This is a genomic window from Microbacterium sp. VKM Ac-2870, assembly GCF_015350795.1.
Taxonomy (GTDB): Bacteria; Actinomycetota; Actinomycetes; order Actinomycetales; family Microbacteriaceae; genus Microbacterium.
In genome coordinates, this window is record NZ_JADKSH010000001.1 from 461 (window position 1) to 815,630 (window position 815,170).

An 815,170-nucleotide genomic window follows, 5' to 3' on the forward strand; every position below is an offset into this window, starting at 1 on the left:
GGTGAGCGGAAGTCGTATCCGCCTCGTGATGGTGAGCGGAAGTCGTATCCGCCTCGTGATGGTGAGCGGAAGTCGTATCCGCCTCGTGATGGTGAGCGGAAGTCGTACCCGCCGCGCGATGGTGAACGTCGTTCGTACAGTTCGCGGGACGGAGATCGACGGTCCTCTTCCTCGCGCGATGGTGAACGTCGCCCGTATGCCGCGCGCGACACGCACGCGTCACGTCCGCCTCAGAGCTCCGAGCGCCGTACCGGTCCGGCTGCTCCTCCGCTGCCCGACGACGTCACGCCTCAGGATCTTCCCGCGGGCGCGCGCAACGAGCTCAAGACGCTGTCCAAGGAGAACGCCGAACAGGTTGCACGTCACCTTGCGATGGCAGCGCGCCTGATCGATGACGACGTCGAGCGCGCGCACGAACACGCTCTGGCGGCTTCGCGCAGCGCAGGTCGCATCGCTATCGTCCGTGAGACAGTCGCCATCACGGCGTATGCACTCGGTGACTTCGCATTGGCAGTGCGCGAGCTGCGCACGTATCGCCGTATCTCCGGTCGTGACGACCAGATCGCCCTGCTCGTCGACAGCGAGCGTGGCGTCGGACGCCCCGACCGGGCGCTCGAGGTCGGGCGGGCAGTCGATCGCGCAGCGCTGCCCACCGAGGTGCGGGTGCAGCTGGCGATCGCCATGTCCGGTGCTCGTCTCGACCTCGGCGAAACCGATCGGGCCCTGCAAGAACTCGACATCCCGGAGCTCGACCCCGACCGCGCCTTCAGTTGGAGCCCAGGGCTCTTCGCGGCGCGCGCGGCCGTGCTGGAGGAACTCGGGCGGATTGACGAGGCCGCCCAGTGGCAGCGTCGCGCCGACATCGCGGCGGAGGCCGTCGGAGCGGCAGACGCCGATTTCGAGGTGATCGAGATCGACGAGGTCGAGGAGGTTCCGCTCCCCGCGGACGACAACGACGCTCCCGAAGGCTCGACCGCCGACGTCGCGCTCGACGAATCCGATGCGCCGACGGGTGACCAGGTTGCCTCGGAGGACGCTGGCGACGATGTCGCAGCAGAAGACGACCACTGATGGCGCTGTTCTCCCGTCGTGCGCGCACGACGCCCCTGGACGGCGTGGATGCCGTGCTCGCCGATCTCGACGGCGTGGTCTACGCCGGCGCAGGTGCGTTGCCCTACGCGATCGAGAGCCTGAATGCCGCCGGCGCGTCGCGCCGTCTGGGTTACATCACGAACAACGCGTCGCGTCGCGACGCCACCGTGGCCGATCACCTGCGCGAGCTCGGGCTCTCCTCGACGCAGCCCGACGATGTCGTCACCAGCCCTCAGGCCGCGGTGCGACTTCTTCGTGAGCGTGTGGCCCCGGGCGCGACGATTCTCGTCGTCGGGGGAGACGGCCTCGTCTTCGAGCTCGAGAAGGCCGGGTATGTCGTCACGCGCAGCGCCGATGATGCCCCCGCTGCCGTCGTCCAGGGTTTCGCTCCGCATGTGGGATGGGAACACCTGGCAGAGGCATCCTTCGCGTTGGCGGCACCGGAGGATGCTGGCGGCATCCCATGGATCGCCACGAACACCGACTGGACGATCCCGCAGGCGCGGGGGATCGCGCCGGGTAACGGCACGCTCGTGTCCGCGGTGCACACCGCGGTGGGGCGTCTCGCCGTCGTCGCGGGCAAGCCGGAACGCGCGATCTTCGACGAAGCGGTGGCGCGTTTCGGAGCGCAACGCCCACTGTTCATCGGAGATCGACTCGATACGGATATCGCCGGCGCTCAGGCTGCGGGCCTGGACTCCGTGCTCGTTCTCACCGGCATCGACCGTCCCAAGCACGTGTTGGCCGCGCCTCCGACATCACGCCCCACCTATATCCTCGGCGACCTCCGCGAACTGCACGAGGAATATCCCGACACCGAGGTCCGCGGCGACGTCACGAGTGTGCGCGACGCTGCGGTGCGCATCGACGGACCCGACATCCACATCGTCGCGGAAGGATCGCGTCCTATCGACCTCGTTCGCGCCGGGGCGGCCGCCATCTGGGCGACCGGGCGCGCGATCTACGGCTTCCGCGTGCCGGAACGGCTCTACGCCGATCCGTTCCACCGTCCCTGATACAACGCACACCGACGGTCTCACGTCGAGATGTCAACCCCTGGGCCGACCGCGAAACCTCGACATAGCCTGATCGGACACGTCGATCGAGGAGGAACCATGTCGGGACTGAAGTTCTGGATCACCGTCGCCCTTGCGGCCGGAGCGGGCTACGTCCTCGGCGCTCGCGCTGGGCGCTCGCGCTATCGCGACATCAGCGCCGCAGCAAAGCACCTCTGGGACGACCCTTCGCTGAAGAAGGCACGCGTACAGTCCCGGAAGGTCATCGACAAGGCGGCCAAGAAGGCAGCCAAGAAGCTGGGCGCCTGATCCTGTGATGCGCGGGTGTCCCGATCCACGGGTCGTAGGGCGCCGAATCGCGACGCCTATGATGGAAGATCGTGACCGACAACCAGCGACAGATCTTCGATGCCGGCGTTCGTGATATCAGCTATCTCGACGAGGGATCCGGGCCCGCCATCGTGCTCCTCCCTGAAGCGGGGCTGGATTACGCGTACTTCGGTGCGCTCGTCAGCATTCTCGTCGAAGAGGACTTTCGTGTCGTTCGCATCGGCTCTCGTGTCGGGCCGGGCGAGGTCACTCTCAGCGAGCTCGCTCAGGATGTCGTGGACGCGCTCGACCACCTCGGTATCGACGAGGCGTGGATCGGTGGGCACGGCTTCGGAGGTGCGATCGCTCGTACGGTCGCCCTCGAACACCACGATCACGTCAACGGTGTGCTTCTGCTCGGGGTCGCTGAGGGGGAGCCCGCGGACGAGGCACTGGATGCCGAGGTGCGCGCTGTCTTCGGCGACGGTTTCTCGGCGCAGAGCGAACTCCTCCGAGCGCAGGCGGACGCGCTGACGGCGACGGCCACCGACCGGTGGCGGCCGATCGCCGACGCGACTCCGGTGCTCGTGATCCAGGCAGCCGAAGACACGGTGACGCCTGCCGCGGGCGGTGCGGCCCTTCAGGAATCCGCACCGGGACTCGTCAGTGTCAAGACCGTCGACGGTGCTGGACACTTCTTCCCGCTGACTCACCCCGGTGAAACATCCTGGTTCATCGAGGACTACCTCGACTGGGATTGATCGCCTCGGGGCAGGCAGGCCTCATCGCGTGGAGGGCGCGTCACGGCCACGGGGGTCGACAGCGTCGTATCATCGAAGGATGGCAACCTCGAACCTTCCCACGCCGCAGCTGCAGACTCCGGGGGCCGCGGCATCCCCGCAGCCCGTCACTCTGCTGCCGCTGGCCGATCGCGGCGCCGATGCCGGCTCGTGCTGCGGTGGCGGTTCCTGCAGTCTCAGCTGATCTCGCCTTCGCCCGCAGCCTCAGTGTGAGGGGGGACCAGCGACGGCGTCAGCAGGCTTGCGGATCAGGAAGGCGCTGATCAGCAGGGGTGTGCCGATGATCGCCGCCAGGAGGAACGCGGAGCGCGCCCCCGCCGCCCCGGCAGCAGCCTCCGCGGCGCCCGTTGCTGCTGCGGAGGCGGATGCCGAGGCCATCACCGAGATGAGCAGCGCGACGCCAGCGGCGCCGGCGACCTGTTGCACGGTCGACACCGTCGCGCTCCCGTAGGAGTAGAAGCGGGGCTCCAAGGAACCTAGCGACGCCGTGAACAACGGCGTGAACGAGAGGGCGAGTCCGATGGACAGCACCGTCTGCGTGACCACGAGGATCCAGACGGGAGTCGATTCGGTGAGCATCGTGAAACCCCACAGCACGGCGAGCACGATGATGGTGCCGGGCACCAGCAGGATCCGTGTGCCTCGGCGGTCGTAGACCCGCCCGATGACCGGGCCGAGCACGCCCATCGCGAGCGCCCCGGGCAGCACGACCAGACCGGACGCGCTCGCCGACAGCCCCAGCGTGTTCTGCAGGTAGAGCGGCAACGCGGTGAGCGTGCCGAAGAACGCCAGCGACATCACGGCGAAGTGGGCCACCGAGAGCGAGAAGTTGCCTGACCGAAAAATCCGCAGGTCCAGGAGCGCATCGTCCTTCTTCTGCAGCGACACCTGACGCCAGAGGAATGCGCCCAGCGCCACCACGCCGATCGTGAGGGCCACCACGAGGGTGGTCACGGCCGTGGTCTCGGCAGCAGCGTCGGTGCCGTGTCCGCCGACCTGGCTGATCCCGAAGACCAGTCCGCCGAATCCCAACGCCGACAGCAGGACTGACGGGATGTCGATCGGCGCGTGTGTCTGCTCGCCGAGGTTATGGATCCACCGGACGCCGACGACGAGGGCGACGACGGCGATCGGAAGCACGATCGCGAAGATCCAGCGCCAGGTGAGGTTGTCGAGTACGACGCCCGCCATGGTGGGGCCGATGGCGGGAGCGATGGAGATGACCAGGCTGACGCGGCCCATCATGCGTCCGCGCAGGTGCGGCGGCACGACTGTCATCAGCGTGGTCATGAGCAACGGCATCATGATCGCCGTGCCGGATGCCTGGACGACGCGACCGACGAGGAGCACTTCGAACCCCGGCGCGATCAGCGCGATCAGCGTCCCGGCAGAGAACAGTCCCATCGCGGTCGCGAACATCGCCCGCGTCGTGAAGCGTCGCAAGAGAAAACCCGTGGTCGGGATCACCACGGCCATCGTCAGCATGAAGGCGGTTGTGAGCCACTGCGCCGCGACGGCGGTGATGCCGAGGTCGCCGATCAGGTGCGGGATCGCCACGCCCATCGTCGTCTCGTTGAGGATCGCCACGAACGCGGCGGCCAGCAGCAGCCAGATCACACGGTTCTCCTTGGCACCCACCTGGGCTGACGCCTGCGAAACGGCGGTGTTGTCGGCGGCGGTCATGGGACTCCTCGAGTCTTCGGGGTAGGGCGCATGAGATGCGATGCAGCAAGCTCCTCACCCTAACCGCCGGGTCGGACATCGCATTCCCGCAGGGTGGTGAGACGATCTGAGCATGACCACCACGCGCCATCCGTCGAGGGTCGCGGTGCGCGGCCCCCTGTCCCTGGCGCTGGGCGCCGTCGTCGCCGTCGCCGTCGGGGTGGCATCCGGCGCCGCGGTCGGGCTGCTGGCCGGCTGGGCGATCGTTGCGGCGATCAACGTGGTGTGGCTGTTGTCGGTGGTGTGGCCGATGGACGCCGCTGCCACCCGATCGCACACGACCGCGGTGGACCCGGGGCGCCCGGTGGCGCGGCTGATCGCCCTCGCCGGCAGCGTCGCGAGCCTGGGGGGAGTGATCGCGGTACTCGTCGGCGGCGGGCACGGCGGCAGAACGCACGCCTTCGTCACCGCCGGCGTCGCCATCGCGGCAGTGGTCAGTTCATGGGCGTTGATCCAGGTCGACTACATGCTCCGCTATGCCCACGTCTACTACGCGCGACGGGCGGCGGGAAACACCGGCGGCATCGACTTCAATCAGGACGACGATCCGATGTACTCCGACTTCGGCTATTTCTCGGTGGGGCTCGGCATGACCTACCAGGTGTCGGACACCGACGTCTCCGCGAATGAGATCCGCCGTATCGTCGTGGCGCAGACGCTCCTCGCCTATCTGTTCGGCGCGGTGATCTTGGGGACCGTGATCAACCTCGTCGCCGGCCTCAGCTGAGCCGGCTCCGGTGGGCGGCCGGCCCCTGTGTCGCGGGGTTAGAGTGACCCGATGAGTATGGGGATGGGCGGCATGGGGCCGTCAGGTCGCGCGGCGGCCTTCCGCGGGGTCGACGAGGGAAGGCAACGCCAACTCAACGCGCAGGCTCCGGAGGTCGTCGACCTGCGCGCGCGGGTCGTCGGTCTGTTCCGTCCCTACCGTGGCCGCATCCTCCTGACCACGATCCTCGTCGTCGTGGGCGCAGCGATCGGTGTGGTGCCGCCGCTTCTCGTGCAGAGCATTTTCGATCAGGCCTTGTTCCCGACAACCGGCGGTGCCCCCGACCTTTCGCTGTTGCTCCGGCTCGTGCTCACGATGATCGGATTGTTCCTCTTCTCCGCCGTGCTCGGTGTGACGCAGACCTGGCTCACCTCGACGGTGGGAAACCGCGTGACGGGCGACCTGCGCGTGCGCCTGTTCGATCACCTCCAGGCGATGGAGCTGGGATTCTTCACCCGCACCAAGACCGGCGTCATCCAATCACGACTGCAGAACGACGTCGGCGGCGTCTCAGACGTGCTGACCAACACGATCACCAGCATCCTGGGCAACACCGTGACGGTGATCTCGGCTCTCGTCGCCATGGTTCTCATCGACTGGCGGTTGACGATCATCGCCGTCATCTTGATGCCCGCGCTCGTGCTCGTCCAACGCCGGGTCGGGCAGGTGCGCGCGCGCATCGCCGGCCAGACGCAGGAGTCGCTGAGCGAGCTCACCAGCATCACGCAGGAGACGCTGTCGGTGAGCGGCATCCTGCTGTCGAAGTCGTTCAACCGCCAGCGCGCGGAGTCGGAGCGCTACCGCGTCGAGAACACCAATCAGGTGCGCTTGCAGGTGCGGCGGGCGATGAGCGGTCAGGGCTTCTTCGGTGTCGTCCAGGTCATCATGGCGTCGGTGCCCGCCGTCATCTATCTCGTCGCCGGGTACCTGATCGTCGGCGGGACCGGCGTGATCACCGCGGGCACCGTGGTCGCCTTCACCACCGTTCAGGCGCGCCTCCTGCAGCCGCTGATGGGTCTCATGCGTGTCGCTCTCGATCTGCAGACGTCGCGGGCCCTGTTCGCCCGCATCTTCGAGTATCTCGACCTGACGCCGGCGATCGTCGATGCCCCCGACGCGATCGAGGTGTCTGCCGCGCCCGGACCGCTGGGACGTGTCGAGTTCCGGGAGGTGGTCTTCCGCTACCCGGATGCCGCGCCGACTTCTCGTCCGACGCTCGACGGCGTTTCGTTCGTCGCGGAGCCCGGGCAGCACATCGCCTTCGTCGGTCCGTCCGGCGCGGGAAAGACGACCGTGGTCTATCTCGCACCGCGCCTGTATGAGGCATCGGAGGGGGAGGTCCTGTTCAGCGGGGCCGATGTGCGGACGCTGACGCAGGAATCGATCGTGCAGAACATCGGCATCGTCTCGCAGGAGACGTATCTGTTCCACGCCTCGATCGCCGACAACCTCCGCTATGCCAAGCCCGACGCCACCGACGCCGAGCTCCTCGCGGCGTGCCGGGCCGCGAACATCCATGGCGCGATCATGCGCTTCGAGCGCGGATACGACACCATCGTCGGTGAACGAGGATACCGCCTCTCCGGCGGGGAGAAACAGCGCATCGCCATCGCTCGTGTGCTGTTGAAGGACCCGCCGGTGCTGCTGCTGGACGAGGCGACGTCGGCACTGGACACGGTGTCCGAGCGCGTCGTGCAGGAGGCGCTGGACAACGTCGCCCGCGGCCGCACGACGATCTCGATCGCCCATCGCCTGTCGACGGTCGTGACCGCCGACACGATCCACGTCGTCGACGCCGGACGCATCGTCGAATCGGGCACGCACACCGAGCTGCTGGCGCAGGGCGGACTCTACGCGGAGTTGGCGGTCGAGCAGATCGCCGCAGCGACGATCATGGGCATGGAGACTCCCGCGCGGCCTATCGAGGGCAGCTGAGGTCGATACGCTCAGCCGTGGCCGTCGTGAAGGTCACCAGAGTTCTGCGGCGCTGCGCAGGTCCGCCGCCCGCGGGTTGAGCGCGATCGCGTCGGCGAGCGCCCGGTCGTGGAGGTACCTCACGAAATCGCCCATCGCGCGGCGGTACGCGTCGTCGGGGTGGGACTGCGCGATGCGCACGAGCGGGGGCACATCCATCTCCAGGATCAGACGGATGCGAGCGCCGGCCGCGGCGCGCTGGCCGGCGGCATCCAGAACGGCGATGCCACCGCGGAGCGCCTCGAGGTAGTCGACCAGCACGGGCAGCAGGTCTTTGTTCTGCGTGATCGATGTGCCGTCTGCACGCTCTCGCCAGTGCACCACGACGTCGGGGATGACATCGACGGCGCGCGCCGCGGTGTAGAGCCGTTGCGCGACGATCTGGTCCTCGTAGAGCTTGCCCTCGGGAAAGCGCAGTCCGCTCCGCCGCCACAGCTCGACCCTGCTGAGTTTCGACCAGGCGACGATATTGCCCGACAGCTCGGGGTGGGCGGCGAGAGAAGTGCGGAGCCTCTCCGGCGACGTCGCTGCAGTCACCCAGGGCTGCACGGGTCCCGGGTGGTACTCGCCGTGTTCGTCCGCCCGCAGGCGCACGTACGCGCCGACGACCATGTCGCTGCCGGTGCGGTTCAGCGTTTCGACGAAGCGTTCCAGCGCCCGCGGGGTGAGGATATCGTCGGCGTCGAGGAACGCGACGAACGGGGTGTCGACGAGATCGAGGCCAGCATTTCGCGCCGCGGCGAGCCCGCGCGGGCTCGCGTGAGTGACCACGTGGAACCGGGCGTCGGCGGCTGCTGCGGCGGCGAACACGTCGCCGGTGCCATCGATCGATCCGTCGTCGATGAGGATGGCTCGCCAGTCGGTGAAACTCTGCGCGCGCAGCGACGTCAGCGCCTCTGCGGCGTACGCAGCGACGTCTCGGCCAGGGACGATGACGGTGACGACGGGGGTACTCACGCGCCCGATCGTACCGCCGCCACCGATGAGGCGACCGCGTCGGCCACGGCGTCGAGTTGCGTCCTCGCGTGCGAGGCGTCGTCGCGTGCGCGGTCATGCCCGAAGCTGAACCGCACGGCCGTCTGCGCGAGCGCGGCGGGCACGCCGAGAGCGAGGAGTACGTGCGAGGGCTCGTCGCTGCCCGCCGCGCAGGCAGATCCGCTGGACGACACGATGCCTCGGCGTTCGAGCTCGAGTAGCACTGCTTCTCCGCTCGTGCCGGCGAAGGTGAAACTCGCCGTGCCCGGCAGCCGGTGCACAGGGTGTCCGGTCAGTCGGGCCGTCGGCACATGGTGGAGGACGCGGTCGATGAAGCGGTCTCGCAGCGCCGTGACGCGGGCAGCGGCGGCGACGCGCTCGGCCTCAGCGAGCTCGAGGGCGGCCGCGAGGGCCACGGCGCCGGCGAGGTTCTCGGTACCGCTGCGCCGATCGCGCTCCTGGCCGCCGCCATGCAGGAGAGGCTCGAGCGGCAGGCGGTTGCGCACGGCGAGCAGGCCGATGCCGGACGGGGCACCGATCTTGTGTCCGGCGATCGAGAGCGCGTCGGCACCGGTGCCTGCCAGCGGCAGCCAGCCCGCGGCCTGGACAGCATCCACGTGCAGAGGCACTCCGGCGGCACGGGTCGCCTCGGCGAGCGCGGCGACATCCTGAATGGTCCCGATCTCGTTGTTGGCATAGCCGATGGAGACGAGGGCGGTAGCCGGGCGGACAGCCGCGGCGAGGTCAGCGGGGTCTATCCGGCCGGTGGTGTCCACCGGAAGTTCGGTGATAGCGGCTCCGTGCACGCGCCGCAGGTAGTCGCACGAGGCGAGGATCGCTTCGTGCTCGATGGGCGTCGTCACAATGTGGGGCGGTGCGCCGCGACGCAGCGCGGCGCCGAGGGCGAGCCCCTTGACCGCGAGGTTGTCGGCTTCCGTGCCGCCGGATGTGAAGACGATGTCGGCCGGGCGCATGCCCACGACCGCAGCGACCCGCTGGCGGGCGTCGGCGAGGGCGGATGCCGCGGCCTCGCCGACGGTGTGGTGGCTCGACGGGTTGCCGAAACGATCACGAAGGTACGGCAGCATCGCCTCGAGCACCTCCGGGCGGACCGGGGCCGTTGCGGCATGGTCGAGGTAGAGCATCGCCGTTCAGTCCGCGATCGGTCGGCCGGTCGTGGCTGCCGCGTCGAGACGGACGTCCAGGCCGAGGTCGAGTGCACGTGCGGAGTGGGTGAGCGCGCCGACGGAGATGACATCGACACCGGTCGCGGCGATCTCGGCGACGGTGTCGAGCGTCACGCCTCCCGACGCCTCGACGGTCACCCGGTGCGAGATCAGGGCGACGCCGGAACGCAGGTCGTCGATCGAGAAATTGTCGAGCATGATCGTGCCGATCCGCACCGTTGCGTCGCCGGCCGCCAGCACGGGCTCGATCTGATCGAGGCGATCGACCTCGACCTCCACGTGCGCCGTGTGGGGGAGAGCGCTCAGCGCGTCGCGCAGCGCCGACGTGACGTCGCCGCCACCGGCCGTCAGCACGGCGAGATGGTTGTCCTTCGCCATCACCGCGTCGGAGAGGGAGTAGCGATGGTTGTGCCCGCCGCCGCTGCGTACCGCGTGACGCTCGAGGGCGCGCAGTCCCGGCGTCGTCTTGCGGGTGTCGGCGATGCGGGCGCCGGTACCCGCGACCGCGGTGACGTAGCGGGCGGTGAGGGTCGCGATGCCGCACATGCGCTGCACCAGGTTGAGCGCCACGCGTTCTGCGGTGAGCACTCCGCGCGCCGGACCGCTCACCGTGGCCAGCACCTGTCCGGCGGCGAACGGTGCGCTGTCGGCGACGGCGAGAGCCACCGTGATTGTGGGATCGGTGCGGGTGAACGCGGCGGCGAACACATCACCGCCGCTGAAGACCCCGGCCTCCCGCGCCACGAGATCGGCGGTGGCGACGGCATCCGCCGGGATGAGGTACGCACTCGTCAGATCTCCCCACGGCGCGTCCTCGTCGAGAGCCGCCTCGACCACGCGGTCGATGTGACGGGCGGTCAGCACGTCGCCTCCTGCAGGGTGCGGGCTGCCGTCGCGGCAGCCTCATCTCGCCGCGTGTGGGCGCCGATCGACGCGGTGCGGGCGATCGCTGCATCCACGAGGGCCTGCGCGACGAGAAGGAGGTTCTCGTCCTCGAGTCTGGCCTCATCCGCAGCGTGACGAGGCGCCCGGCGCCAGGCCGCCAGCACACCGGCCGCATGCGCGAGTCCGCTCGCGTCACGCACCAGCCCGGCATCGTCCCACATCAGGCGCTGCAGCGCGCCTCGCGAGAACGGCTCTTCTGCGCGGGGGGCGACCGTCACCGGGGCCGGCTCGGGCTCTGTCGTGGGCGAGAACACCGATTGCGGCGGCCAGGCGCCGGACACCGCGTCGGTGGCGATCGCGTCGCCGGCCCGCGCACCGAAGACAGCTCCTTCGAGCAGAGAATTGGAAGCGAGCCGGTTGGCCCCATGCACACCGGTGCGGGCGACCTCGCCGACGGCGTAGAGGCCGCGGATGCTGGTGCGACCCGCGAGGTCGGTAGCGACACCACCCATCAGGTAGTGCGCCGCCGGTGTCACCGGAAGGGGCTCCTGCGACCAGTCCAGTCCGCGCTCGCGCACCGCCGCGTCGATCGTGGGGAAGCGCCGGGCGAGGAAGGCCGCCGTCTGCTTGCGAGCGGGACCCGAACCGGTCTGGCCGAGCCCGGTCGCATCCAGGAGCACGGGCCGTCCCTCCTGCTCTTCCATCACCGCGGCGATCGTGCGCGCGACCACATCGCGGGGGGCGAGCTCGGCGTCGACATGGGCGTCGAGCATGAAGCGGCGACCCTGCTCGTCGCGCAACACGCCGCCTTCGCCGCGGACGGCCTCGGAGATGAGAAACGCGTCACCGGAACCGGTGAGCACCGTGGGGTGGAACTGGAAGAACTCGAGATCTCGCACCACGGCTCCGGCGCGAAGGGCGGCGGCGATACCGTCGCCGGTCGCGACCGGAGGATTCGTGGTGTGGGCATACAGCTGGCCGGCGCCGCCGGTGGCGAGCACGACCGCGTCGGCCACGATGACTTCGCGACGGCTGTCGTCGACGAGCAAGGAGACTCCGCGCACCGATCCATCGTCGGCGAGCACGAGGTCGACGAGGAACGCGTGCTCGATCACGTCGACTCCGCTCGCCCGCAGCCGCGCTACCAGCGCCTTCTCGATGACGCTGCCCGTCGCGTCACCTCCGGCGTGCAGAACGCGCGGATATGAATGTGCCGCTTCGAGGCCCTTCACGAGTTCGCCGTCGACGCCGCGATCGAACGCGACGCCGAGGGCGATCAGCTCGCGAATGCGGTCGGGACCTTCGGTGACGAGCACGCGCACAGCCTCGGGGTCGCTGAGCCCGGCACCGGCGATCAGCGTGTCGTGCTCGTGCGCGGCGGCGCTGTCGTCATCGAACATCACTCCCGCGATGCCGCCCTGGGCATAGCGCGTGTTCGCATGTTCGAGGACGTCTTTGGTGACGAGGGTCACCCGGCAATCGGACGCCGAGGCGTGCAGCGCCGCGGTCAGACCGGCGATGCCGGAGCCGACGACGATCACACGCGGTGCGGTTGTGGCGGTCACGGCTTGGCCGCCAGCATCCGCTCGAGGGCCAGACGTGCCGGCTCGGCGACATCGCCCGGCACCGTGATCCGGTTGAGGACAACGCCCGCCACAAGGCTCTCCAGTACCCACGCGAGATATCCCGGGTGGATGCGGTACATCGTCGAGCACGGGCAGACGACAGGGTCGAGGCAGAAGATCTCGTGTTGAGGGAACTGCGCCGCGAGGCGTTGCACGAGATTGATCTCGGTACCGATGGCGAAGGTGGTCGGCTCAGTGGTGGCGGCGATCGCCTTGCGGATGTAGTCGGTGGAGCCCGCCTCGTCGGCGGCGTCGACGACGGCCATCGGGCACTCCGGATGCACGATCACACGGACGCCCGGGTGGGTGTTGCGCGCCGCGGCGATCTGGTCGACGGTGAAGCGACGGTGCACCGAGCAGAACCCGTGCCAGAGGATGACGCGCGCGTCTTCGAGCTGGGTGTCCGTCGAGCCGCCGAGCGGCTTGCGCGGGTTCCACATGGGCATCTGCTCGAGCGGAACGCCCATGGCCTTGGCCGTGTTGCGGCCGAGGTGCTGGTCGGGGAAGAACAACACGCGGCGTCCGCGCTCGAATGCCCACTCCAGCACGGTGCGCGCGTTCGAGGAGGTACAGACGATGCCGCCGTGCCGGCCGACGAAGCCCTTGATGGCAGCCGACGAGTTCATGTAGGTGACGGGGATCACCGGCACCCGTCCGTCGTCGTCGGGTGCGGTGAGATCGCCGTACAGCTCTTCGAGCTGCTCCCAGCACTCCTCTACCTCGTCGATCGAAGCCATATCCGCCATCGAACATCCCGCGGCGAGGTTTGGGAGGATCACGGCTTGCTCGGGACGTGAGAGCAAATCGGCGGTCTCGGCCATGAAGTGCACACCGCAGAAGACGATGGCCTCGGCATCCGGGTGTTCGAGTGCCGCGTTCGCCAGCTGAAAGGAGTCGCCCACGTAGTCGGCGTGCGTGACGACCTCTTCGCGCTGGTAGAAGTGTCCGAGGATGACCACCCGGTCACCGAGCGTGGCCTTGGCCGCGCGGATACGCGCATGCAGCTCATTCTCGGTGGCGGCGCGATACACGGCGGGCAGTTCGCCCTGGCGGGGTGCGCCGGTGGGGATCACGTCGCCCATCGACGACCCGGGGCCATAGCCGGGCCGGCCGTCGAAGTCCCACGGACCCGCGGCGAGGTCGGTGTTGCACGTCTCCGCGGTGGAAGCGCCCGAGACGATGGCCTGGATGCCGTGGTCGACGCTCGGGTCGACCACGTCCGGCCGGGGTTGCAGGGTGAGAACAGTGGCGCTCATGTCGTGACCTTTTCGGGAAGGACCGGTGGTGCGGTTGCGGGTGTGATGTCGGATCGGAGCGGGCCGCGTTCAGCGAGCTCCACGTCGTGGTTGTAGCGGTAGAGCCGCGCCGGGCGGTGGCTGCCCGTGCGGAACTGCTCGGTGGGGATGAGGGTGCCCGAGTTCTCCACCTGGCGGCGGAAGTTGGCCGGGTCGAGGTCGCGTTCGAGGATCGCCTCGTAGACCTCGCGCAGATCCGACAGGCTGAACAGGTCGGGCAGAAGACCGTGGGCAATGCGGCTGTAGCCGACTTTGTTGCGCAGACGCCAGAGGGCGTAGTCGACGATGTGGTTGTGGTCGAAGGCGAGCGTCGGCAGATCGGAGGCGTCGAACCACGCGACATTATGGGCGTCGATCGGCAGCTGGGCGCCCTCGCGCAGCAACGCCCAGTACACGATCGAGACGACCCGACCGGGGGAGCGTCCGATATCACCGAAGGCGTAGAGCTGCTCGAGGTAGCTCGGGGCGAGTCCCGTGGTCTCGGCGAGGGTGCGCGATGCCGCGACGTCGAGTTCTTCGGCGCCGTCGAGCCAGCCACCCGGGAGAGCCCATCGTCCTTCGTGAGGATCTCGCGTGCGGCGTACCAGCGGGAGGACGACGGCAAGGCGTCCCGTGGTCGGGTCTCGGCGCAGGCTGAAGATCACCGTCGATACGGCGACGCGGATGCCGTCCGATGGGGGATCTGTTCTTGTCATCATGACCATAACCTCGGCTCGATCTTAGAGTCGTCACGACACGAAGGTCAAATGGGCGCAGGCGTGAATTAAGGCTGCGTGCAGCCGCCGTGAAGCGTGGCCCGCTACGGTGTCGGCGGAGGTCACCCGTGCTCATCGTGGACATCATCGCTGTCGTTGCGCTGCTCATCGCTTTCGCGTCGGGAATCGCGCGCGGTTTCTTCGCGAGCCTCGGCAGCGTCATCGGCATGGTGGTCGGAGCGGCGGCCGCGCTCTGGTTGCTGCCCCTGGCGACACCGTGGTTCGCGACGATCGTGCCGGACGGCGGCTGGCGCACGGTCGCGCTCGCCGCCGCCGTGCTCGCACTGGTGGCGATCGGCACAGCCGGCGGCGCCGCGGTGGGCGGCGCGGTGCGTCGGGGCGTGGATCGCAGCCGGCTGCGCGGACTCGAGCGTGCCCTCGGCGGCGTCCTCACCACGGTGGCCACGGCACTGGCGTTGCTGCTGGTGTCGTCGGGTATCGCCACCGCTGGCATCCCCTATGTCTCGTCGGCCGTGGCATCGTCCCGCGTCATCGGCGTGCTCGATGCGCTGACGCCCCCGCAGCTGGACGAAGCGCTCGCCGCCGCCCGCGGCGCTTTGCTCTCCGACGGCCTGCCGCGTCTGGAAGCGGCGATCGGCGCGGTGGTGACTCCCACCGCGCCGCCCATCACGCTGGATGATCCGGAGCTCCAGGCCGCCGCCGCCTCGGTCGCACGGGTGAGCGGCACCGCCTACGCGTGCGGGGTGTCGATGACGGGTTCAGGGTTCGTTGCGGCGAGCGGGCTCGTCGTCACCAACGCCCATGTCGTGGCCGGCGTCGACACCCCCATCGTGGAGCTGCCCGGTGGCCGAGCCACCGAGGGGCGCATCGTGCTCTTCGACCCCGTGGACGACTTCGCGATCATCTCGATCGCCGGGCTCGACGCGGCGCCCCTCACGATCGCCGCTCCCGCAGCGGCCGGAACGCAGGCCGCGGTGCAGGGGTACCCGCACGGCGGTCCGTTCACGAGCATCTCCGCCGGGGTCCTGTCGGTCGCCTCCGTGCCGGTTCCCGACATCTACGACACCTCGGCGTCGCCGCGGGAGATCTATGCACTGGATGCCGATGTGCAACCCGGAAACTCGGGCGGACCCCTCTTGAGCGGTGACGGCGATGTCATCGGCGTTGTCTTCGCCCGTGGGGCCGACGGCGAGGGCCGTGGGTATGCCACGACAACGTCGGTGCTCCGACCGGATCTCGCCTCCGTCACGGCCGACTCGCCGACCGTCGCATCCGGGCGCTGTACGCGCTGAGCGCGTGCACGGTCACGCGCTATGCTGACAGGGCAATTGAAGACAGGCCGCATGACGTGTGCGGGAGAGCCTCGGCATCCACCGTTTCGGAGGACGTCGGGCACCGAAGGAGCAAGCCTCCCCGCCAATCTCTCAGGTCCGCGTACCGCTCGCGTCCGGCCGCTCTGAAAAGCGATTCCCACAGTGCGGGGAATCCGCCGACGGTGAAAGCCGGTGCCGCTGATGCGGGACCGGTGAAACTCTCAGGCCCATGACAGAGGGGGAGTTCACGGATACCGGTCCCGGTGTCCGTCCACCCGATCTCGGGGAGAACTCATGCCAGACCTTCGCACCACCGCCCTCGCCGATCGCCATGCCGCGCTCGGTGCTTCGTTCACCGACTTCGGTGGCTGGAACATGCCGGTGCGGTATACCTCCGACTTGGCCGAACATCACGCCGTGCGACGGGCGGCGGGCCTGTTCGACATCTCGCACATGGCGGAGTTCCTCGTGACCGGTTCGGGCGCCGCCGCCTTCCTCGACTATGCGCTCGCCGGGCGGATCTCGACCATGAAGATCGGCAAGGCGAAGTACTCGCTGTTGCTCGACGAGAACGGCGGCGTGATCGACGACGTCATCGTGTACCGGACCGGGGACGACGACTTCCTTGTCATCTCCAACGCCGGCAACCGCGCACGGGTGGCCGACGCGTTCGCGGCGCGGGTCGACCGGGCGGCGGAGATCGTACGTGCTGCCCGCGAGCCGGCCGCGGACGGCAGCTTCGCGTTCGTGGTTGGCGCGGAGAAGGCGCGCGTCGAGGACATCTCCGACCAGACGTCGCTGATCGCGGTGCAGGGCCCGCGCGCACGAGAGATCGTGGAAGCTACCGTGGGCATTGCTGACGTCGCTCCGGCGCTGGCCGACCTGGGGTACTACGCGTGGTCGCAGGGGACCTTCGAGGACGGGCAGCTGTTCGTCGCGCGGACCGGCTACACGGGCGAAGACGGCTTCGAACTGATGGTGTCCAATGCGCTCGCGCCGGCATTGTGGGACGCGCTGCTCGAGGCGGGGGAGCCGCTCGGGCTCGTCCCCGCGGGCCTCGCCGCGCGCGACACGCTGCGTCTCGAAGCCGGCATGCCGCTGCACGGACACGAGCTGTCCACCGAGATCCTTCCCGCACAAGCAGGGCTCGGCCGCGTCGTCGCGGGCGACAAGGACCAGTTCGTCGGGCGGGAAGCGCTCGCCGCGGCATCCGTGAGTCTGCCCGTGCTGGTCGGAATCGTCGCCGAGGGTCGCCGTGCCGGCCGCGCCGGGTACGCCGTGCTGGATGCTGCGGGCGAGCCCGTGGGGGAGATCACCAGCGGGGCGCTGAGCCCCACCCTCGGCTATCCCATCGCGATGGCCTTCGTCCCGCCGACGCTCGCCGAGACCGATACCCCTCTTTTCATCGATGTGCGGGGAACCCGCATTCCCGCGACCGTGACCGCCCTGCCTTTCTATCGGAGGACCGCATGACCGACCTGACCAGCCTCAAGTACACCGAAGAGCACGAGTGGGTCGCCCTCGAGGGCGACATCGCCACGGTCGGGGTGACCGACTATGCCGCCGAGAAGCTGGGTGACGTCGTCTTCGTCGACCTCCCCGCGGTGGGGTCCACCGTGACGGCGAACACCGTGTGCGGTGAGATCGAGTCGACGAAGTCGGTCGGAGAGCTCTATGCGCCCCTGTCCGGTGAGGTCATCGAGATCAACTCCGCCGTCGTCGACGACCCCTCGATCGTCAACAGCGGCGCATTCGACGCAGGCTGGCTCGTGAAGATCCGGGTCGACCCCGCCGAGGTCGACGCTCTGCTCGACCGGGCCGCCTATGTCGCGCTCACGGGCGGCGAGGAGTGAACACCGCGCCCTTCCGCGATCGGCACATCGGCACCGACGCCGCCGCCCAGGCGGAGATGCTCCGCGCCCTCGGCTACGACAGCGTGGATGCGCTCGTCGAACGAGCGGTCCCGGCGTCCATCCACGCCACCCCCGTCGAAGACAGCGCCATTCCGCTCGCGGCAACCGAGGCGCAGGCGCTCGCGGGGCTGCGCGAGCTCGCGTCGCAGAACCGGCCGGCAAGGTCGATGATCGGCCTGGGCTACTACGACACGCTGACCCCGTCGGTGATCGCGCGCAACGTCTTCGAGAACCCGTCCTGGTACACCGCGTACACGCCCTACCAGCCGGAGATCTCGCAGGGCCGACTCGAAGCCCTCATCAACTTCCAGACGATGGTCACCGATCTGACGGGCCTGGCGACCGCCAACGCATCGATGCTGGACGAGTCGACCGCCGTCGTGGAGGGCATGCTGGTCGCCCGCCGCGCGTCGAGGTCGAAGAGCACCGTCTTCCTGGTCGACGCCGACGCGCTCCCGCAGACGAAGGCGCTGCTCGCGCACCGCGCGGCCGCGCTCGGCATCGAGGTGCAGGAGACCTCCTACGGCGAGAGCCCCGTGCCCGCCGACCTCGACGTCTTCGGGGCGTTCGTCCAGTACCCCGGGGCGACGGGACGCATCTGGGATCCCAGCGACGTCATCGCGGCGGTGCAGGCGCAGGGCGGTCTCGTCGTCGTCGCGGCCGACCTGCTCGCGCTCACCCTGCTGCGATCGCCGGGTTCGCTCGGCGCGGACATCGCGGTCGGCACCACGCAGCGTTTCGGCGTGCCGATGGGCTTCGGCGGTCCGCACGCCGGCTACATGGCGGTCCGTTCCGGCCTCGAGCGGCAGCTGCCCGGGCGCCTCGTGGGCGTCTCGGTGGATGCCGCGGGCCGCCCCGCCTACCGGCTGTCGCTGCAGACCCGTGAGCAGCACATCCGCCGCGAGAAGGCGACCTCGAACATCTGCACCGCGCAGGTTCTCCTGGCCGTGATGGCCTCGATGTACGCCGTCTACCACGGCCCCGACGGACTGCGTCGCATCGCCGCCGAGGTCGCCGCGACCGCGGCTCTGCTTCGCGACTGGCTCGTCGACGCGGGAAACGAGGTGCTCCACGAGAGCTTCTTCGACACCGTGGTCGTCAAGGTCCCCGGGCGCGCGGACGCCGTCGTCGACGCGGCGCGCGAGCGCGGCTTCCAGCTGTGGTTCCGCGACACCGATTCGGTCGGCATCTCGGTCGACGAGACCACGACGCCCGCGGACATCCACGCCCTCGTGCAGGTCTTCGGTGGACCCGAGCAGCGCGCGTTCGGATTCGTCAGCGGGCCGCTGCCCGCGTCGGTGCCGTCTTCGCTGTGGCGGGTCGACGAGTTCCTGACGCACCCCGTGTTCCATGCGCACCACTCCGAGACGGCGATGATGCGCTACCTCAAGCAGCTCGCCGACCGCGACTACGCGCTCGATCGCGGGATGATCCCGCTGGGCTCGTGCACGATGAAGCTCAACGCCGCCACCGAGATGGCGGCGGTGTCGTGGCCCGAGTTCGCGCGCGTGCACCCGTTCGCGCCGGCCGACGACGTCGCGGGCTACCTCGTACTCATCGAGCAGCTCGAGTCGTGGCTGGCCGAGATCACCGGGTACGACGCGGTCTCCCTCCAGCCGAACGCCGGTTCGCAGGGGGAGCTGGCGGGCCTGCTGGCGATCCGCGGCTACCACCACTCCCGGGGCGACGTGCAGCGCGACGTGTGTCTCATCCCGTCGTCGGCCCACGGCACCAACGCGGCATCCGCCGTGCTCGCCGGGATGCGGGTCGTCGTCGTCGCCTGCGACGAGGCCGGCAACGTCGACCTCGCCGACCTCCGAGCGAAGATCGCGACGCACGCCGACGCCCTGGCGGCACTCATGATCACCTACCCGTCGACCCACGGCGTCTACGAGCAGGACGTCGTGGACATCACCGGCGCGGTGCACGAGGCCGGAGGACAGGTGTACGTCGACGGCGCGAACATGAACGCGCTCGTCGGCTTCGCCCGCTTCGGCGACCTCGGCGGCGACGTGTCGCACCTGAATCTGCACAAGACGTTCGCGATCCCGCACGGCGGCGGCGGGCCCGGTGTCGGCCCGGTCGCGGCGAAGGCGCACCTCGCACCGTTCCTGCCGTCGCACCCGCTGGCCCAGCGGGCCGAGCACGCCGGAGGGTTTGTCTTCGACGGGGGTCCGATCTCGGCCGCGCCGTACGGTTCGGCATCCATCCTGCCGATCTCGTGGGCGTACATCCGCATGATGGGGGCGCCCGGCCTGCGCGACGCGACAGGTGCCGCGGTGCTCGCCGCGAACTACATCGCCGTGCGTCTGCGCGATCACTATCCCGTGCTGTACGCGGGCGAGGACGGGCTCGTCGCTCACGAGTGCATCCTCGATCTGCGGCCGCTCAAGGAAGCGACCGGCGTCACCGTCGATGATGTCGCCAAGCGTCTCATCGACTACGGTTTCCATGCGCCGACGATGTCGTTCCCGGTGGCGGGGACGCTCATGGTCGAGCCCACCGAGTCGGAGGATCTTGGCGAGATCGAGCGGTTCATCGAAGCCATGATCGCGATCAAGGCCGAGGCGGATGCCGTGGCATCCGGCGTCTGGCCCGCCGACGACAATCCTCTCGCGAACGCGCCGCACACCGCGGAGTCGGTCATCGCGGGGGACTGGGAGCACCCGTACTCGCGCGAGCTCGCGGTCTATCCGGTGCACAGCCTGGTGCGCACGAAGTACTGGCCACCGGTGCGGCGCATCGACAACGCCTACGGCGACCGCAACCTCGTATGCGCCTGCCCGCCCCCGGAGGCCTTCGCCTGACGCGCTGTCCCTTCCCTAACGCTCTGCCTCTTCGCCGAGACACGGCCTGACGCCCGAGACGGCTCTACGTTTCGGCCGCCAGGTCGTGTTTCGGCGGTGGCGGCGCGCGCCCCGGGTCGGGTGAGGCGCGGCAGGGGGCGAGCGGCTGCGCAGGGGGTGTCTCAGCGGCTGCGCGGATTGTGGCGCAGCGTCTGCAGCTGAGCGTGTTGGCGCGTTCGCAGGCGCGGCACGCCCGACGCTTCCAGATTCCGGTCGAGCGGATGCACCTGCATCACATCTGCCCATTCCCAGCGCGCGACGGTCAGTCCGTGGCGGCGTAGTCGGTCTTCGCGCCGCTTCTCGGCGACGAGCGCATCGCGGGCAGATGCGGAGGTGTCGAGCCCGTACTTTCCCCACCCATCGGATTCACCCACGACGCGCACGCCCGGCCAACAGAAGTCGACGCGGTCGATCCGTCCTTCGAAGCGGAACTCGCGTTGAAGCTCCGGGTCGGCAAACCCGAGCCAGGAGATCACGGCGCGGCTGACCGACTCACCCGTCGACTCTGCGGCGGGGTCTGCGGCAGTTATGGCCCACCGCAGGCGTCGGATGCCGCGCGGGTCGACGGTCCGCTCGCGCACGGCGTCGAGCTCGGCCAGCGTGGTGAGCTGCCCCGACCGCGCCGATATGGCGGCGTCGACTACAGCGAGTCCGAACGCCGGAGGCAGGAACCGGGCGAGCGCGCACGTCGTCTCGGCGGGCGACACGACGTGCACCGCGCCGAGACAGTCGATCGTGGGCGGCACGAGGCTGGTGTGGTGCAGGATGTCGCCGACGCGGTGCGTGCGCTCGGACTGCGTGTCGAAGAGGTGAACATCCTTGGGTTCACCGAAGATCGGCAGCCCGAGAAGCGCCGCCGCCGATTCGAGACAGAAGATCGCGTCCGGTGACCGCAGTGCGACAGCGTGCACGCGAGCGAGATATCGCTCCCACGGACGAAGTCGCTCCCAGTCCTCGGATGCGGCGTATACGCCGTGGCGGACCCGACGCAGCGTGGCATCGCGGCGGGGGCGCGACGCGAGGCCATCGTCATCAGCGAGGGTCAACGCGACGGGCGAGCCGAGGGGATGCCGGATGGCGGGTGTCAGCAGGCTGGTCACCTCTCAACGATCGCCTCGCAGCGGCATCCGCCGCGTTCATCACGTCGCACCTGTGGGCGAATCGCCCGGTTCGCCCGCTGGGGAGGAGTCGACGCCGCGCTGAGACACGACCTGGCGCCCGAAACGCGCGTGTGTCTCGGGCGCCAGGTCGTGTTTCGGCGGTGGGATGTCGGGTCAGGCGAAGACCCCGGGCCACCAGGCGGCGGCGAGGGGGTAGCCGATGAAAGCGATCACGTCGATGGCGGTGTGCGCGACGACGAGGGGCATCACTCGTCCCCACCGGTGGTAGACCCAGCCGAACACGATTCCCATCGCGATGTTGCCCGCGATGGGCCCCCAGCCCTGGTAGGCGTGGTACGCGCCGCGCAGCGCGGCGGTCGACAGGATGATCGTCCACGTACCCCAGCCGAGCCGGCGAAGCCGATCGAACAGGTAGCCGATGAAGATCACTTCCTCGGTGAGCCCCGCCCGTACCGCCGCGAGCAGCAGCAGCGGGATCGTCCACCAGGATCCATCGAGGGGGGCGGCGTCAACCTGCACCGTGATGCCGAGGGCTCGACCCACGACATACAGCCCCAGACCCGGGATTCCGATGACGGCGACGAGCAGCAGGCCCGAACCCAGGTCGCGCCCGAACACCCGGAAGTCCAGACCGATCCGCCGGAAGGCGGAGCGGCCCGGCTCCCAGAGCAGGTAGATCGCGAGGACGATGGGCGCGAAGGCGAAGAATTGGCTCAGGAACTGGTCGAGCACGTCCCAGAACTGAGCGGCGTTGGCGCCCGGGTTCAGCGACGTGGACTGGTCGCCGAGCGACTGCTCACGGGTCAGTGCCTGCACGAGCGAGAGCACGGAGTACACGGCCGACCGTCCCACCGACAGAGCGAGCACAATGCCGACCTCCCACCAGAGTCGGGTGTGCATCCTCCTCATTCTTGGCAGTTCGTCGGTCAGAGAATCGCTCATCTTGTCAGATTGCCATATGTGCTATGAACTGAGTTAAGGGTCTGTAACGTTTTCCCTAACGGTTTTGATCAACGCTGATCAGAACTTATGGTTTCGGTATCCGCGCCATGGGGGTTTTCTGCCCGCCCGCGCATCCATCCCTTACACAGGAGGAAAATTGAAGAAGTCACGCTGGGGAGCTCTTGCTGCGGTCACCGCGGCCGGCGCCCTCGCCCTGACGGGCTGCACGGCCAGCGGCGGCGGCAACGCCACCAACGCTGCGCCGACCGGCGGCACCGTCACCATGGCCATCGTGAACGACCTGACGTCGCTGAACAGCAACACGCCGCAGGGCAACCTCGACACGAACGGGCAGTACGCCTACCTGACCACGGGCGGTTTCCTCTACCCCGACAACAGCTTCAACGTCGTCAAGGACGACTCGTTCGGCACGTACGAGAAGACCTCGGACGACCCGCTGACCGTCAAGTACACGCTCAAGAAGGACCTCAAGTGGTCCGACGGTGAGCCGATCACCGCCGACGACATGGTGCTCGCGTGGGCGATCGCCTCGGGTCACTACGACGACGCGACCACCGACGCTGACGGCAACGTCACGACCGGCACGCAGTACTTCCAGATCGCCGGTTCGACCGCAGGCATCAACTCGACCGACTTCCCGGTCGTCGGTGATGACAACACCTCGATCACCCTCAAGTACGCCGAGCCTTACGTGGACTGGGACATCATCAGCCCGCTCGCACAGCCCGCGCACGTCGTCGCGAAGAAGGCCGGCCTGTCCAGCGCCGCCGACCTCACCAAGCTGCTCCAGGGTCTGCCGAAGGGCGACCCGAAGGCTCCCGTTGCCGTCAACGAGACGCTGAAGAAGGCTGCGGACTTCGTCAACACGGGCTACGACATCACGTCGTTCCCGACGGACAAGGACCTGCTGGTCACGTCCGGCCCGTGGATGCTGTCCGCGTGGACGCCCGGCCAGTCGCTCACCTTCGAGCACAACCCGAACTACAAGGGCAACCTCGCCCCGAAGATCGACAAGCTCGTCATGCGTGTGATCGGCGACGCCGCCGCGCAGGTGACCGCGCTGCAGAACGGTGAGGTCGACCTGGTCTACCCGCAGGCATCTGCCGACACCAAGAAGTCCCTCGAGGCCGTTTCCGGCGCCCAGGTCATCACCGGTGACCAGGTTTCCTACGACCACCTCGACCTGAACTTCGGTTCGGACGTCTTCAAGGACGCGAACGTTCGCGAAGCGTTCCTGCTGACCATTCCTCGCCAGCAGATCCTCGATGCGATCGTCACGCCGGTCAACCCCGACGCCAAGGTCCTCGACTCGCAGCTGTGGCTGCCGAGCCAGTCGGACTACGCGAACACGATCAAGCAGAACGGTTCGGACAAGTACGACCCGTCGAAGCTGGATGACAACATCGCCAAGGCCAAGGAACTCCTCGCAGGCAAGACGCCGACCGTGAAGATCCTCTACAACACCAAGAACCCGAACCGCGTGGACGAGTTCCAGGCGATCCAGTCCTCGGCGGCAAAGGCCGGTTTCCAGGTCGTGGACGGCGGTGACCCCAAGTGGTCCACGCTCCTGTCCGCGGGCAACTACGACGCGTCGCTGTTCGGCTGGATCTCGGCCGGCATCGGCACCGCGCAGATCCCGCAGCTGTTCGCGTCGGACGGCGGTGGCAACTACAACAAGTTCACCGCGGCCAACGACGATGCTGTGGCGACGCAGACCACCGTCGACAAGAGCAAGCTGACCGACCTCATGCTGTCGATCGACAAGACCGCCTTCACCGAGGGCTACGGTCTGCCGCTCTTCCAGGCTCCTGGCATCTACGGCGTCTCCAGCAAGCTGGACGGCGTGAAGTACATGGGCAACCAGACCGGTCCGGTCTGGAACAACTGGGAGTGGTCCGTCAAGCAGAGCACCAACACCAAGTAACACCCACGCCAGGGTGGCGTCTACGGTAGATCCCGAAGGCGCCACCCTGGCCCCTGTCTGTCAACCGATGGGACGGGCGATCGCAACCCGATGCCGCCGTCCCTTCGCCCGTCGAAGTGAGTGACCTTTGGTCGGTTTCATCCTCCGCAGGGTCGGGGTATCGATCCTCATCCTGCTTGCGGCATCCTTCGTGATGTTCAACCTCGTAGCACTGTCCACAGACCCGCTCGAGGATCTGCGTAGCTCCAACAACCCGAACAAGCAGCAGCTGATCGAGGCACGCATCCAGCTCGCCAACCTCGATGTCGCTCCGCCGCTGCGTTGGGCGATGTGGGTGGGCGGTGCGGCGAAGTGCCTCATCCCGTTCGCCAACGCCTGCAACCTGGGCACCACATTCCAGGGCGCGCCCGTGACCGAGGTGCTGCCCATCGCCATGGTCTCCACTGTTCAGATGGTCACGGCGGCGTTGCTGCTGGCCATCCTGTTCGGCATCTCGACCGGCATCCTCTCGGCTCTTCGTGAGAACAGCGGCTTCGACGTGTCGTTCACTGTCCTCAGCCTGTTCCTCTACTCGCTGCCGTCCTTCCTCGCGGCAGCTCTGCTGAAGAACTTCGTCGCGATCGGCTTCAACGACTTCCTCCAAGATCCCCTGATCCCGATCGTCGTGGCGATCATCGTCGGGATCGTGGTGGCACTCATCGTCCAGGCCGTCGTCGGCGGCGATGCTCGGCGCCGGTTGACCTCCGGAGGTACCAGCTTCGTCCTCACCGCCGGCCTTCTGATCTACATGAGCGCGACCGGCTGGTTCCTCACTCCCGGCTTCGGCCCGGTCGGCGTCATCCTGCTCTCTGCGGGGGCCGCCCTCGGTGTCACGGTGCTCATCGCCGGTCTGCAGCAGCGTCGGGCCCTCCTGACAGCCGGCATCGTCGCCGTCATCGGCATCGTGTGCTATTTCGCCCTCCAGGGTCTGTTGGACGTCTCGACGTTCTGGACGATCGCCATCCTGTTCCTCATCGCTCTGGCTGTGGGGCTGGCGGCCGGCTACCTCGTCGGTGGCGACGACCGGTCCCAGAACATGCGCATCGGCATCCTCGTCGCGGTGATCGTCAGCATCATCATTCTGATCGACCGCTTCATGCAGTCGTTCCCCGGCTACATGGATGACATGAACGGCCGACCGATCGCGACGGTCGGATCCTCGACGCCCGGATACGACCCCGGCAACATGTGGCGGGTCGGCCTGGACGTCTTCTTCCACCTGCTGCTGCCGACGATCTCGCTGCTGACGATCTCGTTCGCGGGCTACACCCGCTACGCTCGCGCCGGCATGATCGAGGTGCTCAGCCAGGATTACGTCCGCACGGCGCGTGCCAAGGGCATGCCTGAGCGTGTCGTCGTGGTCCGCCACGCCTTCCGCAACGTGCTCATCCCGATCACCACGCTGGTGGCGACCGACCTGGGCGGCCTTCTGGGTGGAGCGATCATCACGGAGTTCATCTTCGCCATCCCCGGTATGGGCGCCCTGTTCCAACGCTCGCTCGGACCAGGTGACCTCTATCCGGTGATGGGGTACTTCATCGTCATCGCCTTCATGGCCATCCTGTTCAACTTCCTTGCCGATCTCGCATACGCGGCACTCGACCCGAGAGTGAGGGTCCGCTGATGTCCAGCACCATCTCCGAAACCCCCGGCGACGTCGAGGAGCGCTCGGTCAGCCAGAGCCGCATCATCTGGCGACGGTTCCTCTCGCAGAAGGTCGGCTTCATCGCCGCCATCGTCCTGCTCGCCATCGTGGCCTTCGCGACCAGTGCCGTCGGCCTCGGTCCGATTCCCGGCTGGTGGAAGTACAACTGGTACGACCTGTCGAACAGCGTCAATGGCGGCGAGCCGACTTTCAGCCTGTTCCCGTTCTCGCTCGGCGACCACCCGTTCGGGCAGGACCGTATCGGCCGCGACTACTTCGCCATGACCATGCGGGGTATTCAGAACTCGTTCGTGGCCATGGTGCTCATCACCGGCATCGCTCTCGTGGTCGGCGTGACCGTCGGTGCCATCGCCGGCTACTTCCGAGGCTGGGTGGACGCCGTCCTCATGCGCCTCACCGACGTGTTCATCGTCATCCCCGCAATCGTCATCGCCGCGGTCGTCGGTAACTGGGCCGGCGCGGTCGGCGTCTGGGTGCTGGGTTCGATGCTCGGCTTCTTCAGCTGGATGGTCATCGCCCGTCTCGTGCGTGGCGAGTTCCTGTCGCTTCGCGAGCGTGAGTTCGTCGAGGCGGCACGCGTCGCAGGTGCATCGGACGCGCGCATCATCTTCCGTCACATCCTGCCGAACGCGACCGGCGTCATCATCGTGTCGGGCTCGCTGCTGGCGGCCGGTGCGATCCTCCTCGAAGCGGCCATCTCCCTGCTCGGCTACGGCATCCGCTCGCCTGATGTCTCGCTGGGTCTGCTCATCGGCGTCAACCAGTCGGCGTTCACGGTGCGTCCGTGGCTGTTCTGGTGGCCGGCGCTGTTCATCGTCATGCTCGCCCTCTCGGCGAACATCTTCGGCGACGCGCTGCGCGAGGCGTTCGACCCGCGCAGCCGCCGGTTCTCCCGCCGTCGCACGAAGGACCGGGCGGCGGGCATCGAGCCCGACGTCGCACCTCCGACATCGTTGATGGATGCCGCGGCTCAGAACCCTCGCACCGGTACGCCGACCCTGCAGGATCCGGAGTAAACCGGATGCTGTCAGAGGTTCAGCAGCGCCGGGAACGTCGCGGCGGCCAGCAGCAGGGTCAGCGCGATCGCGCCGACGTGAACGCGGATGCGGGCACGGTCAGCGGCGGCGCGGCCGAGCGGAATCAGTTCGCGCTCGACGAGGTCGCGCCACACACCGCGAACGATGTACGCCGCGTCACCCGAATCGGTGCCGAGCGCGTCGGATTTGCGGAGCGCACCGCCCTCCTGGCTCGGGCCGAGGCTGTCACGACCACCGTGCGGCAGGGTCATCGCGCCGGCGGCCGGGGCGGCCGAGGAACGGAAGCGGCGGCGAGGTGTGACGACGGTCAGCGCGAATCGCGTATCGATGTCGACGACCATCGTCCACGGCACCACGACGGTCGCGTAGGGGTTGACGAGCGTGATGGCGGCGTCATCCCAGTGGATGCGCGGGCGCCAGAACAGTTCGCCGACCAGTGCCGCCAACAAGGCCAACGGCACCAGACCCCACAGCTGCTGAGGCGCGCGCGCCGCGCTCAGAGCCACGACCAGAGCCGCGCCCCCCGCTACGCACACCCACGCACCGATGGAGATCACGGTGTTGGTGGTCGAACGATAGTGGCGAACGTCATCCGTCATTACCCCATCGTCGCACTCCGGACCACGAGTCCGATCGCACGCACAACAGAAGGAACCCGCCGATGAGAACGTCCCGCGGCATGTTGCCCACCACCGAGGCACACCAGCCGGAGCGCGGCCCCGTGCTCGAGGTCACCGACCTCAATGTCGATTTCGGCGTCGACGGCTACTGGGTGCCTGCGGCGCGCCACGTCTCGTACACGATCGCATCCGGAGAGGTGCTCGCCATCGTCGGCGAGTCGGGCTCGGGCAAGAGCGTGTCGTCGATGTCGCTGCTCGGCTTGCTTCCCAAGAACTCCCGCGTCAGCGGCAGCGCGAAACTCGCCGGGCGCGAACTGATCGGCATGAAGCCGCGCGAGATGCAGGAGATCCGCGGCAACCAGATCTCGATGATCTTCCAGGAGCCGATGACCGCGCTCAACCCGGTGCTGACTGTCGGCTTCCAGATCGTCGAGACGCTGCGTCAGCACTTCGGCACCTCACCGGCAGAGGCCAAGGCGCGGGCGATCGAGCTGCTCACCTTGGTGGAACTGCCCGACCCGGTGAAGGCGTTCGATTCGTATCCCCACCAGCTCTCCGGTGGTCAGCGCCAGCGCGCGATGATCGCGCAGTCGCTGTCGTGCGACCCTCTGCTGCTGGTCGCCGACGAGCCGACGACGGCGCTCGACGTCACCGTACAGGCCGAGATCCTCGAGCTCATGCGCAAGCTCCAGGACCGCCTCGGATCGGCCATCTTGCTCATCACGCACGACATGGGCGTGGTCGCAGACATGGCGGACCGCATCGTCGTGATGCGTCAGGGTGACATCGTTGAGACGGGCGTCGTCGCCGATGTGTTCGCCGACCCGCAGCATCCCTACACTCAGGCCCTGCTCGCCGCCGTTCCGCGGATCACGACCGAAGACCTGCAGGCGCCCGAAGCGGCCAATCCGACGTCGCCCGTCGTCGTCTCCTTCGAGGACGTGGCGATCGAGTACCCCAAGCGCGGGCGCGTTCCCGCCTTCCGGGCTGCCGACCACATCGACCTGAAGATCTACCAGGGCGAGGTTCTCGGCCTGGTGGGGGAGTCCGGGTCGGGCAAGACCACGATCGGGCGCGCGACCATCGGTCTGCTTCCCATCCACTCCGGCCGGCTGCAGGTGGCGGGGATGGACATCTCCAAGGCATCGCGCGACGAACTGCACGCGTTGCACCACGAAGTCGGCATCGTCTTCCAGGACCCGTCGAGCTCGCTGAACCCGCGCATGACGATCGGCGACTCGATCGCCGAGCCGATCCTGCTCTCGGAGAAGATCAAGGGCGCGGCACTCGACAAGCGCGTTCGCGCGTTGCTCGACTCGGTGCGCCTGCCGCGGGAGTACGCGTCGCGCTATCCCCATGAGCTCTCGGGCGGCCAGAAGCAGCGTGTCGGCATCGCGCGTGCGCTCGCTCTCAACCCGAAGGTGCTCGTCGCCGATGAGCCCACCAGCGCCCTCGACGTCTCGGTCCAGGCGACGGTGCTCGAGCTGCTGAAAGACCTGCAGCGCGAACGTGGTTTCGCGTGCCTGTTCATCAGCCACGACTTGGCCGTGATCGATGAACTCGCCGATCGGATCGCGGTCATGCGCCACGGTGCGCTGGTCGAGGTGGGAAGTCGTGACCAGATCATGCGCCGCCCGCAGCAGGCCTACACGAAGCGCCTGCTCGCCGCCGTGCCGGTGCCCGATCCGACGGTGCAGCGAGAGCGTCGCGACAAGCGCCTCGCCGACCTTGCAGCCGGTGTCGATGCCGACGAGGTGCCCGGCGGCACGACCGCGTAGGCGGGATTGTAGGGCCTGGAGGCGGGGGCGGAGAACGCCACGGCATCCGGCTTGTAGAATGGGAGGCGCTCTGCTCGGAGCGTCTCCCTTTCTCGTTAGGTCATTTCATGGCGCACGCCCTCCGTCCGGATCTCCGCAACGTCGCGATCGTCGCGCACGTCGACCACGGCAAGACCACGCTCGTGGACGCGATGCTGCGCCAGACCGGCTCGTTCGGCTCTCACGAGCACATGGAGGAGCGGGCGATGGACTCGAACGACCTGGAGCGTGAGAAGGGCATCACGATCCTCGCCAAGAACACGGCGATCACCTACAACGGCATCCACACGGAGGTGCCCGTGACGATCAACGTCATCGACACTCCGGGGCACGCCGACTTCGGTGGCGAGGTCGAGCGCGGTCTGTCGATGGTCGACGGCGTGGTGCTGCTGGTGGATGCCTCGGAGGGCCCTCTGCCGCAGACCCGCTTCGTGCTGCGTAAGGCTCTCGAGGCCAAGCTGCCCGTGATCCTCCTGGTCAACAAGACCGACCGCCCCGACGCGCGTATCGCCGAGGTCGAGGAAGAGGCGCACGACCTGCTGCTGGGCCTCGCCGGCGACCTGGTCGACGATGTTCCCGATCTCGACGTCGACGCCCTGCTGGACGTTCCTGTCGTCTACGCGTCCGGTCGCGCCGGCGCGGCGTCGCGCAATCGCCCGGCGAACGGCGAGCTGCCCGACAACGACGACCTCGAGCCGCTGTTCGAGGCGATCCTCGAGCACGTTCCGGCTCCGGCCTACGACGACGAGGCGCCCCTGCAGGCGTGGGTCACCAACCTCGACTCCTCGCCGTTCCTCGGTCGCCTGGCGCTGCTGCGCGTCTTCAACGGCACGCTGAAGAAGGGGCAGACAGTCGCCTGGGTGCGCCACGACGGTTCGCACTCCAACGCACGCATCACCGAGCTGCTGAAGACCCGTGCGCTCGAGCGTTACCCCGCCGAATCAGCGGGCCCCGGTGACATCGTCGCCATCGCGGGCTTCGAGGACATCACGATCGGTGAGACCATCGCCGATCCTGAAGACGTGCGGCCGCTGCCGGCGATCACCGTCGACGACCCCGCGATCTCCATGACGATCGGCACGAACACCTCGCCGCTCATGGGCAAGGTCAAGGGCCACAAGCTCACGGCCCGCATGGTGAAGGACCGCCTCGACCGCGAGCTCATCGGAAACGTGTCGCTCAAGGTCGTCGACATCGGTCGTCCCGACGCCTGGGAGGTGCAGGGTCGTGGCGAGCTTGCTCTCGCGATCCTCGTGGAGAACATGCGCCGTGAAGGCTTCGAGCTCACCGTCGGCAAGCCCCAGGTTGTGACGAAGAAGGGCGAGGACGGAAAGGTCAAGGAGCCGTTCGAGCACCTGACGATCGATGCACCGGAAGAGTATCTCGGCGCGATCACGCAGCTGATGGCCGCCCGCAAGGGCCGCATGGACACGATGACCAACCACGGCACCGGCTGGGTGCGCATGGAGTTCGTCGTCCCTTCACGCGGACTCATCGGCTTCCGCAGCGAGTTCCTCACCATCACCCGCGGCACCGGAATCGCGAACGCGATCTCGCACGGCTATGACGACTGGGCGGGCCAGATCACGACGCGCCAGAACGGCTCTATCGTCGCCGACCGTCAGGGCGTCGTCACTCCGTTCGCCATGATCGCTCTGCAGGAGCGGATGAGCTTCTTCGTGCAGCCCACCGAAGAGGTCTACGAAGGCATGGTCATCGGCGAGAACTCGCGCGCTGACGACATGGACGTCAACATCACGAAGGAGAAGAAGCTCACGAACATGCGTTCGTCGACGTCCGACTCCTTCGAGTCGATGACGCCGCCGCGCATTCTCACCCTGGAGGAATCTCTGGAGTTCGCCCGCGACGACGAATGCGTCGAGGTCACCCCCGAGAAGGTCCGCATCCGCAAGGTCGTCCTCGATGCGACCGAGCGCGGTCGTTCCGCATCACGCGCCAAGCGCCAGGACGCCGGGGCCTGACCCCTCTTCTGTCTCGCGAGCCGCCACGTTTCGCTCGAGCCGCCACGTGGCGGCTCGTCGAATCGTGGCGGTTCGTGCTTTTCGGAGCGGCTCGCGGGAGGCTTGCGGGCGCGGGGGATCAGCGCACCTCGGAGATGAGGACGGCGGAGGTGTGGGGCTCGAGGGCTTCGAAGACGTGCGGCGCGTCGCCGCGATAGCGGAGGTAGTCGCCGGGGCCGAGTTCCACCGGCGCGTCCGTAGGCCCGACGAGGGCGGCTCCCGCGACGAGCACCACGTGCTCGACCGTTCCGGCGGCATGGGGCAGCGACGACCGCGGCGCCCCGGGTTCGGCGCGGAGCAGATAGAGATCGCTCCGCGATTGCGGCGCTCCGGCGGCGAGCAGCAGCGCTTCATACGGTGCGCCGCTGGCGCGGATGCCGCCGCCGTCGCGGGCGCGAATGAGCGTCGGTGGGTCGTCGAGTTCCTCGACGAAGACGGCGAACGGCACGCCGAGTGCCGTCGCGATGGCCCACAGTGTTTCGACGCTCGGGTTCGCGGTGCCCGATTCGAGCTGTGAGACGGTGGCTTTGCCGACGCCGGCCCGTCGCGCCAGCTCAGACACGCTCAGTCCGGCGCGTGCGCGTTCGCGACGCAGGGCGTGGGAGATCCGGGGGCCGAGGGGGTCCATGTCGTTCAGTATTGCAAACGATTGTTCGGTTTGACGAACGCTTGCCGCGTCGTGATGATGGTGATCATGGATGCCGGTACCGAGCACAGGGCGGCTGAGCGGCGTGCCTGGCGTGACGGCGTCGGTGTTGCACTCGCGACGAGCGCCTACGGAGTCTCGTTCGGTGCGCTGGCCGTGGCATCCGGGCTCGACGTTTGGCAGACCTGCGTACTGAGCCTGCTGATGTTCACGGGAGGGTCGCAGTTCGCGTTCGTGGGTGTGATCGGGGCGGGCGGGCTCGCAGCGGCTCCCGCGGCCATCGCGTCGGCCGCGCTGCTCGGTACCCGCAACGTCGCGTACGGGCTCCGCATGGCGCCCGTGGTCGGAACAGGTTGGCGTCGCGTCTTCGCACCCCACGTGACGATCGACGAATCGACCGCGGTGGCGCTCGCCCACGACGAGCCGAAAGCCCGACGGATCGGGTTCTGGGTCACCGGCATCGGGATCTATCTGGGCTGGAATCTCTCCACCCTCGCCGGAGCCCTCCTCGGAGACGTCCTCGGCGACCCGCGGACGTACGGATTGGATGCCGCGGCCGCGGCCGCCTTTCTCGCGCTTCTGTGGCCGCGCCTGCGGCGTCGCCAGGCGATCGCGGTCGGCGTCGCTGCGGCGGTGGTTGCCACCGTGCTCACGCCTGCGTTGATGCCGGGCATTCCGGTGCTCGCCGCCGCTGTCGTCGCGCTCGTTGTGGGATGGACGAACCTGCTCGGCCCGAAGCGGGCCGCGAGGAGGAACGCGTGACACTCTGGACAGCGGTGCTGGCCTCGTCGCTGCTCTGCTTGGCGCTGAAGGCTCTGGGGTACCTGATCCCGCCGCGCTGGATCGAGGCGCCGCGCGCGCAGAGGTCGGTCGATCTCCTCACGGTTGCCCTCCTCGCCGCTCTCGTCGCGGTGCAGACCCTCGGTGTGGGACAGCAGATCGTGGCCGATGCGCGCGTGCCCGCCGTGATCGTCGCGGCCGGACTGCTGGTGCTGCGCGCACCTTTCCTCGTCGTGGTGATCGCGGCGGCGGTCGTCGCCGCTCTTCTGCGGGCGTGGGGGCTGGCGACGTAGACTCGCGGGGTGAGAATCGCGCGCATCGGCACGTGGGTCGTGTCCGTCGTCATCGGCCTCGTCTACGGCGCCGCGGGCACGATCGGGCAGGCGGCGATGTGGGGGCCGATTCCCGTCGGCCTTCTGGTCGCGGTCATCGGGACGGCGGCGCTTCTCATCGCCGTCCGCCTGCTCACTGAGGATCGCTGGGCGGGCCTCGCCGCAGGCCTCGGGGTCATGCTCACGATGCTGGTGCTGTCGGGACGCGGACCCGGGGGATCGGTCGTCGTGCCGGCTCCGGCCGACGGCGCGCTGTCGACCGGAGTGGTGTGGACGTTTGCGGTTCCGGTGCTCGTGGCGATCGTGGTGGCGTGGCCGCGGCTCTCGGCGACGGTACGGAACCCTGAGGCAGGCACGGCGCCGCTTCGCGACGGGAACACAACCACGAACTAGACTCAGGGGGTGACATATGTGATCGCCCTGCCTTGCGTGGATGTGAAAGACCGTGCGTGCATCGACGAGTGTCCCGTCGACTGCATCTACGAGGGGGAGCGCTCGCTCTACATCCACCCCGACGAGTGTGTGGACTGCGGAGCGTGCGAACCCGTGTGCCCGGTGGAAGCGATCTACTACGAGGATGACCTGCCGGCCGAGTGGCAGGACTACTACACGGCGAACGTCGAGTTCTTCGAAGACATCGGTTCGCCGGGCGGCGCCGCCAAGGTCGGCGTCATCGCGAAAGATCACCCCGTGATCTCGGCGTTGCCCCCACAGGCACACTGATGGCCGTTCGGGATCTCGACGACTACCCCTGGGATGCCGTCGCGCCCTACGCCGCGCGGGCCAAGGCGCACGTCGACGGGATCGTCGATCTCTCGATCGGCTCTCCCGTCGACCCCACGCCAGGCGTCGTCGCCGCGGCGTTGCGAGACGCGACGGACGCCCACGCCTACCCGTTGACCATCGGATCGCCCAAGCTGCGTGAAGCGATCGCCGGCTGGTACGCCCGCCGCCGCGGAGTGCCGGGGCTCACGTCCGCCGATGTGCTGCCTACGATCGGCTCGAAGGAGCTCGTCGCGCTGCTGCCCCTTCTGCTCGACCTCGGTGTCGGCGACGTCGTCGTGCACCCGCGCGCGGCGTACCCGACCTACGAAGTGGGAGCGAAACTGGTCGGCGCCACGCCGCTCGCGTCGGACGATCCGGCCGAGTGGCCCGCGCAGACGCGACTGATCTGGCTCAACACACCCGGCAATCCCGACGGACGGGTGCTCGACACCGAACAACTGCGCGCCGCGGTCGAGCGCGGTCGCGAGCTGGGTGCGGTCGTCGTCAGCGACGAGTGCTACGCCGAGCTGGGCTGGGACGGTCGCTGGGCCACCGAAGCGGTGCCGAGCGTGCTCGATCCTCGCGTGGTCGGCGACGACCGCGCGAGCGTGCTGTCGGTGTACTCCCTCAGCAAGCAGTCGAACCTCGCCGGCTATCGTGCGGCATTCCTCGCCGGTGACCCCGCGCTCGTCGCCCGGCTCCTCACCGCCCGCAAGCACCTCGGACTCATGCTCCCCGCTCCCGTTCAAGCAGCGATGGCGGTCGCGTTGAACGATGACGAGCACGTCGCCGCACAGAAGGAGCGCTACCGCTCACGTCGTGATGTGCTGCGCCCCGCGCTCGAAACCGCCGGGTTCCACATCGATCACTCCGAGGGTGGACTCTACCTGTGGGCCACCGAGGGAGTGGATGCCTGGGAGAGCATGGATCGTCTCGCCGACCTCGGCATCCTGGCTGGGCCTGGACACTTCTACGGATCTCACTTTCCGCAGCACGTGCGGTTCTCCCTGACTGCCAGCGACGAGCGCATCGCCGCCGCCGCGCGCCGTCTGCGCGCGCGAAACTCGTAGCTTTCCTCCTACGGATTCCCGGTTCCTTTGCAGGGGATCGGAGTAGGCCCGCCCGCCCAGTAGGCTGTATGGCATCCCCAACGACCGCAAGGAGGCTTCGTGAGCGACGCGGGAACAACCCAGAAAGCCACGGTCATCGTCGGTGACCGCACCGCAGAACTGCCGATCCTCACCGGCACCGAGGGCGTACCGAGCGTCGACTTCTCGACCTTCACCAAGCAGACCGGTCACACCAGCCTCGACTACGGGTTCGTGAACACGGCGGCGACCAAGTCGGCGATCACCTTCATCGACGGCGACCAGGGCATCCTGCGCTACCGCGGCTATCCGATCGAGCAACTCGCGAAGAACAGCACCTACCTCGAGGTCGCGTGGCTGCTCCTCTACGGAGAGTTGCCGACGGCCGATGAGCTGGCGGGATGGGATGACAAGATCCGTCACCACACGCTGCTGCACGAAGACCTCAAGCGCTTCTTCTCCTCGCTGCCGCACACCGCCCACCCGATGTCGGTGCTGTCCGCGGCGACGGCCGCTCTGTCGACGTACTACGAAGGCCAGACCGAGCCCGACAACCCGGAACACGTCGAGCTCAACACGATCCGTCTGCTGGCCAAGCTTCCGGTCATCGCGGCCTACGCCCACAAGAAGAGCATCGGACAGGCGTTCCTCTACCCCGACAACTCGCTGAGCTTCGTCGACAACTTCCTGAGGCTGAACTTCGGCAACCTCGCCGAGTCGTACGAGGTCAATCCGATCACCTCGCGCGCGCTCGAGCGTCTGCTCATCCTGCACGAAGACCACGAGCAGAACGCGTCGACATCGACCGTCCGCCTGGTCGGTTCGACGGGCGCGAACCAGTTCTCCTCCATCTCCGCCGGTATCAACGCCCTCTACGGGCCCCTGCACGGTGGTGCCAATGAAGCTGTGCTCGACATGCTGGCGCGCATCCAGACCTCGGGGGAGAGTGTGCAGCGCTTCGTCGAGCGGGTGAAGAACAAGGAAGACGGGGTGAAGCTCATGGGCTTCGGACACCGCGTCTACAAGAACTACGATCCGCGAGCGAAGCTGGTCAAGGAATCAGCCGACGAGATCCTCGCCGAGCTGGGAGTCCATGACCCGCTGCTCGATCTCGCCCAGGAGCTGGAGCAGGTCGCCCTCGAAGACGACTACTTCAAGGAGCGTCGCCTCTACCCGAATGTCGACTTCTACACCGGCGTGATCTACAAGGCGATGGGCTTTCCCACGCGCATGTTCACACCGCTGTTCGCGATCGGCCGCCTGCCGGGATGGCTCGCGCACTGGCGCGAGATGCAGTACGACCCGCAGACCAAGATCGGTCGACCGCAACAGCTTTACGTGGGGGCGGGCGAGCGCACCTACCCCGGCCTCGGCTGACGCAGCACGCAGCAGCGAGGCGTCACGCGTCGATCCAGTAGGGTCGAGCCATGTCGCGTCTGCTCGTTCGCCGTCCGTCTCCCCTGCTCGCCGACGGAGAGGTCACCCACATCGGGCGCACGTCCGTCGATGCCGATCTGGCCGTGCGCCAGTGGGAGGCGTACGTCGACGTCTTCCGCTCGCGCGGGTGGGAGATCATCGAGATCGATCCCGCCGACGCGCAGCCCGATGGTGTCTTCGTCGAAGATGCCGTGGTCGTTTTCGGCGATCTGGCCGTCCTGTGCCGCGCGGGCGCGCTGTCGCGCCGGGGTGAAGCGTCGTCGGTGCGGGATGCCGTGGAGAGGACCGGCCTGGAGATCGAGGAGATCGCGGCTCCCGGCACGCTCGACGGCGGTGATGTGCTCAAGGTCGGTTCGACCGTCTACGTCGGGGCATCCTCGCGGACCAACGCCGACGGCATCGCACAGCTGACCGCGATGCTCTCGCCGCGGGGCTGGAACGTGGTCGCCGTGCCCGTCGAGCGAGTGTTGCATCTCAAGAGCGGCGTCACGGCGCTGCCCGACGGCACCGTCGTCGGGTTCGAGCCTCTCGTCGACGACCCGTCTCTCTTCCCGGTCTTCGAGGCGGTGCCCGAGGAACACGGCACGGCGGTGGTCGTCCTCGGCCCGCGGGAGGTCCTCCTGTCATCGGACGCGCCCGAGACTGCTGAACGCTACGTCGAACGCGGGCTGAGCGTCGTCACCACCCCCATCAGCGAGTTCGAGAAGCTCGAAGGCTGCGTCACATGCCTGTCGGTGCGCATCCGGGAGTGAGCCCCGGCGCGCGGCTGCTCGCCGGCCCGCGCGGGCGGCGCCCGTGCCTCGAGCTCGTCGCCGCGGGATCATCGGATGTCCGGGGCATGCTGTTCCACCTCGGATACGCAGCGGACGTGCATGCAGGCGCGACAAGGCTCGTCGCCTTCGTCGGCGAGCGCGTCGACGGCTCCGCCCTCGATGACCAGATGAGCGCAGCGAGCATCGATCGACTGGTGCAGCTGATCGGCGCGACGCGGGTCGCGATCACGCCCGCCGCGATCGAGGAGGCCCTGGTCCTCAGCGTCGGGGCCGCGCGCTACTGGCAGCCTCCCGACGGGTGGGACGTGCTCGCCGCGGATGCGCGGGTCACGGCCGCGCTGACCGCGGTGGCGGACCGGGTGGTCCGCCACCCGGCATCCCGCTGGTGGCGACGCGACATCGCCGACACGCAATGGGCGCTCGCCTTCGACGGCGAGCCCGCGATGTTCGATCCCGCTCCGGATGCCGCGGGGCGCTGGGCGGCCGCGACGCGCGCGGAGGAGGATCGCGCCCGCGAGCGGCGGCTCACCCCGGCGGGGCAGGGATTCAGCGGCCACTGGTGGTCGCACCCCTGGGGTGCGCCGCACACCACCGGCGAGCTTCCGGGCGGGCTCCCCGCGGGGCTGGCGTACGTCGAGGACGCCCTCGGGTGGACGCAGGCCGAGGCGATCCCGGTCGCCGGTACCGGCCGCATCCACGAGGTGCGCACCGCCGCCGACTGGGCGCACCTCTGCCGTCGGTACCCGCTGGAGGTCACCGCGGCGCGTCGCCACGACTGGTTCCGCACGACCGGACGCGACGGGCGGTGGCTGCTGCCGGAGTGGAGTCGCGTCGCACAGGAGTGGGACGGCGTACACCTCACTGGATGGGCCTACCTCACCGCCGCCACGCGCGCCATCGAGGTCGACGACGAGTATGCGAGCCTGATCGGAGGGTGGGGTCCCGACGAGACGTACTGGCTGACGGGGCGCGTGCGCGAGCTCGACGTTCCGCGCGTGCCGTGGCGTGCCAGCGACGGCCCGGCCGTGTCGTCCTGGACCCGCGCCTGAACGGATTCGGATACGGGCGTCGGATGCGGACGGCGCGGGCCGCGGCATCCGATTCTGTTGCGAAAGACCGATTCCGGACGCGGGTCAGCCGGCGGCCATCGGCCTCAGGCGTGCAGTGCCTCGTTCAAGGTCACGCCCACGCCTTCGCGACGGACGGCTTCGACCGCACCGGTGAGCGAGTTCCGGCGGAACAGAAGACTGTTCTGACCCGAGAGCTGCGCGCCCTTGACGATGGGACGCGAGCCGTCGTGCAGCGGGGGCTCGTGGGAGAGGACGATCTTCGTCCCCGCCGTCACGTAGAGACCGGCCTCGACGATGCAGTCGTCACCGAGGGAGATGCCGATGCCGGCGTTGGCGCCGAGGAGCGTACGCGAACCGATCGACACCCGGTGCGACCCGCCCCCGGAGAGGGTGCCCATGATCGACGCACCTCCGCCGATGTCGGAGCCGTCTCCGACCACGACGCCCTGCGAGACCCGGCCTTCGACCATGGACGAACCGAGGGTGCCGGCGTTGAAGTTGACGAAACCCTCGTGCATCACCGTGGTTCCCGGCGACAGGTACGCTCCGAGCCGCACGCGCGAGGCATCCGCGATGCGCACTCCCGGCGGTGTCACGTAGTCGAGCAGACGCGGGAACTTGTCGAGGCTGTGCACCTGGATGCCCTCGCGCTGCAGCAGCGGACGCAGTCGCGCCGCATCGTCGGGGTGCATCGGGCCGGCGGTCGTCCACGCGACGATCGGAAGGTGGGCGAAGATGCCGTCGAGGTTCAGGTCGTTGGGCGCGACGATGCGGTGTGAGAGAGCGTGGAGGCGCAGGTAGGCATCGGGCGTCGAGACGGGCGCGTCATCGAGGTCGATCGACAGGGAGATCAACTCGACCTCCACGGCGCGACGCTCGTCGGATTCGGCGAACTCGCTCCAGGTCATGACCGCTGCCGCGGCATCGCCGTCGGTCGGGATGCCGAGTCTGACTTCGGCGAACCAGGTGTCGAGGATCGTGCCGTCTTCGCTCTTCGTCGCCAGGCCGATGCCCCACACGGTGCGCTGTTCAGTCATGACTCTTAGGCTATCGAAGCGAGGACCCTCGGTAGACTCACCCCATGCCTGAGCTGGATCTGTCCGCCTCGTCCGTCGATCTCACTCGGGTGATCTGCGACATCCCCAGCGTCTCCGGCGACGAGAAGACCCTCGCCGACGCGATCTTCGCGGCCATATCGCCGCTGCCGCACCTCGACGTGTACCGCGACGGGGATACGATCGTGGCCCGCACGCAGCGGGAGCGATCGCAGCGCGTCGCGATCGCCGGGCACCTCGACACGGTGCCGATCAACGCGAACCTGCCCACACGTGACATCGAGGTCGACGGCGCCCCCTACCTGTGGGGTCGCGGAACCGTGGACATGAAGGCCGGCACCGCCGTGCAGCTGAAGCTGGCGGCAGAGCTGACCGATCCCCGTGTCGACATCACGTGGCTCTGGTACGACAACGAGGAGGTGGATTCCGAACGCAACGGGTTGACGCGCCTCGCGCGCACCCGCCCGGATCTCTTTGCGGCGGACTTCGCGATCTTGGGGGAGCCGTCCAATGGACAGGTCGAAGGCGGCTGCAATGGCACGATGCGCGCCGTCGTGCGGACCCACGGTGTTCGCGCGCACGCGGCGCGGGCCTGGATGGGCGAGAACGCCATCCATCGCGCGGCCCCTGTCCTGGCGCGCCTCGCGGAGTATCGCCCGCGCGAGATCGCGGTCGATGGGCTCGTGTACCGCGAAGGACTCAATGCTGTGCGCATCTCGGGGGGAGTCGCCGGCAACGTGATTCCGGACCTGTGCGAGGTGGAGGTGAACTTCCGCTTCGCTCCGAGCCGCAGCATCGCCGATGCCGAGGCGCACATGCGCCGGGTCTTCGAGGGGTTCGAGGTCGACATCGTCGACGCGGCCGCCGGCGCCCGGCCGGGGCTGGACGCCCCGATCGCCCGGGAGTTCCTCGCCGCCGTCGGAGCCGAGGCGCGGCCGAAGTACGGCTGGACAGACGTCGCTCGCTTCGCGGCGCTCGGCGTTCCGGCCGTGAACTACGGACCGGGTGACCCCCTGCTCGCGCACCACGACGAAGAACGCGTGTCCTACGCCCAGATCGAAGACGTCGAGCGGAGCCTTCGCGCGTGGTTGAGCATTCCCTGACGACTCCTGTTCCCGTGCGCGACCGGATCGTCCAGTGGCGGCCTGCGCTCGTCGTCGCCGCCATCTACGTTGCGGCGCGCCTCGTGACGACCGTGTTCTTCCTGATCGCTGCGGAGCTGTCCGGGCCAACGTCACGATTCGGTGCCGACGCCACGATCGGTACGCTCTCGATGGGGTGGGACGCCCAGTGGTACTGGGTCGTCGGGACGGCCGGGTATCCCGATCACCTGCCCCTCGACACCAGCGGGCACGTGACGCAGAACGCGTGGGCGTTCATGCCTCTCTACCCGGCCGTCTCGCGGGCGCTGTCGGCGGTCTTCGGCGGCAACTACCCGCTCGCCGCCGTCGTGCTCGCGATCGTGGCCGGCTACCTCGGCTGCCTCGTGCTCTTCCATCTCCTACGCGAGCGGATTGATGTCGGATCGGCATTCTGGGCCGTCGCTCTGTTCGCCGCTTGCCCACTCGCCGCGCTCTTCCAGATGGGGTATGCCGAGTCGCTGTTCCTGCTGTGGCTGTTCCTGGCGTTGTGGTCCCTGATGAGGCGGCGGTTCGTCTGGCTCTGCGTGCTGATCCCGTTGATGGGCTACACGCGCCCAGGCGTCCTCGCGTTCGCGTTGCTTCTTGCCGGGTATGCGATCGTTCGGTGGTTCCGGCGCCGGAGCGATGCCCTGCCCGCCGTTCAGATCGTCCACATCGTGGCGCTCGGCCTGCTCGCCGCGGCGGTGGGACTGTCATGGCAGTTCATTGCGGGTTTCGTCACCGGCGACCCGAGCGCCTACATGCAGACCGAGCTGTCCTGGCGACGCGGCTGGATCGGCGACGGCGGCTTCGCCCCGTTCGACGGCTTCATCCAGGCCACGGCGCTGTGGTTCCACCTGTGGGGGTTGCCGGAGATTCTCGGGTACGTGGCGCTCGCTGCGGCGGCGATCGGGCTCGCTGCGCCGCTGATGTTCGAGCCGCACGTGCGTCGGGTCGGCATCGAAGTGCGGCTGTGGTCGGCGAGTTACCTGCTCTACCTGCTCCTCGTCTTCTTCCCTCAGTCCAGCATCTTCCGGCTTTTGCTTCCGCTCGCGCCGCTCTACGGAGCCTTGGCATTGCCGCGGCATCCCCTCTGGCGGTGGACTCTGCTGGGGCTCGGCCTGACCGGCCAATGGTGGTGGATCTATCAGATGCTCGCGATCGGCAACACGTACACCCAGATCCCCTGAACCTGAAGCCCCCTGTCCCTGGTTCGGCCAGTGTCTCGGCATACCGATAAACTTGTCAGGGTAGTCCGACGACAAAAGGAGCCCGCAATGGCAGCCATGAAGCCGCGAACCGGTGACGGACCGATGGAGGCCGTGAAGGAGGGGCGCCTCATCATCGTGCGCGTTCCCCTCGAAGGCGGCGGCCGACTCGTCGTCTCTGTCAATGATGAAGAGGCAAAGGAACTGCACGGCGTTCTCGGCGGTGTGGTCGGCGCCGCCTGAGTTCCTCATCTCCACGAAAAGGGTCGGTCTTCGGAGCGACCCTTTTCGTCACCCGTGGGCCCGCTTTGTGAGGGTGGCGGCCGTCAGCGCGCGTCGGAAGCGACGGTGGTGAGCTGCAGCAGTCCCTCGCCGACGATCGACAGCGCGCCGAGGACGGCGGGGGAGGATTGGGTCTCCTGAATGAGCGTGCGGTAGGCGGTGGTCACCGCGTCGCGTCGCACCGGGTCGGCGACCGCACCGCCCGCGAGCACACGCGGTATCAGTACGGTGCCGCCTGCGCGGACGAGTCGAAGTCCGTGTTCGACGTGGTCGATCACGCCGTCGGGGTCGGCATCGACGAGCACGATGTCATAGGACGCCTCGTTCATGCGCGGCAGGACGTCGGCGGCTCGGCCGGCGATGAACCGCGCCCGTGCCGGCGGGATCTTCGCATCAGCGAAGGCGGTGCGCGCGGCAGCGAGGTGTTCGGGCTCCTTGTCGATCGTGGTGAGGGTCGCCCGCGGCGCACCGTGCATCAACCACAGTCCGGAAACCCCTGCTCCCGTGCCGATCTCGACGATGTTGAGCGCTGCCGTGGTGGCGACGATGACGGCGATCTGCGCGCCGACGGCCGGGCTGATCGGGTCGGCGCCCAGTTCGAGTGCGTGCGCACGAGCGCGCTCGATCTGCTCAGGTTCGACAGTCACTTCGTCGACGTACCTGCGGATCGCGTCTTGGTCGGCCATATCGTCTTCCTCCGTCCCCCACAGTACGGTGCGCGCCGCATCGCGGTCGTCAGGCGCACGGGTAACCTGGAGGCATGTTCTTCGGCCTCGACTGGGACAAGCTCGTCCTGATCTTGATCGTGGCCGCCCTGCTGGTCGGACCCGAGCGGCTTCCCACGTACGCGGAAACGCTCGCGCGGCTGACGGTGCGTGCTCGCGAGTGGTTGAGCGGTGCCAAGACGCGGGTGAAGGACGAGCTGGGCGAGGACTTCGACGATGTCGAGTGGCGAAAGCTCGATCCCCGCCAGTACGACCCCCGTCGCATCATCCGCGACGCGCTCCTCGATGACGCCCCGGTGCCGCTGGTGAAGGCCGCTGCCGTGGGTACCGCCGTGGCCGCGACATCGCCCATGACCCTGGTCTCCGCCTTCGACCCCGACCGCGACGTCCCGTACGACGACGAGGCCACCTGAGCCTCGTCGGCCCGGAATCTCAACGCGGTGCGAGCGGCAGCGAGCGTCCCGCGAGTCCGCGCGGGGTACCGGCGATGGCCGCGGCGACCGCAGACAGCGCGCGCGCTGCGGGGTCATCGGGGTCGGATACGACGATCGGTATGCCGGCATCTCCTCCCGCGCGCAGCCCCACGCTGAGGGGCACGGATGCCAACAGGGGCACCTCGGTGCTCTCTGACGAGAGCGCGGCGGCGACCGCGGCCCCGCCTCCAGAGCCGAACAGGTCGAGTGTGCTGCCGTCGGGCAGGGTCATCGCGGCCATGTTCTCCACCACGCCGATCACCCGCTGGCCGGTCTGAGCGGCGACGAGGCCGCTGCGGACAGCGATGTCGGACGCCGCCGACTGAGGTGTCGTCACGACGAGCACATCGGCGTGCGGCAGCAGCTGTCCGACCGAGATCGCCACGTCGCCGGTGCCCGGCGGCATGTCGATGAGAAGCACGTCGAGGTCACCGAAGTACACATCGGTGAGGAACTGCTGGACGGTGCGGTGCAGCATCGGACCGCGCCACGCCACGGCCGCCGACACGGGCTGGTCGCGCGGCAGGAACATGCCGATCGAGATCGCCTTCACCTCGTATGCGACCGGGGGCAGCATCAGATCGTCGATCCGGGTCGGTGCGGGCGGTCTGCCCTCGGCATCCACGAGTCCGAGCAGGGCCGGAATGGAGAAGCCATGGACGTCCGCGTCGATGAGTCCGACCGCGAGGCCGCGTCCGGCCAGCGCGACAGCGAGATTCGCGGTGACGCTGGACTTGCCGACCCCGCCTTTGCCGCTCGTGACAGCGATGACACGGGTGAGCGAATCCGGGCCGAAGGGCATGGTTCGTGCGGCTCGGCCGCCGCGAAGCCGTTCGGTGAGCGCCTGACGCTCGGCCGCTGTCATCACACCGACGATCACATCGACAGCCGAGATTCCGGCGACGCCGGCCGCCGCGGCACGGACGTCCCGTTCGATGCGGTTGGCGGCGGGGCAGCCCACGATCGTCAGCGCGATCTCGACGGCGGCGCGGTCTGCCGTCACTTGTACGTCGCGGATCATGTCGAGCTCGGTGAGGGGGCGCCGCAGCTCCGGGTCGATCACGGCGCCGACGGCGCGTCGAACCGCGTCGCGGCGCGCGTCGGTCGGCCCCTCGGATGCCGCCATCACGAGGGGTCGGCGGGCGCGCGCGTGCCCGACGCCGCGTCACGGGAGTCTTCGAGCGACTCAAGCAACGCCTTCAGCTCCTGTCGCAGAACCTCACGGGTCACCACGTGCTCGGAGACATCGGTCATCGCCATGCGCAGGGCCACGACCTCCCGTGCCAGGTATTCGGTATCGGCGAGGTTGCGCTCGGCGCGCTGGCGGTCCTGTTCGATCTGCACGCGGTCGCGGTCATCCTGTCGGTTCTGCGCGAGCAGGATCAGCGGCGCGGCGTACGAGGCCTGCAGCGAGAGGATGAGCGTCAGCAGTGTGTAGTTGTTCTCGGCGGCGTCGAACTGCATATCGCGGGGCATCGCCGTGTTCCACCACAGCCAGAGAACGACGAACACGGTCATGCCGATAAGAAACCCAGACGTTCCCATCGCCCGGGCGAACGACTCCGAGAAACGCCCGAAGCGGTCCTGCGACGGTTGCGGGGTGCGGTTGAGCATCCCGGCGCGTCCGCGGGGCGCGTCGAGGGAGAATCGGCCGCGATCCTTGGCCATCAGAACCTCCTCCGGACGGGGGCGGCCTGCGGCGTGGTCAGGACGGGCTCATGATCTCCGTCGTGAGAGCGCCAGTCGTCGGGCAGCAGATAGTCGAGCACGTCGTCGACGCTGACCGCGCCGACCAAGCGGCGGGCCTGGTCGACCACAGGCAACGAGACGAGGTTGTAACTGGCCAACAGGCGTGCGACCTCGGCGGCGGACGCCGTCGCCGTCACCGGGTCGAGCGTGTCGTCGATGATCGCGCCGAGTCGCTCGTGCGGGGGATAGCGCAGCATCCGCTGGAAGTGCACGGTGCCGAGCAGCCGGCCGGTGGGTGTCTCGTAGGGGGGCAGAGTCACGAAGACGGCGGCGGCCAGCGCCGGGTGCAGCTCGTGACGGCGAATGAGCGCGAGCGCCTCGGCGACGGTCGCGTCGGCTGAGAGCACGATCGGTTCGCTGGTCATCAGGCCGCCGGCGGTGTCGGGTCCGTACTTCAGAAGGGCGCGGACGTCTTCGGCTTCCTCGGGCTCCATGAGCTCCAGGAGCTCTTCGCGCTGATCTTCGGGCAGCTGCGCGAGCACGTCCGCCGCGTCGTCGGGCTCCATCTGGTCGAGGATGTCCGCCGCGCGCTCATCGCCGAGGGCCTCGAGGATGTGCACCTGATCGTCTTCGGGCATCTCTTCGAGGGCGTCCGCGAGGCGGTCGTCCGAGAGCTCTTCGGCGACTTCGAGCAGGCGCTCGTCCGGGAGGTCGAGGAGGGTGTTGGCGAGGTCGGCGGCTTTCAACTCGGAGAATGTCGCGACGAGCTGTTCCGCGGACTGTGACTCACCGGGCACCGCCTGCTCCCGCACATCGCTCCAGGTGGCGAAGGTCGTCGGACCCTTGGCAAAGGGGGAGGCGCTCGTCTTGGGCTTGCGCAGGAAGAGCTGTCCGATGTCCCACTCGCCGAGGCGATTGCGTTCGATGGCCGCGTCTTCGATGACGGCGTGCCCCGATCCGTCGGTGAAGTAGACCTTGCGACCGAGCAGTTCGCTCATGACGCGCACCTCACCGCCGCGCTGCTGGAAGCGGCGCACGTTGATGAGACCGGTCGTGATGACCTGTCCAGACTGGATCGAGGTCACCCTTCCGATGGAGAGGAACACGTGGCGACGGCCGGGGATCTCGACGACCAGACCGACAACGCGGGGCGGGTCGTCTTTTCGATAGATGACGACGACGTCCCGGACTTTGCCGAGCCGGTCGCCCGCGGGGTCGAAGACGGTGCAGCCCACCAGGCGCGCCACGAAAACCCTCTGCGTACTCACCCGACCAGCGTAGTCCGCAGACATGGATGCTCCGGGCGACGCACAGGCGGATGCACAGGGTCTGCGTGTCAAAATGGATTCGTGAGCATGTTGGGCGGAATTCCCCAGGAACAGGGCGAGAAGATCGCCGACTACGCGACGTATCCGGCGGCACAGAAAGCGGTCTCGCAGCTTGTCGAAGCGGACGTACCGGCTCGCGACATCGCCATCGTCGGCCACGGACTGCGGTCGGTCGAGACCGTCACGGGACGCCTGGGCTACGCCGCCGCGGCGCGCTCGGGCGCGATCAACGGCATCCTGCTGGGACTGCTCTTCTCCGCGATCTTCGTGCTCGGCACGCCGAACGCAGCCATTCAGCTGTTCGTCGGAGTGATGCTGGTCGGCATCGCGCTGGGCATGCTGATGAGCATCATCACGTACTCCATCGTCCGCCGTCGCCGTGACTACACGTCGGTCACTCAGGTGCTCGCCGATCGTTACGAGGTCACCGTTCTTCCGCGCAGCATCCACCGCGCGCGCGAAGTCGTCGGCCGCACGGTCGCGCCGGCGGCGCCCCGCCATGCGACGGTCGAGCACCAGCCGGCTCCGGCATCCGCACCCGTGACCCCACCGCAGTACGGCGAGCGCATCGACGACGTGCCGCCGCGCTACGGCGAGCGCATTCCGGCGGAAGAGCCCGCCACCGAGCCGGGCGCTCCGCAAGAGGCGGCGGGTCGCGATGGCGCCGATTCCGAAGCATCCGCCGAGAATCCCGGTGGAGCCGCTCCCGTCGAGAAATGATCGATGTCGTCCTGCCCGCAGGCACTGTCGCCGTATCGACCGGTCTGTGTGCGGCGGAGGATCCCTGGGCAGGGCTCGCCCTCGCCCATGGCGCGGGAGCGGGGATGGATCATCCGTTCCTCGTCGGGTTCGCCGAGGCCCTGGCTGCCAGAGGAGTCAGCGTGCTGCGCTTCGCATTCCCCTACGCGCAGGCGGGTCGACGGATGCCGGGACCTGCGCCTCATGCCGTGTCGACCTGGCGCGCCGCGCTGGGGGCTCTCGCCGACACCGTTCCGGACGTCCCTCACTTCGCCGCCGGCAAATCGTACGGAGGGCGGATGGCTTCGATGGCAGCTGCGGAGGGGGTCATCTCGCCGCGGGGCCTGATCTATCTGGGGTATCCGCTGCATCCGCCGGGCGCTCCCGAGAAGCTGCGCGCTGCACACCTACCGGCGATCACCGCACCCCAGCTGTTCGTGGAGGGAACGAACGATCCGTTCATTCTCCCGCGTGAACAGTTCGACGAGGTGCTGGCCACATGCCGCGACGCGACCCCCGTCTGGATCGACGGCGCCAGGCACTCGTTCGAGGTGAAGGGACGGCGGCAGCCGCCCGACGAGATCGGAGCCGAGCTCGCGGCATCCGTCCTGCCGTGGCTGCGGAGTCACGTCTCGCGCGACGCGGTCGACCGGAAGGCGTTCGTCAGCTCGTGACGATGCGCCCCGCGACCCACGCCTCGACCTCGTCGGCGGTGCGGGGGATCTCGGCGGAGAGGTTGACGGGGCCGTCGGCGGTCATGAGGATGTCGTCTTCGATCCGGACACCGATCCCGCGGTACTCCTCGGGCACGGTGAGGTCGTCGATCTGGAAGTAGAGGCCCGGCTCGATCGTGAAGACCATGCCCGGCTCGAGGATGCCGTCGTAGTACATCTCGCGGCGCGCCTGAGCACAATCGTGGACATCGAGTCCCAGATGGTGGCTGGTGCCGTGCACCATGTAGCGGCGGTGCTGCCCACCGTTGTCGGCGTCGAGCGCGTCCTCGGCGGTGACAGGCAGCAGTCCCCACTCGGCGACCCGCTCAGCGATGACCCGCATGGCCGCCTCGTGGATGGTGCGGAACTTCACGCCGGGGCGCGCGGCGGCGAATGCGGCGTCGGCCGCTTCGCGCACCGTCTCGTAGATCTTCCGCTGGATGGGGGAGAAGGTGCCGTTGACCGGGATCGTGCGTGTGATGTCGGCGGTGTAGAGGCTGTCGACCTCCACGCCGGCGTCGATCAGGATCAGATCTCCCGGCACGACCGCGCCGTCGTTGCGCGTCCAGTGCAAGTAGCAGGCGTGCGGACCGGAGGCCGCGATCGTGTCGTAGCCTTCGCCGTTGCCTTCTACGCGGGCGCGATGGTGAAAGAGGCCCTCGACGGCCCGCTCCCCGCGGGGAGTCTGAACGATGCGCGGAAGATCGGCGATGATGTCGTCGAAGCCGCGCGCCGTGATCTCGACGGCCAGACGGATCTGCTCGATCTCATAGTCGTCCTTGATCAGTCGCAACTCTGAGACGAAGCGTGTGAGTTCGTCGTCGTCGTCGAGGAGCACGTCGGAGTCACCGGCGACGAAGTGGTCGAGGTGCGCCGTCGCGATGGCCAGGTCGCTCGCCACCCCGGCGAGCGCCGGGCGCGGGCCGATCCAGAACTCACCGATCGTCGCGTCGCCGTAGAACTCGGCGCTCGTGCGATCGGCGCGCTCCCGCAGGTACAGGGTGACGTCGTGCCCGCTGCCGTCTGCGCGGGGGTCGAACACCAGCACAGAATCCGGAACGCTGTCGCTGGCCCACCCGGTGAGATGCGTGAAGGCGGAGTGCGCACGGAACGGGTAGTCCGTGTCATTGGAGCGCTGCTTGTACCCTCCGGCAGGAAGAACCAGCCGACGACCGGGGAACGCTGCCGACACCGCAGCACGGCGGGCAGCCGTGTAGGCGGCCTGGGCTCGTGGATCAGGCGTGAGCTCGGGACGTTCGGCCCAGCCCGACGTGATCGTCTCCAGGAAACCACGCGGGAACGGCTGCTTGCGGTTCGTGTTCTCGACGGGGGTGACGGTGCTGTCGGTCGTGGCGATCGTGTCGCTGTCGCTCGTGCTCATGCGTCCAGTCTCGCACCTCGGCTCAACCGTCGGAGGGCACCCGCTCGTACTGCACGACGAACGGTCGGTGGTCGCTGCCGCTCGCATCCAGTGAGCCGAGCACGGCGGATCCGGTGGGCTTCCAGCGGTCGGTGGCCATGATGTGGTCGATCGGCGTGCCGATGAGAGCTGGCCAACTCGTCGACCAGGTGCCGACGCCGCCCGACCCGGTGCGCGTCGCGGCGTCGCGGCACCGACCGAGATCGCCGCCGTCGACACCCAGGCGCGCCATGTTGTCGACGGTGGCGTTGAAGTCTCCGGCCATGATGACGTCGTCACTCGCGCACTGGTTCGCGATCCACTCGAGGTCACTGCGCCAGTCCGCCATGCGGTCCTGCCGCGGGGCGACGGCGTGCACCGCGACGATCGTCGGGCCGTTGCCGTTGACGGGCATAGCAACGACACTCGGGACAGCGGAGGTATTGGTGGCTCCGTCCGAGGTCGACGCGACGACGGCGTAGTCGCCGAGCTCGGGGGAGATGAGCAGCGTCGTGGAGTTGGCGGCCCAGTCGGGATAGCCGGGTCGGTCGCCGTAGTTCTCGTGGTGCGCCCACATCGGCGAGCCCATGTCGCGCATGGCGACGGCAACCGCCTCACCGGTCTCGATGGTCGTCTCAGGGAGCGCGACGACGTCGGCGCGCATGGCGACCGCGGTCTGGGCGATGACCTGCGGGTCCGTCGCGGTACCGGCCGTGTTCCAGGTCATGACTCGGATGGTCGTCGAGGTGGCCGTCGGCAGCGTACCGGTGCTGATTCCGCGGGAGAGCAGGATGGCGCCGTTCGCGAGTGCGCCGATCAGAGCAATCACCGCGATCGCCCCCGCGAATGCCCGCAGCGGACGCGCGAGGCTGACCAGCAGACCGACGATGAAGACGACCGCGAACACCAGAACGACGACGCCGCGCAGCGACACGATCTGCGCGAGGGGGAAAGTCTGCTCGAGACGGAAGAACTGCGGCCACGTGACGATCGCGGTCGCGATCGCCGCGGTCACCGTCATCAGGATCCCGAACAGGCGCAGCACGTCAGGGACTCTACGGCAGGTCTCCTGGGAGTTCCCGGACCGCGTGGGGCCTCGCGCGGCACCGGTACGCTCATGGCATGGTGGTGTCGGAGGGCGGGCGTCGGATGCCGCGGTTTCGCGGGCCGACGGATCTCCATCTGCACTCGGATCACTCCGACGGCACCGAACCGCCGGCGCGCGTCATGGCCGCAGCCCATGCGGTGGGGCTCGGCACGGTCGCCCTGACCGACCACGACACGACGTCGGGGTGGACCGAGGCGGCGGAGGCCGCCGGTTCGCTCGGGATGACGTTGATACCGGGGATGGAGTTGTCGGCGCGCCACGAATGGCGCAGCATCCACGTTCTGGCCTACCTCTTCGATCCGGAGCACCCGAATCTACGTGCGCTGACCGACCGCATCCGCCGGTCGCGTCTGACGCGCGCGCAGACCATGGCCGAGCGCATCGGGCGTGACTACGACCTGACGTGGGACGACATTCTCGCCCAGACCGCGGTGGGCGCGACGGTCGGGCGGCCGCATCTCGCCGACGCGCTCGTGGCTCGCGGCTACGTGCAGGATCGCGGCGAGGCGTTCGCCGGCATCCTGCATCCCGGAAGCGACTACTACGTCGATCTGTACGCGCCCGACCCGGTGACCGCGGTGGCGGCCGTGGTGGATGCCGGGGGAGTGCCGATCATCGCCCATCCTGCCGGACGCGGCGGGCTGCTGCCCGACGGGCTGATACGGCGGATGCTCTCCGCGGGTCTGGCGGGGTTCGAGCTCGGTCATCGGGAGAACCGTGAGCCGGCGCTGGGCGCGCTGCGCGCGCTGGTCTCCGAGCGCGACCTCATCGTGACCGGGTCGAGCGACTATCACGGACTCGGCAAGCCCAACCAGCCGGGGGAGTTCACGACCGCCGACGCGATGGTCAGCCGCATCATCGAAAGAGCCACGGGCAGCGCGCCCGTCTTCCCCTGACGGGTGCGCCGCGACGTATGCAGCAGCCCACCTCCCTCGAGCGTCGGATCGACGCCGCCGCTCACCGCGTGCTGCGCGGCGCGCCCGAGCGCGGCGTGCGCGCTGCTCTCGTCGAGACGGCGGTGTTTCTCATCAAGCAGGCGTGGGCATGCGTGTTCGGCTTCGCGCTGCTCGCGGTGATCGTCGCCGCACGTCTGTGGTGGCCGGAGGATGCCGCGCTGGCACGCAACGACGCACTCACGATCGCCGCGGTGCTCATCCAGATCGGCTTGCTGATCGGACGGCTGGAGAATGGACGCGAGGTGTGGGTCATCGTGCTCTTCCACATCACGGGCACGGTGATGGAACTCTTCAAGACCGACGTCGGATCGTGGGCCTACGCGGCGGAGGGCGTGCTGCGTATCGGCGGGGTTCCGCTGTTCAGCGGCTTCATGTACGCGGCTGTGGGTTCGTACATGGTGCGCGTGTACCGGCTCTTCGATCTCACGTTCGCCCGTTATCCGCGGCGCTGGCTCACGGCGGTGGTCGCTGCGCTCATCTACGTCAACTTCTTCGCGCATCACTTCGTGTGGGACCTGCGCTGGGTGCTGCTGGTCGCCGTGGTCGCGCTGTGGCTGCCGACGGTGATGCACGCGCGGATCTGGCGACGGACACTGCGCCTGCCGTTGCTCGCCGCCTATGCCGGCGTTGCCGTGTTCATCTACCTCGCGGAGAACATCGGGACATGGGCAGGCGCGTGGCTCTACCCGGATCAGCTCGATGGCTGGCAGCCCGTGTCGATCACGAAGCTGGTGTCATGGTTCCTGTTGATGATCGTGTCGGTCGTCATGGTGACGTGGGTGTACCCGCCGCGGCCTCCGGCGAGCGCCGAACTCAGCCTGCGGCCGTCGTGAAGACCGGGATCGTGCGTTCGGGCGCGACCGTGTAGCGGCGTCCGTAGGGCGAGACCCATTCGAGTGCCCCCGAATGGGCGGGGTCGGTGAGTTGATGCACCCGCCAGCCGCCGTGGTGTTTGACGGTGTGGTGTCCGCGGCAGAGGGGCGCGAGGTTGGTGAGTGCGGTGTGGCCGCCGTGTTCCCAGGCAAGGGTGTGGTCGAGATCGCACCGGTCGGCCGGGGTGCCGCACCCGGGCGCCATGCACCGGGCGGCTCTCCAACGGGCGAGTTTCTGGAGGGCGGGTGGGGGTCGGTAGCGTTCGCGTCCGACGGAGACGACGGCGCCGGTGTCGGGGTGGGTGAGCACCCGCATCCACCCGTCCGCTCCACCGCACAACTCGCGTGCCCGTTCGATCGGGATCGGCCCGACACCGTCGACGACGGCGAACCCGCCGTTCAGAGCGTCGGTGGGGGTATCGAGCAGCGCGAGGGCGGGGACGGTGACGACGACGGTGGCGCGGATACCGCGGGCAGCCTCGGGATGGTCGGTGCAGGTGCCGTCGATCAGCAGGTCGCCGAACACGTCGGCGCGGGCTTGATCCAGGGTGCGCTCATCGCCGTCCGGAGCGGTCACTGTCTTCGCAATCGCGGTGATCCTCCCGTGGATGGCGTGGGCTTCCACCGCGGGCAGATATGCGGTCAGCCACGCCATCCCCTCATCGGCGGGTTCCACGAAAACGCGCCGCTCCCGCAACGCCCATTCGTGACGTTCCGGAAGGGTTTCCACCCGGGTCTGGTCGATCAGTGCGCGCAGTCGTCGACGGAACGTGCCGACCGGCTCCGTCTCCGCGAGCACCATCGCCTGCGCGAACACCGCGTCGCACTCACCAGGGGTGAGCGGGTCGAGCAGCTCGATCAACACCTGCACGTGCCGTTCCGTCACCCGCGCGGAGCCCAGGGCATCCAGGGCGGCGGGGTAGCGGATCTCCAGGGCCTGCGCCTGCGTGATCAGCAGCCCCGCGGCATGCTCCGTGACCCGCAGTGCCGCGGCCAACTCCAGACGGATCGCCCGCTCCACCACGTCGATGAGCCCCCGCCCACGTCCGGCCGCCTCGGCGAGAGCCTCCCGCCGGTAGGCAGCGACCCGGCGGTAGCGTTCCGCGGTGAACACCGCGACCATCGCACCCGCGTCACAGATCAGGTCCAGCGCATCCGGCGGAACCCACCCCGGATCGCACGGAAACACATCATCCTCGACCGCATCCGCGCCACCCGGGATGCCCGGGGAGCCGATGCCATCGATGACCTTCATAACCCCGACGCTACCGACAACCTCCGACATCGAAACCGGTGGTGTGAATGTCCCGGTTCACCCACCGAGCGACGCCGCGGCGCTGAGTCAGGCGCCGGCAGCCGGCGTCTGCGAGGGGGCCCCGCCGCCTGAACCACGACGACGACGGCGGCGACGTGCGGGCGCGGCGTTGCCGTCACGGTGCTCCTTGCCGGCCCCATCATGGGTGCCCGCGCCCTCAGCGTCGCGCGGAGCTTCGCCCGTGCCGGCTGCCGCGCCATCCGCGCTCTGCGGCGCGTCATCGGCGAATGTCGAGCCGACCGACGGTGAGCCGGTGCGACGGCGACGGCGCCGGCGCGTGCCGGCCTCGGTTGAGCCCTCTTCGGCGACCTCTTCCGCACGCGCCGGCGCGGGGCGCTGGGTGCGCACGGCCTCGGTCTTGGGGGCCTTGGTGATGCGGCCCTTCGTCCCCGCAGGGATGTCGAGGTCGGCGAACAAGTGCGGGCTCGACGAGTAGGTCTCGACGGGCTCGGGCTGGCCGAACTCGAGAGCGCGGTTGATCAGTGCCCACTTGTGCAGGTCGTCCCAGTCGACGAACGTGACGGCGATGCCGGTCTTGCCCGCGCGACCGGTGCGTCCGGCGCGGTGCAGGTAGGTCTTCTCGTCGTCGGGGATCGTGTGGTTGATCACGTGCGTGACGTCGTCGACATCGATACCGCGCGCGGCGACATCCGTGGCGATGAGCACGTCGCGCTTACCCGCCTTGAACGCGGCCATCGAGCGCTCGCGCGCCTCCTGGCTCATGTCGCCGTGAACGGCGCCCGCGTTGAAGCCGCGGTCGGTGAGTTCGTCGACGAGCTTCTGGGCAGCGCGCTTCGTGCGCGTGAACACGACCGTCTTCCCGCGGCCCTCGGCCTGCAGGATGCGCGCGATGACCTCGTCCTTGTCGAGCGAGTGCGCGCGGTAGACGAGGTGCTTGATGTTCGCCTGGGTCAGGCCCTCGTCGGGGTCGGTGGCGCGGATGTGGATGGGGTTCGTCATGAAGCGGCGCGCGAGCGCGACGATCGGCCCCGGCATCGTGGCGGAGAAGAGCTGGGTGTGGCGCACCGGAGCGACCTTCTGGAAGATCTTCTCGATGTCGGAGAGGAACCCGAGGTCGAGCATCTTGTCGGCTTCGTCGAGGACGACCTCGACGGCACCGGAGAGGTCGAGCAGCCTCTGGTTGTTGAGGTCGATGAGTCGACCGGGCGTGCCGACGACGATCTGCGCACCCGCCTTCAGCTGGTCGATCTGGCCCTCGTACGCCTTGCCGCCGTAAATGGCGACGACGCTCGTGGACCGGTTCTGCGTCAGCATGTCCATGTCTTCGTAGACCTGGACGGCGAGCTCGCGCGTGGGCACCACGATCAGGGCCTTCACACCCGGAGCCGGGTCGAGCCCCAACCGCTGGACCACCGGGATGCCGAAGCCGAAGGTCTTTCCCGTTCCGGTCTTGGCCTGTCCGATGATGTCCTGCCCGGGAAGACCGAGGGGGATCGTCTGCTCCTGGATGGGGAATGCGTCGACGATTCCCTTCGCGGTGAGTGTCTGGACGATGTCGGGGTCGATTCCGAGCTCAGCAAATGTCGTCACGATCGTGCCTGTCTGGCGGTGAGAAGCCGCCGGTGAGGAGGTCCACGCCTTCTACTCATCCGCAGGCGCGGGGGCCCCGATCCGTCGCCGGGACCGTCCCAGCCTACCGGAGCAGGGATGGACCTCCTCGGAACCGGCACGCCGCCCTCTAGGCTGAGCAGGTGGTGACCTGGCCCTGGCAGCGCGATCGCACGGTCGCGCGGACGTTGCGCGTTCGTTCGCGCGGCGACTTCGGTGACGTGCGAAGGGTGGACTTCGAAGAACTCGCCCCCGACATCGATACCTTCCTCGGACAGGCGGCGTACCTGCAGTTGGGCTACTTCGAAACGCTGAGCGAGTTGATCGCGCCGACGCCCGAGCTCACGCAGAAGGAGTCGATTTCGGTCGCCGCCGGCGCGGCACTGCAGAAGCACCGTGAGATCCTCGCCGTGATCCGTGGGCGCGGAGATGACGCGCTCGGGCTCATGCTGCCGTTCCGTGAGCCGCTCGACGCCTTCCGCCGTGCCACGCACGGCGCGCGTCACCTGGAGACGATGCTCTCGGTGCACATCACCGCGGGCATGCTCGACGACTTCTACCTCGCTCTGTCGAACAGTTACGGCGCGACCGGTCGTCGCGTCGCCGACATCCTGGACGCCGACAACGATCGGCGGGCCCTCGCCGATATCGTCGCCGAGGCGATCGCCGCCGACGAGCAGTGGAAGTCGCTGCTCGCGCTGTGGGGACGCCGACTGGTGGGCGACACGCTGCTGATCGCGCGCGGCGCGCTGCGACCTCAGACTCTGGATGCCGCGGAAGAACGCAAAGTCGAGCCGGTGTTCACCGACCTGCTTGGCGCGCACTCGCGGCGGATGGCTGCGATTGGCCTCGACGCCTGACGGCGGTGCGCCCTCAGCGCAGCGACCGTTCGAGATATCAGTTCAGGAGATCTTCAGCCGGAGGCGCTCACGGGCGTCATGGGTCGCACGTGTTCGGGTCAGCACCGCCAACACGGACGGCACGACGACGACCGGGACGGCGAGCGAAATGATCCAGAGCCACGGTGTGAGAGTGGTCATCCCGAGCCAGGTGAGCACCATCCACGTGAAGCCGCCCAGGAGGGCGCCGAGCACCGGCGCGAGGGCGGTGCCGCGCGACGAGCGACCGGGCATGAGGTAGTGCAGGACGCCGCCGAATGCACCGCCGAAGATGAAGGCGAGGAGGATGTCCACGTCGAGCGCCCGTCGTGTCAGGCGACGAAGCCGACGCGGCGCGACTCTTCGGTGCCCACCTCGATGAAGGTGATGCCCGCGGTCGGCACGATGTAGGTGTTGCCCTTCACATCGGTGAAGGTGACGAAGGGCTCGTCGGACTCGAGGGCGCGCTGGATCGTCGTGGTCACGGCATCCGCGGACTGCGCCGACTCGAAGCTGAGCTCTCGGGGGGTGTTCGCGATGCCGATGCGGATCTCCACGGTGACTGCCTCACTTCTTTTCGTGACCCTCCCTGTGTCGCAGGAGCGGGGCGATCCGGTGCGCCGGTCGCATGTCGACTCTACGACACGCGCTGCGGGCCGGGATCGCTGCGGAGCGGGTCACCTGCTCGCTGTGCGCGAACGTCGGTGTCGGCCCTTCCGGCTAGCGTGAGATGCATGGATGCGGTGACGTGGGATGCGGCGCAGCGCGTGGTCATCGAGCTTCCGGCATCCGCCTCCGGCGTCGTCGTCGGCGCTCCCGGCTCGGGCAAGACGGTGACGGCGATCGCTCGCGTGGCACACCTGGTGCGTCCGCCGGCGGGCGCGGGTTCGGGCGAGGTCGCTGGCGCGCGTCTGTCCGCAGAAGAACTGCTCGTGCTCACGCCGTCGCGCACCGCGGCGACCCTGTTGCGCGACCGCTTGGCGCTGGCAGTCGGGGTTGCAACCCGCGGCGCGCTCGCGCGCTCGGTGGTGGCCTTCGCCTTCCAGATCGTGCGCGCGAACGCGGTACACAACGGAGCCGAACCACCGCAGCTGCTGACGGGCCCCGACGAAGACCAGTTGATCGCCGATCTGCTGGAGGGCGACGCCACGGACGAACGGGAAGGGGTGCGGCGCTGGCCGGAGTCGCTACCGGTTCCCGTCCGCGAGACGCGTGCCTTCCGCGCCGAGCTGAGGGCCCTCCTGGCCGAGTGTGCACAGCTCGGCATCGAACCGGATCGGCTCGCCGAACTCGGCGAGCGGGACGGGGTCGCGGAGTGGACAGCGGCGGCCTCGTTCGCTCGTGAGTATCTGTATGCCCGTGACGGCATGCGCGGGGCGCACCGCGATGCAGCGGGCCTGGTGCGGGAGGCGCTCGGTCTCGTGCGCACCCTGCCGGCCGGCGCACCCGGTTTGGATCCGATCGAGCGGCTGCGGACCATCGTCGTCGACGACGCGCAGGAGCTCACGCTCGGCGGAGTCGAGCTGCTCGAAGCATGCCGCGCCCGCGGCATCGCCGTGCTCGCGTTCGGGGATCCCGACGTCGGGTCGGGCAGCTTCCGCGGCGCGAGTCCGGAGAACTTCGCGCGCCTCGCCGCGCGCTCAGACTTGTACGTCCTGCCGAACTCCCACCGTGGCACGTCGGCGCAGCGCCGCCTGGTCGCCGATGTCACGAGCCGCATCGGCGCGGTCGGTGTCGTCTCTCACCGGCGGGCGGCGGCCGCGGCCGTCGACGGAGATCACGAGGACGACAGCGTCCGTGCGCTGGTGGCGAGATCCGCCGCGGAGGAGCATGACGTCATCGCACGACTGCTGCGCGAGCGCCATGTGCACGACGGCGTGTCGTGGGCGGACTGTGCGGTCATCGCACACGACAGCCGGCAAGTCGCGGCGTTGGAGTCCGAGCTGGCGGCCCGGGAGGTTCCGACGCGCACGAGCGCCCGGCGCCCGTTGGCGCAGGCTCGTGCGGTGGCCGACCTGCTGAGGGTGGTCCTGCTGGCCGACACCGACCCGGCATCCTGGACGCTCGACGACACGCTCGAGGCGCTGCACGCCGGCGGGATGGACCCCGTCGAGGTGAGGCGCCTGCGCACGGCCTTGCGGCAGGCATCGCTGGCCAGCGACGCCGCGGCGGACGGCGATACGCCAGAGCCGACGGGCGGCGAACTGCTCGTCTCCGCCCTCGCGCACCCCGTCGCCTTCGGCATGCTCGACACTCGCGAAGGTCGTCGCGCCGAACGCATCGCCCAGACCCTCCAGGCGCTTGGCGCGCAGTGGCATCTCGTGCATACGCACGGGGCAGACGGTCCGACCGCCCACGAGCTTCTCTGGGCGGGGTGGCAGGGTCTGGGCGCGGAACGGACGTGGGCGAGCGCTGCCGCGGGATCCGGCCCTCTCGCGGCGCAAGCGCGCCGAGAGCTCGATGCCGTCGTCGCGCTCTTCCAAGCCGCGAAACGGCACGGAGAGCGAGCCGACGGGACATCACCGGGTGCGTTCCTACGTGGCGTGCTCGAATCGGATGTCGCCGAAGACCGGCTCTCCGACGGAACGACGACGGATGCCGTCGCCATCCTCACGCCGGCCGGTTCTCTCGGCGCCGAATACGACACGGTGATCGTCGCGGGTGTGCAGGACGGCGTCTGGCCGAACCTGCGTGCCCGCGGAAGCTTGCTGCAGAGCTGGCGATTGGCGGGATCGGATGTCGCGGAATCGGCCGATCGTGACCGGTCGGCGCTCGACCGCCGACGCGCTGTCCTGCACGACGAACTGCGACTGTTCGCCCGCGCCTGCTCCCGAGCCCGGACGCTCCTGGTCGTGACGGCGGTCGACGACGACGACACGGGCCCGAGCGCCCTGTTCGAGCTGCTCCCGGACCGTGAGCAGGCGGCCCGCTCGACGGAGCATCCGCTGACGCTTCGAGGCCTCGTCGCCCGCCATCGCCGTCTGCTCACCGACAGTGATGCGCGGATGGGCGGACCAGGGGAGCGGGCGGCCGCGGCAGCCCAGCTGTCTGTGCTGGCCGCCGCGGGGGTCGCGGGTGCATCGCCCGACGAGTGGTACGGGATCGCGGCACGGACCTCGACCGCGCCGCTGCGTGATCTGAGCCGCGAGGATGTGCGCGTCTCACCGTCTCGGTTGCAGACGTTGGAGGAATGCCAACTCAACTGGCTCTTGTCCGACCTCGGCGCCGACGACGGCGGGTCCGTCGCCGGGCTGGGAACGCTCGTGCATGCCGCGCTCGAACACGCCGAGGCCCCGGATGAGGGCGCGCTCTGGGCCGTGGTCGAAGCGCGCTGGGGGGAGCTCGAGTTCGAGTCGGCCTGGCGGGAACGGGCAGAACGCGTGCGTGCACGTGACCTCGTACGCCGGCTCGCGGTCTACCTCCGTCGGTTCGAGGCCGCGGGCGGAACCCTCGTCGGCGCGGAGCCGCACTTCGAAGTGCCCATCGCCCTCGACCCACCTCAGGAGCACGGGGCGATCGTCAGCGGCTACATCGATCGCGTCGAACGCACCGCGGGAGGAGAGATCGTGATCGTCGACCTGAAGACAGGCAAGCGCGAACCGCAGACCGACGCCAAAGTCGTCGACAACCCGCAGCTGGCCGCGTATCAGCTTGCGTTGGAGACGGGGGCCATCGCCGAGGCGGTCGATGCGAAGCCCGGGGGAGCGAAGCTGCTCGTCCTGCGGCCGACCGCCGCCACGAAGGACTACGTCGAACCTCGCCAGCCTCCCCTCGATGACGACGCGCGAGCGGCGTTCGTGGGCCGCGTGCGCCAGGCGGTTGCGGTGATGAGCGGGGCGGTCTTCTCTGCACCGTTCGAAGAGCACTGCCGCGACGACTACGCGCACGGGCTCTGCCGCGTGCACACGATCGGCGCGGTGAGCGCGTCGTGACGGTCGTCCAGCCCGCCGCGCTCGCGGCCGCCCTCGGGCAGTTTCCGCCGACCGCCGAGCAGGCTCGGGTCATCAGCGCGCCGCTGGCCCCCGCGCTCGTCGTCGCGGGCGCCGGCAGCGGCAAGACCGAGACGATGTCGGCTCGGGTGGTGTGGCTGGTGGCCAACGGATTGGCGTCGCGCGACGCGATTCTCGGCCTCACCTTCACCCGCAAGGCCGCGGGGGAGCTCGCGGAGCGGGTGCACCGGCGCCTGCACCGCCTCGGCGAGTTCGAGCGGCGCGGTCTCGTCGCCCATCTCGACGAGCTCTCCGCACGCGGGCGACTCGACGTCCTCGGCGAGCTCGAGCGCAGCGGCGCCCCCGAGCGCGTGCGCGCGGAGGCGCTCGACGCTCTCGCGCGAGAGTGTGGGGCCCTCGCGCCTGACGGCGACGGGGGAGCCGACGCGCTGCTCGAGCGTCCCGCGATCGCGACGTACAACAGCTTCGCCGACGGCATCGTGCGCGAGCACGCCGTGCGCGTCGGTCGCGACGCCGAAGCCGCCGTGCTCAGCGAGTCCGCTGCGTGGTTGCTCATGCGCCGTGTGGTCCTCGAGTCGGACGATCCGCGTCTGGAGGTGCGCGACGAGGCCCTCCGGTCGATCATCGACGCGGCTCTGCGGATCGCGCGCGACGGCGTCGACAACCGGGTGGATTTCGACGAGCTGGCTCGTTTTCCGCAGCGCTTCGCCGGGGTGCTCGAGCGGCCGTCGACATCGGCGCGCGTCACGGTGTACGCCGATATCGCGAAGGCCGCGACGGCCGTCGGCGCGCTCGACGTGCTCGTCGATCTGGCCCGCGAGTACGCGAGGCGAAAGCGGCGCCTGGGCGTGATCGACTTCTCCGACCAGGTGGCCGGCGCCTGTGACATCGTCGAAGGTCATCCGCCGGTGGGCGTCGAACTTCGGGAGCGGTATCGCGTCGTCCTCCTCGATGAGTACCAGGACACCTCCGTGGTGCAGACTGATCTGCTCGCGGCCGTGTTCCGGGATTCCGCGGTCATGGCCGTGGGCGACCCGCACCAGTCGATCTACGGCTGGCGCGGTGCCAGTGCCGGCAACCTCGGCGGTTTCGCGGGGGCGTTCAGCTCCACGGGCACCGCGGGCGCGTATGCGCTCATGACGAGTTGGCGCAACAGCGTCGATGTGCTCCGTGCGGCGGGCGCGGTACTGGCGCCGCTGGCCGCGTCCGTTCCGGTGCCGGTGGAAACGTTGCGGCCTCGCCCCGGCGCGGTTCGCGGCGAAGTCGACCTCCATGTCGACATCGACATCGATGTCGAAGCCGACCGCGTGGCGGACTGGTTCGCGCGTGTCCGGGGCGAGCGCGCACGTGCGGGCGCCGCGACGACGGGCGCCGTGCTGTTTCGAAGCAAGAAGCACATGGTGCACTTCGCCGATGCGCTGGGTCGTCGCGGCATCCCGCATCGTATCCTCGGCCTCGGCGGGCTGCTCTCCACCCCGGAAGTGGTCGACGTGGTCGCCGCACTCCGTGTGATCAGCGACCCGCGGGCGGGGTCATCGCTGATCCGGTTGCTCGCCGGTCCGCGATGGCAGGTCGGCGTCGCCGATCTGCGTGCGCTCACCGAGTTGTCGCGTCGCATCGCGCGGCATGACGCCGCCCTGCAGCCGCTCGCCCCCGAGGTCGTTGAGCGGATGAGGGTTTCAGCGGGCGATGAACAGGGCTCTCTCGTCGACGCGCTCGACTTCTTCCTGCGGCACGGTGCCGATCACGGATGGCTGTCGGGCTTTACGCCGGCGGCGCGTGAGCGCCTGAGAGATGCAGCCGCAGTGTTCGCCGGACTGCGTCGTCACGCCGCGCTGCCCGTCCCGGAGCTGGTGCGGATGATTGAGCTCGAACTGCGTCTCGACATCGAATTGGCCGCGAACGAAGCACGCGGGCCCGCCCGCGTGGCCGGGGATCAGCTGCGGGCGTTCGTCGACGAGCTGCACGGGTTTCTCGCCACGGACGAACGCGGATCGCTCACGAGCCTGCTGGCGTGGCTCGATCACGCCGAGCGGTTGGACGAGTTCACGCCGCGCACGGAGCCACCCGAAGACGACGTCGTCCAGCTGCTGACGATCCATGGTTCGAAAGGGCTCGAATGGGACGCGGTGGCGGTCGTGCGGCTCGTGGAGGACGAGCTTCCGACCCGCCCGAAAGATACGCGCGGCTGGTTGGCCTTCGGGGTGCTGCCCTACGGTTTCCGAGGAGACGCTGCCTGGCTTCCGTCGTTCCGCTGGCGTGCGGAAGACTCACCCACTCAGCAGGACCTCTCCGCCGCCCTGGCCGACTTCGTCGAGGCCGGGCGTGCTCGCCAACTCGAAGAGGAGCGCCGCCTTGCCTATGTCGCCGTCACCCGCGCGCGCTCCCATTTGCTGCTGACGGGCTCGCTGTGGTCGGGCACGAAATCGGCTCGGCGTCCGAGCCCGTTCCTTCGCGAGATCGCCGACGCGCTCGAGGCTCCGCTCGAGGTTCCCGACGATGCGGGCGAGAATCCCTTCGAAGGACGTCGTCGTCTGTTGCAGTGGCCGCTCGATCCGCTCGGTGCGCGGCGGCGGGTGGTCGAGTCTGCAGCGGAAGCCGTGCGTGCCGCCGCGGCGTCGCCGCCTCCGGCGCCGACGCGCGAACTCGCCCTGCTCCTGGCCGAGCGCGAGGCGCGTGAGCGACCGCCACGGCCCACGGCGCCGGTGCGGATCCCAGCCTCTCGCTTCAAGGACTTTCTCGGCGATGCCCCCGCCCTGGCGCGCGCCATGCCGGAGCGTCCGTATCGCCAGTCCCGACTCGGCACGCGGTTCCACGCCTGGGTCGAGCAGCGCTCGGGGCTCGTCGGGGTCGGCGTCTCACCCGATGACGTGCTCTGGGACGACGACGAGGGCGATCAGGTCTCTGCCGGCGAACCCGATGCCGAGTTGGCGGCGCTGCAGGAGAAGTTCCTGGCGTCGGAGTGGGCGCAGCTGCAGCCGCTCGAGGTCGAGACCGAGATCGACGTGACGATTGCCGACGCGCTCGGCGACGGGCGCGACCATGTGGTCATCTGCAAACTCGACGCGGTCTACCGTCGAGGCGAGCGTATCGAGATCGTCGACTGGAAGACCGGGCGCGCCCCGCGGACAGCGGCCGAGCGCGACGAGCGTATGGTTCAGCTTCGGCTGTATCGCACTGCGTACCACGCACGCCACGGCGTGCCGCTGGACCAGATCGACGTGGTGCTCTTCTACGTCGACGAGGGTCTCATCCTGCGCGATTGATCGACGACGCCGATCAGGCGGTGCCGGTCCAGCGCCGCAGAGCGTTTCGAGCGGCGGTGTCCCGATCGATGTCGTCGGCGCTCGAGGATGCCGAGGCCTCACGATCGTCCGCGGGCGCATTGCTTTCCTCGGCGGGTGACGGGGCGACGGGCACGTCGGAGGTGTGCACTGGCACGCGACCGGAGACCTGCGGCGCCGGGCCCGACGGCGACCAATCCGACAGCTCGATCGGGACCGTCTCGAGGTGTCCGGTCTGCCCATACGCGGTGTCGTTCTCGTCCGCGAGGAAAGCAGCCAGAGTCTCGGGATCGAAGCTGTCGGTCTGCATCGAGGTGTCGGCGACCTCTCCCGCACCGGCCGGTACGCGCTGCGTCGCGGCGAGTGCCTGGTCGAGGGTGACGTCGTCGCGCGCGCGCACCGGCTCGTCCCGCACGCTGGCATCCAGCGATTCGAGCAACGCGACCGCGTCGCCGACGACGGTCTGCTCGCCGGCCTCATGACCGTGTACGAGCCACTTGGCGAACTCGAGTTCGGCGTGCAGGCGCGCGCGCTCGGCGAGCAGGGCGTCGGGGGCGCGGTGCGAGCGGCGGGCGTACTCGTCGAGCACATCGGCCTGGGCAGCCGGCGCCGACGCCGTCCACCGCACGTCGATCGCGGGATCGCCGACCCCGAGGCTTCCCCAGGACAGCAGACCGGTCACGACGGGAGCACCCTCCTCGTCGTCCTCGAACACGAAGGATGCCGGGTCGACCCCGCCGAGAACGACCGTCGTCTCGAAGCGCCAGAGCGGATCGGAGCCGAGCGAGGTGCTCCACCGACGGAGAAGGCCGAAGGGAAGCAATCCCGTGGCTTCCGCCCGGTCGAGGAGGCGTTCAGCCTCGTCACGCACCTGCGCAGCGGTGAGCATCGGCAGTCCGGCATCGCGGATGACGGTGACCGGCAGGTCGTGAACCGCGGCGATCGCTGCGGCGAGCGCGGTTGCTACTCCTCGCCCCGCCGGGACGTGCGCCGCGTCGACGCGGTAGCCGGGCAGCAGCGTCTGCACGAGGGTGGCGCGCCCATCGACGGTCGTCTGTCCGAGCACGTCCGGGGCGCCGAAGGGAAGCACACCGCGAACGCCGGCGGTGAGCGAGGTGAGCGCGCGTGCTTCGGCGAGAAGGTCGGCCTCGGCCTGGTCGTTCACGGGCACGCGCACAACCACGCGGCGAGCGTCGTCGAGAGTCGCGATCGCGCTGTCGTAGCGACCGGAGACACCCTCGGTCAGCGGGGCCACACCGACCACCGCGACGCGGGGCAGGGCCGACGTGACCGACGCGGCTAGAGTGAGTGGTGAGCGTGCCATGCCCCCAGGGTAGGTGTGCCGCGCCCCGTCCCCGTGTGCGCCACGCCCGTCGAGGAAGGTCCCGCATGTCGTCATCGGCTGAGTCACCCATTGCGGTTCGTCCGCCCGCGCTTGCGCGCGGCGGCATCGATCGTGCTGCCGAGGAGCGCACCGACACCGGTCTCATCGAGCGGTTGCGTGCCGATGCCGGTGCACGGGTGGTCGCCGTGCACGGCGACCGCGTGCCGGTGGACGCCTCCGGGGCGCTGCGCACCGTCGCCGTCGGCGAAGTGCGCGAAGACAGCGCGTGGGCTTTCCTGGGGCGCGACGCGACCGGTGCCGCAATGCTGCTCGCGGCGACCGCATCCAACGCGGCATCCCCCGTTCGCGAACCCGCCGCGTTCGAGAGTGACGCCGGATGGGCGTCTCTGCGGGCGGTGGGGGGAACGCTGTCGGCGACCGACGCGGGTGTGGTCGTCGAAGCGGTCGCGCTCGGGCGCTGGCTTGTCGACGCCCCGTTCTGCTCGCACTGTGGCGCCCGTACGGTGGAGCGGTCGGCCGGATGGGCACGTCACTGCCCCGTGTGCGGGCGGGAGCACTTCCCGCGCACCGACCCGGCCGTCATCGTCGGGGTGATCTCGCCCGATGGGTCGCGGCTGCTGCTCGGCAAGAACGCCGTCTGGGCGGAGCGAAACGTCTACTCGACCTTCGCCGGATTCGTCGAGGCGGGGGAGTCGCTGGAGTCCGCGATCATCCGCGAGGTGCACGAGGAAGCGGGAGTCGAGGTCGGGTCTCTCGACTACCGCGGTTCGCAGTCGTGGCCTTACCCGCGCTCGCTCATGCTGGGCTTCCACGCCGTCGCTGCCGATCCCGACGTCGCCCGCGCTGACGGCGAGGAGATCGTCGACGTGCGATGGTTCACCCGCGACGAGGTTCTTGCGGCGCTCCGCGGGGAGGGCGATGTCGTGTTGCCGGGCACGTCATCCATCGCGCACCGCCTCATCGCCGACTGGGCCGGGGCGCCGGAGTGAGCTCATCGCCTCTGGCCGACCTCGACGAACAGCAGCGGGAGGCGGCCTCGTCGCTGCGCGGTCCGCTGTGCGTGCTGGCTGGGGCAGGCACGGGCAAGACGCGGGTGATCACGCACCGCATCGCGCACGGTGTCGATACCGGTGCGTACTCGCCGTCGCGGGTGATGGCGGTGACGTTCACCGCCAAGGCCGCTGGCGAAATGCGCGGGCGCCTGCGTGCTCTCGGCGTGCAGGGCGTCGCCGCACGTACTTTCCACGCCACGGCGCTCGCGCAGCTCAACTTCTTCTGGCCGCAGCTGGCGCGCGACACCGCCCCCTCGATCATCGACAACAAGGTCCGGGTCCTCGGCCAGGCAGCAGACAGCCTCAGTTTGCGGCTGGACGGGACGACGCTGCGTGACGTCGCCAGTCGCATCGAGTGGCGCAAGGTCGCGATGCGCACGATAGATCAGGATGCCGCCGCCCACCCCGACGGACTGGGGCCGAAGCTCAGTGCGGACAGGCTGGCCGAGCTGCAGCGCCGCTACGAGAAGCTGAAGGACGAGCGCCGCCAACTCGACTTCGAGGACGTCCTGCTCGCATGCGCCGGCATGCTGGAGTCGGAGCCGCGGGTCGCGGCGGCGGTGCACGAGCAGTACCGCCACCTCACGGTCGACGAGTTCCAAGACGTGTCGCCTGTGCAGTACCGGCTGTTGGAGCTCTGGCTCGGCGATCGCCGAGATGTCTGCGTCGTCGGAGATGCGAGCCAGACCATCTATTCGTTTGCCGGCGCCGATCCTCGCTACCTCCTCGAATTCGTCGATCGTTACGAGGACGCGCGGCTGGTCCGGCTGGAGCGGAACTACCGGTCCGACCCGTCGGTGCTCGCGGTCGCGAATGCCCTCATGCGCGGGCGTCCGGGTGCGCTCGCCCTCCGCTCCGATCGCACGGCGGGACCGACGCCGACACTCACCGGCTACCCCGACGACGCCGCCGAGGCGGACGGGGTGGCGTCCGCGATCGCGGGTCAGATCGCCGCCGGCGTCGAGCCCCACGACATCGCCGTGCTCTACCGCGCGAACGCGCAGTCCGCGTCGCTGTTGGCTGCGCTGGCATCGCGCGGCATCCCCGCCACCGTCCTCGGCGGCAAGCGCTTCTTCGACCTGCCCGAAGTGCGCCAGGCCGTGCTGGCCCTGCGCGGCGCGTCGGTGGCGCCCCTGGAGACGACGTTTCTGGCCGCAGTGCGCGATGTGCTCCGTTCGCTCGGCCTCACCGAAGATCCGCCCCCGGCCGGAGGCGCGCTGCGTGACGCCTGGGAGGCGCGGGCAGCGGTGCTGCGCCTGGCGGAGCAGGCTGAGGAAGGAACGACGCTGCGTGCATTCACCGATGAGCTCATGGCGCGCGGTCGTGACCAGCACGAGCCGACGATGCGCACGGTGACGCTGGCCACGCTGCATGCGGCCAAGGGGCTCGAGTGGAATCACGTGCACCTGGTGGGCCTGTCGGAGGGGTTGCTGCCCATCTCCTACGCCACGGGGTTCGAGGAGATCGATGAGGAGCGCCGCCTGGCCTACGTCGGCATCACGCGCGCCGCGCACTCGCTCTCGTTGAGCTGGTCTGAGCGCTCCGGAACGCGTCAGCGACAGCCGTCACGGTTCCTCCAGGAGATCGGCACAGGCACGCTGCGTGCGGGCGATGCGCGTGCCACGTCCGCCGGACGTGCGCGGCGCTGAGTCCCACCGACAGGCTCGAGCGTGCCTCGGGATGTTCGGCACCGTCGCCCGGATCGAGCATCCCCTCGGCGTGCACGCGCAGAAGTCGTGCGGTCAGAAGCGCCGCCTCCACGAGCAGCGCCGGGTCGGTGCGGACGGGGTCACGGCCGAGTAACTGAGCGGCCACGAGCGGCCACTCGGGATCGTCCGCCGTGCGCTGCGCATGCAGACAGGCGGCGCAGGCGGTGACACCGGGGATGATGACCGGCCCGACCTGCACGCGATCGCCGGCGAGCTCCACGGGAAGATGCGTGACATCCGCTGCCATGAGCCGCGCCGCGCGTCGTGGATCGAGCATGCGATGCGCGACGACGATCAGGGCGATGCCGCGTTGCGGCGCGTCGGACGCCCATCGCGTCAGCCCGACGCGGGTAAGCCCCGCCGCGTCCCACCCCGCCGTCAGCGCGTCGAGTTCGGCGTGGGTGAGCCCGTCGGGGATTTCCACCTGCACAGGGATCGGTGCTGGCGTCTCCGGCGCCAGCGCGCCCTCGATTCGCGCCGCGAACTGCGTGGCCTCCGCATCGGTGGCACCGAAGCTGCGCGCCAGGGGGATCAACATCGCGTCGGGGATGCCGTCGCCGAGCGCATCGATCAGACGCTCTTGCCACGGATGGATGCCGTCGACTCGCACCGGCGCGTCGGTGCCCAGTTGGAGATTCGACGGCGTCCGCCACAGCGGAGGGTGCGAAGGCGCGAGTCGGAGCATGCCCCGATTGTGGGGCACCCGCTTAGCCGACGACGCGACTGTCCACAGGTGCGGGTCGGCTCACGGTGCGGCTCGCACCTGTGGAGGAAGCGGCGCCTGGTCAGACGGGGCGGGGGTCCTCCGGGCCGTCGTCGCCGGCTCCGGCGTCATCCGACGCCCGCTCTTCGGCGGCCTGCGCGAGCAGGGCGTCGATGGCGTCGTCGAGCGCGTCGCGTTCAGGCTCCTCGCCGCGCGCACGAGCCTGCAGCCGGGCGATGAGTGCCTGCGGATCGTCGATGTCCTCCGCGGTCGGCATGAGGTCGGGGTAGTCCCACAGGCCGTCGCGGGCTTCGATACCCACGGCATCCGTCACGGCACGCCACATCGCCGCGGCCTCGCGAAGGCGCCGCGGGCGCAGCTCCAGGCCGACCAGCGAGGCCATCGCCTGCTCCGCCGGACCGCCGACCGCACGCCGCCGACGCACCGCCTCGGCGATCTTCGGACCCTCGGGCAGTCGTCCGGTGGCGTCGCTGGTGACGACGTCCACCCAGCCCTCGATCGTCGCCAGAAGGTTCTCGAGACGGGCCAGCGCAGCATCCTGCGCCGGTGTGCGCTGCGGGAGGAGCGCGCCGGACTCGATCGCGGAACGCAGTTCGTCGGGGGAGGAAGGGTCGAACCGGGAGGCGAGGTCTTCCAGCGCACCGGTGTCGACGTGAATGCCGCGGGCGAACTCGGTCACCTGCGAGATGACGTGCAGCCGCAGCCAGCGGGCGTGGCGGAACAGGCGCGCGTGGGCGAGCTCCCGCGTGCCGAGATACAGCGCGAGCTGATCGTCGGTGACGTCGAGGTCGCGGGCGAAATCGGCGAAGTTCTGGGGCAGGATTGCGGCCACACCGTCAGGCATCACGGGGATGCCGACGTCGCCGCCGGAGAGCACCTCCTGCGAGAGCCGACCGATCACCCCACCGAGCTGGGCGGCGAACAGCGAACCGCCCACGCGGCGCATGAAGGTTCCGGCGCCCGCGATGAGCTGCTTCATCTCCTCCGGCGTCTGTTCGTCGATCGCGGAGGTCAGCGCGCCGGCGATGGAGTCGGCGACCGGCTCGGCCAGGTCCTGCCACACGGGCAGCGTGACCTCCACCCACTGCCCACGCGTCATCGCCTGCGGCGGCGCGGCGAGGTCGGAGATCGTTGTGGCTTCACCCAGCCACAGCGTGGCGAGCGCGAACGCCTGATCGAAGTCCTGCTTGTCACCGGAGGTGATGCCCAGGCCGTCCCTGTTGGCCAGGTGCAGCGCCTGCGTCTTGGCCGCGCTCCAGTCGATGCCGTCGTCGCTGCCGGTGGCGAAAGCGTGCTGCAGCTGCGCCATCATCTGCTGCAGCATCGCCGGGTCGACGCCCATGCGAGAGAGACCCTCGAGCTGTGCGGGGTCGAGGCCCGCGCCGCCGCCGAGCAGGTTGCGCAGCATCTCCTGGAAGTCGTCGTCGTCGGGGCGGTCCGGGTTATCGTCGTCAGCCATTTCAGGCGCCTTTCAGCAGGCGGTTCACGTTGCGTTCTACGCTAATGGCTGGACTTCCCCGCACGGCCGCCTCGGCCCGCCATGGAGGATGTCGCGTGTACGCCGATCGCGAACGATCGGCCGGGAAGGTCTGCTGTGGCACTGTTCGACGAGGGCACGACGATCGTGCCCGCGCGCCGCCGCCCGTTGTCTCGTTCGCTGCGTGTCGGCGTGTGGGCGCTCGCCGTGGCGCTCGTGGCTCTGCTCGCGCTGACGCTCATCCCCACCAACTACGTGATCCAGCGCCCGGGGCCGGTGTTCAACACGCTCGGCACCACGGAGGACTCCAAGGGAGCAGAGGTGCCGCTGATCACTGTCGCAGGCGCACCCACCTACCCCACCTCCGGCGCGCTCGACCTGCTCACCGTGCAGGTCGTCGGCAATCGCGAGCGCACACCGTCGTGGTTCGAGCTCGCCCTGGCCTGGCTCGATCCGTCCAAGGCGGTGCTGCCGATCGACGAGGTCTTCCCCGAGGGGCAGACGACCGACCAGCGCAACCAGGAGAGCGCCGTCATGATGGTCGACTCGCAGAAGGAGGCGACGGCCGCCGCCCTCACCGAGCTGGGCTATGACGTGAAGCCGATGGTGCGCGTCTACGCGCTGACCGACGATTCGGCGGCGCAGGGGATCCTGCAAAAAGACGACATCATTCGTGCGGCCAACGGCCAGCCGATCACCGAGACCGACCAGTTGCGCAGCATCATCAACGCCGGCGCCGGTGCCCCGGTGAAGCTCACGATCGAGCGCGCGGGTGCGAGCCTCAACGTCGACGTCACCCCGAAGCAGGCGACGGTGAACGGCACCACGAGCTGGGTCGTCGGAATCTCGTCGATGCACGACTACGACTTCCCGATCGACGTGACGATCCAGCTCAACAACGTGGGCGGTCCGAGCGCCGGCATGATGTTCGCGCTCGGCATCATCGACACGCTCACCGACGGCACGCTCAACGGCGGCGAGAACGTCGCCGGCACCGGCACCATCGATTCGACGGGCACCGTCGGCCCGATCGGCGGCATCCGACAGAAGATGTACGGCGCCGTCGGAGCCGGAGCGACCTATTTCCTCGCCCCGAAGGACAACTGCGACGAGGTCGTCGGGCACGTGCCCGACGGGCTGAGGGTGTTCTCGGTCGCAACCCTGAAGGACTCGCTCACCGCGCTGTCGACGATCCGCGACAAGGGCGACCTCGACGCGTTGCCGACCTGCCGCTGAGGCTCTCGGCATCCTGGGAGGTTCCTCAGCATCCCTGAAGAACAGCCCCGCTTAGGATGGTGGGGTGACCACGACCTCAGCGCCGAACCAGGCCACGCCGAATCCCTTCCGTCGCGCCATCGCCATCACGCTCGCCGTGATCGCCGTCATCGTCGTGGGTTTCTTCGTGTTCGCCAGCCTCTACGCGGACTGGTTGTGGTACGACCAGCTCGGCTTCTCGAGCGTGCTGTGGACCCAATGGACGGCGCGGGCGATCATGTTCGTCGTCGGCTTTGTCGCGATGGCGCTGCCGGTGTTCGCGGCCATCCAGTTGGCCTATCGTCTGCGACCGGTCTACGCGCGTCTGACGTCGCAGCTCGACCACTACCAAGAGGTGGTGGAGCCGCTGCGGCGGCTCGCGATGTGGGGGATCCCGGTGTTCTTCGGGTTCTTCGCCGGATTCGCCGCTTCGTCGCAGTGGGAGACCGTGTGGTTGTGGGCCAACGGCGTCAACACGGGCGATCTGGACCCGCAGTTCCAGATGGACACCGGCTTCTACCTGTTCTCGCTGCCCTTCTTCAGCTCGGCGCTCGGCTTCGCGTCAGCCGTCCTGCTCGTGTCGCTGATCGTCACCGCCCTCGTCGCCTACCTCTACGGATCTGTGCGGATCGGTCAGCGTGAACTGCGCATCTCGAAGGCGGCACGCATCCAGCTCGCGGTGATCGCCGCGCTATATCTGCTTGTGCAGGCGACGAGCCTGTGGCTCGACCGCTACAAGACCTTGACCCAGCAGAGCGACCGCATCACGGGCGCCAGCTATGTCGACGACCATGCGATCATCCCGGGCCTCACGATCCTCGCCATCGCCGCCGCGATCGTCGCGGTGCTGTTCATCGTCACCGCCGTCATCGGCCGCTGGCGTTTCCCCCTCATCGGCACCGGGCTGCTCGTCGTGTCGGCGCTGGTCGTCGGCATCGGCTATCCGTGGGTGGTCACGAACATCCAGGTTCGTCCGAACCAGGAGACGCTCGAGAGCCCGTATTACCAGCGCAACATCGATGCCACCAAGAAGGCCTACGGCATCGACGGTCTCACCAAGAGCGACTTCCAGGCCGTGACCAACGCGGCTCCCGGGCAGTTGCGATCGGATGCCGACACGACGGCATCCATCCGCATCATGGACCCCGCGATCATCTCTCCGACCGTCCGCCAGCTCGAGCAGTACCGCTCCTACTACCAGTTCACGAACCCGCTCGACGTCGACCGCTACCAGATCGACGGCAAGTCACAGGACACCGTCGTCTCCGTGCGCGAGCTGAACATGGCCCAGTTGGGCCAGGCAGCGTCGTGGTACAACTCGACTCTCGTCTACACACACGGCTATGGCATGGTCGCCGCGAAGGGCAACGAGCGCACGGCCGACGGCAACCCCGTGTTCGTAGAACGCGGCATCCCCACCACGGGCGCCCTGACGACAGCGGAGAAGTACGAGCCGCGCATCTATTTCGGCGAGAACTCGCCGACGTACTCGATCGTGGGCGCGCCGGAGGGCACCGCCGACATCGAGCTGGACTACCCGCGCGGCACCGGCGACGCGGCACAGACCAAGACGACATTCACCGGCAACGGCGGCCCCAAGATCGGCGATCCGTTCAACCGGCTCATCTACTCGCTCAAGTTCCAGTCGACCGACATTCTCTTCTCGGACGGGATCAACGCCGACTCGCAGATCCTCTACGACCGCGACCCCGTGACGCGGGTCAACAAGGTGGCGCCCTACCTCGAGCTCGACAATGACCCGTACCCGTCGGTGGTCGATGGGCGTGTCGTCTGGATCGTCGACGGCTATACCCTGAGCGCCAACTACCCCTACTCGTCGATCGTGAGCCTGCGCGACGCCATCAGCGACACCACCAACACCACACCGCGGGTTGCCCTCGACGACGTCAACTACATCCGCAACTCGGTGAAGGCCACCGTCGACGCTTACGACGGCAAGGTGACCCTTTACGCGTGGGACGACAACGATCCGCTGCTGAAGACCTGGCAGAAGATCTACCCGTCGACGATCAAGCCGCTGTCTGACATGAGCGCCGATCTGATGAGTCACGTGCGCTACCCGACCGACCTCTTCAAGGTGCAGCGCGCCATGCTCGGCACCTACCACGTCGACGACGCCGGATCGTTCTACCAGCGCGACAACGCCTGGAAGACTCCGAACGACCCGGTGTCCAAGCAGGAGGTGCTGCAGCCGCCGTACTACCTGACGATGAAGATGCCGGGTCAGGATGCGCCCAGCTACTCGATGTTCACGACGTTCATCCCGGGCGGTGACGATACGCGCAACGTGCTGATGGGCTATCTGTCCGTCGATTCGGATGCCGGCGCGAAAGCCGGCGTGAAGGATCCGAATTACGGCAAGTTGCGCATGCTGGAGATCAACGCGGAGACCCCGGTCCCCGGCCCTGGTCAGGTGCAGAACAAGTTCAACTCCGAGCCGAGCGTGTCGTCGTTCTCGAACCTGTTGAACCAGAACCAGTCGCAGGTGCTCAACGGAAACCTGCTGACACTACCGGTCGGTGGCGGCCTGCTCTACGTGCAGCCCGTGTTCGTGCAGTCCTCGGGCTCGACCAAGTTGCCTACCCTACAGAAGATCCTCGTCGGCTTCGGCAACCAGGTCGCGTTCGAGAACACCTTGCAGGACGCGCTCGACAAGCTGTTCGGCGGCGATTCGGGAGCGAACGCCGGTGACGGCGGCGTGGCTGCATCGCCCGCGCCGACCGCCACGCCCTCGCCGAGTGCCACACCGGGGACGGGGGGCTCGGGCTCGACCGGAGGTGCGGGCACCAGCGTCGACTTCCAGGCGACGCTCAAAGACGCCCAGCAGGCGATGATGGACCGCCAGGCGGCACTCACCCAGGGTGATTGGACCAAGTACGGTGAGGCCGACGCGCGACTGACGGCGGCCATCCAGAAGCTCCTCCAGCTCGAGGGCCAGGGCTGAGCAACGAGCCGTCGGGTGCCTACGGGTGTCCGACGGCTCGTGCCTGCGAGTTCGGCGGACGGTTCGAGTGTCAGCGGACCAACGCGAACCAGATGAGCAGCAAGGTGACCGCGAAACCCGTGAACTGATTGAGCCACAGGAACCGGTCCCACCCGCGGGTGGCGGTCGCGGCATCCGCGTCGGACACGGAGCGATACGGCCACACCGTCACGATGTAGGGCGCAGCGAGTACGACGGCCAGCGGCCCCGGCCATGTCGCACCGAGCATGGCGATGCCCGACAGTGCGTAGCAGATGATCGCGAGGCGGACGGTGATGCGGGCGCCGAACGCCGTCGCGATCGAGCCGATGCCGGCTTCACGGTCGGCCACGACATCCTGGACGGCGCCGAACGCATGCGAGGCGATGCCCCACAGCGCGAAGGCGACGATCACTGCGGCGAGCTGCCATGTCCAGACGGCGCCGCCCAGAATGAGGGCGTAGACGGCGGGGGAGAAGAAATGGATGCTGCTGGTCACCGAATCGGCGACCGGACGCTCCTTCAACCGCAGCGGCGGCGCGGAGTAGAACACGACGAAGAAGAGGCTCGCGGCAAGGGTGAGCCATGACAGCGGTGACCCGACCGCGATCAGATAGATGACGAAGGGTACGCACGACAGCCCTGCGGCCCACAGCGTGACGCGGTGGAAGCGGCGATCGAGCACAGCGCCGTGCGCGCCGCCCTTTCGCGGGTTTCGCATGTCGGATTCGTAGTCGAAGACGTCGTTGATCCCGTACATGGCGAGGTTGTAGGGGATGAGGAAGAAGATCGTTCCGATGATGAGCGTCGCATCGACCCGCCCGGTCGTCAGCAGCAGAGCGGCGGCGAACGGATAGGCGGTGTTGATCCAGCTCACTGGCCGTGAGGCGATGAGCAACTGGCGCAGTGTGGCTCCTGCGGTCATCGCGAACTCCCCGTCTCGGTCTGCGCACCTCGTGAGACGTTGCGGTCTGGCCGGCGCAGCAGCTCGGCGACGGCCGGCAGTGCGAACGACGCCACGATCGGGTACGAGAGGTCTTCGATCGGAGCGAGCCCGAGGCGGATGCCGCTGATCAGGTGTTCCGGGTACGTGAACAACCCCGCGGCGATCATGACGTTGTCGAACACGATCGTGAGCACGACGAGGACGACCGCGGTCACGCCGCTCGCCCGCAGTCGCGCACCGAACTGCGGGCGACGCACGGTGGCCAGCACGGCGCACAGCCCGAGCAGCGCGAAGGGAAGGACGATCACCGGATACGTCACGACGCCTCCCGTGTCGGGGCGGGCCGCCGGCGTGCGCGACCGCCGAGACGGCGGACGGCGGTGTGGACGACGAGAGTGAGGTAGCTCAGAAACGCGAGGAAGACGGGCTCTTCGAGCGGCAGGTGCGGGGCGAGATCGATGCCCAGCAGGTAGGGGCTGTCGCCCTTGACGAAGACCCCGGTCACGATGCCGACGGCATCCCACGCCAGGAAGAAGACGGTCCCGATGACGATCGCCGCGAGCGTGCGTGCGCGCACGCGTTCGACTGCTGCGTCGTGACGGGCCCAGAGCGCGAGGCGGAAGCGGGCATCGAGCGCCATTACCCCGCCGATCGATACCAGCAGGACGAGGAGATACGCGCCCGGCATGTCAGGAGTCGTCCGCGGCGAGGCGGCGACTCGCGCCGACACCGGAGGGCTCGGGCAATCGCGCAGCTCCCCGGTCGCCGCGGAGCCGTTTGACCACGAGCTCCGCGGAGATGAGGCACATCGGCAATCCGATGCCCGGAAGTACCGACGTTCCGGCGTAGAAGAGCCCCTTGACCTTGCGTGACGCATTGCGAGGCCGGAAGACGGCACTCTGGCCCAGCGTGTGTGCGAGCCCGAGGGCACCGCCGCGCCAGGCTCCGAGGTCGGCTTCGAAGTCGGCGGGCGCGATCGTCCGCCGCACGCGGATGCGGTCGGCAAGATCCGGGATACCGGCCCACGCGGAGATCTGCGCAATGACGCGGTCGGCGGCCTGCTCGATGGCGGCGGCGCCGGCGCCCTCTATGCCGCCGCGGCCGAGCGAAGGATCGGCGGGCATGGGGACGAGGACGAAGAGGTTCTCGCTGCCGGCGGGAGCAACCGATGCGTCGGTCGCGGACGGGCGGCAGATATACAGCGACGCAGGATCGGGGATTTTCGTCCGCGGCCCGAAGACGTCGCCGAAGTTCTGCTCCCAGTCGCGCGCGAACAGCAGCGTGTGGTGGGCCAGCTGCGGGAGTTCGCCGTCGACGCCGAGCAGAATCAGCAGCGCGCCGGGACCGGGGTTGCGCTTGCGCCACCACCGCTCGGGGTAGGTCTGCAGCGACGACGGCAGCATCGTCGTTTCGGTCTCGTGCAGGTCGGCGGACGACACCACGATGTCGGCTTCTCGGATCGTGCCGTCGGCGAGGCGGATGCCGATGGCACGTGCATCGTGCGTCAGGATCTCCGCCACGGGTGACGAGGTGTGGATCGTGGCTCCCTGTGCCCGCGCGACGCGGGCGACGGCGGCGATGACTTCGGTGAACCCGCCCTGCGGATACAGCACGCCTTCATCGAGGTCGAGGTGACTCATGAGGTGATACAGGCTCGGTGCGTCGAACGGGGACGATCCGAGGAACACCGCGGGATAGCCCAGAATCTGCCGGAGCACCGGATCGCGGAACCGGCGCGCCACGTGGGCGTGCAGCGAGCGCGTCAGTAGCGGTGCGAGTCGCGGCAACTGCCCGGCGACGGCGGGGTCGCGGAGGCCCTGCGTCGAGGCATAGGTGTCGTAGAGAAAACGCGACACCGCCAGGTCGTAGGCGTCTTTGGCGGAGTCGAGGTACTCATCGAGGCGGGCGCCCGCACCCGTTTCGCGGCTCTCGAAGAGGGCTCGTGCCTGCTCCCGGCCTGACACGACGTCGACCGCTTCGGCCGTCTCGCCCGGCTCGGGCTCCGGATATACGCGATAGGCAGGGGTGAGGGGAGCGAGGTCCAGCTCGGCGGTCGCCGAGGTGCCGCACAGGCGGAAGAAGTGATCGAACACCTCGGGCATGAGGTACCAGCTGGGGCCGGTATCGAAGCGGAATCCGTCGCTCTCCCACGAGCCGGCGCGCCCGCCGACCTCGTCGGCGGCTTCGTGCAGCTCGACGCTCCAGCCGTCACGGGCCAGCAGCGCCGCGGTGGCCAGACCCGAGATTCCGCCGCCGATGACGAGGGCCGTGCGGGTCATACGTTGCTCCGTTTCGGGGGACGTCCCGCGAGGGCGCGGGCCGCGATGGTGGCTTTGACCGGGGCGGGCACCGACACGCGGGCCGTCTCATCGTCGTCGCGCAGCCGCCGGGCGAGCTCCGCGAAGAGGCCATGGGCGGTGGTGACCGCGCGTCGGCAGTCGGTGGGGAGATCGGCGATGGCGACGGCGGCAGCGTCGAGGTCGGCGTCGATGCGGTCGAGGATGGCTGTGCGATCGTGGCGGCCGTCCTGCAGGCCGAGGTAGTCGCGCCCGAGCCGGCTCTCATCGTCGTTGCGGTCGCGGAGGAAGTTCACATCCTGGAATGCCGCTCCCAGACGCCGCGCTCCCTCGACGAGGGTGGGATCGGGCTCGATCGGGCTCGAGCGCCCGGCGTTGACGAAGACCTGCAGACACATCAGGCCGACGACTTCGGCCGAGCCGTAGACGTACTCGTCGTGTGACGCGTCGTCGTGCTGGGTGCGCGTGAGATCGGTGCGCATCGAGGCGAAGAAGGGGCGCACCAGGTCGTGCCCGATGCCGCACTCGCGGGCCGCGAGAGCGAACGCGTGCACGATGAGGTTGGTGCTGAAACCCCGCGCGACGGCGGACAGCGTCTCGGCTTCGAGTTCGTCGAGGAGCAGTCGCTGTGTGGCAGCGGGTAGTCCGGTTTGATCGGCGGCACCATCGACGACCTCATCGGCGATGCGCACGAGCGCGTAGATGCTCCGCACATGCGTGCGCACACGCGGGCCGAGCAGTCTGCAGGCCAGGGCGAACGAGGTCGAGTACGCCGAGATGACGGTCGCCGCCGCCTCTTGCGCGCACCGGTCGTAGAGCGAGCCTCCGTCGAGGGAATCGCTCACGGGATGCGTCTTTCGATCGTGCCTGCGACTTCGGCGAGCAGCGCGACGGCAGCTGCCGGAAGCAGGGGTGACGCCGCACGGGTGCGGGCTCGTCGCAGTCGGTCATCGATGAGGGCGACGAGGTCGTCACGCGCTCCGCTGGCCTCGAGTTCCTTCTGCGCGCGGCGCACGGCGATCGGCCCGGTGTGCGCGACGGCGAGGGCGGAACTGACGCGCGGCCACGCAGCGGTGTCGCGCGCGAGCGCGATGAGGGGAGTGCGCTTGGCTTCACGCAGATCCGCACCAGGAGCGCGTCCCGCCTGACTGCGGGAACCGAAGGTACCGATCAAGTCGTCGACGAGCTGGAACGCGAGGCCGAGGTCAGCGGCGGCCAGCGACAGCTGCGTGCGCGCCGCGTCGCTCGCGCCGGCCATGACAGCGCCGGCGAGCAGCGGCGCCTCGAACGAGTATGCGGCGGTCTTGTCGTGCGCGGCGTCGAGCAGGGCATCGGTGTCGGGATAGTCGGCGCGCGCCGCGTGCTCGACATCCGCCAGTTCGCCGACCGCGGAGACCAGGATGGCGTCGTCGATGATCTCGAACAATGCACGTCGTGTGGCGTGGTCGACGTCGGCGTCGGCGACCAGTCGACTCGCCTCGAAGAGCAGCAGATCGCCGGCGAGCACCGCAGCGGCGTCGCCCACGGTCGCCGATTGCTCGGGTGTTGCCCCGAACGCCTGGGCTCGCGTGCGGAAGCGCCCGCTCACATTCGGGATGCCGCGGCGCTCGAGGTCGCGATCGATGAGGTCGTCGTGCACGACGAAGGCGCTGTGGAGCAGCTCGAGGGCGGCGGCGATGTCCCAGATCGCGTCATGGTCGACCTCGGACGAGGCATCGGCATGGCCGACGAAGGCGCGGTAGGACGCCACCACGAGCGCTGGCCGCAGGCGCTTACCGTCGGAGGTTGCTGCCGTGGCGGCGGCCGCCAGGGCAATCGCTGCCTCGCCCAACCGCGCCGCGCGCTGTTCGAGACGCTGCAGCGACCTGTCGATCGCGGCATCCATTCGCGCGCGCGCTGCGTCGTCGAGCAATCCGATCATGAGGCCCTCCGCACGGTCGACTCTGCGAACACGCCCAGCTGTTCTGCCTGCAACACCAGCCACGGGCTGAAAGCCCAGGGGGTCGCCGCCAGCGAGACAGCGAGGTCGGCGGGGTCTACCCAGCGCGCCTCCGCAACCTCCGACGGGTTCAGCCGCGGTTCGTCGTCGACGATCGCCGTGTACACGGGGCAGATCTCGTGTTCGACGATGCCGCTGGCGTCGACCGCGCGGTACCGGAAAAGGGGCAGCGCCAGCTGGACGTCGCGCAGCACGAGCCCGAGCTCTTGCTCGGCGCGACGGTGGACGGCGTCGAGCACCGGCTCAGCGGGGCGGGGATGCCCGCAGAACGAGTTGCTCCACACACCCGGCCAGGTGCGCTTGTCGAGCGCGCGCCGGGTGACCAGCGTTTCTCCGCGGGCGTTGTACACGTGGCATGAGAATGCGAGATGGAGGGCAGTATCGGTGCCGTGCACACTGGCTTTCGGTGCGGTGCCGATCTCATCCCCGTTGTCGTCGAGCAAGACCACATATTCTGTCGGGGACACAATCTTCTCCTTATTGCTAGTTTAGCTAGCGATTTTAAGGGATACTACCTTTCGAGTGAGGGGGTGTCCAGCGTGACAGACCGATGGATCCCGACGACGGACCGTGACCAACTTGTGCGTGATGCCCTGGTCGCGGTGCGTTCCTTCAGCGATTCTATGGACCGTATGCACGGCGTGCTGCGTTCTGACATGGATATGAACGGTTCCGACCTGGCAGCGTTGCGGATGCTCATCGTCCGCGAGCAACGGGGGGAGTGGGTGTCGCCCCACGAGATCGCGAAGCACCTGGCGATCTCGACGGCATCGACGACGAAGCTGCTCGACCGTCTCACCGAACGAGGGCATATCGAGCGTCGCCCGCACCCCGCCGACCGGCGCGCCCGCATCGTCGTGCTCACTGACCGTGCGCGCAGCGAGTTCTACCGCCATCTCGGACACCGCATGACGAAGATGCGCGATGTGATGGACGGATACAGCGACGAGGAGCTGCGGTCGATCGCTCGGTTCCTCGATGACATGGAGGACGCGCTCATCGAGTAATCGTGCGAGGCAAAGTGAAAGGCTCCTGATCTGGGATAATCCCTGATCAGGAGCCTTTCTTCTGTTGCGGGGACAGGATTTGAACCTGCGACCTCTGGGTTATGAGCCCAGCGAGCTACCGAGCTGCTCCACCCCGCGGCACAAGGAATAGCCTAACACGGCTTCGGAGCACCGGCGAACAGCGCCGAACTCCCCGGGGCCTCGTGCGCGGCCGTCGACGACGCGCCGGGGCTCGCACCGTTGCCGCCGGACGGGCCGACGGGGGAGGATGGTGCGATGACCTCGGCATCCACTCACGCCCCGATGGTGCGGTGGTTCGTTGGGCCGCTCATCGTTCGGACGCCACGACGCTCGGCCTTCTTCGGTGCGCACGCGTACGGAGCACACGGATGACCGCGGATGCCGTGGGTATCGCGGTGGCGCAGTTCGCTCCCACCGCCGATGCCGCACACAACATCCGTGAGATCGAAGAGCTGACCGTACGGGCTGCGGCCCGAGGCGCGCGCGTGGTGCTCTTCCCGGAGTACGCGAGCTACTTCGTCGACCCGTTCGACGCGAGTCTGGCCGCACACGCGCAGGATCTGGACGGTCCCTTCGTCGAAGCGCTCACGGCGATCGCGGCGCGCAGCGGCGTCGTGGTCGTGGGCGGCCTCGTCGAGCGGGGCGCGGGCGACCGCGTACGCAACGCCGTGGTGGCGGTCGACGAGCGCGGCGTGGTAGCGGTGTACCGCAAACTCCACCTGTATGACGCGTTCGGCCAGCGCGAATCCGACTGGGTCGAACCGGGCGAGCTGAGCGCCCCCGAGACGTTCGAGGTGGACGGTCTGACCATCGCGTTGATGACGTGCTACGACCTGCGCTTCCCCGAGGTCGCGCGATTGTTGGCGGATGCCGGTGCGCACGTCGTGCTCGTTGCGGCGCAATGGGTGCGTGGTCCGCTCAAGGAGCACCACTGGCGGACGCTCCTGCACGCGCGCGCGATCGAGAACACGCTCTATGTGGCCGGCGCCGATCATCCGCCTCCGCTGGGGGTGGGAGCGTCCATCGTCGTCGACCCGCAGGGGGTCGAGGTCGCCGGTGTCGGAACGGCAACGGACGTCGCGGTGGCCTTTGCGGATGCCGGCACCGTCGAGCGGGTGCGTCGTGTCAATCCGGCGCTGTCGTTGCGGCGCTTCCGCGTCGTTCCGCGCTGATCGCCCAGGGGCCGGAAGACTCAGCGGGCGAGGCCAGCCAGTCCCGCCAGGCGGCCGGCCGCGTCGGCGATGACATCTTCCCGTTTGCACGCCGCGAAGCGCACGAGGGTGGCGTAGTCCGCGCGATGCGGCCTGCTCACGAAGGCGGTCAGCGGGATCGCCACGACACCCACGCGCTCCGGGAGCGCGCGACAGAAGTCGGCGGCATCCGTCCCCGGAGCCATCAGCGCTCGGGCATCCGCCACCGTGAAGTATGAACCTGCGGGTCGTGACACGGTGAAGCCGGCGGCTTCCAATCCGACGCCGAGCAGATCGCGCTTAGCGCGCAGCGCCGCCGCAACACCGCTGAAGAAGTCGTCGGGCAGCGCGAGGCCGGCCGCGATCGCGTGCTGGAACGGCGTGCCGTTCACATACGTCAAGAACTGCTTCACCGCGAGTACAGCGTCGACGAGGTCGGCCGGTCCCGATACCCATCCGATCTTCCAACCGGTTGTCGAGAAGGTCTTGCCGGCCGAGGAGATCGACAGCGTGCGTTCGTGCGCGCCGGCCAGTGTTGCGAGTGGTACGTGCGGTTCGCCGAAGACGAGGTGCTCGTACACCTCGTCGGTGACGACGATCGCGTCGTGGCGTTCGGCCAATCGAACGATCTCTTGACGCGTCGCGGCTGAGAAGACCGCGCCGGTCGGATTGTGCGGATCGTTGACCAGGATGATGCGGGTGTGATCGGTGACAGCGCGCGAGAGATCGTCGAGGTCGGGCTGGAAGTCGGGCCAGCGCAGCGGCACGGTGACCAGTCGCGCGCCCGCCAGTGCGACGCACGCCGCATACGAGTCGTAGTACGGCTCGAAGACGACGACTTCGTCGTCGGGGGAGTCGATCAGTGCGAGAAGAGTGGCGGCGAGCGCTTCGGTGGCACCGGCCGTGATCAGGATCTCGGTGTCCGGGTCGGGTGTCAGACCGTAGAACCGCTGCTGATGATCGGCGACCGCGTCACGCAGCGCCGCGACCCCGCGTCCGGGAGCGTACTGATTCGCTCCGGAGGAGATCGCGTCGCGAGCGGCGTCGAGCACAGCGGCCGGTCCGTCTTCGTCGGGAAAGCCCTGGCCGAGGTTGACCGCACCCGTGTGCGCGGCGAGCGCGCTCATCTCGGCGAAGATCGTCGGCGCGGCGGCGCCGGTGTCGGATAGCAGTCCCGCGCCCTGCGCGGTGCGGCGCCAGGCGCCCGGAATCTCTCGCATCGCGCTCAGGTTACATGCATAGGGTGGGTCGAGTGCGGCCATAAGCAACACACAGGATTGCGCGACATTCTGGTCAGGACCTGGGAAGAAGGAAGCACACATGAGCGAGAACATCCCCTCCAACACCGACCCGCAGGATGCTGCCGCGAAGGGCGACGACGCCACGCAGAGCCACGTCGCCCCGCAGGACGATGCCTCCGGCGCGACCGCCTCGTACGAGCGTCCGCCCATGCCGGCGCAGTCGGCGACCTACGCGGCTCAGGCCCCTGCGGCGCCGTCTGGCTACGCAGCCCACGCTCCGTACACGGCTCCGACGGCGCCTGTGCACGGAACGCACGCCCCGGCGTACGGTGCACCGGCGTACGGCTCCGCACCCTACGGCGCGCATCCCACCGCGCCTTACGCCACAGCAGCGGCGGCATCGGCGGAGCCGGCGGCACCGTCCGCCAAGGTCGGCGCCGGAAAGATCGTGGGCATCATGGTCGCGGCTGCTCTCGTCGGCGGCGCCGCGGGCATCGGCGGCGCCGCGGCTGGGGCGTCGCTGTTTCCGCAGTCGCAGACCGTCGTCAATGGCGCACCGTCGACGGTCACGGTCAACAACACCGCATCGGTGAACCAGACCACGGCGATCGCCGCAAAGGTGCTGCCGAGCGTCGTGACGATCTCGGCGACGGCGGGCTCCTCGGGCGGCACCGGATCCGGTGTCGTGCTGAGCGCCGACGGGTACGTCGTCACGAACACCCACGTGGTCACCCTCGACGGCCAGACCGGCGATGCGAAGCTCTCGGTGACGACCTCCGATGGCAAGGTCTACGCGGCGACCATCGTGGGCACCGACCCGACCTATGACCTCGCCGTGATCAAGCTCACGGATGCGTCCGGGCTCACCCCGATCGAGTTCGGCGACTCGTCGAAGCTGAACGTCGGCGACCAGACGGTCGCGATCGGAGCGCCGCTCGGCCTTTCGAACACCGTCACCACCGGCATCGTCAGCGCGCTGAACCGCTCCATCCAGATCGCCTCGTCGGCGGCGCCCGAAGGTGACTCTGCGGAGCAGACTCCGCAGCAGGGCGACAACGGCTCGCCGTTCCAGTTCGACTTCGGGCAGGGTCAGCAGCAGCAGTCGACGCCGAAGAGTTCGATCTCCATCGCCGTCATCCAGACGGATGCTGCCATCAACCCGGGCAACTCGGGTGGCGCGCTCGTGGACGGACAGGGCAAGCTCATCGGCATCAACGTCGCCATCGCTTCGGCGGGCGGCTCGAGCTCGAGCGGTCAGTCCGGCTCGATCGGCGTCGGCTTCTCGATCGAGTCGAACATCGTGCAGCGCGTGACCGATGAGCTCATCAAGAACGGCAAGGCCACGCACGGTCTGCTCGGCGCGGGTGTCCGCGACGCCGCCAGCCAGGACGGCGCGACGGTCGCTGGCGCCTACATCGCCGACGTCACTTCGGGCGGTGCGGCTGCCGGAGCCGGGCTGAAGAAGGGCGACGTCGTGACGTCGTTCAATGGATTCCCCGTCACCAACGCGACCGACCTCACCGCTCAGGTGCGGGCTCTCGCGGCCGGCTCGAAGGCGACTATCGTCTACCAGCGCGGCGGCAAGTCGGCCAGCGCCGAGGTCACACTGGGTCAGCTTCAGTAATACGCAGACGGCATCCGTCTCACGAACGCCACTTCGCCTTTCGGTGGGGTGGCGTTCGTCGCGTCTGCGGGCGGAGCCTCAGCGCGGCGTGCCGTCCGTCGTGTCGTTGTCGCCGGACTGCTCGTCGAGGAAGACCTCGACGGGCACCGAGATCGCGACACCTGCAGCGCCCAGGATGCCGAGATCGTCGACCGGAGGCGGCAGGACCTCCGCAGGCCCGCGCGCGTCGAGGGGTTCGGACGGCAGCCCGCCCCACTCGGACGGTTCTTCAGGACGGCTCTGGAAGATACCCATGTCCCCATTGTGCGGGGCAGGGCGAACGCTGGGGTGGATCAGTCCGGCTCGGCGGTGGCTTCGATGTCGCGTTGCTGCTCTCGCTTGCGCGGGGCCCGCGAGCCGATGGCGCCGGCGACCGACCCGAGCGCGCCCGCTGCCTTCCGCCCACCGGCGCCCACGGCACCGCCTGCACGTCGCACGACAGCCAATGCCGAGCTCTCCACGCGTTCGGCGCCCGGACGCGGCTCGAGCTCGGTCGGGTAGACCGAGGGGGGCACCCCGAAAGCGCGCCGTGAGCCGATGATGACGCGGCGGCCGAGCAGGTGGTTGCCGGTTCCGCCGATGGCCGCCCCGATCCCGAACGGCAGCGCTTTGCCGATCACCGAGGCGCTGCCCTTCGTGGCGAATTGGCGGATGAACGAGCTTTTGAGCCGGTCCACGAGCGGGCCGACTGCGGCGCGCGGCAATGACCGGGTGATGAGTTCACCCCAGTAGCCCGACCTGTCGGTTCCCGTGCCGGCAACCTGACGACCGAGTTGGGCGACCAGGTCGACTCCCTCTTGTCCGAGCATCAATGTCAGCACGAGCGCTCGCGCGCGATCGGGGTTCTCCACGCGAATGCCGTGCAGCTCTGCGAGTGACTGGGCGAACAGCGCCGTGGCTTCGAGGAACCCGACCGTTTCCACTCCCGACAGCGCGAGGGTCACGCCGGTGCCGATGCCCGGAACGACCGCCGTCGCCCCCACGGCCGCGCCGCCCGTCGTCACCGCGGCCAGATAGCGTCGCTCGAGCATCCGCACGATCTCTGCAGTGGTGGCGTGAGGGTGGCGCAACCGGATGCTCCGCAGATGGGCGATGACGGCGGGGCGCTGCACCTGCAGAACGCGGTCGAGCGCGCGCACGGTGCGCGGGTGCTCGGGCGACCCCTCCGGGGGGAGCCCGCCGTCCCAGGGCGCGTCATCGGAGAGCGAATGGATGCGGTGGATCTTGGCCATGTCGGCACGATCCTATGGACGACCCCTGGGCGGGGGCTGAACGGCGCGGTATGACATCCGCGCCGGAAGATCGGCTCGAAAGAGGCGTGCTCTCTGTGGACGACTCGCGGCAATCGTCGGACCGGCTTGCTAGGTTTGACGGGTGAGCGCCCCCCAGCCGATCCCCCAGGACGACGACGGCGTGCACGCCCTCCCGCCGCTTCCACCGGTCGCGGCTGCAGAAGCTGCTGCGCAGCTGGATCGCCAGCCCGCGGACGCCGATGAACCTGCGGCGGAAGGCGCTGCGCCGCCTTCGAAGCCGCCGCGCCCCCGTCGGCCGCCGGCCAAGCGTCCGGCACAGCCGCGCAAGCCGAAATCGACGGTTCCGCCCCGCCCGAAGATCGCGCCGGAGCTGGCTGCTGCCCGGTTCGAGGCTGCCGCCGTAGATTCCGGGCAGGTCCCGCCGGACGCCGGCATCGACGCGGACGCGGCGACCGTGGGATCGGAACCGGTCGCCGCTGCGCCGGAGCCCGAGCCGGTCGTATCCGCGAAGCAGGTTGTCGAGCCCGAGCTGGAGCCGGAACCGGAGGTCGTCGAGCCGGAGCCGGAGATTGTCGAGCCCGAACCCGTCAATGTCGGATCCGAGGTCGCGCAGACCGAACCGGAGCCCGACGTCATTGACGCCGAGCACGAGTCCGACCTCGCACTCCTGATGGTCGATGATGCCGACGACGAACGAGAATCCCGCCCCGCGGAGGCTATCGGTGAGTCCGATATCTCGTCGAGCCCGCCCGCGGTGCGCCTGCGGGCCGTGACGAAGACATTCGGGTCGACGGTGGCGGTCGACGCCATCGACCTGCGGATCGAGGCGGGGACGTTCTACGGAATCGTGGGTCCGAACGGCGCGGGCAAGACGACGACGCTGTCCATGATCGCGGGGCTCCTGCGCCCCGACCGCGGCGATATCGAGATCGCGGGCGTCGACCTCGCCGCCGATCCACGACGTGCCAAGCAGCAGATGGGGATCCTGCCCGATCGACTTCGCACCTTCGACCGGCTGACCGGCCGGCAGCTGCTGCACTATTACGGTGTGCTGCGGGGGTTGCGCTCCTCGGTCGTCGAAAGCCGAAGCGCGGAGTTGGCCCGTGCGTTCGATCTCACCGATGCGCTGTCGCGTCCGGTCTCCGACTACTCCGCCGGCATGACGAAGAAGATCATGCTCGCCGGCGCGATGATCCACTCTCCCCGTGTGCTCGTGCTCGATGAACCCTTCGAATCGGTCGACCCCGTTTCCTCCGCCGTGGTGCTCGACATCCTGTCGGCGTATGTGTCCCACGGCGGCACGGTCGTGCTCTCCAGCCACGGCATGGAGCTCGTCGAAAGGGTGTGCTCGGGGCTTGCTGTCATCGTCGGCGGCCGAGTGCTCGCCGAGGGCACCGTCGACGAGGTGCGCGGTGGTCTCACGCTCGAAGAGCGTTTCATCCAACTGTCCGGCGGCATCAGCGATGCGGAGGGCCTGGAGTGGTTGCACACGTTCTCCGACTGAGGCTCGACCTGCTCGTCGGGGCGCTGCGCGGCGAACGCCGTCAACGTGTGCGCACCATCTTCGGGTTCGTTCTCGTCGCTCTCGCCGTGGGCGCTGTGTGCGCTGCGACCGCCCGGTTGGGCTCTTCGTCGGAAGGGGCCGCTTTCGCGGTGACGATCGTGGCCACGTCCGCCCTCACACTGGGGTTCTTCGTCACGGCCCTCGTGGGTGGCATCGACGATCAGCTCGATCCGCGGCGATTCGCTGTGCTCGGAGCATCTCCTCGTGAAACGGCGTGGGTGACCTTGTTGGCCAGCACCATCAGCGTCCCGGTGCTGGCACTCGTGGTGGTCGCCGTCGCGCTCGGTGCCTTGTGGGCGCGACACGGCACGCCCGTCGGACTGATCGTGCTGTCCTCGATCGTCGGCGTCCTCACCTGCATGCTGCTGGCGAAGATCGCGCTGGCCATCGGCGGCATCCTGCACGACCGTCGGTCTCGGGAGCTCACCGGCATCTTCCTCATCGCCGTGATCGTCGTGGTGGTGCCGGTGGTGGTCTTCCTCGCGTCGCTCGAGTGGACCGACGGTGTGCCGTCGGCGCTCGCCGAAGCAGTGGACGTCCTCGCCCTGACGCCTCTGGGAGCGGCGTGGGCGATCCCCGGTCGGGCGGTGGAAGGGAACCTCGCCGGCTCCCTCGCCGTCGCGCTGGCCTCGGTGGCGGTGCTCGCCGCGGCGTGGGTGTGGCTTGTCCGCCGCCTGATGACGACGACCGATCGCCCGGGCTCCGCGCGCGAGCGTCGAGGGCTGGGGTGGTTCGATCTCACGGGTGGCACACCCGCCGGAGGAGTGGCCGCGCGCAGCCTCGTCTACTGGCTCCGCGACCCGCGATACCTGGTCAACATGATCATCGTGCCCATCGCCGCGGCGGTCACCGTCGCCCCGCTCGTGCTCGTCGGCGTGCCGTTGTCTTTCGCGATTCTGATCCCCGCGCCGCTCATTGCGCTCTTCCTCGGGTGGATGCCGCACAACGATCTCGCCTACGACTCGACGGCGCTGTGGATGCATATCGCGGCGGCCGTGCGCGGTGCCGCCGATCGGGCGGGACGCCTCGTACCGATCGCGCTGGTCGGCGTGGTCGTGCTTGCCGTGGCCATACCCGTGACGATCTCGGTCCACGGCCGGTGGGCGATTCTGCCGGCCATGATCGGCGTGTGCGCCAGCCTGTTCCTGAGCGCACTGGGCCTGTCATCGCTCGCCTCCGTGGTGGCGCCCTACGCGGTATCCCGCCCGGGAGACAGCCCCTTCCAGCAGCCGCAACGCACCGGAGGCGGGCTCTCGCAGGGAGTCGTCATGGTCGGCGCCCTGGTCCTCAGCATCCCTGCGTTGTGGTGGGCATGGCTCGCCCTCACGGTCGATGATCAGTGGGCCTGGACTGCGCTGTGGGGCGGGGTCGGCATCGGCGTGGTGGTTCTGCTGGGCGGGATCTTCGGCGGGGGAGCGGTGTTCGATCGCACCGGCGCGCGGCTGATGGAGTTCGCCGAGTCGACCTGATCGGCTGTGCATGAACGCGGCCCCGGTGGGCGCGGCGCCGATAGAATCGGTCACCATGAGCCCCCTCGATAGCCCCGACGCACCCGGCGACGGCGGAGTCGCCACTCTCGACCGCGAGCTCGAGGAGCTCCTGCGCGAAGAGAACGTCGAGCCCGGTGATCACGAGCGCTTCTCCCACTACGTGAAGAAGGAGAAGATCCTCGAATCGGCGCTCACAGGAAAGCCCGTGCGGGCGCTCTGCGGCAAGAAGTGGACGCCCGGACGCGACCCGGAGAAGTTCCCGGTCTGCCCGACGTGCAAAGAGATCTACGAATCGTTGATGACCTGACCGCGGAACTCAGGCGTCGATGTAGACGGTCGGCAGCGCGGGATCAGATCGGCTGAGGGCAAGAGCTGCCACAGGTAGCTCTTCGCGCGCGACCGCGTGGTGAGCCCGCGCCAGCGCGACGCCGGTCGGGCCTTCGAAGTTCGTGTCGGTGTCACCGTGGTCGACGAAGGTCACCTGCAGTGCCCGCGCATCCGGGTGGTCGAGCTCGGTCTGCACGGCCTCGAAGCCGTCAGAGACGGCGATGAGCTCGCTCGTGGCCGTACCCCGGTCGAGGGTGCGGAACGCCGCCTTCCGGCCACCCTTTGAGGCCTTGTCGAGCGATGCCTTCGCGACCGAGACCCAGCCGCCCTCGGCATCCTGTCTCGCGACGAGCTTGTAGACCATTCCTGCCGTGGGGGCTCCCGATCCGGTGACGACCGACGTTCCCACGCCGTAGGCGTCGACGGGCGAGGCCGCGAGAGCCGCGATCGCGAACTCGTCGAGATCGCTCGTCACGGTGATCCGGGTCGCCGTGGCGCCGAGCGCGTCGAGCTGGGCGCGTACCTCGGCGGCGACCGTCGGCAGGTCTCCGGAGTCGATGCGCACGCCGCCGAGGCCCGTGCCGGCCACCCGGATGGCTGTTTCGACGCCGCGGCGGATGTCGTAAGTGTCGATGAGAAGTGTCGTGTCGACGCCCAGGGCGGCGACCTGGCTGCGGAAGGCCTGCTCCTCGGTGTCGTGCAGCAGGGTCCACGCATGAGCGGCCGTTCCCATCGTCGGGATGCCCCACTCACGCCCGGCCTCGAGGTTGCTGGTGGCGCCGAAGCCGGTGATGTAGGCGGCGCGGGCGGCGGCGACGGCAGACTGCTCGGCGGCGCGGCGCGATCCCATCTCGGCGAGCGGGCGATCGCCGGCAGCGATGCTCATGCGTGCGGCGGCGTTGGCGATGGCGGAGTCGTGGTTGAGGATGCTGAGCGCAAGGGTCTCCAGCACGACGGCCTCGGCGAACGAGCCCTCGACGGTGAGGATGGGGGATCCCGGAAAGTAGATCTCGCCCTCGAGGTAGCCACGGATCGTCCCGCCGAAGCGGTAGTTTTCCAGGAATCGCAGCGTCTCGTCCGCGACGACACGATTGTCGCGGAGGTAACGCAGCTCGTCGTCGCCGAACCGGAATGCGCGCAGCTGTTGCAGCAGGCGGCCCGTGCCCGCCACGACACCGAAGCGGCGGGCGCCGGGAAGGCGGCGACCGAACAGCTCGAAAACGCAGCGGCGGGCCGCCGTGCCGTCGCGGAGGGCGGCGTCGATCATCGTGAGCTCGTACCGGTCGGTCAGCAGGGCGGACGACGGGGCCTCGGCGCGGGTCATGCCGTCACTCTAGCGACGGTGCCTGATGAGCGACGCGCGCTCGAAGCGGCGGGTAGGGTGGGGGATCGTGAATGACGCGCCGATCGGGATCTTCGACTCGGGGGTCGGCGGGCTCACGGTGGCTCGCGCCGTGTCGCAGCTGCTGCCCCGAGAATCCGTGCTCTACATCGGCGACACGGCCCACTCGCCGTACGGTCCGAAGCCCATCGCCGACGTCCGCCGCTACAGCCTCGAGGTTCTGGACACGCTCGTCGACCAGGGCGTGAAGATGCTCGTGATCGCCTGCAACACGGCATCCGCCGCCATGCTCCGCGATGCGCGTGAGCGCTACGACGTGCCCGTCGTCGAGGTGATCGGACCGGCCGTGCGTACGGCGATCTCGACGACCCGCAACCGCCGCATCGGCGTGATCGGTACCCTCGGCACCATCGGCTCGGGGGTCTACCAGGACATGCTCGGCGTCAACGAAGACCTCTCCGTCTTCGCGCAGGCATGTCCCCGTTTCGTGGAGTTCGTCGAAGCGGGCATCACCGGCTCGGCGGACGTGCTGCGTGTGGCCGAGGAGTACCTGGCTCCGCTGCGTCATGCCGGCGTCGACACTCTCGTGCTCGGATGCACGCACTATCCGTTCCTCGAGGGCGCGATCAGCTACGTCATGGGCCCCGAGGTCTCGCTCGTCTCCAGTGACTCGGAGACCGCGAAGGACGTCTACCGCCAGCTCGTGTCGCGCGATCTGCTCGCCGGCCCGGATGCCGTCGCCACCCATGTCTACGAAGCCACCGGCGACTCCGCCGAAGACTTCCTCCGTCTCGCCGACCGCCTGATGGGGCGCGGTGTCTCCAGCGTGCGCCTCGTTCAGACCGGCGTCATCGATCTCCCGCAGCCCGGAAAGGCCCCCGCATGACCGAGAACACCACCCGCGCCGACGGGCGCACCGTCGACCAGCTTCGCCCCGTGACGATCGAACGCGGGTGGAGCGCGCACGCCGAGGGGTCGGCGCTGATTTCCTTCGGCGGTACGAAGGTGCTCTGCACCGCATCGTTCACCGGCGGCGTGCCGCGGTGGCTCACCGGCAAGGGCAAGGGCTGGGTCACGGCGGAGTACGCGATGCTGCCGCGGGCCACGAACTCCCGCAACGATCGTGAAGCGGTCAGGGGCAAGATCGGCGGCCGCACGCACGAGATCTCGCGCCTCATCGGCCGGGCGTTGCGTGCCGTGGTCGACACCAAGGCGCTCGGCGAGAACACGATCGTCATCGACTGCGACGTGCTGCAGGCCGACGGCGGCACCCGTACCGCCGCGATCACGGGAGCCTACGTCGCACTGGCCGACGCGATCGAGTGGGGTCGGGCCAAGGGTCTCGTCGCCAAGAATGCGAAGGTGCTGCTCGATTCGGTCTCAGCCGTGTCGGTCGGCATCATCGACGGCGAGCCGATGCTCGACCTTGCCTACGTCGAGGACGTGCGCGCCGAGACCGACATGAATGTCGTCGTCACCGGGCGCGGACTATTCGTCGAGGTGCAGGGCACCGCCGAGGGTGCACCGTTCGACAAGCGTGAACTCGATGCGTTGCTCGAGCTCGGTGTCGCCGGGTGCGCCGACCTGCGCGATGCGCAGACCGAGGTACTCGCGTCGTGAGCGCGGTCCCGAACTCCTCCATGGCGGTCGGCGGCGCACGTCGCGTCGTTCTCGCGACCCACAATCCGCACAAGGTGGAGGAGTTCGGCGCGATCGTCGCGAGGGTGCGACCCGATCTCGAAGTCGTCGGCTACGACGGTCCCGAACCCGTCGAGGACGGGGTGACCTTCGCGGCCAACGCGCTGATCAAGGCTCGCGCGGCTGCTGCCCACACGGGCTTGCCCGCGCTGGCCGACGATTCGGGCGTGTGCGTGGATGTGCTCGGCGGTTCACCGGGGGTGTTCTCCGCGTATTGGGCCGGACACCGCAAAGACGCGCGCGCCAACCTCGAGCTGCTGCTCGACCAGCTCTCCGACGTCTCCGATCCGCACCGCACCGCGCAGTTCGTCTCAACGATCGCCCTGGTGGTGCCCGGTCCCGACGGTTCGGTACTTCGCGAGGAGACCGTCGAAGGGGTGTGGCCGGGTCGGCTTGCCACCGCGCCGTCGGGCGAGGGTGGTTTCGGCTACGACCCGATCTTCTTGCCCGACGACCAGGGTGGACGTTCGGCAGCCGACCTGTCGGCCGAGGAGAAGAACGCGGCGTCGCATCGGGCGCGTGCCTTCGTCGCGCTCGCGCCGTTGCTGAGCGCCCTGGAGCGATAACCGCTTTCATTCCCGACTAGGCGCAAACCGCCGTGCGGGGTGGGTCGGCGTCATAGCCTCGTCATATGCACGATCACGCACCGACAGGCATCCGGGAGTCGAGCAACCGCCGTCTGCTGACGATCTCACTCTGCCTGACCGCCACCGTCATGCTCGTGCAAATCGTCGGGGCGGCGCTCACCGGGTCGCTTGCGCTGCTCGCCGATGCGGCGCACATGTTCACCGACTCGTCGGCGCTCGTGATCGCCCTGATCGCCTCGACGGTCGCGGGACGCCCCGCGGACGACCGCAATACGTACGGATACCAGCGCGCCGAGGTGTTCGGCGCGCTGATCAACGCGGTCATCCTCATCGCCCTCATGGTGTGGATCGCGATCGAGGCCGTGCAGCGCCTCATGAACCCTGCCGAAGCGGAGGTCGCGGGCGGGCTCATGCTGGTGGTCGCGGCGGTCGGCCTCATCGCCAACGCGGTGTCCATGTATCTGTTGAGCGCCGCGCAGAAGCGCAGCATCAACGTGCGCGGCGCGTACATCGAGGTGCTGGGCGATCTGATCGGCTCCGCCTTGGTCATCGTCGCCGCCGTCATCATCTGGACGACCGGATGGATGCCGGCGGACGCCCTTGCCTCGCTGCTCATCGCCGTCATGATCCTGCCCCGCGCGATCGGGTTGTTCCGCGAGGTCTTCTCCGTTCTGGGCGAGCGGGCGCCGAGGGGAACCGCGGTCGCGGAGATCCGCGACCACATCCTCGGCGAGACGGGTGTCGTCGATGTGCACGACGTGCACGTGTGGCAGCTCACCCGCGGCGCGCCGGTGTTCACGGCCCACGTCGTCGTCGCCGATGACGTCCTCGCCGGCCGTGAGGGCGGTTCGGCGTCGCTGCTGTCTCGCCTGCAGACGTGCCTCTCGCGTCACTTCGACGTCGAACACTCCACCTTCCAGTTCGAACCGGCCGGCCACCGCGAGCACGACGCCCACGTGTAGGTCCGCAGCGGTCGACTCGGCTATGCGACGATGCTGAGCATGGACGACAGATCCGGTGACGAGCTCAGCGCGCTGCGGCGCCGCGCATACGGACCGCATGCCGACATCGCCGGCGATGCCACGGCGCTGGATCGGCTGCGTGACCTCGAGAACCAGGCGCGGGCCTCTAGGAGCGCAACGACATCCACCGTCGAGGACGCGCCGTCACAGTCGGCCGGGGATCCTCGACCGCCGGAGCAGCAGGTGACCGCCGTCGCTGGCGTCGACTCTCCGACGGCTCTCGCACAGGAGCCGGAGAACGAGCCGTCATCTCGTTCGCTGACACCTCCCCGGATCGGCCGCGCTCTGCTGATCGGGTGGGCGGCATCCATCGTCGTCGTGGCCGTCGTCGTGGGTGCCCTGGTGTTCGGGCTCGCCTCGATGCGTCCGGTCGTCACGGATGCGGGCGCGAGGCAGGTCGCCGCGTTGCAGACGCCGGCCACGGGGGTGAAGACGGGTGAATCGATGGCGTTCTTCGCGCAGGCGATCGGTCTGTATCGTTACGCCGGCCTCATCGTCGCGGTGTTCGACAGGGGTGTGATGGATCCCGATCAGACATGTCTCGTCGTGGGCCCAGAAGCGAGCGTGGCCGGTGACGGGGAAATTCGATTCGCCAGCGGCTGCACTGCGGGTACGTTTCGCGCCACAGCGACGGTAACGGTCTCGCACAAGAGTCCCGCCGAGTTGCGCGACGCGTTTGCCGACGGCACGGCGCTGCAGTTCATCTGGGACGGCACCGCTGTCGCGGTCTTCGCCGCCGATCCTCCGGCGCCCACGAACGCCCCGGCCTGACCCTCAGTCCTCTCGACGTACGTCCGCGGGCTCGACGTCGGGTCGCAGCCCGCGCCAGCGAGCATGCCGGAGCGTGCCTCCCGGCGTGAACTCCGCGTACTCGACCTCGCCGACCAGCTCGGGTCGCAGCCAGAGGGCGTCGGCGGCGTCGGCGGCAGGCACGCCGATGAACGGGTTCGTCTCCGTGCGCAGCGGATCGAGAAGGGCAGCGAGTCGGGCACGTTCACGCTCGCTGAACCCGGAACCCACTCGACCGACGTAGCGAAGACCGTCTTCATTCGGGATGCCGAGCAGCAGGGAGCCGATACCGCCGCGCCGCTCGCCCCTGCCCGGTCGGATGCCGCCGATCACGACGGCCTGCATCGCGGTGAGCTTCACTTTGAGCCACTGCTCGGAGCGTGCGCCCCGGCGATAGGGCGAACCCGGATCCTTCACGACCACGCCTTCGAGACGGAGGTCGGCGGCGGCCGCGAGGGCGTCGAGGATGTCGTCGGCCACCGGCGGGACGGCGAGCACCGGCGCGGCGTCTGCGGCCAGCGCCTCCAGCGCTTCGCGTCGCTCGCGGAGCGGCCGGGTCGTGAGGTCGTCGTCGCCCCGACGCAGGACGTCGAACATGAAGTAGCTGATCGGCGTGCGCTCGGCCTCTCGGGCGATCTCGTGCGGTGACGTCAGGTGCATGCGCGATTGCAGCCGGCTGAAGCTGGGGCGACCCGCGGCATCCAAGGCCACGATCTCACCATCGAGCACCGCCGGTGTCGGTCCGAGACCGATGTCACCGGTCGTGAGCTCGGGGTAGCGGTCGGTGATATCGGTGCCGCTGCGGGCGCGCAGCCGCAGGCGCGTTCCGTCCCACACGCCGATGGCACGGATGCCGTCCCACTTGAACTCGACCCACGGCACATCACCCCAGCGTCGCCCGGCTGCCTGGGCGAGGGCCGGGGTTGTGGAGACGGCGAGCATCGGCGCGTCCGCCCCGGACGGCGCGCGCGACGGGGCGCGGTGGCCGGCGCGCGCGGCGCGCACCGGCGGGGTCGCGGCATCCTTCGTGCGGTGCAGTAGCCACTGCGATTTCTCGCCCGCGCCCGAGGTGCGGATGAGCGCGATCCGCACCTGTCCGAGCGGGCCGTCGGGGCGGCCGGTGAGCGTCGCGATCACCTCGTCGTCGCGCCACTTCTCGACGGCGAGCGTGCCGGTGTCCCAGACCGTCATCGTGCCCGCACCGTACTCGCCGGCCGGAATCGTGCCCGAAAAGGCGAGGTACTCGAGCGGATGCGGTTCGGTCATGACAGCGAGATGGTTGCGATCGGGCGATGACGGGATGCCGCGCGGCACCGCCCAGCTGACGAGCACCCCCTCCCGCTCCAACCGCAGGTCGTAGTGCAGCCGCGACGCGTGGTGCTCCTGAATCACGAACCGCCGTGGCTCGGTCGATTCGCTCCGGCTCGCGGACGCGAGGGGGAGCGCGGGAGGGAAAGGCTCGGGGGTGGCACTGGGGGTGCGTTTGGAGATGTAGAGGGCGAGCGGGTCGGCCGTCAGCGGGGCGAGCGGCGCGAGGAGGTCGCCGTCGGCGGCGACACGGTGCAGCACCTCGTCGAGGAGGAGGTGGCGCAGGTCGGGATCGTCGAGTTCCGCCCACGTGCGCGGGGCCGCGACGGTCGGACGCGATCGCCCCCGCAGCGAGTACGGGGCGATCGTGGTCTTGGCGGCGTTGTTCTGACTCCAGTCGACGAAAACCTTGCCGGGACGGGCCGCCTTGCTCATGGCGCTGACCACGAGATCGGGGTCGTCCGCCTCGAGTGCCCGCGCAAGCTCGCGCGCGAAGGCGGAGATGTCGTCGCTCGTGCGCGTGGCGTCGAGCGGCGCGTACAGGTGGATGCCCTTCGACCCGCTGGTCACCGGCAACGGGTCTATGCCCATGCCCGACAGGATGCCGCGGGCCCGCCGGGCCACCTCCGCGCACTCGGCCAACCCCACCCCCGGCCCGGGATCGAGGTCGAGGACGAGCCGGTCGGGGACGCCGCGGCCTCCGCCGTCGAAACACCACTGGGGAGTGTGCAGTTCGAGGCTTGCGACCTGCGCGAGGTACACGAGCCCGGCAACACTGTCGATGAGGGGGTAGTCCTTGGCGCCGCCCGAGTGGTCGATCGCGTGCCGCGGCATCCACTCGGGTGCGCCGGCTTCGAGATCCTTCGCGAAGAAGGGCGGCTCTCCCGTGCCCTCGGGCCAGCGCAGGCGCGTCACCGGGCGGCCGGCCAGATGCGGCAGCATCACGGGGGCGATGCGCGAGTAGTAGTCGATGACCTCGGCCTTGGTGGTGCCGGTGTCGGGGTAGAGCACCTTGTCGAGGTTGCTCAGTCGCAGGCGGCGACCGTCGACCTCGACCACCTGCGCTGCCTGTGCCATGGCGCCAGGCTAGCGTCCAGCCCCTGGCGCCGCCGCGCAGGAGCCGGTTGGATGGGCCCATGAGAGCGATCTGGAAGGGTGCGTTGACCTTCGGTCTCGTGAACGTGCCGGTGAAGGTGTATTCGGCGATCGATGATCACGACGTCCCGCTGCACCAGGTGCACGCCGCCGACGGCGGACGCATCCGATATCAGCGCATCTGCGAGCTCGACGGGGAGGTCGTGCCGTACGCGGAGATCGATAAGGCGTACGACGACGGAGATCGCACCGTCGTGCTCACCGCTGACGACATCGCGTCGCTGCCGTCCGAGCGCAGTCGCGAGATCGAGGTGGTCGAGTTCGTGCCGAGCGATCAGATCGACCTGCTCACCCTTGACCGTCCCTATTACCTCGAGCCTGACTCGACCTCGCCGAAGGCGTACGTGCTGCTGCGAAAGACGCTGGAGCAGACCGAGCGCACCGCGGTGGTGCGGTTCTCGCTGCGCCAGAAGACCCGGCTCGCAGCGCTGCGGGTGCGCGGTGACGTGCTGGTGCTGCAAACCCTGCTCTGGGCCGACGAGGTGCGCGAGGCGTCGTTTCCGGCGCTCGACGAGCCCGTCAAGATCTCGGCGAAGGAGCTCGAGCTGTCGGCGTCGCTGGTGGAGAGCTTTTCGGCCGACTTCGACCCCGATCAGTTCGTCGACGAGTACCAGCAGGAGCTGCGCACCCTCATCGACGCGAAGCTCGAGAAGGGCGACGCGCTCGACACGTCCGTGACGTTCGGCGACAGGGCGGAGAAGGATGCCGGAGGTGAGGTGATCGACCTGATGGCGGCGCTGAAAGCCAGCGTCGAACGCAGCCGTGCAGCACGCACAGAGCACGAAAAGGTGGCCCCGCCCAAGAAGGGCAAGGCCACCAAAGCGTCGTGAGCGAAGGGTGACTCAGACGGCGGGTGCGTCGTCTTCGAGCGGCTCGACCGTCTCGGGGGCAAGGCCGGCGGCATTCTCCTTCTTCACCTTGCGGCGCTCAGAGAAGTAGTGCCAGATCGTGACCAGCGCGGTCCCGCCGACGGCGGCGAGCAGGATGAGGTCGATGTAGTTCTCGACGAACGTCGCCACCGGCGGGATGAAGCCGATGACGTAGCCGAACATCGTCAGGCCGAAGCCCCAGAGGATGGCGCCGATGAGGTTGTAGAGCGAGTACTTGCGCCACGGCATGTGGCCGACGCCAGCGGCAACCGGTGCGAAGGTGCGCACGATCGGCACGAAGCGGGCGAGGATGACCGTCAGCCCGCCGTACTTCTCGAAGAACGCGTTGGTGCGCTCGACGTTCTTGCGGCTGAAGAGTCCGGACTCTTTGCGCTCGAAGACCGCGGGGCCGCCCTTATGCCCGATGAGGTAGCCCACCTCGCCGCCGACGAAGGCCGCGAGACCGATCAGCAGAGCCACCCACCAGACGTCCACGCCGAAGATCCCGTGGGGCGTGGTGGCCGTCGAGTGCGACAGCAGGCCCGAGATCACGAGCAGGGTGTCACCCGGCAGAAGGAAGCCGACGAGCAGACCCGTCTCGGCGAAGACGATGAAGCAGACCACCAGCAGAGCCCACGGACCCGCGTTCTGAATGATCGCGGCGGGGTCGAGCCAGGGGATGAGGGCGAGAGCGTGCACAGAGTTCCCGTCGGTAGATCGGCGGTGGAGATTCGCTCGACAGAGCGGTCGCGGTCAGTCTATCGGGGCGCTTCCCGTGTGATTCCGGTGAATCGGCTGATCAATCCAAGGATCGACGGACGACCGATTTCCGTGCGGAAGGTGGGACTTGAACCCACACGCCCGAAGGCACAGGAACCTAAATCCTGCGTGTCTGCCAATTTCACCACTCCCGCGGAGTGACCAGTCTATCCGGCGGTGGTGACGGCCTTCGGGGTCTCGGCGCCCGCGTGCGCGGCGGCGCGGGGGCGTCCGCCGATGACCCAGTACCCGAGTCCGACGACGATGGCGCGTGGTGGCCGACATCCGAACTCCGTGGGCAACGGATGCCACCGGTGCGAAAGTCGCTACGCGCTATGAGGCTACGGGTAGTGTCCTTACGCAGGTCGTGGAGCATGTGGGCGCCAACTACCCCGTTGTCGCTGATCCGACTTTTGATCACCCGAATTTCTTCCAATATCGAGTTCGATTCGACCGAGCCGAGACCTCCACAATTGCATCCGGGGGCGCGGGTATGATCGCCTCTATCGGTTGCGGTTCCATGCTTCCGGTATGCGTGCTCGCGGGCGCTACGATCTGGTGGAACGCGAGTGTCGCAAACAACTCCGGTCAGTGCGTTCAGGTTACTGCGACGCAGCCTTACGTCGTTCCGACTTTGATTTGGTGGGTCGATCAATATAGCGAGGGGCCCTGCCGATGACGATGCAAGACAAGCGAGTGGCTCGCTCCGGCTGGTTCGCCACCATTACGCGGCCCGGCCTGCACCTCTTCGCCTCAGCAATGATGTTCGGGATGATCGTCATGGGTGTTGGTTTGAGCATCGCAGTGCCCGCTGCTGCCGCCGCAATCACGGTCGGCATTGCTCTGCCAGCTGCAGCCTGGTGGTACTGGATGATGCGCGTTTCCCGATCGAACTAGGTTCGCGGGTCAGATAGAGCCCCGACCACACATTGGTCGTGCCTCTCGCCGACTAGTCCAGCGTCTGCGCAAGCAGTGACGCACTCTATGATTTGCCGCGCCTCAGCGAAGATCGGGGTTGCCCCCGTGATCCTCGCATTTTGCTGCGCCTCCGTCGCGATCGTGCTGGTTCTCGTTCGCAACGACGAAACGGGCGTCGGGCTGATGTAGAAACGGCTGTCGGCTGACGAAGATACGCAGCCGTTGCCGCCGCCGAGGGATTCACGCCGAGGCCCGTCACCAACGGCCCGAGCGCAAGATCCTGCGTGTCTGCCGATTTCACCACTCCCGCGGAGCGACAAGCCTATCCGGCGGTGGTGACGGCCTTCGGAGCGTCGGCCTCCGTGTGGGCGGCGGCGCGGGGGCGTCCGCCGATGATCCAGTACCCGAGTCCGACGACGATGGCGCCGCCGACGAGGTTGCCGAGTCCGACCCAGAGCATGTTGTTGGCGAAGAGGCCCCACGTGAAGTGCGGGTCGCCGCTGAACAGGCCGATGCCGTAGGTGGTCATGTTCGCCACGACGTGCTCGAAGCCCGAGCTGATGAAGGCGAGGATCGCGGCGAAGATGAGGAGGATCTTGGCGACGTCGGAGCGCACGCGGGCGCACATCCAGATCGCGAGGCAGACGAGCACGTTGCAGAGGATGCCGCGGACGAATAGCTGCAGGGGGCCTTCTTCGGCCTTGGCGGCGAGCATGTCGGCGAGCATTTTGCCCGCAGGGGCGTTGGCGTGAAGGACGCCGGATGCGACGATGAGCCCCGCGAAGACAAGGGCGCCGACGAGGTTGGCGACGAACGTCGCGGCCATCGTGCCGATCGCGCGCCACCACCCCACCGCACCCATCAAGGCGCCCTGGGGGAGGATCATCATCGCGCTCGTCAACAGGTCGGCGCCCGCGAAGACCACGAGGGTGAGCGCGACGCCGAAGACGAGGCCCGCCACGAGCTTGGCGAGGCCGTCGCCGGCGGCGATGAGCGGTCCGGCGGTCGCGACCATGAGCACGACGCCGATCCCGATGTACGCGCCGGCCAGCATTCCGGAGACGGCGAAGCGCCCGGGGGAACCCAGTCCCTCGGCCTTGTGGATGGCGGCATCCGCCTGCGCCTGCAGAGTTTCCGGGATCGTAAGCACGAACCGAGTCTACTCTGTGGTCCGACCACAACGGGAGAACGGGCTGTGGAAAACTGCGGCCGCCGTAGAGCGCGGATGTCAGGATGCCGGGGTGAGCCCCTCCACCTACGCCAGTGACGCGCCGCCGTTCGAGCGCGCCGGTGGGTCCGGCGGTCAAGCGGCTGTCGTTCAGGCGATCGCGGAGCGGGTGCGCAATCGCTTGCGTGAAGAGCAGGCCGACCCCTTGCGGCATCCGGAGCGTGCTCAGCAGGTGGCCGCCGCCGAGGTTCGCCGCCACAACGATTTCGCCCTCGCACGCGGGTTGGAGTTCATCGAGGACGAGGGCGCAGCGGTGCGCGAGATGCTCGCACGGGTCACGGGCTACGGACCGCTCCAAGCGTTGCTCGATGATCCCGAAGTGGAGGAGATCTGGATCAATGGGCCGGGAGCGGTCTTCGTCGCTCGCTCCGGGCGCAGCGAGCGAGTGCCCTTGCGGCTGAGCGACGACGCGGTCCGTGACCTCGTCGAGAAGATGCTCCACGCGACCGGGCGCCGCGTCGATCTCAGCCAACCGTTCGTCGACGCCTCACTTCCGGACGGCAGTCGCTTGCACGTCGTCATTCCCGACATCACTCGGGCCCATCTCGCCGTCAACATCCGCAAGTTCCTGCCCGCGCGGCGCACCCTGGACGATCTGGTCGCGGCGGGGTCGATCCCGACGAACGCAGCCGACCTGCTGCGTGAGGCGATGGTCGAGGGACGCAATGTTCTGGTCTCGGGTGCGACGCACGCAGGAAAGACGACGCTGCTCGCAGCACTCATCGGCGCGTGTCTGCCGGATCAGCGGATCATCACGGTCGAGGAGACCTTCGAGCTCGCAGTGACGGCGCCGGACATCGTCGCACTCCAAGGGCGTCAGCCGAGCCTCGAGGGCACCGGGGCTGTGAGCCTTCGGCGCCTCGTCAAGGAAGCACTGCGCATGCGCCCCGATCGCCTCGTCGTGGGTGAGGTTCGCGACGCCGAAGCTCTCGATCTGCTGCTGGCGCTGCACACGGGTGTTCCGGGTGCAGCGACGATCCACGCCAACTCGGCCGATGATGCGCTGTCGCGACTTGCGACGCTTCCTCTGCTGGCCGGCCGCAACATCGACGCGGCGTTCGTGCAACCCGCCATCGCCACGGGAGTTCACCTGGTCGTCCACTGTCGGCGCGCGCGCACCGGCGAGCGGTTCGTCGAGGAGATCGTCGAGACGACCGGCTCGATCGATGACGGCGTCGCCACCACCCGATCGCTGTACCGCCGGGGGCGGCGATGACGATCGTCTGGGGTGCGCTGCTCGCTGCCGGCATCCTCCTCGTGCTCTCGCCATGGCTGTGGCCGGCATCCGACCGCGCTGAGCGCGCGCGCTCCGACGGGCGCATCGCGCGGCTGTTGCAGGAGGCTGGGTTCGCGCATTCCTCAGCGTTCAGGCCGGTGCTCATTGCAGCGGTCGTCTCGGTCGTCTGCGCGGCGGTTGCTTGGTTGGCTACGGGTCTGGGCGCGGTTGCGCTCGTGGCTGCTGGCGCCGGTGCTGTTGCGCCCTTCTCCTGGTTGCGCGCACGCGGTCGCCGCTTGCGTCGCTCGCGCCGGGCGCTCTGGTCCGATGTCTGCGATCTGCTCATTTCTTCGGCGCGAGCGGGAATGTCCCTGCCGGATGCCGTGTCCGCCCTCGCCGTCAACGGGCCTCCGCCGCTGCGTCCTGCCTTCGCGCGGTTCGGCGCGGATATGTCGGCCTCGGGACACTTCGATTCCAGCGCCCTGCGGCTGAAGGCGACGCTTGCCGATCCTGTCGCCGACCGCATCATCGAGACCCTCCGCATGGCACGCCAGGTGGGTGGCACAGAACTCACCGGTGTTCTGCGTGCGTTGTCGGCATCCGTGCGGGCCGACGCGACGCTGCGGGCCGAAGTGGAGGCGCGCCAGTCGTGGGTGCGGGGTGCCGCGATCGTCGGGGTCGTGGCGCCATGGATCGTGCTCGGACTTCTTGCGCTGCGTCCCGAGGGTGCGACGGCGTACTCCAGCCCGGCGGGGGTTCTTGTCGTGATCGTCGGGGCCATTGTCTCGGTGGGGGCCTACCGACTCACGATCCGGATCGGCCGGCTGCCCGAACCGCGGCGGTGGTTCGCGTGAATCTCGTGAGCCTCACGGCGTCCGCGGTCATCCTGGGCGTCGCGTTCGCATCGGGCCTCCTTCTGGTCGCGGGAAGGATGCCGAGGTGGGCCGCACCATCGCTTTCACGGCGTATCGCGCCCTATCTGCGCGACATCGCCGACCCGCGGGGTATGACTCCGCTCACGCCGACGCCGCTGGCTTCGTCGTGGCGACTCACCCGCGATCGGCTGGCCGCTGGCTGGGTGGGCATGAGCGGCGGGGCGACCGTGACACGTCGTCTGCGCCAGGCGGCGTGGACGCAGGATGTGCTCGGCTTCCGTGCCATGCAGCTGGGATGGGCTGTCGGCGGGCTTGCGACGGGCGGAGCCTTCGCGGTCGCTCTTACCCTCGCGGGGCGGGGCGGCCCCACGGCCGCGTTCATAACGCCGTTGCTCACCGCCGCGGGAATCCTACTGTGCGACTACCGACTTTCGCGCGCCGCTCGGCATCGGGTATCGCGGGCGGAGGAGGAACTGCCCACGGTGCTCGAGTTCCTTTCCCTGTGTCTGGCCGCGGGTGAGGGCCTCCGTGACGCACTGCGGCGGGTTGGAGACGTCGGATCGGGTGTGCTTACGGGAGAGTTGAGGGGAGCCGTGCTCGCCAGTGGCACGGGTTCGAGCCTGCCGGACGCATTGCTGTCGGTGGCAAAAGGCCTGGACGTGCCGGCGCTCTCGCGTGCGGTGGAGCATCTGGTCGCGGCGATGGACCGCGGTGCGCCGCTCGCGCACGTTCTGCAGGAGCAGGCCGTCGACGCGCGCGAAGACGCGAAGCGCGGCCTGCTCGAATCAGCAGGGCGCAAGGAGATCCTCATGCTCCTGCCGCTGGTGTTTCTGATTCTCCCGCTGTCGGTGCTGTTCGCGATCTTCCCGGGCATCGTGATGCTGCGACTCGGCGTCGGCTGACTCCCGCTCTGTGGATAACTCCGGCGCCGACCCGTGGACTCGAACACACTCGACTCATGGAAACGTCACAGCGATCTGCGCTCCGGGATCTCGCCGAGGACGAGACCGGAGACGTCCCCGGCTGGGTGCTCGTCACACTGATGACCGCAGGTTTGGTGGTGGCAATCTGGACTCTCGCGGGCCCCGCGCTCGCTGACCTGTTCCAGCAAGCGCTCAGCCGCGTCTCGGGCTTCTGATCGAAACCGTCGTGAGCGGCATCCAGAGCGACGAGCGTGGCTCGAGCACCGTCGAGTTCGTGCTCGTCGGAACGCTGCTCACGGTCCTGACTCTGGGCGTCTTGCAGCTCGCGCTCGCCGTCTACGTGCGCAATGTGGTGCACGATGCCGCCGTCGAAGGAGCCTACTTCGGGGCGCTCGCCGACACCGACACGGCAGCGGGAGCGGCGCGCACCGCACAGTTGATCACGACGGCGGTCGGCGACGGTATCGGCGCCCAGGTGACAGCGGTCGAGACCGACTCGGTGCGCGGTCCTGAGGTCCAGGTCACTGTGGTCGCCACCCTGCCGCTCGTGGGTCTGCTCGGTGTGCCCGCGGGGATGGAGGTGACCGCCCGTGCGCCCAGCGAGAGCTTCGACTGAACCGAACCTCCTCGATGACGAGGGATCGGCGTCGCTGGAATTCATCACCGTCGGCCTCATCATGCTCGTGCCGCTCGTCTACCTCATCATCGCGCTCGGCACGATCCAATCGCAGGCGTTGGGCGTCGAGACCGGTGCCCGTCAGATCGCCCGCACCATCGCCTCGGCGCCCGACACCGCGACCGCCGACCTCCGCGCGAATCGCGTTCTCGACGCCATCGTCACCGAGTACGGCATCGACCCTTCTCGCGTGGCCGTCGACGTGCGGTGCACGAGCGTAGGTCCATGTCCTGCGGCCGGGGCAACGGTCTCGGTGACGGTCACGACGGAGGTCGCCCTGCCGCTCGTTCCGCCGGTGTTCGGGCTCGATCGAGCGGCGCGCGTGCCCGTCACCGCAACCGGTGTGCAGAAGGTGTCACGCTACTGGGTCGAGCCATGACCCGCCGGTGCTTCGCACGAATCCGTGAGGACGAGGACGGCAGCGTGCTGATCCTCGCGCTCGGATACGCCGTGATCGCGATCGTCCTGGTGCTCGTCTGCGTCGATGCGACAAGCCTCTACCTCACGCAGAAGCGTCTGGACGCCGCTGCGGACGCCGCCGCCCTCGCGGGCGCCGACGGCTTCACGCTGGTCGTCGCGGATGGAGCCCCCAGCGCGCGACTCACGGATGCGGGCGTCTACGACCAAGCGCGCGAACTTCTCGACGCGATGCAGACCGCCGAGCTGGTCGCGGCATCCGCCCCGGACGGGCTCTCGGCGCGTGTCACCGTGGCGACCGTGTGGCATCCGCCGGTGCTGACGCTCTTCGTGCCGGAGGGATGGCCGCTGCAGTCGACCGCGACGAGCCGCACGGCTTTGCGTTAGTCGCTGGCCGGGGCGGACCGCCCCCGCGGAACGAACCGCGGCACCCAGCGGATGAAGCCCGCCGCCCCTGCCAGCCCGATCACACCGATCACCCCGGTCGCGACCGACAGCGACACCACGGCCGCGATGGCCGAGACGAGCAGGGGAGCGATGGCGCCCCCGGCATCCGTCAAGGTGCGCCACGACCCGAGGAACGCCGCCGGATCCTCCTGCGGTGCCACATCGGCGCCGAGGGTGAGCAGGATGCCGCTCGACAACCCGTTGCCCACGCCCAGCACCGCGGCGAACAGCGCGAACCACATCGCCGCCTGCGTGAGGTCGTGAGTAAACGCGAGCGCGACGAAGCCCGACCCCATCAGCACCATCGCCGGCAGTGCCGCCCAGAGACGGCCGAAGCGGTCCATCACCTGGCCGCTCGCGTAGAAGAGGGCGAAGTCGATCGCCCCCGAGATGCCGACCACGAGCGCGATCGTCTGCGCGTCGAGCCCGATCGACAGCCCCCACAGCGGCAGCACCACTTGCCGCGCCGAGCGCACGGCAGACAGGGATGCCGCCGCGAGTCCGAGCCGCGACAGCACCGGGCGAAACTGCCACATGGTGCGGAACACCCCGACGCGCTCGGGCACCGGAATCGACCCCGTCACCGGCTCGCCGGTGTCTTCCGCGAGCCGCGGGTCGCCGGAGGTGCGCGTGATGCGGGGGACCGGCACGGCGTCCTCCGGGTCGGGTCCGAACACCAGCAGCGCGATCGTGGCGATAAGGCACCCGCCGAAGAACCAGACCGTCGAGTGCTCGTCCTGGAAGATCGCAATGAGCGCCGCCGCAAGGAACGGACCCACGAACATGCCGAGGCGGAACGTGCCGCCCAGCAGCGACAGCGCCCGCGCCCGGTAGGCGAGCGGCACCCTCGTCGTCATGAACGAGTGACGGGCCAGGCCGAAGGCTGCCGCGCAGAAGCCGATGAGGAACACCGCCGCCGCCAGCACGAGCAGGCTGGGCGCGAACAGCATCCCGGCCACCCCGCCGACGGCGAGCACACCGCCGATGATCATCGTCATCCGCTCACCGATGCGGCTCACCGCCCAGCCGGCCGGGATATTGCCGCACAGCTGCCCCACGACGAGGGCGGATGCCACGAGTGCCGCGGTCGGGACGTCGGCGCCGAGCTGAGCCGCGATGACCGGGAACAGCGGCACGACGGCGCCCTCGCCGAGGGCGAAGAGCACCGTCGGACCGTAGATCATGGGGGCGAGGCGCCACAGCATCGGGCCCATTCCCGGCTCGGGCGCGGACTCTGAAGCGCGGCTGGTCATCGTCTTCACGTTACTCTGGAGTGCCATGCTTGATTTCGATCCTTCCGCCGACATTCAGGCGCTGCGTTCCACCTTCTCCGACATCCAGGCGGTGGTCGACGTCGAGGGACTGCGTGCCGAGATCGCGCGCCTGTCCGAAGAGGCAGGCGCCCCCGACCTCTGGGACGACGTCGAGAAGGCGCAGAAAGTCACCAGCGCCCTCAGCCACCGCCAGTCCGAGCTCAAGCGGGTGACCGATGTCGAGCGTCGTCTCGACGATCTCGACGTTCTCGTCGAGATGGCTCACGAGATGGACGACGAAGAGACGGCCGGCGAGGCGCGTCGCGAGATCACCGCTCTGCAGGATGTCATCGGTCAGCTCGAGGTGCAGACGCTCCTCGACGGCGAGTACGACGACCGTCCCGCGGTCGTCACCATCCGCTCCGGCGCGGGCGGCGACGACGCCACCGATTTCGCCGAGATGCTGCTGCGCATGTACCTGCGCTGGGCTGAGCGTCACAAGTACTCCGTCAAGGTCATGGACACCTCCTACGCCGAGGGCGCCGGCATCAAGTCGGCCACGTTCGAGATCGACGCGCCCTACGCGTACGGCACCCTCTCGGTCGAAGCCGGAACGCATCGCCTGGCCCGCATCAGCCCCTTCGGCGGTGCCGACAAGCGTCAGACCTCGTTCGCCGCGGTCGAAGTGATCCCCGCGCTCGAAGAGGCCGTCGAGGTCGAGGTTCCCGAAGGCGACATCCGCGTCGACGTTTTCCGTTCGTCGGGGCCGGGCGGCCAGTCGGTCAACACGACCGACTCCGCCGTGCGCATCACGCACCTGCCCACGGGCCTGGTCGTCTCGATGCAGAACGAGAAGAGCCAGATCCAGAACCGCGCCGCCGCCATGCGTGTTCTCCAGACGCGACTGCTGCTGCTCAAGCGCGAAGAAGAGGCCGCCAAGAAGAAGGAGCTCGCCGGAACGATCACGGCCAGCTGGGGCGACCAGATGCGCTCCTACTTCCTCTACGGCCAGCAACTCGTGAAAGACCTGCGCACCGGCTACGAGGTCGGAAACCCCGCGGTGGTCTTCGACGGCGATCTCGACGGACTCATCGCCGCCGGCATCCGTTGGCGCAAGCGCAAGGGCGACGACGACTGATCAGTCGCGCCTCAGCCATCCGGTGACCGCCTCGCGGAACGCCTCGGGCTGTTCGACCCACGGATAGTGTCCGCAGTCGCTCAGCCAGACGATCTCGGCGCCGAGCGCCTCGGCGTAGTCGGCGACCGGCTGCACGCCGGTGAGTAGATCGCCGTCCCCCGCGACGACCAGCGTCGGCGGGAGCGCGGCGTGGCGGATACGCTCGGCCCCGTCGGTCGGGATGTCGCTGAACCACGCGGATGCCGCGGCCAGACTCACCGCTCCCACGCGGGCGTGGGCCTGCTCCATCGCTGTCCAGCGCGCGTACCCGGCGGCTGACTGTCGCCGGAACTGGTCGACGAACGCCTCATCGTCGGAGGCCGTGGGCTCGGTGAGCGCCGCCAGCGCGGCGGCGACCTCGGGTTCGGCGCGGCCGGCCCCGACGCTCTCCGCATCCCACGGCGTGCCGGTCAGCCAGGTCGCGGGGGGCGTGACCAGCGCGAGCCGGGCGACGCGATCGGGGAAGCGCACCGCGGTCGCGAGGGCCAGCCGTGTTCCGGCGGAGTGTCCGAGTACGCGCGCCGAGGGGAGTCCGAGGGCATCGAGCAGGGCGACGACGTCATCGGCATCCGTCCACCATCCGCGGGAGAGGCCGCGACTCTGCGATGTTCCGCGCGGATGCAGAACCACGATGCGCGCGTACGCGCCGATGCCGGCCAGATCCTCGAGGTACTCGGGATCGCGGCACGGGCCGCCGGGCAGCACGATCAGCGGGGGAGCGGCGGCGTCTCCCATGGTCGACACGGCGAACGGAAGATCGAGATCGAGGCGCTCCACATTCCCACGCTAGCGCTGCGTGTGCGGCGATCATCGCTGCCACCGAGCCCCGTCGACACGCGGCGAGTGTCGCACCCGGCATCCGACGATCACCGACGTAGGCTCGTCGAGTCATGATCCGGTTCGAGCACGTCACCAAGAAGTACCGAGGGACCAGTAAGCCGGCGCTGAGCGACGTCGACTTCGAGGTGCAGCGCGGGGAGTTCGTCTTCCTCGTCGGCGCGTCCGGCTCGGGAAAATCGTCCTGCCTGCGTCTCATCCTGCGCGAAGACAGCCCGAGCGAGGGGCGCGTCGTCGTGCTCGGTCGCGATCTGCGGTCGCTGTCGACACGCAAAGTGCCTTACTTCCGCCGGCACATCGGCTCGGTGTTCCAGGACTTCCGTCTACTGCCGAACAAGACCGTGTTCCAGAACGTCGCGTTCACGCTGCAGGTCATCGGGGCTTCGCGCGGATTCATCCAGCAGGCCGTGCCCGAGGCGCTGGCGCTGGTCGGCCTCGACGGCAAAGAGAAGCGCCTGCCCCACGAGCTCTCCGGCGGTGAGCAGCAGCGTGTGGCCATCGCCCGTGCGATCGTCAACCGCCCTCAGATCCTCCTCGCCGACGAGCCCACCGGAAACCTCGACCCGGCGACCTCGATCGACATCATGCAGCTGCTGTCGCGCATCAACGCGGGCGGCACCACCGTGGTCATGGCGACACACGAGGCCGGCTTCGTCGACCAGATGAAGCGTCGCGTCATCGAGCTGCGCGGCGGCGTCATGATGCGCGACGACCGCCACGGCGGCTACGGCGACACCTCTTCACTGCCCTCGCTCACTCCGCAGGTCGAGAAGGGGGCTGCTGCGACCGCAGCGCTCACCGCCGTGCTCGAACTGCAGCGCGAGATCGCGCAGTCGCCGGTCGAGCCCGTGCCGCCGCGCACGCGTACGGCTCCGGATGCCGCGGCATCCGCCACTGCACAGTCCCGCCCGAATGCGCAGCCGCCGATGCAGAGACCTGCGCCGCTTCCGCCGGAGCCGGCGCCGCAGACCCGGCCCATCTCCATCGATGCTCCGGAGGTCGATCTGGGCGAGCTCGGCCTCGGCGACATCGACCTGGGCAAGCTGGGCGTCGCCGACCGCGTGCGCCGAGACACCGACGAGAACGACGAAGTGGGACCCACCTCATGAGGATGCAACTGATTCTCGGCGAGGCACTCACGGGGCTTCGCCGCAACGCATCGATGGTGATCTCCGTCGTGCTGGTGACCTTCGTGTCGCTGACCTTCGTCGGTGCGGCCATGCTCATGCAGATGCAGATCGGGAAGATGCGCGACTACTGGTCCGACCGCGCGCAGGTGTCGATCCTCATGTGTCGTGCCGACTCGACGGCGACGACGTGCGCCGACGGTGCGGCCACGCAGGAGCAGATCGATGCCGTTTCGCAGCGGCTGTCGAGTCCCGCGCTCGGCGGTGTCGTGCGCGATGTGCGCTTCGAGTCGTCGGACGAGGCGTACCAGAACCTCCTCAAGCTCTACGGCGACGAGTACAAGGACTACGTCACTCCCGCGCAGCTGGGTGACACGTACTTCGTGGGCCTCGTCGACCCGGAGAAGGCCGACGTCATCACCGAGGCGTTCAACGGGGCAAAGGGTGTCGAAGGCGTCAAGAACCAGCTGCAATACCTCGAGCCCCTGTTCTCGGCGCTGACCATCGCGACCTACATCGCCGTCGGCATCGCCGGGCTGATGCTGATAGCGGCCGTGTTGTTGATCGCCACGACCATCCGCCTGTCTGCGTACGCGCGAAGACGGGAGGTGGGCATCATGAGACTCGTGGGCGCCTCGAACCGTTTCATCCAGACGCCGTTCATCCTCGAGGGCGTGTTCGCGGCGTTCATCGGGTCGGTGATGTCGGGAGCCGCGATTCTCGTCGGCGTGCACTTCGGTGTCGATCAGTACCTCAAGGGTCGCGTGACCTTCATCACCGACTGGGTGGACCTCGGCGACGCAGCCATCGTCATCCCGATCATCATCATCATCGGTCTGGTTCTCGCCGCGCTGTCGGCAGGCTTCGCGATCCGGCGGTGGCTGCGGGCGTGAGATACACTGATGGGCTGCCGTGTCTGCGGCATCCCGTCGATCGTCGGCGGACCACTCAGCAGGACCAGTCAACGAAGGATCAGCCATGCCCAGGGAACGCGGGGAGAAGGTCGTCGCGACCAACCGTCGCGCGCGCCACGATTACGCCATCGAGAAGACGTACGAGGCGGGCCTGGTGCTCACGGGCACCGAGGTCAAGTCACTGCGTCAGGGCCGGGCGAACCTGAGCGACGGTTACGCGTACATCGACGGTGGTCAGGCCTACCTCGACGCCGTGCACATTCCGGAGTATTCGCAGGGGCACTGGACCAACCACGCCTCAAAGCGCACCCGCAAACTGTTGCTACACAAGGAAGAGATCGTCAAGCTCTCGCACGCGGTGAGCGCCGGCGGATACACGCTCGTTCCGCTCAAGCTCTACTTCTCCGATGGCCGCGCCAAGGTCGAGATCGCGGTGGCCAAGGGCAAGCGCGAGTTCGAGAAGCGCCAGACGCTGCGCGAACGCGAAGACAAGCGCGAGGCCGAACGCGCCATGCGCAGCCGCAACCGCCTCGGCGAGTAGTCCGGGACTCCGGCCGTCACCGCGCGACGAATCGCGCTTCCACTCCCGCCGACACGACGATCTCATCGGGGCGGAACTGCACCGCAGAGCCGGCCGCGTCGAACGCGGCGGCTTTCGCCATCGATCGGGCCGGGGGAGCGGATGCCGACCCCAGCAGCCCCAGGTCGGCGATCTCGATCGGCCGCACATCGTGACGGCCGATCGCCGCGGCGTACGCGCTCGCGCGCGCGACGGCGACAGCCACGGCATCCGTCGCGACCGCGCGTTCGATCCGCGTCCGCGTTTCGGGTGTGAGCTGCCACTCAACAGGGCCGACCTGCAGGCCGTCCGTCGCGGCGATGGTGTTGAGCCACTCCGAGAGGACGAGGGGATCGGCGAAGGTTGCCGAGAAGTCCACCGACGCGTGATGCACCAGCTCGAGTTGCTTTCCCTCGCTGTTCCACGGCCGGTCCGCCCAGACCGACATGCGCGCGCTCGTCCAGTCGATGAGCGTCCCCGTCCCCGCCAGAGCGGTGAGGTCGGCCCGCAGCGGCTCGCTCAGTGCGGTGACGCGCTCGACGACGGCGCTGCGCGTCGGCCCGTCGGCGGATGCCGTCACGTGCGCGACGGCACGCTCGGGGAGCACGCTCGTCTGACTCTCGCCACGGACGGTGATCGTGACATCGCTCATGGGGTAAACTGTAATGCTCGGGTGCCGACGGCATCCGATGACAACTCCACAGTGTGACAGTGGCTCATTCGCCGCAAGGCACTTCACTGCAAGGCACAAGGGGCTGATCGGTTTCGACAGCGTCTGTGAATCTGCGAGAAGCGGGCCGAGGATGCAGAGTTATCTCGTTAACGATCTCTGCGAAACTACAAGTGCCGAATCCAAGCGCACTGACTTCGCCCTCGCTGCCTAAGCGAGCCCGATAGTCCGTCAGACCGTGTGTGACCCCGCCACGGATCCTGGCGTCATCTAGGGGTCTTGCTGTGTGACGGCGTCTGGACGTCACACGGGACTCTTTCCAGGCTGGGCTTGTCGACTTAGGTGTCTGTGACAAAGGTCGGAGCCGAGCAGAACGTCTTCACAGACTGCGCCCGGAGAAAACGCAGTATCCCAGCGTTGGACGGGGGTTCGATTCCCCCCAGCTCCACGACGTCACTGTCACAGGCGTAGGCCCCGGCATCCGATTCATGGATGCCGGGGCCTTCGTCGTCTGTCAGCTGGCCGTGCGCTTCGTGCGACGGCGCATCAGCAGGATGCCGCCGGCGATGAGCAGTGCGCCGCCGATACCGCCCACGACCACCACGCCCGTGTCGTCGCCACCGGTGGCGGGCAGCGTGGCCTTGGTGCTGGCGTCGGCCGCTGGCGTCGCCGTGGAGGCCCCGCTCGGCGCCGGCAGTGCCGCGTTCACCACGTAGCGGGCGACGGTGGTGCCGTCCTGCGCCGTGATCGTGATGGTCACTGTGCGCCCCGCTACCGTCGTGGAAGCTGTGGCATTCGGATTCGTCGTCGTGACCTTCACAGCGCTGGCGGCCAGCGTGGTCTGCGGGTCGGTGATCGTCGAGCCGGCCGTAGTGGCTGCGGCATCCAGGGGCACGGAAACTCCGTCGACGGTGATCGCCGCGGCGGTCGCGTCGTTGGAGACCAGGAGGTTGGTGCGCAGCGCCGTGACGTCCTGGTCGGTGAGGCCGATCGTCGTGCGCAGGTACGCGTCGATGCCGCCGTACTTCGAGGCGACGTCGGATTCGAATGTGCCCTGCAGCAGCTGGGGAGTCGCCCACCCGACCTTCAGCTGGGTGTTCGACAGCAGGTAGTCGTGCAGGATGTCGGACTCGCTGACGCCGAGAATGTTGTAGAGGAGGTCCATCACGGTGCCGGTGCGGTCCATGCCGTGCGAGCAGTGGATGAGCACGGTCCCCGTGGTGTCCTGAGCGATGAGGCGGAGAATCTGCGCGTACGCCGTGATCATGGGTCCACGATCGGTCGGACCGTTGTAGCCCTTGTCGACGAGGTCGTGGTACATCACGGTGTCGTCGGGATAGTTGCCGTCGGCGCCGAACATGGAGATGTTGACTGCCTTCGCGCCGGGGATCGGCACATCGGGCTTCGCGGCGATCTGGGTGGGCGTGCGAAGGTCGATGACGAGGTTCACGTGGTACGTGGTCGCCAGGGTGGCGGCGCCGTCGCTGGTGATCTTGTCGAGCGACTCGGTGCGCAGCAGACGCGGCGCGTTCACGAGCTGGCCGTTGAGGCCGGTGAACGATCCGAGCTCACGGCCGTTGACGAGGCCAGAGACGTCGGTGATGGCGTGGTCCTTCGCGGTCAGCGGGGGCTGGTTGGAGGAGTCGTCGGCGCTGGCGCTCGTGGCGCTCAGACCGACAGAGCAGACGACGGCGGCGGCGACGAGGGTAGTCGCGCCGAGTCGGCCAAGGATTCCGCGTCGGGTGCGGTGCGTGATCACTGTTTTCCTTACAGTCGAGGGACGGTCGTCCGGCCTCGCGCACGCCGTTCGGGTGCGGCGAGGGGGCGGACGATCGTCCAGACTGCGGTGTGCGGACGGCGAGAACTGCAACGTCTGATGAACCCGCGCTGACCAGGGTCGATGCGTATCGCCAGCGTCGACTATGTGGTCACTGGGAATCCGACCGCGACCGTGTGTCGCAGGTGGGCGGCGCTACGTCAGCTGCCGTCAGCGGGTCGCCGTGACGGGCATGAGCAGCAGGCTCTGCTTGGTGTCGGAGACGGCAACCCAGCCGTCGCCGAACTGATACGTCATGCCGTGGCCGGTGTCGTCGGTGTTGATCGCCTGCGCGGGGTCTTGGGTGATGTAGAAGCCGGATTCGGCAGGCTCGCGGCGCCAGCCTTCTTTCTCGAGCTGGGCGGCGGCCGTCGCGGCTTTGTCGGAGGTGATCGGGGCCCATCCGAAGTCGATGAGGTTGCCCGACGAGACGGAGTAGTTCGCCCAGGTGCAGATGATGCCGTTGTCCAGTGGTGCGCTGGGCGGCTGCGTCTCGAAAGTGAAGGGCTTCTGCTTGTACGTCCACCCCTTGGCCTTGAACTCCGCGAGGGTATCGGGCTCGATCATCTGCTCGCAGTTGCCCACGGCGCTGCTGGTCTCTGTGGGCAACGGGGTGGGCTCGCCTGCCGCGTCGGTCGGCGTGGGCGAGACGGCGTTGCCCGTGGTGGTGGGGGCAGGCGACGGCGTGGACGTCGCGCACGCGCTGAGCAGCAGCACCGAAGCGAGAGCGATCGCGGAAAGGGCGAGGGGCGCGAAGCGAGAACGTGTCATCGGTGCTGTCCGGTCGGTCAGAGGGTGGCGGCGTCGGGAGCGCCGAGGAGAGTGAGGAAGTCGGAGTGGAGGACGCCGTTGGTGGCGAGAGAGGAACGCGATGAAATCGAGTCGGCGCCGTCGATGTCGGTGAACCGGCCGCCGGCCTCGTGCACGATCGGCACGAGCGCGGCGATGTCGTACTCCTTGACGCCGAACTCGGCCACGAACTCGAGGCGGCCCTCGGCGAGCAGCATGTACGGCCAGGTGTCGCCGTAGCCGCGGTCGCGCCAGACGGCACGGCTGAGGCGCAGGAGGTCGTCCGTACGTCCGACGTCGTCCCATTGGGCGATCGACTGGAAGCTGACGCTGGCGTCTGCCATCGTCGCGACCGACGAGACGCCGAGGCGGCGCGCGCCGCCCTCGGGGGTGTTCGTCCATGCGCCCTGTCCGGATGCCGCCCACCAGCGCCGTCCGAGAGCGGGTTGACTGGCGACGCCGACCCGTGGAACGCCGTCGATCGCCAGCGCGATGAGGGTTGTCCACATCGGGATGCCCTTGAGGTAGTTGGCCGTGCCGTCGATCGGATCGATGATCCACTGGCGGTGGGCGTCACCCGACGTTCCGTACTCCTCGCCCAGGATGCCGTCGTTCGGGCGCTCGGTGGCCAGGATGCCTCTCAGCGCTCGCTCCGTAGCGAGGTCGGCCTCGGTGACATGCGACGCGTCGGCCTTGAGCTGCACGTCGAGATCGGCGGCGTCGAAGCGCGCCATCGCTACGGCATCCGCCGCCTCAGCGAGGCGCAGCGCAAGCTGAAGATCATCGGTGAGGTCACCGTCGAAGGGCGTGCTCCAGGCAGACGCGGTGGCGGGGGAGGTCACATTCCCAAGGATACGCTGAGGGGCGGCCTCGATTCGCGACGGGGCGTTCGGGATGGTAACGTTGTCCCTCGGTTCGACAGTGATCTTCTCGAGAGATTCGGCGGACAACGGAACGCACCTCTAGCTCAATCGGCAGAGCAACTGACTCTTAATCAGTGGGTTCTGGGTTCAAGTCCCAGGGGGTGCACCACCGAGCGAAGGCCCGGACTCTGAGTGGATCAGAGTCCGGGCCTTCTGCGTTCCTGGCCGTCGCTTCCCGAGCTCCCCCGGGGTCCGGCTACGCCGCGTCTCCGACGAGCACGGCGGCGGCTTCCTCCCCGGCATCCGCTTCATGTCCGTCGATGCGAGCCAGCGCACGACGTCCGATGAGAATCGTCGCGGCCGAGACGAGCACCGAGATCGCGGCGAAGACGAACGGCACCGAGGGTGTGAAGGCAGCTGCCAGCGCGGCGGCGATCGGGGGAGCAGCAGCCCCACCGAGGAAGCGCACGGCGGAGTAGGCCGACGATGCCACCGAACGCGGCAGGTCGGTCGCCTCCATCACCGACTCGGTGAGGATGGTGTTCATCAATCCCAACAGCAGGCCACCCACGATGATGCAGACCACGAGGCCCGCGGGGGTGCCGACGACCACCGCGGCCACCAGGAGGTCGATCGCCAGCAGCGGCAAGATCAGCAGCATCGCGGTGCTGCGCGACAGGCGCCGCAGCAGAATCGGAGCGATCCAGACGCTCGTGATCGCGAGCGCCACACCCCAGCCGAAGAACGTCAGGCCGATACCCATCGCCCCGAAGCCCAGGGGGAACGGCGAGTAGGCGAGCAGCACGAAGAATCCGATGTTGTAGAACAGGGCTGCGATCGCCAGCACCGCCAGCGCGGGCTGCGTCAGCGCCGTGAACGGTGCCGACAGCTTCACCGGTGTGCGCTTCTCGTCACCGCCGCGCAGCAGCGTGAGCACGGCGACGAACCCGACCGCCATCAGCACGACCACGCCGAAGAACGGTCCGCGCCAGCTGATCTCTCCCAGGATGCCGCCCAGCAGCGGTCCGATCGCGATGCCCAGGCCGAGGGCCGCCTCGTACAGGATGATCGCGGCTGAGCTGCCGCCCGACGCCGCACCGACGATCGTCGCCAGCGCGGTCGAGATGAACAGAGCGTTGCCGAGACCCCACCCCGCGCGGAAGCCGATCACGGCATCGACGCTGCCCGACAGAGCGCAGAGCAGGCCGAACACGACGATCAGGCCGAGTCCGATGAGCAGCGTCGCCTTCGTGCCGATGCGCGACGAGATCCAGCTCGTGATCAGCATCGCCAGCCCGGTGACGACCAGATAGCTGGTGAAGAGCAGCTCGGTCTCGACCGGGCTCGCCTTCAGCGACTTGGCGATGGCGGGAAGGATCGGATCGACCAAGCCGATGCCCATGAACGCGATCACACACGCGAAGGCGACAGCCCACACCTGGGGCGGCTGGCGCCAAATACTGACCGTGGCGGAGCCGCTCATCGAACCGCCTCCGTCACGCGTGTGCGGGCATTGACGATGTCGGCCGCGCGTCGCATCGTCGCCCACTCCTCATCGTCGAGATCGGCGAAGCGCGGCGCGAGCGCGTCGCTCAGCACCCGCAGCCACTCATCGAGCGCCCGCTGCCCGGCATCCGTCGACGACACCACGGTCGCCCGCGAATCGTCGGGATCGGGCGTGCGCTCTACGAGGCCCGCCTCCGCCATCTGCGCGACGAGACGTGTGAGGCCGGGCTGGGTGACCCGGCTCAGTGCCGCGAGGTCGCCGATGCGCTGCGGCCCGTTGTCGCGCAGCAGAACGAGCGTGCGCCACTGCGCCGCGGGTGCCTCGGCGTGTGTTTCGAGTGCCGCCATCCGGGTGAGGGCGTGCGCTCCGAGGAGCAATCGCAGAATGTCGTCGGAATGTTGCATATCAACAGTATATACCGAAGGTATGGAAACGCTTCGGGTCGCTGACGCAAGGATCACGGCAGCGTTGACACTTCGGTCTCTGGCGAACAGAATCGCCTCGCGCGGTCACCACGTGAGTGTGTGCGAACGAAGGAGTCGAGCATGACGGAGCAGAACCTCGCCGGACGTCGGGCGGTGGTCACCGGGGGAGCAAGCGGCATCGGCCTCGCGTGTGCTCAGGAGTTCGCCGCCCGCGGCGCGCACGTCGTCATCGCCGACCTGAACGCCGACGCCGCTCACGCGGCATCCGATGCGATCGGCGGCGAGGCGTGGACCGTCGACCTCTCCGACACGGCCGCGCTCGAAGGCCTCGCCCTCGACACCGACATCCTCGTGAACAACGCCGGCGTGCAGACGATCGCCCCGATACCGGAGTTCTCGCCCGACCGTTTCCGCTTCATGCAGCGCCTCATGGTCGAGTCGCCCTTCCTTCTCATCCGCGCCGTGCTGCCCGGCATGTATGACCGTGGCTGGGGACGCATCATCAACATCTCCAGTGCTCACGGCCTGCGCGCCAGCGCGTACAAGTCGGCCTACGTCACCGCCAAGCACGCCCTGGAAGGGCTCTCGAAGGTCACCGCGCTCGAGGGTGGGCCGCATGGCGTGACGAGCAACTGCATCAACCCGGCGTACGTGCGCACGCCTCTGGTCGAGCGCCAGATCGCCGATCAGGCGCGGGTGCATGGCATCGCCGAAGACGAGGTCGTCGAAACGATCATGCTCACGGAATCGGTGATCAAGCGGCTCATCGAGCCTTCGGAGGTCGCCTCGCTCGCCGGATGGCTGGCCAGCGACCACGCGGGAATGGTGACCGGCGCGAGCTACACGATGGACGGCGGATGGACCGCGCGATGAGCCACCATCCCTCCGCCGAGACACGACCGGGCGCCCGAAACGCGGGTACGTCCGAGGCGCCCGGTCGTGTCTCGGCGAGGGATGCGCGAGCAGCGGCGGTGCCTGTCGCGGGCGGCGAGTTGCAGGTGGGCGTGTGGGATGCCGCGTCGGGCGCGCCCACGATCGTCGCCGTGCACGGGGTCACGTCGTCACACCTGGCGTGGCAGTGGCTGGCCGACGCATTGCCGGGCGTGCGGATCGTCGCGCCCGACCTCCGCGGCCGCGGTCGCAGCAACACGCTGACCGGCCCCGCGGGTCTGGCAGCCCACGCCGATGACCTCGCCGCCGCCTGTGCGCATCTCCACGTCGCGCCCGACCTCGTCGTCGCGCACTCGATGGGCGCGTTCGTGGCCGTCGTGTTCGCGCACCGGCATCCGTCGCTGGCGCGCCGTCTCGTGCTCGTCGACGGCGGCCTTCCCTTGCCGCCGCACCCGGAGCTGTCGCCGGACGAGCTCGTCGCCGCGATTCTCGGGCCCACAGCGGCCCGCCTGTCGATGAGCTTCGACACGGTCGATGACTACCTCGCCTTCTGGCGCGGGCACCCCGCATTCGCGGCGGACTGGTCGCCGAGGCTCGAGCGGTACCTCGCCTACGACCTCGACGAGCACGGCGACGGTGTGTACCGGCCCGCTACCAGCTACGCGGTGACGGTCGAAGACACTGTCGATATGAACACGCGCTCCACGCTGCGCGACGCCCTCGACGTGCTCAGCGTGCCGACGACGCTCGTGACGGTGCCGCGCGGTCTGCAGGACGAGACCCCCGGGCTCTATCCGCCCGCCCATCTCGCCGCACAGTTGCAGGCGTGCCCGTCGGTCGCGCACATCGCGTGGCCCGAGTTCAACCACTACACGGTCGTGCTGTCCGCAGCCGGTGCCGACCGGCTCGCCGCGCTGGTCGAGGAGCAGCTCGGGGTGTAGCTCGCGGCTGCGGTCAACGGGCGCCCGCGGCCACGCGCGTCGACAGTTGATGTGCGTGCGCGAGCAGGGTACGGCCGAGTTCGGGGACGCGCTCCGGGGAGAAGCGGAACTCGACACCGGTCAGGCTCAACGCCCACTGCGGATGTCCCGACCGGGTGAACACCGCCGCGCCCAGCCCGTAGCTGCCCTCGACGATCAGTCCGGGGTTCAGCGCGTACCCGCGTGCATGCGTGTCGCGCAGCCGTGCGCGCAGCCGCGGTTCGGCGTGGGCTGCTCCATGCTTCTCAGCCAGTTCGGGATGCCGCTCGAAATACGCGTCCACATCGTGGGAAGGGAGGAACGCGAGAATCGCGAGCCCGGCCGATGCAACACCCAGCGGAAAGCGGACGCCTTCCGACAGCACGAACGACCGGATCGGAAACGCGCCGTCCTCGCGAATGAGACACACCGTCTCGTCGCCGCGACGCACCGACAGGAACGCGCTCTCTTCGGTGCGCACCGCCAACGACCGCACGATGTCGCGCGCGATGGCCGTGATGTCGTAACGGGATGCCGCGACCGTGCCCATGAGATAGAGCTCCGGTCCGGGGATCCAGGCGCCGGTGTTCTCATCCTGGTCGACGAGGCCCTCGCGACGGAGCGCACTGAGCAGACGGTGGGTCGTGGGTCGCGTGAGATCGGCGCGGCGCGCGAGATCGGCGACGGAGAAGCCATCCTCGCCCGCGGTCGTCACCAGCCGCAACAGCGCCGCCGCCCGCGCCACCGACTGGGCTCCGGGTACGGTTCGCCGCGATGGGTCCATGATGTGGACGGTACGCCACGCGACATCCACATGGCAAACAGTGACGTGCGCGCCCGCCACCAGCGACGCAGGATGGAAGCGCACGCGCGATGACAAGGGAGTGATTCGTGATCGACAAGACCTACCGCTCGGCCGCCGATGCCGTCGCCGACATCCCCGACGGTGCGACGCTGGCCGTCGGAGGTTTCGGCCTTTCCGGCAACCCCATCTCCCTGATCGAGGCGCTGCTTGCGCAGGGCACCGGCGACCTTTCTGTCGTGTCGAACAACTGCGGCGTCGACGACTGGGGTCTCGGGGTGCTGCTGAACGCGAAGCGCATCCGCAAGATGACATCCTCGTACGTCGGCGAGAACAAGGAGTTCGAGAGGCAGTTCCTCTCCGGTGAACTCGAACTCGAGCTCACTCCCCAGGGCACTCTTGCGGAGAAGCTGCGCGCCGGTGGGGCGGGTATCGCGGCCTTCTACACGCAGACCGGCGTCGGCACCCAGGTGGCCGAGGGTGGGCTGCCCCGGAGGTACGACGGGGCGGGAGGCGTTGCCGTCGCTTCGCCGCGCAAGGACGTGCGGGCGTTCGCGGTCTCCGGCGAGGAGCGCGAGTATGTGCTCGAAGAGGCGATCGTCACCGACTTCGCCCTCGTTCACGCCGCCAGAGGCGATACCCACGGCAACCTCGTCTTCCACAAGGCGGCCCGCAACTTCAACCCGCTCGCCGCGATGGCGGGACGCATCTGTATCGCGCAGGTCGAAGAACTCGTCGCCCCCGGTGAACTCGACGCCGACAGCATCCACCTGCCCGGCATCTACGTGCACCGCATCGTCGAGGTCGGCCTCGACATCGAAAAGCGCATCGAACGCCGCACCGTCACTGCGGGCGACGATGACGCGCGCCGAACCCCGGACGGAGCCTGACATGGCGCTCACCCGCACCGAGATGGCTGCCCGCGCGGCCGCCGAACTTGCGGACGGCTCTTACGTCAACCTCGGCATCGGTCTGCCGACGCTGGTGCCGAACGTCGTCCCAGCGGGCGTGACCGTGGTGCTGCAGTCCGAGAACGGCATCCTCGGAGTCGGGCCCTATCCGACCGAGGCGAACGTCGATCCAGATCTCATCAACGCCGGGAAGGAGACGGTGACGGTGCTGCCGGGCGCCGCATTCTTCGACTCCGCGCTGAGTTTCGGAATGATCCGCGGTGGAAAGATCGATGCCGCCATTCTCGGCGCCATGCAGGTGTCGGCGACCGGCGACCTCGCCAACTGGATGATCCCTGGGAAGATGGTCAAGGGCCCGGGCGGCGCGATGGATCTCGTGCACGGCGCGGCGCGGGTCATCGTGCTGATGGAGCACGTTGCCCGCGACGGTTCGGCCAAGATCGTCGACACGTGTTCGCTGCCGCTCACCGGGCGCGGCGTGGTCGACCGCATCATCACCGATCTGGCGGTCATCGACGTGACCGCCGATGGGCTCGTGCTCATCGAGACCGCACCGGGGGTCAGCGTCGACGAGGTCGTCGCCGCGACGGAACCGAACCTCATCATCGCCGACACACTGAAGGAGATCGCATGACCGCCGATGACGTCGTGATCGTGGCCGCTGCCCGCACCCCGCAGGGCCGGCTGAAGGGACAGCTCGCCTCGTTCACGGCTCCGCAGCTGGGCGGTTTCGCCATCGCCGGGGCTCTCGCGAAAGGCCGGATCCCTGCGGATGCCGTCGACGCCGTGATCATGGGGCAGGTGCTGCCGGCCGGATCGGGCCAGAACCCCGCTCGGCAGGCGGCTCTCGCCGGGGGTCTCGGGTGGGACGTCCCGGCATCCGCGGTGAACAAGGTATGCCTCTCCGGACTCACGGCCATCATCGACGCGAAGCGCATGATCGCCTCGGGAGACGCGACCGTCGTCGTCGCGGGTGGCATGGAATCGATGACCCGCGCGCCGCACCTGCTGATGGGATCGCGTGACGGCTGGACCTACGGCTCGGTCGAGGTGCTCGATCACATGGCCTACGACGGACTCACCGATGCGTATGACCGAGAGAGCATGGGCGCGTCGACCGAACGGCTCAATCCTCGTTTCGAGGTCACGCGCGAGCAGCAGGACCACGTCGCAGCGCTTTCCCATCGGCGTGCCGCCGCCGCGCGCGACGGTGGCATCTTCGAGGCAGAGATCGTGCCGGTCGAGGTGGTGCCGCGCCGTGGCCCCGCCGCGATCGTCTCGAGCGACGAGGGCATCCGCGCCGACACCACCGAGGAAACGCTCGCGGGTCTGCGTCCCGCCTTCGCCGCCGACGGATCGATCACCGCGGGCAACGCGTCACAGATCTCCGACGGGGCCGCGGCGGTCGTGCTGACCACCCGCGCGCACGCCGACGTCAACGGATGGCCCGTGCTGGCTGTCGTCGGCGCCGCAGGCCAGGTCGCCGGTCCGGACAACTCGCTGCACGCCCAGCCGGCGCGCGCCATCGAACAGGCGCTGCAACGGCAGCATCTCTCGGCATCCGATCTCGACCTCGTCGAGATCAATGAGGCGTTCGGCGCCGTGGTCGCTCACTCTCAGCGCGAATTGGGCGTCGGGGAGGACATCGTCAACGTGCACGGCGGCGGGATCGCGCTCGGGCATCCGATCGGTGCCTCCGGCGCGCGTCTGGTCGTGCACGCGGTGCACGAGCTCGTGCGCCGCGGCGCCGGCACGGCGGCCGTCGGGCTGTGCGGCGGCGGGGGCCAGGGCGAAGCGCTCATCCTGACCCGCTGACGGCGTGCGACTATTCGATAGACGAATGTCTGGCGAACTGATGACTTCGATAAGAGAGCCGTGAGATCGCTTCAGCCGGGCCGTGCCACTGGTTAGCGTCGCCACGTGACATCACTACACAGAACGTCTCACCGCCGACGCCGCCGCGCGGCGACCCTCCTCGCCGTGATCGTCGCGGCCGGCACGGTCGGAGCGGTGGCGCCGGCGTCAGCGACCACGACCACGACCACGACCGACGTCGTATCCGCGTCCACGACCGTCTCGAGCCTGCACGGGCTGCACTATGTCGCGCTGGGTGATTCCTACGCGAGTGGTTACGGCCTGAAACCCTTCGGCAACAAGCCCGCGTTGGGGTGCTACCAGGCCGAGCACGACTACCCGCACCAGGTCGCTGCGACGCTGGGGCTCACCCTTGACGACCGCACTTGCGCCGGCGCCTCGACGGCCAATGTCACCGACACGCCTCAGTCCACCGACACCGGCGCGGGCACCGCGCCCGTGCAGGCCGATGCGCTGAGGCCCGACACCGATATCGTGACGATATCCATCGGCGGCAACGATCTCGGCTTCACGGACGTGATCCAGAACTGCATCGCTTCCGCGGACGATGGCCCGCTGTTCTTCGACATCAACGGCGCCAGCTACACCCACTGCCGTGACTACTACGCTCCCGTCGTAAATGGCGTAGAGCAGGACAAACTGGGCGCGATCATTCGTGACACCCTGGCGCCCCGCCTCAGTCACATGTTCGACGTGATCTCTCAGCGCGCGCCGAAGGCCAAGGTGTTCGTCGTCGGGTATCCGACGATCGCGCCCGACACCTCCCACGCACCGCACGGCTGCTTCTCCAGCATCTTCGGTGATTCGGGTTTCGAGCCGCCCTTTCCGACCAACACGTTCCCTTTCACCAGCGCCGACACGGCATACATCCACCGCGAGGAGGTCACGCTGGACGACACGCTCGCTTCCGCCACTCGCGCTCACGGCTTCACCTACGTGCCTACCCTGGATGCGTCGGCCGCACACAGCGCCTGCGCGCCCGCGGCCGATGCGTGGATCGCAGGGCTGACCCTCACCGACCACGCGACCCTCGCCAACAGCAAGCCGATCGACGGAACGAACTACGGCGTGCTGCTGGGAGCGATGCACCCGAACGCCGCCGGCGTCGCCTTTCTCCGCGACCAGGCGGCCACCGCGATCGCCCGCGCGTTCTGTCACCACCACGGGGGAGCCGATAGCTGAACCCTCGGGTGCCTTCCCGTCTACTCGATAGGCTCGACCGGACGGGGAGGCTGGCCGAGTGAACGCAGCTCGTGAGACACCGCCGCCCGCGGTCTTCGTGCGGTATTGGGCTGCGGCGGCGATCAGCTCGTTCGGAACCGCGGTGACGACGGTCGCCATGCCCGTGTTGGTCGTTCAACTTCTCGGCGCGAGTGCTTTCGAGGTCGGCATGGTGAACGCGGCGCAGTTCATCCCCTATGCGCTGCTGGGAGTGATCGCCGGTGTGTACACCGACCGCTGGCGGCGCCGCCCGATCCTGGTGTGGGCCAGCGTCGGGCGCGCGTTGTCACTCGGCGCGATCCCGGTGCTGTGGCTCTGCGGCATCCTCGAGGTCTGGATGCTGGTGGCCGCACTGCTGCTGTTCGGATCGTTCTCGGTCTTCGGCTTCGCCGCCGCGCAGTCGCTGCTTCCGCGCCTCGTGGCGAGGGGCGACCTCTTGCGTGCCAACGTGCGTCTCGATCAAACGGATGCCGCGGCACAGACCATGGGCCCGTCGATCGGCGGCGGCCTCGTCGGGCTCCTCGGCGCACCGATCGCACTCATCGTCGACGCGGTGAGCTACCTCGTCGATGCCGCACTCAACGCGACCCTGCGCGTCGATGAGGAGCGTCAGGGCGAGCGACCCCGCGGAGTGGGCGCCGAGATCCGCGAGGGCTTGGCATGGACCTACCGGCACCCCACGCTGGGTCCGCTGACCCTCTCGACACACGTCTGGTTCATCGCGAACGGCGCGGCGATGACGGTGTTGTCTCTTCTCGCGCTGAGGGAGCTGGGATTCTCCCCATTCACCTTCGGGCTTCTGCTGACGGTCTTCGGCGTGGCGAGCTTGATCGGCGCCTCCTGTGCGGCCGTGATCACGACGCGAGTGGGCGCGGGGCGCGCCATCATCGGCGCCCGTGCGATGTACCCGGTGGCGTGGCTCCTCGTTGCGGTCGCCCCGGCGGCGCCCGGCGGCACCGTCGCTCTGTTCGTGGCGCTCATGCTGCAGGGGCTCGCGATGGGGACGGAGAACTCGCCCGAGCAGATGCTGTGGCAGACGCTCACCCCCGACCGATTGCTGGGGAGGACGAACGCGACGCGCCGCGCCGGCAACCGCACACTCGCGGCGTGCGGGGCGCTTGTCGCCGGCGGCGCCGCTGGACTGGTGGGGGAGCGCCCCGCGCTGGTCGGCATCGCGGTCATCTTCGCCGTTGCCGCGGCGATAGCGGCATTCTCGCCGCTGCGGGTCAGTGAGAACCGATCCCCAGGGCCGGAAGAAGAACGTCGTCCACCAGGGTGATGACGTAGTCGCGGTCGACGGTGTGACCGAGCATGAGCGACTTGTAGGCCGTCATCGAAGGGATGACCTGCGCGAGCAGGTGGACGTCGACATCGGTAGATACCTCGCCCCGCTCGATCGCCCGCTGGATGAGAGTGCGGATGGCAGCGGCACGCGGCTCGACGATCACGGCGCGCGCCGCATCAGCGAACTCGGGAGAGGCCGACATCAGGGAGACCATGCCGGCCATGATGCGGAGCTTCCGCTCGCCGTCCTTCACGGCCGGCGTCTTGATGTTCGCGACCAGATCGCCACGAAGGGATCCGGTGTCGGGCAGGTCTGTCGGGTGGCTGCTCTTCATGCAGGCGACCGCGTCGATGACCAACTCGGCCTTCGACGGCCAGCGTCGATACACGGTCGCTTTGCCCGCCCGCGCGCGGGTGGCGACCATGTCGACCGTCATCCCCTCGTAGCCCTTCTCCGCGAGCACATCGAGCGTCGCCGAGAGGATCTCCGGATCGCGGGAATGGTCGCGCTTGCGGCCGAGCTTGGGGGTGGAGTCGACGTCCTCCGCGCTGAGGGTTGTGTCTGCCATGGGAACAGTATAGTTCAGGAACTCGCACGTTCAGGAACCAGTTGGTTTCGGAACTGGCTGGTGTCGTATATAGTCTCCCGCATGACCTCACCTTCACCCGCTGCCGCCGCCTCGGCGCACTCGTCACGGCGATGGCTGACGCTCGCCGTCGTCGGCCTGGCTCAACTCATGGTCGTGCTCGACGCGACCGTCGTGAACATCGCCCTCCCGGCCGCGCAGGCCGACCTGCAGTTCTCCAACGGAGACCGCCAGTGGATCATCACGGCGTACTCCCTGGCGTTCGGTTCGTTGTTGCTGCTGGGCGGACGCCTGTCGGACCTCATCGGACGCAAGCGCGCCTTCATCATCGGGCTCATCGGCTTCGCGCTCGCCTCCGCCTTGGGCGGAATGGCGGGCTCCTTCGGCATGCTCGTGTTCGCCCGTGCCCTGCAAGGCGCGTTCGGCGCCCTCCTCGCCCCGACCGCGCTGGCCGTGCTGACGACGACCTTCACCGACCCGAAGGAGCGCGGCCGCGCGTTCGGTGTCTTCGGTGCGATCGCGGGTGCCGGCGGAGCCATCGGCCTCTTGCTCGGCGGCATCCTCACCGAAGACCTGAGCTGGCGCTGGAACCTCTACATCAACGACGTCATCGCGGTCGTCGCGATCGTCGGTGCGATCTTCTTCGTCCACACCGTCGCTCGCACCGGCCCCCGGCCCAAGCTCGACGTTCCTGGAACGCTGCTGGTCTCGGGCGCGCTCTTCGCGCTCGTCTACGGCTTCTCGCACGCAGAGACCGACGGCTGGGGTGCGCCTCTCACCTGGGGGATGCTCGCGGCATCGGGCGTGCTGCTCGTTGCGTTCGTCCTCTGGCAGCGTCGCGCCTCGCATCCGCTGCTGCCGTTGCGAATCGTCCTCGACCGCAACCGGGCGGCGGCCTACAGCTCGATCCTGATCGCGGGCGCGGGCATGTTCGGCATCTTCCTCTTCGTCACCTATTACCTGGAGACGACGCTGGGCTACTCGCCCATCCAGACGGGGCTGTCCTTCCTGCCGATGATCATCATGCTCGTGCTGAGCGCGCAGCTGTCGACCAACATCTTCCTGCCGCGGTTCGGGCCCAAGGTGATGGTGCCGATCGGCATGCTGCTGGCGATGTCGGGCATGGTGCTGCTGACGCAGCTCGACGCCGCGAGCCGATACGCGGTCAGCGTGCTGCCTCCGCTCATGCTGCTCGGTCTGGGGATGGGTTCGATCATGCCGCCCTCCATCCAGACCGCGACGCTCGGGGTCGATCGAGAGTTCGCCGGCGTCGCGTCCGCGATGGTCAACACCTCTCAGCAGGTCGGGGGCTCGATCGGCACGGCACTTCTGAACACCCTGGCAGCCACCGCCGCGACGGACTTCGTGACGGCGCACGCGCCGGCCACGCCACAGGTGCTCGCGGACGCCGCCATCCACAGCTATGCCACGGCCTACGCCTGGGGTGCGGGAGCGTTCGCGCTCGGCGCTGTCGTCGCTGCGGTGACGTTCCGTCGAAAGGGACGGCCGTCGACGAACCGGACGGGGGTCGATGGCGCGGTCGAAGCCGCGGGGGAGCCGGTACTCGCTCACTGATCCTCGGCCAGAGGCCGTCGTTCGTCCTTTGGATGGCGGACGACGGCCTCGCCGCGTGCGGCTAGTGTCGGCCTATGGTGACCATCACAGCCCTCACCGCCGCCGACCGAGATGACTGGACGCCCCTCTGGCAGGGCTATCTGACCTTCTACGAGAGCGCGGTGTCAGACGAGGTCACCGACGACGTCTATCGACGCCTGGTCGACGCCGACGTGTTGCACGGCGCCCTGGCGCGCGACGACGAGGGCCGCGCCGTCGGCATCGTGCATTGGCTCTATCACCCCGCGACATGGGCGATCGGTCCCTCCTGCTACCTGGAGGACCTCTTCGTCTCGCCCGACGTGCGCGGCGGCGGGGTCGGAGGGGCGTTGATCGCGCATGTCCGCGCGCACGCGGTCGAGGCGGGCGCGACGAAGGTGTACTGGCTCACCCAGCGGGACAACACCACGGCCCGGGCGCTCTACGACCGCGTCGCCACAGAGTCGGGCTTCGTGCACTACCAGATCGGACTCTGACCGACCGCTGCCGAACTCGTCTCAGCGCTTGAGGCGCTTGGCGAGCAGCTTCTCTTCATCGCCGCGGAGGGGCGAGTCGGTGGCGATGAGTCGTCCGCGCGAAGCGCGGTAGGTGTCGACGATGGTGCCGATCGACAAGGCCAGCGTGATGCCCCAGCTCAACCACGCCAGTGCTTGGCGCCACGTGAAGGGCACGTCGCCGCGGAGCCCTCGCAACAATGCGACACCGCTGGTCACGGCGGAGATGATCCCGGTCCCGAACAGGTACTTGCGCATGCGACCACGTTAGCCTGGAAGAAGACCTGCCGAGAGGAGCCGCGTGAGCGACCCGAAAACCGAGGCCGATGTCATCGTCGTGTCGAACCGTCTGCCCGTCGATCACGACGAGAACGCGGAAGGGGGCTGGCGGCGCTCGCCCGGAGGCCTCGTGTCGGCACTCGAACCGGTGCTGCAGAAGACCGGCGGCGCCTGGGTGGGCTGGCCGGGAACGGCGGGCCTCGAGCTCGACCCCTTCGAGTTCGATGGCATGGCGCTCGTTCCCGTCACGCTGAGCGCCGACGACGTCGAGCTGTACTACGAGGGCTTCTCGAACGACACGATCTGGCCGCTGTACCACGACGTCATCTCGCCACCCGCCTACCACCGGGAATGGTGGGAGGCCTACGTCCGCGTCAACGAGCGGTTCGCGCGGGCCGCGGCATCCGTTGCGGCGCCCGGCGCCCTCGTCTGGGTGCAGGACTATCAGCTGCAGCTCGTTCCGCGGATGCTGCGCGAGTTGCGTCCTGACGTGGTCATCGGGTACTTCCACCACATTCCCTTCCCGGCATACGGCTTGTACGCTCAGCTGCCGTGGCGCAAGCAAGTGCTGGCCGGACTTCTCGGAGCGGATGTGATCGGCTTCCAGCGGGTTCAGGATGCCGGCAACTTCACCAACGCGGTGCGACGTCAGTTGGGGCTCGAGACGAAGGCCGGCGCGATCCGGGTCACCGCAGAGGATGGCTCGGTGCGGACGGCGGTAGCGAGGGCCTACCCGATCTCTATCGACACCGAGGCCTACGACGAACTCGCCCGTCGCCCAGAGGTGCAGGCGCGGGCGAAGGAGATCAGAGAGAGCTTGGGCGATCCGCAGACCGTGCTGTTCGGTGTGGACCGCCTCGACTACACCAAAGGGATCGGTCACCGTCTGAAGGCCTACGGCGAGCTCTTGGAAGAGAACCGCCTCGAGGTCGAGGACGTGACTCTCGTGCAGGTCGCCAGCCCCAGCCGCGAGCGCGTGGCCGCGTACATGCAACTGCGCGACGAGATCGAGTTGACGGTGGGTCGTATCAACGGCGACTACGACACCGTGGGACACACCGCCATCCGCTACCTCCATCATTCGTATCCGCGGGAGGAGATGGTGGCTCTCTATTTGGCGGCGGACGTCATGCTCGTCACGGCGTTACGCGACGGCATGAACCTCGTCGCCAAAGAGTATGTCGCGAGCCGCGTCGATAGCCGTGGCGTGCTCGTGCTCAGCGAGTTCACCGGCGCGGCCGACGAGCTCTCGCAGGCCGTCAAGGTCAACCCGCACGACATCGATGGCCTGAAGGACGCGATCATGACCGCGATCGACATGCAGCCCGCTGAGCAGGCGCGCCGCATGCGTGCGCTCCGTCGTCGGGTTCGCGAGCGCGACGTGGCCGACTGGTCGCGCCGCTTCCTCGCTGACCTCCATGCCGTTCGCGGTGACGACGCATGAGCGCGCCCGACCCGATCACCGCGCTGGCGCGCACCGACCGGCTGCTGATCGCCCTCGATTTCGACGGCACGCTCGCGCCCCTCGTCGACGAACCGATGCAGGCGCGCATGAGCCCCGCCGCGCGCGCCGCCGTCGACGCGTTGGCCACGGCGCCCGCCACCACCGTGGCGCTCGTGTCGGGACGCACGCTGCGCGACCTGCGGGTGATCGCCGAGCACGATGACGCATCACCGATCCTCCTCGCCGCTTCGCACGGGGCCGAGCAGTGGCCGCCGCGCGATGGCCAGGAAGCGGACGTGGATGCCGACGACGTCGCTCTTCGCGACCGCTTGCGTTCTCAGGCGGAGGACATCGCCGGAGCCATCGAGGGTGCGTGGATCGAACCGAAGGAGTTCGGGTTTGCGCTCCACACGCGCCTCGTCCACGACGACGCGCGCAAGAGCCAGGTGCACGACGATGTCGCGACGATGATGACTGTCGCGGCGCCGCACTGGCGCCGCCGCGACGGCCACGACATCCTCGAATACGCGTTCCGCTCCGAAGGCAAGGACGGCGCGATCGAGCGTCTACGCGTCCAGACCGGAGCGACCGCCGTGCTGTTCGCCGGGGACGACGTCACCGACGAGGATGCGCTGCGGAGCCTCGGTCCTGATGACCTTGGTGTGAAAGTGGGCCCGGGAAAGACGGCCGCAACGGTGCGCGTTGACGGAATCGCCGAGCTCGCGGAGCTCCTGGTGCGGGTGGCGCGCGAGCGCGTCACCACGCGGGAATACAATGCGAGGATGCCTGGCAGCGACCCCACCATCGATATCAAGCCCCGCAGTCGTGTCGTCACCGACGGTATCGAGGCAACCACCTCCCGCGGCATGCTGCGCGCCGTCGGGATGGGCGACGAGGATTGGGACAAGCCCCAGATCGGCATCGCCTCGAGCTGGAACGAGATCACGCCCTGCAACCTGAGCCTGGACCGGCTTGCGCAGGGCGCGAAGGAGGGCGTGCACGCCGGCGGGGGCTACCCGCTGCAGTTCGGCACGATCTCCGTTTCGGACGGCATCTCGATGGGCCACGAGGGCATGCACTTCTCGCTCGTCTCCCGTGAGGTCATCGCCGATTCCGTCGAGACCGTCGTCATGGCCGAGCGTCTCGACGGCACGGTGTTGCTCGCCGGTTGCGACAAGTCGATCCCGGGCATGCTGATGGCCTCCGCGCGTCTCGATCTGTCGAGCGTCTTCCTCTACGCCGGTTCGATCGCGCCGGGATGGGTCAAGCTGTCGGACGGCACCGAGAAGGACGTGACGATCATCGACTCGTTCGAGGCCGTCGGTGCCTGCCTGGCCGGAAAGATGAGCGAAGCCGACCTCAAGCGCATCGAGTGCGCCATCGCGCCGGGCGAGGGCGCCTGCGGCGGCATGTACACCGCCAACACCATGGCGTCCGTCGCCGAGGCGCTCGGACTCAGCCTGCCCGGCTCGGCCGCCCCGCCGTCGGCAGACCGCCGGCGCGACTACTTCGCACACCGCTCGGGGGAAGCCGTCGTCAACCTGCTGCGCCTGGGCATCACGACGCGTGACATCCTCACGAAGGAGGCGTTCGAGAACGCCATCGCGCTCGCGATGGCCCTCGGCGGCTCGACGAACGTGGTGCTGCACCTGCTGGCGATCGCGCGCGAAGCCGAGGTCGAGCTCAGCCTGCACGACTTCAACCGCATCGGCGACAAGGTGCCGCACGTCGCGGACATGAAGCCCTTCGGCGCGTACGTGATGAACGACGTCGACCGGCACGGCGGCATCCCCGTGATCATGAAGGCCATGCTCGATGAGGGCCTGCTGCACGGCGATGCGCTCACGGTCACGGGCAAGACGCTCGCCGAGAACCTCGCCGACCTCGACCCCGACCCCGTTGATGGCACCGTCATCCACACGTTCGACAACCCCATCCACGCCACCGGCGGAATCACGATCCTGCATGGCTCGCTCGCCCCGGAGGGCGCGGTCGTCAAGACCGCCGGCTTCGATGCCTCGGTGTTCGAGGGGCCTGCACGCGTGTTCGAGCGCGAGCGCGCCGCGATGGACGCGCTGGAGGCGGGGGAGATCGCTGCGGGCAGCGTGATCGTCATCCGCTACGAGGGTCCGAAGGGCGGCCCGGGCATGCGCGAGATGCTCGCCATCACCGCGGCCATCAAGGGCGCCGGGCTCGGAAAAGATGTACTACTCTTGACAGACGGCAGATTCTCAGGCGGCACAACCGGCCTGTGCATCGGCCACATAGCACCCGAAGCGGTGGACGCAGGTCCCATCGCCTTCGTGCGCGATGGTGATCTGATACGGGTCGATATCGCGGCTCGCACTCTCGACCTACTCGTCGACGACGCAGAGCTGAACTCCCGCCGTGACGGCTGGGAGCCGCTTCCCCCTCGCTACACCCGTGGCGTTCTGGCCAAGTACTCGAAACTCGTGCGCTCCGCAGCGGAGGGCGCGACGACAGGCTGAGGCCCCCGACTCCGACGGCGGGAAGCCGCCCTCACACGCATCCGAACACCCGAGGTATCACCATGTCTCTCGACACCGCGGCCGTGCCGCGACCACCCGCCCGAGGAACTTCCACCGCTCCCATGATGACGGGCGCCCAAGCCGTCGTCCGCTCCCTCGACATGCTCGGGGTGACCGACGTGTTCGGTCTTCCGGGTGGCGCGATCATGCCGGTCTACGACCCGCTCATGGACGACGACGCGGTGCGCCATATCCTCGTGCGTCACGAGCAGGGCGCGGGTCACGCCGCGGAGGGGTACGCCGCGGCATCCGGTCGTACCGGCGTCGCGATCGCGACCTCGGGCCCCGGAGCGACGAACCTGGTGACGGCCATCGCCGACGCCTATATGGACTCGGTGCCGATCGTCTGCATCACCGGCCAGGTGTTCAGCCACCTCATGGGAACCGACGCGTTCCAGGAGGCCGACATCGTCGGCATCACGATGCCGATCACCAAGCACTCGTTCCTCGTCAAGAGCGCCGAGGAGATCCCCGGCGCGATCGCCGCCGCGTTCGAGGTCGCCTCGACCGGCCGTCCCGGACCCGTGCTCGTCGACATCACAAAGGATGCGCAGCAGGCATCCGCTCCCTTCGTGTGGCCGCCGAAGATCGACCTGCCCGGATACCGGCCGGTGACGAAGGCGCACGGCAAGCAGATCCAGGCGGCGGCGCAGTTGATCGCGCAGGCCAAGAAGCCCGTGCTCTACGTAGGCGGCGGCGTGGTGCGCGCGCGTGCGGCGGCCGAGCTGCGCGTGTTCGCAGAGGCGACCGGTGCGCCCGTCGTGACGACGCTGATGGCGCGCGGGGCCTTCCCCGATTCGCACGCGCAGAATCTCGGCATGCCCGGTATGCACGGCACCGTTCCCGCGGTGCTCGCGTTGCAGGAGTCCGACCTCATCGTGGCCCTCGGTGCGCGATTCGACGACCGGGTCACCGGCAAGGCCGACGAGTTCGCTCCGAACGCGCAGGTCGTGCACGTCGACATCGACCCCGCGGAGATCTCGAAGATTCGGACCGCCGACGTTCCGATCGTGGGCGACCTCAAGGAGGTGCTCGTCGACCTGGATGCGGCCTTCCAGAGCGCCCGCGCCGACCACGCCCCGGATATCGCCGAGTGGTGGTCGTACCTCGACGGGCTGCGCGCCGAGTTCCCCCTGGGGTACTCCGAGCCCGAGGACGGACTTCTCGCGCCGCAGTACGTGATCAAGCGCATCGGCGAGCTCACCGGACCCGAGGCCGTCTACGCCGCGGGCGTGGGTCAGCACCAGATGTGGGCTGCTCAGTTCATCCAATACGAGCGTCCCAACGCGTGGCTGAACTCCGGTGGCGCCGGCACGATGGGCTACTCGGTGCCTGCCGCCATGGGCGCGAAGGTCGCCGAGCCCGACCGCGTCGTGTGGGCCATCGACGGCGACGGCTGCTTCCAGATGACGAACCAGGAACTCGCCACGTGCGTCCTGAACGACATCCCGATCAAAGTCGCGATCATCAACAACTCGAGCCTCGGCATGGTGCGCCAGTGGCAGACGCTCTTCTTCTCCGGACGGCACTCCCACACCGACCTGAACACCGGTCACGGCACGGTGCGGGTTCCCGATTTCGTGAAGCTCGCCGAAGCGTATGGCTGCCTCGGCATCCGCGTCGAGAAGGCGGAAGAGGTGGATGCCGCCATCACGCTGGCCCTCGAGACGAACGATCGTCCGGTCGTCATCGACTTCGTCGTGTCGGCCGACGCGATGGTGTGGCCGATGGTGCCGCAGGGCGTGAGCAACAGCTTCGTGCAGTACGCACGACAGCATGCGCCCACCTTCGACGGGGAGGACTGAGATGAGCCGTCATGTGCTGAGCCTGCTGGTCGAGAACAAGCCGGGCCTGCTCACCCGGGTCGCCGGGCTTTTCGCCCGCCGCGGCTTCAACATCGAGTCGCTCGCCGTGGGCGTCACCGAGGTTCCGGGACTGTCGCGCATCACGGTCGTCGTCGATGTCGAGGAGCTGCCCCTGGAGCAGGTGACCAAGCAGCTCAACAAGCTGATCAACGTCATCAAGATCGTGGAGCTGGAGCCCGCGGCATCCGTGCAGCGCGAGCACATGCTGATCAAGGTTCGCGCCGACAATCAGACCCGATCGAACGTGATCGAAGTCGTGAACCTCTTCCGCGCCTCGGTCGTCGACTACGCCACCGATGCGCTCGTCGTGGAAGTCACCGGCGATCGCGGCAAGATCGAGGCGATCCTCCGCGCCCTCGAGCCCTTCGGGATCAAGGAGCTCGCCCAGTCGGGGCTTCTGGCCATCGGCCGAGGCGGCAAATCCATCACCGAGCGCGTCCTGCGCGGCTGACCTTCGAACCACTAGCAAGGAGAAACACACACCATGGCTGAGATCTTCTACGACTCCGACGCCGACCTGTCCGTCATTCAGGACAAGAAGGTCGCAATCGTCGGCTACGGCTCGCAGGGTCACGCGCACGCGCAGAACCTCCGTGACTCGGGCATCGAGGTCGTCATCGCGCTCAAGGACGGCTCGAAGTCCATCGCGAAGGCGCAGGAGGACGGCTTCGAGGTCAAGAACGTCGCCGACGCCACCGCGTGGGCCGATCTGATCATGATCCTCGCGCCCGACCAGCACCAGCGCGGCATCTACAACGACAGCATCAAGCCGAACCTCAGCGCCGGCAAGACGCTCGCGTTCGCACACGGCTTCAACATCCGCTTCGGCTACATCGACGCACCCGAAGGGGTCGACGTCATCCTGGTCGCTCCGAAGGCTCCGGGCCACACCGTTCGTCGTGAGTTCGTCGCCGGTCGCGGCATCCCCGACATCATCGCCGTCGAGCGCGACGCGTCGGGTCACGCGTGGGACACCGCGCTGGCGTACGCGAAGGCGATCGGTGGTACCCGTGCGGGCGTCATCAAGACCACCTTCACCGAAGAGACCGAGACCGACCTGTTCGGTGAGCAGGCCGTGCTCTGCGGCGGTGTGTCGCAGCTCGTCCAGTACGGATTCGAGACCCTGACCGAGGCCGGTTACCAGCCCCAGATCGCCTACTTCGAGGTGCTCCACGAGCTGAAGCTCATCGTCGACCTCATGTGGGAGGGCGGCATCGCCAAGCAGCGCTGGTCGGTCTCCGACACCGCCGAGTACGGCGACTACGTCTCGGGCCCCCGCGTCATCGACCCGCACGTCAAGGAGAACATGCAGAGCGTTCTCGCCGACATCCAGTCGGGTGCCTTCGCGGAGCGCTTCATCGGCGACCAGGATGCTGGTGCACCCGAGTTCCTCGCGCTGCGCGAGAAGGCGGCCGCTCACCCGATCGAAGCCGTCGGCAAGGAACTGCGCGCTCTGTTCGCGTGGAAGCAGCAGGACGCCGACTACGTCGAGGGCTCCGCGGCACGCTGACCCACAGACTCTCGGCAGACCCGCCGAGCCGGCTTGCGAAAGCCATACGGGCCCGGCCTCCTCACAAGGGGGCCGGGCCTTCGGCTTTTGCTAGCGTGACGGGATGAGCGTGTCCCTCGAAATCGCCGTCCAGGATGCCGCCGGAGCCCGCGCCGCGATCGCGGCGGGCGCCGACCGGCTGGAGCTGTGTCAGGCGCTCGGGGTGGGAGGACTCACGCCGTCGGTCGGACTGATCGAAGCCGTCGTCGACGCCGTCGGCGGCGACCGGGTCAACGTTCTCGTGCGACCGCGCGGCGGCGGATTCGTCTACGACGCCGACGAGGTCGCCCTCGTCGCGGCCGATATCGCCGCGGCGGCACGGGCGGGAGCCGGCGGGGTCGTCATCGGCGCGCTGACCGCCGATCGCCGTGTCGACGTCGAGGCGGTGCGTCGGTGGCGCGAGGCAGCCGGCGGGCTCACGGTCGTCTTCCACCGGGCCGTGGATGCCGCGGCAGACCCTCTCGCGATCGTCACCGAGCTCGCCGGGCTCGGCGTCGACCGCGTGCTCACCTCCGGCGCTGCCCGACGCTCCATCGACGGCCTGCCCGTGCTCCGTCAACTGGTCGACGCCCGGCTCGGTGTGCAGATCATGGCGGGCGGCGGCATCCGCGTGGAGGACATCTCGGCGATCGTGGCGACGGGCGTCGACGCGGTGCATCTGTCGGCACGGGCCGTCGCAGGCCTCGATGCCCCCGCGGGCCCGGGCGGAGGTGCAAGCGGGTACGACGTGACCGACGCCGCGCAGGTCGCGGCGGCCGCGGCCGCGGTCGGCAGTACGCTGGCGGAGTGAGCACCCCACGCGATGACGACGCCCTCAGTTGGGGCGGCGACGACGACCCGACGCTCGACGTCGGACGGCCCCGCAACACTGCCGTGCGGCCGGGTGACGAGGATGTCTCCGTCGACGCGCCCGCGGCACCTCCTGCTCTTCCCGATGGCTACACGGCCGTCGGCAAGGGCAGCGCTGAGGTCGGGCATATCGACGCCGACGGCACGGTCGCCCTTCCTGAGGAACCGGTGCAGATGTCGAACACGGTGCTGGTCACTCTCGGCATCCTGGCCGGCGCCTACCTGCTGTTCACGATCGGCTGGGTCATCGGTGGGCTGCGACTGCAGGGCACCGCGGAGTTCCTGGTCAGCCCGGTCGGCTACACGGTCGCCTTCTGGCTCGCTGTCGCCGCGCCCGCCGTATGGTTCTTGACGGTGTTCGTGCTCACTCGGACGTCGAGAGCATGGATCCGGGTGTTGCTCTTGATCGGCGGGCTGGCGTTGCTCGTGCCGTGGCCCTTCATCCTCATCGGGGCGGTGGGACGATGACCGAATCGACGAGCGGCGTGAGGAAGACCCGCGCGCTACCGACGTGGCTGATCGTCACGATCTCGGTGATCTTCGGGTTGTTCTACGCCTACTTCGTGTGGAACGCGGTCGGCTTCCTTGCGCAGGCGGCCGGCGGTGCCCAGCAGCTCAACGGTTACGGGTGGTTCGTGCTCCTGCTGGCGGTGGTGTTCCCGCTCATCGCTTTCGGTGTCGCTTTCGCCGCCGGATGGCGACGGACCTGGTGGCAGTTCGCCCTGGTGCTGCTGACCGGATTGTGCGTCTCGGCGCTGTTCTGGCTCAACATCCTGACGTATGCCGTGGGACCGTCAGGTGTCGCGCTCTTGAGCTGACGAGCGGGATTTCTCCGGCCGTCACACGGTCCAGAGCGGGGGAGTGTGACCGGTAGGCTGGCATCCTTCCACCCGATCCCGCTCCTTCGCAAAGGTCCTGCCGCTGTGTCCAAGCCTGTCGTCCTCATCGCCGAAGAACTCTCCCCCGCAACGATCGACGCCCTCGGGCCGGACTTCGAAGTCCGCTACGTCGACGGCGCCGATCGCGCCGCTCTCCTGCCCGCGATCGCCGATGCGCACGCCATCCTCATCCGATCGGCCACCAAGGTGGATGCCGAGGCCATCGCCGCAGCACCCGTGCTGAAGGTCGTGGCGCGCGCCGGAGTCGGACTCGACAACGTCGACATCAAGGCGGCTACCGCCGCCGGCGTGATGGTCGTGAACGCGCCCACGTCGAACATCATCTCGGCGGCGGAGCTGACGGTCGGTCACATCCTCAGCCTCGCTCGTCACATCCCGGCCGCGCACGCCTCGCTGGCCGCCGGCGCCTGGAAGCGCAGCTCTTTCACCGGAACCGAACTCTTCGAGAAGACGGTGGGCATCATCGGTCTCGGCCGCATCGGCGCGCTCATCGCCGCCCGCCTGCAGGCCTTCGGTGTCACCGTCGTCGCGTACGACCCGTACGTCACGCCCGCCCGCGCTCAGCAGTTGGGCGTCACCCTGCTGAGCCTGGACGACCTGCTCGTGCAGAGCGACTTCATCACGATCCACATGCCCAAGACGCCCGAGACGACCGGCATGATCGGCGCCGAGCAGTTCGCCCGCATGAAGCCGACCGCCTATGTGGTCAATGTCGCGCGCGGCGGCCTCATCGACGAAGCGGCGCTTCACACGGCACTGACCACCGGGGAGATCGCCGGGGCCGGTCTCGACGTCTTCACGAGCGAGCCGCCCAAGCCCGAGGGCACCGCCTTCCCGCTGCTGTCGCTGCCGAACGTCGTCGTGACCCCTCACCTCGGCGCATCGACCGACGAGGCGCAGGAGAAGGCGGGCATCTCGGTGGCGCGTTCGGTCAAGCTCGCTCTCGAGGGTGACCTCGTTCCCGATGCGGTCAACGTCGCCGGCGGTGTCATCGACCCGTTCGTGCGTCCCGGCATCGCTCTCGTCGAGAAGCTCGGCCAGGTGTTCTCCGGCCTCGCGACGAGCGCCCTCACGAGTCTCGACATCGAGGTGCGCGGGGAGCTGGCCGCCTACGACGTCAGCGTGTACCGCCTCGCGGCGCTCAAGGGCATCTTCACCAAGATCGTCAGCGAGAACGTCTCTTACGTCAACGCGCCGTTGTTCGCGGAGCAGCGCGGCATCGAAACGCGCCTGATCGTGGAGGCTGACAGCCCGCTGTACCGCAACATCACGATCCTGCGCGGCACCCTGTCGGACGGATCGGTGCTGACCGTCGCCGGAACGCTCGCCGGAACGCGGATGGTGCCGAAGATCGTCGCCATCAACGGCTACGAGATCGAGGTGCCCATCGAGCAGCACCACCTCGTCATGCGCTACGCCGATCGTCCGGGCATCGTCGCGATCTACGGCAAGAAGCTCGGCGACGCCGGCATCAACATCGCGGGCCTCTTCGTCGCACAACCCGACGCATCGGGCCGGGCGCTGTCGGTGCTGACCGTCGACCAGCCGGTGGCCGACGACATCCTCGACGACACACGTGACGCGATCGGCGCCGACCTGTTCCGCCAGCTCGAGGTCACCGAGGCCTGACACGCGGCTCGGGGGACCGCTTCCGGTCGTTGAGCGGGGACCGCAGCGACGATTCGAAACGCCCTCGGCGGTCAGCGGACGGCGCGCTCGACCAGGTCGACCAGCGCGTCGAGCGCGGCTCCGCGGGGCACGGGACCGGGGATCGAACCGCCCGACAGTGCGTTGTTGAAGTACAGGCCGTCGCCGACCAGCATGACCAGGTCGAGCGCGGCACCGTCGGGCGCGTAGGGGCGCAGAGCGTCGGCCCACTTGACGCGTACCTCACGCAGAGCCTCGGATGCATGGACATTGCCGCCCTGGGCGAGACGCGAGGTCGCGAGGATGACACGATCGATCGGCTCATTTTCCATCACGGACGAGCGCAGGTAGTAGGAGATCGGCCCGTCGGCGGCACTCGACATCGCCACGACGTCCGCGTCGACCAGCGTTTGCAGACGCTCGATGAGGCCCGCCTCCAAGATCTCCTTGGAGGCGAAGTGGTACAGCAGGCCGCCCTTGGAGACTCCGGCGGCGCGCGCCGTGGCATCCATCGTCGCCGCACGCTCGCCCTCGTCGACGAGGATCGCCTCGAACGCGTCGAGCACCTTCTCGCGGGCCAGGGGAGGGCGACTCATGATCTCGATGCTATCCAGCGCGTCTCAGCCATGCCTGTTACTATACCGGCTGGACGGTGTACTAAAAATGACTCTGACGGAAGAAATCAATCTCGCCGAGGCGAACGGCACGCGCGTCGGCTGGCGCGGCTGGCTCGCACTCATCGCCCTGATGCTGCCGGTGCTGCTGGTGTCGGTAGACAACACGGTGCTGAGTTTTGCGCTGCCCGACATCGCGCTCAGCCTGAACCCCTCCAGCGCCCAGCAGCTCTGGATCATCGACGCCTACCCCCTGGTGCTCGCCGGCCTGCTCGTGACGATGGGCACCCTCGGTGACCGCTTCGGCCGCCGCCGGATGCTGCTGATCGGCGCGACCGGGTTTGCGGCCGTGTCGGTGCTGGCCGCCTTCGCCCCCAGCGCCGCCTGGCTCATCGCCGCCCGCGCGGGGATGGGCGTGTTCGGTGCCATGCTCATGCCCTCGACCCTCTCGCTGCTGCGCAGCATCTTCACCGACCGCGATCAGCGCCGCCTGGCCATCGCCGTCTGGGCCTCGATGTTCTCGGCCGGTGCGGCACTCGGGCCGATCGTGGGCGGCATCCTGCTCGAGCACTTCGCCTGGGGTTCGGTCTTCCTGATGTCGGTGCCGGTGCTCATCCCGCTGCTCGTGCTCGCCCCCGTTCTCGTGCCCGAGAGCCGCGATCCGCACCCCGGTCGCATCGACCCGGCGAGCATCGCCTTGTCGATGCTGACGATGGTGCCGATCGTCTACGCCATCAAGGAGGTCGCCGTCCACGGATTCGGGGTGCTTCCGGTCGTGCTGACGGTGGCGGGGGTCGGCTTCGGCATCGCGTTCGTCCGTCGTCAACTCGCGGCGGAGCGCCCCATGCTCGACATGCGGCTGTTCTCTCGCGGCAGTTTCAGTGGCGCGCTGCTGGTGAACCTGCTGAGCGTGGTCTCCCTCGTCGGCTTCCTCTACTTCGTCGCCCAGCACCTGCAGCTGATCGTGGGTCTCACGCCCATGGAAGCCGGATTCGCACTGGTGCCGGGCATGCTGGGAATGATCGTGGCCGGTCTGCTCGTCGTTCCCGTCGCCCGGCGGGTGTCTGCGCGGGTCGTGGTGCCGGTCGCGTTGAGTTTCTCGGTCGTCGCGTACTTGATCGTTCCCGGGGCCGTTGGCGACGGCGCCCTGCCTCTGCTCATCGCGGCCTTCGTGCTGCTCGGCGTCGGAATCGGAGCGGCCGAAACCGTGTCGAACGAGCTGATCCTGGCCAGCGCCCCGCCTGCCAAAGCCGGGGCCGCGAGCGCGGTGTCGGAGACGGCGTACGAGCTCGGGGCGGTGCTCGGCACGGCGGTGCTCGGCGGCATCCTCACTGCCGCGTACCGCACCGGCATCGTGTTGCCGACGGGTGTCGAGGGCGCTGCCGCGGATGCTGCGCGGGAGACGCTCGCGGGAGCGATGTCCGTTGCCGGCTCGCTCGATGCCGCGACAGCCGATGCTCTGCGCGCGGCCGCGGCACACGCTTTCGACGCGGGAGTGGGAACGACGGCGGTCATCGGTGCGGTGCTTGTCGCCATCGCGGCGGTCATCGCGGCCACTACGCTGAAGGGGTCCCGTAGCGCGCCCGCCGAGCACTGAGATCGTCCGACCCGGATGACGACGCCGACGGTGCGGGCTGTCCGTGAGTCGGAGGAGATCCATGTCGCGTGTCATCAAGCTGGCCGTCATCCCGGGTGACGGCATCGGCCCGGAGGTCGTCGGCGAGGCGGTGAAGGTGCTCGACGCCGTGACCGCGGCATCCGACGTCACCTTCGAGAAGACACCCTTCTCGCTCGGCGCCGCTCGTTATCTCGAGACCGGCGACACGCTCACCGACGCCGATCTCGCGGCGATCGCCGCGCACGACGTCGTCTTGCTGGGTGCCGTGGGCGGGGTACCGGGCGACCCGCGCCTCAAGGACGCGAACATCGAGCGCGGCCTGCTCCTGAAGCTGCGGTTCTCGCTCGATCACTACGTGAACCTCCGACCCTCCAAGCTCTACCCTGGCGCGCCGGGGCCGCTCGCTGAGCCCGGGGAGATCGACTTCGTCGTCGTGCGCGAAGGCACCGAGGGCCCGTACGTCGGCAACGGCGGGTCGATCCGCACCGGGACGCCGCACGAGGTCGCCAATGAGACGTCGGTGAACACCGCCTTCGGTATCGAACGGGTCGTGCGGTATGCGTTCGCTCAGGCCGAGCGCCGTCGCAAGAAGGTCACGCTCGTGCACAAGACCAACGTGCTCGTGCACGCCGGTGGAATGTGGAAGCGGATCGTGGATGCCGTGGCATCCGAGCACCCGGGCGTCGCCGTAGACTACGTGCACATCGACGCGGCCACCATCTATCTGGTCACGAACCCGGGCCGCTTCGACGTGATCGTCACCGACAACCTCTTCGGCGACATCCTCACCGACTTGGCCGGCGCCGTCACCGGAGGCATCGGTCTCGCCGCTTCGGGAAACATCAATCCCGACGGCGCGTTCCCCTCGATGTTCGAGCCCGTGCACGGCTCGGCGCCGGACATCGCGGGCCAGCAGAAGGCCGATCCCACGGCCGCGATCCTCTCCGTCGCGCTCATGCTCGATCACCTCGGGCTCGCCGACGAAGCCGCGCGCGTCACCCGCGCCGTCGAGGCGGACATCGCACAGCGTGGCGCGGAGCCCCGCACCACCACTCAGGTCGGCGACGCGATCGCCGCAGCAGTCCGGGCGTAGCCTGGAACCGCCGCACCGCCCACCGCACCGCACACACCCTCAGGACACGACATGAGCCTCACCTACGAACCCGACGCCGGACTCGCCCCCCTGGAGTTCGCCGTCACCCGAAACCTCGCCGCCAAGTCGGCGGCGGAGCGCGAGCAGCTGCTGGTCGACCCCGCTTTCGGTACCACCTTCACCGACCACATGGTCGATGTCTGCTGGTCGGTGCGCGGTGGCTGGCACCGCCCGCGCGTGCAGCCCTACGGCCCCCTCTCGCTCGACCCCGCGGCATCGGTGCTGCACTACGGTCAGGAGATCTTCGAGGGGATCAAGGCATACCGCCACGCCGACGGCTCAGTGTGGACCTTCCGGCCCGACCAGAACGGCCGTCGCCTGCAGCGCAGCGCACGACGCCTGGCCTTGCCCGAACTGCCCGTCGAGTACTTCATCGAGTCGCTGAAGGCATTGGTCGCCGTCGACGGCGCGTGGGTGCCGTCGGGCGCCGACCAGAGCCTGTACCTGCGGCCGTTCATGTTCGCGAAGGAGGCGTTCCTGGGGGTGCGACCGGCGAACAAGGTCGGCTACTACGTGATCGCCTCGCCGGTCGGTGCCTACTTCAAGGGCGGTGCGAAGCCCGTGTCGATCTGGTTGAGCGAGGACTACTCGCGCGCCGGCAAGGGCGGCACGGGTGCGGCGAAGACCGGCGGCAACTACGCGGCCAGCCTGCTGCCCCAGGCGGAGGCATACGAGCAGGGCTGCGACCAGGTCGTCTTCCTCGATCAAGACCGCAACGTCGAGGAGCTCGGCGGCATGAACATCGTCTTCGTCTACAAGGACGGCACGATCGTCACCCCGCAGTCCGACTCGATCCTCGAGGGCATCACGCGCGACTCGATCCTCCAGCTCGCCGCCGACCGCGGCCACAAGATCGAGGGTCGCGCGGTGTCTATCGACGAATGGCGTTCGGGGGTCGCCTCGGGCGACATCGTCGAGGTATTCGCGTGCGGCACGGCCGCCGTCGTCGCACCCATCGGTGTGCTGAAGGGGCGCGACTTCGTCGACGAACAGCCTCTCGGGCCACTCGCGCAGTCGCTGCGCGAAGAGCTGACCGACATCCAGTACGGTCGCCGCGAAGACACCCACGGCTGGCTGCTGCGCCTCGACGAGCCTTCGAGCGGTGGGGAGTCCGCCTCGTGAGGATCGTCCGCTTCAGTCATCACGAGTCGATCCGCTTCGGCATCGTCGACGGCACCGACCTCGTCGTGCTGGCGGGAGATCCGCTGTTCGCCGGCTTCGACACGACGGGGGAGCGTGTGCCGCTCGCCGAGGTCGCCCTGCTCGCGCCGGTCATCCCGCGTTCGAAGGTCGTCTGCGTCGGCAAGAACTACCGCGACCACGCCGCCGAGATGGGCGGCGAGGCGCCGGCCGCGCCGCTGCTCTTCCTCAAGCCGAACACCGCCGTGATCGGTCCCGGCGACGCGATCGTGCGCCCGCCGCAGTCGCAGCGCACAGACTTCGAGGGCGAACTCGCCGTCGTGATCGGACGCGTCGCGAAGAACATCGCCGCATCCGACGCCCTCGACTACGTGTTCGGGTACACGATCGGCAACGACGTCACCGCGCGCGATCTGCAGCAGGCCGACGGCCAGTGGGCCCGCGCCAAGGGCTTCGACACGTTCTGCCCCCTCGGGCCCGCCATCGAGACGGAGTTCTCGCTCGACGGCGGCGCGCGCATCGTCACGCGCGTCGACGGCCAGGTGCGCCAGGACGGCCCCATCTCCGACATGGTGCACTCGGTTCCCGACATCATCGCGTATGCCTCGGCGGCCTTCACGCTGCTGCCCGGAGACGTGATCCTCACCGGAACCCCGGCCGGCATCGGTCCCTTCGAGGCCGGGCAGAGCGTCGAGGTCGAGATCACCGGACTGGGAACGCTGCGTAACACCGCCCGCATCGCGTGAGCGCTGAGGCAGGACTGGATGCCGCGGCCATCGGCCGTGTGCGGAAGCGCACGGTCGGGGTTCTCGCTGCGGGCCAGGTACTCGGCGGCATCGCCTTCGGCGCGACGGTCTCGCTCGGTGCGCTGCTCGCGGCCGACCTGTCCGGTCAGGAGGCGCTGTCGGGGCTCGCGACGGCATCCGTCACTCTCGGCGCCTCGTTCTGCGCGATCCCGCTGGCGCGTCTGGCGGCGCGCCGAGGACGTCGTATCGCGCTGACGCTCGGCAACCTGTTCGCCCTGGTCGGTATCGCCATCGTGATCACGGCGGCCGCGGCGCGGAGCTTCCCCCTGCTGATCGTGGGAGTCATCTTCATCGGCGCGGGCAACGCCGGCAACCTGCAGTCGCGTTTCGCCGCGACGGACCTCGCTCCCGCTGCGCGGCGGGGACGTGACCTGGGCACGGTGGTGTGGGCCACGACCGTGGGAGGCGTGATCGGTCCGCTCCTGCTGACACCCGGCGAGGCGATCGGCGCGGTCATCGGCATGCCCCCGCTGACCGGGTCATACGCGTTCTCGATCGTCGCCCAGCTGGCGGCCTTCGCGCTGTATGTCGTCGCTCTGCGCCCCGATCCTCTCGTGCTCGCGCAGCGCCTGGCCCGCAGCGGCGAGGCCCGTCGAGAGCACATCGTCGAGGAGGACCGTCCGGTCGCTGCCCGCTACGCGATTTTCGCGGTCGCCGGATCGCACGTCGTCATGGCGTCTGTGATGGCGATGACGCCGATCCACCTCGCGCACCTGGCGCCCGATCAAGTGACGATTGTGGTCGGCACCACGATCGCCCTGCATGTGTTCGGTATGTACGGTCTCTCACCGCTGTTCGGAATGCTCGCAGATCGGTGGGGTCGCATCTCAACGGTTCTGCTGGGGCAGGTGCTGCTCGCCGCGTCCCTCGTGATCGCAGCGGTAGCGCCGGATTCGCAGTGGGCCGTGCTGGTCGCGCTGTTCCTGCTGGGAGCGGGGTGGAGCGCCGCGACGGTGTCGGGGGCGGCGCTGTTGACCGAGAGCTCCCTGACGGCCCTGCGGCCGCGGCGGCAGGGCCTCAGCGACACGATCATGACCTTCAGTGCAGCGGTCGGCGCCGTCCTCGCGGGTGTGGTGCTGAGCCAGATCGGGTATGGCGGGTTGGCGCTCGTCGCGCTGATCGTCGTCGCCGCCGTCACCGTGTTGTCTCCTTACGCGCGTCCGCGCTGACGCGCGTACGTCGGGGCGGCGGCTGCCTCAGCGTCGGAGAACAGCGACCGCGCGGTCGACGTCGGCGTCGTCGTTGAACACATGGAAGGCGAGCCGCGCGCGACCGTTGCGACCGGAAGCGATGAGGCTGGCCGCGGTGAGCCGTGCGAGGTCAGCGCCGTCGGGGTCGAGCCACGTCACGATGGCGCTCGCGATGTCGGGCTGATCGATTCCGAGCGCGCGGCGGAATCGCGCGGCGAGCCCGGTCGCGTGGGCGTGGAGCTCTGCCATGTCAGCCTCGGCGAAGGCGCGCAGTGCGGGTTCGGCGCCGACGAATGCCTGCCACGCGGGCGAGACGTCGAAACGGCGTGCACTGGTAGCGAGCTCCGCTCCGCCGCCGTAGCAGGATGACCACGGATCGTCGCCGGCGTACCAACCGGCCTGGACGGGCGTGAGCGTTCGGGCGTAGTCCTCGCTCAGGGCGAGGAACGAGACGCCGCGCGGGCAGCACAGCCACTTGTAGGTGTGGCAGAGCAGGGCATCGAAGCGGACAGCGTCGACCGGCATCCATCCCACGGCCTGCGTCGCGTCACACACCGTACGTGCTCCGACAACGGCAGCGGCCGCGCAGATCGCGTCGATGTCGGCCACATGTCCGCAGGCGGACTGAACCGCGGAGAAGGCCACCAGAGCGGTTGTCGGCGTGATCGCCGCCGCGAGCTGGGACAGCGGTGCGGTGCGCACCCGGATGCCTCGGCCCGCGTGCACGAACGGCATCACGAGCGACGAGAACTCGTGCTCGGGAACGAGCACCTCGGCGCCATCGGGGAGGGATGCCGCCAGGAGCGAGACCTGCACGGACGTCTGCGACCCGATGGCGATGCGGTCAGACGCGACGCTGACCAGCCTCGCGAAGTGAGCACGCGAGGCCTCGACGGCGCGGTTGTACCGTGCGACATCCGGTGCGGTGGCGAGATCGCTGAGGATCGCGTCACGGGTCGAGGCCATGGGCAGCCCGACGGTGCAGGCGGCGAAGTACCCGGTCGAGCTCGGGAACTGTGCCCGAAGCGCGGAAAGGGCGTCGACCTCCACGATGTTCATGTGACCAGCCTCGCCTCGGCAGTCGCATGCGTCTATGGCAGGTATTGCATGAAAAACATGCCATGAGATTATGGATGCATGGCCGAGGATATCCCCGAGTTCGACGTGCAGAGCCTCCGCACCGTGCGCGCCATCGCCGACACGGGCTCCATCACGGGAGCGGCCGCGGCGCTCGGCTACAGCCAGCCGGCGATCAGTCAGCACCTCAGACGGCTGGAGCGTCGACTGGGCGTGGCGCTCGTGGAGCGGGTCGGCCGCGGGGTGCGTCTGACCGAAGCCGGCCGCGTTCTCGCGCGGCACGCGCCCGCCGTCGCCCACGCCTTCGATGCCGCCGCCGAGGAACTGGCCCAATTGCGGGGCCTTCGCACCGGCATCGTCCGGCTCGTAGCGTTTCCGTCGGCGTCTCCCGTGTTGGTTCCGCGGCTCATCGCCGCGCTCGCGGCATCCCATCCCGGTCTGACCCTGACCTACGTCGAGGCGGAGCCGCCGGAGGCCGTCGAGGCGATCCGCGAGGACCGCGCCGACATCGCGCTGACCTTCAGCTATCCCGGCGATCGTGATGATCCGCACGGCACGAGTGCGCGCGGACTGTCGGTGCGCAGCGCCGGGCGCGATGACCTGCTGCTCGTGCTGCCTGCGGGACACCCCGCCGACCCGGCGGAACGCTCCGGTGAGCCCGCCGATGTCGCAGCACTGTCGGGCGAGACATGGATCGGCGGCTGTCCTCGGTGTCGCGGGCATCTTCTCGAGCTGTGCGGGCGGGCGGGATTCGAACCCCGCATCGGGTTCGAGACCGACAACGCTGTCGCGGTCGAGGGACTGGTAGCGCAGGGCATCGGTGTCGCAGCGCTGCCCCGGATGGCCGTCGAGTCCTTCCCGCTGCTGCCCGGCGTCGTCACGGCGCCGTTGGCCGCCTCCGAGGCTCGAGGCCTGCACATCGTCACCGCGCGCGACGCTGCCCGCGTGCCATCGGTGAGCGCCGTGCTCGGCGTGCTGGAGCGCGAACTCAGCACGATCGGACGCTCACGGGCGACGCTGAGCCCAGCGCGGCCGTGAAGCGTGGCAGACCCGACACCTAGACTGGAGGGGATGTCTGCCGCGATCCATCCCCGAACCACTGCCGCCACCGGAACCGACGTTCGCGTGCGGTTCTGCCCCTCGCCGACGGGTCTGCCGCACGTCGGCATGATCCGCACCGCGCTCTACAACTGGGCCTATGCGCGGCACACCGGCGGCAAGCTGATCTTCCGCGTCGAAGACACCGACGCCGCCCGTGACAGCGAGGAGAGCTACCGGCAGCTCGTCGATGCGCTGACGTGGTTGCGCATCGACTGGGACGAGGGTGTGGAGAAGGGCGGACCGCACGCTCCATACCGTCAGTCGCAGCGCCGCGAGATCTACGCCGAGGTACTCGATACGCTCATCGCCGCAGGGGCGGTGTACGAGTCGTACTCGACGGCCGAAGAGATCGATGCGCGCAACGACGCGGCGGGCCGGGCGCGCCAGCTCGGCTACGACAACTACGACCGCACGCTGACCGACGAGCAGAAGGCCGTTTTCCGGGCAGAGGGGCGCGAGCCCGCGTGGCGGCTGCGCGTGCCCGACGTCGACCTCACCTACGTCGACCTCATCCGCGGCGAGGTCACCTTCCCGGCCGGCTCGTTCCCCGACTTCGTCGTGGTGCGCGCGGGCGGTCAGGCGCTCTACACCTTCACCAACCCGGTGGACGACGCCCTCATGGGCATCACCCACGTGATCCGCGGCGAAGACCTCATGCCCTCGACGGCCCGTCAGCTCGCTCTCTACGGTGCGCTCATGGACGCCGGCGTCACCGACTTCATGCCGCGCTTCGGGCACATGCCGCTCGTGCTCGGTGAGACCGGCAACAAGAAGCTGTCCAAGCGCGACCCGCAGGCCGATCTGTTCCTGCATCGCGAGCGTGGGTTCATCCACGAGGGCTTGCTCAACTACCTCGCTCTTCTGGGATGGTCGATCGCCGCTGACCGCGACGTGTTCTCGCTCGAGGAGTTCACCGCCGCGTTCGACATCGCCGATGTCAACCCCAACCCGGCGCGCTTCGACCAGAAGAAGGCCGAGTCGATCAACGGCGACCACATCCGCATGCTCGATGCGGCCGATTTCGCCGGGCGTCTGGTTCCCTACCTCCACGCCGCGGGCCTTGTCGAGAACCCCCCGACGGCCGCACAGCAGGAGATCCTGGATGCTGCGGCGCCCCTCGTGCAGGAGCGCATGCAGCTCCTGGGCGAAGCGCCCGGACTGCTGGGCTTCCTCTTCCGCGAAGACGTCGTCTACGACGACGACGCGCTGGGTGGGCTGCCCGCGAACGCGGGGGAAGTGCTGGTGGCATCCGTCGGGGCTCTGGAGCTCGTCCCGGAGTCGTCGTTCACGGCCGCGGCCATCCAGGAGGCGCTGTCTGCGGCGTTGATCGATGGCCTCGGATTGAAGCCTCGCATCGCGTACGGTCCTCTCCGCGTGGCGGTGAGCGGACGACGCGTGTCGCCGCCGCTCTTCGAGTCGATGGAGCTGCTCGGCAAGCCCGAGTCGGTTCGCCGGCTCGATGCCCTGGTGCAGCGCATCGGCTGATCACCTGCCGCGGCGATCAACGACGCGACGTGGTCAGCCGCCGCACGAATACAGTCCCGAAACGGGCGAACCCGTGACCTCGGTGCAGGTGGCCAGCACCCAGGTACGGATCTGACCGGCGGCGGTGGTCACGGCATCCGTGCCGGTGAGTCCCCCTCCGGAGGCGCCGAACCCGCCGGCGCCGTTTCCGGCGAGCACGTAGCGGAGGTCGCCATCGGCCACCAGCTGCTGGAAGGCGGCCAGAGTCGGCGCGGGGTCGCGTTCGTCGAAGCCACCGATCGGCAGGAACGAGCCCCCGTCGGACGCGAGGATCAGCGTGGCTGCGCTCTGGGCGCCGAAGGTCGCCGCGAGATAGGTGGTGCCCTGTTGATGCTCCGTGAGCCAGGCCACTGTCGAGGCGGATGCCGCACTGTCGCCGCGCCCGGGGCCACCCGCGCCGCCCATGCCGCCCGCGCCGAAGGGCCCGGGCCCACCGGCGTCGCCGCGCGAAGGTGCCGCGTCAGCGGATCCCGACCTGCTGAGGCCGCCGTCGCCGCGGTGAGCAAACGCGCCGCTGCCGCCCGTGCCGTTGGTCGCGCCGCCGGGTGTGGAGGAGCCGGGCGTGGACCAGCCTGGTGCGCCACCTCGCGCCAGTCCGCCGAAGCCGGACATGCTGGCGACCCCGGCCGCCGTCGGATTGATGGAGTTCGGCGACCACACGGTGACCACCGACCAGGCCGCGGGCGTGAGGAGCATCGCCACCACGCTCACCGCGGCAGTGAGCCTCCGTGGCGCACCGCGGCGGTGCTCGAGAAGCAAGAGCACGACCGCCACGCCTGCGACCACCAGCTGGGCGATCGACACGGGTAGTGAGAACCCGGCATCGCGCTCGGATGCCACCGAGAGGCTGATCGCGAGCGCCGTGACAGCTGCGGTGAGGGGCAGCGCAAGCTGTGGCCAGAGCATCCGTCGGCGTCGGGCGCGGGCGAACGCGGCTCCGATCAGGAGCGCCATGGGGATGGCCAGCGACGCCGTGTAGAACTGATGCATGCCGGCGACGAGCGAGAACATCGCGGCGAAGGTGAGGAACCACACGGCTCCGAAGACCAGCAGAGGTCTGCGCAGACGCAGCACGATCAACAGCACGATCGCGACGATGGCTACGGGAATCGGCCATCCGATCTGGTCGGCCAGCGACGCGTTCAGCAGGCGCACGAGCGACGGATCGCCGGAGAACATCGGCGTGAACGAGCGGTATGCCCCGGTGTCGGCGGTGCTCGACCCGAAACGACCGAGCCCGTTGTAGCCGAAGACCATCTCCCACGGGTTGTTCGACAGGGTGCTGCCGACGTAGGGGCGGGAGGATGCCGGAACCAGCGAGACCGCGATGACCCACGCGAGCGAGGCGCCGAGGCTCACCACTCCTGCGACACCGAGGTGCCACACGCGGCGTGCCCAGGGCAGGCGGGTGCAGAGGTACGCGGCGGCAAGGGCCGGCCAGACGGCCCACGCCTCGAGCATGTAGGTCTGGAACCCGGCGGCGATGAACAAGCCCGCCAGAATCAGCCACCCCAGGCTCGCGCGGCGCAGTGCATGGGTCGCCGCCCACGCGGTGAGCGAGAGTGCGAGAACGAAGAACGTCTCGGGCTGGTTCGACCGGGCGACGGCGACGAGGATCGGCGTCGTGGCGACGACGATGCCAGCCACGATGCCGGCTGCCTTTCCCGCCCAGCGGCGTGCAGTGACGGCGGTCACGACGGCCGCCGCGGCCGCGGCCAGCGCGTTCGGGATGATCACGGTGGCGGGGGAGTACCCGAAGATGCGCACAGCCAGCGCCGGGATCCAGAACGAGCCGGGAATCTTGTCGAGGGTGACCGTTCCGGCCGGATCGAATGACCCGAAGAAGAAGTTGGGCCAGCTGCGGCTCATCGACAGGGCGATGGACGCGTAGTACTCCGACATCGAGCCGCCCACGCCCCACGCGGTGAGCAGCAGAGCAACGACAGCGATCGTGAACAACGACCAATGCCACCGGGGGTCACGTCGGCGTCGTGTCGCGGCGCGTACCCGCGTGGACGAGAAGGATGCGGGCGAAGCCGAGGCGGAAAGTGCGGTCACGATCGTCACGCTAGGACCGCCGCTCGAAGACTGACGAGGTGCGAGCTATGAAATGGCTACGACGGGAGCGATCAGTCCGATGCCCACCTCGCCCAGACGACCGTCTGCCCGTCGACCTCTTGAGGACCGGCGCCGCTGTCGGACGCCGCCGGGGTCGCCCCGTCTGTGGTGGTCGGTGCGGCAGCCGCGCATCCGCTGAGCAGCAGCAGTGTCGCCACAAAGACGCGGGAGTATCGGGGGGCTTTCACGGCTTCAGTCTCGGCTGGCGCGCCGTGGGGACACAATGCGTGTTCCGGCTGGTTTGGACACGGTGTCGGTGTGGGCTAAGCTAGACCCTCGGTACGACTTCGGTCGTCACCCCCTGGGGTATGGTGTAATTGGCAACACGGCGGTTTCTGGTTCCGTTGTTCTTGGTTCGAGTCCAGGTACCCCAGCAACACAGATAGCCTCGGAATTCCGCTGAAAAGCGGATGACCGGGGCTCTTTCTTTTCTCCGATCGGTCGGTTCCCGCTCGCGGGAGGCGTCTCCGGCGTGACGTGGTTTGGCGTGCGCCCTTGACGCGGGAATAGTATGTGCGCATACTAATTAACATGATTCAGTTGGCATCCGCGTCCCGATACTCCACCGCCGCACCGAGAGCGTTTTTCGCGAAGTGGGTCGATCACAGCTCGTGGGCGCAGTGGTCGCCGGATACGGAGTGGGTGAAGCTCGACGGGGAGGTGCGTGAGGGTGCGAAGGGCGTGCTCAAACCGGTGGCTGGCCCGAAGGTGAAGTTCACGATCGCGGAGTGCATCCCCGACCGCGTGTACACCGATGTGAGCTCGTTCCCAGGCGCGCGGCTCAGCTTTCGGCACACGGTAGAGCCGGTCGACGCGGGTTCGGCTCTGACGGCATCCGTGTGGATGGAAGGCCCGCTCTCCGCGTTCTGGGCGAAGGTCATGGGCACCGGCTTCGCGACATCGGTTCCCGCCGATCTGGACCGACTCATCCGGGTCGTGGAGGCACAGTGACCGCCTGGCTCGGAGTCGTGTCTGCCGAACACGTCGCGCGGGGCGTCAGTCTCGGCATCGCACAGTTGCGACAGTTCACGGCAGTCGGACGCGTCAGTGGTGACGACATCTGGCAGGGGGACGAAGGCTCCTTTCATCCGTTTCGTCGCGCCGTCGACTACCTGGCCTCTCGGCCGATGATGGCCTCATGACATCTCGCCTCCAGACGCGATACGAGTCTTCTGATGCAAGTCCGGGATTTTTGCTGTGGCGGGTCACTAACCAGTGGCAGGCGCTTATGCGCCGCACGCTCGCGCCGTTCGACCTCACCCATGTGCAGTTTGTCCTCCTCGCCGTCCTCACCTATGCCGGCGACCCGAAGGGCCTCACCCAGGCGCAGCTCGCCCACCGGGCGCGCGCCGACCCGATGATGGTCTCGCAGGTTCTTCGCGCTCTGGAGCAGAAGGGCTTTGCCGAGCGTCATCCCGACCCCGATGACGGGCGAGCGCGACGCGTCACCGTAACGGACGACGGGATTGCCGCCGCCCGAGCAGCAAATCGGGCCGTCGAGTCCGCGGACGAAACCTTCTTCGGCGGGAGCGCCAACCGGTCGCTCCCGCTCATCGCGCACCTTCAGCACCTGGACCAGAGCGACGAGTGAGCCCTCACCGGCGGTGTTATCGTTTGATAACCACCTGCTCGAAAGGACTCGCGGATGCCGTCTGCTCGTCGCCCCCCGGCGCGCAACGACGAACTCCTCGCTGCTTCTGAGCGTGCCTTCGCCGCTCGCGGCTATTTCGGCACTTCGACAGCGCAGGTCGCGGCGGCGATGGGGGTATCGCAGCCCTACGTTATCCGCACCTTCGGCTCGAAGCGAGAGCTCTTCCTACGCACCCACGCACATGCGGGAGCGGCGATCGTCTCGGCGTTCCGCGCAGCGGCGAGCTCTTCTGAGGGCGCCTTCGACCCGAAACATGTCGGCGCCGCGTATCGCGCCCTGGTGCTCTCACAGCCGGCATCCGTTCTCGTCTGGGCGCACGCCTTCTCCGCCGCCACAGCCGAGCCGGCGATCGGGCTGGAATCGCGGCGGATGTTCGACGAGGTCTACCGGGCACTCCGCGACGCCGGCGCATCTGCTCTCGAAATGTGGGACTTCATGGGCCGCGGGATGCTCATGAACACCCTCCTGCTCATGGAAGCCCCCCGGTACGCCGACGAGTACGACTTCGCGCCGATCGTCGATCTCGTCTTCGGTCCTCCTTTTTCATCCGCACGCACTGCCGTCGCCGACGGCCACCGTCCCGAGTAAGGAATGACGTATGAGTGACCTCGTCCCCTTCACCGACAACGTCAGCGACCTGTCGAACGCCGACGGGTACCAGTTCGAGTTCCGCTGCGAACGGTGCGGCAACGGGTACCGCTCCGCCTTCCGTCGCGATCCGCGCGCGGCGGGTCAGAAACTCGCGCGCGGGCTCGGCAACCTCTTCGGCGGATCGCTGTCGGAGATCACGTCCATGGCCGACCGGCTGCTCGATCGCGGAACCAACTCGCCGGCGAAGGACGAGGCGCTGCGTGCTGCGACCGCGGAGATCGGCCCGATGTTCCACCAGTGCCGCGGGTGCAGTGACTGGGTCTGCGACGACGTGTGCTGGAACGACACGATCGGCCAGTGCGTGCGGTGCTCGCCGATCGCCACCGAAGAACTCGCCCAACTGCAGGCCGAGGCGCGTCGTCGACAGGTGCAGGAGCGGCTGGAGACGGTCGACCTCGTGGGCGGCGTAGACCTCAAGACTCAGGCCCGACCACGCTGCGGATCGTGCGGCGCCCAGTCGAGCGGCGGCAGGTTCTGCGGGGAGTGCGGATCGCCGCTCGCCGTCGTCATCGCCTGCTCCGGATGCGGCGCAGACAACCCCGCCGGCGCCCGATTCTGCTCGAGCTGCGGAACAGGTCTGGCGGCCTGACTCCTGCCCGATGGGGCGGTGGCTGCCTCGATAGGCTTGTGAGCATGCCGGAAGAGACCTTCGTACTGCCCGCACGTCCGCTCGGTCGAACGGGTCGCACGGTGTCGGCCATCGGTCTCGGCACGTGGCAGCTGGGAGCTGACTGGGGCGACGTGAGCGAAGCCGACGCGGCGGCGGTGCTGTCGGCATCCGTCGACGCGGGGGTCACGCTGTTCGATACCGCTGACGTCTACGGCGACGGCCGCTCAGAGCAGCTCATCGGTCGCTTCCTGGCGTCTCGGCCGGGCCATGGCGTCACCGTGGCGACCAAGATGGGCCGCCGCGTGGACCAGGATGCGGCGAACTACACGCTCGACAACTTCCGGGCGTGGGCCGACCGGTCACGCAGCAACCTCGGTGTCGAGAGCCTCGACCTCGTTCAGCTGCACTGCCCGCCCACGGCGGTGCTCGAGGATGACCGTACGTTCGATGCCCTGGACACGCTGGTCGACGACGGCGTCATCGCCGCCTACGGCGCTTCCGTCGAGACGGTGGCGCAAGCATTGGCGGTCGTCGGCCGTCCCGGCCTGACGAACGTGCAGATCATCGTCAACCCCTTCCGCCTCAAACCGCTCGACGAGTTCTTGCCGGCCGCTGCGGACGCTGGAGTCGCCGTCTTCGCGCGTGTACCGCTCGCGAGCGGACTCCTCTCCGGTCGCTACACGGCCGAGACGACCTTCCCGGCGGACGACCACCGCGCCTACAACCGCGAGGGCGCCGCGTTCGATCGCGGTGAGACCTTCTCGGGCGTCGATTTGGAGATCGGACTCGCCGCCGCTCATGAGCTGGCTGCCGCGCTGCCGCCGCACATCAGTCTTCCCGCCGCCACCCTCGCATGGATCGCCTCACGCCCCGGCATCACGAGCGTCATCCCCGGCGCGCGCACGCCGAGCCAGGCGGCCGCGAACGCTGGCGCCGCGGCACTGATCGACCGCGAGTTCGACCTCGAACGATTCGACCAGGCGGTGACAGACGTCTACGACCGGCGACTCCGAGCGGCGATCCACCCACAGTGGTGAGCCTGACGCATCCCGCATTCATACCGCGCCCATAGCGGCCGGCGAGCTTCGGTCGAGCCGACGGGGTTAGCGTCACGATCGTGCTGGACACGCCCGCCCTTTCCCGATGGTGGCGAGAGCCCTGGGGGGCGCGCATCACCCTTGCTCTCATCCTCGTCGCCTCTGCGGTTCTCACTGTGTGGAATCTCGCGCGCGGCGGTGACTTCGCGTTCTACGAGGCGTCGGCGCGATCGATGTCACAGTCGTGGCGGGCGCTCCTGTTCGGCGCGTTCGACCCTGCGGCCACCGTCACCCTCGACAAGTTGAGCGGCTTCGCCGTTCCGCAGGCGCTCAGCGTGCGGCTGTTCGGTATGTCGACCTCCGCTCTCGCGTTGCCGCAGGTGGTCGAAGGCCTCGTCACCGTCTGGGCGTGTGCGCTCATCGGGCTGCGTTGGCTGGGGAGAACCGGTGGGCTCGTGGCGGCGGCGGCCGCGGCATCCACGCCGATCTTCGTGTCGATGTTCGCCCACCCGATGGAAGACGGCCTGCTCACCATGGCCCTCGCGGTCGCGGTGCTCTGGTGGCAGCGAGCGATGCTCACGGCCAGGTGGTGGCCGCTGCTGGTGGCCGGAGCGTTCGTCGGCGTCGGATTCCAAGCCAAGATGCTGCAGGCGTGGTTCGTCCTTCCCGCACTCTTGGTCGGCACGTTCGTTGCGGCAGGCGGATCGTGGGCGCGACGCGCCGGGAGGGCAGCGATCCTGCTGGCGAGCTCCGTCGCGGCATCGCTGTCGTGGATGCTGGCGATGCAACTCGTTCCCGCGGCGTCCCGCCCCTTCGTCGACGGATCGACCGACAACGACGTGTTCGCCATGGTGTTCGGCTACAACGGTATCGACCGGCTGTTCCCGAACGCGGTCGCCGGTGCGGTGCACAGCGGCGGGGGAGGAACGTCCTCCGGCGGGTCCTCGGATGCCGCCCTCAAACTTCTCGATCCGATGTACCTGACCCAGATCGGTTGGCTCTATCCCGCGGCTCTCTTCGCGATCGGGCTCGGCCTCTGGCGCTGGTGGCGGCCGGCGGCTCAGCGGGATACCGATGCCCAGGGCGCCGCGTCAACGGGCGCACACCGTGCCATGTTCTCCGTGGCAGTCATCTGGTTGATCACCGGGGCCGGGGTGCTCTCTGCGGCCCGCATGCCCCACACGGCATATCTATCGGCGATCGGGGTGCAGCTCGCGCTGCTCTCGGCTCTGGCGGCCAGTGAGGCTGTCCGCCTGCGGGCGTCCGAGCGGGCTGTCGAGCGAGCAGTGCTTCCGGTGCTCGTGATCGCGCAGGGCGGGTGGGCACTGGCGCTGGCGTGGTGGGGTCATTTGCCGCTGCCGCTCGCACTTCCTCTCGCGGTCGTAATTCTCATCGGTGTGGTGGCCGCGCTGTGGGGCTCCCGCGCTCGGACCATGCGGGGCGGTCGCACCGGCGTGCGCGCCGCACTCGTGGCGGCCGGCGTCGTGGCGATCGTCGCCGGCCCGGCGCTGTTCAGCGCTCAGGTACTGGACTCTTCGAGAGACGGCAGCGGCGGCGACGCGTATGTGGGTATCAAGCCGGTGGCGGGCGCACCCTCCGCCACCCGTGCGCTTTCGGTGTCGGCGCCGCAGGTGTGGGGCGGATCGCCCGGAATCACGCCCCCACTGATCGAACTCCTCGGCGCGGTGCGCGCCGCCGGAGGCGGAGCCGACGGCCGTCCCCTGTTCTTGACGGACGCCTGGAGCGTCGCGGCGCCCATCATCAACTCGACCGGTCAAGAAGTGCTGACCGACGGGGGCTATTCCGGGCAAGCGGCGGTCTTCACCGCAGACCAGGCTCGGACCGAGATCGCCGACGGAGTGCATCTCGTGGTCGTGAAGGATCATGCCCCCAAGACCGACCCCGTATGGATCGCGGTGCGCGCGAGCACCTGCTCGACTCTACGATCGTGGCCCTCGACCACCGGCGGTGCGTCATCGAGCTCGTCGTCCCATACGCATGACGCGGCATCCGGATCGGCGGTCGGCTTCACGCTGTATTCCTGCTCCTGAGTGGCGCCCTCACTCCAACGCGGCCAGCCGCTTCTTCCGGCGGTTCTCCCGCACGACCCAGGCGATGTCCGGGTCGTCCGTGTCGAGGGCGCGAAACGCTGTCAGGCCTGGCGCTGGGTCGGCAGCGACCGCCACACTCCACGCGTAACCGAGCGCCTGGCGCAGTGTGCGGGCATCCGGTTGAGATCGACGCGCCGGTGCGAGGCCTACGAGGTGCGCGCTGGCGCGCTGGCACACCGTGATCGCCGTCGCTGCGGCGTCGGCGGTGCGCAACAGACGCGGCTCGCACACGGCGGCCACCGCCGCGCGCTGCACCAGCGGATCGGCGTCGTCCACCCATGTGGTGACGATCATGCGGAAGGTCGAAGGGAAACCGTCCGCGCACAGCTGTAACCCGATGGCGACACCCTCGCGCACCCGCCATCGTTCATCGGCGGCGAGAACGCGGGCGCGATCAGCGTGTTCGGGGTCGTCAGCGCCCCGGCCAAGTGCGGCCGCGGCGCACATCACTGGGTATTCGCCACCGTCGGTGAGGAGCGCGTCGATAGCCTCGCCCGTTGCCGACCGTGCGACCGCCTCCACGAGGGCCAGGTTCGCGCGGGGTCCGGGCAGGCCGGAGTGCTCCGTGACGAAGTTCGGCCAGAGCTCAGGTCGGAGTGTCGCGAGTTGGGCGCTCCACGCGGATGTCGTCGACATTCGTCGACGGTATCGCTGGAGCTCTCACTCCAGAGGACGCGTCGCCCGTGTCAATTCGCTGCGGTCGCCGACGGTGCGGCATCCGCGATCGCGGCGAGCAGGCTGACGGAGGGAGCGAAGAACGTCGCGCCGGTCTGCACCGCCGAGAAGTCGAGCAGGCGGTCGTGCAGACCGGGTGGGTCTCCGACGAACATGCGCTCCAGCATCCGCTCGATCACCCAGAGATGGCGCGTGTAGCCGATGAAGTAGGTGCCGTAGATGCCCTGGCCGGGGCTGGCGAAGGGCATGTTGTCTCGCAGGATGTCGTGCTCGCCGAGGTCATCGACGATGGTGCTGAGCGTCTTGTGCGATTTCTGACCGCTCACCGCGTCGTCGAGTTCGATGTTGTCGAGCTTGCGGCGTCCGATCACGGCTTCTTGCTGTTCGGTCGTCAGTTGCTGCCACATCGCCAGCGGGTGCGTGTACTTCTGCACCACCACGTAGCTGCCGCCTGCGTAGTTGGGGTCTTCGTCGCCGACCAGCGTCGCTTCGGGCAAGTCTGGACCGACCGGGTTGGCGGTCCCGTCGACGAATCCGAGGAGGTCGCGGGTGTCGAAGTAGCGGAAGCCCTGGGTTTCGTCTGCGACGGTGACGCTCTCGCCGAAGGCCTGCAGGATCTGCTTCTCCAACTCGATGCAGAGGTCGGCGCGTTCGGAGCGGATGTGGAAGAGGACGTCGCCCGGGGTCGCGACGGCGGTGTGCCGCGCGCCGACGACCTCGCGGAAGGGGTGCAGTTCTGCGGGCAGCGCGCGTCCGGTCAGTTGCTGCCACACGCGCGCGCCGATGCCGACCGTGCACGACAGGTGCCCGGTCAGGTCACGGATCGCAACGTTCTTCACGAGATCGTCGATGCCGGACACCACGTCGCGGACCGTGTCCATCGCTCCGTCTGCGTCGGAGACGACGAGCACCAGAAAGATCGCCATGCGCGTCAGCGGGGCGTCCACCTGCTGCGGTGCAATCGGTACGCGAAGGTTCGTCTCGTCGCTCATGATGCCACCTCGTTCTCGCCCGGCGTATTGAGGTCAGTGTTGCGCATCAGGCGTGGGTGCTGCGTGTCCTCCTCGGGGTCACCGTCGGCGCGAGCCCGCAGGGACGATCACCGTGAGCGCGCGCGGCAGGACGCGAGCCGTCAGATGGTCGACCTCCTCACCGAGCTCGCCGTCACGGGCGATGCGATATGGGCCCTCAGGCAGTTCGAGCTGGAACTCGGCATCCGAGTACTGCTGATAGCGGCGATTGCGCGAGATGCGCCCGGTAAACAGATCGACCACCACGCGGGCGCGCGAACCGCGGCGCGATACCCCCAGCACTCGCAGGTCGAGTCGGGCATCATCCAGAGTGGCCCGGTGCACCGGCGCGAAGCCACGCGGCTCGTAGCGCCCGTTGCCGAGGAAGAGCAGGCTGAAACGGGCATCGATCGTCTCGCCGTCGAGGTCCTTGACGCGCACGTGCACCGCACGGGCCTGTCGGAGCGTACGGGCCGCGGCGACCACAGCGGCCAGCGGCTTGCCGATGCGATGCTCGTAGTGCTCACGGATCGCGACGAAGTCCGTGTACGCACCGACGCTGGCGGTGTTCACGAAGATCTTGCCGTTGATCTCGCCGAGGTCGACCGTGGCCACCGTCCCCGCACGGATCGCATCGATCGCGGTCGCCAGCGGGAACATCCCCAGATCCTTTGCGAAGTGGTTGAACGTTCCCGCAGGCAGGACCGCCAGCGGGATGCCGTTCTCGCGTGCGGCGCTGGCGGCCTGCTGAACAGTGCCGTCGCCGCCGGCGACGGCGAGCACCTCGCAGGACGAGGCCGCGTCTCGGATTGTGCCGGCGTGGTCATCATCGTCGCCGAGGGCAACGATGCGCATCCGCGGGAGCGCGCGACGCACGTCGGGGAGGATGCGGCCGGCGCGACCCGACCCGGAGCGAGGATTGATGATGAGGGTGATGCCCTCACCGTGCGGCCTCGGCGTTCCCGCGTGCACGGCGAGAGCATCCTGCAGCGGGTTGACGCGCTCCACAGGAACCAGCCGCGTCGTCAACCACGCGATCATCTCGCCGAGGGCGAACCCGGCTGCCACGTCGGTGGGGTAGTGCGCACCGGTGGCGACACGGGAGAACCCCACGAGGCCCGCAAGCGCGCGAAGCGGCACAGTCAGGGCCGGCAGCTCCGCAGATGCCGCGGCTGCGAAGGCCACGGCGCTGGCCGAGTGTCCGCTGGGAAAGGACGTCGACGTCGGAATGCGGTGGGCCAGGCGCTGAACGGGGACCTGGGTCAGCGACGGCCGGGGGCGGCGATGAACGCGCTTGGACACCTGGTTGGCGATGAGGCTCGTCACCGCGATCGCGGCCAGTCCTCGTCCGGCCGCGCGGCGCGCGCGTGGCCGTCCTGACAAGGCCAGCAGACCCGCGATCGAGATCCACAGCACCGAACGGTCGGCGGCCCGCGTCAACGGCGGCATGGTCGCATCGAGGAGCGGGCTGCGCGTGCGGGCGATGGCCGTGAAGGTCGCCACGTCGAGGTCGTCGAGCTGGCGCCGCGCTCCGCGCCGCTGGCGCTGGCGCTGCGATGAGGTTTCGGCGGGCTCGGCGGAGCGGCGAGAGGGACGCGGTCGGCGACGTGACACGGGGGATCCGATCATTTCATCGCATTGCCGATGTACGAGTACTTGACGAACACCTCGGAGGCCCAACCGGCCTCGTCGAGCACGCCTTGCACCGCTGTCAGCATGTACTTGGAGTCCCAGCCCATGTAGAGGTACTGGCCGTCGCCGAGCTCGTCCCAGTGTCCGTTCCACGCCGTGGCGGGATAGACCGGTCCGCCGCGTCGCGCACTGAAGTCGATCACACTCTGACGCGAGTCGGCCCACAGACGGTGGAAGATGCGATTGAACAGGTAGCGGATGTCCGGTACCTCCCAGTGCTCGCCGCGGAACTCGACGTAGTCGAACTCGCGCTGCCAGCCGCGCGGCCATCCGCGCCGCGCGATGGCGTCGAGGATCGGGGTGAGGTTGTCGTCGTCGATGCTGACCACGGCGGGACGCTTCCACACGGAGAGGAAGAGCGTGCTCAGATGCTGCGTCCGGGCGGTGATCGCCGCCGTGCTCCACCCGTCCAGGTCGGCAAGCGTCTGGGTGAGCTCGATATCGCTCGAGCGGTAGACCGCCTTCTTTTGCGCGAAGGACGCGTCGAAGGCGCGATCGAAGAGAGTCTGCTCCAGGAGCGTGAGATTGCCGAGCGTGGGGGCGAGGGCGCGGAAGCTGTTCTGCTCGTCCTCCGACAGTTCGCTCCAGCGCCGTACGCCGTCAGGAGACCATTCGTCGGATGGCGCCATCGGCACGATGTGCTCCACATCGAACGTCGCGGCGTCGACGTCGCCCGCCAGACGCGCGAGAACATACGGCGCGTGGGGGAGCGGGCTGTATTTGAGTCCGACGCGCGTCCGCTCGTCCGACGGCGTGATCCGGGCGATGGCACGCACGAGCGCATCGCGCGAGATCGCGGCGGCGCGGCACAGGCGCGCGACGAGCCGGTCGGTGCTGACTCCCACGACGGTGCGGCGCAGCAACAGCGACTGCAGCTTCTCGAGCGCGTCGATCAGCTCCGGCGTCGACAGTGCCGCGTCGCGATGCTCGCGCACCAGTCGCATGGTCAGGGGGTACATGCCGCGACCGAATGTGTTCAGGTAGCCGAGTTGCCGGCCGACCGCATCCTCGGTCGCGCGCGAAGGATCCAGCAATGTGCGGTAGATCTCGGAGTGCGACCGCCACTGCGCGGCGCGTTGCCTGAGCGTGGCCAGGTCGAGGCGCGGAAACTCCGTGCGGAACGTGTCGTAGACGCCGCGTTCGCCGACGACGGTGACCTCGCGGCCGGTCAGCATCACGAGGTAGTGCCGCCAGAAGTCGCCGATCTGCTCACCGGTGTTCTGTTCGATCGGTACCCAGTACTCGTCCTCGATCTCGATCTGCTCGGAGTGCGACAGACCCATCAAGACGTAGTTGTGGATCAGTTCGTGGTCGCGCAGTGGCTCGCCCGTGGAGTTGAGGCTCTCAAACGTCTGCTGCGCGTTCGCGTCAGGTCCCAGAGTGATCGCGACGTGTTCGAGGCGCTCCAGTCCACGCCAGATGTGGGCCGCCTCGGCCGGGCGGATCTGGCTGCGAAAGAACGCATAGTTGTCGTCGAAGCGCGACTCGCGTGTCTCGTCGCCGGGAGCGCGACGGTCGAGGACGACGCTCTCGAACACGTCTGCCCACGCGCGGTGCGGGCGCAGTTTGGTGCGCGCCGGATCGTTGGTGCGCACCAGCACACGCTCGAGCTCGGTCGCCAGCGCCGGGTCGTCCTCCCGCAGTGTGTGGTGCAGCGCGGCAACCAGAAGCATGAGCGTGGTGATGCGCTGCTGGCCATCGATCAGCACGAGATGCGCGTCGGAGTCCTCTGCCGATGCCGTGGAGAGGATCGAACCGATGAAGTGCGTCTGCCCGTCTGGGGCATCCGCGACCGCGCGTACGTCGCTGAGGAGTTGTTCGCATCCACCGATGTCCCAGCGGTATTGGCGCTGATAGACCGGCACGACGATGGGGGTGTCGGATGCCGAGAGCCACGCGATCGTCGCCACGGCGGTGGCTGACACATGCGTCGCGGAGACGGACGAGGCGAAATTCGTGCCGCTGCTCATAGTGTCCGTGTCGCCTCCGGGCTCGCTGTCGATGACCGCCGTCGAGTCTAATCGCGTTCTCATCGGGCCTCTGTAGGCTGACCTAAGTCGGGCCTGTAAAAACTTCGCTTGTCCGGCAGAAAGGTTGATCCGTCATGGGTTACATCAAGAGCGCGGCTCTCGAGGAGACCGGTTACGTCGTCCTCGACCGCTACAACAAGGTGATCGATCCGAAGGAGTGGCTCGACGTCGAATACGTCGACTGGAAGTCCTCGGGCGACACCCGCTTCGCCCCTCTTGCCTCGGCGAAGGGTGAAGTCGAGTGCAACGGCTTCTGGAACCACAAGCCGCCGCGCACCGACAAGGACGGTGTCTGGATCGACTCCCAGACCGCCATCGCCCCGACCCTCACCGCGCGCGCCATGGAGCCGGGCGCGAACGTCGGCCGCTGCCGCATCATCGAGCTGCAGCCCAACACCTACGCCGACTGTCTGTACAACCTGCACCAGGATGACAACAACCGTCTGAACCCTGACGGCACCGGCTGGGTTGTGCGCGGCTTCTTCAACCTCACCGACGACGCCACGAGCTACTTCGTCCTGCGCGAAAACCGCACCGACCCCAGCGAGGAAACGCGCATCGCCCTTCCCGCCGGCGCGCAGCTCATCGTCGACACGCAGCGCCTCTGGCACGCGGCCACTCACCCCGGCGACGAGCCGCGGTACTGCCTCATCACGTCGTGGGAGTCCGGGCCTGAGCTCGACGCCTACATCGCAAAGTACAACGGCGTGAACAAGGTGGACAGCTACCCGGTCGATCAGGAGATCCTCGACGCTGGTCAGATCGAGCAGGAGCGTCGCATCGCCGCGCGTGCCGCCGCCCTCGCCGCTCGCGGCCAGCAGGAGGTCACGGTGATGAGCGAGGCCTAAGCCTCGGCATCCCCGGCGGGTGCTCACGCCCGCCCACGGAACGGCCCCGATCTTCGGATCGGGGCCGTTCCGTTCGTCGTGTTGTTTTTCACGGTTTTGGGTGTTGTTACATCTGTGTTTGTGTTGTAACTTGTGGGTATTCAAGGAGGAACCGTGTACGCGACGGAGCGCCAGCAACTCATCGAGCAGCTGATCACCACAGACGGACGGGTCGTCGTCGTCGACCTGGCCCGCCGCTTCGGTGTCACCACCGAGACGGTGCGCCGCGACCTGGATCACCTCGAAGCCGCAGGTCTGGTGCGACGCGTGCACGGGGGAGCGGTGGCCCGCACTCGCGTGAGCACGATCGAAACCTCTCTCGCCGAGCGCGCCCAGCGCCGCAGCGACGCGAAACTCGCGATCGCCGCGCGCGCCCTGGAAGCGATCGGCGCCGACGGTGACGGCTCCGTCTACATCGATGCCGGAACCACGACCGCAGCTCTCGCCACACTCCTGGCTCAGCGGCCCGCCGCCGGTCGCCCGCTCGAGGTGGTCACGCACTCGATGACGGTCGCACACGTGCTCGCCGGCGCTCCCGGACTCAATCTCACGGCGATCGGCGGGCGGGTCCGCGGTCTCACTGCCGCCGCCGTCGGCGCGCAGACGGTCGACGCGATCTCGCGCCTGCGCCCCGACCTCGCCTTCATCGGCACCAACGGACTTTCCGCCGCCTTCGGCCTCAGCACCCCCGATCCCGACGAGGCCGCCGTCAAGCGCGCCATCATCTCTTCCGCACGGCGCATCGTGGTCGTGGCCGACGCGGAGAAGTTCGATGGCGAGCTCCTTGTCTCGTTCGGCCGCCTCGCCGACCTCGACATCCTCGTCACCGACTGCGAGCCTCCCACCGACCTCGTCGCCGCGCTGGCGGATGCCGATGTGGAGGTGTGGCTCGCATGATCGTGACACTCACGGCCAACCCTTCGCTGGACCGCACGGTCACGCTGTCTGAGGCGCTGCGCATCGGCGAGGTGCAGGCCGCCACCGCTGTCCGCGAAGACGCCGGCGGAAAGGGCATCAACGTCACACGGGTGCTCGCCGGCTCCGACGTGCCCAGCCGTGCGGTGCTCCCGCTCGACGCGGACGACCCATTCGCCGCTGTCTTGCGTGCCGCTCGCGTGCCGGTTCTCGCGGTTCCGCTTTCCGGCGCGGCTCGAGCGAACCTCACTCTCACCGACCACGACGGCATCACCACGAAGATCAACCTTCCCGGTGTGACCCGTAGCGCGTCCGATGCCGCTGCCCTCATCGAGGCCGCGGTGCAGGCGTCGCGCGGAGCCCAGTGGCTCGTGCTGGCGGGCTCGCTCCCTCCAGGGCTGGCGGACGACTTCTACGTGCAGGTCATCACTGCGGTCCGATCCGCCGGGGGCGACGTGCCCCGGATCGCCGTCGACACGTCGGGGGCAGCTCTTCGTGCCGTTGTCGAGCGCGGCGCTCCCGATCTGATCAAGCCCAACGACGAAGAGCTCGTCGAGCTCGCCGGCATCGCCCTCGATCCCGCGCACCCTCTCGAAGAGGCCGTGGTCACCGTCGCGGCCCGCCTCGTTCCTGCACGCGTGGGCTCTGCCTTCGTCACGCTCGGCGGCGACGGCGCCGTGCTGGTGACACCGGACGGCGCGTGGTTCGGTACCCCCCCGCCCACGCGCGTGCGCAGCACCGTGGGTGCCGGCGACAGCTCGCTCGCCGGATACCTGCTCGCGGATGTGGCCGGCGCCGCACCGGCAGATCGGGTGCGCAGCGGCATCCGGTACGGATCGGCCGCAGCCGCGCTACCCGGCACTCAGGCACCCACGCCCGCAGATCTCCTCCCCGGCGACGTGCCGGTGAGGTCGCTCACCCTCTGAAATCCCATCCTGAACCCACCCGACCACTGGAGGTCACCGTGTCAGAGATCATCACGTCGGCGCTCGTCAGTCTTGACGAGTCGCTCGGCACCGACAAGCGCGCCGTCATCGACGCCCTGGCCGCGCGTGTCGCGGCGACCGGGCGCGCGAGCGACGCCGCGGCCCTGGCCGCCGACGCGTGGAAGCGCGAACAGACCGACGAAACCGGGCTTCCCGGCGGCATCGCGATTCCGCACGCCAAGAGCGCAGCGGTGCGCGAGGCGACGCTGGCCTTTGCGCGCCTGAAGCCGGGAATCGACTTCGGCGCCGACGACGGCCCCGCCGACCTCGTGTTCCTCATCGCCGCGCCCGACACGGCCGCCGAAGAGCACCTCGCGGTGCTGTCGCAGTTGGCGCGTAGCTTCATGCGCGATGACTTCACCGCGGGTCTGCGCTCCGCCGCGACCCCCGAGGACGTCGTCGCCCTGGTCACGGCCGCGGTGTCGGGCACCGGTGCTCCCGCTGCGGCCGCTCCGGCGGCCACCGCCGCCGCCGACAGCGCGCACCTGATCGATGGTCGTCCGGCCCGCATCGTGGCCGTCACCGCCTGCGCCACCGGCATCGCGCACACCTTCATGGCCGCCGATGCCCTCACCGCTCAGGGCACCAAAGACGGCGTCGACCTGATCGTCGAACCGCAGGGATCGAGCGGATACAAGGCTCTCGACCCGAAGATCATCGAGAATGCGGATGCTGTGATTTTCGCCGTGGACGTCGACGTTCGCGAGCCGCAGCGCTTCGCGGGCAAGCCCGTCGTGCGTGCCAGTGTCAAGCGGGGCATCGAGGCGCCGGCGCAGTTGGTCGCCGAGGCGATCGCGGCCGCAAAGAACCCGAACGCGACGCGTGTCAGCGGTTCGGCAGCTGCGGCATCCACCGCCACGTCGGGCGCAGGGGAGTCGTACGGCGCCAGCATCAAGCGTGCGCTGCTCACCGGCGTCAGCTACATGATCCCCTTCGTCGCCGGTGGCGGTCTGCTCATCGCCCTCGGCTTCCTGCTCGGCGGGTACGAGATCGCGTTCAACGCCGACAAGATCCTCGGCGCCTCCACGCTGTGGAACCTCGGCGACACGTCCCTCATCGTCTATCTGGGCGCCGTGCTGTTCAAGATCGGTGCACTCTCGTTCGGCTTCCTGGTCCCGGCTCTGGCGGGCTACATCGCCTACGGCATGGCGGATCGCCCCGGCATCGCGCCGGGCTTCGTCGCCGGTGCCGTGGCGGGCTTCATGGGCGCGGGCTTCCTCGGCGGCATCGTCGGTGGTCTGCTCGCCGGTGTCGCGGCGCGTTGGCTGAACGGCCTCGACGTTCCGCGGTGGTTGCGCGGCCTCATGCCCGTCGTGATCATCCCGCTGCTCGGCTCCATCTTCGCCTCCGGCCTCATGCTCCTGGTGCTCGGCGGCCCGATCGCCTGGCTCACCAAGTCCCTCAACGACTGGCTGTCGGGCCTCACCGGTGCCGGCGTCATTCTTCTTGGCGTCATTCTCGGTCTCATGATGTGCTTCGACCTCGGCGGCCCGATCAACAAGGTCGCCTACGCCTTCGCCACGGGTAACCTCGCCGCCGGCATCGCCGGTGACGAGCGCTACCTTCAGATCATGGCTGCGGTCATGGCCGCGGGCATGGTTCCGCCGCTCGCGATGGCCCTGGCATCCACGGTCATCGACCGCAAGCTCTTCACCGAGCCCGAGCGTGAGAACGGCAAGGCCGCCTGGCTGCTCGGTCTCGCGTTCATCTCCGAAGGTGCGATCCCGTTCGCTGCGGCCGATGTCTTCCGGGTGATTCCGGCGATGATGCTCGGTGGCGCGGTCACCGGTGCGCTGTCGATGGCCTTCGCCGTCACCAGCAAGGCGCCCCACGGCGGCATCTTCGTCTTCTTCGCCATCGACAACTTCTGGCTGTGGCTGCTGTCCATCGCCGTCGGCACCGTCGTGTCTGCGTTCACGGTGGTCGCGCTCAAGCGGTTCGTTCGCCGCGGGCCGTCCGTCGACGAGGGTATTTCCGGCGCATCCTCGGTTTCTCGCGAGACCGCAAACGCCTAGTCTCGATAGGCAACGATCCCTACACGATCCAAGGAGGATCTCATGGCAGAACGCCAGGCCACCGTCGCCAGCAGCTCGGGTCTGCACGCGCGCCCCGCGAAGCTCTTCGTGCAGGCTGTGCAGCAGACCGGCATCCCCGTGACCATCGCGGTCGAGGGCGGCCCGGACCTCAACGCCGGCAGCATCCTCACCCTCATGGGACTCGGCGCCACGCAGGGCACGGTCGTGACGCTCAAGGCGGATGGCGAGGGTGCCGATGCGGCGCTGGACTCGCTCGTCACCTTCCTGGAGACGGACCACGACGCCGAGGCGTGATCGTCGGATGACAGACGGATGCCGCGGCCCCCTCCACCGGGGACCGCGGCATCCGTCGTTTTCGGCCGAGGCTCAGAGATCGATGGACTCGCCCGGCTCGAGGGCGGTGAATTGACCCCCGTGCTGCTGCGTCGCCCACTGCAGACGCGAGCGGTGCATGTCGAGGCCGATGCGGGAGAGCGTCATGTCGTGGGTCGCGAACGCGTGGGCGGGCTTGACGGCGAGGACGAAGTCCATGGCGTCGCCGATCTTGAGCCAGGGAGCTCCCACCGGGGCGGCGAGAAGCCGCACGTCGACCCCATCCGGCAGGCTGTATGCGTCACCGGGGTAGTACACCGCGTCGTCGACGAGGACACCGACATTGTCGATGGTCGGGATCGATTCGTGGATGACCGCATGGCGACCGCCGAAGAAGCGGAGAGCGAACGGACCCGCGGTCGCCGTGTCACCGTGGGCGACAGTGATGACGTCGAACTCAGCCGCCGCAGCGGCGACGCCCGCGGGACCGTAGATGGGGATGCCGGGCGCGTGCTCCCGAATACGTCGCAGGTGTTCGGGGGTCCAGTGGTCGGGATGCTCATGAGTAAGCACCACGCCCACCGTGCCCGCGAGGTTCTGCAGCGGCAGTGTGAACGTGCCGGGATCGATGATCAGCTGCTCGCCCTCGCGCTCGAGGCGGAGGCAGGCATGTTCGTGTTTCGTAACGCGCATGTCGTTCAGTCAACGCCTCCCGGGGCGCCCGAGCAAGCAGCGGACGCGTGCGTGCCTCGATTTGGTGGGGAGTGCGCAGGCATGGCATAATCGAACGGTTGCTTACGCAGCAGAAAGTACGGCCCCATCGTATAGCGGCCTAGTACGCCGCCCTCTCACGGCGGTAACGCGGGTTCGAATCCCGCTGGGGTCACTCACAACGACAGAAGCCCGGTCCACACGGACCGGGCTTCTGTCGTTTGTGCGCGTCTAGTCGTCGACGGGCGCCTTTGCGCGCTGTGTCCGACGCCGCAGCATCCGTCGCACGAGCCACACCACGACTGTCGCGACCAGCACGACCGCGACCCACGGCAAGAGGAACCCGATCGCTACGACGAGACCGTTCAGCGTGGCGACGAGGCCGTTCCACCCGGCGCCGATGCCGTCGCCGAAGCCCGCCGGGTTCGCGGCGACGGTGGGGGCCGGCTCGACGAGCGAGACGCTCAGCGTCGACATCTGCACCTGCGACTGCGTCCACGACAGCTGCTGACGAAGTGATTCGAGCTCCGACTGCCGCTGCGACAAGGCCGACTCCGCGGAGATGAGATCGGCCGTCGACGTGGACTGGCCCATCAGCTCGGTCAGTCGGGCGACGGATGCCTCCAGCGCCGACACGCGCGCTTGCAGGTCGAGGGTCTCGGTCGTCACGTCGTGGCGGTCGACCTGCGAGGAGGTGACAGTTCCGTACTGGGAGAGGCCGGCGATCGCGTCGGCGAGGCGGTCTGCGGGCACGCGCACGGTCACCCAGGCGCCCGGCGTCTGCGCAACGACCACGCGGCTGTCGGTCATCGGTTCGACGGGCGTCCCGGAAGCACCGCCGGTGCTCTGCGACTCGACGTACCCGCCGGCAGCGACAGCCGCGGCGCCCACCGCCTGTGCCGCAGCCGCGGTGTCGTCCACCTGGACGGTCGCCGATGCTGTCGTCGCGACCTGGCGCTGGGCGCCGGAGCCCGCCGCACTGTCCGCTGCGCCGCTGCCCGACATGCTGGCGCTCTTGCCGTCGGTCATTCCGAGATCCGCGGCGGGCCCGCCCTCGGCCCGCATCGCGGGCAGCTCAACGGATGCCGTGGTGGAGGCGCTGCGTGAACCCCCGGTCAGCTGCGGGGCGATCACCGCGGCCACGGCGATCAGCGCGGCGGCCGCGGCGCCACCCATCCAGAAGCGCCCCCGTCGCACCGCGCGCACCCGCGCGCGCTCGGCGGATTGCCAGTGGGCGGATTGGCGCTGCGCGGAGCGCTCCTCGGCGATACGGGCGAACAGGTTCTGTTCGATCTCGTCGATACGGTCCTGCCCCAGTTCGGGAAAGGTGGTGCGTTCGGTGTTCATGACCCCTCCGGTGCAATGGTGGTGCGCAGCGCGCTGCGGATGCGGGAGAGACGATTGCGAACGACGCCGTGCGATACGCCGAGGTGTTCCGCGGCTTCCTGGTAGCCGTAGCCCTCGGTGGCGCACAGCCGGAAGATGCTCTGGTCGAGTTCGCTGAACGACGACAGCTCTGCCGCGATGCGCTCGGCCAGCTGCCCGTCGATCACCTGCCTCTCGACGTCCACCGCAGCCGGAACCGACTCGGCGACCGGTCCGCCGAGGTGGGCGCGATCGCGTTGCTGGCGGCGGATCCGATTCGCCGCCTGGAACCGGCAGATGGTCACGAGCCAAGGCAGCAGCGACGGGCTCTGCAGCTCCAGCTCCGGCAGCTTGCGCCAGGCCGCGAGGAAGGTCTCCTGAGTGACATCCTCCGCGTCGTGCGTCGTGGCGACGAGGTCGTGTGCGATCCAGTAGACGGGTCGCACATACGCGCGGTAGAGCGCGCGGAACGCGGTGTCGCTGCCCGCGGCGGCCGCCGCGACCATCTCCGCGTCCGTGCCGGTACCGGTGTGCTCGATCATGGTCTCCTCATCGTCTCTCACCCGGTAAGTGTCCGCATCGGCCGGATCGTCTCGCCTGCGCCGAGACCCGGTATGGTTGAGCCCGCGAGAGGGAGTATCCCAGTCTCGCGCGTCCGTCATCACGGGCCCCGTCGTCGAGGCCCCGGGCGCGCGCCGCAGCAACGCTGTCGGGGGAGAGACTTTCGACGTTTCGTCATCCCTCGAAAGGCCTCCATGGACCTGCCCCTCTGGTTCGAGATCGGCTCGCTCGTCGTTCTGGTGCTCATCCTCGTCGCCGATCTGGCGTTGATCGTGAAGCGCCCGCACATCCCCTCGCCGCGGGAGTCGAGCCTCTGGGTCGGGTTCTACGTACTGCTGGCGCTGATCTTCGCGGGTCTGATGTGGTTCTTCGCGGGCGGGGAGTACGCCGGACAGTTCGTCGCCGGCTGGCTGACCGAGTACAGCCTCTCGATCGACAACCTCTTCGTCTTCGTGCTGATCATGGGTCAGTTCGCGGTACCACGTCGGTATCAGCAGAAGGTGCTGATGGTCGGCATCATCATCGCGTTGGTGCTTCGCGGTCTGTTCATCCTCGCCGGGGCGGCGATCATCGAGCAGTACAGCTGGGTCTTCTACCTCTTCGGCGCCTTCTTGGTCTATACCGCCTGGAAGCAGGCGTTCCCCGCCGCCGATCACGAAGACGACGTCAAGAAGGAATCGTTCGTCGTGCGGCTGCTCCGGCGCACGGTCGACATCAGCGACGACTACGACGGACCGAAGGTGCGCACGGTGGTGGGTGGCAAGCGGATGTTCACGCCCATGATCATCGTGTTCGTGGCGATCGGAATGACCGACCTGCTGTTCGCCCTCGACTCGATTCCGGCGATCTTCGGAATCACCCAGAGCGCGTTCATCGTCTTCACCGCGAACATCTTCGCGCTGATGGGGCTCCGCCAGCTCTACTTCCTGCTCGGCGACCTGCTCGACCGCCTAAAGTACCTGCACTACGGGATCGCCTTCATCCTCGCGTTCATCGGTGTGAAGCTGATCGCCCACGCGATGCACGAGAACGAACTGCCGTTCATCAACGGCGGACAGCACATCGAGTGGGCGCCCGACATCTCGACGTTGATGTCGCTCGCGGTGATCGTCGTTTCGATGGTCGTCGCCACGGGCGCCAGCCTGATCTCGGCGCGCAGGGAGCGGCGAGTGGGCTCCGGGACCGGGCTCTGACGATCCGTCGGCGATCCGCGCGGTGCTATTCTGAGGCCGTGCGGATCGCTCGCCTTCTCCTTAGCGGCCGCGACGAGACCTCGTTCTGAGCCCTCTCTCGTCGCGGAGTCCGTTGCGGGCTTGATCCTCTTATCTGGAGAACGAGACAGCATGAGCACCACGATTTCCGACCGTCCGCGAACGCTGGCCGAGAAGGTCTGGGACGACCATCTCGTCGTCAAGGGCGAGAACGGCGAGCCCGACCTGATCTACATCGATCTGCACCTCGTCCACGAGGTGACCAGCCCGCAGGCCTTCGACGGTCTCCGCGCCGAGGGCCGGCCCGTCCGGCGGCTCGATCTCACGATCGCCACGGAAGACCACAACACGCCGACGCTCGACATCGACAAGCCGATCGCCGATCTGACCAGCCGCACGCAGATCGAAACCCTCCGCCGCAACGCCGCCGAGTTCGACGTGCGACTGCACTCGCTCGGCGACAAAGAGCAGGGCATCGTGCACGTCGTCGGACCGCAGCTGGGGTTGACCATGCCGGGAATCACCGTGGTGTGCGGCGACAGCCACACCTCCACTCACGGTGCGTTCGGGGCGATGGCTTTCGGCATCGGCACCAGCGAGGTCGAGCATGTGCTCGCGACGCAGACGTTGCCTCTGAAGCCGTTCAAGACCATGGCCATCACGGTCGAGGGCGAGCTGAAGCCCGGCGTGACCGCGAAGGACATCATCCTCGCGATCATCGCCAAGATCGGCGCCAACGGGGGCCAGGGCTACGTTCTGGAGTTCCGTGGCAGCGCGATCCGCTCGCTCTCCATGGAGGGCCGGATGACCATGTGCAACATGTCGATCGAGGCCGGCGCGCGCGCGGGCATGATCGCCCCGGACGAGACCACGTTCGCCTATGTCAAGGACAAGCCGCACGCGCCGCAGGGTCAAGACTGGGACGACGCGGTGGCCTACTGGCGCACGCTGCCGAGCGACGAAGGCGCCGTCTACGACGCCGAAGTCTTCCTCGACGCCGCCGAGCTCGAGCCGTTCGTGACCTGGGGCACGAACCCCGGTCAGGGCGTCTCGCTGTCGGATGTCGTCCCCGACCCGGCATCCTTCGCCGACCCGAACGAGCGCGCCGCCGCTGAGCGTGCACTCCAATACATGGACCTGCGCGCCGGCACCCCGCTCAAAGAGGTGCCGGTCGACGCCGTCTTCATGGGGTCGTGCACCAACAGCCGTATCGAGGACCTGCGCGCCTTCGCGTCCGTCATCGAGGGCCGCCAGAAGGCGGACAACATCCGGGTCATGGTCGTCCCGGGCTCGGCTCGCGTGCGCCTGGAGGCGGAGGCGGAAGGGCTCGACAAGGTGTTCACCGCGTTCGGCGCCGAGTGGCGCTTCGCGGGCTGCTCGATGTGCCTGGGGATGAACCCCGATCAGCTCGCTCCGGGGGAGCGGTGCGCTTCAACGAGCAATCGCAACTTCGAGGGGCGCCAGGGCAAGGGCGGCCGCACCCACCTCGTGTCGCCGCTGGTGGCTGCGGCGACCGCTGTGCTCGGGCGTCTCGCCAGCCCGTCCGATCTGCCCGCTGTCGAGAAGGTCGGAGCCTGACATGGAGAAGTTCGCCACCCACACCGGCGTCGCCGCGGCGCTGAAGCGCTCAGCCGTCGACACCGACCAGATCATCCCCGCTGTCTACCTGAAGCGTGTCACCAAGACCGGTTTCGAAGACGCGCTGTTCGCGAACTGGCGTCAGGACCCGGACTTCGTTCTCAACCAGCCCGCCTTCGCGGGGGCGTCGATCCTCGTCGCCGGGGCTGACTTCGGCACGGGCTCCAGTCGCGAGCATGCCGTCTGGGCCCTGCGTGACTTTGGTTTCCAGGTGGTTCTCAGCCCGAAGTTCGCCGACATCTTCCGGGGCAATGCGGGCAAGCAAGGGCTCGTGACCGGTGTGATCGGCGAAGACGACCTCGAGGCGATCTGGGCGGCCATCGACGCGCAACCGGGCATCGAGATGACTGTCGATCTGCATGAGCGCACCGCCGTCCTCGGCGAACTCCGGGTCGCGTTCGACATCGACGATTACACTAGGTGGAGGCTCCTCGAAGGTCTCGATGACATCGGGCTGACGCTGCGCAACGAGGACAAGATCGCGCAGTTCGAGGCGCGCCGCGAGGCGTGGCGCCCGCGGACGCTCCCCGTTCGCTAGGACGGACCGCCCCACACGGGCGGTTCCCGTCTTCGATTTCCCGTCCTCGACACACACTGTGAGGTCCGATCCATGAACACCCTCTTGAGCGCTTCGGCGTCGACACCGGCAGAAGGCGAGGGCTCGGTCCTCGAGATCCGCGGCGGACGACCGCTGAGCGGACGGGTCGAGGTGAAGGGTGCCAAGAACCTCGCGACGAAGGCGATGGTCGCGGCCCTCCTCGGTGAGACGGAGAGCGTTCTGCGGGATGTGCCCGATATCAGCGACGTGAAGGTCGTCCGTTCGCTCCTCGAAGTGCACGGCGTGACCGTGACAGACGACGGCGAAGGCGCTCTGCGGCTGGATCCTCGCGGTGCGGTCTCCGCTCACATGGAGGAGATCGACGCGCATGCCGGTGCGTCTCGCATCCCGATCCTCTTCTGCGGGCCTCTCCTGCATCTGCTCGGGCAGGCCTTCATCCCCGACCTCGGTGGATGCCGCATCGGCGACCGTCCGATCGACTTCCACCTCGACGCCCTCCGCGCCTTCGGTGCGACCGTCGACAAGCTCCCCAGCGGAATCCGTCTCTCGGCCCCTGACGGGTTGCGCGGAGCGAACATCGCTCTGCCGTACCCCAGCGTGGGTGCGACCGAGCAGGTCTTGCTGACGGCCGTTCGCGCCAAGGGCACCACGGAGCTGCGCAACGCCGCGATCGAGCCCGAGATCATGGATCTGATCGCTGTGCTGCAGAAGATGGGCGCGATCATCTCCTACGAGCCGAACCGCGTCATCTTCATCGAGGGCGTCGACTCGCTGCGCGGGTACGACCATCGCAGCATCTTCGACCGCAACGAGGCCGCGTCGTGGGCATGCGCCGCGCTCGCGACCGACGGTGACATCTACGTCGGCGGCGCGAAGCAGCAGGAGATGCTGACCTTCCTCAACGTGTTCCGCAAGGCCGGCGGCGACTTCGACATCTACGAGGACGGCATCCGGTTCCGCCGCGGCGGGGCGCTGCGTCCGGTCATGGTCGAAACCGATGTCCACCCCGGCTTCATGACCGACTGGCAGCAGCCGCTCATCGTCGCACTCACGCAGGCCGAAGGCGTGTCTACGGTGCACGAGACGGTGTACGAGAACCGACTGGGCTTCACGCAGGCTCTCAACAAGATGGGCGCGAACATCGTCGTGCACGCCGAGGGACTTGCCAGCCCCGACCGCCGTGTACCCCGGCGTGCTCTCGAGCAGGCCGCCGTCATCACCGGTCCGACGCCGCTGCATGGCGCCGAGGTGGTCGTGCCCGACCTTCGCGGCGGTTACAGCTACGTCATCGCCGCGCTTGCCGCGGAGGGAACCTCGCGGGTCTCGGGCGTCGACATCATCCGGCGCGGATACGAGAAGTTCTTCGAGAAGCTCACCGCGCTCGGCGCCGACTTCGACGTCGTCGGATGACCGACGTGGTCCCTCCTGCTCGCCGTCGCGCCTCGCCGGAGAAGACCCGGCCGACGGTGTTCTGGCCGCTCGCGGCGATCATCGTCCCCGCCGTGGGCTGGTTTGCGAAGATCGAGGTCAGCGGGGCCGAGAACGTGCCCATCGAGGGTCCCTACGTCATCGCACCGAACCACTACAGCGAGTTCGACCCGCTGATCGTGGCGGTGGCGACGTGGCGCGTCGGTCGCGCCCCCCGCTTCATGGCCAAAGAGAGCCTGTTCCGGGTGCCGGTGCTGGGGGCTGCGCTGCGGGCGACGGGCATGGTTCCCGTGGCCCGCGCATCATCGTCCGCCTCGGCCAAACAGACGCTCCAGCAGTCCGAAGACCTGGTCACCCACGGTCGGGGCGTGATCGTCTATCCCGAAGGATCGCTCACGCGTGATCCGGAGATGTGGCCGATGCGCGGCAAAACGGGCGCTGTACGTCTCGCGCTGGCGTCCGGTGAGGCGATCCCGGTGATTCCGGCCGCCACGTGGGGCGTGCAGCAGATTCTGCCCCGCTACGGAAAGCTGCGCTTCTGGCCGCCGCGTCGTCGAGTGCGCGTGGTTTTCGGTCCGGCCACCGATCTGTCGGCCTATGCCGGCGCTGGCGCGAAGGGGTCGGCGAACCTCATCGCCGCCACGGACGCCGTGATGGCGGATGTGGCGGCGCTGCTCGGAGACTTGCGCGGTGAACAGGCTCCCGCTGAGCGGTGGAATCCGGCAGCTCACGGGCAGAACGAGACGGGTCGCCTTGAGTCGTAGAGGCGAGACCGCGATGCCTCGTGTCGCCGTGATCGGCGCGGGCAGCTGGGGAACGACGTTCGGCAAAGTGCTCGCCGACGGTGGGGCCCACGTGGTCATGTGGGCGCGCCGCGCGGAGCTGGCTCAGGAGATTCAGGAGGGGCACCGCAACAGCGAGTACCTCCCCGGAATCAACCTGCCCCGCACCATGTCGGCCACTTCCCACCTGTCCGAGGCCCTCGACGGCGCCTCCCAGGTGTATCTGGCGATCTCGAGCCAGGCGCTGAGACAGAACCTCAAGGCCGTGCGCCCACTGATCGCCGACAGCGATGCCGCCGTCGTGTCGCTGATGAAGGGCGTCGAAAAGCGCACCGGTCTGCGGATGAGTCAGGTGATCGAGCAGGAGTTGCGTTGCGATCCTTCGCGCATCGCCGTCGCCTCCGGACCGAACCTCGCGCTCGAGATCGCACGTGAACAGCCGACGGCGGCCGTGATCTCGTCGACGAGCCGGGAGACGGCGGAGGCGGTCGCGCGGCGGGCGCGCAACGACTACTTCCGCACCTTCGTGAACACCGACGTCATCGGCACGGAGTTCGGCGGGGTGCTCAAGAACCTGATTGCGGTAGCGATCGGGATCGTCGACGGTGTCGGGTACGGCGAGAACACGAAAGCGTCGATCATCACTCGCGGTCTCGTCGAGATGACGGATTTCGCCGTCGCGCAGGGTGCCCAGCCCGAGACGCTCCAGGGACTCGCAGGCCTCGGCGACCTCATCGCGACGTGTCAGTCGCCTCTCAGCCGCAACAACACCGCCGGACGCTTGCTCGGCCAGGGATACAGCTTCCAAGACGTCGTGAAGCAGATGAATCAGACGGCCGAAGGCCTGGCATCCGTCGCCCCTGTCCTGCAGCTCGCGCGCGCATCAGGCGTGCAGATGCCCATCGTGGAGCAGGTCAAGATGGTGCTGGACGGAACGATGAACCCGCGCGACATCGCGCCCCACCTGACCACCGATGACGACAAGCCCACCGGCGAGAGGACCCAGCATGGACAAAGCGGTAGTGGCGGTGCTCTTCGGCGGGCGTTCCAGCGAGCATTCGATCAGTTCCGCAACGGCGGGGGGAGTGCTGCGGGCGATCGACCGTGAGCGCTTCGACGTCGTGCCCATCGGCATCACGCGCGATGGCGCTTTCGTGCTCGAGGACGACGACCCCGACAAGTTCGCGCTGAACCCGGAGCGACTGCCCGAGGTCGTCGACAACGGCACGCGCATCATCTGGCCCGACTCGGTGCGTTCCCGTGAGCTCATGGTGAGGGATGCCGACGGCATCCGGTCGCTGGGCGATGTCGACGTCGTCTTCCCGATCCTGCACGGCCGTTTCGGCGAGGATGGCACGATCCAGGGGTTTCTCGAGCTGTTGGACCTGCCCTATGTCGGCGCCGGTCTGCTCATGTCGGCGATCGGCATGGACAAGCACACCACCAAGAGCGTCCTGAAGGCGGCGGGCGTTCCGGTGGTGCCCTGGGTCAGCGTGACCGAGCGTGCTCTCGACCGCGACAACGACCTGTGGCTGCGCCGTATCCGTTCGCTCGGTCTTCCCGCCTTCGTCAAGCCCGCGCGCGCGGGTTCGAGCGTCGGTGTGTCGAAGGTGTCGGACTGGGCGGAGCTGGACGCCGCGCTGACGACGGCGTTCGCCGAAGACGACACGGTGCTCGTCGAACAAGCGGTCGTCGGCCGTGAGGTTGAGTGCGGAGTGCTCGCCGGACGCGGCAACGATCCGGCGCGCGTCAGCGTCGCCGGCGAGATCGTGATCAGCGGACGCGAGTTCTACGACTTCGATGCGAAGTACCTCGACGCCCCCGGGATCGATCTGGTCTGCCCGGCCGACCTCCGGGAAGGCGAGCTGGCGGAAATGCAGCGCATCGCCTTGCGCGCCTTCGAAGCGGTCGGTGGCGAGGGGCTCGCTCGCGTGGACTTCTTCTTCACCGGCACGGAGTTCTTCGTGAACGAGGTGAACACGATGCCCGGCTTCACACCGATCTCGATGTTCCCCACCTGCTGGATCGCGTCTGGCATGACCTACCAGGAACTGATCAGCGAGCTGATCGACCTCGCCCGCGTACACTGACGCGGGTGCGCAGATCAGCGCATCACGAGGAGGGGCGATCGGTGCAGGAGCGTCCGTCGGTGGGGAGCTGCTGCACCGCCGACGAGAGCGCGCTGAGCACATCCCGGCCGCCGACCACATCGTAGTCGAGGTAGACCTGCACGGCGGGGGTGCGGCCGAAGCTCGTGAACCGGTACTTCGGCGCCTGCGTGTCATCCATGAGCCAGTCGATGCCGTCCACGGTCTGGCAGACGAGCGTCGACGGTCCCGGCGCGTCGAGTCCGCACGTCAGCAGCACGCTCGCCGGCGAGCCCCAGGCGCCCGTCGCCTGTGCATCGGTCCAGCGGCGCTGCTGGCCGTCGACGGTCGCGGGCAGCCGAGAGATGACCGCGGCACAGGCCGGATCGTTGGCGCCTTTCGCCGGCGTCATCGAGACCGTCGAGCTGCACCCTGCGGTGCCGAGGGCGATGCCCACCGCCATCGCCAGGGTCACGGGGACGGCGAACAGACGTGAGCGGAACACCACTCCAGGCTACCGTGGAGCCATGACCACCCCGCCCGCCCCGACTGTCCGCGACCTCGGCGAGCGAGAGCTTCTCGGTCGGATTCTGCGCGCACTCGACGGATCATCGCGCGCGCTTGTGGGGCCGGGTGACGACGCGGCCGTGCTGGCGGTGCCGGACGGCCGCGTCGTGGTGTCGACCGACACTCTCGTGCACGGGCCGGACTTCCGGTTGGCCTGGTCCAGCGGCAGCGATCTGGGATGGAAGGCGGCCGCGGTCAATCTGGCCGATATCGCGGCGATGGGCGCCCGTCCCACGGCGTTGTTCGTCGCGCTGACGCTGCCGGATGAGACGCCTGTCTCTTTCGTGGAGCAGCTCGCGGGCGGACTCCGGGCGGCGTGCGACGAGCTCGCTCCGGGGTGCGCCGTGGAAGGCGGCGACCTCACGGCATCCGATACCTTGACGATCGCCGTGACGGTGCTGGGATCGCTGGACGGGATGGAACCGGTGCTGCGATCCGGGGCGCGCGCCGGCGACGTGATCGCCGTTGCGGGTGAACTCGGCGCGGCGGCGCGCGGACTCGCACTGTTGTTCGACCGTTTCCGCGACGCGGATGGTGCGCCGATTGCGGTGGATGCCGCCGCTCTCACGCCCGCGGAGCGCGACGATCTCGCCGCGCAGCTGCGCCCGAGCCCACCGATATTTCGAGGGGCCCAGGCCGCCCGTGCCGGCGCTACCGCGATGATGGACGTGTCGGACGGGCTGCTTCTCGACGGGGCCCGCATGGCCGAAGCGTCGGGGGTACGCCTCGACCTGGATCCGGGGCTCGACGACCTCGCGTTGCGCGGGGGCGAGGATCACGCGCTGCTCGCGTGCTTTCCGCCGACGACGGCGATCCCCGACGGGTTCCGCCGCGTCGGCACGGTCGAGGCCGATGCCATCGCCCGCGTCACCGTCGGAGGAGTGTCGCCGTCGGGACGAGGGGGATGGGATCCCCATCGGGATTGGGACGCGGGCCGCGGCTGACGCTCACGCGGCCACCGCGGGCTCACGCCGGTCTCCGTTCCGGCTCACTCCGGTCGAACCCACCAGAGCGTCGTATCGCCGTAGGTGCGGCTGCGGTCGATGACCAGACCCGCCGGCAGCGTGGGCCGGGCCGACCGTGACGCCCGCTCGACGATGACCACGGCATCCGGTGACAAGCAGAGGGCGAGGGCGGCCAGCGTCGTGTGCAGTGCGTCGTCGTCGAGGTCGTACGGCGGGTCGACGAAGACGAGGTCGAACGGGCCGGAGGCTGATCGGAGGTAGGCATCCGCCGCGGCACGATGGACGCGCACCGGACGTCCGGGTACGGCCTTGGCGACGGCGCGGGCGTTGCGTTCGGCCACCGACGCGGCGCGCGGCGCCTTCTCGACGAGATCCGCGGACGCGGCTCCCCGGCTGATCGCCTCCAGTCCCAGCGCACCCGAGCCGGCGAACACGTCGAGGACGGCCGCGCCGTCGACGAGGCCGGCGGCGTCCAGAGCACCGAAGAGCGATTCGCGGACACGATCGCTCGTCGGGCGCGTCCCGGCATCCGGCACCGCGAGGGTGAGAGAGCCGGCCCGCCCGGAGATGATGCGCGTCACGGGAACACCCTACTGGGGCTCAGGCGGAGCCGTCGTCTTCGCTGCGCAGACGTGGTTCGGTGCGCCGCTGCGGACGAAATCCCGCCTTGTCGGCGTAGAAGGCGCGGATGCGCGTCATGTCGTGTCCGACATCGCCGGTGAGCTCGAGGGTCGGGCCGAGGCCCGTCGTCATCGTGGTGCGGTCGACGTAGCCGAGCGTGAGCGGCATGCCGGTCTCGCGCGCGATGCGATAGAAGCCGCTCTTCCAGTACTCGTTGCCACCGCGCGTGCCATCGGGGGTCACGACGAGTCCGAACACCTCACCGCCCCGGATGCGCGCGACGATCTCGTCCACCACCGAGCCCGCATCCGACCGGTCGACAGGGATGCCGCCGAGCGCGCGCATCACGCGACCTCGCCACCCGGCGAACAGCGTGTCCTTGCCCAGCCAGTGGATGCGCATGCCCAGACGCCACGAGATGGCGAGCATGAAGACGAAGTCCCAGTTCGAGGTGTGCGGCGCACCCACGAGTACGGTGGGGCGCGCCGGCGCGGGGGTGGAGTGCAGACGCCAACGGCTGCACAGCCAGAACACGCGGGAGAGAACGCCTCGGATCACCCGGAGACTCTACGGTCTGCTGCCTGGACATCCCATGCGCGCCGCTCGATCGCGGTGCGAGTGGTGTCTCCGGGCCTGAATAGACTCGATACATGCCCGCGTTCACGCTCGACACGACGTTGGTCGACGCGCTCGGGGCGGCAACGGCGAAGCTGTTCGAGCGGGCCTTCGGCATGTCGACCGTGGCCGATCTGCTGACCCACTACCCCCGTCGTTACGCGCGTCGCGGCGAGCTGACGCCGATCGACTCGCTGCCGCTGGGGGAGCAGGTGACGATCGTCGCGGAGGTGCGCTCGGTATCGTCCCGGCAGATGAGGCAACGCCGGGGCTCTCTTCTCGAAGTGGTGATCAGCGACGGCGCCGGAGCGCTGACGTTGACCTTCTTCAACCAGGCCTGGCGCGCGAACGACCTCCAGGTGGGCCGGCAGGGCATGTTCTCTGGCAAGGTCGGCCAGTTCCAGGGACACCAGCAGCTCGCCCATCCCGACTACACGCTGTTCGAAGACGTCGATGCGGCGCGTCTGAATGCCGAAGCGCAGCAGCACACGCCCATTCCGATCTACCCGGCGACCAGCACTGTGGCGACCTGGCAGGTGCAGAAGGCCGTCGGCACGGTGCTCGCGGGCCTGGACGTCGTGGCGGATCCTCTGCCGGCCTCGTTGCGCGTGGAGCAGGGACTCCTCGACGCACGCACGGCGATCGCGCGCATCCACGCCCCGGAGAGCTTCGACGAGATCGACGCGGCGCGACACACCCTGCGGATGCACGAAGCCTTCGTGCTCCAGACGGCGCTCCTGCAACAGCGGCAGGCGGTACGCGCGATGGCGGCGACCGCCCGGCGTCCGGGTGCGCTGCTGGAGAGCTTCGATGCGGCGCTGCCGTTCGCGCGTACCTCAGACCAGATCGAGGTCGGCGACCGCATCACCGCGGACATCCAGGGCGCGTGGCCGATGAACCGCCTCGTCCAGGGCGAGGTCGGCTCCGGAAAGACCCTCGTGGCGCTGCGCGCGATGCTGCAGGTCGCCGAGTCCGGCGGCCAGTCCGCGCTCATCGCACCGACCGAGGTCCTGGCGGCGCAGCATGTGCGCTCGATCGCGCGTATGCTCGGCCCGCGGCTCGCGCCGGAGCTCATGCCCACTCTGCTCACCGGTCAGCTCCCGGCTGCGGAGCGCCGCAAGGCGGCGCTGCGGGTGGCGTCGGGGCAGGCGCGGATCGTCGTCGGCACGCACGCGCTGCTGAGCGCGTCGACGACGTTCGCCGATCTAGGTCTGGTGGTCGTCGACGAACAACACCGCTTCGGCGTGGAGCAGCGCGAGACGCTCCGAGCCAAGGGCACGGCCCCGCACGTGCTCGTGCTCACCGCGACGCCGATTCCTCGCACAGTCGCGATGACGGTCTTCGGAGACCTCGACGTCTCCACCATCCGCACCATGCCGGCCGGGCGCGCCGGCATCACGACGCACGTGGCTCCGCTCGCCGAGAAGCCCGGGTGGTTCAGGCGGATCTGGGAACGGGCGGCCGAAGAGGTCGCCGCGGGGCATCAGGTCTTCGTGGTGTGCGCGGCGATCGACGCTGAGGCGACGGGGAAGGACGGGAAGGATGACACGCCTCCCGAGCCCGTGGAGGTGGAGGGTGAACAGCCGCGCACTCGTTGGGGCGTGGTCCAGGTGGGGGAGCTCCTCCGCGGCATCCCCGCCTTCGATGACCTGCGTGTCGAGATCTTGCACGGCCGCATGCCGGGCGAGCAGAAGGATGCCGTCATGCAGGCGTTCGCCCGCGGCGAGATCGATGTTCTGGTCGCGACGACCGTCGTCGAGGTGGGTGTCGATGTGCCGAACGCGTCGGCGATGATCATCCTCGAAGCCGACCGGTTCGGAGTGTCGCAGCTGCATCAGCTGCGCGGACGCGTCGGACGCGGCACCGTGCCCGGTCTGTGCCTGCTGGTCACCGAAGCCCCCGAAGGAACACCGGCCCGGTCGCGTGTGGACGCCGTGGCATCCACCATCGACGGGTTCGCCCTTGCGGAGGTCGACCTCGAGCTGCGCGGCGAGGGCGATGTGCTCGGCGACGCCCAATCGGGCGCGCGCAGCTCCTTGCGTCTGCTGCGGGTGGTCGCGGACGCCGACCTGATCGCGCTGGCTCGTGCGCGCGCCGAGGCGGTGCTGGAAGCCGACCCGCGGCTGACGGATCACGCGGGGCTGGTCGCCGCGATCGAACGTCGGGTAGGGCAGCAGGAGCGCGCGGCGCTGTCGAAGAGCTGAGGCACACGCGACTCGGCATCCGCGTCATCCCACGTCCGAGACCGGAATGTGCGCCGCTAGGCTGGGCCGCATGAACAACCGCATCGCGGTCGTCCCCGGCTCTTTCGATCCGCCGACCCTCGGGCATCTCGACGTCATCCGCCGAGCGGCCGCGCTCTACGATGAACTCCATGTGCTCGTCGTGCACAACCCCGGCAAAAAGGCGATGCTGCCGATCGCCCAGCGTCTGACCCTTCTCGAGCAGTCGATCGCAGAGGCAGACATCGCCGGTAGGGTGATCGTCGCGTCATGGAGCGTCGGGCTGCTCGTGGACTACGCACAGGATGTCGACGCCGGAGTGCTCGTCAAGGGCATCCGTTCGCAGATCGACGTGGCGTACGAGACGCCGATGGCGATCGTGAACCGGCACCTCGCGGACATCGAGACCGTCTTCCTGCTGCCCGATCCGTCCCACGCGCTGGTGTCGAGCTCGCTGGTGCGTCAGGTCGCCGGCCTCGGGGGCGACGTCTCGCCCTTCGTCCCCGCACCCGTGGCACGCTTCCTCGACACGGGCGTACGCGGCAACTGACGCCCTGGGCCTCCGAGCCCGTTACCATGGCGTAGTGGTCAGAAAGCATGTGAACGGTCCGTTCGTCTTTCCTGTTCGTGACATCGCTCACCGTGCGGGAGAGATGCGCGAGTTCGACGTCGACGTACCCGCTCCGGCGAAGTGGGGCGAAGGGTTGGTGGCCGTCGCTCAGGGCGAGCCCATCGACCTGCACGTGCGACTGGAGTCGGTGCACGAGGGGATTCTCGCCACCGCGGAGATCGACACGGAGTATTCCGGCGTCTGCGGCCGTTGCCTGATCGACATCGTCGAGCCTGTCGAAGTCGAGTTTCAGGAGCTCTTCGGGTATCCTGGAGCAGAAGCGGTTGACTTCGAGGTTCAAGACGACCACGTGGATCTTGAAACTCTCGTCAGGGATGCGATCGTCCTCTCGCTTCCGTTCCAGCCGGTGTGCCAGCCGGATTGCCCGGGGCTCGACCCCGAAACGGGCGAGAGGTTGGCCGCAGGAACCGTGCCGGAGATTCCGATCGACGAGCGTTGGGCCGCGCTGAAGGCCCTCACCCCAGACCATGACGACACGGCACCACGCCGCGTCGCCACCGATACAGAGAAGAGCTAGCCATGGCAGGTAACCCCCCGAAGCGGAAGGTCTCCCGCTCCAACACTCGTTCGCGTCGCGCGCAGTGGAAGGCGGAAGCTCCCACCCTCGTCAAGACCGTCGAGAACGGCAAGGTCGTCTACAGCCGCCCGCACCAGGCGAAGGTCGTCACCGACTCGCAGGGCACCGAGCTGTTCCTCGAATACAAGGGCCGCAAGGTCGCAGACATCTGATCGCGGCGGCCATCTGATGGCGGATGCCGTGATCGAGCACCGTGTGCTCACCGACAAGCTCGGGGTCGACATCGACCCCGAGCTTCTGTCGGTTGCTCTGACGCATCGTTCCTACGCGTACGAGAACGGTGGACTACCCCACAACGAGCGACTGGAATTCCTCGGCGACTCGATACTCGGCCAGGCGGTGACGGTGCATCTGTTCCGCACCCACCCCGACCTCGAAGAGGGGGCGCTCGCGAAGCGGCGTGCCAGTGTCGTCTCCACCGTCGCTCTGGCGGAGGTCGCACGGGGCATCGGTCTCGGCGGACACCTGAGACTCGGGCGCGGCGAGGACCAGACGGGCGGACGGGACAAGGATTCGATCCTGGCCGACACGATGGAGGCGGTCATCGGTGCGACCTACCTCTCGACCGGTCCCGATGCGGCAACGGCATTGGTGTTGCGGCTCGTGCGCCCGCTGATGGCGGATCCCGCCCGCTACGGCGCGGCGATGGACCCCAAGACGAGCCTGCAGGAGCTTGCCGCGCGCCTCGATCTGGCCCCGCCCGTGTACACGATCACCGCCGAAGGCCCCGACCACAGCCGCGTCTTCACGGCGACGGTCACCGTCGGTGAGCACCCGGGAACCGGCGTCGGAACGAGCAAGAAGCAGGCTGAGATGGCCGCGGCACTCGCGCTGTGGCAGCGGCTCAGCGACCGTGCCTGAACTGCCCGAGGTCGAGGTGGTCCGTGCGGGACTCGCGCCTGCCGTCATCGGGGCGCGTGTCGTGGCCGTCGATGCTCGCGACCCGAGAGCGCTGACGCGCCACAGGGGAGACCGCGAGGCCTTCGAGAGCGCGCTGACCGGGCATGTCCTCACTGGCGCGGCCCGTCGGGGCAAGTTTCTGTGGCTGCCGCTGGCTGCGGCATCCACGATCGACTCATCCCGCGCCGTCATCGCGCACCTCGGCATGAGCGGACAGATGCTGCTGCGGGCGTCGGGAGCTCCCGTGGAGCGCCACGAGCGTGTCCGACTCGACATCCGCCACCCCGATCATGGCGACCTCGCGGTGGTGTTCGCCGATCAGCGCACCTTCGGTTCGCTGGCGATCGACGAACTCGTCCCCACCGGCGATGGGCTGCCGGGCGGATGGGGCACCGACGCGGCCTCGGTTCCCTCGCAGGTGCGGCACATCGCGCGCGACCCGCTGGACGACGGCTTCGACGAGAGGGCCGTCATCTCACGCGTGCGTGGCAAGCGCTCCGCCATCAAGCGCGTGCTGCTCGACCAGACGGTGGTCAGCGGTATCGGCAACATCTATGCCGACGAAGCACTGTGGGCTGCGCGCGTGCATCCCGAGCACCCCGCTGACGCACTGACCCTCCCGGCCGCGCGTCGCGTCTTCGACGAGGCACGGGCGGTTCTGCTCAAGGCCCTCGCTGAGGGCGGAACGAGCTTCGACGCCCAGTACGTCAACGTGAACGGGCAAGCCGGCTACTTTGCGCACTCACTCAACGCGTACGCTCGCGCCGGCCAGCCCTGTCCGCGCTGCGGACGGCCCATCGTCCGGGCGTCGTTCATGAATCGCTCGAGCCACTACTGCCCGCACTGCCAGCGGCTGCGCTGACCTCGCTCACGTCAGCACCTTCTTCCACGCGCCGTTGTACGCGACCGGTACGAAGCCGATCGCCTCGTTGATATCCAGCATCGGGCGGTTCTCCTCCGCGTTGTACGTGATGACCTTGGGGGAGTCCGGCGCGATGTCTCGCCGCCAGGTGCGCAGTCCCGCGCACTTGACGAGCTGGCCCAGTTTGTGACCGCGGTGCTCTCGCAGCACCAGAGTGTCTTCCTGGTGGCTGGGTGCGCTGGGATCGGTGCCGAGAACGAGCTCGTTGAAGGCGACGAGGTCACCGGAGGCGATGTGCTGCGCCGCTGTGACGAGCTTGATGCGGCCCGACTCGACGTACTTCGCATCGTGGCGGGCGAGACGCTCGGCATCCCACGCCTCCTCGTCGAATTCCAGCTCGGCGCTGGGTGCATCGGTCGACATACGCGACTTCATCCATGCGAAGCCCTCCGCGTACTCGGCCGGCGTCGGTGCCTGCCACTGCACGATGCGATAGCCGGCTGATGCGGCGACAGCCTCGTCCCAGAGGCGAGCGACGGTGTCATCGCACGTGGTCAGGTCGAGGGCGCTCTGCCGTTCGATCTGCTCGAGCGAGTACCCGTGCCGAAGGTAGAAGCGCGCGGCATGGTCTTTCGGGATCGATCCGAATCCGGTGGGAGCGTGCAGGCGCTCACCGTCGGCATCCGGATGCTGCGCCCACGACTGGAGGACGCTGCGGTCATGTTCGCGAGCCGCTTGTTCGATCAGGGCGTGGCCGGCCGAGCCGATGCCGCGTCCGTGGTGGGCAGCCATGAGCTCGATCAGACAGAACGCGTTGCGCGAGCCGTCCTCGAGAGGGAGGTCGATGCCGACACGCCCGATGAACGCGCCGTCGAGGACCACCGCCCACGCGAGTCGGATCTCGTCGGGATCGGGCTGGTAGTGGGGGAGCAGCTCTTCAGGCAGCATCGCGTCGTCGTCGTTGCCGGCGATCTCGCGATAGACGAGGTTACGAACCCGCGTGAACTCTCGGAAGTCAGCGGCGTCCTCGTCGGCCATCGACGAGGGAACGGTGAGACGCCGGAACTCGAGGCCGGGAAGGTGAGTGGTCATGAGGTCTCCAAGGAGGTAGGCCGGGGGCGTCATACGTCGACGCCCCCGGAGTGGAATCAGAGGAACGGGAGGATCTGCCTGCGGCGCTGCCATTCGAGCTCGCGCTGCTCGCGCTCGCGCTGGGCGAGACGGATGCGGCGGCGTTCGGGATCGCTGGCATGGACGGCAGACGCGATGAAGGGATGCATCGTGCGCTTTCGTGAGTGGTCGAGCGCGAACGCGCTCAGGGCGAGGTGTGTGGCCGGGCTGCGGCGGAGTGCATGCTCATCACAGGGGACGAGTGCGGGTAGAGCGGACGCGAGCATTCGTGCCTGAACTCAGGCCGAACTCTGATCTCGCCGGTCAGCAGGTGCCGGTGAAGGCGTCGAAGGAGACGGTCCCCACGTGCTCACGGAACGAGATGGCGCGCATCGCGAATGCCGTGCTGCCGATGTTGTTCAAACGAATCATGTCAGGGACCTCCTTTCTCAACTTCTGACGCGATCTGTGACGATAGCGGCTGTTCTCGGCGCGCGTCAAGCCGGGGTTGGCGTGTCGGTCCGATAGCGTGGTTCGCACACCCACCCCGGAGGACGAGCGAATGCACCTGAAGAGCCTGACGCTCAAGGGCTTCAAGTCGTTCGCACAGCCGACCACTTTCGCGCTCGAACCCGGCGTCACGTGCATCGTCGGGCCGAACGGATCGGGCAAGTCGAATGTTGTCGACGCCCTGGCCTGGGTCATGGGCGAACAGGGCGCGAAGACCCTCCGCGGCGGCAAGATGGAAGACGTCATCTTCGCGGGAACGTCCACTCGCGGCCCGCTCGGTCGCGCGGAAGTCCAGCTCACGATCGACAACGCCGACGGCGCGTTGCCGATCGACTACAGCGAAGTCACGATCAGTCGAACGCTGTTTCGCAACGGCACGAGCGAATACGCGATCAACGGTTCGAGCTGCCGCCTGCTCGACGTCCAGGAACTGCTCAGCGACTCCGGTCTCGGTCGAGAGATGCACGTCATCGTGGGCCAAGGGCGCCTCGACAGCGTGCTGCAGGCAAGCCCCGAGGACCGCCGAGGCTTCATCGAAGAAGCTGCGGGAATTTTGAAGCACCGCCGCCGCAAGGAGAAGACGCTTCGCAAGCTCGAAGCGATGGAAGCGAACCTCACGCGCCTGAGCGATCTCGCGGGAGAACTCCGACGTCAACTGAAGCCGCTGGGCAAGCAGGCGGAGATCGCCCGCGAGGCGGCCACGATCGCGGCCGTCGTGCGCGACGCGAAGGCTCGCCTGTTCGCCGATGAACTCGTCACGCTCCGCACGCAGCTGGCCGACCATGCGCGCAACGAGCAGGAACGCAGTGCCGAGCGCCTCGTACTCCAAGACCAGTCTGAGCAACTGAAGCTGCGCATCGACAGCCTCGAGGCGCAGCAGCGATCCGAGGCTGTCGACGCGGCACGCGCGGTCGCCTTCGGCCTCGAACGTGTGCAGGAACGCCTGCGGGGACTGTTCTCGCTGGCCGGCCAACGCCTGGCGCTTCTGGAGGACGACGGAACGCTCGGCCTCGAGGTCGCCACGGTGAGTCAGTCGTCGATAGATGAGGCGCGAGCCGAAATCGACGAGATCTCCGCCGGTTTGGGTGACGCCCAGGATGCCGCGGAAGCCGCCGCTCGCGACGTCATGCGTGCGCGCGCCGAACTCGACGCGCTCGATGCCGACATCGCGGCGCAGAGCGCGCTCGTGTCTGCCCACGACATGCGGATCACGAAGCTCCGGGGCGCCGCGGATGCCGCGGCATCCCGCCTCGAGGCGGTGCGCGCGGCCGTCGAGCGTCAGCAGCGAGCCCTCGACGCCGCGCTGGCGCGACGGACCGAAGCGGAAGAGGTGCTCGCTGGCGTCGACCCGGATCTGGCTTCGGAAGGGTCGTCCGCCGAGCACGCCGCTGCTTACGAACGTGCGCAGCGCGACGCGACGACGGCGGAGAACGAGGTGAGCGCCTTGCGTGAGCGCCTGCACGCCGCCGAGCGGGAGCGCGAGTCTCTGACCGCCCAGACGGCGGCACTCGGCCGTGCGCTCGATGTGCGCAACGCCGCCGCAGAACTGATCGCTCGTGGGGGCGTCGGCATCCGGGGTCTCGTGGGCGACGAGGTGAAGGTCACGCCGGGCTATGAGGCAGCGATCGCGGCCGCTCTGGGCGCTCTCGCAGAGGGTGTGCTCGTCGACGACGGCGAGGCGGCGATCGCGGTAGCGCGCGACGCCCGCGAAGCCGATCTCGGACGTGTCGACATCGCCATCGCCGCCGCCCAATCGTTGCCCTCGCCCGCGTTGTCGGCGCCCGGGGTCATACCCGCAGCCGACGTGGTCACCGCTCCCGACGGCGTTCTCCGCGTGCTCAGCCGCACGGTGATCGCGGACGATCTGGATGCCGCGCACAGCGCGACCCGCGCGTTCACCGCCGCATCGGACAGCGGCCCCGTTACCGTTGTCACTCGCACCGGCGAGGTGCTGACCGCACAGACGGTCCGGGCGGGATCCGGGGCCGGACGGTCACGGTTGGAGCTCGCAGCAGAACGCGACGCCGCAGCCGAACGGCTTGCGGAGATCACGGTGGTGGCCGATTCTCTGCGGGAGGCTCTCGCCGACGCGCAGACCAGTTGGAATGACGCGCGCACGCGTACTCGCGACGCGCTGCAGAGCCTGCGCGAGCACGACGCCGCGCTCGCGGCGCACACCGAACAGGTCAACCGTGCGACGGTGCGGCATGAAGCCGCTGTCGCGGAGTGCGAACGACTCGAGGCCGGGCTCGCGCAGGCGTCATCCGCGGTCGCCGACGCCGAGCGAGCAGCACGCACCGCTGATGAGGCGCTGGAGAGTGCGCAGCAGGCGCCCCGCCCCATGCTCGACGCGTCGGCGCGCGACGGTGTGCTCGATGCGCTGGAAGTCTCGCGCGATCGTGAGATGCGTGCGCGCTTGGATGTCGAAACGCTCAAGGAGCGTGTGCGGGCGGGAGAGGCCCGCGTCGATCAGCTCGTCCGCCAGCGCGAACGCGAGCGCGCGGCCGCCGCAGAGGCGGCGCGGCGCGCGGTCATCCGCCGGGCGCAGCGCGAGCTCGCCGGGCAGGTCGCCGACGCATTGCCTCCTGTGCTCGATTCCGTCGACCGCTCCGTGACGCAGGCCCGCGTCGAGTTGCAGCTCGCGGAACAGGCGCGGACGGCGCTGACGGCGGAGCTCACCGCGCTTCGTGCGCATGAAGCGACCGTCCGGGAGCGCTTAGGACGTCTCACGGACAACGTGCACAGCATCGAGCTGCAGATGCACGAGAAGCGTCTGCATGTCACGAGCCTGCTGGAGCGAGTCGGCTCCGAACTGAGCCTCGACGAGAATATTCTCGTGGCGGAATATGGCCCCGACGTCCCGATTCCTGCCGACAGCGAGGGAAGCGATCCTTCGCCGTTCGACCGCGCGGTTCAACGTCGCCGCCTGCAGGATGCGGAGCGGAAACTCTCGCAACTCGGGCGCGTCAACCCGCTCGCCCTCGAGGAGTACGCCGCCCTCGAGCAGCGACACGCCTTCCTGACCGAGCAACTCGCCGACCTGGTTCAGACGCGCACAGACCTGCAGACGATCATCGCCGAGCTCGACGAGCGCATGCAGACGATCTTCCTCGCCGCGTTCGACGACACCCGCGCCGCATTCGGTGAGGTCTTCCCCATCCTGTTCCCCGGCGGATCGGGCAGCATCTCTCTCACCGATCCCGACAACCCGCTGACGACGGGCATCGAGGTATCGGTGCGACCCGTCGGCAAGAAGATCGAGCGGCTGTCTCTGCTCTCCGGCGGTGAGCGTTCGCTGGCGGCGGTGGCTCTGTTGACCGCGATCTTCATGGCGCGCCCGAGCCCGTTCTACATCCTCGATGAGGTGGAGGCCGCACTCGATGACGCCAACCTCGGGCGTCTGCTCGGTGTGTTCGAACGCCTTCGTGCATCGAGTCAGCTCATCGTTATCACGCACCAGAAGCGCACGATGGAGATCGCCGACGCGCTGTACGGAGTGTCGATGCGTCAAGACGGCGTCTCCGCCGTTGTCGGTCAGCGGGTGCGGGAACGCGAGACCGCCTGACTCGCGGTCACGGTGTACCCCGCATCCGTGGCGCCGAACCCGAAGCCCCGCAGGGAAGATCCCTCTCCTCGAGTCCCCGTAGGCTGAGAGCATGGCGGAGAACTCCTGGTCGCTCGGTCGCGCACTGCGCGGCATGTTCGTCAAACCCACGATCGACGAGAACACGTGGGATGACTTGGAGACGGCGCTGCTCACCGCCGATTTTGGCCCGGACATCACCGAACGTGTCGTCGACGAGCTCCGCGAGAAGGTCGAGCGCTTCCGCACGACCGACCCACGCGATCTGCAGCGCATGCTCAAAGAAACGCTCGAGGAGCACTTCGCGAAGTTCGACACGACTCTGCGCCTGACGGAGCGGCCGGCCGTGGTTCTGGTGGTCGGCGTCAACGGCGTCGGCAAGACGACGACGATCGGCAAGTTCGCCAAGTTCCTGCAGCGATACGACCGCTCCGTGGTCGTCGGAGCCGCGGACACCTTCCGCGCTGCCGCCGTCGATCAGCTGGCAACTTGGGCCGAACGCGGCGGGGCGGCAATCGTGCGGCCGCAGCACGAAGGGCAGGACCCGGCATCCGTCGCCTATCAGACCATCGACTACGCCAAAGCGCACGGGACCGAGATCGTTCTCGTGGACACCGCCGGGCGACTGCACACGAAGGGTGGGCTCATGGACGAGCTCACCAAGATCCGACGCGTCATCGAGAAACAGGCGCCGATCAGCGAAGTGCTCCTCGTGCTCGATGCCACAACCGGCCAGAACGGCGTGATGCAGGCCGAGGCCTTCCTCGAACACGCCGGCGTCACCGGACTGGTCCTCACGAAGCTCGACGGCTCGGCCAAGGGCGGCTTCGTCCTCGCGGTTCAGGAGCGCACCGGCATCCCCGTGAAGCTGCTCGGACAGGGCGAGGGCATCGGCGATCTCACCGGATTCACACCGCACGTGTTCGTCTCCGCTCTGGTTGACTGATGCGTGAGCGGGCGCGGGGTCGCGCGCAGGCGCGCGGGGTGGTTGCATAGGGTCATGGCGATCGAGCACGACTATTTCGGACTGCTGGAGTCCGGGCCCGACGGATCGATCTTCTGGTCCGAGGTGGTCGACTTCGCAGACCAGCGGGTCACGGTGGATCTGACCGCGCCCGACCAGGACGATGTCTCCGCCGCAGCCCTCGATGTCGCGGCGGCGATGATCACCTCCCTCGAACAGATCGACCTGCAGTCCCGCAACGCGATGGTCGCCGAACTCGATGACCGCACGAGCGAGGTAACGGAGTATCTGCTGCAGCAGCAGGAGACGCTCGGCGACGAGCTCGACGACGTTCTCGTGGACATCTCGGGCGACGTGCACATGGACATCATCCGGTCGCTGCAGCTGGTGAGCATGACGATTCTGGCCGATGAGCACGGCGGATCGGACCCGTTCGCCGTTCTCGAATACGCCCTCGATCCCGACGCCACCGACGAGGTGCTGCTGGTCAATCTGACCAGTGACGGCGACGTGCAATCCGTGACCAGCGCGGACTGATCCCGCCCCCGGCGTGCCCGTTTCTGGGCGGGGTATCGGCGCGCCTCAGACGGCTTGGGCGAAGCCCAGTTCGGCGGATGCCGCGAGGTGCGACAGGTGTTCGGGGATCTCCCGCCCCTTCGCCGTCATCGACTGCGCCCACAGTCGGCCGGCACGGTACGACGAACGCACGAGAGGCCCGGCGAGCACTCCGAGGAACCCGATCCGCTCCGCCTCTTCCTTGAACTCGACGAACTCCTGCGGACGCACCCAGCGAGCCACCGGCAGGTGACGCGGCGTCGGGCGGAGGTACTGGGTGATGGTGATGATGTCGGTGCCGGCGTCGTGCAGATCCTGCAGAGCCTGGACGACTTCTTCGGGCTCTTCCCCCATACCGAGGATCAGGTTCGACTTGGTGATCAGTCCGGCGGCCCGCGCCTGCGTCAGCACGTCGAGCGAGCGTTCGTAGCGGAATGCCGGCCGGATGCGCTTGAAGATGCGCGGAACGGTCTCGACGTTGTGGGCGAATACCTCGGGACGCGCGGCGAACACCTCATCGAGCAGGTGCGGCTCACCGTTGAAGTCGGTGGCGAGCAGTTCGACGCCGGTTCCGGGGTTGACCGCGTGGATCTGGCGGATCGTCTCGGCGTTCAGCCACGCGCCGCCATCGGGAAGGTCGTCGCGCGCGACACACGTGACAGTGGCGTACCGCAGCTGCATCCGCCGAACGCTGTCGGCGACGCGGCGCGGCTCGTCGGTGTCGTAGTCGGCGGGCTTGCCGGTGTCGATCTGGCAGAAGTCGCAACGACGCGTGCACTGAGAGCCGCCGATGAGGAAGGTCGCCTCGCGGTCTTCCCAGCACTCGTAGATGTTGGGGCACCCCGCTTCCTGGCACACCGTGTGCAGCTGCTCGCCCTTCACCAGAGAGTGCAGGGCCTGGTACTCGGGGCCCATCTTCGCCGTGGTCTTGATCCATTCGGGCTTTCGCTCGATGGGGGTCTGCGCGTTGCGCACCTCGAGGCGCAGCAGCTTGCGTCCCTCGGGCGCATTCGCCGTCCCGGTTTCCGCGCTCGCAGTCGCTCCGCAGGCGCTCATGCCGCCACCTCCGCGGGCGAGAAGGCCGCCCGGAAAGCCGTCGCCACCGCGTCTCGGATATCGGCTGGGGTCACATCGCGTCCGAGTACTTCGCTCACGGTCGTGACGCCGGCATCCGAGATGCCGCAGGGCACGATCTGTGAGAACGGCCGCAGTGAGTTGTCACAGTTGAGGGCGAAGCCGTGCATGGTGACGCCGCGCTGGACGCGTACGCCGATCGCGGCGATCTTGTCCTCGGAGAGGGGCCGACGCACCCAGACTCCGCTGCGGCCCTCGACGCGGTACCCGTCCACGCCGACGGTTGCGAGCACATCGATGAGAATCTGCTCGAGCCGACGAACGTGAGCGACGACGTCGACAGGTTCGGTGAGGCGCACGATCGGATATCCGACGAGCTGCCCCGGCCCGTGCCACGTGATCTTGCCGCCGCGGTCCACATCCACGACCGGTGTTCCGTCGGTGGGACGCTCGTGGCGCGCTGTGCGTGCCCCGGCGGTGAACACGGGTTCGTGCTCGAGGAGCAGCAGCGTGTCGGGGCGCTCGCCCGCGACGACACCCGCATGGATCTCACGCTGGAGCGACCACGCGTCGGTGTAGGGCACGAAGTCGGGCGCGAGGCCCACGGTCTGCACATCGAGCATGGTGTGCTCCTTCGGGAGAGATGTCGTGATGAGGAGGGATGTCGGAGTGGCCTATTGCTGCACTCAATCCAACAATACGCCTCGCTACAGTGAAGGAATGAGTTCAGGTCGCCCCCGGGCCACGTCGCAGGCGACGATCGCCGAAGCCGCGACGGAGCTGTTCCTCGAGCAGGGGTATGCCGAGACGACCGTCGCCGACATCACGCGTCGCGCCGGTGTGAGCAGGTCGAGCTTCTTCAACTACTTCGGCTCGAAGTCGGCGATCCTCTGGGCCGGTCTCGACGAGGGCATCGCCGCGGGGGTCACCGCCCTGCAGCAGGGAGCGCCGGTCGGGTCCGCCTTGCGCCGGGTCGTGGATGAGCTGCAACCGGATGCTCTCGCGCTGGGGATCCTCCACGGCGCAGCGATGGGGATCGCCGACGACCTCGCGGAGGAGCGGGCCATCCGCACCGGCATGCTCGCCCGGGCGCTCGCCGACCATTACCTCGCCGCGGGTGAAACGCAACTGGCCTCCGACGTGCGCGGTGCTCGCGAGGCCGGCGCAGTGCTCGCGGCCGTCTGGGCGTGGGCGGTTTCCGGACCGCCGCGGTCGCCGCTCGGCGATCTCGTGGATGAGGCTTTCACCCTCGCCGACCTCGACCGCTGACCCGACCGACGGCCCTCGGTGGGCGGTCCCGTAGAATCGGGGGATCATGGCGACTTTCGGTACCCTCAGCGATCGGCTGACAGAGACCTTCCGCAATCTCCGCACCAAGGGCAAGCTCACGCCCGCAGATGTGGACGGCACCGTCCGCGAGATCCGGCGCGCCCTGCTCGACGCCGACGTCGCCCTGGTCGTCGTCAAGGACTTCACGGCGAAGGTGCGCGAGCGTGCGCTCAGCGACGAGGTGAGCCGTGCGCTCAACCCCGCGCAGCAGGTCGTGCAGATCGTCAACGAAGAGCTCGTGGCCATCCTCGGTGGCCAGCAGCGTCGACTCCAGTTCGCCAAGACGGCCCCGACGGTCATCATGCTCGCCGGTCTCCAGGGTTCGGGGAAGACGACCTTCGCGGGAAAGCTCGCGAAGCAGCTGGAGAAGGATGGCCATACCCCCCTTCTTGTCGCGGCCGACCTCCAGCGACCCAACGCCGTCAACCAGCTGCAGGTCGTCGCGCAGCAGGCCGGCGCAGCCGTGTACGCCCCGGAGCCGGGCAACGGCGTCGGCGACCCGGTGCGCGTCGCCCGCGACGGCGTCGAGACGGCGCGGCGTCAGCAGCATGACGTCGTCATCATCGACACCGCGGGTCGCCTGGGTGTGGATGCCGAACTCATGAAGCAAGCCGCGGACATCCGCAAGGCGACCGATCCCGACGAAGTGCTGTTCGTGATCGACGCGCTCACCGGTCAGGACGCGGTGAACACCGCGAAGGCGTTCCAGGAGGGCGTCGACTTCACCGGTGTCGTGCTGAGCAAGCTCGACGGCGACTCCCGCGGTGGCGCGGCGCTGTCGGTGGCATCGGTCACCGGGCGGCCCATCATCTTCGCCTCGACGGGAGAGGGACTGGACGACCTCGAGGCGTTCCACCCCGACCGTATGGCGAGCCGTATCCTCGACCTCGGCGACATCCTCACCCTCATCGAGCAGGCGCAGCAGGCCTTCGACGAGGACGAGGCGCGCAAGGTCGCCGAGAAGCTCGCCACCGAGCAGTTCACCCTCGAAGACTTCCTCGATCAGCTTCAGCAGATGAAGAAGATGGGGTCGATGAAGAAGATGCTGGGGATGCTGCCCGGCATGGGCCAGATGAAGCAGCAGCTCGAGAACTTCGACGATCGCGAGATCGATCGCACCGAAGCGATCATCCGGTCGATGACTCCCGGAGAGCGTCGCAACCCCAAGCTGCTCAACGGTTCGCGGCGCCTGCGCATCGCCCGCGGGTCGGGGATGACGGTCACGGATGTCAATCAGCTCGTGCAGCGCTTCGATCAGGCCGCCAAGATGATGAAGACCGTCGCGCGCGGCGGGGTACCCAACATCCCCGGCATGGGCCCCATGGGAGGCAAGCCGGGAGCTTCGAGCAAGCGGGGTGGAAAGCAGAAGCCACGCAGCGGCTCGCGTTCGGGAAACCCTGCCAAGCGCGCGGCTGAGAATGCCGGAATCGCAACGGTGCCGACCGCGCCCACGGGCTCGGGTTTCGGTCTCGGTGGGGGAGCGCCGCAGCCGAGCGAAGCCGATCTCGCAGAGATCCAGAAGCTCTTCGGCAAGGGCTGACCCTCTCGTCGGAAACTGACGGGATCCTCGGTCAGAGCACGATGCCGAGGTCGTCGAAGGCCGCTTCGACGGCGTCGCTCAAGACGATCTGCCCCTGTGCATTGGGATGCTCGCCATCCCACTGCAGCAGCTCGGGTCGGCCCCGAAGGGGTTGACCGAGCGACACGAACACGCCGCCATCGTCGTCGACGGCGCTCTGGAGTGCATCGCTCGCCCAGCCGATCGCGTCGGGCTCGTCCCAATCGAGATGCCAGAGAGTTCCGATGCCGACAAGCCGCGCATCGGGCAGAGCCGCGTGCAGCGTATCTATCGCGGAGTGCGTGGCCTGCTCGATGTCGTCTTGCGCACCGTCGGAATCGTTGTCGGAGGATTGGATGACGACGACGCTGGGATTGAGTGCTATCGCCTTCTCGACGAGACCCGCATAGTCGTCTCCGCAGTCGCCGGCGATGATGAAGCCCGCCCCGCTGCACCCGAGATTGACGATCTCTGCACCGGTGTCGCGGGCCACCAGTGCCGGCCATGCCTGGTCGGAGTCGAGACCGAGACCCGCCATGATCGAGTCACCGATCGTCACGACGAGGCCGCCGGCGGCGGTCGGGGATGCGGCGGCCATACGCTGATCGGCGCTCGAGGTCGCTTCCGTGACAGGTGTCGAGCCGGGCCCCGGCGGGGCCGTCGGTGCAGCCACGACAGGCAGGCGCGGATCAGTGCCGTTCGCACTCGTGGCTGCGCACCCGCTCAGCCCGAGCGCAGCCACCGAGAGGACCGCGCTGCAGACGGCGGTCACCGGATCGATCCTGCGGGGAGGCACCACGTCACTCTATGTCGGGGTGCTTGTGAAGATGCCCAGCCGTCCGCCAGCGTGCGCCGTGAGGCGGAGTGACTCAATCGGTGAGGCCGGCGAGGTGCTCGTGCAGCGTCGGGCCCGCCCGGAATTCGCGAATCAGGTGATGCACGACCTCTCGTAGGTCGCCACCCGCCGCATCCGCGACGAGAAGTTGGCGGGCGGAACTACCGCCCTCATCGAGGATGCGACCGATGCCCGCGAACTCACGCGCGCAGTGCAGGTCCTGGGCGACGTCCGCGAGCGACTCCAGAGTCTCGCGCAGGTGCTCGGCGACGTGGCGTTGAGTGCCGTCCCGATCGACGATGACGCGAGCGCCGGTGCCGTATCGCGCCGCGCGCCACTTGTTCTCGCGGACGAACCAGGGCTGCAGGGTGGGCAGCTCGCGCCCGGCGTCGAGCTCGCGGGAGAAGTGTTCGACGAGCACTTGGACGAGAGCCGCGACGGCGGCGAGTTCCGGAAGGGTGGACATGCCGTCGCAGGCCCGCACTTCGATGGTGCCCCAGCGTGGCGCGGGGCGGATGTCCCACCTCACTTCGGTGGCATCTTCCATGACGCCGGTGCGGACCATGTCGTCGAGGTAGGACTCGTACTGGGTCCACTCCGTCAACGGCCAGGGAAGTCCCGCCGTGGGAAGCTGCTGGAACACCAACGCACGGTTGGACGCGTATCCCGTGCGTTCACCCGCCCAGTACGGGCTCGACGCCGATAGCGCTTGCAGGTGCGGGAGGTAGGTGGTCAGAGCGCCGATGATCGGGAACACCTTGTTGACGTCTTCCACGCCGACGTGGACATGGATACCCCAGATCATCATGTTGCGCCCCCACCACTGGGTACGCTCGATCAGCTTGTGGTAGCGCGTCTTGTCGGTGACCTCTTGATCGAACCACTGCGCGAACGGATGGCTGCCCGCGCACAGCAGGGCGATTCCGCGTGGGTCGGTGGCCGTGCGAATCTGCACGATGGCATCGGCGATGTCATCGACGACGGCCGCCACGGTGTCGCCGACACCGCTCGTCACCTCGATGGTGTTGGTCAGCAGCTCACCGGTGATCGTGTGACGCTCGAGCGAGGTGTCATCACCGAGAGCTGCGAGCACCTCCGGCGCCCGGGGCACCAGATCGCCGGTCCGTTCGTCGGCGAGCATGAGCTCCCATTCGATGCCCACAGAGGAGCGGCGGGATGTCGCGAAGGGCACCGTCATTGCCACAGTCTGACACGCGGTAGGCGGCTGGTTCGCGGCATCCGTCACGATCTGGCAAAATGGATAGCTGGACCGTGCGCTCGACCCTCTATCCGGCGTGCGATCCACCCCAGAGCCTCCGCCGGGTGTGCACCCCACAGCCCGTGCGTCGTTCATCATTTCCGAACACCATTCAGGAGAATTGTGTCTGTCAAGATCCGTCTCAAGCGCCTCGGCAAGATCCGCGCGCCCTACTACCGCATCGTCGTCGCCGACTCGCGCACCAAGCGCGATGGTCGTGTCATCGAGGAGATCGGCAAGTACCACCCCACTGAGGAGCCCTCGTTCATCGAGGTCGACTCCGAGCGCGCCCAGTACTGGCTCTCCGTTGGCGCCCAGCCGACCGAGCAGGTCGCGGCGCTGCTCAAGCTCACCGGCGACTGGGGTCGCTTCAAGGGTGACAAGAACGCCGTGTCGACCGTGAAGACGGCGGCGACCAAGGAAGAGTTCCAGGTCGACGCCGCCAAGAAGTCCGTCGTCAAGCCGAAGGCGGAGAAGAAGGCTGAAGAGCCCGCCGCCGAGGCTGCCGAGGTCGAGGCTCCGGCCGAGACCGAGCAGACCGACGCCGAGTAAGACCGTTGCTCTCCGCCGCGCTCGAGCACATCGTCAAGGGGATCGTCGATCACCCCGACGATGTCACCATCCGTTCCTCCTCTTCGCCTCGCGGCGACATCCTCGAGGTGCGTGTGCACCCCGATGATCGAGGTCGGGTGATCGGGCGCGGCGGGCGCACGGCAAAGGCTCTGCGGACCCTCGTGTCGGCTCTGGCCGACGGTGCGCGTGTCCGCGTCGACGTCGCGGACGACTGACATGGCCACTGCAGGACCCGCGCGCACCCAGTTGCGCGTCGGGCGTCTCGTGAAGGCCCATGGCCTTAAAGGCGCTCTGAAGTTGGAGCTGTACACCGACGATCCAGACGGGCGCTTCGTTCCCGGCGCCGTCTTCACGCTCCAGGTTCCCGAGTCGTCGCCGTGGCACGGCAAGACGCTCACCGTTCGCGAGTTCCGGTGGATGAACTCGCACCCCGTCGCCTTCTTCGAAGAAGTCGACGACCGCGACGCCGCTGAGAGCATCGTGCGGGCGATTCTCTGGATCGACCAAGAAGACAGCGCGTCGACCGAAGACGACGCGTGGTACGACCACCAACTCGTCGGACTGACGGTTCTTCGCGACGGCGCGGACATCGGCCGGGTCATCCGTGTGGAGCACCTTCCCGCGCAGGACCTTCTGGTGGTACGCCCCACGGATGCCGAGGGCGAGATTCTCGTACCGTTCGTCGCTGCGATCGTCCCCGACGTCGACATCGCCGCAGGAACCGTCACGGTGACGCCTCCCGCCGGCCTCTTCGAAGAGCTGCCGAGCGACGATTCCGACGAAGCCGAAGCCTCCGATGCTTCGGATGCCGAGGCCGTCGCCTCCGAGGACTGACGTGCGCATCGACGTCGTCACGATCTTCCCGGCGTTCTTCGACGTCCTGGAGGTGTCGTTGATGGGTCGCGCCCGCGGGGCGGGGATCCTCGATGTGCGTGTGCACGACTTGCGCGACTTCACCCACGACCGTCACCGCACCGTGGACGACACCCCCTACGGCGGGGGCGCCGGCATGGTGATGAAGCCGGAGCCGTGGGGTGAAGTGCTCGATGCCATCGCTTCGGACGCCACGAGTCCGCTCCACTTCGTGTTCCCGTCGCCCGCGGGCCGGGTATTCTCGCAGTCCACGGCTCGAGCGTGGGCCGACTCCGGAGAGCATTTCGTCTTCGGCTGCGGACGCTACGAAGGCATCGACGAACGCGTCTTCGCATATGCCGCGACGTTGGGCACCGTGAGTCTCACGAGCCTGGGTGATTACGTTCTCAACGGCGGGGAGGTCGCCGCGATGGCGATGATCGAGGCCGTCGGGCGGCTCGTGCCGGGCGTCGTCGGCAACCCGGAGAGCCTCGTTGAGGAGTCTCACGAAGACGGCTTGCTGGAGTATCCGTCGTACACGAAGCCGGCTGCATGGCGGGGCTACGATGTGCCCGAGGTGCTGCTGAGCGGACATCACGGACGCGTCGCCGAGTGGCGCCACGACCAGCAGGTCGAGCGCACGCGCACGCGACGGCCCGACCTGCTCTCCGACTGAGCCGGCGCCCCCGTCAGTCGACGCCGAGGAAGTTGCGGTCCGTGAGGATGATCGGCCCGTCATCGGTGATCGCGACGGTGTGCTCGGCGTGAGCGCCCCGTGAGCCATCGGCACTGCGCAGTGTCCACCCGTCGGGGTCGGTGATCAGTTCGTCGGTGGTGCGCAGGAACCACGGCTCCAGCGCCACCACGAGACCGGGACGGAGCGGGTAGCCGCGGCCGGGTTTGCCGTCGTTGGGAACGTGCGGATCGCCGTGCATCTCTCGCCCGACTCCGTGGCCGCCGAAATCCGTGTTGATGTCGTATCCGTCGGCGTGGGCGACCTCGGCGATAGCGTGCGAGATGTCGCCGATGCGATTGCCCACGGTCGCGGCGGCGATCGCTGCATCCAGAGCGCGCTCGGTCGTATCGATCAGGGCCAGGTCTTCGTCGCGGGGCGTGCCGACGACGAAGGAGACCGCGGAATCGGCGACCCACCCGTCGACCGCGACCGCGAAGTCGAGCGTGACCAGATCGCCGTCCCTAAGGGCGTAGTCGTGGGGGAGTCCATGCAGGACGGCGTCGTTCACCGATGTGCAGATCACCTTGCCGAACGGGCTGGCGCCGAAAGAGGGGTGGTAGTCGATGTAGCACGACTGCGCTCCCGTTCGCCGGATGAGCTCGTGCGCACGGCGATCGATCGCCAGCAGGTTCGTCCCCACCTTCGTCTCATCACGGAGCGTCGCCAGGGTCTCGGCGACGAATCGCCCCGCGGGACGCATCGCCTCGATCTCGACGGGGGTGCGCAGCTCGATCATCGTGATCCTTTCGTCAGGATCCATTGTGGCTGACCGGCGTAGCATCGAAGGTATGTGGCTGCGACAGACGTTCTTCCGGTGGCTGATTCCGGCGGCGTTCGCGCTGCCCCTGTGGCTGTTCGTCGGCTGGATCGTCTTCGGAGCGAGCCCCTGGGCCCTGCTGTGGGTTCTGCTGTCGGCGCCGATCGTCTTCGTGTGGCAGCTGATCGTGTCTCTGCTCGTGCGCGCGCGGGGCACGGTGCGTGCCGAGCGGGCGGTCTCGTGGCTGGACATCGGTGTCATCGGCGCCTGGCACGTGCTCGTGATCGCACTGGGCGCGTTCGACGGGCGGTGGTGGTGGCCGCTGTTCACACTGACCGTCGTGGTCGGCGTCGCGGCGATGTGGGTCTCGCTGTCGCAGCTCGGGCGTGAAGCGGGTTCCCGCGTCTCGCTGCTGCGGACATCGAGCGGCATCGGCTATGTCCCAGTGCCTCGCGCCGAGGCGCCGCGCGCTGCCACCGAGGAAGACATCATCGTGATCCACGAGAAGACGCCACCGCCGGCATCCTGAACGCCCGTCCGCGGTTTGGCGGGACCCGGTATCCGTGGCAGAATGGATGTTTGTGCCCTGAACAGGCTCTGCCTCAGGGGAGCACGGCGCCGGCAACGGACGCCTCGGGCACACGACTCCTTTCCAATACCCATCTCGCGATCGACCTGTGGCGGTCGCAGGAAGTGACGATCATGCAGATTCTCGACGCCGTCGACGCGGCTTCGCTGCGCAGCGACATCCCCGCTTTCGCCCCCGGTGACAACGTGAAGGTTCACGTCAACATCACCGAAGGCAACCGTTCCCGCATCCAGGTCTTCCAGGGCGTCGTCATCGGTCGCTCCGGCGACGGCGTGCGCGAGACCTTCACGGTGCGCAAGATCAGCTTCCAGGTTGGCGTGGAGCGCACCTTCCCGGTCCACAGCCCCGTGATCGACCACATCGAGGTTGTCACGCGCGGTGACGTGCGTCGCGCGAAGCTCTACTACCTGCGCGACCTCCGTGGCAAGAAGGCCAAGATCAAGGAGAAGCGCGACCGCTGACGCACGCGTTCTTCTCGGATGCCCCGGACCGCTCTGGTCCGGGGCATCCGTCGTCGCGGCGAGGCGAGCGACGAGCAAGCCGCACGCATGTGCGACCCTTGAGGGGCGGTACCGACGGGCGGCTCCGAGATCGAGAAAGACAGACATGGCTTCGGACAATCTGACAGCTCCGGACACGGCGCTCCCTCCCCGTTCACGGCGTCGCCGAGGCATCTGGATGCTGCTGCGTGACGTGCTGGTGATCGTGCTGATCGCTGTCGTCGTCTCGTTCGTCATCAAGACGTTCCTGGTGCGATCGTTCTACATCCCCTCCGGCTCGATGGAGCAGACCCTCCTCATCAAGGACCGCATCCTGGTCGATGAGCTGACACCGCGATTCGGCGGCTATCAGCGCGGCGACGTGGTCGTGTTCCGCGACCCGGGCGGCTGGCTCCCGCCGACGCCCGCGTCGCCGCCCCAGCCGCCGCTCGCCGAGGCCGCCGACTGGTTGCTGTCTCTCGTGGGCATCACCGCCTCCGACAGCGACGAGCATCTGATCAAGCGCATCATCGGCGTGGGCGGCGACCATGTCGTCTGCTGCAACGCGATCGGTCAGGTCACGGTGAACGGCACCCCGATCGACGAGACGCCCTACCTCAACCTTTCGCCCGGGCAGACGGCGCCGTCGCCGGTGCCCTTCGACGTCGTGGTCCCGAAGAACTCGCTGTGGGTCATGGGCGACAACCGCGACCATTCGCGCGATTCGCGCTACAACATGGACCAGCCGAACAAGGGCTTCGTGCCGCTGGACAACGTCGTCGGACGTGCGTTTCTCATCACCTGGCCGTTCGACCGGTTCGGCACGATCGACGGCCACCACGCGGTGTTCGCAGGGGTGCCCGCACCGGGTGCGGGATGAGCGTCGTCGCTCCCACGTTGACGACCGAGCGGCGGCTGCTGCGCGAACACGCGCTCGTCATCGCCTGCGATGAAGTGGGCCGCGGCGCTCTGGCCGGTCCGGTCGCCGTGGGTGCGGTGACGATGGATGCCGCGGGGGCTCGCCGACGCATCCCGGAGGGACTGCGCGACTCGAAGCTCGTTGCTGAGCGCCGACGGCACGATGTGGCCACTCGCGCCGCAGCCTGGGTGGGGGCGTCGGCGGTCGGGTGGGCAAGTTCCGCCGAGATCGACGAGGTCGGCATCATCCGAGCTCTGGGTCTCGCCGCCCTTCGCGCCATCGCCGAACTTCGCGCCGCCGGCGTCGTGCCGGAGCAGGCGATCGTGATCCTGGATGGCAACCACGACTACATCACTCCCGCCGGGGGAGCGGGATTGCGCGTGCAGCCGATCATCAAGGCCGACCGTGACTGTGCCTCGGCGGCTGCCGCTTCGGTGCTCGCCAAGGTCGCCCGCGACGATCTCATGACGCAGTTGCACGACGAGCACCCGGCCTACCGGTGGGAACGCAACAAGGGGTACGCGAGCATCGAGCATCGCTCCGCGATCCGTGAGCACGGTCTGAGTGCGCATCATCGCGCCTCGTGGGCGATCGCCGCCGCTCCCACGCTGTTCTGATCGCGTCCGCTCGGCATCCGCGGCGTCACGCGCGCCGCATAGGATGGGAACACCATGGACGACGAGGGCTTTGACGACTACGACCGCGAACTCGAGCTGGCGCTGTACAAGGAGTACCGCGATGTCGTCTCGCAGTTCGCCTACGTCATCGAGACGGAGCGGCGCTTCTATCTCGCCAACGACGTCAACGTCGTGCGCCGTGACACCGAGCACGACTTCTACTTCGAGATCTCGATGACGGACGTGTGGGTCTGGGACATCTATCGCGCCGATCGTTTCGTCAAGTCGGTGCGCGTGCTCACGTTCAAAGACGTCAACGTCGAAGAGCTGCAGCGTCGTGACTTCCAGCTGCCCGACGAACTCTCGCTCGACTCCTGACGGTTCGTTCGCGCCTCCTCCCCAGAGCACGCTCTTGCGGGTCTGTCCACTGAATCGGAGTGGGTCTGCCGATGGGACGGACGACGACGGCAGTCTGCTGGCATGGCAGACAAGGACGACTTCGGCCGGGCCGGCGAGGCGCAGGCGGCGAGATATCTGGCGCACGCCGGCTACGAGATCATCGATCGCAACTGGCGCTGTCCTGGCGGTGAGATCGACATCGTCGCCGTCGACGGCATCGAGCTCGTGGTGGTGGAAGTCAAGACCCGCCGGTCCGAGTCGTTCGGCCACCCCTTCGAAGCTGTCGATGCGCGAAAGCGCGCGCGGCTGTGGCGTCTCGCGCACCGGTGGGTCGCTGCGCACCCCGACGCCTCCGCCCGCCACCGAGTGCGCATCGACCTCGTCGGCATCACCGGCGCAGATCCCGCGACGGCGAGACTCGAACACCTGAGAGACCTGCGATGACGGTCGGGCGCACCTGGGGCATCGTGTTGACAGGACTGCAGGGCGATCTCGTCGAGGTCGAGGCGGACCTCTCCAACCAGACCCCGGGGTTTTCCATCATCGGACTGGCCGACAAGGCGATCGGCGAGGCTCATCAGCGGGTGCACAATGCATGCGCGAACAGCGACCTTTCCTTGCCGCGCCGAAAGCTCACCGTGAATCTCTCCCCGGCGAACCTGCCGAAACAGGGCTCGGGGCTGGACGTCGCCATTGCGATCGCGTCGCTGGCCACCGAAAGGGCGATGGATGCCGCCTCCCTCGCCGCCACGGTTCACATCGGAGAACTGGGGCTCGACGGCAGGCTGCGGCCGGTCGCCGGAGTGTTGCCCGCGGTGGCCGCCGCGGCTCGCGCCGGCGTGCGGAAGGTCGTCGTTCCGTATGCGAACCGTGACGAAGCGGCGCTCGTCACCGACGTCACCGTGTTCGGCGCCATCAGCCTTCGCGATGTGGCCCGCTGGCACGGGCTCGACGTCGACGAGGGTGCCTGTGAGCCCGTGCCACACGCAGCCGCATCCGCGGTCCGCACGCCCGCGGAGAGTCTCGATCTCGCGGATGTCATCGGGCAGAGCGACGCCGTCGACGCGCTCACTGTCGCCGCCGCAGGTGCGCATCACCTGCTCATGAGCGGGCCGCCTGGGGCGGGCAAGACGATGCTGGCGCGCCGACTTCCCGGCATCCTCCCTGACCTCGATGACGACGCCGCCGTGCAGGCCGCGTCCCTGCGCTCGCTCGCGGGGGAGCCGATCGCAGAGCTGTCGCGCGTTCCCCCGTTCGAGGCGCCGCATCACAGCGCCAGCGCGACCGCGCTCGTGGGCGGGGGGAGCCGTACGGTGCGTCCAGGATCGATCGCGCGGGCAAGCGGCGGGGTGTTGTTCCTCGATGAGGCCGGCGAGTTCGGGGCACAGGCACTGGACGCGCTGCGCCAGCCGCTCGAGTCGGGCGCGATCGAAATCCACCGCGCCGGCTTTCGCGCCAGTTTCCCGGCGCGGTTTCAACTCGTGCTGGCCACGAACCCCTGCCCCTGCGGCAACTACGGCGTGCCGGGAGCGGATTGCAGGTGCCCGTCGCTGGCGATCCGTCGGTACCTGGGCAAGCTCTCCGGCCCGCTGCGCGATCGCATCGACATCGAGCTGTCTCTGCAACGTGTCTCCACGACTCGAAGCGAGGCGGCCATGGCCTCGGTCACGAGCCGCGATGTCCGCGAACGTGTGATGGCCGCCCGCGAGCGTGCGGCACGCCGGCTTCGAGCGACTCCCTGGCGCACAAACGCGCGGGTGGCCGGCTCTTGGCTGCGCAACGGGCCCCTCGCGCCCGATGCCGCGATCCGTCGCCCGCTCGACGCCGCGCTGCACCGCGGTGCCCTCACGTTGCGCGGCTACGACCGCGTGCTCCGCGTCGCTTGGTCGGTGGCCGATCTCGCGGGCAACGACCGTCTGGAGCCCTCTGACATCGGTCGTGCGCTCTATCTGAAGAAGGGGCTCGGCGGATGAGCGCCCTCGTCGATGTCGCGACCGCGCGACGTGGGATGGCCGCCCTCGTGGACGAGGGACTCGGGGATGAGGAGATCCAGCGCGCCTACGCTCATGCCGTGTGGTCGACGTTGGTCGAGCCGGGAGACGGTGTCGCGGGGGCGCTCATCGAGGCACTCGGCGTCGTTCGCGCGCTCGAACTCGCCCTGTCCCAAACGAGTGAACGGGCCGCGACGTCCGAGATCGGCCTCGACGACCGCGAGCTGCGCGCCGGCTATGCGCGCTGGCAGCCTCGCCGCGGGGATGCCGTGTCAGCCTTCGATGCTGCCCGTCGCGCCGGCGCGCGGCTGCTGACGCCGGACGACGCGGCCTGGCCGGTCGCCGTGAGAGACCTGGGCGTACACGCGCCGCTGTGTCTCTGGGTGCGTGGCGATACGGGCATCCTCCGCACGCCGGCCGCCGTCGCACTCGTCGGCGCCCGCGCCGCGACCGCCTACGGCACACACGTCGCCAGCCAAATCGCGGCCGAATGCGCCGCCGACGGCATACTGGTCGTCTCAGGGGCGGCCTACGGAATCGACGGAGCCGCCCACCGCGGTGCCCTCCACGCGGCGGGCCCGACCATCGCGGTGCTCGCTGGAGGTGTCGACCGTCCCTACCCCGCGGGCCACGGCGACCTGATCTCGCAGATCGCTCGCAGCGGCACCGTCATCGCGGAGGTTCCGTGTGGTTCCGCGCCGACGAAGTGGCGGTTCTTGGCTCGCAACCGTGTCATCGCGGCGTTGTCGGGCGCGACCGTCGTCGTGGAGGCGGCCCAGCGCAGCGGCGCTCTGAACACCGCCTACCATGCGGCATCTCTGGGGCGGCCGCTCGGGGCGGTTCCCGGCCCGGTCACGAGCGCGGCCTCGGCGGGGTGTCACCGGTTGATGCGGGAAGCGGATGCGGTGTGCGTCACCGGGAGTGCGGATGTGCGCGAACTGTTGGGCTACGGGCCAGAGAGTGACCCCATCCCCGGCGCGGAGGACGCGGCTCGCACCGACGGAACCACGCGGATCATGGATGCGCTGAGCGCGCGCACGCCGCGGACAACGGACGAGGTGGCACGGCGTTCGGGATTCTCGCCGGCCGACGCGGGCGGCGTGCTCGGACTGCTGGAACTCGACGGACGCGTCGAACGTGCGCCGACGGGATGGACACGCCGTTCGACGGCCTCCCCGCCGCGGCTGTGGTGAGGGCACATCGTCGGGCACGGCGCCACCGGAGCGTCGCGAGAGGGAAACTCGCGCCGCGCGTCATGCTGGAGGGATGCACCTGTCGCAGGCGGTCGACGCGTACGCGAGACACCTCGCCGACGTGCGTCGGTTGTCGCCGGCAACCGTGCGTGCGTACACGGGCGATCTGCGCGACCTTGTGGCGGCGATCGGCGATCGAGAACTTGCCGAGATCGACCTCGAAGCGCTCCGAGACTGGCTGTGGCGCGCAACGACCCGCGGCGATGCGCGCTCCACTCTCGCTCGCCGGACGGCCGCTGCCCGTGGGTTCTTCTCCTGGGTGACGGAGAAGGGGTGCATACCGCTCGACCCCGCGCTGCGACTCGTCGCTCCGAGGCGCGGGCGCCCCCTGCCGAAAGTCGCGACGGCGGCGGCGATGGAAGCCGTTCTCACCAATGCCGACGCGACCAGTGACGGGTCCGACCCGATTGCGCTGCGCGACGCCGCCATCCTGGAGTTGCTCTACGCCTCTGCGCTGCGGGTCTCCGAACTGTGCGGCATCGACCTGGAGGATCTGGATTCGGCCAGACGTACCGTGCGCGTCTGGGGCAAAGGCGGCAAAGAGCGGGTGGTGCCCTACGGTGCTCCCGCTGCCCGGGCCCTCGAGGCCTACATTTCCCGGTCGAGACCGACGCTCATGCGGCGCGGCGGCGGCACGCCCGCACTGCTGCTCGGCGCGCGTGGCGCGAGGCTCGGCCCCCGCTCCGCCTACGACATCGTCTCGCGCGCGATTGCGCCGGCGGTCGGTGAGGCCGCTGGTCCGCACACCCTCCGGCACTCGGCGGCGACCCATCTCCTGGATGGCGGCGCCGACCTCCGGACGGTCCAGGAGATGCTCGGCCACGCAAGCCTGGGAACGACTCAGATCTACACGCACGTCTCGTCCGAGCGACTCGCCGCCGCCTACCGGCTCGCACACCCCCGGGCATGACCGCAGATGTGCGGCGCTAGCCTGCTCTCATGAGGACTCGTCCCATCGGGGTTGTCGTATCCGTGGTGATCGCCATGGCGCTGACAGCGTGCGCCGCAGAACCGGACGCGCGTCGCACGGTGCTCCCGACACCCAACGAGGCGACGGCGATCGCCTCGCCGTTGTCGTCGCCTTCGAAGACGGTGCTCGTGCCGTCGCCGACGATCAGTGCGGCGCCCACGCCTTGTGCCGGCGGCACCGTGACGATCTCGGGTGGGTCGGGCACGTCGGCACGCGTCGGTGACTGCTACCGGGTTTCCGTCACGGGCAGCGGCATCACGCTCGACACCTCCGCCGCCGCCATCGGCACGCTCCTCATCCAGGGCGACAACAACCGGGTCATCGGGGCGGCGACGCTGACCACGGTGACCATCGAGGGCCAGGACAACAGCGTGGACGCGGCGCGAGCGGCCAGTGTGACGGTCCGCGGTCAGCGCAACGCGGTGACGAGCTCCGAGGAGATCGGTGCGCTCGAGATCTCCGGCAACGACAACGCCGTTTCGGCACCGCGCGTCGTGACGACATCGGTCAGCGGCGACGGCAACACCTACCCTGCTCCCTGATCATTCGCAGCACGGCAGAAGCACGGCACGCGGCATCGCCGACAACAGCAGCAGCGGATTGACGTACTCACCGGCGAGGCGGGCTCCCAGGTGCACTTCGCCGATGCGGGTGTGTCCGCCACCGGCGAGCACGCCCACAGGCTCGCCGGCTCGCACGACGTCACCGACCGCGACGTGCGGGTCGATCGGCTCCAGCGTGCTGACGACGCCATCGCCGTGATCGATCGTCACGACCCCCCGATCGACGACGACACCCGCGAACGCCACTACTCCGTCGGCGACCGCCGACACGTTGGTTCCGACCGGAGCCAAGAGATCGATACCGCGATGACCCGCCCCGTAGGCATGTGCCGGGGCGCGGTACGGCTCGGTGACGCGCGGTGGCGTGACCGGCCATCGCCACCGCTCGTCGCGGTCTGGAGCTGCCCACGCCACGACGCGCGCGGGAGCTATCGCCAGGGGTGCGATCGTGGCCGCCCGCGCCTCCGATGCGGGGCACGCACTCCAGACGAGCAGGACAGCGACCATCGTGACAGCCCGGACGGTGCGAGGTGGCCACCGATACTCAGTCATCCCTCCACCCTGCGCACCCCCCCGCGGGCACCGCGGGACAGGGAGCGGAATCTGTGGAGAACGCGGACCCGCTCGTCGCGGGGGAGGAGGGAGTCCGGCTGATACACTGATCGATGCACCCCGCGAGTCGGGGTGACTCCGCGTGCCCACAGCGGCGCCGTCCCACGGACGGATGCCGCGGCATTCACACCCCGAGGTCTCACCGCGATAGCGGCGAGCGGGTGTGCGCCGGGCACCAGGCGCACGGGACCGACCGGTCCCCGCGATCAACCCAACGAAAAGGAGAACGGCCATGGCCGTCGTCACCATTCGCCAGCTGCTCGACAGCGGCGTTCACTTCGGACACCAGACCCGCCGGTGGAACCCGAAGGTCAAGCGCTTCATCCTGACGGAGCGCTCCGGCATCCACATCATCGACCTGCAGCAGTCGCTGGGCTACATCGACAAGGCCTACGAGTATGTGCGCGAGACGGTCGCCCACGGCGGCACCGTGCTTTTCGTCGGCACCAAGAAGCAAGCGCAGGAAGTCATCGCCGAGCAGGCGACGCGCGTCGGCCAGCCCTACGTCAACCAGCGCTGGCTCGGTGGCCTCCTCACCAACTTCTCGACCGTCTCCAAGCGTCTTGCGCGCATGAAGGAGCTTGAGGAGCTCAACTTCGAGAACCCCGCCGAGAGCGGCTTCACGAAGAAGGAGCTGCTGCTCAAGAAGCGCGAGCTCGACAAGCTGCACAAGTCGCTCGGGGGTATCCGCAACCTCACGAAGACGCCCTCCGCCATCTGGATCGTCGACGCCAAGCGCGAGCACCTCGCGGTCAGCGAAGCCCAGAAGCTCGGCATCCCCGTGATCGGCATCCTCGACACCAACGCGGACCCCGACGAGTTCCAGTTCCCGATTCCGGGTAACGACGACGCGATCCGCTCGGTGGGCCTGCTCACCCGCATCATCGCCGACGCTGCTGCCGAGGGCCTCATCCAGCGCCACCAGCCCACCGACGAGTCGGCCGACGCTGAGCCCCTCGCCGACTGGGAGCGCGAGCTGCTCGAGACGCCCGTCGTGGAGGCCGCTGAGGCCGAGACGGCCATCGTGACCGACGTCGCAGAGGTCGAGACGATCGCGACCGAGTCGGCCGCCGACGAGGCCGGCGCCGAGGCCAAGGCCGAGGGCGACGACGCGGCCCTCGCCGCCGCTGCCGAGTAAGACCACCCTTCGCACGGGTGCGGACATGCCTCTGAGTGTGTCTGCACCCGGCATCCCACGAGAACTCACGACACGCAAGGAGCCACCACCCATGGCAAACTTCACCATCGCCGACATCAAGGCCCTGCGCGAGCAGCTCGGCACGGGCATGGTCGACACCAAGAAGGCACTGGAGGAAGCTGACGGCGACCTCGAGAAGGCCGTGGAGATCCTGCGCCTCAAGGGCGCGAAGGGCAACGCGAAGCGTGCCGACCGCTCCACGAGCGAAGGCCTGGTCGCGGCCTCCGAGAACGACGGCAAGGTGACCATCATCGAGCTCAACACCGAGACGGACTTCGTCGCCAAGAACGAGCGTTTCATCGCGCTGGCCGACAAGGTGCTCGCCGCGGCCGCCGCCGTGAGTGCGGACTCGGTCGAGGCCGCACTGGCTGCGGATGCCGACGGCAAGCCGGTCGCGGACCTGATCTCCGACGAGGCAGCGATCATCGGCGAGAAGGTCGAGCTTCGTCGCGTGCGCACGATCGCGGGCGACAAGTTCGAGGTCTACCTGCACAAGACCAGCAAGGACCTTCCCCCGCAGGTCGGCGTCGTGCTGGCCTACGCGGGTGACGACGCAGAGACTGCGCGCTCGATCGCACAGCACATCTCGTTCGCCAACCCGACCTACCTCTCGCGTGACGACGTTCCCGCGGCTGAGGTCGAGAAGGAGCGCGAGATCGTCACGGAGATCTCGCGCAACGAGGGAAAGCCCGAGGCGGCTCTGCCCAAGATCGTCGAGGGACGCGTGAACGCCTTCTTCAAGCAGGTCGCCCTGCTCGATCAGGACTACGCGAAGGACAACAAGCTGTCCGTCGCCAAGGTCGCCGGTGACGCCGGAATCACGATCACCGACTTCGCCCGCTTCAAGGTCGGCGCCTAAGTCGCCTCAGGGGGTCCGCATTCACCCGAATGCGGGCCCCTTTTCCATGCCCGCCCTTCGATAGTCTGCATTCGACGAGAGGATCCCCCCGTGATCGATGAGAACACCGGACGCCGTCGCGTCCTCCTGAAGTTGTCCGGAGAGGCATTCGGCGGGGGGCAGCTGGGCGTCAATCCGGACGTCGTCGGTCAGATCGCTCGGGAGATCGCGGAAGCGGTTGACCGCGTCGAGATCTCGATCGTGGTCGGTGGCGGCAACTTCTTCCGCGGCGCGGAGCTCAGCCAGCGGGGTATGGACCGTGGGCGGGCGGACTACATGGGCATGCTGGGCACCGTGATGAATGCTCTCGCCCTGCAGGACTTCCTCGAACAGGCCGGTGCGGCGACGCGGGTGCAGTCCGCGATCTCGATGACTCAGGTGGCCGAGCCCTACATCCCACGGCGCGCAGAGCGCCACATGGAGAAGGGCCGCGTCGTCATCTTCGGCGCCGGTGCCGGACTGCCCTACTTCTCGACGGACACGGTCGCCGCTCAGCGCGCGCTCGAAATCGGCGCGACCGAGGTACTGGTCGCCAAGAACGGTGTCGACGGCGTGTACACGGCCGACCCGAAGACGAACCCCGACGCTGAGCGCATCGACACCATCACCTACCGAGACGCGCTGCAGCGCGGGCTGAAGGTCGTGGACTCGACGGCGTTCAGCCTGTGCATGGACAACGGTATGGACATGCGTGTCTTCGGCATGGAGCCTGCGGGCAACGTCACCCGCGCGCTGCTGGGGGAGCCGATCGGGACGCTCGTCAGCGTCTGAGCCCCGCGGCCCCCCGCACTAGACTTTCCCTGACGTACCGAATGAATGGAGTGACCGTGATCGCCGAGATCCTGGCCGACACGTCCGCCCGTATGGACCGCGCCGTTGAGGCCGCGAAGGACGACTTCGCGACCGTCCGCACGGGTCGCGCGAACCCGCAGCTCTTCCAGAAGATCCTGGTCGACTACTACGGCTCTCCGACGCCGCTCTCGCAGCTGGCGTCGCTGAACACCCCCGAGGCGCGCACGTTGGTCGTGACGCCCTACGACAAGTCGGCTCTCAAGGCGATCGAGCAGGCGATCCGCGACATGCCGAACCTCGGGGCGAACCCGACCAACGACGGCAACATCGTCCGCGTGACCATGCCGGAGCTGACCGCCGAGCGTCGCAAGGAGTACGTCAAGCTCGTGCGCACCAAGGGCGAAGATGCGAAGGTGCACCTGCGCGGCATTCGCCGTAAGGCCAAGGACGAACTGGACGCTCTCAAGAGCGAGGTCGGCGAAGACGACCTCGTGCGCGCTGAGAAGGAACTCGACGCCGTCACGCGCAGCCATGTCGATGACATCGACGAGGCACTCAAGCGCAAAGAGGCCGAGCTTCTCGAGGTCTGAGGACGTGCCGACGATCGACTCTCCGGACGATTCGGTATCCGGGCACCTCCCCGGGTCCGGAGACGACCGCGCCCGCGCGGAGAGCACGTCCAACTTCCAAGCCCACGTGCGCGCGGCGCGGAGCGAGTTCGAGCATCAGATCGATCGCGCCCGAGCCGATTTCGACCAGGTCAACGACCGCATCAACGCCCGCACGGGCCGCAACCTGCTGATGGCGATCGTCATCGGCGTGGCCATCGGGCTCGTGGTGCTGGGCTCGCTCTTGTTCATCAAGTGGCTGTTCTTGATCTTCGCCATCCCGGTCTGTCTTCTCGGTGTGTTCGAGTTCAGCCGTGCCCTGCAGACCGCGGGGCGTCGCGTCGACGTCTGGCCTCAGTTGGTCGCCGGCACGATCATCATGCTGTCGGCGTTCTTCGCAGGCCACCTCACACATTGGGCACTCACGTTCGGCGCGGTGGCGGCGGTCATCGTCTGGCGTCTGATGGCCCAGATGGTCGCGCGCGACGGACGTCGCTACGGGGATGTGCTCGGCGACGTGCTCATCGCTGGCTTCGTCCCGCTCTATGTCCCCTTCCTCGCCAGTCTCGCTTTCGTTCTGCTCCGCCAGGAACAGGGCGAGTACTGGGTGCTCGGCATGTTGATCGCCGTCGTGGCGACCGACACCGGTGCGTACGCCTCGGGTCTCGCGTTCGGCTCGCACCCCATGGCGCCGCGCATCAGCCCGAAAAAGACGTGGGAGGGCTTTGCCGGCGGAGCGCTGGCGACGATCGCTGCCTCGATCCTCTGGGCGCTGTTCATGCTTCATGTGCCCTGGTGGGCCGGCGCGATCTTCGGTCTGCTCATTCTCGGTTGCGCCACTCTGGGTGATCTCGGCGAGTCGATGATCAAGCGTGACCTCGGGATCAAGGACATGAGCTCGTGGCTGCCCGGCCACGGCGGTGTTCTGGACCGCCTCGACTCCATCCTGCCGTCGGCCGCTGCGGCACTGGCCCTCTACTTCTTGTTCTTCCCCCTGGTGACGTCATGAGCGATTCTTCCGAGGCCGTGACCTCGCCGTTCCCGCTGACCACGGGCCGCACGCGCGGCTACCGTCCCGAAGCTGTGGACGCCTTCCTCGATCGCGCTCGTGCGGCGTTCGAGTCGGGGGAGCGGACTGATCTCGACTCGACGGTCGTGCGGACGGCGGCCTTCCCGTTGGTGCGTCGCGGATATCAGGTCGCCGCGGTGGATGCCGCCCTCAGCCGTATCGAGGACGCCTTCGCCGCTCGCGAGCGTGAGCAGGCGCTGTCGCGCCGCGGCGCGCGCGCATGGGTGGGGCAGTCCCGCCAGCTCGCACAGGAGGTCCTCGACCGTCTCACACGTGCGAAGGGGCATCGTTTCCGTCGGGTCGGCCTGTTGCGATTCGGCTATCGGGTCGACGAGGTCGATCTGGTGGCCGACAAGATCGCGCGCTTCCTCGAGGACGGCGAGCCGGTGACGGTCGACCAGGTCCGGTCGGTCGCATTCCGCATGCAGCGCCGAGGTTACAGCGAAGCCCAGGTGGATGCTGTGCTCGACGCCGTCGTCGAGGTCATGCTTGCGGTCGTGTGACCGGCGCCATGACACGGGTTCCGGCGCACGGGTACAATCGGTGGCACTGTGACTCCTGAGGCCGATCTGACACCCGCGGATGCTGTGGAGCGTGCGACTCGCGCGTCCTCTCGTCACGCCGAGGCTTCTCGTCGGTCCACGCGGAGGGCGACACCGCCACCGCCGGCGCAGTGGTCGCGTCGGCGCGGCGCGTTGAGCGTCTTCGCCGTGCTCGCGGTCCTCGGCTTCGCAGTGGCGTACATCGGTCCGCTGACGGCGTCCACCCCGCAAGCGCAAGCGGCCGAAGTGGCACCGATTTCGCTCTACGCGTCGACCATCGCCGACGCGCAGGCCTACCTGGCCGCGTCTGATCAGACCACCGGGCTCGGCCGCGACGGGGTGGTGTACAGCGTCTACGTGACCCCGAAACCGACTCCCACGCCGAGCGCGACACCCAAGGGCTCGTCGGCGTCGACCTCCACCTGGTCTCCGCCGTTCGTCGCGCCCGATCCGGGCACGGCCCAGGCCATCGCCTACGGCATGGTTCAGCAGCGAGGCTGGGGCGACGATCAGTTCGCCTGCTTGGTCGCACTGTGGAACAAGGAGTCGGGTTGGCGAGTCGGCGCATACAACGCCGGCAGTGGTGCCTACGGCATCCCGCAGGCCCTCCCCGGGAGCAAGATGGGGTCGGCGGGCGCCGACTGGGAGACCAACCCGGCCACGCAGATCGCCTGGGGCCTCGGCTACATCGGAGGCCGCTACGACAGCCCCTGCGGTGCATGGTCGCATTCCCAGTCCACGGGGTGGTACTGACCTCATGCCTCGCGCGAACCGACGGCAGCCCTCACCCGCCGACGATTCGTTCGATCGGTTGCTGAATGGCTGGAAGCGTTCTGAGATCAAGCGCGGGTCCGAGTGGACGGTGCAGCCGGTGGCGGCTGCACAGGCTCAGAAGAGTTATACCTGCCCCGGGTGCAACCGAGAGGTCGGCCCGGGAACCGCACACCTCGTCGTCTGGCGCGCCGATGGCGTGCTCGGCGACGCGGCCGACCTCGCCGCGCGCCGACACTGGCACACGGCGTGCTGGAAGGTTTCCTGACATGGAGATTCGTGGCCCCGTACTCCTGCCCGCGCACCGCGAGGAGGTCGAGTTGCACACGGTGGACGGTCTCACCCTGGTCGGTGAACTGGCGCTTCCCGAACACCGGGCACCCGTCGCGACCCTCGTGACGCTGCACCCCCTGCCCACCGCGGGGGGATTCATGGACTCGCACATTCTCCGCAAGGCCGCCGGACGGCTTCCCGCCCTGGCAGATCTCGCCGTGGTGCGGTTCAACACCCGGGGCACCACCTCACCACGCGGAACCAGCGAGGGCGCGTTTGATGGGGGGCGCGCAGAGGCGTTCGATGTGGCGGCAGCGATGGATCTCGTCACCGCCCGCGGCCTGCCGCATCCCTGGTTGCTCGGCTGGTCTTTCGGAACCGAGCTCGCCCTCAAATACGGCCGCGATCATGCGGTCGACGGCGTGATCCTGCTTTCACCTCCGTTGCACCGTGCCGGAGCGGACGATGTCGCGGCGTGGAGCGGCGACCCCCGCCAGGTGGTGGTGCTCGTTCCCGAATTCGACGACTACCTGCGCCCCGACGAAGCCCGCGAACGCTTCTCGCCGATCACCCACGCCGAGCTCATCGCGGTCGAGGGGGGCAAACACCTGTGGGTGGGGGAGACGCAGACGCGGCGTGTCCTGACGGAGATCGTCGCTGCCGTAAACCCCGATGCCCTTCCCCTTGCCACCGAATGGGACGAGGACTGATCAGGCAGCGCCGCGTGCTGACTCAGCGTTCGTTCTGTCGGGGGATGATCACCTGGCGGTAGATGATGAGGATGCTCGCGGCGACGGGGATCGCGATGAGGGCGCCGAGCAGTCCGAGCAGTGAACCGCCGGCCAACGCCGCGATGACGACGACCGCTCCGGGCACCGACACCGCACGGTTCATGATGCGCGGCGATAGGACGTACGCCTCCACCTGCATGTAGACGGCGTACCAGATCAGCGCGACGATCGCCGTCAACGGAGAACCGAGACCGGGGATCAGGCACGTCAGGACGATGATCGCCGAACCGGTCAGTGTTCCGACGAGCGGAATGAGGGAGAAGAAGAACGCGACGACGGCGAGCACGGCCGGGAAGGGCGCGCCGATGATCGACAGGAAGACGGCGCTCAGAACACCGTTGATCGCGCCGAGCGTGACCTGGCCCATGACGTAGTGGCCGACCGACGCCGTGATCTGCTCCGAGAGGTCGACGAAGCGTGCCCGCTTGGATGCCGGCACCAACTGGGCGACGGCGGCCTTCAACGACGGCGTGGACGCGGTGAAGTAGATCGTCAGGATCAGGATGATGATCGCGCCGGTGAAGCCGGAGATGATGGATGCGCCGATGCCGAGGATGACGTTCCCGGCGGAGCTTCCGATCTTGCCGAAGTCCAGGGTGTTGAACCAGTCCGACACGTACTTGAAGGCCATGTCGACGTCGAGGGCAGGGAAGGTGCTGTGCAGCCACTTGGAAAGATCGTCGACGGGGTTCCACGCGCCGTCCACAGCGCTCTGGATCAGGTTCTGGATCTGGGTGACGAGCTGCGCGATCTGACCCACCAGCACCGGGATCACGATCAGCACGATGCCCGTGAAAATCGCCAGCACCGCGGCGAATGTGATCAGCAGCGCCGCCCAGCGTGGGAGCTTCCGGCGCTCGAGCCAACTCACCAGTGGGTCGAGACCCAGCGCCAGGAACAGCGCCGTCCCGACGTACAGCAAGATCGTCGACAGGGTCTGCACGCTCGTGATGAGCAGGATGCCGACGCCCACGCCGAGCGTGGCGATCAGGGCAGTGCGAAACGGATGCTGGAGCTTCATGGTGATGTCAGAATACGCATCGCTACAGCATTCCGGGGACGACACGAGGAGGGGTTGACTTCTGACTCCCGGGCGACGCACAGGACGTTTTCGCTAGTCTGGAATGTCGATTGTGCGCCGCGATCCCGTCTGCGGTGCGCAGGGAGGTGTCTTTCGTGCGTTTCGTCTGGGCTGTAACGGCCTTCGTGCTGGCTGCCCTCATGATCGGAGCGGGCATCGCTCAGCGCACGGTGCTGCAAGGCCCGCGGACCGAGAGCCAGACGATTTCGGTCACCGGTGACGCTCCCTACGTGCTCATCGATGGCAGCGTGCTGAACAGTCACACGGGCTCACAGACGCTGCGAGTGCAGGAATCGGGCACGATCTTCGCGTCGTATGGGCGCACGGCCGACCTCGAGGCATGGCTGACGCCGTCGTCGTACACGCATGTGACATTGAAGGGTGACACCACCGAGTCGGCCGCCGTCGCCGCCAAGACGCCGCCGGCGGCGGGAAGCGCAGCGATCACACCGGTCGGATCCGACCTGTGGCTCGACGAGTTCCAACAAGACGACGTCCTCGTCACGCCCCTCCAACTGCCGGCCGATATGAGCCTTCTCGTTGCGAGCGATGGCGTGAAGCCCGCCCCGACGAGCATCACCCTGACCTGGCCCAATGGCGCGAACACCCCGTGGGCCGGCCCGCTGATCGTCGGTGGCAGCATCCTGTTGCTGATCGGCCTCGTGGTGTACGTGCTGGGGGTGCGCCACGCCCGTCGCTCGCGCGGGCCCCGCCGCAAAGGCCTACCGATGCCGGTTACCGAACCGATCGATCTCGCCGTCGAGGGAGGGGCGAAGGGCGTGATCAGCGCCACCCCCACGCGCCGGCAACTCACTCGGGGCAAGAAGGCGCTCATCGCGGTGCCGGCCGTCGGACTCACCGCGCTCTTGTTCACGGGATGCACCGCGGATGCCTGGCCCCAGTTCGCGGCAACGCCGACTCCTTCCGCCTCGGAGAGCATCGTCGTTCCCCAAGATCAGGGCAGTCCCGCGGTGACCCAGGCACAGGCGGAGCGCATTCTCACGCGTGTGTCGGAGCAGGTCGCCAAAGCAGACGCCGCGAAAGACCCCGCGGCTGCCGCCGTCCGACTCACGGACTCGGCGCTAGCGGCCCGCGAAACGGACTACAAACTGCGCGATGTCGCCGGTCACACGGCGCTCGGACCGCTTCCCGACAAGCCGGTCAAGGTGATCCTGCCCGAGGCCTATGACGGGTGGCCGCGGACGTTCTTCGCTGTCATCGAAACCGGCGATGTCATCCTCAGCGTCACTCAGGAGGACCCCTGGTCGCCCTACAAGGTGACGAACGAGGCCGAGCTCGTCTCGCAGGCCAGCCTGAACCTCGCGCCCACCTATGTCGGTGCGATCGCCATCGATCCCGACTCGCCGTTCCTCGCCATGGCGCCGAACAAGGTCGCGGCCGCGTACGCCGACATCCTCACCAACGGCGACAGCAGTCCGTTCGCAGCGCAGTTCGACTCCACCAACGACTCGTTCCGCAAGCTCGTGGCCGACAACCGAGCGGCGCGACTGCAGAGCTTCAACCAGACGGGCGCCCAGACCGGCACGCTGAGCTTCGCGGCATCCGCCGGCCCCGACACACCCATCTCGCTCGCGACACTGGATTCCGGCGCGATCGTGGCCCTGACCGTGCACGAGAGCGACACGGTCAAACCGACCAACAGCGATGCCGTGATCAAACTCGACAAAAACCCCATCGTGCAGACCCTCACGGGAGTCGGGCAGTCGTCGACCGGATTCACGACGACGTTCGTCGATCAGCTGTTCTTCTTCGTTCCCTCTCAGAGCTCGAACAAGCGCATTCAATTGCTCGGGTACTCCACATCCATCCTCGACGCGAAAGTGGTCTCCTAAAGTGAGTGATCCCACCTCGGGCGCCGTGCTGCGCGGTGCCGTCGATCTATCCAGCCTCCGCTCCCGCGGCGCCGCATCGGACGCCGCCTCCACAGGCGCCAACGGACCGGCCTCGGCGTCGGCATCGCTGGTCTTCGACGCGACAGATGAGACATTCGGGCAGGTCCTCGAGCTCTCCAAGACGGTCCCCGTGGTCGTCGATCTGTGGGCGGAGTGGTGCGGCCCCTGCACGCAGCTCAGCCCCATCCTCGAGAAGGTCGTCACCGAACTCGCCGGGCGCCTCGTGCTCGCGAAGGTCGATGTCGATGCCAACCCACAGCTCGCACAGGGCTTCCGTGCGCAGTCGATCCCCATGGTCGTCGCCTTGGTCGCCGGGCAGCCCGTGCCGCTGTTTACCGGAGCGGTGCCCGAGCAGCAGGTGCGCGAGGTGTTCGCTCAGCTGCTGCAGCTCGCGGCGCAGAACGGGGTCACGGGCACGGTGCCTGTCGGCAACGGGGAACCCGTTGAGGCAGAAGCCGGCGAACCTGCCCTTCCGCCCCTGCACCAGGAAGCCTTCGATGCGATCGAAGCCGGCGACTACGCCCGCGCCGTCTCGGCTTATGAGTCCGCGCTGTCGGAGAACCCGCGCGACGAGCAGGCGCGCGCCGGTCTCGGACAGGTGCGACTGCTGCAGCGGGTGCAGGGGCTCGACCTTCAGCAGGCTCGCGACGGCGCGGCATCCGCCCCCCTCGACATCCAGGCGCAGTTCGCCGTCGCCGATCTCGACATCGCTGGCGGCCACGTCGAGGACGCGTTCGACCGACTCCTCGACCTCTTCGCTGCGCTTGCTGCCGATGAGCGCGTCGGCGTGCGGGAGCGTCTCGTCGAGCTGTTCGGGCTCATCGGCGATACCGACCCGCGGGTCATCCGCGCGCGCGGCCGACTGACGTCGTTGCTGTTCTGAACCGCGCTTCGGCGTGCTAGGACGCGGAGCGTCCGAGCCAGAGCACGCCGAGCGGCGGCAGCACGAGAGTCGCGCGACCGTTGTCGTCGGCGTTGACGGTGCCCATGTTGCCGACGCCGGAGCCCCCGTAGGCCTCGGCATCCGAGTTGAGCAGCTCCGTCCACGCTCCGCCACCCGGCAGGTCCAGTACATAGTCGTGCAGCGGCACGCCGGAGAAGTTGCAGACGACGACCACCGCGTTGCCCGCCTGGTCATAGCGAGTGAAGGCGAAGACGTTGGGGTTCCAGATCGGTGCTCCGATACGGGCGAACGCCGTACCGTCGCTGTCTCGCTCCCACAGCGGCGCGTTGTCGCGGTAGACGCGATTGAGTGCGCTCACGAAGTCGAGAAGCTGGCGGTGGGGCGGCTGATCGAGCATCCACCAGTCGAGACCTCGTCCCTCCGACCATTCGGAGAGCTGACCGAAGTCCTGCCCCATGAACAGCAGTTGCTTGCCCGGATGGCCCCACATGAAGGCGAGGAATGCCCGCGTGTTGGCGAGCTTCTGCCAGTGATCGCCCGGCATCCGGGTGAACAGCGTCCCTTTGCCGTGGACGACCTCGTCATGGCTGATCGGCAGGACGAAATGCTCGCTGAAGGCGTAGACGAACGAGAACGACAGCTCACCCTCGTGGTGGGCACGGTACATCGGGTCGCGCTTGATGTACTCGAGCGAGTCGTTCATCCAGCCCATGTTCCACTTCAAACCGAACCCGAGCCCTCCCGCACTGGTGGGTGCGGTGACACCGGGGTAGCTGGTGGACTCCTCCGCGATCATCGCGATGCCCGGATACCGCTTGTAGGCCGTCGCGTTGACCTCCTGGAGGAAGCGGATGGCTTCGAGGTTCTCCCGACCTCCGTAGATGTTGGGCTCCCACTGGCCCTCTTCACGGGAGTAGTCCAGGTAGAGCATCGACGCCACGGCATCCACGCGGAGGCCGTCGACGTGAAACTCTTCGAACCAGTACAACGCGTTGGCAACGAGGAAGTTGCGCACCTCACTGCGGCCGTAGTCGAAGATGAGCGTGCCCCAGTCCTTGTGCTCGCCGCGACGAGGATCGGGGTGCTCGTAGAGCGCGTCGCCGTCGAAGCGGGCGAGCGCGAACGCGTCCTTCGGGAAATGGCCCGGGACCCAATCCATGATGACGCCGAACCCGGCCTGGTGCAGGCGGTCGATGAGGTAGCGGAGATCGTCAGGACTGCCGAAGCGGCTGGTCGGGGCGTAGTAGCCGCTGACCTGGTATCCCCATGAACCGCCGAAGGGGTGCTCCGCCAGGGGCAGGAACTCGACGTGCGTGTACCCGACGTCGCGGAGGTACTCGATCAGCGGTTCCGCGGCGTCGCGGTATCCGAGCCCCGGCCGCCACGAGCCGAGGTGCAGTTCGTAGGTCGACATAGGCTCGGCGAGCACGTCACGCTCAGCGCGCCCAGACAACCACGCGTCGTCGCCCCACGTGTAGGCGCTTTCGGTGACGACAGATCCCGTCGCGGGCGGGACTTCGGCGCGCTGCGCCATCGGGTCGGCTTTGAGGATCCATCCGCCATGACGCGTCAGGATCTCGTACTTGTAGACGATGCCGGCAGCCAATCCCGGCACGAACAGCTCCCAGACGCCGGTAGAGCCGAGGCTGCGCATCGAGTGCCCCTGGCCGTCCCAGGAGTTGAAATCGCCGACAACGCGCACGGCGCGCGCGTGGGGTGCCCAGACCGCGAACGATACGCCCGACACGGCGTCGTAGTGGCGTACATGGGCGCCCAGCGCCTGCCAGAGCTGCTCGTGGCGACCTTCGGCGATGAGATGGCGATCGACATCGCCGAGAGTGGGGAGATGGCGGTAGGGGTCGTCGGCACGATAGTCGGCTCCGCCGTCGTATGACGCGACGAGTTCGTAGGCGCGGGGTTGTTCAGCGCTGCGCCCCTCCCAGATGCCGGCTCGCACGTGCTCCAAGGTGATGTTCGTGCCGTCGTCGAGGGCGGCGGTCACCGATGTCGCCATCGGACGCCGTGCGCGGATGACCCAGCTTCCGTCGGCGCTGCGGTGTGGGCCGAGCACATCGTGCGGCGCGTGGTACGAGCCGGTGGCGACCGTGTCGAGGATCTCGTCGGATACGTCGCTCATCATGACTCCTTCACGTGCAGGATGTGGACGGGTTCGTCGAACGCGTCGAGGCGGACGAAGTTGTCCTGATTCCAGGTCCACGTCGCTCCCGTGATGAGGTCTTCGACCACATAGTCGGAGCCGCGCGGCACCCCGAACACGGCGCTGTCGATGTGCACGCTGGTTTGACGCGTTGAGTGTGGGTCGACGTTGGCGACGACGATCACGGTGTCGGCCCGTCCGGTCTCGCTCAGGGCGGCCGAAAGGTGCTTCACGTAGACGAGGATCGCGTCGTCGTCGCTCCAGTGGATGCTCAGATTCCTCAACTGGCGAAGCGCCGGGTGCGCGCGACGAATGTCGTTGAGTCGCGTCAGGTACGGCGCGATCGACGTGGCCTCGGATGCCGCAGCATCCCAGTCGCGCATCTTGTACTCGTATTTCTCGTTGTCGATGTTCTCTTCGGAACCGGGCCGCGCGATGTTCTCGACCAACTCATATCCTGCATACACGCCATACGACGCCCCGGCGGTCGCCGCGAGGGCCGCGCGGATCTTGAACGCGGGCCGTCCGCCGTATTGCAGGTACTCGGTGAGGATGTCGGGGGTGTTCACGAAGAGATTGGGACGCATGAAATCAGCGGTGTCGTGCGCGATCCACCGGAAGAACTCTTCGAGCTCGGCCTTCGTGTTGCGCCAGGCGAAGTAGGAGTAGCTCTGCTGGAAACCTGCCTGGGCGAGCGCTTGCAGGGGCGCCGGCCTCGTGAACGCCTCGGCGAGGAAGACGACGTCGGGGTGTTCCGCGTTCACGGTGGCGATGAGCCACTCCCAGAACTGAAGGGGCTTCGTGTGAGGGTTGTCGACACGGAAGATCTTCACGCCCTGCGCGATCCAATGCCGGACGATGCGGAGCACTTCCGCGCGGATGCCCTCGGGATCGTTGTCGAAGTTGACGGGGTAGATGTCCTGGTACTTCTTCGGCGGGTTCTCCGCGTAGGCGATCGAACCGTCGGGAAGCGTCGTGAACCATTCCGGGTGCGCGGTGACCCACGGGTGATCGGGGGCGGCCTGCAGGGCGAGGTCGAGCGCGATCTCCAGGCCTTCGGCGCGCGCCGCCCGCACGAACGCGCGGAAGTCGGCGAGGGTACCGAGGTCGGGGTGGACGGTGTCATGGCCTCCCGCGGCGGACCCGATGGCCCACGGAGAGCCAGGATCGGTCGGCCTCGCATCGAGCGTGTTGTTCGGTCCCTTGCGGTTGACCTCGCCGATCGGGTGGATGGGCGGTAGGTACAGCACGTCGAAACCCATGGCAGCCACGGCCGGCAGCCGTTTGGCCGCGGTGCGGAAGGTGCCGCTCTTGATCGAACCGTCCTTCAGCCGCCTCGCCCCCTCGGAGCGGGGGAAGAACTCGTACCAGGCACCGACACCGGCGCGCTCACGCTCCACGAGCAGCTCCCGGTCGCGACCGATCGTGAGCAGCGACTGCAGAGGACGTGCGCCGAAGAAGCCCGCGATCGCGGGGTCGCGGACGACGCGCAACGCCGCATCGTCATCGATCTCGGCGTCGCGGAGCGTCGCGGCCGCGGCCATGAGGGCGCGGCGTTCGGACGCGGCACGATCTTTCTGCGGCGCAGCGGCGGTGAACAGTCGGGCACCCATCTCGCGCATGAGGGCGGAGTCGACGCCTGCGGCGATCTTGAGGTCGGCAGCGTGCTCCCACGTCGCGAAGTCGTCGCCGAACGCCTCAAAACGGAAACGCCATACCCCCTCTTCCAGGGGGGCGACCTGCACGCTCCAGCGGTCGAAGCCGTCGCCAAGCGGGGACAGGCGGTGCAATGACTCGTGGCCCGAGGGTGAGAACAGACGCAGATGCACGCCGATGAGGTCGTGACCCTCGCGGAATGCCGTGACGACGAAGGGGACGACCTCGCCGGAGAAGGCCGAGGGGCGATACTCCTCGCCGGGCACCGAAGGGTGCGGGTGGGCCATGGGGATGCGCCCCGCGCGCGTGTCGGACGCTGTCAGCCACGGATCGGCGACGCGAAGCGGAAGCGGCGCGGAACTGCGGAAAGGGGGCGTCGTGGGGGAGGAAACGGGAGGAGCAGAGCGCGTCATCGAAGCCACGTTTCGAACCTACCGTCGAAGCCGACGGATGCGCACCACTCGCCTGGGGCCTTGTTTTTCAGGGGCGAACCTGTCACTGCATACGGAAAAGGTGCAGCGCGGTTCCCGGAAGCGTCAGCTTCTCACCGGGAGCGAACACACGCTCGTGTTCGTCGGGCCGCTCCGGAACACTCGACCAGAGCGACACGAATGCTGCGACGCCGTCGATGCGAGGCAGGGTGACCTCCACAGGCCGTTCGGTGCCGTGGACGATCAAGAGGATGCGGTTGGGCGCCTCTTCCTCGGGGGTCGATGCTGCGTCGTATTGCAAGGTTCGGTGCGCCGGATCGGTCCAGCGTTCGATCGACATGGTGTCGCCGTGCTCGTCGTACCAGTCGATCACCGAGGCGCTGGGCACGACGAGCGCATCCCGAGCGAATCGGCGAGGCCGCAGGGCCGGGTTGTCGCGTCGCAGCTCGACGAGGCGACGGACGTGGGCCAGCAGGTCCTCTTGCCAGGCGGCGTGATCCCAGTCGACCCACGTCAACGGTGAGTCGTGACAGTACGGGTTGTTATTGCCGCGCTGAGTGCGCCCGAACTCGTCACCTGCTGTGATCATCGGGACCCCGGCCGACAGCAGGAGCGTTCCCACCAGATTGCGCATCGCCTTCCGACGCGTGGCGAGCACGCCCGGGTCGTCGGTGGCTCCCTCCGCACCGTGGTTGAAGGAGCGATTGGTGTCGGCGCCGTCACGGTTCTGTTCGCCGTTGCCGAGGTTGTGCTTGACGTCGTACGAGACGAGATCGCGGAGCGTGAAGCCGTCGTGTGCGGTGACGAAGTTGATGCTCGCGAGCGGACCGCGCTCGGCGCTGAACGTGTTCGACGAGCCCGCGAGCCGCGTCGCGAACCCGCCGATCCCCACCGGCGAGACGGCCGCCCGGCGGGCGTAGTCGATGTCGCTGAGCCAGAAGTTGCGCACGCGGTCGCGGTAGCGGTCATTCCACTCAGACCAGCCCGCGCCGAAGTTGCCCGTCTGCCACCCGCCCATTCCGACGTCCCACGGCTCCGCGATCATCTTCAGTCCGGCCAGCGCCGGGTCGTCGATGATCGCGCGGAGCAGGGGATGCTGCGGATCGAAGGAGTTCGCAGCATCTCGGCCCAGCGTCGCGGCCAGATCGAAACGGAAGCCGTCGACCTGCACCTCCTGCGCCCAGTACCGCAGCGAGTCGAGCACCAGGCGTGCAGTGGCATCCGTCGCCGTGTTCACCGAGTTGCCGCATCCGGTGACGTCGACGTATGCCCCGTCATCCTGCTGGCGGTAGTACCCGCGGTTGTCGATACCGCGCAGGCTCGATCGCGGACCGCCGAGGCCGAGCTCGGACGTGTGGTTGTAGACGACGTCGAGAATGACCTCGATGCCGGCCGCGTGCAGGTCGCGCACCATCGTCTTGACTTCGCGCAGGACGGCGCCCGGCCCCGCGGCGACGGCGTCGGCGGTGGCGTACGGGGCATGCGGGGTGAAGAAGTTGAGGGAGTTGTAGCCCCAATAGTTGGTAAGGCCCTGATTCAGCAGACGCGGCTCGGTCTCGAACGCGTGGATGGGCAGCAACTCGACAGCTGTCACCCCCAGTTCCCTGAGATGCGCGATCATCGCGGGATGGCCGAGGCCCGCGTAGGTGCCGTGCAGTGCCGGGGGGATACCCGGATGCCGCTTTGTCAGCCCCTTGACGTGGGCTTCGTAGATGACCGTCCGATCCATCGGCACGCTCGGCCGTGAGACGCCGCGCCAGTCGAATGCGTCGTCGACGACGGCGGAACGCCACTGCCCGAGGCGCACCGGGACCAGACCGCGCGCGTAGGGGTCGATGAGAAGAGTCTCGGGGTTGAAGGTGCGCCCCGGCCCGGAGGGTCCGTCGACCCGCAGTGCGTAGCGCGCACCGACGCGCAGATCGGGCGTGGTCACCTCCCAGACGTCGTCACCGGCGGGAATGAGCGGCAGAGTCCCGGTGATCCAGTCGAGGTCCTCGCCATCGAAGAGCACCAGCTCGACCGCCGTGGCTTCTTCCGACCAGACGCGCAGCGTGCCGCCGTCGGCACCGATCGTCACGCCCATCCGGTCGTACGCTGATCCGACGAGCGCCGGAGGAGTGCTGTCGGCGTCGTCGACCACGGCGACGGCGGATGTGGGATCGGACGGCTTCGGGCTTGGCATGCGCTCTAGAGTAGTGAGGCGGTGAAGCCGCGTCGTCACGAGTGCGGGAGCGTCATGTCGATCTACTTCGACCATGCAGCGTCGTCGCCATTGCGAAGCACGGCGCGCGACGCGTGGATCGCGGCATCCGCACTCGTGGGCAACGCCTCGTCGGTGCACGGGGCCGGTCAGGCCGCGCGCCGACTCTTGGAGGAGTCGCGCGAGAAGATCGCGGCGGTGTTGGTCTGCGATCCCATCGAGGTTGTGCTGACCTCGGGCGGTACCGAAGCGATCAACCTCGCTCTGAAGGGGTTGTGGTGGGCGCGCCCCGAAAGTTCTTCGGCGATCGTGCTGCCGGACGGTGAGCATCACGCGACGCTGGACACGGTCGGTTGGCTCCAGACTCAGGGCGCTAGCGTCCGACGCGTCGCACTCGATGCCGCGGGGACGATTGCGCCCGCGGCCTTTGCCGATGCGCTCAGCACCGACGACCCCGCAGCGGTGGCGACCGCGCTCGTCGCCAACAACGAGGTGGGAACCGTGCAGGACGTCGCGGCGCTGGGCGCGGCGGCAGCCCACGCCGCCGTTCCGCTGCACCTGGACGCCGTCGGAGCGATGGGCCACCTTCCCGTCTCGTTCTCGGCGTGGAGGGGGGATGCCGCGGGCCCCGCCGGCTTGGTGGCGATGAGCATCTCAGGGCACAAGGTCGGCGCGCCCGTCGGCACCGGCGCGCTCGTCGTGTCGAGACACGCCCGCATCGCCCCGCTGGTCCACGGCGGCGGACAGCAGCGCGGCCTGCGGTCGGGAACTCAGGACGTCGCCGGCGCCGCAGCCCTGGCCGTGGCCCTCGAAGAGGCAGAAGCCGAACGCGTGAACGAAACGGTACGCCTGCGCGAACTCGCCGACCGACTCGTCGCCGGCCTCCGTCGGGCGGTACCCGCCGCGGAAATGCTCGGAGATGTCGAGCACCGCCTGGCCGGCAACGTCCACGTGCACTTTCCGGGGGCCGCCGGGGAGACCATGTTGTTCCTGCTCGATCAGGCGGGAATCTCCGTCTCGACGGGTTCCGCCTGTCAGGCCGGCGTCGCCGAGCCGTCACACGTCGTGCTCGCGCTCGGGCGTGACGAGCGGGTGGCGCGCTCGGTGCTGCGGATCACCCTGGGCCGCACGAGCACCGACGACGATGTGGACGCGTTGCTGGCCGCTCTGCCGGTGACGTACGCGCGAGCGGTGGCAGCGGGCGGCGCGCGCTGATCCAGCGCCTTCTCATCGAGGAGCTCGTAAACTGGAAGGATGCGGATTCTTGCGGCGATGAGTGGTGGCGTCGACTCCGCTGTGGCCGCGGCCCGGGCGGTCGATGAGGGACACGACGTCGTCGGTGTGCATCTCGCGCTGTCTCGCGCCGGTGGCACCCTGCGCACGGGAAGCCGCGGCTGCTGCACGATCGAAGACGCGATGGATGCTCGTCGGGCCGCCGATCGTCTCGGCATCCCCTTCTACGTATGGGACTTCTCCGAGCGCTTCCGTGAGGACGTGATCGACGACTTCGTCGCCGAGTATCAGGCGGGGCGCACCCCCAACCCGTGCATGCGATGCAACGAGAAGATCAAGTTCGCCGCTCTGCTCGAGCGCGCGCTGGAGCTGGGGTTCGACGCCGTGTGTACGGGCCACTACGCCACGCTCATCGACGGCCCGGGTGGTCGAGAGCTGCACCGCGCGAGCGACGAGGCGAAGGACCAGTCATATGTGCTGGGCGTGCTCACCGCCGAACAGCTGGCGCACACGTACTTCCCGCTCGGCTCCACGCCGTCGAAGGCCGTGGTCCGGGCGGAGGCCGCGGCCCGCGGGCTGACCGTGGCGCAGAAGCCCGACAGCCACGACATCTGCTTCATCCCCGACGGCGACACGCGCGGATGGCTCGCCGAAAAGGTCGGCGCCGAGCAGGGCCAGATCGTCGATCGCGACGGGAGCGTCGTCGGTACGCACGCCGGGGCGCACGCATACACGGTCGGACAGCGTCGTGGTCTGCAGCTGGGTGTGCCGGCAGCCGACGGTAAGCCGCGTTTCGTGCTGGAAGTGCGTCCCATCTCCAACACGGTCGTCGTCGGACCGAAGGAGGCGCTGGCGACCGCCGAGATCTCCGGCGCGCGGAGCACATGGGCAGGCCGCGTTCCTGCCGAGCCCGTGTTCGCGTGCCACGTACAGATCCGCGCCCACGCCGAACCGGTGCCCGCACGCGCGGTGGTCGCGGATGGCACCGTCACCGTCACCCCCGAAGCCCCCTTCGACGGCGTCGCTCCCGGGCAGACCGCGGTTCTCTACGACGGCACGCGCGTGATCGGTCAGTTCACGATCGATCACACCGTCTCGGCCGTGCCGGTCTCCGCATAGCCTCTGGTATCTTCGGGCCCGCATCCGTACGGGCCGCGTCTCTGTCCGAGGTGCCGCCTACACTGGCCGGGTGACGGACCACGCCATTCCCCTTCCGACGAGCCTCGACGACGCGCGCCAGGAGGTGCAGCGTCTGAGCGATCTGATCGTCGGCGCGCGTGACGCCTACTACGGTCGAGACGCTGAGATCGTCGACGATGCCACCTACGACGGGTGGATGCGTCGGCTGGAGGCGATCGAGCGCCAGTTCCCCGAGGTGCAGGGTCAAGATTCGCCTAGTCTCTCGGTCGGCGCTGCCGAGACTACGATGTTCGCCCCCGTGGAGCACGCCGAGCGCATGCTGAGTCTCGACAACGTCTTCAGCGCCGATGAGTTGCGCGAGTGGTGCGCCAAGACCCAGGCATCCGCCGGCCGCCCGGTGCGGTGGCTGCTCGAACTCAAGATCGACGGGCTCGCGATCAACCTCCGCTACGAACACGGGGTCCTCGTGTCGGCAGCGACCCGCGGCGACGGCCGCGTCGGCGAGGACGTCACCGTCAACGCGCTGCAGGTAGCGGGGATCCCGGCGCGATTGGCGGGGTCAGGGCATCCTGCTCTGGTCGAAGTGCGAGGCGAGGTCTACATCCCGGTCGCCGCCTTCGACGGGCTCAACGCACTGCAGGCACGGCTGCGCGAGCGCGTGATCGCGGACGGCGCGGAGCGAGGTGCCGATCAGGAGAAGCTCGTCCGCAGCGCCGCGCGGCGTTTTCCGGCTTTCGCGAATCCGCGCAATGCCGCCAGCGGCGGGCTCCGTCAGCAGCTCGACAAGAAGAGCGGGGGCGAGCTGGAAGCGGGCCAGGCGCGGCTCGCGTCGTTGCGCCTCTACGTCCACGGCATCGGTGCGTGGCCCGCGCCGCCGGTGTTCGCACAGAGCGAGGTCTACGAACTGCTGGCAAAATGGGGCCTGCCGACGAGCCCGTACTTCCGCACGGTGGCCGACGTCGATGGCGTCATCGACTTCGTGGCCCATTACGCGGAGCATCGCCACGATGTGGAGCACGAGATCGACGGCATCGTGGTGAAGGTCGACGAGCTCGCTCTGCACGACGAGCTGGGTGCGACGAGCAGGGCCCCGAGATGGGCGATCGCGTACAAGTACCCGCCCGAGCAGGTCAACACGAAGCTCCTCGACATCGTGGTCTCCGTGGGGCGCACCGGGCGGGCGACACCGTTCGCCGTGATGGAGCCCGCCCGCGTTGCCGGTTCGGTGGTGCGGCAGGCGACGTTGCACAATCAGGAGGTCGTCGTCGCCAAGGGCGTCCTCATCGGCGACACCGTGGTGTTGCGCAAAGCCGGCGACGTCATCCCCGAGGTGCTCGGCCCGGTGGTGGAGTTGCGTGACGGCACCGAGCGCGCCTTCGTGATGCCGACGCACTGTCCGGAATGCGGCTCGCCGCTCGCGCCGGCCAAGGAAGGCGACATCGATCTGCGTTGTCCGAACACCCGTACGTGCCCCGCTCAGGTGCGCGGGCGCGTCGAGCACATCGGGTCGCGGGGGGCCCTCGACATCGAGGCGCTGGGCGAGGTGACCGCCGCCGCACTGACGCAGCCGTCGGTGCCCGCCCAGCCTCCCCTCGCCACAGAAGCGGCACTTTTCGACCTCACCCTCGCGCAATTGGTGCCGATCGAGGTCGTGGTGCGCGACAGCGAGACCGGAGAGCCCAAGCTCGACGAAGAGACGGGCATTCCGGTGACCCGCTCGCCCTTTCGACGCAACGCGTCGCCCGCCGAGAAGAAGCAGGGGCTCACCGGACCACAGCCGTCCGCACAAGCGCTCACGCTGCTCGATGAGCTCGAGAAGGCCAAGACGAAGGATCTGTGGCGGTTCCTCGTGGCGCTCAGCATTCGCCATGTCGGACCCGTCGCGGCCCGCGCGCTCGCACAGTGGTTCGGTTCACTCGCGGCGATTCGCACCGCAGATCGCGAGGAGCTCGCTGCCGTCGACGGGGTCGGGGGCATCATCGCCGACTCGCTCATCGAATGGTTCGCGGTCGACTGGCACCGGGAGATCATCGACCGCTGGGTCGCAGCTGGAGCGCGGTTGGAGATTCCCGGCCACCCGGGGCCCGGGGCGGCGGCCTCGGCGGACGGCGTGCTGCAGGGCATCACGGTCGTCGCCACCGGCTCGCTCGACGGCTACACCCGCGAAGGCGCCCAGGAAGCCATCCTCGCCGCCGGCGGCAAGGCCGCATCGTCGGTCTCGAAGAAGACGGACTTCGTCGCCGCAGGACCGGGGGCAGGGTCGAAGCTCGTTAAAGCCGAAGAGCTGGGCGTGCGCATCATCGATGCCGCACAGTTCCGAATACTCGTGGAACAGGGCCCCGCAGCTCTCGATGCGCTCACGCCCGACGCCGGCTGATCCGCCTCAGGCGTGCGGCGGCTGCGTGAGGTTCAGCAGCGAGTCGCGCACCTGACGGCGCAGCACCTTGCCGATGAGCGACTTCGGGAGTTCGTCCACAACGAAGATCCGTCGCGGCACCTTGTACGGCGTCAAGATGGCGCGCACGTAGTCGCGGATGGCGTCGGTGTCGGTGTCGGCTGACGGGTCGAGCACCACGGCGGCGACCACTTCTTCGCCCGAATGCCCGCTGGGCAGTCCCACCACCGCGGCATCCACGACGTGCGGATGCTGACGGAGCGCGTTTTCGACCTCCGTCGGGGCGACGTTGAACCCGCCCGTGATGATGAGTTCCTTGATGCGGTCGACGATGCGGACGAATCCGTCCTCGTCTATCTGCACGATGTCTCCGGTGCGGAACCAGCCGTCGACGAAGACCGCCTGGGTGGCCTCCGGCTTGCCGTAGTAACCCTGGAACACCTGTGGCCCGCGTACGAGAAGCTCCCCGCGTTCGCCCGCCGGCACGTCGGTGGACGGATGATCGGGATCGACGACGCGGCATTCGGTGCCGGGAAGCGGGAGGCCGATCGTGCCGGCGCGACGGTTGTCGGCAACCGGGTTCGCCATCAGAACGGGCGAACACTCCGACAGCCCGTAGCCCTCGACGAGGTAGCCTCCGGTCGCCTCCTCGAAGGGCACGACCAGCTCGTGGGGGAGCGCCATCGCTCCCGAGATCGCCACCTCGGTACCCGCGAGCGAGACTCCGGCCGCGCGGGCCGCTTTCAGCAGCCGGTCGGCGATCGGTGGCACGAGGGGGAGGAAGGTCGCCGGGTGCTTCTTCGTCACCGCGAGCACCAGGTCGGGCTCGAAGCGGGGGAACAGCACGAGGCGCGCCCCCATCGACATCGCGAAGGTCAGGCACAGGGTCAGTCCGTACGCGTGGAACATCGGCAGCACGGCGTAGACCACGCATCCCTTGCCTCGCTGGATCTGCGGCACCCACGCCTGCGCCTGGCGGGCGTTCGCGAGCAGGTTGCGGTGAGTGAGGACCGCGCCTTTCGGGGTTCCCGTCGTGCCGCTCGTGTACTGGATGATCGCCACGTCGTCGGTCACCGGGCGGGGAAAGGATGCCGGCAGCGCGGGCGATTGCACCACGCGCTCCCACGGGATCGCGCTCATGGTGCGTTCGGTCAGCGCCGCGCGCGACTCGCGCGCCTTGGCAACCGGCAGGTGCAGCGCCCAGCGGAGGGAGACCGGCATCGCGCGCGTGATGTCGACGCTGATCAGCGTGGTCACGGCGAGGTCGGACGGGAACTCCTGGACGGTGCGCACCACCTTGCTCCAGACGATCGCCGCCTTCGCGCCGTGGTCCTCGAACTGCTTGCGCAGCTCGCGCGGCGTGTAGAGCGGGTTGTGCTCGACGGCGATCGCGCCGATCCGCAGAATCGCGTAGAAGGCGATGATGTGCTGAGGGCAGTTGGGGAGGACGATCGCGACTCTGTCGCCCGTGCTCACCCCCAGCTCGCGCAGGCCCGCTGCAGCGCGGTCGATCGCCTGCACGAGTTCGCGATAGGACGTCGTCCGCCCGAAGAACTGCAACGCGGGAGCGTCCGGGTAGTCGCGGGCGGAGGCGTCGACGATGTCGAGCAGCGAACCTGTGACGGGCTCGAGGTCGGCAGGCACGCCCGCGGCGTAGCTGGCGATCCAGGGGCGGGGAGGGTCGTAGGAGGGCGCGCTGCTCACGCCGGTCAGCCTAGCCGCCGTGAGAAGTCTGCCGAAGGCGGCCGACTAGAATCGAGGGGTGTCTGAAATCACCCCTGAACTCGTTCGCCATCTCGGCGTTCTGGCCCGGATTCAGCTCGACGATGACGAAGTGGAGCGCCTGACCGGCCAGCTCTCGGTCATCGTCGACAACATCGCCAAGGTCTCCGAAGTGGCGACCCCCGACGTACCCGCGACCAGCCACCCCATCCCGCTCGAGAATGTCTTCCGTCCAGATGTGGTGGGTCAGATGCTGACGGTTGAGCAGGTGCTCCAGAACGCTCCGGATGCCGCGGACAACCGTTTCCGCGTGACCGCGATCCTGGGAGAAGAGCAGTGACCGATCTGACCCGCCTGAGCGCGGCCGACCTCGCGTCGCAGCTGTCCACCGGCGAGATTTCCAGCGTCGAGGCCACGCGCGCGCATCTCGAGCGCATCGCGGACGTCGATGGCGACGTGCATGCCTTCCTTCACGTCAGCGATCATGCGCTCGACGTCGCCGCGGACATCGATCGCCGACGCGCGGCAGGAGAGCACCTCGGTGAGCTCGCCGGAGTGCCGTTGGCGATCAAGGACGTGCTTGTCACGACGGATATGCCGTCGACGAGCGGCTCCAAGATCCTCGAGGGTTTCCTCTCGCCCTACGACGCCACCGTCGTCGCCCGCGCCCGCGCGGCGGGTCTCGTGCCACTCGGCAAGACCAACATGGACGAGTTCGCGATGGGATCCTCCACCGAGCATTCCGCGTACGGTCCCACGCACAACCCGTGGGATCTCGACCGCATCCCGGGTGGCTCGGGCGGCGGTTCGGCCGCGGCCGTCGCGGCCTTCGAAGCACCGATCGCGCTCGGCTCCGACACCGGCGGCTCCATCCGCCAGCCCGCGCACGTGACGGGTACCGTCGGCATGAAGCCGACCTATGGCGGCGTGAGCCGGTTCGGGGCGATCGCCCTGGCATCCTCGCTCGACCAGGTCGGTCCTGTGTCGCGAACCGTGCTCGACTCCGCGCTGCTGCACGACGTCATCGGCGGCCACGACCCCCACGACGCCACGTCGCTCACCGACGCCTGGCCGTCCTTCGCCGCAGCCGCCCGGGAGGGCGCGTCCGGAGAGGTGCTGAAGGGTCTCAGGGTCGGCGTCATCAAGGAACTGCCCGACAGCGGGTTCCAGGCCGGCGTGTCGGCGTCGTTCCGTGGCGCGCTCGCGCTGCTCGAGGCGCAGGGCGCCGAGATCGTCGAGATCAGCGCGCCGCACTTCGAGTACGGGGTCGCCGCGTACTACCTGATCCTCCCCGCCGAGGCCTCGAGCAACCTGGCTAAATTCGACTCCGTGCGCTTCGGCCTCCGTGTCGACGTCCCCGGTGGCACCGTCGAGGACGTCATGGCCGCAACCCGCGATGCCGGATTCGGCGACGAGGTGAAGCGTCGCATCATCCTCGGCACCTACGCGCTGTCGGCCGGCTACTACGACGCGTACTACGGCAGCGCGCAGAAGGTTCGCACGCTCATCCAGCGTGACTTCGATGCCGCGTTCGCGCAGGTCGATGTCATCGCGACACCGTCGGCTCCGACCACCGCGTTCAAGCTCGGCGAGAAGATCGACGATCCGCTGCAGATGTACCTCAACGATGTGACGACGATCCCGGTCAATCTCGCCGGGGTACCGGGCATCTCGATCCCGTCGGGGCTGGCCGAGGAGGACGGGTTGCCCGTCGGCATCCAGTTCATCGCTCCGGCGCGTGAAGACGCGCGCCTCTACCGCGTGGGCGCAGCCGCCGAAGCACTGCTCGTCGATTCGTGGGGTGGTCCCTTGCTGGACCGCGCGCCGCTGCTGGGAGGAAACCGCTGATGGCCAAGGCCGCACTCATGGACTTCGATGAGGCACTGAAGCTGTACGAGCCCGTGCTCGGCTTCGAGGTGCACGTCGAGCTCAACACCGAGACCAAGATGTTCTCGCCGGCCGGCAACCCGGCACACGCGTCCAACCACGACGCCGCGCCGAACACACTCGTCGCCCCGGTCGACATGGGCCTGCCGGGGTCGCTTCCGGTTGTCAACGAGACCGCGGTGCGCTTCTCGATCAGTCTGGGGCTTGCCCTGGGTTGCCAGATCGCTCCGTCGAGCCGATTCGCGCGGAAGAACTACTTCTACCCCGACCTGGGCAAGAACTACCAGATCTCGCAGTACGACGAACCGATCGCCTTCGAGGGCCAGGTCCAGGTCGAGCTCACGGACGGCACCGTCTTCGATGTGCCGATCGAGCGTGCACACATGGAAGAGGATGCCGGCAAACTCACCCATGTCGGCGGCGCGACCGGACGTATCCAGGGCGCGGAGTATTCGCTGGTCGACTACAACCGTGCCGGTGTGCCGCTCGTCGAGATCGTCACCAAGCCGATCTTCGGCGCGGAAGACCGCGCCCCCGAGCTCGCAGCGGCCTACGTGCGCGCCATCCGCGACATCGTCTTGTCCCTGGGTATCTCCGAGGCGCGGATGGAGCGCGGCAACCTCCGCTGCGACGCGAATGTCTCGTTGCGTCCACGTGGACAGGAGAAGCTCGGCACACGCACGGAGACGAAGAACGTCAACTCGATGCGCTCCGTCGAACGTGCCGTGCGCCACGAGATCCAGCGCCAGGCGGCCATCCTCGCCGCAGGCGGCACGATCACGCAGGAGACCCGCCACTGGCACGAGGACACCGGCACGACCTCGCCCGGTCGCCCGAAGTCGGATGCCGATGACTACCGTTACTTCCCGGAGCCCGATCTGCTGCCGGTTGCACCGTCGCGGGAGCTGATCGAGGGCCTGCGTGCGGAACTTCCCGAGCCGCCGACGGCCCGCCGCCGTCGGCTGAAGGCCGAGTGGGGATTCGCGGACATCGACTTCCAGGGCATCGTGAACGCGGGTCTGCTCACGGAGGTGGACGCGACGGTCGCGGCCGGCGCCTCACCGACGGCCGCCCGCAAGTGGTGGATGAGCGAGATCTCACGTCTCGCGAACGCGGAGGGCGTCGAGCCGTCCTCGCTCGTCGAGCCGGCGTCCATCGCGGCTCTCCAAAAGCTGGTGGACGACGGGACCCTGACCGACAAACTGGCCCGTCAAGTGCTCGAAGGCGTGATCGCGGGGGAGGGCACGCCGCAGGAAGTCGTCGATGCGCGTGGTCTCGCGGTCGTCTCCGACGACGGTGCCCTCATCGCTGCAATCGATGAGGCACTGGTGGCTCAGTCGGACGTGCTCGCGAAGATCCGCGATGGCAAGGTGCAGGCCGCCGGCGCTGTGATCGGCGCGGTCATGAAGGCGATGAAGGGCCAGGCAGACGCCGCCCGCGTGCGCGAGCTCGTGCTCGAACGCGCTGCAGCTCTCTGACCGCCTGACTGACAGAGCGACACGACCTGAGTCGGTGACGCCACCCGTGTCGGTGGCGTCACCGACAATGGATGCATGGGACGCGGCGACGGATCGGGACGGATCGTCTCTCCCGACGACGCCGATGACACCGGAACACGCATCCTCCACGTCGACATGGACGCGTTCTACGCATCGGTCGAGGTGCTGGACGACCCTACACTGGCCGGAAAGCCGCTGATCGTCGGCGGCATGGAGGGGCGCGGCGTTGTTGCCAGTGCGTCGTACGAGGCGCGCCGCTTCGGAGTCAGATCCGCGATGGGCGTTGCGCAGGCGCTGAGGCTGTGTCCGCAGGCGATCGTCGTGACACCGCATTTCGAGCGGTACGCCGCGCTCTCGCGACAGATCATGGCGATCTTCCACGGCATCACGCCGCTCGTTGAGCCGTTGTCGATCGACGAGGCGTTTCTCGACGTCGCCGGCGCGCGACGGCTCTGGGGATCGCCCGGAGAGATCGCCCGCATGCTGCGTGCTCGGGTGCGCGCCGAGACCGGCCTCGTGTGCAGCGTGGGCGTGGCCGCGACGAAGCACGTCGCCAAGATCGCCTCGACGCGCTCGAAACCCGATGGTCTGCTGATCGTCAGCGAGCCCGACACGGCGGCGTTCCTGGCCGCACTTCCCGTCTCGGCTTTATGGGGCGTCGGCCCCAAGGCCGCCGAGGCTCTCGAAGGGCGCGGCATCCGGTTGGTATCGGACATCCTCGCGTCACCGCGCGGGGTACTCGACCGGGCCCTCGGCGCCGCGGGCGGAGAGCGCATCTGGCAGCTCGCGCACGGCAACGACCCTCGCGCCGTCGAAACCGAGCGGGTCGAGAAGAGCATCGGGCACGAGGAGACCTTCCTGCAGGACGTCAGCGACACTGCGGTGCTGCGCAGCGAACTGAGACGGCTCGCCGACCGCGTCGCCTCACGATTGCGTGCGGGCGGCTGGCGGTCGGGCACGATCGCCGTGAAGCTCCGCTACGCCGACTTCACGACCCTGTCGCGATCGAGCTCGCTGGGCGAGGCCACCGACGTCGGACAGCGCATCGGGGATGTCGCCATCGGCCTCTTCGAGAGCATCGAACTGACCCAGCCGGTGCGCCTGATCGGTGTGCGCGCCGAGAAGCTGCGTGGCGGCACGAACGGCGCGATCGCGCTCTGGGACGACGACGAGGATTGGCGGCGCGTGGATGCCGCCCTCGACGATGCGCGCGACAGGTTCGGCGGGGGAGCGGTGACGCGGGCGAGCGTGCTGGGTCCGCGCCGCGATGTCAATGCCCTCCCGACGAATCCCCGGATGCCTCGCACGGACTGATCTTCCGGGCTACGGTGGTGCCATGCCCAATCTCGAACTCGAACTCGGCAAGCAGTCCGCATCCCTCGGCGTGAACAGCGTCTACGGCGAGCAGCAGGATGTCGACGGCATCCGCCTGATCCCGGTGGCGATCTCGTGGTCGGGGTTCGGCGCAGGCGAGGACGAGAGCGGCAACAACGGCGGGGGAGGCGGCGGGTTCGCGGCGCCCGTCGGAGCTTACATCCGCAAGGGGGATGACCTGCGGTTCGAGCCGAACCTCGTGTCGCTGATCGCCGTCGCGATCCCGTTCGTCTGGGTCGCCGGACGCACGCTCAGTCGCGTCATCCGTGCCCTCAAGCGCTGATCCGGTCGACGCCGCGCTGGAACGCGCGGTGACGGAGGTTCAGCAGGCTGTGGCAGCGCTCTCGCCCGAGATCGTGCCCGTGGTGCTGATCGATGGGCGTTCTGGTGCGGGTAAATCTACTGTTGCCGCCCGGCTGCGAAAGCGGTGGACCGGTGCCGTGAATGTGATCGGCCTCGATGAGCTGTATCCCGGCTGGGATGGGCTCTCGGAGGGCGCCGAGATCGTGCGCACGCGAATCCTCGAACCGATCGCACGCGGGACAGATGCGTTCTGGAACCGCTGGGACTGGGAGAACGGGCGTCCCGCCGAGGAAGTGATGACCCCGGCGTCTCTTCCCCTCATCATCGAAGGTGCAGGGGTTCTCACCGCCGCGTCCGCTCCGCTCGCGCATGTGCGCCTGTGGTTGGAGTCGCCCGAACCCGCGCGACGTGATCGGGCGCTCGCTCGCGATGGTGACACCTATCGACCGCATTGGTCTCGATGGGCCCAGCAGGAAGAAGCACACCTCCGCACCCATTCGCCGCACGCGCACGCGACGATCCGCATCGACATACCCTGACGAACGGGTCGGTTCCGTCAGTCGCCGAGCGTCTGAAGGAGCCCTTCGAGCCGGTATCCGAGCCAGTTGTAGACGCCGAAGCGAGGATCGTCGTCCTGATCGTCGTCGGCGGTGACCCCGAGACGGGTCGCCACCACAAGACGCAGCGCGGTGAGAGTGCGCAGCCATGCAGCGACGGGTTCATCATCGAGCTCGATCACGAGCGCCTCTTCGGCATCGACGCGGTCGATGTCGGCGGGGCGCAGAGTCACGCCATCGCGTTGGAGCGAGGCGAGCACGACATCGGCATCCGCTCGCCGTCGGCTCAGCAGATCTGCCTCTGTCAGCCGACGGAACTCCCCGGCAGCCTCCACGTCGTCTGCGTAGGCATCGGGGACGAGCCGAGCAACCGCCGGGTCGTCTGCAACCGTGTTCGTCTCGTCGAGCAACTCGGTGAACTGCTCGACGAGGTCGGTCAGATGAGCCGCTTCCCACGCGGAGAGCTCCATCACCACCGTGGTCATTCCTCGCCCTTCCTCACGGTCGCCCAGAGGCCGTAGTCGTGCATCGCCTGCACGTGCAGCTCCATCTGCTCGCGCGCTCCCTCTGCCACCACAGCATGCCCCTCGTGATGCACGAGCAGCATGAGGTGCTCCGCGCGCTCGCGCGAGTAGCCGAAGTAGGTGCGGAACACGTGCACCACGTAACTCATCAGGTTGACCGGGTCGTTCCACACCACCGCTTGCCAGGGCTGCGAGACGACCGCGCTCTCCACGAGACGCATGTCTTCGAGCGGGATCGTCATGCCCACCCCAGTTCGTGCAGCCGTTCGTCGTCGATGCCGTAGAAGTGCGCGATCTCGTGGACGAGCGTGGTGTGCACCTCATCGCGCAGCTCGCCGAGAGTGTCGCAGCTGAGCAGGTGTGGCTCGCGGTAGACGATGATCCGGTCGGGCAGCTCTCCCGAACCATAGCGATCTCGCTCGGTCAAGGCGAGTCCGTCGTAGAGGCCGAGCAGATCGAGTGAACCGTCTTCGGGGCGATCTTCCACGATGAAAATCACGTTGTCGAGCCCGACGACCATCTCCGCCGGCAGCAGGTCGATCTCCTGGGCGACGAGATCGTCGAAGTCGTCGGCATCCAACTCGATCACGCAGACCTCCCTGCAGGGGAGTAAGTGGGGTGGCTAACGGGGCTTGAACCCGCGACCCCCGCGACCACAACGCGGTGCTCTACCAACTGAGCTATAGCCACCATGTTCCTGTTTCCAGGCAACCAGTCGATTGTATTACACACCTGGAGCGAACGACGACACGGCCGACGCCGCGGCCTCGCGCGCTTGATCGCTGGTGGGACCCGGTGCCGGAACGAAGACCGCTTCGCGGTAATAGGCCAGCTCGCGGATCGACTCCTGGATGTCGGCGAGGGCACGGTGTCCGCCGTCCTTCGTCGGCGCGTTGAAGTACGCACGCGGATACCAGCGGCGTGACAGCTCCTTGATGCTGGAGACGTCGACGCTGCGGTAGTGCAGCCAGCGATCGACCCGCGGCATGTACTTCGCCAGGAACATCCGGTCGGTACCGATCGTGTTCCCCGCCAGTGGAGCCTTGCCCTCGGGGGCGAAACGCTGGATGTACTCGAGCGCCTCGAACTCGGCCTCTGCGAGGCTCACCCCGTCGACGATCTCGTCGAGTAGACCGGAGGAGGCGTGCATCTTGGTCACGAAGTCATTCATGTTGGCGAGCGCCGAGGCATCGGGTTTGATGACGATCTGAAAACCCGGATCGAGCACGTTGAGTTCGAAGTCGGTGACGATGATCGCGATCTCCACCAGTTCGTCCACCTCGAGATCGAGGCCTGTCATCTCGCAGTCGATCCAGACGAGGCGGTCGTTCTCCGCGGCATTCACCATGCGTTCATCCTAACGAGAGCCCCCGACCTCGGCGCTGTCGCCGACGGGGTGAGGCGACCCGACGTCGTGAGCGCAGTCACAGTACGCTGGGTGTCGCGCCTCCGTAGCTCAGTGGAAGAGCGACGGCCTTCTAATCCGTTGGTCGCAGGTTCGAATCCTGCCGGGGGCACTCCGATCCCGTCCGCGCATCCCCTCGCGCGATCGCGCCGTGCGGCGTAGCGTCGTCGACGACGAGAGGAATCAATGATGACCACCACATCGTCCACGATCTGGGTCGCGTACGGCGCCGAAGGCAACGTCGTCGGCACGGTTCGAAAGACCGAGGAAGGCTATACGTCGACCGTCGCGGGTGCCGACGCGAGTATCGGAACGTATCCGAATATGGATATCGCCAAGAACGCACTGCACGCACATCTCGCGCCCGGGTCGGAGTGGCCACGGTTCCGCGAGCACTGAGCGCGGGTGCGGCGCGGCGGCTATGCCGTGGCGCCGGTGAGCGACGACACCGGTCGAGACGCTGAACGACGCGCGGAACGATCGAGCAGCGGCAGCGCGAGGTGCACGAGCGGTCCGATCCCCGCGGCGAAGATCACCGTACCGATGCCGACGGTGCCGCCGAGAAGCCAGCCCGCCAACAGGACAGAGGCCTCGACGCCGAGTCGACATGCCCAGATGGGCCATCCGAACCGCGCATTCATGCCCGTCATCAGTCCGTCTCGCGGCCCGGCCCCGAGATGTGCGCCGATGTAGATCCCGGATGCCAGTGCCACCAACACCATGCCCGCGATGAAGACCGCGAGCTGAAGGCCGAACCCGGACACAGCCGGCACGACGCCGATGGTGACCTGCATGCTCGTTCCGACGAGCAGGATGTTGGCGATCGTGCCGATGCCCGGGCGCTGTCGAAGCGGAAGCCAGAGCAGGAGAACGAGGAGGCCCACCACGTTCGTGACCCACCCGATTCCGACGCCGGTCTGAACGGACAATCCCTGCGCGAACACCGTCCACGGGTCCGCGCCGATGTCGGCGCGAACCATGATTCCGCAGCCAGCTCCATACAGAACGAGCCCGATCAACAGCCGGATGACGCGAATACTCATGCAGACATTTCATCGCACAATTGGCTATTGCCACCCAGACCAATCTCGATAAGGTGGCTGGTGTGGACTCACGCATCACGGCTCGAACCCTCGTCGGTGCGCTCGGCGGCTGGCGCACCCGGGATCCTGCCTACGAGGCCCTGGCCGACGGCATCCGAATCCTCTGTCTAGACAACCGGATCGCGGCCCACACCGCGCTTCCCGCTGAGAGAGAGCTTGCCTCGGCGTTGCGGGTGAGCCGCACGACTGTCGGTGCGGCGTATCAGAGCCTGCGTGACAGTGGTCACATCGCGAGCCTGCGTGGGTCGGGCAGCGTCACCCTTCCGCGGCCACGTCGTGATCTCGGCCGCGTCGCAGCCCACGATGGCGCCATCGATCTGCAGCAGGCGAGCCCCGCGGCGTGGCCAGGCCTCGCGGGCATCATCAGTGAGGTCGCGACCGACGCGGCGAGCATTGTGGCCCGTGCGGGCTACGACGTGCGGGGGGCGCCGGCACTGCGGGAGGCGATCGCCCAGCGCTATCGAGACCTCGGCATCTCCACCACCGCAGAGCAGATCGTCGTCACGACCGGTGCGCAGTCCGCGATCCATCTTCTGGCGACGATTCTCGTCAAGCGGGGAGATCGCGCCCTCATCGAAACACCGACATACCCCCACGCTGCGCAAGCTCTGCGTGCCGCCGGGGCACGACTGGTCGCGGTGCCCGTCACCACGCACGCCGGTTGGGATCTCGACCGAGCGACGCAGGCGTTTGCCCGCGCCCGCCCCGGGCTCGCGTATGTGATGCCACGATTTCAGAATCCCACGGGTCGGTCGATGACCGGTGCGGATGAGGTCGTCATCGCCCGTGCCGCGCACGATGCGGGAACGGTGCTCGTCGTCGACGAGACCACGGCGGATCTCGCCATCGACGCTTCGCCCGGCCCGCCCGCCTTCGCACACGACGATGTCATTCGTGTCGGCTCACTCGGCAAGACAGTATGGGGTGGACTGCGCGTGGGGTGGATCCGCGCTGACGAGGACATCATCCAGCAGATCGTCGCCGCCCGCCCGCCCCGGGAACTGGGCACGCCGGAGTTCGAGCAGGCCGTCGCGACACGTCTCGTGCCGCTGCTGCCCGAAATTCTTCTCCAGCGCGCCGATCTGCTCCGCGCGGGACGGGATGCCGTGAAGGACGCGATCGCCGCGGCGCTTCCCGATTGGCGTGTGCCCGACGTCGAGGGCGGCGTTGCCCTCTGGGTCGAACTGGACGCCCCGTTGAGTACGGGGCTGGTTCTCGCCGCACGCGCGCGGGGCGTGTACCTGTCGTCCGGATCACGTTTCGGCGTGGACACTCCCCATGATCGACACCTCCGCATCCCGTTCACTGCTCCTTCCGAGGAGTTGCATCGCGCGGTCACCGTCTTGGCGGGGACGTGGCCCACCGTCCGGTCGGCGGCTCCGGTACACGGTGGTGACCTGCTGGACGCCATCGTCTGAGGCTTCAGCGCAGATAGACGAGGCAGTCCACCGCTTCACGCGCTGTCCAGAAGCTGCCGAGTGGACGCAGCTGAGCCCGCACGAGATCGAAGCGCTCGGCATGGAAGCGAAGCCCTTCGCTGCAGTGTTCCCAGCGTAGATGGCCGATCACCCGCCCGCGGCGATCGATCACGCGCCATCGCTGCCGCGAGATCGGACGGAAGACGAAGCCCCGCACGACGGGAGCAACGGGAGCAACCGGAGTCGTCATGCTCACCATCACCACCTCCTCAGTACTCGATTGACTCGAACATAGCTTCGACCTCCGACAGGCGTCGCTTCGACCACATCGTGCGGGCCGCGCGTCGTCTCCTCCCCAGAGCCCATCGGGCCGCGGCTGTCCACCGAAGCGGAACCGGTTGATCCGCCGACCACGCCCAGGCGTCAGGCTCGGGGTGCTGCGGCGCTCGTGGGGCACTCGAGCGCCGCAGCGGGCTCGGACGGTCCGGGCGACATCACAGAGGAGACGATCATGAGCGATCGCATCACCGTCATCGGCAACGTGGCCTCGGCACCGGAACGGCGCGAGCTTCCCGGCGGCATCCCCGCCATCAGCTTCCGCCTTGCCAGCAGCGAACGACGCTTGGAGAACGGGCAGTGGGTCGATTCACACACCAACTGGTACTGGGTTTCCGCCTACCGCAAGCTCGCGGAGCACGCACTCGACTCGATCGAGAAAGGACAACGGGTCGTCGTGACCGGGCGCTTCCGGGTGAAGCAATGGGAGTCGGGAGGAAAAAGCGGATCTTCGGCTGAGATCGACGCCGAAGGCCTCGGGCATGATCTGATGTTCGGGACGACGACCTTCCACAAGGTCGGCGCATCGAATGGCCAGGGCGCCGCACCCGAGGCGGCGACGGATTCGAGCGGGTGGGCGACTCCCGGCATACGCGACAAGGGGCCGGACCTCGCGCGCGCGGGTGGCACCGGAACCTCCCCAGATGCGTCGAGTGCGGAGCCAGCGCTGGTGGGCGCCGGCGGGTGGACGGCGGACACCGACGATCCGACACCCTTCTGACGAGACGGCACGGTGGGGGAGTCCGCGCCAAGGTCGTGCGACCGCGGCACGATACCCCGCCTAGACTCGGATCGTGCGCCGAGACGATCACCGCCTGCTTCCCGGCCTGGCCGCCGTGGGTATCGGTCTTACTCTGGCACTGGCCGGATGTGCGCCGAGCACGCCCTCGCCGTCTCCAACGGTGTCGGTATCGAGCTCGCCGACTGCAACTGCCACGCCGACTCCCACCGGTCCCGCACTGGTCGTCGCCGGCTCCGCGACGCAGAACCTTCCGTTCTTCACCCAGGTCGTGTCGCAAGTCGCGGCGGGTCCCGCGGCTGCCCAGGGGCGCGCCTACATCGACGCGCTCACGGCGGCAGGCTTCGACAAGTCGGCCATGCAGGTCACCAACGACCAGACCACCGTCGGCAACCAGGCCGATTCGATCCAGTTCTCCGTGGAGTGGAAGGGCGAGTGCCTGGTTGGACAGGTCGGACCTTCGGTGCCGGGACCGCAGACGCGTGTTCTGCCCTTGACGCCCGAAGGTACCTGCCTCGTGGGCCAGACGCGGCAGATCGACTGGTAGCGCTGCACGCGTCCGCGGAGATCGTCTACCGACGCAGAAGCGACCTCGAGCACCTCGTCCGGACCGACGCCGACGGTCGGTCCGCGTAGACTTGGTACGTTATGGCCGAATATATCTACTCCATGGTCCGTGCCCGCAAAGCGGTGGGCGAGAAGCTGATCCTCGACGACGTCACGATGGCATTTTTGCCGGGCGCGAAGATCGGCATGGTCGGCCCAAATGGCGCCGGTAAGTCGACGATCCTGAAGATCATGGCCGGCCTGGACGTCCCGTCCAACGGTGAGGCGAAGCTGAGCCCCGGTTTCAGCGTCGGCATCCTGATGCAGGAGCCCGAGCTCGACGAGACGAAGACCGTTCTCGAGAACATCCAGGACGGCGTCGCGATCAAGGCCAAGGTCGACCGCTTCAACGAAATCTCGGCTCTCATGGCCGACCCCGATGCGGACTTCGACACCCTCCTCGCCGAGATGGGAGTCCTCCAGGAGGAGATCGACGCGGCCGACGGATGGGACCTCGATTCGCAGCTCGAGCAGGCGATGGACGCCCTACGCACCCCGCCCGGCGATGAGCCGGTCACCAAGCTGTCCGGTGGTGAGCGCCGCCGCGTGGCCCTTGCGAAGCTTCTTCTGCAAAAGCCTGACCTGCTTCTGCTCGACGAACCGACCAACCACCTCGACGCCGAGAGCGTTCTGTGGCTCGAGCAGCACCTGCAGGCTTACAAGGGCGCTGTCATCGCCATTACCCACGACCGGTACTTCCTCGACAATGTCGCGGAGTGGATCGCCGAAGTGGACCGCGGCCGTCTCATCGGGTACGAAGGCAACTACTCCACCTATCTCGAGAAGAAGGCGGAGCGACTCGACGTCCAGGGCAAGAAGGACGCGAAGCTCGCGAAGCGCCTCAAGGAGGAGCTCGACTGGGTTCGCTCGTCCGCCAAGGGCCGTCAGACGAAGTCGAAGGCTCGTCTGGCTCGCTACGAGGAGATGGCTGCCGAGGCCGAGCGCACGCGCAAGCTCGACTTCGAGGAGATCCAGATTCCCGCGGGTCCGCGACTGGGTAGCGTCGTCATCGAAGCGAAGAAGCTGCAGAAGGGTTTCGGCGACCGTTCTCTGATCAACGGTCTGAGTTTCAGCCTGCCGCCGAACGGCATCGTCGGCGTCATCGGTCCCAACGGCGTCGGAAAGACGACGCTGTTCAAGACGATCGTCGGCCTCGAGCCCCTCGACGGTGGCGATCTGAAGGTCGGCGAGACGGTGAAGATCAGCTACGTCGATCAGAGTCGCGCCAACATCGACGCCAACAAGACGCTGTGGGAGGTCGTGTCTGACGGACTCGACATCATCACGGTCGGCAAGACCGAGATCCCGTCCCGCGCCTACGTGTCGAAGTTCGGTTTCAAGGGCCCCGACCAACAGAAGAAGGCGGGCGTGCTCTCCGGTGGTGAGCGCAACCGCCTCAACCTCGCGCTCACGCTCAAGGAGGGTGGCAACCTGCTGCTGCTCGACGAGCCGACGAACGACCTCGACGTCGAGACGCTGAGCTCGCTCGAGAACGCACTACTCGAGTTCCCCGGCTGCGCCGTCGTGATCACACACGACCGGTGGTTCCTCGACCGCATCGCGACCCACATCCTCGCGTACGAAGGCACCGACGATCAGCCCGACCAGTGGTACTGGTTCGAGGGCAACTTCGAGGCGTACGAGGCGAACAAGATCGAGCGTCTCGGCCCGGATGCGGCCAATCCGCACCGCTCGACGCACCGCAAGCTCACCCGTGACTGAGCGCATCCACGTCCCCATCCACCTGCGGTGGGGTGACCTCGACGCCTTCAACCACGTCAACAACGCGACGATGCTGAAGCTGCTGGAGGAGGCGCGTGTGCGCGTCTTCTGGACGCCGGTCGTCGGCGAAGAGGCGCCCGACACCGCGGTGATCGATGCGGGCGTGGATGCCGGCGTGCTCACACTCATCGCGCGTCAGGAGATCGAGTACCTCGCCCCGGTTCCCTACCGTCGCGAACCGCTGGATGTGCAGATGTGGTTCGGCAAACTCGGGGGATCAAGTATCGAAGTCTGCTACGAGGTCTACAGCCCGCGCACCGACACCGACACCACGCTGTACGCCCGTGCATCGTCGTCGGTCGTGCTCGTCGACGCGCAGAGCTTCCGGCCCGTGCGCCTCACCGAAGCCATGCGCGATGCCTGGACTCCCTACCTCGGCGAGCCGGTGGCGTTCCGGCGTCACTGAGCCGCCGGGGGTCACCGCTCCGCGGCGTCGCCGGGCAATCTCACTGCTCGGGAACCCGCACCATGATCTCTTGCCCGACGGAGGCGACGAGCTCGCCGCCGCGGGTGAAGATGCGCCCCGACGACAGTCCCCGCCCGGCGCGAGCGCTGGGGGAGTTCTGCACGTACAGCAGCCACTCGTCCACCCGAGCCGGCCGGTGCCACCACATGGCGTGATCGAGGCTGGCGACCTTCAGGCCCGGGTAGGACCACGCGATTCCGTGCGCGCGCAGCACGGATTCCTGGATAGTGAGATCGCTCATGTACGCGAGCGCCGCGCGGTGCAGCGCCGGGTCGTCCCCCAGCGAGCCTTTCGTCCGCATCCACACATTCTGCTGCGCGACATGAGCACCGGGGACGTGATCGTAGATGGCGCCCTCCGCGTGCACGACCTCGATCGGGCTGCTCGAGAGCACGCGTTGGGACAGCGGATGCAAGCTCACGGACTCGGCACGATGCAGTGCGTCCTCGGGGCTCAGGATGCCCTCCGGGATCCCGCTCTGATGATCGAGCCCCGGATCCTCCCGCTCGAACGACGCGATCATCGAGAAGATCGGAACGCCGTCCTGGAACGCCTGGGTGCGCCGCGTCGAGAACGATCGCCCGTCGTGGATGCGATCCACCGAGAGCGTCACGGGACGATTCGCATCGCCCGCGCGCAGGAAGTAGCCGTGCATCGAATGCGGCACGCGGTCGTCGTCGGTCGTACGGTCGGCGGCGATGATCGCCTGAGCGAGAACCTGTCCGCCGAAGATGCGGCCGGTCGGCATGGGGTGCGATCGCCCGGTGAAGATGTCCTCTGTCGTCCGGGCGCCACTCGACGTGAGATCGAGCACCGCGCGCAGCGGAGTGAGCGGATCGTCGCCGCTCATCGTGGTCGACACATGCACTCCATCCGTCCCCGCGTTGGTCCTTGATAGTTTAGGTCGGATGTCCGCGCAGCTTCTCTTCCCCGATCCTCTCGCCGCCGCCGATGTGCTCGTTTTCGCTCAACGCGCCGCGCGCCTCGGAGATGGCGAGGTCCGGCTGCGTGCGCACGGTGGCACGCTGGCGCTGACCGCCGCCACGCTCGCCCCGCAGACCCTGATGGAGGCGACACCTACCGTGCTGGGAATGCGGTTCGTGAAAGTCGACCCCGAGCTGGAGTGCGACCTCGTCGTCGACGCTTCCTCGCTCGTGGCGTCCGCCGACCCGCGCGCGATCACCCTTCCCGAGACCGCCGTCACCGCCGCGTGGGCGGGCATCTCGCCGCCGCGTGGCGCGTGGGAACCCGTCGGTGTCATCGACGCTTCCACACTCGCGGCTCGCGCGCAGCGGGGAATCTCCGCCGTCGCGGAAGCGGTGCCGGATGCGGCGGGCGAGGATGTGGTCCGTCTGGTGCGCTCCCAGGTATGGGGGCGCACCGACGACGAACTCTCCGATCTGCCGCGCGGGGTGGCGTTCGCCGCCTTCGCGCTGGGCTTCATCGCCGGAGAGGAGACCGCGACGGTGCATCGCAGTGGCGCCTGGACGCGGGTGAGCCTGCGGCGCGGCCACGTCCTGACCCGCACGAGCGTCCGTTCCGGCCTGACCGAGGTGCGCGCGACCGGCGCCGCCTGAACCTCAGCGCACCGGCACCTGAGTGGATATCACACGGCCTCGGCGGCCGCTCGTCCCGCAAGGCGACCCGAGAACAGGCATCCACCGACGAACGTGCCTTCCAGTGCGCGGTAGCCGTGCACACCGCCCCCGCCGAACCCGGCCGCCTCTCCCGCGGCATACAGGCCGGCGACAGGTTCTCCGTCGTCACCGAGGGCGCGTCCCGACAGATCCGTCTCGATGCCGCCGAGCGACTTGCGCGTGAGCACGTGCAGCTTGACCGCGATGAGCGGGCCGTTGGCCGGGTCCAGGATGCGGTGGGGCCGCGCCGTGCGGATGAGCTTGTCGCCCCGATAGGAACGTGCCGCGCGGAGCATGGCGATCTGCGCATCTTTCGTGAAGTCGTTGTCGATCTCGCGGTCGCGCGCCTCGATCTCGCGGCGAACGGTGTCTGCATCGAGCGACTCGCCGCCCGGAAGCGCGCGCATGCCCGCTATCAACTCGTCGATGGTGCGCCGCACGACGAAATCGGCGCCCTGATCCATGAAGGCTTGCACGGGACCGGCGGCGCCCTTGCCCAGACGTGAGCGGACGAGCAGCGGCACGTTCTGATCGGTGAGGTCGGGGTTCTGCTCGCTGCCCGAGAGCGTGAACTCCTTCTCGATGATCTTCTGCGACAGCACGAACCACGAATGGTCGTGTCCGGTGCGACGCAGGTGAGCGAGTGTGCCGAGTGTGTCGTAGCCGGGGTACAGCGGTACCGGCAGGCGCGCGCCCGTGGCGTCGAGCCACACCGAGGAGGGGCCGGGCAGAATCCGGATGCCGTGGTTCGGCCAGATCGGCGACCAGTTCTGGATGCCCTCCACGTAGTGCCACATCCGGTCGCCGTTGATGAGTCGTGCCCCTGCGGCGGACGCGACGGGCTGCATCGAGCCGTCGACGTACGCAGGCACTCCGGTGATCATCTGGGCCGGTGCGGTGCCGAGCCGCGCCGGCCACTGCGCCCGCACGAGCTCGTGGTTGCCGCCGATGCCGCCGGAAGCCACGATCGTCGCACCCGCCGCCACCTCGAACGAGCCGACGACCTCACGAGAACTCTCCGCTCCCTGAGGCGCGTCGGAGGGGGCGAGGATGTCGCCCCGGGCACCGGTGACAGCGGCTCCTGCGGTTGTCAGCGCCGTCACCCGGTGACGATCGAGCACGGTCAGCCGACCTGCGGCTTCGGCCTGCTCGACGGCGAGCCGGAAGGGCGCGACCAGTCCCGGACCCGTACCCCACGTGATGTGGAAGCGCGGCACGGAGTTGCCCGGGCCCGTGGCGTTGTAGCCGCCACGCTCCGCCCAGCCGACGACGGGAAAGAAGCCGACCCCCTTCTGCCGCAGCCACGACCGCTTCTCGCCGCTGGCGAACTGCAGGTAGGCCTCCGCCCAGCGTCGAGGCCAGTAGTCCTCGTCGCGGTCGAACTGGGCTGTGGCGAACCAGTCCTGGCGGGCGAGGTCGAAGGAGTCCCGGATGCCCATGCGTCGCTGCTCGGGGGAGTCGACGAAGAAGAGGCCACCGAACGACCAGAACGCCTGTCCGCCCAGGTTGACTCGCGGCTCCTGATCGATGATCGCAACGCGTTTACCCGCGGCCGCCGCCTCCGCGGCCGCGACCAGGCCGGACAGTCCCCAGCCGATGACGAGCACATCCACCGAGTGCGTCTTCGTGGTGGTCATCGTCGACTCCTTCGTCGAGGGCGCATGCGAAAGGTGCGCGGGTCAGCCGCCGGAGGATGCCGAGGCATCCGTGGCGGGCAGGGGATGGATCGGGAGGGTTCCGGCATCGTGCGGCCGGTCCGGACCGATGCCGGTCGGTTCGAATGTGTTCACCATCGCATGAGCGGCGCGCTGGAGGTAGTCCCACAGCGTCGCTTCATGCAGCGGCGAGAGGTCGAGCTCGTCGACGGCGGTGCGCATGTGCGCCAACCAGCGGTCACGCGCGTCGGGGTTGACGTGGAACGGAATGTGCCGCTGGCGCAGCCGCGGGTGGCCGCGGCGTTCGCTGTACGTGGCCGGCCCACCCCAGTACTGCTCGAGGAACAGGGTGAGCCGCTCGGCGGCCGGACCGAGGTCGGCCTCGGGGTACATGGGACGGAGCACATCGTCCTCGGCGACGCCCCGGTAGAAGGCATCGACGAGCCGCACGAAGGTCGCGTGTCCGCCGATCTGGTCGTAGAAGCTGAGCATCTCGTCGCTCACGCGCCGTCATCCTCCTTCGCCGCTCCCGGGCCTGCGGTGTCGGCGTTGGGTGAGGTCTTCTCCGCGCTCGGCGTCGGGGCTGCGGGGGCCTTCGTGCCCCCGCGCTTCGGCTTCCACACACCTTTCCCGTCGGCCGAGGCGATGGGCGTGGGCCGGGTGCGCGGAGGGTTCGCTCCCCGCACGCGCTGCGCGCCCTCCAGTCCGGCGAGCATCACGGTGTTCATCGACGGCAACGTGACGCCGAGCTCATCCATCGCCCGCTTCAGACGCATGCGCAGCTCACGGGCGACGTCATCCTTCGCGTTGGCGCGCGTCTTGATCACGAGCCGGATCACCAGCGCATCACCCGTGATCGACTCCAGCCCCCACACTTCGGGCTGCTCGATGATGCGGGTGCGCCACTTCGGGTCTTTCACGAGCGACTTGGCCGTGGCGAGCATCGCCTTCTCGACCTGATCGATATCCACGTCGACCGGAAGGGCGAGGTCGATGATGACACGCGACCACCCCTGCGACATGTTGCCGATACGGGTGATCTCGCCGTTGCGGACGTACCAGAGCGTGCCGTTCACATCACGTACGTGCGTGATGCGCACGCTCACGTACTCCACGATGCCGGTCGCCAGGCCGAGGTCGACGACGTCTCCGATACCGACCTGGTCTTCGGCCACGATGAAGATGCCGTTGAGCACGTCTTTGACGATGTTCTGAGCGCCGAAACCGAGGCCGGCACCGATCGCGGCCGACAGAAGCGCGAAGGATCCGAGGGCACTCGGGGCCAGGATGTTGAAGACGAGCAGGATCGCGATGGTCACGATCGCGACGTTCACGATGTTCTGCAGAATCGACCCCAGCGTGCGCGTGCGCTGGACGAGCCGCATAGCGGCCAGGGGGGATCTCTCGAGCGCCTGCGTGTCGTCCACGTTGGCCTTGCTCTTGGCGCCCGAGACGATGCGATTGACGACGCGCCGGATCACGAGGCGCAGCACCCACGACGCGAAGAACGCACCGATCACGATGCCCGCCACCGTCAGCAGGTTGACTCCGGTTTCGCCGAGCCAGCGCACGACGTTATCCCAGATCGTGGGGTCGATGACCGGCGCGGTGGTGTCGCCGCCGGAGTCAGAGAAGTACCGCATCGGTTCGATCCTAACGAGCCGGACTCTGTCCGTTCTGTGAGCGCGGCTCGCCGTCGACGGCAAGGCCTCCGCGATGGGCGAGGATGACGGCGTGAATGCGGTCGCGCGCCGCCAGCTTCGAGAGCACACGGCCCACGTGCGTCTTCACCGTGGTCTCGCCGAGGTAGAGCTCCGTCGCGATCTCCGCGTTGCTGAGGCCGCGGGCGATCGCCTGAAACACCTCGCGCTCACGCTGTGTCAGGGCCGCCACCCGTTCTGCGATGTCCACCCCGTCAGCTCCGGCAGCGTTGCCTGCCGACGTCAGACGTCGGCGGAGGACCTCCCGCGTCACGCGCGGCGACAACACGGCATCGCCGCCCGCGACCGCACGGATGGCGGCGACGAGTCCGGCCCGGTCGATGTCTTTGAGCAGGAAGCCGCTGGCGCCGGCATCCAACGCGCCGAAGGCGTACTCGTCGAGGTCGAAGGTCGTGAGCACCAGCACCCGCGTCTGCGGGCACTCCGCCACGACGCGCGCGGTCGCCGCGACGCCGTTCATGCGCGGCATCCGGATGTCCATCAGCACCACGTCGGGTCGTTCCGCAGCGCACACGGTAATCGTCTCCTCGCCGTCGGCGGCTTCGCCCACGACACGGATGTCGGGCTCCGCTTCGAGCACGAGAGTGAAGCCCAGGCGGATCAGAGGCTGGTCATCGGCGATGACCACGCGGATGGGAGCAGTCATGACGTTGTCCGATCGGTCATCGAAGAGCTCGGAACACGCAGTCGCACCCGCCAGCTACCGTCGCCGACGGGGCCCGCCTCGGCGACGCCGCCCACTCTCGCGGCGCGCTCATGGAGCCCGCGGATGCCGTAACCGGTACCGGAGGCAGGCCGCGTCACGCCGTCGTTGACAATCTGCACCGTGACACCATCGACCGTCGTCGCGACCGAGACCACGACCTCATGAGCGGTGGGCGCGTGACGGATGACGTTGGTCAACCCCTCCTGCACGACACGGGCGACGGCGAGGCGGACGTGGAGGTCGTCGATCTCACCGCCGGTCGTTCGGAGTACCACGGGGATGCCCGCGCTGCGCGCGGTCGCGACGGCGGCGCGCACGGTATCGCCGTCGAGCGGAGCGAGGGGTGCGTCGCCGTCAGCCTGTTCGTCGCGGAGCACACCCAGCATGGCTCGCATCTCGTCGAGTGCGGCGCGGGCGGTGGTCGAGATCTGCTGGGTCGCCGCTCGACCACGGGCGACGTCCGACGTGGCGGTGGCTCCCTCCGACAGGGCGACGATGACGGTGAGGGAGTGCGAAACCACGTCGTGCATCTCGCGCGCGATCCGCGCGCGTTCTGTGGTGGCCGCGAGGCGCGCGTGCTGTTCCCGCTCGGCCCACAACTGCCGAGAGGTGTCCATCAGCGCCGAAAGGTAGCGGGCGCGGTTTCCGACGTTCACGCCGACGAGCGTGCCGATCAGCACAGACACGACGAGCGCCGCGCAGCCGTTGAGCGCCGGTGACCACGACAGGAGGCCGCCGAGGACGGCCACCGCAGATCCCAGCAGGGCGACGCCGGTAACTCCGGCGGCGGCGAGCCACGCGTCCGACGAGCCGGCGTAGACCGCCACCGCGTACACGGCGACCGCGACCGTCGCACTGCCCACGCCCGATCCTGACGGAAGCGCGAGCACCGCGCCTGTCCCGGCCAGGGCGAAGACGAGCAACGGCAGCCGTCGACGCCAGACGAGTGCGATGCAGGCCAGCGCCAGCGCGACGACCGCGCTGGGCCGCGTCAGGTCCCACAGCGCACCGGTGGCAGCGTCGCTGCGGCTCGGTGCAGGGAAGGTGACGAGAGCGGTCAGCAGTGCGACGAGGACGTCCGCGACGCGAGGATGCCGAGCCCAGAACCGCCGGATCACGCCCGGCGGACGCGGGAGCCGCAGCTCGCTCGATGAGACATCGAGCGAGCTGCGGCTCCCGTCGGTCACGCTGTCCCGACTCAGGCGTCGCGGCTGCGCAGCGACACCCACGCACCGATCAGCAGAGCAGCGGGCCATGCGGCGAGCGTCACGAGCCCGCGAACGATGTGGTCACCGTCCACCGCCGTTGCGGCCTGCGCGCCGGACATCGGAAGGTACTGCGTCGAATCCACCAGCCAGCGCCACCCCTCACCGGCGAAGGAGAACATCGACAGGACGATCGGCAAGACGAACAGCACACCGACCGTGGCGGCGATCGCACCGGCGCCGTTGCGGATGATGAATCCGAAGCCCAGTCCGATGAGCGCGAAGGTCGCCATGGCGAACACACCGGCGAGCAGCGGTGTCCACGACTGCGCCGCGTCGGACCAGTCGATGCCGGTCTTGAGGATCGGCGCCGTGACGAGCACCGCGATCGCGTACGTCACCGCCGTCGCGAGTGCGAGCAGCACGGTGACGACGATCGACTTTGCGGCCAGCACGGCGCCTCGGCGCGGCTCCGCCGTCAAGGTCGAACGAATCATCCCGGTCGAGTACTCACCGGTGATCGCGATGGCGCCCAGGATCCCGGCGACCAGCATGGTGAACTGCATCGGCATCACGATGACCATGACGGGCGTGATCCCCGACTCGAAATCGCGCATCGCGGCCGCCATCAGCAACGAGATGCCGACGGACAGTGCCACCGTGATGGCCAGCGACCACCACGTCGAGCGCAGCGAAAGCAGCTTGAGCCATTCGCTGCGGACCACCCGCACGAAGCTCAGACGGTAAGGCGAGGCAGCCAGCCCGCTCACGGCATCGGTGGATGGAACGGACACGGTTGCGGTGCTCATGCGATCTCCTTGGTCTTGTACTCGACGGAACCCTCGGTGAGCGCCATGTAGGCCTCCTCGAGCGATCCCGTGCGCGGAGTGAGTTCATGCAACGGAATGCCACGGTCGGCGGCGATGTCACCGATCGCGCTGGCCGGTATGCCGCCGACGAGCAAGCTGCCGTCGCCGGCATCGGCGACGGTGACGTCGGGGGAGCCCAGAGCCGACGCCAAGTCGGCGGCGCGGGGGGTGCGAACGAGCACCTCGTTGCGCGTCCAGGCCCGTACCAGCTGATCGAGCGGGGCATCGGCGAGGATGCGGCCGCGACCGAGCACGATGACGTGATCGGCGGTCTGCGACATCTCGCTCATGAGATGGCTCGACAGCAGCACGGTGCGCCCCTCGCCCGCGAGGTGGCGGACGAGCTGGCGCACCCAACGCACGCCTTCGGGGTCGAGGCCGTTGACCGGCTCGTCCAGGATCAGTGTGCGGGGGTCGCCGAGCAGGGCGGCGGCGATGCCGAGCCTCTGTCCCATCCCGAGCGAGAACTTTCCGGCGCGCTTTCGCGCGACGGCCTCCAGGCCGGTGAGGGAAATCACCTCATCAACGCGCGAATCGGGGATGCCGTGGGTCGCTGCCATCGCGCGCAGGTGCCCGCGGGCGGACCGACCGGTGTGGACGGCCTTCGCGTCGAGCAGCACTCCCACCTCGGTCAGCGGCGACCGACTCTGTGCGTATCGGTGTCCGGCAACGCTCACGCGCCCCGCCGAGGGAGCGTCGAGGCCGACGATCATCCGCATCGTGGTCGACTTGCCCGCCCCGTTCGGGCCGAGGAAGCCGGTGACCTGACCCGGTTGCACAGTGAACGAGACGTCATCGACGGCGGTGGTGCTTCCGTATTTCTTCGTGAGGTTTTCAGCGACGATCATCCTTCGACGCTACGGCGCCGAAGGTCGATGGCACATCCTGCGGGAGGATGAGATCGGCCGCGCATCCCTCGATCGTCGGAAGGACGCGCGGCCGATCGGGCAACGTCGACTCAGTTCGCGGCGTCGCGCTCCTGCACTGCGAGCGCGCGCTCGACACCGGCCAGGTTCTCGTTCACCAGACGCCGCAGGGCGGCGGGCGCCTCGATGTTCGCCGCGAGCCACGCGCGGGTGGCATCGCGCAGTTCCGTCGACGCGAGCGGTGCGGGGTAGAGCCCGGTGATCAGGTAGTTCGCGATCTGATACGTGCGCGACTCCCAGATCGGCAGCAGCATGTCGAAGTACGGAGCGACGAATGCCTCCAGCGCCTCGGTGCCTGCGGGGTGCACGAATCCGAGGGCAGCCGAACGCACCACGGTGTTGGGCAGGTCGGCGCTGTCGATCAGCGAGGCCCACGCGATCCGCTTCGCGTCGACGGTCGGCAAGGCCGCCTTCGCTTGGGCGGCGAACTCGCCGCCCTTGGCCGTGTTGTCGGCCGCGAGAGCCGCATCGATGTCGGCGGCGGTGACGATGCCGCCCGCGGCCAGAGACACGAGGAGCGCCCACGACAGGTCGGCGTCGATGTCCAACCCTGCAAGCGCCACGGTTCCGTCCCGGAGCGCGCGCACCTGTGCCCAGTGGGCGCCGGTGGAAGCCGCACTCGCGAATGCCGTCACGAACTGCAGCTGGCTGTCGCTGCCGGGCTCGGCGGCCGCAGCGAGTTCCCAGAGCGCGTCGGCGACGCGCGTGCGCGCCGCGTCCCGGGTCTCCGACGCAACGTAGGCGTTCGCCGCGAGCTGAAGTTGGGCGAGCGTGGTGCGCACCGTCGTCGATTCGGTCTCCGCGCCGATGTTTCGCAAGACGAGATCGATGTAGTCGGATGCCGAGGCCTCGGCATCGCGCGTCTGGTCCCACGCCGCACCCCACACGAGCGACCTCGCGAGTGGGTCGCTGATCCGCGCCAGGTGGTCGATCGCCGTCTTCAGCGAGCGCGCGTCGAGACGGATCTTCGCGTAGGCCAGATCATCGTCGTTGAGCAGGATGAGATCGGGCTGACGCTGACCGACGAGCTCGGGTACCTCGGTGAGGTCGCCGTCGACATCGAGCTCCACGTGGTGCGTGCGCACCAGCGCGTCGCCGTTGAGCGAGTAGAAGCCGACGCCCAGACGGTGCGGGCGGATCGTGGGGTAGTCGGCCGGTGCCGTCTGCACGATGGCGAAACGCGCGATGATGCCATCGTCGGCAACCCGCAGCTCAGGCGACAGCGTGTTGACGCCCGCGGTCTCGAGCCACTTCTTCGACCACCCCGACAGGTCACGACCACTTGTGGCTTCGAGCTCGACCAACAGGTCGGACAGTTCGGTGTTGCCGAAGGCGTGCTTCTGGAAGTACTGGCCGACTCCCGCGAAGAAGGCGTCGATCCCGACCCACGCGGCCAACTGCTTGAGCACCGAGCCGCCCTTGGCGTACGTGATGCCATCGAAGTTGACCTGCACGTCGTCGAGGTCGTTGATGGTGGCGACAACCGGGTGCGTGGAAGGCAGCTGGTCCTGTCGATACGCCCACGTCTTCTCCATCGCGTTGAAGGTCGTCCACGCTTCGGTCCACTCGGTGGCCTCGGCGGTCGCGATCGTGGACGCCCACTCGGCGAACGACTCGTTCAGCCAGAGGTCGTTCCACCACTTCATGGTCACGAGGTCGCCGAACCACATGTGTGCGAGCTCGTGCAGGATCGTGACGACGCGGCGCTCCTTGACGGCGTCCGTCACCTTGCTGCGGAACACATAGGTCTCCGTGAAGGTGACCGCACCGGCGTTCTCCATGGCACCGGCGTTGAACTCCGGCACGAAGAGCTGGTCGTACTTGGCGAAGGGGTAAGGAACTCCGAACTTCTCCTCGTAGTACGCGAAGCCCTCGCGGGTCTTGTCGAAGATGTAGTCCGCATCGAGATGCTGCCACAGGCTCTTTCGGCCGTAGACACCGAGCGGGATGATCGCACCGGAGGCGCTCGTCAGCTCGCTGAACGTCGCCTCGTACGGGCCCGCAATGATGGCGGTGATGTACGACGAAATCCGCGGAGTGGGCTCGAACGCCCAGATCGCCGAACCCTCGTCGCCCGCGACGGGCTCGGGGGTCGGGGAGTTCGACACGACCTTCCACGCCGACGGGGCGGTCACCGTGAAGCGGAAGGTCGCCTTGAGGTCGGGCTGCTCGAACACCGCGAAGACCCGGCGGGAGTCAGGCACCTCGAACTGCGAGTACAGGTACACCTCGCCGTCGACGGGATCGACGAAGCGGTGAAGCCCCTCTCCCGTGTTGGTGTACAGGCAGTCAGCGTCGACGATCAGCTCGTTCTCAGCGCGAAGGTCGTGCAGCGAGATGCGCGCGTCGGCAAAAGACGCGGGCTCGACGGCCACGCCGTTGAGCGTGATCTCGCGGATGTCGCGGGCGATCAGGTCGATGAAGGTCGATGCGCCTTCGATGGCCGTGAAGCGCACCACGGTGCGCGAGCCGAACACCTCCGAACCGCGGGTCAGATCGAGCGCGACGTCATACGACTGCGTGTCCACGATCGCGCGGCGCTCCTGCGCCTCGATGCGGGTGAGGTTCTCTCCAGGCACTGCGGTACTCCCATGGGTGAGGGGTGTGGTCTGAACCATCCGGCACTGCTGGCGCCGACGGCAACCCACATAGCCTACGCGGTCGCCGATTCGCGACGCACGTGACTGCGGGCGTGCGCGATCGCGGCGGGCAGCTCGACGAACAGGTGATTGTGATGACGAAGGGCATCGAGCACCCCGACGGTGCGGAACAGTCCTGCGTGCCGTGGCTGCACGCCCTTGATCAGTACGGTGATTCCGCGTCGTTCGAGCGACTGCACCACCTCGCCCAGCATGTGTGCACCCGTCGCGTCGACCAGCTCGAGCTGGCTCATCCGCATGATCACCACCGATACGTCGCGGATGGCGTCGACCTCGGCGAAGATGCGGTCGGCCGAGGTGAAAGACAGAGGTCCGTCGAAGCGGAGGATCGCGATGCGCTCATCGCCTGGTTGAGAGTGTCCCCGTAGTTCCTCACGGCGCACGCGCGACGCACGTGACATGCCGCGCAACGCGAAGAAGCCGGCGAAGGCCACGCCGATGATGACCGCCACGATGAGATCGAACGACACGGTGATGACGGCCGTCGCGATGAACGCCGCAGCATCCGCCCGCGTCGATCGGACGATGGCGCGCACCGTGTCGGCATGCACCATGCGGACGGCGGTCACCATCAGCACGCCGGCGAGCGCGGCGAGCGGAATCTGTCCGACGGGTCCGGCGACCACCAGCACGACGCCCAGCAGCACGAGGGAATGCGTGACTGCGGCGAGTCGGCTGCGGCCGCCCGCGCGGACGTTGACTGCGGTGCGCGCGATGGCGCCGGTGGCGGGCATTCCGCCGAAGAGCGACGAGCCGATCGACGCCAAACCCTGCCCGACCAGCTCTCGGTCGGGGTCATACGGGCCCGTGTCGCCGAGGCTCGCCGCAACCCGCGCCGAGAGCAGCGACTCGATCGCCGCCAGGGCTGCGACGGTCGCGGCGGGCGCGGCGAGTTGGCCGAGCGTGGCGAGATCGATCGCAGGAAGTGCGGGCGCCGGCAGGGAGGCGGGAAGAGCGCCGATGCGCGCGAGGGGTGCAGCGACGGCCAGTGAAACGGCGGCCACCACGACGATACCGACGAGCGAGCCGGGGATCGCACGGTGCAGACGCGGGGCGCCGAGCATGCAGATCGCCACCACCGCAACGGCGCCGAGGGCCCAGACGGCGTATCCCGCATCGAGCCGAGTGAATGACTGCACGGCGGCGACGACGGCATTCGAGCTGTGCTCGTTCGCCGCGGCGGTATACGGCGACACCAGTGACGGCACCTGCTGGGCGAAGATGATGACCGCGATGCCGAGGGTGAAGCCCTCGATGACGGGCCACGGAATGAACGACACCGCGCGACCGAGGCGCAAGGCCCCCGCCGCGAGCACGAAGACCCCCGCGAGCAGGCTCACCACGGCCACGGCCGCCGGGCCGTGTACGGCGACGATGGGAACGAGAACGACCACCATGGCTCCGGTCGGACCGGACACCTGCACATTCGATCCGCCGAAGACGGCGGCGACGATCCCGGCGATCACTGCGGTGACCAGCCCGGCTTCGGCGCTGAGCCCCGAACTCACCCCGAAACCGAGCGCCAGCGGCAGCGCGACGATGCCCACGGTGACACCGGCGATCAGATCTCCGCGCCATGTCCGCCGCATCAGCGCATAGTCGCTACCCGTCGGCAGCAGCCCGCGAAACCCCCTGCTCACGGCCGCACCGTTGAGACGGTGATCGCCGGCAGTGCCTGGGCATCCATCAGAAGATCGCCATCGGCGCTCAGGATGCCGAGCAGAAGCTCCCGCGCGGCGGTGAGGAGGTTCGCAACGAGGGGATCGGAGAGGCGATAGAACACGTGGCTGGCGCGGCGCTCGGACTCGACCAGCCGGTGCCGTCGCAGTACCGACAAATGCTGCGAAAGGTGCGACGCCTCCAATCCCGTCTCACGCTGGAGGTCAGCGACGCTCAGCTCGGAATCAGCCGCGAGCAGCTCGAGGATTCGGATCCGCAGGGGATGGGCAAGCCCCTTGAACAGGTTTGCTTTGACTTCGTACAAGGGCTTCTGCGTGGCTGTCAATGGCATGATGAAGTCATCATATCAACCTCGCCCGCGCTGCCGACGGCATCCCTAGGATGGTCAGCATGCGCATCCACATCGCGACCGATCACGCCGGACTCGAGTTCTCTACGCAGTTGCAGCATCACCTGGCGGAGCAGGGACACGACGTCGTGGACCACGGGCCCGTCGAGTACGACGCCCTGGATGACTACCCTGCGTTCTGCATCCGCGCAGCCCAGGCCGTGGTGCGCGACCAATCCGCGGGTATCGAGACGCTCGGCGTCGTGTTCGGCGGCTCCGGCAACGGCGAGCAGATTGCCGCGAACAAGGTTCGCGGTGTGCGCGCCGCCCTCGTGTGGAGCATCGCCACCGCCGAACTCGCGCGCGAGCACAACGACGCGAACGTCATCTCGATCGGTGCGCGCCAGCACACCGTCGATGAGGCGATCGCCTTCATCGATCGCTTCATCGCCACGCCCTTCTCCGGCGAGGAGCGCCACGCCCGCCGCATCGCTCAGCTGGCGGCGTTTGAGAACGACGGCTCGCTGCTGCCCGACCCCCGCACGGTCGCATCGCCCGCCGTGGGCGGCGAGTCCGCCGACGCGATGGATCCCGAAGCCGGCTGATGCCTGAGGGTCATTCCGTCCATCGCATCGCACGACAGTTCGTGCGCAACATCGTCGGACGCGAGGTCGCGGCATCCAGTCCGCAAGGCCGATTCGCCGAGGGCGCTGCCGTCATCGACGGACGTGAGGCGCTGGAGGTGCGCGCCGTCGGCAAGCAGATGTTCCTCGGGTTCGACGGCGATGTGTGGCTGCGCGTGCATCTGGGCATGTATGGCGCCTGGGACTTCGCGGGAGAGATCGACGTCGACCCCACGATCGCCTCGGCGAACGGGCGGATGGGGCAGACCAACCAGCGCGGCACGGATGTCGACGCGGTCTTCGACGCCGCCGGCGAGAACTCGCTGAGCTCGATCGGGGCGCCCCGGCGCGCGCGGGTGCACGTCCGCATGAGCGAGCAGACCCGCGGGCTGGAGTCCGCCGACGACGATCAGTGGCCGCCGCCCGTCGTCGGACAGGTACGGCTCCGATTGCTCACCTCCGTCACGGCAGCCGACTTGCGCGGGCCGACGGCGTGCGAGTTGCAGAGCCCCGACGACGTTCAGGCCACCATCGCGAAGCTCGGCCCGGATCCCCTCGTCGACGACCTCGCCGAGGGCGAAGAGCGGTTCGTGGCCTCGGTGCGCCGCAAGCCGACGCCCATCGGGCTTCTGCTGATGGATCAGTCCGTCGTCAGCGGCATAGGAAACGTGTACCGCGCCGAGTTGCTGTACCGGGCGCTTCTCGATCCGCACACCCCGGGCAAGCTGGTCCCGGAAGACCTCGTGCGCGAAATCTGGCGTGACTGGGCGCGACTGCTCGTCATCGGCGTCGAGACCGGCCAGATGATGACGATGGATGACCTGGATGCCGACGCCTACCGACGGGCGATGGCCAGCCGCGACGATCGGCACTGGGTGTACCACCGCGCGGGTCTTCCGTGCCGGGTCTGCGGCACGGCGATCGTGCTGGAAGAGATGGGTGCCCGCAAGCTCTACTGGTGCCCCAACTGCCAGAAGTGAAAGACAGATGAGACAGAACCCGAGCTTCGCCATGACCGATGTGGGAGAGCTGCGCCGCATCATCGACGAGAACCCGTGGATGACCCTCGTCAGCCACGGCGACGACGGCCTGGTGGCATCGCACTACGCGGTTCTCCTCGAGGAGGACCGCGACGATCTCACGATCGTCGGTCACGTCGGCAAGCCCGACGACGCCATCCACGGCTTGGGAGAGCGGGAGCTGCTGGTCATCGCCCAGGGTCCGCACGGGTACGTGTCGCCGGGGTGGTACGCGCCGGGGCCGAACGTGCCGACCTGGAACTACGTCGCGGTGCATCTATCCGGCATCCCCGAGGTTCTGTCCGCCGAGGAGAACCTCAGGGTTCTCGACCGCCTCGTCGCACGATTCGAGAGCGCCTTGCCGCACCCCCGGTTGATGTGGCAGGCGCCCAACGACGAAGAGTTCGTCCGTCGACTGGAGCGCGGCACGGTGGGCTTCCGCCTCACGCCGACGAAGGTGATGGCCAAGCGCAAGCTGAGCCAGAACAAGCCCGACGAGACCGTCGACGAGGTGATTCGCCAGTTGGCCGCCGGGCAGAGCCCCTACGCCGATCCGCGGTTGCCCGGCGAAATGCAACGCGCGCACGACGCCGTGCGCGCCGCCCGTGGTTCCCAACTCCGCCTGAACGAGCAATCCGACCCGGCCGAACCGCGTGCGGCGGCGGTGGAGGAGCAGTTGTGAACGCCGGGCTGCAGCGCGGCGACGCGGTAGAGGTGATCGCGAACACACGTCTCACCGGGATGGACCGGCTCGACCCGTTCGGCGAGGAGCCCGTCGACGTACACCTGGCGGCCGGCCGGATCATCGACATCGCTCCGGCGGGCGGGCTGCCCAGGCGCGGCGCCGTGTTCGACGCCGATGGAGGCTGGCTGATTCCGGGCCTCTGGGACCACCACGTGCACACGGTGCAGTGGGCCCTCGTCGCACAGCGCGAGCCGTTGGGAGACGTCACATCGGCAGCCGAGGCCGCGGCGCGCATGGGAGCGGCCCCTGTGCTCGCCGACGGTCGGCGCGTCGGCACCGGCTTCCGCGACGCGCTGTGGCCCGACGCGATGACGCTCGCCGTCCTGGATGCCACGACGGGCGACACGCCCACGTACCTGATCAACGCCGACGTGCACAGCGTCTGGCTCAACTCGGCAGCGCTGCATCGCGAGGGTCACCCCCTCGACGAGACCGGTGTTCTGCGCGAGGAACCGGCATTCGAGATCTCCCGCCGACTCAACGCCGCCGATCCGCTCGTCGGCGATGAGCTCGTCGGCGTGGCCCTGCAGACCGCGGCTTCCCGGGGCATCGTCGGCGTCGTCGACCTCGACATGGCCTGGAATGCTGAGGCGTGGGCGAGGCGGCTGGACGCCGGGTTCGATACGACGCGCATCCGCTTCGGCATCTATCCGCCTCAGCTCGAACGCGCGCTGGCGGAGGGGCTCGCGTCCGGCGGTGCGCTCGACGCCCGCGGCCTCGTTCGGGTCGGACCGCTGAAGGTCATCACCGACGGCTCGCTCGGCACGCGCACGGCGGCGTGTTCGCACGCGTATCCGGGAGACCCGCACAACCACGGCCTGCTGACGGTCGCGCCCGACGTGCTCGTGGAGCTCATGGTGCGGGCCACGGGCGGGGGGCTGCAGTGCGCCGTGCACGCCATCGGCGACGTCGCGAACTCGCACGCGCTGGACGCTTTCGCGAGCACGGGGGCGACGGGGACGATCGAGCATGCGCAGCTCGTCGCGCATGCCGATATCCCGCGCTTCGGGCGTCTCGGCGTGGGCGCGAGCGTCCAGCCCGAGCACGCGATCGATGACCGCGACCTGACCGACACGATCTGGGCGACCCAGACCGGCATCCCCTACGCGCTTCGCTCCCTCGCGACGGCGGGCGCCAACCTGCTCTTCGGCTCCGACGCCCCGGTCGCGCCGCTGGATCCCTGGGCGGCGATGGCGGCAGCCGTCTTCCGCACGCGGGACGGACGTCCGCCGTGGCGTCCGTCGGAGGGCGTGGATGCCGCGACCGCACTGGCGGCCTCTACGGAGGGCGGATCGCTGTCGGGGTCGGCGTTGTCGCCGGGTGTCGTCGCCGATCTGGTGGTCATCGATCGCGACCCGCTCTCCGTGTCAGAGAAAGAACTGCGGGCGACGGCGGCACGCGCAACCATGATCGAAGGCCGCCTCACGCACCTCAGCTGAGTGCGCGGGAACGAAGGAAGCCCCGGGCCTCTCGCCCGGGGCTTCCTTGTATCTGTGCTGACGCTTACGCGGCGAGGTGAGCCGAGAGGAACCAGCGGTCCTTCTCGAGGCCGGCCTTGATCGAGATCGCGACGTCCTGGCTGGTCAGGTCGGTCTCGTCGAGGCCGTCGATGGCTGCCTGGACGTCGGAGATGACGGCATCCATGTCGGAGATGATCGCGACGATCTCGTCCTGCCACTGCGCGAAGCCGGCGGGAACGGAGGTGGCACCCGTCTTCTCGGCGACGGTCGACACGCGGGCGTCGAGGGGAAGACCGAGGGCGACGATGCGCTCGGCGGCGAGGTCGGCGAATCCCTGAGCGTTGCTGACGACCTGGTCGAGCAGCTCGTGAATGGCGATGAAGTTGGCGCCACGCACGTTCCAGTGCGCCTGCTTGCCGTTGACAGCGAGGGCCTGCAGTCCGAGCACGACGGGCGTCAGGAACTGGGCGGTGCCGGCAGCCGCCTCGGGGCCGGCAGCGGTCATGGAAATGTTCTGCGTCTTGGTCATGATCTGGTCTCCGTTCGTCGGGGGTCTCCCACGTTGATAACAACGCTATCCAGCCCGCTGCATTCCGCAAGCAAGAGAAGGCTGGGCTTACGGACGGGCCGTGAATTTGGTAGGCCGACTATCGTCGGCGTCATGACGATCGCCCACGATGCCTCCGTCCTGTCGATTCCAGCGGGCAGCCCGTCGATTGACGCCAGCGCCTTCGTCGCGGCCGGCGCGCGACTGATCGGCGATGTCACCCTCGAGGAGGGCGCAAGCGTCTGGTACAACGCCGTCGTGCGCGGCGACAGCGCTGCGATCACTGTGGGGGCCGGGAGCAACCTGCAGGACAACGTGTCGGTGCATGTGGATGCCGGCCACCCGGTCGTCATCGGATGCGACGTGTCGGTCGGCCACAATGCGGTGGTCCACGGCTGCACCATCGGCGACGGCTCGCTCATCGGGATGGGCAGCGTCGTCCTGTCTGGCGCCGTGATCGGTTCGGGGTGCCTCGTCGCCGGGGGAGCGGTCGTGCTGGAAGGGTCCGTCATCCCCGACGGTTCGCTCGTGGCGGGCGTACCGGCCAAGGTGCGCCGGGAGCTGTCCGAGGAAGAGAAGGCCGGCATCATCCGCAACGCGCAGATCTATCGCGCGCATTCCGCGTCGCACGCGACGGCATCCGACGCGCGGTGACCGGGGGCCGCATCAGCCGGTGAACGGCCGATCGTCGTGGCGGCGGAGCGGCGTGGCGGCGGAGCGGCACCGCAACGATCTGGATGCCGTCCGCACGTACGACGCGCGGAACCACGACACAGCGGCGGGAGACCAGCCCAGACGATGTCGGAGCTGCACTCTGGAATCGCACACGATCGGGCACCCAGCGACCACAGTGAGCGAATGTGGAGGGGATGACGGGAATCGAACCCGCACCATCAGTTTGGAAGACTGAGGCTCTACCATTGAGCTACATCCCCGAGACCGCTTCGCAGCGGCATCCAGAAGAGTCTACAAGGTCTTGTCGGCTAGACTGACCAACGGCCGTTACACGGCGCATGCCACCTGAGACGGTAAGTGCGCGCCCGGGGCGTAGCTCAGCTTGGTAGAGCGCCCGCTTTGGGAGCGGGAGGCCGCAGGTTCAAATCCTGTCGCCCCGACGAACGGCCCCCCAGACCTAAGAAACCACGGACACGCACGTGCGCGTCCGGACACGAGGAGAACAACAGGCATGGTCACCAGCACCGTCGAGACGCTCAGCCCGACCCGGGTCAAGCTGCACATCACGGTCACGCCCGATGAGCTCAAGCCGAGCATCTCGCACGCATACGAGCACATCGCGCAGGACATCCAGATCCCGGGTTTCCGCAAGGGCAAGGTGCCCGCGCCGATCATCGACCAGCGCGTCGGTCGCGGCGCCGTCATCGAGCACGCGGTCAGCGAAGGCCTCGACACCTTCTACCGTGAGGCCGTCACGGCCAACGATGTGCGCATCGTCGGCCGCCCGTCCGCCGAGGTCGTCGAGTGGCCCAGCGACAAGGACTTCTCCGGCGACCTCAAGGTCGAGGTCGAGGTCGACGTGCGCCCCGAGTTCGACCTGCCCTCCCTCGCGGACGTGACCGTCGAAATCGACGCGGTCGAGACCGACGACGCCGCCATCGACGCCGAGCTCGACCGCCTGCGCGGCCGCTTCGGCACGTTGGTGACCGTTGATCGTCCCGCTGCCAAGGGTGACTTCGTCGAGCTCAACCTCGTCGCCACGATCGACGGTGCCGAGATCGACCGCGCCGAGGGCGTGTCGTACGAGGTCGGCTCGGGCGAGCTGCTCGAGGGCATCGATGAGGCCGTCGAGTCGCTCACCGCGGGAGAAGACACCACGTTCCGCAGCAAGCTCGTCGGCGGCGACCACGCCGGCGACGAGGCCGAGGTCTCGGTCAGCGTCACCGCTGTCAAGGAGCGCGAGCTGCCTGACGCCGATGACGACTTCGCTCAGATGGCCAGCGAGTTCGACACCATCGCCGAGCTCCGCGAGAGCCTCGCCACGCGGGTCTCCGAGCAGTCGGTGTACGTGCAGGGTGCCGCCGCTCGAGACAAGCTCATCGAGGCGCTGCTCGCCAAGGTCGAGATCCCCGTCCCCGCACAGCTGGTCGAAGACGAGGTGCACACGCACCTCGAAGGCGAAGGCCGTCTCGAAGACGACGAGCACCGTGCCGAGGTCACCGAGGCCAGCGAGAAGCAGTTCCGCACGCAGATGATCCTCGACAAGCTCGCCGAGGCCCACGACGTGCAGGTCTCGCAGGAGGAACTGACGCAGTACCTCATCCAGTCGGCCGCGCAGTACGGCATGGCTCCGCAGGAGTTCGTCGACGCGCTGCAGCAGGGCAACCAGCTGCCCGCGATGGTCGGCGAGGTCGCCCGTAACAAGGCGCTCGCGATCGCGCTTGGCAAGGTGACGGTCGTCGACACGAACGGCAAGGCTGTCGACCTGACCGGCTTCATCGTCTCCGACGAGGACAGCGCAGAGGAAGAGGTCGTCGAGGAGGCTCAGGAGATCGCCGACGCCGCTGCCGACGCAGAGGCTGAGAAGCCCGCCAAGAAGGCTCCGGCGCGCAAGACTCCCGCTAAGAAGGCCGACGCGGATGCCGCCGACAAGCCGGCCGCGAAGAAGCCCGCCGCCAAGAAGGCTCCGGCCAAGAAGGCCGACGCGGAGTGATCCCGTAGCGGGCGAGTGCCCGTGTGAAGGGTCGGATGCTTCGGCATCCGGCCCTTCGTCGTTCGCGTGCAGCGGGCCGTCCGACACGGCACTCCGCCGACGGCGAACACGGCCGGGGGCGCGAGCGCACGCCGATAGATTCAATGCGTACGGAAACCCGGAATCAGGAGTATCCATGGCTGAACCACTTGTCGCCACGAGCGTCTTCGACAGACTGCTGAGAGATCGCATCATCTGGCTCGGATCGGAGGTGCGCGACGAGAACGCGAACGAGATCTGCGCGAAGATCCTGCTCCTCGCGGCCGAGGACACCGAGAAGGACATCTACCTCTACATCAACTCGCCCGGTGGCTCGATCACCGCAGGCATGGCGATCTACGACACGATGCAGTTCGTGCCGAACGACATCGTCACCGTCGGCATCGGTATGGCCGCATCGATGGGTCAGCTGCTGTTGACCGCAGGCACCAAGGGAAAGCGCTACATCACGCCTAACGCCCGCGTGCTGCTCCACCAGCCGCACGGTGGCTTCGGTGGAACCGCCAGCGACATCCAGACGCAGGCGCAGCTCATCCTCGACATGAAGAAGCGTCTCGCAGAGATCACCGCGGCGCAGACCGGCAAAACGGTCGAGCAGGTCAACGCCGACGGTGACCGCGACCGCTGGTTCACCGCCGAAGAGGCCCTGGCGTACGGCTTCGTCGACCACATCCGCGAATCGGCCACCGATGTCATCGGCGGCGGCGGCACAAAGAACTGACCGGAGGATCCCGAATGAACATGCCCACTGCCGGCATCCCGCAGGGCTTCCAGATGCCCTCCAGCCGCTACATCCTGCCGCAGTTCGAAGAGCGCACGGCCTACGGCTACAAGCGCCAGGACCCTTACAACAAGCTGTTCGAAGACCGTGTGATCTTCCTCGGCGTGCAGGTCGACGACGCGTCGGCCGATGATGTCATGGCCCAGCTCCTCGTGCTCGAGTCGCAAGACCCCGACCGTGACATCGTCATGTACATCAACTCGCCGGGTGGATCCTTCACCGCCATGACCGCGATCTACGACACCATGCAATACGTGTCGCCGCAGATCCAGACCGTCGTGCTCGGTCAGGCGGCCTCTGCCGCGTCGGTGCTGCTTGCCGCCGGCGCCCCGGGCAAGCGTCTGGCCCTGCCGAACGCTCGCATCCTCATGCACCAGCCCGCCGTCGGCGAATCCGGCCACGGTCAGGCCTCGGACATCGAGATCCAGGCAGCCGAGATCATGCGCATGCGCACGTGGCTGGAAGAGACAATGGCGCGGCACACCAACCGCGCTCAGGAGCAGGTCCACAAGGACATCGACCGCGACAAGATCCTCTCTGCGGCCGAGGCCCTGGAGTACGGCATCGTCGACCAGGTGCTGACGTCGCGCAAGCGCGTACCCGCAGCACTGACGTCCTGACACACGTGCCACCACGAGGTCCCGCCGTCGCATCGACAGCGGGACCTCGTCACATGTCGAGAGTTCCACAACCGTGTCGCAATCCGCCGAGATGTCCGACTCAGCGGTTAGGCTCGAATCGCATCCCTGAGAGTTTTCTGGAGGAGGAGCATCATGGCTCGCATCGGTGAAAGTGCCGACCTGTTCAAGTGCTCCTTCTGCGGCAAAAGCCAAAAGCAGGTGCAGCAGTTGATCGCTGGACCCGGGGTCTACATCTGCGACGAGTGCGTCGAGCTGTGCAACGAGATCATCGAAGAGCGCATGGCGGAGTCGTCCGACGGCGTCGTCAGCGATTTCGATCTGCCCAAACCGCGTGAGATCTTCTCCTTCCTGGCGGAATACGTGGTCGGCCAGGATGCCGCGAAGAAGGCGCTCTCGGTAGCCGTGTACAACCACTACAAGCGCGTGCGCGCGCACGGAACGCTCCAGTCGGCCGAGCAGCGCGCCGACGAGGTCGAGATCGCGAAGAGCAACATCCTGCTGCTCGGCCCGACCGGTTGCGGCAAGACGTACCTCGCCCAGACGCTCGCGAAGCGACTGAACGTTCCGTTCGCCGTCGCCGATGCGACCGCGCTCACCGAAGCGGGATACGTCGGCGAAGACGTCGAGAACATCCTGCTCAAGCTGCTGCAGGCCGCGGACTTCGACGTCAAGCGCGCAGAGACCGGCATCATCTACATCGACGAGGTCGACAAGATCGCCCGCAAAGCCGAGAACCCCTCGATCACCCGAGATGTGTCCGGCGAGGGCGTTCAGCAGGCGCTCCTGAAGATTCTCGAGGGCACGGTTGCGTCGGTGCCGCCGCAGGGCGGACGCAAGCACCCGCACCAGGAGTTCATCCAGATCGACACGACCAACGTCCTGTTCATCGTGGCGGGCGCCTTCGCGGGTCTCGAGGACATCATCTCGTCGCGCGTCGGCAAGCACGGCGTCGGCTTCGGCGCCCCCCTGCAGGAAAAGGGCAAGGAGCTCGACCTCTTCAGCGAGGTCGAGCCGGAAGACCTTCACAAGTTCGGCCTGATCCCCGAGTTCATCGGACGCCTGCCGGTCGTGACGTCCGTGGCCCCGCTCGACCAAGCCGCGCTCATCGAGATCCTGACGGGACCGAAGAACGCGTTCGTCAAGCAGTATCAGCGCATGTTCGAGCTCGACGGCGCCGAATTGGAGTTCGAGGACGACGCGCTGCTCGCCATCGCCGACCTCGCCGTAGCCCGCAAGACGGGTGCGCGTGGTCTGCGCGCGATCCTCGAAGACGTGCTCGGTCCGATCATGTTCGAAATCCCCTCGACAGAGGATGTCGCGAAGGTGATCGTCACGCGCGCCGCCGTCACCGAAGGAGCTCCGCCGACCCTCGTGCTGGAGCACAAGCGCAAGAGCGCCTGACCTCGGTGACAGCACCGGCCTCCTCGCGTGAGCGCCCCCCACGGGCAGTTCGCATCCTTCGCATCGTTGTCGGCACGGTGATGGCCATCCTCATCCTCACCGGCGTTGCGACCGTGACCTTCATGCATGCGTTCGGGCCGCGCGACGGGGAATCGATCGCGCACGCGCAGGTGGATGCCGCGGCCCGCACCATCCAGCACCGCGTGTCACGCCCGGGGCCGGGAGTGGATGCCGCAACCCTCGCTGCTACCCAGTTCGGCGATGTGGCGGGGGCGACGGTGGAGCCTTACGCGTGGCGCGGTTCGACGTCGGACCCCGACGGGGCACGCCTGGACGTACGGATCAAGGTGAGCGTGCAGCCAGAGCCCTCCACGCGACTCTTCCAACCCGGCGTGGCTGCCGGCAGCGCACAGGGATGCTTCCGCTTCCACGTGCGCGAGGGCCGATCGTCGTACCGGCCGATCGACTGCCCGGCGACGATGTCGCACAGCACACCGACCCCGTCGGAGTCGCCCTCACCGTAGCCGCGCAGACGTCGGCGATCAGCCCTCGAGTCCGCGGCGCGCCAGCAGCGGGGCGATGTCGGCGTCGCGCCCGCGGAAGTCGCGATACGCCTCGAGCGGGTCCTTGGAGCCGCCGACGCCCAGTAGGCGCTCACGAAAGCGGTCGCCACCCTCTCGGGTCAGGCCGCCATTCTCGCTGAACCACTCGACGGTGTCGGCGTCGAGCACTTCGCTCCAGATGTAGGAGTAATACCCGGCGCTGTAACCGCCTGAGAATACATGTGCGAAGTACGTCGACGCGTACCGCGTCGGCACCACAGGGTTGTCCAGGCCGATGTCCGCCAGAGCAGCGGCCTCGAACGCAGCGACGTCGGCCACGGCATCCGCACCTCTGACGTCCAGCGAGTGCCACGCCTGGTCGAGCCATGCCGCCGCGAGGTACTCGCTGGTGGCGAACCCCTGGTTGAACGCCTCCGAGGCGTGGAGCTTCTCGACGACGTCGTGGGGGAGCGGCTCGCCCGTCTCGACGTGGCGCGCGTAGGAGGCGAGGATCTCGGGCCAGAGGATCCACATCTCGTTCACCTGGCTCGGGAACTCCACGAAATCGCGGAAGACCGCAGTACCGGCGAAGTGCGGGAACGTGACGGTGGCGAACAGTCCGTGCAGTGCGTGACCGAACTCATGGAACATCGTGGTGACCTCGTCGAGGGTCAGCAGAGTGGGCTGTCCGTCCGCCGGCTTCGGCACATTCAGGTTGTTCACGACGATCGGGCGGGTGCCGCGAAGGGCCGACTGGGCGACGATCGAGTTCATCCACGCACCGCCGCGCTTGGTGTCACGCGTGTAGAGGTCGAGGAGGAACAACCCCAGCTCGGTCCCGTCTGCGTTGTGGATCTCGAAGACCCGAACGTCGGGGTGGTATCCAGGGAGGTCGGTGCGCTCGGTGAAGGTGATGCCGTAGAGCGACGTCGCTGCGCGGAAGACGCCGTCGACGAGAACACGCTCCGCATCGAACCAGGGTCGAAGAGCGGTGCGGTCGAGATCGTACTGTGCGGCACGCACGCGTTCGGTGTAGAACGCCCAGTCGTGCGCTTCGAGGGCGAACGGATGCGATTCCGTGTCGACGATGGCCTGCAGTGCCGCCTGTTCGGCGCGCGCATTCGCCGCCGCCGGGGCGGCAAGGCGTCGCAGCAGAGCGTGGACGGCTTCGGGAGACCCTGCCGTCTCGTCGCTGGTGACATACGCGGCGTGGCTGCCGTACCCCAGGAGCGCCGCCCGCTCGGCCCGCAGGCGCACGATCTCCCGCAGCACCTCCCGGTTATCGAAGGAGTTGCCGCGCGAACCCCGCGAGCGGGACGCGTCCAGAAGACGCCGACGGCTGTCGCGGCTTGTCAGGCTCGACAGGTACGGGTGGCCGGTGAAGAGCGTGAGAGTGACCACATAACGCCCCTCCATGCCCCGGTCTGAGGCGTTCTGCGCCGCGGCCGAAATTTCGCCGTCGGTGAGGCCGTCGAGTTCGGCGGCATCGTCGAAGACGACGGCGAGGTCGTTGGTGTCGGCCAGGAGGTTCTTCTCGAACGTCGTCGTCAGCACTGACAGACGCTGATTGAGGTCGGTGAGGCGGCTCTTCTCCGCATCGTCGAGGCTGGCGCCGGCGTGCGTCATCTCCCGGTAGTGGCGTTCGAGCAGATAGCGCTCTTCCGCCGTCAGATCGAGGTCGTCACGCTGGGCGTGCAGCAGTTGTACGCGCTCATAGAGCGCTTTGTTGAGCTGAACGGCATCCTGATGCGCCGACATGAGCGGAGCGAGGGACTGCTCGATCTCTTGGATCTCCGGCGTGCCATCGGCGGAAGCCACCGTGTAGAACGTGCGCGCCACCTGGCCGAGGAGATCTCCGGAGCGCTCCAGCGCGACCATCGTGTTCTCGAACGTGGGGGATGCCGAGGTGCCGGTGATCTCGTCGATCTCACGGCGGTGACGCGCGAACGCCTCCTCGAATGCCGGAAGGTAGTACGCCGGTCTGATCGTCCGATAGTCGGGCAGACCATAGGGGAGCGAGGACGGAGCCAGGAGGGGATTGAACACGACATCGGTCATCGTCCCAGCGTAGGCCGAAGCGGTGCAAAGATCATCTTGCAAACGTTTCTTTGCAACGCTATCTTTGCAGCATGAGCACAGATGACGCCCCGACCGGCTCGCCCGACAGCCCGTCCGTGTCCGGGGAAGAGCGCAAGCTCGATGCCAGCGCTCTCCGCGCTCTGGCCCACCCGCTCCGGGTCGAGATCTACGACATCCTGACCCAGTACGGTCCGCAGACCGCGAGTTCTCTGGCAGCGATGACGGGGGAGTCCTCCGGCGCCACCAGCTATCACTTACGCGCGCTCGCCAAGCACGATCTCATCCGCGAGATCAGTGACCGCGGCACGGGACGCGAGCGGTGGTGGGAGCGGACCAAGGGCGGTGTCTCGTTCACGAACCCGGAGGCGATGAAGACGCCGGCGGGTAAAGCGGCGACCCAGCTCGTGATGAACGAGTTCCTGACCCGCCGCCACCTGCAATTGATGCGTTACGTGAACGAGACGCTGAGTTCTGCCGAAACCCTCGACTCCGCCGAAGCCATGGTCGCGACCTCCACACTGCGGCTGTCCTCCGCCCAGATGGAGGCCTTGGCCACCGAACTCCACGAGGTGGTCCTCCGCTACGGCGACCTCTACCGCGATCAGACAGGCGAAGGCCTGCGCCCGGTCAGCATCCGCACCGACCTGTTTCCCCTCCCCGAAGAAGGACTTTCCTGATGACCGCTCCCACCGCCGCCCTCGAGCCGAACGCGGACACGTCTTCCCGCCGCGCTCCTTCATTGGGCCGCGGGTTTCGCACCCTCTGGTCAGCTGCGGTCTTCAGCAACCTCGCCGACGGCATCGGCCGCACGGCGGTACCGCTGGTCGCCATCACGCTCAGCTCCGACCCGTTCGTCATCTCGATCCTCACCGCACTGGCCTTCGTGCCCTGGCTGATCTTCGGCCTCCCCGCCGGCATGATCGTCGACCGCTTCGATCGTCGCTACGTCATGGCACTGGCCAACATCATCCGGGGCGGCGTCGCGCTCTGGCTGGCCGTCCTCGGCGCCTCGGGACACCTCACGCTCGGCGCGCTGTTCGCCGGCACCTTGATCTTCGGCCTCGGCGAGACCCTGTTCGACAACGCGACCAACGCGGTCATTCCCGGCGTGGTCCCGCGCGGCCAGCTCGATCGGGCGAACGGCTGGATCCAGGCCGCGCAGGTGACCGTCGACAGCTTCATCGCCACACCGATCTCGGGACTGCTGTTCGCCGTCTCGCTGGCCCTCCCGCTCTGGGTCGGCTCCATCGGCTACCTCGTCCCGGTCGTGCTCGCCCTCTTCCTGCCCCTGTCGGCGGCACGCTCGCTCAGAACCGCGGCCCCGTCGGCTACCGCCCCCGACGCAACGGCAGAAGCGACCACGGACGCACCCCGCGCGACAGCACCCACCACTCGCGAAGCCCTCTCGTTCCTGTGGCACCACCGCTACCTGCGGTCCATGGTGCTCTTCACCGCCTTCACCGGCAGTGCGCTCTCTTTCGCACAAGCGGTGCTCGTCCTCTTCTTCGTCGACGCCATGGCCGTCCCCGCGGCCGCAATCGGCTTCGTGACTGCGGGCATCGGCATCGGCGCGCTCTGCGGGTCGATCGTGTCGCCCCGCCTGGTCGCGCGGTGGGGTCGAGGGCCTGTGATGTTCGGCGGCATCCTCACCGGCGGCATCGCCATGCTGGTGACCGGTCTCGCGCCGTCGATCTGGACCGCGATCATCGCCTTCGCGCTGGCGGCATGCGCGGTGTCGGTCTGGAATGTGCCGTGGGGCAGCCTTCGCCAGCAGATCCTGCCACCGGAGATCTTCGGCCGCACCCTGGGCGTCACGCGGACGCTCACCTGGGGGCTGTTTCCCATCGCGACACTTCTCGGCGGACTGGTCGCACGCATCGATCTGCGACTGCCCTTCCTCATCGGCGGAGCGGCAACGGCGATCGTCGCTCTGATCGGCATGCGGCTCCTGATCGTCGGCACTCGCGAAGCCGGGGCGGAAGTCGACGCATGACGAACGGCGCCGCGGTGTCGGAGGTAGGCGATACCGTCGGCGTCGTGAGCAGAATCGTCTACGACACGGCCGCGTCACTCGACGGCTTCATCGCCGACGGCGAGAACTCACTCGCCTGGCTCTTCGCGGCGGCGGGGGGCGAGGCGGCCGACCCGGAGTTGCTCCCGAAGAACGCGAGAGTGCTCGTGGAGGGATCGACCACCTACGAGTGGGTGCTCGCCGCCGAAGATCTCCTCGCACATCCCGAGCGGTGGCGGGAGCTCTACGGCGACAAGCCGACGTTCGTGTTCACCACGCGCGCCCTCCCGCGGCCTGCCGGCGCCGATGTCACCTTCGTGTCCGGCCCGGTCGTCGACGCGCTGGCGCAGATTCGCGCCGCCGCCGACGACGGCGACATCTGGGTCGTCGGCGGGGGAGATCTGGCCGGACAGTTCTTCGACGCCGACGCTCTCGACGAGATCGCGGTCTCTCTCGCGCCCGTCACACTGGGAGCCGGTGCCCCGATCCTGCCGCGCCGCATCGAGGCGAGCCGCTTGTCACTGCAGTCGGCTCGCGCGGCCGGGCCGTTCGCGCGGCTCGTCTATCGAATCGACCGCCCCGGGCAGAGCTCCGACGCTCCGTCCTGACGCCGAAACGATCAGGCGAAGTCGTCCTCGTCATCGTGACGAACGATGGCCTCGCCGGATGCCGTGGCTTCGACGATGACGCCGGTGTCGAGCTCGGCGATCGGCCGGCCCTCCAGGAACGTCAGGGTCCATCGCGGCCGTGGCTGACCGAGGTCGTCGGCGGGCAGAGCACGGTCGACGGCGTGAATCTGTGCCCGCAATACCGCCGGCACCGCCGCGGGCGGCTCGTCGCCGCTGGTCCAGCGCGTTCCCAGCTGCATGTCAGACCTCCGGAGCGAGTTCGACGGCTTCGACCGTGAGGGCGTCGCCGTCACCGAGCAACTCCAGCTCGGCGATGCGACCGACGGCCTTCAGATCGCCCTCGGCGAGGCGCAGGGCTGCGATCGTCACGTCATCCGCGCGCAGCACCAGGCGGCTCACGGGCGTCTTCTGCGAAGCCTTCGCCTCGGTCTTCGCGCGACGGATGCCGATGAGTGCGGCACTGGCCGCGACGAGCACGGCGGGGTCACCGCCAGCAGACCCCGAGCCGTCGCCATCACCGAGCGGTTCGGGCCACGGAGCAGTGTGGATCGAACCGTCCTCGAACCATGACCACGCCTCCTCAGTGGCGAACGCCAGCACCGGGGCGAGCAGACGCAGCACAGTCGACAGGGCCAGGCGCAGCGCGAGCGCGGCCGACGCCTGGCCGACGTCGGTCTGGTTGTACGCCCGCTCTTTGACGAGCTCGAGATAGTCGTCGCAGAACGTCCAGAAGAAGGCTTCGGTGACCTCCAGCGCTCGCGCGTGGTCGTACGCGTCGAAGGCTCTCGTGGCGTCGCGGACGACCTGATCGAGCGTGGCGAGCATCGCGGCATCCAGATCGTGCGTCACCCGCGCTCCATCGGGGACCGGGAACGAGAGCACGAACTTGGCCGCGTTGAGCACCTTGATCGCCAGGCGACGTCCGATCTTGACCTGCGTCGGGTTCTGCGGGTCGAACGCAGCGTCGGCACCCAGGCGGCTCGACGCGGCCCAGTAGCGCACCGCGTCGGTGCCGTGCTGTTCGAGGATGTCGGCGGGCGTGACGACGTTGCCCTTCGACTTCGACATCTTCTTGCGGTCGGGGTCGACGATGAAACCGCTGATCGCGGCGTCCGACCATGGTGCGCGGTCGTCTTCCAGGGCCGAGCGCACCATGGTGGAGAACAGCCAGGTGCGGATGATGTCCTGCCCCTGCGGGCGCAGGTCGAAAGGTGCGACGAGGTTCCACAGCTCGTCGTCGCGCTGCCAACCGCCGGCGAGCTGCGGGGTGAGCGACGACGTGGCCCACGTGTCGAAGATGTCCTTCTCGCCGTCGAAGCCACCAGCGACGCCGCGCTGTGCCTCCGTGTAGCCCGGGGGCACGTCGATCGTCGGGTCGACCGGCAGCGTCGCGATGTCGGCGGTGATCACGCCACCTTCGATTCTCTCCCCGTTCTCATCGAGCGGGTACCAGACGGGAATCGGCACTCCGAAGAAGCGCTGACGGCTGATGAGCCAGTCGCCGGTGAGACCGTTGGTCCAGTTCTCGAAGCGCACGCGCATGAAGTCCGGATGCCAGGCCATGCTCTTGCCGAGGGCGATGAGCTTCTCGCGGAATGCCTCATCGCGAGCGCCGTTGCGCAGATACCACTGGCGCGTCGAGACGATCTCGAGGGCACGGTCGCCCTTCTCGTAGAACTTGACCGGGTGGTTGAACGGCTTCGACACCTCGAGCAACTCGCCCGAGGCATCGAGGAGCTCGACCATCTTCTTCTTCGCGCTGAATACCGTCAGCCCGGCGATCTCGGCATAGGCAGCACGCGCGGCATCGGTCACCAGAGCCTCCGGCGCCTCGGCGACGATGCGGCCGTCCTTGCCGAGGATCGTGCGGTTGGGAAGATCAAGCTCTCGCCACCAGATGATGTCGGTCACATCGCCGAAGGTGCAGACCATCGCGATGCCCGAACCCTTGTCCTGCTGGGCGAGCGGGTGCGAGAGCACCGGGACCTCCACGCCGAACACCGGCGTGGACACGGTCTTCCCGAAGTACGGCTGGTACCGCTCATCGGCCGGATTGGCGACCAACGCGACACACGCCGCGAGCAGTTCGGGCCGGGTGGTCTCGATGTGGATGTCACCGGATCCGTCGGTCTTGTGGAACGCGAGGCGGTGGTAAGAGGCCTGCTGCTCGCGGTCTTCGAGCTCGGCCTGCGCGATCGCCGAACGGAAGTCGATGTCCCAGAGCGTCGGCGCCATCGCCTGATAGGCCTCACCGCGCTCGAGATTGCGCAGGAACGCGAGCTGACTCGTGCGGATCGTCTCGTCGGAGATCGTCCGGTAGGTCTGCGTCCAGTCCACCGACAGACCGAGCTGACGGAAGACGTCCTCGAAGGCCTTTTCGTCTTCGAGCGTCAACTCCTCGCACAGGTCGATGAAGTTGCGGCGGCTGATCGGCACCTGATCGGCCGGCTTGAGGCTCTTGGCGTCGCCTCGGAACGGGGGAGTGAAGTCGGGGTCGAACGGCAGTGACGTATCGCACCGCACTCCGTAGAAGTTCTGCACGCGACGTTCGGTGGGCAGGCCGTTGTCATCCCAGCCCATCGGGTAGAACACCGTCTTGCCCCGCATGCGCTCGAAGCGCGCCTTGACGTCGGTGTGCGTGTAGCTGAACACGTGACCGATGTGCAGCGAACCCGATGCGGTCGGCGGAGGAGTATCGACGGAGAAGACGCCGCCACGGCCCGAGTCCTTGGCGGCCTCGCGATCGAAGAGATACGTGCCCCGGGCCGCCCAGATCTGGTCCCACTTGGCTTCGAGCCCCTCGAGTGCGGGCTTGTCGGGAATGGCCATGGGTATCTCCTCGATATGTGCGGCACTGTGTGAGCGTGCCTGAGTGTGTGTGTCGCAAGTCTACCGGGACGCCGACGTGCCGCACCGCGGGGCGGCGCCGACCAGCGCCCGCCGCGAGCGGACACGCTCTGACTCTGCCCGGCTGATCGCGAAGCCGAGATGCGGCATGTCGACGCCGCGGTAGTGCGTCGTGAAAGCACGACGCACCCGCATTCCGAGGCCGATGGCGACGTTCATCGACGCGATGTTGGTGCTGCGCACCTTCGCCCAGACGGCGTCGGTCCCGGTTTCTTCGAAGGCCCAGTCGCGACAGGCGGTGGCGGCTTCGAGCGCGTAGCCGCGATGCCAGTGCGCGCGCTGGAAGAGGTAGCCCACCTCGGTCACCTCATCGTCCTCGATGCGCTGCCGGGTGATGCCGCACTGTCCGATCATCTCGTCGCCGTCCCGCTTCACGACCGCCCACAGACCGAATCCGTGTTCGCGGTAGCGCTCCTGCTGACGACGCAGCCAGGCCAGCGACTCCTCGTCCGAAAAGGAGCCTTCGTAGGCGACCATGACCTGAGGGTCGTGCAGAATTCGACGTAGCGCCGGAAGGTCGTCGTCGGTCATCTCCCGCAGCCGCAGGCGCGCGGTCTGCGCGATCACGCGGTCACCCGGATGCCGAGAGCCTGCGCGAATGCCGTCGCGTGCAGCTCGGTCTGGCGCGCGTCGAGCCACGTCCCGGACAGAGCGCGGGGGTCGGTAAAGGAGAGCGCCTCCAGCCCGCGCAGATCGAGGTCGCGAGCACGCAAGCCACGGGTGTCGACCTCGTCGGCGCGGCACCCCTCGAATGCCAGTCGTGTCAAGCGCGCCTCAGGCAGATCGATCGTGCCGAAACGACAGTCGACGAACAACACGTCGGAAAGCTCGGCCGACGGCAGCGACAGATAGTCGACGTGCACGCCTCGCAGCACGACACTGTCCCACCGACCACGCAACCCGTCGATCGTCGCGATGCGCCCGCCCGAGATCTCGACGTTTCGCCACGCGCCGTCACGGGCGACCACCTCGACGGCCCGCATCTCGTCGATGGCGACATCGACGAGATGGGTTCCGGTCAGATCGAGGTGACCGACGGATGCCGCAGACACCCGGGCTTCCGCGATGCGGGCGTGAACGGCATCCACATCGCCCGCCAGCGCGTTCACCGACACTGCGAGGACGTCGGTGCGGGCGCGCAGGCCGGTCACATCCTCGAGCGCGTCCGGCAGGTCGGGAGCGGTGATGCGCGGAGACACAGGAGCGGAGGGACGCGAGACCATGCCCCGAGACTACGCGGACGGTATGATGGCCTCACCAGCACTGATCCGGCCATCACCGGGGAGCTCGCGGAAGAAAGCCCCTCGGGGTCGGTAGAACCGCGCGGGGCAGGCCCGTCACAGCCGTCGCACGAGTGGCCGTTTCTTCATCGGAACGGCAAGCGGGGTGGTACCGCGGTCTGATGATCGTCCTCGCAGGAAGACTGCACGATTCATACGATGCACGAGCACCTGCTGGAGTGACATGACGTACCCTCAAACCTTCACGAGCGCGCCCACGGCTCCTGCGACGAGCGCCTTCGGCCCGGCCGCTGACGTCTCCCCGAGCCCGCGGTTTCCCGAGATCGAAGGCGAGGTTCTCGACTTCTGGGCGCAGGATGACACCTTCCGCGCATCGATCACACGTCGCGACGGCGCGGACGAATGGGTCTTCTACGACGGGCCTCCGTTCGCGAACGGGCTTCCGCACTACGGCCACCTGCTCACCGGGTACGCCAAGGACCTCTTCCCGCGCTTTCAGACGATGCGGGGCAAGAAGGTCGACCGCGTCTTCGGCTGGGACACGCACGGCCTGCCTGCCGAGCTGGAGGCGATGAAGCAGCTCGGCATCACCGAGAAGAGCGAGATCGAGCAGATGGGCATCGCTGCCTTCAACATGAAGGCACGCGAGTCGGTGCTCGAGTACACCCAGCAGTGGGAGGACTATGTCACCCGCCAGGCGCGCTGGGTCGACTTCGAGCGCGGGTACAAGACGCTCGACACCGGCTACATGGAGTCGGTGCTGTGGGCATTCAAGGAGCTGTGGGACAAGGGCCTCGCCTACGAGGGCCATCGCGTGCTGCCCTACTGCTGGCGTGATGAGACGCCGCTTTCGAACCACGAGCTGCGAATGGATGACGACGTCTACAAGATGCGTCAGGATCCCTCCGTCACCGTGACCTTCCCGCTCGTCGGCGTCAAGGCCGAGAGCCTGGGCCTGACCGGCGTGCGCGCGCTCGCCTGGACCACCACGCCATGGACGCTGCCGACCAACCTCGCCCTCGCCGTCGGGCCCGCGATCGAATACGTCGTTGTGCCCGGCGGGCCGAACGGGGCCGCTGACGTCCCGGCATCCGGCGACGACGAGGGCGCCACGGCGCACCGCTATCTGCTCGCCTCCGACCTTCTTGGCGGCTACGCGAAGGACCTCGGCTACGAGAGCGCCGCGGAGGCCGCGGAGGCGGTGGAGCGCACGGTCATCGGTGCTGATCTCGCGGACGTGCACTACGACCGTCTCTTCGACTATTACGCGGATGCCGACACGTGGGGCACGCAGTCGGCGTGGCGCATCCTCGTCGACGACTACGTCAGCACGACCGATGGCACCGGCATCGTGCACCAGGCCCCCGCCTACGGTGAGGACGACCAGCGGATCACCGAGGCCGCCGGCATCCCGCTCATCATGAGCCTCGACGATGGCGGACGCTTCCTGCCGCAGGTGCCCGACGTGGCCGGCGAGCTCTGGATGGATGCGAACCGTCCCCTCATCCGGCTCCTTCGCGCGGAGGGGCGCCTGGTGCGCGAGGCGTCCTACGAGCACTCGTACCCGCACTGCTGGCGCTGCCGCAACCCTCTGATCTACAAGGCCGTTTCGAGCTGGTTCGTGCGCGTCACGGCGATCAAGGACCGCCTCATCGAGCTCAACGAGCAGATCACCTGGGCGCCCGAGAACGTCAAGCACGGCCAGTTCGGCAAGTGGCTGGAAGGTGCGCGCGACTGGTCGATCAGCCGCAACCGCTTCTGGGGATCTCCCATCCCGGTGTGGCGCAGCGACAACCCCGAGTACCCGCGCATCGACGTGTACGGCTCGCTCGCCGACCTCGAGCGCGACTTCGGGCGCCTGCCGCGCAACGCGGCCGGCGAGGTGGATCTGCACCGCCCCTACATCGATGAGCTGTCGCGCCCGAACCCCGACGACCCGACCGGGCAGAGCATGATGCGCCGCATCGAGGACGTCTTCGACGTGTGGTTCGACTCCGGCTCGATGCCGTACGCGCAGGTGCACTATCCGTTCGACAACCGCGACTGGTTCGACGAACACGCCCCCGCCGATTTCATCGTCGAGTACATCGGGCAGACGCGCGGCTGGTTCTACGTCATGCACGTGCTCTCCGGAGCCCTCTTCGACCGGCCGGCGTTCACCGGCGTGGCCTGCCACGGCATCGTGCTCGGCAGCGACGGCCAGAAGATGAGCAAGTCGCTGCGCAACTACCCGGACGTGAGCGAGGTCTTCGACCGCGACGGCTCGGACGCGATGCGCTGGTTCCTGATGGCGTCGTCGGTGCTACGCGGCGGCAACCTCGTCGTGACCGAGGAGGGCATCCGGGCCGGCGTCCGCGAGTTCCTGCTGCCGTTGTGGAACACGTGGTACTTCTTCGCGACGTACGCCAATGCCGCTGCACCCGGCGGGTACACCGCCACGTGGCGCACCGACTCGACGAATGTGCTCGACCGCTACATCCTCGCCCTCACGGGGGATCTCGTGCGCGGGGTCGCCTCCGACCTCGAGCAGCTCGATTCGACCACCGCGGCCGCGAAGCTGCGCGACTTCACCGAAGCGCTGACGAACTGGTACGTGCGCCGCTCGCGCGACCGTTTCTGGGTCGGCGTGAGCGACGACGCGCGCTCGACCGAAGCGTTCGACACGCTGTACACCGTGCTCGAAACGCTCACGCGGGTGGCGGCGCCGCTGATCCCGTTGATCTCCGAGCGCGTGTGGCAAGGGCTCACCGGCGGGCGCAGTGTGCACCTGACCGACTGGCCGGATGCCGATGCCTTCCCCGCCGCGACCGACATTCGTACCGCGATGGATGCGGTCCGCGAGGTGTCGAGCGTCGCGAACGCGCTCCGCAAGAAGCAGGGCAAGCGCGTGCGTCTGCCGCTTCCGCGCCTGACCGTCGTGCTGCCCGCGGCTGCGAGCCTTGCGCAATTCGAGGACATCGTGCGCGAGGAACTGAATGTCAAGACCGTCGAGCTCGTCGAGCTCGAGGAGGCGACGGCGCGGGAGTACGGCATCACTCACCGGCTCTCCGTCAACGCGCGAGCGGCAGGTCCGCGCCTGGGCACGCAGGTGCAGCAGGTCATCGGCGCCGCCCGCGCCGGTGACTGGAGCGAACACGACGGCGTCGTCACTGTCGGCGGCGTCGCTTTGGAGACGGGGGAGTACGACCTGGTTCTCGAGACCGCCGGCCGCCCCGACGGCGAAGCGCTCGCCGTGCTTCCCGGCGCCGGTGACGGCGAGGGGGGCTTCGTCCTCCTTGATACGACCACCACCGCGGAACTCGAGGCCGAGGGGTTGGGGCGCGATATCGTCCGGGCAGTGCAGGAGACACGCAAAGCCGCCGGGTTCGACGTGAGTGACCGCATCCGACTGCAGCTGCTCTTCGGTTCGACCGAGGATGCCGATGCTGTGGCCTCGGCGTTCGCCGCGGCCGATGTCGCCGGCGAGACGCTCGCCCTGGACTACGCGGTCGTCGGTCCCGACGGGGCCGCCCTGTTGGGCGAAGGCTCAGTCCTCGCCGCGGCCGAAACCCTCGACGCCGACTACACGGCGGAGATCGCGGCGGCGACCTACGCCAACCGCGGTCCGTTCACCGTCGCCGTCACCCGCATCGGAGCGTCCTCGTGAACGATCGCAACCGCGCCGACGCGGTCTACCGCAACCTGTTGACCCGCCAAGGTGAGCAGTGGGTACAGCCTCGCGTGGAGCGCACCCGGCGGGTGCTCGAGCTGCTCGACGACCCCCAGCGCACCTACCGGGTGGTCCATGTCACGGGCACGAACGGCAAGACGTCGACCAGCCGCATGATCGAGTCGATCGTTCGTGCGCATGGGCTCCGCACCGGCCTGTTCACGAGCCCGCACCTGGAGCGCTTCACCGAGCGCATCATGATCGACGGAGAACCCATCGACGACGGGCTCATCGCAGATGCGTGGGACGAAATCGGCCCGATCGTCGACCTCGTCGATGCAGAACTCGCGGCATCCGGCGATGCAGCTCTGACATTCTTCGAGCTGCTGACGGTGCTCGCGTTCGTCGCGTTCGCGGATGCTCCTGTCGATGTCGCCGTCGTCGAGGTGGGCATGGGCGGCACGTGGGACTCGACCAACACCGCCGATGGCGATGTGGCCGTCATCGCCCCGATCGACCTCGACCACGCCGACAAGCTCGGAAACACCATCGCCGAGATTGCGACGGTGAAGGCGGGCATCATCAAAGACGGTGCCGCCACGGTCTCGGCTACACAGAACGCTGCAGCGATCGAGGTCCTCACTGCGGCAGCAGCAGCGCGAGGCGCCACCCTGGCCGTCGAGGGAACCGCGTTCGGCCTCACGACGCAGCGCCTCGCGGTAGGCGGACAGCAGCTCGGTGTGCAGGGACTGGCCGCGACGTACGACGACCTCTACCTCCCGCTGTACGGAGCGCATCAGGGACACAACGCGGCGCTCGCGATCGCCGCCGTGGAGTCGCTCATCGGCGCCGGAACGCAGCCGATCGCGCCGGATGTGCTCGCCGATGGACTGGCGCAGGTCACCTCGCCGGGCCGGCTGCAGTTGATCGGCGTGGCTCCCACCGTGCTCGTCGACAGCGCCCACAACCCGCACGGGGCACGGGCGCTGGTCGCCGCCCTGTCCGACTCGTTCGACTTCGACGAGTGGGGCATCGTTCTCGGCGCCTTCCGCGACAAGGACACGGCGGGCATCGTCGCCACCCTCGCACCGGCGGCGAGCCATGTCTTCGTCACCGCCCCCCCGTCCGAGCGCGCGGCAGACCCGGACACGCTCGCCGATCATGTCCAGGCGGCGGGCATCCCCGTCAGCGTGCACCCTGACCTGGCCGATGCCGCTGAAGCCGCACGCGAGTGGGCGTCCGCCTCAGACCGACGAGCGGTGGTCATCGCCGGAAGTGTCGTGCTCGCCGGCGAGGCGCTGCAGCTGGCGGCGGCGGAGGATTGGAAGGAAGGGTGGCACGCGTGAGTGCAGCCCGTGCGCGCCGTCAGCGCGGCGCCGAGGAGTCGCTGGCACAGGTCGTGCTGGGCTTCGAGTCCATCATCGTGTTCCTCGGCGGTCTCGCCGTCTACGGGCTGAGCGCGCTTCCCGCGGGCATTGCATCGTGGTGGGGAATCGTGGCGGGGTCTGTCCTGGCGTTGCTCATGATCTTGACGACCGCTCGCCTCAACTCGCGCAGTGGCATCATGCTCGGTTGGGTCTGGCAGGGGGTGGTCGTCCTCGGAGGAATCGTCGTTCCCGCGCTGGTTGTCGTGGGGGTCATTTTCGGTGCGATGTATGCGTATGCGACGATCAAGGGCAGGGCGCTCGATCGTCGAAACGCGGCCCGCGTACTTCCTCCCCGCCCGTAACCGAACGGAGACCGACATGCCCACCGAAGAGACCCTCGTCCTCGTCAAGCCCGACGGCGTCGCCCGCGGCCTCACTGGCGCGATCCTGGCCCGCATCGAGGCGAAGGGATACGCACTCGTCGACATCAAGCTCGTCGAGCCCGACCGTGATCTGCTCGAGCAGCACTACGCCGAGCACGCGGGAAAGCCCTTCTACGAGCCGCTCGTGGAGTTCATGCTCTCTGGCCCTTCTGTGGCCATCCGGCTGGCGGGCAACCGCGTCATCGAGGGTTTTCGTTCGCTGGCAGGCACGACCGATCCCACCACGGCGGCGCCCGGCACGATCCGGGGCGACTTCGGTCGCGACTGGGGACTCAAGGTGCAGCAGAACCTGGTGCACGGCAGCGACAGCCCCGAGTCGGCGGCACGCGAACTCGCGATCTGGTTCTGATCGTCCGCATATCGACGCGCCCGATCGCAGGTCTGCGGCCGGGCGCGTCGGTGTGTGCCGGGGCTGTCTAGAAGATGACGTCGATGAGCTGCGGAATCGCGTCGAGGCGGAACTGCGCGAGCAGCAGAACGATCGCGTACGTGACGAGTGCCATCAGCGGCACCCACGCACCGAGTGCGGTTCCGACGGCACGCACACGGGGGGCGTCGGAGACGACGCCCGACCGCAGCAGATGAACAGCGACCGCGTAGAAGGTCGGAATGGTCACCAGCCACGTCACCATGCACCAGGGGCAGAGCGTACCGAGCACGTAGATGCTCTGGCTGATGAGCCACACGACGAAGCCGAAGGCGAAAGTCACACCCGCGAAGAACGCCCACCAGAACCAGCGGGCGAAACGCGCGCCGGCCAGAATCGCCATCCCGACCACGATCGGAGCCATCCACCCACCGAGTCCGATGATCGGGTTGGGAAAGCCGAAGACGCTGCCTTGGGGTGATTCCAGGTTGGCGCTGCACTGCACGATGATGCTGAAGTCGCAGGATGCCGCGGCCGTCGAACCGGCGACTTTGGAGAGCTTTTCCACCGTCAGCGCGAAGGCGGCGATCCAACCGATGACGCCGGCGATCACCAGCCAGATCGCGAGGACTCGGGGCCGGCTGTCGATCGTGCGTGGGTGCATGACGGTGATTATCGCATTCGAGCGGATGGTGTCCGCTGGGGAAGCGTAAGCGACGCGCGGAGAGCCCGAAGACCGGTTCTGCTCGATCCACGCAAGAAGATGCGATACTGGTGGCTGATGCATTGCGGCCGCGCCGCACAGCGCATCACCGAAGACTTCGGGCGATGAACGCCCGGCAGTACGAGCCCCGCCACCGAGCGGGTGAGGCTGCAGACCGAATGAGCACGCGGTTGCCCGGCACCCGGGAGGTACCGCCAGATGTCACCCGACGGCACGCGGAGCCGGCGGCGAGGAGTAAGCCAGAGATGGCCGATCAGATCAACGACCAGTCCACACCCGCCACGGACGAGGCTCTGAGCGCCTCGTCGCCCGACGATCAGGCCGCCCCCGTCCTCGTTCCCGAGAGCGCGGATGCCGCACCGGAGCCGACCGCTGCGGAAGAGGCCCCTGCCTCCATCGACGGCCTCGACATTGCGGAGGGCACGGAGTCCGCAACATCCGACGAGGAGGCCGCCGGCGACCAGACTGCGAGTGCGGAGCCCGCCGACGACAACGCGGCTGCGGCAGCCGATGTCGCCGAGGCGTCGGAGCCCGCAAAGGACGACCAGCCGCTCACCGCCGTGAGCCTCGGGCTGCTTCCCGCCGACTTCGTTTCGGCCGTCTCGACGCAGCTCGTCTTCTACGCACCCGCTGTGGCTCCGCTGCCGCCGCGCCCGGGCTCGCGGCCCGACGGTCGCGACGACCGCGACGAGGCCGGTCCGGAGACCGCGTCGAGCGCCCGCCGCCGCAACCGCCGCCGCAGCGGAGGAGCCTCGGCATCCGAGGCGGACGACGCCCCACAGGGTCAGACCCCTCCGCGTCGCCGTGCCGTCGAACTCATCACCGAGCCGCAGCGGATCAAGGGGTCCACCCGTCTCGAGGCGAAGAAGCAGCGCCGCCGCGATGGCCGCGAGGCCGGACGTCGACGCACCGTCGTGACGGAGGCCGAGTTCCTCGCGCGCCGTGAGGCCGTCGACCGCGACATGATCGTGCGTTCCAAGAACGGTCGCATCCAGATCGCCGTTCTCGAGGACAACGTCCTCGTCGAGCACTACGTCGCGCGCAGCCAGGAGTCGTCGCTGATCGGCAACGTCTACCTCGGTCGCGTGCAGAACGTGCTGCCCAGTATGGAGGCCGCTTTCGTCGACATCGGCCGCGGACGCAACGCGGTGCTGTACTCCGGCGAGGTCGACTGGGATGCCGTCGAGACGGGCAACCAGCCGCGTCGCATCGAGCTTGCGCTCAAGAGCGGCGACCGCGTGCTCGTGCAGGTCACCAAAGATCCGGTGGGACACAAGGGCGCTCGCCTGACCAGCCAGATATCGCTGCCGGGCCGCTACCTCGTCTACGTTCCCGGCGGCGCGATGAACGGCATCTCGCGCAAGCTCCCCGACACGGAGCGCGCGCGCCTGAAGCGCATCCTCAAGGAGGTGCTGCCCGAGTCGAGCGGCGTCATCGTCCGCACGGCCGCCGAGGGCGCGACCGAAGACCAGTTGACGCGCGACGTGCAGCGTCTCACCTCGCAGTGGGAGCACATCTCGTCGCAGGTGGACACCATCGGTGCACCGGCCCTGCTGCATTCCGAGCCCGACCTGCTGGTCAAGATCGTCCGCGACGTCTTCAACGAGGACTTCTCCAAGATGCTGATCCAGGGCGATGACGCCTACCAGACCATCACGGCCTACCTCGCCGGCGTCGCGCCGGACCTTCTCGAGCGCATCGAGAAGTACGAGGACGAGCAGGATCCCTTCGACCGCTTCCGCGTGACCGAGCAGATCGAGAAGGCTCTCGACCGCAAGGTGTGGCTGCCGTCGGGCGGATCTCTCGTCATCGACCGCACCGAGGCGATGACGGTGGTCGACGTCAACACCGGCAAGTTCGTCGGATCGGGCGGCAACCTCGAGGAGACCGTCACCAAGAACAACCTCGAAGCGGCCGAGGAGATCGTCCGTCAGCTGCGCCTGCGCGACATCGGCGGCATCATCGTCGTCGACTTCATCGACATGGTTCTCGAATCGAACCGCGACCTGGTGCTGCGCCGTCTTGTTGAGTGCCTCAGCCGTGACCGCACCAAGCACCAGGTGGCCGAGGTCACTTCGCTCGGTCTCGTCCAGATGACGCGCAAGAAGCTCGGCCTCGGGCTGCTGGAGACCTTCAGCGAACCGTGCGAGGTCTGCGCCGGCCGCGGCGTGATCGTTCACCACGACCCGGTCGTCAAGCACCGCGGCTCGCAGGCGCCGTCGCAGAGCAACGGCGGTCGCCGTTCGCGCCAGGGCGCTCCCACCGGCGCGCCGAGCGCGGGCAACGGCGTGACGCACGTCATCACGGAGAGCGCGAAGTCGGCGCTGGCACAGATCGCGGCGTCCACGATCCACACCGCGGCCGAGGAGGCCGGTCTGTCCGCCGAGCCTGTGCTCTCACTTCCGGTCGAGACAGAGGTCGCCAGCGAGCGGCCCAAGCGTCCCCGCAAGAAGCGGGAGTCGCCGGCGCGGGCGTCGAGCGAGAAGACGGAGAAGGACATGCTCCTGGACTCCGTGCTCAGTGCTCTTCCCGAGCCGAAGGCTCCGGGTCAGGGACGCGGGCGTCGTCGTGTGACCACTGCCGCGCTCACCGGAACGCCCGTCGCTGCGACACCGACGGGTGATCAGTCCCCGGCATCTGCGGACTGATTCAGAGTGAACGCCGCTCGCGAGCGGTGACCCGCAAACCCGAAGCGATCAACCGCTTCACCAACTCGTGGCCGCTCACGTGCTCTGCACCGGCGGCCACGAGCCTGTTCAGGGCGTCTTCAGGCACGTCGTAGTGGTCGCGGTCGAATCCTCGACGGGGGATGCCGTTGGCTTCCGCGAACGCGTGGAGCTCCTCGAGGTCGCTGTCGCTGACCAGGTGCGCCCACAACCGCCCATGTGCGGGCCAGCGCGCGTCGTCGATGAGGATCGCCATGGCTGGAGTCTAAGTCGGGCGCGACACGCCCCGGGCCGCTTTTGCCGATGGGCAGCGCATCGGGTAAAGTAGACCCTTGGTGCGTCGAGTTTCGCCTCCGCACTGGATATTTGGGCACAACCTTTACGGGCGTGCTCGTCCCATGAAGACAGCCGGGGCCGCAGGCTCCGCAGAAGAAAAACAGGTGTGAAGTGGTTTACGCAGTTGTGCGCGCCGGCGGCCGTCAGGAGAAGGTCGAGGTCGGCACGATCGTCGTTCTCGACCGTCAGCAGGTCAAGGTCGGCGAGAAGCTCGAGCTGCCCGCCGTGCTGCTCGTCGATGGCGACGCCGTGACGACCGACGCCGACAAGCTGGCGAAGGTGACCGTCACCGCCGAGGTTCTCGGCGAAGAGCGCGGTCCCAAGATCGTCATCCAGAAGTTCAAGAACAAGACCGGTTACAAGAAGCGCCAGGGACACCGTCAGGACCTCACGCGCGTCAAGATCACCGGCATCAAGTAAGCGGAAGAGGCATCCGAGATGGCACACAAAAAGGGCGCGAGCTCTACCCGCAACGGCCGTGACTCCAACGCCCAGCGACTGGGCGTGAAGCGCTTCGGCGGTCAGGCTGTCCTCGCCGGCGAGATCATCGTTCGTCAGCGCGGCACACACTTCCACCCGGGCGCCAACGTCGGCCGCGGTGGCGACGACACGCTGTTCGCTCTCGCCGCCGGTGCAGTCGAATTCGGCAAGAAGGGCGGCCGCAAGGTCGTCAACATCGTCGCTGCGGCGGAGTGACCCGCGTTCGACCATAGACATGAGGTGAGGGGCGAGCTTCGGCTCGCCCCTCCTTCTTTAGCTCGGACCTTCATCCTTATCCCGATCCATCCCGTCAGGAGACCGACATGGTGACCTTCGTCGATCGAGTGACGCTGCATTTGCGCGCCGGAAAGGGCGGCAACGGCTGTGTCTCGGTGCGTCGCGAGAAATTCAAGCCTCTCGCCGGCCCCGATGGCGGGAACGGCGGACACGGGGGCGACATCGTCCTCGTCGCCGATCCGCAGGTGACGACACTGCTGTCCTACCATCACTCGCCGCACCGCACCGCGGGCAACGGCGGGTTCGGAATGGGCGACCACCGTTCCGGAGCCGCGGGCGAGACTCTCGAGCTCGCCGTACCGGTGGGCACGGTGGTGAAGGATGCCGAGGGCGAGACCCTCATCGACCTCATCGAGCCGGGCACCCGGTTCGTGGTGGCGCCGGGCGGGCAGGGCGGCCTCGGCAACGCGGCGCTGGCCAACCCGAAGCGCAAGGCCCCCGGGTTCGCGCTGCTCGGCACTCCCGGTTGGGAGGGCGATGTCAATCTCGAACTCAAGACGGTGGCCGACGTCGCTCTCGTGGGCTTCCCGTCCGCCGGCAAGTCGAGTCTGATCGCCGCGATCTCAGCAGCTCGACCGAAGATCGCCGACTACCCGTTCACGACGCTGCACCCCAACCTGGGTGTCGTCCAGGCGGGCGAGACCCGCTTCACCGTCGCCGACGTTCCCGGTCTGATCGAGGGTGCAAGCGAAGGCAAGGGCTTGGGCCTCGAGTTCCTGCGCCACGTCGAGCGGTGCACGGCGCTCGTGCACGTTCTCGACTGCGCGACACTGGAGCCGGGTCGCGACCCTCTCTCCGACCTCGATGTGATCCGCGAAGAGCTGGCGAACTACCCGGTACCCGAGGGTCAGACCCCGCTGCTCGAGCGCCCCCAGCTGGTGGCGCTGAACAAGGTGGACGTGCCCGAGGCGAAAGATCTGGCCGACATGGTGCGCGCCGACCTCGAGGAGCGCGGCTACCGCGTCTTCGAGATCTCGACGGTCAGTCACGAAGGGCTGCGCCAGCTGACCTTTGCGCTCGGCGACGTCATCGCCGCGCACCGCAAGCACCTGGCCGAGACCCCGGTCGCCGAGCGGATCGTCATCCGCCCCAAAGGCGCGGTCAAAGAGTTCGAGATCCGCGTCGAAGGCGGCACCTACGGCAACATCTACCGGATTCTCGGTGAGAAGCCGTTGCGTTGGGTGCAGCAGACCGACTTCCAGAACGAAGAGGCCGTCGGCTTCCTGGCCGACCGCCTCGAGAAGCTCGGCATCGAGAACGAGCTCTTCCGCGTCGGTGCGGTGGCGGGCTCGACCGTCGTCATCGGTCCCGGCGACGGCATCGTCTTCGACTGGCATCCCTCGCTCTCGTCGGCGGCGGAGTTGATGACGGCGCCGCGCGGGACCGACCCGCGCCTGGATCTCAACCCGCGCCGCACGACCTCGCAGCGCCGCGAGCGCTATCACGAGCGCATGGATGCGAAGGCGGAAGCCCGGGCCGAGCTCGAGTCCGAGCGCCTCGGTACACCCGCGGACGGCTACGTCTGGGAGGACGACGAGGAGTCGTGAGCGTGCAGGATCGATCGCAGATCTCGGGAGCCGGCCGCGTCGTCGTCAAGGTCGGATCGTCATCGATCAGTGGCGAGAGCCACCACCGCATCGAAACGATCGTCGACGCCATCGCGGCTGCACGCGGACGCGGCACCGATGTCGTGCTCGTCTCGTCGGGTGCGATCGCGACTGCGCTGCCGTTCCTGCACCTCGATGGCCGACCCGCCGATCTTGCCACCCAGCAGGCGGCGGCGGCCGTGGGCCAGAACCTGCTCATGTGGCGCTACCAGACCTCGCTCGATCGTCACGCGATGCTGGGCGGTCAGGTGCTTCTCACCGCCGGCGACCTCGAGAACGCCGCACACCGCGCCAACGCGCGTCGCGCCGTCGATCGGCTGCTCGGTCTCGGTGTGCTGCCGATCGTGAACGAGAACGACACGGTCGCAACCCACGAGATCCGTTTCGGAGACAATGACCGCCTCGCGGCTCTCGTCGCCGATCTCATCGGGGCTGATGCGCTGATTCTGCTCAGCGACATCGAGTCGCTCTACACACGCCCGCCGTCCGATCCGGGTGCGGAGGCCATTCGCACCGTCGGCTACGGCGACGACCTGGCGCAGTTCGAGTTCGGGTCCGTCGTGGTCAACAGCGTGGGAACCGGGGGTGCGGCCACCAAGGCCTCGGCTGCGCGGCTGGCCGCGGCATCCGGAATAGGCGTTCTTGTCACGAGTGCCGACCTCGTCGAGCAGGCGCTGTCGGGCGCCGACATCGGTACGTGGTTCGCACCCAACCCCGATGCTCCGGTGCGCAGCGGCACGATGCCGTTGCCGACGGTGTCTCCCGTCTGAGAGAGCCTGCGGTGGACGCTCGATACACTGAGCGGATGACCACTCCCACCGCGACCGTCGCTGTCGCCGACTCCGTCGCCACTGGTGCTCGCGAACGCATCGAGCGTGCGCACGATGCCGCGCGGGGAATCGGGCTGCTGTCTGACATCGACAAGACGGACGCCCTCAACGCCGTCGCCGCCGCGATAGAGGCGGCGACGGAGGAGATCGTCTCCGCGAACGCCGTCGACCTCGAGCGCGCAGCGCGCGACGAGCTGTCGACGGGGCTGCTCGACCGCCTCCGCCTGGATGCCGATCGCGTCGGAGCCCTGGCGTCTGCCGTGCGCGACGTCGCGGCGTTGCCCGACCCGGTGGGGCGCATCCTCGACGAGCGGGTGCTCGCCAACGGTGTGCGGCTGCAGAAGGTATCCGTCCCGTTCGGGGTCGTCGGGTCGATCTACGAGGCGCGCCCGAACGTCACGGTCGACATCGCCGCGCTCGCGCTCCGCTCCGGAAACGCCGTCGTGCTGCGCGGGGGTACCGCCGCACAGTCGACGAACGCCGCGCTCGTGCGCGTCATGCGCTCCGCGCTGGCCGAGCGCGGGATAGACCCCGAGGCCGTCCAGACCGTCGACGACTTCGGTCGCGCGGGCGCTCAGGCCCTCATGCAGGCGCGCGGCCTCGTCGACGTGCTGGTTCCGCGCGGCAGTGCTCAGCTCATCGAGACAGTGGTGACGCAGTCCGCGGTGCCGGTGATCGAGACCGGCGCCGGGGTCGTGCACATCGTGCTGGATTCCTCCGCGCCGAAGGAGTGGGCCGAGCGCATCGTCGTGAACGCGAAGGCCCAGCGCCCGAGTGTGTGCAACGCCGTCGAAACCGTGCTGGTCGTTCGGGATGCCGCTGAGCGGCTCATTCCGCCCGTTGCCGCCGCCCTGATCGACGCGGGTGTCACCATACACGGCGACGAGACGGTCCGCAGCCTCGTCGCGGGGGCCGTCGAAGCGACCGAGGCGGACTGGTCGACCGAGCACATGAGCCTGGACCTGTCTATGCGGGTGGTCGATGACCTCGACGCGGCGCTCGCGCACATCCGCCGCTACTCCACACACCACACGGAGTCGATCGTGACCTCCGACGACGCGCACGCCGAGCGTTTCCTCGCGGAGGTCGATTCCGCCGTCGTCATGGCCAACGCCTCCACCCGGTTCACCGACGGCGGCGAGTTCGGCTTCGGCGCGGAAGTCGGCATCTCCACCCAGAAGCTGCACGCACGCGGCCCGATGGGCCTGCCCGAGCTCACGAGCACCAAGTGGCTCGCGCGTGGGTCCGGGCAGATCCGCAGCTGACCACCTAAACTGGGAAGACCCGACTTTCGAAGGAGTCCGAATGACCCTCGCCACGATCCTCGCCCTCGCCTCGGCGGAGGCGGAGCACCACGGCAACGTCCAGGCCGAGACGTTCATCTTCGGCCTGATCGCGTTCATCGTGTTCATGGCGCTGGGCCTGGTGACGCTGTCGTACCGCAACGTCGCCAACCGCCACTCGCACAAAGCCGAGGCCTACGCGAAGGCGCACCCCGTCGACCAGGCTCAGGTGGGACACGGCCACCACTAGGACGGCAGGATGACTTCGACGCGCGCCCCACGCATCGGGGTCATGGGTGGGACCTTCGACCCGATCCACCACGGTCACCTCGTCGCAGCGAGCGAAGTCGCACAGTCGTTCGACCTCGACGAGGTCGTGTTCGTTCCCACGGGCATGCCATGGCAGAAAGAGAAGGTAACGGCGGGGGAGCACCGCTACCTAATGACCGTCATTGCGACGGCATCCAATCCACAATTCACGGTCAGCCGCGTCGACATCGACCGCGGAGGACCTACGTACACCATCGATACGCTTCGTGATCTGAAAGCTGCCCGGCCCGATGCCGAGCTGTTCTTCATCACCGGCGCCGACGCGATCGCGCAGATCGTCGGATGGCGCGACCACGACGGCCTGTGGGACCTCGCCCACTTCGTCGCAGTTTCCCGTCCCGGTCACGTCCTCTCCACCGAGGGCCTGCCCGAAGAGGTCGTGAGCCGGCTGGAGATTCCCGCTCTATCCATCTCATCGACCGACTGCCGCGCACGCGTGAAGAAGGGACACCCCGTGTGGTACCTCGTCCCGGACGGCGTCGTCCAATACATTGCGAAGCACCACCTCTACCGGAGCGAGGCATGAGCACACCCGACCAGCCCGATACTCCCCAGCTGACCCGCCGGCAGTTGCGCGAAATGCGCAACACCGCCTCGACGCCGGTGATCACCCCCGAAGAAGCCCAGAAATCTGCCGAAGCTGCAGAGTCGGCGGTACCCGTCGCGGCGCCGCTGCCGCGCGCCGCAGAGCCCGTCGACGTCGCTGAGGCGCCGCCCGCGGCATCCGATGTCGACCTCGAAGCCCACGCGGTGACCCGCCGCGCCGCGCGTCGCCAGGAGCGTCTGCGCACCGCATCCGTTCCGGTCAGCGACGGCACCGTGTCCGCCGCCGGCGCTCCGGCCGAGGTTGCCTCGGAGGTTCCCGCAGAGACGCCCGTCGAGGCTCCTGCGCAACAGGTGGCGGAGGACATCGCCGCAGAGCCGGCCCCGGCGACGGAAACCGAGGCCGACGAATCGGACGCCGCTCCCGCGTTGACGCACGAACCGCTCGCGGAAGTCGATGAACCGCACGACGAACGACCCGTCGTCGCCCCGACCTTCGGCTCGGGTCTGCTCGCCGGCGACGGCGTGGAGTTGGAGCTGCCCGCGTCGTTCGACCAATTGCTCGGGCGGGGGAGCACCGCCACCGGCGCACTCTCCGCGCCGAACGCGCTCATTCTCTCGCAGACGCCGGAGACGGGTTCGTTCGTCTCTCCGGTGACCGCGACCGGTGAAGTGCTCATCACGGGGACGTTCTCGCTTCCCGATTCGTTCGGGTCGACGGGAACGCTGCCCGGCAGCGCGGACAACAAAGAGACGGATGCCGTGCTCGTCGACGGTGAGCTTCCGGCCGCATCGTCGCCGACTCCGATCGCGGCCAGCTCCGCGATCAGCACCATCAAGAGCGCCGAAGACATCATCAAACCACCGGCACCGGAGAAGGGCAGCCGACTCATGCTGGCGCTGGTGATCACCGCCGGCGCGCTCGCCCTCGCCCTCACGGGTGTCCTGATTGTCGCCCTCGTGACGGGAGCCTTCCGATGACCGCTGCTGACAGCACCCGATATCTCGTCGCGATCGCCGCGGCGGCGGCCGAAAGCAAAGGCGCCGAAGACCTCCTCGCTTTCGACGTGTCCGAGCCGCTTCCGTTGGTCGACGTCTTCCTCCTCGCGACCGGCTCGAGCGAGCGCAACGTCGCCGCCATCGCGGATGCCGTCGAAGAAGCCATGCATGAGAACGGTGTCAAGCGCCTTCGTCGCGAAGGACGACACGAGTCGCGATGGGTTCTGCTCGACTTCGGCGACCTCGTGGTGCACGTTTTCCACGAGCAGGAGCGTGTGTTCTACGGGCTGGAACGACTGTGGAAGGACTGCCCGATCGTTGCGATCGAGGCCGTGGCACCCGCGTCGGCAGAGTGAGCCGTGTTCGTCGGCCCCCTCGAGATGTAGTAAGCTTGAGGGGTTGCCGCGAGCGGGAACACAACGAAAACGGGCCTGTGGCGCAGCTGGTAGCGCACCTGCATGGCATGCAGGGGGTCAGGGGTTCGAGTCCCCTCAGGTCCACCGTATGAAGAGCCCGGCCTTTCGGCCGGGCTCTTTTTTCGTGCGGTGTCGCGCCATTCCTGAATGAATGCTGTGTGTTCGCGGGGATCAGCGGTAGCGTCCTTTCGTGGCCCGGCGACAGCTCGAGGCTTTTCGCTCACGGATGGAGTTGCACCGATGAAGTTCTTCCAACGACTCGGCAGGTCGATCATGCTGCCGGTCGCTGTGCTGCCGGTCGCCGCGATTCTCTCCGGCATCTCGTACTGGATCAGTTCAGCAGCGGGCGGCGCGAACATCGTGTCGGCCTTCCTCGGAGCAGCCGGTGGTGCCCTGCTCGACAACATGCCCCTGCTGTTCGCGGTCGGCGTGTCGATCGGCATGGCGAACAAGAGCGATGGCACGTCGGCGCTCGCGGGTCTGGTGTCGTGGCTGACCATCACCACGCTGCTCGCTCCAGCGACCATGCAAAAGCTGCTCGGAATAGGCGAACTCACCGACGTGAATCCCGCGTTCGGCAAGGTGCAGAACGTCTTCGTCGGCATCGTCGCCGGTCTCATCGGGGCGTGGTGCTACAACCGCTTCAAAGACACCAAGCTGCCCGATGCGCTGTCCTTCTTCTCGGGCAAGCGCTCGGTCGCCATCGTCACCGCGGGCCTGTCGCTCGTCGTCGCGGTCGTCCTGATGTTCGTCTGGCCGGTCGTCTACGGCGCTCTGGTCACCTTCGGCGAGTGGATCGCGACGCTGGGTCCGGTCGGTGCCGGTCTCTACGGCTTCATGAACCGGTTGCTCATCCCGACCGGCCTGCACCACGCTCTCAACTCGGTGTTCTGGTTCGACGTCGCCGGCATCAACGATCTGGTCAACTTCCTCAACGGCACCGGCACCTACGGCGTCACCGGCCAGTACATGGCCGGGTTCTTCCCGATCATGATGTTCGGTCTGCCCGGTGCCGCGTTGGCCATGTACCTGACGGCCGACTCGCGGCGCAAGAAGATCACCTACGGCATCATGCTCTCGGGCGCGATCGCCTCGTTCTTCGTAGGTGTCACCGAGCCGCTCGAGTTCTCCTTCATGTTCGTCGCTCCGTGGCTGTACCTGATTCACGCGGTCTTCACCGGCATCTCGGTGATGATCGCGGCAATGCTGCCCACACGACTCGGTTTCGGGTTCTCGGCGGGCTTCATCGACATGGTGCTGCAGTGGACCAACCCGATGGCCGAGAATCCCTGGATCCTTCTGCTGCTCGGTATCGCCTGGTTCTTCATCTACTTCTTCACGTTCTACTTCGTGATCAAACGGTTCAACCTGAAGACTCCGGGTCGTGGTGATGAGCTCGACGAGCAGGATGCCGACAACATCGGCACCAGCCTCTCGGGGTACCACGGCACGGCCGAGAAGTTCATCGCGGCGCTCGGCGGCAAGCAGAACATCATCGACGTCGACAACTGCGCCACCCGCCTGCGGATGGAGATCGCCGACACCAGCAAGGTCGACGAGCACGCGCTCAAGCGTGCCGGCGCTGCCGGCACCATCAAGCCGGGCGGCAACGCCGTGCAGGTCGTCTACGGTCTGAACGTGCAGTTCGTGAAGGACGCGATGGAGGACATCCTGAACGATCGCTTCGTCGGGGCAGAACCCGCAGGCGCGGACACCGCACCGGAACACCGCACCGCCACGCGCGTGGCGCCCGCCGTTCTCCAACTGCGCCAGCCGGTGGCGGGAACGATCGTTGCGTTGTCGCAGGTGCCCGATCCGATGTTCGCTCAGGGAACGATGGGACCGGGGCTCGCCATCGACCCCACCGGCGACACGATCATCGCGCCCGCCGGCGGCACCGTCGCGTCGGTGTTCCCCACCGGCCATGCGATCGGGCTCGCCCTCGCCGACGGCACGGAGCTGTTGATCCACGTCGGTATCGACACGGTGGAGATGAAGGGTGACGGATTCGAGACGCTCGTGAAGGCGGGCGACACCGTCAGCGCGGGCACGCCGTTGATCCGCTTCGACGCCGACAAGATCCGCGCGGCGGGCCACTCCGCGATCACTCCCGTGATCGTGCTCAACAACGAAAGCGCAACCGTCGAGTTCGTCTGATCGAGCGGCGCGCGCGGAGGGGTGGGTGGCAGACAGCCGCCCACCCCTCCCGCGTGTCAGGAAACAGGCGCGATGAGTTCGGGGCCGTTGTTGCGGACGTTTCCGACCGCGCTGCCGACTTCGCGCAGCAGCAGCCCATCGACGAGGGCCGGCGCTGCGTCGACGGTGGCGTCGAGCAGATCACCGACGTTCTCGGTCGTGGGGTCGAGCCAGACATCGGCGTAGTCGGCATCGATGAAAAGTGGCATCCGGGCATGGATCGAGCCCAACTGCCCCACCGCCTCCCGCGTCATGATGGTGAAGCTGAGCACCCAACGGGCGGGGTCGTCCGGTGCCTTTGCGGGGTCTTTCCACCACTCGTAGAGCCCGGCGAAGAACAGGGGAGCGTCGTCGGCAGGGTGCACGTAGTAAGGCGTCTTGGCTCCGTCTTCGGTCTTCCACTCGAAATAGCCGGATGCCGGGATGATCGCTCGACGGGCGATGAGCGCCTGCCGGAACATCGGTTTGTCTTCGACCTCTTCGGAGCGGGCGTTGATTGCCTTCGCACCGATGCCGACATCTTTCGCCCAACTGGGCACCAGACCCCATCGCGCCGCCTCCAGGCGGCGGGTGGGCGGCTCCGTCTTCGCCGAGTCGAGCACGATGGCCACCCGGTCGGTGGGCGCGACGTTGTAGGAGGGTTCGGGAAGGGCGTCACCGACGACGTCGACTCTGAGCACTCCGACGAGTTCGGATCCGGAGCTGCCTACGACGAAACGTCCGCACATGCGGCCAGCCTACGCGGGGCCTCCGACACCGTCTGCGCCGACCTCGACGACGCCGATCTCGGCGAGACGGTCCAGCAGCGCGGCACCATCGTCGCCGGTCACCCAGGGCACTCCTGCCGCCGAATGGTCATCGACCGCGGTACGTCCGCCGGCAAGCACGGCCTCGGCCGACGACAGCCGCCGAATCGCGACAGCAGTGACGTGCTCGGGATGGGCGCTGGTGAACTCCGTGTAGAGCGCATCGTCGTGCTGACCGTCGTCGCCGATCAGCATCCACGTGACCTGGGGGAACTCCCGCGCCAGGCGGCGGAGGTTCTCTTCTTTGTGCGCGCGACCGCTGCGGAACCAACGATCGTGCGTGGGGCCCCAGTCGGTGAGCAGGAGCGCCCCCGGCGGAAAGAGGTGGCGACGCAGGAAGCGCTGCAGCGTGGGGGCGACGTTCCAGGCGCCGGTCGACAGATACACGACGGGTGCTCCGGGGTGATCGCGCACGAGACGCTCCAGGAGAACCGCCATCCCGGGCACCGGTTGACGTGCGTGCTCATCCAGCACGAAGGAGTTCCATGCCGCCACGAGCGGACGCGGAAGAGCAGTCACCATCACGGTGTCATCGACATCGGAGATCACGCCGAATCGCACATCGGATCCGACGATGAACACGCGGGTTTCGAACGGCTCGGATCCCTCGACGCTCATCGTCAACGGCTGCCAGCCGGGCTGCAGACGGGCGGGGAGCACGGTGTCGATCACGCCGCCGCGGTCAGCCACGACGTCGTGACTGACACCGTCGACAGTGACTGTCACGTGGGCATACCCGACCGGAACCGCGGCGAAACTCCGCCATCCGCGCACGCTGGCGTCGTCACCGCGGTGGCGCGCGCGACGACGAGGTCGCACGGTCGGCACGATCAGCACACGGCCGAGGACGCGCACCCAGTCCTCGCCGCCATAGCCGGGGTAAGCCGACACGCTGGGTCGCAGACCGCGCGCGCGGGCGCGGCGCTCGCGCCAGGCGTGAAAGCGGTACTCCAGACGTGCGATCCAGAGCACCTTGACACGCGGTGCGGGTGTGGCGTGCATCGCTTCAGTCTCCCATGCTGCGGGCGGAGTCGCCGTCGGCATCCTCGTCACCGAGGCGCATGTGGCGGGCCTCGCGGGCAACGATGATCCGCTTGGCGAGGTACGCGAGAACGAGGAAGACGACGATCACGCCCACGAAGAGGTAGCCCGCGAAATGCAACCGATCGGCGAGTTCCCGGTACGTGCCGGCGGCGGCGGCCGCCACGCTGACGTACGCGCTCGCCCACACCGCGCACGCGGGCGCGGTCCAGGCCAGGAATCGTCGGTAGGAGAACCCGCTCATGCCCACCGTCAGCGGAACGAGCGAGTGCAGCACCGGCAAGAATCTCGAAAGGAAGATCGCGGGGCCCCCACGGCGGCGGAGGTAGAGCTCGGCGCGCGTCCAGTTGTCCTCGCCGATGCGGCGCCCGAGACGGGAGAAGCGGATGCGCGGGCCCAGCCATCGCCCGAGCCAGAAGCCGATACTCTCGCCGATCAGTGCGCCCAGCACGACGACGAGAACGAGGATCACGCCCTCGGTCACCGACCCGACGGCCGTGGAGACGACGATCACGACGGTGTCACCGGGCACGATCAGCCCTACGAGCACGCTCGTCTCCAAGACGATCGCGATGCCCGCGAGAACCGTGCGAAGGACGGGGTCCACACTCTGCACGGAATCGAGCAGCCAGGTGAGGAACTCGTTCACGTCCTCAGCCTAGGCGTGAGCCGGTTGTGCGCACGCTGTGCACGGCCCGTGGGATGCGCCGCCCGGCGCGGTCTAGCCTGAGAGGATGCCGCCGAGCGTCGCCTGCTACCCCGTGCCGTGGACGGATCCGGCGGTGATCTTCGCCGGCGGGTGGGGCGACCAGGACAACGTGTTCTGGCTCGATGCCGGGCCGGGGGCGACGGAGGGCTTCAGCTGGATGGGCACCGGCACGCCACACGATCGGGCGCCGCGAGACGTCGTGCTGACGGCATCCGCCGACGAGCAGTCGGTACCCGGCGGCTTTGTCGGCGGATGGGTGGGATGGGCGGGGTACGACGACGCCGCCGCGGCGGCGGGAGCGCCCGCAGCATATGCGGCCGGGGACGGACCTGCCCAGCTCTGGTTGCAGGTCGAACGTGTCATCGCGTTCGACCACGATGCGGGTGCCTGCTGGGTGATTGCCGAGCCGGCGGACCTTCCGGCGGCGGTCGCCGACCTCGAGCGCTGGCGTCACTCCGCTGCCCGCGTCGATGTGCTCCTCGCGCCGAACCCGGTCCTCCCGACCGCCACGGTGCTCGCACGTCACACGCCGCATCAGTACCGCGCACTCATCGAGCGCTGCCGCGAGGCGATCCGCGCGGGTGATGCCTACCAGTTGTGCCTCACCACCCGATTCGACGTCGCGGCATCCGCGCCGTTCGATCCCGTCACGACCTACCTGGCCCTGCGTACACGCCTCCCCGCCCACCACGGCGGGTTCATCCGCAGCAGAGCGTTCGCGCTCCTCAGCGCGAGCCCGGAGCGTTTTCTCGACGTGGACGGTGGCGTGGTGCGCACGCGGCCCATCAAGGGGACGCGGCGGCGCGGCGGGAGCGACGCCGAAGACGCCGCCCTCGCGCAAGAGCTCGTCGACAGCGTCAAAGAGCGCGCGGAGAACGTGATGATCGTCGACCTGATGCGCAACGACCTGCAACGCGTATGCCTGCCGGGTTCGGTGAGCGCGGAACGGCTGCTGGAGGTGGAATCGTTCTCGGCCGTGCATCAGCTGGTCAGCACGGTCAGCGGTCGCCTGGCGCCCCGAACGACGGTGGGCGACCTGCTCGACGCGGCTTTCCCGGCGGGCAGCATGACGGGCGCGCCGAAACTGTCCGCGATGACGATCCTCCACGGCCTCGAAGCCGCGCCGCGGGGGATCTACGCGGGATGCTTCGGCTGGGTCGGCCGCGACGGTCGTGCCGACCTGGCGATGACGATCCGCTCGATCGTGCTGCACCCGGGCGGCGCCTACGTCGGCGCAGGCGGCGGCATCACGTGGCTGTCGGAGCCCGACGCAGAAGTGGCGGAGGTCGGCATCAAAGCCCGCGCTCCGCTGGCGGCACTGGGTGCCGCCCTGCCGCCGGGATGGTGAGACGGGTCCGCTAACCTGGAAGCACGCCTCACGGGCGTTCCCGAGTTTCCAGATTGGTCTTTCCCTTCTCATGAGCAGCCCCACAGATATCGCCAGCGCCGCCGAGAACGGCCCGTACGACGTGCACGCCGTGCAGGAGAAGTGGCAGCGACTCTGGGCGGAGAAGGACCCGTTCCGCGCCGGCGGCGCCGAAGACACGCGCCCCCGCAAGTACGTTCTGGCGATGTTCCCGTACCCCTCCGGCGATCTGCACATGGGCCACGCAGAGAACTATCTCTACTCCGACATCGTGGCGCGCTTCTGGCGTCACCGCGGCTACAACGTGCTCAACCCCATCGGGTGGGACAGCTTCGGATTGCCGGCGGAGAACGCTGCCATCAAGCGCGGAATCGAGCCCCGCGGGTGGACCTACGGCAACATCGCCCAGCAGCGCTCCAGCATGCAGCAGTACGGCGTCTCGTTCGATTGGTCGCGAGTGCTGCACACCTCCGATCCCGAGTACTACCGCTGGAACCAGTGGCTGTTCCAGCGCTTGTACGAGAAGGGACTCGCATACCGCAAGGACGCGCTCGTCAACTGGGACCCGGTGGACCAGACCGTGCTCGCCAACGAGCAGGTACTGCCCGACGGCACGTCCGAACGCAGCGGTGCCGTGGTCGTGAAGAAGAAGCTGACGCAGTGGTTCTTCCGCATCACCGAGTACGCCGACCGTCTGCTCGACGACCTCAACCAGCTGGAAGGCTTCTGGCCGCACAAGGTGCTGCAGATGCAGCGCAACTGGATCGGCCGGTCGGTGGGCGCCGACATCGACTTCGAGATCGAAGGCCGCGTCGAGAAGATCACCGTCTTCTCGACGCGCCCCGACACTCTGCACGGAGCAACCTTCATGGTCGTCGCTCCCGACTCCGACCTGGCGGCGGAGCTGGTGTCCTCGGCATCCCCGGAGGCGCGCATGCGCTTCCAGGATTACCTCGACACCGTGCAGAAGACGAGCGAAATCGACCGGCAGACGGCCGACCGGCCCAAGACCGGTGTGTTCTTGGAGCGGTACGCGATCAACCCGGTCACGGGGGAGCGGCTGCCGATCTGGGCGGCCGACTACGTGCTGGCCGGCTACGGTCACGGTGCGGTCATGGCCGTACCTGCACACGATCAGCGCGACCTGGACTTCGCTCGCGCGTTCGACCTGCCGATCAAGGTCGTCGTCGACACGACGGCGCCCGTGACCGGCGCGATCCCGGTGATCGAACTGGATGCCGAGGGAGTGCCGATCGATCCGGGCCCCGTCGGGCTTGAGGAGATCGACCCCGCTGTCACCGGTGTCGCGCTCACCGGCGACGGGCGGATGACCAACTCGGGCCCGCTCGACGGTCTGAGTAAGCGCAATGCCATCGCGCGCGCCATCGAGCAGCTCGAAGCGGCCGGCACCGGCCGTGCCGCGAAGACGTATCGTCTGCGCGACTGGCTCATCTCGCGCCAGCGCTACTGGGGCACGCCTATTCCGATGGTGCACACCGCGGACGGGCGCATCGTTCCCGTTCCGGACGAGCAGCTGCCCGTGGAACTGCCCGCGATGGAGGGGCTCGACCTCACCCCTAAGGGCTCTTCGCCCCTGGGCGCAGCAACCGGCTGGGTCGAAACGGTCGATCCAGAGACGGGCGAGCCGGCCCTGCGCGACCCCGACACGATGGACACGTTCGTCGACAGCTCGTGGTACTTCCTGCGGTTCCTCTCGCCCGGCGATGCGTCGCAGGCGTTCTCGTCGAAGGAAGCAGACCGGTGGGGTCCGGTGGACTTCTACATCGGCGGCGTGGAGCACGCGATCCTGCACTTGCTCTACGCACGCTTCGTCACCAAGGCCCTCTTCGACATGGGTCTGGTGGAGTTCACCGAGCCGTTCTCGAACCTCATCAACCAGGGCATGGTCATCCTCGACGGCGCCAAGATGAGCAAGAGCAAGGGCAACCTCGTGCTCTTCCAAGACGAGCTGAACGCGCACGGCGCCGATGCTCTGCGCGTCGCCCTGGCGTTCGCCGGACCGGTGGAAGACGACAAGGACTGGAGCGATGTCTCGACCACGGGCGCCGCGAAGTTCCTTGCCCGCGCCTGGCGGATCGCACACGACGTGTCAAGCGCTCCCGACGTCGTGTGGGCCGAGGGCGACCCGGCGCTGCGTCGCGTGACCCATCGCCTGTGGGCCGACGCTCCGGCGCTGGTCGAGCAGACGAAGTTCAATGTCGTGGTCGCGCGTCTGATGGAACTGGTCAACGCGACCCGTAAGACGATCGATGGACCCGCGGGCGCGAGCGACCCGGCCGTCCGGGAGGCGGCGGAGGCGATCGCGATGATCCTGGACCTCTTCGCGCCCCACACCGCGGAGGAGATGTGGGAACAGCTCGGTTACGAGCCGTTCGTCGGTCTCGTCGCATGGCGCCAGCCCGACCCCACGCTCCTGGTGGAGGAATCTGTCACCGCCGTCGTGCAGATCGACGGCAAGGTGCGCGGCACCCTCACGGTTGCGGCGCGCATCTCCGCCGACGAACTGGAGGCCCTCGCCCGCGCGGATGAGAAGGTCGTCCGATCGCTCGGTGCTCGCGAGATCACCCGTGTCGTCGTGCGCGCACCGAAGGTCGTCAGCTTCACCACCGCGTGAGTCGGGCGCGACTCCTCCCCACCGGTGGAGTCGCGTCGGCTGTCCACCGATGCTCGTGCAGCGCCGCTGAGGCGACGAGCCGCGTGGCACCGTGTGCGAGTGAGTTCGTCTCCGCCCGTCGATGTCACGCGGTCAGCCGCTGACGTCCACCGCGCCCGGCAAAGGCGCATCGGCACGGGCGCGGCGATCGTCCTGGTGTTGGCCGTCGCCGCGATCGCCGTGGGCATCGGGGTGGTGCGCACCACGGCCTCTCCCGCCGCATCGGTCAGTATTGCCGTCGACGACAGCGCTGTCCCACCGCTCTACGTGCATGTGTCCGGTGCGGTCGCCCATCCGGGACTGTATCGGCTCGACGACGGCGCACGCGTCGTGGACGTGATCGCAGCGGCGGGTGGTCTCAACGACGACGCCGACGACGCGGCGGTCAACCTCGCGCGGCCTCTGAGCGATGGCGAGCAGCTGCGCATTCCGGTTCGCGGCGAGACGGGTCCGTCCGGCGTCCCGACAGGGCAGAGCGACGGGCGGATCAATCTCAATACCGCGGATGCCGCGGCGCTCGATACCCTGCCGCGTATCGGTCCCGCTCTGGCCGCGCGGATCATCGCCTGGCGTGAGGAGAACGGGCGCTTCACAAGCGTCGACGATCTCCTGTCTGTGCCAGGCATCGGCGACAAGATGATCGCCGGGTTGCGTGAGCTGGTGACGCTGTGACAGCGCCTGCGGTCGCGACCATCGCGGTGGGAGCCAGGACGAGTGGCCGTCGCCTGCGTCGTCGAGACGCGCGCCTCGTCCCGGTCGCCGCCGTGGCATGGATCGCCGCCGGTGCATTCACCGTTCATGCGGGGATGTCCGGCACCGTCGCCGCCCCGTTGTGGATCTCGGCGGCGGCCTCCATCGTGACGGCGATCGTCTTTCGACGCCCGAGCTCAGGGGCGGCGCGCACGCGCGCCGTCGCTGTTGTCGCCGGCGTCAGTCTCGCCGTCGCCGCGGCCGTCGCCACGAACATTGCCGCCGCCGAACCGGATCGGGCGCGCGTCGCGAGCGCCGAGATCGCCGGAGGACGGGCGCTGAGCGTCGAGGCGACAGTTGTCGGCAAGATCGAACGAGGTGCCGCCGGCTGGCGGTTCGACGCCGTCATCGAGCGCCTCACGTACGGCGACACCGTGATCGTCGCGCCGGTGCCGGTGCTGATCCGCACCACCGACGTGCCCGACGGGCTCGATCTGGGTGCCCGCGTGCGGTTGCCAGCGACCGCATGGCGAGCGGAGGCGGGCCAGCGCGCCGTGTTGATCGTGGATGCCGCGAGCACGCCCGAGCTCATTTCCCCGCCCGGCGGCGTTCTCGCGGGCGCGTCTGCACTGCGCCGAGGTCTCACCGATGTCACGGAGGGGCTACCCGATCCCGGCGGGGGTCTGATCGGCGGGCTCGCCGTGGGGGACACCTCCGCCGTCGCGGCCGACCTGGACGACGCGATGAAGGCCTCGTCGCTGTCGCACCTGACCGCGGTGAGCGGCGCGAACTGCGCACTCGTGGTCGGCATCGCGTTCGGCATCGCCGCGCTATGCGGCGCTCGACGCGGCATCCGGGTCATCATCGGCCTGTCCGCGCTGGCGGCCTTCGTCGTGTTGGTCTCGCCCGAACCGAGTGTGGTGCGGGCGGCGGCGATGGCGGCGATCGCCATGCTGGGCGTGTTGTTGGGACGCGCCGGAGCGGGGCTCTCCCTGCTGGGCGCGGCGGTCATCCTGCTGCTCATCCTCGATCCGTGGCTGGCGTGGTCGCTGGGGTTCGCCCTCTCCGTCGCGGCGACCGCGGCGCTGCTCGTCGGCGCTGGACCGATCGCAGACGGCCTCGCGCGCTGGATGCCGCGACCCCTCGCGCTGGGCTTGTCAGTGCCTCTGGCTGCGCAGCTCGCCTGCGGCCCGCTCATCGTCCTCATCGCCCCGCAGGTGTCGCTCTACGGCGTGATCGCCAACGTGCTCGCCGCTCCGGCCGCACCGGTCGGCACCGTGCTCGGGCTTGCGGCGTGTGTGACAGCCGGCATCCCTCTGGTGGGCGCAGGACTCGCGGCGCTCGCATGGCTTCCCTCCGCCTGGATCGCCGGGACCGCGCTCACGATCTCCGCGATCCCCGGCAACGCGGTCTGGTGGCCGGAGGGCCTCGGCGGACTCATCGCCCTCGTCGTCGTGAGTCTCGCCCTCACGGTGCTCATCCTCCGCACGCGGCGGCGATGGCGGATCGCGGCCGGCCTCGTGCTGGTGTGCACCGTTGCCGTCGGACTGGGCCTCGGGCCGGTGAGTGATATCGCCGAGCGCGCCCGTCTGCCCGCCGCATGGAGCATCGCCGCCTGCGATATCGGCCAGGGCGATGCGGTGGTGATCCGTTCCGCGGACCAGACCGCGGTCATCGACACCGGACCGGATCCGGCAGCGCTGGGCGCCTGCCTCGACACGCTCGGCGTCCGTCGACTCGACCTCCTCGTGCTGACGCACTTCGACCATGACCACGATGGCGGGTCATCGGCTCTGGCGGGGAGGGTGGCAACCGTGCTGCACGGCCCGACGGGCGCACCCGACGACGAACCAACGCTGCGGCGGCTCGCCGACGGCGGGGCACGGCTCGTGCCGACGACTGCCGGGATGACCGGACGGCTCGGCAACGCCAGCTGGCGGGTGCTGTGGCCGCGCAAAGACACCGCTGCCGGCAACGACGGCAGTGTCGTCGTCGACATCACCGGACCCGACGTGCCCACCGCACTGTTTCTCGGTGATCTGTCGGCCAGCGGTCAGCAGCGAATGGCCGCGCAGGCGAACCTTCGTGCGTCCTATGCCGTCGTGAAGGTCTCGCATCACGGCAGCGCCGATCAGGATCCGAACCTGTACGCGCGACTGCACGCCACCGTTGCACTCGTGTCGGTCGGGCAGAACACGTACGGCCACCCGCGCGCCGAGACTTTGACGATGCTGTCCGCCCTGGGCGCGCGCATCGATCGCACCGATCAGGAGGGGCTTGTCGTGTTATGGCGGGAAGGTGACGCGTTGCGGGTGTGGCGCGAGAAGCAGCCGCCGTGAGCGCAGTCTCGGGCGCGGGCGCGAAGGTCCGAGCCCGTCGGTAGGCTGAACTCATGCCTCCTGCCGCGCGCCGCCCCGCTGCTCGCGGAGGCACGCGCGCCGCCTCGGCAATTCCGCAGATCTCGTGGCGCAACCCCCAGCCCGCGCCGATCGTGCTCGTCTCGGGTCCGGAGGACGTGTGCGCAGAGCGCGCCACCGCTGGCATCCGTGAGTTCCTCCGCGCCGAAGACGCGAGCCTCGAGGTGTCCGATCTGCGCGCCGACGACTACACGTCAGGCAGTCTGCTGACGCTCACCTCGCCGTCGCTGTTCGGCGAACCACGGCTCGTCCGTGTCGGCGGCGTCGAGAAATGCTCCGACGCGTTCCTCGCCGAAGCCCTCGCCTACCTCGCGGCGCCACAGGAGGGCGCCACGGTGGTGTTGCGCCACACCGGTTCGAGCGTGCGCGGCAAGAAACTCCTTGACGCGATCCGGGCCGGCACCGGCGGGGGAGTGGAGATCGCGTGCCCGGCGGTCAAGCGCGATTCCGACCGTTTCGATTTCGCCGCCGGTGAGTTCCAGACCGCGCGCAAGAAAATCGCTCCGATCGCGCTCCGGGCTCTTGTGGGGGCGTTTTCCGACGACCTGACCGAGTTGGCGGCCGCGTGCCAGCAACTCATCGCCGACGTGCCCGGCGACATCACAGAGCAGATCGTGGAGCGCTACTACGGTGGGCGCGTCGAGACCTCGGCATTCACCGTTGCCGACACCGCCATCGCTGGGCGGTACGGCGATGCACTCGTCGCCCTCCGCCATGCGCTCGCCAGCGGTGCCGATCCGGTACCGCTGGTGGCTGCCATCGCCTCCAAGCTGCGGACGATGGCGCGCGTCGCCGGCGTCCGCGAATCGTCCGCTTCGCTCGCCGCACGCCTCGGCATGAAGGACTGGCAAGTCGACCGGGCTCGACGCGACCTGACGGGCTGGAATGAGGCGAGTCTCGGTCTCGCGATCCAGGCGGCCGCGCGGGCGGATGCCGAGGTCAAGGGCGCTTCGCGCGATCCTGTCTTCGCCGTCGAACGGTTGATCACGATCATCGCCACGCGCGCCCCCTACGGCGCCTGAGGCCCCGCGACCCGCGCAACGACGAAGGCCCGCCACCGCGCGGTGCGGGACGGGCCTTCGTCTGGAGGACGCGACTCAGAGAGCGGCGACCTGCTTGGCGATCGACGACTTGCGGTTCGCCGCCTGGTTCTCGTGGATGACGCCCTTGCTCACGGCCTTGTCGAGCTTCTTGGTGGCCTTCGCGAGCGCCTTCTCGGCGGCAGCCTTGTCGCCAGCGGCGATGGCCTCGCGGGTGCGGCGCACCTCGGTCTTCAGCTCGCTCTTGACGGCCTTGTTGCGCTCGCGCGCCTTCTCGTTGGTCTTGTTGCGCTTGATCTGCGACTTGATATTCGCCACGTTCGACGGCTCTTTCGTTCGGTTTTCGATGGATGTGCCGGGGTAGCGGTAGAGGGACGCCTCCGGCGGCGTGCAGGGTGGGACCCACACGCAAGCCAATCACCGAGTCTATCAGGTTGCCGCGCGCCGCCCGGGCAATCGCGTGTTGCAGCCTCTCGGTGCGGCATGATCGGAGCCACCGGTTCCGACCCGGTCGCCACGACGGAGCATCGACGAAGGAGTCGCCCCGTGACTGCAGCATCCCGAGACCGCCCCGCATCCGATGACGCCCACCGCGCGGGTGGCGGCTGGTTCTTCCTGTTCACTCTCGCGTGGCTGGCGATCTGGACGGCGCAGCTGACGCCGCTCCAGCTGCTGATCCCGCTTCAACTCGACACGCCGAATGATGCCGGTGGGTGGATCTCCGGGGTGGTGTCATCGGGCCTCGTGCTCGCCACCGGCGGCCTCGCCGGCGTCATCGCCGGCCCCCTCGCGGGGGGAATGAGCGACCGCACCCGCGGCGCATTCGGCCGCCGACGCCCGTGGGCCCTCGCCGGCGTGCTCCTCGGCGCCGCTTCTCTCCTGGGGATCGCCTTTGCCTCGGGGCCGCTCGGCGTCGGGATCGCCTGGGTGGGCGTCTCCGTCGGCGTCGCCGTGGCATCCGCCGCCTTCACAGCGATGATCGCCGACCAGCTCTCCGATCAGCGCGGCACGGCGTCCGCGGCGATCTCGTCCTCGCAGGCTCTCGGAATCGTCGTCGGCGTCGGCGTGATCGTGCTGCTCGGTCTCGGCGTCGTCGCCGGCTACGTGCTGCTGGCCGGCATCCTGCTCGTTGCCGGCGGCGCCGGAGCGGTGCTGCTGCCCGACCCGCCCGCTCCGGCCGCCTCCGCGACGGCGCGTGGCCGTCGCGCGCTCGCTGAGAGATTTGCCGCCTTTCGCGATCGCGATTTCGCATGGATGCTGTGGGGCCGGCTCGTGGTCAACATCGGCAACGCGCTGGGTACCGGGCTTTTGCTGTTCTTCCTGCTCTACGGACTGCATCGCGACCCGGCCGGAGCCCAAGACGATCTGCTGCTGCTGATCGTCGTCTACACCGTGTTCGTCGTGATCGCCTCGATCGTCGGCGGAGCGATCTCCGACCGCACCGGCAACCGCCGAAGCCTGACCGTATGGGCGGCGCTGGTGCAGGGCGGGGCGGCGTTGCTGCTGGCGGCCTTCGGCTCATTCGAACTGACGATGGTTGCCGCGGCGCTTCTCGGCACCGGCTATGGCGCGTACATGTCGGTCGGCCTCGCCCTCGGCACGGATCTGCTGCCCTTCCCCGAGGACAGCGCCCGCGACCTTGGATTCGTCAACGTGGCGGCGAGCCTCGGCCAGCTGCTCGGTCCGCTCATCGGCGCCGGCCTGGTCGCTCTGGTCGGTGGGTTCTGGCTGCTGTTCGCGGCCGGCGGGATCCTGTCAGTAGTGGGCGGCCTCATGACCCTGATGGTGCGCGCGCCACTGCGGCATCCGTTGTCGCCAGCGCCAGATCCAGAACAGCGTTGAAGACGCGGGGGCGCATGGCCGTGACCAAGTGCGAGGTGCGCGGCACGACGATCAGCTCGGAGCCGGACACCAATGACGAGAACAGGCGCTCGTTGACCCGCAACTGATCGAACTGCCCGTTGACGAACCACGTCGGCACCGCGATGCGGCGCAGCGCGGCGAGGAGGTCGAGCACGGAGAGGCTCCGCAGCGCCACATCCTGTGCGTCATAGGCGTACCCGCCCGCACCGAAGTCGGCACGGGTCTCGGTCGGCAGGGTACGGTCGAGAACCCACTCGGCGATCGGGGCGCCACGGCCCGGCAGACGGTCGAAGCCGCGGGCGAGAGTGCGATAGGTCTGCAGCGCCACCCCACGGGGGATCGCGGTGCACGAGGCGGCGATGAACGCGTCAACGGGTGGTCGCTTCTCAGCGCCGACATAGGCGATGGACAAGAGCCCGCCCATGGAATGACCGGCGAGCAGCACAGGGCCGTATCTCGCGGCATCCTGTACGGCCGCATCGATCGTCGCGAACGCGCCGTCCAGCGTGAAGTCCTCGGCCATGCGGGTGCCATGGCCGGGCAGATCCACCGCTACTGCGGCGATGCCGCGGCCGTACAGATGCTCGACCTGCGCGCGCCACATGGACGCCGACGTGCGGATGCCGTGCACCATCACCACGGTCGTCGTCGTCACACTCTCAGCCTAGACACGGCTGAACGCCGTCGGCCCCGACACCCGCGAAGGGGAGCCGGGGCCGACGGTCTGGGCTCAGCCGATGCGGCGACGACGTGTCATCGCCAGCAGCAGCCCCGCGGCGAGCAGGAACGCGCCCCCGAACGCCAGAGCCCATGGGGTCTCGGCGCCGGTCATCGCGAGGGTGCCCTCACCGACGACCTCCAGAGGCAGGTTCACCACCACGCGTCCGTCGGCACCCAACACGATGAGGTGGTGGGTTCCGACTGCGAGCGTGCGTGGCACGGCGACCGTGAAGCTCACCCGTCCGTTCGCATCGGCGGCGGGGATCCCGGTGATCACGATCGGCTGGCTGTTCAACGTCGCAGCGACCTGCTCGAACGCGCCCAGGCCGGTCAGCGTCACCGTGAACGACGAGCCGCGCTCGATCCGACCGCCCGCCCCGAGACCGGTCGTTGACACCCCTGCCATCGGTGCGCCGGTCGCGGACGGGGTCGTCGTGGGCGACGGCGAACCGCTCGGCGCCGGGCTCGACGACGGGTCAGGGGACGGAACGGTGCCGGTGACGAGCTTCGCGCGGCCGAGAGCAGCCGGCGCGATCGGTCGGATCGCTTTCGCGTAGGCGATCGTCGCGTCGAGGTCGACCAGGCCGGTGTCGGCGCGATCGGTGCCCTGGGCGAACGGCGTGAAGCCGTCTCCGCCGTTGGCGAGGAACGAGTTCGTCACCACCGTGATCGTGTCGGTGTCGGCGACCTTTCTTCCGTTGAGCGACATCGACAGGATGTGCCCCGAGCGCGACGCCGTCTGACCCGCGGGCGGCGCCTCCTCGGTGTACTCGTAGCTGAAGCCCGCCGACACACCCAGGTGGAGCTTCGGACGGTCCCCCGTCGTCTGCCACTGGCGCGTGAGAGTGTCTTTCAGCTGTGCCCCTGTCAGCGTCACGGTGACCAGCGTGTTGGCGAACGGCTGCACATCGGCGAGCTGCTTGTAGGTGACGGTGCCGTCACCGGTGTACAGCAGGTCCGCGCGCAGGCCCCCCGGATTCATGAGCGCGAGCTGCGCCTTCTTTCCTGCGTACGCCGGGTTCGCCGAGGTCGCCCAGAGGTAGACATCGGCGACGGTATTGCCCATCGTCGACTCGACCCCGCGGTCGGAACCGCTCTTGCCGCCGCGCAGAATGTCCTTCGTGATCTGGCCCAGCGGCTGGGCACCGATGACGTTCGCCGCATCGCTGTACGTCTTCACCATCGCCGCCACCGCGGCATCGGCCGGATACGCCTTCGCCAAGAGCGTTGTCGTACCCTCCGCTGACACGAGCTTTCCCGCACCCTTGTCGTAGCGCAGGGTGAGCTGACCGAGTGCCTTGCCATACTCGGACGCCTGGATGACCGGACGGAGCCCACCCGTGGCCGCCACCTGCACATGGCATGCATACGTCTGGTGCGTGTGGGCGGAGACGATGGCATCGATGTTCGCCGACGCTCCTCGAATCAGCGTGCCGAAGTCCGACGGGTCGGTGGCGACGGCGTCGCACATGTTCGACTCCGAGGTTCCAGAGTGCGTGAGAAGCACCGTGACGTCAGCGAGGTGTCCGTCATGGATCTTCGCCGCCACACGGTTGGCCGCCTCCAGCTGGTCGCCGAACTCGATGTCACGGATGCCGCCCGGGTCGACCAGCGTCGCCGTATCGGAGGTGACCGTGCCGATGAACGCGACCCGCACACCGTCGATGGTCTTCACGGTGTACTCGGGGAGGGCCGGAGTCTCCGTTCCCTTCTGATAGACGTTCGCGCCGAGGGCAAAGGCTCCACCGGCGGCGATCTGCTCGGGCGTTGCCGACGCCGGGTCGGTGTTGCCGCCGAATCGGGGGATGACACGCTCCTTCAGGTCGGTGAACCCCCGGTCGAACTCATGGTTGCCCACCGCGGAGACCTCGAGGCCCGCGGCCTTGAGGGCGTCGATCGTCGGCGTGTCCTGCTGGCTGCTCGAGGTGAAGGTCGAGGCTCCGATGTTGTCGCCGGCCGAGACCAGCAGCGTGTTCGGGTTCTGTGTCTTCTTGGCCGTGACGGCGGCGGCGAGCACGGCTGCGCCGGCTTCGCCCTGCGTACCGGCTTCGATACGACCGTGGAAGTCGTTGATCGTCAGGATGTCGATCGTGGTCGGCGCGGCCGTGCCGGAGGAGAGGCCTACCTTGAGCGGGTCATGGTCGCTCGATCGGTATGGGCCGTCCTGCCAGAACAGGGTGCCGTGGTTGTTGTACCGGCTGTACTCGAGGGCGACCGATTCTCCGGAATTGATGTTCCAGACGTCGCCGCCGGTGACGCGCTTGTTGGCTGCAGCGTTGAGCAGGACGTGGTCGAGCGAGCCCGACAGCCCGTCGAACGAGTACGTGGATCGCCCGACCTCCAGCGACGACTCCGCGTCGACGTAGCCGGCGTCGTAGAGCACCTGCAGCGGGTCTTCGCGCGTGTACGAGTTGAAGTCACCGACGAGAACCGCCGCCTGCCCGCCCGTGCTGAGCGACGAAACCCAGTCACGAAGTGCCGTGGCCTGCGCGACGCGCGCCGGGTTCCACGCGCCCTGACCGTCCTTCTGGTCGGCCTGGGCACCGGAGGCACCGGTGGAGCCCTTGGACTTGAAGTGGTTCACGACGAACAGCAGCGACTCACCGCCGCCGGCGGGCACGAACCGCTGAGCGATAGGCTCACGGGCGTTGTCGAACGCCTGCCCTGAGCCTGACTGGGTGCCCAGCGCGAGGGCCTCGCCGTCGCGCTGCACGCGCGCCGGCTGGTAGATGATCGCGTTGCGGATGACGTCCTGCTGCGACGCGTCGGGCAGCTGCGCGGATGCCGGCACATACGCCCATTTGGCGGTTCCGGCGGCCGCGTTCAGCGCGTCGACCAGCGTCGAGACCGCCGTATCGGGCGTGCTCGGGGTGGTCTTGAGCGAGTTCTCGATCTCCATCAGACCGACCACCGAGGCGTCGAGTGTGTTGATGGCCGAGACGATCTTCGACTGCTGGCGCGCCAGGTCATCGGCGCCCCATGCTCCCCGCAGGTCGCATCCGGTGCGGACGTTGCGTCCGATGCCCTCGCGATCGGTGTAGGCGAGGCAGGCGGGATCCGAGGAGCCGAGCGTCGTGAAGTAGTTCAGCACGTTGAACGATCCGACGCTGATGTCACCGCCCACATCTTTCGGCGCCGACGTCCTCGGGTTGGTGAACGTCGCCTGTCCCTGCGTGTGCCCGTCGCCGGTGAGGAAGGATGCCGGGTTCAGCTTCCAGGTGTTGTTGCGATAGTCCAGGACGAACGATCCGCTGAGTGTGGCCGTGCCTCCCACGACCACGGGGTGATCGAGCGAGACGTACGCGGGCGTGAGGTCGCCGTTCAGCAGCGCGCCCGTGCCGTTGTTCGCACGGGCTGCGTAGTCGAGGGATCCGCCGTCGTCGAGCACCACACCGCGCGCCGCGTTGTCTGCAGCAACGGCAGCGGCCTCCGGGGTCCCGGGCCGCGCGACATCGGTCGGCTGGCGCAGCACACGATCACCGGCAGCGAGACCCACCTCGCCGTAGCGGTTGGTGTTGTTGGTGTTCGTCACGGTGAAGGTGCTCGACACCGTGACGAGCATCGACTCGAGCGTCTCGCGCTGCGACGCCGAGGACGGCCACGTCGTGAGGACGACCGGAGCGGGTGCGGCGACCGCGGCGATCTTGGTCGCCGCCCCCGCCTCGACGCTGAGCTGAGTCAGACCGTTGAACTCGCCGGCCTTGCCGGTGACGCGCACCGTGTCGCCCAGCGCGACCTCGGAGGTGACAGCCGACGTCTTCGCGTAGACGAAGATCGCCTCCGACGCGGTGTGTGTGGCGAGGTCTATCGCGCCGCCCGTGCCCGGCGTCTGGATAACGTAGCCGTTGTAGCCGCCGTCGGGGTAGAAAGCGGTGACGACGCCCTCGGTGGTCACCGTCTGACCGTTCAGCGGGGTGGCGTCGCCGGTTCCCTGAATCGCGGCGATCGGTGTGATGTCCTGGTCTACAGGCGGAGCAGAGCCGCTCGGAACCGGGTTCGGCCCGCCCGTCTGGGTGGGTTCGGGAACGGGAACGCTCGCTCCGGAGTTCTGCGGCGTCGGCTCCGCGGCTGTGAAGTCGGCGCTGTTGTCCGCCGTGTTGGTGTGCTTCGCATCGCGGCTGATGCTCGTCGCGTTGGTGGTCTCCGGAGCGGGGGAGCCCGCGGCCGGGCTCGCCGTGCTGCCCCAGGCGACGTAGTCGACGACGTCGCCATCGCTCGGGCCGGTGATCGCGGCAGCGCTGGACACGAGCGCGACCTTGCCGGTCTTGCCGCTCATGTCGATCTCGCCGGTGGCGTCGGGGGCCGGCAGAGATGTCGTGCCGCTCTTGCCGGCCTTCTCCTGAACCAGGAAGGTCCCGCCCGCCGCGATCGTGCCGGAGAGCGCGGTGCGCGACCAGTTCGTGCCGGCGGCCGAGGCGTACTGGATGCTCCACCCGTCGATGCTCACGGGCGAAGAGGAGACGTTGACGAGTTCGACGAAGTCATGGGTAAACGTCGCGCCGGTGTTTCCGCCGCCGCCGTACACCTCGTTGATCAGCACCGCAGCGTCCGCGCTGACGGCGGCCTGTGCGGGGATGGTGGCCAGGCCCACGCCACTGAGGGCGAGGGCTCCGGCGGTGATGGCCGCGACGATCGCGCGTCGCTTCCGCCTGTCGGCGGTGGGACGCAGTGCGTCCGGTGTCTGGTCTGACACGTGTGTTCTCCCTGGTTTCGCATGCAACAAAGGACGGCCGGGTGCACGGTCGTCCGATTCGGTGGATTCGGAACTCATGATGGGGATGCCGGGGGGCGGGGCAGTTGCGTGCAGGTGAACACGCGACGGCATCCCGTATCACCAGTCCTGAGATCGAGCATCATCGGGCCGAGGGCGGCGCGCCAAGGGCGAAAGCCGTTAACTCTTTCTCATCCGGCCGCACGCTGGCGTGCCGCCGTCGGGCTCGGCTAGAGTGCCGCCGCATCGCCGTCCCGGCCGGCCGTCGCCTGCGACGCCGGTAGACTGCTCCAGACATGTCACCGCGCGCCCTGAAGCCTCTCGAGCCGTCTGCGACCCCTCCAGAGCTGATCCGCAATTTCTGCATCATCGCCCACATCGACCACGGCAAGTCCACGCTGGCCGACCGCATGCTGCAGATCACCGGCGTGGTCTCCGACCGCGATATGCGGGCGCAGTACCTCGACCGCATGGATATCGAGCGCGAGCGCGGCATCACCATCAAGTCGCAGGCCGTCCGGATGCCGTGGGCGAACGCTCACGGCACCTTCGCGCTGAACATGATCGACACGCCCGGTCACGTCGACTTCACCTACGAGGTCTCGCGCTCGCTCGCCGCCTGCGAGGGCGCGATCCTGCTGGTCGACGCCGCGCAGGGCATCGAAGCCCAGACGCTGGCCAACCTGTACCTCGCGCTCGAGAACGATCTGCAAATCATCCCGGTGCTGAACAAGATCGACCTCCCCGCGGCCGACCCGGAGAAGTACGCCGCCGAGCTGGCAAACCTCATCGGCGGCTCGCCGGAGGACGTGCTGCGGGTGTCGGGGAAGACCGGCATGGGCGTCGAGGAACTGCTCGATCGAATCGTGGAGCGCATTCCCGCACCCGTCGGCGATGCGAACGCGCCCGCGCGCGCGATGATCTTCGATTCGGTGTACGACGCGTACCGCGGCGTGGTCACCTACGTCCGCATGGTCGACGGAAAGCTCGAGCCGCGTGAGCGCATCCAGATGATGTCGACGCGTGCGACCCACGACCTCTTGGAGATCGGTGTCTCCAGCCCTGAGCCGGTGCCCACCAAGGGACTCGGCGTCGGCGAGGTGGGCTACCTGATCACGGGCGTGAAGGACGTACGCCAGTCGAAGGTCGGCGACACCATCACCAACCAGCGCAAGCCCGCGACCGAGTCGCTCCCCGGCTACACCGACCCGAAGCCGATGGTGTTCTCAGGGGTGTACCCCATCGACGGCAGCGACTACGCGGTCCTGCGTGAGGCCCTCGACAAGCTGAAGCTGTCGGATGCGTCGCTGCAGTACGAGCCGGAGACCTCCGTCGCTCTCGGCTTCGGCTTCCGCTGCGGCTTCCTCGGACTTCTCCACCTCGAGATCATCACCGAACGCCTCACCCGCGAGTTCGACCTCGACCTCATCACCACGGCTCCGTCGGTGACGTACGAGGTCGTCACCGACACCGGCGAGACGGTCGTCGTGACCAACCCGAGCGAGTACCCCGACGGCCGCGTGGCGGAAGTGTCCGAGCCGGTCGTCAAGGTCGGCATCCTGTTGCCGAAGGACTACGTCGGCACCGTGATGGAACTGTGCCAGCAGCGTCGTGGTGCGCTCCTGGGCATGGAGTACCTCAGCGAGGACCGCGTCGAGCTGCGCTACAACATGCCCCTGGGCGAGATCGTCTTCGACTTCTTCGACCATTTGAAGTCCAAGACGCAGGGCTATGCCAGCCTCGACTACGAACCGGCCGGATCGCAGACCGCCGATCTGGTGAAGGTCGACATCCTGCTGCAGGGCGAGAAGGTCGACGCCTTCAGCTCCATCGTCCACCGCGACAAGGCCTACGCCTACGGCACGTTGATGACCGAGCGCCTGCGCAAACTCATCCCGCGCCAGCAGTTCGAAGTTCCCATCCAGGCCGCCATCGGCGCGCGCATCATCGCGCGCGAGAACATCCGCGCCATCCGCAAGGATGTGCTCGCCAAGTGCTACGGCGGTGACATCACCCGCAAGCGCAAGCTCCTCGAAAAGCAGAAAGAGGGCAAGAAGCGCATGAAGATGGTCGGCCGCGTCGAGGTGCCCCAGGAGGCGTTCATCGCTGCCCTGTCGGGCGACGTCGAGGCCAAGGACAAGAAGTAAGACGTCCCGGTTAGGGTGGATGCCATGCGTCGCGGAAGCTTTCAGGACGACACGGTCGACTATGCCGCCGTCGGCGCGACGCAAGCTCACGACCTCATGAGCTATCCGCCGGAGAACAGCGTTCCGGCGGAGGACTCGTGGCTGCTCGGCAGCGGGCAGGCGCGATTCGAGTCGTCGGCCGAGGCCCTGCTGTCGTGGACGGCGCTGCGCGGAGCAGGACTGGACATCAGCGATGTGCGCCCGGCTGCCGGCCCGATGTACTCGGGGGTCGGCTACGACGTCGACGGCACGCCGACGGTCGCCAGCCGCCTCGACGCCGACCAGCGCTTCGACGCCGACGGCACTCCGTACGTCGCCGCCGGCACGACCATCCGCGTCCACGGTCGTATCAAGGGAATGAACGCCGACGGCGAGTTGCGCGTGATCTATGCGATCGAAGAACCCCGGCGCGTGGGCTTCGCCCTCGGCACCGTCGGCGGCTCCGTCGTCAGCGGCGAGGAGTCATTCGTCGTCACCTGGGCGGACGACGACGAGGTGCGTTTCACCGTTCGCGCGTTCGATCGTCCGGTCGCAACGCTGTACCGCATGTACGGGCCGCTCCTGAAGCGCCGTCGGCGTGAGCTCTTCCAGGGCTACCTCCGCGCGATCTCGCCGCTGTACACGACGCCCGCCTGATGGGCTCGGCGCTCCCTCTGGGCGATCCCGCACCCGTCGACGGCGCGCTGCCCGCCGATATCGCGATCGACCCCGATCGCGACTTCGGCGTCTACATCCACGTGCCGTTCTGCCGCGTGCGGTGCGGCTACTGCGACTTCAACACCTACACCTCCGACGAACTGCGCGGCGCCCGCCAAGACGCCTACGCGGACGAGGTACGGCGCGAGATCGATCTGTCACGCGAGGTGCTCGCCGCGCGCGGTGCACTGCGGGCGGCATCCACCGTCTTCTTCGGCGGCGGCACACCAACCCTTCTGCCTCCGGGCGACCTGACCCGCATGCTCGAGAGCATTCGGGACACGTTCGGATTGGCCGACGGTGCCGAGATCACCGTCGAAGCGAATCCTGACACCGTCACGCCCGCGCTGACCAGCACGCTGGCGGAAGCCGGGGTTACGAGGCTCTCGATCGGCATGCAGTCGTCCGTTCCGCACGTACTCGCTGCCCTCGATCGCACCCACGAGCCCGCCGCCGTCGCCACGGCCGTCCACGCCGCACGCGCCGCCGGTCTCGACGTCAGCGTGGATCTCATCTACGGGGCGCCCGGCGAGTCGATCGACGACTGGCGCGACTCGGTGGAGTCTGCGATCGCGCTGCAGCCCGACCACATCTCCGCATATGCGCTCATCATCGAAGAGGGCACGAAACTCGCCCGCCAGATCCGTCGCGGGGAGCTGACTGCACCCGACGACGACCTCCAGGCCGACATGTACGAGTTCGTCGACGAGTCCCTCGCCGGCGCCGGCTTCGACTGGTACGAGGTCTCCAATTGGGCGCGCGGCGATGCGCATCGCTCCCGGCACAATCTCGCGTACTGGCGCGGAACCGACTGGTGGGGCTACGGACCCGGCGCGCACAGCCATATCGACGGGCTGCGCTGGTGGAACGTCAAGCACCCCGCCGCGTACGCACAGCGACTCGCTGGCGGCGAGTCACCCGCAGCTGCCCGCGAAAGACCCGATGTCGCGGCCCGGCGGCTGGAGGACGTACTGCTGCGCTCGCGCATCGTCGAGGGCATAGCCGTGTCGGAACTCACCGGGGAGGGTCGCCACGCGATCGCCGCCCTGATCGCCGATGGCCTGATCGACGGCGCCCGCGCTGTTCGCGGCCGCGTCGTGTTGACCCGCCGCGGTCGGCTGCTCGCGGATGCGGTCGTGCGCGCGCTCACGGCGTGAGCCGTCGCCCCGTTCCCTGCGCCACGCGAGACCCACGCTCGACGCCGCCGCGCCCGCACACGGTAAGATTGGCACTCGACATCCGTGAGTGCCAATAAGGAGGGGTGATGGTCTCGGAACGTGGCCTGCAGGTCCTCCGCGCAATCGTCCAGGACTACGTCGACACGCATGAGCCCGTCGGCAGCAAGGCGATCGTCGACCGCCATCAGTTCGGTGTGTCCGCGGCGACGATCCGCAACGACATGGCCCTGCTCGAAGACGAAGAGCTGATCGCCGCTCCGCACACCTCCTCGGGCCGCGTGCCCACCGACAAGGGTTACCGGGTCTTCGTCGATCACCTCGCCGAGCTGCGTCCGCTCTCCGGCGCGCAGCGCTCCGCCATCTCCTCGTTCCTGAGCGACCCGGGCGACCTTGACGAACTGCTCATGCGCACCGTGCGGGCGCTCACGCAGTTGACCGGCCAGGTCGCGATCGTGCAGTACCCGTCCTTCGCGCGGGCGAACGTCACGCACGTGGAGTTCGTGCATCTGGGCGGCGCGCGTGTCGTCGTGATCGTCGTGACCGACACCGGGCGCGTGTCGCAGCGCGTGGCGTTCCTCGGCGAGGAACTCACGCCCGAGGCAGCCCTGCGGGTGAAGACGGCGATCGCCCGTCTCGTGACCGGCAAACCCGTCGCCGAAGCGGCCGCCGCGATCGCCGAGCTGGCGTCCACCGAGCCCCATATCGACGACGCCCTGCAGACGGTGGCCCGAATCGTGGGCGAAGAACTCGACGACTTCCGTCAAGACCGGCTCGTCATGGCCGGAAGCGCCACCCTCGCGCGCCGCGAGAACGACTTCCGCGGGAGCATCTATCCGCTGCTCGAGGCTATCGAGGAGCAGGTCACGCTGCTGCGATTGATGGGCGAGATGGTCGCCGACGAGCACGGTCTTGCGGCGAGCATCGGCCGGGAGAACGCATCGTTCGGTCTCACCGAGGCCTCCGTGCTCACCAGCGAGTACGACGCGACCGGCACCCGCGCCCGCGTCGGCCTGCTCGGACCGATGCGCATGGACTATCCCACGAACCTCGCGGCGGTTCGCGCCGTCGCGCACTATCTGAGCCGGCTCCTCGACGAGGACGACACGTCCCGCTGAGCGACACGCTCCCGTATACCGACCCGCGCCCGGCAGGGCAGGAAAGGCGATTGTGGCCGACCACTACGAAGTTCTGGGCGTCTCCCGCGAGGCGACCCCCGACGAGATCAAGAAGGCGTACCGACGCCTCGCCCGCGAGCTGCACCCCGATGTGAACCCGGGGGCGGATGCCTCGGAGCGTTTCAAGCTCGTCACGCACGCGTACGACGTGCTGAGCGATCCCGAGCAGCGCCAGCGCTACGACATGGGCGGCGACGGCTCCGCGTTCGGCGGAGGCGGGGCCGGGTTCGGCGGATTCGGCGACATCTTCGAGACCTTCTTCGGCGGTGGGGGAGCCCGCACCGGTCGCCCCCGCTCACGTCGCGAACGCGGTCAGGATGCGCTCGTGCGCGTGACGCTCGACCTCGCCGATGTCGTCTTCGGCACCCACCGCGACATCGACGTGGACACCGCGGTCATCTGCGACACCTGTCAGGGCTCGTGCTGCCAGCCCGGCACCCAGCCGACCACCTGCGACATCTGCCATGGCTCGGGTCAGGTGCAGCGCACCGTGCGGAGCCTGCTGGGTAACGTCGTGACCTCGCAGCCGTGCACCACGTGTCAGGGTTATGGCACGACGATCCCGTACCCGTGCGCCACCTGCCAGGGACAGGGACGGGTCCGCGCACGCCGCACCGTGTCGGTCGACATCCCCGGCGGCGTCGAGACGGGTCTCCGGCTGCAGCTGCCGGGATCGGGTGAGGTCGGCCCCGCCGGCGGCCCGAACGGCGACCTGTACCTCGAAGTGACCGTGGCACCCGACGAGGTATTCAGTCGGGAGGGCGACGATCTGTTGGCGACGCTCGAGGTCTCCATGCCCGACGCCATCCTCGGTGCCCAGACGACGATCACCTCACTCGACGGCGACGTCGACCTGGAGGTCCGGGCCGGCGTGCAGTCCGGCGACGTGCTCACGATCAAGGGCCGCGGCATCACGCCCCTGCGCGGCGGAACGCGTGGCGACCTCCGCGTCGGCGTGCACGTCGTGACGCCGACGAAGCTGGATGCCAAGGAGCGCGCCCTCATCGAGGACTTCGCCAAGAAGACGAAAGCGCCGGCGCCACGCCTGTCGCAGTTCCATCAGGGCATGTTCTCGAAGCTGCGCGACCGGTTCCGAGGCTGAGGTGGCGCTGCACTTCCTCGCGGACGAGGCCTCCGGCGACGGTACGCCCGTCGCGGCGGCGCATCCCGGCGACGAGGTCGTGATCACAGGCCCCGAAGCCCACCATGCGGCGACCGTCCGGCGCGTGCGACTCGGCGAAGAGGTCACCGTCGGCGACGGCGTCGGCACGTGGTTGACGGGCGTCGTCGCCGAGGCGACACCCAAACGCGTCGCCGTAACTGTCACCGCGCGCGCCACGTACGCGGTCTCACGTCCACGGTTGGTTCTCGCCCAGGCGCTGGCCAAGGGCGACCGCGACGAACTCGCCGTTCAGGCAGCCACCGAACTCGGAGTCGACGAGATCGTGCCATGGCAGGCGGCGCGCAGCGTCTCGCGGTGGACGGGCGACAAGATCGCCAAGGGCGTCGCGCGCTGGGCGAGCATCGTCCGCGAGGCCGCCAAGCAGGCGCACCGCCCGTGGGTTCCCACCGTCGCGGCACCCGCTCAACTGTCTACGCTCGTCGCGCGCACGGCGCACACGCGGGTACTGCTGCTCGAGCCGACGGCATCCGTCGCCCTGAGCGTCACACCAGTGGATGATGCCGATGAGATCGTCCTCGTCGTCGGCCCCGAAGGCGGCATCGCCCCCGAGGAGCTGACCGCGCTGCAAGGTGCCGGTGCCATCGCCGTTCGCCTCGGGGACACGGTGCTGCGCACCTCTACCGCGGGCCCGGCCGCCCTCGCCGTCATCAACGCCCGCCTCGGCCGCTGGTGACGGCCGCTGACTACACTCGGAGTATGAGCGAACCGTCTATCTTCACGCGCATCCTGCAGGGTGAGATCCCCGCCGAGATCCTCGCCGAGACCGAGAACGTGTTCGCCATCCGCGACATCGCCCCACAGGCGCCGGTGCATCTTCTCGTCATCCCGAAAAGCGCCGCCCACCGCAATGTGGTCGAGCTGGCGGCAGCCGATCCCGCGCTGCTCAGCGAGATGGTCGGTCTGGCGAACAGCCTCGCCGCTGAGCATGCCGACGGCGATTTCCGCCTGATCTTCAACACCGGCCCGGCAGCGGGCCAGACCGTCTTCCACGTGCACGCGCACGTGCTGGCCGGCGGTCTCGACGAGGGGAGCCTCGGTGGCTGATCCCGCCGACAACGACGAGCCGACCGTCCAGCGCATTCTCGCGGACGGCGTCGCGATGGTGCAGCTCCTAGGCCCCCAAGACCGGCTGCTGCGCGTCGTCGAGCGCGAGCACCCCGACGTCCACGTGCACGTGCGCGGCAACGAGATCACCCTGACCGGTGAGGCGCTGGTCGTCGCCCGCGCACGCGCCCTCGTCGACGAGTTGATCGCGATGGCCCGCACCGGTCAGGGCCTCGAGCCCTCCGACGTCCAGACCTCCGAACGCATCCTCCGCGCCGACACCGGGGAGCGCCCGTCCGAGGTGCTGGGAGAAGCGATTCTCAGCTCGCGCGGTCGCACGATCCGCCCTAAGACGCTCGGTCAGAAGAAGTACGTCGACGCGATCGACGAGAACACGATCGTCTTCGGAATCGGCCCCGCAGGAACCGGCAAGACCTACCTCGCGATGGCCAAGGCGGTGCAGGCGCTGCAACGCAAAGAAGTCGACCGCATCATCCTCACGCGTCCCGCCGTCGAAGCGGGCGAGCGGCTCGGCTTCCTTCCCGGCACCCTCACCGACAAGATCGATCCGTACCTGCGACCGCTCTACGACGCGCTCAACGAGATGATGGATCCCGAGATCGTCCCCAAGCTCATGGCATCGGGCACGATCGAGGTCGCGCCGCTCGCCTACATGCGCGGACGCACCCTGAACAACTCGTTCGTGGTCCTCGATGAGGCGCAGAACACGACCCCCGAGCAGATGAAGATGTTCCTCACGCGTCTCGGTTTCGGCACGCGCATGGTTGTGACGGGCGACATCACCCAGATCGACCTGCCGCAAGGCGCGTCCGGCCTGCGGCTCGTGACCCGCGTGCTCTCGAACATCGACGACATCCATTTCTCGATGCTGACGAGCGAAGACGTCGTCCGCCACAGCCTCGTCGGCCGCATCGTCGACGCCTACAGCGTCTACGACGAGCAGCGACTGGCATCACGCCGCGAGCGCGACGAGGCGGCCGAGTTCGCCAATCGCGCCGAACACCGCGGACGCCCGCGCCCGAACGGGCCACGAGACCATATGCCCCCACGAGGAGACCAGCGAGGACGCGCATGACCATCGAGATCACCAACGAGTCGGGGGTCGATGTCGACGAGACCGTCCTGCTGAGGCTGATGGCCAACAACCTCACCGAACTCCACGTGAGTCCGGATGCCGAGGTGGCGATCCTGCTCGTCGACGAAGGCGCCATGGAGGCCCTGCACGTGCAGTGGATGGACGAGCCCGGTCCCACCGACGTGCTCAGCTTCCCGATGGACGAGCTGCGCCCCGGCACGGAAGAGCAGCCGACTCCGCCGGGTCTGCTGGGCGACATCGTGCTGTGCCCGCAGGTCGCGGAGACCCAGGCGCACGCCGCCGGCCACTCCACGGTCGACGAGCTCATCCTGTTGACCACGCATGGGCTGCTGCACCTGCTCGGCTTCGATCACGCGGAGCCGGAGGAGGAGCGCGAGATGTTCGGACTCCAACGTGAGCTCATCGCCGCCTTCCACGTGGCCGAGCGCCGACGCCGCGCATGACCGAACTCCTCCTGCTGGTCGCTGCGGCACTGCTGGTCGCCTTGGGCGGCCTGATGGCAGCGCTCGACGCGGCCCTCGGAGTCACCTCGCGCGCGGACCTCGCCGAAATGGCGGTCACGGGTAGGAACGGTGCGGCGCTCGCACGCGTCGGCGCCGACCCCGAGGCACACGGCAACGCCGTGGTGTTCATCAGGATCCTCGCTGAGACGACGGCGGCCGTGGTCGTCACGGTCGCCTTCACGCTGGCCTTCGACAGCATCTGGTGGGCGATGCTCGCCGCCGCGGTGCTCATGACGGTCGTGTCATTCGTGCTCGTCGGGGCAAGTCCGCGCGCCGTCGGACGCCAGCACGCGCGGGGGCTGCTGCGGGCCTGCGCGCCGCTGGTGCGCAGCGCGCGCATCGTGCTCGGCCCACTCGCGCACCTGCTCGTCATCGTCGGCAACCGGGTGACGCCCGGCATCCACCGCAGCGCCTCGTTCGCGAGCGAGGAACAGCTGCTGAGCATGGTCGACGAAGCCGCCTCGCAAGACCTCATCGAAGAGGACGACCGCGAGCTGATCCACTCGGTGTTCGAGTTCACCGACACCTTCGTGCGCGAAGTCATGGTTCCACGCACAGACATGGTGACGATGGATGCCGCGGCCACCACGCAGCAGGCGATGCAGTTGTTCCTCGACAAGGGCGTCTCCCGCGTGCCGGTCGCCGATGGCGAGGCCGATGACATCACCGGCGTCGTCTACTTGAAAGACCTCGTGCAGTTCGCCTACCGCGACGAGACCGCGTGGCGCGATGCGCCCGTTGTGCAGATCGCCCGGCCGGCCGTGTTCGTGCCCGAATCGATGAAGGCCGAGACGCTGCTGCAGCAGATGAAGCGCGATGCTGTGCACGTCTGCCTCGTCGTCGACGAGTACGGCGGAGTCTCGGGTCTGGTCACGCTGGAGGACCTCATCGAAGAGCTCGTGGGGGAGATCTCCGACGAATACGATCTGCGCTCCACCGAGGTCGTCGACCTCGGTGACGGGCGTTTCCGTGTGAGCGCTCGACTCGGCCTCGACGAGGTGGGAGAGCTGTTCGGCCTGGAGCTGGAGGACGATGATGTCGACTCCATCGGCGGCCTCCTCGGCAAGCTGCTCGGGCGGGTTCCGCTTCCCGGCGCGACGGCCGAGTACTCCGGCTTGAAGCTGACCGGCGGAACATCGCGGGGCCGGGGCCGCGGGCTCGCCACCGTCTTCGTCGAGCCCACTGCGACATTCCTCGCCGTGGATGCCGCCTTCGGCGATGACCGCCGCCGCACCGACCGAGAAGAGGCCAGCCGATGACCGAGACCAGATCAGGATTCGTCACGTTCGTGGGGCGCCCCAATGTGGGCAAATCGACTCTCACGAACGCCCTCGTCGGGGAGAAGGTCGCGATCACCTCCGACAAGCCGCAGACGACGCGTCGCGCGATCCGCGGGATCGTCAACCGTCCCGCGGGCCAGTTGGTGATCGTCGACACCCCCGGCATCCACAAGCCCCGTACTCTGCTGGGACAGCGGCTGAACGACCTCGTGGAGCAGGTGCTCGGCGATGTCGATGCGATCGGCTTCCTCGTGCCCGCGACCGAGAAGGTCGGCCCGGGAGATCGTCGCATCGCCGCATCTCTCGACGGCTACCCGCGCTCGAAGAAGGTCGCGATCGTCACCAAGACCGACATCGCCTCCCGCGACGAGATCACCGAGCGCTTGATGGAGGTCGACAGTCTGCGCGAAGACTGGGATGCCGTCATTCCGCTGTCGGCGGTTGCCGGCGAACAGCTGGACGTCCTTGCTGACGAGTTGCTGACTCTCATGCCGCTGGGACACCCTCTCTACGAGGAGGGTGTCGTCACCGACGAGTCGCTAGAAGACCGCATCGCGGAGATCATCCGCGAAGCCGCTCTCGAGGGCGTGCGCGACGAACTTCCGCACTCCATCGCAGTGACCATCGACGACATCGCCGCCCGCGAAGAAAGCGACCTCACCGACATCTTCGCCAACGTGGTCGTCGAACGAGACAGCCAGAAGGCGATCATCATCGGCCATAAGGGCTCACGCCTTGCGGCGGTCGGCGCGCGTGCGCGCGCACAGATCGAGCCCCTCGTCGGCGGCCGGGTGTTCCTCAAGCTCCACGTGCGGGTCGCCAAAGAATGGCAACGCGATCCGAAGCAGCTCGGACGACTGGGGTTCTGACGTGGCGCGCCAGTGGATCGCCCGCGCAGCAGGCGCCCCGGACACGTGGGATTTCGCCGAGATCGAGGCGCCCACCCCGAGGCCGGGACAGGTCACGATCCGCGTCCGCGCGGCCGGCGTGAACCCGGCGGATGCGAAGCACGTCGCTCGCGAGAACGGCCAAGACTGGCCCGTGGCCATCGGGTACGAAGTCTCGGGAGAAATCGTCGCGCTCGGCCCCGACACCCAGATCGGCTCAGGTCCGGCGACCGTCGGTGATGACGTCGTCGCCTTCCGGGTACACGGTGGGTACGCCACCGAACTGACCGTGGATGCCGGTAAAGCGTTCCACAAACCGGAACCGCTCACCCATGCCGAGGCGGCGAACCTGTTCCTGACCGGTACGACGGCGGCGGAGATGCTGCACGTGGTCGCCGCGAAGCCGGGGGAGACGATCCTCCTGCACGGCGCATCCGGCGCCGTCGGCGTCGCCGTGCTGCAGTTGGCGGCGCTGCGCGGCATCCGGGTCATCGGCACTGCCGCGGAGAGCTCGTTCGACCGGGTTCGCCGTTTCGGCGGTACGCCTGTCGTCTACGGGCCGGGTCTCTACGAGCGCGTGCGTGCGATCGCCGGAGCCGAGCCGATCGCCGCGGCGCTCGACGCGGTAGGCACCGACGAAGCCATCGATGTGTCACTCGCCGTCGTCGCCGAACGCAGCCGCATCGTGACGATCGTCGTGCCGCACCGTGCACAGAGCGATGGTTTCGTGTGGATCGCGGGGTCGCTGCCCGACAGCGCCCGGTTCCGCGACGAGGCGCGCGCCGGCCTGGTCGACGCGGCGAACGCCGGGACGTTGGTTGTCCCCGTGGCCGACGTCCTGCCGCTGGCTGACGCGCCGCGCGCCCTGGCTCGCGTGCTCGAGGGCCATCCCGGTGGGGCGATCGCCCTCGTTCCGTGATGTTCCCACCCGGCACCGACGGCGTGTACGCTGTCCCCATGCGCGCGTTCGGCCTCCTTCTTAGCCGCCGCGACGAGACCTCGTTCTAGGGCCCTCCTCGTCGCGGAGCTTGTCATCGTCTGACACTCGGCCCGCACCATCCGACGAAGAGAAGCGACACCCCATGAAGAACACGCAGCAGTCCTCCGGTATGCCGATCCACAAGTACCGCCCGTTCCACGAGCAGATCCGCGTGGACCTGCCCGACCGCACCTGGCCCGATGCCCGCATCACCACCGCACCGCGCTGGTGCGCCGTCGACCTGCGCGACGGCAACCAAGCCCTCATCGACCCGATGAGCCCTGAGCGCAAGCGCGTCATGTTCGAACTGCTCGTCGGCATGGGCTACAAGGAGATCGAGGTCGGATTCCCCTCGGCGAGCCAGACCGACTTCGACTTCGTACGTCAGCTGATCGAAGAGAACCTGATTCCGGACGACGTCACCATCCAGGTGCTGACGCAGGCCCGCGAGCACCTCATCGAGCGCACGTACGAGTCGATCGCCGGCGCCAAGCAGGCCATCGTGCACCTCTACAACTCCACGAGCGTGCTGCAGCGCGAGGTCGTGTTCCGCAGCGACAAGCAGGGCATCATCGATATCGCGCTCAACGGAGCTCGCCTGTGCCGACAGTTTGAGAAGCGCATTCCCGAGACGACCGTCTACTACGAGTACTCCCCGGAGTCGTACACCGGCACCGAGCTGGAGTTCGCCGTGGACATCTGCAACCAGGTGATCGAGGTCTTCGAGCCGACCCCCGAGCGCAAGGTCATCATCAACCTGCCCGCCACCGTCGAGATGGCCACCCCCAACGTCTACGCCGACTCGATCGAGTGGATGAGCCGTCGCCTGGCCCACCGCGAGAACGTGATCCTCTCGCTGCACCCGCACAACGACCGGGGCACGGCGATCGCCGCCGCGGAACTCGGCTACATGGCCGGCGCCGATCGCATCGAGGGATGCCTGTTCGGCAATGGGGAGCGCACCGGAAACGTCGACCTCGTCGCACTGGGCATCAACATGCTGACCCAGGGCGTCGACCCGCAGATCGACTTCAGCGACATCGACCAGGTCAAGCGCACCGCCGAATACTGCAACCAGCTGCCGGTCCACGAGCGCAGTCCCTGGGCGGGCGACCTCGTCTTCACCGCCTTCAGCGGATCGCACCAAGACGCCATCAAGAAGGGCTTCGAGGCGATGGAGGCCCGCGCCGCGGCATCCGGCGTGACAGTCGACGAGATCGACTGGGCGGTGCCCTACCTGCCGATCGACCCCAAGGATCTCGGGCGCTCGTACGAGGCGGTCATCCGGGTCAATTCGCAGTCGGGCAAGGGCGGCGTCGCCTATCTGCTCAAGAGCGACCACGCGCTGGATCTGCCGCGCAAGCTCCAGATCGAGTTCTCCGGGGTCGTCCAGGCGAAGACGGATGCCGAGGGCGGCGAGGTCTCCAGCGACCAGATCTGGGAGATCTTCACCGACGAGTACCTGCCGGCCCATCACGCGGACGACAAGTGGGGACGCTTCGAACTGCTCTCGACCCGCACACAGAGCGACATGTCGGGTGAGGTCTCGCTCGATGTGACACTCCGCGACGGCGACGCCCAGATCGCCACCCGCGGTGTCGGCAACGGCCCGGTCTCGGCGTTCATTGAGGTCGTGCGCGAGCAGGGCTTCGAGGTCACCCTCTACGACTACGTCGAGCACACTCTCAGTGCGGGCGGTGACGCGCAGGCCGCAGCCTACGTCGAGCTGCAGGTCGACGGTGAACGGCTGTGGGGCGTCGGCATCGACGGTGACATCTCGACGGCGTCACTGAAGGCGATCGTGTCGTGCGTCAACCGCGCCATCCGCACGCGAGAGCGTTCCGCGACGCTCGCCACCGTCTGACCTCCCGTTCCGCCGAAACACGACCTGGCGCCCCGGACGCACCCGCGTCTCGGGCGCCAGGTCGTGTTTCGGCGATCGGGGGTCAGGGACGAATGATCGGGATCGCGCTCGTCTCGACCGCGACCTTGCGACGGTACAGCGCGCGCTGCTCCGGCAGCGAGATGTCGAAGATCACCGCCAACAGACGGATGACCGTCGTGACGACCACGCACGCGATCGCCGCCGCGACGAGCGGCGCACCGAGCTGATGGGCGAACGCGAGGATCGCGCAGCCGACCGCAGCGGCGACCGCATAGAGCGATCCCACGTGCATGATCGCGACCGGCAAGCCCATGATGACGTCACGCAGGATGCCGCCGCCGACGGCGGCACAGACACCGACGAAGATCGCGGGAACGACAGGCAGCCCCGAGGCGAGCGCCTTAGAAGTGCCGAACGCCCCGAACAGGCCGATGACCACCGCGTCGAGGGCGACGATCACCCCGTTGAGGCGCTCGAAGATGTTGGCGAGCAGCATGCCGACGAGAGCGGCGGCTACCGCGGTGATCAGGTACCAGTTGTTCTGCAGCGTTGCCGGCTCCACATTCAGCAGCAGGTCGCGGATGATGCCGCCGCCCATCCCCATCACGGTGCCGACGATGACAACGCCGAGAAGGTCGAGGCGCCGCTGGCCGACGAAGCCGGACGAGAAGAGGGCGCCCTGGACACCGCCGAGTCCCACGGCGAGCAGATCCGCCCAGAGGGGGATCACGAACAGCTGTTCCGTCACCTGACCATTGTCTCCAATGCCGCCCGATGTCCGCACCGGCGGCGATAATCAAGAGGTGCCCACCTACCGCGACGAGGTCGTGGTCCTGCGAACCCACAAGCTGGGCGAAGCGGACCGCATCGTGACGATGCTCAGCCGTCGCCACGGCAAGGTGCGCGCCGTCGCAAAGGGGGTGCGGCGCACCTCCTCGAAGTTCGGTGCACGCCTCGAGCCGTTCATGGTCGCCGACGTGCAGCTCTATCAGGGCCGGACGCTCGACATCGTGCAGCAGGCCGAGTCGCTCGGCTCGTACGGCGCCGCGATCGTCACCGACTACGACCGCTACACCGCCGCGCACGCCATGGTCGAGACAGCCGACCGCCTGAACGAGGCGGAGGCCACCCCACAGCAGTACCTCCTGCTCGTCGGCGGTCTGCGCACGCTGTCGCAGGGCGGACGCGACGCCCGACCGGTGCTCGATTCCTACCTCCTTCGTGCGATGTCACTGTCGGGGTGGGCGCCCGCGCTCACCGACTGCGGACGCTGCGGCGCACCCGGCCCGCACGACTGGTTCGTCGCCCAACTGGGCGGCGTAGTCTGCGACGACTGCGCCCCCGTGGGCTCCGCTCGACTGCGTCCTGAGACCGGAGTGCTGCTGAGGGCGCTGATCGCGGGAGAATGGGACGTCGTGGATGCCGCGACACACGCCGCCACCGCGTCGGCCTCTGGCCTTGTCGCCGCCTACACGCAGTGGCATCTCGAACGCGGCATCCGATCCTTGTCCCACATGGAGTCGTCCCGGTGAGCCCCAAGCCCTACACGCATCGCGATGCGGTCCCCTTCCGTCCGCTCGATTGGACCGGCATCCACCCGCCGCGCTTCCCGAAGGGCGGCGTGCCGAATCATGTCGCGATCGTCATGGACGGAAATGGGCGCTGGGCCAACCGCCGCGGTCTCACGCGCATCGAAGGACACCGCGCGGGGGAGGAGGTGCTGCTCGACGTGGTCGCGGGTGCCATCCAGGCCGGCGTCAAGCACCTCAGCGTCTACGCGTTCTCGACGGAGAACTGGGCGCGGTCGCCCGAAGAAGTGCGCTTCCTCATGGGCTACAACCGCGACGTGCTGCACCGTCGCCGCGATCAGCTGAACGAGTGGGGGGTGCGCATCCGGTGGGCGGGCCGCAAGCCGCGCCTGTGGGGTTCGGTCATCAAGGAACTGCAGTTCGCCGAACAGCTGACCGTCGGCAACGACACCCTCACGCTCACGATGTGCATCAACTACGGCGGCCGTCACGAGATCGTCGATGCGATGCGGGCGATGGGCGAGCAGATCGCGGCAGGGCGCCTCAAGCCGTCGGCGATCACCGAGAAGACGCTGCGCAAGCACCTCTACATACCCGACATGCCCGACGTCGACCTCTTCCTCCGCTCCAGCGGCGAGCAGCGCACGTCGAACTTCCTCCTGTGGGAGGCCGCCTACGCGGAGATGGTGTTCCTCGACACGCTGTGGCCCGACTTCTCGCGCCGCGATCTCTGGGGAGCCATCGAGTTGTACCTCGGGCGCAGTCGCCGCTTCGGCGGCGCCGTCGATGCCCCGACCGCCGAGACCGCGGAATAGTCCCCTACGCCAACGAGGTTGCACCAGACATGACGGACAAGATCACCATCGACGTGTGGAGCGACATCGCCTGCCCGTGGTGCTACATCGGCAAGCGCAACCTCGAGACCGGGCTCGCCCAGACGACCGACGACGCCGACGCACCGCAGGTGGAAGTGACTTTCCACTCCTTCGAGCTCTCGCCCGACACTCCCGTGGACTTCGAGGGTGACGAGATCGACTTCCTCGCCGGACACAAGGGGATGCCGCGCGAGCGCGTGAGCGAGATGCTCGAGCAGGTCACCGGCGTCGCCGCAGGTTCCGGACTCGCGTACCGCTTCGACCTGCTGCAACACACCAACACCGTCAAGGCGCACGAACTCCTCCACTTCGCAAAGGGGCATGGCCGCCAGAACGAGATGGCCGAGCGTCTGATGTCCGCCTATTTCACCGAGGGCAAGCACGTCGGGCGCGTCGACGACCTCGTTGAGCTGGCCTCCGAGGTCGGACTGGATGCCGACGCCACGCGTGAGGCGCTGGAATCCAGCCGTCACCTCGCCGATGTCCGCGCCGACCAGGCGCAGGCGCAGGCCTACGGCATCCAGGGTGTGCCGTTCTTCGTCATCGACGGGAAGTACGGCGTCAGCGGCGCTCAGCCGGCCGACGCCTTCGCGCAGATCACCCGTCAGGTGTGGGCGGAGAAGCAGGAAGCCTGAGCATCCGCGTTCGACTCGTCGGTGCTCGCCGCTACGTTTCGACTCGTCGCTGAGCGAGCCGGCGAGTCGAAACGGTCGCGCCGCGATCAGGCCGGCAGGCTCGCTTCGATCGCGGCGATGACCTCGGGGGCGTCGGGCTTGGTCTGCGGACGGAATCGGTGCACATCGCCGGAAGGGGTCACGAGGAACTTCTCGAAGTTCCACATGACGGGTCCCTTGGCCCCTTCGACATTCTTCGACTTCTTCAGCGCCTTGTAGAGCGGCGCGGCGTGCGAGCCGTTCACACGGACCTTGTCCATGATCGGGAAGCTCACGCCCCACGTCACGGAGCAGTACTCGAGGATCTCCTCCATCGAGCCGGGCTCCTGTCCCATGAACTGGTTGCAGGGGAACCCGACGACCTGCAGGCCGCGTTCGCCATACGTGCGCTGCAGTTCTTCGAGCTGCTCGTACTGGGGCGCCAGCCCGCACTTGGAGGCGACATTCACCACCAGGACGGCTTTGTCGCCGAACTCGGCGAGGGTGCGCTCTGCGCCCGTCGCGTCGACGTAGGGGATGTCTCGGATGTCCACAGTCTGTGTCTCGGCCATGTTCTCCACGATAGAGCCGCGATCCGCCTACACGGCGCCGCGAGTCTGGGAGAATGAACAGGATGTCCCTCCTCGCTTCTTCCGCCCCCGACCGCGCGATCTCTGCGCCGTCGACCGACCCGTCGACGCCCGCTCGTGGCTCGGAACTGCGCATCGGACCGATCACGCTCGCCGCTCCCGTCGTGCTCGCTCCGATGGCCGGCATCACCAATACCGCCTTCCGACGGCTGTGCCGCGAATATGGCGCGGGACTCTACGTCTCCGAGATGATCACGACGCGCGCCCTCGTCGAGCGCAATGCGACGACCATGCGCCTCATCACCCACCACGAGTCGGAGACGCCGCGTTCGATCCAGCTCTACGGCGTCGACCCCGCCACCACCGAGGCGGCCGTCCGGCTGCTCGTGGAGGAAGACCGTGCCGATCACATCGACCTCAACTTCGGGTGCCCGGTGCCCAAGGTCACCCGCAAGGGCGGGGGAGCGGCGCTGCCGTGGAAACTCGAACTGTTCCGCGAGATCGTCAGCCGCGCCGCCCGTGCAGCCGGTGACGTGCCGCTGACGATCAAGATGCGCAAGGGCATCGATGCCGACCACCTCACGTTCCTCGACGCGGGGCGGATCGCGGAGGATGCCGGGGTTGCGGCCGTCGCTCTGCACGCCCGCACCGCCTCCGAGTTCTACTCGGGTCACGCCGACTGGTCAGCCATCACGGCGCTCAAGAACGCGGTGACGAGTATCCCGGTGCTCGGCAACGGCGACATCTGGTCGGCTGACGACGCCGCACAGATGATGGCCGAGACCGGCTGCGACGGTGTGGTCGTGGGTCGCGGCTGCCTCGGTCGCCCCTGGCTGTTCGGCGACCTCGCGCGTAGCCTCGGTGGACCCGATGCCGCCCACGGCGCACCGGTGGATGCGACGCTGGGTTTCGTCGCTGACGCGTTCCGCCGTCACGCCGAGTTGCTCGTGGAGTTTTTCGACGACGAGGCCCGCGGATGCCGCGACATCCGCAAGCATGTCGCATGGTATTTCAAGGGGTATCCGGTGGGCGGTGAGACCCGCGCACAACTGGCGACGGCGTCGAGCCTCACCGAGATCGACGACCTGATCGCGACACTCGATCTCGACGCTCCGTACCCCGGCTCGGCGGCGGAGGGCCAGCGGGGGCGCGCGGGAACGCCCAAACGTCCGGCGCTGCCCGACGGGTGGCTGCTGACCCGCGAGATGAGCGGGGATGCTGCGCGCGCGCTCGCCGATGCAGAGGTCGACACCAGTGGCGGCTGATGGCGGCGGCATCGCCATCGCCTCGGGCCGACCCGCGGGCTACGACGAACACGACGCCGAACGTTTCATCCCCGAACAGCACCGTTCGCAACGCGATGGTTTCGCCCGCGACAGGGCGCGTGTGCTGCATTCGGCCGCGCTTCGCCGGCTCGCCTCCAAGACGCAGGTGCTGAGCCCGGCGAGCCCGGAGGATTTCGCCCGCAACCGTCTGACCCATTCGCTCGAGGTCGCACAGGTGGGTCGGGAGCTCGCGATCGCGCTGGAGCTCTCGCCCGACGTGGTCGACACCGCTTGCCTCAGCCACGACATCGGGCACCCGCCCTTCGGACACAACGGCGAGCGTGCGCTCAACGACTGGGCGGAAGACATCGGAGGGTTCGAAGGCAACGCGCAGACACTCCGCATCCTTTCGCGACTCGAGCCGAAGGTGCTCGATGCCGACGGTCGCAGTGCGGGCCTCAATCTCACCCGGTCGAGCCTCGATGCGACGTGCAAGTACCCGTGGACGGTCGAACACGCCATCGCTGACCCCGGCGGACGTGACAAGTTCGGCGTCTACCCCGAAGACGAGGCGGTCTTTCGCTGGATGCGCCAGGCCGCCCCGGGCCGGGTGCGCTGCATCGAAGCCGAAGTGATGGATCTGTCCGATGACATCGCGTACTCCGTGCACGACTTCGAAGACGCCGTACTCAACGGCTACCTCGACCCGGCACGGCTCGCCGACACCCGCGAGCACGAGGCGCTGCTGACCGCGATCCAGACATGGGTAGGTTTCGGGTTCACGCGCGATGAGCTCGCCGATGCGTTGTACCGGCTCACCCGCATGCCCGAGTGGCTGGGCGGTTTCGACGGCTCACGCGCAGCGCTTGCCGGGCTCAAGAACCTCACCTCCGATCTCATCGGCCGCTTCGCCCGCGCGGCGACGACCGCCACGCGCGAGCACTACTCGGTGCCGGTGTTGACGCGCTATCGCGGCCGCGTCATCGTGCCGCGCGTGATCGAGGCGGAGATGGCAGTGCTCAAGGGCATGATCGGAGCATTTGTCGTCACCATCGACGGCCGCCGTGGCCTCTACAAGGAACAGCGTCGCGTGCTCAAGCGTCTGGCGAGTGCTCTGTGGGAACGTCCTGAAAACCTCGACCGCATCCACGCCGAGGACTTTGCCGCGGCATCCACCGATGCCGCGCGCAAGCGCGTGGTGGTCGACCAGGTCGCCAGCCTCACCGACCGATTCGCCATCGAATGGCATGCGCGGCTGATCGGCCCGGTAGACCTCCGCGAACTCGGCCTGCGCTCGGGCGACGGACGCTCCATCGCGCCCAGCGGCTTCGCCCTTCCTGAGCCGATCGCTGGGCTCTGGCCGGCCGAGGGACACTGATGGCGCGCATCCGGCAGTCCGACGTCGACGAGGTGAAGGCCCGCACCAACATCGGCGACATCATCGGCGAGCGCGTCGCGCTGAAGTCAGCGGGCGTCGGTTCGCTCAAGGGACTCTGCCCGTTCCACGATGAGCGCAGCCCGAGCTTCCACGTTCGCCCTCACGTGGGCTACTACCACTGCTTCGGATGCGGCGAGTCGGGCGATGTCCTCTCGTTCCTCCGCGCCATGGATCATCTCTCGTTCACCGAGGCGGTGGAGCGCCTCGCGGCCCGCATCGGATACTCCCTGCATTACGAAGACGGCGGTGCCGCCCCCGAAACGAGCGGCCGCACCCGCCTCTACCAGGCGAACTCCGCCGCCGCCGAGTGGTTCCGTGGCCAGCTGTCGTCTGCGGAAGCGGACGCCGGCCGACGGTTCCTGGGCGAGCGCGGGTTCGACGCCGGTGCGGCGGCGCACTTCGGCGTCGGCTACGCGCCGAAGGGGTGGAACAACCTGCGCGACGCGATGCGCAGCCAGGGGTTCAGCGACGAGGAGCTGTCGGCGGCGGGTCTCGTGTCGCAGGGGCAGCGCGGTGTCTACGATCGCTTCCGCGGCCGCGTCGTCTGGCCCATCCGCGACGTCACCGGCCAGACGATCGGTTTCGGCGCGCGCCGCCTCTATGAGGACGACCAGGGCCCGAAGTACCTCAACACCCCCGAGACGACGATCTACAAGAAGGCCCAGGTTCTCTACGGCCTCGACCTCGCCAAGAAGGACGTTTCGCGCTCTCATCGCGTCGTCGTCGTCGAGGGCTACACCGATGTGATGGCCTGTCACCTCGCCGGCGTGACGACGGCCGTCGCCACGTGCGGCACCGCGTTCGGCTCCGACCACATCACGATGCTGCGGCGCGTGATGGGCGACGACACGGCCGCCGGCGAGGTGGTGTTCACCTTCGACCCCGATGCCGCCGGTCAGAAAGCGGCGCTGCGCGCCTTCGCCGACGCCAAGCGGTTCAACGCGCAGACCTATGTCGCCACAGGCCCACAGGGCCTGGACCCCTGCGATCTGCGCCTCGAACGCGGCGACGCCGCCGTACGCTCGATGCTCGACACCAAGGTGCCGATGTTCGAGTTCGTCATCGACCAGCGCCTGGCCGGGTTCGATCTGGCCAGTGTCGAAGGCCGCGTGGGCGCCCTGCGGGCCGCCGCTCCGGTAGTCGGCGAGCTGCGCGACCCCCTGCTGCAGCCGGAGTACACCCGCGTGCTCGCCCGCCGCCTCGGCATGGATACCGAAGCGGTGCGCCGCGAGGTCGAGCGGGCCGGCCGCGAGTCGGCACGCCATGCCGAGGGCCCGCGCAACGGCGACGCTTCGGCTGCCGGACGGGCGGGTTCGGCAGATGCCACCGGTTCCGATCGCTCCGTCGGCGGCGAGGGCGCCGAGCCCTCATTGCGGATGACGTTGCGCACCCTGCCGCGGTCGGCCGATGCCTCCCTGGAGCGCGATGCACTCATGGGCATGCTGCAATACGGACATCTCGTCGACGGCGCCGAACTCGACGCCGCACTGGCCCTGCCGATGCAGGTGCCGGCGTTGGATGCCGTGCGTCAGGCACTCGTCGCTCATACCGATCGCGCGCGCATCGGTTGGGCGTCCAGCGCAGTCGAGTCGGTGCGCGAGCCGTACCGCTCGCTCGCCGTCGAACTGCTGACGGCGGATTTCCCGGCCCTCACCGAAGCGGAGGCGGCGGCATCCACGTACTCACTCGCGCGCCGGCTGCGGGTGCGGGCGGTCGACCGCGAGAAGAATGAGCTGCTGGGTGCCATCCAGCGGTTGCCCGCCGATTCGGAGCAGGGCCGTTCGGTGCGCCTGGCACTGCGTGAACTCGATGCCCAGCGGCGCGCACTCACCGAGGCCTCCGCCTAGACTTCGGTCGTGACCGCGGTGGCGCGGGCGCCGACGACACGGCAGGATGATGTCCATGCCTCCCCGCTCCGCTCCCGACGCGTCGCCCGTGGCGGTGCGCTGCGACGACCTCTCCGTCTCGCGCGGCGGCGCGCGCGTCGTCGACGGCGTGAGCTTCCGCCTCGAGTCCGGCGCTGCACTCGCGGTGATGGGCGCGACCGGGTCGGGCAAGTCGACGCTCGCCGCGCTGCTCGCCGGAGCCGACGACGACTCGCTCTGCGTCGTCGGAGGCGACGCGTGGGTCGATGGCACTCCGATCCGCAAGAGGGGCCGGGCCGCACGCGTGCGCGCGTACTACACCGGCTACGTCCCACAGCGTGCGGGATCCGACCTCCCGGCGCGCCTCACCGTCGGCGACGTGATCGGCGAGCCTGTCACGAGCCGTGACCGGCGCGTCAACCAGCACGCGCTCGCGGTGCGCATCGCGGGACTGCTCGACGAACTCGAGCTGCCCCTCGGCGCCGCCGCCCGATATCCGTACGAACTGAGTTCAGGCATGCGTCAACGCGTGGCGATCGCCCGTGCCCTGATCTTGCAGCCGCGCATCTTCATCGGCGACGATCCCTATGCCAACCTCGACCTCGAGGTGCGTCGGGCAGCCCGTGACGCGTTGCTTCGCCGGCGCGATGCGAACGGCATGGCGATTCTGATGGTAACCAACGACGCCGAGACCGTGCAGGAGATCGACGCCGACGTGCTTGTGCTCCGCGCCGGACGTCCGGTGGCCTACGGTCACGGCACGGCCGACCTCTTGTGGACACCCGACGGGGGCGTGCGGCTGGTCTCGTGAACGTGTCCGATGTCGCGAGCACTCCCCGAGGTTTGCTAAGATAGACGGGTTGCCCGCTCACGGGTGATTGATCCTCGGTAGCTCAATTGGCAGAGCAGCCGGCTGTTAACCGGCAGGTTCTTGGTTCGAGTCCAAGCCGGGGAGCGAACGGCCCCAGACTCCACTCTGGGGCCGTTTTCGTCTCTTCCGGACGGTTCTTCGGGACCGTTGTTCGAGACGTCGGCGTCACGCCTCGAGATCGTCGATACCGGGCGTCCAGGCCACGCCGCCGCGGCCCCAGCCGCGCTTGCGGGCGATCTTCTGCACCGTTTTCCAGTCGGCGTCGTCGAGGCGGTCGATGTACAGGATGCCGTCGAGATGGTCGAACTCGTGCTGCATGATGCGAGCCCGCCAGCCATCCACCTGGATGTGTACCGGCGCACCGTCAAGGTCGGTTCCGGTCACGATCACCTCGTCGGAGCGGCGCAGAGGGAAACGCTCGCCGGGGAAGGACAGGCATCCCTCCGACTCCTCATCGGGGTCGGGCGCACCGGGAACGGTGGGCCGCATCCAGAGGTCGGGATTGATGATGACGCCCCGCCACGGCGCACCCTCGTCGTCCTGATAGCTGTACGTGTAGATTCGTAGGCCCACGCCCACCTGTGGAGCGGCGAGCCCGACTCCGGGCGCCGCATCCATCGTCTCGAACATGTCGGCGACGAGCGTGCGGATCTCGTCAGTGATCTCGGCGACGGGTTCGGCGGGGGAGTGGAGGACAGGGTCCCCCATGATGCGAATCGGAAGAACGGCCACGTCCTGAGCCTATCGAGCGCACCGGCCCGTTAGTGTCGAGGAGTGGATGCCGCGATGACCGGTCTGGGGGACGTCACCGACAAGCTCGTCGGTGTGTTCGCCGACCCCGGCATCCTGATCGGCATCCCGCTCGCGCTGCTCGGCGCGGTATTCATGTCGTTCGGTGCGCAGTATCAGCACCGCGGCGTGCAGAAGGTCGAGCGCCTCACCGCCACCGACGGCGGCTCGGGCTTGACCGGCGGCCAGATGTGGAACCTGTTGCGCCGACCGTCGTGGGTGGCGGGCACCATGATGCTCGGCCTGGCGATCGTCTGCCAGCTCACCGCGCTCTCGTTCGCGCCGCTGATCCTCGTGCAGCCTCTGGGCGCCGTATCGCTCGTCATCACCACGCTGCTGAACGCGCGCATCAGCGGCCTCAAGCCGACCGGGCGTTCTCTGACCGCCATAGGATTGTGCGTCGCGGGCATCCTCGTGTTCGTCACGGTCGCCGCGCTCTACGCCACCGAGACACCGATCACCGACGGCCAGCTGATCACGGTCCTGATCGTTCTCGGCGTCGTCGCCGTGATCGTCTCCGGGCTGTGGGCCTGGCTGCGCACGCGCATGGGTGCGCTGTTCTACATCGTCGCCGCCGGCGTGATGTACGGCTTCGTGGCGACTCTCGCGAAGGTCGTGCTCAGCCGCATCCGCACCGGTGACTTCGAGTGGCTGACGATCGTCTGCATCGTCGCTCTGGTCGCCGGAACGGCGATCGGCGCGTACTTCGTGCAGACCGCGTACGCGTCCGGCCCTCCGGACCTCGTCATCGCCGGGCTGACGGTGATCGATCCGATCGTGGCGATCGTCATCGGACTTGCCGTGCTCCGCGAAGCGGAGGGAGCCCCGTGGGGTGCCTACGTGGGCTTCGTCGTGGCGGGCGCACTGGCCGTCACCGGCGTTTTCCAGCTCGCGCGACACCATCCCCAGGTCATCAGCGACAGCCAGGAGATCCCTATCACCCGCGGTCGCGGTGAGTCACCCTCACCCGGCTCGCAGCGGCTCACGGATGCCGTCGCGAAGGTCTGGCCCGAGCCGCCGGTGCGCGACAAGGACGACCCACGCCCCCGATAGACTTCCGGGAGTAGGGGGCGGTGGCCAAGCTGGTCAAGGCAGCGGGCTCATAACCCGACGATCGTGGGTTCAAGTCCCACCCGCCCTACCAATGACACGGTTGTGATTCCGCGTCGTCATCGGTCATAATGGGCCCACAACCACATAACAGCCACGCATCCGGCACTCAGGTCGTAGGGGAAGACGTACCTGAAGAAACGGAGATTCGCGATGGCGACCACGTCGACCCCACAGGCGCGCGGAGTGATCTACATCCACTCCGCGCCACGAGCGCTGTGCCCCCACCTCGAGTGGGCTGTCGGACGCGCCCTCGGGCGTGCGGTGAACTTCGAGTGGGCCGATCAGCCCGTACTCAACGGAAGTCGCCGCGCGGAGTTCTACTGGGAGGGGCCCGCCGGCACCGGCGCCGCCCTGGCCACAGCGATCCGCGGCTGGGAGCACCTGCGTTTCGAGGTGAGCGAGGATCCCAGCCCGCGCTCCGACGGCGGCCGGTGGATGCACACGCCGGATCTCGGCATCCACTTCGCGCAGACGGACACGGTCGGCAACGTGGTGATCGGCGAGGACCGCATCCGCTATGCCCTCGAGATCGCCGCCGGCGACCCGTACGACCTGCAGCGAGAACTGCAGGTCGCGCTGGGCTCTGCGTGGGATGACGAGCTGGAGCCCTTCCGGCACGCGAGCGACGACGCGCCGGTCGTCTGGCTGCACAAGGTCGGCTGACCCCCCGGACCTCAGATGAGCCCAGGCACCTGTACCGGCTTCGGAGGGCTTCCCGGAGACCGAGAACGCGCATCCTCGTCTGACACGAAAGACGCCCCCGTCATCCCATCGGATGCGGGGGCGTCTTCGCGTGCGAGAGGCGGGTGTCCGCCGATCAGACGGAGGCGAAGGCAACGACGGCGTTGTGCCCGCCGAAGCCGAAGGAGTTGCTGATCGCGAGCTGCGGCCCGTCGCCCAGCGGCATCGGCTGGCCGGACAGGCGGAAGGGCACGGCCGGGTCCTGCTCGGTGAGGTTGATCGTCGGGGGCGCGACACGGTCACGGATGGCCAGGACCGTGAAGATCGCTTCGAGCGCGCCGGTACCACCCAGAAGGTGGCCTGTCGACGCCTTGGTCGCCGACACGGGGATCTCGCGGATGCGGTCACCGAAGACGCTGTGCAGGGCCACGTACTCGTTCGGGTCGCCGACGGGAGTCGAGGTGGCGTGGGCGTTGATGTGTGTCACGTCGTCGGGCGAGGCATCGGCCATGGTCAAGGCGAGGCCGACCGCGCGGGCGGCGCCCGTACCCTCGGGGTCGTTCGCGGTGATGTGGTACGAATCGGCGGTGACGCCGCCACCGACGACCACCGCGTAGATCTTGGCCCCACGCGCCTTGGCGTGCTCCTCGGTCTCGAGGATGAGCACACCTGCACCCTCGCCCATCACAAAGCCGTCACGGTCGATGCTGGCGGGACGGGATGCCGTCTCGGGGGAGTCATTGCGTCGCGACAGCGCCTGCATCGAGGAGAACGACGCAATCGTCACCGGGTGGATGACCGACTCGGTTCCACCGGCGATCACGACATCGGCGAGACCGTCGCGGAGGTGCTCGATCGCGTTGACGATCGACTCCGTGCTCGAAGCACAGGCGCTCGCGACGGTGCGGGCGTAGGCGCGTGCACCGAAGTGTAGGGAGAGGTTACCTGCGGCGGCGTTGGGCATGAGCATCGGGACCGTCATCGGCAGAACTCGACGCGGTCCCTTCTCACGCAGCGTGTCCCAGGCGTCGAGCAGCGTCCACAGTCCACCGATGCCGGTAGCGAAGTCGACACCAAGGCGTTCCGGGTCGACCTCCGGGCTGCCGGCATCCGCCCAAGCCTCCATAGCCGCCACGAGCGCGAACTGCGACGACGGGTCGAGGCGCTTCGCGATGGGACGCTCCAGCACGGTGTCGGGGCGGACGGCGGCTTGCGCGGCGAACGTCACAGGCAGGTTGTACTGCTCGACCCAGTCGTACTCGAGTGTGCGGGTGCCGGAGGCGCCACCCAGCAGCGCTGACCAGCTCTCCGGCGCGGTGCCACCGATGGGGCTGGACGCGCCGATGCCGGTGACGACGATTCGGGGAATGCTCATGGTCTCCTCGGATGCTCCGGTGGGGGCGCAGACGCCCCCACCGGGGTGCAGGTGGCGAGGCCTGAGGTCAGGCCTGGTGGGTGGTGATGAAGGTGACGGCGTCGCCGACGGTCTTCAGGTTCTTGACCTCTTCGTCAGGGATCGTGACGCCGAACTTCTCCTCGGCGTTGACGACGATCGTCATCATCGAGATCGAGTCGATGTCGAGGTCGTCGGTGAACGACTTCTCCAGCGCGACCTCGTCCGCCGAGATGCCGGTCTCGTCCGTGATGAGCTCGGCAAGCCCTGCGAGGACCTCGTCGTTGCTGAATGCCATGGGATTCTCCTTGTTTATCGGGGTTTCACGGCCCTGGAGGGCCGACGTTCAGTCTAGGTGCGACCGCTGGCGCGGCCAGGTATCTCAGGCCGTCAGGGAAGAACGACGACCTGCGCGCCGAACACGAGGCCCGCGCCGAAGCCGATCTGAAGGGCCAGCCCGCCCGATACCTCGGGGTGCTCGGCGAGCAGTCGGTGCGTGGCGAGCGGGATCGAAGCCGCGGAGGTGTTGCCGGTCGTCTCGATATCGCGGCCGATGACCACCGATTCGGGAAGGCCCAACTGCTTGGCGAACTCGTCGATGATGCGCATGTTGGCCTGGTGCGGGACGAAGGCGGCGAGATCCGACGCCTGAATGCCGGCCTCTTCGAGAGCCTGCCGGGCGACCTTCACCATCTCCCACACCGCCCACCGGAACACGGTCGGCCCTTCCTGACGAAGCGTGGGCCACGGGGCCTTGCCGTCGCGGAACTCGACCAGCGTGTGGTTCATGCCGACGGCGTCGGCCTTCGAGCCGTCCGAGCCCCACACGGTGGGCCCGATGCCGGGGAAGTCGCTCGGACCGACGACGACCGCGCCGGCGCCGTCGCCCAGAAGGAAGGAGATCGACCGATCGGTGGGATCGACGATGTCGCTGAGCTTCTCCGCACCCACGACCACCGCGTAGTGCGCGGAGCCCGCCCGGATGAGCGCGTCCGCCTGAGCGACGCCATAGGCGAAGCCTGCGCACGCGGCGTTGACGTCATAGGCGGCCGCAGGGTTGGCGCCGATGCGATCGGCGACGATCGCCGAGACCGACGGGGTCTGCTTGGGATTGGAGACCGTCGCGACGATGACGGCGTCGATGAGTGCCGGGTCGACGCCGGACGTCGCGACAGCCTCCGCCGCGGCATCGGCGGCGAGGTCGATCGCGGTGGTCCCGGCATCCGCGCGCACACGCGTGACGATGCCGGTGCGCTGGCGGATCCACTCATCGCTCGAGTCGATCGGGCCGACCAGATCGTCGTTGGGCACGGCGTTCTCGCCGCGCGCCGCGCCGTAGGCGTAGATGCGGGTGTGGGCGGGTCCCGTCGCCTGGACGAGGGTGGGCCGGGTGGGCGCGTGGGTCACGCGTCGCCTCCTGTCAGCAAGGCGGCCGCGGCCGCGAGATCGTCGGGTGTCTTCACGGCCACGGTCGGCACCCCGCGCAGGGCGCGCTTGGCGAGCCCCGTCAGGGTTCCGGCGGGTGCGAGCTCGATGATGCCGGTGACGCCCGCATCGGCGAACGACTCCATGCAGAGGTCCCACCGCACCGGCGAGGACACCTGGTCGACGAGCAGATCGAGCGCGACCCGACCATCGGTCACGCGCGAGCCGTCACGGTTCGTCCACAGGGCAACGGTCGGGGCGGATGCCGAGACGTCCGCAGCCGCCGCGCGGAGCGCATCGACGGCAGGCGCCATGTAGGAGGTGTGGAAGGCTCCGGCCACCTGCAGGGGAATGACGCGGCTGCCCGCGACGGGGTGCGCGCTCAGTTCGCTCAGCGCGTCGAGCGCACCGGCGGCGACGATCTGCCCGGCACCGTTGTGGTTGGCGGGAGTGAGAGCCAGCTCATCCAGCAGCGCGAGAACCGCGTCGCGGTCGCCGCCGAGCACGGCACTCATACCGGTCTGCTGGAGTGCGGCGGCCTGGGCCATCGCACGGCCGCGGAGACCGACGAGGCGCATTCCGATCTCGGCCGGGATCACCTCTGCGGCGACGAGCGCGGCGATCTCGCCGACGGAGTGGCCCGCGACGCCATCCGGTGCATCACCGGCAGCAGCGCGCAGCGCACCGTAGGAGAGGAGGCTTGCCGCAACGATGAGCGGCTGAGCGATATCGGTGTCGCGGATGCGATCCGCATCCCATCGGGTGCCCGCGGCGACGAGGTCGACCTCGGCGTCGGACGCGTAGGCGTCCAACAGGTCACGAGCGCCGTCGAGTTCGAGCCAGGGCTCGAGAAAGCCCGGGGTCTGCGAACCCTGTCCAGGGAAGACGGTGATGATCACTTGCCTATCCTTCCAAGTAATGGGCCGCCGTGGTGGCGGGCACGTCACAACAAAAGCCGAAAGCTTTGTGTCGAGGCGACAAAGCCGAGCGAGTGGGCGCCGGCGGGTGGGCTCCTACTCGGACCGAACGGCCCGACGGGCCGCGCTTCCGCGCCGGCGTGTCGCCTCCGTGCCGATCGACCCGATGATCAGCGCGGTCTGCAGGATGAGGGCCTCACGAGGTCCGGTGGCGTCCCACCCGATCACGTCGGAGACGCGCTTCAACCGATAGCGGACGGTGTTGGGATGCACGAAGAGCTCGCGCGCTGTGGCTTCGAGGGAGCGCCCGTTGTCGAGATAGCTCCACAGCGTCGCCACGAGGTCGGCAGAATGCGCCTGCAGCGGGCGATAGATCCGCTCGACGAGCGTCGCCTTCGCCATGGCGTCACCAGCGAGCGCGCGCTCGGGCAACAGGTCGTCGGCCTCGACGGGGCGCGGGGCGTTCCGCCACGCGCCGGCGACCGCGAAGCCGGCAAGCGCGGCACGGGCGCTGAGCCCGGCATCCACAAGAGCGGGAACGGTGGGCCCGAGCACGAGGTGGCCCGCACCGAACCCGGGCTCGAGACGGCGAGCGATCTCCGGGAAGGGGAGCTCTTCGGCGACCGGCTCACGTCCCGGCAGCACAGCGCGACCGATCACCAGCACCAGGCGCGACCCCTGAACGCCGATCAGCACGTCGACGCCGAGCTTGCGGGCCAGGCGACGCAGATGGTCGACGTCGAGCTGTGGGGGAGTCGTGCCGACCAACACCGCGACTTCGCCGTGTCCGTGCCAGCCGAGGGCGGCGATGCGGCTCGGAAGCTCCTCGTCGGCTTCTCCGGTGAGGATCGAATCGACGACCAGCGCTTCCAGACGCGCATCCCACAGGCCACGCGCCTCGGCCGCCCGCGCGTACACATCGGCGGAGGCGAACGCGACTTCTCGGGAGAACAGCAGGATGCTCTCGCGGAGGTCCTCCGCGCGGCCGGCCACACGTTCCTCGGTAACGGCGACCGTGACCCGGATGAGCTGCAACGTCTGCGTCAAGCTGACACTGCGCAGCAGCTCACGGGGCGCGGCGGCGAAGATGTCCGCCGCGATCCACGGCGTCGCGCCCGGATCTTCGTACCACTGGATGAACGAAGCGATGCCCGCCTGCGCCACGAGGCCTACCGCCGAGCGGCGTGCCGGCGGCATGTCGGCGTACCACGACAGCGACTCTTCGAGACGCTGGATGGTCGCCGTGGCCAGATCCCCGGAGATCCGGCGGAGCCACGCGAGTGTCTCCGCCTTCTCCTGAGGCGTGGGGCGGGCGGGCATCGAACCGGTCAGCTCTCGCCGCCGGCGTTTCCGCTCGTTCCTGCCGTCACATCGTGCAGACGGTACTTCTCGATCGCCTGAGCCGACAGCGACCGGTCGACATGTCCTTCCTCGGACAGCGCCTGCAGCGCGCGCACGACGATGGACGGGCCGTCGATCTTGAAGAAGCGACGTGCGGCCGCGCGGGTGTCGGAGAATCCGAATCCGTCGGCGCCCAGCGTGACGTAGCGGCGGGGGACCCACTCGCGGATCTGATCCTGCACCGCGTGCATGTAGTCGCTGACGCCGAGGACGGGGCCCGCGGTGTCACGGAGCTTGTCGGTGAGGTACGCGGTGCGCGGCTCGGCGAGCGGGTTGAGGAAGTTGTGCTCGTCGGCGGCGAGTCCGTCCCGGCGCAGCTCCGTCCAGCTCGTGACCGACCAGACGTCGGCTGCCACGCCCCAGTCGTCACGCAGCAGCTGCTGCGCTTCGAGCACCCACGGCACGCCGACACCCGAAGCCAGCAGCTGCACGCGGTGACCGTCGCCGGATCCCTCCGAAATGCGGTGGATGCCTCGGATGATGCCCTCGACGTCGACGCCCTCGGGCTCCGCCGGCTGCACCAGCGGCTCGTTGTAGAGCGTGATGTAGTACATGACGTTGGGGTCGGGGTGGTTGCCGCCGTACATCCGCTCCAGGCCCGAGCGCACGATGTGCGCGATCTCGTAGCCGTAGGCGGGGTCGTACGACACCGTCGCCGGGTTGGTCGAGGCGAGCAGGTGGGAGTGGCCGTCGGCGTGCTGCAGACCTTCACCGGTCAGCGTCGTGCGTCCGGCCGTCGCGCCCATGATGAATCCGCGGGCCATCTGGTCGGCCGCCGCCCATTGGGCGTCGCCGGTGCGCTGGAAGCCGAACATCGAGTAGAAGATGTAGACCGGGATCAGCGGTTCGCCGTGCGTCGCATACGACGTTCCCGTGCCGGTGAATGCCGCCACCGCGCCCGCCTCGTTGATGCCGACGTGCATGATCTGACCCTGCGGACTCTCCTTGTAGGCCAGGAGCAGCTCGCGGTCGACCGACGTGTAGTTCTGTCCGTTGGGGTTGTAGATCTTCGCCGTCGGGAAGAACGCGTCCAAGCCGAACGTGCGCGCCTCGTCGGGGATGATCGGCACGATGCGGTTGCCGAAGTCCTTCGAGCGCAGCAGGTCCTTGAGGAGCCGGACGAACGCCATCGTGGTGGCGACCTCCTGCGTACCGGAACCCTTCTTCGGCAGCGCGTAGGCGTTGTCGTCGGGGAGCGTGATCGGCACATGGTGCGTGCGACGCTCGGGGAGGAAGCCGCCTAGGGCGCGACGCTTCTCGACCATGTACTGGATGGTCTCGTCTTCCATACCGGGGTGGAAGTACGGCGGCGCGTAGGGGTTCTCTTCGAGCTGAGCGTCGCTGACCGGAATGCGCATCGAGTCGCGGAAGTGCTTCAGGTCGTCGAGCGTCATCTTCTTCATCTGGTGGGTCGCGTTGCGGCCCTCGAAGTGATGACCGAGCCCGTAGCCCTTGATCGTCTTGGCGAGGATGACGGTGGGCTGACCCTTGTGCTCGGTCGCCGCCTTGTACGCGGCGTAGAGCTTCTGGTAATCCAGGCCTCCGCGGCGGAGCTTTCCCCAGATGTCCTCGTCGGACCAGTCGCCGACCATGGCGGCGGTGCGCTCGTCACGGCCGAAGAAGTGATCGCGGATGAACTTGCCATCCTCGGCGCGATACGTCTGGAAGTCACCGTCGGGGGTCGTGTTCATGAGGCGCACGAGCGCTCCGTCGGTGTCGAGCTGCAGCAGCTCGTCCCAGCCACGGCCCCAGACGACCTTGATGACGTTCCAGCCGGCGCCGCGGAAGTACGCCTCGAGCTCCTGGATGATCTTGCCGTTTCCACGGACCGGTCCGTCCAGACGCTGCAGGTTGCAGTTGACGACGAACGTGAGGTTGTCGAGGCCCTCGTTCGCGGCGACCTGGAGCTGGCCGCGGCTTTCAACCTCGTCCATCTCGCCGTCGCCGAGGAAGGCCCACACGCGCGAGTTGGAGAGATCCTTGACGCCACGGTTCGTCAGGTACTTGTTGGTCATCGCCTGGTAGATCGCGTTGATCGGCCCCAGGCCCATCGACACCGTCGGGAACTGCCAGTACTCCGGCATGAGGCGCGGGTGCGGGTACGAGGGGATGCCGACGGGAGCCTTGGACTTCTCCTGCCGGAAGCCGTCGAGCTGGTCTGCCGACAGGCGACCCTCCAGGAACGAGCGGGCGTAGATGCCGGGGGAGGCGTGGCCCTGGATGAAGATCTGGTCGCCGCCGCTGGGGTCATCGAGACCGTGGAAGAAGTGGTTGAAGCCGACTTCGTACAGTGACGCCGACGAGGCGTACGTGGAGATGTGGCCGCCGACGCCGATGCCGGGCCGCTGAGCGCGGTGCACGGTGAGCGCGGCGTTCCAGCGGATCCAGCGCCGGTAGCGACGCTCGAGTTCCTCGTCGCCGGGGAACTCGGGCTCATTCTCCGGGGCGATCGTGTTGATGTAGTCCGTCGTGGGCACCTGGGGAACGTTCAGCTGCAGTTCGTGCGACTTATTCAGCAGGCTGAGCATGATCTCCCGACCGCGCCCCGCCCCCTTGCTGTCGACGAGCTGCTGCAGCGATTCCTGCCACTCGTGCGTCTCTTCGGGGTCGCTGTCCTGCGGTCCCTGGGAGTACGGATCCTGATCGTTGACCGTCACGAGACACCTTTCGTCGTCTGGCAGATCGTGCCAGGGATGGGGCTTCAGATGCGCGCGGCTTTGTGCAGCGTCGACAACGCACCCTGGATCAGCCTAGTCATACTGGCGCACCCCCGGACGCGTGCGGAGCGAGGCCCCGACGTGCGGTGTCAGCCCAGCGGAATCGCCAGGGAACGGGCGGCACGCCGGCTCTGCGCCGCGCACGAGCGACGTTCGAGGGCGACGTCCTCCGTGGGCCCTGCCGGGATCGAACCGACGACATCCACGGTGTAAACGTGGCGCTCTACCAGCTGAGCTAAAGGCCCTGACCTCCTCAGTCTACGAGGAAGCGGAGGCGACTCAATCCCGACCGACGACGCGCGGATCCGCAGGGTTGATGTAGATATCGGCATCCTTTCCGAGCCGGGAGTGCCCGCGCGAGTAGGCGAAGTACACGACGAACCCGATGACGAGCCAGATGAGGAAGCGCAACCATGTCTCGACGGTGAGGTTGAGCATCAGGTACACGCAGATCGTCGCCGCCAGCAAGGGAAGCACCGGACTCCACGGCACCCTGAAGCCGCGCTTCAGATCCGGGCGGGTACGCCGGAGGACGACCACGCCGACCGACACGAGAACGAAGGCCGAGAGCGTTCCGATGTTGACCATCTCCTCGAGCACGCCGATCGGCGTGAGACCGGCGACGAGGGCGACGATGACGGTCACGATGATCGAGATCACCCAGGGCGTCCGCCGGGTCGCATGCACCTTGGCGAGCTTCTGCGGCAGCAGACCGTCGCGCGACATCGCGAAGATGATGCGCGTCGCCCCGATGAGAAGAGTGAGCACCACGGTGGTCAGACCTGCCACCGCGCCGGCGGAGATGACGGTCGCCATCCACCCTTGGCCGTGGTGGGTGAAGGCATTGGCGAGCGCGGCCGCGGGGTCCAGCTCGTCGTAGCGCACCATGCCGGTCACGACCAGCGCGACGGCGCAGTACAGAACCGTACAGATCACGAGGGACGCGATGATGCCGATCGGAAGATCGCGCTGCGGGTTCTTGGTCTCCTCAGCCGTCGTCGCGACGACATCGAAGCCGATGTAGGCGAAGAAGACGAGCGCCGCTCCGGCGAAGACGCCGCCGACACCGAAGGCCATCGGCGCCGACCCGGAGAGGAACTGCAACAGAGGCTGCATGAGTCCGGTCGCGACCTCGCGCGGCGCGGCATCCGGAACGAAGGGCGTGTAGTTGGCGGGGTTCACGAACAGGATGCCCGCGACGATCACGAACAGGACGATGAACAGCTTCACTCCGACCAAGACCAGGTTGACCCGCATCGACTCGCGGATGCCGAAGGTCATGAGTGCGCCGAGAACGATGACCAGCACGATCGCCATCACGTCGACCACGCCGCCGTATCCGATCGCGGGTGGCAGCGGAATGCCGATCTGGCCGAGCAGCACGCCGAGGTAGGCACTCCACCCCTGGGCGACCACACTCGCCCCGAGGAACATCTCCAGGATCAGATCCCACCCGATGATCCAGGCGAACAGTTCGCCGAGAGATGCGTAAGAGAAGGTGTAGGCCGATCCCGAGACGGGCACCGTCGACGCGAACTCCGCGTAGCACATCGCCGCCAGCGCACAGGCGATCGCAGCCACGATGAAACTCAGCACGACGGCGGGGCCGGCCACCTCGTGCGCAGCCCGGCCGGTGAGGGTGAAGATGCCCGCACCGATCACCACTCCCACGCCGAAGACCGTGAGATCGAGGGCCGACAGCGATTTGCGCAGTCGGAACTCCGGCTCTTCGGTGTCGGCGATCGATCGTTCGACCGACTTCGTTCGCATCACGCTCATGTGCGCCTCCTCTGCGGACTCCGCGGATCATGGTCGCTTCCCCGCGGTCAGGCTGATCATCGTAGTGCGGAGGCGGGGGACACCGGAACCTCGGTGCGCAGGTCGCGGCAGGTTGGGTCGCGGTAGGTTGGGACAGTGAAGTCCCGACCCGCTGACCAGCAGCTCCTGCTCGAGATCGCGAGCCTCGACGCCGTGATTCGCCAATCCGAACACGCCCGCCGCAACCCGGAGCAGGCTTCGCGCGTGCACGAACTGCTCGCTCAGCGCCAGTCGCAGTCGGCAGAGTTGACCACGCTTCTGGGCGCCCGCGATGACGTGAAGGCCGAGCTCACCCGGCTCGAATCCGACGTCGCGCTCGTCGATGCGCGTATCGCCCGCGACACCGAACGCCTTGCCGCCACGTCCAACGTGAAGGAGGCTCAGGGCCTCGAGCACGAGCTCGCCTCGCTGACGAAGCGCAAGAGCGACCTCGAGGATGCCGAGCTGGACCTCATGGAACGGATCGAGGCCGCGGAGTCTGCGATCGCCACGCACGAAGCCGCGATCGCGGAGACCAATGACGAGGGCACCCGACTGAGCCTTGCCGCGAAGGAGTCCGTCGCTGCGGCCGTCGCGCGCAGCGAGGCTGCATCACGCGACCGCTCGGCCATCGCGGCGCGCGTACCCACCGATCTTCTGGCGATGTACGAGCGCTTGGCTTCACGGGGTGTCGGCGCCGGCCTCCTGCGCCGACGGACGTGCGAGGGCTGCAACATGGTGCTCTCCGGCACCGACCTGCAGACCGTGCGACAGGCCGCCGACGACGATGTGCTCACCTGTCCCGAGTGCGGCGGCATCCTGGTGCGCACCGACGAATCCGGGCTGTGACCGCTTCCAGCGCGGAGGCCCCGAGCCCACCGCGCTGGCGCCTGGTCGCGAAGGTCGAGTCGCACGCGATCGTCACGACGCTGAATGCCGACCTCGAAGTCGAGCACGTGGAGAGCCGCCCCCTCGACAGCTGGTGGCACGGGGGCATCGACGGTGACGACGCACGATGGGTGTGGTCGGATACGAACCGCTGGTACCCGCGTGCACTCGGCGCCGAGGTGGCGATCTCCCGCTGCTACGACCTGCGCCTGGGTCACGCGATCCTGCGCGACAGCGCGTTGGTGCGCGACGCGACGCCCGTGCGCGCGGCCACCCAGTGGGAGACCGTCGCCGACGAGCCCGCCGTGGCCGCTGCGCCGGCTCTGTTTGAGTGGGACGCTCCCGTCGCCACGGGCATCCCTGACGATCCCGACGAGGTTCTCGCCGAATTCGTGCGGCAGAAGCAGGCCGTGCGCGCGTCGACGGACCCGGCCCGCCTGCGCTTGCTGTTGGCGGCCGAGTCGGCCGGAGCTCTGCTGGCCACAGAGATGAATGCAGCCGGCCTTCCCTGGGACCGCGCGGCGCACGAGTCCCTCCTGGAAGATCTGCTCGGCCCGCGGCCGACACCCGGAGAGCTGCCCGCCAAAGTGAGCGCGCTCGCGGCGACCGTGCGTGAGGCGCTCGGCGATGCCTCCGCGAGTCTGGACTCGCAGCCCAAGCTCCTTCGCAGTCTCCATCGCGTCGGCATCCCGGCGGAGTCGACGAACCGTTGGGAGCTGGGGGAGTATGACCACCCGGTCATCGCGCCACTGATCGCCTACAAGAAACTGACGCGACTGATGAGCGCGAACGGATGGGCGTGGCTGGACGAGTGGGCCGCCAACGGCCGCTTCCGCCCGGTGTACGTACCCGGGGGAGTCGTGACCGGACGCTGGGCGTCGTCGGGAGGCGGCGCGCTGCAGATTCCTCGTCATCTTCGCCGTGCCGTCCGTGCCGATCCGGGATGGCGGCTCGTGGTGGCCGACGTCGCCCAGCTGGAACCGCGCATCCTCGCCGCGATGGCGTCAGACGAGGCCCTCGCTGCCGCGGCGCGGGATCGCGATCTTTATGAGGGCATCGTCGCGAGCGGCGTCGTGAACAGTCGTCAAGAAGCGAAGATCGCCGTCCTGGGCGCCATGTACGGCGCAACGACGGGAGACAGCGGTCGCCTGGTGCCCGCGCTGCGTCGCGCCTACCCTCGCGCGATGGGGCTCGTGGATGCCGCGGCAGCCACAGGGGAGCAGGGCGGTGTCGTGTCCACGTGGCTCGGCAGATCGAGCCCAGGAGCATCGACGGGTTGGCGGGATGTCCAGGCCGCCGCAGCTCTGCCCGACGCGACGGAGGCCGACCGCACGAGGGCTCGCCGCAGTGCGCGCGATCGCGGACGGTTCACCCGCAACTTCGTGGTGCAGGGGACCGCGGCCGAGTGGGCTCTCGCCTGGCTCGCCGATCTGCGCCGGCGCCTGGCCTCGCTACCGCCGGTCGACGAGGCGGCATCCGCACCTCGTTCCGGCCCCGTATTCGCACGCCGCGCACACCTCGCGTTCTTCCTGCACGACGAGATCATCGTGCATACACCGGCGGCCCACGCGGATGCCGTCGCGAACCACGTGCGCCAGGCGGCGGACGCGGCCGCTCGCCTGCTCTTCGGTGACTTCGCGATCGACTTTCCGCTCGATCTGCGTATCGCCGACGACGCGGCGAAGGACTGACGGTCGCTCAGCCGCAGGACGGCAACGCGGTCGCGGTGACGGCGACGTCGTTCATCATCGGCGTATGCACGATCGTCGGTCGCACCTCGGATCCGCCCTTCACGAGGAAACGGAAGGTCACGGTCTGAGACGCCCCCGGTTCGAGAGTGACCCGCGCCAGGGAGGCGGGAAACTCGCCCCCGTCGACATCAGTGGACAAGACCGCGGTGCCGTCCACGGTGACGCCTGCGAAGAACCACCCCGAGGGGACCACCGTCGTCACATCCGTCGTGATGTCGCCGGGGCGTGCGGGGTTGGCGGCACCGATCATCGACGCGGAGAAGCTGCCCGCATTGGCGGGAGCGTCACTGCGCAACGTCACCGCGATCGACACTTCGGCAGCCCCGTCGGCGCGGCACGACGTGACCATCGGCGCGATACGTGTGTGCAGGTAGGTGTCCATCTTGCCCGTGGTCGCATCGTTGAAGTAGACACCGACAGCATCCGCACCGGCAGCGCGGAAACGCGCAAGAGTACCGCCCATCGGCCCGCCCTCCAGCACCGATTGTTCGTCGGCGTGTGCGCTCCACACGGAGATCCGCCCTTGCGCTGCCGGTGTTCCCAGCGCCTTCACCCACCGGAGCGGGTCGATCGGCGCCGACGTCAGCTGCGAGAACAGCGTGTCTGTCAGATCGGTCTGAAGGGCGGTCTGTTCCGAAGGGGTCTTGTCGAGGTACGGCAGCACGAGGATGTCGTTGACCACGTCCGCCCGATCGACGACGGTGCCGTCACTGAGCGCCAACGGACCGGTGACATCGAGCAGCGCGGCGAGCACCGAGGGGTCGACGGCCACCACGGCGTCCGGAGCGGAGTTGCCCAGCGATTGCCACCACGCCGTCGCCAGGCGCGCGCTCAGGTCGAAGTCCGGAGTCATCGTCGCGTTCATGACAAATCGACCCGGTGCATCGCCGTACAGCGAGGTCAGGTCGGTCGGCAGCGCAGCGATCGGGGTGGACAGACGCGGGAACGAGTTCGAGTCGACGTGATTGACGACCTGCAGCCGACCGCCCTCGGCGTGTACGGCGATGAACGATCCCGTGATCCCGCCTCCGGTTCGCACCTCCGCCGAGTTCTGCACCATGACCAGAAGCGTCCGATCACCGTCGGCGCCCAGCATGCCGGGAAGGACACGAGCAGCGCCGGCGGCATCGGTCAACACCGGTGAGCCGGCCGTCAACGCGGCACGGATGCGTTCTGTCGCACTCCGCAGCGGCCCGATCAGACTGTCCGTGGGGAGCAACCGCACATCGCCCTCAGCACGCGCCACGGTGTCGGCGAGATCGCCGAGGGGACCAGCCACGCCCCGGATTCGCGACAGATCGGCCGCCGAATCGCTCTCGGCGGGTCGCGTCGCCGCCGCCAGCGCGGGCTCCGCCGCGGCTGAGATGTCGCGCACGCTCGTGGCGAGGACCCGCACCGCCGCCGTGTTCGCCCCCACCGCCGGAATGGCCTCGGTGGCTCTCCAGATCGGGTCGGACGTGAGATCGGCGGCGCGAGCCGCGTGGTCATGGAGCTGCGTGGTGACGGACGACAACGCGGCGAGGTCGCCGGACGCCACCGCTGACGAGAGTTCCGGCTCCAGTCGCGCCGCCGCCTGGAGCTGGCTGGCGGCCATCCCTCCACGGATGGCCAGCCAGCCCGCGACCACGAGAACGGCGATGACGACCGCGATTGCCACGATCGCGACGCGACGCCGCCGCGCGCGTGCCGGCGCCGGTGCGACGGACAGTGCGGCGACCTCGGTTTGATTAGTCACGAACGCGACGCACGCGGCGCACGTACAGCAGAGCTCCGCCGGCGACGAGGAGCGTGGCCGCGAGCCCTGCGAGAGGCAGCACCGCAGCCAGGTTGCCGCCGGTCGCGGGCAGCGACATGCCGGCCGCGGCGATCGCTGCGGACGTGGCAACCCCTGCCGGGTCCGTCAGGCACGCAGCCGTCGACGGCGGGTACGACAACGCGACACGCAACGACGGGTTCACCTCGACCACTGCGGAGATGTCGCCGCGGGTCCAGGCGAAGTTGCCGCTCGACGCGACCCACTGACCGTTCTCGAACGCCCAGCCTGGCCACCCGTTGCCGACACCGTTGGCGTCCACCGACGCGCCCGGCCACAGCACGCGGCCCGAGAGTGTGCCGTTGACGATCTCGCCGAGCGGAATCGTCGTCGACTGCGCACCGTCGCTCAGGATGAGCTTGGCCTCGTGGCTCGTGGTCGTGTTGTCCGGGTCGGTCAGGACGACCGAGTAGTCGATCCACGGCACATTGGCGTCGCACTCCGGTGCGACCATGGAACCGCTCAACGACGGTGCGGACGGCGTGTCGGAGCCGTAGTTGCCCGGCGGCTCCGCAGCGGCCGCAGCCGTCGCACCCCCCGACAGCAAAACGACAGCAAGAACAGCGGACAGCGCATAGCTACGCATGATGATTGCCTCCCCCAGGCGATGCGAGCCCAACCCCCCAGCCGGGCCTCGTGCCCACACCGTATCACGTCGACACGGACGGCAGCGACTAGACTGGCGAGAGCGAATGGGTCGGCTGGACGGTCGCGTGGCGGGGTATCCCGCACCGAGGAACGTCCGGGCTCCACAGGGCAGGGCGGTGGGTAACACCCACCCGGAGCAATCCGCGAGACAGTGCCACAGAGAGCAGACCGCCCCGGACTCCGCTCGTCGGAGCGTCGGGGTAAGGGTGAAAGGGTGGTGTAAGAGACCACCGGGGTCGTGGTGACACGACCCGCACGGTAAACCTCGCCCGGAGCAAGGCCAGACAGGGGATGCCGACGCGGCTCGCTGAGTCCCCGGGTAGGCCGCTGGAGCGGCACGGCAACGTGTCGCCGAGAGAGATGACCGTCCACGGAGCGCAAGCTCCCGGACAGAACCCGGCGTACAGGCCGGCCCATTCGCCCTTCTTACGACACGGCCAGCGCCGCAGCGCCGATGATCCCCGCGTTGTTGCGGTGCGTCGCCGGGACGATCGGCGTCGTGAGCTTCAGCATCGGCAGGAACTCATCGGCGTGCTTGGAGACGCCTCCGCCGACGATGAACAGATCGGGGCTGAGGAGGAACTCGAGGTAGCTGTAGTACCACTGCAGGCGCTGGGCCCACTTCTTCCACGTGAGTTCGTCGCGCTCCATCGCGGAGTAGGCGGCCCACGCCTCGGCATCCTTCCCGTGGTGTGCGCGCTGCAGGTGACCGAGCTCGGCGTTCGGAATGAGCGTGCCGTTGTAGAGCAGCGCCGTGCCGATTCCCGTGCCGAGGGTGGTCAGCATCACGAGGCCGGGCACGTTGCGCGCGGCGCCGTAGCGGACCTCGGCGATCCCCGCGACGTCGGCGTCGTTCGCGAAGTGGATCTCGCGTCCCAACCCGTCTTCGAAGAACTTCTCCGCCTCGAATCCGACCCACGTCTCCGCGACGTTGGCCGCCGAGAGTGTCTTGCCGTTCTTCACGATCGCGGGAAACGCGACCCCCAGCGGGATGTCCGCGTCGGTCACGCCGAGCGTGTCGAGAACGCTCTGCACGGCGGCGAGTACATCGTCGGGCTCGGCTCCCGCGGGAGTCGCCACCTTCACGCGATCACTCAGCAACTCGCCCTTTTCGAGATCGACGAGAGCGCCTTTGATGCCGGTGCCGCCGATGTCCACTCCGACCGCACGGGTCGTCTTCGTCGTCATGGCGTCCAGCCTATCCAGGTCGTCGGTCTCGATCGTTAGGATCGAGCCAGAGCTCCCACTGGAAGGACGTGCCATGACATCAGGCGACGAGAAGTACTGGTACAACTTGACCACCGGTGCCGTCGAGCGAGGCTTCGAGTCGCCCGCGATCGACCGTGCGGGCCCCTTCGACACCGCAGAAGAAGCGGCGAAGGCGCCTCAGCTGCTCGCGGAGCGATCGCGGGCCTGGGCCGAAGACGACGCGCGCGAGAACGACTGACGCACGTCCGGCGGCGCGTCGATCACCGACGCGGACCGATAGTCTGGCCTTCGGCCCGGCTTCCCTTCGAAGCGGCATGTGAGAGGACGCGATGGACAAGCAGCGGGACTTCGTACTGCGCACGATCGAAGAGCGGGGCGTGAAGTTCGTCCGCCTCTGGTTCACCGACGTGATCGGCACCCTGAAGTCGGTCGCGATCGCCCCCGCCGAGGTGGAGGGCGCGTTCACCGAAGGCCTCGGCTTCGACGGCTCGGCGATCGAAGGTCTGACCCGGTCGTACGAGTCGGATCTGCTCGCTCACCCCGACCCCACCACGTTCCAGATCTTGCCGTGGCGAGGCGAGATCGACCCGACGGCGCGCATGTTCTGCGACATCACCACGCCCGACGGGCAGCCCGCGGTCGCCGACCCGCGCCACGTGCTCAAGCGCACCCTCGCCAAGGCGGCGGATGCCGGGTTCACGTTCTACACGCACCCGGAGATCGAGTTCTACCTGCTGAAGTCGTCGTCGTTCGGCGCCGACGGCCCCGAACCCGTCGACTCCGCCGGCTACTTCGACAACGTTCCCGGAGGCACGGCGCACGACTTCCGTCGCCGGAGCGTCCGCATGCTGGAAGACCTCGGCATCTCGGTGGAGTACAGCCACCACGAGGGCGGCCCGGGCCAGAACGAGATCGACCTGCGTTACGCGGATGCTCTGGCCACCGCCGACAACATCATGACCTTCCGCACGGTGGTCAAGGAGGTGGCGATCGAGCAGGGCGTCTACGCGACGTTCATGCCGAAACCCCTCTCCGGCAAGCCGGGCAGCGGCATGCACACGCACATGTCGCTGTTCGAGGGCGATCAGAACGCGTTCTATGAAGAGGGCGCGCAGTATCAACTCTCCAAGACGGGCCGTCAGTTCATCGCGGGCCTGCTCACGCACGCGAACGAGATCGCCGCGGTGACGAACCAGTTCGTCAACTCCTACAAGCGCCTGTGGGGCGGCGACGAGGCCCCGAGCTTCATCTGCTGGGGCCACAACAACCGCTCCGCGCTGGTGCGTGTGCCGATGTACAAGCCCAACAAGGGCCAGTCCACCCGCGTGGAATACCGCGCGCTCGACTCTGCCGCGAACCCCTACCTGTCCTTCGCGCTCATGCTCGCGGCGGGCCTGAAGGGTATCGAGGAGGGGTACGAGCTGCCTCCCGAGGCCGAAGACAATGTGTGGTCGCTGACCGACGCCGAACGCCGCGCCCTCGGATACGCGCAGCTGCCCGCCAGCCTCGACCACGCGCTCGAGTACATGGAGGAGTCCGAGCTCGTCGCCGAAACGCTCGGCGAACAGGTCTTCAACTACGTGCTGCTGAACAAGCGCCGCGAGTGGCAGGAATACCGCGCGCAGGTGACGCCGTTCGAGCTGAAGAGCAACCTGGAGATGCTCTGATCCCATGACGTCGAGCGAGCGCACGTCGGTGCTGACCCAGCTCGCGCGTGACGGGTTCGGTGAGCTCGGCGACGCCGACGCGCTCCTGACGGAACTCTCATCCGCGGTCGGCATGACGCGCGAGGACATTCTTCGCGGGGCCTCTCACGCCGCCGACCCCGACAGTGCGCTGACCGCCCTCGCGCGTATCGCGCGGCGAAACGCGGATGCCGTAGCGAACGCCGTGCAGCGGGTGGGTCCGCAACTGTGGCGACTGCTGGGCGCCTCGACGGGCTTCGCCGACTTCTACCTACGGCATCCGGAGGAGCTCGCCCACCTCGATGGCCCCGACGTGGCGCCGCCGACGGCGGAGGAGCTGCGAAGTGAACTCACCGATGCGGTGGGGGCGGACGCGGAGGGCTTCGCGCAGAGCGGTGACGAAAGCGCCTGGGTGGCACTGCGCGTGCGCTATCGCCGCATGCTGGCCCGCATCGCCGTCTACGACCTGGGCTCGACCGACCCGGTCGCCGCCCTCGCGACCGTGGCGGCGAGCCTCGCCGACGCTGCGGGGGCGGCGTTGGAAGCGTCGCTCTGCGTCGCGCGCACTCGCGTCGCCGGCGGCGCGCCCGGTTCAGGCCTGTTTCCGCGCGCACAGGTCGCGGCGACCCGGCTCGCGATCATCGGAATGGGAAAGACCGGTGCGCGAGAGCTCAACTACGTGAGCGATGTCGACGTGATCTTCGTCGGCGGCGGTGGCGATGAGCTGATCGATGAGGTGGGGGAGAGCCGCGTCATAGACATCGCCACACGCCTCGCGGTGCAGACGATGCGCGGCATCTCCGGCATGGAGATCGAACCGCCGCTCTGGGAGGTCGACGCCAACCTGCGCCCGGAGGGCAAGCAGGGCGCGTTGGTGCGTACCCTCGACTCCCATCTGTCCTATTACGAGCGGTGGGCGAAGAGCTGGGAGTTCCAAGCGCTGTTGAAGGCGCGACCGCTGGCCGGCGATCGGATGCTCGGAGAGGCATACGTCGCCGCCGTTCAGCCGAAGATCTGGACCAGTGCCGCGCGAGAGAACTTCGTCGACAGTGTGCAGCGCATGCGCGAGCGTGTCACCGATCACATCCCTGCCGCGGAGGTGCCGTACCAACTGAAGTTGGGCCCCGGCGGCATCCGCGATATCGAATTCACGGTGCAGCTCCTGCAGCTGGTGCACGGGCTCACCGACGACACCATTCGCCAGCGGGGAACCCTCGACGCGCTCGAGGCGCTCGTCAGCGCGGGATACATCGGCCGCGACGATGCCGCGACGTTCTCGCACGACTACCGCGTACTCCGGGTGCTCGAGCATCGCGCGCAGCTGCGCGATCTCCGCCGCACACACCTCATGCCACAACAGCCAGATGGGCTCCGTGTGCTCGCGCGCGCCTCGCGGCTGGCCGAGTCGGGACCCGCCGTGTGGGCGCTCTGGGAAGCGATCAAGCGCGAGGTCCGCGAGATCCATGTGCGCCTCTTCTACCGCCCGCTGCTGTCCGCCGTCGCGGCGCTGAGCACCGATGAGCATCAGCTGTCGGCCGGCCAGGCCCACGACCGGCTGGCCGCCATCGGCTTCCGCGATCCGGCCGGCGCCCTGCGCCACATCGGCGCGATCACCGGCGGACTCAGCCGCAAGGCGACGATTCAGCGGCATCTCATGCCCGTGATGATCCGCTGGTTCGCCGACGGCGTCGATCCGGACTACGGTCTCCTGTCCTTCCGACGCATCAGCGAGCGCCTCGGCGACACTCCGTGGTTCCTGCGGGTGCTGCGTGACTCGTCGGGCGCCGCCGAACGATTGACCCGCGTGCTGTCGGGGTCGCGCTACATCGGCGAGTTGATGGAGTGGATTCCCGAGTCCGTTGCCTGGCTCGACGCGGAGGACCAACTCCGTCCGCGTCCGGGTGTCGCGCTTCAGGAAGAGGCGCGCGCCATCCAGGCCCGCCACGACACCGTCGCCGACGCGATGCGCGCGGTGCGCGCGTTGCGTCGACGCGAGTTGTTGCGCCTCGCCTTCGGCGCGGTACTCGGGACGCTCACCATCGACGAATTGGCCAGTGGCCTGACGACCGTCAGCGAAGTCACCATCCAGGCGACGTTGCGCGCCGTCCGTCGCGATGTCGTCACAGAGGACGACGAGTCGCTCGACTTCTCGGTGATCGCCATGGGCCGATTCGGGGGCGGAGAGCTGGGCTTCGGCTCGGATGCCGACGTGCTCTACGTCTACGATCCCAACGGCGTCGACCCTCAACGCGCGCATGAGCTGGCACTGCGCATCGTCGCCGGCATCCGCACGTACTCGGAAGACCACCGCGTGCCTTTCGATCTCGACGCCGATCTGCGCCCAGAAGGCCGCAACGGCCCGCTCGTACGCTCCCTCGACTCCTACACGGAGTACTACCGACGTTGGTCGCTGTCGTGGGAAGCGCAGGCGCTGTTGCGCGCTCGGGGTGTCGCCGGGAGCGTGAAGCTCATCGCCGGATTCATGTCGCTCGCCGACGAGGTTCGCTATCCGGCGCATCCGGCGCCGCAAGACCTGCGCGAGATCAAGCGGATCAAAGCGCGGGTAGAGAACGAGCGTCTCCCGCAGGGCGCAGACCGCTCGCGTCACCTCAAGCTCGGCCCGGGCGGCTTGAGCGATGTCGAATGGCTCGTGCAAGTGCTCCAGCACGAGTATGCACACGACGTTCCGGCGTTGCGCACCACCTCGACGCTCCATGCTCTCGACGCAGCCCGCGAATCCGGTCTCGTGCCGGATGTCGCGGCCCAGCGCCTGCACGATGCGTGGCGCCTCGCGAGTCGTCTCCGCTCGGCCAATACGCTGCTGTCGGGCCAGACGAGTGATGTCCTGCCCACCGACCGCACCAAGCTGGACGGCATCGGCCGTCTCCTCGAGTATCCGCCGCGCTCGGCGACCCTTGTCGAGGAGGAGTGGCTCCGCACCGCGCGCCGCGCACGACGCGATTTCGAGAAGCTGTTCTACGGCTGAGTCATCGCGGCGGCGACGCCCCGAACCCACGAGTCTCGCCGCTCCCACCGCGCCCACGATCCTGTCAGTGCGGCAGCTCCGGAACCGATGACCACCCACGTGGCAGCCGAGCCGACGGCGCCCGTGACGAACAGACCGAACAGGAGCGCCACAACCGTGGCCAGAACGACACCCACGATCGTGACGAGGAGAAGCCCGGCTGTGTGCCAGGGGCGTCGTCTCATCGCGTCCCACGCCCGCACGGGCCCCGCGGCCGCGATGATCGGACAAGTAACGGCGGCTACGAGCGGAACGGCGACCGGCGCCACGAGCATCGTTGCCGCGATCGCGAGAGCGGATGCCACGACCAGCGCCGACGGACGCCATGATGTGTCGGCCCGTGCGAGCATCCAAAGGCCCACCGCGGCTAAGACGAGCGACACGCCGGATACGAGAGCGAGACCGAACGCAGCGGCATCCAGGGGCAACGGGGGAGCGGCGGCGACGAGCGCCGCCTGAATCGCCGCGTTGACAACGACGATGAGCGTCGCGAGAAGCCTCCGTCGAGAAGCCGAGCGGGTACCGGCCATCAGCGGGCCGCCTGGTCGAGCACGTCCGAGAGCCTGCCACGGAAGAGCGTCTTGCCGTCGATCACGACCTCGAGTTCCGCCCCGGCGATGGTGCTGGAGGTGACGGCGATGTTCCGTCCGTCGATCGTGGTTCCCGTGCAGGTGACGGCGGGCCCGGCATCCACCGAGACGCACACCGGAGCGCTCAACACATCGATGCCCTTCTCCTGCAGAACATCGATCGCGCCGAAGCGCACCTCGGCGAGACCGTTGCCGCCGACGGGCGCCAGCGCGGCGAACTGCGAGCAGCCGGTGAGAAGTCCGGCCGCCAAGATCAGGACACCTGCGCGCGCCACGCGACCGGACCTCATGCCAGCGCCGCCTCGTGAGCGAGAATTCGGGTCCGCGCCGCGAGATGCTGGGCTTCGAGCGCCGCGTCACTGATCGCCGAGAGATCGAACGGAACCGGAAGCAGCAGTTCGGTGTTGCGATCGAGCGGCGAGCCGCGACGCATGAGCGGCGTCTCCGCCCAGTCGTTCGAGGCGAGTTCGCGGCTACGCGACGCGAGCGCGAGATAGTCGCCACCGCTGCCGGGCGTCGGATCCGCCGCGTGATCGACGACGGTGGTGAACAGCGAGAGCGTGCCGTCACGGTTGTCTACCACCTCGACCGTCTGCTGCTGCTGGGGGAAATCGATGCACGACGCGGTCGTGATCTCCCAGAAGCCGCCACCGGACGGGGCGCGGTGCGCGAGGATCTGATTCAAATGTGTGTGTCCGTTGAGCCACGCGACGACCACCGGATACCGCGTCAACATCGCGACGAACTCCTCCGCGCCGATCAGTTTCTCGTCCTGACCGGGGCGCTGAGCCCGATTTTCGAGCGTGTCGCTGTTGTGATGGCTGAGGATGATCGCCAGCCGGTTCTCGCTCGTAGCGAGCACGAGTTCCTTCTCGAGCCAGTCGAACTGGTTCTGCGGCACGGCGCCATCGGGCCCTGCGACCTGATTGCACGTGTCGAGTCCGAAGACGCGCACCGACGGCGAGAAATCGGCCTTCCACCAGGTTTCACCCGAACGGAGGTTGTGCTCTGTGAAGCCGTGGCCGACGGGCCCCGGGCGGTCCGCCGTGCGAAAGTGCTCCCGCATGAAGTCCTGCTGGCTGAACAACGCACGTTCCGGGTCCGCCGGCACTGCTTTGACGCCCGGGCGCAGGCCGAGCTGGAGCCCCCACGCGTCGAGTGTCTGCGCGACGACACTCGTTTGCGAGGCGTAGCCGCCGAGCGCCAGACTGGCCGTCGCCTCGAGGGTGTAGGACTTGCGTCCGCCCACAGCGAGAGCGCGTAACGGCGCGTCGAGGTCGAAGGTGCCGAGCAGAAGCGTCTCGTGGTTCCCGTAGACGGTGTACCACGGTGCGGGAAGGCCCACGGAAGGGACAGGACGGGCGATCGCTTCATCGAGCAAAGTGGGCAGAGTCGGGAAGCCGTAGGCGCCGAAGGCTCCACCCGAGGGAGCGCTCGGACGATACGCCCACACCGCCTCTGCCCACGCCTGGACGCCTTGGAAGGTATCGCTGGTGCGGGATCGACCGGGAGTCCGTCGAGCAGGTCGATGTACCAGCGCAATTCGCGGTGCGAGTGCATGTCGGCGCTGTCCCCCGTGACGACCGCGGCATCCATCGGGGCGCCGGTGACGGGGCTGTAACGCAGGTCGGAGATCGACGTCGTCATCGCCGCGATCACGTGCGGGCTCAGCGGGTCTTGCGGGTGGAAGGCGGAGCCCCACGCGGCGTGATCCTGCACGATCATGGGTTCGATGCGCCCGGGGGACATGCGCGTCGATGACGTGCATGTCGGAGAGGTGGGCGAGATACAGGAGAGACCGGCGCGATGCGGCACGGCCGGCTGCAGCTGCCCGCCCCAGCACATCGAAGCGCGGGATGTGGGGTTCACCGGGGCCCGCGACGAGGGAACGATAGGACCCCTGTTGCACCGCCCCCTGAAGGATCGTCTGCGTCAGGGTGCTCGGCGCGTCCGCCGCGAGACCAGCAGGCGGCGGCGTGGTGAGCGCGAGAGCCAGCTGGTCGCGCGGAACGGCGCCCGCGGCGGCGAGGCCGCCGACGACGACGAGGAACTGACGGCGGGAAAGCGCGCCCACACGCACCTCCGGGTTGGTGCACCAAGCGATCGGGTCGGCTCAATCTATCGGGTCGGCTTCCCGCCTGCCAGCCGCAACATTCCGCCGCGCGCTCCGCGCGCGACTCACGCCTATGCGGGCTCGATCGGCTCGACGACGACGGCCGTACCGTAGGCGCAGAACTCGGTGAAACTGCCGATGGATCCGGAGTCGAAGCGCATGGCCACGACAGCGTTGCCACCGCGCTGCTGCGCTTCCGCCCACATGCGCTGCATGACCTCGAACCGGGATTCGTAGATGACCTTGGTGTACTCGGGCATCTCGCCACCGGCGAGCGATCGGAAGCCGGCGGTGAAGTTCTGACCGAAGTTCGCCGAGCGCACCGTCAATCCCATCACCTCGCCGAGGACCTTCGTGATCCGGTACCCCGGGACATCGTTGGTGGTGACAGCGAACATGAAGACCCTCGTCTCTCGTGGCATGACCCGTGTCGCGGTGACAGCGTGCCGCCACGATCCTATGGAGCGCGCGGCATCCACCGCGATGGGAACTCGGTATGAAAGGCAAGTGCTGCGGGGGATCGTCACGCCCGGCCGCGCGATGGGACCGACGGATCTTCACCGCGACGGGCGCAGAACCTGCGCGAACGACAAAGCCCCCCGGCTCCGTGGAACCGAGGGGCTTGAGGTCGAACGTCAGACGCCGAAGTACAACTCGTACTCGAACGGGTGGGGACGCGCGGCGAGCGGCTTGATCTCGTTCTCGATCTTGTACTCGATCCAGGTCTCGATCAGCTCGGGCGTGAAGACCCCACCGGCCAGCAGGAACTCGTGGTCGGCGCGGAGCGCCTCGAGCGAGTCGAGCAGCGAGTTCGGAACCTGCGGGATGTTCTTGGCCTCCTCGGGCGGCAGCTCGTAGAGGTCCTTGTCGACGGGCTCATGCGGCTCGATACGGTTCTTGATGCCGTCCAGGCCCGCCATCATCTGCGCCGCGAAAGCGAGGTAGGGGTTACCCGAAGCATCCGGAGCACGGAACTCGATGCGCTTCGCCTTGGGGTTGCTGCCCGTGATCGGGATGCGGATCGCAGCCGAGCGGTTGCCGGCCGAGTAGACCAGGTTGACGGGGGCTTCGTAGCCCTTCACGAGACGCTTGTACGAGTTGAGCGTCGGGTTGGTGAAGGCGAGCACAGCCGGGGCGTGCGCCAGCAGACCGCCGATGTACCAACGGGCGATGTCCGACAGCCCGCCATAACCCTTCTCGTCATAGAAGAGGGGCTTGCCCTCGAGCCACAGCGACTGGTGGGTGTGCATTCCCGAACCGTTATCGCCGAAGAGCGGCTTGGGCATGAAGGTCGCGACCTTGCCCCACTGTTCGGCGACGTTCTTGACGATGTACTTGAACTTCAGGATGTCATCGGCCGAGTGCACCATGGTGTCGAAGCGGTAGTTGATCTCCTGCTGACCGCCGGTACCCACCTCGTGGTGCGCACGCTCGAGGATCAGGCCGGACTCGATGAGGTGCAGGCTGATGTCGTCGCGGAGGTCTGCCGTCTTGTCGACGGGGGAGACCGGGAAGTAGCCGCCCTTGTAGGCGGTCTTGTTGGCGAGGTTACCGCCCTCTTCGACGCGACCCGTGTTCCACGCGCCCTCTTCGGAGTCAACGCTGTAGAAGCTGGCGTTCTGCTTCACTTCGTAGCGGACGTCGTCGAAGATGTAGAACTCCGCCTCCGGGGCGAAGAAGGCGGTGTCGGCGATGCCGGTGGAGGCCAGGTACTTCTCGGCCTTCTTGGCGACCTGACGCGGGTCCTTGCTGTAGATCTCACCGTTACGCGGGTTGTAGATGTCGAAGATCATGATGAGTGTCTTCGCCTCGCGGAACGGGTCGAGGTAGGCGGTCGAGACATCGGGGATGAGCTGCATGTCCGACTCGTGGATGTTGGCGAACCCACGGATCGACGAGCCATCGAAGAGCTGACCGACCGTGAAGAACTCCTCGTCGACAGTCGAGGCAGGAATGTTGAAGTGCTGCTGCACACCAGGCAGATCCGTGAAACGGATGTCGAGGAACTTGACGTCCTCGTCCTTGATGAACTTCAGAACCTCGGATGAATCTTTGAACATGGAGTCTCCAAGATCGGGTGTGGAACAGGCCTGAACGGGATCAGGCTCACCTCGACGCTATCGAGAGCCGGTTGCCCGGCAGTATCCCCTGTGTTTCGGGGATGTTACGACGGCGCGGATAAGCTGAGCCGGTGACGGCGGGTACGACTGACAATACGGGAAACATCGACAGCGGCTATCCCGGGCAGCGCCTTGGACTGCCTGCGGCGGGCGTCGGCAGCATTGCGCGCGTGGGGCGACGCTTCGGAGCACTGGCGATCGATCTCGCGACCGCGACCATCATCGCCTACGCGTTCTTCCCGATGATCGACGACGTCACCGGGTTCCGCAACGCCAACCCGCTGGCATCGAACATCATCTTCCTCGCCGTGCAGGTGATCTTCATACCCACGGTCGGAGGGAGCCCGGGGCACCGGCTGCTCGGCATGCGCCTCGTCCGTCTGGATGGCGGCTGGACCGGGCTGTGGCGCCCGACCGTGCGCACCCTGCTGCTCGCGCTGATCATTCCGGCCGTCGTGTGGGACGCCGACCAGCGCGGACTGCACGACAAGCTCGCCGGAACGGTATTGATCCGCGCCTGACGTCAGCGCGGGCGCTGCGCCCGGGCACGCATCGGGTCGATCCCCTTCGGGATCGGCAGCGAGGTCACCGACTGCGACACCGAATCGACGCGCTTGACGACGGCGGCCATCGTCGCACGGTCGACCTTCTTCGGGAACGACTTCACCGTGGCGGAGAGCTTCGAGATGGGAACATCGCCTTCGCCGTGTCCGATGTAGACGACGTTGATCGGCACACCCGAGGCGACGCGCTGCACCTTCATCTTCTCGTCGTTGACAAGGCGCGTGAGGCGACCGCGTGCACCCTCGGCGACGATGACGACGCCGCCGCGACCGATGACGCGGTACACGGCGTCCTGCGACTTAGGGTTCACACCGACGGGCATGTCTGACGCTACCCAGTTGCGGCCGAGCGACGTCGACAGCACGTGGCCGGCAGCTCCGGGCATCCCATCGAGCTTGAGGTACATGGCTCGCGTGGACAGGCGCGTCAGCAGGATCATCGCGCCGAGAAGGCCGAACAGAAGACCGGTGACACCCCAGAGGATCACGCTCCACACCGCCGTCGGCGGGATCAGGAAGCCGACGAGTACGCCGATGCCGATACCCACGACCACCACCGCGACCAGCACCCACGGCAACCAAGAGAACTCGGCCTTCGTGAAGGAGTACAAGGAACGGAGCTGGGAGAAGAAGCCGGGGCCCTTCTCGGTTGCGGTACTGCGGGATGCCATGGCACACAGCCTACCGTCGCGCGGCGCACCTCACGCGCGACAGGGCTACCGTCGCTGCCCGGTTCCTCCCCACGACGACGACCCCGACATTTGTACCCAGATCGGTGGATTCAGCCCCGGAGATGAGGCGTGCGCGGTGAGACTCACCCCATGACGGCTTCCCGTTCTTTGCTCGCGGCACCACCGCTCCTGCGCCAGCTTCGGGCAGACGAAGCGCCCTACCCGGGTGCTCTGCGCGCCGGCGATCCGCCGGCGGTGTGGGTGCCGATCGAGGAACTCCCGCCCGTGATCTGGTCGGCTCACCCCGACGAGCACGTACTCGTCCCGTGCGACATCGCGCGCACCCCGTCCGGCCACGATGCGCTCCTCCCGCACTGCCCGGAGCGGCTCGTCACCGCGCTCGATCACGAGAGCCTCCCGCCGGGAGCCACGGTGACGGTGGCCATCAGCATCCTTCGCGGTGCGTCCGAAGCCCGACGCTGCGGCATCACTCTCGGAGATTGGTGGCTGGATGCTGCGGGGCGCCCCGTGCTCGCCGCGGCTCCGCCGGCCACCGGCGGAGCGGATTGGGTGGGCGAAGCCGCGCGTGTGCTGACCTACCTCGCCGACGGAGCTGGGCCCACGATGGGGCCGATGCTGGTGGAGTTGCGCGACCTTCTCGCGAACGCCGAGCCCTCACCGCGTCGAGTGGGTCGCCTCGAAGAGGCGCTCTTCAGCGCCGCCGAGCCTGAGCCGTTGTTCGCCGCGAGGACTTCTCTCCCACCCCGTGAACGCACACCCGAGCCGCGGCGCGCAGCGAGCCTCCGCCGCGAGGTCGGCGAGCTCGTCTCAGAGCCGATGGAACCGACGTGGGCGACGCCGTTCGTCGATCGGGAGATCGTCGCGCGCGGCCACGAGGCGTTCGGCGTGGTCGCGGCGTCGGTCCAAGGGTTCGCGGATGCCGTACGCAGCATCGCGCGCAGACGCTCCACAGATCGCGGTCGGCAGGCCGGAACACCGCGCGCGCGAAGGCCTTCTCGACCGCCGCGGTCACGGCCGGATCGGCGACGCCGCGCGCCCGTGCTCGTCGCCGTGGCCGTAGCGGCCGCCATCCTCGTCATCGGTCTCGCGTGGCCGGACGACGACTCCGCCGTCAATCGGGCGACCGCTGTCTCCCAGGCCTCGAGTACGCCGACATCACGGGTTGATGACGCGGCCGCCCTGGCCGCCCCCGCAGCCGCCGAGTCCGTCGAGGCACTTCTGACACGCCTATCGACGTGCCCAGGGACGCCGGAGGGGTGTGCCGACGTTCTCGAAGATTCGTCGATGCCACCACCGACAGGCGCCGTGGCCGCGCCCGCGGGCACCCGGCGTGTCGAGCTGGTCGACGAGTACGGCGGTGTCTCGGTGTATCGCGTCACGGCGAGCGGTCAGACGACGCAGATCCTCGTCCTCGTCAGCACGAACGGAAAACGGCTGATCCGCGACGTGTATGACGTCGCGGATCAGCCTTGAGCTCTCCGGAGGAGGGCGATCAGATGCCGAGGCTGCCCTCGAAGTTCGCCTCCTCGAGACGCGTCTTCACTGCACCGAGGAAGCGGGCGGCGTCGGCGCCGTCGACGATGCGGTGATCGTACGACAGCGCGAGGTAGACGTACGACCGCACGGCGATCGCCTCCACTCCGTCCACCTTCACGATGCCGGGCTCCTTGACGACCGCACCGGTGCCGAGAATCGCCGACTGCGGCAGGAAGACGACGGGAGTGTCGAACAGCGCACCGCGTGAACCCGTGTTCGTCACTGTGAACGTGCCGCCGGCCAGCTCATCGGGCTTGAGCTTGTTGTCACGCGTACGTGCGGCCAGGTCGGCGATCTCCGACGAAATACCCGCGAGCGTCTTGCTCCCCGCGTCACGCAGGACAGGCGTGAGCAGGCCACGCTCCGTGTCGACCGCGATCGAGATGTTCTCGGTCGGCGGGTAGACGATGTCGGTCCCGTCGACGGTCGCGTTGATGACCGGGAACGCCTGTAGCGCCTCGGCTGCAGCGAGCACGAAGAACGGCAGGAACGAGAGCTTTCCGCCGGTCTTGGCGACGAAGTCCTTCTGCACGGCGGTCCGGTATGCAGCGACCCTGGTCACATCCACCTTGACCACGGTGGTCAGCTGAGCCGTCTGCTGCATCGATGCCACGGCACGCTCGGCGAGCACCTTGCGCAGTCGCGACATCGGCTGCGTGGTGCCGCGAAGCGCCGAAACTTCGAGCGGCGCGGGGGCCGCAGCAGCAGGGGCCGCTGCGGCGACGGGAGCGCTCTTCGCCGCCTCGGCGGCCGAAAGCACGTCCTCCTTGCGGATGCGACCGCCGACGCCGGTGCCCTTCACGGATGCCAGGTCGACGCCCTGCTGCTGAGCGAGGCGACGGACGAGCGGAGTGACATACGTAGCTACGTCGTCGTCGCTCGCTGGCGCAGCCGGAGCGGCAGGTGCAGAAGCCGGAGCAGCAGATGCAGCAGCCGGAGCAGCAGGTGCAGCAGCCGGAGCGGCAGGCGCAGGGGTCGCCGCCTGCGGAGCGGGAGCAGCCGGCGCTGCCTGCGCGGGAGCGGGTGCAGCGGGCGCCGCGGCCGGAGCGGCAGCGCCGGAACCGATGCGCGCGAGGGTGGCGCCGACGGCGACGGTCTCATCCTCGGCGACCAGGATCTCCTGCAGCGTGCCTGCGACAGGGGAGGGGATCTCGGTGTCGACCTTGTCGGTCGAGATCTCCAGAAGCGGCTCATCGACAGCGACATCATCGCCGATCTGCTTCAGCCAGCGGGTGACGGTTCCCTCGGTGACGCTCTCACCGAGTTCGGGCAGCACGACGTCCTTGGCATCGGAAGACGCGGCGGGGGACGCGGCAACCGCGGGCGCCTCAGCCTCCGGCGCGGCGGCGGGCTCAGCCGGTGCGGGCTCAGCCGGAGCAGGCTCGGCCGAGGGCTGCTCAGCGGCCGGCGCGTCCTCTGCGGTCGGAGCGCCCGAGCCGTCACCGATCTTCGCCAGAACGGCGCCGACCTCGACGGTCTCGTCTTCGGCGACCAGGATCTCTTCGATCACGCCGCTGACAGGGGAAGGGATCTCGGTGTCGACCTTGTCGGTCGAGATCTCCAGAAGCCCCTCATCGGCCTGGATCGTGTCACCGACCTTCTTGAGCCAACGGGTGACCGTTCCCTCAGTGACGCTCTCTCCGAGCGCGGGGAGGACCACGGATGTGCTCATGACTGTGTCTCCTTCAGAAGTTCGATGTCCGACGTCTAGCTTAGTGACCCGTGCGACCGCAGGGAGCGGAGGGCCGTCGAACGGAGGTGTATGTGTATGAATGATTTTCAGATCGCGTGCAGCGGCTTGCCGGCGAGCGCCAGAAAAGCCTCGCCCAACGCTTCGCTTTGCGTGGGGTGCGCATGTAGGTAGGGAGCGATGTCCTCGGGGTGTGCTTCCCAGCCGACGGCCAGCTGGCCCTCGGTGATCAGCTCGCCGACGCGATCACCGACCAAGTGCACGCCCAGGACAGGGCCGTCGGCGATGCGGACGACCTTGACGATGCCTCCCGTGCCGATGATCTCACTCTTGCCATTGCCCGCGAGGTTGTACTCGTAGGCGACCACCTGGTCGCCGTGAGCGGCGCGGGCGGCATCCTCGGTGAGGCCGACAGACGCGACCTCGGGGTGGGAGTAGGTCACGCGGGGGATGGTGTGTTCGGGGACCACGATCGGAGCGTGCCCGGCGATCTCCTCCGCGACGAAGATCCCTTGCTGGAACCCGCGGTGCGCCAGCTGAAGGCCGGGCACGATGTCTCCGGCCGCCCAGACGTGGGGCACGCTGGTGCGCAGGCGCTCGTCGACGACGACGAACCCACGTTCGAGGGTCACGCCCACTTCTTCGAAGCCCATCTCGCCGGTCATCGGACCCCGACCGACCGCGACCAGCAGATAGTCGGCAGACAGCTCCGCCCCGTCGTCGAGGACGAGAGTGACCGCGTCATCCGTCTGCGAGACCGACGCGAAACGAGACCCGAGGCGAGAGGCGATGCCGCGCTTGCGGAAGGCGCGTTCGAGCGCCTTGCTCGAGGACGCCTCCTCGGCGGGCAGGAGATGATCCAACGCCTCGACGATGGTCACCTCCGAGCCCAGTGAACGCCAGGCGCTGGCGAACTCCACACCGATCACTCCACCGCCGAGCACGATGACGGATGCCGGGACCTCGTCCAGGGCGAGCGCTTCCTCGCTGGAGAGGATGCGTCCCCCCAGATCGATGCCCGGCAGGGTGCGGGTGTACGAACCGGTGGCGAGCACCACATCGGTGCCGCGATACAGGTCGTCGCCGACGGCGACCGCTGGGCCCTCCGCATCGACCACGAGACGACCGGTTCCGCTGATGACCGTGATGCCGCGCGCCTTCACCAGCCCTTCGAGACCCTTGAACTTCTTGGCGACGATGCCTTCGCGAAAAGCTGTGACCGCTGCGGAGTCGATGCCGTCGAACGAGGCGCGCACGCCGACCGCCGCGGCCTCGCGCACGCTGTCGGCGACTTCCGCCGCATGCAACAGCGCCTTGGTCGGGATGCAGCCGCGATGCAGACACGTACCGCCGAGCTTGTCCTTCTCCACCAGCAGCACTGAACGCCCGAGTTCGGCAGCGCGCAGGGCGGCGGCGTATCCGGCAGATCCTCCGCCCAGAATGACGACGTCGGCGCGGTTTGAGGTCATCGTGCGTCTCCTTCGACGAATGCCAGCAGCGAGCGGATCGTCGCTGCGGTGGGACCCTTGTCCGTGGCGCCGGACGCCGACTTCGTGGAGCCGCTTCCGGCGATATCGAGGTGCACCCACGGGATGCGAGGAGCGTCGGGGGCGTCGGAGACGCGCCCGACGAAACGCTGGAGGAACAGTCCCGCGAACAGGGATCCTCCGGCGGGGTCGCCGATCTTGGCGTTGACGAGGTCGGCGATGGGGGAGTCGAGCTCCTCCTCCATGTGCGCCGGAAGCGGCAGCGGCCACGCGAGCTCGTCGGCGGCCCCTGCCGCCTCGAGGTATTCGGCCACAGCCTCGTCAGAGCCCATGACGCCCGTATGCCGCGAGCCGAGGGCAACCGAGATCGCGCCCGTGAGAGTGGCGACATCGATGAGGACGTCGGGATGCGTGCGGCTTGCGGCGACCAGCCCGTCCGCGAGGACGAGGCGCCCCTCGGCATCGGTGTTCAAGACCTCTACGGTCGTGCCGTCGAGGATCCTCAGGACATCGCCGGGGCGAATCGCGCGGCCTGAGGGCATGTTGTCGGCGACGCAGAGCCACCCTGAGACACGCACCGGCACCCGCAATTGTGCAGCCGCGCGGACCACGGCGAGAACGGTCGCCGCGCCGCACATGTCGTACTTCATCCCGACCATGCCTGCGGCCGGCTTCAGCGAAAGGCCACCCGTGTCGAAGGTGATGCCTTTGCCGACCAGCGCAATGTGGCGCACGGCATCGGCGGGCGCATAGTCGACGCGGACGAGTCGCGGCGGACGGTCCGAGCCCTGACCCACACCGAGGATGCCGCCGTACCCGCCGTCGGCGAGCCTCACCTCGTCGAGCACTTCGACTTCGACGGGCAGATCGGCGAGCGCGGCGACTGCGGCATCGGCGACGTCCTGGGGTCCGAGCCACTCCGCGGGGGTGTGGACGAGGTCCTTGACGAGCGCGGCCGCCGAACCGATCGCACGCACCCGCTCGAGCGATCGATCGTCGACCTCCGCGTCCGCACGGACGATCACCCGGCCGGCGCGCGCCGGGGCTGCCGTCGACTTGTAACCATCGAAGCGGTAGCCCCCGAGAACAGCACCCTCCGCGGCTGCGCGCCATCCCGCGGCATCCGCAGCCGGAACGTCAACGGCGACGGTGGCGAAGCCGGTCGTGGTGCGCACCGCGGCACCGACCGCGTCACGGAGGTCGGCCGTGTCCGGGCGAGAGCCCGTGCCGACGACGATCAGGGGGAGGCGCGTCGCCTCCGGAGCGTAGACCCGCACGGTGGCGCCCACGGCGCCGGTGAAGCCCACGGCCTCCAGCGCGTCCGCAACGCCCGGCCACGCAGCCAGGGCGTCGGACGCCTCGTCGAGAGGGGGCAGCACGAGGATCAGGGCATCGGCCTCGATCTCGCGCAGGGGTTCGGTCGTGGACGACAGCTCGGGAAACGCCATGACCTCCATCCTAGGTTTGCCTCCTCGCTGAACGTCGACCCCGACGGCCGCGCGTCGGAGCCCGGGCCCGCGGGTGTTCGCTGTCAGCGGCACACGGCGCCGCCACGGGTGAGGGCTCGTACAGTGGAGGCATGCCCCTGAGCGGTCCCCTTTACGAGCGTGTCGCGTCGGCCCCTCCCGTTCCGGCGGGTCTGCCGATGGTGATCGTGCTGACCGGCTTCACGGATGCCGGGGGAGCCGTCTCGCAGATGGTGCAGATCTTCCGCGACGACCTCGATCCCGCACCCGTCGTCGCGTTCTCGGCGGACGTGCTGCTCGACTACCGCGCGCGCCGCCCGACGATCACGTTCGACGCCGATCATCTGGCCGACTACCGGCCGCCGCGCCTAGAGCTCTCACTGGCGCACGACGCCATCGGACAGCCGTTCGTCCTCCTCGCCGGCTACGAGCCCGATTTCGCGTGGGAGTCGTTCTCAGAAACGGTCGTGGGCCTCGCCGAGGGGCTTCAGGTCTCGACGGTGACGTGGGTGCACGCGATCCCCATGCCGGTGCCGCACACGCGCCCGATCGGAACGACGGTCAGCGGCACCCGCACCGATCTGACCCAGGCGCATTCGGTGTGGCAGCCCCACACCCAGGTTCCGGCGACGGTCGGTCACCTCCTCGAGCATCGGTTCGCGCAGAGCGGCGCCTCGGTGTCGGGGTTCGTGCTGCTCGTCCCGCATTACCTCGCCGACACCGACTACCCGGCGGCGGCCCTCGCCGGCCTCGACAGTCTGTCGGTCGCGACGGGGCTCGTGTTCAACGCGGATGCTGTCCGCGAGGAGAACCGTGAGTATGTGTCGAAGGTCGATGACCAGGTCGAGGGAAATCCGGAGCTGACGACGATGCTGCGCACTCTCGAGGAGCGGTACGACGCGTACATGGCTGGGTCCAACCTCGGTCAGCCGATCATCCACACCGGCGACCTGCCGAGTGCAGACGAGCTCGCTGCTGAGCTCGAGCGCTTCCTCGCCGACCGCCGCGGCGACGACTGGCGCGGCGACGACCGTCGCGGACGCCGCTGAGCGGAATGCTGCGGCATCCCGTGGCGTTGTCTGTGGTGTAGACGCGCGGATCCACTATTGCGAACGGTGGATCCAATGATGTATGCGACAATGGAGCCCTGACCCGTTGTCGACCGAGGGCCGTTTCGCCACGAAACGGCCGCGGACTTGACAAGGGTCTTACTCCTGTCCGAAAACCCGGCGCACCCGTCGGTGAAAGGCAAGACGTGACCTCAGGCACGAAGACCACCCGCTCCCGCAAGGTCGAGGAGGAGGAAGCCACGGAGTCCACCACGGAACAGGCAACGACGAAGCCCGCGGCGAAGAAGGCTCCCGCCAAAGCGCCGGCGAAGGCGAAGGCCGCGCCGAAGACGGCGGCCAAGAAGGCCAAGGCCAATGACGACGAGGAAATCGACGAGGACGTCGAGATCGACGAGGCCGACATCGACGACACCACCGAGGATGCTGCGGAGGTCGACTCCGACGAGGCTGCTGCGGGCACCCCGGCGAAGAAGTCGGATGCCGACGACGAAGACGATGAGGAAGAAGAGGGCGCGACCAAGCCTGCCTTCTCCGAACCACTGCCCACGGGCGCGATCGTCATCTCCTCCAGCGATGAGGACGATGTTCCCGTCTACTCGACGCAGATCACCGGTGCCACCGCCGACCCGGTCAAGGACTACCTCAAGCAGATCGGTAAGGTTCCGCTGCTGAACGCGGCCGAAGAGGTCGAGCTCGCGATGCGCATCGAAGCCGGACTTTTCGCCGAAGAGAAGCTCTCGCACATGTCCGCCGCAGAGAAGTCGAGCCAGCTCGGCCTCGACCTGCAGTGGGTCGCCCGTGATGGTCAGCGCGCGAAGAGCCACCTGCTCGGCGCGAACCTGCGTCTTGTCGTGTCTCTGGCCAAGCGGTACACCGGTCGCGGCATGCAGTTCCTCGACCTGATTCAGGAGGGAAACCTCGGCCTGATCCGTGCCGTCGAGAAGTTCGACTACACCAAGGGCTTCAAGTTCTCGACCTACGCCACCTGGTGGATCCGCCAGGCGATCACCCGTGCCATGGCCGATCAGGCGCGCACGATCCGCATCCCCGTGCACATGGTCGAGGTCATCAACAAGCTCGCCCGGGTGCAGCGGCAGATGCTGCAGGACCTCGGTCGTGAACCGACTCCGGAAGAGCTGTCCCGCGAACTCGACATGACCCCCGAGAAGGTCATCGAGGTGCAGAAGTACGGTCGCGAGCCCATTTCGCTGCACACGCCGCTGGGCGAAGACGGCGACAGCGAGTTCGGTGACCTCATCGAAGACACCGAGGCCGTGGTCCCGGCAGATGCCGTCGGCTTCACGATGCTGCAGCGTCAGCTCGAGTCCCTGCTCGACTCGCTCAGCGAGCGCGAGGCGGGAGTCATCCGCATGCGCTTCGGACTCGGCGACGGCCAGCCCAAGACTCTCGACCAGATCGGTGACACGTTCGGCGTGACGCGCGAGCGCATCCGTCAGATCGAGTCGAAGACGATGGCGAAGCTGCGTCATCCTTCGCGTTCACAGTCGCTGCGGGACTATCTCGAATGAGTGCGGACGTTCCCAACGACGGCAAGGCGCTCACTGTCACCGTCGAGGGGACGACGTTCGCGCGAATTCCGATTCGCACGCGCGTCGTGATGCCCGGCGACGACCTCGAGGCCGTCATCTCGGAGTACGCCGGCGGCGAGCTCACCCCGGGTGACCTGCTGTTCGTGACGGAGAAGATCGTCGCGATCACGCAGGGCCGCTCGTACACGCTCGATGAGATCGAGCCGCGGCGTCTTGCACGCTTTCTGTCGAAGTATGTGACGAAGACCTCCTACGGGATCGGTCTGGGCATGCCGGAGACCATGGAGATGGCGCTGCGCGAATGCGGGACACCCCGCATCCTGTTCGCGGCCGCCGTGAGCGCGGTGACCAAGCTCTTCGGCCGCCGCGGCGACTTCTACCGCATCGCGGGGGACAAGGCGCGGGCGATCGATGGGCCGACAAACGGCACGATTCCGCCCTACGACCGTGCCGTCGTCCTCGGCCCGACGAGGCCGGCCGATGTGGCCGCACGCTTGAAGGCGCTTCTCGGCGGGCAGGTTCAGGTCGCTGTCGTCGACATCAACGACATCGGCGGCAACATCCTCGGCTCCACCCTCGATCGCGCCGGTGAGCGTCAACTCGTGCGTATCCTGGCGGACAATCCGCTGGGCCAGGGTCGCGAGTCGACTCCGCTCGGCATCATTCGCGCCGTCTGACGGTCAAAAGCCCATCGCTGCCCGGTAGCGGGGCAGGTGTCCGTGACGAATGCCGGTTGCCGACGGCTTGTTCTCGAACACGCCGGCGCCCCAGTTGCCTTCGACGAGGACCGGACCGGCGGGCGTCACCACGATGTCCCACCCGACATAGCGCACCTCGGGGATCACAAGGGCGACGTCGGTGATGAGAGCGCGCACCTCGTCCATCATCGGGAGACGGAAATCGGCGATCCGGAAGCCCGTGTCGGGGTGCGTCTCGAAGAGGTGGCCGGAGGTGGAGTAGCCCATGCCCATCGCCCGGCCGTCTTCGTGCAGGGCGGTGTAGAAGCCGCCGAACGATGCCTGGTCGCTGACCTGTCCGCGACCGAACTTCTGCGCCATGTTGATGATCTCGACCGTGCCATCCTCTTTGACGAAGGTGGTCACGCGGGTCGTGTTAGCGGTTCCCGGGGCGATCGCTTCGAGGTCCGGGTGCTGAACGATGCGCTCCTCGATGAGCACCTCGCCCTTGTCCATCAGCTCAGCGTGGAAACGATCCCAGTCGGTCACGTCCGCGGAATCGTAACGACGGACGCCAAGCCCGGACTTACTGACAGGGACTTTGGCGATGAACACCGGATGCCGTTTCGCAAAGTGGTGCAACGCCGCGGCGTTGCCGGGCACGAGCTCCAGCCACTCGCGACCGAGGAATCGGTCGAAGTCGCGGTTGAAGTCGACCTTGTGATGGAAGCGGTGGACCTGGTCCGGGTCGTCGTAGCGGTTCGACAATTCGAGCGCCAGCGGGCTGGTCACCCATGTCGCGCGCTCGGCTCGGGTGAGGATCGCGAAGTCGAACTCCATGAAATCGTTGAAGCCCACACGGTGACGCGCGGCCGACCACAGCATGTCGATCAGCACCAGCGGATAGTGCTTGTGATGGACCTTTGCCGTAAAGCGGGCGCGTTCCGTCAGAGAGCCGACGTCGAGTCCGCGGGCACGCTCGAAGAGCACCTCGAAGCGATGAACGAGTGGAAGTCCTCGAGATGCCACGGCAGAGTCCTCCCAGGGACGAACGGGAACGGGGTTCCCGTCAGTCTACGTGGGCGCGATCAGCGTGCGTCGGCCAGACGAGCCGTCTCGTCGTGCCATGACGTGGCGATCGAGCGCAACTTCTCTTCGTACTTGCGGCCGTGGTGGGCGCAGAACAGCAATTCGCTCCCGTTGACCTCGGCAGCGATGTATGCCTGCGCGCCGCAGGAGTCGCAGCGGTCGGCAGCGCTCAGGCGGTACTGGAGGACGTCGGGCTCTGCGGTGGTTGACATGCTCATTTCGGTTCCTCCTCGGTGCACAAGACGCGGTGCGGTGTCATGACATACAACCACGGCGGAGAGCCGGCAATGCCGCGATCCGGTCACATTTCGCTGTGCGCGTAGCCCGTGCGGTGGCGGGAACATCCAGGTCGCCAGACACGTGTGTGTCGTCGCCGTGGTGTCGATGAGGCTGGATACTGTTGATGATTGTGACCTCCGAGTATTCCGCCCATCACCTTCAGGTGCTCGAGGGCCTCGAGGCCGTCCGTAAACGCCCCGGCATGTACATCGGCTCGACGGACTCCCGCGGCCTGATGCACTGCGTCTGGGAGATCATCGACAACTCCGTCGACGAAGCACTCGCTGGCTACGGAGGGCGGATCGACGTCGTGCTCCACAGCGACGGCAGCGTCGAAGTGCGCGACCGCGCCCGCGGCATCCCTGTCGATGTCGAGCCGCGCACCGGGCTCACCGGAGTCGAAGTCGTCTTCACCAAGCTCCACGCCGGCGGGAAGTTCGGAGGCGGCTCTTACGCGGCGTCGGGCGGCCTGCACGGCGTGGGCGCGTCGGTGGTGAACGCACTGTCGGAGCGTCTGGACGTCGAAGTCGACCGTTCCGGCAAGACGTATGCGATGTCCTTCCGCCGCGGAGAGCCCGGACAGTTCGCCGGACCGAGTCCCGACTCTCCGTTCACGCCGTTCGAGCGTGCATCCGAATTGCGCGTCATCGGCAAGGCCGCGAAGGGCGTCACCGGAACGCGTATCCGCTACTGGGCGGATCGGCAGATCTTCACGAAGGACGCGACGTTCCACGCCGAGGAACTGGAGCAGCGCGCACGCCAGACGGCGTTCCTCATTCCGGGACTCGAAATCACCATCGCCGATCAGCGCGGTGAAGAGCCGATCGAGACGACGCACCGCTATGACGGTGGAATCTCGGAGTTCGCCGACTTCCTGGCACCGGATGCCGCGATCACCGACACGTGGCGGCTGAGCGGCTCCGGCACGTTCACCGAGACCGTGCCTGTGCTGCAGCCCGGTGGGGCGATGGTGCCCACCGAGGTCGAGCGCACGTGCGAGGTCGACATCGCACTGCGATGGGGGACCGGATACGAGACCGTCACCCGCTCTTTCGTCAACATCATCGCGACCCCGAAAGGCGGAACCCATCAGACCGGGTTCGAGCAGGGTCTGATGAAGATCGTCCGCACGCAAGTCGAGCAGAACGCCCGCCGACTCAAAGTCGGCGCGGGAGAGAAGCTCGACAAGGACGACATCATGGCCGGGCTCACCACCGTGCTCACGGTGCGTCTGCCCGAACCCCAGTTCGAAGGACAGACGAAGGAGATCCTCGGCACGCCCGCAGTGCGGAACATCGTCGCCAACGTCGTCGCCAAGGAACTCGGCGAGAGGTTCAGCTCCAGCAAGCGCGACGACAAGGCGCAGACCGCGCTGCTGCTGGACAAGGTCGTTTCGGAGATGAAGGCGCGGATCTCCGCGCGGACGCACAAAGAGACGCAGCGCCGCAAGAACGCGTTGGAGTCATCGTCTCTGCCAGCGAAGCTCGCTGACTGTCGCACGACCGACGTCGCGCAGTCGGAGTTGTTCATCGTCGAGGGCGACTCCGCGCTCGGAACGGCCAAGCTGGCGCGCAACAGCGAGTACCAGGCGCTCCTGCCGATTCGCGGCAAGATCCTCAACGTGCAGAAGGCGTCGATCAGCGACATGCTCTCCAACGCCGAGTGCGCCGCGATCATCCAGACCATCGGTGCCGGCTCGGGCCGCAGCTTCGATCTCGATGCGGCGCGCTACGGCAAGATCATCCTCATGAGCGACGCCGACGTCGACGGCGCGCACATCCGAACGCTGTTGCTGACACTCTTCTTCCGGTATATGCGACCGCTGATCGAAGCCGGGCGCGTCTACGCCGCGGTCCCTCCGCTGCACCGCGTGATCGTCGTCAACCCGGGCTCCAAGCCCAACGAGACGATCTACACGTACTCCGAGCAGGAGCTGCACACGCTTCTGGCGAAGGTGCAGAAGTCGGGGCGCCGTTGGCAGGAGCCCGTGCAGCGGTACAAGGGTCTCGGTGAGATGGATGCCGACCAGCTGGCGGAGACGACCATGGATCGCTCTGGCAGGTTGCTCCGCCGGGTGCGGGTGCAAGACGCCGAGGCGGTTGCAGGCGTCTTCGAGCTCCTCATGGGTAGCGACGTCGCGCCACGACGTGACTTCATCGTCACCTCGAGCGACAAACTCGACCGCGAAGCGATCGACGCGTAAAGAGGCCCCAGAAACGCGCGGGGCCCGAAACCGATCTGGGGGGATTCGGTCTCGGGCCATCGCCGCGGCAACGGGGGACATCCGGATGACGACGAAACCAGAAAGGTCTCCTCGTCCCCGAAATCACGGACGTCTCGCGCCGTGCCCTGTGAAGAACCGACTGGGGATCAGCTCTTCGGCAAGATAAGAGTATGTGGGGTCGCGAAGCAGCAGACCTGGACGATCGGTGGAATCGCCTGCGACTTTCGTCTAGATCTCTGTCTCTCGAGTTCTGCGACTGGCTAGCCGCTGAGCGGCAACGACGCACTCACCACCCAGCCAGTAGATTTCCGTTCCGACTCGAACGCTCCGCCGAAGAGACGGAAACGCTCGCGCAGGCGCATGATGCCGTATCCGGATGCCGGCAGCCCGGCGGTCCGAGCGGGAGGCGAGTCGTCAGTGAAGGTGAGATGCACCCAGCCACGCTCGACGCGGAGTGCGATCTTCACCGTCCGAGCTCCCGTCGCGTGTTTGAGGACATTTGTCGCACTCTCGCGGATGACCCGGGTGAGGGCGACGAGGGAGGCGCTGGGCAGGCGCAGGTCAGCCGGAACGTCGGCCACGACCTGAATACCTGCCTGGCCGAGTTCCTTCGTCACGGCCGCGATCGTGCCGGCCATGCCGTCGGGTGAAGAGACCCGCTCGGGAGAGAGGTTCTCTTCGCCGCGCACCATTCCGAGTACACGGCGTATGTCGGTGAGGGCCTGTACGGCCGCTTCTCTAATCGCCGTCTGCGATTGCGTCCGCGTCGTGGCGTCCTCCGTGCGGTCGAGAACCGCGGCGTGGAGGGCGACGATGGTGATTTCGTGGGCGACGATGTCGTGCAGTTCGTCTGCGATGAGGTCGCGTTCGTGCTTGAGTTGCTCCGCGACCTCGCGCTCGCTGACCTCAAGCTGTAGTGCCAAAAGTCTCGCCCTCTCATATTGCTGCCTGATGGCCAGACCGATCATCATGCTGACCACGCTGAGGAACGCGATGATCACCGCGCCGAGCGGCTGAAAACCAGAGCCCGGCCTGCTGACGATCGCCACCAGCCATGCAAGCCACGCGACCAAGTACGTAGCTGTAACCAGCGGACTGCACGTGAATGCCACGAGACCGAGAATGACCGCCGACGTGAGGAGGCTGTCAGCGACCCCCGTGATGCTCGCCGCTACTGCGGCGAGGATGAGAACGGCTGTCGCAATCGGGGGACGCCAAACGAACAGCGCAACCGAGAGGGTAATGCTTGTGGTGATCACCGCCGAAACGACACTGGTGCTTCCACCGTTCGTCGCTCGGAAGAGCGAATCAAGAATAAGGGTCACCGCGACCAGGGTGATCAAGACCCGCTTCGCCAAAGGGCTCAGGGCAAGATAGTCCCAGAAGGGTGTGCGCACGTAGCGCTTGATGTCCGTACGGAAGGAGGTCACAACGCGATTATCTCGCGCCACCGCTTACTTCCAGATGCCGATGAGCTGTCCGAGCCAGTACCACATATGTTTCACCTCCTGCAATGTCTCGAATCGATTCTTCAAACAGACGTCTCCTCGCACGACCAACGAATGGCTACATCGATAGCGACTTTTGTCGACACTCGGGCGAAATGTGCACATGCCGGCTGTTCGTAAGATGAAGACGTGACGGAACCGATTCGGGTGATCATCGTCGACGACGAGTCCTTGGTGCGTGCCGCACTGCGGGTCTTCCTCGACTCGGCAGACGGCTTCGACCTGGTCGGTGAGGCGGAAAACGGGATCGATGCGATCTCGTTGGTCCGCAGCACTCACCCGGACGTCGTACTCATGGACGTCCAGATGCCGAAGATGGACGGCATCGAGGCTACTCAGCGCCTGACCCGCGAGTTTCCGGGCATCAAGATCGTCGCGCTCACCACGTTCTCGTCCGAACGCGTCATCGTCCCCATGCTGAGCGCGGGGGCGTCGGGGTTCTTGGTCAAGGACACGTCGCCCGACCGCATCCTCGACGCCGCGCGTCTCGCTCACGAGGGCGGATACGTGTTGTCGCCGCGGGTGGCGAAGGAGCTCGTGAGTTCTGTGCAGCACAACGAGCCTCCGGCTCCGCGCCAGCTCGGTCGTGATGAGGAGTTGACCGAGCGGGAGCTCGAAGTCGTCACGCTGCTCGCGCAGGGGATGTCGAACTCCGAGATCGCCGCCGCGATGTTCGTCTCGGAGGCGACGGTGAAGTCACACCTCGGCCGGATCACTGCGAAGTGGGGCGTTCGTGACCGCATCCAGGTACTCATCCGAGCCACCCAGCATGGCCTCGTCTCGCTCAGCTGACGCGATCAGGCGATCGCGGTGCCGATGGCGCTGACGACGGCATCCAATGCCTGACCCGATGCGTCTCGCTTGGCACCCGCATCGGGCAGCATGCGCACGGCACCGTCCATGGCAAGCGCACGCGGCTCGGAGCCCACCCACGCGAGAGTGAGAGCGTCCTCGCCCCTCAAGAAACGCTGAGCACGCACGCCGCCGGTGGCGCGCCCCTTGGACGGGAATTCCGAGAACGACGACACCTTGGCGCTTCCGGCGTCCGTGCCGGCGATCGCCTCCAGCGAGCCGGCGATGGTCACCACCACGGCCGCATCGGCGTCGGTCACCGCTGTGAAAGCGATGGCGTTCGCGCCCGGGGACAAGCGGATGCCCGCCATGCCGCCCGCCGCGCGTCCCTGGGGCCGCACGGACGCCGCGTCGAAACGCAGCAGTTGTGCGTCGGATGCGACGAAGACCAGTTCGGCGTCGTCGGGAGCGACGGCCGCGCCGACGATGCGATCGCCGCCTTTCAGTCCGATGATCTCCACATCGTGCTTGCCGCCGGGCAGCTCCGCTGTCGATACGCGCTTGACCGTGCCTTGGGCGGTGCCGAGGGCGATGACGACATCGCCGAGCGGCACGATGCTGACGACATGCTCGGATCCCGACAATCCGAGGTACTGGTCTGCGCGGGTCCCCGCGGCCACCTGCACGGCGTTGGCCGGCACCGATGGCAGGTCGACGGGGGAGAAGCGCACAAGGCGCCCCAGCGAGGTCACAGCGCCGACGTCTCCGCGGGTGGTCGTGTCGACAGCGGCCCGGATGCCGTCGTGCTTGGCACGGCGAGTCGGTGCGACGATCTCGCCCGACTCGGCGAGTTCCGCGCGCACCATGCGACCGGTAGCCGAGAGGAAGACACGGCAGGGAGCATCGGCGATCTGCAGATCGGCCGCCGCCGCGCTGCGTGAACGGGCAGTCACCGGTCCGCCGTTGAGCAACATGGTGCGTCGCGGCGTACCGAACGTCTGCGCCGCGGCATCCAGTTCGCGCGCCACCTGCTGGCGAAGGAGCACGTTGCTCGCGAGCAGCGCTTCGAGATCGGCGATCTCCTTCTTGAGGGTGTCCTGCTCGGTCTCCAGCTCTATGCGGGAGAAGCGCGTGAGCCGGCGCAACCGCAGCTCGAGGATGTACTCCGCTTGCACCTGCGACAGATCGAAGACGCTGATGAGCTTCGCGCGCGCCTGCTCGGTGTCATCAGAGGCACGGATCACCTGAATGACCTCGTCGATGTCGAGGATGGCGATGAGAAGTCCCTCGACGAGGTGCAGGCGCTCCTGCTTGCGCGCCAGACGGAAGCGGCTGCGTCGAGTGACGACCTGGATGCGGTGGTCAAGATAGACACGCAGCAGCGGCTTGAGGCCGAGTGTCTGCGGCTGGCCGTCGACAAGCGCGACGTTGTTGATGCCGAAGGAGTCTTCGAGAGGGGTGAGCCGGTAGAGCTGTTCGAGCACCGCGGCGGGGTCGAACCCCGTCTTGATCCCGATAACCAGGCGCAACCCGTGGTTGCGGTCGGTCAAGTCGTTGACATCGGCGATGCCCGCGAGCTTTTTCGAGCCGACGGCATCCTTGATCTTCTCGATCACGCGCTCGGCACCCACCATGTACGGCAGCTCGGTGACCACGATGCCGGTGCGCCGCGGACCGAGCGACTCGATCGAGGTCTTCGCGCGCGTGCGGAAGGTTCCGCGACCGGTCTCGTAAGCCTCGGTGATGCCGTCGAGGCCGACGATGATGCCGCCGCCGGGCAGATCGGGGCCGGGGACGAACTCCATGAGTTCAGCGGTCGTGGCGTCGGGGTTGTCGAGCAGGTGGATCGCCGCCGAGATGACCTCGATGAGGTTGTGCGGCGCCATGTTCGTCGCCATACCGACCGCAATGCCGGATGCACCGTTGACGAGGAGGTTCGGGAAGGCGGCAGGAAGGACGGCCGGCTGCTGGAACTGTCCGTCGTAGTTCGGCACGAAATCGACGACGTCTTCGTCGAGGTTCTCGGTCAGCGCGAGCGCGGCCGGGGCGAGACGCGCCTCGGTGTAGCGGGCGGCAGCCGGGCCGTCATCGAGCGAACCGAAGTTGCCGTGTCCGTCGACCAGCGGCACGCGGAGAGCGAACGGCTGGGCGAGGCGCACGAGCGCGTCGTAGATGGCCGAGTCGCCGTGGGGATGCAGCTTTCCCATCACCTCACCGACGACGCGCGCACTCTTCACGTGACCGCGATCGGGTCGAAGACCCATGTCGGCCATCTGGAAGAGGATGCGCCGCTGGACGGGCTTGAGTCCGTCGCGCGCGTCAGGGAGAGCGCGCGAGTAGATGACGGAGTAGGCGTACTCCAGGAACGAGTCCTGCATCTCCGCAGAGACGTCGACGTCCTCGATACGGCCGTGGTCCTCGGGGATGGACGCGGTGCGCGAAGCTGCCATGGATGTGCGGTTCCCTCGGTGCTCGGGTGGGCCGGGAAGAGGGGCCGCTGCGCCGTGTGCGAGACTGGCCCCGATGTCCCTCAGCCTACCCGCGGACCCCGCGTCAGCCCGGAGCCTCACCGGTGTCGTCCCGCAACTGCTGCAGTCGCTGTCGGGTGCACCTGACTGGTTCGCACCCGCCGAATCAGCCGTGCTCGTGCTCGTCGACGGGCTCGGCCGAGGAAACCTCACGGCCCGTTCAGGCCACGCCCGATTCCTCACGGCACGGATGACGAAGAGGGATGCCGCACGCAGCACCTTTCCGTCGACCACCGCAACCGCACTCACCAGCCTGCTCACGGGTGTGGACGCCGGCGTCCACGGAATCGTCGGCTACCGCGGGCTGATCCCCGGAACCCTGACCGCGCCGAACCAGCTCAAAGGTTGGGAGACCGACGGGCTGGACCCGCTCACGTGGCAGCGTGCCCGGCCGCTGCTCGAACGAGAGGCAGCAGCGGGCCGGCCCTGCTTCGTCATCAGCAAAGGCCTCTACCGCGACAGCGGTTTCACACGAGCCATCCAACGCGGCGCGACCTTCGTCGCGGCCACCACGCCGGCAGAACGCCTCGCCGTGGCTGCTGATCTCTCCGCCACATATCCGGGCGCGCTCATCTATGTCTACGTACCCGAACTCGATACGATCGGCCACGCACAAGGGTGGGAGTCCACTGCGTGGTTGCGCGCGCTGGAAGAGCTGGATGCCGACCTGCGACGATTCGAGGCCTCGTTGAGCGACGGGGTCGGAGCGCTTGTCACCGCAGACCACGGAATGGTCGATGTCCCCCGCCACCGACAGGTGCTTTTCCGCGAGGGAGATGCTCTTCTGGAAGACGTCGACCTGGTGGCGGGAGAGCCACGGGTGCTGCAGCTCTACACGGCTCCGGGCGCCGCCGCTGACGTCGCCGCACGATGGCGGGAGGCAGAGGGCACCCGCGCGTGGGTGCTCTCCCGCGCGGACGCGGTCGCCGCGGGACTCTACGGCTCCCCGATCGACGACAGCGTGCTCCCGCGTATCGGTGACGTGCTCATCGCCGCGCGCGGCATCGTCGCCTATTACGACGACCGCCTCGCCGACAAGAAGCCACAACGGATGATCGGGCAGCACGGTTCACTGACCGACATGGAACGCGTCGTTCCTCTGATCCGGCTGGGTGCTTTCGCGCCCATCGGCTGAGTCGGCTCAGCCGTCTTCGGTGCGCGCGCCGAAGACGATCTCGTCCCAGGAGGGCATCGAGGTGCGTCCCTTGCGACGTGAGGCGTCGCTGATGACGGTGTCTTCGATATTGGCGGCACTGTCGTCCGGCTCCGCGGCGGAGTCTTCATAGCCGGGCTCGAGCGCGTCGAACAACGCCACGGGGGAGTGCGGTCGTTCCGCCGCGTCATCGGAGGGCATGGGCTCTCGCTGGCCGCGACGACGACGCAGGGCCTCGAGCAAGTCGGCCGTCTCGGCTGACGTCACGGCGTGGTCGGGGGCGCGCTTGATCGCGGCATCCTGAACGGCGGCCGTCGCGGGGCCGCGAACGTCCGGACGGACGATATCGGCCTCGGGAACCGCGGCCGCCTCATCGAGATCGAGGCGCCGCGGGCCGAAAGCGCCGGAATCGAAGCGTGTCGCATCTTTCAAAGGCGAGGCATCCAAAGCACGCAGGCGCGGGATCAGGCCGTCGGGCAGCGAGCCCTGGCGCGAGAGCTGGGTGGCGTCGGAGTTGAGGGGCGCGAGGCTGCTGCGGCGCGGGTCAAAGCTCCACCGCGCGTCGTGGTCGACATCGTTGGCGGTGAACTCGAGCTTGACGATCCAGCCGTCGTCTTCCTTCCAGCTGGTCCACCGCTCACCGACTGCGCCGGCTTCCGCCAGCTTGGCGCGCACCGCGACGCCGAAAGTCGGCTGGGCGTTGGCGTCGAGTTCGCCGGCGATCAGCACCGGCACGGCCAGCGCCTGGCCGACGATGTGCTCACGCTCGGCGAGAACGGGTCGCTCGAACCGCTGAACATCTTCGAGGCGCGCCCCGAGCATCTCCGCGACCTCTTGGGCCGAGAGTCCGGAACGGATACGCGCCTGGATGTCGCGCGGGCTCGGGCGTGCGCTTCGCGGCTCGCTCTCGCGCTGGAAACGGCGCAGCTGACTGCGGAGCGTCTCATCGACCGGCAGGGCGAAGCGTTCGCCCGACTCCGTAGCGAGGACGAGGATGCCCTCTTCGGTTCCGATGACTTTGAGCTGTTCCATGCGAAACACCCCTCCCGTTCCCTGCTCGGGCACGATTCGATTGCCGCGCCCATGCTGTCACAGCAGATCGCCGCCCTCGGGAATATCGCGGGCGTGCCGCGAGTTCCATGCGACGCACCCGCCGGAAGCGGGCAGACAGGTGACGATTATTTGCGAAATCCGACCCCGTCGTGCAAACTATCGCCGCCCCACGTCGGTACCCCCGCCGATGGCCGGCATTCGGCAACAACCTGGAAGTTGAGAGCATGGCGACCGATTACGACGCCCCCCGCAAGACCGACGACGACAGCGAGTCGATCGAGGCTCTGAAGGAGCGCGTTCCCGACAAGATGTCCGGGGCCGTCGATGCCGAGGACGCCGACAACCCCTCCGGTTTCGAACTGCCCGGAGCCGACCTCTCCGACCTGGAGCTCGACGTCGTCGTGCTGCCCCCGCAGGAGGATGAGTTCACCTGCATCGAGTGCTTCCTGGTGAAGCACCGCACCCAGATCGACCACGAAAGCGCCGCGGGCGCTGTGTGCGTCGAGTGCGCTTGATCTGAGTCGTCTCAGCGCGACTGCGCACGCCTGATCGCGGCGATGACCCGATCGGGCGTGCGCGTCGCGAAAACCCAGTCGGTCACCGGATCGCCGGGATCGGTGATGGCGACGCGGACGACCGGGTCGATCCCCCCGCGCAGCATGTGCCACGACGTTCGCGACAGGCCCGGCCCGCGAGCCGCTCGAGCGTCTTCAGCCCAGAGCGGCTCGGCGTCGCCCAACTCGTCGACCGGGATATGGGCCCGGCCCACCCGCAACTCACCGTCTCGCACCTCGACCACCGGAGACGAGAACACCAGCAACGCAATCAGAGCGGCGGCGACCGCCACACCTGTTGCGAGGGCGATCGTGGGATCGAGTGGCACGAACACCAGTGCGACCATCGGCGCGAGAACGGCGGCGCTCAAGAGCGTCCACAGCGACGGGCTGAGCCGCTCGCGGTAGACGACGTCGGATGCTGGGGCGGTGGTGGCGGCGATGTGCATTACCCTCGTGGAGTGATCGAATCCGTGGACGTTCCCATTATCGCGTCGCACGTGCCCGTTTATGCCCACCCGGGTGATGCAGGGGCCGATCTCGTCTCCGTCGAGGATGTCCATCTGGCCCCCGGCGAGCGAGCGCTCGTGAACACCGGAGTGCGCATCGCCCTCCCCGAGGGCTACGCCGCCTTCGTCGTGCCGCGCAGCGGCCTGGCCGCCACACACGGCATCACGATCGTCAACTCGCCCGGAACGATCGATGCCGGCTATCGCGGCGAGATCAAGGTAGCTCTCCTCAACACCGACGCCCGCGAAGCCTTCGACATCGCCGTCGGCGACCGCATCGCACAGATCATCGTCATGCCCGTTCCCCATGCTCGGTTCATCCCCGTCGACGCACTGCCCGAATCGGTGCGCGGCGAAGGCGGCTTCGGCTCGACGGGCTACCAGACAGGAGCCACTTCATGAGTGACGAACTTCAGAGCCTCGGCGCCGGCGACCGCGCCTCCACCGGCCCCTTCGACGAGTCCGAAGCCAACCCCGTGCGCCCCTACATCGATCTCGGCGGCATCAAGGTGCTGCCACGGGAGGGCCTGAACCTCCGACTCGAGGTGGAAGAGCAGACCAAGCGCATCGTCGCCGTGGGGCTCGACTACGCCGAATCCACGCTTCAGGTACAGCCCTTCGCGGCGCCGCGATCGAGCGGCCTGTGGGAAGAGACCCGCGAGCAGATCCGCCAGCAGGTCCGCCAGCAGGGCGGACGTGTCGAGGAGCGCGAAGGACCCCTGGGGCCCGAGCTGCTCGCCGAGGTACCGGTGGTGAGTGGCCCCGACGCCGTGGCAGGAAAGCGCTTGGCGCGTTTCATCGGCGTGGACGGGCCGCGCTGGTTCCTCCGGGGAGTCATCGGGGGAGCGGCGACCACCGATGTCGACGCCGCTGCGCGCGTGGAAGACCTCTTCCGGTCGATCGTCGTCGTCCGCGGTGGCAGCCCCATGCCCCCGCGTGACCTGATCCCGCTGAAGATGCCCGCCGCACCCGGCACCGCATGAGCACGCCCGACGAGGAGGCGCGCGGCGCGGCATCCGATCCGCTCACGCCGCCTGCGCCGAGCGCCTCCGAGATCCTGGGCCAGGCGCTGGGCGGCGCGGCGCGGCGCGCGGGCCTCGACCCCGCCCGCCAATCCCACACCGGGCATGTCGTGTGGGCGGCAATGGGAGGTTGGCGTGGGGTGCTGGAGAGCGTGCTCCCCGGGCTCGCCTTCGTCGTCCTCTTCACCGTGACGCAGAACCTCGTCCTGTCGCTCGTGATCTCGGTGGGCACCGCGGCGATCTTCACCGTCGTGCGCCTGCTGCAGCGCTCGCCCGTGAGCGCGGCCCTCGGCGGCCTCATCGCTACGGCCGTCGCCGCCGCGCTCGCGTTGTGGACAGGCCGCGGTCAGGACAACTTCGTCCCCGGGCTGATCACGAACGCCGCGTACGGCACCGCCTTCCTCGTGTCGGCCGTGATCGGGTGGTCGCTGATCGGACTCGCGGTCGGCTTCCTCATGAACGAAGGCACCGTCTGGCGCATCGATGCACGAAAGCGCCGCGTGTTCTTCTGGCTCGCGATCGCGTGGGCCGCGCTGTTCTATCTGCGCCTTGCCGTGCAGCTGCCCTTCTACTTCGCCGATGATGTGACCACTCTCGGCACCCTCAAGCTGGTGATGGGTCTGCCGCTGTTCGCGCCGCTCGTGGCCGTCACCTGGCTGGCCGTGCGCGCGGTCTATCCGCGCCAGCCGGAGGCGGACGCAGAATCCGAAGCATGATAGATTTATCTTGATATCAAGATAAATTCTTCCGCTCGCGGTTCGCTTCTGGTGTTCTCCGCGAGTAAGGCCAACCTCACTAGCCCGACATCGCGGCGGCGGGGAAGATGGAGAATCAGGCAACGGCCGTGTATGCCGAACCCTGAGCCCGCCGACGATTGAGCCCGCGGCCTAAGGAACTCCCAACGAAGGAGAGCAGACGTGTCCACTGTTGACAGCTTCGGAGCCAAGAGCACCCTCACCGTCGGTGGCACCGACTACGAGATCTATCGGATCGACACGGTCGCCGGCTACGAGAAGCTCCCGTTCAGCCTCAAGGTGCTGCTGGAGAACCTCCTGCGCACCGAAGACGGCGCGAACGTCACGAAGTCGCAGATCGAAGCCCTGGGAAGCTGGGATGCCGACGCGGAGCCCGACACCGAGATCCAGTTCACCCCGGCCCGTGTGGTGATGCAGGACTTCACCGGCGTGCCCTGCATCGTCGACCTCGCCACGATGCGCGAGGCTGTCACGGCCCTGGGCGGCGACCCGGCGAAGATCAACCCGCTGTCGCCGGCAGAGATGGTCATCGATCACTCGGTCATCGCCGATCTGTTCGGCACCGAGAACGCCCTTGAGCGCAACGTCGAGATCGAGTACGAGCGCAACGGCGAGCGGTACCAGTTCTTGCGCTGGGGCCAGACGGCCTTTGACGACTTCAAGGTCGTCCCGCCCGGCACCGGCATCGTGCACCAGGTCAACATCGAGCACCTCGCGAAGGTCATCTACGACCGCACCGGCCGCGACGGCGTGCTGCGGGCCTACCCCGACACGTGTGTGGGCACCGATTCGCACACCACGATGGTCAACGGCCTCGGCGTGCTCGGATGGGGCGTCGGCGGCATCGAGGCCGAGGCTGCGATGCTCGGCCAGCCCGTGTCGATGCTGATCCCGCGCGTCGTGGGCTTCAAGCTGACCGGCGAGATCCCCGCCGGCGTGACCGCTACCGACGTGGTGCTCACGATCACCGACATGCTGCGCAAGCACGGCGTCGTCGGCAAGTTCGTCGAGTTCTACGGGGCGGGCGTCGCGTCGGTGCCGCTGGCGAACCGCGCCACGATCGGCAACATGAGCCCCGAGTTCGGATCGACCGCCGCGATCTTCCCGATCGACGACGTGACGATCGACTATCTCCGCCTGACCGGTCGCGACGAACAGACCGTCGCGCTCGTCGAGGCGTACGCCAAGGAGCAGAAGCTCTGGCACGATGCCGACGTCGAGCCCGTCTTCAGCGAGTACATGGAACTCGACCTCTCGACCGTCGTCCCGTCGATCGCCGGCCCGAAGCGCCCCCAGGACCGCATCCTCCTCAGCGAGGCGAAGAGCCAGTTCGAGAAGGACATCGTCAACTACACGACGCCCTCGGTCTCCAACTCGATCGTCGATCTCGACTCCATCCACTCGTTCCCCGCATCCGACCCCGGCTCCACCCCGGGCGAGGAGGAGCCCGAGACGCGCGACGTGCGCATCTCCAGCGGCGCTCCGGCCGCGGCATCCAACCCGGTTCCGGTGACCTCGCCCGCGGGGGAGTCGTACCTCCTCGACAACGGTGCGGTGACGCTGGCGGCGATCACGTCATGCACCAACACGTCGAACCCGTCTGTGATGATCGCGGCGGGCCTGCTCGCCCGGAAGGCCCGCAACAAGGGCCTGAAGCAGAAGCCGTGGGTGAAGACCACGCTCGGCCCCGGCTCGAAGGTCGTCACCGACTACTACGAGAAGTCCGGCCTGGACAAGGATCTCGAGGGTCTCGGCTTCTACACCGTCGGCTACGGCTGCACCATCTGCATCGGCAACTCGGGACCGCTCATCGAAGAGGTCTCGACGGCGATCAACGAGAACGACCTGGCTGTCACCGCGGTGCTCTCGGGCAACCGCAACTTCGAGGGTCGTATCAGCCCCGACGTGAAGATGAACTACCTCGCATCGCCGCCACTCGTGGTCGCGTACGCCCTGGCCGGTTCGATGCACTTCGACTTCGAGACCGACGCCCTCGGCACGGACTCCGACGGCAACGAGGTGTTCCTTAAGGACATCTGGCCCTCGCCCGATGAGGTGCAGGAAGTCATCGACTCGTCGATCTCTCGCGACCAGTTCATCACCCAGTACGCCACCGTGTTCGACGGCGACGAGCGCTGGAAGAACCTGCCGACGCCCACCGGCCCGGTGTTCGACTGGGATGCCGATTCGACCTATGTCCGCAAGGCACCCTACTTCGAGGGCATGTCGATGGACCTCACGCCGGTCAGCGACATCCACGGCGCGCGCGTGATGGCCGCGCTCGGCGACTCGGTCACCACCGACCACATCTCGCCGGCCGGGAACATCAAGGCGGGCACTCCCGCCGCGCAGTACCTGACCGAGCACGGCGTCGCGCAGAAGGACTTCAACTCCTACGGCTCGCGCCGCGGCAACCACGAGATCATGATCCGCGGCACGTTCGCGAACATCCGTCTCAAGAACGAGCTCGTGGCCGCCGTCAACGACGGCCAGATCGTCGAGGGCGGCTACACGCGCGACTTCACCCAGGAGGGTGGCCCGCAGTCGTACATCTTCGATGCCTGCGAGAACTACCGCACCCAGGGCACGCCCCTCGTCGTGTTCGGGGGCAAGGAGTACGGCTCGGGCTCGTCGCGCGACTGGGCCGCCAAGGGAACGTCGCTGCTGGGCGTGAAGGCCGTCATCACCGAGAGCTTCGAACGTATCCACCGCTCGAACCTGATCGGCATGGGCGTCGTCCCCCTGCAGTTCCCCGAGGGTCAGAGCTGGAAGTCGCTTGGGCTCGACGGCACCGAGATCGTCTCGATCGAGGGCCTCGAGCAGCTCAACGAGGGCGTCACCCCCAAGACCGTGAAGGTCACCGCCGCACCCAGCGAGTTCTCGCCGGAGGGCAAGGAGACGGTCGTGTTCGACGCCAAGGTGCGCATCGACACACCCGGTGAAGCCGACTACTACCGCAACGGCGGCATCCTGCAGTACGTGTTGCGTTCGCTCGTCTGAGCGCGCATATAACGCCCCGGCATCGGTCCTCGCAAGGGGACGCGGATGCCGGGGCGTTCGCCTGTGCGCGACGTAGACTCGGGGGATGAGTCTGCTCGCATCGATCACCGGTCCGCGGGACCTGGACTCCCTTTCCGCCGACCAGTTGACGCAGCTCGCCCAGGAGATCCGCGACTTCCTCGTCGAGAACGTCGCTCGCACCGGCGGCCACCTCGGACCCAACCTCGGCGTCGTCGAGCTCACGATCGCGCTCCACCGTATCTTCGATTCGCCGAACGATCCGTTTGTCTTCGACACCGGGCACCAGTCGTACGTCCACAAGCTTCTGACAGGGCGCCAGGACTTCCGCGGGCTGCGCTCGCGCGGCGGGCTCGCCGGGTACCCCCAGCGTTCGGAGAGCGTGCACGACGTTGTCGAGTCGTCGCACGCGTCGAGTTCGCTCAGCTGGGCCGACGGTATCTCGCGCGCTCTCACCCGCACCGGCCGCAAAGACCACCACGTCGTAGCCGTCGTCGGTGACGGTGCACTCACGGGCGGGATGACGTGGGAGGCCCTCAACAACATCTCCGACGACAACGACCGCAACCTCGTCATCGTCGTCAACGACAACGGTCGCTCGTACGCTCCAACGATCGGCGGAATGGCGCGCTACCTCAACCGGGTGCGCACGACCGAGGGCTACGAGAGCCTCCGCAAGACGTCGGCATCCTTCTTCCGTCGTCTCGGACCGATGGGCCGCGCGCTGTACCGCGGCGTTCGCGGGGGAACGCACGGATTCCTCTCGCGTTTCTCGAACAACGAGGCGTTGTACTCGAACCTCGACATCAAGTATCTCGGCCCCATCGACGGCCACGACCTCACCGCGCTGCAGGAGACACTGCAGCTCGCGAAGGACTACAGCGCACCGGTCATCGTGCACGTCATCACGGAGAAGGGACGCGGCTACGAGCCGGCGCGCAACGACGAGGCCGACCAGTTCCACGCCGTCGGGAAGATCGATCCGGTCACCGGCGAGCCCCTCGGGGCATCGAGTGCTGTGGCCTGGACGGACGCCTTCTCCTCGGCGCTGGTCGACGCCGGCGAACGCCGCGACGATGTCATCGCGGTCACCGCCGCGATGCTGCGACCCACGGGATTGCAGCCGTTCGCGCAGCGTTTCCCCGACCGGGTCTACGACGTGGGAATCGCCGAGCAGCACGCTGTCGCTTCGGCTGCCGGCCTCGCCTTCGGTGGCCTGCATCCCGTCGTCGCGATCTACGCAACGTTCATGAACCGAGCGTTCGACCAGGTGCTGATGGACGTGGCCCTGCATCGCGCCGGTGTCACGTTCGTCCTCGACCGGGCGGGAGTCACCGGACCCGACGGTCCCAGTCATCACGGTGTCTGGGACCTCGCGATGCTGCAGCTGGTTCCCGGCATCCGCATCGCCGTGCCGCGCGACGAAGCACGCCTTCGCGAAGAGTTCGACGAGGCGATCGCGGTGAGTGACGCCCCGACCGTCATCCGGTTCCCGAAGGGCGCCGTCGCGGCAGATCAGCCGGCGATCCGACGGCTCTCCGACGGCGTCGACGTGCTGTGGCGCGACGGCGCGGAGGACGTACTCCTCGTCGGAATCGGCCCCATGACGCAGCTCGCCGTCGACGTCGCCGAGCGACTTCGCGCGCAAGGCATCGGCGCGACCGTCGTCGACCCGCGGTGGGTCGTGCCGGTGCAGCCGTCGATCGTGAAGCTCGCGGCCGCGCATCGGCTCGTGATCACGATCGAAGACGGCATCCGTGTCGGCGGCGTCGGAACCCGCGTACGCCAAGTGCTGCGCGAAGCCGGGGTGGACACGGCAGTGGATGAGCTCGGCCTGCCGGATGCCTTCATCGACCACGCCACGCGGGAACAGATCCTGGAGGATGCCGGCCTCAGCGCTGCCAAGATCGCGCAGGACGTGGTGGCACAGGTGCTCGGCACGCGCATCCCGGTGGCCCGCCCCTCGACCGACACCGGCACCATCTGGTCGGTCGACAACGGCGCCCATCGCTCGGCGCACGTCGACCGCGGCGACGGCCACAGCTGACGATCGGCGGCGTCCATCACCGTCCGGCCTCGGCGATGAGGTCGAGGATCTCGCGGACGACACCACGCACGAGCGGCACTCGCGCGAGCGGGAGCATCGTGCGCAGGAGCCGAAGCCCGCGCTCCAGCAGCCGGCGCGTGCGCTCCTGACCCTCGGAACGGTCGTAGACCCAGAACAGCGCGACCAGGAGGTATCCGAGGAACAGAACCGTCGGCAGCGACGCGGCAAGATCGTCCGGCACGCTGCCCGACTGTGCTCCCCGCACCGCGTCGGCGAAGAGCCCTTCGGTGATCTCACGCGCCGCACTCGACGCGTCGGCGAGGGGGTTGATCTCCGACCGCGGCGACATCGCCGCGGACAGGAACTCGGCCGCATGAGCGTGGTACGGCGTCAGCTGGTCGAGGCCTGTGCGATAGACGACGGCCACGCGGTCGACGAGATCGCTGAGACCCGCCAGGTCAGGCTCCGCTGTATCCCGATGCGACCGCTGCACATCGAGATACAGCTCCTGCACGAGATCGTTCTTGGTCGCGAAGTGGTAGTACGCGTTACCGACAGACACGCCCGCTTCCTGCGCGATCAGGCGCATCGTCGTGGCGTCGTAGCCTCGCTCACGGAATGACGCGAGTGCGATGTCACGCAGTCGCGCACGGGTGCGATCGCTCTTGGTCTCGGCAGACGACTCGGAAGTGAACATGTTCGGAACATAGCACGGAGGTCGCCGTGACAGCATGGACGGATGAGCTCCGCCAACCTCACCCGCGAAGAGACGGCGGCCCGCGCCGCCGGCATCCATCTGCAGACCGTCGAGGTCGACCTGGACCTCCGATCGGCCCCGGATGCCGCAACCCGCACGTTCCCGACGCGCTCCACTTTGGTGTTCACGTCGGACCACGACGAGACCTGGGTCGACTTCATCGGTGAGTCCGTCGAGGAGGTCACCGTCAACGGTCACGCTCACCCGGTGCAATGGGACGGCGCCCGGGTGCACCTCGCCGGGCTGAACACCGCACCCGACGCGACCAACCTCGTCATGATCAGCGCATCTGGACGCTACAGCACCTCCGGTGAAGGCCTGCACCGCTTCCGCGACCCCGTCGACGACGAGACCTATCTGTACACACAGTACGAGCCGGCCGACTGCCGCCGAGTGTATCCCTGCTTCGAGCAACCCGATATGAAGGCGCGCTGGTCCTTCACCGTCACGGCCCCCGCACGCTGGCAGGTGCTCTCCAACGGCGCAGAGGTGCAGCGGGAGGACGTCCACGGGGGAGTGCGCGTCGCCTTCTCTGAGACGCTTCCGCTCTCCAGCTACATCACCGCTGTGGCGGCGGGGCCCTATCACCGTGTCGACGGCGTGTACGAGCGCGAGGACGGAATGGTCCCCCTCGGCGTGCTCTGCCGGGCTTCTCTGGCAGAGCACCTCGACGCCGAAGAGATCCTCGGCATCACCGCGCGGGGACTGGCTTTCTTCGAGGATTCCTTCGACTTCGCCTACCCGTGGGGCACGTACGACCAGATCTTCGTGCCGGAGTACAACCTCGGCGCCATGGAGAATCCGGGCCTCGTCACCTTCACCGAGGCGTACATCTTCCGCGGCGCGTCGACGGGCGCTCAGCACGAAGCGCGCGCCAACACGATCCTGCACGAGATGGCCCACATGTGGTTCGGCGACCTCGTGACGATGCGCTGGTGGGACGATCTCTGGCTCAAGGAGTCGTTCGCCGACTACATGGGCACCCACGCGGCCGCCGCCGTCGGCGGCTATCCCGACGCGTGGGTGAGCTTCGCCACCCGCCGCAAGGGCTGGGCCTACACGCAGGATCAGCTGCCGACGACGCATCCGATCGTGGCCGATATCCCCGACATCGAGGCGGCCAAGCTCAACTTCGACGGCATCACCTACGCGAAGGGCGCCTCGGTGCTCAAGCAGCTCGTCGGTTTCGTGGGCGAAGAGGTGTTCTTCCGCGGTGCGCAGCGGTACTTCGCCGACCACGCGTACGGCAACACGACGCTGCCCGACCTGCTCGACGCCCTCGAGATCGCCTCGGGCCGCGACCTGCGCGCCTGGAGCACAGCGTGGCTGCAAACGACCGGCGTCGCGGAGCTGAGCGCGCACCGAGCCTCCGGCGCCGACGGGATCGACCTCGTCGTGTCGGACGTTCGACCCGACCGCGTGACTGTCGGGCTGTACGTCGACGCGACAGGCACTCTGGTCCGGAGCGGCGAGGTCGCGTCCGACATCACCGGACCCTGCACCACGATCGCCAACGTCCCCCTGGACGACGTCGCGCTGGTGCTCCCCAACGATGACGACCGCACCTACGCGAAGGTGCGCCTCGACCAGCAGTCGACGGATGCCGTCGCACGCGCGCTCTCCACGATCGGCGACGCGTTGGCGCGCGCGGTGATCTGGGCAGCCCTGTGGAACGCGGTGCGCGACGGCATCCTGCCCACGGCGCGCTACGTTGCGATCGTGTCGCAGCATGCACCGGCGGAGTCGGATCCCGCCCTGCTGACCGATGCCACGGCGCGTGCGGCGTTCTCGATCGCGCACTTCGCGGCCGACAGCGACCGCGACACGCTGGCCGCACAGTGGCTGGAGACCGCGTGGAACGCGCTGCAGACCGCGGACGGCGGATCGGATGCCCAACTCGTGTGGGCGCGCTCCGTCGGCGCTGCCGCCGCCGTGTGCGACGATCGAGCGACGGAACTGAAGGCTCTCTTGGCGGGGGAAGCGTCCGCACCGGTGGGACTCCCGCTCGACCCCGACCTGCGGTGGTCGTGGCTGCTCGCGCTGTCGGCGACGGGGCACGCAGACCTGGCCGACATCGAGCGAGAGCTCGCCTCCGATCCGACCTCCACGGGGCAGGTCGCGGCCCGGGCGGCGCGAGCCGCCCGGCCCGATGCCGCTGTGCGAGCCGACGCCTGGGCGGCCGCGTGGACCGACGAATCGCTCACGAATGAGCACGTGGATGCCACCATCGCCGGCGTCCGCGCCGGTGGTCGTCGCGACCTCATCGAGAGCTTCGACGACGACTACTTCGCCCGGATTCGTCCGGCGTGGTCGGCGCACTCGATCGAGATCGCTCGTCGGCTCGTGATCGGCCTGTTCCCGGCATCGCCGACCCTCGCCCCCGTCGACGACTGGCTGACGGCCAACGCCGACGCGCCCGGTGCGCTGCGCCGGCTCGTCATCGAGCAGCGCGACGGGTTGGCGCGCGATCTACGGGTTCGCGCGGCGCAGACGTCGAACTGACCGCTACGCCGTCACCTCGGTTGTCGTCTCCACGTCGGAGACGGAGAACGGAATCGGATGCCGCACCGCGCGGCATCCGATTCCGTTGAGATCATCCGAATCCGGGCCGGCGCTCAGGCGTCGACGCCGCGGATGACGGGGTGGTGGAACGTGTCGCCGAACGCGCGCTCGGACGCGCCCTCACGGTCGAGGTAGGGTGACGCGCCGCCGTCGATGAAGGGCCAGCCGGCGCCCAGAATCAGGCACAGATCGATGTCTTCGACCTCGGGCACCACACCCGCATCGAGCATCAGCTTGATCTCGGTGGCGAGCCCGTCCTGCACGCGGCGGAGGATCGTGTCCGCAGACGCGGGGCTCGTGCCGACATTGCCCTTGAGCGCCTTCTCAGCCGCCTTCGTGAAGCCGGTCACGCGCCCGCCTTTGTCCTTCTCGACGACCTCCGACAGCTCGGCGAGCTGGTGGAAGTTCTCGTTCGCGTAGAACCGGTCGGGGAAGGCGTGCACCATCGTGTCCTGCACGTGCGCGGCGACCTTCCATCCGACGAGGTCGATGAGCTGGAAGGGACCCATCGGTAGACCGAGGGGCGCGAATGCCCTTTCCACCTCGGCGACCGGCGTGCCGTCGTAGACGGCGCGAGCTGCCTCGCCCATGACCTTGGCCAGCAGACGGTTGACGACGAACCCCGGCGCGTCCGCCGTGAGGACCGCGTTCTTGCCGAGGCCCTTCGCGACGACGAAGGCCGTCGACAGCGCGGCATCCGTGGTGTGGTGCGTCTTCACGATCTCGATCAGCGGCATGACGGCAACCGGGTTGAAGAAGTGGAAGCCGACCAGACGCTCGGGGTGCTCAAGCTTCGAGCCGATCTCCTCGACCGACAGCGACGAGGTGTTCGTCGCCAGGATCGCGTCATCCGCGACGATCTTCTCGATCTCGCCGAACACCGCCTGCTTCACGCCGACCTCTTCGAAGACGGCCTCGATCACGAAGTCGCAGTCCGCGTAGAGGCTCTTGTCGGTCGTGCCGGTGACCAGAGCTCGCAACCGGTTGGCGGCGTCGGTGTCGAGCCGGCCCTTCGCTTCGAGCTTGCCGATCTCCTCGTGGATGTAGGCGACGCCCTTGTCGACGCGCGCCTGATCGAGATCGGTGATGAGAACCGGGACCTGGAGCTTGCGCACGAACAACAGCGCGAACTGGCTCGCCATCAGTCCTGCGCCGATGATGCCGACCTTGGTGACCTTCTTCGCAAGCGTCTTGTCGGGTGCTCCCACCGGCCGCTTGGCGCGCTTCTGCACGAGGTCGAAGGCGTACATGGATGCCGCGAACTGATCGCCCGTGACGAGATCCGCCAAGGCCTCGTCTTCGCGGGCGAATCCTTCCGCCTTCGTCCCGCTCTTCGCCTTGTCGAGCAGTTCGAGCGCCGCGTAGGGCGAGCGGGGAATGGTGCCGATCTTCGACTCGAGCATCCCGCGCGCCATCTTGACGGCGATAGGCCACTTGGTCAGTCGCTCGAGTTTGCCCGGCTCGTTCTTGCGCTCGACCTTGACCGCACCGGTGAGCACGCCATCGGCCCACGCGAGCGAGCTCTCCAGGTAGGTGGCGGCGGGGAAGATCGCGTCGAAGATGCCGTAGTCGAAGGCCTGCTGCGGCTTGAGCATCCGGTTCTGCTTCAGCGGGTTGCTGATGACGACCTCGAGTGCGTTCTCGATGCCGATGAGGTTGGGCAAGAGGTACGCGCCGCCCCAGCCCGGGATGATTCCGAGGAACACCTCGGGGAGCGCGATCGCCGCGGCCGAGGCGTCGACGGTGCGGTACGTCGAATTCAGAGCGATCTCGAGGCCGCCGCCGAGGGCGAGCCCGTTGACGAAAGCGAACGACGGCACCCCGAGGTCGCCGAGCATGCCGAGCACCTTGTGGCCGAGCTGCGCGATCAGACGCGCGTTGTCTTTGGATCCGACTCGGCTGATGTCGGACAGGTCGGCACCGGCGGCGAGGATGTACTGCTTGCCGGTGATGCCGATGGCGTGGATCTCGCCGGATGCCGCGCGCGTGGCAAGCGTGGTGAGCGTCGCCGCCAGCTCCGTCAGCGTGGCGGGGCCCAGAGTGTTCGGACGGGTGTGATCTCGCCCGTTGTCGAGCGTGATCAGCGCCAGCACCTTCCCCGAGGGCAGGGTGATGTCGCGAACACGCGAGTGTGTGATCACCTCGCCGTCGGTGAGGGCCGTGAGCGGGGAGAAGTCGATCTCGTCGTAATTCACCACAGTGTTCGTCATGTGCAGACCTCTCACTTCTTGCCGTTGTAGTGGGGGTTCTCCCAGATGACCGAGCCGCCCTGCCCGAGACCCACGCACATGGCGGTGAGGCCGTAACGCACGTCGGGACGCTCAGCGAACTGTGCGGCCAGCTGGATCATCAGGCGCACGCCCGACGCAGCCAGCGGGTGACCGAGCGCGATCGCGCCGCCCCACTGGTTGACGCGAGGGTCGTCATCGGCGATGCCGAAGTGATCGAGAAGCGAGATGACCTGCACGGCGAACGCCTCGTTGAGCTCGAAAAGCCCGATGTCGGCGATGGTGAGCCCCGCCTTCTTGAGGGCCTTCTCCGTGGAGGGGATCGGGCCGATGCCCATGATCTCCGGTTGCACTCCAGCGAAGGCGAACGAGACCATGCGCATCTTCGGGGCGAGACCGAGTTCCTTGACGGCGCTGCCCCCGGCGAGCAGTGACATGGTCGCCCCGTCGGTGAGCGGCGAAGACGTGCCGGCAGTAACGCGCCCGTGAGGACGGAACGGGGTCTTCAGCGCGGCAAGGTCGTCCATCGTGGTCTGCGGCCGACGACCCTCGTCTTCCGTGGCAAGACCCCAGGTGCCCTCGGCATCCTTGATGGCGACCGGCACCAGATCGGGCTGGAACTTGCCGGCCTCGTACGCCGCCTGCGCCTTGTGCTGGCTGAGCATGCCGAAACGGTCGGAGCGCTCCTTCGTCAGCTGGGGGAAGCGATCGAAGATGCGCTCCGCCGTGACACCCATGTTCAGCGCGCCCGGGTCGACCATCTTCTCCGAGACGAAGCGGGGATTGGGGTCGGCGTTGCCGCCGATCGGGTAGTGGCCCATGTGCTCGACGCCGCCCGCGAGGGCGATGTCGTACATGCCGGCGCTGATCGAAGCGCCCATCATGGCGGCGCTCGTCATGGCACCGGCGCACATGCGGTCGATGGCGAAGCCCGGCACGGTCTGCGGCAGCCCCGCCAGGATCGCGACGGAGCGGCCGAGCGTGAGGCCCTGTTCGCCCGTCTGACTCGTCGCGGCGATCGCGACGTCGTCGACCCGGTCGGCGGGAACCGCGGTGTTCCGCGCCATCAGTCCGATCGTCGCCTTGACCGCGAGGTCATCCGCGCGGGTGTTCCAGTACATGCCCTTCTCGCCGGCGCGACCGAACGGGGTGCGCATTCCATCGACGAAGTAGACGTCCGAGAGCTCGGCCACACTGCCTCCAAGGGTTGAGATTCAGTCCAGCGTACGGTGAAACTCAGTCTCACAAAAACGCTTGGAACGATTCTACGACGCCAGGTCGGACGCAGCCTCGGACGTCTGGACGGAATCGACAAACGCACCGGCGATGACAGGCGACGTCAGCGCGATCTGCCAAGGACGCGCGCCATGGGCCTCGAGAGCCTCACCGATGGATGCCGCGTCGATCTCGGCAGGGGGAGCCCAAGCCAGCCGACGAAGCGTGTCGGGGGTGAGGAGGTTCTCGGTGGGCATGTTCAACTCCACCGCGAGCTGCTCGACGAGGGAACGAGCGGCTTTCAGCCGCAGGTCGGCCGCGGGGTTGCGATCGGCCCACGCCCGCGGCGGCGGCATGCCATCGCCGCTTGCGCGCTCCGCCGGGAGGGCAGGATCGGCGCGCCCCGCCTCGATGGCAGCCCACCACCGGTCGAGCTGCGTGCGGCTCGCGCGGCCGGTGAAGTCCTTCACCCGCGCGAGATCCTGCTTGGACGCGGGGTCGGCGAGGACAGCGGCGACGAGGGAACGGTCCGGCACGAGACGGCCGGGGGAGGTGTCCTGCTCGCGGGCATAGTCCTCACGCGCCATCCACAGCGAGCGGGCGACGGCGAGGCTGCGCCGTCCACGCACCGTGTGCAGACCACTCAGACGCCGCCAGGGCTCTTCGCGCGGGGGCTTGACGGGGCGCGTGCGCACCGTCTCGAACTCCTGATGAGCGATCTCCGTCTTGCCCTGCTCGTCAAGCTCCGCGACCAGAGCGTCGTACACGTCGACGAGATACAGCACATCCAGCGCGGCGTACTCGAGCCAGGGCTGCGGCAGCGGACGCGTCGACCAGTCGGCGGCCGAATGCGCCTTGGCGAGGGTGATACCGAGGGTGTCTTCGACGACGGCACCGAGGCCGACGCGCTCATGTCCGAGCAGGCGCGCCGCGAGTTCGGTGTCGAAGATGGACGGCGGCTCGAGGTGCTCCTCGCGCAGCGACGGGAGGTCCTGGCTGGCGGCATGCAGAATCCACGGCAACGCGCCGATGGCATCCTGCAACGGTGAGAGATCGCCGACGGCCGGGGGATCGATGAGGAACACGCCGGCATCACGGCGGAAGACTTGAATCAGGTAGGCGCGCTGCGAATACCGGAAGCCCGATGCCCGTTCGACATCGACGGCGACCGGCCCCGTCCCGGCAGCGAGCGCGGCGACGGCGGTGGCGAGACCGGCGGCATCCTCGATGACGTCGTACTCAACCACGCGTTCCCCTTCCCGATGCACCCCGCTGTGAGCCGAACACGGCGATGCCCTCTGACCCTGGCGGTAGGCCCGCCAGCATGCACACCAACTCCGCCCACGCTTCGATGTGAGCGACCAGATCTCCCGCGGGCGTCCAGGACGACCGTAGTTCGATCTGCGCTCCGTCGCCCTCGTCAGCGAGCGATCCGAAGCCCTTCGAGAGGGTCTTCGTCGCCGTTCCGGACTCCGAGTGGAACGCGGCGCCGCGCGTATCGAGCGCGTCGACGAGCCACGACCAGGCGACGTCCGCGAGCAGCGGATCGATGCCGATTTCAGGTTCGAGCGGAGCTTGCGCAAAACACACGATACGCCACGCACCACCCCAGGCATCCGGCTCGGAGGCATCGTGCATGAGCACGAAGCGTCCCGTGCCGTACTCAGAATCGATCCCTTCGGCATCCGGACGCACATCGCCTGCGAAGGCGATCGCTTCGGGCGCGAGACTGGTGGGCGCGGCGATCTCGCGCACTGAGAAGTCGGATCGGAAAGTGAGGGCGCGCAGCTGCTCTGCGGCACGCACGAAGGCGGGCGTCTCAGCGGCGGGACGAGTGTCATCCACGCTCTCAGACTAGGATGGGCCCACGATGAAGGCACCCAGGCGCGCCGCCTTCGGCGCCTCACGAATCGGCGCTGCGGCGACCCTGCGGCTGCTCGCTCTCAGCCTCGCCGCGGCTCTCTTCGCCGTCGCGGCGATGGCGTCTGCGGTAGCACTGCGCATGGCGCGCCGGGTCGTCACCCCCTCTCGGCGAGTTCCCGACACCCGCATCGTCGACATCGATGTGCCTGCGCAGACGATCACGCTCGCACGCACCGCCGACACGGTGCTGCCCGGTCGCTACGGACTGTTCACGACCGGCTCCGCCGACTACCTCAAGGTGGGCTCGGTGCTGTCCAGCAGCGAGGCCACCGTCACCCGCAAGCTCTTGACGCAAGTGAGCGGACAGTCGACCCTCGAGCCGGATGCCGCCTTCAGCGGGTGGTACTACCAGCGCCCCGAAGAACTTCATCTGCCCTTCACCGTCGAGCACATCCATGCGGCGATCGGCCCATGCCCTGCCTGGCTGTTCCCCGCAGAGCCGACGACAGATTTGACCGATGAAACCTGGGTCATTCAGATCCACGGCCGCGGGACCACCCGCGCGGAATGCCTGCGCGCGGTGCCCGTCTTCCACGGGCTCGGCATCACCTCGCTGATCGTGTCGTACCGCAACGACGGCGACGCGCCTCGCAGCCGCGCCGGTGCCTACGGACTCGGCGCGACCGAGTGGCGCGACGTGGATGCCGCGGTCAGCTGGGCCCGCAGACACGGTGCCCGCCGCATTCTGCTCATGGGGTGGTCGATGGGCGGCGCGATCGCACTGCAGACGGCACTCGGTTCGGCGCATCGCGAGCAGATCGCCGGAATCATCCTCGATTCGCCCGTGGTCGATTGGCGGACGGTGCTCTCCTACCAGGCCAAGGCGATGCACGTGCCGAGCCCCGTCACCGAACTCGCGATCGGCGCGCTCCGCGCCGAATGGGCGGTGCCCGCGACCGGAGCTGACGGAGCAATCCCGTTCGACCGACTCGACATGGTCGCCCGCGCGAGCGAGCTCCGGCATCCCGTGCTCATCCTGCACAGCGACGACGACGGCTTCGTCCCGTCGAGCGCATCGCACCGGCTCGCGCACGCGCGCCCCGACCTGGTCGAACTCCAGGTCTTCCGCACGGCGCGTCACACCAAGCTCTGGAACTACGACCAGCAGCGCTGGACCGACGCGATCGAAGCCTGGCTGCGTGCGCACGACCTGCTTCCTGCGACCGCGGCCGACGCGAGCGACGGGGGAGAGCGATGACCGCGACCGCCGGGGGGATCGTCCACCTCGCCGAACGTCAGCCGGCCGTCTCGGGTGCAGAGATGGTGGCCGCCCTCGTGCCGCCGCCGCAGTTCGATCACGCGACCTTCGACACGTACCGTGCTGACCCCGAGTATCCCTCGCAGCAGGAAGCGAAGGACCGACTCGTCCTCTTCAGCCAGGGCGGCGTCGCCGAGCGCGGCGGCCTCTTCCGACGGGCGAAGAAGGCGCCCGAGATGAAGCCGGGCGTCTATCTGGACGGCGGGTTCGGCGTCGGCAAGACCCACCTTCTGGCTGCGATCTACCACGCTATGCCGGCGCGCAGGAAGTACTTCGGGTCGTTCATCGAGTACACGGCTCTCGTCGGCGCACTCGGCTATCAGAAGACGGTGGAGCTGTTTCGGGGCGCCGATCTGCTGTGCATCGACGAGTTCGAGCTGGACGATCCGGGCGACACGATGGTGATGACGCGTCTGTTGGGCGAACTCGTGCCCACCGGCACGCGACTCGCCGCGACCTCGAACACTCCGCCGAACGCACTGGGGGAGGGACGCTTCGCCGCCCAGGACTTCCTCCGCGAGATCCACGCGATGGCCGCGAGCTTCGAGACGATCCGCATCGACGGTACCGACTACCGTCAGCGCGCCCTCGACGGTCACGCCCAGGTCTGGGACGATGCGGGCTACCGCGCCGCGATCGACGGCGCCGCGGCATCCGGGCTCGTCTCGGACGACTCGTTCAGCGATCTGATCCGCCATCTCGCAACGGTGCACCCCTCACGGTACGTGCGCCTCATCGACGATGTCGCCGCGATCGGCCTCCGCGACGTCGTCACCCTTCAAGACCAATCGGCCGCGCTCCGCTTCGTCGCCTTCGTCGATCGGGCCTACGACGCGCAGATTCCGGTGCGTGCCACCGGACGGCCGCTGGACGAGGTGTTCGGCGACGAGATGCTCGGCGGCGGCTACCGCAAGAAGTACCTCCGCGCGGTCTCACGTCTCAACGCGCTCACTCACTCCTGAGCAGATTCACCGGCGACCATCGCCCGCACGAAACCTGATGTTTACCTGGCGGGCATGCGTGTAACCGACCCGAAACACGAGACGGATGCCACTGGAAACGGCACACCGCGACACTGATTGCGCTGGGACGTCCCGACCCCGAATCCGCGACGACCCGGTCCGAGTTACACAACACATCAGTGAGGACCTTCATGGACAGCGGAAATCTCGCTTGGTATATCGCCGCTACGGCTCTCGTGCTCTTTATGACGCCGGGCGTGGCTTTCTTCTACGGCGGCCTCGTCAAGGCGAAGAGCGTCATCAGCATGATGATGATGAGCTTCGGTGCGATGGGTCTCGTCGCGGTGCTCTGGATCCTCTACGGATACAACATGCAGACCGCCGACTGGTGGGGCGGCATCCTGGGCAACCCCTTCTCCGACTTCGGCCTCGGCGCGATGGCGACCGGTGAGAACGCGACCGTGAACCTCACGGCCGTCGCCTACGGCGCCACCTTCGCCATCATCACCGTGGCCCTCATCTCCGGCGCCATCGCCGACCGCGCCCGCTTCGGCTCGTGGATGATCTTCGCGTTCTTCTTCGCGACCATCGACTACTTCGCCGTCGCCGGCTGGGTGTGGAACACCAACGGCTGGATCTTCAACCTCGGCACGACGCTGGGCTTCTCCACCGAAGTGATCGACTACGCCGGTGGCACCGCTGTCCACATCAACGCCGGTGCCGCAGCTCTTGCTCTCGCGCTCGTCCTCGGTAAGCGCGTCGGCTTCCAGAAGGGCATCCACAAGCCGCACAACGTGCCGCTGGTGATGCTCGGCGCCGCGATCCTGTGGTTCGGCTGGTTCGGCTTCAACGCCGGTGCGGCCGCGTTCTACGCCGCCCCGGAGGGCACCACCGGTGACATCCTCAGCGGAATCGCCGGTGTCGGCTCTCCTGCGGGCCTGATCGTGCTGAACACGCTCGGCGCTACCGCCGCCGCGATCCTCGGTTGGGCGATCGTCGAGAAGCTCAAGGACGGCAAGCCGACCGCGGTGGGGGCCGCATCGGGCGCCGTCGCGGGTCTTGTCGCCATCACCCCGTCGTGCGCCAACCTCGCTCCGGGCTGGGCTCTGCTGCTCGGTGTCATCGCGGGTGCGGTCTGCGCCCTTGCGGTGGAGCTCAAGTGGCGCCTCGGCTTCGACGACTCGCTCGACGTGGTCGGCGTGCACCTCGTCGGTGGTCTCATCGGAACCCTGTACCTCGGCTTCTTCGCCACCGGAACGGGCCTGTTCCTCGGCGGCAACGCCGAGCAGCTGATCCTGCAGTCCATCGCGGCCGTCACGGTCCTGGTGTTCTCCTTCGTGGTCGCCTACGTGCTCGGTTTCGCCATCGAGAAGACGATCGGCTTCCGCGTGAAGAACGAGGACGAAGTCGCCGGTATCGACACCGTCGTGCACGGCGAAGAGGGATACGCCCTCATCGACTGACATCTGCTGTCATCAGCCCGAAGGGGCGTCGGATTCCGGTCCGGCGCCCCTTCGGCGTGTCCGAGCCTGATTGGTAGCGTGAGTGCATGGCTGCACGCGACCGGCACGGTGCTCTTCCCGCTCTGTTGCGAGGTCTGGGCCGCCTGTTCGGCCGTGTCAGTCCGACACGTCCCGCCCCGTCACCGACGCACCCTGCGCGATCGATATCACCCTCCGCGCAGGACGATCCGGGACGCCACGGCGACACCGCGACGCGCGAAGTGACCCCGCCTCCGCGCACCGGTCTGCGGATCGGCTACGCTCCGCAAGACGACGGAGCTCCGGACGCCGGGGAGATCGTGTGGACGTGGGTGCCGTACGAAGAGAACGACGGCCGTGGCAAGGACCGGCCGGTGCTCGTGATCGGGCGGCAGAGCGCAGATCGCCTCTACGCCGTGCGCCTGACCAGCAAGGCCCACGACGGAGACCGCGACTTCCTGCCGATCGGCACCGGCGCCTGGGATTCCCAGGGCCGCCCGTCCTGGGTCGACATCGAGCAGCTCTACAGCGTTCACGAGCGCGGTCTGCGCCGAGAGGCGGCGGCCCTCGATCGCACGCGTTTCACGGCGGTCTCCGCCGCGCTGCGCCAGCGCTACGGCTGGGCGAGCGACGTCTGACGTCGCCGCATCAATCGGTTACGGCAGCCTGGAGCACCGGAGCGAAGATGATGATCGCAGCGCCGAGCAGCGCCACGCCGGAGCCGAGGTAGTCCCACAACGTCGGCGTGAAGCCGTCCATCACGATTCCCCACGCGAGCGAACCGGCGACGAAGACGCCGCCGTAGGCGGCGAGCACCGCTCAGTCTGCCACCGGGGCGTGTCCGGATTGTTGTGCGCGACCTACCGTGCCAGAACGCCACGGGGCACAGGCGAAAAGGGGGCGCGGCCACGCGCCGAGGGCGAGGACAGCGAGCACGGTCTGGATCAGGCCGGCGGCGAAGTAGATGGCGTGCAGCGGAGACCACACCAGCAGCATGGCGAGCTCGATGAAGATCCAGATCATCATGACGAGTCCGGATGCCGCGTGCAGCCCCCAGGTGAGCTTCAGCCGCCGATGCTGCGCGATCAGTGCGAGCACCTGTGCGCCGCCGACCACGAGTCCGAGGATGAGTCCGGGCCACGCCCAGGTCGAGAAGGGCGTCCGGGCCAGCCACTCGGGCGGCATCCCGACGCTGTCGCCGCCCACGAACACGAGCAGCACCATCCCGGCACACGCAGACAGGAGGTTGAACCCGGCGACGAGCTGAAGCAGAACACGGATCGACCGATGAACCCCCATGGGGCGAGGCTACGAGTCTGCGGCCGTCAGGGTCTCAGGCGCGCGCCGTGAATAGCGGTGCAGGGGAGTGGGCGGGTGGTGGTGGCGCTGAGGGGAGCGAGGTCTAGCATGTTCGTCGTGCATACGAGCCGACGGGCGTTGCTTTTTCGCGGAGCGCTCGGCCTCACCGCGACGGCGATCGTTGTGACCGTCATCCTGGCTGTCGATCCCGAGCCCGCCTCGGTGGTGCTGGGCATCGCGCTCACCTCTTCGCTCAGCCGGAGCCAGTGGGAACGGGATCGTCGAGGCCGCCTCGAAGCCCTCCTGTTGCTACCACCGCTCGGACTCGCGACCATGGGTGTCGGAGCACTGCTGAACCAGGTGTTCTGGCTCGGCGCCGTCGTGTACGTCGTCGCTCTGGTCGGCGTCACTTTGCTCCGGCGGTTCGGCGAGACCGGGCGCCGCGTGGCAGCTGTGGCCAGCACCCCTCTCCTGGCTGTGTTGTTCCTTCCCTCGGGCGCCGGCGCCGATCGGGGGCCTGCCGTTGCGGTCATCGAGCCGCTCCTCATCTCGGTGCTGGCGTGGGCCGTCGTCACCGCTGTCCACCTGGCAGCGCGCAGGCTCGGACCCGTCGCCCGCGGTACTCGCGCGGCGGCGTCGGCGGCAGGCGGAAATCTCACCGCGGCGACTCCAGCGCCACGCGGGAGGCTGCGACCGACAGCCACGACCAGAATGGCCATCCAGGTCGGTGTGGCTGCGACGGTGGCTTTTGTCGTGGGAGCGCTCGGTTTCGGTTCGCACTGGGCGTGGGTGGTCTTGAGTACCGTGATCGTCGCCTATCTGCCTCGCGGACGCGCCGAGGCCGTGAGCAAAGGCGTCCACCGCTTCGCGGGCGCCGCCGCCGGCTCGCTCGTCGCCCTCGTACCTCTCGCCGTCACGCCCGACCGCGCCCCCCTCCTCGCCGGAGCGGCATTGGCCGCGATAGGCGTGGGCATTCTTCTGCGCGAAGTCAGCTACGCCGTCTGGGCCTTCTGCGTGACGATCGCCTTGACGCTGCTCGAACGTCTCGGAGGACAGTCGTCGCCCCTGATCGGCGTGCGCCTCGTCGAGATCGGCATCGGAGTAGCGATCGGGATCATGGCGGTGTGCATCGTGTTTCCCGTACGCACCTCGGATGTGGTCCGCGCGCGCTTGGCGATGGTCCTTGCGGCGGTGTCCGGCCGGCTATCGGCCGAGACGGAGCGCGCACGCTCCGATGCCGACCTGCGCATCGCCGCGGCCGCGCGCGAACTCGACCGGGCGTGCGCACCGCTGCATGAGGCCGCTCGCGTGTTGTCGGTGTTCCGGCGCCCGCCACCTGACGCAGTGACGTGGGTTCACCATGCGCATCTGATTGTGGATGCCACGGTCCGCGGTCCCGTACCCGGTTCTGGGTCTCTGCGGAGAGCTGTCGGCGAGGCTCGTCATGCGCTCAAGACACCGTCGACACTGGGAGAGACGCTCAAACGTGCTGCTGAGGCGGCATGAGATGTGGTGGGCGATACCAGACTCGAACTGATGACCTCTTCCGTGTGAAGGAAGCGCGCTACCAACTGCGCCAATCGCCCTTGGCCCCTGCGGGCCGAGATCCGATGCTACCGGATGCCGGGCGTCGATACGAATCCTGCAGCTGTCTCTCTGGCCAGACACGCGCGGGCTGGACTCAGTTTTGCGAAGTCCGATTAGTCGGCTAAAGTCGATCAAGTTCCCGGGGCAACCAGGGAGCATGCGGATGTAGCGCAGTTGGTAGCGCATCACCTTGCCAAGGTGAGGGTCGCGAGTTCGAGTCTCGTCATCCGCTCAAGTGCAGAGATCGTTTTTCGGAGCGATCACGGCACGTGGGGTCAAACCACACGGTTAATCCACACGGTGGCGTGGCCGAGCGGCTAGGCACCGGCCTGCAAAGCCGTTTACACGGGTTCGAATCCCGTCGCCACCTCGCTTCACAACTTAATAGCCTGTATAGGCGCGATTGGCGCAGCGGTAGCGCGCTTCCCTGACACGGAAGAGGTCACTGGTTCGATCCCAGTATCGCGCACAGATAAAACCCCGGTCAGCTGGGGTTTTTTTGTGCCCTCTGAGTCGTCGTGCAACATGCGTGCAACATCGCTCCGCGACCTCGTGCCACTGGGCTTTGCCGCCGCGCTGCTGCTCTTGGTGCGGGGGATGCGGGCGGGCGCTCCCGCTGGGCACCATACTGCGCGTTAGGCTCGCCGCATGGCCCATCTCGTGCTCACCGTCGTCGGCGACGATCGCGCCGGACTCGTCAGCGCCCTCGCTCACACCATCGCCGACCACGGCGGAAACTGGGAGCAGAGCGAACTCGCCGAGCTCGCCGGCGCTTTCGCCGGCATCGTCCTCGTCTCGGTTCCCGACGAGCAGCAGCAGTCTCTCACGACGGCCCTGAGCGAGCTCGACGGGCTGCTCCGCGTCACGACCCACGGCGCCCCTGCCGCGGCATCCGTCGAGGCAGCGCACGCCGTCTCGTTCACCGTGCTCGGCAACGACCGGCCCGGCATCGTCCGCGACGTGACCGCTTCCATCGCCGCTCACGCGCTGAGCATCGACACCTTCCGCAGCCGCACGCTCGAGGCGCCGATGGCCGGCGGCACCCTCTTCGAAGCGACGGTCACGGTCAGCCTGCCAGCCGACGAGGATCCCGCCGCGCTCACCACCGCGCTCGAAGCGCTGGCCGGCGAGATCCAAGTCGACCTCACCGTCGGCTGAGCGTCCCTCCTAGATCGGCACAACGGCCAGGCCAGCGCGAACTTCAGCGCAGCGCGAGCGGCACGACGGCGAGCGCGACCGTCACGGGAGCGACGACGAGACCCCAGAGGATGTAACGCTTCCACGGCACATCGACACCGACGGCGTGCAGTCGCTCGTGCCACAGCAGAGTCGCCAGTGATGCCCACGGCGTGATCAACGGTCCTGCGTTGACGCCGATGAGCAGCGCCGCCAGACGAACGGGCGAGCCCGCTGCACTCTCGAGGGCGAGGTACGCCGGTAGGTTGTTCACCACGTTCGCGCCGAGCAGGCCGACGCCGGCGACCTGCCACAGCGACACGAGATCGTCGCCGGTTCCCGTCGCAGCAGCCAGCAGTGCGCCCGAGCCGAGGGCCTCCGCGGCCCCGACCGCCAGGAACAGGCCCGACGCGAACACGACGAGCTGCCACGGCACGAGCGCCCACCGCAACGAGCTCGGCGAGCGCCACGCGAAGACGGTCGTCAGCACGACGGCAGCGCCGAGAGCCGGCATCCACGGCGCGATGCCGACGATCAGCAGCGGCATCATCACGACCAGCACGACGGCGGAGATCCGCAACAACACGGGATCGGCCACGCGGGGCGGCCGCGCGGGCGTGAAGCGGCCGCGAAGATCACGGCGGTGGGTGAGCCAGAGAAACACCACCGTCACAAGGGTCGCGATGACCGCCGACGGACCCAGGAGGGCCAGAAAGCCCAGCGCATCCAGGTCGCCCAGGCGGTGAGCGGCAAGCAGGTTGGTGAGGTTCGACACCGGCAGGAACAGCGACGCGGTGTTGGCCAGCCAGACCGTGGCGAAGGCGAACGGCAGGGGAGCGAGGCCATTGGCGCGCGCGACAGCTACGACCACCGGCGTCAGCAAAACGGCTGTGGTGTCGAGCGAGAGGAACGCGGTGACGATCGCGGCGAAGGCGACCACCATCAGCCACAGCACGATCACCCGCCCGCGCGACCACCGTGCCAGTCGCGCCGCAGCGGCGTCGAAGACTCCCGCCTGTGCGGCCAACTCCGCCACCACCGTGACGGCGACGACGAACAGGAGAATCGGCCACACCCGATCACCGATCTCGAGTGCACCCTGCAGCGGAAGCACTCCGAAGACGACGGCAGCGCCGCCCAGGAGCAGGAGCACCGCTCCGATCACGGCTAGCATCACGGCATCCATCATGGACCCTGCCGCGACGATAGACTGCATCTATGGAAATGAGCCGGATCGCCGCCCTCGCGACCGGCACGCGCGCGCCCGGCGTACGAACGATCTGGGCCTGAGCGGGCAGGGCGCGGCGCGTCCGAAGCTGAGCATCCCATCCGATCCCTCTTCTGGAGACACTCCCTTGACTGACGTCTCACCTGCGGCGGACGTGGCCTACCCCGCCGACGGCTTCGCCCTGTTCCCCGATCGTTCTGTCGTCGCTCTGCGCGTCAACGGCGACCTGAAAGACCTCTCGACCCTCGTGACGGCCGACGACGCCGTCGAGCCGGTCACCATCGACAGCGCCGAGGGCCTGTCGATCCTGCGTCACTCGACCGCACACGTCATGGCCCAGGCCGTGCAGCGCATCAAACCGCAGTCGAACCTCGGCATCGGCCCGCCCATCACCGACGGCTTCTATTTCGACTTCGGCAATGTGGACCCCTTCACCCCGGAGGACCTCAAGGCCATCAAGAAGGAGATGGAGCGCATCGTCCGCGAGAATCAGCGCTTCGTCCGTCGCGTGGTCGACGAGACCGAGGCGCGCGAGCTCATGGCCGACGAGCCCTTCAAACTCGAGCTCATCTCCCTCGCCGACGGCCCCGGCTCGGGCGCGAACGCTGCGGAAGGCGCCTCAGCCGAGATCGGTGCCGGCGAGCTCACGGTCTATGAGAACGTGAACCGCGAGGGCGACGTCGTCTGGCGCGACCTCTGCCGCGGACCCCACGTTCCCGGCACCCGCTACGTCGCGAACGGCTGGGACCTCACCCGCGTCGCCGGCGCCTACTGGCGCGGCAGCGAGAAGAACCCGCAGCTGCAGCGCATCTACGGAACCGCCTGGCCCACCAAGGATGAGCTGCGCGCCTACCAGCAGCGTCTGGAGGAGGCCGCTAAGCGCGACCACCGCAAGCTGGGCAAGGAGCTGGATCTCTTCTCGTTCCCCGACGAGATCGGCCCTGGGCTCTCGGTGTTCCATCCCAAAGGCGGCATCATCCGCTACGAGATCGAGCGCTACATGCGCGAGCGCCTGCTCGCCAGCGGCTACGAAGTGGTGAACACTCCGCACATCACCAAGGGCGACCTGTTCATGACCAGCGGTCACCTGCAGTGGTACGCCGACGGCATGTACCCACCCATGGTGCTGGACGAGGTGGTGGATGCCGACGGTCACGTCAGCCGCGAGGGCCAGGAGTACTACCTGAAGCCCATGAACTGCCCGTTCCACAACCTGATCTTCCGCTCGCGCGGTCGCTCCTACCGCGAGCTTCCGCTGCGCCTCAGCGAGTTCGGTTCGGTGTACCGCTACGAGAAGAGCGGCACCCTTTCCGGCCTCACTCGCGTCCGTGGCATGACGCAGGACGACACCCACATCTACGTGACCGCCGACCAGGTGAAGGGCGAACTGACCCACAGCCTCGACTTCGTGCTGCAGACTCTGCGCGACTACGGCCTGAACGACTTCTACCTGGAGCTGTCGACCAAGGAAGACGGCAACCCCAAGTTCATCGGCGCTGATGAGCTGTGGACCGAGGCGACCGAAACCCTGCGCGAGGTGGCCGAGGCATCCGGGCTCGAGCTCGTGCCCGACCCGGGCGGCGCCGCCTTCTACGGCCCGAAGATCTCCGTGCAGGCGCGCGACGCGATCGGTCGCACCTGGCAGATGTCGACCATTCAGCTCGACTTCAACCAGCCGGAGCGCTTCGAGCTGGAGTACACCGGACCCGACGGCGAGAAGCACCGTCCCGTCATGATCCACCGTGCTCTGTTCGGCTCGGTGGAGCGGTTCTTCGCGATCCTGCTCGAGCACTATGCCGGTGCGTTCCCGGTGTGGCTGGCTCCCGTGCAGGTGGTGGGCATCCCCGTGGCCGACGACTTCGCGCCCTATCTCGACGAGATCGTCGCACGCTTGCGCGCGAAGGGCGTGCGCGCCGACGTGGACCACTCCGACGACCGCATGCCGAAGAAGATCCGCACCCACACCACCCAGAAGGTGCCGCTGCAGCTGATCGCCGGGGAGCAGGACCGTTCTGCGGGCACCGTGTCGTTCCGTTTCCGCGACGGCTCGCAGACCAACGGCATCCCCGTCGACGAGGCGATCGACAAGATCATCGCCTCGATCTCGGGCAAGCTCCTCGTGAACACCGCGGAGGACCTCGCGTGACCGAAGGGATCGCCGGCATCGACGCACGCCTTGAAGAGGCGAGCACCTTCGCCGGCGTTCCCGACGCGTTCCAGCGTCTTTGGACCCCGCACCGCATGGCGTACATCAATACCGGTGCCGAGGCGCTTCGCGGATCGGGATGCCCCTTCTGCGCCGCCCCGCAGAAGTCGGATGCCGACGGCTTGATCGTCCATCGCGGCGTGACGTCCTACGTGCTGCTGAACCTGTTCCCGTACAACTCCGGGCATATGCTCGTCTGCCCGTACCGCCATATCGCCACGTACGACCAGGCGACCGCGGAAGAGGTCGCCGAGATCGGCGCACTCACCCAGACCGGCATGCGGGTGCTGCGCGAGGTATCGCGCTGCGACGGATTCAACATCGGTATGAACCAGGGTGCGGTCGCGGGAGCGGGCGTCGACGAGCACCTTCACCAGCACATCGTGCCCAGGTGGGCGTCCGACGCGAACTTCTTCCCGATCATCGCTCGGACGAAGGCGCTTCCGCAGCTGCTCGGCGAGGTGCGCGAAGCCATCGCCGCGGCGTGGCCCACCGCGTGAGCGGATGCCGGTCGTGACGCGGGCGGGCGGGCCCGATGACGGCGGTGAGCCGTTCGTCGTCGACGAGCGTCGTCTCGCTGCCCTGCCGGTGCGGACGATCGAGCTGTCGGGGGACATCACCGCGTTCGATGCGCGCCGTGCCGTGGGGGAGACGCAGGAGCGTCAGGATCCGTTGTACTGGGTCGACCTCGAGGTACCCCGGGGATGGGTGCTGATCGGCGACAACGGTCAGGGCGACGAATGGTGGCTCGGCCCCCGTGGCGACGTGTGGTTCTTCGATCACACCGAGGGGGAGCGGTCGGTCTCGCGATTCACGGCGATGCACCTCTCGATCACCGAATGGCTCATGGTGGGCCATCTGGTCGCCCACTACGAGGCGATCGACGATCCCACGGACGACGCCGACGTGCGCGTGCGCATGGGACTCGACGCGATCTCCCCCGAGCTCAGCGATCGCTGGCCGTACGCCCTGTCCTGAGCCGGGGCCGGGCGTTCCCGGCATTCCCGCGGCGAGACTCGACCTGACGCCCGAGACGCACGCGCGTTTCGGGCGTCAGGTCGTGTCTCGGCGGGGTGGCCGCGATCGTCAGCGCACGCGGGTGACGGCGAACTGCATCCGCGGATGGGCGTAGAACTCCTGCGCCTCGACCAGCTGCAGTTCCCGCTGGCCGGAGTCGAACGTCGTCTGCAGCAGGTCGTAGACGCTCGAAACGGTCTTCGTCAACGCATCCGCGGCGTCGCCGCTCGCACGGAAGTGAGCGGTGAAAAGCGCCGCTGTGACGTCGCCCGACCCGTTCGCCTTCATCGCAATGCGCGGCGTCTGCACGATCCAGGCGCCCTCATCGGTCACGGCGAGCATCTCGATCGTGCCCTCGGGGGCATCCGGGCGCTCGACGGACGTCACGAGCACGGTGCTCGGACCCATCGCCCGCGCCGCATCGGCGGACGCGAGCGTCGAGTCGAGGTCGCTCGGCTCGGTCTCGGTGAGAAAGCCCAGCTCGAACTGGTTCGGCGTGATGATGTCGGCCGCGGGCACGACGCGCTCGCGCAGCAGGATCGGGATGGCGGGGGCCACGAAGCAACCGCTCTTCGCGTTGCCCATGACCGGGTCGCAGGCATAGATCGCCCGCGGGTTGGCGGCCTTCACACGCGCGACGGCGTCGAGGATCACGTCGGCGATGCCCTCACCGCCCTGGTATCCGCTGAGGATGACGTCGATCTCACCGAACACCCCGCGCTCCTCGATGCCGGTGATGACGTCTCGGACGTCGTCGGGGGAGATGAGCGGTCCGCGCCACGCCCCGTACCCGGTGTGGTTGGAGAAGTTCACCGTGTACACGGGCAGGACTTCGACACCGATGCGCTGCAGCGGGAAAACGGCAGCGGAGTTGCCGACGTGTCCGTACGCGACGGCGGACTGAATGGAGAGGATCTTCATCGAGCGATCATCCTGCTTTCGAGGTCGCGGCTGCAGCGGGGATCGCGGCAGCCAGGTCGGTGGCCAGACGCACGAGGTCGGCGTCGGACAGATCGTGCACCGTCACGCGCAGGTGACGTGTGGCGTGCTCATCCTCGAGCACGAATTCGTCTCCGGGGCGCGCCAGCCAGCCTCGGCGCATGAGCTGCTCAGATACCGCGCGCGCCGGGACTGGCAGCGGCACCCAGAGGCTCAGTCCGTCACCGGCCGACACGGGCACCCCGTGAGACGTCAACGTCGCGGCCGCGACGCGGTTGCGGGTGGCGTAGTGGGATGCTGCCGCGGTCACAGCGGCGACGGCATCCGCATCGGTCAGCTGTTCCAAGGCGAGTCGCTGAAGGAGGTGGCTGACCCACGTCGCACCCGGATTGAGCCGCTCGGCGAGACGTCCTGCGGTGTCGGGATCGGAGGCGACGACGGCGAGGCACATGTCGGGGCCGAGGAACTTCGACACCGACCGCACGAGCGCCCAGCGGCGATGATCCGGCCCGATGACGGAATGGAACGGCTGCGAGGAGAGCAGGGAGAAGTGGTCGTCTTCGATCACCAGCACGTAGGGGTGCTCGGCGAGGAGCGCCCGGAGCGCAGCGGCGCGCTCGGCGGTGAGGCTCGCGCCCGTCGGGTTCTGCGCGCGGGGAGTGAGCAGCACGGCGCGAACGCCGGCGTCGAGCGCAGCGGCCAGGCCCTCGACCGTCATCCCCTCGGCATCGACCGGCACGGCGACCGGCCGGTAGCCGCCCAGACGCACCGTATTGAGGCTCGCCAGGAAACAGGGGTCTTCAAGGGCGACCGCGTCGTCGCGGGTCAGCGTCTGCGCGAGCAACCGTTCGATGGCGTCGGATGCGCCACCCGTGATGGTGAGCCGCAGGGCACGGCCATCGCCGAGTGCCTCGCGCATCCACGACTCGCCCCACGCCGCCAGTTCGCGATCGATGATCGGCTCGCCGTACAACACGGGACGCCCGGCGATACGGCCGAGCGCGGGGCGCAGCTCGGGGATCAGGCGGGGGTCGGGGTTTCCCGCCGCGAGGTCTCGCAACACCGTATTCTGCGCGAATCCGTCTTGCGCGAACGGCGTGCGGTCGACGACTCGGGTTCCCGCGCGACCGCGCGCTTCGACGAGTCCCGCCTGGGTGAGCAGGCGATAGGCCGCGACCACGGTATTGCGGTTGACACCCAACTCGTCGGCCAGAGCCCGCACCGGCGGCAACGCGACAGCGGACGCGAGTTCGCCCCGCTCGATGCGCTGGCGAACGCTCTCGGCGATCTCGGTCGCGGTCGCGCCGCTGAAACCGACGTCACCGGTCGTTTCGCTCGCGATGCCCATCGGTGAAGTCTATGTGACAGGCCATGCTAGCTTTTGGCCTAGGCCAATAATCCGCATCCGAAACTGCCCCGAAGGAGCTACCCGTGTCCACTCCCGTCACCGGATCATCCCGCGTCAAGCGCGGACTCGCCGAGATGCTCAAGGGCGGCGTCATCATGGACGTCGTCACCGCCGATCAGGCGAAGATCGCCGAAGACGCCGGCGCCGTCGCCGTCATGGCTCTGGAGCGGGTGCCCGCCGACATCCGAGCGCAGGGGGGCGTGTCACGCATGAGCGACCCCGACATGATCGACAGCATCATCGAGGCCGTCTCGATCCCCGTGATGGCCAAGGCCCGCATCGGCCACTTCGTCGAGGCACAGGTGCTTCAGGAGCTCGGCGTGGACTATATCGACGAATCGGAAGTGCTCTCGCCGGCCGATTACGTCAACCACATCGACAAGTGGAACTTCACCGTGCCGTTCGTCTGCGGCGCCACCAACCTGGGTGAGGCCCTGCGCCGCATCACCGAGGGCGCCGCGATGATCCGTTCCAAGGGGGAGGCCGGCACCGGCGACGTCTCGGAGGCGATGAAGCACATCCGCACCATCCGTGGCCAGATCGCCGCACTCGGCGCTCTCGCGCCCGATGAGCTGTACGTCGCCGCGAAGGAGCTGCAGGCTCCGTACGAGCTCGTCGCCGAGGTCGCATCGTCCGGCACGTTGCCGGTCGTGATGTTCGTCGCGGGCGGCGTCGCTACTCCGGCGGATGCCGCGATGATGATGCAGTTGGGCGCCGACGGCGTGTTCGTCGGCTCGGGCATCTTCAAGAGCGGCAACCCCGCCGCACGCGCAGCGGCCATCGTCAAGGCCACGACGTTCTTCGACGACGCCACCATCATCGCCGACGTCTCGCGCGGCCTTGGGGAGGCGATGGTCGGCATCAACGTGACCGACGTGCCGGCACCGCACCGTCTCGCCGAGCGCGGCTGGTGACCGACGGGATGCCGCGGGTCGGCGTCCTCGCGCTGCAGGGCGACGTCCGCGAGCACATCCGCATGCTCACGCGGCTCGGCGCCGATGCCGTGCCCGTGCGGCGCCCGGAGGAACTCGCCGCCGTATCGGGACTCGCGATCCCGGGTGGCGAGTCGAGTGTGATCGACAAGCTCTCCCGGATCTTCGGGATGCAAGAACCGATCCGCAGGGCGATCGCCGACGGGCTGCCCGTCTACGGCACGTGCGCGGGACTCATCCTGCTCGCCGACCGCGTCGCCGACGGCATCGCGGGCCAGCAGAGTTTCGGCGGCCTCGACATCACCGTGCAGCGCAACGCCTTCGGGTCTCAGGTGGATTCGTTCGAGACGGAGCTCGCTGTCGCGGGTTTCGACGAGCCGGTCTCCGCGAGCTTCATCCGCGCCCCCCGCGTGATCGAGGTCGGTGCCTCCGTCGACGTTCTCGCGACCCTCCCCGACGGCGATATCGTCGCTGTGCGCCAAGGGACGCTGCTCGGCACGGCGTTTCACCCCGAAGTGTCGGGGGAGACCCGCTTTCACGAGCTGCTTCTCGAGATGGTGCGCATGCGGCGCGTGACGCGGGTTACCGTACAGGCATGACGACCTGGGTGGCGCTCCTGCGCGGAGTCAATGTGAACGGCATCACCATCCGCAGCGCCGACCTCGCGGCACTGCTGCGCGATCTCGGCCTGGGCGACGTGAAGACCTTCCTCGCCAGCGGCAACGCCCGGTTCACCGCAGACGTCGACGTCGCCGGCCGCGCCGAGCTCAAAGCACGCATCGAGGCGGCCCTGCGCGAACGCTTCGGTTACGACGCGTGGATCGTCCTGGTCACCATCAACGAGTTGGAGGCGGCCGCCACGGCCTACCCCTTCGACGCAAACGACGCGACGCGCCAGCCCTATGTGGTCTTCTGCAGCGAGATCGCCGTCCGCGATGCCCTGGTGGATGCCGCGGCATCCCTCGACAGCGAGGAAGACCCGACCCACCCCGGATTCGGCGTCGTCTACTGGAGTCCGGAGAAGGGCCGCACGCTCGACACGCCGTTCGGCACGCTCCTCGGCCGCGCCGAATACAAGCCGACGACGACCACCCGCAACCTGCGGACACTGATCAGAATCCTGGGCTGAAAACCACCGGTGACGCCTGAGTAAACTGGAGATCATGTCCGGACACTCCAAATGGGCCACGACCAAGCACAAGAAGGCGGTCATCGACTCCCGCCGCGCGAAGTCGTGGGCGAAGCTCATCAAGAACATCGAAGTCGCCTCCAAGCTGGGCGGACCGGATCTGCAGGGGAACCCGACCCTCTTCGACGCCGTTCTGAAGGCGAAGAAGACCTCCGTCCCCAAAGACAACATCGATCGCGCCATCAAGCGCGGCGCGGGCATCGGCGGCGACGCTGTCGAGTACTCGTCGATCATGTATGAGGGGTACGGACCCAACGGTGTGGCCCTCATGATCGAGTGTCTGACCGACAACAAGAACCGCGCCGCCGCTGAGGTCCGCACGGCCCTCAGCCGCAACGGCGGAACGCTGGCCGACCCGGGCTCGGTCGCCTACAACTTCACCCGCAAGGGCGTGATCGTCGTGTCCGACGAGGGTACGACCGAAGACGACGTCATGCTCGCGGCGCTCGAGGCGGGCGCCGAAGAGATCGAACCGCACGCGCAGGGCTTCGAGGTCATCACCGAGGCATCCGATCTCGTCTCGGTGCGCTCGGCACTCGCCGACGCGGGCATCGAGTACGAATCCGCCGACGTGGAGTTCGTGCCGAACCTCAAGGTCGAGATCGATGCAGAGACCGCCCGCAAAGTGTTCCGACTCATCGACGCCCTCGAAGAGAGCGAAGACGTGCAGAACGTCTTCAGCAACTTCGACCTGAGCGCCGACGTTCAAGCCGAGCTCGAGGAAGACGAGTAAGCGGCGTTTCGACTCGCGAGGCGGAACGCCGATGCCCGCACACTGCGCTTAGCGTGGGGGAGTGACACCCGCTCTTCGCGTTCTCGGCATCGACCCCGGCTTGACCCGCTGCGGCGTCGGGGTGGTCGACGTGCGCGCCGACCGGTCGGCGACGCTCGTCCATGTGAGCGTCGTACGCTCCGGCGCGGATCTGCCCATCTCCGAGCGGCTGGCGCTGATCGCAGCGGGACTGCGAGAGGTCATCGCTGCGCACCGCCCGCACGTCGTCGCGGTCGAGCGGGTGTTCGCGCAGCAGAACCGCAGCACGGTAATGGGCACAGCCCAGGCGAGCGGAATCGCGCTGCTGCTCGCCGCCGAGAACGGCCTGCCTGCGGCGACCCACACGCCCTCGGAGGTGAAGGCCGCCATCACCGGATATGGGTCAGCCGATAAACGTCAGGTGCAGACGATGGTCGCGCGCGTTCTTCGGCTCGATGCCCTTCCGCAGCCCGCCGATGCGGCGGATGCCCTCGCGATAGCGCTCTGCCACGGCTGGCGCCGTGACGCGCCGACAGCAGGAGGAACCGGAGCGCTCACTCCGGCTCAGCGCGCCTGGGCCGATGCCGAACGGGCCGCACGGCGCTGAGCGCGCGGGCGAGACGCGTGTCGCTCGAACAAAGCTGCGAACGACTGTCTAGGGTGGTGGCATGATCTCTTCGCTGCGTGGCCGCATCCTGCACCTGGACGCAGAATCGGCCATCATCGAGGTCGGCGGCGTCGGCTTCAGCGTCGCCATCTCGGCCGCGCTGGCACGGTCGCTGCATCTCGGCGACGACATATTGCTCCACACGGCACTCATCGTGCGCGAAGACGCGCTGTCACTGTTCGGCTTCGCCGACCGCGAAGAGTTGAGCGTCTTCCATCACCTGCTGAGCGTTTCGGGGGTGGGGCCGAAGTCTGCTCTCGGGGTTCTGTCTGCTTTGAGCGTTCCGCAGATCGCCGACGCCGTCATCGCCGAAGACGACGCCCCCTTCCGTCGCGTCTCGGGCATCGGACCGAAGACCGCGAAGCTCATCGTCGTCCAACTCGCCGGCAAGCTGCAGGCATCGGTGGGCTCGGCATCCCTGCCCGCCTCCGCCGCCGCACGTGGCGACGTCGCCGGCCAGGTCGTGGCGGCGCTGACCGCACTCGGCTGGAACGAACGGACCAGCGTCGAGGCCGTGTCGATGGTCGTGGATGCCGCGACCGATGCTGAACGCCACTCGGTGCCCGTGCTGCTGAAGCTCGCGCTCGCCCAACTCGGCCCCGCCCGACCGGAGCGTGCCGGTGTCTGAGGCGCTCGATCCGGCCGTCGCCGAAGACGAGAGAGAACTGGCGGTCGAAGGCGCGCTGCGACCCACCTCGCTCGCCGAGTTCGTCGGGCAGCAGAAGGTTCGCGGACAGCTGCAGCTCTTGCTGGATGCGGCACGCATCCAGCAGCGCTCGCCCGACCACATCCTGCTGTCCGGCCCCCCGGGTCTCGGCAAGACCACGCTCGCCATGATCGTCGCGCACGAGAGCAGCCGACCGCTGCGCCTCTCGAGCGGCCCGGCGATCCAGCACGCCGGAGATCTGGCCGCGCTGTTGTCGAGCCTGGTGCCGGGTGAGGTGCTCTTCATTGACGAGATCCACCGCATGGCGCGATCCGCCGAAGAGATGCTCTACCTCGCAATGGAGGATTTCCGGATCGACATCATGGTCGGCAAGGGCGCCGGCGCCACGAGCATCCCACTCGATCTGGCGCCCTTCACCCTGGTCGGGGCGACGACCCGCTCCGGCATGCTGCCCAACCCGCTGCGCGATCGCTTCGGATTCACGGCGCACCTGGAGTACTACGAGCCCGAAGAACTCGAACAGGTCGTCTCCCGCTCGGCCCACGTGCTCGGCGTCGACCTGCCGCCGTCTGCCCGCTCGGAGATCGCGCGTCGTTCCCGGGGCACGCCCCGCATCGCGAACCGCCTGCTGCGCCGCGTGCGCGACTACATCATCGTCTACGGCACGGGCACACCGACGGCATCCGACGCTCACGTCTCCGCCGCCCTCGAGCTGTATGACGTCGACGCGATCGGCCTCGACCGTCTCGACCGGGCGGTACTGGATGCCGTGGTCCGACGCTTCCGCGGCGGTCCGGTGGGGCTCAGCACGCTCGCTGTGACCGTCGGCGAGGAGGCCGAGACCATCGAGTCGGTCGTCGAGCCCTACCTCGTTCGCATCGGCTTTCTCGGCCGCACCCCGCGTGGACGCGTGGCAACTCCGGAGGCCTACGCCCACCTGCGCGTCGCGCAGCCCGGTGAGGCGCTGAGATTCGATGACCTATAATCACTGAAGGCTTTCTGCCGCCTTCTTCGCGCCGATCGCGCGAGCTCCCGAAAGGTGTTGTCCGTATGGATTGGATTCTGCTCGTCGCCCTGGTGGCGCTGCTTGGCTTCATGTTCTGGAGCTCGCGCAAGCGCGCCGCCAAGATGAAGGCCGAGCAGGAGGCCAAGGCTCGCGCGATGGTCCCCGGCGTCAAGGTTCTGCTTCAGGGCGGCCTCTACGGAACCCTCGTGACGTACGACGGCGAAGACCTCTCGAAAGCAGCCTTCGTCGAGCTCGCGCCCGGCGTCGAGGTCGAGGTCCACAGCCAGGCCATCCTGCGTGTCGTGGACGAAGAAGAGGGAACGGTCACCGAGGACGAGTTCATCGAGGCGGAGGCCGACCAGGCCGAGTACGCCGCCGATGTCGCCGGTGGCGTGATCCCCTCGGTCAGCGACGATCACGCCGCGGCGAAGAAGACCGACGCGCCCGAAGCCGGCGACGCCAAGCCCCAGGTCTGATCGCTCCGCGCAACGCTCCCGAAGAAAGCTGACCCTCCGTGGCCACACCCACCCCTGTGCGCCGTGCCTGGCGCGCGCTGACCGGTCTCCTCGTCATCACCGCACTGCTGTTCGGCGTGAACGCGCTCGGCGTGTTCGTCTTCGGTAAGAGCTCGTGGGCGCCTGAGCTGGCGCTCGATCTGCAGGGCGGTACGCAGATCATCCTCGAGGCGAAGACGCCTGACGGGGCGAGCCCGACCACCGACCAGATGAACCAGGCCGCGGCGATCATCCGTCAGCGCGTCGACGCGTCCGGTGTGGGGGAGTCGGATATCACGACACAGGCCGGCAACCAGATCGTCGTGCAGATTCCGGGTCCGGCCGACGAAGAAACGCGCAAGCGGATCGAGTCATCGGCTCAGATGCAGCTGCGCGCGGTGCTGGCGACCACGGCTGCCAGCACATCGTTCGTGGGCCAGGACGGCAACTCGACGCCGTACCCGACGCCCGACCCGGGCCTGCCGTCCACGCCGACCGCGGCGCCCACCAACGGCAGCGACCTCAGCTGGATCACGCCGGCGCTGCAGGCGAAGTTCCTCGCGTACGACTGCACCGCCAAGGACAACGACCCGGCGAACAGCCCCGCGGGAGAGCCGCTGATCGCGTGCGACCCGTCGGGCACGGCCAAATACCTCCTCGGTCCGGTGGAGCTCGACGGCTCCGCCATCAGCGACGCGACGAGCGGCATGAACACCCAGAACGGCCAGTGGGTCGTCAACATCGTCTTCAACGATCAGGGCACGAAGACCTTCGGTGAGGTCAGCCAGCGCCTGTACGCCTTCACCCAGGCCGGCAAGTCGCCGCAGAACCAGTTCGCGTTCGTCCTCGACGGGGCGGTCATCTCGGCTCCCTCGATGAACGGCGTGATCCTCGACGGCAAGCCGCAGATCAGCGGGTCGTTCAACCAGGAGAGCGCCAAGACGCTGTCGGACCAGCTCAAGTACGGGGCGCTCCCGCTGAGCTTCGGCATCGTCAGCGACAACGCCATCTCCGCCACGCTGGGATCGCAGCAGCTGCAGATCGGCCTGATCGCCGGCCTCATCGGCCTCGCTCTGGTCGCCCTCTACTCACTGATCGTCTATCGGGCGCTCGGCTTCGTGATCATCGCCTCGCTCGGGGTGATGGGCGTGCTCACCTACATCACGCTCTGCATCCTCGCGTGGCGCATGGGCTTCCGCCTTTCGCTGGCGGGCGTCGCGGGTCTGATCGTCACGATCGGCTTCACCGCCGACTCCTTCATCGTGTACTTCGAACGCATCCGAGACGAGCTGCGCGACGGAAAGTCGATCACCGGCGCAGTCGAAGACGGCTGGGGTCGCGCGAAGCGCACGATCTACATCTCGAAGTCGATCAACATCCTGGCGGCTGTGGTCCTGTACATCCTCGCGGATGCCACGGTGAAGGGCTTCGCGTTCACGCTCGGGCTCACCACGCTCATCGACATCCTGATCTTCATCCTGTTCACGCACCCGGTGCTCCAGTTGCTCGCGCGAACTCGCTTCTTCGGCGGTGGGCACCCGCTGTCGGGTCTGGACCCCGACGCACTCGGCGCGGTCTACCGAGGGCGTGCGCAGTTCCGTAGCCCCGTCGAGGCGGGAACCGCTAAGGGCGCCGCGGCGCGACGCACCGCGCGCTCGCGCGGCGAGGCGGAGCGTCGCCAGACGATCGCCGAACGCAAGCAAGCCGAACTGGCCGCCAAGAACAGTACGAAACCGAGCTCGACCACGGAGGGAGACGACTGATGCGCTCCATGAACGAGTTCGGAAACGATCTCTACACCGGCAAGACGTCCTTCCCGTTCGTCGGCCGCCGCCGCCTGTGGTTCATGATCGCCGCTGTGCTGGTGATCGGCGCCGCGCTGGTGCCTCTGTTGCGCCCGATCGAGTTCTCGATCGAGTTCACCGGCGGATCGCAGTTCACGGTCAACCAGGTCGCCAACCCCGACCAGGCTGCTGCCACGGCCGCCGTGCACTCTGTGGTCCCGGATACGGCGACCAAAGTGACCACCATCGGTTCGGATGCCCTGCGCATCCAGACCAACCAGATGACCAACGCTGACACGCAGTCGGTCACGACCGCCCTGGCGCAGAAGTTCGGCGTCACGGAGTCCGATGTCAGCTCGTCGTTCATCGGGCCGAGTTGGGGCCAGGACGTCACCCGGCAGTCACTGTGGGGTCTCGGCATCTTCCTGGCTCTGACGTTCGTCATCCTGGCGATCTACTTCCGCACCTGGAAGATGTCGGTTGCCGCCATCATCGGTCTGGTCGATGTTCTCGTCATCACCGTCGGCGTCTACGCGCTCTTCGGTTTCGAGATCTCGCCGGCGGCGGTGATCGGCTTCCTCACGATCCTCTCTTACTCGCTGTACGACACCACCGTCGTCTTCGACAAGATCCGAGAGAACACGCGCGACGATGGCGAGAAATCGGGTCGCACCTTCGGCGAATCGGTGAACCTCGCGGTGAACCAGACGCTGATCCGATCGATCAACACCACCGTGGTGGCGGCGATTCCGACCGGTGCGATCCTCTTCATCGGCGCTCTCTGGCTCGGTGCGCAGACGCTGACCGACATCTCGCTGTCGATCTTCGTCGGCACGATCGTGGCGGCGTACTCGACCCTGTTCGTCGCGGCGCCGCTGTACTCGCTGCTGCGCGAGAACGAATCCGACCTCAAGTCCCGAGATGCCCGCGTGCTGTCCGCACGCGCGCGTGCACAGGTCTCCGCGTGAGCGTTGCCCGGTCGCGCCGGGCGTAGGATTGACGGATCATTCAACGCGGAGGTGAGCGGATGGCCGAGACGGTTCCCACGTCTGCCAGTGCCGGAAACGTCGCGCCCCCGCCCAGTTCGCTGCGCCGCCTCGTGCCGCGCATCTTCTCACGTGCCCCGTCCCGCGACGGCGTTGAACCGCTGATCCGCACAGTGCGCACGCACCACCCCAAAGGCGACGTCGCGATCATCGAGCGCGCCTACCAGGTTGCTGCCCGCGCGCACGCGAGCCAGAAGCGGCAGAGTGGCGAGCCGTACATCACGCATCCGCTTGCGGTGGCTCAGATCCTCGCCGATCTGGGGCTCGGCCCCCGCGCGATCGCGGCGGCCCTGCTGCACGACACGGTGGAGGACACCGACTATCGCCTCGACCAGCTGACCGCCGATTTCGGTGACGAGGTCGCAATGCTCGTCGATGGCGTCACGAAGCTCGACAAGGTCAAGTACGGGGATGCTGCGCAGGCCGAGACGGTCCGCAAGATGATCGTGGCGATGTCCAAGGACATCCGCGTGCTCATCATCAAACTCGCCGACCGCCTGCACAACGCGCGCACGTGGGGGTTCGTCCCACCCGAGAAGGCCGCCAAGAAGGCGACCGAGACCCTGGAGATCTACGCGCCGCTCGCGAACCGCCTCGGCATCCAGGCGGTCAAGAGCGAACTCGAAGACCTCTCCTTCGCGGTGCTCCACCCCAAGCTCTACGCCGAGATCGACAGCCTGGTCAAGCAGCGCACACCGCAGCGCGAGGAATACGTCCACAAGGTGATCGACGCCGTCGAAGCGGATCTTCGCGACCTGCGGATTCGTGGACGCGTGATGGGGCGCCCCAAGCAGTTGTACTCGGTGTACCAGAAGATGGTCGTGCGCGGCCGCGAGTTCGACGACATCTACGACCTCATCGGCATCCGCGTGCTGGTCAACACCGTGCGCGACTGCTACGCCGTGCTGGGCTCGATCCACGCACGCTGGACGCCGATTCCCGGGCGGTTCAAGGACTACGTCGCCACGCCGAAGTTCAACCTCTACCAGTCGCTGCACACGACGGTCATCGGCCCGGGCGGCCGCACCGTCGAGATCCAGATCCGCACCAACGAGATGCACCAGCAGGCCGAGTACGGCGTCGCGGCGCACTGGAAGTACAAGGAGCGGATGGCGGGCGGCAAGGGCGATGCCAAGGCCGTCGACACCGACATGGCGTGGATCGCGCATATCTCCGATTGGCAGGCTGAGACCGCCGACCCGGGGGAGTTCCTCGACTCGCTGCGCTTCGAGATCGGCGCCAAAGAGGTCTACGTCTTCACGCCGAAGGGTCGGGTCATCGGCTTGCCGGCGGGCGGAACACCGGTCGACTTCGCGTATGCGGTGCACACCGAGGTCGGTCATCGCACGATGGGGGCGAAGGTCAACGGTCGTCTCGTGCCACTCGAGTCCGAGCTGCACTCGGGTGACGTGGTCGAGGTCTTCACCTCGAAGAACCCGGATGCCGGTCCCAGCCAAGACTGGCTGGGGTTCGTCAAGAGCACGCGCGCGCGCAACAAGATCCGCGGGTGGTTCACGAAGGAACGCCGCGAGGAAGCGGTCGAGCAGGGCAAGGATGCGATCGCGCGCGCCATGCGCCGACAGAACCTGCCGCTGCAGCGACTGATGAACCAGGATTCGTTTGCCGAGGTCGCCCACCAGCTGAAGTACGAGGACGTCACCGCGCTGTACGCCGCCGTCGGCGAAGGCCACGTGTCGACCCAGTCGGTGATCGAGAAGGTCACGGCACTGGTGAGTTCCGAAGAGGATACCTCGACCGGACCGATCGAGATCCCGCACATCGGACGCTCCAAGGCGCCGCGTGGGGGAGACTCCGGCGTGCTCGTGCGCGGTGCCCCCGACATCCTCGTCAAGCTCGCGAAGTGCTGCACACCGGTTCCCGGCGACGACGTCGTCGGTTTCGTGACGCGCGGCAGTGGTGTTTCGGTACACCGCGCCGACTGCACGAACGTGAAGTCGCTGAAAGACGAGCCCGACCGGATGATCGATGTCGCCTGGGCGCCGACGACCAAGAGCGTGTTCCTGGTGCACATCCAGGTGGAGGCTCTCGACCGCTCGGGCCTGCTCAGCGACATCACGCGTGTGCTCAGCGAGCACCACGTGAACATCCTCTCCGCCTCGGTGCAGACGACGAATGACCGCCTGGCGCTCAGCCGCTACGTCTTCGAGATGGGCGACATCGTGCATCTGGATCGTGTGCTGAACGCGGTGCGACGGATCGACGCGGTCTACGACGTGTACCGTGTCACCTCCTCCTGAGCGCGAGCGCGCAGGTACGCGACGCCCGCACGTTTGAAGTGCACCGGGGGTCCGGAATCGAGAGCATCGGCTGCCCTGATCGCGAGCGCGGGTCGCCACGTCAGCAAGGCGTCGATGACGCTCGCAGTGTCGCTTCCCGCGCACAGATCGCGCACCAGATCGCCCAGCGTCTTCTCCGGGGTCGTCACCGCGACGCCGGAGACGATTTCGGCGTCGCCGGGTTTCAGGGCGTGGTCGCGGTAGACCAGCCCGATGTCGATCACCTGATGGATGCGGTGCGCCGAGCACCTCTGCACGCGGTGGCGGGCGGGCGGTTCCGCGATGGCCCCATGCACCCACGCGGCGGACTCTCGCGTGACAGCCAGCTCGGGGGAGATCCGCTCCCGCAGCGAGCCAGCCCGCAGTTCTCGGGTCTCCACCGCATCGGCGGGCATGTATGCCTCCCCGATCTCGACCAGGTCGCCATCCAGGCGGGCCGCGGACAGCTCGGCCCGCGAGAGTCGATCGTCGGGGAAGTACAAGAACGGCCAACTCATCACCGCAGTCTCCCGTGCGACAGGGTCACACGGGAGACTGCGGGATAGTTCTGTGGACAGATCCGCAATAGACGCCGCCGGGGAGGAGGCGGGATGCGTTCAGCCGCCGAGGGCCTTGAGCCAGCTCTTGCGGGCCTCGAGCGCTTCGGTCGCCTTCGCGATCGCGGACGCGTTCTTCGATGCCTTCGCCTTGTCGAGGTCGGCCTCAAGGCCTGCGATGGCATCGCGCAACTGCTGCGTCATATCGTTCTGACGCGCCTTGGTCTCAGGGTTGTTACTCTTCCAATCGGCATCCTCGCGCGCCTTGACGCCGTGCTCGATCTTGCGCAGCTCGTCGTCGAGACCGCGTTCTGCTTCGCGAGGGAAGATACGCCCGATCTCGTCCCAACGGCGCTGGATGCCGGTGAGGAGCGCGCGCGCCTTGACGATGTCCTTCTCCTGCGGCACGGCCGCGGCTTCCGTCAGGAGCGCACGCTTGGCGTCGATCTTCTCGCGGGATTCCTCGGCGTCGGCGTGCTCACGGTCGCTGCGAGCCGCGTACAACGCGTCGCCGGCGGCCTTGAAGCGGGCCCACAGGGCGTCGTCGGCCTTCTTGCCCGCGCGGCCTGCGGACTTCCACTCATCGAGAAGCGTGCGATACGCGCCGATGCCGTCCTCGCCCTTGCTCCCCAGCGCTTCGGCGCGCTCGACGAGCCGCGCCTTGGCGTCGCGCGCGGCGCGGTGCTGCTCGTCCATTCCCGCGTAGAACTCGCGGCGGTGCTTGTCGAGCGTCGAGCGAGCATCGCGGAAACGCTTCCAGAGCTGCTGGCCAGTGCTCTTAGGAAGGCGCGGTCCGGTCGACTGGTGTGCTTGCCACTGGTCGAACAGCTCGCTCACCTCGGCCGTCGTCTGCTTCCACTGGATCGACTTCGGTTCGCGGGCGGCGATCGCCTCGATCTTCTCTACCAGTGCGGTGCGCTCGGCGATCGCGGCATCCACAGCTTCGCGCTGAGCCTGTGCCTCTTCGGCAGAGGCCTCACTGAGCGCGGCGTCGAGAACGGCGAGACGGGCTTCCAGGGCGGCGAGATCGCCCACGGCCGCGGCGCCGGTCACCCGCTCGCGCACCGTCTTGAGCGTCGAACGCAGATCCGATGCCGAGGCACCACCGTTGCGATGACGCACCTCGAGCAGCGTCACCTCGCCGGCAAGATCGACGTACTTACGCTCGAAGTAGGCGAGGGCCTCTGCGGGGGTTCCGTCAGGGTACTGACCCACGACACGCCAGTCATCGCCCTCGCGCACCGACACGGTGCCGTCGTCGTCCACGCGCCCGAAGCTGTCTGCGGCGGCCTGCGGAAGCGCCGCGACGGCCGCGCGGCGCGCGGGCGGGCGCGGCACAGGCATAGCGCGCGGAACCGCCGACGAGGTCGGCACGCCCGAGGCGCTGTCGTTTGCGGGCGGGGCGTCCTCCACAGGCGCGGCTTCCTCGACGGAGGCGGCTTCCACCTCGGCGGCGGTCGGCTCATCGACGGAGGCCGTGTCAACGGCGTCCACGACGACGGATTCCTCGACAGGAGCCTGCTCGGCGGGCTCGTGCTCGGGCTGGGAAGTGGGGACGTCAGTCACGGAATAGCACCTCGTCGCGGCGCACGCCGCATGGGGGTTCGGTCGGTTTACAGCCTATACGGGCATGCCCGCCGTCCGTGGTGCACGCAGAGTCCACGTCCGGCGGCAGCATCAGGGCGTCGGAGTCGGGGCGGGGATCTCTGACGAGCCCGGCAGTTCGATAGGCGTCGGGGCGGGAGTGCTCGAATCGGTCGGCATGGGAAGAGGCGCGCCTGGACCCATCGTGTAGTAGGCGATCTGACCGCCCACGACCGCCAGGATGAGCAATCCCCCCGCCGCACCGGCGATGAGGTTGTCGCGGCGACGACGGGCGATGAGCCCATCATGGAACTCCTGACGCGCGAGATACGTGCGCGTGCGTTCCTTCTCGACACGCGTTTGCTTCTTTCCTGCAGCCGCAGCCACCCGGACCTCCCTCATTCCCCGCGATCCGGGGCCGCACGAACACTATCGGGAAGACTACGTGGCGCCGCCCCGGCGCGACAAACACGGTGCGCAGCGAGACCGAACCGCGCCGCCGAGCCCCACGTCGGAGGGCGCGGCTAGCCTGGAGCGGTGGCATCGGCATCCGCTCTCTTCCAAGGTCAGACCCCGTTGGCCGTCCGGATGCGCCCGACATCGCTCGAGGAGGTCGCCGGTCAGGCACATCTGCTACGCCCAGGATCGCCACTGGTCGCCCTCGCCGATCCCTCGGGGGCTGCCAGGACCGCCGTCTCCGTGATTCTGTGGGGCCCTCCGGGCACCGGCAAGACGACGCTGGCGCAGGCCATCGCCCGCACGTCCGGGCGCCGCTTCGTCGAGCTTTCGGCCGTGACCGCCGGTGTCAAGGACGTGCGCGAGGTGATGCAGGAGGCGATGACCCAGCGCGATCTCTACGGGAGCTCGACAATCCTCTTCCTCGACGAGATTCATCGCTTCACCAAGGCGCAGCAGGACGCGCTGCTGCCCGGCGTCGAGAACGGATGGGTCATCCTCATCGCCGCGACCACCGAGAATCCCTCGTTCTCGGTGATCGCGCCGCTGCTGTCGCGCTCGCTGCTGCTGACCCTGCGCACCCTGACGGACGACGACCTCGGCCTGCTGCTGGACCGTGCGGTGTCCGATGCGCGCGGGCTCTCGGGCCGCGTGCAGCTCGATGCCGAGGCGCGCACCGCGTTGATCCAGCTCGCCTCCGGCGATGCTCGGCGAGCCCTCACATCGCTCGAAGCCGCGGCATCTATCGTGGTCGATGCTGCGGCGGACGCGCCCGGGGAAGCGCCCGCCACGGTGACAGCGGCCCATGTGGCGCAGGCCGTCGACCGGGCACTTCTGCGCTACGACCGTCAGGGCGACGAGCACTATGACGTCATCAGCGCCTTCATCAAGTCGATCCGCGGCTCCGACGTGGACGCGGCCGTGCACTACCTGGCCCGCATGATCGAGGCGGGCGAAGACCCGCGGTTCATCGCTCGACGCCTCGTCATCTCTGCATCCGAAGACATCGGACTCGCTGACCCGCAAGCGCTCGTGATCGCCGTGGCCGCGGCCGACGCGGTCGCCTTCATCGGCATGCCCGAAGGACGCATCCCACTGGCTGAGGCCACGGTGTACCTGGCGACGACGGCGAAGTCGAACGCGGCGTACGTCGCCATCGACGCCGCCATCGCGGATGTGCGGGCGGGGGGCTTCGGGCGGGTGCCGACGCACCTGCGTGACGCCCACTATCCGGGCGCGAAGCGGCTCGGCCATGGCAAGGGCTACGTCTATCCGCATGACCTCGAGGTCGGCATTGCGGCGCAGCAATACCTGCCCGACGAGCTTTCGAGCCGGCGCTACTACGAACCGACGGGGCGCGGGCTGGAGCGCGACATCCGAGCGCGCGTCGAGAAGATCCGCAAGATCCTCGACGAGTAAGCGGTCCAGGGGCAGACGAAGCGGCTCCTCGACGAACCGACCGACGGTGCGAGGATCGAAGGATGAGCGCTGATCTCACGCCCCGCTGGCATCGTCTCGCGACGTCGGACGTCTACGACGGTTTCACGACCGTGCGACGCGATACCTATCGCCTGCCGGACGGTTCAGTGTCGGACTGGGATGTCCTGGTCCAGGACGACACCGTGGCCGTCGTCGCCGTGACGACCACCGGCACCGCTCTGTTGTTCGAGCAGTATCGGGTCGGCCCGCAGGAACTCGTCCGTGAACTCCCGGGCGGGCTCATCGAGGCGGGCGAGACCGCGCTTGAGGCCGCCGCTCGCGAATTGCTCGAAGAGACGGGGTACGTCGCCGAGGCCATGTTCGCGTCGGGTTCGGAGCTCTCGGGTGCCAACTCGACCCGGCGCACCCACATGGTCGTCGCCGCCGAGTGCCGTCAGGTCGCCCACCCTGCATGGGAGACGGGGGAGACCGGCACCGTGCTCGCCGTCGAGATCGACGATCTGATCACGCATCTGCTCTCCGGGGAGCTCAGCGACGCGGGGGAGGCCATGCGCGGTCTCCACGTTTTCGTGCGCAGCGACGTCGACGATCCGGCGCTGCGGCGGCTCCAAGAACGACTGCGATCGGCGCTGGCGGCTGACGCCTCCATGCCCTCCGAGGACGACGTGATCGACCGATTTTGGGTCGAGGTCGACCTCGACCACCCTCACGACGCGCACGACGCGTTGGAAGCTCTGCTGGCGGTGGAGGACGCCGACGATGCGCGTGCCGCCTACGAGCGGGCCTCTCTGCACGACGCGCTCGGCGAGGAGGAGGCCGCGATCCCGCTCTACCGCCGAGCGTTGGAGGCCGGGCTGGACGCCGCGCACCGCACACAGGCGACGATCCAGCTGGCGAGTTCGCTGCGCAACGTCGGTCAGCCGTCCGCCGCGATCGCGGCACTTCGCGGCATCACCGATGATGATCCGCTGGCCGAGTCCGCACATGCCTTCCTCGCGCTGGCGTTGTACGCGGACGAGAAGCCGACCGCGGCCCTGAGACGGGCACTGCAGACCCTCGCTCCGAAACTGCCGCGCTACCAGCGGGCCGTCAACGCTTACGCGGACGAGCTCACCAGCCTCGACCGGGTTCGCGCCATCGCCGTCGGTCTGCTGGTGCAGGAGGGCATGGTGCTCCTTGAGTCGTACCCCGCGAACGAGCGACACGGCGAGTTCCTCCGCGTCCCCGGTGGCGGAATCGAGTTCGGTGAGACGGCTGCGGCCGCCATCGCCCGTGAGTACGCCGAGGAGCTCGACGCCGAGCTCACGGGTGCCGAACTGCTCGCGGTCACCGAGAACATCTTCGACAGCCCGACCGGCCGTGGCCACGAAATCGTCCACGTGTTCCGGGTCTCGTCTGAGGGCCTGGCATCGCTCGGCGTCGACCAGCGACTACCTGTTCGCGACAGCCACACGACGGTCGGCTGGTACGACATCGCCGCGCTGAGCGCGGACGAGTCGCAACGGCCCGTCTACCCTGTCGGAGTACTCGACCTCCTGCGCTGAGCAGCCCCGCACCGCGGGTATGTCAGGCTTGCCGAATGTCGGCCCTGTTCCTCGGTGTGCTCGCGATCGTGCTCCTCAATGCGTACGCCGGCGTGCTGGTGGTGCTGCGGGCACGGGTGTACGGCGTGACGCTGTACCGGCCGATGCTGCTGAACATCGGCCTCTCCTTCCTGCCGTTGCTGCTCGCCGTCGTCTTCGGAAGCGGTTTCCTCCTGTTGGTCCCTGTCTTCGACCGTGCGGCCGACGTGATCGGCGGCGGCGGAAGCGTCGCCATCTGGGTGTATCTCGTCGTCGCGACGGCGGTGTGGCTGCTGTTCTTTCCGAACTCCGTGTACCTCATCACGGAGCTGAACTTCAGCCATCGCGCCGAGACAACGCCGGTGCCGCTTTGGTACGACATCGTCCAAACGCTGGCGTTGACTCTGTCCGGCATCGCCAATGCCATCCTCAGCCTGGCGGTGGTGCAGAGCATGGTCGTGCTGCTCCTGGATCCACCCGACCGGCATATCCCCGGGGCGAGCTGGGCATTCGCCGCGGCGGTGATCGGGCTGGGTGCGGTCGGGGTCTACCTCGGCCGGTATCTGCGCGTGAACAGCTGGGACGTGCGGCATCCGAGCTCGATGATGCGCAAGCTATCGACCCATCTGCGCCAGCGTGGCAAGGCCCTGGAAGCCCTCGGATTCGTGCTCACGCATGCGCTCCTGATCGGTCTGCTCTACGCTCCGCTCTTCGCGCTGGGCTGGTCCGCGTTGCTCGCAGGGGCGCTCTGATAGGATCGAGTGGCTCGAAACCGGTTTTCGGGCATCCCCTCTCTTCTTGACCGACCTTCCGGCATGCCCCGGCGTGCAGTCCGGACAGGGCGAGGAGAGGCGATACGTCCGCGAGTCGCGATAGTCGCGTCCGCGTAAGGAAAGGAACACTTCGTGGCTACGAAGTCCCAGGACCGCCGCAAGGTGCGTCTGTCGCGTGCCCTCGGCATCGCGCTGACCCCCAAGGCAGCCAAGTACCTCGAGAAGCGCCCGTATGCTCCCGGCGAGCATGGTCGCACCAAGCGCAAGCAGGACAGCGACTTCGCCGTCCGTCTGCGCGAGAAGCAGCGTCTTCGCGAGCAGTACGGCATCCGCGAGAAGCAGATGCGCAACACCTTCAACGAGGCTCGTCGCAAGGACGGCCTGACCGGTGAGAACCTGGTCGAGCTGCTCGAGATGCGTCTCGACGCCCTCGTGCTGCGCGCCGGCTTTGCCCGCACCACCGCGCAGGCCCGCCAGCTCGTCGTGCACCGCCACATCCTTGTGGACGGCCAGCTCGTCGACCGCCCGTCCTTCCGCGTGAAGCCGGGCCAGCTCATCCACGTCAAGGCGAAGAGCGAGTCGCTCGAGCCGTTCCAGGTCGCTGCTCTCGGCGGTCACGCCGAGGTGCTGCCCCCAGTTCCGGGCTACCTCGAGGTCGAGCTCGACAAGCTGCAGGCGCGCCTCGTGCGTCGCCCGAAGCGCGCGGAGGTCCCCGTCACCGGTGACGTCCAGCTCGTCGTCGAGTACTACGCCGCGCGCTAAGCGGGGCGCAGTACCGCCGCGCAGCGGCCGAGTACACAGCTACGCCGCGCGCTACGCGCCGAGTGCGATCCGAAGGGCGTCGGGGGTTCTCCCCGGCGCCCTTCGGCGTACCCGCGGGCCCATCGACGGGGGCCATGCACCTAACATGGAGTCCATGAAGAAGGTGCTGTGGTTCGTCGTGGGTCTCGCGGGAGGCTTCGTCGCCGCCCACTTCGTGAACAAGGACCCCCGCGGCCACGAAGTGCTCGCCGAGGTCGACGCCCGCATCACGGAGTTCACCGATCGCATCGGCGATGCCTACCGTGCGCAGGAGGCGAAGATCGATGGTCTCGCCGAAAACGTGAAGGGCGCCGCATCGCACGCCGTCGAGTCGGCGAAGGATGCCGTAGCCGATGTCGTCGACGCGGCCGCTGACGCCGTCTCGCACAACGACTGACCCGCACCCGTTCTCGACGGGAATCACCCCGTCGCCGCACGCCCACGCCCTGCCGAGGAAGCCACAGATGAAGACCGCCGAAATCGCCCAGCGTTACCTGGACTACTTCGAGAAGAACGGGCACACCATCGTGCCCTCGGCATCCCTGGTCACGGACGACCCCGCACTGTTGTTCACCGTCGCCGGCATGGTGCCGTTCATCCCGTACCTGTCGGGCGACGTGCCGGCCCCCTACAAGCGCGCCGCCGACAACCAGAAGTGCATCCGCACAAACGACATCGAGGAAGTCGGCAAGACCCCCCGGCACGGAACCTTCTTCCAGATGCTCGGAAACTGGTCGTTCGGCGACTACTTCAAGGAAGGTGCGATCCGTTTCGCCTGGGAGCTGCTGACCGGCGCCGAGGTCGACGGCGGACTCGGGTTCGACCCGAAGGACCTCTGGGTCACCGTCTACGAAGAGGACGACGAGGCGCACGATCTCTGGCGACGCCTGACCGACCTGCCCGAAGAGCGCATCCAGCGCCTGGGCAAGGACACCAACTACTGGTCGACGGGGCTTCCCGGACCCGCAGGCCCCTGCTCGGAGATCTTCTTCGACCGCGGTCCCGCGTATGGGATCGACGGCGGACCGGCGACCGACGACGACCGCTACGTCGAGATCTGGAACCTCGTGTTCATGCAGTACGAGATCACCGACGTGCGCAGCAAGTACGACTTCACGATCGTGGGGGAGCTGCCTAACAAGAACATCGACACCGGCATGGGCTTGGAGCGCATCGCGTTCATCAAGCAGGGCGTCGACAACATGTACGAGACCGATCAGGTGCGTCCGGTGCTGGATGCCGCCGTGGCACTGTCGGGCAAGAGGTACGGCGCGAACCACGACGACGACGTGCGCTTCCGCGTGGTCGCCGATCACGTCCGCTCCTCACTCATGCTCCTCAGCGACGGCGTGACCCCGGCCAACGAGGGCCGCGGGTACATCCTGCGCCGCCTGATGCGTCGAGTGATCCGGTCGATGCGCCTGCTCGGCGTCGACCAGCCGACCTTCGCGACCCTGTTCGCGGCTTCTCGCGACGCGATGAAAGAGGCCTACCCGGTCGTCGGAGCCGACTACGAGCGCCTGGTCGCCTACGCTCTGGCCGAGGAGGCGACGTTCCTGCGCACCCTCGCCGCCGGTTCGGAGAATCTCGACGCCTCGATCGCGGCAGCGAAGGACTCCGGAGCCAGCTCCATCGGAGGCGCCGAAGCATTCCTGCTGCACGACACCTACGGGTTCCCCATCGATCTGACGATGGAGATCGTCGAAGAGGCCGGCCTGCGGGTCGACCGCGACGCCTTCGACACGCTCATGCACGAGCAGCGCGCTCGCGCGAAGGCGGATGCCCGCTCCCGCAAGCGCCAGCTCGCCGACACCAGCATCTATCGCGACTTCCGCGCCCAGGGCGAGACCGTGTTCACCGGATACAGCGATTGGGAGACCCCGTCGACGGTGCTGGGCCTGCTGGTCGACGGCGCCCCGGTGCAGCGCGCGACGCAGGGGCAGATCGCCGAGGTCATCCTCGCCGAGACGTCGCTCTACGCCGAAAGCGGCGGTCAGGTGGCCGACAAGGGCGTCATCGTGGGTCCGGGCTACGAGCTCGATGTCCTCGACGTGCAGCGCCCCGTACCGGGACTGATCAGCCACACCGTCGAGGTCACCTCCGGCGAGGTGGGCCTCGGCCAGCCCGCGACCAGCGTCGTGGATGCCGTGAACCGCCGCGCCGCACAGCAGGCGCATTCGGCCACGCACCTGGTGCACGCGGCCCTCCGCGACACTCTCGGCTCGTCGGCCACGCAGGCCGGTTCGCTCAACCGCGCCGGCTACATGCGATTCGATTTCTCGTGGGGCCAGACGCTGTCGGATGCTACCAAGACGGAGATCGAAGAGATCGCCAACAACGCGGTGCGCGACAACCTCCAGGTGACGACGCGCGTCCTCCCGCTGGACGAGGCAAAGGCTGCGGGAGCCATGGCGCTGTTCGGCGAGAAGTACGGCGAGACCGTGCGAATGGTCGACATCGGCGGTCCGTGGTCACGCGAACTCTGCGGCGGAACGCACGTCGGCTCGAGCGCCGAGATCGGTCTCATCAACCTCGTCGGCGAATCGTCGGTGGGCGCGTCCACACGACGCGTGGAGGCGCTGGTCGGCCTCGACGCGTTCCGTGAGCTCGCCGCCGAGCGGGCCATCGTGTCGCAGTTGACGGCGTCGCTGAAGACCCCGAAAGACCAGCTCGCGTCGCGCATCGCGGAACTCGCCGCGAGCCTGAAAGCCGCCGAGAAGCGGATCGCGCAGTTCGAGTCCAAAGCGCTCGAGAGTCGTCTTCCCGCCCTCGTCGCCACCGCGACCCAGGCCGGCGCCTACCGTGTGGTCGCCCAGTCGCTCGGCACCGCGGCATCCGCCGACGATGTGCGCACGCTGGCGCTTCAGATCCGCGAGCGCGTGGGGGCGGGCGCTGTGGTCGCGCTCGGCGCCGACGTCGGCGGTCGGCCGGTCATCATCGTCGCGACGGATGACGTTGCTCGCGGCGCGGGGGCGAAGGCAGGCGTGCTCGCCAAGACGGCGGCCGGCGTCCTCGGTGGCGGTGGCGGCGGACGTGACGACGTCGCGCAGGGCGGTGGTACCGACGTGAGCGCGCTGCCCGCCGCGCTCGCGGTATTGGCGCGCGCCCTGGAGGCGCCGAGCGCGTGAGTGGTTTTCGCCCCGGCGTGCGGCTCGGCATCGACGTGGGCAAAGCCCGCGTCGGGGTGGCCCGCTGCGACCGTGACGGACTGCTGGCCGTTCCTGTCGAGACCGTGCCACGCAACGACGATGCCGTGCGTCGCATCACCGAGCTCGCCGAAGAGTATGCGGCGATCGAACTGCTGGTCGGACTTCCGGTCAGCCTCTCGGGCAGCGACACGGCTTCGACCGCCGACGCACGCGCGTTCGCGAGCGAGTTGAGCACGGCATCCGGGGTACCCGTCCGGCTCGTGGACGAGAGACTCAGCACGGTCTCCGCCCACGCGGCCTTACGGGATGCCGGTCGCTCCCAGCGATCGTCTCGTAGGATTATCGACCAAGTCGCCGCGGTCGTCTTGCTTCAGCAGGCGATCGACGTCGAAAAGAGCACCGGCGCCCCGGCCGGCGCCGCCGTGCACGACCCTCAGGAGCCCGCCTGATGCCCGAATCCCCGCCGAACGACGACGAGTTCGCGGACCTGTTCCGCAAACTGCCGACGCCGCGCGCTACCGGTGCATCCGCCGGCGAAGCGGAGCCCGCGACGCCGCCATCACGCCGCGCGGCGCGGGAAGCCGCGGCCGCGGCGGCGGGATCGTCAGAGCCAGCGCCGACGCCGGCCGCAGAGTCCGTTCCGGCGACCACCGCCGCGGCGGAGCCCGCCGAACGCCCTGTGCCGGCCACCGCTGAGCCCGTGCCGGCCGTGCCTGCACCGATGGCTGCGCCACCGGCGGCACCGGCCGAGGAGCCGGCCGCACCCGCAGAGCCGGCCGTGCACCACCAGATCGACGCGCTGTTCGCCGCCGAGGAGCGGCCAGAGCGCGCGCGCAGCAAGAAGCACGACCCCGACCGTCGCAAGAGCCGTATCGCTGGCTGGGTGGTTTTCGGGGTGATCCTCGCGATCATCGGCGGCCTCGTCGGGGGCGGCTTCTACGCGTGGAACACCTACGGAGACAAGATCCGCTCCGTGATGGGGTGGGAAGAACCCAAGGACTACGAAGACGGCATCGCCGAGGGCGACGCCTCGGTGACGATCGTCACCGGCGACACCGGGGCGACGATCTCGACCACGCTGTTCCAGGCCGGCGTCACCAAGACCGACAGCGCCTTCTACGACTACCTCGTCAAGACCGGTCAGAATCCCACCTTCCAGCCGGGTGTCTACACGCTGAAGCAGAAGATGTCGTCCGCGGCCGCCGTGAAGGCGTTGGAAGACCCCGCCAACCGTCGGGAGAACACCGCACAGCTGCCCGAGGGCCTCACGATGGCGTCGACGTTGACACGTATCGCCGACGGCACCGGCATCCCGCTCGCCGATCTGCAGGCCGCCGCGGCCGATCCATCGCAATACGGCGTCTCTGCCACCTCGCTCGAGGGTTGGCTGTTCCCCGCGACGTACACGTTCGACCCCGGCACGACGGCGACGCAGGTCATCAAGACGCTCGTCGACCGCACGATCACGTCGCTCGACAAGGCCGGCGTGCCCGCCGATCAGCGCGAGCGCATCCTGACGGTCGCGTCGATCATTCAGCGCGAGGCGCGCTTCACGGCCGACTTCTACAAGGTGTCGCGGGTGATCGAGAACCGCCTGGACCCCGACAACGAAGAGACGCACGGGCTCCTGCAGATGGACTCGACGGCCCAGTACGGCTACAACGAGATGAACAAAGGCACGGCCAGTTCCTCGGCGGAAGCACTCGCCAACGACAACCCCTGGAACACCTACATCCATCCCGGCCTTCCCGTCGGCCCGATCGCCAACCCCGGCGATGTGGCCATCGACGCCGCGATGCATCCCGCCGACGGCCCCTGGCTGTACTTCGTGACCGTCAACCTCGACACTGGCGAGACGGTGTTCAGCACGACCTACGCCGAGCACGAGAAGGCCGTCGCCCAGTGGCAGCAGTGGTGCTCTGCGAACGCCAGTGACGACTGCTGATCTGGAGGTGTGGGGCGACCCCATCGAGCACAGCCTGTCACCGCGGCTCCACGGCGCCGCCTATGCGCGGCTGGGATGGAACTGGAGCTACGGACGACGGCGCGTCGCCGCCGTCGATTTCCACGCCCAGCTGAAGAGCGTCACTGCGACGATGCGCGGGTTGTCGTTGACGTTCCCCTTGAAGACGCAAGCGTTCGCTGCGGCCTCCCTCCGCGATCGTCCCGCCGAGCTGACCGGAGTCGTCAACACCCTCGTCTTCCGACAGGGAAGGCGCCTGGGGTTCAACACCGACGTCGGCGGCATCGTGGCCGACGTCCGAGCTCAGGGCGTGCCGCAGATCGAGGCTGCGCGCATCGTCGGAGCCGGTGCGACAGCGACGTCGGCTCTCGTCGCCTTGGCGGAGCTGGGTGCACGCCGCGTCGAGGTCGTCGCGCGTCGCCCCGATGCGGCTGCGCCCTTGCTCGAACTCGGTGAGCGTCTGTCGATTCTCGTCACGGTGACGACTCCGGATGCGGTGGCGACGGCATCCCTTCCGCTCACGGTGTCGACCCTGCCGGGCGGCAGCGCCCTCGCCGATGACACCAACCGGCGGCTCGCCGCGGGCGGCGGCCTCCTGTACGACGTGGTCTACGGACATTGGCCGACGGCGCTGGCCGCGGCATGGGCGTCGGCGGGAGCACCCAGCGTCGACGGCCGTGGCATGCTGCTGCGCCAAGCGGTGCTGCAGATCCGCGCGTTCGCGACCGGAGATGTGACCCAGTCGCTGCCCGAGGAGAATGCCGTCGTGGACGTCATGGCCCGCGCGCTCATGGAAGACTAGGCGAATGCTCCGCGTGCTCACCGCCGGCGAATCGCACGGTCCCGAACTGGTCGCCTTCATGGAGGGACTGCCCGCCGGCGTCCCCATTTCCCGCGCCGCCATCCAGGCGGATCTCGCTCGGCGCAAGCTCGGCTACGGACGCGGCTCGCGCATGAAGTTCGAGGAAGACGAGCTCACGATCTCGGCCGGGGTTCTCCAGGGCTTGAGCATGGGCAGCCCGATCGCTCTGCGCATCGGCAACAGCGAGTGGCCGAAGTGGACCGAGGTCATGAGCGCCGAGCCGACCGCGCTCACCGAGATGTCGCGCGGTCGCGGTGCGGCCCTGACGCGCCCCCGCCCCGGCCACGCCGACCTCGTCGGCATGCAGAAGTACGGCTTCGACGAGGCACGGCCGATCCTCGAACGTGCGAGCGCGCGTGAAACGGCTGCACGCGTCGCACTCGGCGCCATCGCCCGTTCTTTCCTCGGTGAACTCGGCATCCGCTTGGTCAGCCACACCCTGTCGATCGGCCCCGTGCAGGTGCCGGAGGGCCGCGCCCTTCCCCTGCCTGACGACGTCGACGCTCTCGACGCCGATCCACTGCGATGCTTCGATGCCGAGACTTCCGCGCGCATGGTGGCGGAAGTGGATGCCGCGAAGAAGGATGGCGACACCCTCGGCGGCATCGTCGAGGTGCTCGCCTACGGGCTGCCGCCGGGTCTCGGTTCGCACGTGCATTGGGATCGCCGCCTCGATGGCAAGCTCGCCCAAGCGATCATGAGCATTCAAGCGATCAAGGGCGTCGAGGTCGGCGACGGGTTCGAGACCACACGGCGCCGCGGTTCCGCTGCGCACGACGAACTGTTCACGGCGGCCGACGGCATCACACGCTCTTCCGACAAGGCAGGCGGCACCGAGGGCGGCATGTCCACGGGAACGGTGCTGCGGGTGCGTGCCGGAATGAAACCGATCGCGACGATCCCGCACGCGTTGCGCACCATCGATGTCGCCACCGGTGAGGCCGCCACCGCGCATCACCAGCGCTCGGACGTGTGCGCAGTCCCGGCCGCCGGTGTCGTCGCCGAAGCCATGGTCGCGATCGTGCTGGCTGGGTCCGTGCTCGAGAAGTTCGGCGGTGACAACGTCGCCGAGACGCGACGCAACCTCGACGGCTACCTCGCCGCGATCCCTGAGACCCTTCGCACGGCTGCAGACAGCGACGACGCGCTCGGATGACCGACCCGGCGATCGTTCTCATCGGTCCGATGGGGGCCGGCAAGACGAGCGTGGGCAAACGCGTCGCCAAGCGCCTCGCGCTGCCGTTCACCGACAGCGACGCTGTCATCACGCGCGAGCACGGACCGATCACGGAGATCTTCGCCCGTCAGGGGGAGGAGTCGTTCCGCGAGTTGGAGCGACGCGCCGTGTCGGCCGCGCTCGCGACCGGCGGAGTCGTCGCCCTCGGCGGGGGCGCCGTGCTGCACCCCGAGACCCAGACGGATCTTGCCGCGCACCGGGTCGTTCTTCTGACCGTCGCACCGCAGAACGTCGCCGCGCGCATTCGCGGCGGCGCCCGACCGCTGCTGCAGGAGGGCGACGCGGTCGCACGCTGGCACGAGATCTTCGCACAGCGCCGGCCCGTGTACGAACGCCTCGCTGACATCACCTTCGACACCTCGGCGGGACCGCTGCAGGACGTCGTCGAAGCACTCGCCACATGGATCACCACAGACGGCACCGGCGGCGACGACCGCCGTGCTCCGGGAGAGCGACAATGACAGACACCACCGTCATCAGTGTGAGCGGCGACCAGCCGTACGACATCACGATCGGCCGGGGAACTCTCCCCCTGGTTGAGCACGCGCTGCCGCCTGCCGCGCGGAAGGTTCTGGTCGTGCACCCGCCCACCCTCGCGGAACAGGCGGCGCAGCTGCGTACGATGCTGCTCGCCTCGGGTGAGCGGCAGGTGCTGCTGGCAGAGATTCCCGACGCCGAGCAGGGCAAACGCGTCGAAGTCGCCGCCTTCTGCTGGCAGGTGATGGGTCAGGCCGATTTCACCCGCACCGACGCGGTGGTCGGCTTCGGAGGCGGAGCGGTCACAGATCTGGCGGGTTTCGTCGCCGCGACATGGCTCCGGGGCGTCGCCATCGTGCAGGTCCCGACTACTGTGCTCGGGATGGTCGATGCCGCCGTCGGCGGCAAGACCGGGATCAACACGGCCGAGGGGAAGAACCTCGTGGGAGCGTTCTGGCCGCCCCGGGCCGTCATCTGCGACCTCGCCTTGCTCGACAGCCTCACCCGCAACGAGCGGGTCGCAGGCTTCGCCGAGGTCGTCAAGGCGGGCTTCATCTGGTATCCCGAGATCCTCGACCTCATCGAAGCCGACCCCGACGCTGCGGTCGATCCGCGCTCGGACGCCTTCCGCCGGTGCATCGAACTCGCCATCGCGATGAAGGCGAAGGTCGTCGGAGAAGATCTGCGCGAGGCGGGACTGCGCGAGGTCCTCAACTACGGTCACACCCTCGGACACGCCATCGAACATGCCGAGCGCTACCAGTGGCGCCACGGCGCCGCGATCTCCGTGGGCATGCTGTTCGCCGCCGAGTTGTCGCGTTTGGCTGGGCGTCTGTCCGATGATGCGGCGGCGCGACACCGGCGCATCCTCGAGCTTCTTGGTCTACCGACGTCTTACCGCCAGGGCGCCTGGAAGCAGCTGCTGGCCACGATGCAGCGCGACAAGAAGACCCGCGGATCGATGCTCCGGTTCATCGTGCTCGACGACCTCGCGAAGCCGACCGTGCTGCAGGCGCCGGACGAGTCTCTGCTGTTCGCCGCCTACCAGGAAGTCGCCGAGTGAGCGCACGTCCGCAGGTGCGGCGGGTGCGCCTGGAGGAGTGGCGGCAGATCCGCGACCTCCGCATCGAGGCCGTCGGCGATCCGGCCGCCGGCATCGCTTTCCTGTCGACGCCCGAGCAGGAACGCACCCACGATGACGCGTTCTGGCGTGACCGCGCTGCCGGTGCGGCGATGGGCGCGGATGCCGCGCAGTTCATCGCCGACGACGGCGCGCGGTGGGTGGGCACGGTCACGGTGCTCCTGCGGGAGTCCGGCGCGCTCGATCACGTCGGACGCGCGGTCGCGCACGACCGTGCCGATATCGTGGGCGTGTACCTCGCACCGTCGTACCGCGGCTCGGGTCTGCTGGGCGAGCTGGTGGATGCCGCGGCCCACTGGGCAGCCGAACGCGGCGCCGACGACCTCACGTTGGACGTCCACGTCGACAACGTCCGCGCACAGAAGGCCTACCGCGCAATCGGGTTCGTGCCCACCGGCGAGACGTTCACGAGCGTCATCGGACCCGAGCTCGTGATGCGCCGCGCCGGTAGTGTGGGCGCGTGATGACGCCGCGTCGCCTTCTCCTGGTCAACGGACCGAACCTCAACCTCCTCGGCATCCGAGAGCCCGCCGTGTACGGCCATGACACGCTCGCCGACGTCGAGCGGATCGTGGCGGATGCCGCCGCGGAGCACGGTTTCGAGGTGCGGTCGGTGCAGAGCAACCACGAGGGTGTTCTGATCGATGCGATCCACGCGGCGCGCACCGATTGCCTGGGCATCGTAATCAACCCGGGGGGACTCACCCACACCTCCGTGGTGCTGCGCGATGCGCTGTCGGGGGTCGCGCTACCCGTCGCGGAGGTGCACATCTCCAACGTCTACGAACGCGAGACTTTCCGCCATCATTCGTATGTCGCGGACGTGGCCGCGGTCCACGTCATCGGCGAGGGCGTCACCGGGTACGCGCATGCAACGCGGTTGCTGATCGACATCATCGCCGGAGCCGCCGAAGGCTGACACCCGGGCCGGCGGAACACCGTGGGCTAAGATCGACTGTCGGCCGCCCCGCGCGAGTGCGGCACCTCGAACCTCACGAACGGAAACTCCACACTCATGGCATCGACCGCAGACATCAAGAACGGCGTCGTCCTCAACATCGATGGACAGCTCTGGAGCGTCGTGGAGTTCCAGCACGTGAAGCCCGGAAAAGGCGGCGCGTTCGTCCGTACGAAGCTGAAGAACGTCATGACCGGCAAGGTCGTCGACAAGACGTTCAACGCTGGAGCGAAGATCGAGACCGAGAACGTCGACCGTCGCGACTTCACTTACCTGTACAACGATGGCGACGGGTTCGTCTTCATGGACGTGGCCGACTACGACCAGATCACGGTCGGTGCCGCCACCGTCGGCGACGCGGCCAACTTCCTGTTGGAGAACCAGCAGGTGCAGATCGCGCTGAACAACGGCAACCCGCTGTACATCGAACTTCCCGCATCCGTCGTGCTCGAGATCACCTACACCGAGCCGGGCCTGCAGGGCGACCGCTCGTCGGCCGGCACCAAGAACGCGACCGTCGAGACCGGCTACGAGATCCAGGTGCCGCTGTTCCTCGAGACCGGCACCAAGGTCAAGGTCGACACCCGCACGGGCGACTACCTCGGCCGCGTCAACTGACGCACGGGCTGCTGAGCAGATGAGCGCACGCTCCAAGGCGCGAAAGCGCGCCCTCGATATCCTCTACCAGTCCGACGTCCGCGGCGATGACTTGGCCGTCACCCTTGCGTCCGAAGCCAAGCGGGCCGCGAACGAGCCTGCCCGCGAGGCATCGTGGTTGTACGCCCGAGAGATCGTGGACGGCGTCGTCGACAACCGAGACGAGATCGACGAGCAGATCATCACCCACGCCCGCGATTGGAAACTCGAGCGGATGCCGGCGGTCGATCGCGCCATCCTCCGTCTCGCCGTCTGGGAAGTGATGTTCAACGACGAGGTGCCGACCGCGGTCGCGATCGACGAGGCCGTCGAGCTCGCCAAGGAGTTCTCCACGGACGACTCCGGTTCGTTCGTGCACGGTGTGCTCGCGCGCATCGCTCGGACCGCATAGCCCATCGACGATGCGCAGGCCGAAGGCCGCCCGGCCTGACGAGCGCGGAGAACGCCGATGACGACCATCCTCCAGTTTCGCGTGGTCGAGCTGTGGTTCGTCGGCACCCTCTGCCTGCTGAGCGTCGTCGCCGTCGTCTTTCTCGCGCTTCGGCGTCGACCTGCACCGTGGCCTCTCTGGGCGACGGTCTCTGTCGCCGCCGGTGCACTTGCGGCGGTGCTGTTCGCCCTCGTCGCCACGTGGACCGGTGTGTTCGGAATGTCACTTCCGTGGCAGGCAGTCGCGTGGGGAGCGGGCGGCCTTGCGGCCATAGGGTTGGGCATCGCGAACTTCTGGCGCGCGCGATGGGGTCGTCGCGTCGTCGCGGCAGTATCGATCGTCCTCTTCCTTCTGACGACGACGTTCGGCATCAACGCGTACTACGGCTTGAACACGACGCTCGCGAGCGTCCTCGGCATCCAGATCCACCGGCCGATCACGATTCCTACGGGAGCGCACAGCGGCGAGCCCGAATCGCATGCGCCTCTCTATCAGCGCTGGCAGGCACCCCCGGACATGCCCGCGAAGGGCGAACAGGGCACGATCGAGATCCCCGCGACCCAGTCCGGGTTCTCGGCGCGCCTCGCCGGCTTCTACAAGCCGCCGGCCGCGCTCACCGCCCATCCGCCGCGTCTGCCCCTGGTCATCATGATGATGGGGCAACCAGGCGATCCCGATCCGCAGTACATCGCCAAGATCCTGGACGCGCAGGCAGAGAAGAACAACGGGCTCGCGCCCTACGTGCTCGTCGTGGACCAGCTGGGCGACGCGAGCAGGGATCCCGCATGCGGAGACTCGACGATGTACGGCAACGTCGAGACGTACGTCACGAAGGATGTCGTCGATTTCGCACGGACCCTGCCGGTGCAACAGCGTCCCCGTCAGTGGATCATCGCGGGTTACTCCAACGGGGGAGGATGCGCGTTCAAGTACGCGGCAGAGCACCCCGAGATCTGGGGCAACCTGCTGTCGGTGAGCGGCGAGATCGCCCCCGGGTCCGAACACCCCGACGAGACGATCGCCCATGTGTTCGACGGCTCTGCTGCGGCTTACGATGCGGCGAAGCCGGCACGCATCCTCGCGTCGGCCGGTGCGGGCGCCTACCCCGACCAGTGGGCGCTGTTCACCGCCGGCGAGCACGATCCCGACTACATCGATCAGGCGCGCCAAGGGGCGGCAGCCGCGACCGCTGCCGGATGGCAGGCCGACAGCTATGTCGTGCCGGGCGCCGGCCACGTCGTGGATGCTCTCGAGGGGGGAATGGCCGAAGGCTTCGCGCGTCTGTATCCGCGGCTGGGCCTTTCTGCGCCCTGAACCGCGGCGCCTGACGGAGGGCACAGGGTGCCGCGCGTAGACTCGGGAGCTGTTCGACCAGGAGGACCCATGCGCATCACAGGCCTCGGCCACGCCGGAATGTTCATCGAGACGACGGGCGGCAGCATCCTCTGCGACCCGGTGATGGGTCCGAGCTTCTTCGGGTCGTGGTTCCCGTTTCCCGACAACCGTGGCCTCGACTGGGAACGCTTCGGCGCCGCCGACTTCCTGTACATCTCGCATCGTCACCGCGACCACTTCGACCCGACGCTCCTGGAACGGTACGTGCCGAAGGACATCCGCGTGCTGCTGCCGGAGTATCCGACCGACGACCTCGAGGTCGACCTTCGCCGCCTCGGCTACGACAACATCATCTACACCCAGGCCGGCGTGCCGATGGAGTATCCCGGGGGGCTGAAGATCATGGTGACGCCGCTGCGGGCGCCGAGCGACGGCCCGATCGGCGACTCGTCGCTGAGCGTCGACGATGGCACCGCGAGCATTCTGAACCAGAACGACTCTCATCCGCTCGACCTCGAGCGTCTGCTGTCGTTCTCGAAGCCGGACGCGTACTTCACCCAGGTGTCGGGCGCGATCTGGTGGCCGATGGTCTACGACCTGCCGCAGGACTCGAAGCAGCACTTCGCGAAGCTCAAGCGCGATGCGCAGAACAAGCGCGCGATGTACTACATCGAGAAGGTGGATGCCGAGCACGTCTTCCCGATGGCGGGCCCGCCCATGTTCCTGCGGGAGGATCTTTTCCGGTTCAACGGGTGGGGTCTGGAAGACGACTCGATCTTCACCGATCAGCGCCAGTTCCTCGCGCACATGCGTGCCGAGCGCCCGGAGCAGAAGGGGCACGAGTTCGTCCCCGGTACCCAGGTCGATGTCCACGCCAGCCAGGTCGAGATCACTCAGACGCTGTACAGCGCCGAAGAGATCGACCGCGTCTTCGACGACAAGTGGGAGTATCTGGCCGAGCAGCGCGACAGCCGCCAGGACGAGGTCATCGCGGAGGTCGCCACGCGCGCCGAACCGATGGCACCCGACGCGATGCTCGCGGCGCTGCAGGAGTGGTGGGAGCCGCTGCTGCGGCGCGCTCGCACGATCCGCATGGGAGTGGGCGGCAACGTGCGCTTCCGCATCGGCGAGCTCGACATGGTCGTGGACTTTCCGAAGGCGAAAGTCCGCGAATATGCGGGGGAGGAGTGCATCTACTGGTACACGATTCCCGCCGACCTCGTCTCGACGAACATCCGCGATCACGAGATCGACTGGTCGAACTCGATCTTCCTGTCGATGCAGTTCGACGTGGGCCGCAGCGGCAAGTTCAACGAGTTCCTCACCACCTTCCTGAAGTGCCTGTCGCGCGACCGCATCGAGTACGTCGAGAACTGGTACGCGGAGCAGTCGGATCAGACCGAGGATGCCGAGATCGGTGAGTGGACCGTGCAGCGCCGCTGCCCCCACCTGCGCGCCGACCTCACCAAGACCGGCAAGATCGAGGACGGCGTGCTCACGTGCGCCCTCCACGACTGGAAGTGGGACCTGAACAGCGGGCAGTGCCTGACCGCTCCGGGACACCCGATCCGCGCGTCGCACATCATCGAGACCGCATCCGCGCAGACGACGTAACCCGCCCGCGCCGGCGGCTCACGTCGTCAGGATTCGTTTCGCGCGCTTCTTGAGTCGCACCGGTGAGGTCGTGGCCGCCCGCCACCGATGATCGGTGCCGTGCCACGGCGGCCCCTTCAGCTCGGGAACACCGTTGTTCATGCGCAGCTGCCAGCCGATGCGGTCGAGGAAGCGGTGGTGGTACCAGCACAGCAGGACGGCGTTGTCGGTGTGCGTCGGGCCGCCTCGGACGTGCTCGGTGACGTGGTGGATCTCGGACCAGCCGGCGGGCACGCCGCAGCCGGGGATGACGCAGCCGCCGTCGCGAAGGGCGATGGCGCGACGCTGGTACCGGTTGAACACGCGCTCCTCGGTGCCGATCGCGACGATGCGCCCGTCTGAGCCGGTGGCGACGCGCTGGATCGCGCCCGCGCAGGCGACGTGGCGGGCGGCCATGGTGCTGACGCTGATCGCAGCCCTGCGCGTGGGCGAAGCCCGTGCCGGCGACGAAATCGTCGGCGTCGACGGAGATCACCAGGGTGGGCGCGTGTCCGCCGATCGTGGGCAGGAGCCCGCTGGATGCCGCGACACCGAGTGCGGCAGCCAGCGCATCGTGCTGCTTCTGCGGGCGGGTGCGCTCGTCCCGGACGACGAGCGGGTCGTCGTCGGCGGTGAACGGGTCGTCGAAGGCGACGGTAGGGGACAGCTGCGCATCGAAAATCGTCTGCAGCTGTGCCGCCACCTCCGGCAGCAGGGTTCCCCGCAGGGGTACCCCGGCCGCGCTCGCGACACCGAGCACGAGCGAGCGCTTCCGCTCGGCCACACGCTCGCGCGGTTCGGCGCCGTCCTGGTCGAGCGCGAGAGCCCACGTCTGCGCGTGGATGCGCAGCAGCTCCGCGCAGGCTGGCGGCGCGGCATCCGGCCCCTCGCCCCGCGCCTCGGCGACGACGATGTCTGCGGCCTCCCGGCGTGCGGCCGAAGAGACGCGCGGCGCGGTCTGCTGGAGAGGTCCGGTGATCGCGAGGATGCCGTCGGTACCGACCACCCCGTCGACCATCGCGGCCCGCACCGATGGGAACGGCGCGTCGAGCGCCTCACCGGTCGTGGGCGACACGGCGCGGCGTACAGCCGTGGCCGCCCGTTGCAGCCGCGCCGCCGACCGCGGTTCGAGCCGGGTGAGCGTCTGCAGCAGTTCGGTGACATCGCGGCATCCGAGGTGCGAGGTCATCCGCTCGTCGCGCACGGGGTTCTCCGACCGGCGTACGGCCTCGCCGGTCGCGTCGATCAGGAGCGCCTCGACGAACCGGCCGATCTCGGCGATGGCGGCGACCTGCCGGGCGAGCTCGCGTTCGGTGGCCCGCTCGAAGACGCGGTCCGCCGCCGCTTCGCGCAGCGCACTCGCGGCCTGCGAACGCAGGTCGTCGAGTTGCTGTGCGAGGAGGTCCATACCCTCAATTCTGCCGAGGGGCCCCGACACTCCAGGCTCTAAAAGCCCAGATTGAGATGGGAAAAAGCGCGCGCCGAGTGAGAGTTTTCTCATGCGCTCAACGGGCTCCTTAGAGTGAGCGTGAACACCACACCGCGGGTCATCGAGGGAGCGCCTTGGCATGAGAATCGCTCCGCTGCACTTCGCGGACGTGCTCAGGTACCTGGTGATGCTCAACCCGACGGCGCAGTTCATCCCGCGCGTCGTCTCGGATGAGCTTTGAAGTGTCGCTGGCGACCGCGATCATGCTGAAGCTCGTGACCGAGCTCGTGCTACGCGTGACGAAAGCCGTCGTCGCGCGCCTGCGCGCGGCCTCGACGACTGAAGCGCCGCCCAGGTCGAGTAGAGTGAGATACAACCACAGCAACCTTTAACACCGTCCCGTGAGGCGGAGAAGGGAGCGGCGGATGAGCACCGGTAACTCGCGTACCGTCATGCACACGGCCGACATCGCCCGAGCATTGACTCGGATCTCCCACGAGATCCTCGAGTCCAACAAGGGGGCGGAGGATCTCGTCCTCCTCGGCATCCCGACCCGCGGCGTGACGCTCGCCGAACGGATCGCTGCGCTCCTGGCGGACATCTCCGCCACGACGGTCGCCGTCGGGGCGCTCGACGTCACCATGTACCGCGACGATCTGCATCGCAACCCCACGCGCACGCCGCGCCCGACCCAGATCCCGCCGGGCGGCATCGACGGCAAGACCGTGGTCCTGGTGGACGACGTGCTCTTCTCCGGACGGAGCATCCGAGCCGCGCTGGACGCGCTCAACGACATCGGTCGTCCCGCCGCCGTCCGACTCGCGATCCTCGTCGACCGCGGCCACCGCGAGCTGCCCATCCGACCCGACTTCGTCGGCAAGAACCTCCCGAGCGCGCGCAGCGAACGCGTCAACGTCCACCTCGCCGAGATCGACGACGTCGAAGAGGTGACGATCGAGTCATGAGGCACCTCCTCGATACCCGCACGCTTTCGCGCGACGATGCGCTGCGCATCCTCGACGTCGCTGAAGACATGCGCGACACGCAGTCGCGCGAGGTCAAGAAGCTGCCGACCCTCCGCGGCAAGACAATCGTCAATCTGTTCTTCGAAGACTCCACGCGCACGCGCATCTCCTTCGAAGCCGCCGCCAAGCGGCTGTCGGCCGACGTGATCAACTTCTCCGCGAAGGGCTCGAGCGTCAGCAAGGGCGAGTCGCTGCAAGACACCGCTCAGACGCTGCAGGCCATGGGCGCGGATGCCGTCGTCATCCGCCATGGCGCGTCCGGCGCCCCGCACACCCTTGCTACCAGCGGCTGGATCACGGCGGGCGTGGTCAACGCCGGCGACGGGACGCACGAGCACCCCACGCAGGCGCTCCTCGACGCCTTCACGATCCGCAAACGCCGTTTCGGCGACGACAGCCGTGGACGTGACCTCGCCGGCATCCGCGTCGCGATCGTGGGGGACATCCTGCATTCGCGGGTCGCGCGATCGAACGTGTGGCTGCTGCACACCCTGGGCGCTGAGGTGACCCTCGTCGCCCCACCCACCCTCATCCCGCAGGACGTCTCGGCATGGCCGGCAAAAATCGTCTACGACCTCGACGAGGCGATCGCCGCAGCCCCCGACGCCGTCATGATGCTGCGGATACAGCTGGAACGCATGAGTGCGGCATATTTCCCGACTGAACGGGAGTATTCGCGCCGATGGGGGCTGGACTCCGCGCGCCTTGCCGCCCTGTCGGCGGGTAGCATTGTGATGCACCCGGGCCCCATGAACCGTGGCCTGGAGATCTCCGCCGACGCCGCCGATTCCCCGCACTCGACCGTCCTGGAGCAGGTCGCGAACGGCGTCTCGGTGCGGATGGCGGTGCTGTACCTGGTACTGGCCGGCGAACGCCCCGGCGAGCGCGACACGAACGCAGAGGAGCACGCCCGATGACGGTTCGACAGACGCGCACGACGGTCATCCGCGGCGCACGCATCCACGGTGGCGCAGCGGCCGACCTCGTCCTTCGCGACGGGCGCATCGCGGAGATCGGCGCCGGCCTCAGCGCAGCAGGAGCCGACGTGGTGGATGCCGACGGCTTGATCGCTCTGCCCGGACTGGTGGACCTGCACGTGCACCTGCGCGAACCCGGCTACGAAGCGTCCGAGACGATCCTCACCGGTTCACGCGCCGCCGCCGCGGGCGGCTTCACGACGGTGTTCGCGATGCCCAACACCTCGCCCGTCGCCGACACGGCCGGAGTCGTCGAGCAGGAGCTCGCGCTCGGAGAAGCTGCCGGCTATGTGCACGTTCAGCCGATCGGCGCCGTCACCGTCGGGCAGAAGGGCGAGCGCCTCGCCGAACTCGGCGCGATGGCCTCGTCGCGGGCGCGGGTGCGCGTCTTCAGCGACGACGGTTTCTGCGTCTTCGACCCACTGATCATGCGCCGCGCCCTGGAGTACGTGAAGGCGTTCGACGGCGTCGTCGCTCAGCACGCGCAGGACCCCCGCCTGACCGAGGGCGCCCAGATGAACGAGGGCACCGTCTCCGCGGAGCTCGGCCTGGCGGGATGGCCCGCCGTCGCGGAAGAGTCGATCATCGCTCGAGACGTGCTGCTCGCCGAGCACGTCGGCTCTCGCTTGCACGTCTGCCATCTGTCGACGGCGGGTTCGGTCGACATCATCCGGTGGGCGAAGAAGCGCGGCATCAACGTGACCGCCGAAGTCACCCCGCATCATCTGCTCCTCGATGAGGAGCTCGTGCGCGGCTACGACGCGCGGTTCAAGGTCAACCCGCCGCTGCGGCGCGCCGAGGACGTGCGGGCGGTACGCGAGGGACTCGCGGACGGGACGATCGACATCGTCGCCACCGACCACGCGCCTCACCCGGCCGAGGCGAAGTCGTGCGAATGGCAGGCCGCGGCCAACGGAATGGTCGGTGTGGAGTCGGCCCTGCGGGTCGTGCACCAGGCCATGGTCCAGACCGGGCTCATGTCGTGGGACGACGTCGTGCGCGTGATGTCGGCGACACCGGCGCGGATCGGCCGCCTCGACGAGGCCGGCACCCCACTGGAGGTGGGAGCTCCGGCATCCCTCACGCTCTACGACGACGCCCCGACGCGTCCTTTCGGGCGCGACGACCTGCACGGCCGCAGCATCAACTCGCCGTACCTGGGTCGCGAGCTGCCCGGTGACGTGCGCGGAACCTTCTTCCGCGGTGCCGCCACGGTATCGGACGGCGTCGTCGCGGAATCGATGGAAGAGGTGTCGGCATGAACCGTGAAGGTGCTCTGCTCGTCATGATCGCCGCGGCGCTCGCGCTTCTCGCCCTGGGTTACGTCGCGTGGCGACGACGATCGCGACGCGACGCCGGTGTCTCCGCCCCCTTCGGCGAGGCCCCGGACGGCGCGGCGACTCGCGCCACGGCGTCCGGCTTCTACGTCGCCACGACTCGTCATGGCGATGCGCTCGAGCGCCTGGCGATCCGCGGACTGGGGTTCCGTTCGCGCGTCGACGTGACCGTCACCGACCGGGGCGTAGCCCTCGACCTCGTTGGTCAGCCCCGGATGTTCCTGGCGGTCGACCGCATCGAGAGTGTGGCGCTGGCGACCACCGCCATCGACCGTGTCGTCGAGCCCGGCGGGCTCGTCCGGATCGCCTGGACCGCCCACCGCGGCGACGGTTCCACCGAGACCGTCGACAGCTATCTCCGCCCGCAGGACGAGTCGGCATCCACTCTCGCCGCTGCGATCATCGCCATCCTGCCGCCGTCGACTCCGACCGCAGCAGATCAGTCCTCCACCACTTCGACGGGAAACGCCGCATGACCTTCTTGCTCGACCCCGCTGTCCTCGTCCTCGAAGACGGCTCCCGCCATCCCGGCCGTGCCTACGGCGCCCGCGGCACCACCCTCGGTGAAGTCGTCTTCTCCACCGGCATGACCGGCTACCAGGAGACCCTCACCGACCCGTCCTACGCGGGACAGATCGTGCTACAGACCGCGCCGCACATCGGCAACACCGGTATGAACGGCGAAGACCCCGAGTCGCGCCGTATCTGGGTGGCCGGCTACATCGTGCGCGATCCGTCGCGCGTCGTGTCGAACTGGCGCGCCGACGAGTCGCTCGACGACGCACTCATCCGCGACGGCATCGTGGGCATCGCCGGCGTCGACACCCGCGCCATCACCCGCGTGCTGCGCTCGTCGGGCTCGATGCGCGGCGGCGTGTTCTCCGGCGCGGCCGCAGACCTCGACCCCGAGGAACAGCTGCGCATCGTGCGCGAAGCTCCTCCGATGGCCGGTCAGAACCTGTCGGCAGCGGTCTCGGTGAGCGAAGTCGAGGTCACGCCGGCCGCCGAGGGTGTCGAGCGGATCGGAAACCTGGCCGTCCTCGACCTCGGCGTCAAGCGCGCCACCGTGCTCAACCTCGCCGCGCGTGGCTTCGACGTGTACGTGCTGCCGCAGTCCGTCACCATCGACGAGGTGCGCGCTCTCGACCCCGTCGCGGTCTTCTACTCGAACGGGCCGGGCGACCCCGCGGCATCCGACGAGCATGTCGCCCTGCTGCGGGCGGTGCTCGATGACCGGCTGCCGTTCTTCGGAATCTGCTTCGGCAACCAGCTCCTGGGCCGCGCACTCGGCTTCGGCACCTACAAGCTGCCCTTCGGCCATCGCGGCATCAACCAGCCCGTGCGCGACAAGCAGACCGGACGCGTCGAGATCACGGCGCAGAACCATGGTTTCGCCGTCGACGCGCCGCTGGAGGGCATCACCGACAGCCCGAACGGCTACGGCCGCGTCGAGGTCAGCCACATCGGCCTCAACGACAACGTCGTCGAGGGCCTGCGCGCCCTCGACATCCCGGCGTTCAGCGTGCAGTACCACCCCGAGGCCGCCGCAGGACCCCACGACGCCAACTACCTTTTCGACCGCTTCGCCGACATGGTGCGCACCTCCCTGGAGAACAAGAACTGATGCCCAAGCGCGACGACATCAAAAGCGTCCTCGTCATCGGCTCCGGCCCGATCGTGATCGGCCAGGCCTGTGAGTTCGACTACTCGGGAACCCAGGCGTGCCGCGTCCTGCGCGAGGAGGGCGTGCGCGTCATCCTCGTGAACTCGAACCCGGCGACGATCATGACCGACCCCGACTTCGCCGACGCCACGTACATCGAGCCCATCACGCCGGCCGTGATCGAGACGATCATCGCCAAGGAGAAGCCCGACGCGATCCTCCCGACGCTCGGCGGCCAGACCGCGTTGAACGCCGCCATGGCCCTGCACGAGCAGGGGATCCTCGAGAAGTACGACGTCGAACTCATCGGCGCCAAGGTCGACGCCATCCGCAAGGGTGAGGACCGTCAGATCTTCAAGCAGCTCGTGCTGGATGCCGGGGCCGACGTCGCCCGCAGCGTCATCTGCCACACGATCGAGGACCTGATCGCCGGTGCGGACGAGCTCGGCTACCCACTGGTGGTCCGCCCGTCGTTCACCATGGGCGGGCTGGGATCGGGCTTCGCGTACGACGAGCAGGACCTCCGCCGCATCGGCGGCGCGGGCCTGCGCGACTCGCCGACCACCGAGGTGCTCCTGGAGGAGTCGATCCTGGGGTGGAAGGAATACGAGCTCGAGCTGATGCGCGACACGGCCGACAACACGGTCGTCGTCTGCTCCATCGAGAACGTCGACCCGGTGGGCGTGCACACCGGCGACTCGATCACGGTCGCTCCGGCGCTGACCCTCACCGACCGCGAGTACCAGAAGCTCCGCGACATCGGCATCGACATCATCCGCGCCGTGGGCGTGGACACGGGCGGTTGCAACATCCAGTTCGCGGTCGACCCGGCATCCGGGCGCATCATCGTCATCGAGATGAACCCGCGTGTCTCGCGTTCGTCCGCCCTCGCGTCGAAGGCGACCGGCTTCCCGATTGCCAAGCTCGCCGCGAAGCTCGCCATCGGCTACCGCCTCGACGAGGTACCCAACGACATCACCAAGGCCACGCCGGCGAGCTTCGAGCCGACGCTCGACTATGTCGTGGTGAAGGTGCCGCGGTTCAACTTCGAGAAGTTCCCGAACGCCGATGCGACCCTCACGACCACCATGAAGTCGGTGGGCGAGGCGATGGCCATCGGGCGCAACTACACGACCGCACTGCAGAAGGCGCTGCGCTCGCTGGAGAAGCGCGGCTCGAGCTTCCATTGGGGTGAGGAGGCCCGCTCGGTGGAGCAGTTGCTGGAGATCGCGAAGACGCCCACCGACGGCCGCATCGTCACGCTGCAGCAGGCGATGCGCAAGGGCGCCACGGTGGAGCAGGCCTTCGAGGCCACCAAGATCGACCCCTGGTTCCTCGACCAGATGGCCCTCATCAACGAGGTCGCCGCGTTCGTTCAGGCCGCCCCCGAGCTGGATGCCGCGACCCTGCGTCTCGCGAAGGAGCACGGCTTCAGCGATGCCCAGCTCGCGCAGTTGCGCGGCGTCACCGAGGCGGAGATCCGCGGGGTGCGGTACGGGCTCGGCCTCCGCCCCGTCTACAAGACGGTCGACACCTGTGCGGGGGAGTTTCCCGCACTCACGCCCTACCACTACTCCAGCTACGACCACGAGACCGAGGTCACGCCGAGCGAGCGGACGAAGGTCGTCATCATCGGGTCGGGTCCGAACCGCATCGGCCAGGGCGTCGAGTTCGACTACTCGTGCGTGCACGCGTCGTTCGCGCTGTCCGATGCCGGCTACGAGACGATCATGGTCAACTGCAACCCCGAGACCGTCTCGACCGACTACGACACGAGCGACCGCCTGTACTTCGAACCGCTGACCCTCGAGGACGTCCTCGAGGTGTTGCACGCGGAGAGCGCTTCGGGCACGATCCTGGGCGTCGTCTGCCAGCTCGGCGGTCAGACACCGCTGGGGCTGGCCAAGGGCATCGAGGATGCCGGCTACACGATCCTCGGTACCTCGCCGGCGGCGATCGACATCGCAGAGGAGCGCGAGCTGTTCTCGCAGCTGCTCGACCGCGCGGGTCTCATCGCCCCCCGACACGGCACGGCCACCGATGAGGCGGGCGCCGTCGCCATCGCGGAGGAGATCGGCTATCCCGTGCTCGTGCGCCCGAGCTTCGTGCTCGGCGGGCGCGGCATGGAGATCGTCTACGACACGGCGAGCCTGCGCGACTACTTCGTGCGCACCGCGGGCGAAGTCATCATCGAGGAGGGCAAGCCGCTGCTGGTCGACCGCTTCCTCGACGACGCGATCGAGCTCGACGTCGACGCGCTGTACGACGGCCACGAGCTTTACATCGGTGGCGTGATGGAGCACCTCGAGGAGGCCGGCATCCACTCCGGCGACTCGTCGTGCACCCTGCCTCCGGTCTCACTCGGCCGCACCGAGATCGACCGCGTGCGCACCGCCACCCACGCGATCGCCGACGGCGTCGGCGTGCGCGGGCTGCTGAACGTGCAGTTCGCGGTCTCTGCGGGCGTGCTCTACGTCATCGAGGCGAACCCGCGGGCTTCGCGCACCGTGCCGTTCGTCTCTAAGGCACTGGGCATTCCTCTCGCGAAGGCCGCGTCTCGCATCATGGCCGGATCGACCATCGCGGACCTCAGGGCCGAGGGGCTGCTTCCCGCCGAAGACGGCTCCCGCGTACCGCTGGACGCACCGGTCGCCGTCAAGGAAGCTGTGCTGCCCTTCAAGCGCTTCCGCACCGCCGACGGCCACACCGTCGACTCCGTGCTCGGCCCAGAGATGCGCTCGACCGGTGAAGTCATGGGCATCGACCGCGACTTCCCGACCGCGTTCGCCAAGAGCCAGGCGGCGGCCTACGGCGGCATGCCGACGTCGGGCACCGTTTTCCTGTCGGTGGCCGACGACGACAAGCGCGCCGTCATCCTGCCCGCCCACCGCCTGCAGGAGCTCGGCTTCCGCCTGATCGCCACCGCCGGCACCGCCGAGATCCTCGCGCGCAACGGCATCCGCGTCGACGTCGTAAACAAGTACTCGGACACGCAGGACTCCGGTGAGCCCAACGTCGTCGACCTCATCAATGCGGGGGAGATCGACATCGTCGTGAACACGCCGTCGGGCGGCATTGCCCGCGCCGACGGCTACGAGATCCGCGCCGCGGCCGTCGCCGCCGACAAGGCGCTGTTCACCACGATGGCCGTACTTGGAGCCGCCGTCAGCGCCCTCCCGGTGCTGCGCGAAGGCTTCGCGGTGCGGAGCCTGCAGGAGTACGCGATCGATCGCGCCGAGAAGCTGGCGGCGATGTGATCACGTTCGGTGCGCGCCTGCGCGCTGCGGTCGCTGCGCGCGGGCGGCTGTGCGTGGGCATCGATCCGCATGAGTCGCTGCTGCGAGAATGGGGCCTGGGCGTCGATGCCGGGGGCGTCCGCGAGTTCGGGTTGCGCACGGTGGATGCCGCAGCTTCCACCGTCGCCATCGTGAAGCCGCAGGTGTCGTTCTTCGAGCGGTTCGGCTCAGCCGGCTTTGCGGCGTTGGAAGACGTCCTGGCCGCCGCTCGCGCCGCCGGGCTGATCGTGATCGCCGATGCGAAGCGCGGCGACATCGATACCACCATGGACGCGTATGCCGCCGCGTGGCTCACTCCCGGTTCACCGTTGGAGGCGGATGCGCTCACCCTCAGCCCGTACCTCGGAGTCGGCGCGCTGTCGTCGACCCTCGACGACGCACTGGCGCACGGGAAGGGAGCCTTCGTCCTTTCGGCGACGAGCAACCCCGAGGCGGTGTCGCTCCAGTCCGCGGACGCCCAGGGTCGCACGGTCGCCGCAGAGGTGGCCGCCGAGGTCGTGGCCGCCGACTCGGGAGCACCGGACGAATGGTCATCGCTCGGTCTGGTCATCGGGGCCACCGTCGACCTCTCCGCCCGCGGACTGGGTGCGTTCGCGCGCACCGTGCCGATCCTCGCACCGGGGTTCGGCGCGCAGGGAGCGCAGCCGAGTGACCTCGTGCGCATCTTCGGGCCGCTCTCCGATGGAGTGATCGCGAGCGAAAGCCGCAGCATCCTGAGCGCCGGTCCCGCGCACCTCGCGGCGCGCATCGCGGAGCGCGCGGACCTGTACCGTGGAGAATCCCATGGCTGACTCCCGCACCCCTCCCGAGGTCGACCGTGTCGCGGCATCCCGTCGTGCCGTCGCCGCTCGCCGCGAACGCGCCGCGCTCAAGCACGACGTCGCCATGCGCGTCATCACGCCGCAGCAGCTCCTCCAACGCGCCTTCGACGCTCCCGACGAGCCCGCCGGCGCGATGCGCATCACCGAGTTCCTGACCGCGTTGCCCGCGATCGGCGAAGGCAAGCGCGACCGCGTCCTCGCTGAGCTCGAGATCGCGCCCGTGAAGCGCCTGGGCGGCCTCGGCGCTCGCCAGCGGGCGGTGCTGCGGGAGTGGCTGGACACCCGCTTCCCGCCGTTGACACCGCGCAGCGGGCGCAGCCGACTCATCGTGCTCGCCGGCCCCACCGCCGTCGGCAAGGGGACGGTGGCCGCGCACATCAAGGAGCACCACCCCGAGATTCTGCTGTCGGTGTCGGCCACCACGCGCGCCCCGCGGCCTGGAGAAGTCGACGGAGAGCACTACTTCTTCGTCGACGATGCGGGCTTCGACAGGCTCGTCGCCGAGGGCGCTCTCCTCGAGCACGCCACGGTGCACAATGCGTTCCGCTACGGGACTCCGCGCGCGCCGATCGAGAAGGCGCTGGCCGACGGCCGCACGGTGCTGCTGGAGATCGACCTGCAAGGCGCGCGCCAAGTACGCGCCGCGGCTCCGGATGCCACCTTGGTCTTCCTGACGCCGCCCAGCTGGGACGAGCTCGTCAACCGCCTTGTCGGTCGGGGCACCGAAGGCGACGAGGAGCGTGCCCGACGGCTGAAAACCGCGAAGGTGGAGCTCGCCGCACAGGGCGAGTTCGACTACCGCGTCGTGAACGACGACGTCGCCAGAGCTGCCGCCGAGATCGCCGCGCTCGCGCGCTGATAGAATGAACGGATGCCGCGGCTTCCTGCGGCTCCGACGCTTTCACTGCAAGCTTTCCCACTGCCATTCGATCCTGGAGGTTCACCATGGCTGGACGTGACAAGGGCATTATCGACCCGCCCATCGACGCACTGCTCGACAAGGTCGACTCGAAGTACCAGCTCGTGATCTACGCGTCCAAGCGCGCGCGCCAGATCAACGACTACTACTCGGACCTGCACGAGGGAAACCTCTTCGACAACGTCGGCCCGCTCGTCGACTCGAGCGTGGAGGACAAGCCCCTCACGATCGCGCTTCACGAGATCCACGAGGACAAGCTGCGCCTGCGCGCCGCGGAGTGATCCGCGCCTGACTTCATGACGCTGTATGGCGTCCTCATGCCCGCGATCCCCGGTGCGACAGCGTCGTGTCGGAGATCGCGGGCATGATTGTCGAGTACCCGTTTTTCGTCTGGAGCCCCGATGAGTCCGCTGCGACTGTTCACGTCCGAGTCCGTCACCGAAGGGCATCCGGACAAGATCTGCGACCAGATCTCCGACTCGATCCTGGACGCCCTGCTCGCCGTGGATCCGGGAAGCCGCGTCGCCGTAGAGACCCTTGTGACCACGGGTCTCGTGCACGTCGCGGGTGAAGTGCGCACCGACGGCTACGTCGACATCCCGGGCATCGTCCGCCGCGTCGTCAACCGCATCGGCTACACCTCCAGCGAGACCGGCTTCGACGGCGACTCGTGCGGTGTGACGGTGTCGATCGGCGAACAGTCCGGCGACATCGCGGCCGGCGTCGACAACGCGATCGAACACCGCGAGGGCGGTTCGATCGACCCGATCGACGCCCTCGGCGCGGGTGACCAGGGAATCATGTTCGGCTACGCGACGAACGAGACGCCCCAGCTCATGCCCATGGCCATCTGGACGGCGCACCGGCTCGCCGAGCGTCTCACCGATGCCCGCCGCTCGGGTGCGCTGGGCTTTCTCCGCCCCGACGGCAAGACGCAGGTGACCCTCGGCTACGACGGCCATCAGCCCCGCACCGTCGACACCGTCGTGCTCTCCACGCAGCACAACACCGACATCTCGCTGCCTGCGCTGCGCGCGGCCGTGCAGGCCGAGGTCATCGACCCCGTGCTGGCGACGACCGGACTGGACGTGTCGAACGTGCGCTACGTCATCAATCCGGCGGGACCGTTCGTCACCGGCGGGCCCAAGGGCGATGCCGGCTTGACGGGCCGCAAGATCATCATCGACACCTACGGCGGCGCTTCCCGCCACGGCGGTGGCGCGTTCAGCGGCAAGGACCCGTCGAAGGTCGACCGTTCGGCCGCCTACGCCATGCGCTGGGTCGCGAAGAACGCCGTGGCCGCCGGCCTCGCCGACCGCCTGGAGGTCCAGGTCGCCTACGCGATCGGCCGCGCCGAGCCCGTCGGACTGTACGTCGAGACTTTCGGCACCGGTCACGCGTCCGACGAGAAGATCACCGCCGCGATCCGCGACGTGTTCGACCTGCGTCCAAAAGCGATCATCGACGACCTCGACTTGCTGCGCCCGATCTACGCGCAGACCGCCGCGTACGGTCACTTCGGTCGCGAGTTGCCCGACTTCACTTGGGAGCGCACCGACCGCGTCGAGGAGCTGCGCGCCGCCGCAGGTCTCTGACCGGTGCCGTGATCGTCGTCGCCCGGGTCCTCATCGACTCGCCTCTGCCGCAGCTGGATCGACTCTTCGACTACGAGGTCCCGACCGCTCTCGTCGGCGATGCGGTGCCCGGTGTGCGCGTGCGCGTGCCGTTGCGCACCGTGGGTCGCATGGTCGACGGCTACCTCATCGAGGTGATCACCGTCGAGGCCCCGGAACGTCCCCTGTCGGAGCTGGATGCGGTGGTCTCTCCGGTTCCCGTGCTGACGCCGGGGCTCTACGCGCTCGCTCGCCGCGCCGCCGATCGTGCTGCCGGTTCGGCCAGTGACATCCTGCGGCTGGTGATTCCCAAGCGGATGGTCCGCGCCGAGAAGGCGTGGCTCGCCGCAGCCGGAGACGGCGACCCGGCCGCCCCGCAGGTGTCACCGGATGCCGTGGCGTGGGCAGACGGCATCCTGGCGCCGTACCCTGATCTCGCCGATGCAGTCGCGGCGGGGGAGCGAGTCGCGCTGGACGCCCCGCCGCGGCCGAGCACACAGTGGCCGGTCGGCGCCTGGGCCGAGCTTCTCGCGGCGATCGCGCTGCGAACGCTCGCCGCAGGCAAGAGCGCGGTTCTCGTGGTGCCCGACCATCGGGATCAGGAGCAACTGCTGACCGTCCTCGACGCGCGCGCTCCCGACGACGCCGTCGTGCGCGACGACGCCCGCCGTTCGGGGCCGGAACGTTACGGCACCTACCTGAGACTGCTGTCCCCGTGTCCCTCGATCGTCGTCGGCAATCGCTCGACGGTGTACGCGCCGGCACGCGACACGGCGTGCGTCATCGTGTGGGACGACGGCGACCCGCTCCTGGCCGAGCCGCTGAGTCCGGGCGTGCACGCACGCGACGCGGCGCTGATCCGACAGGAACTCGAAGGATCGGCGCTCGTCTTCGCCGGCCACACCCGCACCACCGACGTCGAGCGCCTCGTGCAGCTCGGCTGGGTGCGTGAGGTCCCGGCGACGCGGCGCGTGAGCCCTGCGGTCGTCTTGTCCGCCACCCGCGAGGGCGAATCGCGCGGCGCGCGAGTGCCGTCCAGCGCATTCGCTGCGGCGCGCGAGGCCCTCCGTCACGGCCCCGTCCTCGTGCAGGTGGCCCGGCCCGGGTATTCGCCCGTGCTCGTGTGCGCGGAGTGCCGCACCCCGGCGCGGTGCCGACACTGCACCGGTCCGCTGCGCGCCCGCCGTCCGGGAGCGACGCCCGATTGTGGTTGGTGCGGGCGCTCCGCGCCCTCGTGGACGTGCGTGAACTGCAGCGCCACAAAGCTCCGGATGGCGTCGTCCGGCAGCGAGCGTACCGCCGACGAGCTCGGCCGCGCTTTCCCGAACACGAGGGTCATCGTCGCCGACGGCGCACACCCGGTCACCCAGGTCGATGACCGCCCGGCGCTGGTCATCGCGACGCGCGGCGCAGAACCCCACGCGAGCGGCGGATATCGGGCCGTGATACTTCTCGACGGCGACCGGATGCTGCTGGCCGAGCAGCTGCGCATCGGCGAGTCGGCGTTGCGCTGGTGGTCCAACGCGGCGGCTCTCGCCGCGCCGCAGGCGCCGGTGCATCTCGTGGGGGTCGCTGGGCCTGTTGCCCGCGCTCTCGCGACCTGGACGGCCCCCGCGTATGCCCGGGCCGAGCTGGCCGACCGCGCCCCTCTCGCCATGCCTCCGACGGTGCGCGTCGCGGCGGTGGAGGGAACCGTCGCCGCCGTCGACGGCGCGCTGACCGCAGTGCGTGAGGCCGTCCCCGCTCTCGCCGCGCCCGCCGGCGCCATCCTGGGTCCGGTTCCCGTCGAAGACGGTCTCGTCCGCGCGCTGGTGCGCTTCGACTACGCCCACGGCAAAGCCGTCGCCGATACCCTCCGCGCGGCGGTCGTCGCCGAGGCGCTGCGCGGCCGGCGCGCCGCGCGCCGGGGAGCGGCGCGGGCCGGCAGCGGGAGCGCCCGCACTACACTGCGGGTGCGGCTCGACGTCCCCGAACTGGACCTGTGATCTCCGCCGCCGCGGAGGAACCCCACGTCGCTACCCCCGACCGCCATCATTCAAGGACCCCCATGCGCATCGTTTTCGCCGGCACTCCGGCGCCCGCCGTCCCCTCCCTCCGGGCGGTGGCGGCATCCGCCCATGATCTCGTCGGCGTGGTGACCCGCGGCGATGCGCCGATCGGCCGCAAGCGCGTGCTCACGCCATCGCCGGTTGCCGTCGCGGCGTCGGAGCTGGCGGTACCTGTTGTCAAAGCCGACCGCCTCGACGAGCAGGCAACGGCGGCCGTCGCCGACCTCGCGCCCGAGCTCGGCGTCATCGTCGCTTACGGCGGACTGGTGCGCGAACCGCTGCTGTCCACGCCGCAGCATGGCTGGATCAACCTGCATTTCTCGCTGCTGCCGCGCTGGCGCGGGGCTGCGCCGGTGCAACACGCTCTCATCGCGGGAGATCGCACGACGGGGGCGAGCGTCTTCCAGCTCGTCGCCGCCCTCGACGCTGGCGACGTGTTCGGCGAGGTCAGCTACGACGTGCCGCGCGGCGCGACAGCGGGGGAGGTGCTGGCCGATCTGGCTGAGGCCGGTGCCCACCTGCTCGTGCGCGTCATCGATCAGATCGCCGACGGCACCGCGCGCGCGCAGCCGCAGGTCGGCACACCGACGCTCGCTCCGAAGCTGTCGATCGCCGACGGCGCACTCGACCTCACGGCATCCGCCGACACCGTGCTCGACCGTTTCCGGGGGACGACGCCCGAACCCGGCGCGCACGTCACGTTCGGTGGCGCACGACTGAAGGTCCTCGCCGCACATCGTGGGCCCGACACCAGCCTCGAACCCGGCACCCTGACGGCCGCCGGCCGCGACGTCCTGCTGGTGGCAGGGGAGGGGACCACCCTCGTCCTGAAGACCGTGCAGCCGGCGGGCAAGGGTGCGATGGCCGCCGGAGACTGGTGGCGCGGGGTGCGCGTCGACAACCCTCGCATCGACCTGCCCGATCCCGCGGAGGTGGCCTCGTGAGCGGCTCGCCCCGCTGGGTCGCGTATGACGTGTTGCGCGCCGTGCACGAATCAGACGCGTACGCCAATCTGCTGCTGCCGCGCGCGATCGCGCGCGCAGGGCTCTCGGGACCGGATGCGGCCCTCGCCACCGAGCTGACCTACGGGACGCTGCGTCGGGAGGGTACCTACGACGCGGTCGTCGCGGATGCCGCAGGTCGCCCGATCGGCGACATCGATCCGGCGGTGCTGGACGCGCTGCGTCTGGGGGTGCATCAGCTGCTCGCGATGCGAACGCCCTCGCACGCCGCCGTGAACGAGACGGTCCGTCAGGTGCGCCAGGCAGCGGGCAAGAGCGCAGCCGGGTTCGCCAACGCGGTGCTGCGACGGGTGAGCGAACGCACGCCCGACGAATGGGACGAGCGGCTCGCGCTCTCCGCGCGCTCCGACGATGAACGTCTCGCCGTCCGCTTCTCGCACCCCGTCTGGGTGATCCGTGCGTTTCGCCGCGCGTTGGCCGCGGAAGGACGCGCCGATGAGCTCGACGCACTGCTGGCCGCCGACAACGCGGCTCCGACCGTCACTCTGGCGGCGCTTCCGGGGCTCATCGAGCGTCCGGTGGATGCCGTCCCCACACCCTTCTCGCCTTTCGGCTTCCGCTCGCCGGGCGGCGACCCGGGGGCGCTGGTCGCGGCATCCGAGGGACGGGTACGCGTTCAGGACGAGGGGTCGCAGCTCGCCGCGCTCGCCCTGACCCGCGCGCAACCGGTGCAACCCGGCGAGCGGTGGCTGGATCTGTGCGCGGCGCCGGGAGGCAAGACGGCGGTGCTGGCTGCCGAGGCTCTTGCCCACGGCGCGATCGTCGAGGCCAACGAGCTGTCGCCCGCCCGGGCGGGACTTGTCCGCGACTCGGTCGCGGCGGTGCCGCTGGACGTTCCGGTATCGGAGGAGGACGGGCGCACCCGCGCCGGCCGGGGCCGGTACGACCGCATCCTGGTCGACGCGCCCTGCACCGGACTCGGTGCCCTGCGCCGTCGCCCGGAGGCGCGCTGGCGCAAGCGACCGGCGGATGTGCCCGAGCTGGCTGCCCTTCAATCCGAGCTGCTGGCGGCGGCGATCGAGGCCCTCCGACCGGGCGGCATCGTCGCCTACGTCACCTGTTCACCGCACTTGGCCGAGACGGCCGCGATCGTCGCCGATGCGCGACGCACGTTCGGTGACGTGATCGAAGAACTCGATACCCGCGCCGTGGTCGCTGCAATCTCCGACAGCCCCATCGACCTCGCGGTGCCCGCCGACGGATCCGGCCGAGCGCAGCTGTGGCCGCACCGTCACGGCACCGACGCGATGTCGATCTCACTTCTGCGCAAGCGCTGAGCCCCGTCGGCGGCGCACGACCGGACGCCGACTAGGGTGGTGGCGTGACAGGCGACATCCGCATCAACCCGAGCATTCTGGCCGCCGACTTCGTCAACATGCAGGCCGAACTGGCGCGCATCGCGTCGGCCGACTTCGTGCACGTCGACGTGATGGACAACCACTTCGTCCCGAACCTGACGTTCGGCCCGCAGATGGTCGAGCGCATCCAGGCCACGAGTCCGGTGCCGCTGGACGTGCATCTGATGATCTCGGATCCCGACAGATGGGCTCCCGGCTACGCCGAGGTGGGTGCGGCATCCGTCACCTTCCACCTCGAAGCGGCGACAGACCCGGTCGCCCTCGCACGCAGGCTCCGGGCGATCGGATCGCGCGCCGGCGTCGCGGTGAAGCCCGCGACCCCCGTGGAGGGGCTCTTCGAGGTCCTCGACGAGTTCGACCAGATTCTCGTGATGACGGTCGAGCCCGGTTTCGGTGGCCAGTCCTTCATGGCCGACCAGATGCCCAAGCTGGCGCGCCTTCACGACGAAGCGCGTCGCCGAGGATCGCAGGTGTGGCTGCAGGTCGACGGCGGCATCTCCGAGTCGACGATCGCCCAAGCCGCCGAGGCCGGCGCCGACACATTCGTCGCCGGTTCCGCGGTGTTCGGCGCCGCCGAACCCGACCGCGCCATCACGGCGCTGCGCCGTCTCGGCGCCGATCACCACCGTCACTGACGTCACGGCGCCGCTCGGCCTCGCGCGAGACCGGTAACCTGTGAGGGTGAAGACGTTCGACGCCCTGTTCGCGGAGCTGACGGCGACAGCCCAGACCCGTCCCGAGGGTTCCGGCACCGTCGCCCAGCTCGATCGCGGCGTGCACGCCATCGGCAAGAAGATCGTCGAAGAGGCGGCCGAAGTGTGGATGGCCGCGGAGTACCAGTCCGACGATGAGACGGCTGAAGAGATCTCGCAGCTGCTGTACCACCTGCAGGTGCTCATGCTCGCCAAGGGACTGACCCTCGACGACGTGTACCGACATCTCTGAGCGCGCTTCCTCCTCCGCTCGCTCCGACACCGAAAGCCCTTCACCCATGCTGCGCATCGCCGTGCCGAACAAGGGGTCGCTCGCCGACACCGCCGCCGAGATGCTCGCGGAGGCCGGATACACCGGCCGTCGCGATCCGAAAGACCTCCACGTCATCGACCCCCTCAACGAGGTCGAGTTCTTCTACCTGCGCCCGAAGGACATCGCGACCTACGTCGGTTCCGGAGCGCTCGACGTCGGCATCACCGGCCGCGACCTGCTGCTGGATGCGCGCATGCCGGGGGCACGTGAGATCGAACAGCTCGGCTTCGGCGCCTCGACATTCCGCTTCGCCGGTCCTCCCGGTCGCTTCGAGAACGTCACCGATCTCGAAGGTCTGCGCGTCGCGACCGCCTACCCGGGCCTGGTCGACGGATACCTCGACCAGCAGGGCGTCGCCGTCGACCTCGTGCCGCTGGACGGCGCGGTGGAATCGGCCGTGCAACTCGGCGTGGCCGACGCGGTCGCCGATGTCGTGTCGACCGGGACGACGCTCAAGCAAGCCGGACTCGAGATCTTCGGCCCGGTGCTGTTGCAGTCCGAGGCCGTCCTGATCGGCGCCCCGACCGAGGCCGACGGCACACAGACGCTGCTGCGGCGTCTGCGCGGCGTCATGGTCGCCCGCCAGTACGTGCTCATCGACTACGACCTGCCTGCGTCGCTCGTCGACGACGCGGTGGCGATCGCCCCCGGCATCGAGTCGCCCACGATCTCACCGCTGCGCGACCCCGAGTGGGTCGCGGTGCGGGTGATGAGCCCGCGAAAGACCGTGAACCAGGTGATGGACGCCCTCTACGCGATCGGCGCGCGCGCGATTCTGGTCACGCCGATCCACAACGCGAGGCTCTGACATGTCGCTCGCGCGACGCGTCATCCCGTGCCTCGACGTGGCCGCCGGTCGCGTCGTGAAGGGCGTCAACTTCGAGAATCTGCGCGACATGGGCGACCCTGTCGAACTCGCCGCGCTGTACTTCGCCCAGGGCGCCGACGAGCTCACCTTCCTCGATGTGACGGCGACGGTCGATGACAGATCCACCACCTACGACGTCGTGCGGCGCACCGCCGAGCAGGTGTTCATTCCGCTCACCGTGGGTGGGGGAGTGCGCACGACCGACGACGTCGCTCGGCTGCTGGCGGTCGGAGCCGACAAGGTGGGGGTGAACTCCGCGGCGATCGCGCGTCCCGAGCTCGTGGGCGAGATCGCCGACCGCTTCGGCGCGCAGGTGCTCGTGCTCTCCCTCGATGTCAAGCGCGCCCCCGGCACCCGATCGGGATTCGTCGTGACCACCCACGGCGGGCGCACCGCGACCCAGCTCGACGCACTCGACTGGGCACGCGAAGCGATCGACCGCGGCGCCGGTGAACTGCTCGTGAACTCGATCGACGCCGACGGCACCAAGGACGGTTTCGACCTCGAACTCGTCGCCCTGATGCGTGAACTGTCCTCGGTCCCCGTGATCGCTTCGGGCGGCGCGGGCAGCGTCGACCACTTCGCCCCGGCCGTGCACGCCGGCGCCGATGCGGTGCTCGCGGCATCCGTCTTCCACTCGGGCCAACTGACGATCGGCGACGTCAAGGATGCGCTCAGCGCGGACGGGATCGAGGTGCGCCGATGAAGGCCGACGACACCGACGCCCGCATCGCGCGCGTCGCCTTCAACGCCGACGGCCTCGCGCCGGCGATCATCCAGCAGTACGACACCGGCGAGGTGCTGATGCTCGGGTGGATGGATGCCGAGGCCCTCCGCCGCACGCTCACCGAGGGGCGGGTGACGTTCTGGTCGCGATCGCGTCAGGAGTACTGGCGCAAGGGCGACACCTCGGGCCACGCGCAGTACGTGCGCGGCGCACGCCTGGACTGCGACGGGGATGCCGTACTGATCGCCGTCGAGCAGATCGGCGCCGCGTGTCACACCGGCGACCGCACCTGCTTCGATGCCGACGATCTCGCCCCGACGACCGCCTCCGCCGAAACGGGCACCTCGTGAGCGCACGCGCGCGCACCTTCGCCGTGCTGGGGATCATCTTCGGCGGAGCCCTCGCGATCATCTCTTCCACGCAGACCTGGCTGAGTGTGAACCTCGACGCCGGAGCCACCGCCTCGCTGGAGGTCGCGGGAGCGAAGGCGTTCACCGTGCTCGCCCCGTTGAGCCTGGCGGCACTCGCCCTCGGGCTCGCGCTGACCGTGGTCGGACGGGTGCTGCGCTACGTCTTCGGCGCCGTCGCACTCGCGATCGGCGGGGCTCTGGCGATCGGCGCGGCACGCATCGCGCTCGATCACCCGCTGGATGCGGTCGCCGCGTCCGTCACGACCGCCACCGGGCTGTCGGGTGCCGACGCGATCGCCGGGCTGGTGGTATCGGTCACCGCGACCCCCTGGCCGTGGCTGACCGCGGTGGCGGGAGTGCTCATCGTCGGCGGCGGTGCCCTCACGATCGCGACCTCGCATCGGTGGCGGCGGTCGGGGCGACGCTTCCAGACCGAGGGCTCTGGGGCGACTCCGAACCAGACCATAGGTTCAGAGCCCGATCTCAGAGAGTCGCGACCGTACGATGCCATCGACTCGTGGGACGAGCTGTCGCACGGCGACGATCCCACCGCCCGCTAGACTGAGAACAACCCCGAATCAGACCGAGGAGCATCATGAGCAACAGCATCGACGACCCCGGCCACGGACACTCGCCCGCCGCCTGGACGGCCGTGGTGATCATGCTCCTCGCCGTCACTCTCGGCACGGTCTTCTACTGGTTCGACATGCCGGTCCTCGTCTGGGCCTCCGCAGGACTGCTCGTCATCGGCGCGGTCGTGGGCTGGGTGCTGGCGAAGGCCGGCTACGGCGCGAACGGTCCGAAGTACGCACCGAAGCAGCACTGACATGCTGGATGGCCTCACCGCCGGCGCCGTCGAAGACGCGCAGGCTCGAGAACACGCACGTCCCCTTCACGACGTCGAGCGCGATGCGCTTGCCCAGACTCCCGCGATCGACGCGCTGGCCGCCCTGTCGCCGGCAGATCGCGTGAAGATCATCGCCGAAGTCAAACGCGCGAGCCCCTCGCGCGGCGACCTGGCGGAAATCCCCGATCCCGCTCTGCAGGCCGCACGCTACGAGGAGGGCGGTGCATCCGCGATCTCGGTGCTCACCGAGGGCCGGAAGTTCAAGGGCTCGCTGGCCGACCTCGAAGCCGTCAAGCAGCGCGTGTCGCTTCCGGTGCTCCGCAAGGACTTCATCGCCACGGCCTATCAGGTGTTCGAAGCCCGAGCGTCCGGCGCCGACCTCGTGCTGCTGATCGTGGCCGCCCTCGAGCAGCCTCTGCTGCAGCAGTTGCACGATCTCGTCGTGCAACTGGGGATGACGCCACTCGTGGAGACGCATTCGGGCGAAGAACTCGAGCGTGCGGCCGACCTGGGCGCGAAGCTCATCGGCGTCAACGCCCGCAACCTGTCGACGTTCGAGCTCGACCGTGACCTGTTCGGCTCGCTCGCCGATCGTTTCCCATCGGATGCGGTGAAGATCGCCGAGTCGGCGGTGCGCACTCCCGACGACGTCGCGCACTATCGCGCCGCCGGCGCCGACGTCGTTCTCATCGGCGAAGCCCTCGTCACCAACGATCCGGTCACCACCCTGCACGCCTTCCTGGAGGCGGGACGATGACGAGCCTGCGCGATCAGCACGGTCCCTTCTTCGGTGACTTCGGCGGACGTTTCATGCCCGAATCGCTGATAGCGGCGATCGACGAGCTGACCGCCGTGTACGAGTCGGCCAAGGCCGATCCCGCGTTCCAGGCCGAATTCACGTCTCTGCTGCACTCCTACGCCGGCCGCCCGTCCGCACTCACCGAGGTGCCGCGATTCGCCGCCCACGCCGGGGGAGCGCGGATCTTCCTCAAGCGCGAAGACCTCAACCACACGGGCTCGCACAAGATCAACAACGTCATCGGCCAGGCACTGCTGACCCAGCGCCTCGGCAAGAAGCGCGTCATCGCCGAGACCGGAGCCGGCCAGCACGGCGTGGCGACGGCGACCGCGGCGGCGCTTTTCGGCTTCGAGTGCACCGTGTACATGGGCGAGGTCGACACCGAGCGCCAGGCACTGAACGTGGCTCGGATGCGGCTTCTCGGTGCCGAGGTCGTCCCGGTCACGACCGGCTCCCGCACCCTGAAAGACGCGATCAACGAGGCCTACCGCGACTGGGTGGCATCGGTGGAGACCACCAACTACATCTTCGGCACCGCCGCCGGGCCGCACCCGTTCCCCGCGATGGTCCGCGACTTTCAGAAGATCATCTCGGAGGAGGCGCGCGCTCAGCTGCTGGAAGAGACGGGCCGCCTTCCCGATGTCGTCGTCGCGTGCGTCGGCGGCGGATCGAACGCGATCGGGATGTTCGATGCGTTCCTCGACGACGCCGACGTCAAGCTCTACGGGGTGGAGGCGGCCGGAGACGGCGTCGACACACCCCGGCACGCGGCATCCATCGAGCGCGGACGCCCCGGCGTGCTGCACGGTGCGAAGACGTTCGTGCTGCAGGACGAGGATGGACAGACGATCGAGTCGCACTCGATCTCCGCCGGGCTGGACTACCCCGGCGTCGGTCCGGAGCACGCGTGGCTTGCCGACATCGGCCGCGCGGAGTACATCCCCGCCACGGATGCCGAGGCCATGGACGCCCTGCGTCTGCTGTCGCAGACCGAGGGGATCATCCCCGCGATCGAATCCGCTCACGCCCTTGCCGGCGCTCTGCGCCTCGGACGCGAACTCGGGCCCGACGCGATCATCGCCGTCAACCTGTCGGGACGCGGCGACAAAGACATGGACACCGCGGCACGGTGGTTCGGCCTCTACGACGACGGAGCGACAGCGTGAGTTCACGTGTCGCCGCGGCGATCGACGCGGCCAAGGCCGACGGACGCGGCGCCTTCGTCGGGTATCTTCCGCTGGGCTTTCCCGACCTGCAGACGAGCATCGATGCCGCCGTCGCCCTCGCCGAGAACGGTGCCGACATCCTCGAGCTCGGTCCGCCCTACTCCGACCCGGTGATGGACGGGCTCATCATCCAGGAAGCGACCCAGACGGCCCTGGCGGCCGGCTTCCGTCTGCGTGACACCTTCACGGCGGTGCGGGAGATCGCGGCCCGCGTCGACGTCCCCATCCTGGTGATGACCTACTGGAACCCGGTGATGCAGTACGGCGTCGACCGCTTCGCGGACGAGCTGCTCGCCGCCGGGGGAGCGGGCCTGATCACGCCCGATATCACCCCCGATGCGGCAGCCGACTGGGTCGCCGCATCCGAGCGGACGGGGCTGGATCGCGTCTTCCTCGCGGCCCCCACCTCGACCGACGAACGGCTTCGCATGATCGCGGACGCCTCCACCGGCTTCGTCTACACGGTGTCGACGATGGGAATCACGGGCGAGCGTGCCGAGTTGGATGCCGCCGCGCGCACCCTGGTGGCGCGCCTTCGCACCTTCGGCGTCGAGCACGCCTGCGTCGGCATCGGCATCTCGACGCCCGACCAGGTTTCCGGCGTGCTCGAGTACGCCGACGGGGCAATCGTCGGCACGGCGCTCGTGCGTGCGCTCCGCGACGGGGGCGTCGAAGCTCTGGCGGCCGAGACGCGGGCCCTCACTGCGGGCACCGGCCGCTGACGGCACCCCCTCCGACGGCAAAGTAGACTGCCCTCGTGCTTTCCTCCGCCTCCGTCGTCGCCAGCATCCCGAGCCCGCCGATCAGCTCCTTCCAGCTCGGCCCGCTGACGATCCACTTCTACGCGCTGTGCATTCTCGCCGGCATCGTCGTCGCCGCGTTCATCACAAACCACCGTCTGACCAAGCGCGGGGCAGAGTCCTGGGTCGTCATCGACATCTGCCTGCTGGCCGTGCCACTGGCGATCATCGGCGCTCGCGCCTTCCACGTGCTGACCCACTGGGGCTTCTACTTCGAACAGGGCCGCGACTGGTGGAATCCGTTCGTCCGCGACGCGATCTGGAACGTCTGGGATGGCGGCATCGCGATCTTCGGCGCGCTGATCGGCGGCGCCATCGGCGCGTGGCTCGGCTGCAAGTGGACCGGCATCCGCTTCTGGACCTTCGCCGACGCGCTGGCGCCGGGACTGCTCCTTGCCCAGGCGCTCGGACGGTTCGGCAACTGGTTCAACCAGGAGCTCTACGGACTTCCCACCGACCTGCCCTGGGGTCTGCAGATCGACTACCCGAACCCGGCGTGGCCGGTCGGCCTTCCCGCAGGCACTCTCTTCCACCCCACCTTCCTCTACGAGGTCATCTGGAACACGCTCGGCGTGGTCGTGCTGCTGTGGGTGGGCTCGCGATTCCGGCTGCAGTGGGGACGCCTGTTCGCGATTTACCTCATCTGGTACAGCGCCGGCCGCATCGTCTGGGAGAGCATCCGCATCGACCCGAGCGAGGTCTTCTTCGGGCTCCGCACCAACGTGTGGGCCGCGATCGCCGGCGTCGTCGTGGGCCTCGTCATCTACGTGGTGCAGACGCGACGCCACCCGGGCTTCGAGCCGTCGCCGTACATGCGCGGTCGGGAGCGGGGCGGAGCTGTACAATCGCAGAACACCGATGAATTCGTGGACGTCAGCGCACCCCCGACGACCGAGTACATCGCGGACGCAGCCACAAGCACAGTCGCATCGAAGTAGCACCTGAGTCACATACCGGTGCACCGCACGCTTCGATTTCACCTCCGCTGAATACACCTCCGCTGAATGCCCAGGGCCGACGTCGTCCCCGATCAGTTTGACCATGAGGACGGTTGCCATGGCTTCGAGCCCCCGTCGTGAAGAGACCCACGAAACACTCGCGCGCCACACGGCGTCGGGTTTCCCCGCCAAGCAGGGAATGTACAACCCCGCGTTCGAGAAGGACGCGTGCGGCCTCGCGATGGTGGCCACCCTGCGCGGTGAGGCCGGGCACGACATCGTCGAACTCGCGCTGACGGCGCTGCGCAACCTCGAGCACCGCGGCGCCATCGGCTCCGACGCGGGCACCGGCGACGGCGCCGGCATTCTCACGCAGATGCCCGACGAGTTCCTGCGCGCCGTCGTCGATTTCGATCTGCCGCCGGTCGGGGAGTACGCGGCCGGAATGGCCTTCCTCCCGCTCGATGAGGCGGTGCGCGCCGAGATCAAGGCCGGCGTCGAACGGATCGCACACTCCGAGGGCCTGACGGTTCTGGGTTGGCGCGACGTGCCGACCGAGCAGCAGCATCTGGGCAAGCTCGCCTACGACGCGCGCCCGCACTTCGAGCAGCTTTTCGTGTCGCGCCCCGCGGTCGGTGATGCGCCCGCCCTCAGCGGCATCGCGCTGGATCGCCGCGTGTATCGGCTGCGCAAGCGGGCCCGCCGCGAGCACGACGCGTACTTCGTATCGCTCAGCGCCCGCACCCTCGGCTACAAGGGCATGGTCACCACGCTGCAGCTCGAGCCGTTCTACCCCGACCTGCAGGATGAGCGTTTCCAGAGCGAACTCGCCGTCGTGCACTCGCGGTACTCCACGAACACCTTCCCCTCGTGGCCGCTCGCGCAGCCGCTGCGCATGCTCGCCCACAACGGCGAGATCAACACGGTCGGCGCCAACCGCAACTGGATGCGTGCGCGTCAGTCGCAGCTCGAGTCCGAGCTGATCGGCGACATCCGTCCGCTGCTCCCCATCTGCACCGAGGGTGCGAGCGACTCGGCATCCTTCGACGAGGTGCTCGAGCTGCTCACCCTCACCGGGCGGAGCCTCCCGCACGCAGTCATGATGATGGTGCCGGAGGCGTACGAGAAGCAGGCCGACATCACGCCGGACCTGCGCGCGTTCTACGAGTACCACTCCATGCAGATGGAGCCGTGGGACGGCCCCGCCGCCCTCATCTTCACCGACGGGACGCTGGTCGGCGCTACCCTCGACCGCAACGGACTGCGTCCGGGCCGGTGGACCGAGACCACCGACGGTCTGGTCGTCATCGGGAGCGAGACGGGCGTCCTCGACTTCGCGCCCGAGCGCATCAAGCGCCGCGGCCGTCTGCGTCCGGGTCGTATGTTCGTCGTCGACACGGCTCAGGGCCGCATCATCGAAGACGACGAGGTCAAGGCGGAGCTGGCCGCCCTGCAGCCGTGGCAGCAATGGCTGGATGCCGGACGCGTGCGCTTGAAGGAGCTTCCGGATCGGGAGCACATCGTGCACCCCATCGCCTCCATCACCCGCCGTCAGCGCACCTTCGGATACACCGAGGAGGAAGTGCGCATCCTGCTCACACCGATGGGTCAGACCGGCGCCGAGCCCCTCGGTGCCATGGGATCCGACACGCCGATCGCGGTGCTCAGTGAGCGCCCGCGACTGCTGTTCGACTACTTCGTCCAGCAGTTCGCCCAGGTGACCAACCCGCCGCTCGACTCCATCCGCGAAGAGGTCGTCACCTCGCTCGCCCTCGGCCTCGGTCCCGAGCGCAACCTGCTGGAGTGGGGGCCCGAGCACACGCGGACGATCACGCTCGACTTCCCGGTGATCGACAACGACGAACTGGCGAAGCTTCAGAACATCGACAAGGCTCTGCCGGGACGTCGGTCGGTGACCATCCGCGGTCTGTACCACCTGGAGCACGGCGAGGATGCCCTCGAGCGCCGCTTGGAAGAGATCTCCGACGAGGTCGACGCGGCCATCGCCGACGGCGCCGAGTTCCTCATCCTGAGCGACCGCGACAGCAACAAGGACCTCGTCCCCATCCCGTCGCTGTTGATGCTCTCGGCCGTGCACCACCACCTGATCCGTCGAGAGAACCGGATGAAGGTCGGCCTCGTCGTCGAGGCCGGCGACGTGCGCGAAGTGCATCACGTCGCCACCCTCATCGGCTACGGCGCCTCGGCGGTCAATCCGTATCTGGCGATGGAGACCGTGGAGTACCTCGTGCGGGCCGGGTTCATCACCGGCGTCACGCCCGAGAAGGCCGTCAAGAACCTGATCTACGCGCTCGGCAAGGGCGTGCTGAAGATCATGTCCAAGATGGGCATCTCCACCGTGTCGTCCTACGCCGGTTCGCAGGTCTTCGAGGCGGTCGGGCTGTCGGAGGAGTTCATCCAGAAGTACTTCACCGGCACCGAGACCAAGCTCGGCGGGGTGGGTATTCGCCAGATCGCGCGGGAGAATCAGGCACGCCACGACTACGCCTATCCCGAGGACGGCGCCGTCCGCGCCCACGAGCGCCTGTGGACGGGCGGCGAGTACCAGTGGCGCCGCGACGGTGCTCCGCACCTGTTCACGCCCGACACGGTGTTCCGTCTGCAGCACGCGACGCGCACGCGCCGATACGACATCTTCCGCGAGTACACCAAGCTCGTCGACGACCAGGCCGCCGAGCTGAAGACGCTGCGCGGCATGTTCCGGCTCAAGACCGGCGAGCGTCCGCCCGTGCCGATCGACGAGGTCGAGCCGATCTCATCGATCGTGAAGCGCTTTTCGACCGGCGCGATGAGCTACGGGTCGATCTCGCGCGAGGCGCACGAGACCCTCGCGATCGCAATGAACTCGATCGGCGCCAAGTCCAACACGGGCGAAGGCGGCGAAGACGTCGAGCGCCTGCTCGACCCCGAGCGCCGCAGCGCGATCAAGCAGGTCGCCTCGGGGCGCTTCGGCGTCACGAGCATGTACCTCACCCACGCGGACGACATCCAGATCAAGCTCGCTCAGGGCGCCAAGCCCGGCGAAGGCGGCCAGCTGCCCCCGGGCAAGGTGTATCCCTGGATCGCCCGCACCCGCGGTGGCACGCCCGGCGTCGGACTGATCTCGCCGCCCCCGCACCACGACATCTACTCGATCGAGGATCTCAAGCAGTTGATCTTCGACGTCAAGCGTGCCAACCCCAAGGCTCGCGTGCACGTCAAGCTCGTCAGCCAGTCGGGAATCGGCGCGGTCGCGGCGGGAACGGCCAAAGCCCTCGCCGACGTCATCCTGGTCTCCGGCCACGACGGCGGCACCGGCGCGAGCCCCCTCAACTCGCTCAAGCACGCCGGCACGCCGTGGGAGCTCGGCCTCGCCGAGACGCAGCAGACCCTCATGCTCAACGACATGCGCGACCGCGTGGTCGTGCAGGCCGACGGCCAGCTGAAGACGGGACGCGACGTGGTGATCGCGGCGCTGCTGGGCGCCGAGGAGTTCGGTTTCGCCACGACGGCGCTCGTCGTCGAGGGCTGCATCATGATGCGGGTCTGCCATCTCGACACCTGTCCTGTGGGCGTCGCGACGCAGAACCCGGTGCTGCGCAGCCGTTTCACCGGCAAGCCCGAGTTCGTCGTGAACTTCATGCAGTTCCTCGCCCAAGAGGTACGCGAGTACCTCGCGGAGCTCGGCTTTCGCTCCATCGAGGAAGCCGTCGGCCACACCGAGATGCTCGACATGAACGGTGCTGTCGATCACTGGAAGGCGAGCGGGCTGGACCTCAGCCCGATCCTGGAGGGACCGGCCTTCGGCCCGGACGTTCCGCGCCGTCATCTGCGCGACCAGGACCACGAGCTGGACCACCACTTCGACGTACCGCTCATCGAACAGGCACAGGACGTGATCGCCCATGGCGGCCATTTCGCGATCGACCTGCCGATCCGCAACACCGAGCGCGCGGTCGGCACGATGCTGGGCAACCGTGTCACGCTCGCCCACGGTGAGCACGGGCTGCCGGCCGGAACGATCGAGATCAACCTCACCGGTTCGGCCGGCCAGTCCTTCGGCGCTTTCCTGCCTTCCGGCATCACGCTGCGCCTGGAGGGCGACTCGAACGACTACGTCGGCAAGGGACTGTCGGGCGGCGAGATTGTCGTGCGACCCCCGCGCGCGGCGACGTTCGATGCCGCACGGAACGTCATCGCCGGCAACGTCATCGGCTACGGAGCCACGCAAGGAACGCTGTTCCTGCGCGGTGTCGTGGGCGAGCGCTTCCTGGTGCGCAACTCGGGCGCGACCGCGGTCGTCGAGGGCGTGGGCGACCACGCGCTGGAGTACATGACCGGCGGGCTGGCCGTGATCCTCGGCCCGACGGGACGCAACCTCGGCGCTGGAATGTCCGGCGGCAGCGCATACATCTACAAGCTCGACCGTGATCTCGTCAACCGCGAGGCGATCGCCACCGGCGAGCTCGAACTGCTCGAGATGGGTTCTGGGGACGTCGAGATCCTGCGCGACCTGCTCGAGCGCCACGTGGCCGAAACCGACTCGACGTTGGGTGCCGCGCTTCTGGACGATCTCGAGGCTGAGGCCGCGAACTTCGTCCGTGTCCTGCCGCGCGATTACGCCGCGGTGCTGCAGACCCGCCAGGAGGCGGCCGCCGAGGGCCTCGACCCCGACAGCGACGTCGTCTGGACCCGCATCTTGGAGGTGACCGGTGGCTGACCCAAAGGGCTTCTTGAAGACCACCGAGCGCGAGCTCCCGGCGCGCCGGCCGGTTCCCGTGCGCATCATGGACTGGAAAGAGGTCTACGAGCCGGGCGACTCCGCCGTCCTGCGCCGTCAGGCCGGCCGCTGCATGGACTGCGGCATCCCGTTCTGCCACAAAGGATGCCCGCTGGGCAACCTCATCCCGGAGTGGAACGATCTGATGTGGCGCGGCGAGGGCCGCGCCGCCATCGAGCGCCTGCACGCGACCAACAACTTCCCCGAGTTCACGGGCCGGCTGTGCCCGGCGCCGTGCGAGAGCTCGTGCGTGCTGGGCATCAACCAGCCCGCGGTCACGATCAAGCAGATCGAGGTCTCGACGATCGATGATGCCTTCGCCAACGGATGGGTCGAGCCGGAACCGCCGGCGCGCCTGACCGGCAAGACCGTCGCCGTCGTCGGCTCGGGCCCGGCGGGTCTTGCCGCCGCCCAGCAGCTGACCCGGGCCGGCCACACCGTAGCGGTCTACGAACGCGACGACCGCATCGGCGGCCTGCTGCGCTATGGCATCCCGGACTTCAAGATGGAAAAGCGCCACCTCGAGTCGCGGCTGCGTCAGATGCAGGACGAGGGAACGCGCTTCCGCGCCGGGGTGGAGATCGGCGCCGACATCTCGTGGAGCGACCTGCGTGCCCGCTACGACGCGGTCGTCATCGCCACGGGCTCGACGCTGCCGCGCGAGCTCGCCATCCCCGGTCGCGACCTTGCGGGCGTGCACTTCGCGATGGAGTACCTCGTCGAGTCCAACAAGGCCGTCGCCGGCGATCAGGTTCCGAACCAGATCCACGCCGAGGGTAAGCACGTCATCGTGATCGGCGGCGGCGACACCGGCGCCGACTGCATCGGCACCGCGCACCGTCAGGGTGCTCTCAGCGTCACCAACCTCGCGATCGGCAAGGAGCCGCCGACGGGGCGTCCCGACCACCAGCCGTGGCCGATGACTCCCACGGTGTTCGAGATCTCCTCGGCCCATGAAGAGGGCGGCGAGCGGACCTTCCTCGCGTCGACGGTGGAGTTCCTCGGCAACGAGGCGGGAGAGGTGCGCGCCCTGCGCGTCGCCGAGACGGAATACCTGCCCGACGGCCGCCGGGTGCCCCGCAGCGGCAGCGAGCGCGAGATCCCCGCCGACCTGATCCTGATCGCGATGGGTTTTACCGGCCCCGAAAGCACGGAGCTCGAATCGCAGCTCGGTACCGTGTTCACGGGCCGCGGCAACGTCGAACGCGGCGATGACTACCAGACGACCGCCCCCGGGGTGTTCGTCGCCGGTGACGCCGGTCGAGGCCAGTCGCTGATCGTCTGGGCGATCGCGGAGGGACGCGCCGCGGCGGCCGCCGTCGACGAGTATCTGATGGGCCGCACGAGCCTGCCGTCACCGGTGCGGCCGACGGACGTCGCGATCGGCCTTCAGCCCGCGTAGGCTGAAATCAACCCCCGAATAACCCATACAGACCGGAGAGTCTTTCAGTGAGACGCGCGAAGATCGTCGCAACCCTGGGACCGGCCACCGAATCGTACGAGATGATCCGAGCGATCATCGAGGCGGGCGTGGACGTCACCCGAATGAACCTGAGCCACGGCTCGTACGCCGAGCACGAAGTCCGCTTCGCGAACGTACGCAAAGCCGCTGACGACGCCGGCAAGGCCGTCGCCATCCTCGTCGACCTGCAGGGCCCCAAGATCCGCCTCGGAAAGTTCAGCGACGGACCTCACGACCTGGCCGTGGGTGAGACCTTCCGCATCACCACCGACGATGTGGTGGGCACCCGTGACCTCGTCGGCACCACGTTCAAGGGCCTGGCCGGCGACGTGAAGCCCGGCGACTCGCTCCTGATCGACGACGGCAAGGTCCGCGTCGAGGTCGAGAGCGTCGACGGACCCGTCGTGACGACGAAGGTCGTCGTGGCCGGAACCGTGTCGAACAACAAGGGCATCAACCTGCCCGGTGTCGCCGTGAGCGTTCCCGCGCTGTCCGAGAAGGACGAAGCCGACCTCCGCTGGGGTCTGCAGGCAGGTGCCGATCTGATCGCGCTCTCCTTCGTCCGTGACGCGGCCGACATCAGTCGCGTGCACGAGATCATGGCGGAGGAGGGCCGCAAGGTGCCCGTCATCGCCAAGATCGAGAAGCCGCAGGCGGTCGACAACCTCGAGGAGATCATCGACGCGTTCGACGGCATCATGGTCGCCCGCGGCGACCTCGCGGTCGAGCTTCCGCTGGAGGCCGTCCCGGTCGTGCAGAAGCGCGCCGTCGAAATGTGCCGCCGCATGGCCAAGCCCGTGATCGTCGCGACGCAGATGCTCGAGTCGATGACGCACGCTCCCGTTCCCACGCGCGCCGAGGCCTCCGACGTCGCCAACGCGGTGCTCGACGGCGCCGACGCGGTGATGCTCTCGGGCGAGACGAGCGTCGGCGACTACCCGGTCGTCACGGTGCAGACCATGGCCCGCATCGTCGATTCGACAGAGGAGCACGGTCTCGAGCGCATCCGTCCGTTCAGCGCCAAGCCGCGCACCCAGGGCGGCATCCTCACGCTGGCCGCGAACGAGGTCGCGGAGTTCATCGAGGCGAAGTACATCGCCATCTTCACCGAGTCGGGTGACACGGCGCGCCGCATGTCGCGGCTGCGCCCCGGCATCCCGATGATGGCCTTCGCCGTCGACCCCGCGATCCGCCGCCGCATGGCGCTGACCTGGGGCGTGCAGTCCACGCTCGTCGAGCACGTGGCGCACACCGACATGATGTTCCACCAGGTGGATGACTTCTTCCTCGGTCAGGGCCTGGCGAAGGAAGGGGACAAGGTCGTCGTGATCTCCGGTTCCCCTCCCGGAATCATCGGCTCGACCAATGACATCCGGGTGCACCGGATCGGCGACGCCGTGCACGGCAAGGCGCCGATCTACCAGGCGGAGAAGTAGGTCGCAGCACGAACGATGAGGGGCGGATGCCGGGACTCCCGGCATCCGCCCCTCATTTCGTTTCCGTGCCGGTGGTGGGAGTCGAACCCACACGTCCGAAGACAACCGAGTTTGAGTCGGTCGCGTCTGCCATTCCGCCACACCGGCGCACGTGGACGTCCATCCGCGCACGCCCGGGATTGACGATACCGTAGGATTCAAAGGTGACTGAGCAGGAACCGAGCACGACTCCCACGGCATCCGCCCCCCGACGCGTCGTCGTCGCCGAGGACGAATCGCTGATCCGCCTCGACATCGTCGAGATCCTCCGGGACAACGGCTTCGATGTCGTCGGCGAGGCCGGCGACGGCGAGACCGCCGTCCAGCTCGCCACCGAGCTGCGCCCCGACCTGGTCATCATGGACGTCAAGATGCCCGTCCTCGACGGCATCAGCGCCGCCGAGAAGCTCAGCAAGAACCACGTCGCACCCGTCGTGCTGCTGACGGCGTTCAGCCAGAAGGAGCTCGTCGAGCGCGCGAGCGAAGCCGGCGCGCTGGCCTACGTCGTCAAGCCCTTCACCCCGAACGACCTGCTGCCCGCGATCGAGATCGCCCTCGCCCGCTATGAGCAGATCATCACGCTCGAGGCCGAGGTCGCCGACATGGTCGAGCGCTTCGAGACCCGCAAGCTCGTCGACCGGGCCAAGGGTCTGCTCAACGAGAAGATGGGCCTCAGCGAGCCCGAGGCCTTCCGCTGGATCCAGAAGGCATCGATGGATCGCCGCCTCACCATGCAGGACGTCGCCAAGGCCATCATCGAGCAGCTCTCGCCGAAGAAGTCCTGAGCGCCGCGCCGAGCGCGGCGCGTCACCCGACGGGGCGGCCCTCGATCATGTTCGTGATCCGGATCGTCGAGCAGCGACGTCCCTGATCATCGGTCACGACGATCTCGTGCACCGTCATGCTCCGTCCCAGGTGCACCGGCGTGCAGACACCGGTGACGATGCCGCTGGTCGCGGAGCGCGTGTGGGTCGCGTTGATGTCGACGCCCACCGCGAGTCGATCGGGCCCGGCGTACAGGTTCGCGGCCATCGACCCGAGGGATTCCCCCAGAACGACATAAGCACCGCCGTGCAGCAGCCCGACCGGTTGCGTGTTGCCCTCGACCGGCATGGTCGCGACGGAGCGTTCGATCGAGAACTCGGTGAACTCGATGCCCATCTTCTCGGCCAGCGCGCCCATTCCGCGCTCGCGCGCCCAGTGCATGCCATCGCGGTCGGCGGGGGAGTGCTCAGCGGTCATCGTCCACCTTCGGAAGTGATCGTTACAGGAGTTCCGGTGTCCGCACCCGCGTCTAGAGTTGCAGGGTGACGGACTCCGCAAAGCCTACCCTCCTCGTCGTGGACGGCCATTCGCTGGCATATCGGGCATTCTTCGCCCTTCCCGTCGACAACTTCACGACCCGCGACGGCCAGCACACGAACGGCATCTACGGGTTCCTCTCGATGTTCGTCAACCTCGTCAAGGCAGAGCAACCCACCCACCTGGCCGTGGCCTTCGACACGTCGCGGCACTCGTTCCGCACCGACGTGTATCCCGAGTACAAGGCGACCCGTTCCGAGTCGCCGGCGGAGTTCAAGGGCCAGATCCCGCTGCTGCAGGAGTGCCTGGAGGCGATGAACGTCACCGTTCTCACGAAGGAGGGCATCGAGGCCGACGACATCCTCGCCACCCTTGCCACGCAGGGCGCCGCCGAAGGCTACGACGTGCTCGTCTGCTCCGGCGATCGCGACACCATCCAGCTCGTGACCGACGATGTCACGCTCCTCTACCCGAGCGTGCAGGGCGTCTCGCAGCTCAAGCGCTACACGCCCGACGCCGTCGTCGAGAAGTACGGCCTGCCGCCCGCGAACTACCCCGACATCGCCGCCCTCGTCGGTGAGACCAGCGACAACCTCCCGGGCGTTCCGAAGGTGGGGGAGAAGACCGCGGTCAAGTGGCTGACGCAGTGGGGCACGCTCGACGCACTGCTCGACAACGCGGACAAGATCACGGGCGTGGTCGGGGGCAACCTGCGCGAGCACCTCGACGACGTACGACGAAACCGCTCGCTGAACGCGCTGCTGCGTGACGTCGAGTTGCCCGTCCAGCCTGTCGATCTCGCCATGCGTCCGATCGACGCCCAGGCGGTCCGTGACATCTTCGCCCGCCTCGAGTTCCGCACCCTGCTGCCCCGTGTCTTCGAAGCGGTGGGCGCCGACCCCGACGAGGGCGCTGCCGATGCCGCACCCGTTGCGGTCGCCCCCGCGCCGACCGAGCTCGACGCCGCCGCGCTCGGCGCGTGGCTTCCGGCGGTCATCGAGTCCGCCGAGGCGACGGAGGTCGCGCTGACCCTGGTGACCGAGGGAGGTCTTCCGGTGCGCGTGGGGCTGGCGATCGCCGACGCCGCGGTCGAGGCCGCGTGGACGGCAGAGACCGCGGCGGCCCTGACGCCGTGGCTCGAGAGCCCCGCGCCGAAAGTCCTGTCCGACGCGAAAGCGCAGGTGAAGGCGCTGCGACGTGCGGGAGTGCGGCTGCGCGGGCTCGTGTTCGACCCGATCCTGGCCGGGTGGCTGCTGCGTCCGAGCTTCCCCGACAAGGGGCTGGGCGACCTCGTCGACCGTTACCTCGATGAGAAGCTCCCCGAGGCCGATCCCACCCAGCTCGTCCCCGAGACCGAAGGCGCGACCCCGGGCCAGCTCTCCTGGTACACCCTGCGCGTCGCCGATGCGATGCGCGACGACATCCCGGCATCCGTCGGCCGCGTGCTGAGCGAGATCGAGCTGCCGACCCTCGACACCCTCGCCGACATGGAGCTGGCCGGCGTCGCCGTCTCGCACGAGAAGCTCTCCGGCTTCTCCGCCGAGCTCGGTGTGCGCGCGGAGAGCGTCGCACAGCTCGCCTACGCGGAGATCGGCCGGGAAGTGAACCTCGGCTCGCCCAAGCAGCTGCAGGAGGTGCTGTTCGAGCATCTCGAACTGCCCAAGACCCGCAAGACCAAGACCGGGTACTCCACGGATGCCGCCGTGCTCGCCGACCTGCAGGAGTCGCATCCGCACCCGTTCCTCGACCTCCTGCTGCAGCACCGCGAGGCGACCAAGCTCCGCCAGATCATCGAGTCGCTGGACGCCGCAATCGGCAACGACCGCACCACCGGTGACGACGGACGCATCCACACGACATACGTGCAAACCGGTAGCCAGACGGGACGCCTGTCGAGCACCGACCCCAACCTGCAGAACATCCCCATCCGCACGGAGGAGTCACGCCGCATCCGCGCTGCCTTCGAAGTCGGCGCCGGATACGAGACTCTGCTGACGGCGGACTACTCGCAGATCGAGATGCGCATCATGGCGCACCTGTCCGGCGATGCGGGCCTCATCGAGGCCTTCAACTCAGGCGAAGACCTGCACCGCTTCGTCGGAGCACGCGTGTTCGGCGTCGATCCGGCCGAGGTGACACCCGCCATGCGCACCAAGGTCAAGGCCATGAGCTACGGCCTGGTCTATGGGCTCAGCGCCTTCGGGCTGTCCAAGCAGCTGCGCATCGAGCAGTCCGAGGCGAAGCAGCTGATGACCGAGTACTTCGCGCGGTTCGGCGCCGTGCGCGACTACCTGCGCTCCTCCGTCGAGCAGGCACGGATCGACGGCTACACCGAAACCATCTTCGGCCGTCGTCGACCGTTCCCCGACCTCGCGAGCCCCAACCGCGTGCTGCGGGAGAACGCCGAACGCGCGGCGTTGAACGCCCCCATCCAGGGCAGCGCGGCCGACATCATGAAGATCGCGCTCTTCCGCATCCACGATGAGTTCCGCGCCCAGGGCGTGGCCTCACGGGTTCTGTTGCAGATCCACGACGAACTCGTGGTCGAGGTCGCGCCCGGGGAATGGGACACCGTTGAGCGGATCGTGCACGACCGCATGGGGGATGCCGCTGAGTTGTCGGTTCCCCTCGATGTGCAGATCGGCCGCGGGGAGAACTGGGACATCGCCGGGCACTGATCGTCGGCCCACGCGCGCCCCGCGTCGGGATTAGGCTCGAAGAATGACTGACTCCCCGCGCACCCCCACGTCGATCGACGCGATCGCCGAGGCATGGGTCGACACCTCTGCTGAGCTCTCCCCAGGCCTGGCCACCTACATCGGTCGCTTCGAGCACAACGGCCGGATCGACGATCTTTCCCCCGCCGGCACCGCCGCCCGCGTGGAGGCCACGCGGGCGACGCTCGCGGCGCTGGAAGCCGCCGAGCCCGTCGACGACGTCGACCTCGTCACCAAGGCCGACCTCGTCGGCGACCTGCAGCTCTCGCTCGCCCTCCACGAGGCGGGCGCCCACCTTCGCGATGTGAACGTCATCGCGTCGCCGGCGCAGGAACTGCGCAACGTGTTCGACCTCATGCCCACCGACACGGTCGAGGACTGGACCGTGATCGCCACCCGCCTGTCGGCGATTCCAGAGGCGATCGGCGGCTACATCGAGACCCTGCGCGAGGGCATCGCGACCGGCGTCGTCCCCGCGCGCCGTCAGGTCACCGAGGTCGCCGCCCAGATCCGCCGATACACCGCCGACAACGGTTTCTTCGCGACGTTCGCGGCCGATGCCGCGCCCGTCGAGGGCCAACTGCCGGCATCGCTGGCGAAGACGCTATCCGACAACGCCGGAGCCGCCCGCGTCGCCTACGACCACCTGGCGAACTTCCTGCGCACTGACCTCGCCCCCGTGGCATCCGAGGACGACGCCGTGGGGCGCGAGCTCTACGCCTTGCACTCGCGGAGCTTCCTCGGCGCCGAGATCGACCTCGACGAGACCTACGAATGGGGCCTCCAGGAGCTCGCACGGATGGTCGCAGAGCAGGAGTCGATCGCGAACGAGATCCTCCCGGGCGCAAGCGTGGAGGAGGCGGTCGCCTTCCTGGAGAACGACGAATCGCGAAAGCTCCGCGGCACGGCAGCACTGCAGGAGTGGATGCAAGCCACCAGCGACCGTGCGGTCGCAGAACTCGGCAAGACCCACTTCGACATCCCCGAGCCGATCCGTCGGCTCGAGTGCATGATCGCCCCCACCAATGAGGGCGGCATCTACTACACCGGTCCCACCGACGACTTCTCCCGCCCGGGACGCATGTGGTGGTCGGTGCCGGAGGGCGTCGATTCCTTCGACACGTGGCGCGAACTCACGACGGTCTATCACGAGGGCGTTCCCGGTCACCACCTGCAGATCGCGCAGGCCGTGTACAACCGCGCCGAGCTGAACTCGTGGCGACGTCTGCTGGCGGGCTCGAGCGGTCACGCCGAGGGCTGGGCACTGTATGCGGAACGTCTCATGGAGCAGCTCGGCTACCTCGACGACCCCGCCGACCGGCTGGGCATGCTCGACGGCCAGCGCATGCGCGCCGCGCGCGTAGTGCTCGACATCGGCGTGCACCTGGGCAAGCCGCGGCCCGACGGCGAGGGCATCTGGGACGCGGACTTCGCGCTCGAGTTCATGCGCCGCAACGTGAACATGTCGGACGAGTTCATCCAGTTCGAGGTGAACCGCTACCTCGGGTGGCCGGGACAGGCGCCGTCGTACAAGGTCGGCCAGCGCATCTGGGAGCAGATCCGCGACGAAACCGCCCAGCGCGAGGGCGACGAATTCGACATCAAGCGTTTCCACATGCGTGCGCTGCGCCTGGGCGGGGTCGGACTCGACACGCTGCGGATGGCCCTCGCACAGGGCTGATCGGAATGCGCGGGACCGCTCGATGGTTCTCATTCACATGAATGCACAACTGGGTCTGGACACTTTCGGCGATGTGACCGTCGGCGACGACGGCGAACGCCTCAGCGACGCACAGACGATCCGCGACATCGTCGATCAGGCGGTTCTTGCAGATCAGGTCGGGCTGTCGTTCTTCGGGGTGGGGGAGCACCACCGCCACGAGTTCGCCGTCTCCAGTCCTGAGCTTGTGCTGGCGGCGGCGGCGGCCCGTACCGAGAACATCCATCTCGGTACGGCCGTCACGGTTCTCTCCAGCGACGACCCGGTGCGTGTGTATGAGCGCTTCGCGACGCTCGACGCCCTGTCGTCCGGCCGCGCCGAGGTGATCCTCGGCCGCGGCTCGTTCATCGAATCGTTCCCTCTGTTCGGCTACGACCTGAGTGACTACGAGGTTCTCTTCGAAGAGAAGCTCGACCTCTTCTCGCAGCTTCTCACCGAGAAGCCGGTCACCTGGCAGGGCGCCACCCGGTCGGCGCTGAACGCGGCCGACGTCTATCCGAAGACCGAGAACGGCATTCGCGCCTGGGTGGGCGTGGGTGGCTCGCCCGAGTCGGTGGTGCGGACGGCGAAGTACGGCTACGGGCTCATGCTGGCCATCATCGGTGGCTCCGCGGAGCGCTTCCGCCCCTACGTCGACCTCTACCACCGTTCTCTGGCGTCGTTCGGCCACACCGATCCGATGCCGGTCGGTGTGCACTCGCCCGGACACATCGCCGACACGGATGCCGACGCGTGGGAGGAGCTGTATCCCGCGATGGCGGCCAATCGCGATGCGATCGGCGCCGAGCGGGGATGGCCACCCTACAACCGCCTCCAGTTCCAGCACGACATCGGCCCGGAAGGCGCCGTATACGCCGGATCGCCGGAGACCGTCGCGCGGAAGATCGCCGCGACCGTCAAGACGCTGGGCGCGACACGCTTCGATCTCAAGTACGCAAACGGAACCATGTCGCACGGCAAGCTGATGCACTCCATCGAGCTGTACGGCACAAAGGTCGCACCCTTGGTGTCGGAGATGCTCGCGGCATCCTGAGTAGCATTCAGCCATGACGGATGCCGCGTCGCGCTCATATGCCGACAGCTCTCCTGCAGTGCCGGACGCCACGGGTGTCGGGGAGCGGCTGGACGCCACCGCATTCAGCCGTGCGCACCTGAGGGTGCTGACGGGCTCGGGCCTCGGCTGGGCCCTGGATGCGATGGACGTCGGACTGGTGTCGTTCGTGCTCACGGCGTTGATCGCGCAGTGGTCGCTGACGGGGGAGCAGGCCTCGTGGATCGCGTCGGCGGGCTTTGTGGGCATGGCGATCGGCGCGAGTCTCGGCGGCTTGCTCGCCGATCGCTTCGGGCGACGCTCGGTGTTCGCGCTGACGCTTCTCGTGTACGGAATCGCGACCGGAGCGAGCGCCCTCGCGGGTGGCCTGGCTGTGCTCATCGCGCTGCGCGTGGTCGTGGGGCTTGGGCTCGGTGCGGAGCTGCCGGTGGCGAGCACCTACGTCAGCGAGATCGCCCCCGCGCGCATGCGGGGCCGACTGATCGTGATCCTCGAGGCGTTCTGGGCCGTCGGCTGGACCGCAGCGGCTCTGATCGGCTTCTTCGTCATCCCGGCGTCCGCGGACGGGTGGCGATGGGCGTTCGCCCTCGGCGCTGTGCCTGCGGCGTATGCGCTCCTCGTCCGTTGGGGTCTTCCCGAGTCTCCACGCTGGCTTCTGCGCCGAGGGCGCGCCACCGAGGCTGATGCCGTCACGGCCACGTTTGAGTCGTCGCAGGCGATCGGTGGAAGCTCGCTCCGACACGCCCCGACCCGGACGGCCGCGGGTGTGACCCTCGTGAGCGGGGGAGTGCGCGCCCTGTGGTCGCCGGAGTTCCGCCTGCGTACCGGAGCGCTGTGGATCGTCTGGTTCTGCGTGAACTTCGCGTACTACGGGGCGTTCATCTGGATGCCGACCATCCTCTTCTCGCAGGGATACGACCTGGTGAAGTCGTTCAGGTTCACCCTGATCATCACTCTGGCCCAACTGCCCGGGTATGCGGTGGCGGCGTGGCTGATCGAAGTATGGGGGCGTCGCCTCACGCTCTCGATCTTCCTCGCCGGGTCGGCGGCCGCGGCGATCGCGTTCGGCACTGCCTCGGGCGAGGGCATGATCATCGGCGCGGGAATGGCGCTGTCATTCTTCAACCTCGGCGCCTGGGGCGCACTGTACGCCGTGACGCCGGAGTCCTATCCGACTTCCCTGCGCGCCACAGGCGCGGGGTGGGCGGCGGGCATCGGTCGGATCGCGTCGATCGTCGCCCCGCTGAGCGTACCGCCGCTGCTGCACTCCGGCGGCGCCCCGTTGCTCTTCGTCGTCTTCGCGGCGTTCTTCGTCATCGCCGCGGCAGGCGCGTGGGGACTGGCCGACCACCGCGGCACCGCGCTCGACGACCGCTGACGGCGGCATCCGCTGGGCGAGCTTTGACGTCGAATGGTCGGCGTAGGCTGGGCGGATGGCAGCGGTGCGTTTCGTGACGATCGGCGACTCGTTCACGGAAGGTGTCGGTGACGAACTGCCCGACGGTCGCGTGCGCGGATGGGCGGACCTCACCGCCCAAGGGTGGGCCGACTCGCGAGGCGAGGCCATTCAGTACGCGAACCTCGCGATCCGCGGCAAGCTCGTGTGGCCTATCGTCGCGCAGCAACTGGAACCCGCGCTCGCGCTGAAGCCCACTCACCTGTCGTTCAACGGCGGCGGAAACGACATGCTGCGTCCGCGCACCTCCATCGCCCATATCGCCGACGCCTTCAGCCAGGTGCTCCGCCGCTGTGATGAGGAAGGCGTGACGCTCATACTGCTCTCGGGCGCGAATCCGTCGGCACAGTTGCCGATGGGACGGTTGATCCAGCGTCGGGGCGACGAGATGTCGGCCGCCGTCGTGTCGCGCGTCGCCGAGCGCGACGACGTCATCCGTGCCCTCAACTGGCCCGATGCCGAGCTCTCCGACCCGTCGTTCTGGTCACAAGATCGCCTGCACATGAACAGCCGCGGCCATCACCGTGTCGCCGCGCGGGTGCTGGAGGCGCTCGGCGAGCGAGTACCCGACGGATGGTGGTCGATGCCGATGCTCCCCGACGCAGTGCGACTCGCGCAGCGCGAGTATATGCGCGCGCACCTCGGACCGTGGGTGCGACGCCGACTGACCGGCACCTCGTCGGGCGACGGTCGGAGCCCGAAGTTCGGCGGCGGCTGGACCGAGATCTCACCGCGCTAGCGCGACGTCGACGGCGCTGTCAAGGGCTTGGACCCACGCACCGCGGCGAGCACGATGGGGTCGTCCCATTTCCTCTGCAAGGAGACGCACTCATGAGTATCGGAGCAGGCATCGCGCTTTTCGTGATCGGGGCGATTCTGGTTTTCGCCGTCGACGTCGACGTGCCGTACGTCGACCTCGACACCGTCGGCTACATCCTCATGGGTGCAGGCGTGCTGATCTTCGTCATCGGGCTCGTCCTCATGCTGCGCCGCCGCTCGACGCAGCAGATCACGCGCACCCTCGAGCCGGGTGTGGGGGAGCGGGTCACCCAGACCGAGTCGCGCACATCCGGTGACGGCACCGTCTGAGCCGTTCGTTCACTCCGCTGTACGCGGTCGCCGGGGGGCGTCCATCCCCAGCAGCACGCGCGTCTTCCGACGCTCGATCACGATGAACGTCCAGCCGAGGGCCCACAGCGGCACTTGCGCGAGGAACGCCAGCCGGAAGGCGTCCAGGCGATAGGTGTCGGGAGTGCCGGCGCCCTGGAGGTCCAGGGCGATGCCGATCGCGAAGATCGCGATCAGGGCCGCCAGGAACCCGCCGACGTTCGTGATCCCGGTCGCCGTGCTCAAGCGATGAGCGGGGTTGTGGGTGCGCGCATGGTCGAAGGCGATCATCGACGCGGGGCCGCCCATCGCGAGCGCGACGGCGAGGCCGTAGAGCATCCACAGGGGAGCGGGCCCCGGCCACGCTATGACGGCCGTCCAGGCGACGAGCTGCGTCGCGACGGCCGGCAGCACGAGCGCGCGCGAGCGACGATGGGGAATGCGCCGCGAGATGTCGCCCATGATCGGCCCCAGAGCCATGCCCACGAGCACGTACGTCGAGAGCACTCCCGCGGACTGCGCGGGGCTGAGGCCCTCGCCAGCGGTCAAGAACGGCGTTCCCCACAGCAGGACGAACGCCGTTCCCGCGAACGGCGCGGTGAAGTGCGACCAGAACGCGAGTCGCGTGCCCGGGTGCGCCCAGGCAGCTCGGATGCCGACGCCGGTGTCGATCGATGAGCGCACCACTCTGATCGCACCGGTGTTCGTATCGACCGAGACGTCGGCGTGCACCTGCGGCGGGTGGTTGCGGATGACGGCCCAGACGAGGATGCCGAAGAGGACGCAGAGACCGGCGATGCCGCCGAACACGATCTCCCAGCTGGTGAGGTGCAGCAGCGCGGCCAGGGGAGCCAGAGCGAGCAGCTGACCCGCCTGGCCGACCAGGCCCGTGAGCTGACTCATGAGTGGGCCGCGCTGTGCGGGGAACCAGGTCGCGACCAGGCGCAACACGCCGGGGAAGATGGCGGCGTCACCGGCGCCCAGCAACATCCGCGCGAAGATCGCGACGCCGACGCTGGGGGAGAAGGCGAGGGTGAGCTGTCCGGCAGCCATGAGCAGCATGCCGATGGTCATGATCGGACGGGCGCCGTAGCGATCGAGGAGCAGGCCGATCGGGATCTGCATGCCGCCGTACACCGCGAGCTGGACGACCGCGAACATCGAGAGGGTCGCGGCATCCGCACCGAAACGCTGGGCGGTATCGACGCCCACCGCCGAGAGCGAACTGCGGTTGATCACCGCCAGCATGTAGGCCGCGACCGCGACACCCCAGATGAGCCACGCGCGGTAGTCCGGTCCCGTTGACGCAGGGGAGGGGCGCGCGGCGGTCACCGTTCCACGCTACTCGCGCGTGAGCATGTACTCGGACCCGGATGCCGTGCGCCGCAGCGGGCCCTGGTCGACGAGGTAGCGCCGCAGGACCGCCACGTCCCCGTCGGGCGCAAATGACGCGAGTCGCGCATTCACGTCGCTCTCTGTCATCGTTTCGCCGGGGGAGAAGGCTCGCTCGGCGATCAGGGCGAGAAGGGCGGTGCGTTCGTCGCGATGCGACGGGTAGCGATCGATGCGGCCGTCTCGATCGAGGAAGCGTTCGGGCCCGCGCGGACGCGGCGGCGCGGCCAGCAGCGCGGTCAGCGGCGCATCGTCAAAGCGGACCCGGTCGCCATCCACGTCTAGCAGACCCAGCGCCTGCAATCGCTGCTGAGCGCGCGCACGTCGCCGCGGAGTGAGGGGAGCGGATGCCGTTTCGCCCAACACTGCGCGCACGTCGCCGTCGCGCAGCGCGGCTATGATTGCCCGCCACGCATCGGGGGATTCGCTCACACCCTCAGGCTAGCGGCGGCTCGAGCGGGAAAGACCCATCCGATCTCCACGCGCCGTCAACGCCCTCAGCGAGAAGCGTCACGCGCGCAACCTCACCGCATATCGGTAACACGGTAGATATCCGCTCCTCCGCACCTCGCAGCTCCGCGAGAGACCTACTGTCACCCACGGTCGCATGGGGGATGACACCGTCATACGCACCCTTATAGGGCAGACAAGTCGGGAATGCCTCGGTAATCGCGCGCGTGAGCAGCAGGAAAGGGACCGGGTCCGTCGGCGCGAGCCAAAGGACGTTATCGCTGAACCATCGCGTCTCGGTCAGTCTGTAGTGAAACACGGGGGACGCCCGAACCGCGGCCGACAGTTGAGCGCGAACGAGCGGCGTGATGGCATCGACCGCGATGAAGGGGAAGAGGACGGTGATGTGCGGGGGAACACCCGAGCGCGCGTCGCGCGCATACTCATCCCGAAGGTCAGCCAGCATCGTGACTGGCGGGAGTTCGATCACGAGTGCCGAACGCCTCATATGCTCATGCTCCCACGAGCCGCGCCGGGCATCCGCCGGGCGGCCGGATCAGCGCGTCGACTTCTGGGTCGTCTCCGGCGCACGAGGATGGTGTCACCTGCTTCTCTGCTCCTGCACGAGAGTAGGCAACCGCCAGAAGCACTTTTTCTGACATAATGTGCATTATCGGCAATTCCAACGAATACCGGCGAACTCACTGCGGTCCACCGTTACACGGCCCCGGAAGCCCCCTCAATAAGACGCGGCGTCCCCGCCGACAGGCACGCCCTCGGCAGCGTCATCGGCGAGCAATGCACGCGTCGAGGAGACGCCGAGACGCGAGGCGCCGGCGTTTACGAGCGCGATCGCCTGTGCGCGCGTGCGAATGCCACCCGAAGCCTTCACGCCCACGTGAGGCCCCACGACGCGTGCGATGAGAGCGACGGCCGATACCGAGGCACCTCCGGCTGGGTGGTAGCCCGTCGACGTCTTGATGTAGTCAGCGCCCGCCTCGGCGCCAATCTCGCTAGAACGGATGATTTCATCATCCGAGAGGGCCGCGGACTCGATGATCACCTTCAGCGTTTTCTCTCGCGGCACGACGGCGCGGACGACGTCGAGGTCACGGCGCACGGCGATCCAGTCGTGCGATTTCACCGCGCCGAGGTCCACGACCATGTCGATCTCGTCCGCACCCCGAGACGGGGCCAGCTCGGCCTCGAGTGCCTTGACGCGCGAATCGTGGGCTCCCGACGGAAACCCGCAGACGGTCACCACACGAAGCCCGTAAGCATCTGCGGGAATGAGCGTCGGGCGTACGCACACGGCGCGAAGTCCGAGATCGATCGCCTCGCGCACATGGGCACCCACCTCAACGGCGGTGACTTCCGGCGTCAACAGGGTGTGGTCGATCATCACCCTCAGGTCGACGCCGGCGGAGGTCGGGAGTGCGTGGTCGCTCATTGCTCGTCTCTGCCTGGGGTTGGCGGACTCGTGGGTGATGATTCAGAAACAGGGAACTAATTAGTACACTAATAGTATGCACACGAATCACCATCGTGTGATCGCTTTCTTCAGAAGGAGACCCCATCGTGTTCGTCGTCTACCTCGTCTTGTTCCTCGGCGGCATCTACGTCATGGGGTTCGCGTTCAATGTCGCCGAGTTCGAGGGGCTCGTCTTCATCGGCGGCCTTCTGCTGACCTCGCTCGCCGTCGGACTGCCCTTCCTTCTCGGGGCGATCGAGCACCGAGGCGAGGACGAGAAGGGCGCCGGCTCCATAAGGTCCTGACGCCGATCTCTGCGATCCGCGCAACGTGACGCACACACCGCGCGTCACGTTCCGCACGGTCTACACAACAGCGCTACCCTGAGATCATCTCCACTCACAGGAGATTTTCAGAAAGGGCTTCGCCATGACTGCTGAACCGCCCCTCGAGAAGACGGCAACGAACGGCATCCGGACCGCACTGGGTCTCGGCGGCGTGTTGTCGGTCATCCTCGGCATCATCATCCTCGTCTGGCCCGGCAAGACCGCGATGGCGGTCACCGCTATCATCGCGATCTACACGATCGTCGCGGGCCTCGTCTACGCGGGTATGGGCATCTTCGCCACGGGTAAGGGCGGCTGGTCGCGCATCGGCCACGTCCTACTGGGCGTGCTCTACGTCGTCGCCGGCATCGTCGCATTCTCGAACCTCGGCCTGGCCGCGCTGTCGCTGGCGGTGTTCATCGGCGTACTGGTGGGCATCATGTGGATCATCGAGGGCGTGGTGGCACTGTCCACCCTCGACCTTGCCCCTGCACGCGGTTGGACGATCTTCTACGCGATCATCTCGATCGTCGCCGGCGTCACCCTGCTGTTCTCGCCGCTCTGGGGAGCTGTCGTCCTCTGGTGGCTGCTCGGCATCTCCGCCATCGTGATGGGCGTGATCCAGATCGGCCGCGCCTTCTCGTTCGGTAAGTGACACGAAGACGAAGCGCCCCGCCGGCTGACTGTCCGCGGGGCGCTTCGTCGTTGACGACCAGGTCGTCAGCGTATCGGCAGGTATCGCGCCCACCACTCCAACACGGCCTCGAACCGCTCGACACGATGACGGGGACGACCTGACCGGGTCAGTTCGTGGTTCTCCCCCGGGAAAATCAGCATCTCCGCCTCGGTGCCCTGGCGTTTCAGCGCCGAGTAGTACCGCGTCGCCTGCTCCAGCGGGCAGCGGTAATCGAGCTCGGAGTGGAGCACGAGGGTTGGCGTCCGCACCGCGTCTACCACGGCCATCGGACTCTGCCGCGCCATGTCCTCCGCCGCGGTTCCGACGTACTCGTCACCGAAGAACGAACCGATATCGCTGGTCCCCTGGAAACTCACCGGGTCGAGGAACCCACGCTCGACGATCGCTGCGGCGAAGCGGTGATCGTGCGCAATCGTCCACGCCGTGAGGTATCCCCCGTATGACCCACCCTGGATGCCGACGCGAGCACCATCGAGCCGGGGGTCCGATTCGATCGCCGCGTCGAGAAAGTCGATGACATCAACGAGGTCCAGGGTGCCCATCGCCCCCCGGATACTGCGGCCGTGTTCCCGGCCGTACCCGGCGCTGCCCCGAGGGTTGCAGTACACCACCGCATAGCCGGCATCCACGAGCACCTGTGTCTCATCGAACAGGTGTATGCCGTAAGACGCATAGGGGCCGCCGTGGATCTGCAAAATGACCGGAAAAGGGCCTTCACCGGGCGGGACGGCAATCCACCCGTGCACCGGATAACCATCGCGAGCGGTGATCTCGCGCTCTTCCGGCAGCACGAGAACACTCTTGTCTGCCACTGCGGCGCTGAACGACGTCAGCCTGCCCTCCCCGACGAGGGCGAGCTCGCCGAGGCTCGTGGGCGTCGCGAGCGAGTAGACGATGCGCTCGGCCGCCGCCGCGTGGCCGCCGACCTCGACGTCACCGTCGACGAGCGTCGCCACCTCGCCGGCCCGGGTGACGCGGAGCAGCTCGACCCGCCCGCGGCAGCGGTTCTGAACGAGGAAGTCGTCGCCGATCGGCGTGATGTGCGAGCCCACCTCGCCGAGATCGAGGCGTTCCGGATCAGTCAGGCGGCGCGGCGTGCCAGCGGTCAATGCGCCGTCCAGGACGTACAGCGCCACGTCGGGGGCGATGAAATCCATGCCGCTCGGCCCGGGATTCGACGCCAGCACCGCCACGGTGCCGTCCCCAGCGACGGCGACATCATCTACCGACAACCCGGCCTCGCGACCCAACACCTCGAAACTGCCCGAGCCATCGACGGCGATCGCTCGCAACGGCGTCCGAAGGTCGCGACGGTCTCTCTCGATCTCGTCGACGACGGTGATCAGGTGGGCGCCGTCAGCGGTGAAGACGACACCGTGGTGCGATGCCGCTCCCGATGTCAAAGCAACCGCGTCGGCGGCGACGCGCGTCATCTTCGGCGTCGGCGACGTCCCGTCTGCGGCCGCGGACGGCGCCGGCGTGTAGAAGGGTTCCGCGTCCATATCCGGTGCATCGATGATGAACAGGTGCGCGGGTCGGTCACCGATGTAGCCGAGTCCGTTGGCATGCCAGCGGATGCCGGTGATGCGCCGCGGCGACTCGGCCTCCGCACCCCGCCCTTCGACGGTCCCGTAGCGACCCTGCTCCGGCACGCGCGCGGTGAAGGCCAGGCGTGTGCCATCGGGCGACCACGCGTAGTCCCCCACTCCCCCGCGCGACGCCGTCGCCTGAACGGGTTCGCCGCCGGATGCCGGAATCACGAAGATCTGCGCCACGCCGTCGTCGTCACTGCGCACGAACGCGACTCGACCGCCGTCGGGCGACACCGTCGCGTGAGCGTCGGATACGCCACGGGTGAGGCGACGGGGCTGCCCGTCCGGGAGGTCGACGCGCCAGATCTGGCCGACATTGCGGTCGGCGGCGAGGTCGGGGCGCGATGTCGCGAAGACGGCGAACGACCCGTCGGGTGCGATGTGGGGGCGACCGACCGAGACGAGCGCGGTGATGTCCTCGGGGCGCATGCTCACTCCGCCCCGAAGGCGCTGACGTCGCCGACGAGTCGCGTGTTGTCGTGCGCAATGGGCTCGACCGCGGCGAGGGCGACCTCGGCGGCGAACTCCGACACGTTGTAGAGCTTGCCGGCCGACTCGCGGCGGCTCGCGATCGCACCGGGGTTGGCGCGCTCGAGCAGCGTCGCGGTGATCGTGCCTTCGATCATGTCGCCCGAGACGACGACGAAGCCGATGCCCTCAGCGGCGAGCTCTGGAATCCGCGCGCGTAGGGCGTCTTCGCCCGCACGCTTCGAGACCGCCACGACCTCGTACTCGGGCATCGTCGGCGTCGTCCGGATGAAGTGCGCCTGGTGGCTGGTGACGAACACCACGCGCGAACCGTCGCTCAACAGCGGTCGCGCGGCCTCGAGCACACCGACCTGCGCGTCACGGTTGAGGACGAGGGCGTAGTCCTCCCCCATACCGCTCTCCATTCCGCCCGACGCATTGAGCACGAGCAGATCGAGTCGACCGAAGGTCTCCTGCACGGCTGACATCATCGCCGCGACGGAGCCCGGGTCGGTCAGGTCGGCGCCGACCACCAGTACCTGGACGCCCAGCTCGCGCAGCTGCGCGGCCAGCTTCTCGGCGCGCGGAGCCTTGTTGCGGAAGTTGATGACGACGTTCGCGCCGGCTTCGGCGAGATAGCGCACCGTGTCGGCACCGATGCCTCGCGAGGAGCCGGTGACGAGGGCCGTCCGTCCGGCGAGCGAACCGGCGGGGATGAGCTGGGACATGAGTGCTCCTGCGAAATGACGGATGCCGGGCGGCGATCGCCCGACATTCGACACTATCAATCGGGGGCGCGCGGCAATCGACCGCGGCCGCCGCGTCGTCGCCGGCGGGTGTTAGGGTTCGAACAAGAACCCCGGAGGGAGCTCGAATGCTGCCTGATCTGACGCAGTATCTGTGGATCGCCTGGCTCGTGCTGGCTCTGGTGTTCGTGATCATCGAGCTGCTGACCCTCGAGTTCACCTTCCTCATGCTCGCAGCCGGCTCACTCATCGGCGGCCTGGGCGTGAACCTTCTCGGGGGCGCCTGGTGGTTGCAGGTGCTCGCAGCCGCCGCCGTCGCCGCGTTGCTGCTGTTCACGATCCGCCCCCTGCTCTTGCGCGCTCTGCATCGGTCCAGCGGACTGCATCCGACCAATGTGGATGCGCTCTACGGCATGGGTGCCCGCGTGATCTCCGAGTTCGTGGACGGCCGCGGATTCGTCCGACTCGACAACGGCGAGCAGTGGACGGCGGAACTCGCTCCCTCCACTGCCGCACTCGCCGTTGGACAGCGCGCCGTCGTGACCACCGTCCGCGGCGCGACCGTCGAAGTCGCCCCCGCTCACCCCCGCCCCGCCGCCGGATCTTCCGCGGCATCCGACTCCCCCGAAAGGAGCGCCGGCTGATGGTCAATGTCGGAGCATTCGTCGGACAGATCTTCGTGATCGTCCTTCTGGTCGTTGTCGCGATCTTCGTGATCGTGGTGCTTTTCCGATCTATCCGGATCATCCCCCAGGCCTATACCGGAGTCGTGGAGCGCCTCGGCCGCTACCAGCGCACCCTCTCACCCGGCCTGAGCCTGCTCATTCCCTTCGTCGACCGGCTGCGCCCGCTCGTCGACATGCGCGAGCAGGTCGTGTCCTTCCCCCCGCAGCCGGTGATCACCGAGGACAACCTCGTGGTCTCCATCGACACCGTGGTCTACTTCCAGGTCACCGATGCGCGCGCGGCGACCTACGAGATCGCCAACTATCTGTCGGCCGTCGAGCAGCTCGCCACCACGACGCTTCGAAACGTGGTCGGCGGACTGAACCTCGAGGAGGCGTTGACGAGTCGCGACAACATCAACGGACAGTTGCGGGTCGTGCTCGACGAGGCAACCGGCAAGTGGGGCTTGCGGGTATCGCGAGTCGAGTTGAAGGCGATCGACCCGCCGCACTCCATCCAGGACTCGATGGAGAAGCAGATGCGCGCCGAGCGCGAGCGTCGGGCGACGATCCTCACGGCGGAAGGCTCCAAGCAGTCGCAGATCCTCGAGGCCGAGGGGCGTCGACAGGCCGCGATCCTGGGGGCGGAAGGCGACAAGCTGGCCGCCATCTTGCGCGCCGAGGGCGAGGCGGCCGCGATCCAGAACGTCTTCTCCGCCATCCACGCCGGGCGCCCCGACGACAAGCTGTTGGCTTACCAGTATCTGCAGACGCTGCCGAAGATCAGCGCGGGGGCGTCGAACAAGCTCTGGATCATCCCGAGCGAGTTCACCGAGGCCATGAAGGGTCTCGGCGGAGCTTTCGCGGCTCGGGCGGATGCCACGGGCACCGCGAGCGTGCCTGCAGATTCTGAGCGGGCGCCGACCACGCCGCCGGCGCCGCACACGCCTCCCGTCGCCCCCTCGTGACGCACCCGTGGTTCGCGGCGACCCGGGCTCCCCGGGTCCTCGCGCATCGTGGATTCGTCCCGCGCGACTCGGACGGAATCGTCGAGAACAGCGTCGCCGCGTTCGCGGCAGCGCACGGCGCGGGAGCGGCGTACGTCGAATCGGACTGCCATGTGACCGCTGACGGCGTCGTCGTCTTCTTCCACGACGACGACCTGTCGCGCGTCACCGGTGACGCGCGAGCCATCGCGACGGTGAGGCACGCGGAACTCGATCAGATCATGGCAGATCGCGGCGGACTGGCGACCGCGGCCGACACTCTTGACGCGTTTCCCACGCTCCGATTCAATCTCGATGTGAAGGCGGCGGCGGCGGCCCAACCGCTCGGCCAGCTCATCGCTGCGCACGCCGATCGCGTGCTGGTGACGAGCTTCTCCGATGCCCGCCGCCTCCGCGCCCTCGCCGCTGCCCGACATCTCGGCGGCCAACCCGCCACCTCGGCGGGGCGCGCCACCATGGGGCGCGTTCTCGCCGCGCTCGCAACCGGCTCCTCCTCGCTCGTCGCACGCGCCCTGCGGGGCGTGGATGCGCTCCAACTCCCCGAACGTCAAGGGCCCCTTCGCGTCGTCACACCGCGCCTGCTGCGGGCCGCTCATGCGGCGGGGGTGGAGGTGCACGTCTGGACCGTCAACGATCTCGCAGACATGGAGAGATTGCTCGATCTCGGCGTGGATGGGCTCGTCACCGACCGCACAGATGTGGCACTTCGAGCGGTCGACGCACGGCTTTGATCCGGCCTGAGCATCCCCTGTGAAAGGGGTATGCACAGCATCCGTTCGGATGAGCCACACAGGTGCGCACGTTATACCTGAGACGACGAGAGGACCACACAATGGCAGATCGCAGCCTGCGCGGTATCCGACTCGGCGCCTCGAGCCTACAGAGCGAAGAAGGCGTCGTTTTCCACGAACGCGCGAACCACACGTACGTCTGCACCCAGTGCGGACGTGAGACCGTCATGACCTTTGCGGCGGACGCCGAGCTTCCCGAGGCCTGGGAGTGCCGCACCTGCGGCGCCGAGGCCGTGCTCCGCCTCGGCGACACGGTCGTCGAGGTCGACCACTCCGGTGACAAGGCTCCCCGCACGCACTGGGACATGCTCCTGGAGCGCCGCACGGTGCCCGAACTCGAAGAGCTGCTTGAAGAGCGTCTCGCCCTCCTGCGCGCCCGCCGCGGCGCCTCGGGCGACGCACGACTCAGCGCCTGACGCTCACTCCCCCGATTCGACGCCGGCCCCTGCGGGGGTCGGCGTCTTCGGCGTGCGCGCGCGACGACGCAGGAGCAGACCGATCACGGCGAGGGCGAGGACGCTCCCCCATCCCAGCACGGTCTGCACCGCGTCGCCGATCAGGATGCCGGGCGTCAGACCGGTGCGCAGCGGCACGTCCGTGACCATCGCTCCCGGCTCGTCCGCGGGCAGCGCGTCGATGGTGGCACCGTCGGGACCGATGACCTGACTGGTGCCGACCGTCGACAGGTTCACGACGGCACGTCCGGACTCGACCGCCCGGATGCGGGCGAACGCGAGCTGCTGGAGGTTCTCGTCGGTGCCGCGGAAGTCGGCGTTGTTCGTCTGGAACATGAACACCTGGGCACCCGCCAGCGCACCGTCACGGATCACGTCGTCGTAGATGACGTCGAAGCAGATGGCGAGCCCGACGCCGACGCCATTCACCTCGAACAGCGGGGTGGCCGTACCGGGGGTGAACTGGCGCTGGATGAGCCCGATGAGATCGGGCGCCAGCATGTTGTAGAACCACCGATCGGGCACGTACTCACCGAACGGCACGGGGTGTCGCTTGTCGTAGAGTGCCGCGGGGTTGTCCGCGCCCGACTTCCACAAGAGCGACGAGTTGAAGTACTCGTCGCCGCGTTGGGTGATGCCGCTCACGAGCAACGGCACCTGTAGGCGGGCGGCAAGAGTGTCCAGGGCGCTGCGCACCGAGGCGTTCGAGACGGGATCGGCGTCGATGCCGCCCTCCGGCCACAGCAGCACATCGATGTCCCGGGTCTCGATCGGCTTCGTCGCGGCGAGCTGAGCGCGGAACACGTCGTAGGCGGCCCGTTCGTCGAAGTACCCGGCGGGGCCGTTGCCCTGCACGGCGCCGACGCGGATGCTGCCGGCATCCGACGTGGGAAACGCCGGCGTGAGGAACAGCACGAGCACGGTGAGCGCGGCCGGCAGCGCCGTCCGCAGATCGCGTAACTGGCCGAGGCGTGCCGCTTCGATCGCCGCGGCACACGCGAACACGATGAGGAACGACAAACCGCTCATGCCGGTCCACGAGGTGAGATGCACCAGCGGTGAATCGGCCTGGGTCACCGCGACACGGGTCCAGGGGAAGCCCCCGTAAGGGAAGGTGCCCTGCAACTCCTCCCGCGACACCCACAGTCCCGCTACCAGTGCGGGAACCGCGATCAGTCGCCCCCACCGGCCCGGAGCCCAGCGCGGCATCCAGCGGTAGGCCAGCGCGATCGGCACGGCCATGGCCGCCGTGAGCACCGACTCCAGGCCCGAAAGGGCGATCCAAGGCACCGGGCCGAGGTAGCGGGCAGTGAAGGAGAAGTTCACGAAGAACAGACCCGCACCGAACAGGAGGCCGACGAGGAACGCTCCCCCGACCCGGCGCCCGACGAGGCTGATCAGCGCCAACGGCACCGAGACGAAAACGACCGGCCACCACGACAGCGCGGGGAAGGCGAGGGTGAGAATCAGCCCGGCGACGGCCGACAGCGGGGCGGCGGCCCACAACGGAAGCAGCGGTTTCGGACGCTCAGCGAGCGGTCGCGGACGAACGGGCACAGATCGAGCCTAAGCGAGCGGGCTCAGTACGAGCCGTATGCGACGATACCCCGACGCACGGCATCGAGCGCAACGCGCGCGGTCGTGGCGACCGGGGGTTCGGCGACCATCGAAAGCTGGTCGAGGAGGTCGATCGTCTGCTTCGTCCACCGCACGAAGTCGCCGGCCGCAAGGTCGGCCTCCTGGAGCACCCGGTCCAGGCTCGCGCCCCGCGCCCACGAGTGCATGGCCTGCGCGAGACCCGTCGCGACCGGCGACGAGCCGGGCAGACGATGGTCCTGCTCGAGATCGTCCAGTCGTGCCCACAGCTCCTGAGTGGTCGTCAGGGCGGCGCGGAACGCTCCTCGCGGCAGACCGTGCTCACCCGGGCCGCTCTCGTCGCGACGCGGCTCGTAGACGAGGCTGCAGGCGAGGGCAGCGAGTCCCGCGGCATCGAGGTCGTTCCAGATTCCGGTGCGCAGCGACTCGGCGACCAGGAGGTCGCGCTCGCCGTAGATGCGCTTCATCGTGGCACCGGCCGTCGTCAGCGTCGTCACACCCTTGGCATCCACCGACACGTAGTCGAGGGCGGCGAGCACGTCGACGACGCGGTCGAAGATGCGCGCCACCGTGCCGGTGCGGGCATCGATCTGCTGGCGGAGCTTGTCGGTGTGCCGCTTCAGTTTGCTGTACCGCTCTGCCCAGCGCGCGTGCTTCTCACGATCGGGACACAGCTGGCACGGATGCCGCTTGAGGCTCCGCCGCAACGCCTCGATCCGCTCCTGCCGCTGCTGTCGTGCCGGCGGCGGGCCGGACCGGTCGCCCTTTCGCTCCAGGTCGGTCAGCTCACGGCGCATGCGGGCGAACTCGGCGTAGTCGCCGCGGTCGCACGTCATCGCCGACAGGTAGCCGGCCAGAGACTCCTCGGCCTCTTTCACCTCGCGCGCGAGGCCCACGACCGCGCGGTCGGCCTGGAACTGGGCGAACGATGACTCGAGGATCTCGCGCGCTCGGGCTCGCCCGAACTGGTCGATGAGGTTGACCGCCATGTTGTAGGTGGGCCGGAAGCTGGAGTTGAGCGGATAGGTGCGTCGGGATGCCAGGGCAGCGACGGCCTGCGGATCGAGACTCTCGGTCCATTGGATGACGGCGTGACCTTCGACATCGATGCCCCGGCGTCCGGCACGCCCGGTGAGCTGCGTGTACTCCCCCGAGGTGATCGCGACGCGTGCCTCGCCGTTGAACTTCTCCAGCTTTTCGAGCACGACCGTGCGGGCAGGCATGTTGATGCCCAGCGCGAGCGTCTCGGTCGCGAAGACGACTTTGACCAGCTTGCGCTGGAACAGCTCTTCGACGATCTCCTTGAATGCGGGCAGCAGACCCGCATGGTGGGCCGCGACCCCGCGTTCGAGATTCTCGCGCCACTCCCAGAATCCCAGCACGGCCAGATCCTCGTCCGGAAGCGAGAGCGTCCGCTGATCGACGATGCGGCGGATCTCGTCGCGCTCGTCCCGACCGGTCAGACGGAGCCCGGAGCGTCGGACCTGCTGCACCGCACCCTCGCACCCGGCGCGACTGAAAATGAAGAAGATGGCGGGCAGCAGGTTGGCGCGCGCCAGCAGTTCGACCACCTGGGGCCGGTCGATGCGCTCGATGCGCTGCGCATTCGCCGAACGCACGGGACGGGTGCCACCCTTCAGCGGCCGCTGACCGCCGGAGCGATCGCCCTGCGAACGGTGGTGCCCCGAGCGGTACTCCTGCGCGCGCCGGTTGCTCTCGTAGGTCGAGCCGCGTACCGATCGCAGCCGGGTGAGCTCCTGATTGACCTGCGCAGTCGCAATGCCGGCGCGGTCATCGAACAGCGGTAAGAGGTCGCCACGCACGAGCACGTGCTGCTCGAGCGGAACCGGGCGGGTTTCGGACACGATGACCGCCGTGTCGCCGCGCACCGTGTCGAGCCAGTCGCCGAACTCTTCGGCGTTGGACACCGTGGCCGACAGTGACACCAGCCGCACACGCGACGGCAGGTGGATGATCACCTCTTCCCACACCGCGCCGCGGAACCGATCGGCGAGATAGTGCACCTCGTCCATCACGACGTAGCGCAAACCGCGCAGGGCCGGAGAGTCCGCGTAGAGCATGTTGCGCAGCACTTCGGTGGTCATCACGACCACTCGGGCGTTGCCGTTGATGTTGGTGTCGCCGGTGAGCAGGCCGACCTCGTCCTCGCCGTAGATCTGTTGCAGCTCACGGAACTTCTGGTTCGACAGCGCCTTCATGGGCGTCGTGTAGAAGGCCTTGTCGCCGGGCTCGCCCATCGCCAGATGCACGGCGAACTCGCCCACGATGGTCTTGCCGGCGCCGGTGGGCGCGGCCACGAGCACGCTTCGACCGTCTTCGAGGGCGTGGCATCCCGCGATCTGGAACGGGTCGAGCTCGAACCGCTGCTGATCGGCGAACGCGACGGTCAGGGGATGTGCCTGGCGAGCTTGTGCCAGCGCGTAGCGCTCCGCGGGGTCGGTCACAGGTCGAGACCGAGTGCCTTCTCGCGCTTCGCGCGTCGACGATCGAAGATCACCGAAAGTCCGGCGGCGGCGAAGAAGAGGACGGTGAGGATGCCGGCCAGCAAGAGCATGCTGACGATGTCGGCCGCCGGCGTCGCCAGCGCGGCGAACACGGCGGCGATGAGCACCGCCACCCGCCATCCCTTCAGGATGGCCATGCCGCTCATGACCCCGGCGAGGTTGAGCGCGACGAGGAAGACCGGTAGCACGAACGAGACGCCGACGACGATGAGCAGCTTGAAGACGAAGTCGTAGTAGTACTTCGAGTCGTAGATGTTCGACGCGCCCTGCGGAGTGAACGACGCCATCAGCTCCACGATGTGCGGCATGATCAACCAGCCCACGAAGGCGCCCGCGAAGAACAGCGGGACCGCCGCCGAGACGAAGCCGATCGTGTAGCGGATCTCCTTGCGGGTGAGCCCTGGCACGAGGAATGCCCAGATCTGCCAGAGCCAGACGGGCGCGGAGATCAGGATCCCGACGGCCAGCGAAACGCGCAGGCGCATATCGAACGGGCCGGTGATGCTCTGGTACATCAGGGTGACCAGATCGGCGTCGCCGCGCTGTGCAGCGACGACACGGATGGGCTCGGTCATCGCGACGATGATCGCATCGCTGAAGATGAACGCGACGACCATCGCGGCGACCAACGCGATCACACCGATGATGAACCGTCGACGCAGTTCCTTGAGGTGCTCTCCCAACGACATCCGCCGGTCACGGCGGGCGTCTTTGGCCTCACCGATGCGCGCGGAGTCGACCGAGGCCACGACTGTCAGGGCTTGGGGTCGGCGGTGCCGGGGTCGGCCGTCGAGGCGGTCGCGCCGGGGACGACGGGCGGAGCGGATGCTGCCGGGGCATCATCTTCCTTCATCGCCTTCATCTCGCCCTTGAAGACACGCGCGGACTGGCCGACGCTCTTCGCGAGCGCGGGCAGTTTAGCCGCTCCGAACAGGAGCAGGATGATGATGACAAGGGCCAGCAGGTGCCAGCCGGTCAAGCCTCCGAGCATGAGGGTCTCCTCGGGTGTGGGGATATCGGTCAGTCTACCTGCCACCCTCGCGGATGGGCTCAGCGGTACTGGGCGAGCCCTGCTTCGGCCCAGGCCGTCGTCGCGCGCCGCGCGGCATCCGGAGCGATGACCTCCAAGTCGCCGCCCAGACGTGCGGCGACCCGCTTGAGACTGCGAGCATCGCCGACGCGCACGCGAGCCGACCGCACCGGCGCGTTCACGCTGTCGGGATCGTCGACGACGACGTAGTCGGCCAGCAGCGCAGCCGCGGAGGCGCGGTAGCGAACCTCGACCTCGACGTCGCCGCTTCCGCCCTCGAACAGGCCGGGCACCGTGTCTTCGCCGTGGGTGCTCGCGATGTCGGTCAGGCGCACGTTCGAGACCCGGTCGAGGTGGAAGGTGCGCATGGCCTGCCGCAGATGACACCAGCCCTGCAGGTACCACTGCCCGCCGGCGATGTGCACCTTGACGGGATCGACGGTGCGGGTGGTGGGCTCGGCATCCGGTGCCTGATAGGTGAAATCGACGGCGACCCCTTCGCGAAGAGCCTGCGCCACAGCCACGCGGACGTCGTCGACGGCGCCGGGGGCGACGATCACATCCGCGGGAACTCCCGAGGCGCCGCGGGCGAGCTTGGCGAGCAGTCCTTGCACGATGCCGCTGTCGCCGACACCGGGCAGAGTCGCGGCGACCCGGAGACCAGCGAGGAGTGCGGCAGCCTCGGGCGCCGTGAGCCGCGGTGTGCGCTCCAGGCCCACGGTGTTCGTGATGACGATGAGATCCTGCTCGTCGAGCAGGTCCCAGTCGATGTCGAACAGGTCGTTCGCCATCTGCCAGAACCCGCCGTCTCCCGGAAGACCGATGACGGTGAGTTTCTCGACCATCGCGCGCATCTGCTCCGCTGTGACGTCGAACTCGTCGGCGGCTTCGGCGAGCGACACTTCGCCCTTGCCGATCAGGTACGGCACGAGCTGAAGGATAAGGGCAGCCCGATCGGTGGCCAGCAGGGGCTTGCGGCGGCTCACGGGATCGTCTCCGTCTCGGCGGCGGCGCCCGCGTCGGCGCTGTCCTGGTGCAGTCGAAGCGTGCGCCCGAGTCGGGCGATGACCTGTTCCCGCAACGCGCACGGTTCGACCACGCGCACCTCCGGGCCGTACGACGCGAGCTCGTCGGCCAAGATGTGGATGTCGACGTACGGCACCCGGATGCCCTGGTCCGCCGGAGTTGCACGGCGGGTCAGCCGCAACGCCGCTTCCGTTCCGGGAGCGATCTCCAGCAGCGCCTGCTGGCGGCTCGCGAGAGCGGCGAGGCCCTCGAGCGCGCGCTCCCCTGCACCCTCGCGCCGCGCAAGGTCGAACTCGACCCGCGTGATCGCGACATCCGAGACGATGCGCGACAGCAAGAAGGTGCGCACGTCGTTCTGCGCCAAATCGAAGCCGTAGACATGCCATCGCGCCTCGTACTCGACGAGGGCATAGGGCTGCACGCGACGCACCCCCGCGGCCTCCTCCCCCGCTTTGAGGTAGGCGAACTCGACGACGCGTCCCTGCTCGATCGCCCGCTGCAACGGCGCGAACGAGGGCTCACGCAGGTTGACACGGGGCGAGTAGCCGATGATCGGAGCATCCACCTCGATGCCGAGGGCGCGGATCTTGCGCAGACCGCTGCGTGCATCGTCCGACATCGAGCTCTCGCTCCAGACGCCGCCCGCGAGGTTCAGCACAGCCAGCTCGGCGGGCGTGAAGTCGATGTCGGCGGGGAGCTCGTACTCGGCCGTCGGAATCCGGTAGCGGGCTTCGCGCAGGTCATCGGGATCGGCGTAGTCGCCGATCGTTTCGACGGGGATGCCGAGGGAGCGGAGATTCTCCTTATCACGCTCGAACATCTTCTCGAGTGCGTCCTTCGACGCGCCCGCGCTGCTCTGCTCGCGGTATCCGGCAACAGAGGTGAGGATCGTGTCTTTGGTCAGCCCCTGCTCGGTGGCCATGAGTGCGACCACGAGATTGACGAGGCGCTCTTCGGGCGCGCTGCGGGTCTCTGTAGGCACCCGTCAATCTTAGGCGCCGCCTGTGGACGCCGGGTGGTGCCGCGCGGCGCGGAGGCTACTGCGTGGCGGGCGTGTCGATGCCGAGGACATCGATCACGAACACGAGCGTCGATCCGGCGGGGATCGATGCGCTGGCCTTGTCGCCGTAGCCGAGTGCGGGAGGAATGACCACCAGGATCTGCGATCCGACGGTCTGCCCTTTGAGGGCCTGAGCGAAGCCGGGGACCACGCTGTCGAGGGTCACCGCCGCAGAGGCTCCCTTCTCCCACGTCGAGTCGAATGCTTCGTGAGAGCCCCAGGTGAGCCCCGTGTAGTTGATCCGGATGTTGTCGGTGTCACCGACGACCGGACCGTCACCCTTCTTGAGGACCTCGACGGCGAGATCGGCGGGCGGGGCCGTGTCGGGGACGATGATTCCCGGCCGGCCGTCGGGCGCGAGCACCACCGATGGCATGCCCCTGCGGTCGTTGTACTGCGGGACGCCGTCGGCGGCGGCCGGATACACCTTCTGCAGGTCGAGAGCAACGACGATCGAGTCGGTGCCGCTGAGACCCCACCCCTGTGCGGCCTGGGGGGCCAGGTCGCTGGCGGGGATAGCGCCGACGATGCGCGAGCCCTCGGTCGCACACGTCATCAGTTGCGCGAACCCGGCGTACGCCTCACGCCATTTCGACACCGACATGACCTGGGTGCCGGAGGTGAGGATCTTCTGTCCGGTCGATCCGCTCGTGATCGTGATGGTGAACTGCACGTCCTGGGCGTCGGAGGTGACCCGCAGACCCGTGCCGACGGTCTCATCCTTGCCCACCGTGTGGTCGACGTACACCGGCGCGCTCAGCACCAGGTCGGGAGTTCCGACCGCGCCCGAGACCGTCACCGTGTCGAGCACGCCCGACGTGTCGACCGCGTGGTCGCACGACGCCTCCGACGGAGTGGCTGACGCGCACCCCACGAGAGTCAGGGCAGACAGGCCGATAACGGCGAGGGCAGCAGAGATCCGGCGCACCGGATCAGTCTACGTCGTCCGTCGTGCCCGCCCCGGCGGCGAGACGGGCGCCGTCGGCGGCCCGCTCCGCCTCGCGAACGCGTTTGCGGAGGTTCTTGTCGGTGATCTGGCGGTCGCCGACAGCGCCCGGGGTCCACAGCTCCACGTCCTCGTCGGCGTAGCTCGGCTTCTTGAGCGCACGCTTGCGGACATCGGGCGGCACGGCACCCGGCGCGAGGCGGCGAGCCGTGATGAGGAAACCGGTGTGCGCGATCATGCGGTGGTCGGGGCGCACGGCGAGTCCTTCGACGTGCCATCCGCGCACCATTGTCTCGGTGGCCTCCGGCTCGGTGAACAGGCCCGTGCCGCGGATGTACTCCGCGACCCGGCTCAGCTGGGTCGCTGTGGCGATGTAGCAGAGCACCACGCCGCCGGGCGTGAGGGCGTCGGCGACGGCGTCGATGCACTCCCAGGGCGCGAGCATGTCGAGCACGACGCGGTCAACGGATGCCGGCTGCACTGCACCCGGCAGCTCCTCGACGAGGTCGCCGACCACCACGTCCCAACTCTCGGGGTCATGACCGAAGAAGGTCTCGACGTTGGCGCGGGCGACCTGAGCGAACTCATCACGCCGTTCGAACGACAAGAGCCGGCCCGAGGGGCCGATGCTCCGCAGAAGCCACATCGATAGCGCCCCCGAACCGACGCCGGCTTCGACGACCGTCGCGCCGGGGAAGATATCGGCCGAGGCGAGGATCTGCGCGGCATCCTTCGGGTAGACGATCGCCGCACCTCGGGGCATGGACATCACGAAGTCGCGCAGCAGCGGACGCAGCGCGAGATAGTCGTGGCCGCCGGAGTTGGTGACCACCGATCCGTCGGGCTGATCCAGCAGCTGCTCGTGCCGGAGCACACCGTGGTGAGTATGCAGCTCCCCGCCCTCTCGAAGCGTGACGGTGTGCAGGCGACCCTTCGGGCCGGTGAGCTGCACGCGGTCGCCGAGACGGAACGGACCGCTGGGTCGGAGGTCGTTGAGAGGTGTCGGGCTGGTCACGCGTGATCTCCTGTGCGGTGGGCCGTGTACACGGCGGCGATGTCGTCGGCGGTGCGCTCGGCGAGCGTCGGCCAGAGAGTGTCGGCGCCGGCGCCGATCAGCGAGACCATCAGCGGGACGCCGATTGTCGTCACGCCGGCCGCGACGGCCGCGCGCACCCCGGTGGGTGAGTCTTCGATCGCGAGGGCCTGATCGGGGGCGATCCCGAGGCGCTCGCAGGCCTGCAGGTAGGCGTCCGGAAACGGCTTGGGGCGCGCCACGTCGTCGCCCGCGACGATGAGTTCGAAGGTGTCGCCGAACGGGGCGGTGACCTCCTCGGCCATCCGTCGCATCGACATCGTCACGAGCGCGCAGCGCACGCCCACCGAGCGAAGGTCGGCCAGCAGCTCTGCCGCACCAGGCCGAAGGGGGCTCCCTCGCTCGGCCAGCAGGAGCGTCACGGCGCTGGTGAGGTGGTCGATGATGTCGTGGACCGACATCCGCACGCCGGCCGCCTGCAGGATGGCACCAGAGGTCTCGAGGCCCTGCCCCACGAGCTGGAGCGCCTGTTCATGGGTCCAGACACCCCCGAAGCTCTCGACGAGGGCGGTCTCCGCTTCCATCCAATAGGGCTCGGTATCGACGAGAGTGCCGTCCATATCCCACAGGACGGCGGCGGGATAGGCGGAACTCACCGGTCCATGCTACCGACGCCGCCCGAAGCACCTGTCCGCGTCGGCGCGGAGTCGACGCCCCTCGACCAGCGCCGACGCGTATCGTTGAGGGATCGATTCACCGTGCGAGAGGGGCGGAGTGGAAGAACTGGGAGATCGCGTACTGGTCGTCGCTTTCGACGGCTGGAACGACGCGGGAGAAGCCGCCTCGGCAGCCGCCGCGCACATCCGTGAGTCGGGCGCCTACCGCGAGGTCTTCTCGGTCGATCCCGAGCTCTACTTCGACTACCAGTACACCAGGCCGCAGATCAAGATGGATGCCGACGGCTCGCGCACCCTGACCTGGCCCGACGCCACCGTGTGGCGGCCGCTGCATCCCGCGGAAGGCGCACGCCTGTGGGTGCTCTCGGGGGTAGAGCCCGCGCGCGCGTGGCAATCGTTCGTCGCCGAACTGATCGACGCCGCGCTCAGCGAAGACATCACCGGCATCATCGCGCTCGGCTCGATGATGTCCGACGTCCCGCACACCCGGCCGATCTCGGTGTTCGCCGGCAGCGACAACGACAAGCTCCGCGCCGCGCTCGGGTTGGAGAAGCCGACCTACGAAGGGCCGGCCGGCATCCTGACCGTCCTCACCGCCGCCGCCGAAGAAGCGGGCATTCCGACGGCCGCCCTCTGGGCGAGCGTGCCGCACTACGTCGCCGGTCACACGCCGTCGCCGAAGGCGACGCTGGCGCTGCTCGATCGCGTCACCGCGCTCACCGGCGCGGTGGTCGCCCGCGGCGAACTGCCCGCCGAAGCGCTCGCGTGGGAGGCGTCGATCGACGCGGCCGCCGCCGACGACGAAGAGATGACCGAGTACATCCGTCAGCTCGAGCAGACGCGCGACACGTGGGATTCGCCCGAGGCGTCGGGCGACGCCATCGCTCAGGAGTTCGAACGCTACCTGCGTCGCGGTGGCGGCGAGGGCCCGGGCAAACCCAGCCGCGACGACCCTCGCCGCTCTTGATCAGCGCGCCTGCAGGATGCCGAAGCTCAGCAGGATGATCAGCACGGTGCCGAGCCCCAGGCGGTAGAGCACGAACGGCAGGAAGCTGCCGCGCTTGAGGTAGCGCATGAGGAAAGCGATCACAGCGAGACCCACGCCGAAGGCGACGACGGTGGCCACGCCCGTCTCGAACAGGTTGTACACCTGCTCGCCCGGGTCCTTGACGGCCTTCACGAGCTCGTACAGGCCGCTGCCGAACACTGCCGGCACCGCGAGCAGGAATGCCACCTCGGCGGCCGCCGGCCGCGTGTAGCCCAGCGCGAGTCCCATCGTGGTGGTGGCGCCGGAACGCGAGACGCCGGGCACGAGCGCGAGCATCTGCGCGAGGCCGAGCGCGAGGCCGTGGCCGTAAGTGAGGTCCTTCTCGGTGCGCGTACGGCGTCCGAGTGCATCGGCGGCGCCGAGCAGCAGACCGAAGACGATGAGGACGATCGCGACCAGCCAGAGGTTTCGGAACGTGTCGCGGATCACGTCCTGGAAGAGGTATCCGGCGATGCCGATGGGGATGGTGCCGATGATGACGATCCAGCCCATGCGTGCGTCGGGGTCGTTGCGCGGGACGGCGCCGGTCAGCGACTTCGCCCACTGTGTGATGATGCGCACGATCGTGCCCCAGAAGTACACGAGCACCGCGATCTCAGTGCCGATCTGGGTGATCGCGGTGAAGGTCGCGCCGGGGTCTTCCGCCGACGGGAGGAACTCGCCCATGATGCGCAGGTGCGCGCTGGAGGAAACCGGAAGGAACTCTGTCAAACCCTGGACAAGTCCCAGGATGATCGCCTCGAAGAGGTGCATGCGGGCCTTTCAGTACGTGCGGAGCAGATCGGTGAGCACGCGCTGGCCGAAGACCAACGCGTCGATGGGGACGCGTTCGTCCACACCGTGGAACATACCGGTGAAATCGAGATCGGTGGGAAGACGCAGCGGCGCGAATCCGTATCCGGAGATGCCGAGCTCCGCGAGAGCCTTGTTGTCCGTGCCGCCGCCCATCAGATAGGGCAGCACGGGAACACCCGGATCATGACGCTCGAGAGCGCCGACCATCGCCTCCACGAGAGCGCCCCGGAAAGGCACTTCCAGGCCGATGTCGCGGTGCGAGATCTGCACCTCGATGTCGTCGCCGACGATCGCCTGAATCTCCGCGAGCACGCGCTCTTCCTGGCCGGGGAGCGTGCGCACGTCGATCGTGGCGATCGCGGCGTCGGGGATGACGTTGTGCTTGTAGCCGGCGACGAGTCCCGTCGGGTTGGTCGTCGTGCGAAACGTTGAACGGAGAAAACCGGATGCCGGCCCGGTCGCGTCGGCCACGGCATCCGGATCCGCAGCGTCCACGCCGCAGAGCGCGGCGAGCCCGTCGACGGTCTGGCGTGTGGTGGCGGTGAGCTCCAGCGGCCAGCTCGACCGACCGAGTGCGGCGACCGCTTCGGCGAGGCGCGTCACGGCGTTGTCGGGATGGAAGCGGCTGCCGTGCCCTGCGGTGCCGTGAGCCTGCAGACGCAGCCAGACGAGCGCCTTCTCCCCCACCTGCAACAGGTACGCACGCCGATCGCCGACCGGGATCGAGTAACCGCCCACCTCGCTGATGGCCTCGGTCGCTCCCGCGAACCACTCGGGCCGATCACGAACGACCCGTTGAGATCCCTCGACGCCGCCGTTCTCCTCGTCGGCGAAGAAAGTGACGACGATATCGCGCGCGGGCTGCTCCCCCGCCCGCAACAGCTCCGCCACGGAGGTCAAGATCATGGCATCCATGTCCTTCATGTCCACGGCGCCGCGCCCCCACAGCATCCCGTCCTTGACGACACCGCCGAACGGATCGACGCTCCAGTCCTCCGCCACCGCGGGCACGACGTCGAGGTGACCGTGCAACACGAGGGCGGGCAGCGACCGATCGCGACCGGGTACGCGGACGCTGAGGTTGGTGCGGCGTGGGATCGGCTCGTAGTACTCCGGCGTCAGACCGAGGGCCTCGAGGTAGGCGCCGACATACTCGGCGGCCTCCCGCTCGCCGTGCGCACGCCCCTCACCGAAGTTCGTGGTGTCGAAGCGGATGAGATCCCGCGCGACGCGCGCGACCTCGGGCAGTTCGGGCAGTTCGGATGACGACATGGCTCCACGCTAGCGGGCGCGACGGGCGTCATCGCGGGGAGCCGGCGTCGGCGCGAAGATAGCGCGCCGGGGAAAAGAAAAAGGCCCCTGACGGGGCCTTTTTCAACTGTGCGCGAGGGGGGACTTGAACCCCCACGCCCTATACGGGCACTAGCACCTCAAGCTAGCGCGTCTACCTATTCCGCCACCCGCGCAGGTGGTTTTCGGTTTCGCAACCGAAGATCGACAGTACCAGATTCCGCGCCTGGCGCGGAATCGAGCGCCAGGTCAGCCTGCCGAGACGCCGAAGAGCATGCCGAGCAGGTACGTCACCGCCGCCGCACCGAACCCGATGGCGAGTTGACGCAACCCCCGCCGCAGCGGCGGCGCACCCGAGAGCAGACCGACCATGGCACCGGTCGCGGTGAGCGCGGTGCCGACGAGCACGAGCGCGACGGCGACCGCGGGCAGTCCGCTCAGGCCGAAGATCCAGGGAAGCACCGGGATGATCGCCCCCGAGGCGAAGAAGAGGAAACTGGATGCCGCGGCACCGAGCGCACTGCCGACGACCTCATGGTCGACTGCGGGCGCCCGCGGCAGACGGTAGGGCAGAACCCGGTCGGCGGCCTGCGCCGTCTTGACGACGTGGCGGGCGCGCTCGAACGCCTCGCGCTCGTCCATCCCGCGGGTGCGGTAGAGCAGAGCGAGCTCGTTGGCGTCCACGTCGAGGTCGGGCAGCACATGATCGGCGTACTCGCTCGGCTCGGTGGCATCCAGCAGCTCTCGCTGCGAGCGCACCGAGACGTACTCCCCGGCTCCCATCGACAGGGCGCCGGCCAGAAGCCCCGCAACGCCGCTGAAGAGCACGAACTGGGCACCGACACCGGTCGCTCCGATACCCATGACCAGCGCGAGATTCGAGACGAGTCCGTCGTTGGCACCGAACACCGCCGCACGGAACGTGCCCGACAGTCGACGTCGACCTCGCGCCGCGAGTCCGCGCACCACCTCGCGGTGGATCTTCTCGTCAGCGACCATGCGCGCCGTTGCAAACGGCTCGCTGTCGTAGGGCGAGCGCCCCTCCTCGTTCTGCGCGAGCGCCAGAACGAAGATCGATCCGAACCGCCGCGCCATCCATCCGAGCAGGCGCGAGCTGACGCTGGGGGCAGGCAAGCGGCCGGGCTCGCCACCGAGCAACTCGAGCCAGTGCGCTTCGTGGCGCCCCTCTGCGTCAGCCAGCGCGCGCAGGATCTCTCGTTCCTCCCCGCCCCGGCGCTCGGCGAGATCGCGGTACACCTGCGCCTCGGCGCGCTCGTCGACGAGGTAACGCGCCCAGCGACGGCGGTCTCGGGAAGTGGGTTCGACGGGCTCGGTCACGGGATCCCACGGTAGCGCCGTGACCGCGGCCGCCTGCGCCGGACAGCGGGATTGTCAGCATTTCGGAGCTCCGAACGCTCAGCGATCACCTCTCTCAGTCCGCGCTCGCCACGGCGCATCACCAGGGCGTGGGCGGCCACGAATGCCGGGCGCAGGAGCGGACTGGCGATCCGCATCCAGGGCCGGGTGAGAGCGACCTCCCATGTCCAGGTGAGCGCGCTCGCTGCCGCGCCGCGCTCCTCCAGCGCCAGGCGTCCGCGACCGACCAGGTCACCGCTGCTCTCAGCGGCGATGAGGTGAGGGACCGTGAGCGCGGTCAGCGCGAGCGCGAGGTGCAGCCGGTACCCCCACGGACTACGAACCTCCACACGCACGACCTGCCCGACGGTCGGAGCGACGGGAAGCGGAACGACGCGCACCGCCGGCCACCAGGGCACCTCGCCCGTCCGCAGGCTCTCCTCCAGAAGCGCCCAGCAGTGCGCCACCGGCGCCGGGACGACCCAGCGCGATGTGAAGGCGTACTCGCGGCGCATGCGGGCGAGTGTACGCGGCGAGCGAAGACGGACCTCAGGAACGCACGCGAGTGCGCAGCACCTCGATGCGCGCCTGGAGCTGGGCGACGGTGGCACGGGCGACCTCGGGGCCCCCGCAGATGCGGCGAAGCTCGGCGTGTACCGCTCCATGCGGCTCGCCGCTCTGGCGCGCGTACAGACCGACCAGGCTGTTCAGCAACTGGCGCTGCTCGCGCAGCGTGCGGTGCAGAGCCGGGGGCAGGCCCGTGTCGGCGGCATCCGGAGCGTCGGTGGCGACGGCGCCTTCGCTGGCCTCGCGGGCGCGGCGATGGCGACTCTGGCGCGACTGGCGCTGCATGAGCAGCTCGTGCACATGCTCGGGTTCGAGCAGCCCCGGCAAGCCCAGGAACTCCTCTTCCTCGGGCGTGCCGGGAACAGCGAGCTGACCGAACTCCTTGCCGTCGTAGAGCACCCGATCGAAGTGCGCAACGGAACCCAGTGCCTGGTACGAGAACTCCTGCTCGAGCTCGTCGGAGGCCTTGTCCTCTCGCTCAGCCTCGGCGAGCAGCGTGTCTTCGAGGCCGTCGTCGTCGCCGCTCTCCCGGTCGAGCGCGTGGTCGCGCTCGCGCTCCATCTCGCCGGCGAGCGTCAAGAGCACGGGGACATTCGGCAGGAACACGGACGCCGATTCGCCCCGCCGCCGGGCGCGGACGAAGCGTCCGATCGCCTGTGCGAAGAACAACGGGGTCGACGCGCTCGTCGCGTACACACCCACGGACAGCCGCGGTACGTCCACACCTTCCGACACCATCCGCACCGCCACCATCCACCGCGTCGTCGCGTTGGCGAAGGTCTCGATGCGTCCCGAGGCCGCCTTGTCGTCGGAGAGGACGACGGTGGGCGCCTCGCCGGTGATCGAGTGCAGGATGGCCGCATACGCCCGCGCGGCCGTCTGATCGGTGGCGATCACGAGACCACCGGCATCCGGCACATCCTGGCGCACTTCGGTAAGCCGCCGGTCGGCGCTGCGGAGCACGGCGGGTATCCAGTCGCCCTCCGGGTCGAGCGCGGTCCGCCAGGCCTGTGAGGTGACGTCCTTCGTGTTGTCCTGCCCGAGGTGCGCCTCGAGCTCATCGCCGGCTTTCGTGCGCCAGCGCATCTTTCCGGCGTAGACGAGGAAGAGCACCGGCCGAACCACGCCGTCGGCGAGCGCTCGCCCGTACCCGTAGTTGTAGTCGGTGCGAGAGAGACGGATGCCTTTGTCGTTCGGGTGGTATTCGACGAACGGGATCGGGGCGGTGTCACTGCGAAACGGCGTGCCCGACAGGAGCAACCGCCGCGTCGCTCGGCCGTACGCATCGCGCAGGGCATCGCCCCAGCTCAGCGCATCGCCGCCGTGGTGGACCTCATCGAGGATCACGAGCGTTCGCGCATCCATGGTCAACCGCTGGTGCACCGACGATTTCACCGCCACCTGTGCGTAGGTCACCGCGACCCCATGGAAGTGCCGAGCGGGCGCGACGTGACGGTTGCTGAAGCGGGGGTCGAGGCGGATGCCCACGCGTGCCGCGGCATCCGCCCACTGGGTCTTCAGATGCTCGGTCGGCGCGACCACGACCAGCCGGTTCACGATGCCGCGCCGCAGCAACTCACTGGCAAGACGCAGCGCGAACGTGGTCTTTCCGGCGCCGGGAGTGGCGGCCGCGAGGAAATCGCGCGGGCCGCCGCCGGGCCCGTCCGGGCCGTCGGAGTCGAAGTAGGTCTCCAGCGCTTCGGCCTGCCAGGCACGCAGGTTCTGTGCCGTTCCCCAGGGCGCACGCTGGGGGAAGGCGGGTGAGAGGTGCTCGGCGGCGAAGCTACCGAAGTGCTCCTGCTCGCGCTCGTCCGTCCCATCCACGACTGAAACCCTAAGCGACACGTCCCCCACTGCGGTCCTCGGCAGAGTCGGTCCGGTGCCGGTAGCCTCGAAGAAGACCACGAGTCAGGAGAGTCATGCACACGAACGAGCCCGACGCCGAGCCCCACTCCCCCTCCGTGGCGAACGAGTCCGCTCACCCCTGGCGCCGGATGGTGTCCATCGGCGATTCGTTCACCGAAGGCATCGGCGACCCGATCCCGGGAACGGTCGGCGACCACCGCGGCTGGGCCGACCGCGTGGCCGAGGTGCTGGCGTCGCAGGTCGATGATTTCGCCTACGCCAACCTCGCTGTCCGCGGCAGGCTCATCGCGCAGATCATCGCCGACCAGGTTGAGCCCGCTCTGGCGTTGAAGCCCGACCTCATCACCTTCTCCGCGGGCGGCAACGACGTCCTTCGTCCCAACGGCGACCCGGATGCCGTGGCGCAGCAGTTCGAAGACGCGGTTGCACGCCTGAGCTCGCAGGGCGCGAACCTCGTGGTCTTCACGGGTGTCGACACGGAGTTCACCCCCGTCTTCCGGGGCATCCGCGGGCGCGTGGCGATCTACAACGAGAACATCCGGGCGATCGCCGACCGGTACGACTGCATCGTCGCGGATCAGTGGGCGCTCAAGGAAGTGCAGGACATGCGTTTCTTCGACGACGATCGCCTGCACTACAACGCTCTCGGACACCACGAGATCGCGCGCATGGTGCTGCGCGCGCTGAACGTTCCCAACGAGCTACAGCCGATGCAGCCCGACCCCATCCCCACCCTCACCTGGCGCGAAGCGCGCACGAACGATCTCGTCTGGGCGCGCACGCACCTCGTGCCGTGGGTGCTGCGGCGTGTGCGTCACCAGTCCTCCGGAGACAACATCACGGCGAAGCGGCCTGAGCCCCTGCCGGTGACCGTCGAAGCCCCGGCGCGCGATCGCTCCGCCGGTCCCGGTCGGAACGTCTAGCCGGAACGGATCAACGCAGCGCCCAGAGGGCGACCGCGGCGGCGGATGCGACGTTCAGCGAGTCGACGCCACCCGCCATCGGGATCGTGACGACCGTGTCGGCGGCGGCGAGCGCGCGCCGGGAAAGACCATCGCCCTCCGCGCCCATCAGCAACGCGACCTGCGGCGGCCGCGCGGCCGCGAACTCATCGAGCGCCACCGCCCCGTCGGCGAGCGCCAGAGCCGCGAGATGCAGACCCGCCCCGTGGAGCAGTTCGCGACCGGCGGCCCACCCGCCGTCGGCTTCCTCGGGCAGTCGCGTCCACGGCACCTGGAACACCGTACCCATGCTCACGCGCACACTCCGGCGGTACAACGGGTCGGCGCAGCGGGGCGTCACGAGCACGGCGTCGGCGCCGAGGCCCGCTGCTGCCCGGAAGGCCGCTCCGACGTTGGTGTGGTCGACGATGTCTTCGAGCACCAGCACGAGTCGAGCACCGGCGACCACGTCGGCGACATCCGCGAGAGGCGGCCGATGCATAGCCGCCAGTGCCCCGCGATGCACCGCGTAGCCGGTGAGACGTTCCGCGACATCGTCGTCGACGACGTAGACGGGTGCGTCCGCGGCCAAGTGAGCGGTGTCGGCGAGCCACTTCCGCTGCACCAGCAGGGAGCGCGGACGATGACCGGCGGCGAGGGCACGGGAGATGACCTTGGCCGATTCAGCGATGTACAGGCCGCCTGCGGGTTCGAGAACGCGACGTAGCGCGACGTCCGTGAGGTCGCGGTAGTCCGCGAGACGGTCATCCGCGGGGTCGTCGATGCGCACGACAGGCATTCGTCCATGCTGTCATGCACCACCGGATGCCGCACGCCGCCCCCACGCGTAACCTCCGCGAAAAGCGAAGCGCGTAGGCTCGAAAGGACACCGACGGAGGGAGGGCGCCATGTCGACCGTTCTCGATTTCACATCCGGGGTGTCCCCCGACTTCGATCCCGACACGGCCGCCGCGGTGGCCCGCGCGGTCGAGGCACTCGCCGGCCGCCGCGTCGCGGTACTGACCGGTGCCGGCGTCTCGACCGACTCCGGCATCCCCGACTACCGTGGGCAGGGGGCACCGACGCGCACCCCGATGACCGCGCAGCAGTTTCTCTCCAGCGCGGCATCGCGTCAGCGTTACTGGGTAGGCAGCCATCTGGGCTGGCGGGCTTTCGCCGCCGCCCATCCCAACGGCGGGCATCGCGCCCTCGCCGCGCTGGAGGCTGCGGGAGTCGCCACGGGCGTCATCACGCAGAACGTCGACGGACTGCACGTACGCGCCGGAAGCCTGCGGGTCGTCGAGTTGCACGGGACGATGCGACGGGTGCTCTGCACGCACTGCGGGCAGGTGTTCGACCGTCGAGATATCGGCGCCCGCGTCGAGGCCGACAATCCCTGGATCACCGTCCCGGCTGCCGTCGAACTGGGACCCGACGGCGATGTGCTCCCCGCCTCGAGCGAGGGATTCATCGTGCCCGCGTGCAGCGTCTGCAACGGCATGCTCAAGCCCGACGTGGTGTTCTTCGGCGAGTACATCCCGGTCACGAAGTTCGCCGAGGCCGAGCAGCTGGTCCAGACCAGCGAGGCACTGATCGTCGCCGGATCCTCGCTCGTGGTCAATTCCGGAATCCGTCTGCTCGAGCGCGCCCGTCGACGAAAGCTGCCCGTCGTGATCGTCAATCGTGGGCAGACGCGCGGGGACGTGCACGCCACCGTCAAGATCGACGCCGGAACGACCGAAGTGCTGCAGGCCTTCGCAGAAGCCCTCCCCGCGGCGCGCTGAGCCCCCGCCGCACTCACCTAGGCTCGAACGGTGACGACTCTGATCCTCGTGCGCCACGGTGAGACCGACTGGAATGCGGCGCGTCGCATTCAGGGCTCCACCGACATCGCCCTCAATGACACCGGGCGCGCGCAGGCGAGAGAGCTCGCCGAGCGTCTGCGCGGCGAGCTTGCGGGAGCAGGGCGGCTCGTCGTGTCGGCGAGCGATCTGTCGCGCGCGGCAGAGACCGCACAGATCATCGCGGCACGCCTCGGAGTCGACCCGCCGCGCACGTATCGCCAACTGCGGGAGCGCTCGTACGGAATCGCCGAGGGCGTGAGCGTCGACGAGATGCGGCGCCGCTGGGGCAGCTGGGCCGATGCCGACATCCCCGAAGCGGAGAGCTGGCCCGACGTGCGTCGGCGGGCGCTCGCCGGACTGCAGCGGGCCGTCCGCGACGCGCGCCGCGAGACGGCCCCGTCCGGCCCGACAGTCATCGTCGTCACACACGGCGCGCTCATCCGTGAAGTGATCCGGCACGCCTCCTCGGGGGCGTTCCCGCACGAGGGCGAGCGCTTGGCGAACGCGTCGACCCACACCTTTCTGCTGGAGCGCGACCGCCTGAGCGTCCGCTCGTACGCCGCGGTGCCGCTCGCCTGAGCACGCAAGCGCCGCCCGCTGCGGTGATCCGCCGCGATCACCCGCAGCTCAGCCGTGACGCGCGAGCACGGCGCGCGCGTGACGGAGCACAGGCTCGTCGATCATGCGCCCGCCGTGGCGGAAGACGCCGCGCTCGCCGTCCGCGGCCGCCAGCACCCCGCGCGCCCACGCGAACGTCGCGGCGTCGGGACGATAAGCCTCACGGATGATGGCGACCTGCGCCGGGTGGATGCATGCCGTGGCGGCGAAGCCGCTGGCCGCGGCATCCCTGGCTTCGCGCGCGAGGCCCTTCTCGTCCGCGATCTCCACGTGCACCGCATCGATCGCGGAGATGCCGGCCGCGCCGGCGGCGAGGAGCACGCGCGAGCGTGCATGCCGGGCGATGTCGCGGTACTTGCCCTTCGGTGTGCGACTGGATGTGCCGCCGATCGAGGCGACGAGGTCTTCGGCGCCCCACAGCAGTGCGATGACGTTGGGCTGCGCCGCGATCTTCTCCGCAGATGCGACGCCGCGCGCCGTCTCGCAGAGCGCGACAACCTCGAACCGCGGGTCGATCCGGCTGATCGCCTTCGCCGACTCGGCTTTTGCGACCATGACACGCCGGTAGTCGGTCTGGGAGAGCGTCGCGAGATCGGATCCGATCTCGACCGACTCGAGCGGGTTGACCCGCACGATCACCCGGTCGGGATCGAGGTGTGAGTCGATGAGAGCCCCGCGCGCGGCGATCTTGTCGGCGGGAGCGACGGCATCTTCGAGGTCGAGGATGACGGCATCGGCACGCTCCGCCGCTTTGCCAAATCGTTCGGGGCGATCGGCCGGGCAGAACAGGAGGGCGGGTCCGAGGTCGAAGGAAGCGCTCATGACCTCAGGCTACCGACCACTCGGTGCCGGCCCGGTGAGTCCCAGCGCCCGGGCGATGACGAGAAGCTGGACCTCGGTCGTGCCCTCCCCGATCTCCAGGATCTTGGAGTCCCGATAGTGTCGCGCGACCGGATATTCGTTCATGAAGCCATTGCCGCCGAAGATCTGGGTCGCGTCGCGGGCGTTGTCCATCGCGGCATCGCTCGCCGTGAGCTTGGCGAGAGCCGCCGCAGCGGCGAACGGACGACCCGTGTCACGCAGGCGCGCGGCGTGGATCCAGGCGAGTCGCGACACATGCACGCGCTGCTGCATCCGGGCGAGCCTGAACTGGATCGACTGACGCGTGCCGAGGCGCTCGCCGAAGACGATGCGCGTGCCGGCGTAGTCGAGGGCAGCCTCGAGACACCCTTCCGCCGCACCGGTCGACAGCGCCGCGATGGCGATGCGACCCTCGTCGAGGATGCTGAGGAAGTTCGCAAAACCGCGGCCCCGCTCCCCCAGCAGGTTCTCCTCCGGCACCCGTGCGCCATCGAAGCTGAGCGGATGGGTGTCGGAGGCGTGCCAACCGACCTTGTCGTATGCCGGACCCACCGTGAACCCCGCGGTGCCGGAGGGCACGATGATCGTCGAGATCTCCTTACGATCGCCGACAGTGCCGGTCACGGCCGTGACCGTGACGAAGCGGGTGATCGCGGTCCCCGAGTTCGTGATGAACTGCTTCGCGCCGTCGATGACCCACTCGCCGGCGTCGAGGCGGGCGGTGGTGCGGGTACCTCCCGCGTCGGAGCCCGCCTCGGGCTCGGTGAGACCGAATCCGGCGAGCGCGCGCCCGCTGAGGAGGTCCGGGAGCAGGGCACGGCGCTGTGCGTCGGTGCCGAAGCGATAGACCGGCATCGCACCGAGGCTCACTCCCGCTTCGAGCGTGATGGCGATCGATTGATCCACCCGCGCCAACGCCTCGATCGCGAGCCCCAGAGTGAGATAGTCGCCACCCTGGCCGCCGACGTCTTCGGAGAAGGGAAGACCGAACAGGCCCATCTCCCCCATTTCGGCCACGATGTCCAGCGGCAGCGTCTTCGTCCGGTCCGCTTCGTACGCCTGAAGTGCCACGCGTTCGTCGGCGAACGCGCGTACCAGGCCGGCCAGCTCACGCTCTTCGTCGCTCAGGCCGTACTCGTACGGATCGAGAATCGCCATGGCATCTCCTTCGATGTCGCGGTCGCATAACGCCTCCCGCGATCTCGTGGCGTGCGGAAGGACACCTGGGTTAGTGTGCACTAACCCACCGGTCCAGGTTAGCGAGGATTAACTGGAATGACAACGCGTTCGTCGGCATCGCGCACCACGCGCGAACGAGCCAAGGCGCAGCGCGCCGATTCGCTGTTGGAGGCGGCCGCGCATCTGTTCGCCGAACACGGATTCGACGGCGTCAGCCTCGAAGACCTGGGCACGGCCGTCGGCATCACTGGGCCGGCCGTCTACCGCCACTTCGACAGCAAACGCGCCCTGCTGGGAGCGATCCTGCTGCGTGCCAGCGAGGATCTGCTGGCCGGCGGACAACGCGTGACCGCCGCCGGTCGGGCGCCCGACCGAGCGTTGCGCGACCTCGTCGACTTCCACGTCGAATTCGCCGTGCACAGCGCCGCCGTCATCCGTGTGCACGATCGCGACCTCACGAGCCTCAGCGATGCCGACCGTCACGCGGTACGGCGCCTGCAGCGTCAGTATGTCGAGCTGTGGGTCGGCGTCTTGCGGGCCGTCCATCCCGCGCGCAGCGAAACGGAGCTGCGCGTGCGCGCGCACGCAGGGTTCGGACTGATCAACTCCACGCCCTACGCCGTGCGCACGCTCCGCGAGGTCGCCGTGGATGCCGACACCGACGAGCTCCTGCGCGGCGTGCTGTCCGAGATGGCTTACGCCGCCCTGTCGGCGCGCTGATCCACGCACACCGTTCACAGGAGGAGCATCGCGCGTCCTGGCTCGCGGAGCACGTCGCCGACCGCGGTGAGGAAACGCGCCGCCTGCTCGCCGTCCACGAGCCGATGATCGAACGACAGGCTGAGCGTCATGATGTCGCGCAGCACGATCTGGCCGTCGTGCTCCCACGGCCGACGACGCACCGAACCCAAGCCCAAGATGCCGGCTTCGCCGGGGTTGAGGATGGGGGTTCCCGCGTCGATGCCGAAGACTCCGAAGTTGGTGATCGAGAAGGTGCCGCCCGACAGAGCTGCCGGGGTGGTGCGGCCAGAGCGCGCGGTCTCTGCCAATGCACCGATCGCGTCGGCCAACTCGACGAGCGTCAGCCGGTCCGCGTCGGCGACGTTGGGTACGACGAGCCCTCGCTCGGTCGCGGCGGCGATCCCGAGGTTCACATAGTGGTACTGGACGATCTCACCGGCGGCCTCGTCCCACGCCGTGTTCAGCGTCGGCTCGGCCCGCAGGGCGAGGCATACCGCCTTGGCGGCGACCGCCATGATTCCGACGCGGTGACCGTCGAGCCGTCGGTCGGCGCGCAGCCCGCTGACCAAACGCGTGGTCTCCGACACATCGACCTCGAGGAAGGTCGTCACGTGCGGCGCCGTGAACGCGCTGCGGACCATCGCCGCCGCCGTGTGCTTGCGGATGCCGCGGATCGGCACGCGACTCTCGCGCTCGAAGGCGCCGCGAGCAGCGACCCCCCGAGGCGAAGACGGCGTCTGCTCGGGCGTCGACGCGCCGAGCGACGCGGCGTACTCGTCGACGTCCTCGCGACGGATGATGCTCGACACGCCCGACGCCTCGACCAGCGCCAGATCGATGCCGCGCTCGCGCGCATAGGCGCGGACCGGGGGCGTCGATCGGGGGCGCTCATGCCGCACATCCTCTACCGGCGCCGGCGCGACCGCGTCGTGCGGCGCGTCGGTGAGCACCGAGCCGCCGGCGGCACTCGGCGCCGGCACATCCCGAGTGGTGCGCGGCCGCCGCTGCGGACGTCCGGCGCCGCGCGGCGCGGCCCCGTACCCCACGAGGTTGGGAACCGTCGCCTCGGCGCCCGCAACCTCGTCTCCCGCGGCGGGAGCCGCATCAGCGGCGGCGTCGGTCGGAGCCACGCGGCCGGCGTCGGGCTCGGCCGGAGTGCTCACGGCATCCTCTCCGGCGACTTCGAAGGCGATGAGAGGGGAGCCCACCTCGACCACATCGCCCGCGTCGGCGTGAAGGGTAGTCACGATGCCCGCAAACGGCGAGGGCAGCTCGACGATGGCTTTGGCCGTCTCCACCTCGGCGATCGGCTGGTTGAGAGTGACCTCCTCGCCCTGCGCGACGAGCCACTGCACGATCTCCGCCTCGGGAAGCCCCTCGCCGAGGTCGGGCAGACGGAATTCGGCGATCACAGCTCGACTCCCGTCAGGCTGTTGGGTCGGTCGAGCACTCGGTCGACGGCATCGAGCACCCGATCGAGGTCGGGAATGTGGTGCTTCTCGAGCTTGGCCGGCGGATACGGGATGTCGAGACCCGTGACCCTCGCGGGGGCCGCCTCGAGGTAGTGGAAACACTGCTCGGTCACGCTGGCGATGATCTCCGCGGCGACGCCGGCCTCTCCGCCGGCCTCGTGCGTCACGACGAGGCGTCCGGTCTTGCGAACCGACGCCGATACCGTGCGGTAGTCGACCGGAGAGAGCGAGCGCAGATCGATGACTTCGAGAGAGATGCCCTCGTCTTCGGCTGCCTGTGCGGCATCCAGCGCCGTCGTCACCTGGGCACCGTAGGTCACGATCGTGGCGTCGGTGCCCGGCCGGACGACCCGCGCCAAGCCCATCGGTGCCGCATCGGCGATGTCGGCGTCGAGGTCGACCTCGCCCTTCGTGTGATACAGCCGTTTGGGCTCGAAGAAGACCACCGGATCGTCGCAGGCGATGGCCTGCTGCAGTACCGTGTACGCGTCTTGCGGGTTCGAGACCGCGACGACACGGAGCCCGGCGGTGTGGACGAAGTACGCCTCCGGCGACTCCGAATGATGCTCCGCGGCGCCGACGCCGCCGGCCCACGGGATCCGGATCGTGAGGGGCACCGTGACACGACCCTGAGTGCGGTAATGCAGCTTCGCCACCTGACAGACGATCTGGTCGAAGGCCGGGTAGACGAAGCCGTCGAACTGGATCTCGACCACGGGCCGGAACCCGCGCATCGCCAGACCCACCGCGGTGCCGACGATGCCAGACTCGGCCAGAGGAGTGTCGACGACGCGTTTGGGCCCGAACTCGTCGAGCAGACCGTCGGTGATCCGGAACACGCCGCCCAGCCGCCCGATATCCTCCCCCATCACCAGAACGCGATCGTCGTCGGCCATCGCGTGCCGCAGGCCCGCGGTGAGCGCCTTACCCATCGTCAGTTGCGTCATCGCGTCACCGCCGCACCGTCGTCGGCAAAAGCGTCCAGGTACGCCGAGAAGCGTGCCCGCTGGCGGTCGATTCCGCTGTGCGGTTCGGCATACACACCGTCTAGGACCTCGATCGCCGGCCGAGTCACCGCCGTCAGCACGGCCTCACGCATCGCCGCCGTCAGCTGGTCGGCCTCGCGGGAAATCTCGGCCAGAACGTCGTCGTCGATGTCACCGCTGTTGCGCAGGAAAGCCTCGAGCCGCGTGAGCGGGTCGCGCGTCCGCCATGCCTCCACCTCGCCGGGGCCACGGTAACGCGTGGGGTCGTCCGATGTGGTGTGCGGTCCCATGCGGTAGGTCACCGCCTCGAGGAAGACGGGGCCCTGTCCGCTCCGCGCGTGTTCGAGGGCCCAGCGCATGGCGGCCGTGCAGGCGACGACGTCGTTGCCGTCGACGCGCATGCTCGGGATGCCGAACCCCGGCGCGCGACCGGCGATCGGAAATCGCGACTGCACGGTGACGGGCTCGGAAATCGCCCAGTGATTGTTCGAACAGACGAAGACGACCGGGGCGCCGAAGGACGAGGCGAAGACCATGGCCTCGTTGACATCGCCCTGGCTGGTCGCGCCGTCGCCGAAGTAGGCGACCGCGACCTGGTCTCCGCCATCGCGCTGCACCCCCATGGCGTAGCCGACCGCGTGCAGGGTCTGCGCGCCGATGATGATCTGCGGGCTCGCGAGATTGAGCGCGTACGGATCATACGTCGAGTGCATTTCGCCGCGCCACGCGAGCACCAGATCGGCCGGAGCCCCGCCTCGCACGATCGTCACGCCCACCTCGCGGTAGCTGGGAAAGAGAAAGTCGTCCGTGCGGCACGCTCGTGCCGTCCCGACCTGCACGGCCTCCTGCCCTTGTGCCGGCGCCCAGAGACCGACGTGGCCCTGGCGCTGAAGCGCGACGCCCTCGGCATCCATCCGCCGGACGATCGCCATATCGCGGTAGAGGGCGCGCAGCGCCGGCGCGTCCAGATCCTCCACCCACGGGTCCAGGCGCGGATCGCTGATCCGGTGCCCGTCGGGGGTGAGCAGCTGCGCGGTGTCGTCGAGCGCAGTCATCGCTTCGTCTGTGGTCAGGGTGTACATCGTCGTCATCCCTCTCTGGCCGGGCTGCATCCTCGTGGGGTGCTGCCGCCGCCGGGCCGGCCTCGTCGCCGGTTGCCTGGAAGAGTACGTCGGACGGTCACCTAGCTCAAGCAACCAGCTCGGAGCTGAGCATGTTGCCCAGGTGTTGCCCGCTCGCCCTGCTAGAGTTGGGCAGTATGGGCCCCCTTGACCGCGCCGACCTCGACCTGCTGAATGCGCTCGCCGACGATCACCGTGCCACCGTGGTCGCCCTGGCCGAGCGGCTCGGACTGTCCCGCAACACCGTCCAGGCGCGGCTGGCTCGCTTGGAACGCGGCGGAGTGTTCCAGTCGTTCGAACGGGCGATTCCTCCCGCAGCGCTCGGCCTTCCAATCGAGGCGATGGTGAGCGTCACGGTGCGCCAAGCGGAGCTTCCGCGCATCACCCAGGCGATCTCCGCCATCCCGGAGGTGGTTCAGGCGTACGGGATGAGCGGGCAGGTCGACCTGCTGGTGCGGGTCGCGGCCCGCGACACCCAGCACTTGTTCGACATCGATGCCCGCGTACTCGCGATCGATGGCGTGGAGCGCACCGAGACCTCCCTCGTGATGGGAGAGGTCATCGGATATCGGATCCGGCCGATTCTGGAATGGGCGCGCGAAGAAGCGATCCGCTGACCCGCCGCCCCGACACGACCTTGTCGTCGACGCCCGCCTCTGCGGCGTCGACGCGCACGAGGATCACACCTGCCAGCAGCACCACTCCTCCGATGATCTGCACCGGCGACGGCGTCTCGCCCAGCAGAAGCCAGGCGAAGCCGAGCGCGAAGAGAACCTCGCTCAAGCCGATGAACGAGGCCAGACGCGAGCCGATACGCGGCACGGCGATCACCCCGAACGCGTAGCCGAGCGTCGTTCCGATCCCCGCGACCCAGAGCAGGGCCAGAATGCCGGGAACCTCCACACCGCGGAAGGTGACGGTGACGGCAGGCGCCGCCAACGGCAGCGCGCCGGTGACAGCGAGAGCGCCCATGAAAACGGCGCCGCAGAGCAGTCCGCCGCTGGCGAGGGCGAGAGGCGGCAGGTCACCGCCCGTGCGTTCACTCATCACGAAGTACACGCACACGCAGACGGCAGCACCGAGGGCGAGCAGTGTACCGAGCAGATCGAATCGCGCGCCGGCGACGTCGACGACCAGCACGAGACCGGTGATCGCGACGATCGAACCGGCGATCACCAGAGGCGACGGCGCCCGGCGCGTGCGGAGCCAGACGAACCCGACGAGCATGACCGGGGCGAGGTACTGGATGAGCAGCGCGACAGCCACCGGCATCCGTTGCATCGCCGAGAAGAACAGCAGCTGACAGCCCGCGACCGGGATCAGCCCGAAGGCGGCCAACGCGAGTCCGTGTCGACGCACGAAGCCCCGCTCGCGGCGCACGGCGCCGATGAGCGCCGGCGACAGAATGAGGCCGGCGAGGCCCATACGCACCAGGAGTGCGGCTGACAGCGACCAGCCGGCTTCGAGCAACGGCTTGACGAGCGGCCCGCTCGACGAGAACGCGAGGGCAGACGTGACGGCCAGGGCAATGCCCGCGGTACGTGGGGATGAAGCGGCGTGGGCCACTGGCGTTCCTTGCGTTCGAAGAAAAGATGTCATGACTCAAATGCGATTACACTGGTGACACTACTGCCCGGCGAGATCAGGAGTCAACGTGGTCTTCATCCATGACACGGAGATGTCGTTGCGCGCGGCGGCGGCCCTCGTGAACACCCTTCCCGAGACCGACAGTGACGGCGTCGATCGCCTCCGCTCTCAGACGGAGCTCGACGCGTACCTCGCCGCGTTCTCATACACCGGATCCGTGCGTCGCGATGCCGCAGAACTCGTCGCGGTCCGCGCCAATCGGCCGCGCCTCTGGGATCTGTGGAGGGTGAATCGCGACGATGCCGTTCCGCTCGTGAACGCGATGCTGCGCGACGGCCAGGCATTGCCGCAACTGGTCATCCACGGCGAGTTCGACTGGCACATCCATGCGACCGACCCTGATGCGCCGCTGGCTATGCGCATGCTCGTCGAGTCGGCCATGGCCTTCGTCGACGTGATCCGTTCCGACCAGTGGGAGCGCGTGCGCGTGTGCTCCGCCGACGACTGCGCGTCGGTGTACGTCGACTTCTCGAAAAACGGCTCGAAGCGCTACTGCGACACCGGAAACTGCGGCAATCGCATGAACGTCAACGCGTACCGTCAGCGGAAGGCACGACAAAGCGCCTGATCGCGTCAGCGGCGACCCGGGGAGCCTCGTAGTGGATCAGATGGCCCACGGCGGGAATCTCCACGAGGTCGGCCGCGGGGAAGAGCGTCTGGAGGTGGCGCTCGGCCTCGATCGGCGTGATGTCGTCCTTCTCGGCGGCGATCAGCAGGGTCGGCTGCGCGATCGCCGGCGCGAACTCGCGCACATCGTGCGAGACCGACACCACGAAACCCTCGTGGAGCGTGTCGCGGTCGTGGAAGCCCGAGAAGTATGTGTCGTGCTGGTCGTGGATGAACCTCCGCAGGTGCGGGTCGCGTGTCTTCGCCATTGAGACGCTCATGATGCGAACGATGGCGCGGTTGCGTAGCAACCCCGCTCCGAGTCGCGCCGGCAGCTTCGCGCCGGCCCAGTAGTAGAAGATCGCGAGGCGCGTGAGGATGCCGCGGGGGCCCTCGAGAGCGGGGGCCCCGATCGGGTTGATGAGGACGACCCGCGGTGTCTTCAGTCCCGACGCGACGGCGGCGGCGACGACGATCGAGCCGAAGGAGTGGCCGAGGATGACCGCATCCGGGGCGACGGTATCCGCAAACTCCCGAAGCCACTGCGCATAGGCGTCGAGCGTGTGGCGGCCGGAGAGGGGGGCGGTCTCGCCGAAGCCGGGCAGATCGGGCGAGATCACGCGCATGCCGTCGAGGTACGCGACCACCGCTTCGAGACCGTGGTGGTCACCCCGATAGCCGTGCACCGCGACGATCGTGACGGCGGCGTCGGCAGGGCCGTACTCCCAGTAGGTCGTCGTTCCTCCCGCAACCTGCACGGTGCGGCGGACAACGGGGATCTCCGCAAGTCGCGCGGCATACGGAGAGGAAACGGTCACCTCAGAAGTCTAGGAGGCCGACGCTTCCAGAACGTTGCGAGCGCCGCGATCCGCGAGCCTCCGCGGCAGTGTCCGACGTCGCGCATACCGTCGGAGACATGGATCAGTGGCAGGCCCTTCCGCTCTGGGAGGACGACGTCCCCACCGCCGACCTGGTGCCGACTGCCGAGTCACCTCGGGAATGGGCGGATGCCGTCGGGGTCTTCGATCTGGAGACGACCGGTATCGACGTCACGGGCGATCGCATCGTCACCGCTCACGTCGGCCTGCTGGATGCGGCCGGCGTGCCCGTGCGGGCGCAGTCATGGCTGGCCGATCCGGGAGTCGACATCCCAGAGGGGGCGACGGCTGTCCATGGCATCACCACCGCGCATGCGCGGCAGTACGGCTCCCCCGCCGCAGCCGTGGTCGGCGAGGTCGTGGCCGCCGTGCGCGAACTGTTGGAGGCCGGCATCCCGGTCGTCGCCTACAACGCGCCGTTCGACTTCTCGATGTTGAAGTACGAGGCGCTGCGTCATGGCATCGCCCCGATTCTGGATCCCTCGCCGGTGATCGACCCGCTCGTTCTCGACAAGGCGCACGATAGGTTCCGCAAGGGCAAGCGCACGCTCGAAGCGGTCGCCGCGCACTACGCAGTGCCGCTCGTGGGCGCCCACGACGCCGCCGCCGATGCGATCGCTGCGGGGCGGGTCGCGCAGGCACTCGCCCGCCGTTACGACATCGATGCGCCGCTGCACGACCTGCACACGCAGCAGATCGGCTGGGCTCGCGCCCAGGCCGACAGCCTGACCGAGTACTTCATTCGGATCGGCAGGCTCGATCCCGAGGAACGCCTCGACGGCAGCTGGCCGATCCGCTGACCGGGCGGGCGGATGCCGCAGCCGCGGCCGCAAACGACGAAAGCCCCGCCGGAGCGGGGCTTTCGCGAGGGATCCGAGCTTACTTGCTCGAGCCGCCGAAGTTCTTGAAGCGCTGGTTGAACTTCTCGACACGACCGGCCGAGTCCATGATGCGCTGCTTGCCCGTGTAGAACGGGTGCGAGGCGGAGGAGATTTCGACGTCGATGACCGGGTAGGTCTCGCCTTCGAACTCGACCGTCTTGTCGCTGCTGACCGTCGAACGGGTCAGGAAGAGCTCGCCGGAGCCGAGGTCGCGGAAAACAACCGCCTTGTACTCGGGGTGAATGTCAGTCTTCATGGGTTTCCTTACGTGGTGCCCTGGATTTTGCCAGGGCGAGGGAAGTCTGCGGTGCGAATGCACCAAGGGTCGATCATACCAGCACCCGCCCCGATGGCGAACCGCCGAGCGGACTCAGGCGTCGCGCGTGGCCCGGGCGGCGAACCGACCGGCATCCGCCGTAAGGCTGATCGGCATGCCGAAGGTGGTCGAGAGGTTCTCTGCGGTCAGCGTCTCGGCCAGCGGTCCGGCGGCCACGACAGCGCCGTCGCGCAGCAACAGCACGTGGGTGAACCCGACCGGAATCTCCTCGACGTGGTGGGTCACCATCACCATCGCGGGCGTCGTCGGTGCCTGGGCGTAGCCGCTCAGCAGCTCGAGCAGTTCCTCGCGGGCGCCGAGATCGAGGCTTGCCGTCGGCTCATCCAGCAAGAGCAGTTCCGGGTCGGTCATGACGGCGCGGGCGATCTGCACGCGCTTCTGCTCGCCATCCGAGAGCGTGCCGAAGGTGCGCTCGGCGAGGTGCTCGAGCTTCCATTCGGCCAGGACGCGGCGCGCGCGCCGCTCGTCGATGGCCTCGTAACGTTCGTTCCAGCGGCCGAGCACCGAGAATGCGGCGGTCAGCACGACATCCAGCACGGTCTCCTCCGGCGGCACGCGACGCGCCATCGCGGACGACGAGAAACCGATGCGCGGACGCAGGTCGAACACGTCCGTGCGCCCGAGTCGCTCGTCGAGGATGGTGACCTCACCCGACGTGGGGTGGATGAGGGTTGCGGCCAGCTGGAGGATGGTCGTCTTGCCCGCTCCGTTGGGTCCGAGCACGACCCAGCGCTGGTCGTCTGCAACCGTCCAGCCGATGCCATCGATGATGTTGCGGGCGTTGCGGCGGACGACGACATCGACGAATTCGAGCACCTGGGGCATGCTCTCAGCCTATCGGGACAGCCCGCGTGCCCCGGCGGCACGCGCCGGGTGTCCGCCTCAGTGCCCGAGTCCCGCGACCTCTCGATAGAGCGATTCTGTGGCATCCGCGATCGCCTGCCAGCTGAAGGCGCTGGCGGCCCGCTCCCGGCCCGCTTCGCCGTAGGCACGCGCGCGCTCCGGGTCGGAGACGACCTCCGTGAGTACCGCGGCGAGGTCGGCGACGAATCGATCCGCGTCGACCGGTGTCCCCGTGCCGTCCTGCACCTGGTCGATCGGGACGAGCCGCCCGGTGACCCCGTCGACGACCACCTCGGGGATGCCGCCGGTCGCCGTTGCGACCACCGCAGCGCCGCAGGCCATGGCCTCCAGATTCACAATGCCCAGCGGCTCGTAGACGCTCGGGCACACGAAGGTCGTCGCCGACGTGAGGATGGCGCACAGCTGATCGCGCTGGAGGAACTCATCGATCCAGACGACGCCGTCGCGCTGAGCCTGCAGTTCGCGGACGAGCCCTTCCACCTCCGCCAAAATCTGCGCAGTGTCCGGCGCCCCCGCGCACAGCACGATCTGCACCTGTGCGGGCAGCAGCGCGGCGGCCCGCAGGAAGTACGGCAGCCCCTTCTGCCTCGTGATGCGTCCGACGAAGACCACCGACGGCCGATTCGGGTCGATGCCGTAGCGCTCCAAGAGGGCATGGTCCTCACGGGGATGCCACGACTGGACGTCGATGCCGTTGTAGATCACCCGCACCTTCTCGGGATCGAGCGACGGGTAGCTGCGGAGGATGTCGCGACGCATGCCGTCACTGACGGCGACGACGGCGGCGGCGTTCTCGTAGGCCGTCTTCTCGACGTAGCTCGATACCGCGTATCCCCCGCCGAGTTGCTCGGCCTTCCACGGACGTAGGGGCTCGAGCGAGTGCGCCGTGATCACGTGCGGGATGTCGTGCAGCAGCGCAGCGAGGTGGCCGGCGAAGTTCGCGTACCAGGTGTGCGAGTGCACGACGTCGGCGCCGGCGACGTCGCCCACGATCTCCAGATCGGTGCCGAGGGTCTGCACGGCCGCATTGGCGGCGGCGAGCTCGACGGGAACGCCGTAGGAGGTCGTGCCTTCTTCGTCTCGCGCCGCTCCGAACGCACGCACCTGCACGTCGACACGTTCGCGCAACGCCTTCACGAGCTCGGTGACGTGGACGCCCGCGCCGCCGTAAATCTCCGGCGGGTACTCCTTGGTGACGATGTCGACGCGCATGTCACGAACGCTAGTACACGGGCGAAGGGGGGCCTAGTGTGGTGGCATGCCTGCAGCGCCGAAGGTCTTCGGAATCATCCTCGCCGGAGGCGAGGGAAAGCGCCTGATGCCTCTCACGGAGGACAGAGCGAAACCGGCAGTGCCGTTCGGCGGCCAGTACCGGTTGATCGACTTCGCCATCTCGAACCTCATCAATTCTGGGCTGCGTCAGATCGTCGTACTGACGCAGTACAAGTCCCACAGTCTCGACCGCCATGTGTCGCAGACGTGGCGGATGTCGGCCCTGCTCGATTCGTACGTCGCGTCGGTTCCGGCGCAGCAGCGACTCGGCAAGCGCTGGTTCTCAGGGTCGGCCGACGCCATCTTGCAGTCGCTGAACCTGATCCACGACGAGAAGCCCGACATCGTGGCCGTCATCGGGGCCGACCATGTCTACCGCATGGACTTCGAGCAGATGCTCGCGGCGCACATCGAATCGGGCGCAAAGGCCACCGTCGCCGGCATCCGCCAGCCCATCGGTCTGGCGAACCAGTTCGGTGTGATCGACGTCGACCCCACCGACAACATCACGATCCGCGACTTCCTCGAAAAGCCACAGAACCCCAGCGGGCTCTCCGACGCACCGCACGAAGTGCTCGCGTCGATGGGTAACTACATCTTCGACGCGGACGCGCTCATCGCGGCTGTGGAAGCCGACGGTGAGCTCCCCGGGTCGAACCACGACATGGGCGGCGACATCATCCCCTACTTCGTCGGACGCGGGGAGGCCGCGGTCTACGACTTCAAGCGCAACGATGTGCCCGGCTCGACCGATCGTGATCGCGACTACTGGCGGGATGTGGGCACCATCGACTCGTTCTTCGACGCGCACATGGACTTGATCTCGACGCTGCCGATTTTCAACCTCTACAACGTCGACTGGCCGATCCACTCGCAGTCGGTGAACTCGCCGCCCGCGAAGTTCGTCCGCGACGGTGTGGGACGCATGGGCAACGCCATCGACTCGATCGTCTCGCTCGGCTCGGTGCTCTCGGGGACCCACCTCGAGCGCTCGGTCGTGGGTCCGTGGACCTTGTCGGGCGGCGGGTCGACCATCACCGACTCGGTGTTGTTCGACCACGTCCACGTCGGCGCCGGAGCGCGGGTGCATCGCGCGATCCTCGATAAGAACGTCGTGCTGGAACCCGGCGCGACCGTCGGTGTCGACCGCGCGTTCGACCTCGCCCGGGGCTTCACCGTCACCGACAGCGGTATCACGGTCGTGGGTAAGAACGCGCACGTCGCACGCTGACTCCCGGCTAGGTTGGACGGGTGCCTGACGCCCGTTTCCTCGTCGTGTTCGACGCCGATTCCACCCTGCTGCGCAACGAGGTCATCGAGCTGATCGCCGATGAGGCCGGACGCGGTCGCGAGGTGGCCGCGGCGACCGAAGCGGCGATGCGTGGCGAGGTGGATTTCGCGACCAGCCTCCGTTCCCGTGTCGCCGCCCTGCGTGGCGTGCCGATGGCGGCGTTCGAACGGGTGCTCTCCCGAGTCGAGCCGACCTCGGGCGCGGCCGAGCTGATCGGTGAGATCCACGCGCGGGGCGGCCGAGCCGCGGTGGTGTCCGGCGGATTCCACGAGGTGCTCGACACGGTCGCACCGTCACTCGGCGTGGACATGTGGCGGGCGAACCGCCTCGCTGTGACCGACGAGGCGCTCTCGGGTGTCGTCGACGGCGACATCGTGGATGCTGCCGGTAAAGCGACCGCATTGCGGGCCTGGGCCGCGCAGCTCGCGCTCCCCCTGTCGCGGACGATCGCGATCGGCGACGGCGCGAACGATCTCGACATGATGGCGACGGCCGGGCTCGGACTCGCCTTCAACGCGAAGCCCGCCGTCCGGCAGCGGGCAGACCTCGTCATCGGCGACGTCGACCTCCGCGAAGTGATCCCGCTGCTGCCCTGAGCCGCGTCGGCGGACACGTCCGTTGCGATGTCGGTGCTGCGGCGTAGCCTGACCGGCATGGATGTCATCCTCATTCCCGGCCTCTGGCTCGACGCGTCATCGTGGGACGACGTCGTTCCCACTCTGCGAGCCGCAGGCCTCACTCCGCGGGCCCTGACCATGCCGGGGGTGGGCGCGGCCGCCTCCTCGAGCGCGGAGATCGGCATCGCCGACTGGGTCGATGCGGTGGTCGCCGAAATCGATGCCACGGACGGCCGGGTGGTCGTGGTCGGGCACAGCGGCGGAGGCAACGTCGCCTGGGGCGCGGCCGACTCTCGGCCTGAGAAGGTCGCACGCGTCGTCCTCGTCGACACGGCAGTTCCCTACGACGGCGGCATCATCTCGGAGTTCGACACCATTGATGGCGTCGTGCCCTTTCCCGGGTGGGACTTCTTCGATGCGGACGACGTTGCCGATCTCGACGAGGCGACACGGGCGCGCACAGCGCCGTCGACTCTGAGCGTGCCCGCCCGCGTGCCGACCGACCCGATCGCGCTTCGTGACGAGGGCCGGTACGCGGTGCCGGTGACGGTGCTCTCTGGTTCCCTCGACGAGGCGGACTTCCGTGCCTTCGTGACGCAATGGGGCCGCTACGCCGACGAGTTCGAAGCCATCGAGAACACCGAGATCATCCGACTCGGGACCGGCCACTGGCCGCAGTTCTCCCAGCCAGAGCACCTCGGCACGCAGATCGTCGCCGCCGTCACCCGCGAGCCCGCTCCCGGTCGCTGAGCGAGCACGCCCCGGTCGCTGAGCGAGCCCGCCCCGGTCGTTGAGCGAGCGGAGCGAGTCGAAACGCCCTCAGCCCGTCAGTGCCCCATACCGAGACCACCGTCGACGGGGATCACGGCACCGGAGATGTACCCGGCATCCTCCGATGCGAGCCACGTCACGACACCCGCGACCTCGTCGGCGGTGGCGAAGCGCCCCGCCGGGATGTTGCGCTTGTACTCCGCCTGCGTGTCGGCGGGCAGCTCGGCCGTCATATCCGTCTCGATGAAGCCGGGAGCCACGACGTTCGCCGTGATCCCCCGTCCGCCGAGTTCGCGGGTGAGCGAACGGGCGAAGCCCACCAGCGCCGCCTTCGACGCTGAGTAGTTGATCTGCCCGGGCGATCCGTACAGCCCGACAACGCTGGAGATGAGAATCACGCGTCCCCACTTCGCGCGCAGCATCCCCTTCGACGCGCGCTTGACGACGCGGAACGTGCCGCCCAGGTTCGTGGCGACCACCGAGTCGAAGTCGTCTTCGGTCATGCGCAGCAGCAGCGTGTCCTTGGTGATGCCGGCGTTGGCGACCACGATCTCGATCGGACCCCATTGGCGTTCGACTTCGGTGAATGCCGCGTCGAGCGATGCGGCATCGGTGACATCCGCCCGCACCGTCAGCGTGCCTTCCGGGCCCTCGCCCGACCGCGCCGTGACCGCGGTGCGATACCCCTCGGCGACGAAACGAGCGGCGATGGCGCGGCCGATGCCGCGGTTTCCGCCGGTGACGAGGACGACACGATCGTGCGACATGGGGGCTCCGTTTTCGCTCGGGATTCAACCGCCCAGCCTACTCGGCGGGCTTTCGTTCTCCCTGTGGGGCGGCGCGCCCCGATAGGCTGACAGCGCGAGACAGGAGAGACCATGACCGACGCGACGAACCCACAGTCCCCGGATACCGCGGGCACGACCCCCGTGCCCCCTCCGACGCCCCCGGCCGCTCCCACCCCCGAGGCGGCCGCTCCCTACACTCCGCCGGCTCCGCCGACGGCCCCCTACGGGGCGCCGAGCGCCGGTCCGGCACCGTCGTACCAGCCCCCGACGTACCCGACGGCGCCACCGGCCTATGGCTCGCCTTCCGGCGCTCCGACGCAGCCGTCGCCCGGCGCACCTCCCGTCTACGGTTCCGCTCCGTACTACGGCGCCCCGGCGCCGAAGACGAACGTGCTGTCGATCATCTCGATGATCGCGTCGATCCTCGGCTTCATCTGGATCCTTCCGCTGGTCGGATCGCTCGGTGGCGCAATCATGGGTCACTTCTCGCTGAACCAGATCAAGCGCACGGGCGAAGCGGGACGCGGCATGGCTCTGGCCGGGGTCATCGTGGGCTGGGTCGGAGTGGCATTCGCCGTCATCGGGATCGGCTTCTTCCTCTTCTTCATCATCCTCGGCGCCGCCAGCAGCTCGCGCTACGGCTCGTACTGACCAGACCCGCGCCGCGGCTCACGCGGCGTAGGCTGAGGGGACCGTGAAAAGCTCTCGTCGTCAGTCCGCCACCTCGCTGCCCCGCGCACCGCGCGACGACGCGAGCACGCGCATGACGAAGTACTTCACGATGATGGCGATCCGCGTCGCCTGCTTCGTGCTCATGGTGGTCATCACGCCCTACGGCTGGTACACCTGGGTGCTCGGCATCGGCGCGATCTTCCTGCCCTATTTCGCTGTCGTGATCGCCAATGTCGCATCGGCCCCGGCCGATCGAGCGATCGCCCCCGAACGCGCTATCGAGGCACCGATGCCTCCGGCGGCGTCTTCGCAGGATGCCACCGCGGCTCCGGCGCCGGCCACGGTGATCCGCATCAGCGAGACCTCGTCCCGGCCGCCGACACCGCCGGCCGCCTCGTGAGCGTCGCCGTGTGCTCGCGTGCGGGCTGCCGCGCCTATGCCCGGTGGCAGGTGGTGTGGCGAAATCCCCGCATCCACACCGCCGGTCGTCGCAAGATCTGGGCCGCGTGCGACGAACACGTCGACTACCTGCGCGACTACCTCGCCGCCCGCGATTTTCCGGTGGACGTCATCGCTTTCGCCTCGGAGAGCGCCACATGAGCCCCCGCACCGCCCGTCAGGCAACGGCCCTCCGCTGGACCGGCTACGTCGCTATCGCGATCATGTTCGCGATCGTTTGCGCTTTCCTGTCGAACTGGCAGTTCACCCGCAACGCCGACCGCAGCCGCCAGCTCGCACTCATCTCGACGAACTACGACGCGTCACCGGTGCCGCTGCGCAGCATCCTCGGCGCCGACGGATCTTTCGACCCGGACGACCAATGGCATCCGGTCGTCCTTACCGGCCAATACCTCACCGACCACACTCTGCTCGCCCGCAATCGCGCGCACGGCGGAACGAGCGCTTTCGAGGTGCTCGTACCCTTCCGCACCATCGACGGGGACGTCTTCCTGATCGACCGGGGGTGGTTGCCGCCGGGGTCGTCACAGCCCGAGCCCGACAGCATCCCCACTCCCCCCGCGGGACAGGTCGAGGTGATCGCCCGCCTCAAGCCGGGTGAGGCGCTGCCGAATTCGGGACGTTCCGCGCCAGAAGGACAAGTACCGACCATCAACCTGCCGCTCGTTGCGGAGACGTCCGCGCAGCCTGCTTTGATAGCCAGCGCCTACGGCCTGCTCGTGTCGGAGAACCCGTCCCCGGCGAGCACGCCGAACGCCCTCGAGTCACCCTCCGACGATCCCGGGCCGTACCTGTCGTACGCCATCCAGTGGATACTCTTCGCCCTGATGGGCTTCGTGTTCATCTGGTACATGATCCGCACCGAGATCCGTCACCGACGCGAGGATGCGGAGGACGCCGCCGCCGACGGCCGCGACATCGACTCCGCTGCGCGGACGGAGGTCCCGGTTCCGCGTCCGGCCGCCGCTCGCCGACGGCGTCAGCGAGATCAGCGTCCCCGCGATCGCGACATGCAAGAAGAAGACGCCCTCCTCGACGAGCTCACGCCGCGCTGAGCCGTGACAGCCGCGTGATGCGGGACGTCGGCCTTACGCGAGCGTGATGAGGTCGATGTAGTCGCGACCCCAGATGTCCTCGACACCGTCGGGGAGGATGAGCACACGTTCGGGGTTGAGCGCCTGCACAGCACCCTCGTCGTGCGACACCAGCACGACGGCACCCTCGTAGTGAGCCAGCGCACCGAGGATCTCCTCACGCGAGGCCGGGTCGAGGTTGTTCGTCGGCTCGTCAAGCAGGAGCATGTTCGCCGAAGAGACGACGAGCGTCGCCAGCGACAGCCGCGTCTTCTCTCCGCCGGAGAGCACTCCGGCGGGCTTCAGCACATCATCACCGGTGAACAGAAACGAGCCGAGCACCTTGCGGGCCTCGGTCGCGTTGATGTCGGGCGCCGCCGACATCATGTTCTCGAGCACCGAGCGGTTGACGTCGAGGTTCTCGTGTTCCTGCGCGTAGTAGCCGATCTTGAGGCCGTGGCCGGGTTCGATGACGCCGGTGTCTGCTTTGTCGACCCCGGCGAGGATGCGCAGCAGCGTCGTCTTTCCGGCACCGTTGAGGCCGAGGACCACGACCTTCGAACCGCGGTCGATGGCGAGATCCACGTCCGTGAAGATCTCGAGCGATCCGTAGGACTTCGAGAGATTCTTCGCCATCAACGGGGTCTTGCCGCAGGGCGCGGGCTTGGGGAAGCGGAGCTTCGCGACGCGGTCTTCCTGTCGCACCTCTTCCAGACCCGACAGCATCTTCTCGGCGCGCGCGACCATCTGGTGGGCGGCGGCGGCCTTCGAGGCCTTCGCGCCGAAGCGCGCGGCCTGCAGCTGCAGCGCGGTCGCCTTCTTCTCGATGTTGACGCGTTCCTTCTTGCGGCGCTCTTCATCGGCTACCCGCTGGCGCAGATAGTTCTTCCAGTTCATGTTGTAGACGTCGATCACCTGGCGCATCGCGTCGAGGTAGAAGACACGGTTGACGGTCTCCCCCACGAGCTCGACGTCATGGCTGATGACGATCAGGCCGCCCTTGTAGTTCTTCAGGAACTCCCGCAGCCACACGACACTGTCCGCGTCGAGGTGGTTGGTCGGCTCGTCGAGGATCATGGTCTGGGCATCGGAGAACAGGATGCGCGCGAGCTCGATGCGACGACGCTGCCCGCCCGACAGGGTCTTCAGCGGCTGGTCGAGGATGCGGTCCGGCAGCGACAGGTTGTGGGCGATGGATGCCGCCTCGGACTCGGCTGTGTAGCCGCCGAGCGCCTCGAAGCGCTCCATGAGGTTGCCATAGCGACGCATCGCCTTGGCGGCGACCTTCTCATCGGCATCCCCCATCTGCAGAGAGGCCTCGTGCATCTGCAGCGCGAGGGTACCGAGACCCCGGGCGTCGAGGATACGGGTGCGCGCCAGCATCTCCGGGTCGCCGGAGCGGGGATCCTGCGGCAGGTAGCCGAGTTCACCCGAGCGCTCGACCCTGCCGTCGGCGGGCAGAAGGTCTCCGGCGAGCACTTTGGTCAGGGTCGTCTTGCCGGCGCCGTTGCGCCCGACGAGTCCGATCTTGTCGCCGTCCGACACGCGGAACGACACCTCCGCCATGAGCGTGCGAGCGCCCACGCGGATCTCGAGGTCGTGCACGGCCAGCACAGCAGACGTCCGTTCTTCGGGAGGGAGAGCGGCCCAGAGGCGGGCCAGCCTCCCAGTCTACCGCCGTCGGGCGTCCGCGCCGCTCGGCACGGTCGTCGGACCGCCGCCGAACGTGCCATCCGCCGCTCTCGAACGCCGTCGTCGACCTTGACCTGCCCGGTGAAGGCGAAGCCGTGCTTCGCCGAGAAGGCCTGCGCGCGAGAACCGTTCCCGACGGGCGACGGAATCGAGGGCATCCAGAACCGCATCGTCATGACTCGGCGGTCCCGATCGTCGTCACGTCGCGCGTGTAGGGGCGGAGAACGCGACTATCCGCTTCGGACAACGAACTCGCGTTTCTTCCGTCGATCTCATCCAGGTGGGCGACGCAGCAAGACCCTAGGCTGGGCCGTGACCCGTCCGCTTTCCGAAGGAGACCGCATGTCCCTCGCCGTTGCCGGGCGCCGCCCCGTGCTCGCCGATCTGATCGCACGCCCCTCCGATCGCGCTCGCGCGGTCGGACTCGACATCGCTCTCGTCGTCGCCGGTGCGAGCTTCGTCGCCGCGCTGGCGCAGGTGGAGGTTCCGCTCTGGCCCGTACCGATCACCGGACAGACGCTGGCCGTCGTGGTCGTCGGGGCCGCCCTCGGCGCACGCCGCGGCGCAGCCGCTCTGGTCACGTACCTGCTGGCCGGACTCGCCGGCTTGCCCGTCTTCGCCGGCTTCACCGGCACGATCGCCGCCGTGGCCAAGCCCAGCTTCGGCTTCATCATCGGTTTCGTGTTCGCCGCCTTCGTCGCCGGCTGGTTCGCGGAGCGCGCGTGGGACCGTCGCCCGATCCTCGCCTTCGTGGGCTTCGCCGCGGCCAGCGTCATTCCGTTCGTCTTCGGAGTGCCCTACATGGCCTTCATCCTCAACGTCGTGCTCGGCCAGGGCCTGAGCTTCGACGCGATCATGGCGGCGGGCGTCACGCCCTTCATCGTCGGAGGGGTGGTCAAGGCAGCCCTGGCCGCACTGCTGGTACCGGCCGCCTGGGCGGGCGTGCGCGCGATGGAGCGTCACGCGCAGAAGTGACATGAGCGACGACGAAGGCCCCGACCGTGACTGGTCGGGGCCTTCGTCGTATACGGTTCCTGGCGTCAGCCCTTGGCCTTGGCAACTGCCGCGGCGAGCTTCTCCGTGATGGTGGGCAGCGCCCACGGCAGAGTCAGCGCCGTCGGCGAGACGGCGGCGACGTTCTCCGCCCCGACCATCGCGGCGACCGCGCCCTTCTTGACGGCGGGGATGAGTGATCCTCGAGCCGAGCCGAGGAAATCATCGAGGGCCCCCTGCGTCTCGGCCTGTGTGAACAGCACCTGCGAGTCGATCTTGTCGAGGTTCTCCTGGCTGACCGTCGTGTAGAACGTGCCCTCACCGGTGCTCAGCGCCGACACGCTCGGCGGGGAGACGAACCCGAGGTCTTGGAGGATCTCGACCCTCGGGTCGGAGGGCAGATACAGGTAGAAGGTGTCGACATCGTCATCCACGTACGCGATCGTCGTGCCCGCGAACTCGGGGTGGGCGGCAGCGGCATCCGACACCTGCGTGTCCAGTCCCTTCAGCAGCGCATCTGCCTGTCCGCTCATGCCCAGAGCTTCGCCGGTGATCGTGATCACATCGCGCCACGGCGTGGTCCACGGCGCATCGGGGTACGCCACGACGGGGATCCCCGCGGCCGTCACCGCGTCGTACTCCTTCTGCGTGAGGCCGGAGTACGGAGCGAGCAGCACGTCGGGGTTCGTCTTCAGCAGTGCCTCGAGAGGCACCTCGTTGGCACTCGCGTCGAGAATCGTCGGCCTCTGGCCGCCGAGCTTGTCGACCGCGTCAGAGATCCACGGCGCCATCTTGTCGTCACCGCCCGAGTAGGTGTCGGCGGGGATCGCGACCGGCTGGATGCCGAGAGCGAGCACCGTGTCGGTGGCGCCCCAGCCCCAGGTGGCGATGCGCTCCGGCTTCTTCTCGATGGTGGCGTCGCCCAACGCGGAGTGAATCGTCACGGGGAACACGTCGCTCGCTGCGGCGTCCGAGCTCTCCGTCGTCGCCGGCGCACCGGCCGCGCAGCCGGACAGCAGAAGGGCGGCGAGGCTCACGATCGCGGCGAGACCAGCGGTCTTTCGTCGTCTGTTCATCGGGTCTTCCTTTCTCAGGGGTGTGTCATGACGTCGTCGCGGCGAGCACGTCGACGGGCGCGGCGCTGACCGCGGGGACGGGGATGACCAGCGGCGTCGCGGTCAAGGGGTCGGGGATCACCAGGGCGTCGAGACCGAACGCCTGTCGGACCACCTCGGCGGTGAGAACCTCGCGCGGTGCTCCGTGGGCGACGACGGCACCGGCGCACATGACGACGAGATCGTCGGCGTACCGCGCGGCGAGGTTGAGATCGTGCAGCACGGCGACGACCGTCGTTCCCCGACTGCGGTTGAGTTCCCGCAGCAGGTCGAGCACCTCGAGCTGGTGGCTCAGATCCAGGAACGTCGTCGGCTCATCGAGCAGCAGGATGCGGGGATCCTGCGCGAGCGCCATCGCGATCCACGCCCGCTGGCGCTGACCTCCCGAAAGATCGCCGACCGGCCGGGCGGCGAGATCCGTGATGCCGGTCCAGGCCATCGCCTCGTCCACATGAGCCGTGTCGTGCGCGCTCCATCGCTGGAGCAGCCCGCGGTGAGGGTGGCGGCCCCGTCCGACGAGTTCGGCGACGCTCACGCCGTCGGGGGCCGTCGGATGCTGGGGAAGCAATCCGACGGTCTGCGCGAAGCGCCGACGCGAGATGCCCCGGACATCCGCGTCGTCCAGCTCGACGCGTCCGGCCAGCGGCTCGTGCAGGCGCGAGAGGGTTCCGAGCAGCGTGGACTTCCCCGACGCGTTGGCACCGATGATCATCGTCAGCCGACCCGGGGCGATCTCGAGGTCGAGCCCATCGATGACACGCCGCCCGGGGTATCCGGCGGCGAGCTCGCGCGCGGCGAGACGGGGGGAAGAGGATGCCGTCGTCACAGCTGTCGTCCTTTCGATGTGGCCAAGAGCCAGAGGAGGAAGAGTGCCCCCACCGCACCCGTCACGATGCCCACCGGCAGAGACATCCCGGGGATGGCGAACTGCGCCACCAGATCGGCGGCGAGCAGCAGCACCGCACCGAGCACACCGCTGGCGGCGAGGCCGACCGCGCCGTGACGCAGCAGGGAACGGGCGATCGCCGGGGCGCACAGAGCGATGAAAGAGATCGGGCCGACGAATGCGCACGTCACGGCGGTGAGGAGCACAGCGCTGACAACGACCACGAGACGCACCTGCGTTGTGCCGATGCCCAGGCCGTTCGCCGTCTCGCGTCCGAGCTGACTGATCGGCAGCAGACGTCCAGCGACTACGAATCCCGGCACGAGCAGGACCAGCACAGCGGCCACGGTCGCCACCTGCCACCACGGCGTCGACGCCAGGCTCCCGGTCAGCCACAGCAACGCCAGGCGTGCTTCCTCCACCTTCGCGCGCACCATCAGCAGATTGATCACCGCCGCCGACAGGAACGAGATGCCGATCCCGGCGAGGATCAGGCGGAAACCGCCGTCACGCAACGCTCGGCCGGCGAGCAGGAGCACGGCGGCCACGCCTGCACCGCCGACGAAGGCGAAGACCGCCAGAAGCGGGCCCGTGGTGCCGAACACCAGAATGGCGACAACCGCCGCCGCACCGCTTCCTCCCGAGATTCCCAGCAGGTCGGGGCTGGCCAGCGGATTGCCGAGGAAGGTCTGCAGCAGCGCCCCGGCAAGGCCGAGAGCGGCGCCGGCGACGACGGCCATCGTGGCCCGCGGCGCCCGCACCTGGAAGACTACGTACTGCTCGATGCGCGTGCCCGATCCCGTCAGCGTCCGCCACAGCCGGTCAGGCGTGAGCGGGTAGTCCCCGACGGAGAGGGCGACAGCGATCGCCACGACCGCGAGCAGACCCAGCACGCTCAGCACCCACACCCGACGGTGTCGAGCCGCGCGGCGCACCGCTGCTGAAGCGCTCACAGCATGCTCCGACGTGGCTGGAGCACCAACGCGATCAGCAGCGGCGCACCGATGACAGCGACGACGATGCCTGCCTGCACCTCACCGGGAAGCGCGACGACGCGGCCGAGAATATCGGCCAGCAGCAGCAGCGCAGCGCCGTAGGGCATGCCGAGAGCGAGCAGACGCCTGTAGCTTCCGCCCACGAGCGGGCGCAGCGCGTGCGGCACGAGCAGGCCGAGAAACACGATCGGACCGGCGATCGCGGTCGCCCCGCCGCACAGCAGCACAGTTGCCAGGATGCCCAGCATCCGGCTACGTGCGACGTCGTGCCCCAGGCCGGACGCCGTGTCCGTGCCGAGCGCCATGAGATCGAGTCCGCGGGCGGAGGCCAGGGCCAGGACCGCTCCGACGACGATCGCAGGTAGGACGAGGGCGACGGCGTCCAATCCGCGCGAGGTCAGGCCTCCCACCGACCAGTACCGGTAGACGTCGAGCGCGAAGACGTTCGTGTTGAGGATGAGATACGTCACCGCGGTCAGACCCGCTGTCACGGCGGCACCGGTGAGGGCGAGCTTCGCCGGGCCGCCGCGGTCGGGACCACGACCGCCGATGGCGGCGACCAGAACGGCGGATGCCGCGGCTCCGAGAAACGCGAACCAGACGAATCCATCAGGCGTCGACAGACCGAAGAGCGTGATGGCGCCCAGAACGGCGATGGAAGCGCCGGCGTTCAGACCGAGCAGGCCCGGGTCGGCGAACGGATTGCGGGTCAGACCCTGCATCACCGTGCCAGCCAGCGCCAGCGCTGCCCCCGCGCACACGCCGATGACCGTGCGCGGCACACGTTGGGTGAGCACGACGACGTGATCGGGGTTGGATGCATCGGGCGAGACCAGGGCGTTCCAGACGGCTCCGGGTGAGATCGGTCGCGCACCGACGGTGAGCGAGAGCACCACCAGCACCGCGAAGAGGACCACACCGATCACCGCGACGATTAGAGCCCTCCGCGACTGTGGTCGCGTGATCATTCGACGCGCTCGGCCTGGCCGAGCCGCCAGTAGCCCATGAAGGCCACCCGTTTGCGATCGACGCCGCATCCCGACACGAGCAGACGACGCAGCGTCTTGACCGTCGCCGCCTCCCCCGCCATCCACGCGTAGAACTCGCCGTCGCCGTCGTCGGGACTGTCCCACAGCAGTTCACGGTCGACATCGATGTCGTCGAGCACCTGCGGTCGCGGTGCCGCGGCGCGCGCCAAGAGAGGCCCCTGACGCTGCGTCCATTCCGTCACCGCCTCGATGAGGACCTCGCCGTGGGGGCGGCCACCGCGCGGGAGACAGACGACTCGACGGTCGGCGCTCGCTGGAGGCAGGGGAAGTTCCGTGTCCGCAACGGTGGGCACCTCGACGAAGGCGTCGACCTCGCACCGGGGGTCGAGTGACTCGAGGATGCCGCCGATCGCGGGCGCAGCGGTCTCATCGCCGGCCAGCAGCAGGCGCCGCGCCGTTCCCGGATGCCAGTCGATGCCGGCACGTGAGTGCGGACTGCGCTCGTCGGGGCCGACGATGATCAGCTCGTCTCCGATGCTCGCGCCCTCGGCCCATGTTCCCGCGGGACCCGCCTCGTGGTGGACGACGAAGTCCACATCGAGTTCGCGGCTGACCGGATCGATGCGGCGCACGGTGTAGGTGCGGAAGGGATTGCGCTCGGCAGAGGGAAGTGCACGCCAACGGTCGTACCAGTCACCGGCGGCATCGTTCTGCCCGAAATCCGCGAAGCCACCGGCGACGTCGTCGAGCGGCAGCACGACTTTGATGCGCTGGTCGAGGCCCGCGGTTCCGAACCACTCCAACTCCGTACCCGTGAAGGTGATCCGAACGTAGTGCGGCGCCAGTCGACGCACCGCTCCCACGCGGACGGTGTACGGGCGATACGCAGGGCGGACCACAGTCGAAGTATCGGGCATTCCCTAAGGGTAGCCTTACCTACTCATGATTGTCACACCGAGGCTCGATCACTCGACGGCGAGGCGCCCGATCCGCTCGACGGCCTCCGTCAGAAGGTCCGGGGAGCAGCCGAAGTTCAGACGGACGTGGCCGGCCCCCTGAGGGCCGAACTCGGGCCCATGGTGCAGCGCGACCTTCGCCTCGTCGAGGATGCGCACGGCCGGGTCGTCGCCCCAGGCGTACGCGCTGAGATCGATCCACGCGAGGTAACCCGCCTGTGGCATCCGGTAGACCGCTCGCGGAAGGTGCGTGGCGAGCAGGTCGGCGAGGAGGCGCCGATTGGTGTCCAGGCGTGCGCGGAGCGCGTCGAGCCAGTCATCCGATTCTCCATCGAAGGCAGCGACGGCGGCGATGGCGCCGAACAGGCCCGTGCGCCACTCGACCTCGGGAGGCAGCGCTGCGACGACGGAGCTGGTCTGGTCGTGAGCGGTGACGATCAGGGCGCATTTGAGCCCGGCCAAGTTGAACGCCTTCGACGCGCTGGTGACGGCGTACCCGACCGCGGCGGACGTCGAGGATGCGGCGAGGAACGGGGTGTACGGCACGTCGTCGGCGGCGAGCGGGGCATGGATCTCGTCGCTGATGACCACGGCGCCGTACCGCGCAGCGATGTCCGCGAGCGCAGCCAGGGTCGCCGCGTCATGGACCGTACCGGTGGGATTGTGCGGGTTGCACAGCAATATCGCTCGTGCCCCGTCCGCCAGCGCCGCATCGATACCCTCGAGATCGAGTCTCCAGCCCGCGCCGGTGTCGACCAGCGGTACCGGCTCCACCCGGCAACCGGCCTCGACGACGCACATTTCGAACGGAGGGTAGACAGGCGGCGTGGTGACGACGCGATCTCCCGGATTCGTCGTGGCGCGCAGGAGCTCGACGACGCCCATCATCACGTCCCCGGTCGTGCGCACGCGCGCGGGTTCGACCGTCCACCCGTAGCGGCGCGCGGCGAAGCCTGCGAAAGCGTCACGCACGCCGAGGTCCTGCGGAGTGTACCCGGTGTCGCCCAGGGAGACGGCTGTGTTCAACGCCTCGGTGATGGCGGGAGCCAGGGCGAAGTCGGTCTCCGCCACGAAGAGCGGCAGGACATCGTCCGGATACGTCCGCCACTTGGTGCTGGAGCGGCGTCGCAGCATGTCGAGAGGCAGGGCATCGAGAGGATGAGTGCTCACCCGTCGAGCCTAGCGAGCCCTTCGCGGGCGCCGCTGATCGAGCGTCACGCGACGTCGATCAGGAGCGTGAGTCAGATCGCGAAGCCGAGCGCACGCATCATGTCGCGCCCGTCGTCGGTGATCCGCTCGGGACCCCACGGCGGCATCCACACCCAGTTGATGCGGAACCGCTCGACGACATCGTCCAATGCCTGGGCGGTCTGCTCCTCGAGCACGTCGGTGAGCGGGCAGCCCGCCGACGTCAGAGTCATGTGGATGACGAGTGCGTCGTTCTCTTCGTCCCAGCTGAGGTCGTAGATGAGCCCGAGGTCGACGACGTTGATCCCGAGCTCGGGATCCATCACATCCTTGAGAGCCTCGGTGACGTCGTCGAACTTCTCGGGACTGAGCGTCGCGGTCATGCCCGAAATCCTATGCCTCGATGACGTCGGTGGGCTCGAGGTAGCGGTCGTACCCCTCGTCCTCGAGACGCTCGGCGAGTTCCGGGCCCCCCTCTTCGGCGACGCGGCCCTTGACGAGCACGTGCACGAAGTCGGGCTGGATGTAGCGGAGGATGCGCGTGTAGTGCGTGATGAGGAGCACACCGAGGTCGGTCGCTTCCTTCGCACGGTTGACACCCTCCGAGACGATCTTCAGCGCATCGACGTCGAGGCCCGAATCGGTCTCGTCGAGCACCGCGATCGCCGGCTTGAGCAGCTCGAGCTGGAGGATCTCGTGACGCTTCTTCTCGCCACCGGAGAAACCCTCGTTGACGTTGCGCGCCGCGAACTTCGGATCCATGCGGAGGTTCTTCATGGCCCCCTTGACGTCCTTGGTCCACGTGCGGATCGCCGGCGCCTCGCCGTCGATCGCCGTCTTGGCCGTGCGGAGGAAGTTCGTGACCGTCACACCGGGGATCTCGACGGGGTACTGCATGGCCAGGAACAGACCGGCCCGAGCGCGCTCGTCGACGGACATCGCGAGCACGTCGCGGCCATCGAGGGTGATCGTTCCGCGCGTGACGGTGTACTTGGGGTGACCGGCGATCGTGTAGGCAAGGGTGGATTTGCCCGACCCGTTGGGGCCCATGATCGCGTGGGTCTCACCGGTGCGGACGGTCAGGTCGACACCGTTGAGGATCGGGGTCTCCCCCGCGTCGGTCTCGACCGTCACGTGGAGGTCGCGGATCTCGAGAACAGCCATGTCAGATACCTTCTTCAGTTCACTTCTTTGAGGACGGCGGGATCGATGAGGACGTCGTCCCCGTCGATCGTGACCGCATACACGGGGACCGGCTCGTAGGCCGGAAGATTCAGGGGGCGTCCGGTGCGGAGGGAGAATGCCGAGCCATGCGCCCAGCATTCGAGGGTCTCCCCCTCCACGAATCCGTCCGACAGCGAGATGTCACCGTGGGTGCACACATCGCCGATCGCGTGCACCTCACCGTTCGAATCGAGGACGACGGCCATCGGCACGCCATCCACCTCGACGCGCACGGCGGTGTCCTGCTGCAGATCGCCGAGACTGAGCACTTTCTGCGCGGTCATTCGCCGTTCTCCCCGGAGGTTTCGCGGTCGAGGGCGAGCTCCTGCTCGATCGCGGCGCTGAGTTCGTCCTGCAGCGCTGGGATGTCGATCTTCTGAACGATCTCGGCGAGGAAACCGAGCACGACCAGGCGACGGGCTTCGTCTTCTGAGATGCCGCGCGCTTGCAGGTAGAAGAGCTGCTCGTCGTCGAAGCGACCGGTCGCGCTGGCGTGGCCGGCGCCGCGGATGTCACCGGTCTCGATCTCGAGGTTGGGAATCGAGTCCGCACGCGCACCGTCGGTCAGCACGAGGTTGCGGTTCGCTTCGTAGGAATCCGTGCCCACGGCATCCGGTCCGATGAGCACGTCACCGATCCAGACGCTTCGCGCCGAGACACCCTGCAGCGCGCTCTTGTAGAGGACGTCGCCGACGGTCTGGGCACCCTTGTGGTGAAGGTAGACCTGGCTCTCCAGGTGCTGACCGGCATCGGAGAAGGACAGGCCGTAGAGCTTGCCGCTCGCGCCGGTGCCGGCAAGTTCCACCGACGGGTTGACCCGCACGACACGACCGCCGAGGCTGACGACCACATGGGTGAGCGACGCGTCGCGGTCGACGCGCGCCTGGTGCGACGCGAGGTGAACGGCATCGTCATCCCAGCGCTGCACCGAGACCACGGTCAGGGCGGCGCCATCGCGCACGATGATCTCGACGTTCTGCGCCTGGTGCGCCGTGCCCTCGTGACGCAGCACGATCGTGCCGCGGGAGTGGGGCTGCGCGTCGATCACGACGTGCGCATGCGCGACGCCGCCGCGGCCGGTCAGCCGCACGACGACCGGCTCGTCGAGCTCGACACCGGCGGGGATGCGGATGAGCGGCGCCTCGTCCTCCTGGGCCCAGGCGATCGCGCTGGCCACATCCTCGGGACGGAACACCTCACCGCGCGGGGCATCGCCCACAGCGAGACGCTTCTGCTCCACCGCCGCGGGAGCGCTGACCTCGACGCCGATGACGTCGTGCGGTGCCCGCTCGTCACGCAGCAGATCCTCGATGAGGTTCAGCGGCGTGTGCTTCCAGTTGACCTCGCGCCCGGTGGGAACACCGAAGTCTGCGGGGTCGAAAGAGGTTAGCCGTTCCGAGCGCGTCTGCACCGGAACACTCGCCGCGCGCAGTGCGGCCGCAGGGTCGATGTGACCCTCCGCCCGGGGACTCGCGCTGGCGGGGGTCTGAGTCGCTGTCGTCATCAGCCGACGGATCCTTCCATGCCCATTTCGATGAGCTTGTTGAGCTCGAGGGCGTATTCCATGGGCAGCTCACGGGCGATCGGCTCGATGAAGCCGCGCACGATCATCGCCATCGCCTCGTCCTCGGGCATGCCGCGGCTCATGAGGTAGAAGAGCTGCTCTTCGCTGACCTTCGAGACGGTGGCTTCGTGGCCCAGTTGAACATCGTCGACGCGGATGTCGATGGCGGGATACGTGTCCGAGCGCGACATCGTGTCGACCAGAAGGGCGTCGCACCGCACGGTGTTGGCGGAGTGGTGCGCCTCCGGCGACACCCGCACCTCACCGCGGTACCCGGCACGACCGCCTCCGCGCGCGATCGACTTCGAGACGATCGACGACTGGGTGTACGGCGCCATGTGAATCATCTTCGCGCCGGCGTCCTGGTGCTGTCCGGGACCGGCGAAGGCGACCGAGAGGGTCTCACCCTTGGCGTGCTCACCCATCAGGTAGATCGAGGGGTACTTCATCGTGACCTTGGAGCCGATGTTGCCGTCGATCCACTCCATCGTCGCGCCCTCGTGGGCGATGGCCCGCTTGGTGACGAGGTTGTACACGTTGTTCGACCAGTTCTGGATCGTCGTGTAGCGGACGCGGGCGTTCTTCTTGACGATGATCTCGACGACGGCCGAGTGCAGCGAGTCGCTCTTGTAGATCGGCGCCGTGCAGCCTTCGATGTAGTGGACGTAGCTGTCCTCGTCGGCGATGATCAGGGTCCGCTCGAACTGGCCCATGTTCTCGGTGTTGATGCGGAAGTACGCCTGCAGCGGGATCTCGACGTGCACGCCCTTCGGGACGTAGACGAACGAGCCACCCGACCAGACGGCCGTGTTCAGCGCGGCGAACTTGTTGTCGCCGGCCGGGATCACGGTGCCGAAGTACTCTTCGAAGAACTCGGGGTGCTCGCGAAGCGCCGTATCGGTGTCCATGAAGATGACGCCCTGCTGCTCCAGGTCCTCGCGGATCTGGTGGTAGACGACCTCGGACTCGTACTGCGCGGCGACACCGGCGACGAGGCGCTGACGCTCCGCCTCGGGGATGCCGAGCTTCTCATACGTGTTGCGGATCTCTTCCGGGAGGTCCTCCCAGGTCTGCGCCTGCTTCTCCGTCGAACGCACGAAGTACTTGATGTTGTCGAAGTCGATGCCGGAGAGGTCTGCACCCCACGTCGGCATGGGCTTGCGCCCGAAAAGCTGGTACCCCTTGAGACGGGTCTTCAGCATCCATTCGGGCTCGCTCTTGAGGGCCGAGATCCCGCGGACGACGTCCTCGTTGATCCCGCGCTGCGCGACGGCGCCTGCGGCGTCCGCGTCGTGCCAACCGAACTCGTAGACTCCCAGTCCCTCGAGTTCGGGACGGTCGATGAGCACATCCGACATGGGGTTTGCCTCCTTCGTGCCCGGCGGTGTCATCCGCTCCGGCATTCCCGCGCCTGCGCCGGTGTCACGATCGGAGTGTCGTGGGCGAAGGTCGGATGCCGCTTTCAGGGCCGTTTTCGTGTCGTTTTCTCCGACGTGGTCTGCGTCGGGGCACACAGGTCGCGCGCCTAGACTGTAGGGGGCGTGACGCGCTTCGCGCGCCGCTGTTCCCACCCCTTGAGTCTACAGGCAACACCCCACCCCGGGCGTGGCCGGCGCCCGATCGGGCGCGCATTCGGAAGGCGACCCACCATGTCCGCGCCGCAGACCTCCACTCCCGACACTCGACACCCCGCGCCGAGCGCCGGCGGCGACCGCCGCTGGCTTTCGCGCCTTCCCGCGCGTGTCGGTCGACCCACGCGCGTGATCGCCTGGCTCGTGCTGATCAGCAACATCGTCATCGTCGGCACCGGAGGGCTCGTGCGCCTCACCGGCTCGGGAATGGGATGCGAGACCTGGCCCTACTGCACCCCCGAGTCGCTGGTTCCCACCCAAGCCCTCGGCATCCACGGTCTCATCGAGTTCGGCAACCGCACACTCACCGGCGTGCTGGTCATCGTGGCGCTCCTGGCGTTCCTGTCGGTGGTGCGCCTGTGGAACACGCGCCCGGAACTGCCGCGGCTCACCCTCGCGGTCGGCATCGGCATTATCGTGCAGGCCATCATCGGCGGCGTCACGGTGTGGCTGCACCTGCACCCGAGCATCGTGGGCGTGCACTACCTGCTCTCCGCCGCGCTGGTCGCGATCTCGGCGGCGTACGTCGTTCGCGTCTACGCGACCCCGGGACCGCGCGAGCGCGTCGTCCCCCACAGCTATGCGACCCTCACCCACGTGACGAGCCTGTTCGTGTTGGTCACGGTGGCCGTCGGCATCCTGCTCACCGGCTCGGGTCCGCACGCCGGCGACGACAAGGCCGCGCGCAACGGACTCGACCCCATCTTCTGGCAGCACGTTCACAGCTGGCCGGCCTACACCCTGTTCGCCCTGACGGTGGTTCTGTTCGCGTGGTCGTTCCGCACGCCGCCAATAGCCCGGCTGCGACGCTGGACGGGCCTGCTTCTGGGGATCGAACTGGTGCAGATCACGGTCGGACTGTGGCAGGCGCGCACCGGTCTTCCGATCGCTCTGGTCAACATCCACATGATGCTCGCCGTCTGCCTCGTAGCGGCCATGACAGCGGTGGTGCTGCACCTGAAGGTCCCGCGTGCCATGCTTGCTGTGGGCGAACGGTCCACAGCAACCTCATAGCCGGCGCATCACCGCTCCCCTGGTGGTTCGCAGATAGTCGATGTGTCGCCGCGCGTGCGGTGACGTGACAGAAGGAGCCCTCTCATGACCCACACCGCCCGTTTGAGCCGCAGCATCCCGTTCTGGGTGCTCGTGGGCGGTTCGGTCGTCGCCATCGGCGGCGGCGTGTACCTGCTCGTGAACAAGCTCACGATCATGGCAGACACCCTCACCGACCAGACCGCCACGGGCGTCGAGGTCTACCCCGGCCAGATCTGGGCCGTCTTCGGCGCTCTTCTCATCGGCGCCGGCCTGGTGGGCCTTGCCCTCGCCCTGACGCTCGGCGCGCTCAGCAGCCTGATCGGTACGAAGGCGCAGCCCGCCGTCGTCGCCGAAGAGCTCGAGGTCGTGGAGGTCGTCGAGCCCGCCGCGGCGCCCGCCGCTCCCGTAGCCGAGACGGTCGCCACCCCGGCGGCCCAGACGACCGAAGACGCAACCGACCGTCCCGCGGTCTGACCCACACCCCGCGTCATACGACGAAGGCGCCGGCTCCCCTGCACGGGGACCGGCGCCTTCGTCGTGTGACGGGAGCGGGCCTTCTCAGAAGGGCAGCAGCGGATCGACGGCGATCGCCACGAACAGCAGCGTCAGGTAGGTGATCGATGCGTGGAAGACGCGCATGGGCCGAATCTGCTCGCCGCGCACCGCACGGTTGTAAAGGACGTGCGACTCGACGATGAACCATCCGCCGAACACGAGAGCGGATGCCGTGTACACGAGCCCCATGCCGGCGACCGGGATGAGCAGAAGCGACGACGCGACGGTGGCCCACGCGTAGAGGATGACCTGCAGGCCGACCTGGAGTCCGTCGCGGGTCGCGCCGAGCATCGGCACATCCGCTTCCTGGTAGTCGCCCTTGTACTTCATGGAGAGCGGCCAGTAGTGCGGCGGCGTCCACAGGAACACGAGCAGGAAGAGGATGAAGGGGGTCCCCGTGAGCGACCCGGTGACAGCCGACCACCCGATGAGAACCGGGAAGCAGCCCGCGATGCCGCCCCACACGATGTTCTGTTCGGTGCGTCGCTTAAGGATGATCGTGTAGATCACGACATAGAAGAAGATCGCCACGGCGCTCAGGGCCGCCGCGAGCCAGTTGGTGGTCACCAGCAACCAGACCGTCGATGCCACGGCGAGGACCCAGGCGAACGTCAAGGCCCCACGCGGCGACACCTCCCCCGTCACGAGGGGGCGGTTCTCGGTGCGACGCATATGCGCGTCGATGTCGCGATCGAGGTACATGTTGAACGTCGCGGCCGATCCGGCACTCATCGCACCGCCGATCACGGTGGCGAGCACGAGCCACAGATTCGGCAGGCCTCCCTGCGCCAGGATCATCACCGGCACCGTCGTCACGAGCAGAAGCTCCAGCACGCGGGGCTTCGTCAGGGCGACATAGGCCCGGACGGTACGCCCCAGAGAAGAACGAGTCGCGGGGTCGGTCACGGCGGACACGCTCGACTGCACCATGCCCCGGATCCCCTTTCTCGGCTGCGCCCAGTCTAGGTCACGTCGAGAACCGCCGGGATTTCGCTGTGCTGCGGCGCGATTCATAGTCCCGGACGACACACCGGGCTCCCACCCCGTCCCTCTTCGCTAAGCTGAAAACACAGGCGCCGCCGAGCGCCGGCCGAACGCGATACGACTTCGTGCGGGCCGGCGCACTATTCGGCCGCACTCCCTCTTTTCGAAAGGGCACCACGTGTCGGAACTGGCTTGGGATGAGATCGATCGGCGCGCGGTGGACACCGCCCGCGTGCTGGCCGCGGATGCTGTGGAGAAGGTCGGCAACGGCCACCCCGGCACCGCGATGAGCCTGGCTCCGGCCGCATACCTGCTGTATCAGCGCGTGCTGCGCCATGATCCGACCGATACGCACTGGTTGGGCCGCGACCGGTTCATTCTTTCGGTGGGGCACTCCTCGCTGACCCAGTACGTCCAGCTCTACCTGGGCGGGTTCGGCCTCGAGCTGTCCGACCTCGAAGCTCTGCGCACGTGGGGCTCGCTCACGCCCGGCCACCCCGAGTACGGCCACACGAAGGGCGTCGAGATCACCACCGGCCCCCTCGGCCAGGGCCTCGCCTCGGCCGTCGGATTCGCCTACGCGGCCCGCTACGAACGCGGCCTGTTCGACCCGCAGGCTCCGGCAGGCACGAGCCCCTTCGACCACTTCGTGTACGTGATCGCCGGCGACGGCGACCTGCAGGAAGGTGTGACCAGCGAAGCATCGAGCCTCGCCGGCCACCAGGAGCTGGGCAACCTGATCGCCATCTACGACTCCAACCAGATCTCGATCGAAGACGACACCAATGTCGCCTTCACCGAGGATGTGGCCGCTCGCTACGCCGCCTACGGCTGGCAGGTGCAGGTGGTCGACTGGAAGAAGTCCGGTGAGTATGTCGAAGACGTCGCGGAGCTCTACGCGGCCATCGAGGCAGCTAAGGGCGAGCCCTCGAAGCCTTCGCTCATCATCTTGAAGACGATCATCGGCTGGCCCTCGCCCGGCAAGCAGAACAGCGGCAAGATCCACGGCTCCGCGCTCGGTGCCGACGAGCTCGCCGCGACCAAGAAGGTGCTCGGCTTCGACCCGCAGCGCTCGTTCGTCGTCGCCGATGATGTCATCGCCCACACTCGCGCCCTGAAGGACCGTGCCGCCGAGGTCCGCCGCGCCTGGGAGGCGGACTTCGACGCCTGGGCCGCCGCCAACCCCGAGCGCAAGGCCCTGCTCGACCGCCTCGAGGCGCACGAGCTGCCCGCCGACCTCTCCGCGCCGGTGTTCGAATCGGGCAAAGAAGTGTCCACCCGTGCCGCCTCGGGACAGGTGATCAACGCCCTCGCCGCTCAGCTGCCCGAGCTGTGGGGCGGGTCGGCTGATCTCGCCGAGTCGAACCTCACCACCATCAAGGACGCGAAGTCGTTCATCCCCGCCGAGTGGTCGACCCACGAGTGGTCGGGAGACCCGTACGGGCGGGTCCTGCACTTCGGCATCCGCGAACACGCCATGGGCTCGATCGTCAACGGCATCAAACTGCACGGTCCCACGCGTCCGTTCGGCGGAACGTTCCTGATCTTCAGCGACTACATGCGTCCCCCGGTGCGCCTGGCGGCCCTGATGGACATCCCGTCGATCTTCGTCTGGACCCACGACTCCGTGGCCCTGGGTGAAGACGGACCGACCCACCAGCCGATCGAGCAGCTCTCGACGCTGCGCCTGATCCCCAACTTCACGGTTCTGCGACCGGCAGACGCCAACGAGACATCTGCCGCGTGGCTGGAGATCATGCGACGCCCCACGGGTAGCCCGGTGGGTATCGCCCTCACCCGCCAGAACATCCCGGTGTTCCCGCGCGGAGAGAACGGCTTCGCATCGACCGACGGCGTCGCCAAGGGCGCGTACACGTTGATCGACGCCGAGAACGGCGAGCCGGACGTCATCCTGATCGCCACCGGCTCCGAGGTTCAGCTGGCTGTCGCCGCACGCGAGACGCTGGCCGCCGAGGGCATCGGGGCGCGCGTCGTCTCGGCGCCGTCGCTGGAGTGGTTCGCCGAGCAGGATGCCGCGTACCGCGAGAGCGTACTCCCGGCCGCTGTGAAGGCGCGGGTGTCGGTGGAGGCCGGATCGACGCCGCTGTGGCGTGCGATCGTCGGCGACACCGGTCGCACGGTGGGCATCGACCACTTCGGCGCTTCGGCCGACTACAAGACCCTGTTCCAGAAGTTCGGCATCACCACCGACGCGGTCGTGGAAGCGGCCCGCGCAACCGTCAAGGAGAACGCATGAGCACCCCCACTTCGGGCTCGACCCCGACCCAGCAGCTCGTCGACGCCGGCGTCAGCATCTGGCTCGACGACCTCTCCCGCGCCCGCATCGCGTCCGGCAACCTCGCCGAGCTGATCGCGTCGCGCAACGTGTCGGGCGTGACGACCAACCCGTCGATCTTCCAGGCCGCCATCGGCAACAAGAACGACGACTCGTACGACGCCCCCCTGGCCGTCCTCGCGTCGTCGGGTGCCGATGTCGACGCGGCGATCTTCGAGCTGACCACCACCGACGTGCGTGACGCCGCCGACATCTTCCGCGGTGTCTTCGACGCTACGGGAGGGGTGGACGGCCGCGTGTCGATCGAGGTCTCCCCCGACCTCGCGCACGACACCGATGCCACGGTCGCCGAGGCCAAGAAGCTCTGGGCGAAGGTCGACCGTCCCAACGCGCTCATCAAGATCCCCGCGACGAAGGCGGGGCTCCCGGCGATCACCGCGGTCATCGCCGAGGGCATCTCGGTCAATGTCACGCTGATCTTCTCGCTGGAGCGCTACGCGGAGGTCATCGACGCCTACCTCGCCGGACTCGAGAAGGCGAAGGCGAACGGCCACGAGCTGTCCGGCATCCACTCGGTCGCCTCGTTCTTCGTCTCGCGCGTGGACACCGAGGTCGACAAGCGTCTATCCGCGTTCGAGAGTGAGGACGCCGAGGCCCTCAAGAGCCGTGCCGGCCTCGCGAATGCACGCCTGGCGTACGAGCTGTTCGAGAAGGCGTTCGCGGAGCCGCGCGCGCAAGAGCTCATCGCCGCCGGTGCGAACGTGCAGCGCCCCCTGTGGGCGTCCACCGGCGTCAAAGACCCGGCTCTTCCCGACACCCTCTACGTGACCGAACTCGTCGCTCCGGGAACGGTGAACACCATGCCCGAGAAGACCCTCGAGGCGACGTTCGACCACGGCGTCGTCACCGGTGACACCGTCACCGGCGCCTACGAGGACGCGCACCTGGTCTTCTCCCAGCTGGCCGACCTGGGTGTGGACATCAACGATGTCACCCAGACCCTCGAAGACGAAGGCGTCGCGAAGTTCATCGCGTCGTGGCAGGACCTCAAGCAGACGGTCGCGGCGGCGCTCGCCGAGGCTCCGGAGACCAGCCGGTGAGTTTCGAGATCCACGTCTCGGGGCACGTCAAGGACGTCGTCGAGAAGACCTTGCCGGGCCTGGTCGACAGCCTCGTCGCGAGTGGCATCACCGCGGGCGACCCCGACCTCTGGGGCCCGGACGCCGCGGCGGAGGCCGCCGTTCGCCTCGGTTGGGTCGATGCGGTCAGCGTCTCACGACCGCTGGTGGCGGAGATCACGGCGCTGCGCGAGCAGTTGGTGGCGCGCGGGCTGACGAGGATCGTTCTGGCCGGCATGGGCGGCTCGTCGCTCGCGCCGGAGGTCATCACGCGGACGGCCGGCGTGCCGCTCGTGATCCTCGATTCGACGGATCCCGCGCAGGTTCTCGCCGCCATCGACGGTGACGCCGAAAGCGGCGGACTCGAACAGACCGTGCTCGTCGTGGCCTCCAAGTCGGGGTCCACGATCGAAACCGACTCCGCTCGTCGTGCGTTCGAAGCAGCGTGGTCGGATCTCGGCATCGATCCGGCCGAGCACATCGTCGTCGTGACCGACCCCGGATCGCCGCTGGAGCAGTCGGCCCGTGACGCCGGCTACCGCGTCTTCACTGCCGATCCCCATGTCGGCGGCCGCTACTCGGCACTGACGGCGTTCGGGCTCGTCCCGTCCGGGTTGGCCGGCGTCGATATCGCCGAGCTCCTGGACGAAGCGGAGGCCACGCTCCTGGAGGTGGCGATCGACGACCCGCGCAATCCCGCCCTCACGCTCGCTGCCGCGATCGCGGGCGGCGAGCCGCGCCGCGACAAGCTGGGTCTCGTGACGGATGGTACGCACATCGTCGGTCTTCCGGACTGGATCGAGCAGCTCGTCGCCGAGTCGACGGGAAAGAACGGCACCGGCATCCTGCCCGTCGTTCTGTTGCCGCTCTCACCCGAGGTCGACCAGACACCCGCCGACCTCCAGATCGTTCGACTCGTGGACGACGCGGTGCACTTCCGGATCATCGAGCAGCACCCGGACGAGATCCTCATCAGCGGATCGCTCGGCGCGCAGTTCGTGGTCTGGGAGTACGCCACCGCCGTCGCCGGCCGCATGCTCGGCATCAATCCGTTCGATCAGCCCGACGTCGAGTCGGCCAAGGTCGCCGCACGCGGCCTGCTCGACGCGCGCCCCGAGGCGGGTCCGCCGGCGTTCACCACCGACGGGGTCGAGGTGCGGGTTTCCGATGCGGCCCTCGCAGCATCGGGCACCCTCGCCGGTGTTCTCGACGCGCTGTGGGCGCGACTCGGACCCGACGGGTACGTCGCGGTGCAGGCGTATGCCGACCGCACCTCGGTCCCGCAGCTGGCCGGCCTTCGCGAGCTCATCGCGGCCGACAGCGGACGCCCGACCACGTTCGGGTGGGGCCCGCGCTTCTTGCACTCGACGGGTCAGTTCCACAAGGGCGGTCCGGCGACCGGAGTGTTCCTGCAGATCATCGGCGGCGGTGAGGTCGATCTGGAAATACCCGGGCGACCCTTCACGTTCGGTCAGTTGGTCACCGCACAAGCGGCCGGCGACGCGGAGGTTCTCGTCGCACACGGACGTCCGGTGGTCACCCTCACCCTGACCGATCCGCAGGTCGAGGTGCTTTCGCTGTTCGAAGCCGCGCAGTAGCCGCGGCCACAAGGAGTCTTTCTCGATGACTGCCGAAATCTCGCGCGACCACAACCCGCTGCGCGACCCCGGTGACCGCCGCCTCAACCGCATCGCCGGGCCCAGCGCCCTCGTGATCTTCGGTGTGACAGGCGACCTGTCCCGCAAGAAACTCATGCCGGCGGTGTACGACCTCGCCAACCGCGGGTTGTTGCCGCCCGGGTTCGCCCTGGTGGGTTTCGCGCGACGCGACTGGGAGGATCAGGACTTCGCGAACGTCGTCCACGACGCGGTCCGCCAGTACGCGCGCACCCCGTTTCGCGAAGAGACCTGGAAGCAGCTGCTGCAGGGCATCCGCTTCGTTTCCGGCGAGTTCGGCGACGATGACGCGTTCCGGCGCTTGCGCGAGACGGTCGAGAAGCTGGACGTCGAGCGGGGCACGATGGGAAACCACGCGTTCTACCTGTCGATCCCACCCCGTGACTTCCCGATCGTCGCCAAACAGCTGAAGGAGTCCGGACTGGTCGACGACAAGTCGAACAACCCGGATGCGTGGCGACGCGTCGTCATCGAGAAGCCGTTCGGCAGCGATCTGCAGACCGCGCGCGAGTTGAACGCCACTCTCGAGGTCGCCTTCCCCGCCGATTCGATCTTCCGCATCGACCACTACCTCGGCAAAGAGACGGTGCAGAACATCCTGGCGCTGCGCTTCGCAAACGAGCTCTTTGAGCCCCTGTGGAACGCGAACTACGTCGACCACGTGCAGATCACGATGGCCGAGGACATCGGCGTCGGCGGCCGCGCAGGCTACTACGACGGCATCGGCGCGGCGCGCGACGTCATCCAGAACCACCTGCTGCAGCTGCTCGCGCTGACGGCGATGGAAGAGCCCATCTCGATGGACGCGACCGACCTTCGCGCCGAGAAGGAGAAGGTCCTCGCCGCCGTACGCCTGCCCGCCGATCTGTCCCACGCCACGGCGCGCGGCCAGTATGGAGGCGGCTGGCAGGGTGGCGAGAAGGTCACCGGCTTCCTCGAAGAAGACGGTATGAACCCCTCGTCGACCACCGAGACCTACGCGGCCATCAAGCTGGAGATCGCGACACGACGCTGGGCAGGGGTGCCGTTCTACCTGCGCACCGGCAAGCGTCTCGGGCGCCGCGTCACCGAGATCGCCGTGGTGTTCAAGCGGGCACCGCAGCTTCTCTTTCAGCGCAATCAGACCCTCGAGCTGGGCCAGAACGCACTCGTCATCCGGGTACAGCCCGACGAGGGCGTGACCATCCGGTTCGGCTCCAAGGTGCCCGGTGCCGGCAACGAGGTGCGCGACGTCACGATGGACTTCGGCTACGGCCACGCGTTCACGGAGTCGAGTCCCGAGGCCTACGAGCGCCTCATCCTGGACGTTCTCCTGGGCGACCCGCCGCTGTTCCCGCGCCACGAAGAAGTCGAGCTCTCCTGGAAGATCCTCGACCCGGTGGAGCAGTACTGGGCGGCGCAGGACAGCCCCCTCGAGCAGTACTCCCCCGGCTCATGGGGACCCCCATCCGCCGACGAACTTCTGGCCCGCGACGGCCGCGTCTGGAGGCGTCCATGATCGTCGACCTGCCCGACACCACGGTGTCCAAGATCGCCCGTTCTCTCGTCAGCGTGCGCGAGGAGGGCGGCGCGGTCGCCCTCGGCCGCGTGCTGACGCTGGTCATCGTGACCACGCACGGCCTGCATGAGGAAGCGATCGAGGCTGCAAACGACGCGTCCCGTGAACACCCCATGCGCGTCATCGTGCTCATTGCGAACCCCGAGGGCGAGGCGAAGCTCGACGCGCAGATCCGCGTGGGCGGGGATGCCGGTGCCAGCGAGGTCGTGGTGCTGCGCGCTCAGGGCGATGTCGCCAGCAACCAGGAGGGCCTCGTCACGGGTCTGCTGCTTCCCGACGCTCCCGTCGTGGCGTGGTGGCCGGACTTCCCGCCGGCACGGCCCGCGGCATCCGACATCGGCCGTATGGCTCAGCGGCGCATCACCGACGCCTCGACGAAGCCCTACGCGAAGGACCGCCTCTCCAGCCTCGGCCCGTCGTATGCACCGGGTGACACCGATCTGGCGTGGACCCGCCTCACCCACTGGCGTGAGCAGCTCGCTGCCGTGCTCGACCAGCCGCCCTACGAGCCTGTCACGGCCGTCGAGGTCGTGGGCGCGGGCAGCTCACCGTCGACGGGGCTGCTCGCCGCGTGGCTGCGCTTGAAGCTCGAGGTGCCCGTGCAGTGGCGCTATTCCGCGCCGGAAGAGTGGGAGCACGGCATCCAGAAGGTGCGTCTCGTGCGCCCCGGCGGCGACATCGTCCTCGAGCGTACGAACGACATCGACGCCACCCTCACGCAGCCCGGACAGCCCTCGCACGACATCGTGCTGCCGCGACGGACCTTGCGCGAATGCCTCGCGGAGGAGCTGCGCAGGCTCGATCCTGACCTCCTGTATGGTCGAGTGATCACGGAAGGCTGGGAGCTACTGGGGCCCCCGACCGTGACCGAGGTCTAGGAGATCCGATGGCGCAGATGTGGACCGAAAAGCGCGTTGTGATCAGCCCCGACGCCCCGACGCTGGCGGCTGCCGTCGCCGATCGACTGCTGTCACGGCTCGCGCGGCGAACCTCCGCGGGAAAGACCACGCATATCGCTCTGGCCGGCGGCCAGATCGGCACGGCCGTGCTGCGCGCGGCCGGCGCGAGCGCGCAGCGCGCGGAAGTCGACTGGTCGCGGGTCCACCTCTGGTGGGGCGATGAGGTGTTCGCCTCCCGCAGCGATGCGGAACGGCATGAGCGCGCGGCCCGCGAGGCCCTGATCGAGCGGGTCGCCATCCCTGCCGAGAACGTCCACGCGATCCCCGGAAGCGACGACGTCGACGACCCGGATGCCGCAGCCTTGGCGTACGCGAGCGAACTCGCGGACTACGGCAACGAGGAGCAGCCCTGGCCGGAGTTCTATGTCTGCTTCCTCGGCGTCGGGTCCGACGGCCACGTCGCATCGCTCTTTCCCGACCGCGCCGAGATCCAAGTCACCGACCGTGCGGTCGTCGCGGTTCGGGAGGCGCCGAAGCCGCCGGCGGTGCGGGTGACGCTGACGCGTCCGGTGATCAACTCAGCACGCTGCGTGTGGCTCGTGGTCTCCGGTACCGACAAAGCCGCCGCTCTGGGGCTCGCCCTTGCCGGCGCCAGCTATGAGACCGTGCCGGCTGCAGGAGCGAAAGGTCGCAAGAAGACGATGCTCTTCGTCGATGAAGCTGCCGCGGCGAACGTTCCCGGCGAACTCATCGATCAGGACTTCTGACGCCGCGAGGCGCGCCGGTCAGGCTTGGCCGCGACGGTCGCGCAACTGCTGCAATGCGTCGTCGAGGAGGGCGTCGGCCTCTTCCTCGGTGCGACGCTCCTTGACGTACGCGAGGTGCGTCTTGTACGGCTCCGACTTGGCGAGCGCCGGCGGGTTCTCCTTGTCGCGTCCGGCAGGCAGGCCGGAGTGCGGAGAGTCGATGGTCTCGGGAATCTCGTCCTCGGTGATGCCGGCGGCGAAGTAGCGCACGGTCTCATTGCCGAGTGCGTCCCAATACGACACCGAGACGCGGTCTGCGTGGTGTCCGTGATCCTGCTCGCCCATCGGACCGGCACCCACTCGGGTGCCACGAATCGCGTTGCCGCCGGTTGCCATTAGAGCCCCTGGAATTTTGTGATGAGTCCGAGGGCGACGATGGCCACGAACCAGACGAGTGCGAGAACCACGGTGAAGCGGTTGAGGTTGCGTTCGGCAAGCCCCGACGAGCCGAGCGCCGAGCTCATGCCGCCGCCGAACATGTCGGACAGGCCGCCGCCGCGCCCCTTGTGCAGCAGGATCAGCAAGGTCAGCAGAAGGCTGGTGATGCCTAGCAGCACCTGCAGCACGAACTCGAGGATGTCCACAGTCGATGAAGCCTTTCGCGGCGCCCGCGTCGTCGGGCGCACAGAGGTCGAGTATACCGGCACGTGCACGTTCGACTCGATTCCGCGACACTCGCTCAACGACCGGAGGGTCTCCCCCGGTCGTTGAGCAAGCGAAGCGAGTCGAAAGCGCGGGCGTCAGACGCCGACGTGCTTCTGGTAGCGGATGATCGCCGCGAACTCGTCGGCGACGAGACTCGCTCCCCCGACCAGCGCGCCGTCAACGTCCGGCTCCCGCAGGAAGCTCGCGACGTTGCCCGACTTGACCGAGCCGCCGTACAGCACGCGCGTGCGCGCCGCCGCATCGGCACCGAGTTTGTCGGCGATGACCTCACGCAGCGCGACGCACACTTCCTGCGCCTGCTCCGGAGACGCCACCTGACCGGTGCCGATCGCCCACACCGGTTCGTAGGCCACGACGATGTCCGCATCGGCGGGCACACCCTCCAGGGCGGCCTGCAGCTGCGCCACCGCGACGGCGGTGGGTCCCGACGCCTCGCGCTGCTCCAGCGTCTCGCCGACGCAGATCACAGGAACCAGCTCGTGCTTCAGTGCCGCTTGCACCTTGGCGGCGACGATCTCGTCGCTCTCGTGGTGGTACTCACGACGTTCCGAGTGTCCGATGAGGACGTATCGGCAGGCCAGCTTGGCCAGGAAGGCCCCGGAGATCTCACCGGTGTAGGCGCCCGAGTCGTGCGTCGACAGGTCCTGCGCGCCGAGCGCGAAGGGGATCTTGTCGGCGTCGAGCAGCGTCTGGACCGTGCGCAGGTCGGTGAAGGGCGGGAAGACCGCCACCTCCACCGAACCGGCCTCGTGGCCGGCATCCTTCAACGTCCAGTGCAGCTTCTGCACGAACGCGACCGCCTGCAGGTGGTCGAGGTTCATCTTCCAGTTGCCGGCGATGAGCGGGGTGCGCGCCATCAGCTCTCCCATCCGAGAATTTCCAGCCCGGGGAGCTTCTTGCCCTCCAGGAACTCCAGGCTCGCTCCACCGCCGGTGGAGATGTGGCCGAACTGATCATCGGTGAAGCCGAGCTGACGCACGGCCGCAGCCGAGTCACCGCCGCCCACGACCGACAGACCGTCCACCTCGGTGAGAGCCTTCGCCACCGCTTTGGTGCCCGCGGCGAACGCCGGCATCTCGAACACGCCCATCGGGCCGTTCCAGAACACGGTCTTGGCCCCTCGGATCGCCGCGGCGAAGATCTCCGCCGTCTGCGGACCGATGTCCAGGCCCATGCCGTCGGCACCGTAGGGGGTGTCTTCCAGCGCGTCCGCCGCGGCGACGACGTGGTCGGCGTCGGCAGCGAACCCGGATGCCATGACGGCATCCACCGGCAGGATCAGCTCGACGCCGCGGGCTGCGGCATCGGTGATGTACCCCTTGACCGTCTCGATCTGATCGGCCTCGAGCAGGCTCTTGCCGACCGGGTGACCCTGGGCGGCGAGGAACGTGAACAGCATCCCTCCGCCGACGAGGATCTTGTCGGCGCGCGGCAACAGGTGAGCGATGACGCCCAGCTTGTCGCTGACCTTCGATCCGCCCAGCACGACCGCGTACGGACGCTCCGGGGTCTCGGTCAGGCGGTCGAGGACGTCGACCTCCTTCTCGATCAGGTAGCCGGCGGCCGAAGGCAACAGCTCGGCGAGGTCGTACACCGAGGCCTGCTTGCGGTGGACGACGCCGAACCCGTCGGAGACGAGGGCGTCGCCCAGGGCAGCCAGTTCCTCGGCGAAGGCCCGGCGCTGCGCGTCATCTTTCGCCGTCTCGCCGGGGTTGAACCGGAGGTTCTCGATGACCGTGACGTCGCCGTCTTCGAGGGCGGCGACCGCCTCCTGGGCTGAGGTGCCCACCGTGTCACGCGCGAACACGACCGGCTTGCCGAGCAGCTCGGACAGGCGCTGGGCGACGGGCTCGAGGCTGTACTTCGGGTCGGGGGCCCCGTCGGGGCGCCCGAGGTGGGAGCACGCGATGACGCGTGCGCCCTGGTTGATGAGCTCGTTGAGGGTCGGAAGAGCTGCCCGGATACGGCCATCGTCCGTGATGACGCCGTCCTTTAGGGGGACGTTGAAGTCAACACGGACGATGACACGCTTACCGGCCAGCGACCCCAGAGATGCGAGGGTGCGCAAAGCCATGGTGAAACCTCAGAGCTTGTCGGCGACGAGCTCGGTGAGGTCGACGAGGCGGTTCGAGTAGCCCCACTCGTTGTCGTACCACGACGACACCTTCACGAGGTTGCCCGAGACATTGGTCAGGCCCGCGTCGAAGACCGACGAGTGCGGGTCGAGCTGGATGTCGCTCGAGACGATCGCGTCCTCGTTGTACTTGAGGTAACCGACGAGCTCGCCCTCCTCCGCAGCCTTCTTGTAGGCGGCGTTGATGACCTCGGCCGTCAGGCCCTCGGTCGGGGTGACGATGGTCAGGTCGACGATCGAGCCGGTGGGAACCGGAACGCGGTACGACGAGCCGCTCAGCTTGCCCTTGAGCTCGGGCAGCACCAGGCCGATGGCCTTCGCAGCACCGGTGGAAGCCGGAACGATGTTGATCGCCGCGGCGCGCGCGCGGTGCAGGTCGCTGTGCGGGCCGTCCTGCAGGTTCTGGTCGGCGGTGTAGGCGTGAGCGGTCATCATGAAGCCACGCTCGATGCCGAAGTTGTCGTTGAAGACCTTCGCCAGCGGAGCCAGGCAGTTCGTGGTGCACGACGCGTTGGAGATGATGTTCATCGTCGCCGAGTCGTACTCGCCGTCGTTGACACCCATGACGAACGTGCCGTCGACGTCGGTGCCGGGGGCCGAGATGATGACCTTCTTCGCGCCACCCTCGATGTGCTTCTTCGCGTCGACCGCCTTGGTGAAGCGGCCGGTCGACTCGATGACGATGTCGACGCCGAGCTCGCCCCAGGGCAGGTTCGCCGGGTCACGCTCTTCGAAGACCTTGATGGCCTTGCCGTTGACGGTGATGGAGTCCTCGTCGTACGAGACCTCCGCGTCGAGGCGTCCGCCGACGGAGTCGTACTTCAGCAGGTGGGCGAGGGTCTTGTTGTCGGTGAGGTCGTTCACCGCCACGATGTCGAGGTCAGCCCCCTGCTCCAGCGCGGCGCGGAGGAAGTTGCGGCCGATACGGCCGAAGCCGTTGATTCCGATCTTGACAGACACGTTGTCTCCCGTTTCATGTCACGACGACGACGGCGTTTCGCCGCGCCCAGTCGCGAACTCTGTGTGTGAAGGAAAAAGGATGCCGGGTCACCTCCCGTCGCCGGGAGGGACCCGGCATCCTCACCTGGTCTTGAGACTACTACTTGAGCAGTCCCGTCGTCTTCTCGCGCGCCGTCGAAAAGCGCTCGGCGACGTTGCCCCAGTTGGCGATGTTCCAGACGGCCTTGACGTAGTCGGCCTTGACATTGAGGTAGTCGAGGTAGAACGCGTGCTCCCACATGTCCAGCTGGAAGATCGGGACGGTGCCCTGTGCCGTGTTGGACTGCTGGTCGAAGAGCTGCTGGATGATCAGCTGCTCACCGATCGGGTCCCAGCTGAGCACGGCCCAACCCGAACCTTGGATGCCGGTCGCAGCCGCCGTGAAGTGCGCCTGGAACTTGTCGAAACCGCCGAAGAACTCGTCGATCGCGGCCTTCAGTTCACCCTCGGGCTGGCCGCCGCCGCCGTCGGTGGCGGGTGCGAGGTTGGTCCAGAAGATCGAGTGGTTGACGTGACCGCCGAGGTTGAACGCAAGGTCCTTCTCGAGCTTGTTCACGTTTGCGAGGTTGCCGGTCTCACGGGCCTCGGCGAGCTGCTCGAGAGCGGTGTTGGCACCCGTCACGTAGGCCTGGTGGTGCTTGTCGTGGTGGAGCTGCATGATCTTGCCGCTGATGTGCGGTTCGAGAGCCGAGAAATCGTAGGGGAGTTCGGGCAGCGTGTAGATCGCCATGTTCTCTTCTTCCTGTCGTCGGCGCCGCAACTGCGCTGCGGCGATGGACATTGCCATCCTATTGAGATGCAACACCCCGGCGAGGGGGTTGTTCCCTCTGAGAACGACATGTACCGATCGCGTCAGTCCTCGAGGCCTTCGGGCACGGCGGCGTCGGTGCCGGGGATGCCGTCTGTCACGGCCTTCTTGTCGGCCATGGCCAACAGACGCCGGATGCGGCCCGCGACGGCGTCCTTGGTCAGCGGTGGATCGGCGTGATGACCGAGTTCATCCAGGCTGGCATCGCGATGCGAGAGCCGCAGCTCTCCCGCTTCGCGGAGGTGATCGGGCACGTCGTCGCCGAGGATCTCCAGGGCACGTTCCACGCGTGCGCATGCCGCGACGGCGGCCTGTGCGGAACGGCGGAGGTTGGCGTCGTCGAAGTTGACCAGACGGTTCACCCCGGCGCGTACTTCGCGGCGCTGGCGCATTTCCTCCCACGCCTGCGCCGTCTGGACGGCGCCCATCTCGGCGAGGGCGATGCGGATCGCCTCGCCGTCGCGCACCACGACGCGCGGCACGCCGCGCACTTCACGTGCCTTCGCGGCAATGCCGATGCGGTGCCCCGCTCCGACGAGAGCCATCGCCGCTTCGCCCGACGGGCACGAGATCTCTAGGGCGGCCGAGCGGCCCGGGTCGGACAGGGTGCCACTGGCCAGGAAAGCGCCACGCCACACGGCGGCCAAGTCGTGGCGAGCGCCGGTCGTGAGCTTGTTCGGCAATCCCCGCACGGGTCGACGTCGCGCGTCCAGAAGACCGGTCTGGCGAGCGAGGGTCTCGCCGCCTTCGATCACCCGCACGGCGAAGTGACCACCGGCGCGACCGCCGGATGCTTGCACGCGGTGCAGCTCGGGACGCACACCGTACAGCTCCATGATGTCCCGTGCCACGCGACGCGCCAGCGGATCGGTCTCCAGCTCCGCCTCTACCGCGACGCGACCGGCGATGGAGTGCAGGCCACCGGAGAAACGGAGGATCGCGGTGAGTTCGGCCACCCGTGCCGTGGGGCGAGGGTCGCGGACCGCGGCCAGCTCGGACTTCACGTCAACGGTCGGCGACACGGCGATCCTTCGTTCGGGGGGCGGGACAACGATCCAGCCTACTCGCGACCGAGGTCGCGATGCTTCACCCGAACGGCCACACCCGGTACCTCCGCCAGCCGGTCGGCCAGTTCGAGCACCGTCACCACCGACCGGTGCTTGCCACCGGTGCACCCGACGGCGAGCACCGAGTGACGCTTGTTCTCGCGCTGGTAGCCCGCAAGCACAGGGTGGAGTGCGGCCGCGTACGCGTCGATGAACTCGATCGCCCCCTCTTGCGCGAGGACGTACTCGCGCACCGGCTCTTCCTCCCCCGTTCGCCCCTTGAGCTCGGGAATCCAGAACGGATTGGGCAGAAACCGCATGTCGGCGACGAGATCGACGTCGGTGGGCAGGCCGTACTTGAAACCGAAGCTCATCACCGTGATCGTGTGCCGAGCGGCGCCCTCCTCGCTGAAGAGGTCGACGACACGGTTCGCCAGCTGGTGGATGTTCATCGCGCTCGTGTCGATGATGACATCCGCGCCCTCGCGGATGACGCCCAGACGGTCGCGTTCGCGCTGAATACCGTCGAGGATCGTGCCGTCGCCCTGCAGAGGATGCGGCCGGCGCACCGACTCGAAACGGCGCACCAGGGCATCGTCGGCGGCATCGAGGAACAGTACGCGCAGGGGGCGTCCGGCGCGCAGCGCGCTGGTCACCGCCGGCAACGCGCGGAAGAGGTCACGGCCGCGCACGTCGACGACGGCGGCGAGCTTCGGAAGGGCCTCACCCGCCAGTTCGGTCAGTTCCAGCAAGGGGCCGAGCATCTGGGGCGGCAGGTTGTCGACCACATACCACCCGAGGTCTTCGAGAGCATTGGCAGCCGTCGTGCGGCCAGCTCCGGACATCCCGGTGACGATGAGCACCTCGCCGGCGGGCTGGTCGTCTGCCATGTGCCCTCCCTGGACGGGTCGCGGGTCGATCGGGATGAGGACAGCCTATCGATTCGCCAGGCGCTGCTCGATCGCGGTGGCGAGCTTGGGACCGATGCCCGGGAGCGCAGTCATCTCGTCGGCGGTCGCTGCGCTGAGGGCGGTGACGGAGCCGAAATGCCGCAACAGCGCCTTGATCCGCGCATCCCCCAGTCCCGGAACCTCGCTGAGCACGCTCGAGATATCGCGACGACGGCGCTTGCGTTGGTGCGTAATCGCGAATCGGTGCGCTTCGTCGCGCAGCCGCTGCAGCAGGTAGAGCGCCTCGGAGGTGCGCGGGAGGATCACCGGATACTCCTCACCGGGCAGCCAGATCTCTTCCAGCCGCTTCGCGATTCCGCAGAGCGCGATCTCTGTGTGACCGGCATCCTCGAGGGCGCGTGCCGCCGCGGCGACCTGAGGGGCGCCACCGTCGACGACGAGCAGCTGCGGGCGGTAGGCGAACCGCGGTCGCTTGCGGTCGGTCACGACCGGAGCATCGGGATCGGAATCCGCCGTCACGGCGGCCTCAGCGGCGTCCGCGTCGGATGCCGCGTCGTCGCGGTCGACGTGGGCGAGCCGGCGGGTCAAGACCTGATAGAGCGAGTCGGTGTCATCCGTGGTCTCGGGAACGCCGAACGAACGGTACTGATCCTTGCGCGGCAAGCCGTCTTCGAAGACCACCATCGACGCGACGACGTTGGTACCCGACAGATGCGAGACGTCGTAGCACTCGATGCGCAGCGGCGCCTCGTCCATCCCGAGGGCGATTCGAAGGTCCGTGAGCGCCTTGGTGCGGGCGGTGTAGTCGGAGGTACGGCGGGTCTTGTGGAGCAAGAGCGCCTGCTGCGCATTGAGGGTCGCAGTGCGCAGTAGGTCGGCCTTCCGACCTCGCTGGGCGACTTGAAGGGTGACGCTCTTGCCGCGGCGTTCCTGGAGCCACTGCTCCAGATCGGCGGCATCGTCGGGCAGCGTCGGAACGAGCACTTGACGGGGGATCTCCCCCGCGGCGGCCGCACCGTAGGTGCGCTGGATCACCTGATCGACGAGGTCGGCACCGGAGATGTCGAGTTCTTTGTCGATCGTCGTCGCCCGCACACCGCGCACGCGACCGCCGCGCACAACGAAGTGCTGCACGGCCGCCGACAGTTCGTCCTCGGCGATACCGAAGAGGTCGGCGTCGGTGTCTTCGGCGAGCACGAGCGAGCTGCGGCTGAGCACCGCGTCGATGGCTTGCAGTCGATCGCGGTACAGGGCCGCGGACTCGTAATCCATCGCCGCGGACGCTTCGCGCATGCGCTTGGTGAGGTCGCGGGCGAAACGCTGGTCTCCGCCGGCCATGAAAGCGACGAAGTCGTCGACGATCGCGCGGTGCTCTTCGATGGTCACCTTCATCGAGCACGGACCGCCGCACCGCCCGATCTGGCCAGGGAAGCACGGCCGACCCGACGCCATCGCCTTCTTGTAAGACGCATCGGAGCAAGTGCGGATCGGGAACACCTTGATCATCAGATCGATGGTGTCGTGCACCGCCCACACCTTGGGATAGGGCCCGAAGTAGCGGGCACCGGGAATGCGCCGGTTGCGGGTCACGATCACCCGCGGAGCCTCATCGGCCAGGGTGATCGCCATGTACGGATACGACTTGTCGTCCTTGTATCGCACGTTGAATGGCGGCGAGAATTCCTGGATCCACATGTACTCCAGCTGCAGTGACTCCACATCGCTGCCAACGACGGTCCATTCGACGGATGCCGCGGTCAGCACCATCCGCCGAGTGCGTTCGTGCAGCGTGTGCAGCGGCGCGAAGTAATTCGACAGGCGCGCGCGAAGGTTCTTCGCTTTGCCCACGTAGAGCACACGACCGTCCGCATCACGGAAGCGGTACACGCCGGGCTGGGTCGGAATCTCACCCGGCCGCGGCTTGTACGGGAGCGCGTCGGCCATCTCAGCCGGCCTTCCGCACCGGCCCCCGAGCCTGCGCGGCGAGTTCCTGACCCGACCGCTCCGACGCGAGGATCTCGGCCAAGAATGCCCCGGTGTGGCTCTCCTCGACACGGGCTACCTGCTCGGGGGTGCCGGATGCGACGATCTGTCCGCCGCCAGACCCGCCCTCGGGGCCGAGGTCGATGATCCAGTCGGCCGACTTGATGACGTCGAGGTTGTGCTCGATCACCACGACCGTGTTGCCCTTGTCGACCAGTCCGCCCAGAACCTGCAGCAACAGAGAGACGTCTTCGAAGTGCAGACCCGTCGTCGGCTCATCGAGAACGTAGATGCTGCGCCCGTTTGAGCGGCGCTGCAGTTCGGTGGCGAGCTTGACGCGTTGCGCCTCGCCGCCCGAGAGGGTCGTGGCGGACTGACCGAGACGGACGTAACCGAGACCGACATCGACGAGGGTCTTCAGGAAGCGGTGGATCGCCTGGATCGGCTCGAAGAACTCAGCCGCCTCGGAGATCGGCATCTCGAGCACCTCGGCGATGTTCTTGCCCTTGTAGTGCACGGCCAACGTGTCGCGGTTGTACCGCTTGCCGTGGCACACCTCGCAGTCGACGTACACGTCGGGCAGGAAGTTCATCTCGATCTTGATCGTCCCGTCACCCGAGCACGCCTCGCAGCGCCCCCCCTTGACGTTGAAGCTGAAGCGGCCGGGCTGGTAGCCGCGCACCTTAGCCTCCGGCGTCTCGCTGAAGAGCGTGCGGATGCGGTCGAACACACCGGTGTAGGTTGCGGGGTTGGACCGCGGGGTGCGTCCGATCGGCGCCTGGTCGACGTGCACGACCTTGTCGAGGTTGTCGAGACCGGTCACACGAGTGTGCTTGCCGGCGACGCGACGCGCGCCGTTGAGCTTCGTGGCGAGCACTTCGTAGAGGATGCCGTTGACCAGTGTCGACTTTCCCGAACCGCTCACGCCGGTGACGGCCGTGAGCACCCCCAACGGGAACTCGGCCGTCACGTTCTGGAGATTGTTCTCCCGCGCCCCGACGACGGTGAGCATGCGCTTCTTGTCGATCTTGCGGCGCTTTTTCGGCGTCGCGATCGCCCGACGGCCGCTGAGGTAGGCGCCGGTCAGGGAACGTTCTTCCTCGAGCAGCGAGGACAGCGGACCCGAGTGGACCACCTCTCCCCCGTCGACGCCGGCACGCGGACCGATGTCGACGATCCAGTCGGCGGCATGCACCGTCTCCTCATCGTGCTCGACGACGATCAGCGTGTTGCCGAGGTCTTTGAGTCGCACCAACGTCTCGATGAGACGCCGGTTGTCGCGCTGGTGGAGACCGATCGACGGCTCGTCGAGCACATAGAGCACGCCCGTGAGGCCGGAGCCGATCTGCGTCGCCAGACGGATGCGCTGCGCCTCGCCACCGGACAGCGAACCCGCGGCTCGCCCGAGGCTGAGGTAGTTCAGTCCGACCTGCACGAGGAAGTCGAGGCGCGCGCGGATCTCCCGCAGCACCGCGGCCGCGATCTGGGCCTCACGATCGGAGAGCTCGAGCTGGGCGAAGTACTCCTGCGCCTCGGCGAGACTCATCCGCGACGCGTCGGCGATCGACCGCTCGTGTACGAGCACGGCGAGCACTTCGGGCTTCAACCGGTCGCCATGACAGACCGCGCAGGGCACCTCGCGCAGGTACTCGGCCCAACGCTGACGCTGCGCGTCGGTCTCGGCCTGGGTGTACTGACGCTCGATGTAGGGCACGACGCCCTCGAAACCGGACGAGTAGCGCATTTCGCGGCCGTAGCGATTGCGCCACTTCACCGTGACCTTGTAGTCCTCGCCGCGGAGGATCGCGTCCTGTACCTCGCCGGGGAGGTCGCGCCAGGGCGTGTCGAGCGAGAACCCGAGGTCGTCCGCGAGGCCCACGAGCAGTCGCTCGTAGTACTGGTAGAGCCCCTTGCCTTGCGTGGTCCACGGGATGATGACGCCCTCGTTGATCGAGAGGTCCTCGTCGCCGAGCATGAGTTCGACGTCCACGGACATGCGTGTTCCGAGGCCGGAACAGGTCGGGCAGGCGCCGAACGGGGCGTTGAACGAGAACGTGCGCGGCTCGATCTCGGTCAGCTGGAGCGGGTGCCCGTTCGGGCACGCGAGCTTCTCGCTGAAGCTCACCCACGCGTCGTCGCCCTCTTCGTCGACGAAGTTCACTTGCATGATGCCGCCCGCAAGACCCAGGGCCGTCTCGACGGAGTCGGTGACGCGGCCGAGGATGTCGGAACTGGCGACGAGACGGTCGACGACGACAGCGATGTCGTGCTTGTAGCTCTTCTTCAGCGTCGGCGGCTCGGCCAGCTGGATGAGGTCGCCATCGACGACCGCGCGCGCGTATCCCTTCGCCGACAGCTCCTTGAAGAGGTCGACGAACTCGCCCTTCTTCTGGCTGACGACGGGGGCGACGATCTGATAGCGCGTGCGCTCGGGGAGCTCCATGAGCTGGTCGGCGATCTGCTGGACGGTCTGCCGCTGGATCCGCGCACCGCACTCGGGACAGTGCGGAATGCCGATGCGCGCCCAGAGCAGGCGCATGTAGTCGTGGATCTCGGTGATCGTGCCGACCGTCGAACGCGGATTGCGGTTGGTCGACTTCTGGTCGATCGAGACGGCGGGGCTCAACCCCTCGATGAAGTCGACGTCGGGGCGGTCGACCTGCCCCAGAAACTGGCGCGCATAGGCGCTCAGCGACTCGACATAGCGCCGTTGACCCTCGGCGAAGATCGTGTCGAACGCAAGGCTCGACTTTCCGGAGCCGGACAGGCCGGTGAACACGACGAGAGAGTCGCGCGGGATGTCCAGATCGACGTTCTTGAGGTTGTGGACACGGGCTCCGCGGACGCTGAGTTTCGACGAGGCGACAGGGACGATGGGCACCGCACAAGTCTAGGTGTGGCCTCAGACACCGGATCCGACGTGCGCTCTCGGCGTAGCGCGAGGCGCCGATCAGTCCGCGCGTCGACCAGCGAACGGCGCCAGCGCATCGCGAAGCCCGGCGAGCTCGGCGGCATCCATCCCCACGCGCGCCATGATCTGTTCGGGCACGGGCAGCGCCAATGTTCGCAGCGCCCGACCGTCGGCTGTCAGGGCGATCTCGAGCACCCGTTCATCGTCGGCCCGTCGGCCGCGCGAGACGCGGCCCTGCGACTCCAGGCGTTTGACCAGCGGGGACAGGGTGGCCGGCTCCATCGCCAGCTCTTCGGCCAGATCACCCAGCGACCGCGGCGACTGCTCCCAGAGTGCGAGCATCACGAGGTACTGCGGATGCGTGAGTCCAAGCGGCTCGAGCACCGGCCGGTAGATGGAGACCACATTGCGCGCCGCCGTCACCAGCGCGAAGCACAGCTGATTCTCGAGCTTCAACAGATCGTCGCGGGCATCCACCCTGCCATCCTAGACCAATTAGTTAGTACACTAATGGTCATGACACGAAAAGAACCGGAACGCCCACCGCTCCGCGAGCGGGTGCGCGAGGCGGGAGGCTGGTACACCTACCTCAACACGCGACTGATCCGGTTCGCCGGTCCGGCATCGGTCGGCCCCTACGACGTCGAACCCGAGCCCGAGCGCGCCGAGCGCGCCTGCCCGCTGTGCGGCGCCGCCATGTCGGCGCACACGTTCGACCGCAGCGGCCCGAAGCCGCTCATGCACTGCCCCTGAGAGAGCCCTGCCCCGGAGAGATCTCAGCGGTCGGATGCCGGCGGGGTCGCGTTCTGGTCGCGACGACGCTGCAGGGCCCACTCGACCTCATCGGGATCGCTGTGCGGCACGATCACTCCATCGCGCATGATCTGGTGGCGCTCGTCGCCCTTTCCGACGATCGCGAGGAGGTCGCCTTCCCCCGCCAGCTCGACGGCCTTGTGGATCGCTTCGGCACGTCCGCCCACATCGAACACCTCCGCGCGCGATCCGCGGGTTCCGCGCACCACGGCGCGGCGAATCGTCGCGGGATCCTCGTCGGCCGGGTTGTCGTCGGTCACGATGACGATGTCCGACGCCATCGCGGCGAAGCGTCCCATGAGCGGACGCTTGTGGACGTCGCGGTTTCCGTTGGAGCCGATCACCGTGATGATCCGCCCCGGCGTCAGCGGACGCAGCGCGCACAGCAGGGCGTTGATGGCCTCCGGCTTGTGCCCGGCGTCGATGACCACCTGGAACTCGGCATCCACGGGCACGAACTGCACCCGGCCCTCGACGCCCGTGAACGCGGCGATGCCCTCGACTGAAGCGTCCAACGGGTGACCGACCAGATCGAGCGCGGCGACGGCGGCGAGGATGTTGCTGACGTTGAACTCGCCGACGATCGGTGTCGTGAAACGCGCGGTCTGACCGTCAGGTCCGACGACGGTGAACGAGGATCCCTTGAGACCGAGCTCGATGTCGACGGCACGCCAGTCGGCCGGGCGCCCCGTCACCGAGAACGACTGGGTCTGCAGCTCGGGGTCGGCGTGCAGACGACGCCCCGCGCCGTCGTCGATGTTGACGAGGCCGATGCCCGACATCGTGCTCGTCAACAGCTCGCGCTTGGCGAGGAAGTAGGCCTCCTGCGTGCCGTGGAAGTCGCGGTGATCGTGCCCCAGGTTGAGGAACACACCGACGTCGAAGCGGAGGCCGTCGACGCGATTCATCGTGATCGCGTGACTGGACACCTCTGAGGAGACGACCTCGACGCCGCGTTCGCGCATGAGGGCGAGGAGGGCGTGCATCTGCGGCGCCTCGGGCGTGGTGAGGGTCGACGGCACAGCGACACCGTCGATGCGCGTGCCCATCGAGCCGATGACGCCGCTGCGGATCGACCGCCGGGCGGCGTCGACCAGGTACGTCGTCGACGTCTTGCCCTGCGTGCCCGTGATGCCGATGGTCTTGAGGGACTCGGCGGGCCGGCCGTAGAACCATGCCGCGAGCGATCCGAGGAAGCGACGAGGGTGCTGGTCGACGACGATGCGCGGCAGCGAGGCGACGTCGGATGCCCCGTCGATGAGAGCGGCGCCGGCTTCATCCGTGAGCACCGCGGCCGCCCCCGCAGCCACGGCGGCCACGACGAAATTCGCACCGTGCGTGCGTGCGCCGGGCTGGGCGAAGAACAGGTCGCCGGGTTGGGTCATCGCTGTGCTGAGCGCGATGCCGGTCACGCTCGTCGAACCGTGCACGCGGGCACCGGGGATATGCGCCGCGATCTCCTCGAGGGTGCGGGGGGTCACGAGGCGGGGACGATTGCCCGCCTCGACGGCGGCAGCGGACTCTCCCGCCGCGGCATCCGACTCATCCGACACGGCAAAATCCTCGATACTCACCCGGCGACGATAGCAAATCCGACGCGGCGCGCCCGTCGCCCGCGCCGTTCATACGCCGGGCCGACGGCCGGTTCAGGCGTGGCCCGCCCGCTCCATGGCACGCAACTCCTTCTTGAGATCCTGTACCTCGTCACGCAGCCGCCCGGCGAGCTCGAACTTCAGTTCCGCCGCGGCCGCCAGCATCTGGTTCGAGAGGTCCTCGATCGTCGATTCCAGCTGCATCGCGCCCTCGGCGGCGATGCCTTCGCGACGCAGGCGTGGCGTCGGTGAGCCGCCGCGTCCGCTGCTGCCCTTGCGCGCGAGCATCGCCTTGGTGTCAGAGGCTTCGCGTGCGAGCACGTCCGTGATGTCGGCGATCTTCTTGCGCAACGGCTGCGGGTCGATGCCGTGTGCGGTGTTATAGGCGATCTGCTTGTCGCGACGCCTCTCGGTCTCGTCGATCGCCGAGCGCATCGAATCGGTCATGTTGTCCGCGTACATGTGGACCTCGCCCGACACGTTGCGCGCGGCGCGACCGATCGTCTGGATGAGCGAGGTGCCGCTGCGAAGGAACCCCTCTTTATCGGCGTCGAGGATGGCGACCAGTGACACTTCGGGGAGGTCGAGACCTTCGCGCAGGAGGTTGATGCCGACGAGAACGTCGTAGATGCCTTGGCGCAGCTCAGTGAGCAGTTCGACGCGCCTCAACGTGTCGACATCGGAGTGCAGGTAGCGCACGCGCACACCGTGCTCGCTGAGGAAGTCAGTGAGCTCTTCCGCCATCTTCTTCGTGAGCGTGGTGACCAGCACGCGCTCATCGCGTTCGACGCGGATGCGGATCTCCTCCAGCAGATCGTCGATCTGACCCTTGGACGGTTTGACGACGATCTGGGGGTCGACGAGACCGGTCGGACGGATGATCTGCTCGACGATGCCGTCGGCGATGCCCATCTCGTAGCGCCCGGGTGTCGCCGACAGGTAAACGGTCTGACCGATGCGGTTCTTGAACTCGTCGAAGCGAAGCGGACGGTTGTCCAGAGCACTCGGGAGGCGGAAACCGTGGTCGACGAGCGTGCGTTTGCGCGAAGCATCGCCCTCGTACATGGCCCCGATCTGCGGGACGGTGACGTGCGACTCGTCGATAACCATGAGGAAGTCGTCGGGGAAGAAGTCGAGGAGGGTGTGCGGGGGCTCACCCGGCGCGCGACCGTCCATGTGGCGCGAGTAGTTCTCGATGCCGGAGCAGAAGCCGAGCTGCTGCAGCATCTCAAGATCGAATGTCGTGCGCATGCGCAGTCGCTGCGCCTCGAGCAGCTTGCCCTGGCCCTCGAGTTCCTTCAGCCTCTCGGCGAGCTCGGCCTCGATCGTGCCAATGGCGCGGTGAACGGTGTCCGTACCGGCCACGTAGTGCGAGGCCGGGAAGATCGGGACGCTGTCGAGCTTCTGCACCACGTCGCCGGTGAGCGGGTGCAGCATGTACAACGCTTCGATCTCATCACCGAACAGTTCGATACGGACGGCGTACTCCTCGTACACCGGAATGATCTCGATCGTGTCTCCGCGCACGCGGAAGTTGCCGCGCGAGAAATCGACGTCGTTGCGGTTGTACTGCATCGCGATGAACTTGCGGATCAGAGCGTCGCGGTCGTAACGCTCCCCCACCTGCAAAGCCACCATCGCCCGCAAGTACTCCTCCGGCGCACCGAGGCCGTAAATGCACGACACCGTGCTGACCACCACGACGTCGCGCCGGCTGAGCAGTGCGTTCGTGGTGGAGTGGCGGAGCCGCTCGACTTCTGCGTTCACCGAAGAGTCCTTCTCGATGAACGTGTCCGTCTGCGGAACGTAAGCCTCGGGCTGGTAGTAGTCGTAGTAGCTCACGAAGTACTCGACCGAGTTGTTCGGCATGAGGTCGCGGAACTCGTTGGCGAGCTGCGCAGCGAGCGTCTTGTTGTGAGCGAGCACGAGCGTCGGGCGTTGCACCTGCTCGATCAGCCAGGCCGTCGTCGCCGACTTACCGGTTCCGGTCGCACCCAAAAGTACGACGTCGGTCTCACCGGCGTTGATCCGCGCGGCGAGATCGGCGATGGCCTGCGGCTGGTCGCCACTGGGCACGTACTCGCTGATGACCTCGAACGGCCGAACGGATCTCGTGGTCTGCATTCCTCCAGCGTAGAGTCGGCTTCCGACATTCGGGCCTGCGTTCGCCGACGGCATCCCTCGGCACGACGCCCTGCCGGAAGCCCACGTACCCTGGGCACATGGTGGAGTTCCTCGTCGGATCCGGCCTTGCAGCCGCCGCAGGCCTGAACGCGTGGATGCCGCTGTTCGTGCTGGGCCTGCTGGACCGCTTCCTGCCGGTCATCCAGCTGCCGAGCTCGTGGTCGTGGCTTTCCAGCGACGCCGCCCTGTGGATCACCGGCATCCTCCTGGTCGTCGAGATCGTCGCAGACAAGATCCCCGCCATCGATTCGGTCAACGATGTTCTGCAGACGGTCGTGCGCCCGGCATCCGGCGGCATTGTCTTCGGCGCGGGCGCGAGCGCAGAGGCGGTGCGCGTCGACGACCCTTCTTTGTTCTCGGGCGGAACGTGGGTGCCCATCGCGATCGGTGTCGTCATCGCCCTGGCGATCCACGCTCTGAAGGCGTCGGTGCGACCGGTCGCGAACGTCGCCACCGCAGGTCTTGCGGCGCCGGTGCTCTCCGCGGGCGAGGACGTGTCGGCGTTCGTCCTCATCCTCGCCGCGATCTTCGTCCCGGCTCTCGCGGGGGTGCTGATCGTCGGACTCGTCTTCGCCGCGATCGTGCTCCTGCGTCGACGGCGCCGACGTGCATCGGCGGAACGCTCGACCGCGGCGACGCGCTAGACGAGGCTTCGTTCGTCGCTGCCACCCGACGCGGTGAGCCGATCCCACAGGGCGTCCGCCTGGGCGACCGTGTCATCGATCGTTCCGGTGGTGTCGATGACGACGTCTGCGATCGCGAGACGGGCGTCGTCGTCGGCCTGTGCGGAGATGCGGGCCCGCGCATCGTCGGGCGTCATCCCGCGAAACGCCACGAGACGCTCTCCGCGAGTGGATGCCGGAGCGTGCGCGACCACGACCAGTTCCCACGGATCATCGGCGCGCGCCTCCACCAGAAGCGGCACGTCGTAGACGACGACGGCGTGCGGGTCGGTGGCGAACGCCTCCGCGAACTTCCGGGCGGACTCCTCCCTAACCGCGGGATGGACGATGGCGTTGAGCCGTCGGCGAGCCGCACTGTCGGAGAAGACGATCGCGCCGAGGGTGGGCCGGTCCAGCGAGCCGTCGGCGGCGATGACGCCGGCGCCGAAGGAATCCGCGATGGCGTGCAGCACGGGGCTGCCCGGTTGCTGCACCTCACGGACGATCGCGTCCGCGTCGACCACGATTGCGCCCCGTTCCGCGAGGCGGCGCGCGATGGTGGACTTTCCCGATGCGATTCCGCCGGTGAGAGCGATCAAGGGCATGACTACGAGGATGCCACGTCTGACGAGGACGACGTCGGCGGGCCCGCGACGATCACCGAGGCTTCGGCGATCCGGGCGGCACGCAACGCCGACTCGCGCGCGGCGCTGAGGAGAACATCGGGGTCGTGTCCCACGATCTGCGTGAGCGCGGCGCCGACGCCAACCGAGGGAAGGCGCCCGTGATCGGTCGTTGTGAGCTCGTCGATCACGCCGCGAAACAGCGCCCCACCGATGCGGCGCGTGTCGGCGGTGGATTCGGCGAAGGTGCAGATGGCGAGCTGGCCGTCGCCATCCTCGCCGACGAGGGCCGCTGCCGGAGCATAGACGCGCACCGCGTGGCGACAGGTGGCGGAGATCGCGTCGACGACGTCACCGCCGAACGCGTCGCCGATCTCGTCCAGGCCGTCGGCGCGCAGCACGATCACCGCGATCCCCTCGTGCCGCCACGAGGCGCGCTCGGAGATGTCGGCAAGAGCACCTGCGAATGTGCGAGAGAGCATGACGCCGTCCGCCGCGACGCCGTTGGAGGTGAGCCACTCGTACCGCTGCACACTCGTGCGGTGCGATCGCAGCACCGAGGTGACCATGGCGGCCACCATCGTCAGGATCACCGTGACGATGCTCGCGCTGACCGATCCCAGCCAGGTCGAGAAGAGTGCACTCTCGGGGCCCAAGGCGAGGAACACCACAAGCCGCAGCGCGTAGAACGCGGCGGCCACGGCAAGGACCAAAGACAGCGTCCAGGCGCTGGGCAGTCGGCGCATCGGAGTTCGCAACGATTCCGCCGCACCCGACGCGAACAACACCACGAGCGACGCGGCCATCACACTCCACCCACCCCAGCTTCCCCGCACGGGATACTCGATGAGGGCGACGACGAAGGCTGCGAGGGCCAGCAGCCCCACGACGATCGCCGCGGTCGTCAGCGCACGGTCGTTGAACAACCGGCATCCGAGAAGCATGAAACCCGCCACGCAGACGAACAGCGTGTTGCCCACCGCCACGGTCACGGCCCCTCCCACACCCGCCGACCACGCCATATAGGCGAAGGTGGTGGCGAGGCCGCAGAAGAATGCCACGGCCCAGAGCCGGCCCGGTCCCGTGTCTCGGCGGAGGAGAGTGTCGAGGATGAAGGTGACGCTTGCGACCGACGCGACGATCGCCGTCATGACGGTGACGCTGAACAGATCGAGAGTCATCGAGCGGAATCCTCGTCCGACGAGTCTGCTGCGCCGCGGGCGATGGCAAGATCACGCTCGTACACGTCGCTCGTGGCGGGGAGCACCACCGTGAAGACGGTTCCCTCTCCGGCGACCGAATCGACCGAGATGGTTCCGCCGTGCGCCGTGACGATATCGCGGGTGATCGACAAGCCGAGCCCATTGCCGGGCACGAGCGGCGTCGCACGGAAGAACCGGTCGAACACCCGCGCAGTGGATTCGGGGGTCATGCCGATGCCGGTGTCGGCGATGCGGACCACCGTGTGGATGCCGTCCGTGGCGGTGGATGCAGTGACGGTGCCCCCGTCCCGGTTGAACTTGATCGCGTTCGCGAGCAGATTGTCGACGACCTGGCGGATGCGCGACGGGTCGGCGTACGCCTGCGCCCATCCTGAACGATCCACGCGGACCGTCACGAACCGGTCTGCGGCCACCGGCTCGAGGGCGGCGACGGCCGATCTCAGCACCTCGACCATGTCGAGCGTCTGAGGACGCGGCCGCGTGTCGATCGACGACCCCGAGCGCGACGACGCCGACAAGATGTCCGTCACGATGCTGAGCAGACGTTCACTGTTGCGGTGTGCCGTGTCGATCTGGCGGCGTGCGATATCCGTGAGGGTGCCCCCGTCGAGCACGAGCTCCAGGTAACCGAGGATCGAGGTCAACGGCGTGCGCAGCTCGTGCGAGATCGACGCGACGAGGTCGTCGCGCACGCGTTGCGCCTCGTGCTCGACGGTGACGTCGCGAGCGATGAGCACGGCACCTGCCGGCGTGCCGTTGTGATCGTTCAGGTGACGACCGGTGAAAGCGATGGCCCGTCGGCTGCCGTCGGGCACGGCGAACCACAACACGACCTCCTCGAACGATTCGCGTCGCTGCAGGCGGAGAAGGGGATGCTGCGAGGGATCGAGCGGCGACAGATCCTCGTCGGTCACCTCGGCGGTGTCGGAGCCGGTCGAGAGGAACCCGGGGATGTGTCCGAAGCGCACCTGCGCGTCGTTCTCGAGCACGACCTCGCCGGCCTCGCTGAGACGGATCACGCCGAAGTCGACCGTGTCGAGCACCTCGCTCACGACCTGCTCCTGGCGGAGCGCCTCGCGGTGGGCAGCGGAAGCGCGCACGGCCTGTCGGTCCAGAAGGCGGCGCTGGGCACGATGTCGCCGCGCGGAGGAATAGCTGGCAGCGCTGACCGCCACGATGATCGCAGGAAGAAGCACGACGGCGTAGATTCCGTGCGCCGAGCCGTTCGCGAGAATCACCCAGTACACCGCGGGGATGCCCACGGCCGCCAACGCGAAGCCGACCCTCCCGAGGGTGGGCAGCCACATCGCGGGGAACACCCACAACAGCGCGAAGCCTCCGCCCGGATCCGAGACGCGCAGCACGGCGATCGCGGCGACGTCGATCATCGGGATGAGCGCGACCCAGAAGGGGGGCACGCGCGACCATGGGAAGGCGAGGGCGGCGATACCGCCAGCGACGACGAGCAGCAGCGCGATGCCGAACTGTCCGGCGTCGGCAAGCGAGTCCGTCGCCAAGCCCAGGACGAACAGGACGCCCACGACGGCACAGAGTACGAGTTGATTGTTCGCCGCCGCGCGGTCGTGCAGTTCTCCGCTGATGCGACCATCGGCGGAGCGAAGAGGGGGCTCCATGGGATGACGTTACAGCCGCGTGAAGCACTCAGGACGAAGACAACGGCGACAGGGCCGCCGCCCGGAGAAATCCGGGGCGACGGCCCTGTTCACGATGTTGCTTCTCAGCGACCCGACAGCTTCTCGCGAAGAGCCGCGAGAGCCTCGTCGTCGGCGAGCGTTCCGCCGCCGTTCGAGGTGTCGGAGGAGAACGACGACGAACCGGTCTCGGTCGGTGCAGCGGCCTCAGCTTCGAGCGTCTTGGCGACGGCGAGCTTGTGCGCCTCCCAGCGAGCCTGGGCAGCGGCGTACTCCTGCTCCCACTTCTCGCGCTGAGCGTCGAAGCCCTCGAGCCAGGCACCCGACTCGGGGTCGAAGCCCTCGGGGTACTTGTACTCGCCGTTCTCGTCGTACTCGGTGGCCATACCGTACAGCGCCGGGTCGAACTCGGTGCCGTTGGGGTCGACCGACTCATTGGCCTGCTTGAGCGACAGCGAGATGCGGCGACGCTCGAGGTCGATGTCGATGATCTTCACGAAGACCTCTTCACCGACAGACACGACCTGCTCCGCGAGTTCGACGTGCTTGCCGGAGAGCTCCGAGATGTGCACGAGGCCCTCGATGCCGTCCGCGACGCGCACGAATGCACCGAACGGAACGAGCTTGGTGACCTTGCCCGGCGCGACCTGACCGATCGCGTGGGTGCGGGCGAACACCTGCCACGGGTCTTCCTGCGTCGCCTTCAGCGACAGGGAGACCCGCTCGCGGTCGAGGTCGACCTCGAGGATCTCGACGGTGACTTCCTGGCCCACCTCGACGACCTCGGAGGCGTGCTCGATGTGCTTCCAGGACAGCTCGGAGACGTGCACGAGGCCGTCCACGCCGCCCAGGTCGACGAACGCACCGAAGTTGACGATCGAGGACACGACGCCCTTGCGAACCTGACCCTTGTGCAGGTTGTTGAGGAACGTGGTGCGCGACTCGGACTGCGTCTGCTCCAGCAGGGCGCGGCGCGAGAGCACGACGTTGTTGCGGTTCTTGTCAAGCTCGAGGATCTTGGCCTCGATCTCCTGACCCAGGTAGGGGGTGAGGTCGCGGACACGGCGCAGCTCGATGAGCGATGCGGGCAGGAAGCCACGCAAGCCGATGTCGACGATGAGGCCACCCTTGACGACCTCGATCACGGAGCCGGTGACGACACCGTCGTTCTCCTTGATCTTCTCGACGTCGCCCCACGCACGCTCGTACTGTGCGCGCTTCTTGGAGAGGATCAGGCGGCCTTCCTTGTCCTCCTTCTGGAGAACGAGGGCTTCGACCTCGTCGCCGACCTTGACGACCTCGTTGGGGTCGACGTCGTGCTTGATGGAAAGCTCGCGCGAGGGAATGACGCCCTCGGTCTTGTACCCGACGTCGAGGAGCACCTCGTCGCGGTCGATCTTCACCACGGTGCCTTCGATGAGGTCGCCGTCGTTGAAGAACTTCAGGGTCTTCTCGACCGCGGCCAGGAAGTCCTCAGCAGATCCGATGTCGTTGATGGCGACCTGCTTGGTGGCCGGGGCGGTCGTTGCGGTAGTCATGTAGTGGGTTGTCCTTGTTGGGTTGGGTGTCGGGCTCTGGCGCGGATGGTCGTGGTGCGGCACCCGTTCGAAGACGAACGGATATCGCCGCCAGAGCGGTCGGTCAGGGATTGCGTGTCATGATTGCGCGGCGCAGCGCCACACGAATGACACTCCAGAGTATCAGAATCGCCGGATCACCGCGGTGCGCGAGCGACGCCCGACATCATCCTCGCAGCGGGTCCGCGGGGTCGGTCGGATCGAGCGCCGGCGCCCCGGGTCGCGAAAGGGTCAGCACCGCCCAGGCGACGCGCGGACTCTGCGCGAGACGATCCTCGATGGCGTTGAGCTGCTCGGCGACCATATGTTCGGGGATGTCTCCCACGAGATCGACCGCGGCGACGACGAACACACGACCGGGTCCCACATATTCGATGTGCAAGTAGGTGATCTGAGCGATCTCGGACTGCGCGAGCAGCTTCTGCAGCGCAGCGGCTCGCACCATCGGTTCCACCGCCACGCCGACGAGGAAGCGCCGGTTCTGGCGGATCAGCACCACCGCGACCACCGCGAGGAGCACGCCTACCAGGATCGAGCCGACGGCATCCGGCACGGCGGAGCCCGTGAGTTGGTGCAGCAGGATCCCGGCGAAGGCGATGGTGAGACCGATCAGCGCGGCCGCATCTTCGAAGAAGACGGCGCGCAGGGTGGGGTCGGATGTGCCCATTACATAGTCGAGGACATCCCGGGAGCTCTCCCTTGCGTGTCGGCGAGACTGGCGGAGCGCTTGCAGGAAGGACACTCCCTCGAGCACGAACGCGACGCCGAGTACGGTGTACGACACCCAGAACATTCCGGCCGGCTCGGGCGAGAACAGCTCTTGCACGCCGTGCATGATCGACACGCCCGCGCCGACGGCGAACAGGCCGAACGCCGCGAACAAAGACCAGACATAGGCCTCGCGGCCGTATCCGGTGGGATGCCGCGCGTCGCGCGGCCGCACCGAACGCCGCGCTGCGACGTAGAGGAGAACCTCGTTGCCGGCGTCGGCCCACGAGTGCGCCGCCTCCGCCAGCATGCTCGCGGCGCCGGTGAGCATCGCGGCGACCGTCTTCGCGATCGCGATGAGCACGTTCGCTCCGAGCGCGATGAGCACCGTGGTCAGCGATTCGCTCTTGCCTGCCGGCTCGTCGACGCCCAACGCCTGAGCAGGCCCCGGTGCGGCGGTGAGCGCTCGGGGCGGGCGCGACGGAGTCATACTCACACGCTACGCCGGTGGACCGCCCCGTCGAGGTAGACCCAGCGCCCGTCAACGCGTCGGAACCGGCTGATCTCGGCGAGCACTCCCCGTTGCCCGGTGACCGAGTCGCGCCATGACGCACGGAAGCTCACGGTTCCGCGGGTGTCGTCGATCGATCCGCCCTCTACGGCGTTGATGTCGAGGCCTTCCCACGCGAGACCGTTGTCGGCGTCGAGACGTGCGGGGCGGGTCGCCGGATGCCAGGACACCTGTAGATGAGCGAGATCGCCGAGGGCGAAGGCCGCGTAGCGAGATCTCATCAGTGCTTCGGCCGTCGGCGCCGGGATTCCATCGAGTACCGGTCCGCAGCACTGCGAGAAGGGCACCCCACTGCCGCAGACGCACGCCGAGTTCGGCGCGGGACGTCGTCCTCGCGCCGCCGAAACCTGCCCGAACGACATCCTCCGACTCTACGACGCAGCTGTGGATAACCCCTGTCGGGTTCGACACTCCTGACTACCGTGGGGGCATGGCGACTCATCGACGCGCGACAGCCGCAGTGCTCGTGACGCTCGTGTGTGCGCTCGCCGCTACCGGTTGCACGACCGCTCCCGCTCCGACCGCGAGTCCGACGTCCACCGGCTTCGCTTCCGACGACGCCGCCTTCGCCGCCGCCGAGGCGACCTTTCGTTCCTACATCACCGCCTCGAATGAAGTGCATCCCGAGGACGCAAGTACGTTTGAGGATTTCCTCTCACTGTCGACCGGCGAACAACACGCCTTCGATCAAGAGCGTCTAGAGAAGTACCACGCCGATGGCTACAAGCTCACGGGCGCGACAAGAATCGTGAAGGTCAATCTCGACAGTTTCAACCCCGATCAGAGGCTCATAGCGCTCAACGTCTGCCTAGACGTTTCCCAGGTCGAGATACTCGACTCCTCCGGAACATCCGTCGTCTCGCATGACCGCCCGGACCAACAGAACCTGAGCGTCCGACTAACGACTGATCCGATGCGAGTTTTGCTAATCGAGGGGTCGAACGGAGCTGACGCGTGCTCAAACTAGCTCTCGTTGCCACCGTCGCCTCGCTGCTATCGCCCGCCTCTAGCGTTCCCTGCGATTTCACTACTTCCGCTTGCTCTGTGTCGAACAACGGTTCGTCCGTCGAGCTCGGCGCGACGCGACCGGGGGCATCCGAAGGTGGTAGCGGCGGCAGCGATTCCGGCGGCGTCACCGTGCCCGCTCCTCCCCCGCCGGTCTGCACCGATTCCCTCTGCCGCGGCAACTACTCGGTCGGCGTGCTGCGGCCCACACTCACCGACGTCGCGTCCTTCGCTCCCACCTCGGCGCCCTTCGTCGACGAACCCGACGGGGTCGGAGTCGTCGGCATGCCCGTGAACTTCGTCGTGAGTGCCGGGGTCCACGAGCAGGCCGGACGTCTCTTCGATCTGCCGGTGACGGTGCGGTTCACTCCGACGTCCTACGTCTTCACACACGGCGACGGTACATCCCGGGAAGCGACAACCGGAGGCCGCAGGTGGGCTGAGCTCGGGCTCGCCCAATTCAGTGCCACCCCGACCAGCCACGCGTACGCATCCCGCGGCACCTACACAGCCACTGCGGCTGTCCGATATGCGGCCCAGGCGAACTTCGGCAACGGTTGGATAGACGTACCCGGTCAGCTCGAGATCCCGATCGGCACGACCACGCTGCAGATCGTCGAGGTGAAGACCGCCCTCGTCGACAAGACGTGCGCCGAGAACCCCACAGGCCCAGGGTGCTGATCGCCACCACGGGCGTCTGACCTCCATGACAGGATGAGCGCGTGGCCGATCGCCTGATGCTCCTCGACACCGCGTCCCTCTACTTCCGCGCGTTCTATGGCGTCCCCGACACGGTGAAGGCGCCCGACGGCAGACCCGTGAATGCCGCCCGCGGCCTGCTCGATATGATCGCCAAGCTGGTCACCATGTACGAGCCCACCCATGTCATCGCCTGCTGGGACGACGACTGGCGACCGCAGTGGCGCGTCGACCTCATTCCGACCTACAAGACCCACCGGGTCGCCGCAGTCCTCGACATCGGAGCCGACGTCGAAGAGGTCCCCGACCCCCTGACCGCTCAGATCCCCGTGATCCGAGACGAGCTCGGCGCCCTCGGCATCCCCATCGTCGGACATGTGGACCACGAAGCCGACGACGTCATCGCCAGCTACGCGACGCAGTCGCCGGTCGCCGTCGACGTCGTCACCGGCGACCGGGACCTCTTTCAGCTCGTCGACGACGACCAACAGATCCGGGTGATCTACACAGGTCGAGGAATGAGCAAGCTCGAAGTACTCGACGACGCCGCCGTGGTCGCCAAGTATGCCGTGCTGCCGACGCAATACGCCGACTTCGCAGCGCTGCGCGGCGATGCCTCCGACGGCCTTCCCGGTGTCGCCGGCATCGGCGAGAAGACCGCCGCGACGCTCCTGGCCACCCACGGCGACCTGGCCGGCATCATCGCCGCAGCCGCGTCCGGCGCCGGGCTCACGGCGAGCGTGCGCGCCAAGGTGCTGGCCGCGAGCGACTACCTCGCCGTCGCACCGCGGGTCGTCGAGGTCGTGCGCACGCTCGCGCTGCAGCCCATCGACAACTCCCGTCTGCGCCTGCCGGATGCCGCCGAGATCGCTCGAGTGGATGCCGAGTGGAACCTCGGCACGCCACTCGCCCGGACCGTCGCCGCGATCACCGCTCGGGTCTGAGCCGCTGCGTCAACGGCCCAGCCACTGCTGCAGACGCTCCCGCGGCCACGTCGTGACGATCCGCTCCGCGGGCACGCCCGCGCGCTCGGCCCGCGCAGCACCTTCGTCCAGCAACCCGAGCTGACCGGGTGCGTGCGCATCGGAGTCGATCGAGAAGAGGCATCCTTCCGCCAGCGCCAGCGCGATGAGGTCATCAGGCGGATCTTCGCGTTCTGGCCGCGCGTTGATCTCCACCGCGACGTCATGCGCAGCGCACGCGGCGAACACCGCGCGGGCGTCGAAGGTCGAGGGGGGACGCGTCCCGCGCTCGCCCCGCACGAGTCGGCCGGTCACGTGACCCAGCACATCGACGTCGCCGCGGGAGACAGCGCTGACCATGCGGCGCGTCATCGCGGGCGCCTCCAGACGGAGCCGAGAGTGCACGGACGCGACCACCACGTCGAGGCGGTCGAGGAGCGCCTGTTCCTGGTCCAGGTGCCCATCGTCGAGGATGTCCACCTCGATACCGCTGAGCAACGTGAACCCGTCGCAGGTGAAGGCCGGCAGCTCATCCAGCTGCGCTCGCAGGCGCTCCGCGGTCAGACCGTTGGCGACGCGGAGCCGCGGCGAATGATCCGTCAGCGCCAGATACTCATGCCCGAGCGCGCGAGCCGCCTCCACCATCTCCCCAATCGATGTCGTGCCGTCCGACCAGTCGGAATGACAGTGCAGATCGCCGCGCAACGACGCCCGCAGCGCCGACGACGCGGGTGCGTATCGCTCGCGAAGTTCGACGAGGTAGCCGGGCACCTCGCCGGCCGACGCCTGCTGAATGACCCGAAAGGAAGAATCGCCGATTCCCTTGCGTCGGCGCAGCGCGGCGGCATCCGCCATCTGATCGTCGGTGAGGTCGGCGATCGCCGCCGCCGCCGCTCGGAACGCGGCGGAACGATACCGCGATGCCCGCTCCCGTTCGAGCAGGCTCGCGATCTCGCGCAGCGCATCGATCGGCTTCATGTGACAGCCATCATGTCAGCGCAGCGCACACAGCGAAACGGGCCCGCGTGAGACGCGGACCCGTTTCGAGTGGGGGGAAGATCGGCGATCAGGCCCTGGTGACGCTGGAACGGCGCACGATCACCGGTACCGAGGCGAGGCGCGTCAGGGCGGCCCCGAACAGGATCGACAGGATGCCAACCCCCATGGCGAAGGCCGCGACTCCGAAGGAGACGACCGAGGTGAACAGCGATGCGCGCAGGAACGACGCGTTCATCATGGTCGCGCGCACCGGGTCATCCTTGCCGAGCTCGGCGTACGTCTTGCCCTCCGACGCCTTCAGCGCGTGGTGCTGGATGATGTCGGCCTGCACGTACGCGGTGAAGGGGCCCTGGACGGTCTGCCCCTGGAAGGCGATGGCGTCATCCGGCACCGTGATGTTCTCGGCGCGAAGCTGGGTGGACACAGCGACCCAGACGATGACTCCGACGACGATCAGCGCGATGCCACCGAGGATGCCGAGAATGCCGGCGATCTTGACGAACCCGACCTTCTTCTGCGGGGGTTCGACGGTGTCTGCGGTGGCGATGTTCTCTGACATGGTGATGTCCTCTCTGGGGTGCCGGGCTGTGATGTCACGGTATCGCTCCCAGAAGCACAAGCCCCAGTGGATGGGCCAGAGAAAACCCTGTGGTCAGTCCACAGGACGGGTCGTCGCCTCGACCCACTTCGACAGCACGCCTGCCGCCGCCCCGTCATCGATCGCTGATGCCGCGCGATCGCGAGCCGCGGCGAGCCGCTCCACGATGGGGTGCTGCACCTGCGTTGCGTCACGGAACAGCTCGTAAGCGACGATGCCGGCTGCGGCGTTGAGGAGCACGATGTCGCGCACCGCCCCCTTCTCGCCGTCCAGAACGCGGTGCACGACCTCTGCGTTGTGCTGAGCGTCACCGCCCAGCAGGTCGCTGATGTCGGCCAGCGCAATGCCGAGATCACGGGGATCGAGATCGTGCTCGTGAATGTCGCCGCGGCTGATCTCCCACACACGGCTGTGACCGGTGGTGGTGAGCTCGTCGAGACCGTCGTCTCCGCGGAAGACCAGGGCCGTGGCGCCACGGGTCTGGAAGACGCCGGTGATCAGCGGCACGCGGTCGAGCGCGGCCACGCCCACCGCATTGGCCTCGGCGCGAGCCGGGTTGCACAGCGGTCCCAGGAAGTTGAACACCGTCGGCACTCCGAGTTCCGAACGCGTCGGGCCCGCGTGGCGGAATCCGGGGTGGAAGGCCGCGGCGAACGCGAACGTGATGCCGGCCTCGGCGAGTACGTCGGCCACCCGCTCCGGCGGCAGTGCGAGGTCGATGCCGAGCGCGCCGAGAACATCAGATGAGCCCGACGCCGAGCTGGCCGCGCGATTGCCGTGCTTCACGACCGGGATGCCGGTGGCTGCCGCCACGATCGCCGACATCGTCGACACGTTGACAGTGCCGAAGCGATCGCCGCCGGTACCGACGATGTCGAGCACGTCCGCAGGAACGGGCAGGGGCAGCGCCGACTCGAGGATCGCGTCGCGGAACCCGACGATCTCGTCGACCGTCTCGCCTTTCGCCCGCAGCGCGAGCAGGAATCCACCGAGCTGAGACGGGGTCGCGGCACCCCGCATCACCTGCCGCATCGCCCAGGTCGATTCCGACACACTGAGGTCGCGCCGCTCGAGAACGGCAGTCAGGATCTCGGGCCAGGAATAGAGCTCCGCCATGAGCCCTGATCCTATCGGCACTCTGCCAGCGAACTCCCGGCGGGTGCGAAGCGCCGTCCAATGCCTCCGAAAGTCGAACGCACCTTCAGTGATGCGAAAACCGGCTGTGAAATCAGCCATAATGGGGAGCGTGACGACCACTCCATCGACCTATTCCCACGCCTTGCGTTCCGTCAAGCGGCCGGATCCGGTCGCGGTCGGCACCATCGTCTGGCTCGGCAGCGAGGTCATGTTCTTCGCGGGTCTGTTCGCGATCTACTTCACGCTGCGCAACGCCTCCCCCGATCTCTGGGCCGAGAGCACCGGCGACCTGAATGTGCCATTCGCGGCCGTCAACACGCTGATCCTGGTGCTGTCGTCCTTCACCGCTCAGGCCGGCGTGTTCGCCGCAGAGCGCTTCCAGCCGTACCGCCGCGGCTCCTTCTGGCAGTTCCGCCAGTGGGGCATGGTCGAGTGGTTCTTCCTCACCTTCCTCATGGGAGCCGTCTTCGTTTCCGGCCAGGTCTGGGAATACGCGACGCTCGTCATGGAGGGCCTACCGATCAGCGCGAGCTCGTACGCGTCGGCCTTCTACATCACCACCGGTTTCCACGCACTGCACGTGACGGGCGGTCTCCTGGCCTTCCTCCTCGTCATCGGCCGCGCCTACGCCGTCAAGAACTTCGGTCGCAAGGAGATGACGTCCGCGATCGTCGTCTCCTACTACTGGCACTTCGTCGATGTGGTGTGGATCGTGCTGTTCTTCGTCATCTACGTCGTCAAGTGAGAGCGGAGCTGAGTTCCTCCATGGCATCCAAGACCACCCGACCGAAGACCGGTCGCCGCAGCAAGTGGGCCGCGGCCGCGCTGATCGGAATCGGCCTGCTCGTCACCGGCGGCGTCTACGCCGGCGCCTCGGCGGCCATGGCGTCGACCGAGCCCGCGTCGTCGGCGTCCACGACGCTCACCGTCGATGACGGCAAGAAGCTCTTCCAGGCCAACTGCGCCACGTGTCACGGCCTGAACATGGAAGGCTCCGCCGACGGGCCCTCGCTCTACGGCGTCGGCGAACTCGCGGTGGAGTTCCAGATGTCCACCGGTCGCATGCCCTTGCAGATGCAGGGCCCTCAGGCTCCGCAGAAGCCCGCGCAGTTCACCGAAGACCAGATCAAGGCGATCGCGGCCTGGGTCCAGTCGGTCGCTCCCGGCCCGACCTACCCCGACGCGCACATCCTCGACGGCAAGGGTGACGTCGCCAACGGCGCCGAGCTCTTCCGCATCAACTGCGCGATGTGCCACAACGTCGCTGCTGCCGGCGGCGCGCTGACAGAGGGCAAGTACGCCCCGGCGCTCACCAAGACCAGCCCGCTGCACATCTACGCCGCGATGGTCACGGGCCCGCAGAACATGCCCGTGTTCAACAACATGACGATCACGCCCGACGAGAAGCGCGACATCATCTCGTCGCTGATGTACCTGCAGAACAACGAGTCGGCCGGAGGGTTCAACCTCGGCTCGCTCGGTCCGGTCTCGGAAGGTCTGTTCATCTGGATCTTCGGCATCGGCGCTCTGATCGGCATCACCGTGTGGATCACGGCGAAGTCGAACTAATCGGGCATTCGTGGACAACGGCACTGACGTAGGGAACGGACGAGACATGGCACACGAGGAAGACGCACACGAGCACGAGAGGGCTTCTTGGAAGCCTTCCCCCGGGCTCGCCGTCGCCGTCCCCGACGCCGTGCAGAACCCGGGTCTTCCCCCGCACCGCGAGCGTGTCACCGACAAGGATCCGGCCGCGATGGAGCGCGCCGTCCGCACGGTCTACACGCTGTTCTACCTGTCTCTCGCGGGAAGCATCTGGGCGGTCGCCGCCTACATGCTCTTCCCGATCGAGAGCGGGCAGATCATCGACATCCGCCATAACAACCTCTTCATCGGGCTGGGAATCGCACTCGCACTGCTGGCCATCGGCATCGGCGCGATCCACTGGTCGAAGGCGGTGATGAGCGACAAGGAGCACATCGAGCTCCGTCACCCCACGCGCGGTCGCGACGTCACGCGGGAAGGTGCCGTCGAGGGCCTGCGCGCGGCGAATGAGGAGTCCGGTTTCGGACGCCGCACCGCCATCCGCGGCTCGCTGATCGCGGCGCTGGTCGCCTCGGTCCTGCCCGGTATCACGCTGTTCCGCGGCCTCGCCCCCGAGTCGAGCCCCGAGCACCCGGATGCCGGTGACCCGGTCGCCCTGCTCAGCCACACCATGTGGAAGAAGGGCGAACGCCTCGCGCACGACCCGACCGGCGAACCGATCCGCGCCGCCGACCTGACGCTCGGCTCCGCGGTGCACGTCATCCCCCAGTCGCTGGCCGATGTCAGCCATCACGACGGTTACCTGGAGCAGAAGGCCAAGGCCATCGTGCTGCTCATGCGTCTGCTCCCGGAGCAGCTCGTCGAGGCGGAAGACCGCAAGGACTGGTCGTACAACGGCATCGTCGCGTACTCCAAGGTCTGCACCCACGTCGGTTGCCCCGTCGCGCTGTACGAGCAGCAGACCCACCACCTGCTCTGCCCGTGCCACCAGTCGCAGTTCGACGTGACCCACGGCGCTGCCGTGATCTTCGGCCCGGCAGCCCGTCCGCTGCCGCAGCTGCCCATCACCGTCGACGCTGAGGGCTACCTCGTCGCGCAAAGCGACTTCATCGAACCCGTCGGCCCGAGCTTCTGGGAGCGCCATTGAGCACCGCGACTGTCACTGAGACAGGCCCTGACACCAACCCGTCCGCGGCCTCCCGTGACGAGAAGCCGCTCGGCGGCCGATTCGTCGCCGGAGCGGCGAACTACCTCGACGAGCGCACCAGCATCTCGGGCCTGGTCAAGGAGCTGGGACGGAAGATCTTCCCCGACCACTGGTCGTTCATGCTCGGCGAGATCGCGCTGTGGAGCTTCGTCGTCGTTCTGCTGTCGGGGACCTTCCTGACCTTCTTCTTCCAGGCCTCGATGGTCGAGACCCACTACAACGGCGCCTTCCTGCCGCTGCGTGGCGTCGAGATGTCGGCTGCGCTCGACTCGTCGTTGCGCCTGTCGTTCGACATCCGCGGCGGCCTGCTCGTGCGTCAGATCCACCACTGGGCGGCGCTCGTGTTCGTCGCCGGCATCGGCGTGCACATGCTGCGCGTGTTCTTCACCGGCGCGTTCCGCAAACCACGCGAGCTCAACTGGGTGATCGGCTTCATCCTGTTCATTCTCGCGATGGCAGAGGGCTTCACCGGGTACTCGCTGCCCGATGACCTGCTTTCCGGAAACGGCTTGCGCATCATCGACGGCATGGTCAAGGGCATCCCGGTGATCGGCACGTGGACCTCGTTCCTGCTCTTCGGCGGCGAGTTCCCGGGCTCGCAGATCGTCGGCCGCCTGTACACGCTGCACATCCTGCTGCTGCCGGCCATTCTGGTCGCGCTGCTCGCCGTGCACCTCATGCTGATGATCGTGAACAAGCACACCCAATTCGCCGGCCCCGGCCGCACGAACGACAACGTCGTCGGTTACCCGATGGTCCCGGTGTACATGTCGAAGATGGGGGGATTCTTCTTCATCACGTTCGGCGTCATCGTGCTGATCGCGTCGCTGTTCACGATCAACCCGATCTGGAACTACGGCCCGTACGACCCGTCGCCCGTGTCGGCGGGTACCCAGCCCGACTGGTACATCGGCTTCGCCGACGGTGCGCTGCGTCTGGTGCCTCCGCACCTGGAGTTCGTGCTCTGGGATCGCACCTGGTCGTTCAACATCCTGATCCCGCTGACTGCCCTCGGCTTGTTCATCGTGCTGGTGGCGATCTACCCGTTCATCGAGGCCTGGATCACGGGAGACAAGCGCGAGCACCACATCGCTCAGCGTCCGCGCAACGCGGCGACCCGCACCGCGATCGGCGCCGCCGGTGTGACGTTCTACGCGGTGCTGTGGGCCGCGGCGTCCTCCGACATCATCGCGACCCACTTCTGGCTCACGATGGAAGGCGTCATCCACACGCTCCAGGCGTTGCTCTTCATCGGGCCTGTGCTCGCGTACTTCGTCACGAAGCGCATCTGTATCGCGCTGCAGAAGAAGGACCGTGAGATCGCCCTACACGGCTACGAGTCGGGTCGTATCGTCCGCCTTCCCGGCGGCGAGTACATCGAGGTCCACCAGCCGGTCGACCAGTACGAGGTCGTCAAGCTCGTCGATTTCGAGACGAACCAGCCGTTGGTCGTTCGTCCCAACGATCAGGGTCGCATCCCCTGGCACGAGAACGTCCGCGCGTCGCTGTCGCGCTGGTTCTTCGAAGACCGCCTGGCCCCCGTCACGCAGACGGAGCTCGAGGAGGCCCGCGCCCACCAGCACCACACGCTGGAGCACGTCGCCGCCGAGGAGGATGCCGAGATTCAGGGCATGCACGAGCGCGCCGGAGTTCCGGATGCCCCGCACCACCCGATCGACGACGGCAGCCGCAGCGAGACCGCTGTTCGCCCGTCGAATGTGATCGTCCCCGACGAGGATGACACGAAGAGCTGACGCCACACGTTGGCAGTCAAGCGGCGAGGAGAGACCGTTCCGGTCCTCCTCGCCGCTTCTTCGTTCGCGTAGCGTCTCGGTCATGACCTCACAGACGCCCGCATCTACGCTCGCCCACTTCAGCGCGAAGCTCGCACATGAGACTGACCCGTCCGACGTGTATGCGGCGCAGCGAGCCGGCGAAGAGTTCGTACTCGTCGACGTTCGTGGCGCCGACGCGTGGGCGCAGGGCCACCCTGTGGGGGCCATTCACATGCCCTACCGCGACATCGCGGAGCGCGCACCCCGCGAGTTCGCACCGCACCTGCCGATCGTCGTGTACTGCTGGAGTCCTGGCTGCAACGCCGGCACGCGCGGCGCCATCGAGTTCGCCCGGCTCGGGTACACGGTGAAGGAGATGATCGGCGGTTACGAGTATTGGGTACGCGAAGGGTTGCCTACCGAGAACGACCAGGGCCCACTCCCCCGCGTTTTCGACGCGCAGGTCATGTACGTGCGACCTGAGACGACCTGAGACGACTGATCAGCCGGCGAGAGCACCGGCGCCTTCCGTGAATCGATCGGCCGCCGCCCCGGCGAAGGTGACAGTCTCACCCTGTGAGGCACCGGCGATGACATCCGCCACCACGGCGGTCACGTTGTCGCGCGAGCCAGCCTGCAGGGCCGCTGCCACCACCAGGGAAGCTGCCACATCCGGGTCCGTCACCGTCCGCAGGACGTCGGCGATGGCGTCATCGGGCAGGTAATCGCTCACACCGTCGCTGCAGAGCAACCATCGATCGCCCCGCACACCTACGCGCTCGCTCACGCGGACGAGGTCGGACGCGTCACCGCGCAAGGAAGCGGTGATGATGTTGCGCCGCGGGTGAGCCATCGCGTCTTCCTCGCGGACGAGCCCCTGGTCCACCAAAACCTGGACGAACGAGTCATCGCGGGTCTGCCGAATGAGGTGGCCGTCTCGGACCCGATATGCACGAGAATCGCCGGTGTGCGCGAGCAGGAGGGCGCCCGTGCGGCTGAGCCAGAGCCCGGTGAAGGTCGTCGCCATCCCAGCGAGCGACGGGTCTCGTCGCACGTGAGCACCCAGATCCCAGTTCGCGATGCGTACGCGCGTGGCGAGTTCGTCCGCGTCGTCCAGGCCGGATCCGCCGGCGACAAGTCGATGCAGGAACGCTGCGGATGCCAGGTCACCGGCTGGGCCGCCGCCGACACCGTCCGCGACACCGGCCCCCCACGACGAGACGAACGCGGCATCCTGATTGACGTCGCGAAAGCCTCCGACGTCGCTACAGACGCCGGCCCGCAAGGAGAGAGCCATCACAGCCGGGGGGCGACGCTCAGCGCGCGAAGTACCCGCGGTAGTACTCGAACACCCAGCCGACGATCGCGACGACGAAGACGCCGAGACCGATCGGAAGCAGGAACGTTCCTACGGCCAGACCGAGCATCGCCAGCGCAGCCGAGAACGCGAGCACGAGCGGCCACCACGACCAGGGGCTGAACTCACCCATCTCAGGGTCACCGTCATCGATGTCCGCCGTGAGCGAGTCCTCGGGCAGCTCGCCGCCCTGCGCGCGGTGCACGCGATCGACGTAGAAGCCGATCATCGCGGACATGAAGACCGTGAACAGCAGCGCGACGGACCCGACCCACTCGATGGCGTGGAACCAGGGCCGGTCGGAGTGCTCGATGATGTTCCACCCCGTATACAGGGCGAAGCACAGGAAGAAGAACCCCGACAGGATCCACCAGAGGTTGACGTTGGTCTTCACTTACTTGACCTTCCCATCAGCCACATCCACGACCGGTGCGTCCGGAGCATCCTTCGCCGGTCCGACACCAACAGGCAAGGCCGCCTCTGGGTGGTTCAGGTCGAACGCGGGACGTTCACTGCGGATACGCGGGATCGAGGTGAAGTTGTGACGCGGCGGCGGGCAGCTGGTCGCCCACTCGAGCGAGCCTCCGTAGCCCCACGGGTCGTTGACCGTGACGCGAGGAGCCTTGCGAGAGGTGATCCACACATTCAGGAAGAAGGGGATCATCGAGGCACCGAGGATCATCGCACCGATCGTGGAGACCTGGTTCTGCCACGTCCACCCGTCAGCGGCGGAGTAGTCCGCGTAGCGGCGCACCATGCCATCCACGCCCAGCCAGTGCTGGATGAGGAAGGTCATGTGGAAGCCGATGAACAGCATCCAGAAGTGGACCATGCCGAGACGCTCGTTGAGCATGCGGCCCGTCCACTTCGGCCACCAGAAGTAGAACCCGGCGAACATGGCGAAGACGACCGTGCCGAAGACGACGTAGTGGAAGTGCGCGACGACGAAGTAGGAGTCGGAGAGGTGGAAGTCCAGCGGCGGCGACGCGAGGATGACGCCGGTGAGACCACCGAAGACGAAGGACACCAGGAAGCCGAGCGAGAACACCATCGGCGTCTCGAAAGTCACCGAGCCTCGCCAGAGCGTGCCGATCCAGTTGAAGATCTTCACACCCGTCGGCACGGCGATGAGCATCGTCATCAGAGCGAAGAAGGGCAGCAGCACCGAGCCCGTGACGTACATATGGTGCGCCCAGACCGACACCGACAGTGCAGCGATCGCGATGGTCGCGTAGACGAGGGTCTTGTACCCGAAGATCGGTTTGCGGCTGAAGACCGGGAAGATCTCGGAGACGATGCCGAAGAACGGCAGCGCGATGATGTACACCTCGGGGTGGCCGAAGAACCAGAACAGGTGCTGCCACAGGAGCACGCCGCCGTTCGCGGGGTCGTAGATGTGGGCGCCGAGAATGCGGTCGGCGGCAGCAGCCAGAATGGCCGCGGCGAGCACCGGGAATGCCATCAGGATCAGGATGCTGGTGACCAGAGTGTTCCACGAGAAGATCGGCAGACGCCACATGGTCATACCGGGAGCGCGCATCGTGATGATGGTCGTGATGAAGTTCACCGCACCGAGGATGGTTCCAAAGCCCGACATACCGAGCCCCAGCATCCAGAGGTTTCCACCGGCGCCGGGAGAGAACGACGCCCCTGCCAGGGGCTGATAGGCGAACCATCCGAAGGCCGCCGCACCCTGGGGCGTGAGGAACCCGGCGACGGCGATGACCGAACCGAAGATGAACAGCCAGAGGGCGAACGCATTCAGACGGGGGAACGCGACGTCGGGGGCACCGAGCTGCAAGGGCAGGATCGCGTTGGCGAAACCGGCGAACAGCGGCGTCGCGAACATCAGAAGCATGATCGTGCCGTGCATCGTGAAGAGCTGGTTGTACTGCTCCTTCGTGGGCAGGATCTGCATGCCGGGCTCGAACAGCTCGGCGCGGATGATCAGTGCCATCACACCGCCGAGGAGGAAGAAGATCACCGAGGCGATGAGGTACATGTACCCGATCGTCTTGTGGTCAGTGGAGGTGATCCACTTGACGATGATGTTGCCCTTCTGGGCCACGCGGGTCGAGCTCATGAGCGCGGCCTGACGCGGGGGCAGCGTCGTCGGACGAACGGTGGTGTCGCCCTGGAGAGGAAGCGTCGTCGCCATCAGTGTTTTCCCTCTGATTCAGTGGAAGCACCCGTGCCCGGGAAGTTCTGCAGACGGTCGTAGGCCTTGTTGATGTCACCGGTCTGACCGGCGGCACGCAGCCCTGCGAGGTACTGCTGGTACTCGGCAGGTTCGACGACCTTGACCTTGAAGAGCATCATCGAGTGGTACTGACCGCAGAGCTCGGCGCACTTGCCGTCGTACTCGCCGACGCGGGTCGGGGTGAAGGACCAGTAGTTGTCCTTGCCGATGTACATGTCCTTCTTGTACAGGAAGTCGATGATCCAGAACGAGTGGATCACGTCGCGCGAGGTCAGCTTGAGCTTGACGGTCTCGTTGACGGGAAGGACAAGGGTCGGCAACTCGCTGGTGACGGTGCCCTGGGCGTCGGTCTGGGCCTGAACGCCCATGGTCCAGACGGCCTTGTCGCCGGCCTGGCAGTCCGCCGTGTCGTCGTTGTACTGGAAATCCCACGCCCACTGCTTACCGATCGCGGTGACGCACACGTCCGGGTTGTCGTACTGCGTTTCGAGCACGGCCTGGTCACGCGCGGTGAACGCGAAGAAACCCAGCACGAGGATGAGCGGGACGACCGTGTAGAAGATCTCGACCGGCATGTTGTAGCGAAGCTGCACAGGCAGGCCGCGCTGGCCGCGACGACGACGGTAAGCGATCGCCGCCCACCCCATCAGCGCCCACGTGATGACACCCACCGCGAGGAGCACGATCCACGAGTTGACCCACAGTCCCGACACCATCTCGGTGTGGTTGGTGGCCTGCGTGCCATCGTCGGTGAAGCCGGGCAGGAAGCCGTTCAGCTCGGTGGGAGTGCATCCAGCAAGGGCGATCGCGGTAGCGATCCCGATCGGGATGACGGCGAGCCGGAGTCGGCGTTTGACGCGCACGGTGCACCTTTCGGGGTCATGAAGGTCGAACACCGTTCAGTCTAGGGCAACCTCCCACACGATTCAGGCCATCCGCCCAGGATGTCTGCCACTATCGGAGGGGTTTTCCCGGCCTGATCAGCGCTGACGACTCGACTCAGTGGAAGCTGTCACCGCACGCGCAACTGCCCGCCGCATTGGGGTTGTCGATCGTGAAGCCCTGCTCCGAGATGGTGTCCTTGAAGTCGATGCTGGCGCCGTCGAGATACGGCACCGACATGTCGTCGATGATGACCTCCACGCCGTCGAAGTCGACCGCCTGGTCACCGTCGAGGAAGCGCTCGTCGAAGTACAGCTGGTAGATCAGACCCGAGCATCCACCGGGCTGGACAGCGACGCGCAGACGCAGGTCATCGCGTCCCTCCTGCTGCAGGAGGCTCTTGACCTTCTCGGCCGCAGCATCCGTGAGCAGCACGCCGTGAGCCTTCTGCGTCGTGTCGGCGGGGGCGTTCGTGGCGATGTCGGTCATGGCACTCTCCGGAACCTCGGTGGTGATCGAAGCCGCTATCAGACGGCGGGTCGTGCTCGATTCTACGCCGGGTCGGGCGTGGCGGGCCGAAGCCGCTCAGGCGTCTCGGAGTGTCTGCGTGTCCAGCTGCTCCAGCAGCAGAGCCTCGGACACCAGCGCGTGGCGGAAGGTGTCCAGGTGCAGCGACTCATTGGGGCTGTGCGCACGCGCGTGCGGGTCTTCGACTCCTGTGACGAGGATCTGTGACTCGGGGAATTCACGCACGAGGTCGGCGATGAAGGGGATCGATCCCCCGACTCCGATATCGACGGCGGGCACACCGTATCCCTCCTCGAGGGCGGCGCGCGCCGCTGCGACCGCAGGACCGCTGGTGTCGACCAGGAAGGCGTCTCCACAGTCGACATCGGTGAAGGTGAGCTCCGCACCGAACGGAGCGTGCGCGCGCAGGTGCGCCTCGAGCGCGGCATAGGCCTCCCGCGCCGGCTGCCCCGGCGCGACGCGCATGCTGATGACGACCGACACCTCGGGCGACAGCGTGTTGGAGGCGTTCTTGACGCTGGGTGCGTCGATGCCGGTGACCGTGATCGAGGCTGTATTCCAGATGCGACTCAGGATCGTGCCGCGCCCGATCGGGCTGACACCCGCCGGGAGGCCCGCTTCGTCGCGGAGCGTCTCCTCCGAGTAGTCGGGCGTCGCCGCGTCGCGCGCCGTGAGCCCGGCCACCGCGACAGCGCCGTCGTCGTCCCACAGCGTCGAGAGCAGTTTGACCGTGGCGAGCATCGCGTCGGGTACCGCTCCACCGAACATCCCCGAGTGCGAGGCGTGCTCGAGCGTGCGCACCGTGAGAGTGAAGCGGGCATTCCCGCGGAGCGACACGGTCAGCGCCGGCGTCACGGCATCCCAGTTGCCCGAATCCGCGACGACGATCACATCCGCCCGGAGGGCATCGGCGTTGTCGCTGAGGAACTGTGCGAAGGATGCCGAGCCGGCTTCCTCCTCACCCTCGATGAAGAGGTTGACCCCGAGGTCGAAGTCGGTACCGAGAGCACTGGTGAGAGCGCGCAGCGCACCCACGTGAGCCATGACGCCGGCCTTGTCGTCGGCCGCGCCACGACCGTAGAGGCGCCCGCCGCGCACCGTTGGTTCGAACGGCGGCGACTCCCACAGCTCCTCGTCTCCGACCGGCTGCACGTCGTGGTGGGCGTAAAGCAGAATGGTGGGGCGTCCGGCGCGAGCGGCTCGGGAAGCGAGCACGGCGGGCATGCCTTCGGCACCCGTCTCGGGCACGACAGCGGTCTTGACCTCGACGCGATCGAAGATGCCGAGGTCATCCAGCAGCGCCTTGACGGCGTCTGCGCTGCGCTCGACATCCGCGCGGTCGAAACCGGGGAATGCGATCGACGGGATGCGCACGAGACGTCCCAGATCGGCCAGGGCGGCGGGAACCGCCGCTTCGGCGGCATCACGGACGGCGGGACGGCGGGACATCTCCGAGCTCATGCGGGTAATCTTAGGGGGCAGCTCTCGCGCGTCCCTGTGCGTGTGCACCACCCGTGAAGACAACGAGGATCCACATCGTGGCCAAGACTCCCGCCGCCCCCGAGGCCGCTCCCGACGCTTCCACCGGACCGGGCAAGAACCGTCCGACGCCCTCGCGCGCCGAGCGGGAAGCCGCGCGCAAGCGGCCACTGGTGGCGGACACGAAGGAAGCCCGCGCCCGCGCGAAGGCCGAACTCGCCACTCAGCGCGAGAAGGCCAGGATCGGCATGGCCAACGGAGACGAGAAGTACCTTCCCACCCGTGACCGCGGCCCGCAGCGTCGCTTCGTGCGCGATTTCGTCGACGGCGGCTGGCACCCGGGTGAACTGCTCATGCCGCTCATGCTGGTCGTGATCCTGCTGAGCCTCGTACCCAACACGGCGATCGTCTATTACGGCTTCATCGCATTGTGGCTCTACATCCTCATCGTGGTCGTGGACATGATCATCACGAATGTGCGGGTGAAGAAGCTCACCCGCGAGAAGTTCGGTGACCGCCGGGAGAAGGGTCTCGGCTGGTACGCGGGCATGCGTACGATCCAGATGCGCTTCATGCGTCTGCCCAAGCCGCAGGTCAAGCGCGGCGGCCGCCCGGTCTGACTCCCCGCGACCCGACGTGGCACAGCTGCGAAGAGACCGCCGCGGTCGTCGCCCCGACGCCGGATGGCGTCGATGGTTCGTCGCGGCGCCCGCGATCGTCGGTGTCGCGCTCTGTGCCGCAGGCGCGCTGACGGGTGCGTCCGGATCGGAGCTCGAGCTGCCCGCCTATCTGTGTGTCATCGTCGGCGGATGGGCGCTCGCCTTCGCGGCGGTCAATGCCGTGGACGGTCTCGCCGACCCGGTCGCGTGGATCGTCCACAGCGTCCTGGCTCTCGCCGTCATCGCCCTGCTGAGCGGATTCCTGCCGGCGCTGGAGGCGCTGCGGACACTTCCCGACCCCTGGCGGCGCCCCCTCGGCTTCGCGCTACTTGCGGTGCCTCCGGCCGGCGGCTGGGTTCTTCTCACCCTGCTCGGGCGGGTGTCGACCCTCTTCGAACGCCGCGCCGCGCGGCGGGCAGCGGCGCTGCCACGACCCGCCTGGAGCGGGAGCGACAGCCGTCCCGAACTGACCATCACCGCGGCACGGTTCTCACCGCGCCGGCTGACGACCCTCGTCATCGCCGTCACGGTCGTCGGCGGCATCATCGCGGCGGCCATCGTCATCCTGACCGAGCGTTGGGTGACACGGCTCGGCCCGATGGCCCTGATCGTGCTCCTCGGCGTGTTCATCGGCCTTCCGCTCTACGGCATCGTCCGAACGATCGTGAATCGACGCCGCACCCGGATAACGCTGGCGTGGACCACCGGAGGACTCGCCATGGAGAGCGGCAGCTCGTGGACGGTGCCGTTTCCCACCCTGACGCGGTTCGTCTGGCGCGAACGCGGCGACATGGCTCGTGTGGAGGTGCACACCGCGCAGCGCAGCGAGACGTTCCTGGTCGGAATGGTACGACAGAGCGGCGGAGCCGCCTCAGAGCTGCCGCCGCTGCAGCATCGGATGGTGCGTGCGCTGGAGCACGCCGGCTTCAGGCGCCGGGACCATCGCGGCGTTGTCCGCTTCGACCGCATCGCCGATCCGGACCGCACAGCGCCAGCGGTCAGCCTCGTCGACGCCGCGCAGCCAGATCGCGGTTGATCTGACGCGCCCACAGCGGGCCGCGATAGATGAAGCCCGTATACCCCTGAACCAGGTTCGCTCCGGCGTCGAGGCGCTCCTGAACGTCGTCCGCCGTCTCGACGCCACCTGCCGAAATGACGCAGAACTCTCGCGGCACGGCGCCGCGCACGATGCGCAGCACCTCCAGGGCTCGGGCACGCAGCGGGATGCCGGAAAGCCCGCCCGGCCCCATGGCTTCCACGGCGCGCGCGTCCGCCTGCAGGCCACGACGGGAGATGGTCGTGTTCGTGGCCACAAGACCGGCCAGGCCCAGATCGACGGCGAGACGTGCGACGCCCTCGATCTCCTCGTCGGCGAGGTCCGGCGCGATCTTGACGAGCAGCGGCGTCGTGCCGGCGGCATCCCGCACCGCCTCGAGCAGAGGGCGCAGCGTCTCGACGGCCTGCAGCCCGCGCAGCCCCGGGGTGTTCGGCGACGAGACATTCACGACGAGGTAGTCGGCGACCGGCGCCACCAGCTTCGTGCTCGTGACGTAGTCGGCCGTGGCGTGCTCGACGTCGACGATGCGGCTCTTGCCGATGTTTCCGCCGAGCACCGTGCGGCGGGGGCGACGGCGCGAACGGGCGAGTCGGGTGGCTGCTGCCGCGGCACCGGCGTTGTTGAACCCCATGCGATTGATCAGGGCGCGGTCGGAGACCAGTCGGTACAGTCGCGGCCGGGGGTTGCCGTCCTGCGCCACCGCCGTCACCGTGCCCACCTCGACGTGCCCGAACCCCAGCGCGTAGAGCCCCTCGCTCATGACCGCGTTCTTGTCGAATCCGGCTGCGACGCCGAAGGGCGAGTCGAAGACAAGTCCGAGCGCACGCGTGCGAAGGATCGGGTGAGGCGCGGTCAGCGCACGTACGATCGGCCGCAGCGGCCAGATCCCGAACGCCCGGATGACCGGGATCACGAGGTGATGAGCACGCTCGGGGTCCATGTGCGAGAACACGGTGCGGAAGATGAAGGGATACATCGGCACCCAGCCTAGAGCGCTCGCGGCGGTGCTCCGCGCCGGTCGGCCGTGACTACTCGGCGCTCTCCCGCGCGTGGTCCGCGCGCAGCTGCGCGATCGACGACTCGAAGTCATCGAGGGAGTCGAATGCCTGGTAGACGCTCGCGAAACGGAGATACGCAACCTCATCGAGATCGCGGAGCGGACTGAGAATGGTCAGCCCGATCTCGTTGGTGTCGATCTGCGACGCACCGGTCTGGCGTACGGCCTCCTCGACCGCCTGCGCGAGCACGGCCAGGTCTGCCTCGGTGACCGGGCGTCCCTGGCACGCTTTGCGCACGCCCGACATCACCTTCTCGCGGCTGAAGGGCTCGATGACGCCCGACCGCTTGATCACGTTGAGGCTGGCCGTCTCCACGGTGGTGAATCGACCGCCGCACTGCGGGCACTGGCGACGCCGACGGATACTGAGCCCGTCGTCGCTCGTGCGCGAGTCGATGACCCGCGAATCGGCATGGCGGCAGAAAGGACAATGCATGAGCTACTCCCCCGTGGGTTCGTCGGCGAACCGCGCCGACACCGCCTCGCCGTGAGCAGGAAGCTCCTCGGCCACCGACAACGCGACGATGTCGTCGTGCACCATGCGCAGCGCCTCGCGGTCGTAGGCGATCACCTGCTGCGGACGAAGGAAAGTGGATGCCGACAGCCCCGACGCGTACCGCGCCTGGCCCCCGGTGGGGAGCACGTGATTGCTGCCCGCGAGGTAGTCCCCCAGGCTCACCGGCGAGTTCTCCCCCACGAACACCGCGCCGGCGTTGACGAAGGTCTGCGCCCGCGGCTCGCCGAGATGAAGTTCGAGGTGCTCAGGGGCATAGGCGTTGCTGAACGCGGTCGCCACGTCCAGATCGTCGACGAGGACGATCGCGGACTGGGGACCTTCGAGTGCGTCGATCGCGCGGGCACGGTTGCGGGTGTGCGCGACCCGCTCGAGAACCTCGTCTTGTACACGTTCAGCGAGCTCCGGCGACCACGTCACCAGGATGGCGGAAGCCTGTTCATCGTGCTCGGCCTGGCTGATCAGGTCCGCCGCGATCAGGCCGGGGTGCGCAGCCTCGTCGGCGACGATGAGAATCTCGGTGGCACCGGCCTCCGAATCGGTTCCGACGACCCCGCCGACGGCCCGCTTCGCGGCGGCGACGAAGTTGTTGCCCGGCCCGGTCACGACGTCCACAGGATCCAGACCGATGCTCTCGACACCGTACGCGTAGGCGGCGATGGCCCCCGCGCCACCCATCGCGTAGACCTCGGTGACGCCGAGCAGACGCGCGGCAGCGAGGATGTCGGGGTGGACGCGGCCGCCGAACTCCGATTGCGGCGGCGAGGTCAGTGCCACCTCGCCCACACCGGCGACCTGAGCCGGAACGACGTTCATGACGACGCTGGACGGGTAGACGGCCTTGCCGCCCGGCACGTAGACCCCGGCGCGTCGAACGGGCACCCACCGCTGTTCGACGCGGGCGCCTGGTCCCAGATCGGTGACCACAGCTGGCGGCACCTGAGCCGCAGACGCGATCCGGACGCGGCGGATGGACTCTTCGAGCGCTCGGCGCACCGCGGGATCGAGCTGTTCGAGCGCCTCGTCCAGGTGTGCCTCGGGGACGCGGATCGCGTGATCGGTGACCCGGTCGAATCGGCTCGCCTGTTCTCGCAGTGCTGCTTCTCCGCGCCCCCGCACGTCCGCGACGATCTCGGAGGCGGCCTGCAGGGCTTCGGCGCGCGCAGCCTGGGCGCGTGGCACGGCGGAGAGCAGCTGCGCGGCGGTCAGCTCACGACCGCGCAGATCGATGGTGCGAAGCATCCGTCCAGGCTACCCGCGCGTGACGCCCGAGACGTCGCGGAGGTACCCGATGCGACCGTCCTCGTGACGCAGGACAAAGCTATCTCCACGGTCTTCGATGACGAGAGCCCACGCCGTCGGGCCGATGCGGAACAGCGGAGCTCCGCTCTCATCGACCACGTCGCGTTCGACCGGCACGAGCGCCCAGAACGCCTGCGAGGCCGCCGGCGCCGTCGTCTGCTGCCCGAGCACGGTCGTCTCCGCCGCCGGCTTCTCCCCCGCGGCCGGCGCGGTCTGCGGCGACTGCGGTGCGAAGGGGTTCGCTTCCGTGGCAATCGGGACCGGCGAGGGTACGGTGTGCGCGGTGGGACGGGCGACGACCGGACGGGCGACCACGGGACGGGCGGGTCGGGCGTAGCGGTGGGCGGGCACCTCGGTGCGGTAGCGGAAATCGTCGCCGATCGTCGGCAGCAGCGGCGCGAACACGGTCAGGACGACGCCCGCGAGCATGAGGATGAGCTCCACCCACACCACCCACGTGGCGAGAAAGACACCGGCAGCCGATGCCGATACGAAGGAGCTCCAGAGGATACCGAGCCAGATGATCGCCGACACGCTGAAGGCGACCGACGCGAACTGGTCGATGCCGAGCGAGCCGACGCGCCGGATTCCCTGCGGTGAGAGGCGGCGCAGGCCCAGCAGGAACACAGCCACCGTGGGCACGCCGATGGTCAGCAGCCAATCGATCCCGGTCCATACGGAGGTGCCCCAGCTGCTGCTGCCGTAGCTGTAGATCGGGAAGAACGACACGACGAAGGCGACGAGCCAGATACCGGCCAGCGCCATCTCGCGGACCGAGAAGGGACCGACCCCGTACTGCGGCGGCGCAGACTCGTCGATGCCGTCGGGCCCGTCGGTCATCGCGTCGCACGCCTCAGAGAAGCTGCCGTACGCCACGTTCGCATCGCCGTCTGCCGTCGTGTCGGAGCTCGAGTGCTCCGCGGCATCCGCAGCGGTCGTCGGTTCGGCAGACAACCCCGCAGAGGGCTCATCGGTGGCGTCGAACGCCGGGGCGTCGGGGGTGGGCTTCTCGTCGGTCACGTGTCGCATCCTTCCGGAACAGAACTCGACAGCGATCCTAGTCGGACCGCTTTCGGGTCACCCGAGACATTGCGGCCCGAGAAGGCCCTTCAACTCGCCGTACAGATCGACCGTCACCCGAACCTGCGCCGGTACCTCGAACACCTTGGCCACACCGCTCTTGTGCAGCTTCAGCGTGACCTCGGTCTCACCCGGATGCCGCGAGAACACCTGGGCGAGCTGCGTCACGGTGGATTCCGTGGCCCGGTGCTCCGGCATGAGCAGCACGAGCGCTCCGGTCGTGTCCACCGAACCGAGATCGGGGACGAACGCGGTCTGGCCGTGGAGGTTCAGACCATCATCGCGCCGTGACACGCGGCCGCGCACCACGAGGATGCTGTCGGCGACGAGCATCGATTGGAACTCGGTGTAGGTCTTTCCCATGAACATGACGGTCACCTCACCGTCGAAGTCCTCGACGGTGATCATGCCGTACGGGTTGCCGCTCTGCTTCGCGACGCGGTGCTGCACGCTCGTGACGAGCCCCGCCACGGTCACGATATCGCCGTCATTGACGTCATCCGACGCGAGGAGGTCGTGGATCGAGGTCGACGCGTGCTTGGCGAGAGGGATCTCGAGCCCGGCGAGCGGGTGATCGGAGACGTAGAGGCCGAGCATCTCGCGTTCGAACGCCAGCTTGTCCTTCTTCGTCCACTCCGGTCGAGGCGGAACCTTCGGCGGCACAGCCTCCTCGGCCGCGTCGTAGAGGCTGTCGAAGTCGAACCCAATGGCCCCCTGGGCTTCGTTGCGCTTGCGATCCACCGCCCCCTCGACGGCATCCTCGTGGATCTCCAGCAGGGCGCGCCGCGTGTCCCCCATCGAGTCGAAGGCGCCGGCCTTGATGAGCGATTCGACTGTCCGTTTGTTCGCGACGTGCATCGGCACGGTGTCGAGGAAGTGGTGAAAGCTCGAGAAGCCCTCCTGGCCGCGCGCCTCGACGATGCCGTCGACCACGTTCGCGCCGACGTTGCGGACTGCGCCGAGGCCGAAGCGGATGTCTTCACCGACGGCGGCGAAGTAGCGTATCGACTCGCTGACGTCCGGCGGCAGCACGCGGATGCCCATGCGGCGACACTCGTTCAGGTAGACGGCCATCTTGTCTTTGGAATCGCCGACGCTGGTCAGCAGCGCCGCCATGTACTCGGCCGGGTAGTGGGCCTTCAGATACGCCGTCCAGTACGAGACCAGACCGTAGGCCGCCGAGTGCGCCTTGTTGAAGGCGTAGTCGGAGAACGGCAGCAGGATGTCCCACAGGGCCTGCACGGCGGCCTCGCCGTACCCGCGCTCCTTCATCCCGCCCGAGAATCCCTCGTACTGCTTGTCGAGCTCGGACTTCTTCTTCTTGCCCATCGCGCGGCGGAGGATGTCTGCTTGTCCGAGCGAGAAGCCGGCCACCTTCTGCGCGATCGCCATCACCTGCTCCTGATAGATGATCAGGCCGTAGGTGGTGTCGAGGATGTCGCGCAGGGGCTCCTCGAGTTCGGGGTGGATCGGGGTGATCGGCTGCAGCCCGTTCTTGCGAAGGGCGTAGTTCGTGTGCGAATTCGCTCCCATGGGACCGGGGCGGTACAGCGCGATGACGGCCGAGATGTCCTCGAAGTTGTCGGGCTTCATCAGACGCAGAAGCGAGCGCATCGGCCCGCCGTCGAGCTGGAACACGCCGAGGGTGTCGCCTCGGGTGAGCAGATCGTAGGCCGGCCGGTCGTCGAGGGTGAGGTGCTCGAGATCGAGCTCCTCCCCCCGGTTCATCCGGATGTTCTCGAGCGCGTCGGAGATGATCGTGAGGTTTCGAAGCCCCAGGAAGTCCATCTTGATCAGGCCGAGGGCTTCGCACGACGGGTAGTCGAACTGCGTGACGATCTGGCCATCCTGCTCGCGGCGCATGATGGGGATGATGTCGAGCAGCGGCTCGCTCGACATGATCACGCCGGCGGCGTGCACACCCCACTGACGCTTGAGCCCTTCAAGACCCAGGGCGCGATCGAAGACCGTCTTGGCGTCGGGGTCGGTGTCGATCAGCGAGCGGAACTCGCTGGCTTCCTTGAAGCGCGGGTGGGCGCTGTCGAACATGCCGGACAGTGGCATGTCCTTGCCCATCACCGCGGGAGGCATGGCCTTGGTCAGCCGCTCGCCCATGCTGAACGGGAAGCCCAGCACACGACCGGCATCCTTCAGCGCCTGCTTCGACTTGATCGTGCCGTAGGTGACGATCTGCGCCACGCGCTCGGAGCCGTACTTGGCCGTGACGTAATCGATGACCTCGCCGCGGCGCCGGTCGTCGAAGTCGACGTCGAAGTCGGGCATCGAGACGCGGTCGGGGTTGAGGAAGCGCTCGAAGATGAGGCCATGCTCGAGCGGGTCGAGATCGGTGATGCGCATGGCGTAGGCGACCATCGAACCGGCGCCCGAGCCGCGCCCGGGCCCGACGCGGATGCCGTTGTCCTTGGCCCAGTTGATGAAGTCGGCAACGACGAGGAAGTACCCGGGAAAGCCCATCTGGAGGATGATGCCGGTCTCGTACTCGGCCTGCGTGCGCACGTTGTCGGGGATGCCGCCGGGATAGCGGTAGTGCAGGCCCTGCTCGACCTCTTTGATGAGCCAGCTGTCTTCGGTCTCGCCGTCGGGAACCGGGAAGCGCGGCATGTAGTTGGCGGACGTGTTGAACTCCACCTCGCAGCGTTCCGCGATCAGCAGGGTGTTGTCGCACGCGTCGGGATGATCGCGGAATAGCTGCCGCATCTCGGCGGCGGTCTTGATGTAGTAGCCGTCACCGTCGAACTTGAAACGGTTGGGGTCATCCAGCGTCGATCCCGATTGGACGCACAACAGGGCCTCGTGCGCATCGGCTTCGTGCTGGTGCGTGTAGTGCGAGTCGTTGGTGGCCACCAGCGGGATGTCGAGATCCTTCGCGAGCCGGATGAGATCGGTCATCACCCGGCGTTCGATCGACAGTCCGTGGTCCATGATCTCGGCGAAGTAGTTCTCTTTGCCGAAGATGTCCTGGAACTCCGCGGCTGCCGCGCGCGCGGCGTCGTACTGGCCCAGCCGCAGGCGCGTCTGCACTTCTCCCGACGGGCAGCCCGTGGTCGCGATGAGCCCCTTGCCGTAGGTCTGGAGCAGTTCGCGGTCCATGCGGGGCTTGAAGTAGTAGCCCTCCAGGCTCGAGAGGGAGCTCAACCGGAACAGGTTGTGCATACCCTCGGTGCTCTGGCTCCACATCGTCATGTGGGTGTACGCGCCGGATCCCGAGACGTCGTCGCTCTTCTGGTCGGGCGACCCCCACGCGACGCGCGACTTGTCGCTGCGGTGTGTTCCGGGCGTGACGTACGCCTCGAGACCGATGATCGGCTTGACGCCGACCGCGTTCGCCGCGTTGTAGAACTCGAACGCCGCGAAGGTGTTGCCGTGATCGGTGACGGCGATCGCCGGCATCCCGTATTCGGCGGCGGCCTGCGTCATCGCGCCGATCTTGGCCGCTCCATCGAGCATGGAGTACTCGCTGTGCACGTGCAGATGTACGAAGGAGTCGGTGGCCACCCATCGAGTCTACGAAGCCCGCCGACATCCTCGGGCAGACGCCCTGGATGCCGTCCGAGGTCGCCTCACCTTCGAGTTGAGGGTGAGACACCTAGTGTGGAGGCATGGCCACTCCGGAGTTCGTCCTGTCGCTGCGCGAGAAGATCGGCGGCGCGCCACTGCCTCTGGTCGGAGTGACGGCGGTCGTCTTCAAGGACGAGAAGGTGCTGCTCGGCAAACGCGCCGACAACGGCGCCTGGCAGTGCGTGTCGGGCATCGTCGACCCGGGCGAGGAACCGGCGGATGCCGCGGTGCGCGAGTGTCATGAGGAAGCAGGCATCGTCGTGCGGGCGACCCGTCTCGCCGTCGTCCAGCAGTTGCCGCGGATCACGTACGACAACGGCGACCAGGTCGACTACCTCGACCTCGTGTTCCGCTGCGACTGGGTGTCTGGAGAACCGCACCCGGCCGACGGCGAACTGACCGAGGTCGGCTGGTACGGCCTCGGCGAACTCATCGACGTGGAGCAGTTCCACGTGCGCAAGATCGCGCTCGCGATCGCCGAAGACGACCCGGCATCCTTCGCCGGCGGACGCTGAGGTTCAGCGCCGGCGGCGACCGAGGATCTCCTCGCGCACCTGGCGGCGGAGGACCTTGCCGACGAGCGAGCGCGGCAGCGTGTCGAGCTCGACGACCGAGCGCGGCACCTTGTAGGCGGCGAGGTGCGTTCGGGTGAACGCGCGAATCTCATCGGCGTCGAAGACCGTGCGTTCGCGCATGACGACCGCGGCGGTGACCGTCTCGCTGCCATCCGACCGCGGGATGCCGACGACAGCAGCATCGGCGACATCGGGATGCAGCAGCAGCGCACCCTCGACCTCGCTGGGACTGACGTTGAAGCCGCCGCTGATGATCAACTCCTTGAGGCGGTCGACGACGGTCACGAATCCGTCGGCATCCACCGTCACGATGTCGCCGGTGCGCAGCCATCCCCCCTCGAGGAGGGTGGACGCCGTTTCGCTCGGCTGCTGCCAATAGCCCTGGAAGACCTGCGGGCCGCGCACCAGCAACTCGCCTTCTTCTCCCAGCTCGAGATCACGCGTCGGATCCGCCGGATCGACGACGCGGATCTCGGTGCTGGGAAACGGGACCCCGACCGTACCCGGACGCCGCAGCGGCCCCATCGGGTTGCCGACGCTGATCGGAGAGGACTCGGTCATCCCGTAGCCTTCGACGATGATTCCGCCGGTTGCTTCCTCCCACCGCAGCACCGTCGACGGGGGCAGGCTCATCGCGCCGGAGATGGCGTTTCGAAGGCTCGAGACGTCCACGCCCGCACGTGCCGTCGCCCGCGCCAGCGCATCGTAGATCGGCGGCACCGCGGCGAGGAAAGTCGGCGGCGTGCGGCGGATCGCGTCGAGCGTGAGCCCCACGTCGAATGTGGGGAAGAGCACGATTCGTGCCCCCACCGACAGCGCCGTTGTGATGCAGAGGGTGAGTCCATACGCGTGGAAGAGCGGAAGGACCGCGTAGAAGACCTCGCGTCCGGCGACGAGATCCGGTACCCAGGCGGCGGACTGCGCCCCGTTGGAGCGAAGGTTGCGGTGAGTGAGGATCGCGGCCTTCGGCGCACCGGTCGTGCCGCTCGTGAACTGCAGCACCGCGATGTCGTCGAGACTCGGCCGGGCAACGCGGCGACCGACGGGTCGCGCGTCGGCGATCGTGCTCCACGACAGGATCCCCTTCGCCCGCGGCCGCGTGGTGAGCGCGGCCCGCGCGTCGCGGGCCTTCTTCAGCGGCAGGCGCAACGCGACCCGAGTGCGGCGCGGCATCGCGTCCGTCATCCGCACCGCGACGATATGGTCGGGACGGATGTCGGAGGGAAACTCGGCGATCGTGTCGGCGACGGCATCCCAGACGATCGCGACGGTGGCATGGTGCACCTCGAAGAGGTGCCGCAACTCGGGTGCCGTGTAGCGAGGGTTGTGTTCGACGACGATCGCCCCGAGGCGCTGCACGGCGTAGAAGGCGACGATGTGCTGCGGACAGTTGGGCATGATCAGCGCGACGCGATCGCCGGCACGGACGCCCAGCCGACGAAGCCCCTCGGCCGCCCGTGCGACCTCGTCACCGAGTTCGCGATACGTCGTCACTGCGCCGAAGAACTCCAGTGCCGGCCGCCGCGGAAACGCGTGCACGACGTCGTCGAGCATGTCGGAGAGAGTCTGCGTGACCGGATCGATGTCGGCGGGCACACCCGGTGCGTAGGAAGACAGCCAGGGACGCTCGGAAAGACTCACCCGTCCAGCGTATGCACCGGCATGTACGTGCACCGGCATAGGTCCTCTGTGAGCCTCAGCCCCGCAGCACCTCGAGGGCGTGCGCCAAGTCGGCCGGATAGGCGCTCGAGAAGGTGACCCAATCAGTGGTTACGGGGTGGGAGAACGAGAGTTCGTGGGCGTGGAGCCACTGGCGGGTCAGCCCCAGGCGTGCGGAGAGCGTGGGGTCGGCGCCGTACAGGGGGTCTCCCACGCACGGATGCCGGTGCGCCGCCATGTGCACGCGGATCTGGTGAGTGCGACCCGTCTCGAGGTGGATCTCCAGAAGGGACGCCGAAGGGAACGCCTCGAGCGTCTCGTAGTGTGTGACCGAGTCCTTGCCGTCCGGAGTGACCGCGAACTTCCAAGAGTTGGAACGGTGTCGACCGATCGGAGCGTCGATCGTTCCCGCGAGCGGGTCGGGGTGGCCCTGCACGACGGCGTGGTAGATCTTCTCGACCTCGCGCTCTTTGAACGCGCGCTTGAGCGCGGTGTATGCGCGCTCGGACTTGGCGACGACCATGAGCCCGCTGGTGCCGACGTCGAGGCGGTGAACGACCCCCTGCCGCTCCGCCGCACCGGTCGTCGCGATACGGAAACCGGCCGCGGCCAACGCCCCCAGCACCGTCGGACCTTCCCAGCCGATAGAAGGATGCGCCGCGACGCCGGACGGTTTGTCGACGACAACGATGTCATCGTCGTCGTACACGATGCCGAGGTCCGGCACCGCCAGCGCAACGACTTCGGGACCGCGGCGTTCTTCCCACTCCACATCGAGCCAGCCGCCGGCGCGCAGGCGGTCGGACTTGGCCAGCGGGCGCCCGTCCAACCGCACACCGCCGGCGTCGGCGACATCCGCTGCGAAGGTGCGCGAAAAGCCGAGCATCTTGGCCAATGCCGCATCGACGCGAACGCCGTCCAAACCGTCGGGGACGGGCAGGGTACGCGACTCCATCAGTGTTCGGGTTCGCTGGTCGCCGGCGCAATCGCCGCGTCAGTGTCGGCCTCAGCCCGCCGCACGGACGCGCCGCGTTCGCGCGTGCCGTCCAGGCGGCGCCCGATGAGAACCAAGAGCGCGACGCCGATCATCATCGTGACGATGAACATGTCGGCGACGTTGTAGATCGCGGGGTTCATCCCCGGCCACATCCACGGCGTGTTGATGAAATCGACGACCTGACCGACGAAGAAACCCGGCTCCCGCAGCACACGGTCGGCGAGGTTACCCAGGATGCCGCCGAGCAGCAGTCCCAAGACGATCGCCCAGACGCGGGACCGCACACGGGTGACCGTCAGAAACACGATAACGAGAGCAGCGATGCTCATGACCACCGTGAAGATCCAGGTCTGCCCTTCGAGAAGGGAGAAGGCGGCGCCCGGATTGCGCGTCAGATAGAACTGCAGCGCATCTCCCCATACCGCGACGGGCTGCTGGTAGGGCAGGTTGGTGAGCGCAAGATGTTTGGTGAACTGGTCGGCGGCCAGCACCACCGCAGCGAGGATCGCGACGATGGCACCGGCCGCCGCCCTGTTCAGGGCCTTGTGCAGAGTGCTGCTCTGGGGAGTCTGCTCCGTCACCGGGCTCAGGAAGCCGAGACGGGCGATGCACCCGAGGTGGCGCCGGCGACGTCGAGGTCGCGCAGCTTGTCCTCGATGAATCCACGCAGCTGCGAGCGGTAGTCACGCTCGAACTGACGCAGTTCGCTGATGCGGCTCTCGAGGACGGCGCGCTCGCTCTCGAGGCGGGCCATCTCGTCGCGGCCCTTGGCTTCGGCTTCGGCGAGAATGGTCGCGGCCTTGGCCTGTGCTTCGGAGACGAGCTTGTCGCGCTGAGCCTGACCCTCGGCGACGTGCTCGTCATGAAGACGCTGGGCCAGCTCGATGATGCCGGCCGAAGCCGCCACACCACCGGCGGCCGGAGCCTCGACCGCCGGAGCCGGCGCGGGCACGGATTGGACGGCGGCGGGCTCTTCGACGACCGCGGCCTCGACGACCTCAGCGGGCGCGGCATCACCGGACTCGTACGCCGCGAGCTTGGCCTTCAGCTCCTCGTTCTCGGCGATGGTCTTACGCCACTCGACGACAATCTCGTCGAGGAAGTCGTCGACCTCATCGGGGTCGAACCCTTCCTTGAACCGCACGTGCTGGAACTGCTTGGTGACGACGTCTTCCGGGGTCAAAGCCATGGTGTTTCCTCTTTCGGGGCTCACGACGCGGGCCGATTCGGTCGGCCCGTCATCGACGAACCGTGATGATCAAGCATAGTCGGCCCTCGTAGGGGGTGCGACGGGGGCTATAGGCGCTCGATGACCCGGACGATGGTCAGCAGCAGGAAGCACGCGAGCATCGTCACCGGAAATCCGAGATCGAGAGCGATGGGTCCGAGACGCAGCGGCGGGATCAGGCGGCGGAAGAACCGCAGCGGCGGATCGGTCACGGTGAACACGGCTTCGGAGATGACGAGACCGAAGCCGTGGGGACGCCACTGCCGGTTGAACATCGGAATGTACTCGAGGACGAGCCTCGCCAGCAGCGCGAGAATGTAGAGGAGGAGAAGGACGTCGACGACGGACGCCGCCAGGCGCACGATCTCCACGACTACTGCGTGAAGGGCGCGGCCTCGGGGTCGGCGTGCGCCACCGTGCCGTCACCGGAGATCGCGACGTTTTCAGGCGAAAGCAGAAAGACCTTGCTGGTCACCCGCTCGATGCGCCCGTACAGACCCAGGGACAGTCCGCTCGCGAAGTCGATCAGACGACGCGCATCGGCGTCACTCATCTGCGAGAGGTTGATGATCACCGGGATGCCGTCGCGGAAGTTCTCGGCGATGATCTGCGCATCGCGATACTGCTTGGGGTGCACCGTGAGGATCTCACTGACCGTGCCGGCCGTCGGCTGACGCACGACCGCGGGACGGTGCAGGGGGGTCACGGGTGCAGCCTTTTCGATGGTGCGCTCGACCCCGCGTTCGCGGCGGGCCGGCGTCTCTGCGACGGGCGCATCGTAAACCTCTTCTTCGTCGGCGAGGCCCAGGTACACCATGGTCTTCTTGAGCGGGTTCGACATCGCATTCCTCCGTTTGCTCGTCTGATCTGAGGCTAGCCGCGGTCCGGTCGCGGTCCCGTGATTGCCGTGCCGATCCGCAGGTGTGTCGCGCCTGCGGCGATGGCTTCGGTGAAGTCGCCCGACATTCCGGCCGAGATCCACGTGGCATCCGGCACCACGCGACGCACGGCAGCAGCCGCCGACGCGAGGCGTTCGAACGCGGAAGCCGGCGCCTCGGCGAGGGGCGCGACCGCCATCACTCCGCGCACACGCAGCGAGGGGCAGCGAGCAGCGGTGTGTGCCGCCAGCACCTCCACGTCGTCGGGCGCCACACCCCCGCGGCCGGGGTCGTCGGTGAGATTGACCTGCAGAAACACGTCCAGCGGGTCGCCGTCAGGGGCAGCCGCGTGCAGCGCATCGGCGATGCGATCGCGGTCGACGGAATGCACGCAGTCCGATGCCGCACGCACAGCGCGTGCCTTCTTGGTCTGCAGCTGCCCGATGAAGTGCCAGCGGACGCCCCCGAGAGGGGTCTCCGCGAGCTCGGCGCGTTTCGCAGAGAGCTCTTGCTGTCGGCTCTCCCCCACGTCGCGCACTCCGAGGAGGTCGAGCTCGGCGACGAGCGCGGCGGGATGGAACTTCGTGACGACGATTCGGGTGAGTTCGCCGGGATCGCGCCCGACCGCCCTGGCCGCGTCCGCGATGCGGGCGTCCAGGGCGGTCAGGCGCTCTGCGAGTTCGGTCACTTCAGGAAGTCGGGAATGTCCAGGTCGTCATCGCCGAACACCGAGTCGTACGGCTCGGCGACGGATGCCGATACGGTCACGGCCTGCTTCTCGTCGGCGGCAGCGATCTCGCGTGCCGCCTCCTCTGCGGCCACGGCCGGCACCACGGGCGCCGTCGCCGGGCGCGCGGCAGCGATCGGCTCGATGCGCGTCTGGGGCTCGCCACCGTCGAAACCGGCCGCGATGACGGTCACCCGGACCTCGTCGCCCAGCGTGTCGTCGATGACCGTACCGAAGATGATGTTCGCCTCCGGGTGCGCGGCCTCCTTGACCAGCTGCGCAGCGTCGTTGATCTCGAAGATGCCGAGGTTCGACCCGCCCTGGATCGACAGCAGCACGCCGTGCGCGCCCTCGATCGACGCCTCGAGCAGCGGCGACTCGACCGCCAGCTCGGCGGCCTTGATCGCACGGTCGGCGCCCCGCGCCGAGCCGATACCCATGAGCGCGGACCCGGCACCCTGCATGACGCTCTTGACATCGGCGAAGTCGAGATTGATGAGACCGGGCGTCGTGATGAGATCGGTGATGCCCTGCACACCGGCGAGCAGCACCTGGTCTGCCGTCGCAAATGCTTCGATCATCGAGATGCCGCGGTCGCTGATCTCCAGGAGCCGATCGTTCGGCACCACGATGAGCGTGTCGACCTCTTCCTTCAGCTTCGACACGCCCGCCTCGGCCTGGCTCTGGCGACGACGACCCTCGAAGCTGAACGGCCTCGTCACCACACCGATGGTGAGTGCGCCGATCGACTTGGCGATGCGCGCGACCACCGGAGCACCACCGGTTCCCGTGCCGCCGCCCTCGCCCGCCGTGACGAAGACCATGTCCGCGCCCGCAAGGGCCTCTTCGATCTCCTCCGCGTGATCCTCGGCAGCGCGGCGACCCACCTCGGGGTCGGCACCCGCGCCGAGACCGCGGGTCAGCTCGCGTCCGACGTCGAGCTTGACGTCCGCATCGCTCATGAGCAGCGCCTGAGCGTCGGTATTGACCGCGATGAACTCGACACCTCGCAGCCCGAGCTCGATCATTCGATTGACGGCGTTCACGCCGCCGCCGCCCACACCCACGACTTTGATCACCGCGAGGTAGTTCTGGTTCTGGCTCATGCCGGCCTCCATTGTGTCCCGAACCCTGACTGCTAAACCTTGAACCTCTAGTTGAGGTTTAAAGAATTGCTCAGTATGCAATTCCTTCATTGAAGGTATGCGGGGATGACCCCCCGCAGAGCCAGGCACCGGGCGTGTCGCGCAGATACCCGTTGCAACTGCCCGGCGGGTGCGAGGAGGACGTCCGTCAGCGGACGACGATGGTGCTGGGCGACGAGACGTCGTAACTGGCGACACTCGACGGCGGCCTCGCCGCCATAATGGCGGCGAGGTTCTTCGCCTTCAGCGCGGAGTCGTCGGCATTTCCCCAGACGACCGCGGGCCCGCCCGCCCCGAGTGTGAGCGTGACGTCATTGGCGGATGTGGCGCTGATCGCGGTGACCTGCGCTCGGATGTCGTCGGGAAGCGTACGGAAGACGGTGCCGACCGCCGTGAACGCGGGCGACGAGAGACCGCCGGTGACAGTGAGCACCGGGTGCCCGGCGGGCGGCTGCGGCGTCGTCGCCAGCGCCACCCCGGCGGCATCGACGAGCGTGTAGCCGGCCGCCGTCTGGATCGCGCCGATCGGCGTGCGCTCGACGATACGAATCACCAGCTCGTGAGGCGGACGAGCCTCCAGCGCGTACGACTCGACGAGGGGGAACTGCACGAGGGCGGCTTTGACCGCCGAGGAATCGACGAGCGGCAACGGCGTGCCGATCTGCGAGGCCAGCGCGTTCTCAACGGTCGACGGGTCGAGGGCTGTGGTCCCCACGACACTGATCTTCTCGACCGCGAACAGGGGACTGTACGCGGCGCCGAGGGTGCCGAGCACGAGCAGCAGGAACGCCACCCCGACGCCGCCCCACACCATCCGGCGCCGCCGCTGGCGGGCGGTGAATCGGCGCACCTCGGCGCGAAGAGCGCGCCGACGCGCCCGCGCCGCCGCCCACACGTCGCGTACACCGACCGTCCCGGCTTCCGCGTCGTCGTCATCGCTCGCAGAGGGAGCGCTCCGTGGACTCAGTGTTCGCGCGGCATCCGGCGCCGGTGTCCAAAACGGCACCACCGGAGCGGTCTCCCGCGCATCGGCGGCGTCGGCTGTAGCCACGCGTGGCTCTTCGCCCGCGCGCGGCGGATCGAGTCGCCGCACGGGCGGGTCGGACTCGCGCTCTCGCGGGTCGATCGCGGGCGAGGTTCCCTGCTCCGGCGCCGGGAGTGGCGTCGGCCGTCGCATCGGCTATGCCTCGGCCTTCGGCGCGGCCAGCGCCTCGAGCACCTGCGGGATGATCTGGTACACGTTGCCGCAGCCCAGAGTGATGACGTAGTCGCCGGGGTGGGCCACCGATGCCGTGTAGTCGGCCGCCTGCTGCCAATCGGCGACGAAGTGGACCTTCGCGGGGTCGTGGAACGCGCCGCTGACGAGCTCGCCGGTGACGCCGGGAACCGGGTCTTCCCGGGCGCCGTAGACGTCGAGCATCACGGTGTGGTCGGCGAGCGATTCGAGCACCTCCGCGAACTCGCGGTACATCTCCTGCGTGCGCGAGTAGGTGTGCGGCTGCTGAATGGCGATGATGCGACCGTCGCCGACGACACTGCGCGCAGCGGTCAGAGCCGCGGCCACCTCGGTGGGGTGGTGGGCGTAGTCGTCGTAGACGCTCACTCCGCGCTCGACGCCGTGCAGTTCGAAGCGTCGAACCGTACCTCCGAACCCCTCAACGGCGCGAAGCGCCGGTTCGAGTGCATAACCGAGAGTGAGGAGCACCGCGACCGCACCCGCCGCGTTGATCGCGTTGTGCGTACCGGGAACGGCCAGGCGTCCGGTCACCGTCTCGCCGTCGTGGCTGAGCGAGAACGACACCGGGCCGTCGGTCACGATGTCGCTGACACGCACGTCGGCCGCGGCATCCTCACCGAACGTCGTGATGTTGTCACGGGAAAGGGCAGCGGTCACGCGGCGAGCGCCGGCATCGTCGGCAGAGATGACCACGGCCTCGCGCGCCGCGTCGCCGAAGCGCACGAAGGCCTCGTAGAACGCGTCGCGCGACTCCCAGTGGTCGAGATGATCCGGATCGACGTTGGTGATCAGGGCGACCGAGGTGTCGTAGAAGAGGAAGGTGCCGTCGGACTCGTCGGCTTCGATGACGAAGAGTTCGTCCGAGCCGGTGCCGCTGGATACCCCGAGATCAGCGATCACTCCCCCGTTCACGAATGTGGGGGCGGTACCGAGCGCACGCAGCGCAGTGACGATCATTCCCGTCGAGGTCGTCTTTCCGTGTGCGCCGGCGACGCTCACGAGACGGCGCCCGCCGATGAGCCAGTACAGTGCCTGCGAACGGTGGATCACCGGCAGGCCTCGCTGCTTCGCCAGGACGAACTCAGGGTTTTCGGGCCAGATGGCGCCCGTGTGAATGACCGCGTCGACGTCGTCGGGAAGGTGCGCCGCGTCATGCCCGACGTACACCTGCGCGCCTCGCTCGGCCAGAGCGCGCAAGGCGGCGCTGTCGCCGCGGTCCGACCCGGACACTCGGATGCCGCGGTCCAGGAACATCCCCGCGAGGCCAGACATGCCCGATCCGCCGATCCCGATGAAGTGGGCGGCGGTGATGTCCTCGGGAATGGGCAGGCTCAGGTCGGGTCGAATCATGGCTCGTCAAGTCTAGGTCGGCTCCCGCTGAGGGGATGCTGCGGCGCGCTGGTCCACGCGCGCCGCAGGGCCGGCCTCAGTTGCGTCGGTCGGCGAAGCCCGCGGGAAGTTGCCCCGGCGCGAGGGCCACGACCGTGTCGTCGTCTTCTCCGACGAACTCATCGAGGGTGATGTGGGCGAACTCCGGCACGACGAAGATCGGGTAGGTGGGCCCCTCGTCGCGGTACTGACGCATCTGGTCGAGGTGCTCGTTCTGGAACAGCACGGTCTTCGAGCCGTCCTCCTCCACCCAGCGCGGGAAGAAGATCGTTCCATGCAGCACCCGCTCGGCCGGGACGATGGTCACCACCACGCTCGTTCCGGTCGGCTCGTTCCACGACACCTTGAAGACGCCGGCCGTCAGCGCGACGAGGTCGACTGTCTGGTCTTTGACCCAGCGTCCGCCGACCATTCCGGAGTGGATGCGGTAGTCGATCGTCGTGGCGTTCTTCACGTACATCTCGTACTGCCACCCGTTGGCATACGTGTAGATCAGCCGATGGCCGACGAGCGGCGAGAGATCCTGCGGGGGGACGGGGTGTTCGACGCTGGTGATGATCGTGTCCATGTATCGATCATCTCGAGATGATGCGTTTGTTGCAAGCGCATTAGGCTATGTATTCTCACAGCATGAGCATCGACAGCTCCGACGACCTCCACGCCAGCGCCCGGCGACTCAGCGCGCAGCTGGGACCGTTGCGGCGCAGAGTGATGCAGGCCTCCAGGCTCGCCGCAGGACTTCCCGACATCCCGGATGCGCAGATCGAGGTTCTTCGTCGTCTCGACGCGGGCGGATGGGCGTCACCGACGGCACTCGGACACGCGCTCGGCCTCGCCCGCTCCACGGTGAGCAACCTGTGCATCGCGCTGGAGCGTGACGGTCTCGTGGAGCGGCGCGCCCGCGTGGGCGACGCGCGCAGCGTGGAGGTGGGGCTATCCGAACGTGCGCGACAGATCCTGCAGCACTACGACGCCTCCGCCGAGACGGTCCTCGTCGCGGCGTTGAGTACGCTGCCTGCGAAGACCCAGCGTGACATCGCCGCCGCCCTGCCCGCACTGGCCGCGCTCGCCGAAGCGATAGACGCGGGCTGAGCCGTCAGGGAATCGACCTGATTGTGTTGACACATTGACACATTGCCTGGTACGAAAGGGATATGACCGTGTCGCACACCGCCACCGTCGTCCTCGTGCTGGGGATATCCGTCGGGGCGCTTGCGTTCGTGATCACCGCGTGGTTCTCACCAGGCGAACGGCGCGCCCTCGCCTGGTCTGAGCGGTCAGGGCTTCCCCTTCCGGACGCAGAGACCTGGCACGCCGTGGTGGGGCGTTTGCACCGGAGCCGCATCGCCGAATCAGTCGCACTCTTCACCGGAGTGCTCACCGCCTCGCTGCTGCTCTTCACCCCCTCGCCGACAACTCTCTCTTGTTCTCGCTCAGCTTCGTTCCGATCGTTGCTGCGGTCTACGCCCCGGTCACGGCTCTCGTGTGTCTGCGCGAGCATCTCTTCATTCCGGCATCCATGTCGCCGCGCTTGGCGCGCGTGCGCGAAAGCCGTGGCGCCGACTACGGGCACCGGGCGGGGCGGGGCGTCACAGGAGCGCTCGCCGCGCTTGCGGCACTGGCCATGCTCGCCACCACCGCCGTCGTCGTCTCCGGCGTGACGAACATCCATCGCTCGGTGCTCGTGATCGCGATCGTTCTCTGCATGGCCGGGCTCTGTGCCACCGCTGCCCTCCCCGCCTTGGAACGAGCGGTCCTCGCGCGTTCGCAGCCGGCCTCGACCGCGGTGCAGCTCGCATGGGACGATCTGTTTCGAGTCAGCGCACTCAACGGCGCGCGTGGCGTCGCCGCCTACCTCTGCGTGGCCGGGGCCGTGTGCACGATCTCGGCAGTCACGGGTGGCGGGGGCCTCGAGAACGGCGTGACGGCGCAGGTCATCGCGTGGTCGCAACTCGGATTGCAGTTCTTCTTCTTTCCCACCGACGGCCGCGGGCTGCCCGAGAACCTGCGACCGGATCTGACCCTTCGAACACACAACCTGGGAGCACCATCGTGATCGTCATCGACCCCGCATCGGCTGTGCCACCTTTCGAGCAGTTGCGACGCCAGCTCATCGACGAGGTCAACGCGGGCGAACTCGCGCCCGGGACACGACTGCCTCCCGTGCGGCGGCTCGCCGAAGACCTCGGCATCGCGCCGGGAACGGTCGCGCGGGCTTATCGCGAACTCGAAGCCGCCGGCGTCCTCGAGACCCGCGGACGCAACGGCACCTTCGTCGCACCGCACGGCGACGCGGCGATGCAAGAAGCGCAACGCGCGGCGTCGACGTTCGCCGAGCAGATGCGCGTGCTCCGACTCGATCCCGACCGAGCTCTCGGCCTGGTGCGTGCCGCGCTGGGCGGCGGAACGACAACGCCCTGAGACTGTTCGTCAGCCCTGCCGCGCCCGGTCGAGCATCGCGATGACGTTGTGCGTGCCCGCCCGGGCCTGCGCAGCACGCGCTTCGGCGGCGGAGCGCATCGCGGCCAACGCGTCCTCGTCGCTCAGCAACGGCACGATCTGCTCGCGCACGCGGGCCGGCGTGAACTCGGCATCCGGCACGAGCTGCGCCGCGCCGGCCGCGACCGACGCCGCCGCATTGAGCGCCTGCTCGCCGTTTCCCACCGCGTAGGGCACGTAAACGGCAGGAAGGCCGAGGGCCGACAGCTCGCTCACCGTCGCGGCACCGGCGCGCGAGAGAACCAGATCGGCAAGAGCGAGGGCCAGATCCATGCGGTCCAGATAGGGCACGATCCGGTAATCCGGATGCCGCGGGTCGACGATCTCATCGCGCTCCCCCGCCGCGTGCAGCAGCTGCCAGCCGGCGCCGACCACCGACTCCCAGGCCTCCGCGAACGTCTCGTTGAGTCGCCGAGCGCCGAGCGACCCGCCGAAGACGAGCAGCACCGGACGCGCGGGATCGAGACCGAAGAATGCGGCTGCCTCGGCCCGCATGGCCGCGCGATCGAGGTCGACGATCTCACGCCGCAGCGGCATCCCGACGGTCTGGGCGCCGCGAAGCGGCGTGCCCGGGAACACGGCGCCCACGACCGCGGCGCGACGCGCGCCGAGCATGTTGGCCAGGCCCGGACGCGCGTTCGCCTCGTGCACGACGTAGGGAACCCCCTCGCGGCGCGCCGCGACGTACGCCGGCGCCGATGCATAGCCGCCGAACCCTGCGACGACGTCGACGTGATGTTCACGCAGGTGCCGACGCACCTGACGCACAGCACGCACCCACGCGAGCGGAAAGCGCATGGCGGCGAGATTCGGCCGACGCGGGAACGGCACCTTGTCCACCACGAGCAGCTCGTAGCCCCGCTGCGGAACGAGCCGCGCCTCGAGGCCTTCCCGCGTGCCGAGCACGAGAACGGAAGCCTCGGGATCGCGCTCGCGCAGGCCATCCGCCACCGCGAGGAGCGGATTGACGTGCCCCGCGGTTCCGCCGCCGGCGAGAAGATACGTCGTCGAAGCCGAACCGGTCGTCACCTGATCGAGCTTACCGGCCGCGCCGCGAGGAGCGTCGGCGGGGGGCGCTCAGCGACGGCGCGGGCTCGACGGGGCGAGCGGTGCCATCGCGGGCAACACCGGCTGAGGGCGCGCGCGGGCGAAGGACAACAGGACGCCGCAGGCGAGCAGCACCGACAGCAGGGACGTCCCGCCCTGTGACATGAACGGCAACGGTACCCCCAGCACGGGCAGCAGACGCAGGACGACTCCCACGTTGACCAGCGCCTGGCCGACGATCCAGACGATGATGCCGCCGGTGACGATGCGCACGAACGGGTCGCGTGTGTTGCGGATGACCTGGAAGGCTCCGATGGCGAAGACCGTGAACAACAGCAGCACGACGGTGCAGCCGACCAGTCCGAGCTCTTCACCCAGGATGGCGAAGATGTAGTCGTTCGATCGCGCCGGGAGCCAGCCGTACTTCTCACGTGAGTTGCCGAGGCCCAGGCCGAACAGTCCGCCGTTGGCGAGCGCCCAGATGCCGTGCACCGCCTGGTAGCAGTCACCGCTGGCCGCGTTGTAGCAGTCCATCGAGTCGAAGTTGACGAGGCTGCTCATGATGCGCGCCATGCGGTTGGGGCTGGTGACCGCGAAGAACACCGCCGCGAAGACGACGACGACCAAGGGGATGATGAAGATGCGCAGCTTCACACCCGAGAAGAAGAGGCAACCCAGCAGGATGGCCATCAGGATCATGCCGGTGCCGAGGTCCTCACTGCCGACCGCGACGAGGCCGATCACCAGGCCCCCGACGGGCACCACGGGAATGAACACGTGCGTCCAGGAACCCAGCAGCGTCTGCTTGCGGAAGAGCACGTAGCCGAGCCACAGCGCCAGCGCGATCTTCAAGAACTCCGACGGCTGCGCCTGCACTCCGCCGATCTGGATCCAGTTCTGATTGCCGTCGTTGGCCACGCCGAGCCCGGGAACGAAGACGAGCATCTGAAAGCAGGTGGCGAGGATGAGCGCGGGCCACGCGATCTTCTTCCAGAACGACACCGGAAGGCGGCTGGCCACGAACATCAGCGGGATGCCGATGATCGCGAAGATCGCCTGCTTCATGACGACCTCGAACGGGCTCTCCCCGAGCGCGATCGACTTCGCCATCGTCGCCGAGAGCACCATCATCAGACCGAACCCGGTCAGCAGCAGCGCCGTCGAGGCGATGAGGAGGAACTCGCTGGGCACGGGGGCGAAGACGCGGCCCAGCGACACGCGAGCGGCGAAGCCGCGGGGCGCCGCTCCGTCGGCGTCGTCAGCGCCGGCGCGGGTCGACGGGGTTGTCGTCGTCATCGGCTCCCCCTGCGCGTGTCGGTCCAGTCTCGGTCGGCGCATCGTTCGGTATCCACGCCTGCACAGCGCGGGCGAAGCGGTGCCCTCGGTCGGCGTACGAGTCGAATTGATCGAAGGATGCCGCGGCGGGGGCGAGGAGGACCACGTCTCCGTCACGGGCGATTCCTGCCGCCGCTGCGACGACGTCCGCCATGACGTCTTCAGTCTGAGCGTGGTCGACTTCGAACACGGGAATGCCCGGCGCGTGTCGCGCGAACGCCTCCGTGATCGGCGACCGATCGACGCCGATCACGATGACGGCTTTCACAGCCGGACCGCGCGCGGCGATCAGATCGCCGATGTCGACGCCTTTGAGGTCTCCGCCGACCACCCACACCGCTCCCGGGAATGCGGCCAGCGACGAGGCGGCTGCGTGGGGGTTGGTCGCCTTCGAATCGTCGATCCAGGTGATGCCACCGACGGTGGCGACGACTTCGATGCGGTGCGCGTCGAGGCGGAAGCTCCGCAGCGCGTCGGCGATGTCGGCGGGGTCGACCCCGAGCGAGCGAGCGAGTGCGGCCGCAGCGAGGATGTTGGCGACGACGTGCGGAGCGGTGAGGTGGTGCGCGGCAAGGTCCTGAAGGGTGGTGATCTCCAGCGCACTGGTGCGTCGCTCTTCCAGAAAGGCGCGGTCGACCAAGATTCCATCAACGATGCCGAGATCGCTCGGGCCCGGCACGCCCAGATCGAACCCGACCGCGCGGCATCCGTCGACGACGTCGGCCTCTTCGACCATGACACGGGTGGCGACGTCGGACTTGTTGTAGACGCACGCAATGCGCGTGTTCTCGTAGACGAACGCCTTGGCGTCGCGATAGGCGGCGAACGATCCGTGCCACTGCAAGTGATCGTCGGCGAGGTTGAGACAGACGCTCGCGTAGGGAGACAGCCGGTCGGCCCCCTCCTGCAGCGACAAGTACCAGAGCTGGTGGCTCGACACTTCGACCACGAGCACGTCGAATCCGCCCGGGTCGCGGACGGCGTCGAGCACCGGGATGCCGATGTTGCCGCAGGGCGCCGCGCGCCGACCCCCCGCAACGAGCATCGACGCGGTCAACTGGGTCGTCGTGGTCTTGCCGTTGGTGCCCGTGATCAGCACCCACTCCGCGGGCGTGCCGTCGGCGCGGAGCACTTTGTCGCGCACCCGCCAGGCCAGCTCGAGGTCTCCCCAGAGCGCGATGTTCTGCTCGCGCACCCAGGCGATCACGGGGTGGTGGGGCGCGAAGCCGGGGGACGCGACGACGACGTCAGGGGCGAAGTCGACGAGTTCCTCGGGCACGGCGGCCAGGGATCCGACGTGCAGTTCCGCCCCGATCACCGGCAGCAGACGCGCGTACTCGTCCGCGGCGGATTCGCTCAGGACGAGCACATCCGCATCGAGTTCGGCAAGCGTGTCTGCAACGGAGAATCCGGTCACGGACAGCCCCAGGACGGCAACTCGCAAGCCCCGCCAATCGGCGTGCCAGCTGCGGAGGGCGTCGAGATCGCGGGTGCCGCTCACGGTATTGATCACAGTGCCGACAACCACTCGACGTAGAACAGCGCCACGCCTGTGACTGCCAACATGCCCGCGATGATCCACATACGGACCACGATCGTGATCTCCGGCCAGCCGCGCATCTCCAGGTGGTGATGGAACGGGCTCATCAGGAAGAGACGCTTGCCACCGGTCGCCTTGAAGTAGATGCGCTGCAGGATCACCGAGCCCGGTCCGATGATGAAGACACCGGCCAGGAGCACCGAGAGCAGTTCGGTGCGGGAGAGGATCGCCATCGCAGCGATGACGCCGCCGATCGCCATGGAGCCGACATCGCCCATGAAGATCTTGGCCTTCGGAGCGTTCCACCACAGGAACCCGACGAGAGCCCCGACGAACGACGCGGCGATGATCGTGAGATCCATCGGGTCGGGTGTCGTGTAACAGCCGCTGACGTACGCGGTGACCAAGGCCTCGCTCGCGCACCGCTGCTGGAACTGCCAGAACGTGACGAGGCTGAGCGCCGACACCGTGAAGATGCCGGCGCCGGTGGCCAGGCCGTCCAGGCCGTCCGTGAGGTTCGTCGAGTTCGACCACGCGACCGAGATGAATGTGATCCAGACAAGGTAGAGGATCCATCCGACGATGGCGCCGAGGGCCAGGAAGGACAGCATCGGGATATCGCGGAAGAACGAGATGTAGGGCGACGCGGGGGTCTCACCGCGCGCGTCGGGGAAGTTCAGCGCCATGATGCCGAAGGGCACCGCGACGAGAATCTGACCGACGATCTTGCGCCACCCCGACAGTCCGAGGCTGCGCTGCTGGCGGACCTTCATGTAGTCGTCGATGAATCCGACGACTCCGAAGCCCACCATCATCCAGATCACGAGCAGACCGGAGATCGACGGGGGCGCCCCGCCGGTGACGGTACCGACGAGATAGCCGACGATCGACCCGGTGATGAAGACGAGGCCGCCCATCGTGGGTGTTCCGCGCTTGGTGTGATGGTTCGGGTTGTGCGCATTCTCCGGAGTGCGGATCACCTGCCCCCAGCCGAGCTTTTCGAACAGCCGAATGAACAGCGGAGTCAGAAACAGCGTGAACGCGAGGGAGATCGTCGCGGCCGCCAGCAGGGATCTCACGAGAACAATTCTCCCAGACGATCGCCCAGGTGCCGCAGGCCCGCGGAGTTGGACGACTTCACCAGCACGCGGTCGCCGTCGCGCAACTCGCTGCGGAGGTATTCGAGGGCTTCGTCCGCCGACTCGAAGAAGACCGCTTCCCCATCCCACGACCCTTCGCCGACGGCGGCGAGGAAGAGGCGTCGCGCGTCGCGGCCGACGACCACGATGCGCTCGATCCGCAGCCGCACCGCGAGCAGACCGACACGATCGTGCTCTTCGCCGGCGTACTCCCCCAGCTCACTCATGGCGCCGAGCACCGCCACCTTGCGCTGACCGGGCTCGGAGATCTGCGCCAGGGTGCGCAGCGCTGCCGCCATCGAGTCGGGGCTCGCGTTGTACGCGTCGTTGATGATGCGCACGCGATCGGAGCCCATCGGCTGCATGCGCCAGCGTTCGGCGATCTCGAGGGTCTCGAGGCGTTCGATCGCCGCTGCCAGAGGCACGCCGAGCTCGCGCGCGGTCGTCAGCGCGGCCAGCGCGTTCATGACGTGGTGTTCGCCCAGCACGCGCAGACGCAGGGGGTGGCGCTCGGCTCCGGCGACGATGATGCAGGTCGTTCCGGATGCCGTGACCTCGACGTCTTCGGCGCGCACTTCGGCCGCCGTGCCGCGTCCGAACCATCGCACCGCCACGTCGCGGGCGGCGGCGACGTCGGCCATGGTGACGACACGGGCATCGTCGGCGTTCAATACGGCGACGCCGCCCGGGCGCACCGCCTCGACGAGCTCCGTCTTGGCTTTGAGCGTGGCCTCCACTCCACCGAAGCCGCCGGCGTGGGCCAGGCCGACCATCAGCACGACGCCGAAATCGGGAGCGACCAGACCGGCCAGGCGAGCGATCTCGCCGGGGCCGGACGCGCCGAATTCGCTCACCAGGAAGCGCGTGTCTTCATCGACGCGGAGCATGGTCAAAGGTGCGCCGACCTCGTTGTTGAACGATCCGCGTGGTGCCACCGTCTCGCCCTCGTCCTGGAGGATGCGGGCGAGCATGTTCTTGGTCGTCGTCTTCCCGTTGGACCCGGTGATCCCGACGATCCTCAGCGCTCCGCGCGCACGCACAGCCGCAACGACGGTGCGCGCGAGGTCGGACAGGGCCTCGACGGCATCCGCGACGACGATCTGACTCACCGGCGCATCGACGACATGCTCGACGATGGCCAGCGCCGCCCCCGCCTCGACAGCAGCAACGACGAAGCGGTGTCCGTCGGTGACCTCGCCCGGCTTGGCGACGAAGATGTCGCCGTGGCCGATCGCCCGTGAGTCGGTGTCGACGGCCCCGCCGATGACGGTGTCAGGCGTGTCAGTCGAATACGGGTGCAGCGCTCCCGCCACGGCGGCGGCCACCTCGGCCAGCGTCATCCGGATCATAGGGTTCGTTCCTCACGCGCGGGGGCGCGTCGCGGTCTCGTCATTGTGTCACGGGCAGCAGCGGTGTATCCGAGCCCGAGGGCATGACCCGGTAGTGCGTGAGCACCTGCGTCATGGCCTTCTTGAAGACGGAGCGGTTGGCCGACGACATCGTGTTCGTCTTCGGCTCGTTGAACAGGGTCAAGACAACGTACTGCGGATCATCGGCGGGGGCGTAACCGGCCAGCGAGGTCATGAACAGGTTGTCCTTGTAGCCGCCGTGCCCATCCGGCACCTGCGCCGTGCCGGTTTTCACCGCGAGCCGGTAGCCCGGGATCTTGATGTCATCGGCCAGCGTGCCCTGCGCGTAGACGTTCTCGAGCATCTGGGACACCTCGGAGGCCGTCTCGGGCTTGATCACCTGGACGGGCGCGGGAAGGCTGGGGGTGACCACCGTACCGTCCGGCTTGGTGCACGACTCGACGAGCTGGGCGGGCATGCGCACACCGCCGTTGGCGATGGTCTGGAAGAGGCTGGTCACCTGGGTCGGCGTGACGGTGAAGGCCTGACCGAACGTGGTCGTGTAGTAGGTCTGGTTGTCCCACGTCGAGGCGTCGCGGATCTCACCGCTCGGCTCGGCCGACCAGTTCAGCGCGGTGCCGTCGCCGACTCCGAACCTCTTGAGGTAGTCGTAGCGCGTCTCGGGCGCCACCATCGCTCCGAACTGCGACATCGCGACGTTGGACGACTCCACCAGGCCGCCCGTGAGCGTGAGGTTCTGCGTGGGATGACTCTCGGAATCGTTGATGACCGCACCGTTGGGGAACTGGATGCGATCCGGCGTCTCCACCGCGGATGTCGGCGTGAGACCGGCCTGCTCGATCACCGTCGCCGCTGTGACCGGCTTGAACGTCGATCCGGGTTCGTACGACACGCGCAACAGGCGCGATCCGCGGTTGTCGGGGTCGGACGCGCCCGGGTTGTTGGGGTCGACGGTGTTCGTCTCGGCCAGCGCGCGGATCTTGCCGGTCTTCGCCTCCATGACGATGATCCCGCCCCAGTCGGCTTGGTAGCGGGCGGTCTCCTCGGCGATGAGCTGCTGCATGAACCACTGCAGGTCGCTGTCGATCGTGAGCTTGAGGGTTCCCCCGTTGACGGCGGGGTCTTGGACCTCGGTGCCGGGGATGATGACCCCGTCTGCCCCGCGCTGATAGGTCAAGCTGCCGTTGGTCGCCGCCAGGCACGAGTCCTGCAGCGACTCCAAGCCTTCCAACGGCGTACCGTCGGAGCCGACGAAGCCGACGAGGTTTCCGGCGACCGCGCCGTCGGGGTAGGTGCGGGCGGGGTGCAGCGGGAAGGTGAGGAAAGGCAGCTTCAGATCCGCTAGCGCCCGGTATTCCTCGGTGGACACGTACCGCTTGACGTAGGCGAACCGCGATTTGGCATCCGTGGCGAGGGCATCGGAGACGATCTTCTCCACATCGGCCGCGGATTGCCCGGTGATCGCGGCGATCTTCGGCGCGACATCCGTCCAGGGGGTCATGACGTTCTTGCCGTCCGCGTCGGTGATCGTATTGCCGCTGGCATCGACCTGCGCCACGCCCTGCGCGGCCAACATCGGATCGATCTGCACGTCGTAGAGCGTCGTGCTGCTCGCGAGGACGACACCGTTGTCGTCGACGATCTCGCCGCGCGCTCCATACAGGGTCGACTTGGCCCCGGTCGCGTAGGTCTGGGAGTCGTCGATGTGCTCGCGCGCGTTGACGACCTGGATGTCGACGAGGCGCACCACGAATGCGGACAGCACCGTGAGGACGACGGCGAGGGCGACGACGGTACGCCGACGGGGGCTGCGGGTGGCTCGAGTCGTCATGAGAATCAGTGTGTGGCGGGGGTCGGCAGACCGTCGGCGATGGCGGGGGGTGTCGGGGTATTGACGATGGCTTTGTCGACGACCGCCGCACCGCCGGCACCGAGGCTGGCGGCAGGGTCGCCGACCAGCGGCTTGCCGCTGACCAGAGCATTGCTGACGGCCGCTTTGCTCAGCGCGTTTACAGCGCTGCCGCCGGTGAGCCCGGCCGCGGTGCCGATGATGGCGTTGTCGCTGAGCCGCAGATAGGTCGGGGCCTGACCGGTGACCATTCCGAGAGCCTCGGCGTTGGCCGCGAGGTACTGGGGAGAGCTGAGACCGGCGATGCTGTCCTGCAGCGCCTGCTTCTGCCAGTCGAGGTCTTGCTGCTGTGCGCTCAGCGTGGACAGCTCGTACGACGACTGGGTCGTGAGGATGGACAGACCCATCTGCGCTCCCGCGATCAGCAGCGCCCCACCGACGGCGATGAAGCCATACACGAGTCGCGGACGCCGACGCACCTGCGGACGTTCGAGCGCCTGCAGGCGGCGCTCCGGCTCACGGCGGGGAGATGAAGGCAGCGCGGGCAGCCCGATGAACGGGTCGAGGTTGCTCTCTGCGGACATGCTCATGACGCCTCCCGGATGCGCTCGGCCGCACGCAGGCGCACGGGGGTGGCACGCGGGTTGCGTGCTTTCTCTTCGTCGGAGGCGAGTTCGGCGCCTCGCACCAGTAGACGGAAACGCGGCGCGTGCTCGGGGAGCTCGACAGGCAATCCCGGAGGGGCCGTGGACGCCGCGGCATCCGCGAACGCACGCTTGACGAGACGGTCTTCGAGCGACTGGTAGCTCATCACGACGATGCGTCCGCCAACACGCAAGAGGTCCATCCCGGCCGGCAGGGCGCGTTCGAGCACCGACAGTTCGGCGTTCACCTCGATGCGCAGAGCCTGAAACACCCGCTTGGCGGGATGTCCGCGACCTTCTCGCTGCACGGCCACCGGCGTCGCCGCGACGAGGATGTCGACGAGCTGGCCCGATCGTTCGATCGGTGCTGCCCCGCGCGCCGCGATGATCGCCCGGGCGTATCGCCCGGCGAGCTTCTCCTCGCCGTAGCGCTCGAAGATACGCCGCAGGTCGCCTTCGCCGTAGGTCGCGACGATGTCGGCGGCCGTCGTTCCGGCTTGCTGGTCCATTCGCATGTCGAGCGGCGCATCTTGCGAGTAGGCGAAGCCGCGGTCGGCCTCATCCAGTTGCAGGGACGACACGCCGAGGTCGAAGAGGATGCCGTCGACGCGGTCGACGCCGGCCACCGCGGCGGCCTGCTCGATGCCGTCGTACACGGTGTGCACGAGCGTCACCCGGTCGCCGAAGCGCTCGAGGCGCTGCGCCGCGATCCGGAGTGCGTCGGTGTCGCGGTCGAGTCCGATGAGGCGGATGTCGGGAAAGCGCTCGAGGAGCGCCTCCGAGTGGCCACCCATGCCTTCGGTGGCGTCGACGAGGACCGCGCCCGGGGGCTGCAGCGCGGGGGCGAGCAGCTCGACGCAGCGCTCGAGGAGGACGGGGGTGTGGATGTCGGAGTAGCTCATGATGCGGCGGGCTCGGACCCGGGGTCGTGATCCCCATCCGCCTGACCTGACACCGGGGAAGTGCGTCAGGGCGTGCGGCTGGGAGTCACGGCCACGGCTCAGAAGAGGCCCGGGATCACCTCCTGCTCCATGTCGGAGTAGCTGTCCTCGTTGCTGTCGGCGTAGGCGTTCCACGCCTCGGCATCCCAGATTTCGGCGTGGGCGCCGACACCGGTCACGATCAACTCACGCCCGAGGTTGGCGTAGCTGCGCAGGTGCGGCGGAATCGTGATGCGGCTCTGGCTGTCGGGCTTCTCGTCGCTGGCACCGGAGAGGAACATGCGCTGGAAGTCGCGGGCCTGCTTGTTGGTCAGCGGCGCTTCGCGGATCTTCTCGTAGACCCGCTCGAACTCTTTCGTGCTGAAGACGTAGAGGCACCGCTCCTGTCCGCGGGTGACCACGACGCCGTCACCGAGGTCGGTGCGGAACTTGGCCGGGAGGATGACGCGGCCTTTCTCGTCGAGCTTGGGGGTGTAGGTGCCCAGCAACATCGGCCACTCCCCCTTCCTCCGGCCTGATCAAGGTGGGCACCACTTTACTCCACTTTCCTCCACTTGCCTACGTAATCTTGGGCGGGCGCCTCCCCCGCCCCTCCACATCGACCGACGGGCACCGCGCGAACACCCCCCCCAACGCAAAAAAGCACCGACCCGAAGGTCGGTGCTTTCTCTCGTCGCTGTCGCGACGTCAGATCACGGTGTTCACGAGCCGTCTTGGCGGCGATCCCAGCGGTCGTTCATACGGTCCATGAAAGAGGATGACGATGCACCCGCACGGGGGGTCTTGCGCTGACCCTTGTGCTCGGCGGCCGGGTGCGCGGCGTTGAGGCCCTTGGTCGGCGTGGCGGCCAGCACGACACCCGCCACCATCACCAGGAAAGCGGCCACGCCGATCGCGATGATCCCGGTCGACACTCCGGCGACCAGTCCGCCCAGCCCCACGAGAACCAGCACGGTGCCGTACACGATGTTGCGATAGCTGAGGGTGCGGCCGTCTCGAGACGCGCTGACGACATCTGCGTCTTTATTCATGAGATGGCGTTCCATCTCATCGAGCAGACGCTGCTCCTGCTCTGACAGCGGCATGCCGCCCCCTCCTCGCCGTTTCGGACCGGCATCATGTGCGGTCGATTCTACGCGTGCAGTCGAGAACTAGGCTAGGCCCGTGCACCCTTCTGCCGACCCGATCGAAGCGGTTTCCCAGCGACTGGCAAGGTTCGTCGGCTCGCAGCGGTCGGCGTGGGAGGCATCCGGCCCCGAAACGCAGGTGTTCCTGGATGCCGCCGCCGGCACACTCGAAGGCGGAAAACGCCTGCGCGCGCGCTTCTGCGTCACGGGCTGGCGGGCCGTGGCCGAGAAAGATCGTCGGCGCGACGGCATCCCCGAAAGCGTCAGCGATGCGGCCGCCGCACTAGAGATCTTCCATGCCGCGGCACTCGTGCACGACGACATCATCGACAACTCCGACACGCGGCGCGGCCAGCCCGCTGCACATCGCCGCCTCGAGCGCGATCACGCACGGGCGGCGTGGGCCGGCGACGCCGGGGCCTTCGGTCGATCCAGCGCGGTGCTCCTCGGAGATCTTCTCGTCGCATGGAGCGATGACCTGCTGGAGCAGGGCCTGCAGGACGCCGCGCACGCGGCAGCCGCGCGCGAGGTGTACGCGCTCATGCGCCGCGAGGTGACGATCGGGCAGTTTCTCGATATCGCCGAAGAAGCGGCCTACACGACCGCGCCCGACAACGCGCACGCCGACCGGGCGCTGAGGGTCGCCTCGCTGAAGTCGGCACGGTACAGCGTGCAGCATCCACTTCTTCTCGGCGCCGCACTCGCCGGCGCCGATGCCGACCAGAACGGCGCGCTGGCCGCGTTCGGACACCCGATCGGGCTGGCCTTCCAGCTGCGCGACGACATCCTGGGCGTGTTTGGCGACAGCGCGGTCACCGGTAAGCCGTCCGGCGACGACCTGCGGGAGGGTAAGCGGACGCTTCTGATCGCGTTCACGCGGGAACGCCTGGCGCCGCCCGCGCGGCGTCTCATGGACGAGCTGATCGGCGACCCGACCCTGGATGCCGCGCAGATCGCATCCCTCCAGCAGACGATCATCGACTCCGGCGCCCTCGATCGCGTCGAGTCGGCCATCTCTGCCTACGCGGACGAAGCCGACCGCGCACTTCGAGGAGCGCCGCTGGCGACCAGCGCCGTGGGCGCGCTCCGCGACCTGGCCCACGCCGCGATCGCGCGCTCGGCCTGAGCCCAGGGCACTCAGGCGAGAGTCTGAGCGATGCGGCGCACTTCGCTCTTGCGCCCCTGGCGCAGTGACGCGATCGGCGGCTGACCGATCGACTCCTCGTGAGCGAGCAGCCAGTCGATCACTTCGTCGTCGGTGAAGCCGGCATCCTGCAGCACGATGATGGTGCCCCGCAGCGATGTCACCGGGTGCCCATCGAGCAGGAAGACATCGGGCACGGCGAAGACGCCGTTGCGGCGCGAGCCGACCAGGTGCTTCTCGTCGAGCAGACGGCGAACACGCCCCAGTGGTTCGCCGAGGGCCTCGACGAGGTCGGGGATGGTGAGCCAGCCGGTGGACGCGGAAACAGTGTCGTCGGTCACCCTTCCACTATCGCACTGTCGCGGTCCAGTCGCATGCGGAGACGAGTCCCACGAGGTCACTTTCGTCACATTTTTCACTGCTTATACCACCCGTTGACACGAGTTGACATCCATGACACGGTGGCTCGTTGACAGAAGGAGAAGTTCTTGCGACGACTGGACCCGCGCACCCCTGCCGCGCACACCGCCTCCGCCGGCATCATCGGCACGATCGGCACCCTCGCGCTCACACTGTCGGCGAGCCCGGCGACGGCCGCCATGCCGGCACCTGCGGACGCTCATCAGACGGCGCCGATTCTTCCGCTCTCGACCTTCGCGGCGCGCACTCCGACCTCGGCGCCCTCCCTCGCCACCTATACGGTGCAGGATGGCGACACCCTGTGGGATATCGCCCAGGCGCACGGCATCGACCTGGGCGCCTTGCGCGCCGCCAACGGCCTCGAAGGCGGGTCGCTCATTCGCCCCGGTCAGATTCTCGCCCTACCCGGCGCCGCCCCGGCGGCAGAGCGTGCCCCGGCCGTCGCCGTCCCAACGCCGGCGCCGGAGGCGAGCGGCTACGAGGTCACCGCCGGCGACACGCTCTGGGCGATCGCCGACGCCCAGGGCACCTCACTCGACGCCCTGCTCCAGGCGAACGGGCTCTCCCGCGACGCGATCATCTATCCGGGGCAGGTCCTCACCGTTCCCGCGTCGGCTGCGACTCTCGTGGCCACCCCCGCAGCCGTGCAGACTCCCGCGCCCGCCGCGGCGACCGTGCAGGGCCTCGATGCGGAGCAGATCGCGAACGCCCGTGTGATCATCGGCGTCGGCCGGTCTCTGGGTGTCCCCGATCGCGGCATCGCCATCGCGCTCGCAACCGCGATGGTGGAGTCGTGGATCCGCAATCTGGACTGGGGCGACCGAGACTCACTCGGCCTCTTCCAGCAGCGACCGAGCACCGGATGGGGCACACCCGACCAGGTGCGCGATCCCGCGCAGGCGGCCCACGCCTTCTTCACGGGCGTCTCCGACGCCAACGGGCCGCGCACGCACGGGCTGCTCGATATCCCCGGCTGGGAGTCGATGGACTTCGGCGCCGCCGCGCAAGCGGTGCAGGTGTCTGCGTACCCGCAGCGTTACGGTCCGTGGGAGCAGCAGGCATACGCCTGGCTCGCGGCGCTCGGCTGAATCCCGCAGGCGGCGCAGCCGTCGATTGACTGCGCACATGCCGTGAGGGGTGAGGCGCTGCCGGGTGCGACGGCTCGGGCTCCCTAGAATCACAGAGTGAGCACGAGTCAGCAGACCGACCCGCTGATCGGCCGTCTCGTCGACGGCCGATACCGCGTGCGTGCTCGCATCGCCCGGGGCGGCATGGCGACCGTCTACGTCGCCACCGACCTGCGACTCGAGCGGCGCGTCGCATTGAAGGTGATGCACAGCCATCTCTCCGACGACACCGTGTTCCAGAGCCGGTTCATCCAGGAGGCGCGCGCGGCCGCCCGCCTCGCCGACCCCAACGTCGTCAACGTGTTCGACCAGGGCCAGGACGGCGAGATGGCCTATCTCGTCATGGAGTACCTCCCGGGAATCACCATGCGCGAGCTCCTCCGGGAGCAGAAGCGTCTCAGCATCCCCCAGACGATCACCATCATGGATGCCGTGCTCTCCGGCCTCGCCGCCGCGCACCGCGCGGGAATCGTCCACCGCGACGTGAAGCCCGAGAACGTCCTGCTGGCCGAAGACGGGCGCATCAAGATCGGCGACTTCGGTCTGGCGCGCGCCACCAGCGCGAACACGGCGACCGGGCAGATGTTGCTGGGCACCATCGCCTACTTGGCGCCCGAGCTGGTGACACGCGGCACTGCCGACGCCCGCAGCGACATCTACGCGCTGGGGATCATGCTCTACGAGATGCTCGTCGGAGAGCAGCCCTACAAGGGCGAGCAGCCGATGCAGATCGCCTACCAGCACGCGACGGATTCGGTGCCGCGCCCGAGTGCGCGCAATCCCGGCATCCCGGAGCAGTTCGACGAGCTGGTCATGTGGGCGACCGAGCGAAACCCCGATGACCGACCGATCGATGCGCGAGCGATGCTCGACCGGCTGCGCGAGATCGAGAAGGAGCTCGCCGTGTATCCCCACGTCGTGCGAGCACCGTCAGCGGGGATCGTGGCCGTCGACGACGGCGTCGAATCGGGCGAACTCACCAAGGTCATGCCTGGCACCTTCACCGCCCCGACGGTGACCGAGCAGGTGGACAACGCGACGCGGCTGCGGCTGCGATCGCGTCGTCGTGCACGCGCGGGCGGATGGGTCGTGGCACTCGTGCTCGTGCTCGCCGCTATCGCAGGCGGGACCGGATGGTGGTTCGGCTCAGGACCGGGATCGCTCGTCGGCGTTCCCGACCTGTCCGGTCGCACCCTCGACCAGGCCACGGCGGAACTCGCGACTCAGGGATTGACGGCGATACCCGCCCAAGACCACAGCCGCGACGTCGCCGCCGATCTGGTGATCCGCACCGATCCGGGCGCGGGCGCGCGCGTCGACAAGAACAGCGCGGTGACCGTCGTCGTCTCGCTGGGCCCGGCATCCCACGACATCTCCGCCCTGGCCGGACAGAGTCTCGATGCGGCCAAGAAGTCGCTCGCCGACGTCTATATCTCACCGGCGGGCGACCCGACGCAGGTGTTCACGGATGCCGCCCGCGACACGATCGTGAGCGCGAGCATCACGCCGCCCGGCGGCGGCCCGGCCGTGGACTGCTCGAAGGGCTGCTCCGCGCTCGAAGGATCGACCGTCGCATTCGAGATCTCGGTCGGCCCGGTTCCCGACGTCTCCGGACAGACGGTCGACTCCGCCACCTCGACCCTCAAGGCCGTCGGCCTCAACGCGACGGCAACGCAGGCCTACGACGACACCGTCCCCGACGGTCGCGTCATCCGCATCGCCGATCGCGATGGCGGTGGCCCGTTCCGCCCCGGCGACACGGTCACCCTCGTCGTCTCCAAGGGTCCAGAACTTATCGGGATTCCGTCCGACATTGTCGGAATGACTATCCGAGATGCAGTCTCCGCGCTGGAGAAGCTCGGATTCCAAGTCAATGCGGGTATCGAGGACGGTTCACTCCCACTCGGCTTCAAGTACTGGGACATCTACAAGGTGCGCGCTACGAATCCCAAGGCTGGTGGATCTGCCCCCAAGGGCAGCACCGTGACTCTGACACCTTCGCTTTAGTACCAACTCAGGCTCAGCGAAGGCGGCGATCAGCGCTTCTCGAGCTCCTCGGCCACGAGGAACGCGAGCTCGAGGCTCTGCATATGGTTCAGACGCGGGTCGCACAGGCTCTCGTAGCGGGTGGCCAGCGTCGCCTCATCGATGTGCTCCGAGCCGCCGAGGCACTCGGTGACATCGTCACCGGTGAGCTCGACGTGGATGCCGCCGGGGAACGTGCCGACGGCACGGTGCGCCTCGAAGAAGCCGCGCACCTCGTCGACCACGTCGTCGAACCGGCGCGTCTTGTAGCCGGTCGGCGTCGTGATGCCGTTGCCGTGCATCGGGTCGGTGACCCAGAGCGGCGTCGCCCCGGAATCGTGCACCGCTTCCAGCAGCGGCGGGAGGGCGTCGCGGATCTTGCCCGCACCCATCCGGGTGATAAAGGTGAGTCGTCCCGGCTCGCGTTCGGGGTCGAGCTTGTCGATGAGCTGCAGCACCGTCTCGGGGCTCGTCGACGGACCGAGCTTGACGCCGATGGGGTTGCGGATCTTCGAGAAGTAGTCGACGTGCGCCCCGTCGAGTTCGCGCGTGCGCTCGCCGATCCAGAGGAAGTGCGCGGCGGTGTTGTACGGCGTTGCGGTGCGCGAATCGATGCGCGTCATCGGACGCTCGTAATCCATCAGCAGGCCCTCGTGGCCCGTGTAGAACTCGACGCGGCGCAGTTCGTCGAAGTCCGCGCCCGCGGCCTCCATGAACTTGATCGCCCGATCGATGTCGGTCGCCAACCGCTCGTACTGCTGGTTGGCGGGGTTCTGCGCGAACCCCTTGTTCCAGCTGTGCACTTCGCGGAGGTCGGCAAACCCGCCCTGGGTGAAGGCGCGGATGAGATTGATCGTCGACGCCGCGGTGTGGTAACCCTTCAGCAGACGCTGAGGGTCGGCCTTGCGCGACTCCGCGGTGAAGTCGTAGCCGTTGACGATGTCGCCGCGGTACGCCGGCAAAGTGACGTCGCCGCGGGTCTCGGTGTCGCTGGAGCGCGGCTTGGCGAACTGGCCGGCCATGCGGCCCATCTTGACGACGGGCATCGACGCACCGTACGTGAGGACGACCGCCATCTGCAGCACCGTCTTGATGCGGTTGCGGATCTGCTCGGCCGTCGCGCCGGCGAACGTCTCGGCGCAGTCACCGCCCTGCAGCAGAAACGCGCGGCCCGACGCGGCCCGTGCGAGGCGGTCGCGCAGATTATCGACCTCGCCGGCGAAGACGAGTGGCGGGAGTGTGGCGATCTCGTCGGACACCGCGGCGACGGCGTCGAGATCGGTCCACAAGGGCTGCTGCTTGATGGGAAGCGTGCGCCAGTGGTCGAGATCGGCGTGCGGGGTGGGCATCCGCTCAGTCTAGTGGCGCCCCACGAGCCCCGGATCCCGCATGACGCGGGCGGCTTCAGGCGCGAGCGGCGCGCTCTTTCACCGTGGAGGCGTACACGTCGTCGTACTGCTGCTCGCCCAGGCGCTGGAGGGCCACCATGATCTCGTCGGTGACAGAGCGCAGCACGTAACGGTCCGATTCCATCCCGTGAAACCGCGAGAAGTCCAACGGTTCGCCGATGACCATGCCGACGCGCCCCACGCGAGGAACGCTGCGGCCGATGGGCATCACGGCGTCGGTATCGACCATGACGACGGGGATGACCGGCACCCGCGCTTCGAGGGCCATGCGCGCGAGCCCCGTGCGCCCGCGATACAGCTTGCCGTCGGGGCTGCGCGTGCCTTCGGGGTAGATACCGAGGAGGTCGCCGCGACCGAGAACCTGCAGGCCCGTGTTGAGCGAGGCCTCGGACGCCTTGCCTCCGGTGCGGTCGACGGGGATCTGTCCCGTCGCCTTCATGAACACCCGTGTCGCCCAACCTTTGAGGCCCGTGCCGGTGAAGTAGTCGCTCTTGGCGAGGAAGCTCATCCGCCGATCGATCATCAACGGAAGAAAGATCGAGTCGCTGACCGACAGATGGTTGCTGGCGAGGATCGCCGCGCCCGAAGGGGGAACGTTGGTGCGTCCGACGATCCAGGGGCGGAAGACGGCCTTCACGATCGGCCCGATCACGACGTACTTCATGAACCAGTAGAACATCACTCGCTCCCCCGTCTCATCGGATCCGCCGCCTCACCGACTCCGCAGCCCCGCGAGGTCGGCGACGCCGACCATGCCCGCGTCGTTGCCGAGCGTCGCCACCGTGAACCGTGCCGTCGGCCGGTCGCCGAAGCCCGGCAGGGAGGTCTCGTACGCGATGCGGGTCGGCCCGAGCAGCACGTCGCCGAGGTCGGCCACCCCGCCGCCGATGACGTAGAGGTCGGGATCGAGCACGGCCTGGAACGCACCGCACGCTTCTCCGAGCGCGGTCGCGACACGGCGCACGGCCTCCAGGGCGCCGGGGTCCTCTTCGGCAAGCAGCCGGGCGAGGTCGCCGCCGTGCACGATGCCGTCCGCACCACGGTGTGCGGCGAGCCGGTCGCCGATCCCCCCGGCATCCGCAATGTCCGCGAGCTCACGCTGCAGCGCGCGCCCCGAGGCATACTGCTCGAGGCAGCCGTTCTGGCCGCATCCGCACGGACGTCCGCCGCGCACGAACCGCAGATGCCCGAGTTCCGCAGCGCTGCCGTTCGCTCCGATGAGGAGGCGCCCGTCGTTGACGACCGCGCCGCCGACGCCCGTTCCCAACGTCACCATGACCATGTCGGTCGAGCCGCGCCCGGCGCCGAAGCGGTACTCGCCCCAGCCCGCCGCGTTGGCGTCGTTCTCGAGGGTGACCGGACGCCCGATACGGGCTTCGAACTCGGCGCGCAACGGCGCGTTGTGCCAGTCGATGTTCGGGGCGTGCAGCATGACCGACCGCGTGCGGTCGATGAATCCTGCGGCAGCGACGCCCACCGCGGCGACATCATGGTGAGAAGCGAGCTCGCGCACCATCTCGGCAACGGCATCCGCCAGTGCCGTCGTATCGACGGGAGTCGAGACGCGCAGACGCTCGATGATGACACCGTCGTCGTCGACGACGCCCCCGGCGATCTTGGTCCCGCCGATGTCGATGCCGACGTTGAGCACGGCGCTCCTTTCCGGCCGGTCCAGGGCGGCACGGCATCCGAGAGTCTAGTGTGGACAGGACAGCCCTCCGGTCCGGGCAGACCGTGCGTAACGACGACATCTGTCCTCCCGTGGGACTGAGTGTCACCAGGAGTTAGACTCGATTTCAGTCGTCGATTTCGACGCCACCCGGTACCGAAGGAGTTGCCGCCCATGAGCGCCGTTCAATTCGAAGTCCCCGCGGTCGTGCCCGCCGATCCGCAGGCCAACATCGCCGACCTTCTTGTCGAGCGGGTGAAGACGACCCCGTCACTCGCCCTGTTCGCCGTTCCCGACGGCACCGGATGGCGCGACATCACTGCCGCCGAGTTCGAGCGGGAGGTGATCGCCCTCGCGAAGGGCTTCGTCGCGGCCGGCATCGCACCCGGCGACAAGGTGGGCTTCGTCGCCCGCACGACGTACGAGTGGTCCCTCGTCGACTTCGCACTGTTCTTCGCTGGAGCGGTTATGGTGCCGATCTACGAGACGAGCTCGGCCGCCCAGATCAGCTGGATCCTCTCCGACTCGGGGGCCATCGCCGTTCTGGCCGAGTCCGACGAGCACGCCGCACGCGTCGCCGAGATCCGCGACGAGGTCCCGCTGGTGCGCGAGGCGTGGACCATGTCGACGGGAGACCTCGACGCTCTGCGCGCCCGCGGCAGCGAGGTCGAGGATGCCGAGATCGCGCGCCGTCGGCGACTCGCCGTCGGCGCCGACATCGCGACGCTGATCTACACCTCGGGCTCGACCGGGCGCCCGAAGGGATGCGTGCTCACCCACAGCAACTTCGTGGAACTCGCCCGAAACTCCGCGACATCGCTGTCCGAGGTCGTCACCACCCCGGGCGCATCGACCCTGCTGTTCATCACCACCGCACACGTCTTCGCGCGGTTCATCTCGATCCTCAACGTGCACGCCGGGGTGAAGACGGGCCACCAGCCCGACACCAAGCAGCTGCTTCCTGCGCTCGGCTCCTTCCAACCGACCTTCCTCCTCGCCGTTCCCCGCGTGTTCGAGAAGGTGTACAACTCCGCCGAGCAGAAGGCTGAAGCCGGCGGCAAGGGCAAGATCTTCCGTGCCGCCGCCCACACCGCGATCGAGCACTCACGCCTGCAACAGGACGGCAAGAAGGTTCCGCTCGCCACGAAGATCAAGTTCGCCCTCTTCGACCGACTCGTCTACAGCAAGCTGCGCACGGCGATGGGCGGGCGCATCTCCTACGCGGTGTCGGGTTCCGCCCCGCTGGGCCCACGACTGGGACACTTCTTCCACAGCCTGGGTGTCACGATTCTCGAGGGATACGGGCTCACCGAGACGACTGCCCCCGCCACGGTGAACCAGGCGACGAAGTCGAAGATCGGCACCGTGGGCCCCGTGCTCCCCGGTGTCGGCGTGCGTCTTGCGGACGACGGCGAAATCGAGGTGCGCGGCGTCAATGTGTTCAAGGAGTACTGGCGCAACCCCGAGGCCACCGCGGCCGCCTTCGACGACGGCTGGTTCAAGACCGGCGACATCGGCTCGTTCGACGACGAGGGCTTCCTCACCATCACCGGGCGGAAGAAGGAGATCATCGTCACCGCCGGCGGCAAGAACGTCGCCCCCGCCGCCCTCGAGGATCCGATCCGAGCCAACCCGATCGTCGGGCAGGTGGTGGTCGTCGGCGACCAGAAGCCGTTCATCTCGGCGCTGATCACGCTCGACCCGGAGATGCTGCCGGCCTGGCTCGCGAACAACGGTCTGCCGGCCGACCTGCCGCTCGCCCAGGCGGCGAAAGAGCCGAAGGTGCGCGAAGAGGTGCAGCGTGCCGTCGACATCGCCAACAAGAACGTCTCTCGCGCCGAATCCATCCGCAAGTTCACGATCCTCGACACCGAATGGACCGAGGCCAGCGGCCATCTGACGCCGAAGATGAGCATCAAGCGCAACGTCATCCTCAGTGACTTCGCGGATGCCGTCGAAGACCTCTACAACGTGCCGGTCACGACGACGAACGTCTCGCTCGGCTGAGCGGACAGCGGCCTACGGGGTCGGGTGTCGGCGCTGCGGCGTCGGCGCCCGATTCTCGTTTCGGCTCAGAACCAGGAGGACTCGCGGATGCGACGCATCGCGATCTTTCGCTCTTCGGGGCTGAGCCGCGAGATGTAGAGCATGCCGTCGAGGTGATCGGTCTCGTGCTGCAGGGCCTGAGCCAACAGTCCCTCGCCCTCCAGGACGACCTCCGCACCGGTCAGGTCCATGCCGACGACGCGTGCCCACGGATAGCGCGCGGTGTCGTGCCAGAGATCGGGCACCGATAGGCATCCCTCCCCCACGAGGTGCGGCTCCCCCGCCACATCGGTGAGCACGGGGTTGAGGACGTACCCGATGTCGCCGTCGATGTTGTAGCTGAACGCCCGCAGCCCCACACCGATCTGGGGAGCGGCCACACCCGCACGCCCCGGAAGAGCGACGGTGTCGAGGAGGTCGTGCACGAGAGAGCGGACGCCGTCGTCGATCGCCTCGATGGGGGCGCTGGGCGCGCGGAGCACCGGATCGCCGAAGAGGCGGATGGGTCGAACGGCCATCAGGCAGCGGCCCGCTGACGCAGGCTTTCGACGACGATCGCGGCGAGCTCGCGCGCCGCGGCGCGGGTCTCGGGCTGAAGGTCACGGAAGATGATCGTGCTGCCCGAGGCGATGTGGGCGTCATACGGCATGCGCACGACGCGACTCACGCGCGTGCGGAAGTGCGCCTCCAGCTCATCGGCACGCACCAGGGGCGCGCCCGGGCGCGACGTGTTCAAGACGACGACCGCCGAGTGGACGAGGTCGGCGAAGCCGTTGCTCTCGAGCCAGGTGAGGGTCTCCGATGCCAGGCGCGCCTCGTCGACACTCAGGCCGGCGACGACGATGATCTGGTCGGCGCGTTCGAGCGTCGCTTCCATCACGGAGTGCACGATGCCGGTACCGGTGTCGGTGAGCACGACCGAGTAGAAGTGCGCGGCGACGTCGGCGACGGCCGTGTAGTCGCTGTCGCTGAAGGCCTCCGAGACGTGCGGGTCGGTGTCGGACGCGATCACGTCGAGGCGGGTGTGGTCGCGAGCCACGATCTCGGAGATGTCGTTGAAGCCTCGGACGTCGGCGTGCGCGCGCACGAGATCGCGCACCGTCTTGCCGCTCGATCGGCCGATCCGCTCCGCGAGCGTTCCGCGGTCAGGATTGGCGTCCACAGCGATCACACGGTCTTCGCGGGCATCGGCGAGAGCCATGCCGAGCAGTGTGGTGACGGTCGTCTTGCCCACACCGCCCTTGCGCGAGAGCACCGGCACGAACTTCGCTCCGCCGTGCAGCGGGGCGGCGATGCGGCGATCGAGATCTTTGCGTGCTCGAGCGCGCTTGCTGTCGCCGAGATTGATACGCCGCCCAGAGACCGTGTAAAGGAGGTGTTGCCAGGCGCCTTCGGGCTCCGGCCGCACAGCCCGGGCCGGATCGAGCAGGCGGTCTGCGGTGAGGAGATCGGAGCTTTCCCGTCCGACCTCGAAGTCACCGAGCCGCCGTGACTGGAGGGTGACCTCCGACGTGCGCGGACGGAGGCGTTCGTGGTGGGCGATGTCGTTCGACGAGGTCGCCGACGGCGCGGGAGCCGCGACCGTCTCGGCGTCTTCCACCTCGGTGTCGAGCTCCGACTCCGCGAGCACGTCGTGGTCGATCGACGCGTCATCGTCGGCCGTCTCGTCGAACTCGACGAGCTCCGACTCGATCGCGTCGGTCGTCGACACGAACGTGTCGACCGCCACGACCCGTGTCATATCGTCGTCGAGCACGACGTCGTCGTCGATGTCGTCATCCTCGTCGGTGATCGTGGGCAGCGTCACGTCGACCTGAGCGGTGACGCCGTCGACGATGCCGATGCCCGTCGTGTCGATGCCGGCCGGCGTCTCCAGCACGCCGTGGTCGACGTCCTCGGTCGCGTTCTCGTTACGGTCAGGCACTGCTGCACACTCCAGTTCGGGCTTCCGCTGTCGGCGGCGGAAGGCGGTTCGGGTCCTCGTGAGGACCGCGCGATCGCAGCGTCACCGCTCGATCACGAGGACGGTCCCCGACCCCAAGACTTGCGGGACGTCACACGCCCCCACCCCAGGTTACTCGGCGGGTCGGACCACGAGCAAAAGGTCGCCCGCCTCGACCGGCGCGGTCGTGGCCACGGCGATCCGCTCCACCGTCCCCTCTACCGGCGACGTGATCGCCGCCTCCATCTTCATCGCCTCGATCGAGGCGACCGGCTGGCCGGCAGCGACGCGGTCACCGACCGCGGTCTTGACCGTGACCACGCCCGAGAAGGGCGCCGCCACCTGACCCGGCGTGGCAGTGTCGGCCTTCTCCGCCTGACGCGCCTCGACAGCGATGCTGCGATCGCGCACGAACACCGGTCGCAGCTGGCCGTTGAGCGTGGTCATCACCGTGCGTACGCCCTTGTCGTCGGCTTCACCGATCGCTTCGAGCCCGACGTAGAGCTGCACGCCGCGCTCGATCTGCACGACGTGCTCGGTGCCGGGAGCCAGGCCGTAGAGGTAGTCGGTGGTATCCAGAACGCTGAGGTCGCCGTAGGTGTCGCGCACCTCACGGAACGTCGCGGTCGGGCCCGGGAACAGGAGCGTGTTGAGCGTGGCGCGGCGCATGTGCGAGTCCGACTCCAGTGACGCGACGTCCTCGTCGGAGATCTCCGTGACACCCGTTCGCACATCACGCCCGTGCAGCACCTTCGTGCGGAAAGGCTCGGGCCATCCGCCGGGCAGGTCGCCGAGTTCGCCCGCCATGAACGCGACGACCGAGTCGGGAACGTCGTACTTCTCCGGATTCTCGGCGAAATCTGCGGGGTCGGCGTGGACGGCCGCGAGATGCAGGGCGAGGTCGCCGACGACCTTCGACGACGGTGTCACCTTCGGCACCCGGCCGAGGATCGCGTCCGCCGCGGCATACATCTCCTCGATGAGTTCGAAGTCGTCGGCCAGCCCCAGCGCGATCGCCTGCTGACGGAGGTTCGACAACTGTCCGCCCGGAATCTCGTGGCGATACACCCGTCCCGTCGGGCCGGGCAGCCCCGACTCGAACGGACGATAGAGGTGTCGCACGGCCTCCCAGTAGGGTTCGAGGTCGCAGACGGCTTGCAGGTCGAGCCCGGTGTCGCGCTCGGTGTTCGCCAGCGACGCGACCAGCGCCGACAGCGACGGCTGGCTGGTCGTTCCCGCCATCGGTGCAGCCGCCGCGTCGACCGCGTCGGCACCCGCCGCGCTCGCAGCCAGCAGGGTGGCGAGCTGGCCGCCGGCGGTGTCGTGGGTGTGCACGTGCACGGGCAGGTCGAAGCGGTCGCGCAGCGCGCGCACGAGGCTGGCAGCCGCACCCGGACGGAGAAGACCCGCCATGTCCTTGATGGCGATCACGTGCGCACCGGCATCCACGATCTGTTCGGCCAACCGCAGGTAGTAATCGAGGGTGTAGAGATCCTCGGTCGGCGAGAGGAGGTTGCCGGTGTAGCAGACGGCCACTTCGGCCACGGCGGTGCCGGTCTCGAGCACCGCGTCGATCGCAGGGCGCATCTGTGAGACGTCGTTGAGCGCGTCGAAGATACGGAAGATGTCGACCCCGGATGCCGTGGCCTCCCGCACGAAGGCATCGGTGACCTTCGTGGGATACGGCGTGTACCCGACCGTGTTTCGCCCGCGCAGCAGCATCTGGATCGCGACGTTCGGCAACGCCCGGCGGAGGGCGTCGAGGCGCTCCCACGGATCTTCGCCGAGGAAGCGGAGGGCGACGTCGTAGGTCGCCCCGCCCCATGCCTCCACCGAAAGCAGGTCGGGGGTGAGCCGGGCGACGTAGGGCGCCACGGTGACGAGGTCCTTCGTGCGCACGCGGGTGGCCAGCAGCGACTGGTGCGCATCGCGGAAGGTCGTCTCGGTGACCGCCAGCGCGGTCTGCCCGCGCAGCGCCTTCGCGAAGGCGGCGGGCCCCAGCTCGAGCAGGCGCTGGCGTGAACCCGGTGCCGGCTCTGCGCCGAGGTCCAGTGCCGGCAGCTTCGTGACGGGATCCACCGACAGCGGGTTGTCGCCGTTCGGACGATTGACGGTGGTGTCGGCGAGCCAGGAGATGATCTTCGACCCGCGGTCCTTCGACTGCCTCCCCCGCAGCAGTTCGGGTCGCTCGTCGATGAACGACGTGCTCACATCGCCGGCCACGAAGGCGGGGTCATCGAGCACAGCCTGGAGGAAGGGGATGTTCGTCGAGACGCCGCGGATGCGGAACTCGGCCAGCGCCCGGCGCGAACGCACGACGGCGGCGGCGAAGTCGCGCCCCCGGCAGGTGAGCTTCGCGAGCATGGAATCGAAATGGGGGCTCACCTGGGAGCCCGCGGCCGTCGTGCCGCCGTCGAGGCGGATGCCGGCGCCACCCGGCGAGCGGTAGGTGGTGATCTTGCCCGTGTCGGGCCGGAACCCTTGGGTCGGATCCTCCGTCGTGATGCGGCACTGCAACGCAGCTCCGCGCAGGCGGATGTCCTCCTGACGCAGGCCGAGGTCGGCGAGGCTCTCTCCCGCCGCGATGCGCATCTGCGACTGCACGAGGTCGACGTCGGTGACCTCTTCGGTGACGGTGTGCTCCACCTGGATGCGCGGGTTCATCTCGATGAACACGACCTCGCCCGCGCGAGGTCCGGCCGTCTCGAGGAGGAACTCGACCGTGCCGGCGTTCTCGTAGCCGATCGATCGCGCAAAGGCGACCGCGTGGGCGTGCAGACTCTGACGGACGTCGTCGGCGAGGTTCGGCGCCGGCGCGATCTCGATCACCTTCTGGTGGCGACGCTGCACCGAGCAGTCCCGTTCGAACAGGTGCACCGTCTCGCCGCGCTTGTCGGCGAGGATCTGAACCTCGACGTGACGTGGGCGCTGCACGGCCTGCTCGAGGAAGACGCGCGCGTCACCGAACGCGCTGTCGGCCTCGCGCATGGCCTCGGCCATCGCGGGCGCGAGTTGCTCCTTCCTCTCCACGCGACGCATTCCCCGGCCACCGCCGCCAGCGACGGCCTTCACGAAAATCGGGAAGCCGATGTCGTCCGCCTGGGCGACGAGAAGGTCCACGTCGTCGGATGCTGCGGTCGAGCGCAGCACGGGAACGCCGGCCGCGATCGCGTGTTCCTTCGCCGTCACCTTGTTTCCCGCCATCTCCAGCGCACGCGAGGGCGGGCCGATGAACACGATGCCGTTCGCGGCCGCCGCGGCGGCGAGTTCGGGATTCTCCGACAAGAAGCCGTATCCGGGATAGATCGCATCGGCTCCGGACTCCTTCGCGACGCGGATGATCTCGTCGACGTCGAGGTAAGCGCGCACCGGCTGACCGGTCGTTCCGATCTGGTAAGCCTCGTCGGCTTTCAGCCGGTGGAGCGAGTAGCGATCTTCGTAGGGGTAGATCGCGACCGTACGGGCACCGAGTTCGAACGCGGCTCGGAAGGCGCGGATCGCGATCTCTCCACGGTTGGCCACCAGGATCTTGCGGAACACGCACACCTCTTCTCCGAGTGGCTCCCGAGTACCGAGAGACGCTGATTCCCCGAGGGCCCACTTTCACGGGAGCCTGAGTGTCCTTACAGCCTAGGGGAAGGTAACGTAGAGCCTCGTGCACGTACTCTCCGTCTCCTCGCTCAAGGGGGGTGTCGGCAAGACGACCGTGACTCTCGGCCTCGCATCCGCAGCGTTCGCTCGAGGGGTGCGGACTCTCGTCGTCGACCTCGACCCGCAGTCCGACGTGTCGACGGGCATGGATATCCAGGTCGCGGGGCGACTCAACGTCGCCGATGTGCTCGCCAACCCCAAGGAAAAGGTGGTTCGCCAAGCGATCACCTCCAGCGGCTGGGCCAAGGTGCATCCGGGCACGATCGACGTCATGATCGGCAGCCCCTCGGCGATCAACTTCGACGGACCGCACCCGAGCGTGCGCGATGTCTGGAAGCTCGAAGAGGCGCTCGCGACGATCGAGGGTGACTACGACCTCGTGCTGATCGACTGTGCCCCCTCGTTGAACGCGCTCACCCGTACGGCGTGGGCAGCATCCGACCGGGTCGTCGTGGTGACCGAACCGGGTCTGTTCTCCGTCGCCGCCGCCGACCGCGCACTGCGCGCGATCGAGGAGATCCGTCGCGGGCTCTCCCCGCGACTGCAACCGCTGGGAATCGTCGTCAACCGCGTGCGCCCCCAGTCGATCGAACACCAGTTCCGCATCAAGGAGCTGCGCGACATGTTCGGCCCGCTGGTGCTCTCGCCCCAGTTGCCCGAGCGCACGTCGCTGCAGCAGGCTCAGGGCGCGGCCAAGCCGCTTCACATCTGGCCCGGTGACTCGGCGCAGGAACTGGCCGGCGACTTCGACGCGCTCCTCGACCGTGTCATGCGCACCGGCCGCATCACCGCCGGCGAACAGCGCGCCTGACCCGCCGGGGCGGTCGTTGAGCGAGCGCCGTACTACCGGCCGTTGAGCGAGCGCCGCAGGCGCGTCGAACCGATCAGGCCGACTTGACCGAACGGCGGGCCGCGAGCTCGTCCACCGGGTCGGGCGCCTGCGGGTCGAAATCGAGCAGCGTCGACTCCACCTCGTGGAGCACCTTGCCGACGGCGATGCCGAACACACCCTGACCGCGGCTGACGAGGTCGATGACCTCGTCGTTGGAGGTGCACAGGTACACGGAGGCACCGTCGCTCATCAGCGTCGTCCCGGCGAGATCGCGGATGCCGGCCGCACGGAGCTGCTCGACCGCGGTGCGGATCTGCTGCAGAGAGATTCCGGTGTCCAGCAGACGCTTCACGAGCTTCAGTACCAGGATGTCGCGGAAGCCGTAGAGCCGCTGCGATCCCGAACCGCTGGCGCCGCGGACGGTGGGCTGAACAAGTTCGGTCCGCGCCCAGTAGTCGAGCTGACGATACGTGATGCCGGCGGCGCGAGCGGCGACCGCGCCGCGGTAACCGACCTCGTCGTCCATCTGGGGCAGACCATCGGTGAAAAGCAGGTCTGTGGCGAACCGAAGTTCACTCGGCGCATCGTGCGCGGTCATGCTCGCCTCCACCCGGACGGTCTGTCGTTTTCTCCACGGTAGATCAGCGCGGTGCCCGCGGCAACGACATCCGCATCCGACCCGGCGGCGTGTCGCGTCGTCATGACACGATGCGATCGAGTGCGGCGTGCACGAACGCGGTGCGCACCTCGTCGAGTCGCCGCAGAAGTTCGGGGGCGAGTTCCCCGGCACGTGCCCGTGACGCGGCATCCATCCGACGCAGCAGCGGGGTCAACGCGCTTTCGACGAGGGCGACCTCGCGTTCGGCGGCCTGACGGACGCCGCGCACGTGACGGGGCTGGATACCGTGGCCGTCGAGGGCCACGAGCGCACGGAGCACGCCGAGCGCCTTGTCGTCGTAGCTCTCCGATGCGGGAATGAGTCCCGCGCGGACGGCGTCGTTCAAGAGCGCCGCAGGCGCGGATGCTGCCTGCAGCAGCTCCTCGCGGCGGTAGCGGCGCGGCGCGGTCACGATCGAGGCGGGAGCGGGGGGCGCGATGGTGCCCTTCTTCTGCTGCTCGTCGAGGTACTCGCGGATCCGCGCGAGTGGCATGTAGTGATCGCGCTGCAGCGTCAGGGCGGTGCGCAGACGATCGAGATCGATCGGCGAGAACTTCCGGTAGCCCGATTCGGTGCGAAGCGGCGACACGATGCCCTGCACTTCGAGGTAGCGCAGTTTGCTGGCGCTGAGGTCGCAGAACTCAGGAGTCAGTCGCGCGAGCACCTGACCAATGCTGAGGTAACCCGTGGACGACGATCGTCCACGGGGCGAGGGGGACGGACTCACCCGCTCGTCACCTGTCCGCGGTCGGCCGGCGACGCGAAGAAGTTGAGCCGGAACTTGCCGATGCGCACCTCGGCGCCGTCGACGAGGACCGCGCGATCGACGCGGTCGCCGTTGACGTAGCTGCCGTTCAGTGAACGCTGATCGACCAGCTCGAACACCGTGCCGGTGCGAGTGATCTCCGCGTGACGACGCGACACCGTCACATCGTCGAAGAAGATGTCGGCTTCGGGATGACGGCCCACCGTGGTCACATCGGTATCGAGCAGATACCGCGCACCCGCGGTCGGTCCCGACCGCACGAGCAGCAACGCCGCACGCGAGGGCAGAGCGTTGATCGCTTCGCTCTCGACCTCGGTGAGATCGGTTCCGAAGGGGACGAAGGACAGGTCCGAATCGTGACCGAACGTCTGAGTCGTGTCGGTTGATCCGCCGCTTCCGGCGTCGCGTCGGATGCCGCTGCCACCAGCGTCACGCGCATTCTCTTCCACCATGGCCTCCTTCCTCTTCACCCTAACCGATCGACCCGTGCTGCGAACCCCCCGAACTCACGTTCGGCGCCTCGATCGACCGGCACGTCGCTCGGCTCGGAACTCCGTGTGTCGTCGTGTGTCAGCCGTCGTGCGCCGGCGGAGGCGCCGGCCTAACGTTGCATCGCCGAGCGGGCTGCATCTGCCCCTCCCCGAAAGGAACCGCCGTGTCCACGCCTCACGATCGCCTCATCCCCGCCGCCCCCGCGCGTCAGGGCGCGATCTGCATGTGCGCGACCGGCGGATCCTGCAGCTCGTTCGCGCCCGGGCACGCGGTCCACCTGATCCAGTCGCGGCTCGTCTCGGCGACGCCGACAGAATGGGTCGACGCCGTCGTGACCACCGCAGACGCGGACGGCTCGATCGTCCTGTTCACGCTCGACGGCGCAGCGATAGAGCTGTGGAACGGCGCGGGAGCAGCCGCCGCGCTCACCGTCGGCACCCCGGTGTCGTATCACCCGCGCTACCACGTGCTCAACGCGGGCGGTCAGCTCTTCAACGCGCTGACGCTCTAAGACGGGCGGCTTATGAGGTCGCCATCATCGCGTCCTTGACCGCCATGCACGCGTCCATACAGGCGCGGCACGCCTCGGCGCACATCGCGCAGACCGTGCTCTCCTCGGCGTGCATCGCGCACATGTCCATGCAGGTCTGACACATCGCCATGCAGGCGTCGAGCATGGCCATCATCGAGGCCGGCGTCATCCCCGGCATCCGGAGCATGGCCCGCATCATCGTGTTGCACATGTCGGCGCACGTCATGCACGCGGGCGCGCAGTCCATCATCTGCACGGAGCAGATCGTGCACGCCTGCTCGCAGGCGGCACACGCGTCCATACAGGCCTGCATCACCGCGGCATCCATCGCGGGCATACCCGTCATCGCGGTCATCTCGCCCGCCATCGCGTGCATCATCCTGGCGTCCATCTCGCACCGTCCTCCCGGTCACAGCGAGCGGCGTGCCCGCCTGCCGTCATGCTAGAGCGCACGCCTCGCTCACAACACCCGCGGATAGGCTCGAGCGTGTGATGTCACACAGAGTTCACACGTTCCGCTCCGTTCTCGTCGCCACCCTCGCGGTGCTTCTCGGCGGCCTCTCGCTGACCCTCGCCTCACCGGCGTGGGCGCACGATGAGCTCATCGGCGCCTCGCCCGCGGTGAACGGAAACGTCGACGCACTTCCCAGCGAGATCACGATGACCTTCAGCGGCGTGCTCATCGACCAGCCCGGCGCGACGCAGGTGGTGGTCACGGATGCCGCGGGCAGCTCCCTCACCGATGGCGACCCGAAACTGGACGGCACGCGGCTCATGCAGCCGGTGGCCGGCACGCCTTCCGGCCCCGTCACCGTCATCTGGCGGGTCGTATCCAGCGACGGACATCCCGTATCGGGTGAGTACACCTTCACCGTGACCGGCAGCGGCTCGAGCGCAGCCACCGCCCCGGCGGTTCCGGCATCGCCGTCATCGAGCTCAGCGGCCGTCCCGGCCAGACCGGATGAAGGCGTCCCGACGTTCGTCTGGGCCCTTCTGGGCGTCATCGCGGCGGGGGCCCTCGGCGGGCTTGTGGCCGTGCTCATGCGGCGGGCCCGGGCCACCCCCGAGGACTAGGCTGAGAGCATGCCTCATTTCAACGTCGTCGTCCTCGGTGCCGGCCCTGGTGGCTATGTTGCGGCGGTCCGTGCCGCTCAGCTCGGCCAGTCCGTCGCCATCATCGAAGAGAAGTATTGGGGCGGTGTCTGCCTCAATGTCGGCTGCATCCCCTCCAAGGCGCTCCTGAAGAACGCCGAGATCGCCCACACCCTGAAGCACAAGGCCGACTTCTTCGGCATCTCGGGTGAGTTCACGCTCGACTTCGGCAAGGCCTGGGACCGCTCGCGCGTCGTCGCCGACGGCCGCGTCAAGGGCATCCACTACCTGATGAAGAAGAACAAGATCACCGAGCTCGAGGGACGCGGCTCGTTCACGGGTCCCAAGGCGATCACCGTCACGAAGACCGACGGCTCTGCCGAAGAAGTCACCTTCGACAACGTGATCATCGCGACCGGCTCGACCGTGCGCCTTCTTCCCGGAGTCACCCTCAGTGAGAACGTCGTCACGTACGAGGAGCAGATCCTCACGCGCGACCTGCCGGGCTCGATCGTCATCGTCGGCGCCGGCGCCATCGGCATGGAGTTCGCCTATGTGCTGACGAACTACGGCGTCAAGGTCACCATCATCGAGTTCCTCGATCGCGCCCTTCCCAACGAGGACGCCGACGTCTCGAAGGAGATCGCCAAGCAGTACAAGAACCTCGGCGTCGACATCCTCGTCTCCACCAAGGTGGAGTCGGTCGTCGACTCGGGCGACAAGGTCACCGTCACCTACACAGACAACAAGAGCGGTGCGCAGGGCTCGATCGACGCCGACAAGGTGCTCATGTCGATCGGCTTCGCCCCCCGCATCGACGGCTTCGGCCTGGAGAACACCGGTGTGCAGCTCACCGACCGCGGCGCCATCGCGATCGACGACTTCATGCGCACCAACGTCGAGGGCATCTACGCCATCGGCGACGTGACGGCCAAGCTGCAGCTCGCCCACGTGGCGGAAGCGCAGGGCGTCGTGGCCGCGGAGACGATCGGCGGCGCCGAGACGATGGCGCTCGGCGACTACCGCATGATGCCGCGCGCGACCTTCTGCTCGCCGCAGGTGGCGTCGTTCGGCTACACCGAGGCGCAGTACAAGGAGACCGGCCGCGAATACAAGGTCGCGACGTTCCCGTTCATGGCGAACGGCAAGGCGCACGGCCTCGGCGAGCCGGTCGGCTTCGTCAAGCTCATCGCCGATGCCGAGCACCTCGAACTCGTCGGCGGCCACCTGATCGGACCCGACGTGTCGGAGCTGCTTCCCGAGCTCACGCTGGCCCAGAAGTGGGACCTCACGGCACTCGAGCTGGCCCGCAACGTGCACACCCACCCGACGCTGTCGGAGGCGCTGCAGGAGGCCTTCCACGGCCTCGCCGGACACATGATCAACCTGTGATCGTTGGGGTGCGCGAGCAAGCGCACCCCACCCCGGGAGTACGCTGACTCCCACAACTGACGCCGCCCCGAACGAAGCCGGGGGCGGCGTCAGTGGTTTTCGGGGATGGCGGCGTCGTCGACTCAGAGTCCCAGCGCGCGGGCCAGTTTCGAATCGGACGCCGCGGGGCGTCCGCCGACGACGGCGACCGCGGCGGCGGCTTGCTCGAGCAGGCGCGCGCGGCCGGCGGCATCCGCGGGCGCGGCGGGCCCGAGTTCGAACTCCCACTCGCGCCAGGACGTCTCCATGCCGCGGACGTTATCGAGAGCACTCACATGGTCGTCGACGAACTCTGCGATCACGCCGCCCGCGGCATCGCGAAGCGTGTACGCGTGGCGCTCGTTGCGGATGCGCGCGATCGGCGACAGCGCCCCGGGTGCGATCTCGGCGACAGCGGATGCCACGGCATCCGGCACCGCCACGTCGTCACCGTCGACCCCGCTCCCGCTCCCGCTTCCGACGTCGAGAGGCCAGTGCGTCTCGACCCTGCCACCCTCGGCACCCTTGGGGCCCTTGATGTGCCAGCCCTCATCGGGGCCGCCGGTGCGCCGGCGCACGGCGTAGCCAGCACGACCCAGCGCGAAACCGGGCACGTCGAGGTAACGCGCGTCGAGCGCGCGAAGCTCAGGCCCATCGACGACGGCCACCCCCGGCAGACCCGACAGGTCGGGAACGAGCGTGTCGGCATTGACGTCGAACGTCAGCTCGATTTCAAGCGAGTGGGAAGGCTCCGTGCTCACTCGTCCCGGCCGTCGGGGTCGGGATCGATGTCATCCTCGGCCTCGACGAAGTGGAAGTCGGCCGACGTGGGACCGTCGCCTTCGCCGGTGTTCTCAGCGACCCCGGCGCGTTCGTAGACGATCTGCGTCTCGCTGTAAGGCATGATCAGGCGGTCCTGGTTCTCGTCCTCCAGGGGAAGGACCTGCCCGTCCAGCGGGCCTCCGTGCAGTCGTGCGATCGCCATGGTGTACCTCCGACGAAGAAGCGGAACGTGAACGTCCAGCCTAGCCCCGACGCGTCAATGCGTCGGGAAGCCCAGACTGATCTGACTCTCGCTGGGCTCGGGCCAGCGCGTGGTGACGACCTTGCGGCGGGTGTAGAACGCGAATGCCTCGGGTCCGTACATGTGCGTGTCGCCGAAGAGCGAATCCTTCCACCCACCGAACGAGAACGCGCCGATCGGCACCGGAATCGGGACGTTGATGCCCACCATGCCGACCTCGATGTCGTACTCGAACTGGCGAGCGGTCTTTCCGTCGCGCGTGAACACGGCGGTGCCGTTGGCGTAGCGGTTGGCGTTGATGAGCGAAACGGCCTCGTCGTACGTGGCGACACGGACCACCGAGAGCACGGGGCCGAAGATCTCCTCGTCGTAGACCCGCATCCCGGGGGCGACGCCGTCGACCAGCGACGGGCCGATGAAGAAGCCCTCCCCCTCGACGTCGAGCTCGCGTCCGTCGACGACGACGCGGGCGCCTTCGCCGGCCGCCCCCGCCACGAACCCGCGCACGCGATCCAGCGCGTCGCGCGTGATGAGCGGACCCATGTCAGTGTGCGGATCGGCGCCGTTGCCGACGACCAGACCCGCGATGCGCTCCGCGACCTTCGCGATGAGAGCGTCGGCGACGCCGCCGACGGCAACCACCACCGACACGGCCATGCAGCGCTCCCCCGCCGACCCGTAGGCGGCTGAGACCGCGGCATCCGCGGCGGCGTCGAGATCGGCGTCGGGCATGACGATCATGTGGTTCTTCGCGCCGCCGAGTGCCTGCACCCGCTTGCCGTTCTCGGCCGCCCGCGCATAGATGTACTTCGCGATCGGTGTGGAACCCACGAACGACACCGCGCGCACGATGGGGTCGTCCAGGAGGGCGTCGACCGCCTCCTTGTCGCCGTGCACGACGTTCAGGATGCCGGCGGGAAGACCCGCTTGGGCGAAAGCCTCAGCCAGCCACACCGCGGCGGAGGGGTCGCGCTCGCTGGGCTTCAAGATGACCGCGTTGCCGGCCGCGATGGCCGTGGTGACCATCCAGAGCGGAACCATGGCCGGAAAGTTGAACGGGGTGATGCAGGCGACGACGCCGACCGGCTGGCGTACCTGATGCACGTCGACGCCCGAGGCCACCTGCTCGGAGTAGTCGCCCTTGAGGTGGTGCATGAGGCTCGTGCAGAACTCGACGTTCTCGAGTCCGCGCGCCACCTCTCCGAGCGCGTCGTCGACGGTCTTGCCGTGCTCGGCCGTGATGATCCGCGCCAGCTCTTCCGCCCGTGCGGAGATGATCTCGCGGAGGCGGAACATGACCTGCTGACGCCTGCCGAGACCCGTGTCGCGCCAGCCGCGCTGTGCGCGTTCGGCGATACGGGCAGCCTCGTGCACGAGCGCAGCCGAGGCGAGGGCCACCTCGCCGGTCTGACGCCCCGTGGCCGGATCGAACACGGGACCCGTGCGGTCGGCGGGGTCGACGCGCTCGCCGCCGATGATGTGCGGAACAGTCGTCAGGGCGGGTTCAGTGACCGTGGTGCTCATAAGTGCTTTCCGATCGGAGTCAGTCAATGGGATGCTGCGGCGTCGCGGGCGGGGTCGTAGCCACGGAGGGTGCCGTCGGGTGAAGCGAACCGCGCGACGAGCGTGCAGTCCTTGGCGCCGAGGCCCTCGGCGACGAGCGTATCGAGTTGAGTGAGAGCGAGGCGCGCGGCGGGCAGCTGGACGCCGGTCTCATCACCGGCCTGAACGGCGAGACCGCAGTCCTTACGGGCGAGGTCGACGGAGAAGGTGGCATCGAAGTTGTTGTTGGCGGCGGCCTTGTCGACCACGCCGGGTACGGGATACCAGGTGCGCAGCGCCCACGAGTCACCCGACGACACGCGCGCAACGTCCCAGAAGACATGGGCGTCGAGGCCGAGCTGCTCGGCCAGCTGCGATCCCTCCGAGACGGCGAGGACATTGATGAACAGCATCATGTTGTTCACCAGCTTCGCGGCGATGCCCGCGCCCGCCGCGCCGCACGCGATGACGTTGCCGGCCATCGGCCCGACGACCTCGCGGGCACGGTCGACGTCGCCGGGACGGCCGCCGAGCATGAAGGTGAGCGTGTGGGCCTCGGCACCGGTGGTGCCGCCGGAGATCGGGGCGTCGACGAACGACAGCTGCCGCGCCTCCGCCTCGCGGTGGCACCACTGCGACGTCTCGACGTCGACGGTGGAGGTGTCCAGCAGCAGCGTGGACGATGCCGCGTGCGCGAAGATGCCGTCGGGCCGTCCGTAGACGCCGCGGACATGCTCGGGCTTGGGGAGCGAGGTGATCGCGGCATCCGCTCCGTCGAGTGCCGCGGCGATCGTCGGTACGATCTGCACGCCGCGCGCGGCGGCGGCCTGCGTCGCTGACGCGTCGAGGTCGACGCCGCGAACCGTGTGGCCGGCGGCGACGAGGTGGGCCGACATGGGCTGACCCATGTGCCCGAGTCCGATGAAGGCGATGATGGCCATGGCTGCTCCTTCGTGCCGACGACGTCCTGCGTGCGAACTGCGGCCCCGGACGCTGATCGTCGCGCAGAGCCAGCTGCCGTCATCGTCGACGACGGCCGCCATGGTCAGCGTAGGCATCGGCGGTATACCGATCAATGCACGGAAAGACCGCAAACTTGCACGCCCACTGTGCATTGATGCACACTCGACGACATGAACACGAGTGCGGCCGATCCCCCGCTGGACGCGCTCATGACGTTCCTCTCGGTGGCCCGCCTCGGACGGTACACCGCCGCCGCCGATGTGCTGGGCGTCAACCACTCCACCGTCTCGCGGCGCATCGTGACGCTGGAGACCGCCATGGGCGGCCGGGTGCTCGTGCGCACCTCGGGGAGCTGGGAGGTCACGGCGCTCGGCCGCCGTGCGCTGGCGATCGCCGAACGCATCGAGGCGTCGGTGCGCGAGCTGGTCGACGGGGAGGATGCCGATGTCGTGCACGGCATGGTCCGCGTCTCGGCACCCGACGCGTTCACGGCGGTGTTCCTCGCGCCCGCGATGACCCGGTTGCGCCGCACGCATCCTGGCCTCGCCGTCGAACTGCTGTCGGCCACGCAGCGCGTGCGACAGAACCGTTCGGGCGTCGACCTGGAGATCGTCGTGGGCCGACCGCGCGTGCGACGCGCCTACGCGACGGCGGTGTGCGCCTACGCGCTGCGCCTCTACGCCGCGCCCGACTACCTCGCCGCACACGGCATCCCCGAGACGGTCGCCGGTCTGTCCGCCCACCCGCTCGTCTACTACGTCGAGAGTTCGCTGCAGGTCGATGAGCTTGATCGCGCGCTGCAAGAGCTGCCCGACTCCCCCGCATCGGTGCGCTCGACGAGCGTGTTCGCACACGTCGAGGCCACCGCGGCGGGCGCCGGGATCGGGCTCCTGCCCGACTTCCTCGGCGACGCCGATCCGCGTCTGGTGCGCGTGCTCGACGGCGCCTACGCACATCCGCTCGCCTACTGGGCTGTCACCCGCGACGAGGGGCCCCGCAATCCCGCCGTCGCAGCGACGCTCGACGCAATCACGACCTACATCCGGGAGACCCCGCAATGAAGCCGTTTCTCCTGCTCGCCACGCGCGCCGAAGACATCCCCGCCGACGAGGAGTACGCCCTGTTCCTGCGCTTCACGGGACTCACTCCGGAGCAGCTCGTGCGCGTGCGACTGGAGGCCGGACCGTTGGGCCCGGTCGATCTCGACGACTACTCCGGCATCTTCGTCGGCGGCGGACCGTTCAACGCGTCGGACCCGTGGGAGAGGAAGTCAGCTGCGCAACGCCGCGTGGAAGCGGAGATCTCGGCCCTGCTCGATGAGGTCGTCGCCCGTGACTTCCCCTTCTTCGGGGCCTGCTACGGGGTCGGCACCGTCGGGGCCCACCAGGGTGCCCTCATCGACGGCACATATCGCGAGCCCATCAGCGTCGTCGAGGTGCGCACGACCGCCGCCGGGCGCACCGACCCCCTGCTGTGCGCACTTCCCGACGCGTTCGCCGCCTTCGTCGGGCACAAGGAGGCGATCACCCGCCTGCCCGACTCTGCCACCCTGCTGGTGGAGGGCGACGGTTGTCCCGTGCAGATGTTCCGCGTGGGAGCGAATGTCTACGCCACACAGTTCCACCCGGAATGCGACGTCGAGGGGATCTCGACCCGCATCCGGGCCTACGCCGGCCACGGCTACTTCGCGGCCGACGAGCTCGAGCTGACGCTCAGCGCGGTGCGGCGCCTGCCGGTGGTGCACACCGGTGGCATCCTACGGGCGTTCGTCGAGCGTTACGCCCGCTGACGGCGCGACGCCCGACGCCCTCAGAGCACGGGCGGGGTGTGCCAGATGCGCTCGATGTAGTCGCGCATCGAGCGGTCGGAGGAGAAGTACCCGCTGCGCGCGACGTTGAGGATCGCCGACCGGGTCCAGGCATCCTGGTCGGTGTAGGCGGCATCCACCTTCGCCTGCGCCTGGATGTACGAGGAGTAGTCCGCCAGCACCATGAAGCGGTCGTCGTACAGCAGGTTCGACACGATCGGCTCGAACACGCTCCGGTCGCCGTGGGAGAACGCACCGGACGCGATGAGGTCGATCGCACGCCGCAGGTTGTCGTCCTGCTGGTAGAAGTCCGCGGGCTTATAGCCGCGGGCCCAAAGCGCCTCCACCTCAGGCTCGCTCATGCCGAACAGGAAGAAGTTGTCGTCGCCGACCAGCTCGCGGATCTCGACGTTGGCGCCGTCGTCGGTCCCGATCGTCAGCGCGCCGTTGAGCGCGAACTTCATGTTGCCCGTACCGGAGGCCTCCTTGCCTGCGAGCGAGATCTGCTCCGACAGGTCTGCGGCGGGGATCAGACGCTCAGCGAGGGTGACGTTGTAGTTCGGCGGGAACAGCACCTTGAGGCGACCGGCGACGCGCGGATCGGCGTTGACGACCTCGCCCACCGCGTTGATGAGGTGGATGATGCGCTTGGCCATGACGTAACCCGGTGCCGCCTTCGCGCCGAAGATGACAGTGCGCGGCTGCACATCGGATGCCGCGACCCGGCCTGACACGATGCTCTCGTACTGCGTCACGATGTGGAGCAGCTTCAACATCTGCCGCTTGTACTCGTGCAGGCGCTTGACCATCACATCGAGCATGTGCCCGTCGCTGATCTCGAAACCATCGCGGGCACGCAGCACCTCGCCGAGGCGGCGCTTGTTGGCCGTCTTGACGCCGGCGAACGCCTGGCGGAACTGCGGGTCTTCGGCGTAGGTTTCGAGCTCACGGAGCCGCTCGAGGTCGGTGAGCCAGCCGGTGCCGATGGCCTCGGTGATCAGCGCGGACAAGCCGGGGTTGGCGAGGCGCACGAAGCGGCGCGGCGTGATGCCGTTGGTGACGTTGGTGAACTTGCCCGGGAAGAAGTCGTTGAAGTCGGGCAGCACTTTGTCACGCAGCAGCTGCGAGTGCAGTTCGGCGACGCCGTTCACCTTCGACCCGGCCACCGTCGCGAGGTACGCCATGCGGACGCTCCGCTCGGGGAACTCGCCGATGATCGACATGTTGCGCAGGCGCATCTCATCGTCGCCGTAGCGCTCTCGGACGTCCTCGAGGAACTCCTCGTTGATGCGGTAGATGATCTCGAGGTGTCGCGGCAGGAGCCGGCCGAGCAGGTCGACCGACCAGACTTCGAGCGCCTCGGGAAGCAGCGTGTGGCACGTGTAGGCGAAGCACTTCTGAGTGATCGCCCACGCGGCATCCCAGTCGAGCTTCTTCTCGTCGGTGAGCACGCGCATCAGCTCGGGCACGCCGATCACCGGGTGGGTGTCGTTGAGCTGGAAGATGACGCGGTCGGGCAGCTTCTCGACGTCGAAGTCGTCGGGGAGCATGTTGTCGAGGAAGTCACCGATGGATGCCGCGACGAAGAAGTACTGCTGCTGCAGGCGCAGCTCCTTGCCCTGCGGCGTGGAGTCTTCGGGATAGAGCACCTTGGAGATGTTCTCGGCGAACGTCTGCGCGCGGACGGCTTCTTCGTAGTCGCCCGAGTTGAAGACGCGCAGGTCGAACGAATCCGTCGCCTTGGCGCTCCACAGGCGCAGGGTGTTGACGCGCCCGTTGAGGTAGCCCGGCACCATGTAGTTGTACGGGACGGCGAGCACGTGCCATCCCGGAACCCAGCGGTTGCGGGTGACACCGTCGTCATCGTAGTGCTCGGTGTACCCACCGAACGAGATGCGACGGGCGGCTTCGGGGTGTGGGAACTCCCACGGCGACCCGAGGGTCAGCCAGGCGTCGGGCTGCTCGACCTGCTGGCCATCCACGAAGGTCTGCCGGAAGATTCCGTACTCGTAACGGATCCCGTAGCCGACGTTGGGAACACCCATCGTGGCGAGCGAGTCGATGAAGCAGGCCGCGAGGCGTCCGAGGCCGCCGTTACCCAGGCCCGGCTCGACCTCCTGCGCGCGGAGGTCGTCGATGTCGATGCCGCACGCGACCATCGCCTCGGTCGCGATCTCGGTGAGGCCGCTGGCGAGCAGGTTGTTGTCGAGCTGGCGACCGAGCAGGTATTCGGCGGAGAGGTAGCAGACGCCCTTCGCCTGACTCACACGCTGACGGCGGAGGTCTTCGAGCCAGCGTGCCATGAGGTAGTCGCGCACCGTCATGGCGAACGCGAAGTAGCGGTCATTGGGGCTGGATGCCGACAGCGGCACGCCCCGCTCGTAGTTGAGGTTCCGCAGGAACTGACGGACGAACCCGTCCACCGAGCTCGCCGGACCGGTGACCGGGGCAAGAGCCAGAGGGTGGCTCGCGTTCAGCGGGTGGGACGGCGACGTGGACTCGGTCACAGATTCGGGTTCTGACACAGTTCACACGCTAATGGGAGCCCGCGTCCGGCGCACATCGGCGCCACTGTTTTCACGAGGCCCTTACCTGGCCGTTACACGACCGTCAGTCACGGTCGCGCGGACGCGACTCGCTCCTGCTGTTCGGCGCGGCGTGCCGCCTCGAGCTCCGCGGTCGCGAGAGCGATCGCGTTCTCCGCCGTCTGCACACGGCGTTGGGCGAAGGTGCGCGCGCCGTGGCGGGCGCGAACGCGGTCGCTCTGCTCCTCGACGAGCGTGAAGATGTACGACGTGGCGATCAGGATGACCTGCGCCGACAGATTGATCCACAGCAGCAGCGCGATCAGCGACGCGAACGACACGAGGAGCGGATTGGACGCCGCTCCTCCGATGAACAGACCCGACAGCAGTTGCAGCGCGGTGAGGCCGACGGCACCGAGGAGTGACCCGATCCAGAGCGCCTTCGCGGGCGCCCGCACTCCCGAGAGCACCCGGAACAGGACGGCGATGACGGCGGCATCCAGCACGAACGTGACGAGGATCGCGAGTGCGCGCGTGCCCCACGCGAGCGCGCGGTCGTCACCGGCGAGGCCGAGCCACCCGGCGACCGTTCCCAGACCCGCGGTGCCGAGCATGGTAACCGCCGCCGAGGCGATCAGAGCTGCGCCCACACCGATGGCCAGAGCGACGTTGCGCAGCAGCACGAGCCAGATCGGGACGTCGTCGGTGAGCTTGTCGCACAGGAGGCGCATCGCCGTCCGCAGCGAACCGATCGCGCCGATCGCCGCGCCGACGAGACCCACGAGCGAGAATACCCCCGCGATCGACAGGCCGACGGGCAGGGCGATGTTGTCGACCTTGATGAGGCCGCCCTCGCCGACGAGACCCGGGATCGTTCGGTCGACCGCGGCGACCAGGGCCGACCATGCCTCTGAGTCGCCCGACAGCCAGAGCGCGGCGAGCGAGAATCCGAGCAGGACCGCGGCGAAGATGCTGAAAAGAGTGCGGTAGGTGACGCTGTCGGCGAGCATGGCGCCGCGGCGTTCGCTGTAGCGCAGGAAGGCACGCACGGGCGTCAGCGACAGGGCGCGGGCGATGACGCGGGAGATGTCCATGCCGCCCAGGATATGCGGCGCGACAATCCCGCCGGAGGGCCTTGACAGCGCCGTCGACGGCCGCGCCGGATCACTCCCGTCAGAGCACGCCGTCGGCCGTGAGCATGCCGACCCACGTGCCGGCGACGAGGAAGGGGCCGAACGGGATCGCGGTCGAACGGGTGGCGCGTCGCGTCACGATGAGCGCGAGCCCGACGAGGCCGCCGAGGACGAAGGCGGCGAGAGTGCCAGCGAGCACCGCATGCCATCCGATCCAGCCGAGCGCGATGCCGACGACAGCGGCGAGCTTGACGTCGCCGCCGCCCATGGCACCCCGTCCGACGGCGCGGAGCACGGCGAAAAACGCGAACAGCGCAGCACCGGCCGACACCGCACGAACGAGCGCGCTCCACGGAGCACCGAAGAGACAGGATGCCGCGAACAGCGCGACGGTCGCCGCCAGCAGCGGCAGGACGATCACGTTGGGCAGGCGGTGCGTGCGCACGTCGACGAGCGTCAGCGCGATGCCGGCGGACGCGATCAGCAGATAGGCCGCGGTGGAGAGCGCGAACGCGATCGACGACTCCCCCGCGCGCGCCTGTCCCCATCCGGCGCTGCGGAGGGCACACATCATCACGAGCGAGAACGCGACGCCCGTCGCGGCCACGACCACCGCACGCTGCGCGCGAGGCCGGCTATGACGAGGCGGGCCGGAGGGCACCACCCGGAGAACCAGCGTGTCGACGCCGAGACCCGCGATGAGGCCGGAGACTCCCGCGATCGCGACAAGCGCCCCCTCAGACACCCAACACCTCGAGCTCGACTGTCACCGTGCCGGCGCCCTCCACGCCCTCCGCGTCGCGGACCGCGCGCTTCAGGGGCAGGACGTACGCGCCGCGTTGCTTGTCGGGGAAGATCGAGGTTCGCCACCGGGACGATCCGATGACCGCTTCCACGCGGACTGCGCCGAATCCTCGTGGAGGGTGCGCGACGTCCTTGACGTCGGCGCTGAACTCCTCCGGCAGTGCGACGAAGTACCAGTCCTGTTCGCGCGCGGACCAGCGGAAGATCTCTGCCTCGAACTGGATGCGCATCCGGTCATGTTAGCGCGGTTGGAATCGTTAGGATGTACGACTGTGAGAGCCGAAAAAGCTGGGCAGGTATCGTTCGTCTGTACTCCTACGGATAGATGACGACGGGAGTTCCCGGCGCCAACTGGGCGAGACGGTCGACGCTCGGACCGTCGAGGTAGACGCACCCGAACGAGTTCGCACCGGAGCGCTCTCGGTAGTAGTGGAAGGCGGTCACCGCCACGGTGCCGCCGTCGAAGCCCGCCATCGACGTCGACTGCACGCCGAGGTACACCAGGGGGTGCCCCTGCGTATACGCGAACTGCGGCACCACTCGCGTGAGCATGACGAAGGTGCGCCCCACCGGTGTCGGTGTCGACGGCGTACCCCACGCGAAGTCGTTGGCGACGCGTTCCACGCCGGACGCCGACACGATGTCGATCGTGTGATCGGCCAGGTGCACGTCGACGTAGGCCTGCACCGGGGTGATGTCCACGTCGGCAACGCGCAGCCACCCCACGGTCTGGGCCGGATTGCCCTCCGGCGGCACGCCTTGACGACCCGCGAGCAGGACCTTGACCCAGTTCGTCTGGTGCGCCACGACCGGCACCGTGGTTCCGCCGTAGGCGGCATCCCGCGGCAGGTAGCCGACCGGCTGTCCGGCAGGGTCGGCGAAGATCGGCGCGCCGCTGCGCGGGCGCGCGAGCTCGCCCGTCATCGCGGCAAAAGGCGCGTCGTCGACCGCGATGGAAGGGGTGACGGACCACACGTCGATCGGACGCAGGGTGCGGATGTCGTAGGCCGTCGTGTTCGCCGGCGCATCCGCGGGGGCTGCGGATGTCGGTGGCACGGTCGCCGGCGCCACCGCCGGAAGGACCCGATCATCCGGACGCTCGCCGCCGACACCGAGCATCATCGCGGTGGCGCCCGCCAGAGCGAGCACCACCGCGGACGCCGTCACGAGCCACGGGGCGATGTCCCCGAACCGTGCGCGGCGGATGCGGTGCATGCACCCAGGGTACGGACCGCGGATGAACACGGGTAGCGGCAGAACGATATGAAATCGCACGAAGAAGGGGGCCGGGGATGCTCCCCCGGCCCCCTTCGCTCTGCAGCGTCGGTCAGGCGCTGGCCTTGGCCTTCTTGGCCGCACCCTTCACGGGTGCCGTGGTGCGAACGGTGCCGGTGACGGCCTCGCTCTCCGCGTGGGCGACCTTGCGCGCCGCGCGGACCTCGTCGAACGACGTGCCGTAGTAGGCCGCCTCCATGAGGGTCTTCATGTCCTCGATCATGGGCATGCGCGGGTTGGCCGGCGCGCACTGGTCGCGGTAGGCGGCCAGGGCGAGATCCTGCAGACCGGCGATGAAGACGGTCTCATCGACACCCTGCTGCTGGAACGAACGCTCGATGCCGACGCGGTCGCGCAGCTCCTCCACGGCGCGGGCGTAGCTCTCGACGCCCTCCTCCGGGGTGGATGCCGCAAGGCCCAGGTGCTTGGCGATCTCCTGGAACCGTTCGGGAGCGATGTAGCGCTCGTACTTCGGCCAGCTGGTGAGCTTGGTCGGGACGGTGCCGTTGTAGCGGATCACGTGGGGCAGGTAGACCGCGTTCGTGCGGCCGTGTACCAGGTGGTACGTCGCGCCCGTCACGTGCGCCATCGCGTGAACGATTCCGAGGAATGCGTTGCCGAACGCCATACCCGAGATGGATGCCGCATTGTGCATCTTCTCGCGGGCCTTGATGTCCTCGGCATCCGTCGAGTTCGGCTGCGCCTTGGTACTGCGCTCGATGTTCTCGAAGATGAGCTTGATCGCGTGCAGGCACATACCATCGGTGTAGTCGTTGGCATAGACGGAGACGAACGCCTCGGTGGCGTGGGTCAGGGCGTCGAAGCCCGCGTCGGCGACCAGGAAGCCGGGGAGCATCTTGGTGAGCACGGGGTCGATGATGGCCACCGAGGGGGTCAGCGCATAGTCGGCGAGCGGGTACTTCATGCCGGTCTCGTCATCGGTGATGACGGCGAACGGCGTCATCTCGCTACCGGTGCCCGACGTGGTCGGGATGCAGACGAGCTTCGCCTTCTTGCCGAGCTCGGGGAACTTGAACGCGCGCTTGCGCACGTCGAAGAACTTCTCGCACATGTCGGAGAACTCGATCTCGGGGTTCTCGTAGAGCAGCCACATCACCTTGGAGGCATCCATCGGCGAGCCACCGCCCAGGGCGATGATCGTGTCGGGCTGGAACTGACGCATCAGTTCGGCGCCCGCGCGGACCTCGGAGACCTTCGGCTCCGGCTTGACGGTGCTGATGAGCTGCACCTGCACGCGGTTCTCGCGGCGGTTGAGCACGTCCATGATCTTGTCGACGTAGCCGAGCTTGGTCATGGTCTCGTCGGTGACGATCGTCACGCGCTCCAGGCCGCGCATGTCGGCCAGATAGCGGATCGCGTTCGGCTCGAAGTAGGTCTTCGCGGGGATCTTGAACCACTGGAGGTTGTTGTTGCGACGCCCGATGCGCTTGACGTTCAAGAGATTCACCGCCGAGACGTTGTTGGAGACCGAGTTGTGACCGTAGGAGCCGCAGCCGAGGGTGAGCGACGGCATGAAGGCGTTGTAGATGTCACCGATGCCGCCGAGTGCCGACGGGCTGTTCTCGATGATGCGGACGGCCTTGACGACCTTGCCGAACTCGGCGATGACGTCCTGGTCGTTGGAGTGGATGGCACCGGAGTGACCGAGGCCGTCGAACTCGACCATCTGGCGAGCCAGGTCGATGCCCTCGGCGGGGCTCGCCGCGCGCAGCACGGCCAGCACCGGGGCGAGCTTCTCGCGCGTCAGCGGTTCGTGCGGGCCGACACCGGAGACCTCGGCGAGGATGATCGACGTGTTCTCCGGAACAGTGAAGCCGGCGTGCTCGGCGATCCACTGCGGCGACTGTCCGACGACGGTCGGGTTGAGCTTGGCGCCTGCGCAGTTCTCGCTGAACGCCGCGACACCGAAGATGAACTCCTCGAGCATCCGCTTCTCGTCGGGCGTCGCCAGGTAGGCGTGCAGCCGTGCGAACTCGGAGAGCGCCTCGGCGGCGATCGGCTCGTCGAGGATGACAGCCTGCTCGCTGGCGCACACCATACCCATGTCGAACGACTTCGACAGGACGATGTCGTTGACGGCACGGCCCACTTTGGCGGTGCGCTCGATGAAGGCAGGCACGTTGCCGGCGCCGACGCCGAGGGCGGGCTTGCCGCAGGAGTAGGCGGCGCGGACCATCGCGTTGCCGCCCGTGGCGAGGATGAGGGCGACGCCCGGGTGGTTCATGAGCTCGCCCGATGCCTCCATCGAGGGCTCTTCGATCCACTGGATGCAGTTGGCGGGCGCACCGGCAGCGACGGCGGCGTCACGAACGATCTTCGCGGCGGCGACCGAACACTTCTGCGCGGCGGGGTGGAAGCCGAACACGATGGGGTTACGCGTCTTCAGCGCGATGAGCGACTTGAAGATCGCGGTCGACGTCGGGTTGGTGACCGGGGTCAGGGCGCAGATGACACCCACCGGGTCGGCGATCTCGGTGATGCCCGTGATCTCGTCGTGCGAGATGACGCCGACGGTCTTCTGGTTGATGATCGAGTTCGTCACGTGCTCGCAGGCGAACATGTTCTTCACGGCCTTGTCCTCGAACAGGCCTCGGCCGGTCTCTTCGACCGCCATGAGGGCGAGTTCGCCGTGGAAGTGCAGGGCCGCGACGCTCGCCTTGCGAACGATCTGGTCGACCTGCTCCTGCGTGAAAGATGCGTACTCTGCGAGCGCCGTTTGTGCGCCTTCGACCAGAGCATCGATCGAGGTGGACATTGTGGGTCTCCTACCCGGCGCGGACACGATGTCCGCGTCATCGCTTTCCGGGTCCGAGGGCTCTCGGGCCTGTCTGAGATCAGTATGGCACATGTGGTCTGACCACACAAGATGCGAGCGCACTCCCCCTTCGGAGTCGCCGTGATTAAGGGGCGAAGCCGCAGTTGGACGCCACCATCTCGTAGAAGCGCGCCCTCTGCTCGTCGGTGGACACCAGCGTGATCGTGCCCGTGGAGACCGGGTCGGAGAGCACCGACACTGTCGTGTCGAACCGCGTCCCGATCTTGTCTTCGGCGACGGCGTGCATGTCGCAGCGAGCCGGGACGGCATCGAGTTCGATCGTCGCCTCGGTGCCCGCCGCGACGGTGAGTGCCGGCGCCCAGGTCCACGCTCCCGCCGCAGGCTGCAGCAACGTCGTGCTCTTGATCGAATCCACCCGCACGGGCCGATCTCCGTGATTGGCGACGCGCACCGTCATCGTGGCGACCTCGTCGGCCCCCGAGCCGCGGGAAGACACGCTCACCAACTCGATATCGGCCGTCTGCGCGAGCCGCGCCGCAAAGCACCCGGTCTGCACCGAGCGGCTGACGAATCCATACGGATCGTCGACGACGTAATCCGCCTGCGTGGCAGCGTCGCCCGCTCCGAACGTCAGCCGCGCGAAGCCGGTCGGCGCCGATGCGGGCACGGTCGATCCGTCGGTGTCGCACCGCGGCTGCAGCAGGGTCACACCCAGCGACCGCGCGCGCCCGGCCGGCACCTCCATCGTTCCCGACCACTCGAGGGCCGACGACCACCGTGGATCGGAGTAGACGATTCCCGACACCTGAAGTGCGGCATCCCCGCCGTTGTGTACGTCGATCGTCATGACACCGCGGGCGATGTCGAGGCGGTCCTGCTGCACGGAGACCGTGACCGCCGACGGCGGCGACACCGTGACCGCCGGCGGCGGCGAAGTGTCGGCTCCGCCTCGAGGCAGGAGCCAGACGACGATCGCGGCGAGGATCAGCGCGACGACAACGACCGTCACGACGACGATGACCCCGCGTCCGCGATGCGGAGCGGCCCTGCGCACCCTGACAGCCATGGCGGCCAGTGTATTGACGCCGCGAATCGGTTTGTCACGCCCATGCGCCGAGCAGGCGCAGCCGCATCCGATGAGACTTGCCACATGCGGAAGATCCCCGTGTACTACTACTCCTCCTCGTCGAACCTGACCGGCCGGTTCGCGGAGGCTCTCGCGCGGATCGACGGCCGCCGGGTGCTCAACCTCGCCCGCTCCGATGTGCGCCGCAGCGAGCCGAGCGGCCCCTGGGTTCTGCTCACGCCGTCGTACAAGGCCGGCAACGCCGACGAAGTCACGCTGCCCGCCGGTGTGCGGGCCTTCCTGCGCTCGCCGATGACCCGCCGTCGCATGGTCGGCATCATCGGTTCGGGCAACCGCAACTTCGGCGACTATTACCAGGCCGCCGCCAGGCAGTTGGCTCAGGCGTCACGGCGTCCCGTGCTGTTCGAGTTCGAGTTGTCGGGAACGCGCGAGGACGTCGCGCGTTGCGCCGACATCCTCGCCCGCCTCGACGAGGCGCTCGACGACGTGCGCAACGCCGGCTGAGGCGACCAGACCGCGACGAGCGCGCGATCCTTCACGGGGACGGCGGGCTGACCGCCGTCGCGGCGGCCCCCGGCACCGCGGCATCCGGCACGTCGTCACGGAACGATGTGCGTCGTGCGGCGACGGCGGCGGATGCCGCGAGCGCGACGATCGTCACGATCGCCCCGAGCACGAGTGCCGCTTGTTCTCCCGCGTTCAGCAGGCCCGAATCGGCGCCGATGGTCGCGGCGGCGATCGGCACCCCCAACTGAGCCGCCGCGATGATCGACCAGAGCGCGTGCTGTCGCAGCAGGACACCGACCAGGTGCGCGCTCACCGCACCGACGCCCAGCAGCAGCCCGAGGGCCAAGTACGCGGGTGTCTCCAGCAGACTGACGAACGACAGGGACGCGCCCAACCAGACGAAGTACAGCGGTGAGAGGAACCCCTCGGTGACGGCGAAGAGCTGGCGGGCGAGGCGTCGCGGCTCCCCCGCGCTGGCCACCGCGAGGCCGCCGGCGAATCCCGCCAGCAGCACCGATACGTGGGAGACGGTGGCCAGCGCGCCGAGGGCGCAGACCAGTACGAGGCTCACACGCAGCTCGAGGGCGAGTTCATGCCTTTTGCTCGCTTCGCGCAGCCGTTTCCACCGGTCACCGCGATCAGCCCACCTGAGGATGAGGGCGAGCGCGATGGCGACGGTCGCGATCGCGAGCGCGCCGAGAGCAGCAACGGGGGCGCGTTCGGGATCCATGGCCAGCGGCAGCACCAGGATGCACGCCGTGTCCGCGATCGCGACCTGCGCGATCGTCGGCAGCAGCTGCGCGCCGCCGAGACGGGTCTGCTGCACCGCCGGCAGAACGAGAGCAGCCGATGACGACGCCATCACGACGGCGTACACCGCCGCATGACCGGTGTCGAACACCGCAGCGAGGCCCCATCCGGCGAAGGCAGCCACGATACCGACGATCACGGCATGCACGGCACCGCGTCCGAGCGCCGGCCGCAACCGCGCGTCGCGCACCGGGACGTGCGTGCCGGCGACGAACATCGTGAGGCCGAAGCCGAGCGTCGCAAGAAAGCTGAAGGTGGCATCGGTCGTGTCGACGAGGTGCAGTCCCGTTCGGCCGATGATCATGCCCGCGACGAGCTCGCCGATCACGACGGGAATGCGCCAACGGCTGCTCGCCGCGAGCAGCGGCCCGAGCAGAGCGACGGCGCCGATCAGCGCGAGCGTCTGCAGGTTCACGCGCTCACACCGCGGTGGCGTCGGGCCCGACGATGCGGCACGGGATCTCGGTGTTCTCGTCCAGGTACCAGCTGGCACAGACGCGGTGATAACCGTCGGCGATCTGCGCGGGCAGACCGCGCGTGAGGTCCCCGTGCACGATGAGCACCGGTGACAGCGGCTTTCCCGCGCGCACCTTGCGGAGGTCGTCGGCGACGTGCGGGTTGTCGGTGGGAAGCAGCGGCAGGTTCGCCGCACGGAGGATGTCCTTCGCCTTCTTCACCACTGTCGCCCTCGTGCGAAGGGCGGCGACGAGTGAGCGAGCCCGGCCGGGATCGGCGACGAGTCGGAGGTAGTCCTCCGCCGCCGGGAAGTCGTGCTCGTCGGGGTCGTTCTTCCAGATGGGGTCGGCCATGAGGACATTGTGCTCTGCCGCTGCGTCAGCGACGGGCACGACGCGTCACGAGTCCTGCGCGACCGCGACATCCTCGCGTTGACGAGCGAAGTCACCCAGCGCGGCAGCGGTGGGCAGGTCGACCCAGAGGCGGATGCTCCCCGCTCGCGACCCCGCGCCGTTGATGATCGCCGCGCCGCCGATGCGATGCAGGAGCGGGGCGATGGAAACGGCGGCATCGGGCGGCAACGCGCCGACGCCACGGCCGTTGGACGACACCGTCACGGTGGTCGCGTCGTGGCGGGTAGAGGCCACGTGGCGCATCACATACGTGCGCCGCTCATCACCCCGTCGCTCGCGGTCGTTGACGAGGAAGTGCGTCTTCTCGAGGGCGACCCTTCGGGTCTCAAGTCCGCGTAGATCAGGCAGATCGTCGTGCCGGCTGACTCGACCGATCACGATATGGAGCACTTCTTCCCACCACGCTGGCATGGCACCTTCCTCTCAGGTCGGCATGCCATCACCGCAGCGGAGCATGTCTCTACCGTGTCACACGGGCCTGTGGGAGTGCTGACCGCGTCGCCCTCACCGTCCGGCCGGCGGTCGCCGTGGAAGAGATGTGCCCGAGGAGCGGCCTATTGACTATGGCCGCCGTCGTCAGTCCACTGGCCGATCCGATCCTCCGACCGGATGCCCCGCTGATTGTCCGCGTTCGACGAGGAGGCGCGAGGCCGCTCGGTTTCGAACCTTACCGATGCGGCGAGCGCGACCACGGCTTCGGCCCGCTCCCTCTCGCTCTCGGCCGTCTTCTCGTCGCGGAGAGCGGCCGCCGCGCGGCGCTCTTGCGCGTGCGTGCTGATCGCTGCGAGCAGTTCGGCGAGGGCGGCGCCGAGGCCGTCGCGGAGCTCTTCCAGACTGGTGTTCGCGATCTCCATCCGGCGATCGGAGACCGCGAGCTCGACCTCGGTGTAGCCCCGTCGGGAGAGGAACTCGCGCGTATCGGCGCCGATGATGTCGGCGATCTCCTCGCGCTGCGGGCGCCGAGTGAACACCGCCTCGACGGTGTATCGGGAAGGGGCGTCGACGGTCATCAGAGCAGACGGCAACGAGGCCGCCAAGACCGCCCCCAGGCCGAGTACGGCACTGTCGGACGGATTTCTCGTCGTGCTCTGTGCGCTCATGGCCTGACGGTACGCCCCGAAGATGTGCACCTCACAGCTTCGGGGCGTCCGTTCCGTCGATCAGGCGTCGGCCCGCGCAGGCAGAACCCATCCGGCCCGGGGGAAGTGGCACGTGTATCCGTTCGGGTAGCGCAGGAGATAGTCCTGGTGCTCGGGCTCGGCCTCCCAGAAGGGCGCCAGGGGCTCGATGGTCGTCACCGCGGGCGCGGGCCACAGACCCGACGCGTCGACGTCGGCGATCGTGTCGCGGGCGACCCGTTCCTGCTCGGGCGTGACGGGGAAGATCGCCGAGCGGTAGCTCGACCCGATGTCGTTGCCCTGACGGTTGAGCGTCGACGGGTCGTGGATCTGGAAGAAGAACGCCAGGATGTCGCGGTACGTGGTCGCACTCGGATCGAACACGATCTCCACGGCCTCGGCGTGACCCGGGTGGTTCCGGTACGTCGCGTGGTCGTTCTGTCCCCCGGTGTAGCCGACGCGGGTGCTGATCACACCCGGCTGACGGCGGATCAGATCCTCCATGCCCCAGAAGCATCCGCCCGCGAGAACCGCGGTCTCGGTGCCGGTCGGTTGGTTCACGGCTCCGGTGTCGCTCGCTCCGCTGGTCATTCTGCATCCTCCTGAGTAGTGGTGTGGGTGGGGAATCGGTCGAGATATTCACCGTATCCCTGCTGGGTGAGCTCATCGGCGGGCACGAACCGCAACGCGGCGGAATTCATGCAGTAGCGCAGGCCTCCCTCTTCGCGCGGGCCGTCGTCGAACACGTGTCCGAGGTGGCTGCCGGCGCCCGCGGAACGTACCTCGGTGCGGGTCATCCACAAGGTGCGGTCGGTCGCGGTGACCACGGCATCCGGGTCGATGGGTCGGGTGAAGCTCGGCCACCCCGTGCCGCTGTCGAACTTGTCAGTCGATGCGAACAACGGCTGGCCGGAAACGACATCGACATAGATGCCGTCGTCGTGCAGATCCCAGTAGGCGTTTCGGAACGGCGGCTCGGTGCCTTCGTCCTGCGTCACGGCGTACTGCTGATCGGTGAGGCGACTGAGCGCCTCGGGGGTCTTGCGGTAGTCCTTCGACATGATGTCTCCTCTGCGACACCGCTGGCTGCGGCGTCACTGGTTCCAACAGAGGATGCGCCGGTTTTGGTCCCATGAGGCTGGGTGCCGGCTGTGAGTTGTGCTGTCGGGGTCTTTCGACCGTGAGCGGCATTGGCAGGAAAGCGACGAGGCTCGGCCGCCCGCGGCATCCTCCCCCGACGCCGCGATCGCGAGACTGAAGGCATGCACCTCACTGACTTCCGCGCGCCCGACACCCTCGCCGCGCGGGGTGCACTCGAGCTCGCCCGGCACTACCAGTCGCCCGCCATTACCGCGCACGCGCTGCGCTCGTGGATCTGGGCCGAAGCCTTCGCGCGCATCGACGGCATCGCGGATGTCGATCACGAGGTGCTGTATGTCGCCGCCGTGCTGCACGACATCGGCACCGTGACCGCGTTCGACAACCACACGATCTCGTACGAGCACGCCGGCGGTCACGTGGGTGTCGCACTCACGGCGGGCGCGGGATGGCCCGCGGAGCGTCGCGCCCGCGTGCTCGATGTGATCGTGCGTCACAACTGGCCGCGGGTCGATCCGGCGATGGATGCCGAGGGCTACCTCCTGGAGGTCGCGACGGGGCTCGATATCTCGGGTGCCAGGCCGGAGGCGCTTCCCGAAGCGTTCCGCCGCGAGGTGCTCGCGGTCTATCCCCGGGGAGCGCTCGCCGCGGAGTTCGGCGCCTGCGTCGTCGACCAGGCGGCACGCAAGCCCGACACCGCCGCCCGGCGCCTCGTCGAGGGCGGTGTCGTCGCGAAACTCGCGGCCAACCCGCTGGAGCGCCTGTAGCAGGGCATGCAACGCCCGTCCGCCGCGAGCTCTGATCAGGCGTCGACAGCGTGCATCAGATCAGAGACCGTTCTCGCGCAGCCAGGCGCGGAGCCGGCGGCGCGCATTCGCGTACGGCGACGACGTGTTGAGCTGGATCATCCGGCCGGCTGTGTATGTTCCGTACCAGTTCGCTCCGTAGAGATCTCGATCGCTGAGTCTTCGGATCAGCGCGACGATATCGTGGTTCGCCCTCTCGAATCGGATCAACAGCTCCTCCCACGACAGTGTCGAGCAGTCGGCGTAGAACCGATGAGCGAGCTGTCCCAGTTGATTCCACGCGAAGCCCTCTGCCGGAAGGGAGGGCTCCCTGCCGGCATCGCGCTGACGATGCCACCGGAGAACGAGCTCGTTCCAACCGATCAGGTAGGCGACCAGATCGGCCGGGCTCATCATCGTGCCTGCGACGTGGCCCGGCATCGTCAGATCTCGAGCCCGTTCCGCCGGGACGCGATCCAGGTCGCGCGCGAGCCTCTCGTACCCATCGACGACCGCCTCCAGCAGCTCAGCCTTGGTCGTCGGAACCGTCACGTCGTCCTCCGCGTCGCGTGAGATCCTGACCGAAGCACACCGACACCTCGGAGCCGATATACGCGCCGAAGAGCGGGATGGGCTCGTAACCCTCACGCCGATAGAAGCGCATCGCATCGGGCTGCGCCGTACCGGTCTCGAGGACGACGCGCTGCGCTCCGAGACGCCGAGCCTCCTCCTCCAGACCGCGCAGGATCGCGGTGGCGACCCCTGTTCCACGCGCCCACGGCGCCGCGTACATGCGCTTGATCTCCACGACTCCGGGACCGAGCACGTCGTCCGACAGCGGGCGCAGTCCGCCGCAGGCGATCGGGATGCCGTGTTCGTCGCGCGCGACGAGGAAGACCGGCACGTCGCCCGCCGATGGCGCAACGCCCGGTTCGTGATCGTCGGACCCGTAGCGCGCGTCGAGCTCCTCCCGCTGGGCGCGACGCAGGCGGTCGGCGTCGGCGTCATCGAACGGGGTGAGCGCGAGAGTCCAGAGCATGAGAGCCTTCCGATCATCCACCGAGCAGCTGCTGCACGCTCTCCATCAGATTCTGGCCCATGTTCTCACCGCGTGATCACGATCGCGGACGTCGATCGGCGGCGAAGAAGGACCGCTCGTGCCTTGCGGACTCACGAAAGACGAGCTGCATCGCACGGCGCGTCGACTCCAGCTCGGCGAACGAATCGAACTCGACCTCCCTCTCCACCTCGCAACCCCACGCCGCGAGGGCGGCCGCGAGCATCTCTTCGATGCGCGCTTGCGACAGCATGAGAGTGAACGGGTAGGGCGTCTGCAACCCCCGGAAGTCGAGGTGCGCGAGCGTCTGCGTGCCGTCGCGCACGGTGAAGTCGGGCACCACGATCCCCTCCTCGACGATGGGCGTCGCCATGTGGATGGTCGAGAGCACCTCGAGCGTCCGCGCGTGGATCACGGCGGCGCGGGATGTCGACGCACCCCGCGGTGCCGCATCGACGATCCGCACGTTCACTCCGCGGCGCCGCAACGTGAGCGCCGCGGCGAGGCCGACGGGCCCGGCGCCGATGATGAGGACGTCGGAAGTGCGAGAAGGATAAGTCAGCATGCGTTGACATTTGCACTCCCGTCGCCAAAAGTCTACGCATGTTGCTAAATTGGGGGAATGACGCGCTCCGACACGCCCTCCCCGACCGAGAAGGGCCGCCGATCCCGCGCGTCGATTCTCCGCGCCGCCGCCGAGCGATTCGAGTCCGACGGGTTCGAGAAGACGACCGTGCGGGCCATCGCGAAGGATGCCGCCATCGATGCGGCGATGATCATCCGGTACTTCGGGAGCAAGGAAGCCCTCTTCCTCGAAGCCACCAGCATCGAGCTCGACCTCCCGCAGATGGATGCCGTACCGCACGGGCAACTCGGCCATGCGCTCGCCCGGCATGCGGTGTCTCTCTGGGAAAGCGAGACCCCCGGGCGCGCGCTGCGCATCCTGCTGCGAGCATCCGCGCAGGATGAGCAGGGAGCGGCGGCCCGCGTACGCTCCGTGTTCGCCGCGCAGGTGCTGCCCTTCTTGTCGCAGGAGGGGTCGGATGACGCGATGCGGGCGAGCCTCGTTTCGTCGCAGATTCTCGGCTACGCGTTCGGCCGCTACGTGATCGGGTTCGATCCTCTTGTCGATCTCGGCGATGAGGAGGCGGCGACCCGACTGGGGGCCGCACTGCAAGCGGTCATCGACGCGCCGTGATGAACACGTCGCCGCATCGCGGGTTAGCATCTGCTCATGCGCACATCGAGCTCCTCGTGGTGGTGGCTGCAATAGCAGCCAGGTGACGCATGTTCGCGGGCTGCACGGCAGCTCGCAATCCCGCGGTCTCTCCGTGCAGTCCTCTCCTCGGAAAGGACTCCCTTCATGGACTCATTCGCCGCGACTCAGGCCAGGATGACCGACCTAGACGACCGTATCCGGGCCGAGCCTTCACGCTTCCGCGTGCTGACCGGAGAGCGCCCGACCGGACGACTGCACCTCGGTCACTACTTCGGAACACTTTTGGAGCGGGTCACACTGCAGTCTCGCGGCGTCGAGATCTTCCTCGTGCTGGCCGACTACCAGGTCATCACCGACCGGGACACCGCACGCGACGTAGGCGCGAACGTTCGTGACGCCGTGCTCGACTACCTGGCGGCGGGCCTCGATCCGGCAAAGACGACGATCTTCCCGCACTCGGCCGTGCCCTCACTGAACCAGCTGGTCCTGCCCTTCTTGAGTCTCGTGACAGAGGCAGAGCTGCACCGCAATCCGACGGTCAAGGCGGAGACGGCGGCGTCCGGTCGCGCCCTGAGCGGGCTCATGCTGACCTATCCCGTGCACCAAGCGGCCGACATCCTGTTCTGCAAGGGCAACCTGGTGCCCGTCGGCAAAGACAACCTCCCGCATGTCGAGATCACGCGGACCATCGCGCGGCGATTCAACGAGCGCTACGGAACCGTCTTCCCCGAGCCGGAGCCGCTCGTCACTGCGTCACCGGAGGTGCCCGGGGTCGACGGACGGAAGATGTCGAAGAGCTACGGCAACGCCATCGCGCTGGGGATGACCGAGGACGAGACCGCCGCGGTGATCCGACGAGCCCGCACCGACGGCGAGCGCCGCATCGCTTTCGATCCCGTCGCGCGTCCGGGCGTCTCGGCGCTCCTGACGACGGCGTCCCTCTGCACCGGAACGCCGACGGAGGTCATCGCCGACGAGATCGGAGATCGGGGCAGCAGCGAGCTCAAACGGGTAGCGACGGAGGCGGTGAACGAGCGCTTTGCGGACCATCGGCGTCGGAGGTCGGCGCTGGCGACCGACCCCGACGTGATCGAGTCCGTTCTCCGCGTCGGTATCGACCGTGCCAACGGTATCGCCGATCAGACGCTCGGAGAAGTCCGCGACCGGATGGGGATGCACTACCTGAGGCGCTGACGATGGCCACCGTCGCAGCGACGGACCGTTCGCGCTAACGGTCGCTGCTCATCCCCGTAGGCGCCAGGTTCTCCCACGCCCAGGCGCCGAGATCGTCGAGCACGGGCAGGAGACGCCGTCCAGCGTCGGTCAGTTCGTACGAGACCGAGATGGGCGGGCCGGGGTCGACGGTGCGCACGGCAAGTCCCGCCCCGGCGAGTTCCGTCAAACGGTCGGAGAGCACCGCATCGCTGATGCCCGATACCGCCCGGCGGAGTCCGACGAACGTCGTCACTCCCGCCCCCAGAGACGACAGGATCATCCCGTTCCACCGTTTGCCGAGCACCGAGAAGGCGAGCGTCACCGCAGCGTCGCATGCCCCGTGCTCGGCATCCCCCGTCGCGTCGTCCATCAGCCCATCTTAGTCGTGCTACATTCTCGCTAGTCGCTTTGTTTTTCCTAGCGACTATCATTTTACGATCGGAGTGATATGTCGCTGTTCCGTCTGGATGCCAGCATTCTGCCCGCCACGAGTGCCAGCAGGTCGCTCGCCGACCTCGTCGAGTGCGAGTGGGTTACCGCCCACCCCGATTCGGTCGTCACGCGACGCGATCTCGCCGCCGACCCGATCCCGGCGACCGCCTGGGCGGATGCCGTCACCGCAGGATTCGTCGGCGACAACGAGCGCACCGAGCGGCAGCGCGAGGCACGAGCCCTCGCGGCGACGCTGGCGGATGAGCTCATCGGCGCCGAAGCGCTGCTCTTCGCGATTCCCCTCTACAACTACGGCGTCTCGCAGCACGTCAAGACGTGGTTCGACCTGGCGCACACCGATCCGCGTATCGACCCTCAGGGCACCGCGCTGCGGGGAAAGCCCGCGACCCTCGTCACGGTGCTCGGCGGCAACTACGCGCCGGGAACGCCGAAAGAAGGCTGGGATCACTCCACGGCGTGGCTGCGCCGCGTGCTCGCCGACGTGTGGGGACTCGAACTGCGCGTCGTCGAGCGCCCGTTCACGCTCGTGGGCGTAAACCCGGCCCTGGACGCGTTCACGGATGCCGCCGCGGCACTCAAGGCCAAGGCGGAAACCGACGCCGTGGCGTACGGGCGCGAGGTGGCCGCGACGAGGCGCTCATCGGCCGCCTGACGGCGGCGTGGAGGCGCGGGGTGGGGGCCGTCGGGTGCGCGGCCCCACCCTCGCCGGGCAGCGATGTCACGGGGCAGGTCACCGCTCACATCACGCTCTGGTACCAGCCGACGGTGACGAGGGCGCGCGAGCACTCCGCCCCGTCAAGACTTCCCGGACCATCATCAGAACGAAAGCCAAAATACTGAGGGGAACCGCGAAAAACGAGAGCTCCGTGATGATCCCCCAACTCCCTTGCCCCCGATACTCATAGTCGTTCTGATACCAGTACACGGTGCCAAACATCGTCAACGGCCATATCAACGAACCCCACACGAACAGCCACAGAAAGACGACGTGATCCCAGCGCGCTTTTCTGTCGAGCGAATGCAGGTACAGCTGCAAGGCTCCGGTGATGAATACGTGCACGGTAACCACGAGGGCAAGCTGACCGACGAGGTACTCCCGGTCGGCTGCCGAAAAGGTTGCGGCGTTGCGAAGGACGAGGAATCCGTCGGGAACACCGCCAATGACGAAGATCACTCCGAAACTCACGAGGGCCCATGTGGAGACGAGCCACAGACTGACACGGGGCATCGGCATACTCCCTTCACCGGTGAGGTACTGCAGCAGCATTCTCACCCTCGAGACAAGCTTCGGGCCCTCGATGCGCGAGGCATCCGCTCCCCGTCGGGCCAGTGGATTCCGTCATGGTATCGACACTGCCGGACCGCTCAGAACGAAGACCAGCGGTGTCTAGGAGTGAGTGCCCCCGCGATACCGCAGCCCGTCCAGCAGGAGTACAACCATTCTCATTGCGGTGTCGCTGCCGCTGCCAAGAAAGGGCACGCAGAGGTGCGAGATCGCTCCGAGCATGTCGACCGGAGTGACGTTCGCGCGGATCTCCCCCGCGCGTTCCGAGTTCTCCAGCAGCGCGCCGAGCGCGGGAACCGCGTGCGCGTGGAAGTACTCGGGGAGCGCCGCGTAGGCCGGGTCGCCGGAGTGCAGCGCGCTAGCGAGCCCCCGTTTGGTCTCCACGAACTCGCGATACCTCTGCCCCCACACGGCGAGCGCCTTCCCGGGAGGGTACTGCTCTGAGATCGGCGCGGCGGCTACGCACTCGTCGAGCTCGTGTCGGAAGACGGCGGCGACGAGGTCGGAGCGCAGGGAAAGTACCGGTACGGCGTCGCCGCTCCAACGCCGGCGCGCGGCGATTGCGCGCACGTTGACATCGACTCCGTGCGCGGCGAACTGCTCGTTGGCGGCGACCAGCAGGGCATCGGCGTTGCGCTGGGCACGACGACGTGATGCCTGACGTCAAGCATCCCGGTGAGAGCCAGTCGCACGCTCTCGCGAAAAGCAAAGAAGCCCCCCGCAATTCTGCGGAGGGCTTCTTTTCGACCCCTGAGGCAGTCCCTTTGTCCAAGAGGTTTGAACATCCTCAATATGGTCGACATTGTCTATCTCTGTTCCAATAAATCGACGGCCTCCGTTACGGCGGCTCAGATCCGCGAGATTTCAAGCTCCGAAGGCGGGTATGAACGGATGTCCCGACCTCGCGTCAAGCGTGGCTGGAACCGCCTGAATGCCGACCAACAAGCCGCCGTCGTCACCCGGTACAGCAACGGCGAGACGTCAACCGCGCTCGCCGAGGAGTACGGCGTCGCGAAGTCCACCATTCTGCGGATCCTGCGCGAAGCCCGGGTCGTTGTGCGGCGTCAGCCGATGAGTCCCGAGCAGGTGAGCAAAGCAGCCCAGCTGTATGAGGCAGGACTATCACTTTCGCAAGTCGCCAAACATCTCGACGTGAACCAGGAGACGATGCGCACCGCCATCCTGAAGGCTGGTGCCGCACTGCGTGAACCGACGAAGGCAAAGACCGCGTAATGAAGCGCCCTGAGTTTGTTGGAGACTCCTGACCTTGGAAACGAGGATGAGGTTATGCCGAAGGAACTGGCGAATGGGAAGCCGACGACGCGTCGCTACTCGGTCGAGGAGAAGGCCGCCGCGGTGCGGATGGTGAGGACGCTGCGCGCTGAGCTCGGTGTCTCGCAAGGGACGGTTCAGCGCGTCGCGACGCAGCTCGGATACGGGGTCGAGTCCGTGCGGATGTGGGTCAAGCAGGCCGATATCGACGACGGCCTCACGGCGGGCGTGAGCAGCGTCGAGGCGCAGCGGGTGCGTGAGCTCGAGCAGGAGAACCGCGAGCTGCGGCGGGCGAATGAGGTGTTGAAGCGGGCTGCGTCTTTCTTCGGGGCGGAGCTCGACCGCCACTACCGGAAGTAGTCGCGTTCGTCGATGCGAACAAGGACGACCTCGTGGACGGTCGCCGGCTCGGAGTCGAGCTCATCTGCAGACTGTTGCAGGTGGCTCCGAGCAGCTACTACACCGCCAAGTCCCGCGCCCCGTCCGCCCGCGCTGTGCGGGACGAGGAGCTGATCCCACGGCTGGTCGAGCTGTGGGAGGCGAACTACCGGGTCTACGGGGTCCGCAAGCTCTGGAAGGCTGCCCGGCGGGCGGGCATCATGATCGGCCGGGACCAGACCGCCAGGTTGATGCGCACGGCGGGGATCGAGGGGGCACGTCGTTCGAAGCGGGTTAAGACCACCAGGCCGGACCCAGCGTCGGCGCGGCATCCAGACCTCGTGAAGCGGGAGTTCACCGCGACCGCACCGAACCGGCTCTGGGTCACCGATCTGACGTTCGTGCCGACCTGGGCCGGCGTCGCATACGTGTGCTTCATCATCGACGCGTTCAGCAGGATGATCGTCGGGTGGCGGGTCGCGTCGCACATGCGCACCGAGATGGTCCTCGACGCGATCGAGATGGCCCGCTGGTCACGCGGCGCTCGGCACGAGGATCTGCGCTGTCACAGCGATGCGGGGTCTCAGTTCACGTCGATTCGCTACGGCGAACGCCTGGCAGAGATCGGCGCGACACCCTCGATCGGAACCGTCGGGGACAGCTACGACAACGCCCTCGCCGAGACAGTGAACGGCTACTACAAGGCCGAACTCGTCCGCGGACCCGCACGATCAGGGCCGTGGAAGACCGTCGAGGACCTCGAGCTCGCGACGCTCGGCTGGGTGCACTGGCACAACACTCAGCGCCTCCACGGTTACCTCGGCGACCTCCCGCCCGCCGAGTTCGAGAGCGCGTTCTATGCTGTCCCCAACGACCGCAATGTGCTGGTCGGAATCAAATAGCGCGAGTCTCCATCAGACCCAGGGCGCTTCACTCGGATGCTGAGGAGCTCTTTGCTCGCCTTCAGTCCACGGCACCGATCGAACTAGCGTTCGAGAACGTACCGGAAGAGTTGGCACCAGCACTGTTCCTCCGCCACATCGTGCGTCATGTCCTGGATAACTCGCCAATCACGCGGCACGAGAATGCCCGCCAGCTCTTGGCTGATGCCGGGCGTGAGGAACGGATCGGTGACAACTGATCGTTAGTGCCGGGAGGCGCTCGCGGAAAGGATGTCATCATGCCCGGTCCATACCCCAAGGAGTTCCGCGAAGATGTCGTCGCGGTCGCCCGGCGTCGCGAGAGCGGCGTCACTATCACGTAGATCGCCACCGACTTCGGTATCAGCGAAGCGACGCTGCAGAACTGGCTCCGCCACGCAGAGTCGATCACGAAGCTCCTCACGGAAATGCGCGGACGAGGCGCCGGCGACGACGATCTGTAAGGTTCATCGCGACTCGCGTGGCGCCTATGGTGCTCCCCGGGTGCCGGCTTGGGTCGCCCAGCGTCGGCCAGCCGTGCCCGCGTAGGCGCGATACTGCGCAATCCAGGAATCTGGAAGGTGGTTTGAATCGCGCATGAAGACCATGGCCCGAATTCAAAGCCACGCGCGTCGCGTTACGGAATTCGCTCCCACCGGCTGGTCCGCGGATTGTATCGGAGCGGGATTGCCGTCCCACGAGGGCTCCGCACCTGTGCCGAGTAAGGGCGCCAGCCCTTCCCAGATGTCAACCCCGCATCAACCGCCGCAAGGATCTTCCATCCATCTGGACCAGTGAAGAACAGCTTTATGCCGTCGGATCCGCTTTCGTCACCATCGAGCTCACCAATACCGAGGGCCTTGAGTTCGGACTCAATCTCGTCCTGCAGTTTATGGACCTCATCGATCGAGGATGCAGGAGACGATGCCCGGAGTTCAACGATGAGGGCGTACTCCATTGGCAGCGCGGGTGAAACGTCGACGACTTCATCGCTTGATTGAAAGTGCCGACGGAGCCGCGTCAAAGCGGTTGTCGCCGTCCACACGCCGTCAGGTGGCAGAGCCGTCGCCAGCTCCTCTGACACAGGAATGGTGGAAACCTCAACACCGGGATCGTCGGCGCTGTACTCCACCGCGTAGTACTTTCCATCGTGAACTGGCCGTCGCAGGAAGCGGGGAATTACCCAATCAAGTGGGCTCCATGATGACAGCACACCCAGCGCCCGCCAAGCGCCACGGTCGAACTCACTAGTTCCCGTGCGAAGCGCGAAGAGCACGTCGTCTGGCCCAAGACGTGCGCAGTCTTCGAGCTTCACGGGCGATTCGACTAGCCGCTTGAAGAAGGCGAAGTATCCGATTCCCGTCGAGCCAATCGCAACGACAAGGCCCGCCGCGGACCTTCCGTCGCCGAGCGGCACCTCGAACCACGTTCCGGGCACAATAGTCATCGCCCTGCCCCCGTCCTCCCGCACACCTCAAGATACTGCCGCCCTGCGTCGAGGTAATAGTCAAGATTGGGGTTGTGTGGCGAGATTCCTCGGATCTTGTTGAGCCCGCCGTATCTGGCCTGTGCGCTCGGGAATTCATCGTAGAGAAGCTGCTCGAGACCGCGGACAGTTGCTCGGTCGCTTGCGCGCGTCACGATCTCGAAGCTCAGATCATCCGAGAGCTGGCTAAGGTGTTGCCGCTCGCGAGCTGCGAAGTCGTTGGTTCGTCCTGTTCGGACGACGGTTCCGTCTGCGTCGCGCAGGACATACGTTCCGCCCTTTGCATCAGGTTCACAGATGTTGCTTTCATTGTCGGGTCCATCCGGTGGCAACGAGGCCGACTGCGCCCCGGCCACGTGAGTCGCGATCGCGCCGTCCGCGGCCGCACCCCGTCCAGCTGCACCCTGCCAAAGCTGAGGAACTACTGGTGCGCAAGCAATTGAGACGCTGCTCCCGGGTTGCGCGCACAACGAACGGCTGGAAATTGCCGCAGCACAGCCCAACCACGTGCCGGCCGTATCGCACTCCATCCGGACGCTGCCACTCCCCGCGACTGACCCGGGGATGACGTTCTCGACGATGTAACTGTTCGGATGCTCGCCGGTGTACGGCGCGATTTGGTGCCACTGCGCCACTATCGCGTTGAACGCCGCCATCGATGCGTTGAAGTTCGCCATCGACGAGTTGAACCCGGCCATCGAGTTCGAAAGAGCGGCCATACTGCTCGAGACACCCGCCATGCTGCTCGATAGCGATACCATCGACGCGCCCGTCGGCGGAAGGGAAATGGACGGAACACTCACCCTCCCAACGGACGTGGCAGAAGGGGCCCAGGACGCCGCGGAGCTAGTTGAGCCGGGCGAAGCTGCTTGGGCCGGCGCGCTGTGTGAGGGAGCGTTTAGCCCGAGAATGTTGCCAATTCCCGACAGAAGCGCGTCAGAGTTTCGGGTCGCCTGATCCCAAGCAGCCGCTCCGACCCAGATGGATAGCACGGCGGCACCCGCCCAGATGGCGGCCTCACCGAGCCCCGCGATAGCTGCGCCGCCGCAGTACACAGCGACTGGCCCCCAACAATGCCCCGTGGGGTCGCCCGTCGTTGGCCAGTGCCCACCGGCAAAGGCATATCGGTTCTGCTGATCCAGCGGGAGTGCAGCATCATCGCGACTGAGGAACACCCCCGTAGAGGGGCTATACCAGCGCGCGTGCATGTCGACGGCACCGCTCGCGGCGGTGTAATCGTTCTGCATGCCAAGGGGACTTTGTGCAGCACCCTTTGTGTCGGTGAGGCGCCCTTGCGGGTCATAGCTGCGGCTTGTCAAAGAGCCGGAGGCAGAGACCAAGCCGGTGACATCCCCCCGAGCATCGGTAATGGCGTAGTTCCCGCCGGTCGTGACCAGCGCGCCCTCGGGGTTGCGGGCCTGTCGATCTTGTCCGATTCCAGCCGCATCAGGTTCAGCTCCGTGGTAGCTAAACGTTGTTGAGCCCGCGCTGCTCAGCCTACCGAGTGCGTCATAGGAGTACACGACCGAGTTGTCGCCAGCGAGGTTGCCGAGGGGATCCCAGGTATAGAGGCTGGCGTTATTGCCCTTCGCGTCATAAGTGATGTCCGGCGAGGTGCCAACCTTCGTAAGTCGGTTGCGTTCGTCGTAGGTCCGCGTCAGCCCATCCGCTGTCGTGAGATTGCCCGCGGCGTCCCAGATAAGACCGTGAACCGTCGCGGATGGGTCCTTCCACGAGGTCAGGCGATCGCGGTCGTCGTAAGCGTAGGTCGTTGTTCCAGCGCCCGCGACGGTGCTCGGCGTAACCGTCTTCTCCGTCAGATTCCCGACGGCATCGTACGCGTAACTCGTCCCAAGGAGGACCGAGCCGGACGCGGTGTTCGTCGTGTCGCTAGTCACTCGATCGGCACCATCGTAGGTGAGTACGCGGTTGAGTGTTGTGCCCCAGACCTGGCCAACGAGTTTGCCGGCGGCGTCGTAACTGTAGCTGACGGCAGGTCCGTCTGCGGGCGTGTAGCGAGCCAGTCGTCCCCCAGGAGTCCACTCTGATAGCGCTTTGCCGCTGGCATCAGTTGTCGAGCTCTGCTGTCCGGCGGGCGTGTATGTGAAGGAGGTGTCGCCGGACGGCCCTCGGGAGCTCAGCAGCCATCCGGACTGGTTGAACGTCTGAGCCTGCTTACCCGTTGGCGTCGAGAACGTAAGCATGTTGCCGAGGTCATCGTATGTGTACGAGTTCGTGACTGATGAGGCCCCGGCTGTGCCCGTCTGCGTAAGGAGGTTACCGTCAGCGTCGTACGTGTTTGTGACCTTCTGCCCACCTGGTGACATCACGGTCGCTGGCAGTCCTGTGGGTGTGTAGGTCCATTTCGTTGTGCGATCTGACAGGTTCGGATACGTGGTCGTCGCGGGTTCTGTTTGATCTCTGACGGAGCCGTCCGCCATGTAGCTCGCGGTCGTCGTGTTGCCGCGTTGGTCAGTGAGGCTCGTGAGATTGCCGGTTTTGTCGTATCCGAGCGTCATTGCAGCGTTGTCGGCGGTCTTCGCCACGATGAGACGGCTAAGTGCGTCGTACGTAAAGGTCTGAGTGTTACCTCGCGGATCCTTCGCGCTGAGCTGGTTGCCTGCCAAGTCGTAGGTGTAAGCATCTGTGCCCATGAGCGCGCCCGTTGCGTCGTAGCGAGAAACCGCAGTCTCGTTGCCTCGAGGATCGTGCTCGACCACCGTCTTGTTGCCAACTGGGTCGACGATCTGGCTGAGCTGGCCGAGGTAGTCGTAGGAGTTGGTGGTCACTCCGCCATCAGGATCGGTGACAGTGACGGGCTGGCTGAAGCCGTTGAATGTCGTCCGGGAAACCCCACCGCTCGGGTCCGTAACCGCGACGACACGGCCCGCCGAGTCGTAGCTCTGAGATGTCGTCACAGTAGCCGTGCCCGCCCCGTCACCAAGATCTACAGTTCGACTCGTGCCAACAAGGCGAGAAAGGCTGTCGTAGGACAGTAGGGTCGCGTTGCCAGCCGGGTCTGTTTGACGCGACGGAACGCCGGCATCGGTGTACTTCACCTTTGTGACGCGGCTAGAGTCACCCTCTAGGCGTGGGCTAACTGTTGTGCTGACGACATGACCTAACGAGTCGTAGGCGACACTAGTCTGCTGCCCCCCGGGCGCGACAATACTCGTGACGGCACCGGCAGCGTTGTACCCGAACATGGTCTTGGGAGTGCTCGTCGCAAGAGGCGGGAAGTAGGGGCTCGTGCGCGAGAGCACTCGGTCCATGCTGTCGTAGGCCGCGTCAACTCGCTGACCGTCTGGACCGACGGTGGTCGTAAGGCGGCCGAAGGCGTCGTATCCATATGTGGTCTCGGAAGGAGATGCTCCGCTGGCGGCCGCTGGCGCGGTCGCTTTCGCTACCTGTCCATACGCGTTCAGTTGGTACTTTGTGGTCCATGCCGCGTCCCCCGCAGAGGATGCGCGCGGATCGGTAACACCGACCAAACCACCGCGATAGTCCCGCTGGTACCAGGTAGTCGCCTTGTCACTAGACGTCGGCGACGTGGACGTCGTAACTGACGATGCACGACCAACTGCGTCGTAGCTCGTTGCAACCGTGCGATACGCGTCCGTGGCGGAGCCAATAGTGTGCTGCGTCACTAGTCCGCGGGGATCGCGTGTGAAGGTCTCGAGCCTCGTGGTCCCAGAAACTCGCGTCGAGGCCGACTTGAGCTGTCGCTTGCTGTCGTAGCTCAGGCTGATAGTTGTCGCTCCACCGTCAAGTTGGACCATCCCGAGGTTCCCTACGCTGTCGTAGAAGTTCCTGCGGACCTCCACGTCCTTGACGGTCCCATCCGCCAAAGGTTGCGCGATGCTCGTGACGGAGGCGACATCGTCCAATGCGGTGTAGCTGTACTTCGTTACATGACTCGCGGCATCGGTGACGGCAACTACTCTGTCGCTCGCGTCGTACTCGCGCTTCTCAAGCTGGATATCGTGCTGCTGCGTCTGCCCGGTTGGGTCTGTGTAGCGTGCGACGCTCGTCGTCAGGCGCCCGTACGCGTCATAGACAAAGCGCATGAGAGCGCCATTCGGATCGGTCCGGGCCACGACGTTGCCGCGCGCATCGAACACATAGGTTTGGGTCGATCCATCGGGCCCCGTCTCACCGACCAGGCGATCGTATCCGTCGTAGCTTCTGGTCGTCGTTCGGCTGCTCCGACTCTGAAGGTCAGTCTCGGTCACACTCATCAAGTTGTAATCAAGGTCGTACTTATAGTCCGTCCTCGGCTGTCGAAGGCTCCCGGACAGCGAATCTCGCACGATCGTGCCGGTCGCTGACGCGACAAGCCCGTTGTTACCGTAGGTGTACGTCATCTGCTCGACCGGGGTTGACGTCGATTGCGACTGGGCGAGGGCCAGAAGTCGACCCCAAGAGTCGTAACTGTAAGTTTTGACCCCACCGATCGCGTCCTGCTCTCGGCACAGATCGCCAGCTGCGGTGTACGTACGGAGCGTCTTGTTCCCGGCCTCGTCAGTGAATACCGCAGGAAGACCCGCCGGCGCTTTGGTGGAACTATCGCACGCCACTTCAGTGCCGTTCGTGTAGCTCACTTTCGTTGTAGTGCGCTCGCTGCCAGGCTTGCCCTCCGACAGGGTTACGGGGCGCCCGGCCGCGTCGTAGGTGATTGCAGCTATCTCGTTCTTCGGATCCACGGGACCGTCGTAGACAGAAACGAGCTTGCCCTTCGCCGCCCCGCTCGAACCATACGCGTAACCTGTGTATGTGTAGGTTGAGGCTCCGACAACTTGGCGCGAAGTCACGCGACCATCGCTGTACGTCATGGATAGCTCTGCGCCGGTGCTGGTCCTGTATTTGGAAAGCTCACCGGTGGCCAAGTAGGACCAGTTCTCGTCCGCGCCCACTGCGTTGGTTCTCTGGATGACCCGACCCCACGTATCCAAGCGATAGTCTGTTTTCGCTCCCGCGGTACTCACAGTGACTTTTGTGCCAGCCGGATCAGAAGCAATCGAGAATGTCGTGGCCAGGCCGCCCACCGACGACTGTGTCACTCGTCCCACACTTGAGTACGTAATGAGGTTGCTCACGGAACCGCCAGGCTTGGTAATCGATGCCAGCCGATTCGAGGTATATCCGTAGGTGGTGCATTTTGTCGTCGATTCCGGCGCACAGACACTCGTCAGAAGGGCCCCGCTGTACTTGTATGTCCAGGTCGCCGACGCACCGCTGGGCGCGGAACTCATCGTGACAGCTGAAACCTTGCCGTCGGGACTGGTGGCCTGGAGAGGTGGAAGGTGACCTACAGCGCACGCTCGGGCGCAACCTCCGCGCACACCGCCAGAAGCTCGGCCTCAGCCAGGAACAGTTCGCCGAACGCCTCGGCTACCACCGCACCTACGTCGGCGGCATCGAGCAGGGCCTTCGCAACCTCAGCCTCCGCTCCCTCGAACGCCTCGCGCTCGACCTCAAGGTCGATCCAATCGAACTTCTCCGCGAAAGCCGGCCGACCGAGTAGGCGCAGACGCGCCCCGGGCACGCTCAGCGAACTTCGTTGAGGATCTCCCCCAGCGCCGCGTGGATCCGCATGGCGCTCTCCACACTCACCTCGATGAAGTAACGCTCACCCACGATCGCGACCCACATGCGCGTCGCATCGCCGACTGGTCGCAACGCCAACACCGCTATCTCCTCAGACTCACCATCCGCCCACCCGGAGAGTGCGTTGACCTCTTGAGATCGACGCGGGGCAGCCACAACAGGCACGAAGATCTGTCGACTCTGGTGATAGCGGTCCAGGGGGTGATCCTGATCTGCGTGATCCTCCTGACACCACAACGGACACGGCTCGGTGAGCCAGGACGGACGTTCTCTTGGCACGACGCGGCGCTCCTATCGATCCCAGCGCACGGACTGGGCGGGAGACAGTAAGCACTATCCGGGCGAAGAAGTCGAGATGTTTGGTGACATGGATTTCTTGATGGAGCATCGCCGGCAAGTCGCGGCTCGCTACGTCGATGACGCTGCCGCAGCGCGGGCATGATGCATGTGTGAGTGATTCCGAGTTCAACAGCATTCAGATTGCGGTGGCCATCATCGCGGCCATCATCTCTGCGATCAGCGCCGCGATCATCGCTTGGCAGGCGGTGCAGACCAGACGCAGCACCCAGGTCGCACTTGACGCTGTCAATGTCGCGCGCGCCGAGCTAGAGCAAGGTGAGAAGACGCGAGAGGATGCGCTTCGCAGCCAGATTGACGCGGAGATGCCGCGCATCACCGTGACCGCCAACCTGCATGCAGAAGCGACAGATCCGCAGGAGCCTCGGTTTCCGGTCGTATTTGCAGATGATCACCGAGAACGCCCGGAGCGACTCACTCAGTCCGAGTATGTACTCCCCCGCGACGCGCAGAAGCAACTTTGCGTGCGCGCGACAGTAAAGATCGTCAATGACGGCCCGCGCCACATGCAGGCAACATTTACGCGCTCCGCCGACCAGAGCGCCCAGCCCGAGCAACTCGACCTCGCACCTGGGGAGTCCAAGACGATCGGGGTGGAACGTGTTGAGAGCCTTGCGCGCTGGGTTGAACTGGCCCAATGGATGAACGGGGACCAGACGATCGCTCCGCCTCACGAAGTACGAGTATTCGCGTTGAGCTACCGCTTCCCTGGCTGGATTGGTGCTGTCGAAAACCACGAGGTCGTCATGGGAGGCACGGTGGTCGAACCTGTGCCGGGTAATGCTGCTGCATGGCGCCCAGCGCATCTTCTACGAACCAACGAATCCAACCAACGGATCGCCGAACTGGTCGTCCAGCCTTTCGAACGGCTGTACTTTCGCAATCGGCCCGGCGATGAATCGATGGGCTGGTTCTGAATCCGACATAGCAGGAGTATTCACGCACTCCCCCGCAAGGAATGTGAGTGAATCCTCGATATATCTCTTCTGCCACGCGACAAAAGGCCCGGGAGTAGCCGAAGATACCTGACCCCCGAATGTCAAGGGGTACAACCAGTCAGACAAATCATGCGTTCCAGCGACTACAGTGGATACGAAACAGGCAGACCCGACTGCCTACCATTCAATTAACTCTGAGAGAAGCACCCCTCATGGCACAGAAAGTCATCGTCGAACTCGTTGACGACCTCGACGGCACCGCGATCAAGGACGGTAAGGGCGGGTCGGTGAGTTTCGCGCTCGGCAAGAAGTCCTACGACATCGACCTTTCCGACACGAACCTCAGCAAGCTCGAGGAAGCCCTTGCGCCGTTCATTGACGCCGCACGTCCTTCCTCCAGCGCGCCCGCCGCTGCTGCTCGTCGTAGCTCTTCGCGCTCGACCCGTAAGGCTTCGGGTGTCGATCTCGCTGCCGTTCGCGAGTGGGCGCGCGCTAATGGTCACACGGTGAGCGAGCGTGGACGTGTTCCCGCCGCGGTGCTCGAGGCTTACGCCGCCGTGCAGTAAGAGGGAACTCCGTGTGGCGATAGCTATCCACCCCTGCGGGTGGATCGTGCCGAGTACCGGCCGACGACGCTTGACCTCGGCCGATACTGGCGACGCCGACGTTGGTCGACCTGCTATAGGCCACCGCGTCCCCCGCGGATGCCTGTCGCATTTTGAAGTCGTTGCGGTCTACTACGGCAGGATGTCGGTCGCTAGGAGACGTTGGCACAAGTCGAGCAGCGCTGTCAGCCCGGCCGCGCCATTTCGTATGATTTGGACGCTGTGCAGACCAGCGCTTTGCGCTCCGTCGACGTCAATCTGCGGGTCGTCTCCGATGTACAAGACGGCCTCGGGGCGAAGTCCCAGCCGATCGCACGCAATAATGAACGTTTCCGGCGCCGGCTTAGCGATACCGATCTCCTCGGACACCAGCGCGAATTCGACGTAGTTGTTCAATCCGGTTTGGTGCAGCTTCATTCGCTGCATGAGTGTCGCACCGTTGGTGAGGATCCCAAGGCGGAATCTGCCGCCTAGCAGACACAGCGCGTCGAGAGTGTCAGGGTAGAGACTCCAGCTTTCGCTGTACCGGAGTAGGTAGTCGTCATAGAGCCTCCCGAGTTCCTCGGGGACAACAGGCGCAGACCCAGGAAGCGCAGCGGCCAAGAAGGCCTCCATCCGCCACGCCCGGGTGAGGGACATGGGGACATGATTGTGAGGCTCCGGCGGAAAGCGATGCTCGGTTTCACGCCACAGGCGCCAGCATTCCGGATCGGGTTGGATTCCGTGGTCCGGCGCCCATTGGGTGAAGGCGCGCCTGGCGGAACCGCTGTGATCCAGAAGCGTGTCGTCGAGGTCGAAGAGCACGCCCTTGATGTGTGTCCTACCCACGGTCGAGAAGTGGCATAACGTCGTGCACGATCTCCGCCCGTCCCTCGGGTGTTAAGGGCAGGAGTGGAGTGCGTACTCTGTCGGATTCGATGACTCCTTGAAGCGCGAGGATGTGCTTGAACTTTGCAATGAAGCCACCCTTGGGTATGGACAGGAACATAGTGACGGGAGACAACTGGGTCGCGATACGGTATGCCTCTTCAGAGTCCCCGTTTTCGTAGGCCCGGTGTAGTGCGGCAATCTGACGGGGCAAGATGTTACCGATGGCGGTGGCGGAACCGCGCCCGCCGGCGCGTAGGCCCTGAAATAGCATCATGTCCTCTCCCACGATTGTGGTGACGCTTGGCGCCGCCTCACCGAAGATTCGGAAGAGCGCGGGATCCGCAGTCGCGATCTTCGCGTACTTGATGTTGGGGGCTTGCCTGCTCGCTTGCACGAGTACCGCTGGGGTCAGACGAATCCCGTTTGATCCGTCGTAGAGCATCACATCGAGGCTCGTCGACGCAGCGACGGCTGCGTAATGGGCGACCTGTGGACCGGCGCTGCTGTCGAAGTAGATGGGTGGAATGAGCATTACGCAGTCGGCACCAGCAGCTTCTGCGGCGATGACTAGCTCGATAGTTTCCGCGGTGCCGTCGCTACCGACGCCCACAGTGACCGGGACTCGACCTGCGACATGCGCGATGCCGGCCTGAGCGACACGGATTCGCTCGTCATGTGTGAGGCCGAAGAACTCTCCAGTCGAGCCGAGGAGGATTACGCCTCGTGCGCCCCCCTCAATAACGTGGTCGATGAGCCGGCGAAGTGAGGACTCGTCTATGGACCCGTCCGCATGGAATGGCGTAACAAGGAGAGTGTTCGCACCTGTCAGGTCCAGCGTCATGAGGTGGCCTTTCTCTTGGTTCGGGCAAGTGGCAGGAAAACGAGGCTAACGATTGCTGCGCCAGCCATTGTGAGTAGTGCGCTGGAGAAGCTAGCGCTAAGTTGTTGTCCCGCGACGAACGTGAGCACAGCAGTGCCCAATCCCATGGCGAGCGATGCGTATAGCCCCTGCGCTGCGCCTTGATCGTCAACGTCGATGTGGTCGCGGACGTACATCGCAAATGCGAGGTGAGTCGTCGCATACGATCCGGCGTGGAGAAGCTGGGAGAAGGCGAGCATCTCCCAGTTGCTGGCGAAGGCGAGAAGAGTCCAGCGGCCAGTGGCGACCAGTGCGCCAATCGCGAACAGTGAACGGTACCCAAGGCTCTCGAAGCGCGCGCGGGCCAACGAGAAGAGTGCGAATTCGCTGAGGGGTGCGAGGACGAGCAGCAACGGTACCGCAGTTGGTGAGGCGATCTCCCCCGCACGGATAGCGCCGAAGCTGTAGTACGCCGCGTGCGAGCCTTGCACGAGCGTGGCGATTGTGAGGCAAGCAAGGAACGCACGATTGCGGAGGAGAGTAACGAATCCGTGCGCGCCGGATCCACGGAGGTCGAGCGCCGCTGCCTCCCGAGGATGGATGAAGCCAACCAGCGCCATGAGCAGGCATGATCCGATGAGGGCGTACACGAGCACTGGTGTGCCTAGCGCCGAGGCCAGCCAGCCCGCGACGAGCGTACCGATCATGAAGCCCGCGGAACCTAGCGCGCGGGTGGGCCCGTAGGGCAACAGCTTCTGCCGTGCGGCAACAGTCGCGACCGTCTCGTTCAGCGGCAGCATGATCGGGTAAATCAGTCCGAAGACCACCGAGACCGCAATGAGCAAGGGAAAGCCAGTTACGAGGATGTAAGGAACCGCCATCGCGGTGATCAGCCATGGCACGACCCTGCTCAATCGCAGCAATGTCGCGTGCCGGTTCAGGGCTGGGTAGATGGCTGCGACGGTGATAGACCTCGCCACCAGGGAACAAGCGACTGCAGTGCCGATCTCCGCGACCGAGAACCCTCGCCCCGCCAGCCACAGGCCCCAATACGACTGGAATACCGCCCAGCTGACGAAGAACGTCAAGAACCGGGTGGAGACCCATGCGCGGATGCTCAGTGTCATGCCAGAATTTCCCTCAGTTTCGCGACCAGCCCCTCCCCCGCCGCTGCCGAGGGGTAGAGCTCGTCAATGCGCACCGGTTCGTCGCCAACTCTGACAAACATCCCTGTGCTGGGATCTGGTCGCAACAACTGATCTACGCAAGTCTCGATCCCGCGTTCGAGAGAGCCAGACGGCGCGACCCCGCTTTCCAGGACGATCTTCGTCGGCAAGCGTGTTCCCGGATGGATTGCATTAACGGCCACACTCACAGACTTCCATCGTCTCGCGAACACCTGGGTCGTCACGAGCAAAAGTGCCTTCGACTGGCGGTACGAGTCCTCACGGCTCCAGCGGCCGGTCAGCTGCAGATCGTTCCCATCCACCAGTTCCTGGTTGATCGAGGCCACGTTGAGAACACGACTGCCGTCGCCAAGCCACGGCTCGAGTCCCTCCATGATCGCGATAGGTGCGAGGACATTCACGGCAAGACGGGACTCGACGCCGTCCTCTGTTACCTGTCTAGTGGCGTCCGGTGGTCCGTATCCGAGCGCAGCATTGTTGACGAGGACGTCGATCCGCGCAGCTTTTCGTTGAGCCTGTGCAACAAGGCTCTGCACTTGGGCGCGTGAGCTCAGGTCCGCGGGCAGGAGATGAGCGCCTGCGGCAGCGAGTTTTCGCCCCTGCTCGACGTGCCGGACATGGGCTAGCACCGTCCAGCCCCTTTCGAGCAGGTCTTCGCACATCCCCGTCCCGAGGCCTCCGGCCGCGCCGGTGATCAGCGCGACCGGCGCCCCTCCGTTCACGCCGTCGCGTCCACGAGATCCGAGAACCGGAGCACGTGTTCGTCCTCCACATCTCGGGCGAGACATGAACCCACGACCTCACCCAAGGCAGCCGGGCGGATCCCCGGTCGTCCCGACGTCTTCGCAACGAGCATGCTTCGATCCACAATGGTGCCCGCCTGATGATTCCCCCGGACGACGAGCGTCTTGGACATCTTCGCCAACGCGGGCGCCTCCGCGGGCAGTTGCTGCTTGACCGAGGAGCCGAGCGCTACGCGCACTGTGGCGAGATCTTCCACCATCGCCTTGAGCTCGGCCGGGGTCTGGGAAAAGTGGTGGTCACTTCCCGGGGCGCCCTTGTCGAGAGTGAAGTGCCGCTCAACAACCCTGGCACCCAGGGTGTACGCAGCGATGGGCACCACTGGAAGGATGTCGTGCCCGGAGTATCCGATTACGACGTGCGGGAACAATCGTCGATAGGTATCGATTACCCGCAGATTCAGTTGTTCGGGCTGGGCAGGATAGGTGGCGGTGCATTGCAGCAGCGCGAAGCTGGCACCTACGCCGTCGAGAACGGAGACGGCCGTCACGACATCCGACAAGTTCGCACCACCAGAGCTCACAATGATCGGTAGCCCCGTCTTGCCTGCCGCTTCGAGCAGTGGCGAGTTGGTGAGGTCTCCGGACGCGATCTTGACGGCGGGGAGGCCGAGCCGCACGATGAAATCCAGACTTGCCTCATCGAAAGCGGTGGTGAAGAAGTCGATCCCGAGTTCAGCGGCGAGGGCCGCAAGTTCGCGATACTCACCTTCGCCAAATTCCAGCGCCTGTCGATGCTCGCCGTAGGTTGCGCCATAGCTGTTGCGACCACCATAGGGCTTTTCGAGCATCTCACGGGTGAACAGGCCTTGATTGTCACGCTTCTGGAGCTTCACCGCGGACGCACCCGATTCCGCGGCCGAGATAAAGAGCTCCTTGGCGGCAGCGAGATCTCCGCCATGGTTATGACCAATCTCAGCGATTACATACGCCGGCGAGGTGTCAGAAACTTCAGTCGATCCGATTCGCAAAGCACGCATAGTACCCCTCAGTGATGAATGGTGAATTCGTAGCGAGATTTCGTGAACGTCCATTGACGAGCCTAAGTCGATGGGTCATCGCCCGAAAGCTCCATGCCTGGACCCATTCGAAGTAGAAGTTAAGAATCTGCTGAATAGGCGTCGACCCTGAAACAGTCGCGTACGCTAACGGAAACAAAGGCTGAACTGCGCCGAAATTTCCCAACAGCCGATAACCGCAAAACGCGGTCAGCGCAACATCGCGAGTCGCTGACTGGGGCAAGCCATACTCATCACATGATCGCGGCGAAAGACCAGCCAGACCCAGCAAGGACGTGGCTATTCGAGCGAGTGAGCACATACGTCCGTCTCGATGCTTCCGCCGCGTCGATAGCCGCTACACCGAGCCTCTCGGCGCCAGACTGGCGAGGGCTTCGATCTTCTGAGTATCCACCGCTTCGAACTAGCCGCCGACGATAGTCTTCGAGGTTCGCGAACGCTGCGCCGACCCGGCTCCGAGTCGGATGCCGGGATGATGATGCCGTGCACCACGAGATGTCCTCCTTCACACATGCGGCCAGAGAACGCGGAGAGCTCTCTGTCTGAACCGTTGAATGCGAACGAGACGTCGTGGCGAATATGAAGGGTGGTGCGCGGGCGACCGGCGGGAGAACAACGTCCGTAAAGGACGACTCATCCCGACCGGTCGCCCGCAGGTGGTACGTCAGCTGCTGACCGGCTTCGCGGATCGCGTGGTCTTCGTCGCCGGAGCGGCGTCGAAGATTGCGGCGATCGCGTTACGCTTGCCAGCTGCCTCGCGTTCAATCTCTTCGCGAGCAGCCTGGGCGAGGCGCTGGAGCGCCGGGTCGGCCTTGGCGAGCTCGATCCAGGCATCGATGGCGAGGCGGACCTCGTCGGTGACGCTGCGATCACGCAGCTGGGCGATGATGTCCAGCTGGGTGCGGGTGGACTCGTTGAGTCTCACCGCGAGGGGTTTGATCGGGCCGTAGCTGAGTCCGTTGGCGGACGTGCTCGTGGCGGGCGGGGCGTTGACGTTGGACTCGCTCATGTGGGCGGGTCACCTCCTTGACGGGTGCGGCCGAGAACTCCAAGGGTTCTCTACGAGACCGCAGACCGGCAAGGACGGAACGGAGCGTAAGTGCGGGGCTGTGCACTTCCGCTGCTAGTCCCCGGTTCAAATTGAAACACGAAGCGAAAGGTGCCGCGACCGTCCTATCGGTGATCAAGAGGCACGCAATGTTGCCACTCTTGACTACCCCCTGATCAATGCGCGAAGTCACGAGTTACCGAACAAATCGCGACTGATTCACATCGAGGTTACATTGAAGGAGGACCTCAATTGATACTTGCCTCGGCATACGGATAGCGGAGAACGCAGGTACGGTCGCGCTCGCCGATATGAAGCTGTGAGAAGGCCCCGATACAGAACGTCAAAATCGGCGCCTCGGAGGAGGCGCCGACCACGAACAAGCATCGGGATCCATCGGGACGAAGCATCATCCTTCTATATCGAGGGGTCGGATTCATCCGCATCGGCAACTCGAGAAGTCAAAAAATCATCGTCGACCAGGTCTGGAGTAATCCCGTCAAAATCAACAATGCGATCATCTGGACTTTCAACACTACCAAGCAGTATTCCGGAAGGGCCCAACCAATATTTCCGCTTTGCCAGCGGAATTATCGTTGTGAACTCCGCCATATTCTCACTCTTCTCATTCATATCACCTCCTTTGGTAACGCTTGAATAATCGACTTGCGATGTGGACACATCAGCCTCCTGATTATATCTCTCGCCTATGAATTTGCAATACGACGTCCGGTGAAGTATCTCTGCACTGAGGAACGCAGTTGCCACGATCCAATCGTCGCCACAAGGTTAATGCCGGCTACAGTGACCGCACCTATCCAGAGCGCGCGCTCCAACTGCGGCTCAGGGACAACAATCACATAGAGGGCCGCGGCGTACAGCGCTGAACCCATGGTTACACCCGCCGACACCTTCGCCGCCAGCACGCCGCCCAGCGCCGAGTATCTATTCTCTATGCCGACCCACAACGCCGCAACTGCAGGAAGGGCGAGTAGGACGGCGACCAGGTCAGTGGACTGAAGCGATACACCCCAGAGTTGGAGTTTTATCGCGGCGCAGAGACAAATAATAGCTGTGGCGGCGAAGGATGAAAGTGCGGCTGGAGCCATCGACCCCGGCATTCTCTCAAAAAAGTCATTCACAACGACATGCCCCGAAAAGCTGCGCCCATTTCGCACATAGAGATGCGACGACCGCTGGCCGAGCCTTGCCTGGAATCCAACGTGGTCTGCGTGAAATCCTGCCGAGCTGGGATCCGATCGAACAATCTCTTGCGAGGCCAAATATGTCCCCTCCGCGCCTTGAATCTGCAGGTGATAACTCGACGTTCGACTTGCATTGTCCAGAGGGTAGCTGATCACCGACGACTGAACACCAAACGTCTGCCGGGCTGAATCGAGAGCTCGGAGCACCAACTGCCAAGTCACAATAAGAAACCTGCGAGCAAGTCCGGCCCCATCCTGTACAGGCTGCCGGTGACCCACCCGCGTAACCACCATCTTTCGCTCCATGGAGACTCGAAGTGTTCTCGTAAGGGTGGCTACGAGTCCCGACCCGGCGGCAGCAGGAACGGGAAACTCGGCAACAACACACACCGCGTACCTCTTGCGGAGCCGACTGATCAGTAGAATTGCCGCCTGTATGATCTGATCATGTCTGGATTCGACACCCGGCAGAGCTCGGATATTCTCGCAAACTCGGTTCACATATGAATCGAAAGGAACGGCTCCAGTGTCGGATCTGGAGAGAATTTCATACACTCGCACTTCAATTTGGTCACGGTAGATCGCGAGCGCGTCTTCGTTAACTTCGGAAACGAGATAGCGAATTACGGCAGCGGAATAAGCGATTGCCTGGACCTGCGTCAGAGACGAAACTCTTTCTCCCCCTATGATGAACTTCACGCTATTCAATAGAGTACTTTTGGGTTGAAGAATGAGAGGGGTAACCATCGGGCCCGAAGAATCGGCGTCAGGTGCCGAAATGGTGAAGGTGGAGTGTATAGAAGTCGACCGCGTGTATAGTGTGGCTCGTTCCGATATTCGCAGGATGCGTGATCTAGGCTTGCACACCATCTGAAAGAAAAACTGGGCACTGATCAGGCGATTGTCGCGCCTGAGGGCGTCGAAATACTGATCGACGAGCGTCAATTGGGCGAACTTCTCACGCGGAGCCGGTTTGCGCCCTGCTCTCGTCTGCGTCTGCGCAATACGAACGCCGAGGAGATATACAACGAAGAGGCCAATTGCCGCCAAGGCAAGGCCTGCCTGCGGCCACGGATCATCACGCAAGCCAGGATCTGAGGTGACGTAGCTCACAGCGGTCATTGCCGCCATAGCTACCGACGCCGTGATGAACAGCAGACGGACTGATCGATGAGTGAATGCACCCGCCACGCGACGCCGCATGGTCGAGGCGAGTTGGCTCACAGCCATCGAAAGGTGCTCAGCTGCGGAGTAGCTCCCTGATCCAGGTGGAACACCTTCGTGACTCACACAACCAGCCCCTCGCAGATTTCAACAATAGCGGGATGCTACTCTCCCTCAGGCCTCGATTGCTATCGCGGCGCGAGCGTCGCAGCGACCTTCGCCGACTCGAGGTGAACCCCCGTTCGACGAGGTCGCTCGAGGGTCCGACCGTCATCCCCGCCAATCCCACGCGACTCCGCTGAACAACCCTCCGTACACATCACGCAACCGGAGGGTAGCGACGCCGCGGTCATCGAGCACCATCAAGTCGCCCTCGGCTGGATGAAGTGGACGCGCGTACGGACTAACCCTCTCAAATGCCCAAACTGATGCCGGTTTCTCGCCTATGAACCCGACTTGGATCGACGCCAGCAAAGCTCTGTGATGGAATGCGCGGCTACCGAGCTTGAGGGCATCCGCGCGCGCCGCCTCCGCACTGCCTGGCTCAATCCTGAACTTCAGGTCATACACCTCGGCGCGTTTCATCGGCTCAGTCTTCGTGTGCGCCTCGTTGATGTGCCAGAAGTGGTCGTTCCAGCCGGCGCCGGCGACAGGGCGGGTGTTGACTTTGAAGTCGCCGCGTTCGTCGGGGTAGACGATGCCCGGGTAGGAGCGGGTGACGGTGACGTATTCGAGGTCGTCGATCATGTTGGCGAAGCGGTAGTACTCACGGGTCTCTCGCCACTTGCGGTTCTCGACGATGATCAGGGTGCTGGTGTGTTCGTAGATGATGCCGCCGTGCATCTCGGGCACGTGCAGCACGAGCGGCGACTGGGCGTATGTTCCCGCGACGAGTCGTGAGTGCAGGTGGTCGAGTGCTGCCCGCTCTCGACTAGCGACGCTGTCGATGCCGCGGTTGATCGCCGCTCCGTGGATGCGGCGCCGCTCCTGGAGCCGCGGTACACCTGCCGTCGCCTCACTCAAGGCGAAGACGTCGAGTAGCAGTTCTGCTTCTCGCTCATCGTCGAGAGAGTGGATCGCGGAGATGAACCTGTTCTTGAGCCGCTCGTAGGTGTCTTCTTCGGTTCCGCGGAGGACCCGGTCGAGGACTGAGGTGCGGGTGATGCGGCGTTGGATGAAGCCTTCGTTCTTCCGCAGCCAGTCCAGGTAGTGGCGGAGAGAGTCCGCTTCCATGTCGTCGAGCCGCGCCACCATGCCCCCTCGAGTTGTCGCGTCGATTCCGACTTTATTCGGACTTTGGATGCCACTTTCGCCCCGCTTCTACCGTCAAGTCATCCCCGGAAACGCCGGGGTTCATCTCTTCAGAAGGAGGCCACCATGACCACAAGTGAACTGCTCCCCTCCGGGAGCTTGGCGAGCCCCACGCGACTGGGGTCGATGTCGCTGGGCATCCAGCGACAGACCCGCCGCGAGGTCGAGCAGATCCAGCGGCGTGCGGTCGTCGCGAAGCTGACCGAGGACGGGCGTGCGCTGCTCAGCAACGTCGCGTTGGAGCACGTCGGTGCGCTGACGGCGATGGAGCAGCACCTCATCACCATCGCCCCGCTCGGTGAAGCCCGCTACCGGGAGATCGTGGACAGCTACACACTCGGCGCCGCCGCGGCGATCCGGCGGTGGCACTGACATGACCGCACTCGCATTCCTCTCCCTGCCGTTCCTGATCGTCGGCGGGCTCGTCAAAGGCGTCTCTTACGTGGGTAGGTGGGTCATGAACCTGTATGAGCGTCACCGTGCGCGTAAGCGTGCCGCCATCGAGGCGGAGCTCGATCGGACGCAGGCGGAGCTTCGCGGCACGATCCTGAGCCTGGCCGATGCGCTCGGGATGGAAGCTCACGAGGCCCGGAAGGCGCTCATCCGCGAGTCGTACCTCGCATCCGGACGCGCCCCGGAGGCCTGAGTCAGACCGGCCGGGGCGACAGGCAGTGTTACCGCGACTGGCGCGCGTCGCCCCGGCCTTCGACTCGCCGTCCGTCTCACGACGCCCCTGTGGATGGGTTCGTGTGGTTTTTGCAACATCCACAGGACTTGTCCACAGCCCACCTCAAGAGGCCTGCCAACGCTGCCCGTGGGGTGCGCGATTGGACGGTTGCTGAAACCGGCCTGAGAGCGCATAACCAGGGAGGCAGCCCCGCACGACCGCGATATTCGTCGTCAACCCAGCGGGCTAAGACCGCTGCGGGAAGGAGCACACATGCACACCACCAACACCAACCATCACCCGGCCGGCGCCCCCACGACGGCTCCGGGACGCCGCTATCGGACGATCCTGGCCGACCCGCCCTGGCAGGCCGGCCAGCAGGGAAAGTACGGCGCGGAGCACCACTACAACCTCATGAGCCTCGAGCGCATCAAGGCGATGCCCGTCGCCGACCTCGCGGACGACAATGCGCACCTCTATCTCTGGTGCTACCCGTCGACCCGGTATGTGGCGGAGGACGTCATGCGGGCGTGGGGGTTCGAGTTCAAGGACGAGTTCATCTGGGGCAAAGACCAAATGGGCCTCGGCCAGTACTTCCGCCACGCCCACGAAACCCTCCTGCTCGGCGTGAAAGGCAAGCTCCCGGTCAAGTTCAAAGGGCAACGGTCGTTCACGATGCTGCCCCGCCAGGACCACTCCCACAAGCCGGAGGAAGTCCACGCCATGATCCAACGGCTCAGCCCCGGCCCCTACCTGGAGCTCTTCGCCCGCCGCCCCACGCACGGCTGGGACATCTGGGGCAACGAAGTCCAGTCCGATATCTCCATCCCTGGCTACCCGGTCCCCAGCGACGCGCTCCCGCCCCGCACGGCTGACCCGCGTTCGGAGGTCGACCATGCCTGACCTGATCCAACTCCCCCTAATCCCTTCGGAGGTTCCCCATGTCCTCATCCGAGAAGACCGTCCTACAGCGGCTCGTGTCCGCCTGTGCGACCGTCGCCTTCGCCGCGTTCCTGCTGTGGCTCGCCGTGTGGCTGCTGCAGCAGATCTGGGGCTGGCTGCTCCTGATCCTGCTCATCGCCGCGGTCGTCACGGTGGTCGTGATCGTGCTGCGCGGACGCCGCGACCGGTGGTTTCGATAGGAGACCGCCGATGAGCGGCCCAACTCGCCGCGGTCGGGGACGACCCCGCCGCGAGTACCGCATCCGCATCCGTGCAGAGCGCCGTGAGCAGCCCGACTACGACAAGCTCGCCCGCGCCCTCCTCGAACACGCCGCGATGGAAGAACGCGCGCGTCGTCAGGGACGCTCATCTGCCCGCGACGTGACGCCCGGACCCGCCGATGAGACGCCCGGCGCCGAGACGGAAGGGAGCGCCTCATGACGACGTGGCGTGAACTGCACCTGTCCGCCGTCGACGAAGCCCACGCCCTCGGATTCCTCCGCGCGCTCGCGGCGACCGAAGGGCGAGGCGGGATCGTGTGGGAGATCCGCACCGAAGCCGGCCGCACCCGCTACCTGATCGGCGCCGACCCGACCGACCTGTCCGCGACGCTGTCCACCCTGCGCCGTCTCATGCCCAACGTGGCCGTGACCACCCCGGAACCACGGCGAGACGCAGAACGCGCAGGCCGGCTGCAGATGCGCGGCCGGTACCTGAACCTCGCCCTCGACGCCCGCACCGAGACGCTGCGCGCGGTGCTCGCTGCGCTGTCCGGCGCCACGGGTAAGGAGGACACCCTCGTCCTCCAGGTCGTGCTCGGCCGGGCCCTCGCCCCCGAGCTCCTCCCGACCGGCTCCCCCGACCCGAGCGCGTCGCTCGGCAGGACGCTGGTTTCGGGGCCGCGTCCGGCGGAGCGGAGTATGCATGCCCGGATGCAGGACAAGCTCGCGCAGTACCGGTTCCGCACCGTCGTACGCATCGGCGTCACCAGCCCCTCCCCGGTACGCAGGCGCCTGCTCATCCACGGATTGCTCGCTGCGATCCGGACCCTGCAGTCCAGCGGGGTGAAGATCTCCCTCACCACGAAGAACCCCGCCAACCTCGACGCTGGCCTGATCCCACTGCGGCAGCCTCTCCGTTTGACGCCGGAGGAGCTCCTCCCCCTGCTGGCGTGGCCGATCGGGGACGGCGACCTGCCCGGCCTCCCGAATCGCCACCCCGCACTTCTCGCACCGCCCACCACCTACACGCCGCCGAAGAAGCGCATCTTCGCGACCTCGACCGCACCCGGCAGCAACACCCCCGTCGGCATCGACATCGCTGATGCCCTGCGACACACCCACCTCTATGGGCCGACGGGGTCGGGGAAGAGCACCCTCATGCTGCACCTCATCAAGGCAGACATCGACGCCGGTCGATCGGTTGTCGTGGTCGATCCGAAACGGGACCTCGCGATGGACGTACTCAGCCTCATCCCGGAGAACCGGCGCAGCGAGGTGGCGATCATCGACTCCCTCTCGACGCGCCCGGCCGGGGTGAACCCGTTCGCCGGGTTTGACGGGCCTGGGCAGGGGGATCGTCGTGCGCTGGTGGCGGAGAGCATGCTCGACCTGTTCCGTGGCCTGTTCCCTGCGGCGTTTGGCCCCCTCACCGCCGACACTCTCCACGCCTCCTTCCTCACCTTGACCTACGCCCCCGACGCGTCCCTCGCGGTGCTCCCGAAACTCCTGACCGACGACAAGTACCGACGCAAGGTCGTCGCCACGATCAGTGAGCCGTCGCTGCTGGAGTTTTGGGCCCACTACGAGCAGAAGAGCCCCGGCCAGCAAGCCGCCGCTATCGGCCCGGTCATGACCCGGCTGCGCCAGTTCCTGCTGCGCCCCGGAGTGCGGGCCGTGCTCGATCAACCGCACCCGGCGTTCGACCTCGCCGACCTGTTCACCAAACCTCGCATCCTGATCGTGAGCCTGAATCGGGGACTGCTCGGTACCCAGGCCGCCAGCCTGCTCGGCTCCCTCGTCGTCAGCCAGCTGTGGCAGCTCATCCTTGCCCGCGCCGCCGTCCCACCCGAGAACCGCAAACCCGTCAGCATCTACGTCGACGAAGCGCAGCACTTCCTGCACATCGGGGATCTCCAAGAAGCCCTCGAACAGTCCCGATCGCTGGGCGCGGCGTGGCACCTCGCCCACCAAGACCGCGGACAACTCTCCCCGAGCCTGCTGAAAGCCATCGACGCCAACGCGAGAAACAAGATCATCTTCGGCCTCGAAGACGACGAAGCCAGAACGGCCGCGCGCCTCACCGGCCTCGACCCCGAAGACTTCACCCGCCTCCCGCCCTACGAGATCTACACCAGCCTCCAATCTGCAGGTTCCCGCACCGGTTGGTTCTCCGCCCGCGTTTTCCCACCGCCCAAGGCCATCACCAGCGCCGACGTCGTCATCGCCGAAGCAGAAGCCCACTACGGCTCCCTCGTGGCGACACCCAACAGCCAGGCACCGAACCACAGCGCCAACACCACCACGCTCCTGGATGAGGACGAGCCCATCGGGCGCACGAAACGGAGCCCGAAATGAGACGCAGTGAAGAGGTGAGGGGGTGTCCAATCGCCCGACGGTTCGGAAGCAGAAACCAGCCGAGAACCCCGCATCATGGCGGCGTCGCTCGCCTCGTAAGGGAGGGGACTCTCCCGCCCCTGGCGGGATCCCTGTCGCCCGTCACCTGGGTCACGAGGGAGGCCCACGGATGAGCGACCACTCGACACCGGCAACGCGCATCAGCGGAAACCAGCGAGCCGCCCTTCTCGAGCGACTGTCGAGCCGAGATCTCGCTGTGCTGCGCTTCCTCCGCGCCCAGGGATACGCCTCCTCCGCCCATGTGCGGCGGATGTTCTTCACCGACCACGCCACACTCAGCGCAGCCACCCGGGCCACGGTCCGCGTCCTCGACCGCCTCCTGACGCTCCGGCTCGTCACTCGACTGGAGCGAAAGATCGGCGGATACACGCGAGGCTCCGCCGCATACATCTGGCACCTCGACGCCGCCGGCGAGCGTCTCACCCGCGCAGAACACGCCCCACGCCGCCGCTACACCGAACCAGCCCTCCCATTCCTGGACCACCGCCTCCAGGTCACCGACACCGTCGTCACTCTGCACGAGCTGACCCGCGACGGAGACACGCAGCTCAGCAGCATCGCCGTCGAGACCGCCGCCTGGCGCGGCTTCCTTAGCCCGCACGGCACCAGCACCATCCTCAAACCAGACCTCTACGCACGATTGTCGACCGAGACCTACGACGACCACTGGTACATCGAAATCGACCGCGGCACCGAAAGCCTGCCCGTCCTGCTGCAGAAATGCCGCGCCTACGCCGCGTACCGGGCCACCGGCCGCGCGCAGGCCGAACACGGCGTCTTCCCCCGTGTCCTCTGGATTGTGCCCACGAAGCGGCGCGTGGAGCGCTTCACCGCGGCTATCAGGGCCGAGCAGGGCCTCCCGGACCGGCTGTTCACCGTCATCACCCCCGACCAACTCGAGGCGACCATCCGAGACGACACCGCCCCTGAAGTACCCACAGCACCCGAAAGGAGGAACCCATGAGCCCCGAAACACCCCCACCGAATCAACGTGAACCAGAGAACGAACCCTGGCGTCCACGCAGCAACCCACCGTTCGGGCCGGAAGCGGCAGCCTCCGTCGAACGTTCGCTCGCGCAGCTCCGCGATCCTGACGACGCCCTGCGGATCCTGAACGGCGTGGAACTGAATGGCGCCGCGTTCGCCGCTTACCTGATGCTCGCCGACACCAACCTCGCCGCCGAGAACATCACCGATACCTTCTACGACAGCTACCTCGACGCCTGGAAACACTTCGACCAGTTCCGCACCGTCGTCCTCGAAAACCTCGGCTGGCTCGACGCCGTCAGCGCCGTCATGACCGAACAAGGCATCCCCACCGACCACCTCACCTGGAACCGAGGCGCCATCGACCAGCAGATCTTCCAGACCTACGACGCCGTCCACCTCGACGGCTGGTGGCACATCTTCCAGAAGTAGCGACTTCCGGCGCTCGTCAGTGCGAGAGCCGGGCACGGGCTCACCCACCGGGTGAGGAACAACAAAACAGACCGGAGACGCCACCCGCGGCCCCGGCGACCTCATGAAAGGAGGCGACCATGCACCACATCATCAACAACACGAGCCTGGAGAGGAGGGGCGACGATGTCGCCGCCTTGATCCTGATCGAGAACATGGAGACGGGGCGCTCACCGGACCGGTACGGCGCGCTCACACTAGAAGAGCAGTTCCAGATTGCACGAGCCGAAGCCCAACGCCACGGCCTACAACTGCAACGACTCATCACGCTGTGGGATGTGCCCGACAACGATCGGGAATCTCGCCTCGCCAACATGCTCGACTGCCTCAAGGAGAGACCTGCACGGTTCCTCATCGTGCCGAGCTCCTTGTACCGCGGATTCACGAGGACTCTCGTCAGACAGCACCGAAGAGTACTGAACCGACACGGAACCACCCTCCTGATCACGGAGAAGTGAGGTCACATCCTCGGCCTCGCCGCCCCAACAAGGCGGCGGGGCCGAGTCAACCACCCAGCGCATAAATACCTGATCAGTGATGACAATTCCACATCACCTGAAGTATCGACTTCCCACACAAAGAGAGCGTAAATAGGGAAGCTAAGTCCGCCCATCCGGGCAGAAAGGAGATCACTATGACACAACAAGAACTAGCGGCCCCGACACCCCAAGACCACGACGGCGGGCTCGACCTGATGGCCAGGGCGATCCAGGAGGCGCTCACGATCGTGGGCACGATCCGCAGCGAGGACCACGGCCAAGACGTCCGAGAAGGCAAGCGGCGAGCGAGAGAGCGCCGAGAAGCCGCTGCCGGATCAGCCTGCACGGCAGGTGCCGTACGCGCTGAAGGGACGCGCCAATGAGCGACAACCCCAAGCTAACGGCTCCCTCCACTCGGCGCCGCACGTCATTCTCTGGCTGGGAGCAGCTACTCGGTCTTGACGGCGTCGCTCCGCCCTCATCGGAGCTCGGCCTCGGCGGTCAGGCGGTGATCTACCTCCGCGTCTCCACCCCCAGGCAGATGCTGACGGCGATCGACATCGATGCAGACGGAAATTCCATCGCGACGCAGCGGGAAGCCTGCATGGTCCGGGCTAAGCGAGCGAAAGCACCCGTCGTCAGAGAGTTCGTAGAGCCGGGTAACTCCGCCCAAACAATCGCGAAACGCCCCGTGTTTCGCGAGATGCTGCACTACATCGAGGAGCACCCAGAGGTGACGTGTGTGGTGATCTACATGCGTTCTCGTGCGTTCCGTAACCTCGCCGACGCCGCGATCACCAAGCGCATCCTCGCAAGTATGGGGGTCAAGCTCATCTCAGCGAAGGAAGACTTCGGCGAGGGATACATGGCAGACGCCATGGAAGCTGTCACGGACATCATGAACGAAGTCCAGGTCCGCCAGAGCGGAGAGGACATCAAACAGAAGCTGCTCAACAAGGCGAAAAACGGCGGAACGGTCGGCCGGGCCAAGCTCGGCTACATCAACGACCGCAAGAACTTCGACGGTCGCCTGGTCAACACCATCTCCGTCGACGAGGAACGCGCGCCTCTGATCACATGGGCGTTCGACCAGTACGCGACCGGTGAGTACTCGGTGTGGCAACTAGCGCAAGCGCTCGACGGTCTCGGACTCAAGACCAGGGCATCGCACAAGAGACCAGCGCAACCAGTCTCGGCGAGTGCCTTGGCCAAGATTTTGCGCGATCCGTACTACACCGGGGTCGTGCCCTTCAAAGGCCAGGTGTACCCCGGCCGGCATGAAGCGATTGTGGACAACGAGACCTTCGAGGCCTGCCAAGAGATCCTCGACCGTCGCAACCGGAAAGGGGATCGGGACTTCGTTCACTTTCACTACCTGAAAGGCCTGCTGATGTGCGGGCAGTGTGAAAGCGAGGGCAGGCGACGACGCCTTGTCTACATGCAAACCACTGGCAACGGCGGTACGTACGAATACTGGGTCTGTTCCGGCAAGCAACGCGACGGCTGTCGGTTGGGCACGATACGGATGGACGACGTCGAAGCAGCCGTCGCGCAACGCGCGGCCCTCGAGAAGCTCACCGACGAAGAGGCAAGCACCCTCCATTCGGCCCTCGATGACACGCTCCGAAACAGCCAAGCAGCACAGATTCAGGCACGTACCGCGCTGAGCCGCGAGCTCAAGAAACTCGAAGCGCAAGAAGAACGTCTCATTGATCTCGCCGCAGACGGCTCGCTCGCACCCGACAAAGTGCGCGAGCGGCTCTCCCGCGTCACCCTGCGGAAGAAGACGACAATCGACAAGCTCGCTCAGACGGAGAGCCGAATCGAACAGGGCGGCGATATCGTGCGCGCCTACCTCGATCTACTCGCCGGCCCAGCCCGCTTCTATCGCGACACTCACGACAACGTTCGCCGACAGATTCTGGGTGCCCTGTTTTCAGAACTCGTCGTATACCGCGAAGACGACATCGTCGGGGTGAGCGCTCACCGCACGGAGATCAACGAAGCCCTGCAGCAACTCCGCCACCACGCTGGTCGCGATGCCGACCCCGTGATGACAGAAACAAAAAGAACCTCCCGCATCTCTGCGGGAGGTTCTCCGTCGACCTCTATGAGGCTCAACTTGTCCAATGGTTTGAACATCCTCAATATGGTCGGGATGACAGGATTTGAACCTGCGACCCCTTGACCCCCAGGCGTCTAAACGGCCGGGTCCGAGTCGGAATCCGCGTGATTCCGCGGCTCAGATCATGCAGGACACGTCACGCGAACCATGGTTTGCATGATTCTGGTCCCCTTTTGGTCCCCCTGAATCGACGTCCCGCATCGAGCCTCCGCGGTCACTCACCATCCTCCTCAGGGTCGCGAGCGAGGCGCATTAGTTCCCGGGTCTCAGCCTCGTAGCCAGGCTTGCCTAGATTGCGGAAGGGACTTCGGTCGGTCTCCGGAGCGTTGAACCTGTACTCCGCGTTGGGAAGGGACTCGCCGAGTATTCCCTCCTTCATGGATCGCCTGAGATCGGCATGGAAATCCCGCACGACCTCATCAACGCCGTCACCCTCGTCGACAGCGAGCCAGGCAAGGTCATCGTCGGTGGCGGCAGGCACACCAGCTTCTTTCTCGTCTTGCTTTTTGCCTTCGATGTGCTCGCCCAGGCGAAGCTGCCAGCCAATCTGATGGACACGCGCGATCACCTCGCGCAGAGCTGCCACATCGGCCACTTCTGTCGGAGCCATTACCTCGCCAGTCTTGCCTAGGTCGACGTAGAAGCCGCGTTGCTTCGATCGGTCGTGACGACGGGCCCACGACTTGATCGTGCCGAGATACGAGGCGTTCTCGTCGGGATCAGGTGGTTCCACATCGAACCAATATGGTTCCTCGACGAGGAACCGGTGAACAGTCTCCAACTTCTTCTCGTGACTTGCCCACAGCTCGTCCAACCGTTCAGACCTGAACGTCTCCCCGTCAGCCATGTAACCCATCTCCACGCGACGTTCATGGACGGCGATGGCCTTCCCTGACTCCTCCAGTCCCAAAATTGCGAGGGATCGCGCAAGTGCAACGTTCCCGAGGTCAAGCAGGGCCAGGGCTGATGTGAGCAGAGTGTTCGCGTTCGCGAGCAACGCATCCTGCAATCGGACTACCTGTTCCGGGGTGAGGTCCGGGAGTTTTCGCACCGCCATGGCTCAAGTACACCAACGAGTGAGTGGCGCTTCATAGCACCGCGTGCTTGCAGAGGATTTGGGGCCGATCGTGTCAGTCGAATCGAACCAGAAGTCCCTCATGCTCAGGCAGCGATGTAGACGGTGCGGGCTGCTTTGGCTTTCTCCCAATCCTCCTGGAGCTCTGTGAGCGTCGGTTTGATGCTCAGATACTCAGCGGCATGCGAGTGGCCAGTCATGCGTTCGCATGCCCGGTCAAAGAGCGGCTCGATGACCGCTATGGCGGCGTCAAGTCGGCTGCTGTCGATCTTTGAGAGTCGGGTCATCATGATGTTCTTCCGATATCGCTGCGTGACATTCTGGAGGAGCTCCTGCTCGACGAACGATTCGCACCACGCGCGGATCAGGTCATATGTCTCTTTGATGAGCGCATCTTGGACGACGGCTTCGGCACCGGGAATCTCTTGCAACTTCATGTTGATTCGCTTGGCGAGATCCGCCGGGCTGTCGAGGCGTGGCTCTACGTCAGGAGCAAGGATTCCCTTGGTCTCGCCGCCATCACGGACTTCGTAGATTTTCGTTCTGAGCTTCTTATTCTGGCGCACCGAGATGAGGGCCGAGGCGAACATGATGTTGTGAGTGAGGACTATAACCTGATGTGCCTCGGCGAGGTTCTGGATTCTGGCGGCGACTTCATCGAGTCGACGGTAGTCCAGGCTCGTCACCGGATCGTCGAACACCAGGGGTGCCTTGGTTCCCCGCATACGGCTCTCGGCCAGGAAGTCTGCCAGCGCAAGGACCTTCTGCTCGCCCTCGGAGAGAACGGAAGATGGCTTGTACGTTGCCACCACTTTCTTGCGCTGAGCCTGCCCGCTTCGTCCTTGGAATCGAAGAGCGACGTGCGGCGCACGCAATCGAGCGCACTCCTCAGCGAACAGCGTCTCAAAGTTCTTGTTGACGAGGTCTTCGCTTGCGAGCTTTGACTGCACGGTGAGCTGCTTGGCGGCACCATTCGAGATCACGCGCGAGAGCTTCTCGAGTTGCTGCGCGCGCTTGGCACGTCGCACATACTCGCGAGCTGCGGCTAGGTTGCGCTTCAACTCGATCCGAGCGGTGAGTTCGGCCAGTTCCTTCTGCTTGGTGGTGAGCGTGCTCGCCGCGTTCGCCTTGTCCTCGACAAGCTGTTGGGCGGTTCCTGTCGCGACGACCAGCGCTTGCGACACCTCGTCCCCAGATACCTTTGCCTTGCCGGGGAGTCCGGCAAACGACACCGCGTTCGCATCCGCCGTGTCTTGTGCGACGGAACGAGCAGCCGCAAGGACTTCGACCGCTGTGCTCGCCCACGCGGGAGGTACTTCTCGGTCACGTTGCTCGGTTGCGAACTCAAGGGCACGAGTCAGTTCGGTCTCGTCGAGGATGAGACGTGTCCGATCTAGGGCAGTCCTCGTGTCTGTCACCTGCTGGACGAGCGTTTCGTCGAGGAAGGTCCGGTAGCGGGTAAGCAGGTGAAGCGCCAACGGGCCGAGCTCCTGCATACAGTACAAACAAGTGTCGCCGGCGTTCGGATAGTGTTCGCGTCCGAGGTGCTGGCGGTAGGCATCGCCCGCCACGATGAAGTCCTGCCAGTTCCCATCCGCCGGCCCGGGCAGTTCGTCCGAGGTGAAAAGCTGCTCGCGTGCTTCTACGCGGCGCTTCTCTTCTGCGTCGAGTCCCTTCCTCGCGATCTCGTACGCTTCTTCATCGAAGCCCTGCGCCAACAGTAGGGCGCGATGAAGCCGAGTCAGGTGCCGTTGAGTCTCCTGCGCGTTCGAGACCAGCGCTTCCAGAGAGTTGGACCGCAGGGCCGCAATCTCACTCTCCAGTCGTTCTCGATCCTTATCCGCGGTATCCGGGACAGAGGCGAGAGCGTCGAGTTCGGCGAGTTCGGTTGTCGCACCGAGGGTCTCGATCAGCGGGTAGACCTTCGTCTCGCGAGCGAACTTTGAGAGTAGAGGGTTGCTCCCCGGCGCCAGGGCGGCGACCTCCGTGCTGATGTGGTGCTGGATGCCTTGTATCCCGGCCGCGACGTGCGCGAAGAGGGCGAGCTCGGCCGGCGTGTAGACGTAGCCAAGGTCGCTGTCGACGTGCAACAAGACTGCGCTCGCATCAAAGACGCTGATGCGCGTGAATGGGACAAGTCCGGCCTCGTTTTTCCACTGAACCGACGATTCGGTCCCAGATAGCCGATAGGCGATCTGGGCCGAGGGCGATGGTGGCAAGTCAAGGTGAAGGATATGCGCATTGGGCAGGATGTCCTCGGCCGTCCGCACCGCCGAGATTCTCTTCAGAATTCGCGCGTACCCGGTCTTTCCGGAGCCGTTCTGTCCGAAGAGAACTGTTAGTTCAGAATCGAAGTCCAACTGCTGGTCCGCAGCCAATGCGTTGACACCCTCGACCCCTGCCAAGCTGACAAGTTCCAGCGTTTCCTCTTCCGCCGACTCGACGACAGCGAGCTCAAGTTTCGGGACGTCCAGGCTCGCTTCGCCAAGTCCCTTCTCGCCGCGGAAGGTCGTGTAGACCGCGTTGAGCAAGCTTTCGGTGGGTGCTTGACGGGACAAAATCGTCTCGGCCGTGAGTTGCCGCACCCAGGCATCCTGCCCGTTCGCCCAGTCGACCAGTAGCCGCCTCGGCGTCGTGTCACCCAGGTTGACCGAGACCTCATCGATGGCCACACGTGCCTCCGCTCTGGCGCACGGTGTCAGCAGATACGGGTCGCCTATTCAGATCGAACATTCATTGCGCTACCCATGATGCCCGATCGCTAGCCACCCGATCGGCGTGACACGGCGACGACGACGTCGAAGCGCGTCACTGAACTCCGCAACCCCACCACGGTTGGCGTCCGTCGCTCAGCGTTGGGCCCGAACCCCGACAAGCTTCTTCCGGGCGTCCGCAGCCGCCTTCTCCGCCTTCTTCACTGCACTCTCCGCGCTTGCAATCTTGTCGTCGCGCCTGCGGTTCGCCTCCGCCATTCGCGCCGCAGCTTCGACCACCTTCTCCGACGACACGATACCGCGAGTGATCTCACACTCCGGGCACCACTGCGTCGAGAAGCTCGGCTCCCGGCTGGAGTGGTGAACGCTCTGCTCCACCATGTGCCCGCAGGTCGGGTACGAGCCCAGATATCGAGTTCTTCCTCTCGACGCTCGGGGACGGTGGCAAAGATGCGCTGAATTCTCTCGGCCTGCTCGCGCGACATCGGGATCGGTGGGCAGCAGTAGCCACAATGCGTCGCTCGCGAACCTGCAATGCTCCAGCGGTGCGCATCGCAGTTCGGATGCATCTCGCGGTAGCGCTTCTGGTCCGCGTCGTAGATGACGCGCTGTTCGTCCGTGAGATACATCGTCCCCGGCCAACTGCCGAGGTTGTCGATGACCGGCAATCCGCAGCCTCGGCATGCCTCACCCGCGGCCGCCTGCTCGCGAGTGAGGTACATCCCCTTGTCGCACCATTCCTGTCGCCTCGCTTCGTCGCGATGCGCGCGTGCCTCTTCCTTGAGTGCGCTGGTCATGCGACGCTTCTGCGCTCGTTGAGCCTTCTGTTCCTCGGTGAGCGGCATACCGTTCCTTCAGTCGCAATGTCGGAGGCCTGACGGAGAATGCCAACATGCCTCAGCTCTATACAAAGAATGGCCGTCCGTTGCAACGAGACGGTAACCGGCTGTTTGCCGGATCGGGAATCTATCTAGGAACGATCCAGGGCCGCTATGTCTTCGACACCGCCGGCCAGTACGCGGCAACGATCGACGGCGACCGCGTGGTGTACCGAGCCATTGACTCGGCCCGCATCTCGATTCCAACGATCTCCGGACCCCGAGTGGGGCTTGCGATGGTGACCGCGCTTCCTGCTGCGATATTGGGCGAGGAGCCTTCGTTTCCGAACTGAACGCTTCGACACGCCGTACCTTATTTGATGTGGTGATTCTTTCACTCCGTCGCTAGAGTGGGACTCACCACCGGCCGCGAGAGAGGAACCGTCATGGCGATTCACACCCCTAAGACCCGCGAGGATCTCGCGCGCCATCTGTCCCCAATGCGTCTCCAGGCGAACGTGTTCGAGCGTGCTGTCGCGGTGGGTGCGGCGGAGAGTCGTACTTACTCGAAGGGTGCGCCGAAGTCGGCGCCCAACATGACGCGCTGGTACCGCACCGTCGAGGTTATTCATGAGCAACTCATGCTGCTGCAGCTCGACTGGAAGCGCTCGGACCCGCAGAACCTGCCTTACTTCTCTCAGACTGACCTCAACCTCGGGCTGATCACCAGTAGCGGCGACGAGTTCACGGGCATCGACTGGGGCACACCGAGTACCAAGAACCCGAAGGGCTCGGCCTTCGCGCGCCGCGTGGACGAGAACGGCCAGATGGCCATGTTCGGCCACCCGACCGACGACGGCGGAGAGATCGACGTCAAATACCTCTGGATTCTGCTCTACAACGAGCGTGACGGCATGGTCTTCCTGGAGCTGTCCCGTCCGACCTCGATGGCTGGCAAGCAAATCGACAGTTGGTCGGAACGGATCATCTTCCCGCCGTTCGATCTGGCGCTCGGTGCGTTCGCGTTCGAGGAAGACACCGAAGAAGACGAGGGCTTCGGCTTCACCGTCGCACGGCGCTAAGGCGCCGGTATCCCCGCGATGAGCACTTCCTTCATTCCCGCACGCCTTGAGATGGCGCGCGCCATCCGTCAGATGACCGCGACCGCGCTCGCCACTGAAGCGGGCACTACCGCGCCCTGGGTATCTCAGGCCGAGAACACCAAGAAGACGCCGAGTCCGGAGCTTGTCCGTGAATTCGCGCGCGTCCTCAATTTCCCGGTCGACTTCTTCTATCGCCCAGTCAAGGCGCTCCCCCCGTCGGATGCTTTTCACTTCCGGGCAACATCGCGACTCGCAAAGAAGGACGAAGCGACAGCACGAAGCCTGTCAACACTGGCGATCGAACTATCGGACTGGATCGAAGCAACATATCAGGCACCAGCTCCCGAGGTTCCAGAGCTCCAAGACCTCCTCGACTCCGACGACGAGCTTCCTCCCGAGCAAGCTGCCGAGGCATTGCGCGGCGCATGGGGGCTTGGTGTGGCGCCGATCAAGAACCTTCTGCAGCTTCTCGAATCCAAGGGCGCGAAGGTCTACTCGGCCGGCGGGCCGCTGCAAGCCATCGACGCGTTTTCGTTCCGGCACGGGGCGACGCCGGTGATCTTCCTGAACGTGCACAAATCTGCCGAACGGCTACGTTTCGACCTCGCACACGAACTCGGGCACCTCGTCATGCATGGCGGGTCGTTGCACGTTGAACCAGGAAAGGAGAAAGAGCAGGCAGCGAACGACTTTGCCAGTTCTTTCTTGATGCCGCGCGCCGACGTCCTTGGCGCGATCCGCGGCAACTTGATGCTCGAGGACATCCTGATGCTCAAGAGGCGTTGGCGTGTAAGTGCAATGGCGCTCAATCTGCGTGCGCATCGGCTAGGTGTCATCTCTGACTGGACCTACAGCACACTGGCGAAGCAGCTCTCAATGGCTGGCTTCCGACGAAGCGAGCCCGGCTCCGACCTGCTCGCCGAAAGCTCCAGCCTACTGACGCAGGTCATGAACGATATGCGCGGCCAAGGCGCAGGATTCATCGAGATCGCTCGAGCGCTCGACGTGCGCGCCCAGGACGTCCGTGATCTCATGCTCGGGCTTGTGACGTTCTCCCTCGAAGGGGATGCACAAGCTCGGTCACGCAGCCAAGCGAACCTACGGGCGGTCTGACCTATGAACGGTGGGAACTCGCATGAGCAGTCCGGGCTATCACGGGCCGGACGACTCGTTTTGACCTGGCCAATTTTGGAGGACTGTTCGAATGGCTCGGATTAAGACGTGGGTGACCACCACCCGGGAGAACGTTGGTTCTCACCAGGTTGTGCGGATGGTGCCAGCCGACGAGGTCGCGGTCGATGCTGGGGTGAAATGGGCCGCTGCCGCCGTGCCTCGTCACTATGTCTCTGCGGATGAGATCGCGGCAGTGTTACGCGAGCTCGGCAAGCCGGAGGCGGCGGAGGTTCTCAGCGGAAAGCTGCCGGTCAGCAAGCGGACCCGGTCGGGCGAACTCGGAGAGGTCCTCGCCACCCAGTATGTAGCGCGCGAACTCGGATACCGCATGATCGCACGCCTGCGGTGGAAGGACAGCCGTGAGATGCCCCTGCGCGGCGACGATCTCCTCGGCGTTCGCATCGTGGACAACGACAAGCTCGAGTTCCTCAAGGGCGAGGCGAAGAGTCGCGCGAGCCTCTCGACTTCGACACTGGACGAGGCGGAAACAGCCTTGCTGAGCGAGCACGGCCTGCCGACACCTCACGCGTTGATGTTCGTCGCCGCACGTCTCCGCGAAATGGGTGAGACGAAGCTGCACGTCAAGATCCTCGCCGCTCAGCTTCGCGGACGTATCCGACCCGGCGATGTACTGCACCTGCTGTTCACATTGTCTGGCAACAACCCTCTCGGGTTGCTCCGCAATCACACCAAGGCCTATAAAGGCAAAATTCGGCGACTCGGTGTGGGACTGCAGATCCCAGAACATCAGTCGTTCATCCGTCGAGTCTTCGAGAAGGTGATCCGCGATGCCCGCACGCGTTGAGGATCTCGAAACCGCGATCGGTCGAGCAACGACATCAGGATTTCGCGGGCGGCTTCTTGCGCGCGGAGAGGCACGCGCAATGATATGGCGCGAAGGTGTACTCCCGGAGGACGCTCCCCCATTTGACGTTTTACTGAGCCACGACCTCCTCTCCTACGGGTATGCGCTTCTGGAGCACGGACTGGAGCTGAGCGATCTAGAGGGATCTGCCGAGGCATCTCGACGGGCATTCGAGAACGCGGCGACAGCGATCGAATCAGTCATCGCCCGAGGCGAGGTGACATCAGAATCGGGCTTTCACAAGGTGGTGGCCGCAGCTAGCTTTCATCTCGCTCGATTCTCAGCGCGGGCCTATTCACTTCTGACGGCTACGCGCAACGATCGGAACATCTCCCCCACCGAGAAATGCCTGGTGCTACTCATGCTCCGGGACCTGGATGGCCTGACGATGCTCGTCTCCGAAAGCCGCGCGGACGAGCGGGCCGCGGACGCGAGCCTTGCCGAGGAGTTGCGTTCTACACTTGCCCCGAGTGACGGCAATGACGACCTCGAGGACGGGGCCGATGTCCTGGATGTCGTCGATGCCGCATTGACGGATGCGTTCATGGGTGCGATCAGCGTGGCCATGCTGGCGTTCGAACGTGGCGAGCCGACTCTCCTCACTGACGCCGTTGCACGACTCGAGGTTGGTATGCGCGGCGCGGCAGCCTTGAGCATGGTGCCGCAGTGGTGGTGTCATCGACTGGCGATTCACCTTCTGCGGGGCCTCTGGGATGCCAGCTTCCATGTAGTACTGCCGACGGGTCCGGAAGGCGAGGACGCTGGCGACTGGGATCGCCTACGTGCCACATTCATCGCCTCGCTCTTCCGCCGACGACGCTCCGAGATCGACCTCTGGCCCTCCCAAGTGGAAGCCGCGTCACGAGTGCTCAGTACGCAAGACAACCTCGTGCTCTCCCTGCCCACGAGCGCAGGCAAGACTCGCATCGCAGAACTGTGCATCCTCGCGACCCTGGCCGAAGGAAAAAGGGTGGTGTTTGTCACCCCGCTCCGCGCGCTGTCCGCGCAGACCGAGACCGCTCTGGAACGCACCTTCGTCCCGCTCGGCAAGACCATCTCATCTTTGTACGGCACCATCGGGGTCAGCGATGTCGACGAGAGCATCCTGCAGGACCGCGACATCGTGGTCTCGACTCCCGAGAAGCTCGACTTCGCCTTGCGCAACGATCCGGATCTACTCGATGACGTCGGACTGATCGTGCTCGACGAGGGACACATGATCGGAGCAAACGAGCGGGAAGTACGATACGAAGTCCAGATTCAGCGGCTCCTTCGCCGCCCCGACGCGAAGACTCGGCGCATCATCTGTCTCTCAGCGATCCTGCCCGAGGGTGATGAGGTCAAGGATTTCGTTGATTGGCTCACAGACGACGAACCCAATGGGCTGATCAGCAGTGACTGGCGTCCCACCGTTCTCCGATACGGAGAAGTCGTCTGGCGCGACAACAACGCAAGGCTCAACATCACCGTCGGCGGTGAAGAACCGTATGTCCCCCGGTTCCTCACCGCGGAGACAGTCCCGAGCAAGCAACGCAAGCTCCCATTCCCGAAAGACGCTCAAGAGCTCACGCTGGCCACCGCCTGGCGCCTCGTCGATGACGGCCAGACCGTCCTGGTGTTCTGCCCACTGAAGAGCTCGGTCAACGCATTGGCCAAACTGATCGTCAAGCTGGCCCGGCAAGGCGCACTCCGCAGCGTCTTTGACGGCGACCCGACCGTCCTGAACACCGCCCTCAGCATCGGCCAAGAATGGTTCGGGGCCGACCATCCTCTCCTAGCCTGCCTACGCATGGGCGTCGCCATCCATCACGGATCTCTGCCCGGGCCCTACCGGAAAGAAGTCGAAAAGCTCCTGCAACAGGGAGCGCTGAAAATTACCGTCTCCTCCCCCACGCTGGCGCAGGGATTGAACCTGTCGGCGAGTTCGCTGGTGGTCCATAGTCTGTGGCGAAACCGGACGATCATCGACGCCGCCGAGTTCCGCAACATCGTGGGCCGAGCTGGCCGAGCGTTCGTCGATTCGTCCGGACTCGTGGTGCATCCGATGTTCGAGCCCACCCGTCGAACACGACAGAACTGGGAGCGGCTGGTCGAAGATTCGCAGCTGCGGGATATGCAGAGCGGACTCGTCCGACTCCTCACCACCATGCTCCAGAGGATGTCCGACAGTCTCGGCGAAGTCGACTGGGACGACTTCACCGAGTACGTCACCGGGCTTGCCGACTGGTCATTCCCTGCGATTGCCACCGAAGACGAAGAAACCACGAGCGACGCCATGAAGTTCTGGCCGGGCCAACTCGCGAGCCTGGATTGCGCGATCCTCGGACTGCTCAGCGACTCCTCTGTCACGGAGCAGGATCTCGGCGCCGCGCTCGATGCAGTTCTCGCTTCATCGCTGTGGGCACGGACAATTGCTCGCTACCAGGAACCGGTGCGCAACGCCCTGCGGACAGGTCTCGTGGCCCGCGCTGGAGTTATCTGGCGGAGCACGACACCGGATCAGCGGCGCGGCTATTACCTGGCCGGCGTTGGACTCGCGACCGGCCGGGAACTCGATTCAAATGCTGAGCAACTCAACCGTCACCTGCAAATCGCCGAAGCGGCCATCCAGCTCGGCATGAACGACGAAGCGATCAACGCCATAGTCCATTTCGCCAAGATCGTGTTCGAGATCTTCCCCTTCACTCCCAAGTCTCAACCCGACAATTGGGAAGAGATCCTGGTCGGGTGGCTGCGAGGGCGCCCAGTCGCGGAAATCGCGGCCGACGACAGCCTCGAAACGGCTGAGTTCATCGAAGATACCCTGGCGTACCGGCTCCCGTGGGCACTCGAAGCCGTCCGTGTCCGAGCTGCAGCGCACCCCAACCCCGATGCATTCCCTTGGGATCTATCCAGTCCGGAGACCGGACTGAGCGTCGCTGCTGTGGAAGCCGGCACACTCAACAGGGCCGCGTCGACGCTTATGCGAGCAGGCTTCGGCTCTAGGTCGGGAGCGCTCGTCGCGGTGGAGTCAACCGAAGCTGCATTCACAACCCCAGCCGGGCTACACGAGTGGATGATCTCCGAGGCAACACAGGTCGCGACAAGAGACACGTCCTGGCCTACACCGACCACCCGCGAGCTTTGGATGAGCTTCGCCACCCGCACTGTCGCCCTCCGTCAGCGAACGTGGATTCGTGAAGTGCACGAGACTTCGGTGAGCTGGATACCTGGCCATCAGCCCACCCCCGGCGAGCCATACCGAGCGATCTCCCACTCCGACGAGACAACCGTGCTCGAAGCAGCAGATGCTCAGCCAGTCGGAGTGCTGACTACGCGCCTGAACCTGCGCCGTCAGGGGCTGCTGAAAGTTACCGCGATCGGAGCAGGAGACGTCGTCGAGCTCGACTACCTGGGGCCGTCTGACCTTCTTGCCTAAACACTCGCTCATGGCTGAGGCCTGAGGCGCGTTGAGTACCTAATTGAACGGTGCCTCTTCGGGCACCCACGAATACCTCCGCGAGACCCTCAAGGTGACTACTTGGGCGCTCCGAGTGGAGCATCTAGCCCGTCCGATGCCCTCCAGGAACTGGGCCACGCAGACGACGAAAGGGACGGTTCGCGCTGAACGCTGAGCCAGGTCCGGCGCTTGGTCACATGGTGCGGGGACGCTTCGCCATGGGACGAATTCTCGTCCAACTCTTTCCTACCCGAACCGGAACCCAAAGAGGCCACCAGCCTCGGTCTCGTCAGTAAGTCGCGTGCTCAGCATGTAGGGGTCTGCGTCGAACGCGCCATCGCTTTGCGCTTCAACAGATGCGAGGAAGTCAGAGTTGAGCGTCACGATGTATTGGAAGCCGTGTTCTTCCGCGAGTCGAGCTCCGATGTTCAAACATGATGCGACCTGCCGCCCATCGATGGCGTCGAACAAGTGGCTGTCGTGGACGAGGAGACGCGGTGCTCTGTTGGCTTTGATCGCCGCAATTGTGCAAACCATATCCAGCATGAAGGTTTCCACGCTGCGAACACCAGTGCTTGCATCCCCGGAAATTTGCGGGCCAATGCTAAGGAGCCCCTTGGGTGTTGGAGCAACCAGGAGCGATGCTTCACGGTCTGTGTAGATCTCCGCGCCTAATTCCCCGAACAGGGCGATGGATTCGCTTAGCCGGTCGTCCCTCTCGTTTAGCTCGGTGCGGACCGAGGCGACGAGCTCTGCGGTGCGCAGCTTAATCGTGTCGCCGATGGTACTGATGGATGTAGCGGCCTCCAGTCGCCGTTCGATGTCGGCGACGTTGGACTCTTGCTGGGCGAGGCTGCGCTGAATGCTGAGGAAGGTGTCGAGGGCCACTGTCTCGTTGAGTAGCTGCATGATCGTCGATCGCTGGTCATCCAGGCGGTGTCGCTCGACATTGATCGCGTCGAGTCGCTCGTGGACAGCGCTGAGTTCCTGTTCCAGGAACGATCGCCTGTTGCGAACTACGGACTCATGAAACGCCTGGACTTCCTCGTAACGCCGACTCACTGTGTCCGGGAGCACGACGCCGATCTCGGCGTAGACCCGTTCGAGCCTCATCGTCAAGTCACCGTTCAGAGGGGTGACTGCTTCGTCCTGGAGCGCCTCGTTGAGCTCTCGGAGTCGCCGTTGCAGGGAGAGGGCTTCGTCATTGAGCCGCTGTATCGAGCCGCTCAGGTCATCAGCAGCGCGCTGGTGGTCGGCATACTGCTCGTCGACTCTGAACGCACGGAGATCTTCCTGGGTGCGGTCACGTTGCCGACGAGCGGCAGCGAGTTGAGCGCGAAGAGCTGACTCATCGAGCGAGAGGTGAGCGATCGCACCCTCGCGAACCGCCGCGCGAATTGCTTTGCCTTGTTTGGTGAGGCGGTCAACATCTCCAGCCTTGCCCAGTATCTCCGGCGATAGCCCCAACATGAAGCCAAGCTTTACCCCGGACTCCCAATCCGCCTCGGATTGGTGTCCCTTGATGGGGTTGCCAAAGTAGGTGCGGATGAGTTGGCCCCAAATTTGGCCTGCCGTTGGACGGCTGGCATCTTCGGGAATCCGGAAGACTTTGCGAGAAAGCAGCGCACGCCACTCATCGATGTGCAGGTCAGTTGCGCCGTTGGTTGCCGACCACCCTGAGACTTTCACTCGGGTCGTTGGCGAAACGGCACGAGTGATCGTGACCTCGTCGACTTCGTCATTTTGGGCGGACGGGAGCGAGAGGGAGGCCGTGAAGGTGTGCTCGGATAGTTCTGGTGCTTTGAACTCGGACGAAAGGTCGCCCCCGAGAATGTAACGCAGAATCTTGACGAAACTGGTCTTTCCGATGCTGTTGCGGCTGTCGCCTTGTTCGGACGCCTCGGTGCGGTCAGCGACTAGGACGTTCAGCCCGTCGCGGAATTGGAGGGTCTTGAATCTCGGATCGGATGAGGTGAGGGAGTTAAGAAACATGAGCTCGTTTGATGAAACCGTCGGTAGACGTTTCGATGAGGTTCATCGTGTAGAGAGCGGCGAGGGCCAAAGTGAACCAATCGAAAGTGATGCGTCGTCCTCGTGCGACGGAAGATTCTCGTTTCGAGAAACGCTCCCAGAGCGCGGACACCGACAAAGGGTCAAGGAGCTCGTCAAGAATGTCGGCACCAATGGTCATGAGGGCACGATCAGATGAGACGCCTTTAGTGGGCAAGAGCATCGGCCGCCTCCGTATCTGCGATGGCGTCTGCGCTCGGCGGGGTCTCGAAAATATGGCATGAGTCAAAGAAATACGAGACCACCGCAAACGCGGCGTTCGCCCGCTTGCCATCCATCCGGAAATTAGCACCGGCCACCGACACGTAAAGCCGTTCGAGGATCTCAGCAGAGTTGCTAGTCACGGCTCGGGCGTCCCGATACAGCGCCCGGAATCGTTCACCGTGATCGTCGTAGAGGCCGGGGTTGGATGACTCCTCGTACCAACGATCGATGCGGGGCGCCAGAAGTCTCCCCGCATTGAACTCGAGTCGGGAGGCGTCTGGCAAAGCGTTGAAGTTCATCTTGGTGGCAGGAACCGGGAGCACGTCGCCGCCGCTCTCGACCACTACGCCGGTAGTGTCGAGTGCGTCGAGAAGCGGTAGCAGGTCGGCGAGCTCGACGTTCGCTGTCCCCGGCGCGCCAGGAAAGAGTTGATCTAGAACGGACTGGTCGAGAGAGCCGACGACGTCATTCCATAGATCTTCCGACTTCACAAGACGAATCGTCAACGGCCGCTCGCTCGAGGGACCGTGCGACTGTTGGAGTCCCGTGAGTACTTTCAGCGACACTGGCCCAACGGGCGCGTTGGTGACAAACCTCCAGGTGTGGAAGCTGTCCCACTGCGAGAATCCTCGGGCGAAGTCCGAGCCGATTTTTGCGGCAAGTTCTCGTTCCGCGCTCCGGGAGGGTCGTTGGCCGTAGCAGGCGTAAAAGACCGTCCCTGACTCGGCGAGGCCATCGCATCCTCCGTCGCCGAGCGTTCCGGAGGGGTCGGGATTCACGTAGTCATCGTGGAAACGGCTGAGCACGGTCGAGACGTAATCTTCAAACGCGCTGCCTGATTTGAAGCACTCCTGCTGGTGACGGAAGTGATACCAGTCCCGCCAGTTTGCACTGAGAAGCATCATCACCCCCGTTGTCGCAAGCGTCGACCAGTTGGCCGCCTTCCATTAGCAGATCCTATCGATTGATCGATCCAGACTGGCTAACCTCGGCGGCGAGGTGAGGTCATTGCAAGGTTGCGTGGACTTCTTTCGCGCGCGCGGGCGCGGGCAAGCAAGATCAGACTGACCGGCCCCATCACGATGAACTTGAGCGTGTTCCATAAGCACAAGAGCACGAGGAGGTTGAGCCAACCGAGACCGCTGTCGGAGACGAGCGTCGTGAAGGTGCTCGCGGTCAAGAGGTAGGGCACAGCGAGGAGCATCGCCGGCATGCCCCACTTGAGTCCTCGCCTCGTGCGGATCACGTCGAGGAGGATGTTGGTGGGCATGTAGCGGCGTAGGAACGTGCGGGTGTGGACGCTGGCGTTCCAGAGTAGACGAATCATGACGGCAGTCCTCTCCAAGGATCTGGCGACAGAGAACCTCGAAGGACTGCCCAAATCGGGCGATCATGCCGTCACGCTTGGGGCGACGGCGACACACATTTGAAAGCCGCCTTGCTTACACACTTCACTTTAGATCGGCCTTCGGACATCCGGAAGTGGCAGGCTGACCGGCATCCCGTTCGAGCTCAGAGCACGCGGCCGGTGCCTGTGCGGCTCGGTGAAGGTGGGGTCACCTCCTCGGTCGGCTGCGTGTTGATGCTCTTGATCCTCACCAGCGCGGCGCTGGCTCGTGCGGCGTCGATCTTTTGCGCGTCGCTGTCCGGTGCCGCACCGAGTGGTTCGTTCCCGGTGATGTCGTAGCGGTCGCGGTACGCCGCGATGGTTCGCGCTTGCTGCCGCCAGCTCACTGCCGCCTCCGCTACGCCAGGTTCCTCGCCGATCGCTGCCACCCACTCCTCTCCCTCCCGGAGGGCTTGGTCCAGGACTGCATCGGCGCGCTGTCGGATCAGTTCTCCTCGTTCGGTGAGTGCCTTCTGCATCTCGGCTGTCATAGGACCGACGGCTTCGGGGATCAGTCCGGCGATCAGACGGGGAGCCCTACGACCACGACCTGATCCTGCAGGGCGGTCGGTGGCGCGCGCGAGGCGGTGGTGAAGTACGGCGGCAATGTCGTCCGCGTCTCCGAATCCTCTTGCTTTAGCGAGGCGCGGAAGTAGCGCGTCGACATCGTGGTGGTTGGCTTGCGCGCGTCGGAGTTCTGCGGTGAGTGCTCCGAATGTGTCGGAGCGGATCGTGTCTTCGGCTTGGTCCGGGGTGAGACCGGAGCTTCGGATGAGGGTCGCCCAGCGGTCGTGTTGGGCGGCTTGCGCGATGGTCTCGTACTCGGCCGCGAGCTGCGCCACCGATCCCCACGTTTCTTGCTCGGCGGTGATCGTCTCGTGCGCGGAGAGTTCGGCGCCGACGTGCTGCAGCACCCCGTACAGCACACTCCGCGCTGTCGCGTCGGGGTTGTCTGCAGGGTGCGGCCCGTCGTGGGAACCATCAGGCAGGTCGGTGGCGACATAGACGAGGTTCGCTTGGCGGCCGCGGGTCATCGCGACATACAAGTTCTCCCTCGTGGTGCTCGCGTCAGCGAGGACATGTGTGGTGTCGGTCGTGATGCCCTGCGCTCGGTGTGCGGTGACTGCGTATCCGAGATCGACATGCTCGGCCACATACCCGGCAGGTAGCACCACCGCACTACGGCGCGTGCCGGCACGGCGAACGGTGAGGGAGCCGTCATCGCGAACGTCGGCAACTGTCCAGCGGTCGCCGTTGCGCACCCACCCCCGACCGGCGTGCAGACGTCGATCGTTGCGGCGGGTGATGATCGTGTCGCCGATGGAGGCTCGGGAGGTGTCGTGGAGTTCGACTTCGCGGAGGGCCTTCACTGTTCCGTCGAGGATGAGGTCTGCGCGGGCGCGCTGGTTCAAGGCATGGACGGATTCGTTCGAGTCGGCGATGAGCACGGTGGCGAGCCCGGCGAGGGTGTCGGTGCGCCAGGCTGAGTAGGCGGCGTCGATCATGGTCTCAGTGTCACCACCGGTTATGCGGTCGTGGTCGGCGTAGGTGTTGATCGCTTCGGTGCGGCCGCGGCGTAGGTCGAGGGAGGCGGTCTTCTCCCACTCATTAACAAAGCGGTGCACGTCGACCAGTTCGGGGGCATCGTGGCGGTCGTGGACGAGGAGGGAGAACGCTCCGCCTGCGGTGACGGATTGAAGTTGCGCCCAGTCCCCCACCAGCAACACCTTCGCGCTCGCCTGCTCGGCCAGAGCCGTGATTCGGTCGAGGGAGAGGGTGCCAGCGAGGGAGGCTTCGTCGATGATGACCAGCTGGCTCTTCCGGAAGGTCGCGCCAGTGCGCTGATGGGTGTCCCACCATTTCGCAGTGTTCTCCGTCCGAATGCCGAGGTCATCCGCGAGAACTTGCGCAGCGACCGCCGACGGAGCGAGACCGACGACGCTACCCCGGCCGTGCTCACGCTCCCACGCGGTGAGTAGTGCACGCATCGCCGTGGTCTTCCCTGCACCCGCGGGGCCGACCAGCACATCGACAACTCGCCCTGACACTGCCGCCGCCGCGAGCGCTGCGGCCTGATCCTCGCCAAACATTCGCCCTTCACGGTCGGGGCGCGCGGTCACCTTCTCCACAACGTCGATAGGCACGGTCGGCGCGGTCATTGTGCGGGCACGCTCGAGGAGCCGGTCTTCGGCGGCAAGGAGTTCTTCTGAGGTGTACACCGTCGAGGCCTTCGGACGAAACGAGCTCGTGCCATCAGGCCGGCGGAACACCGCGGGACTCGACGCGAGCTCGGGCGGGGTCAGTCGCAGTGAGGCGGCTTCGGCGGCATCCACGACCATCCCAACGATCGCTTCACGATCCCTCGTGGTGGCGAAACGGTAGGGCATGGTCTGGCGGGCGGCTTCTGCGGTGAGGTTCCACCGCCGCCACGTCGACCGCTTCGCCCCCACCGTCTCAACAACGCTACGCCCGAGCTCCGCGATCACATCCAGCGGCACGTCGTCAGCACGCAACAGCAACGGTGCGCCGTTCGCGGTAACCGTGCGAGCCCAGGTGGTTGCGTCTTCACCGAGGAGGTGGGTTGCGCGTGCGCGCCACTCAGTCGTGAGGTCGGCGAGCGAGCGGACTTGCTTCTCGGGACGGGTGGCGAGCGTTGCCTGTGCCCGCAGTTTGATGACTGTGGTCGATGGTGGTTGCCGTCCGTGTCGCTCGATGTACTCGGCGATCAGCCGGTTCTTCTCTTGCTCGATCTGCCGCGAGCGCGACGAGAACTCGACCACGAGTTTCTCCGGCACCGCAGTGATCGCCCACGCAGGGTTCCGGTCACGCCCCATCTCCCGCGCCTCCCATCCGACGCCGAAGGTGCGGGTGAGGTGGTCGGCGAACACGGCCTCATGTAGTTCCGACAGCGCGACGGTCGCGGCGTGCAGAGGTCGTCCGTCGAGGGACCGCCACTTTCCGTCATGAGCGGTCTGCACCTTGTTCGAGATCACGACATGGGTATGCAGGTGGGGGTCTCCGGCCCTGCTGTCGTAGTGGTCGAACGCGGTCGCGATCAGCCCGGTCACGTCGGCCTGCGCAACCGCACCGTTGCGTCCGACCCCGCCGACACGGGTTGCGGCAACCTCCCGCTCGATAAACGCAACCATCTCCGCAACCGCCGCATGATGCGCGTCCGCAATCAACGATTGCGTGCCCGCATCCGACACCGCCCATAGCACCGACCCGGACTTCGGAATCGAGAACGTGAAGTCGAACCCTGCAACCGCCTTACGCGACCCCTTTGCTTGCTCTTCCGTCTCGATTGCGGCGACCGCTTCTGCCCGCTCGGTCACCCCGAGATCTCCGTCTAGCTTGTCGGCACGCTGCTGGATGCGCTCCGTCAATGTCGGATACTTCCGATACGCGAACCCAAGCGGGTCACCCGTCACAGGGTCACGGCCCATGCCAACCAGGAGCTGGAGTTGAGTCTCGGTGACCTGATCACCAACTGCGATCGCGCCACCGCCGAGAGCAGACACGGCCGAGCCAAGCCAACGCCCCGGCGGGCTGCCCTTCTCCGCGTAGTAGCGAGTCAGAGGTGTCGAGAGCGAACGATCGCCATCACCAGAGGCGAGGGTGCGCAGCAGGTACTTGTAGCCGTCGCCGGCAGACATCACCCGCATCGAAACCGTCACCGCACACCGCCCTCATCCTGATGACGAGGTGAGCGTCAGCGCCCTCGCGGAGCGAGCTCTCCGCCGCCTGACGTGTCAGGTGGCGGGCCTCGCTTGCAAGACGCGTGGCAACTCATTGAGGGGTCGATTCGAGCATGGCGGAAGTCACCATCGAGCAGCCCGGCGAATGGGCGGGCTGAGATGTCGAAGGGGTCCGCTGGGCGATGCTGCGCACCTGGCAGGTGACCAGCTCAGTGGAGTGAAGTCATCGACACCAGCACGCCCGATTGGAAGCAACGTCTGCAAGTCGCCTCCGGCAGAGACGGCTTCGATGTGATCCTCGACTGCGTCGGCGGTCCACAGTGGACAACACTCATGGATGTGCTTGCTCCAGGTGGAACGCTCGTGCATTACGGGCTATTCTCCGGCGAACCGCCCCCGACCGAGTGCTTCAGAGGATGTGAAAGAAATCAGGTCGAGATGCTCCGCCTCCGTGACATCATCCACGCGCATCCTCGCGAACGACTCGCTGGACTTTTCGAGCCGTGTTCGAGCATCTCAGAGTGGGCCGCCTACCACATCTGCTTGACCTTCCAGACCAACCGCGTTACCGTTTGTCGAACCCGTTCTGACAGCGCTGTCATATGTCGTTCCCGAAAGCGATGCGTTGTCAGTGCACTCTTTGCACCTTCGCCCTGATGCTCGCCGCCTCTAGGAGACAACATGTCCCGCTTACGGTCCGCCCGAACCCCACGCCCCGCCGGGCTGCCGCGCCGCGCGGTGGCCCTCATCATCGCAGCTGCGGTCGCAGCTCCCGCGGTCGCCGTCGCACCTGTGACGCCGGCATTCGCCGGTCCCATAGTGAAGAGCGCCGCCTTCGGTGCTCCTGATGACGCGGCGGCCGACTACTACGCTGCTCTGCTGCGTCACACGCGCTGGGTGAACACGGTGTGGGACTCTTCGATCAACGCCTACCAGTTCAAGAATTTCAACTTCGCGCTGGTGCTCGGCAACGCTGTACTGCTGACGCACGGCGAGTACGACGCGCAGACAGCGGGCATCTCGAAAGAGCAACTGAGTCAGCGCACGATCGACACGATCCGCTACTACGCGGCGAAGAACCGCTTCGTCGATCCGAACGGCACCTGGGGCAAGCGCCTCTTCTGGGATTCGACGTTCCAGTCGTACTTCCTCGACGCGGGCCGCCTTCTGTGGGACCAGCTCGATGCGCAGACCCGCTCGAACCTCACCGCGATCGCGGTGGGCCAGTCGACCTACACGTCCGATCTGAACTACGGCGACGATCCGCTGTCCGGCGGGTGGACCGCCGACTGGCCGACCGGCAAGTACCAGGGCGACACCGCGCAGGAGGAAGCCGGCGTCTACACGCAGGCCCTCGCCCCGGGCCTCGCCTGGGCGCCCGACCATGCGGATGCTGCTCGCTGGAGTGAGCAGTTGGGTGATTGGTCGCGCAACGCCGGAGGACAGCTCACTGCCGACCTCAACAACCCGGCCGTCGTCGCGGGCAAGCCGATCTCGACGAACACGCTGCAGACCATCTGGGACACGTACATAGTCGAGAACCACGGGTCGTTCGGGCCGCACTACCAGTCCGACATCTGGCGCTCGGGTGGTCGCAACGCGATCCAGTTCATCCTGAACGATCAGCCGGTTCCCGACTACCTGAAGCACCAGCCGAACTCCGCGGAGCTGTGGGAATCGATCAAGCTGGTCATGTCGAATCAGGGCGAGCCGTTCATGCCGATGGTCAACGACCGCGAGTACCTCTACGGTCGCGATGTGATCCCCATGGCCTACCTCGGCCAGGTGCTGCGCGACCCCGACGCCGCTCGGGCCGAATCGAACCTCGCCGCATCTCTCGAGGCCTATCAGGCCTACGCTCCGGTAGACCGGCTCGCGAAGTTCTCTGGGGAGCCCAAGTACGAACCCGAGGCGCGCGCAGAAATCGCCATCTCGTACCTCCTGCACGTCGAATCAGCAGAGTCAGAGGCCGGCCCCGTCATCCCGACTCCGCAGGACGCATTCTTCCAACGACTGTCCGGAGTCCGCGACTTCGGTGCGGGCCCCGGACTCGCGGTGCAGCAGTCCGCGAACGCGTGGGCCGCAGCATCCAGCAAGAAGGGCTTCCTCAAGTTCCCATGGGTTCCCGGCCACGACTCTTGGCTGTTCGCGCTGTCGGGTTCGACGCCGTTCCTGTACCCGAACTCGGCGGCGACCGTCGACGAGCGCCGCACCGCGACCTACACGGCACCTCGCGACGGGTTCGAGTGCACCTCCTCGGTGTTCCGCATCGGCGATGGCTACGCAGGCCAGGTCACTCTGCCGACCGGCTCGGCACTCTACGCCTCGACCGGCGCCGGCTGGCAAGACGGCACCGTCTCGGTGCGCAACCTCGACATGGGCGGATACAACGGCCTCGACGGATCGCGTACCTACTTCACCGCCGAGGGGTCGGCCACCGACACGCTCCCCGTCGTGATCGACCCGCACCCGGCCGACGTCAATGCGGCCCGCATCGACGACCTCGCGTTCGAGCCCGTTCAGGCCCGCTACGTGCGCGTCCAGGGGCAGCAGGGGAACGCCAAGTACGGCTACTCGCTGTATTCGCTGCACGCCTACGGTGTCGGCGAAGACGCCAAGACGGATCTCGCCGCCGGCCGCCTGGCGAGCGCGTCGAGCGAGGACCCCACGAAGCCCGCCGCAACGGTCACCGACGCCGACCCGAACACCCGCTGGGCCGTGTCGACCGCCGAACGCCTGCGTGCCGACTCGTGGATCCGGGTCGACCTCGGCGCGGACACCACGGTCGGCTCCGTGCGGCTCGCGTGGGAGGCGAGCGCCGGTGAGCGCTACCTAGTGCAGACGTCGTCCGACGGCACGACCTGGACGACACAGGCGGCGCGCACGGTCTCGGATGAGAACGTGGCACGTCTCGACACCGTCGATCTGAAACCGCCGGGTGCGGAGGCGCCAACCCCGGTCGAGACTCGCTTCATCCGCATGCAGGGTGTGCAGGGCGAGCCCGCCTACGGCTACTCGCTCCACACGCTGCGCGCTCTCACCGCGGCCGGCGTCGACGCCGCCGCGGGTAAGCCCGCCACCGCGTCGAGCGAGGATGCCGGCAGGCCCGCCTCCGCCATCACCGACACCGACCCGAACTCGCGGTGGGCGGTCTCGAAGGCCGACCGACAGCGAGCGGACTCGTGGGCGCAGGTCGATCTCGGAACCCCCACCGCGATCACGCAGGTGCAGTTGGGGTGGGAGTCGGCGGCCGGCCGCGAGTACCGCATCCAAACATCGGCCGATGGAGTCACCTGGCAGGATGCCGCGAGCTACCGCTACACCGGCGACCAGATCACCGCGACCGACGGGACGTGGCTCAACGTCGAGGACAAGGCCGGGTTCGTCGTGCGCGGCGGACAGGCTCCGATCACGGTCTCGTCGGAGAGGGCCGGCATCAACGCCGTGCGTCTCGGCGGCAGTGACAAGCCGCTGCTTGTCGAGATGGTGTCGGCAGACGCGACGGCGACGGCAGCACAGGCTGCGGCTGTGCAGCCGACGGCAGAGGGCCTGCTCGTGAGCTCGCTCGACGGCTACCTCACTGCCTTCAACCTCACCGATGCCGACGTCACGACGACAGTCACGATCCCGTACTCGGGCGCCACGGTGTCGCTCTTCGACGGCGATCAGGTTCTCGGCACCGACTCGTCTAGCCTGACGGTCACGGTGCCGGCGGGCCAGGCCTCGGTGCTGGCCCCGCGGGCCACGGTCTCTGCGGAAACCGCTGCGGCCCGGGCGCTTACGTACTCGGTGATCGACGGACGCACCGTCCACATCGCGCCGGCCCACACGGCGGACGCCGCTCGCGTGGAAGCGACGACTGCTGCCGTTGCCGTCGACGTCACGAACGCTCAGACGGGCGAGACGCGCGCCGTGCCCGTCGGCACTCCCGCCGCGCCGACCGCCGCGACCTTCCCCGGCGCGACCCCCTTCCCGGCGGCCGACCTGGCGCTGAGCACGCTCACGTTCCCGGCATCCGTCCTCCCCGCGGGGATGACCACGCCGCAGGGCGCGGTCGACGGCGACGACGCCACGTCATGGACCCCCGGGCCGAACGGGCGCATGGTCACCGACCTCGGCGCCGCGCGTGCGATCGGCACCGTCACCACACTGTGGGACGGAGGCGATGCCCCTGCCGCCACTGTCTCGGTGAGCGACGACGGCATCACCTTCCGCGACATCGGAACGACGGATGCCGGGGCGACGCACGGTGCCGTGAGCGTCGACGCGACCGCGCGGTACGTCGCGCTCACGACGGCATGGAGCGACGGCGACCCCGGGCTCGCCGCACTGCGGGCGCTGCCCCCGGGCGCCCTCGACGATTCCGCGCCCGGTGCGCTCGAAGGCGAACTGTCGGCGCTGGTGATCGGCGCGGCGGCCGCCGGATCGGTCTCTGCCACAGGGTTCCCGGCCCCGACGTATTCGTTGGTGAGCGGCACCCTGCCGATCGGCCTCACCCTCGATCCCGCCACAGGAGTCTTCGGCGGAACGCCGACGACGGTCGGTGACTACGCCTTCACGGTCGCGGCCGACAACGGCATCGGCGCGGCATCGACGCGCGACTTCGTCGGCACCGTCACCGCGACGCCCACTACACCAACCGACCCGGGCAACGGGGGCGGTTCGGATGAGGGAGGCCAGGGCGGCCCCGACGGCGACCTCGCCGTGACCGGACTCGTTCTCGGGTGGTCCCTGGCGATCGCACTGCTGCTCCTCGCCGGCGGCGCTCTGCTTGTCGTGAGACGTCACCGCCTGCGACTCGGGAACCCGGAGTGAGTTACTCCTCGCACATCGATGTTCTGCGTCGTTTGCCTGCCGGACCGCCTCGCGAGAGGGCTTCTCTCACGATTTGACATCGCTGTCCTATAGTTGGGGCGTTATCACAGCGCCGGTGTCGTGTCGAAGATGGGCCTCCGATCCGCCGCGCGTCAAGATGAGCTATCCGCCGCCTGAGCGGCAGGGGGACCCATGATCAGACCAGCGGACCCGCGTCCGACGCTCGCGCAGGTCGCAGCCCGTGCTGGCGTAAGCCTGAAGACGGCCTCCCGCGCCCTCGGCGGGGAGTCCTACGTCGGAGAGAAGACGCTCGCCAGGGTGCTGACCGCGGCGGCCGAGCTCGACTATCAGCGCAACGCCGCCGCGAGCCTTCTCGCAAGTGGGCGTCTGGCCGACTCAATCGGCCTGATCACCGGAGACTTCACCAACCCGTTCTACTCCGCGCTCGCGCAGGCGATCGAAGATGAGATCCGCCCGCACGGTATGCACCTCTCAGTCGCGAACTCCCGGGAATCCGCAGAGCAGGAGCAGCGGGTCGCCCACGACCTCGCCGACCGCCAGACGAAGGCAGTCATCACAGTATCTGCGACACCCGACCACGCGGACTATGCGCAGCTGCAGGCCCGGGGCATCCCCGTCGTCTTCGTCGACCGACCCGCCGCGAACGTCGAGGCCGACTCGATCGTGTTCGACAATCGCGAGGGCGGACGTCTGGCCGCGCGGCACCTGATCGAGGCGGGACACCGCCGCATCGCCTTCATCGGCGACTACGAGTGGCTGCCGACATATCGGGCGCGCCTGGCGGGCATGGGTGACGTGCTCGACAGCGCACCCTCCGAGTGGCGCGACCTGCTGCGCACAGATGCGCACGACATCCCCTCCTCACGCGCGTGCATGCGCAACCTGCTCGCCCTCACCGATCCGCCGACCGCGGTCGTCGCGGGTAACAACAGGATCCTGCTGGGCGTGATGGAGGAGGTCGCCGAATTCCCGTCCCCGTCTCCCGCGGTGATCGGGTTTGACGAGCCAGAGTGGGCGCATGTACTCGGCATCAGCGTGGTGACCGGAGACGTCGAGGCGCTCGGACGCCAGTCGGCCCAACTCGCCGTCGCGCGCCTGGGCGACCGCACGCGTAGCTTCGAGAGCATCGTGTTGCCGATGCGGCTTATCCCTCGGCGATCCACACAATCCTGAGCTACGCCGCTTCAACGACCGCCTTCCGTTCACAGCGGGCGCGTATGATTCCATAGCCAGGACCTCCACGAGTCGAATGTGGGCGCGGAACCGCTGCAAACGTCACGCTCCCGCCTAGGCCGCAGGAGCGGCCGAGTGGGACCTGTGCGAGGATGCCGCCTAGACGCTGTTCGAGGCAGTCGCCGGCGAAATACGCTTCATCATCGCGAGGAATCGCGTGGGTGCTCCACAAGGAATGCGTAACTCAGGCGAACTAGAAGGAGTCCGACGAGACAGCGTTTCGAAAGGAGCCGTGACGGTTCAACGCTGAGCTGAGCCACATTACTTCGCCCGAAGTTGTACTTGGCAAGAACCTCATGTAGGGGATTTTCGGGACGTGGGTTGTTGCCGAGCTCGAACGGCGTGGACGCGGGCTGACGCATGCCGACATCGCCAAGGCGTGATCTAGCTTCCTCCGTTCCGTGGGAGCCGGATTGTCCGAGTCAATGCAGAAGTGTCGTCGCAAGCCGTCGCGACCGCGTCGGCAGCGATCAAGAAGGACGACCCGGTCGCATCAGAGATCCTCAGTGGCCTCAAGTCGTTTTGACCGGTCGACGTGCACGCGGATAGCGGTCGGTTCGCACGCGTCATTGCGGCAACAAGGCCTAAACCGCGCTCGACATTCGCTAAAACAACCACCGAATTGCGGAGGTCCTTGGACCCACTGATGACTATCTCGACATGGTCAAGGCCACCTATGAGAGCGCCCTCTGCCTTGCGGTCGATAACTCGCTATCCGCAGCAGAGTTGGCGGCGCAGTCACAGGTGCTCCCCCCGCCCAAGACACCAGGGTTCATAAGGTGCCAGACAGTGGCAGGAGCGCGCGGCCGCACGGTAACGCGATGGGGTCCTCACGGTGACGCCGAGGAGATGCTACTTCTGACCCCGGGGGTCCGTGCGATGATCCATCGTGCCGCTCCGGCCACGGGCCCGGACGATGAACCGGTGACAGTCGTATTGGCGCCCACCCGACTTTCGTTCCTATGGTTCGGCGACGCCCGGGTGCTTCGTCTGGCTACCGGGCGCCGCCATCCCGCGCACCACTACGCGGGACTACTTGATGCTGCCCTGGGTCAATCCTCCGATGAGCCAGCGCTGCATGAACACGGCGAGCAGGTAGACGGGAATCATCCCGGTGAGGGATGCCGCCGCCATCTGCCCGAAGACTACCTCGCGGCCTCCCTGCAGCAGCGACAGCCCCACGGGCAGCGTCTGCGTCCCTGGCCCGTACGAGAGCATGAGGGGAATGAGGAAGTCGTTGTAAACGAGTATGAAAGCGACGATCGCCACCGCGACGATACCCGGCGCCACGAGCGGCAGCACGATGCGGAACAGCGTGGCGATCGGGCCGCAACCGTCGATCTGCGCGGCCTCGTCGATCTCCCCGGGCACCGCGGAGAAGAACGTATCGAGCAGCCAGACCGCGACCGGGGTTACGAGCAGACCCTCGATGAGCACCATGCCGATGAGTGAGTCCATGAGGCCCACTGAACGGATGAGCAGGAACAGCGGCACGATCGCGACGATCGGCGGCGCGATGTACGCGGAGACGATGACGCTCATCATCCGTTTGCCGCCGGTGCCGAGCCGAGACATCGCGTAGTTCGCCGGGATTGCGATCGCTAGAGCCACTAGGGTCGCACCGCCAGCGACAATGAGCGAGTTGCGCAGGTAGAGGAAGATCGGTGCTTCAGTGAACGCGGCGGTCCAGTTCTCCCAGGCGAGCCGTGTGGGTAGGATGCGCGTGCTCAGGATGTCGTCGGGACTCTTCACGCTCATGATGCCGAGATACAGGATCGGGAGTACGAAGAAGCCGACGGCGAGCACGAGGACGACGATCTTGATGATCCGTACGCTCAGCGGACGGGACGATCCCGAGCGTGACGCGATGGTGGCGATGGCCATGATCAACCTTGCGCTTTCTGGAGTCGGGCCCGGAGGGAGGCGATCGGGGTGACGACGAGCGTCACGAGCACGAGGAAAACGAGGGTCTGGGCAGCGCCGAGACCGAGGTCGAACTTCTGCAGCACTGTCCGGTAGATGTCGAAGCTCGAGACGGTAGTGTCGAAGCCCGGCCCTCCCCCGGTCATGATGAACACGAGGTCGAACACCTTGAATGAAACGATGAGCTTGAGCAGCAGCACGGTGACGAGGCTCGGCGCGATCAGGGGCAATGTCACCGAGCGGAACGTGCGCCAGATTCCCGCGCCGTCGACTTGCGCGGCCTCGTAGACCTCGTGCGGTAGGGTCTGCAGCGCGGCGAAGATGAGCAGCACGCAGAACGGCGTCCACTGCCAGACATCGACGACGATGAGAGCGATGAGCGCCGAAGGCGACGAGCCTAGGAACACGATCGGCGGCCCGCTGATGATGTTGTTGAACAGTCCGCCCGTGGGGGCGTACATGAGCTTCCAGATCACGCCGGCCATCACCGGCGGGGTCATGAGCGGCAGGAGGAGGAGGACCCGGATAAGCTTGCCGCCGCGCACCGCGGCATCCAGCGACAGGGCGATCACGAAGCCGAGGAGCAGCGCCAGCACCGCCGAGGGGACCGCAAAGAGCAGCGATCTCCCCAGCGGTGCGAGCGCGCCGTCACCGAACAGCGCGGTGGCGAAGTTGTCGACGCCGACGAAGTCCTGGAACGGCCGTCCAAGACTGGACTCCGTGAACGCCGCGACGAGCGTGTACACGAGCGGGTAGATGGCGATCAACGCGACCGTGATGAGCACGGGCAGGATCAACAGCCACCCGACGCGGGCGCGTCGTGCGTTCGGCGAGGTCCGGTGTCCTAGAACAGCCATGGCCATGGGTTCGTCTCCTTCGACGGTCGTGGTGAATGAGGTGGGGCGCGCTACTTCAGCGCGTTCCACGCCTCGGTCGTCTTGGCGAGCGCGTCCTCGGGGGTGAGGTTTCCCTGGAGCATCAGCGCTAGGTTGTCGCTGAGCGCCGCGATCATCTCGGGCGCTTTCGGGCCCGTGGGCCACGGCTCCGCCTGCGGGAGCACCTGGGCCGCGACCTTGGAGACCTCGGGAGCGAACGCCTGGTACTTCGCGCTCTCGAGCGTGGACGTGCGGGTCGGGTCAACCCCGCTGCCACTCGTGGTAACAAGGAGCTCGTTGGTCGCTGCCGAGGTAGCGAACTTCACGAACTGCTCAGCCAACGCCTTGTCTGCAGCATGCGGGCTGATCCCGATGGCCCAGCCTGCGTCGAGCGCACCGGAGACCTGCCCCTTAGGCCCGACCGGCAGCGGAGCGACGCCCCATTTGTCGACGATCTTGGACTGGGTGGGATCCTGGGCGAAGACGCCGAGGTCGGTCCAGAATTCCATCATGCCGACGTTGCCCGCGAGGAACTGCGGAAGGGCCTGCTCGAAGCCGATCTCGAGCGGGGTGGGCAGGGCGGCGGGAGCAGCGTCGAGCATCGACTGCGCGGCGGCGAGCGCCTCGGGCGTAGACAGGTCGGGGAACTGCGAGTCGATCGGAGTCGAGGAGAACGTGGCGAGACGGTTGAAGAACGTCGAGCCGATGTTGAACGCCGACTTTGCGCCGAGCTCCGCGGAGCCATACACGCCGTTGGCGCCCTCGTTGGCCGTGATCGTGGCGGCTGCCGTCTGGTACTCGTCCCAGGTAGTGGGAACCTCGACGCCGTTCCTGGCGAGGATGTCCTTGTTGTAGAACAGGACGTGGGTGTCACCGTCGAGCGGCAGTCCGTAGCGCTTGCCGTCGTACAGCGTATAGGGGTCGTAGATGCTCTTGATGAAGTCATCGGCGTCGATGTCCGAGTTGATCCAGTCGGTGATGTCGGCAAGCGCCCCGGCATCGGCGAGTGCGCCAACTCCGGTGTACCAGTAGACGACCGCGTCGTACTGGTTGGCGCCCGACTGCACATCGAGCACAGCCTTGGTCTGGATCTGGTCGTACGGCACCACGGTCAGGTCGACAGTCTTGCCTGTCTCCTTCTCGAATTCCGACTTGAGGATGTCCGCCGCGCCAGCCTGGGGCTGGGCGATGAGCAGGCGGATGGTGTCGGCGTCGCCGCCACCTCCCGCGCTGGTCGAGCATCCGGCCAGACCTGCGATGAGAGTGAGGGCACTCGCCGCGGCGAGGATGCTCACTCGGGAGCGTCGGGTTGTCATGCGTCCTTGCAGTGACATTCATTTTCCTTTCAGAAGTCGCGTGGGCGACAAGGTGGGTCGCAGTGTGGCGCTGCGGGTTATGCCTCAGGCGTCCAGGGAGCGTCGACCTTGTCGGCCGACACCCCGGGTGCCTTGACGAAGAATGCGGTAAAAGTCGACACGTCGACGTTGCGGAGGTAGTGCTCGACCCCGGGCCTGCACTGCACGAAGTCCCCAGGGACCAGCACTAGACGGGTCGTACGGTCGAGCCAGAGCTCGGCGGTACCGTCCACGACGAAGAATGACTCGGTGTGGTGCTCGTGGAAGTGGTTGGCGAACTCGTCGCCCGGTCGGAGGCGCACAACGCCGAACGCGGCGTCGTCTCCCTGCACGAGGTAACCGGGACCCCATCCGCCGAAGCGGAGTTCGGCATCCGCGATGTTCATCACCGTGTTGGTCGCAGTCATGAGGCGACCTTTTCGGTGGAGAGCTGGCGGTAGAGGTCGTAGGCGGTCTCGGGGTCGGCGTCGTCGTGCACGACGGCCCGCACGGCCTGGATCATGGCCACCGGCGACTTGCTCTGGAAGATGTTGCGTCCCATGTCGACACCGGCGGCACCGGCGCGCACGGCGTTCGATGCCATCTGCAGGGCCTCGAGTTCGGGCAGCTTCTTGCCGCCCGCCATGATGACCGGCACAGGGCATCCGGCGACGACCTCGTCGAAGCCCTCGTCGCAGTAGTAGGTCTTGACGAGCTGCGCGCCCAGCTCGGCGATGATGCGGGTCGCGAGCCCCAGGTAGCGGGAGTCGCGCGTGAGCTCCTTGCCGACGGCGGTGACGCCGAGCACCGGGATGCCCGCTTCATAGCCCGCGTCGATGAGGGTGGTGAGGTTCTGGACGCTCCGGGTCTCGTGCTCGCCGCCGACAAATACCTGCACGGCGACAGCCGAGGCGTTGATGCGGACGGCGTCGGCCATCGCCATCGCCGTGTGCTCGTCAGACAGCTCCTTGAGGATCGAGGGTCCGCCGGACGCGCGCAGTACGAGGCCTGCACCGGTCGCGGGCGGCATAGAGGTGCGCAGTGCGCCGCGCGTGCCCATCAGGGCGTCGGCGTACGGGCTGAGGGTGGCGATGCCGAGATCGAGTCGCTCGAGACCGGAGGTCGGTCCCTGGAAGTATCCGTGGTCGAACGCGAGCATCACAGTGCGGCCCGTCTCTCCGTCGAGGATGCGCGACAGACGGTTCTGCATTCCCCAGTCGAGGTTCGATGCACCCTTGATCGAGTGAGTGAAGACGCGTGCCGGAGTGCCGGTCGCGAAGTCCTTGGCGTTGCGGTTGCCGTCGAGGTCAGCCATGGTGGTTCTCCTGTTTCATTCGTTTCGGTGTTGGGGAGCTGAAGGGCCGATGGGCGAGCCCGCCCGGCGGGGTGAAGAGAGGGTTCATGCCGCTCTGCGCGGTGGCCTCGGTCTGGGCCGCGTAGACGCGCTGCCAGCGCGCGTACGCCACGTCGTACTCCGCGATCGCGCCCGCCTCGGGAACTACCGACCGCTCGACGGCGGACGCCGGGGCGATCTGCTCTCCGACGGCGGAGGCGGCGAGTCTGGCCGCGCCGAACGAGGTAGCTTCCGGCACGACGGAGGAGTCGGTGGTGAGTCCGGTGACCTCGGCGATGACCTGGGGCCACAATCGTCCGTTGCTCGAGCCTCCGGTGAAGTCAACGTGGCCGCCACGCGTTGTCGCGCTGTCAGTGAGATCGTCGAGGATCTCGAGGTGCGCGCGGGCGACGTACGCGGCGGCCTCCTCAATCGAGCGGGCGAACGCGCCGCGCCCGAAGGCCGTCGGGTCATTGATATCGATCCCCACGAAGGCCGGTGCCGCGTGATGCCAGGCATCCGCACGCATGGCGTTGGCCATCACCGCGACGAGGCCGTTCGAGCCACGCGGCACGTCCAGTGCCCAGCCTTCGATCACGTCGAACGGGCTCGTGCCGAGCTGGGCCGCCGCAGAGATGGATTCTGGCGCGAGAGCATCCCGGAACCAGCGCATGACGAGGCCGGAGAGGAACCCGATGCCCTCGACCATCCAACTGTTAGTGCCGACGTGGCACAGGGTGCGTAGCCGTCGCTGCGGGTCGATAATCGGCGAGTCAACGACGGCGGTGGTCTGCCAGAACGTGCCGGCGACGATCGTCGGGCGGTCGGAGGTGGCTCCGATGCCGTGCAGTGCGAGCTGGGTGTCGGCGCCACCGACGGTGACCGGCAGGCCGACGGGCAGCCCCGTCGCGGCGGCCGCTTCGATGCTTACCGTGCCGACGACCTCGCCGCACTCGACGACCGGCGGCAGGAGCGAGCGATCGATGCCCACGAGGCCGGCAAGCTCGTCCGACCAGTCGCGACGCGTGAGGTCGAACAGCGCTGAGCTCGATCCGCACGTCGGGTCGGTACTGAAGGCTCCGGTGAGCCGGTAGGTCACCCAGTCGCTCAGCATGCCAAGGTGGCGGGCGCGCGCCATGACGTCCGGCCGCTCCTGCAGCAACCACACCAATCGGGACGGCGCGGTGATCGACACCCAGTCGCCGCCGAGTTCGTAGATCCGGTCTGCGACCCCGCGCGTGACGAGCTCGTCGGCCTGGCTGCGCGCGCGGCCATCTGTGTTGGGGCACGCGAAGATCTCGACGCCGTGCGCGTCGTAGAGCACGAAGCCCTCACGCATGCTCGAGGCTCCGAGCGCCAGGATCTCGCGACCATCCAGCTTGCCGACGACCTCCCGCAGCGCGGAGGAGATCAGCGACCATCCGCCGGCGGTGTCGAAGTCGGCGCCGCCCGGGAACCCGGAAACTGCCGCGTGTGTCCACTCGCGCTGCGCACGAGCAACAAGGGTGCCCTCGAGGTTGAAGGCGAGGGCGCGCGCCGAACCAGTGCCAGCATCGACAGCGATCACCACGGGCGACGTCATGCGGGCCACCGGAGCTCAGCGCCCGTGAGGTGTGCGGTGATCTCGCCGACGAGCATGTCCGCTCCACGACGCAATGTCTCGTGCGTGGCACCCGCGATGTGCGGCGTCAACAGCACCTGCGGCAGTGCGACCAAGTCGCGCCACGGTCCGTCGGGCTCGAAGACATCGAGGGCCGCACCGGTTAGGTGTCCGGTACGCAGCGCGTTCAGCAGAGCATGCTCGTCTGTGAGGGATTCGCGCGCTGTGTTCACGAAGAACGCGCCGGCGGGCATCCGCGCAAAGGTCTCGGCGTTCATCATGTGACGGTTGTCAGGTGTTGAGCGGGCGTGAAGGCTGATGACGTCGTTGCCCGCGAGCAGTTCGTCGAGGTCGGCGACGATACGGATGCCCGCGGGCACTGTCGTGGCGTCAACGAATGGGTCGAACGCCCTGACCGCCATCCCTAGTGCCTGGGCGCGGGCCGCGACAAGACGCGCGACGTGCCCGAAACCGACCAGCCCGAGGCGCCGGCCGCCCATCTCGTACCCGAACCAGCGGGCACCCTCGAAGGTTGACTCGGCGACGCCGCGGCCCTCGGCGAGCGCGGCATCAACGTCGCGCACCGACGGGAGCACGTTGCGCAGCAGGGCGATGACGAATCCGATGGTGAGGTCGGCGACAGCCGGCGCGTTCTTGCCCGGGGTCGTTGTGACGGCAACGCCGAGCTCTTTGGCCGCGGTGAGATCGACGTTGACGGGGCCGCCACGGGCCACAGCGATCATCCTGATGGACGGGTTGCGCTCGAGCACTTCGCGGGTGACCGGGGCGGCGTGCAGTGCGAGCACCTCGTGGCCGTCGATGAGCGCGTCGACCTCCGCCGGATCGCCCTCGAACTCGCGCAGTCCGTCGGTCGACCATGTTGGGGTGTCCACGATCGTGATCGTCGACACGTCGGCGTCATTGGAGAGCGCGCCGTCGTCGAGTGCCCGTTCGAAGACTGACGAGCTCATGTAGCTGTCGCCGATGACGAGGATGCGGTTGGTCATGCGTGGGTCTCCGAATCAAAGTGGGGAAATGTGTGCGCTCCGCCGTCGTGCCCGGGATAGAGGCCCGAGGCTGGGAGCCCCGAGTCGGACCCGGAGTCGACGGTGACTCGCAGTCGGTCGGTGCGCACGGCGGCGCGGGAGAAGTCGACGGGCTGCCCGTCCTGGTCGTAGGCGACGGCCTCGACGACGACGACCGGATAGCCCTCCTCCAGCTCGAGGAGTTGGGCGAGACGCCGGTCGGCGCTGACCGCCTCGATCGTGCGGTGCATTCGGGAAATGCGCACGCGCGCCACCTTCTCGAGTTCGGCGTACAGGCTGGCGCGCGGGTCGCGCAGGCTAGCGACTATGCCCGAGAGGCGCTTGGGGAGGTAGTTCACCACGTGCACCGCGGTGAGCTTGCCGACCGACCGCACCCGTTCGATGACGGTGCCCAGGCCGTGGTCCTGCTCGGCGAACCCGGCGGCGGCCCACGGCGGAAGCTGCTCCACACCGGCGCGCAGCACCTGGGACGTGAGGGCGCTGCGGTCGCCGTCTCGGTACTGGCCAAGGAGGCTCACGGTGCTCGGAAGGGTCCACGACCACGGGCCGTCATTCGTCGCGACGAAGGCGCCGGCGCCCTGGCGGCGGGTGATGATCCCCGACTGCTCGAGACGCGAGAGCGCCTCGCGAACACTCGTGCGCGACACCGAGAACCGGGCGCGGAGCTCGTTCTCGCTGGGCAGTCGATCGCCTGCGCTCCACACGCCGGCGGAGATCTCAGTCTCCAGCGTGCGCATGAGCTGGAACCAGATCGGGTTACCAGAGGTGCGGTCCAGACCGAGGTCGGTGGGGGGAGTTTCAGTGGCCATCTACTTCTCTTCGTCGAGTGCGGTAGATCAACCCTAGATTTCCGGCTTGTATCTAAACCAGATACAAGTTGAAGAAAGTTGCGCCCAAGGAGAGTTCAACCGAAAAAGGCCGTTGAACAGCCCTTTACACGGATGATGCTCCAGTTGACGGTGGCTTGGGAGACCGTCGTTGGCCAACTCATAGTGACAAGTGAACACCGGTGCAGCCCGGTAAGAGGGGTCTTACTCCCCCGCATCTAGATTCGTAGCCGCATGTTCGCAGTCCATGACTGGGCAGAATCGCCCGGATATCCTCGGATTCGGGGGGGGGGGACACCGATGAAGCGAACGATGTGGATGCAGTGGCAGTGTCGTCGTCGATGGAGTGCGACGAGTCGCAAATCGCTCAGAGAGCCGGCAAGCCAGAGACGTGATCCCGCAGGAGTCTCAGCGCAGAGATCGCGCGATTGTGGGGACGGCATCGCGTGCGCGTGTACCTTCGTCGCTTTCGCTCGGCGCGTACCTGCGAGCTGAAAAGGTTGAGCATAGATGGGTGTCAGTGCGTAGTTCTCAAGCAAGACCGTCGAAGCCCGCCCCGAGATGCCCGTTTCCAGATCGCTGATCGCGGATACTCCGCGTCGCCTCATCAACAAACAGACCCACTCACACTAGAAGCCTTCGACGCCCCCCACGTGTACTCGGCCATCACGTTGGTTGCAGTCGGCTGATCGGCGGCCCATCTCAGAGGGCTGAGTGGCGTCGTTCATTGCAACTCGAATGTGAAGTGGCGTGGTCGATCGCTCGGAGCCAGAGCCCACTGAGGGACCGGCTTGCCGCCTTCAGCCGTGTTGATCACGATGCTGAGGCCGATCTGGCCCACGCGGGCCATCCTTCGGGGGCCTTCTGGAGGATCGACTCAGCGGCGTTGAGAAGCTCAAGCGAGATGCCTTGCTCGCGGGATCCACCTGACCTCGCGCCGTCGGTAAAAGTGAACGAGTATCCCACCCACGGATCGAGTTCTCGCCGCTCGATAGTCTCGCGATAGTGCCCAGCGGCGATCGCGAGCACCTGCCGCTCGAGGCGGTCCGCTTCGCCCTGCCAGTTCGAGTCGCAAGCGTCGCAACCACAGACCGGGTAATGGAAGTCGTTGAGAAGTCCCGCATGCATATAGACCCCCGGGTAGGCAGTAAAGACCAGCGTTAGGGACGCGCACGCCGGATCATCCGGTCGTATCCGTACGGCGCGCACCACGTCGTGAAAGGCCGGGTGAAGCAGATCCGCGGCCATCTCCTCGCCTTCCTCGACGGCAACGTCGTAGGTGTCACGGAGATGGACGATGAGGGCCTCGGCGACGGCGTGCACCGGTGCGAAGCGCTCCGGGTGGGTCTCTACGGAGTAGGCGTCCTCCGGCGGCGATCCGCCCCAGCGGTTGCCGTACTCGATGACCTGACCGTCGGCGGCGCGAAACACCGGCGTATCGATCGAAGGACGCGCGTAGGAACTCATCTCGCTACCATACGCGGTCCCACGATGCGCCCTACTCGGCTGCCGAACAGGTGCATCGCCTCGTCTACCCGGGCGTGATCCACGGGGCGACAGTTACCGCCGAGAAATTCCGGCCACTATTCCATACCAGCCACACGCCCTAGGTTTACTGCCCAGAGGCGTGTCGCTAGAGGAAGGTCAGCCGATGATGGTGGGACAATGACCCTATGCCAACCGTTGTTCAACTGATTCGCTCTTCTTCGCTCAGTGACATCGCCCAGTATGCGTATGCGGCAACTGCCCCCACTGATTCCCGGCTCATCTTTCTAGCTGGCGCTTGCCCGCTAGAGGATGACGGTGCCACGGCTGCAATTGGCGACTATGTGGGACAAGCTCAGCAGTGTGTGAAGACGATGACACAGGCTCTGGATGCCGCGGGCGCAACGATCGGCGATGTTATCAGCACTCGTGTTCTCGTAGCTTCGTCCCGGCGTGAGGATCTTCGGGCGGTGTGGGAAGTCGTGAGAGATGCCTTTGCAGAGCACGACGTGCCGAGCACCTTGCTAGGCGTGACAGTTCTCGGTTATGCCGACCAACTCGTTGAGATTGAGGCGATTGCGGCGGTTGTCGATTAGAAAAAGGCAGCGGCAGAGCTGTTCATTCTGTCGAACCACTAGCAGATCGCGGAGGCGCAGCGCGGAGCGGTAGCTGCGGTGGTGATGGTGGAGCGGATCGCGTTGCCGCTCCGCTATTGATTTTTCCCAGAGCAGCACTCGGCGAGGTTCCGGCCGCCGCAACGGGCCTTTGTTCATCGCCGAATACGATTTGACGTGCCCAATTCCTCCTTCGGTCGGCGAGCTGGTCATCGCATTCCGGAATTGTAGATGTGATTTTGTGATCGCGCAGCCAAGCTCGGTTCGATTTGGCGGAGTTGCCCCCTGGCAACCATGACCCGGTCCGGACGAGTGCGAGGCCGGCCAATACACCAGCCTTGAACTGGAACGCCAACGAACGTACCTTGCCGTCACAGACCAGTTGATTCTTCACAGTCAGGCCGCCCTTGAGCGGCCGATAGCACGATCAAGAGACTCAAACCCGACCTTCTTACAGGTCTGCACCTCCCCCGCGACTCGGGGAAGGGTCGCGCCATGCTGGTGGACTCGGACGACTGTCGAGTCGGTCGATGTCACCCAGTCGAGGTCGCCGGGTTGGTGCGCGAGAGAACGGACAGTGTCGAGGAGACGGCGCAGAGGCCGACTTTGGACCACGGGTCGAAGTATTTGAAGCTCGTGTTCTAGTTCCTGAACCGCTCCGGCATGTCCCGCCAGGGTGCGTCCTTGCAGAATCGCAATGTGGTCGCCTCGTAAACGTCAGGTCGACGTCGCGAAGGAATCCGCGCAGTGGATCAACATCATTCAAGGAGGCGGGTGTGGAACTCACCGCTCAATTGACCGTGACGTCCGCGACGACTGGGGGCGTCAGTAAGCGTACTCAGCGGACAGAGTCGATTTCTGGCTTTTGCCAGGTCACCGCGTAGCGCCACATGCTGAACTGCTTCCACGTCGAGCCAGGAAGGATGGCGGCTGCGCAATCGCGAACCTCCTTGTATGTGTGAGGCGGTGGCCAGACGGTGGGCGCCGAATGCGTCCACACATTCCTTGTTCGGGTATACCACTGATGTTGGACTGCCCCAACAATTCCCATCGCGTGGTCACGAAGCGAGGCGGGTCTGGCTAGTCCGATGACGACGACCGCTCCTCCGGGCGACGTGAGATCGGCGAGACGCCCGAAGGCGTCAGCCAAATTTGGGAGGTGGTGAACGGTCGCTACGGACGCGACCATGTCAAACGTTCGGCCAAAGTCGAATGTCATTGCGTCGCCGTGTATCCAGTTGATGTCGCGGTGCTCCGCAGCCGCCCGATGTAGAACATCCGGGTCAAGGTCGAGGCCAGTTACGTCAGGAAGAACAGCACGAAGCTCTGCGGCGAGAAGCCCGTCGCCGGCACCCACGTCGAGCGCAGAAACAGCGCCGTTGGGGATGGCTTCCAACACCACGTGGTGGAAGTGGATGTTGTGGTTCCACGGTGGTCCGCCATGAGCTCGCATCTAATCATCCTGCCTTATTGTTAGGGCTTGCGCCGGTTCGTCCGCGGGCTTTACTGCGAAGACCGACACTGCGGTGACGCGTACAGATGTCCCGTCTCCCCATGCGACAAAACCGATCGCCGATACCGCGGCATCGGGCGCGGGCGCGTCGTCGCACGCCGCTCCCGGCTCGAGAGGCACCCAGCGCTCGTGATGCGGCACCACAATCGACGACGCTCGAGCCTCGGGAAGATTGCGCTCTGTGGTGAACCATCGCCCATCGAGGCGCACGGCGGCCCGACACCGCTCGACTGCCTCCCCAACGCGGTCGTCGCGGTCGAACCGCACCCGGGCCAGCTCGTTCCAGAACAGTCCGGCGAGGTTCTCGACGAGAACCAGGGTTGGCGGATGCGGAGGCTGGCCCGCGCGCACGAGGCGCGGTGGTTCTGGCCGGGACTCCACCGTGAAGGGCGTCACCCTCTCGTGCGCGTCGCGGGCGCGTCCAAGAACATCCGACCTGCGGTCGATTTCGTCGGGTCGCTTCGCAGCAGCTCGGGCCGCTCCGGCGTCGCCGCGCAGCGCCTCGACGCCGCGAGCAGCACACTGGTGGCGCAGAAGGCTTGGTTCCTCTTCGACGACGAAGTGGTCGCCGTCGGCGCCGGAGTCACAGCGACAGGACAGACCGGCACCGGATGGGACGGGAAAACGCGGCACGTCGAGACGGTGATCGACCAGCGAACAGTGTCGCTGGCCAATCAGACTGTCGTCGTCGACGGTGCCGCCGCCGCGACCACAGTCGGCACACCGCAGAACTTCACCGACCCCGCCTGGGCACATATTTCGGGGCCCACCGGATCCGTCGGCTACACGATGCCGCGGGCCGCGCCGCTCACGGTACTGCGGGAGCACCGCACTGGACCTGGAACGCCATAAACGTCAACGGGGCCACGGATCATCGATCGGCGGACTTCATCTCACTCGTCGTCGACCACGGAACCAAACCATCCGTGGCGCGGTACTCCTACGTCGTGCTCCCTGGGGCTACGGCTGCTCAGACACAGAATTGTGCAGCCTCGCCGGAAGCAGTAGTACCACTCAATACAGCGCAGGTCTTCGCTGCCCGCGACAGCACGATCGGAACACGCAGCATCTTCTGGACTACAGCGGGCGGCTCCGTGCCGGTCGATAAGACCTTCCTAGTTTCGGACGCTGCGGGCGAAGTGATCACGGAGACCGCAATGGGAACACTCGGGGTGTCATACACCGATCCAACGCAGGCGAGCACCACACCTGTTCACCTCGAGATCAAGCGCTCAGCCATCGCATCCTCTGCCGTGTCACCCGGCGTGACGATCACGCAACTCTCTCCCACGATCAAGCTCACCACCGATCCCACCGCGGTAGCCGGCAGACCCTTCAATGTCACATTCAGCACGCTATGACCATCCGGAGGTGCGGCATCGCCGCTGGGTGGCGCAGCCACTCCCTTTACCCCCGAATCGTTGTCTCGGCTCTAGGCATCGGTAAGCTGGAGTCTCGAAATCTGAACGAATCCAGTTCCCGCCAAGACGCCCTGACCACCACCTGCGCTCTCGAAGCGCTCTTCCAAAACATGGAACGTAATGACCGACGTCGACCTCACCCCACCAGCACCTCTTGACACCGTGAACTGGCCGCTGTCGACAGAGCGCCTTACGCTACGCCGGGTGAGCATGGCGGACGAGAGCTCTATGTGGACGTATCGGGGCCTCGAAGAAGTCAGCAGATGGGGTTTGTGGCACGCAGCTGATCAAGCCGATTGGCGTTCGCTCCTAAAAGAGCGACTCCGCGATGCTCTGGTCATCGAATTGAACGGACATGTCATCGGGGACCTCATGGTCCAAGTGAGCGACGCGTGGGGGCAGCGCGAGGTGGCCGCCGCCGCCAGAAATATGCAGGCAGAGCTTGGATGGAGTCTGAATCCGGAATACGGCGGACAGGGGTTCGCAACAGAAGCCGTCCGGGAAGCACTGCGGATCTGTTTCGAGGACCTGAACCTTCATCGAGTTGTTGCGGAGGCGTTCGCGGCGAATGAGTCTTCTTGTCGGCTGGCTGAGCGCGTCGGGATGCGCCGCGAACTCTACGGCGTGCGCGATTCCCTTCACCGTGACCTCGGCTGGATAGACGGGGTCGGGTATGCACTTCTGGCCGATGAGTGGAAGGCCGGACGGTAGACCGCAAATCAGCAACTGCCATCCGAAGTCGGACGGTAACCCAGCAAGGCATTCAAGACCGGCCCTGGGTGAGGCCGCTGTCGACGCGCAGCCGCTGCAGAGGCTGCCCGAGATCGGAAACGCCCGTTGCGCGACGAGCCCCGGACCTCGCGCTCGAGGACGCCACCATTCAACGGTCGCCCTCGCGGCCCTACGAGCCGCCGTGGCCCGATGCACGGGCCGAGGAGTTCTCCGCTCGGCGGCTCCGTCGCAAGGCTTCGCCACGCGATTTGATACAGTCGTCGTCACCTACCGTGTCGGCGCCATCCTGAACGCCCTCATCACATCAACCGCATATTTGGGAGACGCGCCCTCGCGCAGCCGTGAGCACTGGAAGGCGGGATGCCCTCTGCGGAGATACCAGGGAGCACCACTCTGCCTAGAAACGTGTACGGAGGTGCCGATCGATCGAATGTTCGGAACAGATCGACTCGACAAAGCTCTCATGAACCTGGTTGAGCCACTCAGGATCTCCGCCTGAGACAAGATCAAGCTGAAGACCACGCCAGACGGCCACGATGCGACGCGCGACGAGGCGAGCCTCGTCCTTGGCGAGTTGCTCTGCAAGGGCCGCCGCAACCGTCTCAGCCCAGTCTTCGTTGAAATGCCGTAGCAGCTCCGAATTGCTGTGCGGCTTGCGGCTCGTCTGTATGACCGATTCGATGAGCAATCGGATGAAGGGAAGATTCTCCGGCTGGGACAGTTCTCTCCACGTGCCCAAGAGCCGTTCCTCGATCGGAAGGCCAGTCTCTGCCATTCGCTCGTCTAGGTTCTTGATCAGCGGGTAGCGCAGGAGCGCGGCGTCAAGCGCTTCCCCTACTAGTTGATCTTTGCTTTCGAAGTAGTACAGCAACATGCGATTGTTGGAGCCCGCGGCCGCCGCCAGATCGCGAAGCGTTGGAGAGGTGCTTCCTTCAGCCAGAATGTGATTCACCACGGCTTCGAGTAGCACCGATCTCGGACTGTCGTGGCTCACTGCTCCATCCTCTCGCCTTCCAGCACCAGCTCTCCATCGAACACGCGGATACGACCGTCGGCAATGACGTGACGCACGTCGGAGGGGCGTCCCGCGTAGACCAGGCTCGCCAGGAGATTACGCGAACTCTCGAGATGCGGGCCGGTGATCCTCACCGCTTGGAGGTGAGCTGGCGCGCCAACGGCGAGTGTGCCGGCGTCTGGTCGCCCGATGGCTCGCTGTCCGCCTACAGTAGCCATCCTGAGAGCTTCACGTGCCGATACGGCCTGGGGGTCGTGACTCCAGCCCTTGTGTACATTCGCAACGAGCCTCACCGCAGACCAGACGTCCAGGGCAGGGCTGCTGACCGTGCCGTCTGTTCCAATAGCGACGTTTACGCCCGCAGCGAGCATGGCTGGTACGGGAGCCACTCCGCAGCCGAGCTTCAGGTTCGACCATGGGCAGTGCGCGACCGAGGTTCCAGTGTCGGCAAGTCGCTGAATCTCCGCCGCGTTTACGGAGACGGCATGGGCGACAACGGTGCGAGGACCGAGCAAGCCTGCCCGCTCGAGAACCTCGATCGGGCGGGCCCCGTGAAGCTGCGTCACCTGTGCGACTTCCTCGTCACTCTCACTCGCGTGTACATGAATTCTAGCCTGGAGCTCCGCAGCGAGTTCGCCTATCAGGCACATCTCTTCGAAAGAGAGGCCGTACGCGGAGTGCGGCGCCAGGAGCCTCCGTTCTAGAGGCAGACTCTCCAGTTGTCGCCGCGATTCAATCAGCCACTGATCGAAATCTCGAGCGTCGGGGGATGCAAATCGCGAGTATGTCGGCCCGGTTAGCGCCGCGAGCCCCACGCTGGAAGCGCCAAGAGCCACCTCTTGGTCGAAGGGATACATGTCGAGGGCAGCCGTCGTTCCACCGAGAATGCTCTCGATCGCGGCCGAGCGTGCCGCACCTTCTACCCGAGCCCTCGTCAGCTCTTCCTGCTCCGCCCCTGTTGTTCGAGAGATGAACTCATCGAGTGTTACGTCGTCGGCCAGTCCACGGAATCGGGACATCGGAAGGTGAGTGTGTGCATTGACGAACGAGGGGAGCACCGCGGTGTGGGCGGCATCGATCGTCTGCCGGGGGTCATGCTCACCAAGCTCGGACGAGCGACCGAGCCACGCGATACGTCCGTCGCGGATGCCGACAGCACCATCGACGATTACGTCAAAATCCGCGCCGACAAGCAGGCTAGCGCCAGTGATGGCTAGGTCAAACTCCATGTGATTTCTCCTCGATCTTGCGTGAACCTTCATTGAACCATATGATTCATTCCTTAGATGAACCATCTGGTTCATCTCGCCAGCGGAGTCCACTCCGAGAGAGAGAAGGTTCGTAATGAAGCGTCCCAAGTACGCCGTCTTGGCGGCGATGGTCGTCGGGTCTGTGGTTGCGTTGACAGCCTGTTCAGGTGGGCCCGCAGCGGATGCCGGAAAGGGTCCCGTTGTGGGCCTCGCCTACGACATCGGAGGTCGGGGGGATCAGTCGTTCAACGATGCTGCGGCGCGAGGCCTCGACGAGATCGTGGCCTCGATCCCCGGCGCCAAGGCGCAGGAGCTCGAAGCCTCGTCAGGAGAGTCGGATCAGGCCAAAGAGCAGCGGCTGCGTTTGCTTGCGCAATCCGGCGCCGATCCAGTCATTGCGGTCGGTTTCGCCTACGCGACTCCGCTGACGACAGTGGCCGCAGAGTTTCCCGACACGCACTTCGCGATTGTTGATTCGACCGATGCGAAGGGCGACAACGTGGCCAATCTGGTCTTCGCCGAGGAGCAGGGTTCTTACCTGGTCGGAGTTGCAGCTGCCCTGAAATCAACAACGCAGACCGTGGGCTTCATCGGTGGCGCTGACACGCCACTGATCAAGAAGTTCCTCGCTGGTTACCAGGCCGGGGTCGAATCGATCGACCCTGGCACAGATGTGCTCGTTCAGTATCTGAGCCAGGCGCCGGACTTCTCGGGCTTCTCGTCACCAGATAAGGCGGTTGTTGCTACGGCAGGAATGGCCGACCGGGGTGCTGACATCATCTACGCCGCAGCGGGCGGGTCAGGGACCGGTGTTTTCAACGCCGCGGCTGAACAAGGCATCCTGGCGATCGGCGTGGATTCGGACCAGTACCAGCAGACGGCTCTGGCCGGCGTAAAGGACGTAATCCTCACGTCCATGGTTAAGCATGTTGACACGGCAATCGTCGACTTCGTCACTTCAGTCCGCGACGGATCTTTCCAGTCCGGACCGCAGGTCTACGACCTTGCCCGAGGCGGCGTCGACTACGCAACGAGCGGCGGCAGGCTCGATGACATCCGCGAACAGCTCGAAACCGCGAAGCAGGCCATCATCTCAGGGCAGATCGTGGTGCCGACCGACCCGACGGCGACAGCACAGTGATCACCGTCGACAAAGAACCCTATGCCCTCGAGGCTGTGGACCTAAGAAAGTCCTTCACCGGAGTTGTGGCGAACGAACGCGTCAGCCTTCGACTCCGACCAGGGAGCATTCACGCCGTGATGGGTGAAAACGGTGCAGGAAAATCCACGCTGATGAACCTGCTGTATGGAGCGCTCTCTCCAGACGCCGGACGACTTCTCGTGCAGGGGACCGAAGTTACGTTCCACTCGCCTCGGGATGCGATCTCGGCAGGCATCGGCATGGTTCACCAGCACTTCGCCCTGGCCGACAATCTGACGGTTCTCGAGAACCTAATTCTTGGCGATGAACCACGCAGGCTTGGCGCTATCCAGCTTGACGTCGCGCGTGCCCGTGCGGAAGCCACCTGTGACGAGGTGGGGATCAGTTTGGATCTCGACGCGAGAGTTGGAGACCTGAACGTCGCCGACCGACAAAGAGTTGAGATTGTAAAAGCGCTCGGGCGGGGCGCACGGATTCTGATCCTCGACGAACCAACCGCCGTGCTCGTGCCGTCCGAGGTCGATCGGCTCTTCTCCAGCCTCCGAAAACTCGTCAAGGCCGGACTGGCAATCCTCTTCATCTCGCACAAGCTCGATGAGGTGCTAGGAGTCGCGGATGAGATCACAGTCATCCGACGGGGCGTGAGCGTGGCCGAGTCGATACCTCGCGAGAAGGCAGATCGGTCTTCTCTGGCGACGCTCATGGTCGGGCAATCAATCGGTGAAATCGGTATTCGTCGGCGCGGCAGGACCATGTCGGAGGTGCCCCACGCTCTCGAGGTGTGCTCCGTCAGTCTTCCCGCTTCCGCCACCGCCTCCTCGCTCAGCGGTATCGAGATTCGGGTCGCCGCAGGAGAAATTGTCGGCGTTGCCGGAATCGAAGGCAATGGGCAGACCGAACTCATCGACGTGATCTGTGGTCTGCGGCGAGACGGCACCGGAAGAGTCCGTGTCGATGGTGTCACCGTAAACCGACTAGGCCCGACCGCCCGACGTCGCTCTGGCCTCGCCATCATTCCAGAGGACCGGCATCGGCAAGGACTGCTCCTTGGAGCTCCGCTCTGGGAGAACCGCATTCTGGGTTGGCAGTCGTTCGCCCCGAACAGTCGCCACGGATTTATTGACCGTTCAGCGGCGAAAGCGGACACGCGTCGGCTGCTGGCAAAACACGACGTGCGCGCGGGCGATGTTGACGTTCGTGCCGCCGCTCTTTCCGGAGGTAATCAACAGAAGCTCATCGTCGGGCGCGAACTGGCCTCGGAGCCACGCGCCCTCGTGGCAGCACATCCGACTCGTGGAGTCGATATTGCCGCTCAGCATGCCATCTGGAGCGAACTCATCGCACACACCGAACGCGGAATGGGCACGCTTCTGATCTCCGCTGATCTAGACGAACTCCTCTACCTCTCCGACCGAATAATCGTCCTCTTCGAAGGACGCATCGTCGCCGAGATGGAGCCGAGTTCGGCTGATGCTGTGTCCCTTGGTCTCGCAATGACAGGAGCCGCAGCGTGAGCGTCACCTTCTCGGCCCGTCTTCTCATGCTACTCGCCCCCGTTATCGCTGTCGCGTTCGCCGCTTGCTGTGCGGCCGGGATCCTCCTATTAATCGGCGCGTCGCCGATCGACGCGCTGCAGGCCATGTTGACGAATGCCCTGAGTCCCACGAGCAGCGGAATCATCGTCAACGCGACCGCTACCTACTATCTAGCAGCCGTAGCCGCAGCTGTCGCTTTCCGGATCGGACTTTTCAATATCGGCACGGAAGGCCAGTACAAAATCGCGGCCTTTATTGCCGGCGCCGTCGGCGGATTGGGAATCTTGCCCGGCATTGCGAACGACGTGCTAATCATCGCCGTCGCCATCCTCGTAGGGGCCGCTTGGGCCGGAATCGCCGCGGTTCTGAGAGTGTGGCGTGGTGTCAGCGAGGTGATCTCGACAATCGCGCTTAACTTTGTAGCCCTGGGACTGATCTCCTATTTGCTCTTGCCCACAGTGCTCGGCACTGAGTCGAATGGCAGCATTGGGACCAAACCAATTGCGCCAGAGTCTTTGCTACCAGGGTGGACGCTGGCAGCCCAGGGAGCAAGCGTCTGGGGACTGGTTCCACTGGCTGTGGTGATCGGCATTGCCTTCGCGATTCTGATGGAGCGAAGTGTGCTCGGCTTCGAATTCCGGGCCACCGGGATGTCTGCGACCGCTGCTACCTTCGCAGGGGCCTCCAGTAAACGGATGATCATAACGTCGATGCTCATTTCCGGCGGCGTAGCGGGTCTCATCGGCATCCCGACGCTGCTCGGCACCACGGGCAGCTATACCTTGAGTTTCCCCACCGGACTGGGATTCATCGGCGTCGCTGTCGCTCTTCTGGGGCGAAACCGCGCCGGAGGCATGGTAGTGGCGGCCCTTCTCTTCGCGTTCCTTGACAACTCTTCAAACGTTCTCCAGCTCCAAGGGGTCAACGCAGAGATCGTCAGGATCATGGAGGGCATCATCGTGCTCGCAGTTCTTGTTGCCACCCGCATTGCTCGCCGGCTAGCTCTTGCCGCTCAAACACGCGCCGTTCGGGCCGCCTCCGGCCCCCTGGAGGTAGTCAAATGATGAGAACGTTAAGTCCACGCTGGATCGTGGCTGTACTGACAGCCTCCGCGGCCGCCGCCGGGTTGATTATCGTGCAGATTATTCCTGCTGGCCATGAACTCACCGCGCCGGGCAATGTCCAGGCGACGCTCATTTTGGGAAGCCCCATTCTCCTGGCCGGTCTCGGCGCGTTGTGGGCCGAGCGTAGCGGGATCGTCAACATCGGGCTCGAGGGCATGATGACTCTCGGGACCTGGGGGGCGGCGTTCGGCGCGCTCATGTCAGGAAGCCCGATTGTGGGACTCCTCTTCGGCTTTGTGCTCGGCGCCCTGGGCGGTCTGTTGCACGCCGTAATGACGGTGACCTTCGAAATCGATCACATCGTCTCAGGTGTTGCGATAAACCTGCTTGCTCCCGGACTTGTGAAATTTCTGTCTTCGATCACTTTCGCCACTATGTCCGGAGGTGGAGCGACCCAATCTCCACCGGTCCCACTCTTGCCCCTTATCCAATTGCCGATCTCCGACGTATTCGGCGGACTCGCGGAGAGCGGGTGGCCAGTACTGGCGCCTTTGGCCGATCTGTTGATCGGCGCGTTCGGTGAGATTTCCAGCGGTGTGCTCCTAACGGCGGCCGTGTTTGTACTCACGGTGACCGTGCTCTGGCGGACGCCCTTTGGCCTCCGCCTGCGATTCTCCGGCGAGAGTCCCGCTGCGGCACTAGCAGTTGGACTACGAGTCCGCGCGCTCCGCTACGGGGCAGTGATTGTCTCCGGCGGCTTAGCCGGGCTCGGTGGGGCGATTCTGGTTCTGGTCAGTACGGGTCTCTATAGAGATGGTCAGACGGCCGGACGAGGCTACCTCGGATTGGCTGCCATGGTCTTCGGAAACTGGCTCCCCGGTGGCACCGCAATCGGCTCCTACCTCTTCGGGTTCACCGATGCCCTTCAACTCCGAGGTGGAGGTGAGGCTATCCGAGCGCTCCTCTTCATCGTCGCAATTGGTCTGGCACTGCTTACAATCGTCCGCGCACGCAAAGTCGGTCTCGTCGCAACGGCAGGACTCGCCGTGGCGGCAGCAAGCCTCGCAGCAGTTGGCATTCTCCTTCCAGCCGTTCCAGCGCAACTGGCATACGTCGCGCCATACGTGACGGTGCTCGTAGCCCTAGTCATCGCAAGTCAACGGGTCCGACCTCCGCAAGCGGTCGGTAAACACCTCGGAGACCTCGAATGAGTGCTAGCAGTCCGCGACGGGTCCTTCTAGACGCCGACACCGGACTCGACGATGCACTCGCGCTCGCCTACCTGACCGCCGTCCCCGAGCTCGAACTGCTCGCTGTGACGGGAGTAGATGGATGCGTGGATGGCATCCGCGCGGCGCACAACAGTGCGATGGTACTGCAGGCTCTCGGCCACCCTGAAGTACCAATCGGTGCGGCAACTGGCCAGTACGACGGGATCGCCACGCCTCCTCCCGTCCAGGCTTTCGGGCCCAGCGGCATGGGAGAGGTCGTAGTTGGTCCGCCCGACGAGGCGCGCAGCTTTCCGGACTCCGTCGAGCTCATGGCCCGAATCCTCGATCGTGACCGGCTACCAACGACGCTATTGTGCACTGGCCCACTCACAAATGCCGCCAAACTGTTGCGAGATCACCCGGGCGCGGCGCGCTGGATTGACCGGATATTTGTGATGGGCGGTTCTATCGCCGCCGGTGGCAACGTGACGGCCGCCGCTGAGTTCAATATCCTTCGCGACCCGGAAGCGGCCGACGCCGTGTTCCTGGCGGACATTCCGACCACGTTGTACGGCCTGGATGTCTTCGTTCAGCCGGTCATTTCAACGGATGAGCTCGGTACGCGACCCGACGACTCGCCGCGAGCCCGTCTGAGCCACCTGCTCCTGAGAGAGCTCGCGGCACTTTTTCCCGGGCGCGGGGCGTTCCTCGGAGATGGTGGGGCCGCCGTCGTCCTGATGAACCCGGAGCTGGCATCTAAAACCTCCTATCCAGCGCGCGTCGAACTCGAGGGCACACATACACGCGGAGCAACAGTCGTAGATCGACGTGATTCCCAAGGGGGCGACTGGCCACGGATTGATTTCGTGACCGCAGTCGACCCTGACGGGATCGTGTCGGAATTCCTGCGACAAATCAACAGAAAGGAAGCACCATGAGCAACTCCATCGGCATTCACGCGGGGGTATTCGTCGGGGAATGGAACCCTTCAAATACTGACCTCGCTTGCCGCCTCGCTCGAGAGGCCGGATTCGACACCATCGAGATCCCCGCCTTCGCCGCTGCCAGGCTGGACGTGGACGCTACGAAGTCTGCGCTCGAACGTAACGGGCTCACCGCGACATGCTCGCTCGGGCTCCCCTTTGACGCGAATATCGCGAGCGAGGACCGGGCCTCGATCGAGCGAGGAATGGCCTATTTGACGGATGCGATTGCGTTCGCGGGCGCAGTCGGCAGTCGCTACGTCGGAGGGATCATCTACGGCGCCTTCGGTCGTCATATTCGACCCATCACAGCAGCTGAGCGACGTTCATCAATTGAGGCAATGCGCGAGCTTGCCTCTAGCGCCAACACCGCGGGAGTAACGCTCGGCCTCGAGATCGTCAATAGATACGAGTCAAACCTTCTGAACACGGTGTCCGACGGGTTGGCTTACATTGAAGACGTCGGTATGGATGAAGTGGTGCTTCACCTGGATACGTACCACATGAACATTGAGGAGGACAATCCAGCTGAAGCGGTTCGCCTGGCGGGTTCGCGCCTTGGCTACCTGCACGTCGGGGCGAGCAACCGTGGTGGTCTAGCCGGCGGTAGCTTCGATCTAGCGTCAATCGCCGAACCGCTCAAGGCGATCAACTATGACGGAACAATCACATTCGAGAGCTTCTCTTCCGTCGTCCTAGATCCGAACCTTTCGAATACTCTTGCTATCTGGCGGAACACGTGGGACAACTCATTCGAAATAGCATCCCAGGCTCGCCAGACCATTTCGGACGTGTTCGGCGCATGAGCCGTGTTCTTGTCGTCGGTGAATCTCTGATTGATGTCATCGATGACCGAACCGAGACTCGAGGGTTACCGGGCGGTTCGCCGATGAACGTCGCGGTCGGCGCGGCCCGGTTGGGGCAAGCAGTGGTGCTAAACACCGCAATCGGCTCAGACCGCTGGGGAAGGCGTCTCGCGAGACATCTAAGCAAGTCTGGTGTTGTACTCACGGAGTCCTCCTTCCGTGACGGCCCCACATCGACTGCGACAGCTCGAATACAGGAAGATGGGTCGGCTCTCTACAGCTTCAATCTTCAGTGGGCGCTTACGGGTTCCGCCCTCCCATCTGCCGACATCTTACACTTTGGATCAATAGCTGCGTTTGTTGAACCCGGAGCTTCAACGCTCCTGCAAAGCCTGGAATCGGTTAGTTCGATTGTCACTTTCGATCCCAACATACGTCCCGAAATTTACGCTTCAGCCGCAGCCGCAAGGTCCCGGTTCCTCGAGTGCGCGCGATTGAGTTCAATCGTCAAGCTGAGTGATGAAGACGCGAAATGGCTTTACCCCAACCTTTCCGCCGACGAGGCCATCTCTCAGATACTGAAGCTAGGCCCAGGGCTTGTCATCCTGACATGCGGAGCACAGGGGGCCCTCTTCCAGACAGGATTTGACAAGGTATCCATTCCAACACCTCGCCTTGACGTCGTCGACACGATAGGTGCTGGAGACGCATTTATGAGCGGCCTCATTCACAAACTTGCTGAACTGTTAGACGCAGGCGTGCCCCTAGTGGAGGTGCGCGACGGCTCAGCTTTTACGAAGGAGCGTCTCATCGAAATCGGTCATTTCGCAGTGTTGTGCTCGTCAATTGTTGTTATGCGTGGCGGCGCGAATCCACCAACGCTAGACGAGGTTGTTTTGGCCATCACACGAGAGGAGAGCGCGAATCAAAATGAAAAAATCGATGCATCCTGATACTGGAACCAAGGCTTCCGAGATTGCGGATCGCCCTCGGGCCGTTCTCGTGGTGGACTTCGGCGCTCAGTACTCACAGCTAATCGCTCGCCGGGTGCGCGAGGCAAGCGTGTATTCGGAGATCGTGCCGCACTCGATCAGCGCGGCCGAGGTGGCTGCAAAGAATCCGGTCGGAATTGTTCTCAGCGGCGGCCCGTCGAGCGTCTACGAGGACGGCGCCCCTGAGCTTGACCCGGCGATCTTCGAGTTGGGCGTGCCGGTGATGGGAATCTGCTACGGCTTCCAGGTGATGGCCAAGGCGCTCGGTGGCGAGGTCGCGAAGACGGGTGCCCGCGAGTACGGCTCCACCGATGTGGCCCTCGACGTCTCGACCGCCGCGTCCTCCTCACTGCTGGGCGACCAGCCCGTAGCTCAAACGGTGTGGATGAGCCACGGCGACTCGGTCGTGCGTGCCCCCGAGGGCTTCGACGTGCTCGCTAGCACCTCCTCTACCCCGGTCGCCGCCTTCGCGAACATCTCCCGCGGCCTCTACGGCGTGCAGTGGCACCCCGAGGTGAAGCACTCCCCGTTCGGGCAGAACGTGATCGAGAATTTCCTGCACCGCGCGGCCGGCATCCCGGCCGAGTGGAACCCGGGCAACGTGATCGCCGACCAGGTGGCCGCCATCCGCGCCCAGGTGGGAACCGGCCGAGTCATCTGCGCGCTCTCCGGGGGCGTCGACTCTGCCGTGGCGGGCGCGCTCGTGCACAAGGCCGTAGGCGACCAGCTGGTGTGCGTGTTCGTCGACCATGGACTACTCCGCGAAGGTGAGCGCCGGCAAGTCGAGGAGGACTACGTTGCCTCCACCGGTGTCCGGCTGGTCACGGTCAACGCGCGTGAGAGGTTCCTCACCGCCCTCGCCGGAGTCAGGGACCCCGAGCAGAAGCGCAAGATCATCGGGCGCGAGTTCATCCGCACCTTCGAGCAGGTGCAGGTCGATCTGCTGGCCGAGGCGGAGGCCGACGGCGACCCCATCCGCTTCCTAGTGCAAGGCACGCTCTACCCCGACGTGGTGGAGTCGGGCGGCGGCAGCGGAACGGCGAACATCAAGAGCCACCACAACGTGGGCGGCCTGCCTGAAGACCTGCAGTTCGAACTCGTGGAGCCATTGCGCGCCCTCTTCAAGGACGAGGTGCGGGCCATCGGCCGCGAGCTCGGACTGCCCGAGGTGATCGTGGGGCGCCAGCCGTTCCCCGGCCCCGGCCTCGGCATCCGCATCGTGGGCGAGGTCACCTTCGAACGCCTCGAACTGCTGCGGCACGCCGACGCGATCGTGCGCGCCGAGCTGACCGCCGCGGGCCTGGATGCTGAGATCTGGCAGTGCCCCGTGGTGCTGCTGGCCGATGTGCGATCTGTGGGTGTGCAGGGCGACGGACGCACATACGGGCAGCCGATCGTGCTGCGCCCGGTCTCCAGCGAGGACGCGATGACCGCCGACTGGACGCGCGTGCCATACGACGTGCTGGCACGCATCTCCAACCGGATCACCAACGAGGTGGCGGGCGTCAACCGCGTTGTGCTCGACGTCACGTCGAAGCCGCCGGGAACTATTGAATGGGAGTAGCGGGCCGCCGCGTATGCCGGTCATTTTTCTGGCCCGAGCCTCCGTGCCGACAGACAACATTTGTTGAGGTCCCAATCCACCGTCTCGAGCCCGAACTCGGAAGTGTTCTGACTAAAAGATTTTTCATCCCCGCAACGTCCATAGGGTTGGACCGGTGACGCGGCACCGTGTCTGAAACGCTGGAGAGCCTTCCACAATTGGCGCCGGTTGTTGCTCGGACCACTGTTATTCGTATGCCGATAGGGCCAGTGACATACGGCTGCGTAAAGATCATCGTTGTCCGTGAAGGTTCAGCGATTTTGTTCAGTGAGTTCGGCGAGAAGCCCGTCGGGAGAGGTGACGTGGTCGTACTCGCTCCGAACGTGCTTTGCGGGAGCGAGCCTGCACCGAGTATCACCGTGACGACGATCTACATCGATCGTCGTTACCTGGTCGATCAGTTCTACTGGCAGCACGCCGGTGAGGTTCGTGACCATCTCGACGCTGCGGACTACCTCGAAGCCCGCTATAGCGAGCCCGCTCAGATACTGCACTTGGGCGAGCAGCGCGCCGAGCATCTGATGCCCTGGCTTGATGAGCTCGTCGCGCTGAGCCTCGACCAGAACTTTGAGGGCCACTTTTACCGCATGCAGGCCCTGTTGTTTGCCGTGCTCGACGTCATTGTGCCACGTATAAAGACGTCCTCCACACGGCGCTCCCCCAGTCAGCGGGAGAGGACAAACGCTAGGCCCGCCCGCTTCCGGCCACTTCGCGAGGAGGCGATCCGGACACGAGATCTCCTGAGATCTACTCCGTCCAAGCGGTGGACACTCGATACGCTCGCCGAAGAGGTTCACCTGTCGCCGACGCATCTCTCCCGAGTGTTCGTCGAGGCTTTTGGCCGCACTCCGTTGTCGTACTTGAACATGCTCCGCTCGGAGGAGATGGCGCGTCTGCTCCGTGAAACTGACCTCCCGATCGGGAGAATCGCGCCACAGGTAGGCTGGGCTGACCCCGGCCACGCGGCGCGCGTATTTCGGGCAAATGTGGGTGTCACTCCGAGCCGATACCGGGCCATGGACATGCTCGCGGACGAGGGCATGGCTAGGCCAATCTGACCATTCTGTCGGTCGATATCGACATGTTTCACCGCCGGTTAGACCGTCGTCCGGTGTGGGTTGGTAAGCCGGACTGATCGTCAGGTTCAGCGCAGCACTTGGCGGTCACTACCAGCCCTGTAGCTGACTGTCGTCCGTCTCACATCACTGACTCCCCTGGCGTACCTCATGGTCGCAAGGCTCGCCCACTCTCGGGAGAGCTTTCGGGAGGAGGAGTGATGGCGACGGCGGATGAGGCCAGAGCTGCGCGGGATGCGAAGCTCGACACCCTCCACGACAAACTAACCACTGCGGTCGAGCAACTTGTGTCGGGTAGCGACTGGCGGCAGGCGTTGGAGTTCGCCGCCCGGTTCCGTGCCCGGTCGTTCAACAACACGCTGCTGATCTGGGCGCAGCACCAGTCGGCGTTTGAGGCTGGTCGGGTGCCGGAGCCGATGCCGTCCTATGTGGCGGGGTTCAAGCAGTGGCAGTCCCTCGGGCGACAAGTCTCGAAGGGGCAACCGGGGTACATGATTCTCGCACCGGTCACGGGGCGGTTTGCCTCTGCGACACCGTCGGTGGTCGAGTCGTGGCGCAGGCTCGGCCGGTTCGAGAAGCCCAAGCCCGGCGAGGCTGTCCGCTCCCGCCTAGTAGGGGTGCGTCCGGCCTACGTGTGGGATGCCTCGCAGACCGCAGGCGATCCGATCCCCGAGGCCCCTCGCCCGCACCTGCTGGAAGGCGAAGCACCCTCGGGTCTCTGGGAGGGCCTTGCGGCGCGGGCGGAGGCGGAGGGGTTCGCCGTGTTGCGCTTGCCGCATGAGGGCATGATCCACGGCGCGAACGGGGTCACCGATTTTGCGGCACGGACGGTGGCGGTACGGGAGAACATGGACCCCGCAGCACAGGTGAAGACCCTCGCGCACGAACTCGCCCACGTCCTGATGCACGGCCCGGACAATGCGGACGCGACCGGTCATCGTGGGATTGGTGAGGTGGAGGCTGAGTCGGTCGCGCTGATGATCGGTGCCGCGCACGGCATGGACACCAGTGGCTACACAATCCCCTACGTCACCGGCTGGGCCAGCAACGTCGACGGGAAGGCTCCGGTCGAGGTCATCCAGGCCACCGGCGAACGCGTCCGCAAGACCGCCGCAACGATCCTCGATGACCTCGACACGGTGCAGATAGGCAACGGCGACCCTCCCGGACTCATCCGCGACACCCCAGCAACTCGGACCTCGAGCCCGATACTCGAGCCGGTGGCGGAGTCAGCCAGTGATCCTCTGACCGAGTCGTCGCAGCGACGCTCCTCTGCTGCGATGAGGAGCCTGTGATGGACGTCATCGATGTGTTCCCACGACTCGCCGGTCTGTCCCTGCGCGATGCGGCTGGGTTGTTCGTTGCGGAGGGTACGCCCGTGTTCCCCTGTGTTCCGGGTGGAAAGCGTCCGCTCGTGGAGCATGGCTTCCACGACGCCACCACCAACCCTGCCCAAGTTGAGGCGTGGTGGCAGCGGTGGCCGCAGGCGAACATCGGCATCCCCACCGGCGCCGCATCAGGCGTCGAGGTCGTGGATGTCGATGTGCATACCGCTGGTACCGGGTTCCCGGCGTTTGGTGCTGCGCACCGCGAAGGTCACGCCGCCGGATGGGCGGCATTGGTTCGCACCCCGTCGGGTGGGCTGCACGCCTACTACCCGGCCGACCCCGACAGGTCACAGCCGTCCTGGCAAGCCGCACGTGCGCACGTGGACTTTCGTGGCGCCGGCGGCTACATCATCGCCCCACCCTCGCGGATCGCCCGCCCGAACGGAACCCGGGTCCCTTACCGGCTGGTCGTCGTCAGCGGTAACACTGCCGAACCGGTGGATGCGGCACGGCTGCGCGATTTCCTCGACCCCCGACCAGCATCCCCATTCACGAGCGCCCGAACTGTACGGGGTATCCGACGGGATGCGGATCTGAAGGTGCTGGCCGGGTGGGTTGCCAGCCGCGGTGAGGGTGAACGTAACCGGGGTCTATTTTGGGCCGCTTGCCGACTCGCAGAGGCCGGAACTCCCCCGTCCGCTGCACTGGATGCATTGGGGCCAGCGGCGGACCACGCCGGGTTGGGCGCAAGGGAGATTATGGCGACGATCCGCTCCGCATACCGCACTACCCACGCCGACCCCAGTCGCGAAGCGACCACGGCCGCAACCGATGAGCGCCGCGCGATGCGCGAGTCGTCGGGGCGAGTGCTGTCATGAATGAGCTGGTCGTAGTGCGGGGTCGGCGCTTGGCGGTGGTGACGGCGATCGTCGGGACGGTGTTCATCGCCGCTGGTGCGTTCTGGCTGTCCTTCACCGCGCTCGCGGATCTTGCCCGAAGGTCAGGGATCGAGGCAGGCCAGGCGTGGGCCTGGCCGCTGATCGTGGACGGCATCATCGTTGTCGCAACCGTCGCCGTCGTCGCGCTCGCCGGACAACGCCGCCCAACCTGGTACCCGTGGACGTTGCTGGCTGCGGGGGCGATCGTGTCTGTCACGGCGAATGCGATCCATGCCATCATCGCCGCGGACAGCGACGTGCCGAGCGTGCTGGCCGCGAGCGTCGCAGCAGTGCCACCGCTTGTGCTCCTCGCGATCACCCACCTCACCGTGATCCTCACCCGCCCTGCAGCTGCGGAGCAGGACGCTGTCGCTGCGCCGAGCTTGGCCGAGCGGCCGGAACGCGAGCCGTCCGGTGTCCAGCAATCAACCACTGAATCGCTGGATCTGGTGCCGCTGCCGGTCCAGAAGGATGCGTCCGGCATGCCAAGTACGCTGCGTGCGGTGGCTGAGGAGTTGCGGGAGGTCCAGGGGTGGTCGAACAAGCAGATCGCCCGCCACCTCGGCGTGCACCCCTCAACCGTGGGCCGGTGGTTCACCTCACCAGCGCTCACCAGCACTGAGACGACGGAGGAAGACGGATGAACGACCAAAAGATGCCGCAACGCGACTCGCGCAAGGAACCAGAAGAACCCACCGTGCGCCCCGATGCCGAGAAGGCTTCCAGCGAAGCGGAGCGGTCGGCGTTCGCGATGCATCGTGACCCATCCCTCACGGCTGGTAGGTCGGGTCGGCGGGGCGGGCGCGGGATCGAGTGGGTGCGGCCGTCGGATCTGATCGCCGCTAGCAGCGCCCGGGCCGCGGAACGTGGCATCGACTTTCAGGCTGAGCTCGCCCGTCAAGCGCGCCGCGCGCCTGGCCAGGCGGTTCGCGCCGGGCGAGACGGTGTACGTGCCGTGCGGGAGCGTGCGGAATCGCGGCCTCGCCGCGTCCAAAGCGCCTCGCCTGAGCCGGACGTGTTCGACGTCGGGTATCGCCGTCCCTCTTCGTCGTGGGTGCGGCCCTCGGGGATTGGTTTGGGGTGAGTTGACATGCCCGCGCTTCCTGGTCGCCGTCACGGTGATGCTGGAGAGCGCGTGCGCACCTCCTTTCCAGGAGGTGCCCCCATGTCACAACACCCACACACGCACCGGGCAGGGTTCGAGGACTCAGAGAAACTCCGTACCCTGCTCCACAGGCTCCACGATGCCGGCGCCCATGCCTGGCGGACGGATGCGGACGCGGCGGCGCTGATGCGTCACGCCGCGATCAAGTACGCAGCGCTCGCCCGCAAGCACGGACTGGACCCGTGGGAAGCCGCCGCTGCGGCGTTCGAGGCGATGCGCACCCCGGCAGTGCGGCGGGCAGATGACCCCTGGGCGGTCATCACCCGAGCCGTGCAGGTCACCTGCATCGCGGAGGATCGCGCCAACGGACTGCTCTGCTCAGTGCATCAGGCCAGGCGTCCCCGGTATTCGAGCTTCCATGACGCTGAACGGTTCTCCGACCGAGAAAACCCGCTCAGCGACTACCACCCCGCCTTCCGCGTCGACCCCTTCGAACACGACGAGGACGACGAGCTCGTGGCCGACAGCGACAGATCGACGGGCGTGGGATCGGCGGTCGAGGACACGATCGCGATGTTCTGCCTCCTCGGCTGGGAACCCGAACTCGCCCGGGCAGGGATCGAGTACGTCTGTGCAAGGTTGACGGAGTCGACGTCTCGGGCGGGAGCGTATGAGTCGTTGCGGCGGGACCAGCACGTCCGTGCCCTCCTCGACCTGCCCGCACCGTCCTGGTATCGGCTGCTGCGGATCGTGCTCGGCTCCCAGGACACCGCGCACATCGGCACGAACGCTGGCCGTGGGGTGCTCCTGCGGCTACTGATCGGCGAACCACTACAGGTCTTGCTCGCCGATGAGGACCTCGTGCTGGCCGTCTGTCTCGCCGCGCCCGGGGTGTTGCGGAGGCGATCAGAGTGAGCGTCCCTGGGCACATAGAGCTGGAACGAGCGGTTGATTCGATCTGGGCTGGCCGTCGGCACCGGGAGGACTTCGGCGATCTCGATGCGCTTGTGGCTTCGATCGAGCGTGATGGGTTGTTGCAGCCGATCACGATCACCCCGGACGGGATGCTGATCTGCGGCGCCCGACGCCTCGCCGCAATCCGAAGGCTCGGGTGGAAGACCGTCAACGTGTGGGTGCGGTCCGGGATCTCGACCACCCTCGGGCGGCTCCTCGCCGAACAAGACGACAACCTCCTCCACAAGCCCCTCACCCGCACCGAGGAAGCAACCCTCTACGCCGAACTGAAGGCGCTGATGGCTGAGGATGCCGCGGGCCGTCAGGAAGCGTCACGGTTCACCTCGAAGGATGAAAACCCCAGGTCACACGGTGCCGCCACCGTGGCGGCACCGTCGTCCGGTGACACCAGGAAGCAGGCCGCGCTCATCGTGAGCGGCCGGAACTCCTACACCTCACTCGAGCGCATCAACGAACTCCAGAAGATCGTCGCCGACCACTCTCAACCCGCCGACGCGAGAGTCCGTGCACAAGTCGAACTCGATGGCATTGACGAGGGCGGGTCGATAACCGGTGCTCAGCAACGCATCCATGCTGCCCAGGCTCTTGCTGAGCTCGACGCGCTCGCCAACGACACCGCACAGCCCGCCGGCATCCGAGAGACCGCCGCCTCTGGTGCGGCACGACTTCACGAGCTGGAAGACACTGCACGGGCGGCGGACTTGGAACGACTCGCACAGATGGCGCTAGAGCGCGCGAAGGCGGCAACGAAGAAACGCCCCGCCCAACGCGCCAACGCGACCCGACTTCGGGCGGTCGAGGACGAACCGCGTGCTCTGCTGCCGGTGCGATCGTTCGTCTACCTCTGGGACGAACTCGCCGACTGGACTAACCGGTACGACCCGGCCGTGATCGGCGCCACACTGACGCCGGAGCAGTGGGAACGGTTCGAAGGGACACTCGCCGCGACGAACACGTTCGCCGACGCTGCTCGCGCTGCCCGTGTGCAGCGAAGCGAAAGCGCCTGAGTGCTTCGTGTTCCTCCGCTGCTGGGGTGGGGTGTGTACCTGCCTGGTGACCTGACCTAGTCGGAAGGAACCCAGGATGGACCCCACGGATCGCCGCCGCCGCGCCGCACTGATCGCTGCCATCGCTGGTGGACTCGTGCTGCTGATCCTCGTCGGCGTCGGCATCTTTGGCCTCCTCCGCGGACCCGACACCTCCGCCCCATCTCCGTCAACGACGACGACCACACCAACTCCCGCCATTACGGGCGGTATAGGCCCGCGCCCGATCGTGGCCCTTGACGAGCCGAAAGAGTCCGCCGCCGCCGTAGCTGATGCGACCTTCACGTGGGACACGACCAGCGGATACAGCCCATCAGACTACGCACAAGAACTCGCGGATGTCACAGCGAGCATCGAAGCGGACGCCGCCGCGACCGACGTGCGCGCGTACCTCCCCACCCCGGCCGCGTGGGCGCAGCTCCGCACGCACCAGACGCGGCAGTGGCTCACCATCGACACCATCAGCATTCCCGACGCGTGGGGGACCGCCGTGGCGCAGGCCGCACCCGGTCAAATCCCGGACGGTGCTGTCGCCTACACGATCACGGGTACCCGGCATCGCGACGGCATTTGGAACACCGAACCTGTCACCACTGCGCATCCCGTCGCGTTCACGGTGTTCCTCACCTGCGCGGCAGAGCGCTCGGCAGTTCCACCTCCAGGAACTGGGATCACAGAGACCTGCCAGTTGCTGCGGCTCTCACAACTCGACAACCCCCTGCGGTGATCCTCGATGCTCCGAAAAATCATCGCCATCCTCGCCCTCGCCGGAGTATTCCTCGGCCCCACCGTTGCCGTCCTGTCCGTCGCAGTGCTCGCCAATCCCGCCGTCGCAGCGTGCGCGCCAGGGTCGCTGATCGTCAGCCTGATCCCCGACTCACTCACCGCGACGACAAAGACCGGTGAGACGATCACGCTGAACCGCCAGCAACTCACCCACGCGGCAACGATCATCACGGTCGGCGGGCAGACCGATGGCATCGGCCGGCCGGGCGTGACCATCGCCCTCATGGCTGCCCTCACCGAATCCACCCTGCGGATGCTCGCGAATGCCGGCACCTACCCCGAGTCCGGTGACTACCCGAATGACGGCAACGGCTCCGATCACGATTCTCTGGGCCTGTTCCAGATGCGCCCGCAATCCGGATGGGGCACTGTCGCCGAGTTGATGGACCCGAACTATCAGGCGCGTGCGTTCTACGGCGGACCCACCGGCCCCAACTACCCGTCACCACGGGGCTTGCTCGATATCCCCGGATGGCAGCAACTCGACCCCGGCGAAGCAGCGCAAGCCGTCGAAGTCAGTGCGTACCCGGACAGGTACCAGAACTACCAGCCCGTCGCCGAGACGATCCTCGCCGCCCTCACCCGCCCCGCACCCACCACCGGCGGGAGCAACGAAGGTGTGGTGGTGCCGGAGACAACGCGGGTCGTGTTCCCGCTCCCGGCGGAGTCGTGGGTGCGGACGGACTCGTTCGGGTGGCGCACCGACCCGGTCACGTTCGAGCGAGCGTTCCATTCCGGCAGCGACTACGGTGCCGCAGACGGCACCCCCATCTACGCGGTCGCGGACGGCATTGTGGTGCGCGCCGGTTACACCGGCAGTTGGGGCGGGCTCATCATCGTCGAGCACACCGTCGGCGGTGAACGCATCGCCTCGTATTACGCGCACATGTGGGAGCAGGGCATCCACGTCACCGAAGGGATGACCGTCACCGCCGGGCAGCACATCGGCGACGTCGGCTCCTCCGGCAAATCCACCGGCGCGCACCTGCACCTCGAAATCCGTCCAGGAGGGCAAGGGCAAACCGCGATCGACGCCGACCAATGGCTCACCGACCACGGCGCCCAAGGCATCACCGGTGCCAGTCCGCAGGCGACCTGCACGCTCGGAGGTCGAGCCTGATGGACGTGTTCCCCGACTTTGGTTCTGTCGGCGGCAGCAGCGACCTCCGTGCGGTCGTCGGTGCTTTGTTGATGTTCGTGCTCATCATCGCCGTGCTCATGCTGGTCGTCTCCGCGATTGCCTGGGCCATCGCCTCCAGCACCGGGAACGCCCACGCCGCGACCAAAGCTCGCGCCGGCGCCTGGGTCGCTGTCGGTGCCGCCGCCCTCGCGGGGGCTGGCATCGCCTGGATCAACTTCCTCCTCAGTATCGGCGAGCAGTCATAGATACGTGTTTTCGTCCGTCAGCAGTGCGTGGCATCGCTCTGCGGGAGACCGGAAAGATAGGCGCACACAATTGCTTCAATGTTGAGCCTTTCGTCTTTCACTACCTCTTGCATGAGCAAGCTGTCCATCAAGGCGACCAGGTCGGCGGCGTAGGTTGCGGGTCCGTCGACCCCAACCTTGCGGAGAAGATTGGCTGCGGCAGCGATGAGTCTCGGGCGTAGGGGTGGATTGCCTGCCAGGGTCGCGAGAGTGTCTGGATCGGTCCGGTACTCGATGTGTAGTGCGATCCGGGCGAGGTGATCATCGGAGCGCGTCATCATCGCGTCCATCCATCGCGCAATCATCATCGCGGCTTCGGGTACGGCGATCTTATCGGGGAGCGCGGCTCCGCTCATGTCGGTTGTGGTTCGGGTAGCGAGTCGTTCGACGACGAGGGTTATCAGATCTCTGCGGGTTCTGGCGTAGTACGAGGTTGACCCAGTGGGCAAGCCTAGTTCGGCATCGATGGCGCGATGTGTTAACGCGCGCACTCCGCCCGTGGCAATCACGCGGACACCGGCAGCCGCAATGTTTGCGCGTCGATCAGCTCGCATTGGACGATTCGTCATAGCTACAATCATAAGAAACTCTACTTTTGTAGAGGAGAGGGCTTGTGATGCGGGTAGCAGTGGTAGGTGCGGGTATCGGTGGGCTTGCTGTCGCTGTGGGGTTGCAGCACAGTGGTCACGATGTGGCGGTCTTTGAACGCCGAACCCGGCCGAATGCCGTCGGCTCAGGCTTGACACTGTTCGAGAATACGTTCGCGGCACTCGAGGTTCTCGGTCTCGCCAATGCGGTTCGCGACATTTCGAGCGGTCAGATCGCGTCGATGCGAACGGGGCAGCGGCGACCTTCGGGCGCATGGTTGATGACCGTGCCACCCGGTGCGGTTGCATCGCTCCGTAGTGTCCACAGAATGGATCTTCATCGCGCACTCACCGATCAGCTCAGGGCCGGGTCCTTGCGAACAGGGATTGATGCGCACGCTTCAGCCGACGGTGCACCTGAGGTCACGATTGACAACCGCAAAGAGTTCTTTGACCTTGTCGTGGTTGCCGATGGCATCCGCAGTGATAATCGTGTGCGTCTCGGCCTGGATACCGGCGTACTATACGCGGGGTACACCACGTGGCGGGGTGTGACGACCGGGCCTGTCGATCTTCAAGGCGAGGCTGGGGAAACGTGGGGGCGCGGCAAGCTATTCGGAATCGTGCCACTGCCCGATCATCGGATCTACTGGTTCGGAACTCTGAACACACCCGAGGCGACGGCGTTCACTGATGAGTACGAGACTGCAAAGAAAACTTACGTCGACTGGCACTCCCCCGTCCAGGAGTGCATCGCGGCGACACCGCCAGCAGAGGTCATCCGGCACGACATCTACGATCTCGCTCGCCCGCTACCCTCCTTCACCCGCGGACGCACCGTATTGCTCGGCGATGCCGCACACGCCATGACCCCCAATCTCGGCCAGGGGGCCGGGCAAGCAATCGAAGACGCCGCAATCCTCACCCGGCTGCTGCGAGGGGTCAGTGCCCGGGACGTTCTGGCTGCACTCTCCCGATACAACGCCCTCCGCATGAAGCGGACGCAGACAATCTCGCGGCGTTCCCGAGCGACCGGACGGATAGCACAAGCCTCACGCCCGCTCACCGTCGCACTCCGCGACACAGCCCTACGACTCACTCCCGGAACCGTGATGGGCGCGGTGAGCCGCAGCATACAAAGGTGGGACGTTCAGTAACAGACAGCCCGACACCTGCCACCGCAAGGCCACCGCGTGCTGTGCGGTCCGAAACGGATGCGACGTCGACGGAGAAGTCGGCGCGCCAATCCTATTGACGCTGCCGCTCTCCCCGGAGTCTGCGTCACCTGGATTGATCTTCGCCTCCGCTCCAGGGAACAACGTGCCGGTGAGACACATTCGCGGCTGCATCACGTCCATTGTTGGGAAAATTATCGAACCAAGTGCTGAACTCTTCGGGTAGATGACGTTCCCTTCGTGACCGGTCGGTGAGACACCTGTCGCGCTGACCCCGCTAGTGAAACTCTCCCGTGGTGCCCAGATTCGGCCGGTCTTTCTCCCGCACTTCAGGAGTGTCAGCACGGCGACCTTCGGTAAGTCTGAAGTCGAGGGGACCCCCAGGTGCACCTGTCCGGCAAGTCGGCCATTCCCCCGGCTTGTCAGCAGAAGGAGCATCCCTCGTGATCGACATCGACCCGAACGGTACCGGGCTTCCCGGTATCGAGCAGTTGCGCATCATCGTCGGCGCAGTCATGACCGTCGGCCTCATCCTCTCCGTCCTCGCCCTGATCATCTCAGCGATCGTGTGGGGGTTCGGCGCAAACTCCTCCAACCCCCACCTCGCCTCCCGCGGAAAGGTCGGAGTGCTCGTCTCCTGCGGGGCCGCGATCATCTGCGGTGCGTCGGTGACGCTCATCAACTTCTTCTGGGGCGTCGGCCAAGCCGTCTAACCGACCAAATCGCGAAGGAAGGAGTGAGCGATGAGTGTGTGTGATGTGCCGGTGATCTCGGCCGTGTGCGACACGGTCGGGCAGGGGGCTGCGACGTTGATCGCGGCCCCGTTCGACTGGCTCGCCCAAGCCATGGGCGGTGCCGCCGCCTGGCTGTTCGAAGCCGTCTGGGCGGTGTTCGACACCACCACCCTCGTCGACCTCACCGATCCCGGCTACATCGGTGTCTACAACATCCTCTTCGGTGTCGCGGTGTTCGTGGTGCTGATCTTCTTCTGCCTGCAACTGATCACCGGCCTCATCCACCGTGACCCCACCGCTCTCACCCGCGCCGCCCTCGGCGCCGCGAAAAGCATCCTCGGATCATTCGTCGCCATCGGCCTCACTGGGCTGCTGTTGGAGATCACCGACCAGTTAACGCTCGGGATCGTACAAGCCTCAGGGAACACGATGGAGTCCATCGGCGACCGCATCACCCTTCTCGCCGGCGGATTCGCCACTCTCGACATCACCGCCCCCGGAGTTGGGGCGATCGTGACAATCTTCCTCGCCGGCCTTGCCATCAGCGCAGCGGCGATCGTGTGGTTCTCGCTTCTGATCCGCAAAGCCCTGCTGCTGGTCGCGATCGTGTTCGCCCCGATCGCCCTGGCCGGGTTCTCGTGGGATGCGACGAAGGGGTGGTTTGCGAAGTGGGCGACATTCGTGATCGCCCTGATCCTCTCCAAGCTCGTCCTCGTCGTGATCTTCCTCGTCGCCATCACCCAAGTCTCAGCCCCCATCGAAGCCGATCTTGCGTCGATCAGTGACCCGATCGCTGGGGTGGTGCTGATGTTCATTGCCGCTTTCGCGCCCTACATGACATACAAGTTCTTGTCGTTTGTCGGCTTCGACATGTACCACGCCATGTCTACCGAGCAAGAAGCGAAATCAGCGCTTAACCGGCCCGTCCCGGTCCCATCGGCGCCGAAGACTGATGGGGCGAAGAAGGTACTCGACGGTGGCGGTGAACCTCCCGCACCTGGCGGGGCCGGAACACCTCCGCCTCCCAGCGGCACCACACCGCCACCGGCGAGCGCTGCGCCTGCGGCGAGTGCTACCACGGGTGGAACGGCGGGGGCAAGCGCGGGCGTTGCTGCGGCCGGTCCTGTCGCGGCTGCGGTGATCGCTGCGAAGGTCGCCGGAGCCGCAGTAACCGCGGGACCGAAGCTCGGCGGCGCAGTCGCCGATGCCACGGAAGAACATGCTGCCGGGGCTGAACAGGCCGCACAACCGGCACCACCGCCACCGAACTCGGCCCCGACCGCACAACCCCGGCCCGCACCATCACCTGCGCCGCCGACCGAACCTGCGAGTGGAAAGGAGTAGCCGATGGCCAGTCAGCAGAACACGAGCAAGGACGATTTCGAGTTGCGGGCTGTGCAGTTCTCCCGCCTCACCCGCCGCGGCATCCTCCTCGGCCTCTCCCTCCCCCAACTGATCGTCCTCGCCATCGGCGTACTCTCCATCGTCGGTGCCCTCTACGCCGGCGGCGGGATACTCCTCGCCTGGACAGCGCCCGTCTGGGTTGTGTGCGCCGTGCTCGCATGGACGCCGATCGGAGGCAGGAAGCTCATCGAATGGGTGCCCGTCACCCTCCGATGGCTGCTCCGGACCGCAGCCAGGCAGACCGCGTTCCGGACGCGGGTCGTGCAGCCCCGCCCCGCAGGAACCCTGGCACTGCCGGGTGACGCCGCAGCATTGCGGGAATGGGAGGACCCGGAGACCGGGGCCGCGATGATCCACGACCCACACGCTCAGACCCTCACCGCCATCGTCGCCGTCTCACATCCCGCATTCGTGCTCCTCGACCCCGGCGAGCAGGAACGCCGCGTCGCCACCTGGGGACGCGTCCTCGCCACCGCCTGCCGCTCCGGACGGATTGCCCGCCTCCAAATCTGCGAACGCACCCTCCCCGACGGCGGCTCCGGGCTGATGGAGTGGTGGCGCAGGCACGGCCGCAACGACAAGTCCTGGACGTCCACTGTCTACCGGGAGCTCATCGACCGGGCCGGGCCCGCCGGAGAACGCCACGCGACCACGATCAGTGTGGCCCTCGACATGCGTGCTGCAGCCCGGCAGATCCGCACGAGCGGTGGCGGCATCAAGGGCGCTGCCGCGGTGCTGCGGCAGGAGATGACGACTCTCACCACCGCGCTACGCGCTGCGGAGCTCGCCGTTACCGGCTGGCTGACGCCGCCGGAGGTGGCGGTAATCCTTCGTGCCGCCTACGACCCGGCCACCGCCGCGTCTCTCGAACGCCACGGCGACATCGGACGATCACTTGCGACAGCGGGGCCGGTCGCGGTCACCGAAACCTGGGACCGGCTGCGCTCTGATTCCGCGCATCACGCGGTGCTGTGGATCAGCGAGTGGCCCCGCTCACAGGTCTACCCAGGGTTCCTCGCACCCGTGCTGCTGTCCTCTGGGATTCAGCGCGCGTTCTCGCTGATCTGCACCCCGATTCGTTCCGACCAGGCTGCACGAGATATCAGGAAGAAGAAGACTGAGCTGATCTCCGACGCCGCCCAACGCCAGAAAATGGGTCAGATCGAAGACGCCTCCCAAACCGCCGAATACGGCGACGTACTCCAACAGGAAGCCGACCTCACCGCTGGCCACGGCGTCCTCCGCTACACCGGCCTTATCTCCATATCGGCCCCCACCCCAGAGGAACTCGATACGGCGGTGGCGGCGATCGAACAGGCCGCGATCCAAGCGTCCTGCGAAACCCGCCGCCTCGTCGGCCAGCAAGCCCAAGCGTTCACCGTCGCAGCCCTGCCGCTGTGCCGAACCGTCTAACCGCCGCGAGAGGACACAAGTATGCCTACGTTTGAGGACCCGACCGCAGACGCGACGGAAGCATCCGAGGCGCTGCGTGGCCTGGCTCACGCCACCCGTACATTCGACAATCCGGCCGACACCTATGCGGTGCTCGGTGATCTGCTCGGCGGGATGCGGTCACTTCGAGAGGTGTTCGACCAGCTCGCCACCGCCCATGTCTCTCACCGGGTACGAGCACACGACGACGCCGGAAGTCAGACAGCGGGGTCAATATCCGCACACGCGGCCGCGAACGAACTACACCATGCCGTCGCGCTGCTGGATGGGCTGCATGATCGGTTGGATGCGGCGATGTCGCAGTCCGGTCGGATCGCCTGGCACGAGGCCCCCGCCGAAGCACCCCCAGCCAGCCGGTGGATCAATGTCGTGTTCTTGGAAGGCCAGGACGCCGACCAAGTACTCGACCTGATCAACCACGGCGGTACCGATGCGGCCATCGAACACCTCGCAGGGTATGACGTCGGTGAGGAGACGACACAGGCCGCGCTCGTCAACGGATACGTCTACGACCGCGTCCCCGCCGGTGCATTGGATCGGATCGCAACGGGCAAGGATTACACCCTCACCTACAACCATGACCTCGGCCACGTCTCCCTCCTCAGAACCCATCCTGCTGCCCCTCCGGAGAACAGATCCGGTACTCAACCACAGCGTGCCGCCTCTCGCACGGCTTTCCGGCGCCCCGCACGTACGCAGATTGCGGATGACGACTGGTCCTTGTCGCGTCCGTCATCGGTGTCGAGGGGACGGTCTTTGTGACCCGCGACGACAGCCGGCTACACACGGGCGCGCTGGTCGAACCGTCCGGGGAAAGCCGCAGGCAGCGGAAAGCCCGTCAGAAGGCGGCTACTCGTATCGAGCAGGATGCCCGCCACGCTGGACAAGCCGAGACTCGAGCGCGCCTGGATGCGCAGCGCGCCGAACGTCGCGCCGCCACCTACTTACCTTCCGCTGGGGAGGCAGGGGCTTCGGCGTTGCGCACGCCGGGAGGGTTCCGACTCCCCCGGCACCAGGACACGTCCGCGACGCTCGCTGGCGCGTACCCGTTCCTCGCCGAAGGCGGGCTGGGTGCCGACGGCGTGTTCGTCGGCCAGGACCTCTACTCCGGCGGTTCCTTCGTCTACGACCCGTGGACTCTCTACGCCCGCGGAATGATCACGGCCCCCAATATCGTCCTCGCAGGGATCGTCGGGTCCGGGAAGTCATCACTGGCGAAGAGCCTCTACACACGTTCCATTCCGTTCGACCGACGCGTCTACGTCCCCGGAGATCCGAAGGGGGAACACACCGCCGTCGCCGAGGCCGTCGGCGGGCGCGCGATCATCCTCGGCCACGGACTCCGCAACCGCCTCAACCCCCTCGATGAAGGCCACCGCCCCTCCGGCCTGTCGGACGCTGAATGGGTCGCCCAGGTCGCATCCCGACGACGAGAGCTGATCGGCGCGTTAGCGGAGACGGTACTGGATCGGGTGCTGACTCCGTTAGAGCACACCGCCATCGACCTCGCCCTACAAGATGCCGTCCGGTCATCGGAGGTGCCGATCCTGCCCATGGTCGTCGACCACATCCTCAACCCCGACCCGGCAAGCAACACCGACGGGCGACTCGCAGAAGACGGACGACTCGTCGGCCACGCGCTGCGCCGCCTTGTCGCCGGCGATCTCGCCGGTCTGTTCGACGGGCCATCGACAGTGAGGTTCGACCCGTCACTACCGATGATTAGTCTCGACCTGTCGCGCGTGGCAGAGAACTCCACCTTGATCTCAGTGCTGATGACCTGCTCCAGTGCGTGGATGGAATCGGCGCTGATGGACCCCAACGGCGGGCACCGGTGGGTGATCTACGACGAAGCCTGGCGACTCATGGCCTACCCCGCGCTCCTGAAACGCATGGATGCGCAGTGGCGGCTGGCACGGCATTACGGGATTGCGAACATGCTGATCTTCCACAAGCTCACCGACCTCGACAATGTCGGCGACCAAGGCTCCGCCATGCGATCCCTCGCCAACTCGCTGCTAGCGAATGCGGAAACGCGGATCATCTACCGGCAAGAGGCCGACCAGCTCGGTGCCACCGCGGCGGCTCTCGGGCTCACCGGCACGGAACAGAAGCTCCTCACCGGCCTCGGGACCGGACAAGGGCTGTGGCGGATCAAGGAACGCTCCTTCGTTGTCCAGCATCAGCTACACCCTGCCGAGCTCGCCGCGTTCGACACGACCGGGCGCATGAGAGGGGAACATCCCTGAGAGGCTGATCGGTCAGAGGAAGTCGCACCCGGCGAGTGTGCGGACGGGCAAAGCGTCGTCGGGCAGCGCATCGGCGCCAATGACCCTCCAGTCCTCGCCGAGTACCCCGTGGAAGCCAAACAAGCAGATGATCGCAACCCACCGTTTGATCGCGTCAGCGACGGCGGATCGGAGCTCCCGTTCGAATGGCTCGAAGGCCGCGCCTTCCAATGTCCGCCGATAGTGGGCGGCTAGCGCATCGCTACTATCGATCGCAGCTCGCTCGACCTCCTCCCACATATCTTGTGACGACCGAGACCTCACCTCGCCGCCTCTGATCTGGTCGAGGTGGTGGTAACGACCGGCGTCTGCGTAATTTGGCAAAGCACCAATAGCGGCGGCCCACACTGGATCGTTGTCGAGCGTGCAAACCCAGCTCTCCAAGAGACGCTGGTGCTCCCAGCCCTCCGCCGCAACGGCCTCACTGATCGTCCCGCGCAGCCGCGCGTCCATCTCGTCCAGGGCATGACCCCAGCCTTCACGGGTGTAGCCCATGTTCTTCGGCCAGCCCTCACCCCGGGAGACTGCGGCCGTTCCAAGCGCAAGCTTCATCAAGCGCTCGACACCTATTGAGTACGTCGCCAACACGGCATCGATGTCGCGCTCAAGTGCGCCGTCCTGACGGAGAAGGCGATCAGCCGACGCAAGCACTCTGCGCGCGGAAGTGATCTCAGGCAACAGACCGTTCAGCCATTGCAGATCGGTGAACGCTGATCCTCGCCCCATGCTGCCGAGTGTACCGATACGACAAATGCCACCTGGCGTGGGCACCTTGACTGCGGTGAGCAGGACGGGCCTGAGTGCACCCACCCTGTGGAGTTGATCGGTAAGTGGCCGCCTTCTGTGATCGCTCCGTGGCGGCATGCCCCACTAGCAGGCCGTCTCGCGGAGGACAATCGGTCGGCTATCCAATCCCTAAGATGTCAGTCATGGCATCCGACGTCGAAGTTTCCTATTCACGGCGAGCCGCCGAATACACAGAGCGGCTTGGCTCCGTAGCGACCGTTCGCCCGTCCGACCTTCACCTCGTTACATCGTGGGCAGCCGAGGTAGAGGGGCCGCTGCTCGATGCGGGATGCGGTCCTGGGCATTGGACCGGCTACCTCGCCGAGCACGGCAACGACGCCCGAGGAATCGACCAGGTGCCGGCATTCATCGAGCACGCCCGTAGGGCCCACCCCGGCGTGCCGTTCGAGGTGGGAAGTATCGATGCTCTGCCTGACTCGTCCGGGAGCATCGGGGGCGTGCTCGCCTGGTACTCACTCATTCACCACGAGCCCGCCCTTATTCGGCAGCCACTTGCTGAGTTTGCCCGTGTCCTACGACCAGGAGGGAAGCTCCTCGTGGGCTTCTTCGCTGGACCGAAGGTCGAACGATTCGACCACGCGATTACCACGGCCTACACCTGGCCTCCCGAAACCATGGCGGCCGATCTCCGCGCGGCCGGGTTCGAGATCATCGAAACGCACACACGAACCGGAGCACTGCCAAAGCCCCGACCTCACGGCGCGATCCTTGCCCACCTCAGTGACGACCGGTAGACCAACCTCAACCGTGCGCTTTTGCGCCTGATGCCAAGTGGGCGGCGGGGAGCTGCGCAGCCCCAGAACTGCGACCTGCGGTACTGGCCTGTCCCGAGGGCAGGACGTCTCAAAAGCTGAGTCAATCGATCCAGCGACGAGCTTCAGCAATCAGAGCGATCTCTTCCACGAAACGTGGGTCCCGTTCGGCGAGTTCGCGGTAGGTGGACAGATCCTTATCGAGGATTTGACGGATGCTTTCACTGTTGCTTCCGGTGAGGGGAATGGAAAGCTCTGCGTCGTTTGGGGGCCAGCCGCCAAACCCGTGGCCAGATTGCGGGTGGATAGCGCTTGCGGCCCAGCCGGCCTGCCGAATTGACCGGAGCCGCGCCTGCCTTACTGGGTCGTCCAATTCTTCGCCGGCGGCCTGGACTGCGTTGTCGAGGGAGGCATCGATCGTGAGCCATGCGGAGACGGGGAACGTCCGGGCAGTCGTGGGCTGATCCATGAGCAGAGGCTATGCGTCGGAGCGCGTCGTGCCAACTACCACCGCCGCCTTTGAGCCTTCTTTTTTCGCGGTTGAGATCCAGTCGCCCAGGCACCCACGGGAACGACCAACGTGCGCTATGAGGCGACGAACGGAGTCAAACAGAATGGATGTCCCGCTGGATCAAGCATTACGATCCACCTGCCGTCGGGCTGATGGGAAGCCAGGTCTGCGCCACACTGCTCCGCATGCTTGCGGAGCGCGCTCAGTTCGTCTTCCTTGCAAGCCAAGTCGAGATGAACGATGGAAGTTCCCGGCCACATGGGACGACGATACGGCGAGATGCGCTGGGTCACGAGGCGGTAGCTTCCAGCTGTTACTCCTGCGGCACTGTCTGTGACCCAATCGACATTGCCCCAAGGAGCCGAGCGTAAAACTCAGACAGCTCCCGGTGGTCTTCGCAATCGATTGAGACTCCAGCGATGCGAGCACTCGTTATCGATTTGCTCATGTGATCGAGAGTACGCACCCACAGCGCGCGCAACCACGGCTCGGCTGCCCATGTGTCTGCTGACTCATCAACCGTCCCGGTCAAGCGCGCAAGCCAAACGATGAGCGTGCACTTGTGGGCCTGGGACTTTTCAGCTTGGAGTTCTCGGCTCGGCGGGGAGGATGTAAGAACTCGATGACCTCAACGACAACATCGTCGGCCTGATCGAGGAAGTCGCTGTCTTCCATTAGGCGGCGCCCGAAAGCCGGACCTCAACCGTTCGCCTTGGCTGCCTCGAAAAGCTAAAGCTTTCCGAGGCACGCGAAACCCCTTCCGAGCCGCCGAAGGATGTGACTCGCATGGAATATCGGCCGGATTTTCTCGGCGGTAACTGTCGCGTCGTGGATCACGTCCGATTGGACGAGGTCTGCTCCTGCAGCAGCGCGGTAACGTTCTCGAGATAGTGGGCGATGGTTGTCCGCTCTGCGTCCGAGAAACTGCTCGACACGTCCACGAGTTGCGTGACGTAGCGCTCGGATGCTGAGGAGATCAATTCGGTGTCCAGGTGGGCGAGGGAGATCAGTACTCGCCGTCGGTCGTTCGCATCGGGGCTGCGAGCGACGTGGCCGCGGGCAACGAGCCGGTCAGTGATTTTGGTGGCTGCGGCTGGCGTGATCGATAGGCGTTCCGCCAGCTCTCCCGTCGAAATGGCATCGGTGTCGAACAGGATCGCGAGCGTGTAGAGCTCCTTGATGGAGAGCCCGAGTTTGGTCGCGAGGGTGCTCTGGAAGACCGCGGCGGAGATGTTGAGTCGCTGTTGAAGGTTGATGAGCGCACGGATCGACGTTGACATATTTCCTTAACTTAGGTTAAGTGTACACTTAAGTTAATCAACTCTAGGCAAGGTTCTCGAACATGTCAAAGATTCAGAACACCATCCCGGCATGGCAACACGTCGCGGCAACGCTACACATGATGGTGCTTGCAGTGCTCAACACCTCAGTCCTTGTGCTGCTGCTCGTGGTGCGCCCCGAGCCGTTCCTGCTGCTGCTGCTCAGGACGACCTTCGCCCTCCTGCTCAGCATGTATGCCATGTATCTCACCCGGGGACTGCGGGACCGTAACAACCGTCGAGTGATCAAGGTCCTGACCATCATCACGGCCTACGCTCTCCTTGCTTCGGCTATCTTCCTGTGGCTCGTCGATAACCCGCCCTGGTGGGTGGTCGTCACTCAGTGGGTGACCGTGGTCATCTACATCGCCTTCGGACTGCTACTTGCCACCCTCCCCCGAGAAAGAAGTCGCACATGACTCCCAACCGGCTCGTTCGCCGCGATGGTGATGCTGAGATCATCGGCTCGCTTCATGCGCTCGGCGACGGACTTTTCATTCCCTGCGGTCCGCACGGCGCTCCGCTGGCGTCGCCGATGTCCTCGGATGACGCCGAACTATATGTTCGCCGCTACGGGCTCGAGAGCCTCATGGACACCTGGCTGTTCCAGCAAGGCGAAGAGCAGTACTCGTGCAAGATCATCGAAGCCCGCCCCGGGTATGCCCGTTACCAAATCACCGACTACGGTCACGCCGACGCCTTCACCATCCAAGAATCGCATGACCCTGCCAACGAACTTGCTTGGTCACGCCACGATCGCCCATGACCCCGGGCAATGTATGACGAGGGCGGCCACACCGTGCAGGAGATCGCCGACACGTTCGGGGTGTCCCGGCCCACGATCTATCGGCACTTGGCCGAGCACATCGAGCGGGCCTGACGAGGGATCATGGCGCACGTCAGCGACCGGCAAAAGGCCGAGCTTGTGCGCCAACACCAGGACGGGCTGCCGTGGACGCGGCTTGCAAAGCACTCCGGCGTTGCGGTGCGGACCCTGCAACGCTGGGCAGCTCGGATTGAGACGGGGCAGCTCGCGAGGGCCCCTCGCCGCGATAAGGGATCGACGCGCACTGCCGCCGGACTGGTAACTGCGATCGAGGCGCTTGCTGTGCGCCGGCCCGCGCCGACGATCGCGTATATCCACCGCCGCATCGGTGACATTGCCCGGGATCGCGGATTGCCGGCGCCGGGGTACACCACGGTCCGCGAGATCGTGCGCGCGCTCGACCCAGGCTTGACGACTCTCGCTGACGGCGGGGACGCGGCGTACCGGGACAGGTTTGAGCTGGTCTACCGCCGCACGACGCCTGCCCCGAATGAGCAGTGGCAGATGGATCACACCCTGCTCGATGTGATGGTAGTTAACGACCGACAGCAGCCCGTCCGACCCTGGCTCACGATCGTGCTCGACGACTACTCGGGAGCTATCGCCGGCTACACGGTGGGCGTCTCAGCACCGACGAGATGCCGCCGGGGGCAGCGCCGACGAAATGGCGGTTCCTGCAACGAGGCCGCCTCCTCGCCGCACTCTCCGGTGCCGTGGCGGTCGCTGAGGCCGGCTACCGGTCCGGGACCCTCAATACTGCTGCCCGTGCCGTCGAGCTTCACCGCCCGGTGGGTGCGGTGCCGGGGCCGATCACCTCTGCTGCTTCTGCTGGCTGCCACCGGCTGCTCCGTGACGGGCTTGCCACCGTGATCACCGGCTATGACGATGTCCGCTACCTCCTGGACGGGATGCGAGACGGCGTGCAACGGATGGGAGGCCGCACGGCAGGACTCGATCGCGACTCTCTTGACCCGACAGCCGGACCGTCGTCGTCAGGGCCGTCGCGGCGGGGCCCGTCGCTCTGACACGCGGAATGCGGCGTGAGCTTGGGGCATCTGCTGGGTGAAGGACAGCCGCGCCGTACCAGTGATTGGTCAGGCACTCCCATGAGTACGGACCAGCACCGAGAGGGCACGAACCAACCCCAAGTTCGAGTCCTCCCCATTCGCGCCTGGACGGCGGTGGTGCACCTGCATGACGACATCCGCGTTTCGTCTGGAAGGACCATCTCTGTGACCCCGAAACCCCGCTACCGCCGCGCCCACCCCACCTCCAAGAGCGCGGCAGGCGGGCCGCTGATCATTCCGGTGGTGGAGTTCACCGTGCACGAGGACGGAACTATGACCGTCACAATCGATGGCGCACCGCACAATCCGCCGCCATTCGCCCCGGGGTGGCGGCGCGAATCGTTCCCGACGATCCTCGACGACCTGGCTGCGCGTCTGCAGACGTCGTTGCGAGTGCATGTGCGAGAAGCAGACGGAACTACGTTCACGGACATCATCACCCCGCCCCGCGCCCGCCGCACCACCTCCCCGCTCCCATTCGACGAGTCCTCGGCTGCCCCGGTTGCCCGATCGGCAGTTCCGGTGGTGCGTCAGGTATCGGGCGGCGGGTTCGTGCCCGGGGAGGATGTCGCCGTCGCGATCATCCACACCCACCGTGATGCCGCTGGTGACGGCACCGCCCGCGCACTCCTCACCCCTGAGCAGGTCGCTGCCGCGCACACGGGCGAGGTGATCCTGTTCGGACGGATCTCCGGCAACCTCGTGGTCGGACGCCCCGAATGAGCACCCCACGACAAGGCGGCGCGCTCGGGGACGAGCTGGCGAACCTGGGCATCATCGCCCTCGTCACCGCTGCTGTCTTCGCCGCCATCCTTCGCGGGGCAGGATCAGTTGCCGCATGGATCACCGGGACGACTCAGCCGACCGGCGGTGTCGAGGCCGGTCTCGGGGTGCTCCTGAACCCCGCGGACCCCGGTGACCATCTCGGCGCGGAGGGGCTGACCCCCGTCGCCTACTGGATCACCGCCGGACTCCTCATCCTCGCCGTGGCTGCTGCCGGGTGGTGGTTATGGCGGGCCATGCGGGAGCACGGCCGCCAGACCAAGGTCGATCCGTATCGGATCGTCGGGATCGCCACCCGGACCGACCTCACCACCACCGCATCCGAAAAGGCTCTACTACGCCGGGCGGGGCAACTCCGGCCGTCGCTGACCAAACCGACACCGGGCGATGTTGGCTACCAGCTCGGAGCATCCCGGGGTGTGAACGTGTGGGCAAGCGTGGAGGACTCCATCCTCCTCATCGGACCGCCCCGCTCCGGGAAAGGCCTGCACATTGTCATCAACGCAATCCTGGATGCGCCGGGTGCGGTGGTCACGACCTCGACGCGGCCGGACAATCTCACTGCAACGTTGACTGCCCGGAGCACGGAAGGGCGGCCGGTGGCGGTGTTTGATCCGCAACATCTCGCCGAAGGCATCCCCGCGGGGCTGCGCTGGTCCCCGATTCGCGGATGCCAGGACCCGCTGACGGCGATGATCCGCGCCACCGGTCTTGCCGCCGGCACTGGCTTGTCTGCAGGCGGTGTTCAGGGCGGTGACTTCTGGGAAGGGAAAACCCGCACAGCGCTCCAAGCCCTCCTCCACGCTGCCGCCCTCGACCACCGCGAGCCGTCCGAGTTATTCCGGTGGACTCTCGACCCCGCCGCCGCAGCCGACGCCGTAGCGATCCTCACCGCCAACCCGAACGCCGCGACCGGGTGGGCCGACTCGTTGCAGGCGATGATCGACTCCGATCCGAGGACCCGAGACTCCATCTGGCAGGGCGTTTCTCTCTCCCTCGCGGCTCTTGCTGATCCGCGGGTGCTGGACGCGGTGAGCCCGGGACCGGACGAGCGGTTCGATCCGGAGGAGTTTCTGCGCAATCGCGGTACGGTGTATCTCCTCGCGACCGGCGCCGGGGCGAACAACTCCGCCGCCCTGGTAGCCGCGTTCGTGGAAGACCTCGTCGAAGCCGCCCGTCGTATCGCCGCCCGGTCACCCGCAGCCCGACTCGACCCACCCCTGCTGCTCGCACTGGATGAAGTCGGAAACCTCGCACCGCTGCCGTCCCTGCCGACGCTGATGGCCGAAGGCGGCGGCACCGGCATCACCACCATGCCCGTCCTTCAGTCATTGGCACAGGCGCGAGAGAAGTGGTCAGAGAACGCCGCCGGAGCCATCTGGGACGCATCCATCGTGAAAATCATCCTCGGCGGAGCATCCAACTCCCGCGACCTACACGACCTGACCACCCTCATCGGCGAACGCGACGAGATCACCGACTCCACCACAATCGGCGACCACGGCGCCCGCTCCGCCCAACGCTCCATCCGGCGGGTGCCGATCATGCCACCCGACGTGATCCGCACCCTCCCGTTCGGCACCGGCCTCGTACTCCTCCGCTCCGCACCACCCATCGTCACCCGCCTCCGCGCCTGGACCACCAGGAGCGACGCAGCCACGCTGCGCGAGCACCGCGTCGGCATCGAGGCGCTGTTGCAACAACGCCCATAACCGAGTCAACAGAGGGAGCGGCGGGTGCACCTGTCACGTGAGACGGCACCACACGGTGACCGCCGCGACCGACAGGAGCAGTCCGATGAGTATCGACACGCAGCAGTCCATTTCCGGGTTCATTGCCACGCAGCCCCGGCTCACGACCACCGAAAATGGGGTGCCCCGGTTTCATGCGCGAGTCGGGATTGAGCACTCCCGGCAAGAACCCGATGGATCGTTCACCCAGCTCGACCCGAGCTTCCACGATCTGACGATCTTCAGGAAGACCGCCGAAGAAGCCGCCGCTCGGTTCCAGAAAGGCGACAAGTTCGTCGCTGCCGGGCGTGTTCATGAGTACAGCTACGACAAGGACGGGCAGAGCGTCCGGGCCGAAGAGTTCATCGCTTCACGCATCGGACACGATCTCGCTCGCACCCGCTACGAGGTCGACCGGTCACCACGCCGGTCAGCCGTCGAACGGCACTCCGCGGTTCAGGAAGAAGCGGCATTGGAGGCCAGTCCGCGGCAACAGGCCAGCGTCGCGTCGCGGGCGAGCCTCTAAGCCGGTGGCTGGTGATGGATGACAACACCCCGGAGTCCCACGTCCCCGACGAGGACGACTTCGATGCCGAATTCGAAGGCCCGCTGCTGGTCGAGCCCCCGCACCCGATCAACTGGAACCTGCTGAGTCCCGAGGACCTGGAAGCCGAATGGCTGGAACTGAACCGGTGGGTGCACTGGCTCCGCAGCACCTACGGCCTGCCCGCCTCGGTCATCCCGCCGTTCTGGCACCACCATCCCGAGTTGCTCTGGGAACTGTCCGCGCTGCACCTGCACTGGTTGTGCTCCTACGACGCAGAGAAAACCGGTTCCGCACCTCTGGCCTGGCACCGTGACTTCGCAGATACCCGCCTGCGCCTCCGGGACTGGGTCGCCGCCGCGGGCACGCGCATTGATCGCGACCGTCCCACTCGACAGACAAGCTGGCCCGGTGAACCGCCGGCACCCGCCGTTGAGGACATCGTCATCGAGAACCGGGAGACCGAGTTCGTGGAGTTTGTGCTGGCCGAGGTCACCAAACGCCGCGAAGAAGAAGACCAGTTCTACCGCTCGCTCAACCCCACGACTGGGGAAGTCTCATGACCGAGAACCCGAACACGTCTGCCACGTCCCCGCTGATGCACAGCCGCGATATCGCGGCCTACCTGAAGGTATCCGAATCGACGTTGTCGCGGTGGCGGTCCGCGGGAACGGGGCCGCCGTTCATCCGGATGGGTGGCATCGCCCGCTACCGGATCGACGCGGTCGACGCATGGCTGGCCAAGCTAGAACACGACCATGCCCCGCAGGAGTGAGCCACTCCCCAAAGCCGAACCAAGGCCGGTCCCGCCGATCGGGGTGAAGGTCTCCACCGATATGGAGCGCCGCTCCTACGGCGTCCGAGCCCGCGCACGGTGGACGGACCCGATCACCAAGCGCCGCATCATCCGCTCCGAGATCGTCCCCGACGAGGCAGCCGCCCACACGTTCTTCGATCAACTGCGCACCTCCTCCGTCAAGGGGATGGATACCTCCATGACGCTCACCGAGTTCGTGACCTCCATCGGTGACCGATGGGCGCGAGGCCTGGACCCCACCTCAACCGGGGAGATCTACGGCTTCGGGCTGAAGCTCCGAGTCATGCCCGCGCTCGGGCATCTGCCGGTCGCACAGATCACCGCGGGCATCATTGACCGCACCATCGACGAATGGGAACAGCGCTACGGGGCATCCACGATCAAGAACTCCATAGCCCCGCTCGTACGCGTCCTCGACGAGGCCGTCCGCGACGGACTCCTGCCGATCAACCCGGCAAAGAACCGTGCCAAGCGCAGCCTGAACCGCAATGCCTACCGGACGCAGTCCGCCGAGCAGTCGTCCCCGCGGGCCCATGCGATTCCCGATATGAAGACCCTCACCAAACTCGCGAACGCGTGCGGGAAGGTCGGCCAGCCCTACAGCGACTTTGTCATGCTCGCCGCCCTCCTCGCCGCCCGATCCTCTGAAGTCTCCGGCCTCCAGGTCGGCGACGTGCGGTTCGAGAAGAACCTCGTCGTCATTGCCCGGCAAATCTTCCCCGGCAAAGGCGGACTCATCACCAAGCCGACCAAGAGCCGCAAAGAACGGCGCGTGCCGATCCTCGAACCCCTCCGGCCCGTCCTCGAGCGCCTAGCCGAGGGGAAAGCTCCGGAAGACCAACTCCTCGTCGGGCCCAAGGGCGGTGTGCTCACCACGGCGACTGTCCGGGATGCCACCAATTGGGACACGATCGTCGCCGGGCTTGGCTTGCCCGATCTCACTCGTCACGGACTCCGCCACACGGGCGCGACATGGATGGCCGACGCTGGCGTGCCGCTGCACGTGCTTCAAGAGATCCTTGGGCACGCATCTATGGAAACGACCCGCGGGTACGTGCACCCCGATGACCGGCACCTTGCCTCCGCGGCGGAGCAGGCCAACGCGTTCCTCTCCCCCTCCGGACAGAAGCGCCAGGCCTCACGAGGCAGCGCTTCAACGCCAGGCCTCTGATGCCTTATCAGACGCCTACGGATCGACTGGGAGCAGTTCTGGTCCCCTTTTGGTCCCCTTATCCACAGGAAGGGCAGCGCAGCGGATTCTGTTATCCACAGCACAACTCCGCCAAAAGGTCGAGGGGGACCAGAAGGGGACCAGAAAAAACCGCCTCCGTAAACAACAAAACCCTGATGAAAGTAGTTTCTCATCAGGGTTTTTCTGTCGGGCTGACAGGATTTGAACCTGCGACCCCCTGACCCCCAGTCAGGTGCGCTACCAAGCTGCGCCACAGCCCGTGGCATTCAATATTCAGTTATTCGGGCCGTCCGGGAGGGGTGAACCCCTTAACCCCCAGTCAAGTGCGCTACCAAGCTGCGCCACATCCCGGTCTGCTGTCCGCTCGCGGACAACTCCCCTATGCTACCGGTTTCGCGGAGCGCTCGCGAACGCGTGTCGCAAGTCCGGAGTACGGTCTGGTCATGAGCCAGATCGAGATCGTCCCGGCATCCGTCGATCGCTTCGCCGACGCGGAGCACGCTCTCACCGGCGGAGGCGACGGCGCCTCGTGCTGGTGCCAGTGGTGGATGCTGCGCAACAAGGACTTCCAGGTCGCCACCACCGACGAGCGTCGCGAACTGCTGCGGGGCGACCTCGCCGCTTCCCCTGCTTCGGCACTGATCGCCTACGTCGACGGCGTCGCCGCCGGCTGGGTCAAGGTGTCACCGCGACCGGAACAGCCGCGCCTCGCCGTCACCCGGGCTTTCCAGAAATCGCCCGAGCCGTTCGACGACGAATCGGTCTGGGCGATCACGTGCTTCGTGGTGCGTAAGGAGTTCCGCGGTGAGGGGCTCGCCGGTCAGCTCCTGGACGCCGCCGTCGACCACGCCCGTACCCACGGTGCGCGCGTCATCGAGGGCTACCCGGTCGACGCCAGCGCGCGAAAGACGTCGTCGAACGAGCTCTTCCACGGCGCTCTCTCGAGCTTCGTCGACGCGGGCTTCATCGAAGTCGCCCGACCCGGCCCCGCACGACCGATCGTCTCGCTCACGGTGGCGTGACTGGACACGAGATCGACACGGCAGAATCGAGGGATGAGCGAGCCGTCCGTCCGCATCGACAGCTGGCTCTGGGCCGTGCGCGTCTACAAGACCCGCTCCGCCGCAACCACGGCATGCCGCGCCGGCCACGTGCGCATCGGCGGAGAGAAGGCGAAAGCCTCGCAACCCGTGCGTATCGGAGATGAGATCCGCGTACGCATCGCCGGTTTCGACCGGATGCTGGTCGTCCGACAACTGCTCACCAAACGTGTCGGAGCGCCGATCGCCTCCGTCGCCGCCGAAGACCGCACGCCGCCACGCGAGCCCATCGCGCTGCTCGCCGTCCGCGACCGCGGCGCCGGGAGGCCCACCAAACGCGAGCGCCGCGACATCGATCGGCTGCGCGGACGCGACGATCTCACTCCCAACGCCGACGACGCCGACTGACCGAGGACCTACTCGGCCGACAGCCACGACGGGCCGTGGGTCACGGCGCCCAACACCGTCACCCGTTCACGCAGCGCGCGATCGCTCGTCACCACCGTCACCGACCGACCGGCTTCGATGAGCATCATCGTCTCGTCGACGATCGTCTCGTCGCCTTCGCCGGCCGCACGCACGACGACGACCTCGGCGACGTCGTCGACCGCACGCGCTTGCCCCTCGACGACCACACGGACCTCCGGAAACCACACGTCAGCGGGAAGGCCGAGCCGACCGGCATCCACTCCGCCCTCGGCAAGACTGCGCAGGCGTTCGAGCAGCCGCGCCGTCGCGCCCGCGCGGTCCTTCCACCACCCGTCAGGCACCGACCCCACGACGTTCGCGGCATCCACGACGACCGTGGGCCGCACCTCCACCAATGAACGCAGCAGCGGCCACGACGCGGCGAATCCCGGATGCAACGGATACGAATCGACGGCTTCCACCGGCACCCATGCCAGCTCACGGCTCTCCGGATCGCTGATGACCGCCTCGAACGGCTCGACGACATCCGCGACGACGGTCGCGTAGCTCCACACGCCGACGTCGTACAAGCTGATCAGCCGGGGCCGGACAGCGGATGCCGGCACGCCCGCCTCCTCCGCCGATTCTCGCAGCGCGGCCTCACCGGCCGACTCGTTCTCGTGACGCGCCCCGCCGGGCAGACCCCAGGTGTCGCCGAAGTGGCTCCACGCCACGCGATGCTGCAGCAGCACCCCGCGATCGGGGTCGAACGCGAGGAGACCTGCCGCGCCGAAGCGGCCCCAGTACTTCGTGCCGTCGTCGGCGATCACCCACGCATCACCGGGGTCGCGCGGCCCGTCGGGGCGGCGCGGCTCTCCGGGAGCGGGAGGCACGATCGTCACCCGCCCAGCCTGTCATACCGCGATGCGAGCGAGAGCCGCGAGGCGGAGTTTTGCACGGCGCATGACTCCGCGACACGCGCACATCTAGGGACGACAGCGCCCCGCACCCCCACATATTGTGGTCGGACCAAGCCCACCCCACCACATATCGAAGGCAGGCTCATCATGACCTCCCCCCGTTCCGTCTCCGTCGCCGAGACCATCGACGAGTACCTCGCACGCGCCGACTGGCGGGTCAACGCGAACGCGAACCAGGGGTATTCGCTGGGCGGGATGATCCTGAACGCCGCGGGAAAGCTCATCGCCAACTACTGGCTCGACGAGGTGTACGCACCCGAAGCGGGCACCGCTCATCGCGAGGGCGACCTGCACATCCACGACCTCGACGTGTTCGCGGGCTACTGTGCCGGGTGGTCGCTGCGGATGGTGCTCGAACAGGGCTTCAACGGGGTTCCGGGAAAGATCGCGTCGGCGCCGCCCCGACACTTCTCCAGCGCTCTCGGTCAGCTCGTCAACTTCCTGGGGACGCTGCAGAACGAGTGGGCCGGCGCGCAGGCGTTCAGCTCGTTCGACACGTATCTCGCCCCGTACGTGCGCATTGACGCCCTGACCTACGCCGAGGTGCGCCAGGCGATGCAGGAGTTCATCTTCAACCTCAACGTGCCCTCGCGCTGGGGAACCCAGACCCCGTTCACCAACCTCACGTTCGACTGGGTGTGCCCCGACGACCTCGCCGATCAGCATCCTCTCGTCGGCGGACAGGTGCAGGCCTTCGCCTACGGCGACCTCGCCGAGGAGATGGCCGTCATCAACCGCGCGTTCATCGACGTGATGACCGGAGGCGACCAGGACGGACGCGCCTTCACGTTCCCCATCCCGACCTACAACATCACGAAGGACTTCGACTGGCACGGCCCCAACACCGACGCCCTGTTCGCGATGACGGCGAAGTACGGTCTGCCGTACTTCCAGAACTTCGTCAACTCCGATCTCGACCCGCACATGATCCGCTCGATGTGCTGCCGCCTGCAGCTCGACCTCACCGAGCTGCTCAAACGCGGCAACGGCCTGTTCGGCTCGGCCGAGCAGACCGGATCGATCGGCGTCGTGACCATCAACTGCGCCCGTCTCGGCTTCGTGCATTCGGGCGACGAGGATGCCGTCATCGCGCGCCTCGACGAACTGCTCGAGATCGCCCGTGACACTCTCGTCGCCAAGCGAGCCGTCATCGGCCACCACCTGGAGGGGGGCCTGTTCCCGTACACGCAGCGCTACCTCGGCACCCTCGACAACCACTTCTCCACGATCGGCGTCAACGGCCTCAACGAGTACGTCCGCAACTTCACCCGTGACGCCGACGACATCACGACGTCTGCGGGAGCAGCGCTCGCGACCCGCCTGCTCGATCACGTCCGCGACCGGATGGTGGAGTTCCAGGAGCAGACCGGGCACATGTTCAACCTCGAGGCGACACCCGCCGAAGGAACGACCTACCGGTTCGCGAAGGAAGACATCGCACGCCTTCCCGGCATCCGTCATGCCGGCACCGCGAACAACCCCTACTACACGAACTCGTCGCAACTGCCCGTGGGCCACACGACCGACCCGTTCCTGGCGATGCAGATGCAGGAACCGCTGCAGGCCAAGTACACCGGCGGCACCGTGCTGCACCTCTACATGGGCGAGGCGATGCCGTCGGCCGATGCCTGCCGCGAGCTCGTCCGCCGCTCGCTCTCGCGCTTCCGTCTGCCGTACATCACCATCACGCCGACGTTCTCGATCTGCCCGGCGCACGGCTACCGTTCGGGCCACCACGAGCAGTGCCCCGACTGCGGCGCCGCGTGCGAGGTGTGGACCCGCGTGATGGGTTACTTCCGGCCGATCGCGAGCTTCAACGTCGGCAAGAAGGGCGAAGCTGAAGAGCGGGAGTACTTCTCCACCGTCCTTCCCGCCGAGGAGGCAACATGGTCCGCACCGCTGCAGCCTGTGAACTGAACGTCGCGGGGGTCACGCCGTTCTCCACGATCGACTGGCCCGACACGATGACGGCGACGGTGTTCCTGCAGGGATGCCCGTGGAACTGCTTCTACTGCCACAACCCCGCGCTCATCGACCCGCGCGCCGAAGGTACGGTGACGTGGTCGGACGTGACAGACCTGCTGTGCGATCGCATCGGGCTGCTCGACGGCGTCGTCTTCTCGGGCGGCGAGCCGACGATGCAACGCGCGCTCGTGCCCGCGATGCGGATGGTGCGCTCGCTCGGCTTCCGCGTGGGCCTGCACACGGCGGGTGCTTATCCGGGTCTGCTGGCCCACGCGCTGCCGTACGTCGACTGGGTGGGCCTGGACATCAAAGCCGCACCTGACGACTACGCCACGGTCACCGGGCGCGCCCCGAGCGGCGAGAACGCGTGGCGCTCACTCGAACTCGTGCTCGGCAACCGGCTGCTGCGGTCCGGATCGGATCGCCCGCTCGACTTCGAAGTGCGCACGACGGTGCACCCGGCGGCGATCGACGATGCGGGGCTCCGCGAGCTCGGATGCCGTCTCGCCGATGCCGGCGTCGACAACTGGGCCGTGCAGCGGTTCCGTGAGACGGGAACGCGCCGGCCGCTCCCCCGCGTGGCGGATGCCGAGGCGCCGGCGCTGCGGCTGGATGACCTGCCGACGGAACGGTTCCGGTCGCTGGTCATCCGCTGAGCGAGCGGCGACTCAGCGCTGCCGGCGCTCGCGCACCCGCATGTTGACGACGATCGGCGTGCCCTCGAAGCCGAAGATCTCGCGCAAGCGGCGCTGGATGAAGCGGCGGTAGCCCGGGTCGAGGAAGCCGGTCGTGAACAGCACGAACGTCGGCGGACGAGTGCCGGCCTGCGTGCCGAACAGGATGCGGGGCTGCTTGCCACCGCGGAGCGGATGCGGGTGCTCGGCGATGAGGGCAGCGAGGAACGCGTTGAACTTGCCGGTCGGAATGCGCTGATCCCACGACTCGAGCGCGGTCTCCAGCGCCGGCACGAGCTTCTCCAAGTGCCGTCCGGTGCGGGCCGAGATGTTCACGCGGGGCGCCCACGCGACGTGCGCGAGGTCCTGTTCGATCTCGCGCTCGAGGTAGCGGCGACGGTCGGCGTTCTCCATGTCGTCGTCGCCCAGGCGATCCCACTTGTTGAACGCCAGCACGAGGGCACGACCCGACTCGAGCACGAGGTCGATGATGTTGAGGTCCTGCACACTGATCGACTGCGACACATCGATCACGACGACCGCGACCTCGGCCTTCTCCAGCGCCGCCGAGGTGCGCAGCGACGCGTAGAAGTCGGCACCCTGCTGCAGGTGCACGCGACGACGGATGCCGGCGGTGTCGACGAAGCGCCACAGCTTGCCGCCGAGCTCGACGATCTCGTCCACGGGGTCGCGCGTGGTTCCAGCGAGCTCGTTGACGACGACGCGCTCTTCGCCGGCAGCCTTGTTGAGCAGCGACGACTTGCCGACGTTCGGGCGTCCGAGAATGGCGACGCGGCGCGGTCCGCCGAGCTCGCCCTTGGCCACCGCGGAGATCTCCGGCAGCACCTTCATGACCTCGTCGAGCAGGTCGGCCACGCCGCGACCGTGGATCGCCGACACCGGGTGCGGCTCACCCAGACCCAGGTTCCACAGTGCCGCAGCTTCGGGCTCCTGGCGCGCGTCGTCGATCTTGTTCGCGACGAGGAAGACGGGCTTGTTCGTCGTGCGCAGCAGACGCACGACAGCCTCGTCGGTGGCCGTGGCGCCGACCATCGCGTCGACGACGAACAGCACGACGTCGCAGAGGTCGATCGCGACCTCTGCCTGGGCCGCGACCGAGCGGTCGATGCCGCGGGCGTCGGGTTCCCAGCCGCCCGTGTCGACGAGGCTGAAGCGGCGGTCCATCCACTCGGCCTTGTACGTGACACGGTCGCGGGTGACGCCGGGGGTGTCTTCGACGACGGCCTCACGGCGCCCGAGGATGCGGTTGACCAGCGCGGACTTGCCGACGTTGGGCCGTCCGACGATGGCGACCACCGGCAGCGCCGGCAGCATCTCGACGACCTCGCCGCCGGCGGTGAAACCGGCGAGCAGGTGATCGTCTTCCTCATCGAGGTCGTAGTCGCCGAGCGAGGCGCGCAGGGCGGCCGCGCGCTGTTCGGCGAGCTCCTCGTCGAGGTTCGCGAGCTGTTCTTCGATCTGGTCGGGACCGGCCTCGTACTCGTCTTCAGCGGCCATGGTGGTTCTCCTGTGGGGTGGGGACAGCCGCGGAGATCACGTCGAGGACGGCCTCCACGGTCTGAGCGAAATCGAGGTGAGTCGAGTCGACGACGCTCACGCCGGGGGCGGCGGTGAGGAAATCGACCACGGTGCTGTCTGCGGCATCCCTGCGATGCAGCGCCTCGGCGACGACCGCAGCGTTCTCGGTCGTCAGCTCGGCGCTGCGGCGCGCGGCGCGCACCTCCGCAGCGGCGGTCAGCAAGATGCGCACGGGGGCGTCAGGGGCGACGACCGTCGTGATGTCGCGCCCCTCGACGACGACGCCGGGCCGGCCGGAGTCGCGGACGAGAGCGCGGAAGAGGTCATTGACCTGCGCGCGCACGGCAGGAATGCGGGCCACACCGCTGACCGCAGCCGTCACACGGGGCTCGCGGATCGCGTCGGTGACGTCGGCGTCACCCACGCGCACCCAGTAGTCGTCGGGGTCGAGCGAGATGGCGTAGGGGAAGTCGGATGCCGCGGCACGCACGCTCGCCTCATCGGCGGTGTCCGCCGCATCCCCCTGCGCGAGCACATGCCACGCGAGGGCGCGGTAGGCGGCCCCGGTGTCGAGGTAGCCGTAGCCGAGCTGGCGGGCGACCTGCTTCGACACACTGGACTTGCCCGACCCCGCCGGGCCGTCGATGGCGATCGTGACGGTCATGAGGGCAGGCTCGCGATCTTCCAGCCGCGCGCGACGAGACCGTCTTCGGCCTGGCGCACGATCGTCGGGTCGACGCTGATCTCGGCGAGGCCGAACTGTGCACCGGGCGAGTGCTCGAGGCGCAGATCTTCGACATTGACGCCCAGTTCGCCGAGCTCGCCGAAGAGGCGACCCAGCTGGCCTGGCGTGTCATCGATCATCACGACGAGGCTCTCGAAGCGGCGGTTCTGTCCGTGCTTTCCGGGCAGACGCTCCACACCGTCGTTGCCGCGACGAATCGTGTCGGCGACGGCGCGACGCGAACCGGGCGCCTCGGGGGCGCGCAGCGCCTCGGCGACGGCACGCAGGTCGTCGGCCAGCGCGTCGAGCTCGTCGACGACGGGAGCGGAGTTCGCGCCGAGGATCTGCACCCACAGCTCGGGGGCCGAGGCCGCGATGCGGGTGGTGTCGCGCACGCCCTGGCCGGCGAGGCGCAGCGAGCCGTCGGGAGCGTCGACGAAACGTCCCGCGAGCAGCGACGCCACCAACTGGGGAACGTGCGAGACGAGCGCGACCGCGCGGTCGTGCTCGTCGGGGGTCATCTCGATGGGCGTCGCGCCGAGGTCGAGCGCGAGCCCTTCGACGAGGGCGAGATCGGATGCCGGGGTCTCTTCGTCGCGGCAGACCACCCAGGGCCGGCCGATGAAGATGTCGGCGCGGGCCGAGATGGCACCGCCGCGTTCGCGTCCCGCCATGGGGTGGGAGCCGATGTAGTGCGTGAGGTCGACGCCGCGGCGGCGGAGCTCATGCAGCGGGTCGAGCTTGACGCTCGCGACATCGGTGACGACGGCATCCGGAAAGCTCGCCAGTTCACGCGCGACGACGTCGGCTGTCACATCGGGAGGAACGGCGACGACGACGAGCAGCGGGCGGTCGTCATCGGCGGCAGGACGACCGGCACCGTAGTCGACGGCCAGACGCAGCTGGGCCGGCGACGCATCGGCGAGCGCGACGTCGACGCCGAGGGCGCGCAGCGCATGGCCGATGCTGGCACCGAGCAGCCCGGCACCGACGATCCGGACGGTGCCGGCGGTGCGGGCTGCGCGCGTGCGCGCATCGGCAACGGCCTGTTCGGTCACTGTTCTCCGCCTCAGCTGTCCCCGGGCGGCGTGGGCGCCGCCTGACGCGCCACTGTCAGCAGCGCGCCGCGTTCCACTTTAGTCAACTCGCGTGCCCGCCCCGCCGGGAGGGTTCCCAGGTGGAGCGGTCCGAACTGGCGTCGCACGAGCTCGACGACGGGGTGACCGACCTCCGCGAGCATACGTCGGACGATGCGATTGCGACCGGAGTGCAGCGTCAGCTCGACGAGCGAGGTCTCGCCCGAGGTGTCGAGCAGCCGCGCTTTGTCAGCGGCGATCGGTCCGTCCTCGAGCTCGACGCCCTTGGTCAGACGCGCGATCGTCTGCGGGGTCACCCGTCCGGTGACCTTCGCGATGTACACCTTCGTCACACCGAAGGAGGGGTGAGCGAGCACGTGGGCGAGGTCGCCGTCGTTGGTGAGCACGAGCAGTCCGGAGGTCTCGGCATCCAGTCGACCGACGTTGTAGAGGCGCTCCTCCCACTCCTTCGTGAAGCGGCGGAGGTCGGGTCGACCCTGTTCGTCCTTCATCGACGAGACGACGCCGGTCGGCTTGTTGAGCATGATGTAGCGCTTGGTCGTGTCGAGCTGGATCGCGGTGCCGTCGACGTCGACCAGGTCGGTTTCGGGGTCGATGCGCCGACCGAGCTCGGTGACGACCTCGCCGTTGACGCGGATGCGTCCCTCGACGATGTACTGCTCGCACACACGGCGCGAGGCGACGCCCGCGTTCGCCAGAACTTTCTGCAGGCGAACGCCCTCGGCGCCCGCTGCGGTGGTGTCGTCGAAACTCATCGCAGGACCTCCGCGTCGAAGCCGTCCGATCCGTCGTCGAGCAGCGGTGAGATGTGCGGCAACTCATCGAGCGAGTTGATGCCGAGGTTGACGAGCAACGCATCGGTCGTTCCGTAGTTGATGGCGCCGGTCTCGGGATCGGTGAACAGCTCGGTGATCAGGCCGCGGGCGAGCAGCGTGCGCACGACGGAGTCGACGTTGACCGCGCGGATCGAGGCGACCTGGCTGCGCGTGACCGGCTGCTTGTAAGCGATGACCGCGAGGGTTTCGAGAGCCGCCTGCGAGAGCCTCGACGGCGCTTGGCCACCGACGAACTCCGCGATCAGGTCGTCGTGCTCGTCGCGCACGTAGAGTCGCCACCCGCCGCCCACCTCGCGCAGTTCGAAGCCGCGGCGCGGGCCGCCCGTTTCGCCCTCATAGTCGGCGACGAGCCCGGCGACGGCCTGCCGCACGGCGGGCACGGGGGCGCCCACGGCGGCGGCGAGCGCCACGAGGCTCTGGGGCTCGTCGACGATCAGGAGGATCGCCTCGAGGCGGCGCGCCACATCGGCGGGCTCGTGAGAACGTGCCGATGGCGTCGGCTCGGTGTGGGCATCAGCGGTCATAGTCGGCTCCCAGGGTGGCGAGGTTCTCTTCGGACCAGCGTTCGGCGGTCCAGCGCAGGGTCAGCTCACCGAGCGGTTCGAGTTGCTCGAACGAGAGGGCGGCGTGGCGGTACAGCTCCAGCACCGCGAGAAAACGGGCGACGACGACGCCGGTCTGGGCGACGCCGACGACGAGCTCGCGGAAGTTCAGCGTGCCCGCGTCGCGCAGCAGCGTGACGACGATCGCCGCCTGTTCGCGGATGGACACGAGCGGCGCGTGCAGGTGGTCGAGGCCGACGTGCGGGATCTCCTTCGGCGCGAAGGCGAGCATCGCGAGCGCCGCGAAGTCGTCCTTCGACAGCGTCCAGACCAGCTCGGGCACGGCGCGGCGGTACTTCTCGTCGAGGCGGACGGCCCGCATGTGCCGGCGATCTTCGCGGCGGAGGCTCCGCTCGAACCATGCCGACACCTCCTTGAAGGCCCGGTACTGCAGCAGGCGGGCGAAGAGCAGATCGCGCGCTTCGAGCAGCGCGACCGACTCGGCATCCACGAGCTCGCCCTGCGGCAGCAGCCCCGCCACCTTCATGTCGAGCAGCGTCGCCGCGACGACGAGGAACTCGGATGCCTGATCCAGATCGTCGTCGGACTCGAGGCCTTTCAGGTACGAGATGAACTCGTCGGTGACACGGCTGAGGGAGATCTCGGTGATGTCGAGCTCGTGCTTGCCGAGGAGGGTGAGCAGCAGGTCGAACGGACCGTCGAAGTTGCCGAGCGAGACACGGAACCGGGTCGGTTCCGCGTCGTCGGTCGAACCGGTGGGCTTGCTCGAATCGGTGGGCTCGGTGACGGGCTCGACGACCGGGGCGACCTCGGGCTCGTCAGGCGACGGCGCCACGAGCCACCAGCTCCCGCGCCAGGCGCAGATAGGCCTGGGCGGCGGCGTGCTCGGGGGCGAACGTCGTGATGGGAACGCCCGACACCGACGCGTCGGGGAACTTCACCGTGCGCCCGATCACCGTCTCCAGGACGTCGTCGCCGAACGCCTCGACGACGCGCTCGAGCACCTCGCGCGAGTGCAGGGTGCGCGGGTCGTACATCGTCGCGAGCACGCCGTCGAGTTCGATCGAGGGGTTGAGGCGGTCGCGCACCTTGTCGATCGTCTCGATCAGCAGCGCCACACCGCGAAGGGCGAAGAACTCGCACTCGAGCGGGATGAGCACACCGTGGCTCGCGGTGAGCGCATTGACTGTGAGCAACCCCAGCGAGGGCTGGCAGTCGATGAGGATGACGTCGTACTCGCCGGCCACCTTGCGCAGCACCCGGGCGAGGATCGTCTCGCGGGCGACCTCGTTGACGAGATGCACCTCGGCCGCGGAGAGGTCGATGTTGGCGGGGATGATGTCCAGACCCTCGACCGACGTGTGCACGATCGTCTCGTGCGGGTCGCGCTTCGTGTCCAGGAGCAGGTCGTAGATCGTCGGGATGTCGTGGGTGGCGATGCCCAGACCTGCCGACAACGCCCCCTGCGGGTCGAAGTCGATCGCGAGCACCTTGCGCCCGTACTCGGCGAGAGAGGCCGCGAGATTGATGGTCGTCGTCGTCTTGCCGACGCCGCCCTTCTGGTTGCAGAGCGCGATGATGCGGGCGGGGCCGTGCGCATCGAGCGGAGGCGGGGTCGGGAACCCGTGGTACGGCCGACCGGTCGGCCCCATCGGGACGTCCTCCGAGAGGACCTTCTTCGTCCCTCGCGTCTTATCCGCCACCGACACTCCTGCTTCGTGATGCCCTTCCCAGGGCCCGGCGATCCACTGCCGCCGCGCACCTCGATTCTCGCACAGGGTGGCGCGCGCTCAGCCGAGGCCCCGCAGGGTGTCGACGTCGACGAGTCCGGCGTGGAGTCCTCCCCCGGCGATCAGCGACGGAATCGACACCGTGCGGATGTCGTCTTCGACGACGCGGCGGGCGTGCTCGAGGGATGCCGCGACTTGTGACGACGTCGTGAGCTCGACGATGCGCTGCACCTCGGCCGGTGTGTAGCCGTCGGCGCCCAGCCACTGCTGGAGGCGATCGGCGGCCTCGGCGGCAGGGGCGGTGTTCATCCAATCCTGCGTCGACCATCCGTCGTCGGTCTGCGTCGTGAACAGCTGCTCGAGGATGTACCAGTCCCCCGTCTCGACGGGCCGCGCCTGGGCACCGGCTCCCGCTGCCGTGCGCTCCGCTTCGAACACCCGCACCGCACTCAGATACGTGGCGATCAGCGCCGAATTGGCGAACTTGTCGCCGGTGGCGCTGTGGATCGGGTACACGAGGTAGGTCACGTTGTGGGTGTTCCCGAATCCGGCGTCGCGCATGTTGCGGAACAGTTGCGCGCAGAAGCGGCATCCGGGATCGAGCACGTCGAGCGCCGTGGGGCGGCCTTCGACGTAGCCACCCAGATAGGTCGCGTCGGCAGCGGCGAAGTCCGCGGCATCCCACGAGCGCAGCCGACTGGGCAGGGTGGCGATCGTGTCGCCCACCGAGGCGAACTCGCGACCGAACGCGCCGAACACGTCACCCTCACCGATCGACTCCCAGAAACCCGGCTCGACGGCGTCGATCGAGCACGCCTGCGCTGCCAGGGAGCAGGCCTGCGCGTTCTGCTTGTCGCACGTGCCGTACACGAAGAGGTTGAGGCCGCTACGGCCCAGCAGATAGAGGCTGACGATGAGGCTGAGCACCATGAGCCAGGCGACGACCTCGATGGCGATGCTGGCCGGCCGCACCATGCGAGGTGCGCGCAGCGCGAGCGGCGCGAGCAGCGAGTTCTTCACGTCGTCGCGAAAGCTCGTGTCGCAGGGCCGCAGGGTGACTTTGCGCCACGCGCAGCCCCACGCCCGTCCGAGCAGTTTGCGGTACTTCGCCGAGACGGCGGAGAGCACCAGCACGACGATGAACGCGACGATGCAGACCACGTCACAGCCCTTTCATCATCGAGGTCATGACCTCGAGCGTGCGGTCGATGTCGGCGTCGGTGTTGTGCGCGCCCAGGCTGAACCGCACGAGCGGGCCGAGCGCTTGACGCTCGATCAGCCAGTAGTGCGCGCAGAACGAGCCGCTGCGAACGGCGATGTCGGCGCGCGCGAGGAACGCGGCGAGACGGTGGCCGTCGACCCGTTCGGGCAGCACCGAGATCACCGGGGTGGCCGCGCTGCCCATCATCCGCAACCGTGGCAGCGCCGCGAGCCCGTCGTACAGGCGTGCGGCCAGGCGTTCCTCATGCTGCTCGAGCGTCTCGCCGCCCGCGCTGCGGAAGTCGCCGCGCCACTTCAGCGCCGCCCCGAAGCCGATGATCTCGGCCCACGCCTGCAGCCCCGCCTCCAGCCGCGTGTGCGGATCCGGCAGCAGCGTGTAGGCGTCGGCGGACACGGCACTGACCTGACCGCCGCCGACGATCACCGGATCGAGCGAAAGGAGCAGGTCACGGGTCGCCACGACCACTCCCAGCGACGGACCGTACATCTTGTGCGCCGAGAAGCAGATCGCGTCGGCGTCGAGGTCGCGCAGCGACGAGAGCGCGTGCGCGGCGGCCTGCGCTGCATCGACGATCACGATCGCGCCCACGCGGTGCGCAGCGGCGATGAGCTGACGCAGGTCGGGGGTCACGACGCCCACGACGTTGTCCATCGCGGAGACGACCACCACCGCATCGCGCAGCTGTGCGTCGGTCGCGACGATGCGCCCGTCGTCGTCGCGCTCGAGCACGAGACGGGGGATGCCGGCACGCGCAGCGGCCGCGATCGTCGCCAGGAACACCGCGTTGTGCTCGGTCACCGTGGTCACGATGCGCGCGAACCTCCCGCTGGGCAGACCCGCCAACAGGAGGTTGATGCCGTAGGTCGTGTTGAGGGTGAAGGCGCACGATGCACGATGCGGCGAGAGCCCGAACACCGCGAGCACACGATCACGCGTGGCCGCCACCGCGGCGTCGACGCGGCGTCCGGCGTCGTAGCGCACCCGCCCACCGCAGGCATTGCTGTGCAGGAAGTAGTCCTGCACAGCATCGATCACCGGCTGCGGTCGCAGCGTCTGGCACGCCGAATCGAGATACACCTCGTGCGTCGGCAGATACCCGAAGCCGGGACGCCCGTTGTCATCACCCGCGACGGCGACAGCATCGGATGTGGCCGGGGTGGGGCCTCTGCCGAACAAGCCCCGGCGGCCGGGGCGAGATGCGGCATCCATGCGGCCTATTGTGGTCTGACCGCACCGCCGGCCGCTGCGGCTCCGGCCGTGAAAGAAACCGGCCCGAGCTCAGAAAAGACTGCCGATCACGTCGAGCCGCGCCTGCGCCGCCACAGCGATCACCAGGTAGTCGACGACGACGACCAGCGGGAGCCACGAGAGCAGCACCTCGCCCAGACGGCGCGCGCCGGCCGCACTCCCCCACACGCCGTCGCGGAGCGTCCAGCCGAGCACCGTCCAGAACAGCGGAATCGTGACGACCCAGATCACCATGCACCACGGGCACAGCGAGCCGTACTCGAAGACGCTGCGGTACGCCAGAACGTGCACGAAGACGAACGCCGCCGCGACGAACGCGGTGTACACGCGCCAGAACCATGCGCGCAGTCCGACCGGCGCGGCGAGAGCGGCGACGCCGGCGTAGATCGGGCCGAAGAACAGCATGATCCCCAGGATCGAGTTGCTGAATCCCAGCAGGTTGCCGCCCGGCGAGAGCAGATTCGGGCCACAGGTGACGATGGGACTGATGCTGCAGCTGATCAGGGGCGTCGCGCCGGTCAGCTGCCCGATGTACTCGAGATACAGCAGGAACGCGACGATGCCGCCCAGTGCTCCGGCGACGATCCACCACACTGCCAGAGCGCGACCGGGACGGTGCAGCCCCGTCGATTCCGATGGGATGCCGAGGTGCGCGCTCATCCTGCCATCCTGCGCGGGCCGCGGCTCGGCGCGGGAGGAACGTCGCCGGGAAAAACCTCCCCGCCGCCCGTCAGCGTGCGCGGGGGTGGGATGTCAGGTACACGTCACGCAGCGCGTCGACGGTGACGTGCGTGTAAATCTGCGTGGTGGCGACCGACGCATGCCCGAGCAACTCCTGAACGACGCGCACGTCCGCCCCGCCCTGCAAGAGATGCGTGGCGAAGGAATGCCGGAAGGTGTGCGGCGAGACGTGCGCCGTCAGGTTCGCGCGCTCGGCGGCATCCTGGATGATGAGCCACGCCCCCTGGCGGGAGAGCGGCGCACCCCGCGCGCCGAGGAACAGGCGCGGAGTCGCGCGGCCGCGACGCGACAGCTCGGGCCGCGACCGCGCCAGGTACGCATCCAGCGCCGCACGGGCGTAGGAACCCACCGGAACGATCCGCTCCTTCTGCCCCTTGCCGCGCACCCGAAGCACATCTCCCTCCGCAGCATCGTCGACATCGAGCTGCATGACCTCCGACACGCGCGCGCCCGTGGCGTACAGCACCTCGAGCAACGCACGGTCACGCAGCCGGATCACGTCCGTATCGGTCGCGGTGCCGGGCGGCGGGCCCGCGGCATCCAGCAGCGCTTCGATCTGGTCGATCGAGAGAGCCTTCGGCAGGCGCTGGGGCGTCTTGGGTGGCGTCAGCCGTTCGCTGGGGTCTGCCGTTTCGATCCCCTCACGCACGAGAAAGCGGTGCAGTCCGCGCACCGACGACTGCAGCCGGGCGAGTGAGGTGGCCGCCGGCGGGGGCTGGGCCGACGCACGGTCGGCGACGAACTGCGCCACGACCGCCGGCGTAATCGCTGCCGTGTCGTCGATCTCACGCTCGAGAAGCCACGCCCGGTACCCGATCAGATCGCGACGATAGGCGGCGACAGTGTGTTCCGACAGGCCGCGCTCGATCGTGATGTGCCGGAGGTACACGTCGATCGCGCGGTCGATCTTCACTGTGCGCCCGGGCGTCCGTCCTCGCCGATGGATCGCGGGCGTCGCGGCCAGGGAGCGTCGGCGGGACCCAACGTCGCCCAGTCGCGTGCGCGGGCGGCCTGCGCGGTGAGCACACCCACGACCAGCGACGGGTTCTGCACGCGACGGGCGAGCACCGCGTCGACGACCTCGTCGAGGGGCACCCAGCGCACCTCGATGTCGGCCTCCTCGGCTTCGCGGGCGAACGTCTCGTCGGCGGCGCGCAGGTCGCGTGCGAGGTAGATGCGGATCGCCTCGTCGCTGCCCCCGGGCGACGTGGCGAATTCGGCGAGCACGTTCCAGGATGCCGCGACCAGGTCGGCCTCTTCGGCGAGCTCGCGCTGAGCCGCCGCGAGGGCGTCCTCCTCGGCGATGTCGAGCAGGCCCGCCGGGATCTCCCAGTCACGCAGGCGTACCGGATGGCGGTACTGCTTGATCAGCAGCACGCGGCCATCGTCATCGAGAGCGAGCACCGCGACGGCGCCCGTGTGGTCCATGTACTCGCGGACGATCGATTCTCCGTTGTACGACACCTCATCGCGGCGGATGTTCCACACCCGACCGACGAACGGCGTCTCCGTGCGGATGACCTCGACCTCGACCGACTCGTCCGCCAGCGGCGCACCCACTGCCTCGGCGTCAGTCACCCTCGACCTCGAACAGCTCGCTCGAGCGGTGGCGCTCCAGCGCCGCGGCGATCAGGCCGCGAAACAGCGGGTTGGCCTCGGTGGGGCGTGAGCGCAGCTCGGGGTGGGCCTGCGTGGCGATGTAGTACGGGTGAACGTCGCGCGGCAGTTCCACGTATTCCACGAGCCCGTGGTCGGGAGACAGCCCCGAGAACCACATGCCGGCGTCGGCGATCTGGTCGCGGTAGCGGTTGTTGACCTCGTAGCGGTGGCGGTGACGCTCGCTGGCACGGGTGGCGCCGTAGACCTCGGCGGCCAGCGAACCCTCGGCGAGCTCGGCCTCGTACAGGCCGAGGCGCATCGTGCCGCCCATGTCGCCGTGGTCGATGATGTCGACCTGCTCGGCCATCGTCGCGATGACCGGGTGGGTGGTGTCGGGATCGAACTCGCTGGACGAGGCTCCCTCGATGCCGGCGACGTTGCGCGCGTACTCGATCACCATGCACTGCAGACCCAGGCAGATGCCGAGGGTGGGGATGCCCTGTTCGCGAGCGAAGCGCAGCGCGCCGAGCTTTCCCTCGATACCGCGGATGCCGAAGCCGCCGGGCACGACGATGCCATCGAGGGCGCCGAGCGCCTTCTCCGCGCCCTCCGGCGTCTCGCAGAGATCGGAAGCGATCCACTGGATCTGCACCTTCGTCTCCTGGGCGAAACCGCCGGCCTTCAGCGCCTCGGTCACCGACAAGTAGGCGTCGGGCAGGTCGATGTACTTGCCGACGAGACCGATGGTGACTTCGTGCTTCGGGTTGTGCACCGCGCCCAGCACCTGGCCCCAGCGAGTCCAGTCCACCTCGGCAGCCTTGCCCGACAGCCCGAGCGCGTCGACGATGTAGCTGTCGAGGCCCTGCTCGTTGAGCAGACTCGGCAGGTCGTAGATCGACGGCACGTCGATAGCGTTGATCACGGCATCCTCGTCCACGTCGCACATCAGCGCGATCTTGCGCTTGTTCGATTCAGTGACGGGTCGGTCGCTGCGCAGCACGAGCGCGTCGGGCTGGATGCCGATCGAACGCAGGGCCGCCACCGAGTGCTGAGTGGGCTTGGTCTTCTGTTCGCCCGACGCGCCCATGAACGGCACGAGCGACACGTGCACGAAGAAGACGTTCTTGCGTCCGAGCTCGTGACGGATCTGCCGGGCCGACTCGATGAACGGCTGCGACTCGATGTCGCCGACCGTGCCACCGATCTCGGTGATGATCACATCGGGCTTCGGCGTTTCATCCGCCTGCAAGCGCATGCGGCGCTTGATCTCGTCGGTGATGTGCGGAATGACCTGCACGGTGTCGCCGAGATACTCCCCGCGGCGTTCGCGAGCGATGACCTGCGAGTAGATCTGCCCCGTGGTGACGTTGGCGGCCTGGCTCAACTCGATGTCGAGGAACCGCTCGTAATGGCCGATGTCGAGGTCGGTCTCGGCGCCGTCGTCGGTGACGAAGACCTCGCCGTGTTGGAAGGGATTCATCGTCCCCGGGTCGACGTTGAGGTACGGATCCAGCTTCTGCATCACCACACGAAGTCCGCGCGCTGTGAGCAGATTCCCCAATGAGGCGGCGGTCAGACCCTTCCCCAAAGACGAAACGACACCGCCCGTCACAAAAATGTGCTTGGTGGTGTCGCTAGCCGTCTTGCCCGTCGTCTTACTCGCTGCTGAAAGAGTTTCCGTCACGGGCTTTCATCCTATCAGTCCAGAACGGCCGAGGCTCAGAAGCTCCCGGGCGTGGTCGAGGGCAGTGGTCGAATCGGCGAGCCCCGACAGCAGTCGTGCCATCTCCGCTTCGCGCTCGGCCCCCTCGAGGACGCGCACGCTCGAGGCGGTCACCGAGCCGTCGCCTGACTTGACGACACTCAAATGGTTCGACGCGAATGCCGCAACCTGCGCGAGATGGGTGACGACGATCACCTGTGCCGTCTCCGCGAGGCGGGCGAGGCGCCGGCCGACCTCGATCGCGGACGCTCCGCCGATGCCGGCGTCGATCTCGTCGAAGACGAACGTGGGAACGCCGCCGGTTCCTGCGATCACGACCTCGATCGCGAGCATGACGCGGCTGAGCTCGCCGCCGGACGCGCTCTTCGCTACCGGACGCGGCTCCGCTCCCGGGTGGGGTGACAGCAGAAGGGTGATGTCATCCCGACCGGATGCCGTGGGTGCGGCGGGCTCCACCGCCACGACGACATGGGCGTCGGGCAGAGCCAGGTCGTGCAGCTCTTCGGTCACGGCCTCGGCCAGCTTCTCTGCGGCCGCGCGTCGTGCGCGGGTGAGGTTGTCGGCGAGCACATCGAGCTGTGCGGCCGCCTCCGTCTCTTCGACGCGGAGGCGGGCGATGCGCTCGCCGTCGTCGTCGAGTTCGGCGAGACGGAACGCACCCGACCGCGCGAGCTCGCGCGCTGCCTCGACACTTCCGTGCGCACGCACGAGCGCCGAGACTGCCGCCCGGCGCTCTTCGACGGCAGCCAGTTCGTGCGGACCCGATTCGTCGAGGTCGGCGAGGTAGGCGCTGAGCTCGGTGGTCAGATCCGCCACCCGGTAGGAGATGTCGTCGAGGTCGGCAGCGTGAGCGGCCAGCGCGGCGTCACTGTGCGAGGCCCGTTCGAGAGCCCGTCGAGCCTCGGCGAGCAGCACCCCCACGTCGGGCACGTCGCCGGATCCGGACAGTGCGTCATGCGCGATGGCCGCGGCGTTTCGGAGCTCCTCGACGTTGGCCAGGCGCTCCGCACGCTGAGCGAGCTCGACATCCTCGCCGGGCTGCGGGTCGACCTGCTCGATCTCCACCAGTGCTGCGCGCAGTCGCTCGGCTTCGGCGGCGCGTTCCGCCGCATGACCGGTGAGCTCAGCGATATCGGCCGAGAGCGCGCGCAACGCGGTGAATGCCGACCGGTACGCGTCGAGGGCGGGAGAAATCTGCGCAGCACCGAAGCGATCGAGCGCATCGCGTTGCGCTGAACTGGAGCGCAGTCGCAATTGGTCGGACTGCCCGTGCACGACGACGAGCTGTTCGGCGAGATCCGCGAGCACACCGGCCGGCGCCGCACGACCGCCGACGCTCGCGCGACTACGGCCCTCGGCTGTCACCGTACGTCCGAGGTACAGCTCCGCCCGGCCATCGCCGATGGGCTCGACCTCTCCCCCGGCCTCCGCCACGCGATCAACCACCCCACCGGCATCCGCGACGATCCAGACGCCTTCGACGGCGGCCTGATCGGCGCCCGCGCGCACCACGCCCGAATCGGCGCGTGCTCCGAGCAGAAGACCCAGTCCCGTGACCACCATCGTCTTGCCCGCACCGGTCTCACCGGTGATCGCGGTGAATCCCGGGCCGATCGGCAGGGTCGCCTGGGCAATCACACCGACATCGCGCAGCGTCATCTGCTCGATCACGCGGCGTCCTCCGGAGCCCGACGCTCGAATGCAGCGCTCTCCGCAGGCCCGCGCCACCCGGTGACCGGCAGCTGGAACTTGCGGACCAGACGGTCGGTGAAGGGGGCGGGATGCAGACGCGCCAGACGCACGGGCTGGGGCGATCGGCTGACGACGACGCGCGCGCCGAGCGGCAGATCGTGCGAACGCCGTCCATCGCACCACAGGATGCCGTTGCCGTCTGTGCGGGCGAGCACCTCGATGGCGACGGTGGCTTCGGGCCCGACGACCAGAGGGCGGGCGAAGAGCGCGTGGGCCGACAGCGGAACCACCGCGATCGCCTCTACCGTGGGCCAGATCACCGGTCCTCCGGCGGAGAAGTTGTAGGCCGTCGAGCCCGTGGGCGTCGCGATCACCACGCCGTCGCAGCCGAAGCTCGACAACGGCCGGCGATCGATCTCGATCACGACTTCCATCATCCGCTCGCGCGATGCCTTCTCGACCGTCGCCTCGTTCAGCGCCCACGTCTCGTAGATCACCGCGCCTGCGGCATCCTTGACGCGGACGGCGAGGGTCATGCGCTCTTCGACCTGATAGTCGCAGGCGATGATGCGCTGCATAGCGTCATCGATCACGTCCGGGTCGATCTCGGCCAGGAACCCGACGTGACCCATGTTGATGCCCAGGATGGGCGCCGTGCCGTCGCGCACCAGCTCCGCGGCGCGGAGGATCGTCCCATCGCCGCCGAGGACGATAGCCAGCTCGATATCGGAGACCTGGACGTCGGTGCCGAGCGCGGCAAGCGGCCCCAGGTCGGACAGCGCCGCGACCAGCTCGGGATCGTCGACGGCGAGCACAGGGCGCGCTCCCGCATCGATGAGAGCCGCGATAACGCGCCGCGCGGCGGCGACGGTGTCGTCGCGACGCGCGTGCGCCACGACCAAGATCTCGCGGCTGCCCGTGGCGTTGGTCATCTCACTCCCGTCACGTCGTCGATCGTCTTCAGCCATTCTGTCGGATTCCCCACGGAAGCCGGGTCGCCCTCCACACCCGGCGACGTCGTCGCCGTCTGTCGCAGATGCACCAGGTACTCGTGGTTGCCGTGCGTTCCCGCAATCGGAGAAGCGATGACACCAAAGGTCCCGAAGCCGGCGTCCCACGCCGCCCACAAGACCCCCGCGACCGCGTCGGCCCGCGCCGCTGCCGACGTCACGAGCCCTTCGCGCACGCCCGCACGTCCGACCTCGAACTGCGGCTTCACCAGCAGAACGACATCGGTGGCGGATGCCGCGACCCCTGCGATCGCGGGGAGCACCAGGGTCAGCGAGATGAACGAGAGGTCACCCACGACCACATCGAACTCGTAGGCGCCGCCGGCTGCCTCGGCGAGGTTCGCGGATGTCATGTGTCGAACGTTGTAGCCCTCGACCGACACCACGGAAGGGTCCGCCGCAACCAGCTCGGAAAGCTGATCGTGTCCGACGTCGACAGCGATCACGCGCCGAGCGCCGCGCTCCCGAAGAACCTGGGTGAACCCACCCGTCGACGAACCCAGATCCAGGCACACGCCGCCCTCCACCTCCACGCCGAACGCATCGAGAGCGGCCAGCAACTTGTGGGCAGCGCGGCTGACGTAGTGATCAGTGCCGGCAACCGTGAGCACCGCACCGTCGGACACCGGAGTCGATGGCTTCACGACGGGCACCCCGTCGACCGCGACCAGACCCGCTTCGATGTCGCGCGAAGCCTGCGTGCGCGATCGCGAAAGGCCGCGCGCCGCGAGGGCGGCGTCGAGTCGCATCGTCACCGGACGCCGTCGCGGGGACCCGACTCGAGACGACGCGCCAGATCGTCGTGGAGCGCAGCGTATGCCGCGGCGCGCTCGGCCAACGGCTGCTCCTCGATCACCTCGAGGGCGGAGAGCAGGTCATCACGGCGCAGATCCGTGTCGTCGGCATCCATCGACATACCTCCACGATAGTCGCCGGAGTCATGGGCGCCGTGTGTGTTCGGATCGGTGTGTTAACGGGAAATGGCCACCCAACAGTGGGTGGCCATTTCCTGAAAGAAGTCCGGCGGTGTCCTACTCTC

Annotated in this window: 769 protein-coding genes, 20 tRNA genes, 2 other RNA genes, 6 pseudogenes, 1 riboswitch and 1 other annotated feature; of the genes and pseudogenes, 449 read left to right on the plus strand and 348 right to left on the minus strand. The window is 67.6% G+C overall.

Annotation, left to right across the window (positions count from 1 at the left end; all coding sequences use genetic code 11):
* Window positions 1-372: 372 nt before the first annotated feature.
* The 5 genes from ITJ43_RS00005 to ITJ43_RS00025 all read left to right on the plus strand — a co-directional run bounded on the left by ITJ43_RS00005 (window position 373) and on the right by ITJ43_RS00025 (window position 3,401).
* Window positions 373-1,071: a hypothetical protein gene (locus ITJ43_RS00005; RefSeq protein ID WP_228495257.1), complete on the plus strand. Its 699-nt coding sequence runs from the start codon at window positions 373-375 to the stop codon at window positions 1,069-1,071.
* Complete coding sequence (locus ITJ43_RS00010) at window positions 1,071-2,108, plus strand: HAD-IIA family hydrolase (protein WP_194581050.1); 1,038 nt, start codon at window positions 1,071-1,073, stop codon at window positions 2,106-2,108. Before ITJ43_RS00005 ends, ITJ43_RS00010 begins: the two co-directional genes overlap by 1 nt.
* A 99-nt stretch (window positions 2,109-2,207) precedes the next feature.
* On the plus strand, window positions 2,208-2,417 hold the full coding sequence (locus ITJ43_RS00015) for a hypothetical protein (RefSeq protein ID WP_194581051.1): 210 nt from the start codon (window positions 2,208-2,210) through the stop codon (window positions 2,415-2,417).
* 71 nt (window positions 2,418-2,488) lie between these two features.
* Entirely contained in the window at window positions 2,489-3,178 is a 690-nt protein-coding gene (locus ITJ43_RS00020; protein WP_194581052.1) for an alpha/beta fold hydrolase, read from the plus strand.
* A gap of 79 nt (window positions 3,179-3,257) precedes the next feature.
* Complete coding sequence (locus ITJ43_RS00025; RefSeq protein WP_194581053.1) at window positions 3,258-3,401, plus strand: hypothetical protein; 144 nt, start codon at window positions 3,258-3,260, stop codon at window positions 3,399-3,401.
* 20 nt (window positions 3,402-3,421) lie between these two features.
* On the opposite strand, the gene ITJ43_RS00030 is transcribed toward ITJ43_RS00025, so the two are convergent.
* Window positions 3,422-4,900: a DHA2 family efflux MFS transporter permease subunit gene (locus ITJ43_RS00030; protein ID WP_194581054.1), complete on the minus strand. Its 1,479-nt coding sequence runs from the start codon at window positions 4,898-4,900 to the stop codon at window positions 3,422-3,424.
* 112 nt (window positions 4,901-5,012) lie between these two features.
* Between ITJ43_RS00030 and ITJ43_RS00035 the strand changes: the two genes are divergently transcribed.
* Entirely contained in the window at window positions 5,013-5,666 is a 654-nt protein-coding gene (locus ITJ43_RS00035; RefSeq protein ID WP_194581055.1) for a DUF1345 domain-containing protein, read from the plus strand.
* A gap of 63 nt (window positions 5,667-5,729) precedes the next feature.
* Window positions 5,730-7,640: an ABC transporter ATP-binding protein gene (locus ITJ43_RS00040; RefSeq protein WP_194582360.1), complete on the plus strand. Its 1,911-nt coding sequence runs from the start codon at window positions 5,730-5,732 to the stop codon at window positions 7,638-7,640.
* A gap of 33 nt (window positions 7,641-7,673) precedes the next feature.
* Here ITJ43_RS00040 and ITJ43_RS00045 read toward each other — a convergent pair whose 3' ends face one another.
* From ITJ43_RS00045 to ITJ43_RS00070, 6 genes are read right to left on the minus strand one after another with little or no spacing between them, the layout of a single operon-like run.
* A complete protein-coding gene (locus tag ITJ43_RS00045; protein ID WP_194581056.1) occupies window positions 7,674-8,636 on the minus strand; it encodes a glycosyltransferase family 2 protein in 963 nt (320 codons plus the stop codon).
* Window positions 8,633-9,799, minus strand: a complete 1,167-nt coding sequence (locus ITJ43_RS00050; protein ID WP_194581057.1) for a cysteine desulfurase family protein — start codon at window positions 9,797-9,799, stop codon at window positions 8,633-8,635. The genes ITJ43_RS00045 and ITJ43_RS00050 overlap by 4 nt, the downstream gene beginning before the upstream one ends.
* A gap of 6 nt (window positions 9,800-9,805) precedes the next feature.
* The gene (gene nadC / locus ITJ43_RS00055) at window positions 9,806-10,705 is read right to left on the minus strand and encodes a carboxylating nicotinate-nucleotide diphosphorylase (protein ID WP_194581058.1); all 900 of its coding nucleotides are present in this window, start codon (window positions 10,703-10,705) and stop codon (window positions 9,806-9,808) included.
* Window positions 10,699-12,291, minus strand: coding sequence for an L-aspartate oxidase (nadB, locus tag ITJ43_RS00060; protein WP_194581059.1), 1,593 nt, complete (start codon window positions 12,289-12,291; stop codon window positions 10,699-10,701). Before nadB ends, nadC begins: the two co-directional genes overlap by 7 nt.
* The gene (gene nadA / locus ITJ43_RS00065) at window positions 12,288-13,607 is read right to left on the minus strand and encodes a quinolinate synthase NadA (RefSeq protein ID WP_194581060.1); all 1,320 of its coding nucleotides are present in this window, start codon (window positions 13,605-13,607) and stop codon (window positions 12,288-12,290) included. Before nadA ends, nadB begins: the two co-directional genes overlap by 4 nt.
* A complete protein-coding gene (locus tag ITJ43_RS00070) occupies window positions 13,604-14,341 on the minus strand; it encodes an NUDIX hydrolase (protein WP_194582362.1) in 738 nt (245 codons plus the stop codon). The genes nadA and ITJ43_RS00070 overlap by 4 nt, the downstream gene beginning before the upstream one ends.
* 128 nt (window positions 14,342-14,469) lie before the next feature.
* On the opposite strand from ITJ43_RS00070, the gene ITJ43_RS00075 reads away from it, so the two are divergent.
* The 4 genes from ITJ43_RS00075 to gcvP all read left to right on the plus strand — a co-directional run bounded on the left by ITJ43_RS00075 (window position 14,470) and on the right by gcvP (window position 20,395).
* Entirely contained in the window at window positions 14,470-15,654 is a 1,185-nt protein-coding gene (locus ITJ43_RS00075) for a MarP family serine protease (protein WP_194581061.1), read from the plus strand.
* Window positions 15,655-15,705: 51 nt separating this feature from the next.
* Window positions 15,706-15,812: riboswitch (glycine riboswitch) on the plus strand.
* Between the two features lie 157 nt (window positions 15,813-15,969).
* The gene (locus ITJ43_RS00080; protein WP_194581062.1) at window positions 15,970-17,148 is read left to right on the plus strand and encodes a glycine cleavage system aminomethyltransferase GcvT; all 1,179 of its coding nucleotides are present in this window, start codon (window positions 15,970-15,972) and stop codon (window positions 17,146-17,148) included.
* On the plus strand, window positions 17,145-17,528 hold the full coding sequence (gene gcvH, locus ITJ43_RS00085) for a glycine cleavage system protein GcvH (protein ID WP_194581063.1): 384 nt from the start codon (window positions 17,145-17,147) through the stop codon (window positions 17,526-17,528). Before ITJ43_RS00080 ends, gcvH begins: the two co-directional genes overlap by 4 nt.
* Before the next feature lie 56 nt (window positions 17,529-17,584).
* Entirely contained in the window at window positions 17,585-20,395 is a 2,811-nt protein-coding gene (gene gcvP, locus ITJ43_RS00090) for an aminomethyl-transferring glycine dehydrogenase (protein ID WP_228495305.1), read from the plus strand.
* A gap of 161 nt (window positions 20,396-20,556) precedes the next feature.
* On the opposite strand, the gene ITJ43_RS00095 is transcribed toward gcvP, so the two are convergent.
* Both ITJ43_RS00095 and ITJ43_RS00100 read right to left on the minus strand, forming a co-directional pair.
* Entirely contained in the window at window positions 20,557-21,534 is a 978-nt protein-coding gene (locus ITJ43_RS00095) for a hypothetical protein (protein WP_194581065.1), read from the minus strand.
* Window positions 21,535-21,708: 174 nt separating this feature from the next.
* The gene (locus tag ITJ43_RS00100) at window positions 21,709-22,497 is read right to left on the minus strand and encodes a CPBP family intramembrane glutamic endopeptidase (protein ID WP_194581066.1); all 789 of its coding nucleotides are present in this window, start codon (window positions 22,495-22,497) and stop codon (window positions 21,709-21,711) included.
* A 157-nt stretch (window positions 22,498-22,654) separates the two neighbouring features.
* Between ITJ43_RS00100 and ITJ43_RS00105 the strand changes: the two genes are divergently transcribed.
* The 3 genes from ITJ43_RS00105 (at window position 22,655) to ITJ43_RS00115 (ending at window position 27,163) form a co-directional block, all read left to right on the plus strand.
* Complete coding sequence (locus ITJ43_RS00105; protein WP_194581067.1) at window positions 22,655-24,442, plus strand: ABC transporter family substrate-binding protein; 1,788 nt, start codon at window positions 22,655-22,657, stop codon at window positions 24,440-24,442.
* A 193-nt stretch (window positions 24,443-24,635) separates the two neighbouring features.
* A complete protein-coding gene (locus tag ITJ43_RS00110; protein ID WP_194582364.1) occupies window positions 24,636-26,105 on the plus strand; it encodes an ABC transporter permease in 1,470 nt (489 codons plus the stop codon).
* On the plus strand, window positions 26,105-27,163 hold the full coding sequence (locus tag ITJ43_RS00115; RefSeq protein WP_194581068.1) for an ABC transporter permease: 1,059 nt from the start codon (window positions 26,105-26,107) through the stop codon (window positions 27,161-27,163). The genes ITJ43_RS00110 and ITJ43_RS00115 overlap by 1 nt, the downstream gene beginning before the upstream one ends.
* Before the next feature lie 11 nt (window positions 27,164-27,174).
* On the opposite strand, the gene ITJ43_RS00120 is transcribed toward ITJ43_RS00115, so the two are convergent.
* Entirely contained in the window at window positions 27,175-27,783 is a 609-nt protein-coding gene (locus tag ITJ43_RS00120) for a hypothetical protein (protein ID WP_194581069.1), read from the minus strand.
* A gap of 62 nt (window positions 27,784-27,845) precedes the next feature.
* Between ITJ43_RS00120 and ITJ43_RS00125 the strand changes: the two genes are divergently transcribed.
* Both ITJ43_RS00125 and typA read left to right on the plus strand, forming a co-directional pair.
* A complete protein-coding gene (locus ITJ43_RS00125) occupies window positions 27,846-29,582 on the plus strand; it encodes an ABC transporter ATP-binding protein (RefSeq protein WP_194581070.1) in 1,737 nt (578 codons plus the stop codon).
* Between the two features lie 107 nt (window positions 29,583-29,689).
* Entirely contained in the window at window positions 29,690-31,603 is a 1,914-nt protein-coding gene (gene typA / locus ITJ43_RS00130; RefSeq protein WP_194581071.1) for a translational GTPase TypA, read from the plus strand.
* Between the two features lie 118 nt (window positions 31,604-31,721).
* Here the strand turns inward: typA and ITJ43_RS00135 are convergent, their stop codons facing one another.
* On the minus strand, window positions 31,722-32,270 hold the full coding sequence (locus tag ITJ43_RS00135; RefSeq protein WP_194581072.1) for a helix-turn-helix domain-containing protein: 549 nt from the start codon (window positions 32,268-32,270) through the stop codon (window positions 31,722-31,724).
* A 66-nt stretch (window positions 32,271-32,336) separates the two neighbouring features.
* Between ITJ43_RS00135 and ITJ43_RS00140 the strand changes: the two genes are divergently transcribed.
* The 8 genes from ITJ43_RS00140 (at window position 32,337) to ITJ43_RS00175 (ending at window position 38,512) form a co-directional block, all read left to right on the plus strand.
* Window positions 32,337-33,050, plus strand: a complete 714-nt coding sequence (locus ITJ43_RS00140; protein WP_194581073.1) for an AzlC family ABC transporter permease — start codon at window positions 32,337-32,339, stop codon at window positions 33,048-33,050.
* Complete coding sequence (locus ITJ43_RS00145) at window positions 33,047-33,361, plus strand: AzlD domain-containing protein (protein WP_194581074.1); 315 nt, start codon at window positions 33,047-33,049, stop codon at window positions 33,359-33,361. Before ITJ43_RS00140 ends, ITJ43_RS00145 begins: the two co-directional genes overlap by 4 nt.
* A gap of 9 nt (window positions 33,362-33,370) precedes the next feature.
* Complete coding sequence (locus ITJ43_RS00150) at window positions 33,371-33,793, plus strand: histidinol dehydrogenase (RefSeq protein ID WP_194581075.1); 423 nt, start codon at window positions 33,371-33,373, stop codon at window positions 33,791-33,793.
* Between the two features lie 9 nt (window positions 33,794-33,802).
* Window positions 33,803-34,123: a ferredoxin gene (fdxA, locus tag ITJ43_RS00155; protein WP_194581076.1), complete on the plus strand. Its 321-nt coding sequence runs from the start codon at window positions 33,803-33,805 to the stop codon at window positions 34,121-34,123.
* Window positions 34,123-35,235 carry a succinyldiaminopimelate transaminase gene (gene dapC, locus ITJ43_RS00160; protein WP_194581077.1) on the plus strand — a complete coding sequence of 371 codons (1,113 nt, stop codon included), beginning with the start codon at window positions 34,123-34,125 and terminating at the stop codon, window positions 35,233-35,235. The genes fdxA and dapC overlap by 1 nt, the downstream gene beginning before the upstream one ends.
* A gap of 99 nt (window positions 35,236-35,334) precedes the next feature.
* The gene (locus tag ITJ43_RS00165) at window positions 35,335-36,630 is read left to right on the plus strand and encodes a citrate synthase (RefSeq protein ID WP_194581078.1); all 1,296 of its coding nucleotides are present in this window, start codon (window positions 35,335-35,337) and stop codon (window positions 36,628-36,630) included.
* A gap of 50 nt (window positions 36,631-36,680) precedes the next feature.
* Complete coding sequence (gene ddaH, locus ITJ43_RS00170; protein WP_194581079.1) at window positions 36,681-37,442, plus strand: dimethylargininase; 762 nt, start codon at window positions 36,681-36,683, stop codon at window positions 37,440-37,442.
* Window positions 37,415-38,512, plus strand: a complete 1,098-nt coding sequence (locus ITJ43_RS00175; RefSeq protein ID WP_194581080.1) for a hypothetical protein — start codon at window positions 37,415-37,417, stop codon at window positions 38,510-38,512. The genes ddaH and ITJ43_RS00175 overlap by 28 nt, the downstream gene beginning before the upstream one ends.
* Window positions 38,513-38,616: 104 nt before the next feature.
* Here the strand turns inward: ITJ43_RS00175 and dapD are convergent, their stop codons facing one another.
* Complete coding sequence (gene dapD, locus ITJ43_RS00180) at window positions 38,617-39,570, minus strand: 2,3,4,5-tetrahydropyridine-2,6-dicarboxylate N-succinyltransferase (RefSeq protein ID WP_194581081.1); 954 nt, start codon at window positions 39,568-39,570, stop codon at window positions 38,617-38,619.
* Between the two features lie 44 nt (window positions 39,571-39,614).
* On the opposite strand from dapD, the gene dapE reads away from it, so the two are divergent.
* From dapE to ITJ43_RS00195, 3 genes are all read left to right on the plus strand, one after another.
* Complete coding sequence (gene dapE / locus ITJ43_RS00185; RefSeq protein ID WP_194581082.1) at window positions 39,615-40,691, plus strand: succinyl-diaminopimelate desuccinylase; 1,077 nt, start codon at window positions 39,615-39,617, stop codon at window positions 40,689-40,691.
* Window positions 40,673-41,899 (plus strand): hypothetical protein, encoded by a 1,227-nt coding sequence (locus ITJ43_RS00190; RefSeq protein WP_323741074.1) that lies wholly within the window; start codon window positions 40,673-40,675, stop codon window positions 41,897-41,899. The genes dapE and ITJ43_RS00190 overlap by 19 nt, the downstream gene beginning before the upstream one ends.
* An 87-nt stretch (window positions 41,900-41,986) precedes the next feature.
* Window positions 41,987-42,160 carry a DUF3117 domain-containing protein gene (locus ITJ43_RS00195; protein ID WP_082734206.1) on the plus strand — a complete coding sequence of 58 codons (174 nt, stop codon included), beginning with the start codon at window positions 41,987-41,989 and terminating at the stop codon, window positions 42,158-42,160.
* A gap of 83 nt (window positions 42,161-42,243) precedes the next feature.
* Here ITJ43_RS00195 and ITJ43_RS00200 read toward each other — a convergent pair whose 3' ends face one another.
* Window positions 42,244-42,885 (minus strand): O-methyltransferase, encoded by a 642-nt coding sequence (locus ITJ43_RS00200; protein ID WP_194581083.1) that lies wholly within the window; start codon window positions 42,883-42,885, stop codon window positions 42,244-42,246.
* A 74-nt stretch (window positions 42,886-42,959) separates the two neighbouring features.
* On the opposite strand from ITJ43_RS00200, the gene ITJ43_RS00205 reads away from it, so the two are divergent.
* A complete protein-coding gene (locus ITJ43_RS00205) occupies window positions 42,960-43,337 on the plus strand; it encodes a Sec-independent protein translocase TatB (protein WP_194581084.1) in 378 nt (125 codons plus the stop codon).
* 19 nt (window positions 43,338-43,356) lie between these two features.
* Here the strand turns inward: ITJ43_RS00205 and ITJ43_RS00210 are convergent, their stop codons facing one another.
* From ITJ43_RS00210 to ITJ43_RS00220, 3 genes are read right to left on the minus strand one after another with little or no spacing between them, the layout of a single operon-like run.
* The gene (locus ITJ43_RS00210) at window positions 43,357-44,523 is read right to left on the minus strand and encodes a P-loop NTPase (RefSeq protein WP_194581085.1); all 1,167 of its coding nucleotides are present in this window, start codon (window positions 44,521-44,523) and stop codon (window positions 43,357-43,359) included.
* Window positions 44,523-45,065: a DUF1003 domain-containing protein gene (locus tag ITJ43_RS00215; RefSeq protein WP_194581086.1), complete on the minus strand. Its 543-nt coding sequence runs from the start codon at window positions 45,063-45,065 to the stop codon at window positions 44,523-44,525. The genes ITJ43_RS00210 and ITJ43_RS00215 overlap by 1 nt, the downstream gene beginning before the upstream one ends.
* Window positions 45,065-46,354, minus strand: coding sequence for a magnesium transporter MgtE N-terminal domain-containing protein (locus ITJ43_RS00220; RefSeq protein ID WP_194581087.1), 1,290 nt, complete (start codon window positions 46,352-46,354; stop codon window positions 45,065-45,067). The genes ITJ43_RS00215 and ITJ43_RS00220 overlap by 1 nt, the downstream gene beginning before the upstream one ends.
* An 87-nt stretch (window positions 46,355-46,441) precedes the next feature.
* On the opposite strand from ITJ43_RS00220, the gene ITJ43_RS00225 reads away from it, so the two are divergent.
* Window positions 46,442-47,134, plus strand: a complete 693-nt coding sequence (locus ITJ43_RS00225) for a general stress protein (RefSeq protein ID WP_228495309.1) — start codon at window positions 46,442-46,444, stop codon at window positions 47,132-47,134.
* A complete protein-coding gene (locus ITJ43_RS00230; protein WP_194581088.1) occupies window positions 47,131-47,826 on the plus strand; it encodes an alpha/beta family hydrolase in 696 nt (231 codons plus the stop codon). Before ITJ43_RS00225 ends, ITJ43_RS00230 begins: the two co-directional genes overlap by 4 nt.
* Here ITJ43_RS00230 and ITJ43_RS00235 read toward each other — a convergent pair.
* Complete coding sequence (locus tag ITJ43_RS00235) at window positions 47,816-49,246, minus strand: aminopeptidase P family protein (RefSeq protein ID WP_194581089.1); 1,431 nt, start codon at window positions 49,244-49,246, stop codon at window positions 47,816-47,818. The genes ITJ43_RS00230 and ITJ43_RS00235 overlap by 11 nt on opposite strands.
* 22 nt (window positions 49,247-49,268) lie before the next feature.
* The gene (locus ITJ43_RS00240; RefSeq protein ID WP_194581090.1) at window positions 49,269-50,309 is read right to left on the minus strand and encodes an endonuclease/exonuclease/phosphatase family protein; all 1,041 of its coding nucleotides are present in this window, start codon (window positions 50,307-50,309) and stop codon (window positions 49,269-49,271) included.
* A gap of 77 nt (window positions 50,310-50,386) precedes the next feature.
* Here ITJ43_RS00240 and ITJ43_RS00245 point away from each other — a divergent pair, with 77 nt between their 5' ends.
* Window positions 50,387-51,268: a PHP domain-containing protein gene (locus tag ITJ43_RS00245; protein ID WP_194581091.1), complete on the plus strand. Its 882-nt coding sequence runs from the start codon at window positions 50,387-50,389 to the stop codon at window positions 51,266-51,268.
* A gap of 17 nt (window positions 51,269-51,285) precedes the next feature.
* Entirely contained in the window at window positions 51,286-52,161 is an 876-nt protein-coding gene (locus tag ITJ43_RS00250; protein WP_194581092.1) for a DUF817 domain-containing protein, read from the plus strand.
* Here the strand turns inward: ITJ43_RS00250 and ITJ43_RS00255 are convergent.
* Window positions 52,142-53,455, minus strand: coding sequence for an HNH endonuclease signature motif containing protein (locus ITJ43_RS00255; RefSeq protein ID WP_228495260.1), 1,314 nt, complete (start codon window positions 53,453-53,455; stop codon window positions 52,142-52,144). The genes ITJ43_RS00250 and ITJ43_RS00255 overlap by 20 nt on opposite strands.
* An 87-nt stretch (window positions 53,456-53,542) precedes the next feature.
* Entirely contained in the window at window positions 53,543-55,066 is a 1,524-nt protein-coding gene (locus ITJ43_RS00260) for a DEAD/DEAH box helicase (RefSeq protein WP_194581094.1), read from the minus strand.
* 161 nt (window positions 55,067-55,227) lie between these two features.
* On the opposite strand from ITJ43_RS00260, the gene ITJ43_RS00265 reads away from it, so the two are divergent.
* Window positions 55,228-55,944, plus strand: coding sequence for a ferritin-like fold-containing protein (locus ITJ43_RS00265; protein WP_194581095.1), 717 nt, complete (start codon window positions 55,228-55,230; stop codon window positions 55,942-55,944).
* Between the two features lie 42 nt (window positions 55,945-55,986).
* Here the strand turns inward: ITJ43_RS00265 and ITJ43_RS00270 are convergent, their stop codons facing one another.
* Window positions 55,987-56,277 carry a hypothetical protein gene (locus ITJ43_RS00270; protein WP_194581096.1) on the minus strand — a complete coding sequence of 97 codons (291 nt, stop codon included), beginning with the start codon at window positions 56,275-56,277 and terminating at the stop codon, window positions 55,987-55,989.
* A 17-nt stretch (window positions 56,278-56,294) separates the two neighbouring features.
* Entirely contained in the window at window positions 56,295-56,519 is a 225-nt protein-coding gene (locus ITJ43_RS00275) for a DUF3107 domain-containing protein (protein ID WP_194581097.1), read from the minus strand.
* Between the two features lie 177 nt (window positions 56,520-56,696).
* Here ITJ43_RS00275 and ITJ43_RS00280 point away from each other — a divergent pair, with 177 nt between their 5' ends.
* Together ITJ43_RS00280 and ITJ43_RS00285 are read left to right on the plus strand one after the other, a co-directional pair.
* Window positions 56,697-59,894: an ATP-dependent helicase gene (locus ITJ43_RS00280; RefSeq protein WP_194581098.1), complete on the plus strand. Its 3,198-nt coding sequence runs from the start codon at window positions 56,697-56,699 to the stop codon at window positions 59,892-59,894.
* Window positions 59,891-63,178: an ATP-dependent DNA helicase gene (locus tag ITJ43_RS00285; protein ID WP_194581099.1), complete on the plus strand. Its 3,288-nt coding sequence runs from the start codon at window positions 59,891-59,893 to the stop codon at window positions 63,176-63,178. Before ITJ43_RS00280 ends, ITJ43_RS00285 begins: the two co-directional genes overlap by 4 nt.
* 13 nt (window positions 63,179-63,191) lie before the next feature.
* Here ITJ43_RS00285 and ITJ43_RS00290 read toward each other — a convergent pair whose 3' ends face one another.
* Entirely contained in the window at window positions 63,192-64,406 is a 1,215-nt protein-coding gene (locus tag ITJ43_RS00290; RefSeq protein WP_416361056.1) for a phosphotransferase, read from the minus strand.
* Here ITJ43_RS00290 and ITJ43_RS15385 point away from each other — a divergent pair.
* The 3 genes and pseudogenes from ITJ43_RS15385 to ITJ43_RS00300 all read left to right on the plus strand — a co-directional run.
* Window positions 64,332-64,499, plus strand: a pseudogene (locus ITJ43_RS15385) (MBL fold metallo-hydrolase); the annotation flags it as partial. The gene ITJ43_RS00290 and the pseudogene ITJ43_RS15385 sit on opposite strands and share 75 nt — an antisense overlap.
* An 86-nt stretch (window positions 64,500-64,585) precedes the next feature.
* Window positions 64,586-65,530: an NAD(+) diphosphatase gene (gene nudC / locus ITJ43_RS00295; protein ID WP_194581101.1), complete on the plus strand. Its 945-nt coding sequence runs from the start codon at window positions 64,586-64,588 to the stop codon at window positions 65,528-65,530.
* Window positions 65,527-67,242, plus strand: a complete 1,716-nt coding sequence (locus ITJ43_RS00300; RefSeq protein WP_323741075.1) for an ATP-dependent helicase — start codon at window positions 65,527-65,529, stop codon at window positions 67,240-67,242. The genes nudC and ITJ43_RS00300 overlap by 4 nt, the downstream gene beginning before the upstream one ends.
* Before the next feature lie 845 nt (window positions 67,243-68,087).
* On the opposite strand, the gene ITJ43_RS00305 is transcribed toward ITJ43_RS00300, so the two are convergent.
* Complete coding sequence (locus ITJ43_RS00305; protein WP_194581103.1) at window positions 68,088-69,485, minus strand: zinc-dependent metalloprotease; 1,398 nt, start codon at window positions 69,483-69,485, stop codon at window positions 68,088-68,090.
* Window positions 69,486-69,620: 135 nt separating this feature from the next.
* On the opposite strand from ITJ43_RS00305, the gene ITJ43_RS00310 reads away from it, so the two are divergent.
* On the plus strand, window positions 69,621-70,739 hold the full coding sequence (locus ITJ43_RS00310) for a PDZ domain-containing protein (protein ID WP_194581104.1): 1,119 nt from the start codon (window positions 69,621-69,623) through the stop codon (window positions 70,737-70,739).
* Between the two features lie 64 nt (window positions 70,740-70,803).
* A complete protein-coding gene (locus ITJ43_RS00315; RefSeq protein ID WP_194581105.1) occupies window positions 70,804-73,722 on the plus strand; it encodes a UPF0182 family protein in 2,919 nt (972 codons plus the stop codon).
* A 70-nt stretch (window positions 73,723-73,792) separates the two neighbouring features.
* Here ITJ43_RS00315 and ITJ43_RS00320 read toward each other — a convergent pair whose 3' ends face one another.
* Genes ITJ43_RS00320 through idi form a run of 7 tightly spaced genes read right to left on the minus strand, consistent with a single transcriptional unit; the run spans window position 73,793 to window position 79,449 of the window.
* Window positions 73,793-74,665: a prenyltransferase gene (locus ITJ43_RS00320; RefSeq protein ID WP_194581106.1), complete on the minus strand. Its 873-nt coding sequence runs from the start codon at window positions 74,663-74,665 to the stop codon at window positions 73,793-73,795.
* Window positions 74,662-75,006 (minus strand): lycopene cyclase domain-containing protein, encoded by a 345-nt coding sequence (locus ITJ43_RS00325; protein ID WP_194581107.1) that lies wholly within the window; start codon window positions 75,004-75,006, stop codon window positions 74,662-74,664. The genes ITJ43_RS00320 and ITJ43_RS00325 overlap by 4 nt, the downstream gene beginning before the upstream one ends.
* A complete protein-coding gene (locus tag ITJ43_RS00330; protein ID WP_194581108.1) occupies window positions 75,003-75,374 on the minus strand; it encodes a lycopene cyclase domain-containing protein in 372 nt (123 codons plus the stop codon). Before ITJ43_RS00330 ends, ITJ43_RS00325 begins: the two co-directional genes overlap by 4 nt.
* A gap of 1 nt (window position 75,375) precedes the next feature.
* On the minus strand, window positions 75,376-76,965 hold the full coding sequence (gene crtI, locus ITJ43_RS00335) for a phytoene desaturase family protein (RefSeq protein WP_194581109.1): 1,590 nt from the start codon (window positions 76,963-76,965) through the stop codon (window positions 75,376-75,378).
* Window positions 76,962-77,828: a phytoene/squalene synthase family protein gene (locus tag ITJ43_RS00340; RefSeq protein ID WP_194581110.1), complete on the minus strand. Its 867-nt coding sequence runs from the start codon at window positions 77,826-77,828 to the stop codon at window positions 76,962-76,964. Before ITJ43_RS00340 ends, crtI begins: the two co-directional genes overlap by 4 nt.
* Window positions 77,825-78,904: a polyprenyl synthetase family protein gene (locus ITJ43_RS00345; protein WP_194581111.1), complete on the minus strand. Its 1,080-nt coding sequence runs from the start codon at window positions 78,902-78,904 to the stop codon at window positions 77,825-77,827. Before ITJ43_RS00345 ends, ITJ43_RS00340 begins: the two co-directional genes overlap by 4 nt.
* Window positions 78,901-79,449 carry an isopentenyl-diphosphate Delta-isomerase gene (gene idi, locus ITJ43_RS00350; RefSeq protein WP_194581112.1) on the minus strand — a complete coding sequence of 183 codons (549 nt, stop codon included), beginning with the start codon at window positions 79,447-79,449 and terminating at the stop codon, window positions 78,901-78,903. The genes ITJ43_RS00345 and idi overlap by 4 nt, the downstream gene beginning before the upstream one ends.
* Window positions 79,450-79,644: 195 nt before the next feature.
* On the opposite strand from idi, the gene ITJ43_RS00355 reads away from it, so the two are divergent.
* Window positions 79,645-79,989, plus strand: coding sequence for a MarR family winged helix-turn-helix transcriptional regulator (locus tag ITJ43_RS00355; protein ID WP_228495262.1), 345 nt, complete (start codon window positions 79,645-79,647; stop codon window positions 79,987-79,989).
* Between the two features lie 64 nt (window positions 79,990-80,053).
* Here the strand turns inward: ITJ43_RS00355 and ITJ43_RS00360 are convergent.
* Window positions 80,054-80,127, minus strand: a tRNA-Met gene (locus tag ITJ43_RS00360).
* A 251-nt stretch (window positions 80,128-80,378) separates the two neighbouring features.
* On the opposite strand from ITJ43_RS00360, the gene ITJ43_RS00365 reads away from it, so the two are divergent.
* Window positions 80,379-81,182, plus strand: a complete 804-nt coding sequence (locus tag ITJ43_RS00365) for a carbon-nitrogen hydrolase family protein (RefSeq protein WP_194581113.1) — start codon at window positions 80,379-80,381, stop codon at window positions 81,180-81,182.
* A 20-nt stretch (window positions 81,183-81,202) separates the two neighbouring features.
* Here ITJ43_RS00365 and ITJ43_RS00370 read toward each other — a convergent pair whose 3' ends face one another.
* On the minus strand, window positions 81,203-82,420 hold the full coding sequence (locus ITJ43_RS00370) for an aminotransferase class I/II-fold pyridoxal phosphate-dependent enzyme (protein WP_194581114.1): 1,218 nt from the start codon (window positions 82,418-82,420) through the stop codon (window positions 81,203-81,205).
* Window positions 82,421-82,520: 100 nt separating this feature from the next.
* Between ITJ43_RS00370 and ITJ43_RS00375 the strand changes: the two genes are divergently transcribed.
* The gene (locus ITJ43_RS00375) at window positions 82,521-84,065 is read left to right on the plus strand and encodes a S1C family serine protease (RefSeq protein WP_194581115.1); all 1,545 of its coding nucleotides are present in this window, start codon (window positions 82,521-82,523) and stop codon (window positions 84,063-84,065) included.
* Between the two features lie 78 nt (window positions 84,066-84,143).
* Here ITJ43_RS00375 and ITJ43_RS00380 read toward each other — a convergent pair whose 3' ends face one another.
* Window positions 84,144-84,359, minus strand: coding sequence for a hypothetical protein (locus ITJ43_RS00380; protein ID WP_194581116.1), 216 nt, complete (start codon window positions 84,357-84,359; stop codon window positions 84,144-84,146).
* A 38-nt stretch (window positions 84,360-84,397) separates the two neighbouring features.
* On the minus strand, window positions 84,398-85,336 hold the full coding sequence (locus ITJ43_RS00385) for a hypothetical protein (protein WP_194581117.1): 939 nt from the start codon (window positions 85,334-85,336) through the stop codon (window positions 84,398-84,400).
* A gap of 142 nt (window positions 85,337-85,478) precedes the next feature.
* Here ITJ43_RS00385 and ITJ43_RS00390 point away from each other — a divergent pair, with 142 nt between their 5' ends.
* Genes ITJ43_RS00390 through ITJ43_RS00400 form a run of 3 tightly spaced genes read left to right on the plus strand, consistent with a single transcriptional unit; the run spans window position 85,479 to window position 88,718 of the window.
* Window positions 85,479-86,861, plus strand: a complete 1,383-nt coding sequence (locus ITJ43_RS00390; RefSeq protein ID WP_194581118.1) for an ABC transporter ATP-binding protein — start codon at window positions 85,479-85,481, stop codon at window positions 86,859-86,861.
* Complete coding sequence (locus ITJ43_RS00395; RefSeq protein WP_194581119.1) at window positions 86,837-88,390, plus strand: hypothetical protein; 1,554 nt, start codon at window positions 86,837-86,839, stop codon at window positions 88,388-88,390. The genes ITJ43_RS00390 and ITJ43_RS00395 overlap by 25 nt, the downstream gene beginning before the upstream one ends.
* A 55-nt stretch (window positions 88,391-88,445) precedes the next feature.
* A complete protein-coding gene (locus ITJ43_RS00400; RefSeq protein WP_194581120.1) occupies window positions 88,446-88,718 on the plus strand; it encodes a DUF3039 domain-containing protein in 273 nt (90 codons plus the stop codon).
* A gap of 9 nt (window positions 88,719-88,727) precedes the next feature.
* On the opposite strand, the gene ITJ43_RS00405 is transcribed toward ITJ43_RS00400, so the two are convergent.
* Window positions 88,728-90,062, minus strand: coding sequence for a nicotinate phosphoribosyltransferase (locus tag ITJ43_RS00405; RefSeq protein ID WP_194581121.1), 1,335 nt, complete (start codon window positions 90,060-90,062; stop codon window positions 88,728-88,730).
* Window positions 90,063-90,129: 67 nt separating this feature from the next.
* Here ITJ43_RS00405 and murI point away from each other — a divergent pair, with 67 nt between their 5' ends.
* The 5 genes from murI to ITJ43_RS00430 all read left to right on the plus strand — a co-directional run bounded on the left by murI (window position 90,130) and on the right by ITJ43_RS00430 (window position 94,158).
* Complete coding sequence (gene murI, locus ITJ43_RS00410) at window positions 90,130-90,966, plus strand: glutamate racemase (protein ID WP_194581122.1); 837 nt, start codon at window positions 90,130-90,132, stop codon at window positions 90,964-90,966.
* A complete protein-coding gene (rph, locus tag ITJ43_RS00415; RefSeq protein WP_194581123.1) occupies window positions 90,963-91,700 on the plus strand; it encodes a ribonuclease PH in 738 nt (245 codons plus the stop codon). Before murI ends, rph begins: the two co-directional genes overlap by 4 nt.
* Before the next feature lie 20 nt (window positions 91,701-91,720).
* Entirely contained in the window at window positions 91,721-92,344 is a 624-nt protein-coding gene (gene rdgB, locus ITJ43_RS00420; protein WP_194582370.1) for an RdgB/HAM1 family non-canonical purine NTP pyrophosphatase, read from the plus strand.
* 65 nt (window positions 92,345-92,409) lie between these two features.
* Window positions 92,410-93,327, plus strand: a complete 918-nt coding sequence (locus ITJ43_RS00425) for a cation diffusion facilitator family transporter (RefSeq protein WP_194581124.1) — start codon at window positions 92,410-92,412, stop codon at window positions 93,325-93,327.
* A 39-nt stretch (window positions 93,328-93,366) separates the two neighbouring features.
* Window positions 93,367-94,158, plus strand: coding sequence for a spermidine/putrescine ABC transporter permease (locus ITJ43_RS00430; RefSeq protein WP_228495264.1), 792 nt, complete (start codon window positions 93,367-93,369; stop codon window positions 94,156-94,158).
* A 3-nt stretch (window positions 94,159-94,161) separates the two neighbouring features.
* Here the strand turns inward: ITJ43_RS00430 and ITJ43_RS00435 are convergent, their stop codons facing one another.
* Window positions 94,162-96,561 (minus strand): ATP-dependent DNA ligase, encoded by a 2,400-nt coding sequence (locus ITJ43_RS00435; RefSeq protein ID WP_194581126.1) that lies wholly within the window; start codon window positions 96,559-96,561, stop codon window positions 94,162-94,164.
* 59 nt (window positions 96,562-96,620) lie between these two features.
* Here ITJ43_RS00435 and ITJ43_RS00440 point away from each other — a divergent pair, with 59 nt between their 5' ends.
* Window positions 96,621-97,469: a Ku protein gene (locus ITJ43_RS00440; protein WP_194581127.1), complete on the plus strand. Its 849-nt coding sequence runs from the start codon at window positions 96,621-96,623 to the stop codon at window positions 97,467-97,469.
* A gap of 12 nt (window positions 97,470-97,481) precedes the next feature.
* Here ITJ43_RS00440 and ITJ43_RS00445 read toward each other — a convergent pair whose 3' ends face one another.
* Together ITJ43_RS00445 and ITJ43_RS00450 are read right to left on the minus strand one after the other, a co-directional pair.
* Complete coding sequence (locus tag ITJ43_RS00445) at window positions 97,482-98,207, minus strand: DedA family protein (RefSeq protein WP_194581128.1); 726 nt, start codon at window positions 98,205-98,207, stop codon at window positions 97,482-97,484.
* Between the two features lie 133 nt (window positions 98,208-98,340).
* Window positions 98,341-98,422, minus strand: a tRNA-Leu gene (locus ITJ43_RS00450).
* Between the two features lie 520 nt (window positions 98,423-98,942).
* Here ITJ43_RS00450 and ITJ43_RS00455 point away from each other — a divergent pair.
* Entirely contained in the window at window positions 98,943-99,164 is a 222-nt protein-coding gene (locus ITJ43_RS00455) for a hypothetical protein (RefSeq protein ID WP_194581130.1), read from the plus strand.
* A gap of 343 nt (window positions 99,165-99,507) precedes the next feature.
* On the opposite strand, the gene ITJ43_RS00460 is transcribed toward ITJ43_RS00455, so the two are convergent.
* Entirely contained in the window at window positions 99,508-100,335 is an 828-nt protein-coding gene (locus ITJ43_RS00460; RefSeq protein ID WP_194581131.1) for a formate/nitrite transporter family protein, read from the minus strand.
* 91 nt (window positions 100,336-100,426) lie between these two features.
* On the opposite strand from ITJ43_RS00460, the gene ITJ43_RS00465 reads away from it, so the two are divergent.
* The 7 genes from ITJ43_RS00465 to ITJ43_RS00495 are packed head-to-tail and all read left to right on the plus strand — an operon-like array spanning window position 100,427 to window position 104,907.
* On the plus strand, window positions 100,427-101,629 hold the full coding sequence (locus ITJ43_RS00465) for a CpaF family protein (RefSeq protein WP_194581132.1): 1,203 nt from the start codon (window positions 100,427-100,429) through the stop codon (window positions 101,627-101,629).
* Window positions 101,626-102,483, plus strand: coding sequence for a type II secretion system F family protein (locus tag ITJ43_RS00470; protein WP_194581133.1), 858 nt, complete (start codon window positions 101,626-101,628; stop codon window positions 102,481-102,483). The genes ITJ43_RS00465 and ITJ43_RS00470 overlap by 4 nt, the downstream gene beginning before the upstream one ends.
* Before the next feature lie 5 nt (window positions 102,484-102,488).
* Window positions 102,489-103,406, plus strand: coding sequence for a type II secretion system F family protein (locus ITJ43_RS00475; protein ID WP_323741076.1), 918 nt, complete (start codon window positions 102,489-102,491; stop codon window positions 103,404-103,406).
* 56 nt (window positions 103,407-103,462) lie between these two features.
* Entirely contained in the window at window positions 103,463-103,642 is a 180-nt protein-coding gene (locus ITJ43_RS00480) for a hypothetical protein (protein WP_194581135.1), read from the plus strand.
* An 11-nt stretch (window positions 103,643-103,653) separates the two neighbouring features.
* Window positions 103,654-104,043, plus strand: a complete 390-nt coding sequence (locus tag ITJ43_RS00485; protein WP_194581136.1) for a TadE/TadG family type IV pilus assembly protein — start codon at window positions 103,654-103,656, stop codon at window positions 104,041-104,043.
* Entirely contained in the window at window positions 104,018-104,482 is a 465-nt protein-coding gene (locus ITJ43_RS00490; RefSeq protein ID WP_194581137.1) for a TadE family protein, read from the plus strand. Before ITJ43_RS00485 ends, ITJ43_RS00490 begins: the two co-directional genes overlap by 26 nt.
* Window positions 104,479-104,907, plus strand: a complete 429-nt coding sequence (locus tag ITJ43_RS00495; protein WP_194581138.1) for a pilus assembly protein TadG-related protein — start codon at window positions 104,479-104,481, stop codon at window positions 104,905-104,907. Before ITJ43_RS00490 ends, ITJ43_RS00495 begins: the two co-directional genes overlap by 4 nt.
* Here ITJ43_RS00495 and ITJ43_RS00500 read toward each other — a convergent pair.
* Window positions 104,904-106,172, minus strand: a complete 1,269-nt coding sequence (locus tag ITJ43_RS00500) for an MFS transporter (protein WP_194582372.1) — start codon at window positions 106,170-106,172, stop codon at window positions 104,904-104,906. The two genes, ITJ43_RS00495 and ITJ43_RS00500, sit on opposite strands and share 4 nt — an antisense overlap.
* A gap of 73 nt (window positions 106,173-106,245) precedes the next feature.
* On the opposite strand from ITJ43_RS00500, the gene prfB reads away from it, so the two are divergent.
* On the plus strand, window positions 106,246-107,358 hold the full coding sequence (gene prfB / locus ITJ43_RS00505; RefSeq protein ID WP_194581139.1) for a peptide chain release factor 2: 1,113 nt from the start codon (window positions 106,246-106,248) through the stop codon (window positions 107,356-107,358).
* Here the strand turns inward: prfB and ITJ43_RS00510 are convergent, their stop codons facing one another.
* Window positions 107,359-108,174 (minus strand): alpha/beta hydrolase, encoded by an 816-nt coding sequence (locus ITJ43_RS00510; protein ID WP_323741077.1) that lies wholly within the window; start codon window positions 108,172-108,174, stop codon window positions 107,359-107,361.
* A gap of 113 nt (window positions 108,175-108,287) precedes the next feature.
* Between ITJ43_RS00510 and ftsE the strand changes: the two genes are divergently transcribed.
* The 3 genes from ftsE to smpB all read left to right on the plus strand — a co-directional run bounded on the left by ftsE (window position 108,288) and on the right by smpB (window position 110,816).
* Window positions 108,288-109,343: a cell division ATP-binding protein FtsE gene (gene ftsE, locus ITJ43_RS00515; RefSeq protein ID WP_194581141.1), complete on the plus strand. Its 1,056-nt coding sequence runs from the start codon at window positions 108,288-108,290 to the stop codon at window positions 109,341-109,343.
* Window positions 109,340-110,254, plus strand: coding sequence for a permease-like cell division protein FtsX (ftsX, locus tag ITJ43_RS00520; RefSeq protein ID WP_194581143.1), 915 nt, complete (start codon window positions 109,340-109,342; stop codon window positions 110,252-110,254). Before ftsE ends, ftsX begins: the two co-directional genes overlap by 4 nt.
* Window positions 110,255-110,339: 85 nt before the next feature.
* Window positions 110,340-110,816 (plus strand): SsrA-binding protein SmpB, encoded by a 477-nt coding sequence (gene smpB / locus ITJ43_RS00525; protein ID WP_194581146.1) that lies wholly within the window; start codon window positions 110,340-110,342, stop codon window positions 110,814-110,816.
* 16 nt (window positions 110,817-110,832) lie between these two features.
* Here smpB and ITJ43_RS00530 read toward each other — a convergent pair whose 3' ends face one another.
* The gene (locus tag ITJ43_RS00530; protein ID WP_194581147.1) at window positions 110,833-111,486 is read right to left on the minus strand and encodes an SIMPL domain-containing protein; all 654 of its coding nucleotides are present in this window, start codon (window positions 111,484-111,486) and stop codon (window positions 110,833-110,835) included.
* 99 nt (window positions 111,487-111,585) lie between these two features.
* On the opposite strand from ITJ43_RS00530, the gene ssrA reads away from it, so the two are divergent.
* Window positions 111,586-111,955, plus strand: a transfer-messenger RNA (tmRNA) gene (gene ssrA / locus ITJ43_RS00535).
* Between the two features lie 63 nt (window positions 111,956-112,018).
* On the opposite strand, the gene ITJ43_RS00540 is transcribed toward ssrA, so the two are convergent.
* The 3 genes from ITJ43_RS00540 to ITJ43_RS00550 form a co-directional block, all read right to left on the minus strand.
* Window positions 112,019-113,263 (minus strand): tyrosine-protein phosphatase, encoded by a 1,245-nt coding sequence (locus tag ITJ43_RS00540; RefSeq protein ID WP_194581148.1) that lies wholly within the window; start codon window positions 113,261-113,263, stop codon window positions 112,019-112,021.
* Between the two features lie 228 nt (window positions 113,264-113,491).
* Entirely contained in the window at window positions 113,492-114,091 is a 600-nt protein-coding gene (locus ITJ43_RS00545; protein WP_194581149.1) for a nitrate ABC transporter substrate-binding protein, read from the minus strand.
* Between the two features lie 17 nt (window positions 114,092-114,108).
* Window positions 114,109-114,951 (minus strand): inositol monophosphatase family protein, encoded by an 843-nt coding sequence (locus tag ITJ43_RS00550; RefSeq protein WP_194581150.1) that lies wholly within the window; start codon window positions 114,949-114,951, stop codon window positions 114,109-114,111.
* 114 nt (window positions 114,952-115,065) lie between these two features.
* Here ITJ43_RS00550 and ITJ43_RS00555 point away from each other — a divergent pair.
* Window positions 115,066-115,141: transfer RNA gene (locus ITJ43_RS00555), tRNA-Lys, on the plus strand.
* Between the two features lie 87 nt (window positions 115,142-115,228).
* On the opposite strand, the gene ITJ43_RS00560 is transcribed toward ITJ43_RS00555, so the two are convergent.
* Complete coding sequence (locus ITJ43_RS00560) at window positions 115,229-116,455, minus strand: MFS transporter (protein ID WP_194581151.1); 1,227 nt, start codon at window positions 116,453-116,455, stop codon at window positions 115,229-115,231.
* Window positions 116,452-116,883 carry a MarR family winged helix-turn-helix transcriptional regulator gene (locus ITJ43_RS00565; RefSeq protein WP_194581153.1) on the minus strand — a complete coding sequence of 144 codons (432 nt, stop codon included), beginning with the start codon at window positions 116,881-116,883 and terminating at the stop codon, window positions 116,452-116,454. Before ITJ43_RS00565 ends, ITJ43_RS00560 begins: the two co-directional genes overlap by 4 nt.
* A gap of 141 nt (window positions 116,884-117,024) precedes the next feature.
* Between ITJ43_RS00565 and ITJ43_RS00570 the strand changes: the two genes are divergently transcribed.
* A complete protein-coding gene (locus ITJ43_RS00570; RefSeq protein ID WP_194581155.1) occupies window positions 117,025-117,777 on the plus strand; it encodes a 3-hydroxybutyrate dehydrogenase in 753 nt (250 codons plus the stop codon).
* 98 nt (window positions 117,778-117,875) lie between these two features.
* Window positions 117,876-118,736: an alpha/beta hydrolase gene (locus tag ITJ43_RS00575; protein WP_323741078.1), complete on the plus strand. Its 861-nt coding sequence runs from the start codon at window positions 117,876-117,878 to the stop codon at window positions 118,734-118,736.
* Between the two features lie 13 nt (window positions 118,737-118,749).
* Here ITJ43_RS00575 and ITJ43_RS00580 read toward each other — a convergent pair whose 3' ends face one another.
* Window positions 118,750-119,538, minus strand: a complete 789-nt coding sequence (locus ITJ43_RS00580) for an IclR family transcriptional regulator (protein ID WP_194581159.1) — start codon at window positions 119,536-119,538, stop codon at window positions 118,750-118,752.
* A 107-nt stretch (window positions 119,539-119,645) separates the two neighbouring features.
* Between ITJ43_RS00580 and ITJ43_RS00585 the strand changes: the two genes are divergently transcribed.
* The 5 genes from ITJ43_RS00585 to ITJ43_RS00605 all read left to right on the plus strand — a co-directional run bounded on the left by ITJ43_RS00585 (window position 119,646) and on the right by ITJ43_RS00605 (window position 124,842).
* On the plus strand, window positions 119,646-120,446 hold the full coding sequence (locus ITJ43_RS00585) for a CoA transferase subunit A (RefSeq protein ID WP_194581161.1): 801 nt from the start codon (window positions 119,646-119,648) through the stop codon (window positions 120,444-120,446).
* Between the two features lies 1 nt (window position 120,447).
* Window positions 120,448-121,101, plus strand: coding sequence for a 3-oxoacid CoA-transferase subunit B (locus ITJ43_RS00590; protein ID WP_194581163.1), 654 nt, complete (start codon window positions 120,448-120,450; stop codon window positions 121,099-121,101).
* Window positions 121,098-122,282 carry an acetyl-CoA C-acetyltransferase gene (locus tag ITJ43_RS00595; RefSeq protein ID WP_194581165.1) on the plus strand — a complete coding sequence of 395 codons (1,185 nt, stop codon included), beginning with the start codon at window positions 121,098-121,100 and terminating at the stop codon, window positions 122,280-122,282. The genes ITJ43_RS00590 and ITJ43_RS00595 overlap by 4 nt, the downstream gene beginning before the upstream one ends.
* A gap of 105 nt (window positions 122,283-122,387) precedes the next feature.
* Window positions 122,388-123,524, plus strand: coding sequence for an SGNH/GDSL hydrolase family protein (locus ITJ43_RS00600; protein WP_194581167.1), 1,137 nt, complete (start codon window positions 122,388-122,390; stop codon window positions 123,522-123,524).
* Between the two features lie 58 nt (window positions 123,525-123,582).
* Complete coding sequence (locus tag ITJ43_RS00605; protein ID WP_194581169.1) at window positions 123,583-124,842, plus strand: MFS transporter; 1,260 nt, start codon at window positions 123,583-123,585, stop codon at window positions 124,840-124,842.
* Here ITJ43_RS00605 and ITJ43_RS00610 read toward each other — a convergent pair.
* Window positions 124,790-125,416: a TetR/AcrR family transcriptional regulator gene (locus tag ITJ43_RS00610; RefSeq protein WP_194581171.1), complete on the minus strand. Its 627-nt coding sequence runs from the start codon at window positions 125,414-125,416 to the stop codon at window positions 124,790-124,792. The genes ITJ43_RS00605 and ITJ43_RS00610 overlap by 53 nt on opposite strands.
* Before the next feature lie 81 nt (window positions 125,417-125,497).
* Between ITJ43_RS00610 and ITJ43_RS00615 the strand changes: the two genes are divergently transcribed.
* Window positions 125,498-127,009 (plus strand): MFS transporter, encoded by a 1,512-nt coding sequence (locus tag ITJ43_RS00615; protein ID WP_194581173.1) that lies wholly within the window; start codon window positions 125,498-125,500, stop codon window positions 127,007-127,009.
* Between the two features lie 74 nt (window positions 127,010-127,083).
* The gene (locus ITJ43_RS00620) at window positions 127,084-127,524 is read left to right on the plus strand and encodes a GNAT family N-acetyltransferase (protein WP_194581175.1); all 441 of its coding nucleotides are present in this window, start codon (window positions 127,084-127,086) and stop codon (window positions 127,522-127,524) included.
* Window positions 127,525-127,545: 21 nt separating this feature from the next.
* Here the strand turns inward: ITJ43_RS00620 and ITJ43_RS00625 are convergent, their stop codons facing one another.
* Window positions 127,546-127,800 (minus strand): hypothetical protein, encoded by a 255-nt coding sequence (locus ITJ43_RS00625; RefSeq protein ID WP_194581177.1) that lies wholly within the window; start codon window positions 127,798-127,800, stop codon window positions 127,546-127,548.
* 43 nt (window positions 127,801-127,843) lie between these two features.
* Between ITJ43_RS00625 and otsA the strand changes: the two genes are divergently transcribed.
* The 10 genes and pseudogenes from otsA to serA all read left to right on the plus strand — a co-directional run bounded on the left by otsA (window position 127,844) and on the right by serA (window position 138,605).
* A complete protein-coding gene (gene otsA / locus ITJ43_RS00630) occupies window positions 127,844-129,265 on the plus strand; it encodes an alpha,alpha-trehalose-phosphate synthase (UDP-forming) (RefSeq protein ID WP_194581178.1) in 1,422 nt (473 codons plus the stop codon).
* Window positions 129,262-129,996 (plus strand): annotated as a pseudogene (gene otsB / locus ITJ43_RS14970) (trehalose-phosphatase); the annotation flags it as partial. The gene otsA and the pseudogene otsB, both read left to right, overlap by 4 nt.
* A gap of 51 nt (window positions 129,997-130,047) precedes the next feature.
* On the plus strand, window positions 130,048-131,754 hold the full coding sequence (gene ilvD, locus ITJ43_RS00635) for a dihydroxy-acid dehydratase (protein WP_228495329.1): 1,707 nt from the start codon (window positions 130,048-130,050) through the stop codon (window positions 131,752-131,754).
* A gap of 62 nt (window positions 131,755-131,816) precedes the next feature.
* Window positions 131,817-133,619: an acetolactate synthase large subunit gene (locus ITJ43_RS00640; RefSeq protein WP_194581182.1), complete on the plus strand. Its 1,803-nt coding sequence runs from the start codon at window positions 131,817-131,819 to the stop codon at window positions 133,617-133,619.
* A 1-nt stretch (window position 133,620) separates the two neighbouring features.
* Entirely contained in the window at window positions 133,621-134,130 is a 510-nt protein-coding gene (gene ilvN, locus ITJ43_RS00645; protein WP_005050112.1) for an acetolactate synthase small subunit, read from the plus strand.
* A gap of 33 nt (window positions 134,131-134,163) precedes the next feature.
* A complete protein-coding gene (gene ilvC / locus ITJ43_RS00650) occupies window positions 134,164-135,189 on the plus strand; it encodes a ketol-acid reductoisomerase (protein WP_194581184.1) in 1,026 nt (341 codons plus the stop codon).
* A gap of 103 nt (window positions 135,190-135,292) precedes the next feature.
* A complete protein-coding gene (locus tag ITJ43_RS00655) occupies window positions 135,293-136,018 on the plus strand; it encodes a copper homeostasis protein CutC (protein ID WP_194581186.1) in 726 nt (241 codons plus the stop codon).
* Window positions 136,015-136,545, plus strand: a complete 531-nt coding sequence (locus ITJ43_RS00660; protein ID WP_194581188.1) for a DNA polymerase III subunit gamma/tau — start codon at window positions 136,015-136,017, stop codon at window positions 136,543-136,545. Before ITJ43_RS00655 ends, ITJ43_RS00660 begins: the two co-directional genes overlap by 4 nt.
* A 17-nt stretch (window positions 136,546-136,562) precedes the next feature.
* Window positions 136,563-136,895, plus strand: coding sequence for a bacitracin resistance protein (locus ITJ43_RS00665; RefSeq protein WP_323741079.1), 333 nt, complete (start codon window positions 136,563-136,565; stop codon window positions 136,893-136,895).
* 105 nt (window positions 136,896-137,000) lie between these two features.
* On the plus strand, window positions 137,001-138,605 hold the full coding sequence (serA, locus tag ITJ43_RS00670) for a phosphoglycerate dehydrogenase (protein WP_194581191.1): 1,605 nt from the start codon (window positions 137,001-137,003) through the stop codon (window positions 138,603-138,605).
* A 71-nt stretch (window positions 138,606-138,676) separates the two neighbouring features.
* Here serA and ITJ43_RS00675 read toward each other — a convergent pair whose 3' ends face one another.
* Entirely contained in the window at window positions 138,677-139,219 is a 543-nt protein-coding gene (locus ITJ43_RS00675) for a TetR/AcrR family transcriptional regulator (protein ID WP_194581193.1), read from the minus strand.
* 67 nt (window positions 139,220-139,286) lie between these two features.
* Between ITJ43_RS00675 and ITJ43_RS00680 the strand changes: the two genes are divergently transcribed.
* The 5 genes from ITJ43_RS00680 to ITJ43_RS00700 all read left to right on the plus strand — a co-directional run bounded on the left by ITJ43_RS00680 (window position 139,287) and on the right by ITJ43_RS00700 (window position 145,123).
* On the plus strand, window positions 139,287-140,834 hold the full coding sequence (locus tag ITJ43_RS00680; protein ID WP_194581195.1) for an MFS transporter: 1,548 nt from the start codon (window positions 139,287-139,289) through the stop codon (window positions 140,832-140,834).
* Window positions 140,835-140,895: 61 nt separating this feature from the next.
* Entirely contained in the window at window positions 140,896-141,948 is a 1,053-nt protein-coding gene (locus ITJ43_RS00685) for a 3-isopropylmalate dehydrogenase (protein ID WP_194581197.1), read from the plus strand.
* A 51-nt stretch (window positions 141,949-141,999) separates the two neighbouring features.
* Window positions 142,000-143,130 carry a branched-chain amino acid aminotransferase gene (locus ITJ43_RS00690; RefSeq protein ID WP_194581199.1) on the plus strand — a complete coding sequence of 377 codons (1,131 nt, stop codon included), beginning with the start codon at window positions 142,000-142,002 and terminating at the stop codon, window positions 143,128-143,130.
* On the plus strand, window positions 143,127-143,894 hold the full coding sequence (locus ITJ43_RS00695) for a fumarylacetoacetate hydrolase family protein (protein ID WP_194581201.1): 768 nt from the start codon (window positions 143,127-143,129) through the stop codon (window positions 143,892-143,894). The genes ITJ43_RS00690 and ITJ43_RS00695 overlap by 4 nt, the downstream gene beginning before the upstream one ends.
* 14 nt (window positions 143,895-143,908) lie before the next feature.
* Window positions 143,909-145,123 carry an MFS transporter gene (locus ITJ43_RS00700; RefSeq protein WP_194582376.1) on the plus strand — a complete coding sequence of 405 codons (1,215 nt, stop codon included), beginning with the start codon at window positions 143,909-143,911 and terminating at the stop codon, window positions 145,121-145,123.
* Between the two features lie 27 nt (window positions 145,124-145,150).
* Here the strand turns inward: ITJ43_RS00700 and ITJ43_RS00705 are convergent, their stop codons facing one another.
* Complete coding sequence (locus ITJ43_RS00705) at window positions 145,151-146,203, minus strand: aminotransferase class V-fold PLP-dependent enzyme (RefSeq protein WP_194581202.1); 1,053 nt, start codon at window positions 146,201-146,203, stop codon at window positions 145,151-145,153.
* Between the two features lie 78 nt (window positions 146,204-146,281).
* Between ITJ43_RS00705 and ITJ43_RS00710 the strand changes: the two genes are divergently transcribed.
* Together ITJ43_RS00710 and gltX are read left to right on the plus strand one after the other, a co-directional pair.
* Window positions 146,282-147,259, plus strand: coding sequence for a LysR family transcriptional regulator (locus tag ITJ43_RS00710; protein ID WP_194581204.1), 978 nt, complete (start codon window positions 146,282-146,284; stop codon window positions 147,257-147,259).
* Between the two features lie 33 nt (window positions 147,260-147,292).
* Window positions 147,293-148,807 (plus strand): glutamate--tRNA ligase, encoded by a 1,515-nt coding sequence (gene gltX, locus ITJ43_RS00715; protein ID WP_194581206.1) that lies wholly within the window; start codon window positions 147,293-147,295, stop codon window positions 148,805-148,807.
* 33 nt (window positions 148,808-148,840) lie between these two features.
* On the opposite strand, the gene ITJ43_RS00720 is transcribed toward gltX, so the two are convergent.
* Entirely contained in the window at window positions 148,841-150,904 is a 2,064-nt protein-coding gene (locus ITJ43_RS00720; RefSeq protein ID WP_323741080.1) for an ArnT family glycosyltransferase, read from the minus strand.
* Window positions 150,905-150,975: 71 nt separating this feature from the next.
* Window positions 150,976-151,152, minus strand: a complete 177-nt coding sequence (locus tag ITJ43_RS00725; RefSeq protein ID WP_194581210.1) for a hypothetical protein — start codon at window positions 151,150-151,152, stop codon at window positions 150,976-150,978.
* Window positions 151,153-151,266: 114 nt separating this feature from the next.
* On the opposite strand from ITJ43_RS00725, the gene ITJ43_RS00730 reads away from it, so the two are divergent.
* The 7 genes from ITJ43_RS00730 (at window position 151,267) to ITJ43_RS00760 (ending at window position 156,964) form a co-directional block, all read left to right on the plus strand.
* Window positions 151,267-151,338: transfer RNA gene (locus ITJ43_RS00730), tRNA-Gln, on the plus strand.
* Window positions 151,339-151,495: 157 nt separating this feature from the next.
* Entirely contained in the window at window positions 151,496-151,915 is a 420-nt protein-coding gene (locus ITJ43_RS00735; RefSeq protein WP_194581212.1) for an SRPBCC family protein, read from the plus strand.
* A 277-nt stretch (window positions 151,916-152,192) separates the two neighbouring features.
* Window positions 152,193-152,555, plus strand: a complete 363-nt coding sequence (locus ITJ43_RS00740; RefSeq protein ID WP_228495266.1) for a MarR family winged helix-turn-helix transcriptional regulator — start codon at window positions 152,193-152,195, stop codon at window positions 152,553-152,555.
* A 54-nt stretch (window positions 152,556-152,609) separates the two neighbouring features.
* Window positions 152,610-153,203, plus strand: coding sequence for a TetR/AcrR family transcriptional regulator (locus ITJ43_RS00745; protein WP_194581216.1), 594 nt, complete (start codon window positions 152,610-152,612; stop codon window positions 153,201-153,203).
* Window positions 153,204-153,213: 10 nt separating this feature from the next.
* Complete coding sequence (locus tag ITJ43_RS00750; protein WP_194581217.1) at window positions 153,214-153,855, plus strand: zinc ribbon domain-containing protein; 642 nt, start codon at window positions 153,214-153,216, stop codon at window positions 153,853-153,855.
* Window positions 153,856-153,920: 65 nt separating this feature from the next.
* Entirely contained in the window at window positions 153,921-154,913 is a 993-nt protein-coding gene (locus ITJ43_RS00755; protein WP_194582378.1) for an aldo/keto reductase, read from the plus strand.
* A gap of 80 nt (window positions 154,914-154,993) precedes the next feature.
* The gene (locus tag ITJ43_RS00760) at window positions 154,994-156,964 is read left to right on the plus strand and encodes an ArnT family glycosyltransferase (RefSeq protein WP_323741081.1); all 1,971 of its coding nucleotides are present in this window, start codon (window positions 154,994-154,996) and stop codon (window positions 156,962-156,964) included.
* A 9-nt stretch (window positions 156,965-156,973) separates the two neighbouring features.
* Here the strand turns inward: ITJ43_RS00760 and ITJ43_RS00765 are convergent, their stop codons facing one another.
* The 4 genes from ITJ43_RS00765 to ITJ43_RS00780 form a co-directional block, all read right to left on the minus strand.
* Window positions 156,974-157,660 carry a HEAT repeat domain-containing protein gene (locus ITJ43_RS00765; RefSeq protein ID WP_194581218.1) on the minus strand — a complete coding sequence of 229 codons (687 nt, stop codon included), beginning with the start codon at window positions 157,658-157,660 and terminating at the stop codon, window positions 156,974-156,976.
* 50 nt (window positions 157,661-157,710) lie between these two features.
* Window positions 157,711-158,691 (minus strand): Dyp-type peroxidase, encoded by a 981-nt coding sequence (locus ITJ43_RS00770; protein ID WP_194581219.1) that lies wholly within the window; start codon window positions 158,689-158,691, stop codon window positions 157,711-157,713.
* Between the two features lie 78 nt (window positions 158,692-158,769).
* Entirely contained in the window at window positions 158,770-160,323 is a 1,554-nt protein-coding gene (locus ITJ43_RS00775) for a bifunctional phosphatase PAP2/diacylglycerol kinase family protein (protein WP_323741082.1), read from the minus strand.
* 11 nt (window positions 160,324-160,334) lie between these two features.
* Complete coding sequence (locus ITJ43_RS00780; protein ID WP_194581221.1) at window positions 160,335-162,371, minus strand: DUF262 domain-containing protein; 2,037 nt, start codon at window positions 162,369-162,371, stop codon at window positions 160,335-160,337.
* A 134-nt stretch (window positions 162,372-162,505) separates the two neighbouring features.
* Between ITJ43_RS00780 and ITJ43_RS00785 the strand changes: the two genes are divergently transcribed.
* The 5 genes from ITJ43_RS00785 (at window position 162,506) to ITJ43_RS00805 (ending at window position 167,549) form a co-directional block, all read left to right on the plus strand.
* A complete protein-coding gene (locus ITJ43_RS00785; RefSeq protein ID WP_194581222.1) occupies window positions 162,506-163,279 on the plus strand; it encodes a hypothetical protein in 774 nt (257 codons plus the stop codon).
* A 153-nt stretch (window positions 163,280-163,432) separates the two neighbouring features.
* Entirely contained in the window at window positions 163,433-164,215 is a 783-nt protein-coding gene (locus ITJ43_RS00790; RefSeq protein WP_194581223.1) for a DeoR/GlpR family DNA-binding transcription regulator, read from the plus strand.
* Complete coding sequence (locus ITJ43_RS00795) at window positions 164,212-165,159, plus strand: 1-phosphofructokinase family hexose kinase (protein ID WP_194581225.1); 948 nt, start codon at window positions 164,212-164,214, stop codon at window positions 165,157-165,159. Before ITJ43_RS00790 ends, ITJ43_RS00795 begins: the two co-directional genes overlap by 4 nt.
* A 38-nt stretch (window positions 165,160-165,197) precedes the next feature.
* Complete coding sequence (locus tag ITJ43_RS00800) at window positions 165,198-167,234, plus strand: PTS fructose transporter subunit IIABC (protein ID WP_194581227.1); 2,037 nt, start codon at window positions 165,198-165,200, stop codon at window positions 167,232-167,234.
* Window positions 167,235-167,276: 42 nt separating this feature from the next.
* Complete coding sequence (locus ITJ43_RS00805; protein WP_194581229.1) at window positions 167,277-167,549, plus strand: HPr family phosphocarrier protein; 273 nt, start codon at window positions 167,277-167,279, stop codon at window positions 167,547-167,549.
* A 72-nt stretch (window positions 167,550-167,621) separates the two neighbouring features.
* Here ITJ43_RS00805 and ITJ43_RS00810 read toward each other — a convergent pair whose 3' ends face one another.
* Window positions 167,622-168,260 carry an MBL fold metallo-hydrolase gene (locus ITJ43_RS00810; protein WP_194581231.1) on the minus strand — a complete coding sequence of 213 codons (639 nt, stop codon included), beginning with the start codon at window positions 168,258-168,260 and terminating at the stop codon, window positions 167,622-167,624.
* A gap of 120 nt (window positions 168,261-168,380) precedes the next feature.
* Between ITJ43_RS00810 and ITJ43_RS00815 the strand changes: the two genes are divergently transcribed.
* Window positions 168,381-168,453 (plus strand) — tRNA-Glu (locus ITJ43_RS00815).
* Window positions 168,454-168,509: 56 nt separating this feature from the next.
* On the opposite strand, the gene ITJ43_RS00820 is transcribed toward ITJ43_RS00815, so the two are convergent.
* Window positions 168,510-169,625, minus strand: coding sequence for a DUF4349 domain-containing protein (locus tag ITJ43_RS00820; RefSeq protein ID WP_194581233.1), 1,116 nt, complete (start codon window positions 169,623-169,625; stop codon window positions 168,510-168,512).
* Entirely contained in the window at window positions 169,622-170,185 is a 564-nt protein-coding gene (locus tag ITJ43_RS00825; protein WP_194582382.1) for an RNA polymerase sigma factor, read from the minus strand. Before ITJ43_RS00825 ends, ITJ43_RS00820 begins: the two co-directional genes overlap by 4 nt.
* A gap of 213 nt (window positions 170,186-170,398) precedes the next feature.
* Here ITJ43_RS00825 and ITJ43_RS00830 point away from each other — a divergent pair, with 213 nt between their 5' ends.
* The 7 genes from ITJ43_RS00830 to ITJ43_RS00860 all read left to right on the plus strand — a co-directional run bounded on the left by ITJ43_RS00830 (window position 170,399) and on the right by ITJ43_RS00860 (window position 177,912).
* The gene (locus ITJ43_RS00830; RefSeq protein ID WP_194581235.1) at window positions 170,399-171,397 is read left to right on the plus strand and encodes a TerC family protein; all 999 of its coding nucleotides are present in this window, start codon (window positions 170,399-170,401) and stop codon (window positions 171,395-171,397) included.
* 150 nt (window positions 171,398-171,547) lie between these two features.
* Window positions 171,548-172,993 carry a 3-isopropylmalate dehydratase large subunit gene (gene leuC, locus ITJ43_RS00835; protein ID WP_194581237.1) on the plus strand — a complete coding sequence of 482 codons (1,446 nt, stop codon included), beginning with the start codon at window positions 171,548-171,550 and terminating at the stop codon, window positions 172,991-172,993.
* A 1-nt stretch (window position 172,994) separates the two neighbouring features.
* On the plus strand, window positions 172,995-173,591 hold the full coding sequence (gene leuD, locus ITJ43_RS00840; protein ID WP_194581239.1) for a 3-isopropylmalate dehydratase small subunit: 597 nt from the start codon (window positions 172,995-172,997) through the stop codon (window positions 173,589-173,591).
* 72 nt (window positions 173,592-173,663) lie between these two features.
* A complete protein-coding gene (gene murA / locus ITJ43_RS00845; protein ID WP_194581241.1) occupies window positions 173,664-175,022 on the plus strand; it encodes a UDP-N-acetylglucosamine 1-carboxyvinyltransferase in 1,359 nt (452 codons plus the stop codon).
* A complete protein-coding gene (locus ITJ43_RS00850) occupies window positions 175,019-175,804 on the plus strand; it encodes a lysophospholipid acyltransferase family protein (RefSeq protein WP_194581243.1) in 786 nt (261 codons plus the stop codon). The genes murA and ITJ43_RS00850 overlap by 4 nt, the downstream gene beginning before the upstream one ends.
* 13 nt (window positions 175,805-175,817) lie before the next feature.
* Window positions 175,818-176,930: an NAD(P)H-dependent glycerol-3-phosphate dehydrogenase gene (locus ITJ43_RS00855; protein WP_194581245.1), complete on the plus strand. Its 1,113-nt coding sequence runs from the start codon at window positions 175,818-175,820 to the stop codon at window positions 176,928-176,930.
* Window positions 176,830-177,912, plus strand: coding sequence for a D-alanine--D-alanine ligase family protein (locus ITJ43_RS00860; protein WP_194581247.1), 1,083 nt, complete (start codon window positions 176,830-176,832; stop codon window positions 177,910-177,912). Before ITJ43_RS00855 ends, ITJ43_RS00860 begins: the two co-directional genes overlap by 101 nt.
* A 22-nt stretch (window positions 177,913-177,934) precedes the next feature.
* On the opposite strand, the gene ITJ43_RS00865 is transcribed toward ITJ43_RS00860, so the two are convergent.
* A complete protein-coding gene (locus ITJ43_RS00865; RefSeq protein WP_323741083.1) occupies window positions 177,935-178,414 on the minus strand; it encodes a DUF3515 family protein in 480 nt (159 codons plus the stop codon).
* A gap of 22 nt (window positions 178,415-178,436) precedes the next feature.
* Here ITJ43_RS00865 and thiL point away from each other — a divergent pair, with 22 nt between their 5' ends.
* Complete coding sequence (gene thiL / locus ITJ43_RS00870) at window positions 178,437-179,420, plus strand: thiamine-phosphate kinase (RefSeq protein WP_194581249.1); 984 nt, start codon at window positions 178,437-178,439, stop codon at window positions 179,418-179,420.
* A gap of 44 nt (window positions 179,421-179,464) precedes the next feature.
* On the opposite strand, the gene rsmD is transcribed toward thiL, so the two are convergent.
* Window positions 179,465-180,022, minus strand: a complete 558-nt coding sequence (rsmD, locus tag ITJ43_RS00875; protein WP_194581250.1) for a 16S rRNA (guanine(966)-N(2))-methyltransferase RsmD — start codon at window positions 180,020-180,022, stop codon at window positions 179,465-179,467.
* Window positions 180,023-180,041: 19 nt separating this feature from the next.
* Window positions 180,042-180,620, minus strand: a complete 579-nt coding sequence (locus ITJ43_RS00880; RefSeq protein WP_194581251.1) for a 1-acyl-sn-glycerol-3-phosphate acyltransferase — start codon at window positions 180,618-180,620, stop codon at window positions 180,042-180,044.
* Window positions 180,621-180,712: 92 nt separating this feature from the next.
* On the opposite strand from ITJ43_RS00880, the gene ITJ43_RS00885 reads away from it, so the two are divergent.
* The 6 genes from ITJ43_RS00885 to mutM all read left to right on the plus strand — a co-directional run bounded on the left by ITJ43_RS00885 (window position 180,713) and on the right by mutM (window position 185,869).
* Entirely contained in the window at window positions 180,713-182,881 is a 2,169-nt protein-coding gene (locus ITJ43_RS00885; protein WP_194581252.1) for an ATP-dependent DNA helicase RecG, read from the plus strand.
* Between the two features lie 70 nt (window positions 182,882-182,951).
* Window positions 182,952-183,449, plus strand: coding sequence for a pantetheine-phosphate adenylyltransferase (gene coaD, locus ITJ43_RS00890; RefSeq protein WP_194581253.1), 498 nt, complete (start codon window positions 182,952-182,954; stop codon window positions 183,447-183,449).
* Window positions 183,450-183,498: 49 nt separating this feature from the next.
* Window positions 183,499-184,047, plus strand: coding sequence for a YceD family protein (locus ITJ43_RS00895; RefSeq protein ID WP_194582384.1), 549 nt, complete (start codon window positions 183,499-183,501; stop codon window positions 184,045-184,047).
* Window positions 184,048-184,049: 2 nt separating this feature from the next.
* Entirely contained in the window at window positions 184,050-184,259 is a 210-nt protein-coding gene (gene rpmF, locus ITJ43_RS00900; protein WP_005050211.1) for a 50S ribosomal protein L32, read from the plus strand.
* A 16-nt stretch (window positions 184,260-184,275) separates the two neighbouring features.
* Window positions 184,276-184,968, plus strand: a complete 693-nt coding sequence (rnc, locus tag ITJ43_RS00905) for a ribonuclease III (RefSeq protein WP_194581255.1) — start codon at window positions 184,276-184,278, stop codon at window positions 184,966-184,968.
* Window positions 184,961-185,869 carry a bifunctional DNA-formamidopyrimidine glycosylase/DNA-(apurinic or apyrimidinic site) lyase gene (gene mutM, locus ITJ43_RS00910; protein WP_194581257.1) on the plus strand — a complete coding sequence of 303 codons (909 nt, stop codon included), beginning with the start codon at window positions 184,961-184,963 and terminating at the stop codon, window positions 185,867-185,869. The genes rnc and mutM overlap by 8 nt, the downstream gene beginning before the upstream one ends.
* A gap of 6 nt (window positions 185,870-185,875) precedes the next feature.
* Here the strand turns inward: mutM and ITJ43_RS00915 are convergent, their stop codons facing one another.
* Together ITJ43_RS00915 and ITJ43_RS00920 are read right to left on the minus strand one after the other, a co-directional pair.
* Entirely contained in the window at window positions 185,876-186,961 is a 1,086-nt protein-coding gene (locus ITJ43_RS00915; protein WP_194581259.1) for a GNAT family N-acetyltransferase, read from the minus strand.
* Between the two features lie 56 nt (window positions 186,962-187,017).
* Window positions 187,018-187,266, minus strand: coding sequence for a hypothetical protein (locus ITJ43_RS00920; RefSeq protein WP_194581261.1), 249 nt, complete (start codon window positions 187,264-187,266; stop codon window positions 187,018-187,020).
* 275 nt (window positions 187,267-187,541) lie between these two features.
* Here ITJ43_RS00920 and smc point away from each other — a divergent pair, with 275 nt between their 5' ends.
* The 3 genes from smc (at window position 187,542) to ITJ43_RS00935 (ending at window position 192,573) form a co-directional block, all read left to right on the plus strand.
* Window positions 187,542-191,054: a chromosome segregation protein SMC gene (gene smc / locus ITJ43_RS00925; RefSeq protein ID WP_194581263.1), complete on the plus strand. Its 3,513-nt coding sequence runs from the start codon at window positions 187,542-187,544 to the stop codon at window positions 191,052-191,054.
* Window positions 191,055-191,145: 91 nt separating this feature from the next.
* Window positions 191,146-192,018 (plus strand): signal recognition particle-docking protein FtsY, encoded by an 873-nt coding sequence (gene ftsY / locus ITJ43_RS00930; RefSeq protein WP_194581265.1) that lies wholly within the window; start codon window positions 191,146-191,148, stop codon window positions 192,016-192,018.
* A gap of 54 nt (window positions 192,019-192,072) precedes the next feature.
* A complete protein-coding gene (locus ITJ43_RS00935; RefSeq protein WP_194581267.1) occupies window positions 192,073-192,573 on the plus strand; it encodes a DUF2004 domain-containing protein in 501 nt (166 codons plus the stop codon).
* A gap of 45 nt (window positions 192,574-192,618) precedes the next feature.
* Here ITJ43_RS00935 and lipA read toward each other — a convergent pair whose 3' ends face one another.
* Window positions 192,619-193,647: a lipoyl synthase gene (gene lipA, locus ITJ43_RS00940; protein ID WP_194581270.1), complete on the minus strand. Its 1,029-nt coding sequence runs from the start codon at window positions 193,645-193,647 to the stop codon at window positions 192,619-192,621.
* Window positions 193,644-194,318 (minus strand): lipoyl(octanoyl) transferase LipB, encoded by a 675-nt coding sequence (lipB, locus tag ITJ43_RS00945; protein WP_323741115.1) that lies wholly within the window; start codon window positions 194,316-194,318, stop codon window positions 193,644-193,646. Before lipB ends, lipA begins: the two co-directional genes overlap by 4 nt.
* A gap of 67 nt (window positions 194,319-194,385) precedes the next feature.
* Here lipB and ITJ43_RS00950 point away from each other — a divergent pair, with 67 nt between their 5' ends.
* A complete protein-coding gene (locus ITJ43_RS00950; protein WP_228495267.1) occupies window positions 194,386-194,934 on the plus strand; it encodes a TetR/AcrR family transcriptional regulator in 549 nt (182 codons plus the stop codon).
* Window positions 194,935-194,980: 46 nt separating this feature from the next.
* Window positions 194,981-196,534 carry a signal recognition particle protein gene (gene ffh / locus ITJ43_RS00955; protein WP_194581276.1) on the plus strand — a complete coding sequence of 518 codons (1,554 nt, stop codon included), beginning with the start codon at window positions 194,981-194,983 and terminating at the stop codon, window positions 196,532-196,534.
* A gap of 31 nt (window positions 196,535-196,565) precedes the next feature.
* Here the strand turns inward: ffh and ITJ43_RS00960 are convergent, their stop codons facing one another.
* Both ITJ43_RS00960 and ITJ43_RS00965 read right to left on the minus strand, forming a co-directional pair.
* Entirely contained in the window at window positions 196,566-197,348 is a 783-nt protein-coding gene (locus ITJ43_RS00960; protein ID WP_323741084.1) for an SGNH/GDSL hydrolase family protein, read from the minus strand.
* Between the two features lie 73 nt (window positions 197,349-197,421).
* Window positions 197,422-198,585, minus strand: a complete 1,164-nt coding sequence (locus ITJ43_RS00965; RefSeq protein WP_194581278.1) for a glutamate--cysteine ligase — start codon at window positions 198,583-198,585, stop codon at window positions 197,422-197,424.
* Window positions 198,586-198,768: 183 nt separating this feature from the next.
* On the opposite strand from ITJ43_RS00965, the gene rpsP reads away from it, so the two are divergent.
* The 4 genes from rpsP to trmD are packed head-to-tail and all read left to right on the plus strand — an operon-like array spanning window position 198,769 to window position 200,746.
* Window positions 198,769-199,197, plus strand: a complete 429-nt coding sequence (rpsP, locus tag ITJ43_RS00970; protein ID WP_194581280.1) for a 30S ribosomal protein S16 — start codon at window positions 198,769-198,771, stop codon at window positions 199,195-199,197.
* A gap of 5 nt (window positions 199,198-199,202) precedes the next feature.
* Window positions 199,203-199,433, plus strand: a complete 231-nt coding sequence (locus ITJ43_RS00975; protein WP_194581282.1) for an RNA-binding protein — start codon at window positions 199,203-199,205, stop codon at window positions 199,431-199,433.
* Between the two features lies 1 nt (window position 199,434).
* Window positions 199,435-200,052, plus strand: a complete 618-nt coding sequence (gene rimM, locus ITJ43_RS00980; RefSeq protein ID WP_194581284.1) for a ribosome maturation factor RimM — start codon at window positions 199,435-199,437, stop codon at window positions 200,050-200,052.
* Window position 200,053: 1 nt separating this feature from the next.
* Entirely contained in the window at window positions 200,054-200,746 is a 693-nt protein-coding gene (gene trmD / locus ITJ43_RS00985; RefSeq protein WP_194581286.1) for a tRNA (guanosine(37)-N1)-methyltransferase TrmD, read from the plus strand.
* Between the two features lie 13 nt (window positions 200,747-200,759).
* Here the strand turns inward: trmD and map are convergent, their stop codons facing one another.
* Window positions 200,760-201,542, minus strand: coding sequence for a type I methionyl aminopeptidase (gene map, locus ITJ43_RS00990; RefSeq protein ID WP_194581288.1), 783 nt, complete (start codon window positions 201,540-201,542; stop codon window positions 200,760-200,762).
* A 25-nt stretch (window positions 201,543-201,567) separates the two neighbouring features.
* On the opposite strand from map, the gene ITJ43_RS00995 reads away from it, so the two are divergent.
* From ITJ43_RS00995 to ITJ43_RS01040, 10 genes are all read left to right on the plus strand, one after another.
* Window positions 201,568-202,092, plus strand: coding sequence for an MFS transporter permease (locus tag ITJ43_RS00995; protein ID WP_323741085.1), 525 nt, complete (start codon window positions 201,568-201,570; stop codon window positions 202,090-202,092).
* A 173-nt stretch (window positions 202,093-202,265) separates the two neighbouring features.
* Window positions 202,266-202,613, plus strand: coding sequence for a 50S ribosomal protein L19 (gene rplS, locus ITJ43_RS01000; protein WP_194581291.1), 348 nt, complete (start codon window positions 202,266-202,268; stop codon window positions 202,611-202,613).
* 145 nt (window positions 202,614-202,758) lie between these two features.
* The gene (gene lepB / locus ITJ43_RS01005) at window positions 202,759-203,511 is read left to right on the plus strand and encodes a signal peptidase I (RefSeq protein ID WP_194581293.1); all 753 of its coding nucleotides are present in this window, start codon (window positions 202,759-202,761) and stop codon (window positions 203,509-203,511) included.
* The gene (locus ITJ43_RS01010) at window positions 203,508-204,167 is read left to right on the plus strand and encodes a ribonuclease HII (protein WP_194581295.1); all 660 of its coding nucleotides are present in this window, start codon (window positions 203,508-203,510) and stop codon (window positions 204,165-204,167) included. Before lepB ends, ITJ43_RS01010 begins: the two co-directional genes overlap by 4 nt.
* Window positions 204,168-204,221: 54 nt before the next feature.
* Window positions 204,222-204,545 carry a DUF2469 domain-containing protein gene (locus ITJ43_RS01015; RefSeq protein ID WP_060958485.1) on the plus strand — a complete coding sequence of 108 codons (324 nt, stop codon included), beginning with the start codon at window positions 204,222-204,224 and terminating at the stop codon, window positions 204,543-204,545.
* A gap of 102 nt (window positions 204,546-204,647) precedes the next feature.
* Window positions 204,648-205,010 carry a YraN family protein gene (locus tag ITJ43_RS01020; RefSeq protein ID WP_194581297.1) on the plus strand — a complete coding sequence of 121 codons (363 nt, stop codon included), beginning with the start codon at window positions 204,648-204,650 and terminating at the stop codon, window positions 205,008-205,010.
* A complete protein-coding gene (locus tag ITJ43_RS01025; RefSeq protein ID WP_194581299.1) occupies window positions 205,007-206,539 on the plus strand; it encodes a YifB family Mg chelatase-like AAA ATPase in 1,533 nt (510 codons plus the stop codon). The genes ITJ43_RS01020 and ITJ43_RS01025 overlap by 4 nt, the downstream gene beginning before the upstream one ends.
* A complete protein-coding gene (dprA, locus tag ITJ43_RS01030; RefSeq protein WP_194581308.1) occupies window positions 206,536-207,750 on the plus strand; it encodes a DNA-processing protein DprA in 1,215 nt (404 codons plus the stop codon). Before ITJ43_RS01025 ends, dprA begins: the two co-directional genes overlap by 4 nt.
* 73 nt (window positions 207,751-207,823) lie before the next feature.
* The gene (locus ITJ43_RS01035) at window positions 207,824-208,720 is read left to right on the plus strand and encodes a tyrosine recombinase XerC (RefSeq protein ID WP_194581310.1); all 897 of its coding nucleotides are present in this window, start codon (window positions 207,824-207,826) and stop codon (window positions 208,718-208,720) included.
* Between the two features lie 29 nt (window positions 208,721-208,749).
* Window positions 208,750-209,322, plus strand: a complete 573-nt coding sequence (locus ITJ43_RS01040) for a DUF3060 domain-containing protein (protein WP_194581312.1) — start codon at window positions 208,750-208,752, stop codon at window positions 209,320-209,322.
* Here the strand turns inward: ITJ43_RS01040 and ITJ43_RS01045 are convergent, their stop codons facing one another.
* The gene (locus tag ITJ43_RS01045; RefSeq protein WP_228495269.1) at window positions 209,323-209,895 is read right to left on the minus strand and encodes a murein hydrolase activator EnvC family protein; all 573 of its coding nucleotides are present in this window, start codon (window positions 209,893-209,895) and stop codon (window positions 209,323-209,325) included.
* Window positions 209,896-210,187: 292 nt separating this feature from the next.
* Between ITJ43_RS01045 and rpsB the strand changes: the two genes are divergently transcribed.
* The 9 genes from rpsB to ITJ43_RS01090 all read left to right on the plus strand — a co-directional run bounded on the left by rpsB (window position 210,188) and on the right by ITJ43_RS01090 (window position 216,816).
* Window positions 210,188-211,093: a 30S ribosomal protein S2 gene (rpsB, locus tag ITJ43_RS01050; RefSeq protein WP_194581314.1), complete on the plus strand. Its 906-nt coding sequence runs from the start codon at window positions 210,188-210,190 to the stop codon at window positions 211,091-211,093.
* A 91-nt stretch (window positions 211,094-211,184) separates the two neighbouring features.
* The gene (gene tsf / locus ITJ43_RS01055) at window positions 211,185-212,012 is read left to right on the plus strand and encodes a translation elongation factor Ts (RefSeq protein ID WP_194581316.1); all 828 of its coding nucleotides are present in this window, start codon (window positions 211,185-211,187) and stop codon (window positions 212,010-212,012) included.
* A gap of 90 nt (window positions 212,013-212,102) precedes the next feature.
* Complete coding sequence (pyrH, locus tag ITJ43_RS01060; RefSeq protein ID WP_194581317.1) at window positions 212,103-212,822, plus strand: UMP kinase; 720 nt, start codon at window positions 212,103-212,105, stop codon at window positions 212,820-212,822.
* 56 nt (window positions 212,823-212,878) lie between these two features.
* Window positions 212,879-213,433 carry a ribosome recycling factor gene (gene frr, locus ITJ43_RS01065; RefSeq protein ID WP_194582392.1) on the plus strand — a complete coding sequence of 185 codons (555 nt, stop codon included), beginning with the start codon at window positions 212,879-212,881 and terminating at the stop codon, window positions 213,431-213,433.
* Window positions 213,434-213,437: 4 nt separating this feature from the next.
* Window positions 213,438-214,460, plus strand: coding sequence for a phosphatidate cytidylyltransferase (locus tag ITJ43_RS01070; protein WP_194581318.1), 1,023 nt, complete (start codon window positions 213,438-213,440; stop codon window positions 214,458-214,460).
* A complete protein-coding gene (locus ITJ43_RS01075; protein WP_194581319.1) occupies window positions 214,457-215,023 on the plus strand; it encodes a DivIVA domain-containing protein in 567 nt (188 codons plus the stop codon). The genes ITJ43_RS01070 and ITJ43_RS01075 overlap by 4 nt, the downstream gene beginning before the upstream one ends.
* A gap of 192 nt (window positions 215,024-215,215) precedes the next feature.
* Window positions 215,216-215,815: a lytic transglycosylase domain-containing protein gene (locus tag ITJ43_RS01080; protein WP_194581320.1), complete on the plus strand. Its 600-nt coding sequence runs from the start codon at window positions 215,216-215,218 to the stop codon at window positions 215,813-215,815.
* A 4-nt stretch (window positions 215,816-215,819) separates the two neighbouring features.
* On the plus strand, window positions 215,820-216,101 hold the full coding sequence (locus ITJ43_RS01085) for a hypothetical protein (protein ID WP_194581321.1): 282 nt from the start codon (window positions 215,820-215,822) through the stop codon (window positions 216,099-216,101).
* Between the two features lies 1 nt (window position 216,102).
* Window positions 216,103-216,816 (plus strand): alpha/beta hydrolase, encoded by a 714-nt coding sequence (locus ITJ43_RS01090; protein WP_194581322.1) that lies wholly within the window; start codon window positions 216,103-216,105, stop codon window positions 216,814-216,816.
* A 22-nt stretch (window positions 216,817-216,838) separates the two neighbouring features.
* On the opposite strand, the gene ITJ43_RS01095 is transcribed toward ITJ43_RS01090, so the two are convergent.
* Entirely contained in the window at window positions 216,839-217,918 is a 1,080-nt protein-coding gene (locus tag ITJ43_RS01095; RefSeq protein WP_194581323.1) for an AI-2E family transporter, read from the minus strand.
* Between the two features lie 155 nt (window positions 217,919-218,073).
* Between ITJ43_RS01095 and ITJ43_RS01100 the strand changes: the two genes are divergently transcribed.
* Together ITJ43_RS01100 and ITJ43_RS01105 are read left to right on the plus strand one after the other, a co-directional pair.
* Complete coding sequence (locus ITJ43_RS01100; RefSeq protein ID WP_194581324.1) at window positions 218,074-219,831, plus strand: glycosyl transferase; 1,758 nt, start codon at window positions 218,074-218,076, stop codon at window positions 219,829-219,831.
* Window position 219,832: 1 nt separating this feature from the next.
* Complete coding sequence (locus ITJ43_RS01105) at window positions 219,833-220,774, plus strand: tetratricopeptide repeat protein (RefSeq protein ID WP_194581325.1); 942 nt, start codon at window positions 219,833-219,835, stop codon at window positions 220,772-220,774.
* A 16-nt stretch (window positions 220,775-220,790) separates the two neighbouring features.
* On the opposite strand, the gene glgB is transcribed toward ITJ43_RS01105, so the two are convergent.
* The 3 genes from glgB to glgX all read right to left on the minus strand — a co-directional run bounded on the left by glgB (window position 220,791) and on the right by glgX (window position 227,222).
* On the minus strand, window positions 220,791-222,932 hold the full coding sequence (gene glgB, locus ITJ43_RS01110) for a 1,4-alpha-glucan branching protein GlgB (RefSeq protein WP_194581326.1): 2,142 nt from the start codon (window positions 222,930-222,932) through the stop codon (window positions 220,791-220,793).
* On the minus strand, window positions 222,932-224,896 hold the full coding sequence (locus ITJ43_RS01115; protein WP_194582394.1) for an alpha-1,4-glucan--maltose-1-phosphate maltosyltransferase: 1,965 nt from the start codon (window positions 224,894-224,896) through the stop codon (window positions 222,932-222,934). Before ITJ43_RS01115 ends, glgB begins: the two co-directional genes overlap by 1 nt.
* A 208-nt stretch (window positions 224,897-225,104) precedes the next feature.
* Window positions 225,105-227,222, minus strand: a complete 2,118-nt coding sequence (gene glgX / locus ITJ43_RS01120; protein ID WP_194581327.1) for a glycogen debranching protein GlgX — start codon at window positions 227,220-227,222, stop codon at window positions 225,105-225,107.
* Between the two features lie 54 nt (window positions 227,223-227,276).
* Between glgX and ITJ43_RS01125 the strand changes: the two genes are divergently transcribed.
* From ITJ43_RS01125 to ligA, 3 genes are all read left to right on the plus strand, one after another.
* Window positions 227,277-228,455: a cysteine desulfurase family protein gene (locus ITJ43_RS01125; protein ID WP_194582396.1), complete on the plus strand. Its 1,179-nt coding sequence runs from the start codon at window positions 227,277-227,279 to the stop codon at window positions 228,453-228,455.
* A gap of 39 nt (window positions 228,456-228,494) precedes the next feature.
* A complete protein-coding gene (mnmA, locus tag ITJ43_RS01130) occupies window positions 228,495-229,592 on the plus strand; it encodes a tRNA 2-thiouridine(34) synthase MnmA (protein ID WP_194581328.1) in 1,098 nt (365 codons plus the stop codon).
* Window positions 229,593-229,662: 70 nt separating this feature from the next.
* Complete coding sequence (ligA, locus tag ITJ43_RS01135) at window positions 229,663-231,990, plus strand: NAD-dependent DNA ligase LigA (RefSeq protein WP_194581330.1); 2,328 nt, start codon at window positions 229,663-229,665, stop codon at window positions 231,988-231,990.
* Window positions 231,991-231,996: 6 nt separating this feature from the next.
* On the opposite strand, the gene ITJ43_RS01140 is transcribed toward ligA, so the two are convergent.
* Window positions 231,997-233,712, minus strand: a complete 1,716-nt coding sequence (locus tag ITJ43_RS01140) for a long-chain-fatty-acid--CoA ligase (RefSeq protein ID WP_194581332.1) — start codon at window positions 233,710-233,712, stop codon at window positions 231,997-231,999.
* A gap of 58 nt (window positions 233,713-233,770) precedes the next feature.
* Between ITJ43_RS01140 and gatC the strand changes: the two genes are divergently transcribed.
* From gatC to ITJ43_RS01170, 6 genes are all read left to right on the plus strand, one after another.
* Entirely contained in the window at window positions 233,771-234,070 is a 300-nt protein-coding gene (gatC, locus tag ITJ43_RS01145; RefSeq protein WP_194581334.1) for an Asp-tRNA(Asn)/Glu-tRNA(Gln) amidotransferase subunit GatC, read from the plus strand.
* Window positions 234,067-235,578, plus strand: a complete 1,512-nt coding sequence (gene gatA / locus ITJ43_RS01150) for an Asp-tRNA(Asn)/Glu-tRNA(Gln) amidotransferase subunit GatA (RefSeq protein ID WP_194581336.1) — start codon at window positions 234,067-234,069, stop codon at window positions 235,576-235,578. Before gatC ends, gatA begins: the two co-directional genes overlap by 4 nt.
* Window positions 235,578-237,095: an Asp-tRNA(Asn)/Glu-tRNA(Gln) amidotransferase subunit GatB gene (gene gatB, locus ITJ43_RS01155; protein WP_194581338.1), complete on the plus strand. Its 1,518-nt coding sequence runs from the start codon at window positions 235,578-235,580 to the stop codon at window positions 237,093-237,095. The genes gatA and gatB overlap by 1 nt, the downstream gene beginning before the upstream one ends.
* Window positions 237,096-237,170: 75 nt before the next feature.
* On the plus strand, window positions 237,171-238,430 hold the full coding sequence (dinB, locus tag ITJ43_RS01160; RefSeq protein ID WP_194581343.1) for a DNA polymerase IV: 1,260 nt from the start codon (window positions 237,171-237,173) through the stop codon (window positions 238,428-238,430).
* 22 nt (window positions 238,431-238,452) lie between these two features.
* Window positions 238,453-238,773 (plus strand): hypothetical protein, encoded by a 321-nt coding sequence (locus tag ITJ43_RS01165; RefSeq protein ID WP_194581344.1) that lies wholly within the window; start codon window positions 238,453-238,455, stop codon window positions 238,771-238,773.
* Window positions 238,757-239,332: a hypothetical protein gene (locus ITJ43_RS01170; RefSeq protein ID WP_194581345.1), complete on the plus strand. Its 576-nt coding sequence runs from the start codon at window positions 238,757-238,759 to the stop codon at window positions 239,330-239,332. The genes ITJ43_RS01165 and ITJ43_RS01170 overlap by 17 nt, the downstream gene beginning before the upstream one ends.
* Window positions 239,333-239,349: 17 nt before the next feature.
* Here ITJ43_RS01170 and ITJ43_RS01175 read toward each other — a convergent pair whose 3' ends face one another.
* The 5 genes from ITJ43_RS01175 to orn form a co-directional block, all read right to left on the minus strand.
* Window positions 239,350-239,835, minus strand: coding sequence for a DUF2017 family protein (locus tag ITJ43_RS01175; RefSeq protein WP_194581346.1), 486 nt, complete (start codon window positions 239,833-239,835; stop codon window positions 239,350-239,352).
* Window positions 239,832-240,116 (minus strand): ATP-dependent Clp protease adapter ClpS, encoded by a 285-nt coding sequence (gene clpS, locus ITJ43_RS01180; protein WP_194581347.1) that lies wholly within the window; start codon window positions 240,114-240,116, stop codon window positions 239,832-239,834. The genes ITJ43_RS01175 and clpS overlap by 4 nt, the downstream gene beginning before the upstream one ends.
* Window positions 240,113-240,463: a metallopeptidase family protein gene (locus ITJ43_RS01185; RefSeq protein ID WP_194581349.1), complete on the minus strand. Its 351-nt coding sequence runs from the start codon at window positions 240,461-240,463 to the stop codon at window positions 240,113-240,115. Before ITJ43_RS01185 ends, clpS begins: the two co-directional genes overlap by 4 nt.
* 25 nt (window positions 240,464-240,488) lie before the next feature.
* Window positions 240,489-240,564, minus strand: a tRNA-His gene (locus tag ITJ43_RS01190).
* Window positions 240,565-240,598: 34 nt separating this feature from the next.
* Window positions 240,599-241,222, minus strand: a complete 624-nt coding sequence (gene orn, locus ITJ43_RS01195; RefSeq protein WP_194581350.1) for an oligoribonuclease — start codon at window positions 241,220-241,222, stop codon at window positions 240,599-240,601.
* 97 nt (window positions 241,223-241,319) lie between these two features.
* On the opposite strand from orn, the gene ITJ43_RS01200 reads away from it, so the two are divergent.
* Window positions 241,320-241,391, plus strand: a tRNA-Arg gene (locus ITJ43_RS01200).
* A 77-nt stretch (window positions 241,392-241,468) separates the two neighbouring features.
* Window positions 241,469-241,678: a methyltransferase gene (locus ITJ43_RS01205; protein WP_194581352.1), complete on the plus strand. Its 210-nt coding sequence runs from the start codon at window positions 241,469-241,471 to the stop codon at window positions 241,676-241,678.
* Between the two features lie 20 nt (window positions 241,679-241,698).
* Here the strand turns inward: ITJ43_RS01205 and ITJ43_RS01210 are convergent, their stop codons facing one another.
* Entirely contained in the window at window positions 241,699-242,322 is a 624-nt protein-coding gene (locus tag ITJ43_RS01210) for a YczE/YyaS/YitT family protein (protein ID WP_194581354.1), read from the minus strand.
* Between the two features lie 62 nt (window positions 242,323-242,384).
* Here ITJ43_RS01210 and ITJ43_RS01215 point away from each other — a divergent pair, with 62 nt between their 5' ends.
* Window positions 242,385-243,800, plus strand: a complete 1,416-nt coding sequence (locus ITJ43_RS01215) for a PLP-dependent aminotransferase family protein (RefSeq protein WP_194581356.1) — start codon at window positions 242,385-242,387, stop codon at window positions 243,798-243,800.
* Between the two features lie 4 nt (window positions 243,801-243,804).
* Here ITJ43_RS01215 and ITJ43_RS01220 read toward each other — a convergent pair whose 3' ends face one another.
* Window positions 243,805-244,059: a DNA mismatch repair protein gene (locus tag ITJ43_RS01220; RefSeq protein ID WP_228495273.1), complete on the minus strand. Its 255-nt coding sequence runs from the start codon at window positions 244,057-244,059 to the stop codon at window positions 243,805-243,807.
* 252 nt (window positions 244,060-244,311) lie between these two features.
* Here ITJ43_RS01220 and ITJ43_RS01225 point away from each other — a divergent pair, with 252 nt between their 5' ends.
* From ITJ43_RS01225 to ITJ43_RS01240, 4 genes are all read left to right on the plus strand, one after another.
* Window positions 244,312-244,857 carry a single-stranded DNA-binding protein gene (locus tag ITJ43_RS01225; protein ID WP_194581358.1) on the plus strand — a complete coding sequence of 182 codons (546 nt, stop codon included), beginning with the start codon at window positions 244,312-244,314 and terminating at the stop codon, window positions 244,855-244,857.
* A gap of 73 nt (window positions 244,858-244,930) precedes the next feature.
* Window positions 244,931-245,422, plus strand: coding sequence for a DUF6993 domain-containing protein (locus tag ITJ43_RS01230; protein ID WP_323741086.1), 492 nt, complete (start codon window positions 244,931-244,933; stop codon window positions 245,420-245,422).
* A gap of 101 nt (window positions 245,423-245,523) precedes the next feature.
* Window positions 245,524-247,203, plus strand: coding sequence for an energy-dependent translational throttle protein EttA (gene ettA / locus ITJ43_RS01235; RefSeq protein ID WP_194581360.1), 1,680 nt, complete (start codon window positions 245,524-245,526; stop codon window positions 247,201-247,203).
* Window positions 247,196-247,669, plus strand: a complete 474-nt coding sequence (locus tag ITJ43_RS01240) for a thioesterase family protein (protein ID WP_323741087.1) — start codon at window positions 247,196-247,198, stop codon at window positions 247,667-247,669. Before ettA ends, ITJ43_RS01240 begins: the two co-directional genes overlap by 8 nt.
* A gap of 40 nt (window positions 247,670-247,709) precedes the next feature.
* Here the strand turns inward: ITJ43_RS01240 and ITJ43_RS01245 are convergent, their stop codons facing one another.
* Window positions 247,710-248,579 (minus strand): acyl-CoA thioesterase, encoded by an 870-nt coding sequence (locus ITJ43_RS01245; RefSeq protein ID WP_194582402.1) that lies wholly within the window; start codon window positions 248,577-248,579, stop codon window positions 247,710-247,712.
* 58 nt (window positions 248,580-248,637) lie between these two features.
* Between ITJ43_RS01245 and ITJ43_RS01250 the strand changes: the two genes are divergently transcribed.
* Entirely contained in the window at window positions 248,638-249,306 is a 669-nt protein-coding gene (locus ITJ43_RS01250; RefSeq protein ID WP_194581364.1) for a hypothetical protein, read from the plus strand.
* A 29-nt stretch (window positions 249,307-249,335) separates the two neighbouring features.
* Here ITJ43_RS01250 and ITJ43_RS01255 read toward each other — a convergent pair whose 3' ends face one another.
* From ITJ43_RS01255 to ITJ43_RS01300, 10 genes are all read right to left on the minus strand, one after another.
* Window positions 249,336-251,003, minus strand: a complete 1,668-nt coding sequence (locus ITJ43_RS01255; RefSeq protein ID WP_194581366.1) for an FAD-binding dehydrogenase — start codon at window positions 251,001-251,003, stop codon at window positions 249,336-249,338.
* Between the two features lie 42 nt (window positions 251,004-251,045).
* Window positions 251,046-251,513 carry a globin gene (locus tag ITJ43_RS01260; protein ID WP_194582404.1) on the minus strand — a complete coding sequence of 156 codons (468 nt, stop codon included), beginning with the start codon at window positions 251,511-251,513 and terminating at the stop codon, window positions 251,046-251,048.
* Window positions 251,514-251,521: 8 nt separating this feature from the next.
* Window positions 251,522-252,664 carry a mechanosensitive ion channel family protein gene (locus tag ITJ43_RS01265; protein ID WP_228495274.1) on the minus strand — a complete coding sequence of 381 codons (1,143 nt, stop codon included), beginning with the start codon at window positions 252,662-252,664 and terminating at the stop codon, window positions 251,522-251,524.
* A 10-nt stretch (window positions 252,665-252,674) separates the two neighbouring features.
* Window positions 252,675-253,388: a response regulator gene (locus tag ITJ43_RS01270; protein ID WP_194581368.1), complete on the minus strand. Its 714-nt coding sequence runs from the start codon at window positions 253,386-253,388 to the stop codon at window positions 252,675-252,677.
* Entirely contained in the window at window positions 253,385-254,635 is a 1,251-nt protein-coding gene (locus ITJ43_RS15245; RefSeq protein ID WP_194581370.1) for a sensor histidine kinase, read from the minus strand. Before ITJ43_RS15245 ends, ITJ43_RS01270 begins: the two co-directional genes overlap by 4 nt.
* Window positions 254,636-254,646: 11 nt before the next feature.
* Window positions 254,647-255,462 carry an ABC transporter permease subunit gene (locus ITJ43_RS01280; protein ID WP_194581372.1) on the minus strand — a complete coding sequence of 272 codons (816 nt, stop codon included), beginning with the start codon at window positions 255,460-255,462 and terminating at the stop codon, window positions 254,647-254,649.
* On the minus strand, window positions 255,459-256,370 hold the full coding sequence (locus ITJ43_RS01285) for an ABC transporter ATP-binding protein (RefSeq protein ID WP_194581374.1): 912 nt from the start codon (window positions 256,368-256,370) through the stop codon (window positions 255,459-255,461). Before ITJ43_RS01285 ends, ITJ43_RS01280 begins: the two co-directional genes overlap by 4 nt.
* A gap of 110 nt (window positions 256,371-256,480) precedes the next feature.
* Window positions 256,481-259,027: an aminopeptidase N gene (gene pepN / locus ITJ43_RS01290; RefSeq protein ID WP_194581376.1), complete on the minus strand. Its 2,547-nt coding sequence runs from the start codon at window positions 259,025-259,027 to the stop codon at window positions 256,481-256,483.
* A gap of 74 nt (window positions 259,028-259,101) precedes the next feature.
* Complete coding sequence (locus ITJ43_RS01295; protein WP_194582406.1) at window positions 259,102-260,697, minus strand: SulP family inorganic anion transporter; 1,596 nt, start codon at window positions 260,695-260,697, stop codon at window positions 259,102-259,104.
* A gap of 47 nt (window positions 260,698-260,744) precedes the next feature.
* A complete protein-coding gene (locus tag ITJ43_RS01300; RefSeq protein ID WP_194581378.1) occupies window positions 260,745-261,119 on the minus strand; it encodes an ArsR/SmtB family transcription factor in 375 nt (124 codons plus the stop codon).
* Window positions 261,120-261,178: 59 nt separating this feature from the next.
* Here ITJ43_RS01300 and ITJ43_RS01305 point away from each other — a divergent pair, with 59 nt between their 5' ends.
* Genes ITJ43_RS01305 through ITJ43_RS01320 form a run of 4 tightly spaced genes read left to right on the plus strand, consistent with a single transcriptional unit; the run spans window position 261,179 to window position 264,942 of the window.
* On the plus strand, window positions 261,179-261,721 hold the full coding sequence (locus ITJ43_RS01305; RefSeq protein ID WP_194581380.1) for a ribose-5-phosphate isomerase: 543 nt from the start codon (window positions 261,179-261,181) through the stop codon (window positions 261,719-261,721).
* Window positions 261,721-262,719: an Fpg/Nei family DNA glycosylase gene (locus tag ITJ43_RS01310; RefSeq protein WP_194581382.1), complete on the plus strand. Its 999-nt coding sequence runs from the start codon at window positions 261,721-261,723 to the stop codon at window positions 262,717-262,719. Before ITJ43_RS01305 ends, ITJ43_RS01310 begins: the two co-directional genes overlap by 1 nt.
* 7 nt (window positions 262,720-262,726) lie before the next feature.
* Window positions 262,727-263,440, plus strand: coding sequence for an FMN-binding negative transcriptional regulator (locus ITJ43_RS01315; protein ID WP_194581384.1), 714 nt, complete (start codon window positions 262,727-262,729; stop codon window positions 263,438-263,440).
* Window positions 263,441-263,499: 59 nt separating this feature from the next.
* Window positions 263,500-264,942, plus strand: a complete 1,443-nt coding sequence (locus ITJ43_RS01320; RefSeq protein WP_194582408.1) for an amidohydrolase — start codon at window positions 263,500-263,502, stop codon at window positions 264,940-264,942.
* 64 nt (window positions 264,943-265,006) lie between these two features.
* Here ITJ43_RS01320 and ITJ43_RS01325 read toward each other — a convergent pair whose 3' ends face one another.
* The gene (locus ITJ43_RS01325) at window positions 265,007-265,492 is read right to left on the minus strand and encodes a Dps family protein (RefSeq protein ID WP_194581386.1); all 486 of its coding nucleotides are present in this window, start codon (window positions 265,490-265,492) and stop codon (window positions 265,007-265,009) included.
* Window positions 265,493-265,624: 132 nt separating this feature from the next.
* Between ITJ43_RS01325 and ITJ43_RS01330 the strand changes: the two genes are divergently transcribed.
* Window positions 265,625-266,164: a gamma carbonic anhydrase family protein gene (locus ITJ43_RS01330; RefSeq protein ID WP_194581388.1), complete on the plus strand. Its 540-nt coding sequence runs from the start codon at window positions 265,625-265,627 to the stop codon at window positions 266,162-266,164.
* A 207-nt stretch (window positions 266,165-266,371) separates the two neighbouring features.
* Here ITJ43_RS01330 and ITJ43_RS01335 read toward each other — a convergent pair.
* Window positions 266,372-266,445, minus strand: a tRNA-Gly gene (locus ITJ43_RS01335).
* 106 nt (window positions 266,446-266,551) lie between these two features.
* Between ITJ43_RS01335 and ITJ43_RS01340 the strand changes: the two genes are divergently transcribed.
* The 6 genes from ITJ43_RS01340 to ITJ43_RS01365 all read left to right on the plus strand — a co-directional run bounded on the left by ITJ43_RS01340 (window position 266,552) and on the right by ITJ43_RS01365 (window position 271,564).
* Window positions 266,552-266,625, plus strand: a tRNA-Pro gene (locus tag ITJ43_RS01340).
* Between the two features lie 71 nt (window positions 266,626-266,696).
* Window positions 266,697-268,178, plus strand: coding sequence for a trigger factor (gene tig, locus ITJ43_RS01345; RefSeq protein WP_194581390.1), 1,482 nt, complete (start codon window positions 266,697-266,699; stop codon window positions 268,176-268,178).
* Between the two features lie 175 nt (window positions 268,179-268,353).
* Window positions 268,354-268,938, plus strand: a complete 585-nt coding sequence (locus ITJ43_RS01350; protein WP_194581392.1) for an ATP-dependent Clp protease proteolytic subunit — start codon at window positions 268,354-268,356, stop codon at window positions 268,936-268,938.
* Between the two features lie 14 nt (window positions 268,939-268,952).
* A complete protein-coding gene (locus ITJ43_RS01355; protein WP_194581394.1) occupies window positions 268,953-269,618 on the plus strand; it encodes an ATP-dependent Clp protease proteolytic subunit in 666 nt (221 codons plus the stop codon).
* Window positions 269,619-269,771: 153 nt separating this feature from the next.
* Window positions 269,772-271,040, plus strand: a complete 1,269-nt coding sequence (clpX, locus tag ITJ43_RS01360) for an ATP-dependent Clp protease ATP-binding subunit ClpX (RefSeq protein WP_194581396.1) — start codon at window positions 269,772-269,774, stop codon at window positions 271,038-271,040.
* An 80-nt stretch (window positions 271,041-271,120) separates the two neighbouring features.
* Window positions 271,121-271,564: a hypothetical protein gene (locus tag ITJ43_RS01365; RefSeq protein WP_228495275.1), complete on the plus strand. Its 444-nt coding sequence runs from the start codon at window positions 271,121-271,123 to the stop codon at window positions 271,562-271,564.
* Window positions 271,565-271,582: 18 nt separating this feature from the next.
* Here the strand turns inward: ITJ43_RS01365 and ITJ43_RS01370 are convergent, their stop codons facing one another.
* The gene (locus ITJ43_RS01370; protein ID WP_194581398.1) at window positions 271,583-273,640 is read right to left on the minus strand and encodes a M3 family metallopeptidase; all 2,058 of its coding nucleotides are present in this window, start codon (window positions 273,638-273,640) and stop codon (window positions 271,583-271,585) included.
* A gap of 71 nt (window positions 273,641-273,711) precedes the next feature.
* On the opposite strand from ITJ43_RS01370, the gene ITJ43_RS01375 reads away from it, so the two are divergent.
* From ITJ43_RS01375 to ITJ43_RS01385, 3 genes are read left to right on the plus strand one after another with little or no spacing between them, the layout of a single operon-like run.
* Window positions 273,712-274,338 (plus strand): ArsR/SmtB family transcription factor, encoded by a 627-nt coding sequence (locus tag ITJ43_RS01375; protein ID WP_194581400.1) that lies wholly within the window; start codon window positions 273,712-273,714, stop codon window positions 274,336-274,338.
* Window positions 274,338-275,654 (plus strand): MFS transporter, encoded by a 1,317-nt coding sequence (locus ITJ43_RS01380; protein ID WP_194581402.1) that lies wholly within the window; start codon window positions 274,338-274,340, stop codon window positions 275,652-275,654. Before ITJ43_RS01375 ends, ITJ43_RS01380 begins: the two co-directional genes overlap by 1 nt.
* 44 nt (window positions 275,655-275,698) lie before the next feature.
* The gene (locus ITJ43_RS01385) at window positions 275,699-276,280 is read left to right on the plus strand and encodes a dihydrofolate reductase family protein (protein WP_194581404.1); all 582 of its coding nucleotides are present in this window, start codon (window positions 275,699-275,701) and stop codon (window positions 276,278-276,280) included.
* A gap of 11 nt (window positions 276,281-276,291) precedes the next feature.
* On the opposite strand, the gene ITJ43_RS01390 is transcribed toward ITJ43_RS01385, so the two are convergent.
* Genes ITJ43_RS01390 through ITJ43_RS01405 form a run of 4 tightly spaced genes read right to left on the minus strand, consistent with a single transcriptional unit; the run spans window position 276,292 to window position 280,431 of the window.
* A complete protein-coding gene (locus ITJ43_RS01390) occupies window positions 276,292-276,540 on the minus strand; it encodes a hypothetical protein (protein WP_194581406.1) in 249 nt (82 codons plus the stop codon).
* Between the two features lies 1 nt (window position 276,541).
* The gene (gene valS, locus ITJ43_RS01395) at window positions 276,542-279,130 is read right to left on the minus strand and encodes a valine--tRNA ligase (RefSeq protein WP_194581408.1); all 2,589 of its coding nucleotides are present in this window, start codon (window positions 279,128-279,130) and stop codon (window positions 276,542-276,544) included.
* A gap of 60 nt (window positions 279,131-279,190) precedes the next feature.
* A complete protein-coding gene (locus tag ITJ43_RS01400; RefSeq protein WP_194581410.1) occupies window positions 279,191-279,775 on the minus strand; it encodes a GNAT family N-acetyltransferase in 585 nt (194 codons plus the stop codon).
* Window positions 279,772-280,431, minus strand: a complete 660-nt coding sequence (locus ITJ43_RS01405) for a hypothetical protein (RefSeq protein WP_194581412.1) — start codon at window positions 280,429-280,431, stop codon at window positions 279,772-279,774. The genes ITJ43_RS01400 and ITJ43_RS01405 overlap by 4 nt, the downstream gene beginning before the upstream one ends.
* Window positions 280,432-280,672: 241 nt before the next feature.
* On the opposite strand from ITJ43_RS01405, the gene ileS reads away from it, so the two are divergent.
* The 4 genes from ileS to ndk are packed head-to-tail and all read left to right on the plus strand — an operon-like array spanning window position 280,673 to window position 286,257.
* Window positions 280,673-284,095: an isoleucine--tRNA ligase gene (ileS, locus tag ITJ43_RS01410; protein ID WP_194581414.1), complete on the plus strand. Its 3,423-nt coding sequence runs from the start codon at window positions 280,673-280,675 to the stop codon at window positions 284,093-284,095.
* A complete protein-coding gene (locus ITJ43_RS01415; protein WP_194581416.1) occupies window positions 284,092-285,444 on the plus strand; it encodes a bifunctional folylpolyglutamate synthase/dihydrofolate synthase in 1,353 nt (450 codons plus the stop codon). The genes ileS and ITJ43_RS01415 overlap by 4 nt, the downstream gene beginning before the upstream one ends.
* A complete protein-coding gene (locus ITJ43_RS01420; protein ID WP_194581418.1) occupies window positions 285,432-285,827 on the plus strand; it encodes a DUF4233 domain-containing protein in 396 nt (131 codons plus the stop codon). The genes ITJ43_RS01415 and ITJ43_RS01420 overlap by 13 nt, the downstream gene beginning before the upstream one ends.
* Window positions 285,828-285,843: 16 nt before the next feature.
* A complete protein-coding gene (ndk, locus tag ITJ43_RS01425) occupies window positions 285,844-286,257 on the plus strand; it encodes a nucleoside-diphosphate kinase (protein WP_194581420.1) in 414 nt (137 codons plus the stop codon).
* Between the two features lie 67 nt (window positions 286,258-286,324).
* Here ndk and ITJ43_RS01430 read toward each other — a convergent pair whose 3' ends face one another.
* The gene (locus tag ITJ43_RS01430) at window positions 286,325-286,939 is read right to left on the minus strand and encodes a vitamin K epoxide reductase family protein (RefSeq protein ID WP_194581422.1); all 615 of its coding nucleotides are present in this window, start codon (window positions 286,937-286,939) and stop codon (window positions 286,325-286,327) included.
* 305 nt (window positions 286,940-287,244) lie between these two features.
* Here ITJ43_RS01430 and ITJ43_RS01435 point away from each other — a divergent pair, with 305 nt between their 5' ends.
* Window positions 287,245-289,647, plus strand: a complete 2,403-nt coding sequence (locus ITJ43_RS01435) for an Rne/Rng family ribonuclease (protein ID WP_194581424.1) — start codon at window positions 287,245-287,247, stop codon at window positions 289,645-289,647.
* Between the two features lies 1 nt (window position 289,648).
* On the opposite strand, the gene ITJ43_RS01440 is transcribed toward ITJ43_RS01435, so the two are convergent.
* The gene (locus ITJ43_RS01440) at window positions 289,649-289,921 is read right to left on the minus strand and encodes a DUF4031 domain-containing protein (protein WP_194581426.1); all 273 of its coding nucleotides are present in this window, start codon (window positions 289,919-289,921) and stop codon (window positions 289,649-289,651) included.
* A 191-nt stretch (window positions 289,922-290,112) separates the two neighbouring features.
* On the opposite strand from ITJ43_RS01440, the gene rplU reads away from it, so the two are divergent.
* The 11 genes from rplU to nagE all read left to right on the plus strand — a co-directional run bounded on the left by rplU (window position 290,113) and on the right by nagE (window position 298,943).
* The gene (gene rplU, locus ITJ43_RS01445) at window positions 290,113-290,421 is read left to right on the plus strand and encodes a 50S ribosomal protein L21 (RefSeq protein WP_194581429.1); all 309 of its coding nucleotides are present in this window, start codon (window positions 290,113-290,115) and stop codon (window positions 290,419-290,421) included.
* Between the two features lie 18 nt (window positions 290,422-290,439).
* Window positions 290,440-290,697: a 50S ribosomal protein L27 gene (rpmA, locus tag ITJ43_RS01450; protein WP_194581431.1), complete on the plus strand. Its 258-nt coding sequence runs from the start codon at window positions 290,440-290,442 to the stop codon at window positions 290,695-290,697.
* Between the two features lie 107 nt (window positions 290,698-290,804).
* Complete coding sequence (obgE, locus tag ITJ43_RS01455) at window positions 290,805-292,325, plus strand: GTPase ObgE (RefSeq protein ID WP_194581433.1); 1,521 nt, start codon at window positions 290,805-290,807, stop codon at window positions 292,323-292,325.
* A complete protein-coding gene (proB, locus tag ITJ43_RS01460) occupies window positions 292,322-293,155 on the plus strand; it encodes a glutamate 5-kinase (protein ID WP_194581436.1) in 834 nt (277 codons plus the stop codon). The genes obgE and proB overlap by 4 nt, the downstream gene beginning before the upstream one ends.
* A gap of 35 nt (window positions 293,156-293,190) precedes the next feature.
* Window positions 293,191-294,480 carry a glutamate-5-semialdehyde dehydrogenase gene (locus ITJ43_RS01465; RefSeq protein ID WP_194581438.1) on the plus strand — a complete coding sequence of 430 codons (1,290 nt, stop codon included), beginning with the start codon at window positions 293,191-293,193 and terminating at the stop codon, window positions 294,478-294,480.
* A 40-nt stretch (window positions 294,481-294,520) separates the two neighbouring features.
* Window positions 294,521-294,748 (plus strand): hypothetical protein, encoded by a 228-nt coding sequence (locus tag ITJ43_RS01470; protein ID WP_194581440.1) that lies wholly within the window; start codon window positions 294,521-294,523, stop codon window positions 294,746-294,748.
* Between the two features lie 9 nt (window positions 294,749-294,757).
* Window positions 294,758-295,354, plus strand: a complete 597-nt coding sequence (gene nadD, locus ITJ43_RS01475) for a nicotinate-nucleotide adenylyltransferase (RefSeq protein WP_194581442.1) — start codon at window positions 294,758-294,760, stop codon at window positions 295,352-295,354.
* Complete coding sequence (locus tag ITJ43_RS01480) at window positions 295,351-296,352, plus strand: hypothetical protein (RefSeq protein ID WP_194581444.1); 1,002 nt, start codon at window positions 295,351-295,353, stop codon at window positions 296,350-296,352. Before nadD ends, ITJ43_RS01480 begins: the two co-directional genes overlap by 4 nt.
* Complete coding sequence (rsfS, locus tag ITJ43_RS01485; protein ID WP_194581447.1) at window positions 296,349-296,726, plus strand: ribosome silencing factor; 378 nt, start codon at window positions 296,349-296,351, stop codon at window positions 296,724-296,726. Before ITJ43_RS01480 ends, rsfS begins: the two co-directional genes overlap by 4 nt.
* A 71-nt stretch (window positions 296,727-296,797) precedes the next feature.
* Window positions 296,798-296,870: transfer RNA gene (locus tag ITJ43_RS01490), tRNA-Ala, on the plus strand.
* A gap of 156 nt (window positions 296,871-297,026) precedes the next feature.
* Complete coding sequence (gene nagE / locus ITJ43_RS01495; protein ID WP_194581449.1) at window positions 297,027-298,943, plus strand: N-acetylglucosamine-specific PTS transporter subunit IIBC; 1,917 nt, start codon at window positions 297,027-297,029, stop codon at window positions 298,941-298,943.
* A gap of 56 nt (window positions 298,944-298,999) precedes the next feature.
* On the opposite strand, the gene ITJ43_RS01500 is transcribed toward nagE, so the two are convergent.
* From ITJ43_RS01500 to ITJ43_RS01510, 3 genes are read right to left on the minus strand one after another with little or no spacing between them, the layout of a single operon-like run.
* Window positions 299,000-299,710 (minus strand): SOS response-associated peptidase, encoded by a 711-nt coding sequence (locus tag ITJ43_RS01500; protein ID WP_194581451.1) that lies wholly within the window; start codon window positions 299,708-299,710, stop codon window positions 299,000-299,002.
* A gap of 9 nt (window positions 299,711-299,719) precedes the next feature.
* Window positions 299,720-300,790 (minus strand): App1 family protein, encoded by a 1,071-nt coding sequence (locus tag ITJ43_RS01505; protein ID WP_194581453.1) that lies wholly within the window; start codon window positions 300,788-300,790, stop codon window positions 299,720-299,722.
* Window positions 300,791-300,794: 4 nt separating this feature from the next.
* Window positions 300,795-301,478, minus strand: a complete 684-nt coding sequence (locus ITJ43_RS01510) for a DedA family protein (protein WP_194581455.1) — start codon at window positions 301,476-301,478, stop codon at window positions 300,795-300,797.
* An 85-nt stretch (window positions 301,479-301,563) separates the two neighbouring features.
* Between ITJ43_RS01510 and ITJ43_RS01515 the strand changes: the two genes are divergently transcribed.
* The 5 genes from ITJ43_RS01515 to holA all read left to right on the plus strand — a co-directional run bounded on the left by ITJ43_RS01515 (window position 301,564) and on the right by holA (window position 309,707).
* Window positions 301,564-302,886: an anthranilate synthase component I family protein gene (locus tag ITJ43_RS01515; RefSeq protein ID WP_194581457.1), complete on the plus strand. Its 1,323-nt coding sequence runs from the start codon at window positions 301,564-301,566 to the stop codon at window positions 302,884-302,886.
* A gap of 70 nt (window positions 302,887-302,956) precedes the next feature.
* Complete coding sequence (gene leuS, locus ITJ43_RS01520; protein WP_194581459.1) at window positions 302,957-305,539, plus strand: leucine--tRNA ligase; 2,583 nt, start codon at window positions 302,957-302,959, stop codon at window positions 305,537-305,539.
* A 99-nt stretch (window positions 305,540-305,638) separates the two neighbouring features.
* Window positions 305,639-306,250, plus strand: a complete 612-nt coding sequence (locus ITJ43_RS01525) for a helix-hairpin-helix domain-containing protein (RefSeq protein WP_194581461.1) — start codon at window positions 305,639-305,641, stop codon at window positions 306,248-306,250.
* Window positions 306,247-308,607, plus strand: a complete 2,361-nt coding sequence (locus ITJ43_RS01530; RefSeq protein ID WP_323741089.1) for a ComEC/Rec2 family competence protein — start codon at window positions 306,247-306,249, stop codon at window positions 308,605-308,607. Before ITJ43_RS01525 ends, ITJ43_RS01530 begins: the two co-directional genes overlap by 4 nt.
* Before the next feature lie 53 nt (window positions 308,608-308,660).
* Window positions 308,661-309,707, plus strand: coding sequence for a DNA polymerase III subunit delta (gene holA / locus ITJ43_RS01535; protein WP_194581463.1), 1,047 nt, complete (start codon window positions 308,661-308,663; stop codon window positions 309,705-309,707).
* Between the two features lie 75 nt (window positions 309,708-309,782).
* Here the strand turns inward: holA and rpsT are convergent, their stop codons facing one another.
* The gene (gene rpsT / locus ITJ43_RS01540) at window positions 309,783-310,043 is read right to left on the minus strand and encodes a 30S ribosomal protein S20 (protein WP_194581465.1); all 261 of its coding nucleotides are present in this window, start codon (window positions 310,041-310,043) and stop codon (window positions 309,783-309,785) included.
* Between the two features lie 228 nt (window positions 310,044-310,271).
* On the opposite strand from rpsT, the gene ITJ43_RS01545 reads away from it, so the two are divergent.
* Window positions 310,272-311,567: an MFS transporter gene (locus ITJ43_RS01545; protein ID WP_323741090.1), complete on the plus strand. Its 1,296-nt coding sequence runs from the start codon at window positions 310,272-310,274 to the stop codon at window positions 311,565-311,567.
* On the opposite strand, the gene ITJ43_RS01550 is transcribed toward ITJ43_RS01545, so the two are convergent.
* Window positions 311,497-312,222, minus strand: coding sequence for an alpha/beta fold hydrolase (locus tag ITJ43_RS01550; protein ID WP_194582414.1), 726 nt, complete (start codon window positions 312,220-312,222; stop codon window positions 311,497-311,499). The genes ITJ43_RS01545 and ITJ43_RS01550 overlap by 71 nt on opposite strands.
* 96 nt (window positions 312,223-312,318) lie before the next feature.
* Entirely contained in the window at window positions 312,319-317,001 is a 4,683-nt protein-coding gene (locus ITJ43_RS01555) for an ExeM/NucH family extracellular endonuclease (protein WP_194581469.1), read from the minus strand.
* A gap of 314 nt (window positions 317,002-317,315) precedes the next feature.
* On the opposite strand from ITJ43_RS01555, the gene lepA reads away from it, so the two are divergent.
* From lepA to leuA, 13 genes are all read left to right on the plus strand, one after another.
* Window positions 317,316-319,166, plus strand: coding sequence for a translation elongation factor 4 (gene lepA / locus ITJ43_RS01560; RefSeq protein ID WP_194581471.1), 1,851 nt, complete (start codon window positions 317,316-317,318; stop codon window positions 319,164-319,166).
* 24 nt (window positions 319,167-319,190) lie between these two features.
* A complete protein-coding gene (locus ITJ43_RS01565) occupies window positions 319,191-319,841 on the plus strand; it encodes a DUF1990 family protein (protein WP_194581473.1) in 651 nt (216 codons plus the stop codon).
* Window positions 319,841-321,058, plus strand: a complete 1,218-nt coding sequence (gene hemW, locus ITJ43_RS01570; RefSeq protein ID WP_194581475.1) for a radical SAM family heme chaperone HemW — start codon at window positions 319,841-319,843, stop codon at window positions 321,056-321,058. Before ITJ43_RS01565 ends, hemW begins: the two co-directional genes overlap by 1 nt.
* 107 nt (window positions 321,059-321,165) lie before the next feature.
* Entirely contained in the window at window positions 321,166-322,194 is a 1,029-nt protein-coding gene (gene hrcA / locus ITJ43_RS01575; protein ID WP_194581477.1) for a heat-inducible transcriptional repressor HrcA, read from the plus strand.
* A 52-nt stretch (window positions 322,195-322,246) separates the two neighbouring features.
* Complete coding sequence (dnaJ, locus tag ITJ43_RS01580) at window positions 322,247-323,356, plus strand: molecular chaperone DnaJ (protein ID WP_194581479.1); 1,110 nt, start codon at window positions 322,247-322,249, stop codon at window positions 323,354-323,356.
* A gap of 1 nt (window position 323,357) precedes the next feature.
* On the plus strand, window positions 323,358-324,110 hold the full coding sequence (locus ITJ43_RS01585) for a 16S rRNA (uracil(1498)-N(3))-methyltransferase (RefSeq protein WP_194581481.1): 753 nt from the start codon (window positions 323,358-323,360) through the stop codon (window positions 324,108-324,110).
* A gap of 23 nt (window positions 324,111-324,133) precedes the next feature.
* Complete coding sequence (locus ITJ43_RS01590) at window positions 324,134-324,481, plus strand: HIT domain-containing protein (protein ID WP_194581483.1); 348 nt, start codon at window positions 324,134-324,136, stop codon at window positions 324,479-324,481.
* Window positions 324,482-324,536: 55 nt separating this feature from the next.
* On the plus strand, window positions 324,537-325,577 hold the full coding sequence (locus ITJ43_RS01595; RefSeq protein ID WP_228495362.1) for a PhoH family protein: 1,041 nt from the start codon (window positions 324,537-324,539) through the stop codon (window positions 325,575-325,577).
* A complete protein-coding gene (ybeY, locus tag ITJ43_RS01600; RefSeq protein WP_194581486.1) occupies window positions 325,574-326,041 on the plus strand; it encodes an rRNA maturation RNase YbeY in 468 nt (155 codons plus the stop codon). Before ITJ43_RS01595 ends, ybeY begins: the two co-directional genes overlap by 4 nt.
* On the plus strand, window positions 326,038-327,360 hold the full coding sequence (locus ITJ43_RS01605) for a hemolysin family protein (RefSeq protein WP_194581488.1): 1,323 nt from the start codon (window positions 326,038-326,040) through the stop codon (window positions 327,358-327,360). The genes ybeY and ITJ43_RS01605 overlap by 4 nt, the downstream gene beginning before the upstream one ends.
* Window positions 327,357-328,250 carry a GTPase Era gene (gene era, locus ITJ43_RS01610; RefSeq protein ID WP_194581490.1) on the plus strand — a complete coding sequence of 298 codons (894 nt, stop codon included), beginning with the start codon at window positions 327,357-327,359 and terminating at the stop codon, window positions 328,248-328,250. The genes ITJ43_RS01605 and era overlap by 4 nt, the downstream gene beginning before the upstream one ends.
* 1 nt (window position 328,251) lies before the next feature.
* The gene (locus ITJ43_RS01615; protein WP_194581492.1) at window positions 328,252-329,187 is read left to right on the plus strand and encodes a quinone oxidoreductase family protein; all 936 of its coding nucleotides are present in this window, start codon (window positions 328,252-328,254) and stop codon (window positions 329,185-329,187) included.
* Window positions 329,188-329,350: 163 nt separating this feature from the next.
* Window positions 329,351-331,111 (plus strand): 2-isopropylmalate synthase, encoded by a 1,761-nt coding sequence (gene leuA / locus ITJ43_RS01620; protein ID WP_194581494.1) that lies wholly within the window; start codon window positions 329,351-329,353, stop codon window positions 331,109-331,111.
* A gap of 82 nt (window positions 331,112-331,193) precedes the next feature.
* Here the strand turns inward: leuA and ITJ43_RS01625 are convergent, their stop codons facing one another.
* Window positions 331,194-331,880 carry a trimeric intracellular cation channel family protein gene (locus ITJ43_RS01625; protein WP_194581496.1) on the minus strand — a complete coding sequence of 229 codons (687 nt, stop codon included), beginning with the start codon at window positions 331,878-331,880 and terminating at the stop codon, window positions 331,194-331,196.
* 55 nt (window positions 331,881-331,935) lie between these two features.
* On the opposite strand from ITJ43_RS01625, the gene recO reads away from it, so the two are divergent.
* Genes recO through ITJ43_RS01640 form a run of 3 tightly spaced genes read left to right on the plus strand, consistent with a single transcriptional unit; the run spans window position 331,936 to window position 334,171 of the window.
* Window positions 331,936-332,664 carry a DNA repair protein RecO gene (gene recO, locus ITJ43_RS01630; protein ID WP_194581498.1) on the plus strand — a complete coding sequence of 243 codons (729 nt, stop codon included), beginning with the start codon at window positions 331,936-331,938 and terminating at the stop codon, window positions 332,662-332,664.
* Complete coding sequence (locus ITJ43_RS01635) at window positions 332,661-333,476, plus strand: isoprenyl transferase (RefSeq protein WP_194581500.1); 816 nt, start codon at window positions 332,661-332,663, stop codon at window positions 333,474-333,476. Before recO ends, ITJ43_RS01635 begins: the two co-directional genes overlap by 4 nt.
* Before the next feature lie 29 nt (window positions 333,477-333,505).
* The gene (locus ITJ43_RS01640) at window positions 333,506-334,171 is read left to right on the plus strand and encodes a DsbA family oxidoreductase (protein ID WP_194581503.1); all 666 of its coding nucleotides are present in this window, start codon (window positions 333,506-333,508) and stop codon (window positions 334,169-334,171) included.
* 86 nt (window positions 334,172-334,257) lie between these two features.
* Here ITJ43_RS01640 and ITJ43_RS01645 read toward each other — a convergent pair whose 3' ends face one another.
* A complete protein-coding gene (locus ITJ43_RS01645) occupies window positions 334,258-334,761 on the minus strand; it encodes a glutathione peroxidase (protein ID WP_194581505.1) in 504 nt (167 codons plus the stop codon).
* Window positions 334,762-334,823: 62 nt separating this feature from the next.
* Here ITJ43_RS01645 and dusB point away from each other — a divergent pair, with 62 nt between their 5' ends.
* The 5 genes from dusB (at window position 334,824) to ITJ43_RS01670 (ending at window position 340,302) form a co-directional block, all read left to right on the plus strand.
* On the plus strand, window positions 334,824-336,044 hold the full coding sequence (dusB, locus tag ITJ43_RS01650) for a tRNA dihydrouridine synthase DusB (RefSeq protein ID WP_228495279.1): 1,221 nt from the start codon (window positions 334,824-334,826) through the stop codon (window positions 336,042-336,044).
* Window positions 336,016-337,422, plus strand: coding sequence for a deoxyguanosinetriphosphate triphosphohydrolase (locus ITJ43_RS01655; RefSeq protein WP_228495364.1), 1,407 nt, complete (start codon window positions 336,016-336,018; stop codon window positions 337,420-337,422). Before dusB ends, ITJ43_RS01655 begins: the two co-directional genes overlap by 29 nt.
* Complete coding sequence (gene dnaG, locus ITJ43_RS01660; protein WP_194581509.1) at window positions 337,422-339,329, plus strand: DNA primase; 1,908 nt, start codon at window positions 337,422-337,424, stop codon at window positions 339,327-339,329. Before ITJ43_RS01655 ends, dnaG begins: the two co-directional genes overlap by 1 nt.
* Window positions 339,330-339,384: 55 nt before the next feature.
* Window positions 339,385-340,158, plus strand: a complete 774-nt coding sequence (locus tag ITJ43_RS01665) for an ATP-binding cassette domain-containing protein (protein WP_194581511.1) — start codon at window positions 339,385-339,387, stop codon at window positions 340,156-340,158.
* A 71-nt stretch (window positions 340,159-340,229) separates the two neighbouring features.
* Window positions 340,230-340,302, plus strand: a tRNA-Asn gene (locus ITJ43_RS01670).
* A gap of 81 nt (window positions 340,303-340,383) precedes the next feature.
* Here the strand turns inward: ITJ43_RS01670 and def are convergent.
* Entirely contained in the window at window positions 340,384-340,950 is a 567-nt protein-coding gene (def, locus tag ITJ43_RS01675; protein ID WP_194581513.1) for a peptide deformylase, read from the minus strand.
* A 54-nt stretch (window positions 340,951-341,004) separates the two neighbouring features.
* Between def and ITJ43_RS01680 the strand changes: the two genes are divergently transcribed.
* From ITJ43_RS01680 to ITJ43_RS01690, 3 genes are all read left to right on the plus strand, one after another.
* A complete protein-coding gene (locus ITJ43_RS01680; RefSeq protein WP_194582418.1) occupies window positions 341,005-342,060 on the plus strand; it encodes a DMT family transporter in 1,056 nt (351 codons plus the stop codon).
* Window positions 342,061-342,074: 14 nt separating this feature from the next.
* Window positions 342,075-342,151 (plus strand) — tRNA-Ile (locus ITJ43_RS01685).
* A gap of 119 nt (window positions 342,152-342,270) precedes the next feature.
* Window positions 342,271-342,783, plus strand: a complete 513-nt coding sequence (locus tag ITJ43_RS01690; RefSeq protein ID WP_194581515.1) for a DUF3145 domain-containing protein — start codon at window positions 342,271-342,273, stop codon at window positions 342,781-342,783.
* A gap of 154 nt (window positions 342,784-342,937) precedes the next feature.
* On the opposite strand, the gene ITJ43_RS01695 is transcribed toward ITJ43_RS01690, so the two are convergent.
* The 8 genes from ITJ43_RS01695 to ITJ43_RS01730 all read right to left on the minus strand — a co-directional run bounded on the left by ITJ43_RS01695 (window position 342,938) and on the right by ITJ43_RS01730 (window position 352,433).
* The gene (locus tag ITJ43_RS01695; protein WP_194581517.1) at window positions 342,938-344,176 is read right to left on the minus strand and encodes a beta-ketoacyl-[acyl-carrier-protein] synthase family protein; all 1,239 of its coding nucleotides are present in this window, start codon (window positions 344,174-344,176) and stop codon (window positions 342,938-342,940) included.
* A 67-nt stretch (window positions 344,177-344,243) separates the two neighbouring features.
* Window positions 344,244-344,492, minus strand: a complete 249-nt coding sequence (locus ITJ43_RS01700; RefSeq protein ID WP_194581519.1) for an acyl carrier protein — start codon at window positions 344,490-344,492, stop codon at window positions 344,244-344,246.
* Window positions 344,493-344,584: 92 nt separating this feature from the next.
* A complete protein-coding gene (locus ITJ43_RS01705) occupies window positions 344,585-345,601 on the minus strand; it encodes a beta-ketoacyl-ACP synthase III (protein WP_194581521.1) in 1,017 nt (338 codons plus the stop codon).
* The gene (locus ITJ43_RS01710) at window positions 345,598-346,518 is read right to left on the minus strand and encodes an ACP S-malonyltransferase (protein WP_194581523.1); all 921 of its coding nucleotides are present in this window, start codon (window positions 346,516-346,518) and stop codon (window positions 345,598-345,600) included. The genes ITJ43_RS01705 and ITJ43_RS01710 overlap by 4 nt, the downstream gene beginning before the upstream one ends.
* Before the next feature lie 114 nt (window positions 346,519-346,632).
* Entirely contained in the window at window positions 346,633-347,856 is a 1,224-nt protein-coding gene (locus tag ITJ43_RS01715) for a PucR family transcriptional regulator (protein WP_194581524.1), read from the minus strand.
* An 8-nt stretch (window positions 347,857-347,864) separates the two neighbouring features.
* Window positions 347,865-350,594 carry a pyruvate dehydrogenase (acetyl-transferring), homodimeric type gene (gene aceE / locus ITJ43_RS01720; protein ID WP_194581525.1) on the minus strand — a complete coding sequence of 910 codons (2,730 nt, stop codon included), beginning with the start codon at window positions 350,592-350,594 and terminating at the stop codon, window positions 347,865-347,867.
* Window positions 350,595-350,826: 232 nt separating this feature from the next.
* A tRNA-Val gene (locus tag ITJ43_RS01725) sits at window positions 350,827-350,899 on the minus strand.
* Between the two features lie 34 nt (window positions 350,900-350,933).
* Window positions 350,934-352,433 carry an amino acid permease gene (locus tag ITJ43_RS01730; protein ID WP_194581526.1) on the minus strand — a complete coding sequence of 500 codons (1,500 nt, stop codon included), beginning with the start codon at window positions 352,431-352,433 and terminating at the stop codon, window positions 350,934-350,936.
* Between the two features lie 135 nt (window positions 352,434-352,568).
* On the opposite strand from ITJ43_RS01730, the gene ITJ43_RS01735 reads away from it, so the two are divergent.
* The gene (locus ITJ43_RS01735; RefSeq protein ID WP_194581527.1) at window positions 352,569-353,300 is read left to right on the plus strand and encodes a zinc ribbon domain-containing protein; all 732 of its coding nucleotides are present in this window, start codon (window positions 352,569-352,571) and stop codon (window positions 353,298-353,300) included.
* On the plus strand, window positions 353,297-355,030 hold the full coding sequence (locus tag ITJ43_RS01740; protein WP_194581528.1) for a bifunctional 3'-5' exonuclease/DNA polymerase: 1,734 nt from the start codon (window positions 353,297-353,299) through the stop codon (window positions 355,028-355,030). Before ITJ43_RS01735 ends, ITJ43_RS01740 begins: the two co-directional genes overlap by 4 nt.
* A 7-nt stretch (window positions 355,031-355,037) precedes the next feature.
* On the opposite strand, the gene ITJ43_RS01745 is transcribed toward ITJ43_RS01740, so the two are convergent.
* Both ITJ43_RS01745 and ITJ43_RS01750 read right to left on the minus strand, forming a co-directional pair.
* Window positions 355,038-356,825, minus strand: coding sequence for a DUF4012 domain-containing protein (locus tag ITJ43_RS01745; RefSeq protein WP_323741092.1), 1,788 nt, complete (start codon window positions 356,823-356,825; stop codon window positions 355,038-355,040).
* Window positions 356,818-357,489: an LPXTG cell wall anchor domain-containing protein gene (locus ITJ43_RS01750; protein WP_194581529.1), complete on the minus strand. Its 672-nt coding sequence runs from the start codon at window positions 357,487-357,489 to the stop codon at window positions 356,818-356,820. Before ITJ43_RS01750 ends, ITJ43_RS01745 begins: the two co-directional genes overlap by 8 nt.
* Window positions 357,490-357,596: 107 nt before the next feature.
* Between ITJ43_RS01750 and rnpB the strand changes: the two genes are divergently transcribed.
* Window positions 357,597-357,971, plus strand: an RNA gene (gene rnpB, locus ITJ43_RS01755) — RNase P RNA component class A.
* Between the two features lie 6 nt (window positions 357,972-357,977).
* Here rnpB and ppgK read toward each other — a convergent pair.
* Window positions 357,978-358,739, minus strand: a complete 762-nt coding sequence (ppgK, locus tag ITJ43_RS01760; protein ID WP_194581537.1) for a polyphosphate--glucose phosphotransferase — start codon at window positions 358,737-358,739, stop codon at window positions 357,978-357,980.
* Window positions 358,740-358,812: 73 nt separating this feature from the next.
* Between ppgK and ITJ43_RS01765 the strand changes: the two genes are divergently transcribed.
* From ITJ43_RS01765 to ITJ43_RS01775, 3 genes are all read left to right on the plus strand, one after another.
* Window positions 358,813-358,998 (plus strand): SPOR domain-containing protein, encoded by a 186-nt coding sequence (locus ITJ43_RS01765; RefSeq protein ID WP_194581539.1) that lies wholly within the window; start codon window positions 358,813-358,815, stop codon window positions 358,996-358,998.
* 91 nt (window positions 358,999-359,089) lie between these two features.
* Window positions 359,090-360,427: a type I glutamate--ammonia ligase gene (glnA, locus tag ITJ43_RS01770; RefSeq protein ID WP_194581541.1), complete on the plus strand. Its 1,338-nt coding sequence runs from the start codon at window positions 359,090-359,092 to the stop codon at window positions 360,425-360,427.
* A gap of 4 nt (window positions 360,428-360,431) precedes the next feature.
* Entirely contained in the window at window positions 360,432-363,431 is a 3,000-nt protein-coding gene (locus ITJ43_RS01775; protein WP_194581544.1) for a bifunctional [glutamine synthetase] adenylyltransferase/[glutamine synthetase]-adenylyl-L-tyrosine phosphorylase, read from the plus strand.
* Here ITJ43_RS01775 and ITJ43_RS01780 read toward each other — a convergent pair.
* The 5 genes from ITJ43_RS01780 to glnA (ITJ43_RS01800) form a co-directional block, all read right to left on the minus strand.
* On the minus strand, window positions 363,422-364,000 hold the full coding sequence (locus ITJ43_RS01780; RefSeq protein ID WP_194581546.1) for a hypothetical protein: 579 nt from the start codon (window positions 363,998-364,000) through the stop codon (window positions 363,422-363,424). The two genes, ITJ43_RS01775 and ITJ43_RS01780, sit on opposite strands and share 10 nt — an antisense overlap.
* Entirely contained in the window at window positions 364,000-364,350 is a 351-nt protein-coding gene (locus tag ITJ43_RS01785) for a hypothetical protein (protein WP_194581547.1), read from the minus strand. The genes ITJ43_RS01780 and ITJ43_RS01785 overlap by 1 nt, the downstream gene beginning before the upstream one ends.
* Window positions 364,347-365,513, minus strand: a complete 1,167-nt coding sequence (locus ITJ43_RS01790; protein WP_323741093.1) for a hypothetical protein — start codon at window positions 365,511-365,513, stop codon at window positions 364,347-364,349. Before ITJ43_RS01790 ends, ITJ43_RS01785 begins: the two co-directional genes overlap by 4 nt.
* 731 nt (window positions 365,514-366,244) lie before the next feature.
* Window positions 366,245-366,571 carry a YbjQ family protein gene (locus ITJ43_RS01795; RefSeq protein ID WP_194581549.1) on the minus strand — a complete coding sequence of 109 codons (327 nt, stop codon included), beginning with the start codon at window positions 366,569-366,571 and terminating at the stop codon, window positions 366,245-366,247.
* A 237-nt stretch (window positions 366,572-366,808) separates the two neighbouring features.
* Window positions 366,809-368,233 carry a type I glutamate--ammonia ligase gene (gene glnA, locus ITJ43_RS01800; RefSeq protein WP_194581551.1) on the minus strand — a complete coding sequence of 475 codons (1,425 nt, stop codon included), beginning with the start codon at window positions 368,231-368,233 and terminating at the stop codon, window positions 366,809-366,811.
* 131 nt (window positions 368,234-368,364) lie between these two features.
* Between glnA (ITJ43_RS01800) and ITJ43_RS01805 the strand changes: the two genes are divergently transcribed.
* Window positions 368,365-368,814 carry an RDD family protein gene (locus ITJ43_RS01805; RefSeq protein ID WP_194581553.1) on the plus strand — a complete coding sequence of 150 codons (450 nt, stop codon included), beginning with the start codon at window positions 368,365-368,367 and terminating at the stop codon, window positions 368,812-368,814.
* Window positions 368,815-368,816: 2 nt separating this feature from the next.
* Here ITJ43_RS01805 and ITJ43_RS01810 read toward each other — a convergent pair whose 3' ends face one another.
* On the minus strand, window positions 368,817-369,527 hold the full coding sequence (locus ITJ43_RS01810) for a DUF4191 family protein (RefSeq protein ID WP_194581556.1): 711 nt from the start codon (window positions 369,525-369,527) through the stop codon (window positions 368,817-368,819).
* A 150-nt stretch (window positions 369,528-369,677) separates the two neighbouring features.
* Here ITJ43_RS01810 and ITJ43_RS01815 point away from each other — a divergent pair, with 150 nt between their 5' ends.
* Entirely contained in the window at window positions 369,678-371,021 is a 1,344-nt protein-coding gene (locus ITJ43_RS01815; protein WP_194581558.1) for a hypothetical protein, read from the plus strand.
* A 19-nt stretch (window positions 371,022-371,040) separates the two neighbouring features.
* On the opposite strand, the gene sucB is transcribed toward ITJ43_RS01815, so the two are convergent.
* From sucB to ITJ43_RS01830, 3 genes are all read right to left on the minus strand, one after another.
* Window positions 371,041-372,756, minus strand: coding sequence for a 2-oxoglutarate dehydrogenase, E2 component, dihydrolipoamide succinyltransferase (gene sucB, locus ITJ43_RS01820; RefSeq protein ID WP_194581560.1), 1,716 nt, complete (start codon window positions 372,754-372,756; stop codon window positions 371,041-371,043).
* 107 nt (window positions 372,757-372,863) lie between these two features.
* The gene (gene lpdA / locus ITJ43_RS01825; protein WP_194581562.1) at window positions 372,864-374,243 is read right to left on the minus strand and encodes a dihydrolipoyl dehydrogenase; all 1,380 of its coding nucleotides are present in this window, start codon (window positions 374,241-374,243) and stop codon (window positions 372,864-372,866) included.
* On the minus strand, window positions 374,240-375,709 hold the full coding sequence (locus ITJ43_RS01830) for a leucyl aminopeptidase (protein WP_194581564.1): 1,470 nt from the start codon (window positions 375,707-375,709) through the stop codon (window positions 374,240-374,242). The genes lpdA (ITJ43_RS01825) and ITJ43_RS01830 overlap by 4 nt, the downstream gene beginning before the upstream one ends.
* A 131-nt stretch (window positions 375,710-375,840) precedes the next feature.
* On the opposite strand from ITJ43_RS01830, the gene ITJ43_RS01835 reads away from it, so the two are divergent.
* The 3 genes from ITJ43_RS01835 (at window position 375,841) to ITJ43_RS01845 (ending at window position 379,024) form a co-directional block, all read left to right on the plus strand.
* Window positions 375,841-376,776: a proteasome assembly chaperone family protein gene (locus ITJ43_RS01835; protein WP_194581566.1), complete on the plus strand. Its 936-nt coding sequence runs from the start codon at window positions 375,841-375,843 to the stop codon at window positions 376,774-376,776.
* Window positions 376,777-376,982: 206 nt separating this feature from the next.
* Window positions 376,983-378,326 carry an RNA polymerase sigma factor gene (locus tag ITJ43_RS01840; protein ID WP_194581568.1) on the plus strand — a complete coding sequence of 448 codons (1,344 nt, stop codon included), beginning with the start codon at window positions 376,983-376,985 and terminating at the stop codon, window positions 378,324-378,326.
* Window positions 378,323-379,024, plus strand: a complete 702-nt coding sequence (locus ITJ43_RS01845; protein WP_194581570.1) for a coenzyme F420-0:L-glutamate ligase — start codon at window positions 378,323-378,325, stop codon at window positions 379,022-379,024. The genes ITJ43_RS01840 and ITJ43_RS01845 overlap by 4 nt, the downstream gene beginning before the upstream one ends.
* Before the next feature lie 3 nt (window positions 379,025-379,027).
* On the opposite strand, the gene ITJ43_RS01850 is transcribed toward ITJ43_RS01845, so the two are convergent.
* The gene (locus ITJ43_RS01850) at window positions 379,028-380,053 is read right to left on the minus strand and encodes a sugar-transfer associated ATP-grasp domain-containing protein (protein WP_194581573.1); all 1,026 of its coding nucleotides are present in this window, start codon (window positions 380,051-380,053) and stop codon (window positions 379,028-379,030) included.
* A gap of 59 nt (window positions 380,054-380,112) precedes the next feature.
* The gene (locus tag ITJ43_RS01855) at window positions 380,113-380,331 is read right to left on the minus strand and encodes a hypothetical protein (RefSeq protein WP_194581575.1); all 219 of its coding nucleotides are present in this window, start codon (window positions 380,329-380,331) and stop codon (window positions 380,113-380,115) included.
* A 185-nt stretch (window positions 380,332-380,516) separates the two neighbouring features.
* On the opposite strand from ITJ43_RS01855, the gene ITJ43_RS01860 reads away from it, so the two are divergent.
* Entirely contained in the window at window positions 380,517-382,595 is a 2,079-nt protein-coding gene (locus ITJ43_RS01860; RefSeq protein ID WP_194582421.1) for a DNA gyrase/topoisomerase IV subunit B, read from the plus strand.
* Between the two features lie 281 nt (window positions 382,596-382,876).
* Here ITJ43_RS01860 and ITJ43_RS15250 read toward each other — a convergent pair whose 3' ends face one another.
* On the minus strand, window positions 382,877-384,046 hold the full coding sequence (locus tag ITJ43_RS15250) for a sensor histidine kinase (RefSeq protein ID WP_323741094.1): 1,170 nt from the start codon (window positions 384,044-384,046) through the stop codon (window positions 382,877-382,879).
* Between the two features lie 207 nt (window positions 384,047-384,253).
* Between ITJ43_RS15250 and ITJ43_RS01870 the strand changes: the two genes are divergently transcribed.
* On the plus strand, window positions 384,254-384,916 hold the full coding sequence (locus tag ITJ43_RS01870; RefSeq protein WP_194581579.1) for a response regulator: 663 nt from the start codon (window positions 384,254-384,256) through the stop codon (window positions 384,914-384,916).
* 5 nt (window positions 384,917-384,921) lie between these two features.
* On the opposite strand, the gene ITJ43_RS01875 is transcribed toward ITJ43_RS01870, so the two are convergent.
* Window positions 384,922-387,366, minus strand: coding sequence for a DNA gyrase/topoisomerase IV subunit A (locus tag ITJ43_RS01875; protein WP_194581581.1), 2,445 nt, complete (start codon window positions 387,364-387,366; stop codon window positions 384,922-384,924).
* A gap of 73 nt (window positions 387,367-387,439) precedes the next feature.
* Here ITJ43_RS01875 and ITJ43_RS01880 point away from each other — a divergent pair, with 73 nt between their 5' ends.
* Window positions 387,440-388,579, plus strand: a complete 1,140-nt coding sequence (locus ITJ43_RS01880) for an alkaline phosphatase family protein (protein ID WP_194581591.1) — start codon at window positions 387,440-387,442, stop codon at window positions 388,577-388,579.
* 6 nt (window positions 388,580-388,585) lie between these two features.
* Here ITJ43_RS01880 and sepH read toward each other — a convergent pair whose 3' ends face one another.
* A complete protein-coding gene (gene sepH / locus ITJ43_RS01885) occupies window positions 388,586-389,629 on the minus strand; it encodes a septation protein SepH (protein WP_194581593.1) in 1,044 nt (347 codons plus the stop codon).
* A 245-nt stretch (window positions 389,630-389,874) separates the two neighbouring features.
* Here sepH and ITJ43_RS01890 point away from each other — a divergent pair, with 245 nt between their 5' ends.
* A complete protein-coding gene (locus ITJ43_RS01890) occupies window positions 389,875-390,165 on the plus strand; it encodes a DUF4193 domain-containing protein (RefSeq protein ID WP_194581595.1) in 291 nt (96 codons plus the stop codon).
* An 11-nt stretch (window positions 390,166-390,176) separates the two neighbouring features.
* Here ITJ43_RS01890 and ITJ43_RS01895 read toward each other — a convergent pair whose 3' ends face one another.
* Complete coding sequence (locus ITJ43_RS01895; protein ID WP_194581597.1) at window positions 390,177-390,653, minus strand: DUF3093 domain-containing protein; 477 nt, start codon at window positions 390,651-390,653, stop codon at window positions 390,177-390,179.
* A 12-nt stretch (window positions 390,654-390,665) separates the two neighbouring features.
* On the opposite strand from ITJ43_RS01895, the gene dut reads away from it, so the two are divergent.
* From dut to dxs, 5 genes are all read left to right on the plus strand, one after another.
* Window positions 390,666-391,115 (plus strand): dUTP diphosphatase, encoded by a 450-nt coding sequence (gene dut, locus ITJ43_RS01900; protein ID WP_194581599.1) that lies wholly within the window; start codon window positions 390,666-390,668, stop codon window positions 391,113-391,115.
* Entirely contained in the window at window positions 391,112-391,696 is a 585-nt protein-coding gene (locus ITJ43_RS01905; protein ID WP_194581602.1) for a DUF3710 domain-containing protein, read from the plus strand. Before dut ends, ITJ43_RS01905 begins: the two co-directional genes overlap by 4 nt.
* On the plus strand, window positions 391,693-392,451 hold the full coding sequence (locus tag ITJ43_RS01910) for a DUF3159 domain-containing protein (RefSeq protein ID WP_194581604.1): 759 nt from the start codon (window positions 391,693-391,695) through the stop codon (window positions 392,449-392,451). Before ITJ43_RS01905 ends, ITJ43_RS01910 begins: the two co-directional genes overlap by 4 nt.
* A 201-nt stretch (window positions 392,452-392,652) precedes the next feature.
* A complete protein-coding gene (locus ITJ43_RS01915; protein ID WP_194581606.1) occupies window positions 392,653-395,490 on the plus strand; it encodes an aconitate hydratase in 2,838 nt (945 codons plus the stop codon).
* 85 nt (window positions 395,491-395,575) lie between these two features.
* The gene (gene dxs, locus ITJ43_RS01920) at window positions 395,576-397,555 is read left to right on the plus strand and encodes a 1-deoxy-D-xylulose-5-phosphate synthase (RefSeq protein WP_194581608.1); all 1,980 of its coding nucleotides are present in this window, start codon (window positions 395,576-395,578) and stop codon (window positions 397,553-397,555) included.
* A 16-nt stretch (window positions 397,556-397,571) separates the two neighbouring features.
* On the opposite strand, the gene ITJ43_RS01925 is transcribed toward dxs, so the two are convergent.
* Complete coding sequence (locus ITJ43_RS01925) at window positions 397,572-398,252, minus strand: TetR/AcrR family transcriptional regulator (protein WP_194581610.1); 681 nt, start codon at window positions 398,250-398,252, stop codon at window positions 397,572-397,574.
* Between the two features lie 42 nt (window positions 398,253-398,294).
* Between ITJ43_RS01925 and pepN (ITJ43_RS01930) the strand changes: the two genes are divergently transcribed.
* Window positions 398,295-400,814 carry an aminopeptidase N gene (gene pepN, locus ITJ43_RS01930; protein WP_194581612.1) on the plus strand — a complete coding sequence of 840 codons (2,520 nt, stop codon included), beginning with the start codon at window positions 398,295-398,297 and terminating at the stop codon, window positions 400,812-400,814.
* 113 nt (window positions 400,815-400,927) lie between these two features.
* Here the strand turns inward: pepN (ITJ43_RS01930) and ITJ43_RS01935 are convergent, their stop codons facing one another.
* The 4 genes from ITJ43_RS01935 to ITJ43_RS01950 form a co-directional block, all read right to left on the minus strand.
* Complete coding sequence (locus ITJ43_RS01935) at window positions 400,928-403,072, minus strand: 3-hydroxyacyl-CoA dehydrogenase NAD-binding domain-containing protein (protein ID WP_194582423.1); 2,145 nt, start codon at window positions 403,070-403,072, stop codon at window positions 400,928-400,930.
* Between the two features lie 23 nt (window positions 403,073-403,095).
* Window positions 403,096-404,295, minus strand: a complete 1,200-nt coding sequence (locus tag ITJ43_RS01940) for a thiolase family protein (protein ID WP_194581614.1) — start codon at window positions 404,293-404,295, stop codon at window positions 403,096-403,098.
* Between the two features lie 72 nt (window positions 404,296-404,367).
* Window positions 404,368-405,564, minus strand: coding sequence for an HRDC domain-containing protein (locus ITJ43_RS01945; protein WP_194581615.1), 1,197 nt, complete (start codon window positions 405,562-405,564; stop codon window positions 404,368-404,370).
* Window positions 405,557-406,162 (minus strand): DUF3000 domain-containing protein, encoded by a 606-nt coding sequence (locus tag ITJ43_RS01950; protein WP_194581616.1) that lies wholly within the window; start codon window positions 406,160-406,162, stop codon window positions 405,557-405,559. Before ITJ43_RS01950 ends, ITJ43_RS01945 begins: the two co-directional genes overlap by 8 nt.
* 25 nt (window positions 406,163-406,187) lie before the next feature.
* Between ITJ43_RS01950 and ITJ43_RS01955 the strand changes: the two genes are divergently transcribed.
* From ITJ43_RS01955 to ITJ43_RS01970, 4 genes are all read left to right on the plus strand, one after another.
* Window positions 406,188-407,438, plus strand: coding sequence for an alpha/beta hydrolase family protein (locus ITJ43_RS01955; protein ID WP_194581617.1), 1,251 nt, complete (start codon window positions 406,188-406,190; stop codon window positions 407,436-407,438).
* Window positions 407,435-408,460 carry a cell division protein ZapE gene (gene zapE / locus ITJ43_RS01960; RefSeq protein ID WP_194581621.1) on the plus strand — a complete coding sequence of 342 codons (1,026 nt, stop codon included), beginning with the start codon at window positions 407,435-407,437 and terminating at the stop codon, window positions 408,458-408,460. The genes ITJ43_RS01955 and zapE overlap by 4 nt, the downstream gene beginning before the upstream one ends.
* A gap of 191 nt (window positions 408,461-408,651) precedes the next feature.
* A complete protein-coding gene (locus tag ITJ43_RS01965) occupies window positions 408,652-409,923 on the plus strand; it encodes an ammonium transporter (RefSeq protein WP_194581623.1) in 1,272 nt (423 codons plus the stop codon).
* Window positions 409,924-410,009: 86 nt separating this feature from the next.
* The gene (locus tag ITJ43_RS01970; RefSeq protein ID WP_194581624.1) at window positions 410,010-410,579 is read left to right on the plus strand and encodes a type II toxin-antitoxin system PemK/MazF family toxin; all 570 of its coding nucleotides are present in this window, start codon (window positions 410,010-410,012) and stop codon (window positions 410,577-410,579) included.
* 10 nt (window positions 410,580-410,589) lie between these two features.
* Here the strand turns inward: ITJ43_RS01970 and ITJ43_RS01975 are convergent.
* Window positions 410,590-410,757, minus strand: a pseudogene (locus ITJ43_RS01975) (hypothetical protein); the annotation flags it as partial.
* A 3-nt stretch (window positions 410,758-410,760) separates the two neighbouring features.
* Entirely contained in the window at window positions 410,761-411,240 is a 480-nt protein-coding gene (locus tag ITJ43_RS01980; RefSeq protein ID WP_194581626.1) for a hypothetical protein, read from the minus strand.
* Window positions 411,241-411,357: 117 nt separating this feature from the next.
* Between ITJ43_RS01980 and ITJ43_RS15255 the strand changes: the two genes are divergently transcribed.
* Complete coding sequence (locus ITJ43_RS15255; RefSeq protein ID WP_194581628.1) at window positions 411,358-412,746, plus strand: FUSC family protein; 1,389 nt, start codon at window positions 411,358-411,360, stop codon at window positions 412,744-412,746.
* Between the two features lie 4 nt (window positions 412,747-412,750).
* Here ITJ43_RS15255 and ITJ43_RS01990 read toward each other — a convergent pair.
* Window positions 412,751-412,826, minus strand: a tRNA-Val gene (locus ITJ43_RS01990).
* A 160-nt stretch (window positions 412,827-412,986) separates the two neighbouring features.
* Here ITJ43_RS01990 and ITJ43_RS01995 point away from each other — a divergent pair.
* The 4 genes from ITJ43_RS01995 (at window position 412,987) to ITJ43_RS02010 (ending at window position 413,985) form a co-directional block, all read left to right on the plus strand.
* Window positions 412,987-413,059: transfer RNA gene (locus ITJ43_RS01995), tRNA-Gly, on the plus strand.
* Between the two features lie 67 nt (window positions 413,060-413,126).
* Window positions 413,127-413,197: transfer RNA gene (locus ITJ43_RS02000), tRNA-Cys, on the plus strand.
* Between the two features lie 27 nt (window positions 413,198-413,224).
* Window positions 413,225-413,296 (plus strand) — tRNA-Val (locus ITJ43_RS02005).
* A 179-nt stretch (window positions 413,297-413,475) separates the two neighbouring features.
* Window positions 413,476-413,985 carry a glycine cleavage system protein R gene (locus ITJ43_RS02010; protein WP_194581637.1) on the plus strand — a complete coding sequence of 170 codons (510 nt, stop codon included), beginning with the start codon at window positions 413,476-413,478 and terminating at the stop codon, window positions 413,983-413,985.
* A gap of 43 nt (window positions 413,986-414,028) precedes the next feature.
* On the opposite strand, the gene ITJ43_RS02015 is transcribed toward ITJ43_RS02010, so the two are convergent.
* On the minus strand, window positions 414,029-415,189 hold the full coding sequence (locus tag ITJ43_RS02015; protein WP_194581639.1) for an SLC13 family permease: 1,161 nt from the start codon (window positions 415,187-415,189) through the stop codon (window positions 414,029-414,031).
* A gap of 169 nt (window positions 415,190-415,358) precedes the next feature.
* Here ITJ43_RS02015 and thrS point away from each other — a divergent pair, with 169 nt between their 5' ends.
* The 3 genes from thrS to ITJ43_RS02030 are packed head-to-tail and all read left to right on the plus strand — an operon-like array spanning window position 415,359 to window position 418,415.
* A complete protein-coding gene (gene thrS / locus ITJ43_RS02020; RefSeq protein WP_194581641.1) occupies window positions 415,359-417,377 on the plus strand; it encodes a threonine--tRNA ligase in 2,019 nt (672 codons plus the stop codon).
* Window positions 417,374-417,937, plus strand: a complete 564-nt coding sequence (locus ITJ43_RS02025; RefSeq protein WP_323741095.1) for an HIT domain-containing protein — start codon at window positions 417,374-417,376, stop codon at window positions 417,935-417,937. The genes thrS and ITJ43_RS02025 overlap by 4 nt, the downstream gene beginning before the upstream one ends.
* A 4-nt stretch (window positions 417,938-417,941) precedes the next feature.
* Window positions 417,942-418,415, plus strand: coding sequence for an SMI1/KNR4 family protein (locus ITJ43_RS02030; RefSeq protein WP_194581643.1), 474 nt, complete (start codon window positions 417,942-417,944; stop codon window positions 418,413-418,415).
* A gap of 108 nt (window positions 418,416-418,523) precedes the next feature.
* Here ITJ43_RS02030 and pdxY read toward each other — a convergent pair whose 3' ends face one another.
* The gene (gene pdxY / locus ITJ43_RS02035) at window positions 418,524-419,375 is read right to left on the minus strand and encodes a pyridoxal kinase PdxY (RefSeq protein ID WP_194581645.1); all 852 of its coding nucleotides are present in this window, start codon (window positions 419,373-419,375) and stop codon (window positions 418,524-418,526) included.
* Between the two features lie 7 nt (window positions 419,376-419,382).
* Window positions 419,383-420,741 carry an aminotransferase class I/II-fold pyridoxal phosphate-dependent enzyme gene (locus tag ITJ43_RS02040; protein ID WP_194581647.1) on the minus strand — a complete coding sequence of 453 codons (1,359 nt, stop codon included), beginning with the start codon at window positions 420,739-420,741 and terminating at the stop codon, window positions 419,383-419,385.
* Between the two features lie 83 nt (window positions 420,742-420,824).
* Between ITJ43_RS02040 and pdxS the strand changes: the two genes are divergently transcribed.
* The 11 genes from pdxS (at window position 420,825) to ITJ43_RS02095 (ending at window position 431,595) form a co-directional block, all read left to right on the plus strand.
* Complete coding sequence (gene pdxS / locus ITJ43_RS02045) at window positions 420,825-421,715, plus strand: pyridoxal 5'-phosphate synthase lyase subunit PdxS (protein WP_194581649.1); 891 nt, start codon at window positions 420,825-420,827, stop codon at window positions 421,713-421,715.
* Window positions 421,716-421,723: 8 nt separating this feature from the next.
* A complete protein-coding gene (pdxT, locus tag ITJ43_RS02050) occupies window positions 421,724-422,332 on the plus strand; it encodes a pyridoxal 5'-phosphate synthase glutaminase subunit PdxT (RefSeq protein ID WP_194582427.1) in 609 nt (202 codons plus the stop codon).
* Complete coding sequence (locus ITJ43_RS02055) at window positions 422,329-422,862, plus strand: DUF1697 domain-containing protein (RefSeq protein ID WP_194581651.1); 534 nt, start codon at window positions 422,329-422,331, stop codon at window positions 422,860-422,862. The genes pdxT and ITJ43_RS02055 overlap by 4 nt, the downstream gene beginning before the upstream one ends.
* A 34-nt stretch (window positions 422,863-422,896) precedes the next feature.
* Window positions 422,897-423,655, plus strand: coding sequence for a YebC/PmpR family DNA-binding transcriptional regulator (locus ITJ43_RS02060; RefSeq protein WP_194581653.1), 759 nt, complete (start codon window positions 422,897-422,899; stop codon window positions 423,653-423,655).
* A gap of 61 nt (window positions 423,656-423,716) precedes the next feature.
* Window positions 423,717-424,280 (plus strand): crossover junction endodeoxyribonuclease RuvC, encoded by a 564-nt coding sequence (gene ruvC / locus ITJ43_RS02065; protein ID WP_194581655.1) that lies wholly within the window; start codon window positions 423,717-423,719, stop codon window positions 424,278-424,280.
* A 61-nt stretch (window positions 424,281-424,341) separates the two neighbouring features.
* Window positions 424,342-424,968, plus strand: coding sequence for a Holliday junction branch migration protein RuvA (gene ruvA / locus ITJ43_RS02070; RefSeq protein WP_194581656.1), 627 nt, complete (start codon window positions 424,342-424,344; stop codon window positions 424,966-424,968).
* Window positions 424,961-425,992 carry a Holliday junction branch migration DNA helicase RuvB gene (gene ruvB, locus ITJ43_RS02075; protein ID WP_194581657.1) on the plus strand — a complete coding sequence of 344 codons (1,032 nt, stop codon included), beginning with the start codon at window positions 424,961-424,963 and terminating at the stop codon, window positions 425,990-425,992. Before ruvA ends, ruvB begins: the two co-directional genes overlap by 8 nt.
* A 65-nt stretch (window positions 425,993-426,057) precedes the next feature.
* Window positions 426,058-426,489 (plus strand): preprotein translocase subunit YajC, encoded by a 432-nt coding sequence (locus ITJ43_RS02080; protein ID WP_194581658.1) that lies wholly within the window; start codon window positions 426,058-426,060, stop codon window positions 426,487-426,489.
* Window positions 426,490-426,527: 38 nt separating this feature from the next.
* The gene (gene secD, locus ITJ43_RS02085; protein ID WP_194581659.1) at window positions 426,528-428,270 is read left to right on the plus strand and encodes a protein translocase subunit SecD; all 1,743 of its coding nucleotides are present in this window, start codon (window positions 426,528-426,530) and stop codon (window positions 428,268-428,270) included.
* Window positions 428,270-429,259 (plus strand): protein translocase subunit SecF, encoded by a 990-nt coding sequence (secF, locus tag ITJ43_RS02090; protein ID WP_194581660.1) that lies wholly within the window; start codon window positions 428,270-428,272, stop codon window positions 429,257-429,259. The genes secD and secF overlap by 1 nt, the downstream gene beginning before the upstream one ends.
* A gap of 59 nt (window positions 429,260-429,318) precedes the next feature.
* On the plus strand, window positions 429,319-431,595 hold the full coding sequence (locus ITJ43_RS02095; RefSeq protein ID WP_194581661.1) for a RelA/SpoT family protein: 2,277 nt from the start codon (window positions 429,319-429,321) through the stop codon (window positions 431,593-431,595).
* On the opposite strand, the gene ITJ43_RS02100 is transcribed toward ITJ43_RS02095, so the two are convergent.
* The 3 genes from ITJ43_RS02100 to ITJ43_RS02110 form a co-directional block, all read right to left on the minus strand.
* Window positions 431,565-432,131, minus strand: coding sequence for an SAM-dependent methyltransferase (locus tag ITJ43_RS02100; protein WP_194581662.1), 567 nt, complete (start codon window positions 432,129-432,131; stop codon window positions 431,565-431,567). The genes ITJ43_RS02095 and ITJ43_RS02100 overlap by 31 nt on opposite strands.
* Window positions 432,132-432,230: 99 nt before the next feature.
* Window positions 432,231-433,736 carry a DUF349 domain-containing protein gene (locus ITJ43_RS02105; RefSeq protein WP_194581663.1) on the minus strand — a complete coding sequence of 502 codons (1,506 nt, stop codon included), beginning with the start codon at window positions 433,734-433,736 and terminating at the stop codon, window positions 432,231-432,233.
* 111 nt (window positions 433,737-433,847) lie between these two features.
* Window positions 433,848-434,141 carry a dioxygenase gene (locus tag ITJ43_RS02110; protein WP_228495281.1) on the minus strand — a complete coding sequence of 98 codons (294 nt, stop codon included), beginning with the start codon at window positions 434,139-434,141 and terminating at the stop codon, window positions 433,848-433,850.
* Window positions 434,142-434,342: 201 nt separating this feature from the next.
* On the opposite strand from ITJ43_RS02110, the gene ITJ43_RS02115 reads away from it, so the two are divergent.
* The 18 genes from ITJ43_RS02115 to ITJ43_RS02200 all read left to right on the plus strand — a co-directional run bounded on the left by ITJ43_RS02115 (window position 434,343) and on the right by ITJ43_RS02200 (window position 452,609).
* Window positions 434,343-435,629, plus strand: coding sequence for a replication-associated recombination protein A (locus tag ITJ43_RS02115; RefSeq protein WP_194582429.1), 1,287 nt, complete (start codon window positions 434,343-434,345; stop codon window positions 435,627-435,629).
* A 62-nt stretch (window positions 435,630-435,691) separates the two neighbouring features.
* Entirely contained in the window at window positions 435,692-437,194 is a 1,503-nt protein-coding gene (locus ITJ43_RS15260) for a tetratricopeptide repeat protein (RefSeq protein ID WP_194581665.1), read from the plus strand.
* Window positions 437,195-437,229: 35 nt separating this feature from the next.
* Window positions 437,230-437,964, plus strand: coding sequence for a DUF1361 domain-containing protein (locus ITJ43_RS02125; RefSeq protein ID WP_194581666.1), 735 nt, complete (start codon window positions 437,230-437,232; stop codon window positions 437,962-437,964).
* Window positions 437,965-438,117: 153 nt separating this feature from the next.
* Complete coding sequence (gene rpsD, locus ITJ43_RS02130; RefSeq protein WP_194581674.1) at window positions 438,118-438,747, plus strand: 30S ribosomal protein S4; 630 nt, start codon at window positions 438,118-438,120, stop codon at window positions 438,745-438,747.
* A gap of 154 nt (window positions 438,748-438,901) precedes the next feature.
* Window positions 438,902-439,183 (plus strand): ATPase, encoded by a 282-nt coding sequence (locus tag ITJ43_RS02135; RefSeq protein WP_194581676.1) that lies wholly within the window; start codon window positions 438,902-438,904, stop codon window positions 439,181-439,183.
* A 67-nt stretch (window positions 439,184-439,250) separates the two neighbouring features.
* Window positions 439,251-441,914: an alanine--tRNA ligase gene (gene alaS, locus ITJ43_RS02140; RefSeq protein WP_194581678.1), complete on the plus strand. Its 2,664-nt coding sequence runs from the start codon at window positions 439,251-439,253 to the stop codon at window positions 441,912-441,914.
* On the plus strand, window positions 441,911-442,384 hold the full coding sequence (gene ruvX, locus ITJ43_RS02145; RefSeq protein WP_194581680.1) for a Holliday junction resolvase RuvX: 474 nt from the start codon (window positions 441,911-441,913) through the stop codon (window positions 442,382-442,384). Before alaS ends, ruvX begins: the two co-directional genes overlap by 4 nt.
* Complete coding sequence (mltG, locus tag ITJ43_RS02150; RefSeq protein WP_194581682.1) at window positions 442,384-443,880, plus strand: endolytic transglycosylase MltG; 1,497 nt, start codon at window positions 442,384-442,386, stop codon at window positions 443,878-443,880. The genes ruvX and mltG overlap by 1 nt, the downstream gene beginning before the upstream one ends.
* Window positions 443,867-444,700: a shikimate dehydrogenase gene (locus ITJ43_RS02155; RefSeq protein ID WP_323741097.1), complete on the plus strand. Its 834-nt coding sequence runs from the start codon at window positions 443,867-443,869 to the stop codon at window positions 444,698-444,700. The genes mltG and ITJ43_RS02155 overlap by 14 nt, the downstream gene beginning before the upstream one ends.
* A gap of 4 nt (window positions 444,701-444,704) precedes the next feature.
* Window positions 444,705-445,916 (plus strand): chorismate synthase, encoded by a 1,212-nt coding sequence (gene aroC / locus ITJ43_RS02160; protein WP_194581690.1) that lies wholly within the window; start codon window positions 444,705-444,707, stop codon window positions 445,914-445,916.
* Window positions 445,913-446,458 (plus strand): shikimate kinase, encoded by a 546-nt coding sequence (locus ITJ43_RS02165; protein WP_194581692.1) that lies wholly within the window; start codon window positions 445,913-445,915, stop codon window positions 446,456-446,458. The genes aroC and ITJ43_RS02165 overlap by 4 nt, the downstream gene beginning before the upstream one ends.
* Window positions 446,455-447,537 carry a 3-dehydroquinate synthase gene (gene aroB / locus ITJ43_RS02170; RefSeq protein WP_194581694.1) on the plus strand — a complete coding sequence of 361 codons (1,083 nt, stop codon included), beginning with the start codon at window positions 446,455-446,457 and terminating at the stop codon, window positions 447,535-447,537. The genes ITJ43_RS02165 and aroB overlap by 4 nt, the downstream gene beginning before the upstream one ends.
* Window positions 447,534-448,079 (plus strand): GNAT family N-acetyltransferase, encoded by a 546-nt coding sequence (locus ITJ43_RS02175; RefSeq protein ID WP_194581696.1) that lies wholly within the window; start codon window positions 447,534-447,536, stop codon window positions 448,077-448,079. The genes aroB and ITJ43_RS02175 overlap by 4 nt, the downstream gene beginning before the upstream one ends.
* Window positions 448,076-448,534, plus strand: a complete 459-nt coding sequence (gene aroQ, locus ITJ43_RS02180; protein ID WP_323741098.1) for a type II 3-dehydroquinate dehydratase — start codon at window positions 448,076-448,078, stop codon at window positions 448,532-448,534. The genes ITJ43_RS02175 and aroQ overlap by 4 nt, the downstream gene beginning before the upstream one ends.
* Window positions 448,535-448,630: 96 nt before the next feature.
* Window positions 448,631-449,191, plus strand: coding sequence for an elongation factor P (gene efp, locus ITJ43_RS02185; RefSeq protein ID WP_194581698.1), 561 nt, complete (start codon window positions 448,631-448,633; stop codon window positions 449,189-449,191).
* Between the two features lie 19 nt (window positions 449,192-449,210).
* Complete coding sequence (nusB, locus tag ITJ43_RS02190; RefSeq protein WP_194581700.1) at window positions 449,211-449,621, plus strand: transcription antitermination factor NusB; 411 nt, start codon at window positions 449,211-449,213, stop codon at window positions 449,619-449,621.
* Window positions 449,622-449,678: 57 nt separating this feature from the next.
* Window positions 449,679-450,974 (plus strand): alpha/beta hydrolase, encoded by a 1,296-nt coding sequence (locus ITJ43_RS02195; RefSeq protein ID WP_194581702.1) that lies wholly within the window; start codon window positions 449,679-449,681, stop codon window positions 450,972-450,974.
* A gap of 69 nt (window positions 450,975-451,043) precedes the next feature.
* Entirely contained in the window at window positions 451,044-452,609 is a 1,566-nt protein-coding gene (locus ITJ43_RS02200) for a Rieske 2Fe-2S domain-containing protein (protein WP_194581704.1), read from the plus strand.
* Between the two features lie 18 nt (window positions 452,610-452,627).
* On the opposite strand, the gene ITJ43_RS02205 is transcribed toward ITJ43_RS02200, so the two are convergent.
* Window positions 452,628-453,044: an HNH endonuclease signature motif containing protein gene (locus tag ITJ43_RS02205; protein WP_194581706.1), complete on the minus strand. Its 417-nt coding sequence runs from the start codon at window positions 453,042-453,044 to the stop codon at window positions 452,628-452,630.
* 73 nt (window positions 453,045-453,117) lie between these two features.
* A pseudogene (locus ITJ43_RS15265) lies at window positions 453,118-454,197 on the minus strand (DUF222 domain-containing protein); the annotation flags it as partial.
* A gap of 284 nt (window positions 454,198-454,481) precedes the next feature.
* Between ITJ43_RS15265 and pyrR the strand changes: the two are divergent.
* The 27 genes from pyrR to pyk all read left to right on the plus strand — a co-directional run bounded on the left by pyrR (window position 454,482) and on the right by pyk (window position 485,454).
* Window positions 454,482-455,021 (plus strand): bifunctional pyr operon transcriptional regulator/uracil phosphoribosyltransferase PyrR, encoded by a 540-nt coding sequence (gene pyrR / locus ITJ43_RS02215; RefSeq protein WP_194581708.1) that lies wholly within the window; start codon window positions 454,482-454,484, stop codon window positions 455,019-455,021.
* Window positions 455,018-455,998 (plus strand): aspartate carbamoyltransferase catalytic subunit, encoded by a 981-nt coding sequence (locus ITJ43_RS02220; RefSeq protein WP_194581710.1) that lies wholly within the window; start codon window positions 455,018-455,020, stop codon window positions 455,996-455,998. The genes pyrR and ITJ43_RS02220 overlap by 4 nt, the downstream gene beginning before the upstream one ends.
* On the plus strand, window positions 455,995-457,320 hold the full coding sequence (locus tag ITJ43_RS02225) for a dihydroorotase (protein ID WP_194581712.1): 1,326 nt from the start codon (window positions 455,995-455,997) through the stop codon (window positions 457,318-457,320). Before ITJ43_RS02220 ends, ITJ43_RS02225 begins: the two co-directional genes overlap by 4 nt.
* A complete protein-coding gene (locus ITJ43_RS02230) occupies window positions 457,317-457,871 on the plus strand; it encodes a hypothetical protein (RefSeq protein ID WP_194581714.1) in 555 nt (184 codons plus the stop codon). Before ITJ43_RS02225 ends, ITJ43_RS02230 begins: the two co-directional genes overlap by 4 nt.
* The gene (gene carA, locus ITJ43_RS02235; RefSeq protein WP_194581723.1) at window positions 457,868-459,019 is read left to right on the plus strand and encodes a glutamine-hydrolyzing carbamoyl-phosphate synthase small subunit; all 1,152 of its coding nucleotides are present in this window, start codon (window positions 457,868-457,870) and stop codon (window positions 459,017-459,019) included. Before ITJ43_RS02230 ends, carA begins: the two co-directional genes overlap by 4 nt.
* Window positions 459,019-462,315, plus strand: coding sequence for a carbamoyl-phosphate synthase large subunit (gene carB, locus ITJ43_RS02240; protein WP_194581732.1), 3,297 nt, complete (start codon window positions 459,019-459,021; stop codon window positions 462,313-462,315). Before carA ends, carB begins: the two co-directional genes overlap by 1 nt.
* The gene (pyrF, locus tag ITJ43_RS02245; RefSeq protein ID WP_194581734.1) at window positions 462,312-463,145 is read left to right on the plus strand and encodes an orotidine-5'-phosphate decarboxylase; all 834 of its coding nucleotides are present in this window, start codon (window positions 462,312-462,314) and stop codon (window positions 463,143-463,145) included. Before carB ends, pyrF begins: the two co-directional genes overlap by 4 nt.
* Window positions 463,138-464,034 (plus strand): guanylate kinase, encoded by an 897-nt coding sequence (gene gmk / locus ITJ43_RS02250; RefSeq protein WP_194581736.1) that lies wholly within the window; start codon window positions 463,138-463,140, stop codon window positions 464,032-464,034. The genes pyrF and gmk overlap by 8 nt, the downstream gene beginning before the upstream one ends.
* Window positions 464,035-464,120: 86 nt before the next feature.
* Window positions 464,121-464,375 (plus strand): DNA-directed RNA polymerase subunit omega, encoded by a 255-nt coding sequence (rpoZ, locus tag ITJ43_RS02255; protein ID WP_005055218.1) that lies wholly within the window; start codon window positions 464,121-464,123, stop codon window positions 464,373-464,375.
* A 120-nt stretch (window positions 464,376-464,495) separates the two neighbouring features.
* Window positions 464,496-465,689: a methionine adenosyltransferase gene (gene metK / locus ITJ43_RS02260; protein WP_194581738.1), complete on the plus strand. Its 1,194-nt coding sequence runs from the start codon at window positions 464,496-464,498 to the stop codon at window positions 465,687-465,689.
* Between the two features lie 8 nt (window positions 465,690-465,697).
* Complete coding sequence (locus tag ITJ43_RS02265; protein WP_194581740.1) at window positions 465,698-467,692, plus strand: primosomal protein N'; 1,995 nt, start codon at window positions 465,698-465,700, stop codon at window positions 467,690-467,692.
* 62 nt (window positions 467,693-467,754) lie between these two features.
* Complete coding sequence (gene fmt, locus ITJ43_RS02270) at window positions 467,755-468,699, plus strand: methionyl-tRNA formyltransferase (RefSeq protein WP_194581742.1); 945 nt, start codon at window positions 467,755-467,757, stop codon at window positions 468,697-468,699.
* Window positions 468,696-470,054, plus strand: coding sequence for an RsmB/NOP family class I SAM-dependent RNA methyltransferase (locus tag ITJ43_RS02275; protein WP_194581744.1), 1,359 nt, complete (start codon window positions 468,696-468,698; stop codon window positions 470,052-470,054). Before fmt ends, ITJ43_RS02275 begins: the two co-directional genes overlap by 4 nt.
* A 44-nt stretch (window positions 470,055-470,098) precedes the next feature.
* Window positions 470,099-470,770 (plus strand): ribulose-phosphate 3-epimerase, encoded by a 672-nt coding sequence (gene rpe / locus ITJ43_RS02280; RefSeq protein WP_194581746.1) that lies wholly within the window; start codon window positions 470,099-470,101, stop codon window positions 470,768-470,770.
* A gap of 46 nt (window positions 470,771-470,816) precedes the next feature.
* The gene (locus ITJ43_RS02285; protein WP_194581748.1) at window positions 470,817-471,080 is read left to right on the plus strand and encodes a phosphoribosyl-ATP diphosphatase; all 264 of its coding nucleotides are present in this window, start codon (window positions 470,817-470,819) and stop codon (window positions 471,078-471,080) included.
* Between the two features lie 46 nt (window positions 471,081-471,126).
* The gene (gene hisG, locus ITJ43_RS02290; protein WP_194581750.1) at window positions 471,127-471,969 is read left to right on the plus strand and encodes an ATP phosphoribosyltransferase; all 843 of its coding nucleotides are present in this window, start codon (window positions 471,127-471,129) and stop codon (window positions 471,967-471,969) included.
* Window position 471,970: 1 nt separating this feature from the next.
* Window positions 471,971-472,735 carry an imidazole glycerol phosphate synthase subunit HisF gene (gene hisF / locus ITJ43_RS02295; protein WP_194581752.1) on the plus strand — a complete coding sequence of 255 codons (765 nt, stop codon included), beginning with the start codon at window positions 471,971-471,973 and terminating at the stop codon, window positions 472,733-472,735.
* Entirely contained in the window at window positions 472,732-473,106 is a 375-nt protein-coding gene (gene hisI, locus ITJ43_RS02300) for a phosphoribosyl-AMP cyclohydrolase (protein ID WP_194581754.1), read from the plus strand. The genes hisF and hisI overlap by 4 nt, the downstream gene beginning before the upstream one ends.
* The gene (locus ITJ43_RS02305) at window positions 473,103-473,726 is read left to right on the plus strand and encodes a Trp biosynthesis-associated membrane protein (RefSeq protein WP_194581756.1); all 624 of its coding nucleotides are present in this window, start codon (window positions 473,103-473,105) and stop codon (window positions 473,724-473,726) included. The genes hisI and ITJ43_RS02305 overlap by 4 nt, the downstream gene beginning before the upstream one ends.
* Window positions 473,727-473,761: 35 nt before the next feature.
* Complete coding sequence (locus ITJ43_RS02310) at window positions 473,762-473,992, plus strand: DUF6704 family protein (protein ID WP_194581758.1); 231 nt, start codon at window positions 473,762-473,764, stop codon at window positions 473,990-473,992.
* A gap of 1 nt (window position 473,993) precedes the next feature.
* The gene (gene trpC, locus ITJ43_RS02315) at window positions 473,994-474,770 is read left to right on the plus strand and encodes an indole-3-glycerol phosphate synthase TrpC (protein WP_194581760.1); all 777 of its coding nucleotides are present in this window, start codon (window positions 473,994-473,996) and stop codon (window positions 474,768-474,770) included.
* Window positions 474,767-475,978 (plus strand): tryptophan synthase subunit beta, encoded by a 1,212-nt coding sequence (gene trpB, locus ITJ43_RS02320; RefSeq protein WP_194581762.1) that lies wholly within the window; start codon window positions 474,767-474,769, stop codon window positions 475,976-475,978. The genes trpC and trpB overlap by 4 nt, the downstream gene beginning before the upstream one ends.
* Window positions 475,975-476,760: a tryptophan synthase subunit alpha gene (trpA, locus tag ITJ43_RS02325; RefSeq protein WP_194581765.1), complete on the plus strand. Its 786-nt coding sequence runs from the start codon at window positions 475,975-475,977 to the stop codon at window positions 476,758-476,760. Before trpB ends, trpA begins: the two co-directional genes overlap by 4 nt.
* Window positions 476,761-476,795: 35 nt before the next feature.
* Complete coding sequence (lgt, locus tag ITJ43_RS02330) at window positions 476,796-477,776, plus strand: prolipoprotein diacylglyceryl transferase (protein ID WP_194581767.1); 981 nt, start codon at window positions 476,796-476,798, stop codon at window positions 477,774-477,776.
* 118 nt (window positions 477,777-477,894) lie between these two features.
* Window positions 477,895-482,496 (plus strand): glutamate synthase large subunit, encoded by a 4,602-nt coding sequence (gene gltB, locus ITJ43_RS02335; RefSeq protein WP_416361054.1) that lies wholly within the window; start codon window positions 477,895-477,897, stop codon window positions 482,494-482,496.
* Complete coding sequence (locus ITJ43_RS02340) at window positions 482,489-483,958, plus strand: glutamate synthase subunit beta (RefSeq protein WP_194581769.1); 1,470 nt, start codon at window positions 482,489-482,491, stop codon at window positions 483,956-483,958. Before gltB ends, ITJ43_RS02340 begins: the two co-directional genes overlap by 8 nt.
* A 47-nt stretch (window positions 483,959-484,005) precedes the next feature.
* Window positions 484,006-485,454, plus strand: coding sequence for a pyruvate kinase (gene pyk / locus ITJ43_RS02345; protein WP_194581771.1), 1,449 nt, complete (start codon window positions 484,006-484,008; stop codon window positions 485,452-485,454).
* Window positions 485,455-485,520: 66 nt separating this feature from the next.
* Here the strand turns inward: pyk and ITJ43_RS02350 are convergent.
* Window positions 485,521-485,601, minus strand: a tRNA-Leu gene (locus ITJ43_RS02350).
* 56 nt (window positions 485,602-485,657) lie between these two features.
* On the opposite strand from ITJ43_RS02350, the gene ITJ43_RS02355 reads away from it, so the two are divergent.
* Complete coding sequence (locus tag ITJ43_RS02355) at window positions 485,658-486,278, plus strand: ANTAR domain-containing response regulator (RefSeq protein WP_060958632.1); 621 nt, start codon at window positions 485,658-485,660, stop codon at window positions 486,276-486,278.
* Between the two features lie 22 nt (window positions 486,279-486,300).
* Here ITJ43_RS02355 and ITJ43_RS02360 read toward each other — a convergent pair whose 3' ends face one another.
* A complete protein-coding gene (locus ITJ43_RS02360) occupies window positions 486,301-486,735 on the minus strand; it encodes a hotdog fold thioesterase (RefSeq protein WP_194581773.1) in 435 nt (144 codons plus the stop codon).
* A 65-nt stretch (window positions 486,736-486,800) separates the two neighbouring features.
* On the opposite strand from ITJ43_RS02360, the gene polA reads away from it, so the two are divergent.
* The 6 genes from polA to ITJ43_RS02390 all read left to right on the plus strand — a co-directional run bounded on the left by polA (window position 486,801) and on the right by ITJ43_RS02390 (window position 494,828).
* Window positions 486,801-489,473 (plus strand): DNA polymerase I, encoded by a 2,673-nt coding sequence (polA, locus tag ITJ43_RS02365; RefSeq protein ID WP_194581775.1) that lies wholly within the window; start codon window positions 486,801-486,803, stop codon window positions 489,471-489,473.
* Window positions 489,474-489,516: 43 nt separating this feature from the next.
* A complete protein-coding gene (locus ITJ43_RS02370; protein ID WP_194581777.1) occupies window positions 489,517-491,193 on the plus strand; it encodes a DUF885 domain-containing protein in 1,677 nt (558 codons plus the stop codon).
* Window positions 491,194-491,230: 37 nt separating this feature from the next.
* Complete coding sequence (locus ITJ43_RS02375; RefSeq protein WP_194581779.1) at window positions 491,231-492,265, plus strand: LLM class flavin-dependent oxidoreductase; 1,035 nt, start codon at window positions 491,231-491,233, stop codon at window positions 492,263-492,265.
* 13 nt (window positions 492,266-492,278) lie between these two features.
* The gene (locus ITJ43_RS02380; RefSeq protein WP_194581781.1) at window positions 492,279-493,661 is read left to right on the plus strand and encodes an MFS transporter; all 1,383 of its coding nucleotides are present in this window, start codon (window positions 492,279-492,281) and stop codon (window positions 493,659-493,661) included.
* A gap of 55 nt (window positions 493,662-493,716) precedes the next feature.
* Window positions 493,717-494,478, plus strand: coding sequence for an SGNH/GDSL hydrolase family protein (locus tag ITJ43_RS02385; RefSeq protein ID WP_194581783.1), 762 nt, complete (start codon window positions 493,717-493,719; stop codon window positions 494,476-494,478).
* A 92-nt stretch (window positions 494,479-494,570) separates the two neighbouring features.
* Window positions 494,571-494,828 carry a DUF6458 family protein gene (locus ITJ43_RS02390; protein WP_194581785.1) on the plus strand — a complete coding sequence of 86 codons (258 nt, stop codon included), beginning with the start codon at window positions 494,571-494,573 and terminating at the stop codon, window positions 494,826-494,828.
* A 9-nt stretch (window positions 494,829-494,837) separates the two neighbouring features.
* Here ITJ43_RS02390 and ITJ43_RS02395 read toward each other — a convergent pair whose 3' ends face one another.
* The 4 genes from ITJ43_RS02395 to deoC form a co-directional block, all read right to left on the minus strand.
* On the minus strand, window positions 494,838-496,094 hold the full coding sequence (locus tag ITJ43_RS02395) for an MFS transporter (protein WP_228495396.1): 1,257 nt from the start codon (window positions 496,092-496,094) through the stop codon (window positions 494,838-494,840).
* 93 nt (window positions 496,095-496,187) lie between these two features.
* Window positions 496,188-496,670 carry a DUF2087 domain-containing protein gene (locus tag ITJ43_RS02400; RefSeq protein ID WP_323741099.1) on the minus strand — a complete coding sequence of 161 codons (483 nt, stop codon included), beginning with the start codon at window positions 496,668-496,670 and terminating at the stop codon, window positions 496,188-496,190.
* 4 nt (window positions 496,671-496,674) lie between these two features.
* On the minus strand, window positions 496,675-497,178 hold the full coding sequence (locus tag ITJ43_RS02405; RefSeq protein WP_194581789.1) for a 2'-5' RNA ligase family protein: 504 nt from the start codon (window positions 497,176-497,178) through the stop codon (window positions 496,675-496,677).
* 249 nt (window positions 497,179-497,427) lie between these two features.
* Entirely contained in the window at window positions 497,428-498,138 is a 711-nt protein-coding gene (gene deoC / locus ITJ43_RS02410; RefSeq protein WP_194581791.1) for a deoxyribose-phosphate aldolase, read from the minus strand.
* Window positions 498,139-498,266: 128 nt separating this feature from the next.
* Here deoC and ITJ43_RS02415 point away from each other — a divergent pair, with 128 nt between their 5' ends.
* Both ITJ43_RS02415 and ITJ43_RS02420 read left to right on the plus strand, forming a co-directional pair.
* The gene (locus tag ITJ43_RS02415) at window positions 498,267-498,464 is read left to right on the plus strand and encodes a hypothetical protein (protein ID WP_194582496.1); all 198 of its coding nucleotides are present in this window, start codon (window positions 498,267-498,269) and stop codon (window positions 498,462-498,464) included.
* Between the two features lie 124 nt (window positions 498,465-498,588).
* Window positions 498,589-499,140 (plus strand): HdeD family acid-resistance protein, encoded by a 552-nt coding sequence (locus tag ITJ43_RS02420; protein WP_194581793.1) that lies wholly within the window; start codon window positions 498,589-498,591, stop codon window positions 499,138-499,140.
* A gap of 65 nt (window positions 499,141-499,205) precedes the next feature.
* Here ITJ43_RS02420 and ITJ43_RS02425 read toward each other — a convergent pair whose 3' ends face one another.
* Together ITJ43_RS02425 and ITJ43_RS02430 are read right to left on the minus strand one after the other, a co-directional pair.
* Window positions 499,206-501,203 carry a S9 family peptidase gene (locus ITJ43_RS02425; protein ID WP_194581795.1) on the minus strand — a complete coding sequence of 666 codons (1,998 nt, stop codon included), beginning with the start codon at window positions 501,201-501,203 and terminating at the stop codon, window positions 499,206-499,208.
* Between the two features lie 2 nt (window positions 501,204-501,205).
* Window positions 501,206-501,970 carry an SDR family oxidoreductase gene (locus tag ITJ43_RS02430; RefSeq protein WP_194581797.1) on the minus strand — a complete coding sequence of 255 codons (765 nt, stop codon included), beginning with the start codon at window positions 501,968-501,970 and terminating at the stop codon, window positions 501,206-501,208.
* Window positions 501,971-502,116: 146 nt separating this feature from the next.
* Between ITJ43_RS02430 and ITJ43_RS02435 the strand changes: the two genes are divergently transcribed.
* The 4 genes from ITJ43_RS02435 to ITJ43_RS02450 all read left to right on the plus strand — a co-directional run bounded on the left by ITJ43_RS02435 (window position 502,117) and on the right by ITJ43_RS02450 (window position 504,867).
* Window positions 502,117-502,632 carry an NfeD family protein gene (locus ITJ43_RS02435; protein WP_194581799.1) on the plus strand — a complete coding sequence of 172 codons (516 nt, stop codon included), beginning with the start codon at window positions 502,117-502,119 and terminating at the stop codon, window positions 502,630-502,632.
* Entirely contained in the window at window positions 502,632-503,621 is a 990-nt protein-coding gene (locus ITJ43_RS02440; RefSeq protein WP_228495282.1) for an SPFH domain-containing protein, read from the plus strand. Before ITJ43_RS02435 ends, ITJ43_RS02440 begins: the two co-directional genes overlap by 1 nt.
* Window positions 503,618-504,391 (plus strand): glycerophosphodiester phosphodiesterase family protein, encoded by a 774-nt coding sequence (locus ITJ43_RS02445; RefSeq protein ID WP_194581801.1) that lies wholly within the window; start codon window positions 503,618-503,620, stop codon window positions 504,389-504,391. The genes ITJ43_RS02440 and ITJ43_RS02445 overlap by 4 nt, the downstream gene beginning before the upstream one ends.
* 101 nt (window positions 504,392-504,492) lie before the next feature.
* Window positions 504,493-504,867, plus strand: a complete 375-nt coding sequence (locus ITJ43_RS02450; protein WP_194581803.1) for an RNA polymerase-binding protein RbpA — start codon at window positions 504,493-504,495, stop codon at window positions 504,865-504,867.
* 3 nt (window positions 504,868-504,870) lie between these two features.
* Here ITJ43_RS02450 and lnt read toward each other — a convergent pair whose 3' ends face one another.
* The 9 genes from lnt to ITJ43_RS02495 all read right to left on the minus strand — a co-directional run bounded on the left by lnt (window position 504,871) and on the right by ITJ43_RS02495 (window position 514,778).
* Window positions 504,871-506,463 (minus strand): apolipoprotein N-acyltransferase, encoded by a 1,593-nt coding sequence (gene lnt / locus ITJ43_RS02455; protein ID WP_194581805.1) that lies wholly within the window; start codon window positions 506,461-506,463, stop codon window positions 504,871-504,873.
* A 23-nt stretch (window positions 506,464-506,486) separates the two neighbouring features.
* Window positions 506,487-508,967 carry a DEAD/DEAH box helicase gene (locus ITJ43_RS02460; protein ID WP_194581807.1) on the minus strand — a complete coding sequence of 827 codons (2,481 nt, stop codon included), beginning with the start codon at window positions 508,965-508,967 and terminating at the stop codon, window positions 506,487-506,489.
* Entirely contained in the window at window positions 508,964-509,716 is a 753-nt protein-coding gene (tatC, locus tag ITJ43_RS02465; RefSeq protein WP_194582439.1) for a twin-arginine translocase subunit TatC, read from the minus strand. Before tatC ends, ITJ43_RS02460 begins: the two co-directional genes overlap by 4 nt.
* Window positions 509,717-509,781: 65 nt before the next feature.
* Window positions 509,782-510,018, minus strand: a complete 237-nt coding sequence (locus ITJ43_RS02470; protein WP_194581809.1) for a twin-arginine translocase TatA/TatE family subunit — start codon at window positions 510,016-510,018, stop codon at window positions 509,782-509,784.
* Between the two features lie 59 nt (window positions 510,019-510,077).
* Window positions 510,078-511,043 carry a helix-turn-helix transcriptional regulator gene (locus ITJ43_RS02475; RefSeq protein WP_194581811.1) on the minus strand — a complete coding sequence of 322 codons (966 nt, stop codon included), beginning with the start codon at window positions 511,041-511,043 and terminating at the stop codon, window positions 510,078-510,080.
* Window positions 511,040-512,065 (minus strand): helix-turn-helix transcriptional regulator, encoded by a 1,026-nt coding sequence (locus ITJ43_RS02480; protein ID WP_194581813.1) that lies wholly within the window; start codon window positions 512,063-512,065, stop codon window positions 511,040-511,042. Before ITJ43_RS02480 ends, ITJ43_RS02475 begins: the two co-directional genes overlap by 4 nt.
* A gap of 55 nt (window positions 512,066-512,120) precedes the next feature.
* Window positions 512,121-513,071 carry an FKBP-type peptidyl-prolyl cis-trans isomerase gene (locus ITJ43_RS02485; protein WP_194581815.1) on the minus strand — a complete coding sequence of 317 codons (951 nt, stop codon included), beginning with the start codon at window positions 513,069-513,071 and terminating at the stop codon, window positions 512,121-512,123.
* Window positions 513,072-513,075: 4 nt separating this feature from the next.
* Complete coding sequence (locus ITJ43_RS02490) at window positions 513,076-514,104, minus strand: tRNA (adenine-N1)-methyltransferase (RefSeq protein ID WP_194581817.1); 1,029 nt, start codon at window positions 514,102-514,104, stop codon at window positions 513,076-513,078.
* Window positions 514,101-514,778: an HAD family hydrolase gene (locus tag ITJ43_RS02495; protein ID WP_194581819.1), complete on the minus strand. Its 678-nt coding sequence runs from the start codon at window positions 514,776-514,778 to the stop codon at window positions 514,101-514,103. Before ITJ43_RS02495 ends, ITJ43_RS02490 begins: the two co-directional genes overlap by 4 nt.
* 118 nt (window positions 514,779-514,896) lie before the next feature.
* Between ITJ43_RS02495 and ITJ43_RS02500 the strand changes: the two genes are divergently transcribed.
* On the plus strand, window positions 514,897-515,766 hold the full coding sequence (locus tag ITJ43_RS02500; RefSeq protein WP_194581821.1) for a PAC2 family protein: 870 nt from the start codon (window positions 514,897-514,899) through the stop codon (window positions 515,764-515,766).
* On the opposite strand, the gene ITJ43_RS02505 is transcribed toward ITJ43_RS02500, so the two are convergent.
* The 6 genes from ITJ43_RS02505 to ITJ43_RS02530 all read right to left on the minus strand — a co-directional run bounded on the left by ITJ43_RS02505 (window position 515,767) and on the right by ITJ43_RS02530 (window position 521,679).
* Complete coding sequence (locus ITJ43_RS02505; RefSeq protein WP_194581823.1) at window positions 515,767-516,600, minus strand: undecaprenyl-diphosphate phosphatase; 834 nt, start codon at window positions 516,598-516,600, stop codon at window positions 515,767-515,769. It lies immediately after the preceding gene.
* Window positions 516,601-516,609: 9 nt separating this feature from the next.
* Complete coding sequence (locus ITJ43_RS02510) at window positions 516,610-517,914, minus strand: M20/M25/M40 family metallo-hydrolase (protein WP_194581825.1); 1,305 nt, start codon at window positions 517,912-517,914, stop codon at window positions 516,610-516,612.
* Between the two features lie 109 nt (window positions 517,915-518,023).
* A tRNA-Leu gene (locus ITJ43_RS02515) sits at window positions 518,024-518,108 on the minus strand.
* Between the two features lie 73 nt (window positions 518,109-518,181).
* Window positions 518,182-519,270 carry a VIT1/CCC1 transporter family protein gene (locus ITJ43_RS02520; RefSeq protein WP_194581827.1) on the minus strand — a complete coding sequence of 363 codons (1,089 nt, stop codon included), beginning with the start codon at window positions 519,268-519,270 and terminating at the stop codon, window positions 518,182-518,184.
* Entirely contained in the window at window positions 519,267-519,803 is a 537-nt protein-coding gene (locus ITJ43_RS02525; RefSeq protein ID WP_194581829.1) for a hypothetical protein, read from the minus strand. The genes ITJ43_RS02520 and ITJ43_RS02525 overlap by 4 nt, the downstream gene beginning before the upstream one ends.
* A 34-nt stretch (window positions 519,804-519,837) precedes the next feature.
* Window positions 519,838-521,679: a DEAD/DEAH box helicase gene (locus tag ITJ43_RS02530; protein WP_194581831.1), complete on the minus strand. Its 1,842-nt coding sequence runs from the start codon at window positions 521,677-521,679 to the stop codon at window positions 519,838-519,840.
* Window positions 521,680-521,774: 95 nt separating this feature from the next.
* On the opposite strand from ITJ43_RS02530, the gene ITJ43_RS02535 reads away from it, so the two are divergent.
* A complete protein-coding gene (locus tag ITJ43_RS02535) occupies window positions 521,775-522,644 on the plus strand; it encodes an SGNH/GDSL hydrolase family protein (protein WP_194581834.1) in 870 nt (289 codons plus the stop codon).
* 10 nt (window positions 522,645-522,654) lie between these two features.
* On the opposite strand, the gene ITJ43_RS02540 is transcribed toward ITJ43_RS02535, so the two are convergent.
* On the minus strand, window positions 522,655-523,461 hold the full coding sequence (locus ITJ43_RS02540; RefSeq protein ID WP_194581836.1) for a TrmH family RNA methyltransferase: 807 nt from the start codon (window positions 523,459-523,461) through the stop codon (window positions 522,655-522,657).
* A 109-nt stretch (window positions 523,462-523,570) separates the two neighbouring features.
* Here ITJ43_RS02540 and ITJ43_RS02545 point away from each other — a divergent pair, with 109 nt between their 5' ends.
* Together ITJ43_RS02545 and ITJ43_RS02550 are read left to right on the plus strand one after the other, a co-directional pair.
* Window positions 523,571-524,446, plus strand: a complete 876-nt coding sequence (locus ITJ43_RS02545) for a Sir2 family NAD-dependent protein deacetylase (RefSeq protein ID WP_194581838.1) — start codon at window positions 523,571-523,573, stop codon at window positions 524,444-524,446.
* 30 nt (window positions 524,447-524,476) lie between these two features.
* On the plus strand, window positions 524,477-525,085 hold the full coding sequence (locus tag ITJ43_RS02550) for a histidine phosphatase family protein (RefSeq protein WP_194581840.1): 609 nt from the start codon (window positions 524,477-524,479) through the stop codon (window positions 525,083-525,085).
* 48 nt (window positions 525,086-525,133) lie between these two features.
* Here ITJ43_RS02550 and ITJ43_RS02555 read toward each other — a convergent pair whose 3' ends face one another.
* Window positions 525,134-525,946 (minus strand): HpcH/HpaI aldolase/citrate lyase family protein, encoded by an 813-nt coding sequence (locus ITJ43_RS02555; protein WP_194581842.1) that lies wholly within the window; start codon window positions 525,944-525,946, stop codon window positions 525,134-525,136.
* Window positions 525,947-525,955: 9 nt separating this feature from the next.
* The gene (locus ITJ43_RS02560) at window positions 525,956-527,143 is read right to left on the minus strand and encodes an acyl-CoA dehydrogenase family protein (RefSeq protein ID WP_194581843.1); all 1,188 of its coding nucleotides are present in this window, start codon (window positions 527,141-527,143) and stop codon (window positions 525,956-525,958) included.
* 117 nt (window positions 527,144-527,260) lie between these two features.
* Between ITJ43_RS02560 and ITJ43_RS02565 the strand changes: the two genes are divergently transcribed.
* A complete protein-coding gene (locus ITJ43_RS02565; protein WP_194581844.1) occupies window positions 527,261-527,884 on the plus strand; it encodes a TetR/AcrR family transcriptional regulator in 624 nt (207 codons plus the stop codon).
* A 14-nt stretch (window positions 527,885-527,898) separates the two neighbouring features.
* On the opposite strand, the gene ITJ43_RS02570 is transcribed toward ITJ43_RS02565, so the two are convergent.
* From ITJ43_RS02570 to pdhA, 3 genes are read right to left on the minus strand one after another with little or no spacing between them, the layout of a single operon-like run.
* The gene (locus tag ITJ43_RS02570) at window positions 527,899-529,317 is read right to left on the minus strand and encodes a dihydrolipoamide acetyltransferase family protein (RefSeq protein WP_194581845.1); all 1,419 of its coding nucleotides are present in this window, start codon (window positions 529,315-529,317) and stop codon (window positions 527,899-527,901) included.
* Entirely contained in the window at window positions 529,314-530,324 is a 1,011-nt protein-coding gene (locus tag ITJ43_RS02575) for an alpha-ketoacid dehydrogenase subunit beta (protein WP_194581846.1), read from the minus strand. The genes ITJ43_RS02570 and ITJ43_RS02575 overlap by 4 nt, the downstream gene beginning before the upstream one ends.
* Complete coding sequence (pdhA, locus tag ITJ43_RS02580) at window positions 530,321-531,445, minus strand: pyruvate dehydrogenase (acetyl-transferring) E1 component subunit alpha (protein WP_228495283.1); 1,125 nt, start codon at window positions 531,443-531,445, stop codon at window positions 530,321-530,323. The genes ITJ43_RS02575 and pdhA overlap by 4 nt, the downstream gene beginning before the upstream one ends.
* 176 nt (window positions 531,446-531,621) lie before the next feature.
* On the opposite strand from pdhA, the gene ITJ43_RS02585 reads away from it, so the two are divergent.
* A complete protein-coding gene (locus ITJ43_RS02585) occupies window positions 531,622-532,101 on the plus strand; it encodes an Lrp/AsnC family transcriptional regulator (RefSeq protein ID WP_194581848.1) in 480 nt (159 codons plus the stop codon).
* On the opposite strand, the gene ITJ43_RS02590 is transcribed toward ITJ43_RS02585, so the two are convergent.
* On the minus strand, window positions 532,043-533,050 hold the full coding sequence (locus tag ITJ43_RS02590) for a DMT family transporter (RefSeq protein ID WP_323741100.1): 1,008 nt from the start codon (window positions 533,048-533,050) through the stop codon (window positions 532,043-532,045). The genes ITJ43_RS02585 and ITJ43_RS02590 overlap by 59 nt on opposite strands.
* 88 nt (window positions 533,051-533,138) lie before the next feature.
* Here ITJ43_RS02590 and ITJ43_RS02595 point away from each other — a divergent pair, with 88 nt between their 5' ends.
* Window positions 533,139-533,699: a CGNR zinc finger domain-containing protein gene (locus ITJ43_RS02595; RefSeq protein WP_194581851.1), complete on the plus strand. Its 561-nt coding sequence runs from the start codon at window positions 533,139-533,141 to the stop codon at window positions 533,697-533,699.
* Here the strand turns inward: ITJ43_RS02595 and ITJ43_RS02600 are convergent.
* Window positions 533,659-534,555, minus strand: a complete 897-nt coding sequence (locus tag ITJ43_RS02600; RefSeq protein ID WP_194581853.1) for an alpha/beta fold hydrolase — start codon at window positions 534,553-534,555, stop codon at window positions 533,659-533,661. The genes ITJ43_RS02595 and ITJ43_RS02600 overlap by 41 nt on opposite strands.
* Before the next feature lie 98 nt (window positions 534,556-534,653).
* Here ITJ43_RS02600 and ITJ43_RS02605 point away from each other — a divergent pair, with 98 nt between their 5' ends.
* Window positions 534,654-535,415, plus strand: a complete 762-nt coding sequence (locus ITJ43_RS02605; protein ID WP_194581855.1) for an exonuclease domain-containing protein — start codon at window positions 534,654-534,656, stop codon at window positions 535,413-535,415.
* Between the two features lie 79 nt (window positions 535,416-535,494).
* Here the strand turns inward: ITJ43_RS02605 and ITJ43_RS02610 are convergent, their stop codons facing one another.
* The 3 genes from ITJ43_RS02610 to glgA form a co-directional block, all read right to left on the minus strand.
* Window positions 535,495-535,752 (minus strand): type B 50S ribosomal protein L31, encoded by a 258-nt coding sequence (locus tag ITJ43_RS02610; protein WP_194581856.1) that lies wholly within the window; start codon window positions 535,750-535,752, stop codon window positions 535,495-535,497.
* Between the two features lie 114 nt (window positions 535,753-535,866).
* Window positions 535,867-536,658: an ABC transporter ATP-binding protein gene (locus tag ITJ43_RS02615; protein ID WP_194581858.1), complete on the minus strand. Its 792-nt coding sequence runs from the start codon at window positions 536,656-536,658 to the stop codon at window positions 535,867-535,869.
* Window positions 536,659-536,715: 57 nt separating this feature from the next.
* Window positions 536,716-537,909, minus strand: a complete 1,194-nt coding sequence (glgA, locus tag ITJ43_RS02620; RefSeq protein WP_194581860.1) for a glycogen synthase — start codon at window positions 537,907-537,909, stop codon at window positions 536,716-536,718.
* Between the two features lie 46 nt (window positions 537,910-537,955).
* Here glgA and glgC point away from each other — a divergent pair, with 46 nt between their 5' ends.
* From glgC to ITJ43_RS02635, 3 genes are read left to right on the plus strand one after another with little or no spacing between them, the layout of a single operon-like run.
* Window positions 537,956-539,200: a glucose-1-phosphate adenylyltransferase gene (glgC, locus tag ITJ43_RS02625; RefSeq protein WP_194581862.1), complete on the plus strand. Its 1,245-nt coding sequence runs from the start codon at window positions 537,956-537,958 to the stop codon at window positions 539,198-539,200.
* A gap of 20 nt (window positions 539,201-539,220) precedes the next feature.
* Window positions 539,221-539,856 carry a phosphoserine phosphatase SerB gene (gene serB, locus ITJ43_RS02630; RefSeq protein WP_194581864.1) on the plus strand — a complete coding sequence of 212 codons (636 nt, stop codon included), beginning with the start codon at window positions 539,221-539,223 and terminating at the stop codon, window positions 539,854-539,856.
* A 57-nt stretch (window positions 539,857-539,913) separates the two neighbouring features.
* Window positions 539,914-540,627, plus strand: coding sequence for an alpha/beta fold hydrolase (locus ITJ43_RS02635; protein WP_194581866.1), 714 nt, complete (start codon window positions 539,914-539,916; stop codon window positions 540,625-540,627).
* Between the two features lie 77 nt (window positions 540,628-540,704).
* On the opposite strand, the gene fabG is transcribed toward ITJ43_RS02635, so the two are convergent.
* Complete coding sequence (fabG, locus tag ITJ43_RS02640; protein WP_194581868.1) at window positions 540,705-541,415, minus strand: 3-oxoacyl-ACP reductase FabG; 711 nt, start codon at window positions 541,413-541,415, stop codon at window positions 540,705-540,707.
* Between the two features lie 111 nt (window positions 541,416-541,526).
* Between fabG and ITJ43_RS02645 the strand changes: the two genes are divergently transcribed.
* The 4 genes from ITJ43_RS02645 to ITJ43_RS02660 are packed head-to-tail and all read left to right on the plus strand — an operon-like array spanning window position 541,527 to window position 543,622.
* The gene (locus tag ITJ43_RS02645; protein ID WP_194581870.1) at window positions 541,527-542,087 is read left to right on the plus strand and encodes a DUF4190 domain-containing protein; all 561 of its coding nucleotides are present in this window, start codon (window positions 541,527-541,529) and stop codon (window positions 542,085-542,087) included.
* Window positions 542,088-542,130: 43 nt separating this feature from the next.
* The gene (locus ITJ43_RS02650) at window positions 542,131-542,508 is read left to right on the plus strand and encodes a DUF3099 domain-containing protein (protein ID WP_194581872.1); all 378 of its coding nucleotides are present in this window, start codon (window positions 542,131-542,133) and stop codon (window positions 542,506-542,508) included.
* On the plus strand, window positions 542,505-542,708 hold the full coding sequence (locus ITJ43_RS02655) for a hypothetical protein (protein WP_194581874.1): 204 nt from the start codon (window positions 542,505-542,507) through the stop codon (window positions 542,706-542,708). The genes ITJ43_RS02650 and ITJ43_RS02655 overlap by 4 nt, the downstream gene beginning before the upstream one ends.
* Window positions 542,705-543,622, plus strand: a complete 918-nt coding sequence (locus ITJ43_RS02660; protein ID WP_194581876.1) for an SURF1 family protein — start codon at window positions 542,705-542,707, stop codon at window positions 543,620-543,622. Before ITJ43_RS02655 ends, ITJ43_RS02660 begins: the two co-directional genes overlap by 4 nt.
* A 33-nt stretch (window positions 543,623-543,655) precedes the next feature.
* On the opposite strand, the gene ITJ43_RS02665 is transcribed toward ITJ43_RS02660, so the two are convergent.
* Complete coding sequence (locus ITJ43_RS02665; RefSeq protein WP_194581878.1) at window positions 543,656-545,254, minus strand: ABC-F family ATP-binding cassette domain-containing protein; 1,599 nt, start codon at window positions 545,252-545,254, stop codon at window positions 543,656-543,658.
* Between the two features lie 420 nt (window positions 545,255-545,674).
* Between ITJ43_RS02665 and ITJ43_RS02670 the strand changes: the two genes are divergently transcribed.
* On the plus strand, window positions 545,675-546,307 hold the full coding sequence (locus ITJ43_RS02670; RefSeq protein ID WP_194581880.1) for a biotin transporter BioY: 633 nt from the start codon (window positions 545,675-545,677) through the stop codon (window positions 546,305-546,307).
* Between the two features lie 65 nt (window positions 546,308-546,372).
* On the opposite strand, the gene ITJ43_RS02675 is transcribed toward ITJ43_RS02670, so the two are convergent.
* The 11 genes from ITJ43_RS02675 to sufB form a co-directional block, all read right to left on the minus strand.
* A complete protein-coding gene (locus tag ITJ43_RS02675) occupies window positions 546,373-547,401 on the minus strand; it encodes an ABC transporter substrate-binding protein (RefSeq protein WP_194581882.1) in 1,029 nt (342 codons plus the stop codon).
* A 25-nt stretch (window positions 547,402-547,426) separates the two neighbouring features.
* Window positions 547,427-548,266, minus strand: coding sequence for an ABC transporter ATP-binding protein (locus ITJ43_RS02680; protein WP_194581884.1), 840 nt, complete (start codon window positions 548,264-548,266; stop codon window positions 547,427-547,429).
* Window positions 548,263-549,279 (minus strand): FecCD family ABC transporter permease, encoded by a 1,017-nt coding sequence (locus tag ITJ43_RS02685; protein ID WP_194581886.1) that lies wholly within the window; start codon window positions 549,277-549,279, stop codon window positions 548,263-548,265. Before ITJ43_RS02685 ends, ITJ43_RS02680 begins: the two co-directional genes overlap by 4 nt.
* Entirely contained in the window at window positions 549,276-550,247 is a 972-nt protein-coding gene (locus ITJ43_RS02690) for a FecCD family ABC transporter permease (RefSeq protein WP_323741101.1), read from the minus strand. Before ITJ43_RS02690 ends, ITJ43_RS02685 begins: the two co-directional genes overlap by 4 nt.
* Before the next feature lie 38 nt (window positions 550,248-550,285).
* Complete coding sequence (locus ITJ43_RS02695) at window positions 550,286-551,227, minus strand: siderophore-interacting protein (protein WP_194581890.1); 942 nt, start codon at window positions 551,225-551,227, stop codon at window positions 550,286-550,288.
* 48 nt (window positions 551,228-551,275) lie between these two features.
* Window positions 551,276-552,436, minus strand: coding sequence for a MalY/PatB family protein (locus tag ITJ43_RS02700; RefSeq protein WP_194581892.1), 1,161 nt, complete (start codon window positions 552,434-552,436; stop codon window positions 551,276-551,278).
* A gap of 71 nt (window positions 552,437-552,507) precedes the next feature.
* Complete coding sequence (locus ITJ43_RS02705) at window positions 552,508-552,837, minus strand: metal-sulfur cluster assembly factor (protein WP_194581894.1); 330 nt, start codon at window positions 552,835-552,837, stop codon at window positions 552,508-552,510.
* 10 nt (window positions 552,838-552,847) lie between these two features.
* A complete protein-coding gene (sufC, locus tag ITJ43_RS02710; protein WP_194581896.1) occupies window positions 552,848-553,618 on the minus strand; it encodes a Fe-S cluster assembly ATPase SufC in 771 nt (256 codons plus the stop codon).
* Window positions 553,619-553,632: 14 nt separating this feature from the next.
* Window positions 553,633-553,962, minus strand: coding sequence for a non-heme iron oxygenase ferredoxin subunit (locus tag ITJ43_RS02715; protein WP_194581897.1), 330 nt, complete (start codon window positions 553,960-553,962; stop codon window positions 553,633-553,635).
* Window positions 553,959-555,182 carry a Fe-S cluster assembly protein SufD gene (sufD, locus tag ITJ43_RS02720; RefSeq protein WP_194581898.1) on the minus strand — a complete coding sequence of 408 codons (1,224 nt, stop codon included), beginning with the start codon at window positions 555,180-555,182 and terminating at the stop codon, window positions 553,959-553,961. Before sufD ends, ITJ43_RS02715 begins: the two co-directional genes overlap by 4 nt.
* The gene (gene sufB / locus ITJ43_RS02725) at window positions 555,182-556,600 is read right to left on the minus strand and encodes a Fe-S cluster assembly protein SufB (protein WP_194581899.1); all 1,419 of its coding nucleotides are present in this window, start codon (window positions 556,598-556,600) and stop codon (window positions 555,182-555,184) included. Before sufB ends, sufD begins: the two co-directional genes overlap by 1 nt.
* 291 nt (window positions 556,601-556,891) lie before the next feature.
* Between sufB and ITJ43_RS02730 the strand changes: the two genes are divergently transcribed.
* Both ITJ43_RS02730 and ITJ43_RS02735 read left to right on the plus strand, forming a co-directional pair.
* Complete coding sequence (locus ITJ43_RS02730) at window positions 556,892-557,887, plus strand: COX15/CtaA family protein (protein WP_194581900.1); 996 nt, start codon at window positions 556,892-556,894, stop codon at window positions 557,885-557,887.
* 84 nt (window positions 557,888-557,971) lie between these two features.
* Window positions 557,972-558,382 (plus strand): dinucleotide-utilizing enzyme, encoded by a 411-nt coding sequence (locus ITJ43_RS02735; protein ID WP_194581901.1) that lies wholly within the window; start codon window positions 557,972-557,974, stop codon window positions 558,380-558,382.
* Between the two features lie 84 nt (window positions 558,383-558,466).
* Here the strand turns inward: ITJ43_RS02735 and ITJ43_RS02740 are convergent, their stop codons facing one another.
* Window positions 558,467-559,393 (minus strand): heme o synthase, encoded by a 927-nt coding sequence (locus ITJ43_RS02740; RefSeq protein ID WP_194581903.1) that lies wholly within the window; start codon window positions 559,391-559,393, stop codon window positions 558,467-558,469.
* 232 nt (window positions 559,394-559,625) lie between these two features.
* On the opposite strand from ITJ43_RS02740, the gene tkt reads away from it, so the two are divergent.
* The 6 genes from tkt to pgl are packed head-to-tail and all read left to right on the plus strand — an operon-like array spanning window position 559,626 to window position 567,761.
* Entirely contained in the window at window positions 559,626-561,704 is a 2,079-nt protein-coding gene (gene tkt, locus ITJ43_RS02745; protein WP_194581905.1) for a transketolase, read from the plus strand.
* Window positions 561,701-562,843: a transaldolase gene (gene tal / locus ITJ43_RS02750; protein WP_194581907.1), complete on the plus strand. Its 1,143-nt coding sequence runs from the start codon at window positions 561,701-561,703 to the stop codon at window positions 562,841-562,843. Before tkt ends, tal begins: the two co-directional genes overlap by 4 nt.
* Window positions 562,840-564,459 (plus strand): glucose-6-phosphate isomerase, encoded by a 1,620-nt coding sequence (locus ITJ43_RS02755; protein ID WP_194581909.1) that lies wholly within the window; start codon window positions 562,840-562,842, stop codon window positions 564,457-564,459. Before tal ends, ITJ43_RS02755 begins: the two co-directional genes overlap by 4 nt.
* Window positions 564,460-564,484: 25 nt before the next feature.
* Entirely contained in the window at window positions 564,485-566,035 is a 1,551-nt protein-coding gene (gene zwf / locus ITJ43_RS02760; RefSeq protein WP_194581911.1) for a glucose-6-phosphate dehydrogenase, read from the plus strand.
* Window positions 566,032-566,973, plus strand: coding sequence for a glucose-6-phosphate dehydrogenase assembly protein OpcA (locus ITJ43_RS02765; RefSeq protein WP_194581913.1), 942 nt, complete (start codon window positions 566,032-566,034; stop codon window positions 566,971-566,973). Before zwf ends, ITJ43_RS02765 begins: the two co-directional genes overlap by 4 nt.
* 8 nt (window positions 566,974-566,981) lie before the next feature.
* Window positions 566,982-567,761, plus strand: coding sequence for a 6-phosphogluconolactonase (pgl, locus tag ITJ43_RS02770; RefSeq protein WP_194581915.1), 780 nt, complete (start codon window positions 566,982-566,984; stop codon window positions 567,759-567,761).
* An 18-nt stretch (window positions 567,762-567,779) separates the two neighbouring features.
* Here the strand turns inward: pgl and ITJ43_RS02775 are convergent, their stop codons facing one another.
* From ITJ43_RS02775 to ITJ43_RS02825, 11 genes are all read right to left on the minus strand, one after another.
* Window positions 567,780-568,136, minus strand: coding sequence for an RNA polymerase-binding protein RbpA (locus tag ITJ43_RS02775; protein WP_194581917.1), 357 nt, complete (start codon window positions 568,134-568,136; stop codon window positions 567,780-567,782).
* Window positions 568,136-568,384 carry a preprotein translocase subunit SecG gene (gene secG / locus ITJ43_RS02780; RefSeq protein WP_060958704.1) on the minus strand — a complete coding sequence of 83 codons (249 nt, stop codon included), beginning with the start codon at window positions 568,382-568,384 and terminating at the stop codon, window positions 568,136-568,138. Before secG ends, ITJ43_RS02775 begins: the two co-directional genes overlap by 1 nt.
* Before the next feature lie 156 nt (window positions 568,385-568,540).
* Entirely contained in the window at window positions 568,541-569,323 is a 783-nt protein-coding gene (gene tpiA / locus ITJ43_RS02785; protein WP_228495284.1) for a triose-phosphate isomerase, read from the minus strand.
* Entirely contained in the window at window positions 569,323-570,540 is a 1,218-nt protein-coding gene (locus tag ITJ43_RS02790; RefSeq protein WP_194581921.1) for a phosphoglycerate kinase, read from the minus strand. The genes tpiA and ITJ43_RS02790 overlap by 1 nt, the downstream gene beginning before the upstream one ends.
* Window positions 570,541-570,549: 9 nt before the next feature.
* Window positions 570,550-571,560 (minus strand): type I glyceraldehyde-3-phosphate dehydrogenase, encoded by a 1,011-nt coding sequence (gap, locus tag ITJ43_RS02795; RefSeq protein ID WP_194581929.1) that lies wholly within the window; start codon window positions 571,558-571,560, stop codon window positions 570,550-570,552.
* 139 nt (window positions 571,561-571,699) lie between these two features.
* Window positions 571,700-572,329, minus strand: coding sequence for a superoxide dismutase (locus ITJ43_RS02800; protein WP_194582441.1), 630 nt, complete (start codon window positions 572,327-572,329; stop codon window positions 571,700-571,702).
* 122 nt (window positions 572,330-572,451) lie between these two features.
* The gene (whiA, locus tag ITJ43_RS02805) at window positions 572,452-573,429 is read right to left on the minus strand and encodes a DNA-binding protein WhiA (protein ID WP_194581932.1); all 978 of its coding nucleotides are present in this window, start codon (window positions 573,427-573,429) and stop codon (window positions 572,452-572,454) included.
* A 38-nt stretch (window positions 573,430-573,467) separates the two neighbouring features.
* The gene (rapZ, locus tag ITJ43_RS02810) at window positions 573,468-574,343 is read right to left on the minus strand and encodes an RNase adapter RapZ (RefSeq protein WP_194581934.1); all 876 of its coding nucleotides are present in this window, start codon (window positions 574,341-574,343) and stop codon (window positions 573,468-573,470) included.
* Between the two features lie 45 nt (window positions 574,344-574,388).
* A complete protein-coding gene (uvrC, locus tag ITJ43_RS02815; RefSeq protein ID WP_194581936.1) occupies window positions 574,389-576,308 on the minus strand; it encodes an excinuclease ABC subunit UvrC in 1,920 nt (639 codons plus the stop codon).
* Window position 576,309: 1 nt separating this feature from the next.
* Window positions 576,310-579,228: an excinuclease ABC subunit UvrA gene (gene uvrA / locus ITJ43_RS02820; RefSeq protein ID WP_194581938.1), complete on the minus strand. Its 2,919-nt coding sequence runs from the start codon at window positions 579,226-579,228 to the stop codon at window positions 576,310-576,312.
* Between the two features lie 69 nt (window positions 579,229-579,297).
* Window positions 579,298-579,735 (minus strand): MarR family winged helix-turn-helix transcriptional regulator, encoded by a 438-nt coding sequence (locus ITJ43_RS02825; protein ID WP_194581940.1) that lies wholly within the window; start codon window positions 579,733-579,735, stop codon window positions 579,298-579,300.
* A gap of 33 nt (window positions 579,736-579,768) precedes the next feature.
* Between ITJ43_RS02825 and ITJ43_RS02830 the strand changes: the two genes are divergently transcribed.
* The gene (locus tag ITJ43_RS02830) at window positions 579,769-580,011 is read left to right on the plus strand and encodes a hypothetical protein (protein ID WP_194581942.1); all 243 of its coding nucleotides are present in this window, start codon (window positions 579,769-579,771) and stop codon (window positions 580,009-580,011) included.
* Window positions 580,012-580,034: 23 nt separating this feature from the next.
* Here the strand turns inward: ITJ43_RS02830 and ITJ43_RS02835 are convergent, their stop codons facing one another.
* Together ITJ43_RS02835 and uvrB are read right to left on the minus strand one after the other, a co-directional pair.
* The gene (locus ITJ43_RS02835) at window positions 580,035-581,645 is read right to left on the minus strand and encodes a UDP-N-acetylmuramoyl-L-alanyl-D-glutamate--2,6-diaminopimelate ligase (protein ID WP_323741102.1); all 1,611 of its coding nucleotides are present in this window, start codon (window positions 581,643-581,645) and stop codon (window positions 580,035-580,037) included.
* A 72-nt stretch (window positions 581,646-581,717) separates the two neighbouring features.
* Window positions 581,718-583,787 carry an excinuclease ABC subunit UvrB gene (gene uvrB, locus ITJ43_RS02840; protein ID WP_194581944.1) on the minus strand — a complete coding sequence of 690 codons (2,070 nt, stop codon included), beginning with the start codon at window positions 583,785-583,787 and terminating at the stop codon, window positions 581,718-581,720.
* 98 nt (window positions 583,788-583,885) lie between these two features.
* Here uvrB and ITJ43_RS02845 point away from each other — a divergent pair, with 98 nt between their 5' ends.
* Window positions 583,886-584,491, plus strand: a complete 606-nt coding sequence (locus ITJ43_RS02845; RefSeq protein ID WP_194581946.1) for a DUF4126 domain-containing protein — start codon at window positions 583,886-583,888, stop codon at window positions 584,489-584,491.
* Here ITJ43_RS02845 and coaE read toward each other — a convergent pair.
* The 6 genes from coaE to ITJ43_RS02875 form a co-directional block, all read right to left on the minus strand.
* Entirely contained in the window at window positions 584,488-585,114 is a 627-nt protein-coding gene (coaE, locus tag ITJ43_RS02850) for a dephospho-CoA kinase (protein WP_194581948.1), read from the minus strand. The two genes, ITJ43_RS02845 and coaE, sit on opposite strands and share 4 nt — an antisense overlap.
* Before the next feature lie 2 nt (window positions 585,115-585,116).
* Window positions 585,117-586,313, minus strand: coding sequence for a diguanylate cyclase (locus tag ITJ43_RS02855; protein WP_194581950.1), 1,197 nt, complete (start codon window positions 586,311-586,313; stop codon window positions 585,117-585,119).
* Window positions 586,310-587,989 carry a sensor histidine kinase gene (locus ITJ43_RS02860; protein WP_194581952.1) on the minus strand — a complete coding sequence of 560 codons (1,680 nt, stop codon included), beginning with the start codon at window positions 587,987-587,989 and terminating at the stop codon, window positions 586,310-586,312. Before ITJ43_RS02860 ends, ITJ43_RS02855 begins: the two co-directional genes overlap by 4 nt.
* Before the next feature lie 104 nt (window positions 587,990-588,093).
* A complete protein-coding gene (gene rpsA / locus ITJ43_RS02865; protein ID WP_194581954.1) occupies window positions 588,094-589,545 on the minus strand; it encodes a 30S ribosomal protein S1 in 1,452 nt (483 codons plus the stop codon).
* Between the two features lie 205 nt (window positions 589,546-589,750).
* Window positions 589,751-590,782 carry a cation diffusion facilitator family transporter gene (locus ITJ43_RS02870; protein ID WP_416361055.1) on the minus strand — a complete coding sequence of 344 codons (1,032 nt, stop codon included), beginning with the start codon at window positions 590,780-590,782 and terminating at the stop codon, window positions 589,751-589,753.
* A gap of 2 nt (window positions 590,783-590,784) precedes the next feature.
* Window positions 590,785-591,225 carry a YchJ family protein gene (locus tag ITJ43_RS02875; protein ID WP_194581956.1) on the minus strand — a complete coding sequence of 147 codons (441 nt, stop codon included), beginning with the start codon at window positions 591,223-591,225 and terminating at the stop codon, window positions 590,785-590,787.
* Window positions 591,226-591,293: 68 nt separating this feature from the next.
* On the opposite strand from ITJ43_RS02875, the gene ITJ43_RS02880 reads away from it, so the two are divergent.
* From ITJ43_RS02880 to ITJ43_RS02890, 3 genes are all read left to right on the plus strand, one after another.
* Complete coding sequence (locus ITJ43_RS02880) at window positions 591,294-591,830, plus strand: hypothetical protein (protein ID WP_194581957.1); 537 nt, start codon at window positions 591,294-591,296, stop codon at window positions 591,828-591,830.
* Between the two features lie 77 nt (window positions 591,831-591,907).
* Window positions 591,908-592,549 (plus strand): hypothetical protein, encoded by a 642-nt coding sequence (locus tag ITJ43_RS02885; RefSeq protein ID WP_228495285.1) that lies wholly within the window; start codon window positions 591,908-591,910, stop codon window positions 592,547-592,549.
* 41 nt (window positions 592,550-592,590) lie between these two features.
* Window positions 592,591-593,511, plus strand: coding sequence for a 5'-3' exonuclease (locus ITJ43_RS02890; RefSeq protein ID WP_194581958.1), 921 nt, complete (start codon window positions 592,591-592,593; stop codon window positions 593,509-593,511).
* A 9-nt stretch (window positions 593,512-593,520) separates the two neighbouring features.
* Here the strand turns inward: ITJ43_RS02890 and ITJ43_RS02895 are convergent, their stop codons facing one another.
* The 3 genes from ITJ43_RS02895 to trpD form a co-directional block, all read right to left on the minus strand.
* Window positions 593,521-594,507: a PHP domain-containing protein gene (locus tag ITJ43_RS02895; RefSeq protein ID WP_194581959.1), complete on the minus strand. Its 987-nt coding sequence runs from the start codon at window positions 594,505-594,507 to the stop codon at window positions 593,521-593,523.
* 88 nt (window positions 594,508-594,595) lie between these two features.
* Window positions 594,596-595,087: an aromatic ring-opening dioxygenase LigA gene (locus ITJ43_RS02900; RefSeq protein WP_194581960.1), complete on the minus strand. Its 492-nt coding sequence runs from the start codon at window positions 595,085-595,087 to the stop codon at window positions 594,596-594,598.
* Window positions 595,088-595,180: 93 nt separating this feature from the next.
* Window positions 595,181-596,242 (minus strand): anthranilate phosphoribosyltransferase, encoded by a 1,062-nt coding sequence (trpD, locus tag ITJ43_RS02905; RefSeq protein ID WP_194581961.1) that lies wholly within the window; start codon window positions 596,240-596,242, stop codon window positions 595,181-595,183.
* 121 nt (window positions 596,243-596,363) lie between these two features.
* On the opposite strand from trpD, the gene ITJ43_RS02910 reads away from it, so the two are divergent.
* From ITJ43_RS02910 to ITJ43_RS02930, 5 genes are all read left to right on the plus strand, one after another.
* Entirely contained in the window at window positions 596,364-597,008 is a 645-nt protein-coding gene (locus tag ITJ43_RS02910) for a cytochrome c oxidase subunit 3 (RefSeq protein WP_194581962.1), read from the plus strand.
* Window positions 597,009-597,028: 20 nt separating this feature from the next.
* Complete coding sequence (locus ITJ43_RS02915) at window positions 597,029-597,832, plus strand: cytochrome c (RefSeq protein WP_194581964.1); 804 nt, start codon at window positions 597,029-597,031, stop codon at window positions 597,830-597,832.
* Window positions 597,833-597,878: 46 nt separating this feature from the next.
* Window positions 597,879-598,958 (plus strand): ubiquinol-cytochrome c reductase iron-sulfur subunit, encoded by a 1,080-nt coding sequence (locus ITJ43_RS02920; protein ID WP_194581965.1) that lies wholly within the window; start codon window positions 597,879-597,881, stop codon window positions 598,956-598,958.
* On the plus strand, window positions 598,955-600,772 hold the full coding sequence (locus ITJ43_RS02925) for a cytochrome b (protein ID WP_194581967.1): 1,818 nt from the start codon (window positions 598,955-598,957) through the stop codon (window positions 600,770-600,772). The genes ITJ43_RS02920 and ITJ43_RS02925 overlap by 4 nt, the downstream gene beginning before the upstream one ends.
* Window positions 600,773-600,854: 82 nt before the next feature.
* A complete protein-coding gene (locus ITJ43_RS02930) occupies window positions 600,855-601,286 on the plus strand; it encodes a rhodanese-like domain-containing protein (protein WP_194581968.1) in 432 nt (143 codons plus the stop codon).
* Window positions 601,287-601,295: 9 nt separating this feature from the next.
* On the opposite strand, the gene ITJ43_RS02935 is transcribed toward ITJ43_RS02930, so the two are convergent.
* The 6 genes from ITJ43_RS02935 to ITJ43_RS02960 form a co-directional block, all read right to left on the minus strand.
* Window positions 601,296-602,090: a PP2C family protein-serine/threonine phosphatase gene (locus tag ITJ43_RS02935; RefSeq protein ID WP_194582447.1), complete on the minus strand. Its 795-nt coding sequence runs from the start codon at window positions 602,088-602,090 to the stop codon at window positions 601,296-601,298.
* 19 nt (window positions 602,091-602,109) lie between these two features.
* Window positions 602,110-602,544: a cytochrome c oxidase subunit 4 gene (locus ITJ43_RS02940; protein ID WP_194581969.1), complete on the minus strand. Its 435-nt coding sequence runs from the start codon at window positions 602,542-602,544 to the stop codon at window positions 602,110-602,112.
* Window positions 602,545-604,308 (minus strand): cytochrome c oxidase subunit I, encoded by a 1,764-nt coding sequence (gene ctaD / locus ITJ43_RS02945; RefSeq protein WP_194581970.1) that lies wholly within the window; start codon window positions 604,306-604,308, stop codon window positions 602,545-602,547. It lies immediately after the preceding gene.
* Entirely contained in the window at window positions 604,308-605,213 is a 906-nt protein-coding gene (gene coxB, locus ITJ43_RS02950; protein WP_194581971.1) for a cytochrome c oxidase subunit II, read from the minus strand. The genes ctaD and coxB overlap by 1 nt, the downstream gene beginning before the upstream one ends.
* Before the next feature lie 136 nt (window positions 605,214-605,349).
* The gene (erpA, locus tag ITJ43_RS02955) at window positions 605,350-605,721 is read right to left on the minus strand and encodes an iron-sulfur cluster insertion protein ErpA (protein ID WP_194581972.1); all 372 of its coding nucleotides are present in this window, start codon (window positions 605,719-605,721) and stop codon (window positions 605,350-605,352) included.
* Between the two features lie 96 nt (window positions 605,722-605,817).
* Entirely contained in the window at window positions 605,818-607,221 is a 1,404-nt protein-coding gene (locus tag ITJ43_RS02960; protein ID WP_194581974.1) for a dipeptidase, read from the minus strand.
* A gap of 77 nt (window positions 607,222-607,298) precedes the next feature.
* On the opposite strand from ITJ43_RS02960, the gene ITJ43_RS02965 reads away from it, so the two are divergent.
* Window positions 607,299-607,859: a DUF3043 domain-containing protein gene (locus ITJ43_RS02965; RefSeq protein WP_194581976.1), complete on the plus strand. Its 561-nt coding sequence runs from the start codon at window positions 607,299-607,301 to the stop codon at window positions 607,857-607,859.
* Window positions 607,860-607,875: 16 nt separating this feature from the next.
* Window positions 607,876-608,934, plus strand: coding sequence for a hypothetical protein (locus tag ITJ43_RS02970; RefSeq protein WP_194581979.1), 1,059 nt, complete (start codon window positions 607,876-607,878; stop codon window positions 608,932-608,934).
* Here ITJ43_RS02970 and ITJ43_RS02975 read toward each other — a convergent pair.
* From ITJ43_RS02975 to dnaE, 5 genes are all read right to left on the minus strand, one after another.
* Complete coding sequence (locus ITJ43_RS02975) at window positions 608,897-609,931, minus strand: quinone-dependent dihydroorotate dehydrogenase (protein WP_194581981.1); 1,035 nt, start codon at window positions 609,929-609,931, stop codon at window positions 608,897-608,899. The genes ITJ43_RS02970 and ITJ43_RS02975 overlap by 38 nt on opposite strands.
* Window positions 609,932-609,983: 52 nt before the next feature.
* The gene (gene nrdR / locus ITJ43_RS02980; RefSeq protein ID WP_194581983.1) at window positions 609,984-610,448 is read right to left on the minus strand and encodes a transcriptional regulator NrdR; all 465 of its coding nucleotides are present in this window, start codon (window positions 610,446-610,448) and stop codon (window positions 609,984-609,986) included.
* A gap of 3 nt (window positions 610,449-610,451) precedes the next feature.
* Window positions 610,452-611,768: a histidinol dehydrogenase gene (gene hisD / locus ITJ43_RS02985; RefSeq protein ID WP_194581985.1), complete on the minus strand. Its 1,317-nt coding sequence runs from the start codon at window positions 611,766-611,768 to the stop codon at window positions 610,452-610,454.
* 9 nt (window positions 611,769-611,777) lie between these two features.
* Complete coding sequence (locus tag ITJ43_RS02990; RefSeq protein WP_228495425.1) at window positions 611,778-612,668, minus strand: hypothetical protein; 891 nt, start codon at window positions 612,666-612,668, stop codon at window positions 611,778-611,780.
* Between the two features lie 237 nt (window positions 612,669-612,905).
* Window positions 612,906-616,376: a DNA polymerase III subunit alpha gene (dnaE, locus tag ITJ43_RS02995; RefSeq protein WP_416361057.1), complete on the minus strand. Its 3,471-nt coding sequence runs from the start codon at window positions 616,374-616,376 to the stop codon at window positions 612,906-612,908.
* Window positions 616,377-616,528: 152 nt separating this feature from the next.
* On the opposite strand from dnaE, the gene ITJ43_RS03000 reads away from it, so the two are divergent.
* Complete coding sequence (locus ITJ43_RS03000; protein WP_194581989.1) at window positions 616,529-617,002, plus strand: NUDIX hydrolase; 474 nt, start codon at window positions 616,529-616,531, stop codon at window positions 617,000-617,002.
* Window positions 617,003-617,005: 3 nt separating this feature from the next.
* Here ITJ43_RS03000 and ITJ43_RS03005 read toward each other — a convergent pair whose 3' ends face one another.
* From ITJ43_RS03005 to ITJ43_RS03055, 11 genes are all read right to left on the minus strand, one after another.
* Window positions 617,006-618,742, minus strand: coding sequence for a long-chain-fatty-acid--CoA ligase (locus ITJ43_RS03005; protein ID WP_194581991.1), 1,737 nt, complete (start codon window positions 618,740-618,742; stop codon window positions 617,006-617,008).
* Between the two features lie 16 nt (window positions 618,743-618,758).
* A complete protein-coding gene (locus ITJ43_RS03010; protein ID WP_194581993.1) occupies window positions 618,759-619,676 on the minus strand; it encodes an RluA family pseudouridine synthase in 918 nt (305 codons plus the stop codon).
* Window positions 619,676-620,299: a signal peptidase II gene (gene lspA, locus ITJ43_RS03015; RefSeq protein WP_323741105.1), complete on the minus strand. Its 624-nt coding sequence runs from the start codon at window positions 620,297-620,299 to the stop codon at window positions 619,676-619,678. The genes ITJ43_RS03010 and lspA overlap by 1 nt, the downstream gene beginning before the upstream one ends.
* Before the next feature lie 5 nt (window positions 620,300-620,304).
* Window positions 620,305-620,907: a DivIVA domain-containing protein gene (locus ITJ43_RS03020; RefSeq protein ID WP_194581995.1), complete on the minus strand. Its 603-nt coding sequence runs from the start codon at window positions 620,905-620,907 to the stop codon at window positions 620,305-620,307.
* A gap of 107 nt (window positions 620,908-621,014) precedes the next feature.
* A complete protein-coding gene (locus ITJ43_RS03025) occupies window positions 621,015-621,317 on the minus strand; it encodes a YggT family protein (RefSeq protein ID WP_194581997.1) in 303 nt (100 codons plus the stop codon).
* Window positions 621,318-621,319: 2 nt separating this feature from the next.
* Complete coding sequence (locus ITJ43_RS03030; RefSeq protein ID WP_194582000.1) at window positions 621,320-621,787, minus strand: cell division protein SepF; 468 nt, start codon at window positions 621,785-621,787, stop codon at window positions 621,320-621,322.
* A 32-nt stretch (window positions 621,788-621,819) separates the two neighbouring features.
* Entirely contained in the window at window positions 621,820-622,512 is a 693-nt protein-coding gene (locus ITJ43_RS03035; RefSeq protein ID WP_194582002.1) for a YggS family pyridoxal phosphate-dependent enzyme, read from the minus strand.
* Entirely contained in the window at window positions 622,509-623,657 is a 1,149-nt protein-coding gene (gene ftsZ / locus ITJ43_RS03040; protein WP_194582004.1) for a cell division protein FtsZ, read from the minus strand. Before ftsZ ends, ITJ43_RS03035 begins: the two co-directional genes overlap by 4 nt.
* Window positions 623,658-623,844: 187 nt before the next feature.
* Window positions 623,845-624,873 (minus strand): FtsQ-type POTRA domain-containing protein, encoded by a 1,029-nt coding sequence (locus ITJ43_RS03045; RefSeq protein WP_194582006.1) that lies wholly within the window; start codon window positions 624,871-624,873, stop codon window positions 623,845-623,847.
* Window positions 624,874-624,876: 3 nt separating this feature from the next.
* A complete protein-coding gene (gene murC, locus ITJ43_RS03050) occupies window positions 624,877-626,283 on the minus strand; it encodes a UDP-N-acetylmuramate--L-alanine ligase (protein WP_194582008.1) in 1,407 nt (468 codons plus the stop codon).
* A gap of 76 nt (window positions 626,284-626,359) precedes the next feature.
* Window positions 626,360-626,890, minus strand: a complete 531-nt coding sequence (locus ITJ43_RS03055) for a phenolic acid decarboxylase (protein ID WP_194582010.1) — start codon at window positions 626,888-626,890, stop codon at window positions 626,360-626,362.
* 62 nt (window positions 626,891-626,952) lie between these two features.
* Between ITJ43_RS03055 and ITJ43_RS03060 the strand changes: the two genes are divergently transcribed.
* The 3 genes from ITJ43_RS03060 (at window position 626,953) to ITJ43_RS03070 (ending at window position 628,743) form a co-directional block, all read left to right on the plus strand.
* Window positions 626,953-627,414 carry a MarR family winged helix-turn-helix transcriptional regulator gene (locus tag ITJ43_RS03060; protein ID WP_194582013.1) on the plus strand — a complete coding sequence of 154 codons (462 nt, stop codon included), beginning with the start codon at window positions 626,953-626,955 and terminating at the stop codon, window positions 627,412-627,414.
* A 331-nt stretch (window positions 627,415-627,745) separates the two neighbouring features.
* Complete coding sequence (locus ITJ43_RS03065) at window positions 627,746-628,378, plus strand: hypothetical protein (protein WP_194582015.1); 633 nt, start codon at window positions 627,746-627,748, stop codon at window positions 628,376-628,378.
* Window positions 628,375-628,743 carry a GntR family transcriptional regulator gene (locus tag ITJ43_RS03070; protein ID WP_194582017.1) on the plus strand — a complete coding sequence of 123 codons (369 nt, stop codon included), beginning with the start codon at window positions 628,375-628,377 and terminating at the stop codon, window positions 628,741-628,743. Before ITJ43_RS03065 ends, ITJ43_RS03070 begins: the two co-directional genes overlap by 4 nt.
* A 9-nt stretch (window positions 628,744-628,752) precedes the next feature.
* On the opposite strand, the gene ITJ43_RS03075 is transcribed toward ITJ43_RS03070, so the two are convergent.
* From ITJ43_RS03075 to ITJ43_RS03120, 10 genes are all read right to left on the minus strand, one after another.
* Entirely contained in the window at window positions 628,753-629,850 is a 1,098-nt protein-coding gene (locus tag ITJ43_RS03075) for a UDP-N-acetylglucosamine--N-acetylmuramyl-(pentapeptide) pyrophosphoryl-undecaprenol N-acetylglucosamine transferase (protein ID WP_194582019.1), read from the minus strand.
* 48 nt (window positions 629,851-629,898) lie between these two features.
* Window positions 629,899-631,164 carry a putative lipid II flippase FtsW gene (ftsW, locus tag ITJ43_RS03080; protein ID WP_194582021.1) on the minus strand — a complete coding sequence of 422 codons (1,266 nt, stop codon included), beginning with the start codon at window positions 631,162-631,164 and terminating at the stop codon, window positions 629,899-629,901.
* Window positions 631,127-632,704 carry a UDP-N-acetylmuramoyl-L-alanine--D-glutamate ligase gene (gene murD / locus ITJ43_RS03085; RefSeq protein WP_194582023.1) on the minus strand — a complete coding sequence of 526 codons (1,578 nt, stop codon included), beginning with the start codon at window positions 632,702-632,704 and terminating at the stop codon, window positions 631,127-631,129. The genes ftsW and murD overlap by 38 nt, the downstream gene beginning before the upstream one ends.
* A gap of 8 nt (window positions 632,705-632,712) precedes the next feature.
* Window positions 632,713-633,822, minus strand: a complete 1,110-nt coding sequence (mraY, locus tag ITJ43_RS03090; RefSeq protein WP_194582025.1) for a phospho-N-acetylmuramoyl-pentapeptide-transferase — start codon at window positions 633,820-633,822, stop codon at window positions 632,713-632,715.
* Window positions 633,819-635,231, minus strand: coding sequence for a UDP-N-acetylmuramoyl-tripeptide--D-alanyl-D-alanine ligase (locus tag ITJ43_RS03095; protein ID WP_194582027.1), 1,413 nt, complete (start codon window positions 635,229-635,231; stop codon window positions 633,819-633,821). The genes mraY and ITJ43_RS03095 overlap by 4 nt, the downstream gene beginning before the upstream one ends.
* 40 nt (window positions 635,232-635,271) lie before the next feature.
* Window positions 635,272-637,083: a peptidoglycan D,D-transpeptidase FtsI family protein gene (locus tag ITJ43_RS03100; protein ID WP_194582029.1), complete on the minus strand. Its 1,812-nt coding sequence runs from the start codon at window positions 637,081-637,083 to the stop codon at window positions 635,272-635,274.
* Between the two features lie 5 nt (window positions 637,084-637,088).
* The gene (locus tag ITJ43_RS03105) at window positions 637,089-637,691 is read right to left on the minus strand and encodes a hypothetical protein (RefSeq protein WP_194582031.1); all 603 of its coding nucleotides are present in this window, start codon (window positions 637,689-637,691) and stop codon (window positions 637,089-637,091) included.
* Window positions 637,688-638,647 (minus strand): 16S rRNA (cytosine(1402)-N(4))-methyltransferase RsmH, encoded by a 960-nt coding sequence (gene rsmH / locus ITJ43_RS03110; protein WP_194582033.1) that lies wholly within the window; start codon window positions 638,645-638,647, stop codon window positions 637,688-637,690. The genes ITJ43_RS03105 and rsmH overlap by 4 nt, the downstream gene beginning before the upstream one ends.
* A gap of 98 nt (window positions 638,648-638,745) precedes the next feature.
* Entirely contained in the window at window positions 638,746-639,177 is a 432-nt protein-coding gene (gene mraZ, locus ITJ43_RS03115; protein WP_194582035.1) for a division/cell wall cluster transcriptional repressor MraZ, read from the minus strand.
* A 210-nt stretch (window positions 639,178-639,387) separates the two neighbouring features.
* Window positions 639,388-639,771: a DUF3040 domain-containing protein gene (locus tag ITJ43_RS03120; RefSeq protein ID WP_194582037.1), complete on the minus strand. Its 384-nt coding sequence runs from the start codon at window positions 639,769-639,771 to the stop codon at window positions 639,388-639,390.
* 79 nt (window positions 639,772-639,850) lie between these two features.
* Here ITJ43_RS03120 and ITJ43_RS03125 point away from each other — a divergent pair, with 79 nt between their 5' ends.
* Window positions 639,851-640,939 (plus strand): polyprenyl synthetase family protein, encoded by a 1,089-nt coding sequence (locus ITJ43_RS03125; protein ID WP_194582038.1) that lies wholly within the window; start codon window positions 639,851-639,853, stop codon window positions 640,937-640,939.
* Window positions 640,940-640,950: 11 nt separating this feature from the next.
* On the opposite strand, the gene ITJ43_RS03130 is transcribed toward ITJ43_RS03125, so the two are convergent.
* Entirely contained in the window at window positions 640,951-641,298 is a 348-nt protein-coding gene (locus ITJ43_RS03130; RefSeq protein ID WP_194582039.1) for an Rv2175c family DNA-binding protein, read from the minus strand.
* Between the two features lie 147 nt (window positions 641,299-641,445).
* Between ITJ43_RS03130 and ITJ43_RS03135 the strand changes: the two genes are divergently transcribed.
* Together ITJ43_RS03135 and pknB are read left to right on the plus strand one after the other, a co-directional pair.
* A complete protein-coding gene (locus ITJ43_RS03135) occupies window positions 641,446-642,465 on the plus strand; it encodes a LysM peptidoglycan-binding domain-containing protein (RefSeq protein WP_194582040.1) in 1,020 nt (339 codons plus the stop codon).
* Between the two features lie 96 nt (window positions 642,466-642,561).
* Window positions 642,562-644,511: a Stk1 family PASTA domain-containing Ser/Thr kinase gene (pknB, locus tag ITJ43_RS03140; protein WP_194582041.1), complete on the plus strand. Its 1,950-nt coding sequence runs from the start codon at window positions 642,562-642,564 to the stop codon at window positions 644,509-644,511.
* A 29-nt stretch (window positions 644,512-644,540) separates the two neighbouring features.
* On the opposite strand, the gene ITJ43_RS03145 is transcribed toward pknB, so the two are convergent.
* The 3 genes from ITJ43_RS03145 to ITJ43_RS03155 are packed head-to-tail and all read right to left on the minus strand — an operon-like array spanning window position 644,541 to window position 647,589.
* Entirely contained in the window at window positions 644,541-645,878 is a 1,338-nt protein-coding gene (locus tag ITJ43_RS03145; protein ID WP_194582042.1) for a class II 3-deoxy-7-phosphoheptulonate synthase, read from the minus strand.
* Between the two features lie 55 nt (window positions 645,879-645,933).
* A complete protein-coding gene (locus ITJ43_RS03150) occupies window positions 645,934-646,617 on the minus strand; it encodes a lysophospholipid acyltransferase family protein (protein ID WP_194582043.1) in 684 nt (227 codons plus the stop codon).
* 33 nt (window positions 646,618-646,650) lie between these two features.
* A complete protein-coding gene (locus ITJ43_RS03155; protein WP_194582051.1) occupies window positions 646,651-647,589 on the minus strand; it encodes an ROK family glucokinase in 939 nt (312 codons plus the stop codon).
* 192 nt (window positions 647,590-647,781) lie between these two features.
* On the opposite strand from ITJ43_RS03155, the gene ITJ43_RS03160 reads away from it, so the two are divergent.
* The gene (locus tag ITJ43_RS03160; RefSeq protein ID WP_194582053.1) at window positions 647,782-649,614 is read left to right on the plus strand and encodes an AMP-dependent synthetase/ligase; all 1,833 of its coding nucleotides are present in this window, start codon (window positions 647,782-647,784) and stop codon (window positions 649,612-649,614) included.
* A gap of 65 nt (window positions 649,615-649,679) precedes the next feature.
* On the opposite strand, the gene ITJ43_RS03165 is transcribed toward ITJ43_RS03160, so the two are convergent.
* The 3 genes from ITJ43_RS03165 to ITJ43_RS03175 all read right to left on the minus strand — a co-directional run bounded on the left by ITJ43_RS03165 (window position 649,680) and on the right by ITJ43_RS03175 (window position 655,135).
* Window positions 649,680-650,171 carry a peptide deformylase gene (locus ITJ43_RS03165; protein WP_194582055.1) on the minus strand — a complete coding sequence of 164 codons (492 nt, stop codon included), beginning with the start codon at window positions 650,169-650,171 and terminating at the stop codon, window positions 649,680-649,682.
* Window positions 650,171-651,577, minus strand: a complete 1,407-nt coding sequence (locus ITJ43_RS03170) for a MinD/ParA family ATP-binding protein (RefSeq protein ID WP_194582057.1) — start codon at window positions 651,575-651,577, stop codon at window positions 650,171-650,173. Before ITJ43_RS03170 ends, ITJ43_RS03165 begins: the two co-directional genes overlap by 1 nt.
* Before the next feature lie 150 nt (window positions 651,578-651,727).
* Entirely contained in the window at window positions 651,728-655,135 is a 3,408-nt protein-coding gene (locus tag ITJ43_RS03175; RefSeq protein ID WP_194582059.1) for a pyruvate carboxylase, read from the minus strand.
* Window positions 655,136-655,250: 115 nt separating this feature from the next.
* On the opposite strand from ITJ43_RS03175, the gene ITJ43_RS03180 reads away from it, so the two are divergent.
* A complete protein-coding gene (locus tag ITJ43_RS03180) occupies window positions 655,251-656,057 on the plus strand; it encodes a ParA family protein (RefSeq protein WP_194582061.1) in 807 nt (268 codons plus the stop codon).
* 73 nt (window positions 656,058-656,130) lie between these two features.
* Here ITJ43_RS03180 and ITJ43_RS03185 read toward each other — a convergent pair whose 3' ends face one another.
* The 3 genes from ITJ43_RS03185 to ITJ43_RS03195 all read right to left on the minus strand — a co-directional run bounded on the left by ITJ43_RS03185 (window position 656,131) and on the right by ITJ43_RS03195 (window position 657,954).
* A complete protein-coding gene (locus ITJ43_RS03185; RefSeq protein ID WP_194582063.1) occupies window positions 656,131-656,676 on the minus strand; it encodes a MerR family transcriptional regulator in 546 nt (181 codons plus the stop codon).
* A 100-nt stretch (window positions 656,677-656,776) separates the two neighbouring features.
* Window positions 656,777-657,463: a MerR family transcriptional regulator gene (locus tag ITJ43_RS03190; RefSeq protein ID WP_194582065.1), complete on the minus strand. Its 687-nt coding sequence runs from the start codon at window positions 657,461-657,463 to the stop codon at window positions 656,777-656,779.
* Window positions 657,460-657,954 carry an FHA domain-containing protein gene (locus ITJ43_RS03195; protein WP_228495286.1) on the minus strand — a complete coding sequence of 165 codons (495 nt, stop codon included), beginning with the start codon at window positions 657,952-657,954 and terminating at the stop codon, window positions 657,460-657,462. The genes ITJ43_RS03190 and ITJ43_RS03195 overlap by 4 nt, the downstream gene beginning before the upstream one ends.
* A 203-nt stretch (window positions 657,955-658,157) precedes the next feature.
* On the opposite strand from ITJ43_RS03195, the gene ITJ43_RS03200 reads away from it, so the two are divergent.
* On the plus strand, window positions 658,158-658,505 hold the full coding sequence (locus ITJ43_RS03200) for a hypothetical protein (RefSeq protein ID WP_194582067.1): 348 nt from the start codon (window positions 658,158-658,160) through the stop codon (window positions 658,503-658,505).
* 10 nt (window positions 658,506-658,515) lie between these two features.
* Here ITJ43_RS03200 and ITJ43_RS03205 read toward each other — a convergent pair whose 3' ends face one another.
* The gene (locus ITJ43_RS03205; RefSeq protein ID WP_228495287.1) at window positions 658,516-658,893 is read right to left on the minus strand and encodes a hypothetical protein; all 378 of its coding nucleotides are present in this window, start codon (window positions 658,891-658,893) and stop codon (window positions 658,516-658,518) included.
* 125 nt (window positions 658,894-659,018) lie between these two features.
* On the opposite strand from ITJ43_RS03205, the gene ITJ43_RS03210 reads away from it, so the two are divergent.
* Complete coding sequence (locus tag ITJ43_RS03210; protein WP_194582069.1) at window positions 659,019-659,600, plus strand: copper resistance CopC family protein; 582 nt, start codon at window positions 659,019-659,021, stop codon at window positions 659,598-659,600.
* 9 nt (window positions 659,601-659,609) lie between these two features.
* Window positions 659,610-661,010: a dihydrolipoyl dehydrogenase gene (gene lpdA, locus ITJ43_RS03215; RefSeq protein ID WP_194582070.1), complete on the plus strand. Its 1,401-nt coding sequence runs from the start codon at window positions 659,610-659,612 to the stop codon at window positions 661,008-661,010.
* Between the two features lie 122 nt (window positions 661,011-661,132).
* Here lpdA (ITJ43_RS03215) and ITJ43_RS03220 read toward each other — a convergent pair whose 3' ends face one another.
* From ITJ43_RS03220 to ITJ43_RS03235, 4 genes are read right to left on the minus strand one after another with little or no spacing between them, the layout of a single operon-like run.
* The gene (locus tag ITJ43_RS03220; protein ID WP_194582075.1) at window positions 661,133-661,789 is read right to left on the minus strand and encodes a CYTH domain-containing protein; all 657 of its coding nucleotides are present in this window, start codon (window positions 661,787-661,789) and stop codon (window positions 661,133-661,135) included.
* A complete protein-coding gene (locus ITJ43_RS03225; protein ID WP_194582077.1) occupies window positions 661,786-662,013 on the minus strand; it encodes a response regulator in 228 nt (75 codons plus the stop codon). Before ITJ43_RS03225 ends, ITJ43_RS03220 begins: the two co-directional genes overlap by 4 nt.
* A 54-nt stretch (window positions 662,014-662,067) precedes the next feature.
* Window positions 662,068-663,576 (minus strand): CoA-acylating methylmalonate-semialdehyde dehydrogenase, encoded by a 1,509-nt coding sequence (locus tag ITJ43_RS03230; RefSeq protein ID WP_194582079.1) that lies wholly within the window; start codon window positions 663,574-663,576, stop codon window positions 662,068-662,070.
* Between the two features lie 23 nt (window positions 663,577-663,599).
* On the minus strand, window positions 663,600-664,535 hold the full coding sequence (locus ITJ43_RS03235; protein WP_194582081.1) for an NAD(P)-dependent oxidoreductase: 936 nt from the start codon (window positions 664,533-664,535) through the stop codon (window positions 663,600-663,602).
* A 231-nt stretch (window positions 664,536-664,766) separates the two neighbouring features.
* Here ITJ43_RS03235 and ITJ43_RS03240 point away from each other — a divergent pair, with 231 nt between their 5' ends.
* Both ITJ43_RS03240 and ITJ43_RS03245 read left to right on the plus strand, forming a co-directional pair.
* Window positions 664,767-665,618, plus strand: coding sequence for a LysR family transcriptional regulator (locus ITJ43_RS03240; RefSeq protein ID WP_194582454.1), 852 nt, complete (start codon window positions 664,767-664,769; stop codon window positions 665,616-665,618).
* A complete protein-coding gene (locus ITJ43_RS03245) occupies window positions 665,615-666,346 on the plus strand; it encodes a glutamine amidotransferase (protein ID WP_194582083.1) in 732 nt (243 codons plus the stop codon). Before ITJ43_RS03240 ends, ITJ43_RS03245 begins: the two co-directional genes overlap by 4 nt.
* 20 nt (window positions 666,347-666,366) lie before the next feature.
* Here ITJ43_RS03245 and ITJ43_RS03250 read toward each other — a convergent pair whose 3' ends face one another.
* The 7 genes from ITJ43_RS03250 to ITJ43_RS03280 form a co-directional block, all read right to left on the minus strand.
* Window positions 666,367-668,841 (minus strand): glycogen/starch/alpha-glucan phosphorylase, encoded by a 2,475-nt coding sequence (locus tag ITJ43_RS03250; protein WP_194582456.1) that lies wholly within the window; start codon window positions 668,839-668,841, stop codon window positions 666,367-666,369.
* Window positions 668,842-668,978: 137 nt separating this feature from the next.
* Complete coding sequence (locus ITJ43_RS03255) at window positions 668,979-669,983, minus strand: YihY/virulence factor BrkB family protein (protein ID WP_194582085.1); 1,005 nt, start codon at window positions 669,981-669,983, stop codon at window positions 668,979-668,981.
* A gap of 79 nt (window positions 669,984-670,062) precedes the next feature.
* Entirely contained in the window at window positions 670,063-670,767 is a 705-nt protein-coding gene (locus ITJ43_RS03260) for an A24 family peptidase (RefSeq protein WP_323741106.1), read from the minus strand.
* On the minus strand, window positions 670,760-671,056 hold the full coding sequence (locus ITJ43_RS03265) for a DUF1905 domain-containing protein (protein WP_194582087.1): 297 nt from the start codon (window positions 671,054-671,056) through the stop codon (window positions 670,760-670,762). The genes ITJ43_RS03260 and ITJ43_RS03265 overlap by 8 nt, the downstream gene beginning before the upstream one ends.
* Window positions 671,057-671,141: 85 nt before the next feature.
* A complete protein-coding gene (locus ITJ43_RS03270; RefSeq protein WP_194582089.1) occupies window positions 671,142-672,041 on the minus strand; it encodes a L,D-transpeptidase in 900 nt (299 codons plus the stop codon).
* A gap of 112 nt (window positions 672,042-672,153) precedes the next feature.
* Window positions 672,154-674,877 carry a bifunctional acetaldehyde-CoA/alcohol dehydrogenase gene (adhE, locus tag ITJ43_RS03275; RefSeq protein WP_194582091.1) on the minus strand — a complete coding sequence of 908 codons (2,724 nt, stop codon included), beginning with the start codon at window positions 674,875-674,877 and terminating at the stop codon, window positions 672,154-672,156.
* A 145-nt stretch (window positions 674,878-675,022) separates the two neighbouring features.
* Window positions 675,023-675,964: a hypothetical protein gene (locus tag ITJ43_RS03280; protein WP_194582093.1), complete on the minus strand. Its 942-nt coding sequence runs from the start codon at window positions 675,962-675,964 to the stop codon at window positions 675,023-675,025.
* An 84-nt stretch (window positions 675,965-676,048) separates the two neighbouring features.
* On the opposite strand from ITJ43_RS03280, the gene nrdI reads away from it, so the two are divergent.
* Window positions 676,049-676,489 (plus strand): class Ib ribonucleoside-diphosphate reductase assembly flavoprotein NrdI, encoded by a 441-nt coding sequence (gene nrdI / locus ITJ43_RS03285; RefSeq protein WP_194582096.1) that lies wholly within the window; start codon window positions 676,049-676,051, stop codon window positions 676,487-676,489.
* 31 nt (window positions 676,490-676,520) lie between these two features.
* Here nrdI and ITJ43_RS03290 read toward each other — a convergent pair whose 3' ends face one another.
* The 6 genes from ITJ43_RS03290 to msrB all read right to left on the minus strand — a co-directional run bounded on the left by ITJ43_RS03290 (window position 676,521) and on the right by msrB (window position 680,350).
* Complete coding sequence (locus ITJ43_RS03290) at window positions 676,521-677,717, minus strand: cation:proton antiporter (protein WP_194582098.1); 1,197 nt, start codon at window positions 677,715-677,717, stop codon at window positions 676,521-676,523.
* A 4-nt stretch (window positions 677,718-677,721) separates the two neighbouring features.
* A complete protein-coding gene (locus ITJ43_RS03295) occupies window positions 677,722-678,111 on the minus strand; it encodes a hypothetical protein (RefSeq protein ID WP_194582100.1) in 390 nt (129 codons plus the stop codon).
* 45 nt (window positions 678,112-678,156) lie between these two features.
* A complete protein-coding gene (locus ITJ43_RS03300) occupies window positions 678,157-678,582 on the minus strand; it encodes a hypothetical protein (RefSeq protein WP_194582102.1) in 426 nt (141 codons plus the stop codon).
* Between the two features lie 143 nt (window positions 678,583-678,725).
* Complete coding sequence (locus ITJ43_RS03305) at window positions 678,726-679,271, minus strand: hypothetical protein (RefSeq protein WP_194582104.1); 546 nt, start codon at window positions 679,269-679,271, stop codon at window positions 678,726-678,728.
* A 60-nt stretch (window positions 679,272-679,331) separates the two neighbouring features.
* Window positions 679,332-679,880, minus strand: coding sequence for a peptide-methionine (S)-S-oxide reductase MsrA (gene msrA / locus ITJ43_RS03310; protein WP_194582106.1), 549 nt, complete (start codon window positions 679,878-679,880; stop codon window positions 679,332-679,334).
* Window positions 679,877-680,350 (minus strand): peptide-methionine (R)-S-oxide reductase MsrB, encoded by a 474-nt coding sequence (gene msrB / locus ITJ43_RS03315; RefSeq protein ID WP_194582114.1) that lies wholly within the window; start codon window positions 680,348-680,350, stop codon window positions 679,877-679,879. The genes msrA and msrB overlap by 4 nt, the downstream gene beginning before the upstream one ends.
* Window positions 680,351-680,551: 201 nt before the next feature.
* On the opposite strand from msrB, the gene ITJ43_RS03320 reads away from it, so the two are divergent.
* Window positions 680,552-681,154: an HD domain-containing protein gene (locus tag ITJ43_RS03320; protein WP_194582116.1), complete on the plus strand. Its 603-nt coding sequence runs from the start codon at window positions 680,552-680,554 to the stop codon at window positions 681,152-681,154.
* 60 nt (window positions 681,155-681,214) lie between these two features.
* On the opposite strand, the gene ITJ43_RS03325 is transcribed toward ITJ43_RS03320, so the two are convergent.
* Genes ITJ43_RS03325 through ITJ43_RS03335 form a run of 3 tightly spaced genes read right to left on the minus strand, consistent with a single transcriptional unit; the run spans window position 681,215 to window position 682,794 of the window.
* Window positions 681,215-681,724, minus strand: a complete 510-nt coding sequence (locus ITJ43_RS03325; protein ID WP_194582118.1) for a ClbS/DfsB family four-helix bundle protein — start codon at window positions 681,722-681,724, stop codon at window positions 681,215-681,217.
* Window positions 681,699-682,232: a GNAT family N-acetyltransferase gene (locus ITJ43_RS03330; RefSeq protein WP_323741107.1), complete on the minus strand. Its 534-nt coding sequence runs from the start codon at window positions 682,230-682,232 to the stop codon at window positions 681,699-681,701. Before ITJ43_RS03330 ends, ITJ43_RS03325 begins: the two co-directional genes overlap by 26 nt.
* 55 nt (window positions 682,233-682,287) lie before the next feature.
* Complete coding sequence (locus ITJ43_RS03335) at window positions 682,288-682,794, minus strand: FAD-dependent oxidoreductase (protein ID WP_194582120.1); 507 nt, start codon at window positions 682,792-682,794, stop codon at window positions 682,288-682,290.
* Between the two features lie 57 nt (window positions 682,795-682,851).
* On the opposite strand from ITJ43_RS03335, the gene ITJ43_RS03340 reads away from it, so the two are divergent.
* Together ITJ43_RS03340 and trpS are read left to right on the plus strand one after the other, a co-directional pair.
* Window positions 682,852-683,427 (plus strand): TetR family transcriptional regulator, encoded by a 576-nt coding sequence (locus ITJ43_RS03340; protein ID WP_194582122.1) that lies wholly within the window; start codon window positions 682,852-682,854, stop codon window positions 683,425-683,427.
* A gap of 165 nt (window positions 683,428-683,592) precedes the next feature.
* A complete protein-coding gene (gene trpS / locus ITJ43_RS03345; RefSeq protein ID WP_194582124.1) occupies window positions 683,593-684,642 on the plus strand; it encodes a tryptophan--tRNA ligase in 1,050 nt (349 codons plus the stop codon).
* A gap of 34 nt (window positions 684,643-684,676) precedes the next feature.
* Here trpS and ITJ43_RS03350 read toward each other — a convergent pair whose 3' ends face one another.
* Window positions 684,677-685,033, minus strand: a complete 357-nt coding sequence (locus ITJ43_RS03350) for a winged helix-turn-helix transcriptional regulator (RefSeq protein WP_194582126.1) — start codon at window positions 685,031-685,033, stop codon at window positions 684,677-684,679.
* Window positions 685,034-685,111: 78 nt separating this feature from the next.
* Here ITJ43_RS03350 and ITJ43_RS03355 point away from each other — a divergent pair, with 78 nt between their 5' ends.
* Window positions 685,112-685,768 (plus strand): FMN-dependent NADH-azoreductase, encoded by a 657-nt coding sequence (locus ITJ43_RS03355; RefSeq protein ID WP_194582128.1) that lies wholly within the window; start codon window positions 685,112-685,114, stop codon window positions 685,766-685,768.
* 90 nt (window positions 685,769-685,858) lie between these two features.
* Here ITJ43_RS03355 and ITJ43_RS03360 read toward each other — a convergent pair whose 3' ends face one another.
* Entirely contained in the window at window positions 685,859-686,383 is a 525-nt protein-coding gene (locus ITJ43_RS03360; protein ID WP_194582130.1) for a hypothetical protein, read from the minus strand.
* 120 nt (window positions 686,384-686,503) lie between these two features.
* The gene (locus ITJ43_RS15270; RefSeq protein WP_323741116.1) at window positions 686,504-686,962 is read right to left on the minus strand and encodes a hypothetical protein; all 459 of its coding nucleotides are present in this window, start codon (window positions 686,960-686,962) and stop codon (window positions 686,504-686,506) included.
* On the opposite strand from ITJ43_RS15270, the gene ITJ43_RS15005 reads away from it, so the two are divergent.
* The 3 genes from ITJ43_RS15005 (at window position 686,879) to ITJ43_RS03375 (ending at window position 688,953) form a co-directional block, all read left to right on the plus strand.
* The gene (locus tag ITJ43_RS15005) at window positions 686,879-687,055 is read left to right on the plus strand and encodes a hypothetical protein (RefSeq protein ID WP_228495290.1); all 177 of its coding nucleotides are present in this window, start codon (window positions 686,879-686,881) and stop codon (window positions 687,053-687,055) included. The two genes, ITJ43_RS15270 and ITJ43_RS15005, sit on opposite strands and share 84 nt — an antisense overlap.
* A gap of 138 nt (window positions 687,056-687,193) precedes the next feature.
* Complete coding sequence (locus tag ITJ43_RS03370; protein ID WP_194582132.1) at window positions 687,194-687,634, plus strand: helix-turn-helix domain-containing protein; 441 nt, start codon at window positions 687,194-687,196, stop codon at window positions 687,632-687,634.
* 54 nt (window positions 687,635-687,688) lie between these two features.
* A protein-coding gene (locus ITJ43_RS03375; RefSeq protein ID WP_228495291.1) for an IS3 family transposase occupies window positions 687,689-688,953 on the plus strand; the annotation gives its coding sequence in 2 pieces (ribosomal slippage) (window positions 687,689-687,992 and window positions 687,992-688,953; 1,266 coding nt in all).
* Window positions 687,988-688,122, plus strand: a sequence feature (AL1L pseudoknot). (Overlaps the previous gene by 135 nt.)
* A gap of 655 nt (window positions 688,954-689,608) precedes the next feature.
* On the opposite strand, the gene ITJ43_RS03380 is transcribed toward ITJ43_RS03375, so the two are convergent.
* A complete protein-coding gene (locus ITJ43_RS03380) occupies window positions 689,609-690,418 on the minus strand; it encodes an Imm26 family immunity protein (protein ID WP_194582134.1) in 810 nt (269 codons plus the stop codon).
* The gene (locus ITJ43_RS03385; RefSeq protein WP_194582136.1) at window positions 690,415-695,370 is read right to left on the minus strand and encodes an RHS repeat protein; all 4,956 of its coding nucleotides are present in this window, start codon (window positions 695,368-695,370) and stop codon (window positions 690,415-690,417) included. Before ITJ43_RS03385 ends, ITJ43_RS03380 begins: the two co-directional genes overlap by 4 nt.
* A gap of 383 nt (window positions 695,371-695,753) precedes the next feature.
* Between ITJ43_RS03385 and ITJ43_RS03390 the strand changes: the two genes are divergently transcribed.
* Complete coding sequence (locus ITJ43_RS03390; RefSeq protein ID WP_194582138.1) at window positions 695,754-695,981, plus strand: helix-turn-helix domain-containing protein; 228 nt, start codon at window positions 695,754-695,756, stop codon at window positions 695,979-695,981.
* A gap of 23 nt (window positions 695,982-696,004) precedes the next feature.
* Here the strand turns inward: ITJ43_RS03390 and ITJ43_RS03395 are convergent, their stop codons facing one another.
* On the minus strand, window positions 696,005-696,343 hold the full coding sequence (locus tag ITJ43_RS03395) for a DUF6907 domain-containing protein (RefSeq protein WP_194582140.1): 339 nt from the start codon (window positions 696,341-696,343) through the stop codon (window positions 696,005-696,007).
* A 170-nt stretch (window positions 696,344-696,513) separates the two neighbouring features.
* Between ITJ43_RS03395 and ITJ43_RS03400 the strand changes: the two genes are divergently transcribed.
* Both ITJ43_RS03400 and ITJ43_RS03405 read left to right on the plus strand, forming a co-directional pair.
* Complete coding sequence (locus ITJ43_RS03400) at window positions 696,514-697,338, plus strand: hypothetical protein (protein WP_194582142.1); 825 nt, start codon at window positions 696,514-696,516, stop codon at window positions 697,336-697,338.
* 233 nt (window positions 697,339-697,571) lie between these two features.
* Complete coding sequence (locus ITJ43_RS03405; protein ID WP_194582144.1) at window positions 697,572-697,925, plus strand: histone-like nucleoid-structuring protein Lsr2; 354 nt, start codon at window positions 697,572-697,574, stop codon at window positions 697,923-697,925.
* Window positions 697,926-698,096: 171 nt separating this feature from the next.
* On the opposite strand, the gene ITJ43_RS03410 is transcribed toward ITJ43_RS03405, so the two are convergent.
* The 9 genes from ITJ43_RS03410 to ITJ43_RS03450 form a co-directional block, all read right to left on the minus strand.
* Window positions 698,097-698,768, minus strand: a complete 672-nt coding sequence (locus ITJ43_RS03410; protein WP_194582146.1) for an HAD family hydrolase — start codon at window positions 698,766-698,768, stop codon at window positions 698,097-698,099.
* Window positions 698,769-698,784: 16 nt separating this feature from the next.
* Window positions 698,785-699,675: a dihydrodipicolinate synthase family protein gene (locus tag ITJ43_RS03415; protein ID WP_194582148.1), complete on the minus strand. Its 891-nt coding sequence runs from the start codon at window positions 699,673-699,675 to the stop codon at window positions 698,785-698,787.
* Window positions 699,672-700,820, minus strand: coding sequence for an MFS transporter (locus ITJ43_RS03420; protein ID WP_194582150.1), 1,149 nt, complete (start codon window positions 700,818-700,820; stop codon window positions 699,672-699,674). Before ITJ43_RS03420 ends, ITJ43_RS03415 begins: the two co-directional genes overlap by 4 nt.
* Complete coding sequence (locus tag ITJ43_RS03425) at window positions 700,817-701,602, minus strand: SDR family NAD(P)-dependent oxidoreductase (RefSeq protein WP_194582152.1); 786 nt, start codon at window positions 701,600-701,602, stop codon at window positions 700,817-700,819. Before ITJ43_RS03425 ends, ITJ43_RS03420 begins: the two co-directional genes overlap by 4 nt.
* Window positions 701,599-702,714, minus strand: coding sequence for an N-acetylneuraminate synthase family protein (locus ITJ43_RS03430; RefSeq protein ID WP_228495293.1), 1,116 nt, complete (start codon window positions 702,712-702,714; stop codon window positions 701,599-701,601). Before ITJ43_RS03430 ends, ITJ43_RS03425 begins: the two co-directional genes overlap by 4 nt.
* Before the next feature lie 649 nt (window positions 702,715-703,363).
* Window positions 703,364-703,708, minus strand: coding sequence for a hypothetical protein (locus ITJ43_RS03435; RefSeq protein ID WP_194582153.1), 345 nt, complete (start codon window positions 703,706-703,708; stop codon window positions 703,364-703,366).
* 456 nt (window positions 703,709-704,164) lie between these two features.
* A complete protein-coding gene (locus tag ITJ43_RS03440; RefSeq protein WP_194582155.1) occupies window positions 704,165-704,380 on the minus strand; it encodes a hypothetical protein in 216 nt (71 codons plus the stop codon).
* Between the two features lie 74 nt (window positions 704,381-704,454).
* A complete protein-coding gene (locus ITJ43_RS03445) occupies window positions 704,455-706,182 on the minus strand; it encodes a hypothetical protein (protein ID WP_194582157.1) in 1,728 nt (575 codons plus the stop codon).
* Between the two features lie 204 nt (window positions 706,183-706,386).
* Window positions 706,387-707,349: a hypothetical protein gene (locus ITJ43_RS03450; protein WP_228495294.1), complete on the minus strand. Its 963-nt coding sequence runs from the start codon at window positions 707,347-707,349 to the stop codon at window positions 706,387-706,389.
* 144 nt (window positions 707,350-707,493) lie between these two features.
* On the opposite strand from ITJ43_RS03450, the gene ITJ43_RS03455 reads away from it, so the two are divergent.
* From ITJ43_RS03455 to ITJ43_RS03500, 10 genes are all read left to right on the plus strand, one after another.
* Window positions 707,494-707,799: a hypothetical protein gene (locus tag ITJ43_RS03455; RefSeq protein WP_194582161.1), complete on the plus strand. Its 306-nt coding sequence runs from the start codon at window positions 707,494-707,496 to the stop codon at window positions 707,797-707,799.
* 1 nt (window position 707,800) lies between these two features.
* The gene (locus tag ITJ43_RS03460) at window positions 707,801-708,073 is read left to right on the plus strand and encodes a hypothetical protein (protein WP_194582163.1); all 273 of its coding nucleotides are present in this window, start codon (window positions 707,801-707,803) and stop codon (window positions 708,071-708,073) included.
* A gap of 294 nt (window positions 708,074-708,367) precedes the next feature.
* The gene (locus ITJ43_RS03465) at window positions 708,368-708,997 is read left to right on the plus strand and encodes an MT-A70 family methyltransferase (protein WP_194582165.1); all 630 of its coding nucleotides are present in this window, start codon (window positions 708,368-708,370) and stop codon (window positions 708,995-708,997) included.
* Window positions 708,998-709,035: 38 nt separating this feature from the next.
* On the plus strand, window positions 709,036-709,236 hold the full coding sequence (locus ITJ43_RS03470) for a hypothetical protein (RefSeq protein ID WP_194582167.1): 201 nt from the start codon (window positions 709,036-709,038) through the stop codon (window positions 709,234-709,236).
* 10 nt (window positions 709,237-709,246) lie between these two features.
* Window positions 709,247-709,477, plus strand: coding sequence for a hypothetical protein (locus ITJ43_RS03475; RefSeq protein WP_194582169.1), 231 nt, complete (start codon window positions 709,247-709,249; stop codon window positions 709,475-709,477).
* Complete coding sequence (locus ITJ43_RS03480) at window positions 709,474-711,612, plus strand: type IV secretory system conjugative DNA transfer family protein (RefSeq protein ID WP_194582173.1); 2,139 nt, start codon at window positions 709,474-709,476, stop codon at window positions 711,610-711,612. Before ITJ43_RS03475 ends, ITJ43_RS03480 begins: the two co-directional genes overlap by 4 nt.
* A gap of 169 nt (window positions 711,613-711,781) precedes the next feature.
* Window positions 711,782-712,636 carry a replication-relaxation family protein gene (locus ITJ43_RS03485; protein WP_194582175.1) on the plus strand — a complete coding sequence of 285 codons (855 nt, stop codon included), beginning with the start codon at window positions 711,782-711,784 and terminating at the stop codon, window positions 712,634-712,636.
* Window positions 712,633-713,091 carry a hypothetical protein gene (locus ITJ43_RS03490; RefSeq protein ID WP_194582177.1) on the plus strand — a complete coding sequence of 153 codons (459 nt, stop codon included), beginning with the start codon at window positions 712,633-712,635 and terminating at the stop codon, window positions 713,089-713,091. Before ITJ43_RS03485 ends, ITJ43_RS03490 begins: the two co-directional genes overlap by 4 nt.
* 119 nt (window positions 713,092-713,210) lie before the next feature.
* Entirely contained in the window at window positions 713,211-713,588 is a 378-nt protein-coding gene (locus tag ITJ43_RS03495) for a hypothetical protein (RefSeq protein WP_194582179.1), read from the plus strand.
* Window positions 713,589-713,988: 400 nt separating this feature from the next.
* Window positions 713,989-715,797 (plus strand): recombinase family protein, encoded by a 1,809-nt coding sequence (locus ITJ43_RS03500; protein ID WP_194582181.1) that lies wholly within the window; start codon window positions 713,989-713,991, stop codon window positions 715,795-715,797.
* Between the two features lie 151 nt (window positions 715,798-715,948).
* Here the strand turns inward: ITJ43_RS03500 and ITJ43_RS03505 are convergent, their stop codons facing one another.
* The 3 genes from ITJ43_RS03505 to ITJ43_RS03515 all read right to left on the minus strand — a co-directional run bounded on the left by ITJ43_RS03505 (window position 715,949) and on the right by ITJ43_RS03515 (window position 719,904).
* Window positions 715,949-716,791 carry an AbiV family abortive infection protein gene (locus tag ITJ43_RS03505; protein WP_194582183.1) on the minus strand — a complete coding sequence of 281 codons (843 nt, stop codon included), beginning with the start codon at window positions 716,789-716,791 and terminating at the stop codon, window positions 715,949-715,951.
* A gap of 104 nt (window positions 716,792-716,895) precedes the next feature.
* Window positions 716,896-719,481 carry an AAA family ATPase gene (locus tag ITJ43_RS15275; protein ID WP_194582185.1) on the minus strand — a complete coding sequence of 862 codons (2,586 nt, stop codon included), beginning with the start codon at window positions 719,479-719,481 and terminating at the stop codon, window positions 716,896-716,898.
* Between the two features lie 177 nt (window positions 719,482-719,658).
* On the minus strand, window positions 719,659-719,904 hold the full coding sequence (locus ITJ43_RS03515) for a hypothetical protein (protein ID WP_194582187.1): 246 nt from the start codon (window positions 719,902-719,904) through the stop codon (window positions 719,659-719,661).
* A 511-nt stretch (window positions 719,905-720,415) separates the two neighbouring features.
* Between ITJ43_RS03515 and ITJ43_RS03520 the strand changes: the two genes are divergently transcribed.
* The 5 genes from ITJ43_RS03520 to ITJ43_RS03540 all read left to right on the plus strand — a co-directional run bounded on the left by ITJ43_RS03520 (window position 720,416) and on the right by ITJ43_RS03540 (window position 726,900).
* A complete protein-coding gene (locus ITJ43_RS03520; protein WP_194582189.1) occupies window positions 720,416-720,694 on the plus strand; it encodes a hypothetical protein in 279 nt (92 codons plus the stop codon).
* Window positions 720,695-720,787: 93 nt separating this feature from the next.
* On the plus strand, window positions 720,788-721,423 hold the full coding sequence (locus tag ITJ43_RS03525) for a hypothetical protein (RefSeq protein WP_194582191.1): 636 nt from the start codon (window positions 720,788-720,790) through the stop codon (window positions 721,421-721,423).
* Window positions 721,424-721,441: 18 nt separating this feature from the next.
* Window positions 721,442-722,557: an ImmA/IrrE family metallo-endopeptidase gene (locus ITJ43_RS03530; RefSeq protein ID WP_194582199.1), complete on the plus strand. Its 1,116-nt coding sequence runs from the start codon at window positions 721,442-721,444 to the stop codon at window positions 722,555-722,557.
* A gap of 157 nt (window positions 722,558-722,714) precedes the next feature.
* Complete coding sequence (locus ITJ43_RS03535) at window positions 722,715-723,422, plus strand: Hachiman antiphage defense system protein HamA (RefSeq protein ID WP_194582201.1); 708 nt, start codon at window positions 722,715-722,717, stop codon at window positions 723,420-723,422.
* Entirely contained in the window at window positions 723,406-726,900 is a 3,495-nt protein-coding gene (locus tag ITJ43_RS03540; protein WP_194582203.1) for a DEAD/DEAH box helicase, read from the plus strand. Before ITJ43_RS03535 ends, ITJ43_RS03540 begins: the two co-directional genes overlap by 17 nt.
* A 267-nt stretch (window positions 726,901-727,167) precedes the next feature.
* Here ITJ43_RS03540 and ITJ43_RS03545 read toward each other — a convergent pair whose 3' ends face one another.
* The 5 genes from ITJ43_RS03545 to mobF form a co-directional block, all read right to left on the minus strand.
* Window positions 727,168-728,913 (minus strand): ABC-three component system protein, encoded by a 1,746-nt coding sequence (locus tag ITJ43_RS03545; protein WP_194582205.1) that lies wholly within the window; start codon window positions 728,911-728,913, stop codon window positions 727,168-727,170.
* Window positions 728,903-729,112: an ABC-three component system middle component 6 gene (locus tag ITJ43_RS03550; protein ID WP_194582207.1), complete on the minus strand. Its 210-nt coding sequence runs from the start codon at window positions 729,110-729,112 to the stop codon at window positions 728,903-728,905. Before ITJ43_RS03550 ends, ITJ43_RS03545 begins: the two co-directional genes overlap by 11 nt.
* A 25-nt stretch (window positions 729,113-729,137) precedes the next feature.
* Entirely contained in the window at window positions 729,138-730,100 is a 963-nt protein-coding gene (locus ITJ43_RS03555) for an ABC-three component system protein (protein ID WP_194582209.1), read from the minus strand.
* A gap of 77 nt (window positions 730,101-730,177) precedes the next feature.
* A complete protein-coding gene (locus ITJ43_RS03560; protein ID WP_194582211.1) occupies window positions 730,178-730,522 on the minus strand; it encodes a sulfate permease in 345 nt (114 codons plus the stop codon).
* A gap of 185 nt (window positions 730,523-730,707) precedes the next feature.
* A complete protein-coding gene (mobF, locus tag ITJ43_RS03565; protein ID WP_228495295.1) occupies window positions 730,708-734,238 on the minus strand; it encodes a MobF family relaxase in 3,531 nt (1,176 codons plus the stop codon).
* A 300-nt stretch (window positions 734,239-734,538) separates the two neighbouring features.
* Between mobF and ITJ43_RS15390 the strand changes: the two genes are divergently transcribed.
* The 3 genes from ITJ43_RS15390 to ITJ43_RS03580 all read left to right on the plus strand — a co-directional run bounded on the left by ITJ43_RS15390 (window position 734,539) and on the right by ITJ43_RS03580 (window position 740,289).
* Window positions 734,539-734,937 carry a zinc-binding dehydrogenase gene (locus ITJ43_RS15390; RefSeq protein ID WP_416361058.1) on the plus strand — a complete coding sequence of 133 codons (399 nt, stop codon included), beginning with the start codon at window positions 734,539-734,541 and terminating at the stop codon, window positions 734,935-734,937.
* Between the two features lie 24 nt (window positions 734,938-734,961).
* On the plus strand, window positions 734,962-739,095 hold the full coding sequence (locus ITJ43_RS03575; protein WP_194582213.1) for a discoidin domain-containing protein: 4,134 nt from the start codon (window positions 734,962-734,964) through the stop codon (window positions 739,093-739,095).
* A gap of 192 nt (window positions 739,096-739,287) precedes the next feature.
* Window positions 739,288-740,289 (plus strand): LacI family DNA-binding transcriptional regulator, encoded by a 1,002-nt coding sequence (locus tag ITJ43_RS03580; RefSeq protein WP_194582215.1) that lies wholly within the window; start codon window positions 739,288-739,290, stop codon window positions 740,287-740,289.
* A 1,092-nt stretch (window positions 740,290-741,381) separates the two neighbouring features.
* On the opposite strand, the gene ITJ43_RS03585 is transcribed toward ITJ43_RS03580, so the two are convergent.
* The 9 genes from ITJ43_RS03585 to ITJ43_RS03625 form a co-directional block, all read right to left on the minus strand.
* Entirely contained in the window at window positions 741,382-742,233 is an 852-nt protein-coding gene (locus ITJ43_RS03585; RefSeq protein WP_194582217.1) for a carbohydrate ABC transporter permease, read from the minus strand.
* A 2-nt stretch (window positions 742,234-742,235) separates the two neighbouring features.
* Window positions 742,236-743,135, minus strand: coding sequence for a carbohydrate ABC transporter permease (locus ITJ43_RS03590; RefSeq protein ID WP_228495296.1), 900 nt, complete (start codon window positions 743,133-743,135; stop codon window positions 742,236-742,238).
* A 44-nt stretch (window positions 743,136-743,179) separates the two neighbouring features.
* Window positions 743,180-744,442 (minus strand): ABC transporter substrate-binding protein, encoded by a 1,263-nt coding sequence (locus ITJ43_RS03595; protein WP_194582225.1) that lies wholly within the window; start codon window positions 744,440-744,442, stop codon window positions 743,180-743,182.
* Window positions 744,443-744,540: 98 nt separating this feature from the next.
* On the minus strand, window positions 744,541-744,909 hold the full coding sequence (locus ITJ43_RS03600; protein ID WP_194582227.1) for a cupin domain-containing protein: 369 nt from the start codon (window positions 744,907-744,909) through the stop codon (window positions 744,541-744,543).
* Window positions 744,906-745,796: a 3-hydroxy-5-phosphonooxypentane-2,4-dione thiolase gene (gene lsrF, locus ITJ43_RS03605; RefSeq protein ID WP_194582229.1), complete on the minus strand. Its 891-nt coding sequence runs from the start codon at window positions 745,794-745,796 to the stop codon at window positions 744,906-744,908. Before lsrF ends, ITJ43_RS03600 begins: the two co-directional genes overlap by 4 nt.
* A complete protein-coding gene (locus ITJ43_RS03610; protein ID WP_194582232.1) occupies window positions 745,789-747,396 on the minus strand; it encodes an FGGY family carbohydrate kinase in 1,608 nt (535 codons plus the stop codon). Before ITJ43_RS03610 ends, lsrF begins: the two co-directional genes overlap by 8 nt.
* Window positions 747,393-748,421 (minus strand): NAD(P)-dependent oxidoreductase, encoded by a 1,029-nt coding sequence (locus ITJ43_RS03615; protein ID WP_194582234.1) that lies wholly within the window; start codon window positions 748,419-748,421, stop codon window positions 747,393-747,395. The genes ITJ43_RS03610 and ITJ43_RS03615 overlap by 4 nt, the downstream gene beginning before the upstream one ends.
* Window positions 748,418-749,269: a GntR family transcriptional regulator gene (locus ITJ43_RS03620; protein WP_194582236.1), complete on the minus strand. Its 852-nt coding sequence runs from the start codon at window positions 749,267-749,269 to the stop codon at window positions 748,418-748,420. Before ITJ43_RS03620 ends, ITJ43_RS03615 begins: the two co-directional genes overlap by 4 nt.
* 831 nt (window positions 749,270-750,100) lie before the next feature.
* On the minus strand, window positions 750,101-750,754 hold the full coding sequence (locus ITJ43_RS03625) for a DUF6226 family protein (RefSeq protein WP_194582238.1): 654 nt from the start codon (window positions 750,752-750,754) through the stop codon (window positions 750,101-750,103).
* A 206-nt stretch (window positions 750,755-750,960) separates the two neighbouring features.
* Between ITJ43_RS03625 and ITJ43_RS03630 the strand changes: the two genes are divergently transcribed.
* Entirely contained in the window at window positions 750,961-751,368 is a 408-nt protein-coding gene (locus tag ITJ43_RS03630; RefSeq protein WP_194582239.1) for a RidA family protein, read from the plus strand.
* An 856-nt stretch (window positions 751,369-752,224) separates the two neighbouring features.
* Here ITJ43_RS03630 and ITJ43_RS03635 read toward each other — a convergent pair.
* The gene (locus ITJ43_RS03635; protein WP_323741108.1) at window positions 752,225-752,788 is read right to left on the minus strand and encodes a class I SAM-dependent methyltransferase; all 564 of its coding nucleotides are present in this window, start codon (window positions 752,786-752,788) and stop codon (window positions 752,225-752,227) included.
* Between the two features lie 438 nt (window positions 752,789-753,226).
* Between ITJ43_RS03635 and ITJ43_RS15395 the strand changes: the two are divergent.
* Window positions 753,227-754,260: pseudogene (locus tag ITJ43_RS15395) on the plus strand (polysaccharide lyase family 8 super-sandwich domain-containing protein).
* A gap of 180 nt (window positions 754,261-754,440) precedes the next feature.
* Complete coding sequence (locus ITJ43_RS03645) at window positions 754,441-755,031, plus strand: GNAT family N-acetyltransferase (protein WP_194582245.1); 591 nt, start codon at window positions 754,441-754,443, stop codon at window positions 755,029-755,031.
* 418 nt (window positions 755,032-755,449) lie between these two features.
* Here the strand turns inward: ITJ43_RS03645 and ITJ43_RS03650 are convergent, their stop codons facing one another.
* Together ITJ43_RS03650 and ITJ43_RS03655 are read right to left on the minus strand one after the other, a co-directional pair.
* Window positions 755,450-756,046, minus strand: coding sequence for a TetR/AcrR family transcriptional regulator (locus tag ITJ43_RS03650; RefSeq protein WP_194582247.1), 597 nt, complete (start codon window positions 756,044-756,046; stop codon window positions 755,450-755,452).
* Complete coding sequence (locus ITJ43_RS03655) at window positions 756,043-757,371, minus strand: amidohydrolase family protein (RefSeq protein ID WP_194582249.1); 1,329 nt, start codon at window positions 757,369-757,371, stop codon at window positions 756,043-756,045. The genes ITJ43_RS03650 and ITJ43_RS03655 overlap by 4 nt, the downstream gene beginning before the upstream one ends.
* Before the next feature lie 40 nt (window positions 757,372-757,411).
* Here ITJ43_RS03655 and ITJ43_RS03660 point away from each other — a divergent pair, with 40 nt between their 5' ends.
* From ITJ43_RS03660 to ITJ43_RS03740, 17 genes are all read left to right on the plus strand, one after another.
* The gene (locus tag ITJ43_RS03660; protein WP_194582251.1) at window positions 757,412-758,458 is read left to right on the plus strand and encodes a BMP family lipoprotein; all 1,047 of its coding nucleotides are present in this window, start codon (window positions 757,412-757,414) and stop codon (window positions 758,456-758,458) included.
* Window positions 758,455-759,993 (plus strand): ABC transporter ATP-binding protein, encoded by a 1,539-nt coding sequence (locus tag ITJ43_RS15280; RefSeq protein ID WP_323741109.1) that lies wholly within the window; start codon window positions 758,455-758,457, stop codon window positions 759,991-759,993. Before ITJ43_RS03660 ends, ITJ43_RS15280 begins: the two co-directional genes overlap by 4 nt.
* On the plus strand, window positions 759,990-761,078 hold the full coding sequence (locus ITJ43_RS03670; RefSeq protein ID WP_323741110.1) for an ABC transporter permease: 1,089 nt from the start codon (window positions 759,990-759,992) through the stop codon (window positions 761,076-761,078). The genes ITJ43_RS15280 and ITJ43_RS03670 overlap by 4 nt, the downstream gene beginning before the upstream one ends.
* Window positions 761,079-761,104: 26 nt before the next feature.
* Window positions 761,105-762,289, plus strand: coding sequence for an ABC transporter permease (locus ITJ43_RS03675; RefSeq protein WP_194582253.1), 1,185 nt, complete (start codon window positions 761,105-761,107; stop codon window positions 762,287-762,289).
* Complete coding sequence (locus ITJ43_RS03680) at window positions 762,286-763,227, plus strand: nucleoside hydrolase (protein WP_194582255.1); 942 nt, start codon at window positions 762,286-762,288, stop codon at window positions 763,225-763,227. The genes ITJ43_RS03675 and ITJ43_RS03680 overlap by 4 nt, the downstream gene beginning before the upstream one ends.
* Window positions 763,224-764,078, plus strand: a complete 855-nt coding sequence (locus ITJ43_RS03685) for a sugar phosphate isomerase/epimerase family protein (RefSeq protein WP_194582257.1) — start codon at window positions 763,224-763,226, stop codon at window positions 764,076-764,078. The genes ITJ43_RS03680 and ITJ43_RS03685 overlap by 4 nt, the downstream gene beginning before the upstream one ends.
* Window positions 764,075-765,031, plus strand: a complete 957-nt coding sequence (locus ITJ43_RS03690; protein WP_194582259.1) for a carbohydrate kinase family protein — start codon at window positions 764,075-764,077, stop codon at window positions 765,029-765,031. The genes ITJ43_RS03685 and ITJ43_RS03690 overlap by 4 nt, the downstream gene beginning before the upstream one ends.
* Window positions 765,021-766,634, plus strand: a complete 1,614-nt coding sequence (gene guaA / locus ITJ43_RS03695) for a glutamine-hydrolyzing GMP synthase (protein WP_228495297.1) — start codon at window positions 765,021-765,023, stop codon at window positions 766,632-766,634. The genes ITJ43_RS03690 and guaA overlap by 11 nt, the downstream gene beginning before the upstream one ends.
* A gap of 398 nt (window positions 766,635-767,032) precedes the next feature.
* Window positions 767,033-767,731 (plus strand): helix-turn-helix transcriptional regulator, encoded by a 699-nt coding sequence (locus ITJ43_RS03700; RefSeq protein WP_323741111.1) that lies wholly within the window; start codon window positions 767,033-767,035, stop codon window positions 767,729-767,731.
* 218 nt (window positions 767,732-767,949) lie between these two features.
* Window positions 767,950-769,044, plus strand: coding sequence for an ArdC-like ssDNA-binding domain-containing protein (locus ITJ43_RS03705; RefSeq protein ID WP_194582271.1), 1,095 nt, complete (start codon window positions 767,950-767,952; stop codon window positions 769,042-769,044).
* Window positions 769,044-769,955: a bifunctional DNA primase/polymerase gene (locus ITJ43_RS03710; RefSeq protein WP_194582273.1), complete on the plus strand. Its 912-nt coding sequence runs from the start codon at window positions 769,044-769,046 to the stop codon at window positions 769,953-769,955. The genes ITJ43_RS03705 and ITJ43_RS03710 overlap by 1 nt, the downstream gene beginning before the upstream one ends.
* The gene (locus ITJ43_RS03715; protein ID WP_194582275.1) at window positions 769,952-770,659 is read left to right on the plus strand and encodes a DUF2637 domain-containing protein; all 708 of its coding nucleotides are present in this window, start codon (window positions 769,952-769,954) and stop codon (window positions 770,657-770,659) included. The genes ITJ43_RS03710 and ITJ43_RS03715 overlap by 4 nt, the downstream gene beginning before the upstream one ends.
* 521 nt (window positions 770,660-771,180) lie before the next feature.
* Entirely contained in the window at window positions 771,181-772,035 is an 855-nt protein-coding gene (locus ITJ43_RS03720; RefSeq protein WP_194582277.1) for a hypothetical protein, read from the plus strand.
* On the plus strand, window positions 772,032-773,102 hold the full coding sequence (locus ITJ43_RS03725; protein ID WP_194582279.1) for a ParB N-terminal domain-containing protein: 1,071 nt from the start codon (window positions 772,032-772,034) through the stop codon (window positions 773,100-773,102). Before ITJ43_RS03720 ends, ITJ43_RS03725 begins: the two co-directional genes overlap by 4 nt.
* 76 nt (window positions 773,103-773,178) lie before the next feature.
* The gene (locus ITJ43_RS03730) at window positions 773,179-773,868 is read left to right on the plus strand and encodes a hypothetical protein (RefSeq protein WP_194582281.1); all 690 of its coding nucleotides are present in this window, start codon (window positions 773,179-773,181) and stop codon (window positions 773,866-773,868) included.
* 6 nt (window positions 773,869-773,874) lie between these two features.
* On the plus strand, window positions 773,875-775,047 hold the full coding sequence (locus ITJ43_RS03735; RefSeq protein WP_194582283.1) for a M23 family metallopeptidase: 1,173 nt from the start codon (window positions 773,875-773,877) through the stop codon (window positions 775,045-775,047).
* Entirely contained in the window at window positions 775,047-775,313 is a 267-nt protein-coding gene (locus ITJ43_RS03740; protein WP_194582285.1) for a DUF6112 family protein, read from the plus strand. The genes ITJ43_RS03735 and ITJ43_RS03740 overlap by 1 nt, the downstream gene beginning before the upstream one ends.
* Window positions 775,314-775,330: 17 nt before the next feature.
* Here the strand turns inward: ITJ43_RS03740 and ITJ43_RS03745 are convergent, their stop codons facing one another.
* Window positions 775,331-775,921, minus strand: coding sequence for a TetR/AcrR family transcriptional regulator (locus tag ITJ43_RS03745; protein ID WP_194582286.1), 591 nt, complete (start codon window positions 775,919-775,921; stop codon window positions 775,331-775,333).
* A gap of 47 nt (window positions 775,922-775,968) precedes the next feature.
* On the opposite strand from ITJ43_RS03745, the gene ITJ43_RS03750 reads away from it, so the two are divergent.
* From ITJ43_RS03750 to ITJ43_RS03775, 6 genes are all read left to right on the plus strand, one after another.
* The gene (locus tag ITJ43_RS03750) at window positions 775,969-777,096 is read left to right on the plus strand and encodes an FAD-dependent monooxygenase (protein WP_228495454.1); all 1,128 of its coding nucleotides are present in this window, start codon (window positions 775,969-775,971) and stop codon (window positions 777,094-777,096) included.
* Window positions 777,097-777,557: 461 nt separating this feature from the next.
* Window positions 777,558-777,827 (plus strand): DUF6112 family protein, encoded by a 270-nt coding sequence (locus tag ITJ43_RS03755; RefSeq protein WP_194582290.1) that lies wholly within the window; start codon window positions 777,558-777,560, stop codon window positions 777,825-777,827.
* Between the two features lie 30 nt (window positions 777,828-777,857).
* Window positions 777,858-779,192 (plus strand): conjugal transfer protein TrbL, encoded by a 1,335-nt coding sequence (locus ITJ43_RS03760; RefSeq protein WP_194582292.1) that lies wholly within the window; start codon window positions 777,858-777,860, stop codon window positions 779,190-779,192.
* Window positions 779,193-779,195: 3 nt separating this feature from the next.
* Complete coding sequence (locus ITJ43_RS03765; RefSeq protein WP_194582294.1) at window positions 779,196-780,665, plus strand: SCO6880 family protein; 1,470 nt, start codon at window positions 779,196-779,198, stop codon at window positions 780,663-780,665.
* Between the two features lie 21 nt (window positions 780,666-780,686).
* On the plus strand, window positions 780,687-781,466 hold the full coding sequence (locus ITJ43_RS03770) for a hypothetical protein (RefSeq protein ID WP_194582296.1): 780 nt from the start codon (window positions 780,687-780,689) through the stop codon (window positions 781,464-781,466).
* A complete protein-coding gene (locus tag ITJ43_RS03775) occupies window positions 781,463-782,953 on the plus strand; it encodes an ATP-binding protein (RefSeq protein ID WP_194582298.1) in 1,491 nt (496 codons plus the stop codon). Before ITJ43_RS03770 ends, ITJ43_RS03775 begins: the two co-directional genes overlap by 4 nt.
* Window positions 782,954-782,965: 12 nt before the next feature.
* On the opposite strand, the gene ITJ43_RS03780 is transcribed toward ITJ43_RS03775, so the two are convergent.
* Window positions 782,966-783,802, minus strand: a complete 837-nt coding sequence (locus ITJ43_RS03780) for a hypothetical protein (protein ID WP_194582300.1) — start codon at window positions 783,800-783,802, stop codon at window positions 782,966-782,968.
* A gap of 119 nt (window positions 783,803-783,921) precedes the next feature.
* On the opposite strand from ITJ43_RS03780, the gene ITJ43_RS03785 reads away from it, so the two are divergent.
* On the plus strand, window positions 783,922-784,533 hold the full coding sequence (locus tag ITJ43_RS03785) for a class I SAM-dependent methyltransferase (protein ID WP_194582302.1): 612 nt from the start codon (window positions 783,922-783,924) through the stop codon (window positions 784,531-784,533).
* Window positions 784,534-784,654: 121 nt separating this feature from the next.
* Here ITJ43_RS03785 and ITJ43_RS03790 read toward each other — a convergent pair whose 3' ends face one another.
* From ITJ43_RS03790 to ITJ43_RS03800, 3 genes are all read right to left on the minus strand, one after another.
* Window positions 784,655-785,020: a hypothetical protein gene (locus ITJ43_RS03790; protein WP_194582304.1), complete on the minus strand. Its 366-nt coding sequence runs from the start codon at window positions 785,018-785,020 to the stop codon at window positions 784,655-784,657.
* A gap of 116 nt (window positions 785,021-785,136) precedes the next feature.
* Window positions 785,137-785,355, minus strand: a complete 219-nt coding sequence (locus ITJ43_RS15015; protein ID WP_323741112.1) for a VOC family protein — start codon at window positions 785,353-785,355, stop codon at window positions 785,137-785,139.
* 540 nt (window positions 785,356-785,895) lie between these two features.
* Complete coding sequence (locus ITJ43_RS03800) at window positions 785,896-786,342, minus strand: MarR family transcriptional regulator (RefSeq protein WP_194582306.1); 447 nt, start codon at window positions 786,340-786,342, stop codon at window positions 785,896-785,898.
* 62 nt (window positions 786,343-786,404) lie between these two features.
* Between ITJ43_RS03800 and ITJ43_RS03805 the strand changes: the two genes are divergently transcribed.
* The 11 genes and pseudogenes from ITJ43_RS03805 (at window position 786,405) to ITJ43_RS03850 (ending at window position 793,319) form a co-directional block, all read left to right on the plus strand.
* Window positions 786,405-786,800 carry a hypothetical protein gene (locus tag ITJ43_RS03805; protein ID WP_194582308.1) on the plus strand — a complete coding sequence of 132 codons (396 nt, stop codon included), beginning with the start codon at window positions 786,405-786,407 and terminating at the stop codon, window positions 786,798-786,800.
* Entirely contained in the window at window positions 786,797-787,147 is a 351-nt protein-coding gene (locus tag ITJ43_RS03810; RefSeq protein ID WP_194582310.1) for a hypothetical protein, read from the plus strand. The genes ITJ43_RS03805 and ITJ43_RS03810 overlap by 4 nt, the downstream gene beginning before the upstream one ends.
* Before the next feature lie 9 nt (window positions 787,148-787,156).
* Window positions 787,157-787,261 (plus strand): helix-turn-helix domain-containing protein, encoded by a 105-nt coding sequence (locus ITJ43_RS03815; RefSeq protein WP_228495299.1) that lies wholly within the window; start codon window positions 787,157-787,159, stop codon window positions 787,259-787,261.
* Between the two features lie 9 nt (window positions 787,262-787,270).
* Window positions 787,271-787,396 (plus strand): annotated as a pseudogene (locus ITJ43_RS15285) (helix-turn-helix domain-containing protein); the annotation flags it as partial.
* A gap of 449 nt (window positions 787,397-787,845) precedes the next feature.
* Complete coding sequence (locus ITJ43_RS03820; RefSeq protein WP_194582312.1) at window positions 787,846-788,232, plus strand: DNA-processing protein DprA; 387 nt, start codon at window positions 787,846-787,848, stop codon at window positions 788,230-788,232.
* 207 nt (window positions 788,233-788,439) lie between these two features.
* Window positions 788,440-788,997, plus strand: coding sequence for a hypothetical protein (locus ITJ43_RS03825; protein WP_323741113.1), 558 nt, complete (start codon window positions 788,440-788,442; stop codon window positions 788,995-788,997).
* On the plus strand, window positions 788,994-790,769 hold the full coding sequence (locus ITJ43_RS03830) for a type IV secretory system conjugative DNA transfer family protein (protein WP_194582314.1): 1,776 nt from the start codon (window positions 788,994-788,996) through the stop codon (window positions 790,767-790,769). Before ITJ43_RS03825 ends, ITJ43_RS03830 begins: the two co-directional genes overlap by 4 nt.
* A gap of 85 nt (window positions 790,770-790,854) precedes the next feature.
* Complete coding sequence (locus ITJ43_RS03835; protein ID WP_194582490.1) at window positions 790,855-791,313, plus strand: single-stranded DNA-binding protein; 459 nt, start codon at window positions 790,855-790,857, stop codon at window positions 791,311-791,313.
* Between the two features lie 14 nt (window positions 791,314-791,327).
* A complete protein-coding gene (locus tag ITJ43_RS03840) occupies window positions 791,328-791,894 on the plus strand; it encodes a hypothetical protein (protein ID WP_194582316.1) in 567 nt (188 codons plus the stop codon).
* A complete protein-coding gene (locus tag ITJ43_RS03845) occupies window positions 791,891-792,106 on the plus strand; it encodes a helix-turn-helix transcriptional regulator (protein ID WP_194582318.1) in 216 nt (71 codons plus the stop codon). The genes ITJ43_RS03840 and ITJ43_RS03845 overlap by 4 nt, the downstream gene beginning before the upstream one ends.
* Window positions 792,090-793,319 (plus strand): tyrosine-type recombinase/integrase, encoded by a 1,230-nt coding sequence (locus ITJ43_RS03850; RefSeq protein ID WP_194582320.1) that lies wholly within the window; start codon window positions 792,090-792,092, stop codon window positions 793,317-793,319. Before ITJ43_RS03845 ends, ITJ43_RS03850 begins: the two co-directional genes overlap by 17 nt.
* 207 nt (window positions 793,320-793,526) lie before the next feature.
* On the opposite strand, the gene ITJ43_RS03855 is transcribed toward ITJ43_RS03850, so the two are convergent.
* Window positions 793,527-793,600 (minus strand) — tRNA-Pro (locus ITJ43_RS03855).
* Between the two features lie 183 nt (window positions 793,601-793,783).
* Between ITJ43_RS03855 and ITJ43_RS03860 the strand changes: the two genes are divergently transcribed.
* On the plus strand, window positions 793,784-794,362 hold the full coding sequence (locus ITJ43_RS03860) for a GNAT family N-acetyltransferase (protein ID WP_194582322.1): 579 nt from the start codon (window positions 793,784-793,786) through the stop codon (window positions 794,360-794,362).
* Between the two features lie 33 nt (window positions 794,363-794,395).
* Window positions 794,396-794,788: an RNA-binding S4 domain-containing protein gene (locus ITJ43_RS03865; protein WP_194582324.1), complete on the plus strand. Its 393-nt coding sequence runs from the start codon at window positions 794,396-794,398 to the stop codon at window positions 794,786-794,788.
* A gap of 8 nt (window positions 794,789-794,796) precedes the next feature.
* On the opposite strand, the gene ITJ43_RS03870 is transcribed toward ITJ43_RS03865, so the two are convergent.
* Window positions 794,797-795,690 (minus strand): NUDIX domain-containing protein, encoded by an 894-nt coding sequence (locus tag ITJ43_RS03870; RefSeq protein WP_194582326.1) that lies wholly within the window; start codon window positions 795,688-795,690, stop codon window positions 794,797-794,799.
* Between the two features lie 165 nt (window positions 795,691-795,855).
* Between ITJ43_RS03870 and ITJ43_RS03875 the strand changes: the two genes are divergently transcribed.
* Together ITJ43_RS03875 and ITJ43_RS03880 are read left to right on the plus strand one after the other, a co-directional pair.
* On the plus strand, window positions 795,856-797,685 hold the full coding sequence (locus tag ITJ43_RS03875) for a ribonucleoside triphosphate reductase (protein ID WP_194582328.1): 1,830 nt from the start codon (window positions 795,856-795,858) through the stop codon (window positions 797,683-797,685).
* On the plus strand, window positions 797,655-798,389 hold the full coding sequence (locus tag ITJ43_RS03880; protein ID WP_194582330.1) for an anaerobic ribonucleoside-triphosphate reductase activating protein: 735 nt from the start codon (window positions 797,655-797,657) through the stop codon (window positions 798,387-798,389). The genes ITJ43_RS03875 and ITJ43_RS03880 overlap by 31 nt, the downstream gene beginning before the upstream one ends.
* Window positions 798,390-798,401: 12 nt before the next feature.
* On the opposite strand, the gene der is transcribed toward ITJ43_RS03880, so the two are convergent.
* The 17 genes from der to ITJ43_RS03965 all read right to left on the minus strand — a co-directional run bounded on the left by der (window position 798,402) and on the right by ITJ43_RS03965 (window position 815,047).
* Window positions 798,402-799,925, minus strand: coding sequence for a ribosome biogenesis GTPase Der (gene der, locus ITJ43_RS03885; protein ID WP_194582332.1), 1,524 nt, complete (start codon window positions 799,923-799,925; stop codon window positions 798,402-798,404).
* Window positions 799,915-800,610, minus strand: coding sequence for a (d)CMP kinase (cmk, locus tag ITJ43_RS03890; protein WP_194582334.1), 696 nt, complete (start codon window positions 800,608-800,610; stop codon window positions 799,915-799,917). The genes der and cmk overlap by 11 nt, the downstream gene beginning before the upstream one ends.
* On the minus strand, window positions 800,607-801,728 hold the full coding sequence (locus tag ITJ43_RS03895) for a prephenate dehydrogenase (RefSeq protein WP_194582336.1): 1,122 nt from the start codon (window positions 801,726-801,728) through the stop codon (window positions 800,607-800,609). Before ITJ43_RS03895 ends, cmk begins: the two co-directional genes overlap by 4 nt.
* Window positions 801,729-801,739: 11 nt before the next feature.
* Window positions 801,740-802,522, minus strand: a complete 783-nt coding sequence (locus ITJ43_RS03900) for a pseudouridine synthase (RefSeq protein ID WP_194582338.1) — start codon at window positions 802,520-802,522, stop codon at window positions 801,740-801,742.
* Window positions 802,519-803,127, minus strand: coding sequence for an SMC-Scp complex subunit ScpB (scpB, locus tag ITJ43_RS03905; RefSeq protein WP_194582340.1), 609 nt, complete (start codon window positions 803,125-803,127; stop codon window positions 802,519-802,521). Before scpB ends, ITJ43_RS03900 begins: the two co-directional genes overlap by 4 nt.
* Window positions 803,117-804,001 (minus strand): segregation and condensation protein A, encoded by an 885-nt coding sequence (locus ITJ43_RS03910; protein WP_194582342.1) that lies wholly within the window; start codon window positions 803,999-804,001, stop codon window positions 803,117-803,119. The genes scpB and ITJ43_RS03910 overlap by 11 nt, the downstream gene beginning before the upstream one ends.
* Complete coding sequence (locus tag ITJ43_RS03915; RefSeq protein ID WP_194582492.1) at window positions 803,985-804,818, minus strand: ParA family protein; 834 nt, start codon at window positions 804,816-804,818, stop codon at window positions 803,985-803,987. The genes ITJ43_RS03910 and ITJ43_RS03915 overlap by 17 nt, the downstream gene beginning before the upstream one ends.
* A gap of 138 nt (window positions 804,819-804,956) precedes the next feature.
* Window positions 804,957-806,057 (minus strand): hypothetical protein, encoded by a 1,101-nt coding sequence (locus ITJ43_RS03920; RefSeq protein ID WP_194582344.1) that lies wholly within the window; start codon window positions 806,055-806,057, stop codon window positions 804,957-804,959.
* Window position 806,058: 1 nt separating this feature from the next.
* Entirely contained in the window at window positions 806,059-807,327 is a 1,269-nt protein-coding gene (locus ITJ43_RS03925) for an aminotransferase class V-fold PLP-dependent enzyme (RefSeq protein WP_194582346.1), read from the minus strand.
* Between the two features lie 69 nt (window positions 807,328-807,396).
* On the minus strand, window positions 807,397-808,026 hold the full coding sequence (locus tag ITJ43_RS03930) for a vitamin K epoxide reductase family protein (protein ID WP_194582348.1): 630 nt from the start codon (window positions 808,024-808,026) through the stop codon (window positions 807,397-807,399).
* A gap of 70 nt (window positions 808,027-808,096) precedes the next feature.
* Window positions 808,097-809,020 (minus strand): site-specific tyrosine recombinase XerD, encoded by a 924-nt coding sequence (gene xerD, locus ITJ43_RS03935; protein WP_194582350.1) that lies wholly within the window; start codon window positions 809,018-809,020, stop codon window positions 808,097-808,099.
* Window positions 809,017-809,685 carry an NUDIX domain-containing protein gene (locus ITJ43_RS03940; protein ID WP_194582352.1) on the minus strand — a complete coding sequence of 223 codons (669 nt, stop codon included), beginning with the start codon at window positions 809,683-809,685 and terminating at the stop codon, window positions 809,017-809,019. Before ITJ43_RS03940 ends, xerD begins: the two co-directional genes overlap by 4 nt.
* Window positions 809,678-811,390 (minus strand): CTP synthase, encoded by a 1,713-nt coding sequence (locus tag ITJ43_RS03945; RefSeq protein ID WP_194582354.1) that lies wholly within the window; start codon window positions 811,388-811,390, stop codon window positions 809,678-809,680. Before ITJ43_RS03945 ends, ITJ43_RS03940 begins: the two co-directional genes overlap by 8 nt.
* Before the next feature lie 6 nt (window positions 811,391-811,396).
* Window positions 811,397-813,100 carry a DNA repair protein RecN gene (recN, locus tag ITJ43_RS03950; RefSeq protein WP_194582356.1) on the minus strand — a complete coding sequence of 568 codons (1,704 nt, stop codon included), beginning with the start codon at window positions 813,098-813,100 and terminating at the stop codon, window positions 811,397-811,399.
* Window positions 813,097-814,053: an NAD kinase gene (locus ITJ43_RS03955; RefSeq protein ID WP_194582358.1), complete on the minus strand. Its 957-nt coding sequence runs from the start codon at window positions 814,051-814,053 to the stop codon at window positions 813,097-813,099. Before ITJ43_RS03955 ends, recN begins: the two co-directional genes overlap by 4 nt.
* Complete coding sequence (locus ITJ43_RS03960) at window positions 814,050-814,886, minus strand: TlyA family RNA methyltransferase (RefSeq protein WP_323741114.1); 837 nt, start codon at window positions 814,884-814,886, stop codon at window positions 814,050-814,052. Before ITJ43_RS03960 ends, ITJ43_RS03955 begins: the two co-directional genes overlap by 4 nt.
* Window positions 814,883-815,047 carry a hypothetical protein gene (locus ITJ43_RS03965; RefSeq protein WP_194582498.1) on the minus strand — a complete coding sequence of 55 codons (165 nt, stop codon included), beginning with the start codon at window positions 815,045-815,047 and terminating at the stop codon, window positions 814,883-814,885. The genes ITJ43_RS03960 and ITJ43_RS03965 overlap by 4 nt, the downstream gene beginning before the upstream one ends.
* Window positions 815,048-815,170 lie beyond the last annotated feature (123 nt).

Coding starts and splice junctions, on each gene's coding strand:
- ITJ43_RS00005 (WP_228495257.1), top strand. CDS start 373: ATGGCAGCGCGCCTGATCGATGACGACGTCGAGCGCGCGCACGAACAC.
- ITJ43_RS00010 (WP_194581050.1), top strand. CDS start 1,071: ATGGCGCTGTTCTCCCGTCGTGCGCGCACGACGCCCCTGGACGGCGTG.
- ITJ43_RS00015 (WP_194581051.1), top strand. CDS start 2,208: ATGTCGGGACTGAAGTTCTGGATCACCGTCGCCCTTGCGGCCGGAGCG.
- ITJ43_RS00025 (WP_194581053.1), top strand. CDS start 3,258: ATGGCAACCTCGAACCTTCCCACGCCGCAGCTGCAGACTCCGGGGGCC.
- ITJ43_RS00030 (WP_194581054.1), bottom strand. CDS start 4,900: ATGACCGCCGCCGACAACACCGCCGTTTCGCAGGCGTCAGCCCAGGTG.
- ITJ43_RS00035 (WP_194581055.1), top strand. CDS start 5,013: ATGACCACCACGCGCCATCCGTCGAGGGTCGCGGTGCGCGGCCCCCTG.
- ITJ43_RS00040 (WP_194582360.1), top strand. CDS start 5,730: ATGGGCGGCATGGGGCCGTCAGGTCGCGCGGCGGCCTTCCGCGGGGTC.
- ITJ43_RS00050 (WP_194581057.1), bottom strand. CDS start 9,799: ATGCTCTACCTCGACCATGCCGCAACGGCCCCGGTCCGCCCGGAGGTG.
- nadA (WP_194581060.1), bottom strand. CDS start 13,607: ATGAGCGCCACTGTTCTCACCCTGCAACCCCGGCCGGACGTGGTCGAC.
- ITJ43_RS00070 (WP_194582362.1), bottom strand. CDS start 14,341: ATGACAAGAACAGATCCCCCATCGGACGGCATCCGCGTCGCCGTATCG.
- ITJ43_RS00080 (WP_194581062.1), top strand. CDS start 15,970: ATGCCAGACCTTCGCACCACCGCCCTCGCCGATCGCCATGCCGCGCTC.
- gcvH (WP_194581063.1), top strand. CDS start 17,145: ATGACCGACCTGACCAGCCTCAAGTACACCGAAGAGCACGAGTGGGTC.
- gcvP (WP_228495305.1), top strand. CDS start 17,585: ATGCTCCGCGCCCTCGGCTACGACAGCGTGGATGCGCTCGTCGAACGA.
- ITJ43_RS00100 (WP_194581066.1), bottom strand. CDS start 22,497: ATGAGCGATTCTCTGACCGACGAACTGCCAAGAATGAGGAGGATGCAC.
- ITJ43_RS00110 (WP_194582364.1), top strand. CDS start 24,636: ATGTTCAACCTCGTAGCACTGTCCACAGACCCGCTCGAGGATCTGCGT.
- ITJ43_RS00115 (WP_194581068.1), top strand. CDS start 26,105: ATGTCCAGCACCATCTCCGAAACCCCCGGCGACGTCGAGGAGCGCTCG.
- ITJ43_RS00120 (WP_194581069.1), bottom strand. CDS start 27,783: ATGACGGATGACGTTCGCCACTATCGTTCGACCACCAACACCGTGATC.
- ITJ43_RS00125 (WP_194581070.1), top strand. CDS start 27,846: ATGAGAACGTCCCGCGGCATGTTGCCCACCACCGAGGCACACCAGCCG.
- typA (WP_194581071.1), top strand. CDS start 29,690: ATGGCGCACGCCCTCCGTCCGGATCTCCGCAACGTCGCGATCGTCGCG.
- ITJ43_RS00135 (WP_194581072.1), bottom strand. CDS start 32,270: ATGGACCCCCTCGGCCCCCGGATCTCCCACGCCCTGCGTCGCGAACGC.
- ITJ43_RS00140 (WP_194581073.1), top strand. CDS start 32,337: ATGGATGCCGGTACCGAGCACAGGGCGGCTGAGCGGCGTGCCTGGCGT.
- dapC (WP_194581077.1), top strand. CDS start 34,123: ATGGCCGTTCGGGATCTCGACGACTACCCCTGGGATGCCGTCGCGCCC.
- ddaH (WP_194581079.1), top strand. CDS start 36,681: ATGTCGCGTCTGCTCGTTCGCCGTCCGTCTCCCCTGCTCGCCGACGGA.
- ITJ43_RS00175 (WP_194581080.1), top strand. CDS start 37,415: ATGCCTGTCGGTGCGCATCCGGGAGTGAGCCCCGGCGCGCGGCTGCTC.
- dapD (WP_194581081.1), bottom strand. CDS start 39,570: ATGACTGAACAGCGCACCGTGTGGGGCATCGGCCTGGCGACGAAGAGC.
- dapE (WP_194581082.1), top strand. CDS start 39,615: ATGCCTGAGCTGGATCTGTCCGCCTCGTCCGTCGATCTCACTCGGGTG.
- ITJ43_RS00195 (WP_082734206.1), top strand. CDS start 41,987: ATGGCAGCCATGAAGCCGCGAACCGGTGACGGACCGATGGAGGCCGTG.
- ITJ43_RS00200 (WP_194581083.1), bottom strand. CDS start 42,885: ATGGCCGACCAAGACGCGATCCGCAGGTACGTCGACGAAGTGACTGTC.
- ITJ43_RS00205 (WP_194581084.1), top strand. CDS start 42,960: ATGTTCTTCGGCCTCGACTGGGACAAGCTCGTCCTGATCTTGATCGTG.
- ITJ43_RS00210 (WP_194581085.1), bottom strand. CDS start 44,523: ATGGCGGCATCCGAGGGGCCGACCGACGCGCGCCGCGACGCGGTTCGA.
- ITJ43_RS00215 (WP_194581086.1), bottom strand. CDS start 45,065: ATGGCCAAGGATCGCGGCCGATTCTCCCTCGACGCGCCCCGCGGACGC.
- ITJ43_RS00225 (WP_228495309.1), top strand. CDS start 46,442: ATGTTGGGCGGAATTCCCCAGGAACAGGGCGAGAAGATCGCCGACTAC.
- ITJ43_RS00230 (WP_194581088.1), top strand. CDS start 47,131: ATGATCGATGTCGTCCTGCCCGCAGGCACTGTCGCCGTATCGACCGGT.
- ITJ43_RS00235 (WP_194581089.1), bottom strand. CDS start 49,246: ATGAGCACGAGCGACAGCGACACGATCGCCACGACCGACAGCACCGTC.
- ITJ43_RS00245 (WP_194581091.1), top strand. CDS start 50,387: ATGGTGGTGTCGGAGGGCGGGCGTCGGATGCCGCGGTTTCGCGGGCCG.
- ITJ43_RS00250 (WP_194581092.1), top strand. CDS start 51,286: ATGCAGCAGCCCACCTCCCTCGAGCGTCGGATCGACGCCGCCGCTCAC.
- ITJ43_RS00255 (WP_228495260.1), bottom strand. CDS start 53,455: ATGAAGGTCATCGATGGCATCGGCTCCCCGGGCATCCCGGGTGGCGCG.
- ITJ43_RS00280 (WP_194581098.1), top strand. CDS start 56,697: ATGGATGCGGTGACGTGGGATGCGGCGCAGCGCGTGGTCATCGAGCTT.
- nudC (WP_194581101.1), top strand. CDS start 64,586: ATGTCGTCATCGGCTGAGTCACCCATTGCGGTTCGTCCGCCCGCGCTT.
- ITJ43_RS00305 (WP_194581103.1), bottom strand. CDS start 69,485: ATGGCTGACGACGATAACCCGGACCGCCCCGACGACGACGACTTCCAG.
- ITJ43_RS00320 (WP_194581106.1), bottom strand. CDS start 74,665: ATGACCGCAGGAGCCACACTGCGCCAGTTGCTCATCGCCTCACGGCCA.
- ITJ43_RS00330 (WP_194581108.1), bottom strand. CDS start 75,374: ATGCCGGGCGCGTATCTCCTCGTCCTGCTGGTATCGATCGGCGGGGTA.
- crtI (WP_194581109.1), bottom strand. CDS start 76,965: ATGACCCGCACGGCCCTCGTCATCGGCGGCGGAATCTCGGGTCTGGCC.
- ITJ43_RS00345 (WP_194581111.1), bottom strand. CDS start 78,904: ATGATCGGATTGCTCGACGACGCAGCGCGCGCGCGAATGGATGCCGCG.
- ITJ43_RS00355 (WP_228495262.1), top strand. CDS start 79,645: ATGAACGGTTCCGACCTGGCAGCGTTGCGGATGCTCATCGTCCGCGAG.
- ITJ43_RS00365 (WP_194581113.1), top strand. CDS start 80,379: ATGACCGCGGATGCCGTGGGTATCGCGGTGGCGCAGTTCGCTCCCACC.
- ITJ43_RS00370 (WP_194581114.1), bottom strand. CDS start 82,420: ATGCGAGAGATTCCGGGCGCCTGGCGCCGCACCGCGCAGGGCGCGGGA.
- ITJ43_RS00375 (WP_194581115.1), top strand. CDS start 82,521: ATGAGCGAGAACATCCCCTCCAACACCGACCCGCAGGATGCTGCCGCG.
- ITJ43_RS00380 (WP_194581116.1), bottom strand. CDS start 84,359: ATGGGTATCTTCCAGAGCCGTCCTGAAGAACCGTCCGAGTGGGGCGGG.
- ITJ43_RS00385 (WP_194581117.1), bottom strand. CDS start 85,336: ATGGCCAAGATCCACCGCATCCATTCGCTCTCCGATGACGCGCCCTGG.
- ITJ43_RS00400 (WP_194581120.1), top strand. CDS start 88,446: ATGAGCCCCCTCGATAGCCCCGACGCACCCGGCGACGGCGGAGTCGCC.
- ITJ43_RS00405 (WP_194581121.1), bottom strand. CDS start 90,062: ATGACCCGCGCCGAGGCCCCGTCGTCCGCCCTGCTGACCGACCGGTAC.
- rph (WP_194581123.1), top strand. CDS start 90,963: ATGACCGAGAACACCACCCGCGCCGACGGGCGCACCGTCGACCAGCTT.
- rdgB (WP_194582370.1), top strand. CDS start 91,721: ATGGCGGTCGGCGGCGCACGTCGCGTCGTTCTCGCGACCCACAATCCG.
- ITJ43_RS00425 (WP_194581124.1), top strand. CDS start 92,410: ATGCACGATCACGCACCGACAGGCATCCGGGAGTCGAGCAACCGCCGT.
- ITJ43_RS00430 (WP_228495264.1), top strand. CDS start 93,367: ATGGACGACAGATCCGGTGACGAGCTCAGCGCGCTGCGGCGCCGCGCA.
- ITJ43_RS00435 (WP_194581126.1), bottom strand. CDS start 96,561: ATGGCACAGGCAGCGCAGGTGGTCGAGGTCGACGGTCGCCGCCTGCGA.
- ITJ43_RS00440 (WP_194581127.1), top strand. CDS start 96,621: ATGAGAGCGATCTGGAAGGGTGCGTTGACCTTCGGTCTCGTGAACGTG.
- ITJ43_RS00455 (WP_194581130.1), top strand. CDS start 98,943: ATGACGATGCAAGACAAGCGAGTGGCTCGCTCCGGCTGGTTCGCCACC.
- ITJ43_RS00470 (WP_194581133.1), top strand. CDS start 101,626: ATGACGATCGTCTGGGGTGCGCTGCTCGCTGCCGGCATCCTCCTCGTG.
- ITJ43_RS00480 (WP_194581135.1), top strand. CDS start 103,463: ATGGAAACGTCACAGCGATCTGCGCTCCGGGATCTCGCCGAGGACGAG.
- ITJ43_RS00495 (WP_194581138.1), top strand. CDS start 104,479: ATGACCCGCCGGTGCTTCGCACGAATCCGTGAGGACGAGGACGGCAGC.
- ITJ43_RS00500 (WP_194582372.1), bottom strand. CDS start 106,172: ATGCTGTGGCGCCTCGCCCCCATGATCTACGGTCCGACGGTGCTCTTC.
- prfB (WP_194581139.1), top strand. CDS start 106,246: ATGCTTGATTTCGATCCTTCCGCCGACATTCAGGCGCTGCGTTCCACC.
- ftsE (WP_194581141.1), top strand. CDS start 108,288: ATGATCCGGTTCGAGCACGTCACCAAGAAGTACCGAGGGACCAGTAAG.
- ftsX (WP_194581143.1), top strand. CDS start 109,340: ATGAGGATGCAACTGATTCTCGGCGAGGCACTCACGGGGCTTCGCCGC.
- smpB (WP_194581146.1), top strand. CDS start 110,340: ATGCCCAGGGAACGCGGGGAGAAGGTCGTCGCGACCAACCGTCGCGCG.
- ITJ43_RS00530 (WP_194581147.1), bottom strand. CDS start 111,486: ATGAGCGATGTCACGATCACCGTCCGTGGCGAGAGTCAGACGAGCGTG.
- ITJ43_RS00545 (WP_194581149.1), bottom strand. CDS start 114,091: ATGACACGTTCTCGCTTCGCGCCCCTCGCCCTTTCCGCGATCGCTCTC.
- ITJ43_RS00560 (WP_194581151.1), bottom strand. CDS start 116,455: ATGAGCGGCTCCGCCACGGTCAGTATTTGGCGCCAGCCGCCCCAGGTG.
- ITJ43_RS00565 (WP_194581153.1), bottom strand. CDS start 116,883: ATGCAACATTCCGACGACATTCTGCGATTGCTCCTCGGAGCGCACGCC.
- ITJ43_RS00570 (WP_194581155.1), top strand. CDS start 117,025: ATGACGGAGCAGAACCTCGCCGGACGTCGGGCGGTGGTCACCGGGGGA.
- ITJ43_RS00580 (WP_194581159.1), bottom strand. CDS start 119,538: ATGGACCCATCGCGGCGAACCGTACCCGGAGCCCAGTCGGTGGCGCGG.
- ITJ43_RS00590 (WP_194581163.1), top strand. CDS start 120,448: ATGGCGCTCACCCGCACCGAGATGGCTGCCCGCGCGGCCGCCGAACTT.
- ITJ43_RS00595 (WP_194581165.1), top strand. CDS start 121,098: ATGACCGCCGATGACGTCGTGATCGTGGCCGCTGCCCGCACCCCGCAG.
- ITJ43_RS00610 (WP_194581171.1), bottom strand. CDS start 125,416: ATGGCAGACACAACCCTCAGCGCGGAGGACGTCGACTCCACCCCCAAG.
- ITJ43_RS00615 (WP_194581173.1), top strand. CDS start 125,498: ATGACCTCACCTTCACCCGCTGCCGCCGCCTCGGCGCACTCGTCACGG.
- ITJ43_RS00620 (WP_194581175.1), top strand. CDS start 127,084: ATGGTGACCATCACAGCCCTCACCGCCGCCGACCGAGATGACTGGACG.
- ITJ43_RS00625 (WP_194581177.1), bottom strand. CDS start 127,800: ATGCGCAAGTACCTGTTCGGGACCGGGATCATCTCCGCCGTGACCAGC.
- ilvD (WP_228495329.1), top strand. CDS start 130,048: ATGCCTGGCAGCGACCCCACCATCGATATCAAGCCCCGCAGTCGTGTC.
- ITJ43_RS00640 (WP_194581182.1), top strand. CDS start 131,817: ATGTCTCTCGACACCGCGGCCGTGCCGCGACCACCCGCCCGAGGAACT.
- ilvN (WP_005050112.1), top strand. CDS start 133,621: ATGAGCCGTCATGTGCTGAGCCTGCTGGTCGAGAACAAGCCGGGCCTG.
- ilvC (WP_194581184.1), top strand. CDS start 134,164: ATGGCTGAGATCTTCTACGACTCCGACGCCGACCTGTCCGTCATTCAG.
- ITJ43_RS00655 (WP_194581186.1), top strand. CDS start 135,293: ATGAGCGTGTCCCTCGAAATCGCCGTCCAGGATGCCGCCGGAGCCCGC.
- ITJ43_RS00675 (WP_194581193.1), bottom strand. CDS start 139,219: ATGAGTCGCCCTCCCCTGGCCCGCGAGAAGGTGCTCGACGCGTTCGAG.
- ITJ43_RS00680 (WP_194581195.1), top strand. CDS start 139,287: ATGACTCTGACGGAAGAAATCAATCTCGCCGAGGCGAACGGCACGCGC.
- ITJ43_RS00685 (WP_194581197.1), top strand. CDS start 140,896: ATGTCGCGTGTCATCAAGCTGGCCGTCATCCCGGGTGACGGCATCGGC.
- ITJ43_RS00690 (WP_194581199.1), top strand. CDS start 142,000: ATGAGCCTCACCTACGAACCCGACGCCGGACTCGCCCCCCTGGAGTTC.
- ITJ43_RS00705 (WP_194581202.1), bottom strand. CDS start 146,203: ATGAACATCGTGGAGGTCGACGCCCTTTCCGCGCTTCGGGCACAGTTC.
- ITJ43_RS00710 (WP_194581204.1), top strand. CDS start 146,282: ATGGCCGAGGATATCCCCGAGTTCGACGTGCAGAGCCTCCGCACCGTG.
- gltX (WP_194581206.1), top strand. CDS start 147,293: ATGTCTGCCGCGATCCATCCCCGAACCACTGCCGCCACCGGAACCGAC.
- ITJ43_RS00735 (WP_194581212.1), top strand. CDS start 151,496: ATGATTCAGTTGGCATCCGCGTCCCGATACTCCACCGCCGCACCGAGA.
- ITJ43_RS00740 (WP_228495266.1), top strand. CDS start 152,193: ATGCGCCGCACGCTCGCGCCGTTCGACCTCACCCATGTGCAGTTTGTC.
- ITJ43_RS00745 (WP_194581216.1), top strand. CDS start 152,610: ATGCCGTCTGCTCGTCGCCCCCCGGCGCGCAACGACGAACTCCTCGCT.
- ITJ43_RS00750 (WP_194581217.1), top strand. CDS start 153,214: ATGAGTGACCTCGTCCCCTTCACCGACAACGTCAGCGACCTGTCGAAC.
- ITJ43_RS00765 (WP_194581218.1), bottom strand. CDS start 157,660: ATGTCGACGACATCCGCGTGGAGCGCCCAACTCGCGACACTCCGACCT.
- ITJ43_RS00770 (WP_194581219.1), bottom strand. CDS start 158,691: ATGAGCGACGAGACGAACCTTCGCGTACCGATTGCACCGCAGCAGGTG.
- ITJ43_RS00780 (WP_194581221.1), bottom strand. CDS start 162,371: ATGAGCAGCGGCACGAATTTCGCCTCGTCCGTCTCCGCGACGCATGTG.
- ITJ43_RS00785 (WP_194581222.1), top strand. CDS start 162,506: ATGGGTTACATCAAGAGCGCGGCTCTCGAGGAGACCGGTTACGTCGTC.
- ITJ43_RS00795 (WP_194581225.1), top strand. CDS start 164,212: ATGATCGTGACACTCACGGCCAACCCTTCGCTGGACCGCACGGTCACG.
- ITJ43_RS00805 (WP_194581229.1), top strand. CDS start 167,277: ATGGCAGAACGCCAGGCCACCGTCGCCAGCAGCTCGGGTCTGCACGCG.
- ITJ43_RS00810 (WP_194581231.1), bottom strand. CDS start 168,260: ATGCGCGTTACGAAACACGAACATGCCTGCCTCCGCCTCGAGCGCGAG.
- ITJ43_RS00820 (WP_194581233.1), bottom strand. CDS start 169,625: ATGAACACCGAACGCACCACCTTTCCCGAACTGGGGCAGGACCGTATC.
- ITJ43_RS00825 (WP_194582382.1), bottom strand. CDS start 170,185: ATGATCGAGCACACCGGTACCGGCACGGACGCGGAGATGGTCGCGGCG.
- ITJ43_RS00830 (WP_194581235.1), top strand. CDS start 170,399: ATGGACCTGCCCCTCTGGTTCGAGATCGGCTCGCTCGTCGTTCTGGTG.
- leuC (WP_194581237.1), top strand. CDS start 171,548: ATGAGCACCACGATTTCCGACCGTCCGCGAACGCTGGCCGAGAAGGTC.
- leuD (WP_194581239.1), top strand. CDS start 172,995: ATGGAGAAGTTCGCCACCCACACCGGCGTCGCCGCGGCGCTGAAGCGC.
- murA (WP_194581241.1), top strand. CDS start 173,664: ATGAACACCCTCTTGAGCGCTTCGGCGTCGACACCGGCAGAAGGCGAG.
- ITJ43_RS00850 (WP_194581243.1), top strand. CDS start 175,019: ATGACCGACGTGGTCCCTCCTGCTCGCCGTCGCGCCTCGCCGGAGAAG.
- ITJ43_RS00855 (WP_194581245.1), top strand. CDS start 175,818: ATGCCTCGTGTCGCCGTGATCGGCGCGGGCAGCTGGGGAACGACGTTC.
- ITJ43_RS00860 (WP_194581247.1), top strand. CDS start 176,830: ATGGACAAAGCGGTAGTGGCGGTGCTCTTCGGCGGGCGTTCCAGCGAG.
- thiL (WP_194581249.1), top strand. CDS start 178,437: ATGACCACCCCGCCCGCCCCGACTGTCCGCGACCTCGGCGAGCGAGAG.
- ITJ43_RS00885 (WP_194581252.1), top strand. CDS start 180,713: ATGCCCGCGTTCACGCTCGACACGACGTTGGTCGACGCGCTCGGGGCG.
- coaD (WP_194581253.1), top strand. CDS start 182,952: ATGAACAACCGCATCGCGGTCGTCCCCGGCTCTTTCGATCCGCCGACC.
- rpmF (WP_005050211.1), top strand. CDS start 184,050: ATGGCAGGTAACCCCCCGAAGCGGAAGGTCTCCCGCTCCAACACTCGT.
- rnc (WP_194581255.1), top strand. CDS start 184,276: ATGGCGGATGCCGTGATCGAGCACCGTGTGCTCACCGACAAGCTCGGG.
- ITJ43_RS00915 (WP_194581259.1), bottom strand. CDS start 186,961: ATGACCACTCACCTTCCCGGCCTCGAGTTCCGGCGTCTCACCGTTCCC.
- ITJ43_RS00920 (WP_194581261.1), bottom strand. CDS start 187,266: ATGCTCGCGTCCGCTCTACCCGCACTCGTCCCCTGTGATGAGCATGCA.
- smc (WP_194581263.1), top strand. CDS start 187,542: ATGCACCTGAAGAGCCTGACGCTCAAGGGCTTCAAGTCGTTCGCACAG.
- ftsY (WP_194581265.1), top strand. CDS start 191,146: ATGGCGGAGAACTCCTGGTCGCTCGGTCGCGCACTGCGCGGCATGTTC.
- ITJ43_RS00935 (WP_194581267.1), top strand. CDS start 192,073: ATGGCGATCGAGCACGACTATTTCGGACTGCTGGAGTCCGGGCCCGAC.
- lipA (WP_194581270.1), bottom strand. CDS start 193,647: ATGAGCGCCTGCGGAGCGACTGCGAGCGCGGAAACCGGGACGGCGAAT.
- ITJ43_RS00950 (WP_228495267.1), top strand. CDS start 194,386: ATGAGTTCAGGTCGCCCCCGGGCCACGTCGCAGGCGACGATCGCCGAA.
- ffh (WP_194581276.1), top strand. CDS start 194,981: ATGGCGACTTTCGGTACCCTCAGCGATCGGCTGACAGAGACCTTCCGC.
- ITJ43_RS00965 (WP_194581278.1), bottom strand. CDS start 198,585: ATGACGGTGCCCTTCGCGACATCCCGCCGCTCCTCTGTGGGCATCGAA.
- rimM (WP_194581284.1), top strand. CDS start 199,435: ATGGCCACTGCAGGACCCGCGCGCACCCAGTTGCGCGTCGGGCGTCTC.
- map (WP_194581288.1), bottom strand. CDS start 201,542: ATGATCGAGCTGCGCACCCCCGTCGAGATCGAGGCGATGCGTCCCGCG.
- rplS (WP_194581291.1), top strand. CDS start 202,266: ATGCAGATTCTCGACGCCGTCGACGCGGCTTCGCTGCGCAGCGACATC.
- lepB (WP_194581293.1), top strand. CDS start 202,759: ATGGCTTCGGACAATCTGACAGCTCCGGACACGGCGCTCCCTCCCCGT.
- ITJ43_RS01010 (WP_194581295.1), top strand. CDS start 203,508: ATGAGCGTCGTCGCTCCCACGTTGACGACCGAGCGGCGGCTGCTGCGC.
- ITJ43_RS01015 (WP_060958485.1), top strand. CDS start 204,222: ATGGACGACGAGGGCTTTGACGACTACGACCGCGAACTCGAGCTGGCG.
- ITJ43_RS01020 (WP_194581297.1), top strand. CDS start 204,648: ATGGCAGACAAGGACGACTTCGGCCGGGCCGGCGAGGCGCAGGCGGCG.
- ITJ43_RS01025 (WP_194581299.1), top strand. CDS start 205,007: ATGACGGTCGGGCGCACCTGGGGCATCGTGTTGACAGGACTGCAGGGC.
- dprA (WP_194581308.1), top strand. CDS start 206,536: ATGAGCGCCCTCGTCGATGTCGCGACCGCGCGACGTGGGATGGCCGCC.
- ITJ43_RS01035 (WP_194581310.1), top strand. CDS start 207,824: ATGCACCTGTCGCAGGCGGTCGACGCGTACGCGAGACACCTCGCCGAC.
- ITJ43_RS01040 (WP_194581312.1), top strand. CDS start 208,750: ATGAGGACTCGTCCCATCGGGGTTGTCGTATCCGTGGTGATCGCCATG.
- ITJ43_RS01045 (WP_228495269.1), bottom strand. CDS start 209,895: ATGACTGAGTATCGGTGGCCACCTCGCACCGTCCGGGCTGTCACGATG.
- rpsB (WP_194581314.1), top strand. CDS start 210,188: ATGGCCGTCGTCACCATTCGCCAGCTGCTCGACAGCGGCGTTCACTTC.
- tsf (WP_194581316.1), top strand. CDS start 211,185: ATGGCAAACTTCACCATCGCCGACATCAAGGCCCTGCGCGAGCAGCTC.
- ITJ43_RS01075 (WP_194581319.1), top strand. CDS start 214,457: ATGAGCGATTCTTCCGAGGCCGTGACCTCGCCGTTCCCGCTGACCACG.
- ITJ43_RS01085 (WP_194581321.1), top strand. CDS start 215,820: ATGCCTCGCGCGAACCGACGGCAGCCCTCACCCGCCGACGATTCGTTC.
- ITJ43_RS01090 (WP_194581322.1), top strand. CDS start 216,103: ATGGAGATTCGTGGCCCCGTACTCCTGCCCGCGCACCGCGAGGAGGTC.
- ITJ43_RS01095 (WP_194581323.1), bottom strand. CDS start 217,918: ATGAAGCTCCAGCATCCGTTTCGCACTGCCCTGATCGCCACGCTCGGC.
- glgB (WP_194581326.1), bottom strand. CDS start 222,932: ATGAGCGACGTATCCGACGAGATCCTCGACACGGTCGCCACCGGCTCG.
- ITJ43_RS01115 (WP_194582394.1), bottom strand. CDS start 224,896: ATGGCCCACCCGCACCCTTCGGTGCCCGGCGAGGAGTATCGCCCCTCG.
- glgX (WP_194581327.1), bottom strand. CDS start 227,222: ATGCCAAGCCCGAAGCCGTCCGATCCCACATCCGCCGTCGCCGTGGTC.
- ITJ43_RS01125 (WP_194582396.1), top strand. CDS start 227,277: ATGTCGATCTACTTCGACCATGCAGCGTCGTCGCCATTGCGAAGCACG.
- mnmA (WP_194581328.1), top strand. CDS start 228,495: ATGCGGATTCTTGCGGCGATGAGTGGTGGCGTCGACTCCGCTGTGGCC.
- gatB (WP_194581338.1), top strand. CDS start 235,578: ATGGCCAAGGCCGCACTCATGGACTTCGATGAGGCACTGAAGCTGTAC.
- dinB (WP_194581343.1), top strand. CDS start 237,171: ATGGGACGCGGCGACGGATCGGGACGGATCGTCTCTCCCGACGACGCC.
- ITJ43_RS01165 (WP_194581344.1), top strand. CDS start 238,453: ATGCCCAATCTCGAACTCGAACTCGGCAAGCAGTCCGCATCCCTCGGC.
- ITJ43_RS01175 (WP_194581346.1), bottom strand. CDS start 239,835: ATGACCACGGTGGTGATGGAGCTCTCCGCGTGGGAAGCGGCTCATCTG.
- clpS (WP_194581347.1), bottom strand. CDS start 240,116: ATGACGATCCCGCTCGAAGACATGCGTCTCGTGGAGAGCGCGGTCGTC.
- orn (WP_194581350.1), bottom strand. CDS start 241,222: ATGGTGAATGCCGCGGAGAACGACCGCCTCGTCTGGATCGACTGCGAG.
- ITJ43_RS01205 (WP_194581352.1), top strand. CDS start 241,469: ATGACCACCACATCGTCCACGATCTGGGTCGCGTACGGCGCCGAAGGC.
- ITJ43_RS01210 (WP_194581354.1), bottom strand. CDS start 242,322: ATGAGTATTCGCGTCATCCGGCTGTTGATCGGGCTCGTTCTGTATGGA.
- ITJ43_RS01220 (WP_228495273.1), bottom strand. CDS start 244,059: ATGGTGAGCATGACGACTCCGGTTGCTCCCGTTGCTCCCGTCGTGCGG.
- ITJ43_RS01225 (WP_194581358.1), top strand. CDS start 244,312: ATGAGCGATCGCATCACCGTCATCGGCAACGTGGCCTCGGCACCGGAA.
- ettA (WP_194581360.1), top strand. CDS start 245,524: ATGGCCGAATATATCTACTCCATGGTCCGTGCCCGCAAAGCGGTGGGC.
- ITJ43_RS01245 (WP_194582402.1), bottom strand. CDS start 248,579: ATGAGCGGCGACGATCCGCTCACTCCGCTGCGCGCGGTGCTCGATCTC.
- ITJ43_RS01250 (WP_194581364.1), top strand. CDS start 248,638: ATGTCCGCGCAGCTTCTCTTCCCCGATCCTCTCGCCGCCGCCGATGTG.
- ITJ43_RS01255 (WP_194581366.1), bottom strand. CDS start 251,003: ATGACCACCACGAAGACGCACTCGGTGGATGTGCTCGTCATCGGCTGG.
- ITJ43_RS01260 (WP_194582404.1), bottom strand. CDS start 251,513: ATGCTCAGCTTCTACGACCAGATCGGCGGACACGCGACCTTCGTGCGG.
- ITJ43_RS01265 (WP_228495274.1), bottom strand. CDS start 252,664: ATGCGGTACTTCTCTGACTCCGGCGGCGACACCACCGCGCCGGTCATC.
- ITJ43_RS01270 (WP_194581368.1), bottom strand. CDS start 253,388: ATGACTGCTCCCATCCGCGTGGTCATCGCCGATGACCAGCCTCTGATC.
- ITJ43_RS01280 (WP_194581372.1), bottom strand. CDS start 255,462: ATGAGCACCGCAACCGTGTCCGTTCCATCCACCGATGCCGTGAGCGGG.
- ITJ43_RS01285 (WP_194581374.1), bottom strand. CDS start 256,370: ATGATCGTCGCTGAAAACCTCACGAAGAAATACGGAAGCACCACCGCC.
- ITJ43_RS01295 (WP_194582406.1), bottom strand. CDS start 260,697: ATGCGGCGGACATGGCGCGGAGATCTGATCGCCGGTGTCACCGTGGGC.
- ITJ43_RS01300 (WP_194581378.1), bottom strand. CDS start 261,119: ATGCCATTGACAGCCACGCAGAAGCCCTTGTACGAAGTCAAAGCAAAC.
- ITJ43_RS01305 (WP_194581380.1), top strand. CDS start 261,179: ATGCGCATCCACATCGCGACCGATCACGCCGGACTCGAGTTCTCTACG.
- ITJ43_RS01310 (WP_194581382.1), top strand. CDS start 261,721: ATGCCTGAGGGTCATTCCGTCCATCGCATCGCACGACAGTTCGTGCGC.
- ITJ43_RS01315 (WP_194581384.1), top strand. CDS start 262,727: ATGAGACAGAACCCGAGCTTCGCCATGACCGATGTGGGAGAGCTGCGC.
- ITJ43_RS01320 (WP_194582408.1), top strand. CDS start 263,500: ATGGACCGGCTCGACCCGTTCGGCGAGGAGCCCGTCGACGTACACCTG.
- ITJ43_RS01325 (WP_194581386.1), bottom strand. CDS start 265,492: ATGACCAAGACGCAGAACATTTCCATGACCGCTGCCGGCCCCGAGGCG.
- ITJ43_RS01330 (WP_194581388.1), top strand. CDS start 265,625: ATGACGATCGCCCACGATGCCTCCGTCCTGTCGATTCCAGCGGGCAGC.
- tig (WP_194581390.1), top strand. CDS start 266,697: ATGGTCACCAGCACCGTCGAGACGCTCAGCCCGACCCGGGTCAAGCTG.
- ITJ43_RS01350 (WP_194581392.1), top strand. CDS start 268,354: ATGGCTGAACCACTTGTCGCCACGAGCGTCTTCGACAGACTGCTGAGA.
- ITJ43_RS01355 (WP_194581394.1), top strand. CDS start 268,953: ATGAACATGCCCACTGCCGGCATCCCGCAGGGCTTCCAGATGCCCTCC.
- clpX (WP_194581396.1), top strand. CDS start 269,772: ATGGCTCGCATCGGTGAAAGTGCCGACCTGTTCAAGTGCTCCTTCTGC.
- ITJ43_RS01365 (WP_228495275.1), top strand. CDS start 271,121: ATGGCCATCCTCATCCTCACCGGCGTTGCGACCGTGACCTTCATGCAT.
- ITJ43_RS01370 (WP_194581398.1), bottom strand. CDS start 273,640: ATGACCGATGTCGTGTTCAATCCCCTCCTGGCTCCGTCCTCGCTCCCC.
- ITJ43_RS01375 (WP_194581400.1), top strand. CDS start 273,712: ATGAGCACAGATGACGCCCCGACCGGCTCGCCCGACAGCCCGTCCGTG.
- ITJ43_RS01380 (WP_194581402.1), top strand. CDS start 274,338: ATGACCGCTCCCACCGCCGCCCTCGAGCCGAACGCGGACACGTCTTCC.
- ITJ43_RS01390 (WP_194581406.1), bottom strand. CDS start 276,540: ATGCAGCTGGGAACGCGCTGGACCAGCGGCGACGAGCCGCCCGCGGCG.
- valS (WP_194581408.1), bottom strand. CDS start 279,130: ATGGCCATTCCCGACAAGCCCGCACTCGAGGGGCTCGAAGCCAAGTGG.
- ITJ43_RS01405 (WP_194581412.1), bottom strand. CDS start 280,431: ATGGTCTCGCGTCCCTCCGCTCCTGTGTCTCCGCGCATCACCGCTCCC.
- ileS (WP_194581414.1), top strand. CDS start 280,673: ATGACGTACCCTCAAACCTTCACGAGCGCGCCCACGGCTCCTGCGACG.
- ndk (WP_194581420.1), top strand. CDS start 285,844: ATGCCCACCGAAGAGACCCTCGTCCTCGTCAAGCCCGACGGCGTCGCC.
- ITJ43_RS01430 (WP_194581422.1), bottom strand. CDS start 286,939: ATGCACCCACGCACGATCGACAGCCGGCCCCGAGTCCTCGCGATCTGG.
- ITJ43_RS01435 (WP_194581424.1), top strand. CDS start 287,245: ATGGCCGATCAGATCAACGACCAGTCCACACCCGCCACGGACGAGGCT.
- ITJ43_RS01440 (WP_194581426.1), bottom strand. CDS start 289,921: ATGGCGATCCTCATCGACGACGCGCGCTGGCCCGCACATGGGCGGTTG.
- rpmA (WP_194581431.1), top strand. CDS start 290,440: ATGGCACACAAAAAGGGCGCGAGCTCTACCCGCAACGGCCGTGACTCC.
- obgE (WP_194581433.1), top strand. CDS start 290,805: ATGGTGACCTTCGTCGATCGAGTGACGCTGCATTTGCGCGCCGGAAAG.
- ITJ43_RS01465 (WP_194581438.1), top strand. CDS start 293,191: ATGACCACTCCCACCGCGACCGTCGCTGTCGCCGACTCCGTCGCCACT.
- ITJ43_RS01470 (WP_194581440.1), top strand. CDS start 294,521: ATGACCCTCGCCACGATCCTCGCCCTCGCCTCGGCGGAGGCGGAGCAC.
- nadD (WP_194581442.1), top strand. CDS start 294,758: ATGACTTCGACGCGCGCCCCACGCATCGGGGTCATGGGTGGGACCTTC.
- ITJ43_RS01480 (WP_194581444.1), top strand. CDS start 295,351: ATGAGCACACCCGACCAGCCCGATACTCCCCAGCTGACCCGCCGGCAG.
- rsfS (WP_194581447.1), top strand. CDS start 296,349: ATGACCGCTGCTGACAGCACCCGATATCTCGTCGCGATCGCCGCGGCG.
- nagE (WP_194581449.1), top strand. CDS start 297,027: ATGAAGTTCTTCCAACGACTCGGCAGGTCGATCATGCTGCCGGTCGCT.
- ITJ43_RS01500 (WP_194581451.1), bottom strand. CDS start 299,710: ATGTGCGGACGTTTCGTCGTAGGCAGCTCCGGATCCGAACTCGTCGGA.
- ITJ43_RS01505 (WP_194581453.1), bottom strand. CDS start 300,790: ATGCACGCCACACCCGCACCGCGTGTCAAGGTGCTCTGGATCGCACGT.
- ITJ43_RS01515 (WP_194581457.1), top strand. CDS start 301,564: ATGCCGCCGAGCGTCGCCTGCTACCCCGTGCCGTGGACGGATCCGGCG.
- leuS (WP_194581459.1), top strand. CDS start 302,957: ATGAGCAGCCCCACAGATATCGCCAGCGCCGCCGAGAACGGCCCGTAC.
- holA (WP_194581463.1), top strand. CDS start 308,661: ATGCCTCCTGCCGCGCGCCGCCCCGCTGCTCGCGGAGGCACGCGCGCC.
- ITJ43_RS01550 (WP_194582414.1), bottom strand. CDS start 312,222: ATGGTGCACGGCATCCGCACGTCGGCGTCCATGTGGCGCGCGCAGGTC.
- lepA (WP_194581471.1), top strand. CDS start 317,316: ATGTCACCGCGCGCCCTGAAGCCTCTCGAGCCGTCTGCGACCCCTCCA.
- ITJ43_RS01565 (WP_194581473.1), top strand. CDS start 319,191: ATGCGTCGCGGAAGCTTTCAGGACGACACGGTCGACTATGCCGCCGTC.
- hemW (WP_194581475.1), top strand. CDS start 319,841: ATGGGCTCGGCGCTCCCTCTGGGCGATCCCGCACCCGTCGACGGCGCG.
- hrcA (WP_194581477.1), top strand. CDS start 321,166: ATGGTCTCGGAACGTGGCCTGCAGGTCCTCCGCGCAATCGTCCAGGAC.
- ITJ43_RS01590 (WP_194581483.1), top strand. CDS start 324,134: ATGAGCGAACCGTCTATCTTCACGCGCATCCTGCAGGGTGAGATCCCC.
- ITJ43_RS01595 (WP_228495362.1), top strand. CDS start 324,537: ATGGTGCAGCTCCTAGGCCCCCAAGACCGGCTGCTGCGCGTCGTCGAG.
- ybeY (WP_194581486.1), top strand. CDS start 325,574: ATGACCATCGAGATCACCAACGAGTCGGGGGTCGATGTCGACGAGACC.
- ITJ43_RS01605 (WP_194581488.1), top strand. CDS start 326,038: ATGACCGAACTCCTCCTGCTGGTCGCTGCGGCACTGCTGGTCGCCTTG.
- era (WP_194581490.1), top strand. CDS start 327,357: ATGACCGAGACCAGATCAGGATTCGTCACGTTCGTGGGGCGCCCCAAT.
- leuA (WP_194581494.1), top strand. CDS start 329,351: ATGAAGAACACGCAGCAGTCCTCCGGTATGCCGATCCACAAGTACCGC.
- ITJ43_RS01640 (WP_194581503.1), top strand. CDS start 333,506: ATGACGGACAAGATCACCATCGACGTGTGGAGCGACATCGCCTGCCCG.
- ITJ43_RS01645 (WP_194581505.1), bottom strand. CDS start 334,761: ATGGCCGAGACACAGACTGTGGACATCCGAGACATCCCCTACGTCGAC.
- dusB (WP_228495279.1), top strand. CDS start 334,824: ATGTCCCTCCTCGCTTCTTCCGCCCCCGACCGCGCGATCTCTGCGCCG.
- ITJ43_RS01655 (WP_228495364.1), top strand. CDS start 336,016: ATGCAGAGGTCGACACCAGTGGCGGCTGATGGCGGCGGCATCGCCATC.
- dnaG (WP_194581509.1), top strand. CDS start 337,422: ATGGCGCGCATCCGGCAGTCCGACGTCGACGAGGTGAAGGCCCGCACC.
- ITJ43_RS01665 (WP_194581511.1), top strand. CDS start 339,385: ATGCCTCCCCGCTCCGCTCCCGACGCGTCGCCCGTGGCGGTGCGCTGC.
- ITJ43_RS01680 (WP_194582418.1), top strand. CDS start 341,005: ATGACCGGTCTGGGGGACGTCACCGACAAGCTCGTCGGTGTGTTCGCC.
- ITJ43_RS01690 (WP_194581515.1), top strand. CDS start 342,271: ATGGCGACCACGTCGACCCCACAGGCGCGCGGAGTGATCTACATCCAC.
- ITJ43_RS01695 (WP_194581517.1), bottom strand. CDS start 344,176: ATGAGCATTCCCCGAATCGTCGTCACCGGCATCGGCGCGTCCAGCCCC.
- ITJ43_RS01700 (WP_194581519.1), bottom strand. CDS start 344,492: ATGGCATTCAGCAACGACGAGGTCCTCGCAGGGCTTGCCGAGCTCATC.
- ITJ43_RS01715 (WP_194581524.1), bottom strand. CDS start 347,856: ATGCCCGCCCGCCCCACGCCTCAGGAGAAGGCGGAGACACTCGCGTGG.
- ITJ43_RS01730 (WP_194581526.1), bottom strand. CDS start 352,433: ATGAGCGTGATGCGAACGAAGTCGGTCGAACGATCGATCGCCGACACC.
- ITJ43_RS01750 (WP_194581529.1), bottom strand. CDS start 357,489: ATGCGTAGCTATGCGCTGTCCGCTGTTCTTGCTGTCGTTTTGCTGTCG.
- ppgK (WP_194581537.1), bottom strand. CDS start 358,739: ATGACGACGAAGACGACCCGTGCGGTCGGAGTGGACATCGGCGGCACC.
- ITJ43_RS01765 (WP_194581539.1), top strand. CDS start 358,813: ATGACATCAGGCGACGAGAAGTACTGGTACAACTTGACCACCGGTGCC.
- glnA (WP_194581541.1), top strand. CDS start 359,090: ATGGACAAGCAGCGGGACTTCGTACTGCGCACGATCGAAGAGCGGGGC.
- ITJ43_RS01775 (WP_194581544.1), top strand. CDS start 360,432: ATGACGTCGAGCGAGCGCACGTCGGTGCTGACCCAGCTCGCGCGTGAC.
- ITJ43_RS01780 (WP_194581546.1), bottom strand. CDS start 364,000: ATGGCCGGTACCCGCTCGGCTTCTCGACGGAGGCTTCTCGCGACGCTC.
- ITJ43_RS01785 (WP_194581547.1), bottom strand. CDS start 364,350: ATGAGGTCCGGTCGCGTGGCGCGCGCAGGTGTCCTGATCTTGGCGGCC.
- ITJ43_RS01795 (WP_194581549.1), bottom strand. CDS start 366,571: ATGTTCGCTGTCACCACCAACGATGTCCCGGGGTACCGGATCACGAAG.
- glnA (WP_194581551.1), bottom strand. CDS start 368,233: ATGTTCAAAGATTCATCCGAGGTTCTGAAGTTCATCAAGGACGAGGAC.
- ITJ43_RS01810 (WP_194581556.1), bottom strand. CDS start 369,527: ATGGCATCCCGCAGTACCGCAACCGAGAAGGGCCCCGGCTTCTTCTCC.
- ITJ43_RS01815 (WP_194581558.1), top strand. CDS start 369,678: ATGACGGCTTCCCGTTCTTTGCTCGCGGCACCACCGCTCCTGCGCCAG.
- sucB (WP_194581560.1), bottom strand. CDS start 372,756: ATGAGCACATCCGTGGTCCTCCCCGCGCTCGGAGAGAGCGTCACTGAG.
- lpdA (WP_194581562.1), bottom strand. CDS start 374,243: ATGACCTCAAACCGCGCCGACGTCGTCATTCTGGGCGGAGGATCTGCC.
- ITJ43_RS01830 (WP_194581564.1), bottom strand. CDS start 375,709: ATGGCGTTTCCCGAGCTGTCGTCCACGACCGAACCCCTGCGCGAGATC.
- ITJ43_RS01835 (WP_194581566.1), top strand. CDS start 375,841: ATGCCCCTGAGCGGTCCCCTTTACGAGCGTGTCGCGTCGGCCCCTCCC.
- ITJ43_RS01845 (WP_194581570.1), top strand. CDS start 378,323: ATGAGTGCGGACGTTCCCAACGACGGCAAGGCGCTCACTGTCACCGTC.
- ITJ43_RS01855 (WP_194581575.1), bottom strand. CDS start 380,331: ATGAGCATGTCAACCACCGCAGAGCCCGACGTCCTCCAGTACCGCCTG.
- ITJ43_RS01860 (WP_194582421.1), top strand. CDS start 380,517: ATGATTGTGACCTCCGAGTATTCCGCCCATCACCTTCAGGTGCTCGAG.
- ITJ43_RS01875 (WP_194581581.1), bottom strand. CDS start 387,366: ATGGCAGCTTCGCGCACCGCGTCCATCCCCGAGGACCACGGCCGTATC.
- ITJ43_RS01880 (WP_194581591.1), top strand. CDS start 387,440: ATGTCCCTCAGCCTACCCGCGGACCCCGCGTCAGCCCGGAGCCTCACC.
- sepH (WP_194581593.1), bottom strand. CDS start 389,629: ATGGAACAGCTCAAAGTCATCGGAACCGAAGAGGGCATCCTCGTCCTC.
- ITJ43_RS01890 (WP_194581595.1), top strand. CDS start 389,875: ATGGCGACCGATTACGACGCCCCCCGCAAGACCGACGACGACAGCGAG.
- ITJ43_RS01895 (WP_194581597.1), bottom strand. CDS start 390,653: ATGCACATCGCCGCCACCACCGCCCCAGCATCCGACGTCGTCTACCGC.
- ITJ43_RS01905 (WP_194581602.1), top strand. CDS start 391,112: ATGAGTGACGAACTTCAGAGCCTCGGCGCCGGCGACCGCGCCTCCACC.
- ITJ43_RS01910 (WP_194581604.1), top strand. CDS start 391,693: ATGAGCACGCCCGACGAGGAGGCGCGCGGCGCGGCATCCGATCCGCTC.
- dxs (WP_194581608.1), top strand. CDS start 395,576: ATGAGTCTGCTCGCATCGATCACCGGTCCGCGGGACCTGGACTCCCTT.
- ITJ43_RS01925 (WP_194581610.1), bottom strand. CDS start 398,252: ATGTTCACTTCCGAGTCGTCTGCCGAGACCAAGAGCGATCGCACCCGT.
- pepN (WP_194581612.1), top strand. CDS start 398,295: ATGAGCTCCGCCAACCTCACCCGCGAAGAGACGGCGGCCCGCGCCGCC.
- ITJ43_RS01955 (WP_194581617.1), top strand. CDS start 406,188: ATGAAGGCACCCAGGCGCGCCGCCTTCGGCGCCTCACGAATCGGCGCT.
- zapE (WP_194581621.1), top strand. CDS start 407,435: ATGACCGCGACCGCCGGGGGGATCGTCCACCTCGCCGAACGTCAGCCG.
- ITJ43_RS01965 (WP_194581623.1), top strand. CDS start 408,652: ATGGACAGCGGAAATCTCGCTTGGTATATCGCCGCTACGGCTCTCGTG.
- ITJ43_RS01970 (WP_194581624.1), top strand. CDS start 410,010: ATGGCTGCACGCGACCGGCACGGTGCTCTTCCCGCTCTGTTGCGAGGT.
- ITJ43_RS01980 (WP_194581626.1), bottom strand. CDS start 411,240: ATGGGGGTTCATCGGTCGATCCGTGTTCTGCTTCAGCTCGTCGCCGGG.
- ITJ43_RS02010 (WP_194581637.1), top strand. CDS start 413,476: ATGGCCCATCTCGTGCTCACCGTCGTCGGCGACGATCGCGCCGGACTC.
- ITJ43_RS02015 (WP_194581639.1), bottom strand. CDS start 415,189: ATGGATGCCGTGATGCTAGCCGTGATCGGAGCGGTGCTCCTGCTCCTG.
- ITJ43_RS02030 (WP_194581643.1), top strand. CDS start 417,942: ATGCCGGTCGTGACGCGGGCGGGCGGGCCCGATGACGGCGGTGAGCCG.
- pdxY (WP_194581645.1), bottom strand. CDS start 419,375: ATGAAGATCCTCTCCATTCAGTCCGCCGTCGCGTACGGACACGTCGGC.
- ITJ43_RS02040 (WP_194581647.1), bottom strand. CDS start 420,741: ATGGGCATCGCGAGCGAAACGACCGGTGACGTCGGTTTCAGCGGCGCG.
- pdxT (WP_194582427.1), top strand. CDS start 421,724: ATGCCGCGGGTCGGCGTCCTCGCGCTGCAGGGCGACGTCCGCGAGCAC.
- ITJ43_RS02055 (WP_194581651.1), top strand. CDS start 422,329: ATGACGACCTGGGTGGCGCTCCTGCGCGGAGTCAATGTGAACGGCATC.
- ITJ43_RS02060 (WP_194581653.1), top strand. CDS start 422,897: ATGTCCGGACACTCCAAATGGGCCACGACCAAGCACAAGAAGGCGGTC.
- ruvA (WP_194581656.1), top strand. CDS start 424,342: ATGATCTCTTCGCTGCGTGGCCGCATCCTGCACCTGGACGCAGAATCG.
- ITJ43_RS02080 (WP_194581658.1), top strand. CDS start 426,058: ATGGATTGGATTCTGCTCGTCGCCCTGGTGGCGCTGCTTGGCTTCATG.
- secF (WP_194581660.1), top strand. CDS start 428,270: ATGCGCTCCATGAACGAGTTCGGAAACGATCTCTACACCGGCAAGACG.
- ITJ43_RS02095 (WP_194581661.1), top strand. CDS start 429,319: ATGGCCGAGACGGTTCCCACGTCTGCCAGTGCCGGAAACGTCGCGCCC.
- ITJ43_RS02100 (WP_194581662.1), bottom strand. CDS start 432,131: ATGAGTTGGCCGTTCTTGTACTTCCCCGACGATCGACTCTCGCGGGCC.
- ITJ43_RS02115 (WP_194582429.1), top strand. CDS start 434,343: ATGCGCCCGACATCGCTCGAGGAGGTCGCCGGTCAGGCACATCTGCTA.
- ITJ43_RS15260 (WP_194581665.1), top strand. CDS start 435,692: ATGAGCGCTGATCTCACGCCCCGCTGGCATCGTCTCGCGACGTCGGAC.
- ITJ43_RS02125 (WP_194581666.1), top strand. CDS start 437,230: ATGTCGGCCCTGTTCCTCGGTGTGCTCGCGATCGTGCTCCTCAATGCG.
- ITJ43_RS02135 (WP_194581676.1), top strand. CDS start 438,902: ATGAAGAAGGTGCTGTGGTTCGTCGTGGGTCTCGCGGGAGGCTTCGTC.
- alaS (WP_194581678.1), top strand. CDS start 439,251: ATGAAGACCGCCGAAATCGCCCAGCGTTACCTGGACTACTTCGAGAAG.
- mltG (WP_194581682.1), top strand. CDS start 442,384: ATGCCCGAATCCCCGCCGAACGACGACGAGTTCGCGGACCTGTTCCGC.
- aroC (WP_194581690.1), top strand. CDS start 444,705: ATGCTCCGCGTGCTCACCGCCGGCGAATCGCACGGTCCCGAACTGGTC.
- ITJ43_RS02165 (WP_194581692.1), top strand. CDS start 445,913: ATGACCGACCCGGCGATCGTTCTCATCGGTCCGATGGGGGCCGGCAAG.
- aroB (WP_194581694.1), top strand. CDS start 446,455: ATGACAGACACCACCGTCATCAGTGTGAGCGGCGACCAGCCGTACGAC.
- efp (WP_194581698.1), top strand. CDS start 448,631: ATGGCATCGACCGCAGACATCAAGAACGGCGTCGTCCTCAACATCGAT.
- nusB (WP_194581700.1), top strand. CDS start 449,211: ATGAGCGCACGCTCCAAGGCGCGAAAGCGCGCCCTCGATATCCTCTAC.
- ITJ43_RS02195 (WP_194581702.1), top strand. CDS start 449,679: ATGACGACCATCCTCCAGTTTCGCGTGGTCGAGCTGTGGTTCGTCGGC.
- ITJ43_RS02200 (WP_194581704.1), top strand. CDS start 451,044: ATGCGCATCACAGGCCTCGGCCACGCCGGAATGTTCATCGAGACGACG.
- ITJ43_RS02205 (WP_194581706.1), bottom strand. CDS start 453,044: ATGGCCGCCCGCCACGTCGCCTGCGCGGGCGCGATCCAGCGCGTCGCC.
- pyrR (WP_194581708.1), top strand. CDS start 454,482: ATGAGCACCGGTAACTCGCGTACCGTCATGCACACGGCCGACATCGCC.
- ITJ43_RS02220 (WP_194581710.1), top strand. CDS start 455,018: ATGAGGCACCTCCTCGATACCCGCACGCTTTCGCGCGACGATGCGCTG.
- ITJ43_RS02225 (WP_194581712.1), top strand. CDS start 455,995: ATGACGGTTCGACAGACGCGCACGACGGTCATCCGCGGCGCACGCATC.
- ITJ43_RS02230 (WP_194581714.1), top strand. CDS start 457,317: ATGAACCGTGAAGGTGCTCTGCTCGTCATGATCGCCGCGGCGCTCGCG.
- carA (WP_194581723.1), top strand. CDS start 457,868: ATGACCTTCTTGCTCGACCCCGCTGTCCTCGTCCTCGAAGACGGCTCC.
- carB (WP_194581732.1), top strand. CDS start 459,019: ATGCCCAAGCGCGACGACATCAAAAGCGTCCTCGTCATCGGCTCCGGC.
- gmk (WP_194581736.1), top strand. CDS start 463,138: ATGGCTGACTCCCGCACCCCTCCCGAGGTCGACCGTGTCGCGGCATCC.
- rpoZ (WP_005055218.1), top strand. CDS start 464,121: ATGGCTGGACGTGACAAGGGCATTATCGACCCGCCCATCGACGCACTG.
- metK (WP_194581738.1), top strand. CDS start 464,496: ATGAGTCCGCTGCGACTGTTCACGTCCGAGTCCGTCACCGAAGGGCAT.
- fmt (WP_194581742.1), top strand. CDS start 467,755: ATGCGCATCGTTTTCGCCGGCACTCCGGCGCCCGCCGTCCCCTCCCTC.
- hisG (WP_194581750.1), top strand. CDS start 471,127: ATGCTGCGCATCGCCGTGCCGAACAAGGGGTCGCTCGCCGACACCGCC.
- hisF (WP_194581752.1), top strand. CDS start 471,971: ATGTCGCTCGCGCGACGCGTCATCCCGTGCCTCGACGTGGCCGCCGGT.
- hisI (WP_194581754.1), top strand. CDS start 472,732: ATGAAGGCCGACGACACCGACGCCCGCATCGCGCGCGTCGCCTTCAAC.
- ITJ43_RS02310 (WP_194581758.1), top strand. CDS start 473,762: ATGAGCAACAGCATCGACGACCCCGGCCACGGACACTCGCCCGCCGCC.
- trpC (WP_194581760.1), top strand. CDS start 473,994: ATGCTGGATGGCCTCACCGCCGGCGCCGTCGAAGACGCGCAGGCTCGA.
- trpB (WP_194581762.1), top strand. CDS start 474,767: ATGACGAGCCTGCGCGATCAGCACGGTCCCTTCTTCGGTGACTTCGGC.
- gltB (WP_416361054.1), top strand. CDS start 477,895: ATGGCTTCGAGCCCCCGTCGTGAAGAGACCCACGAAACACTCGCGCGC.
- ITJ43_RS02360 (WP_194581773.1), bottom strand. CDS start 486,735: ATGACCGCTGAGCACTCCCCCGCCGACCGCGATGGCATGCACTGGGCG.
- ITJ43_RS02370 (WP_194581777.1), top strand. CDS start 489,517: ATGACTGACTCCCCGCGCACCCCCACGTCGATCGACGCGATCGCCGAG.
- ITJ43_RS02375 (WP_194581779.1), top strand. CDS start 491,231: ATGAATGCACAACTGGGTCTGGACACTTTCGGCGATGTGACCGTCGGC.
- ITJ43_RS02380 (WP_194581781.1), top strand. CDS start 492,279: ATGACGGATGCCGCGTCGCGCTCATATGCCGACAGCTCTCCTGCAGTG.
- ITJ43_RS02385 (WP_194581783.1), top strand. CDS start 493,717: ATGGCAGCGGTGCGTTTCGTGACGATCGGCGACTCGTTCACGGAAGGT.
- ITJ43_RS02390 (WP_194581785.1), top strand. CDS start 494,571: ATGAGTATCGGAGCAGGCATCGCGCTTTTCGTGATCGGGGCGATTCTG.
- ITJ43_RS02395 (WP_228495396.1), bottom strand. CDS start 496,094: ATGCTGGCGGTGATCAACCGCAGTTCGCTCTCGGCGGTGGGCGTCGAT.
- deoC (WP_194581791.1), bottom strand. CDS start 498,138: ATGAGCGACCACGCACTCCCGACCTCCGCCGGCGTCGACCTGAGGGTG.
- ITJ43_RS02420 (WP_194581793.1), top strand. CDS start 498,589: ATGACTGCTGAACCGCCCCTCGAGAAGACGGCAACGAACGGCATCCGG.
- ITJ43_RS02425 (WP_194581795.1), bottom strand. CDS start 501,203: ATGCGCCCCGAGGACATCACCGCGCTCGTCTCGGTCGGTCGCCCCCAC.
- ITJ43_RS02430 (WP_194581797.1), bottom strand. CDS start 501,970: ATGTCCCAGCTCATCCCCGCCGGTTCGCTCGCCGGACGGACGGCCCTC.
- ITJ43_RS02435 (WP_194581799.1), top strand. CDS start 502,117: ATGCTGCCTGATCTGACGCAGTATCTGTGGATCGCCTGGCTCGTGCTG.
- ITJ43_RS02440 (WP_228495282.1), top strand. CDS start 502,632: ATGGTCAATGTCGGAGCATTCGTCGGACAGATCTTCGTGATCGTCCTT.
- ITJ43_RS02450 (WP_194581803.1), top strand. CDS start 504,493: ATGGCAGATCGCAGCCTGCGCGGTATCCGACTCGGCGCCTCGAGCCTA.
- tatC (WP_194582439.1), bottom strand. CDS start 509,716: ATGTCGTTGGGAGAGCACCTCAAGGAACTGCGTCGACGGTTCATCATC.
- ITJ43_RS02470 (WP_194581809.1), bottom strand. CDS start 510,018: ATGCTCGGAGGCTTGACCGGCTGGCACCTGCTGGCCCTTGTCATCATC.
- ITJ43_RS02505 (WP_194581823.1), bottom strand. CDS start 516,600: ATGCACCTCTTCGAGGCGATCATCCTGGGACTTGTCCAGGGTTTGACA.
- ITJ43_RS02510 (WP_194581825.1), bottom strand. CDS start 517,914: ATGTCGTCATCCGAACTGCCCGAACTGCCCGAGGTCGCGCGCGTCGCG.
- ITJ43_RS02525 (WP_194581829.1), bottom strand. CDS start 519,803: ATGCGCCGCGAGTACGCCTTCACATCGCGCTGGGTCGTCCCGGCGCCG.
- ITJ43_RS02535 (WP_194581834.1), top strand. CDS start 521,775: ATGCACACGAACGAGCCCGACGCCGAGCCCCACTCCCCCTCCGTGGCG.
- ITJ43_RS02540 (WP_194581836.1), bottom strand. CDS start 523,461: ATGCCTGTCGTGCGCATCGACGACCCCGCGGATGACCGTCTCGCGGAC.
- ITJ43_RS02545 (WP_194581838.1), top strand. CDS start 523,571: ATGTCGACCGTTCTCGATTTCACATCCGGGGTGTCCCCCGACTTCGAT.
- ITJ43_RS02555 (WP_194581842.1), bottom strand. CDS start 525,946: ATGAGCGCTTCCTTCGACCTCGGACCCGCCCTCCTGTTCTGCCCGGCC.
- ITJ43_RS02560 (WP_194581843.1), bottom strand. CDS start 527,143: ATGGCGATTCTCGATCCGTACGAGTACGGCCTGAGCGACGAAGAGCGT.
- ITJ43_RS02565 (WP_194581844.1), top strand. CDS start 527,261: ATGACAACGCGTTCGTCGGCATCGCGCACCACGCGCGAACGAGCCAAG.
- ITJ43_RS02575 (WP_194581846.1), bottom strand. CDS start 530,324: ATGACGCAACTGACGATGGGTAAGGCGCTCACCGCGGGCCTGCGGCAC.
- pdhA (WP_228495283.1), bottom strand. CDS start 531,445: ATGTACACCCTGACCACAGACGAAGCGATGACTGCGCTCGACGACACC.
- ITJ43_RS02585 (WP_194581848.1), top strand. CDS start 531,622: ATGGGCCCCCTTGACCGCGCCGACCTCGACCTGCTGAATGCGCTCGCC.
- ITJ43_RS02605 (WP_194581855.1), top strand. CDS start 534,654: ATGGATCAGTGGCAGGCCCTTCCGCTCTGGGAGGACGACGTCCCCACC.
- ITJ43_RS02610 (WP_194581856.1), bottom strand. CDS start 535,752: ATGAAGACTGACATTCACCCCGAGTACAAGGCGGTTGTTTTCCGCGAC.
- ITJ43_RS02615 (WP_194581858.1), bottom strand. CDS start 536,658: ATGCCCCAGGTGCTCGAATTCGTCGATGTCGTCGTCCGCCGCAACGCC.
- glgA (WP_194581860.1), bottom strand. CDS start 537,909: ATGCGCGTCGACATCGTCACCAAGGAGTACCCGCCGGAGATTTACGGC.
- glgC (WP_194581862.1), top strand. CDS start 537,956: ATGCCTGCAGCGCCGAAGGTCTTCGGAATCATCCTCGCCGGAGGCGAG.
- ITJ43_RS02635 (WP_194581866.1), top strand. CDS start 539,914: ATGGATGTCATCCTCATTCCCGGCCTCTGGCTCGACGCGTCATCGTGG.
- fabG (WP_194581868.1), bottom strand. CDS start 541,415: ATGTCGCACGATCGTGTCGTCCTCGTCACCGGCGGAAACCGCGGCATC.
- ITJ43_RS02645 (WP_194581870.1), top strand. CDS start 541,527: ATGACCGACGCGACGAACCCACAGTCCCCGGATACCGCGGGCACGACC.
- ITJ43_RS02660 (WP_194581876.1), top strand. CDS start 542,705: ATGAGCCCCCGCACCGCCCGTCAGGCAACGGCCCTCCGCTGGACCGGC.
- ITJ43_RS02670 (WP_194581880.1), top strand. CDS start 545,675: ATGTCCCTCGCCGTTGCCGGGCGCCGCCCCGTGCTCGCCGATCTGATC.
- ITJ43_RS02675 (WP_194581882.1), bottom strand. CDS start 547,401: ATGAACAGACGACGAAAGACCGCTGGTCTCGCCGCGATCGTGAGCCTC.
- ITJ43_RS02695 (WP_194581890.1), bottom strand. CDS start 551,227: ATGCCCGATACTTCGACTGTGGTCCGCCCTGCGTATCGCCCGTACACC.
- ITJ43_RS02705 (WP_194581894.1), bottom strand. CDS start 552,837: ATGACCGCGACGCTCAGTCCCGAGAAGTTCGACGACGTCACCGAGGCT.
- sufC (WP_194581896.1), bottom strand. CDS start 553,618: ATGGCTGTTCTCGAGATCCGCGACCTCCACGTGACGGTCGAGACCGAC.
- ITJ43_RS02715 (WP_194581897.1), bottom strand. CDS start 553,962: ATGACCGCGCAGAAAGTGCTCAGTCTCGGCGATCTGCAGCAGGACACC.
- sufD (WP_194581898.1), bottom strand. CDS start 555,182: ATGACGACAGCGACTCAGACCCCCGCCAGCGCGAGTCCCCGGGCGGAG.
- sufB (WP_194581899.1), bottom strand. CDS start 556,600: ATGTCGGATGTGCTCATCGACCGTCCCGAACTCGAGGGACTGGGAGTC.
- ITJ43_RS02730 (WP_194581900.1), top strand. CDS start 556,892: ATGTCCGCGCCGCAGACCTCCACTCCCGACACTCGACACCCCGCGCCG.
- ITJ43_RS02735 (WP_194581901.1), top strand. CDS start 557,972: ATGACCCACACCGCCCGTTTGAGCCGCAGCATCCCGTTCTGGGTGCTC.
- ITJ43_RS02740 (WP_194581903.1), bottom strand. CDS start 559,393: ATGGTGCAGTCGAGCGTGTCCGCCGTGACCGACCCCGCGACTCGTTCT.
- tal (WP_194581907.1), top strand. CDS start 561,701: ATGAGCACCCCCACTTCGGGCTCGACCCCGACCCAGCAGCTCGTCGAC.
- zwf (WP_194581911.1), top strand. CDS start 564,485: ATGACTGCCGAAATCTCGCGCGACCACAACCCGCTGCGCGACCCCGGT.
- ITJ43_RS02765 (WP_194581913.1), top strand. CDS start 566,032: ATGATCGTCGACCTGCCCGACACCACGGTGTCCAAGATCGCCCGTTCT.
- pgl (WP_194581915.1), top strand. CDS start 566,982: ATGGCGCAGATGTGGACCGAAAAGCGCGTTGTGATCAGCCCCGACGCC.
- ITJ43_RS02775 (WP_194581917.1), bottom strand. CDS start 568,136: ATGGCAACCGGCGGCAACGCGATTCGTGGCACCCGAGTGGGTGCCGGT.
- tpiA (WP_228495284.1), bottom strand. CDS start 569,323: ATGGCGCGCACCCCGCTCATCGCCGGCAACTGGAAGATGAACCTCGAC.
- ITJ43_RS02790 (WP_194581921.1), bottom strand. CDS start 570,540: ATGGCTTTGCGCACCCTCGCATCTCTGGGGTCGCTGGCCGGTAAGCGT.
- ITJ43_RS02800 (WP_194582441.1), bottom strand. CDS start 572,329: ATGGCGATCTACACGCTGCCCGAACTCCCCTACGATTTCTCGGCTCTC.
- rapZ (WP_194581934.1), bottom strand. CDS start 574,343: ATGGCAGACGACCAGCCCGCCGGCGAGGTGCTCATCGTCACCGGGATG.
- uvrC (WP_194581936.1), bottom strand. CDS start 576,308: ATGGCCGACGCGCTCCCGTACAAGCCGCGGCCGGGTGAGATTCCGACC.
- ITJ43_RS02830 (WP_194581942.1), top strand. CDS start 579,769: ATGGTCATGACACGAAAAGAACCGGAACGCCCACCGCTCCGCGAGCGG.
- uvrB (WP_194581944.1), bottom strand. CDS start 583,787: ATGCAGACCACGAGATCCGTTCGGCCGTTCGAGGTCATCAGCGAGTAC.
- ITJ43_RS02845 (WP_194581946.1), top strand. CDS start 583,886: ATGGTGGAGTTCCTCGTCGGATCCGGCCTTGCAGCCGCCGCAGGCCTG.
- coaE (WP_194581948.1), bottom strand. CDS start 585,114: ATGCCCTTGATCGCTCTCACCGGCGGAATCGCATCGGGAAAGTCCACC.
- ITJ43_RS02855 (WP_194581950.1), bottom strand. CDS start 586,313: ATGACTCTCGATCTGTTCAGCGTCACCGTCATGACGGCGATCGTCGCG.
- ITJ43_RS02860 (WP_194581952.1), bottom strand. CDS start 587,989: ATGGAGCCCCCTCTTCGCTCCGCCGATGGTCGCATCAGCGGAGAACTG.
- rpsA (WP_194581954.1), bottom strand. CDS start 589,545: ATGACTACCGCAACGACCGCCCCGGCCACCAAGCAGGTCGCCATCAAC.
- ITJ43_RS02870 (WP_416361055.1), bottom strand. CDS start 590,782: ATGACTCCGTCGCGCCCGCCCCGAGCGCTCACCGCCGCACCGGGGCCT.
- ITJ43_RS02875 (WP_194581956.1), bottom strand. CDS start 591,225: ATGTCGTTCGGGCAGGTTTCGGCGGCGCGAGGACGACGTCCCGCGCCG.
- ITJ43_RS02880 (WP_194581957.1), top strand. CDS start 591,294: ATGGCGACTCATCGACGCGCGACAGCCGCAGTGCTCGTGACGCTCGTG.
- ITJ43_RS02895 (WP_194581959.1), bottom strand. CDS start 594,507: ATGAAGCCGATCGATGCGCTGCGCGAGATCGCGAGCCTGCTCGAACGG.
- ITJ43_RS02900 (WP_194581960.1), bottom strand. CDS start 595,087: ATGTCAGAGAACATCGCCACCGCAGACACCGTCGAACCCCCGCAGAAG.
- trpD (WP_194581961.1), bottom strand. CDS start 596,242: ATGGCGGAGCTCTATTCCTGGCCCGAGATCCTGACTGCCGTTCTCGAG.
- ITJ43_RS02910 (WP_194581962.1), top strand. CDS start 596,364: ATGGGGAGCGTGACGACCACTCCATCGACCTATTCCCACGCCTTGCGT.
- ITJ43_RS02915 (WP_194581964.1), top strand. CDS start 597,029: ATGGCATCCAAGACCACCCGACCGAAGACCGGTCGCCGCAGCAAGTGG.
- ITJ43_RS02920 (WP_194581965.1), top strand. CDS start 597,879: ATGGCACACGAGGAAGACGCACACGAGCACGAGAGGGCTTCTTGGAAG.
- ITJ43_RS02930 (WP_194581968.1), top strand. CDS start 600,855: ATGACCTCACAGACGCCCGCATCTACGCTCGCCCACTTCAGCGCGAAG.
- ITJ43_RS02935 (WP_194582447.1), bottom strand. CDS start 602,090: ATGGCTCTCTCCTTGCGGGCCGGCGTCTGTAGCGACGTCGGAGGCTTT.
- ctaD (WP_194581970.1), bottom strand. CDS start 604,308: ATGGCGACGACGCTTCCTCTCCAGGGCGACACCACCGTTCGTCCGACG.
- erpA (WP_194581972.1), bottom strand. CDS start 605,721: ATGACCGACATCGCCACGAACGCCCCCGCCGACACGACGCAGAAGGCT.
- ITJ43_RS02960 (WP_194581974.1), bottom strand. CDS start 607,221: ATGAGCTCGGAGATGTCCCGCCGTCCCGCCGTCCGTGATGCCGCCGAA.
- ITJ43_RS02975 (WP_194581981.1), bottom strand. CDS start 609,931: ATGTATCCCTTCATCTTCCGCACCGTGTTCTCGCACATGGACCCCGAG.
- nrdR (WP_194581983.1), bottom strand. CDS start 610,448: ATGCATTGTCCTTTCTGCCGCCATGCCGATTCGCGGGTCATCGACTCG.
- hisD (WP_194581985.1), bottom strand. CDS start 611,768: ATGCTTCGCACCATCGATCTGCGCGGTCGTGAGCTGACCGCCGCGCAG.
- ITJ43_RS02990 (WP_228495425.1), bottom strand. CDS start 612,668: ATGACCGACGGGCCCGACGGCATCGACGAGTCTGCGCCGCCGCAGTAC.
- dnaE (WP_416361057.1), bottom strand. CDS start 616,376: ATGCTCGATGGAGCGGCCAAGATCGGCGCGATGACGCAGGCCGCCGCC.
- ITJ43_RS03000 (WP_194581989.1), top strand. CDS start 616,529: ATGGCCACTCCGGAGTTCGTCCTGTCGCTGCGCGAGAAGATCGGCGGC.
- ITJ43_RS03005 (WP_194581991.1), bottom strand. CDS start 618,742: ATGCCGGTGCACGTACATGCCGGTGCATACGCTGGACGGGTGAGTCTT.
- ITJ43_RS03010 (WP_194581993.1), bottom strand. CDS start 619,676: ATGGAGTCGCGTACCCTGCCCGTCCCCGACGGTTTGGACGGCGTTCGC.
- ITJ43_RS03020 (WP_194581995.1), bottom strand. CDS start 620,907: ATGGCTTTGACCCCGGAAGACGTCGTCACCAAGCAGTTCCAGCACGTG.
- ITJ43_RS03030 (WP_194582000.1), bottom strand. CDS start 621,787: ATGTCGAACCCGCTCAAGAAGACCATGGTGTACCTGGGCCTCGCCGAC.
- ftsZ (WP_194582004.1), bottom strand. CDS start 623,657: ATGAGCCAGAACCAGAACTACCTCGCGGTGATCAAAGTCGTGGGTGTG.
- ITJ43_RS03045 (WP_194582006.1), bottom strand. CDS start 624,873: ATGCGACGGCCGACGCCACTCCCGGCGCCGGAGCAGGGAACCTCGCCC.
- murC (WP_194582008.1), bottom strand. CDS start 626,283: ATGATTCGACCCGACCTGAGCCTGCCCATTCCCGAGGACATCACCGCC.
- ITJ43_RS03055 (WP_194582010.1), bottom strand. CDS start 626,890: ATGGACACGATCATCACCAGCGTCGAACACCCCGTCCCCCCGCAGGAT.
- ITJ43_RS03060 (WP_194582013.1), top strand. CDS start 626,953: ATGAGCATCGACAGCTCCGACGACCTCCACGCCAGCGCCCGGCGACTC.
- ftsW (WP_194582021.1), bottom strand. CDS start 631,164: ATGACGACGACAACCCCGTCGACCCGCGCCGGCGCTGACGACGCCGAC.
- ITJ43_RS03095 (WP_194582027.1), bottom strand. CDS start 635,231: ATGATCCGGATGACGCTGGCCGAGGTGGCCGCCGCCGTGGCGGGAGCG.
- ITJ43_RS03100 (WP_194582029.1), bottom strand. CDS start 637,083: ATGACGACTCGAGCCACCCGCAGCCCCCGTCGGCGTACCGTCGTCGCC.
- ITJ43_RS03105 (WP_194582031.1), bottom strand. CDS start 637,691: ATGAGCATGTCCGCAGAGAGCAACCTCGACCCGTTCATCGGGCTGCCC.
- rsmH (WP_194582033.1), bottom strand. CDS start 638,647: ATGAGCTACTCCGACATCCACACCCCCGTCCTCCTCGAGCGCTGCGTC.
- mraZ (WP_194582035.1), bottom strand. CDS start 639,177: ATGTTGCTGGGCACCTACACCCCCAAGCTCGACGAGAAAGGCCGCGTC.
- ITJ43_RS03120 (WP_194582037.1), bottom strand. CDS start 639,771: ATGCCGCTGTCAGAGCAGGAGCAGCGTCTGCTCGATGAGATGGAACGC.
- ITJ43_RS03145 (WP_194582042.1), bottom strand. CDS start 645,878: ATGCCCACCCCGCACGCCGATCTCGACCACTGGCGCACGCTTCCCATC.
- ITJ43_RS03150 (WP_194582043.1), bottom strand. CDS start 646,617: ATGTTCTACTGGTTCATGAAGTACGTCGTGATCGGGCCGATCGTGAAG.
- ITJ43_RS03160 (WP_194582053.1), top strand. CDS start 647,782: ATGAGCGCCGTTCAATTCGAAGTCCCCGCGGTCGTGCCCGCCGATCCG.
- ITJ43_RS03165 (WP_194582055.1), bottom strand. CDS start 650,171: ATGGCCGTTCGACCCATCCGCCTCTTCGGCGATCCGGTGCTCCGCGCG.
- ITJ43_RS03185 (WP_194582063.1), bottom strand. CDS start 656,676: ATGACCGCGCACGATGCGCCGAGTGAACTTCGGTTCGCCACAGACCTG.
- ITJ43_RS03195 (WP_228495286.1), bottom strand. CDS start 657,954: ATGGTGGAAGAGAATGCGCGTGACGCTGGTGGCAGCGGCATCCGACGC.
- ITJ43_RS03205 (WP_228495287.1), bottom strand. CDS start 658,893: ATGGCGGGCGAGATGACCGCGATGACGGGTATGCCCGCGATGGATGCC.
- ITJ43_RS03210 (WP_194582069.1), top strand. CDS start 659,019: ATGTCACACAGAGTTCACACGTTCCGCTCCGTTCTCGTCGCCACCCTC.
- lpdA (WP_194582070.1), top strand. CDS start 659,610: ATGCCTCATTTCAACGTCGTCGTCCTCGGTGCCGGCCCTGGTGGCTAT.
- ITJ43_RS03225 (WP_194582077.1), bottom strand. CDS start 662,013: ATGGCGATCGCACGACTGCACGGAGGCCCGCTGGACGGGCAGGTCCTT.
- ITJ43_RS03230 (WP_194582079.1), bottom strand. CDS start 663,576: ATGAGCACCACGGTCACTGAACCCGCCCTGACGACTGTTCCGCACATC.
- ITJ43_RS03235 (WP_194582081.1), bottom strand. CDS start 664,535: ATGGCCATCATCGCCTTCATCGGACTCGGGCACATGGGTCAGCCCATG.
- ITJ43_RS03240 (WP_194582454.1), top strand. CDS start 664,767: ATGACGTTCCTCTCGGTGGCCCGCCTCGGACGGTACACCGCCGCCGCC.
- ITJ43_RS03245 (WP_194582083.1), top strand. CDS start 665,615: ATGAAGCCGTTTCTCCTGCTCGCCACGCGCGCCGAAGACATCCCCGCC.
- ITJ43_RS03255 (WP_194582085.1), bottom strand. CDS start 669,983: ATGGACATCTCCCGCGTCATCGCCCGCGCCCTGTCGCTGACGCCCGTG.
- ITJ43_RS03265 (WP_194582087.1), bottom strand. CDS start 671,056: ATGCGCATCCAGTTCGAGGCAGAGATCTTCCGCTGGTCCGCGCGCGAA.
- ITJ43_RS03270 (WP_194582089.1), bottom strand. CDS start 672,041: ATGCACCGCATCCGCCGCGCACGGTTCGGGGACATCGCCCCGTGGCTC.
- adhE (WP_194582091.1), bottom strand. CDS start 674,877: ATGTCCACCTCGATCGATGCTCTGGTCGAAGGCGCACAAACGGCGCTC.
- ITJ43_RS03280 (WP_194582093.1), bottom strand. CDS start 675,964: ATGGCTGTCAGGGTGCGCAGGGCCGCTCCGCATCGCGGACGCGGGGTC.
- nrdI (WP_194582096.1), top strand. CDS start 676,049: ATGCGGAAGATCCCCGTGTACTACTACTCCTCCTCGTCGAACCTGACC.
- ITJ43_RS03295 (WP_194582100.1), bottom strand. CDS start 678,111: ATGGCCGACCCCATCTGGAAGAACGACCCCGACGAGCACGACTTCCCG.
- ITJ43_RS03300 (WP_194582102.1), bottom strand. CDS start 678,582: ATGCCAGCGTGGTGGGAAGAAGTGCTCCATATCGTGATCGGTCGAGTC.
- ITJ43_RS03305 (WP_194582104.1), bottom strand. CDS start 679,271: ATGAGCGCACAGAGCACGACGAGAAATCCGTCCGACAGTGCCGTACTC.
- msrA (WP_194582106.1), bottom strand. CDS start 679,880: ATGACCAGCGGAGCGAGCGACACCGGAGCCGTGAACCAACCGACCGGC.
- msrB (WP_194582114.1), bottom strand. CDS start 680,350: ATGTCGAAGGACTACCGCAAGACCCCCGAGGCGCTCAGTCGCCTCACC.
- ITJ43_RS03320 (WP_194582116.1), top strand. CDS start 680,552: ATGCACCTCACTGACTTCCGCGCGCCCGACACCCTCGCCGCGCGGGGT.
- ITJ43_RS03335 (WP_194582120.1), bottom strand. CDS start 682,794: ATGCTGACTTATCCTTCTCGCACTTCCGACGTCCTCATCATCGGCGCC.
- ITJ43_RS03340 (WP_194582122.1), top strand. CDS start 682,852: ATGACGCGCTCCGACACGCCCTCCCCGACCGAGAAGGGCCGCCGATCC.
- trpS (WP_194582124.1), top strand. CDS start 683,593: ATGGACTCATTCGCCGCGACTCAGGCCAGGATGACCGACCTAGACGAC.
- ITJ43_RS03350 (WP_194582126.1), bottom strand. CDS start 685,033: ATGGACGACGCGACGGGGGATGCCGAGCACGGGGCATGCGACGCTGCG.
- ITJ43_RS03355 (WP_194582128.1), top strand. CDS start 685,112: ATGTCGCTGTTCCGTCTGGATGCCAGCATTCTGCCCGCCACGAGTGCC.
- ITJ43_RS03360 (WP_194582130.1), bottom strand. CDS start 686,383: ATGCTGCTGCAGTACCTCACCGGTGAAGGGAGTATGCCGATGCCCCGT.
- ITJ43_RS03370 (WP_194582132.1), top strand. CDS start 687,194: ATGGTCGACATTGTCTATCTCTGTTCCAATAAATCGACGGCCTCCGTT.
- ITJ43_RS03380 (WP_194582134.1), bottom strand. CDS start 690,418: ATGACTATTGTGCCCGGAACGTGGTTCGAGGTGCCGCTCGGCGACGGA.
- ITJ43_RS03405 (WP_194582144.1), top strand. CDS start 697,572: ATGGCACAGAAAGTCATCGTCGAACTCGTTGACGACCTCGACGGCACC.
- ITJ43_RS03415 (WP_194582148.1), bottom strand. CDS start 699,675: ATGACGCTGGACCTGACAGGTGCGAACACTCTCCTTGTTACGCCATTC.
- ITJ43_RS03420 (WP_194582150.1), bottom strand. CDS start 700,820: ATGACACTGAGCATCCGCGCATGGGTCTCCACCCGGTTCTTGACGTTC.
- ITJ43_RS03430 (WP_228495293.1), bottom strand. CDS start 702,714: ATGGACGTTCACGAAATCTCGCTACGAATTCACCATTCATCACTGAGG.
- ITJ43_RS03435 (WP_194582153.1), bottom strand. CDS start 703,708: ATGAGCGAGTCCAACGTCAACGCCCCGCCCGCCACGAGCACGTCCGCC.
- ITJ43_RS03440 (WP_194582155.1), bottom strand. CDS start 704,380: ATGAATGAGAAGAGTGAGAATATGGCGGAGTTCACAACGATAATTCCG.
- ITJ43_RS03445 (WP_194582157.1), bottom strand. CDS start 706,182: ATGGCTGTGAGCCAACTCGCCTCGACCATGCGGCGTCGCGTGGCGGGT.
- ITJ43_RS03450 (WP_228495294.1), bottom strand. CDS start 707,349: ATGGAAGCGGACTCTCTCCGCCACTACCTGGACTGGCTGCGGAAGAAC.
- ITJ43_RS03455 (WP_194582161.1), top strand. CDS start 707,494: ATGACCACAAGTGAACTGCTCCCCTCCGGGAGCTTGGCGAGCCCCACG.
- ITJ43_RS03460 (WP_194582163.1), top strand. CDS start 707,801: ATGACCGCACTCGCATTCCTCTCCCTGCCGTTCCTGATCGTCGGCGGG.
- ITJ43_RS03465 (WP_194582165.1), top strand. CDS start 708,368: ATGCACACCACCAACACCAACCATCACCCGGCCGGCGCCCCCACGACG.
- ITJ43_RS03470 (WP_194582167.1), top strand. CDS start 709,036: ATGTCCTCATCCGAGAAGACCGTCCTACAGCGGCTCGTGTCCGCCTGT.
- ITJ43_RS03475 (WP_194582169.1), top strand. CDS start 709,247: ATGAGCGGCCCAACTCGCCGCGGTCGGGGACGACCCCGCCGCGAGTAC.
- ITJ43_RS03480 (WP_194582173.1), top strand. CDS start 709,474: ATGACGACGTGGCGTGAACTGCACCTGTCCGCCGTCGACGAAGCCCAC.
- ITJ43_RS03485 (WP_194582175.1), top strand. CDS start 711,782: ATGAGCGACCACTCGACACCGGCAACGCGCATCAGCGGAAACCAGCGA.
- ITJ43_RS03490 (WP_194582177.1), top strand. CDS start 712,633: ATGAGCCCCGAAACACCCCCACCGAATCAACGTGAACCAGAGAACGAA.
- ITJ43_RS03495 (WP_194582179.1), top strand. CDS start 713,211: ATGCACCACATCATCAACAACACGAGCCTGGAGAGGAGGGGCGACGAT.
- ITJ43_RS03500 (WP_194582181.1), top strand. CDS start 713,989: ATGAGCGACAACCCCAAGCTAACGGCTCCCTCCACTCGGCGCCGCACG.
- ITJ43_RS03505 (WP_194582183.1), bottom strand. CDS start 716,791: ATGGCGGTGCGAAAACTCCCGGACCTCACCCCGGAACAGGTAGTCCGA.
- ITJ43_RS03515 (WP_194582187.1), bottom strand. CDS start 719,904: ATGGTGGAGCAGAGCGTTCACCACTCCAGCCGGGAGCCGAGCTTCTCG.
- ITJ43_RS03520 (WP_194582189.1), top strand. CDS start 720,416: ATGCCTCAGCTCTATACAAAGAATGGCCGTCCGTTGCAACGAGACGGT.
- ITJ43_RS03525 (WP_194582191.1), top strand. CDS start 720,788: ATGGCGATTCACACCCCTAAGACCCGCGAGGATCTCGCGCGCCATCTG.
- ITJ43_RS03530 (WP_194582199.1), top strand. CDS start 721,442: ATGAGCACTTCCTTCATTCCCGCACGCCTTGAGATGGCGCGCGCCATC.
- ITJ43_RS03535 (WP_194582201.1), top strand. CDS start 722,715: ATGGTGCCAGCCGACGAGGTCGCGGTCGATGCTGGGGTGAAATGGGCC.
- ITJ43_RS03540 (WP_194582203.1), top strand. CDS start 723,406: ATGCCCGCACGCGTTGAGGATCTCGAAACCGCGATCGGTCGAGCAACG.
- ITJ43_RS03545 (WP_194582205.1), bottom strand. CDS start 728,913: ATGTTTCTTAACTCCCTCACCTCATCCGATCCGAGATTCAAGACCCTC.
- ITJ43_RS03550 (WP_194582207.1), bottom strand. CDS start 729,112: ATGACCATTGGTGCCGACATTCTTGACGAGCTCCTTGACCCTTTGTCG.
- ITJ43_RS03555 (WP_194582209.1), bottom strand. CDS start 730,100: ATGATGCTTCTCAGTGCAAACTGGCGGGACTGGTATCACTTCCGTCAC.
- ITJ43_RS03560 (WP_194582211.1), bottom strand. CDS start 730,522: ATGATTCGTCTACTCTGGAACGCCAGCGTCCACACCCGCACGTTCCTA.
- mobF (WP_228495295.1), bottom strand. CDS start 734,238: ATGTCTGCCGGCGACGGCTACAAGTACCTGCTGCGCACCCTCGCCTCT.
- ITJ43_RS03575 (WP_194582213.1), top strand. CDS start 734,962: ATGTCCCGCTTACGGTCCGCCCGAACCCCACGCCCCGCCGGGCTGCCG.
- ITJ43_RS03580 (WP_194582215.1), top strand. CDS start 739,288: ATGATCAGACCAGCGGACCCGCGTCCGACGCTCGCGCAGGTCGCAGCC.
- ITJ43_RS03585 (WP_194582217.1), bottom strand. CDS start 742,233: ATGGCCATCGCCACCATCGCGTCACGCTCGGGATCGTCCCGTCCGCTG.
- ITJ43_RS03590 (WP_228495296.1), bottom strand. CDS start 743,135: ATGGCCATGGCTGTTCTAGGACACCGGACCTCGCCGAACGCACGACGC.
- ITJ43_RS03600 (WP_194582227.1), bottom strand. CDS start 744,909: ATGACTGCGACCAACACGGTGATGAACATCGCGGATGCCGAACTCCGC.
- lsrF (WP_194582229.1), bottom strand. CDS start 745,796: ATGGCTGACCTCGACGGCAACCGCAACGCCAAGGACTTCGCGACCGGC.
- ITJ43_RS03610 (WP_194582232.1), bottom strand. CDS start 747,396: ATGACGTCGCCCGTGGTGATCGCTGTCGATGCTGGCACTGGTTCGGCG.
- ITJ43_RS03615 (WP_194582234.1), bottom strand. CDS start 748,421: ATGACCAACCGCATCCTCGTCATCGGCGACAGCTACATGAGCTCGTCA.
- ITJ43_RS03620 (WP_194582236.1), bottom strand. CDS start 749,269: ATGGCCACTGAAACTCCCCCCACCGACCTCGGTCTGGACCGCACCTCT.
- ITJ43_RS03625 (WP_194582238.1), bottom strand. CDS start 750,754: ATGAGTTCCTACGCGCGTCCTTCGATCGATACGCCGGTGTTTCGCGCC.
- ITJ43_RS03630 (WP_194582239.1), top strand. CDS start 750,961: ATGCCAACCGTTGTTCAACTGATTCGCTCTTCTTCGCTCAGTGACATC.
- ITJ43_RS03645 (WP_194582245.1), top strand. CDS start 754,441: ATGACCGACGTCGACCTCACCCCACCAGCACCTCTTGACACCGTGAAC.
- ITJ43_RS03655 (WP_194582249.1), bottom strand. CDS start 757,371: ATGAACCAGATGGTTCATCTAAGGAATGAATCATATGGTTCAATGAAG.
- ITJ43_RS03660 (WP_194582251.1), top strand. CDS start 757,412: ATGAAGCGTCCCAAGTACGCCGTCTTGGCGGCGATGGTCGTCGGGTCT.
- ITJ43_RS03680 (WP_194582255.1), top strand. CDS start 762,286: ATGAGTGCTAGCAGTCCGCGACGGGTCCTTCTAGACGCCGACACCGGA.
- ITJ43_RS03685 (WP_194582257.1), top strand. CDS start 763,224: ATGAGCAACTCCATCGGCATTCACGCGGGGGTATTCGTCGGGGAATGG.
- ITJ43_RS03690 (WP_194582259.1), top strand. CDS start 764,075: ATGAGCCGTGTTCTTGTCGTCGGTGAATCTCTGATTGATGTCATCGAT.
- guaA (WP_228495297.1), top strand. CDS start 765,021: ATGCATCCTGATACTGGAACCAAGGCTTCCGAGATTGCGGATCGCCCT.
- ITJ43_RS03705 (WP_194582271.1), top strand. CDS start 767,950: ATGGCGACGGCGGATGAGGCCAGAGCTGCGCGGGATGCGAAGCTCGAC.
- ITJ43_RS03710 (WP_194582273.1), top strand. CDS start 769,044: ATGGACGTCATCGATGTGTTCCCACGACTCGCCGGTCTGTCCCTGCGC.
- ITJ43_RS03715 (WP_194582275.1), top strand. CDS start 769,952: ATGAATGAGCTGGTCGTAGTGCGGGGTCGGCGCTTGGCGGTGGTGACG.
- ITJ43_RS03720 (WP_194582277.1), top strand. CDS start 771,181: ATGTCACAACACCCACACACGCACCGGGCAGGGTTCGAGGACTCAGAG.
- ITJ43_RS03730 (WP_194582281.1), top strand. CDS start 773,179: ATGGACCCCACGGATCGCCGCCGCCGCGCCGCACTGATCGCTGCCATC.
- ITJ43_RS03735 (WP_194582283.1), top strand. CDS start 773,875: ATGCTCCGAAAAATCATCGCCATCCTCGCCCTCGCCGGAGTATTCCTC.
- ITJ43_RS03740 (WP_194582285.1), top strand. CDS start 775,047: ATGGACGTGTTCCCCGACTTTGGTTCTGTCGGCGGCAGCAGCGACCTC.
- ITJ43_RS03745 (WP_194582286.1), bottom strand. CDS start 775,921: ATGACGAATCGTCCAATGCGAGCTGATCGACGCGCAAACATTGCGGCT.
- ITJ43_RS03750 (WP_228495454.1), top strand. CDS start 775,969: ATGCGGGTAGCAGTGGTAGGTGCGGGTATCGGTGGGCTTGCTGTCGCT.
- ITJ43_RS03760 (WP_194582292.1), top strand. CDS start 777,858: ATGAGTGTGTGTGATGTGCCGGTGATCTCGGCCGTGTGCGACACGGTC.
- ITJ43_RS03765 (WP_194582294.1), top strand. CDS start 779,196: ATGGCCAGTCAGCAGAACACGAGCAAGGACGATTTCGAGTTGCGGGCT.
- ITJ43_RS03770 (WP_194582296.1), top strand. CDS start 780,687: ATGCCTACGTTTGAGGACCCGACCGCAGACGCGACGGAAGCATCCGAG.
- ITJ43_RS03785 (WP_194582302.1), top strand. CDS start 783,922: ATGGCATCCGACGTCGAAGTTTCCTATTCACGGCGAGCCGCCGAATAC.
- ITJ43_RS03790 (WP_194582304.1), bottom strand. CDS start 785,020: ATGGATCAGCCCACGACTGCCCGGACGTTCCCCGTCTCCGCATGGCTC.
- ITJ43_RS03800 (WP_194582306.1), bottom strand. CDS start 786,342: ATGTCAACGTCGATCCGTGCGCTCATCAACCTTCAACAGCGACTCAAC.
- ITJ43_RS03805 (WP_194582308.1), top strand. CDS start 786,405: ATGTCAAAGATTCAGAACACCATCCCGGCATGGCAACACGTCGCGGCA.
- ITJ43_RS03810 (WP_194582310.1), top strand. CDS start 786,797: ATGACTCCCAACCGGCTCGTTCGCCGCGATGGTGATGCTGAGATCATC.
- ITJ43_RS03815 (WP_228495299.1), top strand. CDS start 787,157: ATGTATGACGAGGGCGGCCACACCGTGCAGGAGATCGCCGACACGTTC.
- ITJ43_RS03820 (WP_194582312.1), top strand. CDS start 787,846: ATGCCGCCGGGGGCAGCGCCGACGAAATGGCGGTTCCTGCAACGAGGC.
- ITJ43_RS03830 (WP_194582314.1), top strand. CDS start 788,994: ATGAGCACCCCACGACAAGGCGGCGCGCTCGGGGACGAGCTGGCGAAC.
- ITJ43_RS03835 (WP_194582490.1), top strand. CDS start 790,855: ATGAGTATCGACACGCAGCAGTCCATTTCCGGGTTCATTGCCACGCAG.
- ITJ43_RS03840 (WP_194582316.1), top strand. CDS start 791,328: ATGGATGACAACACCCCGGAGTCCCACGTCCCCGACGAGGACGACTTC.
- ITJ43_RS03845 (WP_194582318.1), top strand. CDS start 791,891: ATGACCGAGAACCCGAACACGTCTGCCACGTCCCCGCTGATGCACAGC.
- ITJ43_RS03850 (WP_194582320.1), top strand. CDS start 792,090: ATGCCCCGCAGGAGTGAGCCACTCCCCAAAGCCGAACCAAGGCCGGTC.
- ITJ43_RS03860 (WP_194582322.1), top strand. CDS start 793,784: ATGAGCCAGATCGAGATCGTCCCGGCATCCGTCGATCGCTTCGCCGAC.
- ITJ43_RS03865 (WP_194582324.1), top strand. CDS start 794,396: ATGAGCGAGCCGTCCGTCCGCATCGACAGCTGGCTCTGGGCCGTGCGC.
- ITJ43_RS03875 (WP_194582328.1), top strand. CDS start 795,856: ATGACCTCCCCCCGTTCCGTCTCCGTCGCCGAGACCATCGACGAGTAC.
- ITJ43_RS03880 (WP_194582330.1), top strand. CDS start 797,655: ATGGTCCGCACCGCTGCAGCCTGTGAACTGAACGTCGCGGGGGTCACG.
- der (WP_194582332.1), bottom strand. CDS start 799,925: ATGGCCGCTGAAGACGAGTACGAGGCCGGTCCCGACCAGATCGAAGAA.
- cmk (WP_194582334.1), bottom strand. CDS start 800,610: ATGACCGTCACGATCGCCATCGACGGCCCGGCGGGGTCGGGCAAGTCC.
- ITJ43_RS03900 (WP_194582338.1), bottom strand. CDS start 802,522: ATGAGTTTCGACGACACCACCGCAGCGGGCGCCGAGGGCGTTCGCCTG.
- scpB (WP_194582340.1), bottom strand. CDS start 803,127: ATGACCGCTGATGCCCACACCGAGCCGACGCCATCGGCACGTTCTCAC.
- ITJ43_RS03915 (WP_194582492.1), bottom strand. CDS start 804,818: ATGGGGCCGACCGGTCGGCCGTACCACGGGTTCCCGACCCCGCCTCCG.
- ITJ43_RS03925 (WP_194582346.1), bottom strand. CDS start 807,327: ATGGATGCCGCATCTCGCCCCGGCCGCCGGGGCTTGTTCGGCAGAGGC.
- ITJ43_RS03930 (WP_194582348.1), bottom strand. CDS start 808,026: ATGAGCGCGCACCTCGGCATCCCATCGGAATCGACGGGGCTGCACCGT.
- ITJ43_RS03955 (WP_194582358.1), bottom strand. CDS start 814,053: ATGACCAACGCCACGGGCAGCCGCGAGATCTTGGTCGTGGCGCACGCG.
- ITJ43_RS03965 (WP_194582498.1), bottom strand. CDS start 815,047: ATGTCGATGGATGCCGACGACACGGATCTGCGCCGTGATGACCTGCTC.